905 protein-coding genes, 4 tRNA genes, 2 other RNA genes, 7 pseudogenes, 5 riboswitches and 8 other annotated features (1 of these 931 only partly in view) are annotated in these 922,746 nt (G+C 46.7%); of the genes and pseudogenes, 721 read left to right on the top strand and 197 right to left on the bottom strand.

Going from position 1 to position 922,746, the window contains the following annotated elements; translation table 11 throughout:
• Nucleotides 1-849, top strand: partial view of a 23S rRNA (uracil(1939)-C(5))-methyltransferase RlmD gene (rlmD, locus tag A0126_RS12330; RefSeq protein ID WP_029331518.1) — the 3' portion only. 510 nt of this gene lie to the left of the window's left edge; 849 of the gene's 1,359 nt are visible here — the last part of the coding sequence; the start codon falls outside the window, past its left edge; its stop codon occupies nt 847-849.
• 38 nt (nt 850-887) lie between these two features.
• Nucleotides 888-1,397, top strand: coding sequence for a DUF6933 domain-containing protein (locus tag A0126_RS12325; RefSeq protein WP_088837830.1), 510 nt, complete (start codon nt 888-890; stop codon nt 1,395-1,397).
• A gap of 525 nt (nt 1,398-1,922) precedes the next feature.
• Here A0126_RS12325 and A0126_RS12320 read toward each other — a convergent pair.
• On the bottom strand, nt 1,923-3,080 hold the full coding sequence (locus tag A0126_RS12320; protein ID WP_088837829.1) for a helix-turn-helix domain-containing protein: 1,158 nt from the start codon (nt 3,078-3,080) through the stop codon (nt 1,923-1,925).
• A gap of 120 nt (nt 3,081-3,200) precedes the next feature.
• Nucleotides 3,201-5,450 (bottom strand): methyl-accepting chemotaxis protein, encoded by a 2,250-nt coding sequence (locus tag A0126_RS12315; RefSeq protein ID WP_088837828.1) that lies wholly within the window; start codon nt 5,448-5,450, stop codon nt 3,201-3,203.
• Between the two features lie 174 nt (nt 5,451-5,624).
• Between A0126_RS12315 and A0126_RS12310 the strand changes: the two genes are divergently transcribed.
• Both A0126_RS12310 and A0126_RS12305 read left to right on the top strand, forming a co-directional pair.
• Nucleotides 5,625-6,047: a CBS domain-containing protein gene (locus A0126_RS12310; RefSeq protein WP_029331512.1), complete on the top strand. Its 423-nt coding sequence runs from the start codon at nt 5,625-5,627 to the stop codon at nt 6,045-6,047.
• Between the two features lie 128 nt (nt 6,048-6,175).
• Nucleotides 6,176-8,974, top strand: a complete 2,799-nt coding sequence (locus A0126_RS12305) for a putative bifunctional diguanylate cyclase/phosphodiesterase (RefSeq protein WP_088837827.1) — start codon at nt 6,176-6,178, stop codon at nt 8,972-8,974.
• 184 nt (nt 8,975-9,158) lie between these two features.
• Here A0126_RS12305 and A0126_RS12300 read toward each other — a convergent pair whose 3' ends face one another.
• On the bottom strand, nt 9,159-10,865 hold the full coding sequence (locus A0126_RS12300) for a M3 family oligoendopeptidase (RefSeq protein ID WP_088837826.1): 1,707 nt from the start codon (nt 10,863-10,865) through the stop codon (nt 9,159-9,161).
• A gap of 176 nt (nt 10,866-11,041) precedes the next feature.
• Between A0126_RS12300 and A0126_RS12295 the strand changes: the two genes are divergently transcribed.
• The 8 genes from A0126_RS12295 to A0126_RS12260 all read left to right on the top strand — a co-directional run bounded on the left by A0126_RS12295 (nt 11,042) and on the right by A0126_RS12260 (nt 19,765).
• Nucleotides 11,042-11,545: a PTS sugar transporter subunit IIA gene (locus A0126_RS12295; protein ID WP_088837825.1), complete on the top strand. Its 504-nt coding sequence runs from the start codon at nt 11,042-11,044 to the stop codon at nt 11,543-11,545.
• Nucleotides 11,546-12,034: 489 nt separating this feature from the next.
• Complete coding sequence (locus A0126_RS12290) at nt 12,035-12,796, top strand: ABC transporter ATP-binding protein (RefSeq protein ID WP_088837824.1); 762 nt, start codon at nt 12,035-12,037, stop codon at nt 12,794-12,796.
• Nucleotides 12,783-14,699: an ABC transporter permease gene (locus tag A0126_RS12285; RefSeq protein ID WP_088837823.1), complete on the top strand. Its 1,917-nt coding sequence runs from the start codon at nt 12,783-12,785 to the stop codon at nt 14,697-14,699. The genes A0126_RS12290 and A0126_RS12285 overlap by 14 nt, the downstream gene beginning before the upstream one ends.
• 81 nt (nt 14,700-14,780) lie before the next feature.
• Complete coding sequence (locus tag A0126_RS12280; RefSeq protein WP_088837822.1) at nt 14,781-15,467, top strand: response regulator transcription factor; 687 nt, start codon at nt 14,781-14,783, stop codon at nt 15,465-15,467.
• Nucleotides 15,464-16,456, top strand: coding sequence for a sensor histidine kinase (locus A0126_RS12275; protein ID WP_088837821.1), 993 nt, complete (start codon nt 15,464-15,466; stop codon nt 16,454-16,456). Before A0126_RS12280 ends, A0126_RS12275 begins: the two co-directional genes overlap by 4 nt.
• Nucleotides 16,449-17,213 (top strand): ABC transporter ATP-binding protein, encoded by a 765-nt coding sequence (locus A0126_RS12270; RefSeq protein ID WP_088837820.1) that lies wholly within the window; start codon nt 16,449-16,451, stop codon nt 17,211-17,213. Before A0126_RS12275 ends, A0126_RS12270 begins: the two co-directional genes overlap by 8 nt.
• A 19-nt stretch (nt 17,214-17,232) precedes the next feature.
• On the top strand, nt 17,233-19,110 hold the full coding sequence (locus A0126_RS12265) for an ABC transporter permease (RefSeq protein ID WP_239456756.1): 1,878 nt from the start codon (nt 17,233-17,235) through the stop codon (nt 19,108-19,110).
• Between the two features lie 25 nt (nt 19,111-19,135).
• Nucleotides 19,136-19,765, top strand: a complete 630-nt coding sequence (locus A0126_RS12260; RefSeq protein ID WP_088837819.1) for a helix-turn-helix domain-containing protein — start codon at nt 19,136-19,138, stop codon at nt 19,763-19,765.
• Between the two features lie 57 nt (nt 19,766-19,822).
• Here the strand turns inward: A0126_RS12260 and A0126_RS12255 are convergent, their stop codons facing one another.
• From A0126_RS12255 to A0126_RS12245, 3 genes are all read right to left on the bottom strand, one after another.
• Nucleotides 19,823-20,257: a hypothetical protein gene (locus A0126_RS12255; protein ID WP_088837818.1), complete on the bottom strand. Its 435-nt coding sequence runs from the start codon at nt 20,255-20,257 to the stop codon at nt 19,823-19,825.
• A gap of 64 nt (nt 20,258-20,321) precedes the next feature.
• Entirely contained in the window at nt 20,322-21,524 is a 1,203-nt protein-coding gene (locus A0126_RS12250) for an ABC transporter permease (protein ID WP_088837817.1), read from the bottom strand.
• Entirely contained in the window at nt 21,514-22,407 is an 894-nt protein-coding gene (locus A0126_RS12245) for an ABC transporter ATP-binding protein (RefSeq protein WP_088837816.1), read from the bottom strand. The genes A0126_RS12250 and A0126_RS12245 overlap by 11 nt, the downstream gene beginning before the upstream one ends.
• A 324-nt stretch (nt 22,408-22,731) precedes the next feature.
• On the opposite strand from A0126_RS12245, the gene A0126_RS12240 reads away from it, so the two are divergent.
• Nucleotides 22,732-23,340 (top strand): alpha/beta hydrolase, encoded by a 609-nt coding sequence (locus tag A0126_RS12240; protein WP_088837815.1) that lies wholly within the window; start codon nt 22,732-22,734, stop codon nt 23,338-23,340.
• A gap of 53 nt (nt 23,341-23,393) precedes the next feature.
• On the opposite strand, the gene A0126_RS12235 is transcribed toward A0126_RS12240, so the two are convergent.
• Nucleotides 23,394-23,861 (bottom strand): hypothetical protein, encoded by a 468-nt coding sequence (locus A0126_RS12235; protein ID WP_088837814.1) that lies wholly within the window; start codon nt 23,859-23,861, stop codon nt 23,394-23,396.
• A 424-nt stretch (nt 23,862-24,285) separates the two neighbouring features.
• Nucleotides 24,286-25,026 carry an SGNH/GDSL hydrolase family protein gene (locus A0126_RS12230; RefSeq protein ID WP_088837813.1) on the bottom strand — a complete coding sequence of 247 codons (741 nt, stop codon included), beginning with the start codon at nt 25,024-25,026 and terminating at the stop codon, nt 24,286-24,288.
• Between the two features lie 43 nt (nt 25,027-25,069).
• On the opposite strand from A0126_RS12230, the gene A0126_RS12225 reads away from it, so the two are divergent.
• Together A0126_RS12225 and A0126_RS12220 are read left to right on the top strand one after the other, a co-directional pair.
• Entirely contained in the window at nt 25,070-26,137 is a 1,068-nt protein-coding gene (locus A0126_RS12225; protein ID WP_088837812.1) for an acyltransferase family protein, read from the top strand.
• A 51-nt stretch (nt 26,138-26,188) separates the two neighbouring features.
• Complete coding sequence (locus A0126_RS12220; protein WP_235195173.1) at nt 26,189-26,521, top strand: Asp23/Gls24 family envelope stress response protein; 333 nt, start codon at nt 26,189-26,191, stop codon at nt 26,519-26,521.
• A gap of 47 nt (nt 26,522-26,568) precedes the next feature.
• On the opposite strand, the gene A0126_RS12215 is transcribed toward A0126_RS12220, so the two are convergent.
• Nucleotides 26,569-27,327: an SLAP domain-containing protein gene (locus tag A0126_RS12215; RefSeq protein ID WP_088837810.1), complete on the bottom strand. Its 759-nt coding sequence runs from the start codon at nt 27,325-27,327 to the stop codon at nt 26,569-26,571.
• A complete protein-coding gene (secA, locus tag A0126_RS12210) occupies nt 27,311-29,671 on the bottom strand; it encodes a preprotein translocase subunit SecA (RefSeq protein ID WP_088837809.1) in 2,361 nt (786 codons plus the stop codon). Before secA (A0126_RS12210) ends, A0126_RS12215 begins: the two co-directional genes overlap by 17 nt.
• A gap of 295 nt (nt 29,672-29,966) precedes the next feature.
• Here secA (A0126_RS12210) and pgmB point away from each other — a divergent pair, with 295 nt between their 5' ends.
• On the top strand, nt 29,967-30,629 hold the full coding sequence (pgmB, locus tag A0126_RS12205; RefSeq protein ID WP_088837808.1) for a beta-phosphoglucomutase: 663 nt from the start codon (nt 29,967-29,969) through the stop codon (nt 30,627-30,629).
• Nucleotides 30,630-31,325: 696 nt separating this feature from the next.
• Here pgmB and A0126_RS12200 read toward each other — a convergent pair.
• The gene (locus tag A0126_RS12200) at nt 31,326-32,819 is read right to left on the bottom strand and encodes an N-acetylmuramoyl-L-alanine amidase (protein ID WP_088837807.1); all 1,494 of its coding nucleotides are present in this window, start codon (nt 32,817-32,819) and stop codon (nt 31,326-31,328) included.
• A 291-nt stretch (nt 32,820-33,110) separates the two neighbouring features.
• On the opposite strand from A0126_RS12200, the gene A0126_RS12195 reads away from it, so the two are divergent.
• The 4 genes from A0126_RS12195 to chrA are packed head-to-tail and all read left to right on the top strand — an operon-like array spanning nt 33,111 to nt 37,015.
• A complete protein-coding gene (locus A0126_RS12195; protein WP_088837806.1) occupies nt 33,111-33,512 on the top strand; it encodes a Rok-like winged helix domain-containing protein in 402 nt (133 codons plus the stop codon).
• Nucleotides 33,513-33,569: 57 nt separating this feature from the next.
• Nucleotides 33,570-34,613, top strand: a complete 1,044-nt coding sequence (locus A0126_RS12190) for a glycosyltransferase family 4 protein (RefSeq protein ID WP_088837805.1) — start codon at nt 33,570-33,572, stop codon at nt 34,611-34,613.
• Nucleotides 34,614-34,672: 59 nt separating this feature from the next.
• Complete coding sequence (locus A0126_RS12185) at nt 34,673-35,794, top strand: DUF418 domain-containing protein (RefSeq protein WP_088837804.1); 1,122 nt, start codon at nt 34,673-34,675, stop codon at nt 35,792-35,794.
• A 54-nt stretch (nt 35,795-35,848) separates the two neighbouring features.
• Nucleotides 35,849-37,015: a chromate efflux transporter gene (gene chrA / locus A0126_RS12180; protein ID WP_088837803.1), complete on the top strand. Its 1,167-nt coding sequence runs from the start codon at nt 35,849-35,851 to the stop codon at nt 37,013-37,015.
• A 687-nt stretch (nt 37,016-37,702) separates the two neighbouring features.
• Here chrA and A0126_RS12175 read toward each other — a convergent pair.
• The 3 genes from A0126_RS12175 to A0126_RS12165 all read right to left on the bottom strand — a co-directional run bounded on the left by A0126_RS12175 (nt 37,703) and on the right by A0126_RS12165 (nt 39,880).
• Complete coding sequence (locus tag A0126_RS12175; RefSeq protein ID WP_088837802.1) at nt 37,703-38,143, bottom strand: GNAT family N-acetyltransferase; 441 nt, start codon at nt 38,141-38,143, stop codon at nt 37,703-37,705.
• Nucleotides 38,118-39,155 carry an LCP family glycopolymer transferase gene (locus A0126_RS12170; RefSeq protein ID WP_088837801.1) on the bottom strand — a complete coding sequence of 346 codons (1,038 nt, stop codon included), beginning with the start codon at nt 39,153-39,155 and terminating at the stop codon, nt 38,118-38,120. The genes A0126_RS12175 and A0126_RS12170 overlap by 26 nt, the downstream gene beginning before the upstream one ends.
• An 86-nt stretch (nt 39,156-39,241) precedes the next feature.
• Nucleotides 39,242-39,880: a YigZ family protein gene (locus A0126_RS12165; RefSeq protein ID WP_088837800.1), complete on the bottom strand. Its 639-nt coding sequence runs from the start codon at nt 39,878-39,880 to the stop codon at nt 39,242-39,244.
• 88 nt (nt 39,881-39,968) lie between these two features.
• On the opposite strand from A0126_RS12165, the gene A0126_RS12160 reads away from it, so the two are divergent.
• The 14 genes from A0126_RS12160 to A0126_RS12095 all read left to right on the top strand — a co-directional run bounded on the left by A0126_RS12160 (nt 39,969) and on the right by A0126_RS12095 (nt 50,738).
• Nucleotides 39,969-41,141, top strand: coding sequence for a sensor histidine kinase (locus A0126_RS12160; protein ID WP_088837799.1), 1,173 nt, complete (start codon nt 39,969-39,971; stop codon nt 41,139-41,141).
• The gene (locus tag A0126_RS12155; RefSeq protein ID WP_088837798.1) at nt 41,138-41,833 is read left to right on the top strand and encodes a response regulator; all 696 of its coding nucleotides are present in this window, start codon (nt 41,138-41,140) and stop codon (nt 41,831-41,833) included. The genes A0126_RS12160 and A0126_RS12155 overlap by 4 nt, the downstream gene beginning before the upstream one ends.
• 134 nt (nt 41,834-41,967) lie before the next feature.
• A complete protein-coding gene (locus A0126_RS12150; protein WP_088837797.1) occupies nt 41,968-42,813 on the top strand; it encodes a DegV family protein in 846 nt (281 codons plus the stop codon).
• A 140-nt stretch (nt 42,814-42,953) separates the two neighbouring features.
• Entirely contained in the window at nt 42,954-44,168 is a 1,215-nt protein-coding gene (locus A0126_RS12145; RefSeq protein WP_088837796.1) for a helicase-related protein, read from the top strand.
• 272 nt (nt 44,169-44,440) lie between these two features.
• Nucleotides 44,441-44,803: a ComF family protein gene (locus A0126_RS19540; protein WP_239456913.1), complete on the top strand. Its 363-nt coding sequence runs from the start codon at nt 44,441-44,443 to the stop codon at nt 44,801-44,803.
• Nucleotides 44,804-45,064: 261 nt separating this feature from the next.
• Nucleotides 45,065-45,226: a hypothetical protein gene (locus A0126_RS19180; RefSeq protein ID WP_157898496.1), complete on the top strand. Its 162-nt coding sequence runs from the start codon at nt 45,065-45,067 to the stop codon at nt 45,224-45,226.
• A 36-nt stretch (nt 45,227-45,262) separates the two neighbouring features.
• Nucleotides 45,263-45,511 (top strand): flagellar biosynthesis anti-sigma factor FlgM, encoded by a 249-nt coding sequence (gene flgM, locus A0126_RS12130; RefSeq protein ID WP_088837793.1) that lies wholly within the window; start codon nt 45,263-45,265, stop codon nt 45,509-45,511.
• Nucleotides 45,512-45,600: 89 nt separating this feature from the next.
• Nucleotides 45,601-46,008 carry a flagellar protein FlgN gene (locus A0126_RS12125; RefSeq protein ID WP_088837792.1) on the top strand — a complete coding sequence of 136 codons (408 nt, stop codon included), beginning with the start codon at nt 45,601-45,603 and terminating at the stop codon, nt 46,006-46,008.
• Nucleotides 46,009-46,020: 12 nt separating this feature from the next.
• Nucleotides 46,021-47,547, top strand: a complete 1,527-nt coding sequence (flgK, locus tag A0126_RS12120) for a flagellar hook-associated protein FlgK (RefSeq protein WP_088837791.1) — start codon at nt 46,021-46,023, stop codon at nt 47,545-47,547.
• Nucleotides 47,548-47,554: 7 nt separating this feature from the next.
• Nucleotides 47,555-48,514, top strand: coding sequence for a flagellar hook-associated protein FlgL (gene flgL / locus A0126_RS12115; protein ID WP_029331458.1), 960 nt, complete (start codon nt 47,555-47,557; stop codon nt 48,512-48,514).
• A 14-nt stretch (nt 48,515-48,528) separates the two neighbouring features.
• Entirely contained in the window at nt 48,529-49,107 is a 579-nt protein-coding gene (locus tag A0126_RS12110; RefSeq protein ID WP_088837790.1) for a DUF6470 family protein, read from the top strand.
• A gap of 4 nt (nt 49,108-49,111) precedes the next feature.
• A complete protein-coding gene (gene fliW / locus A0126_RS12105; RefSeq protein WP_239456754.1) occupies nt 49,112-49,552 on the top strand; it encodes a flagellar assembly protein FliW in 441 nt (146 codons plus the stop codon).
• Entirely contained in the window at nt 49,552-49,776 is a 225-nt protein-coding gene (gene csrA, locus A0126_RS12100) for a carbon storage regulator CsrA (RefSeq protein ID WP_029331452.1), read from the top strand. The genes fliW and csrA overlap by 1 nt, the downstream gene beginning before the upstream one ends.
• A 137-nt stretch (nt 49,777-49,913) precedes the next feature.
• On the top strand, nt 49,914-50,738 hold the full coding sequence (locus A0126_RS12095; protein ID WP_088837788.1) for a squalene/phytoene synthase family protein: 825 nt from the start codon (nt 49,914-49,916) through the stop codon (nt 50,736-50,738).
• Nucleotides 50,739-51,522: 784 nt separating this feature from the next.
• Here A0126_RS12095 and A0126_RS19175 read toward each other — a convergent pair.
• From A0126_RS19175 to A0126_RS12075, 5 genes are all read right to left on the bottom strand, one after another.
• Nucleotides 51,523-51,696, bottom strand: coding sequence for a hypothetical protein (locus A0126_RS19175; protein WP_157898495.1), 174 nt, complete (start codon nt 51,694-51,696; stop codon nt 51,523-51,525).
• Nucleotides 51,697-51,758: 62 nt separating this feature from the next.
• Nucleotides 51,759-52,655: an alpha/beta hydrolase gene (locus tag A0126_RS12090; RefSeq protein ID WP_088837787.1), complete on the bottom strand. Its 897-nt coding sequence runs from the start codon at nt 52,653-52,655 to the stop codon at nt 51,759-51,761.
• Between the two features lie 32 nt (nt 52,656-52,687).
• Nucleotides 52,688-53,569, bottom strand: a complete 882-nt coding sequence (locus tag A0126_RS12085; RefSeq protein ID WP_088837786.1) for a YitT family protein — start codon at nt 53,567-53,569, stop codon at nt 52,688-52,690.
• Nucleotides 53,570-53,655: 86 nt separating this feature from the next.
• The gene (locus tag A0126_RS12080) at nt 53,656-56,481 is read right to left on the bottom strand and encodes a sensor domain-containing protein (RefSeq protein WP_088837785.1); all 2,826 of its coding nucleotides are present in this window, start codon (nt 56,479-56,481) and stop codon (nt 53,656-53,658) included.
• Between the two features lie 183 nt (nt 56,482-56,664).
• Nucleotides 56,665-57,804, bottom strand: coding sequence for a hypothetical protein (locus A0126_RS12075; RefSeq protein WP_088837784.1), 1,140 nt, complete (start codon nt 57,802-57,804; stop codon nt 56,665-56,667).
• A 131-nt stretch (nt 57,805-57,935) separates the two neighbouring features.
• Between A0126_RS12075 and A0126_RS12070 the strand changes: the two genes are divergently transcribed.
• Both A0126_RS12070 and A0126_RS12065 read left to right on the top strand, forming a co-directional pair.
• On the top strand, nt 57,936-58,598 hold the full coding sequence (locus A0126_RS12070; protein ID WP_088837783.1) for a response regulator transcription factor: 663 nt from the start codon (nt 57,936-57,938) through the stop codon (nt 58,596-58,598).
• Nucleotides 58,595-59,857: a HAMP domain-containing sensor histidine kinase gene (locus A0126_RS12065; protein WP_088837782.1), complete on the top strand. Its 1,263-nt coding sequence runs from the start codon at nt 58,595-58,597 to the stop codon at nt 59,855-59,857. Before A0126_RS12070 ends, A0126_RS12065 begins: the two co-directional genes overlap by 4 nt.
• A 48-nt stretch (nt 59,858-59,905) precedes the next feature.
• On the opposite strand, the gene A0126_RS12060 is transcribed toward A0126_RS12065, so the two are convergent.
• Nucleotides 59,906-60,409 (bottom strand): hypothetical protein, encoded by a 504-nt coding sequence (locus tag A0126_RS12060; protein ID WP_088837781.1) that lies wholly within the window; start codon nt 60,407-60,409, stop codon nt 59,906-59,908.
• 138 nt (nt 60,410-60,547) lie between these two features.
• Here A0126_RS12060 and A0126_RS12055 point away from each other — a divergent pair, with 138 nt between their 5' ends.
• The 11 genes from A0126_RS12055 (at nt 60,548) to A0126_RS19420 (ending at nt 70,790) form a co-directional block, all read left to right on the top strand.
• Complete coding sequence (locus A0126_RS12055; protein ID WP_088837780.1) at nt 60,548-61,030, top strand: hypothetical protein; 483 nt, start codon at nt 60,548-60,550, stop codon at nt 61,028-61,030.
• A 63-nt stretch (nt 61,031-61,093) separates the two neighbouring features.
• Entirely contained in the window at nt 61,094-61,924 is an 831-nt protein-coding gene (locus A0126_RS12050; protein ID WP_029331434.1) for a GNAT family N-acetyltransferase, read from the top strand.
• A 624-nt stretch (nt 61,925-62,548) separates the two neighbouring features.
• Nucleotides 62,549-62,941: a hypothetical protein gene (locus A0126_RS12045; RefSeq protein WP_088837779.1), complete on the top strand. Its 393-nt coding sequence runs from the start codon at nt 62,549-62,551 to the stop codon at nt 62,939-62,941.
• Between the two features lie 62 nt (nt 62,942-63,003).
• Nucleotides 63,004-63,240: a binding site (T-box leader), on the top strand.
• 94 nt (nt 63,241-63,334) lie between these two features.
• Nucleotides 63,335-64,849 carry a peptide ABC transporter substrate-binding protein gene (locus A0126_RS12040; protein ID WP_088837778.1) on the top strand — a complete coding sequence of 505 codons (1,515 nt, stop codon included), beginning with the start codon at nt 63,335-63,337 and terminating at the stop codon, nt 64,847-64,849.
• A gap of 588 nt (nt 64,850-65,437) precedes the next feature.
• Nucleotides 65,438-66,721 (top strand): methyl-accepting chemotaxis protein, encoded by a 1,284-nt coding sequence (locus A0126_RS12035; RefSeq protein WP_088837777.1) that lies wholly within the window; start codon nt 65,438-65,440, stop codon nt 66,719-66,721.
• Nucleotides 66,722-66,946: 225 nt separating this feature from the next.
• Nucleotides 66,947-67,771 carry a flagellin N-terminal helical domain-containing protein gene (locus A0126_RS12030; RefSeq protein ID WP_088837776.1) on the top strand — a complete coding sequence of 275 codons (825 nt, stop codon included), beginning with the start codon at nt 66,947-66,949 and terminating at the stop codon, nt 67,769-67,771.
• 139 nt (nt 67,772-67,910) lie between these two features.
• Nucleotides 67,911-68,267 carry a flagellar protein FlaG gene (locus tag A0126_RS12025; protein ID WP_088837775.1) on the top strand — a complete coding sequence of 119 codons (357 nt, stop codon included), beginning with the start codon at nt 67,911-67,913 and terminating at the stop codon, nt 68,265-68,267.
• 19 nt (nt 68,268-68,286) lie between these two features.
• Complete coding sequence (gene fliD / locus A0126_RS12020) at nt 68,287-69,852, top strand: flagellar filament capping protein FliD (protein ID WP_088837774.1); 1,566 nt, start codon at nt 68,287-68,289, stop codon at nt 69,850-69,852.
• Nucleotides 69,853-69,867: 15 nt separating this feature from the next.
• Complete coding sequence (fliS, locus tag A0126_RS12015) at nt 69,868-70,236, top strand: flagellar export chaperone FliS (RefSeq protein ID WP_088837773.1); 369 nt, start codon at nt 69,868-69,870, stop codon at nt 70,234-70,236.
• Nucleotides 70,200-70,586 (top strand): hypothetical protein, encoded by a 387-nt coding sequence (locus A0126_RS12010; RefSeq protein ID WP_239456752.1) that lies wholly within the window; start codon nt 70,200-70,202, stop codon nt 70,584-70,586. The genes fliS (A0126_RS12015) and A0126_RS12010 overlap by 37 nt, the downstream gene beginning before the upstream one ends.
• A 27-nt stretch (nt 70,587-70,613) precedes the next feature.
• A complete protein-coding gene (locus tag A0126_RS19420) occupies nt 70,614-70,790 on the top strand; it encodes a hypothetical protein (protein WP_204251403.1) in 177 nt (58 codons plus the stop codon).
• A 44-nt stretch (nt 70,791-70,834) separates the two neighbouring features.
• Here the strand turns inward: A0126_RS19420 and A0126_RS12005 are convergent, their stop codons facing one another.
• The 7 genes from A0126_RS12005 to A0126_RS11975 all read right to left on the bottom strand — a co-directional run bounded on the left by A0126_RS12005 (nt 70,835) and on the right by A0126_RS11975 (nt 76,013).
• A complete protein-coding gene (locus A0126_RS12005; RefSeq protein WP_088837771.1) occupies nt 70,835-71,503 on the bottom strand; it encodes a DUF2225 domain-containing protein in 669 nt (222 codons plus the stop codon).
• A gap of 24 nt (nt 71,504-71,527) precedes the next feature.
• Complete coding sequence (locus A0126_RS12000; protein ID WP_029331409.1) at nt 71,528-71,968, bottom strand: YaaR family protein; 441 nt, start codon at nt 71,966-71,968, stop codon at nt 71,528-71,530.
• Nucleotides 71,969-71,986: 18 nt separating this feature from the next.
• Nucleotides 71,987-72,880: a flagellin N-terminal helical domain-containing protein gene (locus A0126_RS11995; RefSeq protein ID WP_088837770.1), complete on the bottom strand. Its 894-nt coding sequence runs from the start codon at nt 72,878-72,880 to the stop codon at nt 71,987-71,989.
• Nucleotides 72,880-73,272 carry a flagellar export chaperone FliS gene (gene fliS, locus A0126_RS11990; protein WP_088837769.1) on the bottom strand — a complete coding sequence of 131 codons (393 nt, stop codon included), beginning with the start codon at nt 73,270-73,272 and terminating at the stop codon, nt 72,880-72,882. The genes A0126_RS11995 and fliS (A0126_RS11990) overlap by 1 nt, the downstream gene beginning before the upstream one ends.
• Nucleotides 73,272-73,559, bottom strand: coding sequence for an EscU/YscU/HrcU family type III secretion system export apparatus switch protein (locus tag A0126_RS11985; RefSeq protein ID WP_088837768.1), 288 nt, complete (start codon nt 73,557-73,559; stop codon nt 73,272-73,274). Before A0126_RS11985 ends, fliS (A0126_RS11990) begins: the two co-directional genes overlap by 1 nt.
• Before the next feature lie 9 nt (nt 73,560-73,568).
• Nucleotides 73,569-75,413 (bottom strand): hypothetical protein, encoded by a 1,845-nt coding sequence (locus A0126_RS11980; RefSeq protein WP_088837767.1) that lies wholly within the window; start codon nt 75,411-75,413, stop codon nt 73,569-73,571.
• 93 nt (nt 75,414-75,506) lie between these two features.
• A complete protein-coding gene (locus A0126_RS11975; protein ID WP_088837766.1) occupies nt 75,507-76,013 on the bottom strand; it encodes a competence protein ComK in 507 nt (168 codons plus the stop codon).
• 250 nt (nt 76,014-76,263) lie between these two features.
• Here A0126_RS11975 and A0126_RS11970 point away from each other — a divergent pair, with 250 nt between their 5' ends.
• From A0126_RS11970 to A0126_RS11900, 15 genes are all read left to right on the top strand, one after another.
• Nucleotides 76,264-76,464, top strand: a complete 201-nt coding sequence (locus A0126_RS11970; RefSeq protein ID WP_088837765.1) for a cold shock domain-containing protein — start codon at nt 76,264-76,266, stop codon at nt 76,462-76,464.
• A gap of 281 nt (nt 76,465-76,745) precedes the next feature.
• Entirely contained in the window at nt 76,746-77,309 is a 564-nt protein-coding gene (gene hpf / locus A0126_RS11965; protein WP_026827559.1) for a ribosome hibernation-promoting factor, HPF/YfiA family, read from the top strand.
• 218 nt (nt 77,310-77,527) lie between these two features.
• Entirely contained in the window at nt 77,528-80,047 is a 2,520-nt protein-coding gene (secA, locus tag A0126_RS11960) for a preprotein translocase subunit SecA (RefSeq protein WP_088837764.1), read from the top strand.
• Nucleotides 80,048-80,114: 67 nt separating this feature from the next.
• On the top strand, nt 80,115-81,215 hold the full coding sequence (prfB, locus tag A0126_RS11955; protein ID WP_034800913.1) for a peptide chain release factor 2: 1,101 nt from the start codon (nt 80,115-80,117) through the stop codon (nt 81,213-81,215).
• A gap of 58 nt (nt 81,216-81,273) precedes the next feature.
• Nucleotides 81,274-81,777, top strand: coding sequence for a GNAT family N-acetyltransferase (locus A0126_RS11950; protein WP_088837763.1), 504 nt, complete (start codon nt 81,274-81,276; stop codon nt 81,775-81,777).
• A gap of 103 nt (nt 81,778-81,880) precedes the next feature.
• Complete coding sequence (locus A0126_RS11945; protein WP_088837762.1) at nt 81,881-82,750, top strand: YitT family protein; 870 nt, start codon at nt 81,881-81,883, stop codon at nt 82,748-82,750.
• 111 nt (nt 82,751-82,861) lie between these two features.
• Entirely contained in the window at nt 82,862-83,224 is a 363-nt protein-coding gene (cccB, locus tag A0126_RS11940; protein WP_088837761.1) for a cytochrome c551, read from the top strand.
• 199 nt (nt 83,225-83,423) lie between these two features.
• Entirely contained in the window at nt 83,424-84,110 is a 687-nt protein-coding gene (ftsE, locus tag A0126_RS11935; RefSeq protein WP_088837760.1) for a cell division ATP-binding protein FtsE, read from the top strand.
• Nucleotides 84,100-84,999 carry a permease-like cell division protein FtsX gene (gene ftsX / locus A0126_RS11930; RefSeq protein WP_029331384.1) on the top strand — a complete coding sequence of 300 codons (900 nt, stop codon included), beginning with the start codon at nt 84,100-84,102 and terminating at the stop codon, nt 84,997-84,999. Before ftsE ends, ftsX begins: the two co-directional genes overlap by 11 nt.
• Before the next feature lie 38 nt (nt 85,000-85,037).
• The gene (locus A0126_RS11925; RefSeq protein ID WP_088837759.1) at nt 85,038-86,372 is read left to right on the top strand and encodes a murein hydrolase activator EnvC family protein; all 1,335 of its coding nucleotides are present in this window, start codon (nt 85,038-85,040) and stop codon (nt 86,370-86,372) included.
• A 383-nt stretch (nt 86,373-86,755) separates the two neighbouring features.
• Complete coding sequence (locus A0126_RS11920; protein WP_088837758.1) at nt 86,756-88,174, top strand: S41 family peptidase; 1,419 nt, start codon at nt 86,756-86,758, stop codon at nt 88,172-88,174.
• A 19-nt stretch (nt 88,175-88,193) separates the two neighbouring features.
• Entirely contained in the window at nt 88,194-89,357 is a 1,164-nt protein-coding gene (locus A0126_RS11915) for a PDZ domain-containing protein (protein ID WP_088837757.1), read from the top strand.
• A 204-nt stretch (nt 89,358-89,561) separates the two neighbouring features.
• The gene (gene uvrB / locus A0126_RS11910) at nt 89,562-91,529 is read left to right on the top strand and encodes an excinuclease ABC subunit UvrB (RefSeq protein ID WP_088837756.1); all 1,968 of its coding nucleotides are present in this window, start codon (nt 89,562-89,564) and stop codon (nt 91,527-91,529) included.
• Nucleotide 91,530: 1 nt separating this feature from the next.
• A complete protein-coding gene (gene uvrA / locus A0126_RS11905) occupies nt 91,531-94,386 on the top strand; it encodes an excinuclease ABC subunit UvrA (protein ID WP_088837755.1) in 2,856 nt (951 codons plus the stop codon).
• A 108-nt stretch (nt 94,387-94,494) separates the two neighbouring features.
• Nucleotides 94,495-95,601 carry a DUF4097 family beta strand repeat-containing protein gene (locus A0126_RS11900; RefSeq protein WP_029331375.1) on the top strand — a complete coding sequence of 369 codons (1,107 nt, stop codon included), beginning with the start codon at nt 94,495-94,497 and terminating at the stop codon, nt 95,599-95,601.
• A gap of 164 nt (nt 95,602-95,765) precedes the next feature.
• On the opposite strand, the gene A0126_RS11895 is transcribed toward A0126_RS11900, so the two are convergent.
• Complete coding sequence (locus tag A0126_RS11895) at nt 95,766-96,158, bottom strand: Asp23/Gls24 family envelope stress response protein (protein WP_088837754.1); 393 nt, start codon at nt 96,156-96,158, stop codon at nt 95,766-95,768.
• A 126-nt stretch (nt 96,159-96,284) separates the two neighbouring features.
• Between A0126_RS11895 and hprK the strand changes: the two genes are divergently transcribed.
• The 11 genes from hprK (at nt 96,285) to A0126_RS11840 (ending at nt 105,445) form a co-directional block, all read left to right on the top strand.
• Complete coding sequence (hprK, locus tag A0126_RS11890; RefSeq protein WP_029331373.1) at nt 96,285-97,220, top strand: HPr(Ser) kinase/phosphatase; 936 nt, start codon at nt 96,285-96,287, stop codon at nt 97,218-97,220.
• Complete coding sequence (gene lgt / locus A0126_RS11885; protein ID WP_088837753.1) at nt 97,220-98,053, top strand: prolipoprotein diacylglyceryl transferase; 834 nt, start codon at nt 97,220-97,222, stop codon at nt 98,051-98,053. Before hprK ends, lgt begins: the two co-directional genes overlap by 1 nt.
• Before the next feature lie 4 nt (nt 98,054-98,057).
• Complete coding sequence (gene ppaX, locus A0126_RS11880) at nt 98,058-98,714, top strand: pyrophosphatase PpaX (RefSeq protein WP_088837752.1); 657 nt, start codon at nt 98,058-98,060, stop codon at nt 98,712-98,714.
• Nucleotides 98,698-99,180 carry an acyltransferase gene (locus A0126_RS11875; RefSeq protein ID WP_088837751.1) on the top strand — a complete coding sequence of 161 codons (483 nt, stop codon included), beginning with the start codon at nt 98,698-98,700 and terminating at the stop codon, nt 99,178-99,180. The genes ppaX and A0126_RS11875 overlap by 17 nt, the downstream gene beginning before the upstream one ends.
• 29 nt (nt 99,181-99,209) lie before the next feature.
• The gene (kapB, locus tag A0126_RS11870) at nt 99,210-99,590 is read left to right on the top strand and encodes a sporulation phosphorelay system protein KapB (RefSeq protein WP_088837750.1); all 381 of its coding nucleotides are present in this window, start codon (nt 99,210-99,212) and stop codon (nt 99,588-99,590) included.
• Nucleotides 99,591-99,688: 98 nt separating this feature from the next.
• Nucleotides 99,689-101,170, top strand: coding sequence for a tetratricopeptide repeat protein (locus A0126_RS11865; protein ID WP_088837749.1), 1,482 nt, complete (start codon nt 99,689-99,691; stop codon nt 101,168-101,170).
• 60 nt (nt 101,171-101,230) lie between these two features.
• Entirely contained in the window at nt 101,231-102,193 is a 963-nt protein-coding gene (gene trxB, locus A0126_RS11860; protein WP_088837748.1) for a thioredoxin-disulfide reductase, read from the top strand.
• A gap of 112 nt (nt 102,194-102,305) precedes the next feature.
• Nucleotides 102,306-103,175: an RNase adapter RapZ gene (gene rapZ / locus A0126_RS11855; protein ID WP_029331363.1), complete on the top strand. Its 870-nt coding sequence runs from the start codon at nt 102,306-102,308 to the stop codon at nt 103,173-103,175.
• Nucleotides 103,175-104,173: a gluconeogenesis factor YvcK family protein gene (gene yvcK / locus A0126_RS11850; protein WP_029331362.1), complete on the top strand. Its 999-nt coding sequence runs from the start codon at nt 103,175-103,177 to the stop codon at nt 104,171-104,173. The genes rapZ and yvcK overlap by 1 nt, the downstream gene beginning before the upstream one ends.
• Entirely contained in the window at nt 104,170-105,126 is a 957-nt protein-coding gene (whiA, locus tag A0126_RS11845; RefSeq protein ID WP_088837747.1) for a DNA-binding protein WhiA, read from the top strand. The genes yvcK and whiA overlap by 4 nt, the downstream gene beginning before the upstream one ends.
• An 82-nt stretch (nt 105,127-105,208) precedes the next feature.
• The gene (locus A0126_RS11840; protein WP_029331360.1) at nt 105,209-105,445 is read left to right on the top strand and encodes a hypothetical protein; all 237 of its coding nucleotides are present in this window, start codon (nt 105,209-105,211) and stop codon (nt 105,443-105,445) included.
• A gap of 141 nt (nt 105,446-105,586) precedes the next feature.
• Here the strand turns inward: A0126_RS11840 and clpP are convergent.
• Nucleotides 105,587-106,171 (bottom strand): annotated as a pseudogene (clpP, locus tag A0126_RS11835) (ATP-dependent Clp endopeptidase proteolytic subunit ClpP); the annotation flags it as partial.
• 180 nt (nt 106,172-106,351) lie between these two features.
• Nucleotides 106,352-106,427 (bottom strand) — tRNA-Arg (locus A0126_RS11830).
• Between the two features lie 187 nt (nt 106,428-106,614).
• Here A0126_RS11830 and A0126_RS11825 point away from each other — a divergent pair.
• The 8 genes from A0126_RS11825 (at nt 106,615) to eno (ending at nt 115,228) form a co-directional block, all read left to right on the top strand.
• Nucleotides 106,615-107,763, top strand: a complete 1,149-nt coding sequence (locus A0126_RS11825; RefSeq protein ID WP_088837746.1) for an RNA polymerase factor sigma-54 — start codon at nt 106,615-106,617, stop codon at nt 107,761-107,763.
• Nucleotides 107,760-108,023, top strand: a complete 264-nt coding sequence (locus tag A0126_RS11820; protein ID WP_088837745.1) for a glutaredoxin family protein — start codon at nt 107,760-107,762, stop codon at nt 108,021-108,023. Before A0126_RS11825 ends, A0126_RS11820 begins: the two co-directional genes overlap by 4 nt.
• Before the next feature lie 118 nt (nt 108,024-108,141).
• Nucleotides 108,142-109,164: a sugar-binding transcriptional regulator gene (locus A0126_RS11815; RefSeq protein WP_029331355.1), complete on the top strand. Its 1,023-nt coding sequence runs from the start codon at nt 108,142-108,144 to the stop codon at nt 109,162-109,164.
• Between the two features lie 53 nt (nt 109,165-109,217).
• Nucleotides 109,218-110,228 carry a type I glyceraldehyde-3-phosphate dehydrogenase gene (gap, locus tag A0126_RS11810; protein WP_088837744.1) on the top strand — a complete coding sequence of 337 codons (1,011 nt, stop codon included), beginning with the start codon at nt 109,218-109,220 and terminating at the stop codon, nt 110,226-110,228.
• Between the two features lie 122 nt (nt 110,229-110,350).
• A complete protein-coding gene (pgk, locus tag A0126_RS11805) occupies nt 110,351-111,535 on the top strand; it encodes a phosphoglycerate kinase (RefSeq protein WP_088837743.1) in 1,185 nt (394 codons plus the stop codon).
• A gap of 29 nt (nt 111,536-111,564) precedes the next feature.
• The gene (gene tpiA / locus A0126_RS11800; RefSeq protein WP_088837742.1) at nt 111,565-112,317 is read left to right on the top strand and encodes a triose-phosphate isomerase; all 753 of its coding nucleotides are present in this window, start codon (nt 111,565-111,567) and stop codon (nt 112,315-112,317) included.
• Nucleotides 112,318-113,865 (top strand): 2,3-bisphosphoglycerate-independent phosphoglycerate mutase, encoded by a 1,548-nt coding sequence (gene gpmI, locus A0126_RS11795; protein ID WP_088837741.1) that lies wholly within the window; start codon nt 112,318-112,320, stop codon nt 113,863-113,865.
• A gap of 70 nt (nt 113,866-113,935) precedes the next feature.
• A complete protein-coding gene (gene eno, locus A0126_RS11790; protein WP_023469213.1) occupies nt 113,936-115,228 on the top strand; it encodes a phosphopyruvate hydratase in 1,293 nt (430 codons plus the stop codon).
• Nucleotides 115,229-115,759: 531 nt separating this feature from the next.
• On the opposite strand, the gene A0126_RS11785 is transcribed toward eno, so the two are convergent.
• Nucleotides 115,760-116,080 carry a hypothetical protein gene (locus A0126_RS11785; protein ID WP_088837740.1) on the bottom strand — a complete coding sequence of 107 codons (321 nt, stop codon included), beginning with the start codon at nt 116,078-116,080 and terminating at the stop codon, nt 115,760-115,762.
• Between the two features lie 152 nt (nt 116,081-116,232).
• On the opposite strand from A0126_RS11785, the gene A0126_RS11780 reads away from it, so the two are divergent.
• The 14 genes from A0126_RS11780 to A0126_RS19530 all read left to right on the top strand — a co-directional run bounded on the left by A0126_RS11780 (nt 116,233) and on the right by A0126_RS19530 (nt 127,937).
• On the top strand, nt 116,233-116,565 hold the full coding sequence (locus A0126_RS11780) for a hypothetical protein (protein ID WP_029331344.1): 333 nt from the start codon (nt 116,233-116,235) through the stop codon (nt 116,563-116,565).
• Nucleotides 116,566-116,745: 180 nt separating this feature from the next.
• Nucleotides 116,746-117,726, top strand: a complete 981-nt coding sequence (locus A0126_RS11775; protein WP_088837739.1) for a LacI family DNA-binding transcriptional regulator — start codon at nt 116,746-116,748, stop codon at nt 117,724-117,726.
• A complete protein-coding gene (gene rbsK / locus A0126_RS11770; protein ID WP_088837738.1) occupies nt 117,723-118,601 on the top strand; it encodes a ribokinase in 879 nt (292 codons plus the stop codon). Before A0126_RS11775 ends, rbsK begins: the two co-directional genes overlap by 4 nt.
• Nucleotides 118,598-118,987, top strand: a complete 390-nt coding sequence (gene rbsD / locus A0126_RS11765; RefSeq protein ID WP_088837737.1) for a D-ribose pyranase — start codon at nt 118,598-118,600, stop codon at nt 118,985-118,987. Before rbsK ends, rbsD begins: the two co-directional genes overlap by 4 nt.
• Nucleotides 118,988-118,999: 12 nt before the next feature.
• On the top strand, nt 119,000-120,478 hold the full coding sequence (locus tag A0126_RS11760) for a sugar ABC transporter ATP-binding protein (protein ID WP_088837736.1): 1,479 nt from the start codon (nt 119,000-119,002) through the stop codon (nt 120,476-120,478).
• A 10-nt stretch (nt 120,479-120,488) separates the two neighbouring features.
• Complete coding sequence (gene rbsC / locus A0126_RS11755; protein ID WP_029331338.1) at nt 120,489-121,448, top strand: ribose ABC transporter permease; 960 nt, start codon at nt 120,489-120,491, stop codon at nt 121,446-121,448.
• Nucleotides 121,449-121,478: 30 nt separating this feature from the next.
• Complete coding sequence (gene rbsB / locus A0126_RS11750; protein WP_088837735.1) at nt 121,479-122,393, top strand: ribose ABC transporter substrate-binding protein RbsB; 915 nt, start codon at nt 121,479-121,481, stop codon at nt 122,391-122,393.
• Nucleotides 122,394-122,539: 146 nt separating this feature from the next.
• Nucleotides 122,540-122,773, top strand: coding sequence for a preprotein translocase subunit SecG (gene secG, locus A0126_RS11745; protein WP_029331335.1), 234 nt, complete (start codon nt 122,540-122,542; stop codon nt 122,771-122,773).
• A 101-nt stretch (nt 122,774-122,874) separates the two neighbouring features.
• Entirely contained in the window at nt 122,875-123,615 is a 741-nt protein-coding gene (locus A0126_RS11740; protein WP_088837734.1) for an alpha/beta hydrolase, read from the top strand.
• Nucleotides 123,616-123,629: 14 nt separating this feature from the next.
• The gene (gene rnr / locus A0126_RS11735) at nt 123,630-125,987 is read left to right on the top strand and encodes a ribonuclease R (protein WP_088837733.1); all 2,358 of its coding nucleotides are present in this window, start codon (nt 123,630-123,632) and stop codon (nt 125,985-125,987) included.
• Nucleotides 125,988-126,019: 32 nt separating this feature from the next.
• Complete coding sequence (smpB, locus tag A0126_RS11730) at nt 126,020-126,490, top strand: SsrA-binding protein SmpB (protein WP_088837732.1); 471 nt, start codon at nt 126,020-126,022, stop codon at nt 126,488-126,490.
• A gap of 58 nt (nt 126,491-126,548) precedes the next feature.
• Nucleotides 126,549-126,907: a transfer-messenger RNA gene (ssrA, locus tag A0126_RS11725) on the top strand.
• 136 nt (nt 126,908-127,043) lie between these two features.
• Nucleotides 127,044-127,382 (top strand): phage integrase N-terminal SAM-like domain-containing protein, encoded by a 339-nt coding sequence (locus tag A0126_RS19535; RefSeq protein WP_239456750.1) that lies wholly within the window; start codon nt 127,044-127,046, stop codon nt 127,380-127,382.
• Between the two features lie 138 nt (nt 127,383-127,520).
• Nucleotides 127,521-127,937, top strand: a complete 417-nt coding sequence (locus A0126_RS19530; RefSeq protein WP_239456748.1) for a tyrosine-type recombinase/integrase — start codon at nt 127,521-127,523, stop codon at nt 127,935-127,937.
• A gap of 538 nt (nt 127,938-128,475) precedes the next feature.
• Here the strand turns inward: A0126_RS19530 and A0126_RS19870 are convergent.
• Both A0126_RS19870 and A0126_RS19865 read right to left on the bottom strand, forming a co-directional pair.
• Nucleotides 128,476-128,760, bottom strand: a complete 285-nt coding sequence (locus tag A0126_RS19870) for a transposase (RefSeq protein WP_088837731.1) — start codon at nt 128,758-128,760, stop codon at nt 128,476-128,478.
• A gap of 121 nt (nt 128,761-128,881) precedes the next feature.
• Nucleotides 128,882-129,073, bottom strand: a complete 192-nt coding sequence (locus tag A0126_RS19865; RefSeq protein ID WP_157898494.1) for a transposase — start codon at nt 129,071-129,073, stop codon at nt 128,882-128,884.
• Nucleotides 129,074-129,420: 347 nt separating this feature from the next.
• On the opposite strand from A0126_RS19865, the gene A0126_RS11710 reads away from it, so the two are divergent.
• The 9 genes from A0126_RS11710 to A0126_RS11675 all read left to right on the top strand — a co-directional run bounded on the left by A0126_RS11710 (nt 129,421) and on the right by A0126_RS11675 (nt 136,734).
• Nucleotides 129,421-132,024, top strand: a complete 2,604-nt coding sequence (locus tag A0126_RS11710) for a DEAD/DEAH box helicase family protein (RefSeq protein ID WP_088837730.1) — start codon at nt 129,421-129,423, stop codon at nt 132,022-132,024.
• Nucleotides 132,025-132,181: 157 nt separating this feature from the next.
• Nucleotides 132,182-132,460, top strand: a complete 279-nt coding sequence (locus A0126_RS19525) for a helix-turn-helix domain-containing protein (protein WP_239456746.1) — start codon at nt 132,182-132,184, stop codon at nt 132,458-132,460.
• Between the two features lie 234 nt (nt 132,461-132,694).
• Complete coding sequence (locus tag A0126_RS19520) at nt 132,695-132,916, top strand: hypothetical protein (RefSeq protein WP_239456744.1); 222 nt, start codon at nt 132,695-132,697, stop codon at nt 132,914-132,916.
• Nucleotides 132,867-133,142, top strand: a complete 276-nt coding sequence (locus A0126_RS11700) for a DDE-type integrase/transposase/recombinase (protein ID WP_088837729.1) — start codon at nt 132,867-132,869, stop codon at nt 133,140-133,142. Before A0126_RS19520 ends, A0126_RS11700 begins: the two co-directional genes overlap by 50 nt.
• A 24-nt stretch (nt 133,143-133,166) precedes the next feature.
• Nucleotides 133,167-133,829, top strand: coding sequence for an ATP-binding protein (locus A0126_RS11695; protein ID WP_088837728.1), 663 nt, complete (start codon nt 133,167-133,169; stop codon nt 133,827-133,829).
• 414 nt (nt 133,830-134,243) lie between these two features.
• Complete coding sequence (locus A0126_RS11690; protein ID WP_088837727.1) at nt 134,244-135,002, top strand: phospholipase D-like domain-containing protein; 759 nt, start codon at nt 134,244-134,246, stop codon at nt 135,000-135,002.
• 147 nt (nt 135,003-135,149) lie between these two features.
• Nucleotides 135,150-135,464, top strand: a complete 315-nt coding sequence (locus A0126_RS11685) for a lecithin retinol acyltransferase family protein (RefSeq protein ID WP_088837726.1) — start codon at nt 135,150-135,152, stop codon at nt 135,462-135,464.
• Between the two features lie 394 nt (nt 135,465-135,858).
• Entirely contained in the window at nt 135,859-136,158 is a 300-nt protein-coding gene (locus A0126_RS11680; RefSeq protein ID WP_157898493.1) for a hypothetical protein, read from the top strand.
• Nucleotides 136,159-136,224: 66 nt separating this feature from the next.
• The gene (locus tag A0126_RS11675) at nt 136,225-136,734 is read left to right on the top strand and encodes a GNAT family N-acetyltransferase (protein ID WP_088837724.1); all 510 of its coding nucleotides are present in this window, start codon (nt 136,225-136,227) and stop codon (nt 136,732-136,734) included.
• A 56-nt stretch (nt 136,735-136,790) separates the two neighbouring features.
• On the opposite strand, the gene A0126_RS11670 is transcribed toward A0126_RS11675, so the two are convergent.
• Nucleotides 136,791-137,156, bottom strand: coding sequence for a winged helix-turn-helix transcriptional regulator (locus A0126_RS11670; RefSeq protein ID WP_014971144.1), 366 nt, complete (start codon nt 137,154-137,156; stop codon nt 136,791-136,793).
• 204 nt (nt 137,157-137,360) lie between these two features.
• On the opposite strand from A0126_RS11670, the gene hxlA reads away from it, so the two are divergent.
• The 3 genes from hxlA to A0126_RS11655 all read left to right on the top strand — a co-directional run bounded on the left by hxlA (nt 137,361) and on the right by A0126_RS11655 (nt 140,562).
• Nucleotides 137,361-137,996 carry a 3-hexulose-6-phosphate synthase gene (hxlA, locus tag A0126_RS11665; RefSeq protein ID WP_026827605.1) on the top strand — a complete coding sequence of 212 codons (636 nt, stop codon included), beginning with the start codon at nt 137,361-137,363 and terminating at the stop codon, nt 137,994-137,996.
• The gene (gene hxlB / locus A0126_RS11660; protein ID WP_088837723.1) at nt 137,997-138,545 is read left to right on the top strand and encodes a 6-phospho-3-hexuloisomerase; all 549 of its coding nucleotides are present in this window, start codon (nt 137,997-137,999) and stop codon (nt 138,543-138,545) included.
• Between the two features lie 166 nt (nt 138,546-138,711).
• A complete protein-coding gene (locus A0126_RS11655; RefSeq protein WP_162288272.1) occupies nt 138,712-140,562 on the top strand; it encodes a nuclease-related domain-containing DEAD/DEAH box helicase in 1,851 nt (616 codons plus the stop codon).
• Between the two features lie 81 nt (nt 140,563-140,643).
• On the opposite strand, the gene hisJ is transcribed toward A0126_RS11655, so the two are convergent.
• Nucleotides 140,644-141,438, bottom strand: coding sequence for a histidinol-phosphatase HisJ (gene hisJ, locus A0126_RS11650; protein WP_088837721.1), 795 nt, complete (start codon nt 141,436-141,438; stop codon nt 140,644-140,646).
• 131 nt (nt 141,439-141,569) lie between these two features.
• Between hisJ and A0126_RS11645 the strand changes: the two genes are divergently transcribed.
• From A0126_RS11645 to A0126_RS11585, 12 genes and pseudogenes are all read left to right on the top strand, one after another.
• Complete coding sequence (locus tag A0126_RS11645) at nt 141,570-142,391, top strand: ATP phosphoribosyltransferase regulatory subunit (protein WP_088837720.1); 822 nt, start codon at nt 141,570-141,572, stop codon at nt 142,389-142,391.
• Nucleotides 142,392-143,000, top strand: a complete 609-nt coding sequence (gene hisG / locus A0126_RS11640; RefSeq protein WP_029331313.1) for an ATP phosphoribosyltransferase — start codon at nt 142,392-142,394, stop codon at nt 142,998-143,000.
• Nucleotides 143,000-144,217: a histidinol dehydrogenase gene (hisD, locus tag A0126_RS11635; RefSeq protein ID WP_088837719.1), complete on the top strand. Its 1,218-nt coding sequence runs from the start codon at nt 143,000-143,002 to the stop codon at nt 144,215-144,217. Before hisG ends, hisD begins: the two co-directional genes overlap by 1 nt.
• Entirely contained in the window at nt 144,217-145,188 is a 972-nt protein-coding gene (locus A0126_RS11630; protein ID WP_088837718.1) for a pyridoxal phosphate-dependent aminotransferase, read from the top strand. Before hisD ends, A0126_RS11630 begins: the two co-directional genes overlap by 1 nt.
• Nucleotides 145,161-145,742, top strand: a complete 582-nt coding sequence (gene hisB / locus A0126_RS11625; RefSeq protein ID WP_088837717.1) for an imidazoleglycerol-phosphate dehydratase HisB — start codon at nt 145,161-145,163, stop codon at nt 145,740-145,742. The genes A0126_RS11630 and hisB overlap by 28 nt, the downstream gene beginning before the upstream one ends.
• A complete protein-coding gene (gene hisH / locus A0126_RS11620) occupies nt 145,739-146,326 on the top strand; it encodes an imidazole glycerol phosphate synthase subunit HisH (protein ID WP_088837716.1) in 588 nt (195 codons plus the stop codon). The genes hisB and hisH overlap by 4 nt, the downstream gene beginning before the upstream one ends.
• Entirely contained in the window at nt 146,299-147,003 is a 705-nt protein-coding gene (gene hisA / locus A0126_RS11615; protein ID WP_088837715.1) for a 1-(5-phosphoribosyl)-5-[(5-phosphoribosylamino)methylideneamino]imidazole-4-carboxamide isomerase, read from the top strand. Before hisH ends, hisA begins: the two co-directional genes overlap by 28 nt.
• Entirely contained in the window at nt 146,997-147,746 is a 750-nt protein-coding gene (gene hisF, locus A0126_RS11610; protein ID WP_029331307.1) for an imidazole glycerol phosphate synthase subunit HisF, read from the top strand. The genes hisA and hisF overlap by 7 nt, the downstream gene beginning before the upstream one ends.
• A pseudogene (gene hisIE, locus A0126_RS19415) lies at nt 147,743-148,358 on the top strand (bifunctional phosphoribosyl-AMP cyclohydrolase/phosphoribosyl-ATP diphosphatase HisIE). The gene hisF and the pseudogene hisIE overlap by 4 nt, the downstream one beginning before the upstream one ends.
• 201 nt (nt 148,359-148,559) lie before the next feature.
• Nucleotides 148,560-149,243, top strand: a complete 684-nt coding sequence (locus A0126_RS11595) for a PAQR family membrane homeostasis protein TrhA (RefSeq protein ID WP_201302359.1) — start codon at nt 148,560-148,562, stop codon at nt 149,241-149,243.
• Nucleotides 149,240-149,914: a TVP38/TMEM64 family protein gene (locus A0126_RS11590; RefSeq protein ID WP_088837713.1), complete on the top strand. Its 675-nt coding sequence runs from the start codon at nt 149,240-149,242 to the stop codon at nt 149,912-149,914. Before A0126_RS11595 ends, A0126_RS11590 begins: the two co-directional genes overlap by 4 nt.
• 84 nt (nt 149,915-149,998) lie before the next feature.
• The gene (locus tag A0126_RS11585; RefSeq protein ID WP_029331301.1) at nt 149,999-150,916 is read left to right on the top strand and encodes a proline dehydrogenase family protein; all 918 of its coding nucleotides are present in this window, start codon (nt 149,999-150,001) and stop codon (nt 150,914-150,916) included.
• 454 nt (nt 150,917-151,370) lie between these two features.
• Here A0126_RS11585 and A0126_RS11580 read toward each other — a convergent pair whose 3' ends face one another.
• On the bottom strand, nt 151,371-152,006 hold the full coding sequence (locus A0126_RS11580) for a class I SAM-dependent methyltransferase (RefSeq protein WP_088837712.1): 636 nt from the start codon (nt 152,004-152,006) through the stop codon (nt 151,371-151,373).
• Nucleotides 152,007-152,192: 186 nt separating this feature from the next.
• Between A0126_RS11580 and A0126_RS11575 the strand changes: the two genes are divergently transcribed.
• The 26 genes from A0126_RS11575 to A0126_RS11450 all read left to right on the top strand — a co-directional run bounded on the left by A0126_RS11575 (nt 152,193) and on the right by A0126_RS11450 (nt 177,937).
• The gene (locus A0126_RS11575) at nt 152,193-154,610 is read left to right on the top strand and encodes a 3-hydroxyacyl-CoA dehydrogenase/enoyl-CoA hydratase family protein (protein WP_088837711.1); all 2,418 of its coding nucleotides are present in this window, start codon (nt 152,193-152,195) and stop codon (nt 154,608-154,610) included.
• A 15-nt stretch (nt 154,611-154,625) separates the two neighbouring features.
• Complete coding sequence (locus A0126_RS11570) at nt 154,626-155,816, top strand: acetyl-CoA C-acetyltransferase (protein WP_088837710.1); 1,191 nt, start codon at nt 154,626-154,628, stop codon at nt 155,814-155,816.
• On the top strand, nt 155,813-157,597 hold the full coding sequence (locus A0126_RS11565) for an acyl-CoA dehydrogenase family protein (protein WP_088837709.1): 1,785 nt from the start codon (nt 155,813-155,815) through the stop codon (nt 157,595-157,597). The genes A0126_RS11570 and A0126_RS11565 overlap by 4 nt, the downstream gene beginning before the upstream one ends.
• 71 nt (nt 157,598-157,668) lie before the next feature.
• Nucleotides 157,669-158,124: a DinB family protein gene (locus A0126_RS11560; protein ID WP_088837708.1), complete on the top strand. Its 456-nt coding sequence runs from the start codon at nt 157,669-157,671 to the stop codon at nt 158,122-158,124.
• A gap of 35 nt (nt 158,125-158,159) precedes the next feature.
• A complete protein-coding gene (locus tag A0126_RS11555; RefSeq protein ID WP_088837707.1) occupies nt 158,160-158,513 on the top strand; it encodes an arsenate reductase family protein in 354 nt (117 codons plus the stop codon).
• A gap of 64 nt (nt 158,514-158,577) precedes the next feature.
• Nucleotides 158,578-158,961, top strand: coding sequence for a glycine cleavage system protein GcvH (gene gcvH / locus A0126_RS11550; protein WP_029331292.1), 384 nt, complete (start codon nt 158,578-158,580; stop codon nt 158,959-158,961).
• A 101-nt stretch (nt 158,962-159,062) separates the two neighbouring features.
• Nucleotides 159,063-159,341 carry a thioredoxin family protein gene (locus A0126_RS11545; RefSeq protein ID WP_029331290.1) on the top strand — a complete coding sequence of 93 codons (279 nt, stop codon included), beginning with the start codon at nt 159,063-159,065 and terminating at the stop codon, nt 159,339-159,341.
• Between the two features lie 549 nt (nt 159,342-159,890).
• On the top strand, nt 159,891-160,529 hold the full coding sequence (locus A0126_RS11540) for a class I SAM-dependent methyltransferase (RefSeq protein WP_088837706.1): 639 nt from the start codon (nt 159,891-159,893) through the stop codon (nt 160,527-160,529).
• A 3-nt stretch (nt 160,530-160,532) separates the two neighbouring features.
• Nucleotides 160,533-160,997 (top strand): S-ribosylhomocysteine lyase, encoded by a 465-nt coding sequence (locus A0126_RS11535; protein ID WP_088837705.1) that lies wholly within the window; start codon nt 160,533-160,535, stop codon nt 160,995-160,997.
• Nucleotides 160,994-161,917, top strand: a complete 924-nt coding sequence (locus A0126_RS11530) for a PLP-dependent cysteine synthase family protein (RefSeq protein WP_088837704.1) — start codon at nt 160,994-160,996, stop codon at nt 161,915-161,917. The genes A0126_RS11535 and A0126_RS11530 overlap by 4 nt, the downstream gene beginning before the upstream one ends.
• Entirely contained in the window at nt 161,910-163,076 is a 1,167-nt protein-coding gene (locus A0126_RS11525; RefSeq protein WP_088837703.1) for a bifunctional cystathionine gamma-lyase/homocysteine desulfhydrase, read from the top strand. The genes A0126_RS11530 and A0126_RS11525 overlap by 8 nt, the downstream gene beginning before the upstream one ends.
• A 59-nt stretch (nt 163,077-163,135) precedes the next feature.
• A riboswitch (SAM riboswitch) is annotated at nt 163,136-163,242 on the top strand.
• A 79-nt stretch (nt 163,243-163,321) separates the two neighbouring features.
• Nucleotides 163,322-164,344, top strand: a complete 1,023-nt coding sequence (locus A0126_RS11520) for a methionine ABC transporter ATP-binding protein (RefSeq protein ID WP_088837702.1) — start codon at nt 163,322-163,324, stop codon at nt 164,342-164,344.
• Nucleotides 164,341-165,006 carry a methionine ABC transporter permease gene (locus A0126_RS11515; protein ID WP_088837701.1) on the top strand — a complete coding sequence of 222 codons (666 nt, stop codon included), beginning with the start codon at nt 164,341-164,343 and terminating at the stop codon, nt 165,004-165,006. Before A0126_RS11520 ends, A0126_RS11515 begins: the two co-directional genes overlap by 4 nt.
• Nucleotides 165,007-165,039: 33 nt before the next feature.
• A complete protein-coding gene (locus A0126_RS11510; RefSeq protein ID WP_088837700.1) occupies nt 165,040-165,867 on the top strand; it encodes a MetQ/NlpA family ABC transporter substrate-binding protein in 828 nt (275 codons plus the stop codon).
• 72 nt (nt 165,868-165,939) lie between these two features.
• Nucleotides 165,940-167,166 carry an MDR family MFS transporter gene (locus A0126_RS11505; protein WP_088837699.1) on the top strand — a complete coding sequence of 409 codons (1,227 nt, stop codon included), beginning with the start codon at nt 165,940-165,942 and terminating at the stop codon, nt 167,164-167,166.
• Between the two features lie 156 nt (nt 167,167-167,322).
• Entirely contained in the window at nt 167,323-168,108 is a 786-nt protein-coding gene (gene sufC / locus A0126_RS11500) for a Fe-S cluster assembly ATPase SufC (protein ID WP_012371204.1), read from the top strand.
• A gap of 18 nt (nt 168,109-168,126) precedes the next feature.
• Nucleotides 168,127-169,404, top strand: a complete 1,278-nt coding sequence (gene sufD, locus A0126_RS11495) for a Fe-S cluster assembly protein SufD (protein ID WP_088837698.1) — start codon at nt 168,127-168,129, stop codon at nt 169,402-169,404.
• A 1-nt stretch (nt 169,405) separates the two neighbouring features.
• Entirely contained in the window at nt 169,406-170,629 is a 1,224-nt protein-coding gene (locus A0126_RS11490; RefSeq protein ID WP_029331277.1) for a cysteine desulfurase, read from the top strand.
• A complete protein-coding gene (gene sufU, locus A0126_RS11485; protein WP_029331275.1) occupies nt 170,619-171,053 on the top strand; it encodes a Fe-S cluster assembly sulfur transfer protein SufU in 435 nt (144 codons plus the stop codon). The genes A0126_RS11490 and sufU overlap by 11 nt, the downstream gene beginning before the upstream one ends.
• A 32-nt stretch (nt 171,054-171,085) precedes the next feature.
• The gene (sufB, locus tag A0126_RS11480; RefSeq protein WP_028105809.1) at nt 171,086-172,483 is read left to right on the top strand and encodes a Fe-S cluster assembly protein SufB; all 1,398 of its coding nucleotides are present in this window, start codon (nt 171,086-171,088) and stop codon (nt 172,481-172,483) included.
• A 629-nt stretch (nt 172,484-173,112) separates the two neighbouring features.
• Nucleotides 173,113-173,673 carry a dihydrofolate reductase family protein gene (locus A0126_RS11475; RefSeq protein WP_088837697.1) on the top strand — a complete coding sequence of 187 codons (561 nt, stop codon included), beginning with the start codon at nt 173,113-173,115 and terminating at the stop codon, nt 173,671-173,673.
• 120 nt (nt 173,674-173,793) lie between these two features.
• A complete protein-coding gene (locus tag A0126_RS11470) occupies nt 173,794-174,636 on the top strand; it encodes a DUF72 domain-containing protein (protein WP_088837696.1) in 843 nt (280 codons plus the stop codon).
• Between the two features lie 20 nt (nt 174,637-174,656).
• Complete coding sequence (locus A0126_RS11465; protein ID WP_088837695.1) at nt 174,657-175,961, top strand: bifunctional metallophosphatase/5'-nucleotidase; 1,305 nt, start codon at nt 174,657-174,659, stop codon at nt 175,959-175,961.
• Between the two features lie 64 nt (nt 175,962-176,025).
• Nucleotides 176,026-176,925, top strand: a complete 900-nt coding sequence (gene lipA, locus A0126_RS11460; RefSeq protein WP_088837694.1) for a lipoyl synthase — start codon at nt 176,026-176,028, stop codon at nt 176,923-176,925.
• 105 nt (nt 176,926-177,030) lie between these two features.
• Nucleotides 177,031-177,396, top strand: coding sequence for a YutD family protein (locus A0126_RS11455; protein ID WP_088837693.1), 366 nt, complete (start codon nt 177,031-177,033; stop codon nt 177,394-177,396).
• 88 nt (nt 177,397-177,484) lie between these two features.
• Complete coding sequence (locus A0126_RS11450) at nt 177,485-177,937, top strand: general stress protein (RefSeq protein WP_088837692.1); 453 nt, start codon at nt 177,485-177,487, stop codon at nt 177,935-177,937.
• Between the two features lie 47 nt (nt 177,938-177,984).
• Here A0126_RS11450 and A0126_RS11445 read toward each other — a convergent pair whose 3' ends face one another.
• Together A0126_RS11445 and glpX are read right to left on the bottom strand one after the other, a co-directional pair.
• Nucleotides 177,985-178,263, bottom strand: coding sequence for a DUF3055 domain-containing protein (locus tag A0126_RS11445; RefSeq protein ID WP_088837691.1), 279 nt, complete (start codon nt 178,261-178,263; stop codon nt 177,985-177,987).
• 38 nt (nt 178,264-178,301) lie between these two features.
• A complete protein-coding gene (glpX, locus tag A0126_RS11440; RefSeq protein ID WP_088837690.1) occupies nt 178,302-179,282 on the bottom strand; it encodes a class II fructose-bisphosphatase in 981 nt (326 codons plus the stop codon).
• A gap of 155 nt (nt 179,283-179,437) precedes the next feature.
• Here glpX and A0126_RS11435 point away from each other — a divergent pair, with 155 nt between their 5' ends.
• Together A0126_RS11435 and A0126_RS11430 are read left to right on the top strand one after the other, a co-directional pair.
• Nucleotides 179,438-179,881: a DUF86 domain-containing protein gene (locus A0126_RS11435; protein ID WP_088837689.1), complete on the top strand. Its 444-nt coding sequence runs from the start codon at nt 179,438-179,440 to the stop codon at nt 179,879-179,881.
• 6 nt (nt 179,882-179,887) lie between these two features.
• Complete coding sequence (locus tag A0126_RS11430) at nt 179,888-180,652, top strand: TIGR01457 family HAD-type hydrolase (protein WP_088837688.1); 765 nt, start codon at nt 179,888-179,890, stop codon at nt 180,650-180,652.
• A 47-nt stretch (nt 180,653-180,699) separates the two neighbouring features.
• Here A0126_RS11430 and A0126_RS11425 read toward each other — a convergent pair whose 3' ends face one another.
• Nucleotides 180,700-180,927, bottom strand: coding sequence for a NifU family protein (locus A0126_RS11425; protein ID WP_012371190.1), 228 nt, complete (start codon nt 180,925-180,927; stop codon nt 180,700-180,702).
• A gap of 109 nt (nt 180,928-181,036) precedes the next feature.
• Here A0126_RS11425 and A0126_RS11420 point away from each other — a divergent pair, with 109 nt between their 5' ends.
• Entirely contained in the window at nt 181,037-181,339 is a 303-nt protein-coding gene (locus tag A0126_RS11420; RefSeq protein WP_088837687.1) for a DUF1462 family protein, read from the top strand.
• A 356-nt stretch (nt 181,340-181,695) separates the two neighbouring features.
• On the opposite strand, the gene A0126_RS11410 is transcribed toward A0126_RS11420, so the two are convergent.
• Nucleotides 181,696-182,748, bottom strand: a complete 1,053-nt coding sequence (locus A0126_RS11410) for an NAD(P)/FAD-dependent oxidoreductase (RefSeq protein ID WP_088837685.1) — start codon at nt 182,746-182,748, stop codon at nt 181,696-181,698.
• 92 nt (nt 182,749-182,840) lie between these two features.
• Here A0126_RS11410 and A0126_RS11405 point away from each other — a divergent pair, with 92 nt between their 5' ends.
• Nucleotides 182,841-183,074: a YuzB family protein gene (locus A0126_RS11405; protein ID WP_088837684.1), complete on the top strand. Its 234-nt coding sequence runs from the start codon at nt 182,841-182,843 to the stop codon at nt 183,072-183,074.
• 60 nt (nt 183,075-183,134) lie between these two features.
• Here the strand turns inward: A0126_RS11405 and A0126_RS11400 are convergent, their stop codons facing one another.
• Complete coding sequence (locus tag A0126_RS11400; protein WP_088837683.1) at nt 183,135-183,701, bottom strand: ECF transporter S component; 567 nt, start codon at nt 183,699-183,701, stop codon at nt 183,135-183,137.
• A 157-nt stretch (nt 183,702-183,858) separates the two neighbouring features.
• Nucleotides 183,859-183,998, bottom strand: a riboswitch (FMN riboswitch).
• Between the two features lie 116 nt (nt 183,999-184,114).
• Between A0126_RS11400 and A0126_RS11395 the strand changes: the two genes are divergently transcribed.
• From A0126_RS11395 to A0126_RS11380, 4 genes are all read left to right on the top strand, one after another.
• Nucleotides 184,115-184,465 carry a HesB/IscA family protein gene (locus tag A0126_RS11395; protein ID WP_029331252.1) on the top strand — a complete coding sequence of 117 codons (351 nt, stop codon included), beginning with the start codon at nt 184,115-184,117 and terminating at the stop codon, nt 184,463-184,465.
• 124 nt (nt 184,466-184,589) lie between these two features.
• Nucleotides 184,590-185,456, top strand: coding sequence for an NAD-dependent epimerase/dehydratase family protein (locus A0126_RS11390; RefSeq protein WP_088837682.1), 867 nt, complete (start codon nt 184,590-184,592; stop codon nt 185,454-185,456).
• The gene (locus A0126_RS11385; RefSeq protein WP_088837681.1) at nt 185,453-185,962 is read left to right on the top strand and encodes a GNAT family N-acetyltransferase; all 510 of its coding nucleotides are present in this window, start codon (nt 185,453-185,455) and stop codon (nt 185,960-185,962) included. The genes A0126_RS11390 and A0126_RS11385 overlap by 4 nt, the downstream gene beginning before the upstream one ends.
• A gap of 58 nt (nt 185,963-186,020) precedes the next feature.
• Nucleotides 186,021-186,518, top strand: coding sequence for a GNAT family N-acetyltransferase (locus A0126_RS11380; RefSeq protein WP_088837680.1), 498 nt, complete (start codon nt 186,021-186,023; stop codon nt 186,516-186,518).
• An 81-nt stretch (nt 186,519-186,599) separates the two neighbouring features.
• On the opposite strand, the gene A0126_RS11375 is transcribed toward A0126_RS11380, so the two are convergent.
• Complete coding sequence (locus A0126_RS11375; protein ID WP_088837679.1) at nt 186,600-187,595, bottom strand: NAD(P)/FAD-dependent oxidoreductase; 996 nt, start codon at nt 187,593-187,595, stop codon at nt 186,600-186,602.
• Nucleotides 187,596-187,838: 243 nt separating this feature from the next.
• Here A0126_RS11375 and A0126_RS11370 point away from each other — a divergent pair, with 243 nt between their 5' ends.
• From A0126_RS11370 to A0126_RS11345, 6 genes are all read left to right on the top strand, one after another.
• Entirely contained in the window at nt 187,839-189,050 is a 1,212-nt protein-coding gene (locus A0126_RS11370) for an NAD(P)/FAD-dependent oxidoreductase (protein ID WP_088837678.1), read from the top strand.
• A gap of 84 nt (nt 189,051-189,134) precedes the next feature.
• Nucleotides 189,135-189,452, top strand: coding sequence for a YuiB family protein (locus A0126_RS11365; RefSeq protein WP_029331243.1), 318 nt, complete (start codon nt 189,135-189,137; stop codon nt 189,450-189,452).
• Nucleotides 189,453-189,552: 100 nt separating this feature from the next.
• Nucleotides 189,553-190,410 carry a glucose PTS transporter transcription antiterminator GlcT gene (gene glcT / locus A0126_RS11360; protein ID WP_029331241.1) on the top strand — a complete coding sequence of 286 codons (858 nt, stop codon included), beginning with the start codon at nt 189,553-189,555 and terminating at the stop codon, nt 190,408-190,410.
• Nucleotides 190,411-190,633: 223 nt separating this feature from the next.
• Entirely contained in the window at nt 190,634-192,157 is a 1,524-nt protein-coding gene (ptsG, locus tag A0126_RS11355; protein ID WP_088837677.1) for a glucose-specific PTS transporter subunit IIBC, read from the top strand.
• A gap of 139 nt (nt 192,158-192,296) precedes the next feature.
• A complete protein-coding gene (gene ptsG, locus A0126_RS11350; protein WP_029331239.1) occupies nt 192,297-194,390 on the top strand; it encodes a glucose-specific PTS transporter subunit IIBC in 2,094 nt (697 codons plus the stop codon).
• Nucleotides 194,391-194,554: 164 nt separating this feature from the next.
• Nucleotides 194,555-196,078, top strand: coding sequence for an MDR family MFS transporter (locus A0126_RS11345; RefSeq protein WP_088837676.1), 1,524 nt, complete (start codon nt 194,555-194,557; stop codon nt 196,076-196,078).
• Between the two features lie 690 nt (nt 196,079-196,768).
• On the opposite strand, the gene ptsP is transcribed toward A0126_RS11345, so the two are convergent.
• A complete protein-coding gene (ptsP, locus tag A0126_RS11340) occupies nt 196,769-198,493 on the bottom strand; it encodes a phosphoenolpyruvate--protein phosphotransferase (protein WP_088837675.1) in 1,725 nt (574 codons plus the stop codon).
• A gap of 355 nt (nt 198,494-198,848) precedes the next feature.
• Between ptsP and A0126_RS11335 the strand changes: the two genes are divergently transcribed.
• The 3 genes from A0126_RS11335 to A0126_RS11330 are packed head-to-tail and all read left to right on the top strand — an operon-like array spanning nt 198,849 to nt 201,101.
• A complete protein-coding gene (locus A0126_RS11335; protein ID WP_088837674.1) occupies nt 198,849-200,282 on the top strand; it encodes a leucyl aminopeptidase in 1,434 nt (477 codons plus the stop codon).
• A complete protein-coding gene (locus tag A0126_RS19165) occupies nt 200,279-200,449 on the top strand; it encodes a hypothetical protein (protein ID WP_157898492.1) in 171 nt (56 codons plus the stop codon). The genes A0126_RS11335 and A0126_RS19165 overlap by 4 nt, the downstream gene beginning before the upstream one ends.
• The gene (locus A0126_RS11330; RefSeq protein WP_088837673.1) at nt 200,430-201,101 is read left to right on the top strand and encodes a DUF429 domain-containing protein; all 672 of its coding nucleotides are present in this window, start codon (nt 200,430-200,432) and stop codon (nt 201,099-201,101) included. The genes A0126_RS19165 and A0126_RS11330 overlap by 20 nt, the downstream gene beginning before the upstream one ends.
• Here A0126_RS11330 and ytvI read toward each other — a convergent pair.
• The gene (ytvI, locus tag A0126_RS11325) at nt 201,081-202,205 is read right to left on the bottom strand and encodes a sporulation integral membrane protein YtvI (RefSeq protein WP_088837672.1); all 1,125 of its coding nucleotides are present in this window, start codon (nt 202,203-202,205) and stop codon (nt 201,081-201,083) included. The two genes, A0126_RS11330 and ytvI, sit on opposite strands and share 21 nt — an antisense overlap.
• Before the next feature lie 85 nt (nt 202,206-202,290).
• Between ytvI and A0126_RS11320 the strand changes: the two genes are divergently transcribed.
• Both A0126_RS11320 and A0126_RS11315 read left to right on the top strand, forming a co-directional pair.
• Complete coding sequence (locus A0126_RS11320; protein WP_088837671.1) at nt 202,291-202,479, top strand: hypothetical protein; 189 nt, start codon at nt 202,291-202,293, stop codon at nt 202,477-202,479.
• The gene (locus tag A0126_RS11315) at nt 202,442-203,332 is read left to right on the top strand and encodes a MazG nucleotide pyrophosphohydrolase domain-containing protein (RefSeq protein WP_239456742.1); all 891 of its coding nucleotides are present in this window, start codon (nt 202,442-202,444) and stop codon (nt 203,330-203,332) included. The genes A0126_RS11320 and A0126_RS11315 overlap by 38 nt, the downstream gene beginning before the upstream one ends.
• Before the next feature lie 79 nt (nt 203,333-203,411).
• Here A0126_RS11315 and A0126_RS11310 read toward each other — a convergent pair whose 3' ends face one another.
• Genes A0126_RS11310 through A0126_RS11290 form a run of 5 tightly spaced genes read right to left on the bottom strand, consistent with a single transcriptional unit; the run spans nt 203,412 to nt 206,443 of the window.
• Nucleotides 203,412-204,599: an aminotransferase gene (locus A0126_RS11310; RefSeq protein ID WP_088837670.1), complete on the bottom strand. Its 1,188-nt coding sequence runs from the start codon at nt 204,597-204,599 to the stop codon at nt 203,412-203,414.
• Complete coding sequence (locus tag A0126_RS11305; RefSeq protein ID WP_051667304.1) at nt 204,596-205,093, bottom strand: Lrp/AsnC family transcriptional regulator; 498 nt, start codon at nt 205,091-205,093, stop codon at nt 204,596-204,598. Before A0126_RS11305 ends, A0126_RS11310 begins: the two co-directional genes overlap by 4 nt.
• A 5-nt stretch (nt 205,094-205,098) precedes the next feature.
• Nucleotides 205,099-205,893: a glycosyltransferase family 2 protein gene (locus tag A0126_RS11300; RefSeq protein WP_029331229.1), complete on the bottom strand. Its 795-nt coding sequence runs from the start codon at nt 205,891-205,893 to the stop codon at nt 205,099-205,101.
• A 57-nt stretch (nt 205,894-205,950) separates the two neighbouring features.
• Nucleotides 205,951-206,190 (bottom strand): NifU N-terminal domain-containing protein, encoded by a 240-nt coding sequence (locus A0126_RS11295; RefSeq protein WP_088837669.1) that lies wholly within the window; start codon nt 206,188-206,190, stop codon nt 205,951-205,953.
• Between the two features lie 13 nt (nt 206,191-206,203).
• Nucleotides 206,204-206,443, bottom strand: coding sequence for a DUF1871 family protein (locus tag A0126_RS11290; protein ID WP_088837668.1), 240 nt, complete (start codon nt 206,441-206,443; stop codon nt 206,204-206,206).
• A 494-nt stretch (nt 206,444-206,937) separates the two neighbouring features.
• Between A0126_RS11290 and A0126_RS11285 the strand changes: the two genes are divergently transcribed.
• From A0126_RS11285 to A0126_RS11275, 3 genes are read left to right on the top strand one after another with little or no spacing between them, the layout of a single operon-like run.
• Nucleotides 206,938-209,163, top strand: coding sequence for a ribonucleoside-diphosphate reductase subunit alpha (locus A0126_RS11285; protein WP_239456912.1), 2,226 nt, complete (start codon nt 206,938-206,940; stop codon nt 209,161-209,163).
• Nucleotides 209,164-209,179: 16 nt separating this feature from the next.
• Nucleotides 209,180-209,668, top strand: coding sequence for a flavodoxin domain-containing protein (locus A0126_RS11280; protein ID WP_088837666.1), 489 nt, complete (start codon nt 209,180-209,182; stop codon nt 209,666-209,668).
• Nucleotides 209,637-210,680, top strand: coding sequence for a ribonucleotide-diphosphate reductase subunit beta (locus A0126_RS11275; protein WP_029331224.1), 1,044 nt, complete (start codon nt 209,637-209,639; stop codon nt 210,678-210,680). The genes A0126_RS11280 and A0126_RS11275 overlap by 32 nt, the downstream gene beginning before the upstream one ends.
• Before the next feature lie 587 nt (nt 210,681-211,267).
• Here A0126_RS11275 and A0126_RS19160 read toward each other — a convergent pair.
• Entirely contained in the window at nt 211,268-211,423 is a 156-nt protein-coding gene (locus A0126_RS19160) for a hypothetical protein (protein WP_157898491.1), read from the bottom strand.
• Nucleotides 211,424-211,881: 458 nt separating this feature from the next.
• Here A0126_RS19160 and yugI point away from each other — a divergent pair, with 458 nt between their 5' ends.
• From yugI to A0126_RS11245, 6 genes are all read left to right on the top strand, one after another.
• A complete protein-coding gene (gene yugI, locus A0126_RS11270; RefSeq protein ID WP_012371159.1) occupies nt 211,882-212,274 on the top strand; it encodes a S1 domain-containing post-transcriptional regulator GSP13 in 393 nt (130 codons plus the stop codon).
• 127 nt (nt 212,275-212,401) lie between these two features.
• Nucleotides 212,402-213,568, top strand: a complete 1,167-nt coding sequence (locus A0126_RS11265) for an iron-containing alcohol dehydrogenase (protein ID WP_088837665.1) — start codon at nt 212,402-212,404, stop codon at nt 213,566-213,568.
• Between the two features lie 113 nt (nt 213,569-213,681).
• Nucleotides 213,682-215,031 carry a glucose-6-phosphate isomerase gene (locus A0126_RS11260; protein ID WP_029331222.1) on the top strand — a complete coding sequence of 450 codons (1,350 nt, stop codon included), beginning with the start codon at nt 213,682-213,684 and terminating at the stop codon, nt 215,029-215,031.
• 133 nt (nt 215,032-215,164) lie between these two features.
• Nucleotides 215,165-215,638 carry an RNA deprotection pyrophosphohydrolase gene (ytkD, locus tag A0126_RS11255; RefSeq protein WP_029331221.1) on the top strand — a complete coding sequence of 158 codons (474 nt, stop codon included), beginning with the start codon at nt 215,165-215,167 and terminating at the stop codon, nt 215,636-215,638.
• Nucleotides 215,610-216,350 carry an alpha/beta hydrolase family protein gene (locus A0126_RS11250; RefSeq protein WP_239456741.1) on the top strand — a complete coding sequence of 247 codons (741 nt, stop codon included), beginning with the start codon at nt 215,610-215,612 and terminating at the stop codon, nt 216,348-216,350. The genes ytkD and A0126_RS11250 overlap by 29 nt, the downstream gene beginning before the upstream one ends.
• Before the next feature lie 164 nt (nt 216,351-216,514).
• Complete coding sequence (locus tag A0126_RS11245) at nt 216,515-217,771, top strand: EAL and HDOD domain-containing protein (protein WP_088837664.1); 1,257 nt, start codon at nt 216,515-216,517, stop codon at nt 217,769-217,771.
• A gap of 67 nt (nt 217,772-217,838) precedes the next feature.
• Here A0126_RS11245 and pckA read toward each other — a convergent pair whose 3' ends face one another.
• A complete protein-coding gene (pckA, locus tag A0126_RS11240; RefSeq protein ID WP_088837663.1) occupies nt 217,839-219,407 on the bottom strand; it encodes a phosphoenolpyruvate carboxykinase (ATP) in 1,569 nt (522 codons plus the stop codon).
• Between the two features lie 232 nt (nt 219,408-219,639).
• A riboswitch (SAM riboswitch) is annotated at nt 219,640-219,766 on the top strand.
• Between the two features lie 128 nt (nt 219,767-219,894).
• On the opposite strand from pckA, the gene metK reads away from it, so the two are divergent.
• The 3 genes from metK (at nt 219,895) to A0126_RS11225 (ending at nt 222,515) form a co-directional block, all read left to right on the top strand.
• Nucleotides 219,895-221,103 (top strand): methionine adenosyltransferase, encoded by a 1,209-nt coding sequence (gene metK, locus A0126_RS11235; protein ID WP_088837662.1) that lies wholly within the window; start codon nt 219,895-219,897, stop codon nt 221,101-221,103.
• 141 nt (nt 221,104-221,244) lie between these two features.
• Nucleotides 221,245-221,733 carry a GNAT family N-acetyltransferase gene (locus A0126_RS11230; RefSeq protein ID WP_088837661.1) on the top strand — a complete coding sequence of 163 codons (489 nt, stop codon included), beginning with the start codon at nt 221,245-221,247 and terminating at the stop codon, nt 221,731-221,733.
• A gap of 77 nt (nt 221,734-221,810) precedes the next feature.
• Complete coding sequence (locus tag A0126_RS11225; RefSeq protein ID WP_088837660.1) at nt 221,811-222,515, top strand: alpha/beta fold hydrolase; 705 nt, start codon at nt 221,811-221,813, stop codon at nt 222,513-222,515.
• 38 nt (nt 222,516-222,553) lie between these two features.
• Here A0126_RS11225 and A0126_RS11220 read toward each other — a convergent pair whose 3' ends face one another.
• Nucleotides 222,554-223,189, bottom strand: coding sequence for a tRNA 5-(aminomethyl)-2-thiouridylate-methyltransferase MnmM (locus A0126_RS11220; protein WP_157898525.1), 636 nt, complete (start codon nt 223,187-223,189; stop codon nt 222,554-222,556).
• A gap of 126 nt (nt 223,190-223,315) precedes the next feature.
• Here A0126_RS11220 and A0126_RS11215 point away from each other — a divergent pair, with 126 nt between their 5' ends.
• The 6 genes from A0126_RS11215 (at nt 223,316) to A0126_RS11190 (ending at nt 230,230) form a co-directional block, all read left to right on the top strand.
• Nucleotides 223,316-224,491 (top strand): MDR family MFS transporter, encoded by a 1,176-nt coding sequence (locus tag A0126_RS11215; protein WP_088837658.1) that lies wholly within the window; start codon nt 223,316-223,318, stop codon nt 224,489-224,491.
• Nucleotides 224,492-224,665: 174 nt separating this feature from the next.
• The gene (locus tag A0126_RS11210) at nt 224,666-224,935 is read left to right on the top strand and encodes a hypothetical protein (RefSeq protein WP_088837657.1); all 270 of its coding nucleotides are present in this window, start codon (nt 224,666-224,668) and stop codon (nt 224,933-224,935) included.
• Between the two features lie 33 nt (nt 224,936-224,968).
• Nucleotides 224,969-225,697: a peptidoglycan bridge formation glycyltransferase FemA/FemB family protein gene (locus A0126_RS11205; RefSeq protein WP_088837656.1), complete on the top strand. Its 729-nt coding sequence runs from the start codon at nt 224,969-224,971 to the stop codon at nt 225,695-225,697.
• A 61-nt stretch (nt 225,698-225,758) separates the two neighbouring features.
• The gene (locus A0126_RS11200) at nt 225,759-226,403 is read left to right on the top strand and encodes an HAD family hydrolase (RefSeq protein ID WP_088837655.1); all 645 of its coding nucleotides are present in this window, start codon (nt 225,759-225,761) and stop codon (nt 226,401-226,403) included.
• 39 nt (nt 226,404-226,442) lie between these two features.
• Nucleotides 226,443-226,665, top strand: a binding site (T-box leader).
• A gap of 46 nt (nt 226,666-226,711) precedes the next feature.
• Complete coding sequence (gene leuS, locus A0126_RS11195; RefSeq protein ID WP_088837654.1) at nt 226,712-229,117, top strand: leucine--tRNA ligase; 2,406 nt, start codon at nt 226,712-226,714, stop codon at nt 229,115-229,117.
• A gap of 132 nt (nt 229,118-229,249) precedes the next feature.
• Nucleotides 229,250-230,230 (top strand): hypothetical protein, encoded by a 981-nt coding sequence (locus A0126_RS11190; RefSeq protein WP_088837653.1) that lies wholly within the window; start codon nt 229,250-229,252, stop codon nt 230,228-230,230.
• Between the two features lie 61 nt (nt 230,231-230,291).
• Here A0126_RS11190 and A0126_RS11185 read toward each other — a convergent pair whose 3' ends face one another.
• Complete coding sequence (locus A0126_RS11185; protein WP_088837652.1) at nt 230,292-231,557, bottom strand: BaiN/RdsA family NAD(P)/FAD-dependent oxidoreductase; 1,266 nt, start codon at nt 231,555-231,557, stop codon at nt 230,292-230,294.
• 379 nt (nt 231,558-231,936) lie between these two features.
• Between A0126_RS11185 and A0126_RS11180 the strand changes: the two genes are divergently transcribed.
• Entirely contained in the window at nt 231,937-233,601 is a 1,665-nt protein-coding gene (locus A0126_RS11180; protein WP_088837651.1) for a putative polysaccharide biosynthesis protein, read from the top strand.
• Nucleotides 233,588-234,307 carry a pseudouridine synthase gene (locus A0126_RS11175; RefSeq protein ID WP_029331204.1) on the top strand — a complete coding sequence of 240 codons (720 nt, stop codon included), beginning with the start codon at nt 233,588-233,590 and terminating at the stop codon, nt 234,305-234,307. Before A0126_RS11180 ends, A0126_RS11175 begins: the two co-directional genes overlap by 14 nt.
• Nucleotides 234,308-234,381: 74 nt before the next feature.
• Here A0126_RS11175 and A0126_RS11170 read toward each other — a convergent pair whose 3' ends face one another.
• Complete coding sequence (locus A0126_RS11170) at nt 234,382-235,014, bottom strand: SDR family oxidoreductase (protein ID WP_088837650.1); 633 nt, start codon at nt 235,012-235,014, stop codon at nt 234,382-234,384.
• Nucleotides 235,015-235,124: 110 nt separating this feature from the next.
• Complete coding sequence (locus A0126_RS11165; RefSeq protein ID WP_029331202.1) at nt 235,125-235,343, bottom strand: DeoR family transcriptional regulator; 219 nt, start codon at nt 235,341-235,343, stop codon at nt 235,125-235,127.
• Nucleotides 235,344-235,650: 307 nt separating this feature from the next.
• Between A0126_RS11165 and pepV the strand changes: the two genes are divergently transcribed.
• From pepV to A0126_RS11135, 6 genes are all read left to right on the top strand, one after another.
• Nucleotides 235,651-237,048 carry a dipeptidase PepV gene (gene pepV, locus A0126_RS11160; RefSeq protein ID WP_088837649.1) on the top strand — a complete coding sequence of 466 codons (1,398 nt, stop codon included), beginning with the start codon at nt 235,651-235,653 and terminating at the stop codon, nt 237,046-237,048.
• 64 nt (nt 237,049-237,112) lie between these two features.
• Nucleotides 237,113-238,258, top strand: a complete 1,146-nt coding sequence (locus A0126_RS11155; RefSeq protein WP_088837648.1) for an MFS transporter — start codon at nt 237,113-237,115, stop codon at nt 238,256-238,258.
• Between the two features lie 5 nt (nt 238,259-238,263).
• Nucleotides 238,264-238,779 (top strand): RNA 2',3'-cyclic phosphodiesterase, encoded by a 516-nt coding sequence (thpR, locus tag A0126_RS11150; RefSeq protein ID WP_157898490.1) that lies wholly within the window; start codon nt 238,264-238,266, stop codon nt 238,777-238,779.
• 9 nt (nt 238,780-238,788) lie between these two features.
• Nucleotides 238,789-239,655 carry a hypothetical protein gene (locus A0126_RS11145; RefSeq protein ID WP_088837646.1) on the top strand — a complete coding sequence of 289 codons (867 nt, stop codon included), beginning with the start codon at nt 238,789-238,791 and terminating at the stop codon, nt 239,653-239,655.
• Between the two features lie 38 nt (nt 239,656-239,693).
• Nucleotides 239,694-241,862: a type I pullulanase gene (gene pulA / locus A0126_RS11140; RefSeq protein WP_239456740.1), complete on the top strand. Its 2,169-nt coding sequence runs from the start codon at nt 239,694-239,696 to the stop codon at nt 241,860-241,862.
• A gap of 51 nt (nt 241,863-241,913) precedes the next feature.
• The gene (locus A0126_RS11135; RefSeq protein WP_088837645.1) at nt 241,914-242,711 is read left to right on the top strand and encodes a phosphotransferase family protein; all 798 of its coding nucleotides are present in this window, start codon (nt 241,914-241,916) and stop codon (nt 242,709-242,711) included.
• Nucleotides 242,712-243,040: 329 nt separating this feature from the next.
• Here the strand turns inward: A0126_RS11135 and budA are convergent, their stop codons facing one another.
• Together budA and alsS are read right to left on the bottom strand one after the other, a co-directional pair.
• A complete protein-coding gene (budA, locus tag A0126_RS11130) occupies nt 243,041-243,754 on the bottom strand; it encodes an acetolactate decarboxylase (protein WP_029331195.1) in 714 nt (237 codons plus the stop codon).
• Between the two features lie 15 nt (nt 243,755-243,769).
• The gene (gene alsS, locus A0126_RS11125) at nt 243,770-245,464 is read right to left on the bottom strand and encodes an acetolactate synthase AlsS (RefSeq protein WP_088837644.1); all 1,695 of its coding nucleotides are present in this window, start codon (nt 245,462-245,464) and stop codon (nt 243,770-243,772) included.
• 441 nt (nt 245,465-245,905) lie between these two features.
• Here alsS and trmB point away from each other — a divergent pair, with 441 nt between their 5' ends.
• Together trmB and A0126_RS11115 are read left to right on the top strand one after the other, a co-directional pair.
• Nucleotides 245,906-246,547: a tRNA (guanosine(46)-N7)-methyltransferase TrmB gene (gene trmB / locus A0126_RS11120; RefSeq protein WP_088837643.1), complete on the top strand. Its 642-nt coding sequence runs from the start codon at nt 245,906-245,908 to the stop codon at nt 246,545-246,547.
• A gap of 116 nt (nt 246,548-246,663) precedes the next feature.
• Nucleotides 246,664-247,179, top strand: a complete 516-nt coding sequence (locus A0126_RS11115; protein ID WP_029331192.1) for a hypothetical protein — start codon at nt 246,664-246,666, stop codon at nt 247,177-247,179.
• 70 nt (nt 247,180-247,249) lie between these two features.
• Here A0126_RS11115 and A0126_RS11110 read toward each other — a convergent pair.
• Nucleotides 247,250-247,620 (bottom strand): annotated as a pseudogene (locus A0126_RS11110) (DUF1304 domain-containing protein).
• A 57-nt stretch (nt 247,621-247,677) separates the two neighbouring features.
• Nucleotides 247,678-247,980, bottom strand: a complete 303-nt coding sequence (locus A0126_RS11105; RefSeq protein WP_029331190.1) for a PepSY domain-containing protein — start codon at nt 247,978-247,980, stop codon at nt 247,678-247,680.
• A gap of 123 nt (nt 247,981-248,103) precedes the next feature.
• Here A0126_RS11105 and A0126_RS11100 point away from each other — a divergent pair, with 123 nt between their 5' ends.
• Together A0126_RS11100 and A0126_RS11095 are read left to right on the top strand one after the other, a co-directional pair.
• Nucleotides 248,104-249,174 (top strand): M42 family metallopeptidase, encoded by a 1,071-nt coding sequence (locus A0126_RS11100; RefSeq protein ID WP_088837642.1) that lies wholly within the window; start codon nt 248,104-248,106, stop codon nt 249,172-249,174.
• A gap of 147 nt (nt 249,175-249,321) precedes the next feature.
• On the top strand, nt 249,322-250,335 hold the full coding sequence (locus A0126_RS11095; RefSeq protein WP_088837641.1) for a PTS sugar transporter subunit IIC: 1,014 nt from the start codon (nt 249,322-249,324) through the stop codon (nt 250,333-250,335).
• 164 nt (nt 250,336-250,499) lie between these two features.
• On the opposite strand, the gene A0126_RS11090 is transcribed toward A0126_RS11095, so the two are convergent.
• A complete protein-coding gene (locus A0126_RS11090) occupies nt 250,500-250,790 on the bottom strand; it encodes a hypothetical protein (RefSeq protein WP_029331187.1) in 291 nt (96 codons plus the stop codon).
• Between the two features lie 126 nt (nt 250,791-250,916).
• Between A0126_RS11090 and A0126_RS11085 the strand changes: the two genes are divergently transcribed.
• The 7 genes from A0126_RS11085 to A0126_RS11055 all read left to right on the top strand — a co-directional run bounded on the left by A0126_RS11085 (nt 250,917) and on the right by A0126_RS11055 (nt 256,167).
• Nucleotides 250,917-251,225 carry a thioredoxin family protein gene (locus A0126_RS11085; protein WP_029331186.1) on the top strand — a complete coding sequence of 103 codons (309 nt, stop codon included), beginning with the start codon at nt 250,917-250,919 and terminating at the stop codon, nt 251,223-251,225.
• A gap of 55 nt (nt 251,226-251,280) precedes the next feature.
• Nucleotides 251,281-252,078: a DUF1444 domain-containing protein gene (locus A0126_RS11080; protein ID WP_088837640.1), complete on the top strand. Its 798-nt coding sequence runs from the start codon at nt 251,281-251,283 to the stop codon at nt 252,076-252,078.
• Between the two features lie 53 nt (nt 252,079-252,131).
• A complete protein-coding gene (gene ytpR, locus A0126_RS11075) occupies nt 252,132-252,740 on the top strand; it encodes a YtpR family tRNA-binding protein (RefSeq protein WP_088837639.1) in 609 nt (202 codons plus the stop codon).
• Between the two features lie 37 nt (nt 252,741-252,777).
• Nucleotides 252,778-253,557 carry a hypothetical protein gene (locus A0126_RS11070; RefSeq protein WP_088837638.1) on the top strand — a complete coding sequence of 260 codons (780 nt, stop codon included), beginning with the start codon at nt 252,778-252,780 and terminating at the stop codon, nt 253,555-253,557.
• A gap of 78 nt (nt 253,558-253,635) precedes the next feature.
• Nucleotides 253,636-254,931, top strand: a complete 1,296-nt coding sequence (gene murC, locus A0126_RS11065; protein WP_088837637.1) for a UDP-N-acetylmuramate--L-alanine ligase — start codon at nt 253,636-253,638, stop codon at nt 254,929-254,931.
• A 165-nt stretch (nt 254,932-255,096) separates the two neighbouring features.
• Nucleotides 255,097-255,612: a DUF5698 domain-containing protein gene (locus A0126_RS11060; protein WP_088837636.1), complete on the top strand. Its 516-nt coding sequence runs from the start codon at nt 255,097-255,099 to the stop codon at nt 255,610-255,612.
• Between the two features lie 114 nt (nt 255,613-255,726).
• Nucleotides 255,727-256,167 (top strand): Dps family protein, encoded by a 441-nt coding sequence (locus tag A0126_RS11055; protein ID WP_029331180.1) that lies wholly within the window; start codon nt 255,727-255,729, stop codon nt 256,165-256,167.
• A gap of 54 nt (nt 256,168-256,221) precedes the next feature.
• Here the strand turns inward: A0126_RS11055 and A0126_RS11050 are convergent, their stop codons facing one another.
• Nucleotides 256,222-257,334 carry an aminopeptidase gene (locus tag A0126_RS11050; protein WP_088837635.1) on the bottom strand — a complete coding sequence of 371 codons (1,113 nt, stop codon included), beginning with the start codon at nt 257,332-257,334 and terminating at the stop codon, nt 256,222-256,224.
• A 140-nt stretch (nt 257,335-257,474) separates the two neighbouring features.
• Here A0126_RS11050 and A0126_RS11045 point away from each other — a divergent pair, with 140 nt between their 5' ends.
• The 4 genes from A0126_RS11045 (at nt 257,475) to ccpA (ending at nt 261,043) form a co-directional block, all read left to right on the top strand.
• Entirely contained in the window at nt 257,475-258,047 is a 573-nt protein-coding gene (locus A0126_RS11045; protein WP_029331178.1) for a DUF948 domain-containing protein, read from the top strand.
• Nucleotides 258,044-258,607 (top strand): YtxH domain-containing protein, encoded by a 564-nt coding sequence (locus A0126_RS11040; protein WP_088837634.1) that lies wholly within the window; start codon nt 258,044-258,046, stop codon nt 258,605-258,607. Before A0126_RS11045 ends, A0126_RS11040 begins: the two co-directional genes overlap by 4 nt.
• A 183-nt stretch (nt 258,608-258,790) precedes the next feature.
• Nucleotides 258,791-259,876 carry a bifunctional 3-deoxy-7-phosphoheptulonate synthase/chorismate mutase gene (locus A0126_RS11035; RefSeq protein ID WP_088837633.1) on the top strand — a complete coding sequence of 362 codons (1,086 nt, stop codon included), beginning with the start codon at nt 258,791-258,793 and terminating at the stop codon, nt 259,874-259,876.
• A 156-nt stretch (nt 259,877-260,032) separates the two neighbouring features.
• A complete protein-coding gene (gene ccpA, locus A0126_RS11030) occupies nt 260,033-261,043 on the top strand; it encodes a catabolite control protein A (protein ID WP_088837632.1) in 1,011 nt (336 codons plus the stop codon).
• 73 nt (nt 261,044-261,116) lie between these two features.
• Here the strand turns inward: ccpA and A0126_RS11025 are convergent, their stop codons facing one another.
• The 4 genes from A0126_RS11025 to A0126_RS11010 all read right to left on the bottom strand — a co-directional run bounded on the left by A0126_RS11025 (nt 261,117) and on the right by A0126_RS11010 (nt 264,450).
• Nucleotides 261,117-261,872 (bottom strand): FixH family protein, encoded by a 756-nt coding sequence (locus A0126_RS11025; protein WP_088837631.1) that lies wholly within the window; start codon nt 261,870-261,872, stop codon nt 261,117-261,119.
• A 110-nt stretch (nt 261,873-261,982) separates the two neighbouring features.
• Complete coding sequence (locus tag A0126_RS11020) at nt 261,983-263,176, bottom strand: acetoin utilization protein AcuC (protein ID WP_088837630.1); 1,194 nt, start codon at nt 263,174-263,176, stop codon at nt 261,983-261,985.
• On the bottom strand, nt 263,173-263,805 hold the full coding sequence (locus A0126_RS11015) for an acetoin utilization AcuB family protein (RefSeq protein ID WP_088837629.1): 633 nt from the start codon (nt 263,803-263,805) through the stop codon (nt 263,173-263,175). Before A0126_RS11015 ends, A0126_RS11020 begins: the two co-directional genes overlap by 4 nt.
• Before the next feature lie 12 nt (nt 263,806-263,817).
• A complete protein-coding gene (locus A0126_RS11010) occupies nt 263,818-264,450 on the bottom strand; it encodes a GNAT family N-acetyltransferase (protein WP_088837628.1) in 633 nt (210 codons plus the stop codon).
• A gap of 145 nt (nt 264,451-264,595) precedes the next feature.
• Between A0126_RS11010 and acsA the strand changes: the two genes are divergently transcribed.
• Entirely contained in the window at nt 264,596-266,299 is a 1,704-nt protein-coding gene (gene acsA, locus A0126_RS11005) for an acetate--CoA ligase (protein WP_088837627.1), read from the top strand.
• 126 nt (nt 266,300-266,425) lie between these two features.
• Here the strand turns inward: acsA and A0126_RS11000 are convergent, their stop codons facing one another.
• Entirely contained in the window at nt 266,426-268,948 is a 2,523-nt protein-coding gene (locus A0126_RS11000; protein ID WP_088837626.1) for a transglycosylase domain-containing protein, read from the bottom strand.
• Between the two features lie 152 nt (nt 268,949-269,100).
• Nucleotides 269,101-269,302, top strand: a binding site (T-box leader).
• 50 nt (nt 269,303-269,352) lie between these two features.
• Here A0126_RS11000 and tyrS point away from each other — a divergent pair.
• Nucleotides 269,353-270,600 carry a tyrosine--tRNA ligase gene (tyrS, locus tag A0126_RS10995; protein ID WP_088837625.1) on the top strand — a complete coding sequence of 416 codons (1,248 nt, stop codon included), beginning with the start codon at nt 269,353-269,355 and terminating at the stop codon, nt 270,598-270,600.
• 51 nt (nt 270,601-270,651) lie between these two features.
• Here tyrS and A0126_RS10990 read toward each other — a convergent pair whose 3' ends face one another.
• The 3 genes from A0126_RS10990 to A0126_RS10980 all read right to left on the bottom strand — a co-directional run bounded on the left by A0126_RS10990 (nt 270,652) and on the right by A0126_RS10980 (nt 272,638).
• Entirely contained in the window at nt 270,652-271,179 is a 528-nt protein-coding gene (locus A0126_RS10990) for a biotin transporter BioY (RefSeq protein ID WP_088837624.1), read from the bottom strand.
• 148 nt (nt 271,180-271,327) lie between these two features.
• Nucleotides 271,328-271,927: a 30S ribosomal protein S4 gene (gene rpsD / locus A0126_RS10985; RefSeq protein ID WP_012371102.1), complete on the bottom strand. Its 600-nt coding sequence runs from the start codon at nt 271,925-271,927 to the stop codon at nt 271,328-271,330.
• 225 nt (nt 271,928-272,152) lie between these two features.
• Complete coding sequence (locus tag A0126_RS10980) at nt 272,153-272,638, bottom strand: GAF domain-containing protein (protein ID WP_088838511.1); 486 nt, start codon at nt 272,636-272,638, stop codon at nt 272,153-272,155.
• Nucleotides 272,639-272,862: 224 nt separating this feature from the next.
• Between A0126_RS10980 and ezrA the strand changes: the two genes are divergently transcribed.
• Both ezrA and A0126_RS10970 read left to right on the top strand, forming a co-directional pair.
• Nucleotides 272,863-274,569 carry a septation ring formation regulator EzrA gene (gene ezrA, locus A0126_RS10975; protein WP_088837623.1) on the top strand — a complete coding sequence of 569 codons (1,707 nt, stop codon included), beginning with the start codon at nt 272,863-272,865 and terminating at the stop codon, nt 274,567-274,569.
• Nucleotides 274,570-274,636: 67 nt separating this feature from the next.
• Entirely contained in the window at nt 274,637-276,202 is a 1,566-nt protein-coding gene (locus tag A0126_RS10970; RefSeq protein ID WP_088837622.1) for an amidohydrolase, read from the top strand.
• Nucleotides 276,203-276,449: 247 nt separating this feature from the next.
• On the opposite strand, the gene A0126_RS10965 is transcribed toward A0126_RS10970, so the two are convergent.
• A complete protein-coding gene (locus A0126_RS10965; protein ID WP_029331162.1) occupies nt 276,450-277,265 on the bottom strand; it encodes an NAD kinase in 816 nt (271 codons plus the stop codon).
• A 167-nt stretch (nt 277,266-277,432) separates the two neighbouring features.
• On the opposite strand from A0126_RS10965, the gene tpx reads away from it, so the two are divergent.
• The 3 genes from tpx to A0126_RS10950 all read left to right on the top strand — a co-directional run bounded on the left by tpx (nt 277,433) and on the right by A0126_RS10950 (nt 280,276).
• On the top strand, nt 277,433-277,930 hold the full coding sequence (gene tpx / locus A0126_RS10960) for a thiol peroxidase (protein WP_157898524.1): 498 nt from the start codon (nt 277,433-277,435) through the stop codon (nt 277,928-277,930).
• 103 nt (nt 277,931-278,033) lie between these two features.
• Nucleotides 278,034-278,942 carry a class I SAM-dependent methyltransferase gene (locus A0126_RS10955; protein ID WP_088837620.1) on the top strand — a complete coding sequence of 303 codons (909 nt, stop codon included), beginning with the start codon at nt 278,034-278,036 and terminating at the stop codon, nt 278,940-278,942.
• Between the two features lie 122 nt (nt 278,943-279,064).
• The gene (locus tag A0126_RS10950) at nt 279,065-280,276 is read left to right on the top strand and encodes an acetate kinase (protein WP_088837619.1); all 1,212 of its coding nucleotides are present in this window, start codon (nt 279,065-279,067) and stop codon (nt 280,274-280,276) included.
• A 209-nt stretch (nt 280,277-280,485) separates the two neighbouring features.
• On the opposite strand, the gene A0126_RS19860 is transcribed toward A0126_RS10950, so the two are convergent.
• Nucleotides 280,486-280,635 (bottom strand): IS3 family transposase, encoded by a 150-nt coding sequence (locus A0126_RS19860; RefSeq protein ID WP_369834724.1) that lies wholly within the window; start codon nt 280,633-280,635, stop codon nt 280,486-280,488.
• Between the two features lie 391 nt (nt 280,636-281,026).
• Here A0126_RS19860 and A0126_RS10945 point away from each other — a divergent pair, with 391 nt between their 5' ends.
• Nucleotides 281,027-281,632 (top strand): 3D domain-containing protein, encoded by a 606-nt coding sequence (locus tag A0126_RS10945; protein ID WP_029331158.1) that lies wholly within the window; start codon nt 281,027-281,029, stop codon nt 281,630-281,632.
• Between the two features lie 90 nt (nt 281,633-281,722).
• Here A0126_RS10945 and A0126_RS10940 read toward each other — a convergent pair whose 3' ends face one another.
• On the bottom strand, nt 281,723-282,160 hold the full coding sequence (locus A0126_RS10940) for a universal stress protein (protein ID WP_088837618.1): 438 nt from the start codon (nt 282,158-282,160) through the stop codon (nt 281,723-281,725).
• A 152-nt stretch (nt 282,161-282,312) separates the two neighbouring features.
• Between A0126_RS10940 and A0126_RS10935 the strand changes: the two genes are divergently transcribed.
• Nucleotides 282,313-283,038, top strand: a complete 726-nt coding sequence (locus tag A0126_RS10935) for an SDR family oxidoreductase (protein WP_088837617.1) — start codon at nt 282,313-282,315, stop codon at nt 283,036-283,038.
• Nucleotides 283,039-283,097: 59 nt separating this feature from the next.
• On the opposite strand, the gene A0126_RS10930 is transcribed toward A0126_RS10935, so the two are convergent.
• On the bottom strand, nt 283,098-284,201 hold the full coding sequence (locus A0126_RS10930) for a M24 family metallopeptidase (protein ID WP_088837616.1): 1,104 nt from the start codon (nt 284,199-284,201) through the stop codon (nt 283,098-283,100).
• Nucleotides 284,202-284,354: 153 nt separating this feature from the next.
• On the opposite strand from A0126_RS10930, the gene A0126_RS10925 reads away from it, so the two are divergent.
• A complete protein-coding gene (locus A0126_RS10925) occupies nt 284,355-285,665 on the top strand; it encodes a DRTGG domain-containing protein (RefSeq protein WP_088837615.1) in 1,311 nt (436 codons plus the stop codon).
• Between the two features lie 35 nt (nt 285,666-285,700).
• On the opposite strand, the gene A0126_RS10920 is transcribed toward A0126_RS10925, so the two are convergent.
• Complete coding sequence (locus A0126_RS10920; protein WP_088837614.1) at nt 285,701-286,009, bottom strand: YtpI family protein; 309 nt, start codon at nt 286,007-286,009, stop codon at nt 285,701-285,703.
• Between the two features lie 67 nt (nt 286,010-286,076).
• Between A0126_RS10920 and A0126_RS10915 the strand changes: the two genes are divergently transcribed.
• Nucleotides 286,077-287,015, top strand: a complete 939-nt coding sequence (locus A0126_RS10915) for a DHH family phosphoesterase (protein ID WP_088837613.1) — start codon at nt 286,077-286,079, stop codon at nt 287,013-287,015.
• A gap of 58 nt (nt 287,016-287,073) precedes the next feature.
• Here the strand turns inward: A0126_RS10915 and A0126_RS10910 are convergent, their stop codons facing one another.
• A complete protein-coding gene (locus tag A0126_RS10910; protein WP_088837612.1) occupies nt 287,074-287,268 on the bottom strand; it encodes a YtzJ family protein in 195 nt (64 codons plus the stop codon).
• Between the two features lie 163 nt (nt 287,269-287,431).
• On the opposite strand from A0126_RS10910, the gene dnaE reads away from it, so the two are divergent.
• From dnaE to A0126_RS10855, 11 genes are all read left to right on the top strand, one after another.
• Nucleotides 287,432-290,602 carry a DNA polymerase III subunit alpha gene (gene dnaE / locus A0126_RS10905; RefSeq protein ID WP_088837611.1) on the top strand — a complete coding sequence of 1,057 codons (3,171 nt, stop codon included), beginning with the start codon at nt 287,432-287,434 and terminating at the stop codon, nt 290,600-290,602.
• A 101-nt stretch (nt 290,603-290,703) separates the two neighbouring features.
• Nucleotides 290,704-291,222 carry a FadR/GntR family transcriptional regulator gene (locus tag A0126_RS10900; RefSeq protein ID WP_088837610.1) on the top strand — a complete coding sequence of 173 codons (519 nt, stop codon included), beginning with the start codon at nt 290,704-290,706 and terminating at the stop codon, nt 291,220-291,222.
• A 21-nt stretch (nt 291,223-291,243) separates the two neighbouring features.
• On the top strand, nt 291,244-292,104 hold the full coding sequence (accD, locus tag A0126_RS10895) for an acetyl-CoA carboxylase, carboxyltransferase subunit beta (protein WP_088837609.1): 861 nt from the start codon (nt 291,244-291,246) through the stop codon (nt 292,102-292,104).
• Nucleotides 292,091-293,026, top strand: coding sequence for an acetyl-CoA carboxylase carboxyl transferase subunit alpha (gene accA, locus A0126_RS10890; protein WP_029331147.1), 936 nt, complete (start codon nt 292,091-292,093; stop codon nt 293,024-293,026). The genes accD and accA overlap by 14 nt, the downstream gene beginning before the upstream one ends.
• Nucleotides 293,027-293,173: 147 nt before the next feature.
• The gene (gene pfkA, locus A0126_RS10885) at nt 293,174-294,142 is read left to right on the top strand and encodes a 6-phosphofructokinase (protein ID WP_088837608.1); all 969 of its coding nucleotides are present in this window, start codon (nt 293,174-293,176) and stop codon (nt 294,140-294,142) included.
• Between the two features lie 85 nt (nt 294,143-294,227).
• Nucleotides 294,228-295,976, top strand: coding sequence for a pyruvate kinase (pyk, locus tag A0126_RS10880; protein WP_088837607.1), 1,749 nt, complete (start codon nt 294,228-294,230; stop codon nt 295,974-295,976).
• Between the two features lie 57 nt (nt 295,977-296,033).
• Nucleotides 296,034-296,504 carry a DUF441 domain-containing protein gene (locus tag A0126_RS10875; protein ID WP_029331144.1) on the top strand — a complete coding sequence of 157 codons (471 nt, stop codon included), beginning with the start codon at nt 296,034-296,036 and terminating at the stop codon, nt 296,502-296,504.
• A gap of 214 nt (nt 296,505-296,718) precedes the next feature.
• Nucleotides 296,719-297,831 (top strand): citrate synthase, encoded by a 1,113-nt coding sequence (gene citZ / locus A0126_RS10870; protein ID WP_088837606.1) that lies wholly within the window; start codon nt 296,719-296,721, stop codon nt 297,829-297,831.
• Between the two features lie 66 nt (nt 297,832-297,897).
• The gene (gene icd / locus A0126_RS10865; RefSeq protein ID WP_029331142.1) at nt 297,898-299,172 is read left to right on the top strand and encodes an NADP-dependent isocitrate dehydrogenase; all 1,275 of its coding nucleotides are present in this window, start codon (nt 297,898-297,900) and stop codon (nt 299,170-299,172) included.
• Nucleotides 299,173-299,198: 26 nt separating this feature from the next.
• Complete coding sequence (gene mdh / locus A0126_RS10860) at nt 299,199-300,131, top strand: malate dehydrogenase (RefSeq protein ID WP_088837605.1); 933 nt, start codon at nt 299,199-299,201, stop codon at nt 300,129-300,131.
• A gap of 317 nt (nt 300,132-300,448) precedes the next feature.
• Nucleotides 300,449-301,588: a zinc-dependent alcohol dehydrogenase gene (locus A0126_RS10855; RefSeq protein ID WP_088837604.1), complete on the top strand. Its 1,140-nt coding sequence runs from the start codon at nt 300,449-300,451 to the stop codon at nt 301,586-301,588.
• Between the two features lie 243 nt (nt 301,589-301,831).
• Here A0126_RS10855 and A0126_RS10850 read toward each other — a convergent pair whose 3' ends face one another.
• On the bottom strand, nt 301,832-302,257 hold the full coding sequence (locus A0126_RS10850; RefSeq protein ID WP_088837603.1) for a divergent PAP2 family protein: 426 nt from the start codon (nt 302,255-302,257) through the stop codon (nt 301,832-301,834).
• Nucleotides 302,258-302,480: 223 nt separating this feature from the next.
• On the opposite strand from A0126_RS10850, the gene A0126_RS10845 reads away from it, so the two are divergent.
• The 13 genes from A0126_RS10845 to A0126_RS10785 all read left to right on the top strand — a co-directional run bounded on the left by A0126_RS10845 (nt 302,481) and on the right by A0126_RS10785 (nt 318,003).
• Nucleotides 302,481-303,188, top strand: a complete 708-nt coding sequence (locus A0126_RS10845) for a response regulator transcription factor (protein WP_029331139.1) — start codon at nt 302,481-302,483, stop codon at nt 303,186-303,188.
• Nucleotides 303,185-304,918 carry a two-component system histidine kinase PnpS gene (pnpS, locus tag A0126_RS10840; RefSeq protein WP_088837602.1) on the top strand — a complete coding sequence of 578 codons (1,734 nt, stop codon included), beginning with the start codon at nt 303,185-303,187 and terminating at the stop codon, nt 304,916-304,918. Before A0126_RS10845 ends, pnpS begins: the two co-directional genes overlap by 4 nt.
• 213 nt (nt 304,919-305,131) lie before the next feature.
• Entirely contained in the window at nt 305,132-307,726 is a 2,595-nt protein-coding gene (gene polA, locus A0126_RS10835; RefSeq protein ID WP_088837601.1) for a DNA polymerase I, read from the top strand.
• 21 nt (nt 307,727-307,747) lie between these two features.
• Nucleotides 307,748-308,578, top strand: coding sequence for a DNA-formamidopyrimidine glycosylase (gene mutM, locus A0126_RS10830; protein ID WP_088837600.1), 831 nt, complete (start codon nt 307,748-307,750; stop codon nt 308,576-308,578).
• Nucleotides 308,575-309,165, top strand: coding sequence for a dephospho-CoA kinase (gene coaE / locus A0126_RS10825; protein WP_088837599.1), 591 nt, complete (start codon nt 308,575-308,577; stop codon nt 309,163-309,165). Before mutM ends, coaE begins: the two co-directional genes overlap by 4 nt.
• A gap of 164 nt (nt 309,166-309,329) precedes the next feature.
• Nucleotides 309,330-310,370: a glyceraldehyde-3-phosphate dehydrogenase gene (locus tag A0126_RS10820; RefSeq protein WP_088837598.1), complete on the top strand. Its 1,041-nt coding sequence runs from the start codon at nt 309,330-309,332 to the stop codon at nt 310,368-310,370.
• Between the two features lie 262 nt (nt 310,371-310,632).
• Nucleotides 310,633-311,019: an adenosylmethionine decarboxylase gene (speD, locus tag A0126_RS10815; RefSeq protein ID WP_029331133.1), complete on the top strand. Its 387-nt coding sequence runs from the start codon at nt 310,633-310,635 to the stop codon at nt 311,017-311,019.
• Between the two features lie 104 nt (nt 311,020-311,123).
• Nucleotides 311,124-311,492, top strand: a complete 369-nt coding sequence (locus A0126_RS10810; protein ID WP_088837597.1) for a hypothetical protein — start codon at nt 311,124-311,126, stop codon at nt 311,490-311,492.
• A 13-nt stretch (nt 311,493-311,505) separates the two neighbouring features.
• Complete coding sequence (gene nrdR / locus A0126_RS10805) at nt 311,506-311,988, top strand: transcriptional regulator NrdR (RefSeq protein ID WP_088837596.1); 483 nt, start codon at nt 311,506-311,508, stop codon at nt 311,986-311,988.
• Nucleotides 311,989-312,055: 67 nt separating this feature from the next.
• Nucleotides 312,056-313,411 (top strand): replication initiation and membrane attachment family protein, encoded by a 1,356-nt coding sequence (locus tag A0126_RS10800; protein ID WP_088837595.1) that lies wholly within the window; start codon nt 312,056-312,058, stop codon nt 313,409-313,411.
• Between the two features lie 12 nt (nt 313,412-313,423).
• On the top strand, nt 313,424-314,341 hold the full coding sequence (gene dnaI / locus A0126_RS10795; protein ID WP_088837594.1) for a primosomal protein DnaI: 918 nt from the start codon (nt 313,424-313,426) through the stop codon (nt 314,339-314,341).
• Nucleotides 314,342-314,664: 323 nt separating this feature from the next.
• The gene (gene thrS, locus A0126_RS10790; protein WP_088837593.1) at nt 314,665-316,605 is read left to right on the top strand and encodes a threonine--tRNA ligase; all 1,941 of its coding nucleotides are present in this window, start codon (nt 314,665-314,667) and stop codon (nt 316,603-316,605) included.
• Between the two features lie 201 nt (nt 316,606-316,806).
• Nucleotides 316,807-318,003 carry a glycoside hydrolase family protein gene (locus tag A0126_RS10785; RefSeq protein ID WP_239456738.1) on the top strand — a complete coding sequence of 399 codons (1,197 nt, stop codon included), beginning with the start codon at nt 316,807-316,809 and terminating at the stop codon, nt 318,001-318,003.
• A gap of 156 nt (nt 318,004-318,159) precedes the next feature.
• Here A0126_RS10785 and A0126_RS10780 read toward each other — a convergent pair whose 3' ends face one another.
• Nucleotides 318,160-319,635: a catalase gene (locus A0126_RS10780; protein WP_088837592.1), complete on the bottom strand. Its 1,476-nt coding sequence runs from the start codon at nt 319,633-319,635 to the stop codon at nt 318,160-318,162.
• 253 nt (nt 319,636-319,888) lie between these two features.
• Nucleotides 319,889-320,034, top strand: a sequence feature (ribosomal protein L20 leader region).
• A gap of 33 nt (nt 320,035-320,067) precedes the next feature.
• Between A0126_RS10780 and infC the strand changes: the two genes are divergently transcribed.
• From infC to A0126_RS10730, 10 genes are all read left to right on the top strand, one after another.
• Nucleotides 320,068-320,598 (top strand): translation initiation factor IF-3, encoded by a 531-nt coding sequence (infC, locus tag A0126_RS10775; RefSeq protein WP_029331126.1) that lies wholly within the window; start codon nt 320,068-320,070, stop codon nt 320,596-320,598.
• Between the two features lie 27 nt (nt 320,599-320,625).
• A complete protein-coding gene (rpmI, locus tag A0126_RS10770; RefSeq protein WP_012371058.1) occupies nt 320,626-320,820 on the top strand; it encodes a 50S ribosomal protein L35 in 195 nt (64 codons plus the stop codon).
• 37 nt (nt 320,821-320,857) lie between these two features.
• The gene (gene rplT / locus A0126_RS10765; protein ID WP_088837591.1) at nt 320,858-321,217 is read left to right on the top strand and encodes a 50S ribosomal protein L20; all 360 of its coding nucleotides are present in this window, start codon (nt 320,858-320,860) and stop codon (nt 321,215-321,217) included.
• Nucleotides 321,218-321,336: 119 nt separating this feature from the next.
• Nucleotides 321,337-321,819 carry a dUTP diphosphatase gene (locus tag A0126_RS10760; RefSeq protein WP_088837590.1) on the top strand — a complete coding sequence of 161 codons (483 nt, stop codon included), beginning with the start codon at nt 321,337-321,339 and terminating at the stop codon, nt 321,817-321,819.
• Between the two features lie 12 nt (nt 321,820-321,831).
• On the top strand, nt 321,832-322,914 hold the full coding sequence (locus tag A0126_RS10755) for a M42 family metallopeptidase (RefSeq protein ID WP_088837589.1): 1,083 nt from the start codon (nt 321,832-321,834) through the stop codon (nt 322,912-322,914).
• A gap of 3 nt (nt 322,915-322,917) precedes the next feature.
• Nucleotides 322,918-323,673: a TrmH family RNA methyltransferase gene (locus A0126_RS10750; protein ID WP_029331122.1), complete on the top strand. Its 756-nt coding sequence runs from the start codon at nt 322,918-322,920 to the stop codon at nt 323,671-323,673.
• Nucleotides 323,674-323,981: 308 nt separating this feature from the next.
• Entirely contained in the window at nt 323,982-325,004 is a 1,023-nt protein-coding gene (gene pheS, locus A0126_RS10745; RefSeq protein WP_029331121.1) for a phenylalanine--tRNA ligase subunit alpha, read from the top strand.
• Nucleotides 325,005-325,016: 12 nt separating this feature from the next.
• Nucleotides 325,017-327,413 carry a phenylalanine--tRNA ligase subunit beta gene (pheT, locus tag A0126_RS10740; RefSeq protein ID WP_088837588.1) on the top strand — a complete coding sequence of 799 codons (2,397 nt, stop codon included), beginning with the start codon at nt 325,017-325,019 and terminating at the stop codon, nt 327,411-327,413.
• A 163-nt stretch (nt 327,414-327,576) separates the two neighbouring features.
• Nucleotides 327,577-328,989, top strand: a complete 1,413-nt coding sequence (locus tag A0126_RS10735) for an ABC transporter permease (RefSeq protein ID WP_088837587.1) — start codon at nt 327,577-327,579, stop codon at nt 328,987-328,989.
• Nucleotides 328,990-328,993: 4 nt separating this feature from the next.
• On the top strand, nt 328,994-329,698 hold the full coding sequence (locus A0126_RS10730) for an ABC transporter ATP-binding protein (RefSeq protein ID WP_088837586.1): 705 nt from the start codon (nt 328,994-328,996) through the stop codon (nt 329,696-329,698).
• Nucleotides 329,699-329,748: 50 nt separating this feature from the next.
• Here A0126_RS10730 and A0126_RS10725 read toward each other — a convergent pair whose 3' ends face one another.
• From A0126_RS10725 to A0126_RS10710, 4 genes are all read right to left on the bottom strand, one after another.
• On the bottom strand, nt 329,749-330,930 hold the full coding sequence (locus tag A0126_RS10725; protein ID WP_088837585.1) for an MFS transporter: 1,182 nt from the start codon (nt 330,928-330,930) through the stop codon (nt 329,749-329,751).
• Nucleotides 330,927-331,364 carry a MarR family winged helix-turn-helix transcriptional regulator gene (locus A0126_RS10720; RefSeq protein ID WP_088837584.1) on the bottom strand — a complete coding sequence of 146 codons (438 nt, stop codon included), beginning with the start codon at nt 331,362-331,364 and terminating at the stop codon, nt 330,927-330,929. Before A0126_RS10720 ends, A0126_RS10725 begins: the two co-directional genes overlap by 4 nt.
• 78 nt (nt 331,365-331,442) lie before the next feature.
• Nucleotides 331,443-332,828 (bottom strand): sensor histidine kinase, encoded by a 1,386-nt coding sequence (locus A0126_RS10715; protein WP_088837583.1) that lies wholly within the window; start codon nt 332,826-332,828, stop codon nt 331,443-331,445.
• A complete protein-coding gene (locus A0126_RS10710) occupies nt 332,812-333,474 on the bottom strand; it encodes a response regulator transcription factor (RefSeq protein ID WP_088837582.1) in 663 nt (220 codons plus the stop codon). Before A0126_RS10710 ends, A0126_RS10715 begins: the two co-directional genes overlap by 17 nt.
• Before the next feature lie 133 nt (nt 333,475-333,607).
• Between A0126_RS10710 and A0126_RS10705 the strand changes: the two genes are divergently transcribed.
• Complete coding sequence (locus tag A0126_RS10705; RefSeq protein ID WP_088837581.1) at nt 333,608-335,077, top strand: UDP-N-acetylmuramoyl-L-alanyl-D-glutamate--2,6-diaminopimelate ligase; 1,470 nt, start codon at nt 333,608-333,610, stop codon at nt 335,075-335,077.
• Between the two features lie 14 nt (nt 335,078-335,091).
• On the opposite strand, the gene rnhC is transcribed toward A0126_RS10705, so the two are convergent.
• Nucleotides 335,092-336,018 carry a ribonuclease HIII gene (rnhC, locus tag A0126_RS10700; protein WP_088837580.1) on the bottom strand — a complete coding sequence of 309 codons (927 nt, stop codon included), beginning with the start codon at nt 336,016-336,018 and terminating at the stop codon, nt 335,092-335,094.
• A 120-nt stretch (nt 336,019-336,138) separates the two neighbouring features.
• On the opposite strand from rnhC, the gene zapA reads away from it, so the two are divergent.
• The 11 genes from zapA (at nt 336,139) to trxA (ending at nt 347,427) form a co-directional block, all read left to right on the top strand.
• Nucleotides 336,139-336,375: a cell division protein ZapA gene (gene zapA / locus A0126_RS10695; protein ID WP_012371043.1), complete on the top strand. Its 237-nt coding sequence runs from the start codon at nt 336,139-336,141 to the stop codon at nt 336,373-336,375.
• 3 nt (nt 336,376-336,378) lie between these two features.
• Nucleotides 336,379-336,927: a CvpA family protein gene (locus A0126_RS10690; protein ID WP_088837579.1), complete on the top strand. Its 549-nt coding sequence runs from the start codon at nt 336,379-336,381 to the stop codon at nt 336,925-336,927.
• A 45-nt stretch (nt 336,928-336,972) separates the two neighbouring features.
• Entirely contained in the window at nt 336,973-338,688 is a 1,716-nt protein-coding gene (gene polX / locus A0126_RS10685; RefSeq protein ID WP_088837578.1) for a DNA polymerase/3'-5' exonuclease PolX, read from the top strand.
• On the top strand, nt 338,689-341,055 hold the full coding sequence (locus tag A0126_RS10680) for an endonuclease MutS2 (RefSeq protein ID WP_088837577.1): 2,367 nt from the start codon (nt 338,689-338,691) through the stop codon (nt 341,053-341,055). It abuts the gene before it with no gap.
• A 10-nt stretch (nt 341,056-341,065) separates the two neighbouring features.
• Complete coding sequence (locus A0126_RS10675; RefSeq protein WP_029331108.1) at nt 341,066-341,473, top strand: DUF350 domain-containing protein; 408 nt, start codon at nt 341,066-341,068, stop codon at nt 341,471-341,473.
• Nucleotides 341,474-341,661: 188 nt separating this feature from the next.
• Nucleotides 341,662-342,555, top strand: coding sequence for a YitT family protein (locus A0126_RS10670; RefSeq protein WP_034800851.1), 894 nt, complete (start codon nt 341,662-341,664; stop codon nt 342,553-342,555).
• Between the two features lie 219 nt (nt 342,556-342,774).
• A complete protein-coding gene (locus A0126_RS10665; protein WP_088837576.1) occupies nt 342,775-344,448 on the top strand; it encodes an AMP-binding protein in 1,674 nt (557 codons plus the stop codon).
• A gap of 72 nt (nt 344,449-344,520) precedes the next feature.
• On the top strand, nt 344,521-345,099 hold the full coding sequence (locus A0126_RS10660; RefSeq protein ID WP_051667299.1) for a fatty acid metabolism transcriptional regulator FadR: 579 nt from the start codon (nt 344,521-344,523) through the stop codon (nt 345,097-345,099).
• A 77-nt stretch (nt 345,100-345,176) separates the two neighbouring features.
• On the top strand, nt 345,177-345,950 hold the full coding sequence (locus A0126_RS10655; protein WP_088837575.1) for an electron transfer flavoprotein subunit beta/FixA family protein: 774 nt from the start codon (nt 345,177-345,179) through the stop codon (nt 345,948-345,950).
• A 15-nt stretch (nt 345,951-345,965) separates the two neighbouring features.
• Entirely contained in the window at nt 345,966-346,928 is a 963-nt protein-coding gene (locus tag A0126_RS10650; RefSeq protein ID WP_088837574.1) for an electron transfer flavoprotein subunit alpha/FixB family protein, read from the top strand.
• 190 nt (nt 346,929-347,118) lie between these two features.
• The gene (gene trxA, locus A0126_RS10645; RefSeq protein WP_029331102.1) at nt 347,119-347,427 is read left to right on the top strand and encodes a thioredoxin; all 309 of its coding nucleotides are present in this window, start codon (nt 347,119-347,121) and stop codon (nt 347,425-347,427) included.
• Nucleotides 347,428-347,881: 454 nt separating this feature from the next.
• Here trxA and A0126_RS10640 read toward each other — a convergent pair whose 3' ends face one another.
• Both A0126_RS10640 and A0126_RS10635 read right to left on the bottom strand, forming a co-directional pair.
• Nucleotides 347,882-348,259, bottom strand: coding sequence for a VOC family protein (locus tag A0126_RS10640; RefSeq protein ID WP_088837573.1), 378 nt, complete (start codon nt 348,257-348,259; stop codon nt 347,882-347,884).
• Between the two features lie 20 nt (nt 348,260-348,279).
• Complete coding sequence (locus A0126_RS10635; protein WP_088837572.1) at nt 348,280-349,602, bottom strand: dihydrolipoyl dehydrogenase family protein; 1,323 nt, start codon at nt 349,600-349,602, stop codon at nt 348,280-348,282.
• Between the two features lie 82 nt (nt 349,603-349,684).
• Between A0126_RS10635 and uvrC the strand changes: the two genes are divergently transcribed.
• Complete coding sequence (uvrC, locus tag A0126_RS10630; protein ID WP_088837571.1) at nt 349,685-351,469, top strand: excinuclease ABC subunit UvrC; 1,785 nt, start codon at nt 349,685-349,687, stop codon at nt 351,467-351,469.
• Between the two features lie 81 nt (nt 351,470-351,550).
• Here uvrC and A0126_RS10625 read toward each other — a convergent pair whose 3' ends face one another.
• Both A0126_RS10625 and A0126_RS10620 read right to left on the bottom strand, forming a co-directional pair.
• The gene (locus A0126_RS10625) at nt 351,551-352,165 is read right to left on the bottom strand and encodes a PH domain-containing protein (protein WP_088837570.1); all 615 of its coding nucleotides are present in this window, start codon (nt 352,163-352,165) and stop codon (nt 351,551-351,553) included.
• Between the two features lie 95 nt (nt 352,166-352,260).
• On the bottom strand, nt 352,261-352,680 hold the full coding sequence (locus A0126_RS10620; RefSeq protein WP_088837569.1) for a YslB family protein: 420 nt from the start codon (nt 352,678-352,680) through the stop codon (nt 352,261-352,263).
• A gap of 214 nt (nt 352,681-352,894) precedes the next feature.
• Here A0126_RS10620 and A0126_RS10615 point away from each other — a divergent pair, with 214 nt between their 5' ends.
• From A0126_RS10615 to A0126_RS10490, 26 genes are all read left to right on the top strand, one after another.
• The gene (locus A0126_RS10615) at nt 352,895-353,512 is read left to right on the top strand and encodes a succinate dehydrogenase cytochrome b558 subunit (RefSeq protein ID WP_088838509.1); all 618 of its coding nucleotides are present in this window, start codon (nt 352,895-352,897) and stop codon (nt 353,510-353,512) included.
• A 19-nt stretch (nt 353,513-353,531) separates the two neighbouring features.
• The gene (gene sdhA, locus A0126_RS10610) at nt 353,532-355,295 is read left to right on the top strand and encodes a succinate dehydrogenase flavoprotein subunit (protein ID WP_088837568.1); all 1,764 of its coding nucleotides are present in this window, start codon (nt 353,532-353,534) and stop codon (nt 355,293-355,295) included.
• Nucleotides 355,295-356,101: a succinate dehydrogenase iron-sulfur subunit gene (sdhB, locus tag A0126_RS10605; protein ID WP_088837567.1), complete on the top strand. Its 807-nt coding sequence runs from the start codon at nt 355,295-355,297 to the stop codon at nt 356,099-356,101. Before sdhA ends, sdhB begins: the two co-directional genes overlap by 1 nt.
• Nucleotides 356,102-356,156: 55 nt before the next feature.
• A complete protein-coding gene (locus A0126_RS10600) occupies nt 356,157-356,612 on the top strand; it encodes an acyl-CoA thioesterase (protein ID WP_088837566.1) in 456 nt (151 codons plus the stop codon).
• 65 nt (nt 356,613-356,677) lie between these two features.
• The gene (locus A0126_RS10595; RefSeq protein ID WP_012371023.1) at nt 356,678-356,941 is read left to right on the top strand and encodes a phosphocarrier protein HPr; all 264 of its coding nucleotides are present in this window, start codon (nt 356,678-356,680) and stop codon (nt 356,939-356,941) included.
• Between the two features lie 83 nt (nt 356,942-357,024).
• The gene (gene racE / locus A0126_RS10590) at nt 357,025-357,834 is read left to right on the top strand and encodes a glutamate racemase (protein ID WP_088837565.1); all 810 of its coding nucleotides are present in this window, start codon (nt 357,025-357,027) and stop codon (nt 357,832-357,834) included.
• On the top strand, nt 357,831-358,586 hold the full coding sequence (gene rph, locus A0126_RS10585; RefSeq protein ID WP_088837564.1) for a ribonuclease PH: 756 nt from the start codon (nt 357,831-357,833) through the stop codon (nt 358,584-358,586). Before racE ends, rph begins: the two co-directional genes overlap by 4 nt.
• A complete protein-coding gene (locus tag A0126_RS10580) occupies nt 358,583-359,179 on the top strand; it encodes an XTP/dITP diphosphatase (RefSeq protein ID WP_088837563.1) in 597 nt (198 codons plus the stop codon). The genes rph and A0126_RS10580 overlap by 4 nt, the downstream gene beginning before the upstream one ends.
• 6 nt (nt 359,180-359,185) lie before the next feature.
• Complete coding sequence (locus tag A0126_RS10575; RefSeq protein ID WP_088837562.1) at nt 359,186-359,692, top strand: metallophosphoesterase family protein; 507 nt, start codon at nt 359,186-359,188, stop codon at nt 359,690-359,692.
• Between the two features lie 67 nt (nt 359,693-359,759).
• Nucleotides 359,760-359,833 (top strand) — tRNA-Arg (locus A0126_RS10570).
• Nucleotides 359,834-359,937: 104 nt separating this feature from the next.
• The gene (locus A0126_RS10565; RefSeq protein WP_239456737.1) at nt 359,938-360,462 is read left to right on the top strand and encodes a hypothetical protein; all 525 of its coding nucleotides are present in this window, start codon (nt 359,938-359,940) and stop codon (nt 360,460-360,462) included.
• A gap of 26 nt (nt 360,463-360,488) precedes the next feature.
• Nucleotides 360,489-361,496, top strand: a complete 1,008-nt coding sequence (locus tag A0126_RS10560) for a hypothetical protein (RefSeq protein ID WP_088837560.1) — start codon at nt 360,489-360,491, stop codon at nt 361,494-361,496.
• A gap of 112 nt (nt 361,497-361,608) precedes the next feature.
• Nucleotides 361,609-362,901 (top strand): trigger factor, encoded by a 1,293-nt coding sequence (gene tig, locus A0126_RS10555; RefSeq protein WP_088837559.1) that lies wholly within the window; start codon nt 361,609-361,611, stop codon nt 362,899-362,901.
• Nucleotides 362,902-363,134: 233 nt separating this feature from the next.
• Nucleotides 363,135-364,400, top strand: coding sequence for an ATP-dependent protease ATP-binding subunit ClpX (gene clpX / locus A0126_RS10550; protein WP_088837558.1), 1,266 nt, complete (start codon nt 363,135-363,137; stop codon nt 364,398-364,400).
• 69 nt (nt 364,401-364,469) lie between these two features.
• Nucleotides 364,470-366,779, top strand: coding sequence for an endopeptidase La (lon, locus tag A0126_RS10545; protein WP_088837557.1), 2,310 nt, complete (start codon nt 364,470-364,472; stop codon nt 366,777-366,779).
• Nucleotide 366,780: 1 nt separating this feature from the next.
• Entirely contained in the window at nt 366,781-367,362 is a 582-nt protein-coding gene (gene yihA, locus A0126_RS10540) for a ribosome biogenesis GTP-binding protein YihA/YsxC (protein WP_088837556.1), read from the top strand.
• Between the two features lie 268 nt (nt 367,363-367,630).
• Nucleotides 367,631-368,782: an AI-2E family transporter gene (locus A0126_RS10535; RefSeq protein ID WP_088837555.1), complete on the top strand. Its 1,152-nt coding sequence runs from the start codon at nt 367,631-367,633 to the stop codon at nt 368,780-368,782.
• 200 nt (nt 368,783-368,982) lie between these two features.
• Nucleotides 368,983-370,323 (top strand): glutamyl-tRNA reductase, encoded by a 1,341-nt coding sequence (gene hemA, locus A0126_RS10530; protein WP_088837554.1) that lies wholly within the window; start codon nt 368,983-368,985, stop codon nt 370,321-370,323.
• An 82-nt stretch (nt 370,324-370,405) separates the two neighbouring features.
• The gene (gene hemC, locus A0126_RS10525) at nt 370,406-371,332 is read left to right on the top strand and encodes a hydroxymethylbilane synthase (protein ID WP_088837553.1); all 927 of its coding nucleotides are present in this window, start codon (nt 370,406-370,408) and stop codon (nt 371,330-371,332) included.
• A complete protein-coding gene (locus A0126_RS10520) occupies nt 371,322-372,008 on the top strand; it encodes a uroporphyrinogen-III synthase (RefSeq protein ID WP_088838508.1) in 687 nt (228 codons plus the stop codon). Before hemC ends, A0126_RS10520 begins: the two co-directional genes overlap by 11 nt.
• Complete coding sequence (hemB, locus tag A0126_RS10515) at nt 372,005-372,994, top strand: porphobilinogen synthase (RefSeq protein WP_029331074.1); 990 nt, start codon at nt 372,005-372,007, stop codon at nt 372,992-372,994. The genes A0126_RS10520 and hemB overlap by 4 nt, the downstream gene beginning before the upstream one ends.
• Nucleotides 372,991-374,301, top strand: a complete 1,311-nt coding sequence (gene hemL, locus A0126_RS10510; RefSeq protein WP_088837552.1) for a glutamate-1-semialdehyde 2,1-aminomutase — start codon at nt 372,991-372,993, stop codon at nt 374,299-374,301. Before hemB ends, hemL begins: the two co-directional genes overlap by 4 nt.
• A 334-nt stretch (nt 374,302-374,635) precedes the next feature.
• Nucleotides 374,636-377,272, top strand: a complete 2,637-nt coding sequence (locus A0126_RS10505) for a valine--tRNA ligase (RefSeq protein WP_088837551.1) — start codon at nt 374,636-374,638, stop codon at nt 377,270-377,272.
• Between the two features lie 56 nt (nt 377,273-377,328).
• Complete coding sequence (locus A0126_RS10500; protein WP_088837550.1) at nt 377,329-378,579, top strand: bifunctional folylpolyglutamate synthase/dihydrofolate synthase; 1,251 nt, start codon at nt 377,329-377,331, stop codon at nt 378,577-378,579.
• Between the two features lie 73 nt (nt 378,580-378,652).
• On the top strand, nt 378,653-382,249 hold the full coding sequence (locus tag A0126_RS10495) for a DUF5057 domain-containing protein (RefSeq protein WP_088837549.1): 3,597 nt from the start codon (nt 378,653-378,655) through the stop codon (nt 382,247-382,249).
• 17 nt (nt 382,250-382,266) lie between these two features.
• On the top strand, nt 382,267-382,956 hold the full coding sequence (locus A0126_RS10490; RefSeq protein ID WP_088837548.1) for an ankyrin repeat domain-containing protein: 690 nt from the start codon (nt 382,267-382,269) through the stop codon (nt 382,954-382,956).
• A 42-nt stretch (nt 382,957-382,998) separates the two neighbouring features.
• Here the strand turns inward: A0126_RS10490 and A0126_RS10485 are convergent, their stop codons facing one another.
• Genes A0126_RS10485 through A0126_RS10475 form a run of 3 tightly spaced genes read right to left on the bottom strand, consistent with a single transcriptional unit; the run spans nt 382,999 to nt 385,692 of the window.
• A complete protein-coding gene (locus A0126_RS10485) occupies nt 382,999-384,570 on the bottom strand; it encodes a hypothetical protein (RefSeq protein WP_088837547.1) in 1,572 nt (523 codons plus the stop codon).
• 17 nt (nt 384,571-384,587) lie between these two features.
• Nucleotides 384,588-385,205, bottom strand: coding sequence for a PilW family protein (locus A0126_RS10480; RefSeq protein WP_088837546.1), 618 nt, complete (start codon nt 385,203-385,205; stop codon nt 384,588-384,590).
• Nucleotides 385,168-385,692, bottom strand: a complete 525-nt coding sequence (locus A0126_RS10475; protein WP_088837545.1) for a type IV pilus modification PilV family protein — start codon at nt 385,690-385,692, stop codon at nt 385,168-385,170. The genes A0126_RS10480 and A0126_RS10475 overlap by 38 nt, the downstream gene beginning before the upstream one ends.
• Before the next feature lie 173 nt (nt 385,693-385,865).
• Here A0126_RS10475 and A0126_RS10470 point away from each other — a divergent pair, with 173 nt between their 5' ends.
• The 23 genes from A0126_RS10470 to A0126_RS10360 all read left to right on the top strand — a co-directional run bounded on the left by A0126_RS10470 (nt 385,866) and on the right by A0126_RS10360 (nt 406,601).
• Complete coding sequence (locus A0126_RS10470; RefSeq protein WP_239456736.1) at nt 385,866-387,200, top strand: VanW family protein; 1,335 nt, start codon at nt 385,866-385,868, stop codon at nt 387,198-387,200.
• Nucleotides 387,201-387,225: 25 nt separating this feature from the next.
• Nucleotides 387,226-387,543, top strand: coding sequence for a hypothetical protein (locus A0126_RS10465; RefSeq protein WP_088837544.1), 318 nt, complete (start codon nt 387,226-387,228; stop codon nt 387,541-387,543).
• A gap of 8 nt (nt 387,544-387,551) precedes the next feature.
• Nucleotides 387,552-389,216, top strand: coding sequence for a GspE/PulE family protein (locus tag A0126_RS10460; RefSeq protein ID WP_088837543.1), 1,665 nt, complete (start codon nt 387,552-387,554; stop codon nt 389,214-389,216).
• Nucleotides 389,213-390,256: a type IV pilus twitching motility protein PilT gene (locus tag A0126_RS10455; RefSeq protein ID WP_088837542.1), complete on the top strand. Its 1,044-nt coding sequence runs from the start codon at nt 389,213-389,215 to the stop codon at nt 390,254-390,256. Before A0126_RS10460 ends, A0126_RS10455 begins: the two co-directional genes overlap by 4 nt.
• Nucleotides 390,257-390,260: 4 nt before the next feature.
• On the top strand, nt 390,261-391,478 hold the full coding sequence (locus tag A0126_RS10450) for a type II secretion system F family protein (protein WP_088837541.1): 1,218 nt from the start codon (nt 390,261-390,263) through the stop codon (nt 391,476-391,478).
• Between the two features lie 136 nt (nt 391,479-391,614).
• Entirely contained in the window at nt 391,615-392,142 is a 528-nt protein-coding gene (locus A0126_RS10445; RefSeq protein WP_088837540.1) for a type II secretion system protein, read from the top strand.
• 61 nt (nt 392,143-392,203) lie between these two features.
• The gene (locus A0126_RS10440) at nt 392,204-392,959 is read left to right on the top strand and encodes a prepilin peptidase (protein ID WP_088837539.1); all 756 of its coding nucleotides are present in this window, start codon (nt 392,204-392,206) and stop codon (nt 392,957-392,959) included.
• Between the two features lie 18 nt (nt 392,960-392,977).
• Nucleotides 392,978-394,699, top strand: a complete 1,722-nt coding sequence (locus tag A0126_RS10435) for a type IV pilus biogenesis protein PilM (RefSeq protein WP_088837538.1) — start codon at nt 392,978-392,980, stop codon at nt 394,697-394,699.
• On the top strand, nt 394,696-395,418 hold the full coding sequence (locus A0126_RS10430) for a hypothetical protein (protein ID WP_088837537.1): 723 nt from the start codon (nt 394,696-394,698) through the stop codon (nt 395,416-395,418). Before A0126_RS10435 ends, A0126_RS10430 begins: the two co-directional genes overlap by 4 nt.
• 107 nt (nt 395,419-395,525) lie before the next feature.
• On the top strand, nt 395,526-396,104 hold the full coding sequence (locus A0126_RS10425; RefSeq protein WP_088837536.1) for a Maf family protein: 579 nt from the start codon (nt 395,526-395,528) through the stop codon (nt 396,102-396,104).
• Between the two features lie 47 nt (nt 396,105-396,151).
• On the top strand, nt 396,152-396,784 hold the full coding sequence (gene radC, locus A0126_RS10420) for a RadC family protein (protein WP_204251439.1): 633 nt from the start codon (nt 396,152-396,154) through the stop codon (nt 396,782-396,784).
• A 162-nt stretch (nt 396,785-396,946) separates the two neighbouring features.
• The gene (locus tag A0126_RS10415; protein WP_029331054.1) at nt 396,947-397,981 is read left to right on the top strand and encodes a rod shape-determining protein; all 1,035 of its coding nucleotides are present in this window, start codon (nt 396,947-396,949) and stop codon (nt 397,979-397,981) included.
• 14 nt (nt 397,982-397,995) lie between these two features.
• Nucleotides 397,996-398,880: a rod shape-determining protein MreC gene (mreC, locus tag A0126_RS10410; RefSeq protein WP_088837534.1), complete on the top strand. Its 885-nt coding sequence runs from the start codon at nt 397,996-397,998 to the stop codon at nt 398,878-398,880.
• Nucleotides 398,873-399,376, top strand: coding sequence for a rod shape-determining protein MreD (gene mreD / locus A0126_RS10405; RefSeq protein ID WP_088837533.1), 504 nt, complete (start codon nt 398,873-398,875; stop codon nt 399,374-399,376). Before mreC ends, mreD begins: the two co-directional genes overlap by 8 nt.
• A 3-nt stretch (nt 399,377-399,379) precedes the next feature.
• On the top strand, nt 399,380-400,054 hold the full coding sequence (locus tag A0126_RS10400) for a septum site-determining protein MinC (protein ID WP_088837532.1): 675 nt from the start codon (nt 399,380-399,382) through the stop codon (nt 400,052-400,054).
• Nucleotides 400,055-400,059: 5 nt separating this feature from the next.
• Nucleotides 400,060-400,908, top strand: coding sequence for a septum site-determining protein MinD (minD, locus tag A0126_RS10395; RefSeq protein WP_051667297.1), 849 nt, complete (start codon nt 400,060-400,062; stop codon nt 400,906-400,908).
• A gap of 63 nt (nt 400,909-400,971) precedes the next feature.
• Entirely contained in the window at nt 400,972-402,318 is a 1,347-nt protein-coding gene (locus A0126_RS10390) for a ribonuclease E/G (protein ID WP_088837531.1), read from the top strand.
• Nucleotides 402,319-402,384: 66 nt separating this feature from the next.
• Nucleotides 402,385-402,454: a sequence feature (ribosomal protein L21 leader region), on the top strand.
• A gap of 15 nt (nt 402,455-402,469) precedes the next feature.
• A complete protein-coding gene (gene rplU / locus A0126_RS10385; protein ID WP_012370978.1) occupies nt 402,470-402,778 on the top strand; it encodes a 50S ribosomal protein L21 in 309 nt (102 codons plus the stop codon).
• A gap of 3 nt (nt 402,779-402,781) precedes the next feature.
• Entirely contained in the window at nt 402,782-403,120 is a 339-nt protein-coding gene (locus A0126_RS10380) for a ribosomal-processing cysteine protease Prp (protein ID WP_029331048.1), read from the top strand.
• Between the two features lie 14 nt (nt 403,121-403,134).
• Entirely contained in the window at nt 403,135-403,413 is a 279-nt protein-coding gene (gene rpmA / locus A0126_RS10375) for a 50S ribosomal protein L27 (RefSeq protein WP_012370976.1), read from the top strand.
• A 68-nt stretch (nt 403,414-403,481) separates the two neighbouring features.
• Nucleotides 403,482-403,967, top strand: coding sequence for a Spo0B domain-containing protein (locus A0126_RS10370; RefSeq protein WP_029331047.1), 486 nt, complete (start codon nt 403,482-403,484; stop codon nt 403,965-403,967).
• A gap of 15 nt (nt 403,968-403,982) precedes the next feature.
• A complete protein-coding gene (gene obgE, locus A0126_RS10365) occupies nt 403,983-405,278 on the top strand; it encodes a GTPase ObgE (RefSeq protein ID WP_029331046.1) in 1,296 nt (431 codons plus the stop codon).
• Nucleotides 405,279-405,323: 45 nt separating this feature from the next.
• Nucleotides 405,324-406,601 (top strand): hemolysin family protein, encoded by a 1,278-nt coding sequence (locus A0126_RS10360; RefSeq protein ID WP_088837530.1) that lies wholly within the window; start codon nt 405,324-405,326, stop codon nt 406,599-406,601.
• Between the two features lie 511 nt (nt 406,602-407,112).
• On the opposite strand, the gene A0126_RS10355 is transcribed toward A0126_RS10360, so the two are convergent.
• Both A0126_RS10355 and A0126_RS10350 read right to left on the bottom strand, forming a co-directional pair.
• Nucleotides 407,113-407,655, bottom strand: coding sequence for a transcription repressor NadR (locus A0126_RS10355; protein ID WP_088837529.1), 543 nt, complete (start codon nt 407,653-407,655; stop codon nt 407,113-407,115).
• Nucleotides 407,656-407,682: 27 nt separating this feature from the next.
• The gene (locus A0126_RS10350) at nt 407,683-408,768 is read right to left on the bottom strand and encodes a cysteine desulfurase family protein (RefSeq protein WP_088837528.1); all 1,086 of its coding nucleotides are present in this window, start codon (nt 408,766-408,768) and stop codon (nt 407,683-407,685) included.
• Nucleotides 408,769-408,865: 97 nt separating this feature from the next.
• Here A0126_RS10350 and A0126_RS10345 point away from each other — a divergent pair, with 97 nt between their 5' ends.
• The 19 genes and pseudogenes from A0126_RS10345 (at nt 408,866) to A0126_RS10255 (ending at nt 431,212) form a co-directional block, all read left to right on the top strand.
• A complete protein-coding gene (locus A0126_RS10345; RefSeq protein WP_088837527.1) occupies nt 408,866-410,296 on the top strand; it encodes an L-aspartate oxidase in 1,431 nt (476 codons plus the stop codon).
• Complete coding sequence (nadC, locus tag A0126_RS10340) at nt 410,265-411,107, top strand: carboxylating nicotinate-nucleotide diphosphorylase (RefSeq protein WP_088837526.1); 843 nt, start codon at nt 410,265-410,267, stop codon at nt 411,105-411,107. Before A0126_RS10345 ends, nadC begins: the two co-directional genes overlap by 32 nt.
• Complete coding sequence (gene nadA / locus A0126_RS10335) at nt 411,097-412,194, top strand: quinolinate synthase NadA (RefSeq protein WP_088837525.1); 1,098 nt, start codon at nt 411,097-411,099, stop codon at nt 412,192-412,194. Before nadC ends, nadA begins: the two co-directional genes overlap by 11 nt.
• A 127-nt stretch (nt 412,195-412,321) precedes the next feature.
• Nucleotides 412,322-412,915 carry a Holliday junction branch migration protein RuvA gene (gene ruvA / locus A0126_RS10330; RefSeq protein WP_029331039.1) on the top strand — a complete coding sequence of 198 codons (594 nt, stop codon included), beginning with the start codon at nt 412,322-412,324 and terminating at the stop codon, nt 412,913-412,915.
• A gap of 7 nt (nt 412,916-412,922) precedes the next feature.
• Nucleotides 412,923-413,918 (top strand): Holliday junction branch migration DNA helicase RuvB, encoded by a 996-nt coding sequence (ruvB, locus tag A0126_RS10325; RefSeq protein WP_088837524.1) that lies wholly within the window; start codon nt 412,923-412,925, stop codon nt 413,916-413,918.
• A 3-nt stretch (nt 413,919-413,921) separates the two neighbouring features.
• Nucleotides 413,922-414,965, top strand: coding sequence for a tRNA preQ1(34) S-adenosylmethionine ribosyltransferase-isomerase QueA (gene queA / locus A0126_RS10320; RefSeq protein ID WP_088837523.1), 1,044 nt, complete (start codon nt 413,922-413,924; stop codon nt 414,963-414,965).
• Entirely contained in the window at nt 414,962-416,107 is a 1,146-nt protein-coding gene (tgt, locus tag A0126_RS10315; protein ID WP_088837522.1) for a tRNA guanosine(34) transglycosylase Tgt, read from the top strand. Before queA ends, tgt begins: the two co-directional genes overlap by 4 nt.
• A 70-nt stretch (nt 416,108-416,177) precedes the next feature.
• Nucleotides 416,178-416,468 carry a preprotein translocase subunit YajC gene (gene yajC / locus A0126_RS10310; RefSeq protein WP_029331035.1) on the top strand — a complete coding sequence of 97 codons (291 nt, stop codon included), beginning with the start codon at nt 416,178-416,180 and terminating at the stop codon, nt 416,466-416,468.
• A gap of 153 nt (nt 416,469-416,621) precedes the next feature.
• Nucleotides 416,622-418,833, top strand: a pseudogene (secD, locus tag A0126_RS19855) (protein translocase subunit SecD).
• A gap of 70 nt (nt 418,834-418,903) precedes the next feature.
• Nucleotides 418,904-421,213, top strand: a complete 2,310-nt coding sequence (recJ, locus tag A0126_RS10300) for a single-stranded-DNA-specific exonuclease RecJ (protein ID WP_088837521.1) — start codon at nt 418,904-418,906, stop codon at nt 421,211-421,213.
• Entirely contained in the window at nt 421,192-421,710 is a 519-nt protein-coding gene (locus tag A0126_RS10295; RefSeq protein WP_029331033.1) for an adenine phosphoribosyltransferase, read from the top strand. The genes recJ and A0126_RS10295 overlap by 22 nt, the downstream gene beginning before the upstream one ends.
• A gap of 140 nt (nt 421,711-421,850) precedes the next feature.
• Complete coding sequence (locus A0126_RS10290; RefSeq protein WP_088837520.1) at nt 421,851-424,049, top strand: RelA/SpoT family protein; 2,199 nt, start codon at nt 421,851-421,853, stop codon at nt 424,047-424,049.
• A gap of 12 nt (nt 424,050-424,061) precedes the next feature.
• Nucleotides 424,062-424,499, top strand: coding sequence for a D-aminoacyl-tRNA deacylase (gene dtd / locus A0126_RS10285; RefSeq protein ID WP_088837519.1), 438 nt, complete (start codon nt 424,062-424,064; stop codon nt 424,497-424,499).
• Between the two features lie 56 nt (nt 424,500-424,555).
• Nucleotides 424,556-424,778: a binding site (T-box leader), on the top strand.
• Between the two features lie 43 nt (nt 424,779-424,821).
• Nucleotides 424,822-426,102, top strand: a complete 1,281-nt coding sequence (gene hisS, locus A0126_RS10280) for a histidine--tRNA ligase (protein WP_088837518.1) — start codon at nt 424,822-424,824, stop codon at nt 426,100-426,102.
• Nucleotides 426,099-427,862 (top strand): aspartate--tRNA ligase, encoded by a 1,764-nt coding sequence (aspS, locus tag A0126_RS10275; RefSeq protein ID WP_088837517.1) that lies wholly within the window; start codon nt 426,099-426,101, stop codon nt 427,860-427,862. The genes hisS and aspS overlap by 4 nt, the downstream gene beginning before the upstream one ends.
• Nucleotides 427,863-427,984: 122 nt before the next feature.
• Nucleotides 427,985-428,569, top strand: coding sequence for a DNA-3-methyladenine glycosylase (locus A0126_RS10270; protein ID WP_088837516.1), 585 nt, complete (start codon nt 427,985-427,987; stop codon nt 428,567-428,569).
• Between the two features lie 309 nt (nt 428,570-428,878).
• Nucleotides 428,879-430,066, top strand: coding sequence for a DASH family cryptochrome (locus A0126_RS10265; RefSeq protein ID WP_088837515.1), 1,188 nt, complete (start codon nt 428,879-428,881; stop codon nt 430,064-430,066).
• 82 nt (nt 430,067-430,148) lie between these two features.
• A non-coding RNA gene (ssrS, locus tag A0126_RS10260) (6S RNA) lies at nt 430,149-430,338 on the top strand.
• 109 nt (nt 430,339-430,447) lie between these two features.
• Entirely contained in the window at nt 430,448-431,212 is a 765-nt protein-coding gene (locus A0126_RS10255; RefSeq protein ID WP_088837514.1) for a tRNA threonylcarbamoyladenosine dehydratase, read from the top strand.
• Between the two features lie 41 nt (nt 431,213-431,253).
• Here the strand turns inward: A0126_RS10255 and A0126_RS10250 are convergent, their stop codons facing one another.
• Nucleotides 431,254-432,567, bottom strand: a complete 1,314-nt coding sequence (locus tag A0126_RS10250; protein WP_088837513.1) for a replication-associated recombination protein A — start codon at nt 432,565-432,567, stop codon at nt 431,254-431,256.
• 67 nt (nt 432,568-432,634) lie between these two features.
• Here A0126_RS10250 and cymR point away from each other — a divergent pair, with 67 nt between their 5' ends.
• The 4 genes from cymR to A0126_RS10230 are packed head-to-tail and all read left to right on the top strand — an operon-like array spanning nt 432,635 to nt 435,993.
• On the top strand, nt 432,635-433,042 hold the full coding sequence (gene cymR / locus A0126_RS10245; RefSeq protein WP_088838504.1) for a cysteine metabolism transcriptional regulator CymR: 408 nt from the start codon (nt 432,635-432,637) through the stop codon (nt 433,040-433,042).
• A 13-nt stretch (nt 433,043-433,055) separates the two neighbouring features.
• The gene (locus A0126_RS10240; RefSeq protein WP_088837512.1) at nt 433,056-434,186 is read left to right on the top strand and encodes a cysteine desulfurase family protein; all 1,131 of its coding nucleotides are present in this window, start codon (nt 433,056-433,058) and stop codon (nt 434,184-434,186) included.
• A gap of 12 nt (nt 434,187-434,198) precedes the next feature.
• Entirely contained in the window at nt 434,199-435,323 is a 1,125-nt protein-coding gene (gene mnmA / locus A0126_RS10235) for a tRNA 2-thiouridine(34) synthase MnmA (RefSeq protein WP_029331022.1), read from the top strand.
• Entirely contained in the window at nt 435,277-435,993 is a 717-nt protein-coding gene (locus A0126_RS10230; protein ID WP_235195163.1) for a tetratricopeptide repeat protein, read from the top strand. The genes mnmA and A0126_RS10230 overlap by 47 nt, the downstream gene beginning before the upstream one ends.
• A gap of 216 nt (nt 435,994-436,209) precedes the next feature.
• Here the strand turns inward: A0126_RS10230 and A0126_RS10225 are convergent, their stop codons facing one another.
• The gene (locus A0126_RS10225) at nt 436,210-436,758 is read right to left on the bottom strand and encodes a VOC family protein (protein ID WP_088837511.1); all 549 of its coding nucleotides are present in this window, start codon (nt 436,756-436,758) and stop codon (nt 436,210-436,212) included.
• A 122-nt stretch (nt 436,759-436,880) separates the two neighbouring features.
• Between A0126_RS10225 and A0126_RS10220 the strand changes: the two genes are divergently transcribed.
• The 16 genes from A0126_RS10220 to A0126_RS10150 all read left to right on the top strand — a co-directional run bounded on the left by A0126_RS10220 (nt 436,881) and on the right by A0126_RS10150 (nt 453,436).
• Nucleotides 436,881-439,106 (top strand): SF1B family DNA helicase RecD2, encoded by a 2,226-nt coding sequence (locus A0126_RS10220; protein ID WP_088837510.1) that lies wholly within the window; start codon nt 436,881-436,883, stop codon nt 439,104-439,106.
• Between the two features lie 42 nt (nt 439,107-439,148).
• Nucleotides 439,149-439,370, top strand: a binding site (T-box leader).
• A 67-nt stretch (nt 439,371-439,437) separates the two neighbouring features.
• Complete coding sequence (gene alaS / locus A0126_RS10215; protein ID WP_088837509.1) at nt 439,438-442,080, top strand: alanine--tRNA ligase; 2,643 nt, start codon at nt 439,438-439,440, stop codon at nt 442,078-442,080.
• A gap of 34 nt (nt 442,081-442,114) precedes the next feature.
• Nucleotides 442,115-442,384: an IreB family regulatory phosphoprotein gene (locus tag A0126_RS10210; protein WP_029331017.1), complete on the top strand. Its 270-nt coding sequence runs from the start codon at nt 442,115-442,117 to the stop codon at nt 442,382-442,384.
• Complete coding sequence (gene ruvX, locus A0126_RS10205) at nt 442,381-442,803, top strand: Holliday junction resolvase RuvX (protein ID WP_029331016.1); 423 nt, start codon at nt 442,381-442,383, stop codon at nt 442,801-442,803. The genes A0126_RS10210 and ruvX overlap by 4 nt, the downstream gene beginning before the upstream one ends.
• Nucleotides 442,804-442,816: 13 nt before the next feature.
• Nucleotides 442,817-443,104 carry a DUF1292 domain-containing protein gene (locus A0126_RS10200; RefSeq protein WP_029331015.1) on the top strand — a complete coding sequence of 96 codons (288 nt, stop codon included), beginning with the start codon at nt 442,817-442,819 and terminating at the stop codon, nt 443,102-443,104.
• Nucleotides 443,091-443,384, top strand: coding sequence for a DUF1292 domain-containing protein (locus tag A0126_RS10195; protein WP_029331014.1), 294 nt, complete (start codon nt 443,091-443,093; stop codon nt 443,382-443,384). Before A0126_RS10200 ends, A0126_RS10195 begins: the two co-directional genes overlap by 14 nt.
• A 79-nt stretch (nt 443,385-443,463) precedes the next feature.
• Entirely contained in the window at nt 443,464-444,612 is a 1,149-nt protein-coding gene (mltG, locus tag A0126_RS10190) for an endolytic transglycosylase MltG (RefSeq protein ID WP_088837508.1), read from the top strand.
• Between the two features lie 71 nt (nt 444,613-444,683).
• Complete coding sequence (locus A0126_RS10185) at nt 444,684-445,325, top strand: O-methyltransferase (protein WP_029331012.1); 642 nt, start codon at nt 444,684-444,686, stop codon at nt 445,323-445,325.
• Between the two features lie 16 nt (nt 445,326-445,341).
• Entirely contained in the window at nt 445,342-445,989 is a 648-nt protein-coding gene (gene udk, locus A0126_RS10180) for a uridine kinase (protein WP_088837507.1), read from the top strand.
• A 56-nt stretch (nt 445,990-446,045) separates the two neighbouring features.
• A complete protein-coding gene (gene greA / locus A0126_RS10175; protein WP_088837506.1) occupies nt 446,046-446,519 on the top strand; it encodes a transcription elongation factor GreA in 474 nt (157 codons plus the stop codon).
• A 53-nt stretch (nt 446,520-446,572) separates the two neighbouring features.
• Nucleotides 446,573-447,280, top strand: coding sequence for a 5'-methylthioadenosine/S-adenosylhomocysteine nucleosidase (mtnN, locus tag A0126_RS10170; protein ID WP_088837505.1), 708 nt, complete (start codon nt 446,573-446,575; stop codon nt 447,278-447,280).
• Nucleotides 447,281-447,387: 107 nt separating this feature from the next.
• Nucleotides 447,388-448,332 (top strand): beta-ketoacyl-ACP synthase III, encoded by a 945-nt coding sequence (locus A0126_RS10165; protein WP_088837504.1) that lies wholly within the window; start codon nt 447,388-447,390, stop codon nt 448,330-448,332.
• 1 nt (nt 448,333) lies between these two features.
• Nucleotides 448,334-449,575, top strand: coding sequence for a beta-ketoacyl-ACP synthase II (fabF, locus tag A0126_RS10160; RefSeq protein ID WP_088837503.1), 1,242 nt, complete (start codon nt 448,334-448,336; stop codon nt 449,573-449,575).
• A 100-nt stretch (nt 449,576-449,675) separates the two neighbouring features.
• On the top strand, nt 449,676-449,774 hold the full coding sequence (locus tag A0126_RS19850; protein ID WP_369834720.1) for an IS3 family transposase: 99 nt from the start codon (nt 449,676-449,678) through the stop codon (nt 449,772-449,774).
• A 262-nt stretch (nt 449,775-450,036) separates the two neighbouring features.
• Nucleotides 450,037-451,584, top strand: coding sequence for a peptide ABC transporter substrate-binding protein (locus A0126_RS10155; protein WP_088837502.1), 1,548 nt, complete (start codon nt 450,037-450,039; stop codon nt 451,582-451,584).
• Between the two features lie 208 nt (nt 451,585-451,792).
• Nucleotides 451,793-453,436, top strand: coding sequence for a peptide ABC transporter substrate-binding protein (locus tag A0126_RS10150; RefSeq protein WP_088837501.1), 1,644 nt, complete (start codon nt 451,793-451,795; stop codon nt 453,434-453,436).
• 105 nt (nt 453,437-453,541) lie between these two features.
• Here A0126_RS10150 and trpS read toward each other — a convergent pair whose 3' ends face one another.
• Together trpS and A0126_RS10140 are read right to left on the bottom strand one after the other, a co-directional pair.
• A complete protein-coding gene (gene trpS / locus A0126_RS10145; RefSeq protein WP_239456910.1) occupies nt 453,542-454,546 on the bottom strand; it encodes a tryptophan--tRNA ligase in 1,005 nt (334 codons plus the stop codon).
• Nucleotides 454,547-454,596: 50 nt separating this feature from the next.
• Nucleotides 454,597-454,805, bottom strand: a binding site (T-box leader).
• Nucleotides 454,806-454,865: 60 nt separating this feature from the next.
• Complete coding sequence (locus A0126_RS10140; protein ID WP_088837499.1) at nt 454,866-455,246, bottom strand: DUF3899 domain-containing protein; 381 nt, start codon at nt 455,244-455,246, stop codon at nt 454,866-454,868.
• Nucleotides 455,247-455,517: 271 nt separating this feature from the next.
• Between A0126_RS10140 and A0126_RS10135 the strand changes: the two genes are divergently transcribed.
• The 5 genes from A0126_RS10135 to A0126_RS10115 all read left to right on the top strand — a co-directional run bounded on the left by A0126_RS10135 (nt 455,518) and on the right by A0126_RS10115 (nt 461,474).
• Complete coding sequence (locus tag A0126_RS10135; protein WP_088837498.1) at nt 455,518-457,125, top strand: peptide ABC transporter substrate-binding protein; 1,608 nt, start codon at nt 455,518-455,520, stop codon at nt 457,123-457,125.
• A gap of 337 nt (nt 457,126-457,462) precedes the next feature.
• Nucleotides 457,463-458,389 carry an oligopeptide ABC transporter permease gene (opp3b, locus tag A0126_RS10130; protein WP_088837497.1) on the top strand — a complete coding sequence of 309 codons (927 nt, stop codon included), beginning with the start codon at nt 457,463-457,465 and terminating at the stop codon, nt 458,387-458,389.
• Nucleotides 458,389-459,420, top strand: coding sequence for an oligopeptide ABC transporter permease (gene opp3C, locus A0126_RS10125; RefSeq protein WP_088837496.1), 1,032 nt, complete (start codon nt 458,389-458,391; stop codon nt 459,418-459,420). Before opp3b ends, opp3C begins: the two co-directional genes overlap by 1 nt.
• Nucleotides 459,421-459,447: 27 nt before the next feature.
• The gene (locus A0126_RS10120; protein WP_088837495.1) at nt 459,448-460,521 is read left to right on the top strand and encodes an ABC transporter ATP-binding protein; all 1,074 of its coding nucleotides are present in this window, start codon (nt 459,448-459,450) and stop codon (nt 460,519-460,521) included.
• Nucleotides 460,521-461,474: an ABC transporter ATP-binding protein gene (locus A0126_RS10115; RefSeq protein ID WP_029330998.1), complete on the top strand. Its 954-nt coding sequence runs from the start codon at nt 460,521-460,523 to the stop codon at nt 461,472-461,474. Before A0126_RS10120 ends, A0126_RS10115 begins: the two co-directional genes overlap by 1 nt.
• Nucleotides 461,475-461,513: 39 nt before the next feature.
• Here A0126_RS10115 and A0126_RS10110 read toward each other — a convergent pair whose 3' ends face one another.
• Nucleotides 461,514-462,047: an HD domain-containing protein gene (locus tag A0126_RS10110; RefSeq protein ID WP_029330997.1), complete on the bottom strand. Its 534-nt coding sequence runs from the start codon at nt 462,045-462,047 to the stop codon at nt 461,514-461,516.
• Nucleotides 462,048-462,272: 225 nt separating this feature from the next.
• On the opposite strand from A0126_RS10110, the gene A0126_RS19400 reads away from it, so the two are divergent.
• From A0126_RS19400 to mecA, 3 genes are all read left to right on the top strand, one after another.
• Nucleotides 462,273-462,410 (top strand): hypothetical protein, encoded by a 138-nt coding sequence (locus A0126_RS19400; protein WP_167331086.1) that lies wholly within the window; start codon nt 462,273-462,275, stop codon nt 462,408-462,410.
• A gap of 184 nt (nt 462,411-462,594) precedes the next feature.
• Complete coding sequence (gene spxA / locus A0126_RS10105; RefSeq protein ID WP_029330996.1) at nt 462,595-462,993, top strand: transcriptional regulator SpxA; 399 nt, start codon at nt 462,595-462,597, stop codon at nt 462,991-462,993.
• Between the two features lie 175 nt (nt 462,994-463,168).
• Nucleotides 463,169-463,795 (top strand): adaptor protein MecA, encoded by a 627-nt coding sequence (mecA, locus tag A0126_RS10100; RefSeq protein WP_088837494.1) that lies wholly within the window; start codon nt 463,169-463,171, stop codon nt 463,793-463,795.
• A gap of 65 nt (nt 463,796-463,860) precedes the next feature.
• Here mecA and A0126_RS10095 read toward each other — a convergent pair whose 3' ends face one another.
• Complete coding sequence (locus tag A0126_RS10095) at nt 463,861-464,583, bottom strand: SDR family NAD(P)-dependent oxidoreductase (RefSeq protein WP_088837493.1); 723 nt, start codon at nt 464,581-464,583, stop codon at nt 463,861-463,863.
• Between the two features lie 71 nt (nt 464,584-464,654).
• Between A0126_RS10095 and cls the strand changes: the two genes are divergently transcribed.
• From cls to pepF, 3 genes are read left to right on the top strand one after another with little or no spacing between them, the layout of a single operon-like run.
• Nucleotides 464,655-466,166, top strand: coding sequence for a cardiolipin synthase (gene cls / locus A0126_RS10090; protein WP_088837492.1), 1,512 nt, complete (start codon nt 464,655-464,657; stop codon nt 466,164-466,166).
• Nucleotides 466,167-466,178: 12 nt separating this feature from the next.
• Nucleotides 466,179-467,240, top strand: a complete 1,062-nt coding sequence (locus A0126_RS10085) for a competence protein CoiA family protein (protein ID WP_088837491.1) — start codon at nt 466,179-466,181, stop codon at nt 467,238-467,240.
• A gap of 5 nt (nt 467,241-467,245) precedes the next feature.
• Complete coding sequence (gene pepF / locus A0126_RS10080; RefSeq protein WP_088837490.1) at nt 467,246-469,048, top strand: oligoendopeptidase F; 1,803 nt, start codon at nt 467,246-467,248, stop codon at nt 469,046-469,048.
• A 171-nt stretch (nt 469,049-469,219) separates the two neighbouring features.
• Here pepF and A0126_RS10075 read toward each other — a convergent pair whose 3' ends face one another.
• On the bottom strand, nt 469,220-470,011 hold the full coding sequence (locus A0126_RS10075; protein ID WP_088837489.1) for a DsbA family protein: 792 nt from the start codon (nt 470,009-470,011) through the stop codon (nt 469,220-469,222).
• A 90-nt stretch (nt 470,012-470,101) separates the two neighbouring features.
• Complete coding sequence (locus A0126_RS10070) at nt 470,102-470,677, bottom strand: CYTH domain-containing protein (protein ID WP_029330989.1); 576 nt, start codon at nt 470,675-470,677, stop codon at nt 470,102-470,104.
• 105 nt (nt 470,678-470,782) lie between these two features.
• Between A0126_RS10070 and A0126_RS10065 the strand changes: the two genes are divergently transcribed.
• From A0126_RS10065 to A0126_RS10055, 3 genes are read left to right on the top strand one after another with little or no spacing between them, the layout of a single operon-like run.
• The gene (locus tag A0126_RS10065) at nt 470,783-471,433 is read left to right on the top strand and encodes a GTP diphosphokinase (protein ID WP_029330988.1); all 651 of its coding nucleotides are present in this window, start codon (nt 470,783-470,785) and stop codon (nt 471,431-471,433) included.
• A gap of 10 nt (nt 471,434-471,443) precedes the next feature.
• On the top strand, nt 471,444-472,247 hold the full coding sequence (locus A0126_RS10060) for an NAD kinase (RefSeq protein ID WP_088837488.1): 804 nt from the start codon (nt 471,444-471,446) through the stop codon (nt 472,245-472,247).
• Nucleotides 472,248-472,263: 16 nt separating this feature from the next.
• Complete coding sequence (locus A0126_RS10055) at nt 472,264-473,151, top strand: RluA family pseudouridine synthase (RefSeq protein WP_239456735.1); 888 nt, start codon at nt 472,264-472,266, stop codon at nt 473,149-473,151.
• A gap of 39 nt (nt 473,152-473,190) precedes the next feature.
• Here A0126_RS10055 and A0126_RS10050 read toward each other — a convergent pair whose 3' ends face one another.
• A complete protein-coding gene (locus A0126_RS10050; RefSeq protein ID WP_088837486.1) occupies nt 473,191-474,360 on the bottom strand; it encodes an FtsW/RodA/SpoVE family cell cycle protein in 1,170 nt (389 codons plus the stop codon).
• Between the two features lie 143 nt (nt 474,361-474,503).
• Between A0126_RS10050 and fabI the strand changes: the two genes are divergently transcribed.
• Both fabI and A0126_RS10040 read left to right on the top strand, forming a co-directional pair.
• Nucleotides 474,504-475,277, top strand: a complete 774-nt coding sequence (gene fabI, locus A0126_RS10045) for an enoyl-ACP reductase FabI (protein WP_088837485.1) — start codon at nt 474,504-474,506, stop codon at nt 475,275-475,277.
• A gap of 129 nt (nt 475,278-475,406) precedes the next feature.
• A complete protein-coding gene (locus A0126_RS10040; protein WP_029330983.1) occupies nt 475,407-475,610 on the top strand; it encodes a hypothetical protein in 204 nt (67 codons plus the stop codon).
• A 2-nt stretch (nt 475,611-475,612) separates the two neighbouring features.
• Here the strand turns inward: A0126_RS10040 and A0126_RS10035 are convergent, their stop codons facing one another.
• On the bottom strand, nt 475,613-476,125 hold the full coding sequence (locus A0126_RS10035; RefSeq protein WP_029330982.1) for a YjcG family protein: 513 nt from the start codon (nt 476,123-476,125) through the stop codon (nt 475,613-475,615).
• 146 nt (nt 476,126-476,271) lie between these two features.
• On the opposite strand from A0126_RS10035, the gene A0126_RS10030 reads away from it, so the two are divergent.
• The 3 genes from A0126_RS10030 to A0126_RS10020 are packed head-to-tail and all read left to right on the top strand — an operon-like array spanning nt 476,272 to nt 477,934.
• Complete coding sequence (locus A0126_RS10030) at nt 476,272-476,817, top strand: phosphatidylglycerophosphatase A family protein (RefSeq protein ID WP_088837484.1); 546 nt, start codon at nt 476,272-476,274, stop codon at nt 476,815-476,817.
• A complete protein-coding gene (locus tag A0126_RS10025) occupies nt 476,817-477,440 on the top strand; it encodes a phosphatase PAP2 family protein (RefSeq protein WP_088837483.1) in 624 nt (207 codons plus the stop codon). Before A0126_RS10030 ends, A0126_RS10025 begins: the two co-directional genes overlap by 1 nt.
• On the top strand, nt 477,440-477,934 hold the full coding sequence (locus A0126_RS10020; RefSeq protein ID WP_088837482.1) for a hypothetical protein: 495 nt from the start codon (nt 477,440-477,442) through the stop codon (nt 477,932-477,934). Before A0126_RS10025 ends, A0126_RS10020 begins: the two co-directional genes overlap by 1 nt.
• A gap of 62 nt (nt 477,935-477,996) precedes the next feature.
• Here A0126_RS10020 and A0126_RS10015 read toward each other — a convergent pair whose 3' ends face one another.
• The 4 genes from A0126_RS10015 to A0126_RS10000 form a co-directional block, all read right to left on the bottom strand.
• Nucleotides 477,997-478,866, bottom strand: a complete 870-nt coding sequence (locus A0126_RS10015; RefSeq protein ID WP_088837481.1) for a DegV family protein — start codon at nt 478,864-478,866, stop codon at nt 477,997-477,999.
• A gap of 64 nt (nt 478,867-478,930) precedes the next feature.
• A complete protein-coding gene (gene brnQ / locus A0126_RS10010; protein ID WP_088837480.1) occupies nt 478,931-480,256 on the bottom strand; it encodes a branched-chain amino acid transport system II carrier protein in 1,326 nt (441 codons plus the stop codon).
• Nucleotides 480,257-480,807: 551 nt separating this feature from the next.
• Nucleotides 480,808-481,101 carry a hypothetical protein gene (locus tag A0126_RS10005; RefSeq protein ID WP_029330976.1) on the bottom strand — a complete coding sequence of 98 codons (294 nt, stop codon included), beginning with the start codon at nt 481,099-481,101 and terminating at the stop codon, nt 480,808-480,810.
• Between the two features lie 262 nt (nt 481,102-481,363).
• On the bottom strand, nt 481,364-482,095 hold the full coding sequence (locus A0126_RS10000; RefSeq protein WP_088837479.1) for a hypothetical protein: 732 nt from the start codon (nt 482,093-482,095) through the stop codon (nt 481,364-481,366).
• A 136-nt stretch (nt 482,096-482,231) separates the two neighbouring features.
• On the opposite strand from A0126_RS10000, the gene A0126_RS09995 reads away from it, so the two are divergent.
• The 7 genes from A0126_RS09995 to A0126_RS09965 all read left to right on the top strand — a co-directional run bounded on the left by A0126_RS09995 (nt 482,232) and on the right by A0126_RS09965 (nt 488,856).
• Nucleotides 482,232-482,789, top strand: coding sequence for a GNAT family N-acetyltransferase (locus A0126_RS09995; RefSeq protein WP_029330974.1), 558 nt, complete (start codon nt 482,232-482,234; stop codon nt 482,787-482,789).
• Between the two features lie 8 nt (nt 482,790-482,797).
• Entirely contained in the window at nt 482,798-483,511 is a 714-nt protein-coding gene (locus tag A0126_RS09990) for an alpha/beta fold hydrolase (protein ID WP_088837478.1), read from the top strand.
• 89 nt (nt 483,512-483,600) lie between these two features.
• Nucleotides 483,601-484,692, top strand: a complete 1,092-nt coding sequence (locus tag A0126_RS09985; protein WP_088837477.1) for a virulence factor — start codon at nt 483,601-483,603, stop codon at nt 484,690-484,692.
• 357 nt (nt 484,693-485,049) lie between these two features.
• Nucleotides 485,050-485,262, top strand: a complete 213-nt coding sequence (locus tag A0126_RS09980; protein ID WP_029330971.1) for a hypothetical protein — start codon at nt 485,050-485,052, stop codon at nt 485,260-485,262.
• An 82-nt stretch (nt 485,263-485,344) separates the two neighbouring features.
• Complete coding sequence (locus A0126_RS09975) at nt 485,345-485,815, top strand: BsuPI-related putative proteinase inhibitor (protein WP_088837476.1); 471 nt, start codon at nt 485,345-485,347, stop codon at nt 485,813-485,815.
• Between the two features lie 460 nt (nt 485,816-486,275).
• Nucleotides 486,276-487,091 (top strand): ammonia-dependent NAD(+) synthetase, encoded by an 816-nt coding sequence (gene nadE, locus A0126_RS09970; RefSeq protein WP_088837475.1) that lies wholly within the window; start codon nt 486,276-486,278, stop codon nt 487,089-487,091.
• Nucleotides 487,092-487,581: 490 nt separating this feature from the next.
• Nucleotides 487,582-488,856, top strand: coding sequence for an FAD-dependent oxidoreductase (locus A0126_RS09965; RefSeq protein ID WP_157898489.1), 1,275 nt, complete (start codon nt 487,582-487,584; stop codon nt 488,854-488,856).
• A 144-nt stretch (nt 488,857-489,000) separates the two neighbouring features.
• On the opposite strand, the gene A0126_RS09960 is transcribed toward A0126_RS09965, so the two are convergent.
• Entirely contained in the window at nt 489,001-489,390 is a 390-nt protein-coding gene (locus A0126_RS09960) for a disulfide bond formation protein B (protein WP_088837473.1), read from the bottom strand.
• Nucleotides 489,391-489,455: 65 nt separating this feature from the next.
• On the opposite strand from A0126_RS09960, the gene A0126_RS09955 reads away from it, so the two are divergent.
• The 5 genes from A0126_RS09955 (at nt 489,456) to A0126_RS09935 (ending at nt 494,876) form a co-directional block, all read left to right on the top strand.
• Complete coding sequence (locus A0126_RS09955; RefSeq protein WP_029330966.1) at nt 489,456-490,346, top strand: transcriptional regulator CcpC; 891 nt, start codon at nt 489,456-489,458, stop codon at nt 490,344-490,346.
• On the top strand, nt 490,330-491,442 hold the full coding sequence (locus A0126_RS09950) for an N-acetyldiaminopimelate deacetylase (RefSeq protein WP_088837472.1): 1,113 nt from the start codon (nt 490,330-490,332) through the stop codon (nt 491,440-491,442). The genes A0126_RS09955 and A0126_RS09950 overlap by 17 nt, the downstream gene beginning before the upstream one ends.
• A 234-nt stretch (nt 491,443-491,676) precedes the next feature.
• Entirely contained in the window at nt 491,677-493,065 is a 1,389-nt protein-coding gene (locus A0126_RS09945) for a cytochrome ubiquinol oxidase subunit I (RefSeq protein ID WP_029330964.1), read from the top strand.
• Nucleotides 493,066-493,077: 12 nt separating this feature from the next.
• A complete protein-coding gene (locus A0126_RS09940; RefSeq protein WP_088837471.1) occupies nt 493,078-494,103 on the top strand; it encodes a cytochrome d ubiquinol oxidase subunit II in 1,026 nt (341 codons plus the stop codon).
• Nucleotides 494,104-494,207: 104 nt separating this feature from the next.
• On the top strand, nt 494,208-494,876 hold the full coding sequence (locus A0126_RS09935) for a potassium channel family protein (RefSeq protein ID WP_029330962.1): 669 nt from the start codon (nt 494,208-494,210) through the stop codon (nt 494,874-494,876).
• A gap of 30 nt (nt 494,877-494,906) precedes the next feature.
• On the opposite strand, the gene A0126_RS09930 is transcribed toward A0126_RS09935, so the two are convergent.
• Nucleotides 494,907-495,683, bottom strand: a complete 777-nt coding sequence (locus A0126_RS09930; RefSeq protein ID WP_088837470.1) for a Cof-type HAD-IIB family hydrolase — start codon at nt 495,681-495,683, stop codon at nt 494,907-494,909.
• Between the two features lie 171 nt (nt 495,684-495,854).
• Here A0126_RS09930 and A0126_RS09925 point away from each other — a divergent pair, with 171 nt between their 5' ends.
• Nucleotides 495,855-496,073 (top strand): DNA-dependent RNA polymerase subunit epsilon, encoded by a 219-nt coding sequence (locus A0126_RS09925; protein WP_088837469.1) that lies wholly within the window; start codon nt 495,855-495,857, stop codon nt 496,071-496,073.
• Entirely contained in the window at nt 496,070-497,737 is a 1,668-nt protein-coding gene (rnjA, locus tag A0126_RS09920) for a ribonuclease J1 (RefSeq protein WP_088837468.1), read from the top strand. The genes A0126_RS09925 and rnjA overlap by 4 nt, the downstream gene beginning before the upstream one ends.
• Before the next feature lie 59 nt (nt 497,738-497,796).
• Here the strand turns inward: rnjA and def (A0126_RS09915) are convergent, their stop codons facing one another.
• Entirely contained in the window at nt 497,797-498,336 is a 540-nt protein-coding gene (def, locus tag A0126_RS09915) for a peptide deformylase (protein ID WP_029330958.1), read from the bottom strand.
• A gap of 378 nt (nt 498,337-498,714) precedes the next feature.
• On the opposite strand from def (A0126_RS09915), the gene pdhA reads away from it, so the two are divergent.
• The 4 genes from pdhA to lpdA all read left to right on the top strand — a co-directional run bounded on the left by pdhA (nt 498,715) and on the right by lpdA (nt 503,587).
• Nucleotides 498,715-499,797: a pyruvate dehydrogenase (acetyl-transferring) E1 component subunit alpha gene (gene pdhA, locus A0126_RS09910; RefSeq protein WP_026827895.1), complete on the top strand. Its 1,083-nt coding sequence runs from the start codon at nt 498,715-498,717 to the stop codon at nt 499,795-499,797.
• A 3-nt stretch (nt 499,798-499,800) separates the two neighbouring features.
• On the top strand, nt 499,801-500,778 hold the full coding sequence (locus A0126_RS09905) for an alpha-ketoacid dehydrogenase subunit beta (protein ID WP_088837467.1): 978 nt from the start codon (nt 499,801-499,803) through the stop codon (nt 500,776-500,778).
• Nucleotides 500,779-500,875: 97 nt separating this feature from the next.
• Nucleotides 500,876-502,171 carry a dihydrolipoamide acetyltransferase family protein gene (locus A0126_RS09900; protein WP_029330956.1) on the top strand — a complete coding sequence of 432 codons (1,296 nt, stop codon included), beginning with the start codon at nt 500,876-500,878 and terminating at the stop codon, nt 502,169-502,171.
• A 3-nt stretch (nt 502,172-502,174) separates the two neighbouring features.
• Complete coding sequence (gene lpdA, locus A0126_RS09895) at nt 502,175-503,587, top strand: dihydrolipoyl dehydrogenase (RefSeq protein ID WP_088837466.1); 1,413 nt, start codon at nt 502,175-502,177, stop codon at nt 503,585-503,587.
• A 164-nt stretch (nt 503,588-503,751) separates the two neighbouring features.
• Here lpdA and A0126_RS09890 read toward each other — a convergent pair whose 3' ends face one another.
• Entirely contained in the window at nt 503,752-505,239 is a 1,488-nt protein-coding gene (locus A0126_RS09890; RefSeq protein ID WP_088837465.1) for an aminotransferase class I/II-fold pyridoxal phosphate-dependent enzyme, read from the bottom strand.
• A 132-nt stretch (nt 505,240-505,371) separates the two neighbouring features.
• Between A0126_RS09890 and A0126_RS09885 the strand changes: the two genes are divergently transcribed.
• The 3 genes from A0126_RS09885 to A0126_RS09875 all read left to right on the top strand — a co-directional run bounded on the left by A0126_RS09885 (nt 505,372) and on the right by A0126_RS09875 (nt 507,014).
• Nucleotides 505,372-505,644: a UPF0223 family protein gene (locus tag A0126_RS09885; protein WP_029330953.1), complete on the top strand. Its 273-nt coding sequence runs from the start codon at nt 505,372-505,374 to the stop codon at nt 505,642-505,644.
• 280 nt (nt 505,645-505,924) lie between these two features.
• On the top strand, nt 505,925-506,113 hold the full coding sequence (locus A0126_RS09880; RefSeq protein ID WP_029330952.1) for a hypothetical protein: 189 nt from the start codon (nt 505,925-505,927) through the stop codon (nt 506,111-506,113).
• A 121-nt stretch (nt 506,114-506,234) separates the two neighbouring features.
• A complete protein-coding gene (locus tag A0126_RS09875) occupies nt 506,235-507,014 on the top strand; it encodes an inositol monophosphatase family protein (protein WP_088837464.1) in 780 nt (259 codons plus the stop codon).
• Between the two features lie 17 nt (nt 507,015-507,031).
• On the opposite strand, the gene A0126_RS19155 is transcribed toward A0126_RS09875, so the two are convergent.
• Nucleotides 507,032-507,202, bottom strand: a complete 171-nt coding sequence (locus tag A0126_RS19155; protein ID WP_157898488.1) for a DUF5325 family protein — start codon at nt 507,200-507,202, stop codon at nt 507,032-507,034.
• A 185-nt stretch (nt 507,203-507,387) separates the two neighbouring features.
• Here A0126_RS19155 and typA point away from each other — a divergent pair, with 185 nt between their 5' ends.
• The 3 genes from typA to A0126_RS09860 all read left to right on the top strand — a co-directional run bounded on the left by typA (nt 507,388) and on the right by A0126_RS09860 (nt 510,796).
• Nucleotides 507,388-509,235, top strand: a complete 1,848-nt coding sequence (gene typA, locus A0126_RS09870) for a translational GTPase TypA (RefSeq protein WP_029330949.1) — start codon at nt 507,388-507,390, stop codon at nt 509,233-509,235.
• Between the two features lie 28 nt (nt 509,236-509,263).
• The gene (locus A0126_RS09865) at nt 509,264-509,617 is read left to right on the top strand and encodes a YlaH-like family protein (RefSeq protein ID WP_088837463.1); all 354 of its coding nucleotides are present in this window, start codon (nt 509,264-509,266) and stop codon (nt 509,615-509,617) included.
• Nucleotides 509,618-509,743: 126 nt separating this feature from the next.
• On the top strand, nt 509,744-510,796 hold the full coding sequence (locus A0126_RS09860; RefSeq protein ID WP_157898487.1) for a PQQ-dependent sugar dehydrogenase: 1,053 nt from the start codon (nt 509,744-509,746) through the stop codon (nt 510,794-510,796).
• A 75-nt stretch (nt 510,797-510,871) separates the two neighbouring features.
• Here A0126_RS09860 and A0126_RS09855 read toward each other — a convergent pair whose 3' ends face one another.
• Nucleotides 510,872-511,075, bottom strand: a complete 204-nt coding sequence (locus tag A0126_RS09855; RefSeq protein WP_088837461.1) for a YlaI family protein — start codon at nt 511,073-511,075, stop codon at nt 510,872-510,874.
• A gap of 120 nt (nt 511,076-511,195) precedes the next feature.
• On the opposite strand from A0126_RS09855, the gene A0126_RS09850 reads away from it, so the two are divergent.
• Together A0126_RS09850 and A0126_RS09845 are read left to right on the top strand one after the other, a co-directional pair.
• On the top strand, nt 511,196-511,648 hold the full coding sequence (locus A0126_RS09850) for a PNPOx family protein (RefSeq protein WP_088837460.1): 453 nt from the start codon (nt 511,196-511,198) through the stop codon (nt 511,646-511,648).
• A 39-nt stretch (nt 511,649-511,687) separates the two neighbouring features.
• Nucleotides 511,688-513,004: a PhoH family protein gene (locus A0126_RS09845; RefSeq protein ID WP_088837459.1), complete on the top strand. Its 1,317-nt coding sequence runs from the start codon at nt 511,688-511,690 to the stop codon at nt 513,002-513,004.
• A gap of 64 nt (nt 513,005-513,068) precedes the next feature.
• Here the strand turns inward: A0126_RS09845 and A0126_RS09840 are convergent, their stop codons facing one another.
• Nucleotides 513,069-513,530, bottom strand: coding sequence for a hypothetical protein (locus A0126_RS09840; protein WP_088837458.1), 462 nt, complete (start codon nt 513,528-513,530; stop codon nt 513,069-513,071).
• Nucleotides 513,531-513,652: 122 nt separating this feature from the next.
• Here A0126_RS09840 and A0126_RS09835 point away from each other — a divergent pair, with 122 nt between their 5' ends.
• The 4 genes from A0126_RS09835 to A0126_RS09820 all read left to right on the top strand — a co-directional run bounded on the left by A0126_RS09835 (nt 513,653) and on the right by A0126_RS09820 (nt 520,171).
• The gene (locus tag A0126_RS09835) at nt 513,653-513,931 is read left to right on the top strand and encodes an Fpa/YlaN family protein (RefSeq protein WP_029330942.1); all 279 of its coding nucleotides are present in this window, start codon (nt 513,653-513,655) and stop codon (nt 513,929-513,931) included.
• Nucleotides 513,932-514,000: 69 nt separating this feature from the next.
• Nucleotides 514,001-515,278 carry an FtsW/RodA/SpoVE family cell cycle protein gene (locus tag A0126_RS09830; RefSeq protein ID WP_088837457.1) on the top strand — a complete coding sequence of 426 codons (1,278 nt, stop codon included), beginning with the start codon at nt 514,001-514,003 and terminating at the stop codon, nt 515,276-515,278.
• Nucleotides 515,265-518,699: a pyruvate carboxylase gene (locus A0126_RS09825; RefSeq protein ID WP_088837456.1), complete on the top strand. Its 3,435-nt coding sequence runs from the start codon at nt 515,265-515,267 to the stop codon at nt 518,697-518,699. Before A0126_RS09830 ends, A0126_RS09825 begins: the two co-directional genes overlap by 14 nt.
• A 113-nt stretch (nt 518,700-518,812) precedes the next feature.
• Entirely contained in the window at nt 518,813-520,171 is a 1,359-nt protein-coding gene (locus tag A0126_RS09820; RefSeq protein ID WP_088837455.1) for a cryptochrome/photolyase family protein, read from the top strand.
• Between the two features lie 86 nt (nt 520,172-520,257).
• Here the strand turns inward: A0126_RS09820 and A0126_RS09815 are convergent, their stop codons facing one another.
• Entirely contained in the window at nt 520,258-521,139 is an 882-nt protein-coding gene (locus A0126_RS09815; protein WP_029330938.1) for a COX15/CtaA family protein, read from the bottom strand.
• 324 nt (nt 521,140-521,463) lie between these two features.
• On the opposite strand from A0126_RS09815, the gene cyoE reads away from it, so the two are divergent.
• From cyoE to A0126_RS09770, 9 genes are all read left to right on the top strand, one after another.
• Entirely contained in the window at nt 521,464-522,396 is a 933-nt protein-coding gene (gene cyoE / locus A0126_RS09810; protein WP_088837454.1) for a heme o synthase, read from the top strand.
• 61 nt (nt 522,397-522,457) lie between these two features.
• Nucleotides 522,458-523,489 carry a cytochrome c oxidase subunit II gene (gene coxB / locus A0126_RS09805; protein ID WP_088837453.1) on the top strand — a complete coding sequence of 344 codons (1,032 nt, stop codon included), beginning with the start codon at nt 522,458-522,460 and terminating at the stop codon, nt 523,487-523,489.
• Between the two features lie 33 nt (nt 523,490-523,522).
• Nucleotides 523,523-525,391, top strand: coding sequence for a cytochrome c oxidase subunit I (ctaD, locus tag A0126_RS09800; RefSeq protein ID WP_201302332.1), 1,869 nt, complete (start codon nt 523,523-523,525; stop codon nt 525,389-525,391).
• A gap of 1 nt (nt 525,392) precedes the next feature.
• The gene (locus A0126_RS09795; RefSeq protein ID WP_088837451.1) at nt 525,393-526,022 is read left to right on the top strand and encodes a cytochrome (ubi)quinol oxidase subunit III; all 630 of its coding nucleotides are present in this window, start codon (nt 525,393-525,395) and stop codon (nt 526,020-526,022) included.
• Between the two features lies 1 nt (nt 526,023).
• Entirely contained in the window at nt 526,024-526,353 is a 330-nt protein-coding gene (locus A0126_RS09790) for a cytochrome C oxidase subunit IV family protein (protein ID WP_088837450.1), read from the top strand.
• A 131-nt stretch (nt 526,354-526,484) separates the two neighbouring features.
• The gene (ctaG, locus tag A0126_RS09785; protein WP_088837449.1) at nt 526,485-527,390 is read left to right on the top strand and encodes a cytochrome c oxidase assembly factor CtaG; all 906 of its coding nucleotides are present in this window, start codon (nt 526,485-526,487) and stop codon (nt 527,388-527,390) included.
• Nucleotides 527,391-527,411: 21 nt separating this feature from the next.
• The gene (locus A0126_RS09780; RefSeq protein WP_029330931.1) at nt 527,412-527,873 is read left to right on the top strand and encodes a DUF420 domain-containing protein; all 462 of its coding nucleotides are present in this window, start codon (nt 527,412-527,414) and stop codon (nt 527,871-527,873) included.
• A 13-nt stretch (nt 527,874-527,886) separates the two neighbouring features.
• A complete protein-coding gene (locus A0126_RS09775; protein WP_088837448.1) occupies nt 527,887-528,492 on the top strand; it encodes an SCO family protein in 606 nt (201 codons plus the stop codon).
• Between the two features lie 5 nt (nt 528,493-528,497).
• On the top strand, nt 528,498-528,755 hold the full coding sequence (locus A0126_RS09770) for a hypothetical protein (protein WP_088837447.1): 258 nt from the start codon (nt 528,498-528,500) through the stop codon (nt 528,753-528,755).
• Nucleotides 528,756-529,020: 265 nt separating this feature from the next.
• Here the strand turns inward: A0126_RS09770 and A0126_RS09765 are convergent, their stop codons facing one another.
• Together A0126_RS09765 and A0126_RS09760 are read right to left on the bottom strand one after the other, a co-directional pair.
• On the bottom strand, nt 529,021-529,371 hold the full coding sequence (locus A0126_RS09765; protein ID WP_029330928.1) for a YugN family protein: 351 nt from the start codon (nt 529,369-529,371) through the stop codon (nt 529,021-529,023).
• A 110-nt stretch (nt 529,372-529,481) separates the two neighbouring features.
• A complete protein-coding gene (locus tag A0126_RS09760) occupies nt 529,482-530,249 on the bottom strand; it encodes an ATP-grasp domain-containing protein (protein ID WP_239456734.1) in 768 nt (255 codons plus the stop codon).
• 101 nt (nt 530,250-530,350) lie between these two features.
• Here A0126_RS09760 and A0126_RS09755 point away from each other — a divergent pair, with 101 nt between their 5' ends.
• Genes A0126_RS09755 through A0126_RS09735 form a run of 5 tightly spaced genes read left to right on the top strand, consistent with a single transcriptional unit; the run spans nt 530,351 to nt 533,185 of the window.
• A complete protein-coding gene (locus A0126_RS09755) occupies nt 530,351-530,791 on the top strand; it encodes a YlbF/YmcA family competence regulator (RefSeq protein WP_029330926.1) in 441 nt (146 codons plus the stop codon).
• A gap of 25 nt (nt 530,792-530,816) precedes the next feature.
• Nucleotides 530,817-531,074: a YlbG family protein gene (locus A0126_RS09750; protein WP_088837445.1), complete on the top strand. Its 258-nt coding sequence runs from the start codon at nt 530,817-530,819 to the stop codon at nt 531,072-531,074.
• Between the two features lie 55 nt (nt 531,075-531,129).
• Nucleotides 531,130-531,699: a 16S rRNA (guanine(966)-N(2))-methyltransferase RsmD gene (gene rsmD / locus A0126_RS09745; protein WP_088837444.1), complete on the top strand. Its 570-nt coding sequence runs from the start codon at nt 531,130-531,132 to the stop codon at nt 531,697-531,699.
• On the top strand, nt 531,696-532,190 hold the full coding sequence (gene coaD, locus A0126_RS09740) for a pantetheine-phosphate adenylyltransferase (protein ID WP_088837443.1): 495 nt from the start codon (nt 531,696-531,698) through the stop codon (nt 532,188-532,190). The genes rsmD and coaD overlap by 4 nt, the downstream gene beginning before the upstream one ends.
• Nucleotides 532,187-533,185 (top strand): SepM family pheromone-processing serine protease, encoded by a 999-nt coding sequence (locus tag A0126_RS09735; protein ID WP_088837442.1) that lies wholly within the window; start codon nt 532,187-532,189, stop codon nt 533,183-533,185. The genes coaD and A0126_RS09735 overlap by 4 nt, the downstream gene beginning before the upstream one ends.
• Here A0126_RS09735 and A0126_RS09730 read toward each other — a convergent pair.
• Nucleotides 533,158-534,309 (bottom strand): tRNA(Met) cytidine acetate ligase, encoded by a 1,152-nt coding sequence (locus tag A0126_RS09730; RefSeq protein ID WP_088837441.1) that lies wholly within the window; start codon nt 534,307-534,309, stop codon nt 533,158-533,160. The genes A0126_RS09735 and A0126_RS09730 overlap by 28 nt on opposite strands.
• Nucleotides 534,310-534,464: 155 nt before the next feature.
• On the opposite strand from A0126_RS09730, the gene A0126_RS09725 reads away from it, so the two are divergent.
• The 35 genes from A0126_RS09725 (at nt 534,465) to A0126_RS09555 (ending at nt 570,926) form a co-directional block, all read left to right on the top strand.
• Nucleotides 534,465-534,989, top strand: coding sequence for a YceD family protein (locus A0126_RS09725; RefSeq protein WP_088837440.1), 525 nt, complete (start codon nt 534,465-534,467; stop codon nt 534,987-534,989).
• A gap of 45 nt (nt 534,990-535,034) precedes the next feature.
• Nucleotides 535,035-535,208, top strand: coding sequence for a 50S ribosomal protein L32 (rpmF, locus tag A0126_RS09720; protein WP_012370841.1), 174 nt, complete (start codon nt 535,035-535,037; stop codon nt 535,206-535,208).
• Between the two features lie 90 nt (nt 535,209-535,298).
• A complete protein-coding gene (locus A0126_RS09715) occupies nt 535,299-536,120 on the top strand; it encodes a ketopantoate reductase family protein (protein WP_088837439.1) in 822 nt (273 codons plus the stop codon).
• The gene (locus A0126_RS09710) at nt 536,117-536,473 is read left to right on the top strand and encodes a DUF3397 family protein (protein WP_088837438.1); all 357 of its coding nucleotides are present in this window, start codon (nt 536,117-536,119) and stop codon (nt 536,471-536,473) included. Before A0126_RS09715 ends, A0126_RS09710 begins: the two co-directional genes overlap by 4 nt.
• A gap of 25 nt (nt 536,474-536,498) precedes the next feature.
• Complete coding sequence (gene bshC / locus A0126_RS09705; protein ID WP_088837437.1) at nt 536,499-538,058, top strand: bacillithiol biosynthesis cysteine-adding enzyme BshC; 1,560 nt, start codon at nt 536,499-536,501, stop codon at nt 538,056-538,058.
• Nucleotides 538,059-538,219: 161 nt separating this feature from the next.
• A complete protein-coding gene (gene rsmH / locus A0126_RS09700) occupies nt 538,220-539,158 on the top strand; it encodes a 16S rRNA (cytosine(1402)-N(4))-methyltransferase RsmH (protein ID WP_029330916.1) in 939 nt (312 codons plus the stop codon).
• Nucleotides 539,159-539,171: 13 nt separating this feature from the next.
• Nucleotides 539,172-539,558, top strand: a complete 387-nt coding sequence (ftsL, locus tag A0126_RS09695) for a cell division protein FtsL (RefSeq protein ID WP_088837436.1) — start codon at nt 539,172-539,174, stop codon at nt 539,556-539,558.
• Nucleotides 539,555-541,693 carry a penicillin-binding transpeptidase domain-containing protein gene (locus tag A0126_RS09690; protein ID WP_088837435.1) on the top strand — a complete coding sequence of 713 codons (2,139 nt, stop codon included), beginning with the start codon at nt 539,555-539,557 and terminating at the stop codon, nt 541,691-541,693. The genes ftsL and A0126_RS09690 overlap by 4 nt, the downstream gene beginning before the upstream one ends.
• Before the next feature lie 106 nt (nt 541,694-541,799).
• The gene (murF, locus tag A0126_RS09685) at nt 541,800-543,119 is read left to right on the top strand and encodes a UDP-N-acetylmuramoyl-tripeptide--D-alanyl-D-alanine ligase (protein WP_088837434.1); all 1,320 of its coding nucleotides are present in this window, start codon (nt 541,800-541,802) and stop codon (nt 543,117-543,119) included.
• Nucleotides 543,120-543,141: 22 nt separating this feature from the next.
• Nucleotides 543,142-544,104 (top strand): phospho-N-acetylmuramoyl-pentapeptide-transferase, encoded by a 963-nt coding sequence (gene mraY, locus A0126_RS09680; protein WP_088837433.1) that lies wholly within the window; start codon nt 543,142-543,144, stop codon nt 544,102-544,104.
• 37 nt (nt 544,105-544,141) lie between these two features.
• Nucleotides 544,142-545,488: a UDP-N-acetylmuramoyl-L-alanine--D-glutamate ligase gene (gene murD / locus A0126_RS09675; RefSeq protein WP_088837432.1), complete on the top strand. Its 1,347-nt coding sequence runs from the start codon at nt 544,142-544,144 to the stop codon at nt 545,486-545,488.
• Nucleotides 545,485-546,579 (top strand): undecaprenyldiphospho-muramoylpentapeptide beta-N-acetylglucosaminyltransferase, encoded by a 1,095-nt coding sequence (murG, locus tag A0126_RS09670; RefSeq protein WP_088837431.1) that lies wholly within the window; start codon nt 545,485-545,487, stop codon nt 546,577-546,579. Before murD ends, murG begins: the two co-directional genes overlap by 4 nt.
• A 59-nt stretch (nt 546,580-546,638) precedes the next feature.
• Nucleotides 546,639-547,412, top strand: a complete 774-nt coding sequence (locus A0126_RS09665; RefSeq protein WP_088837430.1) for a cell division protein FtsQ/DivIB — start codon at nt 546,639-546,641, stop codon at nt 547,410-547,412.
• A 228-nt stretch (nt 547,413-547,640) separates the two neighbouring features.
• Entirely contained in the window at nt 547,641-548,945 is a 1,305-nt protein-coding gene (ftsA, locus tag A0126_RS09660; protein ID WP_088837429.1) for a cell division protein FtsA, read from the top strand.
• Nucleotides 548,946-548,988: 43 nt separating this feature from the next.
• Nucleotides 548,989-550,149, top strand: a complete 1,161-nt coding sequence (gene ftsZ, locus A0126_RS09655) for a cell division protein FtsZ (protein WP_029330907.1) — start codon at nt 548,989-548,991, stop codon at nt 550,147-550,149.
• An 80-nt stretch (nt 550,150-550,229) separates the two neighbouring features.
• Nucleotides 550,230-551,003 carry a peptidoglycan editing factor PgeF gene (gene pgeF, locus A0126_RS09650; RefSeq protein WP_088837428.1) on the top strand — a complete coding sequence of 258 codons (774 nt, stop codon included), beginning with the start codon at nt 550,230-550,232 and terminating at the stop codon, nt 551,001-551,003.
• Nucleotides 550,993-551,664, top strand: coding sequence for a YggS family pyridoxal phosphate-dependent enzyme (locus tag A0126_RS09645; RefSeq protein ID WP_088837427.1), 672 nt, complete (start codon nt 550,993-550,995; stop codon nt 551,662-551,664). The genes pgeF and A0126_RS09645 overlap by 11 nt, the downstream gene beginning before the upstream one ends.
• A 30-nt stretch (nt 551,665-551,694) precedes the next feature.
• A complete protein-coding gene (locus A0126_RS09640; protein ID WP_029330904.1) occupies nt 551,695-552,189 on the top strand; it encodes a cell division protein SepF in 495 nt (164 codons plus the stop codon).
• 2 nt (nt 552,190-552,191) lie between these two features.
• Nucleotides 552,192-552,464, top strand: a complete 273-nt coding sequence (locus A0126_RS09635; RefSeq protein ID WP_088837426.1) for a YggT family protein — start codon at nt 552,192-552,194, stop codon at nt 552,462-552,464.
• Nucleotides 552,464-553,237 carry a YlmH family RNA-binding protein gene (locus A0126_RS09630; protein ID WP_029330902.1) on the top strand — a complete coding sequence of 258 codons (774 nt, stop codon included), beginning with the start codon at nt 552,464-552,466 and terminating at the stop codon, nt 553,235-553,237. The genes A0126_RS09635 and A0126_RS09630 overlap by 1 nt, the downstream gene beginning before the upstream one ends.
• A 23-nt stretch (nt 553,238-553,260) precedes the next feature.
• On the top strand, nt 553,261-553,782 hold the full coding sequence (locus tag A0126_RS09625; protein WP_088837425.1) for a DivIVA domain-containing protein: 522 nt from the start codon (nt 553,261-553,263) through the stop codon (nt 553,780-553,782).
• Between the two features lie 285 nt (nt 553,783-554,067).
• A complete protein-coding gene (gene ileS / locus A0126_RS09620) occupies nt 554,068-556,803 on the top strand; it encodes an isoleucine--tRNA ligase (RefSeq protein ID WP_088837424.1) in 2,736 nt (911 codons plus the stop codon).
• A 72-nt stretch (nt 556,804-556,875) separates the two neighbouring features.
• On the top strand, nt 556,876-557,349 hold the full coding sequence (gene lspA / locus A0126_RS09615) for a signal peptidase II (RefSeq protein ID WP_088837423.1): 474 nt from the start codon (nt 556,876-556,878) through the stop codon (nt 557,347-557,349).
• Nucleotides 557,349-558,272, top strand: a complete 924-nt coding sequence (locus tag A0126_RS09610; protein ID WP_088837422.1) for an RluA family pseudouridine synthase — start codon at nt 557,349-557,351, stop codon at nt 558,270-558,272. The genes lspA and A0126_RS09610 overlap by 1 nt, the downstream gene beginning before the upstream one ends.
• Before the next feature lie 237 nt (nt 558,273-558,509).
• Nucleotides 558,510-559,040: a bifunctional pyr operon transcriptional regulator/uracil phosphoribosyltransferase PyrR gene (gene pyrR, locus A0126_RS09605; RefSeq protein ID WP_029330897.1), complete on the top strand. Its 531-nt coding sequence runs from the start codon at nt 558,510-558,512 to the stop codon at nt 559,038-559,040.
• Nucleotides 559,041-559,092: 52 nt separating this feature from the next.
• Nucleotides 559,093-560,409 (top strand): uracil-xanthine permease family protein, encoded by a 1,317-nt coding sequence (locus A0126_RS09600; RefSeq protein WP_088837421.1) that lies wholly within the window; start codon nt 559,093-559,095, stop codon nt 560,407-560,409.
• A 122-nt stretch (nt 560,410-560,531) separates the two neighbouring features.
• Nucleotides 560,532-561,446 (top strand): aspartate carbamoyltransferase catalytic subunit, encoded by a 915-nt coding sequence (locus tag A0126_RS09595; RefSeq protein WP_088837420.1) that lies wholly within the window; start codon nt 560,532-560,534, stop codon nt 561,444-561,446.
• Nucleotide 561,447: 1 nt separating this feature from the next.
• Nucleotides 561,448-562,719 carry a dihydroorotase gene (locus A0126_RS09590; protein WP_088837419.1) on the top strand — a complete coding sequence of 424 codons (1,272 nt, stop codon included), beginning with the start codon at nt 561,448-561,450 and terminating at the stop codon, nt 562,717-562,719.
• Complete coding sequence (locus A0126_RS09585; protein ID WP_088837418.1) at nt 562,712-563,800, top strand: carbamoyl phosphate synthase small subunit; 1,089 nt, start codon at nt 562,712-562,714, stop codon at nt 563,798-563,800. The genes A0126_RS09590 and A0126_RS09585 overlap by 8 nt, the downstream gene beginning before the upstream one ends.
• A complete protein-coding gene (gene carB, locus A0126_RS09580) occupies nt 563,793-567,005 on the top strand; it encodes a carbamoyl-phosphate synthase large subunit (RefSeq protein WP_088837417.1) in 3,213 nt (1,070 codons plus the stop codon). Before A0126_RS09585 ends, carB begins: the two co-directional genes overlap by 8 nt.
• On the top strand, nt 567,002-567,733 hold the full coding sequence (locus tag A0126_RS09575; protein WP_088837416.1) for a dihydroorotate dehydrogenase electron transfer subunit: 732 nt from the start codon (nt 567,002-567,004) through the stop codon (nt 567,731-567,733). Before carB ends, A0126_RS09575 begins: the two co-directional genes overlap by 4 nt.
• Entirely contained in the window at nt 567,730-568,659 is a 930-nt protein-coding gene (locus A0126_RS09570) for a dihydroorotate dehydrogenase (RefSeq protein WP_088837415.1), read from the top strand. The genes A0126_RS09575 and A0126_RS09570 overlap by 4 nt, the downstream gene beginning before the upstream one ends.
• On the top strand, nt 568,634-569,332 hold the full coding sequence (gene pyrF, locus A0126_RS09565) for an orotidine-5'-phosphate decarboxylase (protein ID WP_088837414.1): 699 nt from the start codon (nt 568,634-568,636) through the stop codon (nt 569,330-569,332). The genes A0126_RS09570 and pyrF overlap by 26 nt, the downstream gene beginning before the upstream one ends.
• On the top strand, nt 569,329-569,961 hold the full coding sequence (gene pyrE / locus A0126_RS09560) for an orotate phosphoribosyltransferase (protein WP_088837413.1): 633 nt from the start codon (nt 569,329-569,331) through the stop codon (nt 569,959-569,961). The genes pyrF and pyrE overlap by 4 nt, the downstream gene beginning before the upstream one ends.
• Before the next feature lie 152 nt (nt 569,962-570,113).
• Nucleotides 570,114-570,926 (top strand): GNAT family N-acetyltransferase, encoded by an 813-nt coding sequence (locus A0126_RS09555; RefSeq protein WP_088837412.1) that lies wholly within the window; start codon nt 570,114-570,116, stop codon nt 570,924-570,926.
• A 205-nt stretch (nt 570,927-571,131) separates the two neighbouring features.
• Here A0126_RS09555 and A0126_RS09550 read toward each other — a convergent pair whose 3' ends face one another.
• Together A0126_RS09550 and A0126_RS09545 are read right to left on the bottom strand one after the other, a co-directional pair.
• A complete protein-coding gene (locus A0126_RS09550; protein ID WP_088837411.1) occupies nt 571,132-572,103 on the bottom strand; it encodes a zinc-binding dehydrogenase in 972 nt (323 codons plus the stop codon).
• A gap of 2 nt (nt 572,104-572,105) precedes the next feature.
• Nucleotides 572,106-572,597, bottom strand: coding sequence for a lactoylglutathione lyase family protein (locus tag A0126_RS09545; protein ID WP_088837410.1), 492 nt, complete (start codon nt 572,595-572,597; stop codon nt 572,106-572,108).
• Nucleotides 572,598-572,704: 107 nt separating this feature from the next.
• Here A0126_RS09545 and A0126_RS09540 point away from each other — a divergent pair, with 107 nt between their 5' ends.
• The 4 genes from A0126_RS09540 (at nt 572,705) to A0126_RS09525 (ending at nt 575,742) form a co-directional block, all read left to right on the top strand.
• Complete coding sequence (locus A0126_RS09540) at nt 572,705-573,007, top strand: winged helix-turn-helix transcriptional regulator (protein WP_088837409.1); 303 nt, start codon at nt 572,705-572,707, stop codon at nt 573,005-573,007.
• A gap of 35 nt (nt 573,008-573,042) precedes the next feature.
• Nucleotides 573,043-573,732, top strand: a complete 690-nt coding sequence (locus A0126_RS09535) for a metal-dependent hydrolase (RefSeq protein WP_088837408.1) — start codon at nt 573,043-573,045, stop codon at nt 573,730-573,732.
• A gap of 202 nt (nt 573,733-573,934) precedes the next feature.
• A complete protein-coding gene (locus A0126_RS09530) occupies nt 573,935-574,834 on the top strand; it encodes a DUF4097 family beta strand repeat-containing protein (RefSeq protein ID WP_088837407.1) in 900 nt (299 codons plus the stop codon).
• The gene (locus A0126_RS09525; protein WP_088837406.1) at nt 574,831-575,742 is read left to right on the top strand and encodes an FUSC family protein; all 912 of its coding nucleotides are present in this window, start codon (nt 574,831-574,833) and stop codon (nt 575,740-575,742) included. The genes A0126_RS09530 and A0126_RS09525 overlap by 4 nt, the downstream gene beginning before the upstream one ends.
• 112 nt (nt 575,743-575,854) lie before the next feature.
• Here A0126_RS09525 and A0126_RS09520 read toward each other — a convergent pair whose 3' ends face one another.
• Nucleotides 575,855-577,549, bottom strand: coding sequence for an Rqc2 family fibronectin-binding protein (locus A0126_RS09520; protein WP_088837405.1), 1,695 nt, complete (start codon nt 577,547-577,549; stop codon nt 575,855-575,857).
• 169 nt (nt 577,550-577,718) lie between these two features.
• On the opposite strand from A0126_RS09520, the gene gmk reads away from it, so the two are divergent.
• The 13 genes and pseudogenes from gmk (at nt 577,719) to A0126_RS09460 (ending at nt 590,498) form a co-directional block, all read left to right on the top strand.
• Nucleotides 577,719-578,336 (top strand): guanylate kinase, encoded by a 618-nt coding sequence (gmk, locus tag A0126_RS09515; protein ID WP_200872407.1) that lies wholly within the window; start codon nt 577,719-577,721, stop codon nt 578,334-578,336.
• A gap of 1 nt (nt 578,337) precedes the next feature.
• On the top strand, nt 578,338-578,541 hold the full coding sequence (gene rpoZ / locus A0126_RS09510; RefSeq protein WP_029330878.1) for a DNA-directed RNA polymerase subunit omega: 204 nt from the start codon (nt 578,338-578,340) through the stop codon (nt 578,539-578,541).
• Between the two features lie 56 nt (nt 578,542-578,597).
• Nucleotides 578,598-579,788, top strand: coding sequence for a bifunctional phosphopantothenoylcysteine decarboxylase/phosphopantothenate--cysteine ligase CoaBC (gene coaBC / locus A0126_RS09505; RefSeq protein WP_088837404.1), 1,191 nt, complete (start codon nt 578,598-578,600; stop codon nt 579,786-579,788).
• Nucleotides 579,785-582,109 (top strand): primosomal protein N', encoded by a 2,325-nt coding sequence (priA, locus tag A0126_RS09500; protein ID WP_088837403.1) that lies wholly within the window; start codon nt 579,785-579,787, stop codon nt 582,107-582,109. Before coaBC ends, priA begins: the two co-directional genes overlap by 4 nt.
• Before the next feature lie 9 nt (nt 582,110-582,118).
• Nucleotides 582,119-582,550 (top strand): annotated as a pseudogene (gene def / locus A0126_RS19515) (peptide deformylase); the annotation flags it as partial.
• A 33-nt stretch (nt 582,551-582,583) separates the two neighbouring features.
• Nucleotides 582,584-583,504 carry a methionyl-tRNA formyltransferase gene (gene fmt, locus A0126_RS09495; protein WP_239456909.1) on the top strand — a complete coding sequence of 307 codons (921 nt, stop codon included), beginning with the start codon at nt 582,584-582,586 and terminating at the stop codon, nt 583,502-583,504.
• Nucleotides 583,501-584,829, top strand: coding sequence for a 16S rRNA (cytosine(967)-C(5))-methyltransferase RsmB (gene rsmB, locus A0126_RS09490; protein WP_088837401.1), 1,329 nt, complete (start codon nt 583,501-583,503; stop codon nt 584,827-584,829). Before fmt ends, rsmB begins: the two co-directional genes overlap by 4 nt.
• 61 nt (nt 584,830-584,890) lie before the next feature.
• Entirely contained in the window at nt 584,891-585,625 is a 735-nt protein-coding gene (locus tag A0126_RS09485) for a Stp1/IreP family PP2C-type Ser/Thr phosphatase (RefSeq protein WP_088837400.1), read from the top strand.
• 2 nt (nt 585,626-585,627) lie between these two features.
• Nucleotides 585,628-587,544 carry a Stk1 family PASTA domain-containing Ser/Thr kinase gene (gene pknB, locus A0126_RS09480; RefSeq protein WP_088837399.1) on the top strand — a complete coding sequence of 639 codons (1,917 nt, stop codon included), beginning with the start codon at nt 585,628-585,630 and terminating at the stop codon, nt 587,542-587,544.
• A gap of 36 nt (nt 587,545-587,580) precedes the next feature.
• Nucleotides 587,581-588,486 carry a ribosome small subunit-dependent GTPase A gene (gene rsgA / locus A0126_RS09475; protein WP_088837398.1) on the top strand — a complete coding sequence of 302 codons (906 nt, stop codon included), beginning with the start codon at nt 587,581-587,583 and terminating at the stop codon, nt 588,484-588,486.
• Nucleotide 588,487: 1 nt separating this feature from the next.
• Entirely contained in the window at nt 588,488-589,144 is a 657-nt protein-coding gene (gene rpe / locus A0126_RS09470; RefSeq protein ID WP_029330870.1) for a ribulose-phosphate 3-epimerase, read from the top strand.
• 20 nt (nt 589,145-589,164) lie between these two features.
• A riboswitch (TPP riboswitch) is annotated at nt 589,165-589,271 on the top strand.
• Between the two features lie 64 nt (nt 589,272-589,335).
• Nucleotides 589,336-589,896 carry an energy-coupled thiamine transporter ThiT gene (gene thiT / locus A0126_RS09465; RefSeq protein ID WP_088837397.1) on the top strand — a complete coding sequence of 187 codons (561 nt, stop codon included), beginning with the start codon at nt 589,336-589,338 and terminating at the stop codon, nt 589,894-589,896.
• Between the two features lie 2 nt (nt 589,897-589,898).
• The gene (locus A0126_RS09460) at nt 589,899-590,498 is read left to right on the top strand and encodes a thiamine diphosphokinase (protein ID WP_088837396.1); all 600 of its coding nucleotides are present in this window, start codon (nt 589,899-589,901) and stop codon (nt 590,496-590,498) included.
• Nucleotides 590,499-590,715: 217 nt separating this feature from the next.
• Here A0126_RS09460 and A0126_RS09455 read toward each other — a convergent pair whose 3' ends face one another.
• A complete protein-coding gene (locus A0126_RS09455; protein WP_088837395.1) occupies nt 590,716-592,128 on the bottom strand; it encodes an amino acid permease in 1,413 nt (470 codons plus the stop codon).
• A gap of 139 nt (nt 592,129-592,267) precedes the next feature.
• A complete protein-coding gene (gene rpmB / locus A0126_RS09450; protein WP_023468758.1) occupies nt 592,268-592,456 on the bottom strand; it encodes a 50S ribosomal protein L28 in 189 nt (62 codons plus the stop codon).
• Between the two features lie 284 nt (nt 592,457-592,740).
• Here rpmB and A0126_RS09445 point away from each other — a divergent pair, with 284 nt between their 5' ends.
• From A0126_RS09445 to rnc, 11 genes are all read left to right on the top strand, one after another.
• Nucleotides 592,741-593,103 (top strand): Asp23/Gls24 family envelope stress response protein, encoded by a 363-nt coding sequence (locus tag A0126_RS09445; RefSeq protein ID WP_029330866.1) that lies wholly within the window; start codon nt 592,741-592,743, stop codon nt 593,101-593,103.
• A gap of 25 nt (nt 593,104-593,128) precedes the next feature.
• Complete coding sequence (locus tag A0126_RS09440) at nt 593,129-594,802, top strand: DAK2 domain-containing protein (RefSeq protein ID WP_369834716.1); 1,674 nt, start codon at nt 593,129-593,131, stop codon at nt 594,800-594,802.
• A 92-nt stretch (nt 594,803-594,894) separates the two neighbouring features.
• Nucleotides 594,895-595,557, top strand: a complete 663-nt coding sequence (gene sdaAB, locus A0126_RS09435) for an L-serine ammonia-lyase, iron-sulfur-dependent subunit beta (RefSeq protein ID WP_088837393.1) — start codon at nt 594,895-594,897, stop codon at nt 595,555-595,557.
• A 4-nt stretch (nt 595,558-595,561) separates the two neighbouring features.
• Nucleotides 595,562-596,458, top strand: a complete 897-nt coding sequence (gene sdaAA / locus A0126_RS09430) for an L-serine ammonia-lyase, iron-sulfur-dependent, subunit alpha (RefSeq protein WP_088837392.1) — start codon at nt 595,562-595,564, stop codon at nt 596,456-596,458.
• Nucleotides 596,442-598,472: an ATP-dependent DNA helicase RecG gene (recG, locus tag A0126_RS09425; protein ID WP_088837391.1), complete on the top strand. Its 2,031-nt coding sequence runs from the start codon at nt 596,442-596,444 to the stop codon at nt 598,470-598,472. Before sdaAA ends, recG begins: the two co-directional genes overlap by 17 nt.
• 85 nt (nt 598,473-598,557) lie before the next feature.
• Nucleotides 598,558-599,124: a transcription factor FapR gene (fapR, locus tag A0126_RS09420; RefSeq protein ID WP_029330861.1), complete on the top strand. Its 567-nt coding sequence runs from the start codon at nt 598,558-598,560 to the stop codon at nt 599,122-599,124.
• Nucleotides 599,124-600,110 (top strand): phosphate acyltransferase PlsX, encoded by a 987-nt coding sequence (gene plsX, locus A0126_RS09415; protein WP_029330860.1) that lies wholly within the window; start codon nt 599,124-599,126, stop codon nt 600,108-600,110. Before fapR ends, plsX begins: the two co-directional genes overlap by 1 nt.
• Before the next feature lie 19 nt (nt 600,111-600,129).
• The gene (fabD, locus tag A0126_RS09410; RefSeq protein WP_088837390.1) at nt 600,130-601,053 is read left to right on the top strand and encodes an ACP S-malonyltransferase; all 924 of its coding nucleotides are present in this window, start codon (nt 600,130-600,132) and stop codon (nt 601,051-601,053) included.
• On the top strand, nt 601,050-601,781 hold the full coding sequence (gene fabG / locus A0126_RS09405) for a 3-oxoacyl-[acyl-carrier-protein] reductase (RefSeq protein ID WP_088837389.1): 732 nt from the start codon (nt 601,050-601,052) through the stop codon (nt 601,779-601,781). Before fabD ends, fabG begins: the two co-directional genes overlap by 4 nt.
• Before the next feature lie 68 nt (nt 601,782-601,849).
• Entirely contained in the window at nt 601,850-602,089 is a 240-nt protein-coding gene (gene acpP, locus A0126_RS09400; protein ID WP_012370777.1) for an acyl carrier protein, read from the top strand.
• Nucleotides 602,090-602,146: 57 nt separating this feature from the next.
• Nucleotides 602,147-602,917, top strand: coding sequence for a ribonuclease III (gene rnc / locus A0126_RS09395; RefSeq protein ID WP_088837388.1), 771 nt, complete (start codon nt 602,147-602,149; stop codon nt 602,915-602,917).
• Nucleotides 602,918-602,976: 59 nt separating this feature from the next.
• Here rnc and A0126_RS09390 read toward each other — a convergent pair whose 3' ends face one another.
• On the bottom strand, nt 602,977-603,177 hold the full coding sequence (locus tag A0126_RS09390) for a DUF1128 family protein (RefSeq protein WP_029330856.1): 201 nt from the start codon (nt 603,175-603,177) through the stop codon (nt 602,977-602,979).
• A gap of 126 nt (nt 603,178-603,303) precedes the next feature.
• Between A0126_RS09390 and smc the strand changes: the two genes are divergently transcribed.
• From smc to A0126_RS08965, 85 genes are all read left to right on the top strand, one after another.
• Nucleotides 603,304-606,873 carry a chromosome segregation protein SMC gene (smc, locus tag A0126_RS09385; protein WP_088837387.1) on the top strand — a complete coding sequence of 1,190 codons (3,570 nt, stop codon included), beginning with the start codon at nt 603,304-603,306 and terminating at the stop codon, nt 606,871-606,873.
• The gene (gene ftsY / locus A0126_RS09380; RefSeq protein ID WP_088837386.1) at nt 606,870-607,874 is read left to right on the top strand and encodes a signal recognition particle-docking protein FtsY; all 1,005 of its coding nucleotides are present in this window, start codon (nt 606,870-606,872) and stop codon (nt 607,872-607,874) included. The genes smc and ftsY overlap by 4 nt, the downstream gene beginning before the upstream one ends.
• Nucleotides 607,875-607,975: 101 nt before the next feature.
• Entirely contained in the window at nt 607,976-608,296 is a 321-nt protein-coding gene (locus A0126_RS09375) for a putative DNA-binding protein (RefSeq protein ID WP_088837385.1), read from the top strand.
• Nucleotides 608,297-608,308: 12 nt separating this feature from the next.
• Complete coding sequence (gene ffh, locus A0126_RS09370; RefSeq protein ID WP_088837384.1) at nt 608,309-609,661, top strand: signal recognition particle protein; 1,353 nt, start codon at nt 608,309-608,311, stop codon at nt 609,659-609,661.
• A gap of 93 nt (nt 609,662-609,754) precedes the next feature.
• Nucleotides 609,755-610,030, top strand: a complete 276-nt coding sequence (gene rpsP / locus A0126_RS09365) for a 30S ribosomal protein S16 (RefSeq protein WP_012370770.1) — start codon at nt 609,755-609,757, stop codon at nt 610,028-610,030.
• Between the two features lie 86 nt (nt 610,031-610,116).
• Nucleotides 610,117-610,626 (top strand): ribosome maturation factor RimM, encoded by a 510-nt coding sequence (rimM, locus tag A0126_RS09360; protein WP_088837383.1) that lies wholly within the window; start codon nt 610,117-610,119, stop codon nt 610,624-610,626.
• Entirely contained in the window at nt 610,623-611,351 is a 729-nt protein-coding gene (trmD, locus tag A0126_RS09355; RefSeq protein ID WP_088837382.1) for a tRNA (guanosine(37)-N1)-methyltransferase TrmD, read from the top strand. The genes rimM and trmD overlap by 4 nt, the downstream gene beginning before the upstream one ends.
• A gap of 112 nt (nt 611,352-611,463) precedes the next feature.
• A complete protein-coding gene (gene rplS, locus A0126_RS09350; RefSeq protein ID WP_088837381.1) occupies nt 611,464-611,817 on the top strand; it encodes a 50S ribosomal protein L19 in 354 nt (117 codons plus the stop codon).
• A gap of 100 nt (nt 611,818-611,917) precedes the next feature.
• Nucleotides 611,918-612,457 carry a signal peptidase I gene (lepB, locus tag A0126_RS09345; protein ID WP_088837380.1) on the top strand — a complete coding sequence of 180 codons (540 nt, stop codon included), beginning with the start codon at nt 611,918-611,920 and terminating at the stop codon, nt 612,455-612,457.
• Nucleotides 612,458-612,701: 244 nt separating this feature from the next.
• Nucleotides 612,702-613,568, top strand: coding sequence for a ribosome biogenesis GTPase YlqF (gene ylqF / locus A0126_RS09340; RefSeq protein WP_088837379.1), 867 nt, complete (start codon nt 612,702-612,704; stop codon nt 613,566-613,568).
• A 61-nt stretch (nt 613,569-613,629) separates the two neighbouring features.
• Nucleotides 613,630-614,382, top strand: coding sequence for a ribonuclease HII (locus A0126_RS09335; protein ID WP_088837378.1), 753 nt, complete (start codon nt 613,630-613,632; stop codon nt 614,380-614,382).
• Nucleotides 614,383-614,395: 13 nt separating this feature from the next.
• Nucleotides 614,396-615,277: a flagellar hook-length control protein FliK gene (locus A0126_RS09330; protein ID WP_088837377.1), complete on the top strand. Its 882-nt coding sequence runs from the start codon at nt 614,396-614,398 to the stop codon at nt 615,275-615,277.
• Nucleotides 615,274-615,534, top strand: a complete 261-nt coding sequence (locus A0126_RS09325) for an EscU/YscU/HrcU family type III secretion system export apparatus switch protein (RefSeq protein WP_088837376.1) — start codon at nt 615,274-615,276, stop codon at nt 615,532-615,534. Before A0126_RS09330 ends, A0126_RS09325 begins: the two co-directional genes overlap by 4 nt.
• A gap of 88 nt (nt 615,535-615,622) precedes the next feature.
• Entirely contained in the window at nt 615,623-616,783 is a 1,161-nt protein-coding gene (sucC, locus tag A0126_RS09320; protein WP_029330843.1) for an ADP-forming succinate--CoA ligase subunit beta, read from the top strand.
• 13 nt (nt 616,784-616,796) lie between these two features.
• On the top strand, nt 616,797-617,714 hold the full coding sequence (gene sucD, locus A0126_RS09315) for a succinate--CoA ligase subunit alpha (RefSeq protein WP_088837375.1): 918 nt from the start codon (nt 616,797-616,799) through the stop codon (nt 617,712-617,714).
• Nucleotides 617,715-617,778: 64 nt separating this feature from the next.
• On the top strand, nt 617,779-618,606 hold the full coding sequence (dprA, locus tag A0126_RS09310) for a DNA-processing protein DprA (protein WP_088837374.1): 828 nt from the start codon (nt 617,779-617,781) through the stop codon (nt 618,604-618,606).
• 47 nt (nt 618,607-618,653) lie between these two features.
• Nucleotides 618,654-620,750 (top strand): type I DNA topoisomerase, encoded by a 2,097-nt coding sequence (topA, locus tag A0126_RS09305; RefSeq protein WP_088837373.1) that lies wholly within the window; start codon nt 618,654-618,656, stop codon nt 620,748-620,750.
• A gap of 3 nt (nt 620,751-620,753) precedes the next feature.
• Complete coding sequence (gene trmFO / locus A0126_RS09300) at nt 620,754-622,058, top strand: FADH(2)-oxidizing methylenetetrahydrofolate--tRNA-(uracil(54)-C(5))-methyltransferase TrmFO (protein ID WP_088837372.1); 1,305 nt, start codon at nt 620,754-620,756, stop codon at nt 622,056-622,058.
• A gap of 171 nt (nt 622,059-622,229) precedes the next feature.
• The gene (locus tag A0126_RS09295) at nt 622,230-623,108 is read left to right on the top strand and encodes a tyrosine-type recombinase/integrase (protein WP_088837371.1); all 879 of its coding nucleotides are present in this window, start codon (nt 622,230-622,232) and stop codon (nt 623,106-623,108) included.
• A gap of 13 nt (nt 623,109-623,121) precedes the next feature.
• On the top strand, nt 623,122-623,673 hold the full coding sequence (gene hslV, locus A0126_RS09290) for an ATP-dependent protease subunit HslV (protein WP_029330826.1): 552 nt from the start codon (nt 623,122-623,124) through the stop codon (nt 623,671-623,673).
• A complete protein-coding gene (gene hslU, locus A0126_RS09285) occupies nt 623,660-625,039 on the top strand; it encodes an ATP-dependent protease ATPase subunit HslU (protein WP_239456733.1) in 1,380 nt (459 codons plus the stop codon). The genes hslV and hslU overlap by 14 nt, the downstream gene beginning before the upstream one ends.
• Before the next feature lie 16 nt (nt 625,040-625,055).
• Nucleotides 625,056-625,835 carry a GTP-sensing pleiotropic transcriptional regulator CodY gene (gene codY, locus A0126_RS09280; protein ID WP_029330822.1) on the top strand — a complete coding sequence of 260 codons (780 nt, stop codon included), beginning with the start codon at nt 625,056-625,058 and terminating at the stop codon, nt 625,833-625,835.
• A gap of 244 nt (nt 625,836-626,079) precedes the next feature.
• Nucleotides 626,080-626,442, top strand: coding sequence for a flagellar basal body rod protein FlgB (gene flgB / locus A0126_RS09275; RefSeq protein WP_088837369.1), 363 nt, complete (start codon nt 626,080-626,082; stop codon nt 626,440-626,442).
• A 2-nt stretch (nt 626,443-626,444) separates the two neighbouring features.
• The gene (gene flgC / locus A0126_RS09270; RefSeq protein WP_088837368.1) at nt 626,445-626,843 is read left to right on the top strand and encodes a flagellar basal body rod protein FlgC; all 399 of its coding nucleotides are present in this window, start codon (nt 626,445-626,447) and stop codon (nt 626,841-626,843) included.
• Between the two features lie 15 nt (nt 626,844-626,858).
• Nucleotides 626,859-627,149, top strand: coding sequence for a flagellar hook-basal body complex protein FliE (fliE, locus tag A0126_RS09265; protein ID WP_088837367.1), 291 nt, complete (start codon nt 626,859-626,861; stop codon nt 627,147-627,149).
• 28 nt (nt 627,150-627,177) lie between these two features.
• Nucleotides 627,178-628,746 carry a flagellar basal-body MS-ring/collar protein FliF gene (gene fliF, locus A0126_RS09260; protein WP_088837366.1) on the top strand — a complete coding sequence of 523 codons (1,569 nt, stop codon included), beginning with the start codon at nt 627,178-627,180 and terminating at the stop codon, nt 628,744-628,746.
• Between the two features lie 4 nt (nt 628,747-628,750).
• A complete protein-coding gene (fliG, locus tag A0126_RS09255) occupies nt 628,751-629,758 on the top strand; it encodes a flagellar motor switch protein FliG (RefSeq protein ID WP_029330812.1) in 1,008 nt (335 codons plus the stop codon).
• A complete protein-coding gene (locus A0126_RS09250; RefSeq protein ID WP_204251400.1) occupies nt 629,742-630,467 on the top strand; it encodes a FliH/SctL family protein in 726 nt (241 codons plus the stop codon). Before fliG ends, A0126_RS09250 begins: the two co-directional genes overlap by 17 nt.
• Nucleotides 630,460-631,773, top strand: a complete 1,314-nt coding sequence (gene fliI, locus A0126_RS09245) for a flagellar protein export ATPase FliI (protein ID WP_088837364.1) — start codon at nt 630,460-630,462, stop codon at nt 631,771-631,773. Before A0126_RS09250 ends, fliI begins: the two co-directional genes overlap by 8 nt.
• A 12-nt stretch (nt 631,774-631,785) precedes the next feature.
• Nucleotides 631,786-632,220 (top strand): flagellar export protein FliJ, encoded by a 435-nt coding sequence (locus tag A0126_RS09240; RefSeq protein ID WP_088837363.1) that lies wholly within the window; start codon nt 631,786-631,788, stop codon nt 632,218-632,220.
• A 35-nt stretch (nt 632,221-632,255) separates the two neighbouring features.
• Complete coding sequence (locus A0126_RS09235; protein ID WP_239456732.1) at nt 632,256-632,774, top strand: MotE family protein; 519 nt, start codon at nt 632,256-632,258, stop codon at nt 632,772-632,774.
• A gap of 15 nt (nt 632,775-632,789) precedes the next feature.
• Entirely contained in the window at nt 632,790-633,896 is a 1,107-nt protein-coding gene (locus A0126_RS09230) for a flagellar hook-length control protein FliK (protein ID WP_088837361.1), read from the top strand.
• The gene (locus A0126_RS09225) at nt 633,889-634,356 is read left to right on the top strand and encodes a flagellar hook capping FlgD N-terminal domain-containing protein (protein ID WP_029330801.1); all 468 of its coding nucleotides are present in this window, start codon (nt 633,889-633,891) and stop codon (nt 634,354-634,356) included. Before A0126_RS09230 ends, A0126_RS09225 begins: the two co-directional genes overlap by 8 nt.
• Nucleotides 634,356-635,252: a flagellar basal body rod protein FlgG gene (gene flgG / locus A0126_RS09220; RefSeq protein WP_088837360.1), complete on the top strand. Its 897-nt coding sequence runs from the start codon at nt 634,356-634,358 to the stop codon at nt 635,250-635,252. Before A0126_RS09225 ends, flgG begins: the two co-directional genes overlap by 1 nt.
• A complete protein-coding gene (locus A0126_RS09215; RefSeq protein ID WP_088837359.1) occupies nt 635,249-635,485 on the top strand; it encodes a flagellar FlbD family protein in 237 nt (78 codons plus the stop codon). Before flgG ends, A0126_RS09215 begins: the two co-directional genes overlap by 4 nt.
• A complete protein-coding gene (locus A0126_RS09210; protein WP_029330792.1) occupies nt 635,460-635,909 on the top strand; it encodes a flagellar basal body-associated FliL family protein in 450 nt (149 codons plus the stop codon). Before A0126_RS09215 ends, A0126_RS09210 begins: the two co-directional genes overlap by 26 nt.
• A 9-nt stretch (nt 635,910-635,918) precedes the next feature.
• Nucleotides 635,919-636,902 (top strand): flagellar motor switch protein FliM, encoded by a 984-nt coding sequence (gene fliM / locus A0126_RS09205; RefSeq protein WP_088837358.1) that lies wholly within the window; start codon nt 635,919-635,921, stop codon nt 636,900-636,902.
• 1 nt (nt 636,903) lies between these two features.
• A complete protein-coding gene (gene fliY, locus A0126_RS09200) occupies nt 636,904-638,079 on the top strand; it encodes a flagellar motor switch phosphatase FliY (RefSeq protein WP_088837357.1) in 1,176 nt (391 codons plus the stop codon).
• 12 nt (nt 638,080-638,091) lie between these two features.
• Nucleotides 638,092-638,457: a response regulator gene (locus tag A0126_RS09195; RefSeq protein ID WP_029330789.1), complete on the top strand. Its 366-nt coding sequence runs from the start codon at nt 638,092-638,094 to the stop codon at nt 638,455-638,457.
• A gap of 65 nt (nt 638,458-638,522) precedes the next feature.
• Nucleotides 638,523-638,945, top strand: a complete 423-nt coding sequence (locus A0126_RS09190) for a flagellar biosynthetic protein FliO (RefSeq protein ID WP_239456731.1) — start codon at nt 638,523-638,525, stop codon at nt 638,943-638,945.
• The gene (gene fliP / locus A0126_RS09185) at nt 638,942-639,610 is read left to right on the top strand and encodes a flagellar type III secretion system pore protein FliP (protein ID WP_029330785.1); all 669 of its coding nucleotides are present in this window, start codon (nt 638,942-638,944) and stop codon (nt 639,608-639,610) included. Before A0126_RS09190 ends, fliP begins: the two co-directional genes overlap by 4 nt.
• Nucleotides 639,611-639,621: 11 nt before the next feature.
• Nucleotides 639,622-639,894: a flagellar biosynthesis protein FliQ gene (fliQ, locus tag A0126_RS09180; RefSeq protein ID WP_012370733.1), complete on the top strand. Its 273-nt coding sequence runs from the start codon at nt 639,622-639,624 to the stop codon at nt 639,892-639,894.
• Nucleotides 639,891-640,658, top strand: a complete 768-nt coding sequence (fliR, locus tag A0126_RS09175; protein WP_029330783.1) for a flagellar biosynthetic protein FliR — start codon at nt 639,891-639,893, stop codon at nt 640,656-640,658. Before fliQ ends, fliR begins: the two co-directional genes overlap by 4 nt.
• A gap of 1 nt (nt 640,659) precedes the next feature.
• Nucleotides 640,660-641,751 (top strand): flagellar biosynthesis protein FlhB, encoded by a 1,092-nt coding sequence (gene flhB, locus A0126_RS09170; protein ID WP_029330781.1) that lies wholly within the window; start codon nt 640,660-640,662, stop codon nt 641,749-641,751.
• A 14-nt stretch (nt 641,752-641,765) separates the two neighbouring features.
• Nucleotides 641,766-643,790, top strand: coding sequence for a flagellar biosynthesis protein FlhA (flhA, locus tag A0126_RS09165; protein WP_029330780.1), 2,025 nt, complete (start codon nt 641,766-641,768; stop codon nt 643,788-643,790).
• Nucleotides 643,791-643,793: 3 nt separating this feature from the next.
• On the top strand, nt 643,794-644,840 hold the full coding sequence (locus tag A0126_RS09160; protein WP_088837355.1) for a flagellar biosynthesis protein FlhF: 1,047 nt from the start codon (nt 643,794-643,796) through the stop codon (nt 644,838-644,840).
• Nucleotides 644,840-645,691 (top strand): MinD/ParA family protein, encoded by an 852-nt coding sequence (locus A0126_RS09155; protein ID WP_034800809.1) that lies wholly within the window; start codon nt 644,840-644,842, stop codon nt 645,689-645,691. Before A0126_RS09160 ends, A0126_RS09155 begins: the two co-directional genes overlap by 1 nt.
• 21 nt (nt 645,692-645,712) lie before the next feature.
• Entirely contained in the window at nt 645,713-647,710 is a 1,998-nt protein-coding gene (locus A0126_RS09150; RefSeq protein WP_088837354.1) for a chemotaxis protein CheA, read from the top strand.
• Between the two features lie 11 nt (nt 647,711-647,721).
• A complete protein-coding gene (locus A0126_RS09145) occupies nt 647,722-648,150 on the top strand; it encodes a chemotaxis protein CheW (RefSeq protein ID WP_029330774.1) in 429 nt (142 codons plus the stop codon).
• Nucleotides 648,143-648,751, top strand: a complete 609-nt coding sequence (locus A0126_RS09140) for a chemotaxis protein CheC (protein WP_029330772.1) — start codon at nt 648,143-648,145, stop codon at nt 648,749-648,751. Before A0126_RS09145 ends, A0126_RS09140 begins: the two co-directional genes overlap by 8 nt.
• Nucleotides 648,744-649,226, top strand: a complete 483-nt coding sequence (locus A0126_RS09135; RefSeq protein WP_029330771.1) for a chemotaxis protein CheD — start codon at nt 648,744-648,746, stop codon at nt 649,224-649,226. Before A0126_RS09140 ends, A0126_RS09135 begins: the two co-directional genes overlap by 8 nt.
• A gap of 13 nt (nt 649,227-649,239) precedes the next feature.
• Nucleotides 649,240-650,013, top strand: coding sequence for a FliA/WhiG family RNA polymerase sigma factor (locus tag A0126_RS09130; protein WP_029330769.1), 774 nt, complete (start codon nt 649,240-649,242; stop codon nt 650,011-650,013).
• An 11-nt stretch (nt 650,014-650,024) separates the two neighbouring features.
• Complete coding sequence (locus A0126_RS09125) at nt 650,025-650,456, top strand: hypothetical protein (RefSeq protein WP_088837353.1); 432 nt, start codon at nt 650,025-650,027, stop codon at nt 650,454-650,456.
• A 129-nt stretch (nt 650,457-650,585) separates the two neighbouring features.
• Nucleotides 650,586-651,320, top strand: a complete 735-nt coding sequence (gene rpsB / locus A0126_RS09120; protein WP_012370721.1) for a 30S ribosomal protein S2 — start codon at nt 650,586-650,588, stop codon at nt 651,318-651,320.
• 82 nt (nt 651,321-651,402) lie between these two features.
• Nucleotides 651,403-652,284, top strand: coding sequence for a translation elongation factor Ts (gene tsf, locus A0126_RS09115; protein WP_088837352.1), 882 nt, complete (start codon nt 651,403-651,405; stop codon nt 652,282-652,284).
• A 110-nt stretch (nt 652,285-652,394) separates the two neighbouring features.
• A complete protein-coding gene (gene pyrH, locus A0126_RS09110; protein ID WP_088837351.1) occupies nt 652,395-653,114 on the top strand; it encodes a UMP kinase in 720 nt (239 codons plus the stop codon).
• Between the two features lies 1 nt (nt 653,115).
• A complete protein-coding gene (frr, locus tag A0126_RS09105) occupies nt 653,116-653,673 on the top strand; it encodes a ribosome recycling factor (protein ID WP_029330759.1) in 558 nt (185 codons plus the stop codon).
• Nucleotides 653,674-653,757: 84 nt separating this feature from the next.
• Nucleotides 653,758-654,495: an undecaprenyl pyrophosphate synthase gene (locus A0126_RS09100; protein ID WP_029330752.1), complete on the top strand. Its 738-nt coding sequence runs from the start codon at nt 653,758-653,760 to the stop codon at nt 654,493-654,495.
• 19 nt (nt 654,496-654,514) lie between these two features.
• On the top strand, nt 654,515-655,315 hold the full coding sequence (locus tag A0126_RS09095) for a phosphatidate cytidylyltransferase (RefSeq protein WP_088837350.1): 801 nt from the start codon (nt 654,515-654,517) through the stop codon (nt 655,313-655,315).
• Nucleotides 655,316-655,327: 12 nt separating this feature from the next.
• Nucleotides 655,328-656,482 (top strand): 1-deoxy-D-xylulose-5-phosphate reductoisomerase, encoded by a 1,155-nt coding sequence (locus A0126_RS09090; RefSeq protein WP_088837349.1) that lies wholly within the window; start codon nt 655,328-655,330, stop codon nt 656,480-656,482.
• Nucleotides 656,483-656,495: 13 nt separating this feature from the next.
• Nucleotides 656,496-657,737, top strand: coding sequence for an RIP metalloprotease RseP (gene rseP, locus A0126_RS09085; protein WP_088837348.1), 1,242 nt, complete (start codon nt 656,496-656,498; stop codon nt 657,735-657,737).
• Between the two features lie 30 nt (nt 657,738-657,767).
• The gene (locus A0126_RS09080) at nt 657,768-659,468 is read left to right on the top strand and encodes a proline--tRNA ligase (RefSeq protein WP_088837347.1); all 1,701 of its coding nucleotides are present in this window, start codon (nt 657,768-657,770) and stop codon (nt 659,466-659,468) included.
• A 150-nt stretch (nt 659,469-659,618) separates the two neighbouring features.
• Entirely contained in the window at nt 659,619-663,890 is a 4,272-nt protein-coding gene (locus A0126_RS09075; protein WP_369834788.1) for a PolC-type DNA polymerase III, read from the top strand.
• A gap of 129 nt (nt 663,891-664,019) precedes the next feature.
• Nucleotides 664,020-664,487 (top strand): ribosome maturation factor RimP, encoded by a 468-nt coding sequence (gene rimP, locus A0126_RS09070; protein ID WP_088837345.1) that lies wholly within the window; start codon nt 664,020-664,022, stop codon nt 664,485-664,487.
• Nucleotides 664,488-664,503: 16 nt separating this feature from the next.
• A complete protein-coding gene (gene nusA / locus A0126_RS09065; protein WP_029330738.1) occupies nt 664,504-665,616 on the top strand; it encodes a transcription termination factor NusA in 1,113 nt (370 codons plus the stop codon).
• Between the two features lie 3 nt (nt 665,617-665,619).
• Nucleotides 665,620-665,889: an RNase P modulator RnpM gene (gene rnpM / locus A0126_RS09060; protein WP_029330736.1), complete on the top strand. Its 270-nt coding sequence runs from the start codon at nt 665,620-665,622 to the stop codon at nt 665,887-665,889.
• Nucleotides 665,882-666,184 carry a YlxQ family RNA-binding protein gene (locus tag A0126_RS09055; RefSeq protein ID WP_029330734.1) on the top strand — a complete coding sequence of 101 codons (303 nt, stop codon included), beginning with the start codon at nt 665,882-665,884 and terminating at the stop codon, nt 666,182-666,184. The genes rnpM and A0126_RS09055 overlap by 8 nt, the downstream gene beginning before the upstream one ends.
• A 15-nt stretch (nt 666,185-666,199) precedes the next feature.
• Nucleotides 666,200-668,374, top strand: coding sequence for a translation initiation factor IF-2 (infB, locus tag A0126_RS09050; protein ID WP_029330732.1), 2,175 nt, complete (start codon nt 666,200-666,202; stop codon nt 668,372-668,374).
• A gap of 35 nt (nt 668,375-668,409) precedes the next feature.
• Nucleotides 668,410-668,751 carry a 30S ribosome-binding factor RbfA gene (rbfA, locus tag A0126_RS09045; RefSeq protein ID WP_029330730.1) on the top strand — a complete coding sequence of 114 codons (342 nt, stop codon included), beginning with the start codon at nt 668,410-668,412 and terminating at the stop codon, nt 668,749-668,751.
• 56 nt (nt 668,752-668,807) lie between these two features.
• On the top strand, nt 668,808-669,716 hold the full coding sequence (gene truB, locus A0126_RS09040; protein WP_088837344.1) for a tRNA pseudouridine(55) synthase TruB: 909 nt from the start codon (nt 668,808-668,810) through the stop codon (nt 669,714-669,716).
• Between the two features lie 16 nt (nt 669,717-669,732).
• Entirely contained in the window at nt 669,733-670,662 is a 930-nt protein-coding gene (locus A0126_RS09035; RefSeq protein ID WP_088837343.1) for a bifunctional riboflavin kinase/FAD synthetase, read from the top strand.
• Between the two features lie 123 nt (nt 670,663-670,785).
• Entirely contained in the window at nt 670,786-671,055 is a 270-nt protein-coding gene (gene rpsO / locus A0126_RS09030) for a 30S ribosomal protein S15 (RefSeq protein ID WP_023468676.1), read from the top strand.
• Between the two features lie 137 nt (nt 671,056-671,192).
• A complete protein-coding gene (gene pnp, locus A0126_RS09025; protein WP_088837342.1) occupies nt 671,193-673,412 on the top strand; it encodes a polyribonucleotide nucleotidyltransferase in 2,220 nt (739 codons plus the stop codon).
• A 74-nt stretch (nt 673,413-673,486) separates the two neighbouring features.
• Nucleotides 673,487-674,719, top strand: coding sequence for a M16 family metallopeptidase (locus A0126_RS09020; RefSeq protein ID WP_088837341.1), 1,233 nt, complete (start codon nt 673,487-673,489; stop codon nt 674,717-674,719).
• A 61-nt stretch (nt 674,720-674,780) separates the two neighbouring features.
• A complete protein-coding gene (locus A0126_RS09015; RefSeq protein WP_088837340.1) occupies nt 674,781-676,244 on the top strand; it encodes a UDP-N-acetylmuramoyl-L-alanyl-D-glutamate--2,6-diaminopimelate ligase in 1,464 nt (487 codons plus the stop codon).
• Nucleotides 676,241-677,500, top strand: coding sequence for a lipid II:glycine glycyltransferase FemX (locus A0126_RS09010; RefSeq protein WP_029330720.1), 1,260 nt, complete (start codon nt 676,241-676,243; stop codon nt 677,498-677,500). The genes A0126_RS09015 and A0126_RS09010 overlap by 4 nt, the downstream gene beginning before the upstream one ends.
• Nucleotides 677,500-678,162 (top strand): M15 family metallopeptidase, encoded by a 663-nt coding sequence (locus A0126_RS09005; RefSeq protein WP_088837339.1) that lies wholly within the window; start codon nt 677,500-677,502, stop codon nt 678,160-678,162. Before A0126_RS09010 ends, A0126_RS09005 begins: the two co-directional genes overlap by 1 nt.
• A gap of 153 nt (nt 678,163-678,315) precedes the next feature.
• Nucleotides 678,316-679,980, top strand: coding sequence for a ribonuclease J (locus A0126_RS09000; RefSeq protein WP_029330716.1), 1,665 nt, complete (start codon nt 678,316-678,318; stop codon nt 679,978-679,980).
• A 69-nt stretch (nt 679,981-680,049) separates the two neighbouring features.
• Nucleotides 680,050-682,218 carry a DNA translocase FtsK gene (locus tag A0126_RS08995; protein ID WP_088837338.1) on the top strand — a complete coding sequence of 723 codons (2,169 nt, stop codon included), beginning with the start codon at nt 680,050-680,052 and terminating at the stop codon, nt 682,216-682,218.
• Between the two features lie 246 nt (nt 682,219-682,464).
• Nucleotides 682,465-683,481: a BMP family lipoprotein gene (locus A0126_RS08990; RefSeq protein ID WP_088837337.1), complete on the top strand. Its 1,017-nt coding sequence runs from the start codon at nt 682,465-682,467 to the stop codon at nt 683,479-683,481.
• A gap of 222 nt (nt 683,482-683,703) precedes the next feature.
• A complete protein-coding gene (locus A0126_RS08985) occupies nt 683,704-684,423 on the top strand; it encodes a GntR family transcriptional regulator (RefSeq protein ID WP_029330710.1) in 720 nt (239 codons plus the stop codon).
• A gap of 127 nt (nt 684,424-684,550) precedes the next feature.
• Nucleotides 684,551-685,618, top strand: coding sequence for a BMP family lipoprotein (locus tag A0126_RS08980; protein WP_029330708.1), 1,068 nt, complete (start codon nt 684,551-684,553; stop codon nt 685,616-685,618).
• Nucleotides 685,619-685,686: 68 nt separating this feature from the next.
• The gene (locus A0126_RS08975; protein ID WP_088837336.1) at nt 685,687-687,216 is read left to right on the top strand and encodes an ABC transporter ATP-binding protein; all 1,530 of its coding nucleotides are present in this window, start codon (nt 685,687-685,689) and stop codon (nt 687,214-687,216) included.
• On the top strand, nt 687,213-688,286 hold the full coding sequence (locus A0126_RS08970; protein WP_088837335.1) for an ABC transporter permease: 1,074 nt from the start codon (nt 687,213-687,215) through the stop codon (nt 688,284-688,286). Before A0126_RS08975 ends, A0126_RS08970 begins: the two co-directional genes overlap by 4 nt.
• The gene (locus A0126_RS08965) at nt 688,286-689,245 is read left to right on the top strand and encodes an ABC transporter permease (RefSeq protein ID WP_029330703.1); all 960 of its coding nucleotides are present in this window, start codon (nt 688,286-688,288) and stop codon (nt 689,243-689,245) included. The genes A0126_RS08970 and A0126_RS08965 overlap by 1 nt, the downstream gene beginning before the upstream one ends.
• A 127-nt stretch (nt 689,246-689,372) precedes the next feature.
• Here A0126_RS08965 and A0126_RS08960 read toward each other — a convergent pair whose 3' ends face one another.
• Entirely contained in the window at nt 689,373-689,621 is a 249-nt protein-coding gene (locus A0126_RS08960) for a ferredoxin (RefSeq protein WP_012370689.1), read from the bottom strand.
• Nucleotides 689,622-689,897: 276 nt separating this feature from the next.
• Between A0126_RS08960 and A0126_RS08955 the strand changes: the two genes are divergently transcribed.
• The 8 genes from A0126_RS08955 (at nt 689,898) to A0126_RS08920 (ending at nt 697,811) form a co-directional block, all read left to right on the top strand.
• Complete coding sequence (locus A0126_RS08955) at nt 689,898-690,914, top strand: YpbB family protein (RefSeq protein ID WP_088837334.1); 1,017 nt, start codon at nt 689,898-689,900, stop codon at nt 690,912-690,914.
• Nucleotides 690,914-692,344 carry a RecQ family ATP-dependent DNA helicase gene (locus A0126_RS08950; RefSeq protein ID WP_239456730.1) on the top strand — a complete coding sequence of 477 codons (1,431 nt, stop codon included), beginning with the start codon at nt 690,914-690,916 and terminating at the stop codon, nt 692,342-692,344. The genes A0126_RS08955 and A0126_RS08950 overlap by 1 nt, the downstream gene beginning before the upstream one ends.
• Nucleotides 692,345-692,381: 37 nt before the next feature.
• Nucleotides 692,382-692,576 (top strand): hypothetical protein, encoded by a 195-nt coding sequence (locus tag A0126_RS08945; RefSeq protein WP_029330697.1) that lies wholly within the window; start codon nt 692,382-692,384, stop codon nt 692,574-692,576.
• Nucleotides 692,577-692,647: 71 nt separating this feature from the next.
• Nucleotides 692,648-693,532, top strand: coding sequence for a MerR family transcriptional regulator (locus A0126_RS08940; protein ID WP_088837332.1), 885 nt, complete (start codon nt 692,648-692,650; stop codon nt 693,530-693,532).
• A 59-nt stretch (nt 693,533-693,591) separates the two neighbouring features.
• Nucleotides 693,592-694,182 carry an adaptor protein MecA gene (locus tag A0126_RS08935; protein ID WP_088837331.1) on the top strand — a complete coding sequence of 197 codons (591 nt, stop codon included), beginning with the start codon at nt 693,592-693,594 and terminating at the stop codon, nt 694,180-694,182.
• Nucleotides 694,183-694,357: 175 nt separating this feature from the next.
• Nucleotides 694,358-695,302 (top strand): D-alanine--D-alanine ligase, encoded by a 945-nt coding sequence (locus A0126_RS08930; protein WP_029330692.1) that lies wholly within the window; start codon nt 694,358-694,360, stop codon nt 695,300-695,302.
• Nucleotides 695,303-695,436: 134 nt separating this feature from the next.
• Nucleotides 695,437-696,702, top strand: coding sequence for a Glu/Leu/Phe/Val family dehydrogenase (locus A0126_RS08925; protein ID WP_029330690.1), 1,266 nt, complete (start codon nt 695,437-695,439; stop codon nt 696,700-696,702).
• A gap of 116 nt (nt 696,703-696,818) precedes the next feature.
• Complete coding sequence (locus A0126_RS08920; protein WP_088837330.1) at nt 696,819-697,811, top strand: YpdA family putative bacillithiol disulfide reductase; 993 nt, start codon at nt 696,819-696,821, stop codon at nt 697,809-697,811.
• A 68-nt stretch (nt 697,812-697,879) separates the two neighbouring features.
• On the opposite strand, the gene A0126_RS08915 is transcribed toward A0126_RS08920, so the two are convergent.
• Nucleotides 697,880-698,845 carry an asparaginase gene (locus A0126_RS08915; protein ID WP_088837329.1) on the bottom strand — a complete coding sequence of 322 codons (966 nt, stop codon included), beginning with the start codon at nt 698,843-698,845 and terminating at the stop codon, nt 697,880-697,882.
• Nucleotides 698,846-699,002: 157 nt separating this feature from the next.
• Here A0126_RS08915 and prsW point away from each other — a divergent pair, with 157 nt between their 5' ends.
• The 26 genes from prsW (at nt 699,003) to A0126_RS08785 (ending at nt 720,041) form a co-directional block, all read left to right on the top strand.
• Entirely contained in the window at nt 699,003-699,662 is a 660-nt protein-coding gene (prsW, locus tag A0126_RS08910) for a glutamic-type intramembrane protease PrsW (protein ID WP_088837328.1), read from the top strand.
• Nucleotides 699,663-699,687: 25 nt separating this feature from the next.
• A complete protein-coding gene (locus A0126_RS08905) occupies nt 699,688-700,344 on the top strand; it encodes a flagellar brake protein (protein WP_088837327.1) in 657 nt (218 codons plus the stop codon).
• A gap of 75 nt (nt 700,345-700,419) precedes the next feature.
• The gene (cmk, locus tag A0126_RS08900; protein ID WP_088838502.1) at nt 700,420-701,091 is read left to right on the top strand and encodes a (d)CMP kinase; all 672 of its coding nucleotides are present in this window, start codon (nt 700,420-700,422) and stop codon (nt 701,089-701,091) included.
• Complete coding sequence (locus A0126_RS08895) at nt 701,088-701,687, top strand: lysophospholipid acyltransferase family protein (protein ID WP_088837326.1); 600 nt, start codon at nt 701,088-701,090, stop codon at nt 701,685-701,687. The genes cmk and A0126_RS08895 overlap by 4 nt, the downstream gene beginning before the upstream one ends.
• Before the next feature lie 95 nt (nt 701,688-701,782).
• Entirely contained in the window at nt 701,783-702,916 is a 1,134-nt protein-coding gene (gene rpsA / locus A0126_RS08890) for a 30S ribosomal protein S1 (protein ID WP_029330677.1), read from the top strand.
• A gap of 127 nt (nt 702,917-703,043) precedes the next feature.
• Nucleotides 703,044-704,354, top strand: a complete 1,311-nt coding sequence (gene der, locus A0126_RS08885) for a ribosome biogenesis GTPase Der (protein WP_029330675.1) — start codon at nt 703,044-703,046, stop codon at nt 704,352-704,354.
• An 18-nt stretch (nt 704,355-704,372) separates the two neighbouring features.
• The gene (locus A0126_RS08880; RefSeq protein WP_201302334.1) at nt 704,373-705,398 is read left to right on the top strand and encodes an NAD(P)H-dependent glycerol-3-phosphate dehydrogenase; all 1,026 of its coding nucleotides are present in this window, start codon (nt 704,373-704,375) and stop codon (nt 705,396-705,398) included.
• An 18-nt stretch (nt 705,399-705,416) separates the two neighbouring features.
• On the top strand, nt 705,417-705,614 hold the full coding sequence (locus A0126_RS08875) for a DUF2768 domain-containing protein (RefSeq protein WP_029330666.1): 198 nt from the start codon (nt 705,417-705,419) through the stop codon (nt 705,612-705,614).
• Nucleotides 705,611-706,345, top strand: a complete 735-nt coding sequence (locus tag A0126_RS08870) for a hypothetical protein (RefSeq protein ID WP_029330664.1) — start codon at nt 705,611-705,613, stop codon at nt 706,343-706,345. The genes A0126_RS08875 and A0126_RS08870 overlap by 4 nt, the downstream gene beginning before the upstream one ends.
• 85 nt (nt 706,346-706,430) lie before the next feature.
• Complete coding sequence (locus A0126_RS08865; RefSeq protein WP_012370671.1) at nt 706,431-706,703, top strand: HU family DNA-binding protein; 273 nt, start codon at nt 706,431-706,433, stop codon at nt 706,701-706,703.
• Nucleotides 706,704-706,845: 142 nt separating this feature from the next.
• Nucleotides 706,846-707,424 carry a heptaprenyl diphosphate synthase component 1 gene (locus A0126_RS08860; protein WP_029330662.1) on the top strand — a complete coding sequence of 193 codons (579 nt, stop codon included), beginning with the start codon at nt 706,846-706,848 and terminating at the stop codon, nt 707,422-707,424.
• 22 nt (nt 707,425-707,446) lie between these two features.
• A complete protein-coding gene (locus tag A0126_RS08855) occupies nt 707,447-708,154 on the top strand; it encodes a demethylmenaquinone methyltransferase (RefSeq protein ID WP_029330660.1) in 708 nt (235 codons plus the stop codon).
• 1 nt (nt 708,155) lies between these two features.
• Complete coding sequence (locus tag A0126_RS08850) at nt 708,156-709,118, top strand: polyprenyl synthetase family protein (protein ID WP_088837324.1); 963 nt, start codon at nt 708,156-708,158, stop codon at nt 709,116-709,118.
• 94 nt (nt 709,119-709,212) lie between these two features.
• Entirely contained in the window at nt 709,213-709,629 is a 417-nt protein-coding gene (gene ndk, locus A0126_RS08845) for a nucleoside-diphosphate kinase (RefSeq protein WP_088837323.1), read from the top strand.
• 149 nt (nt 709,630-709,778) lie between these two features.
• Nucleotides 709,779-710,552 (top strand): CheR family methyltransferase, encoded by a 774-nt coding sequence (locus A0126_RS08840; protein WP_088837322.1) that lies wholly within the window; start codon nt 709,779-709,781, stop codon nt 710,550-710,552.
• Nucleotides 710,553-710,573: 21 nt separating this feature from the next.
• Complete coding sequence (aroC, locus tag A0126_RS08835) at nt 710,574-711,728, top strand: chorismate synthase (RefSeq protein ID WP_088837321.1); 1,155 nt, start codon at nt 710,574-710,576, stop codon at nt 711,726-711,728.
• The gene (gene aroB, locus A0126_RS08830; protein WP_088837320.1) at nt 711,725-712,783 is read left to right on the top strand and encodes a 3-dehydroquinate synthase; all 1,059 of its coding nucleotides are present in this window, start codon (nt 711,725-711,727) and stop codon (nt 712,781-712,783) included. Before aroC ends, aroB begins: the two co-directional genes overlap by 4 nt.
• Entirely contained in the window at nt 712,774-714,030 is a 1,257-nt protein-coding gene (aroA, locus tag A0126_RS08825; protein WP_088837319.1) for a 3-phosphoshikimate 1-carboxyvinyltransferase, read from the top strand. The genes aroB and aroA overlap by 10 nt, the downstream gene beginning before the upstream one ends.
• Before the next feature lie 35 nt (nt 714,031-714,065).
• Nucleotides 714,066-715,328, top strand: coding sequence for a tetratricopeptide repeat protein (locus A0126_RS08820; protein WP_029330640.1), 1,263 nt, complete (start codon nt 714,066-714,068; stop codon nt 715,326-715,328).
• A gap of 28 nt (nt 715,329-715,356) precedes the next feature.
• Nucleotides 715,357-715,887 carry a ReoY family proteolytic degradation factor gene (locus A0126_RS08815; protein ID WP_029330637.1) on the top strand — a complete coding sequence of 177 codons (531 nt, stop codon included), beginning with the start codon at nt 715,357-715,359 and terminating at the stop codon, nt 715,885-715,887.
• Nucleotides 715,888-716,103: 216 nt separating this feature from the next.
• A complete protein-coding gene (locus A0126_RS08810) occupies nt 716,104-716,544 on the top strand; it encodes a DUF2487 family protein (RefSeq protein WP_029330635.1) in 441 nt (146 codons plus the stop codon).
• A gap of 104 nt (nt 716,545-716,648) precedes the next feature.
• Nucleotides 716,649-717,155: a ubiquinol-cytochrome c reductase iron-sulfur subunit gene (locus A0126_RS08805; protein WP_029330633.1), complete on the top strand. Its 507-nt coding sequence runs from the start codon at nt 716,649-716,651 to the stop codon at nt 717,153-717,155.
• A 3-nt stretch (nt 717,156-717,158) separates the two neighbouring features.
• The gene (gene qcrB, locus A0126_RS08800; RefSeq protein ID WP_012370658.1) at nt 717,159-717,830 is read left to right on the top strand and encodes a menaquinol-cytochrome c reductase cytochrome b subunit; all 672 of its coding nucleotides are present in this window, start codon (nt 717,159-717,161) and stop codon (nt 717,828-717,830) included.
• Between the two features lie 41 nt (nt 717,831-717,871).
• The gene (locus A0126_RS08795; RefSeq protein WP_029330628.1) at nt 717,872-718,663 is read left to right on the top strand and encodes a menaquinol-cytochrome c reductase cytochrome b/c subunit; all 792 of its coding nucleotides are present in this window, start codon (nt 717,872-717,874) and stop codon (nt 718,661-718,663) included.
• 50 nt (nt 718,664-718,713) lie between these two features.
• Complete coding sequence (locus A0126_RS08790) at nt 718,714-719,319, top strand: DUF1405 domain-containing protein (protein WP_239456729.1); 606 nt, start codon at nt 718,714-718,716, stop codon at nt 719,317-719,319.
• 44 nt (nt 719,320-719,363) lie between these two features.
• Nucleotides 719,364-720,041: a zinc metallopeptidase gene (locus A0126_RS08785; protein ID WP_088837317.1), complete on the top strand. Its 678-nt coding sequence runs from the start codon at nt 719,364-719,366 to the stop codon at nt 720,039-720,041.
• A gap of 94 nt (nt 720,042-720,135) precedes the next feature.
• Here A0126_RS08785 and A0126_RS08780 read toward each other — a convergent pair whose 3' ends face one another.
• On the bottom strand, nt 720,136-721,023 hold the full coding sequence (locus tag A0126_RS08780; RefSeq protein ID WP_029330623.1) for a YitT family protein: 888 nt from the start codon (nt 721,021-721,023) through the stop codon (nt 720,136-720,138).
• 178 nt (nt 721,024-721,201) lie between these two features.
• On the opposite strand from A0126_RS08780, the gene bshA reads away from it, so the two are divergent.
• The 13 genes from bshA (at nt 721,202) to nth (ending at nt 734,143) form a co-directional block, all read left to right on the top strand.
• Complete coding sequence (bshA, locus tag A0126_RS08775; protein ID WP_088837316.1) at nt 721,202-722,344, top strand: N-acetyl-alpha-D-glucosaminyl L-malate synthase BshA; 1,143 nt, start codon at nt 721,202-721,204, stop codon at nt 722,342-722,344.
• Entirely contained in the window at nt 722,331-723,461 is a 1,131-nt protein-coding gene (locus tag A0126_RS08770) for a CCA tRNA nucleotidyltransferase (RefSeq protein ID WP_239456728.1), read from the top strand. The genes bshA and A0126_RS08770 overlap by 14 nt, the downstream gene beginning before the upstream one ends.
• The gene (locus A0126_RS08765; RefSeq protein WP_088837315.1) at nt 723,437-724,408 is read left to right on the top strand and encodes a biotin--[acetyl-CoA-carboxylase] ligase; all 972 of its coding nucleotides are present in this window, start codon (nt 723,437-723,439) and stop codon (nt 724,406-724,408) included. The genes A0126_RS08770 and A0126_RS08765 overlap by 25 nt, the downstream gene beginning before the upstream one ends.
• Nucleotides 724,409-724,647: 239 nt before the next feature.
• On the top strand, nt 724,648-725,487 hold the full coding sequence (gene panB, locus A0126_RS08755) for a 3-methyl-2-oxobutanoate hydroxymethyltransferase (RefSeq protein ID WP_029330615.1): 840 nt from the start codon (nt 724,648-724,650) through the stop codon (nt 725,485-725,487).
• The gene (gene panC / locus A0126_RS08750; RefSeq protein ID WP_088837313.1) at nt 725,484-726,314 is read left to right on the top strand and encodes a pantoate--beta-alanine ligase; all 831 of its coding nucleotides are present in this window, start codon (nt 725,484-725,486) and stop codon (nt 726,312-726,314) included. Before panB ends, panC begins: the two co-directional genes overlap by 4 nt.
• Nucleotides 726,315-726,317: 3 nt before the next feature.
• Nucleotides 726,318-726,701: an aspartate 1-decarboxylase gene (gene panD / locus A0126_RS08745; protein WP_029330611.1), complete on the top strand. Its 384-nt coding sequence runs from the start codon at nt 726,318-726,320 to the stop codon at nt 726,699-726,701.
• 101 nt (nt 726,702-726,802) lie between these two features.
• A complete protein-coding gene (gene dinG / locus A0126_RS08740) occupies nt 726,803-729,616 on the top strand; it encodes an ATP-dependent DNA helicase DinG (RefSeq protein WP_088837312.1) in 2,814 nt (937 codons plus the stop codon).
• A gap of 61 nt (nt 729,617-729,677) precedes the next feature.
• Entirely contained in the window at nt 729,678-729,848 is a 171-nt protein-coding gene (locus A0126_RS08735; protein ID WP_012370646.1) for a YpmA family protein, read from the top strand.
• Complete coding sequence (locus A0126_RS08730; protein WP_088837311.1) at nt 729,845-730,312, top strand: hypothetical protein; 468 nt, start codon at nt 729,845-729,847, stop codon at nt 730,310-730,312. The genes A0126_RS08735 and A0126_RS08730 overlap by 4 nt, the downstream gene beginning before the upstream one ends.
• A 14-nt stretch (nt 730,313-730,326) precedes the next feature.
• The gene (locus A0126_RS08725) at nt 730,327-731,508 is read left to right on the top strand and encodes a pyridoxal phosphate-dependent aminotransferase (protein ID WP_029330605.1); all 1,182 of its coding nucleotides are present in this window, start codon (nt 730,327-730,329) and stop codon (nt 731,506-731,508) included.
• Nucleotides 731,509-731,537: 29 nt separating this feature from the next.
• Complete coding sequence (asnS, locus tag A0126_RS08720; protein ID WP_152638933.1) at nt 731,538-732,827, top strand: asparagine--tRNA ligase; 1,290 nt, start codon at nt 731,538-731,540, stop codon at nt 732,825-732,827.
• A 71-nt stretch (nt 732,828-732,898) separates the two neighbouring features.
• On the top strand, nt 732,899-733,477 hold the full coding sequence (locus tag A0126_RS08715; protein ID WP_029330601.1) for a DnaD domain-containing protein: 579 nt from the start codon (nt 732,899-732,901) through the stop codon (nt 733,475-733,477).
• 3 nt (nt 733,478-733,480) lie between these two features.
• Nucleotides 733,481-734,143 carry an endonuclease III gene (nth, locus tag A0126_RS08710; RefSeq protein WP_088837310.1) on the top strand — a complete coding sequence of 221 codons (663 nt, stop codon included), beginning with the start codon at nt 733,481-733,483 and terminating at the stop codon, nt 734,141-734,143.
• 128 nt (nt 734,144-734,271) lie between these two features.
• Here the strand turns inward: nth and A0126_RS08705 are convergent, their stop codons facing one another.
• Together A0126_RS08705 and A0126_RS08700 are read right to left on the bottom strand one after the other, a co-directional pair.
• The gene (locus A0126_RS08705) at nt 734,272-735,180 is read right to left on the bottom strand and encodes a DUF3800 domain-containing protein (protein ID WP_239456727.1); all 909 of its coding nucleotides are present in this window, start codon (nt 735,178-735,180) and stop codon (nt 734,272-734,274) included.
• Between the two features lie 119 nt (nt 735,181-735,299).
• Entirely contained in the window at nt 735,300-735,593 is a 294-nt protein-coding gene (locus A0126_RS08700; RefSeq protein ID WP_088837309.1) for a DUF1798 family protein, read from the bottom strand.
• A gap of 74 nt (nt 735,594-735,667) precedes the next feature.
• Between A0126_RS08700 and recU the strand changes: the two genes are divergently transcribed.
• The 7 genes from recU to A0126_RS08665 all read left to right on the top strand — a co-directional run bounded on the left by recU (nt 735,668) and on the right by A0126_RS08665 (nt 744,084).
• Complete coding sequence (recU, locus tag A0126_RS08695) at nt 735,668-736,282, top strand: Holliday junction resolvase RecU (RefSeq protein WP_204251435.1); 615 nt, start codon at nt 735,668-735,670, stop codon at nt 736,280-736,282.
• A gap of 32 nt (nt 736,283-736,314) precedes the next feature.
• On the top strand, nt 736,315-738,954 hold the full coding sequence (locus tag A0126_RS08690; RefSeq protein WP_088837307.1) for a transglycosylase domain-containing protein: 2,640 nt from the start codon (nt 736,315-736,317) through the stop codon (nt 738,952-738,954).
• 106 nt (nt 738,955-739,060) lie between these two features.
• Nucleotides 739,061-741,325, top strand: a complete 2,265-nt coding sequence (locus A0126_RS08685; RefSeq protein WP_088837306.1) for a DEAD/DEAH box helicase — start codon at nt 739,061-739,063, stop codon at nt 741,323-741,325.
• Nucleotides 741,322-742,521 (top strand): ribonuclease H-like domain-containing protein, encoded by a 1,200-nt coding sequence (locus A0126_RS08680; protein ID WP_088837305.1) that lies wholly within the window; start codon nt 741,322-741,324, stop codon nt 742,519-742,521. The genes A0126_RS08685 and A0126_RS08680 overlap by 4 nt, the downstream gene beginning before the upstream one ends.
• On the top strand, nt 742,518-743,078 hold the full coding sequence (locus A0126_RS08675) for an SLOG family protein (protein WP_088837304.1): 561 nt from the start codon (nt 742,518-742,520) through the stop codon (nt 743,076-743,078). The genes A0126_RS08680 and A0126_RS08675 overlap by 4 nt, the downstream gene beginning before the upstream one ends.
• Nucleotides 743,079-743,083: 5 nt before the next feature.
• Nucleotides 743,084-743,392, top strand: coding sequence for a cell division regulator GpsB (gpsB, locus tag A0126_RS08670; RefSeq protein ID WP_088837303.1), 309 nt, complete (start codon nt 743,084-743,086; stop codon nt 743,390-743,392).
• 134 nt (nt 743,393-743,526) lie between these two features.
• A complete protein-coding gene (locus A0126_RS08665; protein ID WP_088837302.1) occupies nt 743,527-744,084 on the top strand; it encodes a nuclease-related domain-containing protein in 558 nt (185 codons plus the stop codon).
• Nucleotides 744,085-744,119: 35 nt separating this feature from the next.
• Here A0126_RS08665 and A0126_RS08660 read toward each other — a convergent pair whose 3' ends face one another.
• Both A0126_RS08660 and A0126_RS08655 read right to left on the bottom strand, forming a co-directional pair.
• The gene (locus tag A0126_RS08660) at nt 744,120-744,440 is read right to left on the bottom strand and encodes a hypothetical protein (RefSeq protein ID WP_088837301.1); all 321 of its coding nucleotides are present in this window, start codon (nt 744,438-744,440) and stop codon (nt 744,120-744,122) included.
• 32 nt (nt 744,441-744,472) lie between these two features.
• Nucleotides 744,473-746,047, bottom strand: coding sequence for an FAD-dependent monooxygenase (locus A0126_RS08655; RefSeq protein ID WP_088837300.1), 1,575 nt, complete (start codon nt 746,045-746,047; stop codon nt 744,473-744,475).
• Between the two features lie 90 nt (nt 746,048-746,137).
• On the opposite strand from A0126_RS08655, the gene yvfG reads away from it, so the two are divergent.
• The 11 genes from yvfG to A0126_RS08600 all read left to right on the top strand — a co-directional run bounded on the left by yvfG (nt 746,138) and on the right by A0126_RS08600 (nt 756,279).
• Complete coding sequence (gene yvfG / locus A0126_RS08650) at nt 746,138-746,359, top strand: protein YvfG (protein ID WP_029330575.1); 222 nt, start codon at nt 746,138-746,140, stop codon at nt 746,357-746,359.
• Nucleotides 746,356-746,967 (top strand): NUDIX hydrolase, encoded by a 612-nt coding sequence (locus A0126_RS08645; protein WP_088837299.1) that lies wholly within the window; start codon nt 746,356-746,358, stop codon nt 746,965-746,967. The genes yvfG and A0126_RS08645 overlap by 4 nt, the downstream gene beginning before the upstream one ends.
• Before the next feature lie 60 nt (nt 746,968-747,027).
• Nucleotides 747,028-747,237, top strand: coding sequence for a hypothetical protein (locus A0126_RS08640; RefSeq protein WP_029330566.1), 210 nt, complete (start codon nt 747,028-747,030; stop codon nt 747,235-747,237).
• A 562-nt stretch (nt 747,238-747,799) separates the two neighbouring features.
• Nucleotides 747,800-748,528 carry a 3D domain-containing protein gene (locus A0126_RS08635; RefSeq protein WP_088837298.1) on the top strand — a complete coding sequence of 243 codons (729 nt, stop codon included), beginning with the start codon at nt 747,800-747,802 and terminating at the stop codon, nt 748,526-748,528.
• Between the two features lie 143 nt (nt 748,529-748,671).
• Nucleotides 748,672-749,400 carry an ABC transporter ATP-binding protein gene (locus A0126_RS08630; RefSeq protein WP_088837297.1) on the top strand — a complete coding sequence of 243 codons (729 nt, stop codon included), beginning with the start codon at nt 748,672-748,674 and terminating at the stop codon, nt 749,398-749,400.
• The gene (locus A0126_RS08625; protein WP_029330560.1) at nt 749,400-750,917 is read left to right on the top strand and encodes an ABC transporter permease/substrate-binding protein; all 1,518 of its coding nucleotides are present in this window, start codon (nt 749,400-749,402) and stop codon (nt 750,915-750,917) included. The genes A0126_RS08630 and A0126_RS08625 overlap by 1 nt, the downstream gene beginning before the upstream one ends.
• Nucleotides 750,914-751,804 (top strand): diacylglycerol/lipid kinase family protein, encoded by an 891-nt coding sequence (locus A0126_RS08620; protein WP_088837296.1) that lies wholly within the window; start codon nt 750,914-750,916, stop codon nt 751,802-751,804. The genes A0126_RS08625 and A0126_RS08620 overlap by 4 nt, the downstream gene beginning before the upstream one ends.
• A 204-nt stretch (nt 751,805-752,008) precedes the next feature.
• The gene (locus tag A0126_RS08615; protein WP_088837295.1) at nt 752,009-753,355 is read left to right on the top strand and encodes a sodium-dependent transporter; all 1,347 of its coding nucleotides are present in this window, start codon (nt 752,009-752,011) and stop codon (nt 753,353-753,355) included.
• Between the two features lie 342 nt (nt 753,356-753,697).
• Nucleotides 753,698-754,444 carry a 5-bromo-4-chloroindolyl phosphate hydrolysis family protein gene (locus A0126_RS08610; protein ID WP_088837294.1) on the top strand — a complete coding sequence of 249 codons (747 nt, stop codon included), beginning with the start codon at nt 753,698-753,700 and terminating at the stop codon, nt 754,442-754,444.
• Nucleotides 754,431-755,657, top strand: coding sequence for a toxic anion resistance protein (locus A0126_RS08605; RefSeq protein WP_051667285.1), 1,227 nt, complete (start codon nt 754,431-754,433; stop codon nt 755,655-755,657). The genes A0126_RS08610 and A0126_RS08605 overlap by 14 nt, the downstream gene beginning before the upstream one ends.
• A gap of 46 nt (nt 755,658-755,703) precedes the next feature.
• On the top strand, nt 755,704-756,279 hold the full coding sequence (locus A0126_RS08600) for a deoxycytidylate deaminase (protein ID WP_088837293.1): 576 nt from the start codon (nt 755,704-755,706) through the stop codon (nt 756,277-756,279).
• 248 nt (nt 756,280-756,527) lie between these two features.
• Here the strand turns inward: A0126_RS08600 and A0126_RS08595 are convergent, their stop codons facing one another.
• The gene (locus A0126_RS08595) at nt 756,528-757,013 is read right to left on the bottom strand and encodes a hypothetical protein (RefSeq protein WP_088837292.1); all 486 of its coding nucleotides are present in this window, start codon (nt 757,011-757,013) and stop codon (nt 756,528-756,530) included.
• A 144-nt stretch (nt 757,014-757,157) separates the two neighbouring features.
• Here A0126_RS08595 and A0126_RS08590 point away from each other — a divergent pair, with 144 nt between their 5' ends.
• From A0126_RS08590 to A0126_RS08580, 3 genes are read left to right on the top strand one after another with little or no spacing between them, the layout of a single operon-like run.
• Nucleotides 757,158-758,348, top strand: coding sequence for an HD domain-containing protein (locus tag A0126_RS08590; protein WP_157898486.1), 1,191 nt, complete (start codon nt 757,158-757,160; stop codon nt 758,346-758,348).
• A gap of 12 nt (nt 758,349-758,360) precedes the next feature.
• Nucleotides 758,361-759,320: a CobW family GTP-binding protein gene (locus A0126_RS08585; RefSeq protein WP_088837290.1), complete on the top strand. Its 960-nt coding sequence runs from the start codon at nt 758,361-758,363 to the stop codon at nt 759,318-759,320.
• Nucleotides 759,313-759,708: a ribonuclease HI family protein gene (locus A0126_RS08580; RefSeq protein ID WP_029330538.1), complete on the top strand. Its 396-nt coding sequence runs from the start codon at nt 759,313-759,315 to the stop codon at nt 759,706-759,708. The genes A0126_RS08585 and A0126_RS08580 overlap by 8 nt, the downstream gene beginning before the upstream one ends.
• A 57-nt stretch (nt 759,709-759,765) precedes the next feature.
• Here the strand turns inward: A0126_RS08580 and A0126_RS08575 are convergent, their stop codons facing one another.
• On the bottom strand, nt 759,766-761,058 hold the full coding sequence (locus A0126_RS08575) for a hemolysin family protein (RefSeq protein ID WP_088837289.1): 1,293 nt from the start codon (nt 761,056-761,058) through the stop codon (nt 759,766-759,768).
• Between the two features lie 119 nt (nt 761,059-761,177).
• On the opposite strand from A0126_RS08575, the gene fumC reads away from it, so the two are divergent.
• The 3 genes from fumC to A0126_RS08560 all read left to right on the top strand — a co-directional run bounded on the left by fumC (nt 761,178) and on the right by A0126_RS08560 (nt 764,692).
• Nucleotides 761,178-762,572, top strand: coding sequence for a class II fumarate hydratase (gene fumC / locus A0126_RS08570; RefSeq protein ID WP_088837288.1), 1,395 nt, complete (start codon nt 761,178-761,180; stop codon nt 762,570-762,572).
• An 83-nt stretch (nt 762,573-762,655) separates the two neighbouring features.
• The gene (locus A0126_RS08565; RefSeq protein ID WP_088837287.1) at nt 762,656-764,176 is read left to right on the top strand and encodes a GGDEF domain-containing protein; all 1,521 of its coding nucleotides are present in this window, start codon (nt 762,656-762,658) and stop codon (nt 764,174-764,176) included.
• 297 nt (nt 764,177-764,473) lie between these two features.
• Entirely contained in the window at nt 764,474-764,692 is a 219-nt protein-coding gene (locus A0126_RS08560; protein ID WP_088837286.1) for a hypothetical protein, read from the top strand.
• Nucleotides 764,693-764,760: 68 nt separating this feature from the next.
• Here the strand turns inward: A0126_RS08560 and A0126_RS08555 are convergent, their stop codons facing one another.
• Nucleotides 764,761-765,624: an AraC family transcriptional regulator gene (locus A0126_RS08555; RefSeq protein ID WP_088837285.1), complete on the bottom strand. Its 864-nt coding sequence runs from the start codon at nt 765,622-765,624 to the stop codon at nt 764,761-764,763.
• A 270-nt stretch (nt 765,625-765,894) separates the two neighbouring features.
• Between A0126_RS08555 and A0126_RS08550 the strand changes: the two genes are divergently transcribed.
• Nucleotides 765,895-767,094 (top strand): MFS transporter, encoded by a 1,200-nt coding sequence (locus tag A0126_RS08550; protein ID WP_088837284.1) that lies wholly within the window; start codon nt 765,895-765,897, stop codon nt 767,092-767,094.
• 21 nt (nt 767,095-767,115) lie between these two features.
• Nucleotides 767,116-769,392, top strand: a complete 2,277-nt coding sequence (locus A0126_RS08545) for an alpha-galactosidase (RefSeq protein ID WP_088837283.1) — start codon at nt 767,116-767,118, stop codon at nt 769,390-769,392.
• A 169-nt stretch (nt 769,393-769,561) separates the two neighbouring features.
• On the opposite strand, the gene A0126_RS08540 is transcribed toward A0126_RS08545, so the two are convergent.
• Genes A0126_RS08540 through A0126_RS08530 form a run of 3 tightly spaced genes read right to left on the bottom strand, consistent with a single transcriptional unit; the run spans nt 769,562 to nt 771,491 of the window.
• Nucleotides 769,562-770,038, bottom strand: coding sequence for a dihydrofolate reductase (locus tag A0126_RS08540; protein ID WP_088837282.1), 477 nt, complete (start codon nt 770,036-770,038; stop codon nt 769,562-769,564).
• Nucleotides 770,035-770,829: a thymidylate synthase gene (locus A0126_RS08535; protein WP_088837281.1), complete on the bottom strand. Its 795-nt coding sequence runs from the start codon at nt 770,827-770,829 to the stop codon at nt 770,035-770,037. Before A0126_RS08535 ends, A0126_RS08540 begins: the two co-directional genes overlap by 4 nt.
• Nucleotides 770,830-770,876: 47 nt before the next feature.
• On the bottom strand, nt 770,877-771,491 hold the full coding sequence (locus A0126_RS08530) for a hypothetical protein (RefSeq protein WP_088837280.1): 615 nt from the start codon (nt 771,489-771,491) through the stop codon (nt 770,877-770,879).
• A 217-nt stretch (nt 771,492-771,708) separates the two neighbouring features.
• On the opposite strand from A0126_RS08530, the gene A0126_RS08525 reads away from it, so the two are divergent.
• Nucleotides 771,709-773,376, top strand: a complete 1,668-nt coding sequence (locus tag A0126_RS08525; protein ID WP_088837279.1) for a glycoside hydrolase family 13 protein — start codon at nt 771,709-771,711, stop codon at nt 773,374-773,376.
• 45 nt (nt 773,377-773,421) lie between these two features.
• On the opposite strand, the gene A0126_RS08520 is transcribed toward A0126_RS08525, so the two are convergent.
• The 3 genes from A0126_RS08520 to A0126_RS08510 all read right to left on the bottom strand — a co-directional run bounded on the left by A0126_RS08520 (nt 773,422) and on the right by A0126_RS08510 (nt 775,141).
• Nucleotides 773,422-773,778, bottom strand: a complete 357-nt coding sequence (locus A0126_RS08520) for a PilZ domain-containing protein (RefSeq protein ID WP_088837278.1) — start codon at nt 773,776-773,778, stop codon at nt 773,422-773,424.
• Nucleotides 773,779-773,867: 89 nt separating this feature from the next.
• A complete protein-coding gene (locus A0126_RS08515) occupies nt 773,868-774,566 on the bottom strand; it encodes a queuosine precursor transporter (RefSeq protein WP_088837277.1) in 699 nt (232 codons plus the stop codon).
• 92 nt (nt 774,567-774,658) lie between these two features.
• Complete coding sequence (locus A0126_RS08510) at nt 774,659-775,141, bottom strand: GNAT family N-acetyltransferase (protein ID WP_088837276.1); 483 nt, start codon at nt 775,139-775,141, stop codon at nt 774,659-774,661.
• 212 nt (nt 775,142-775,353) lie between these two features.
• On the opposite strand from A0126_RS08510, the gene A0126_RS08505 reads away from it, so the two are divergent.
• The 3 genes from A0126_RS08505 to A0126_RS08495 all read left to right on the top strand — a co-directional run bounded on the left by A0126_RS08505 (nt 775,354) and on the right by A0126_RS08495 (nt 777,870).
• Complete coding sequence (locus tag A0126_RS08505; protein ID WP_029330516.1) at nt 775,354-775,668, top strand: hypothetical protein; 315 nt, start codon at nt 775,354-775,356, stop codon at nt 775,666-775,668.
• Nucleotides 775,669-775,811: 143 nt separating this feature from the next.
• Nucleotides 775,812-776,984: an IS200/IS605 family element RNA-guided endonuclease TnpB gene (gene tnpB, locus A0126_RS08500; RefSeq protein WP_088837275.1), complete on the top strand. Its 1,173-nt coding sequence runs from the start codon at nt 775,812-775,814 to the stop codon at nt 776,982-776,984.
• A gap of 88 nt (nt 776,985-777,072) precedes the next feature.
• Nucleotides 777,073-777,870: a class I SAM-dependent methyltransferase gene (locus A0126_RS08495; protein WP_088837274.1), complete on the top strand. Its 798-nt coding sequence runs from the start codon at nt 777,073-777,075 to the stop codon at nt 777,868-777,870.
• A 69-nt stretch (nt 777,871-777,939) separates the two neighbouring features.
• On the opposite strand, the gene putP is transcribed toward A0126_RS08495, so the two are convergent.
• Nucleotides 777,940-779,412 carry a sodium/proline symporter PutP gene (gene putP, locus A0126_RS08490; RefSeq protein WP_088837273.1) on the bottom strand — a complete coding sequence of 491 codons (1,473 nt, stop codon included), beginning with the start codon at nt 779,410-779,412 and terminating at the stop codon, nt 777,940-777,942.
• A gap of 332 nt (nt 779,413-779,744) precedes the next feature.
• A complete protein-coding gene (locus tag A0126_RS08485) occupies nt 779,745-780,914 on the bottom strand; it encodes a MalY/PatB family protein (protein WP_088837272.1) in 1,170 nt (389 codons plus the stop codon).
• Between the two features lie 147 nt (nt 780,915-781,061).
• Between A0126_RS08485 and A0126_RS08480 the strand changes: the two genes are divergently transcribed.
• The 4 genes from A0126_RS08480 to A0126_RS08465 all read left to right on the top strand — a co-directional run bounded on the left by A0126_RS08480 (nt 781,062) and on the right by A0126_RS08465 (nt 783,359).
• A complete protein-coding gene (locus A0126_RS08480; protein WP_029330508.1) occupies nt 781,062-781,259 on the top strand; it encodes a hypothetical protein in 198 nt (65 codons plus the stop codon).
• 99 nt (nt 781,260-781,358) lie between these two features.
• Nucleotides 781,359-781,429, top strand: a tRNA-Thr gene (locus A0126_RS08475).
• Between the two features lie 94 nt (nt 781,430-781,523).
• Nucleotides 781,524-782,402, top strand: a complete 879-nt coding sequence (locus A0126_RS08470; protein ID WP_088837271.1) for a helix-turn-helix domain-containing protein — start codon at nt 781,524-781,526, stop codon at nt 782,400-782,402.
• A gap of 87 nt (nt 782,403-782,489) precedes the next feature.
• Nucleotides 782,490-783,359: a helix-turn-helix domain-containing protein gene (locus A0126_RS08465; protein ID WP_088837270.1), complete on the top strand. Its 870-nt coding sequence runs from the start codon at nt 782,490-782,492 to the stop codon at nt 783,357-783,359.
• Here the strand turns inward: A0126_RS08465 and A0126_RS08460 are convergent.
• Nucleotides 783,356-783,985, bottom strand: a complete 630-nt coding sequence (locus tag A0126_RS08460; RefSeq protein ID WP_088837269.1) for an FMN-dependent NADH-azoreductase — start codon at nt 783,983-783,985, stop codon at nt 783,356-783,358. The two genes, A0126_RS08465 and A0126_RS08460, sit on opposite strands and share 4 nt — an antisense overlap.
• Before the next feature lie 167 nt (nt 783,986-784,152).
• On the opposite strand from A0126_RS08460, the gene A0126_RS08455 reads away from it, so the two are divergent.
• Nucleotides 784,153-785,997 carry a putative bifunctional diguanylate cyclase/phosphodiesterase gene (locus A0126_RS08455; protein ID WP_088837268.1) on the top strand — a complete coding sequence of 615 codons (1,845 nt, stop codon included), beginning with the start codon at nt 784,153-784,155 and terminating at the stop codon, nt 785,995-785,997.
• 60 nt (nt 785,998-786,057) lie between these two features.
• Here the strand turns inward: A0126_RS08455 and A0126_RS08450 are convergent, their stop codons facing one another.
• Nucleotides 786,058-786,735 (bottom strand): amino acid ABC transporter permease, encoded by a 678-nt coding sequence (locus tag A0126_RS08450; protein ID WP_088837267.1) that lies wholly within the window; start codon nt 786,733-786,735, stop codon nt 786,058-786,060.
• Nucleotides 786,732-787,574, bottom strand: a complete 843-nt coding sequence (locus tag A0126_RS08445) for a transporter substrate-binding domain-containing protein (RefSeq protein WP_088837266.1) — start codon at nt 787,572-787,574, stop codon at nt 786,732-786,734. Before A0126_RS08445 ends, A0126_RS08450 begins: the two co-directional genes overlap by 4 nt.
• A gap of 291 nt (nt 787,575-787,865) precedes the next feature.
• Here A0126_RS08445 and gltB point away from each other — a divergent pair, with 291 nt between their 5' ends.
• From gltB to A0126_RS08405, 8 genes are all read left to right on the top strand, one after another.
• Complete coding sequence (gene gltB / locus A0126_RS08440; protein ID WP_088837265.1) at nt 787,866-792,341, top strand: glutamate synthase large subunit; 4,476 nt, start codon at nt 787,866-787,868, stop codon at nt 792,339-792,341.
• Entirely contained in the window at nt 792,341-793,807 is a 1,467-nt protein-coding gene (locus A0126_RS08435) for a glutamate synthase subunit beta (RefSeq protein ID WP_088837264.1), read from the top strand. Before gltB ends, A0126_RS08435 begins: the two co-directional genes overlap by 1 nt.
• Nucleotides 793,808-793,953: 146 nt before the next feature.
• Nucleotides 793,954-794,247, top strand: coding sequence for a PTS sugar transporter subunit IIB (locus A0126_RS08430; protein WP_088837263.1), 294 nt, complete (start codon nt 793,954-793,956; stop codon nt 794,245-794,247).
• Nucleotides 794,240-796,258 carry a BglG family transcription antiterminator gene (locus A0126_RS08425; protein WP_088837262.1) on the top strand — a complete coding sequence of 673 codons (2,019 nt, stop codon included), beginning with the start codon at nt 794,240-794,242 and terminating at the stop codon, nt 796,256-796,258. Before A0126_RS08430 ends, A0126_RS08425 begins: the two co-directional genes overlap by 8 nt.
• A gap of 211 nt (nt 796,259-796,469) precedes the next feature.
• Nucleotides 796,470-797,903, top strand: a complete 1,434-nt coding sequence (locus tag A0126_RS08420; RefSeq protein WP_088837261.1) for a PTS mannitol transporter subunit IIBC — start codon at nt 796,470-796,472, stop codon at nt 797,901-797,903.
• 20 nt (nt 797,904-797,923) lie between these two features.
• A complete protein-coding gene (locus A0126_RS08415) occupies nt 797,924-798,361 on the top strand; it encodes a PTS mannitol transporter subunit IIA (protein ID WP_088837260.1) in 438 nt (145 codons plus the stop codon).
• A gap of 2 nt (nt 798,362-798,363) precedes the next feature.
• A complete protein-coding gene (locus A0126_RS08410) occupies nt 798,364-799,509 on the top strand; it encodes a mannitol-1-phosphate 5-dehydrogenase (RefSeq protein WP_088837259.1) in 1,146 nt (381 codons plus the stop codon).
• 211 nt (nt 799,510-799,720) lie between these two features.
• Entirely contained in the window at nt 799,721-800,518 is a 798-nt protein-coding gene (locus tag A0126_RS08405) for a hypothetical protein (protein WP_088837258.1), read from the top strand.
• 229 nt (nt 800,519-800,747) lie between these two features.
• On the opposite strand, the pseudogene A0126_RS08400 reads toward A0126_RS08405, so the two are convergent.
• Nucleotides 800,748-802,108 (bottom strand): annotated as a pseudogene (locus tag A0126_RS08400) (transposase).
• 420 nt (nt 802,109-802,528) lie between these two features.
• Between A0126_RS08400 and A0126_RS08395 the strand changes: the two are divergent.
• From A0126_RS08395 to A0126_RS08325, 15 genes are all read left to right on the top strand, one after another.
• Nucleotides 802,529-803,053 carry a TraR/DksA C4-type zinc finger protein gene (locus tag A0126_RS08395; protein WP_088837257.1) on the top strand — a complete coding sequence of 175 codons (525 nt, stop codon included), beginning with the start codon at nt 802,529-802,531 and terminating at the stop codon, nt 803,051-803,053.
• Between the two features lie 203 nt (nt 803,054-803,256).
• Nucleotides 803,257-804,777, top strand: coding sequence for an aldehyde dehydrogenase (gene adh, locus A0126_RS08390; RefSeq protein ID WP_088837256.1), 1,521 nt, complete (start codon nt 803,257-803,259; stop codon nt 804,775-804,777).
• A gap of 21 nt (nt 804,778-804,798) precedes the next feature.
• The gene (locus A0126_RS08385) at nt 804,799-805,164 is read left to right on the top strand and encodes a DUF779 domain-containing protein (protein WP_088837255.1); all 366 of its coding nucleotides are present in this window, start codon (nt 804,799-804,801) and stop codon (nt 805,162-805,164) included.
• Nucleotides 805,165-805,328: 164 nt separating this feature from the next.
• Nucleotides 805,329-805,685, top strand: a complete 357-nt coding sequence (locus A0126_RS08380) for a thioredoxin family protein (RefSeq protein WP_088837254.1) — start codon at nt 805,329-805,331, stop codon at nt 805,683-805,685.
• Nucleotides 805,686-805,708: 23 nt separating this feature from the next.
• Nucleotides 805,709-806,725, top strand: a complete 1,017-nt coding sequence (locus tag A0126_RS08375; RefSeq protein ID WP_088837253.1) for a S66 family peptidase — start codon at nt 805,709-805,711, stop codon at nt 806,723-806,725.
• A gap of 11 nt (nt 806,726-806,736) precedes the next feature.
• Complete coding sequence (locus A0126_RS08370) at nt 806,737-807,078, top strand: hypothetical protein (protein WP_088837252.1); 342 nt, start codon at nt 806,737-806,739, stop codon at nt 807,076-807,078.
• Between the two features lie 20 nt (nt 807,079-807,098).
• Nucleotides 807,099-808,028 (top strand): alpha/beta hydrolase, encoded by a 930-nt coding sequence (locus tag A0126_RS08365; protein WP_088837251.1) that lies wholly within the window; start codon nt 807,099-807,101, stop codon nt 808,026-808,028.
• 78 nt (nt 808,029-808,106) lie between these two features.
• Nucleotides 808,107-808,190 (top strand) — tRNA-Leu (locus tag A0126_RS08360).
• A gap of 324 nt (nt 808,191-808,514) precedes the next feature.
• A complete protein-coding gene (locus tag A0126_RS08355) occupies nt 808,515-809,282 on the top strand; it encodes a transporter substrate-binding domain-containing protein (protein WP_088837250.1) in 768 nt (255 codons plus the stop codon).
• Nucleotides 809,283-809,321: 39 nt separating this feature from the next.
• Entirely contained in the window at nt 809,322-809,966 is a 645-nt protein-coding gene (locus tag A0126_RS08350) for an amino acid ABC transporter permease (RefSeq protein ID WP_088837249.1), read from the top strand.
• Nucleotides 809,963-810,691, top strand: a complete 729-nt coding sequence (locus tag A0126_RS08345) for an amino acid ABC transporter ATP-binding protein (protein WP_029330448.1) — start codon at nt 809,963-809,965, stop codon at nt 810,689-810,691. Before A0126_RS08350 ends, A0126_RS08345 begins: the two co-directional genes overlap by 4 nt.
• A 348-nt stretch (nt 810,692-811,039) precedes the next feature.
• Nucleotides 811,040-813,901 (top strand): 2-oxoglutarate dehydrogenase E1 component, encoded by a 2,862-nt coding sequence (locus A0126_RS08340; RefSeq protein ID WP_088837248.1) that lies wholly within the window; start codon nt 811,040-811,042, stop codon nt 813,899-813,901.
• Nucleotides 813,902-813,951: 50 nt separating this feature from the next.
• Nucleotides 813,952-815,211, top strand: coding sequence for a 2-oxoglutarate dehydrogenase complex dihydrolipoyllysine-residue succinyltransferase (odhB, locus tag A0126_RS08335; protein WP_088837247.1), 1,260 nt, complete (start codon nt 813,952-813,954; stop codon nt 815,209-815,211).
• Between the two features lie 190 nt (nt 815,212-815,401).
• Nucleotides 815,402-816,304: a glycerophosphodiester phosphodiesterase gene (locus A0126_RS08330; RefSeq protein ID WP_088837246.1), complete on the top strand. Its 903-nt coding sequence runs from the start codon at nt 815,402-815,404 to the stop codon at nt 816,302-816,304.
• A 256-nt stretch (nt 816,305-816,560) separates the two neighbouring features.
• Entirely contained in the window at nt 816,561-817,007 is a 447-nt protein-coding gene (locus A0126_RS08325) for an Rrf2 family transcriptional regulator (protein ID WP_088837245.1), read from the top strand.
• A gap of 85 nt (nt 817,008-817,092) precedes the next feature.
• Here A0126_RS08325 and mnhG read toward each other — a convergent pair whose 3' ends face one another.
• Genes mnhG through A0126_RS08290 form a run of 7 tightly spaced genes read right to left on the bottom strand, consistent with a single transcriptional unit; the run spans nt 817,093 to nt 822,882 of the window.
• Nucleotides 817,093-817,470: a monovalent cation/H(+) antiporter subunit G gene (gene mnhG / locus A0126_RS08320; protein ID WP_088837244.1), complete on the bottom strand. Its 378-nt coding sequence runs from the start codon at nt 817,468-817,470 to the stop codon at nt 817,093-817,095.
• On the bottom strand, nt 817,454-817,729 hold the full coding sequence (locus A0126_RS08315) for a Na(+)/H(+) antiporter subunit F1 (RefSeq protein WP_369834785.1): 276 nt from the start codon (nt 817,727-817,729) through the stop codon (nt 817,454-817,456). The genes mnhG and A0126_RS08315 overlap by 17 nt, the downstream gene beginning before the upstream one ends.
• Before the next feature lie 8 nt (nt 817,730-817,737).
• A complete protein-coding gene (locus tag A0126_RS08310) occupies nt 817,738-818,214 on the bottom strand; it encodes a Na+/H+ antiporter subunit E (protein WP_088837242.1) in 477 nt (158 codons plus the stop codon).
• 3 nt (nt 818,215-818,217) lie between these two features.
• A complete protein-coding gene (locus A0126_RS08305; RefSeq protein ID WP_088837241.1) occupies nt 818,218-819,702 on the bottom strand; it encodes a Na+/H+ antiporter subunit D in 1,485 nt (494 codons plus the stop codon).
• Nucleotides 819,695-820,036: a Na(+)/H(+) antiporter subunit C gene (locus A0126_RS08300; RefSeq protein WP_088837240.1), complete on the bottom strand. Its 342-nt coding sequence runs from the start codon at nt 820,034-820,036 to the stop codon at nt 819,695-819,697. The genes A0126_RS08305 and A0126_RS08300 overlap by 8 nt, the downstream gene beginning before the upstream one ends.
• Before the next feature lie 3 nt (nt 820,037-820,039).
• The gene (locus A0126_RS08295) at nt 820,040-820,480 is read right to left on the bottom strand and encodes a Na(+)/H(+) antiporter subunit B (RefSeq protein WP_200872396.1); all 441 of its coding nucleotides are present in this window, start codon (nt 820,478-820,480) and stop codon (nt 820,040-820,042) included.
• The gene (locus A0126_RS08290; RefSeq protein ID WP_088837239.1) at nt 820,477-822,882 is read right to left on the bottom strand and encodes a Na+/H+ antiporter subunit A; all 2,406 of its coding nucleotides are present in this window, start codon (nt 822,880-822,882) and stop codon (nt 820,477-820,479) included. The genes A0126_RS08295 and A0126_RS08290 overlap by 4 nt, the downstream gene beginning before the upstream one ends.
• A 340-nt stretch (nt 822,883-823,222) precedes the next feature.
• Here A0126_RS08290 and A0126_RS08285 point away from each other — a divergent pair, with 340 nt between their 5' ends.
• The gene (locus A0126_RS08285) at nt 823,223-823,495 is read left to right on the top strand and encodes a hypothetical protein (RefSeq protein ID WP_088837238.1); all 273 of its coding nucleotides are present in this window, start codon (nt 823,223-823,225) and stop codon (nt 823,493-823,495) included.
• Between the two features lie 54 nt (nt 823,496-823,549).
• Here A0126_RS08285 and A0126_RS08280 read toward each other — a convergent pair whose 3' ends face one another.
• Nucleotides 823,550-823,843: a hypothetical protein gene (locus A0126_RS08280; RefSeq protein WP_088837237.1), complete on the bottom strand. Its 294-nt coding sequence runs from the start codon at nt 823,841-823,843 to the stop codon at nt 823,550-823,552.
• 240 nt (nt 823,844-824,083) lie between these two features.
• Nucleotides 824,084-824,797: a YebC/PmpR family DNA-binding transcriptional regulator gene (locus tag A0126_RS08275; RefSeq protein WP_029330405.1), complete on the bottom strand. Its 714-nt coding sequence runs from the start codon at nt 824,795-824,797 to the stop codon at nt 824,084-824,086.
• Between the two features lie 205 nt (nt 824,798-825,002).
• Between A0126_RS08275 and A0126_RS08270 the strand changes: the two genes are divergently transcribed.
• The gene (locus A0126_RS08270; RefSeq protein WP_088837236.1) at nt 825,003-826,784 is read left to right on the top strand and encodes a glycoside hydrolase family 13 protein; all 1,782 of its coding nucleotides are present in this window, start codon (nt 825,003-825,005) and stop codon (nt 826,782-826,784) included.
• 43 nt (nt 826,785-826,827) lie between these two features.
• Here A0126_RS08270 and A0126_RS08265 read toward each other — a convergent pair whose 3' ends face one another.
• The 8 genes from A0126_RS08265 to A0126_RS08230 all read right to left on the bottom strand — a co-directional run bounded on the left by A0126_RS08265 (nt 826,828) and on the right by A0126_RS08230 (nt 832,614).
• The gene (locus tag A0126_RS08265; protein WP_088837235.1) at nt 826,828-828,036 is read right to left on the bottom strand and encodes a DUF1015 domain-containing protein; all 1,209 of its coding nucleotides are present in this window, start codon (nt 828,034-828,036) and stop codon (nt 826,828-826,830) included.
• 12 nt (nt 828,037-828,048) lie between these two features.
• Entirely contained in the window at nt 828,049-829,206 is a 1,158-nt protein-coding gene (locus A0126_RS08260) for a phosphoglycerate dehydrogenase (protein ID WP_088837234.1), read from the bottom strand.
• Complete coding sequence (serC, locus tag A0126_RS08255) at nt 829,207-830,271, bottom strand: 3-phosphoserine/phosphohydroxythreonine transaminase (protein WP_088837233.1); 1,065 nt, start codon at nt 830,269-830,271, stop codon at nt 829,207-829,209.
• Between the two features lie 358 nt (nt 830,272-830,629).
• Nucleotides 830,630-831,013, bottom strand: a complete 384-nt coding sequence (locus A0126_RS08250; protein WP_088837232.1) for a nuclear transport factor 2 family protein — start codon at nt 831,011-831,013, stop codon at nt 830,630-830,632.
• Between the two features lie 82 nt (nt 831,014-831,095).
• Nucleotides 831,096-831,296, bottom strand: coding sequence for a cold-shock protein (locus tag A0126_RS08245; RefSeq protein WP_012370557.1), 201 nt, complete (start codon nt 831,294-831,296; stop codon nt 831,096-831,098).
• A gap of 200 nt (nt 831,297-831,496) precedes the next feature.
• Nucleotides 831,497-831,697 (bottom strand): cold-shock protein, encoded by a 201-nt coding sequence (locus A0126_RS08240; RefSeq protein ID WP_029330387.1) that lies wholly within the window; start codon nt 831,695-831,697, stop codon nt 831,497-831,499.
• Nucleotides 831,698-831,897: 200 nt separating this feature from the next.
• Nucleotides 831,898-832,098: a cold-shock protein gene (locus A0126_RS08235; protein ID WP_029330387.1), complete on the bottom strand. Its 201-nt coding sequence runs from the start codon at nt 832,096-832,098 to the stop codon at nt 831,898-831,900.
• Nucleotides 832,099-832,359: 261 nt separating this feature from the next.
• Nucleotides 832,360-832,614, bottom strand: a complete 255-nt coding sequence (locus A0126_RS08230) for an RNA polymerase sigma factor (RefSeq protein WP_088837231.1) — start codon at nt 832,612-832,614, stop codon at nt 832,360-832,362.
• 156 nt (nt 832,615-832,770) lie between these two features.
• On the opposite strand from A0126_RS08230, the gene A0126_RS08225 reads away from it, so the two are divergent.
• The 4 genes from A0126_RS08225 (at nt 832,771) to egtD (ending at nt 837,579) form a co-directional block, all read left to right on the top strand.
• Nucleotides 832,771-833,310: a GNAT family N-acetyltransferase gene (locus A0126_RS08225; protein WP_088837230.1), complete on the top strand. Its 540-nt coding sequence runs from the start codon at nt 832,771-832,773 to the stop codon at nt 833,308-833,310.
• A gap of 920 nt (nt 833,311-834,230) precedes the next feature.
• Nucleotides 834,231-835,214, top strand: coding sequence for a GMP reductase (guaC, locus tag A0126_RS08220; RefSeq protein ID WP_088837229.1), 984 nt, complete (start codon nt 834,231-834,233; stop codon nt 835,212-835,214).
• Nucleotides 835,215-835,346: 132 nt separating this feature from the next.
• Nucleotides 835,347-836,615, top strand: a complete 1,269-nt coding sequence (gene egtB, locus A0126_RS08215) for an ergothioneine biosynthesis protein EgtB (protein ID WP_088837228.1) — start codon at nt 835,347-835,349, stop codon at nt 836,613-836,615.
• Nucleotide 836,616: 1 nt separating this feature from the next.
• Nucleotides 836,617-837,579 (top strand): L-histidine N(alpha)-methyltransferase, encoded by a 963-nt coding sequence (egtD, locus tag A0126_RS08210; RefSeq protein WP_088837227.1) that lies wholly within the window; start codon nt 836,617-836,619, stop codon nt 837,577-837,579.
• 182 nt (nt 837,580-837,761) lie between these two features.
• Here the strand turns inward: egtD and A0126_RS08205 are convergent, their stop codons facing one another.
• Together A0126_RS08205 and A0126_RS08200 are read right to left on the bottom strand one after the other, a co-directional pair.
• Nucleotides 837,762-838,100 (bottom strand): hypothetical protein, encoded by a 339-nt coding sequence (locus A0126_RS08205; RefSeq protein WP_088837226.1) that lies wholly within the window; start codon nt 838,098-838,100, stop codon nt 837,762-837,764.
• A 25-nt stretch (nt 838,101-838,125) separates the two neighbouring features.
• Nucleotides 838,126-839,235, bottom strand: a complete 1,110-nt coding sequence (locus A0126_RS08200; RefSeq protein WP_088837225.1) for an NAD(P)/FAD-dependent oxidoreductase — start codon at nt 839,233-839,235, stop codon at nt 838,126-838,128.
• A gap of 272 nt (nt 839,236-839,507) precedes the next feature.
• On the opposite strand from A0126_RS08200, the gene A0126_RS08195 reads away from it, so the two are divergent.
• Entirely contained in the window at nt 839,508-840,056 is a 549-nt protein-coding gene (locus A0126_RS08195; RefSeq protein WP_088837224.1) for a hypothetical protein, read from the top strand.
• A gap of 110 nt (nt 840,057-840,166) precedes the next feature.
• Entirely contained in the window at nt 840,167-841,123 is a 957-nt protein-coding gene (gene corA / locus A0126_RS08190; protein ID WP_088838498.1) for a magnesium/cobalt transporter CorA, read from the top strand.
• Nucleotides 841,124-841,272: 149 nt separating this feature from the next.
• On the opposite strand, the gene A0126_RS08185 is transcribed toward corA, so the two are convergent.
• Nucleotides 841,273-844,866 carry a dynamin family protein gene (locus A0126_RS08185; RefSeq protein ID WP_088837223.1) on the bottom strand — a complete coding sequence of 1,198 codons (3,594 nt, stop codon included), beginning with the start codon at nt 844,864-844,866 and terminating at the stop codon, nt 841,273-841,275.
• A 130-nt stretch (nt 844,867-844,996) separates the two neighbouring features.
• The gene (locus A0126_RS08180) at nt 844,997-846,448 is read right to left on the bottom strand and encodes an NAD(P)H-binding protein (protein WP_088837222.1); all 1,452 of its coding nucleotides are present in this window, start codon (nt 846,446-846,448) and stop codon (nt 844,997-844,999) included.
• A gap of 185 nt (nt 846,449-846,633) precedes the next feature.
• Between A0126_RS08180 and A0126_RS08175 the strand changes: the two genes are divergently transcribed.
• From A0126_RS08175 to A0126_RS08165, 3 genes are all read left to right on the top strand, one after another.
• Complete coding sequence (locus tag A0126_RS08175; RefSeq protein ID WP_088837221.1) at nt 846,634-847,014, top strand: hypothetical protein; 381 nt, start codon at nt 846,634-846,636, stop codon at nt 847,012-847,014.
• A 237-nt stretch (nt 847,015-847,251) separates the two neighbouring features.
• Nucleotides 847,252-848,619 (top strand): phenylacetate--CoA ligase family protein, encoded by a 1,368-nt coding sequence (locus tag A0126_RS08170; protein WP_088837220.1) that lies wholly within the window; start codon nt 847,252-847,254, stop codon nt 848,617-848,619.
• A gap of 180 nt (nt 848,620-848,799) precedes the next feature.
• A complete protein-coding gene (locus A0126_RS08165) occupies nt 848,800-850,152 on the top strand; it encodes a phenylacetate--CoA ligase family protein (protein WP_088837219.1) in 1,353 nt (450 codons plus the stop codon).
• Nucleotides 850,153-850,201: 49 nt separating this feature from the next.
• On the opposite strand, the gene A0126_RS08160 is transcribed toward A0126_RS08165, so the two are convergent.
• Nucleotides 850,202-850,654: a GNAT family N-acetyltransferase gene (locus A0126_RS08160; RefSeq protein WP_088838496.1), complete on the bottom strand. Its 453-nt coding sequence runs from the start codon at nt 850,652-850,654 to the stop codon at nt 850,202-850,204.
• A gap of 283 nt (nt 850,655-850,937) precedes the next feature.
• On the opposite strand from A0126_RS08160, the gene A0126_RS08155 reads away from it, so the two are divergent.
• Nucleotides 850,938-851,726, top strand: a complete 789-nt coding sequence (locus tag A0126_RS08155; RefSeq protein ID WP_088837218.1) for a DUF5694 domain-containing protein — start codon at nt 850,938-850,940, stop codon at nt 851,724-851,726.
• Entirely contained in the window at nt 851,689-852,312 is a 624-nt protein-coding gene (locus tag A0126_RS08150; protein WP_088837217.1) for a VOC family protein, read from the top strand. Before A0126_RS08155 ends, A0126_RS08150 begins: the two co-directional genes overlap by 38 nt.
• Here the strand turns inward: A0126_RS08150 and A0126_RS08145 are convergent.
• Nucleotides 852,283-853,143, bottom strand: a complete 861-nt coding sequence (locus tag A0126_RS08145; protein ID WP_239456725.1) for a zinc-dependent alcohol dehydrogenase — start codon at nt 853,141-853,143, stop codon at nt 852,283-852,285. The two genes, A0126_RS08150 and A0126_RS08145, sit on opposite strands and share 30 nt — an antisense overlap.
• Before the next feature lie 381 nt (nt 853,144-853,524).
• On the bottom strand, nt 853,525-854,697 hold the full coding sequence (tnpB, locus tag A0126_RS08140) for an IS200/IS605 family element RNA-guided endonuclease TnpB (RefSeq protein ID WP_088837215.1): 1,173 nt from the start codon (nt 854,695-854,697) through the stop codon (nt 853,525-853,527).
• Nucleotides 854,698-854,737: 40 nt separating this feature from the next.
• Here tnpB (A0126_RS08140) and A0126_RS08135 point away from each other — a divergent pair, with 40 nt between their 5' ends.
• From A0126_RS08135 to A0126_RS08110, 6 genes are all read left to right on the top strand, one after another.
• Nucleotides 854,738-855,385, top strand: coding sequence for a hypothetical protein (locus A0126_RS08135; RefSeq protein WP_239456724.1), 648 nt, complete (start codon nt 854,738-854,740; stop codon nt 855,383-855,385).
• A 372-nt stretch (nt 855,386-855,757) separates the two neighbouring features.
• A complete protein-coding gene (locus tag A0126_RS08130; RefSeq protein WP_088837214.1) occupies nt 855,758-856,153 on the top strand; it encodes an RDD family protein in 396 nt (131 codons plus the stop codon).
• A gap of 130 nt (nt 856,154-856,283) precedes the next feature.
• Nucleotides 856,284-856,745, top strand: coding sequence for a GNAT family N-acetyltransferase (locus tag A0126_RS08125; RefSeq protein WP_088837213.1), 462 nt, complete (start codon nt 856,284-856,286; stop codon nt 856,743-856,745).
• Between the two features lie 123 nt (nt 856,746-856,868).
• Nucleotides 856,869-857,573 (top strand): ABC transporter ATP-binding protein, encoded by a 705-nt coding sequence (locus A0126_RS08120; protein ID WP_088837212.1) that lies wholly within the window; start codon nt 856,869-856,871, stop codon nt 857,571-857,573.
• Nucleotides 857,570-858,334, top strand: coding sequence for an ABC transporter permease (gene fetB / locus A0126_RS08115; RefSeq protein WP_088837211.1), 765 nt, complete (start codon nt 857,570-857,572; stop codon nt 858,332-858,334). Before A0126_RS08120 ends, fetB begins: the two co-directional genes overlap by 4 nt.
• 135 nt (nt 858,335-858,469) lie before the next feature.
• Nucleotides 858,470-858,796 carry an SMI1/KNR4 family protein gene (locus A0126_RS08110; RefSeq protein ID WP_157898485.1) on the top strand — a complete coding sequence of 109 codons (327 nt, stop codon included), beginning with the start codon at nt 858,470-858,472 and terminating at the stop codon, nt 858,794-858,796.
• A 93-nt stretch (nt 858,797-858,889) separates the two neighbouring features.
• Here the strand turns inward: A0126_RS08110 and A0126_RS08105 are convergent, their stop codons facing one another.
• Nucleotides 858,890-859,642, bottom strand: a complete 753-nt coding sequence (locus A0126_RS08105; RefSeq protein WP_088837209.1) for an SDR family oxidoreductase — start codon at nt 859,640-859,642, stop codon at nt 858,890-858,892.
• A gap of 127 nt (nt 859,643-859,769) precedes the next feature.
• Between A0126_RS08105 and A0126_RS08100 the strand changes: the two genes are divergently transcribed.
• Nucleotides 859,770-860,480, top strand: a complete 711-nt coding sequence (locus A0126_RS08100; RefSeq protein ID WP_088837208.1) for a tubby C-terminal domain-like protein — start codon at nt 859,770-859,772, stop codon at nt 860,478-860,480.
• Between the two features lie 244 nt (nt 860,481-860,724).
• Here the strand turns inward: A0126_RS08100 and A0126_RS08095 are convergent, their stop codons facing one another.
• Together A0126_RS08095 and A0126_RS08090 are read right to left on the bottom strand one after the other, a co-directional pair.
• Nucleotides 860,725-861,471, bottom strand: a complete 747-nt coding sequence (locus A0126_RS08095) for a class I SAM-dependent methyltransferase (protein WP_088837207.1) — start codon at nt 861,469-861,471, stop codon at nt 860,725-860,727.
• 180 nt (nt 861,472-861,651) lie between these two features.
• Nucleotides 861,652-862,272: a lipopolysaccharide core heptose(II) kinase RfaY gene (locus tag A0126_RS08090; RefSeq protein WP_088837206.1), complete on the bottom strand. Its 621-nt coding sequence runs from the start codon at nt 862,270-862,272 to the stop codon at nt 861,652-861,654.
• Between the two features lie 154 nt (nt 862,273-862,426).
• On the opposite strand from A0126_RS08090, the gene A0126_RS08085 reads away from it, so the two are divergent.
• Genes A0126_RS08085 through A0126_RS08070 form a run of 4 tightly spaced genes read left to right on the top strand, consistent with a single transcriptional unit; the run spans nt 862,427 to nt 865,675 of the window.
• A complete protein-coding gene (locus A0126_RS08085; RefSeq protein WP_088837205.1) occupies nt 862,427-863,905 on the top strand; it encodes a carboxypeptidase M32 in 1,479 nt (492 codons plus the stop codon).
• Nucleotides 863,905-864,630, top strand: coding sequence for a glycerophosphodiester phosphodiesterase (locus A0126_RS08080; protein ID WP_239456723.1), 726 nt, complete (start codon nt 863,905-863,907; stop codon nt 864,628-864,630). Before A0126_RS08085 ends, A0126_RS08080 begins: the two co-directional genes overlap by 1 nt.
• A gap of 12 nt (nt 864,631-864,642) precedes the next feature.
• Nucleotides 864,643-865,119: a hypothetical protein gene (locus A0126_RS08075; protein ID WP_088837203.1), complete on the top strand. Its 477-nt coding sequence runs from the start codon at nt 864,643-864,645 to the stop codon at nt 865,117-865,119.
• Nucleotides 865,109-865,675, top strand: a complete 567-nt coding sequence (locus A0126_RS08070; protein WP_088837202.1) for a guanylate kinase — start codon at nt 865,109-865,111, stop codon at nt 865,673-865,675. Before A0126_RS08075 ends, A0126_RS08070 begins: the two co-directional genes overlap by 11 nt.
• Nucleotides 865,676-865,882: 207 nt before the next feature.
• Here A0126_RS08070 and A0126_RS08065 read toward each other — a convergent pair whose 3' ends face one another.
• The 4 genes from A0126_RS08065 to A0126_RS08045 form a co-directional block, all read right to left on the bottom strand.
• Nucleotides 865,883-866,167: a DUF402 domain-containing protein gene (locus A0126_RS08065; protein ID WP_088837201.1), complete on the bottom strand. Its 285-nt coding sequence runs from the start codon at nt 866,165-866,167 to the stop codon at nt 865,883-865,885.
• A 316-nt stretch (nt 866,168-866,483) separates the two neighbouring features.
• Nucleotides 866,484-866,975: a tetratricopeptide repeat protein gene (locus tag A0126_RS08055; protein WP_088837199.1), complete on the bottom strand. Its 492-nt coding sequence runs from the start codon at nt 866,973-866,975 to the stop codon at nt 866,484-866,486.
• A 68-nt stretch (nt 866,976-867,043) separates the two neighbouring features.
• The gene (locus tag A0126_RS08050; protein WP_088837198.1) at nt 867,044-867,487 is read right to left on the bottom strand and encodes a MarR family winged helix-turn-helix transcriptional regulator; all 444 of its coding nucleotides are present in this window, start codon (nt 867,485-867,487) and stop codon (nt 867,044-867,046) included.
• 67 nt (nt 867,488-867,554) lie between these two features.
• The gene (locus A0126_RS08045) at nt 867,555-868,643 is read right to left on the bottom strand and encodes a GTP pyrophosphokinase (RefSeq protein ID WP_235195154.1); all 1,089 of its coding nucleotides are present in this window, start codon (nt 868,641-868,643) and stop codon (nt 867,555-867,557) included.
• A 130-nt stretch (nt 868,644-868,773) separates the two neighbouring features.
• On the opposite strand from A0126_RS08045, the gene A0126_RS08040 reads away from it, so the two are divergent.
• Complete coding sequence (locus tag A0126_RS08040; protein ID WP_088837197.1) at nt 868,774-869,910, top strand: Six-bladed beta-propeller, TolB-like protein; 1,137 nt, start codon at nt 868,774-868,776, stop codon at nt 869,908-869,910.
• Nucleotides 869,911-870,106: 196 nt separating this feature from the next.
• On the opposite strand, the gene A0126_RS08035 is transcribed toward A0126_RS08040, so the two are convergent.
• Nucleotides 870,107-870,529: an organic hydroperoxide resistance protein gene (locus tag A0126_RS08035; RefSeq protein WP_029330285.1), complete on the bottom strand. Its 423-nt coding sequence runs from the start codon at nt 870,527-870,529 to the stop codon at nt 870,107-870,109.
• A gap of 103 nt (nt 870,530-870,632) precedes the next feature.
• On the opposite strand from A0126_RS08035, the gene A0126_RS08030 reads away from it, so the two are divergent.
• A complete protein-coding gene (locus tag A0126_RS08030; protein ID WP_369834782.1) occupies nt 870,633-871,070 on the top strand; it encodes a MarR family winged helix-turn-helix transcriptional regulator in 438 nt (145 codons plus the stop codon).
• Nucleotides 871,071-871,090: 20 nt separating this feature from the next.
• Here the strand turns inward: A0126_RS08030 and A0126_RS08025 are convergent, their stop codons facing one another.
• On the bottom strand, nt 871,091-871,546 hold the full coding sequence (locus tag A0126_RS08025; protein ID WP_029330281.1) for a hypothetical protein: 456 nt from the start codon (nt 871,544-871,546) through the stop codon (nt 871,091-871,093).
• 135 nt (nt 871,547-871,681) lie between these two features.
• Here A0126_RS08025 and A0126_RS08020 point away from each other — a divergent pair, with 135 nt between their 5' ends.
• The 4 genes from A0126_RS08020 to A0126_RS08005 all read left to right on the top strand — a co-directional run bounded on the left by A0126_RS08020 (nt 871,682) and on the right by A0126_RS08005 (nt 875,526).
• Entirely contained in the window at nt 871,682-872,185 is a 504-nt protein-coding gene (locus tag A0126_RS08020; protein ID WP_088837195.1) for a PH domain-containing protein, read from the top strand.
• Nucleotides 872,182-873,633, top strand: coding sequence for a PH domain-containing protein (locus A0126_RS08015; RefSeq protein ID WP_088837194.1), 1,452 nt, complete (start codon nt 872,182-872,184; stop codon nt 873,631-873,633). Before A0126_RS08020 ends, A0126_RS08015 begins: the two co-directional genes overlap by 4 nt.
• 33 nt (nt 873,634-873,666) lie before the next feature.
• The gene (locus A0126_RS08010; RefSeq protein ID WP_088837193.1) at nt 873,667-874,608 is read left to right on the top strand and encodes an alpha/beta hydrolase; all 942 of its coding nucleotides are present in this window, start codon (nt 873,667-873,669) and stop codon (nt 874,606-874,608) included.
• Between the two features lie 132 nt (nt 874,609-874,740).
• A complete protein-coding gene (locus tag A0126_RS08005; protein WP_088837192.1) occupies nt 874,741-875,526 on the top strand; it encodes a PP2C family serine/threonine-protein phosphatase in 786 nt (261 codons plus the stop codon).
• A 286-nt stretch (nt 875,527-875,812) separates the two neighbouring features.
• Here A0126_RS08005 and A0126_RS19150 read toward each other — a convergent pair whose 3' ends face one another.
• A complete protein-coding gene (locus A0126_RS19150) occupies nt 875,813-875,956 on the bottom strand; it encodes a hypothetical protein (protein WP_157898484.1) in 144 nt (47 codons plus the stop codon).
• 166 nt (nt 875,957-876,122) lie between these two features.
• Between A0126_RS19150 and A0126_RS08000 the strand changes: the two genes are divergently transcribed.
• From A0126_RS08000 to A0126_RS07990, 3 genes are all read left to right on the top strand, one after another.
• The gene (locus A0126_RS08000; RefSeq protein ID WP_088837191.1) at nt 876,123-876,716 is read left to right on the top strand and encodes a hypothetical protein; all 594 of its coding nucleotides are present in this window, start codon (nt 876,123-876,125) and stop codon (nt 876,714-876,716) included.
• Between the two features lie 27 nt (nt 876,717-876,743).
• On the top strand, nt 876,744-877,937 hold the full coding sequence (locus A0126_RS07995; RefSeq protein ID WP_088837190.1) for a hypothetical protein: 1,194 nt from the start codon (nt 876,744-876,746) through the stop codon (nt 877,935-877,937).
• Nucleotides 877,938-878,204: 267 nt separating this feature from the next.
• Entirely contained in the window at nt 878,205-879,176 is a 972-nt protein-coding gene (locus tag A0126_RS07990; RefSeq protein ID WP_088837189.1) for a phosphotransferase, read from the top strand.
• A gap of 127 nt (nt 879,177-879,303) precedes the next feature.
• On the opposite strand, the gene A0126_RS07985 is transcribed toward A0126_RS07990, so the two are convergent.
• Nucleotides 879,304-880,773: a potassium/proton antiporter gene (locus A0126_RS07985; RefSeq protein WP_239456722.1), complete on the bottom strand. Its 1,470-nt coding sequence runs from the start codon at nt 880,771-880,773 to the stop codon at nt 879,304-879,306.
• Nucleotides 880,774-880,949: 176 nt separating this feature from the next.
• Here A0126_RS07985 and A0126_RS07980 point away from each other — a divergent pair, with 176 nt between their 5' ends.
• From A0126_RS07980 to A0126_RS07940, 9 genes are all read left to right on the top strand, one after another.
• On the top strand, nt 880,950-881,822 hold the full coding sequence (locus A0126_RS07980; protein ID WP_088837187.1) for an SDR family NAD(P)-dependent oxidoreductase: 873 nt from the start codon (nt 880,950-880,952) through the stop codon (nt 881,820-881,822).
• Between the two features lie 233 nt (nt 881,823-882,055).
• Nucleotides 882,056-882,541, top strand: coding sequence for a GNAT family N-acetyltransferase (locus A0126_RS07975; RefSeq protein WP_029330260.1), 486 nt, complete (start codon nt 882,056-882,058; stop codon nt 882,539-882,541).
• Nucleotides 882,542-882,614: 73 nt separating this feature from the next.
• Nucleotides 882,615-883,664, top strand: a complete 1,050-nt coding sequence (locus tag A0126_RS07970) for an oxidoreductase (RefSeq protein ID WP_088837186.1) — start codon at nt 882,615-882,617, stop codon at nt 883,662-883,664.
• Nucleotides 883,665-884,126: 462 nt separating this feature from the next.
• The gene (locus tag A0126_RS07965; RefSeq protein WP_088837185.1) at nt 884,127-885,212 is read left to right on the top strand and encodes an SH3 domain-containing protein; all 1,086 of its coding nucleotides are present in this window, start codon (nt 884,127-884,129) and stop codon (nt 885,210-885,212) included.
• 159 nt (nt 885,213-885,371) lie between these two features.
• Nucleotides 885,372-887,051: a DUF2339 domain-containing protein gene (locus A0126_RS07960; protein ID WP_088837184.1), complete on the top strand. Its 1,680-nt coding sequence runs from the start codon at nt 885,372-885,374 to the stop codon at nt 887,049-887,051.
• A gap of 135 nt (nt 887,052-887,186) precedes the next feature.
• Nucleotides 887,187-888,020: an iron uptake system protein EfeO gene (efeO, locus tag A0126_RS07955; RefSeq protein ID WP_088837183.1), complete on the top strand. Its 834-nt coding sequence runs from the start codon at nt 887,187-887,189 to the stop codon at nt 888,018-888,020.
• 2 nt (nt 888,021-888,022) lie between these two features.
• Entirely contained in the window at nt 888,023-889,264 is a 1,242-nt protein-coding gene (gene efeB, locus A0126_RS07950) for an iron uptake transporter deferrochelatase/peroxidase subunit (RefSeq protein ID WP_088837182.1), read from the top strand.
• Entirely contained in the window at nt 889,248-890,927 is a 1,680-nt protein-coding gene (locus A0126_RS07945; protein ID WP_088837181.1) for an FTR1 family iron permease, read from the top strand. The genes efeB and A0126_RS07945 overlap by 17 nt, the downstream gene beginning before the upstream one ends.
• A 96-nt stretch (nt 890,928-891,023) precedes the next feature.
• Entirely contained in the window at nt 891,024-891,485 is a 462-nt protein-coding gene (locus A0126_RS07940; protein WP_088837180.1) for a YflT domain-containing protein, read from the top strand.
• Nucleotides 891,486-891,540: 55 nt separating this feature from the next.
• Here the strand turns inward: A0126_RS07940 and A0126_RS19145 are convergent, their stop codons facing one another.
• Together A0126_RS19145 and A0126_RS07935 are read right to left on the bottom strand one after the other, a co-directional pair.
• Nucleotides 891,541-891,708 (bottom strand): hypothetical protein, encoded by a 168-nt coding sequence (locus tag A0126_RS19145; protein ID WP_157898483.1) that lies wholly within the window; start codon nt 891,706-891,708, stop codon nt 891,541-891,543.
• Nucleotides 891,709-891,777: 69 nt separating this feature from the next.
• On the bottom strand, nt 891,778-892,314 hold the full coding sequence (locus tag A0126_RS07935; protein ID WP_088837179.1) for a flavodoxin family protein: 537 nt from the start codon (nt 892,312-892,314) through the stop codon (nt 891,778-891,780).
• A gap of 151 nt (nt 892,315-892,465) precedes the next feature.
• On the opposite strand from A0126_RS07935, the gene A0126_RS07930 reads away from it, so the two are divergent.
• Nucleotides 892,466-893,134 carry a hypothetical protein gene (locus tag A0126_RS07930; RefSeq protein ID WP_088837178.1) on the top strand — a complete coding sequence of 223 codons (669 nt, stop codon included), beginning with the start codon at nt 892,466-892,468 and terminating at the stop codon, nt 893,132-893,134.
• Here A0126_RS07930 and A0126_RS07925 read toward each other — a convergent pair.
• A complete protein-coding gene (locus A0126_RS07925) occupies nt 893,120-893,968 on the bottom strand; it encodes an alpha/beta fold hydrolase (protein ID WP_088837177.1) in 849 nt (282 codons plus the stop codon). The two genes, A0126_RS07930 and A0126_RS07925, sit on opposite strands and share 15 nt — an antisense overlap.
• A 113-nt stretch (nt 893,969-894,081) precedes the next feature.
• Between A0126_RS07925 and A0126_RS07920 the strand changes: the two genes are divergently transcribed.
• A complete protein-coding gene (locus A0126_RS07920) occupies nt 894,082-895,086 on the top strand; it encodes a helix-turn-helix transcriptional regulator (protein ID WP_088837176.1) in 1,005 nt (334 codons plus the stop codon).
• Nucleotides 895,087-895,219: 133 nt separating this feature from the next.
• Nucleotides 895,220-895,546, top strand: a complete 327-nt coding sequence (locus tag A0126_RS07915) for a hypothetical protein (protein ID WP_088837175.1) — start codon at nt 895,220-895,222, stop codon at nt 895,544-895,546.
• Nucleotides 895,547-895,764: 218 nt separating this feature from the next.
• Here the strand turns inward: A0126_RS07915 and A0126_RS07910 are convergent, their stop codons facing one another.
• From A0126_RS07910 to A0126_RS07855, 12 genes are all read right to left on the bottom strand, one after another.
• A complete protein-coding gene (locus A0126_RS07910) occupies nt 895,765-896,742 on the bottom strand; it encodes a hypothetical protein (protein ID WP_239456896.1) in 978 nt (325 codons plus the stop codon).
• Entirely contained in the window at nt 896,739-897,785 is a 1,047-nt protein-coding gene (locus A0126_RS07905; RefSeq protein WP_088837174.1) for a DUF58 domain-containing protein, read from the bottom strand. Before A0126_RS07905 ends, A0126_RS07910 begins: the two co-directional genes overlap by 4 nt.
• Nucleotides 897,786-897,787: 2 nt before the next feature.
• On the bottom strand, nt 897,788-898,696 hold the full coding sequence (locus tag A0126_RS07900; RefSeq protein ID WP_088837173.1) for an AAA family ATPase: 909 nt from the start codon (nt 898,694-898,696) through the stop codon (nt 897,788-897,790).
• A gap of 138 nt (nt 898,697-898,834) precedes the next feature.
• Nucleotides 898,835-899,050 (bottom strand): DUF3006 domain-containing protein, encoded by a 216-nt coding sequence (locus A0126_RS07895; protein WP_157898482.1) that lies wholly within the window; start codon nt 899,048-899,050, stop codon nt 898,835-898,837.
• 12 nt (nt 899,051-899,062) lie between these two features.
• A complete protein-coding gene (locus tag A0126_RS07890) occupies nt 899,063-899,929 on the bottom strand; it encodes a ComEC/Rec2 family competence protein (protein WP_088837171.1) in 867 nt (288 codons plus the stop codon).
• Entirely contained in the window at nt 899,926-900,477 is a 552-nt protein-coding gene (locus A0126_RS07885) for a histidine phosphatase family protein (protein ID WP_029330219.1), read from the bottom strand. The genes A0126_RS07890 and A0126_RS07885 overlap by 4 nt, the downstream gene beginning before the upstream one ends.
• Nucleotides 900,478-900,539: 62 nt before the next feature.
• Nucleotides 900,540-901,334 (bottom strand): DUF3307 domain-containing protein, encoded by a 795-nt coding sequence (locus A0126_RS07880; RefSeq protein WP_088837170.1) that lies wholly within the window; start codon nt 901,332-901,334, stop codon nt 900,540-900,542.
• Nucleotides 901,331-901,978, bottom strand: a complete 648-nt coding sequence (locus A0126_RS07875) for a hypothetical protein (protein ID WP_088837169.1) — start codon at nt 901,976-901,978, stop codon at nt 901,331-901,333. The genes A0126_RS07880 and A0126_RS07875 overlap by 4 nt, the downstream gene beginning before the upstream one ends.
• A gap of 262 nt (nt 901,979-902,240) precedes the next feature.
• Complete coding sequence (locus tag A0126_RS07870) at nt 902,241-902,711, bottom strand: NUDIX domain-containing protein (protein WP_235195152.1); 471 nt, start codon at nt 902,709-902,711, stop codon at nt 902,241-902,243.
• Nucleotides 902,712-903,007: 296 nt separating this feature from the next.
• Nucleotides 903,008-905,413, bottom strand: a complete 2,406-nt coding sequence (gene parC / locus A0126_RS07865; protein ID WP_088837168.1) for a DNA topoisomerase IV subunit A — start codon at nt 905,411-905,413, stop codon at nt 903,008-903,010.
• Nucleotides 905,406-907,376, bottom strand: coding sequence for a DNA topoisomerase IV subunit B (gene parE / locus A0126_RS07860; RefSeq protein WP_088837167.1), 1,971 nt, complete (start codon nt 907,374-907,376; stop codon nt 905,406-905,408). Before parE ends, parC begins: the two co-directional genes overlap by 8 nt.
• Nucleotides 907,377-907,535: 159 nt before the next feature.
• Nucleotides 907,536-907,937, bottom strand: a complete 402-nt coding sequence (locus A0126_RS07855) for a CoA-binding protein (RefSeq protein WP_088837166.1) — start codon at nt 907,935-907,937, stop codon at nt 907,536-907,538.
• Between the two features lie 431 nt (nt 907,938-908,368).
• Between A0126_RS07855 and A0126_RS07850 the strand changes: the two genes are divergently transcribed.
• From A0126_RS07850 to A0126_RS07820, 7 genes are all read left to right on the top strand, one after another.
• The gene (locus A0126_RS07850) at nt 908,369-909,409 is read left to right on the top strand and encodes a tyrosine-type recombinase/integrase (RefSeq protein ID WP_239456895.1); all 1,041 of its coding nucleotides are present in this window, start codon (nt 908,369-908,371) and stop codon (nt 909,407-909,409) included.
• Nucleotides 909,410-909,456: 47 nt separating this feature from the next.
• Entirely contained in the window at nt 909,457-912,057 is a 2,601-nt protein-coding gene (locus tag A0126_RS07845) for a DEAD/DEAH box helicase (RefSeq protein WP_088837164.1), read from the top strand.
• A gap of 339 nt (nt 912,058-912,396) precedes the next feature.
• Nucleotides 912,397-913,035 (top strand): 50S ribosomal protein L25/general stress protein Ctc, encoded by a 639-nt coding sequence (locus tag A0126_RS07840; protein ID WP_088837163.1) that lies wholly within the window; start codon nt 912,397-912,399, stop codon nt 913,033-913,035.
• An 89-nt stretch (nt 913,036-913,124) separates the two neighbouring features.
• Nucleotides 913,125-913,223: riboswitch (TPP riboswitch) on the top strand.
• Between the two features lie 99 nt (nt 913,224-913,322).
• Nucleotides 913,323-913,901: an ECF transporter S component gene (locus A0126_RS07835; protein ID WP_088837162.1), complete on the top strand. Its 579-nt coding sequence runs from the start codon at nt 913,323-913,325 to the stop codon at nt 913,899-913,901.
• On the top strand, nt 913,898-915,463 hold the full coding sequence (locus A0126_RS07830) for an ABC transporter ATP-binding protein (protein ID WP_239456894.1): 1,566 nt from the start codon (nt 913,898-913,900) through the stop codon (nt 915,461-915,463). The genes A0126_RS07835 and A0126_RS07830 overlap by 4 nt, the downstream gene beginning before the upstream one ends.
• Nucleotides 915,429-916,154 carry an energy-coupling factor transporter transmembrane component T family protein gene (locus tag A0126_RS07825; protein WP_088837161.1) on the top strand — a complete coding sequence of 242 codons (726 nt, stop codon included), beginning with the start codon at nt 915,429-915,431 and terminating at the stop codon, nt 916,152-916,154. Before A0126_RS07830 ends, A0126_RS07825 begins: the two co-directional genes overlap by 35 nt.
• A 77-nt stretch (nt 916,155-916,231) precedes the next feature.
• A complete protein-coding gene (locus A0126_RS07820; protein ID WP_088837160.1) occupies nt 916,232-917,275 on the top strand; it encodes an NAD(P)/FAD-dependent oxidoreductase in 1,044 nt (347 codons plus the stop codon).
• A gap of 531 nt (nt 917,276-917,806) precedes the next feature.
• On the opposite strand, the gene A0126_RS07815 is transcribed toward A0126_RS07820, so the two are convergent.
• A complete protein-coding gene (locus A0126_RS07815) occupies nt 917,807-918,610 on the bottom strand; it encodes an alpha/beta fold hydrolase (RefSeq protein ID WP_088837159.1) in 804 nt (267 codons plus the stop codon).
• A gap of 201 nt (nt 918,611-918,811) precedes the next feature.
• Between A0126_RS07815 and A0126_RS07810 the strand changes: the two genes are divergently transcribed.
• Together A0126_RS07810 and A0126_RS07805 are read left to right on the top strand one after the other, a co-directional pair.
• Complete coding sequence (locus A0126_RS07810; protein ID WP_088837158.1) at nt 918,812-920,032, top strand: hypothetical protein; 1,221 nt, start codon at nt 918,812-918,814, stop codon at nt 920,030-920,032.
• A gap of 3 nt (nt 920,033-920,035) precedes the next feature.
• On the top strand, nt 920,036-921,259 hold the full coding sequence (locus tag A0126_RS07805; RefSeq protein ID WP_088837157.1) for a hypothetical protein: 1,224 nt from the start codon (nt 920,036-920,038) through the stop codon (nt 921,257-921,259).
• Here the strand turns inward: A0126_RS07805 and A0126_RS07800 are convergent, their stop codons facing one another.
• Both A0126_RS07800 and A0126_RS19510 read right to left on the bottom strand, forming a co-directional pair.
• On the bottom strand, nt 921,260-921,490 hold the full coding sequence (locus tag A0126_RS07800; RefSeq protein WP_029330173.1) for a hypothetical protein: 231 nt from the start codon (nt 921,488-921,490) through the stop codon (nt 921,260-921,262).
• 194 nt (nt 921,491-921,684) lie between these two features.
• A pseudogene (locus A0126_RS19510) lies at nt 921,685-922,746 on the bottom strand (IS1182 family transposase); the annotation flags it as partial.

Here is a 922,746-nt window from a genome sequence, read left to right as displayed (position 1 = left end):
ATCCAAGCGGTCCGTAAAGTCCTCGCTGACTTAAAAGTCCCAGCTTACGATGAAAAGAAACAAACGGGTGTCATCCGTCACATCATGGCACGTCACGGGTACCATACGAATGAATTGATGATCGTCCTCGTGACGAAGGTCAAACAATTGCGTGGTATCGATAAAATCGTCGCCGGCATCTTAAAAGCCGTCCCGAACGTGACATCGATTCAACACAACATCAACCCAGAGGATACGAACGTCATCTTAGGGAAAAAGAACATCGTCCTGCACGGACCAGCTGTCATCCGCGATCAAATCGCCGGATTGACGTATGAAATCTCGCCACATTCATTCTTCCAAGTCAATCCGTTGCAAACGGAGAAACTATACGGTAAAGCACTGGAGTATGCACAATTGACAGGTGAAGAAATCGTCGTCGACGCGTATTGCGGTATCGGCTCGATTTCATTATCACTTGCACAACAAGCGAAACATGTCTACGGGATTGAAATGGTTCCTCAAGCAATCGACGACGCACGTCGCAACGCAGCTGCGAACGGTATCGACAACGTATCATTCGAGTATGGAACGGCTGAATCCGTCATGCCGGCACTCGTCAAAGCTGGAATCAAACCGGACGTCATCGTCGTTGACCCGCCGCGTAAAGGCTGTGACGAAGAATTCCTGCGTGCTGCGGCTGAAGTGGCACCAAAACGAATCGTCTATGTCTCATGTAACGCGTCAACTCAAGCACGTGACGCGAAGTTGCTTGCTGAACTCGGTTACAAGCTGATGGAAGTCACGCCAGTCGATATGTTCCCGCATACGACACACGTCGAGAGTGTAGCCCTTTTCGTAAAAATGTAAGATCAACTTTCTGATTAAAGGAAAGGTGGGGTTGGAGTATGCTGATCGAATGTACAAAAAAACTAGCTGATGCGATGAAAATCAACTTAACGCCGTATGAGGCAACTCACGCAGATTCTTTTTATGAATGGCATGCGAATGTGTTCACGTTTGATCGAAGAAAATGTGTTGTCTTGATGAATAACAAAACAAGATATAGTATCGTCTTCTACGGTATGAAAATGAAAGAATTCAAACAATTTGATGTCATTGCCTTGAAGGCAATCAAGGACACATTTTTAGCAGAAGGATTTTCTAATGCGGTCGTCGATCGTTATCTGGAACGGTGTGGTGACGTCCAGTACTCGAAGACACATGATCGAAGTATCATCGGACAATTGAATGATGCCATCATTAGTATTTCGTGGAAGCTTGAAGACTTTTTACCGACAGAACAAGTGCATATGATGGATTTAAGTATGTGGATCGGAGAAAATTTATTGTGTGGTCCAATCGGCTATGCAGCGCCGGTCGATCTTTTAAAAAAAGAGTTCGACTCGTCCTTTTAACTAAATCAGGCGATTCAAAAAACAGGACCCCTTCGTGTAAACGGAGGGGTCCTGTTCAGTGTGTAGACAAACGCTTATGAAGAGTGAACATACGATAACGAAAGTCAACCCGTTCGCGCTTCCCTGTCTCGCCTCGTCTTTAAAGCGGCAATCGGTCACGCCGCTACAGCAAAACTGCAGGGTCGCGACCGATTGCATTTCGCGGTCTAAAGCGATTCGAGACGGTTTGCGCTCTAAACCGTCTGCATGCCTGGATTTCCCTCATGGTATTCCCTGAAAAGCGTCACGTTTCGTTGACTCCTGCGGGGAAAAGTGCGTTTTTAACGCGACTTGCCAGAGGCAGGCAAGACCCTGCTCGTTGTCCGTTAGGATCAAGGAGCAACGGCTTGCGCCTCGCCCGAGGAAAGCAACGAAAACAGACGCTTAATCTCCCGATAGCACGTTGTCTACAGTTTGAACAGGACCCCTTCGTGTAAACGGAGGGGTCCTGTTTTCGGTTAAAAAAACTAAATCATCAGCTGTGTTTTACAGGTAGTGCCGTTGTCGATAATGGGTGGGTGTCTCACCAGTCGTTTGTTTAAACGCTTGACTGAAGTGACTTTGGCTCGAAAAATGAAGTTTGTTTGATATCGTCAGCAACGAATCATCAGATGAACGGAGCAAGCGTTTCGCCTCCCGGATTCGCTCCCGGATGACATACCGGGCAAGCGGTAGACCAGTTTCGTCCTTGAACAGGACGGATAGGTAATTGGAGGAGACGTGAATCGCATGACTGATTGAAGAGACGGACAACGGATCGTAAAGATGCTGTTGAATGTAACGGATGGCAGCTAAGACGTGTGGCGAGTGTCGTAACTCTTGGATTTGCTTGACGGCTTCTGCAAAACTGACAGTAATCCGGACGTGACGATTACGAAGTTCAGAGATACTGTTTGCTGCTTCAATCGAATCAATCATCCGGTCGCTGAGTGAGAAGGCTTCGTCCGGTTCAAGTCCACCGATAATGGCAGCACGTGCGCTGAGCAGGACCGTTCCAAGTAGGAGATTCTTTTCTGCCCGAAGTGGTTGATGGCGTGCGAGCGAGCCGAATTCACCATAGGCAGGTAAGGAATAAGTCGTCGCCAAGCGTTCGCTTTGACCGGAGGAAATCCAGTCGATGATTTGCTGTTCGCGTTGCCAAGCTTTGCGGTAGGCTGTCGTTCCTGTATGGGCAGGCACGTCTGCGACGAGCGGGATTTCTTCTTCGACGATTTCAGACTCTGTCCGGATTGCGCGGGACGGGAGCTGTCGTCCGTTCAATAGCCGATAGACGAGGTGAGCGCAATCGATTAATCGATTTTCAGTCGTCCGAGGTAACGATTTATAAAATTGGTGATAAGACTCATCCTGAATATGCGCGCGAAACAAGGCGGATTGTAACAGGACGGGACCAATTCGGTATTGCCCTTGATCTGCGACGGCAATGAATAAATACGCCGTTCCATCTTTTAGCGTGTAGAGGAGTGGGACCGCTTCAGCAGTCGGCCACTCGGTTTCAAGCGTCAATTGATCGGGATGGACAGGCGCGGTTGGTCGTACATGAAGTGAATCGTTTTTATGTGATTGGTACGATACAAAAAAACCGGTCGTCCCATAAATACTTTCAGCAATCTGGATTAAATCGTCTGTTTGTAGCGGCTTCATGGGTCTACTCCTCTCGGTAGAAATCATTAAGTCTAGTCTAAGGGGTGTACAAGAAATTGTATAGGGAGGAACGAAAAGAAGGAACCTGCGCGTGGCAGGTTCCTTTTTTAATAAGGATTATCAACGATTGTCTGATTCCTGCTGATTAGTCGAATCATCGAGCACTTCTTCAGCATCGAGTTCAAACAAGTCGCTATCGCTTGTCTGTTCCAATTCGGTCACGGCTACTTCGTCCGCAACTTCATCAGACGCATCGACATGAGGCAGTTCGTCAGCTTCGGTTCTTTCTTCAGGTGGCAGTGTATCGTCTAATTGGAAGTCGAACGTCAATTGATGAAGTTCACTTGCGATATGAGCCAAGTGCGTCGCTGCCGTCGTGACGGCTTCGATTGTCGCATTCGTTTCCTGGATACTTGCGGCACTCGTTTCGATACCGGCTGCGTTCTCTTCTGTCAACGCGAGAATCGTTCCCATCGCGTCAGACACTTCTTCTGTCGCAGTCGTCAGAGCGCTAATATCACCGGTTAGCGATTCAGTCCGTTGTGAGACATGATGGACGGAACCGGCGATCTGTTCGAAGTCGACGCCTGTCGTTTTGACGGACTCAAGGGAAATTTTCAAATCATCCATAACATGGTTCATCGCACTCATCGCAGTGTGCGTCTCTTTTTGAATATTGTCGAGGAGCTGTTTAATTTGTTTTGCAGAATGATCGCTTTCCTCTGCAAGCTTCCGGACTTCACTTGCGACGACGGCAAAACCTCGACCTTGTTCACCGACACGCGCCGCTTCGATGGCAGCATTCAAAGCCAGGAGATTCGTCTGGCTTGAAATTGCTTGAAGTGTCCCGAGAATCTTTCCGATTTCGCCTGAACGTTTACCGAGGAATTCGGACGTGTTCTGAATTTCCTGTTCGAGTGAATCGGAGTGTTGTAGTAAGTCGGTAATCGTTTGTTTCGTCAGTGAGCTACCACGTGTTGCGGCATCGGCGACGGATGCGACTTCAGACAACGTCGTAGCAGCCGCTTGTTGCATCGCGACGGAGCGTTCCTTGACACCGTAAACGGCATGCGAAGATCGTTCCGCCTGTTTCGTTTGCGTTTCACCGGCGGCTGCAATTTCTTCCATCGTTTGACCGATTTGTTGTGACGCATTTTGGACGTGGGTCGCATTTGCTGATAAGTCCTGTGACGCATCACGAACGGTTCCGGCTGATTGTGTCATGGCCGTAATCGTTTGACGCAACTTTTGACGCATCGCATCGAAATTCTCATTGAGGTCAGAAAGTTCATCGCGAATAAAGCGTTTTGGACGTTTTGTCGTCCGTAAATCACCGCTTGCGATCGCGAGGGCTTCCGTCCGAAGTGTCGAGAGGGGACGGTTGATTGAGCGTCCAATTAACCAGGCAATCAATGTCGCTAGCGCAATCGCGACGACAAAGTTGATGAGCGACTGTTCGAGCATGGCATCTTTAGGAGCATACAGAGACGCATAATCTAGTACGACTGCTAGCTTGAAACCTGTTTTAGAAGAGAGTTGCCAGATGACGACTGATTTTTTCCCCGCAACATCCATGATGGCGGAACCGGATTCTTGGTCAATCATCTGTTTCGGTGCACTGAAATAAGACTTTCCTTCTTCACGGAGTTGGTCGAGACTTTTAAAGAAGTAATTTTTATTCGGGTGCGTGACGACTTTTCCGTCTTTTGTATAGCTGAATACGAAACCTTCCTGTCCGATTTCGATTCGCTTCATGTCTTCTGAGAGGCGGTTGATGCTTTTATAGACGGACAGGACACCCTTGATGTTTGCTTGATCATCAAGTGTCGCTTTTGAGAAACTGATGATGGATAGTTTCGTCGCTTCGTCATAATACGGTTCGCTCATGGCGACCGTACTTGAATTTTCAAGCGCTTGTTTATACCAAAGGTCGCTTCGTGGATCATAGCCGGCAGGGACGTCTTGCTTCGGCCAGTTCAAGTAGCCGCCTGACGTATCAGCGTATTGGAGAAAAGAATTTTCGATTTTCGATGAACCGTATTTTTCGAGGACGCTGTAAATGTCTTTTGCTTTTTGAGACGGTTCGTCCGTCAGATCAGGAAGGTCTTTTGGATCAGTATAGTTCGGCAGTGAGCCACTCGCCCGCGTGAACGGGAGTCCGGCGAGTAAAGACGTATCTTTTTTTGTATCGTCGATGATCCGCGAGAAGGATTGCTCGAGTTGCTTTAATGCCGTTTGAGACGTTGAATCGACAAGATTTTCAACAGTTTGACTTGTCTGGTTGTATGAGAACCAGGTTGAGACACCTAACGTAAGCGCAGGTAATAGAATGAGACCGATGAAAAGACGGCGTGTGATGGGAAGGCGCATATGTAATTCTCCTATCTAAATAATCTATAAAATCTGTCTATTCTGATTATCGGACGGGTAATGTTAAATATGAAGGAATTATGGTGAGATTTTCATGATTTGAGAAATGAATCGAACGGAAGTTCATGATAAAATAGGGGAGATGTCACAGAGTGACTAGGGAGGAACTTAGAAATGAATATTGCTTTTTTCTTATTGCCAAAAGATGAAGTGAAATACTTAGATCCTGAGTCGACGGTCAGGCAAGCACTTGAAAAGATGAAACATCATCGGTTCACGTCAGTCCCGCTCGTTGATGATAAAGGAAAATATGCAGGAACACTCACGGAAGGTGATGTGCTTTGGGCACTTGAAAAAAACCTGGAACATGCGGATTATGATCATGTACTTCAAACACGTCTGACAGACATTAAACAACGTGTTCGTTATAAACCCGTTTCGATCACAGCACAAATGGAAGAAATGATTGAGGTCATCACTGATCAAAACTTCGTGCCCGTCATTGATGACGGCAAACACTTCATTGGAATCATTCGTCGACGCGACATCATCGACTATTTCGCTAAAAAGGTAGAGCGAGAGAATGTCCAATATTGAAGAATGGATCAAAAACGCTTTTGTCCCGAAAATAAACGGGCGAAAGCGTTTTTATTGACCTCTTTTCGCTTCACGAATTGCTTCTTTTAGACGATATATAGACATAATGACAATTTAGGGAGGACGATGTGTTGCGACTTTTACCACCAGTCTTCATCGTAGAAGCATTTCGGAAACGCTCCTACTATAAAACGTTCTCATGGATGATTTCGATTATCGGGTTGTTAGCCGTGTTGATTGCGACGCAGCAACTCTTAAAAAATGTAGAAGAAGGTTACAGTTATAAACGTGCGAGTGGCGTGATGGATGTATTTGAACAAGTCAATCAGGCGGAACGCGATCTTACATACTATTATTATTTATCATTGAGTTCACGGGTCGATGACTCGTTGACGGAACGACTCGAGTGGTCGAAAAAGGTCGATGATGAGCTCGTGGCGCTGAGCAAACGTTTAGAAACAATGCAAACGACAAGTTCTTCAAAGGCAGACGTGTTGACTGAAATCGACGAGGTTCGAAAAAACGGTTATGTCGCGAGCAATCGATTTTTTACGGCCGTAGCAAATTATAAAAGTGAAATCTTATTTAATCAGCTATCGCTCAGTCAAGATACCGGGAAATATTATTCCTTGTTTTCTAACCTGTTCTTAATGGAACGGGATTTCGGAAAAGCAGGACAGAGCCTGCTTAGTGCAGATCAAGACAAACAATTGGATGCATACGAGTTATCAAGAATACGGCAAATGCGTCAAGATTTGGCAGTGAGAAATGATACGGTGACGAAAACGCTTTCGGCAACGATTGATGCTGAAGACGGAGCGTCGAGACTTGATATTAATACGATGAAAAGTGAGATGGCGGCATATTTTGGTGTGATCGATACGACGTTGAGTGAACCCGCACTTCGCGAATACGAAACGTTAGAACGTATTTCAGATCGCTATCAAGGCAGCATGTACCGTTTGTTTAATCGAGCAATTTCAGACGTACAAACGGAAATGACGGACCGGGGAAATGATGTCATTCGAAATGCGTGGTTGATGTTCGTTGCGACGTGCTTCATCATTTTCGCTTTACTCTTACTGACGCTCTCGCTGTTACGTGCTTTCCGAAAAGACTTAGTCATGTTACAGGAAGAAGCAAACGTATTTGCTGAAGGACAGCAACAATCGTTTTATCAAGTGCCGGAACGCAATGATTTTCAACCTGTCGTCCATGCTTTTCGGACGATGACGGCAATTATCTCAGGACTACTGGATTACAATGACCAAAAAACGCTCGAAATCAAACAGAAAAAAGCAGAAATCGAATCCCTGTTTTCACAAAATACAGATCCAATCATTGCCTTAGCAGCAGACTTCAAGTTATTGCACGGGAATGACCAGTTCCAGAAGCTCGTCGAGACGACAGAGTTCGTGACGATTGAAGAACTGATTCACCCAGCTGATTTGAACCGGGTGCGTCGTGCCTTAAATCGGGCAATCGAAGGGCATAGTCAAACGATTCGTTGTAAGATGATTTTCGAAGCGGACATCCGGAATATGTTCGTCAACATCATTTATGTGCCGACGAAAAGTGAGAACGGAATTGCACTTTATTTGACGTGTCACGATGAAACGGATCAATACAGACGAGAAGAGCGGATTACGCAATTGGCGCTGTATGACGTCTTGACAACGCTATTGAATCGAAATGGTTTCGAACAAAAGATGACGGAAGCATTGGCAGGGTTACAGCCCGGCGAACTCGTCACAGTCAGCGTACGCCAGTTTAGACGCATCAATGATGCGTATGGGCATAGCGCGGGTGATTTGATTCTAAAAGAAGTAGCGAACCGCTTACGCCGTCACTTCATCGGGACAGGTTCACCGGCACGAATCGGTGGAGATGAATTTGCTGTCTTGATTTCGCAGCAAGGCATCGTCGATTACCACGAATTAAAACGAGTCATGGAACTTCCATATTATGTCGAAGGTGAAGAAATCCATGTCAGCATCAGTATGAGTATGGTCCGTTATCCGAACGATGCAGTTGCCGTGACCTCGCTCTTGTCATCTGTTGATATCGCGATGCAACATGCGAAACGGGATCAAGCAGGGGAGCCGGTTTGGTTCGAATCATGGATGAGTGAAGAGTACCGTGAATCGGTCGTTCTCGAAGCAGAGTTGCGCGAAGCAATCGTCAAAAATGAGCTTCAGTTATTTTATCAGCCACAAATTAACTTAAAGACAGGACAGGTCGAAGGCTGTGAAGCGTTACTCCGTTGGTTCCATCCTGAACGAGGCATGATTAGCCCGGCCGTCTTCATTCCGATTGCCGAGCGCTCAATGCTGATTGAAGAAGTCGGCATGTGGGTCGTTCAGGAAACGGTCAACCAAATTAGACGCTGGGAGCAGACGCCACTTGCGATGCTTGGTGTTTCAGCTAACTTATCAGTGAAAGAACTTGCTTCCGGTCGCATCGTCGACTATTTGGCGGATATCAGAAATGAACATCCGGGAATTGAACGGCGGATGGAGTTAGAAATCACGGAATCGTTTGGTGTCTTTTCCGATAAACGCGTCTTTGATGCCCTCGAGTCGCTACATGCAATGGGTTATCAATTGGCAATCGATGATTTTGGAACCGGCTATTCTTCTTTGTCTTATTTAAGTCGCCTTCCGATCCAACGTCTGAAAATCGACCGCTCCTTCATTAGCGGGGAAGATGCATGTTCGAATGCACCATTGATCGAGACAATCATCAAGCTTGCGCATACGTTGAAGTACGACGTAGTCGCAGAGGGAATTGAACAGTTGGAACAAAGCGAGAGTTTACGAAAGCTCGACTGTGAATATGGACAAGGGTTCTACTATTCCCGTCCGATTCCGGCAGATGAATTTGAAGTTTGGTTCATGCAGCATCAGGAAACATTGAAATCTTCATGAGACAACCGAAGCGGAGAGTGGGTACTTCGTTCGTTTCGGCTGGGATTAACGTAAACTACGCGTACACAAAAAAAGCCCCGTTTTCCTGTCCATTGAACTGACAGGAAAACGGGGCTTATGTTTTTTGCTTGAGGACAGCACACTTGCGAACGAGTGATTCCTGTTGCTGCCAGGTATGTTTTAGTTAGACACGATCGAGTGCTAAGTCGTCTGCTTGTTCGAGATAGGCTTTGATTGGTGCGACCGCTTCGTCGACTGTTCCGTCAGCGAAAGGTGACTTCAAGCCGGCGCGTTCGACAAGTGCAAGGAAACTTTCTGATCCGCCTGCTTTACAGAGCGCGAGGTACGATTTCCAAGCGGCTTCGCGGTCCTTCTCCATCCACGCATAGAACTGGAAGGCGCAGACTTGAGCGAGCGTGTAATCGATGTAATAGAACGGGCTGCCGAAGACATGGCCTTGCTGATGCCACCAAGCACCTGAATCGAGGTAGTCATTCTCCTCGTAGTTGCGATGCGGGAGGTATTTCTTTTCAATCGTCCGCCACGCTTGACGACGTTCAGCCGGTGTGAGCTCCGGTTTGCTGTAGATGACGTGTTGGAACTCGTCGACTGCGACTCCATATGGTAAGAAGGTAACACCGCCAGCCAAGTGACTGAATTTATACTTCGATGTTTCTTCACCGAAGAATTCTTCCATCCATGGGTACGCGAAGTATTCCATCGACATCGAATGGATTTCGCATGCCTCATATGTCGGGAACCCGTACTCCGGTGTCGTGAAGTGACGGCTCTCATAAACTTGGAAAGCATGACCGACTTCATGCGTCAAGACGTCGATATCTCCCGACGTCCCGTTGAAGTTCGAGAAGATGAACGGCAGTTTTTCGTCAGCGATGTAGGTACAATACCCACCGCCTGCTTTACCTGGCTTCGCCGTCAAATCAAGGGCACCACGCTCGATCATGTAATCAAAGAACTCATTTGTTTCAGGCGACATCTCGCGGTACATTTTTTTTCCGCCTTCGATGATGAAAGCTTCCTCGCCTTGCGGTGTCGCGTTTCCTGATTTGAAAGCGAATCCTTCATCGTAGTAGTAGAGTGAATCGACACCAATCCGGCGTTGTTGACGTTCTTTTAGTGACGTCGCAATCGGAACGATCGTCTCAAGGATTTGCTGGCGGTAATCCTCGACCATCGACTGGTTATAGTCGACGCGAAGCATCCGGGCATAACCGAGTTCGACAAATGATGGGAATCCGAGCGTCGTGGCGATTTCAGTCCGGACATGGACGAGTTTGTCGTAAATCGTATCAATCGCTTCGCCGTGTTCTGCTAAATAACCGTAACGTGCTTCTGAAGCCGCTTTACGAACCGCGCGGTCAGGTGACTGCAAGTAAGGACCGAACTGAGACAAGTTCAACGTTTTGCCATCAAATTCGATTTCTGCTGAAGACATCAACTTCGTGTATTCACTCGAGAGACGATTTTCTTCTTGAAGCTTCGGAATGATTGCTTCTGAAAAAGTTTTTAAGCTGGCTTCTGCTAAGAGGAAGAGTTGTTTGCCCCAAGTCGTTTCGAGCTGTTCACGGAGCGCATGCGCCGTCAACACATGATAGTAACTCGAGACGTAGCCCTGATAGACGGGGCCTGCTTCATCAAAAAAGCCTTGTTCCGTTTCGTAAAATGCGTCGCGCGTATCAATCGTATGACGAATCTCGACGATTTGGCTCGCTGTTTCGAATTGGTTTCTAAGGGTATTAATCTCAGTGATGGCTGCGTTTGCCTGTTCGACTTGTGTGGCTTCTTTTAAACGAGAAATTGCGTTTTGCATGGTGGTTTCTAAAACATTCAGATCAGGACGGACATATGTAAGTTCTGAAAATGGTAACATGTAAGCGCCTCCTTTTGATTTCTAACTATTATCACACAAAAATACTTGCAAAACTAGAGGGACAAACGTATGCTTTTTGTGAGAACGTGAGCGAGTCGTTCATAAACACGCTCCTATAAAAAAATCGAATCTTCTTCAATGAAGAAAAACGATCAAGAAAGTAGAGGGATAGTATCATGGGATTCTTTAAAAAATTGTTTGGTGGCAACGAAGCAGGAAACGCAAAAATCACTTCTGCACTTACAGGTAAAATCGTCAGCATCGAGAACGTACCCGATCAAGTCTTCTCACAAAAAATGATGGGAGACGGAGTCGCAATCGAACCGACTGAAGGTAAAGTGGTCGCACCGATTAACGCAACAGTCGAAACGATTTTCCCAACAAAACATGCAATCGGTCTTAAAGGTGAAGATGGTCTCGAACTATTAATTCACGTTGGTTTAGATACAGTTAATCTTAAAGGTGAAGGTTTCACAGCACATGTTCAATCTGGTGATAAAGTCAAAGCGGGCGATGTCCTCGTTGAGTTCGATTTAGATTACATCCGTGCGAACGCACCATCGACGGTTACACCAATCATCGTCACGAACCACGACCAATTCACACTTTCTGCTGTTCCTGCTGAAGGTACTTCAGTAGTGGCAGGCGAAACAGAATTGTTCAAGGCAACACATAAATAATCTGATTACGCGCGAAATTTTGCGCTTCTCCTGAAACTCCCTCATCTTACGAGATGAGGGAGTTTCAGACTGTAGACAACGTGCTATTGGGAGATCAAGCGTCTGTTTTCGTTGCTTTCCTCGGGCGAGGCGCAAGCCGTTGCTCCTTGGATCCTAGCGGCCAATGAGCAGGGTCTTGCCTGCCTCTGAAAGTGCGTTATAAACGCACTTTTCCCCGTAGGAGTCAACGAAACGTGACGCTTTTTAGGTAATACCGTGAGGGAAATCAAGGCATGCAGACGGTTTAGAACCCAATCCGTCTCGATATAGCATATTCACGCTTCATAAGAGTTTGTTTACACGACTCCCTCATCTTACGAGATGAGGGAGTTTTTTGTTCTCCACCCAAACCTTACTGTTTTGTAAGTGAGTTGAAAGTCAACTCCATCCCTTGAAGTACGATTGCTCGGTAGACTGAAGGTAACGAATCGACTTCAGGAGGAATAGAATATGAAAACAATCTTAAATGCAGAGAACATCACGAAGGTATACCAAACCAAAATGGCGCGGCATGAAGCACTAAAACCGACATCATTGACGGTACATGAAGCGGAGTTCGTCAGCATCATGGGTCCTTCAGGAGCTGGTAAATCAACACTGTTGAATCTTTTATCGACGATTGATCAACCGAGTGAAGGTATGATTTCGATTAATGGTGAAGATGTCACGAGCATGACTGAAAAACAATTGGCACGGTTTCGTCGGGAACAACTCGGTTTCATCTTCCAAGACTTTAACTTACTCGACACGATGACGGTCGAAGAAAACATTGCCCTTCCGCTTGCGCTGGCACGTGTCGAGAAAGCGATGATTGTGTTGCGTGTTGAACAAGTCGCGCGGCAACTTGGAGTCGAAGATTTGTTGAAGAAACGTCCGGTCGAACTTTCAGGTGGTCAAAAACAACGCGTCGCAGCAGCACGTGCAATCATCCACCACCCATCACTCCTCTTAGCCGATGAACCAACGGGAGCACTCGATTCAAAGTCAGCGACAGGTTTACTTGAAGCCCTCGAGACGCTGAATGAACAAGGGGCAACGATTTTGATGGTGACCCATGATCCTGTCACGGCGTCATACGCGGAACGCATTGTCTTTGTCAAAGATGGAGAGCTGTTCCGAGAAATCCATCGGTTTGGGACGCAAAAGGAATTTTTCGAACAAATCATGGAAGTCCAACGCGAACTCGGGGGTGCAGCACGTGAGTTTGTCTAAATTAGCTTTTCGTAATTTAAAGAACATCCGGCACAATATGATGTATCTAGGTGCCGTCACATTCGCAATTTTGATTTATTACACGTTTTTAGCGATTCGTTCGAACGAAGCGATGCTGAACGCAAATGAGATGTACGGTAAGCTCGGGACGGTCTTTACGGGATCGAGTATCATCTTGGCCGTGTTCTCGACGATTTTCATTTGGTATTCGAGTGACTTTTTCTTACGACGTCGTAAACAAGAACTTGGTTTATATGCGTTACTTGGACTCGAGCGAAAACAAATCGCTCAACTGATTTTTATTGAAACGATGGGCTATGGAATGGTCGGATTAATCATCGGGACCGCTCTAGGGACGGTTGCTTCAAAATACTTTGTTCAACTGCTTGCGCATGTCATGGCGATCGATATCGAAGCGACGTTTACGATCAGCCTCGCTGCAATGGGTCAGACGATTGCCGTGTTCTTGGTCATTTTTATATTGATTGCGCTGCGATCGGCACGAACAATTTATCGTTTCACCTTGATTGAACTATTCAAAGCAAACCAACAAGTCGAAGTGGTTCCAAAAGTCCATCCGATTCTCGCAGTCCTCTCGCTTCTATTGATTGGATTCGGTTATTACCTGACGGGGCAGCCGCTGCTCGATCACTTTACTGTAGTCGCGCCACTCTTGATGGTTTGTATCATCATCGGAACATTCGGGACGATGAGTTACTTTACGATTTTCTTGTTGCGTGTTCTCAGTAAACAGGCACGTCACTTCGAAGGAACGAATTTGATTTTACATGGTCAATTGCTGTCACGCGTCAAGTCGAATGCCGTCATGTTATCAACGATTACTGTCATCACGGCAGTCACACTGACGACGGTCGGAACAGCGACATCGATTTACTATTTCATCGATCGAACGGTCGAGCAACAAATGCCATATAGTTTATCGGTTGCGAGCAAACGACCGGAGGCAGAGCAATTGATTAAGGAATCGAATCAAACCATCGAACAGCGGACGATGGTCAATGTCAAAAATGTCGACCATCAGATGGAAGAGTTACCAAATCCGTTATATTTGACGAAGTACTACCGGACGTATGCGATGGAAGATTCAGAAGGACAATTCAGCTACATCAATTATTCGGACTACCGTAGACTAGCGAAGGCGAACGGAAAACGTGTTTTACCTGAGCCGAAACAAGGTGAGGCGATCGTTCTCGAAACCTTTAAAGGAAATGACTTGTTGCAGGAACGAGTTAAATCACCCGTTGGAATCAAAGTGAACGACATCCATTCGTCCTTTCGCATTATGGGTGAAACGGATTTACCAATCGCTCAACTCTATGAGAAACAACGATTGGCATTCGTCGTTTCGGACGATGCTTTTTCGATGATGCCGGAACGGGCATGGATGCTGACGAATTATCAATTTTCAGATGAACGGACGGATGACGGGTTGATGAAAAAACTTGAGGCACTTTACGGAAAGCAGGCGGAAACGGACATGGCGGCCTACTACCCGGTCTACGCGATAACGACGGCGACGACAGGGCTGCTCGCATTTGCTGCCGGGTTCCTCGGACTCGTCTTCCTGCTTGCGACAGGTTCAATCATCTACTTCAAGATGCTTGCGGAAGCAGAAGAATCAAAGCACCGCTTTGCGATTATTCAAAAGGTTGGGGTGGCGCAAGGCGAACAGGCGAGTATCATTCGTCGCCTCGTCGGATTTGTCTTCTCCTTACCGTATTTCCTTGGACTCATTCACAGCATCTTTGCGATGCAAGTCCTCCAAAAACTACTCAACTACAATATCGTCATGCCGACAGTCCTTGCGATTGGCTGTTATACGATCGTCTACCTTGTGTATTACATCATGACGGTCCGAGCGTACCGGCGGATTGTGATGTGACGACGGTGACTGGAAACGAATAATCGTTTCCAGTCCTTTTTTTGTTCGGTATGATAGATAACGAAGGAGATGAATCATTCGATGGAAACAATTTTATTAGTGGAAGATGATCAAAAAATCGCGGAGTTACTTCAAGAGTTGCTCGAACGTTATGATTTCCGTGTCATTCACGAAGATGGATTTGGTGATGTCGCGGCACGTTTTGAAGAGACGAAGCCGGATGTCATCTTGCTTGATGTGAATCTTCCGAAGTTCGACGGCTTTTATTGGTGCCGGCAGCTTCGCTTAAAAACCCGTGCCCCGATTTTGTTCATTTCGGCGCGAGTCGGAGAAATGGATCAAGTCATGGCACTTGAATATGGGGCGGATGACTACATCGTCAAACCGTTCCAAGGAGCCGTTGTCATCGCGAAAATCAAAAGTCAAATTCGGCGGGCGTACGGGACGTTATCAAGTGAGAATGATGAACGGACCGTCGCGAAGGCGGGCATCACGTTGTATTTAGATCGGTATATCGTCGAACATGGTGATCAATCGATTGAACTATCGAAAAAAGAGGGTTTGATTTTAGAAATGTTACTGACGGCTAGCCCGCGGATTGTCAGCCGGGGAGACCTGCTCGAACGAATTTGGGATGATGAAGCCTTCGTCGATGAAAATACATTGAACGTCAATATTACGCGTGTTCGTAAACGTTTGACAGAAATCGGCGTGTCAGGGCTTGAGACGGTCCGGGGAGTCGGGTATCGCCTGGTGCTTGAAAAATGAAACTGTTTTTTCGTTATACGATTCCAGGACTGATGTTTTTCATCGTTCAACTGGTCGGCTTATTTCTCGTCTTATGGTTATACGATCTTTATCAACCCGCAGCGTTTTTCTATATCATCTTACTTGATACAATCGCGCTCATCATTTATTTAAGCTATCGCTTTTTTAGTATGTTGCCACTGCTTAAACGATTACAAAATCCGATTACCTCTGTTGCAGAACCGATTCGCCCCGGCAGTGAGGAACCGATCGCTGCAGCAGTCGAACAATTTTTAGAACGGCAACAAACGATTTTTCGAAACAGTTTGTTTGCCGAACGGCGCAAAGAAAAAGAACGGCACCGGTACGTCGATCAGTGGATTCATCAAATGAAGACGCCGCTCTCGGTCATCGAACTGATTCTTGAACATCCGGGTGAAGATTACCGGACAGATCTGCGGCACGAAGTCGAACGACTACGGACAGGTCTTGATCAAATGTTGTATTCGTCACGCCTCGAAGCAATCGAGACGGATTTGAAGGCGGAGCAACTTAATCTCCGTATCCTCGTCATGGACATCATCAATCAAGAAAAACGACTGTTTGTCAAAAATAAAGTCTATCCGAAGCTTGAAATCGAACCGTCCTTATACGTGTATACAGATGCTAAATGGTTCCGCTTTTTGTTACTTCAACTGTTGACGAACGCCGTCAAATACACGACGGGACATGGTAAAGAAGTCCTGATTCGGGCGGTGGAACGCGACGGACAAGTCGTGCTGACATTGATTGATGATGGAGTCGGCATCCCGAAGCGTGACTTGCCGCGTGTCTTCAACGCCTTCTTCACGGGTGAAAATGGACGGCGTTACGGAGAGTCGACCGGAATGGGACTTTATTTCGTCTGGCAGGTCTGTACGAAACTCGGGCATGAAATTGAACTGGACAGTCTGGAAGGACAAGGGACGACGTGTCGATTGAAGCTTGTAGGAGGACGAACGGATGATTGAAGTCAAACAGCTTGGGAAAGTATATGCAGGAAAAGTAACGGAACAACCGCTGACGGATTTGAATTTCCGTGTCGAGGAAGGCGAGATGGTCGCGGTGATGGGACCGTCCGGAAGTGGTAAGTCGACACTGATCAACTTACTGGCGACGCTCGATCAACCGAGCTGGGGTTCGATTTTGATGGAGGGCATTGATACATCGACCTTCAAACGAAAAGAAACGACGCGCTTTCGGCGTGAGACACTCGGAATCATTTTTCAAGAGTTCAATCTACTCGATTCGTTGACGCTTGGTGAAAACATGCTCGTTCCGTTGATGCTGTCTGGAAAAAAGACGAAGCTCGCGCGAGAGGAGATGCTCCACCTCGCAAAACGGCTCCAAATCGATGAGCTACTCGACAAACAGGTGGATGAAGTATCCGGTGGACAGCGCCAACGCGCTGCGATTGGGCGTGCTTTAATCCATGCTCCGCGTTTGATGTTGGCTGACGAGCCGACCGGTGCGCTCGATTTCCAAGCGACAAAACATGTAATGGAATTACTTGCTGAGTTAAATGCAGCCGGGATGACGATGGTCATCGTCACCCATGACCCGACGGTCGCCTCCTATTGTAACCACGTCCTGTTTTTAAAGGATGGTAACATTCAAACCGAGTTGTTTCGGGACGAACCCCGTCGTGTCTTCTTTCAACGCGTCATCGAGTCGCTGTCGTTATTAGGAGGGGACGAACATCAATTATCTACAATACGCCCTACGTAACATTAAGCGTTATCAACGCTTGTATTACGGATACGCATTGACGATTATCATTGCGATGACGATTTCGACGAGCTACTGGAACCTGGTGACGAGTGCATCGTTCCAAAATATCGCAAAAGTCTTAAGTCAATTGAATCAAGTCATCGAATTAACGATGTTTTTCGTCTTCATCGCGGAACTGATTATTTTGTTTTTCAGTATCCTGTTCATCTATGCGACGACGTATACGATGCTTGAACACCGTAAAAATGATTTACGCGTCATGCGGACGCTCGGGAGCGGATTTTCGCACTTTTTAAAGTACTTCCTCATTGAGGTTCTCCTTGTCGGCGGATTAGCGATTTCGGCGGGGCTGTTGCTTGGAGTCGTCTTGACGAAACTGATGTTGCTGGCAATCGAAAAAGTGATGTTTTTACCACGACTCGATATTGAAATCTCTGCACTGTCGTTTTTAGTACTCATCGCCGGGGCACTCCTTGTTCTCTTAACGGCGACAGTACTCGCCATCTATCGATTCCGTCCGGATCGCCCCATTCGGAAACGTTCAACATGGAGACGCCGCTTTCGTATGTCGCTGCGCGTCCTGGCGATTCTTCTGCTGTTCTACGGGTATGTATTAGCATTCGTCCAACAAACCGGATTTGTTTTGTTGTTTCCATTCGTCATTTTTATCGGTTCCTTTTTCATTTGCCGTTATGTGTTACCGACGTTGATGAAACTGTATCGTCCCCGGACGTTGTCGTTACGTAAACTCATCCTTTCTGAAATTGCGACACAGCTCCGAACGAATAGCACCCTCGTTGCCCTTGGGACGATTTTGACGTCATGTGGACTAACGGCAGTCGGGCTCGTCTTCATCTTTCAAGTAGTCGGGTTAGACTTATCTTCACAAAATCATTTTGGACTCGTCTATTATGAAGAGTCGAAAGAGCAGTCCGAACGCTTGCAAAAGATTGAAGAGACGATGGAAGCGACATTCCCGGAAAAATATCAGCAGGAAGTTCGTCTGAAAAAGAAGGGGACACGTTACGTGTTGCCTTTATCCGACTACAATCAATTATTAAACGAGCTAGGACAGAAACGACGCGAGCTGAACGACCGTGAGGCGCTTCAAATTCCAGCCCGTCCCGTTCAGTTAAAAGAACAGACACCGACGATGGAAAAAGCGCGACAGGCGATGGAACAAGCTGGATACAGATTAGTAACCCCGGCTAAACACCGCCTCTTGTTCGGTTATAACTATCGCATCGAAACGCTGTTTGTCATCAGTGATCAGCGCTTCAACGAACTGGCACAGCCCCTCGCCCGGATTCGTGTCTTTGAAACGCCAGCCTATCGGGATTACGGGACAGGGGCTTGGGATGACTGGATGTCAATCGTCCGGGAAATTCAGTCGAAATCGAAGATGACTAACGAAGCGGCGGCGCCGTATCAATTAATCAATGAAACAGAAGATGAACTCGATGGGATTCGGATTGTCCGTCTCGTCTCATTCGTCGTCATTTTACTGACAGTCTGGCTCTTCGTCATCAACGCGAGTTTCCTCCACGTCTGGATGCAGATGACGGCCGAACAAGAACAAAAACGATTGAAGACGCTGTTTGCCCTCGGTTTCGATCGTCGGAGTGTCCGAACGTTTTTACTTGTGAAATATGGAGCGGTCTTAATGATTCCATACTTGATTTCCGTATTTCATGCCTGGTTGTTGTTCCAAGCCATCATTTCCGAGGCGGGTCTTAAAATGGGTCCCTTGTTCGGTGTTTCCTTGATATGGATTGGAATCGTCACGTTTTGTTATATCGGAAGCATCTTCCCGCTCTGGGTTCGGTACCCACGACACCTGCTTCAAAAATCATGCGAAAGTTCGATGTATCCGATACCGGATTCAAGGGTATGATAAGAGCATAGCGAGGAGGGAGAATATGCTGGATCATTCACCATATCGAGGGTACGGGGACCGGATTCGGATTTTGCGGGAACGCGCCGGAATCTCGATTGATCAGTTAGCAGATAACCTGGGTGTCGCACCTTATTTCATTCGACGAACAGAATTAAGTGAGGTCTACCCGACGAAAGCCTACATCGAGTCATTAGCAGAAGTTTTACAAATCGATTCGAGTTATTTGGCGCGGCATATTTGGACAGGGGAATCGTTGAAGTTCGTCATGCAGGACAGCACACCACTCGAGGAAATGCGTTTAGCGTACGAGCAGACACTGGGTCAGGATGAGTCCGTCATCGAAGAACAACTCGAAGAACGGATGCGGATGTTTGACTTGATGTATGATGATGACGTGAAGCGAATTGAACAGACGATGAGTACGACGGAACAGCGAATCTTTCACGAGCTGGTCGAGTCGGTCATGGAGGCCGGAGAGCTTCGTCGGGAAGAAGCGCGGGGGACGTTTGAGATGTTCGAGGATAAACTCCCCTCGATGATTCAACTCGACGAGTATTTAGATCGTTTGACTGAGGGAGAGACGACCGAGCGAACGACGTGTTACACCCAGTATAGTAATCAGATTGAACGAATGCGCTATCATCGAAAGTGATGCGAAGTCGTTTCATTAAAAATGCCGCCCCTTCCTGAAGAAGAGGCGGCATTTGTTTTATGATCGTCGTGGAACTTGGTGATGAGAGACTCGGCTTTTTTGACGTGTCCGCCCGATGATGAAGCCGATGATTGCGTTCGCGATGACGAGAACCCATCCGACGTATCCAAAGTTGAGCGTCAAGCTACCAAGCATAGCTTGCCATTTGAAGACCATCATGAAATCTCCACGGATCACAAACCGAGCGATACAAACGAGTAACACCGTCGTGCCGGCGATGAAGATTCCCATCCAACTTCCGAAGAGGCGGGATGATTGAATGCGGATAGCGACGAACGACCAGAAAAATAGACTGACGACAAACGTCATGCCACCATAGGCAAGGACGAGCTTCCACGTCTCGCTCGCTTGTGGAAATTTCGTAAACATGACAAGAGACGAGACGATGGCGGCAGCGGTGAATAAAATAGCTGCCCAAAAACGAGACCGCATAACGTAGTTCCTCCTAAAGTTTTTCTCACTTAACGATAGCGGAAACGTCTCATCTTGTAAACCACTACTGACGACCACTTAAAATACGTCGCAGTTGCTTGAGCGGGTTCGATCCATAGAACAGCACACCGCCTCGATAAAATTTCGTTCCGACGAACAGGGCAAGGGCGATGCTTACCCCCATTAAGCCGATGGATAAAAGGATTTGCCACATCGGGACGTCCGTCAGCATGACCCGTAAGAACATCAACATCGGGGTGAAGAACGGAATGAATGATAAGACGACGACCGCTTGATTTGTTGGAGCGTTTAAACTAAAAATGGAAATCATGAACGCGGCTACAATCAGCATGATAACGGGTATCGTTACTTGCTGTGCATCTTCGACCCGACTGACGAGTGAACCGAGTGCGGCGAGCAACGTTGCATAAAGGAAGTAGCCGAGTAAGAAGAATACAAATAAGTAGACAACTGTTTGAATGCTTAAAGAGTCGAGTGATAGTTGGTCAAACAAGCTGCTTTTTTGTCCACTGTAGTAACCAACGCCAACAAGCAAAGAAAGTTGAATGATGCTGACCGTTGCAATGGATAAAATTTTTGCAAGCATATGTTGAATCGGACTGGCAGCAGAGATTAACAGCTCCATGACACGTGATGATTTTTCATTGGCAATCTCGGTTACAATCATTCCGCCATAAATTACAATCGTAAAATACATTAAGAACAGCAAAACATACACGAGGGCAGAAGCGGCAAACAGTTCGTCCTCATTTTTTCCGCCAGTGGATGTTAACTCTTGTTTTGTTGTAATAGGAGCAGCCAATGCGGCGAGAATCGCAGGATCAACATTTGATTCAGAAATGATTTTTTGATCACGAACCAGTTTTAGTGCCGTTGACAGTTGAGTTTTCAGGGATTGTTCCGGACTCTCACTAATTAATGTGACAGCGTAAGGATCGCTCGTCATCAACGCAACCACTTCATATGTGCCGTCTTTAACGGCATCTCGTGCTTCCTGTAATGAATAATCTTTCTGATCGATTTCGGATTTTATCCCACTTTCTTTTAGAACAGGAACGATGTCCGCATCCAGTGAACTGACAACAGCGATTTTAGGTTCGTCTCCTGCAAACCAGTCAATGATTCGTTCGATATTCGAAAATCCAATCAAAAAAACAATCATTAAAGCGGTTGAGATAAGAAAACTTTTTGCCCGCAATTTTTGTAATAAACTAAAGCGATACAGGGTCATAAATTTACGGTTCATAACGTTTTCCGACCTCCTCGATGAAAATGTCCTGTAGGGAGAGTTGATCCCAGACGAAACGTTCGACGTGGAACCCTTCTGTAATCAAATGGCGAAGTAATCCGTCGGCGGCTTCTTTTGATTCGACTTGGAGCGTGTAGCCGGTGCCTTCCGTTTCGACCTGTAAAATACCAGGCAGTGCATCCCATAACAATGGTGGGGCATCGGTTGCTAACAAAACACGCGTTTTTCCGTAGCCTGCTTTGATGTCTGGTAAGTAACCGGCGACAACAGGTTTTCCGTGATCTAAAATCGCGACATGTTCGCATAATTCTTCGACATGATCCATCCGGTGACTTGAGAAGACAATCGTCGTCCCGTCCGTCGTCAGTTTCCGGACCGCTTTTTTAAGTTGTTCGACGTTGACAGGGTCAAGTCCGCTGAACGGTTCATCGAGAATCAACAGATCCGGCTTGTGCAGGACGGCAGAAATCAATTGGATTTTTTGCTGATTCCCTTTTGAAAGCTGTTCGACACGCATCTTTTCATATTGAGGAATTTGAAAGTAATCCAACCACGCCACTAGAGATGCTTTAGCCTCTTTACGCCGCATCCCACGAAGCTCGGCTAAAAAGATTAATTGCTCGTCCACCCGAATCTTTGGATAAAGACCGCGTTCTTCTGGTAAATAGCCGATTTGCGAGAGGGGGATGGCTTTTCCTTTCCAGGTGATTGATCCTGTCGTCGGCTGTAAGATACCGAGCAACATCCGGAACGTCGTCGTCTTTCCGGCACCATTCGCGCCAAGTAATCCGAAAATCTGTCCTTCCGGAACTTGAAACGATAGCTCATCGACGGCTGTAAAATCGCCGAACTGTTTTGTAATGTTCTGTAGTTCTAGCATGTGAACCTCCTTGGTAGACTAAGTAGTCACTTCTCTTTACATTGTACCCTTACGTTAAAACTGGTTAAAGGTTCCATTTTTAAAATTTATATAATTGAGCATTTTTGTTTACTTTTAGTAATTTAGTTACTATTATTATATTAAGGATAAAAGGGAGTAACTAGGTAATCGTCATGAAAGCGCAACGGACAATCCTGGTTTTGCCGTTGATGAAGCATTCGAAGCACTCGGTGAAGACTTAAAGTTGCCGGAGCAATTTGAGGCGCACCGGACGCAAATCGCGCAACATGCCGCACCAATCACAGTCAAGAAGGGGAGACTCGTATGATACATCTTTTTGAACAACCTAAAAAACAAGGCGCACCGATTTTCTTGCTTCTCCATGGCACGGGTGGATCGGAACAAGATTTAATCGGACTCGTCCAATTGCTTCATCCAGATGCCGGTTATCTCTCCGTTCGTGGAGCAGTCACGGAAAATGGGATGCCGCGTTTCTTTAAACGCTTGGCAGAAGGCGTCTTTGACGAAGCCGACTTAGCCTTACGGACAAAAGAATTGATGGCATTTATCAAAGAAAAAAGTGAGACGTATCAATTTTCCGTTCAGGAATTAATTCCCGTCGGTTACTCGAACGGCGCGAATATCGCAGCGAACATGATGTTTGAAGAAGCGCTGTTCGCACAAGCAATTTTGCTCCATCCGATGGTACCGCGTCGTGGCATCCCGTTGCCAAATAGTGAAGGCGTCAACGTCTTCATCGGAGCGGGGGCAAATGATCCGATTTGTGCCGCAAGTGAGACGGAAGAACTAAAAGCACTATTTGAAGGTGCCGGAGCGCATGTCGACGTGACATGGTCAAACCACGGACATCAGCTCGTCATGCCGACGATTGAAAGCGCGGCATCCTGGTTAAACAATCAATTGACACAATGAAAAAAGCATCGAGAACTCAAGGGGCAGAATCCTGAGTTCTCAATGCTTTTTTCTTAAGCTGGATGGTCACTTTTCGGACGAGAATAAACAATCAAGATTCCTCGCTCAACGAGTTGCATTGCGAGTGTCTCTTTTGCTTCTTCAGAAATTTTCGTCTGTGTGATATGTTTGTACAGGTGCCGTAGTTCGCGACGCATCGGTTTGCGGACGAGCCACATGCTGTCGATGATCGAACACCACGTCAGGACGGTTTCTTGACCGATATAGAATTGCTTTTGCCGATTGAGATAACGAATCCACCATTCATCGCGAAGCATTTTTAAAGTAACGCCGGTAACAAAGACGATCAGAAATGTCAGTGGAATTGTTTCATACAAAGGAAGACTTGTCAGGACATCGCGAAGTCCTGTGACTAAGCTGAGCATCATCCAACCAATGAGCCCGATGACGAGCCAATAACCAAAGTTGAGTGTACTTCGTCGTTGCATCATGAGTTTCGGTTTCAAGAGTGGAGTGGCCATCAGAATCACCTCCTTGTGAAATAATCGAATTTTCTGACAATTTATAGTTGTCTTTCTACTATAGTTACTTTTTCCCTAAACGTCCAGTCATTAGACATGGAAAATGTGTTTCTTTCTTGACGATTTTCGTGTACGCTAAAAAAAGAAAGTGAGCGGTTACATTAAAGGAGGAAAACAAATGGTGGATCAAGTCGTTTGGATCGCGGTTGGTATCGTCGCAATCGCTGTGTTCACAGCTTCAAGCGTTGCTGCGTACATGGGCGTTAAAAATCAAGAAGACTAAGAATTGGTCAGGCATCAGCCTCACCGAATCTTTACAAGCTCAAAGGACGATTCCGCTGTCGGAATCGTCCTTTTTAGATTTTCGAATACAATCAAAGCCAACCGAATGACAAGCGCATCATTCGGGTCGGCCGAGTAGAGCTTATTTATTTTCCGTCACATCTATCTTTTCTGCATACGGTTTTAAGGCATCGCTCCACCGCAAGTAACCGCCACCGACGAGGTGCAACCCATCATACGTCATCCGATTTTGGAGGTATCCTTGATCGTTCGTCAAGACCGGCCGTAAATCGACGAAGTCGGCATCGACCGATTCTGCGAGCTGCTTCAAATTACGGTTCAACGCTTCGACTTCACGGTTGACCCGGACGGAGTCGGAATATTTCGGTGCGACGGGGACCGTTGACTGGATGACGACGTCGATGTTATTTTTTCGGAGTGTCGTCACGATCGTCGTCATATTCTCTGTAATCTTAGAGACGGGTGTGAAGTGCCGGATGTCATTGATACCACCCATCACGAAAACTTGTTTTGGTTCTAACTCAAGAATTAGGTCAAGTCGTGTCAAAAATCCTTCCGTCGTATCACCGGGAATCCCGAAATTAACGATCGATGAATCATTCATCAAAATCCGCCAGTCACCAAAATGTGTCATCGAATCACCTAACATGACAGCATTCGGAGATTTTGGGTATTGATAAGTATGGAAGAGACTATTCAATCGGACATAGTTGGAGTTTTTTGTGTATTGGAATGTCGTAACCGGTTTCGAACTCATTGCAGGGAAGACGTCTTCGATTAAATCAAGTGGTTTACGTCCGAACAGTAGTGCAAGGAGAACGATGTTTATGACAACCGAGAGAATCAATAGTGCTTTTTTCATAAAACAATCGTTCCTTTCAGAGGAGTATAAGGGGTAGTGTAACATGAATCGAAATCCATGGTTCGACAATATTAAAGGATTTCTTGTCATTTTCGTTGTCATCGGTCATATGCTGACTGATATTCGGTTCGACTATGATGGCAAGGTACTCGAGACGGTCTATTTAATTATTTATTCGTTCCACATGCCATTGTTCATCATTTTGAGTGGCTACTTCTTTCGCGAAAACAAGTACTTACGGGTGATTCAATTATTTGCCGTCTATTGTGTCTGGCAAATTTTAATCGGGTCGTGGGCAACCTTTGGGGAAGGGTTACCCTTATTTTCCGGTCAAAATATCGGGACGCACTTGTTGCGTCCGTACTGGGCGCTTTGGTATTTGTTCGTCATGGTCGTCTGGTACATTGTCACACCATACGTCGTGCACTTGAGAGGATATATCTGGTTCGGTTTAGCGTTCGCCCTGTTATACGGCTTCGAACTTGAGAATACAGGATTCCTGGCATTACGGAAGTTAATCATGTTCTATCCGTATTTCTTATTAGGGAACTATCTCTCGGAACACGAGTTTATCCGGATTTTCGAGATGCCGAAAAATTTCAAACGCCGGATGAACGTCCGCTTACTGGGCGGACTCGCGTTCACTTCCGTCGTCGGTTTTTTATTGTTTCAAGCCTGGCGGGATACACCGCAAGAAGTCGTCGATCTTGCAAATGCCTTTAAACACCGTTTTCCTTACGTCGAACAATATGATAGCGATGCCTGGGTCGGGGTACTGAAGCATAGCGTCATCTATTTCTTATCGATCACGGCGTCACTCGGGTTCATGATGCTTGTGCCGATGCGCAGGCTTCCACTCGTGACCCGGGCAGGGGAGCTGAGTCTCTACGTTTATCTTTTACACGTCTTCTTCGTCATGGCTTGGCGACAATATGTAACGGGTGCATTTGTAACAGAACCTTGGGTCGCCCTGTTGATCATTTTTGGCGTTGCGATTTTAATCGTCGGAATCATCGTTCACCCGGCAGTTGTTCGGATGTTACGCCCATTGATTGAAATTGACATCCGTCCGATTGTCGAGAAGCGGGAAGACCTTTCAAAAAAAGGTTAAATGCTATACACTTTAAAGTAGATGGATTAATAGATGAAGGGCGTGGAAAGTATGTCATATAACTTAAACAACGCGGATGGTGTCGTAAACGTTTCTCAGCAGGTAATCGAGGTCATCGCCGGAGTTGCAGTCAAGGAAACAGAAGGTATCGCATTTACGCAAGATGATTCGAAACTGCAAGAAAAACAAATGGTCAAACTCGTTAAGGTCGAAGATGTCGGAGGCGAGATTACGGTCAGCCTGGCTGTTCATATCAAGTATGGTATGTCGATCATCAAGACAGCGGGTAAAGTGCAAGAACGGATTGTGCAAGACATGGAAAACATGTTGGCATTCCCACCGAAAGCAGTCGACGTCCGCGTCATCGGATTGTTAAAAGGATAAAAAAGGAACGAGGCGCTTCGTCAGTGGACGAGGCGCCTCGTTGTTGATTAGGGGAGGTAGCGGAGGGCGAACGTTTCAGTTGCCTTTGCCGAATAGTCAAACTGGAGGCGAATGGCATATTCGCTCGTTGAAAAAACAGATACAGCGGGGTGCTCGCTCTGCGCAAGCGTCGTTTCTCCGGTCACGAGTTCGAATGCCAACTGATCGAGTGTCAAAAGCTGATTACTTGGATTACGCACTAAGACAATCGCTTCAACGGAAGTCTCTTTTTTTAGAATCGATACCGGAAGGAGCGACCAACCGTCTGTCGGAGGAATCGGGTGAGAAAAAGCGATTTGGCGGATCCGTTGGCGTTCAGTCTCCGAGAAGGACGAATCAATCAGCACATCGGTCAACAATTCGTTCGAAAAGACAAGTTGGACCGGATCAGTAAGTGAATCCAGATCGACAAACACATCTTCTTCCGCAAACTCAAGCCAAAGCGGAATTGTTACCATTGGTAAAAGGACCGGTATCTCCTCGATACTAAGCGTTTTCCGGGCAATCAACTGGTCGCCGGACAGTGCAAGAACGACTAAATCATTCAGCTGGAAAGCTTGGTCAAGTGTATTTTGGAACAAGGCAATCAAGCGCAACGGCTTGTTTTCTAACCTTTGGAAGAGGTGGATTGCCATTTGACCAGGAGCGAGTCCAGGTAGTTGTGCCGCGACGTAGCGGAAGACATACTCATCTTCTTTGACGATTGGCATATCGTCCGTGAAATAGAGCGCAGGTTGAATAACCGGTGAATCAGTCGACGGTTGCATGAAGCATTCCTCCTTCAGTCGTAACACTTTCGAAGCGACAAAGACTAGAGACAATCTGTTTTTCAAAAGTAGAAATCGCATAAGTGAAGTAGTCCATTCCTTCCTGTTCAAAGATACGAACAGGTTGTTCCTGCGCATAACCGCGAAGATGAATCCCTTCCTTCAATGAATTCATCGCCGTTAAGTGACCCGTCCACTGTTCATCGAGTGCGAGCAGCATGAAGCGACGTGCTGTTTCTTCATGTGACGCAAGATGGTCTGCCATCGTGGTCTCGGTCTCTGCAATGAGTGGAGTCAATCGTTGTTTCATTTCTTCACGCGATTCGACGCGCTCGAGCAGGACCGGTTGTTGGACGAGCTGTTCAAGTTCCGATGTCAGTAATGCCAGTGGCCATTCTTCTGGAACGAGCGCGTCATGGAGATGCTCATCGACTAAGGCATGAATGACACGAGCAGCAAAGGACTGGACGAACCCTTCAAGTGACTCGGACTCAACAATTTGATTGCGAAGACGATAGATCGCGAGGCGTTGCTCACTGATGACATCTTCTAGCTGGACGAGTTCATCACGGACGCTCCGGCTGACGGATTCACATGTCTCCTGCGCATAGCACATCAACTGACGCGCCTCTTTTAACGTGACAGGACCTGCGACATCGGGAAGCTTTTTTTGAACACGGGTGAGGCGGTCTTTTGCGAAGCGGCGGGGAAGCTCGTCTTCGAGTGATAAATAGAAGCGCGTCAATCCTGGATCACCTTGGCGACCGGCCCGGCCGCGAAGTTGATTATCGATGCGGACCGACTCGTGGCGTTCTGTCCCGATGACCAACAATCCACCTTGCTGTTTGGCAGAGGCATCGAGGACGATATCCGTTCCACGACCGGCCATGTTCGTCGCAATCGTAATCCGGCCGGCTTGTCCGGCTGACTCGATGATTCGGATTTCTTGATCAACCGTCTTTGCATTCAAAATCTCATAAGGCAACTGTTCGCGCTCCAGGACGTGAGCGACTTTTAGGGATTGTTCGATTGAAGTCGTCCCGATCAATACGGGTTGTCCTGTTTGATGTGCGAGTCGTGTTGCCTGTGCGATGGCCTGATATTTTTCCTGACGCGTCAAAAAAAGGACGTCTGGTTCATCGATTCGGATTTTCGGGCGATTCGGTGGAATCGATACGACATCCATCCGGTAAGTTTTCAGGAACTCATCGCGTGAGGTCGACGCGGTTCCCGTCATACCCGAAACATGACGGTAGAGGCGGAAATAATGTTGAATCGTGATTTGGGCTGTCGTCCGGTTTTCTTCAGTCACGGTAACATTCTCTTTTGCCTCGAGTGCTTGGTGTAGGCCGTCAGATAAACTGCGCCCTTCCATTAAGCGACCTGTGAATAAGTCGACGAGGGCGATTTTATCATCTTTGACGATGTAGTCGATATCGCGTGTCAAGACGACATGCGCGCGAAGTGCCTGGATGACATAATGAAACAAGACAGCATGTTCTGCCGCAAAGAGTTGATCGACTCCGAACGTTCGCTCAATCGTCTCGATGCCTTGGTCGGTTAAGGCAACCGCTTTGATTTCATCGTCAAACGTATAATCTTCCTCTGGCTGGAACGCTTCGATGACACGACGGACGAGTTGTTGGAGCGCTTCGTGAACGGTGTCACGTTCCGCCATGATGAGAGGGGTTTTAGCTTCATCAATCAAGATGCTATCGACTTCATCGATCAGAGCAAAGCGGAGAGGGCGTTGCAACCGGTCTTCTTTGCGCATGACGAGATGGTCGCGAAGGTAATCAAAACCGAACTCCGTTCCGACTCCGTATGTAATATCGGCAGCGTAGGCGGCTCGCTTCTCGTCAAATGATAAGTCGGAATGATTGATGCCGACCGTCAGTCCTAAAAAGCGATGGATTTGTCCGATTTGTTCCGCGTCACGGCGGGCCAAATATTCATTGACGGTGATGACATGGACGCCTTGCCCGTACAGACTCTGTGTAAAACTGGCGAGCGAAGCGACGAGGGTTTTTCCTTCCCCGGTCGCCATCTCGGCGATATGTCCTTCAAGTAGCGATAGGCCACCAATCAGCTGGACATCGTAATGGCGGAATCCGAGCGTCCGCTTACTCGCTTCCCGAACAAGCGCAAATGCAGTCGCAGTAATCGCTTCGACCGACTCACCCGTCTGAAGACGTTCTTTTAAAGAAACGGTTAAGCGGCAGAGTTCGTCATCGGTCTTCTGTTGCATTTCCGCTTCTAGACTATTGATCGACAGGACGATTTTTTCATAACGTCGCATCCGACGGCTCTGTTCGTCGAGTAGTTGTTTGACACGTTGAAACATACTGAGTCACTCCTTCAATTCCGATTCTAAAACTAACCTGATTATACCAGTTAAAAAATGTAAAACGAATAGTAAAGAGATAAATAGAGAAAACATTTATGCTTATTTGAAAGCGTTATCAATGCAAACTAATTTTTCCTGATAACTTCAAAAGGTCTAAATGAAGAAATTTTTGATAACGCTTGCAAAGAGGTGTATGAAGAGGTAAAATATTTCTTGAGGCAAGTGCAATCGTTTGCGCAAATCATTCGATTTCTTGTCTTTCATGTACGATGGATGAAAGGATGGATGTCGGATGGCACCAACGATTGAAGCGGTTATTTTTGACTTAGACGGCGTGATTACCGATACAGCCGAGTATCATTACTTAGCGTGGAAGCAACTCGGAGAGGAGCTTGAAATTTCGTTCGACCGGGATTTCAACGAAACACTTAAAGGTGTAAGTCGGACCGATTCGTTAGAGCGGATCTTGGCGCTCGGTGGAAAGCAGCATGCTTTCACGGAAGCCGAGAAAAACGCGCTTGCGACGAAAAAGAACGAGCACTACGTCGAGTTGATTCAACATATCTCAGAACAAGATCTTCTTCCGGGAATTATTTCGTTCTTGGATGAAATTCGGGCTGCTGGGCTGAAAATCGGTATGGCGTCGGCTTCGAAAAATGCGCTGACGGTCGTTGAGGCACTAAAGGTCCGACACTATTTCGATGATATCGTCGATGCGGCAACAGTTGCTCAGTCTAAACCACACCCTGAAGTGTTTTTACGGGCAGCTGAAGCGCTTGACGTCGACCCGAGTCGCTGTATCGGTGTAGAAGATGCAGCAGCCGGTATTACGGCCATCCACGCGGCAGGCATGTATGCTGTCGGCGTTGGACCGGAAACGACGTTACATGAGGCAGACTATCGTGTCGATTCGACAGATTTGCTTTCCCTTGAGCAAATCTTAGCTAGTCGCTAACGACAACGTTCCATTCCCTGATGGTTCGTTGTTTCATCTGATTGATCTCTTTTCATGTGAGGAAAAGGACCGCTTCCCTGAGCGGTCCTTTTTGCGTATAGACAAATTAAGCGGTTTTTAATCTTAACGGATGGTGAAAAGTTGCTTTCCTGCTTCTTCTCAAAACAAATTTTTTTCGCAAAATTCATCGGTAGATGGCAATCCTTTTAGCGTGCAGACTGTAGACAAAGTGCTATCAGGAGAAAAAGCGTCTTTATTCGTTGCTTTCCTCGGGCGAGGCGCAAGCCGTTGCTCCTTGGTCCTTACGGACAACGAGCAGGGTCTTGCCTGCCTCTGAACGTGCGTTAAAAACGCACTTTTTCCCGTAGGAGTCAACGAAATATGACGCTTTTTAGCTAATACCGTGACCAAAAAGCCGGGCATGGAGACGTTTTAGAGCGCAATCCGTTTCGAATCGCTTAGAACCGCGAAAAGCAATCGGTCGCGATCCTGCAGCTTTGCTGTAGCGGCGCGGAAGATTGCCGCTTTGAAGACGAGGCGAGACAGGGAAGCGCGAACGGATTGCATCTCGATACCATATGTTTACGCTTTTTAATAGTTTGTCTACACGCTGAAAGGATTGCGCATCGGTAGATGGCAATCCTTTTTTGTGATTGTATGTCATATTTTTTAGTCGGCTCGAAGTGTTGTGGAAAATTAAAGTGTCGCGAGAATTCCATCTGCGATCGCTTGTGCGTAACGTGCCTGGTAGGCAGCGTTCGTTAACTTCGAACGATCCGTGCTGTTTGAAAGGAATCCGAGTTCTGTCAAAACGGCGGGAGCATTCGTGCCTCGGATGACCGCTAAGTTACCAAAATCCACACCGCGATTTCGCATACCGGCATAACTGACCAGCCGTTGTTGAATCGCATTTGCTAATTGAATGGATGTTGATCCGCTATAGTAATAGTTTTCGGCACCGGAAGCGCTCGTAGCGTTTGAGGCATTGATATGGATGCTGACGAAGCGAGTGGTTGCATGCGAGTTCGCCATGACGCTGCGGTCAGTCAATGTCGGATAATAGTCATTCGTATACCGCGTTAATTGTAAATCGACTTTTCCTTCGAGAAGGCTTGCGACCTGACGCGCGACGGTGAGGACGATATCGCGTTCTGTTAGTCCGACCCGTGTAGCACCGGGATCATAACCGCCATGACCAGGATCAAGGACGATCAATGGTCGATTCGAAGGAGCGGGTTGAAAGAGGGTTAAATACATCGACTCGACATAACCGGAGCGTCCGTCCGCTGTCTTGACCGCGACATAACCACGTGTTTTATGTGTACTGTTTGAGACGACGACCGGCGTACCGCGTCCGAGACGAGCGAGTTGGCTACTTGAAGAAGACGGACCGGAGCGTAATGTGACCGTACTACCTGAGCTGATGAGGACATACATTTTTGAACCGCTGTAATCGACGCTCGCCGTAGAAGAAGAGGCGGGAGAAGAAGTCCCTTTTTTCAAGTAAGTACCGATGACATAACCCGTCGATCCGTTATAGGTCACTTTATGCCACGCGCCACTTGTAGATAGCGACTGAACGACTTGAGTTTTCGGAATCGTCAAGATCAGTTTCCCGGATGCACTCGGTGCGGTACGAAGATTTAACCGTTCGGTTGTTGTATAAGCAGTCGTTTTCGATGTTGTCGAAGCCGCGACTTTTTTTAAGTAAGAGCCGGAGACGTAACCGGTTTTGTTACTGTACGTGACTTTGTACCAGTTTCCATCTTTATAGCTTGAGCTGATTTTTTTACCTGTTGGAATCGTCAACAGCCGTGTCGAAGAAGTCGTCGCTGCTTTGCGTAAAGAAAGTGCTGCGGTTGTTTGATAAGTTGTCTTCGCGAAAGCAGTCCCCGTGACGACTTTCTTTAAGTATGTTCCTAGCACGTAGCCCGTCTTTCCTTGATAAGACAGTTTGTACCAATTCCCTTTACGATAAGAGGAGCTGATCTGTGTGTTTTTCGGAATCGTCGTCAACTTTTTCGACGTGGTTGTATTGGATGTCCGAAGATTTAAAGAATCTGTTGTTTTATAAGTCGTTTTCGTAAAAGAAGTACCGCTAGCTGCCGATACTAAAGAAGACGGAAACGCAACCGTGAGTAGAAGCAAAAGTACTAGTGCAAACGACAATATTTTAGTTAATTTGTCCATTAATTTTCCAGTCTCCTTTTGTGTAAAATCAATAGTTAGAACACCTTTACGAATAAAATAAGTGCTTTTGAGATAGTTTAATTTATAATTTATATGTTCCGTTCTAGCTCCTTTCTGTTAATATGAGGTGTAACCATTGTATCGGGTGTTTGATGAAAATATTACAGGATAATTAAATATTTAAAAAAATTATATATTACACAGACAATTTATAGTCTGTAATATTTCAATAAACATACAATTGAAACATAATTGAAATATTTATGTTTAATTTTGGAAGGTAGGGTAAACATGGGAACGAGTGAACACATTTATCGTGAGTTGATGGAGATTGAAGAGGAATACCGCCGTCTTCAACGGCGTGCAGAATACTTGATTGCAGAGTTGAGTCGTGGTGCTGGAGAGTATTCAAAAGAAATCGCCGTAGCACAAGAACGCCCTCTAAAACAACGGCGTGTCAATCAGCGTTACCCGCTTGAAGTGTACGTCCACCAAATCAGTGATTTGATGCGTGAACGTGAATCGATGTCGGCACGTGACATTCAACTGGAACTTGAATTACGTTACCGTCATCAAATCAGTAACATCTATCAATTGATGGCGAAAGTCGAGCAAGCGAACCCGGCGATCAAAAAGGTTGGCCGTGGGATTTATACATATGATCCGTCTGCTGAAGTCCCGATCTTCATGTGAGCCGCTCGTCGGCTCTTTTTTTTTATGATATAATTCGCGCAGGAGCGTGATGTTATTATGTTATGGACTGCGTCCATCGTCTGTTTTATCGCGGCCTTACTGATCACACCCGTCGTAAAACGCTTTGCGATTGCAGTCGGTGCCGTTGACAGTCCGGACGCGCGAAAAGTACATGTGCGAATCATGCCACGTCTAGGTGGTTTGGCGATTTATATCGCGTTCATGATTGGCTATTTTATTTTGCAACCTTCGAGTCCCTATGCGACTCATATTCTAGTCGGAGGATTCGTCATCATTTTGACGGGGGCCTTCGACGACCGATTCCAATTGAATGCCCGTTTGAAACTGATGGGACAAATTGTTGCTGCCGTCATCGTCTTAAATGGAGGTATTCGAATCGAATTCATCAACTTGCCGTTTGACCAGCAACTGTTTCTCGGTTGGTGGAGTGTGCCGTTGACGTTTCTTTGGGTCATCGGGATTACGAATGCCGTCAACTTGATTGATGGACTGGATGGACTCGCGGCCGGTGTCTCGAGCATCGTGTTGTTGACGTTGATCAGCCTCGCTGTCATCCAAGGAAATGTTTACGTGACGATCGTCGCGATTTTACTCTTGATGAGCACGCTCGGCTTTTTGTTCCACAATTTTTATCCGGCGAAGATTTTCATGGGGGATACAGGGTCCTTGTTCCTTGGATACATGCTTGGTGTCTTATCGTTACTTGGTTTTAAAAACGTGACCTTGTTCTCGCTTGCCGTTCCGGTCATCTTGCTCGGGATTCCGATCTCCGATACGTTGTTTGCAATCGTCCGGCGTGTTCTTCAAGGGAAACCACCGTTCGCACCAGACAAAGCCCACCTTCATCATCGTCTGCTCGATCTTGGATTTACGATGCGCCAAGCTGTGCTCGTGATTTATGGGTTGTGTGCGATTTTCGGCATGACGGCGATTTTATTTTCACAAACGAATTCCATCGGGGCACTCGTTTCGTTAATCATGTTATTGATTGTGCTCGATATCTTAGTCGAATCGCTGGGACTACTTGGCGAACGCTATCGTCCGTTATTGAATTTACTCGAACGACTTACATCAAAATGACCAATCAGCCGCTCAAAATTTGATTTTTGGGCGGCTGATTGACGATTAAGGAGACTATTATGAATCCGATAGCGGAAAAAGAACGGATTATTTATTTGGATGTCCTCCGTGGTTTTGCACTGTGTGGGATTTTGCTCGTCAACATGCCGAGTTTTCTCGGGGAACGGTTCGTGTCCGATATGGGACAAGTCGACCGATTGCTCCGGCTTTTCTTTGATTTGTTCATTCAAACGAAGTTTTATACGTTGTTTAGCGCGTTGTTTGGTGCTGGCTTTATCCTCTTCATCGACCGGCTCCGTCAAAAAAAGCGTTCGCTGTGGATTTTTGTTCGCCGTTTGACGATTTTATTTGCGATTGGTCTCATTCATTTATTGTTTTGGGAAGGTGACATCCTCCAAACGTATGCGTTTTGCGGATTCCTTTTGTTGCTCTTCGTCAAAACACGACCGCTGACCAAACTCTTCATCGGTCTTGCCCTCCAACTGTATACGGTCTCTCTCTATCTTTCAATTTATCTCTTTGCTCAATCAGAAGGCGATCGTTCCATCATTGAACCGGACGGTCGATTGACCGATCTTGTTGCCGAACGTGATCTCGGAGGTTATTTCATTTATCATGCGACCGTCCAATTGCCGGATGCACTCGGAAATACGTTGATGCTTTGGCCGGAAATTTTATCTCTCTTTTTAATCGGCGCCTATTTGATGGAACGCTTTTCAGTGCGGCCACCGACAACACGATTACTCATCGTAGGGTTCCTCGTAAGCTTGATTTTGTCACTCCCTGCACTAACGCAAATTATTCGCGTTCACCAAGGGCAGGTTGCAGATGGACTAATCAATTACTTTTTCGTCTGGTTGTCCGGACGAACGCTCGCCATTACTTATGCGACAGCCATCGCCTTGGTTGTTCGGGCCGGCCTGCGAATGGAAGGGTTCCGCTTGCTCGGACGGATGGCGCTAACGAATTATTTGACGCACACACTCGTTTTTACAGTCCTTGTTTTCTTATCCGGGACATACGGCACGATTCCGCTGTGGCAAGGGACGTTAGGAGCTCTCATCTTATTAGCCTGCCAAACGTTTTTCTCGCGTTGGTATTTGCGACACCATCACCAAGGGCCAATCGAAGCATTGTGGAGAAAGGGGACATACGGAAAACAAAAGTCGACTGAACTGTAAGCTGTCACAAAAAATTTACAAACGTTTCGTATACTAGGTGTTGGAGGTGGAGAAATGAGTAGATGGATAGAAATCTTCATCGTCTCTTTGAAGCTCGGCTTGACATCGTTCGGAGGTCCTGTCGCGCATCTCGGATACTTTTATGAAGAATACGTCAAACGAAGGAAGTGGATTGACGAGAAAGGCTACGCCGATCTTGTGGCACTTTGCCAGTTTCTTCCCGGTCCGGCATCGAGTCAAGTCGGGATGGGAATCGGGTTGATTCGTGGTGGCGTCGTCGGTGCAATCATTTCCTTTATCGGGTTTACATTACCGTCGAGTCTGTTATTGATCATGTTCGCACTGCTTGCGACAACTTACGATTTGACCGATGCGGGATTCATTCACGGTCTGAAACTCGTCGCGGTGGCGATTGTTGCCGATGCTGTACTCGGAATGGGGATGAAGCTTGCTGTTGGACCGAAGCGGTTAGCGTTGATGTTGCTTGCGCTTGCAGGTGTCTTAATCTTCGATCATCCGCTTGCGCAAGTCGGTGTCTTACTACTGGCGGCATTGTTCGGATTACTCTTGTTTAAAGTTGAACCACAATCTGGTCAGCCGTTAGCCATTCACGTATCACGCGTGTGGAGCATCAGTGCGCTCATACTCTTTTTCGGTTTGTTAGTCGCGACACCGATTTTAGCGACGGTGGCGACGGGAAACGTGCAGCTTGCAAGCATCATGTACAATGCCGGTGCACTCGTGTTTGGGGGCGGTCACGTCGTCTTACCGTTTCTCAACCAGGCACTCGTACCAGGATTTATGGACGGAACGAACTTTCTGGCGGGGTATGCCGCGGCCCAAGCCGTTCCCGGTCCACTCTTTACATTTGCGACCTACCTCGGGACGGTCATTTCAGGTGTGTCGGGTGGTCTGCTCGCGACATTGGCGATTTTTTTACCCGGTTTTCTGCTCGTGATTGGCGTCGTCCCGTTTTGGGATCGCGTCCGAATGAATAAACAGGTCGGACGGATGTTGATCGGCGTCAATGCAGCGGTCGTTGGTTTGTTGTTAGCCGCCTTATATGACCCGATCTTTACATCGAGCGTCGAGACGGGTCTCGATTTCTTCGTCGCCTTCTGGCTCTTTTGTTTACTTCGTTTTTATAACCAGTCGCCGTTACGCATCGTTTTACTTGGAGCAGTGATTGGAATGGTGTTAAGCGGGATTGGTCTCGCTTAACACAGAGGAGTGTCTAACCGGCCGTTACTTCATCTAGGTATGATACAAACTAAAAACGCCCTGTCTTTCTAATAGACAGCGCGTACAGCGTGTAGACAAACTCTTATGAAGCGTCAACATGCGATAACGAGAGACAATCCGGTCGCGCTTCCCTGTCTCGCCTCGTCTTCAAAGCGGCAATCTTCCGCGCCGCTACAGCAAAGCTGCAGGGTCGCGACCGATTGCTTTTCGCTTTAAAAGCGATTCGAGACAGATTGCGCCCTAAACCGTCTGCATGACTGGATTTCCGTCATAGTGTTACCTAAAAAGCGTCACGTTTCGTTGACTCCTGCGGGGAGAAGTGCGTTTTTAACGCACTTTTAGAGGCAGGCAAGACCCTGCTTCTTGTCCGTTAGGATCAAGGAGCAACGGCTTGCGCCTCGCCCGAGGAAAGCAACGAAAAAAGACGCTTGATCTCCCGATGGCACTTTGTCTACAGCCTGAACGCGCTGTCTTTCTAATAGACAGCGCGTAATCGTTTTGGACAAGGAATGCGAACTTTTCCATATGTGACTTGGATAGGTTTCAAGACGGCATGAGCGAAAAGAATAGTCATAGAAATGGCCGATGATTCCATGAAAAGACAGAATCATCGGCCGTTTGATTGTTGTCGGAGACGTACGACACAAATATTGATTTTGATTTGACTTATGAGTCAGCTCCATTGTTTCCAGTCTTACGCTTGAGGTGGACGAGGGCGATGTCTTGCCGGACGGTCGTCGCGTCTTCGATGAAACCGAATTGATGATAAAGCGCAATCGCCGGCGCGTTCAATTTTGCCGTTGAGACGAACTGCAGATCCTCTGCTGCAAGCGCATGGTGCAGTAAACGAGAGGCGACACCTTGCCGGAAAAAATCGGGTGCGACGAGCAGACGTGTAATCGTCCGATCGGAATACGTCAGGCAACCGATGAGTCCGGATTCGGACGTCAAGACGTAACCGAGCGGAGCTTCTTGCGTCAATTCAGCCGATGTTTGGCGCAAAGGTGGAAAATCGGTCGTACCGATTAACTCCGCCTCTATTTGATAAGCACGTTTTTGTAATGCGAACAACGCCTCAAAGTCAGTTTGCTTCAGTCGACGTATCATCTTTTGTCCCTGAATCGTCAGCCGATGCCTCACTTGCCTGGTTCGTCGGCAGAGCGAGTTGTTCTTTTAACATGTTTTTTGCTTCTTGGAGCGACTCTTCATCCAGCTTGTAGTAATAGCCGCCGTTGATTCGGGCATCCGATCCTTCTAAGTCGATCCGGTTGACGGTCGCGAGTGACTTGACGAACGGCTGCAGCTGGAATGCTTCCGTTAACGACATGTTTGTTTGGAAGTTATCGCCGGTCGCTTGCATCAATTGATTCAACTTTGTGATTGAACCGAGCGAAGTCGATTCATCGATGATGGCTTGTAAAATTTGTTGTTGGCGTTTTGTACGGCCGATGTCACCTTCGGGATCTTCGTAGCGCATCCGGGCATAGGCGAGTGCTTCTTCACCGGTTAATGTCTGAACGCCGGGATCGAGCTTGACGCCGCTCTGTTGATCAGATGAATCGAGTGTGTCGATCGGCAACTTGACGTCGACGTCGACTCCGCCAATTGCATCGACAATCGCGACGACACCATTAAAGTTGATTGAGCCATAATAGTCGATTGGGATATCGAGCAAGTTCTCGACCGTCTCAATCGTTGAATCGATTCCTCCGAACGCATACGAGTGATTAATTTTATCTTCGTAGCCGACAGACGGGATCATGACGAGGGAATCCCGGGGGATACTCAACATGCTGACTTTCTTTTCCGCTTTGTTGAAGGTGGCGACAATCATCGTGTCTGATCGTGAAGCAGTGTCACCAGGACGTTCGTCCGTCCCGACGATCAGGACGGAGAAATGATCTTTCGTCAAATCGACGGCCGCTGGACGTTTTTCTGATTTTTCACCACGGGATAATTTTACTTCTGTTTTGTTGGCTGTTTGAAAGGTTTTATATGCGACGTAGGCGAACGTAGCGCCACCTGTGACTAAGACGATGAGAAATACGGTGACGAAAATCTTAAACCAAGAGCGTTTTGATTTTCGGTTATTAGAACGAGATCGTGTAGAATCCTCCACTGTTCATTGCCCCTAACTTTACTGAATAATTAAAAAACTTTTAAATTCTTTACAAACAGTATAGCAGGTCGAGACAGAATGTCACGTCAGGTCACATCGTGCTCGATGTAGCGAGAACCATTTTCGTGTATCTTCGCTTGCCCATTCGTCAAGTTCGTCATCCACTCGATGAATGGGGCGACATCGTCTGAATTGACGAGGACGTCGATTTGAACATGATCGAGGTAATGGATTTGGTCGATGAGGTGACGCGTCGCCCGGAGTTCATTTTCTAATTTTCCGAGCCATGTGTAATCGACCGTCACTTCAAGGAGGTCGTGGGAAACGCGTTCGATGACGCCGATTGTATTCAATCCTTCTGAGACACTTGTGCCGTAAGCACGGATTAAACCACCGCCACCGAGCTTGATTCCTCCGAAGTAGCGGGTGACGACGACAACCGTATTCCGGAGATTACGTTTTTTCAACACTTCGAGCATCGGAACGCCGGCCGTTCCACTCGGTTCACCATCATCATTCGCTTTTTGAATGTCATTTCGTTCACCGATGACGTACGCTGAACAATTGTGATTGGCGTCATGGTGTTGCTTTTTAATCGCCGTGATGAAGCCCTGTGCTTCTTGCTCAGAGGTGGCACGTGCTAAATATGTAATAAATCGTGACTTTTGTATAATGATTTCATGGAAACCATTTTCTTTTACTGTATAATAATTAAATAATGACATAATCAAAAATGTCCTCCTCGTTAACTAGTTCTTTCTAGCATAACGACGAATCGGGAGAGAGACAACCACGGGGACTGGAGGGAGTAGCATGACGAATGAGATGAGGGAGCGGCTGTCCTTGAATGATATCGTACAGAACATCATTGGTGTCGTAGAAGAAAGTCGGGAAGAAATCGTTCGAATTACAGAAGATTCAAGAGAACAATACGCAGAAATCCAACAGGAGTTACGGGATTTGAAGACGCGTGTTCATGACTATATTAAAGAAGCCGAACGACTGGAACGACTGATCAAGGATTCAAAAGCACGACTCGTCGTCGTCAGCAAGAACTTCGATCATTACTCCGAACAAGACGTCAGAAGCGCCTACGAAACGGCGAATGCCCTTCAACTCGAGTCGTTCATCAACCAACGGGATGAAATGAACTGCCGAAAGCGGCGGGATGAACTCGAGCGTCGCTTAGTCCACCTCGATGAGACGATTGAGCGAGCCGATATGCTGATCAGTCGCGTCTCGGTTGTCCTGAATTTTTTGACGGACGATATGCAGGTCATGAATGAAAAGTATGAAAAGGCGATGCAAAAACAAGAGATGGGTTTAAAAGTATTTCAGTCGGCTGAGAATGAGCGACGGCGCTTATCTCGAGACATGCACGATGGACCAGCACAAACGCTTGCTCACGTTTTGATTCGTGCAGATTTGATTGAAAAGATTCACCAGCATAACGGAGCAGAAGCAGCCTTTGAAGAAATACATCGCCTCCGGATCTTGATTCGTGACGGGCTCGCGGATATTCGCCGGATCATTTATGATTTACGTCCGATGACACTCGATGATCTTGGATTTGTTCCGACACTCGAGCGTTATCTTCGTCATATGCAGGAAATTTCGAACATTCCGATTCATTTTAATTATCTTGGCGGTGGGGAGCGGATTGAGTCGACGTATGAAGTCGCTGTCTTCCGAATTGTTCAAGAAGCCGTCCAAAATGCAGTTAAGCATTCCAAAGCGAGTGACATTCGTATTATCATAGAACAGTATCAACATTCTGTCCGTATTCATGTGAAGGACAATGGGATCGGGTTTGACTTTGATGAAATTTTTGCTTCGTGCGATGAGTCGTTTGGACTTGTTGGCATGCGTGAGCGAATTGAATTGATTGATGGTTCGTTTGAAATCGAAACGAAACCAGATAAAGGGACGGTCATCAAGGTAGGGATTCCGATCGAAGAATCCGAAGCGAGAGGGGAAACACAGTGAATAACGAGCAAGTAAAAGTAGTCATCATCGACGATCATCAGTTATTCCGGGAAGGCGTCAAACGGATTCTTGATTTTGAAGAAGAATTCATCGTTGTCGCAGAAGGGGCGAGCGGAGCGGAAGTGATTCCACTCGTCGAAGCCCATCAACCGGATATCGTCTTAATGGATATTAATATGCCGCAAGTCAATGGTGTTGAAGCGACAAAACGTCTCATGGAGGTCCATCCGGATGTCCGCGTCATCATTTTGTCGATTCATGACGATGAAACGTACGTCATGCACGCGTTAGGCGCAGGAGCGGTTGGTTATCTTCTGAAAGAAATGGCGACGGATGAACTCGTGAATGCGATTCGTTCCGTCTATCGCGAAGGGGGATACGTCCACCCGAAAGTCACACCAAACCTTTTGCAAGAGTACCGTCGTTTGATGAAGATGAAACAAACGATGTCTTCCCAACCGATTGAAAAACGTGTCGCGGAAGCGCCGTTACACGTCTTGACGCGTCGTGAGTGCGAAGTACTGCAGTTGCTTGCTGACGGTTTCTCGAACCGGGCGATTAGTGATACGCTCTATATCAGTGAGAAAACAGTCAAAAATCATGTTTCCTCAATTTTGCGGAAAATGAATGTACCCGACCGGACAGGTGCTGTCGTCGAAGCAATCCGACGCGGCTGGGTCGTCGTCGTATAATAAAAAGACGGTTGCCAAAGCGGCGCCGTCTTTGTTTTTGTATCGAAATGAACTATGATACACTTAATAACGATTGTGACGTGTCAGAAAATTACAAGTCACGACGGAACTCTTAAAAGCGAGGAAATTCACGGATGAGCCAGATTGTGATTTTAACGGATAGTACAGCCTATCTGCCAACTACCTATTGTGAAGAAAATAATGTTCATGTCGCACCGCTCAGCGTCATTTTTGATGGTGACGCATACCGGGAAGGGTTCGATATCTCAGTCCCTGAGTTTTATGCGAAGATTCAAACGGGAAGTCTGCCAACGACTTCGCAGCCGAACATCGGTGACATCACGGATGCCTTTGAACGACTACCGGCGGGAACGGATATCATCGGAATTACGTTATCAAGCGGGATTAGTGGAACGTATCAAGCTTTACATACCATTAATATGATGGTTGATCACGTTCAAGTTCACCCGGTCGACTCACGAATTTCATGTATGCCGCAAGCATTCTTAGTGAAGGAGGCAGTTCGGATGCGTGATGCCGGGGCGACGGCAACAGAAATCGTCGCACGTCTTGAAAATCTTAAAGTGATGATTCGTGCGTATTTCGTCGTTGATGATTTAGAGCATTTACAACGGGGCGGACGTCTCAGTATGACGCAAGCCGTCGTTGGTTCTTTCTTAAAGATTAAACCGGTTCTTCATTTCGTCGATGGGAAAATCGTTCCGTTCGAAAAGATTCGGACGTTCAAACGGGCGGTTAAACGGATTGAAGAGATGATGGAAGATACGATTCATAATGAGGGTGCAGGATATGTCATCGGTGTCATCCATGCCGAAGACGATGCCAAAGCACGCGCTGAAATCGAAGTGCTCGAGCAACGGTTCCCGAAAGCGCAAATTGAAATGAGCGTGTTCGGTCCGGTTATCGGGACACACCTTGGTCCTGGTGCGATCGGGATCACGTGGTACAAAGCGGATTAATGAAACAAGTGTTGCACCGAGAAAGAACATCACTTCAATGGGATGTTCTTTCTTTTTTGACTCGTCTTTACACTGCCGGCAGGAAGCGCACGCAAGACTGACGAAAGGAGGGGGAGTCTCATCAAGAAAGGGAGTGAGTCATGGATATTCGAGGACGCCTGATTCCGAGCGATCAAGTAAAGGTTTCGCTTGGTTCGAATGAACGTCGGTACCCTGCTGTGACATGGCGGTGTCAACGATGCGGGGGACTGCCGACACGCGGACCATGTACATGCGGGAAACGCTGTTACTATTGTCGACACTGCCTCATCTTCGGTAAATTAAGAACGTGTGATACGCTCGTCACGGATGCCCGTCCGCTTGACTCCGTCCTGCCGAGTCGGCACGAGGTGCTCGCATTAACACCCGACCAACAACGGATTGCGACGGCGATTGAACGAACGATTGAGCAACAAGGACGTTTGCTCGTCCACGCTGTCTGCGGTGCCGGAAAAACACCGATGCTGTTTCCCGGCATCGAGACGGCACTGCGTCTGAAGAAACGTGTCCTCATCATGACGCCACGGGCGGATGTCGTCCGAGAATTAACGTTACACGTCAAACGTGCTTTTTTGGACGCGCGAATCGTCTCGTTGTTCGGCGGCTCGGAGGAACGTCTTCAGCTTGGAGATATCACGATCAGTACGACCCATCAATTGATTCATTACCGTGCTTGCTTTGACGTCGTCTTCATCGATGAGGTCGATGCCTTTCCCTATAGTACGGACCGGACGCTACATCGCTACGTCAAACGGGTGATGTGCCGCTCGGCATCACTCATCCTTCTCAGTGCAACCCCTTCCTTTAGGAACAAACGCCTGCCGACCGTCCGCCTGATGCGGCGGTATCACGGCTTCCCGTTACCCGTTCCGCAACTCCACTTTTCCTATACACCAGCCCATTTGATTGAATGGCTTCACAGTCACGCAGACAAACCACGACTCGTCTTTGTGCCGACCGTTGCCGTACTCGCGTTATGGCAGGAGCGACTCGAACAAGCGGGATTAACGGCTGAAACGGTCCACGCGGCAGATCCTGGCCGGATCGTTAAGGTCGAACGCTTTCGGACGACGGCAACGATTTTATTGACGACAACGATTTTAGAACGTGGCGTCACCTTTTCGAACGTCCAAGTCGCGGTCGTCGATGCAGACGTGTCGTTTACGGCAGCGGCATTGATTCAAATCAGTGGACGTGTCGGGCGAGATGTCGATTTCCCGAGTGGGGACGTCATCTTTTTCGCAAATGATCGATCGAATGCGTTATACGAAGCAATCGCTGATATTCAGCGTGCGAACCGGGAGGGTTTCCGATGAATTGTCTGCTTTGCCAACAATTTTTTTTACCGAGCTGGTCATTGTCGAACGTATGGACTAGGCAAACGGTATGTCGAACCTGTAAAATAAAGTTTGTAAAAAGAGGGGAATGCACGGATTGTGGAAAACCGGGTCTCACCCTTTGCAGCGATTGTCAGCAGTGGCGGCGACTCGGTTATGATTTGAAGACGGACCCATTATTTTTATATGAGGCAACCGCAAAGGATTTTTTGAAGCGCTATAAGTTTTTAGGGGATACGGCGCTGTTGGACGTGTTTAAAGAAGAGCTGAAGAAGGTAAAAGTGAAACAGGATTTCATTGTGCCGATTCCGCTCAGTCGAGAGCGACTGAGCGAACGGCGTTTCAATCAGGCGGAAGGCATCGCCCGGATGATGCGTGGAAAGGTCACATTGTGTTTGGCACGTTCAGATGGTCCGGCGCAAAGTCGCAAGGCGAGGCGAGAGCGCCTGTCTCGGGCCAATCCGTATGAAGTGATCACTTCCGTCGAGGGGAAAACGATTTTACTCGTCGATGATGTGTATACGACGGGAACGACCTTGCATCAAGCGGCTTTGCGACTACGTGAAGCAGGTGCAAAAGAAATTTCTGCCGTAACTTTATTTCGAAGTGTTTAAGAATTCTTCATTTCTGCCGATATTCATAATGAGGTGAAGGAAATGGATGTGTTAAACTGCAAATCTTGCGGGAAATTATTTGTTCGTCAATCTTCTGACCTGTGCATCGATTGCATTAGGAAAGATCATACTGATTTTGAGAAGGTGCGTGAGTTCCTGCGAGAACGGCGGAAAATCCGAACCTCACCTATTGATGTTGAGCAAGCGGTCGGGGTCAAACGAGAAACAGTCCTCCGGTACATTAGGGATGGGCGTTTACTGATGTCAGAAATCACACAGATGGAAATCACGTGTGAGAGTTGCGGGAAACCTACCCGTGACGGTACGATCTGTGCCGATTGTCGTGAGAAATTACGACGCGACCTCGCCCAAGCGATGCTAGATTCTTCTGCCCCTTCGAAACCGAGAACGTATCGAACATGAATTAAGAATCTTGTAATCTAGAAAGCAGGTGTTCACATGCGAATTGATTCTACGAAATGGGTGAATATGCCTAAAGCGTACGAAAGAAATCAAGCAGTAGAAGGAACAGAAGCAAAACGTACGAATCGGCCGGATGAAGTGACAATCTCGAGTGAAGCGCGTGCGCGTTTCAATGAGACACCAACATCACGGACCGAAAAAATCGAATCCCTTCGTCAAGCCATTCAGGATGGAACCTATAAACCAGACGCGAAAAAAATCGCGGAGCGTTTTTTGAACTTGTAAGAGGGACAACTATGACAGTAGAGGCGACTCGGGGCACGGATGCGCGGGTCGCTTTTTATATGAAGAGCAAACTGTGAGGAGGCAATCGGATGGAAATCCTTGAACAACTCGTAAGTGAGCACGATGCTTTATTGGATCTTGCAAAAGAAAAAAAGACAATTTTGATTCAAAATGATATGAAGCGACTCTCACAAATCGTCAAAGAAGAACCGGTACATCTGAAACGGATTGAACAGCTCGAACAACAACGGCTTGAACGGATGGGACAGGTGACGATGACCGAGTGGTTACAAGATCACCCGGAGGATGTCGCTTCATTACGCCGCTTGTTACAGACGATCGGTCAACTCAAACGACTGAACGACCTGAACGCTGAATTACTCGAACAATCGCTTCATTATCTCGATTGGCACTTACAATTGCTGATCCCGGAAGCCGATGATTTTACATATGGTCAGTCCGCACTCGACCGCACACACTTTAACCGGAATGCTTAAGGAGGTAGACGAATGGCATCAACTTTTATGGGGCTTGAGACAGGACGTCGGGCACTGACGACGAACCAATGGGCGCTCCAATCCACAGGAAACAATATTGCGAACGCCGGAACGGCTGGTTTTTCACGTCAGCGCTTAATCATGGCGACGACAGAGCAACTCTCGATGTCGATCGGAACGGGCAAGATGGGGCAAATCGGCACAGGGGTCAAAGGGGAATTGCTTGAACGGGTGCGTGACGTGATGCTCGATAAACAGTATCGCGACGAAGCGACGAAGACATCGTACTATGGTACGAAAGAAGCGGCATTCGGCCGAATGGAAGACATCATCAATGAACCGTCGGATACCGGTCTATCAAAAGCTTTTGATGGATTTTGGGAGTCGCTCCAAACACTGTCGACGAATCCGCAAGATTCCGGGGCGCGCAGTGTCGTCCGTCAAAAAGCAGAAACCTTGACGCAAACGTTCAACTACATGGCGAAGGCGCTTAATCAAGTGCAAGGCGACCTGAAAAGCGAAATCGACGTCTCGACGAAAAAAGTCAACGATTTGTTCAAAAAAATTCACAATATCAATGCGGAAATCCATACGGTTGAGCCGCTCGGCGTCTTACCGAATGCGCTATACGATGAGCGGGACCGTTACTTTGATGAGCTCGCTGAATATGTCGACTTTGAAAAAGTCTCCGTCGACAGCGATGCGATCCAGCAAGGGCAGCTCGGAAATACCGTCAAAACGGCAGAAGGACGAATCGATGTCCGGATTAAACTACCAAACGGCGATAAGTTGCTTGCAGTCGACTCGGATTTACCGAAGGCCGGTACACTCACATTTACGACCGATGCGAACGGACTCTATACAGGGTTTAAAACAGATTCACAAACGATTTCATTTGACACAGCAGGCGGCTTCTCATCAGGGCGGTTAATCGGTCTAATCGAGATGTATGGTCATGTCGAGAATGGTCAAGCAACGGGCGAATACGTCAACATGCAAGGGCACCTCGATGAGATGGCAGCAACATTTGCCGAAGCCTTCAACACAGCTCACACAGGGAATCTTAAAAAAGACGGGACGAACGGGACAAACGAATTTTTCGTTTCATCCAACGGTCCGATCACGGCGAAGACGATTTCGCTTGGAAGCGAAATCAAGAAGAGTCTCGATAACATCGCGACGTCGACGGATGGAAACATCGGGGACAGCGCCGGTGCCTTGAAGCTCGCCAACATGAAGACGGCAAGCATTCGTTTCGACCAGTCGGGTACGACAACGACAATCGGTTCGTTTTATCAAAACGTCATCGGTGACATGGCGGTCGCGACCGACCAAGTCGCGCGACTCGGGAAAAGCTCAGCCGTCTTGATGGAAAGCGCAGAACAGCGCCGTATGTCAGTCTCGGCTGTCTCGATCGATGAAGAGATGACGATGATGATTCAGTACCAACATGCTTACAACGCGGCAGCGCGTAATATCACGACGGTTGATGAGATGCTCGATAAGATCATCAACGGTATGGGAATCGTAGGACGGTGATGACTAAATGAGAGTAACACAAACGATGCTGACGAAAACGAATATCGGACATTTGTCGTCAAGCTACCAAAAATTAAGCACGTTACAAGAGCAATTGATCAGCGGTAAAAAAATCCAACGTCCCTCGGAAGACCCGGTCGTCGCGATGCAAGGGATCCGTTACCGGACAGAAGTCCGTGAAGTCGAACAGTTCAAAAAGAACGTCAACGAAGCGACAGGTTGGATGGACTTGACGGATTCGGCACTGAACGAAGTGACGTCGGCGATGAGTCGCGTTCGTGAATTGACGACGCAAGCAGCAACGGATACGTATGACGCGACACAACGAAAAGCAATTCAAAGTGAGGTCGGGCAACTGATTGAACACATCGGGACACTCGCCAACACGAAATACAATGAAAAAGTCATCTTCAACGGAACGAAGACGGATCAACCGTTCGTTTCGATGGAAGGTCTAAAAGAGTATTTAGCGACGCCTGGTAAGTCTGTCGATACGGTCTTTACGGACGGGAACCCGGCCGGTAAAGACAGCGAAGTAATCCGCTATGAAGTGTCGTCAGGAATCGAAGTCCAGGTCAATGTCTCACCGACGAGCGTGTTTAGCGCAGAGACGTTTACGACACTTAAAAAATTATATGATGCGCTCGGTGGTGTCTCAGACACAGGAGCCGTCGATAGCTCAAACAATGGAGCCGAGTTGTCAGGGATGCTAAAGGATTTAGACACGATGCTGAATCAAACGGTCGAGACACGAGCGGACCTCGGAGCACGCGTCAATCGTCTTGAACTGAATGCGTCACGCCTTGAAGATCAAGAAATCATCGCGAAATCCGTCATGTCGGATAACGAAGACATCGAAGCGGAAAAAGTCATCATGGAACTCAAATCGTACGAGACGCTTCACCGGGCCGCACTCAGTGCCGGTGCGCGAATCATTCAACCGACACTACTCGATTTCCTACGTTAAGGAGGTGACGGGAGATGAACCTTCCGCATCTTGAAATGCGTCAAACGTCTGCTAAAATCGGTATCAATACGACACGGGCGACGCTTGAACAACACCAACAACAAGCGTCCTTGTCAATCGAGCAACCGAAAGGCGAGCTGTCGCTCGAAACGGTCGCGGCACGACTCGAAATTGATTCGTCACAGGCATGGATTGAAATCGGACGAATCCCGGCATTTGAATCCGTTCAGCGTTATGCTGATTACGGACGACAAATGGGACAACAAGCAGTCGGGCGGGCAGCAGCTGAAGGGGATCAGTTGATGCGGATCGAGCAACGGGGAGATGCCGTTGCTCGCATCGCGACATCCCGGCAAGCACCACCGGCAGAAGTGACGACGCTCGGCTTTACGCCACGCAGTCTCGACCGGGTCAAAATCAATTACACACCGGCAGAGGTGCGTGTCAACTATACGGCGCAAAAACCGCAAATCGATGTTGAGATACATCGACCGGAATTAAACGTCACGCCAGGCACGACAGAAATTTACCTACGGGAACAAAATCAACTGGATATGTGGCCAGTCGGCGGCATATTCGATGGGGAAGGATAATCACATGCATATCGAAACAGATTTTTTTGGAACGGTTCAAATCGAGGAAAGTGAAATCATCACGTTCGCTTCCGAAGTACCCGGTTTTCCAGAGGCACGTCGTTTTATCTTATTACCGTTCGGAGAAGGCATTCCGTTCTGGTCCTTCCAATCGATTGATCAAACGGAATGCGCATTCGTCGTGACGAATCCGTTTTGGATTGATCCGGAGTATGTCTTTGAATTACCAGAATCAGCGAAAGAACAACTCGGTATCCAAGATACGGCACAAGTCGCTGTCTATACGACGGTCACGTTACGTGAACGGTTCGAGGAGTCGACGACGAACTTACGCGCACCGTTCGTAATGGAGACGAAACGTCGGCAAGCGAAACAAGTCATCCTTGATGAAACGTATTCAAACCGGCATGTGATTGGTAGTCTAACGGAAGTAGGTGGTCGCTGATGCTCGTCTTAAAACGTAAAACGGGGGAAGCGATTCAAATCGGGGATGATATCGAGTTGACGGTTCTTGCAATCGAAGGGGACCAAATCAAACTCGGAATCGACGCACCGCGTCACATCGACATCCATCGGAAAGAAATTTATCTTGCAATCCAAGATGAAAATGCGGAAGCATCTCGAAGTACCGGATTGATGAGTCAGTTGTTAAAACAGCGTTCTGAATAATGAGGTGAACTTCTTTTGTGCGCACGCGACCAAAAGAAGTTTTTTTCATTTCTACGAAAAAAATGCTCATTCCTTTCGAATCGTGTATAGTAATGTAGAGAAAAGAAACCTTTTTAGACAAAGAGGGAGTGTAAGCAATGAATGAGACGAAGCAGCTGAAAAAAGATGCGAATCGTGTACTAAAAGCGACGAGCCGAACCTTTTATATACCAATCAGTCGCCTATCGCAAGAACTGCAAGAGGCAGTCGGGTCTGCCTACCTGTGCATGCGTGCGATTGATGAGATTGAGGACCATGAAGACTTGCCGACAGACGTCAAGACGATGCTCCTTCGGGAGACGGCCCTCCAGATGCGTGGAACGTTTTCGGGAGCTGCTTATCAAGCATTGATTGCGCCGTATGCAAATCAGTTGCCGGAAGTGACCCTTCGTCTTTCAGAATGGATTGCCTACTGCCCGAGTGGTATCCGAGCGAAAGTTCTTGAATCGACGGCAGAGATGGCAGAAGGGATGGCCGTCTGGGCAGAACGTGATTGGACGGTCGAAACGGAAGCGGATCTTGATGAGTACACGTATTATGTTGCGGGACTCGTCGGTGTCATGTTGTCAGATATTTGGTACTGGAAAGCGGGTATCGTCACGGATAAACAACAGGCGATTGGTTTTGGTCGGGGACTCCAAGCAGTTAACATCTTACGGAACCAACAAGAAGATGCAGAACGCGGTGTCGGATACTTCCCACCCGGTTGGACGACGGAGACGATGTTTACGTACGCGCAGGATAACTTGGCAGAAGCGGATTTGTATCTCGCGTCGATTCCGAAAGAGACGACGATCTACGAGTTTTGTAAGATTCCACTTGCCCTCGCACATGGAACGCTGGATGCGCTCGCTCGGGGAAAAGAGAAGCTCAGTCGACCAGAAGTCTTGAAAATCGTCGGAAGTGCGGTTTTAAAACGATAATGAACTGACTAAAAGAGAAACACTTACACATGACGCTTGGCAGGATGAGGCGTGTGGGTAAGTGTTTTTTGTCGTTAGCAGGAGTCCGGAACTTTAATGTTCTGCCGCGGTTTCTGAACAGTGTAGTAGCTGGGTTTAAACGTGTGGACAACGTGCAATCGGGAGAGAAGGCGTCTTCCTTGTTCGTTGTTCCTTAATCCCCACGGACAACGAGCAGGGTCTTGTCTGACTTTGAAAGTGCGTTAAAAACGTACTCAGACTGTAGACAACGTGTAATCGGGAGAGAAAGCGTCTCTTTTTTCGTTGCTTTCCTCGGGCGAGGCGCAAGCCGTTGCTCCTTGGATCCTAGCGGACAACGAGCAGGGTCTTGCCTGCCTCTGAAAGTGCGTTAAAAACGCACTTTTTCCCGTAGGAGTCAACGAAACGTGACGCTTTTTAGGTAATACCGTGACAGAAATCCAGGCATGCAGGCGGTTTAGAGCGCAATCCGTCTCGAATCGCTTAGAACCGCGAAAAGCAATCGGTCGCGACCCTGCAGCTTTGCTGTATCGGCGTGACCGATTGCCGCTTTGAAGACGAGGCGAGACAGGGAAGCGCGAACGGATCGCATCTCGTTATAGCATGTTCACACGTCATAAGCGTAGTCGCCGTGTTTTCTCTACTTCGAATCATTTTAGTGAAGTCGTCCCAAACAAAAAAGAGTCTAACCTACTGATACAAGATCAGCTTGGATTGACTCTTTTTTCTGGATTAAGAGATTGAAGGTACAGCGACTGTTCCTTAATTAAAGAGTTGCTACAACGTATACGATACAACCGATGGCTCCGGCGCCGACTAAAATCAATCCGGAGACGCGTGTCGATGGATTGGGAGTAGCGGAAAACTTTAAAAAGAATACACCCAGACTGACAATCACGAATGTAAGGACAAGCATCAAAAGAATTAAAAGTGTGTTCATATTTACCGTGCTCCAATCTGAATCGGCGTATGAATCCTCTTTTTTCGGCAAGGTTAGTACAACTATTTGATGTCTTCTAAATAAGATAGGACCTTGTCTTCATAGGCTTTGCGGTCATGGGCATAAGACTGGACATGTCCGCCGTTTTCCGTCACATAAAGCTCAGAATGTGGCGCCGCTTTTTGAAGGCGCATGCTTTCCGTGACCGGAATCGCATCATCGTCCTTGCCATGAATCATCAGGATGGGGAGATCAATCCGTCGAATCGCTTCAATCGGTTTGACACGTTCCGGGTTCAGCCCTGTCAGTGGAGGCGTCACTTGCAGGATGACGGGTGTGAACGGGAAGTTCGGCAACCCGCTCCAGACGGGGAGGTTCGTTTCTAAATAATTTTCTAAATCACTGAACGGACTATCCGCGATGACACCGGCGACATCTGCTTTTGGAGCCGTGACAAGGGCAGTCGAAGCGCCCATTGAGATACCATAAAGAACAACCGGCTCTGAAGCACGTGATTTGGCATAGCTGACAGCTGTCAGCAAGTCATCTTGTTCTTTTGCCCCGACCGTGACACGTTTTCCTTCCGAGATCCCGGACCCGCGGAAATCAAATGTTAAGACGTTATAACCGGCATCATGAAATTTTTTGAAGAGCGGGAAGATGGGGACATCCGTCTGTTCCCGGTTTTTCCCATAGCCGTGAGCAAAGACGATTGTCAGTTTCGCATCCTCACTCGGAATCCACCAGCCGGATAGCCGCGTGCGATCTTTTAGCGAGCGGAAGGAGACGTCTTCATAAGCCAGTTTTTCTGCTTTTTTAGGATTCGTCGTCAATGCTTCCCGTTCCGGTTTCGTTAAGGACGAACCGACATAAGCAGAAATTCCGACGAGAGCAATCAACAAAAGAACGATGACGAGGATCAATCCCCCGATGATTTTCTTGCGATGTTTCTTCAACAACGGCGCGACTCCCTTTCTCGAACAACTGTGAATTAATGAATATCTTTTTTCTTGAAGCGGCCACCGTGGACGTCATGAATGTTGCCGATGGCGATGAAGGCCTGTTCGTCGAAGTCGCGGACGATTTCTTTTAATTTCGTTTCTTCGAGCCGGCTGATGACACAAAAAATGACTTTCTTATCATCTCCGGAAAAGGATCCTTCTCCGTGTAAGTACGTCATGCTCCGACCGAGCCGGTCCATGATGGCAAGGCCGATTTCTTCGTAGTTCTCAGAAATGATCCATACACTCTTTGATTGATCGAGTCCGTCAATGACGACATCAATTGTCTTGAAGGCAATGAAATACGTAATCAGCGAGTACATCGCCCGGTCCCAACCGAAGACGAATCCGGCTGCTCCGAGGATGAAGACGTTAAAGAACATTACAATTTCACCGACGGAAAAGGGGGTCGAGCGACTGAAGGAAACAGCAAGAATCTCCGTTCCGTCGAGCGATCCACTGGCCCGGATGACGATACCGACGCCAATTCCGAGAATTAAACCACCGAAGACGGTCGCAAGGAGATCGACGTTCGTCATCGGTCCGATGCCTTCGAGTAATTTCGTCGCGACCGCCATGATGAAAATTGCATAAAGCGTAGACAGGGCAAAGGTCTTACCAATCTGTTTATAACCAAAAAAGATGAACGGGATATTTAAAAAGAAGAGCCATAATGCAAGTGTCGTATCCGTCAGTTTTGACCCAATGATGGAAATTCCGACAATCCCACCATCGATGATATTATTCGGAACAAGGAATCCTTTCAAACCGATTGCGAAGACGATGGCCCCAATCGTCAATAACAAAAGGCGGCGTATAAGTTGCCATTTCGTCGTTCGTCGGTGAGCTTTCGTTTGGATCGCACCACTCATCGAATTCCCCCTTTTTGAAAAGTGTTTCTGTGTTTACTATAACAAAAAAGCACTAAGGCATGCGAGAGCAACCTTAGTGCGAATAATTAGATAAACGGTCGAATTGATTGGAAAAACCGTAAAACGAGTTCTGCTTCCGAAGTGTTCGTATAGGCACCGATATATTGTCCATGTTCGAAACCGATGACGGTCAGTGTGCAGCTGACAAGTTGTAACCCTTCGGATAAACGGACTTCGAAGGTCGCTGTGTTTAAAGGCAGCGGGACTTCTGTTGTGAAATAGAGGTGGCGTGTATCCGTCTGATGCGCATGAATGTCCGAATAATCGAAATCCAGCGCCATTTCATGGTGCGTCAACATCTTAATTTTCCCTTCAATCGAAAAACTGGGAGTACCTTCACTTGTCAGGGCGCAGGCTTCAATCGGATACAAAATTTCCCGTAACAAATAACTTTGCATGATTTCTGTTGAAACAGGACGACTGAACAAATATCCTTGAATGTTCGGACAATTGAGGGCACGGAACGTTTCCAGCTGTCGTATCGTTTCAATACCTTCTGCAACGACGGAAAGACTGAAGACGGACGCCATATAAAGAATGCTTTTAACAATGGCCTGTGCTTTCGCATCATCCGCGATATGCGTCGCGAATTGGCGGTCGATTTTGACGACATCAATCGGATAACGCTGTAAGTAGACCATCGACGAGTAGCCTTTACCGAAATCATCTAAAGCAATCCGGACGCCGAGGTGACTTAAGTGTTCGAGCATACGGTTCGTGTTCGGGTCTTCCATAATAAGTGCTGCTTCCGTGATTTCGAGTTCAAATAAATGAGGGGATAAATTGTATTTTAGCAATGCCTGCTCAATCTGATGTTCAAAACCGGGAATCAAGAAACGTTTTGGTGAGACGTTCACTGAAATTGGAATAAGATTTGAACCGGCCCGTGCCCAAGAGTTCATTGCTTGGCATGCGGTCTCAATGACCCAGTCGCCAATTGCAAGATGAAGTGAGCTTTCCTCAGCAAGGGGGATGAAGTCATTTGGCGGAATCCGTCCCCATTCTGGATGTTGCCAACGGATTAAAGCTTCAAGTCCAATGATTTTTCCGGTCCAGCTATCGACTTTCGGTTGGTATTCAAGGAATAGCTCGTTGCGTTCAATGGCATAGTGTAAGTCTTGTTCGAGTCGGTAACGTCTGTAGTAATCGATGTCAAGATTCGAAGCGTAATGATGAAACGTACTGTGATCTTCCCGTCGTGAACGGCGTAAAGCAGTGTAGGAATGTTTTAGCAGTTCAATCGCATCCTGACTGTCTCCCGGGAAACGACTAACCCCAGCAGAAATACGGGCGAACAATTCATACGGTTCAATCAAAATCGGATTTGCCGAGAGTGCGAGCAGTTTTTCCGCACAGGAAGTAATGTCATCACTGTAACTGGAGGGTACGAGCATGGCATACTCATCTCCCCCAAGATGGCCAAGGAATACTTCTTCCGGTTTAGTGATCGACAGAATGCGACTCGTCGCTTGTAACCATTGATCACCGGATGCATGGCCGAACGCGTTATTGATTTCAGAAATCCGGTTGAAGGAAACCGAAAGAACGGAGAAAGATTGATCGTTCTTCATCCATTCCTCAATGGTGTCCGTTAATAATTGACGGTTCGGCAATTCGGTGATTGCATCAATCAATGCGAGTTGCTGCAGCCGTTCCTCATACTCTTTTTGAAGCGTGATGTCATGCATGATACTGTTTGAATAGGCAATGTTCCCATCCAGGTGGAAAACAGGTAACTGTTGATCTTCAATCCATTTCCGTCGTCCATCTGGAAAGCGGAGACGATATTGAATCGTTCCGGATTTTCCAGAAAGCAGTTGTTGGATAAAATGTTTCATCGCCAGATGATCCCGTTCGTCTATTCGCTCGAATAGCCATTTTTGACTTAAGCACAAATCCTCTGGCAATTCTTCAAAAATTTGAAGAAACCCCTGGGAGTGGAAGAGGACTCGGCCAGTAGAAGGGTCGATTTGCGAAATGGCTGCATCAAGCGCTTCGTAAATTTCACGTGTCTGTTCCCGTTCAAGCGTTAATTGGCGTCGCGCTTCGTTGACTTCCGATAAGTCATACAGGATAACGGAAATTAGTTCATTGTTTTCCGGGCGGCGAAATGCTTTTAAGCGTAATAATTGATATCCGTTTGAGGCATTTAAGACAGAAACCTCTTGTTCAAACATCTCCACTTCACAATCAATGAGTCGCTCCATATTAAACAGAAGCGGGTCAAAATCGCGCGGGTGAATGAGGTTATGTAACTGTTCGCGTGATAATGTCCCCAACTCGTCAGATGAAACGCCTAAGTAATTCATCAAAGAGGCGGAATGTTCGATGCTCCTCGTAGAAGGATCGTAATGGAAGACAACAAGTTCTGGAATGTGTTCCGTTAGTTCGAGCTGTGATCGAATTTGAACAACATCTTCTTCAAGTTGTTTTTCTCGAGTGATATCACGTGCGATCCCGTATACACCAATGACTCGATTATCTTGAAGAATGGGCATGTTCGTAATCTTTAAGGTCAGCCGATAATGATCGTTATGGAGGCCTTGGGCGGTGTAGTGAACGGTCTCTCCTGTAAGAGCACGTTCAAAAAATGCTGTGACTGCATCAATTTGTTCAGGGGGATTAAATACTCCAAAGTGTTCATACAGTGTTTCCGTGGAATACCCAAGCATTGCAGGCAATTTTTCATTGAAATATATGATTTCACCAAGATGGTTAAAAAAGAAAATCGCATCCGCGTTTTGATGGAAAAAGAATTCTGCGCTATCGGGATGTGAGAGTTCTAATCCACCAATGAATAGAGGGGATGTCGATGAACGACTTAGTCGTTGCATAGCGTCGAAAAAAGTCATAGCTATATCTCCTCACTAGAATGTAATTCAAGAATCTGTAATCCTATTTCTAGTATCGGTTCTAAGTAGCGACAATTGCAATTAAAGTTCGAAAAATAGACTGTTTTTTCAAAAAAAGAGAATCGGAATATCAAAAAACAAATAAAAGAACAGGTACAGAAGCACCTGTTCTTTTTGAATGGATTAAATGGCAAGATCGACAGATGTCTCGCTTGCATTCGGGTCCGTTGATTGATCCGTATTCTTTTCGTTCATTCCGTGGTGACGTCCACCTTGTCCACCATCGCGTGGTCCTTGCTTAAGGTCGTCATAACTTGAGACCTGATCCGCACGTTCTTGCATCCGTTCCTTCATCGACGTCGCTTGTTTTTCTGTGATGGAACCGTCTGCTAGTTTCGCATCAATTGCAGCCGTTTGAGCGGTGAGGACCGCTTGCTCGAAGTCGTCGAAGGCGATATCGTTCGCTTTCGCAAATTCAGGAAGTGCTTGATCGGCAGCTTCGAATTTCGCTTCATCGAGTTTGAGACTCGCTAAGACCGTTGCAGTCGTGTCACCGAAGACGTCGCGTTGTCCGCCGTCACGTTTGCCTTGTCCTTGTTTTTCCCGATCCGGCAACTCGTCATAACTCGTCATGTCTGAGAACTCTTCAGTCATCCGTTCTTTAATCGTCGTCGCCTGTTTTTCCGTCATCTTACCGTCTTTGACGAATTGGTCAAGTTGTTCTGATTGTGAGGCGATGACCGCTTTTTTGTAGTCGGCGAACTGGATTGATTGGGCTTTCGCGAACGCGGCGAGTGATTGGTTTGCAGCATCGAAGTCCTCCTGATTTAAGTTAAGTGCGGCAAGGACATCTGCGACGAGTTCTTTATTAAAGAAACCGCCCTTGTTACCGTGACGTTGCCCTTTAGGCTGCTGTTCTTTCAATTCGTCATAGCTCGAGACTTTGCTGAAGCGCTCCGTTTGACGTTCTAACATATCAGCGGATTGTGTTTTCGTAAGATCACCTGACGCGACAAGACTAGCAAGTTGTTCTTTTGTTGCTGCAAGTTCAGCGGCTTTGTAGTCGGCGAACGAGATACCTTTTTCTTCTGCGAGCTCAGCAATCGATGTCTTCGCTTCCCGTGCTGTTTGTGCCTCGTCTTCTGTGATGCCGAGTTTATCTAAGAGGATTGTAACGTCCATTTTTTTCATACCTTCGAAGTGATGACGCTCGGATTTCGTTTTCGATGCATCGCTATCATTTGTTGCAGCGAGAGCAGAAGCTCCTCCTACTGTTAATGCGCTGATTGTAAGTGCGGTGATCCATTGTTTTTTGAATTTCATGGTTGATCACTCCTTTCACCTTGTATGTTAGCGTGAATCGAAAACGAAGTTGTGAGGAAGTTGCAAAGAAATTGCCAAGAAAAGCAAATCGGCTGGAAAAGGCGGTACACTAAGCATGTGGAGGGATAACGATGAATATTTTATTGATTGAAGATGAAGTAAAGTTAGCACACGTGACAGAACGTTTTTTACGGCACCACGGATATGAAGTGACACTCGCGATGTCGATTGGACAAGCGAAGGACGCCTTAAGCAAAACGACTTTTGACGCGGTCCTCGTCGATGTTCGACTCCCGGATGGGGACGGCTGGTCGCTCGTCCCGTCGATTAAAGCGGTCGCTATGCCGCCCGTCGTCTTCATGATGACGTCGCGTGGTGAAGCGGATGACCGTGTATTCGGACTTGAGCTCGGAGCAGACGATTACCTCGTCAAACCCGTCGTCTTGAAAGAACTGACGATCCGGCTCGAGCGGGCGCTGAACCAGCGTCCGAAAGACACCGCCTTCCGGTTGGGTGACTTAACGTTGGATCCGAAAGCGCGTCTCGTCAAAAACGGCGAGCAGTCGCTTAGTCTAGCGAAGATGGAGTTTGAGCTGTTGACATACTTCGTCGAACATATCGGTGAAGCACTCAGTCGCGATCAAATCCTGGATGATGTCTGGGGATATACGTTCGGTGGCGATACCCGGACCGTCGATACGCACGTCAAACAATTGCGTGATAAGTTACCGACGATCAAACAACAGTTAAAGACGGTCCACCGGGTCGGATATCGACTGGAGGCGATGGAATGAGTAAATTGATGCGGAAGTTTTTACTGGCGGTCGTCGCACCGCTCCTCGTCATGGGTAGCTTGAGTTTTATCTTGACGGCGGTGCTCGTCAATCGGTTTGCGGAAGACGAACGCTACAGTCAACTCGCACGTGAAGCAAATATCATTCAAGAAGCGATCGACGGCAATCAACCGCTTCCCCGTGACATTCAAGGTTTCATCACGATCGACGGACAAACGCAACGCCTCGGTGGACGAGGACCGCAACCGGTCAACTTACCGGCGCTCGAGAAGTTGCAGCAACAAGACGTGATTGATGTTCAGAATCAACGTTTGTTGACCTATCAGCTGAAAGAGGGGGACACGGTCATCACGACGATTCGAAATGCACCGCTCGCGAGTAGTGCGTTGAACGGTGTCTACTTGGCGATTGGTGTCGCGCTCCTCGTGACCTTGTTGCTTGCGACAGGGCTTGCTTATTATATGGGACGACAGTTCACGCGACCGATCGTCAACTTACGGTCCGTCGCCCAGCAAATCGGAGCGGGGAAAAAAAGCGTCCCGCTACCCGAACGACCGAATGATGAAGTCGGTGAGTTGATTGCTGCCGTCGATGAAATGCAGGAACAACTCCTCCAAAAAGAAACGTTGCAAAAGTCATTCATCGCCGGTATCACCCATGATTTGCGGACGCCGCTCGCAATCATCCGCAACGAAACGGAGGCGCTCGCAGCAGGAGTGATTCCGCTAGACGAACTACCGGATGTCACGGACAGCATCATCGAGGAGACGGATCGCCTCGGCCTATTGATTGATGAGACGCTCGTCTACTCGAAGCTTGCCGGAGGGATGATGCCGCTCGAGCGGGTTGAGACGCGACTAGACGACCTGGTGTTCGATACGGTCGGACGGTTGGAGGCGACGTTTGAGAAGGAGGGGTTGGCACTTGTCGCTGAAGCTGTGCCCGTCACGCGTCGTGTTGACAGGCATATGTTCGAACGGGTCCTCGTCAACTTCCTGATGAATGCCCACGCTGCTGCTCCGCCTGATAGCCGGGTCATCATTCGGCTGACGGAGACTGAAATGACGGTCGAGGACGCGGGGCGTGGCGTCCCGGAGTCCGACCGGGCGACGATTTGGGATTTGTACGTCAAACAAGACGGCAGTTCCGGGCACGGGCTCGGGCTTGCGATTAGCCGTTTGATTCTCGACAGCCATGAACTGGTCTATGGCGTTCGAACGAGTCCGCAAGGCGGAGCGTGTTTCTTTATTCGTCTATAATGTAAAAAAAGCCCCGTTCCTCGTCGAGAGGAGCGGGGCTGTCAGTGCTTATTTTGATTCGTTTTCGTGGACGAGACTCGGTTTGACGAGTGTATAGAATTCATCACTCATGCCGACGCGGCTGCCCATTTGGCAAGCGAGTTCGAGTGTCTCTTGGTAAAATTTCGCGACGAGGTTGTGGTTTTTGATGTGCATGTCCTTCATCGCTTTTTCGACGCCGAGGACGACTTTCGCGATTTGGTCATCTGCATCATTACGGACAGGGACGACGTTTTCCGGGAGGTCGACTTCTTTATCGTGTCCGTTGAAGCGGAACGAAGCGCCGAATCCAAGATGCTCGAGGAAGAAGTGCGGTAACAATTTGCCGGCGAAGAATTGATGCCATTCCGATTCTTTCATCGCGTCCATATCCCGTTTGAAAGAAGTCGTTGCGAGTGCATAGCGGTCATGTGTATCTTTCATGAACTTCTCGAGGATTGGTACCTGCATCGCGAATGAGTTCTTGAGCAGATTATCGAGCTGTTCTTGTGTTAATTGTTCTTGTTCAGCCATCCTTTTAACCCCATTTCGTTTCGTTACTCTTATCGTAAGAAATTTAGACAATTCCGTCAAATCTTTTTCGAGAATAAGGTTTACCTATTGTACGAAAGGGAATTTTACTATTATCGCATACATAAAGGAGGAATCAGCATGAAACGAATCGCAATGACAGGACTATTAATCGGGGCATGTCTGATTCCGGTGACGGCCTTTGGTGCGACGAACGTCTCTTATCAAAAAGGGATGGTTCAAAACAAACAGCTTGGTTATTCGGTCAAGGCGACAGAGACGCTGAAGAAAGCAATCGCGCAAGACAAAGTCGAGCTGATCAAAAACAAGACGGTCAAGACGAAGTACGGTACCGTGACACGAAGCGGAACGTTTTCGCTCTATTATAAGGTGAAGGGAAAAGATCAGTTGCTCGTCAACTTGAACTATGAACCGAAGAAACTGTCGAAAAAACAGTTCGATCGTCAAGTCGGGTACGGCACGTATCTTGGGACGAAGGACAATAAAACGTACTATTATGTCCAACCGACGGAAGCCGTTAAAGGTGCAGTCGGGAACAAAACAATCGAACGCTTGATCACATATCACGTTCCGCGGATGATGAAAACATTTAAACTGCAGTAAGCATTAGCTTTTGCTAGTGCTTCTTTTAGTGGTTCGCTATAGTAAAGATTGAGGTGAAGAGAGATGGAATTTACAGTAACGAAAGTCTTACAAACGACAGATGTCTTGCAACTTGAGAAATGTGTCAACGATCATGATGGAATTGAATTGAAGGTGGCGGCAGATTATGTCGGCGAGAATGATTTTGCTGTCTACGACGGCTCAAAATTGATTGGCTACCTGCAAGCCTTCGCGTATCTACCGACAGAATGGGAAGTCAACGTCTTCGTTGATCCCGATTACCGGCAGCAAGGGATTTTTAAATCGCTCGTCGAAACGGCGGCTGGCGTAGCGCGCGAAACGGGCGCGGAAGCCTTTACGTTCGTGATTGATGATGCAAGTCAATCCGGTAAAGCAGTCTTGGGCAAGCTTGGGGCAGAGTACCGGATGACGGAATACAATATGGTGCTGAAAAAAGCGCAATTGTTCTTAAAAGCAGATCCTGATTTCGAATTACGCGAAGCGACGGCATCGGACCGTCCGTTCATCGTCGAGACGCTCGGACAGTCGTTCGGAAATACAGCGGACGAGGCGGAAGCGATTTATCAAGCGATTGAGACAGAGGATCGCGTCACGTATGTCGGTGTGGCGAACGGTCAGCCGGTCGGTGTCGTCCGTGCATATTTAGCATCCGAGACACAAGCGAGCATCCATGCGTTCGCCGTTCGTCCGGAAGCGCAGGGCAATGGCTACGGGAAGAAGATGTTGAAACTGATGGTCCAAGCGATGTTCCGGACAGGTCGAACGCAGCTTGAACTCGATGTCGAGACGGATAACGCACGGGCACTGGATCTCTATAAAGATGCCGGATTCGTCGTTGGCCGCGGTTATCAGTTCCACGTGCTTGAATTATAAGAAGGTTGAACGAAAGTCCACGGGAGTGGGCTTTTTTTGTGAAATCGTATAGCAAGCATAGACCTTAGGTCTTACTACTCTCTAAGAAAATAGAATATCGTTTCTGATCGTCCGCTGGCGCGCTTTCCTCGGGCCGAACGCAAGCCGCGATCGGCTTTTAGCCGACCGGGTCTCGCTTGTTCCTGACGGAAGGGACGAGCCCTTCCTTTTCCCGCAGGAGTCGCGCCCGGACGATAGGAGCATAAGCAGTTTGATGGAAAGTTCATGGGAGTGGGCTTGTTTATGTAATCGTTATAAAAGGCATAGGCGTTTGGGTCTTACTACTCTTTTAAAAAATAGGATGTCGTATCCTATCGTCCTCGGGCGCGCTTTCCTCGGGCGGAACCGCAAGCCGCGATCGACTTGCAGCCGACCGGGTCTTGCCTGTTCCTGACGGAAGGGACGAGCCCTTCCTTTTCCCGTAGGAGTCGCGCCCGGACGACGGAAACTGTTTTGTTAGGAATCCAGTGATAAGGAGAGAAGGAAACCGCTGAAAAAAATAAGTTCATAATCTAAAGGAAGTCTGAAACCTCTCCCGTGTTTTGTCGTATACTAGACATATGGAAAAATAGAGGAGGCGACGACATGAATGATCGACAGGAATCATTACGGACGTTGAAGTGGGTGTCAGGTGGTTTAGAGGCCATCCTCGGGATTCCGATTCTCGGTGGATTGATTGTTATCGGGTCAGGTTATAACGCGTTATGGTTGATGCTTGCGTTCCACATCGTGGTTGTGGTGTTGACGGCGCGGGCCGGCAATGTCTCAAAAGGTAACATCGTCGGAATCGTCGCGTCGACAGTCGGTGTCATTCCGGTCGTCGGGATGTTATTGCACATGGCAGCGGCCATCACGATTTTACTTGACGCGGCATTTGGTAACCGGATTATTACACGGACCCACGTCGAGCGGGTCGAACCGATTCGTCCCCGTCCGGTCCGGAAAGAACAGGAGAAACAGGAAGATCATCCGTTTTGAGCACTTTTGATTGACAGTGAAATCCGAGCCGTGTAAAGTAAAGACCAAGTTAAGCCATATCAAACAAATCAACGAAGCGGAGTAAGTACCGTCAACACTGCCGACAAAGCGAGTCAGGAAAGGTGAGAGCCTGACGCGGTAAGCTGATTAGGGAATGGACCGCTGAGAGCCTGTTGAACGATTGCAGTAGACAGGACGGTTGCCCCCGTTACAAGGCTAGCTGGTTGTTGGACCAGCGACAAGAGGAGATTTTTAATCTCAACTAGAGGTGGCACCGCGCGGATACAGGCGTCCTCTATGCAGCAGCTTTTGCTATGCATAGAGGGCGTCTTTTGTTTTACGTCAAGGAACGCCGAATCATCCAACGCACATTATCTTTAGGAGGAATTTTTTATGAAAAAGACATTGATCGCGGCGGCAAGCACGGCGTTCCTACTCGCAGGATGCTCGACGACAGACACAGAACAAGCGGCGCCGAACGAAAACGAAAAGAAAGTCCTGCACACGATGGAAAGTTATGATCTCCTGTCGGTCGACCCGGCGGATGCCATCACGTCGAACATCTTCAACCAGATTTATGAAGGACTGTACCGCTTCGATGAAAACAATGAACTCGTCCCGGCAGCTGCTGAGTCGCACAGCGTATCGGAAGACGGAAAAGTCTATACGTTCAAGCTTGACCCGACGGCGAAATGGTCTGACGGAAAACCCGTCACGGCAGAAAACTTCCGTTATGCCTATGAGCGCGTCATCGAGACGAACTCCCCGTTTGCGTACTTGCTTGAGCCCGTCAAAGAAACGAAAGTCATCGACGACGAAACGTTGCAAATCGAACTGAAACGGCCGACGCCGTACTTCCTCAGCATGACGACGTTCGGGACGTACATGCCGGTCCGTGAAGACATCGTCAAAGCACAAGGCGACAAGTTCGGGACGGATCCGGAGACGAATGTCTACAACGGACCGTTCACGTTCAAGAAGTATCAAGCGGAGCAAGGCTACACGCTCGCGAAAAATGCTGACTACGCCGACCAAAAACAAGTCAAGATTGACGAAGTCGACGTCAAAATCATCAAGGACCCGATGCTTGCGATCAACTTGTTTGAAACAGGCGAACTCGATGTCGCACCGCTCAACTCGGAAAACGTCATCAACTATAAAGATAAAAAAGAGTACAACACGTTCAGTGATTCACGGATGTTCTTCATCCGGATGAATCAAAAAACGGACGCCTTAAAAGATAAGCAGACCCGCCAAGCGATTGACGCTGCTTATAATAAAGAAGCGTTGACGGAAACGTTACTCGGAAACGGCTCGTTACCGGCCGACTATATCGTCCCGCAAGAGCTTGATCCGCAGTACGATAAAACACGTCAAATCACGTCATCATTCGACGAAGCGCAGGCGAAGAAAGTCCTCGAACCGCAAAATCTAGAATTGACGATGATCATCGAGGACGATGACGTCTCGAAAAAAATTGGGGAGTACATTCAAGGAACGTTAAAGCGTCAAAACCTCGACGTCAAACTCTTGCCATTGCCGAAGAAGGAACGTCTTGCCCGTGAAGGACGAGGGGACTATGATTTGTCACTTGCAAGCTGGGCACCGGATTATCAAGACGCGACGACATACTTGAACTTGTTCATGACGGGAAATCCGTTCAACATGATGGATTACTCGAACAAAAAGTATGACCGTCTCTTGCAACAGGCAGAAAAAGAACTCGATCAAGATAAACGGTTGGAACTGTTGAGTCAGGCTGAATCGCTGTTACTCGACGATCAAGCGATTTCGCCGGTCTACCAACGCAAAAACGCCTTCTTGCAAAACACGGAAGTCACGCACCTCGCCCGACACAACGTCGGGACAGACATCTCGTATAAGTACGTTGAAATTGATCGTAAGTAAAACATCAGCCGTTCGCCTTATCATGTTTAGATGACAAAGCGGACGGTTTTTTGTGTCAGGAAGAGTTTTTCTAAATGGGTATTGTCATGTTGCGCTTCCTTATCTCGACGCGTCTTCCAAGCGGCAATCTTCCGCATTTCTTCACTTCACTGCAGGGTTGCGACTGATTCCTGTTAGCGGTTTAAAGGGATTCAAGACGGAATGTGTTCTAACCCGTCTGTATGACTGGATTTCAGTCACGCTATTCCCTAAAAAGCGTCACGTTTCGTTGACTCCTACGGGGAAAAGTGCGTTTTTAACGCACTTTCAGAGGCAGGTAAGACCCTGCTCATTGTCCGTGAGGATCAAGGAGCAACGGCTTGCGCCTCGCCCGAGGAAAGCAACGAAAAAAAGACGCTTTTTATTACCTGATGTTCCTTTGTCTACACGTTGCTGTACTAATTTATCGTTGGCATAAATCAAATTGTTATTTTGTGACAAGTAAATCCTATAACCGACTTTGAAATCAGGTCAATTCTATTAAAGCGTCCTCATATCTTGCCGATAAGGAGAATGTTGAGAAAAGAATCAGGAAGGGAAGTTACGGATATGAGCAAGTTACGTAGCAATTTAAAGATTCGGTTATTTGTATGGGTTCTCGTGATTTCAATCATTACAGGCGGAATTTCTGCCCAGCTGACATTATTCCTCTCGCGCGGAGTCGACGTCGCAGAAAACCAGGCGATTTTATTTGGAGCGGGCATCGGATTAGTCTTGTCGATTCTCGGATCACTGTTGATTCAATTGATTCTCCGTCAGCCAATCAAAGCAATCGAAAAAGCAACACAAACGGCACGTGAAGTCGCGAACGGTAACTTTGATGTGGATTTCGAAGAAGCGAAGCGTGGTGACGAAGTCGATCAGTTGATGCATGAACTCGAAGTGATGGTGGTACATATCCGCAAGCAAGCGACACAGATGGGTAGCTCAAGCGACAAGCTGACGGCGTCAGCCCAGGAAATCGCGGCAGCCGTCCATGAAGGCAACGCGTCAGGAGAAAGCATCCGGACTGCAATGGCGGAACTCTCGACGAAGATGAACGAAAACGTCGATCAAGCCTACCTCTCGATGGATGCACTCGGTACCGTCAAACGAACGATGGATGAAGTCGCAAAAGAAATGAACGAAGCCTTGAAATCCGCGACGGTCATGCAGACAGAAGCCGAGAACGGCAAGACGCTCGCAACGGATTCGGTTGAAGCGATGCATATGATTTCTAGTAAGATGGAACAATCCGCGACACTGAACGGTCGTTTGACGGATATGACAGGTGAAATTTCACGAATCACGGACGTCATCAGTGACATTTCAGCACAGACGAACTTACTCAGTTTGAATGCCTCGATCGAAGCAGCACGTGCCGGAGAAGCCGGTCGCGGTTTCGCCGTTGTTGCGGCGGAAGTCAAGAAGCTTGCTGAACAAACAGCGACGTCAGCAAAAGAAATCACCGATTTGATTTCCGGTGTCAAACGTCTCGTCAACGATACGGCGAATGCGATGACGGACGTCCAAAAAGAAGTCGCGACCGGTGTCGGACTTGTCGAACAAGCAGGGTCGTCATTCGAAGAAATTCACCATTCAACAGAACATGTGTATTCACGTGTTAAATCGGTTGACCAGCTTGTCGTGAAGTCGGACAAAGAGATTGACCAAGTCGGTTTGACGACGGCGAACATCCTCGCGATGGTTGAAGAAGCATCGAAACATGCGGAGCAAGTCTTGCAGGCTTCTAGTCATCAGGCGGCTTCACTCAGTGAAGTCAACGGTGCGATGGAAGAGCTCGTCGCAGTCGCGGAACAACTGCAAGAAGAAACGGGCGCGACGCGTCTCTAATTTAGAAATCGCAGGCGGAAGTCCCGTCTGCGATTTTTCTTTTGAATTTTTTTATTTTTTTTTGAGAGAAACTGTTAAACATTTCGGCACGGCGACGATATATAGAGTGGAAGCAGTCATCGACTACAACCATCGCGCTACCCTTGGGCCGGCCAGGGGGCGCATCTCGGAGAAGAAGGATCTTCAAAGAGACAAAAAAATTATTCCTATGGAGGGAAACTTAAAATGATTATCAATCACAACCTTAACGCAATGAATGCTCATCGTAACATGAGTGCAAACACAGCAAACGCTGGAAAAGCAATGGAGAAACTTTCTTCAGGTCTTCGTATCAACCGTGCTGGTGACGATGCTGCAGGACTTGCAATTTCTGAAAAAATGCGTGGTCAAGTTCGTGGGTTAGAACAAGCTTCACGTAACGCACAAGATGGTATTTCGTTAATTCAAACTGCAGAAGGTGGTTTGAACGAAGTGCATTCTATTCTCCAACGTCAACGTGAACTTGCTGTTCAATCTTCAAACGATACGAACGTTGCTGCTGACAGAACTGCATTGAAAGATGAGTTCGATCAACTTTCTTCAGAAATCGGACGTATCAAAGATAATACTACCTTCAATACGAAACAACTTCTTGATGGATCAGATGCTAACGGGAAAATTCATGTTGGAGCAGATGCGACGCAAACAATTGATATCGATTTCACTACTGCTGGAGTTGATTTAAGTGCTGTTTCTACGGCAGTTTCAGCTCTCGATATCAGCACACAAGCTGGAGCAGATGGTGCGATTACTACTGTTCAAACACAAATTGAATCTGTATCGTCTGGTCGTTCGTACCTTGGTGCACTTCAAAATCGTTTAGAGCACACAATCAATAACTTGAACAACGCTTCTGAAAACTTAACTGCTTCAGAGTCACGTGTTCGTGATGTAGACATGGCGAAAGAAATGATGAATTTCACTAAAAACAACATCTTAAACCAAGCATCACAAGCAATGCTTGCTCAAGCAAACCAACAGCCACAAGCTGTTCTTCAATTACTCCGTTAATCAAAGGTTAAGCTATTACGACTAAAAAAGGTCATGGACTCGTTCCGTGACCTTTTTATGTATTTTATAAAATGTCTATTATAATTTTTTAGTACAATGCCGATATACTACATAGAGAATAAATAAGGAGTGTTGGTCTATGAATTCCATTAATACGGAGATTCGGCTTCACCTGCCTGCAAACGTCTTATCATACGAAGCGACACGGAACGTCTTTGTTGAAGCGAACCAAGAAGAACTAGAGCAAGATGGGGTTGTCGTCTTGCCTACATCTCAACATGTTACGAAGCTTGAAACAGCAATTGAAAAAGCGAACTCCCAACTCGAAATACAACGGACTGGTTTGAAGTTCGTAAAACATGAAAAACTAAATGAATTTTATATTCAAATCGTTGATATGAATGATAATGTCGTGCAAGAAATTCCAAGTAAAAAAGAATTGGATTTTTTCGCTGCATTTATGGAATTTAATCAATTAATCGATAAACGGGTTTAATTTAGAAAGGACTGATTGGATGGCAGTACTTCGATTAAGTGGTCTCGCAAGTGGGATTGATACGGAAACGATGATTAAACAATTAATGCAGGTGGAACGTGCGCCAGTCGATCGTTTAGCCCAAAAGAAACAAACATTGACGTGGCAACGTGATGCATATCGAGAAATTAACCGAGCATTGCTTGACCTGCGAACAGCAGCAAGTGATATGATTTTATCTAAAAACTATACAGCAAAAACTGTGACCAGCTCTGATTTATCAATAGTAAGTGTTTCTGCAAGTTCTATAGCAAGTACCGGAAGTGTAACGATTGACAGTATTGGTCAGCTAGCTTCAGCTTCTTCTGTGAGTATGACAACAACGGCAGGTCGACCAAGTAGCACCACACTTACAGATAGTGGTTTATTTGAAGCAGACGTTAACGGTAAAATTAATGTTCAAATCAATACGTTTTCTTCTGATGGAACGGCTATTAATGAAACGATTTCACTCGATGCTACACAGAAAATCTCTGATTTAACTGCAGCGATTAATGGTAAATCAAGTCTTGGCATGAATGCAGTCTATAATGAAATTACAGGGAAACTAGTTTTAACGAAAACGAATACAGGAAAACTTAATCCGAACGGATCAGACATTTCGATTGTAGATGTTAATGCTGGAATAGAGAAAGTAAATTCTCAAACCGCTACTTTAGGGCAAGAGGGTCAAAATGCCAAGTATACAATTGGTGGTCAAGAATTAGAACAACGAACAAACACGTTTACACAAAATGGATTAACAATCACTTTAAACAAGATATCGACAACACCAACAACATTGAATACAAAACTTGATGTGCAAACAAATTTTGATTCTATTAAAAAATTCGTTGATAAATACAACGATATGATTGATAAAATGAATAGTAAAGTGAATGAAGAAAAGTATAGAGATTATCAGCCGTTAACTGATGCTCAACGAACAGAATTAAGTGACGATGAAATTAAAAAATGGGAAGAAAAAGCAAGTAGTGGTATCTTACGTAATGATAGTTATTTACAAAGCGGGATGAACCAGTTTCGCAGTGCGATTTCTTCAAAAATTGACACCGGTTATACATATCAATCAGGAACGGATACGATTGCCTTGAACTATATGTCACAAATTGGAATTACAACTACAGGCGATTTCCGTGATGGTGGTAAATTGCAAATTAATGAAACGAAGTTGAAGAAAATGCTCGAAGAACAACCGGATGGAGTTTACAAGTTGTTTACGACGGATGCACCAGGACCGGTTACGAATCCAGATGGAAGTCTTACACAAAATTCTAATGGATTAGATGGATTTGTTCGTCAAATTCAAGTATTTGCAACTACTATGCGGAGTAAAGTATCACAGGTTGCAGGTCTAGATGGTGCAGTCGCGACGACGTATCGTCTCGGCCAATCACTTGCTGACGTCGATAAGAGTATCCTTTCATGGGAAGACAAATTAACAGCTAAAGAAAATGCCTATTACCGCCGCTTCGCGGCGATGGAACAGGCAATGAATCAAGCGAACAGTCAATCGGCAACACTCGCTTCATACTTAGGACAATAAGGAGGGTTTCTGACGATGAATCCATATGCGACGTACCAAACGAACTCGGTGACGACAGCATTGCCGCAAGACTTGACGTTGATGTTGTATGAAGGACTGATTAAGTTTGCAATGATGGCGAAACGTAATATCGAACAAGGAAATATTCAAGATAAAAACACGTATATTCAAAAAGCGCAGGCCATCATCATGGAGCTCCAACTGACGCTCAATAAATCGATTGCTCTATCAACGGATTTAAATAATTTATATGATTACATGCAGGGACGCTTGATTGATGCGAACATCAAAAATGATGTGACGGCGATTGACGAAGTGATTGGGTTCGCGGAAGAATTTCGTGAAACATGGAAAGAAGCGATGAAGCTCGCCCGTCAACGATGAGTCCACTCGATCCGCTGCGCCTGAAGACGAAACATTTGATGGAACTACTTGAGCAGACACCGGAGGAAGAAGTTTATGACGAATGGGTCGTCAAGATTCAAAACTTGCTGAATGAACGGGAAGCGTTCATTGCCGCTCATTCGAACTTGCTTGCCGGGGCCAATCAAGCGGTTATTCAAGAGCTTGTCGCCGAAAGTCGGAAACTGGACTTGAAATTATCTGAAGAAACCGCTAAATTAGGGGTACAAATCAATCAACTCCGACAGACGAAAGTCAGCCGGAAATCGTATATCGACCCGTACGAAGAAGTCGAAGGTAGTTTTTCACCATATTTTGATTCTCGTCAGTAACTTTCTTATTCCAGGGAGGGATCTTGCGTGACTAAACGTGAAGAGAAAAAACGTACCGTGCCGAAACCGTTTTACCGATCAGATGGTTCGTACGATCAATTCATCGAACCGGACGTCGAGTCCGAATCTTGGGAAGAGGCGGAACGCCCGATTTCGGACGGGCCTGACGTCTATGAAGAAGAAAAATATCGACGCGAGTCGTAACAAAAAAGGGCATCCTGTATGGATGTCCTTTTTTGTTATGATATTTAGATTTGGTGCCGTTCCCGATACAGTTCCCAGTGTTCCCGTGCCTCTTTTTTGATTCGGTCAGATATTTTTTGACTCTGAAAGATAAGGCTATACCATTGCTTCGCGTCATCTGTCCGCTCGAGACTCGCATAGAGATCGGCAATTCGTAATAATAAAACATCATGCGGAATCCCGGTCCGGACAGCATCGGTATAATTGAGATAAAGCGCTTCGTACTTCTCGACCGACCGCTCCATCCAGAGCACTTCCTGCTCTTTGTTTGCAAGCAAACGATTTAACCAGGCGATTCGGACGCCGAGCATCGCGAGGATACTCTCTTTTTGGAGTGTCACTTGAGCACTATAAAGACAAAGCTTATAAAGCTGGATTGCCTGCTCCGCTGTCCGCTCAGTCGTAGCGAACGCTAACACCGGTAAAGCGGGAAGAATGTCCGTCGTCAGTCGTTCCCGGACGTCCGGACGGAGCTTCTCGAACGCTTCATGGAAGATGAAACGGCAATGGGTGCATTGAACCGGTTCGTAATAATAGACGTTTGGTCCGTCATAGTGAATGAAACCGTCGAAGTCGGTCTGCACGACACGGATCTGTCGACTTAAGACGCGCTTCGTTTCTGTTTCCTTCAAGCAGTACGGGCATTTACATTTTTTTGAGTAGATAGCAGGCATTAGATAAAACTCCTCGGGATCGATTTAGACAAAGACGTTGACGAGCATCCCTTTGATTTCTCCGACTTGGTCGAGAATGTCGAGACGGCGTGACTCACCGGAGATGACGGTGTTTGTCAGCTCGAGCAGCTTCGCGTCGACCTGTTCGACGACTTTGTAGATTTTCGTCCGTCCGCGCCGGTTGAAGCCGCGTTTTTCCTCGAGTTGCTGCGATTGATCAAGGGCATCTTTTAGGAAGTCCTTGATTTTCTCTTTATAGCTCTCGAGGTTCTCGATTGTCTGGCTCTCGGCGAGCAATTGTCCGTGTTCTTCGACGAGTGTCAACTTTTGTTGGAGCCGTTCGTAGCCTTTATGCTCGCGTTTATCTTGCATCAACGCAGAAAACGTCGTCGACGCCTCGACCTCGCGTGGTCCGGTCTTCGGTGTCTGCAGGCGGCTCGTTTCTTGGATGCGCCGGATATCCATGGCTGTCGTCCTCCTTGATTAGTTGAGTAGTTGTAAGACGCCTTGCGGTAAGGCGTTCGCTTGGGCAATCATCGCCATCCCGGATTGATTCAAAATATTGTATTTTGCATATTCCATCATTTCACGCGCCATATCAGCATCACGAATCCGCGACTCCGATGCCGTCAAGTTTTCTTTACTGACGCTGAGGACGGATGTCATCGCTTCGAAGCGGTTTTGGATGGCACCGAGTTTCGACCGTTGCGCTGAAACCGTGTCGATTGCTTGCGTATAACGGCTGATGGCATCATTCGCGTCCTGTTCCGTCATCACGCTGAGGGCGTATTCGGGTGTGCCGTCGACGCTTGGGACATCGAGTTTGCGGACATCGGTGTTCAGCTGGGTAGTCGTGCTGATGCCGATGCTTTGCGCCCGCATATCGTCAATCGTTAAGGAAATCCCTTCGTTCGCGCCTATGTTTGTCTGGATGAAGATGGCATTGTCTTCCGTGCTGAAGTTACCCGTCAATAAGTCTTTCCCGTTGAACTGCGTCGTTTGCGCGATTCGTGAGACTTCATTTGTCAATTGGTTGATTTCTTCCTGGATAGCCGACCGGTCCTCTGTCGCCAGTGTTCCGTTGCCGGCCTGGACGGCGAGCTCGCGCATCCGTTGTAATAAGTTATGTGTTTCGCTCATGCCGCCTTCAAGTGTCTGAACCATCGAGATTCCGTCGAGGACGTTTTGTTCCGCTTTATCAAGCGCTTTGAGACGGTTCCGCATCTTCTCCGAGATGGCGAGCCCGGCCGCGTCATCGGCGCCGCGGTTGATTTTTTGTCCGCTCGACAGTTTATCCATCGTCGTCTTGACGTTCAGTTGGTTAGCACTTAAATTCCGGTACGCTTTCAGTGCCTGTACGTTATTGGTGATCCGCATTAATAATCCATCCCTTCATACCGTTCATGGTGTGCCGCCCGGACGAGCGGTCGTTCTTTTTTCAGACTTGCGGCTTGCCACGTGACGAGCAGTTCTTCTGCGAGTTGAAGCAGTTCCTCTAACACGAGTGGCGTCCGATAGGCCTGTAACGTCTGGTCTGCTAAGTACTGGTAAAGGGCGTCGAGTTGACCGGTGATGATGCCACCGTCGTCATTGAGCCCTGCTTGTAGTTTCGTTAAGAGTTGATACGCTTTTTGCAACCGTTCGTTGATTTCATCGAACCGGTTGTCGTCGCGGGCGAGCAACGACCGGTCGTATTGCAGGACGAGTCCCTGGAGCATCGTTTCCGTCAATTGTTGCGGTGTCATTTGAAACAGTTCCTGTTCTGTCATCAGTCCCGTCCTTTCGCATGATCGAGTTCTTCAATCAATAACAATAATTCGGCCATTACGTCGTAGAGTTGTGGCGGAATCGCCGTTCCAAGATCGAGGTCGAGTAAGTGACCAAGCAGCGATGTATCCTGTTCGATCGCGACACCACTGGCGCGCGCTTCCTGTAAAATCCGGTCGGCGGCTTGCCCGGTCGCCCGGGCGACGACGACGGGAGCGTTGCCTGAATGTTCATCATACCGTAGAACGGCAGCTGATTTTCGATGTTTTAAATCAATTTTTTGATACATGGCTCCTCCTTAAATCCGGTAATCGTAGCCAGCTGGTGTCTCTGCCGGTTTGACAGGTTCTGGCGTCGCCTGTTCTTTTGTAAATGGACTGAAGCGAATCCGGACATCTTGGAAGCCGGTCGTTGCTAACGCCTCGGTCGTCCGCTCGAGGAACGGGGTGGCCAGTCGCTCGAGAATCGGCACATCATTTTCAATCGTAATCTGCATCTTCCGGTTGACCGTTTCGACGCGGACGCCGATATCGCCGAGCCGCGGTGTCTCAAGCTGGACATAGAGTGTGTTGTTTTCCCAGTCAATCACTTCGTCCGGGCGTTTATTTTGCAGATGGACGTGTAAGCCGGCTGTCCCTTCGACGAGTTGGACGGGCAGGGCGAGCAACAATTGTTGGAGCTGTTGACTGGCATCCGGTTTATTGACTTGTTGTTGTGTCGTCAAGAACGTTTGCAGTTTCGCTGCTTCCGGGTTCGCGGCTGGTGTCGCGAGCTTCAACTCGGCCGTCTGCAGTTGGAGTGTTTTTTGGACCGTCTCCTGTAAGACGCGCGGGCTGTTTTGGCTTGGTTCATATGGCAGCGGGCGGCTCGGTGTTTGTGAGGTCTGTGTTTGTCCGCTGACAGGACGAACCGGTTGATTGAGCTCCGGTAAGTACGTCGTTCGGACGTTCGCCGGTGTGAAGCGGAACGCTTCGAATCCGAGCCTTACTTCCTGGAGAAGTGCTTTTGCTTCCGTCCCGCGACCAGTTGCGGCAAGGTCGGCACCGCGCTCCAGTTTTGAGAGCCACTGAATCAATTGTTTTTCGTCCCGCATCGACGTATGTAACATCGCATCCGTCTGTTGGAACGTTTGGCGAAGCCGGTTCGCCGTACTCTCGATGACTTGTGCCATCTGAGCCGGACGCCCTTCAACGAGCGGTTCAATCTGTTTGAGTTGCGAGACGATCGTTCGCTGATTACTCCGGAAGTCGTTCGTCATCTCAGCCAGTCGTGGCGTGACTTCGCGGACGACGGTCAACGCCGACCGGACGGGTTCCGTCGTCTGGCGCGCAGCGGTCAATGCTGTTAACTGCTCGAGCTTCGTCGGTTCCGGTGCTTCGAGCGTGACGGGGAAATGCGGGCGCAGTTGCTCCCGTGCCTGTGTCAACGCACCGCGTTCGATCGTTTCGACAATCGCTGCTTGCTCGTTCAGGGGCAGGTGGTTCACGATTTGCCGAAGTCTTGGCGCATTCGCTTGCTCGATGTCTGCTTGTGTCGGCAAGGTCGTTCGAGCAACGTCGAGCGCGATGGCAGTGCCGAGTGTCGGTTTATCGACGACGGCCTGACGTTCCGGTAACAGGTCGACGAGTGAATCCGTTTCAGTCAGCAAGCTGCTGATCAGCGCATCGACGTCCGTCGGCAAGGCACTGTCGGAAGGGCGTGAGACGAGAGCGACGACGAGATTTTTGTACGTGCCCTGGAGAGCGGCGACGAGCCGGGCGACGGTTTCCTTCGTTTGCGGCAATTGTCCTGTCGCAAGCAGTCGGGCGACAGCTTGTTTTAACTCTTGTGGCAATTCGTCGAGTAAGGTCGGATCGATGCCAGTTGCATCGTTCTTGACGGAGCCTGTCGGCGCTGTGTCCGGGGTATCCGTCAACTGTTCAATCAAATAGCCTTCTGCTGTCGCTCCCTTTACCTTAAACTGGAAGTCTCCTGTTGGGACGTCACCTGTGAACGTCATCTCGATTTGGTCGCGTCCGACTTGGACGAGCGCTGTATGTGGACCCGTTTTCTCAAGGACGGTCCCGCTATACGTCTTTTTGTCGGACAACGTCGTCGGTGGCGACGGAACGGCCGGACTATTTGGTTGCAACTGGATGTTCATCGAGGCACCTCCTGTTTCATAATTTCTTCATCTTATTATATATCGGCATAAACAAAAAAGGATTGAGCGAAATTATCGCCCAACCCGTTTTTTTTAATGTTTAATTGAATTAAAGCGTTCCTCTAGTGTCATCGCGTTCAATTGTTGGTAACGAGCCATCAGCTCGCCAGTTGCTTTCATTTGGTTACGGACGATGTAAGGAGAGGCGTTTACAGGAAGGATCATGCCATTACGAGTTTGGAGTTTCGTTTGTCCGTCTTCCTCGATGACGTCGGACATGTGGCTCCAGGCGTACCACTCGCAATCATCACGTTTTGGTGATTTGGTAGGGAAAAAGACAAGACCGAGCGTCGGTTCGATGACGACTGGAACTTTTCCTTTGACGGAAGCGACACGTTTTGCCGTGACGATCCGTTCCTCGATGGAACTGTTGTACTGCCTGCAAGATAGTTGCAGGAGTTGATACGGACGAAGCGGGGTCATGATCGTTGAGCCGTCTTCTAGGACGATGATGGATTGTTTCATCATGTCATAGCACGGCAGGATCGCGACGGTCCGTTTCGTGATTCGGTATTTTTCGTCATTATGGAATGGTCGCATTCGACTACATCCTCCTCAATTAGGACAATGGATAAAATAGGTAATTACTAACGATATAATACAATACTACACCTGTAATGACAATGTAATTTTTTGAAAAGAACAGCAATAGATCGCGCTATTTATTTAAAATCATCAATGAATTCGCATTAATCAGAATTTTCAATTGTCAATAATTCCTTCTTTTGATAGACTAAGCGGTAGAGAGCTTGCTCTCGAACTCTGGTTTGCGAAGGGAACGTGAATTCGAATGGAACAAGGTAAAGTAAAATGGTTTAATGCTGAAAAGGGTTACGGCTTCATCGAGACATCGGACGCAAAAGACATTTTCGTCCACTTCTCAGCAATTCAAGCAGACGGCTATAAGTCACTTGAAGAAGGCGAAGAAGTTGAGTTTGAAGTCGTTGACGGCGATCGTGGCCCACAAGCTGCGAACGTTACAAAACTTTAATCCGAATAGCAGCCGCCACCGTCTTTAGGCATTGTCTAAAGGCGGTTTTTTTGTTTCGATTTAGTTTCGTAAGGGTATATACGCTAATATCACCACACAAAACTATTATAGTACGCTAAAGATTGAGGGGGATGTTCAACAGAATGTCATCGTTTTCATTTCCTTGTATCATTTATCGTGGTATAATAAATACGAACCAAAAGAATTTTGAATCTTCAGAAGGAAATGACTGAAGTTTATCGAATTCATAGGTTCAACCGGTTACTTAAGGAGGAGTTTACATGATCTACAACATTCGCGGTGAAAACTTGGACGTCACAGATGCTCTCAAGGATTACGTCGAGAAAAAGCTTGAAAAGTTAACTCGTTATTTTACAACTCCTACGGAAGCGCAGACGGCTTATGTCAATCTCAAAGTCAACAATGAGAAACAGAAAGTCGAAGTGACGATTCCAATGCCAAATCTCTTGCTTCGTGCAGAGGATGTAAATGGCGACATGTACGCAGCAATCGACCTCGTCGTCGATAAGCTCGAACGTCAAATCCGGAAACATAAAACGAAAATCAACCGGAGAGGACGCGCCAAAGAAGGCGGCATTGGCGAATACTTCAAAACGCTTGAAGGACCGGAGGCAGAAGCACCTGTCTACGAAGAGGATGAAGCGGAACTCGAACTCGTTCGAACAAAACGTTTCACACTCAAGCCGATGGATACGGAAGAAGCGATTCTTCAAATGGACATGCTCGGTCACACGTTCTTCGTCTTCTCAGACGCTGAAACGGGTAACACGAACGTCGTTTACCGTCGAAAAGATGGTCGTTACGGCTTGATTGAACCAGAATAATGAATGTACAAGGGACTCGCTCTTAGGAGTGGGTCCCTTTTTGATATGTTAGAAAACTATATCTTAAGTCGATGCGTATGCTACATAGATCGAACAGGACGAGACGTCACGTCGTCCGCTTGTTGAAATTTGACGCTGTATTCGGTACACTGAATAAAGGAAAAATCTCGGAATTCTGTTCATATAAAGAATCGTTCGAAGTAAGGGGACTGTATGGCATGGCTAATTTTCTAAAAGAGTTATTCGCACCGACGAAACGTGTCCTGAAAAAAGCAGAAAAAGTGGCAGACGCCGTCGAAGCATTCGAGGAACAAATGGGTGCTTTATCAGATCAAGAATTAGAAGGTAAAGTGGTGGAGTTCCGGACGCGTCTTGCGGGCGGAGAAGATTTAGATGATATCTTGCCGGAAGCATTCGCCGTCTGTCGTGAAGTATCGACGCGTGTCTTAGGCATGCGCCATTATCGTGTCCAATTAATTGGGGGATATGTCCTTCACAACGGTGATATTGCTGAAATGAAGACAGGGGAAGGGAAAACGCTTGTCGCGACGCTTCCTGTCTATTTGAACGCACTCGCCGGCAATGGCGTCCACGTCATCACCGTCAACGAATACTTGGCGAAACGTGACCGTGACATCATGGAGCCGCTCTATGCGGCGCTCGGTCTATCGGTCGGTTTGAACCTGTCAAGCATGTCGCGTCAAGAAAAACAAGCAGCCTATAGCTGTGATATCACGTACGGAACGAACAATGAGTTCGGTTTCGACTACTTGCGTGACAACATGGTCCTGTATAAAGAAGACCGTGTTCAACGTCCGCTTTCTTATGCTGTCGTCGATGAAGTCGACTCGATCCTCGTTGATGAAGCACGGACACCGTTGATCATTTCAGGTTCTGCTGAGAAATCGACGGCCCTCTACTCACAAGCAGATACGTTCGCGAAGATGATGAAGGCAGATGAAGACTATACGGTCGACATCAAAACGAAAAGTGTGCTGTTGACGGAGCAAGGCATCGACCGCGCTGAAAAATACTTTGGCATCGACAACCTGTTTGGTCTCGAGCACGTCGCCCTCAACCATCACTTGAGTCTCGCGCTCCGTGCGAACTCCGTCATGCACCGCGACGTCGACTATATGATTCGGGAAGATGAGGTCATGATCATCGACCAATTCACGGGTCGTGTCATGGAAGGACGTCGTTACTCAGAAGGACTGCACCAAGCGATTGAAGCGAAGGAAGGCGTCGAGATTCAACGTGAATCGATGACGCTTGCAACGATCACGTATCAAAACTTCTTCCGGATGTATACGAAGCTTGCCGGTATGACCGGTACGGCGAAGACCGAGGAAGAAGAGTTCCGGAACATCTACAACATGCATGTCGTTCCCGTTCCGACGAATAAGCCCGTCATCCGTAACGATCAGCCTGATTTGATTTTCAAGACGATGAACGGGAAATTCGCTGCTGTTGCAGACGAAATCGAACGTGCCAACCGCGAAGGACAACCGGTCCTCGTCGGTACGGTCGCCGTCGAAACGTCTGAGCTCCTCAGCGGGATTCTCAAGAAACGCGGCATCCGCCACGAAGTCTTGAACGCGAAAAACCATGCACGGGAAGCAGAAATCATTGAGAACGCGGGACAAGCGAACTCGGTCACGATCGCGACGAACATGGCCGGACGCGGTACCGACATCAAGCTCGGTGCAGGTGTCATCGAAAAAGGCGGTCTCTACATTCTCGGGACAGAGCGTCACGAATCACGCCGGATCGATAACCAGTTACGTGGCCGGGCCGGTCGTCAAGGTGACCCGGGGGCATCCCAGTTCTATCTTTCACTCGAAGATGAATTGATGCGCCGTTTCGGATCCGATTCCCTGCAATCGATGATGGATCGTCTCGGAATGGACGACTCGCAACCGATTGAAAGCCGGATGGTCTCACGTGCCGTTGAGTCCGCTCAAAAACGGGTCGAAGGAAATAACTTCGACGCACGGAAACAAGTCCTCGGTTATGATAACGTCATGGCTGATCAACGGAAAGTCATGTACGCGGACCGGGCAGCGATTCTTGACGCCCAGTCTGTCTCAGACATCGTTCGTCCGATGATGGAACAAACGATTGAATCAGGTGTGCATCAGTACACGCCAATCGAGTTCGTACCGGAAGAGTGGAGCATCGGTGCACTCGCGGATTGGTCAAACCAGACACTTGCCGTCGAAGAAAAAGTGACGGAACAAGAGTTGTTCGGCAAAGAACGCGAAGAAATCATCGAACTGCTCAAAGAGCGGACGTTCGCACACTACGAACACAAACGGTCGGAAGTACCGGCTGAAGCGTTTGACGAGTTTGAAAAAGTCATCGTCTTACGTGCCGTCGACCAACACTGGATGAACCACATCGATCAGATGGATCAGTTGCGTGAAGGGATTCACCTTCGTGCTTACGGTCAAAACGATCCGCTGCGGGAATACCAGTCGGAAGGTTCAATGATGTTCGATACGATGAACGCGGCGATCGCGGAAGAAGTGACACAATTCGTCCTTCGTGCTGATCTTGACCCGAACTTGAAACGCGAAAAAGTCGTCAAGGATGAAGTCGCCGTCTCAGGCAAAGAGGACAAGGTCGTCAAAAAAGCGCCTGTCCGCAAAAATCCGAACGACCAAATCGGACGCAACGACCCATGTTGGTGCGGATCCGGTAAAAAATACAAGAACTGTCACGGCCGTCAGGCATAAGTGATGAATCGACTGAAAGAGGCGGGAGATTCCTGCCTCTTTTGACGGAAAGAGAAGGTGGAACACAATGGAATTAGCAGAAATACGCAACACCGCCGAGTGGATGGAGAAGAAACTCGGAGAATATAAGGCATCGCTTGATTTAGAAACGAAGATTTCCCGGATCGAAGAGCTCGAAAACGAGATGACGTTCCCGGACTTCTGGAACAATCAAGAAGAAGCGCAAAAAGTCATCGACGAGTCGAACGGTTTGAAGGCGATGGTAGATAAGTACCAACACCTCGCCGATGGACACGAAAACATCGTCCTGACGTATGAATTGATTAAAGAAGAGCCGGACGTCGAGTTACAAGAAGAACTCGAGTCGGAACTCGGTGACATCAAACAGAAGTTCGACGAGTTTGAATTACAAATCTTGTTGAACGGAGAATATGACGCAAACAACGCAATTCTTGAGCTGCACCCGGGTGCGGGTGGGACCGAGTCGCAAGACTGGGCTTCGATGTTACTCCGGATGTACCAACGTTTTTGCGACAAACAGGGCTGGAAAGTCGAGACGATGGACTACCAACCAGGTGACGAAGCCGGTGTTAAATCGGTCACGCTCCGTATTCAAGGGCACAATGCCTATGGATACTTGAAGGCGGAAAAAGGAATCCACCGTCTCGTCCGGATTTCACCGTTTGATTCGTCAGGCCGCCGTCATACATCGTTCGTTTCATGTGACGTCATGCCGGAGTTCAACGATGACATCGATATCGACATTCGGACGGAAGATCTTCGTGTCGATACGTACCGGGCGTCAGGTGCCGGTGGACAGCACATCAATACGACCGACTCAGCCGTCCGGATCACGCACGTGCCGACGGGCGTCGTCGTCTCGTGTCAACAGGAGCGTTCGCAGATCAAGAACCGTGAAGCGGCGATGAAGATGTTGAAAGCGAAACTCTACCAACGTGAAATCGAGGAGAAACAAAAGAAACTCGATGAAATCCGTGGCGAAAAATCGGATATCGCGTGGGGTAGCCAAATTCGTTCATACGTCTTCCATCCATACAGCATGGTCAAGGATCACCGGACGAACTATGAAGTCGGGAATACGCAAGGGGCAATGGATGGAGACATCATGGGCTTCATCGATGCCTACCTTCGTTTACTCAATATGTAAGAAGCACCTACCGTCGACGGTCAAGTCGACGGTTTTTTTTCAAAAAGGAGGACATGAGATGATCATTCGTCAGGAAAAATTTAAGGATGCAGCCGCGATTCGCCGCGTGCATGAAGCAGCGTTCGAACAGGCGGCTGAAGCGGATTTAGTCGACGCCTTACGGGAAGATGACGAGGCGGCACCACGTTTCAGCCGGGTCGCCGTCGCTGACCGGGGCGAAATCGTCGGGCACGTCTTGCTGAGCCGGATTTACATCGAGGACGTCCCGTCGCTCGCCCTGGCGCCGGTCGGGGTCATGCCGGTTTGGCAACGCAAAGGCATCGGGTCAGAGTTGATCCGCCAAGTCATCGAGGACGCCCGGGAAGCGGGGGAACACCACATCGTCGTGCTCGGTCACGACAGTTATTATCCCCAGTTCGGATTCGAACGGGCGATCGATTACGGGATTGAAGCACCATTCCCGGTCCCGGCTGAAGTATTTCTCGTCATGCCGCTCGTCCGAAATGGCTTAACGGGCGTCAAAGGGACGGTCCGTTATCCGAAACCCTTTAGTGCGGTATAAGAGAACCACTGCGAGTTGGTCGGACGGGCTAGTCGTCACTTCCCTTTTTGCGCTAAAATAAAAAACGGGTTCTAGATTTTAAGGTAAGGGGAAATGCAACGCCATGACATCAACGCGTCAGGAAGTCGTTCGCGACTATATTTATTTATTATTAGGTTCATTATTCGTCGCCAGTGCGTTCAGTCTGTTTCTCGCACCGAATCAACTCGCCTCAGGAGGGGTCAGTGGGCTATCGATTGTCTTGAATGATTTATTCGGGATTTCACCCGGACTGTTCCAGCTCGTTGCGAACGTCCTATTACTCGCGATCGGCTGGATGATTCTCGGGATGGGGTTCGGCGTCAAGTCACTCGTCGGATCGATTTTTTTGCCCGTCGTCATCTTGATTTATGAACGGTTCGAGGTCCCGGCAGCGACGATGAATCCGATGCTCGCTGCGATTTTTGGCGGGGCCGGCGTCGGAATCGGACTCGGTCTGATTTTTAAAGGTCGGGCGTCGACCGGCGGGATGGATTTAATCGCCCAGATTCTACACCGGTTTACGAAGTTACCGATTCATTTGTGCATCGCCTTGCTTGACGGGACAATCGTCATCAGTGCCGCGATTATCTTCTCGCTCGAAATTGGTCTGTATGCGCTCGTCGCCTTGTTCATCACGATTAAGATGATTGATATCGTCCAGCTCGGAATCACGAACGATAAGCTGGCCTACATCATTTCTGATCAACGGGAAGCCCTTGTTAAAGAGATCTTCCAGACACTTGATCGCGGCGCAACGGAAATCGAGGCAGCGGGTGCCTATACACGGAAGCGGAAGCCGATGCTGATGGTCGTCGTCCGTCAAGGTGAAATCACGACGTTGAAAGAAATCGTCAAACACATTGACCCGGAAGCGTTCCTTGTCGTCAGTGAGGCCCATGAAGTACTCGGGCTTGGCTTCACGGATGACAAACGGTATCACAATGTTCCGTAAACACATCGAAAACGTGAAGTTTTTGTGAAATCACGCTTAGAAAACATCAAGAACGGTTATACTCTAATAGGTAAGAACGTTGATTGGTATTTTTTAAGGGGGGGTATACGGATGAAGTTAAAAAATCTTTTACTCGCGGCAGGACTTGGCGCGACACTCGTACTCGGCGCTTGCGGCAGTGATGATTCCAGTTCTTCGGATACAACGAAAGAAGACACGTCGATGAATGATGATTCTTCAAAAACAGAATCAGCAGTTGATGCGGAAAAAATCTTCGCGAATAACTGTGCCTCATGTCACGGGAACAATTTAGAAGGAAATGTTGGACCAAACTTAACAAAAGTCGGTTCAAAGTATTCGTCTGAAGAGATTCAGGACATCATCAAGAACGGTAAAGGGCAAATGCCTGCCGGAATCCTGAAAGAAGACGAAGAAATCGTTGCTGTTGCTGATTGGTTAGCAGAAAAGAAATAAGCATAACTATGTGATAGTATGGGATAAGAGATGACAGACACGACACGTGTTCGTCATTTCTTATCCCTTTTTTTATGAAAAACAGCCGGAATTGACATTTGATTGTAATGTGGTTTTTTTTCATGCCTGTTATAATGGGAATCGGTAGGTTTTAAGACCTAGCTGATCACCCCAGTAATCAAATAAGGATGTGAAGTAAGTGATCAAGATGCAACAAGTTAGTAAAATATACCCGAACGGAGTCACTGCACTTCGTGAGGTCAATTTGACGATCAATCAAGGTGAGTTCGTCTATATCGTTGGTCCTTCTGGAGCCGGCAAATCAACATTCATGAAGATGATGTACCGCGAAGAGAAACCGACGAGCGGTTCATTTTTGTTTAAAGGAATCGAAGTCGGTAAATTAAAAAACCGTCAAATTCCAGAACTCCGTCGCCAAATCGGCGTCATCTTCCAAGACTTTAAACTCCTCCCGTCATTGACGGTTTATGAAAATGTCGCATTCGCACTCGAAGTTGTCGGAGACGACAAAGCGCAAATCCGTAAAAAAGTAAACGAAGTCCTCGATCTCGTCAAACTCAAACATAAAGCGCGGAACTATCCGGATGAGTTATCGGGTGGGGAACAACAACGGATTTCGATTGCCCGAGCCATCGTCAACCGTCCGTCACTCGTCATCGCTGATGAGCCGACAGGAAACCTTGACCCGGATACGGCATGGGAAATCATGGAGGTCTTCGAAGAGATTTATCGCCGTGGGACAACGGTCGTAATGGCGACACACAATCGAGACATCGTTAACAAAATGCGTCATCGTGTACTGGCGATTGACGGTGGAAAAATCGTCCGTGACGAAGAGAAAGGAATGTACGGCTATGAAGTTTAATGGATTCCGTCATTTACGGGAAGGGTCGAAAGGTCTTGTCCGAAACGGCTGGATGACATTCGCCTCTGTCAGTGCCGTAACCGTGACATTATTACTCGTCGGAATTTTTGCGATGGTCATGTTCAACGTCAACAAGATTTCAGACAACGTCGAAAAAGACGTCGAAATTCAAGTGTTCGTCGAACGCGAGGCCGATCAAGCAAAAATCGACGCCGTTGGTTCAAAATTAGAACAGATGCCGGGTGTCGCGTCTGTCCGGTACAGTTCAAAAGAAGATGAACTGAATCGTTTTAAAGAACAGTTAGGAGAAGGATCGCAGGCGTACCAGTCGGTCGAGAAGGATAACCCGCTTCACGATCGCTACATCGTCAAAGCAACTTCACCAAATGAGACAGAAACTATTGCAAATACAGTCAAAAAAATGGAAAATATAGATAGTGTCGAGTATGGCGAAGATTACGTCGAGAAGATGTTCAACTTCCTTGAAGGGGTACGCGTCGGTGGAATCATCTTAATTGTCGGTCTGACCTTCATGGCGATGTTCCTCATCTCGAATACGATCAAAGTAACGATTTTCTCGCGTCGTCGGGAAATCGAAATCATGCGTCTCGTTGGAGCGAAAAACGGCTTCATCCGTGCACCGTTCTTCGTCGAGGGACTCTTGATGGGTGTACTCGGAGCATTGATTCCAATCGCTGTCGTTTATTTTGGTTATGAAGTGACATACAATGCCCTTCAACCACAACTCGTATCTTTAAATGCATCAATCTTTAACTTGATTCCACCAGGTGAACTATCCGTTCAAGTCGCATTGATTTTACTTGCGCTCGGTGCCTTCATCGGAGTATGGGGATCAACGACGTCACTCGGACGTTTCTTAAAAGTATAAGTTACGCAAAAACAAAATATAGAGGAGAGATGCTTCTCATGAAGGTTCGATTCTGTTCAGCTGTGCTCAGCTTGGCCCTGGTTGGTTCAAGTGTATCCGTTCACGCCGTGTCTAAAGAAGAATTGTTGAAGGAACAACAGGAGATCGAGTCCCGTCTGCAAGAGACGGAACGATCACAGAATCAGACATCTGAGAAGTTAATCTTGACGAAAAAAGAACGCCGCCTCGCAGAGGAGCGTTTGGATGAAGTCAACAGCCGTTTGGATGATTTAGCGAGTGAAATTGCAGATCAACAAGCGGCTGTTTCTGCATCAAAAGAAGAGTTGCAAGCGATTGAAGAAGCGATTAAACAAACATTGTCCGAGTTACGGGCGCAGGAAGATTTACTTGGGAACCGGCTTCGTGCCGTTCAGCGGGATGGCGACATCAAATACATCGAAGTGTTGCTCGACTCAAAAGATTTTGGCGATTTAATCTCGCGTTTTAGTACTGTCAGTGAAATCATTAAACAAGATGATGGTGTTTTGAATGCCTATAAAGCAAATGTCACGGAATTGACGGAGCAACGCGCAAGTCAAGAACTCATCCTCGGTCAGCTAAAAAAAGACCAACGGAAACTGTTGATTCTGCAGACGCGGATTATCGCGGAATCTGAGTTGAAACGAAAACTGGTCGTCCAATTGAACGATCAGGTCAAACAATTGAAGCAGGAGCAGTTCACGAAGGCGGAAGAAGCCCAAATCTTAGCAGATCAGCAACAATTGATTAGCACGCAACTGACGGAACTCGAAGAAGCAGCACGTGCCGCTGAACAAGCAAAGATAAAGGCGGAAGCAGAACGTCTCGCCCGTATCGAGGCAGCGAAACGTGAGCAAGAGGAAGCGGACGACACGCAGGCAGCGGACCGGACGGCATCGCCAACGACGAAAACGCAACCGGTACCATCTGCGACGGATCATGCAAAGCCATTTCAATTACCTGTCTCCGGTTACGTGTCCAGCCCGTTCGGTCCACGGAACAATCCGTTGACCGGCAAGTCGGAGATTCATACGGGCATCGATCTCGTCAATGCTAAAGGAACACCGATTCAGGCGGCGGCGGGTGGTATCGTCCTGCGCGCCGGAAGTGCGACAGGATACGGGAATGTCGTGATGATCACCCATCTGATCGACGGGAAAGTCTGGACGACGGTTTACGGACATCTTGATTCCGTCGCCGTGGAGGCAGGGCAAACGGTCATGCCGGGGACGGTCATCGGAAAGTTAGGTTCGACAGGCTGGTCGACTGGTCCTCATCTTCACTTTGAGATTCACCAAGGGGAGTGGGCGGTCGGACAACCGAACGCGGTCGATCCAGCCCCGTACATCTTTTGATTGACCTATAGCTCTTTAGCGAAAAGATAGGGTAACCTATTTTTTTCAGACTGTAGACAACGTGCTATCGGGAGATCAAGCGTCTTTTTCGTTGCTTTCCTCGGGCGAGGCGCAAGCCGTTGCTCCTTGGATCCTAGCGGACAACGAGCAGGGTCTTGCCTGTCTCTGATAGTGCGTTAACAACGCACTTCTCCCGTAGGAGTCAACGAAACGTGACGCTTTTTAGGTAATATCGTGACGGAAAGCCCGAACGGATTGTCTCTCGATATCTCCTGTTCACTCTCTATAAGAATTTGTCTACACGTTGAAAAGATAGGGTAACCTATCTTTTTTTGCTATACTGAAAAAAATAGCAGGTTTACACCGGAAACGAGGAATCAAGCGTGAAAAAATCTACAACGGCAGTCATAGCAGTCAGTACATTCGGACTTGGCCTAGGGGCAGGCGCAGTCGGTATGTTAGCAACAGGTGGTACCGACACGGTGACGACCAGTTCATCGGGCGAATCGGGGGACTGGAAAAAGGTTGATCAAGTCCGCCAGATGATTTCACAGTATTACCTAGAAGATGTCACGGATCAAGAATTGCTTGAAGGAGCACTCAGTGGGATGACGGAAGTGCTTGACGATCCCTACTCGGTCTACATGGATGAATCGGAAACGGCGTCGTTCAACACGAATCTGTCTTCATCGTTTGAAGGAATTGGCGCGACACTGGAGCAAAAGGGTGAGGCAATTGTCATCGTCGCTCCGATTAAAGGGGCACCCGCTGAAAAAGCAGGAATCAAGCCGGGTGACGTCATTATAGAAATCGATGGCAAGTCGACGAAAGGTCAAAAGACGGATCAAGCTGTCAAAAAGATTCGTGGTGAAAAAGGGACGGAAGTCGTCTTGACGATTCAACGCGGGGGACAAGACCCGATGAAAATCACGATTGAACGCGATACGATTCCGATTGAGACCGTTTATTCGGAAACAGAACAAGTGAACGGGAAAACGATTGGTGTACTCCAAGTGACTCAGTTCTCTGACCCGACTGCAGAAGAGTTCGAAAAGCAACTCGCTGCTCTCGAAGCGAAGAATATCGATGGACTCGTCATTGACGTCCGGGGAAACCCGGGCGGACTGTTGACGGCAGTTTCGAAAATGATTGCGCCATTCATTCCGAAAGATACACCGATTTTCCAGGTCGAAGACAATAAAGGCGACCGGACGCAGGAATTCGGGAAGGCGGACGCGAAGAAACCTTATAACATCGTCGTGTTGGAAGATAGCGGTTCCGCGTCAGCGTCAGAAATTTTAGCCGCCGGTCTGAAAGAAGGCGCCGGTGCAGAAGTCGTCGGTACAAAGTCATTCGGTAAAGGGATCGTCCAAAGTGCGTATGACTTAAAAGATGGCAGTGACCTGAAGCTGACAACGAACAAATGGTTGACGCCAGATGGGAACTGGATTCACAAAAAAGGAGTTAAACCGACCGTTGAAGTCAAACAACCCGCGTATTTCAATGTCACGAAAATATTGACGGATGACAAAGCGCTCAATGTCGGGGACTATGGAAAAACTGTCGAAAATGCACATCTCGTGCTCGAAGCGATCGGTTACGATCCGAAAGGGCAGGATGGGTATTATGGCGACACGATGAAACAAGCAGTCGAACAACTTCAAAAAGATGCCAAGCTCGAAGTCACGGGTAAGATTGACCCGGTGACGGCTTCCGAGATGGAGACACGTCTCTTGAAAAAGTTAGAAGACTCGAAAAATGATGTACAACGCATCAAGGCACTTGAAGTTGCTGCTGAATAAATCACGGAAAGAGGTCTGAATGGGCGTGGAATTATTCGATGGAATCGGTTGGACAGTGATTAGTCTTATCGCTAGTCCAATCCTGTGGTTAGCCATTCTAGTCAGTGTTGTAATCGGTATTCGTCGCGTCAGGCGAGAACGGAACTTGTTCCGCTCGAAATCACGCGATCAACGGACCGACATTTTTGAGACATTACTGCCCGGTCTGCTCGTCGGGATTGTCTTATCTGCAATCAGTTTGAGTTTACAGGTGACCGTCAGCCCGGTCTTCATTGTCGCCTTTACGGCGCTCGCTGCCGTGACATTAGTGATTGGCGTCGTCCGGTTTAACTTGCCGCTTTGGCCGCTCAGCGTTTTGGCACTTATCGGGTGGTTCGTGACGGATGAACGGATGGACGGGATTAAAGAGGTCGACGCGACGACGTTGCTGTTGCTTGCGAGCTTGACGCTGCTGGCAGAATTGGCGCTCGTCGCGTGGCGCGGTCAAAAGCAGTTGTCCCCATCACTCGTCTTATCGAAGCGGGGGCGTTTCATCGGTGGGTTGTCCGCGAACAAACTGTGGTTGATTCCGTTGCTCGTCATTGTTCCAGGCAGTAGTCTCGAGGAATGGTTTCCGCGGTTCGCTTTTCCGGAGTACGTCCCGCTCGTGCTCTTTTTCCCGCTCGGCTTCAGTTTTCTGTTCACAGGAAAATTGCCGGCTGAGTTGATGCGTCCATTGATTCGGGGTCGCGTCATCACATTGTTACTCGCGGTCTTGTTGACACTGGGTGCGTACGTGACGAACCGGGAAGAATGGTTATTCGGTCTACCGCTCCTGCTCGTCTTGCACATCATCTTGCACCAACGGGTCAAACGTTTGAATCGTTCAGCGACGCCGATTTTCCTCAATGGAAAACGGGGTGTCGTCATCCTGGGGACGTTCCCTGGATTACCGGCATCAGAAATGGGGCTCGTACCCGGAGAAGCCATCTATAAGGTCAACGGTGATTTTGTTGATTCCGAGACGAGCTTCTATGAAGCGATTCAAAAGCATAAACCGTACTTACGTCTCGAAGTGATGAATCATAATGGAGATGTTCGGTTTGCACAACGGGCTTTTTATGAACAAGATCATCATGAACTCGGCATCATGTTCGTCAGTGAGCCGGGGAATCGCCGGACGAAAATTCGAACGCTTCAATAATGAACATCCTCTATCACGTAAGTGGTAGGGGATGTTGTTGTTTCTTGAGTGAACTTTATCTTTTTCAGAGATAATCCGTACTGGGACTTTTTCTTTTTTGGAAAAACGGGTAACTTCCTAGAAGGAGCACTTCATAATCGAATGTTTGTTCGTAAAGTGATACAATAAAGATAGATTTTTTACGGAATGAGGGGGAAGTTAGCGATGGATTTTGAGTTAGTGTCACCATTTGAACCAGGCGGCGATCAGCCGGCTGCCATTAAACAATTGGTCACCGGCGTCAAGAACGGCGAGCGGCATCAAACGTTGCTCGGAGCGACCGGAACCGGTAAGACGTTCACCGTCTCGAATGTCATCAAAGAGATTAAAAAGCCGACGTTAGTCCTGGCGCATAATAAAACACTGGCCGGGCAACTGTACTCGGAGTTCAAAGAATTTTTCCCGAACAACGCGGTCGAGTACTTCGTCAGCTTTTATGATTACTATCAACCGGAAGCGTATGTCCCGTCGACGGACACGTTCATCGAAAAAGACTCGTCCATCAACGATGAGATTGATAAACTCCGTCACTCGGCGACATCTTCCTTGTTTGAGCGAGATGACGTCTTGATCGTTGCGTCCGTCTCGTGTATCTACGGTCTCGGTAACCCGGAAGAATACAATAATCACGTGTTGTCGCTTCGTGTCGGCAACGAGATGGGGCGTAACGAGATGCTCCGTCGTTTGATTGACATTCAATATGAACGAAATGACATCGACTTCCAGCGCGGGCGGTTTCGTGTCCGTGGTGATGTCGTCGAGATTTTCCCGGCGTCACGAGACGAACAATGTGTCCGTGTCGAATTTTTTGGTGACGAAATCGAACGGATTCGCGACATGGATCCGTTGACAGGTGAAATCATCGCCGATCGTGAACATATCTCAATCTTCCCGGCGTCCCACTTCGTGACGGGGGACACACGTCTTCAAAAAGCAATCGCGAACATCGAAGTCGAACTTGAGACGCAACTCGCGAAGATGCGTGAAGACGGGATGTTACTTGAAGCGCAACGTCTTGAGCAACGGACGAACTACGATCTCGAGATGATGCGTGAAATGGGTTACTGCTCAGGAATTGAAAACTATTCCCGTCATTTAAACCTGATGCCGGAAGGATCGACGCCGTATACGCTCATCGATTACTTCCCGAAAGACTTCTTGCTCGTCGCCGATGAGTCGCACGTCACGTTACCGCAAATCCGCGGGATGTATAACGGTGACCAGGCGCGGAAACAAGTCCTCGTCGAGCATGGTTTCCGTTTGCCGTCAGCGAAAGATAACCGGCCGCTTCGTTTTGAAGAGTTTGAAGAGAAGGTCAGTCAAGCAATTTATATCTCAGCGACGCCGGGACCTTATGAGCTCGAGCACTCAAAAGAGATGGTTGAACAAATTATTCGTCCGACGGGACTCGTCGATCCGACGATCGAGATTCATCCGATCACGGGTCAAATCGATTACTTGATGGACAACATCCGGGACCGCGTTGCGAAAAATGAACGGGTTCTCGTGACGACATTGACGAAAAAAATGTCGGAAGACTTGACCGATTATTTAAAAGAACACGGTGTTAAGGTCAACTACATGCACTCGGAAATCAAGACGCTCGAACGGATTGAAATCATTCGCGATCTGCGGCTTGGTAAGTATGACGTACTCGTCGGGATCAATCTGCTTCGTGAAGGACTCGATATTCCGGAAGTGTCGCTCGTGACGATTCTCGATGCGGATAAAGAAGGTTTCTTACGGTCCGAGCGATCATTGATTCAGACGATCGGACGGGCGGCCCGGAACTCGGAAGGGCACGTTGTCCTGTTTGCAGACAAGATTACAGATTCGATGCAACGGGCAATGGATGAGACGGAACGTCGGCGCAACATTCAGCTCGCGTTCAATAAAGAACACGGCATTACGCCGAAAACGATTCAAAAAGATGTTCGCGGTGTCATCAGTACGACGATTGAAAGTGATGATACGGTCGAAAAACTGGAGAAATTCAATAAACTGAAAAAACCGGAGCGCGAAACGCTACTCGAACAGTTGGATCAAGAGATGCGACAAGCAGCGAAAGACATGCAATTCGAGCGCGCAGCAGAGCTTCGAGATCTTATATTAGAATTGAAAGCAGGTGCCTAAGTTGGGAGACAAGAAAAACAAGATTATCATCAAAGGCGCTCGCGTCAATAACCTTCAAAACATCGATGTTGAAATCCCGCGCGATCAGCTCGTCGTCTTGACGGGCTTATCGGGATCCGGGAAGTCATCACTAGCGTTCGATACGATTTATGCGGAAGGGCAACGACGTTATGTCGAAAGCCTCTCCGCTTATGCACGCCAGTTTTTAGGGCAGATGGATAAACCGGACGTCGATGCGATTGAGGGACTTAGTCCGGCAATTTCAATCGATCAAAAAACGACGAGTAAAAACCCCCGCTCGACTGTCGGGACGGTGACGGAGATTTATGATTACCTCCGTCTGCTGTATGCGCGAATCGGCAAACCGATCTGTCCGAACCACGGGATTGAGATCTCGAGTCAAACGATCAGTCAGATGGTCGACCAAGTGATGGAGTTACCTGAGCGGTCGCGGTTGCAGATTTTGGCACCAATCGTTTCCGGACGAAAAGGGGCGCATGTCAAAGTCTTTGAAGATTTGAAAAAAGAGGGCTTCGTTCGTGTCCGTGTCAATGGCGATACGATTGATTTAACGGATGACATCGCACTCGAAAAAAACAAGAAACACTCGATTGAAGTCGTCGTCGACCGTGTCGTCGTCCGACCGGACGTCGAATCACGGCTCGCCGACTCACTCGAAACAGCACTTCGCCTCGCGGAGGGACGTGTCATCGTCGATACGATGGATGGCAATGAGCTCCTTTTCAGTGAGCATCATGCGTGTCCCATTTGTGGTTTCTCAATCGGAGAACTCGAACCACGGATGTTCTCGTTCAATTCGCCATTCGGGGCCTGTGCCTCATGTGACGGACTCGGGACGAAACTTGAAGTCGATGTCGATCTTGTCGTACCGCATGCAGACAAGTCACTCAACGAAGGGGCAATCGTCGCGTGGGAACCAACGAGCTCACAATATTATCCGCAATTGCTCAAAGCAGTCTGTGAGCACTTTAAAATCGACATGGATACGCCGTTCGAACAGTTGTCAGACGAACAACGCGACATCATCTTAAACGGCAGCTTGAAAGAAGAAATTCACTTCCGTTATGAAAATGACTTTGGCATGGTCCGCAACACGGATCTGTTCTTTGAAGGTGTCTTGAATAACTTGCAACGTCGCTACAAGGAGACGTCGTCGGATTACATCCGCGAACAGATGGAAGGATATATGGCGAAAAAAGCATGTCCGACTTGTAAAGGGCATCGTCTGAAACGCGAATCGCTTGCTGTCAAAGTATCCGGTATCCACATCGGAGAAGTGACGAAGATGTCAGTCAAGCAAGCCGTCATCTGGTTCGAAGAGTTACCGGCGAAACTATCGGAAAAAGATCAAACGATTTCGCGGATGATCGTCCGCGAGATTCATGAACGGTCGTCGTTCTTAGAAAACGTCGGTCTCGATTATTTGACGATTTCCCGTGCTGCCGGCACATTGTCCGGTGGGGAAGCGCAACGGATTCGTCTCGCGACACAAATCGGTTCCCGTCTGACAGGTGTCCTCTATGTCCTTGACGAACCGTCAATCGGCTTACACCAACGTGATAACGACCGATTGATCAGTACGCTGAAAACGATGCGCGATCTCGGAAATACGTTGATCGTCGTCGAACATGATGAAGACACGATGATGGCAGCGGATTATCTGATTGATATCGGACCCGGTGCCGGTGATCACGGCGGCTTCGTCACAGCGGCCGGTCGACCGGAAGAATTAATGAACGACGCGAATTCACTGACCGGACAATATTTGTCGGGGAAGAAGTTCATTCCTGTGCCGACTGAACGGAAACAACCAGACGGACGGGCGTTACGAATTAAAAAAGCGTCAGAAAATAACTTAAAAAATGTCGACGTCGATATCCCGCTCGGCTTGTTTGTTGCCGTGACCGGAGTATCAGGTTCCGGGAAGTCGACATTGATTAATGAAATTCTCTATAAGACGATTGCACATGAGATGAACCGGGCAAAAGAAAAGCCGGGAGCGCATAAAGGCATCACAGGACTCGACCAAATCGATAAAGTCATCGACATCGACCAATCCCCGATCGGTCGGACGCCACGTTCGAACCCGGCGACATATACCGGTGTCTTTGACGACATTCGTGATGTTTTCGCTTCGACGAACGAAGCGAAGTTACGCGGCTATAAAAAAGGACGCTTCAGTTTCAACATCAAAGGTGGCCGGTGTGAAGCGTGTCGCGGAGACGGGATCATTAAAATCGAGATGCATTTCTTGCCGGACGTTTACGTTCCGTGTGAAGTCTGTCACGGGAAACGGTATAACCGCGAGACGCTCGAAGTAAAATATAAAGGTAAAACGATTTCGGACGTTCTTGCGATGACAGTCGAAGAGGGACTCGAGTTCTTCGAAAAAATTCCGAAAATCAGTCGGAAGCTGCAAACGATTGCTGACGTCGGATTGACGTACATGCGTCTCGGACAGCCGGCGACGGAACTGTCGGGCGGTGAAGCACAACGCGTGAAGCTTGCTTCGGAACTGCATAAGCGGTCGACTGGGAAAACGATTTACATTCTCGATGAACCGACGACGGGACTGCATGTCCATGATATCGCCCGCCTGTTGAAAGTCTTGCAACGCCTCGTCGACAACGGCGATACGGTCCTCGTCATCGAGCATAACCTCGACGTCATTAAGACGGCGGATTACTTGATTGATCTTGGTCCGGAAGGTGGCGATGGTGGAGGTATGATTGTTGCAACAGGAACACCGGAAGACATCGTGCAAGTCAAGGAATCGTATACAGGACATTACTTGGCACCTGTTTTGGAACGAGACGCAGCCCGAATCGAATCATGAAACTTTTTTGACGGAGGATTCGTAAAAGGGAAGTAAGGGAAGTAGAACGAAAGAGTGAATAAGTTTTCCTGCGTCATAGCGTGTTCAGAAAATAGGAGGGGAATGTTCATGAAACAAGATATGCGTCAGTTGATACTTGAACAGGTAAAAGAAGGAAAGTTGACGATCGATGAGGCACTCGATAAGCTCGAACGCCTTGAAGCACTCGATCAGCAACAATCGACGACAGCAAGTAATCATAAGTATGTCGATGAACCGGAACAGTACGACCGCGTCGATCATTACACGGTTGATTCACTGACGTCGAAAGTGATGTCTGCTTTTGATGGTCTCGTCAACCGGATTAAAGAGAGTGATCTCTCATTAAATCAGACGTCCGGTCCGAACGTCACGTACGTCAAACAATTCCCATTCAGTGGAGAGACGATTCATTTGGATTTATTTAATGCCAATGCTGTCGTCGAACCAAGTGATTTAGAGGAGTGTGAGTTGACGGTGACGGGGCGTCCGCTTCGCCAAGTCAATGAGGAGCAAGCGCTCGAACAACTTCAAGCGTCGCTTCAACATTCCGTCTCCGCTAACACGCTATCGATTCGCTTGAAAGATAAACGCGTCCGGGCGACGATCCACTTAAAAGTTCCGCGTCGTCACTACGAGGCGTTCGTGTTACAGACGTTGAATGGCGAGATTACGTTGTCGTCGCTTGACGCGACGAGCGTTCAACTGATGACAGCGAACGGACGGATCCATGTCCGCGATCTTTATAGTGAGGATTTGAAAGCTTCGACGGCGAACGGTTCGATTGAAGTCGAAGAGTCAGAAGTCAAAATGTTAAAAGCGAAGACGGCGAATGGTCAAATCATCGCGAACGGGGTTTTTGAACGTTCTGAGCTGAAAACCGCGAACGGCAATGTCCGTTGTGAATTAAAAACAGCCCATGACGCGAAGATTCAAGCGTCGTCACTCGCGGGAAGCATTGCTTTGATGTTACCGCATGGTGCTGAAGTATATGGTGAGCTGGAAACAAACTTTGGTGGGTTGAATTGTAACCTCGATGAGATGGAAGTGATTCGCGACCAAAAAGATGTCGTGAACCGTAAACTTCATTTCGTCTCCGGTCGTGATCGGACGCCGAAGATTGAAGTCGAAGCCGATACGAAAACGGGAACGATTTCCGTGACGCACGGTGTTCACTTAAGTCCGCAAGCGTTCTAATCAAAAATCCCGCCTGCTTCCTGAAACCGGAGCCGGTGGGATTTTTTTATCGCTTCCTGATGAAAATGTATGATCAAGCATCGCAATCAAAAAATGATGTGCGTTTGTCTACAATCAAAAAGAAGGGGATGCGCATCATGTAGATGGCATCCCCTTCTTTTCGATTAGTAGTTATAGTCTTCATCCATCATGGGTTCGTCCCAGTTCATATTGTCGAAGTTGTTCATGTCGTACCCGAATGAAATGAACGTGATGACACCGACGATAGCGAGGACGATTGCGGCAATAATTAAGCCGATTCCCATCCAGCTTTTACGACGGACACGATTCCAATAAAAGATGATGGCAAGAATGAATGAAATGAACGATCCGCTTAAGAAGACACCGATCAATGAGATGATGAAAAATAAGAGCGATGTCTGATTTTGATCACGCGAATAGGACTTCCACATATCGATTAACGAGATGATGATGTAGACGAGTCCGAGGATTGCAAGGATCCCGCATAAAATCATAATGATAATCATTCCGATACCACTACCTGACATATTCATCATTATCAAAACCTCCTTTCTTGTTTTCTCTAACGTTATTCCTTTCCCAAGATTATCAGCTTCTAATCGAATTCATTGATTTTAGCAAAAATATGGTACAATACTTCAAGTGAAAGGGGCTGATTGAGCGTGCAAGCAAAAGTGCGAACAGCTGAAATCGTAAAGCAATTCAATTTAAAAATTGTCACCGGAGAAGAAGGACTACATCGTCCGATTTTGACGGCTGATCTCTGTCGACCGGGCCTCGTCCTCGCTGGTTATTATGCGTATTATCCGGCAGAACGTCTGCAAGTCCTCGGGAAAACAGAATTGACGTTTTTCAACAACCTGACGTATGAGGAACAGCTCGAACGAGCAAACGTCCTCTGTACAGATGAAACACCAGGGATTTTAGTGACGCGCGGGTTTGAGGTACCGGAAGCGATCATCAAAGCAGCTGACGAAACGAACGTACCGCTCTTGACGACGAAGGGACATACGACATCGGTCGAATCTCAAATCACGAACTTCCTCGAAGCGGAACTCGCCCCGACGACAGCGATGCACGGCGTCCTCGTCGATATTTACGGGGTCGGCGTCTTCATCAAAGGGGCAAGTGGTGTCGGTAAATCCGAAACGGCACTCGAACTCGTCAAGCGGGGACACCGCCTTGTCGCGGACGACTCCGTTGAAATTCGTCAGACGGGTGACGGCATCTTAGTCGGCACAGCGCCGAAATTGATTCAGCATCTCCTTGAGATTCGCGGAATCGGCATCATCGACGTCATGACGTTGTTCGGTGCAGGTGCCGTACGGTCGCATAAAAAAATCAGCCTCGTCTGTAATCTGGAAATTTGGGATCAAACGAAAGTCTATGACCGCGTCGGTCTTGATCAAGAGACGTTACAAATCATCGATACGGAAATTCCGTTTTTGACGATTCCGGTTCGTCCCGGGCGTAACCTTGCCGTCATCATCGAAGTCGCGGCGATGAACTATCGTCTGAAAAATATGGGCATCAACACAGCAGAAGAATTCGCCGGACGTCTCGCGCAAGCGATCGAAGACGGGAATGGTGGTCTATGATGGGGACACTCGCAACGGTACAACCGACATTCGACCGCGTCGCGATTGAGCTCGGTCCGATTCCAATCTATTGGTATGGTGTCGTCATCGCCTTGGGCGCAATCGTCGGCTTGATGATCGCCATCTTCGAATCGAAGCGAATCGGTTTCAACGAAGAATACGCGGTCGATGTCGTCATCTGGTCGATTCCGATCAGCATCATCTGTGCCCGGATTTACTATGTGGCTTTCGAGTGGCAGTATTACGGTCAACATCTCGATCAAATCATCAACATCCGCCAAGGCGGAATCGCGATTCACGGTGCCATCATCGGGGCGATTTTGACAGTCATCCTGTATACGCGAAAGAAAAACATTTCGTTTTGGCAAATCGCGGATATCCTGGCGCCGTCACTCCTGTTCGGTCAAGCGGTCGGACGTTGGGGCAACTTCTTCAACCAAGAAGCGCACGGGGGAGAGACGACATGGTCGTTCCTGCAAGATACGTTGCACTTGCCGAACTGGATCGTCAATCAGATGTATATCGACGGCGTCTATTACGTGCCGACGTTCCTCTATGAGAGCATTTGGAACATCATCGGCGTCATCTTGTTGATTGTCTGGCGGATGAAGTTCAATCCGCGTCGCGGCTACGTCTTCCTCGGTTATCTCGTCTGGTACTCGATTGGACGTTACTATATTGAAGGACTCCGGACGGATAGTCTGTTGATGGGGGACGGACTGCGGACGGCACAAATCGTCTCGATTTGTTTAATCGTCTTCGGACTCGTCATGATGGTCATCCGGAAAAATGCTGTCCGCTACTTGGATGGAACGACACGGGAGGCGAAGTGAAACGATGATTAATACGATTCTATTTGATTTAGACGGTACGTTGATTGATACGAACCCGTTGATTCTAAAAAGTTTTGAACATACGCTCAGTTACTACTATCCGGAACGGACGTTTACGGAGGCAGAATTGCTTCCGTTCATCGGTCCAACACTGGAAAAATCATTTTCAGAGCTCAACGCCAAGCAGTGGAAAGAGATGGTCGCCTTTTACCGCAGCTATAACATCGCGATGCATGACGCACTCGTCCTTGAATATCCGGGTGTCCTCGACGGTTTACGCCGCTTGAAGGAACAGGGCTACAAGATGGCGATCGTGACGTCAAAAAGTCGTCGCGTCGCCTTAAAAGGGATTGAGCTGTTCGGACTGACGTCACTGTTTGAGACAATCATCGCAGCAGACGATGTGACGGAAGAAAAACCAGCCGTCGAACCATTTGAAAAAGCGATGGCACTCCTCGGTTCGACAACAGACGAGACAATCATGGTCGGGGATAACGACACGGATATCAACGGCGGGAAAAATGCCGGATTGAAAACCGTTGCGGTCGGCTGGGCGATTAAAGGACGTCCGTATCTCGAAGCATTAGAGCCAAGCGTCATCATCGACTCGATGGAACACTTGAGTGACTGGATCGAGGCGCAAAATGGCACGGCGGACTGATCGCTATCACGTCGGGGCGACGAATCCGTTATGGCACATGTACCGGACGGTTTCGTTCTTCAAGGTCATGTGGTGTTTCCTCATCATTACAATCGGACGCTTTTCGCCGTCGCTCCGCTTTAAGAATGGCTTGTACCGGACGTGTCTCCGGATGAAGATCGGCGACCGGACGGCGCTTGCCTTGATGGTGATGCCGGACACGATGTTCCCGGAACGAATCTCGATTGGCTCGAATACGATCATCGGCTTCAACACGACGATTCTCTGTCATGAGTATTTGACGACCGAGTACCGGGTCGGTAATGTGACGATCGGTAGTGACGTCTTAATCGGCGCGAACGTGACGATTTTACCAGGGGTGACGATCGGGGACGGTGCTGTCATCGGTGCCGGTTCCGTCGTTCACCGGGACATCTTACCGAACGAACGTGTCTCGAGTCAGCCGCTTCGCCGGCATGAAATGTGACGAAACTGTGAGAAGGAGGTCGATCCGCAATGAATTATATTCGCTTCACCTATAAAACAGGAAAGTATTTCGGAAGATTATTCGCAGAACGTCCACAAGGTCTCGTCGTTGAAGTCCTCGCGGTCGAGAAACATCCGACGCAAGGTGATCTGCATCAACCGAACCAAGTTGACGTACCGCTCTTCCATATCCGTACCGCCTTACATCAACACGAAAAAATCACGGTTTCTCCAAGCGTCGTCTATGCATATGACGGAGAGATTCCAGCGTATTCCGACAGCTTACGCCAAGCATTCGAAAAAGATGTTGAGCGTCTGCAAAACAAGAATCCGCAAGAAGATGCTTTTGTACGAAAATGCTTAGAGAACTACAAGGAACTCGAAACCATTTATGCGAAACGCTGGGCGTAAACCCCGGCGTTTTTTTCTGTTGCAACGCTATCCGAGATAGGTTATTCTTGTCTCTGCAACTACGAAACTAGATTTATATTATGGGGGCTTGAATCACTATGGAATTAACGGAATACAAAGCAGACCCCTTTGCGATTACAACGCGCCAAGCGGAACTTTTTTATTTTCGCGGACGGAAGGCGCATCGGGAAGGGAGACTCGAAGAGGCGGTCTATCATCTTGACGAAGCAACGACGCTTCAACCAGAAGATGTCCGTTACCTACTACGTTACGCACGTGTCCTGTTCGAAACGGGAGAAATCAATCATGCGAACGATGTATTGAAACGTGTCCGTGCACTCGATGAGTCAAATACCGAATCACTTTTTTATTTAGCGAACAACTATGCGCACGTTTCTTTATATGAAGAAGCAAAAGAATATGCGCTCGAATATTTAAAACATGCGCCGGCAGGCAAACACGCAGAGGCATCGGCCGCACTCGTGGAATTGATTGATCTTGAGCAAGAGCTTGAGGATGACGATGAAGATGAGTTGATTCGTCTCCATGCACAAGCCCAGCGCCAAATCGATAAAGGGATGTTGTTTGCAGCACAGGACACACTCGAGTCCTTGATCGCGACATACCCGACATTTTGGCCAGCCTACAATAACTTGGCAATCGTCGAATTTTATCTCGGTGAAAATGACCGGGCTTTCCATTCGCTTGAACGCGTCTTAGAAGGAAATCCGGGAAATCTCCACGCGCTTTGTAATACGCTCGTTCTCTTACATGAGATGGGGCAGGATGAAGAAGCGCACCGTCTGTCACGGAAGCTCGAACACGTTCGTTCCGTCAATCTTGAAACACGTTATAAAGTCGCATCGACTCTTGCGATCATCGGTCGTCATGACTTAGCGTACGAAGAATTGAAATTGCTCGAACGCCGTGGCTATCGAGGCGACCCACTATTCGGTCACTGGTTATCGATTTCTGCATTCAAAACGGGACATATCGAAGAAGCCGCAGCCTTCTTACAATCAAAAGAAGCCACGAGCTTACGGGAAGAACAAGAGGCATACGACATTCGTCATAACCTTCAGTTTCGTTCAGCCTTGATTCAAGCGTTGAAAACGGAAGATGATGTCTCACGCATTTTCACGGCTTTGTTACTCGGGAAACTAAATGACGAGGAAGCACGGTTAGCCCTTTCGATGATGCCGGAAGTGACGGATCACGAAGATGTCCTGCAGCTGACAGAACAAATTTTGCATGAGATGAATGGACGGAGCGATATCGTCGATGAACGGATTCATCGTGCCTTACAGACGATTCGTCTCGCAGAACATTACGTATCTGACGAAGAGCGGATGAGCCTTGAAGGCGATTTTTATGAACGGTTTGCCCGACTCGTCCTCAGTGGCGAAACGTTCGACTCGGTCGAACGTTCAGCCGCTGCACTAATCCATCTGTTTCACGAGTTACGGGAAGGGATGTTGATTGAAGAGTGTGCCGAACTGGTTGATGTCTCTTTTGATGAGGTGGCGATGACGATTCGTGCCTACAAACAACACCTGACACCTGCTCGGGCAAAATGTTAGACGTTTGCCATATTCTCACCTATACTCAAATTACAACGAAACTTAAGATGGGGTGGAAACATGACAGAAACTACTGAAAAAATTTATGATGTCATCATTATCGGTGCAGGTCCTGCCGGAATGACGGCAGCACTTTACGCATCACGCGCAAACCTTTCAACACTGATGATTGAACGTGGTATTCCAGGCGGTCAAATGGCCAACACGGAAGATATCGAAAACTATCCGGGATACGATAGCATCCTTGGACCGGACCTTTCACAAAAAATGTTCGATCACTCGAAAGCATTCGGCGCAGAATATGCGTACGGTGACGTCCGTAGCATCGAGGATGGACGTGCTTTTAAAACGGTCCATGCACACAACAAGGATTATCATGCGCGGGCGATCATCATCGCATCGGGCGCACAATATAAGAAAATCGGTGTACTGGGCGAAGAAGAGCTCGGCGGCCGTGGTGTCTCGTATTGTGCCGTTTGTGACGGAGCTTTCTTTAAAGAAAAAGAATTGTTCGTCATCGGTGGTGGGGATTCAGCGGTCGAGGAAGGTGTCTACTTGACACGTTTCGCGAAAAAAGTCACAATCGTCCACCGTCGTGAAGAATTACGTGCACAAAAAATTCTTCAAAAACGTGCGTTCGATAACCCGAAAATCGATTTCATCTGGAACCATACCGTCAAACAAATCAACGAACAAGACGGTAAAGTCGGTTCGATTGATTTAATCAATACGAAAACGGCAGATGTGACGACACATCCGATCGATGGTGTCTTCATCTACATCGGAATGAACCCGATCACAGGTTACGTCCAAGATCTTGGTATCTTGAACGATCAAGGATATGTTGTGACGAACGAAGGCATGGAGTCAAACATCAAAGGAATCTTCGCAGCTGGAGACGTCCGTGAGAAAACGCTCCGTCAAGTCGTTACGGCAACGAATGATGGTTCGATTGCTGCTCAAAATGCACAGCATTATATCGAAGCGTTACTCGAGGAATTACAGGAATCATCACAGGTGTAAGACAGGAACCAGCTTTGTTGGAGGGGACTTCAATGAGGCTGGCTCTTTTTTTATGCTATACTGAATTTGGAATAAAAAATACACGCGGAACTGTTGTCTGGAGGGCGAAAAGATGGAAGAGAATCAACCGCAATTGGTCATCATCACGGGAATGAGTGGGGCTGGAAAGAGTGTCGCCATGAATAGCTTTGAGGACTTAGGCTATTTCTGTGTCGACAATCTCCCACCGACGTTACTGCCGCAATTGATTGAAGTGATTGGGCAAGTCCGTCCGAAAATTGCCGTCGCCATCGATACACGTGCTCGTGATTTTATTGATAGTTTCTTTGTCGTTTACGAAGATTTGAAAAAAACGAACCTGCAGATTCGTATGTTGTACTTAGACGCACGCAATGACGTCCTCGTGCGCCGCTATAAAGAGTCGCGGCGTTCGCATCCACTGGCGCCGACTGCGTCACCACTGATCGGTATCGAGCGAGAGCGGACGCTGCTCGAAGGATTCCGTGACAAAGCACAGATGCTGATCGATACGAGTGACATCAAACCGCTTGCACTGAAAGAACGCTTGCTCAAAGAATTTACGGAAGGGGAACGGATTCCCTTTACCGTCAATGTGATGTCATTTGGTTTCAAGCACGGACTGCCGCTCGATGCCGATCTCGTCTTTGACCTTCGTTTTCTGCCGAATCCGTTTTACATCCCGGAGTTACGTCCGAAAACGGGACTCGATCTCGAAGTATCGTCATACGTCATGAAGTGGCCGGAAGCAAAATTGTTCTATAAAAAACTCGTCGACTTGCTCGAGTTCCTGATTCCCCAGTACGAACGGGAAGGAAAATCACAACTCGTCGTCGCCCTCGGCTGTACAGGTGGTAAACACCGCTCGATTACGTTTGCGGAAGCAATCAGTAAAGAATTTGAAAACCAGTATCACGTCGTCACGAATCACCGGGATTATGTTCACGCGAAGGAGGAAAAGTAATGAAATGGGAACGGAAAGTCGTCGCGATTGGCGGTGGAACGGGCTTGTCGACTCTTTTGCGTGGACTGAAGCATTATCCGCTCGACATCACGGCCATCGTCACGGTCGCGGATGACGGGGGGAGCTCGGGGCGCTTACGGACAGAGTTCAACATGTTGCCGCCGGGTGACATTCGAAACGTCATCGTCTCGCTATCGAAGTCCGAGACATTGATGGACCGGATCATGCAGTACCGTTTTGAAACGGGAGAAGGACTTCACGGTCACTCGCTCGGAAACTTGATGCTGACGGCTGCGACGCAGCTCTGTAACGGCTCGTTCGTCGAGGCGATTGGCGTCATGGGACAACTGTTGAATGCGGAAGGGAAAGTCTATCCGGCGACGGAGCGGACGATTACGTTATGTGCCGAGTTCGAAGACGGGACGATTGTCAAAGGCGAGTCGTTGATTCCGAAAGTCGGAAAGGTCATCGAGCGGATTTATTTGGAAGAAGAAGATGTCCGTCCGGTACCGGAAGCGATTCAAGCGATTCTTGAGGCCGATGTCATCGTCCTCGGACCAGGGAGTCTCTATACGAGTATCATCCCGAACGTCTTGATTGATGAAATCCGGGAAGCGATTAAACAATCGCTTGCACCTGTCGTCTATATTTGTAACGTCATGACGCAACCGGGTGAGACGACGGCCTTCACGGCAAATGATCACTTGACTGCGCTCGAACGTTTTCTTGGTCAAGGTGTCGTCGATACAATCATTGTCAATAACGAATCAATCGATGCAAGCTATTTGCGAAAATACCAAAAAGATCATGCCGATATCGTCACTTACGATGATGAACGGTTCGTCGAGGCGGGAATTGAAGTGCTCGCGGACGATATCGTCGACTATAACCATCATTTCATCCGTCATGACGCGGACGCGGTCGCGAGCCTCGTCATGCGGAAAGTATTATCGATTCGACGGGTGCGTCAACTCGAAGGGAAGGAGGAATTGACGTGAGTTTTGCTTCAGAAGTTAAAAAAGAATTAACACAGATTGCCATCACGGATCACGAGATGAAGGCGGAATTAGCGGCGCTCGCACGGATGAACGGTGCGATTTCGTTCGGACTCGGCCGCGGATTGACACTTGATATTTCGACTGAAAATGCGTCGATCGCGCGACGGATTTATTCATTATTAAAACGGGCATACGGGGTCCATCTGGATCTACTCGTCCGAAAGAAAATGCGCCTCAAAAAAAATAACGTCTACATCGTTCGCGTGAAGCAACAAGCCGATAAGATTCTGCAGGATTTAGGCATCCTCGGCGAAGGATTCACGATGATTCGTTCAATCAGCGATACGATTTTAAAAGATGAACGGCGGGCACGTGCCTATTTACGGGGGGCGTTCTTAGCCGGAGGGTCACTGAACAATCCGGCGACGTCGTCGTACCATTTAGAAATCTTCAGTCTCTATGAGGATCACAATGCGGCGCTTCGGAGTTTGACGAACCAATTCGATTTGAATGCAAAAGCAATCGAGCGTAAGAAAGGGCACATCCTCTACATCAAGGAGAGTGAAAAAATCTCTGATTTCCTCAAGGTAGTCGGGGCGACCCATTCGATGCTTCGTTTTGAAGATGTCCGGATTTTAAAAGATATGCGGAATTCGGTCAATCGTCTCGTCAACTGTGAGACAGCGAACCTCAACAAAACGGTCGGGGCAGCGCTCCGCCAAGTGGAGAATATCAAATTTCTCGAACGGACGGTCGGACTCGATGTCTTACCGGACAAGTTACGGGAAATCGCGATTTTACGCGTGACGCATCAAGACGTGACGCTGCAAGAGCTCGGCGAGATGGTCGAGAGCGGCTCCATCTCAAAATCAGGGATCAATCATCGATTGCGGAAAATTGATCAAATTGCGGATAAACTCCGGAATGGTGAGTCGTTGACAGGTGCGCTCTAAAGGGGAAACTTGCGAGATGAACCATAGTCTACTATAATATATAGTCGATGCAACTAAATGTTCGAATTAAGGAGTTTTTGAAATGGCTAACGAAAAAAAACGTATTTCGCTGACAGTCGATGCGAAATTTGATGAAGTCTTGACGAAAAAAGCAAAATCAATCGGTGTACCGAAAAGTACACTCGTGACATTCGCAACATCACTCTTCCTTAAGCAATTGCAAGCAGAAGAAGAGCTTTCACCACATGCGAACGGGATTTACACATTGATTCGTGAAAACCACGACATCGTGTCTGATATTACAGATCTCATCGACTAACACAAACGATCCTTTTCAGGTTCGGGACGAACTTTCATGATTTAATGAAGTTCATGCCCGGCGTGGAGAGGATTTTTTTTTGAAGACAACAAAAAAACGACCGCTGATGTAAAAACATCAACGGTCGGTCGGGTTAACAGATTAAGCGCGCTCCATGACGCGGTCGATGAGACCGTAGTCAGCTGCTGCTTGAGCAGACATGAAGTTATCACGCTCTGTATCGCGTTCGATGACTTCAAGTGGTTGTCCTGTGTTTTCTGCCATGATTTTGTTTAAGTGTTCACGCATTTTGATGATACGTTCTGCATGAATTTTAATGTCTGACGCTTGTCCTTGTGTGCCGCCGAGCGGTTGATGAATCATGATCTCAGCGTTTGGAAGGGCAAAACGTTTTCCTTTTGCGCCTGCTTGTAAGAGGAACGCACCCATTGAAGCGGCCATTCCGATACAAATTGTTGAAACTTGTGGTTTGATGAAGTTCATCGTATCGTAAATCGCCATACCCGCCGTGATTGAACCGCCCGGGCTGTTGATGTAGAGCGAAATTTCTTTATCTGGATCCTCTGCTGCTAAGAAGAGCAACTGGGCAACGACTGAGTTGGCGACGTTATCGTCAATCGCGCTCCCGAGAAGAATGATACGATCCTTGAGCAAACGTGAATAGATATCGTAAGCACGTTCCCCGCGGTTGGTTTGTTCGATGACTGTTGGAATTAACATAGTCTTTGCCTCCTTATGATGGTATGTAGCTCATATTCGACTTATTCCTATCATAATCCTTTGGTCAATATTGGTCAAAAGATACGATGCGACTTTTATGTATTTTTCCTGAATGGCATTGAATTAAACATATCAATATAGAAAAAAAGGCAATACCGCGAACGGCATTGCCTGTAGATTCAAAGATGGTACACCCGGAGAGATTTGAACTCCCGACACCTGGTACCGGAAACCAGTGCTCTATCCCCTGAGCTACGGGTGCATGTTTTTTACTGAACAATTAATAGTATACCGACATTTTTTCAGGAAAGCAATACTCGATTGATAAATTCAACATTTTTTTTCGGGCGAAAGATGCTTAAGGAGGACTTTCTAGACGGTCGGAAGATTTTTTCCTCTATACTATATAGAAGAGTTAAAGATGCAATGGAATGAAGGGAGATCCGACGATGGAACAGCGCCAGGAACAGACGCAACGGATGACGTTATCGACGTCCCAATTGTTTCAGTTGACGATTCTTGAAGAATCATTTGCTGAACTCGAAGAACATGTATACCGAATCATACGCCGGACAAGCGCTTATCGGAATAATCTCAGTAAAACAATCGACGTTGATTTTGGCCGCGTCGCAGACCGTGTCGCTTCATTTGAAGCGACGCTTCTTCAGCAAATACGTTTAGAATCGGTCAGACAGGAAATAGGATATATGGCGGAACAACTCATGACGTACTTAGATACGGATGGATTATTGCGGACGACGGATGCGCAACTGGCAACATTGTTAGAGGCGGACGTCAGTCTCGTAAAACAAGCACGACACGTTTTACAACGGTGTGAACCGACGGGAATTGCGGCACGTTCCGCGCACGAATGCCGGTTGTTGCACGCGCTCGAACTAGATGACGCGTTATTGATTGATGTCGCGACGGATTTGAATGAAGGGATTGCTGTCAAACAAGTACTTCAAGACATTGATGATGCAACAGACCGGATACGGATCAAAGCGGCGCTCGATCGGTTACCAAAAGCACCGGTCCTTCCGGAGACGACCGTTCTGACGATTCCGGAAGCAGACATCGAATTCCGTGACGGCGAGTTGACGATCAACTGGTCTGATCTCGAAATCGACCGGAGCTGGGCGGACCTCGATGAAGCAAAACCGTTCTTGAGTGCATATGAACGGAGACGGACGACGCTTCGGGCGATTCTGGACGTCATCATCGAGCGACAGCTCAATTGGTTTAAAGGAAAGCTCGAGCTCGCGCCGCTGACGAAAAAAGAAGTGGCGGAAGTGACGGGGCATCATCCGTCGACGGTTGGACGGGCGATTGCGAACAAAACGGTCAAGACGATTCAGGGCACGATGTTACTCGAAGATTTTTTCGTCTCACGGACGACGACCGGGACGTCGAGTTTCTTAGTTAAGGTCCGGATCGCTCAACTGCTCGAAGCGTCGCCTGTTCCGATGAGTGATCAACAATTGACGGACCGTCTCACAGCGGAGGAGATTACGGTCGCGAGACGAACGGTCGCAAAATATCGGGCAGCCCTTGGTTTGACCCAAGCGGACTTCGAGAGACGAGAGGCGAATTCATGATGCGAACAAAAGAAAACATGCACTTAACACTCTATTCACGTCCGGGTTGTACACTATGTGAGGAAGCCGCCATCTTGCTCGATTTTGTATTAGATGAATTTCCCGAATGGACATTCGAAGAAATCAACATTGACAACGATGCGGCGCTCAGTCTGAAGTACCTCTACGAAATACCGGTTCTCGCACATCAAAACGAAATCTTAAGTTATGGAAAATTTGAGACGGAGGCGGTAAGAAATCGTTTACTTGAAAAAAGATGACGGTCGAGACTTGAAACAAAACCAGGGTACTGTTATGATAGCAATGTACCAAGTGGGACAAGATATGACACGCGGGACGTAAAGTGTCCAGCAATTTGAGAGGAGCGGGAGTTACATGATTCGGCAGTTAGTACAGATCCAAAAGCGAATCGTGCCTGATCTGATTGAAGAAATGCAGACACGTTACGACATTCTTCATTATGTACGCCTGATGCAACCGATCGGACGACGAACACTTGCGACGAGCCTTGGCTTGACGGAACGCGTTCTACGCCGGGAGGTCGACTTCTTAAAAGAACAAGACTTACTGGAAGTTGCGACGCAAGGCATGTCCTTGACGGATGAAGGGCGGACGGTATTACGAAGCATGCACAGTGTGATGGCGGAACTCGCCGGGATCTCCGATATGGCGAAAGCCTTAAAAGAGAAGCTTGGTGTAAAAGACGTCGTCATCGTACCGGGTGATTCGGATCAAACCTTCTGGGTGCAACGCGATATGGGACGGGCAACAGTTGCCCGCTTAAAACGTGAACTTTCAAAAGACCACAATACGATCGCAGTTACAGGTGGGACGACGATGGCTTCGGTCGCGGCGATGATGTCGCCCGATAAGGAAAATCGTCCGATGACGTTTGTACCCGCACGAGGCGGTCTTGGCGAAACGCTTGAACTTCAAGCGAATACGGTCTGCTCACGCATGGCTTCACGTGCCCAAAGCGACTATCATCTGCTTCACATTCCAGACATGGTCAGCACCGAGACATTCGTCAAGATGGTCGAGGAGCCGAGCATTAAAAATGTCTTACAGATGATTAAAGATGCTTCAATCGTGGTACATGGAATTGGTGAGGCAAAAACGATGGCAAAACGTCGTCGTGCTTCGACAGCTCTTTTGGAACAGCTCGAAGACGAGCAAGCCGTCGCAGAAGCATTCGGATATTATTTTGATCGGGACGGAAACATCGTCCACCGTGTCAAAACGGTCGGACTACAACTCGACGACTTGAAAAAAGTCGAACACGTCGTGGTTGTCGCCGGTGGTCATTCGAAAGCAGAAGCGATCAATGCCTACGTCAAACAGTCTCCAAACATCATCCTCATTACGGATGAAGGAGCCGCAACAACGATTTTGAAAGGGTAGCCCCCTTTTGAATAATAGATAACTCGCTTTACACTAAAAGGAGGAAAATTATCATGGCAGTAGTAAAAGTTGGTATTAACGGATTTGGACGTATCGGGCGTTTGGCACTTCGTCAAATTCTTCAATTTGAAGGAATCGAAGTAGTCGCAATCAACGACCTCACAGACACTAAAATGCTTGCACACCTTTTAAAATATGATACGACTCAAGGTCGTTTCGACGGAGAAGTTGAAGTACACGACGGATACTTCCTCGTAAACGGTAAAGAAATCAAAACACTTGCTAACCGCAATCCAGAAGAACTTCCATGGGGCGAGCTCGGTGTTGACATCGTTCTCGAATGTACTGGTTTCTTCACAGACAAAGAAAAAGCTGAACTTCACTTGAAAGCTGGAGCTAAAAAAGTTGTTATCTCAGCACCTGCTACTGGCGACATGAAAACTGTCGTTTACAACACGAACCACGAAATTCTTGACGGAACTGAAACAGTTATCTCTGGTGCTTCATGTACTACGAACTGTCTCGCTCCAATGGCGAAAGTTCTTCAAGATCAGTACGGAATCGTTGAAGGTCTTATGACAACTATCCACGCTTACACTGGCGACCAAAATACACTCGACGCTCCACACCCTAAAGGTGACTTCCGTCGTGCACGTGCAGCAGCTGCTAACATCGTTCCTAACTCAACTGGTGCTGCTAAAGCAATCGGCCTCGTTCTTCCAGAACTTCAAGGTAAACTTGACGGATCTGCACAACGTGTACCAGTCGCTACAGGTTCACTCACTGAGCTCACAACAGTTCTTGAGAAAAAAGTTACAGTTGAAGAAGTTAACGCAGCTATGAAAGCAGCAGCGAACGAGTCTTACGGTTACACTGAAGACGAAATCGTTTCTTCTGACATCGTTGGTATCTCTTACGGATCACTCTTCGATGCAACACAAACTAAAGTTGTTACTGTCGGCGACAAGCAACTCGTTAAAACAGTTGCTTGGTATGACAACGAAATGTCTTACACTAGCCAACTCGTTCGTACACTCAAACACTTCGCAGAAATCGCTAAGTAATTCGAGCAATTAAATAGCAATTGAATAAGAGCGGAAACTACCAGTCTCCGCTCTTATTGCGAAAAAAAGTCTGGAGGGGCGTCACAGCCCCTCACTATACGTATGAGACGGAGGACGAATGTATGAATAAGAAATCAATTCGCGACATCGATGTACAAGGTCAACGCGTGTTTACACGTGTCGACTTCAACGTACCACTAGAAGACGGTAAAATTACGGACGACACACGGATTCGTGCGGCACTTCCAACAATCAAACATTTGATGGATGGCGGAGCGAAAGTCATTCTCGCAAGCCACATGGGACGTCCTAAAGGCGAAAAAAATCCTGAGTTCTCACTTGCACCAGTCGTAGCACGCCTCAGCGAATTGCTTGGTAAAGACATCAAGCTCGTTGAAGAAGCGTATGGCCCGGTCGCTGAAGAAGCGGTCAGCAAGCTTGAAGCAGGAGACGTTCTCGTTCTTGAAAACGTTCGTTTCTACCCTGGAGAAACAAAAAATGATGCTGAACTCGCTGAAGGATTTGCGAAACTCGCAGATATCTTCGTCAACGATGCATTCGGTGCAGCTCACCGTGCACATGCTTCTACAGAAGGAATCGCGCACCATGTCGATACTGCTGTAGCGGGATTGTTGATTGAAAAAGAACTTCAAGTTCTCGGGAAAGCGATCTCGAACCCGGATCGTCCGTTCACTGCAATCATCGGGGGATCGAAAGTAGCCGACAAAATCGGTGTCATCGATCACTTGCTTGATATCGTCGATACGTTGATCATTGGTGGGGGATTATCTTATACATTCCTCAAAGCTCAAGGTTATGAAGTCGGAACGTCACTTCTCGAAGTAGACAAAATCGACCAAGCGAAAGAATTCATGAAAAAAGCAGAAGACAAAGGCGTCAAGTTCTTAATGCCGGTCGACTGTGTCATCACGAAGGAATTCGGCGAAGAAACATATGTAGGACCACGCGATATCGACAGTATCCCAGCGGATCACATGTCACTTGATATCGGACCAAAAACAGTCGAACTGTATGCGGAAGCAATCAAGAACTCGAAACTCGTCGTCTGGAATGGACCGATGGGCGTATTCGAACTTGATAAATACGCAAACGGAACGAAAGGTGTCGCTCAAGCACTTGCTGATAGCGACGCATACTCAATCATCGGTGGTGGGGATTCTGCTGCAGCAGCTGAGAAATTCGGTCTTGCAGACAAGATGAGCCATATCTCGACTGGTGGCGGAGCGAGCCTCGAGTTCATGGAAGGTAAAGCCCTTCCTGGTGTCGAAGCGCTTAACGACAAGTAATCCAATAGTTCACAAGGGAGTGTTTCTCAATGCGTAAACCAATCATCGCAGGTAACTGGAAGATGAATCTAACTCTGAAGGATGCAGTCGCATTCGCAGAAGAAGTAAAAGGCAAAGTACCAGCTGCATCGACTGTTGATGCTGCTGTCTGTGCACCAGCTGTATTCCTTGCTCATTTAACGGAAGCAGCAGCTGGAACTGATCTTAAAATCGGTGCTCAAAACATGTACGATCAAGAAAGTGGTGCATTCACAGGCGAAATCAGCCCTGTCATGCTAAAAGAGCTTGACGTGACATACGTCATCCTCGGTCACTCTGAACGTCGTGAGTACTTTGGTGAAACAGATGCATTCATCAACAGCAAAGCGAAAAAAGCGTTCGAGCACGGTCTCGTTCCAATCGTTTGTGTAGGTGAAACACTTGAAGAGCGCGAAGGCGGCAAGTTCGAAGACGTCATCCGTGAACAAACGACAAACAGCCTTAAAGGCTTGACTGTCGACCAAGTGAAAAATCTCGTCGTCGCATATGAGCCTGTCTGGGCAATCGGAACAGGTAAATCAGCGACAGAACAAGATGCACAAGATTCTTGTAAATTCGTTCGCGACGTCGTCGCTGCTGAATTCGGTACAGAAGCTGCAGAAGCAGTTCGTATCCAGTACGGTGGCAGCGTCAAGCCGGAAAACGTCAAAGAATATATGGCTCAACCTGACATCGACGGAGCACTCGTTGGTGGAGCAAGTCTTGAGACAGGATCGTTCCTCAAACTGTTGGAGGCGATTTAAATGAAAAAACGTCCAGTCGCACTTATCATCCTTGATGGTTTCGGTATGCGTGATGAAGAATTCGGGAATGCTGTGACAGCAGCAAACAAACCGAACTTCGATCGCTTTTGGAACAAATATCCGCATACGTTGTTGAATGCGAAAGGGGAATACGTCGGTTTGCCTGAAGGTCAGATGGGGAACTCAGAAGTGGGTCACCTCAACATCGGGGCAGGTCGCGTCGTCTACCAATCGCTATCCCGAATCAACAACGCCGTCAAAGATCGCTCGTTCTTCTCGCGTCAAGCGATGAACGATGCGGCAGGTCACGTGAAGAAACATGATTCAGCACTCCATATCTTTGGTTTAGTATCTGACGGTGGAATCCACAGTCACATCAATCACTTGTATGCCGTTCTTGAATTCGCGAAACTTCACGAAATCGAAAAAGTCTACCTGCATGCCTTCACGGACGGCCGCGATTGTGACCCACAATCAGGTGCTGGTTTCCTCCGTGACGTACAAGCGAAAATGGACGAACTTCACGTTGGTCAATTCGCGAGTGTCTCTGGACGCTATTATGCAATGGACCGCGACAACCGTTGGGAGCGCGTCAAGAAAGTCTATGACGTCATCACATACGGTGAAGGCCCGACAACAAAAGACCCAATCGGCATGGTAGAAGAATCATATACGAAGGACGTTACGGACGAGTTCATCGAACCAACCGTCGTCGTGCAGGAAGACGGTACGCCAGTCGCACCGATCCACGACAACGATGCAATCATGTTCTTTAACTACCGCCCTGACCGTGCGATTCAACTGGCGAAGGTCTACAAAGAAAAAGCTGGCTTCACAGGATTCGAACTTCCCGACAATGCACCGAAGAACCTGCTGCTCGTCTCCATGACGAAGTACTCGGATGCGATTGATACGGATATCGTCTTCCCGCCAGAAGATATCAAAAACACGCTTGGAGAAACGCTCTCGAAGCAAGGCTTAAAACAATTACGGATCGCGGAAACTGAAAAGTATCCACACGTCACGTTCTTCTTCAACGGACAACGTGAAGAACCGTATGAAGGCGAAGATCGTATCTTAATCCCGTCGCCAAAAGTCGCAACATACGACTTACAACCAGAGATGAGCATTTATGAAGTAACGGATGCGCTTGTTGAAGCAATCGATTCCGAAAAACATGATGCCATCATCCTGAACTTCGCGAACCCGGACATGGTCGGTCACTCGGGCATGCTCGAACCGACAATCAAGGCAATCGAAGCAGTTGATGAATGTCTCGGTAAAGTCGTTGACTTGATCGTCAGCAAAGGTGGCGCAGCAATCGTGACTGCTGACCACGGAAATGCCGATAAAGTGCTCAATAAAGATGGCAGCAAGATGACGGCCCATACGACAGAACCGGTACCATGTATCGTGACAGTCGAAGACGTCGAGCTTCTCGAGCCACTTACAGGCGCATTAGCGGATTTAGCACCAACATTACTTGATCTACTTGGCGCAGATCAGCCGTCAGAAATGACGGGTAAATCCATCGTATTAAAGAAATAATCCCGTCGATGGAATAAACGTCTAACAAAGCAACGCACACTATTTTTTCAACTAAAAGGAGCGAATTTAAATGTCAATGATTACAGAGATTTATGCACGCGAGATTCTTGACTCACGCGGTAACCCAACAGTAGAAGTAGAAGTATATACAGAAGACGGCGGCTTTGGTCGCGCACTCGTCCCATCAGGCGCATCAACTGGTGAGCACGAAGCAGTAGAACTTCGTGACGGCGACAAAGCACGTTACCTCGGTAAAGGTGTTTTAAAAGCAGTTGACAACGTCAACGAAAAAATCGCACCTGAAATCATCGGTTACGATGTTTTCGATCAAGCTGGAATCGACAAAAAGATGATCGATCTCGACGGAACAAAAAACAAAGGTAACTTCGGCGCTAACGCAATCCTGGGTGTTTCGATGGCTGCTGCTCGTGCTGCTGCAGATGAGCTTGGACTTCCACTTTACACGTACCTCGGTGGATTCAACGCGAAAACACTTCCAACTCCAATGATGAACATCATCAACGGTGGATCACACGCTGACAACAACGTTGACTTCCAAGAGTTCATGATCATGCCTGTTGGAGCTCCAACATTCAAAGAAGCACTTCGTATGGGTGCTGAAATCTTCCACGCGTTGAAATCAGTTCTTAGCGGAATGGGTCTTAACACAGCAGTTGGTGACGAGGGTGGATTCGCTCCAAACTTGAAATCAAACGAAGAAGCAATCACAGTTATCCTTGAAGCAATCGAAAAAGCTGGCTACAAAGCAGGCGAAGATGTTTACCTTGCAATGGACGTCGCTTCTTCTGAGTTCTACGACAAAGCAGCTGGAACATACAACCTCGCTGGCGAAGGCAAAGTCCTTTCTACAGAAGAGCTTGTTGAATTCTACGCACAACTCGTCGACAAATACCCAATCATCTCAATCGAAGATGGCTGTGACGAAAACGACTGGGATGGCCACAAACTTCTCACAGATCGTATCGGACACAAAGTTCAACTCGTTGGGGATGACTTGTTCGTAACAAACACAGAAAAACTTGCTGAAGGTATCGAAAAAGGCATCGCTAACTCGATCCTCATCAAAGTTAACCAAATCGGTACGTTGACTGAAACATTCGACGCAATCGAAATGGCTAAAAAAGCTGGTTACACAGCAGTCGTTTCTCACCGTTCTGGTGAAACAGAAGATTCAACAATCGCTGACATCGCTGTTGCGACAAACGCTGGTCAAATCAAAACGGGTTCACTTTCACGTACAGACCGTATCGCGAAATACAACCAACTTCTCCGCATCGAAGACATGCTTTCAGATGTTGCTGTCTACGATGGTATCAAATCATTCTACAACCTCAAGAAGTAATTTACGGATTGAGTCGACAGTCTCTCGCTTAGCGAGGGGCTGTTTTTTTTGTTGATGATGAGAAGGAAGAATCAAGCTCAAGCATTACTCCGCTCGCTTTTCTAGGGCGGGACGCAAGCCGCGGATATCTTAATCAGATGTCCGGGTCTCACCTGTCCCTGACGGAAGCTAAGCTTCCTTTTCCCTTTAGAAGTCGAGCGGGGTATGCTTTTCGCTTTTGTAGGCATTGATTAACAGAGTTGTACTCTGGCTCACGTAGGACACAATTTGCTAAACTTCTAGCAGGTAGCAGAGGTCTAAGTGTCCTCTACCCTAAAAAGCCGGGCACGGGTCTATTTTGTTGGTATAGATCCTGTCAGATAAGATGGGAACTACGACAATTACTTGCTTCATGTGACTCCTACAGGAAAAAGCACATGAATGGCAAGTGAGTGAGACGTAAGTGCTTCCCTAACTTTTTTACGCAGAAAAAACGAGATCCGACTCAATGTCGAATCCCGTAATATTAAAATGAAATTTTATGCGTTGAAATCAATCCTCAATAAACGTAACGAGGTAATGATACGGTGAATACAGTGGTGCTTTCGTGACAAAAAATTCAGGTAAATCTGTGTCGATGTCAAGATTGCGCAAGGTCTCCGGATCCAGGCATTCTTGCACAAGCCGCTTGATATCACTCAGCAATTCATCATGAAGATTGGTTTCAACAGGAAATGATCGTTTTGCTCCATCTTTTAGCAACAAGACGACGGGTGGAAGTCCACGCAGTAAATCGACTTCGAGTGGTTCTTTGTTGTTTTTAAAAAAATCATTTAAACAGCTGACGACTTTCATTGAATATTCTTCTTTCACCGAAACCCCCAACTTTCTCTTATATCCTTGATTTAACCTCTATCCTCTAGTTTAGTTCCCTAAATTAAGCTAGGATATGCAGTCAAGTCGCAGTTGTTGCATTAATCGAATCAATAACCGGGTACAGAAGAAAGAACGGGGAGGGAAGAATCATGTTGTTTCGTTATTTATTTCTAGGAATGGAGACATCGATTGACGATATTCCGTTACGTATCATCTATTTCACGGAATTGATTCTATTCATCGGACTTTATCAAATCACGAGTCGTTTCTCACGACAAAGTTTAATCATCGGAACCATCCTGGGTGTCGGGGGATTGATTGCCTTACTACCGGGTGCGATTTATATCTTACGGTACAATCCGCAAGATGCCATCATCGATGTTACATTTTTGCTGATCTACTTATTCGAACCGCTCGCGATCCTCGCGTTCGTCATTGCGATCCTTCGAAGAGCTTTCAAAAAACGACACCAACACTCTTGAAAAGTACGGAAAACGTTCGTATGAAACGTTTTTTCGTACTTTTTTGCTATGTATGGAGTTTTAGAAAGTAAGCGGAATAAAATAAATAAAATATATTTTACGGAAAACGGTTGATGTGTAACCGGTTACACAATATGATACATATTGTAAGCGTTATCAAAAGAAAGAGGTGGCGAAATCATGTCGACCATCCGGGAAGTAGCGAAAGTGGCAAATGTATCAGTCGCAACGGTATCACGCGTCATGAATGAAAAAGGATATGTCAGCGAAAAAGCGCGTGTGGCGGTGCTTCAAGCGGTTAAACAGCTTGATTATCGACCGAATCGTGTCGCCCGTTCCTTGTTTCAAAAACGATCAGGATTGATTGGATTGATCGTACCGGACATCACAAACCCTTATTTTCCCCAACTGGCACGTGCCGTCGAGGATATGGCACATAAGCATGGATATCAAGTGATTTTGTGTAACACGGATGAACAGTTTCAGAAAGAACATGAATATATCCAGTCTCTCGAAGCGATGCATGTCGATGGATTGATCATTACGACGAACTACTCGAACAACCCGAACTATGAAACCATCGAAGTGCCGATCGTCGCACTCGACCGGGTGTTACAAGGAGCAATCCCGACCGTCACATCAAACGGGTACGACGGCGGGAAGAAGGCAGCCCAATTTTTGCTCGATCACGGAGCGGATGAACTCGTCGTCATCAGTGGGCCGTCAAAGTTACCGACGATCAAAAAACGCCGGGATGGTTTTGAAGAAGTCGCAGGAAAACATCTCGTCGCAAGCATCGAGTCCCCGTTTCATTTTCAAGGCGCACTCGACGCGGCGAACTATTTGTTCGACCACTATACCTGTAACGGAATTTTTGCAGCGAACGATGTCATCGCAGCGGCAACGATTCAAGTCGCGGCAGAACGCGGGATTGCGATTCCTGAGCAACTGCAAGTCATCGGGTATGACGGAATCGAGCTCGGGCAAATGATTTCACCGCCACTGACAACAATCGCCCAGCCGATTTATCAGATGGGGGAACTGGCGGCGAAGTTGCTGATTCAACGAATTGAAGGAAAAGAAATCGCGGCCGTCCATCATGAGTTGACGGTCGAAGTCATCGAACGGGAAACGACGAAGCGGAAGGATGAACAAATATGAAACAAATCAGTGTAGTAGGGAGTATCTCGATGGACCTGGTCGTCGAAAGCGATCGTCGTCCGTCAGCGGGTGAAACAGTCATCGGCTCAGCGTTTCATACCGTCCCGGGCGGTAAGGGGGCGAATCAAGCAGTCGCGGTCGCCCGGCTCGGCGGGAGTGTCGAGATGGTCGGGTGCATCGGTGACGATGCGAGCGGGACAGCGATTCGCCAAAACTTTGAAGCGGAACACGTCGGGACGACGCACCTGCAGACGATCACGAACGAACGGACGGGGACGGCGCATATCACGCTCGCGGAAGGCGACAACTCAATCGTCGTCGTCCAGTCTGCGAACCTCGCCGTCGTCTATGACGAGAGCCAGCTCGACAGCTTGCTCGGTCAGACGGACATGATTTTATTACAGCTCGAAATTCCACTGGAAACGGTCAAACAGGTGGCGCGTTACGGAAAAGAGCACGGTATTCCCGTCGTCTTGAATCCGGCGCCAGCCATCGTCCTGGACGACGAGTTGCTCGAAGACGTGACGTACCTGACACCGAATGAACATGAATGCGGCTTGATTTTCGGACAACAGCAATCTCTCGAACATTGGTTAAGGCAGTATCCGAATAAGTTGATTGTAACCGAAGGCAGCCGCGGTGCCCGCTTCTATGACGGCGACGCCATCGTGACGGTGCCGGCGATTAAGACGGACGTCGTCGATACGACCGGTGCCGGCGATACGTTCAACGGGGCACTCGCTGTCGCGTTGACGGAAGGAAAGTCACTGACGGAAGCGATTCGCTTTGCGAACAAGGCAGCCGGTATGTCCGTCCGGGCGCTCGGTGCTCAAGGCGGCATGCCATCGCGGGAACAGATGGAGGTCGAAGTATGAAACGACACGGCATTTTGAACAGTCAAATCAGTAAAGTCTTAGCAGATCTCGGTCATACCGATATGATCGTCATCGCTGATTGCGGCTTACCGATTCCGACCGGCGTTGAGCGGATTGATTTAGCGCTCGAACTCGGGACACCGGCGTTTGCCGACGTCTTGCGCGTCGTCGCGGACGACATGGCGGTTGAACAGGTGACACTGGCGTCGGAAATCAAGGAAGCGAACGAAGCGGCGCTCACTACGGTCAGTCAATTAAACGTGACGACGGAATACGTCTCGCACGAAGCGTTTAAAGAGCTAACGAAGCAGGCGAAAGTCATCATCCGGACAGGTGAAGCGACACCTTACGCCAATGTAATTTTACACGCCGGCGTCATTTTTTAAGGGGGAAGCACGATGCACATTAAGATGACAGGAATCACAAAAGCGTTTGGTCCCGTGCCCGTCTTAAAGGGTGTCGACTTCGAACTCGCGACAGGTGAAATTCATGCCTTGATGGGCGAGAACGGAGCCGGTAAGTCAACGCTGATGAAAATCTTGACCGGTGTCCATAAAGCGGACGAGGGAACGATTCAAGTCGATGGTGTCGAACAACACTATAAAAATCCGAAACTGGCGGAAGAAGCGGGGATTGCCTTCATTCACCAGGAGTTAAACATTCTGCCTGATTTGACGGTGACGGAAAATCTGTTCCTCGGTCGTGAGTTGAAATCGCGCTTCGGTGTGTTGAAACAGGCGGAAATGAAACGGCTCGCGGAACGGGAACTGGCGGAACTGAACGTCTTCATGGATGTCAATCAACTGGCGCGGACGTTATCGGTCGGGCAACAACAGATGATTGAGATCGCAAAAGCACTGATGACGCACGCAAAGGTCATCATCATGGATGAACCGACAGCTGCCTTGACGGAACGTGAGATTCGCGCCCTGTTCAGTGTCGCGACGGCGTTACGCGAGCAAGGCGTCTCAATCGTCTACATCTCGCACCGGATGGAAGAAATCTTCGAACTGTGTGACCGGATTACCGTCTTGCGGGACGGGGTCTCCGTCTCGACCCACCGGATCGCTGAGACATCATTTGAACAAATCGTTCGGGAAATGGTCGGACGCGAGATGGGTGAACGCTACCCGGAACGCAAGGTCACACACGGTGACACGGTCTTAGAAGTGACGGGAGCGACCGGGAAACGGTTTGAAGACGTCTCGTTTTCCGTCCGTGCCGGTGAAATCGTCGGCTTCTCCGGTTTGATGGGAGCGGGACGGACGGAAGTCATGCGTGGTCTGTTCGGTGTCGATCGCTTGAAGGCAGGAACAATCAAGCTGAATGGCAACGTCATCAACATTAAATCCCCATATGATGCAATCAAACATGGACTTGGTTTCTTGACGGAAGACCGAAAAGGCGAGGGTTTGTTCCTCGACTTCTCACTCCGGGAGAACATCTCCTTGCCGACGATTCGGTCGTTAGCGAAGTCGGGTGTCATCTCCGATCAGTCGGAGCGCCAGTTCGCGGAAGGCTATCTCAAGTCGTTGTCGGTCCGTCACAGTTCGATGGATCAACCGGCGAAGTCACTTTCCGGAGGGAATCAGCAAAAGGTCGTCCTCGCGAAGTGGCTCGGGACGAAACCGGATGTCTTGATCCTCGACGAACCGACACGTGGTGTCGACGTCGGGGCAAAAAAAGAAATGTACCTGATTATGAATGAGCTCGCCGCATCTGGTGTCGCGATCATCATGATCAGTTCCGACCTCCCGGAGATTCTCGGGATGAGTGACCGCGTCTACGTGATGCGGGAAGGGCAAGTGAGCGGAATGCTCGAACAACAAGAGGCGACGCAAGAAAGTATCATGACACTTGCGACAGGAGGACAATGAGATGGAATTGATGCAAGGGAAACTGACGGAAAAGAAACCGCGTCGGCTCGGAATCGGGCAGAAGCTCGGTCCGCTCGCCGGACTGTTCGCGATCGTGCTCGTCGTATCGATTATGGAACCGGACTTTTTAACACTCAATAACTTATTCAACATTTTACGCCAAGTGTCGATCAACGCCTTGATCGCCTTCGGCATGACGTTCGTCATCTTGACGGGCGGAATTGATTTATCGGTCGGTTCGATTCTCGCCTTATCGTCGGCGTTCGTCGCCGGACTGATGACGGACGGAACGTCAGCCATTATCGCTGTTCTCGCCGGACTGATCGTCGGCGCTATCATGGGTGCGTTAAACGGCATGGTCATCTCACTCGGGAAAGTCGCACCGTTCATCGCGACACTCGCGACGATGACGATCTTCCGTGGCTTGACGCTCGTCTATACGGACGGACGACCCATCACGGGACTCGGGCAAGGTGGATGGTTTGAATTATTCGGTCGGGGTTACTTTTGGATCTTCCCTGTACCGGTCGTGACGATGTTAATCGCCTTCGCGGTCCTTTACTTCATCTTGAAGAAAACGACGTTCGGGCGTTACACATATGCCATTGGTGGAAATGAAGAAGCGGCGAAATTGATGGGGATTCAAGTCAACAAAGTCAAAATCATGATTTACTCGCTATCCGGCTTGATGGCAGCACTCGCCGGCATCATCCTGACGTCACGCCTCAACTCGGCGCAACCGACGGCAGGAACATCGTATGAGCTCGACGCAATCGCAGCCGTCGTCCTCGGCGGGACAAGTCTATCCGGTGGTCGCGGTTGGATCGTCGGAACATTGATCGGGGCCTTGATTATCGGGACACTCAACAACGGCTTGAACTTACTCGGTGTGTCATCGTTCTTCCAACTTGTCGTCAAAGGACTCGTCATCCTGTTCGCCGTCCTCGCAGATCGGAAACAAACGACGTAATCATACACATTTTGAAGGAGGAAATTACAGATGAAAAAATTACTTGCACTCGTCATGATGGCCTTGATGGTATTCGCAGCCGCGTGTTCGACAGAGCAGCCAGGCAGTGACACAGAAAAAGAGACGAAGACAAAGGACTTTAAGATTGGTCTCTCAATCTCGACACTGAACAACCCGTTCTTCGTTTCACTTAAAGACGGTGCTGAAAAAGAAGCAAAAGCACAAGGCGCAACACTGCAAGTCGCCGATGCACAAGATGATGCGGCAAAACAAGCAAGCGACATCGAAGACATGATTCAAAAGAAAGTCGATCTCATCTTGATCAATCCAACGGACTCAGCAGCAGTCGGTGCGGCCGTCCAAACAGCAAACGATGCCGACATTCCAGTCATCACAGTCGACCGGAACGCTGAAGCCGGTGACGTCATCGCCCACATCGCGTCGGATAACGTCGCAGGTGGAAAACAAGCGGGTGAATACATGATCGAACTCGTCGGCGACAAAGCGAAAGTCGTTGAACTTGAAGGAATTCCAGGTGCATCAGCAACGCGTGACCGCGGCGAAGGGTTCCACGCGGCAGTCGACGGGAAACTGGACGTCGTTGCAAAACAATCAGCCAACTTCGACCGGGCAAAAGGTCTGTCGGTCATGGAAAACATTCTTCAAAACAACAAAGACATCAAAGCAGTCTTCGCCCACAATGACGAAATGGCACTCGGTGCGGTCGAAGCATTGAAAGCAGCCGGCATGGAAGATGTCAAAGTCATCGGATTTGACGCGACAGACGATGCTGTCAAAGCCGTTAAAGATGGCAAGATGGCAGGAACAGTTGCGCAAAAACCGACAGAAATCGGGAAGATGGGCATCGATACAGCGATCAAACACTTGAAAGGCGAGACAGTCGACAAGAACATTCCAGTCGAACTCGATCTCATCAAGCAATAAGTCTTCTATCATCAGTCGCACTGGAGCAATCCTTGAGCGACTGATGTTTTTTTGCAGGAACTGGAATCCGTTAAATCTATTCCTTGTTCCCGTACCTGTTTTTCTCTATAATGAAAGAAGCGTATATTATTGAAGGAGGATCATCGATGATCATTCATAACGTGGCTCTTGTCGGCCTCATCGTCGTTTCCGTTCTTCTCATCATCGTCGTTCTCTTGATGTCAGGCCGTACGGCTGGACTCGGAGCATTAACTGGTGGGGCAGAACAATTATTTGGTCGCCAAAAAGCTCGTGGCTTGGATGCGGTCCTGAATCGTGTGGCATCTGTTTTAGGAGCTTTATTCTTTATTTTGGCGTTACTCGTCGCTTTTTATAAGTGAGTATTGAAACGACAGCCGTACGTTTGCGCTGTCGTTTTTTCTTGTTTTCTCGATTTCTAAATTTTCATTTTGGGGTATAGAGTTAGAGGGGGAATCATTTTATGAAAATTACATTACCAAAACCATTCTTTTTTGAAGCCGGCAAACGGGCCGTCTTACTGTTACATGGCTTTACGGGTTCGAGTGCCGATGTCCGGATCCTCGGTCGTTACCTGCAAAAACAGGGCTATACATCACTCGCCCCACAATATAAAGGGCACGCCGCCCCACCCGAAGAGCTGACGAAGACCGGGCCAGCCGACTGGTGGCAGGACGTCCTCGACGGGTACGAAGAGCTCGTCGCGAAAGGGTACGAAGAAATCGCCGTCTGCGGATTATCGCTCGGTGGCGTCATGTCACTGAAACTGTCGATGAACCGTCCCGTTAAAGCGGTCATTCCGATGTGCGCACCCGCCTATATTAAAAGTGAAGACGTCATGTATGCAGGCGTTACCGAGTACGCTATCGAATTTAAGAAACGAGAAGGAAAGTCACCGGAACAAATCGAACAGGAAATGGCAGCGTTCGAACCGATGCCGACCTTAAAAGATTTACAAGCGTTGCTAAAAGACACACGCGATTCACTCGAAGATGTCTACGCACCGACACTCGTCGTCCAGGCCCGCAATGATCATATGATCAATACGGACTCGGCTAACATCATTCATGATGGTGTCAGTGCCTTCCAAAAAGAGCTGATCTGGTATGAGAACTCAGGTCATGTCATTACGCTCGACAAAGAAAAAGATAAGCTCCACGGGGACATTCATGACTTTTTAGAATCGTTGAACTGGAGCAATTAACTGGAGGTGTCACGTTGGAATTACGTGAACGAATACTCGAGGTCATCACGGCGGAAGAACGTCCGCTGTCGATCGATCAATTAACAAAAAAACTAGAACTATCGGATACAACAGAATTCAAAGAATTGATCCGGACGTTGAACGCACTCGAAGAAGAGGCACTCGTCGCCCGGACCCGCTCGAACAAATACGGCACGCTCGCGCAAATCGGGCAAGTCGCCGGGAAAATCTCCGTCCATCAACGCGGATTCGGATTCGTTTCACCGGAAGACGGTTCAGCAGGCGATATCTTCCTGCCGGCCCCGGAACTCGGTAACGTCTATAACGGCGACCGTGTCCTCGTCAAAGTCTTCGCCGAATCAAATGGCGGCGACCGCCGTGAAGGCAAGTTACTCAAGATTCTTTCACGCGGACCGGCTGATTTCGTCGGGACGTTCGTCAGTCCTAAAGGACGGATTGAATCGATTGCCTACATCGAACCGGATGACTCGAAGCTGACGTTCTTACCGGTCGTCGCGGACGAAGATACGCTCGGTGCCGTCGACGGCCATAAAGTCCTCGCCCGGATCACGAAGTACCCGGACGGTCGTTACGCCGGGACCGCAAAAGTCTTACAAATCATCGGTCATAAAAATGACCCGGGTGTCGATATCTTATCGATCGTTCATAAGCACGGCATCAACGTCGACTTCTCGGACGCAGCGATTGCGGAAGCGAACAACATTCCGGATCAAATCGATGAGAAGGACCTCGTCGGTCGCGTTGACTTACGGAACGAAGTCACAGTGACGATTGATGGTGCTGACGCGAAGGACTTGGATGATGCCGTCCACGTCAAGAAACTTGCGAACGGCAACTATGAGCTCGGTGTCCATATCGCCGACGTCTCACACTACGTCAAGGAAGATTCACCGCTTGACGAAGAAGCGCGTGAACGCGGGACGAGTGTCTATCTCGTCGACCGAGTCATTCCGATGATTCCGCACCGTCTGTCGAACGGGATTTGTTCACTCAACCCGCACGTTGATCGTTTAACACTCAGCTGTATCATGGAAATCGACAAGAACGGTGCTGTCGTCAACCAAGAGATTTTACAGAGTGTCATCAAGACGACGGAACGGATGACGTATACCGATGTCCGGAAAATCATCGAACGCGAAGACGAAGAAGTGATTGCGAAATATCACGATCTCGTCGATAACTTCGATCAGATGGCGGAACTGGCTGCGATTCTTCGCGAACGCCGCTCGCGCCGTGGTGCGATTAACTTCGACTTCCCGGAAGCAAAAGTCCTCGTCAACGAAGAAGGCAAGACAAGCGAAATCATCCTCCGCGAACGGTCCGTTGCCGAAAAACTGATTGAAGAGTTCATGCTTGCCGCGAACGAAACAGTCGCCGAGCACGTCCAGCACCAAAAACTGCCGTTCATGTACCGGATTCACGATGAGCCGAAATCTGAGCGTCTCGATACGTTCTTCAAGTTCATCGCCAACTTCGGCATCAATGTTGAACGCAAGGGCGAGTCGGTCACACCGAAGACGTTGCAGACAATCTTAAACGCTGTCGAAGGCGAACCGGAAGAAGCCGTCGTCAGTACGGTCATGTTACGGTCGCTCCAACAAGCGAAATATGACGTCGAGCCGATCGGTCACTTTGGTCTGTCGACCGATTTCTACACGCACTTCACGTCACCGATCCGCCGCTATCCCGACTTGATGGTCCACCGTCTCTTACGCGAGTACATCATCTTTAATGATAAATCGCAAAAGACACAGGACCGTTATGCGGAAATGCTGCCGGAAATCGCCGATCACGCCTCAAAACGTGAACGCCGTGCCGTTGACGCCGAACGCGAAACAAATGCCCTGAAGAAAGCCGAGTATATGGAACAACACATCGGTGAGACGTTTGAAGGCGTCGTCAGCGGCGTGACGAACTTCGGGATGTTCGTCGAGTTACCGAACACGATCGAAGGACTCGTCCACATCCAGGCGATGACGGATGACTTCTACCGCTATGACGAAGCGAACTACCAGTTGATCGGCGAACGGACGAAACAACAGTTCCGGATCGGCGACGTCGTCGAGATCAAAGTCACTGGTGTCAACATCGATGAGAAGACGATCGACTTCGCAGTCGTCGGGATGCCGGAACGCCAACCGAAAAAACGGTTTGAGTCGAAGACGATCCGCTCAAGCGGCGGCCGTCCGGGACAAAAACGCGACGACAAGAAAGACGACCGTCGCGGCAAGTCGAAGCGTCCAGGGAAACCGAAGGAACAGTCAAAAGGGAAAGGCTTCGCCGGGAAAGACAAGAAGGATAAACCGCCGTTCCATAAAGCGGTCTCGAATAAAAAACGGAAGCGCAAATAAGCGCTTCTGTTTAGAAATGTGGTGGAAGAGAGATGCCAAAAGGGACAAGTTCAAAAGTATTAGCCAACAACAAACGGGCGTCGTTTGATTATGCGATTGAAGATACGATCGAAGCCGGTCTCGTCTTGACGGGAACCGAAATCAAATCGGTCCGTAAAGGAAAAATCAGTATCGGCGACGCGTTCGTCCGCTTCGACGGCGGGGAAGCGATTCTCTGGAACTCGAACATCGCCCACTTCGAACAAGGGAACCGGTACAACCACGAACAGCTCCGTCCGCGGAAACTGTTGCTGCACAAAAAACAGATTGCGACCTTGATGGGATCGGTCTCGCGCGACGGTTACACGATCGTGCCGCTGAAGGTCTACATCAAGAACGGCTACGCAAAATGTCTGATCGGACTCGGCCGCGGGAAGAAGAAATTCGACAAACGTGACGATCTGAAGAAGAAGGATGCGAAGCGGGATATCGACCGTGCGTTACGCGACAAGCAAAAGTATTGAACCCGTAACACTTTTCTGCTATTATAATAGTATTCGGAAAGCCCCAATTTTATATCTTGGGGACGTTACGGATTCGACGGGGGTAGTTCGGTCTTCTGTGGCGTGTCGAGGGGTCGGCCTCGTTAAAACGCATCAGCCATAACTGGCAAAACTAACACACAACTCGCAGCAGCTTAATAGCAGCTACGGATCCTAGCAGCCGTCGCCTGGTCGGCTGATTTCTAGGGTCTCACTTTAAACAGGCTACGCTTGGACCCTTCCGTCTGGAGGGAAAGAGAAGAGATGGAATCAGACTGGTCGGACGGACGCCTGTCAATTGGCAGCCTGACGACGAGATCCCAATAAATTGACTACACACGTAGAAGCTTAAGTATACGATGCCTTCGGACGTGGGTTCGACTCCCACCGTCTCCATATTGAGATATCTGCTTAAGGAAGTGGTATCAAGGTTTTACAACAACAAGGGAGTTAAACTGGGGAGGAAACTCCCTAATTAACTCCTTAACGAATTTGCAACAATTGACCTTCTAATTTGTTGAAATTAGGAGGTTTTTTGTATGGTAGAAAACATGGTGTTTTCTCCATTCAATTAGAAGAAGTTAATATTTCTACAAAGAAAAAGAGTTTCGAAAAAAGTGGTACTCCGATTCCACAGGCATTAGAAATTGTTTATCAGCAAATGCGTATCGCAGGAAACCGCATCAGAACAATTGAAAGCTACGATTATATTATTAATCAGTTCCTAAAGTTTAATAAACTAGAATTTGTAGAGGGGATAACAGTTGAAAGTATGTATAGTTATCTAGATTTCATAAATGTTTCACATCAAACTAAGCTAATACGTCTGAAATCTATTAAGGCTGTATTATGTAAATTCCATAACAATGGTTAGATTAATCAAAAGTTCTGAAGTAACATTCACATCAAGATTGATAAGAAAGTTAAAAAAGGTGTTAAGACAAGCGGTATTGAAGCTTTACTATTACTCATTGACAAGAACACGTTTATTGGATTCCGTGACGCTGTAGCGATGCTATCAATGTACAAGACAGGTATTCGTATTCGTACAGTAGGTGAGTTGAAGGAAAGGCACATTATTAACTTCCAAAATCTATGTTTAAACTTAGATGGCTCAATTTTAAAGAATAATAAATTTTTAAAGTTGCTTATCGACCAAGAACTAGCTGATCTTTATAAAATATTGATTAAGCAAAACGACAAAATTCGTGTTTATTACGATGCTGATAACACAAATATCTTTATCGCACAAAATGGCTTACAAATCAACGATAACAAATCATCAAGTAATGCTATTACAAAACAGTTATGCAAATATGCCAAGCGTTTCGAGCTTGAAAATATTAACGCTCACACTATACGAAGAGGATACGCTAAGAGTTTATTAGAGAAGGGTGTAAGCATTACACAATGGGTCACACGGATTTAACTGTAACAACGAAATACTTAGATATAGATACAGAAGAGGTGGCTTCAAATCTAAGGGAATATCTTTAGCATGGTGCTAAAATGAAATTAATGTTTACAGTTTCATTAGATAAATATGATGTTTTGATACACATATTGCATCTACATAGTTTAGAGACTTAGAACGAAAAGTGTTCTTGAAATTTGCAGATTATATAGTTCGTTCAATAGTGTGGTTGTAGAGAACTAAAAAGGTAATAAAAAAATTATTGTGTTGGAAAATAGTAGATACACCATAAGAAAATTTATGCTTTATTACCTGTAGTTATAGGGTTACACTAGTCGATTCTTGTTAATATATGCACCGTGCTATATTAGTTTAATGTGCATAAAATCCCTTAATAGACATGTTTCTTGCGTGCGTAATACTTTGATTAAAAAAGCACTTTAATGAGGTGCTTTCAGATTGTAGACAAACCCTCATTTCGTTTTTGAAATGAGGGTTTGTTGTATGTAACTCCTATTAAAACGTAGTGAAGGTAGGGATTCCCGGGGGAATCTCAAGACCAATTCGCAAGCTTTTTGAGGTTCAGGGCAATGAAAGTAAGCATCGCTTGAAGCGTTGTTTTTTTCAGCCCTCGATAGCGGCTCCAACGCATGCCATGCTTCTCTTTGGTGTCCGCGAAGACACGCTCAATTGTTTCCTGACGCTTTCGATATAGCGCACGATTCACATCTGTATGTCTGAGATGCTCCACTTCATCCATCGCCTCTTGCCAGAGATGGCGATGGATGACTTTTCTGTGGTCGCGACTCTGCGTACACTGTGAGGGAAGAGGACACACACAAAAGGATTCGAGACATACTCACGGTATCAGTCTCGGGTCGTCGTTCGATAACGGATAACTTGATTGTTTTCACATAAATAACAGTCAGAATGTTCGTCATAGTAAAAGTCTTTTGTTTTTAACATTCCTTTCCCCCCCTTGGGCGTGTATAAGGGAAGACGGGTAAAATACCTTGTTTGAGAAGATGATGGGCAATCAGAACAGTTTTATAGGCAGAGTCGGCGACAACTACGAATGGTTGTTCGAAATGTTGCGTGACGGTTTGAAGAAGTGCAGGAAAGACGATACTATCGTGGACATTTCCGGGCATAATCTTCTGAGGACGAAGCCATGCCGATCACAGGAGGTATGGAGCGAATAGGCGAATTGCTTTTCAAGCTCCCCCCTTCACGTAATAGCCAATCTCCGAATCTGTCGTAATTTCCTTCGTCTCGTGTTCTTCAGCTTTCTTCATCTTGGAGGTGAAAGGCTTTTTTCCGTGCAAAATCCGATCCTCGTTGACTTCTTGGTCTAGTTCTTCTTTCTATAAAATTTCTTTATACAAAATATTCTTCACTTACTAATTAATGTTTGTTAATGATTGACAAAAAAACTAATATAAAGAACAATAATATAGAGGGTGAAATTACCTATATAATATACAAGTGAGGTTAAAGCATGGGGTTTAGAACCAGAAAAGTTGAAAATACAAATTTTGATACTCCTCAAGAAATGTATAAGGACAATAAAAAAAAGAAAATAAATGGAACGTTGGACTATCAATCTCAAATGATAGATTTGTATTTGAATGAGGCTTTTAATAAAAGAGATGTAGCTTTGGAACTTCCCACTGGTAGTGGTAAAACTTTGATTGGACTCTTAATCGGAGAATTTAGAAGAAGAAAAAATAAAGAAAAGGTTGTTTATTTGTGTCCTAATAATCAACTTGTTCACCAAGTAGTGGAAAAAGCAAATACAACTTTTGGAATTAAAGTTACTAGCTTTACGGGCAAAATAGTTGATTATTCTGCAGAAGCTAAATCAAATTATCTTACAGCTGAGACGATAGCAGTAACAAATTATAGTAGTCTTTTCAATAATAATTCTTTTTTTTCTGATGCAGATATTATTATTTTTGATGATGCACATAGTTCAGAGAATTACATAGCGAAGAACTGGTCTCTTGAAATTTCTCGTAAAGATGATGAACAATTATATTATTCGCTTATGGAAAATTTAAAAGATGTTTTAGAAGACACGCAATATAACCGCATGATGAATGAAGCACCAATGAGAGAAGATATTGAATGGTTCGATAAACTTCCTAATATAAAATACTCAGAAAAAATAAAAGATTTTTATCCTATAATAGATGAATATGTGACTGATAAAAAATTGAAGTATTCATGGACTAATGTAAAGAATCATCTTATAGCATGTAATATGTTTTTAAGTTGGGGAAGCATTTTAATCAGACCCTATATTGCTCCGACATTAACCCATCCAGCATTTTCAAACGCAAAACAAAGAATTTATATGTCAGCTACTTTGGGAGAAAGCGGGGAGTTAGAACGAATTACTGGTGTAAGTAATATTCATAGACTTCCAATGGTTGCTGATTGGGATAAAAAAAGTATTGGAAGAAGATTTTTTGTTTTTCCTAATGCTTCTTTTAATTCATCACAAAATAATGAAATACTTTTAAGAATTAATACCTTAGTGAAAAGAAGTCTAATATTAGTTCAGGATGACAAAAGTGTTCGAGACTTTACGGAGATCATAAAATCTAACACTCAGTCAGAAGTTTTTCTTAGTGGTGATATAGAGATTAGTAAAGAAAATTTTATAGAATCTGATGATGGAATTGCTATTTTAGCAAACAGATATGATGGAATTGATATGGATGGGGATTCTTGTAATATGTTAATAATCGGAAGTATGCCTAGTGCTACTCATATTCAAGAAAAATTCTTGACCAATAGAATGGCAGCATCAGTTTTATTTAATGAGCGGGTTAAAACTAGAATAGTACAAGCTATTGGAAGATGTACAAGATCAGATGTAGATTATGCAGCAGTCTGCATTTTCGGTAATGATTTAGAGAACGCTTTAATAGCACCGAAAAAAATTACTAATTATCAACCAGAATTGCGGGCTGAATTAGAATTTGGATATGATCAATCTAAAGCACATGAAAATATTGATAGTTTTATTGATTTACTTAGATTATTTTTTGAACAAGGGAAAGATTGGGAAGCTGCAGAAGAAGATATTATAAGTATGAGAGATGAATACGTTACAAGTGAAACAGAAAAAATAGATGACGAAAACTTTAAAAAATTAAGAGAATCAGCTAAGCATGAAGTAAAGTATCAATATGCATTATGGAAAGAAGACTATGAAGAGGCTTTAAAACATATTGACTATATAATTCCTATACTAACTGGTGATTCACTAAAAGGATATAAAGGTTTTTGGAATTATTCAGCAGGATTTGTTGCTTATCAAATCTATTTGTCTGGAAAAGATCAATTCTACGAAGTATCGAAGAACTACTATAGAGAAGCCTCAAAATCTACAAAAACAATTAATTGGTTTAATAAACTTTTAAATCAACGAGAAAAAGAAAGCAGGACTCAAATTGATGAAAGTTTGATTGATATAATTGAGAGAGTAGAAGTTCAAATCGAACAAGATGGTATAAGAAACAATAGAAAATTTGAAGCTAAAGCAAAAGAAGTAGTAGAGTTACTGAAAAGTGATGATGGAAATAAGTTTGAGCAAGGGCATCAACTTTTAGGGACGTTACTAGGATATAGTTCAGAAAATGCCAGAGGAGATGCAGATCCTGATCCGTGGTGGATTATTAATGATAGATTTTGCATAGTCGCAGAAGATAAAATCTATGAATCTGAATCTAAACCTATACCAGTTAAACATGTGAGACAAGCTGCAACTCATGAAAATTGGATTAGAGAAAAAGTTCCTATGTTGAAAAGAGATGCTAAAATTGAAACTATCTTTTTGACTACATCAAATATCATAGAGAAAGAAGCAGCTATACATGCTCAAAATATCTGGTATGTAAATAGAAATGAATTTGTTTCATGGGCGATTAGAGCAATTGAAGTGATTAGAAAAATTAGAAAAACTTTTTCGGGGAAAGGAGACTTAATTTGGAGAGCAGAAGCTTATGAAATGATGGAAGCGGCCCAAACTACTCCAGAAGGTTTAATGAATTTCATTCAAACCTATAAACTATCGGAGTTACAAAAACAATAAAGTAAAAAACAAGGAGAGTTGGACTAAGCCAACTCTTTTTGTTTTTAATAAGGACGAATTGTAATATTAAGTGCAACACCTAACCGAAAACACAAAAAAAACATAACGACCTCGTGTAGAATAAAGCTACCACACCACATTCAACGGAGGATTCGTTATGAGCTATGTTCATCTTACCACATCAGAAAGAGTCAAAATAGAGACGTATCTCGAGTTAGGCTTCTCCATCCGAAAGATTGCTGGACGCCTTGGGCGACAACCTTCTACGGTTTCACGAGAATTGAGACGGAACCTACACTACAGCGCTATCCATGCTGACCAACGTTATGTGGAACGAAAAAAGAAGTGCGGTGCACAGACGAAGTTTACACTAGAAAAAGGAGTCCTCATCCTCGAAAAGTTACGGAAGACGTGGTCCCCCGAACAGATTGCCTAAAGTGCATTCCAGGAAGAAGGACTATCGTTCAAGACAATTTATCGCTGAATCTATATGTGCCCCGTCGAGGCCGACTCTGGACTCCTTCGTCAAAAGGGAAAGCGTCAGAAACCACGTGAGACGCGTGGACGCTTCAACATCGGGCTGTCGATCAAGGAAACGTCCATCCGACGTCAATGGGCGCAAACGTTCGGGCAGGAGCTTGATACATCGTCTCAGGCAGAGGAAAGTCCTATGGCCTGTGTCGTGACGTTTGTCGAGCGGAAAAGTCGTTTCTATCTCGCTGTACCAATGGAAGACCGGTCTGCTGCGTCGATGGAGTCTGCGATTCGAGCATTGCATCTCTATTTTCCACCGGGAACATTCAAGACCGCGACGACAGACCGTGGAAAAGAGTTTAGCTATCATGAACGAATTCGCCTACTTCAATGGCGTACCGCAACAGATTCTTTATGACAACATGAAAACGGCCGTCATCAGTCACAATACAAACGGTATTAAATTCAATCAGAAGTTCGAGGATTTCTTGGCCTATTACGGGATTACGCCGAAGGCATGTAAGCCTAGACGAGCAAAGACGAAAGGGGAAATCGAACGCTCATTTAGCTATATGAAACAGAACTTTTTCAAACGAAGAATCGGAAAGACGTTGGAACAACTGAATCGCGACGTATTGGAGTAGCTACAAAACATCGCCAATAAAAAGATGAACGATACGACGAAAGAATCACCCGAGAAACGTTTCGAAGTTGAGCAAGGTTTCCTAGCACCAGGTCATTTGAAGGCGCATTATCCAGTCCATCGCTGGGAAACGCGTCAAGTAAGCAAAGACTGTTTCGTGTCTTACCAAGGACGACAGTATTCAGTTCCATTCCGGTTCGTCGGACAGCATGTACGGATCAGAATCACCCTTGACCATCATCTCGAGGTCTACGCTGATGGCGAACAAATCGCTGCGGAAGCTGTCACGAAAGGTTACCGGACTTCGTTCATTACCGCAAACGATTTTGTCGAGGAGTGTCAAAAAGAAGAGAAATCTGGCTTTCTGCCCCATATAATCAAAAGGTACTGTCGATTCGAGCTACTCATTCTAGATGAAATCGGGTATTTTTCGCTCGATACCATCAGTGCGAATGCGCTGTTTCAAATCATCTCGAAGAGATATGAAAGAGGCTCGATTATCCTCACCTCAAATAAGTCGTATATTGAATGGGGAAAAATATTTGGCGAAGAGGTTTTGGCAACCGCGATTTTAGATCACCTTTTTCATCATGCGACCACTTTTAACATTCGAGGGGATTCATATCGGATGAGGGAAAAGAAACGGGCCGGCATCCAGCCGACCCGTGTCGATAGTTTTCAAGAGTAATGTGTAAAAAAGGGATTTTTAATCCGTTATTAAGAGGGAATTTAAAACCGCTGTTGACAGACCTATTCACATCAGGTTTATGAAGAAGGATTTGACTATGAAGGTAAATATCCTAATGTGATATTTTTAAATTAAGCAAAATCGGGGTAGTTTTCACCAATTTGTCGAAAGGTTTAGCCAGGATAAAGATAAGCTGTTTCGCTCCTACAAGTAGCTTCAAAATCTAGACTTGCCTATTTTAACTTCATTAATGACTATAAGAAAAATGGTATTAGTAGATAAAGGAGGAGTTTTATCTAGAAGAATGATTCTTATAGGTTACAGAAGAAAAAGTAGATAGTTTAAATTAAGTATAATATCATTTTAAATTAAATATTTAGTAGAGAAGAATACATTAAAGGGATTGGAGTATATATGAATCCAAAAAATTTTATTTTTACAGCAATTAAGGTTTTGGGAAAAGATGGAAAATACAAATATTATCCAAATAAAGAGAAAATTTTGGTGGTATTAAGATCTTCTTATATTAGGTTAGACACAACTAATTCTTTTTATCGTGGATATGATAAACCAAGCGGTATTTGTTATGAGCATATAGAATTACGAGTGCCGATTCATATGATTGATAACGCAAGAGAGATGGAAGAAGATATCGAGGATGTATTGAGATATGTTTATGAAGATTCGGATACTCATACTGACGGAAAGTTTGAGATTCGACCTATGGCAATTGATTTAGAAGACGATTATGCAATTTTACATGATGTTCATTTTGAAGAAATTCGCCAAACTATTATTCAAGCAATTAGAAGTGCAAAATATACAATTTGGGTTGCAGTAGCGTGGTTTACAGATGAAGAAATTTATAAGGAACTGCTGATAAAGAAGGAGATTGGCTTAAATATCAGGATTATTACTTCTAATGAGCCAACTAATAGAACTTTAATTGCGCGATTGGAGAATAATTTTGATTTGAAAAAATATCCTCAAGTCCGTTTCAACAGAATGCACAGTAAATTTTGCGTAATTGACTTAGAATATGTTTTGCATGGCTCATATAATTGGAGTTTCAATGCTACAGGTAATGTTGAAACCTTAGCGACAGCGCTTGACAAGGATTTTGTAAACAAATTCGCTGAGAAATTTATTAAATTATATAGCTCAGTCGAATAGGCATAGTTTGTATTGCAATATTTTAGACATCAAATAGTTCATAGAGACTTCTTCAAAAAAGAAACTGCGATCATTTCTAATGTTGTTTAGTTCATAATTTTAAAAGGGGTTATTATATTAAAAGTTATTGTTTTAGAAGACTTTAATATGCTGGATATAGGAGTTCATCTAGTAACAGAAAGAATATTTGGTCTATATACACATCATGGTATATACATTGGAAATGGAGAAGTGATTCATTTCTCTGGTAGAATTATCGAGACTATATCACTGTTTAAATTTTTAAAGGGCAAACCGTTTGCTACTCGTGACTATAAAGATAAGAAGAATTTGAATCCGCCAAGTAAAATTATAGAAAAAGCTAATAGTGGGTTGAATGAGAAGGGGTATAGTCTTCTTTATAATAACTGTGAGCATTTTGCGGATTGGTGTCGTATAAATGAAATGTTACTTAGCAAATAAATCTATTTACTCAATTTATAGGTATATTCCCATATTCATTTGTTAGCATTGAACATGCAACAGTTGGAGGATTATATCATAGCATGGGAAAAGCAGAGAGATTCTCTAAAATAATATTGAAAACAATGAGTTAAAAAAGAGAAGTAAAAATATTTCAAAACACTGACAATGGTGAAAAAATAAAACCTTATCTACTTTTATAACAACTGTATATAAATCAGCAAAAAATATTTCTTCGGTAGTAAATGATGATATCGAGCAAAACGAATTTAAAATAAATTATTTGAAAAAGGGAAACATTCTTCAGCCTTCTGTTCTTAAAAGTTCAATGGATATAAATAAGAGTAAAAGTGAACGTGAAAATTATTATATTGGTAGTATGGCGAGACATACTTTGATTCAATTGAGTGGATATCTTGGTTTCCTTAATATGCTTTTATCAGAAAATAAGTATCCTTTAATCTCGATATTGGTAATTGATCATATTTCTAAAACGTTTGATCAAAATAACGCAAATGCATTAGGGAATATTATTGGTACAGCATACCATTCGGTAGGAAAAGATAATTTACAAATTTTCATATTTGATGATGAAAAATGTGAGAATTTAAATATTAAACCCAATAAGTTTATAAATCTAGTTACTTCTGAAAAAACTGGTTTTAATCCATTTTATTCAAATGCTCAAAGTTAATACGAATAAATAAGATTAAATTAAAAAGATGTTCGCGAATTATTTTTGAAACGGAGCTGACACTATATGATACGACGCGCCACCTTGATGGACGGAAAGGCCTTATCGGATTTGATGCGACGGATTGATCGGGAAACGAAATATATGTTGTATGAACCGGAAGAACGCAGCATGTCGACGGAACAGGCAGAAGCGTTTATTGAACGATTTGGTCAGGCGGCGAACTCGGATATCTTCGTCGTCGATGTCGATGAACAACTTGTTGGCTATGTGTTAGTCGTCGGTGGTAAACCAAGTCGAATCCGTCACCGGGCGAACCTCGTCATCGGCTTGCTCGATGCCTATACGGGTCAAGGTCTCGGTGCTGGATTACTTGAAGCCGTCGATGTGTTTGCCGTTGAAGCGGGACTCGTCCGGCTCGAACTGACAGTCCGGAAAGATAACCTGCGGGCAATCGAGTTGTATCATAAGTTTGGCTTTAACATCGAAGGAACGCGGATTGCGTCGTTATTTATTGACGGCGAGTACGTCGACGAACTGGCGATGTCGAAAATATTTACAGCAGAAGAAGTCTAAAAAAAGATGCTCGGGTGCCTCCTCTCAGATTGAGACGGGACAGACGAGCATCTTTTTTATTGGGATAATTTTTGTTGTTCGAACTCGACTTCAAGGACATTTTTGGCATAATCCTTACCCCAGTCGTACATCGCATCCAGAATCGGCATCAGGCTGTAGCCATGTGGTGTCAACGAGTATTCGACCTTCGGCGGAACGACCGGATACACTTCCCGGTGAATGATCTGGTGGTCTTCCAGCTCCCGTAACTGATTGACGAGCATCCGTTGCGTAATGCCGGGCATCAGACTTTTCAGCTCTCCGAAGCGTTTGGTGCCTTCTTTACCGAGGTGCCAAAGAATCAGCATCTTCCATTTCCCCCCGATGATCGATAGGGTCAATTCCTTTTCACAGTTAAACTGCCGGTCTTCAAAATGTGGCATCAATCCACCTCCTGTTTTAGTATAGTCTTCTTTTCAGCGACAGTATACTTTTCCGCACTATGTATGAAAAACCACACTATGTAAATTAAAAGTGCGTACTTCCCAAGTTCGTCTATGAGGATTATATTTAGTCTTGTTCCTTCACGAACGTCAGAAGGAAGTGCCAGGATCCATAAATAGAGAGAAGAATGGGAGAGATCAATCATGAAATTACAATTAGCAATCGATTTAGTAGATACAGCAGGTGCCATCGCTTTAGTCAAAGAAATTGGTGAAGAAAACTTAGATATCGTTGAGATCGGGACACCGGTCGTCATCAACGAAGGGCTTCGCGCCGTTAAAGAAATGAAAGCGGCATTCCCGAACTTAACGGTTCTCGCCGACTTAAAAATCATGGATGCTGCCGGTTATGAAGTCAGCCAAGCTGTCGCACACGGTGCCGACATCGTGACGATTCTTGGAGCTGCCGAAGATATGTCGATCCAAGGTGCCGTGGAAGAAGCGAAAAAATCAGGCAAGAAAATTTTGGTTGATATGATTGCTGTCAAAGATATCGCGACACGTGCAAAAGAACTTGATGAACTCGGTGTTGACTACATCTGTGTCCATACAGGTTACGATCTTCAAGCCGTCGGCCAAAACTCGTTCGAGGATCTCGCAACAATCAAATCCGTTGTCAAAAACGCAAAAACAGCCGTTGCGGGCGGCATCAAGATGGAGACATTACCGGAAGTCATCGCAGCACGCCCAGACCTCATCATCGTCGGTGGCGGGATTACCGGACAAGACGACAAACAAGGAACAGCGTCAACGATGCGTCGGATGCTGCAAGAGGCGTAAATGACACATATTCAAACGATTTTACAAGAGCTGACGTCGACGGTCGAAGCGATTGATGAAGCCGAGACGATGCAACTCGCCGAAGCCGTTCTAAAGGCAGACCGGATCTTTCTCGCTGGAGCCGGTCGCTCCGGCTTGATGGGAAAAGCGTTTGTCATGCGTCTGATGCATATGGGACTTGATGCGTACGTCGTCGGTGAGACAGTCACCGCGAACTTGCGTGAAGGAGACTTGTTGATCGTCGGATCAGGATCCGGTGAGACGAAAACACTTGTCCCGATCGTCGAGAAAGCGAAACAGATCGGTGGAACCGTCGCGGTCGTCACGATTGAGCCGACGTCGACACTAGCGAAGTTAGCGGACTTAACCGTGAAGCTGCCGGGAGTGCCGAAAGAGCGTACAGCTACTGCGGATGAAACGGTTCAGCCGATGGGATCATTGTTTGAACAAACGATGTTGCTGTTTTACGATGCGTTGATTCTCCACATCATGGCGGCGAAACAACTTGATTCAAAAACGATGTACGGCAAACATGCTAACCTAGAGTAAAATATAAGTGGCTTGGATATAGACGAAAAAGATGAGTTCTCTTCTTTATAGAAAGAGAGCTCATCTTTTTTTGTTATAAATAAACAATTAATTACATAAAAGTAAGTTAAATTATTATACATGGTATAATTAGGTTTCGAATTATTTCTGTAAAGAGGTGGTAAAAGTGCAAGATCAAATTAACGTGAAATTTATTGAAAACAGTAATCCGAGAGAACCTGAAACTGAAGGTGAAAGATACCTGAAACATAAAATTTTAAATGCTGCTATTTTTAATGGATGGACATTATACGAACAGCCCATCATAAATTCCATGCATCCAGACTTTATTTTGCTTCATCCCAATAAAGGAATAATCATTATAGAAGTTAAGGATTGGCATTTGAATCCGCCACAATATAAAGAAAATGGTCAGGTGTTGGACAATAATAAAAATTATATAAATAGGAATCCGATTGACCAAGTCGCTTCATACAAAGAGTTGATACTAAAATATGAGTTAAACTTTTATGTTGATGCTGATGAGAAGCTTAAGAAGCTTAATGGTAATGCGTTCTCTTTGATTAATTCAGTAGTTTATTTTCATGAAGCAGACAGAGAGAAGGCATTAAAATTTTGTGGGAAATCAAATTTAAAAAGAGCACTTGTTTGGAGTCGAGATGATTTAGATTATCTTTGTTCTCAAGTAATATCGAGAGATACAAGGTTTCCAACATGTTTATTTTACGAGCGTTCAAAATATGCAAAATATCCTGATGATACCATGCAAAAGTTAGTCGAGAATTTAGAGAGAGTTTTAAGACCCAGTGACTATGCTAGAGAGCGAAAAAATCCATTGATTCTTACGAGAGAACAGAAAGAATTAGTAGCGTTAAAGTCAGGAAGTATACGAAGATGGGGAGGCGTAGCAGGATCTGGAAAGACAGTGATTATCGCTTCGAAAGCTGTTGAAGCTCTCAAACAAAATAAACGGGTACTAATTTTAACGTTTAATATTACTTTGAGACACTATATAAGAGATTTAAGCAGTCAACAGTTTGGTGATGGGGACAGGACATTATTGAAAAGTCATTTAACAATTACTCATTTCCATGGATTTTTAAAAATACTTAAAGCAGAACTTAATATAAGTGTAAAATCCAATATGGAATCATCTGTTGAAGAATACACACGTAAACAGATGAATGAAATATTAGAGCGGATCAATTCTTCTCATCCAAACGATTTAAAGTACGACTATATATTGATTGATGAAGGTCAGGACTTTAATGGGCATTGGATTAGATTTTTGAAGCGATTTTTTACTTACGACGGTGAACTCTTAGTAATGTATGATCGAGCACAAAACATTTATGAAACTCAAGGCGAATGGATTATAACACCCTCTGAAATTCAAGGAATAGGTTTTAGAGGACAAGTCGGGCATCTTTCAGTAACTCACCGATTGCCGGAAAGTATCGTTTATCAAGTACAACGCTTAAATCCTTTTTTTGAGAATGAGAACGAGCTAACTGTTGCAAATACGCAAGGAGATTTGTTCACTAAAATAGAGTGGAAAAATATCAGCAATCCTGATCACCAAATCGATTCTATAGAAAGAAAAATAAACGATATCATTAACGAAGGTATTAGTACAATTGAAGACATTGTGATCATTACTATGCAAGAAACAACAGGAATCAATGTAGTTAACAGATTTGAAGGAAATAGTTATAAGGTGTCACATGTCTACGATTTAAATGGTAATGGCGACATTGAGGAACGAAGAAATGAGAAATGGAAATTTCAACCGGGAACTGGCCGATTAAAAGTATGCAGCTATCACAGCTACAAAGGCTGGGAAAGTTCGCATGTAATCTTACTTTTAGAAAAGATAAACGGTAATTCCGATCATCTGTCTGACGTCAAGAAAGCACTATTTATTGCTTTGACAAGAGTAAGCGCTTTTTCTGATTCAAGAAGTTTTACATGCATTAACAAAGAGCCGGAATATAATTCGATTGGTAATTTTTTCTGATCTGATGCAAATAACGAGGAACAAAAAAAATAATGAAAGAAATGCCGGCGTTCTCAAAAGACGCCGGCATTTTTTGATTCATTACCACTTCATATCAAAATCAGCCCCGACATCTTTCGCGAGGTGGGCATCCGATCCATAAACGAGCGGAATCGATAAAGACTGCGTGACTTGCAGGAGTTCCGGGTAAGGATAGGAAAGACCACATAACGGCTTACGAAGTCCTGCCGTGTTGACGTCGAGCGTGAAGTCCGCCTGACGGATTTTCCGTAACGTATCGTCAAGGTTCACCGGGTTTGACTCGAGCGGATAGGCTTGGATGAACTTCGTCGGCAACGTCAAGTGACCGAGGCGCTTCGGTTGGTGTTTCCCTAAGTCCGTCATGACGAGTGCCTGGATGCCTTCGTAGTAGCGCTCGTGGGCGGCTGTGACGCTGCCGAGTGTCGTGACGATTTCACCAAAACTCTCTTTACTGAAGTCGACTCCGTAATAACGGTCCTCGATCCAGAGGTAATGCAGCGACAGGATGCCGTCCGTCAGCTCAGGACCGTAGCGGGCGATGATGTCACGTGTCCCATCGACGTCGTTCTCCCAGTAATCAAACTCCATCCCGATCCGGATCTCGATATCGTTTTTATAATTCTCGCGTAACGTCTTCAGTTCCTCGATGTAGCGTTCTGCCGTCGCAAACGACATCCCGGAGTCGTTATCGGGTGCCGGGTCGGTGAGTCCTTCCGGCAACGGGGCGTGCTCGGTGAAGCTGATTCGTTCGAGACCTTGTAACAGGGCGCGTTCGATATACGCTTCGAGCGGATCCTTCGTTCCGTGCGGACAATACGGGCTGTGGACGTGACCGTCCCATTTCATTAAGTGCATGACAAAACCTCCGATATGTTTTTTTAAGTAGTAAAACAGGCAAAAGGATTGACAATCGGACCACAAAAAAGGTATCTTATCGTTAAATAATTTAGCGTGGTACAGTGATAATAAGATAAAGGAGTGGCGACATGCAATCATTTTCTACGATTCGACTCAAGGACGGGGCGACAGACTATGTCGGACCGTCAGCAGAACGTCTGCAACGGGTCATCCGTCAGCTTGAGGATGGACTCGAACAATCTAACTATACCCGATTAATCACACCTTTAATTGAAGAAATTGGTGGACGGGAACAAATTCGGATGGACTTTACGACAAGTGTCGCCCGCGCCCTCAGTGAGCGTGGCCGTGAACAATATAAGCGTGTCTTTTATAGCGGTTCGGTCTTTCAGCCGGAAGAGAAGTTCCAAGTCGGGTTTGAGGAACGGGGCGAGATTGCAGCGATTGAAGCAATTCAACTGGCCGTCCGCCTGATTGAAGAGTTGACAGGCAAAGCAGTCACGTTATCGATCGGCGACGCCGGACTGATTGAACATTTGATTGAGACACGGGTCGGTGATCACCACTTGCGCGACCAGGTGACGCAAATGCTACGCTTGCGGAACGTGATTGAACTGAAACAAATCGCCCGGGAACTCGATGATGAATTGCTGGCAAAACTCCCGCTGTTATTCGGACGTGAAGGCGCAGAAAAAATCTTACCGTTCGTCGATGAAACACGGTTGAACGCCGTCCTTGAGTTAGCGGATGCCGTCAATGCCGATCTCGACTTCGGACAGATGGGCTTACAGACCTATTATGACGGCGTGACGATTCACGGCTTCATCGATGGTGTGACAGAGCCGGTCTTAGTCGGCGGTCGTTACGACCGGTTATATGAACAGTTTGGTCAACAACAACAGGCGTTCGGCATCGGATTTTCGGTCGAACGGCTTGCGGAGGTGCTGTAAATGCGAATCGGAATCACGAAGGGACGCCTGTCGAAAGCGACCGAGCGTTACTTAAAAGAAGCGGGCGTCGAGACATGGGGCGCGATTGAACGTGAATTGATCGTCAAACGGGGCGAGCATGAATTCGTCTTCATGAAAGGATCGGACTTAATCCCGTACGTTGCCCAGGGCGTCCTTGACGTCGCGATTACGGGCAGTGACATCTTACTTGAGTCGGATCAGGAGTTATCGGAACTGACGGAGTTACCATTCGGCGTCTGCCGGATGTCGGTCTGTGCGAAAGAGCCGCTCCAGTTCGAAGGCGGACGCCGGGTCCGGATTGCAACGAAGTATCCGGTCATCGCAAAACGCTACTTCAGTGAACTCGGCGTCGACGTCGATATCGTCCCGCTGAACGGCTCGGTCGAACTGGCACCGCTCCTCGGACTCGCCGATGCAATCGTCGATATCGTCGAGACGGGCGAGACGCTACGGGCGAACGGACTGAACGAATATGAAAAAATCATCGACATCAGTGCCCGGTTCTTTACGAGTGAATGGACACTGAAACGCAAGCGGGTCGAAGTGATTCAATTACTGGAACAGCTGACAGAAGGAGTGACACGGTAATGGCAACGACAAAAAACTTCAGCGTCGACCGTGAGACGGAACAAGCCGTCCGGGCGATCCTTGAAGCCGTCGCAAACGATGGCGACGCAGCAGTCCGTCGTTATACGGCACAGTTCGACAACATCGAGCTGACGGATTTGCGATTAGACGAAGCACGGATTCAACAAGCATTCGAGCAAGCGGACACGAATTTAATCGACTCGCTCAAATTGATGGCGACACGCCTCGTCGAGTGGCACGAACAAGAGTTACCGTCCGACATCGAACTCGTCGAAGCAGACATCACACGGCGCCAACGGTTTCTTCCCGTCGATTCGGTCGGGATTTACGTCCCGGGTGGTGCGGCAAGTTATCCGTCGACCGTCCTGATGAACGCGATTCCGGCAAAAGTTGCCGGTGTCGAACGGATCGTCATGGTGACACCCGTGACAGGACTGACGGATGAAGTCTTAGTCGCGGCTCAAATCGCCGGTGTGACGGAAATCTATACGATCGGTGGCGCGCAAGCCGTCGCCGCATTGACGTTCGGTACGGAAACGATTGGTGCCGTCGACTTGATCGTCGGGCCGGGGAACCGGTTTGTCGCCGAAGCAAAACGCCAAGTCTACGGGATCGTCGGGATTGATTCCGTTGCCGGACCGTCGGAAGTTGTCGTCATCGCGGATGAGACGGCGCACCCGGACCGGATTGCCGCTGATTTACTCGCCCAGGCGGAACACGACCGGGACGCGGTCGCGATCGCCTTCGTCCCGACGGAAGCGATGAAAGCAGACGTTGATGCCAACATCGAAACACGCCTGCAGCAACTGCCGCGTCAGGAGATTGCACGCCGGGCGATGGAAAACGGCGGAGTCTTCGTCGCCTCGCTCGAGCAAGCGATCGAGGAAGCGAACCGCCTAGCAGCAGAACACTTGGAACTCGCCGTCGCCAATCCGCAGGACGTCGTCAAATCGATTCGTCATGCCGGGATGATTTTCCTCGGTCACGAAACGCCGGAGACGCTCGGTGATTACGTCGCCGGAACGAACCACGTCTTACCGACGTCAGGGACGGCACGCTTCGCGTCCGGCTTATCTGCCCGGACCTTCCTGCGTCACCAGACGATGCTCGAAGCGACACGAGAAGGTGTCCAGCGTCTTGCCAATGCCGCGAAGACCGTTGCCCGGGTCGAAGGACTCGAAGCACACGCACAAGCGATAGAAGTGAGGGAAAACTGATGCGACTCCACCAAAATGAACGCTTTACTGCCCATAGTACGATTGGAATCGAGACGATTAAACAACTCGTCGAGACGTTTCCGTTAAACGAATATCCGGTCGAAATCATCGACCAAGTCAAAACGTCTTACAGCACCTATGCCGGTGTCCGCCCGACACAACTCGTGGCCGGGAATGGCTCCGATGAACTGATCGGTTACCTTTGTGCCCGCTACGCTGGTCCAGAGTCACCGGTCATCGCCTCGCAACCGGACTTCGTCATGTATCAGTTTTATGCCGACCGGGCACGGGCCGACTTCAGTAAAGTCCCGCTCCTCGACGGGATGGCACTCGACGTCGACGGCTTGATTGCGGCACCGGGGAATATCATCTTCATCAGTCACCCGCACAATCCGTCGGGGATCTTACGAAAAGAAGCCGACGTGCGCCGGTTACTCGACAGCGGCAAATACGTTGTCATCGATGAAGCGTATATCGACTTCGCCCTCGAGCAGTCGATGGTCGGCTTACTCGAGAAGTATCCGAACGCCATCATCCTCCGGACCTTATCAAAAGCGTTCGGACTTGCGTCCCTGCGCCTTGGCTTCCTGATCGCCAGTGAAGCGATCGTTGCGGAAGTCGAACAAATCAAGTCGCCGTACAATGTATCCGGCCTTTCGGCAGCGGTCGGAATCGCCATCATGGCCGAACCGGAGCTTGATCTTGTCTTAGCGGAAACGTATGCGAGCCGGGACACGATTGCCCGTCTCGTCGAGCCGCTCGGAACAACCTATCCGAGTGCCGCGAATTTCGTTTATGTCGAATATGATGAAGCGGAACGTTTTACCGAACGGTGCGCTAAAGCCGGACTTCGGATCCGTCTGTTTGACGGAGCGTTCCGGATCAGTTGTGGTTCGGTTGAAGCAATGAACGTACTAGAAAGATGTGTAGAGGAGGAAATGCAATGCGTCGTGGGACAAGCGAACGAGTAAGTTCAGAATCAGAAATCAAGGTCGCGGTCGACCTCGCGGGAGGCCCGGTCGAAATCAAAACTGGGGTCGGCTTCTTTGATCACATGTTGACGTTATTCGCTTTTCAAGCGCGGATTGGACTCGTCATCGAAGCGAAGGGCGATCTTTGGATCGATGCCCACCATACGGTCGAAGATACAGCGATCGTCCTCGGGGCTGCCTTGACGGAAGCACTCGGCGACAAGGCCGGGATTGAACGCTACGGCGAATCGCGTGTACCGATGGATGAGACACTCGCGTCCGTCGTCCTCGACTTCAGTGGACGTCCCTATACGGTCTTCCGCGCTGAATTCAAAAATCCGAAGCTCGGTGATTTCGACACGGAGCTCGCGGAAGAGTTTTTCCAAGGCTTGTCGCGGAGCGCGCGGATGACGATTCATGCCGAGGTCCTCTACGGCTCGAACACGCACCACATGATTGAAGGCTTGTTCAAAGCACTCGGACGGGCAGTTCGCCAAGCGATCGCCGTGACGAGTGAAGGCGTGCCCTCGACGAAAGGACTGATTGATCAATGATCGCAATCGTAGATTATGGCGTCGGGAATATCGCGAACATCGAACGGGCATTAAAAGAACTCGGGGAAGCGGTCATCGTCACGAGTGACATCGAACTGCTCGGACAGGCAGAAGCACTCGTCCTGCCCGGCGTCGGTGCCTATGCCCCGGCGATGGCCCGGTTAAAAGAGACCGGCTTGATTGACTTCTTACAGGACCAAGCGACGAAAAAACCGTTCCTCGGGATTTGTCTCGGGATGCAGTTATTGTTTGAATCGAGTGACGAAAACGGTCGGACGCAGGGTCTGGGCATTTTACCGGGAACGATCGAGAAGTTACCGGAAACGGTCCGCTTACCCCATATGGGCTGGCACGAACTGACGAATCACGGCGAAGCTGTCTATTTCGTCCACTCGTACGGTGCCGTCTGCGAACCGGACTGGATCATCGATTCCGTCGAATACGGTCGACTCGTCCCGGCAATCGTCCAAAAGGACTTAGTGACGGGGATGCAATTCCACCCGGAGAAGAGTGGCGAAGTCGGACTGAAATTACTTAAAGAATGGAGAGAGACGACATGCAACTCTACCCAGCAATCGATTTAATGAGCGGACAAGCCGTCCGCCTCAAGCAAGGTGATTTTCAACAACAAACTTTTTTCGGGGATGCGCTGACCATCGCAAAACGGTTTAAGGACGACGGTGCGACAGCAATTCACCTGATTGACTTAGATGGCGCGAAAGCGGGCGAACCGTTGCACTTGAGCCTGATCGCCGATATCAAAAAAGAGACAGGACTGTTCGTTGAAGCAGGCGGCGGCGTCCGCAACATCGAGACGGTCGAAGCCTACGTCGGTGCCGGGATTGACCGAATCTTGATCGGGACGGTCGCCCTCGAGGACGAAGCGTTGCTCGAACAGATGATTGAGAAAGCCGGCGACAAATTAGCGGTTGCCCTGGATGCGAAAAACGGTATCGTCCAGACACGCGGCTGGCTCGAAGCAAGTGATTGGACGCTCGAACGGGCGATCGAATACTTGATTCAAAAAGGTATCAAGACGTTTTTATATACCGACATCTCGCGCGACGGGATGATGCAGGGACCGGACGTCGACGGACTCGACCGCTTGAAACGGGACGGCGTTGAACTGATTGCTTCCGGTGGCGTGACGACGGTCGAAGATGTCGCCCGCTTAAAAGAAATCGGGATGGACGGTGCCGTCATCGGCCGTGCCTTACTCGACGGGTCACTCTCGTTGAAAGAGGTGCTGACCGTATGTTGATGAAACGGATCATTCCCTGCCTCGACGTCAAGGAAGGCCGTGTCGTCAAAGGCGTCAAGTTCCAAAACTTACGTGACCTCGGTGATCCCGTCGCCGTCGCGAAGTACTACTATGAACAAGGGGCGGACGAACTCGTCCTGCTTGATATCTCGGCGACACAAGAAGGACGGGAGACGATGCTCGATATCGTCGAGCGGGTCGCTGAAGTCATCTACATGCCGTTTACGGTCGGCGGCGGGATCAAGACGCTTGAGGACGCGAAACGCCTGATCCGCGCCGGTGCCGATAAAGTCTCTCTCAATTCGTCCGCTCTGCAGAATCCGCAACTTGTCCATGACGTCAGTCAGTTGTTTGGTGTCCAAGCGACGGTCGTTGCGATCGACGCCAAACGGACGGGCGACTCGTGGGGGGTCTTCTCACACGGCGGGACACAAGCTGTCGGTCGGGACGTCATCGAGTGGGCGCAGGAAGTCGTTGCGCTCGGCGCCGGTGAGTTACTCGTCACGTCGATGGACGCGGACGGGACGAAGGACGGCTATGACCTGGAACTGATTCAACGGTTACGCGACGTCGTCAACGTGCCGATTATTGCGTCCGGCGGTGTCGGGACACTTGAACATTTAGCCGAGGGTCTCGAAGCAGGTGCCGACGCTGCACTTGCCGCTTCGATTTTCCACGAAGCGACGTATTCGATGCCGGAGACGAAGGATTACTTGAAGGCGAGAGGAGTCGACGTCCGATGATCGAACTGAATTTTTCAAAAGGACTCGTTGCGGCGGTGATTTTAGACGAAACAACGAACGATGTCCTGATGGTCGGGTTCATGGATCAGGCCGCTTACGACAAAACGCTTGCGACCGGACTCGTCACGTTTTTCTCGCGGACGAAAAACCGGCTCTGGACGAAGGGGGAGACGAGCGGACATACGCTTGAGCTCCGTCGCATGTGGATTGATTGTGACCAGGACAGTCTGTTGATCACGGTCAAAGCGAATGGTCCGACGTGCCACACCGGCAACCGGACATGTTTCTATACAGAAGTGGAGGTGCCCCATGCTACATGAATTAGAGCAGACAGTAAAAGAAAAAATCGCAGCGAATGAGGACTCTTCGTACACGAACTATCTCGTCCAGTCTGGACGCGAGAAAATCGCGAAGAAGTTCGGGGAAGAAGCATTCGAGGTCGTCCTCGCAGGCGACGACACACTCGCGGAAGAAACGGCAGACCTGTTGTACCATTTGACGGTCTTGCTTGCTGACCGCGGTGTCTCGTATAAAGAAGTCGAAGCGGTGCTGAATGAACGACACGGTACGAAATCGACGTTCAAAGATCGTCCCGATATCGAACGGTGGTAAATAGAAAATCCACATTCCTTTGCGGGAAGTGGATTTTTTTGATGGAAAATCGGGAATAGGATACAGTGCTCTTGACGTCATCATATTGTCAGAATGTTTTAATAGGCAGTCTTGCTGTTCGGGCGTATAATCAAGGGCATAGTCCGTCTTGTTTAGAAAGTAGGTGTTCGTTTGATCACAAAAAAAGAAATCACGAAAACGATTAAGGAACAGTCCAAAGAAACGCTCGAGGAGTTACTCGCCAAAGGGGATTCCTTGAAAGAAGAAATCGCCAGTGCGGTTACACACGGGCTCGGTGTCATCTTCAGTATCGTGGCACTCGTGTTGCTCGTGTTACAGGCGACGAAATCCGGTAGTGCATGGAACATCACGGCGGTCAGCATCTTTGGCGCGACGATGATTTTACTTTATCTGTTCTCGACATTGATGCATTCGCTGATGCATACGAAAGCGAACAAAGTCCTGCAAATTCTAGATCACGCAGGCATCTATCTCTTGATTGCAGGGAGTTACACACCGTTCGCGTTGATTACGTTACGCGGACCACTTGGTTGGACGTTGCTCGGCATCGTCTGGGGCGTCGGGACACTCGGGATGATTTGGAAACTCTATTCGACGGGGAAACACGTCTGGATTTCGAACGTTTCTTATTTGGTGCTCGGCTGGTGTTGTCTCTTCGCCATTAAACCGATTTATGAAGCACTTGGTTTACAAGGGTTCTTGTTACTACTCGGCGGTGGACTCGCGTACTCACTCGGCGTCATCTTTTACGTTTGGGCTCGTTTGCCGTACAATCATGCGATTTGGCATCTGTTTGTTCTCGCAGGAAGTGTCTTGATTTTCCTTTCGATTTTCTATTACGTGGCACCGGCACCGATGTCATGAAGAAACTTCGCTTGCGGGACTGGCTTCCCTTTTCACTTTATTTATTGTTCGGACTCGGATTGCTCCTTTATTTCCGCTTGTCGGGGATGATGGAGCAATTTGATTTAGAGGCGTTGTCGAACTGGATTCTCGCGCAAGGCTTTCCCGGCATGCTCCTGTATGTCCTCGCCTATACGATCCGTCCACTCGTCTTTTTCCCGGCGAGCTTACTGACGATGTTCGGCGGTTATACCTATGGTCCGTGGCTCGGCACGTTGCTTGACGTCATCGGCGCCGGGACAGGCAGTTTACTCAGTTTTTGGATTGCCCGTCTGCTCGGACGGCGCGCTGTCGAGAAAATCATTGGGACCGGTAAGCTGACGGTATTCGACGACCGGATTGCTTCGAACGGTTTCACGGTCGTCCTACTTGTCCGCTTGATTCCATTGTTTCCATTTGATGCAATCAGTTATGCGTCCGGTCTATCGAAAATTAAATTTAAGCAGTTTGCACTTGCAAGTTATCTCGGTATCATTCCTGGGGCGTTCGTTTACAACAACATCGGGGCGAGTCTGCGCGATCCATTTTCGTGGCAATTTTTCTTAGCTGTCTTTTTATACGTATTGTTTTTTGCAGTTGGTTTTTTTGCACAACGATCTTTACGAAAAAAACAAAAGAGAGAGCATATGTAAGCGCTTTATGTCATAATATGAGTGCAGTGATGTGAACCGATACGGTAAAACAGCCTAGCATTTATTTAGGGGGAATAATGAGTGATGGAACGAGTACTACGGGATGGTTTTATCTTCTTATCGCAGAATAAGACATTGAATGGATTAGCGAAACGATATGGTCTGAAGTTTGGGGCTGGTCGCTTCGTGGCGGGGGATTCACTCGAAGCATCGAAACGGGCGATTCAAGATTTGAATGCAAAAGGATTATGTGTGACGATGGATCACCTCGGTGAGTTCATCTCGACTGGAGCCGAAGCGGAGATGATGACGCAAGAATGTATCCGTGCCGTCGAAATGATTGCGGAAGAGAAATTAGACTCGCAACTTTCACTAAAGTTAACGTCACTTGGCCTTGATATTTCAGATCAATTAATTCGATCGAACATGGAACGGATATTGACACGGGCGAAAGAGCTCGGCGTATTCGTGACCATCGACATGGAAGATGAACCACGTTGTGAAAAAACGATTCAATTGTTTGAAGAGTTGCGTCAATCGTTTGATAACATTGGTACCGTCATTCAGTCTTACCTCTATCGTTCAGAAGACGACATCAAACGGGTCGGACGGTTTGAAACGAACCTCCGCATCGTCAAAGGGGCATACAAGGAGCCGGCGACGGTCGCCTTCCCGGAAAAAGAAGATGTCGACCACAACTACATCAAACTCGTAAAACTTCAATTGTCACTCGGAAATTATGCTGCGGTCGCGACGCATGACGACGCGATGATTGAACAAATCATTCGCTACGCGAAGGAAAATGGAATCGGAAATGATAAGTTCGAATTCCAGATGCTGTACGGCATCCGCGTCGAACGTCAGCTTGAGCTCGTGAAGCTCGGTTATAAAGTCCGTGTCTACGTCCCGTATGGCCGTGACTGGTACGGTTACTTCATGCGCCGTTTAGCAGAACGTCCGGCAAACGTCGCGTTCGTCCTTAAAGGAATGGTCAAAGGGTAATCGAAACAACAGGGATGGAGCTGTCATGGCTTCATCTTTTTGTTTTATTGTTTGAAATTTTTTTCTATCCCCGTGCTTTTCGTAGCTAATCTGGCTGGGAGACTCAAAAGAAATCACTCGTTATTCATGCACTTTCCTCAGGCGAGACACAAGCCAGACTTTGCTATTCGCAAGTCGGGTCTTGTTTGTCTCTGTCAGCGCAAAAAAATGCGCTTTTTCCTGTAGGAGTTGCATGAATCGAGTGATTTTTTCTACTTGATACGTGTCAGCAGATGAACGATTATGTTGAATGGGTTATCAGCAAACAGACGTGTCCACTCGACTTCTACGGGAAAAGGAAGCGTAGCTTCCGTCAGGGACAGGCAAGACCCGATCATCGCTAGATGGCAGCTAGCTTGCGTCCCGCCCGAGAAAAGCGGGTGGACATACGTCTGTTATAGAGACCCGATTTTCTTTAATTTCGTGTCCGAAACGCAAACAAACACGAAAACGCATGCGCTTGATCGAGTAACCGGTGACCGGTCAACACAGCCCCTTCTTTTTGAATGACTGCTTCGTCAAGCAATGTCCAGCCGAGTTCTTCTGCCAGTTGGACGAGTTCCCACGGCATCATCGTATTGCCCATCGGTGCATCTTCCCCGTACAGCCGACGATAGGCTAAAGCCCGTGGTGCTGCTGTCGGTCCGAGCAGACTGATGACGACAATTGGTGCAACCCGCTCGATTTCCTGAAGGACTGCGAGCGGACGCGTCGACCACTCGAGTGAGTTGACGGCGAGGACGGCGTCAAACGCATCATCTACAAACGGTAACGCTTCACCGGTGCCGATGACAAAGTCGAGGGTCGGTGATTTGTCACGGGCAATCCGAATCATTTCCTCCGATAAATCAAGTCCCGTCATGTCAAAAGAATCCGCCAGCAAGCGGCAGGCCGCTCCGTCGCCACAGCCTAAATCAAGCATCTTGCCAGCGGTGATGACCGACGTTAAGAAAGGAATGATCGTTTTACGACTCCCTTGTGTCCACATCATTTCCGAGCGTTCTGCCCAGTCCGTCGCCTTCTGATCCCACAGTTGTTCCGTCTGTTTCATGACATCTCCCCCTTGTTTCTTTTAGTCTAACAGGAAAATTTGACCAAAACGTGATTTTTTATTGCTACTGAATCATTATTCATTTATGATGGAGATGTAGAAGAAGCAGGGGAAAGATTGATGGGCTTCTTTTTTTGTCAGAATAATGAATGGTTGTTCATTCAATTACTAGTCAGGGGGTATATCATGGCGAGTCAGATCGGTCAGCCGACCACACTTAAATTGACGAAACATATTCAATTCGCCGTCATCATCGGTTCAGGGGTCATGGGTGCAGGAATCGCGGCACACCTCGCGAATGCGGGAATTCGGACATTGATGCTTGATATCGTACCAAAAGAACTTACGGCACAGGAAGAAAAACAAGGACTTACGTTATCGGACAGAGCCGTCCGAAACCGGATCGCACGGGAAAACCGTCAAAAGTTGCTGAAACAAAATCCGGCACCGCTCGCTTCAAAGTCGTTGATCGACTTAATCGAAGTCGGAAATCTTGAAGACGACCTCGAACGCTTGAAGGAAGCGGACTGGATCGTCGAAGTCATCGTTGAACGTTTGGATGTCAAACAACAACTGTTTGCGACGATTGAACCGTTCCTCCGTGAAGATGCGATCGTCAGCTCGAATACGTCAGGGATCTCGATCGAAGCGATGCGTGAAGGACGCTCGGCATCATTTAATGCACGGTTCCTTGGCACACACTTCTTTAACCCACCACGTTACCTCAAGCTACTCGAATTGATTCCGACGACGGACACGAATCCGGAAGTCGTCCGCTTCATGAAACAATTCGCGGAAGAGCGTCTTGGAAAAGGTGTCGTCATCGCGAAGGACACACCGAACTTCATCGGCAACCGGATCGGGACATATGGTCTGCTCGTGACGATGGAAGAGATGAAAAAAGGCGGCTATACGATCGGAGAAGTCGACTCCGTGACGGGACCGTTACTCGGTCGTCCGAGCTCAGCGACATTCCGGACGCTTGACGTCGTCGGAATCGATACGTTCGTCCATGTAGCGAACAACGTCTATGATCTGTTACCGGAAGGTCCTGAAAAAGATACGTTTGAAGTACCGGCGGAAATGAAGCGACTCGTCGCAGAAGGTTCGCTCGGTGCTAAATCAGGACAAGGTTTCTATAAGAAAGTCGGGAAACAAATCCTTGAACTCGATGTGAACTCATTTGAATACGTTGAAAAGAAAGCGCTTACTGAACCGTCGATCGGTCAGGCGAAAGCTCTTCCCGGTGCCAAAAATAAATTGAAAGCCGTTGTTTTTGCGAACGACCGTGTCGGTGCACTCCTCTGGCCGATCCATGCGAAGACACTGCTCTACTCGGCACAACTGACACATGAAATCGCGGATGATATCAAAGCAATCGATGAAGCGATGAAATGGGGCTTCGGTTGGAAGATGGGACCATTCGAGACATGGGACGCACTCGGTGTCGAAAAGACCGTCGCGAAAATGAAGCAGGATGGTTACGACGTCCCGGCATGGGTCGACGAGATGCTTGCGTCAGGCAGCACAAGTTTCTACAACGAAAATGGTCAGCATTATGATGCGACGAGTAAAACGTATGTCGGCAGCGAACAGAACCCGAAAGAAATCCGCTTACGTGACGTCCGCAAGTCGAACGGCGTTTTGCTTGAGAACAACGGTGCCCGTTTACTGGATGTCGGAGATGACGTGGCCGTGCTTGAGTTTACGTCGAAGAGTAATGCAATCGGCGTCGACATCATGCAGATGATTGAACAATCGATTGACCTCGTCGAAAAAAATCACCGTGGACTCGTCATCGCGAACGACGGTAAAAACTTCTGTGTCGGTGCGAACCTCGCGATGATGCTGATGGAAGCAGAAGATGAAAACTGGTTCGAGCTGGACTGGATCATCAATAAATTCCAGCAATCGATTCAAAAGATTCGTTACGCGTCACGCCCGGTCGTCGCAGCACCACAAGGGATGACGCTCGGTGGCGGAACGGAGATTTCACTTCCGGCAGCCCGCCTGCAAGCAGGACTCGAAACTTACATGGGGCTCGTCGAAGTCGGTGTCGGCCTGATTCCAGGTGGTGGCGGAAACGTCAACACGTACCGTCGTTTACTTGAAAATACGCCGGATGGTTTAGTGAATATCGAAAAAGCAGCGCAAAAGACATTTGAAAACGTCGCGATGGCAAAAGTCTCGAAATCAGCGTTCGAAGCACGCGAACTCGGCTTTGTCCGCTCTGTCGACCAGATTTCGATGAACCGGGATCACTTGACGTATGATGCGAAACAACTTGTCCTCGAGCTCGACCGGATAGGCTATACGCCACCTGCTAAATCCTTGATTCCAGTCGTCGGCCGGACAGGGAAAGCGACGCTTGAGCTGGCAACGCGGGAAATGTTCTATGGCGGTTATGTCTCGGAGCATGACCTGAAGATCGCGAACAAGTTAGCGCATGTCATCGCGGGCGGAAACGTTGCGTTCGGCACACACGTCGATGAGCAATATATGCTCGACCTTGAACGGGAAGCCTTCTTGAGCTTGATCGGAGAGATGAAAACACAACAACGGATGCAGCATATGCTTGTCAAAGGCAAGCCGCTTCGTAACTGACTGGGGGGGATTCGAATGAAAGAAGCAGTAATCGTCGCTGGTGCGCGGACACCAGTCGGTAAAGCAAAAAAAGGGTCATTTAAAGCGATGCGTTCTGATGAACTCGCAGGAATCGCGATTAAGGAAACGTTGAAGCGTTCGAAATATGAGGGAACAATCGATGATGTCATTCTCGGTTGTGCTCTCCCGGAAGCGGAGCAAGGGATGAACATCGCCCGCTACGCGTCCGTCCTTGGTGGCTTGTCACACGAAGTACCGGCCATCACGATCAACCGGTACTGCTCGTCCGGTCTGCAATCGATCGCGGATGCGTCGATGAAGATCATGACCGGTCAAGCGACGGCCGTCATCGCTGGTGGACTCGAGTCGATGAGTCAAATCCCGATGCCGGGACACGTCGTTCGTCCAAACCCGTCAATCGTCGAATCGGAACCTGAATATTATATGAGCATGGGGCATACGGCAGAGCAAGTCGCAGCGACGTATCACGTCTCACGTGAAGATCAAGATGCCTTTGCCTTACGCAGTCATCAAAAAGCGGCAGCCGCGATTGCAGCCGGTAAGTTCACGGATGAAATCGTGCCCGTCACGGTGACGGAATACGTCGTCAACGATGACATGAAGGTCGAAGAAAAATCCTGGGTCGTTCAGCATGACGAAGGCGTCCGGGCAGACTCTTCAAAAGAAGGCTTGGCAAAACTCCGTCCGGTCTTCCGGCTTGGTGGCAGTGTCACGGCCGGGAACTCGTCACAAACATCAGACGGGGCAGCAGCCGTACTCGTGATGGAGCGTGAGGAAGCAGAGCGTCAAGGGCTGCCGATTCTCGGGAAGTTCAAGTCGTTTGCCGTCGGCGGTGTTCGTCCGGAAGTCATGGGAATCGGACCCGTCGTCGCGATTCCGAAAGCCCTTGAACTCGCAGGAATCACACTCGAAGACGTCGGCTTGATTGAATTGAATGAAGCGTTCGCCTCACAATCCCTTGGTGTCATCCGTGAGCTCGGTCTCAACGAAGACATCGTCAACGTCAACGGGGGAGCGATCGCACTCGGTCATCCACTCGGCTGTACGGGAACAAAACTGACATTATCACTCTTACATGAAATGAAACGCCGCAACGCGAAATATGGTGTCGTCTCGATGTGTATTGGCGGCGGCATGGGTGCTGCCGGTGTATTCGAATTAGTTGAAGGAGGAACAGGACAATGAGCCAAACGACAAACGAATTGATTAAAGGTGGAAGTTTTGTACTGGATGAATTAAAAGCAGAGCGTCTCTTTACACCGGAGGATTTTTCAGAAGAACATAAAATGGTTGGTGACATGACGGCGAAATTCGTCGAAGATCGTGTCGTTCCAGTACTTGACCGGATCGAAAAACATGAGTTCGAACTTTCAGTCGGTCTCTTGCGTGAAGCAGGCGAGCTCGGTCTTCTCGGGGCAGACGTTCCGGAAGAATACGGCGGCTACCAAATGGATAAAATCTCGTCTTCGATCATCACAGAAAAATTCGCACGTGGTCGTTCATTCGCCCTCAGCTACGGCGCACACGTCGGGATCGGTTCACTCCCAATCGTCTTCTTCGGAAACGAAGAGCAAAAACAAAAGTACTTGCCGAAACTCTCGTCAGGTGAATGGATTGCGTCATACGCATTGACAGAACCGGGCTCGGGGTCAGATGCACTCGGGGCGAAGACGACAGCTGTCTTGAACGAAGCCGGGACACACTATATCTTGAACGGTGAAAAACAATGGATCACGAATGCCGGTTTCGCCAGTCTGTTCGTCGTCTATGCGAAAATCGATGGCGATAAATTCACGGCATTCCTCGTCGAGGGTGAGTACCCGGGCGTCTCGACAGGTCTGGAAGAGCAAAAAATGGGCATCAAAGGGTCATCGACACGGACATTGATTTTAGAAGATGCGGAAGTACCGGTCGAAAACGTCCTCGGTGAAATCGGGCGCGGGCACGTCATCGCCTTTAACATCTTGAACGTCGGGCGTTACAAACTCGCTGTCGGTGCCGTCGGTTCATCTAAACGCGCGATCGATCTCGCCGTTCAGTATGCGAACGAACGGAAACAATTCAAAACACCGATCAGCTCGTTCCCATTGATTCAAGAGAAACTGGCGACGATGTCAGCCCAAACGTATGCGATGGAAAGCTCAGTTTACCGGACAGGCGGTCTCTTCCAAGATAGTCTCGATCAGCTGTCGGAAGAAGAAAGTAAAGACGGCAAACGCGTCGCTGATTCGATTGCCGAGTACGCGATTGAATGTTCGATGAACAAAGTCTTTGCGTCCGAGACATTTGATTATGTCATCGATGAGGCGGTTCAAATCCACGGCGGATATGGTTTCATGGCGGAGTATGAAGTCGAAAACATGTACCGTGATTCACGGATCAACCGGATCTTCGAAGGAACAAACGAAATCAACCGTCTGCTTGTTCCTGGTACGCTCTTGAAGAAAGCGATGAAAGGCGAGTTACCACTCTTAGCGGAAGCGCAGCGCCTCCAACAGGAAGTCATGAGCTTCATGCCGACAGAAGTCGGAACAGAACCGCTCGACCGGGAACGTCACTTGCTCGCGATGATGAAAAAGATCTTCTTATTGACGGCTGGAACGGCTGTTCAAAAATATCAAGATAAGTTACAAGGCGAACAGGAAATTCTCGCGAACACGGCCGATATCATGAGTGCAATCTATGCGCTCGAGTCAGCCATCGTCCGGACAGAAAAAGCGATCGCTTCAAAAGGCGCCGAGAAGAGCGAACTCAAAATCCGTTATACGGAAGTCTTCGCACAACAGGCATTCGAAGGTGTTGAACGTGACGCGAAAGAAACACTCTACGCAGCAGCAAGTGGAGACGAGTTACGGATGTTACTGTCGGCACTGAAGAAATTCAGCCGTTACCAACCAATCAACTCAATCGGCACGAAACGTGCGATTGCGAAACGTTTGATTGAAGCTAACAAATATCTCGTCTAAGTCAGGTTTACGAGTTCGCCTTTGCAGGGAAAATCTCTGTTAAGGCGAATTTTTTTGAGGAGGGAATAGCGATGCGTGAAGATGTAAAAGAACTTCAGTTTGCAGTCGACTACTACAAATCGCTCGAGCGTTTATCGGATGAAGAGTGGCAGTCGCCGCTCGCGATCGATAAATGGACGGTACAGGAGTGTGTCGGCCATTTGTTCTTGTGGGACCGGTATTACCTCGATCATGCCGTCGCGAAGCTCCCTGACGATCGACTGACGTTAGTCGAGACGGACTTTGATGAGTTCAACCGGTTAGCGGTCGAGTATGCGCATCATGTCGACGCATTGACGTTACTGAAAAAAGCAATCGCGGTTCGAAGCGATCTCGTGACGCAACTCGGACGGTTGACGGACGCGCAGTATGAACAGACGTATGAAGGGCGCTTTTGTCCCCGTGAGTTCGTCGCGTCGTTCATCGCTCACGATCACCATCATCAAGATCAAATTGATGCGGCACTCGCGCGCTTGAAGGAACACTGATTTATCTGCTAGTCTTAAAGGTGAGGTGATGAAATATGGTAACGATGTATGGGTATCCAAAGTGCAGTACATGTGTCAAAGCGAAGAAGGCGCTTGAAAACAACGGTGTCGAAGTCGATTACAAACACATCGTCGATGAGACACCAAGTGCCGCGACGATTCGTGAACTCCATCAAAAAAGTGGCGAACCGCTGAAAAAATTCTTTAACACGAGTGGTCAATCCTATCGTGCCGCCGGGCTGAAAGATCGCTTACCCGACTTGTCGGAAGAAGAGCAGTATGCTTTGCTCGCAAGTGACGGGATGCTGTTGAAACGTCCAATCGTCACGGACGGGACAGATGTCACACTTGGATTTAAAGAAGAGATGTATCAAGGAAAATGGTATTAAGAAGCCGATTGAATTTGGTATACTAAAACCGTTAGTCCACTATAGAACACAGGGGGAATCGCAAATGAGTCAAGTCAAAGACAATCTACGGTATTCGGAAGAGCATGAATGGGTCGAAGTAACAGGCAACAAAGCACGAATCGGAATCACGGATTTCGCACAGCACGAACTCGGTGATATCGTGTTCGTTGAGCTTCCAGAAGTCGGAGATACGATCTCAATCAACGAGCCATTCGGTTCGGTTGAATCGGTCAAGACGGTTTCAGAGTTGTACGCACCGATTTCAGGGAAAGTCGTTGCAATCAATGAATCACTCTCCGATTCCCCAGAACTCGTTAACGAATCACCATTTGAAGGTGCATGGATGGTTGATATCGAGCTAGAAGATGAGTCACAAGTTGAAGCATTGATGGATGCTGCGGCATACAAATCAATGATTAACGAGTAATACTTAAAGTAAGACGGACAGGGGTGAAACGATTTCGTTTCATCGCTGTCCTTTTTTTTGTATACTGGCTTCAGAAGCACGGGATAACAGGAGGGGTCAAGATGAAGGAAGTAACAGAAGTACCAGCAAACGGGTTGTTGTATGTCTATGCACCGATGTGCGGCACATGTGCCATCGCCAGTCGGATGCTCGACATCGTCGAAGCGACGAAAGACGAGGAATGGATCCAAAAAGCGAATGGCAATTTCATTCCTGAATTTTTAGAGCAGGCGCAAGTCATGAGTGTGCCGGCATTACTCAAAGTAAAGGATCATCAAGTCGTAGAGCGGTTATATGCGTTCCAAAACGTCCAAAACGTCTTTGCGTTTTGTGCAGAATAACAAGAAAAATCATTGGATGATTTTTCTTTATGTTAAATTGTCGGAATATTTACAATAATTCATTGACAATGACAATTTATGAATGGTATATTCATATCAACTTCTAGAAATGCTTTTATAGGAAGTCTGGCAGAGGTATAGAACTTGATGTTTCTCGTATTTAGAACCATTCAATGACATCCTAAATCTTTTTTTCTGTTTCCCCTTAAGTCGTCCCCCAAAGACGAAGCGGTTCAAAAAAGAGGTGGTGGATTCGAATGGTCGATCTGACTACTGTGACATCTTGCTTTTATAGTTCGAAAGGGCGCCGTCCTCTGATGTGACGAACGAAGAAGTTCGCATCAGAGCTGGGTTTTCCTTCGTTGCATTTCTAACCACATTATTCGTGTTGTCGGTTCTCCGGCAACGCCTTTTTTTTGTTTCCGAAAGATTTTGAAGCTGTCGCCTTGCTAATCAGAATTGTCCCTGCTACAATGCGATTAAGGAAAAATACTTTAATTCATATCCGATTAGTCGGAATTAAAAGCGGGATGCGGAGGACGAAAAGGCATGACAGTACGTTTCATGGATGTATTTACAGAGTGGGCGTCATCTTACGACGACACAGTAACGGGGCAAGATCCGGAGTACAAAGAAGTCTTTCGCCGTTATGACGAAATATTAGAGACGGTCGCTGAAAAAGCGATGTCACCCGTTGCCGAATTTGGCGCAGGAACAGGCAACTTGACGCAACGTTTGCTTGCGCGTCATGAGCAGGTACTGGCGATTGAACCAAGTCCGGAAATGCGCGACATCTTAATCAATAAAATTCCGGCGCTGGCTGTTCAAGATGGTCATTTCTTATCGTTTGAAGCAGCAGATGCAAAAAGTTTTGTCTCGACTTATGCGTTTCATCATTTGACGGATGAAGAAAAAGGACAGGCCGTCGATTTGATGGCAGCGATTTTACCGGCAGACGGAAAGATCGTCTATGCCGATACGATGTTCGTTTCTGAGGCAGCACGTCTAGAAACGATTGCAGAAGCAAAAACTCAAGGGTTTGACAACCTTGCAGAAGATTTAGAACGCGAATTTTATCCACTGCTTCCAGTGATGGAACAGATTTTTACGTCACGCGGATTTAACGTGACATTCACACAATACAATCACTTCGTCTGGCTCATAGAAGCCGAGAAAATGGGGGAATAAATCATGACAATCAAAAAAATGAACGTAGAAAGCTTTAACTTGGACCATACGAAAGTCAAAGCACCATATATTCGTGTAGCAGGCTATAAAGAAGGTAAAGTCGACCAAGTCGTCAAATATGATATTCGTTTCACACAACCGAACGTCGAGCAAATGCCGATGCGTGCGATGCACACACTCGAACATTTACTTGCTGAAAACATCCGCAACTATTCGGACGACGTCATCGATGTTTCGCCAATGGGCTGCCAGACTGGTTTCTACATGGCGATGATGAACTTTGACTCAGTCGAAAAAATGAGTGAACTCGTCGAGAAGACATTGAACGACGTCTTAGCGGCTGAAGTGATTCCGGCACAAAACGAAACGCAATGTGGGTTTGCGAGCGCACACGACCTTAAAGGAGCGAAGCACTATGCCGAGAAAATGCTTGCCGGTCGCGACGAATGGGACATCGTCTTCGGATGATCGCGAAGTCAGTCCGCGACCTCGTCGGAAATACGCCACTGTACGAGATTACTTCGTTCGATTTGCCTGCTGGTACGCGGATTTTGGCGAAGCTCGAATGGATGAACCCTGGGGGCAGCGTCAAAGACCGCCTCGGTATCCAACTCGTTGATGCCGCAATCGAACAGGGTTACGTGACACCAGGCGGAACGATCATCGAACCGACTGCCGGCAACACCGGCATCGGTTTGGCGCTCGCCGCTAAAAAATATGACTTACAGGTCATTTGTGTCGTCCCGGAAAAGTTCAGTCAAGAGAAACAGACGTTGATGCGGGCACTCGGCGCGACTGTCGTCAACACGCCGACTGAACTCGATATGCAAGGCGCAATCGATAAGGCAAAAGAACTCGGACAAACGATTCCGAACAGTTATGTGCCACTCCAATTCGAAAACGAAGAAAACTCGGTCACTTATCAGCGGACACTTGGTCCGGAGCTTGTGGCGGAACTCGGTCACATCGACTGGTTCGTCGCCGGATGCGGATCAGGTGGAACGTTTGCCGGAACGACGGCTTTCTTAAAAGAACGCTTCGGGACAAAAGGGGCAATCGTCGAACCGGAAGGCTCCGTCCTCAACGGAGGGTCAGCCGGACCGCATAAAACAGAAGGAATCGGGACAGCTAAATGGCCGAGTCTCGTTTCTCGTGATTTAGTTGAGGAAATTCATACGATTTCTGATTCGGATGCTTTTACGAAGGTCCATGAACTGGCGGCACGTGAAGGGTTACTCGTCGGCAGTTCAGCAGGAGCGGCACTCGCCGCGGCGCTCGATATCGCCCAGCGCCATCCTGGAAGTACGATTGTCACCGTCTTCGCAGACAGTGCAGAACGGTATTTGAGCCAACAAATCTTTGAAAAGGTGGACGAGACACATGCGTAAAAAAACAGCGTTGATTCACGGAGGAACGGGTGTAGACAAGGCAACGGGTGCCGTTACACCGCCAATCTATCAAACGAGCACATATAAGCAAGAAAAAATCGGTCAATTAAAAGACGGGTATGAGTACTCGCGCACAGCAAACCCGACGCGGACGAGCATCGAACGATTGATTGCTGATCTTGAAGGAGGCGTCCGTGGATTCGCATTCGGATCAGGGATGGCGGCGATCCATGCTGTCTTCAATCTGCTTCAGTCTGGCGACCACATCGTCATGACGGACGACGTCTACGGAGGAACGTTCCGCTTGATGCAACGTGTCCTACCGAAGTTCAACATCGAAGTGACATTCGTCGATACGACGGATCTCAGCGCGACGGAAGCGGCGATTCAGGACAACACGAAGATGCTCTACGTCGAAACACCGACGAACCCGTTATTAAAAGTGACGGACATCGAAGCAATCGCAGCCATCACGCGTCGTCACGACTTGAAGCTCGTCGTCGACAACACGTTCGCGACACCATACTTGCAACAACCAATCGCGCTTGGGGCAGATATCGTGCTGCATAGTGCAACGAAATACATCGGCGGACACTCGGACGTCGTCGCAGGGCTTGTCGTCGTCAACGATGATACGCTCGGCGAAGAACTCCACTTCATCCAAAACTCGACGGGTGGAATTCTCGGACCGCAAGACAGCTTCTTGCTTGTCCGTGGATTACGGACGCTCGGTATCCGGATGGAAGCGATCGAAGAGACAGCACATGAACTTGTCAGCTTCTTGCAAGCGCAAGACGTCGTCTCGAACATCTTCTACCCGGGGCTCGCATCGCATCCCGGTCATGCGATTCAACAAAAACAAGCGACTGGTTTCGGTGGGATGATCAGCTTTGATGTCGGTTCAGCTGCAAATGCAGAGAAACTTGTGGAAGCATCACACTTCTTCACGCTTGCTGAAAGCTTAGGGGCGGTCGAAAGTTTGATTTCCGTTCCGGCACGGATGACACATGCATCGATTCCAGCAGAACGTCGGGCGGAACTCGGCATCACGGATGGTCTCGTCCGGATCTCGGTCGGACTTGAAGATGCAGAGGATTTGAAAGAAGATTTAACGCATGCTTTCAGTCTGCTCGAAAAAGTTTCTGAAAAAACTGTTTGACAAGCAAAATAACCCCTGCTAATATTCAAAATATATTAAAAACAACTAAATACCGATAACTCTTATCAAGAGTGGTGGAGGGACTGGCCCGATGAAACCCGGCAACCGCGGAATTTATTTCCGAAGTGGTGCTAATTCCAGCAGACGAACGTCTGCAAGATGAGAGCAAATGGTTTTGTGTACTGAAAGTGCGCGCGTTTGCTCTAAAACGTGCGCACTTTTTTTTATGTTTAGGAGGGACAGTAGTGATTCGTTTACAGGATGTAGGAAAGATTTATCGCTCGAAGCGCGGCGAAGTCGAAGCTGTCGCAAACGTCGATCTCACGATTGAGCGCGGCGAAATTTTCGGAATAATTGGTTATTCCGGTGCAGGGAAGTCAACGTTGATTCGCCTGCTGAACATGTTAGAAGCACCGACAAGCGGTTCGATTCAAATTGACGGTGTCGAGATGACGACGTTACGACCGAAAGAATTACGCGGCGTCCGGAAAAATGTCTCGATGGTCTTTCAGCACTTCAACTTGCTTTGGTCACGAACGGTCGAAGAAAACATTATGTTCCCGCTCGAACTCGGCGGATATCCGAAAGCACGCCGGAAAGAACGGGTCGCCGAGCTGATTCAACTCGTTGGACTCGACGGTCGCGAAGGCGCTTATCCGTCACAACTATCCGGTGGACAAAAACAACGCGTCGGGATTGCCCGCGCACTGGCATCAAACCCGGACGTCTTATTATGTGACGAGGCGACAAGCGCCCTTGATCCGAAAACGACGGACTCGATCTTAGAGTTACTCGTCGACATCAATAAAAAACTAAAACTGACGATCGTCTTGATCACACACGAGATGCACGTCATTCAAAAAATCTGTCACCGGGTCGCCGTCATGGAGGCCGGAAAAATCGTCGAACAGGGTCTTGTTTCAGAAGTCTTCCGGCATCCGAAACAAGCGATGACAAAAGAATTCGTCAAACAACTGACGTCGTCTACAGAAAACGAGTTGACGTTCGCGAAACTTCGTGAGCGCTATCCGACAGGGAAAATCGTCCAGCTGACATTCGTCGGTTCGACAGCAGAAAGTCCGATCCTGGCAGAAGTCATGAAAGATTCGACCTTATTATTTAATATCATCGGCGGGAACGTCGGACAGACGCAAGACGGTGCACTCGGAACGTTGTTCATCCAACTGATTGGTGCGGCACATGAAACACAAGCGGTCATCGCGAAACTTCAAGCGAGTGACGTGGAAGTGGAGGTGGATCACCGATGACGACATTCTTTAACGACCTCGATTGGGAAATGGTCTGGACGGCGACCGGCAGTACCGTTTATATGACAGCCGTCGCGGGTCTAGCGACTTTCATACTCGGTTTAATCATTGGTCTGTTGTTGTATGCGACGAATGAAGACTTATTGTTTAAGAACCGGGCACTGTATTCCGTGCTCAGCTTTTTAGTCAACATCTTCCGTTCGATTCCGTTTATTATATTGTTGATTTTATTGATTCCAGTGACGCTCATCATCGTCGGATCGTTCTTAGGACCAACAGCGGCACTTCCGGCACTGATTCTTGGGGCGGCACCGTTTTACGGGCGGATGGTCGAACTGGCACTGCGTGAAGTCGACAAAGGTGTCATCGAAGCAGCGGAATCGATGGGGGCAACGAAGTTCCAAATCATTTATAAAGTGTTGATTCCGGAAGCACTACCAGCAATCGTCTCCGGTATCACCGTCACGCTCGTCGCGCTCGTCGGTTACACGGCAATGGCCGGAGTAGTCGGAGGAGGAGGACTCGGGGACATGGCATATATCGAAGGTTTCCAGCGTTCTCAAAACGATGTCATCGCCATCGCGACATTGTTGATTCTCGTCATCGTCTTCATCATTCAAATTATTGGTGACCTGCTCGTAAAAGCAATCGATAAACGATAATACTATTTTTAGTTAACTTGGGAGGAATTATTCATGAAACTTTGGAAAAAATTCGTCGGTACAGCAGCAGTATCCGTCTTAGCAGTCAGTCTTGCAGCATGTGGGGAAGAGTCTTCAGGAGACGACGCGAAGACACTTGTCATCGGTGCTTCAAACGTTCCCCATGCTGAAATCCTAGAGCACGTTCAAAAAGAGTATGAAGCAAAAGGCTACAAACTCGAAATCAAAAAGTTCCAAGATTATGTGTTGCCGAACAAGGCACTCGCTGAAAAAGAAATCGATGCAAACTATTTCCAACACGTTCCGTACCTTGAGCAACAGGAAAAAGAGAACAAATCTTATAAATTTGAAAATGCAGGCGGCGTCCACGTTGAACCGCTCGGCGTTTACTCAAAGAAATATAAGTCGCTTGACGAGTTACCGAAAGGTGCAACGATTTTGACGAGCTCAAACGTCGCGGAGCGTGGACGTGTCTTGACGTTCCTCCAAAACGAAGGCTTAATTAAGTTGAAAGACGGTAAGACGACAGATGCTCAGCTTAGTGATATCGCGGAAAACCCGAAGAACATTGAGTTCAAAACGAATATCGAAGCGTCACTCTTGCCGCAAGCGTACAAAAACAATGAAGGCGATGCTGTCCTCATCAACACGAACTACGCGATTGATAACGGTTTGAACCCGTTAGAAGACACGATTGCCCTTGAAGATGAGTCTTCACCATACGTCAACATCATCGTCACGCGTGAAGGTGATGAAAAAGACGAGCGTGTGACGGCATTGCTCGATATCTTACACGAGAAAAAGACACAGGATTGGATTACGAAAGAATATAAAGGGGCCGTCGTTCCGGTCAGCAAATAATTCACTCGAATGATGCATTCTTCCTATATAATGGAAGGATGCATTATTTTTTTAGTTGAAGGGGGATTCTAAGTGCACCGTTTACGACAGTTACATCCGCTGACGATCGGCGTCCTGCTCGGAACATTTTTCTCACGGCTCGGGACGTTCATCACGATGCCATTCTTTGCGATTTATTTATCGACGGTGCTGAAGTTCAGCCCGGTCGATGTCGGCTGGGTCCTCAGTATTTCAGCCGTCTCGAGTCTTGTCATGAGTTTCATCGGCGGGACCTTGTCTGACCGTTACGGGCGTCGGACGATGATGCTGACCGGAACACTCGGCTTCGTCTTTGTCTTCATCGCCTTGGCCCAGGTCGAGACGTTTTGGGCGTTCTTTACCTTGAGTGCCTTGAACGGCGTGTTTCGTTCCATCTTCGAACCATCCGCTCGTGCCCTGATCAGTGACACGACGGATGAAAAAAATCGACTGTTCGTCTTCAATATCCGTTACGCCATGATCAATGTCGCGGCTGCGATCGGGCCGGGGATTGCGTTATTGCTCAGTGCCGGCAATACAGCGATTACCTTCTATATAACAGCCTTTGTTTATCTCGCGTACGGGATTGCGATTTTTATCCTGTTTCAGCGGTATCCGATCACAGAGAGTCACGGCGGGAAAAAAGTTTCGTTCGGTGCAACCGTTCAACTGTTGAAAACGGACGTTGCTTTCACGTTTGCCCTCGCCGGGATCATCTTCGGGATTCTCGGCTACAGTCAGTTCAACTCGACGTTGCCGCAATTTTTGACGACGACGACGTTACTGTCCGGTGGGACTAGTTTGTTTGCTTTATTGATCACGATTAATGCCGTGACTGTATTAGTCGTCCAGTACCCGATCATGAAGTTCGGGATGAAGACGTCGCCGCTCGTCTCGATTACGGTCGGGATTGCGACCGTCGCGTTCGGTTTATTCGTCATGGGGAATGCCGGAACGGTCTGGTTGATGATCGGTGCGATGTTCATCTTCACGTGCGGGGAAGTGATGATGTTCACGATGACCGATATCTTGACCGATAGTTTTGCGAAACCGGAATTACGGGGCAGTTATTTCGGAGCGATGGGCTTAACATCGATTGGTCAGTCAATCGGACCGGTCATCGGCGGACAATTACTTTTTTATTTTGGCGCCGATCGTCCGTTGCCGATTTTTGGTTGCTTAGCCCTCTTGACATTACTCGGAATACCACTGCTCTTACTGTCACAGCGGGTTCACAGACGATCGAAGGTGGAAGAAGAGAAAGAAGTCGTATCACTTTAAAGTCATTCTCACTAAAAGGCTTCATTTTGAGAAAAAACCATGAGCGATGACGCTTGAATAATGTGGTATGATTCATTAAGATTAGAATGATACTAAATTAGTAACTCTCGTGAACTGAATCGTCAGACACGAAATGAATAGATGGAGGGATTCTACATGAAGGCTTCACACTTGAAGATTGAAGATCTACACGTCGCAATCGACGGCAAAGAAATCTTGAAAGGCGTTAACTTAGAAATCAAAGGCGGCGAAATCCACGCGGTCATGGGACCAAACGGGACAGGTAAATCAACACTCGCGTCTGCATTGATGGGTCACCCAACGTATGAAGTAACATCTGGATCAGTCACACTCGACGGAGAAGATGTTCTTGAGATGGAAGTTAACGAACGTGCGCAAGCAGGAATGTTCCTCGCCATGCAATACCCAAGCGAAATCAGCGGTGTTACGAACTCTGACTTCCTTCGTTCAGCAATCAACTCACGTCGCGAAGAAGGCGATGAAATTTCACTCATGAAGTTCATCCGTCAACTTGACGCACAAATGGGACTTCTTGAAATGCCAGGCGAAATGGCACACCGTTATCTCAACGAAGGTTTCTCAGGCGGAGAGAAAAAACGGAACGAAATTCTTCAAATGACGATGCTGAAACCAGCAATCGCAATCCTCGACGAAATCGATTCAGGTCTTGATATCGATGCACTTAAAGTCGTTGCAAAAGGTGTTAACGAAATGCGTTCACCTGAGTTCGGTTGCCTCATCATCACGCACTATCAGCGTCTCTTGAACTACATCGAGCCTGATTTCATCCACATCATGATGGGTGGAAAAATCGTCATGTCTGGCGGAAAAGAACTTGCACACCGTCTTGAAGCAGAAGGATATGACTGGGTTAAAAAAGAACTCGGCATCGAAGAAGTCGAAATCGAAACAAAAGCGTAAGACGAGGGAGGAAGCATGATGACTGTAGAACTGAATCTTGCCGTAAATCGCGAGGCAGTGGCAGAACGTGCGACTCGCTTAGGGGAGCCCGCTTGGATGATTTCTAAGCGCCAAGATGCACTTGATCTTGCCCCAACGCTCGCATTGCCAAAAGTAGAAAAAATTAAAATCGGTGGCTGGAACTTCACAGAAGGCACAGCAGATCTTGAGACAGCAACAGGTCTCACGCCGGATATCGAAACATTAATCGGTGAAAACCGTGACCATATGTTGATCACGCGTAACGGACAACTTGTCCATGCGCAAAACAGTGAAGCAACGAACGGTGTCATCTTCACGACGCTTGAGGATGCGATGAAGCATCATCCGGAACTCGTTGAGAAGTATTTCATGACAGAAGGCGTTAACGTCAATGAAGACCGTCTCGCAGCACTCAACGCAGCACTCATGAACGGCGGAACATTCTTGTACGTACCTAAAGGCGTTAAGCTGACGGTACCGATGCAAGCGATTTATACGCTCGAACAAGCAGGCGGCGCACTTTACCACCACGCAATCATCGTTGCCGATCAAGACAGCGAATTGACGTATATCGAAAGCTTCGTCTCTTACGGTGAAGAAGCACATAACGTCAACGTCGTGACGGAAGTGTTCGTCGAAGCGAACGCAAAAGTTCTTTTCGGAGGCGTTGATACGCTTGCGAAAGGTGCTGTCACGTATATGAACCGCCGTGGTGTCGTCAAACAAGGCGCGAAGCTCGAATGGGCACTCGGTCACATGAATGACGGACATACGATCACAGAAACGAAAACGCATCTCGTCGGGAACGATTCGTTCTCAGATACGAAAGCCGTTACTGTCGGTCGTGGCGATCAAAAACAAAACTTCAACGTCCGGACAGATCATTTCGGTAAAGGATCGGAAGGATTCATCTTGATTCACGGTGTTCAAAAAGATTCGGCGACGTCGATCTTCAACGGAACGTCAATGATTCACCATGGTGCGTCGAAATCAAACGGAGTCCAAACGGAACGTGTGCTCATGTTGTCTGAAAAGGCACGTGGTGACGCGAACCCGATCCTCTTGATCGATGAAGATGATGTCATGGCAGGACACGCGGCATCTGTCGGCCGTGTCGACGAACTTCAACTTTACTACTTGATGAGCCGTGGGTTGTCACGTAAAGAAGCAGAACGCCTTGTCGTTCACGGTTTCTTACAACCTGTCGTCTCTGAGCTTGCGATTGACTCCGTCAAGGAACGTCTCGTTCAAGTGATTGAAGGGAAAGTAAACTAATATGGGAATCGATGCATCCATCCGCAATCAGTTTCCGATTCTTGACCAACAGGTTAATGACCGGAAACTCGTCTATTTAGATAGTGCGGCTTCGTCACAAAAGCCGCTCGTCGTCATCGAAGCGATCGACAACTACTACAAGACGGTTCATTCGAATGTGCACCGTGGCGTCCATACGCTCGGAACACGAGCGACGGATGCGTACGAAGGTGCGCGTGAGAACGTACGTCGTTTCATCAAGGCGCAACACCATGAAGAAATTATCTTTACCCGTGGGACGACGACGGCGATTAATATCGTCGCGTCCAGTTACGGAATGGAGCATGTGCAAGAAGGCGACGAGATCGTCGTCACCTATCTTGAGCACCATGCGAATCTCATTCCGTGGCAACAAGTCGCGAAAAAGAAAAAAGCGAAATTGAAATATGTTGATTTGACAGCTGATGGTCGCGTGACGATTGAAGCCGTCAAAGCACAAATTTCCGATCGGACGAAAGTCGTTGCGATGGCACATGTCTCGAACGTCCTCGGTACGATCAATCCAATCAAAGAAGTGGCGCAACTCGCGCATGCCGTCGGTGCCGTCATGGTCGTCGATGCAGCGCAAAGTGCACCGCATCAAAAAATTGACGTCGTCGATCTCGACTGTGATTTCCTGGCGTTCTCTGCCCATAAAATGTGTGGACCAACAGGAATCGGCGTCTTATATGGTAAAAAAGCATTACTGAATGCGATGGAACCGGTCGAATTCGGAGGCGAGATGATTGATTACGTCGGACTTGAAGAATCGACGTTCAAACCATCACCGTACCGTTTTGAAGCCGGTACACCCATCATTGCGGGGGCAGTCGGTCTGTCGGCAGCGATTGATTTTCTAGAAGAAATCGGTCTAGAGAACATCGAAGCCCATGAACGCGAACTCGCCCGGTATGCGATGGCACAGATGCGTGAAATCGATGGATTAACGATTTATGGTCCAGAAGAACGTGTCGGTCTCGTCACATTCAATCTCGGCGATGTCCATGCACATGATGTCGCGACGGTACTCGACATGCAAGGCGTCGCAGTCCGCGCCGGTCATCACTGTGCACAACCACTGATGCGTTGGCTCGGTGCCAGTTCAACGGCACGAGCAAGCTTCTACTTGTATAACACGCAAGAAGAAGTCGATGCCTTAGTGACAGGACTTCGTCAAACGAAGGAGTATTTCAGTCATGGATTTTAACAATCTCGATCACTTGTACCGTCAAGTGATCATGGATCATTATAAAACTCCTCGTAATCGCGGTGCGATCGAGGGAGGCGTGACGATCGATATGAACAACCCGACGTGTGGAGACACGATTCGCTTACAGCTCGCGATCGAAGACGATATCGTCCAAGATGCAAAGTTTGACGGCGAAGGGTGTTCCATCAGTATGGCGTCCGCGTCGATGATGACACAGATCGTCAAAGGAAAAACGGTCGAAGAAGCATTACAACTCGCAGAAATCTTTTCTGAGATGGTTCAAGGGAAAGACTATGATGATGAGAAGTTTGATCTTGGGGACGCAGAAGCACTTTCCGGTGTGACAAAATTCCCAGCACGTATCAAGTGTGCGACACTTGCTTGGAAAGCGCTCGAACGTGGCGTGGAAGAAGGCAAGTAACTTCGGTCAGTAAGTAAGAGGAGGAAATGAACATGGCTAAGAACATGCCTGAAATTGGCGATTATAAATATGGTTTCCACGATCGCGATATCTCGATCTTCCGTTCTGGACGCGGCTTGACGACAGAAGTCGTCGAAACGATCTCGAAAATGAAAGAAGAACCACAATGGATGCTCGACTTCCGTTTGAAATCGCTTAAGATTTTCAACGAACAAGCGATGCCGGCCTGGGGTGGCGATTTATCAGATCTTCGTTTTGACGATATCACGTATTACGTGAAGCCATCGGAACGTGCTGAAAAATCATGGGATGAAGTACCGGAAGAAATCAAACGTACGTTTGACAAACTCGGTATCCCGGAAGCAGAACAAAAGTACTTGGCAGGTGTTTCGGCACAGTACGAATCAGAAGTCGTTTACCACAACATGAAGAGTGAACTTGAAGATCAAGGGATCGTCTTCAAAGATACCGATACAGCACTCAAAGAGAACGAAGACTTGTTCCGTGAGTACTTCGGTAAATTGATTCCGCCGACAGACAACAAATTCGCTGCCCTTAACACAGCGGTTTGGTCGGGTGGTTCATTCATCTACGTACCAAAAGGCGTCAAGATGGATACGCCGCTTCAAGCCTACTTCCGGATCAACTCGGAAAACATGGGTCAATTTGAGCGGACGCTCATCATCGTTGACGAAGAAGCATCTGTGCACTACGTCGAAGGATGTACGGCACCGGTCTACACAACGAACTCGCTTCACTCGGCGGTCGTTGAGATCTTCATCAACAAAAATGCCTATTGCCGTTACACGACAATCCAAAACTGGGCAAACAACGTCTACAACCTCGTTACGAAACGTGCGATCTGTGAAGCCGGCGCGACGATGGAATGGGTCGATGGTAACATCGGTTCGAAATTGACGATGAAATACCCAGCCGTCATCTTAAAAGGTGAAGGATCACGCGGGATGACATTATCAATTGCCATCGCGGGTAAAGGGCAACACCAGGATGCGGGTGCGAAAATGATCCACCTTGCGCCAAACACGTCGTCAACGATCGTCTCGAAATCGATTTCGAAACACGGTGGGAAAGTTACGTATCGCGGAATCGTCCACTTCGGCCGTAAAGCGACCGGAGCGCGTTCGAACATCGAATGTGACACACTCATCATGGATAACCAATCGACATCGGATACGATTCCGTACAACGAAATCCTCAACGATAACATCTCGCTTGAACACGAAGCGAAAGTATCGAAGGTCTCGGAAGAACAATTGTTCTATCTGATGAGCCGCGGGATTTCACAAGAAGAAGCAACAGAAATGATCGTCATGGGCTTCATCGAGCCATTCACAAAAGAATTGCCGATGGAATATGCGGTCGAAATGAACCGTCTCATCAAGTTCGAGATGGAAGGTTCAATCGGATAATCTAACTCCGAAAAAGAATTTTACACTCCTCACGCGCTTTATCCGTTTTCCTTTAGGAATCGGGTGAGGCGCGTGATTTCGTTTAGATTAAAATCTGCTCTCGTACTTTTTTAGGCGAAGCCGGATTAGACAAGAATAAGCTTCTTCCTTTTCTGTTGCTTTCCTCGGGCGAGGGGCAAGCCGTTGCTCCTTGACCTATCGGGCAATGAGCAGGGTCTTGCTTGCCTCTGACAGCGCAAGTTGCCTTGCGCTTTTTCCCGTAGGAGTCAACGAAAAAGAGAAGCTTTGTTTAGGTTGTGCCGTAGAGTAAGGCGAGTCGAGACATGGAAGCGCGACACGGCAGTATGGTGATGTCGGCTCTTCGATCTTCATAAGATAGCATTTGTCTCCAGTATCTGACTTTAACGAAAGTCAGATTGGTTGCTAAAGCGATTATCGCCGAACGCTTTTTCCAGTAGGAGTCACGAGAATCAACGTGTTTTCAAGATGTGATTCGAGAAGGGAAAGCGTGTCGGATAACACGAACTATCCGTCTGGCATACGGTCTTATTTTACTGGGGTATTGTTGATTGTTCTTTCCGACAACGGGTAGAGAGTAAGAAACAGCTTCTAGAAAGGAAGGATGACCGATGCGACCGATTGTCTACTCATTTCAAGTATCGCTTGACGGCTATCTCGAAGATGAGCAAGGCTTACTCCCCTTTACACCTGACAAGGAACTCCATCGTTACTTCAATGACTACGAAAAACAGTTTGATACACATTTCTATGGACGGAAGTTATATGAAATGATGCATCCGTTTTGGTCGAACGTAAGCGATACGGAAGAAGTCGCAGAAATTCGTGACTATGCACTGATTTGGACAGGAATCGAGAAGATTGTCTTCTCCCGGACATTGACGCAGGTCGATGGGCATGCCCGGCTTGCAACGATGACGATTGAAGAAGAAGTCGAACGTTTACGGGGGATGCCCGGCAAACGGATATCCGTCGGTGGCGCAAATCTTGCTGCACAATTCATGCAACGTGACTTGATTGATGAATACCATGTTGTCGTCTATCCTGTCCTGCTCGGAGGCGGAAAACGGATGTTTGGACGACTCGACCAACCACTTGCTTTACGCCTCGTCGAACAACGGCACTTTGCTTCTTCCGGCTGTGTTGTCCTTCGATACGAACGAACACGCTGACGACAATCTTCGAGAAGAAGTTTTCGATTTAGCTGTGATATGATAAGAAAATAGACAGTGCAAAAAAGCCTGCGTCAAAAAAAGCGATAGGTCTTTTTTGTCGTAAGGAGGGATAAGCGGATGATTTATGTCGGCGTGACCGGTTGGGGGGATCATGATAGCCTCTATCCGACACCGCAAGACCGAAAAGAAAAACTGGCTGCCTACGCGGGACATTTTCCGGCAGTCGAAGTCGATTCGACGTTTTATGCGATTCAACCGGAACGAAACTATCAAAAATGGGTCACAGAAACACCAGACGCCTTTCGCTTCATCGTCAAAGTACACCGGGCGATGAGCGGGCACGATCGGGACAACAAAGATCCGCTCGGTCCGATTTTCGAACAATATATCGCGTCAATTGAGCCGATGCGGCAGAGCGGGAAGATTGCTGCGATTCTCGTTCAACTGCCACCTTGGTTCGACGTTAGTAAAGTTCACCTTGAATACTTGCAAACTGTTCGTAAATCGCTTGCGGGACTCCCGGTTGCGATCGAATTCAGAAATCCGTCCTGGTACTCCGACGAATATCGGGAACGGACACTTCGTTTTTTAGCAGAGCATCAGTTCATTCATACGATTTGTGATGAGCCGCAGACAGAAGACGGTTCCGTCCCGTTTGTTCCTGTCGTCACGCAAGAAACAGCGTTCGTCCGCTTGCATGGTCGGAACAAAAACGGCTGGCTGAAAAAGCCGGGACAAAGCAGTGACGACTGGCGGAAGGTCCGTTGTTTATACCGGTACTCGGAAGAAGAATTACAAGAATTAGCAGAACATGTCCGGACGCTTGCAGGACAAGCGAAAGACGTGTATGTTTTCTTTAATAACAATTCAGCAGGCGATGCCGCGCCGAATGCGAAACGTCTGATTGAGATCCTTAATCTCGATTATGAACTCGCTCCCCGGCAAATCTCGTTGTTTTAATTTTAGAGGAGGCTTTGAGCGTGAAGTTACACGTCATCCATTACAATGATCTTCATTCACACTTTGATATGTGGCCTCGCTATATGTCGTTCATCAAGGAACACCGGACGTACGACTCCCTTGTCTTTGATTTAGGGGATCATGCAGACCGTGTCGCACCGGCGACGGAAGCGACGCAAGGAAAAATCAATACCCATCTCTTAAATGAGTTAGCACCGACTGCCGTGACGATCGGAAACAATGAAGGAATCACGTTTCCCCATGACTGGCTTGCGGCACTCTATACAGAAGCGACGTTCCCTGTACTCGTCTCGAATATGACAGCACCGTTCGCGAAGTCTGGCATGATTCAGGAACTTCCGACCGGTAACGTCGGAGTCTTTGGTCTGACGGCCCCTTACTATGAACTGTATGAGTTGCTCGGGTGGACAATCGAAGACCCGTTCGAAGCAGCAGCGCGTGAAATCGAGTCGCTTCGCGGACAGGTCGACGTCCTGATTTGTTTGAGTCATCTTGGGTTTTATCAGGATGAGGAACTGGCAGAACGGTTTCCGGAGCTTGATTTAATCATCGGAGCCCATACGCATCATGTCTTAGACGATGGTGTCGTCAAGAATGGTGTCTTGATTGCTCAAGCCGGTAAGCACGGTCAATACGCAGGTGAGATTTATCTCAACACGGATACCGGTGAAAAAGAAGCCGTCTTGCACCCGCTCCACGACTATGCGGCGGATGAAGCGAGTTCCGGATTACTCGACCGTGAACAATATACTGCTGAAAAAGTGATGAAACAACCGATTGGCAGGACATCAGGTCTAGCGAATGACTGGTTTAGTCCGTCACCGTTCTCCCAACTGTTAGCAGAGACGATGCAGGACTGGTGTAAAGCAGATATTGCTTGTGTCCCGGCTGGTATATTGCTCGGTTCGCTATCTCCGGGTCCTGTCTCTTCCTTCGACCTGCACCGGTTATGTCCGCATCCCATCAATCCGTGTAACGTCACGATGACAGGACGGCAACTGATGACGTTCATGGAAGAAGTCGAAACGAATCAGTTTGAACAGTTAAAAGTCCGTGGACTCGGTTTTCGCGGGAAATTGATGGGGAAAATGCATTACGCAGGACGTGACTCCGTTTTAGCCACACTGGACGAGTCGGCGCACTACACGGTCGCGATGCCAGACATGTTTACGTTTGGACCTCTCTTCCCAGCAATCAAAGACATGCCGAAACAGTATTTCATGCCGGAGCTTTTACGAGATTTGCTATTTAACCGGCTATCGGAGAAGTCAGAATTCACTGAATTGCATGCCCCTAAACGATAATTGTTTGGTATACTGAAACAGAAAATAAATGACTTTTTTGGGGGATGAAGGGGGAAGTGTATTTATGGCTAGAGGAGAGATTCAACGGAAACCAGAATGGCTAAAAATCAAGTTGAATACGAACGAGACCTACACAGAGCTTAAGAGTATGATGCGAGAAAAAAAGCTACATACTGTCTGTGAGGAAGCGAAGTGTCCGAACATCCATGAATGTTGGGCCGTTCGCCGGACAGCGACGTTTATGATTCTTGGGAGTATCTGTACACGGGCTTGCCGTTTTTGTGCTGTGACGACAGGACGTCCGAATGAACTCGATTTAGAAGAGCCGACACGTGTCGCAGAATCGGTTCGTCTGATGAACTTGAAACATGCAGTCATCACGGCAGTAGCACGTGACGACCTGAATGACTTCGGGGCAGGAGTTTACGCCGAAACGGTCCGTGAAGTACGACGGATGAACCCGGAGACATCGATTGAAGTCTTGCCATCTGATATGGGTGGAAACTTTGATGCGCTCCAAACCTTGATTGAAGCGAAACCGGACATCATGAACCATAACATCGAGACGGTTCGACGCTTGACACCGACGGTCCGCGCAAAAGCAACGTATGACCGGACACTCGAATTCCTTCGCCGTTCAAAAGAGCTTGCTCCCGAAATCCCGACGAAATCAAGTTTGATGTTAGGACTTGGTGAAACGTGGGAAGAGATTTTACAGACGATGGATGATCTTCGTGCGAACGACGTCGATATCATGACAATCGGTCAGTATCTTCAACCGACGAAAAAACACCTGGATGTCATCAAATACTATACACCACAAGAATTTGCTGAACTAAAACAAATTGCGCTTGGCAAAGGCTTCTCACACTGTGAAGCCGGTCCACTCGTCCGCTCTTCTTATCATGCGGATGAACAAGTCAACGCAGCGAAAAAAAATAAAGCTGCTTTACCAATCGATTGAGTAAATGAAACCGTCTCAGTAGCCGACTGGGACGGTTTTTCGTCTGCGCGGAGATTCGTTTTCAGAAATGAATATGCTATGATAATAGGAGCAGGGGGTGGAAAAATGATACAAGTCAATCGCGAACGATATGAAATCGTCGAAGAAAAGCGTGAAGGTTTCAATGAGGAAGCTTTCATCGGACGATTCAGTGATGTCCTCGAAAAATATGATTACATCGTCGGAGATTGGGGGCACGGTCAACTTCGACTACGTGGCTTCTATAATGACGATCACATCAAGGCGACGTTTGATACGAAGATTTCGCATGTTGCGGATTATTTATATGAATACTGTAATTTCGGCTGTGCTTATTTCATCGTCAAACGGATGGAGCCGGTAGAAGGAGAAGAAGCACCACCTCGCTTCGACGGATCTTCGGCCAATACGTTGAAGCTTAAACGTAAATTTTCTCCGACTGAAGAAGCATAGTAATCAAAAAGACATATTTAAAAGCGTTTCTGATGGGCTGATTTCGGCTATTACTATAAGTATCACGTACCTATAGGGGGAACCATCCATGAGAATCGTCGGGATTTATAAAACTGTGCCAGAAATCGTTAGTGCTGTTCATGATTTGCGTGTCGCCGGAGTCATTTCAACGGACTTAAAAGTCGTTGCCCATGACCGCTATGACTTAGATCAAATCGAAGACATGGCAGATTTGCATAATCACCAGACGTCAACGAAGCTGTCGCAAGAAGAGCATATGAACCTATGGCATGAGATCAAAGGGATCTTCAAAAAGAAAGAAGCTGCTTCGACGACGCATACAGATGTGTTGCAAGCGAGTGGCTTAAGTAAAGAAGATGTCGACCGTGCAAACAAAGCAGTCGAAGACCATCAATTCGTCTTGCTCGTCGGGGACGAGGCAGATCAGCATTCAGAGCGTAAAGCTCATGATGATTCAGACAATACGAATGTGTTCAGTGGACCGAATACACTGAATGAACGCAATGATCGTCTCCTCTAAAATGCTTAAAAAGCAGCTCCATCCTTCACGGATGGAGCTGCTTTTTTTCATGTGAGACCAATGTATTCACTTAAATACCGTTCGAGTTCATCAGCTGCGTCTTCTTCGAGGTCGAAGGCATGAGCGATATAACCCGGTTCGTCAAAATCATCGGCACCGATGATTGCGAAGCGGTTCGAGAGTAAATTCAGCACTAAAATCTTTCCGAAAAAATGTTCCGAGTGCGTGATTGCTAAATCGAACCGGCTCGTTTCACCAATCCAGCAAATAAACCGTGTTTTCGTTTGTTCGACATCATCATATAAAAAATCGCGTTCTTCCATCATGACGTGTAAAGTCCCTCATTTCCTAGTCTCTTTTCAGATTAAAGGGTTTGGGGAACATTTTGCAAGTACGGTTTGCGCGACAGACTGTGTTCCGCGATGACTTTACGGATGGTCCGTGTTTTTGAGCGCATGACGAGCGACGTCGTCTCTACGATATCGTCCGTGATGAACTTGACCCCGTCGAGCATTTCACCGGTCGTGACACCTGTCGCCGCGAAGATACAATCGTCACTCTTGATTAAGTCGTCGAGCGTCAATAATTGTAACGGATCAGCAAGTCCCATCCGAATGACACGGGCCGTCTCTTCGTCGTCCATCGGGTGCAAGCGTGCCTGCATGTCGCCACCCATTGCTTTAACAGCAGCAGCGGTAATGACGCCTTCCGGTGCACCGCCCGTTCCGATGAAGATGTCGATGCCTGTTGCCGGTGAAAGGGGGGCGATTCCGGCAGAAACATCGCCGTCCTCGAATAACCGGACGCGGGCGCCCATCCGCATAGCGGCTTCACGGAAGTGGTCGTGACGGGGGCGGTCTTGCATGATGACCGTCACGTCTTCAATCCGTTTATTGTTCAGTTCAGCTGCCTTTTCAATGATGACTTCGAGTGGATCGTCGAGCGAGACATGTCCTTTTAAGTTCGGACCGACCGTTAATTTATCCATGTACATATCAGGAGCATGCAAGAGTGCGCCTTGGTCTGCGACAGCGATGACGACCATGGCGTTACCGAGTCCTTTTGCGACGATGTTCGTGCCTTCGAGCGGATCGACTGCGATGTCGACGATCGGACCATTTGTCGTGCCGAGTTGTTCGCCGATGAACAGCATCGGTGCTTCATCGAGTTCACCTTCTCCGATGACGACTGTTCCTGTCATATTGACCGTATTCAAGACTTCACGCATCGCTGTCGTTGCGGCATCATCTGCCTCGTTCTTTTTCCCACGACCAATCCATTTTGCAGATGCGAGGGCAGCAGCCTCTGTTGCGCGGACGATTTCTAATGCAAGTTCCCGTTCCATGTATAAATAACCTCCAAGTCACTTAATGTGACATACTATTTTGGGTAAAAATCTAAATTGAGGATAACACATTGAGGAATGTGATGCAAATGGCGTTTCTACTTTTCATGGACCGCCGATAGGTCTAAAATGGAAGATGTGAGGGGGAATGCTAGATGTATTTCGTGAATCGGGAAAAGATTGAACAAACGGTGATTTGTTTCGAGACAGCGCTTCGTCAAAGCAAAGAGTTAACGGGGGATGCGGTGACGACAGCTTTAGCGCTGGAACGGATCGGGTTTTTAGTCATCGAAAGTATCATTGATATCGGAAATAGTATGATTGATGGTTTCATCATGCGTGATCCGGGAAGTTATGAAGATATCGTATTGATTTTAGAAGACGAGCGGGTGATTGACGCAGAACTCGCGACGAGCTTAAAACGAATCGTCGCACTGCGGACACCGATCGTCCGTGAGTTTACGAAGTCGAGTACAGCAGAAGTCCGGACGGTCTTGAGCGAAGAAGAAATAGAGCTTCGTCGATTTCCGTCCGCGGTCCGTCAATACTTAGAGACAGAACTCGGACCCGTCTCGGCATTTTTACCAAACGAGGAGTGAGTCAGGATGAAAGCGAAAGGTTATTTATTCGATTTAGACGGCACGATGTATAACGGAACAGAACCTGTTCAAGAAGCCGTTGATTTTGTCAATCGCTTGCAAGCAGAAGGCGTGCCGTACCTGTTCGTGACGAACAATGCATCGATGACAGCAGAAGCCGTCGCTGAAAAACTACGCGGCATGGGCGTTCATTCCGATGCAGGACATGTCTTAACGAGTGCGATGGCGACAGGTCGCTACATCGCAGAACTCGACCCAGGTGCAAATGTCTATGCGATCGGTGAACACGGGTTGCTCGATGCCTTAGAACAACAAGGACTTCAAGTCGTTGCCGATGAGCATGCGGATTACGTCGTCATCGGACTCGATCGTCAAATCACGTATGAGAAGTTAGCGATCGGTGCACTGGCGATTCGGGCAGGAGCACGATTCATCTCGACGAACGGCGATATCGCAATTCCGACAGAACGCGGCTTCTTACCAGGAAACGGTGCCTTGACATCGGTTTTACGCGTGACGACAGAAAAAGAGCCGTTCTACATCGGGAAACCGGAACCGGTCATGGTCAACATCGCTGCTGAAATGATTGGTCTTGCGAAGGAAGATGTCATCATGGTTGGTGACAACTACCATACGGATATCTTATTCGGAATCAATGGTGGGATTCGGACGATGCATGTCAACTCGGGTGTTCATACGCCTGTCTTTATTCAAGGGCAGGATGTTCAGCCGACGTACATGGTCGATTCGCTTGCCGAGTGGATTTTATAACCATAAAAACCCCCCGACGACGGATGTCATCGGGGGTTTTTTTCGAATTAGAAGACTTGTTCTACTTCAACGACGCCAGCTACTTCTTCAAGCAGGGCACGTTCGATACCAGCCTTCAATGTGATTGTCGAACTTGGGCAACTGCCGCAAGCTCCCATCAAACGAAGTTTAACGATACCATCTTCAACATCTACGAGCTCAACGTCTCCTCCATCACGAAGAAGGAACGGACGCAATTTTTCGAGGACTTCATTCACTTGATCAAACATTTCCATGCGTAAACACATCCTTTCTTATAAATTCATTGTAACAGGGTTGAAAAATGTTCTCAATCTGGAAAACTTGTATACTGAGAAAGAGTAAACGGAAGAAGGGGGATATCTGATGGAAATCAAGGTATATGGGGCAGCTGTGACGTGTCCGAGCTGTGTCGGGGCACCGAGTTCGGAAGAGACGTTCAGCTGGTTACAGGCTGTACTTGGACGGAAATATGAAACGGAGTTAACATTTGTTTACGTCGATTTTGAACAGGCGACGACACGTGACAGTTGGGTGGATGCTTTAAAAGACGACGAATATTTTTACCCACTCGTCTTACTCGATGGCGAAATGATTGACGAAGGGTATGTTCAACTGAAAAAAGTCACGCGTGCGATTGATCTGAAATTGAATCAGGCTGCGCAGTAAACTTCATTGACGTTTAAAAATCCCCAAAGTACCTAAGCGGACTTTGGGGGTTTCAGCGTGTAGACAAAGTAGTATGGGGTGATCAAAGTTTGTTTCTTCTTCGTTGCTTTCCTCGGGCGAGGCGCAAGCCGTTGCTCCTTGATCCTGGCGGACAACGAGCAGGGTCTTGCCTGCCTCTCGGCAGCGCGAAAAAACGCGCTTTTTCCCGCAGGAGTCAACGAAATGAAAAGCTTTTTAGGCCGGTGTAAGAAAAGGTGAGGAGAAAGCAGAGGCATGTAAGCCTCTTTACTCTACATAAGTGGTGTATACAGCCTAAAATCCCCAAAGCGCCTAAATGGACTTTGGGGATTTTGCGTTTATTTAATCTTTTTATGTTTCCATAAAACACCTGATTTTAGAAGGCGTGGCACTTTTCCCGTCAGGGCCTGTTTACCCATGACGATTCCGAATCCGTCTGATTTCCCAAGTGACCCGAGCATGCCGCGTAATTTGATTTCCGGTAATTTCGGAAGTTTTTTTCCGGCCCATTTCGCTTCAAGGACATCAACGACTTGATCCGCTTGATGCTCTGCGAGCTGTCCGCTTGGTGCATACGGAAGGCTCGCGCAATCACCGATGACGAACAAGTTATCGTATTCCGGAACGTGATGATGCTCCGCTAGTTTAATCCGTCCGCCGCTATCTGCTTCAAATCCGAGGTCACGGACAACTTTGACGGGTTGCGTTCCGGCTGTCCAAATCGTTAAGTTCGTCGGATAGACGTCCTCACCGTTGCGGACATCATCTGCTGTGACGAGGGTGACGTTCGAATTGTTGATGACATCGACGTCATGCTCCTCGAACCATTCCTGAACGTAAGAGGATACTTTATCAGATAAGAACGATAGGACAGATGGACCACGATCGAATAAACGAATCTTCAAGTCCTTGCGACTTTCGTGGAGTTCACTTGCCAGTTCAACACCCGAGAGACCGGCACCGACAATCGAGACCGTCGCGCCGGGCGACAGTCCACAAATCGCTTGATGCGTTTTGCGTGACTCTTCGAGTGTCTGAATGCTATAAGTAAACTCTTGAGCGCCCGGTATGTTATGGTATTTATCTTCGCAACCTAATGCGATGATGAGATCGTCATAAAAAAGTTCTGTCCCGTCTTGCAAGAACACAGAATTCGTCTCTGGCGAGATGTTAACGACATGTCCATATTTATATGTGAGATGTTTCCCCTCCGGAAATTCAATCCGGACATCACGATCGGATAATGTACCTGCTGCAAGAGCGTAATACTCGGTCTTTAATGCGTGATACGGCAATCGATCGACAAGCGTCACGGCGACCTCTTCATCCTTGAAGCGTTCACAAATTCGCATTCCGCCATATCCGCCACCTAAAACGACTAGTTGCTTCATAACTTAAAATCCCCCTTAGTTCCCCTAAATCAGTCTGACCTTGTATAATACGACAAGAGGAAGGTAAATTCCTGCTTAAAGGAGGAAAAAAAGTGAATCCCATTATTGAATTTTGTATCAGTAACTTAGCGGCAGGGACACAAGTCGTCATGTCACAACTCGAACGCGACCCGAATGTCGATGTCGTCGAGTATGGTTGTCTTGGCTACTGCGGCATCTGCTCGCTTGATCATTTTTGTCTTGTTGACGGCCAGACCGTCATCGGAGAGACACCGGAAGAACTGTTAGAAAACATCTACGCTAAAATCGAAGAAAATGAACTCTAAAAAAATCCCCCACCTCAAATGAAGTGGGGGATTTTGTCGGTCGGCGGGCGCGCCTAGGACTTATGCAGCTTGTTGACGACGGTTGATCCAAGGTTTTAATTTTAAGAACAGCGGAATGAAGAGTGCTGAGATGAAGAGGGCCTTGATGATGTTGAACGGCAAGATACCAGCGATGATCGTTGTCCATTTGACAGCCGGATCAAGCATGTAGTCCATCCCGAAGAACCAAGCATATGCCGGGAGGATCAAAACATAGTTGAGAATCGCAAGTCCAAGTGCCATGGTAATTGTTCCTGCGACTAAGCCGGTTGCAAGACCTTGCGTTGATTTCTTTTTATGGTAGAACCAGCTGACAGGAAGAATGAAAGCAACACCCGCTGCAAAGTTTGCAAGTTCGCCGACCGGAACACCGCTTCCGCGGAAAATATAATAGAGAACGTTCTTCAATGCTTCGACGATTACACCCGCTACCGGTGAGAACATGATAGCAGCAATCAACGCCGGGACATCACTGAAGTCGATTTTTAAATAGTTCGGTAAAAAGGGTAGTGGGAAGTTGAGTAACATAAGAACAAATGAAATTGAACCTAACATTGAGAGTGTGACCATTTTTTGAGTGCGTTTCATACGAGTAAAATCTCCTTTTTTTCGTTCCTCTCGATGAAGTATTGGCATGACTGCGTCCAAAATAAACCCCCGTTGAATAAGATTCAACAGGGGAGAAGTCCGCAATAAAATAAGCCTATCCGAAATGTGCAAAATCGGAATAAGTCTATATACATGCCGCCATCTTCTCCCATCCAGACTATACTGTCGGCTCCTGAGTCACACAGAATCAGCAAATAGCGCCCTATTCGCTCGCGGGCTTCAGACAATGGTCTGTTTACCGCCGGTCGGGAATTTCACCCTGCCCTGAAGATGGAACGATTTAATTTTTTTGATACAATTCATTTATACAACGAATTCAAGATAGTTTCAAGCAACTAGGTTTCGAATCTACGTAAAGTTGCGTATACTATAGAAAAAGGGAAGGTGATTACATGATCCAATTAACAGAAGCAGCTGCTCTTCAAGTCAAAGAGATGATGCAACAAGCGCCGGACGATGAAAGAAATCTCCGCATGCTCGTTCAAGGTGGCGGATGCAGTGGTCTCTCCTACGGAATGGGTTTCGATAGCCAAAAGGAGACGGACCTGACATTTGAGCAACATGGTGTCAATGTCATCGTCAATGAAAAAGACTATCCGGTCGTCAAAGGATTAGAAATTGACTATAAACAATCGATGCTCGGTGGCGGATTCACAATCACGAATCCGAATGCAATCGCGACATGCGGCTGCGGGACATCATTTAGAACAGCGACGAACGCCGGGACACCCGGTGGTTGCTAACTCACAACGTGGACCTCAGAGTCCGCGTTTTTTTGTTTTTTCGTGAGATACAGGATTTTAAGAATCGGGTAGAGAAGACAGTAGGGCAACGGAATGAGTACGTCATCATTAAGGAGGACTATCGATGCGAAAAGTGTTGATTTTTGGTGGGACACGTTATTTTGGAAGACGGCTGGCATTACGACTCGCTGACGCCGGCGATGATGTGACGCTCGTCACACGGGGGGAACATACGCCACCTGTCGCGAAGGGCTTGACATTCTTTAAAGGGGACCGGACGTCAAGCAGTACGATGAAAGATTTAGGGAGTCAAAACTGGGATATCATCTACGACAATATTTGTTTTAATCCATATCAAGCAAAACTTGCCGTCGATGCATTCGAAGGAAAGGTCGGACGCTACATCTTAACGTCGACGATGTCCGTCTATGACGGGGGAGGAGCAAATCTTTCAGAGCGGGATTTCAATCCGTTTCCCGGGAAATATGACTTGGAACAGGAACATGATTACGGGGAAGGAAAGCGCCAAGCAGAAAGTTATTTCTTTCAACGGGCGACATTTCCTGTTATCGCCGTTCGCTTCCCGGTCGTCTTAGGACCGGATGATTACACGGAACGTCTCGTCTTCCATGTGAAACGTGCGCTCGCAGGGACTCCTGTGGTGGCTGAAAACCTCTATGCGAAAATGGGATATATCTCAAGCTATGAAGCGGCCTCGTTCCTTGAATGGTGTGGTCGTTCGACGATGACAGGACCGATCAATGCAGCGAGTGACGGGGTGTTATCGATTCAAGATTTGATGGATAAGATTGACCGTGTCGCAGGAACGGAATCAACGTTCGCGACGACGGGCGACGATGAATCACCACTGGCGCCAGAACGTGATTTCTACATGGATACGTCAGCAGCGAAAAAAGCCGGCTATTTATTCCAACACGTCGACGAGTGGCTCGATCGACTCATTGAAGAGGAGGTACGAAATCACAAATGATTACGTTAGTAAAACCGTCCGTCCATCTCGAAACGGAGTATTTAGACTTTTTGGCAGAATGGGAACAATCCGGGGAACCGATTGTCCCGAGTGTCGTCAGCAAAACTTTTTTACCCCTCGCTGACTTTTTAGAGGAGCAGGAACAAGAGGCATTGACGGCTCCAGAGAACTGGGTGACGCACTCGACCTATTGGTTTTACGACGGGAAACAAATCGTCGGTGCTGTGAACTTCCGTCATGACTTAAACGATGGTTTAAAACAAATCGGGGGTCATATCGGATACGGGATTCGGCCGAGCGCCCGGAAGCGCGGTTACGCGACGGAAGGTCTGCGTCAAGCACTTGAAGTCGCAAAAGAACGTGGACTAGAATCGGTCTTGATTACGTGCAGTGCAGACAACATCGCGTCAGGACGTGTCATCGAAGCGAACGGCGGAGAAGAACTGGAGTCATTTATGAAAGAAGACGGGTCACGTGTACGACGATTCAATGTCCCGCTGTCTTAACATCATTCTAATCATCCTACTTTCATTAGGATGATTTTTAATTCGAGGGAGGATAGTTATGCAGATACGCCAAGCGACAGTAGACGACGCTGAAGCAATCGCCACCGTCCACGTTTCAGCGTGGCAAGAGACATACCGCAGCATCATTCCTGACGACTACCTCGATCAGTTGTCGACAGAAAAGCGTGCCGCTGCATGGCGGGAATTGTTAGTCGATGGACTTGTTTTTGTTGCTGTCGACGCAAAAGGTTTGATTGGTTTTGCCCACGGCAAGCAAAATCAAACAGAATCGACAGAAGGGGAACTGTCAGCGATCTATTTGTTGCGTTCGTATCAAGGGCGCGGAATCGGTCGCGCCTTAGTCAACCGTGTCGTCCGTCAGTTGGAGGAACATGGTGTTACGTCACTCATCATTGCCGTGCTCGCGGATAATCCGGCCTGCCACTTTTATGAACGACTCGGAGGTATCCGTGTTTCCGGGTGTGTGATCGAACGGGGTGGGAAAGAGCTAGAGGAATATGTATACCGAGTTGCTTTACCGATTGCTGCTTCATAAAGAAGAACACAGATTTTTTAGGAACCGCAAAAAAAGAAGCGTTGCTTCGATTTACACCGAGGAAACGCTTCTTCATGTCCATTAATGATTTTTTACTTTTTCGAACAGGCTGGTCGAGTGTTGTGGATGACGGGCGGACGGATCGACGAGTAGTTTCGCTTGATTGACAGCAATCGGTGCTTCACCGAAGCCGGTCGCAATCAATTTGACACGACCGTCGTACGTCGCGATGTCACCACAGGCAAAGATGCCGGGGATCGCCGTCTCCATTTTCGAATTGACGCGAATCGAATTGCGTTCAAACTCGACTTCCCATTCTTTTAACGGGCCGAGCGACGAAACGAAACCGAAGTTGCAGACGACGTCATCTGCCCCGACGACGATGACTTCTTCCGTTTCCGCATGTTTGAACGTCAGAGTTTCGATACTCTCTTCACCGGTAACGGATTCGAGCGTATACGGTGTCATGACATTGACGGATGAGTTGTGGAGCAGTTCGACTGAATGTTCATGTGCACGGAATTTATCGCGACGGTGAACGAGCGTGACGGATTTCGCGATCGGCTCAAGCATCAATGACCAGTCGACAGCGGAATCGCCACCACCGAGTAAGACGACTTGACGATCTTTGAAGCGATCCATTTCATTGACGAAATAGTGCAAGTTACTCGTTTCGAACCGTTCGGCATCGGCAACACCAAGTGGACGGGCGGCGAACGAGCCGTTACCTGCCGTCAAGATGACGGTCTTCGTGAAGTGTTCTCCTTTGTTCGTCACGAGGCGGATGATTCCGTCTTCGAGGCGCTCGTAGGCGACGACCGTTTCGCCGAGGACATACGTCGGGTCGAACTCATTTGCTTGTTCAAGCAAACGATCGACTAAATCCTGAGCTTTGACTTTCGGGAAGCCGGCAATATCATATATATATTTCTCGGGATAAAGCGTCGCCAGTTGCCCACCGAGTTGGGGGAGACTTTCGATGACTTTCGTCTTCATCTGACGCATCCCTGAATAAAACGCGGTGAACAATCCGACTGGACCGCCCCCGATAATCGTGACATCATATGGTTGGTACATCTGATTCCCTCCTATAGTTGGATACTCCTATTATATAGGTAGGAGGGGCGGGTGTTGCAAGTACGGGAAATCTTACATTTTTTTCAGCATTTCTAGAATTTTCTTTTGCAATCCGTCAGAAAAAGTGTTTCAATAAGCTTATAGACATGTGAACATTATTTGAACAAAGTTTTTAAGCATTTATTTGTAATTGAATGTGAAGAAAATCACAACAAAACTACCATTCGTAAGGAGTATCAGAACATGAACACACCTAACATTGTTATTCTTGGAGCCGGCTACGGTGGATTGATCACAGCAGTCAACCTTCAAAAGAAACTTGGCGTCGATCAAGCCAACATCACATTGATCAACAAACACGACTATCATTACCAAACTACTTGGTTACATGAACCTGCGGCAGGTACGATGTCAGCAGAACAAGCGCGCATCTATATCAATGATGTCATCAATCCTTCACGCGTCAAACTCGTTAAAGGGATTGTTGAAAAAGTCGATACGGCAAGCAACACAGTGAAACTTCAAGACGGTGGAGCTGTTCCTTACGATTACGTCGTCGTTGCACTCGGTGGCGTTCCAGAGACTTTCGGAATCAAAGGATTGAAAGAGAACGCTCTAACGATCAGCTCATTGAACAGTGTCCGGAAAATCAAAGAACACATCGACTATTCATTCGCAGAATACAAAACGACTGGTTCAACGGATCGTTCACTTCTGACGATCGTCGTCGGTGGAGCTGGATTTACAGGAATCGAGTTCATGGGTGAGCTCGTCAACCGGATTCCAGAGCTTTGTAAACAATACGATATCCCACGCGAACTCGTGCGTGTCGTCAATATCGAGGCAGCTCCGACTGTCCTTCCTGGATTTGATGCAGATCTCGTCAACTACGCACACAAATGGCTTGAGCGCCAAGGGATCGAGTTCAAACTCGGTAACGGCATCAAGGAATGTGGTCCTGGAACGGTTACGTTTGGTCCACTCCAAGGTGATACAACAGAAACGATTGAAGCGAACACAATCATTTGGACAGGTGGCGTCAGTGGGAACCCGGTCGTTGCGGCATCAGGTTTCGAAGCAATGCGTAACCGTGTTGTCGTTGAGGAAGATCTTCGTGTCCCTGGACATGACAATGTCTTCATGATTGGTGACTGTTCAGCAGTCATGGACCCAAGTTCAAACCGTCCATACCCGCCAACAGCACAAATCGCGACACAACAAGCGCACAAAGTCGCTGAAAACATTTCAGCACTCATCGGTGGACGTGAAACATCGACGTTCACATATGAAAATAAAGGAACAGTCGCATCACTTGGTCATAAAGATGGAATCGGTATGGTCTTCGGTAAGAAGATTTATGGTCGTAACGCATCATTCATGAAAAAAGTCATCGACAACAAACATTTCCTTGAACTGAAGAAAATTGGTCTTGCGATCAAAAAAGGTAAATTCTAAGTTCACCTTTTAGGCAAATGTACACTCGTGCATTTGCCTTTTTTGTCGGTTATACTAGACGAAGAGATTTAAAGGGGGAACATTATGCATATTATCCAAGCCGTGATCGGGAGTGTACTTTATCTCGTCATGTTCTTTAGTATTGGTTTTATCTTAAACATGTTGTTACGTAGCACATGGATTATGCTCGTCTTATATCCGGTCATCATCATCATGATGATTGATAATCAGTCGACGCTTGAATATTTTACGAATGCGAAAAAAGCAATTCCAGCGTTAGGTGATCGAATCATGGGTTTGCAGACAGCGGACGTTACGATGTTTGCGGCAGGACTTGCCGGTATCATCATTGCCGGAATGTCGATTCGTTTCCTGCGTAAAAGTGGTTACCAAATGTTTTAAAGCCTACTTGAGTAAGTAGGCTTTTTTAGTGCGTGGAAACACGTTATAATAAAAACAGTGTCTTTAAAAAATGTGTAAGAGCAGATAGGGTTGAGAGCGAATGGATAAACAAATGTACCACGTTATCAAAGTCTTGAATAATAATGTCGTCATTTGTTCGACTGGTGCAAATCAGGAAGTCATTATCCTCGCAAAAGGGATTGGCTTCGGACGGAAGCCAGGCGATCAACTGACGGATCTTGAAAAATTAGAAAAAGTCTATACCTTGAAGGATAAAGAAGAGCAAGACCAATATAAAGCACTCGTCGGGCATTTAGATGAAAATTTCGTCGCCTTGATGAATGATATCGTCTCGATGATTGAAACGCGGTTCGGTAAGCGCGTTGATGAACATATCCATATCGGACTGACGGATCATTTGACGTTTACGTTCAAGCGGCTCGAACAAGGGATGGAGGTCACGAATCCCTTTTTAGCGGAAACGGAAGCTTTATATCCGGAAGAATATGCGCTTGCTGAGGAAATCGTTGAATTTATCAGTGCCGAGATGAATTTTTATCTTCCGCCGGCAGAAACAGGATTCATCGCACTCCATATTCATTCGGCGACGAACTTTAAAGATGTGCTCGAAGTCAATCGTCATCATCAACTCGTCGGATTAATTGCGAGTCATATCGAACAACGGCTAGAAATTAAAATCGATCGAAAATCGTTGGATTATAAGCGTTTAATTCGCCATCTCCGCTCGGCGATTGAAAGGGTTTCCAATGGGGAGTACCTAGAGGCGCCAGAAAAAGTAGAAAAGCTATTGCGTGAAGAATATCCCCTGTGCTATGATACTGCTTGGGAGCTGATGTCCATCATGGAACGTCAGTTGAAGAAAGCGGTACCGCGCGGTGAGGCGACGTATCTTACGATGCATCTGCAACGCTTAGTGCAGTACGATTTAGGTAAATGACCGCACGGACTACGTGTTACTGATACGATCAGGCATGAGTGGGAAGTCGGACAAAATGGTTTATTTCCGTTAGATTCATTTCGCGGGATAAGTGTATTTTGTTCTACAATCCGCTCGTGCCTGATTTTTTTCTGTAAAAATCGGTCGGATGTCTGACTTTTTTCAACCTGTCATTGGTATTATTCATTATTCCTAGATTTTAGATTAAGAGGAGGAAACACACATGTTCAAACAGATTTTCGCTGTTCTTCAACGTGTCGGTAAAGCATTAATGCTTCCTGTTGCGATTTTGCCAGCTGCCGGGATCTTACTTGGATTCGGTAACGCGATGCAAAATCCGAACTTGACGTCAAAACTCGAGTTCTTAAAAAATGATGCGATCATCAAGGTTGCAAAATTGATGGAAGCAGCCGGGGATATCATCTTCGGTAACTTAGCACTCTTATTCGCGGTCGGTGTCGCGATTGGTTTAGCAGGGGACGGCGCAGCCGGACTTGCAGCAATCGTCGGATTCTTGATCATGAACAAAACGATGAGTGTTTGGCTCGGCGTTACACCAGAAATGGTCGCAAACGGTCAAGGGTACGCAAACGTACTTGGTATTCCGACACTTCAAACAGGTGTCTTCGGTGGTATCATCATCGGTTTACTCGCAGCCTGGGCTTACGGTAAGTATCATAATCTTGAATTGCCGCAGTTCCTCGGATTCTTCGCAGGTAAACGTTTCGTTCCAATCGTTACAGCAGTCGTTTCATTGTTCGCAGGTCTTGTACTTGTCTTCGTATGGCCATTCGCTCAAGACGGGTTGAACTCATTCTCTCACTTCATGATGGAGAAAAACCCGACGCTTGCAGCTTTCGTCTTCGGTCTCATTGAGCGTTCATTGATTCCGTTTGGTCTTCACCATATCTTCTACGCACCGTTTTGGTTCGAATTCGGTTCGTACACGAACGCAGCAGGAGATGTTGTCCGCGGTGACCAAGCAATCTTCTTCGCACAGTTAAAAGATAACGTTGAATTAACAGCTGGTACGTTCATGACTGGTAAATTCCCGTTCATGATGTTCGGTCTTCCAGCAGCAGCACTTGCAATGTACCATGAAGCACGCCCAGAGCGTCGCGCAGTCGTTGGTGGTCTTCTTGGATCAGCAGCACTTACAGCTTTCTTAACAGGTATCACAGAGCCAATCGAATTCGCATTCTTATTCGTTGCTCCAATCTTGTTCGCAGTACACGCAGTTTTCGCAGGTCTTTCATTCATGACAATGCAACTCTTGAACGTTAAAATCGGGATGACATTCTCTGGTGGATTGATTGACTTCCTTCTCTTCGGTGTCCTTCCAGGACGTACGCAGTGGTGGCTCGTCATCGTCGTCGGTCTTGTTCTTGCAGTCGTTTACTACGTTGGATTCCGTTTTGCAATCCGCAAGTTCAACCTGAAAACACCAGGTCGTGAAGATGAAGTACAAGAAACTTCATTGGCTCAAGGTTCTGAGCTCGCAGCGGGCATCCTTGACGCACTCGGTTCTGAATCAAACATCAAACATCTTGACGCATGTATCACACGTCTTCGTGTTGAAGTTCTCGACAAGTCGAAAGTCGACAAAAACGAATTGAAAAAACTTGGAGCCGCTGGTGTCCTTGAAGTGGGTAACAACGTTCAAGCGATCTACGGACCAAAATCAGATAACATCAAATCTGAGATCCAAGCCGTCATCAATTCACGTAAACAAGAAAAATCAGTTTAAGTCTTTAAGTAAAGTGAGTCTTCCGAAATCGGGAGGCTCATTTTTTTGTGTTTCAAAGAATTGTTGTGATTAGTTTTGCGGGAGAAAGATTCAGGGTATGAACTAAATAGTCTGGTCAAAAAAAGGAGGGAAATCACTGATGTGGAAAAATGTATTCGGAGTGTTGCAACGGATTGGTAAAGCATTGATGTTACCAGTTGCCATCTTGCCGGCAGCGGGGCTTCTACTGGCCTTTGGTACGGCTTTTCAAAACCCGAACCTGACGCAGTATCTGCCTTTTCTCGAAAATGATTCGCTCGTCGTCATCTGGCGTGTCATGCAAGACGCAGGGGATATCATCTTTGCGAACTTAGGATTACTGTTTGCCGTCGGGGTTGCGATTGGTCTTGCGAATGGGGAAGGGGTCGCAGGGCTTGCTGCAATCGTCGGATTCTTGATCATGAACAAGGTTATCAGTTCATTCCTACAAATCACACCGGAAAAAGTTTCGGAAGCGCAACAATCAAGTGACTTATCGTACGCAACTGTATTAGGGATACCGACCTTACAAATGGGGGTATTCGGAGGGATCATTGCGGGGTTAATTGCCGCATATAGCTATAATAAATTCTTTAAAATCAAACTACCGGACTTTCTTGGATTCTTCGCCGGTAAACGGTTCGTACCGATTGCAACAGCGCTATTCAGTTTAGTCGCTGGTTTTGCACTGTCCTTCATCTGGCCGCCGATCGGGAGTGGGATTAACACGTTTTCGAAAACAATCATCGAGTCAAATGAAACGTTATCAGCCTTCATCTTTGGATTAGTCGAACGGTCACTCATTCCATTCGGCCTTCACCATATTTGGTATTCAAGTTTTTGGTTCCAATTTGGTGAGTATACGGATAAAGCCGGAACGATCGTCAACGGGGACCAGCGAATTTTCTTCGCTCAGTTAAAAGATGGTGTTCCGTTCACGGCCGGGACGTATATGACCGGAAAATATCCGTTCATGATGTTCGGACTTCCGGCAGCTTGTCTCGCGATGTATCATACGGTTGCGAAAGATCGTCGTAAAGCAGTTGAAGGACTCTACTTCTCTGCTGCTTTAACATCGTTCCTGACAGGGATCACAGAACCAGTCGAGTTTTCATTTGTGTTCGTGGCACCGTTATTGTTTGCAGTCCACGCTGTTTTTGCAGGATTGTCATTTATGATCATGGACATCTTGAACGTTAAAATCGGTATGACCTTCTCAGGTGGATTGATTGACTACACCTTATTCGGCATCTTACCGAACAGGACCGCCTGGTGGCTCGTTATACCGGTTGGTTTAGTCTTCGCCGTCATTTATTACTTCGGATTCCGTTTTGTTATCACGAAGTTTGATTTAAAAATTCCAGGACGTGAAGCAATTAAGGAAGGGGCGGCAACAGCTGGTGCGACGGCTGGTGAGCTCCCATATGAGATTCTGCAAGCGTTTGGTGGACCATCGAATATCAAACACCTCGATGCGTGTATCACACGTCTGCGGATTACCGTTAATGATAAATCGGGTGTCAACAAGGATCGTCTGAAAGAACTTGGCGCAGCCGGTGTATTAGAAGTTGGCGATAATGTCCAAGCCATCTTCGGTCCGAAATCAGATGGCATCAAGACGGAAATGGCAGAAATCATGAACGATCCAAATTATCAACCACCTGAAAAACCAGAAGCTGACCCGATTCCGCAAGTTCCGACTGGAGCTGAGTCACGTGGGGAAGAACGGGAAGACTTAGCAGGATCAGGTGGAGAGTATGTACCAAGTGACGGATACGTCTCGCCGCTGAGCGGAACGATTCGTTCGCTTGATGATGTACCAGATCAAGTCTTCTCTGGCCGGATGATGGGGGACGGGTATGCAATCGAACCAACTGAAGGTTATGTTGTTTCTCCAGTGTCCGGTGAAATCACGACCTTCTTCCCAACGAAACACGCGATTGGAATCCTGGCCGATAATGGTGATGAGATTTTAATTCACATCGGAATCGATACGGTTTCACTCGAAGGAAAAGGTTTTGAAGCACTCGCGAAAGCGGGAGATCGTGTTGAGCCAGGAACACCACTGCTGAACGTCGATCTCGAACAAATTCGCCCGCTTGTGCCGTCACTCTTAACGCCGATCATTGTCACGAACAGTGGTGACCGGAAAGTAACGGTTGATATTGGCCGGACGGTTGAAGCAGGAGAGAAAGTCACGTATGAGATTAAATGACGTCATTTAAAAAATAATGAGATCTCGAAATCGTATTCGACGAAATTGTCGGATACGATTTTTTTTGTAGTCCAAAACATTCAGTAATGAGAATTTGCACATATGATGATACAATGAGTAAGCTATTATGAAGATTAGCTATATTTTAAGAAAGAGGTGAGTCGATGGCTTCGACTACAACAGAAACAAAGACAAAGACGAATTATGTCGTTCTTGGATTATTGATTGGGATTTTAGTAGCGGCGATGGACAATACGATTGTTGCAACAGCAATGCCGACGATTGTCAGTGAGCTGAACGGTTTTGATCAATATGCCTGGGTCACGTCCGCTTACATGATCGCGACGGTCGCGGGGATGCCAATTTTCGGTAAGTTAAGTGACATGTATGGGCGGAAACGATTTTTCTTATTCGGTATGTTGCTCTTCATCGCAGGGAGTATCCTGTGTGGTGTCGCAGATTCGATTACAGAGTTATCGATTTATCGTGCCGTTCAAGGACTAGGTGGCGGTGCCTTGATGCCGATTGCTTTTACGATCATTTTTGATATTTTCCCACCAGAGAAACGAGGGAAAGTCAGTGGTTTGTTCGGAGCAGTCTTCGGGATTTCAAGTATTTTCGGACCATTGCTTGGAGCCGTTTTGACGGACGCAATTAACTGGCGCTGGGTGTTTTATATCAACATTCCACTTGGTTTAATTGCATTGGCGCTCGTTTCTTTATTCTATAAAGAATCACCGATTCACCGGACTCAAAAAATTGATTATGCGGGTGCCGCGACATTGGTCGCTGGATTAGTCACGTTCCTGCTCGGGCTTGAACTCGGTGGGAAAGAGTATGCGTGGAGTTCACCACAAATTCTTGGTTTGTTTGGTTTATCACTCGTGTTATTTATCCTCTTTGGTCTGATTGAACGCCGGGCGGCTGATCCGGTCATTACGTTCAGTCTGTTCAGTCGTCGCCTGTTCGCAGCGACGCAAGGAGTCGCATTCTTTTATGGATTCGTCTTCATCTCCGCAAGTGTCTTCATTCCGATTTTCGTCCAAGGTGTCTTTGGCGGCAGTGCGACGAACTCAGGTCTGATCTTGATGCCGATGTTGATTGCTTCAGTAGTTTCGGCGCAACTCGGAGGACGTCTCCCGAATAAATACGGGTTCCGAAATGTCATGATGCTCTCGGCCGTGTTCTTTGTTCTTGGTGTTTATTTATTAAGTACGATGTCACTTGAGACGACACGGACTGCCGTTACGATTTATATGATCATCTTAGGTTTTGGTGTCGGCTTCAGTTTCTCTTTATTGAATCTTGCAAGCATCAATGGCATCGAGATGAAACGTCGTGGTGCGGCGACATCGATGGGCTCGACGTTCCGGACAATCGGGATGACACTTGGTGTAACGATTCTCGGAATCGTTCAATCACGGACGTTTACGTCATCTGTTAGTGAGCAATTACCTGGCGGCAGCGCACCGGACGGTGGACAGTTCCCGACAGCAGCAGCATTTGCGAAGATGCCACCGGAAGTGGCGACAGCGATTAAAACAGCACTTGCAGATTCGATTTCCTCTGTTTATATGTGGGCGTTGATTCCAGCGATACTGGGTGTCATCTTCGTGTTCTTCATGGGTAATGAACGACCAATCTTAAAAGAAGAACAAGGCGATCGACCACAAACGAAACAAGCATAATTCAAGTCATTTTTGATAGGAAAGAGACTGACGTAAAAGGAATCACTCTTTCACACGCGTGTTTTTCTCCAACAGGAAACAGGATACGCTCTCCTGTGGGATTCGAATAAAACGAGTGCATACTTTTTCCTTTTCGATGTGCGGCTTAGATACACATCAGTCAGGACCGAGAAGAATAGATATCGAAAACGCCAATGAGTCCGTATGTGAAAGACGGAATCATCGGCGTTTTTTTGCGTACAGGGCGGAACGTTCATCCTCGACTCCTATGGGAAAAGGAAGCGCGATCAGCGCTTCCGTCAGGAATAGGGAAGACCCGGCATGACCGCATGAAACGCGGGTTGCTGCGGCTTACATTCCGCCCGTGGAAAGCGAGGATGTCGGAACCGTCCGTCACTAAGACTGATGTTAGAGTAACTTTGGAGTCAGCCCTTTTTTTGTATTCAAGAAATCGAGGCTTCTACAGGAAGCGCACAGATGAATATTAGCTTTTGAACTAGGGTGTAGGAAAAGCGACATTGGGCAACATGTGTTATGTAGACGAGTCGAGATGGGGAAGCGCGGTCAGGGCAGGCCATACCTATAAAAACTTTTTAATCTTCATAAGGGTTAGTCTACAGTCTGTATAAATAACGGTTCCTTTTGACGCGACAAAAAAACACGCCCCGAGATGGGACGTGTCCGAAAAAATTATTTTTTAATATCGAATGTCGTGCTGAGGAAGTTGACGACGTCTTCGGCTGTATCCATGTCGAGGACTTGCTCAACGATTGCTTCACACTCTGTTTTGTTCAGGCGCGTCATCAAGCTGCGTGCGCGAAGGACAGAAGAAGCAGACATTGAGAATTCGTCGAGTCCGAGTCCGAGGAGGATTGGGAGTGCGAGTTCTTCTCCCGCCATCTCACCACACATGCCGACCCATTTACCGGCTTTGTGTGCTTCTGTGATGACGTTGTTCAAGAGGTTCAAGATGGCAGGGTTGAACGGTTGGTAGAGATACGAAACTTTTTCGTTCATCCGGTCTGCCGCCATTGTGTATTGAATCAAGTCGTTTGTTCCGACAGAGAAGAAGTCGACTTCTTTCGCGAATTGTTTCGCCATGACTGCTGTCGCCGGAATTTCGACCATCATTCCGACTTCGATGTCGTCAGAAACCGTTACACCTTCACCTTGAAGGTTCGCTTTTTCTTCAAGAAGTAACGCTTTTGCTGCACGGAATTCTTCGAGTGTTGCAATCATCGGGAACATGACAGCAAGTTTGCCGTATGCACTTGCACGAAGCAACGCACGAAGTTGTGTCCGGAACAAGTCAGTTTGGTCCAGGCAAAGACGAATTGCACGGTAACCAAGGAACGGGTTCATTTCGTGTGGAAGGTCAAGGTATGAAAGTTCTTTATCCCCACCGATATCAAGTGTCCGGATGACAACTTTTTTATCGCCCATCGACTCGAGAACTGTTTTGTATGCTGTGAATTGCTCATCTTCCGTCGGGAACGTTTCCGCATCCATGTAGAGGAACTCAGTCCGGTAGAGACCGACTGCTTCCGCACCGTTTTCAAGTACACCTTTGACATCGTTTGGTGTTCCGATGTTTGCTGCAAGCTCGACGTGATGACCGTCTGCTGTAACTGTTTTTTCGTTTTTGAGTTTTTTCCATTCTTCTTTTTGAGCGATATATGCTGAGCGTTTTTCTTCGTACTCTGCGATTTGTTCGCTTGAAGGGTTGACGATGACATCGCCTTCCGCTCCGTCAAGAATCAAGAAATCACCGTGTTTGACTTCAGTCAGGACGACTTTTGTCCCGACGACTGCTGGAATTTCAAGAGAACGTGACATGATCGCCGAGTGCGAAGTCCGTCCACCGATGTTCGTCGCAAAACCTTTTGCGTACTTCCGGTTGAGTTGGGCAGTGTCTGATGGTGTTAAGTCTTCTGCAATGATGATGACTTCTTCGTTGATTTGTGCAGGTGTGACGAATGTAATACCGAGAAGATGTGCCATTGTCCGTTTTGTTACGTCACGGACGTCAGCTGCACGTTCGCGCATGTACTCGTTGTCCATCGATTCAAAGATTGTCACCATCATTTGTGAGACTTCGTAGAGTGCTTGCGCTGCGTTCGTTTTGTCCTCGTCGATTTTTGCGTTGACTTGGCTGACGATTTCAGGATCTTCGAGGATCAACAAGTGAGCTGAGAAGATTTCTGCTTTGTCTGCACCGAGTTCTTTTAATGTGTTCTCACGGATGATTTCGAGTTCACCTTTTGATTGAGCGATCGCTGCCTGGAACCGTTCCTTTTCAGCTGCTGAATCCTCGATTTTATTGTTTGGAATGTCAAAGACAGGTGTTTCCATCACGAATGCCTTTGCAATCGCGATCCCTGCAGAAGCGCCAATTCCCTTGATATGTTGTGCCATGTGCATTACCCTCTTTTCAGTAAGTTTTTTTCGCCGCAACGACGTCGTTTCTCTGCTATCTATAGATACCCATAAACGCATCTCTCTTAACGGGTCGACTGCGAACTCTCCCTTTGAATGAAAACGTAGACATTTCTGTCGTTACCAAAATGAACGTTTCTATGAAGTGCCTGTACTTTTCACCTGTTAATCCTATCACATTGTGAAACGGGCAACAATTGTTTGGAGCCGTGCATTTCGACAAATTACCGAACGTCAAAAATGAGAGCGTTTTCAAGCTGCGTGATGGCTATCAGTTGGAAAATGGCGCAAAACACTTCATACTTATTAGTAACACTAAAGGGGGATTTTTAAGATGCGATTAAAACAAGTAGATCAGCAAGCAGACATCGAAGTACTCGTCGTCGGTATCTCAGGAAATGCACAAATGGAAGAACGGATTCAGGCACTTTATCCGGAGCGGTTTGATGAGTGGGTCCGCGGTGGAGATATTTCGACGAAACAAGGCGAACTCCGGTTATTGCCGACGTTGACGGGGACGATTGCCCGTGTGTTATTTGTCGGTCTTGGTAAAGCGGACCGTCTATCTCAAGATGAGTTACGTCGACTGTTAGGAAAAGCCGCCCAATTTTTAAAAGTCCGGAAGCTATCGAACGTCACGGTTGATGCTGCGACATTCCCGGGGAAACCTGCCGAGTTGATCGCTGAGACGTTTGCACTTGCTACATATGACGTCAAACACTACAAAACAGGTCCAAGCGTTTCGTACGAACTCGATTTGACGATTTGGTCCGATGAAGGGGAACAAGAAGCAGTACGCGGGCATGCCCTCGCTGAAGCAACGAACTTAGCCCGTCGTCTCGTCACGATGCCTGGGAACATCCTGACGGCGCCGGCACTCGCTGACGAAGCTCGTTTCATTGCGGAACGTCATGGACATGCGTTAAAAGTCATTGAAAAAGAAGAAATGGAAGCACTCGGCATGGGGGCGATGCTTGCCGTCAATCAAGGCTCGACAATCCCGCCGAAAATGATCGTCCTCGAATATAAAGGGGCGGGTGATGCAGCACCAATCGCCGTCGTAGGAAAAGGTGTCACGTTCGATACAGGTGGTTACTCGATTAAACCGAAAGACGGTATCGTCGGCATGAAGGGGGACATGGGGGGTGCAGCAGCCGTCCTCGGCTTATTCGAAGCCCTCGGTCGACTCAAGCCGAACGTCAACATCCTTGGAGTGATTCCGGCAACGGACAATATGATTTCAGGTGATGCCTTCAAGCCGGATGATGTCATTACATCGATGGCAGGAAAAACGATTGAAGTCTTGAATACGGATGCGGAAGGGCGTCTCGTCTTAGCGGACGCTGTCACCTATGCAAAAGAATACAATCCGAAAATGATTATTGATCTCGCGACATTGACGGGTGGAGTGCTCGTTGCGCTCGGGACAGAAATCACGGGAGCCTTAACGAACGACCAAGCTTTGTACAGCCGTTTTGAAACCATCACAAAAGAGACGAACGAGATGATTTGGCAGATGCCGTACGTCGATCAATTCATTAAACAAGTGCGCCGTTCGGAAGTCGCTGATTTAAATAACTCACCGGGACGGATGGGACACATGATCTTTGGCGGAGCGTTCGTTGGTGAATTCGTCGGGAAAACGCCATGGCTCCATCTTGATATCGCCGGAACATCAGAGCAAAAATCAGCATCGGAGCTTGGTCCAAAAGGAGCGACAGGTGTCATGGTTCGAAGTCTTTACCGGTTCGCTGAACAAGAAGGATGAGATGGCTGAACGTCCTCTTACTCATCATGACGGTGCTCAGCATCGTCTGGTATGTAGAGTCGGGTTCACGCGTTTCGCTAGCATGGGCTACGTTTTTAGGAGTCTTCACGGTCTTGTCATTACTGAAGGTGCTACGGGAGAAAACGAATGCGCGTCACCGGGATTGACGCGGCAAAAGCCGGCTGGGTCGCTGTCTCGATTGAAGAGGGTCAGTTTTCCTATCAAATCGTCGAACACCTCAATCAACTCGAAAATAGCGACGTGCTCTACATCGACATGCCGATCGGGCTTGAAACAGACACAAGACGAACCGTCGATCAGCTGTTACGAAATGAGCTGAAGCCGGGGCGGACGAGCAGCGTCTTCAATGCACCATTAGTGTCGGCGCTTGATGCATGTGACTATGCCACCGCGAACGCGCAGTCAAAACAAGCGGCAGGACTTGGCTTATCAAAACAAGCCTGGTACTTGTTACCGAAGATTCAGGAAGCGCGTAGTTATTACCGGGACGGGATGTACGAGTCGCATCCGGAAGTTTGTTTTGCTCGCTTGACCGGTCACCCGGCCCGCCATAACAAAAAGACGGTCCAGGGGATAAAGGAGCGGACAGAATTGTTACGACAGTTCGCATGTCCTGCTTTTTGGGAACAATCCGTCAAAGGGGTTGCGACTGACGACTGGATTGATGCCTGTCTGCTTGCCGTCGCGGCGACTTGTCCGGTGGAATATCTCCCGAACCATCGACCGGTTGATGCGACGGGTCATCCCTTATATGCGGCAGCACCTAAAAAATCACCCTCACCGGAATGGTGTGGGTGATCCTTTAATAAAGTCCCATAAATAATGAAAGATTTGTGCATTATATAACGCTTTGATGATGACGGCGACGAGCGGTCCGAGAATCAGACCGAAGACCCCGAAAAATTTAATCCCGACGAACAAGGCAATCAGTGCCGTAATCGGCTGGATGCCGATATTGTCACCGACGATTTTCGGTTCCATGATATTACGTTGCAAAATGACGACTGCATACAGAATACCAAGTCCGATCGCAAGTCCCGTATCTCCTGTGATGATCGAGTAAGCAATCCACGGTAAAAAGACAGACCCTGTACCTAGATACGGCAAGATGTCAAAGAAAGCGGCAATAAAAGCAATCGCAAACGGATGATCGACACCGAGAACCAAAAGACCGATTAAGACGATGAAAAATGTAATCGTAATCAATGTCAATTGGGCTTTGATGTAGCCGAACAGGGCGGACCGAAGACTCGAAACGACCGTTTCTGCACGTGCGAACCAGGGGAACATCTCATACTGTTTCATCCTGAGTTCATATTTGTGCCAGTCTTTCGCGAGGAAAAACCAGGCGAGCAGAACGATGACGAGAATCAAGGCGATTGAAGGTAAGGTCGCTAACACACTTTGTAACATCGTGGCGATACTTTTAGATCCCTCGCCGATGAAGCTTGCAAGTGAGCTTCCGAGTGATTCGATACTGTTTTGAACCGTATTCTGTTGTGACGGACCGAGTGACCGGAGCGCTTCCGAAGCGTCGTTCCACATCGGGGCCAATTTGTCATTGTAAAGCTTTTGGAAATAGAGACTGAGTTCCTGGATTTGGTCCGGGAGTTGATTGGCGACGAAGACGAGTCCTCGAATCAGTTGCATGACAATCAAGACGAGTGAACCAATCAAAAGACCGCTCATTAAGATGATGGACAATAACGCACCCCAACCACGGTTGAGTCGAAGACGTTTTTGGAAAAAGTCGACAAGCGGACGACTGAGTAGGGCTAATAAAAATGCGAAGACGAACGGATACATCAACGAAGACAGGCGGATGATGATAAAACCTGTGAGAAACAAGGCGAGTATGACACCGATGAAACGAGCCAATTGCCAAAGACGTTCAGTCGACACGAGCAACACCTCTTATATATATGTAATACCATCATCATAGCATGTTAAGGAACGAGAACGTAGTTCAAACAGAGGAGGAATTTCGATGAAACGAAAAGAAGTGGGACTAATGGTTTCCTTGGCGATCGCAAGTGGTGTAGCCGTCCGTGAATGGCGTAAAAACCGAAAATTTACTGAGCAGTATCAACGACAAACGCAGCGGCAGTTGATTAAAGAAATGACGGAGGTCGAGACGGATGCAGGAGATGATTCTACTTCAACAAAAAGTCGATGAGACGATTCGAGCGTTAGGTGGTTATTTTCGTCCGCTCTCTGGCCTCGCGCGCTTGATTGAAGAAGTCGGGGAAGTGGGAGAAGCGTTAGAAAAAGAGGACACGACGTTACTGTGTGCCGAGCTCGTCGACGTGTTAATGATTTCAACATGTCTGTCAAACCAATACGTGACCGATTTAGCCTCGGAGCATCAGCAGTTGAAAACAGAACAGGACGAAGCGGACGCCTCGTTTTACCGACTCGTTCATGAAGCAGGTCAGGTCGCCCGGGTCATGAACGGCTACGAAGGAGACAAGCCACCGAAAAAGACAGATGCAACGCTTACGGTCGGTACGTCACTCGCCCGTCTGCAGCGCGAGTTGTTCCGGTTTGCCCGTCCATTAGGTCTTGATTTGTTAAAAGAAATCGATCGGACGAATGAAAAGAACCTCGTGCGTGACAGTAAGCGTTTCGCACTGACACGAGACCCCATTACGGAGGCGACGATTGATCATTACCGGAGTGCGACCGGCAGTGAGGAGCGACTCTGGGGTGCGCCGGTGTATGAAGCGGAACGTTCCTTAGAAGAGAACATCCAACAGGCACTACCGTCGTTGCGACGCTTTTTACGGTGTGCTCGTAATGAGGGAATCGAGGCATTTGTTCTGGAAGCACCGATTGAGCGAAGTGATCAATTGGTCGCTGTCAAAGAACAAGCAGAAGAAATCGGACGGATCATCAAGGAACAAACCCCTTTGTCCTTTAAAGAAGCCCCGTACCGAATCGATGTATATGCTTCACAGTTAGGGCCGGTGTCACCGTTTCACTCAGAGGACGAACACCGGATGTTTTTGTTGCTTTATATTGATGCGTAATTAGAAAATGACGCTAAAAAGCGAACCGCCTCGTAAGGTGGTTCGCTTTTTGTGTGTTGAAAGAAAACGGTCGGGAAAATCATGTCAGACGATCAGCAACTGCCGTTCGTTGTTCAAGTTGTTGCATGAAGCGAGAAATACGATGGATGGCTTCTTGCAGTTGTTCGATTGAACTGGCATAGCTTGCGCGAACATAACCTTCACCACTCGCCCCGAAGACGGAACCAGGAACGACGGCAACACGTTCTGCTAGTAACAGTTGTTCTGCAAAGGCTTCACTCGTCAAACCCGTATCTCCGATGTATGGAAAGGCATAGAAGGCGCCCCCGGGTGAATGAGTCGGGAGACCGGCTTCATTCAAAGCTTTGACGAAGTAGTTACGACGTTGGCGATAACTACGGACCATGTCAGGAACCGTCTTGTGGCGTGAACGGAGTGCTTCGATCCCAGCGAATTGGACGAGCGTCGGTGCACACATCATGCCGTACTGATGGACTTTCAGCATACACGCCGTGATTTCTTTTGGCGCACAGGTAAAACCGAGACGCCAACCTGTCATCGCAAAGGCTTTTGAGAAACCATTGATGACAATCGTGCGCTCCCGCATTCCAGGTAACGTCGCGAAGCACGTCGCCTCTTCCTCATACGACAACTCTGCATAGATTTCGTCACTGATGACATATAAATCATGTTTGTTTGCGAGGAGGGCGAGATCTGCGAGTTGATCGCACGTCATGACAGAACCGGTCGGGTTGGACGGAAAACAAAAAATGATGGCCTTCGTCCGTGCCGTGATCTTGGCTTCAATCGTCTCAGGAAGAATGGCGAAGCCGTCTTCCGGGCGACAGGCAGCAGCAACAGGAATTCCGCCTGCGAGCTCAATTAAAGGCGCGTACGAGACAAATGCCGGTTCGACGACGATGACCTCGTCACCAGGATTAATCAGCGTCCGAAAAGCTAAGTCAAGTCCTTCGGATGCACCGGTCGTGACGATGATTTCGTCTTCGACTTGATACTCGATTGCAAATTTTTCGTGCATATAGTTTCGGATTTCTTGCCGTAACTCGACTAAACCGGCATTGGCGCTATATGCCGTATACCCTTGCTCGAGTGCTGCGAAGCTTGCTTCCCGGACGTTCCACGGGGTGACGAAGTCGGGTTCGCCGACGCCGAGCGAGATGACATCTTCCATTGAACCGGCTAAGTCGAAGAAGCGACGGATGCCGGACGGTGCTAATTGTTCGACGCGTTCAGAAAGTGACTTCATGGAGACACCTTCAATCGTTTATCGCCGTCATCCTGACTGAAGAGGACACCATCGTGTTTGTATGTCTTCAAACGGAAATGGGTCGTCGTCGAAATGACGGAATCGAGTGTCGATAGTTTTTCCGAGACGAATTGCGAGACTTCCTGAAGCGACTTTCCGTCAAGGACGACTTGTAAGTCATAAGCACCTGACATCAAGTAGAGCGACGTGACTTCCGGGAAACGATGAATCCGTTCTGCGACTTCATCAAAGCCGCGGCCCCGTTTCGGTGTAACTTTGACATCGATGAATGCCGTGACGCCATGGTGGGAATTGATTTTTTGCCAATCGATGACTGCCGTATAACCTAACAAGACACCATCTTGTTTAAAACGGGCAATCGAGTCGATGACTTCGTCGACTGGCAGGTCGAGCATTTGAGCAGCGAGTGTCGAATCGACAGGACCACTTTGTGATAGTAACTCTAAGAGTTCTAATTGTTTTTCTGTATACACGGGATTCACTCGCTTTCTGTCAATTGTCCGTCAAACGTCCGGCGTGTCTCACGTAACCGGGCACGGCGTTCAGACTGAACAATATGAAAATTTTTCATTTCGGTCGTTGGCAACTCGTGTTTAGCGACGAGACGGTCGAAGTAGACTTTTCGTGCCGCATCTTGCTGAGCGGATTGATGATTACCGGACGGATTAAAGGCATAGAGGACCGTTGCGCGTGCTGGATGAAGCACGAGGTGGTCCTTCCCGACACGGAGAATCCAGTCCCAGTCCCAGTAGTTGAAGACGTCTTCATCAAACGCACCAAGTGTTTGGTGAAGTGATTTGCGATACATTGATCCGGATGGGATGAACGTCGAGTCTTGCTTCATCGCGTCACGGTCATATGGATAGGCGAATGGCTCCGTATCGATGACGGTCCGGCGTCCATTCTCCCAGCGATACGTAAAGAGTTCGGCATCTGCATACGTCAAGTCTGCCCCGGCTTCTAAATCGCCGAGCGATTCCTCGATATGAGAAGGCAACAATAAATCATCATCATCATGGAGCAAGATGAATTGACCGTTCGCGATTGTCACGCCGTGGTTGCGAGCCCGGACGTGATGATTTTCAGGTAAGTCGACATGGATAAGTGTTAAGCGGTCTTCAAAAGCACGTACGACGGGAATAATCGAGTCGCCGTTGTTGTTCAAAAGAATCACTTCGAAATCTTGATAGTATTGACGGGTCAATGCTTCAAGCGCCTCAGATAACTCACGTGGGCGATTGTACGTCGGGATGATGACAGATACCATTGGCATGAGAATCGGCTCCTTCAACAAAGACACCTGCAACATCCAGGTGTCTTCATGTATTCCTTACATCTGTTCTTCGATAACTGGAAGTAATTCATTCCATTCAGCGGCTGGTTCTTTCGTTACTGTGACAAAATCACCGTAAGCGAAGAGATTATCGATGCCATCGATCGTAATCAATGCTGCGAGTAATGCGTCCTCTGGTGTATCGTCTTTTTTGACACTCGTACTTTTTGAGCCGAAACGGTCTCCGTCGAGCGTGATTTTTACTGAGTTCGGGTTTGGTGTGTAGTCTACTTGCATAATAAGTCTCCTTTCAAAGTTCACACGAATCTTCGCACAAAAGTAAATTCGTTGCGAGTGTTGTTAGTTCCTGCTGATCAGGTTGTTCCCCAAACGATTCTTCAAATATTTCACCAATTGCTTGTGCAAGTGGGCTTACTTGATCATGAATCGTTAATAGCACTAGTATAGCAGACATTTCCGTTGGATAATTTCCTTCCCCTAAATCAAATGGATCGTATTTATACAAGAGTTGTTCTAAAGATTTTTTCATGCCATCCTCCTTTAATTCAATTAAATATTAATACAAAATAAAGAACATAAAAAAACAAAAATAAGAAAGGATCAAATGAACTTGAAAAAAGCTTGATGCTTTATCTCATAATAGTTTTTAAATGTCTCAAATGCCTTTAAATTGCGAGTCGATAAATTTGATTATTCATCCTATTAGTGTTCTATTAAAGTCAAGGATTGTATTAAATAAAATGTGCGGTTAATCTACATATTGTATTGTTAGAGTTATATGGGTCCCTAAATGGTCAATATATAGTTTGGGATTCGTCTCAATCGGTTATAGAGTTTATAACACTATAACCGATTGAGACGAATTCTATTTTTTATGATAGAAGTGGTAATTATGTTATACATAATGTTGTTTTATCAACTATTTCATTTTTGGATTCTAATAAAATTTATATAAATAATGCACAAAAGGAGTGGTTCATAGTGGCATCTCCACTGAATACAGCACGCATCTATAAGGGTGCAATGACAATAGAAGATGTATATCTCGTGATTCGACAAGTGACAGCGTCTTATCCAGAACTCGACATCGAACGTTATACAGAACGCGCGATTCGGGCGCTCGAAGGGAAAACGCTCCAGGCCGATCAAGTTTACGAACTTTTGACGATGCATGCGCTCGACATGTTAAAAGCAGAGGAACCGAACTGGACGTTCGTCGCGACGGCAACGTACTTAAATCGTCTTTATCTCGAGGCAAGTGAAAATCGTGGATATGTAGCAGATGAACGTTATGGATCGCTTTACACGTTGATTGAAAAGCTCACTGAAATTGGTATTTTCACACCACATTTACTTTCAGCCTACACGAAGGATGAAATCGAAGAACTCGCTGCGACAATCGATCCTTCACGCGACCAACTCTTCACATACATTGGTCTCCGGACGTTAGCGGATCGTTATCTTGCCCGGGATCACGTGAAAAAATTATATGAACTACCGCAAGAACGCTTCATGATTATCGCGATGACGTTGATGCAGACAGAACCGAAAGAACGCCGGGTCGAGCTCGTCAAAGAATCGTACTGGGCTTTGTCGAACCTCTACATGACGGTTGCGACGCCAACGCTTTCGAATGCCGGGAAATCATACGGACAGTTATCGTCTTGTTTCATCGATACGGTAGATGATTCACTCCGGGGGATTTACGACTCGAATACGGACGTTGCGACACTCTCAAAAGGCGGCGGCGGAATCGGCGTCTACATGGGTAAAATTCGTTCGCGCGGATCAGACATTAAAGGATTCAAAGGTGTTTCGAGTGGTGTCATTCCCTGGATGAAACAGTTGAACAACACGGCAGTCAGTGTCGATCAGCTCGGCATGCGTCAAGGTTCAATTGCGGTTTATCTCGACATTTGGCATAAAGATATCCTCGAGTTCCTCGATGCGAAACTCAACAACGGGGACGAGCGATTGCGGACACATGATCTCTTTACGGGCGTGAGTTTACCGGACCACTTCATGCGTACGGTTGAAGCGCGTGGCGATTGGTATTTATTCGATCCACATGAAATCCGGACGGTGATGGGCTTTAGTCTTGAAGATCATTTCGATGAGACGGAACAAGGGGGCAGCTTCACTGAAAAGTATGAAGCCTGTGTCGACGAACCGCGTCTCAGCCGGACGAAAGTTTCGGCGATCGATCTCGTCAAACGCTACATGCGTTCGCAACTCGAGACCGGAACACCGTACATGTTCTTCCGTGACGCGGTAAACCGTGCCAATCCGAACAAGCATGCCGGCATGATCTATTCGTCAAACCTCTGCTCGGAAATCATGCAAAACATGAGTCCGACGACGGTGACGGAAGAATACACGGAAGATGGAAAAATCATCATTACGAAAACACCGGGTGATTTCGTCGTCTGTAACTTATCTTCGATCGCCCTCGCGCGCGCCGTTCGTTCGGATGTCCTCGAACGGTTGATTCCGATTCAGATGCGGATGCTCGACAACGTGATCGATTTGAATACGATTGACGTCCCGCAAGCACAAATCACGAACCAAAAATACCGTGCCGTCGGTCTCGGGACGTTCGGTTGGCACCATCTGCTTGCACTCGAAGGGATTCGCTGGGAATCGGTCGAAGCCGTCCAGTATGCGGATCGTCTTTACGAAAAAATCGCTTACTTGACGATTGATGCATCGATGCAACTTGCGAAAGAAAAAGGGGCATACCGTTTATTCGAAGGATCAGAATGGCAAACAGGTGAATACATCAAACGTCGTCACTATAAATCAACTGCCGAGCTGAACTGGGATCGTCTCCAAGCAGATATCACAGAGCATGGTATGCGAAATGCCTACCTGATGGCAGTCGCACCGAACTCGTCGACAGCAATCATCGCCGGTAGTACGGCATCGATTGATCCAATCTATAAAAAAGTCTACGCAGAAGAAAAGAAAAACTACAAGATTCCTGTGACGGTTCCGGATTTGACGCCGGATACGAACTGGTTCTATAAATCAGCGTTTGAGATTGATCAACTGTGGAGCATTCGTCAAAATGCATCACGGCAACGTCATATCGACCAAGCGATCAGTTTTAATCTCTATGTCAAAAACAACGTCAAAGCGACTGAATTACTCGAGATGCACATGGAAGCATGGCAACTCGGGATGAAGACGATTTATTATACACGTTCGACAACCGTCGAAATCGATGAATGTGAGTCGTGTTCGTCATAAGAGAGGAGACGATATCATGAAGGCAGCAATCGTATATGCGTCAATGAGCGGTAACACAGAGGAGGTTGCGGAACTGATTGCGAAAGCCTGTTCCGACATGCACGTCGAACCAACGATGATGTTCGCTGATGATGTGACGACATATCAATTAGCACCTTATGATATCGTCTATTTTGGTTCTTACACATGGGGCGACGGTCAATTACCGGATGAAATGCGCGACTGCCTGAAGCTTGTCTTAAAGGAAAGTCCGCACAAAATTCCGCAAGCTGCCGTCTTCGGTACGGGCGATAAGATGTTCGTCAAGTACTGCCGCGCCGTTGATGAAATGGCCTACCATCTCGCGAAATTTGGTGTGCCGCTCGCCGGTGAACTGTTAAAAATCGAACAGTCACCACGGAATCGTCCGCGTACCGTCAAAGAATGGACGAAACGAACGATCCTGCAATTACAGCAAGAAGGAGTCGAACAACATGGAACAGTTACAAAAGATCAAACTGCTTGATGCCCGCCATCCGAATCGTGCGACAGCGATTATCGGTGGGGAGACGAGTTCAATCGTCAACTGGAACGATATCGCCTATCCGCAGTTTTATTCAATCTATAAACAGCTTTTGTCGAACTTTTGGATTCCGGATGAGATTTCGATGTCAAAAGACATGCAACAGTGGAACCAGTTGAGTGAGCGGGAACAGGATGCGTTTGAACGGATCATCGGTCTGCTATCAATCTTGGATTCGGTCCAAACGCGTTACATCCTAGAGTCGGCGATGTTCACGTCAGATGCATCGATTCATGCAATTCTTGCGATCATCGCGCAACAGGAAGTCGTCCATAACCAGTCGTACAGCTATGTCTTATCGAGTCTCGTTCCACTTTCGGAACAAAACCGGATTTTCGATATCGCAAAAGATGACGATATGGTCATGAAGCGGAATGCCTTTATTCTTGATTTATATGAAGATTTCCAAAACGACCGGACACCGGAAAACTTTGCGAAATCACTCGTCGCATCAATCGTTCTTGAAGGAATCAACTTCTATTCTGGTTTTGCCTTCTTCTATAACTTAGCGCGTCATCAAAAAATGGTCGGAACGTCGACGATGATCAGTTACATCCAGCGAGACGAACTGCAACACTCGTACTTCATCAGTCAATTGTTGCGTGCCGTCTTGACGGAACACCCGGAAATCGATGCCGATGGTTCATTCACGAAGTTCGTGTATGCCACATTCGAGCGTGCCGTCGATCTCGAAATCGAGTGGAGTGAGTATGTCCTGCGTGACTTAGATGGACTCGATGTCAGTGAAATGCGTGATTACGTCAAATATCTCGCGAACAAGCGCCTTCGTGTCATTGGTCTCTCCGATCTCTATGAAGGACATGACGAGGACGTCATGCCGTGGATTCGTGCGTATTCGGATGACTCGATGAATGCGACGAAATCCGATTTCTTCGAACAAAAATCACGTTCGTATGCAAAAGTGACGGATGCGAACGGATTTGACGATTTATAAGCCGAATAAAATGTAAGCAGAAAGAACTAACTGATGTAAATTTATCTACAAAATCAGTTAGTTCTTTTTCTAACGCCGAAAAAAACCGAAAATTTTGATTTTTAAGGGGGTGGTTCGAAAAGAACAAAAAAAGCAGCTGCTAAAGCGCAACTGCTTTAATACGGCAGGAAAGAATGAGCCTTCAACTGCGCGTTGCGTTCGAAAAAGCATTGGCGTGCCTTTTCGAACAAGAATAGTATTATTGTGTTGTATTAAACAATACTACATATGCGTTTTTAGGTAAATCTCTTTATTATTTAATTAAAGTTGAATAGTGAATCTTCCCTGCTTAATAGGGAAGGAGTGGAACTCTCATGTGTAAAATTATTCCGCATTATAGAAATTCCCATTGGGTCTGCGGTCATTACCGTGGAAACAATTGGATTGACGCACACTTTCGTTCAGGTTCATTCGTAAATGGCCATTGCCAATTACGTTTCGACTTTTAATTGAGTAATCAATCTGAATTAAATTATGGTTGCTTCACTGTGAAATTTCATATAATCTAGGACAGGTGAGGTCATGCTCGACTCCTGCGGAAAAACAAGTTAATCATGACCCTGGAAGATGCAACGCATCTGAAGCGGCATGATGACTTGTCCGCGGAAAGCGAGCAGACCGGACGTGTCCTTTTCAGACTGTAGACAACGTGTTATCGGGAGATCAAGCGTCTTCTTTCGTTGCTTTCCTCGGGCGAGGCGCAAGCCGTTGCTCCTTGATCCTAACGGACAATGAGCAGGGTCTTGCCTGCCTCTAAAAGTGCGTTGAAAACGCACTTTTCCCGTAGGAGTCAACGAAACGTGACGCTTTTTAAGGAATACCATGAGGAAGATCCAGCCATGCAGACGCTTTGAAGACGAGGCGAGACAGGGAAGCGCGAACGGATTGCCTCTTGTTATCGCATGTTTACGCTTCTTAATCGTTTGTCTACACGTTGCTGTCTTTTTTACATGTTTTTCTCTTTTCCTTTAATAAAAAAGCAAGAAAGCAAAAAAAAGGCCGGACTCGAAAAGTCCGGCAGAATCAGGGGGAATACTTGAAGTCTTGCTACTAAAATGTTCCCTCGGAAAATAAAAAATAAACAATTTAAAAAATATTTTTTACCATCCGTAAAAAGTATGTTATTATAAGTTGATGAATTTAGTTAGGGAGTGTATAAACTATGGCAAACTTTGAAAAAGACCAAGTCGTTACTGGTAAAGTAACTGGTATTCAAAACTTCGGTGCTTTCGTAGCACTTGACGAGCAAACACAAGGTCTCGTCCACATCTCAGAAATCTCACACGATTACGTAAAAGACATCAACGATTACGTAAAAGTTGGCGATGAAGTAACTGTTAAAGTTCTCGACATCGACGAAGCTAACAAAAAAATGAAGCTTTCGATTAAAGCAACTCAGGAAGCTCCAAAACGCGAAGCACGCGCTAAAGGCCCACGCAAAAACGCTGGACGCCGCGATGCAGGTCCTGCTTTCAAACAAGAAGAAGCTCCTGGCTTCAACGTGTTAAAAGGCAAATTGGAAGAATGGATTGAAAAATCAAACTTCCAAAAATAAGAATTTTTAAGAGAATCGACATCGGTCGGTTCTCTTTTTTTTTACGTTATAAGCATTAAAATAGATGCGAAAGGGGAATGTGTGGATAATGTAAGATGTTCATTACTTATCGAGGGGGCAACACACAATGGAAAACTTTCAATATCGCAATCCAACGAAATTAATTTTTGGTGACGGTCAAGTCAGCCAAATCAAAGAAGAACTTAAAACACTAAATGCTAAGAAAGTCATGCTCGTCTTTGGTGGCGGAAGTATTAAACGCAACGGCGTCTATGACGACGTTACACGCGAACTGAACGAAGCAGGAATCGAATACGTCGAATGTGATGGCGTTGAACCAAACCCACGCATTGAAACAGCAGAGCGCGGCATTAAGATCGCACGTGAAGCAGATGTTGATGCATTGCTCGCACTAGGTGGTGGTTCTGTCATCGACTGTACAAAACTGATCGCAGCAGGTATTCCGTATGAAGGTTCAGCATGGGATCTCGTCATCGGGAAAGCGACTCCGGAAACAGTCATTCCATTCGGTACCGTCTTGACACTTGCAGCAACCGGTTCAGAAATGAACTCTGGTTCTGTCATCACGAACTGGAAAACGCAAGAGAAATACGGTTGGGGTAGCCCGCTTACATTCCCGACGTTTTCAATCCTTGATCCAAAATACACGGTCAGTGTTCCAAAAGACCAAACAATTTACGGGATTGTCGACATGATGAGTCACTGTCTTGAGCAGTACTTCCACACAGCACACGCACCTGTCCAAGAACGGATGACAGAAGGCGTCATGAAAGCTGTCGTCGAAGCAGCACCAAAACTCGTCAACGATCTTGAAAACATTGAACTTCGCGGAACGATTCTCTTCGCAGGTACGATGGCACTTAACGGCGTACTTCAAATGGGAGCACGCGGTGACTGGGCTTCACATAATATCGAGCATGCCGTCTCAGCGGTTCATGACATCCCACACGCAGGTGGTCTTGCAATCCTCTTCCCGAACTGGATGCGCCACGTGTTAGACGAGTCAAACGCACATCGTTTCGTCACACTCGGTGAAAACGTCTTTAACGTCGACACAGAAGGTAAATCAGAAATCGAAGCAGCGCATGCGACGATCGATGCAATCAGTGCATTCTGGACATCACTCGGTGCACCAAACCGTCTCGCAGACTACGACATCAAAGAAGATACAGTCGATTCAATCGTCAAGTCAGCAATGACGCGCGGTGATTTCGGTAACTTCAAATCACTTGGTAATGAAGATGTTCGTGAAATCGTAACGGCAGCGTTATAAGTTTCTCTAACATTTGCTAATCTTTTCACAAAAGACTTGAACGACCTTCCTTCTTGCGTTTTAATGAGAAGGAAGGTCGCATTTGTTTGCGAATGAATAAGGAGGACGATGGAATGACAACGGTACGTTTTGATTATTCGAAAGCATTACAATTCGTAGGGCAACATGAAGTAGATTACATGGCAGACACGGTTAAGACATTACATGGAGCGATTCATAATGGCACAGGTGCCGGTAGCGACTTCCTCGGATGGGTCGACTTACCGACGAACTATGACAAAGCGGAGTTCGCTCGCATTCAAGAATCAGCTGAAAAAATCAAATCAGATTCAGACGTCTTGCTCGTCGTCGGAATCGGTGGATCTTACCTCGGAGCGCGTGCCGCAATCGAGATGTTAGGTCATTCCTTCCACAACCTGTTATCAAAAGACGAGCGGAAGGCGCCACAAATCATTTATGCGGGTCATAACATTTCATCGACGTATCTGCACGATTTATTTGAAGTGCTTGAAGGAAAAGACGTCTCGGTCAACATCATCTCTAAATCAGGGACGACGACGGAGCCGGCAATTTCATTCCGATTGTTGAAATCGTTCATGGAAGAGAAATACGGTCAGGCTGAAGCAAAAAACCGAATTTATGCAACGACGGACAAAGCACGTGGGGCGTTAAAAACACTTGCTGACTCAGAAGGATACCAGACGTTCGTCATTCCGGATGATGTCGGTGGACGTTTCTCTGTCTTGACACCGGTCGGTCTTTTGCCAATCGCTGCTGCTGGTATTTCAATCGAAGAATTGATGGCTGGCGCGCGTGACGCACAAGAGAAATTTGCGAACGAAAACCTGGCTGAAAATGAAGCATATCAATATGCTGTCGTCCGAAATGCATTATATGCAAAAGGAAAAACGATCGAGCTTCTCGTTAACTACGAACCAGCGTTACATTATGTATCAGAATGGTGGAAACAGTTGTACGGAGAATCAGAAGGAAAAGACTTCAAAGGGATCTTCCCGGCAGCGGTCGACTTCTCGACAGATTTACACTCGATGGGTCAATACGTGCAAGAGGGGCGTCGTGATTTGTTTGAGACGGTCATTAAAGTCGGTCAAGCGCGTCATGAATTGACGATTGAAAAAGATGCACAAGATCTTGACGGCTTGAACTTCCTCGAAGGGAAATCAATCCAATTCGTCAACGATAAAGCGGCAGAAGGGACGTTACTTGCTCATACAGATGGTCAAGTTCCGAACTTAACAGTCGAATTACCAGAGATGACGCCGTACCATCTCGGATTCTTGTTCTACTTCTTCGAAAAAGCTTGCGCGATGAGCGGTTATCTTCTTGGAGTTAACCCATTCGACCAACCGGGTGTTGAGGCATATAAGAAAAATATGTTCGCACTTCTCGGAAAACCTGGTTTTGAAGCAGAAAAAGCAGAGCTCGAAGCACGCTTGAAATAAGTTGGAAAGGCATCTCCTGGATGACAGGGGATGCCTTTTTTTGTCATTCTCCTCGATTCCTACGCACTTTCACTTTTAGAATGCTTTCGAAACAGGTAAAGTGAAGGTAGAAGAAGAAATGAGGTGCACGTACGTGATTAGATTTTTAGATTACTATCAAAATCAAGTTGAGTTGAGTTTCGATGATCATCCTTTCTCGACAAAACCTCTCCATGTCTGGGTCATTGCCGTGTACGAGGGGAAATGGCTATTGACGCATCATAAGCAGCGCGGGTACGAGTTTCCTGGGGGAAAAGTCGAACCGGGTGAAACAGCGGAAGAAGCGGCACGCCGGGAAGTGATGGAGGAGACAGGCGGTAGCATCGCAAGCCTCGCCTACATTGGTCAATATCGTGTCGAAGGACGAGGCGATACAATCATTAAGAATATCTATTTCGCCGAAATCGAATCACTCGTTCCGCATCTCGCTGTCGATGAGACAGACGGAGCCTTTTTGTTGGACGACCTCCCGCAGCGTCTTGACGCGAATCGAAAATACAGCTTTATGATGAAGGACCGTGTCCTTCCGGAGACACTTCGTGTACTCGCCGAACGCCGATTGGTTTGAATTGCCGAAGCAAGGTCCCTTCCGGACGTTTCGTATATACTATGAAACATCTGATCACGAACGGGTCGGTGCCTATGTCGTTTTACCGACACGTCCGAATGGGCAAGGGATGCTGTATTTACGTGGCGGGACACGTAATATCGGAATGGTTCGACCGACGCGACTGATGCAGTTTGCTCAAGCCGGATTTTTAGTCATGGCCCCTTTTTACCGAGGGAACTTAGGAGGCACAGGGAAGGAAGATTTTGGTCATCATGATATTCGTGATGCAACAGGGGCATATGATTGGTTAACCCGTCACGCGGAACGCGTCTCGGTGTTTGGCTTCTCTCGTGGTGGGCAGATGGCCTTGTTGTTGGCACATCATCGCCCGGTCGCGCGCACGGTCTCATGGGCAGGGGTGACGAATCTCGTCTGGACATATGAAGAACAGAGAACGATGCAAAAAATGTTACGCCGTTTCACGGGTGGATTGCCAGAGACGCAACAACAAGCGTATCAAATCCGTTCGCCGCTCTACGCCGCTCCACAAGGGCAAGTCTTGCTGATTCACGGACGGTACGATCAAAAGGTTCGCTTACGTCATGCAACGAATTATGCTGCGCGCTATCCGAGTCAGACGCGGCTTCGTATTTACGAGCAGGCCCATCAATTTCCGTTGCACGAAAAATTTGCTGTGACGAAGGAAATCATCGATTGGATGTTGCGCTGATGGAACATAGGATGTAGTCACCTCGAACAGCCGGGGTGACTTTTTTTAGGAAATCAGTAACATTGATATGTTTTAAAAAAGCATTTTTTAAACAAAAAACAATATTTGGTATACTAGAAAATATGAAGTGAACAATAGGGTGGAAGACAAAAGGGGAGAACGGGATGGAAATCTTGCTGGCACGACAACCAATCGTGAATCGATCCGGTGCCATCGATGCATTTGAATTATTATATCGTTCAGTGGAAGCGCCTGCTATTTTTGATGGTGAATTAGCGACGATGGACGTGTTGACGAATACGCTCGTCCATTTAGGTGTCGATCGAGTGGCAGAAGGAAAACGTTTATTCATCAATTTCACCGGTGATTTATTACAAGGTGAGCTGATTGATCACTTAGATCCGGAACGATTTGTCATCGAGGTGCTTGAGACCGTCGTCATCGATTCACATATGCTGTCGGTTTTGAAAAAATGGAAAGAGGCTGGATTTCAATTGGCCTTGGATGATTTCGTGACGGATTTATTACGAAATCATGGTCCAGAGTTGTTTGATTTAATTGATTTAATAAAAATTGATATCGAAGCAATCAACCCACGTGAACAAAGTGCGATTTTACATATCGTTAAACGAAACTATCCGCATATCCGTTTGTTGGCAGAGCGTGTCGAAACGCATGAAGATCATCTTCGTAGTTTGAGCATGGGGTACGACTGGTTCCAAGGCTATTTTTATGCAAAACCGATGTTGATGAAAGGGAAGGCTGTTCCGCCACAATTGCCTGTATTGTTAAAGATGTTGAAGTGGCTCGAATCAGATGAGTATTATGACCAAGTCGTCGATGAAATCGAAGGAAATCCATACATTAGTGTGCAAGTCCTCCAGCTCATCAATTCTCCCGGGATTGGTCTTCGAAATACCGTCGAATCCGTTCGTCAAGCGATTTCACTACTCGGGTTTTCACAACTTAAAAGTTGGATTTCGTTAATCGTTTTACGAGAGATGCGACTTGCGAGTCCGTACAAGTGGTCAGACGAGTTGTTGCGTTCTTCACTGCATTGTGCCAAGTTATGCGAGTTATTTGCACTTGAAACAAAGACGTTACGTCCGGAAAGTGCCTACATGATTGGCTTACTCTCGCATATCGATGCATTACTGTCAGTCGATATTGATGAAATCATTGATCAATTACCAATCGAGTCGACGTTGAAAATCGTGTTACAAGGAAAAGATCATCCGTTTCGTGATTGTTTATTGCTCGCGATTAGTGCCGACCGTGGTGAATTTGAACAGTTTGAAAAACTAACCCATCGTTTTGGTATTTCAAAACAGCGTGCCTATGCACTATTAAAAGAGAGTCAAGATTGGTTGACTAAAAAAGAACTTCATTTGCAACCGGATGAAGAAGATTCAATCGTCTGATGGACGTTAAAAGGCACCAGCTCACTGAACATACAGTGTCTGGTGCCTTTTAATTATCTTAATTTAATTAAACACGTGGCCCTGCTGATTTGATTTCAGTAGTTGCACTATCGAACCGTGTGAAATTTTGTTTGAATTTAGTCGCCAAAGCCCGTGCTTGTTGTTCATACGCATCAGCATCCGACCAAACTTTGACAGGGTTGAGTAAGTCGCTTGGGACACCAGGGACTTCGAGCGGCATGTGTAGCCCGAAAATCGGATGCTCTTCCGTCGGGATATCAGCGAGTGTGCCGTTGACAGCTGCATTGACCATCGTCCGTGTATATGCAAGCTTCATCCGACTTCCCGTCCCATATGCGCCACCCGTCCAGCCTGTATTGACGAGGTAAACCGTGACACCGTGCCGGTCGATGAGCTCACCGAGCATCGTTGCATATTTTTCAGGAATGAGCGGTAAGAAGGGTGAACCGAAGCATGTCGAGAATGTCGCTTCCGGTTCTGTTACGCCACGCTCTGTCCCGGCTAACTTCGATGTATACCCGGATAAGAAGTGATACATCGCTTGCTCCTTCGTCAACTTACTGATTGGCGGCAGGACGCCGTAAGCATCAGCTGTTAAAAAGACAATCGTTTTCGGATGTCCGGCGCGTGATGGTACTGCAATATTATCAATCGCTGTAATCGGATAAGCGGCCCGTGTGTTTTCCGTTTTTGACGTATCATCATAGTCAGGAATTCGTGCATCATCGAGGACGACGTTTTCGAGGACAGTGCCAAAACGAATCGCATCAAAGATTTGTGGTTCTTTTTCGTGCGATAGGTTGACCGTTTTTGCGTAACAGCCACCTTCGATATTGAAGACGCCGTCGTTGGACCACCCGTGCTCATCGTCACCAATCAATTGACGACTGTCGTCAGCAGACAGTGTGGTCTTACCAGTACCGGATAATCCGAAGAATAAAGCGACGTCACCCTCATGACCGACGTTAGCCGAGCAATGCATCGATAAGACGTCTCGTTGAGGTAAAAGGTAGTTCATGACAGAGAAAATCGATTTTTTGATTTCGCCCGCATATTCTGTTCCACCGATTAAGACAATCCGATGTTCGAATGACATGGCGATGAACGTTTCGGAATTCGTTCCATCGACTTTCGGATCTGCTTTGAAGTGAGGCGCATAAATAACCGTGAAAGGCTCAAAAGCAGCTTCTGTCGGATATTCACGCAAAAATAGTTGTTTTGCAAACAAATTATGCCAAGCATATTGTGTCACGATCCGAACCGGAAGGGTAAAATGAGTGTCTGCACCAGCAGCAGCTTCTGTGTAGTAGAGCTGATCTGCTTCATTCATGTAGCGAAGAACTTTTTGTAAAAGTTGTTCGAAGTTGTCTGCTTCCATCGGTTGATTGACATGGCCCCAATCGATATGTGACTCGCATGACTGATCGCGAACAATGAACTTGTCTTTAGGTGAACGACCTGTAAATTTCCCCGTTTCTACAGACAGAGCGCCATTTTCAGCAAGAACCCCTTCTTCGTTACGAATTGCATGTTCGACTAGCTCAGCAACAGATAGTTGTTTGAACACATGCTCCTTCTTGAGTAGCTCTTCGATATTCAGGACCGTCATCGGCATCCTGACCCCACCTTTCCCCTACGTTGGTTTAGCTCTGACATTTAGTATGACACATTTATTATATATGACATACTAAAGGGTGAGCAATCCTTTTTTAGCGCTGATTTCTATTTATTTGGAAACGCTTTCAGCATTAACAGTTTAACATCTCTTCGGGAAAGTTTCGACTAGAAATTAAAACGTAGCTTGACAGAGTGGTCACAACTTTATATCATGTAATTCGTAACGGATACTCTTATTCTGAGCAGGTGGAGGGAACAAGGCCCGAAGAAACCCGGCAACCGTCCTACATTAAGAATTCTATTAATGAAGGAAAAGGTGCTCTCCTGAAGCGAAGTAAACACTTCGAACGATAAGAGGGTAAAGGAAGAACGCACAACCTTTCCCTGACCATTTTTTGGACATGGAGAGGTTTTTTTCATTTTACCGTCCCACTCAACTAGGGGAAATGAGTACACCGTCAAATTCTTTTTTGGGAGGGTCAAACATGACAAACCTTAATCGCCGACTATTTACGTCGGAGTCAGTTACTGAAGGTCACCCGGATAAAATCTGTGACCAAATCTCGGATTCTATCTTAGATGCAATCCTCGCAGCCGATCCGAATGCTCGTGTCGCTGCTGAAACATCTGTCACGACAGGACTTGTCCTCGTCGCAGGTGAAATCACGACATCGACTTATGTCGATATCCCGAAAGTCGTTCGCGAAACAATTCGTGAGATTGGCTATACACGCGCTAAATATGGTTTCGATGCAGACACTTGTGCTGTATTGACTTCAATCGATGAGCAATCAGCAGATATCGCTCTCGGTGTTGACCAAGCGCTTGAAGCACGCGAAGGTAACATGTCAGATGAAGAAATCGATGCAATCGGTGCAGGGGACCAAGGTCTCATGTTCGGTTATGCAACGAAAGAAACGCCTGAATTGATGCCACTTCCGATCTCACTTTCACACAAACTTGCTCGTCGTCTCGCAGAAGTCCGTAAAACTGGACAACTTGACTACCTCCGTCCGGATGGTAAGACGCAAGTAACTGTAGAATACAATGAGAACAACGAACCGGTTCGTGTCGATACAATCGTCATCTCAACACAACATGCAGAAGAAGTGACGCTTGAGCAAATCCAAGCAGACCTGAAAGAGCATGTCATCGCACCTGTGATTCCATCAGAATACATCGATGCGGAAACAAAGTTCTTCATTAACCCGACAGGTCGCTTCGTCATCGGTGGACCACAAGGTGATGCAGGATTAACTGGACGTAAAATCATCGTTGATACGTATGGTGGCTATGCACGTCATGGCGGCGGCGCATTCTCTGGTAAAGATCCAACAAAAGTTGACCGTTCTGCAGCATATGCAGCACGTTACGTCGCGAAAAACCTCGTAGCTTCTGGTCTTGCAGATAAAGCAGAAGTTCAACTTGCGTATGCGATTGGTGTCGCGCACCCAGTATCGATTGCAGTTGATACGTTTGGAACAGGTAAACTTCCAGAAGCACAACTCGTCGAACTCGTTGCCGAAAATTTCGATCTTCGCCCAGCAGGGATCATCAAGATGCTTGATCTTCGCCGTCCGATTTATCGTCAGACAGCAGCTTATGGTCATTTCGGTCGTACAGATATCGAATTACCATGGGAGCAAACTGATAAAGCAGCAATTCTTGAAGAACAAGCGAAACGATTCGCTTAATTTTCAGTTCAGAAGCAGACTCGCACGAGTTTGTTTCTGAACTTTTTTTGTTTGTCTCGAATTTTGGAGGGAAACGAATGATTTTTCTAGAACAGGGTAAAAGAACATGTACCGGTAAACGGAAAAAAGGGGGAGTCCGATATGGAGATACGCGAAGCAATTCCTACTGATGCGGCACGCATTCATGATATTGCCATCACCTCTTGGATGGATACGTATGAAGAGATTTACTCGGAAAGCTCGAAAGCCCATTTCGTACAAGAGGCGTATCCGCAAGAAGAAGTCGTTCGAGCAATTCGGACGGCGGAGGAAGCGCGGGGAGAATATTTCAATGTCGCCATTATCGAGGAAGAAATCGTCGGTTTCATCCATGCAATCGATGTTGACGGCACGTGGGAAATCGTTCGCTTGTACGTACTACCGAAATATCAACAAAATGGGATTGGGCGAAAGTTGATTCGTGAACTTGAACACCAAGGTGCTTCTCCAATTGAAGTCTACGTTGAATCAAGAAATTATAAAGCGCGCCAGTTTCTAGTCTCTTTCGGTTTTAAAGAAGAAAGTGAAACGACTGAAGAAATTTTCGGTCAAGTGGAACCTGTGACACGCTTAAAGCGTATATATGAATGAAAATCCAACTTAAGATGGTTTTGACATCAAGATGTAAACGTTATAATACAGAGATACTTGTATGAAGAGGTGAGTTTGTGGAAGATCAAGCAACAGGAATTATCGTACTTGTCTATCCCCTTCAACTGCGAGCGACGCCGAGCGATGCGTTAATTCGAGTCCTTGAAAAGGATTATGAAGTGTTACGTGTAGACGCACCGCGCCGAATATCGCTTGAGGAACATCAACAACTGCTGAAGGATGCTTTACGAGAAGCCGGAAAACGAAAGTTACCGATTCATATCATCGCCTGCAGCATGGGCGCACTCGTCGTCAACCGGCTACTGCAGGAATATGAATTGCCGATTGCGAGTTTGTCGTATATTTCGCCGTTATTTGATTGGCATAATTCAAAACAACTCGGTGGCGTCAAACAAGTATTTGCAAGTGCATTCGATCGTTTTCGACCGGATGCGCCACTCGGGATGTTGCCGTTTGGTCAAAATAGTGAAGATACGGCACGTCTCGGTGAGTTGACATATGCACAGTACCGGGAGATTGAAGAAGAAATCGTCTTACATGATGAAGAGCGGAAGAAACTACCACGAGTCAACCTCGCTTGTTTTTATGCACCGGACGATCAATTCGCGGACGTAAAATATACGTTAGAGATTTGCCGGAAAATGGGTGGCGATCAAATCTATCTTCAACGGCTCCATGGATTTCCGCATTTCAGCTTTGAACGTCTCAATACGCGGTTCGCTGAAAAATTATTGCTTTTTTTGAAGATGGTTGAGGAATGACAAAAAAGACGCTGTCGTGCTGACAGCGTCTTTTACTATTAATCGAGTGTTTGCTTTTTTAATTTTTTTTCGATGGCGATGATGAAAGGTGGATTGTTTTGTTGATTGAGAAAACGATACTGTAAGACGGCGTAGTCTTGCTGCGAAAGACTTTCGACATAATCGAGAACAGCATCCCGTTCACGTCTTCCTTCTACATGTCCATGATAGATGACGAGGACGATTAAACCGCCGGGTACGAGGACAGGTAACAAAGCACCTAGCGCTTCTAACGTATCTTCACCGGTCGTCGTGACGGACTTGTCACTTCCTGGTAAATAACCAAGATTGAAAACGCCTGCTCGAATCGGACGGGCTTCATTAACGAGGCGTGCGCCAACATGAATATGACTTTCGTGGTAGAGATCGACCCACTCTTTGACGTGAGCGGTTTCTAGACGACGTTTCGTTTCTTCAATCGCTTGTTCTTGTACATCGAAGGCGATAACACGACCGTCTGGTCCGACTTGTTCCGCAAGAAACAAGGTATCGTGACCATTTCCGGCAGTCATATCGACGACACAATCTCCTTCGTGGATGACAGATTCTAAGAGTTCTTTGGCGTAAGGTAAGACGCGGGCTAGTGACATGGGTTCAGACTCCTGTTCAAGTAAGATTATTCTTTGTTCGTTCATCACGTATTCTTTTGTTCCTGATTATACCATTATTCCGATGATTCATTCAAAATGAAGTTTCTTGACAGAACACAGAACAATTTCGTAAAGTGGCAAGGGTGAGAACTATATTGGAGGACACCTATTATGCCGAAATTACCTCGTGCGGTCTGGATCCTCGTGTTGGCGATGGCGATCAATACGACAGGAGCCTCTTTTTTATGGCCGTTTAATACATTATATATTCATGAATACTTAGGCGAATCCATGACCAAGGCAGGAATGGCCTTGTTCGTCAACTCTGCGCTCGCAATCGTCGGAAATTACATGGGTGGAAAAGCGTTTGATCGTTTAGGTGGGAAGCGGACGCTCATCATCAGTGTCATCGGACTCGTGATTGCTTCGATTGGTCTGCTGTTGTTCCATCAGACATTCATTGGTTATGTGACGATGCTTGGATTGATCGGTTTCGTCGGGGGGATGGTGTTCCCGACGATTTACGCATTAACCGGTCTGATTTGGCCAAAAGGCGGACGACGTGCCTTTAATGCAATCTATGTAGCACAAAACGTTGGAGTTGCGCTCGGTACGGCAGTCAGTGGTCAAATTGCTGCGATTGATATTCAATTTATCTTCATCGCGAACTTATTGCTCTATGTAGTGTTTGCGATTGTTCTGTTCATAGGTTTGAACTGGATTCAGGCGCCGCAGGTTAAACGACAAAAAGAGTTTACGACGGAAGAAGTCCGTGAGCCGTTATCGAAGGAGTCGGTTCGGACGATGCTCTACGTTTCAGTCGGGTATGCGTTGCTTTGGTTCGTTTACGTACAATGGCAAGGAACGTTTGCCGTCCACACGAAATCACTTGGTGTGACGATTTCCGAGTACTCGATTTTATGGACAATCAATGGAGCATTAATCGTCTTCGCACAACCGCTCTTGACGCCGATTTTAAGATGGTTCGGAGATGATTTAAAACGTCAATTATTGACGGGAACGGGCATCTTCTTATTATCCTATCTCATCGTACCGTTTGCTGAAGGGTTTGAAATGTTTCTTGTTGCGATGGTCATTTTAACGGTTGGAGAGATGTTCATCTGGCCAGCTGTCCCTGCGATGGCGGCACGACTTGCACCGATCGGTAAAGAAGGGGAATTCCAAGGGTACGTCAACATTGCGGCTTCCGCTGGACGGATGATTAGTCCGACGGTCGGTGGATTGATTTACGATTTATCTGGGATGAATGCGGTCTTCTTGACGCTAATCGGATTGATTTTACTTGCAGGTATCGTATTTGTTCGAGCAATTCCTAAAATCAATTAAGATATCTTAGACCAACTGTTTCGAAAAAGAAATAGTTGGTCTTTTTTTGCTGGACGGAATAAAAAGAAATCAAACAGGGTAGTGACTTAAAGAGGTAAAATTTAATTAATTAACCAAATTAAAGAAATTTAATTTTATTTTTATGGTCTGTTTTTTAACAGGAGGTGTACCATAATGGCAAAGTGCGTTTTCATCGACGATCAGGCAACTTGGACAGCACTTATTCGCAATCAGCCGCTAGACATCTTTTACAGTTATGAATACGTTATGTTAAATGCACGAGAAGGGGAACATCCCGGGTTGATTTATTTTCAAGGAGAGGCCGGGAAACTGTTTTATCCTTTCTTAAAACGAGCTATTTTTGATACGGAGTATTGGGATTTGATTACTCCATACGGATATGGCGGTCCTGAAGTGGTGGGTGATTTGACTGAAAAGGAGTGAGCAGAGGCTCGAACTTCCTTTTATGACTGGGCATTGCAGAAAAAGATTGTCACAGAGTTGATCCGATACAATCCGTTGACTGAAAATCAGCGGTTTGCGCACCACTGGACGCAAAAAGAATTTATTCGACATACTACGAGTATCGACTTACGACCATCCGTAGAAGAAATTACACAGACATTTCATAAAAAGACGCGGAGTATGGTTCGGAAATCATTGGCTTCTGACTTAGTTGTCCGACGAGGGACACACGAAGATTTACAATCATTCATTCAGTTGTATTATCAGACGATGGACCGAAAGGATGCCTCGAGCCATTACTACTTTTCTCGAGACTACTTCGAACAGTTATTTGAGTCGACGAGCCTCTGTACGCCGCTCCTCTTGATTGCAGAACTTAACGAGGAAATCATCGGAGGTTACTTCGTTTTACTTGGCCGAGAATTTGCACATGGTCATTTGATTGGCTGTAAGCGGGATGAACATAAGGTCTATCCAAATCAACGGTTAGAATTTGAGGCTATTTTATGTGCGAAAGATGCCGGGTTGGTCGAACAGCATTTAGGTGGCGGGTATAAAGAGCGTGATAGCCTGTTCGAGAGTAAGTGTCGCTATACGGGCTATCGTTTATTTGAATATCATTTAGGAAAAAATGTTCTACTGCCTGCTCAATATGAACAACTGTGCCAGCTCTATGGAGACGGAGAGTTGGAACATTATTTTCCGGGATATCGTTCGCAACCAACACTGATTTCGAAATGATAAAAACGACAGTCCATCACTGTCGTTTTTTTTGTTAAAATCAAAAAAAGGAGTGAATGGGATGCAAACGAGGGGTTTAATCTTCGATATGGATGGCGTCATTTTAGATAGTGAAATTCGCTACTTTGGGGTACATAAAAAAATGTTTCATCAACTCGGGATTCCACTTGATTTAGTTCAATATGCGACCTTCATGGGTAAGACGGGCGACGAGATGTGGCAGGAATTAATTGAACAACATCGCTTACCGCATCAAACGGATGTGTTACTTGCACAGGAACATGACTTATTTCAACAACACGCCAAGCCGGAAGACTGTGGATTAAAGGAAGGGGTTCATGAGTTGATGAGTATCGCTCGAAGCGAAGGTTACGGGATTGCAATTGCATCATCGAGTTCGCTTGAAAAAATTGAACGCGTCATCGCATTTTATGGGTTGACAGTCGACGCCTACACGAGCGGTTTTGAAGTCCCGCGCTCTAAACCGGACCCAGCTATCTTCGAGCTGACAGCAAAACGGATGGGTCTCGCCCCAGAGTCATGTATCGTAATTGAGGACGCGGCGAACGGCATGATGGGGGCGAAAAAAGCTGGGATGGAAGTCATCGCGTTACTCGACGACCGGATGCCGGGGCAGATGTTACATCACGCGGATCATCAGGTTTCAACACATGCTGCGATTGGAGAAATTTTACGGAAACGTTGACGGTTGATTAAGATTCAGATTAAACTAACTAATAGATAGTCAGATGCAACGAACTGAAGTAGTAGTGGAGACATTCCGTTTAGAGAACTGGTGGGTGGTGCAAACCAGTCGGAACTGTCCATGAACTCGTCAGGGAGCATGATTCGTGAACAACGAGTAGCGAATCCGGTCCTTCACACCGTTATCTGTGAGTCAAGCGGTCTGTCATTGACAGACAACGTGGGTGGTACCGCGGAAGCCAAACCGGTCTTTCGTCCCTATTCTTAGGGGCGGAGGACCGGTTTTTTTAATCAGAGGAGGAAGAATAGATGTCGTATAATCATCGTGAGATTGAACCAAAATGGCAAGCGCGCTGGGAACAGGATAACGCGTTCGTAACGACGGAAGACCCAAGTAAGGAAGGCTTTTATGCCCTCGACATGTTTCCTTATCCATCGGGAGCAGGACTGCATGTCGGACACCCGGAAGGATACACGGCAACGGATATCCTCGCACGGATGAAACGGATGCAAGGGTATAACGTCCTTCACCCAATGGGATGGGATGCGTTCGGACTCCCGGCAGAACAGTATGCACTCGATACGGGGAATGACCCGCGTGAGTTCACGGCACAAAATATTGAAACGTTCAAACGTCAGTTGAAAGACCTCGGTTTTTCATATGATTGGGACCGTGAAATCAATACGACGGATCCGAAATACTACAAATGGACACAGTGGATCTTTACACAACTGTACGAAAAAGGACTTGCGTTCGTCGATGAAGTGGCAGTCAACTGGTGCCCGGCACTTGGAACGGTCCTTGCGAATGAAGAAGTCATCGATGGATTGTCTGAACGTGGAAATCATCCCGTCGTCCGTGTCCCGATGCGCCAGTGGGTCCTTAAGATTACGGAATACGCGGACCGTCTCCTCGACGATTTAGATGAACTCGATTGGCCGGAGTCGGTGAAAGAAATGCAGCGGAACTGGATTGGTAAATCGGAAGGTGCGGAAATCGACTTTACGATTGACGGCCACAAAAAACAAGTCACGGTCTTCACGACACGTCCGGATACAGTCTTCGGCGCAACGTACCTCGTCTTAGCACCGGAGCATCCATTCGTCGCGGACATCATGACAGCAGAACATCAGGCAGCAGTCGAATGTTATATCGCGTCTGTTCAGACGAAATCGGATCTTGAACGGACGGATCTTGCAAAAGAGAAGACAGGTGTCTTCACGGGTGCGTTCGCCGTCAACCCGATTTCTGGCGAACGTCTTCCGATCTGGATTGCCGACTATGTTCTTGCGACGTATGGAACAGGTGCCATCATGGCCGTTCCGGCACATGACGAACGCGATCATGAGTTTGCGAAACAGTTTGACCTTCCAATCATCGAAGTCGTAAAAGGCGGAAATGTCGACGAAGCAGCGTATACGGGAGAAGGGGAGCATGTCAATTCACAAATGCTCGACGGTCTCTCGAAGGCGGACGCAATCGAAACCATCATCGCGGAACTCGAAACGAACCAAGTCGGACGGAAGAAAATTACGTATCGTCTGCGTGACTGGCTCTTTAGCCGTCAACGCTATTGGGGCGAGCCGATTCCAGTCGTCCATATGGAAGATGGAACGATGAAGACGCTGGATAAAGAAGAGTTGCCGCTTGAACTTCCGATGATTCCTGAAATCAAACCGTCGGGAACAGGAGAGTCGCCGCTTGCTCTTGCAGAAGAGTGGCTCGACTATACGGATCCTGTGACAGGGATGAAAGGACGCCGCGAAACGAACACGATGCCACAATGGGGCGGTAGCTGCTGGTACTACCTTCGTTTCATCGATCCGCATAATGAAGAGGCACTCGCGGATCCGGAGAAATTAAAATACTGGCTTCCGGTCGATATTTATATCGGTGGGGCAGAACATGCGGTCCTTCACTTACTGTACGCACGTTTCTGGCACAAAGTGTTATACGACATCGGCGTTGTTCCGACAAAAGAGCCATTCCAAAAGCTGTATAACCAAGGGATGATTCTTGGCGAAAACAACGAAAAAATGTCTAAATCACGCGGGAACGTCATCAATCCGGATGAAATCGTCAAATCACACGGAGCAGATACGCTTCGTCTGTACGAAATGTTCATGGGACCACTCGATGCGTCCGTATCTTGGTCGGAAAATGGGCTCGACGGTGCACGTCGCTTCCTTGACCGCGTCTGGCGTTTGTTCGAACGGACTGCAGACATTCAAGATGTCGAGACGGTTGATGCCGACTTTGAACGTGTCTATCACCAGACCGTCAAGAAAGTGACGGAAGACTTCTCGAACATTCAATTCAACACAGGGATTTCGCAGTTGATGGTCTTCGTCAACGAAGCGAACAAACAGCAAGTGTTACCGCGTCACTTCCTTCGTGGATTCATTCAGTTGTTGACACCAGTCGCACCTCACCTCGGGGAAGAGTTATGGGAGCAACTAGGGTTTGAAAAGACATTAACGTATGCGGCATGGCCGACATATGATGAAACGAAACTCGTCAGTGATACGATAGAGTTCGTCATTCAAGTCAACGGAAAAGTCCGTTCAAAATTGACAATCAGTATCGACGCAACAAAAGAAGAAATCGAAGCACTCGCTTTTGCAGATGAAAAAACAAAAGAGTGGATTGGCGACAAGACGGTTCGTAAAGTCATCGTCGTACCGAAAAAGCTCATCAATATCGTAGCAAACTAATACGAATCCCCTTGCCCATGTAGTCATGGAGGAAGGGGATTGTTTTTGAATTCAGTCTCGCGTCCGCTTTTTTTTTAGTGCGCCTTCTGCTACACTGAATCAGAAACCGAGAGAGAAAGGCGATTTGTGTAAATGAAACGATCCTATATAGTCTATACAACGATTTTTGCCGTCGTCTCCGGTCTGATCCTTTGTATTCTACTCGTCTTCTCAAAACCAGAGACGTTAGTGCAAATTCAAGAGACCTTCACAAAAATCGAGACGCAATCAAAACACCAAGCGGCTGTCAAACAAGTGCCGCCAAGCCTTCCTTCTTCGATTCCGAATCCGGAAGAACCATTAATCAAGGATGTTCAACAGATGTTATATGATGATTCGATTGGTTCCTATCTTGTTGTGACGGAAGATTATCATTTCTTTGAAGTCAGTGGGACGGGCGAGCGAATCAATGCTTCCTTCCAATTGAAGAATGATGGCAAACTGTTACTCGCAGGGCTTGACGGAATGGCACTCGTTGATGGTGAAACGGTTGCATTACTGACATCAAATCAAATTCTTGTGACGATTACGCGAAAAGACGGTGCATGGTCGGAAGAAACGCGTGAAAAAATCAAAGGCACGACCATTCGAGATAATTTTCATGGGCTTGGGTACGATGCTGAAGAAAAAGAATTTTACACGATCAATAACATCCGGTCGTTAGGGCGCATCGAATTGACGTATTTTAAAATGAAGCAAGATGAAATTAAAATTGATCCTGATGCGACAGCAAAAGAGAAAAAGAAACTCAAGAAAAAGCAGAAACCTCCGTATTTGACGGTTGTTACGCGAGATCGAATCGATGCTACAGATGGTATGCGGGCAGATGCAAAAAAAGCATTTGAAGAAAATTTCCGTCCGATTGGACTCGCAGAACGACAAGGGCGCATTTATACGTTGGACTCCGATTCCTTGTATCTTTATTCGATTGATGCGAAGGATAAGACGATCACGGGAGAATCTGCAAGTCCGAAAGTATACGGGGCAGAAGGAATCTTTGTTCAAGACAATGAACTGTTTGCTTTGGTCGAAACAGATAAATTTTCGAGCCGTTCGTTTACCCCGATCGATTGATCAAAAAAATTAAAAAGGTGTTCGTTCGTGAAAAAAATCACGAACGAACACCTTTTTTAAATTACGTCGTTTGATTGAGTAGAGCAGCATTCGTTCCGGCACAGTGTCCTGTTACAAAAGCAGCTGTAATGTTGTAGCCGCCGGTATAACCATGAATGTCTAAAATTTCTCCGGCAAAGAATAGACCGTCTGCTTTTTTCGACATCATCGTTTTTGGATGGATTTCTTTGATTGAGACCCCTCCGCCCGTGACGAAGGCTTTATCAAAATCAAGTGTCCCGGTCGCATGAAGTGGGAAACGTTTTAATGTTGTCAGCAGTTGCGTGAAATCTTGTTTCTTCACTTGCGTACAAACTTCGTCACCAAAACCGATTTGTGTGAAGAGTAATTCAAGCAAACGTTCCGGTACGAATCCCTTTAAGGCGTTTCGGACGGTTTTTTTCGGATTGGCTGCAAGCGCAGCCTGAAAACGTTCCGTCAATGCTCCGATTGATTCTTCTGGGAATAAGTCGACGGATAAATGAACGATTCTTTCGCCGGAGCGTTTGCGTTCCTTGATTGTATATTGGCTGCAACGTAGTGCGATCGGACCGCTCAGCCCGAAATGCGTAAAGAGCAAATCACCCGTGTGTGTTTTAATGGCTTTATCTTTTTTTCCGTGAACCGTCAAAGCGACGTCGCGGAGCGAGAGCCCTTGAAGTGATTTCGCTTGAATAAAAGCATCGTTCAGTAAGATCGGGACTTCGGTCGGGAAAAGTTCGGTAATCGTATGACCAGCTTTTTCAGCCCATGGGTACCCGTCACCGGTCGAACCCGTATGGGGCACGGATTGTCCACCGACTGCAACGACACAACTGTTCGCTTCAAGGCGTGTGCCGTCTTGCATGAGAACGGCTGCAAATGAACCGTCTGTGTGAAACTCGAGCGACGCGACTTCTGCATTCGTTTGAATCTCGGCACCGTGCGCTCGGATTTGATCAATCAAGACACGGACGACGTCAGCTGCTTTATCCGAGACAGGGAACATCCGCCCGTTATCTTCTTCTTTTAACGCCACACCAAACCCTTCGAACAGGTCGATGATCGACTCGTTACTGAATTGTGAAAAGGCGCTGTATAAAAAACGTCCGTTTCCTGGGATCGACTGGACGAGTTCGTCGAGCGGTTTACGATTCGTGACGTTACAACGCCCACCACCGGAAATCGCAAGTTTTCTTCCCAATTTATTTCCTTTATCGAGCAGGAGTGTTTTCGCGCCTGCTTGTAAAGAGGCGAGCGTTGCCATCAAGCCGCTCGGTCCGCCTCCGATTACGATTACATCGTACATGCTGTCACCTCATTGAATAGTTTTCTGCTTGTTCCACTTTAGCAGAAGTTCGGTCTGTAAACAAACCGTCTCTTTCTTTTATGAGAGGGGAGCGGTATAATGATTTGCAATTGTGCATCATAGAACTTGTTAATTGAGACAATATATTATAGGTTGTCAAGCGTTGAACTACCTCCACCTACGCTTCGCTTAGAGGTAGAGGATTCCTGATCTTGGTTGTTTTCAAACTAAGAGTGTCGGACAATTGACGTGTCGGAAGACACGTCTTGCCCGAAGACGATTCATCTCCCACTCACACTAGGACTACGCGCTGAACGTTTAAAAGTGGGAGTATTCTCGTCTAATTTTAATAAAAAAAGAAAGCGTGAGGGAAGTTACCATGGCCACTGTTAACAAAAAGCAATCGACTTCATCCAGTAACTCGGGATTCGTTCGTGGAACGATGCTCTTGTCTGGAGCATCACTGATTTCACGAGCCCTTGGTCTGATTTACCTGTTTCCTTTTCAGTTTATGGTCGGTGCGACCGGCATCATGTTTTATACGTATGCGTATAACTACTATGCAATCATGATCGGGCTGGCGACAGCGGGTATTCCAGTCGCCGTCTCTAAATTCGTCGCTAAATATAATGCACTTGGCGAATACGATACGAGTGAACGTCTGTATCGTTCTGGATTAAAGATCATGTCTTTGACCGGTATCGTTTCGTTCATCGCCTTATTCTTACTTGCCCCCTATCTTGCACATCGGGCAATTCCTGGCGGTGACGTCAATTCGGATTCTTACATCGATGCCGTGACGATGACGATTCGCGGGGTCAGCTTCGCGTTATTACTCATCCCACCGATGAGCATGACGCGCGGATATTTTCAAGGTTACCAATCGATGGGACCCACAGCAATTTCGCAAATTCTTGAACAAATCGTTCGAATTGTGTTTTTACTGGCAGGTGTTAGCATTGCGATTTATATCTTCGATGCGGATGCAGCATGGGCCGCAACGATTGCGACCTTCAGTGCATTCATTGGAGCAATCGGAAGTGTGGCAATCCTCGTTTACTATTTCCGGAAGCGTGCTCCCGGATTACAAGAATTACGTGACAGTCAAACGGTTCAATCACCGGAACGGCCGTTAACAGATCTTTACAAAGAACTTTTGACATATGCGATTCCGATCGTCATGGTCGGGTTATCGACGCCGCTTTATCAAGTCATCGATCAAAATACGATGAACGCAGCCTTGCAAAGTATCGGGTATACACTTGAGGCAGCGGGTAACGCGACAGCGTATTTAATTGCCGACAGTCATAAAATCGTCCTGATTCCTGTTTCGGTCGCAACCGGATTGTCGTTGTCGGCAACGCCGTTGTTGACAGCATCATTCACGCAAGGCAACATGAAAAAAGTTAAAAAACAAATTTCACAAATTTATCAATTGGCATTTTTCGTCACGATTCCAGCCGTCGTCGGGATGATTTTATTGAGTCAAGAGACATTCCATGTCCTCTTCCCGAAAGACCAGGAGGCATGGGTGTATCTTTTAAGTTATGCTCCAAGTGCGCTGTTCCTAGCGCTTTACTCTGTAACGGCAGCCGTCTTACAAGGAATCAATCGCCAATACTTTACAATCATTGCGACACTTGCCGGACTAGTGACGAAGTATTTACTAAACGCACCGTTGATTCATTTGACAGGTGACGGAACGGGTGCCGGGTATGCAACGATTCTCGGGTACCTCGTCGCGACAGGGTTAATGTTCTTCCGCATCACCCAAACGGTCGATTTTCCGTTCAGTAGTGTCTTGCGCCGGACATCGTTAATCACGATCATCAGTGCCATCATGGGTATCGGTGTTGCACTCGTGAAATGGGGAATGGTTGCATTCTTGCCAGAAACGACACTTGCGTCGCTCGCGATTTTAATCGTCGGTGCGGGACTTGGCATCGTGATTTTTGCCGGATTAGCCATTTGGACGGGACTGGCAGAAGCAGTATTAGGAAGAAAATTTTCAATGAAACGAGGACGTGGCAATGCGGCTAGATAAATTGTTATCCAATATGGGGGCAGGCTCCCGTAAAGAAGTCAAACAACTCTTAAAATCCGGTGCGATTCAAGTAGATGGTGAGATTGTACTCGACCCGAAACAGCATGTCGATGTCGAGACACAAGATATTCTCATGTATGGTGAACCTGTCGTTTATCAAAAATATATCTACTTGATGATGAACAAACCGCCTGGTGTAATCAGTGCGACGGAAGACAAGCGGGACCAAACAGTGATTGAGTTATTGTTCGAGGACGTGACGTACTTCAAACCATTCCCGGTCGGGCGACTGGATAAAGACACGGAAGGTTTATTACTGTTGACGAACGACGGTTCATTTAATCATGCGTTGATGTCACCGAAAAAACATGTTGCGAAAACGTACTATGCAGAAGTCATCGGTACGTTGACGGAAGAAGACGTGATTGAAGTACAAGAAGGTGTCACGTTGGAGGATGGATATAAAACGAAACCGGGGAAACTCGTAATCTTAGAGGCAACGGATGAGACATCGACTCTGGAACTGACGATTACAGAAGGCAAGTTCCATCAAGTCAAACGGATGATGCTGGCGTTAGGAAAAGAAGTGACGTATTTAAAACGTCTATCGATTGGTGAATTGCCACTTGATTCGACACTCGAACCAGGTGAGTACCGTGAACTGACGCGTGGCGAGTTAGCGCTGTTCGACTGGACACCGGAATAAGTGTCGTGTCAAAAAACGCTCCTGCACTTGGCAGAAGCGTTTTTTTATTTGGATTCCATCAATTGAAGAGCAGATTAAACGTTCCGGAGTGCTTCCGCGATTGGGAAAGGACCGCTTAATACTTCGAATTGACGTGATTGTGTTTTGTGGTCGACTAATGTCACGAGCAGTGTGGCGACATCGGCACGTGGGACTTTACGATCTTCGTACGATTCAAAGTGTTCTTTGATTTCGACTGTACCACTTGCGTCCTCATCACTCAATGGACCAGGGCGGACGATTGTGTAATCAAGTCCACTCGCTCTTAAGTGTTCGTCGGCAGCGGCTTTTGATTCGAGATAAACTTTTAGTTCGCCACGCGGATTATCCGTACCGACAGAGCTGAGCATGATGAAGCGTTCAATTCCGTTTGCTTTTGATGCATCGATGACTTTGATGGCTCCATCTTTATCGACAGCGCGAGTCAATTCGTCCGATGCTCCACCGGCACCTGCTGCGAAAATCGTAACGTCAGCATCTTTAACGACATTCGACATGTCTTCTGTTAAATCACCGATTCGTACTTCAGATGCACCAAGAGCGATTAAATCGTTTATTTGATTTTCTTCTCGGACCACAGCAATCGCTTGATGTTGTCCTTGTTTTGCAATCAATTCAACCATTTTTCGACCTGTTGTTCCGTTTGCTCCAATAATAATGATATTCATTCAAATCATCTCCTTCTCTAGACTAGGTATACCCGTCTGTTAAAAATAAAAACAAAAAAAGACGCGAAGGATTCGCGTCGTAAAAGAAAAATAGTGTTGAAACTGCTTGATTAACCGGCTTGGCGTTGCTTTTTACTTGATGTCCAAGTACCACGTCTTGGGCTCACAATGAGATTGTTGTATTCGAGCACATTCAAATCCCGTTGAACGGTCCTTGATGTGATGCCAAACTCTTCAACCAACTCTGCTGTCGTAGTAGCTCCGTTCTCGTTGATAAAGAGATAGATCGACTTAATTCGGGTCAACATACGGTCTGTAGAATCTTTCATTGGTATAACCACTCCCCCAATGGATAGAATAGTGTTCTAAAACTTCGGGTGACAATAGACGGTGATATATCAAGTTGTTTCGTCTTTAGTATAACTCTTTCAGTATAGAATGCAAGTAATTTAACCGAACGTTATTGAAAAAAACATACAAATTGAACATTGATTAACGAATGTAATCGTTTTATTATTTTTTAATGTTCGTCTTAATAAGAGAAATGGAAGAATTAAGATTTTGGATGTTCGTAATCGCCGAACATTCGCTATACTGAAAAGGTGAACGTATTAACGGATAAGGGAGAGGTGTCATATGGTAAATTGGAAAGAAGAAGTTTTAACGCGACGCGAAGCACTTTTGACAGACTTAAAAGAGTTGTTACGCATACCGAGTATACTCGATGAAACAACAATTCAAGAAGGGGCGCCGTTTGGTCTAGAAGTCAAACGTGCACTTGATTGGATGTTAGCGACTGGGGAGCGCGATGGGTTCAAAACAAAAAATGTCGACGGTTATGCAGGGCACCTTGAATATGGTGAAGGTGAAGAACTGCTCGGGATTCTTTGCCATCTCGACGTTGTTCCTGCTGGAGGGGACAGCTGGACGTATGGACCGTTCAATCCGACGCTAGCGGACGGAAAACTATATGCACGTGGTGCGATTGATGATAAAGGACCGACGATTGCGGCATACTATGCGTTAAAAATCGTCAAAGAGTTAGGGTTACCGTTATCGAAACGGATTCGTTTAATTGCTGGTGGAGATGAAGAGAGCGAATGGCGTTGTGTCAATCACTACTTCAAGCATGAAGAGATGCCGACGATTGGATTTGCACCAGACGCTGATTTTCCAATCATCAATGCTGAAAAAGGATTATATGATGGCCTTTTGATCCAAGGGAAACCAGCACAAACTGCAGACACAGGTTATCATCTCGTAACGTTCGTAGGCGGAGAACGTCCGAACATGGTACCGGGTCATGCGACAGCGACGGTCCATGTAGCTGAACACGGATCGATTGAATCTTCATTCCATGCCTACCTGGAAGAGCAAGGATTGACAGGGACAGTGAAGCAAACGGCAGAAGGTCTTGTCTTTGACGTCTTCGGAGTAGCAGCGCATGCGATGGAGCCGGATAATGGTAAAAACGCGGCATTACACCTTGCTCGTTTCTTAAGTACGCTTCACCTCGACTACAATGGACGGCGTTACATCGAACTCGTCATGCATATGTTCCGTGATTCACGCGGTGTCGCATTGGGTGTCGCGGCATCAGATGAAACGGGGGATTTAACGATCAATGGTGGTGTCTTCCGCTATGAAGAGGGACAAGGAACGGCGTCACTCAATATTCGTTATCCGCACAGCGCTGATTTCACGGAGCGTCTACAGTTGATCAAGGAAGCGGCTTCGGCCTATGGTTTCGACCTTCAGACGCGGACGCACATGCCACCGCACCATGTTGATCCAGAACATGAATTGATTCAGACGCTCAGTGCTGTCTATGAACGTCACACGAATCAAAAAGCGGACTTGATTGCAATTGGTGGAGGCACGTACGCGCGTTCGTTAACAGCAGGTGTTGCATTCGGTCCAGTTTTCCCGGGTGGTCCGGAAGTCGCGCACCAAGTCGATGAATACGTTGATTTTGAAGAGTTATTGTTAGCGGTCGCGATTTATGCAGAAGCGATTTATGAACTAGCCAAATAATATGGACATGAATCCCCCGGCACACCGATGACGGGGGATTGATTCTTGAAAGGAAGTACACCGCGTGATCAATCGTCAAAAATATCACTTTCAGGCACTCTACTTTTTTATCTTCTTCGGGCAAGGTGCACTCATTCCGTACTTAACGCTTTATTTTTCGAATGATGCGTTTCAGTTATCTGGTTCAGAAATCGGGACGATTGTTGCGATCGGTCCGATTTTATCGATTTTGTTGCAACCACTATGGGGACTCGCGGCTGATCGTTTTGGTCGACCGAAACGTCTGTTGCTCGTTGCGCTCCTCGCAGCAGCAGGATTTACTGTCAGTTATTTACTGACATCGGTCTACATCCTGCTCTTATTGATTGCATGTTTATGGGCCTTATTCCAATGTGCACATATTCCGTTAGTCGATACACTCGCCATTGAATTTTCGAAGCGGAAATCAGTCGATTATGGCGCACTTCGTTTATTCGGTTCAGCTGGTTTTGCGCTTGCTGTCTTCGTACTTGGGCAGGTGACAGAAGGGGGGACGCTCGGAGCGATTTTTTATGCAAGTGGAGCAGCGCTGATTTTAGCGTTCTTAGTATTGATTGGTATCGAAGCAGCTCCAGTCCAGTTGACGGTCAGTGAACGGATGCCCGTTTCACGACTATTTTCAAATAAGCGCTTCCTGTTATTTTTAGCAGGTGGAAGTCTCGTCTTTGGTCCGATTTTTGCGAACAACTATTATTTCGGAAGTTATGTTACGATTCGAGGCGAATCGACGGCACTCGTCGGGACCTTATTTTTTGTAGCTGTCCTCTGCGAAATTCCGTTCATGCGAATTGCGACACGTGTCTTAATGCGATTTGGCGCGATTCCTGTCCTCGCGTTTGTCTCAATTTTATCTGCTGTTCGGACGGGATTGCTTGCTTTAGAACCACCGGTCTTCTCGTTATGGATCCTTGCGGCACTACAAGGGATGATTGTTGGATTACTGATTCCCGTTGCGCTGGACTATGTGCGTTCGCTTGTCCCATCATCAATGGTAGCTACGGCTGTCAGTACATATATGGCTACTACGACGGGACTTGCGACCGCGATTTTCAATTTGATGAGTGGCGTTGTCCTCGAACAATGGACAATTTATAGTGTCTTTTGGGTATATACAAGTAGTAGCTTGCTTGGGGCAGTGCTCTATCTGATAAGTGGAAGGATCAAGGAGTGATTAAATTGGACCGACATTATTTTATCGCGATTCCTGTACCGCTCCTCGAGTTGAAGCAGTTATCTGAAGCGGTTAATCTTGGTCATTACTATCAACAGGTCTACGGCCAGGAAGACTTTCATCTGACATTACATTTCTTAGGTGGATTGACGGAGCGCGAATTGAATGAATGGCAATGTCGTCTTAAAGAAATTGCAGCTACTGTTCAGCCGTTCACTTTGATAATCAATCATCTCGTTACGTTCGGTAATGAGGACCGTCCACGTGTTTTCGCTGCGGGGGTGGAAGAGACGACTTCTTTATTACGACTCGCGAATCAACTGGCTCCGGAACGACATAAACCGTTCGTTCCTCATATCACACTTGCGAAACGCTGGAATGCAGACTGTGAAGAACCATTGCCAGACATGACGCTACAAGCGAAAATTAATGTCACGGAACTTATTTTATATGAAATCCATCCAGCTGATCGTCCGAGATATCGAATCAATACCTTAGCTAGATGCGGGAAAGAACAGTGAGGTGATCTCATGGCGTTATTGATGAAGTTATATGATTTAGAGAGTAAGTATGAGAAGAACCCGCTCGAAGTCTCAAAACGCTACAAAGAGCAACGGCAGTTAGACTACGAGAATCTATTCCATAAGTGGGAAGCTGGAGACTTGTTTCCGGGCGAGACGATCGTCCGTCCTAAGAAATGGTGGCAATTTTTCAAATCTCCTGTCGTCGTCCAGTTACCAGGGAAACAGATCTCAAAGCCAGCGTTTGATAAATGGTATAAAAAACGAGTCGAGATTCAAAAGTTGCTCTATGTAGCGGGCGGGGCAACTGAAGATGAGATATGGAAATTGCCGCTTCGGCGACACCTCGACTTTTATCAGATGGTCCATCTGTTAAATGATCAATACGGTTTGTTTTATCGTGCTGTCATTCATTATCAACAAGGAGAAGTCGAGTTAAGTTCCTTTGCCGTCGGCCCATCCGCGATTTATTTACTCGATTGGTTGGATGGAGAAGAGAGCATCTATCATATTAAACGAGAGAAATTATGGCGTGAGCAGCCGTTTAAGGCACCGACGAAAAACATTCTGAATCCGTTGATCAGTTTGAAACGGACAGAAGATATTTTACGGCTTGTTTTAGGAAGTGAACTTGAACTACCAATCGAACGAGTCGTCATTGCGTCGAAAGGTTATTTTGATCAACTGCCGAAAGAGTCGAAAACTACTTATGTAAGTAAAGTCGATTTTGCACACTGGTTACACAAAATGAATACATCCGCCCCCTATACAAAAGCTTTTCAAATGCGAGTTTGTGAAAAGATACTAAAAGAAACGTCATCGATCACATTTCAAATGGCGGTCAATGATCAAGAGAATGAACGGATTCAGACGTGAGGAGGGAGCGGCAAAAATTTTGATGTTGTCGCGCACATATGACGAAAATGAAAAGTAGCGAACTAGCGCTGATGCACCCACAATTAATTTCAGCGGAATTTTTGACGTTTCAATCGATTTTGGTCGAATCGAAACAGTCATTCACTAAAGAAGACGTGCAGTTAGTTTCAAATCAGGCAATCATCGATTATGCTGTCATTTCGCAACAACAAGACGGAGGAGTCGCACGTCTCATTTTGGAAGTAGAGGGAGCGATTGAGTTAGGGAGTGTGTATGAATTAGTGAGTGCGACACAGGGACGGATTCGAATCTTTCCGGGGCGTGTTGTTCAAACATCGTTGTTCGATCGTAAATATAGTTACGAAGGACCGCTTGGCGTCATGATGGATGATGGGATGTTATCGCTTTTTGTCTGGTCACCGATTGCGGAACGTATCGAGTGTGTCATCTACGATACAACAGAAACAGTTCTGAAAACGAGCGAGATGAAACGGGGCGATCGTGGTGTTTACCAAATTACGTTAGCTCGCGAATATGAACACGCCCGATACCGTTATCGCGTGACGACGTACTTAGGGACGACCGAAGTCGTCGATCCATATGCAAAAGCAGTGACGGCGAACGGACGGTTCGGCGTCCTGTCAGATGTCGATCAAGAAATCAGGCAGCGATTTCCGAAGCGGAAAAAACGTCCGATTCTTGTGAAACCGACGGATGCAGTAATTTATGAAGCGCATATCCGGGACTTCACGATTGATGCGACATCAGGATCGACGCACCCGGGACAATACCTGGGTGTGTCCGAGCGGGGGACGCGTTCTCCGGCTGGGAAGAAGACGGGACTCGATTATTTGCTTGACTTGGGCGTAACACACGTTCAACTTCTACCGGTACATTTGTTCGGTTCGACGGATGAAATTACACGCTCACCATACAATTGGGGATACGACCCCGTAAACTGGTTCGCACTGGCGGGTAGCTATGCGAGTGATGCGACAAATCCGCGAACGCGGATTTTCGAGTACGTCGAGATGATTGATCAGCTGCATGCTGCCGGTATCCGGGTCACGTTTGATGTCGTCATGAATCATGTCTATATTCGTGAGCAGGCAGCACTCGAACATCTTGTTCCTGGTTACTACTTCCGTTATGAACTCGACGGGACGCTAGCGAATGGAACGGGCGTCGGAAATGATACAGCATCAGAACGTTTTATGATGAAACGATTGATTGTTGACTGCGTGACCTATTTCGCGGAGGTACTCCAAATTGATGCCTTCCGATTTGATTTGATGGGAATTCACGACGTGGAGACGATGAACAGCCTTCGGACGGCGCTTGATGCGATTGATCCGACAATCCTCATCTACGGGGAAGGATGGGATCTTGCGACACCGTTAGCCGCACGGCGAAAAGCGATTAGCTCCTCTGCTGCACGGATGCCTGGGATTGGTCATTTTAATGATGTCTTTCGGGATGCACTGAAGGGATCAACGTTTAATGAACATGACCGTGGATTTGTGTCGGGCGATCTTTGGAAAGAAGGAGAGGTTCGAAACGGAATAGCCGGAAGTGTGACGCTTGAGAATCAAACGTACGGTCGTTTCCCAGAGCCGACCTACTCGATTAACTACGTCGAAGCACATGACAATCATACGCTGTTTGATAAATTGAGCCTTGCTAGACCGGATCTCGATGAAAACCAACTTCTACGAATGAGTCGTCTTGCACAAACGATTGTGATTTTAGCAGAGGGAATTCCATTTCTTCATGCCGGGCAAGAATTTGGTCGGACGAAACAAGGTGTCGAAAACAGTTATAATGCACCCGATGCCATTAATCGATTGGATTGGACATTGCGGGATCGTCATTTTGAGATGGTCGACTATATTAAAAATATCTTACAGATTAGACGGATGCACGGTGGTTTCCGCTTGCACTGGGCGAATCAGATTCAAGAATCGCTTCATTTTTTACCGATGCGACCGGGTGTCATCGCTTACGAAGTGGATGCGATTCACTCTTATGATGCCTGGCAGCGAACACTCGTCGTGCATAATGTGACGGATGAAACAATCGAGATTGCGCTCGATCACCCGATGTGGAATCTTCATGTTCAAGGTGATGAAGCATCCGTCACCCCAATCGAAAAAGGCGTCGCCAAGATTAAAGTGCTTCCGTTGTCAACGACGATTGCGACATGTTAAGATATTCATTGTGCCTTATGGCAAATCTATTAAAAAGTTGAGCGGATTATGATGGAATTAGATATTTTAGATGCGCTTGGCGAAGGCTGGACGCTTACGCCAGCAGGTGGCATTACAGGTGAAGCGTACGTCGCTTCGACTGGACAGTCAAAATTATTTTTGAAGCGGAACTCTTCTCCGTTCTTAGCCATTTTATCGGCGGATGGAATCGTTCCGAAGTTGCTTTGGACTAAACGAATTTACAGTGGGGATGTCATCAGTGCGCAACAATTCATTGAAGGAAACGAGCTCGAACCGGAAATGATGGAGCGTCCAGAGGTGGCCCGATTACTAGGGAAAATACATGATTCAAAAGAGTTGTTGTTCATGTTACAACAACTTGATCAACGACCGATTGAACCAGACGAGCTATTGCGTCAATGCCGGCTCTATTTTCAACCGGCAGAGCTACGTGAAGCAAACTTGATTGAACAGGCGATTGGTTATTTAGAGACGCATTTAGCGCTTGTCCGAACGGATGAGCAAGTCGTTTGTCATTCAGATTTAAATCACAACAATTGGTTGACGGGGGCGGATGGTCATCTCTATTTAAATGATTGGGATGATGCGATCATCGCCGATCGTGCCTATGATTTAGGGATGATGCTCTATAGTTATGTTGACGAGGAATACTGGCCGGAATGGTTTGCGAGTTACGGTCATCCGTTGACCCTTGAATTAAAACAGCGCATGCATTGGTACGTGGTGGCGCAAGCGATTTTGTCGATTTACTGGCATGAAGATGCACAACATCCAGATGCGCCAGAAAGTTATATTTTTCTCGCGCAGTTGCTCGAAAATGAAATGTAATCGGCAGGGGCGGTTGGACCAGTGAAAAAAGGTGGGCATCACTTGCGGGTGATCGACCATCTTTTTCTGTGATACCGTTAAAACATTCGTTTCCCGCAGGAGTCACAGAAAATGAAAATAACTAAAAAACCGCCAAAGTGCAATAAGCGCTTTGGCGGTTTTAGTTGAAGCGAAAAAATTAACCACAGATTGTAGACAAACTCTTATAAAGAGTGAACATGCTATATCGAGATGCAAACAATTCGCGTTGCCCTGTCTCGCCTCGCCCGAGGAAAGCAACGAAACGTGACACTTTATCTCCTGATAGAACTTTGTCTACAGCCTGAACATTAACCTTCTGCTATTTTTATTTCTTGTTCGATGTCATGACTTTCAAGATCTGCTTCTCGGTAAGCAGCTGTCGTCGGTAGACGTAAATCAAGGCGTGGTTTTTCTTCGAATGAGACGGTGACGTTCTTGACCGTGTAATCGAAGACGTGCCCGCCACCTTCGCGGGCTTGATCGATGAAGTGTAGATGATATCCGGCGACGGCAATCCCGTGACCGAAGCGTGGTGTATAGTAGCCGGCAAGTGTCCCTTCCGTCTGTTCGAACGTCCGTGCACTTTGTGTCGCAACGGCTTCCGTGATCGGGACGAATGGTTGTTCTTGGCGTGCGACCGTCCGTGTCTTGACTTCCGTGAACTCTCCATCGATTCGCACGGCATAAAAGCTGTTGATTGTCGCGAGTTGCGTGCTTAGCCAATGCTCGAAGTCTTGTTTCGTCATTTCTTGATCGATTTGAATCGACTGTGTCGGAGTAAATCGAGTCAACGTACAAAACGGTGTCGTCGTTTCGGGGTCGAGCGGGCGGGCGCTCCCGTCAGAACGCAATTGATAAAAGGTATTATCAAAACCAATCATTTCTCCGTCGAGATGGTCGAAGGTTCCGATGCCGAAGTCGCGCCCGTCAAGAACGGACGCATAACTGACCTCGCTTTCGAAGACGCCGTCGAGTAACGCCATCATCGTCGAGATTTGAAGTAACGTATCATCGTTCGTCATCTGCTCATCTCCTTATCAGTTTAATTGATCCAAGTGTACTTCTTTTCCGAGCGCAGCATTATCGCTGTAATCGATCGGAACATCAATGATGACAGGTCCTTCTGTTTTCCAAGCTTCTTCCATGACAGCGACGAGTTCAGACGGATGATTGACGCGTAAGCCTTTTGCACCAAAACTTTCCGCATACTTCACAAGATCGACATCGCCGAATGATGTGCCTGATTTCCGTTTATATTTCATTTCTTGTTGGAACGCGACCATATCAAAGCCGCTGTCACGCCAAACGAAATGGACGATCGGAGCATTCAAGCGGACGGCTGTCTCAAGTTCCATTGCAGAGAAAAGGAACCCGCCGTCACCTGAAATCGAGACGGCTTTTTTACCAGGACGGACGAGTGTCGCTGCGATGGCCCAAGGTAATGCAACACCAAGTGTCTGCATCCCGTTACTGAACAAGAGGTGACGTGGTTCGTATGAACGGAAGTGACGCGCCATCCAGATATAATGTGAACCGACATCAACCGTTACGGTAACGTCATCTGCAATCTGTTCGCGTAATGTCTTCATGAAATAAAGTGGATGCGTCAATAGCGAGTCTTCGACGACCGGCGGGACGTCCCGCTCGACGAGCCGTTGTTGAAGACCGTTCAAGAATGTATCCGTGCTTGTTGACAAGGCGAGTGGCTTCAGACGATCGGATAACGCATCAATCGTTTTCGCGACGTCACCGACAAGCTCGCGATCAGGACGATAGAAGTGATCAATTTCAGCCCGCATTTGGTCGATATGAATTAATGTCCGTTTATTCGTTGGTTTGTTCCAAAACTTCGGATCGTAGCCGATCGGGTCATAACCAATGGATAAGACGAGATCCGCTTCAGCGAGCAACGCGTCACCTGGTTGGTTGCGGAATAGACCGACACGACCATAAAAATTAGATTCTAAGTCACGTGACAAAGTCCCCGCAGCTTGGAACGTTTGGACGACGGGAATCGAAACACGGTTCAATAAAGTGCGAATCGCTTCGACGACGTCCGGTTGACTGGAACGCATACCGAGCAGGAGAACAGGGAGTTTCGCTTGTTCGATCAGTGTGGCCGTCTCTTCGACCCATTCTTCTGGAGCAATCCCGAGTTTTGGTGTCGGTACGGCTTTAAAGGACGTGACGTTTGATTCGTTCAAACCGACATCTTGCGGAATACTGACGAAAGCAGCACCGGACGTCGTTTCGGCAGTCCGGAAAGCATTCGAGAGGACTTCTGGGATATTATCCGCATCTTGAACTTCCGCGCTGAAGTTCGTGATTGGCGTAAAGAGTGCTTGGTTGTCCATCGATTGATGCGTCCGTTTGAGTCGATCGGCACGTGAGACGGCACCGGCAATCGCGACGACCGGATCGCCTTCCGAGTTAGCTGTCACGAGACCTGTTGCGAGATTTGATGCGCCCGGACCAGACGTAACGAGGACGACCCCTGGTTTATCCGTCAAACGTCCGATTGCTTGGGCCATGAAAGCGGCATTTTGTTCGTGACGTGCGACGATTAATTCAGGACCACGATCTTGTAAGACGTTGAAAACAGAATCGATTTTTGCTCCGGGAATTCCGAAGATGTATTCGACCCCTTGCTCGATTAACGTATCAACGACCAAATCAGCTCCTGTTTTTTTCTGTACTAAATTTTCATTTTCTCTGTTTTCGTTTTTGTTCATTACAATTCTCCTTCTTTATCAACGTATTTTGTCGATTGATAGCTGTAATATAAAAACTGTTTCATCGAAATTATACATCTGTTTTAGTCAGAAACCAACCATAATCCTTTAGAAAGTAAAAAAGGCATCTTGTGACAGAACACAAGATGCCTACTGAATCGCGATTATTTAGCGTCAACTTTACCGAATGTCGCCCAAACGAAAAGAGCAGTCACGCCCATGACGAGAACGATCGGTGATGCCCACATGATTAAGAAATTTTCCAATGTCAAAACCTCCTTTAGGGATAGTACGTATAGTAAGTGTAGTAGATTGCTCAGTAATTCTCAAGTGACGATCTGCTGAACATTCGACTCTGCTAAACGAATAACATCTTATATAATTACCCGAATCATGATAAACTTATCTGCGGATAATTTAAGAATTGAAAGGATGAACAATATGCGTTTACGCCACAAGCCTTGGGCGCTGGATTATATGAAAGAACAGGCATCGATCTATATCGCGGACCCGGCGACCTTAAAAGGAAACTGGTCAGAAGAATTTAAAAATGAACATCCACTATACATTGAGGTAGGTTCCGGAAAAGGGGCATTCATCACGGGTATGGCAAAGCAACACCCGGATATCAACTTCATCGCGATTGAATTATTTGAAAGTGTTGCGGTTGCAATCGTTCAAAAATTGGTCGAAGAGCCACTACCTAACGTCCGTGTCTTGACGGTCGATGCAAAAGACTTACGTGACTTCTTTGAAAAGGGAGAAGTCACTCGTGTCTACTTAAACTTCTCTGATCCTTGGCCGAAGTCGCGTCATGCGAAACGACGTCTCACATATAAGACGTTCCTCGCGACGTACGAAGACATTTTGCCGGAGCAAGGTCAGATTCACTTTAAGACGGATAACCGTAAACTATTTGAATCGAGCCTGATGACGATGTCAGCTTACGGTATGACATTCGACTGGATGTCGCTTGATTTACACGTTAATGAGCCGGAAGATAACGTCAGAACGGAGTACGAAGAACGTTTTTCAGCACTTGGTCAACCGATTTATCGGATGGAAGCAACGTACGGAAAATGATTTAGACAAAAAGTTTTCTTATTTTCCTGGTATTTCTTTCACACTTTTTTCTTATTAATTGGTACAATGTTGTTGACTGAAGAACTTGTACTTACAGGTAAAGGGGGAATTTGGGGATGTGGCAAAAAAGCTTAGCCTTCGTAACAGCACTCTTTCTCGCGCTGAGTATCGGTCAATCGGTATTCGCTGCGATTGATACGTCAGCAATGGAAAAGGCTCTCGACGAGGAATTAAAGAGTTCGCATTACGATTATAAAAAAGGTTCTGTAGAAATCGAGGACCCGAAAACATTCACTGGTGAAAAAGGTGAAGAAATCATCGGCGGAATCGCTGTCATCGAGACAGTCCGTGATGGCATCTTTATCACAATCAAACGTGAAATCCACTTCTATAACACGGAGAGTAAAGAGATGTTGACGAACGCAGATGCTGCGAAAGTAGATGGCGTCAAAGAATACATCGACAAAAACTCGAACAACTTACAGCAGAAAGTAGTCTACTGGTTACCGATGTTATTGATGATCTTGTTGATTGCCGTACCAGCAATTGTACTTTATGTCGTCGTACCACGTCTTTATTCGACAAGTGAATACATGAACCCGATCTACGAACGTAACGATAACCCACGTTAATCGTTGTCGGACAAAACGAAACACCCGCCTAAGAGGAAGTAAGATTCCGAAGAGGTGGGTTTTTTTTGAACTAAAAAAATAATACGACGAGAAATGCCAAAATGGCAGGCAGTCCTTGTTTGTAGAGAATCGAGACATTTGCTGTCGCTGATTTGCTGTCGCTGCACCGTACAGGGCGGCGATGATGACACAACTTAAGAAAAACAGTTGAATGACAGATGAATCAAGGACAAGACCGAGAATCAATCCGGCAGCAAGAAAACCATTGTATAATCCTTGATTGGCAAACAATGTTTTGATGCGTGGATCTGCTGCGATTTCCTTCGTCAGTCCAAACGTACGAAGCGCTGGTTTTGAAGATAAGAAAAACATTTCAAGAGCTAAAATATAGAAATGTTCAAGGGCAACAAGTAAAACAAGAATCGTTCCGAGTAGGTTCATGAAAGTTCGCTCCTTAAAAAAAGACCATACTTCGACTGACGAAGTATGGTCCCGATATTATGCGTATTCGAGTAAAGCGCCTGTTTCTGCATCAACTGTGAATTGATACGTTTTTTCATCGTCACCTTCAAGGACCGAGATGCCACCTTTGTAGCTTTGGTAGTCACGTGACTCATATGCGTACGCCTCTGGTGTTGCAGAGATCCATGCACCTTGGACACGTCCTTTTGCTGAAAATGTGCGTTTCGTGATTTCGAGAGCTTCCTCGGCAGATAGTTGTTTGTTGTCGACAGCCTTCTTAACTGCGAAAGTTGCAACGACAGCTGCTGCCAAACCGATAATCCAATAGCGTTTTTTCATTAAAATTTCCCCTCCTTACAGGTTTCTATACCTACTGTACCAAATAATTCGTCAAGATAGAAACAAAAGCTTAAGTGATTGAAGCATTTTTTTGTATAATAGAAAAATAGGAGGCGATACATAGTGAATGAAAAGACAAAAGATCTATTTAAAACATTGACGGAATTGAACGGGGCTCCGGGGTTTGAGCATGAAGTCAGACAGTTCGTCCGAGAGCGGATTACACCGGTGACGGATGAAATCGTTACAGATGGTATCGGATCGATTTTCGGTAAACGGACGGGTCAGGCCGATGGTCCGAAAGTGATGGTCGCAGGTCACATGGACGAAGTTGCCTTCATGGTCACACAAATCACGAAGAACGGGATGCTTCGGATTCAGCCGCTAGGTGGTTGGTGGAGTCAAGTTCTACTTGCACAACGCTTTTCGATTTGCGGCGATCATGGAATCATTCCGGGAATCATCGCATCGACACCGCCACATCTCTTAACAGAGGAAGTGCGGAATAAACCAATGGCGATCAAAGACATGTTTATCGATATCGGGGCGGATTCAAAAGAAGAAGCGGAATCGTTTGGCGTTCGACCAGGAATTCCGGCTGTTCCATTCTTCCCGTTCACACCGATGGCGAATCCGAAAAAAATCATGGCGAAAGCCTGGGACAATCGGTACGGGGTCGGTATGGCGATTGAGTTGCTTGAAGAGACGAAGGCAGCCGATCATCCGAATGTCTTATTCTCTGGTGCAACTGTCCAAGAAGAAGTAGGATTACGCGGAGCACAGACGGCGACGAACATGATTGATCCGGATGTCGCATTTGTTGTCGACGCTTCACCAGCGAACGATGCTTCAGGCGATAAAACGGAGTTTGGTCAACTTGGTCAAGGTCCTTTGTTACGCATCAAGGATAGCGTCATGATTCTATCGAAGGAAATGACGGATTATGTACTTGATACGGCAGAATCGAATCAGATTCCGTATCAGTATTATGTTGGAGCGGGCGGGACGGATGGCGGTGTCATTCATCGTTCGAACAATGGGATTCCGACGACGGTCGTCGGCTTACCGGCTCGCTATATCCATACGCATGCTTCAATCATGCATACGGATGACTACGATGCGGCGAAAGAGTTGTTGAAAAAACTCGTCACGCAATTGGATGCGACAACGCTCGCGACACTACAAGTGAAGTAAGCAATCCGGAAGGTGGATTTGTCTCTATGGACAAATTCACCTTCTTTTTCGCGAAACACATGTCTTGTCAGATGAAATAACATTTGTGTTTTCTTTTATGGGAAATTTGTTATAATAACGTTGATTTGACGAAAAGGACGTGGCGACTTGTTAAAAGATAAAGGAATATCATTAAGCCCTCGGATTTATTTCATTACAGTGCTCAGTTATATGGCGCTCGGTTTATTTAGCTCGTTGATTATGGGATTGATTCTGAAAACGATTGGCGACGGTTTGATGACACGTGGAGTCGATGCATCGATTCTCGTCACGATTGGGGATCAAGCGATTGCGTTGACAGGACCAGCGATTGGTGTTGCTGTCGCGTTCGCTTTAGAGGCACCGCCGTTGATTTTATTTTCAGCAGTCGTTGTCGGAGCGTTCGGTTATGAAGCAGGCGGACCTGCCGGGAGCTATATCGCGGCGTTGATTGCGACGGAGTCCGGAAAACTGTTTTCAAAAACGACGCGTCTCGATATTATCGTGACACCTTTACTTACGTTAGTGATCGGCTTTTTAAGTGGGAAGTATATCGGTTCTTGGATTGGAACGTTGATGACGGATCTCGGGGAAGTCATTCGCTGGGGAACGGAACGCGAACCGCTGCTGATGGGGATTTTTGTTGCGACGGTCATGGGACTCGCATTGACAGCGCCCATTTCAAGTGCTGCTTTAGGCATCATGTTAGGACTGGATGGATTAGCCGCAGGGGCAGCGACGATCGGTTGTGCAGCCCAAATGATTGGATTTGGTGTCATCAGTTATCGTGATAACGGGATTGGTGGATTGATTGCACAAGGGGTCGGGACATCGATGCTTCAAGTCGGAAATATCATCCGTAATCCGTGGACGATTATTCCCCCAACGCTTGCCGGTGCGTTGTTGGCACCATTCGCGACAGTCTTGTTCAGTCTCGAGAGTAATCCGGCGGGTTCTGGAATGGGGACGAGCGGATTAGTTGGTCCATTGATGGTACTGAAGACAATGGGCTTCACGACAGAATATTATCTTGCTGTCGGCATCCTATGTTTCGTCGCTCCGGCAATCATCAGTTATCTAATTTACCGGGTATTGTACCGGTATGGACGTATTAAGGATGGCGATTTAAAAATCGACTATTGAATCTAAAAAAAGGGCTGACTCATAAGTCAAAAAAAATAATCCTTGTGGCGGACGTTTCCGTCCTTCATCGATCAAATGGCCGATGATCCCACTTTTCACGGGATCTTCGGCCACTTCTAATTAATTAAAAGTCGTTCACACTTTTAAGTCAGTCCCTTTTGTCATTATAAAGAAAAACCGAACGAACTCGAGTAGAAACTCGTCAGAAATACGTAGAGATAAATTAAATAGAGGGGGGTCAAGTAACGCATCCGGACGACTGGTAACTTTCGGGCGACACGTTTCCCGAGTGCTTCAAGGACAAGGATAATCGCAAACCCGATAACTAAGAATGCTAAAATCTCAGGTAATCCTCGTTCAGAATCGATAAAAGAGTAACCGTAGCGAAGGCAACTCGTCATTCCGACGAAGCCGACGAAACGTTCGAATGGATGTTTAATAGGTTGGTCCGTCATAGTGATTTCCTTTCAAGGCGTTTTCTAGTTGAAGTATAGCAAACAGAGCGTGAAAACGCACAGAAACATTCGAATATGCTATGATGTACCCAATGAAATTAAGAAGTAATCAAAGGAGGAACTACCATGAAAAAACTTGATTCTCAACAACTATTTGAAACAGCGAAGCAAGGAAATGCTGTTTTTCTCTTTTCAGCAAACTGGTGCCCGGACTGCCGCTTTCTCGATCCGTTCATGCCAGAAATCGAAAGTAAATTCAGTGAGTTTGAATTTTATTACGTCGACCGTGATGAACATATGGAAATTGCCCAGGAAATGGACATCTTCGGCATTCCGAGTTTCGTTGCCTATCGTGGAAACGAAGAAACAGGACGTTACGTCGGAAAAGAACGTAAAACACCTGAACAAGTGACCGAATTTTTAGAAACAGTCTGACACGAAAGCGAGCGCTGTCTCGCTTTTTTTCATTAAGAAAGGATGGAAATGACCCATGGAACTGCAACAAATTCGCCGTATGGTGACGGAAGCATTTGAAGAAGAACGTTATACGACGTACTTTGATCGTGAAAAATCGGTCCTTCGGATTGAACGAAAACAAGACCGGACGGGCGTTGACCTTGGATTAAACCCGCTCGTCGCAAAGGCAAAGCGGCGAGGTGTCATTGCTGTTGAAGAGACGATTGAGTACATCAAAGCGGTTCTAGAACAAACGGAGCCTGTCTCATTAGTCGGAAATGAACAAAAAGTATTACCAGTCATTCGAGCGAAGTCGTTCGCTGACGAAACGAAAGATGGCAAGCGAATCATCAGTACGCCACATACGGGTGAAACAAAAATCATGTACGCTCTTGACTTAGGAGCGACCTATCGCCTAATTGATGAAGATTTAGTTGAACAGGCGGGGTGGACGACTGAACACTTGTCTGAAGCAGCACGCTTCAACTTGAAGTCGCTCGAAGCACCATTCAAGGTCGATGAAGTCGCAGGAAATGTCTTTTATTTCTTGAGTACAGGAGATGGCTATGAGGCTAGCCGCGTCCTCAACAAACAATTGTTAGCAGATTATGCAGACAAAGTGACAGGCGAATTTTCGATTGGGATTCCTCATCAGGACGTCTTAATTTTTGCGGATATCCGAAATGACGCGGGCTATGATGTCTTGCAACAGCTAATGTTTGACTTCTTCACAAATGGACGTGTACCGGTTACGGCACTCCCATTCCTATATGAAGACGGAAATCTTGAACCGGTCTTCGTCCTTGCGAAAAACAAGCATCCGAAACCTTGAATAATCTGATACAATAAGCATTGTGAGAAAGTCTGAAGGGAGTCATGGATTGAATGAATGTGTTTTATAATAAAGAAGGTGTCGGAGACGTCTTGATGGTCATCTTATCAGATGCACCACGAGCGGAAGTTACGGCTGAACGTGCAGGTGCTGTCGCGACGATTTTCCATCATGAGCGCGTGATTGGATACAATATTTTTGAAGCGTCACAGCAATTTGAATTGAATGCAGTCGGACCAGTTGAACTGACACCCGAACTCGTCAAAAAAATTCAAAGCGTTTTAGCGGACAACGGCGTAACGTTTGTAATCGATGACATCGATTACTCACCAAAATTCGTTGTTGGATACGTTAGCTCTTGTGAAAAACATCCGGATGCGGATAAACTATCGATTTGCCAAGTCGAGGTGGACGGAGACACACTTCAAATTGTTTGTGGCGCGCCGAACGTCGCAGAAGGACAAAAAGTTGTCGTTGCTAAACCAGGAGCGGTCATGCCATCCGGTTTAATCATTCGACCTTCTGCACTTCGAGGTATACCGTCAAGCGGGATGCTGTGTTCTGCCCGTGAACTCGCATTACCAGACGCACCACAAGAAAAAGGAATTCTTGTATTAGAGGATTCAGCACATACTGGAGAGGCATTCTTAATCGGCCGTTGATTCGGCCGATTTTTTAACAAGATGGAGGGGTGAAGGAATGAGCAATCGTTACGAACAGTCATTGAAGGAACAAGCGGCACGGATTCGACGGGAATTAGCGGGCGAAAAAGAGACGACTCCAGTCGAACGACCGAAAAAAGAAGAGCGAGAAGATCGCTTCGTGTTGACGGATGTTCCATCGCCTATTTACGGATTCCAACGGCCTAAAAAGCAACGGTCGATCCAAGAAGATGTAACTTCGATTGAATCGGAAATGGACGTTTCAAGTGAATCAGAAGAGGGAAAAACCGATGAGGCGCTTGAGAACATGACAGATGAAACAATTGAAGCGTCAGGGATCGAGACGATGGAACAGACGGACTTAACCGAAGTAGACGCAGGTCTTGTTCCAGTGACGGATTCTGAACTACTCAACCCTGACCCATCAATCGAGTCATCAACTGAAGCATTTGCTGTAGAATCTTTTGATTCAGCTCTAACGGAACAAGAGCCAGTTGAAGAAGAACCGGTTACTGAACTAAAACAACAAGATGAATCATTAGAAGTGACATCTTTAAGTGAAGACACGGAACAACCTCCCGTCGAAAACGGAGATGAGATTTCTTCGGAAAACACCGTCGAACATGTCCTTGAGACGGAAACCGTGCAAGAACAACATGTCTTCACGGAAAAGCGCGCTGAAGAAAAAACACAAGTACAGTCAAGTGCAGTCAAGAAACCTGTTGGACCGCCTGTCAACGTTGTGATGACAACTAAAGACTTAATGGCGATGTATCGTGCACGACGTGAACAAAATAATTTACATGGTAAAAAATAAGTCGGTTTGCTATAATGGTACAGGTTTTGTACCCAAGCCCGATGGTACGAACCGGAACGTGAATTGGAGGGCTTTTATATGACAAAGTATCATTTTGTTGGGATTAAAGGGACTGGAATGAGTGCACTTGCCCAAGTATTACATGAGATGAACCATCAAGTACAAGGTTCTGATATCGAAAAACACATCTTTACTGAGGACGCTTTACGGGCGAAAGGTATTCCGTTTTTCCCGTTCAACGCCGACAACATCAAAGAAGATCAAATCATCATTCAAGGAAATGCGTTTGGTGATGAACATCCAGAAATCGCGCGGGCAAATGAACTTGGTTTAACAATTCATCATTACTACGATTTTTTAGGTCACCTAGCAGACGAATATCGTTCAGTCGCAATCACAGGGTCACACGGTAAAACATCGACGACAGGTCTGTTGTCACATGTCTTAAGCGGAATCACGCCAACCGCATTTCTGATTGGTGACGGTACAGGTGCAGGTGTCGAAGAGGCAAAAGCATTTGTGTTTGAAGCATGTGAATACAAACGTCACTTTTTATACTACAAGCCAGATTATGCAATCATGACGAATATTGACTTTGATCACTCGGATTATTTTACAGGCATTGATGACGTCGTTTCGGCGTTCCAAGAAATGGCGATGCAAGTCAAGCAAGCGATCGTTGCTTGTGGGGACGACGAGCATCTTCAAAACATTCAAGCGAATGTGCCTGTCCTCTACTATGGTTTTGGACAGAACAATGATTTCCGCGCTGAAAATGTCGCATCAACACCAGACGGCACATCATTCGATGTCTATTTACGGGATGATTTTTATGGCACGTTCCTGATTCCGGGATTCGGTCAACATCATGTCTTGAATGCTTTATCGGTCATCGCAATCTGTCAGTATGAAGGGTTGAACAAAGAGGATGTCGCGGAACGTCTCGCTTCATTCGGAGGAGTCAAACGTCGCTTTAGTGAATCAGATTTCGGATCACAGATTTTAGTCGATGATTATGCACACCATCCGAAAGAAATTAGTGCGACGATTGAATCGGCCCGTAAGAAATATCCGGACCGGGAAGTCATCGCGATTTTCCAACCGCATACGTACACACGCCTAAAGTCATTCATGGATGATTTTGCGACATCGCTTCGGGAAGCGGACGCTACGTATCTCTGTGAGATTTTCGGATCGGCGCGAGAGCAAGAAGGGCAAGTTCGGATTGAGGATCTCCAAGAGAAGATTCCGAATTCTGACATCTTGACGCGAGATAATGTTTCGATTTTAAGTAAACATGACAATGCTGTTCTATTGTTCATGGGTGCGGGGGATATCCAAACGTACCAACAGCAGTATGAAGGAACAAAATAAAATGTTTCATCAGTAAAAGGCATGGGTGCATTCAGGCATCCATGCCTTTTTTGTCGGTTTCGTGAAGTTAAGAAAAGATGACGTACGCCGAACCATTTTTTTATTGCATCTTGAATTGAATTTTGGAATAGTGGGGGTATGTTAATTTAGGAAGGAATCAATCACATGGGACAAATTTTCTTGATTTTATTATTGCAGCTCATTTACGTGCCTGTCCTGACACTCCGGACAATCATGCTCGTCAAAGGGCGGACTGTCATCGCCGGTGTCTTCGGGACGGTCGAAACGTTAATCTATATCTTTGCTTTAGGCGTCGTGTTCCGTGACTTGACGACGCTCGGAATGGTCGTCTACGCACTCGGATTCGGGCTCGGTATTTTAATTGGTGGCTTCGTCGAAAGAAAACTTGCGATTGGCTACAATATGATTCAAGTCCATACACAAGAGTTCCCGGCTGAACTGATTCAAGTCATCCGCGATAACGGATTTGGTGTCACCCATTACCAAGGACAAGGACGAGACGGTGTCCGGTACCGGCTCGATGTACTTGCTGCACGGACGCGGATGAAAGTATTGCGTGGTTTAGTCGAAGAATATGAGCCAAAAGCATTCCTCGTTGCTTTCGATTCGGTCGACTTCAAAGGGGGATACATGCTGAAGGGGTTAAAACGTCAAAAGTAATAAAAACTTTTGAAGAACATCACGGGATTCTCCACAAAAAGATGTTTACTCTATGTTATTTAAGGATAAAGATGATATAGAACAAATTACAATTCGTGAGAGGGGTAATCGAAGATGATTAGTAATCACGCAAAAACAGCACTAAACCAACAAGTTGCAAACTATGGTGTTTTATTCGTAAAACTCCATAATTATCATTGGTACATTAAAGGACCAGAATTTTTGACGTTACACGTTAAACTAGAGGAATTGTACACGTGGGTATCTGAGCAATATGATGTTGTCGCAGAACGACTGTTGATGAACAATGGAAATCCTTCAGCGACAATGAAAGAATATTTGGAGCAGACGACGCTTGAAGAAGCAAAATCTGGCTTATCTGCCGATCAGATGGTTGAATCCGTCATCAGCGACTTCCAACAAGTACGTAAAGAAATGCTTGAAGCGATTGAACATTTAGAGGCGCAAGACGTGACGGTCGAAGATGATTTACTGGCTCAAGCAAAAGAAATCGAAAAACAAATTTGGATGTTGCGTGCGACACTAAAAAAATAAGTGAACAAAAACGGATGACTGCATCCTTAGAGGATTCGGCCATCCGTTTTCTACTTATTTTAGATTTTCCGGGTTCAAGACGTCGAGTTCAGGAAGGACGAATCGTCCATCTTTACGAATCAAGACATCGTCAAACCAAATTTCACCGCCGCCATAATCCGGGCGTTGAATGTTGACCAAGTCCCAATGGACCGAAGAATCGTTTCCGTTATAGGCTTCAGCGTAAGCTTGACCCGGCGTAAAGTGGAAACTGCCATCAATTTTTTCGTCAAATAAAATATCTTTCATCGGATGTTGGATGAATGGATTGACACCAATCGCAAACTCACCGACGAAACGGGCGCCGGCATCTGTATCAAACACTTGATTGATGCGCTCCGTATCGTTCGCCGTTGCTTCAACAATTTTTCCGTTTTCGAACGTCAATTTTACGTTTTCGAACGTAAATCCTTGATAAGGTGACGGTGTATTATAGGAAATGACGCCGTTGACGGAATCTTTGACAGGGGCCGTAAAGACTTCACCGTCCGGAATGTTGGCATTACCGGCACATTTGATTGCGGCGATGTCTTTAATCGAGAACGTTAAATCTGTCCCGTCCCCGACGAGGCGGACACGATCGGTCTTGTTCATCAGCTCGACGAGTGGTTCCATCGCCTTGCCCATTTTCTCGTAATCCAGCGTACAGACATCAAAGTAGAAGTCTTCAAACGCTTCTGTCGATTGGTTGGCAAGTTGAGCCATCGAAGCTGTCGGGAAACGGAGGACGACCCATTTCGTTCCTTTAACACGATCTTGGGTATGCATTTTCCCTAATGTTTGTCCGTATAACTTCATTTTGTCCGATGGCACGTCAGATAATTCATTGATGTTATCCCCGGCACGTAAGCCGATATAAGCGTCCATCGCTTGCATCTGCTTTTGCTCGATGTCAGCCATCAATTGAAGTTGCTCTTCTGATGCATTTCGGTATAATTTTCGTAGAATACGATTATCTTTCAACAGGACGAATGGAAGTCCGCCTGCTTCATAGGCAGCATCAACGAGTGCTTCGACTAATTCGCGCTCAATTCCGAAATTTTCAATTAAAACTTTTTCACCAGGAGCGAGTGCAACAGAATAATTAATTAAGTTCGTTGCAAGTTGTGTAAGACGTGGATCGCGCATGAATAGTTCCCCCTCTAATTTGCGTATGTAGGTTTCATCTATCATTGTAACGGAAATAAACCAATTGGAGTAGCAGGAACGACTCGAGATACGTCGAACTACCAACAAGACACTAGCAAAAGAAATTGGAGGCATGAATCATGGAAATCACATTAGGCGGTATCGCCGGACTAGTCGCTGCGATCGCATTCGTAGTGCTCGTTATCTTCCTTGCGCGCGTACTTGGTGCAGCAAGCAAGACACTAAATAATGTCGCAGACACGACAGCAGGGCTTGAACGCCAGCTGGACGGAATTATGATGGAGACGACGGCGTTGCTACATAAAACGAATCGTCTTGTCGATACAATCGAAGAAAAAACAGAGCTCCTTGCGCCGGTTGCGAATTCGATTGAAGAGTTAGGCACATCGCTAAACAAAGTGACGGATTCTGTTCGAACTGTTTCTGATACAGTAGCAGGGGCAGCAGATACGAACAAAGAACAGATTGCTCAAGCGGTTCGTTGGGGTTCAGTCGCTGTTGAACTCTTTAAAAAGAATAAACCGGAATCAGGTCAACCTGTTTCATCTTCTAGTACGGCTACGACAACGGTGGAGAAAAAACAACGCCGCCGTTTCCGTAAACAGGCAGATACACCGGTGACACCGGAAGTCGTGTCAGTGCCGGATGTTGAAAGTATTCCAGATGAATTGAAGGGAGATCGTAAATCATGACAAAACAACACCCATACCAAGCCCAGGACCAAAATACTTCAAAAGGTGGCGGCTTCTTAGCAGGTATCATCGTTGGAGGATTGATTGGTGCAGCCGCTGCGTTACTTTCAAGTCCGAAGTCAGGAAGCGAGATGCGTGGCATGCTCGATGAGCGTACAGCTCCTGCACGTCAACGCTTGAATGAACAGACGCAAGTGGTCCGTGAAAAAGCGGAGCCGCTCGTCGGCGAATGGATTCAACTGGCAAAAGATAAAGCAGCACCGGTCATCGAAAAAGCGAAAAAAAATTCAACTGTTCAAGAAGCGGCACAATACGCTGGTTTTGAAAAAGATCAGGCAAGCATTGACGCAGCACTCGCAGAAGCAGAACAACTCGTACGAGACATCGAACGTGAAATCGGTGAGGAAGTGAACGGTGCAGCTGTTGCGGAACAACTCGATACAGAGACTGTCGCTGATCTTTCAGAACTGCGTGAAGGTTTAGAAGAAGATCAAGAAGATGAGGCTGAGGAAAACGATCCGCAAGCAGACATGGCAAACGAGAAAAAGCCGAAGAAGTAATTTACTGAACGTATTAGCTGCTTTTAGTAGCTAATACGTTTTATTTTTTTGTATAATTTGATTTGATAAGAGCACATCAAAAAAAGAATGGGTTCGAGTAGTTCTATCATGTACAATCGGCATGAAGTCGGCTATAATTAGTTGCTATTACGAGCTATATGCTGATTAGGGAGTGGTAGACAGATGGATCAACAAGCAGAACTAAAGCGTTTACGCGATGAACTTGATTTAGTAAACGCTGATTTATTAGAATTAATCAACAAGCGGGGCGAAATCGCCGTCGAAATCGGTAAAGTAAAACGTGCGCAAGGGCTTGACCGTTACGACCCGGTACGTGAACGTCAGATGCTTGAGTCGATAGCCGAAAATAACCATGGTCCTTTTGAAAATGGTCGCCTTCAGCATATGTTCAAAGAGATTTTTAAAGCGTCACTTGAACTACAAGGGGAAGACCGGACACGTAAATTGCTCGTGTCACGTAAACAAAAACCAACGAATACGATTATCCGTGTTGGAGATGATGTCATCGGTGACGGATCCCAACAACTGATTGCTGGACCTTGTGCCGTTGAAAGTGAGGAACAAGTTTTTGAAGTAGCCGCACAGCTTGCAAAGCATGGTGTTCGCTTCATGCGTGGCGGGGCATACAAACCACGGACATCGCCTTACGATTTCCAAGGGCTCGGTTTAGAAGGATTGAAGATGTTAAAAAAAGCAGCAGATGCGCATAACTTACATGTCATTACCGAAATTATGACGCCGAGTGCCGTTGAATCTGCTTTACCATATGTTGATATCATTCAAGTCGGTGCACGTAACATGCAAAACTTCGATTTGTTAAAGGAAGTCGGGCGTACGAACAAACCCGTTCTTTTAAAACGTGGTCTTTCAGCAACACTCGAAGAGTTCATGTACGCAGCTGAATACATCATGGCGAGCGGGAACGATCAAGTCATCCTATGCGAGCGCGGTATTCGTACTTACGAACGCGCGACACGGAATACACTTGATATTTCTGCCGTTCCTATCCTGAAGCAAGAAACGCATCTTCCTGTCATGGTCGATGTCACACACTCGACAGGACGAAAAGATATTCTTTTACCGACGGCGAAAGCTGCATATGCTGTTGGGGCGGATGCCGTCATGGTCGAAGTGCATCCATTCCCTGCATTGGCACTGTCTGATGCGAACCAACAACTTGATTTTAAAGAATTCGATGCGTTCGTCGAAAACTTAACGTCAACTTTTCCGGCACTAAACGTTCAATGATTTTGTAAAAAGGGTAACCTATAGCGAATGAAAACGTTTTACAATGAAGGAAGAATGGGAAAAGAAAGATATCTTTTCCTGTCTTCCTTTCGTGTTGTCTAAAAATGAAAATGAGAATGAAAACGAAATGATTGTTTAAATAAGGAGGAATTTGCTTTGAACAGTAATATTACAATTTATGATGTAGCACGCGAAGCCGCTGTTTCGATGGCGACTGTCTCCCGGGTAGTTAACGGAAATCCGAACGTCAAGCCATCCACGCGCAAGAAAGTCCAGGATGCAATCGATCAACTCGGGTATCGCCCAAATGCCGTCGCACGTGGACTCGCAAGTAAAAAAACGACAACGGTCGGAGTCATCGTACCCGATATCTCAAATATTTTCTTTGCCGATTTAGCGCGTGGGATTGAAGATGTCGCGACGATGTACAAATACAACATCATTTTATGTAATTCCGATCAAAATCGTGAAAAAGAAATCCATCTCTTGAATACGTTGCTCGGAAAACAAGTCGATGGCATCATTTTCATGGGTGGACGCCTTCATGAAGATTTAGTCCGCGAATTCAAAACATCCCCTGTGCCGATCGTATTAGCAGCGACGCTCAATCAAGACTATGATCTTCCTGCTGTCAACATCGATTACGAGAGTGCGGCATATGACGCCGTCAAATCATTGATCGATCATGGACATAAACGGATCGGGTTCATCACGGGTCCACTCGAGCAACAGATTAACGGTGAGAAGAAATTTGCCGGGTACCGTAATGCCCTGGAAGAAGCCAATCTTCCGTTTGACGAACAAAATGTCGTTTTAGGAAACTACACGTATGATTCAGGAATGAAGGCAATGAACCAACTGCTTGAACTCGGTGAGGAGTGCCCACGTGCAATCTTCGCTGGGACGGATGAAATGGCTCTCGGTGTCATTCATGCCTTACAGGACGCAGGTCACCGTGTTCCTGAAGACTTCGAAGTCATCGGACACGATAATACACGTCTCGCGACGATGATTCGTCCGAAGCTGACGACTGTCGTGCAACCGATGTATGATATCGGAGCAGTTTCGATGCGTCTGTTGACTAAAATCTTGAATCAAGAAGAAATTGAAACAAATGATGTAACGTTACCGCACCGGATTGAGCACCGGGACTCTACACGTTCATGATGTTCAAACAAAAATCGTCCTCTTTCCTAGTCGAGTCTAGGAAAAAGACGATTTTTGTTTTGTTCTAAATTATTTAAGGTGTCACGGTAATAAGTTGATCTTGATGGTGATGCAACTGATCATTTTCAACATGAAGCCGGACCGTCGTTTGACCAGCTTGTGCTAATTTGACTTGACCGACGTACATATCGTCTTTCAACGTTAGTGGAATGTACGTATGTTTTTCGACACCTTCTTCGATGACTTCGACTTGGACATCTGCTTTTAAGACTTCACCCTTTTCAAAAATATGAAACGAAACGGGGAGCGTCGCACCTGCCGTGACTTTCGTTGCCCCCATATAGTGAACGGCAAGATTTTCGCTCGAAGCATGATCATGATCGGCATCGTCGTGTGAAGCTTCTTCATGCGAATGATCCATTACAGTAAAAGAAATTTTATCCATGTGGTGTAGACCCTTTTTATCATTGATATGATAGAGTCCTTCGTATTCACCTTCAGCGAGTATTGCTTCTGCTTGGTAAGAACCCGTTTTTTTCAAAGAAGCTTTAATTTTTTTATGAGCAGTATCTTTTTCATCTGCTTTCCAAATCTCGAACGTCACATCTTCTACATTGACTGCTTTTTTATCTTCGACAGCAGTTGCTTTAAATATGACCTTTTCATCAGCCATCGTTTTTGCTGGAACCTCTACTGTGACGTCGACTGCCGGTTTCCCACTACCTTGCATCGCGTCGTGGTCCATCGCCTTTTCTTCGCTATTGTTGCATCCTGCAAGAAATAGACCAGTTGCAAGTACGGCAACACTCATCCCCATCATTTTCTTCATGTTCAGTCCCCCAATTATTCATTTACTATGTAAAGTATTGAAACCTTATTTAGTATACCAATAACTTGTGAAATCTGAACGAAGTATATGTGAAAAGTACAGGACAATTTTTAATCACTCGAGTAGGGTGAAGCTTCTGATAAACGGTCTTTTTTCGCGTCATCGATAAATGGCCATAGGAGTCGTTTAACGGTTTCCCAGTTTTTTTCCTCGATTTCAGGTCGACGGGGAATCGAAGGATACACTGGCAATTGATCTGCCCACGTAGTCGGAACCGTCGTGCTCTGTTTTGTCCATCGCTCAATCCAGTCTTTCGGGAGGTCCCCACTAAATGGTGCACGATTTGTCAAAGCTGCGAAGACTTGACTCCAGGCGCGGGGAACGACACGGTACCAATCGTATCCTCCTCCGCCTAAAGCGACAATCCGGCCTTTCGTATAACGGTTTGCTGCTTCGACAGCGATTTGCGGAATTTGTTCATAACTTTTCATCGTGAGCGACAAGTGAGTCAATGGATCAAGCGCGTGGGCATCGGCACCATTTTGCGTAATGATCAAGTCAGGTTGGAACAACTCACAGGCTTCGAACAAGGCAGTCCGATAGGCGAGTAAAAACGAAGCGTCTTCCGTAAAAGCATCAAATGGAATGTTCCAACTGAAGCCATAACCCTCTTCAGATCCGCGCTCTGTCACCATACCTGTCCCCGGGAAGAGATAACGTCCTGTTTCATGCAGTGACAGCGTCATGGCATCGGAACGATTATAAAAAGCCCACTGGACACCATCGCCATGGTGCGCATCGGTATCGACATAAAGAATACGACACGCATATTTTTCAATCATCGCCGCCATGGCGACTGCTGTATCGTTGTAGATACAAAATCCTGAAGCACGACCACGAAAACCATGGTGCAGACCACCCGCGATATGAAATGTCCGTTTATATCGTCCGGACAAGACGAGTTCGCAAGCCTCAATTGTTCCACCGACGAGTAGTGCGGCACCTTCATGCATGTCAGGGAAGACGGGTGTATCTTCTGTTGCGAGCCCATACATCTGTGCCTTCATTGGCGTCAGTTCACCTTGACCCGCCAGCTTGACGGCTTGAATATAATCGGCATCATGTACGAGTCGTAACTCCTCATCCGTTGCGCGACGTGGTGCGATACAGTCGACGTCCTTGAGTGCCCCCATCGTCTCTAAGAGAGAGACGGTCAAGTCCAGTCGAATTGGGTTGAAAGGATGTGTATCGGAAAAACGATAATTCGTTTCTTCCTCACTGTAAATATAAGCAAACTCTTTCATCGGCTGACGTCGGGACCGAGTACATCGAATCCTTCCTTCCGTAACTTTTCGATGATTCGAATCGGATTCATCGTCTGGACACGAAAAGCGACGATGCGGACATACGGATCAGGCGTAGGATACACGAGGACATTTAAGATATTGATATTCGTTTTAGCGAGTAGATTCGCAATCTTTGCTAATGTACCCGCTGTATTTTCAACACGCACTTCGATTTGTGAGCTCGGCTCGAGCGCTCCTGTTAATTGAACGAATGTCCGAAGCAAATCGGTTTCTGTCATTAAGCCGACGAGACGCCGTCCCCGAACAATCGGTAAGCAAGATAAGCGATGTTCATAAAATAAAATCGCGGCGTCTTCAATGAAATCAAGCGGGTGTGCCGTGATAGGAGTTTGTTGCATGATACTGGAAACGGAATTTTGTTGATCAACGTGAAGGGTATCTGGATGAAAGACACTGCTTGCACTTTGGAGCTCTTTTAGACCGATGAGACCGACAAGTTCATGACGGGCGTTTGTCACGGGAATATGGCGAATCTCATGACGTTGCATCAATTCTGCGGCATGCGCAATAGAATTTGTTGGTTGAATCGTAATACAATTCGTCTTCATGATTTGTTCGATTAACATGCTATTCCTCCTTTAATCGTACATGAAGCGACGGCGGAGCCGTAAAGCATCGAAATGAGCGACGACTTCTGGTGCGACATGTTTCCCGATACGTGCCATTAAACAATTAGCCGGATGCGATGCAATCTCTGGATCATCGGTCGGGAAAAAGACGAGGCCCCCGTGGTTCATCATCTTTTCCATGATTTTTCGATAGTCCCAAACAGATAGTCCACTGCCTTTTAAATCCCAATGCCAGTAATACTCGGTCGTCAAGATTAAGTAGTTTTCCATGGCCGGATCGAGCATCGATACTTCGAGAAGCTTTTTACCAATCTGTTGACCGCGAAAACGAGCAGACACTTCAATCGCACCTAGCTCTAAAATATATGGATTATTTCCTTCGCTCCATGTCTCATAAGGATCAGGGTAAAGGAATGTGACATAGCCGATGATTTCTTGATTTTTCCTGGCGATAATGATCCGTCCTTCATCTAAATCTGCGATTTCAAGGAGCGCTTGATGCTGCTCTTTCGGTTGCCTGAAGGCAGTTAAACCATCATCGAGGAGGTAAGTGGCGAGTTGTTTACTCGCGACAGGTCCTTCGATTTCAACTGGACCGAGCGATGTTTCATGAGTACGATGATTGAATTGTTTTTCAAACATGTAAGCGTCACCACCTTTCTCTTTATTATAGCCGAAGCGAGTTGCGGAAAGAGAGGGATTTTTTAACAAATTAACGGCAATCGATTGAACTACACCATAACTAGCTTATAATGGAGAGGAGTATAGAGAAGGGGAGGAACGAGAGATGAAAGTTTTGAAAGCGCTTCCGGGTAAGCATTGGTTATCCGACTATAATGAATCGGCGTCATACGATTGGCAAGAAGCGGAACAATATTTTTCATGGGCAACGACGGGGAAAGTCAATATGGCCCATGAAGCAATTGACCGTCATGCTGAAGGTGAACGAGCGAATAAAAAAGCTCTGATTTACTTTGATGGAACGACGGAGCAAACTTTTACGTATGCTGACATGAAACGTTTGACGAACAAAGCGGCAAACGTTTTGACGGATGCTGGAATCAAAGCAGGAGACCGAATTTTTATCTTCATGCCACGTTCGCCAGAACTTTATTTTGCGTTGCTCGGTGCCTTGAAAGTCGGAGCAATCGTCGGTCCGTTGTTTGAAGCCTTCATGGAACAAGCTGTACGCGACCGCTTGCTTGATTCTGAAGCAAAGATGTTGATTACGACGAAAGCATTATTACCACGTGTTCCGCTTGAAGAGTTATCGACACTCGAATCCGTCTTTTTAGTCGATGAAGACATCGAGACGACAGATCGGCTACTGGACTTCCGGGCAGCGTTCGAGTCCGCGTCAGATGTGTACGAACCGGTTTGGCTCGACCGGGAAGACGGTCTCATCTTACATTATACGTCTGGGTCGACGGGAAAACCAAAAGGGGTCTTACACGCTCAAAATGCGATGATTCAACACATGATGACCGGACGTTGGGTTCTTGACCTTCAGGAAGATGATATCTATTGGTGTACAGCAGATCCGGGCTGGGTGACGGGGACGAGTTATGGGATTTTTGCCCCGTTCTTAAATGGTGCGACGAATGTCATCGTCGGTGGTCGGTTCAATCCGGAGTTTTGGTACAGTGTCATTGAAAAATACAAGGTAACGGTTTGGTATAGTGCACCGACCGCATTCCGGATGCTGATGGGTGCCGGCGCAGACGTCGCACAAACACATGACTTGTCGAGCTTACGGCACGTGTTATCCGTCGGAGAACCGCTCAACCCAGAAGTCGTTCGTTGGGGAAAAGAAGCATTCGACCAACGCATCCATGATACGTGGTGGATGACGGAAACAGGGGCAATGATGATTTGCAACTATAAATCGATGGACATCAAACCAGGGTCGATGGGGAAACCGATTCCTGGGACAAAAGCTGCAATCATCGATGATCAAGGGAATGAGTTACCTCCGTTTAGAATGGGCAATTTAGCTTTGAAAACACCGTGGCCATCCATGATGCGGCAAATCTGGAATAATCCACAAAAGTATGAATCATACTTCTTCAAAGGATGGTACGTTTCAGGAGATTCTGCATATATGGATGATGAAGGGTACTTCTGGTTCCAAGGACGCGTCGATGATGTCATCATGACGGCAGGAGAACGGGTGGGACCGTTCGAAGTTGAGAGTCGTCTTGTCGAGCACCCGGCAGTTGCAGAAGCCGGTGTCATCGGGAAACCGGATCCAGTACGTGGTGAAATCATCAAAGCCTTCATTTCGTTACGAGACGGCTATGAACCGACTGAAGAATTGAAACAAGAAATTCAGGCGTTCGTCAAAGAAGGGCTTGCAGCACATGCGGCGCCACGTGAGATTGACTTCCGAGACAAGCTTCCGAAAACCCGGAGCGGTAAAATCATGCGCCGCGTCTTGAAGGCGTGGGAACTAAATCTTGAAGCGGGTGACCTCTCGACGATGGAAGAATGATGTCAGAGTAAGTGACGTATAGGATTGACTGTTCTTGAACTACCAACGATGCTTCGTTGGTAGTTTTTTAATATGAACAAAAAAACGAAGTTCACTGTTACGTGAACTTCGTTTTTTTGAATGGCTTCATTCAGTTTTTTTGTCGTCTTCTTTTGCTTTCTTTTCAGCATCAGCCTTCGCCTCTGCTTCTTTCTTCTTAGCCTCAGCATCGGCTTTCGCCTTGTCGTCAGCCGCTTTTTTCTTAGCCTCTGCATCAGCTTTCGCTTTGGCATCGGCCGCTTTTTTCGCGTCCGCATCGGCTGCTTTATCTTCAGCAGCTTTCTTTTCAGCGTCAGCTTTTGCTTGCGCTTCAGCGTCGTCTTTCTTCTTCGCGTCTGCTTCTTTTTCTTTTGCCTCGGCCTCTTTTTTCTTTTCTTCAGCGGCTTTTTTCTTCGCTTCCGCTTCTTTTTTCTTTTTATCTTCTTCTTTGAATGAACCTGAGTTCTTGAAGTCATTTGCGTCTACTGAAGCCGGTTGATTGAAGCGTGCACCTGACTTGAAGTAACTGTTGTTCGCAGCATACGTTGCATTTGCCATCTGTGCCCACAGGTTCTGGGTACGTTGGTAATATGTCGTTGCACCCATCAATGAGTTGTTTTGATCATGCCCCGTCCAAACCGCCAGTGTAACCCCTGGTGTTGAAGCAACGAGGTAAGAGTCCTTAATTTCGTTCGTCGTTCCGGTCTTACCGGCCCAATCGCCAGGTACTTTTAATAACGAGTTCGCATAACGAGCTGTTCCGTTATCAAAGACACCACGCATCATATCAAGCGTTAAATAAGCCGTACGCTCTTCGTAGATTTTTTCTTTTTTCGATTTAGCTTTATAGATGCTTTTCCCGTCTTTCGTAATCTTCGAGATGATATACGGTTCGACGTATTCACCGTAGTTCGCGAGCATCGCATAAGCACCAGCAAGCTCAACCGGTGTGATTTCCATCGTTCCAAGAGCAGCAGATGGTGCGTACCGGATGCTGTCAGGAACTTTAATACCCATGTCGACTAGTTTTTGAATCGAGTTCGACATATTCATTTTTTCGTAAATCTTCACGGCTGGAACGTTGAGTGAAAGTTCCAATGCCTCACGGACCGTCACATTACCTCGGTAACGCCCGCCTTCATTGTTGATTGGGTTGTCACCTGGTTGACGTGGAACCGTTTGATAATAATACTTTTCATCATTAACGGTCGAAGCCGGTGTAATCAAGCCGTTTTCGATACCGTTCGAATAAACAAGAATTGGTTTGGCTGTCGAACCGATTTGACGTTTTGCCTGGAACGCGCGGTTGAAATCATCCGCCGTTCCATCCGTGTAACGTCCACCGACGAAGCCTAAGATACGACCTGTCTCATTTTGAATCATGACAGCAGCCGTTTCTTCTGGATCTTTTTTCGAGACCGTTTTTTTCGTTTTTGGATCAACGACTTGCGTGTATTGTGGAGAAGCAGGGAAGTTGGCAGCATTTTTAGCTGGTGCCTGCATCGCCTCGTGAATTTTCTTATCAAGTGTCAAGTGAATCTTGTATCCGCCTTGACGCATGGCAACTAAAGCCTGTTCCTGATAGTTCGCTTTGACTTCTGCGAGTTCGGATGGTTTTACTTCATCTTCTTTGACGCCATCCTTTTTCATGAAATAGCTCGTCATGATTTTCAAGGCTTCTTTTTCAGCAAGATCGTAAACGTACGGGTACGTATCACGCGAACGTGTTGACGTTTTGGCGAAGTCTTTTGTGATATCGTATTTGACGGCTTTTTCATATTGCTTTTTCGTAATGTTTTTTGCGACATACATCCGTTTTAGAACAGTTTTCATCCGGTTCGTACTTGCTGTCAAATCTTCTTTGACGACACCACCTTGAAGGTAGGGTGTGTAATAATACGGGTTTTTCGGAATGCCTGCTAAGAAGGCTGCTTGTGGTAATGTCAGTTTTTTCGCGGATTTATTGAAGACACCACGAGAGGCGGCTTCGATTCCGGCAATATTTCGTCCGAGAGAGTTTCGACCGAATGAGACAACGTTTAAATAGGCTTGTAGAATTTCATCCTTCGTCATCGCATTTTCGAGACGAAGTGCTAAGATGATTTCTTTTGCTTTCCGTTCGAATGAAACTTCATTCGTTAAAATTTGGTTTTTAATCAATTGTTGTGTCAACGTACTGCCACCCGTCCGAGAAGACGAGTTCGTTAGCTCCTGTAAGACTGCCCGGAGTGTTGCTTTCGGTACGACGCCATCATGTTCATAAAAATCGACATCTTCCGTCGAAAGAACAGCGTCTAGCAGGTAAGGTGAAATTTCTTTGATGTTGACCGGTTGACGTTCTTCATCTGTTGAAATGTTCGTCAACTTTTCGCCACTGCCCCAGTAAATTTCACTCGTAATGGCATAACTATTAACTTGTTGCTTCATTTCCGTTAATTCTGGTGCTTTTGTATCTTTGACGAGCGAAGCGAAATAGCCGCCTGCTGCACCGACAGAAAAACTCCCAATCAGTAGGACAGCAATGATGAGGAATAAAATGATATTCCAAGATACGTCATATGTGATATTCGACCAGTGCCGAACGGCTTTCGTTCGGGGATGATTCCAAAACTTGGACCAGTTCTCGCGCATAAATGATCTCCTTTACATCTTAAACTTGGGTGTAAATTAACATTAAATCACAGATAGACGTATTATACCACAACTGAAACGTGACAATGTCTCTTGACAGTCGATTCTACTTCGACGTATCATGAAAACATCTTATGAAAAATATACGAAAAAAATCAGCTGTGATTGGAATTAGTAATGGAACGCTCCCTGTATCAGAGACCTAGTGGTGCTGCGAACTAGGACATAGCGTGTTCATGAATTACGTCTCCAGGAGCTTCTTGAGAAATCAGGCGGACCGTCCCGTTATCGACGATCTAAGTGGCATGTGTTGCATGCAATTAGGGTGGTACCACGGAATATTCCGTCCCTTCGTTCAGTCGGAGGGGCGGTTTTTTTATACAATTTTTTTAGGAGGAAAACAGATGACGTTACTTGAGGATTTAGAGTTTCGCGGCCTAATCAGCCAAATGACAGATGAAGAAGGTATTAAAGAACTCCTGGCAAGTCCGACAACACTGTACACGGGATTCGACCCGACAGCAGATTCATTGCATATCGGACACCTGTTACCAATTCTCGTTCTACGCCGTTTCCAAGAAGCGGGGCACCACGTGGTCGGTCTCGTCGGTGGCGCAACCGGGATGATTGGAGATCCAAGTGGGCGGTCGACAGAACGATCACTGAACACGTCGGATATCGTCGAAGAATTTGCGAACCGCATCAAAGGGCAATTATCACGCTTTTTACCGCTGGATGGCGAAAACCCTGTGACGATTGCGAACAACCTGGATTGGACAAAAGATTTAACGATCATAGATTTCTTACGCGATATCGGAAAACACTTCCCAATCAGCTACATGCTAGCGAAAGACTCTGTTGATTCACGCCTTCAGAACGGGATTTCTTTCACAGAGTTTTCGTACATGCTATTACAATCATTTGATTTCTTAAAGCTATATGAAAACGAAGGGTGCCGACTCCAGGTCGGCGGAAGTGATCAGTGGGGAAACATTACAGCAGGGATGGAACTGATCCGACGCGTTGGTCATGAAGAGAAAGCATTCGGCATCACTGTACCACTCGTCACGAAATCAGACGGGCAAAAATTCGGGAAAACAGCAGGCGGGGCAGTATGGCTCGATGCCGAAAAAACGACACCGTACGAGTTTTACCAGTTTTGGTTCAACGTCGATGACCTTGATGTCGTCAAATTCCTGAAATACTTTACGTTCTTGACACACGAAGAACTGGAAGGATTGCAAGCGGAAGTGGAAACGGCACCTGAAAAACGGATTGCCCAGCGCCGCCTGGCAGAAGAGATGACGAAACTCGTTCATGGCAGCGAAGCGCTTGAACAAGCGGAGCGAATCACGAAAGCACTCTTCAGTGGTGACATCAAATCATTAAAGGCAGATGATATCGCAGATGCCTTTAAAGGGATGCCGCGCTTTACGCTTGGTGAAGCAACGAATCTCGTCGACGTACTCGTCGAAGCGAAAATCAGTCCTTCGAAGCGTCAAGCGCGAGAAGACGTGACGAATGGCGCAATCTACATCAATGGAGACCGTGAACAAGAGTTGACGAAAGAGATCACGAAGCAAGATGCGATTGGTGACTTCACGATCATCCGTCGTGGGAAAAAGAAATACTTCGTACTTGAACATGCGTAAGTGATATAACAAAAAAGAACGCTGACGAATGCTCGTCAGCGTTCTTTTTGCTTAGGCTGTTCTAAAAATACGGAGTGGTAATAAACGAACGGCGATCGTCGTGGCAAGTAACGCTTTTAGCGTATCACCGATGATGAACGGGACATTAATGACGAGGGCATCCATGAATGATAAATGTAGGACGAGCATTAAACCGAATGTTCCGAGTAAGTAAACGAGACCGAGTCCGAAAACGACCATTCCAAAAAACAATGGGATGAAGCGAGTCGTTCGTTCGGCGACATAGCCGATGAAGAAGCCGGCAATCGGGAAGGCGACTAAATACCCTACGGTCGGTCCGACGAACGGCGCAAGACCACCTTTGCCTCCGAGAAGTGGTAATCCGGCAGCAGCGAGCAGCAAAAAAATCAAGACGGCAAGCCCGCCGCGCTTCGCACCGAGAATGGCACTGACCGTCATGATGGCGAGCATCTGGAGTGTGATCGGTACAGGTCCGACGAGTTGAAGTTGTGGTAGTAAACTAATGGCTGAGATGATTGCAGCACCGAGTGCAGTAAATGTAAGATCTTTTGTTTTCATGATGGATGAGGGCCTCTTTTCTTTTTTTGTGTTAACCAATATAAATAAAAGGTTAACACAAAAAGAAAATGATGCAACTACTATTTTTAAAAAATGTTAAAAGGACACAAAAAAAGCACCCACCGAAGTGAGTGCTAAAAACAACTGATTAACGTGAGTAGTACTCAACGACGAGTTGTTCTTGGATTTGATCGTTCAATTCAGAACGCTCTGGAAGACGGACGAACGTTCCTTCGAGCTTCTCAGCATCGAAAGTAACGAAGTCTTTAGTTGCTGGTGCAACTTCGAGTGCTTCTTTGATAACGACAAAGTTCTTCGATTTTTCGCGAACTGAGATCGTTTGACCTGGTTTCACGCGGAACGACGGGATGTCGACGCGAGCGCCATCAACTTGGATGTGACCGTGGTTGACGAGCTGACGAGCAGCACGACGTGTACGAGCCATACCCATACGGTAAACGACGTTGTCAAGACGTGCTTCAAGTAAGAACATGAAGTTCTCACCGTGGATACCAGGCATTTTGCCAGCATCGTTGAAGATACGGTTGAATTGGCGTTCGTTTACTCCGTACATGTGACGAAGCGTTTGCTTCGCTTGAAGTTGAAGACCGTACTCAGACATTTTGCGACGGCTGTTACCGTGTTGTCCTGGAGCGTACGGACGTTTTGCGATTTCTTTTCCTGTTTCAGTAAGAGAGATACCGAGACGACGTGAAAGTTTCCAAGCTGGACCTGTATAGCGAGCCATAATAAGACTCCTCCTTAGTGTTCGTTATTATTTGCATAAAAATAATAACGCCATCAAACCCACGTTACGCCCATTTCATGGTGTGGCACCCTCGCTTGATAGCAAAGTTACACGATGCCCCTCCGGCAAAGCCGAGTCATGAAATGTGATACGCAAGCGATTTGACCGCTATCGTTATCATTTCTGCACTTTTACAAGTATACGTCTGCTTATTCCTGCTGTCAATCAAATATGACGAAGAAGAATTTCGCTAAAGGCTTCAAGGCCGGCTTGATCGGTTTCGTCAAAACGATTCAGTTCAGGACTGTCGATATCGAGGACACCAATCGTTTTTCCATCTTTAATTAATGGAATGACGATTTCTGAATTCGTTGCCGCATCACACGCGATATGGCCTGGGAAAGCATGGACATCCATGACGAGTTGTGTCGTTTGATCTTCTGCCGCTGTACCGCAGACACCACGACCGAATGGAATCCGGACACAAGCAGGTAAGCCTTGGAATGGTCCGAGAACGAGTTGATTTTGTTCTGCGTCCGTTAAATAGAAGCCGACCCAGTTCGTTCGATCGAGAAATTGACCAAGTAACGCACTCGCATTTGAAAGATTGGCAATTTGATTCGTTTCTCCGGTCAGTAAAGCATCAAGTTGCTTATTCAGCATGTCATATTGTTTTGTTCGGTCACCATCATACGTCGTTGTCTCAAACATCATTAAGATTCCTCCTGAAAAATCATATTTAATCTATCTTACCCGAGTTTTAAAGATGCTGACAAACAATTGATTTCTCGGCGAGACGCTGTAATCTGTGGAAGAAATCAGGAAAAGCCTTAGTAAATCTATGCAAATCGGTTGCGCTATACTATTATAAGGATAAGATTAAAAGCGAAATTGTTGAAAAATGGAATCGCTTGATAGGGTGGAGGTCGTGACAAATGTGGGCATGGGTGATTGGTGTCATCGTCATCGTATTACTCGTCATGTTATTTAGCATGATTAGTCGAAAAAAATATTATACAAAAATTGACGAGCTAGATATGCGCAAACAGGGGATTATTAGCGCATCAATTCCGAAGGAGCTACAAGAATTAAAGCAGCTTCCGATGGCGGGCGAGACGGAGACGAAATTCACTTCCTGGCATCAGGCTTGGGAGGAACTGTTGACAGTCCACGTCGCGCAAATCGATGAAACATTGTATCGAGCGGAAGAAGGGCTCGATAAATATCATTTCCTTGCCGTCAAGAATGATTTAGAAGTAACGGAACAATTAATCGGTGAGCTTGAAGGGTTAATCGATGAGATGCTGCGTGAGATGGAGACGTTTAAAAATAATCAATCTGCATTGACTTCATTGAAAGCGCAAGGTGAGACAGATTCAGGTCAAGTCCGTAAATCGTTGCTCCTACAAGCGACGTCGTTTGGTCCGGCATTAGCGAAACTTGAAGAACGTAGTGAAGAAATCGATCAGTTGCGTACAGAAATGTCTGCTTTTGAGGAAGCAGGTGAAGTGACGAAAGCGTATGAAACAAGCCTTCAGCTTGAAGAACGAGTCGCACAGACGCGTCAATTAGTCGAAGTGATTCCGAATCATTGGAAAGTCCTGGCACATGAGTTACGTCAACGAATCGACCAATTGAGCGCCGGATATAATGAAATGACGCTGGATGGCTATCCGCTTGAGCCGCTTGGCATGCAGTCGGATATTAAACGATTTGAGGAAACACGCCTCAACCTAGTTAAAAAACTTGAATTTCTAGAAATGGACGATTTAGAAGAACGCGTCCAGCAACTTTCGGCTGATGTCGACCAGATGTACGATACGTTCCGTCGTGAAGTCGACGCGCGTCATCATGTGAAAAAAGAAAATCAAGTCTTGAAACAAAAAGCACTGCGGATGCGTGAAAAAGTCCACCAATTGGCGCAAGAATTTAGTTCGCTCCGTGAACAGTATGAGATTTCAGCTGACTTAGGAGAGCATTACGAGTCGATTCAGCGCGATGAAGAGATGTTGTTTGGGGCAGCGAAGGATTTGGACGAATCCATCGCTAGCCGAATCATTCCGTTCAGCATGTTAGAAGATCAGATGCGTGATGCCATTCGGCTGGAAGAACAATTAACGATTCAATACGAACGGTTCAGTATCGAACTCCAAGCACTACGCAAAGAAGAGCTGGAAGTACGCGAACGCATCAATGAATGGCGTCATGCATTCTCTAGTGCCCGGTTACGATTAAAACGGCTCGGGTTACCGAAGATGCCGCAAGATGTCGAAGAAGCGCTTCAAACAGCGAGTCGTTCGTTACAGACGCTCGAGGCACGTTTTGAGGAGATTCCGTTTAATGTCGGTTACATCGTTTCGCAAAGCGAAGATGTCAAGTTGACGTTTAAACAATTGCAAGAACGGATAGATACATTAGTGTTCGAAGTCACTTATGCAGAACGACTTGTCCAGTACGCGAATCGTTTCCGTCGCAATGATAATGAGATACATATGTCGTTGACGATTGCTGAGACGAAGTTCCTCGCTGGCGATTACGAACGTGCGATTTTACTAGGGGAACGTGTCCTCGAACAATTTGATCCACAATCAATTGAACGAATCAAACAAGCATGTGCCAAGCAAGAAACGATTCATATGTAATCATCACTGACAACTCAGGGTGGCCGCCGCGGTCACCCTGTTTTCGTAAAAAAAAGGAGCGATTAAGATGGGAATACTTTATGTAAACGGAATCATTCGAACGATGGCGCATGAACATGATGTTCATCCGGCGATGTTTATCGAAGTAGGTCGGATTGTAGCCATGGGGGATGAGGGGAAGTTACGGCGACGTTTCGGTAAACGCGTCGAGTCGATTGAGAATCTGAATGGCAAAGCCGTCTATCCTGCCTTTACCGATGCGCACATCCACCTCATTGGATATGGCGAAGCGATAGGTCGTGTCGATGCTTCGCGTTACATGACGCTAGAAGAACTCGGACAGGCCTTTTTAAAAGCGGAAGCGATCAATGGAATTCATGTGGCAGAAGGCTACGACGAGACCAAGCTAGATCAAGCGCCAACAAAAGCTTGGTTGAATCAACTGTTCCCGACAGAACCAGCTTTACTAAAGCGGACGGATCGGCATACGGTACTCGTCAATGACGTATTGTTTGAACAATTGGGATATAAAGCATCAACGGTCATCGAGGGTGGGAAAATCGGTTTGCTCGATTCAGGGGAAGCAGATGGTTTTCTTTATGATGCAGCAATGGAACCGCTCTATGCGTTGCAAGCAGGATCGACGGAACGAAACAAATCATCGTTGCGCGCGGCAATCAAAGACTTATATCGTCATGGGATCGTGGCGGCACATACAGAGGATTTATCTTATCACGGTGCATTAAACGAAGTCTTATCAGCTTATAAAGAAGTGACGGAAGAAACGGGTTTTCATGCCCATCTTCTCGTGCATCATCTCGTCCTTGATGAATTCATTCAAGCAAACCCTGTTCTCCCTGACACGCTCTCAATTGGAGCGATGAAATTATTTGTCGATGGTGCCCTCGGTGGAAGAACGGCATTATTGCATCGTGGCTATTCGGACGACCCGACGACGCGTGGCATTGAAGTTCACTCGCAGGACCAACTTGAACAACTCGTGAAGCGAGCACGAAGCTACGGTTTCACTGTCGCGGCGCACGTCATCGGAGATCTTGCAATCGAACGTTTCGTGGATGTGCTTGAAAAGTATCCGGCTCCGAAAGGGACGCGCGATCGTATTATTCACGCAACGGTCGTACGACCTGAATTATTGGCACGGATTCGGAAGTTGCCTGTCTTAATTGATGTGCAACCGGTCTTCTTGTTAGATGATGCTGATTTTGCTGAAGCACGTCTCGGTTTGAAGCGTCTCGACTCGGCCTATCGCTTGAAGTCGCTAGCGGGCACAGGAGCCTTAATGTGTGGCGGCTCTGACGCGCCGATTTCAAGTCCCGATGTTCGCCGAGCGCTCTATGCAGCGACCGTGGGGAAAGCAGGGCGGATTAATAAATCGAACGAAGTTCTTTCAATGTACGAAGCATTGTTATTATTCACAAAAAATCCACATGTCGCAACAGAGACACATGGACGAAAAGGAATGTTATTGCCTGGATATGATGCAGACTTCGTCATCTTCGAAGAAGATTTTTATCGTATTGCAGATGAACAGATTCTTACGAATCGACTAGTCGAAACGGTACAACAAGGAAAAACGGTCTATCGCCAGGAAGCATCTTTGACAACGACTTAAGAGGTTGCGTTCGTTCCGTAAATCCTCAAAAGGGGATGACTCATAGTCAGATGAACACCACCCCTTGTGACGGACGCGCTTCCTTTCCCCTCGGAGTCGAGGATGAACGTTTCCGTCCTCTATCAATCAAATGACCGATGATCCGATTTTCGCGGTTTAAAGCGATTCAAGACGTTCTTTTCTGTACGTTCCTTAGGTGATAAAAAAACTTCCTTGTCCTTGGTGGACAGGGAAGTTTTTGTTTGTTTTATAAGAATGACCGTTGGATTTTGTGCCAAAATGTATTGTTCGTTAATTTGACGGTTTTTAATTCTTTATCGGACAATTGGATGTCGACGGAGTCCGTTCGTTTTAAGCTTAACGCTTCATTGTCCATCCCGATGATCGGATAGTCGTTTCCGTCTTCGATGATGCGAAGCGATAATTTACGACCACGGTTCAAGAGGAAAGCCGATCCGAGCGTCCGGTAGCGGTTATTGTTGACGGATGCGATTTCGCTGACTTGGAGGCAGTGAATCAATGGATCGACGATTGCACCAGACAAGGACTTGTTATAAGCGGTCGATCCGGTCGGCGTCGAAATGACCATACCATCGCCACGGAACGTTTCAAATAAGAATCCATCAATGTAGACTTCAATTGCGAGTGATTTAATGATGCTCGATTTAACGGAACATTCATTGAGGCAAAGCATACCTGGCCCGCCATTGATCGATGCTTCAAGCAATGGATAACGTCGGACTTCAATTTCGCCATTCGAGACGCGATCGCCTGTTTCTTTGAAAATGGCTTCGACGGAGGACAGGTCATTAATGTCGAAGTCACAGTAAAAGGAATTTGGACCTTCTGCGAAACCGACATAGATGGCATCGTCACGGAAGCCTGTAAAGCGAGCTGCTTGAAGAAACGCGCCGTCACCACCGATTGAAACGATGATATTTGCTTGTTTATGATCCTGGACGACATTCAATCCGTATCGCTTGCCGACTTCAACTAATTTACGTACCTGCGTCTCGTGTCTTTGTTTATTTCGGTAATACAGGTAGACATTGTTTCGAGCCATGGTCAATTCCCCCTTGAAAGCGTTTCATGTACTCTTTCATTATAACTGTTTTTTCAGAAATCGGGAACCGATAGCTAGGAAGTTCGTCAGAAAGCTTGCGTTATAAGGCGAACATTCCTATAGTAAGATTGGAAATGCATTTGAAAGACAACATGGGGAAATGGGGAATACACATGGCAACGTTTAAAGGAAATGATATTACATTACTTGGTACACAAGTTGAAGTCGGACAACAAGCACCAGACTTCGAGGTACTCGCTAACGATCTTTCGCCGGTTTCGCGCGATACATACAAAGGAATTCGTATGATTAGCGTCGTTCCATCGATCGATACGGGCGTCTGTGACGCTCAAACACGTAAATTCAATGAAGAAGCAGCACAAATCGATGGCGTGACAGTGTTGACAATCTCAAACGACCTTCCGTTCGCACAACGTCGCTGGTGTGCCGCAAGCGGGCTTGATAATGTCGTAACATTATCGGATCACCGTGATTTATCGTTTGGGCATAGCTATGGCGTCGCGATTGAAGAACTTCGTTTGCTAGCTCGTTCGGTATTCGTTATTGATTCAGCAAATCAAGTCGTCTATGTCGAATATATGCCAGAATCGACAGACGAAGTGAATTTTGATGCGGCGATCGCCGCAGCAAAAGCTGCGAAGTAAGAATAGTTTACAAACGACGTAAAACAGATACAATGGATGTAATGAGAAGAACGGCTCCCAGGAAATATGGGGGGCCGTTTCGTTTTGAAAGGATGAACTGACGATGGAAGCATTAGAAAAATTATATAAGGAACTAACGCAACAAACGAGAAAATTAGAACGCGACCTTGATATGCCCTATTTAGAGGCGCTGACGGAGGTCATTGATCGCTTAAATGACCGCCATACTGAAAAAGTCGATCCGGAAGTCATTCGGAAAGCTGTTTCGCTTGCTGTTCTCGAAGGAATGAAACAGGCACAACCGAATCATTTGCCGACACCGGACAGCGTTGCATTGTTTGCAGGTTATTTAATCGGGAAACTAATCAAGAAGGACGACGCTCGGTTACTTGATCTTGGTAGTGGAACAGGTGGGATGCTTCATGCCGTCATGAGTCAACTTCCGACGGGGACGGCAGCAGAAGCAGTCGAAGTCGATGAAACGTTAGTCCGGTTATCGGCTTCAATCACGGAATTACTCAATTATCCCGTCACTTACACGCATCAAGATGCACTCCGTCCTCTACTGTTAGATCCGGTCGATCTCGCGATGGCAGACTTGCCGATTGGTTACTATCCGGACGAAGAAGTATCAAAAGAGTATGTGTTAAAACGAGAAGAAGGAATGAGTTACAGCCACTTTCTTTTGATTGAACAGGCGATGAATTATGTTAAACCAGGCGGATTCGGTGTCTTTGTCATCCCGAATGGATTATTTGAGCACGATACGGAAGGGAAATTGAAGCAGTATTTTGAGACGAAGGCACATGTCGTCGGCATCTTGCAACTGCCATTAACCATGTTCAAGCAAGAACAGGCAGCAAAAAGTTATTTAATCGTCCGAAATCACCTAGCGGGAATGACGATGCCAAAACAAGCATTACTTGCTGAACTCCCGTCATTCACCGATGCACGTGCATTTGGTGGAATGGTGAAACAGATTGATGAATGGATTAATACAGAATTAAAATGAAAAGTGAAAAGTAATTGAATTCTATTGTTAATTTGACTATTCTAATGTAAGACAGAAAAAATAGAACACCCACACAGATGTGAATGTCTACTGATTTTGAATGGAAAAGGGGAAAATAGATCATGGCAAAAATTATGGCGGTAAATGCTGGCAGTTCGTCGCTTAAGTTCCAACTACTTGAGATGCCGAGTGAAACGTTAGTAGCAATCGGTTTAGTAGAGCGTGTCGGGAAAGACGATGCAATCTTTACAATTAAATATGGTGAAGGGCAAAAGTATACAGACGTCCTTCCGCTTGCAACACATAAAGAAGCAGTAGAACTCTCACTTGAAAAGTTGATGGAGTTTGGCATCATTTCTTCTTACGATGAAATCAAAGGTGTTGGACACCGTGTCCTTCATGGTAAAGAAAAGTATGCAGATTCTGTCGTGATTACGGAAGATGTCATTAAAGATATCGATTCCTATACAGAGCTCGGTCCACTCCACATCCCACCAAACTTGATTGGGATTCGTGCGTTCCAAGCAATCTTGCCGGAAGTCGAGCAAGTGGCTGTCTTCGATACGGCCTTCCACCAAACGATGCCAGAAGAAAACTTCCTTTACAGCCTTCCGTACGAATACTATACGGAATACGGCATTCGGAAATATGGCTTCCACGGTACGAGCCACAAATATGTTACGGAACGTGCATCTGAGTTGCTCGGACGTCCGCTTAAAGACCTTCGTTTGATTTCTTGTCACCTCGGTAGTGGGGCATCGATTGCAGCAGTTGCTGGCGGTGAGTCACTCGATACGACGATGGGCTTCACGCCACTTGAAGGAATTACGATGGGAACACGTTCTGGTTCGCTTGACCCGGCCTTGATTCCGTTCCTGATGGAGAAAACAGGGAAGTCGGCAGAAGACGTCTTGAACGTCATGAACAAAGAATCAGGAATCTACGGATTATCTGGTCTTTCAAGTGACTTACGTGATGTTGAATCAGCAGCAACAGAAGGAAACCACCGTTCTGAAATGGCACTTCGTATTTTCGCGAACCGGATTCATGGATACATCGGACAATATGCTGCAGAGATGAACGGCGTCGATGCCATCATCTTCACGGCAGGTGTCGGTGAAAACTCTGATTCGATTCGTGAGCGTGTTCTCCGTGGACTCGAGTTCATGGGCGTCTACTGGGATCCATCGCTTAACAACGGAGCGCGTGGAGAAGAACTCTTCATCAACTACCCGCACTCACCAGTCAAAGTCATCATCATTCCGACGAATGAAGAATTGATGATCGCACGTGATACAGTTCGTGTCGGTGGATTGATTGAACAAAATGCATAAGTACTAACATGCAGAAGGCCGGACGTCATGTCCGGTCTTCTGACTGTAGACAACGTGCTATCGGGAGATCAAGCGTCTTTTTTCGTTGCTTTCCTCGGGCGAGGCGCAAGCCGTTGCTCCTTGGATCCTAGCGGACAACGAGCAGGGTCTTGCCTGCCTGAACGTGAACTGCTCCCCGTCAAGTAGACAGGTCAAATAATATAAATTTTTTAAACGGCTTGAGCCCTGAATTCCAGCGGACTTAAGCCGTTTAATCGTTTTTGATACCGCAGCTCATTATAAAATCGAATGACGTGCGTTAAACACGCACTTTTCCCCGTAGGAGTCAACGAAACATGACGCTTTTTAGGGAATACCATGATGGAAATCCAGTCATGCAGACACTTTAGAGCGCAATCCACCTCGATATCGTATGTTCACGTTTCATAAGAGTTTATCTACACGAAGGCCGGACATCATGTCCGGTCTTTTTTTGTATTGATAAAGCTAAAACAATGATTTTTTTAACGAGAACTTTTGTTCTCGTTTTTTAGTTATGTTACAGTCTTTGTCATATAACGTTCTGAAATCTGTCTTCATTTCAAAAATAAGTCGTAAATAAGGTTTGAAAACATAAATATGAGCCTTTTGTAACATAATAGTAATAGTAACGACATTTTTTTGTGGTCTATATGTAACGGCACTGCCCCTTTTTGTCATGTATATTAATCTCAGTTAACAAATCGGGAACAATTATGGAGGAGAGATTACATGATGAAACGAATACTCGCTAGTGTTTTAGCAATGTTGTTAGCACTCAGTTCGTTTGCAGGTCTTCAAGCAGAAGCTGCTACTAAAAAGAATGTTAAATCGTCGGTCAATAGCCTAGTTGTTCGTCAAAAAGCAACCACGTCATCGAAAAAATTAGGTCTTCTTTATAAAAATCAAACTTTACCGTACAAAGCAAAAACAGGTAACTGGTACAAAGTAAGCTACAAAGGAAAAACAGCATACTTAAGCGCACGTTATTCAAAGGTCGTCAAGAGCTCGTCTTCTAAAAAACAATCGTCAAGCGGTTGGAAAACACTAACAAACGTCAGTGCGACAGCTTACACGCCGTACGATCCAGGCAGCGGCAACTTGACAGCGATTGGTTGGAACATCAAGAGTTCGAAGAAAAAAGTCGTAGCGGTCGACCCGCGTGTCATCCCGCTTCGTTCGACGGTCAAAGTGTATTATAAAGGGAAATTAAAAGGTACGTACACGGCAGCGGATACAGGTGGAGCCATCAAGGGGAAAAAACTTGATATCTTGTACTACTCGCGCTCAGAAGCATTCAGCTGGGGACGTCGTAACGTCACCGTTAAATTTAAATAAGCACATCTATCCATCGGGCATCGGCTCGATGGATTTTTTTACGAAAAAAAGCACCCTCGTGAGAAGGTGCGGAGAAAATAATGAATTCAATTAAAGACGGACGATCAAAACATCACATTTGGCGTAACGTGTGATGCTTTCAGAGACACTACCGATGAAGAAACGTTCGACGGCATTCAGACCGGTCGCACCACAAATGATTAAATCGACATCATGATTTGGAGCGAGTTTCTTCGCGATCGTGACTTTCGGTGAACCGTACTCGATTGCGACTTCCACATCTTTGACTCCACGTTCTTGCGCCGTTTTGACATATTCGTCTAATAATTCTTTTGCATAAGACTCGGCACGCTCTGTGATTGTGCGGTCATATGCTTCGACAGTCGCGAACGTCCGTGTATCGATGACATGGGCGATGACTAACTTGGCGTCATTTCGAAGTGAGACGTCGATTGCGGTCTCAAATGCACGTTCTGCTTCTTTTGATCCGTCAACTGCTACTAGTACGTTATGATATACGATTGCCATGATGAATCCATCCCTTCGTATTCGGCTGATACTACGTCCTTATTATACCATTCCCACAAATGGAAAGTGTTGAACATTGTTAGAGTTCTAAAAATTGTTCTTCAAACGTGAACATCGTAAGATAGAACAAGGTGAAAGGGGGCGATGCCAAGATGAGGCACGCGTTGATTACAGCAGGAACGAAAGGGCTTGGAGAAATGGTGACACGCCGTCTGTTAGACGAAGGATGGTATGTGACAGCATTGCACCGATCGAAGCCGGAGTTTGAACATGAACGTCTTTATCCAATTCAAGCAGATGTGACGAAACAAACCGAATTGCTTAAAGCAGTAGATGAAGCGATGGAAAAGCATGGGCGGATTGATGCATTGATACTTAATGCGGGACCGTATATTTTTGAACGGAAATCACTCGTCGATTATTCAGACGAAGAGTGGGACGAAGTCGTCGCAGGGAATTTGACGGCGAGCTTTTGGTTACTACGGAAAGTGATTCCAATCATGCGGGAGCAACGCTATGGACGTGTCATCACATATGGTTTTCCGGAAAGTGCGACAGCACCAGGATGGATTTATCGAGCTGCTTTCGCTGCTGCGAAGAGTGGGATGGTCAGCTTAACGAAAAGTGTTGCGTTAGAAGAGGCGGAGTACGGGATTACGGCGAATATGGTCAATCCCGGAAACATCGTCGGAGACAACAAGACGAAGTGGATTGATGAAGCAGTCGCAGACGATCAAACGCCTGTCGGCCGGACCGGTGTCGGGGGCGATATCGCCCGCGCCATTTCATTTTTACTTGCAGAAGATGCGAGTCTGATTACGGGTGCAATTCTCGATGTGACAGGTGGCGTCAACGTCGTTCATCAGTCGCGAAAATAAAAAAAGGTTAGCTCATCCGAAGAATTCAGTCGGTTGAGCTAACCTTTTTTAGTAGATGTTTAGTTGGCTTCGATTGATTGTAAGTGTTTCGGATAGCGCGTCAATGCTTCTGGACCGTCTGCTGTTAAATGAATGTCGTCTTCGATTCGAACGCCACCAACGTCAGGGACGTAGATGCCAGGCTCAAGTGTATAGACGATACCAGGCTCAGCTGTCAGAAGATTATTCGATGCAAGTGACGGGAATTCATGGACGTCGATTCCGAGACCGTGACCAACGCGGTGCGTGAAGTATTCGCCATAACCAGCCTGGTCGATGACGTTCCGTGCCGCTTCGTCGAGTGTACCGAGTGTGATGCCGACACGACTCGCATCTGTCGCTGCTTCAAGCGCGGTTAAAACAGTTTGATACATTTTTTCCTGTTCCGCGCTCGGAGTTCCATAAACGAACGTCCGTGTAATATCAGAGCAGTATCCTTTCCAAACGACACCGAGGTCAAACAAAACGAAATCGCCCTCTTTAATGACGCGGTCGCCAGGGACACCGTGCGGATCAGCGCTGTTTGCACCGAATAAGACGAGTGTATCAAAAGACATTTCGCGGACGCCTTTTTTCTTCATCTCGAATTCGATTTGTGCGATGACTTCGATTTCAGTAACGCCGGGGCGAATTGCATTTTTCCCGATTTCGATTGCTTCGTCTGCGAGTTGAGCGGCTTCGCGCAAAATCGTGATTTCTTCTGAATCTTTTTGGAGGCGTAATGCTTGGAGCTTATCTCCGATATCGAGAATTGCCGCATTTTCCAAACGAGACTCAAGCTCTTTGAAACGGCTGAACGTCATGTGTTCCCCTTCAATCCCGAGTCGGTTGTTTGAGACGGCGAACGAGCCGAGCAATTGCGCGATTTTGTCGAATGGATTTTCATGATCGGCATAAGTGACGACTTCACCATCCCATGGACTTGCTGCTACGATACTTGCTTCGAGTGCTGGGCAGAAGAGTGCTCGTTTTCCATTCGCGTCAACGATGACGGCCATGACACGCTCGTGTGGTTCAGCGTAGACACCAGAAAAATAGAATACACCGGCTTTTGAAGTAATCAAGGCGACATCGATGCCTGATTCTTTTAATACTTGGCTGATTTGATTCGTACGTTCTAACATCTTATTCCCACCTCTCTAATAGTCACTTTTCAGTATAACATCCTTGCTTTTGGAAAACATTTCTCGCAAATCGGACTAGTACACTTTTCATTCTTTCGAGTAGTACAGTATAATGACAGAAGAGTAGAATATAGGAAAAAGAAGGGATACAGCATGCCTACGAAACACGAACAGATCATCCGACACATTGAAGATCTCGATGTTGGCGCAAAAATATCCGTCCGGCAGATTGCGAAAGATTTAACGGTATCGGAAGGTACGGCATACCGTGCGATTAAAGAAGCCGAAAATCTAGGCTTTGTTTCGACGATTGAACGGGTCGGGACGATCCGCATTAAGAAAAAACAGAAAGAAAATATTGAAAAACTGACGTTTGCAGAAGTTGTCAACATCGTTGATGGACAAGTTCTCGGCGGACGGAACGGTCTACACAAGACGTTAACAAAATTCGTTATCGGTGCGATGAAGTTAGAGGCGATGATGCGATACATCGACGTCGATAGTCTCGTTATCATCGGTAACCGAGAAAAGGCGCATGAACTGGTTCTCGAGGCGGGAGCGGCAGTCTTAATCACAGGCGGTTTCGATACGACGGAAGATGCGAAGCGCTTGGCAGATGAAATCGAACTTCCGATCATTTCGACGTCGTACGATACGTTTACGGTTGCGACGATGATTAACCGGGCGATTTACGATCGCCTGATCAAAAAGGAGATTTTGCTCGTTTCCGATATTTTGATTCCGTTGCATGATACCTTTTATTTACAGACGAACGACCCGATTTCCAGATGGCATGAATTGAACGAACAGACGAAACACAATCGGTATCCTGTCATCGATGAACAGATGAAGGTCGTCGGCGTTGTCACGGCGAAAGACATCATTGACCGACCGCATGATTGGCCGGTTGAAAAAGTCATGACCCGTCATCCGATCACGGTCGGTATTCGGACGAGCGTGACGAACTCGGCGCACCAGATGGTTTGGGAAGGGATCGAAATGTTGCCGGTCATCGACCAGTACGGCAGGTTGCTAGGCATCATCAGTCGGCAAGATGTCTTGAAGGCGCTCCAACTCGCAAATCGTCAGCCGCAAGTCGGCGAAACGTTTGATGATTTGATTACAGGGCAAATCAAGACGGCCGAAGATGACCGAGGACAGTATTTGTCGCTTGAAGTCTCACCGCAGATGACGAATTTCATGGGGACGGCGTCGAGTGGCGTCTTGACGACGCTGCTCGTCGAGGGTGCGACACGGATGTTGCGGCATATGAAGAAGGGTGACCTCGTCATCGAAAATGTCAGCATCTACTTCATCAAGCCGGTCCAGATTGAAAGTACGATTACGATTCGGGCAAATGTATTTGATGTTGGCCGGAAGTTCGGTAAAGTCGACGTCGAGATGTACCAAGGAACCCAAATTGTTGCGAAGGCACTTGTGACCTCACAATTGATCGACCGATAAATGACCAAATAAAAAAGACGGAGAATCCGTCTTTTTTACGATTGTTCCATTTCGCGAACAACATAAGGGTAAATTTTTCGATAACGAATGAAACCAGCGATGAATGAGGCGAGACCAACTGCGATTAAAATCGAGCAGACGATTTTACCCGTCAACGTCGTCAATCCGTCGCCAGACAGAAATTGATTGGCTGCGAACAAGATGACGAATAGGCTGAGCCAAATGCTTGCTTGGGTGTTAAATAAAAATTTCCGATTCGTACTCTTCGTATGGAATGCACGACGCTTAGCGAGTAAATAGCCTCCTAGCGACAAGACGATTAACAAGATTAGAACGAATTGCATGGGGATGACCTTCCTTTCTTTTTCGTATCTGTTTGTATCATATCAATATTTAGAGGAGCTGTGCACTGTGAAAGAACAAATCAGACAATTGATTGAAGACGCATCGACGATTATTATTCATCGGCATGAACGACCGGATCCGGATGCGCTTGGAAGCCAGTTCGGGTTACGTGAAGTTTTGCAGCAACAATTTCCGGAGAAAAAAATCTACGCCGTCGGTGAGATGGCAGACTCCCTATCGTTCATGGGGAAGCTCGACGCAGTGGAACCGAAAATGTATGAAGAAGCACTCGTCGTCATTTTAGATACGGCGAATGAAGCACGAATCGACGGTCATGTTGCGATGACAGGGCGTCACGTCATTAAGATTGATCATCACCCGGACGAAGATGCTTATGCAAAAGTCCAACTCGTCGATCCGACCGTCAGTTCGACATCGGAATTACTTGTCCATCTGTTGAATGACTGGGGATATCCTATCCCAGCGGCAGCGGCGATTCAATTTTATGCAGGAATCGTCGGGGATACAGGACGCTTCCAATTTAGAGGGACGACGAGCAAAACGTTTGCCGTCGCAGCACAACTGCTTGATCTCGAAATCGATACAGATTGGCTCTATCGCAACATGTATCAAACGGAACTCGTTGCACTTCATTTGCAAGGATATGTCCTGCAACATATCCAGTTGACGGATGCAGGCGTCGGTTATGTCGTCTTGACGCAAGAGACGTTAAAACGTTTCGATGCGACGGTCGAACAAGCTTCGTTGCTCGTCAATAGTTTTGCCGGCCTTAAAGGAATGAAGAGTTGGGCGTTATTCCTCGAGACGGAAAAAGAGGTCCGCGTGCGTATTCGTTCAAAAGGACCCGTCATCAACGAAGTAGCGAAGGAGTTCCGGGGCGGTGGACATCCGATGGCGTCCGGCGCGACAATCGATCACTTGTCAGAAGTGGATCAAGTCGTCGCCCGTCTCGACGCAGTCGCACGAGACTTCCGCTTCGAATGAAAAGAGGCTGCTCGCTATCATCCAAATTCGGATACATAGCGGACAGCCTTTTGTGGTCTCAGTGCGTCGTTGTCTCTTCTTGCGGAATAAACCAAATTCCGCGTTCTGTATGGTCTTCGATGACATTGAGTTCTAACTCTTTAACAGACTTCCGAATGCGTTCGGCGATTTCTTCTGTTTCAGTAAAGGCAGTGACACCGAGTTTGAGTTGCTCGACTTTTTCACGGGCAATCTGGCTACGATTTAAAATCATCAGAAACACTCCTTCCTTCCGCGTCATGATATTTCTATACTTATTGTATCGAATATTGAGTAAGAAGGCGATAGTCAGGAGTCGCTAGATATGAATGTTCTGAAAACTTTTACCATGCAAAAACTTATAATGGATGAAAGAAGTAGAAAAGGAGGGAGGAAATATGATGCAATTGAACGTACGAACGGCCTACAGCCCATTGCAGAGTATGATTCGTCTATCACCGTATCTCGACGAGTTGAAGCGAAGGGGAGCCTCAACTGCGGCGATTTGCGAGACGACACTAACGGGGGTTCCGGCGTTCGTTTCTGAATGTCAAAAACGGGATTTGCTTCCGGTCGTCGGTTATGAACAAGACATGAAGGAAATCGATGAATTCAATATTTTATGGTACGCCAAAACAGGTCGGGGATTACAGATGTTATACCGATTAGCCAGTGGACAGGAAACAGAGGAGTGCAGCGAATTAATCGCAATCCTTGAGCCGAAACGTCAAGCGACAGAAGATGAAACGCGACTTCGGCGTCAAGTCGTGAATTGGATGGGGTATGCCAAAAATGCGACGGTCTATTTAGGTGTGAAAATGGCGCGCTCGACTGTCGAACGGGACAGCAGGGAGCGTTACCGGGTAGTTGCCCAAGAGTTAGGACTGGAAACCATCCCGATCGATCCTGTCCGCTACTTGCGTCGTGACGACGCAGATGCCTACCAGGCACTCCGGGCGATTGACGAAGGGACACCGTTTCAAGAACAAAAAGTGAATCGACAAGCACATCTCAAGTCGGATGAAGAATTACGCGAACATTTTACCGAGCACGAACAACGTCTCTTGAAACAGTGGGCGCAGACGCAAGAAACACTTACATTACCGAAACAGTCGAGACCGTTGCCACGTGTCGCGGATGACTCAATGGGGAAACTACGTCAGCTTGCACGCGACGGATTACTGGCACACGGTCTAGTTGATGAGACTGCGGAGGCGAGACTCCGTTACGAACTCGACGTCATCGAAACAACTGGATTTGCTGACTACTTTTTAATCGTCGAGGATTTAGTACGGCATGCGAAAGCGGTCGGCATTCGTGTCGGTCCCGGGCGTGGGTCGGCTGCCGGGTCGCTCGTCAGTTATACATTAGGCATTACGACGGTTGATCCGTTGAAATATGGGTTGCTGTTCGAACGTTTCTTAAACCCAGAACGCATCACGATGCCGGATATCGATATCGATATTGAGGACGAACGCCGCGAGGAGCTACTGGATTATCTCGTTGACCGATATGGTCGAAGTCACGTCGGTCAAATCGGGACGTTGTCGACCCTTGGTGCAAAAGCATCACTTCGAGATGTCGCTCGTGTCCTCGAGTTTTCAAAAGATGAGACGGATGCTGCGGCGAAGCAAATCGCTAAAGAAACGACCTTACAAGGAATCGAACAAAAGCAAACCATCTACCGCTGGTTCTCCGGAAGTGAGAAGCGGCGCCAATTGTTACACCTCGCCCAAGCAATCGAAGGATTGCCAAGACAGCGGTCGATTCATGCAGCCGGTGTCGTGATCGGCTCGGAAGACTTGATTGAGACGACGCCGCTCGATACAGGATCGAGCGAGCGGTTCGTCACCCAATATCTGATGAAAGCACTCGAACAACAAGGTCTCTTGAAAATCGATTTACTAGGACTCAGGAATTTGACGCGTCTGAGACAAATGGAACAATTGATTCGCAGAGAGCATCCGGATTTTTCGATGGAAACGCTCCCTGAGGAAGACCCCGCGACGCTCCGTTTATTCGCGCGTGGAGATACGGACTATATCTTCCAGTTTGAATCGAACGGGATGAAGCAGACGTTACGTGAAGTTAAACCGACCCGTTTTGAAGATTTAGTCGCGACGATGTCACTCTTTCGGCCGGGGCCGATGAAATTCATCGATCTATATGCGAAACGCAAGGCGGGACAACCTTATCAAACGGTTCATCCGATTTTAGCGGAAGTACTAGAGACGACATACGGTGTCATCGTCTATCAAGAGCAAATCATGGAAATCACACGTCGGGTCGCCGGATTTACACTGGCGCAAGCAGATTTATTACGGCGGGCGATATCGAAAAAAAATAGTGCGTCGGTCGAATCAGAGAAAGTGCGTTTTTTAGAAGGTGCCGTTCAGAATGGTCTTGCGCAAACGACTGCTGAGACACTGTATGATCAAATCGAACGTTTCGCGGGCTATGGTTTTAACCGGAGTCACGCAGTCGCCTATACGAAGATTAGTTATGCGTTAGGTTATATGAAAGCTCACTATCCACAAGTTTTTTCCCTTGTGTCGATCGATCAACCGGAACGACTCGTCCGGGCGATGCGGGATAAGCGTTTGCCTGCTTTACCACCTGATATTTGGATTTCAGACTACCGTTCGACTTTGGAAGGAAAAGGCATCCGACTCGGGATTCAAGTGTTACGTGGAATATCGGAACGCGATTTTAAAGCCTTGAAAGAAGCAGCGAAATCATCGCAGACGATCACGACGTTACTGACGACCGTCGGCTGGGGAAAAAAAGAACGCGCTAAAATCGAGTTGTTACTCTATGGTGGGGCGTTCGACCGCGCGACACATGGTGACCGGGGATTAGCGGAACAAGAAGTCCTTGATTACTTTACGATGGCTTCGAATACACTCTTGCCGGACGAATTAGCAAGCCTCGGTAAGCGGGCAACGACAAAAGCCGTCACACGTACTGCGACGGACTGGGCGCGGCTCGAACGTGAAGCACTTGGATTCTGGTTAACCTACTCACCTTTGATGACAGCGATGACACCCCAAGTCGAGACGACGCATTTTCATGATGTTTCAAGCGAGATGGAAGAATCCGTCTATCTTATGTGTTACATCGAGCAGCTGCGGGAATTTAAGACGAAACGTGCACAATCAATGGGCGTCATGCAAGCCGTTGATGGGTATTCGAACGAAGAGGTCGTCATTTTCCCGAAACAGTACGACATGTATAAACGATCGTTGTATGTCGGAAACGTGTTGTTGATCGAAGTGAAGGTGCAAGACCGGGCAGGTGAGCGGCAGTTCGTGTTAGAGCGGTTGCGTCCGCTTGGTCAAGATGTCTTGTTCATCAAGTTACCTTCTAAAAATGAGCTGGCTCCTCTTGAACGTGTACTTGAAATTGCACCGGGTGACATCCCGGTCGTCGTCCGCTATGCTGACACGAACGAAACAAAGACGTTGCCGGATTTATATGCGATTCGTCATGAAGAAGAGCTGTTCGCGCAATTACGGATTCAATTTGGTGAAGCGAACATCATCTTAAAAAATGTCTCCCGATCAAACTAGTAGTAGGTAATAAGATTTGTTATAATAAGGGGTAATTGGTCTGACCAATGCCACCTAATTTTATGTAATGACGGGTACGTCAGAAAGGTGGTGCCGTAAAAATGAAGAAAAAGCGAAACGCTTTTGAAATGAACATTGCGGCAATTAAATTGATGATTGAGCAGGATGGATTAGTTCCGGGAGATCGGATCCCATCTGAACGTGAGTTGGCTGAGCGACTAGCAATCAGCCGACCGTCCGTCAGGGAAGCATTGCGAACGCTTGCTTATCTCGGAATCATTGAGACGAGACATGGTGGAGGAAGCTTTCTTTTAAATCGTGACGACCATACCTATATTCAAATCATTGCCCAATTTTTAGTGACCGGCGACTCGAAATTTGAAGATTTAGCAGGAACACTTCGCTTACTTGAACAATCTGCTATTGCCCAGTTGGACGATTATACGTTTCTGGAAGAACATCTCGATTCAGATACTGCGTTTCGAGAAACGTTGATCAATACGGTGAAAAATGATTTGTTCGAGCGGATTTGGAGACAAGTGAATGCATTTTATCAAAGTTTTGGTCAAGGGGAACTCTATACGCGAGCGGAACGGGAAGCACTCCTGAAACGCTCTTAGGAACTACAAGGGGGAACTAACGTGCAAGCATTTTTTCGAAAACCTAAAAAGTTCGTGACGTTGACGACGAAAGAGCAACGGGTCGACGTCCCAGTCGGACTGATGACGAAATGTCCAAAATGTAAATTAATCCAATATACGAAACAACTTGAAGCCAACTTGCGTGTCTGTACATGTGGATATCACCATCCTTTGACGGCGCAGGAACGTTTTTCGCAACTATTTGATGACGGTAGCATCACATATTTTGATCTTCCGAACGTAAAAGCAGACCCGCTTCAATTTCAAGATTATCCAGAAAAATTGAAGGGCGATCAAGTGCGGACAGGTCTTGAAGAAGCCATCGTCTGTGGTGTCGGTACGGTGGATGGTTATCCACTCGTTGCGTGTGTGATGGATGCTCGCTTTCGGATGGGTTCGATGGGGGCGGCAGTTGGAGCAGCGATTGCAGAAGCAGTCCGGTATGCAACGAAACATCGATTGCCTGTAACGATTTTCTCTGCTTCAGGTGGGGCACGGATGCAAGAAGGCATGGTCAGTTTAATGCAAATGGCGAAGTCGAGTTTATTCCTGAAGCAACATTCGGATGCCGGACTCCTCTACATCTCATGCATGACTCATCCGACGACAGGTGGTGTCTCAGCTAGTTTTGCGATGCTTGGAGACTACAACATTGCAGAGCCGGGTGCGTTGATTGGATTTGCAGGACGACGGATCATCGAACAAACGATTCGAGAAAAATTGCCGGAAGATTTTCAGACGTCGGAATTTCTACTACAAGCGGGTCAACTCGATGATGTCGTATCACGACACGATTTGAAGACCTACTATAAACGAATTCTGATGATGCACGCGGAGGGAACAAATCATGCAACCATTTGATCAACCAGTCATCGCGTTACGCGAGAAAATATTAGAACTTCACGACATGGCGGAAACGCAAGGTCTCGATTTTAAAGAAGAGCTGAATTTGCTCGAAGAACGATTACGTCGATTAGAACTCGATATTTATGGGAATATGAAAGCGTGGAACCGTGTGCAGTTGGCACGTCATCCTGAACGACCGACGACGCTTGATTATGTCGAGCGGATTTGTGACGACTTCATCGAACTTCATGGCGACCGGCATGGATATGATGATGCTGCAATCGTTGGTGGAATCGCGATGCTGAACGGTCGACCTGTAACAATCATCGGCCATCAGCGTGGTAAGGATACGAAGGAAAACATCCGCCGAAACTTTGGAATGCCTCATCCGGAAGGATATCGAAAAGCACTCCGACTCATGCAACAAGCCGTGAAGTTCAACCGTCCAATCATTACGTTCATCGATACGAAAGGGGCTTACCCGGGTCGTGCAGCGGAAGAGCGCGGCCAAAGCGAGGCGATCGCGAAAAATCTCTTTGAAATGGCTGGCATGGAAGTGCCGATCATCTCGATCGTCATTGGCGAAGGCGGTTCTGGTGGAGCGCTTGGTATCGGTGTATGTGATGAACTGTTGATGCTCGAAAACTCAACATACTCTGTCATATCACCCGAAGGTGCAGCTGCTTTGCTTTGGAAAGATGCAAGTCTTGCAGAACAAGCGGCGGAATCAATGCGAATTACTGCACCCGATTTATTGCGTCTAGGGATTGCGGATGCAATCATTCCTGAAGTCATTGGTGGAGCACACTTAGATGTTTCATTACAGGCGGACAAATTAAAAGTTGTACTAGAACAGAAGCTTGCGTATCTTACACAGTTAACATCAGAACAGCTGATTGAGAAGCGCACAGAAAAATATCACCGGATTGGCACATAAGGGGCATGTAATCGCTATCATGGTTGGGATTCCTTATTTCGTGATAGGCTGAACAAACTGTCGGTTCAAGTTTATGCAATCTGCCCTGTTGTAAAACAAGAAAACAACGTGCTATTTTAGATTCAGATTAATAGAGAGGTGATTAACGTGAGTTTAAAACGGATTGCTGTCTTAACAAGTGGTGGAGATGCACCCGGGATGAATGCTGCGGTGCGTGCTGTTACACGTAAAGCAATTTTTCATGGCCTAGAAGTATTTGGTGTCTACAATGGATATCAAGGTTTAATCAATGGAGATCTCGTCCAATTGAACCTTGGGTCAGTTGGGGACATTATTCAGCGTGGAGGAACGTTCCTTCGTTCAGCTCGCTGTCCTGAGTTCCGCACAGAAGAAGGACGTGCGAAAGCAGTCGTCAACTTGAAGAAATTCGAAATTGACGCACTTGTCGTCGTAGGTGGCGACGGGTCGTACCGTGGTGCTCAAAAACTGACGGGACTTGGTTTCCCGACAATCGGTCTTCCGGGAACGATTGATAATGATATTCCAGGAACGGATTATACGATTGGATTTGATACAGCGCTCAATACAGCGCTCGAAGCAATCGATAAAATCCGGGATACGGCATCTTCGCATGAACGGACATATGTCATCGAAGTCATGGGTCGTGATGCTGGAGATATCGCACTCTATGCTGGATTAGCAGGTGGAGCGGAGTCGATTCTTGTTCCAGAGCGTCCAGAAGATTTAAAAGAAGTCCTCGATCGTATTCAAAGTGGTGTCAATCGTGGTAAAAAACACTCGATCGTCATCGTCGCTGAAGGTGCAGGTCGGGCGCAAGATGTTGGGGATCAAATCGCGAAAGAAACAGGGCTTGATACACGCGTTACCGTGTTAGGTCATGTTCAACGTGGAGGAGCGCCAACAGCTGCTGACCGCGTACTTGCGAGCCGGATGGGCGCTTACGCAATCGACATTTTACTTGAAGGTAAACAGGGACGTGTTGTTGGCGTTCGGGGTGGTAAAATGATGGATCTTGATATTGACGAAGCATTAGATGAAAACAAACATGTACTCGATCTTGATATCTTAGAATTGTCGAAACAACTCTCAATCTAATATATCTTTAATACTTGAGGTCATTTTGGTTAGGTTTATTGGCACTGTTGACAAACGGCCAAACATTGTAGGAGGTTTATGGAATATGCGCAGAACTAAAATTGTATGTACGATTGGACCGGCGTCAGAAAAACGTCTTCCAGAAATGATTGAAGCAGGAATGAACGTCGCTCGTTTGAACTTCTCACACGGTGACTATGAAGAACACGGCGCACGAATCACGGATATCCGCCGCGCAGCTGAAGAAGCAAACAAATTAGTAACAATCCTTTTAGATACAAAAGGTCCTGAAATCCGGACGCATACGTTTGAAGAAGGAAAAGCGCTTCTCGTCCGTGGCAAACAAGTCATCGTCGTCAGCGGTGATGCAAATGAAATCGTCGGTACAGCAGATAAATTCTCTGTGACATATGACGGTTTGTATGATGATGTCGAAGTCGGTTCGATGATCATGTTAGACGATGGATTAATCGGACTTCGTGTTGCGGAGAAACTTGCGAACCGTGAACTTCTTTGTGACATCGAAAACGAAGGTATCATCAAAACGAAAAAAGGTGTTAACTTACCGAACGTAAAAGTTAACCTACCTGCTTTGACAGATAAAGATATCGCAGACATCGAGTTCGGAATCAAGAGTGACATCGATTTAATCGCTGCTTCATTCGTCCGTCGTGCGTCTGACGTTGTGGCGATTCGTCAATTGCTTGAAAAACACAACGCGAGCCACATCAAAATCTTCCCGAAAATCGAAAACCAAGAAGGTTTCGACAACATCGAAGAAATCATCGCGATTTCAGACGGTTTGATGGTTGCACGTGGTGATCTTGGAATCGAGATTCCGACTGAAGAAGTAACACCAGCTCAAAAAGACCTCATCAAAATTTGTAATCACTATGGTAAACCAGTCATCACAGCAACACAGATGCTTGATTCGATGCAACGTTTCCCACGTCCGACACGTGCCGAAGCATCAGACGTCGCGAATGCGATTCTTGATGGAACGGATGCAATCATGCTTTCAGGCGAAACAGCAGCAGGGGATTACCCGATCGAGTCTGTTCAAATGATGCATACGATTGCGAAGCGGACAGAAAAAATGCTCGACTACAAAAAATTATTGAAAGATCGTCAAACGCGTAGTGAGCACACGGTGACGGATGCAATCGCTCAAGCGGTGACGCATACATCAATCAACTTGGACGCAAAAGCAATCTTGACGCCGACACAATCAGGCTACACGGCATCACGGATTTCAAAATACCGTCCAGAGGCGAACATCGTTGCGGTCACACCAAGCGCGCGTGTTGCGCGTCAGTTGAATATCGTCTGGGGTGTGTACCCAATCGTCGTTGATCATCTCTCGGACAACACGGATGATATGTTGACACTTGCTGCCGATACAGCAAAAGATGCTGGATTCGTCACAGATGGTGACCTCGTCGTCATCTCTGCTGGGATCCCTGCTCTGACTGCCGGTACAACGAATATGTTGAAAATTCATATCGTTGGTAAAGAAATCGCGAACGGTCGCGGAATCGGCGAACGTGGTGTCGTTGGCGAAGTCGTCATCGCGCACACAGCTGAAGAAGCAAACGCGAAAGCAAAAAAAGGTATGATTCTTGTTACGAACTCAACAGATCGTGACATGATGCCTGCAATCGAGTTAGCAGCTGCAATGATCACAGTCGATGGCGGATTGACAAGCCATGCTGGTATCGTAGGTCCTTCACTCGGCAAACCAGTCATCGTCGGTGTTGAAAATGCTTTGACAATCTTTACAGATGGTCAAATGATTTCAATCGATCCATTGACAGGGAAATTGTACAACGCATAATCAATGAAACGGATATGGCGAAAGCCATGTCCGTTTTTTCGAAACATGGGGGTCGTCATGGAAGCCTATCTCTTTTTAATTGGTCTCGTTTTAATCGGAGTCATTGCGCAAAATAAGTCACTCATCATCGCAGCTGCCTTCTTGTTGATCGTCAAAGCGATTGGATTAGATAGTCGCCTCTTCCCATCGTTGCAGGCGAAGGGGATCACCTGGGGCGTGACATTGATCACGGCTGCAATTCTCGTGCCGATTGCGGCAGGGGACATCGGGTTTAAGGAATTGTTAAACAGCATCCGGGGTCATATCGGAATCATTTCATTTTTAGCGGGAATATTCGTCGCAATCGTTGCTGCCCACGGGGTCGGTTTGATGAAGGAAGATCCACTCGTCACAACGGCACTGCTTGCCGGAACAATTCTTGCGGTCGGTTTATTCAGAGGTGTTCCCGTAGGTCCATTGATAGGAGCAGGAATCGCTGCACTCGTCATTGGAATGTGGGATGTTATATCAAAAGCATTTAGTGGCTAAGTGACTTAAATGAACGCAAACGAATTAATTTTTTGATAATAGTATGCAAGTTCGTTCACTTTTTGGTTAATTTTGTTTATACTAAGGACAGAAACAAGATGGTCTATTCAAGAACAAGCGATTCAGCAAGGGGATTTCTTGAGTAGACGTCTTTTTTTCAATACGGAAATGAAAGCGTTTTAAATTTCTGGGGGAAAAAAAGGGGGATTTTTACATGACTCAAACAAAAGGGTTAGAAGGAATCGTCGCGACAGCATCGAAGATTAGTTCGATTATCGATGGTCAGTTGACGTATGGTGGTTATACAATTGATGATTTGGCGGAGCACGCCTCATTTGAAGAAGTCGTCTTCTTACTTTGGAACGATCGTTTGCCAAAAGAGGATGAGTTAAAGCAACTTTCAGAAGCTTTGATTACTGAAGCAGAAGTTGCACCGGCTGTACTTGAGACGTTAAAAGTAGCTCCGAAAACAGCGAACGCGATGGCAGCCATCCGAACTGCTTTATCACAGCTCGCATTGTATGATGAGTCTGCTGAAGATATGTCGACAGAGGCGAACTACGCTAAAGCCATCAAACTCCAAGCACAAATCGCGACGCTCGTAACGGCGTACGCGCGTATCAAGAAGGGGCACGATCCGATTGCACCAAAATCCGGTCTTTCGTACGCTGCGAACTTCCTGTATATGTTGACAGGTGAAGAGCCGACGGAAGTTGCTGAAAAAGCATTCAATCAGGCGCTTGTTCTCCATGCAGACCACGAGTTGAACGCCTCGACGTTCACAGCACGTGTTTGTGTCGCGACACTTTCTGATGTCTATTCAGGTGTGACGGCGGCAATGGGTGCACTCAAAGGACCACTTCACGGTGGAGCGAACGAAGCGGTCATGAAAATGTTGACTGAAATTGATTCGGTTGAAAAGGTTGACGAGTATGTTCATAATAAACTTAAGAACAAGGAAAAAATCATGGGCTTCGGTCATCGTGTTTATAAAGATGGTGATCCACGCGCGAAGCACCTTCAAGAGATGAGCCGTCAATTGACGGCTCAAATCGGGGAGCCGAAATGGTATGAGATGTCAGTTAAGGTTGACGAAATCGTCCAGTCGGAAAAAGGATTGAAACCAAATGTTGATTTCTATTCTGCTTCTACGTACCATGCACTTGGTCTTGATACAGAATTGTTTACACCAATCTTTGCTGTTAGTCGGATGTCAGGTTGGTTAGCGCACATTTTAGAGCAATATAGTGACAATCGCCTCATTCGCCCACGCGCAGATTATATTGGTGAAACGCACCGGACATACGTGTCTATGAACGAACGTTAAGCGACGGAGAGGAGCAATCCTCTCCTGCTTTTTGACGTTAACTATTATTCAAGGGGGATTTTACACATGGCTACAATTCAAGGCGAAAACATCACGGTAACAAACGGGACATTGCACGTACCTAACGCTCCAATCATTCCTTTCATCATCGGTGATGGCACTGGACCTGATATCTGGAATGCCGCAGTTCGCGTATTTGACGCTGCAGTCGAAAAAGCATACAACGGCGAAAAGAAAATTGAATGGAAAGAAGTCTATGCAGGCGAAAAAGCATTCAATAAAACAGGTAGCTGGCTTCCTGAAGAAACGCTTGACCTAATCCGCGAGCACATCATCGCAATCAAAGGACCACTCACGACACCAGTCGGTGGTGGAATTCGTTCACTGAACGTTGCCCTTCGTCAAGAACTCGACTTGTACACATGTCTCCGTCCGGTACGTTATTTCACTGGTGTTCCGTCACCTGTTAAACGTCCTGAAGATACTGATATGGTCATCTTCCGTGAAAACACAGAAGACATCTACGCAGGAATCGAATATGCAGAAGGTAGCGAAGGTGCACAAAAATTACTTAACTTCCTCCAAACAGAAATGGGTGTCAACAAAATTCGCTTCCCAGAAACATCAGGTCTCGGAATTAAACCGATTTCAAAAGAAGGGACAGAACGCCTCGTCCGTGCTGCAATCGAATATGCACTTGAAAACAAACGTGCTTCATTGACGCTCGTTCATAAAGGAAACATCATGAAGTTCACGGAAGGTGCTTTCAAAAACTGGGGATACGAGCTTGCTGAGCGTGAATACGCAGAGCACGTCTTCACATGGAACCAGTATGACCGCATCAAAGAAGAAGAAGGTGCTGATGCAGCAAACAAAGCGCAATCAGAAGCTGAAGCTGCTGGCAAATTGATCGTCAAAGATTCAATTGCAGATATCTTCCTCCAACAGATTCTCACGCGTCCAAAAGAGTTTGATGTCGTTGCGACAATGAACTTAAACGGAGACTACATTTCAGATGCACTTGCAGCACAAGTCGGTGGAATCGGAATTGCTCCTGGAGCAAACATCAACTACATCACAGGACATGCAATCTTCGAAGCAACGCACGGTACTGCACCGAAGTATGCTGGTCTTGATAAAGTAAACCCATCGTCAGTCATCCTTTCTGGAGAAATGATGTTCCGTCACCTTGGCTGGAACGAAGCGGCTGATTTAATCATCAAGTCAATGGAAACATCAATCGAAGAAAAAGTGGTCACATATGACTTCGCACGTCTCATGGATGGCGCGACAGAAGTAAAATGTTCTGAATTCGCGGATGAACTCATCAAAAACATGTAATCTCGGATTAGAGGGGGTATGGGAAGATGAACAAGCGGAAGAAAATTTCAGTCATCGGTAGTGGATTTACGGGAGCGACGACAGCACTTTATCTTGCTCAAAAAGAGCTTGGAGATATCGTACTCGTCGATATGCCGCAACTGGAAGATCCGACAAAAGGCAAAGCACTTGATTTACAGGAAACGGCTCCGATTCAAGGATTTGATTCATGGATTCAAGGAACGTCTGACTACAAGGACATCAGTGACTCGGATATCGTCGTCATTACGGCAGGTATCGCCCGGAAGCCGGGAATGAGTCGGGAAGATTTAGTCAGCACGAATGCAACTGTCATGAAATCGGTGACAAAAGAAATCGTTCGCCATGCACCGGAATCGATCATTATCGTGTTGACGAATCCGGTTGATGCGATGACGTATACGGTCTTTCAGGAGTCAGGATTTCCGAAAGAACGGGTCATCGGTCAATCGGGTGTACTCGATACGGCACGGTTCCGGACGTTCATCGCCATGGAATTGAACGTCTCCGTTAAGGATGTCTCAGGATTTGTCCTCGGCGGACACGGTGATGACATGGTGCCTTTACTTCGCTATTCACAGGCCGGTGGTATTCCGGTCGAGAAACTCATTTCTGCCGATCGCCTCGCGGCAATCGTTGAACGGACACGCAAAGGGGGCGGAGAAATCGTCCAGTTACTTGGAAACGGCTCTGCCTACTATGCGCCAGCAGCTGCCATCGTTGAGATGGTAGAGGCAATCCTGAAAGATCAGCGACGGATTTTACCAGCCATCGCGTATCTTGAAGGAGAGTATGGCTATCACGATCTATACTTTGGGGTTCCGACGATCATCGGTGGGAATGGTCTCGAACAGATTATCGAGCTTGAATTGACAGAAGACGAACAACAATCGCTTGACCGTTCGGCGGAGACCGTTCGATCTGTCCTGACGATTTTATGAATGTGAAATTACAACACCACGCCTTTCTAGACAGTCTTGACTGTTTCGGGAAGGCGTGGTGTTTGCGTTAAAAGGAATGTAGCCGCTTAGTAGGAACGTAAAATTTTGAACGGAGGATGTCATATCGTTCCTCAATCAGAATAATTTCAGACTTTATAAATCGTTCGCATATATTGAGTATATGTACAATCAGGCATTAAAAATTTTAAGGAACATATCAAACGAATACAAGGAATGTGTATTAATATTTTTTTAGTAGGGTATAAATGGAAGGTACGTTCATTGCATATTATTTCTCAGTAAAGGGAGGAAACAACATGCGGGCTGTAACCTATCAAGGGGCAAAGAATATTGAAGTAAAAAATGTAGCAGATCCATCGATTGAAAAGAATGATGACATTATTGTTAAAATTACATCGACAGCAATATGCGGTTCAGATTTACACATTTACCAAGGAACGATGCCGGCAAAAAAAGACTATGTCATCGGTCATGAGCCAATGGGAATTGTTGAAGAAGTAGGTCCTGAAGTAACAAAGGTAAAACGAGGAGACAGAGTCGTCTTACCATTTAACGTTTCTTGTGGTCATTGTTTCTTTTGCGAGCATGATATGGAAAGTCAATGTGATAATTCGAATGGGAATCCTCACGTTGATACAGGTGGATACTTTGGATTTACGGAAACGTTTGGTGACCATCCCGGTGGTCAGGCGGAATATTTAAAAGTGCCTTACGGAAACTTCATGCCACTCGTTATTCCTGAATCATGTGAGTTAGAAGATGAGGCTCTACTCTTTTTATCCGATGTTATTCCAACTGCATATTGGAGTGTTGTGAATAGTGGAGTGAAAAAAGGTGATACCGTCGTAATTCTCGGATCCGGTCCGGTCGGATTAATGACTCAAAAATTTGCGTGGTTGCAGGGTGCGAAGCGAGTGATCGCTGTTGATCAACAAGTGTATCGCTTAAATCATGCGAAGATGACAAACCATGTCGAGACTGTAAATCTACAAGATCATCAAGAAACTGGACAGTATATAAAAGAGTTGACGCAAGGTGGAGCAGATGTTGTCATTGATTGTGTTGGACTGGATGGAAAAATGTCTTCGCTTGAAAAGGTTGAACAAAAAATTGGATTGCAGGGCGGAACGTTGAGTGCCATCAATATTGCAAAAGATGCAGTTCGTAAGTTCGGAACCGTTCAATTAACAGGTGTGTATGCAGAAAAATACAATCAGTTCCCGCTTGGCGATTTTTTCACGCGAAATATTACGTTGAAGATGGGACAGGCACCGGTTGTCCATTTGATGCCGGGGTTATTTCAAAAAATTATTAATCGGGAGTTCGACCCGACTGATATTATTACACACAAGGTTGGTATAGAAGACGCCGCACAAGCTTATAAAACCTTTAATAATCACGAAGACGGTTGCATTAAGGTGATACTAAAACCATAAGTACCCATTTTGATGGGCATTTCCAACAATCATTTTTTTGTGAGAGATATCCTCGCTTTTAGTCAGCTATTTAGGTTATAGAAAATTTGTTACGAAGATGGAGAATTTTCTATGGAAGATTGTCTTTCCGTTTTATCTAAAAACTGAGCACTCCTTCAGAAAGAAGGAGTGCTCAGTTTTTGTTTTAATGTTGAGTTTGGTATTCAATTTTTGAAGAATTCTCCAACATTCCTGTACTTTGAATTAAAAGAAAAGGACGGGCCATAGGAAACCGACTGCTAAACCAAGCAACATGCCGACGAATACTTGGAATTCCGTGTGTCCGACTAATTCGTTTAATAGTGGCGTGTCATGACGGATTCCCTTGAAGTAGTCATTCAGTAGTTTTGCCTGTAACCCAACAGCCTGCCTGACGCCTGTCGCGTCATACATGATGATGACTGCAAAGATGGTCGCGAGAGCGAACAGCGACGAACCGAAGCCTTCTTGGAAGCCGATGACGACGGCGAGGGCGACGACGGTCGAACTATGTGAACTTGGCATGCCGCCTGACGCGAACATGATTTCAAGATCAAAAGTTTTATTCTTGATGACACCTGTGACGAGTTTTGCGGCTTGTGCGATAAACCATGCGGTAAATGCAGCGAGTAAAGGGCTATTCCATTCCATGTCTATTCCTCCAGATTCATTGACGATACAGTATTGTTTCCCGAATTGATGGGCTTTTACACGGAAATCTGACTTTCGACGCAGCTTGACCTTAAAGATTGTGTAAAGAAAGGTAAGAAAGATTTGTGATTCAGTAGGAAAAGTCGTTAAGATGAAGACAGAAGAAGTGGATTCCAATGAATTCCGCATTCGAAGATGAGATTTGCCGAGGAGGCCGACTGTTTTGAAAGATAAAATAATTGTTGTTGATGACGAACTCTCGATCGCTACACTTTTGAAATTCAATCTAGAACAAGCTGGCTTTATTGTAGAGACTGCCCACGATGGCATGTCCGGTTTAAAATTAGCGGAAAAGCAAGATGCCGCATTGATTGTACTCGATTTAATGCTACCGGAACTGGATGGACTTGAAGTCTGTAAACGACTTCGCCAACAAAAAATCAACACGCCAATCTTGATGTTGACGGCAAAAGATGACGAATTTGATAAAGTGCTGGGACTTGAGCTCGGAGCAGACGATTATTTGACGAAACCGTTTAGTCCGCGCGAAGTCGTAGCCCGTGTCAAGGCGATTCTTCGCCGAATGAATCAGCAAGTCGCGACGGAAGAAACGACGGATGGAACGATCTTAATCGGGGACGTCAAAATCGTTCCGGATAACTATGAAGCGTTCAAAGCAGAGGAACGCCTAGAGCTCACACCAAAAGAGTTCGAGTTGCTCGTTTACCTCGCTAAAAATAAAGGTCGGGTTTTGACACGTGATCAACTCCTATCTGCGATTTGGAACTATGATTTTGTCGGAGATACGCGAATTGTCGATGTGCATATCAGTCACGTACGTGAAAAGATTGAACCGAATACGAAAAAACCGATCTATATTAAAACAATCCGTGGGCTCGGATATAAGATGGAGGAGCCGAAAGTGGAATGAGCAAATACCGAAAACGATTCATACTAAAAATGTTGTCCTTCATCAGTCTTGTGCTGATTGCGCTTGGTTTTTTGTTAGGACAATCGTTTAAAGAGTTTTATGTGAATAACGAAAAAGAAAAGTTGATGGATGAAACATCACTCGTTGAAACGATTTTACAAGGTCGATCGTTAGAAGAGATGGCTGCGTATGTCGACCAATTGTACGCAGAATCGCATTTCGATATGATTTTATTTAACTCACGGGGAGAAATCATTGCCGGGACACCCGTTGATGTTACGAAATTAAATGTGCGGGCAATCAATTTCTCAGCGATTCCGGTGGATGGTACGTTCGAATCGAAGACCGATGATACGAGTCTCCAGTTTACGAAACCTGTCCAGACAGCTAGTGGAAATGAAGTGTACCTCAGCTTGATTCGTTATACGAAAGACTTAGATGTCATCTACTCACGCATTTGGACGGTGATCGTTCTTTCGCTCATCGTCTCCTTGTTTATGATTTTCTTTACCGTCTACAGCTCGACGAAACGGTTCTTACGTCCTGTAGCGGAAGCGACGGAAGTTTTGCGTGAACTATCGCACGGAAACTATAAATCCCGTGTCTATGAGTTAAATTCACCAGATGAATCAAGGGACTTAGGGAAGTCGATCAATTTACTCGCACGCAACTTAGAAAATGCTTCGTCCGGTGAAGCGATGCAACGCGCGCGACTTGAGTCGTTGATTGAATACATGGGTGCCGGTCTGATGTTGATTGATGAAAAAGGCTACGTTCTCCTCGTCAATCGGACGTATCGGGAAATGTTCAACATTCATGGTAAATCAAATGGTCAACTGTATTATCGTGTGTTGCCAAATGAGAAAATGAGTCAAGTCATTGAAGATGTTTACTTGACGGAAAAACCGAACCGGAAACAATCGAGTGTCCGCTTTGGAATCAATAGTCGGACGTTCATGGTCAGTGCGGCACCAATCTTCGGTAAGAATGGCCGTGTCCAAGGTACGACCGTCGTTTTCAATGACATCACGGAAATCAAGAAGCTGGAGCAGATGCGGAAAGACTTCGTCGCAAATGTTAGCCACGAGTTAAAGACACCATTAACATCGATTAAAGGATTTGCGGAAACCTTGCTTGATGGTGCGCAAGACGTACCGGAAATCCGCGAACAATTTTTGAATATCATTCACGATGAGTCTGAGCGGATGCAGACATTAGTAGAGGACTTGTTGGAGTTATCGCGTCTTGAACAAGATAACTATCAACTTGAGACGACGATTGTCGATGTGACGAGTCTGATTAACGAGACAGAGGCGTTGCTGCATCATAAGGCGCAAGAAAAAGAGATGACGATCCATATCGAGACGGAAGAGGAAGTCTTCATCCGGGCAGACTTGAATCGGTTGAAACAAGTCGTCGTCAACCTAGTTGCCAATGCTTTGAATTATACGCCGAATGGTGGGAATGTCTGGGTCAGCTTAGAAGACGGGGAAGAGATGGTCACGCTCCAAATCAAGGATGACGGGATCGGAATACATCCGAAAGAAACGCAACGGATTTTCGAACGTTTCTATCGGATTGACAAAGCGAGAAGTCGTAATTCAGGTGGGACAGGGTTAGGTCTTGCCATCGTTAAACACATCATCGATTTGCATCATGGAACGATTGATGTCGAGTCGGAGGAGCAACAAGGAACGACCTTTACGATACGTTTACCGAAAAAAGGCTGAACTTCACCGTGAGTTCATATTCTCTTTACAGAGCGATTGTATGCTAAAGATACCTTCTTCATCATCTGTGGAACGACTGGTTCAGCTCCCATGTCGTACACCACAAGGCGATTGGCTTCACAGCCAATCGTCTTTTTTTATGGCGTTTTTAGCGAACAAATGTGTGTAGAGTGATACAATAAGAACAGAAATTCTTCCAAAGGAGCGGAGACGATGGAAAACAAACTTTTATTGATTGACGGAAACTCACTAACGTATCGTGCCTTTTTTGCCTTGCCGCCGATGACGGACGCACAAGGACGTAACACGAACGCCGCTTACGGCTTTACGATGATGTTACTTAAATTACTTGAAGAGGAGCAACCGACGCATATGTTAGTCGCGTTTGATGCTTCGAGCGAAACGTTCCGCCACGATGTGTACCAAGAATACAAGGGAAGTCGGGAAAAGACGCCGTCTGAACTACGGGAGCAGTTCCCGATTGTACGTGATATCTGTGAAGCGCTCGGTATTCAAATGATGGAGCTTCATCGTTATGAAGCAGATGATTTGATTGGAACCCTAGCGCGGACGATGCCGGCAGACCGGACACGGATCGTCACGGGTGATAAAGATTTACTTCAACTCGTCACCGATCAAGTCGAGGTATTGATCACGAAGCGCGGTATCACGGACGTTCAGTGTATGACGGAAGACTTATTTGCCGAGACGTACGGTGGACTGAAGCCGATTCAAATGATTGATTTAAAAGGGCTGATGGGCGATAAATCGGATAACATTCCCGGGATTCCTGGCATCGGCGAAAAAACAGCGATTAAATTAATTTCTGCGTATGGTTCAGTTGAAGGACTGTATGAGCATGTCGAAGACTTAAAAGGAAAACAAAAAGAGAAGGTCATCGCGAACGAAGACCTTGCCCGGTTGTCGAAAGAACTTGCGACAATCAAACTCGATGTCCCGCTCGACGTCACGTTGCCTGATTTACAAATCAGTGATGTCGACACACAAGTACCGTATTCGTTATTCCAATCGCTCGGGTTTAAATCGTTAACGAATCGTTTTGCTCCTGTCATCAAGGAAGAGGACAAGGAACAATTGAACGTCGAGACGATTACGACACTTCCTTCAGACGTGCAGGATGCTGTCCTCGTCGTCGAGCAGTTGCGCGAAGACTATATGGAAGAAGACATCATCGGTTTTAGTATCGCGACACCGAATCAAATTTATGTCGCTTCTCGTGAATTGGTCGAGGATCCTGCTTTTCGCGAATGGATTGAGTCCGACCATCAAAAAATCTGTCTCGATGCGAAACAAGCTGCTTTTGCGTTACGGAAACATGGTTTAAAACTGCAAGCCTTCGATGACTTGTTACTCGCTGGATACTTATTGAACTTGAGCGGTGGGACGACACTTGCGTCGATTGCCGGTCATTATGCGATGATGGCGCCGAGTGAAGAAGCAGTCCTTGGAAAAGGTGCAAAGCGTAGCGTGCCGACAGACGAACTGTTGCATCCTTATTTGGCAGAAAAAGCACGGATGATTGAGCGGTTGTTCCCGAAAGTACAAGAAGAGCTCAAAGCGAACCAACAATTCGAATTGTATGAAACGCTCGAACGTCCTTTGTCAGGTGTGCTTGCTGAAATGGAGTGGACCGGCATCCGTGTTGATGTCGCGACGTTACAAGAGATGCAACATGATCTTGCAGGACGCTTAACGGATCTTGAGGAATTGATTTATGGTCAAGCGGGTGAAGCGTTCAATATCAACTCACCAAAACAACTTGGCGTCATCCTGTTCGAAAAACTCGAACTTCCTGCCTTTAAGAAAACGAAGACGGGTTATTCGACGGCAGCAGATGTCTTAGAGAAGTTAAGACCACTCCATCCGGTCATCGATCACATCATGCTATATCGTGAACTGCAAAAACTCCAATCGACGTACGTCGAAGGTTTACAAAAAGTCATCAAAGAAGATGGGAAAATCCATACCCGGTTCGCTCAGACGATCGCCCAAACAGGACGACTCAGTTCCGTTAACCCGAACCTGCAAAATATTCCTGTCCGGATTGAAGAGGGACGTAAGATTCGTAAAGCGTTTGTTCCGAGTCAAGCCGGATGGTCACTGTACGCTGCCGACTACTCACAAATTGAGTTGCGTGTCATGGCGCATATGTCGGAAGATAAAACGCTGGTCGATGCATTCCTGCACGACGCTGACATTCATACGCAAACAGCGAGTAGTGTTTTTTCGGTCGATCCGGGTGATGTGACAGGAAACATGCGTCGCCAAGCGAAGGCTGTCAACTTCGGAATCATTTACGGTATCAGTGATTACGGACTCTCACAAAATTTGAACATCAGTCGGAAAGAAGCACAAGACTTCATCGATCGTTATTTTGAGTTGTTCCCGCAAATCAAGTTATTCATGGATGCTGCAATCGAGAAAGCACGCGCGAATGGATTCGTCGAGACATTGATGAACCGGCGTCGTAACATCCCGGACATCAATTCGAAGAACTTTAACTTACGTGGTTTTGCAGAACGGACGGCAATCAATACACCGATTCAAGGATCGGCGGCAGATATCATCAAAAAAGCGATGCTCGATGTCCATGCTGCGCTTGAAGCGTCACCACTCAAGGCGCGTTTATTGCTTCAAGTACATGATGAATTGATATTTGAAGCACCAGACGAAGAACTGGACGCTTTAAAAGCACTCGTCAAACAAGCGATGGAGCAGACGGTCGAATTGTCAGTGCCGTTACGCGTTGACGGGGATGCGGGGCATTCATGGTACGAAACGAAATAATCTGTTAGAGGAGGAGCTAGTTTGCCTGAATTACCTGAAGTCGAGACCGTCAGACGCAATCTGGAGCGGACGGTCTCTGGAAAAACGATTTCTTCTGTGAAGGTCTTCCATCCGAAGATGATCCGGGGAATGGAAGTTGCACCGTTTGTCGACGCTTTGAAGCAAGAGCGGATCGAACGGGTCGAACGGCGTGGGAAATTTCTTTTATTTGCATTTGAACAGTTTTATCTCGTCAGTCATTTACGAATGGAAGGGAAGTATTTTCCGTATCCCCAAGCGATTGAAAAAGATAAGCATACTCATGTCATCTTTCGATTCACAGACGGCTCAGAGTTGCATTATAACGACGTCCGAAAGTTCGGGACGATGGAGCTGCGGGAAAAAGCGACCGTGATGCAGGTCCCACCACTTGCCCAACTCGAGCGGGAACCGTTTGATCCGACGTTCACGGCGGAAGTCTTAGCCGAAAATCTAATTCGTAAAAAACGCAGCCCGATCAAGACAGCATTGCTCGATCAATCGATCTTTTTAGGACTTGGGAATATCTATGTCGATGAGACGTTGTTCGCGGCACGGATTCATCCGTTAACGAAAGCAGGGGCCTTGACGCTTGACGATATTTCGCGGATTCACGTCGCAGGTGTTGATGTCTTACAAAAAGCCGTCGAAAGTGGCGGCAGTACGATTCGGAGTTATGTCTCGCCATCCGGAAAAGGGGAGTTTCAACTGCAACTTGCTGTGTATGGTCAAACAGGTGTCCCGTGTCCGCGTTGCGGGACAGCGATTGAAAAAATCAAGGTTGGTGGACGTGGGACACACTTCTGCCCGAACTGTCAGCAGGTCGCGTTATGAGAATCGGTTTGACGGGAGGAATCGCGACGGGAAAGAGTACCGTCGCGACGTATCTACAAACGAATGGGATTCCGGTCATCGATGCTGATTTGATCGCGCGGGAAGTCATGGAACCGGATGGACTGGCTTATCAAGATGTGAAAGCTGCCTTTCCGGAAGCATTTGAAGATGGGATATTAATCAGAGCCAAGCTTGGTGAAATTATTTTTCACGATAGTGAAAAACGGAATTTACTGAATGAGTTGATGCATCCGAAGATTCGACAACAGATGCTCGCCCGGGCAGACGAATTGGAACAGCAAGAAGAATCTTTAGTTGTTTTTGATATCCCGCTTTTATTAGAAGGAGATTGGAAACAGCTTGTCGATCAAGTCGTGGTCGTCTATTGTAACGCTTATCTACAATTGGATCGCTTGATGGAACGCAATCAAATGTCACGGGAGGAAGCGCAATCACGTGTGCAATCTCAACTCGATATTGAACAGAAACGTCTCCTCGCCGACTATGTGTTGGTCAACGAAGGAACGGTCGAAGCGTTATACCGACAAATCGATCAGTGGTTAAAAACGTTACCTGTCACGCGTTGAGGTTTGGAGCGAAACAAAATTAAAGAAGCAGAAGTATCGTTTTGGGAGAAGTTGATGACTTCTCTCAACTTTTTTTTGTTTACATAATGAAATCGCTTACATTTCATGATATAGTTCTATCTGTAAACGGAGCATTATCCGTCACATTGAAGGGGGATCCGCACATGGGAGTCAAGGTGGCAGTTAACGGGTTTGGGCGTATTGGTCGAATGGTGTTCCGTCGATTAATCGCTGAGGGGAAAAGTCAGGTCGTCGCAATTAATGCAAGTTATCCACCGGAAACACTCGCGCACTTAATTAAGTACGATACGGTCCATGGAAAGTTTGAATACCCGGTCGAGATTGTCGAGGGTGGTTTGATGATTAATGAACAACTCGTGAGAATCGTCAGCGAACGTAATCCTGAGTTATTACCGTGGGGGGAACTTGAGATTGATGTCGTCGTCGAAGCAACAGGAAAGTTCAATTCGAAAGACGGCGCAAGTAAACATGTGTTGGCGGGAGCAAAAAAAGTCGTCATCACGGCACCGGCGAAAGGGGACATTCGGACAATCGTAATGGGGGTCAACGATGCGATGTACGATCATGAGAACGATCATGTCGTCTCGAATGCATCCTGTACGACGAATTGTCTTGCGCCTGTCGTTCAAGTCATCGATCGGGCATTCGGAATCGAGACGGGACTCGTCACGACGATTCATGCTTTTACGAATGATCAAAATAATATTGATAATCCACATAAGGATTTACGTCGGGCACGGGCTTGTGGATCATCGATTATTCCGACATCCACTGGTGCGGCACGTGCCATTTCGCTCGTTTTACCGCATCTCGAAGGGAAGTTGAACGGGCTTGCGCTCCGCATTCCGACACCGAACGTGTCGCTCGTTGACCTCGTCGTCGAAGTGAGTCGTGATACGACGGTCGCAGAAGTAAATGAAGCGTTCGTGAAAGCAGCTGATGGTGCGTTAGACGGGATTCTAGGGTTGACGATGGAACCGCTCGTTTCGATTGATTTTAACGGGGAAGTCCGTTCGACGGTCGTCGATGGCCTATCGACGATGGTCATGGGTGGACGCCAAGTGAAGGTGCTTGCTTGGTACGACAATGAATGGGGATATTCATGTCGTGTCGTCGATCTCGTTCAGATGATTGGAGCACATATTGAGGCGACAACGGTTGAAAAGGAATTAGAATTAAAATAATTTATATTTTTTAAACCGCTCTATACCAACAGATAGAGCGGTTTTTTAATAAATAGGCGCTGAAATTTAAAATTTATCCTTGTGTATCTTTTTGATACTCGCTATAATTCAAATCGTGAACTTCAATCGGTCTGGCAATCGCAGCTTAAAGGGTTAGGACCTCTCTGGACTAACTTTCCCCCGTGGGTGCGAAAGACTCAGGCGCAAAGTAAGTGATCATGACTATACTTTGAAGACCATTGAATGTAGGGGGGATCCACTAATGGATACTATGGGAAGACACATTATTGCAGAACTTTGGGATTGTAATCCTGAAAAATTAAACGACATGGAGTTTGTCGAACGACTCTTCGTTGACGCAGCACTTCAAGCAGGTGCAGAGGTACGCGAAGTCGCATTCCATAAGTTTGCTCCACACGGAGTAAGCGGCGTCGTCATCATTTCTGAATCGCATTTGACGATTCATAGCTTCCCAGAACACGGATATGCATCAGTTGATGTCTTTACGTGTGGGGATCGCATCGATCCAGCAATCGCAGCGAATTATATCGCTGACGCATTAGATGCAAAAATCCGTGAAAATGTCGAAATTCCGCGTGGCATGGGACCAGTTAAAGTTCCGGCAGCTACGATTCAGCACGTTAACTGACAAAAACACGAACTACCAGCCCTCGTCTTTATGGCGAGGGCTTTTTAATATGTCTGACGTCTGTTATTCTTAATAGTAGAAGAAAACAGAAAAGGTGATGGCGGATGGGATTTAAAGAACGTTTGCAAAAACAACTTGAAACGTCTGATACGCATAAAAACGAAAAATTACGAACGCACTATTATGCTGCGACTCCCGAGATGTTGTTTACAGGTCTTGAGACTGTCGTGGCGAAGCAACACGGAACCGTTAAACGAATTGATGTTGAACGAGGAGAATTATCTTTTCAAGGAACTGGGTTAGATGGACTAGCGACAGTCATCATGGTCGGTTCTGGTAGAACAGCTGTTGATCTATTTTTGCATCGCGAAGGATTACTTGGTCCGGACCTCGAGCAATGGATTGAAACAATCTATCAAGAATTAGATGCGACATACCGATTGAAAATGATTGGAACAAAAGAATTTACGTGAACGGAGGTGCGGCATGCGTTGTCCAGCCTGTAATTATAACGGGACGAAGGTTCTCGATTCGAGACCTGTGCAAGATTTTGGCTCGATTCGGCGCCGTCGTGAATGTGAATCATGTGGTTATCGTTTTACAACATTCGAGATGATTGAACAAACACCACTCATCATCGTGAAAAAGGATGGGACCCGTGACGAATTCAATCGTGATAAAATTTTACGTGGACTCGTCCGTGCATGTGAAAAACGTCCGATTTCAATTGAGCAACTCGAAACGGTCGTCAGTCGTGTCGAAAAAGCCTTACGGGCAACGGCACAACATGAAATTCCGAGTGAACAGGTCGGCCGGCTCGTCTTGAATGAACTCGCTTCTGTTGATGAAGTGGCTTACGTCCGTTTTGCGAGTGTCTATAAACAATTCAAAGACATCAATGTCTTTTTCCAAGAGTTATCTGAACTAATGGAACGCCATCAAGAAAATGAACGTGAAAATTTAACGTAATCGAGGAGAGGTCGTCTGTAGGTCAGAACGCACCTCTCTTTTTCTCACGAAAGAAGGGACGAAACAGATGTTGGAACGTGATGTATCGGGAACGGACTTATGTTTAATCATGAGTAATGGTGTCGTCGATCGTGAAGCTTATCAATCCCTCTATTATTTATATCAGCCGATCATCGGTGTAAAAGCTCTTGGTCTGTACCAAACGTTTTGGAGTGAGATGATTCCTGGTAAAACGAAATCACAATATATCTCACATGCAGAACTAGGAACATTGTTAGGATTTTCTGTTGATGAATTTAAAGAGGAGCTTTTTAAGCTCGAAGGAATTGGATTGATTCGAACATTTGAGGCGAAACAAGCTGCCTATCGTTATGTTTATCAAATTCGCGTCCCGTTAGCACCGAATACGTTCTTGAATGATGGTGTCTTATCAAGCTTACTGTTTTATCGTGTCGGAGAAATCCGCTTTCGAGCACTTCAAAATCGTTTTCGGACGGAGCAGCTACCGAAAAATGTCGTTGACCGGACGGTTCGTTTTGATCAAGTGTTTGATGTCAAAGCAGGACTTGCTTCTGCCCATCAACCAAAATCGTATGCGAAACAAGAACGTGCCGCCTATGAATTTGATTATTCATTCGACTTAGAAGAAATGAAGCGTCAGACCGATCGTTTTCTCCCGAGAAGCTTTTATACGAAATCGATTGACCAATTGTTGCTGAAGCTAGCTTACGTCACACAGTCGAATGAAACCTTGATGGCGGAACTGTTGAATGCCCGCTTCCGGCATGAAGCGTACCTACCAATGACGGACAGTGAGAAGCAAGAGCGCTGTAAACAGATGATGTTATCGGCGAAACAAAAGCTCAGTCGTGATAAAAAAGCGAAGGTCGCTGTCCTCGAAGAAGTCGAAGTCGGTGATTTAAGTGAAAGTGAGACGATGGAAGGGACTCATCCGAAGCACTATGTCGCGAAGTTACGTAAGGTGAAGTCACTTTCTGAACGGGATGAAGAATTGATTCAGCAATTGATCATCGATTATGAAATGTCGTCGGGAATCGTCAATGCTGCCTATTATTACGCACTTGTCATGAAAAAGGACAATCGCTTCAGTAAAAACTTTTTGCTGTCGATTGTCGACGATTGGAAACAGAAAGGTTACGCGACAGCAGCAGAAGCATTAGCGAAAACAAAAGACCAAGACGAATTAATCGCAAAGAAACAGGATCAAAAGCAAGAACGGTCACGCCAAACCGTTGGCGGCAGAAGAGGGCGTCCGAGTTCGACTGGACCGAATCCGAAATGGCTACAAGAAGAAAAAGAGAAACAACAAAAATATGAAGCGACTAAAAAAGCGAGTTTTGAATCCGAAGTACCGGATGATGCAGAGATGGAACGGATTCTGCGTGAACTAAAGGGGAAGTAAAGGAGTAGTGAGATGGAACATATCCAATCATCGATTGAAAAAATCTTGAATCGTCCAGGTGTCGCAGCATCCGTGCGCGCCATTCATGAGCGAGTCCTATCGCATCCAGGTGTCATCGTCTTTTTAAGGACACATTCTGAAATTGATCAACGGACGATTGAGCGAGGGATGTTAAAGCTCAATGAATATGCCGAGCAGATGGACGGTCATCAAGTGATTGAAAAAAAAGCCGTTATCGAAGGCTATCAGCCCGTGCTGCATTTAGAAAAAGGACAAATCATGGTCGCTTATGAAAAAACGCAAGCACTCAAAGATCGTGAAAATGAACGGGCGCTCGAGAAAAAATTCAAAAGTTTGTTTTTACCGGATGAAGTACGGGACGCGAACTTCAGTGACTTTGATTTGACGACGACGGATCGAAAACTTGCCTTGCGGGCAGCGTCACAATTTTTGAATACGATTCGTTCGAAAGAGCAGGTCAAAGGACTGTATCTGCACGGGAGTTTCGGTGTCGGGAAAACGTACCTGCTCGCAGCAATCGGGAATGCGCTCAAAAAAGAGCGTGTTGCGACAATTCTTGTCCATGCGCCGGGATTTGTCTCGGAAGCGAAACGCCGAATCCGGTCCGATAGTTTTGATACGTTCCTCGAGAGTTTTCAGACGGTTCCCGTTTTATTGATTGACGACATCGGGGCAGAGTCGATCAGCCCGTGGGTTCGGGACGAACTGTTCGGGATCATCTTGCAGTACCGGATGATGCATCGCTTGCCGACATTGTTCAGTTCGAATTTATCCTATGATGAACTCGAGCTTCATTTCGGGATTACGAATGATCAAGGAGATAAATTGAAAGCGATGCGATTGATGGAACGTATCCGGACGACGACGAATCCAGTCGAATTTTTAGGTGAAAATCGCCGGCGTTATTAATTTTCCTTGTCAAAGAACTTCATCTTTCGCTATACTTAGTGCACAATCAGTATAGTGAATTGCAAAGATTGAGGATACGAAGGACGAACTGGACCAAACAAGCGAGAGAAGGATGGTGAAAGCTTCTCATGGACTCTATTCGTTTTCTTTACTCCCTCATAGCACAGACGGGGCTAATCCGTTTGCGTCTCACGCCCGTTATCGCGTGTTCGAGCCGGTACATGGAAACATGTTCGGGAACGAGGGTGGTACCACGAGATGAAGACTCGTCCCTTTTTAGAGGGATGGGTCTTTTTTTTATTTAATTTAAGGGGGAAACAGTCATGTCAACTATTGCTCTTACATTTCCAGACGGCGCGGTCAAAGAATTCGCAGCCGGTACAACTGCTGAAGAAGTCGCGGCTTCCATCAGTCCAGGACTCCGTAAAAAGGCATTTGCCGCAAAACTAGACGGTGAAGTCATCGACTACCGACGTCCGATTGAAAAAGACGGTGTCATCGAACTCGTCATGCCAGACTCAGAAGAAGGACTCGATTTGATTCGTCACTCGTCTGCGCACTTGATGGCGCAAGCGATCAAACGTCTTTTCCCGGATGAAACGATTCACCTTGGAATCGGACCGACAATTGAAAACGGCTTTTATTATGACATCGATATGGAACGTCGTTTGACAGAAGAAGATCTTCCGGTCATCGAAAAGATGATGAATAAAATTGCGGGAGAAAACTTGTCCATTGAACGAGAAGTCGTTTCGCGTGATGAAGCTTTAAACATCTATAAGGAACTGAATGACCCGCTTAAAATCGAATTGATTGAATCGATTCCAGCCGATCAAGATTTGACACTCTATCGCCAAGGCGAGTTCTTCGACTTATGCCGTGGTCCACACGTCCCGGCGACTGCGAAGCTGCAAGTCTTCAAATTGATGAGCATCGCAGGTGCTTACTGGCGTGGTGATTCAAAAAATAAAATGCTGCAACGGATTTACGGGACAGCCTGGGCAACAAAAGACCAACTGAAACAACACTTACACTTCTTGGCAGAAGCAAAAGAACGTGATCACCGGAAACTCGGAAAAGAACTTGATTTGTTCTTCACATCGCAAGACGTCGGTCAAGGGTTACCAATGTGGTTACCAAAAGGGGCGGCCATCCGTCGTACTGTCGAACGGTACATCGTCGATAAAGAGCTCGAACTGGGTTATGAACATGTCTACACACCTGTGCTCGGTTCAGTTGAGTTGTATAAGACGTCAGGTCACTGGGATCACTATCAAGATGACATGTTCCCGAAAATGGAGATGGATAATGAAGAACTCGTTCTTCGGCCGATGAACTGTCCGCACCACATGATGATTTATAAAAATGAGCCACGCTCATACCGTGACTTACCACTCCGTGTCGCAGAACTTGGTGGCATGCACCGCTATGAAATGTCAGGTGCACTGACGGGGCTACAACGCGTGCGTTACATGGTCCTAAACGACGGGCATACATTCGTCCGTCCGGATCAAATGAAAGATGAGTTTAAAGCCATCGTTCACTTGATTCAAGAAGTCTACGCGGACTTCGGGATTACCGATTATAAATTCCGTCTGTCTTACCGTGACCCGGCAGATAAGGAAAAGTATTTCGACAACGATGCGATTTGGGAAATGGCGCAACGTGAGTTGAAAGAAACGATGGATGAACTTGAACTGGAATATTTCGAAGCAGAAGGTGAAGCCGCGTTTTACGGTCCGAAGCTCGATGTTCAAGTCCGGACAGCACTCGGTAAGGATGAGACACTGTCGACAGTTCAGCTCGACTTCTTGTTACCGGAGCGGTTCGAATTGACGTATAAAGGAAATGACGGACAAGATCATCGTCCGGTCGTCTTGCACCGTGGTGTCGTTTCGACAATGGAACGTTTCGTTGCGTACTTGATCGAAGAATACAAAGGGGCATTCCCGACATGGCTCGCACCGGTCCAAGTCAAATTGATTCCGGTCTCACGGGCACAAGAAGATTATGCACGTGAAATTAAAGCGATGCTCTTGAAAAAAGGGATCCGGATTGAAACGGACTTCCGCGATGAGAAGCTCGGTTACCGCATCCGTGAAGCACAGATGAACAAAATCCCGGTCATGCTCGTACTCGGGGATAAAGAAGTGGAGTCACGGGAAGTCAACATCCGTCGTTATGGCTCGAAAGATTCAAGCAATGCCTCGCTTGAGCAATTCGTTGCTGATTTAGAAGCAGAGATCGCCAACCGTTCGAAGTAATCAATAATAATCTGAATCGGTTAGCACGACACAAGTCAGCTTTCCTGTCCGTCACGGGCACGGGAAGGCTGGCTTTTTCTTGCATCCGGGAGGAATCGCAGCTTAACCCGATGGATTTTGGAGAAATTTTCGAGTCCACCCGTTTTGTATCTACAGAGTTTTTGAGAAACGACCGATACATGGATGAGAGGGGTGGAACGGTTGAAGAAATTAATTTTAGTGTGTCTTTGTGCGATGTCGTTTACCTTCATTGCGCCGGACATCGAACGAGTCGAAAGTATGAAAACATACCGGATTACACCTCGGACAGAGCCGATTGATTCTGTTTTACGAAAGTATTCGACATATAATGAAAAAACAAAAAACTATTATACGTTGCGGTCTTATTTAGAAAAAATTGAGGCGGAAGGTGGCGGGACACTGATCTTAGCGAAAGGAACGTATCTGTCGCCGATTCGTGTGGGGGTTCCATCGAATACAACGATTCGCCTAGAAGATGGTGTCATCATTAAAAAGACATTCGATACCGGGACGACGAAAATCGCAGCAACAACAAGTGTCTTCGACCTCGTTCCACCATCCGTTTTGCGTCTGAAGACAACGGTCGGAAAATACAACGGTTCGAACCATGTGACGATTGAAGGTCAGGGCAATGCACAAATCGACTTAAGTCATCTCGCTAGAGGCGCAGCCTTTGCGATCGCCCATAACGCGAATCTTTACATCGGTGGACTGACGATTCGTAACCAAAACGGTTCACACGCGATTGAGTTAGATGCAACGAATCATGCTGTGATAGAAAATATGGCATTCATCAATGCGACGATGATTAAAAATACGGGACCCAATGAATCAATTAATTTAGATACACCTGATCCGGTAACACAAGGATTTCGATGGAAGTGGTCTGCGCAGGATCGGACACCGAATCAAAATATTGTGATTCGAAACAATACGTTCAAAAACATAAATGTCGCAATCGGTACCCACCAGTACTCGCAAGACCGTCCACATCAGAATATTCGAATTGAATACAATACGATTGATGGTACGAAAGATCACGCGATTTCGATGATGAATTGGGAGAAGGCGATCGTTCAAATGAATACAATCCGAAACGTTCATCGAGCAGATGGAAAGGCGATCGCGATTCTCGGACGCGGTGTCGTTGGTGGAATCATCAAAGGTAATAAAATTGAAAATACAGATCGTGCGATCCAGATGCAACCACATCAAAGTAATGGATTTAAACCCGTCTATAATCGATTTACGGATGCTGAAAAGCTGAATCTTCGTAAAAATAAAATCAAAGAAGTCAAAGTAGGGCAAGTCGTACTTTATTCAAAGTTGAATGATTTTTCAGTAGAGACATCAGAACGGTTCAATTTTGTCCCATGAAGCATATAAATTCCATATTGAAGCGAAACGTGACAAGTGATTGCTGCAAAAAGAAGAACTAGTCATCCTATGTAAAAGTCTTCTGTCAGTAGTGTTTCTATAATTAAAAACAGCCCACTCCCGATTCAAGAGTAGGCTGTTCGTTTATACGGCTTATTATTTTTGCATTTGTTGCAAGAACGGTTTGATGTCGACGTTCAATGCTTTCGATAACTTTTCACCGAGTGACGCATCGGCACGGTAGAAGTTACAGATTGCGAGTAAGACTGTGTTTTCGTGACGTACTTGTTGAAGGTCATTCACAAGGTTATTGAGAAGAGCCATCTGTTCTTCTTCCGTCATACGACGGTAGACTTCACCAGCTTGGCCGAAGTTATTCGTTTTCTCGATTTCGAGACGGCCATGAATGTCATCATGGAGTGGTTGTGTGTCTTCCGTATACTCAGGTGTTTGTTTCGGTTCATCTTGGTAACGGTTTGGTTCGTAGTTGACTGAACTTGTTTGCTGCTTAAACGGCATTGCACCATCACGCTGGTAGTTGTTGACTTGAGCGAACGGGCAGTTGATTGGAAGCTGTTGATAGTTCGGTCCAATCCGGTGACGCTGTGTATCGGAGTAAGAGAATAAACGGCCTTGAAGTAGTTTATCTTCAGATGGTAACATACCCGGTACAAGGACACCTGGGTTGAAACCGACTGATTCCGTTTCAGCAAAGTAGTTGTCGACGTTTTTGTTTAATGTCATCGTTCCGACGTGTTGGAATGGAATGACATCTTCGAACCAGTCTTTTGTAGCGTCAAGTGGGTCGAAGTCGAAGTTTTCGACATCAGCAGGGTCGAGTACTTGGACGAAAAGGTCCCATTCTGGGAAATCGCCATTTTCGATAGCTTGGAATGTATCGTTAGACGCATGATTAAAATCTTTTCCTTGTACTTCGGTTGCTTCGTCGGCAGATAAATTATGAACGCCTTCTTTTGGTACCCAACGTAACTTGATGTAGACCGTGTTACCGTGTGCGTTTACCCATTTGAATGAGTGAACAGAAGAACCACGCATTTTACGGTAGCTCGCTGGAATTCCTTCATCTGTGAAGAGGTGCATCAACATATTCGTTGATTCAGGGCGAAGTGTCATGAAATCCCAGTAACGATCAGGATCTTGGATGTTTGTCCGTGGATCCGGTTTTAATGAATGAACCATGTCCGGGAACTTCATTGCATCTCGAATGAAGAAGACCGGTAAGTTGTTACCGACGAAATCCCAGTTTCCTTCTTCTGTATAGAATTTAACAGAGAAGCCGCGTGGATCACGGAGTGTTTCAGGTGAGTGTGTACCATGAATGACGGTAGAGAAGCGGGCGAAGACAGGGACTTCCGTTCCTTCTTCTTGTAAGAAAGCCGCTTTTGTATATTTTTTCATCGAATTTTTTACTTTAAAAACACCGTGTGCGCCGAAGCCGCGTGCGTGTACAACGCGTTCCGGTACGCGCTCACGGTCAAAGTGAGCAATTTTTTCGATTAATTGATAGTCTTCTAATAAAGTAGGTCCGCGACGTCCAGCTGTACGTGAGTTTTGGTTGTCCCCAATCGGCACACCCTGATTCGTCGTTAATTTCTTTTCGTTTTCATTCATTATTTTAACTCCCCCTTATGTAAGATTAAAACAATTATAAAACAATAATCATTCTAAATAAAGAAATAAGCACTATTCAAATAAATAATTTTTAGCACAAGATAAATTTACCCATTCATTTCTAATCAGAAACTTCTTGCTAAACGAACTTAGGATTGCTATTATAATCAAGTGTATGAGCAATGTTCTATCAGAACTGATAAAGCGGCTTGACATCACGGGAAAGTAAGTGCTATGATAGCAAAGTGAAATGACAACAAAGCAGAAGCATCCCGCTTCTCACCATGTACAGGTTGCTGTGCTGGTCCATCATGATGATATGTGATAGTAGAGTGTTCTCTGACTATTGTATTCTTTATGAGTGTGGGCGGGAAAAACTGCCGACGCTTTTTTTATAGCGTTTTATATCATTCATTTTTCGTGCTCTGCACGATGGAGGTGCTAACCATTAGCAAAGATCTGTTAATCAATGAAGGCATCCGCGCTCGAGAAGTTCGTCTTATCGGAGCGGATGGTGCACAACTTGGAGTCCAATCACGCACTGAGGCATTGCGTCTCGCTGAGGAAGCTGACCTTGACCTCGTCATGGTCGCACCACAAGCAACGCCGCCTGTATGTAAAATCATGGACTACGGTAAATACCGTTTCGAGTTGCAAAAGAAGGACAAAGAAACTCGGAAGAATCAGAAAGTGATTCAGATGAAAGAAGTCCGTCTCAGCCCAACAATCGAGGAGAATGACTTCCAAACGAAATTCCGTAATGCGAAGAAATTCTTGGAGAATGGTAACAAAGTGAAAGCGAGTATTCGCTTCCGCGGACGTGCCATCACTCACTCGGAAATCGGTAGACGTGTCCTTGAACGTCTCGCTACGGATTTAAGCGAGTTCGGTGTAGTTGAACAGAGACCGAAGATGGAAGGACGCAGCATGTTCTTAGTGCTTGCTCCAAAGAAAGAAGACTAATCGAATCGAAGTAGGAGGGAATCTCTCATGCCTAAAATGAAATCGCACCGCGGTGCTTCTAAGCGTTTCAAACGTACTGCTTCTGGCAAATTGAAACGTGGTCGTGCTTACACAAGCCACTTATTCGGTAACAAATCAACTAAAGCGAAACGTAAATTACGTAAAGCTAGCATGGTATCATCGGGTGACTTCAAACGCATCCGTCACATGATCGCGAAGTAATTTATTCAATCGTACACAGATTTAGGAGGGAATTTATATGCCACGCGTAAAAGGCGGATATACGACTCGTCAACGTCGTAAAAAACAACTCAAATTAGCTAAGGGCTATTACGGCTCGAAACATACACTCTTCAAGGTAGCGAAACAGCAAGTCATGAAATCTCTCATGTATGCTTACCGTGACCGTCGTCAAAAGAAACGTGACTTCCGTCGCCTCTGGATCACTCGGATCAATGCGGCTGCACGTATCAACGGTCTTTCTTATAGCCGCATGATGCATGGTCTCAAACTTGCGGGTATCGACATCAACCGTAAGATGCTTGCTGACCTCGCAGTTACAGATTCAGCTGCATTTGCTTCACTTGCTGACTCAGCAAAAGCAAAATTGAACGCTTAAGTTCTACAATTCGTCGGGGAATTTAATTCTCCGGCGTTTTTTTTTGAGGAATGCTAAAATAGGTGATAGGCAGAAGTTTATGTCTACGTTTTATTTTTTTGGATAGAAGGAGAATTAAGATGGACTGGTTGACACTTTTTGAGATGCAGGAACAGTTAGATAAACGAATCCAGTCAGAACATAATTTGACCGGGAATCAGTTTGATGAGCGGTTGCTTGCCCTATTAGTAGAGTTAGGCGAACTGGCGAATGAAACACGTTGCTTTAAATTCTGGTCGACAAAGGGACCATCAGCACAAGTTACGATTCTTGAGGAATATGTCGATGGCGTCCATTTCCTCCTATCGCTCGGTCTAGCTCTTGATTATAAGAAAGATCGATTCGTTGAAGGGGATTATTACTTGACTGCGACAGACGCGTTTTTAGATGTTTACAATAAAACAAATGTGTTCGCGATTTCAAGAACAGAACAAAGTTACGATGTTTTAATTGGTGCATACCTAGCATTAGGTGCTACACTTGGTTTTACACAAGAAATGATTTTCAGGGCTTATGTTTCAAAAAACGAGGCGAATCATGTTCGCCAAGACAACGGTTACTGAGGAGGAAATCAGATGAATGAACAATTACATATGTTGAAGCGTCTAACGGATGCAACAGGAGTACCCGGGAACGAGAAAGAAGTACGCCAGCTCATGCGGGAGTATCTAGAACCTCACGCTGAAGCATTCCATCAAGATGGGTTAGGTAGCTTATTCGCGGAACACAAAGGGGCAGAAGATGATGCGCCTCGTATTTTAATTGCCGGTCACATGGATGAAGTTGGATTCATGGTAACGAAGATCGATGAAAAAGGGTTTCTTCGCTTCCAACCACTCGGTGGTTGGTGGGGACAAGTGCTTCTGGCACAGCGTATGAACATTGTGACATCATCTGGAGAAGTCATTCCAGGCGTAATCGGTGCGAAACCACCTCATGTTTTACCACCGGAAGCGCGCAATAAACCAGTCGATATTAAAGAAATGTTTATTGATATCGGTGCTACTTCAAAAGAAGAAGTCGAAGGTTGGGGAATCCGACCAGGAGATACGGTCGTTCCACATTGCGAATTTACTGTGATGAAAAATGAGAATTTCTTGATGGCAAAAGCTTGGGACAATCGGATTGGCTGCGCGATTGCGATTGAAGCCATCAAACGTTTAAAAGAAGAAGGACATCCGAACACGATTTTTGCAGGAGCAACGGTGCAAGAAGAAGTTGGGCTTCGTGGCGCGCAAACGGCTGCGAACTTGATTCATCCATCGATTGCATTTGCTGTTGACACAGGAATCCCTGGTGATACACCAGGAATGACGGATCGCGAAGCATTGTCAAAACTTGGAGAAGGTGTACAAGTCATCATGTTTGATGCGACGATGATCGCACACCGTGGATTAATCGATTTCGTCACAGGTGTCGCAAAAGAAGAAAACATTAAATATCAATTGGACCTAACACCGGGTGGTGGGACGGATGCTGCGAAATTCCATTTATCGAACACAGGAGTTCCTTCGCTCGCATTGACAGTACCAATCCGTTACTTGCATACGAACGTTTCCATTATGCATAAAGCAGATTTTGAAGCAGCAGTCGATTTAATCGTTGCCGTTACGAAACGTTTAGATACGCAAGCAGTCCAAGCGATTTACGAGGGGTAAACCATGAAACATATTTCTTCTACGAAGAATGAGATCGTCAAACAATGGAAAAAGCTTTTAACAAAAAAAGGACGTCTTCAGACAAAACGTTTCCTCATTGAAGGGGAACACTTAGTTGAAGAGGCTGTTCGTGCTGGAATCATCAAAGAATTGATTGTCCGTGAAGATGTTCAAGTTCCGGGTTCTTGGAAGAAAAATGCGGCTGACTTAATCACAATTGACGAATCAGTTGCCAAAGTCTTGTCAGAAACAGAAACGACACAAGGGATTTTCGCAGTTTGTGAGATGAAAGAGCAAACAGAGCGCTTAGAGCGTGGCCGTTACCTGTTACTCGATCGTCTGCAAGACCCGGGTAATGTCGGAACGATGATTCGGACAGCCGATGCGGCTGGATTCGATGGTGTCATCATTGGTCACGGGACAGTTGATGTCTATAACAGCAAAGTCCTCCGCGCAACACAAGGTTCGATTTTCCACTTGCCGGTCATCATGATGTCGCTTGATGAAGCGATTCAAGACTTGCATGAATTAGGGGTGTTCGTTCTCGGAACGGCGCTACGCAATGCCAATCCGTATACAGAAGTCGAAAATCTTGGTGCAATCGGACTCATCATCGGGAATGAAGCACAAGGTGTTGCACCAGAATTGCTCGACCAATGTGATGGACGTGCTTACATTCCAATTCGCGGAAAAGCCGAATCACTCAATGCAGCCGTTGCAGCAGGAATTTTACTGTATCATTTTGCTCCGGTCGATTGAATCACTGAAGCGTTCATGCTAAAGTGAGTTACAGTAGAACATTTAATTAGACGTTGATGGAACAGAGTAGGTTAGAGAACGATTCGATTAGGGAGAAGAAGCCTTAGACTGCAAGCTTCTTTACGAATCCGCTAGCTGAATTCACTCCGGAGTCGCACGAGAGATCGTGACGGGAAGCGCCCGTTATCGCGCTACTTGAGGACTTGATGGATTCAAGTCGAACAAGGGTGGTACCACGATTGAATTAAATCGTCCCTTCGGCATTTGCTGAAGGGGCGTTTTTTATTTGAAAAAAAGGAGTGACGAGCATGCGGGAACAATTAGAGGCACTTCGCGACGAAGCGTTACAACTCGTGAATCAAGCCAGTACACAAAAAGAATTAAATGATGTCCGTGTCAAATATCTCGGAAAAAAAGGTCCGATCACAGAAGTATTACGTGGAATGGGAAAATTATCAGCAGAAGAACGTCCGGTCGTCGGTGAAATCGCAAATGCGGTTCGTGGTGTCATCCAAACAGAACTCGAGCAACGTTTAGTAGACGTCAAGCAACAAGAAATGGACGCAAAACTAGCGCTTGAAGCGATTGACGTGACACTTCCGGGTCGACCGAAAAAAGTCGGACAAGCGCATTTGCTTCAACAAGTCACGGACGAGATCGAGGACATCTTTGTTGGACTCGGTTATACGATTGCAGAAGGACCTGAAGTCGAACAAGATTTGTTCAACTTCGAAATGTTGAATCTGCCGAAAGATCATCCGGCACGTGATATGCAAGATTCATTTTATATCACGGATGAAATTCTGATGCGGACCCATACGTCACCTGTCCAAGCGCGGACGATGCTCGCTTCGAAAGGTGAACCGATTCGGATTCTTTGCCCAGGGAAAGTTTATCGTCGCGATGAAGACGATGCGACGCACTCACACCAATTCATGCAAGTGGAAGGACTCGTCGTTGGAGAGTCGATTTCAATGGCAGACTTAAAAGGCACGCTCGAAGCATTCGTGAAGCAAATGTTTGGGGAGGCACGTGAAATCCGGTTACGCCCTAGCTTCTTCCCGTTCACAGAACCATCCGTCGAAGTCGACGTCTCGTGTTTTAAATGTGGTGGAAAAGGGTGCAATATCTGTAAACAAACAGGCTGGATTGAAATTTTAGGTGCCGGTATGGTTCATCCGCACGTCCTTGAGATGGCAGAATATGATAGTACGAAAATGTCTGGATTTGCCTTCGGGATGGGGATTGAGCGAATCGCCATGTTGAAATATGGGGTCGATGATATTCGCCACTTCTATACGAATGACGTTCGCTTCAGCGAACAGTTTTAAGGGGGAAAACAGATGTTAGTCTCAAAACAATGGTTACAGCAGTTCGTTGACGTCAGTCAGAAAACCGGTGAGGAACTGGCGGACTTAATTACGAAGAGTGGGATCGAAGTCGAGGGTGTCGAAGTCCGTGACGCCGATTTGAACAATATCGTCGTCGGTCATGTATTAACAAAAGAAAAGCATCCGGAAGCGGATAAGCTAAACGTCACGACGGTTGATATCGGACAAGAAGAACCGGTCCAAATCGTGTGTGGTGCACCAAACATTGAAGCAGGACAAGATGTCATCGTTGCCCGTGTCGGAGCACGCCTTCCGGGCATTAAAATTAAGCGAGCTAAACTGCGTGGAGTCGTTTCTGAAGGCATGATTTGTTCACTTGAAGAACTTGGCTTTGAGAAAAAGTATATTCGTGAAGATGAGCAAGCTGGAATTCATACATTCCGTGAGCCGGTCACACCAGGGCAAGACGTCTTAGAACTACTTGGTCTGCATGACGAAGTATTAGAACTCGGTTTGACACCGAACCGTTCTGATTGCTTGAGCATGTACGGAGTTGCACATGAAGTAGCAGGTATCTTAAATACGACGGCTGTTTTCCCGGCAATCGACGTGACGGAAGATGAAGAAAAAACGAAACTTGCTGTCACACTTGAGTCGGAGGAATGTCCGTTTTATGCGGCGCGTGAAATCCAACATGTCGTCATCGGTGAGTCGCCACTTTGGCTCAAAAACCGCTTGATTGCGAACGGGATTCGTCCAATCAACAATGTCGTCGACGTGACGAACTTCGTCTTACTTGAAACAGGACAACCGCTTCATTCATTCGATGCTGAAAAACTGGGGCAGCAAATCGTCGTTCGTCAAGCGAAAGCAGGAGAGTCCTTCCAAACACTTGACGAAGTCGAACGGACACTCGATCCTTCGATGCTCGTCATCACAGATGGCGAAAAGCCCGTCGCGCTTGCAGGTGTCATGGGTGGTGCAAATACAGAAGTCGACGCAACAACGACGTCAATCATCCTCGAATCGGCTTATTTCGCACCGACATCTGTCCGGAAGACGAGTCGTGTCCTTGGACTACGTTCGGACTCCAGTTCACGTTTTGAAAAAGGGGTCGACCCACGTCGTGTCTTGTTAGCACTTGACCGGGCAGCCGCATTGATTGCTGAACTTGCTGGTGGAACAGTCCTTGCTGGAACGGTCCAAGCAGGTACACTTCAACTCGATGATCACTTAATCGAAGCGAGTGTCTCGTATATCAATCATCGTCTCGGAATGAAAATCGAAGGTACGGTCATGAAAGAGTTATTAGAACGCCTTGGACTCGAAGTTGAGTTATCAGGAGATGCACTAACGGTCAGTGTACCGACACGTCGCCAAGACTTGATGATTCCGGCTGATATCGCGGAAGAAGTCGCACGACTCTATGGGTATGATGCATTGACATCGAGCTTACCGCAAGAAGCGAGCCGCGGTTTCTTGCCGAAACGGAATCAACATCGCCGTCAAATCCGTCGTCTCTTACAAGGTGCCGGTTTATCGCAAGCCATCACGTACTCACTGACGAGTGAACAACGTGCGATGCAATTCAATGAACAAACAGATCTCCACCCCGTTAAGTTGGCGATGCCGATCAGCGAAGCACGTTCGACACTTCGGACATCATTGATTCCAGGGTTACTCGAAGTCGCGCAACACAATGTCGCACGTCAACATGCCGACCTCGCTTACTACGAACTGGGGAGCGTTTACCTCCAGCGTGATGCGTCACTTGAGACGTTGCCGATCGAACAAGAACTGGTCGCCGGAGTCGCTGTCGGACTAGCGGAACAACACCGTGCGCATGGCACAATGGTCAAAACGGATTTCTTCGTTGTCAAAGGAATCGTCGAAACGTTAGCAGAGGCATTCAATGTCAAGTTGACATACGAAGCGGCGGTCATCGATTCGATGCATCCAGGTCGGACGGCACGTGTACTGATGGACGGTGAAGCGATTGGGTTCGTCGGACAAGTGCATCCAGCACTCTCGAAAGAGCAGTATGGCTTAAAAGAAGTCTACGTCTTTGAACTCGATGCCATGAAACTTCACTCGAAAGAGCCGGTCGTCTATCAAGAGATGTCCCGTTTCCCATCGATGACGCGCGACATCGCGATTGTCCTCAATCAATCGGTCACAGCAAGCGAAGTGGAGCAAGTGATCATGCAAGCAGCAGGTCCGCTTTTACAACATGTCACATTATTTGATGTCTACACGGGCGATAACGTCGGTGAAAACAAAAAATCATTCGCCTTCTCGCTCCGTTATCAAAATAAGGAACGGACTTTGGTCGATGAAGAAGTCACAGCAGCACACGAACATGTCGTAACGGCTTTAACAAAAGCGTTCGACGCAGAACTTCGTACGTAACCGGTCAATCGAATCACATGAGTTAAAACGAGGATGACGTCACTGTCATTCTCGTTTTTTTGCGTTTCGGCCATTTCTTCGTTCAAGATACAGTCGAACTACAGCTAGACTACAGATACGTTGCATAAGATGAGCTTAGAAGATTAAAGGAGGAACACGAAAAATGAATTTTTTGAAGCGGGCAGGAAAAAGTATTGTAGCGCGAAAGGGAAAGACGATGATCATGTTGATTATTTTGACGGTAATCGGATCACTCGTACTGTCAGGATTCGCGATTCAGAATGCTGCTAAATCGGCGGGAGAAGAGGCGAGAAAAGAGTTAGGGGCGACAGTGACACTACAAGTCGATCGACAAAAGCAAATGCAGGAACGACAAGCGTCAGGTGAACGTGGACGACCAGAAGAAGTAGCGATTGATACGACGGATGTTGAAGCAATCGAACAACTAGATGAAGTCAAGTCCGTCAACTACCTGGCACAAACGACGGCGACATCGAGTGATCTCACACCGATTGAGAGTGAATCAACGAACTCAGGTGGTGGGCGAGGGGGAGAGATGCCTGAAGGGATGACGATGCCAGATTTCTCTTTAAATGGTGTGACGAACATGGAACTACTTGATACATACACGAACGGTACATTGAAAATCGTGGATGGAGAAGCATTGACTACCGATGCTAAAGAAAAAAGTGTTGTCATCGATGAAAACTTAGCGACTGAAAATGATCTCAAAGTCGGGGATACGTTTAAGCTGACATCGACAACGACCGAAAATTCCGTAACAGTGACGATCATTGGGTTATCGGCATCGACGGAAGCGACATCCGATGCGAATTTCCGAGCGGCAGGCTTCATGGACCCGATGAACCAGATGTACATTGCAAATGATACACTCGCGAGCTTCTCGACTGAAGAAGGAACGGTCAGTGTATCGAGTGTCGTCTACGCGCTAGAAGATCCATCTGAAATCAATACGTTCAAAAAAGAAGCGATGGCGGTCTCACCACTCGACTGGGATACGTTCACACTGGATGCGAATGATGCTGCTTATCAAAAAATGGTTGGACCGATTGAACAAGTCGCGTCCTTCTCAAAATCTGTCGTCTATCTTGTTAGTATCGCAGGTGGTTTGATTTTAGCGCTGTTGATTTTATTATCCGTCCGGGAACGTCGAAAAGAAATGGGTATTTTACTGGCGATGGGTGAAAAACGCTCGAAATTAATGGGGCAATTACTAATTGAAACGTTTGCGATTGCGGCAATTGCTTTCCTTGTCACGTATGCGACAGGTGGCATGACATCACAATTCATGACAGATCAGCTTTTGAACCGCGAGGTGACGGAAGCGGCTAGTTCGGTCGCAACGCAGACTGGTTTTGGCGGTCCGGGTGGACGCGGCGGACAACAAGTGTTAGATAGCATTCCACAAATTACAGAGATGACAACGAAGATTGATTGGACGACGTTACTTCAAGTCATCGAAATTGGAAGTCTAATCGTCTTTTTATCTGTCTTGTTACCTTCACTTGCCTTACTACGGATGAATCCAAAAGAAATTCTATTACGGGAGGATTAATACTATGACAACTTTAGAAATGACGAACGTCACCTATGCCTATACATCAGGAAGCAAGCAACAACGGATCTTGAACGATGTCTCGATGCAGTTCGAGGCCGGACGGTTTTATGCAATTCTCGGTGAGTCAGGTTCCGGGAAAACGACGGCTCTCAGTCTGTTGAGTGGACTTGATTCACCGACAGAAGGACAGATTACGTATCAAGGTCGCGATATTCGAAAAATCGGATTGACGACGTATCGTTCACGACATGCTGCGACCGTTTTTCAATCGTTTAATTTATTGACGTATATGAACGCATTGGATAACGTGATTGTCGCACTCGAATTGAGTGGACAACGCATAAAAGGAAAAAAGAAACATGCCCAAAATCTCCTTGAACAGGTCGGAATCGACGAAGCCCATGCGACAAAAAATGTACTGCAGTTGAGTGGTGGTCAACAGCAACGTGTCGCCATCGCACGTGCCCTTGCGACGGAAGCCCCAATCATTCTTGCAGATGAGCCGACGGGAGCGCTCGATGAAAAAACTGCGACGGACATCATTCGGCTATTTCAAGAACTTGCTCACCGTTCTAACCGTTGCATCATCGCGGTGACGCACTCTGCGGAAGTCGCCCGTGCTGCCGATCATATCATTGAATTGAAGAAACAGCGTTTTATAGAGAAGAAACGTGTTACAGAAGGCGAGGTCGTTCCTGCACGTTGATCCGAAAAAGCTCTCGCGTCTGTAGACGGGAGAGTTTTTCCTTGAGCGCTTTAAGAAGCAATATTTTGTTTAGTTGAAAGCAACGTTGATCGACGGAAATAACCGTATAAGAGTCCACTACTGACGACGATGAGGCTACACATCAAAAACATGTTCGAGTAACCCACTTTCGCGGCGATGCCTGACAAAAGAAAAGCACCGATTCCGAACCCGCTATCGTAAGCGAGAAAGAATGTCGAAATCGCCTTGCCTTTTTGTGCGGGAGCCGCATAGGTCAACATGACAGTTTGTAACCCTGGGAAAATCGAAGCGGAACCAATTCCGATGATGAGGGCGGCGGACAATAATCCGGGAAGTGTCGGGAACAGTCCGAGTACTAAAAAACCGACGGCGTATAAAACATACGATGGCACCAATACAGAGGCTGGTCCGCGTCGATCAAACCGCTTACCGGCAAAAGGACGAATGGCAACCATGCCGAGTGCAGCAAGACCATAAAAGTAAGAGGCATAAGTGACATGGTCCATCGCATCTGCATACAGCGAAATGAACGCGGATGTACTTGAAATCGCAATACCAGCAAGAACAGTTGCAAGAAGCAAGACAGGACTTGATAAGAATAACGACTGCCGTAAACGAAATGGTGCGGAACTCGTAACGTGACTACTCGTTAATGGTAAACGCCAGATGAAACTAAACGAACAAATCGCAAGCAGGGCAATCGTTACGAAGTACCAGACGAGCGCATCGTGTGCAATCAACGTCAATCCGATGACCGGACCGAGAACGGAAGCAAGATTCATCGAGAGGACGAAATAGCCCATCCCTTCCCCTTGACGAGGTGTTGGAATCAGCGTGGTTACGCTTAGGCTTAGTGAAGAAGAAATCATTCCGAAACTAAACCCGTGTAAGACACGAATGATCAATAATAGGCTGAATGATTCGAGCGGTAAGACGATGAGATATAAGCAACTGACAATCATGAAAAATGTAGCGGACAACAGTAACATTCGTTTGAGCTCATAACGATCGAGCCAATGTCCGATTAAAGGACGTGAACAAACCGTTGCTAAAATGAATGCCGTTACGACCCAACCGAGCGAACTTTGAGAAACATTGAACTGTTGTGCGGCCAGTAAAGGTAAGGAAGCATTCAGTAAATAAAAGGTGATGAACAACAGTAGATTGACGACGAGTGTCGTTACATAGTGACGGTGGAATAAACGATTCAAGAAGATTCCTCCTGTTCGACAGGACGGTGGGTCGCCAGCAGGCGGGTCATCAAAATCTCTAAAGAATGTTGTTCTTCTTTTGATAGTTCACCTAGGAACAAGCGATGTGCTGCCTGGACTGCTTCATCGATAGCATCGAAAGCAGCTCTTGCCTGTGGTGTCAATTCAACAAGGCGTTGTCGTCCGACGGATTTCCGAGAGATGAAGCCTAGTTCTTCTAAGCGAACGACCGTTTTCGTGACAGCTGGTTTTTCGATGATTAAGTATTTCGAGAGGGTGATTTGCGACACCGGTTCAAGTAAGGAGACTGCTTTTAACAATGCCCATTGACCAGTGTGCAAAGAATGTTGGGCAAGGACGGCGTCGATATCTCGTTTGACGAGCCGTGCTACTTTTGAAAGTTGACCAAGAATATCTTCTTGTTGGGATGACATTAAAAAACCTCCTTTAAGTTAACTAGTTAACTTAAAGGAGTATAACGAATGAAGTTAGTGTTTGGCAAGAAGGAAATCTTAAACGATTGATTTGAACCGTGCTGCAAATTGAACCTGATTGGGACTTCCTTGAAGAGTAGCATCGATGTCTAGTCGTTCCATGATTTGATGAACGAGATAAAGTCCGAGCCCGCTGCCACCATGCATACGATTTCGGGATTGCTCAGAGCGTTCGAGAGGATTAAACCAGGCAGCGGTCTCACTCGAATCTTGGGTCGTCGGGAAATTTGTAATGCGCAACGTCAACTCGTCTCCTTGTTCGAACTCGATTTGAATCGTTCCATTTATAGCGGTATAGGAAATCGCATTCATCAAGAGATTATGGAGTGCCCGTTCAAGTAACTGGGCATCGGTTTGAACAGTCAACTCGTTTTCTATGAGGACGATGTCGAGGTTGCGATCGACAATTAACTGATCGAACTGTTGCAATTGATGCTTGATTAATGTGAGCGGGTTAATTGGTGTGAGTTGAAGATTCATTTGCTCAACACGGGCGACTTCTAACAATTCGGCAATGAGTCGCTCCATATCTTCGATGACGTGCCCCGCCCGAGCTAGATAATGATCCCGGTCACGATAGGCACCGAGGTTTAACAGCATTCCTTCAATTTGACCTTTCACAATGGTGACGGGTGTTTTGAGTTCATGTGAGATGGCTAGGAATAATTGACGACGTTCCGCATCGCGCTTACGGTCTTTTTCGGACTCGAACCGCAATTGTTCGTTGGATGTTTGAAGCGACTCCATCGTGACTTCAAGTTTAGTCGCCAATTGGTTAATGCTTCGTGACAAATCACCCAGTTCATCGGCAGAAGTATGATGGGTTCGGACGGAAAAATTCAAGTTCGCCAGTTCTTTTGTTGCTTGATTAATTGTTAAGAGTGGGCGTGAGATGATGCGCGAATACAGATAGGCGGCAAGACCTGCTAGCAGAAGCAAGGGTAAGACGATATAGGGCGCTAATTTTAAAATAACGCTTTTGACTTCATCGATTGGCTGAATCATCTGATCGACATCTAAAATGACAGTTTGGTCTACTAATTGAAGCGGAATTGAATCTTGAATTATTCCAGCAGGAGAAGTATTGGCAGTTCGTCGAACCGGTCCACGTCCAAAACCAGGTGCGTATAACAATTGATCTTCTTCCGTCCATAAGGAAAAACGAATCCCTTTTGCCGTTAACTGATCGAGCAGCGGAAGGAGATTTTCGCTCGAGAGATGCGTGCTCTCTTCTTGAAGAGAAGCCATCGTCGCGTGAAATTGCTCTTCCCGATAACTTTGATAATAAGAAGGTAATGTCGCATATAAAAAACCAATCGTCGAAAGAACTGCCACAATCAACAAACTCATCGTCAGGAAAAAAAGTTTTCCCGTGATGCGTGGACGTTTAATTAGTCGCTTCAAGTTTATAGCCGACCCCTTTCACGGTTTGAATGTAAGGTAAATCAATTTTTTTACGTAAATTTTTAATATGTGTATCTAAAAAACGTGTATCTCCTAATGCATCGAATCCCCAAAGTTGTTGAATCAACTGTTCGCGCTCTAAGACTCGTCCAGGATTTTCAAGTAATAAATGAAGGATTTGAAATTCCTTGAGGGTCAACGTCGTTTGAATTCCTGAAATTAAAACGTTATAGCTTGACGGAAATAGGGTAATCTCTCGAAAAGAGAGTTGTTCTTCAGAGTTCGTTTGGATTCGTCTGATGATCGCTTCAATTCTTCGTAGTAAAATCCGAAGTGAGAAGGGTTTGGCGATGTAATCATCGATTCCAAGGTCAAATCCCTTCACTTGATTTTCCTCATCCTGCAAGGCCGTCAAAAAAATAATTGGTGTTTGTGATTGCTTTCGAATGTTGCGTGCGACTTCAAAACCATCAAAATAGGGCATCATGATATCTAAAATGATTAAATCGAATGAATCGGACTGATATAACTTTAATGCCTCCATCCCATTTGTGGCACAGGAAACGTTATATCCACTTGATTCAAGTAATTCCGTAAGCAGTTCACGAATGTCGAATTCATCTTCTGCTATTAATATATGTGTCATAGTTTTCACCTCAACTTTAGTTGTAGCATACTTACCTGAAGTTTAACTGAAGATTACTGGAAGACTGTTTAGAAAATGCTAGAATGGATCAAAATCAAATTCGGATTTTGAACATAGAAGGGAAGCGAACACCATGAATCATCAACACAAATTACTGTCAGACTTGCTTTCGCCTTTCCAGTTAACGACTGAAGAAAACCCAGTGATTACAAGCATTGAAACGGACTCACGCAAAGTGAAGCCGGGGAGCCTGTTCATTTGCATTCGTGGTTATACGGTAGATGGGCATCAATATGTACAAGAAGCAAAAGATAACGGAGCGGTTGCGATTCTTGCTGAAAAACAAGTCGGGGTAGTAGGGATTCCAACGATTCTCTTACCGGATACGAAACAAGCAGCAGGAAAGATTGCTGATTTTTTTTATGACCATCCGAGTCAAAAGATGAGAGTCTACGGTATTACTGGAACAAATGGGAAAACGACGACGACGCAACTTTCCTACGACTTGTTTCGAGCTGCCGGAAGACGAACGGGAATGATCAGTACGGTAGGTGCTCTGATTGATGGGCAACGTTTTGAGACACCAAATACGACACCGGAAGCTGTCATCTTACATCGTTTATTACACGAAATGGTCAACAATGGCGTAACGGACTGCATGCTCGAAGTATCGTCACATGCGTTAGTTGAGGGACGTGTAGAAGGTGTATCCTTCCACGCAGCGGCGTTCACGAACCTTTCACATGACCACCTGGATTATCATCAATCGATGGAAGAGTATGCGGAAGCGAAAGGCATGTTGTTTCAACAAGTAGCGAGGAATGACGGGAAGGGACTCGTCTTAAATGAGGAAGATGCGGCGAGTCACGTCATGGAGCGGGCCGGGGCAAATGTTCCTGTCACGTGGTATTCGACAAAGATAGAATCGGAAGCATCAATTGTAGTCGAGTGGCGAGAGGAATCTGTAAATGTTCGAATTGACGGAACGACTACTGAAGTCCCAATCGCGCTACTCGGAAACTTTAATGCGGCCAATTTAGCAGCCGCGATCGGATTGATGAAAACAGGCGAGGTCAACATGTATGAATTAATTCGACATATCCCGTCGCTTCGTTTACCCAAAGGGCGACTCGAGCGGCTATCGTTTGAAGGAACGGAAATTTATATCGATTATGCGCACACTCCAGACGGGTTAAGAAAATGTTTAGAAGCGCTATCCGTTTCGAATGAGGCATTATACGTCGTATTAAGTGCAGCGGGTGAACGTGACCGGACGAAACGTCAGGAAATGGGACGAATTGCAGCACAATATTGTGCAGGAATTATCGTCACGGTTCACGATACGAGACGAGAAGATCCAAGACAAATTATTGATGAACTGAGCGTGGATATTTCGTCTGATAAAATCATTTCTTGTCACGTAGATCGAAAAAATGCCTTGCTCGCGGCAGCTGAAATTGCGCTCGAAGGAAAACGCGTTGTAATTGTCGGAAAAGGACACGAAGAAATCGAGCGAATCGGGACTGAAGGTGTCCCGTTCAATGAAACGAAAATTCTTCTCGCGGAGTTAGGGCGTTTGAAAGGAAAAGAGTCAGCCATTTAAAAACCGACCACTCCTTAGGATGATGGTCGGTTTCGTTTTTCAGCTAATTGTGTCGCTTTTTTTGTATTAGCAAAATGAAATTTTGTCCAGTTCTTTAATTGATCTGGACCGTGTTTCAATAAAAGTGATGCAGCGACTTGATCGACCTTTGCACCTGCACCTTTCGGAATTTCTGTACCCGCTTGTTGACTGAGTACATCCATCTCTTTCAAAAAGATCGCGCGGGCGAGGATGGATGCTGCTGCGACAGCGACATGAAGTCCTTCTGCTTTCGTCGAAAAATAAACGTTCTCTTTGACTTGGTTTACTTCACCAGACAAGTGTTTATAATAGGTCGCTTTTTCTGCGAACTGATCGATTAGAATCGCTTTTGGAGTGGCTTCGAGCTTTTCGAGCAGACCACCTAGCGCTGAATTGTGTAGAAGTGCCGTCATCTTTCCTTGTGTCATCGTACGCTGCATCCGATTGTAGTCTGGATTATGAAGGATTCGGAATTCGTACGGAATGACGGCATGAAGGTCGCGGGCAATCTTTCGGATTTCGATGTCCGAGACATTTTTGGAATCACGCACACCAAGTTCTTGGACGAGCTCGATTTGTTGTGCATCTACATAGGCGGCAACGACGACGAGCGGACCAAAGAAGTCTCCTTTCCCGACTTCATCACTACCGATGACTGACCAAGTCGAGAAGTCTCTCGGAAGCAGTCCACTCGCAGTAGAAGGGGCTTTCTTTAAGAGCGGGGCTCCGTAACGGGCAGAAATCGCCTCAGCTTCTGTGCCTTGGAACATTACTTTTCCTGAATTATAGATGGTGACGACACAGGTTTTCGTGCGTGCAGCAAAGCGGGCATATGGTGGCGATGTGATACGAGAAGCTTGAAAATCAGAAATAACGACTTCTTGTTTATCCTTTGGTAATTTTAAAACGACGGTTCCCATAAATAGATCATCCTTTCAGACAACAAGCATACCATCCTCTAGACCGATGGTGGACTTCTTTTCCTATTTCAAAAATGATGGTACTATATGAAAGAAGCAAAGTATGAGGAGGACAGAATAATGGCTGATTCAGAAGGGCTGAACCGGACGACGATTCATATCGCAGGTAATGATTATACGATTGTCGGGACGGAGTCGCCAGAACACGTACGTGAAGTGGGTCTCCTCGTCGATACAAAAATTCGGGAAATTCGAGACCAAGCACCACAACTCGACGTTCGTCAAATTGCCGTTTTAGCGGCTCTCAATATTGGTAGTGATTACGTAAAAATCAAAAAGAATTTGGGTGAACTTTAAACTATGATTACCTTTGTTATTTTATTATTTCTCGCATTAGGAACGATGACAGGTGTCCGTCGAGGCGTTGTCTTGCAAGCAGGACATTTACTGAGTCTGTTGATCTCGTTCATCGTGGCACTCTCGTTTTATGATGAGTTAGCTGCAAAATTTAAATTATGGGTTCCATATCCATCAACACTCGACGATGCTGGAATTGATTTAACGATGTTTTCAATTCCGAGCTCAATTGGGTTAGATGAAGTATTTTATAAAGCATTTTGGTTCATCGTTCTGTTTTTCGGGACAAAAATCATTTTATCAATGATTTTATCGATGTTTGATTCCTTGACGAACATTCCAGTGTTAAAACAAGTGAAAGGTTTACTCGGCGGTATATTTGGATTCATCGAGATGTATATTTTCGTGTTCTTGATTCTATTTTTGGCAGCTTTTGCGCCAGTCCAATCGATTCAAGATGCCATTGCGAATTCGAGCTTGGCGACATTCATGATTCAACATACACCGTTATTAGCGGAATGGCTCATGACGAAAGTCGGTTTGATAAAATAACGCGCTCCCGTTAACTGGGGGCTTTTTTTGAGGGGAGAATTGACGATGCGAACGACTCAAGATGCGATTCGACATTTAGAACGGATTTCCGTTTATCTCGAAGTAAAAGGTGAAAACCCATTTAAAATCAATGCCTTTCGTAAGGCGGCAAGTATATTAGAAGCGGCAGAACACGATTTCATGGACATTGAAGATTTCACAGCGATGAAAGGGATTGGCAAAGGAACAGCGGCGGTCCTTGAAGAATTCCGGACGACAGGCACGAGTACGGCACTCTCGGAACTGGAACAAGAAGTGCCAGAAGGTCTGATTGCGCTACTGAAGATTCCAGGTCTCGGAGGTAAGAAACTCGCAAAATTACATGATGTCGGTGTCATCGATGCAGATTCCTTTGCCGAAAAACTGGAGGATGGTACAGTCGAAGCGATGCCGGGATTCGGGAAAAAGACAGTCGAAAAATACGTGAAGGCACTCGAAACCTTTGAAACACGACCGGAACGATTACCGTACGGTGTCATGCGAAAAATCGTAAGTGAACTCGAACAGACACTAACGGCATTTGAAGGAATCATCCGATTCGCAGTTGGCGGAAGTTTCCGTCGCGCGGAAGAGACGTGCAAGGATCTTGATTTTATTTTGTCGACAGATCAAGCAGAAGTCGTCAAAGGACAATTACTCGAGCTTGAGCAAATCGATGAAATCATCGCGGCAGGTGAGACGAAAGTATCGGTCGTCTTAAAACGCGATACGAACTATATCGCAGTCGACTTCCGCTTAGTCGACGACGCAGCATTCGCCTCGACGTTACATCACTTCACAGGGTCGAAAGATCATAATGTTCGGATGCGGCAACTCGCAAAAGAACGTGGTGAGAGTATTTCGGAATACGGTGTCGAGACGAAAGACGGTTTGTTCCAACCACAAACAGAGGATGAATTATTCGCGCGGTATGACTTGCCGTTCATCCCACCAGAGTTACGTAGCGGGCGCCACGAGTTTGAACAAGATTTGACGCGACTGATTACGGAAAAAGATATCCAAGCGGATGTCCATATGCATACGACGTGGTCGGACGGAACCTTATCAGTCGAAGAACTCGTCGATGCTTGTGCTGCGCGCGGTTACTCGTGGATGGCCATCACGGATCACAGCCAATACATGAAGTTCGTCAACGGATTGACGATAGATCGCTTACGCAAACAACGTGTTGAGATTGAAGCCGCGCGTAAGAAACATCCCGACATGACAATCTTATGTGGTGTCGAGATGGATATCTTGCCGGATGGATCACTTGATTATGAGGATGAGTTCTTGCAGGAAATGGACTACGTCATCGCCTCGATTCATTCGAAGTTTGATCAGACGGAAACTGAAATCATGCAACGGTTAGAAAATGCTTGTCGTAATCCTTATGTCTCACTCATTGCCCATCCGACAGGACGAATCATCGGTCGGCGCGAAGGTTATGCCGTCAATGTTGATCGCCTGATTGAACTGGCGGCAGAGACAGGGACAGCGCTTGAACTGAATGCGAACCCGGCACGTTTTGATTTAACGGCGGCTTCGCTCGCGAAAGCAAAGGCAGCGGGTGTTAAAATCATGATTAATACGGACACACACCGTCCAGAAATGTTAGAAGACATGAAACTTGGAGTCCTCCATGCACGTAAAGCATACTTGGAACCAACAGATGTCATCAATACGTGGACGGCGCAGGAGGCGCGTGCCTTCTTTGATCGAAAACGTTTAGGAGTGGATTAAATGAATGCTAACGCATTACGCGTCTTAGAATATGATAAATTGAAAGACTTACTCATCAAACAAACGGCTAGCTCGCTCGGAGCACAGTTCGTCAAAAATATGCAACCGTCAGAAGATTATGAACAAGTCAAAGCACTCTTAGCCGTGACGACGGAAGCGACGACGGTCTATCGTCTACGCGACCGTTATCCGTTCGGCGGTTTAACGGACGTGCGTAGTGAAGTCAAACGGTCTGAAATCGGTTCAATCCTCTCGACGAGTGAATTGTTGGCTGTAGCAGACGTCGTTTACTCCGGACGCCAAGTGAAAGCTTTTCAAGAACGGCTGCACGAGGACAATCCCGACTTACGATTGCCGGCACTCGACAGCCGAATCGAGCAAATTACGAAGCTCGTTGAAATCGAACAAGGGATTCGTCATGCGATTGATGACCAAGGCGTCGTCCAAGACTCTGCGAGTGACAAACTACGGTCGTTAAGAAGTCAGCTGCGCTCACTCGAAGGACAAGTCCGTTCGAAAATCGACGGTGTCTTACGCAGTAAATCGAAGATGTTGTCGGATGCCATCGTCACGATGCGAAACGACCGTTATTGTGTCCCGGTCAAACAAGAATACCGTCAAGCATTTGGCGGGATTGTCCACGATCAATCAGCGTCTGGAGCAACACTGTTCATCGAACCACAAGCCGTCGTTGCCGCAAATAACGAAATCCAAGAAGCGCGTCTCAAAGAACGTGCCGAAATCGAACGCATTTTAGCCCAGTTATCGGCACTTGTCGGTGCAGTCGGAGATTCGTTACGGATTAATCTCGATGTGTTGGCAGAACTCGATTTCATCATGGCGAAAGCGTTGTATGGTCATCAAATCCGTGCCGTCGAGCCACGCTTGAATGAAGAGCGGCGAATCGTCTTAAAAGAAGCGCGCCATCCGTTCATCGCGGATGAAGATGTCGTCCCAATCACCGTTTCCTTAGGTGGCGAATTTACATCACTCGTCATCACTGGACCAAACACCGGTGGGAAAACCGTCACGTTGAAGACGATTGGTCTTCTGCAACTGATGGTCCAGTCCGGATTATACGTGCCGGCAGCCGACGAAACGGAACTGAGTGTCTTTGATGCGATTTATGCAGATATCGGTGACGAACAATCGATTGAACAAAATCTCTCGACGTTTAGTTCACACATGACGAACATCGTCTCGATGATGGAGAAGATTGACTTCATGAGCCTCGTCCTATTTGATGAGCTCGGAGCAGGAACTGATCCGACGGAAGGGGCGGCACTCGCGATTGCGATTCTCGATGAAGTCAAGCGTCGCGGAGCACGTGTCGCCGCGACGACTCACTATTCGGAACTGAAAGCTTATGGTTATAATCGTGAAGGTGTCGTCAATGCCTCGATGGAATTTGATGTCGAATCACTCAGCCCGACCTATCGTTTACTGATTGGTGTCCCGGGTCGCTCGAATGCCTTTGAAATTTCGAAACGACTTGGTTTATCGGACATGGTGATTGAGGCAGCACGCGGTCAAGTCGGAAGCGATGCTCAGTCTGTCGAAACGATGATTGGTCGACTCGAGGAAGCGAAACAACGTGCCGAATCGCTCGAGCAAGAACTACAACAAGAAAAAGAACGACTGACATTAGAGCGCGAACAGTTCGAACAGGAACAAGCTGAAATTTTTGAGGAGAAAAATGAAATTTTAGCGAAAGCAGAAGAAAAAGCGACACGAGCCGTCGAACGCGCTCAAAAAGAGGCGGAGGCTGTTATCAAACGCCTGAAAGAACTCCGTGATGCAGGTGCCGTCAAGGAACATGAATTGATTGAAGCCCGCAAGCAGCTCGAACAAGCAAAACCGACCTTACAAGATCAGCGGATTGCGAAAGTAAAAGCGAAACATGATAAAACGCCGACGTTTGCTAAAGGTGAAGAAGTCAAAGTGACGACCTTCAATCAAAAAGGCTACATCATCAATCAAAACTCAAACGGCGACTACACGGTTCAAGTCGGTATCATGAAAGTCAACGTCAAGCCCGGTGATCTCGCTAAAATCGGAGCAGCCAAACCAACCCAGAAGACAACGAAACGGTCAGGAAGTTCAAGTATCACAAAACAATCGTCTCCGTTAGCCGAACTCGATTTACGCGGTGTACGGGTAGAAGAAGGTCTATCGAAACTGGAACGTTTCATGGATCAGGCGTTATTGTCGAACTATGATCATATCCGTGTCATTCATGGACTCGGGACGGGTGCGATGCGTCAAGGCGTGCAGGAATACTTGCGTGGCAATCGTCACGTGAAGACGTCTCGACTCGGTGGTCAAGGTGAAGGTGGACATGGCGTGACAATCATCGAATTGAAATGAGGAAACGCGAATGAACATCTTTGAAAACGTCTACGTCTATACGACGGCGCTCTATTCAGTTGCGGGTCTCTTAATTATCATGGGTCTTGCACTGTTTGAGTTGACAACACGGTATCGGAACTGGGAACATATCAAGAGTGGAAACATCGCTGTTGCTCTAGCGACAGGCGGAAAAATCATCGGACTCGCAAACATCGTTCATTTCGCTGTCCAAAGTGAAGAACGTGTCGGGGCAATTTTTTTAGAGAGTGCCTTTGGATTTTTATTGTTAATCTCGACCTATTGGATTTTTGAGTTCTTGACACCTAATCTCCCAGTAGACCGAGAAATCGAAAAAGGAAACATCGCAGTCGGTATCATTGCGTGTGCTCTCTCGATTGGGATGTCATTCGTCATCGGTTCTGCGTTAGTGGGGTGAACTTGTGTTAGAACGGTTAGCAAAAATTATGTTTGGTGTCTCGATTGCTTTTTTAGTCGTCGGATTGTTATGGATCTTTATGAATTAAAAGAACTGGCTTTGCTAAGTGATCATTCCGTACTGAACTTCATTCAGTGCGGAATTTTTATGGAGTGAGGACTACTTTTCATATGAAGGAGGAACATTGAATGAATGTCAGAAAAACAACAACAAATGAAACGAGACGACGTGCATTCGAAGCCATGCAAGCCATCTCGTGGAAGGATATTTTTTGGATTATCGTTGGTTCCGCCATTTTATCATTTGGCGTCAATTACTTTACGATACCGAATGATTTATCTGAAGGTGGATTAATTGGGATTACGGTGATCTTCTATTACCTGTATGGCTGGGATCCGGGACTTGTTTCGCTCCTTGCGAACGCTATTCTCTTCATCATCGGCTATCGTTTCTTAAGTCGGAAAACGATGATTTACTCGGTCATCTCGGTTGCGGTGACATCCTTCGTCCTCTCGACGACGGCATCATTCACGACTTCGTCAGATAATCGTCTGATCGGGACAGTTTACGCAGGGATTTTGATCGGGGTCGGAATCGGTCTTGTTATCCGCGCAGGGGGGACGACAGGTGGTGGTGTCATCATCGCCCGTCTGATGAATAAATATTTGAACCTCGGGATTGCAGTCTCGATGTTTATCATCGATGTCATCGTTGTCGGAGCGTCCGGGTTCTTATTCGGTGAAGAAACGATGCTGTATACATTGATTGCAATCATCATCGGCTCTTATTTGATTGATCTCGTCAGCGAAGGCTTGAATGTTCGAGAAGCGGTCACAATCATTAGTCACCGTCAAGAAGAGATTGCGACTGTGCTGACGGAAACACTCGGAAGAAGTGCGACTGTCATCCATAGTCATGGTCATTTTACGAAACAAAAAAATGACATGCTCTATATGATTGTCGATAAACGCCAACTCGCGCCACTAAAACAAATCGTCGAAGCAGCAGACCCACGAGCTTTCGTCGTCATTCATAAAGTACGTGAAGTCATCGGAGAAGGATTTACGTATCCTTCACGATAAGATGAAGCGAGGTCAGGCTAAAATTAAATGTTATGTTTCAAGCCTATTGTTCATATGTTGTGAACGGTAGGCTTTTTTTGATGAAGTCCTTAATCATAAGAAAACCTGTCTTCATGAAAAGAGGAATTTTTTAACTTTTTTTAGCCAATAGTAGCCGTAAAGGGGAAATAACACGTATAATAAAAATGAATAGTAATTCAGTCACAGGGAGGGATTTGAATGGATTCAGTATGGTTAAAGGATTATCCAGAGCAAGTACCCGCATCAATCGACTATCGTGAGATTCCGTTGTACCAAGCTTTAGATGAAGCGGCAGATGATTTTCCGGAGCGACGGGCACTGAGTTTTCTTGGGAAACGAATGACTTTCAAGGAAGTACGACAAGAAGCAAGAAGTCTAGCACACGTTTTACAAGAAGCTGGGCTCGAAAAAGGGGACCGTGTCGGTTTAATGTTGCCGAACTGCCCGCAGTATATGCTGAGTTATTATGCGGTATTATACGCCGGTGGGACGGTCGTCCAAGTAAACCCGCTCTATACGGACCGTGAGCTCGAGCAAATTCTAGTCGATTCTTCTGCGAAAATGCTCATCACCCTCGATCTTCTCTACCCGAAGGCGACACGAGTCAAGTCATCGACGCCCTTGACGACGGTCGTGACGACGAGCATCGCAGACTATCTGTCATTTCCAAAAAACAAACTATATCCAATCAAATCACGCAAGGACAACAACATCATCGTCGATACGACGGGATCCATTCCTTTTTTGGCACACCGAGAGCACCCTCCGATTGAACCGGTCGAGATTGATCCAAAAGAAGATATTGCTGTTTTACAATATACCGGTGGCACGACAGGAGCACCGAAAGGCGTCATGTTGACGCATTTCAATTTAAGCGCGAACGTCGAACAAATTGGGCACTGGTTCTATAAATATTCACGCGGTGATGGGCGTAAATTATTAGCGGTCGTTCCTTATTTCCACGTGTATGGCATGACCTGCAACTTAAACTTTGGGATTTTTAATGCGTATGAGCAAATCATCTTACCAAAGTTTGATATTGAACAAGTGCTGAAAACGATTGATAAAGAAAAACCGAACTTGTTCCCGGGTGCACCGACGATGTACGTCGGTTTATTAAATCATCCGAAACTGAAAAAATATGATCTTTCGTCCATCGAGGCTTGTATTTCCGGTTCGGCACCACTTCCGGTCGAAGTCCAGGAGAAATTTGAAAGTGTGACGGGTGGACGGATCGTCGAAGGATATGGTTTGTCAGAGACGAGCCCTGTCACACATACGAACTGCATTTGGGATAAACGCGTTCCAGGATCAGTTGGCATTCCGGTTCCAGACACGATCGCAAAAATCGTTCAAGCCGATGGTGAGACGCTAGCAGCACCAGGTGAGATTGGTGAGATTCTTGTCCGAGGCCCGCAAGTCATGAAGGGATATTGGAAACGTCCGGAAGATACGCAGGCAGTCTTGCGTGATGGGTGGTTGCACACGGGGGACTTAGGATATGTGGGGGAAGACCATTATTTCCGGATTGTCGACCGGAAAAAAGATTTAATCATCGCTTCAGGATTTAATATCTATCCACGTGAAGTCGAAGAAATTTTATATGAACATCCTGCAGTCAAAGAGGCTGTCGTGATTGGTGTACCTGATGCGTATAGAGGTGAGACGGTGAAGGCCTTTATCGTCCTCAAAGATGAAATGAGCGTGACGGAGGAAGAACTTGATCAGTTCTGTCGAAAAAACTTAGCATCGTTCAAAGTACCAAAACGCTACGAATTTAGACAAGAGTTGCCGAAAACATTTGTCGGGAAGATTCTCCGCCGTGTCCTAGTCGAAGAAGAACGGGCAAAACAGCTGGAAGAAAGCAGTTGACAGTAAAGAAAGACATGGTAGAATAAATATGAATGAACCATCATTCATTTTATTTGTTAGGAGATATCTTTTATGAAAAGAACAATGTCTAAGAGTGATCGCATCATTGATGCAGCAGTCAAAGTGATTGCAAAGAACGGTTATCATGGCGCGAAAGTAACAGCCATCGCGAAAGAAGCAGGTGTCGCAGACGGGACGATTTATCTTTACTTTAAAAACAAAGAACACCTGTTGATCTCTTTGTTCGAAGCGAAGATGGGGAGTTTCATCGAGTATTCAGAAGCTCAAATCGCGAATCATCAATCAGCGACGAAACAACTCGCTGCATTGATTGAGGCACATTTGGAGCAACTATCCGTCGATTATGATTTGGCCGTCGTCACACAAATCGAGTTACGGCAGTCAAATCAAGAGATGCGGCAAAAGATTGCGACCGTCCTCAAACCATATCTTCATTTAATTGACCGTGTCATTCACAATGGGATCGCATCAGGCGAGTTCTCAGCCGAACTGGATTATCGGTTGGCGAGACAAATGGTCTTCGGGACGATTGATGAAGTCGTCACGAGTTGGATGGCGAGTGGCTTTAAATATGATTTATTGGAAACGCAACATGGTATTCATCGAATGCTGATCAAAGGGCTGAGTTAAGCCCTTTTCAAGACAAGCTTTTTGTAAGCGGATACAACGGATGATGGTGAATAGAAGTTGACAAGGGGGAGCTAGTGATGGAAATCTATGTGTTGTTAAAACGGACGTTTGATACGGAAGAAGCAATCCAGCTCGAAAACGGTAAGATTGAGGAAGACGGAGCAGAGTTCATCATCAATCCATATGATGAGTATGCGGTCGAAGAAGCGATTCGGGTGCGGGATGCACAAGGGGGAGTCGTAACCGTTTTAACAGTAGGACCGGAAGATGCGGATAAAGAATTACGAACAGCACTTGCGATGGGGGCTGACAAAGCGGTTCGTATTTCGATTGAGGACGATGTAGAAGAAGCGGATCATTTCTCGGTTTCTGAAGTCCTCGCTGGTTATCTGAAGGAACAAGACGTTGACTTAATCATCGCCGGGAACGTAGCGGTTGATGGGGGAAGCGGACAAGTCGCACCACGTGTCGCACAGTTGCTTGACATACCATACGTCACGACGATCACGAAGTTAGAAATCGACGCAACGGATGCTGTCGTCACACGTGACTCGGAAGGGGACACGGAAGTCATCAAAACGTCGTTACCGTTACTCGTCACGGCACAACAAGGGTTAAACGAACCGCGTTACCCTAGTCTTCCTGGCATCATGAAAGCGAAAAAGAAACCACTCGAAGAATTAGATCTCTCAGATCTTGAACTGGACGAAGATGAACTAGCACCACGTCTCGAGACAGTCGAACGCTTTTTACCACCGAACAAAGCCGCTGGTAAAGTGCTCGAAGGGGAGATCTCGACACAAGTCGAAGAACTCGCTACGCTATTACGAAACGAAGCAAAAGTAGTCTAAGGGGGAATGAACGATATGTCAAAAGCACTTGTACTTGCAGAATCACGTGATGGTAATTTACGAAATGTTTCGTTTGAAGCGATTGCGGCCGCGAAACTTGTAGCAGATGAAGTCGTCGTCGCCTTGATTGGGGAAAACGTAGCAAAAGATGCGGCACAACTCGCGACGCGTGGGGCGAACCAGGTTCTCGTCGTAGAGGACGCACGTCTTCTTCACTATACACCGGACGGTTATGGACAAGTCTTCATGCAACTGATTGACCGTATGTCACCGGACGTACTTGTCTTCGGTCACACGTCGCTCGGAAAAGATTTGTCACCCAAAATCGCAGCGAAGCTCGAAGCCGGTTTAATCAGTGACGTCACATCAATCGAGGGAAGCGGAGCGGATGCGTTGTTCATCCGACCGATTTACTCAGGGAAAGCCTTTGAAAAGGTAAAAGTCACAGAAGGTAAAACACTGTTTACGGTCCGACCAAATAACATCGAACCGTTAGCGGAAGGCAGTTCGGACGGATCGATTGAAGCAGTAACGGTCGAACTAAAAGATTTACGGACCATCGTTTCTGAAGTCATTCGTAAAGCAACGGGCGGGGTCGACTTATCAGAGGCGAAAATCATCGTTGCGGGTGGACGTGGTGTCAAGAGTGCCGATGGGTTTGCACCGTTACAGGAATTAGCGGATTTACTTGGCGGGGCAGTCGGTGCTTCTCGTGGCGCCTGTGACGCTGATTACTGTGACTATGCGTTACAGATTGGCCAGACGGGGAAAGTCGTTACACCGGATCTCTACATCGCCTGTGGCATTTCCGGAGCGATTCAACATTTGGCAGGCATGTCGAATGCGAAAGTCATCGTCGCCATCAACAAAGATCCGGAAGCGAATATCTTCTCGGTCGCAGATTATGGCATCGTCGGAGATTTGTTTGATGTTGTGCCATTATTGACAGCAGAATTCAAGAAAATGCTCGTTCATTAATTTAAAAAGTGGGGCGGAGGAATCATCCTCTGCTCCTCTTTTTCTGCACGGTGGGCGGCGTAAAAATCGTCGTGAGCAGTTTCTTTTATCGAACGACATCGCTGTGCTATACTCAAATCAGTAAACAGGTTGATTTCACTTTTGCTGTAGCAAACATGAAATGAATCTAAAATTTAGGGGGTAATATTTTATGGCAATCGTACACGCAACTAGCCAATCATTTAAAGAAGATACACAAAAAGGACTCGTCCTCGTTGACTTTTGGGCAACTTGGTGCGGACCTTGTCGTATGCTCGCTCCAGTTCTCGAAGAACTCGATGCGGACATGCAAGACGTAACAATCGTTAAAGTTGATGTCGACGCTAACCCAGAAATCGCTGGCGCGTTCCAAGTACAAAGTATCCCGACACTCGTTCTCTTCAAAGACGGTGAGCCGGTTAATAAAACAATGGGCTTCATGCCTAAAGATGCATTAAAAGAATTCGTTGAATCAAACTAATTCGTTGAATGTTTCATAAAGAAGAGAGTGCCTCCTGAAATACGGAGGCACTCTTTTTTCAGACTGTAAACAACGTGATATTGGAAGATCCAGCGTCTTTTTTCGTTGCTTTCCTCGGGCGAGGCGCAAGCCGTTGCTCCTTGGTCCTCACGGACAACGAGCAGGGTCTTGCCTGCCTCTGAACGTGCGTTGAAAACGCACGTTTTCCCGTAGGAGTCAACGAAACGTGACGCTTTTTAGGTCATACCGTGAAGGAAACTCATGCTTACAGACGCTTTAGATTGCAAGCTGTCGCGACCCTGCAGCTTTGCTGTAGCTTCTTCATAAGAGTTTGTCCATACGCCGCAAAGAGAGTGCCTCCTGAACTACGGAGGCACTCTTTTGGTCGTTCGTTTAAACGAGTGGGACGATCCCCGCCGAAAGATGTCGCTGACGATTGTCTAACGGCGCATTGTCAAGACATCGGTGAACAAAGCTCGACGAGGTGACCGTCCGGATCAAGCACATAAGCGACGGTTTGTCCCCACGGTTTAACCGTTGGAACGAGGATTGAAGGGAATCCTGCTACGATGATTCGTTCGTATACGTCCTTAACATCATCAGTAACGAATCCGATTTCGAGTGACTGCGGTCCGGTCTTGTCCGGGATGTCGTACGCAATCAGCGTTCGTACATCTTCTTTCGTATTAAAGGCGAGTGTTGTCGTGCCTGTGTCAAATTCGACATAACTTCCATGCTGCGCTTTGATTGGTAGACCTAATAATTCATGATAAAACATCAATGTCTGTTTGGGGTCATCAATGTAAAGGATCGTATAGCCGTAACGAATCATCGGAACCTCCTGACAAAAATTTAATCAACGAGTAACGAAGAAATATCGGAAGCGGGTGTCGGATAAGCGAAACTCGTTTGTTGCAAAGCGGAACTTGGGATTCGGTGTTGCATTGCGAATGAAAAATAGTTCGCAAGTTCAGCGGCGTGAACCCCGATGAAATGAGCGCCGAGAATTTGATCATCGTCACCAATCAGTACTTTAGCACGCGCGAAGGGATCTTTGATGCGGACATTCGTCTGCCAGGAAGAGGTATCGATCAAGTGACCGCGATAAGATATGTTGGCTTTTTTCAAAGCCGCTTCCGTTTGCCCGACTTGCGTGACGTTCGGTGCAGTAAAGACGACGCTCGGCACCGGTAATAACTCCAGTTTTCGAGAAGGTCCTTCAATCATGTTATGTGCCGCAAGACTCCCTTCGGTTCCTGCAAACGGGGTTAAGGCAGGATTGCCACTGAGCGCGACATCACCTGCAGCAAAGATGTTTGAAGTAGACGACTGGAGGTATTCATTGACATGGATGCCTTTTTCTTCGTATTCGACACCTGCTTTTTCTAGGTCGAGCTGGTCGACGCTCGCGACACGACCGGTAGCATTTAAGACGACATCGGTTTCGACCGTCGTATCATTTGATAGTTGAAGCGTCGTGCCATGATAGGAGACAGCTTCTGCACTATGCACGATTTTAATCCCGAGTGCTTGAGTCGCTTCGAGCAACACTTCGACAAGTTCCTGTTCAAACTGTTTTAAAGGACGGGACCGTAACACGATCGTGACTTCTGCCCCGGCGATGCGGGCGAGGTGAGCGAACTCAAATGAAATATATCCGCCGCCGATGCAGACAAGGCGCCGCGGGACATCTCGTAATTCTAAAAATTCATTGCTCGTCAAGAAGCGTTCGCTTCCTGGAATCGACAATTCGCGTGGTCGTAAGCCAGTGGCAATCAAAAAGTGTTTCGCTTCGAGTTCAGTGTCATCGACTACGATCCGTTCCTTCGAGAGAAATCGGGGTTCACCGTGGAAATAGTCGATTCCGATCTCGTCATAACGCGCACGTGTTTGTTCCGGGATGGCACGTGTATATTCATTTTTTCGTTCCATCAATTGACGCCAATCGATGGAGATGAGTCCTTTAAGACCATAACCGAGCAATCTCTCGACAGCATCTTTCGTTTCACTGCCAGTCAAAAGAATTTTTTTTGCATCACACCCACGTTGAGCGCATGTTCCACCTGGAGTGAAATTTTCGATTATCGCGACGCGAAATCCTTTCTCGACGAATTTATAAGCTGCTTGATTCCCAGCAGAGCCTGTTCCAATTATAATGCAATCATATGTACGCATATTTTATCCTCCATGTGTCATAATCGTTGTAAGATCTTTACCCTATAAGGCAAAACTAAAAACGGTGGAAGGAGACATTTTTGTGAGCCATCAAGAACATATCAAGGCGAAACTATCCCTCTTACCTGACGAACCAGGTTGTTATTTGCATAAAAATGAATTTGGAGAAGTCATTTATGTCGGAAAAGCTAAAAATCTAAAGAATCGGGTCCGGTCCTATTTTACAGGAGCGCATGATTTGAAAACAGAACGACTTGTCGCGGATATCCGTGATTTTGAATATATCATCACAGGGAGCGAACTCGAAGCGTTACTCCTCGAGATGACGCTGATTAAAAAACATGATCCGAAATACAACATCATGTTAAAAGATGATAAGTCCTATCCGTACCTAAAAATTACGAATGAAACTTATCCGCGGCTGATTACGACCCGGAAGTTAAAAAAAGATGGAGGACATTATTTCGGACCTTATCCGAATGCGTATGCCGCTAACGAGACGAAGCGTCTGCTTGATCGCCTTTATCCGCTACGTAAGTGTCAGCCGATGCCGAAGAAGCTTTGTCTCTATTACCACATCGGACAATGTCTTGGACCGTGCGAAATTCAGGGTTTAGAGACGGAACAGAAAGAACTCGTCTCAGAAATCCGTCGTTTTTTATCGGGAGAAACAAAAGAGCTCGTCGCATCTTTACAGACGAAGATGGGCGAAGCGGCAGAAGCGATGGAATTTGAACGGGCAGGCGAACTACGTGATCAAATTCGCGCCATCGACTCCATCATGAACAAACAGAACATGATTACGGCAGATTTGACGTCCCGTGACGTTTTTGGAATTTACGTCGACAAAGGGTGGATGTGTGTCCAGGTCTTCTTCTTACGGGGAGGGAAAATGATTGAACGAGACGTGTCTCTGTTCCCGATTTACGGGACACCTGCGGAAGAATTAGAAAGTTTCATCGTTCAGTTCTACGAAAAGAATATCAAACCGAGCGAGATGTATGTTCCGCCACTCGTTAATCAACTGTTATTGAAAGAGGCAGTCGGAATTCGCGTTCATGTACCGGTCCGTGGATCGAAGCGGAAGTTACTCGATCTAGCGACGAAGAATGCCGAAAACGCAATTGGAGAACGGTTTGAATTGATTGCGCGTGATGAAAAGAAAACGGTCCAGGCAGTCCAGGAACTGGCTGACGCGATTGATGTTCATCCGTTATCGCGAATTGAAATCATCGATAATGCCAATATCCAAGGGGCGGACGCCGTTTCGGCGCTCGTTGTGTTCGAAGACGGAAAACCTCTTAAAAAAGAGTATCGTAAATTTAAGATTAAGACGGTCAAGGGACCGGATGATTATGAATCGATGCGCGAAATCGTCCGTCGTCGATATCGTCGCTTATTGCTAGAAGGGGCACGTCTTCCCGATTTAGTGTTGATTGATGGGGGTCTCGGACAATTGAATGCAGCGCTGGAAGTCATTCAAGACGAGCTCGGTTTGGATTTACCCGTCGGTTCGCTCAAAAAAGATGATAAACACCGGACGAGCCAACTATTATTCGGTGAAGGTGGGCAACTGATTGAACTCCATCCGCGCTCGAGTGCCTTTTATCTTCTCCAGCGCATGCAAGATGAAGTTCACCGTTTTGCAATCACCTTCCACCGATCATTACGTTCGAAAGGGATGACCCGCTCGGTACTCGATGACATACCGGGTGTCGGCCCAAAACGCCGTCAGCAGTTGATTCGCCATTTCGGTTCGATGCGCAGCTTAAAGAAAGCGAATATCGAACAGTTGACGGAAGCCGGTCTACCTGTAAAATTGGCTGAATCGGTCGCGGAATATTTGAGTCAAGAAAATGAAGAATGAAAGTAGGGGACTTCCGATTGACGGAGGTCCCCTACTGGTGTGCATTAGAATCTGAAGATGCGTTGCTCTACGTTAACGAAATTAGTTGTTGATATATTTTTCGTAAAACGCTCCGAAGTCTTTTTGGTTCCAACGGTGGTAATGTCCTTCTAACCAATCAAACGATTCTTGTGATAATGCTTTAAAGGCTTGTGGAACATCCATTTCAGCTTGTCGGATGCCACCGAGAATCGTCACGGAATGATTGAGCGAGTTATTGGCGAACTCGAGCATCTTTTGTCCTTCATATTGCTTTTCAGCAATCGCAAGAAGTGCTTTATAAAGGTCTTTGACATGTTCGAGTTGTTTTTTATCGACGTCGATCGAGTAATGCTTTCCGCCGATTTCGAATTTGATCTCGACATCCAAGTCGACCGTTCCTGCTGTTTCGAACATGACATGACGAATCGGATAATGGGCGTACGGATAGCGATAGAGGACACGCTTTGAACTGACTGCGCTTTCCCCGTCGAGGTGAATCAATGCTAAATTCGTAAAGCAGTACTCATCACTTTTGGATTTGATTAAAAAATAAATTTTTTCGCCGTCCTCATGGAGCACGTAATCGTCGGCGGCGGCTTTATCAAAATCGTCCGGATGAATGACTTGACCGATATCGCTGAATCCTGTTAAGTCTGCTGCTAATTTCTTGAACATCGTAATTCCTCCTCGAATATATGATCGACTACTTTATACGATTACGTGACGAAAAAAGTTTCATGCTAACACGAATCGTCTTAGAGAAACACGTATCAGTTCGAACGATCAAGAGGATCTTTCGGATCGAATTGGATGGTAATATGTACGCACTCTTTCCCCATCTCAGCATATCCTTCAGCGACAAATCCGTTCAACTTGGCAACCTGTTCGGCTAAAAAGCCCGCCTCAAGTTGAAAATAGCCGGTCGGTCGCTCGGCTTTAGTTGATTCCGGTGGTAAAAGTTCAAAAGAAAAAGTCGTCCCCTTTTTTTTCGTAAGGGAGAGGGTACCCCAACCGGCCTCTACGAAGAAAGGAATTAATTCGTCCTCGTTCAACACGGGGAATTGCCGGGCAAGTCGCTTACCTGCCCAGTAGATGACTTGACGATAATCGTTACCGAGTAGATCGCTTAACACGTAATCGCGGATCAGTTCGATGCCGAATGTTGACGCGGTGTTTGGTGTTGATTCCATGATGATTCACTCCTATCTCTGAAACTATTATAGCGAGCTAATTCTCGATGGTCATTGTTTTCCTAAAAAAATTTGCAGTTAAATGCAACGGCTCGGGTTGTCTTATAAAAAGGACAGGAGTAGAATAAGTGATGAAAAGACGAATTTCCTTATGAAAGCGCTTTTCTACCAAAATGCGCCAACGTTTGATTGGCAAACAAAAGGGGGGATTTGGATGGCGAACAATCGTGATTTCGTGAGTCGTAAAATACACTCACTGCTCGGCGTCATTCCAATCGGGTTATTTTTGCTTTCTCATCTTACGACGAACTATTTCATCGTTCGAGGGGAGGAAGACTTCAATAAGGCTGCGGAATTCGTGGGGAACGTTCCGTATCGACTGTTTCTAGAAGTGTTTGTCATCTTCATACCCATCATTTTACATGGTGTCTACGGTGTTTACATCGCATTCACAGGTTCCGCGAACACAGGACGTTATACATACTTCCGGAACTGGATGTATGTCTTACAACGCTTCACAGGTGTCTTCCTCGTCGTGTTCATTACATGGCATGTCTGGGAAACGCGGATTGCGGCAGCAATGGGGACGGAAGTTAATGCAAGCATGATGCAAAACATCGTCGATAACGGATTCATGCTCACGTTTTATATCGTCGGGATTCTAGCGACGACATTCCACCTTGCGAACGGACTTTGGACGTTCTGCATCACATGGGGAATCACACAGTCACCAGCGTCTCAACGCGCGATGTCTTATGTGGCAGCCCTCGTATTCATCGGTTTATCGTTTGTAGGCGTACGCTCGATTTTAACGTTTGCAGGCGTGTTGTAAGGAAAGGGGAACTGACAACATGGCGAACAAAAATCTTGTCATCATCGGTGGAGGGCTTGCCGGGTTGATGGCTACGATAAAAGCAGCAGAACAAGGTGTACCAGTAAAGTTATTCTCACTCGTACCCGTTAAACGATCACACTCCGTTTGTGCCCAAGGCGGCATCAACGGTGCGGTCAATACAAAAGGGGAGGGTGACTCTCCCTACCAGCATTTAGATGATACGGTGTATGGGGGCGACTTCCTCGCGAACCAACCGCCTGTTCAAAAAATGACAGAAGCGGCTCCGAAAATCATTCATATGTTCGACCGGATGGGCGTCATGTTTAACCGGACACCGGAAGGTTTACTCGACTTCCGTCGTTTCGGAGGAACACTCCATCACCGGACGGCTTATGCGGGAGCGACGACAGGACAACAATTACTGTACGCACTTGACGAGCAAGTACGTAAGTTTGAAGCGCAAGGTTTGGTAGAAAAGTATGAAGGATGGGAATTCCTTCGCGCAATCATTGATGAAGAAGGGATTTGTCGTGGTGCGGTGTGTCAAAATCTACGGTCGATGGAGATCGAAGCATTTGCAGCGGATTCGGTCATCTTAGCGACGGGTGGACCCGGCGTCATCTTCGGTAAATCAACGAACTCGGTCATCAATACAGGTCAGGCAGCTGCAGCGGTCTATCGCCAAGGTGCGATTTATGCGAACGGTGAGTTCATCCAAATCCACCCGACAGCGATTCCTGGGGACGACAAGCTCCGTCTGATGAGCGAATCGGCACGTGGTGAAGGCGGACGTGTCTGGACGTATAAAGACGGGAAACCGTGGTACTTCCTTGAAGAAAAATATCCGGCATACGGAAACCTCGTCCCGCGTGATATCGCGACACGTGAAATCTTTGATGTCTGTGTCAATCAAAAGCTCGGTGTCAACGGGGAGAACATGGTGTATCTCGATCTCTCACACAAAGACGCAAAAGAGCTTGATGTCAAACTCGGCGGTATCTTAGAAATTTATGAGAAGTTCGTTGGTGACGATCCACGGAAAGTACCGATGAAAATCTTCCCGGCCGTCCATTACTCGATGGGTGGATTATGGGTCGATTACGATCAAATGACGAACATCCCAGGATTGTTCGCGTCTGGTGAGTGTGATTACTCGATGCACGGTGGAAACCGTCTCGGTGCGAACTCACTTCTCTCTGCCGTTTATGGCGGAATGGTTGCGGGTCCAGCAGCGATTGCCTATATGAACGAACTTGAAACTTCTGTCCATGATATGCCGGAAGAGGTCGTTGAAGCGCATAAAATCGCTGAAATCGATCGATTCAATGATATCTTGGCGATGGAAGGGACAGAAAATGCGTATCAAATCCACCGTGAGCTCGGTGAAGTCATGACGGATAACGTAACCGTTGTCCGGTATAACGATAAGCTCGAACAGACGTTGACGAAGATTAAAGAATTACGGGAACGTTTCACGCGGATCTCGGCGACGGATACGGCACGCTGGAGTAACCAGGGCGCATCCTTCATCCGTCAGCTCGATCACATGCTTGATTTAGCGGAAGCGATCACACTCGGTGCCCTTCAACGTGACGAGAGTCGTGGTGCCCACTACAAGCCAGACTTCCCAGAGCGTGATGATGAGCGGTTCTTAAAAACGACGATGGCACGTTATACAAACGGTCATCCTGAAATCTATTACGAAGAAGTCGATACATCACTGATTCCACCACGCAAACGCGACTACAGCAAGAAGTCGAAGAAAGAGGTGAAAGCATAATGGCGACACCACTCGAACAAGAAACAAAACAAAAACCGGTTCAGTTCATCGTGCAACGTCAGGATGGACCGGACGGAAAAGCCTATGATGAAGCTTTCGAAGTCCCGTATCGTCCGAACATGAACGTCATTTCAGCATTGATGGAGATTCGCCGGAATCCTGTCAATGCGGCAGGTGAAAAAACGACGCCGATCAACTGGGACATGGGTTGTCTTGAAGAAGTATGTGGTGCGTGTTCGATGGTCATCAACGGGACACCACGTCAATCCTGTACAGCACTCGTCGATAAGCTCGAACAACCGATTCGTTTGCAACCGATGCAGACGTTCCCGATTGTGCGCGACTTACAAGTTGACCGTCAACGGATGTTTGACGCACTCAAAAAAGTAAAAGCATGGGTTCCAATCGATGGGACGTATGACCTTGGTCCAGGACCACGGATGCCAGAGAACAAACGGCAATGGGCGTATGAACTTTCAAAATGTATGACGTGTGGCGTTTGTCTTGAAGCATGTCCGAACGTCAATGACCGTTCAAACTTCATCGGACCGGCGTCGATCTCACAAGTTCGTCTCTTTAACTCACACCCGACAGGTGCCTATCATAAAGAAGAGCGCCTGGAAGCATTGATGGAAGATGGCGGTATCATGCAATGCGGTAATGCACAAAACTGTGTTGAGGTCTGCCCGAAAGGGATTCCGCTTACGACATCGATTGCGGCAATGAACCGTCAGACGACATTACACTCGTTCAAAAAATTCTTCGGTAGCGACGAAGGTCGTACAGGAGAAGCGGTTAGCAATTAATTCATAAAAAAGAAGGGGCGCTGCTCCTTCTTTTTATATTCAGGAGGGAATTTACGTGCGTGTACCTAGTTATATCGAAGATTTAGATGGGTGGTTAAGTCAAATGAAACACGGGACGAGACTCGATGTTGCGGTTCGCTTCGCTGAGACGGATGCCTACGGTCATATGAACAATCGAGTCCCGTTCGTCTATTTTGAGGATGTCCGGACGTTGATGCTTGAAGAGACAGGCTACTCGTTAGCAGATGACGGAATCGTCGTCGTCGCGGATGCGCAGTGTAACTACATCCGCCAAGTTTATCCACGGACGCGGCTTGCAGTCTACGCCTATCCTGTTCAAGTCGGAAAAGCCTCGTGTGACGTCCATTACGCGGCATTCGATGACGAAGAGCAACTGATGTTTACGGGACGAACGTCGATGGTACAAATCGATCGTGCTGGGAATGCTTTTCCATGGGATAAAGCCTATAAAAATTCCTTGCAGAATCGATTCGAATCCGTTATCATTTGATAATGAGTTCACATATTCGAAAACGACTCACTAGTACGTTATTAGTGGAGGGAGATTTCTTAATCATGGAAAAAACATTCAAAGTCATCGCAGATTCAGGCATTCATGCTCGTCCTGCAACACAACTTGTCAACACAGCTTCAAAATTCCAATCAGATATCAACTTGGAGTACAACGGAAAGACTGTTAACCTTAAGTCGATCATGGGTGTACTTTCACTCGGTATCGCTAAAGATTCAGACATCAAAATCGTTGCAAACGGTGACGATGCTTCTGAAGCAATCACGACTCTTTCAGACATGCTGACAAGCGAAGGTCTTGCTCAGTAATCCTTTTATCTACATTCTCGGACGCCGGTCTTGCACCGTCGTCCTTTTTTGTTACCATAGAGGATAGGAAGGTGAGATATGACGTGAACAAACCAATTGGAGTATTAGATTCTGGGGTCGGCGGCTTGACGGTCGCGCGTGAGCTGATGCGGCAGCTTCCTCATGAACAAATCATATATGTCGGGGATACATTACGCTGTCCCTATGGACCACGACCGGAAGAAGAAATCCGGCAATTTACATGGGAGATGATTGATTATCTTGTCGCGCAGGATGTCAAACTGATTGTCATCGCCTGTAATACAGCGACGGCAGTCGTCCTGAAAGAAGCACGGGAAAAATTGACGATTCCAGTCATTGGCGTCATCGACCCAGGAGCACGGGCGGCAGTCAAGGTAACGCGATCGAAACGAATCGGTGTCATCGGGACGAAGATGACGGTCGAGAGCAATTCTTATGAAAAGGCATTACGACATGTCGAAGGGCAAGTTGTTGTCGAATCACTTGCATGTCCGCCGTTCGTCCCGCTCGTCGAGTCCTCACAGACGACAGGTGCTTACGTCGAACGTGTCGTCGCGAATACATTACGTCCATTGCTTTCGTACGACATGGACACGTTAATTTTAGGGTGTACCCATTATCCGCTGCTCGCAGATGTCATTGGACGAGTCATCGGACCAGACGTCCAATTGATTTCTTCAGGAGACGAGACGGCGCTCGAAGTCGCGGCTCTCCTCGACTACAATGGAATTGCAGCAGGAAATGATTTTATACCGGAACATGTGTATCATGCGACAGGTGACACGCGTTCCTTTGAACGGATCGCGACCGATTGGTTGAGTCGACCGATCCAAGCAAAACGATTAGTACTCGGAACGGAGGAAACGACATGAGAATCGATCAACGAGAATCTACGGTGATGCGAGCGATTGCGTTTGAGACGAATGTGAATAAACATGCGGAAGGTTCCATCATGATCGCAGTCGGAGACACGCGGGTCTTGTGTACGGCAACGGTCGAAGAGAAAGTCCCACCCTTTTTACGGGGGAAACGTCATGGCTGGATCAATGCGGAATATGCAATGTTACCACGTGCGACGGCGCAACGGACAGCGCGCGAGTCGGTCCGTGGTAAACAGACAGGTCGGACGATGGAAATTCAGCGTTTGATCAGTCGGGCGTTACGTGCTGTCGTCGACTTAGAAAAACTAGGCGAGCGGACGGTCTGGATTGATTGTGATGTCATTCAAGCGGATGGCGGAACGAGAACGGCTGCGATCACAGGCGGTTTTCTTGCCCTCGTCCTCGCAGTAGACGGTCTGATTCAAAGCGGGAAACTGACGGATACACCAATCAAAGAAGGAATCGCAGCCGTCTCGATTGGAAAGGTCGGTCAAGAGCTGCTCCTCGATCTCTGTTATGAAGAGGATGCTGCAGCCGATGTTGATTTGAACTTAGTCATGACCTCTTCCGGGAAAATCGTCGAGATGCAGGCGACAGGTGAAGAGGCGACATTTTCGAAACGGGAAATGCTCGATATGCTCGAACTTGGGGAAAAGGGTATTGAAGAACTCCTGCGTGCCGGTCAAGACGCATTAGGTGCTTCGTGGTGGTATGTTGGAGAAGAAGTGGGGGAACACCGATGAAAATCATCGTCGCGACCCGCAATGCCGGGAAAGTGAAAGAACTCGAAGTGATGCTCGGGAAACTAGGTTATGACGTATCTTCTCTACTGGATTACGAAGCTGCACCTGAGACGGATGAAACGGGTGTAACTTTTGAAGAAAATGCTGAACTGAAAGCGAAAGAAGCAGCTGCTTACTTCGGTCACGCGGTTCTTGCCGACGACTCGGGACTCGAAGTCGACGCGCTCAACGGGGCGCCTGGTGTCTACTCAGCGCGTTTTGCAGGTCTAGAAAAATCAGATGCAGCGAATAATGCATTGTTGCTCGAAAAATTGGGCAATCGATCAATCGAAGAGCGGACAGCGCGCTTCGTCTGTGCATTGTCACTTGCAAAACCTTCTGGGGAGACGTTGACTGTACGCGGTACGATGGAAGGTCTCATCGGATTCGAAGCGAAAGGTGAGCATGGTTTCGGTTATGATCCTTTGTTCATCGTCCCATCTCGAAATCAAACGGCCGCCGAGTTAACAAAAGATGAGAAAGCGGCGATTAGTCATCGCGGGAATGCGTTGAAAAAACTTGAATTAGCACTGACTACTTTTTTAGGAGAGTGATCAACGATGAAAGCGTTAATCGTTAGTGATAGCCATGGTCTCGAATCGGAACTTCTGACAATCGTCGAACGGCATCCGGAAGCAGAGGTTGCGTATCATTGTGGAGACTCACAGTTGACACGGATGGACGAATCATTATATCCCTATCGTGTCGTTAAAGGGAATTGTGATTATGGTAACGACTTTGCCGATGAGGTACTTGAGCCTTTTGGCGCAGTCAATCTATTATGTGTCCATGGTCATCGTCAAGACGTGAAATACAGCCTCGATCAATTAGTCCATCATGCGGATCAAAAAGCAGCACAGGTCGTGTTGTACGGTCATTCGCACGTGGCGAAAGCGGAACAAAAGGATGGTAAACTCTTCATCAATCCGGGTTCGATTCGTATGCCGCGACACCGTCCTGAAAAAACGTATGCGATTTTGACGCTTGAAGAAGATGCGTATTCCGTTGATTTTTACGATCTGACAGGTGAACAGATTAATGCTTTACATTTAGAGGGCACGCTTTAAGAAAAGATTTTTTGTAATGTGATTGACACGAAAGAATTGTTTTAGTATAGTTTATTCGTGTTGACACGTCCCAATAGCTCAGCTGGATAGAGCAACGCCCTTCTAAGGCGTCGGTCGGGGGTTCGAATCCCTCTTGGGACGCTATAATTAAAATAGAGACTGCCCTTACGAGGGCGGTCTCTTTTTTTTATTATGATTTTCGATTATAATCAAGGTATCATGAACTTAAAAAGGGGATGTGGACAATGAGGAAACGAATCGGTGGAATCCTCCTTCTGACAGTTGCTCTAGCTGGTTGTAGCGAAATAACGAATACGGTCGACGACGCAAAACAACAAGTCGTCGAAGTGAAAAATAATGTTGATTATGCAGCGGAACTACAAACGATTGCGAAAGATACATCACGTGTCACGTCAGAGCTCTCGGCTAAGCTCGATCAAGCAGCGGAGAATGCACGCGAATCGGCAAATCCAGAACAAACACTGGATCAACAAATGGAAAAGCTGAAAAATGATGAGACGGTTCAAAAGTTAGAGAAAGAGCTTGATCAAATCGACGAGCGTCTGTCTAGTCTCGACAGTCCGCCGGCCGAACTAAAGAGTTTGAGTGATAAGTTAAAGCAGTATGTCGATCAATCAGAGTCGATGACACGTCTTCTTGAGACGGACGTCTCGCTCGATACGTTGAATCAGCTTGGAGTCGAACAAGGGCAACGACTGCAAGACGCAATATCTAGTTGGACGGAACGACTCGATCCCTTCACAAAATAAGAATGATTGGTAGAGGAGGAGAGCGCATGAGTGAATCCCGTTGGATGGAACGACCGCTGGAACAGGAACGGATGCGACTCGCACGGATAACGAGGGTCGAGCGAGATGAACGGATGAAGCGACTCGATGACGTGGCGATGAGTGATGACGACATTTTGTATAGGGTATATACGATGCAAGATGCTTTTTCTGAGAGTAAAGAAGAACGAGAACGCTTCATCAAAATAGCGGAATCGTTTTTGACAGTCGAAGGAGTTGAGCAAGTGCTTGCGCTCTTCCTCTTTGAGCATGGACAGGCATACCCGCTTCGTGTCGCGCTTCGGACAGCCTCACCATACTTACCATACGGTCTAGCAGTTAAGTTGGAAGAAGCGGCATCAATGCTTGGACGGCAAACGGAACCAGACAAGGAAGCACGTTCGGACGAATCGTTTTTAACTCGGAAATCGGTCGGAAAGTCGGAAGCGGAATGGATAAACGTTTTTCAAACAGGAACGTACGAACAACAATTCGAGCAGTTACGTGGACTGACGCTTGAAAAGGCGCTTGAATTGAGACGGTATCTTTGCACCTCTTATGCAATCGGTGAGGACGTAAGACAGCAAAGTTTGATCGTCCTTCATACGTTATTATCGCAATTAATGACGGATGACTCATGTTTTCCTTTAACGCTTCGAATCGAACGTTTGCAGCTTGACGTGACATTCGATTCCGCCGAGCAGCTACGTAGACGGTTGGAACAACAGCAGGCGCAACTGCTCGAAGTGCAAGAAGTTTTATTTAGCTTAAGACGGCTCGATCCTTTTCGAGCGCTACTAATGTTGTCCTGGCATCAAATGCTCCACCTCAATCAGGAAGTCGATTTATTCGATATGGATCCGGTCGAAATGATTGAAACGCTTGATGCACTCGCTGGAATGACGTTCGAACGTGATGTGCCCGAAAAAGAACTCGGGGCACTTGCGCGTGACTTATACGATAGTGCTCATCAGATGTTAGAAGAGGGAAAAGCGTACGAGAAGACGGCGATATAGGAAATGCGAGGAATCCATTCGTTCAACAGTGGTAATGCTCGGAATGGATGTGCTATAATGTGACTTGTTGTACACACATGTACGCTAATTGACAATTTTGGAGGGACTCAGCATGACTGCAAAATGGGAAAAACAATCAGGTAGCCTCGGCGTTCTCACGTATGAAGCGCCTGCTGAAGCATTTGATAAAGCGGTAGACCAAGCGTTCAAGAAAGTCGTTAAGACTTTGAACACACCTGGTTTCCGTAAAGGAAAAATGCCACGCACAATGTTTAACAAAATGTACGGTGAAGAAGCACTTTATCAAGATGCTCTTGATATCTTGTATCAAGATACAATCGAAGGTGCTGTCGTCGAATCAGGTATCGAGCCAATCGCGCTTGAAAACATCGACGTTGAAACACTCGAAAAAGGAAAACCGGTTGAGTTTAAAATCACGTTCGTCATCGAACCTGAAGCAACTCTCGGTGAGTACAAAGGTCTTGAGTACACAGCTGTCGAAACTGACGTCACTGACGAAGATGTCGATGCTGAACTCAAAACAATGCAAGAGCGTGGAGCAGAGCTCGTCGTAAAAGAAGACGGCGTCATCGAAAATGGCGACACAGTCGTATTCGACTTCGCAGGTTTTGATGGGGACAACCAATTCGACGGCGGAACTGCTGAAAACTATTCACTCGTCATCGGTTCAGGAAACTTCATTCCAGGATTCGAAGAGCAAATGGTCGGTCTGAAAACTGGTGAGCAAAAAGATATCGACGTTACTTTCCCAGAAGAGTACCATGAAGCATCACTCGCTGGTAAACCAGTCGTATTCAAAGTAACAATCCACGAAGTTAAAGCACAAGAACTCCCTGAATTGACAGATGAGTTCGCTAAAGAAATGGACGAAGAAGTTTCTTCTCTTGATGAGTTGAAAACAAAAATTCGTACACGTCTTGAAAACACACGTAAACAAGAAGCTGATGCTTCAATGCGTGATGAGTTGGTTGAAGCAGCGACTAAAAACGCGACAGTTGATCTTCCTGCAGTTATGGTCGACAACGAAGTTGAGCGTATGGTCCAAGAATTCACACAACGCATTCAATCACAAGGTATCGAACTCGACATGTACTTCCAGTTAACTGGAACGACAGAAGAAGCGATGCGTACTGAAATGAAAGAACAAGCAGAAGAACGTGTTAAAGCACGTCTCGTTCTGAAACAAATTGTTGCAGATGAAAACATCGAAGTGAACGAAGAAGAAGCGCAAGCTGAACTTCAATCGATGTCTGAACTCTACAACATCCCTGCTGATCAACTTGAAACGATGCTCGCGCCACAAGGTGGTCTCGACACGCTTAAAGGTGATCTCCAGTTCCGTAAAGCAATCGACGTTCTCGTTGATAATGCTAAAACGAAATAAGTTTTTTAACTGAACTAAACGATTTCAAGACCTATTTCTGGTCTTGAAGTCGTTTTTTTTGTACGATAGGTCAAACAAGGACAAACATTATCAAAATCTTCAAATCAAACTGTAAAACGCTCGTCCAAGATTTGAAAGACTTTCCTTGTTCGTGCTACAATCATTAATAGTAAAACGTGAGATTGGATGCGAAACGTATCTATACAACTTCCACGTTAAAGGGGTGGACCTTTATGTTTAAATTTAACGAAGAGAAAGGTCAGCTAAAATGTTCTTTCTGCGGAAAGACACAAGAGCAAGTGCGCAAACTTGTTGCTGGACCTGGCGTTTACATTTGCGATGAATGTATCGAACTCTGCAATGAAATCGTTGAAGAGGAACTTGGTACAGAAGAAGAAGTCGAACTAAAGAACGTACCAAAACCGCATGAAATTCGTGAGACATTAAATGATTATGTCATCGGTCAAGAGAAAGCCAAAAAGTCTTTGTCTGTCGCAATGTACAATCATTACAAACGAATCAACGCCGGTGGTCGGGCAGATGATGTCGAGCTTTCTAAATCTAACATCGTCATGATTGGACCAACAGGTAGTGGTAAGACACTTCTTGCACAAACAATGGCACGTATCTTAAATGTTCCTTTCGCGATTGCGGATGCGACAAGTTTAACGGAAGCTGGATATGTTGGGGAAGATGTTGAAAACATCCTCTTGAAACTCATTCAAGCTGCTGATTACGATGTCGAGAAAGCAGAAAAAGGAATCATCTATATTGATGAGATTGATAAAATTGCCCGTAAATCTGAAAATCCTTCCATCACACGTGATGTATCAGGGGAAGGGGTGCAACAAGCACTTCTTAAAATCCTAGAAGGAACAGTTGCGAGCGTACCGCCACAAGGTGGACGTAAACATCCACATCAAGAATTCATTCAAATCGATACGACGAATATTCTTTTCATCGTCGGTGGAGCATTTGATGGAATCGATCAATCGATTAAACGTCGTCTTGGTAAAAAAGTCATCGGATTCGGAAATGATTCTGAAAACCGTAACTTTACGCAAAAAGAAATTCTTGCTGCCGCATTACCAGAGGATCTCCAAAAATTCGGACTAATCCCCGAGTTCATCGGTCGTCTGCCAGTCATGGCGACACTCGAACCACTCGATGAGGATGCACTCGTCCAAATCTTGACGAAACCTAAAAATGCGTTAGTCAAACAATATAAAAAAATGCTTCAACTTGATGATGTCGAACTCGACTTCACAGATGAAGGACTAATTGAAATCGCGAAACTCGCAATCAAACGGAAAACCGGTGCACGTGGTTTACGTTCGATCATTGAGGAAACGATGCTTGAAATCATGTTCGAAATACCATCACGTGAAGATATCGCAAAAGTCATCATTACAGCTGAAACGTTGACTGGTAAGCGTGGTCCGACGCTTGAGTTGAAAGATGGTACAATTGAACAAGGTAAAGAAAAAGAAACGGCGTAACACCGTGACAAATCGGCTCGGAGGCTACTTGTACGCCTTTCCGAGCCTTTTTTGTTTAGGAGGAATTTGATGAAGACAAAACAATATCCACTTTTACCACTTCGTGGCGTCGTCGCCTATCCATTAATCGGCTTGACGATTGATGTTGGTCGACCAGTTTCACTAAAAGCATTACTCGCTTCAAAGGAACATGAAATTGATTTGGTCGTCGTGACGCAACGCGACCCAGAAGCAGAACCATCGGTTGACGGACTGCATACAATCGGAACACTTGTCCAAATCGCGAAGATGAGTGAGCTTGGCAATGATACGGTCCGCGTTCGCGTCATCGGTAAGGAACGTGTTCGGATTGAACAAGTCAGTGAAACGGATGAAGGGTATCAAGCAGCCATCGAACCGATCGAGAAAATCGATATCAAAGGTGCAAAACAAGAGGCGCTCGTCCGCTTGATTAAAGAACAATTCGGTCAACTCGTCTCCCGTATCAAAGGCATCGGGACAGACGAACGACGTCGTTTTGAAACGTATGAACGCCTGGATTCTTTGACGGATTACATCACGTCGAAATTGCCGATTGAACTTGCAAAAAAACAAGAATTCCTAGAAGAAAATGATCCGGTCGAGCGGGGCTTGATGTTGCTCGATGTCATGAAGCATGAGTATGAAGTCGTTGAGCTAGAGCGAGAAATGCGGGAACGGACGAAAAAAACGATTGAACAATCCCAACGTGACTATTACCTTCGGGAACAGTTGAAAACGATTCAACAAGAACTCGGAGGGGAAGCAGTTTCTGCTGAAAGTGATGCTGTGAAGTATAAAGAACAGCTAGCGATGCTAGATTTATCAGACACAGCCGTTGCAAACGTTGAAAAAGAAATCAATCGGTTAGCCGTCGTACCGGCGACGAGTCCGGAACATGGTGTCATTCGAAATTACTTGGAATGGTTCTTCTCGCTTCCATGGAATGAGGCGACGGATGATTTCTTGAACGTCGAAGCGGCGTCGGAACAACTCGATGAAGATCACTACGGTCTCGAAAAAGTAAAAGAACGGATTCTCGAGTATTTAGCTGTCCGTCAATTGACGGATTCGTTACGTGGACCGATTCTATGTCTCGCAGGTCCTCCGGGGGTCGGGAAGACTTCACTTGCACGTTCCATCGCTACCGCTCTTGAACGGAAGTTCGTCCGTGTATCGCTTGGTGGTGTACGAGATGAAGCAGAGATCCGCGGCCATCGCCGGACGTATATCGGAGCGATGCCGGGACGAATCATTCGTGGACTGAAACAAGCAGGTACGAACAATCCGGTCTTCCTACTCGACGAAATCGATAAGATGTCGAATGATTTCCGTGGGGATCCATCGTCTGCGATGCTTGAAGTGCTCGATCCTGAGCAAAACAATAGCTTTTCTGATCACTATATCGAAGAGCCGTTCGATTTATCGAACGTGTTATTCATCGCAACGGCGAATGATGTCTCGAACATTCCAGGACCTTTACTTGACCGGATGGAATTGATTCAAATCGGTGGTTATACGGAGCAAGAGAAAGCACAAATTGCGGTCCGTCACTTGCTATCGAAACAAATCAAAGAACACGGCTTGAAAAAGAGTCAATTAACAGTCAAACCGGACGCGCTCGAGGAAGTCGTCCGACGGTATACACGAGAAGCCGGTGTCCGGAACTTGGAACGTGTGTTAGGGTCGCTTTGTCGTAAGGCGGCGAAACAAATCGCGATGGGTGAAAAGAAACGTGTCACGGTGACGAAACGGAACTTACCAGACTTCTTAGGGAAACCGATCTACCGGTATGGTCAAGGAGAATTAGAAGATACGATTGGCGCGGTGACCGGTTTAGCGTATACTGCATTTGGGGGCGACACACTGACGATTGAAGTCAGTCTTGCGCCAGGTAAAGGAAAATTGCAATTAACGGGTAAACTTGGTGATGTCATGCAAGAGTCGGCTCAGACAGCATACAGCTTCGTACGAGCGAATGCTGAAACAGTTGGAATTGACCCGAATTTCTATGAAACACAGGATATTCATATCCACGTACCGGAAGGCGCCGTACCGAAAGATGGCCCGTCAGCTGGGATTACGATTGCGACAGCCTTGATTTCTGCTCTGACGAAACGTCCAGTCCGGCGCGACGTCGGAATGACAGGCGAAATCACGTTACGTGGTCGTGTCTTACCAATCGGTGGTCTAAAAGAGAAATCGCTCGCGGCACATCGTGCAGGATTGACGACGATTTTAATGCCACAAGACAATACGCGCGATATCGATGAGATTCCAGAAACCGTTCGAGATGGGATTCGATTCATTCCGGTCGCTACGATGGACCAAGTACTCGAACATGCATTAAAAGGAGAGTAACATGAAAATTTATAAAGCAGATTTTATTACAAGTGGTGTCAATCCGGAGCATTATCCGGAACCACTTCTTCCGGAAGTTGCACTTGCGGGACGGTCGAACGTCGGAAAGTCGTCGTTCATCAATAAGCTCGTACAGCGGAAGGCGCTCGCGCGTACTTCATCAAAACCAGGGAAAACACAAACGTTGAACTTCTTCAATATCAATGATGAGCTCATGTTTGTCGATGTACCCGGATACGGCTACGCGAAAGTTTCGAAAACGGAACGGGAAGCCTGGGGAAAAATGATGGAGAAGTATTTCACGACACGTGAAATACTAAAAGGTGTCGTCTTACTCGTTGACATTCGTCATGAACCATCGGCAGATGATGTCATCATGTACGACTTCTTAAAGTACTATGATTTATCCGTCATCGTCGTCGCGACAAAACTTGATAAAATCAAGCGTGGTCAGCGGGATAAACAAATCGCAGCCATCAAGCGGAAACTGCAATTTGATGGTCAAGATACATTCATTCCGTTTTCTTCAGAAACGGGCGAAGGTGTCGATGCGGCATGGGAAGCGATTTATGCTCATTTGTAAGAGGTACAACTGATTGAAGGTAAAAGGCAATGTTCATCTTGTGAACATTGCCTTTTAATTTATTATTTCGAAAATAATATAGATAAAAAATAGCGATGTATCTATACTTAATATTGTAAAAAGATAAAGATTATTTCCAGTTCTCTTTTGGGCATAGCTTTCATCCAGCGTAAATCTTGACGAAAAAGATGAAATAATAACAAATTAATGGAATAGCAGCTTTAAAAAATATGCTATACCGGAATTGAAAACTGTAGGAGGCTTATTCGTGGACTTACTTCGAAACAAATGGTTTAAAGCATTACTTTGGATACTAACGATTTTCTTAGTCATCTGGGTCGGGACGAAAATCTCGTTTTTATTCCAACCGATTAAAGTGATGCTTGCGTTAATTTTCCCACCACTTATCATTGCAGGAATTTTTTATTACTTTACACTTGGAATCGTTGACGCCTTACAAAAACGTGTCAAAAAACGTGGACTTGCCGTTCTGATTGTTTTACTCGCTTTTGTCGGGATTTTGACGCTCATCATTACGTTGATTGGTCCAATCCTCGTCAAACAGGTGACGGAGTTTGTCACGAGCATCCCGAATCTTGTCATAGAACTACGTGATCAAACGTTGAATCTACGCGATCAATTGATGGACAATCGTTTTATTTCGAATTGGGTTCAACACAATACGGAATTGTTTGACGAGTGGACGAATGAAGCGACGTCATATATCGGAACGCTCTTCAAGTCCGTTTCGGCATCTGTCGGAACCATTTTCGGTGTCATCTCTTCGACGGTTCTAATCGTCGTGCTCGTTCCGTTCATTCTCGTCTACATGCTGCTTGACGGGTACAAGTTTCCTGACTCGGTCGTTAAACTTTTACCGAAAGGCTATGAGGCAGAAACACGTAACATCTTACATGACATGCACGTGACGGTTAAGCACTACGTCAATGGTCAAGTCATCGTCTCACTCTGCGTCGGGTTGATGTCGTTAATCGGTTTCTTCATCTCAGATATTCAATACGCTTTGTTACTCGCATTATTTTGTACGGTGACGAACATCATTCCGTATCTTGGACCATATATCGGGGCTGTTCCTGCTGTCATCGTCGGATTCATCGATGATCCAATCAAGGCGCTTTATGCAATCATCACGATCGTTATCGCACAACAAATTGAATCGAATTTGATTTCTCCGTATGTTCAAGGGAAAACGTTAAAAGTTCATCCGTTGACGATCATCATCGTCTTGCTCGTCGCCGGTAAAATCGCCGGTATCATCGGCGTCATTTTGGCTGTTCCGACATATGCTGTCTCCAAAGTCGTCATCCAGAACATTGCTCGTATTTATCGTTTACGTCAGCAACAGTTCGACTTGCAGACCGAGAGCTCGACAATTATTACCGATTCTTCCAAATCCTAACGATAAGCCCTCTGCTGAAACATTCGAGCAGAGGGTTTGTGATTTATCCGAGAGAGGGATAGGATGAAAGAATACTTTTCACAACTTTGACTCATTTTAGTTTATAAATTGATTGGAATCTTTTTTATAATGGTTATAATGTAGAGTAGAGAACAAAAGATAGAGGAGAATGAAATCTTTAGACGTAAGGGGTAGAGCGCATGCATATCGTAGTTGTCGGTTTAAATAATAAGACGGCGCCTGTATCAATACGCGAACAAGTCTCATTTGGGGAACATGAGATGAAGGGAGCGGTCGTGGCGTTACGAGATGAAAAGAGTATTTTCGAGAGCGTCATCGTGTCGACTTGTAACCGGACCGAATTATATGTCGTGACGGATCAACCACACACAGGACGCTACTATACAAAACGTTTTCTTGCGAACTGGTTCGGTTTGACGATGGAAGAACTTGAACCGTATTTATTCATCCATGAAGGATTTGATGCGATGAAGCACTTGTTCCGAGTGACGAGTGGTCTCGATTCGATGATCGTCGGGGAAACGCAAATTTTAGGTCAAGTGAAGACAAGTTTTTTTACAGCGCAAAAATTAGAAACGACGGGAACGGTCTTCAACAAACTATTTAAGGAAGCGGTAACGCTTGCGAAACGTGCCCATGCTGAAACAGGAATCGGGGAGAGTGCCGTTTCTGTCAGTGCTGCTGCCGTGACACTTGCAGAACAATTGCTCGGTTCTCTTGAAGATAAATCAATTGTCGTCATCGGTGCCGGTGAGACAGGTGAATTGACGACGTTGAACTTGTATGAGGCCGGTGCGCGAGATATCACGGTCTTTAACCGAACGCTTGCGAAAGCAGAAGAAGTTGCGAATCGTTTCGAAGGGTCTGCACATTCGATTAACGAAATGCAATGTGGTCTTCTTCGCGCTGATATCGTCATTTCTTCTACCGGTGCCAAACGGGCGATCATCAAGCGGGAAGATATCGCCGCTGCTCAACTGTTCCGCAGTGACCGTCCCTTCCTGTTGATCGACATCGCGGTACCACGTGATATCGAGCCGACAGCGGGTGACTTACCTGGTGTTCATTTATATGACGTCGATGATTTAACATCAATCGTCCAACAGAACATGGCGGAACGGATGAAAGAAGCGGCTAAAATCGAGTTACGGATTGAAGCTGCCATCGCTGAGTTTGAAGGATGGATGACGACGCTTGGTGTCGTTCCAATCATTACGGAACTGCGCGATCAATCGCTTAAAATTCAGCAAGAGACGATGCAAAGCCTCGAACGGAAACTGCCGGACATGTCGGCCCGTGAAAAAGCCGTCATCGGAAAACACATGAAATCAATTATCAATCAATTATTACGTGAACCGCTCTCATACATTAAAGATGCCGCGGCAAAACCAGATGCAGAACAACGCATTGCACAGTTCATGGACACCTTTGCACTCGATGAAGAACTGTTTGATTCGTCGGTCGAAGACGTCGTGTTACAAGACGAAACTTCTGAACCACGCAAAGCTGTGAATCGGTGAACAAAGCTGTAATTGTGTTACAATAGAAAAGCATGGGGCGGACTTGTGCCGCCCCTTTATTATTGTACAGGGGGATTTTAGCATGCGAAAAATCATAGTAGGTTCACGCAGTTCGAAACTAGCGATGACACAGACGAAATGGGTCATCGAGCAATTGAAACAAGCGGGTGCTCCATATGAATTCGAAATCAAAAACATCATCACTAAAGGGGACCGCATCCTTGATGTGACATTGTCTAAAGTCGGCGGGAAAGGATTATTCGTCAAGGAAATCGAACAACAGATGCTGGATGAAGAAATCGACTTCGCTGTCCATAGCATGAAAGATCTTCCGTCAGAACTTCCGGCAGGTCTTATCATCGGATCAACACCTGCACGTGTCGATGCACGGGATGCGCTCATCACAACAACAGGCGGCGGACTTGCGACCCTGCCTGAAGGTGCTACGGTCGGGACGAGCAGTTTACGCCGCGGCTCACAATTGCTTAAACTTCGTCCGGATTTGAAGATTGAATCGATTCGCGGAAACATTGATACACGTCTCGAAAAGTTGAAGACAGGACCATTCGACGGGATTTTACTTGCGGCAGCTGGTCTGCAACGGATGGGGTGGTCAGATGAAATCGTCTCGGAATACATTTCGACGGACGAGATGATTCCTGCTGTCGGTCAAGGTATCTTGGCAATCGAATGCCGTGAACAAGATCAAGAAATCCGTGATCTTTTAAATTTAATTCATGATCAAATGACTGAAAAAGTGGCCTTTGCCGAGCGGTCATTCTTATCCGCGATCGAAGGAAGCTGTCACGTCCCGGTTGGTGGTTTTGCGACGATCAACGAAGATTTATCGACGACACTCGTCGGTTTCATCGGTTCAGTCGATGGGACACAAATCTTGCTCGAACGCGAAACTTCGCTTGACCCGATGCAACTCGGTCAACTCGTCGCGGATCGGTTACTCGATGCCGGCGGTCGCGAAATTCTTGCATCGTTGCCGGATGACTTATAAACGGCTTGTCCTGACCGGGAGTCGGCCACCGAACTCGCAGCAAGTGCAGCGTTTAGCGGAACGGCAGATTGAAGTCATTCACGAACCAAGTATCGAGACGGTACCGGTTGCATTCGAATTGCCACCGGCACTTGATTGGTTGGTCGTGACGAGCCCGACAGGCGTCGAACGAATCGAGGCCGATTTACCACGATTACAAAAAACGAAAATTGCAGTTGTTGGGACAAAAACAGCGCAAGCCCTCGAACGAGCGGGGCGAACCGCGGACTTCATCCCATCTGCCTTTACGGGTGATGTTCTCGTCGCCGAGTTACAGCACCAACTATTGCCGAACCAACGGATTTGTTTTGCCCGTGGGAATCGGTCGCGCCAAGAACCACTCGAACACTTAAAACAATTCGTCTCAGCTGACGTCCTCGAAGTCGTGACATATGAAACGAACATCCGACGGATTCCACGAGAACGTTTGTCAGACGCAACTTTTATCGGATTACAAAGTCCATCGGCCGTCGAAGCACTCGCTTCGTTAGCACTTCAAACGTCTGCGACGTATGTCGCGATTGGACCGGTCACGGAACAAGCAGCGCGAGTAGCAGGACTGTATCCTCTGCGCATCGCGAAGACGTTTACGCTCGACGGATTGATTGACTGTATTTTAGAGGAGGAACTGTTATGAACACATTAGAATTCGCACGTCACCGCCGTTTGCGAAATACGGCTTCACTTCGCTCACTCGTACGAGAAAATCATTTGCATAAATCAGATTTGATTTATCCACTGTTTATCGCAGAAGGAGAAGACATTAAGCGGGAAGTTAGTTCGATGCCTGGTGTGTTCAACCTATCGCTTGATCATCTCGAAGCAGAAATCAACGAAATCGTAAAACTCGGTATCGAGTCGGTGATTTTATTTGGTGTCCCACATGATCATTTAAAAGATGAACAAGGCACAGGGGCATTCCATGATCACGGGATCGTTCAAGAAGCAACGCGTCTCGTCAAGAAACTCGCACCGCAATTGACGGTCATCGCGGATACATGTCTCTGTGAATATACATCGACAGGACATTGCGGCATCGTCGCGGACGGTACAGTCGATAATGACGCCTCACTCCCACTGCACGTCCAAACGGCCGTCTCACAAGCGCGTGCCGGTGCAGACATCATTGCCCCATCCTCGATGATGGACGGTTTTGTCGCTGCGATCCGTCAAGGGCTCGATGAGAATGGGTTCAGCCATATTCCAGTCATGAGTTATGGCGTTAAGTACGCTTCTGCCTATTATGGGCCATTCCGTGACGCAGCCAATTCAGCACCGGGTGAAGGTGATCGTAAAGGATATCAAATGGATCCGGCGAACCGCCGTGAAGCATTCCGGGAAGCAACGTCTGACGTAGAACAAGGGGCAGACTTCATGATTGTCAAACCAGCGCTTGCCTTCATGGACATCATTCGGGACGTGCGCGAGCGGATTGATTTACCAATCGTCGCCTACAACGTCTCAGGGGAATATGCCATGGTCAAAGCAGCGGCACTCAACGGTTGGATTGATGAAGAACGAATCGTCATGGAGACGATGCTTGGCTTTAAACGTGCTGGAGCAGATTTAATCATCACGTATTTCGCGAAAGACATCTGTCGTTACTTGGAGGGATCGAAATGAGCTTAACCAATCAGAACTCAAAATCAAAAGCTGCCTTTGAGCGGGCATTACCACTCATGCCTGGTGGCGTGAACAGTCCAGTCCGTGCCTATAAATCAGTTGGTATGACACCAATCTTTGCCGAACGGGCAAGTGGTTCAAAATTATACGATATCGATGGGAAAGAATACATCGATTACGTTTTATCATGGGGACCGATGATTTTAGGTCACGCCGATCCGATCGTCACGGCGGCGATTCAAGAACAGGCAACACGCGGTTGGAGTTACGGGACACCAACTGAAATCGAGTCAGCGATGGCAGAACTCGTCATCAGTCGTGTCCCGTCCGTCGAGGTCGTCCGGATGGTCAACTCGGGGACGGAAGCAACGATGGCGGCATTACGTCTCGCGCGTGGGTTTACAGGCAAAACGAAAATCCTGAAATTTGAAGGATGTTACCACGGACACGGCGATTCGTTGTTGATTAAAGCCGGTTCAGGCGTCGCGACGCTCGGTCTTCCCGATTCACCGGGAGTTCCAGCACAAATCGCCAGCATGACGTTGACGGTTCCGTATAACGACATGGACGCTGTCCGGACTGCCTTTGAAAAACATGGTGACGATATCGCAGGTGTCATCGTTGAACCGGCAGCAGGGAACATGGGCTTCGTCCCGCCGGCAGCCGGATTCCTCGAAGGGCTTCGTGAAATCACGGAAGCACACGGTACGTTATTAATTTTCGACGAAGTCATGACGGGTTTCCGTGTCGGTTTCAACTGTGCCCAAGGATACTTCGGTGTCACGCCAGACATCACATGTCTCGGTAAAGTCATCGGTGGTGGTATGCCCGTCGGTGCCTACGGTGGACGCCGTGACATCATGGAGCAAATCGCGCCGCAAGGTCCAATCTATCAGGCAGGTACCCTGTCGGGGAATCCGCTTGCGATGGCAGCGGGGCTTGCGACCTTAACGCAATTAAAACCGGAGCACTATGAAGAATTTGACCAAAAAGCAAATCGTCTAGCAGAAGGCTATTTACAGGCTGCTGCGAAATATAACATTCCGTTGACGACGAACCGGGCTGGAGCAATGTTCGGTGTCTTCTTCACTAATCAACCCGTGACGAATTTCGAACAAGCGAAAACATCGAACCTCGAGATGTTCCGTTCGTACTATCAAAAGATGGCGGCGCGCGGAATCTTCCTCCCACCGTCACAATTCGAGGGACTCTTCTTATCGACCGTCCACTCGGATGATGATATCGAACGGACGATTGAAGCCGTCGAACTGACGTTCAAAGAACTCCAGGTCGAATTTAACCGTTAAGGAGTTCTTGACGGGTGATGGACGTCTCGGATAAAATAAGGAAAGAATAATTTGGAAACAGCGTTGACGGGAAGAGTAGTCAGACAACAGACTGTAAGAGAGAACACATCCACCGGCTGAGAGATGTGACAGTGTGTCCTGACGAAGGTCACCCCACGAGCTGGTATCGTAAGCGCGAGCGAGCGATATCCGGATTCCGCACGTTACGCGGGCTAGAGGGCACTCCCGTTTTCGGGGTGAACTAAGGTGGTACCGCGGAAGAGCAACGGCTTCTTTCGTCCTTAGATGAGGACGAGAGTAGCCGTTTTTATTATGGATAAAAGGAGCGATTTAGATGCAGGAATTATCAATGCCGACGAAATATGATCCGCAGGCGACGGAAGAAAAATGGTACGATTTTTGGTTGGAAGGGGAATATTTCAAAGCCGATCAAGATCCGGAGAAAGCACCGTACACGATCGTCATCCCCCCACCGAACGTGACAGGGAAACTACACCTCGGTCATGCTTGGGATACGACACTGCAAGACATGCTGACACGAATGAAACGGATGCAAGGGTTCGACGTCCTGTATTTGCCGGGAATGGACCACGCGGGAATCGCGACGCAAGCGAAAGTCGAACAAAAATTGCGGGCAGAAGGACAATCGCGCTTAGAAATGGGACGTGAGAAGTTCCTCGAACAATCATGGGCATGGAAAGAAGAATATGCGTCGACGATTCGTGCGCAATGGGCGAAACTCGGACTTGGTCTGGATTACTCACGCGAGCGCTTTACGCTCGATGAAGGGTTATCTGAAGCGGTCCAGGAAGTATTCGTTAAGCTGTATGAAAAAGGCTTGATTTACCGTGGCGAATACATCGTCAACTGGGACCCGGCGACGAAAACAGCGATTTCCGATATCGAAGTCATTTATAAAGATATCGAAGGTGCGTTCTACCACCTCAGCTATCCGTTGACGGACGGAACAGGTCACGTTGAACTCGCGACGACGCGCCCGGAGACGATGCTTGGGGATACGGCAATCGCCGTCAATCCGAAAGATGAGCGTTACGCTCACCTCGTCGGTAAAACGATCACGCTCCCGATCGTCGAACGAGAAATTCCGATCGTCGCTGACGAATATGTCGATATGGAATTTGGAACAGGGGTCGTTAAAATCACGCCAGCGCATGACCCGAATGACTTTGAAGTCGGGAACCGCCATGACTTACCACGTGTCCTCGTCATGAACGAAGACGGAACGATGAACGAAAACGCCGGTAAATACGAGGGTATGGATCGCTTCGACTGCCGCAAACAAATTGTCGAAGATTTGAAAGCCTCGGGCGTCTTGATTAAAGTCGAACCGCACCTGCACTCGGTTGGTCACTCGGAACGGTCGGATGCAGTCGTTGAACCGTACTTGTCGCTGCAATGGTTCGTCAAGATGGAGCCACTCGCTGAAAAAGCACTTGCTGAACAACAGGGCGAGGATAAAATCAACTTCGTCCCACAACGGTTCGAAAACACCTACGTCCGCTGGATGGAGAATATCCGTGACTGGTGTGTCAGCCGTCAACTCTGGTGGGGACACCGTATTCCAGCCTGGTATCATAAAGAAACAGGTGAAGTGTTCGTTGGGAAAGAAGCACCTGCCGACATCGAAAACTGGGAGCAGGACAACGATGTCCTCGATACGTGGTTCTCGTCAGCGCTCTGGCCGTTCTCGACGATGGGTTGGCCGAATACGGATGCTGCGGACTACCAAAAATACTTCCCGACGTCGACACTCGTTACGGGGTACGACATCATCGCCTTCTGGGTATCGCGGATGATTTTCCAATCGTATGAATTCACAGGCGAACGTCCATTCAACGATGTGTTGATTCACGGTCTGATTCGTGACTCGGACGGACGGAAGATGTCGAAATCACTCGGGAACGGAATCGATCCAATGGACGTCATCGAAAAATATGGTGCCGATTCACTCCGTTGGTTCTTAACGACAGGTTCGACGCCAGGAAACGACCTACGTTTCTATTGGGAAAAAATCGAAGCGACATGGAACTTCTCGAATAAATTGTGGAACGCAAGCCGTTTCGCACTGATGAACATGGATGGTCTGACGTATGAAGAAATCAATCTGACGGGCGAAAAATCATTAGCCGATCAGTGGATTTTGACACGTCTGAACACGACGATTGCTGATGTGACACGATTATCCGATAAGTATGAGTTCGGTGAAGCCGGTCGAGTCCTCTACCACTTCATCTGGGAAGATTTCTGTAACTGGTACATCGAGATGGCGAAGTTACCGCTGAACGGTGAAGATGAGGCCGCTAAATTGACGACGCGTTCGATTCTTGCGTACACGCTCGACCAAATCATGCGTCTGATGCACCCGTTCATGCCGTTCATCACGGAAGAGATTTGGCAACACTTGCCGCATCAAGGAGAAACGATCACGCGTGCGGCTTGGCCGACACGTAATGAGACACTCGACTTCCCGCAAGCAGTGCCGGCATTCGAAGCTGTCCAAAATGTTATCCGGTCGGTCCGCAACATTCGTGCCGAAGTAAACGCACCGATGTCAAAACAAATCCAGTTGATGATTTCGACGAGTGACGACCAAGTACAGCATGACTTAGAGACGAACGTCTCGTACTTGAAGAAGTTTACGAATGCTTCCGAATTACTTGTCGAACGCAGCATGGCGGCACCGGAAAAAGCACTCAGTGCCATCGTGACCGGCGCAGAATTGTTCATTCCGTTGGCTGACTTAATCAACATCGAAGAAGAAATCGCCCGCTTGAACAAAGAACTCGTCAAGTATACGAAGGAAGTCGAACGGGTCGAGAAAAAACTCAACAACCCAGGTTTCGTCGGAAAAGCACCGGCACATGTCATCGAAGAAGAACAGGCAAAAGCACAGGATTATAACGAAAAACGTGCGGCAGTCGAAGCGCGGATCAACGAACTATCTCAATAATTTCAACAGTGGCTCAAGTTTCCTTGAGCCACTTTTTTTAAAGGAGCGGGGACAGAGTGGAGACGAGAGAAGACGTATTAGAGTGGTTGTCACGGTTACTGGCATTCGGTATCAAACCGGGACTAAGTCGGATGGAAGCGTTACTAGAAGAACTAAAGATTGATCCGGATGCTGTTCCGACGATCCATGTCGCGGGGACGAACGGGAAAGGGTCGACCGTCGCCTTCTTACGGGAGATGGGAATGGCGGAAGGGTTACACATCGGGACGTTTACATCCCCATACATCATTCAGTTCGAGGAACGGATCATGCTGAACGGAGTGCCGATTGCTGAAGCGGATCTCGTTAAGGCAGCAAATGCAGTGAAGCAAGCAATGACCGAGCTTGAGCCGACGATTGGTACAGTGACGGAATTTGAAGCGTTGACGGCACTTGCTTTCTATCATTTCAATCAAGTTCGGCCAGACTTCGTCATTTACGAGGTCGGACTCGGAGGGCTTTATGACTCGACGAACGTACTGAAGCAACCGATTGCTGCCATCATCACCTCGATTGGTCACGATCATCAAGCGATTCTCGGAGATACGCTCCAAGAGATTGCCCTTCAAAAGTTCGGCATCATCAAACGGGGAACATCGGTCATTGCCGGGAAACTGCAAGAGGAATTGACGGTCCCGTTGATGGCCTATTGCGGCGACCGGGCAGCGACGTTGAAGTGGAGTCAGGAAGCCATCGTCTCGTACCGGCTGAACGCGACAGGGACATGGGCGACATATGAAGGGATTCCCGAAACACGACTTGGACTCGAAGGGCACCATCAAGTCGAAAATGCAGCGAATGCCGTCATCTGTGCAAAGAAACTCGGTTGGTCGAAGACGGCAATTCGTCGTGGTCTCCGAAACGCCAAACATCCGGGACGGTTTGAGACGATTTCGCGCGAGCCGCGCATCATCTTAGACGGGGCTCATAATCCGGAAGGTGTTAAAGCGCTCGTCGACCGTCTAAAACAGGAAACAATGCCAATCGTCATCCTTTGCTCCATCCTGCGGGATAAAGATCGCCTTGCGATGATTAAACAATTTCAGGAAGTGACACCAACGATTATGGAGACGACGTTTGATTTTCCGCGAGCCCGGTCGCTAGAAGAACTGACTGCGGATGGGGCAAATGTCATAGAACTCGATTCGTTTCTCGCTGAATACGAAGGAACCAATCAAACACTCATCGTAACAGGATCTCTTTACTTCATCAGTGTCGTTCGTGAAAAAATACTGCGACAACGTTTTACAAAAAAGGGAAAACGCTAAAAGTCCTTGTATACTAAGGTTGGGGTAATATAGTCCTATATTTTATGATCTTACGACGAGGAGACGATGGAAGATGAAACGGTGGTTACGTCTGTTTTTAGTCAGTGTACTGATCTTTACGAGTTTTAGTTATATACAGGAACCACATACGAAGGCTGCTGCGGCAGATAAGTTGAAAATTCTTGAAATCCGGGATGCATGGTCGACGACGAACCGGATTGATCCAAATACGACAATCACCTCATTGCTCAACGGGCTCGATTCGACCCGCTATGAGATTGAAATGATGACGGTCAAAGAATTGAACGCTTCTCGTTTTCCGTTAGATGGTGCGTTTGATGCTGTTGTCTTTGATCCATCCGTCTTCACAGGAACCGACCGTTATTCAATGACAATCTCGGATACGAAGAAAGCACATAATACGAGTAAGATTGAGAACGACATCACGAAGTTAAAAGGAAATGAAATCGTCAGTGCCTTCGTCAATAAAGGGCTGCCGGTTTTTCTACATCAAGATGTCTTGACACATACGTCAAGCAATTTTAATGCCATCTTTAAAGATCTTAAATCAAATGCATTGATGCGATATACGGATATTCAGACAGTCGTGACGAAGTTAAAGACTCAAAAGGTCATCCGTCCGCGGCTAGAAGGTGTTTCCGTCAAACAAAACGGTGTGTCATTAACAGGAATCGATAAAGGGAAGTCAGCTGTTCCGAACGTTCCAATCGACTTCATGTACACGACGACGCTCGAGAACACGAATCAGTTAGCGCAACTGTATATCGACTTTGATAGCAATGACCAATTTGAAGAGTCGGAAAAGGTTGATGAGAAGCCGGCTACCAAAACGGGGGCATTGAGCTATAATTTCGATGCCCCGAGTTACACGGGACCGCGGAACTGGATGATCCGTGTGTCGAGTAGCGACGGACTGACCGACTACAAAACAGGTAGTTTCTTAATGAAGGACCAAGTCGCAGAAGCAAAAATCTTACAGGTGACGCGCAGTGGATCGACGGGTTCAATCAATGGCTTCATGAACACCGGTACGTTATTGAAAGAAACCGGGTACTATGATTTTAACGTCGAAGTCATTACGGCAGATACATTTAACAGTACGTACGCATCACGAAACTTAAATACGACGTACGACATGTTAATCTTTGGATTTCAAGATTCGTACGGAGCGGCGTCGCTGAATGATGCGGCCTCGAATGCAATCCTTGATTTCACGAACACCGGGCAAGGACTGATGTTGTCCCACGATACGATTTTCCGTCCAAGTCAGTCAGCGAATCCGGAACTGTTCTGGGAAAAGAAATTTGCCGGACTTGCCGGACAAAAGAACTTCACGAACATGGGGTACGGAGCACAGCGGACGTCAGGGAAGGCGGTCAAACAAAATGACGGTGTCATGACGTCGTATCCGTTTACGTTAGCGGATGAAGTCTCAATCGCAACAACCCATGACCAATACTTTGGTCTTGATTTAGAACAACCCGATTTAATTCCGTGGTACAACATTCGGGAAAATAGTACGGCTGATTCGAATCAGTCAGCCGGACGCACAATCGGCGATGCCCGTAACCATTACTACATGTATACAAAAGGCAATGTGACGTATTCTGGTGCAGGACATACCTCGACGTTCAACCAACAACAGGAAAAAGAACTGTTCTCGAACACGATGTACCGCGCCTTTATCGGGGCGAATCATAAACCGCTCATTAAAAATATCCTGCCAGCCAATCAAGCGAGTTATTTAGACAATGAACCAATCACGGTATCTTATAAGGTTAATGACTATGACTTACGCGATCGGGAATTGAAGACACGAATCTACATCGACAATGAAAAAGTGTATGAAAATAATAAACTAAAAAACAATTCGTTTGTCAGCCAAAGCTTCGATGCTAAGTTGACAGGGAAAACAACCGCGACAATCCGGATCGAAGCAGAGGATCAACGGGGGGCGAAAACGATTGAGACACGTACCGTCCAAATCGTTCAGCCATCCGCTTCATCTCCGTTCACGTTATCACGGTCAATCGATCCGGCAACGATTCCGCAAGGGGAAACAGCAACGATTACGTATACGGTCAAAACAAGCCCGATGCTTCAAAAAGATGCAATCGGTAACAACGGCTACATCATGGGACAATTTTCAGTAACGATGGAAGATATTTTGTTTACAGAAAACTTCCCGAGTAATGTCGAAGTCGTCTCAGCAACAGGTCTTAACGGTGCGAAAATCGTCAATCAAACATTGACGGGGAATGTACCGGACATCGAATATGATGAAGCGATTGAAGGGCTCCACAAAGGATTATGGATTGCAAAGCCGTCGGAACTGACTTTTACCGTAAAAGTACGAGCGAAGGATGCGGCAGGTGTTCATGTCTTCGATGAAAAAGAGAATACAATTGTTTCAACGAAGACCATCTACCGTGATAAAAAAAATGGCGTCGATAAATCGACTTCACTTGCGAACGATGTTCAGTCGTTCCCGAGACTAGGATATGCCTTATCGACCCGCTTTGCGACGGAAGCTAAAATTCCAGCTGTCCGGATGGATATCAACACGCCGTCTTATAAGGTATTGCCAGAAATCAATCCGGCAGGTAGCCAGTACGGCACATTGAGATGGTCGATTGAAGATACGAGCATTGCGAAGATTAACGATCAAGGCATCATCGAACCGAAGAAAATCGGAACGACGGAAATTAAATTGATTGTCCCCGTCGCGAATGGACGTGAGTTAGTCGCGACTTCGAAGTTGACGATTAACGATGTCTTTGGTGGATTGATCGTCCGTGGTGTACCAAGCGAGTTATACGTCGGACAGACGAAAGCGATGACGGGCGAAGCAGCCATGTTGTCCGGGACGGATGCACCGATTAAATGGCTTGTCACGAACAACGATTTAGTCGAGGCTACCGGTCTGACAACAGATGAGTTATCGCTAACAGGAAAAAAACCAGGCACAATGACCGTTCAAGCCGTTGTTCCGGCATCGAGCGGCAGCACGACCTATTTAGCACAGTCGCAAATCTATACGATTGAAGTTAAATTACCGGAACTAGCCGTAACACCGAATAACCTAGAGTTATGGGTCAACACGACGCAAGATGTCACAGCGACCTTTACACCGAGTATTCGATTACCGTTCACCGTTTCGACGTCTAGTCCGGCGATCGAACTCATTCAAACGGCGGCTGGTTACACAGTCAAGGGAATAACGGGGACACCGGCTGGTCCAGTCGACGGCTTATTGAAACTTCGAGATTTTACAGCGACACAAGCCATCACGAAAATCATGGTACGTGAAAATCCAACTGATTTGACGGCGAACGATTTAACACTTTCCATGCAGGATGTTCAAAAGCAGCCTGTCTTGAACTGGTTACCCGTGACGGCGACAGAGCGTTTTTATCGGTTGGAAGTGCTTCAGGGAAAAGAGTATGTGAAGATTGATTCATCGGCACAAGCCTTAAAACCGATTCGCCCAGGTGTCGCACGTGTCAAAGTGACGGCATTAAAAGCAGATCAATCGGTCCTTGAAGTCATCAAAACCGGTGCGACGGAGAAACAACCGTTGACGGCGACCTTTAAAGTGACGATTTCTTCTGAAGGTTCGAGCACTTCACCAGATACGGATGTCTATTAAGTGACGGGGGAAATGACGTGAAGAAAAAGCAAATCATTAGCGTCGTTCTCCTGTTTCTAATCGGAATTGGAGCAGCGACCTACTTGTTGATCGAACAGCGAAACCAGCAAGCGTTTGAAAAGAGTATCGATACGTCAGATGTTAACGCATTTGCGTCAGCAGTCGAACACGTTTCTTTATCGACAAAAGACCGGAATCAGTACATTCAGCAGTTCCAAGAAGCACTCGACTATGACAAAGCACTCGTTTTGTTGGACGACACGAGTGTTAAAAATCAAGTTAACTGGTTTTATGTCGCCCGGTTCGGACCAGCTTCTGTAGTCAAGCAATGGCTTGCTACGGGGGCTTCCGTCGAGCAAACGAATGAGCAACAACAGACAGTCTTGCATGTTGCGACGAGCGTGAACCAACCTGCGGATGCTTATGCTTTACTGATTAAAGAAGCTACACGAAAAAATATCAATGCGCTCGATAAAGCCGGAAATTCGCCTCTCTACTATGCGACGGTCGATCAAAATGAGACTGTGATTAAGCAGTTACTGGCAGCAGGAGCAAATCCGAACGTCGGAAAGCATCAGCCGATTTATGAAGCAGTCAAACAAGACCGACAGGATATTTATCAGTTGTTGGTAAAACAAGGTGCAGAAGTCAAGAAGACCAAAGTCAAAAAGTTGGCACGAGCGTATGGTGCGACAACATTTCAATGAAAAAACCCCTCGACATCCATCAATGTCGAGGGGTTTTTAGCGTCAAGGAGTTGTTCGTTTCGGAGTCTCGACATACATTTTGACAGCCCGACTGAGTGGAAGCATCGACGTCGGATTTTTCAGGACACTCGCATCATATTTCAGGCGGAGACGAGATTGTACCGCGTCAGCAGATTTTTTCGTGTTCATCAAAGTGGTCAACGCGGTGACGTCTGCCGGGTAGCGCGCTTCCGGTAAGTCCAGCGTCCCGCGATACGCATTAACCTCAAGCTGTCCTTTTGTGAAGATACCGCCTTGTAAGTTCATCGTCGACCCGACTGAATAAATGCGATTCAAGGTAGGCGAATCACTGTAAAGAAAGGCATTCATGTCCGGTGCGGTTGTTTTAGGTGCGGAAAACTTATTGACACGATTGATCGTTAACGTTCCTTTGCTGAGTAAAATCAGAGTGTTTTGATTCGTTGAACTCGTGATGCCTTGAATGTTGGCATCATCTAACCGGCTTGAACCGGTCGAGAAGATGGTTGTCGCAAAACTGACGTTACCCCGAATCAATAAATCACCGAGGACGACGATTGGACGTTTAATCTCAAGCGGTTGCGTAATCGGATTGAGTGAAGAAATCGTCAAGTTGCCGTCGATGATTAACGGTTCGAGCGATTCTTTAACGATATCATCGGTAATCGTCACTGTATTTTGCTCAGTCGGAGCTGGGATGATGATTTGTTTCTTCGTACTCAATTCATTCAAGAATGGTCCTGTCAGCACCGATTTTTCAATTGATTGACTCTTTAAGTAGGTCGGAACGGAGGCGAGTGGTGTGTTACTTGGAATCGTTAAGAAATCATTCAGGGCAAATTCAAAATCGAACGGAACGAGCGTATCTTTCGTTGAAACAAGATCCGTTTTGGTGGTCGGATCAAAGACGGTCGCATCACATGGTAAAAAGTCTGTACATGTTAGAAGCGGTTGAGTTTGCGGCTGGAAAACACGAACTTGTCCATCAATGTATGGATGGGCCAGCTTATCTGTATAGTGGCCTATCTGACCGTTATAGATGAAGTTTGGCGTCGCAGAAACTTTGAGTGCTTCCCGCGAGAAGACGTTCCCTTCGATTCGTGGTGCTCCATTTAAGATGACTTGATTGTCGGACCCGAGCGTATAGTATAGAAAACTAGGAATCGCTGATAAATAGACCCGTTGAGTATAGGTCTTTTTGACCGTCGGTTGATCACCTTTCGTCTCTTCGACGTGAGCGGTCAAATCGAACGCTTTAACACGGACGTTCGAGGCGGCTTCATTTAACTGAACTTCAACAAGAGGAGCCGACGTCTTCAAGGGGAGTATGATTTTATTCGGGATATCTGCAAATAGCTCTTTTGAGGAACTGGTTGGATTCTCTTGACTGGTTTTTGCGACGAGTTGTTGGAGTGCTGCGATCGCTTGATCAAGCTCGTTTTGCGTCGCTGTATCGACTTCGATATTCGTTCCGCGAATTTCCGTCAATCGTGTCGATTGTAGGCTGACACCAATCGTCGCGATTGCTAAGACCGATAGGACGGTCAATGTCACGAGTACGAACAATAGCGTATAACCTTCTTCAGATTTTTTCATGGGTCGTCCTTTCTGAACTAAAATCCAATCGTACTATTCAAGGTCTGTGTTTCTTCATTATCCGTCGACTGAATTCGGAGCGTCATCGTCAAAATGCCATGGACGACGTATCTGCCCGGGTAGTCACCGGTCGTGATGTCGACGTACTCGGGACTTGAAATCGTAAAGGTCTTTTTGATTTCTGTTTGATCATTGATGTTTTCGAGTGCACCTTCGTAGATGAGTATGTTTTCGTCAAGTCGTTGTGTTGCGAATGTATAGGTGATTGGAGTTGATGTGACTTCATTTTGTTGTTCGACATTGGCGTTGAACGGAATGAAGCCGTCCGTTCGCTCGAGTAGACCGGAATCTAGGTTAAGGCTAGGCAATGTCTTTTTATAGAAAGACAGCTCATTCGCTGTTGTGATGCGAATGGCATCGAAGCCGGTGATTTCATTTAAAATGAGTCCGACCGAACTATCGGCTTCGCTTCTGAGCTCACTGATGATTCCCGTCGCCTGAAAACTCTTTGTACCGGAGATGAAGACGGTCAGGATGACTCCGCTAAAAATAGCAGCGATGACGATGGCAACGAGCAGTTCGACGAGGGAAAATCCGTCATTTTGTTGCGGGAAAACTTTGGTTGAGCGTCGCATTCGTAATCGATCCTTTCAATGATGTAATCGGTTCAGCTTGACCGTCGAGATAGACATAGACGTATAAATCGAGGAGGTTCGGATTTTCGATTCCTTCGATTTTATGCGGGGTAACACTGATTTTTACATCGAATGGCATATTATTTATTTCCGCATCATTGAAGATTGAGTCACAAATAGCCGATACACCACATGACGGCGTGTTCGGCGTCGGTATTGTATAGCTACCATTCTGATATGGGGTGCCTTTCGTCTGTTCAAGAAGTGTATCGAATACGAAGGGGCCGTTCTCCGCTTCGACGGCTTCCCGTTCGATATAAGAAGCGGCATTTTTCGCCAGGTAATTCGCAAACGTCAATTCCGTGCTATCACGAGAAGCGGATAAGGATTGGGAAAAAATGCTGATGAGTGAAACTGAAATGATTGAAAGAATCGTGATACTGACTAATACTTCGATTAATGAAAAGCCTTGTTGCTTGTTTTGCATGGATTCACCTCGTATCTGACTCAATATGAATTATCTATTCAAAAATGAAAAACGGTATGTATTCACACATGATGAAAGTTATTGTCAGGATAGGACTTATGTTTCATCATAATATTCATTATAATGGAAATACTAGACACCTGAAATGGTTATTTCATAAGGAAAGGAAACAGATGATGATAAATCCTAAACGTTTTGCAGTACATACGCTTCTTTTAGTCCTCTTGATTGCCTTAATCTATGTTCCTTCGTTTGCGCTGATTTCGTTTACGGGACAAGCAAGCGTCAGTGAGAAGTTTTCTGAAAGTGCCCGGATTGCCTCTGTTCCGGTTAGTGGTATGACACGGGAAGAAGCAAAACCGAAAGTTCAAAAAGCCATCACGACCTGGTCGAACAAAACGCCATTGACGATTGGGACGGGAGAAGAACTTGTTCCTGTTCCGACGACGCTCGTGACGTTTAAAGTGGATGAGGCCGTCGAAGCAGCTGCTTTAAAAAAGGGAGGCGACTTGGACATCACGCTTGACGAACCGGGCGTTGAAGCATTCCTCTCGACGCAACCGGTCGTATACACGCCGGAACAAACGACGGCATTTAAAGCATGGCTGACGAACATGGGACAACAACTCGAAGAGGGCAACTATGATCCGGCTGTCTCGACAACATCTCCATCAACGGAAGAAGTCGTTTCCTCGGTGTCCTTTACAACACGTTCAGTCGCCGAAGAACAGATGGTTGAGGCGATGACGCAAGTCGATTTAAAAGCCGGACAGTTGATGAATACGAAGACATACGGAATGGACGGTGTGGCGGCTTCATATATCGGCAGTAAACTATATGAACTCTTCGCAAAAACACCGTTTGAAATCGTCGAGCGGATGCCGCATGATCAATTGCCTGAGGGAATCACACTCGGCTACGATGTCCGAATTGATGAAAAAACAGATTTTGCCGTACGGAACACACAAGCAGTGAACTACCAGCTTGTCGCAACGAAAAATGGTAGTGACGTGACGCTTGAACTACGGGGAATGCCGTTCAAAGAAACGGTCACAGCAGTGCTTGAAGGTGAAAAATCAATTCCGTACCGGACGATCACCCGCTATTCAGCGACACTATCTGCTGGAACGACAAGTGATACACAGTCCGGGTCGGAAGGGACATCGATTGAACTGTACCGCATCATCAAGTCGAACAAAGGCGAAGAGAAAATGCTGGTCGCACTTGATTTTTATGCCGCGACACCGGCAATCATCACGAAGAGCAGTCAAGCGGAGCAAGCGCCGGTCGTCACACCACCTGCTGAAGATCCACAGGACGGGACGACGGATCAAACCGATGCTGAGTCCGATACGACGGATCAAACGGACCCAGAGTCAGATGTGACAAGTCCAGACGCACCGGCAACTCCCGATACACCGACGTCACCGGATACACCAGATGCTCCGACAGAAGGCGATCCAGCTTCTCCCGCCGAAAGTGATCCAGCGGAACCAGCAGTCGGCTAAAAATCAATAGAAAATGAGGGATCCTATGAACTGGACAGATTTAGCAATTGAGCTCGGAATCATTATTGGTCTGGCGACGATTATTTGTGGCTTGATGTTTGCGGTTCAAATCCCATTCATCGTGACGTCACGTGCGAAAGTTATTCTCTCGGTGATGGCACTTGTACTAGTGTTAGCACTTTACATGCTCGTCAAATTCGATTGGATGGCGAATCCGTTTGTCATTGCGGGATATATCGTCACACTCCTAATCGTTACAGCGATCACGAGTACGATTGACGAAAAACAACAACAGCGACCGACAGTACTTGATGAAGAAGAAACATGGCACGCGGAAGGGTGACGAACTAAATGGCAATGAAACGGAAACGTCTCGGCGAGATGCTGCTTGAAGAAAGTCTCGTCACGGAAACTCAGATTGAAGAAGCCTTGACGGTCAAACGGGCGACTGAAAAATTAGGGGATGCGCTCTTACGATTAGGGCATTTGACGGAGCAACAACTACTCGAAGCGCTCCATCATCAATTGAAGATACCAATCATTCAACTGTATAACTATCCGGTCGACGTGGCAGTCACGAAGCTGATTTCAAAAGATCTTGCTCAGCGCCATACGCTCGTCCCGGTCTACCGGGAAGGCAACCGTTTATTCATTGCGATGGCGGATCCGCTCGATTTGATTGCGATTGATGACCTGCGGCTTCAGACGGGGTTGATGATTGAAGTCGGCATCGCGACACGCGATGAAATCCGACGGACGATTTTAAAGTATTACGATATCGATTCATCACTCCGGGAGTTACTCGAATCCGATGAAATGATGGAGTCTGATGCGACGCGGGATGTCGTGACACGAGAAGATGCGCCAATCATTCGTCTCGTTAATCAAATTCTCGAGAATGGGATTTCGCAACGGGCATCCGACGTCCACATGGATCCGCAGGAAGCCTCCTTATCGATTCGGATTCGGATTGACGGGGAGTTGCGGACGGAGAACAACTACCCGAAACAAATTCAGAACATCTTGACGACCCGGATCAAGGTCATGAGTGAGCTTGACATTACGGAATCACGCTTGCCGCAAGACGGACGGATCAAGTACATCTATAATGGTCTCGCCTACGATTTCCGTGTCTCGACGCTTCCGACGGTCTATGGTGAGAAAGTCGTCATCCGGATTCTCGACAGCTCGAACTCGAATATCTCGATTTCGAAAATCGGATTTAGTGAACGCAATGAATCCCAGTTCCGGGAGATGCTGAAACGACCGAACGGCATCATCTTGATTACTGGACCGACAGGGTCTGGTAAGTCCTCGACATTGTATGCGGCTCTAAACGAATTGAATGATGAGAGCCGTAACATCATTACGGTCGAAGATCCGGTCGAGTACCAAGTCGACGGCATCAATCAAGTTCAAGTGAACAGTAAGATCGGTTTGACGTTCGCGAGTGGGTTACGCTCGATTCTGCGACAAGATCCGAACGTCGTCATGGTCGGAGAGATCCGCGATATTGAAACGGCGGAAATTTCGATTCGTGCCTCATTGACGGGACACCTTGTCCTGTCGACGTTGCACACGAACTCGGCCATCAGTTCGATCACCCGTCTGATTGACATGGGAGTTGAACCATTCCTTGTCGCGGCGTCGGTTACCGGATTGATTGCGCAGCGTCTCGTCCGTCGCGTCTGTCGTGATTGCGGGGAAGTCCAACCCCTTTCAAAACGCGAACAAGAGTTGTTTGCGCAAGAAGGGATCGAAGCGACGACCGTCATGCGTGGACGCGGCTGTTCGTCTTGTAACATGACGGGGTACCGGGGGCGACTCGCGATCCAGGAAGTCGTCATGATCGATGAAGTATTGCGACGGATGATTATGAACCAATCGACGGAAAGCGAAATCACGATGTACGTCAAGTCGCAAGGTCAACGGTTCCTGTTAGCGGATGGACTGACAAAAGTCGCCCAAGGAATTACGACGACGGAAGAAATCTTACGGACGGTGATATCAGAATGAGTACGATGGAACGCGCACAAATCGAAGACATTCTCAGATCGTCAAAAGAAAAAGGGGCTTCTGACGTCCATTTGACGGCAGGATCTCCCCCCGTCTTTCGCGTCAATGGAACATTGATTGCTTACGGGACGGATAAACTCAAACCGGTCATCATCGACGGGTTCGTTCAGTCGCTGATTACCGAGGAAATGTACCTTCAGCTCAAACAAGATCGTGACATCGACTTTTCCTTTGGTGTGACGGGTGTCGCCCGTTACCGCGTCAATTGTTTTTATCAACGTGGTGCACTCTCAATGGCTTTTCGAACGATTCCGACTGAAGTGCCGACACTCGAACAATTGGCGTTACCTCCTGTCCTCAAACGGTTTTTAACGAAACCGCATGGCTTGATTCTCGTCACGGGACCGACCGGGTCAGGGAAGTCGACGACGCTCGCTGCGATGATCAACGAAATCAATCAGACGATGTATAAACGCATCATTACGCTCGAGGATCCGATTGAATACTTACATAGTCATCATAAAAGTTTGATTGACCAACGTGAAATCGGCATTGATGCCCCGCGATTCGCGAGTGGCTTACGTTCTGCACTCCGTCAGGATCCGGATGTGATTTTGCTTGGTGAGATGCGCGACTTAGAGACGATTTCGACGGCAGTCACAGCTGCAGAGACGGGACATCTCGTCTTCGCGACCGTCCATACGTCGACCGCTGCCTCGACAGTCAGTCGGATCATCGATGTTTTTCCATCGGAGCAACAGGATCAAATTCGCGCCCAACTTGCAAATGTCCTGGCGGGTGTCGTCTCGCAACGCTTGATGCCCCGGTCCGATGGTACAGGCAGGGTCGCGGCGCTTGAAATCATGGTCGAGACACCAGCCGTCTCAAACTTGATTCGCACAGGTAAGGAATATCAGATTCAATCCGTTTTGCAGACCGGAAAACAGTATGGGATGCAGACGATGCAAATGGCCTTACAAGACTTAGTTAGTCGGGGACTGATCCCAGCATCAGCCGCGACACCTTACATATCGGGGTGAGCAGATGGCAGTATTCATGTATGAAGGTCGGACGATGGCCGGTAAACGGAAAAAAGGTAAGATTACAGCATTAACGAAACGGGAGGCGGCAGAACGTCTCCGGACAGAACAAATCGCCGTCACGTCACTTGAGAAACAAGAATCAAAAGGCTTAAATACCGAGATCACATTCTTAACGGCAAAACCGAAAATCGAACATTTAGTCATGTACGCACGTCAATTTGCGACGCTCGTCCGGTCCGGTGTCTCAATCGTTAAAGCGACCGAAATTTTACGGAAACAGACAGAATCGAAGCCGCTCGAGCGGGCACTCGTCGAAGTCGAAGATGATTTACGGAGCGGGATTCAATTTTCGCAAGCGATTGAGAAACATCCGCGCGTCTTTGATACATTCTTCGTCAGTATGGCGATGGCGGGTGAGGCGAGCGGGAATTTAGAAGAAGCCCTCGATAACATCGTCACCCAGCTTCAAAAACAGTACGAGATTAAACGGAAAGTCATTTCGGCATTGATTTATCCGGCCGTCGTTTCAATCGTCGCGATTGGTGTCGTCGTCTTCCTGATGTTGAACGTCGTCCCGACGTTCGCGTCGATTTTCGATCAACTCGGAAGCGAACTTCCATTAATTACGAAACTTGTTGTTGCCGTATCGGACTTTTTTGTCGCTTACTGGTGGGTCTTGTTGCTTGTCGCCTTCGGATTGCTCGGTCTGCTGTATTTTAATTTAAAAAATGAGCGGCAACGGGTCATCTTCGACAGCTTACTGTTAATGTTGCCGGTCTTCGGACCATTGATTCAAAAGTCACAGATTGCTTTGATGACGCGGGGACTCGCTGTATTACTGAATGCATCGGTCCCGATTCTTGCTTCGCTCGACATTACGGAGCGAATCGTCACGAACCGAATCATCCGTAAAGGAATCGCCGGTGCGAATGAAGCGATGTCGCGCGGGATTCCGATGCACGAACCATTAGAAAAAAACAAATATTTCCCACCTCTCGTGACACAGATGATTGCCATCGGGGAGGAGTCCGGGCGCCTGGACTCCATGCTGACAGAGGTCGCAGACTTTTATGAGACGGAAGTTGAAACAACGACGGATCGCTTGAAGTCAATCATCGAGCCGCTGTTGATTGTCGTCCTCGCCGCAATCGTTGGTGTCATCGTCATCGCCGTCGTCGTCCCGATGTTCAAAATCTATTCGGATATCCAGGGCGAATAACAACTGCGAAATCATTTACCTGTTGTCTAAAAAAGACATAATTAACTAAAATTATGGTGCTACTATAATAGTATTCATATGGATAGTATTACCTATACATCGAACTCAGAAAAAAGCACTAGGGAGGAATACTAAAATGTTAGAACGGTTAAAAGAAATTTGGTTAGATGCAAAACAAATGCGCGATGAGCGGGGCTTGACGTTGATCGAGTTACTCGTCGTTGTCGTTATCCTCGGAATTATTGCCGCAATCGCGGTAGTAGCGATTGGCGGATTGATTGAAAACTCACGTAAGGATGCAGTCGTATCCGATGCGAAACAATTAGTAGCGGCAGCGAAGTTGTATACATCTTCAAATCCAGTTCAACCTGGAGAAACTGTGAAAGTTGGTGTTAATGAAAATAAAAAAGCAATCGTAGCAAATGACGTCACAAAAGGTACGACAGCTACGCCGAGAGTAGATTCTTTGAAAAAATATATCGATGATATGAAGGATGCCTTAAATTCTGATAAGGCGTATGAAGATTCATTCGTCACTGTCACTGAGGACAAAGGTACTTATACTTATAAAGTTACTTTAAAAAGTGAGTCTGAAGATTATACTTACTTCACAGGAGCAGCTCCATCAGCACTCAAACGAACTGGTATAGAAGAAAAGAAATAATTTAAATTCCACCCCCACCTCGGGGGTTTTTTTCTGAAGTTTTTTAAGAAAGGAGCCTAACATGACAATCGTTTTTACAGTCTATTTTTTCATTATTGGCATGTTGATCACGTCGTTTACAAATGTCGTCGGACTGCGGATTCCGGTGGGGGAATCGATTGTGCGACCGCGCTCGCATTGCCCGAATTGTGGTCACGTCCTCGGTGCGCTCGAACTGACACCGGTCATCGGCTATCTCGCTTTACGCGGAAAATGCCGTGTCTGCCAACTGCCGATCTCCGCGAAGTATCCGGCGCTGGAACTGCTTGGTGGCGTACTTTACGCCTATGCGTTCTATCAATTCGGATGGTCGATGCAATTCGTGTTGACACTTGTCCTGACGAGCCTGTTATTCATCCTCGTCATGTCGGATCTTGCTTACATGCTCGTCCCGAATAAAATATTACTCTTCTTTTTACCGATTAGTCTGATAGTTCGCTACCTTTCTCCATACGAGAACTGGTATAATCCAATTATTGGCGGAATCGTCGGTTTTAGTTTATTGTTTGCAATTTTTCTCGCATCACGTCAAGGGATGGGCGCAGGGGACGTCAAACTGTTTGGTTTACTCGGTATTTTTCTCGGACCACTCGACGTCGTGATTGCCTTATTCGTCTCGGCACTTGTCGGTTCCGTCATTGGGCTGACATTGCTCGGATTGAAGCGCGTCGAACGCAAGCAACCGATTCCCTTCGTCCCGTCGATTGCGATCGGGACATTACTCACTTATTATTTCGCGGACGATTGGGTGACGTTATACCTCGATCTGTTCCTATGAGAAAGGACGAACCTACATATGGCGCAAGCTAGGCGTAGAGGTACATATATTTATTTCAACTTCACGGATGTCGCCGTCTTCGGCGCCGTCGTCAAGAACGGTGTCATCAAACGACGCGCTGTTGCGTCCCTGCCTGCCGGGACACTCCAAGGTGGATGGTTGCAACCGGAAGCGTCACTTGATTTGATTTTTGACAGCCTGTTGACGAAATTAAAGGTTCCGCGAGGTTCGCAAGCTGTTCTTGCCCTCGATGGTTCACTCGTCCTTGCCCGAAAACTTGAAATCCCGGAGTCGGTCGAGACGAATCAAATCCGCGGGTACTTGTTCATGGAGCTTGGTCACAGTATCGTCCTGCCGTTTGAAGAACCGTACTTCGATTACACTCTGCTCGAAGAAGACGGCAAACGGGAAATCATGCTGTATGCGGCACCGAACGAAGCGATTCAACAATACATGCAATTGTTTAAGCAAAAGCACCTGCGGCTTGTCGCAGCTGAACCGCAACCGCTCGCTACGTTTTTCGGAATCGAGTCGCTCTATGAAGTCGAAGACAGTAGCAGCGTCTTGATTTGGAACGTCAATGCGACGAATCATCAACTGATCATCATCGAAGACAAAGTGCCGCGCTTAATCCGTTCCGTCGATACGTTCAGTTCGAACGTCTGGGAAGTTGAAGTGATGGAGGATCGTCTCCATTACCGGTATCGCTTAGATGACGCACAAGTCGAGATGACGCTTGACGAAATGCTGCTCGAATTTTCACGTGTGCTCGATTTCTATCGGTTTTCGCTCGCACGCGACCAACGGGAAATCAGCCGTGTCATTCTAGCGGGAGACTTCCCGTTCCAGGAGGAGCTCGTCAAACGGTTCGAAGCGAATTTTGATCTCCGACTCGAACAGCTTTCGGAGCAGCTCGAAGTCGCGCCACAACCGATTCCGCGTGCGTATTTACCGCTGATCGGACTCGCGATTCCACAAAAAACTCGAATCAATCTGTTACCAGAGAACGACGTCATGCCGAAGTTTCCGCTCGTCGCGTCGCTCGTCCTGTTGTTATTTGGCGGAATGATTGGCGGCTACTTGTTCTGGCAAACGGACCAGTTCGCGGACCGAATCGAGACGGCAAACAATCAAGTGCAAATCGTTCGTGCCCTTCAAGCGGAATCGGCACAATCAGCAAAACAAGAAATTGCCCAATTGAAGCAGACCGTCGACGGATTAGAGGAGACGCCGCGCCCGGCAGTCCCGACGCTTGAACGGATTACCCGCTACTTACCGGAACGCGGCTACATCTTACAGTTCGCCTATGGTGCCGATCATCTCGTGACGATGAATGCACAATTCGAAACACTGGAAGAGTTGAATGGTTTTTATCGTCAACTCTTGACGGATGACGTCTTTACAGGAGTTTCATTGACAGGTATCACAACGAAGACGATGAACGAAGAGGCAGATGTCGTCACGTCGACGACGATCGACCCGGCAACAGGGGAAGAAATTCCGACGACGACGATTACACCATCGGCTGATGAAAAAACGGAAGAACCGCGTTACATCGGTCAATTCACGTTGTCAGTCTTACCGGCGGAGGTCGTCAAAGGTGAAACGAATGAAGCGAATCCGGATGTACCAAAAGAAGATGGCGAGACGGAGTCGGCAACGCCAGACGGTGAAGTGACACCGGAAGACGGAACAGGCGAAGTCGTCTCGACCGAGATTGAGGAGGTGGAGGATAATTGAAGCGCTATAGTAGTTACCTTCTCCTCGGATTGACGCTCCTGCTCGTAATTGGAGGAGTCGCCTATTTCGGTTATACGACCTATACGACGTACGAAGAATTGAATGAAACGGAAGCGACGCTTGACCGGGAACAGATGGCCCTCGAAATCGCAAAAGCGAATGAGCAAAAAGTCGATGTCGCCGAATCAAGCTTCTTACAGAAAAAAGTGCCTGTCCTCCCGGCGAATGATGACGTCATCGACGCCATCAATGCCTCGAGTCAAATCGCAGGAGTCAAAGTCCAGTCGATTACGTTCAGCCAAACGGATGTTGCACCTGCTCCGGTTGTCGAGTCGACACCGGTCGTCGACGGAGCGATGGCGACAGAGTCTGACAGCGATGCGGATGGAGCAGAAGCACCCGTCGCGACAACGGCCGCGACACCGCTTCCGGCATCGTTATCCGTCGAAGCACCATCCTATCTCGAACTGATGGCATTCCTTAAACAAATCGAACGGACGGATCGGATTACGATCTTGCGTCAGATTCAATTGACGGGGCCGGATGAACCGGGTGCCGGAAGTGAGACGATTCTTCTTGACGATGAGATGATGGCGTTTACGATTGAAATCGAGACGTATTACCGACCTGATCTAACACAACTCGTTCCAGATAAGAAGACACCACTCAAGGAGACGACCCCGAAATCAGATCCCTTTGTTGATGTCACAGGAAATTAGTTTGGAAACAAGTGCTTCCCTTCACGGGAGAGGCACTTGTTTTTCGTTATACTACCCGTTGAGTGAATTAAGCTAGTTCGAAATCTATCAGAAAGAGCGTGATACTAATGGTAACGCAACCACCCTTGATTCTTGCTTCGGCGTCTCCGCGCCGGACACAGCTTTTGGACCAAATCGGGATACAGCATGAGGTTCGTCCTGCTGACGTCGTCGAAGAAGCGCCCTATCCGATGGCGCCTGCCGAATACGTCGCCTACTTATCCGACAAAAAAGCACGTGCTGTAGCTAAGGCGGATGAAATCATTCTGGCGGCAGATACCGTCGTGTCGATTGACGGTTTGATTTTGGAAAAACCGCTCAATCGCTTAGCCGCAAAGCAGATGTTGCTTCAATTATCTGGTCGGACCCACCATGTCTTGACGGGCGTGACGATTGTGATGAATGATCATGTCGAAACATTTACCGTGACGACAGAAGTCCGTTTTGCCAAATTGTCGCAGGACTGGATTATGCGCTACACGGAGACGGATGAGCCGTATGATAAAGCCGGTGGATACGGCATCCAGGCGGTCGGAGGATTATTCGTCGAAGCGATTTCAGGCGATTATTATAATGTCGTCGGATTACCGATTCATCCGATTGCGAAACGACTCGAAGCATTCGGAATCAAGCCGGAATTTGCGTAACGCCTATTAAAGAGAGGTCGGATGCAGTGATTGAATTGCCGAAGGATATGATTCAACTAAAAGGGCTGACCCGTGCGACGACAGTCGAATTGCTAGCATGTCTCGTCCGAAGTGGAACGAGAAATCAATCGCCGCTTGAAATCGCGGAAGAATTACTTGATCGTCATCCCTCGTTGATTGAGCTTGAGGCAGCGGGAGTCGGAGGACTGGAGAAGTCACCCGGCGTCGGCAAGGCGAAGGCGCTCCAAATCATGGCGGGACTCGAGCTCGGCCGCCGGCTCGTCACAGAACCGAAGTGGGTCCGACCGGTCGTTCGTTCACCGGAGGATGCAGCGGAGCTGTTGTTAGAAGAGATGCGCCTGTATCAACAGGAACATTTCATCTGTCTGTATTTGAACACGAAAAACGAAGTCATTTCCAAAAAGACGCTCTTTATCGGCGGTCTCAATACGTCGATTGTTCACCCGCGCGACATATTTCGGGAAGCCATCCGCTGTTCGGCGGCCAGCTTCATCGCTGTCCATAATCATCCGTCTGGCGATCCGACGCCAAGCCGGGAAGATATCGAGGTGTCGGAACGGATGGTCGAGGCGGGCAGATTGATTGGAATCAGTTGTATCGATCACCTCGTCATCGGTCACGGACAATTTATTAGTATGAAACAACGCGGATTTATGTAAGAATAACGTCTGAGGGGGAAGTGGACTTCCTGACCTCAGGCGTTTTTATGTTTTGAAAAATAGGTGAACTGTAAACAAGCTGTAACGTTTTAGCGCTTTTCTAAGAGTGCTTTTCCGTTATAATTAGTGGAGTTGTATTTTCAGAGAGGGGTTTTTTGAATAATGTTTGGATCATTTAGCCGTGAAATCGGCATTGACTTAGGTACGGCAAACACGCTCGTTTATGTAAAGGGGCAAGGAATCGTTGTACGCGAACCTTCTGTTGTCGCTTTCCGTACCGATACAGGTAAGATTGAAGCAGTCGGGAACGCAGCGAAAAACATGATTGGACGGACACCGGGCAACGTGACGGCACGACGGCCGATGAAAGATGGCGTAATCGCTGATTATGAAACAACTGCGACGATGATCAAGTACTTCATGGATCAAGCGTCGAAGAAAAAAGGATTGTTCTCTTCGAAGACGAACGTCATGATTTGTGTGCCAAGCGGCATCACATCAGTCGAAAAACGTGCCGTTGAAGATGCAGCAAAACTTGCCGGGGCGCGTGAAGCCTATACGATTGAAGAACCATTCGCAGCGGCAATCGGAGCTGGACTCCCGGTATCTGAACCAACAGGATCGATGGTCGTCGATATCGGTGGCGGAACGACGGAAGTCGCAGTCATCTCGCTTGGCGGCATCGTAACAAGTCAATCAATTCGTGTCGGTGGAGATGAAATGGATGAGTCAATCATTCGTTACATCAAATCGAAATATAACTTGATGATTGGTGAACGGACAGCCGAGACACTCAAGATGACGATCGGTTATGCACGAATCGACGAAGAGTCAGAAAACGAAACGATGGAAATTCGTGGTCGCGACCTCGTCACAGGTCTTCCGAAACAAATCGAAGTAACGAGTGCAGAAATTTGCGACGCGTTATCCGATACGGTCGATGCGATTTTAGCAGGTGTCAAGCACACGCTTGAACAGACACCGCCGGAACTTTCGGCTGATGTCATGGACCGCGGAATCGTCTTGACAGGCGGCGGTGCGCTCCTTAAAAACCTTGATTCTGTCATCGAAGACGAAACACGCATCTTGACGCTTGTTGCTGAAAACGCACTCGATTGTGTCGCAATCGGTACAGGAAAATCACTTGAGATGATGAATGTCCTTCGTTCGAAATCAGGCATCTCACAAAAAAGATAAGGACGGGATGAGCGATGAAGCGATTTTTAAATAATCGAAAACTGCTCATCACACTCCTTAGTTTTCTCCTTTTGGTGATATTGATCGGTATTTCGTTGCAAGGGCGTAACCAATCCCACTGGTATCAAAGTTTTGTCCGTGATACCGTCGGGGTCGGTCAACGTCTTTTCGCGACACCGATTGGCTGGATTGATGATACGGTCACTTCGATTACAGAAGTGCGTGACGTGTATAAGGAAAATGAGTATTTAAAATCACGTTTAAATGACTATGCGGAAAATTCCGTCAAAGTTCGTGATTTAGAACGTGAGAATAAAGAGTTAAAAGATATGCTCGACCTGGGTGGCTCGATTCGCGACTATACGTTACTTCCAGCTGAAATGATTGGTCGCACACCGTCCGAGTGGCAACGTTTCGTGACCGTGAACATCGGCGAACAAAAAGGGGTCAAGTCCAATATGGCCGTCGTGACGGCAGATGGATTGATTGGACGCGTCATTCAGACGAGTGCCTACACTTCGCTCGTTCAGTTGTTATCTGACACGAGTCGTACGAACAATGTCTCAGCTGTTGCGGACGATACAAAAGGAAAAGGGGTCTTCGGAACGATTGAAGGGTTCGATGAGGAAACAAACTTGTTGAAATTCACGAAAATTCCGAATGACGCGAAGTTAAAAAAAGGGCAGATTGTCGCGACATCCGGTCTCGGAGGAAAGTATCCAAGCGGTGTTGTCATCGGCAAAATCGAGGAAGTGAAGTCGGATAAATACGGTGCTTCGAAAATCGCATACGTCAAACCGGCAGCAGACTTCGAACAGTTTGGTCACGTCTTCGTGATTGAACGAGAGGCGGAGGAACCTTTCGCTGAGACCGATAAGGGAGGGGACACTAGTGAATAACGTCAAGTTGTTTTTCGCCGTGTTCCTTCTTTTTATCTTGGAAGGAACGATTTTTGCAGGTCCGCTCGGTGACGGGTCACCGTATGCGGTCCACCTGACTTTGATTGCCTTGATGTTTCTCGGACGCTACGGCAAAATCGAACAGGCACTTGGTTTCGGCTTAGTATTCGGTCTGTTATATGACTTCGTCTATTCCGATATCATCGGTATTTACTTATTTGCGTTATCTGCCATTCCGCTTTTTAGTAGCTTCGTGCTAAAATATGTAAAGGAGAACGTATTGACGATTATCGTCACCTTTACGTTCAGTGCCTTATTATTCGAATTTGATATTTATTTCTTTACGGCTTCGGTCTTAGGTGTCGATGTTCCGTTTAAAGAACTGGCGACACAAATCATTCCGAAGAGTCTCATTGCACAGCTGATCGGGATTATCATTCTGTATTATCCGATGACCCGACTCGTGCAATCCACACTTGACGAGAAAAGAGGATGAGTCATGATTGAACGTAAGCGTTATGTAACGATGAAAGGTCATCGTGGTGGCCTTGCCGTTTATGTAAACGAACGGTGCAGTGTGGATGAATTTCTTGACGACTTAGAATTGACGCTTGCCGATAAATCCGTCGAGAACGGACGCGCCGTACCGATTACGTTCTTCTTTGGGCGACGTTACGTCGACGAAGGTGTCGTGACAGCGGTCGAATCGATTGTCGGACGACATGATTCCTTTTCATTTAACGGGTATGACAGTGAGTGCCTGACGAAAGATGAAGCAAAAGCATTATACGGGGAACGGACCTTCCACTATTTTGGTGGAACTGCTAGGAGCGGTCATGTCCTTGATATTGAAGGGTCCATCGTCGTCATCGGTGACATCAACCCTGGTGCTGTCGTACATGCGACTGGCAGTATCTATTGTCTCGGAGCATTAAGAGGAACGGTTCACGCCGGTAAAGGTGGTAATGATGAAGCAGTCGTCGCTGCAAGTATGCTACAACCGAAGTGGATTTCGATTTCCGACCTTGTCCATGATGAACCGGATGATGCACCGGTACCGGCCTTAGAAATGGGTTGTGCGTTTATAGGGGAAGCGGGAATTGAATTTTCTCGACTCCAAACCGTTCCGCTTGCGCGGATGGATCAGTTTGCGATCGATAGTGAAAGAGGGTGACAGACATGGAACAAGTGAAAGAACAGGTACATAGAGATGCCAAAACGAACGTCGGGCGGGCGATTGTCGTCACGTCTGGTAAAGGTGGCGTCGGGAAAACGACGACGACTGCGAACATCGGAACTGCGCTCGCATTGATGGGCCATTCTGTTTGTCTCGTCGATACGGATATTGGATTACGTAATCTCGATATCGTACTTGGTCTCGATAATCGGAGTATCTATAACATCGTCGACGTCGTGACGGGGCAATGTAAGTTGCACCAAGCACTCGTGCGTGATAAACGTTTTGAAGAGATGTATCTGTTGCCTGCTGCCCAGTCTAAGGACAAATCGTCCGTCACGCCGGAACAGGTGAAAGCGATCATTGACACGTTGAAACTTGAATATGAGTTTGTTTTAATCGATTGCCCTGCTGGAATCGAGCAAGGATTCATGAACGCGATTGCCGGGGCGGATGAAGCCGTCATCGTCACGACACCGGAAAAAGCCGCGGTTCAGGATGCAGACCGAATCATCGGCATGCTCGAACGGTCGGAGCGTGAAATCGTCCCGCGTCTCGTCATCAACCGTGTCCGTTCACATATGATGGCATCAGGGGACATGCTCGACATCGATGAAATCATGCGTATCTTGTCGATCGACCTGCTCGGCTTGATCGTCGACGACGAAGAAGTCATCGCGGCCTCGCACCGTGGCGTCCCGGTGACGATGAACCCGGATAATCGGGCCGGACTCGGTTACCGGAACATCACGCGGCGGATTCTAGGAGAGTCAGTTCCATTACTCGACTTAAACGAACAACCGCAAAAAGGGTTCTTCGTGAAATTGAAAAAAATGCTTGGTATGAAATAAGTTAGGGAAAATAGACGAGAAGAGCTATGTTGCTTCTGGTCTATTTTTTTTGGAGGAATTCGTATGAAATGGATTAGTGAACAAACCCCGTCGCTTGAGCGTGTTGCGTTAGTTGAAGGCGGACGGGTCGTCGAGTACCATGAACGGATGCGAGATGACATTCGTGTCGGTACGCTGCTCTACGCGAAAGTCGATCGGCTGCATCCGACGCTTGAGGCTGCTTTTTTGATTGCGACCGATGGAACACCGCTTTACTTACCGATCAACGAAACATTAGAAACGTTACGCCGTTACCCAGATGTCCCGACAATCGGTCAGGCTGTCCAAGTCGGTCAGACCGTTCTCGTTCAGGTCGTCAAGGAAGGCACGGCACCGAAACAGCATAAAGTGACGCAAAACATCACCTATGGCGGACGCTATCTCGTCTATTTCCCGTATGGTCGGCGTGTCCGCTTCAGCCGGAAACTCGATCTCGTCACGCAGCAACAATTAGCGGAGCTGATTCAGACAAGTGAAATGGAAGGCATCTTATACCGGACGGAAGCATCGCAAGCAGAAGCCGGTGTACTTGAGAAAGAACTGTTCCAGTTACGTGCCCGTCATGAACAAATGCTAAAGCAGGATAACTTAGAACAGGATGAATCATTGATTGTCCAGGAAGCGAAACGGCTCCCGTTCGTCGAAGAAGCCTGTGTATCGAATCGAATGGAAAAAGAACGATTGGAGCAACTCGGATTACGCGTCGATCGTCCTGTATCAAAAGGACGGCTCCCGGAGATGGAGCATGTCGACCGCGTCATCGAGAAAGCGCTCGAAAAAGTCGTTTGGCTCGATGGCGGCGCCTATTTATTGATTGAAGAAGTCGAGACGATGACAGTGATTGACGTCAATAGTGGAAAGATGATTTCCGTCAAAGAGCAAAAGCGGACGTTTGACCAAATCAATGAAGCGGCAGCCGGTGAAATCATGCGCCAATTACGCCTGCGCAACATCAGTGGCATGATTGCCGTCGATTTCCTGCGGGGCTCAAGTAAAGGGCAGACGCGTGTGACGCAATTGCTAAAGGAACGCGCCGCCCAAGAAACGAAGCAAATCGAAGTCTACGGCTTTACGAAGATGGGCCTTTGCGAATTGACGCGGCAACGGCATGGAAAATCGTTACTCGAGCGTTCCATCGTACAAGGGAAGCCGTCGCGGATTGCGATTCACCGGCAACTCGAACCGAAGTTGATTGAAATTGCGACCTATGCGGAAGCAGCAGTCGTCCGCGTGCCGACTGGCGGATTAAGTCCGTTGTTGCTACAAGATGCACCGGTCGAGCTGTTGATTGTCGAAGGCGAAACCGGTATCTTATTTACGGGAACGAAGCAGGAATGTGAAGAATTTATCGGTCGTCAGCAAAAACAATAAGAACGTTATTGACAATAGTCAACTTCATTTGGTATTCTGAATAACGTTAGTTCGTTTGGAAGCACCAAATGACTACAACCGCACAGACCGGGTTTTAAAGCATCCGCTGCCCGTGATGGCGAGTCTGAGTTCCTAAGAGGAGGTGCACGTAATGTACGCAATTATTAAAACTGGTGGTAAACAAGTTAAAGTCGAAGCTGGCCAAGAGATCTACGTTGAGAAATTAAACGCAGACGTCGACAGCACAGTAGAATTCGGCGAAGTCTTGATCCTTGGTGGTGACGATGTTAAAGTCGGCGCTCCACTCGTAGAAGGTGCGAAGGTCGTAGCAACGGTCATCAAACACGCTCGCGCGAAAAAGATCACAGTCTTCAAAATGAAAGCTAAAAAGAACTACCGTCGTAAGCAAGGTCACCGTCAACCTTACACGAAGGTCCGCATCGAGAAAATCGAAGCGTAAGCCATGATACGTGTTAAGATTCGACGAGATGAAGCGGATTTGATCCGCTCCATCGAAGTGACAGGACATGCCGAGTTTGCTGAGCCTGGTCTAGATTTAGTCTGTGCCGGCACTTCAAGCGTGATTTTCGGAGCATACAATGCAATCGAGTCACTACTCGGGCAGGTCCTGCTCCTTGAAATGGCAGAACAACAAGAAGGTGGCTACTTTTATGTAGAGCCGTACGCTGACTTAGCACCGGATGTCAGTGAACGCACCCAATTGTTACTGGAAGCGACATTGGTCCAACTCGGAACCATCGCTGAAAGTTACGGTGAGTATATCCAACTTGAACAAATATAGGAGGTGGATTCCACATGTTGAAACTTAATCTTCAGTTCTTCGCATCGAAAAAAGGGGTAGGTTCGACAAAGAACGGTCGTGACTCGCAATCGAAACGCCTTGGGGCGAAACGTGCAGACGGTCAAACTGTTTCTGCTGGTTCAATCCTCTACCGCCAACGCGGTACGAAGATTCACCCAGGTATGAACGTCGGACGTGGTGGCGATGATACACTTTTCGCAACTGCAACTGGTGTCGTTCGTTTCGAACGTCTTGGACGCGACAAAAAACAAGTCAGCGTTTACCCAGCATAAGTGATCGATGAAGCAGACTCTAGCCACTTTCGGGGGTTAGGGTCTGTTTTTTTAGGAGGGAACGACCGATGAAGGATGAGCAGGTACTTGATCTTTTAAAGACACTTCGTCACGAATGGTTGAATCGATTACAACTCGTTCGTTCGTATAGCGCGATGGGTGACGAGGCGGCGGTTGAATCGATTTGTTCAGTCTATCGCGAGCAAGCGTCACGAGAAGGACGCCTGACGTTGATTGAACTACCGAAAACAGCGCTCACACTTCAACGAGCGGATTGGACAGGCTTGACTGTCGAATATGATGTGATCGAGAAACCGAAGCAGATTGATGACGTACGGCTAGCGAAAATCATCGAGGCTGCGATTGATATGATTGAAGTGGGAGATGGAGAAGTATCCGTGACCTTCCATGAGGGCGTGACCATCGAGGTCTATCGGGATCTACTAGATATGTCGCGCCTTAAGAATCTAGTGACGCCGATGGAAATCGAGTCACAGACAGCCAATGAGTGTGTGATCGAAATTGAAAGTCTTCCTGTAGGGGAAGAGAAGTAATAGGAGGGATCTGACATGTTCGTCGATCAGGTAAATATTTATGTAAAAGCAGGAGATGGTGGACGCGGGCAAGTTGCGTTCCGTCGTGAAAAATATGTTCCAGACGGTGGTCCAGCCGGAGGAGATGGTGGGCACGGTGCTCACGTCGTTCTTGAAGTGGATGAAGGACTTCGTACGTTAATGGACTTCCGTTACAAACGCCATTTTAAAGCCGTTCAAGGTGAAAATGGAATGTCGAAGGGGATGCACGGACGTAAGTCGGAGCACCTCGTCGTTAAAGTACCACCAGGCACGGTCGTCTACGATGATGATACGGATGCAGTCATTGCCGATCTCGTTCATCACGGGCAACAAGCTGTCGTCGCTAAAGGTGGACGTGGTGGACGCGGAAACTCGCGTTTCGCGACACCTGCGAACCCAGCTCCGGAACATGCGGAAAACGGGGAGCCGGGCGAAGAGAAGTACTTGAAACTTGAACTCAAGATGCTCGCTGATGTTGGACTTGTCGGATTCCCGAGTGTCGGGAAATCAACGATGTTATCAATCGTCTCAGCAGCACGTCCGAAAATTGGAGCATATCACTTCACGACAATCACACCGAACATCGGTGTCGTTGAAACGGAAGACAGCCGTAGCTTCATCATGGCCGACTTACCGGGACTCATCGAAGGAGCAAGTGAAGGTGTCGGACTCGGTCACCAATTCCTCCGTCACGTCGAGCGGACGAAAGTCATCGTCCACGTCATCGATATGAGTGGAATGGAAGGGCGCGACCCGGTTGAGGATTACAACATCATCAACAAAGAACTGGCAGACTATAACTTACGTCTGACGGATCGTCCGCAAGTCGTCGTCGCAAACAAGATGGATATGCCGGATGCAGAAGCGAACCTCGAAGCGTTCAAAGAAGCTTTCCCGGACCTCGAAGTCTTTGCAATTTCTGCAGCGACGCGTCAAGGATTGCGTGACCTCTTGTTCCGGATCGCCGATCTCGTCGATGCGACACCAGAATTTGGTCTTGAAGAGCTTGAAGAAAAAGCAGCGACACCACGTGTTGTCTATGGTTACGAAGCACCAGAAGCTGGCTTTACGATTTCGAAAGATGAAGATGATTGCTTCGTCATCCAAGGACCACGGATCGAGAAACTCTTCACGATGACGAACTTCATGCGGGAAGAGTCGATTAAACGATTCGCTCGGACATTACGTCAAATGGGCGTCGATGATGAGCTCCGTAAGTTAGGTGCGATTGATGGGGACGTCGTTCGGATCCGTGACTTCGAATTCGAATTCATCGAGTCTTCGTTCTAAAGATCACGTAAATCATTCATTTAGGAAATGGAGTGTGAAATCATCGTGGACCCACTTCCCGCGATTCCGTTTATCTGGCTGCTCGTGTTATTGGTCATCTCAGCGTTCTTCTCTTCTTCTGAAACTGCTTTATCTAGCGCAAACCGCTTACGGATTTTGCATCAATCAGAAGAAGGCGACCGTCGTGCCTCACAAGCACTGCGCTTGTTCCAACGCTATGAAGAAACGCTGACCGCAATTTTGATTGGCAATACGATTTCGAACCTCGGTGTTGCGATGATTGGGGGATGGCTTGCGATGACGATGTCACCGGAGCCGTTACCACGCGTCGGCATCATTTTCGGAACGTTCTTACTGATTTTGTTATTCGGTGAATTGATTCCGAAATCTTACGCACGGGAACATGCTGAAAAGTACGTCCTCTGGATTAGTCGTCCACTGCGCATGTGCCTGAGTCTCTTCAAACCGGGAGTCTTCTTATTCTTAAAGTTGCGCCACGTTGCACTCGTCCTGATTGGTGCTGATCCGAAAGGACCGCTCGTAACGGAACAAGAACTTCGTGCACTCGTCGACATTAGCGAAGAAGAAGGCGTCATGGATGAAGCAGGGGCTGAGCTTGTCCACCGTGCCGTCGATTTTAAGAACATTACTGTCGAAGAAGCGTTGACACCACGAACAGATATTCAAGCGATTGATATCGATGACAGCTTCGAAGAAATTTTACGTGAGGTACAAAAAGGCGGTTTTTCCCGTCTGCCGGTTTATAAGGACTCGATTGACCATATCATCGGTGTTCTATCCGAACGTGATTTCTTACGCGAGTTCGTCAAAAATGGAACCGTCGACATCCGTGAGTGGATTCGACCGGTATCCTTCGTCGTTCCGCAAACCCATTTGATGGATTTGTTACCTGAACTGAAAGTGAAACAGTCACATATGGCTGTCGTACTTGACGAGTTTGGTGGAACGGCCGGATTAATCACGCTTGAAGATATTTTAGAAGAATTAGTCGGTGAAATTTGGGATGAGCATGATGAATCACTTGAATATACGAAACAGATTGGTGTAAACCGTTTCGAATGTCTCGCAGAGTATGATATTGAAGATTTTTGTGACCAATTCGAGTTGACGATGCCGGAAACAGAAGCCCAGTCGCTGGGCGGCTGGATTATGGAACGTGTCGGTCAAATTCCTGAAGTTGGCACAACGATGACATATGAGCGTGTCACGTTCACGGTACTTCATGTTGAAAACCGCCGTGTCCGAAAAATATTAGCAACATTCGCGTCTGAAGTTGCTGAAACGGTCGAAGAACGATCTTGATCGATTTGGAAGAGGTCTGAATACAACACGTTGATTAAAAGCCGATGATAATAAAGAAGGGATTGCCATCTATCATGGATGTGCAATCCCTTCTTTCAGCGTGTAGACAAAGTGATATCTGAAAATAAAAGTGTCTTTTTTCGTTGCTTTCCTCGGGCGAGGCGCAAGCCGTTGCTCCTTGGTCCTCACGGCCAACGAGCAGGGTCTTGCCTGCCTCTGCAGTGCGTTCCGCGACCCTGCAGCTTTGCTGTAGCGGCGCGGAAGATTGCCGAGGCGAGACAGGGAAGCGCGAACTGTTGCTTCTCGATATCACATTTTTACGTTTCATAAGAGTTTGTCTACAGTCTAAAAGTCGAAGAGGCATATGCAATCATCGCTTAAAAATCAAACGTAATGAAAAACAGTTTCGCCCTGTGCGTAAGAAACGCCGATGTTCCCGCTTTTATGCGGAGTCATCGGCGTTTTCTGTACATACTTTTTCGTTCATGACGGTCAGATGCATGCATTTTGGTTAGACGTCCAACTCAGAAACTAGGATGCCGAGATGATCTAACTTTTCAATTGCTGCTTCAAGCGCCTCATCACTGTCAGCTTCTAACGTATGGATGTGGACACCATCCGTCAGACTCGATAATGGGGTCGCCTGTGTTTCTTCAAGGCGTTCTATTAAAACGCGGACATCACGCCGACTTTTCAGCATCAACTCGCCCGTGATGAAACCGTAGACCGGATGTTCGACGATGACGTCAAGAACGGTGACGCCTTCGTCGACGATGGCGTCACATTCTTCTTTAAGTTGATCGTATCCATGACGGCAGACGATTTTTCGCCGTTTTCGTGAAGAATCATTTTCTAGTTCGTTGAGTAAATACCCGCGAGCCGTAGCTACGACTGGATGACCTTTGGCTTTTAATAACGATAAATCCTGAACGATGACTTGTCGGCTTACACCCGCCTGTTTCGCAAGTGCCGTACCGGTGATCGGATGATCACTATCCTCGATAATCTGTAGGAGTAAGTTTCGCCGTTCTTCTCCAGATTGTCTTCTTCCCATTGCCACTCCTGCCCTTCTTCAAAAAAATCATATATCAAGTGTACATAAGAAATCGATACACCGCTCGACTTCCTCTTTTGTCGTATGAAGTCCAAAACTAAGACGAATCAGGCCGTGTGCTGCCGTTTCATCATACTGGATGGCACGAAGCGTAGAATTCGGTCCATTTTCGCCTGCCCGGCAAGCGCTTCCGGCTGAAACAGCGATTCCAGCCCGGTTCAGGGCAAGTAAAACGAATTGTCCATCCATCCGTTTCGTATGAATGGCACAAATCGATGCCAGTTGATGTGGAGATTCGACGATGTGATAACTCGCATGAGGAAGTCTTTTTTGTAGCATACCACGAAATTTCTGACTTGCGGCTTGGAAGCGAGGATTTTCAGATTGATAGTGCTCACAAGCAGTCAGGAAAGCGACGATTCCCGGGATGTCGACCGTTCCGGGGCGAATTCCAAGCTCGTGGTGGGCAGCGTAGTAAGGGCTAAAGAGCGGACGGCGTAAATAGACGGCACCAAGTCCTTTTGGTCCGTAGACTTTATGACTGCTGCATGTATAGGCATCAAACGAGTCGATTGAGAGGGGGTGTTTGAGAAATCCTTGCACACCGTCACAGTGAAATAAGATGCCTCTCGCCTGACAAAATTGAGCGATTTCTTCAACTGGAAAAATGAAGCCTGTGTCCGAGTTGACGTGTTGAATCGAGACAACACCGACTTCATCCGTGCAGGCGGTCTTGAAGTACGTCCAGTCAAATGAACCATTTGGAAGCAGTGGTAAGAGAATCGTATTTGAGGCGAGCCGCTCCAGTGGCAGGAGAACGGAATCGTGTTCGCAAGCAAGTGTCAAGACAGTTGTCTTTTGACTTTGACGAAGGAGGTGCTGTATCGCAATGTAATTCGCTTCCGAGCCACTACCGGTAAAAACGATATTTCCATCAGTTTGACCGAGTAGAGCTAAGAGCTGTGTACGTGCACGTTCGAGAATTTGTGCTGCTCGATTTCCTATGTCATGAAGTGAAGAACTGTTGCCGTAAGCTTGTTCAGCCGCCAATCGATACTGTTCAATTGCACCAGGGTACATCGGAGTCGTTGCCGCGTAATCTAAATAAATCATAAATGAACCGGATCCTTTCGTCTTGTCACTCGACTAAAAATATGCCAAACTTATTGTCAAGACAATAGTAAACTAAAAAAACAGAGGTGTAAAACAAATGTCTTTACATAAACATTTCGTGACCGATGTCTTGATTGTCGGGACAGGGCTTGCAGCAATCACGGTCGCACTCCACTTACCGGACAATCTGCGCGCATTACTCGTCACGAAAGGAACTAGAAGTGAGACGAACTCGATGCGGGCACAAGGGGGGATTGCTTCTTCGGCGCTCGAGGATGATCACGAGGCACATCGCGCAGATACAGTCCGCGCTGCAAAAGGATGGGTGAACCCTGAAGCCGTGGAGTTCGTAACACGCGAAGGAAGGACAGTGATTTCTGAACTCGAAGCACTGGGTGTCATCTTCGACCGTCAAGAGAATGGTGAGTACGCGGTTGGGCGTGAGGGAGCGCACGGTCTTCCGCGGATATTCCATAGCGGGGGTGACCAGACTGGGTGCCGGATGATGGAAACACTATCTGAAAAAATCACGCATCCAGTCCTTGAGCAGACCGTCATCACACAATTGTTAACGTCTGGCGGACGTGTCGTCGGAGCAGCAGGATATCGCGGCGAAGAGCGGATTGAAATTTCAGCACGTGCCGTCGTCCTGGCGACAGGAGGAATCGGCGGCCTTTTGTCGACTTCGACGAATGATACTACGATCACCGGAGACGGATTAGCACTTGCTGCTGCCGTCGGGGCAAACTTGTCTGATTTAGGGTACGTCCAACACCATCCAACGATTTTAGTCCACCATGGAAAATCCGTTGGCTTAATCACAGAGGCGTTGAGAGGTGCGGGAGCATACTTAATGACGCGCGATGGTCACCGTGTGATGGACAATCATCCGGAAGGGGACTTAGCGGCACGGGACGAAGTGGCGGCTATGATCACGGCAGTCCGAAAACAGGAATCGGTTTACCTCAACACGACACCGGTCGTGCAATTAGCGGAACGCTTCCCGACATTCGCTCGAAAATGTGAAGAATTGAACATAAATCCGGAGCTTGTCGAGGTGACGACCGGCGTCCACTTTTTGATGGGTGGGATTAAAACGGATCTTGCAGGGCGAACATCAGTCGCTGGTTTGTACGCAGTCGGAGAGACGGCATCAATCGGATTACACGGCACGAATCGTCTTGCTTCGAACTCGTTGCTTGAATGTTTTGTGATGGGAAAAGCCGTGGCACGGCAGTTACAGCTCGCACCTCGGAGGCCACTCCCTGCATTCCGACCGGTCTTTGGATGTGAGGATGATGTTTTACAGGAGAAGTTGAGTGAAGTCTTAACGGTGGAACTTAAAGAAGACCGTCTTCAAGCCACCCTTGAGCAATTAATGAGCGAGTCGCTTCAGCAAACGGGGCGGCAGGCGGAACAAAATCGATTACACATCATGACGGGACGTCTCCTCCTCGAAGGAGCATTACGTCGATTAAAAGAGGAGCGACAAACGAATGAACAGATGGCACCTGCAGCAACAACTTGAAGGATTTTTAATCGAGGATATCGGACATCAAGACATCACGAGTGAACTTTGTCTGACTGGACACGAGCAAGGGACGGGACGATTCCTTGCGAAAGAGGATGGCATCTTTTGCGGCGTCGCCGTGTTGCGTGAGCTTGCACGATTGCTAGAGGTGACATTCATTCAACAGGTTGAAGATGGGCAAGCAATCAAGCGGGGACAAGTGCTTGCGGAATGGACGGGCGACTTGCGTTCAATTCTGAGCGGAGAACGGGTAGCGCTTAATTTGATTCAACGGACGTCAGGTATTACGACATTGACACGCAGTGCTGTTGACCGGGCAGATGGACGAATTCGCATCGCGGATACACGCAAGACGACACCAGGTCTACGGATGCTTGAAAAACATGCTGTTCGCGTCGGTGGTGGCTTCAATCACCGGGGGCGCCTAGATGACGCCGTGATGATTAAAGATAATCACATCACGGCAGCAGGGTCGATCACGGAGGCAGTCAAACGGGCAAAACGTGCCGTCGGGCATACGACGCCGATCGAAGTCGAAGTCGAGACAGAATCGGAAGTCGACGAAGCGGTCAAAGCCGGTGTCGACATCATCATGCTCGACAACCGAACACCTGCAGAAATCAAACAGCTCCGGCAACTGATCCCATCGCATATCACGGTGGAAATTTCCGGCGGTATTACAGTTGATACGTTGCCAGACTACGCGGATAGCGGAGCAAATGTCATCTCAGTCGGGGCGTTGACACATTCAGCGCCGGCACTCGATATCAGTATGAAAATTCAAGGAGGAAAAAAAGATGAGCTTTGATTTATTGGCGAATCAAGGGATTCCCGGACAGTACTTAGAAAAAACAGAGGCAGAATTAATAGCAATCATTGAAGGGGTCAAACACCGGATGGGCAGTCGGTTGTTTTTGCCGGCGCACCATTATCAAAAGGATGAAGTCGTCCAGTTTGCTGACGCGACAGGGGACTCGCTTCAACTGGCGCAAATCGCGAAACAGATGACGGAGGCCGAGTATACCGTTTTTTGTGGTGTCCATTTCATGGCAGAAACCGCTGATATGTTAACACAGCCTGAACATACGGTCGTCTTGCCCGACATGCGTGCCGGCTGTTCGATGGCGGACATGGCGAACGGCTATCAAACGGAACGCGCCTATGCCTATCTCGTCAATCGGCTCGGTGACTCGATTTTACCTTTGACCTACGTCAACTCGACAGCAGAAATCAAAGCGTTCGTCGGACGCCATGGGGGAGCGACGGTGACTTCATCGAATGCTGTCAAGATGGTCGAATGGGCGCTTGCGGAACGAAATATCCTGTTTTTCCTGCCGGATCAACATTTAGGACGAAACACGGCGCATGCGCTCGGGATTCCGCTCGAACAGATGGCGGTCTGGGATCCGATTAACGATGAGTTGGTGTTTGACGGGGAGGATTCGGACATCCGCGTCATTTTGTGGAAAGGACATTGTTCGGTCCACGAAAAGTTCACGGTCGGTCAAATTGAACAGTTCCGGCTGACGGATCCGGCACGCCGGATTCTCGTCCATCCAGAATGCTCGTTTGAGGTCGTCGAAGCAGCAGATTTAAACGGTTCGACAGCCTATATCATCAATCAGGTGAAGCAGGCGGCAGCCGGCACGAAATGGGCGATCGGAACAGAGATGAATCTCGTCAACCGGTTGGCGAAGGATTTTCCGGAGCAAGATATTGTATCCCTCAATCCATTCATGTGTCCCTGCTTGACGATGAACCGGATTGATTTACCACATCTTGCCTGGTCACTCGAACAAGTCGAGCGTGGCACGCCTGTCAACATCATCAGCGTCGATGCCGAGACGACAGAATATGCCGTCTTGGCACTGGAGCGGATGCTCGACCGATCATAAATCAGACAGCGCCTTGCCGATTAAACTCATCGGTGAGGCGTTTTTTGTCGGAAGAACATTTTGAAGCAAATCGGACTTATATGCTACAATAGCACGAGAGTTTGTAATTGGATGGGAGCGTTCTAAATTGATAGAATTCGTACGCGGCGAGGTCGCTTATGTCTGTGCGGAATTCGTGACGATCGAAGTCGGGGGGATTGGCTACAAAATCGTAGCACCGAACCCGTTTTTTTATCGGACCGGAGACGAACAGGTTATCGTATATACGTATCATTATGTGAGAGAAGATCAAGAAGTATTGTTCGGATTCCGTTCACGACGCGAACGTGCATTGTTCACGAAATTGCTTGGTGTGACAGGAATTGGTCCAAAAGGGGCACTCGCAATCGTCGCGTCAGGAAATGTTGACGCGCTTGTCGAAGCGATTGAACAGGAAAAAGAAAGTTACCTCATCAAGTTCCCGGGCGTTGGTAAAAAGACGGCGAAACAGATGACACTTGATTTAAAAGGGAAATTAGCCGAGCTCGCTCCGGATTATGTACCGAGCGAAGGGCTGTTCGCTCAAAGTAATGCCGAGTTGAACGAAGCATGTGAAGCCTTGACGGCTCTCGGGTACAGTGACCGTGAAGTCGAAAAAGTCAAAAAGGCGCTTCAAGCCGAAGTGCTCTCGACGGATCAATATGTCAAGCGGGCCCTTCAGTTGTTATTGAATGTGAGGTGAGGACAAAATGGAAGAGCGGATTTTATCAGAATCAGCCCATGCAGAAGATCAAGAAGAGTGGAGTCTACGTCCGCAAACACTTGATCAGTACATCGGTCAAGAGAAGGCAAAAGGAAACTTAAGTGTCTTCATCGAAGCGGCGAAGATTCGTCAAGAGACGCTCGATCACGTTCTGCTTTATGGCCCTCCTGGTCTCGGAAAGACGACACTTGCGACGATCATCGCCAATGAGATGGGCGTCGGTGTCAAGACGACAGCAGGACCGGCAATCGAGCGACCGGGTGACTTAGCAGCAATCCTCTCGTCACTCGAACCGGGAGATGTCTTATTCATCGATGAAATTCATCGGCTCAGTCGTTCAATCGAAGAAATTCTGTATCCGGCGATGGAAGATTATTGCCTTGATATCGTGATCGGACAAGGCGAACTGGCCCGCAGTGTCCGGATTGACTTGCCACCGTTTACGCTCGTCGGTGCGACTACGCGGGCCGGGATGTTGTCTGCCCCGCTCCGTGACCGCTTCGGTGTGACACTGAAACTTGAGTATTACACGATGCCGGAGCTCTCAGCGATTGTTACCCGGACGTCACGTCTATTCGGATTTGAAGCAGACCGGATGGCGGCGGAAGCCATCGCGCTCCGCTCGCGTGGAACGCCACGGGTCGCCAATCGCTTATTACGCCGGGTGCGTGATTTTGCCCAGGTCGCCCATCAAACAGAAATCGATGCGACACTCGCGACGAGTGCACTCGACCGGCTCCATGTCGATGCGCTCGGACTGGATGATGTCGATCACCGGTTACTCCGTTCACTCGCTGAACGGTTTGCTGGCGGACCCGTCGGACTCGAAACGATTGCCGCAACGATCGGGGAGGACGCACAGACGATTGAAGACGTCTACGAACCGTACCTGTTACAACAAGGATTTTTACAACGAACCCCACGCGGTCGTGTCTTGACACCGTTCGCGCGGCAACATTTAGGATTGAAAGAAGGAAATTGACCCATGGATGTAAACTTATTTGATTTTCATTTGCCGGAAGAACAGATTGCCCAAGTTCCCTTACTCGACCGGACGAGCTCGAAGCTGATGGTGATTGATCGTGAGACGGGAGCGTTACGTCACGAACGGTTCCATGATATCGTCTCGCATTTCAATGCGGGCGACACGCTCGTCATCAATGATACAAAAGTCTTACCAGCCCGTTTGTTTGGTGTCAAAGAAGAAACCGGTGGAAAAATCGAGCTGTTGTTATTGAAGCAGACGAGTGATGATGTCTGGGAGACGCTCGCAAAACCAGCGAAACGTGTGAAGCCGGGAACGGTGATTACGTTTGGTGACGGCTTACTTAAAGCTGAATGCGTCGAAGCGCTCGACGATGGCGGACGAATTTTGAAGTTCTCGTATGACGGTATCTTTTATGAAGTCCTCGACGAGCTCGGGACGATGCCGCTTCCACCTTATATTCACGAGCAACTCGACGATCAAGATCGTTACCAGACGGTGTATGCGCGCGAACGCGGGAGTGCTGCGGCACCGACTGCTGGACTCCACTTCACACCGGAATTGCTGAAAGCATTGACGGATAAAGGCGTTACACTAGCACCGCTCACGTTACATGTCGGTCTCGGTACGTTCCGTCCGGTTTCGGTCGATGACGTCGACAGTCATAAGATGCATAGTGAATATTATGAACTGCCGGAAAGTTCAGCAGCAATTTTACGTGAGACACGAGCGCGCGGCGGACGGATCATCGCGGTCGGAACGACGTCGACGCGGACACTTGAGACAGTTATCCGTGATCATGGTGACTTCGTCGAAGCGACGGGCTGGACGGACATCTTTATTTACCCGGGGCAGGAAGTGAAGGCGATCGATGGTTTGATTACGAATTTCCATTTGCCGAAGTCGACGTTAATCATGCTTGTCTCCGCACTGTCGACCCGCGAACACATTTTACACGCATACGAAGAAGCCGTCGCAAACGGATACCGATTCTTTAGTTTCGGTGACGCGATGTTCTTAACAAGAGAGGAATTAAACCGATGACAAAACACGCAGTAACATACGAACACATTAAGACATGTAAACAATCAGGTGCGCGGTTAGGAATCGTCCACACGCCGCACGGTAGCTTCGAAACACCTGTCTTCATGCCAGTCGGAACGCAAGCGACGGTCAAGACGATGGCACCGGAACAAATCAAGGACATGAACGCAAACATCATTCTCTCGAACACCTATCATCTCTGGGTTCGTCCGGGGCACGACGTCATCAAAGAAGCAGGCGGTCTACACAAGTTCATGAACTGGGATGGCGCGATTTTAACGGATTCTGGTGGTTTCCAGGTCTTCTCACTCGCTGACCTCCGGAACATCACGGAAGAAGGCGTCCACTTCCGGAATCACTTGAACGGGGACAAGCTGTTCCTCTCACCGGAAAAAGCGATGGAGATTCAAAACGCACTCGGTTCAGACATCATGATGGCGTTTGACGAATGTCCGCCGTTCCCGGCGTCACACGAATACATGAAAGCATCGGTCGAACGGACAAGTCGCTGGGCAGAACGTTGCTTGACGGCGCATGAACGGCCGCAAGATCAAGCCTTGTTCGGGATCATCCAAGGGGGCGAGTACGAAGACTTACGTCGTCAAAGCGCACGTGACCTTGCATCACTCGACTTCCCAGGCTATGCCGTCGGTGGTTTGTCTGTCGGAGAACCGAAAGATGTCATGTACCGGGCGCTCGAATTCACGACGCCACTCATGCCGGAAGATAAACCACGTTACTTGATGGGTGTCGGATCACCGGATGCCTTGATTGAAGGGGCGATTCGCGGTATCGATATGTTCGACTGTGTCTTACCGACGCGGATTGCGCGTAACGGAACGTTGATGACATCAAGCGGCCGGCTTGTCGTCCGTAATGCGAAATATGCACGCGATTTCCGTCCGCTCGACGAAAAGTGTGATTGCTATGCATGTAAAAATTACTCACGTGCCTACATCCACCACTTGATTCGTGCCCAGGAAACGTTCGGTTTACATCTCTGTTCGACACATAACCTTCACTTCCTCGTCAAATTGATGGAGGGCGTTCGCCAAGCGATTCGAGAGGACCGTTTACTTGATTTCAAGGATGAGTTCTTCGAAGAATACGGTTATAATTTACCAAACGCAAAGAATTTCTGAGTTATCATCTGACAAATCAATCGTTTCAAGGTATAATGAACGTGATTTGAATGAAAAGGAGCTGAGTCAGATGCAACAACTAATCACATTCCTCCCGATGATTTTGATCTTCGTGGTGTTCTATTTCTTGTTGATTCGTCCACAGAACAAACGCCAGAAGCAAGTCCGTGAAATGCAAACGCAATTATCACGCGGCGACACGGTCGTTACAATCGGTGGACTCCACGGAGTCGTACAAAAGGTTGATGAAACGACAGTTACATTAAAATCAGGGAATTCCCAATTGACGTTCAATCGTAGTGCAGTCGCGGAAGTTACAAAAAAATCAACGACTGTCATGGACGACGAAACCGTCGAATAAGGCAAGAAAAAGACGCTTTCCGAATTTCGGAGCGTCTTTTCTGTCTTTATATGAGAAAAACGATTGCTATGATTACCAATTCTTATGTAAGCTAGGATAGGATACGAAAGTTGTCTGAAAATATACTGGGGTTTAGAGAAAGGACAATGTAGCATGGTTAAGAAAGGAAAACTAGCCACGTTCTTCATTATCGTCGCCGCATTACTCATCTTGATCGGCACGACGTCGACATGGCTCTTGAAAGACACGAAACTCGGTCTTGATTTAAAGGGCGGGTTCGAAGTGTTGTATGAAGTTCAACCCTTAAAAGAGGGGGATGTCATCGATGATACAGCGATGAGCGCGACGTTGACGGCAATCGAAAACCGTGTCAACGTTCTCGGTGTATCGGAGCCGGACATCCGAATCGAAGGGAAAGACCGGATTCGTGTACAACTCGCGGGTGTCAAAAACCAAAGCGAAGCACGTCAGATTCTATCTTCGACAGCCGAGTTATCATTCCGTGATATCGACGATAAGCTGTTGCTTGACGGATCGGATTTAAAGGCGAAGGGTGCGAAAGTCGGATATGATCCGAATACGAACGAACCACTCGTCGAATTAACATTGAAATCAAAAGAGAAGTTCTATGAAGTGACACAACAGATTTCGCAAAAACAAGCGCCGGATAATCGTCTCGTTATTTGGCTTGATTATGCGAAAGGTGACACGTACGAAAAAGAGATTCAAAAAGAAAATTCGAAAATTGTATCTGATGCGTCAGTCAATCAGCCAATCAACTCGGATAAAGCAATCATCTCGGGTGGCGATATCGACGCCGAGTACGGAAAACAATTGTCATCCATTTTAAATGCTGGGGCATTACCGGTTAAGCTTGATGAAATCTACTCGACATCAGTGTCGGCGGCATTCGGGAAAGATGCGCTTGATCAAACATTATTTGCATCAATGATCGGTGTTGCGGCAGTCTTCTTATTCATGTTGCTGTTCTACCGTGTATCTGGTTTCGTCTCAATCATCACGTTGTTGTTCTATATTTACCTCGTCATGATCTTCTTCAACGGAATCAATGCCGTCTTGACCTTACCGGGTATCGCGGCACTCGTCCTTGGAGTCGGGATGGCGGTCGATGCGAACATCATCACTGCAGAGCGGATTAAAGATGAGCTACGTAGTGGGAAATCTGTTTTGTCGGCATTCAAAGCCGGGAATCGCCGTTCATTCGGAACGATTTTAGATGCGAACTTAACGACGCTGATTTCAGCAGGTGTCCTCTATTACTTCGGAACGAGTACCGTCAAAGGGTTTGCGATCATGTTGATGGTTTCGATTGCCGTCACGTTCATCACGAACGTCTTCATCTCTCGTTACTTGATGCAACTTCTTGTCAGTAGCCGTTGGTTTGATAAGAAAAAATCATGGTTTGGCGTAAAGGAGAGTGAAATTCGTGAACTTTAATCCTACGAAATTCGATTATGTAAAACATCGCAAAGTCTACTTCACGATCACAATCGCTTTAGTTCTCCTGTCGGTTCTGTTGCTTTCATTCCGAGGCTTGAATCTCGGGATTGACTTCACGGAAGGGACACGGGTCGAAATTTCTTCGGAAAATCAAATCGAGGAAAGTGAAGTCCGGTCCGTCATTGAAGAAGCGGGAATCGACGCAAAAGAAATCGACGGGATTCAGTTCGCGCAAGGCGGTACGCTCGCGAACGTCACGTTCGTCGGTGAGTTCAGTCAAGAACAAGTCGCGGAAATGAACAAAACGATTGAAGCGAAATATGATAAAGCACCAAGTATTTCAACGGTCTCCCCACAAGTGGGTCGTGAGATCGCCCGAAATGCGATGTACGCTGTCTTGCTCGCTTCAATCGGAATTGTCATCTATGTCTCGTTCCGTTTCCAACCGACGTATGGAATCGCGACAGTGCTTGCTTTGCTCCATGATGCCTTGATGATCATCGCGTTCTTCTCACTCTTCCAAATCGAAGTCAACCTGTACTTCATCGCCGCCGTCCTGACGATTATCGGGTACTCGGTCAATGATACGATCGTGACGTTCGACAGGGTGCGTGAAAATTTAGGGCGTGCTGAAAAAGGCGGCAGAACCGTTTCGTTTGATGAATTATGCGACGTCGTCAACGAATCGATTCAGCAAACGATCATCCGTTCAATCAATACGGTCGTGACCGTCATCATGACGGCTGCCGCCCTCTATATTTTCGGAAGTGAAGCGATTCGTGGTTTCAGTCTTGCCTTGCTTGTCGGTTTGTTCATGGGGATGTATTCATCGATCTTCATCGCTGCGCAACTTTGGCTCGTCATGAAAAAACGCACATTAAAACAACCAAAACAAGCTTCATGAAGACAATCCGCGTTGGGTATCCCTGACGCGGGTTTTGTCTTATAATGGGGAAGTTGATTGGAGGGATTGGATGTATCATTCAAAAAAAACATGGCTCGACAAAGCAGTCGATCCGCTAAAAATAGACGAGCTGGTCGCGCAAGCGTCCGTCTCACCGAACGTAGCCCGTCTGCTAGTCCAGCGTGGTCTCGAGACGCCGGCTCAGGCAACGGCCTTTTTAGAAGCAGGACAAATGCCGTTCCACGATCCATTCCTGTTTCAGGATATGGAAAAAGTCGTCGCACGGATTAAAGAAGCTGCCGATCAAGGTGAAATGATTTTAATTTATGGGGATTATGATGTCGATGGTGTCAGTTCGGCTGCGATTTTGTGGCATGCGTTAACTGAAATCGGGGCAATGGCAGAATGTTATATCCCGAACCGGTTCACGGAAGGCTACGGACCGAATGAAGCGGCCTTCCGCTGGGCGGTCGAAGAAGGATTCGGATTAATCATCACGGTCGACTGCGGGATTTCAGGTATCAAGGAAGCAGCCGTCTTAAAAGAGTTAGGTGTCGACCTCATCATCACCGATCACCATGAGGCGAAAGAAGTTCTCCCGGACGCCTATGCGATGATTCACCCGGGTGTCGATCGCAACTATCCGTTCTCAAAACTCGCTGGGGCAGGTGTTGCCTTTAAAGTCGCACACGCACTGCTCGAACGTGTCCCGACGGAGTTGCTTGACCTCGCCGTGCTCGGAACGATTGCCGACTTAGTACCGCTCGTCGATGAGAACCGGTTGCTTGCGACAAAAGGAATTGAAGCGTTGAATGGAAGTGAGCGTCCCGGCATCTTGGCACTACGCCAAGTCTGTAGTTTGACGGAAGACGAACTGACGGAAGAATCGGTCGGGTTCGCATTCGGTCCCCGGATCAATGCGGCCGGTCGACTCGATTCCGCGATGCCGGCACTTGAGATGTTACTTGCTGAGACACTCGAGGAAGCCGTCGTACTTGCGAACCAGCTCGACCAACAAAATAAACAACGGCAAGACATCGTCAAACAAATCGCGGAAGAAGCGACAGCACTTGTCGAAGAAAAATATCTAGAAGACCGTGTGCTTGTTGTTGACGCGGACAACTGGAACCCGGGTGTCGTCGGCATCGTCGCCTCACGACTCGTCGAGAAATATCACCGTCCGGTCATCATGCTTTGTCATGATGCGGAGAAGGGGACGGCGAAAGGGTCTGGTCGCTCGATTGCAGCCTTCGATTTATTTGCCGAGTTGACGCTATGTGAAGACATCTTACCGCATTTCGGTGGACACCCGGCAGCTGCCGGCATGACACTCTCGTCGGATGACGTCGTCACGTTACGTGAACGCTTGAATGCACAGGCTGCCAAACTACCGGATGAAGCCTTCATCGCGACGATTGAGATCGACTTGCGGCTATGCGTCTCTGACGTTTCAATCGGATTGATTGAGGAAATTGGTCGCTTAGCTCCGTTCGGTATGGGGAATCCGGCACCACGGATCGTCATCGAAGACGCTAAAATTCGGGACATGAAACGGATCGGCCGTGATTTGACCCATTTGAAGGCGCTCTTATCGGATGGAACGTCAGAGTTAGACGGGATTGGTTTCGGTTTCGGTGACGCGGTAGACGAAATTTCACTACTCGCTGAAGTCTCCTTGATGGGGAGTCTGAACATCAATGAGTGGAATGGTTTTCGGAAGCCGCAATTGATGATTCAAGATTTGGCTGTCGCCGATTATCAATTATTTGATTACCGCGGTGGGAAAAAACCATTAACGGACATTTTTGAGTTGCCCCAAGAACAGACGACGCTCGTTGCATTTTCGGACGAGACAAAACAAAAATATGCCGAGCGTCCGCTGAATGGAGCGATTCATGAAAATGTTGTGTTCCTCGACTTACCGGAGACGGAAGAAGCATTCTTACCGTACTTGAAACAGGCGGAGCGGATTTATTGTGCGTTTAAGGATGAAGGGTACTACTTCGAGGCGATTCCGTCGCGTGAAGACTTCAAGCATTACTTTAATTACTTCGCAAAATGTCCACGCGAAGAGTTGCGAATCGGACTCGTTCGTTTGTCGAAAACAAGAAAATGGTCGAAACGTTCGATTAACTTTATGCATTCAGTGTTTTCGGAACTCGATTTTCTTGTTACAATGGAGGACGGGCTACCGGGTGTGAACCCTGACGCTGAAAAACGAGATTTGACGGAGGCCGCGACGTACAAGCGTCATGAAGAACGTCAACGTCTCGAGCAACAATACATTTATTCGTCACTCGCTCAGTTGAAAGAGCGTTTTGATACTTTAGTGGAAGCGGCGAAGCAGGAGGAAATGACATGGAGTTCAAACAGCATATAAAAGAGGTCGAGAACTGGCCGAAAGAAGGAATCAGCTTTAAAGACATCACATCATTGATGGAAAACGGTCCGGCTTACAAACAATCGGTCGATGCACTCGTCGATTACGCACGCAAGCAAGGGGCAGACGTTATCGCAGGACCGGAAGCACGTGGATTCGTCGTCGGTTGCCCTGCGGCATACGCGATGGAAATCGGTTTTGTTCCCGTTCGTAAAGAAGGCAAGCTCCCTCGTGAGACAGTCCGTGTCGAGTATGGTCTTGAGTACGGCAAAGATGTCTTGACGATGCACCATGATGCAATCAAACCAGGGCAACGTGTTGTCATCCTGGATGATTTGCTTGCGACAGGCGGGACGATTGAAGCAACGATCAAAATGATTGAACAACTTGGTGGTACGGTTGCCGGAATCGGGTTCTTGATTGAATTGGATGGACTTGGTGGACGTGAAAAATTAGCAGGTTACGATATTTTGTCATTGATTCGCTACGAAGACTAATGACAGGAATACTCTCCCGACGAACTTGTCGGGGGGGTATTTCTTTTTATTTTGACATCTTATAAAGATTTCACGATAATAGGAGATATATATTAGGGATTTAGGCGGAAGCAATCCCGGGGACTGGGTGAGGAAAAGGGATGACAAATAAACAAATCGTAAACGTAGAAGACCTTCTCGCTCGATGTGCGGAATACATGACTGTGGCAGAAGTGAACGATATTGAACGTGCCTACCAATTCGCAAAAGACGAGCATGATGGACAATTTCGTCGATCGGGTGAACCTTATATCATTCACCCGGTACAAGTTGCCGGGATTCTTGTCGACATCGGACTCGATGCCACGACGATTGTCGCAGCGCTTCTTCATGACGTCGTAGAAGATACAGACATTACGCTTGAAGAGTTGACGGAACGCTTTGGACCGGACGTCGCGATGCTCGTTGATGGTGTGACGAAACTCGGGAAAATTAAATATAAATCCAAACGTGAAGAGTTAGCAGAGAATCACCGGAAGATGTTCATTGCGATGGCAGAAGACATTCGTGTCATCTTGATTAAGCTTGCTGACCGTCTGCATAACATGCGGACCTTGCAACACATGGTCAAAGAAAAGCAAGTTCAAAAAGCGGAAGAAACACTCGAAATTTTCGCGCCGCTTGCACACCGTCTCGGGATTTCGACGATTAAATGGGAGCTTGAAGACATCAGCCTCCGATACATCAATCCACAGCAATATTACCGGATCGTCTCGATGATGAAACAAAAACGAACGGAACGTGAAGCGCTCGTTAATTCCGTCATCGGAGAGGTCAATGAAGTGTTGGATGAAGTACAGATTGCTGCTGAGGTCGACGGTCGTCCAAAACACATTTACTCGATCTATAATAAAATGCAAAACTCGAAAAAAGAGTTCAGTGAAATTTATGATTTAATGGCAGTCCGAATCATCGTGGATTCAATCAAAGATTGTTACGCGGTCCTTGGTATCATTCATACGCAATACAAACCGATGCCGGGTCGATTCAAAGATTACATCGCGATGCCGAAACCGAACATGTACCAGTCGCTGCATACGACCGTCATCGGACCGAAAGGGGAGCCGCTCGAAGTTCAAATTCGGACACGGGACATGCACTTCATCGCCGAGTACGGAATCGCCGCACACTGGGCGTACAAGGAAGGAAAAGAGCAAGAGGCGAAATCGGGCTTCGAAGACAAGATTGCTCATTTCCGTGAGATCCTGGAGTTACAAAAAGATACAGCGGACGCGGAAGAGTTCATGGAATCCGTCAAAGTCGATTTCTTTAGCGATATGTTGTACGTCTTTACACCAAAGGGCGACGTCATCGAGCTACCGAAGGGCTCTGTCCCGATCGATTATGCTTACCGTATTCATACGGAGATCGGACACCGGACGATTGGTGCGAAGGTCAACGGACGGATGGTTCCAATCGATTATAAATTGAAAACGGGCGATATCATTGAAATCGTTACGTCGAAGCATAGTTACGGTCCAAGTAAGGACTGGTTAAAAATCTGTGTCTCGAGTCAAGCGAAAAATAAAATCCGTCAATGGTTCAAACGGCAACAGCGCGAAGAAAATGTCCTTAAAGGGCGCGAATTGATTGAAGCAGAAGTTAAAAAACTTGGTTTTGAACCGAAGGAAGTCATCACGGATAAAACACTCGAAGACGTCACGCGGAAGTTCAACTTCGGTCAAGAAGAAGACATGTACGCCGCAGTCGGTTACCATGGCTTGACGGCTGCCCAAGTCGCTCACAAATTGACGGAAAAGTTACGCAAAGATAAAGAATCTAAAAATCTTGAGTTGAATGACGCCATCAGTGAGATGAAAACATTTGACCGTCCGAAAAAACAAAATCCAGAAGGTGTGCGTGTCAAAGGCATCGACAATATGCTCGTCCGGATGAGTCGCTGTTGTAGCCCGGTTCCCGGGGACGACATCGTCGGTTATATTACGCGTGGACGCGGGGTGTCGATTCACCGTTCGGATTGCCTGAATGTTTTGAATGAACAAAATCCGGAACGCTTGCTCGAAGTCGAGTGGGAGCATGAAGGAAAAACGGTCAAGAGTTATAACGTCGAAATCGAAATCTCGGGGTACGACCGTGCGGGTCTACTCAATGAAGTATTGCAGTCTGTTTCAGCAACAAACACGAACATCGTTGCCGTCAGCGGTAAAGGCGATGACAGCAAACAAGCGAAGATTTCGATGACGATCGCGATCAATAACGTCAATCACTTACAAAAGGTCGTTGACCGGATTAAACAAATCTCAGACGTGTATGCAGTCCATCGCGTCATGATGACGTAAGGAGCGGATAGGATGAGAGTCGTTTTACAACGCGTCAAAGAAGCGAGCGTGACGGTCGACGAATCAATCATCGGTCAAATCGATCGGGGATTTTTATTGCTCGTCGGTGTCACGCATGAGGACACGCTCGATCAAGTCAATTGGTTAGCAGATAAAATTGCCGGGCTACGCGTGTTCGAGGATGAGGAAGAACGGATGAATCGTTCACTCGATGATGTCGACGGGAAGATTTTATCCGTCTCCCAGTTCACGTTATACGGAGACGTCAAAAAAGGGCGGCGTCCGGCATTTACCGAAGCCGCGAAGCCGGATCTTGCAAATGAACTTTATGAAGCTTTCAATACACGGCTTCGCTCGAACGGTGTAACGGTCGAAACGGGACAGTTCGGTGCGATGATGGATATTGCCCTCATCAATGACGGACCGGTCACGTTAATTTTAGAAAAGTGACCAAAGTCTTGACAGGACTTCGGGAACGATGCAATATAAATGGTAATAGAACGATTATAGAACCGATGACGAAGAGGAGTAGTCCAAGACCTCGTCTGCTTAGAGAGTCGCCCCTTGGCTGAAAGGGTGATCAGATGAATTGGGTGAAAGACCCTTCCGAGGTATTTTCCTGAACACTGCAGTAGGGAAAATCGTAAGCAGGCGTTAACTGCACCGAGTGGCTGAATTTTTTCAGCAACCAGGGTGGTACCACGGGATCTTCAAGTTCTCGTCCCTTTGCGGACGAGGACTTTTTTGTATTCACTTATAAGGAGGAATTAAGATGAAATTACCACGCGGTACGTTCGATATCCTTCCAGGGACGGTTGAGCGCTGGCAGTATATCGAAAATCAATTACGTGAGATCAGTAAACGATACAACTATAAAGAAATTCGGACACCGATCTTTGAAGAAACAGAACTCTTCAAACGGGGTGTCGGAGAAACGACCGACATCGTTCAAAAAGAAATGTTCATGCTCGAAAAACGCGGAAAAGATCAATTTACGCTTCGTCCGGAAGGGACGGCAGCGGTCGTACGTTCATTCGTGACGAACAAACTGTACGGAGCACCGAACCAGCCGACGAAATTGTTCTACATCGGACCGATGTTCCGTTATGAACGTCCGCAAGCAGGACGTTTCCGTCAGCTCCACCAGTACGGCGTCGAAGCACTCGGCAGTGAAGAACCGGCAATCGATGCAGAAGTCATCAGTCTCGCAATGAGCATCTATCGGTCATTCGGTCTGAAACAATTAAAACTCGTCATCAACTCGCTTGGTGATAGCGAAAGTCGTGCCGCACACCGCGAAGCACTCGTCAATCACTTCAAGCCGGTCGCACACGAGCTGTGTCAAGATTGTCAAAACCGTTTAGAAGCGAACCCGTTGCGTGTCCTTGACTGTAAAGTCGACCGGAACCACCCGAGTATGGCGACGGCACCATCGATTCTCGATTTCTTGAACACGTCATCGAAAGATTACTTCGATCAAGTCTTGTCACACCTCGATGCGTTAGGGATTGAATATGTCATCGATCCAACACTCGTCCGTGGTCTTGACTATTACAATCACACGTCGTTTGAAATCATGTCCGAGGCAGAAGGTTTCGGTGCGATTACGACGCTTTGCGGCGGTGGACGGTATAACGGTCTCGTCGAACAAATCGGTGGACCTGCGACACCGGGGATTGGGTTCGGAATCGGAATCGAGCGTCTCTTGATGGCACTTGAGAATGAACAAGTCCTGCCGGAAATCGACGAGGCAATCGATGTCTTCATCGTCGCCCAAGGCAACGAAGAAGTCGAAAAAACGGCGACACGTCTTCTCCAATTGATGCGTCTCGAAGGACTCACGGCAGATCGTGATTATCTTGGTCGTAAATTTAAGGGGCAATTCAAGGCAGCAGACCGGATGAAGGCGCGGTATACGGTCATCCTCGGTGATGAAGAAGTTGAACGTGGTGCCGCAGCGTTAAAAAATATGGAGACAGGCGAACAGACAGATGTTCCCTTGTCGGCGGTCGCAGATACGATCGTCGCAAAATTAAAGGAGGCAACACAATGATCGGACGCACACATATGAATGGACACGTGACGGAAGATGTCATCGGACAATCCGTCCAGCTAAAAGGATGGGTTCAAAAACGACGTGACCTCGGGGGCTTGATTTTCCTCGATCTTCGCGACCGGACAGGAATCGTCCAAGTCGTCTTCCAACCGGAAAACGAACAGGCACACCGCTTAGCAGAATCGATTCGTTCCGAGTACGTGCTTGATATTAAAGGGAAAGTCGTCCAACGTGAAAATCCGAACCCGAACATGCCGACGGGGCTCGTTGAAGTCGTTGCGGACGAAGTCGTCATTTTGAACGCTTCAAAAATGACGCCATTTCCAATCAGTGAAGAAGCAGAGCAAACGTCAGAAGATCTTCGTTTGAAGTATCGCTACCTTGATTTACGTCGTCCGTCGCTCCAAGAGACATTCCGCCTCCGTTCGAAAGCGTCGAACATCATGCGGAACTTCCTCGACGAACAGGACTTCCTCGAAGTCGAAACACCGATTTTGACGAAGTCGACACCGGAAGGCGCGCGTGACTATCTCGTACCAAGCCGTGTCCACCCAGGTGAATTCTATGCTTTGCCACAATCACCACAGTTGTTTAAACAGTTACTGATGGTATCTGGTTTTGAGCGCTACTTCCAAATCGCACGTTGTTTCCGTGACGAAGACTTACGGGCAGACCGTCAGCCGGAGTTCACACAAGTCGATATCGAAACGAGCTTCATGGACGTGGAAGACTTGTATGCGATGATGGAGTCGATGATGACACGTGTCATGAAAGAGACACTCGGAAAAGACATCGTGACACCATTCCCACGGATGCCATACGCAGAAGCGATGAGCCGGTTCGGTTCGGACAAGCCGGATACACGCTTCGGTCTCGAACTGATCGATGTTGCGGAAGCCGTCAAAGGGGCGGGCTTTAAAGTCTTCGACATGGCACTTGAAGCCGGTGGCGAAGTCAAAGCATTGAACGTCAAAGGGGCGGCAGACAACTTCTCGCGGAAAGACATCGATAAATTACAAGAGTTCACGGCCATTTACGGCGCGAAAGGTCTCGCCTGGGTCAAAGTGACTCCGGACGGCTTAAACGGACCAATTGCCAAATTCTTTGATGAAGTAGCGGCTGCCCGTCTTATCGCTGCGACGGAAGCAGAAACAGGCGACTTACTCGTCTTCGTCGCAGCAAAAGCGTCAATCGTTGCCGACAGCCTCGGCGCACTGCGTCAAAAACTGGCGAAAGAACTTGGTTTGATTGACGAAACGGTCTTTAACTTCCTGTGGGTGACGGACTTCCCGCTCGTGACATTCGAAGAAGAAGACGGTCGTTTCTATGCGAACCACCATCCATTCACGATGCCACGCCGCGAAGATCTTGATAAACTCGAAACGGACCCGGGCAGCGTCCTTGCCGTCGCCTATGACCTTGTCTTGAACGGATATGAGTTAGGTGGCGGATCGCAACGGATTTATGAGCGCGATATCCAAGAGCGGATGTTCAAATTACTTGGTTTCACGGAAGAAGAGGCGAACGAACAGTTCGGTTTCTTGATGGAAGCATTTGAATACGGCACACCACCGCATGCTGGAATTGCACTCGGACTTGACCGCTTGATCATGTTACTCGCGGGACGGACAAACTTACGCGATACGATCGCTTTCCCGAAAACGGCGTCGGCGAGCGACTTATTGACTGCAGCACCGAGCCCGGTCTCGGACGCACAATTAAATGAGTTGTCAATCCGGACGGCTGTCAAACAATAATCATCACAACAGACTTTCTTCCTCTTTTGGAAGGGAGTCTGTTTCTTTTAGTTGAATTGGTTTTGACTAATTCAAGATTCTGATTTCCGTAAGAGTGATTGGAAGAATAGGAGGGGACAGCAATGGAACGGAGTTTTTTTGAACGATCGCCGCTTGAGGTCGGCAAAGACTTGATTGGAAGTGTGCTGACGGTTGATGACGTCACGATGCGAATCGTCGAGGTCGAAGCGTATCTCGGACCGTACGATCAAGCTGCACATTCTTACAGTGGCCGCCCGACGAAACGGACGGCACCGATGTTCGGTGAAGCGGGGCATCTCTATGTCTACTTCACCTATGGCATGCATCATTGCTTAAATTTCGTCTGTGGAGACGTCGGACAAGGGTATGCCGTTTTACTGCGTGGGGCGGAAATCATCTCAGGTCATGAGATCATCGCCTACCGTCGATTTAATAGATCGTATCACGAACTGACAAAAGCCCAACTCAAAAACTTAGTCAACGGACCGGCGAAGCTTTGTCAGGCCTTCGGGTTAACGACTGCTGAGTCGGGAGAAGATTTGTATCAAGAACGTTTCCGGCTCGTTGCGGGTCAAGCCGGACAAATCATCGAGACGACACGAGTCGGGATTCCGAATGCCGGTGAAGCGACACACTATCCGTGGCGGTTTTATGAAGAGGGAAGTCTTGGTGTCAGTAAAAAATGACAACAAAAAAGACGCGAGGGACGATGAAGTCCGTCGCGTCTTGACGTTTTATTTAGGGGTATTCGTCGTTTTTTTAGATTGTTGTTGTTTATAAAACTTATAGACGATTGGTCCAACTGTCGTCGCGAGCGTGATTAACGTTCTTAATTTTCCTTTTTTAGCCATCTGCCTGTCACTCCTTACACCGTTTTGTATTAATTATATTCCACGAAAACAAAAAGCTGAAACCTTTTCGGCATATTGCAGAGTAGGCGAATCACGAAATCCTTGAGATGATGAAACTAGACGAGTGTGAGAGGAGACGAGATGATGAGTGGAATCGTATGGTACCGTGCTGATTTACGTGTCGATGATCACGAAGCCTTAACACAGGCACGGCAGGCACATTCAACGGTCAAAGCTGTCTTTGTTCAACAACCGTTAAATACGAGACGATTTGAACGGGGACATGCTCAACTGAAATTTGAGCGTGAAACATTACAGACGCTTCAGGAAGAGTTAGGACGACTCGGAATCGAGTTAACGATTTTAACCGGGGACGTCAGCGAACAGTTGGGACGGTTTATGAAGCCGGGAGACGTCGTTTATTTTCATCGAATGACAGGGTATTACGAGTTAATTGATGAGCAGGCAGTGCTTGCACAATTCACGGCACGCATCTATGAAACACAGACGTTGTATCGCCGTGAACAAATCGGTAGCGATAAATTGGCGCATGTCTTTTCGGCCTTTCGAAAGAAAGTCGAGCGGTCGGGTCATTTTGAACAACCAATCGCGCTTGAATACCCTACGGCTGCTATTACGTTACCCGCTTATGACTCAGATGCTGCGTTTCCCTTTGAAGGAGGCGAGATGACGGGGAAAGCAAGATTAAAAGCGTATCTGGAAGGACCCGTTTTTACGTATAAGGAAACACGGAATGGTTTCGGTCGGGATGATTCCTCCAAATTATCGGCCTGGTTAGCGAACGGTTCCTTATCCCCACGCCGGGTCATGGCAGAACTTCAAAACGCGGAAAGACGGCATGGTGCTAATGAATCGACATACTGGTTGTATTTCGAGTTACTTTGGCGCGACTTTTTTCATTTCACGATGCGTGAGACAAAGAACCGATTATTTCTTGCACACGGATTAGGAGAAGGGAGTAAAGTCTGGCCGACGGACGAGTCAATCATTTCGATGTGGATCGAAGGACGAACCGGGCAACCGTTCGTAGATGCCTTTATGCATGAATTTCGAGAAACAGGATGGATGTCGAATCGTGGGCGGCAAATTACTGCGAGTTATTTGATTCATGAGCTTGGACAGGACTGGCGCGTCGGGGCGTCATACTTTGAAAGCCAACTGATCGATTATGACGTCGCTTCAAATTACGGTAACTGGGCTTATATCGCAGGTGTCGGAAACGCGACTCGAATTCCACGCTTCAATCCTACTTTTCAGCAGCAAATGTATGATCCGACAGGCGCCTTCACGAAGCGTTGGACATCACGCTGAGCCGTTAAAAAAATATCATTTTTTTAGAAGCAGATTGAGTTGCAATTCGGTTAGGGGAATGCTATATTAAATGCAACAGATGGGGTTCCTGAGATGTACGAGAGCCGCCTTTTATCTTTGAGCCACTCTTTTTTGATAGGGAGTTTGACGTTCCAACTAGTAGTACATGCCTCGTAACACAGCAGGAGGACGTACGAATAGGAATCGGATAAGACACCCACCTGCACAGCAGGTTCAAAAATAAGGTATCGACACGGCACTTCGGGTCCCATCGTCTTTTTATTAAAATTAAAAAACGTTTTAAAAAAGACACGTCGCATGACGTTTTTTTTTATGATATAATTCCGAGTAAAACAGTATGAGAATTGTGAGGTTAGAGAAATGTTGCATCAATTTTCACGTAATGAATTAGCAATCGGTAAGACGGGACTTGAAGCATTGGCATCAAAGTCTGTCGCTATCTTAGGAATTGGCGGCGTCGGATCGTTTTCAGCAGAAGCACTGGCACGGAGTGGTGTCGGACGATTGATTCTCGTCGATAAAGATGACATCGATATCACGAACGTCAACCGGCAAATCCATGCCTTGCTCCCGACCGTCGGACAGCCGAAAGTCGATGCGATGGCAGATCGTTTGATGTTGATTAATCCCGACATTGAGATCGTCCGTCTGAAGATGTTTTACAATGAAGAAACGTACGAATCCTTTTTTGAACAACAACCGGACTATGTCATCGATGCATCAGATACTGTCTCGTTCAAGATTCATTTAATTAAAGAGTGTAAACGACGAAACATTCCAATCATCTCGAGTATGGGGATGGCAAATAAAATGGATCCGACACGGATTAAGATCGTTGACATCAAAGACACGACATATGATCCGTTAGCGAAAGTCATTCGGACACGTTTACGCAAGGAAGGGATCCATAAAGGGGTTCCTGTCGTCTTCTCGGATGAACCACCTGTCAAAATCATCGAAGAAGTGCGTCAAGTCGTCGGAAATGACGAAGCGGTTATTCGAAAAGCGAAGATGCCCCCAAGTTCGAACGCATTCGTTCCATCAGTCGGTGGTTTGATTGCAGCAAGTCACGTCATCAATGAGATCGTTCGCGAAGCAGGCGTTACGATTGAACGCGTCCGTTAAAAAAAGCGACCACTTCGGTCGCTTTTTCGCATCTTGAATGGTTACGGCTGTTTTTTCCAAAACTCGAGTCGGGCTTGGAGTTGTTTCTCAAAACCACGTGGACTCGGCTCGTAAAAGACCGGTTTCGTCCGCGCTAAGTTTTCCGGCCAATAGCTTTGTTTCACGTAAGCATGAGGAAACTGGTGCGGGTATTGATAAGCGACACCACTTCCGAGTGCTTCTGCACCGGGATGATGGGCGTCACGAAGATGCGGTGGGACCGGTCCACCGTCCGAACGTCGTACGAGAGCGAGCGCCTTGTCGATTGCTGTGATGACGGTATTTGATTTAGGTGCCGTCGCCAAATACAATACGGTTTCAGCGAGCGGAATCCGTGCTTCCGGAAAACCAACGTATTCACACGCGCGAGCACAAGCGTCGACAATCAACAGGGCTTGTGGATCCGATAGCCCGATGTCTTCTGCGGCATGGACGTACAATCGTCTGACGATGAAGCGAGGACTTTCGCCCGCTTCAATCATGACGGCGAGCCAATATAATGCTGCGTCGGGATCGGATCCACGGATTGATTTAATGAAAGCCGAGATGACATCATAATGGCGGTCGCCGTCTTTATCGTATTTCAATGCTTTTTGCTGAATCGATTCTTCCGCGACGGCGAGGTCAATCGTGATTTCACCGTCGACTTCCGGAGTCGTCAAGACGGCGAGCTCGAGTGCATTTAGCAAGGCGCGATAGTCGCCGTCGGATAGTTTAACGTAATGATCAATCGCTTCTTCTGTAATCGAAATCGGATATTTTCCGAGACCGCGGTCTTTATCAGCTAACGTTCGGTTAAGCACGACACGTAAATCGTCTGCCGTCGGTGGTTCGAACCGAAAGACGGTCGCCCGAGAGAGTAAAGCGGCGTTGACCTCGAAGCTTGGATTTTCCGTCGTCGCCCCGATTAAAGTGATCGTACCTGCTTCAAGAGCGGGGAGCAACGCGTCTTGCTGCATTTTATTAAAACGATGGATTTCATCTAAAAAGAGAATTGTTTTTTGATCATCAAACTGTAAACGAGACTCCGCCGCCTTTAAGACGTCGCGTAATTGATCGAGTTTTGCGGTGACGGCATTCAACTGTTCAAAAGCCGACTTCGTGTAACTCGAGATGACGCGTGCGAGTGTCGTTTTCCCTGTTCCCGGTGGACCATAAAAAATGACCGTCCCGAGCCGATCGGCAAGGATAGCGCGACGTAAGAGGGTCGTCTCTCCAATTAAATGCCGTTGGCCAACGATTTCGTCCAGTGACTGAGGACGCATCCGGTTGGCGAGCGGTCCAGCAGGATATTTTGATTCAAATAAATTAGCCATAGGTAGCGTTCCTTCTTTCCACGTGGATTCAGCTCCTACTATACTAGAAAGGATGTTATTTCGCATGATGAAAATCTCGACGAAAGGCCGGTATGGTCTGACAATCATGATCGCACTCGCTAAAGGAGGCGAACAAAAGCCGTTATCCTTAAAGAAAATTGCGCAAATGTATAATCTGTCGGAGCATTATTTGGAACAATTGATTGCCCCGCTCCGAAATGGCGGGCTGGTCAAAAGTGTCCGTGGCGCTTACGGCGGTTATAAGTTAGGGCGTAAAGCGGAAGAAATCACGGCCGGCGATATCATTCGTTTGCTTGAAGGACCACTCGTCGTTGTCGAAGGGGACAATTCTGATGAAGTGACGAAACGAAAGTTATGGGATAAAATCCAAAGTGCAGTCGATCAAGTACTGGATTCGACGACATTAAAGGATTTAGCGGAAGACGATGATACTGGATATATGTTCTATATATGAAAGGTGAGACGAAATGATGTATTTTGATCATGCGGCGACAACGCCGATGCACCCTGATGTACTCCAAACAATGACTCCATATATGCTCGAGCAATTCGGGAATCCGTCGAGCGTCCACGCGTTCGGTCGTTCCGGCCGGGCGGCGATTGACGCGGCACGTCGGACAATCGCGAGTGAACTGAATGCCAAACCGAATGAAATCATCTTCACGGCGGGGGGAACGGAGTCGGATAACTATGCGATTTTGGGTGCCGCGATGAAACATCAAGACAAGGGACAGCATGTCATCACGACACGCTTCGAACACCATGCCGTCCTGCGTGCGTTCGAAGAACTCGAAAAACGTGGGTTTGACGTGACGTATTTAGAAGTGCCGGAGTCGGGCATCGTCACGGTCGATGCACTCGCGGCAGCGCTTCGCCCGGATACGATTCTTGTTTCGGTCATGTTCGGAAACAATGAAGTCGGGACACTGCAACCAATCAAGGAAATGGGCCAGTTATTAAACAAACAAAACATTCTCTTTCATACAGATGCGGTCCAAGTCTTTGGCAAGCTGAGTCTCGACGTCGAAGCATGTCATATTGACCTATTATCGGCATCAAGTCATAAAATCAATGGACCAAAAGGTGTCGGGATGCTCTACGTCCGAACAGGCGTCCAGTTAGAAGTGCAGTCGTATGGTGGCGAACAAGAACGGAAGCGTCGCGCGGGAACAGAAAACGTCGCTGGAATCGTCGGTTTCGCAAAAGCCGTTCAATTGATCGTAGCAGAACGTGACATACTGAAAGCCCAGTCGGAAGACTTGCGTCGCCTGTTACTCAATCGTCTCGAGGCTAGTTCGATTTCCTATGAACAAAATGGGCATCCAGGACTGCCGCATATCGTCAATCTCTATTTCCCGCGTGTCGAGATTGAACCGTTTTTAATCATGCTCGATATGCGCGGAATTGCCGTCTCGAGCGGGAGTGCCTGTACGGCAGGTTCCATTGAACCATCTCACGTGTTGTCCGCGATGTACGGTGAAAATGACCGGACGCGGCAATCGGTCCGAATTAGTTTCGGCCGTGGAAATGATGCCGGGCAAGTCGAACTACTCGCACAAGGATTGATAGATGTCGTAAAATCGTTTCAGAACAAATAAGAGGTGAAAGCAATGAATACAAGAGCAAAAGCGCCAAGTGAGACGACAGTCGTCGTCGGAATGTCTGGCGGCGTCGACTCGTCCGTCACAGCACACTTGCTGAAAGAACAAGGGTACAACGTCATCGGAATCTTCATGAAAAACTGGGATGATACGGATGAAGACGGTTTTTGTACAGCGACGGAAGACTATGAAGATGTGATCGCGGTCGCCAATCAAATCGGCATTCCGTACTATGCAGTCAACTTCGAAAAAGAATACTGGGACAAAGTCTTCACGTATTTCTTGAATGAATATAAACTGGGTCGGACACCGAATCCGGATGTCATGTGTAACAAGGAAATCAAGTTCAAAGCGTTTCTTGATCACGCCATGCGTCTCGGGGCGGATTTTGTCGCGACAGGTCATTACGCGCGTGCGGTCTATGAAGACGGGGAACACAAGTTACTCCGTGGGGTCGATACGAATAAAGACCAAACGTACTTCTTGAACCAACTGTCACAAGACCAAATTGCGAAAGCGATGTTCCCGATCGGTCACATGGAAAAGTCAGAAGTCCGGAAAATCGCGGAAGAAGCGAACTTGGCGACGGCGAAGAAAAAAGATTCGACCGGTATCTGTTTTATCGGGGAACGGAACTTTAAACAATTCCTCAGCCAATATCTCCCGGCACAACCAGGCGAAATGCGGACACTCGACGGAAAAGTCATGGGACGTCACGATGGTTTGATGTATTACACGATGGGACAGCGTCATGGGTTAGGGATTGGCGGAGACGGAGAGCCTTGGTTCGTTGTTGGAAAAAATCTTGCGGATAACGTCTTGTTCGTTGATCAAGGCTTCCATAATGAACTGCTCTACTCGGAAGGATTATATGCGTCGGACATCAGCTGGACGGCACCACTTAAAGTCGGCGATACATTCCGGTGTACGGCGAAGTTCCGCTACCGTCAAGAAGACTCAGGCGTGACTGTCCGCTTGCTTGAAAATGGACGTCTTGATGTTGCCTTTGACGAACGCCAACGGGCAATTACACCAGGACAAGCCGTCGTATTTTATGATGGTGATGTCTGCTTAGGTGGCGCAACGATTGACGAAGCGTACAAAGCGGGCGAACGTCTTACGTATCTTGCATAAGGGAGAGAACACGATGAATTATAACGAAGTAGGATTCAGACATTTAGAAGCGGGAAATTACGAACTGGCTGCGCAAGCCTTCAACGATGCGATTGAAGAAAACCCGAATGATCCGACGGCATATGTCAACTTGGGAACGTTGCTTCAATCGATGGATGATGCAGACCGGGCATTACGCTTTTATGAAAAGGCGCTGACAATTGACCCGACGTTCGCCAGTGCCCACTATGCAAAAGGGGCATTGTTCTTTGCGGCAGAGCAACTGGTCGAGGCAGAAGATGCCTTGCGGCTCGCCTTACTCCATGGACTTGATGACGCCGATCTACACTTCATGCTTGGTCTGACGTATCAAAAGCTCGGCGATCCTGTCCGGGGAATTCCTCGCTTGAAACAAGCGACGGAATTGAACGGGGTGGACGTCGAAATTGCTTTCCAATACGGCCTTGCGCTCGCACAAAACGAACAGATCGAAGAAGCGGCAGAAATTTTCGAGCAAGTCCTGTTGTTAGAAGAAACGCACACGGACGCACGCTATAACTATGCGATTGCCCTTGCATTTCTTGGTCAGCAAGAAGCGTGTTATACGGAGCTCGAGACGGTTCTTGAATATCAACCGAATCATACGCTTGCGCAAGATGCGAAAGCGAAAATGGATTCTTTGTTGAAATAAGGTCAATGAATGGGTCTGACTCATAAGTCAGACCAGCATCAAGCCGTGTGACGGATGTTTCCGTCCTTCAACAATCAAATGGCCGATGATCCCACTTTTCAAGGGACCATCGGCCATTTTTGTGCAATTTCTTATCGTTCAAGAGGGTTTAATACTTGCCTGTGTCATGCGACCGCTTTAAAGCGCATTCCGTCTCTGATCGTTTTGAAGATTGCGTTAGTTTCCGACTTCACGTACGACGCGTTGCGGCGGACCAGAAAAGTCTTCGTACGCCTCGTCCATATTTTTTGTATAGAGCTCAATCACATTTTGTTCAGTATCTTTAAAATAAGCGGAGTATTCTTTATCATTCGAAGTTTCTTGTTCATCCCATTCTCGAATCTTAACGGCAATATCTGCTTCCCGTAAGACGTTCAGAGCGTCCTCGAATCGGTTTTTTTCAATGTAAAAGGCGCAGTGGACGTGAGTCCCTCCTTCATCATAAAGCGAATCCCACTTCGTGACCGGTAGATTTTTCACAGTTCGTTCCTCGAGTGTGAAATCTCGTTTGAGCCAGAGTCCAAGTCGCGTGTTTCCGCCAATATAGAGCCATGTCGCCCAAACGCCGTCTTGCGTCGCTTGTTCTTTACTTGGTTCCGCGTCATCTGGAGCCCATTGCTCGACAATCGGTATTCCGAGCGTCCCATGCCAAAAGTTGACAGCGCGTTCCATATCCTCTACTTCAAGTACTAATTCACATAAACCAGCAATTGGTAATCGTCCCACATGCTTCTCCTCCAATTCAATTTTTAGTTCAAGTTCACTTTCCCTGATTTTAAATCGATTAAACGAGTGCTATGATGATGAGAGCGTAGTAAATCGTAGTCTTTTAGAAAGTAGGTGGAGTGATGGAGCACCCTCATCAAGTCGTCGGTCGTGTTAAACGTGTGCTCTTCTCCTCCGAAGAAGAAGCGCATTCCATCGTATTGGTGGCTGTTAAGGAAAAAAACTTTGAATTGAAAGAAACTGAACTCGTCGTGACGGGAACGGGAGTCGGGATTGAACTTGGCGGTACGTATCAGGCGTTTGGCCGTTTAGTGGACCATCCACGGTTTGGTAAACAATTAAAGGCAGAATTAATTCGCCGTTCTGTCCCGATGACGAAGCATGCCGCTGTCCGCTTTTTGACGAATGGATCGTTTACCGGCATTGGTCCGAAAACAGCGAAAAATATCGTCGAGGCACTTGGCGAGGATGCGATTGATGTCATCTTAAAAGATAGCCGTGCCCTCGATCGTGTGCCTGGACTTAAACAAAAACAAGCTGACGTCATCTTCAGTCGACTGGCAACGCTCTATGGCGTTGATCAATTGATGTTGTTTTTGGCACCGTTCGACGTCACGCCGAAACTTGCAGCTAAAATTTATGCGGCGTACGAAGGGGATGCGATGGCGCGGATTCGTGAAAACCCGTATTCCTTGATGTACGAAGTGAGCGGGATCGGTTTTAAGACGGCCGATCAAATTGCCTCCCATCTCGGCTTGATTGGTCTTCACCCGGAACGCGTTGCAGCGTCCGTCATGCACATACTTGAGCAAGAGGCAGGGGAAGGACATGCTTTTGCGACAATTGATTCATTGTTGCAGCGGGCACCCCGCCTGCTAGGCGAAGACCCAGGAGAACGACTCGAACAGGCAATCGAGTTGTTGTTGACAGAAGATAAAGTAAAACTCGAAGAAGGCTGTCTGTATCTGCCGACGATTTATTATGCGGAAGTCAGGGCGGCAAAAGAGCTGGCACGCGTCATGGCGAATGGAGCAGAGCAAGAAGTCGATGTCGCGACGATCTTAACGGCAATCGGTCAGCTCGAAGAACGTTTCGGAATGGAATATGCGACGCAACAACGAGAAGCGATTGAACTGGCCGTCAAAGCACCATTGATGGTCTTGACCGGTGGACCGGGAACCGGTAAAACGACGGTCATCAAAGGAATCTTACATGCCTTACAAGAAATCCATGATTGGCCGCTCGAAAAAAGTCAAGTCAAATCAGGTGATGTGTATCCGTACGTTCTCGTCGCACCGACCGGGCGTGCTGCAAAACGATTGTCGGAAGCGACCGATGTTCCGGCGATGACAATTCATCGGCTGTTGAAATACGACGGCTCAAATTTTCAATTGAATGAAGATCAACCAATCACCGGAAAAGTGTTGATCATCGATGAATCATCGATGATTGATATCTACCTCTTGTCGAGTCTCCTTCGCGCCGTGCCGAACGGGATGAAAATCTTGTTCGTTGGTGACCGGGATCAACTGCCGTCGGTCGGTCCGGGACAAGTTTTGGCTGATTTAATGGATACGGACGGGATTCCGGTCGTACGACTCAATGTCGTACACCGTCAAGCGGAGGATTCGTCGATTTTACGATTGGCTCATGATTTGAAAAATCGGGTCACATCAGCTGATTTATTGGCACCGTTATCGGACCGCCGTTTTTATTCACTTGCTCCGCAGGAATCATTACGCGGGATTGCCGCCTTCGCTGAAAAAGCGTTAGCAAAAGGCTACTCGAAGTTCGACGTCCAAGTCCTCGCCCCGACATATCGCGGACAAGTCGGGATTGATGAACTCAATCTCGCGCTGCAAAATGTCTACAATCCGGAAGCACCGAAAAAACGGGAAGTGAAGCAAGGGAATCGGCTGTACCGGAGTGGAGATAAGATTCTTCAGCTCGTCAACAATGCGGAAGAAAATGTCTACAATGGTGATATCGGCGAAATCGTCAACATCTTTTTTGCGAAAGAAAACGTCGATAAAGTCGATAAAATTATCGCGCGGTTCGACCAGACGGAAGTCGAATACAATCGCAGTGACTGGGACCAATTCACACATGCCTATGCGATCACGATCCATAAAGCCCAAGGGTCGGAGTTTCCGATCGTTCTGATGCCGGTCTTCTTTACGGGCGCCTTTAAGCATTCGAGAAACTTAATTTATACGGCCGTGACCCGTGCGAAAACAAGTTTGTTGTTGTTCGGAGATCCACGCGCCTTTCACAAGGCATCACAAGAAGAAGAACCTCGTCGACGGACGCGGTTGATTGAACGTCTGGGTGGTGCGACAAAGACTTGACGGAATACGTTGGATAGGTAATAATCACGTTAGATGAATGGACGCAAAACGTTGATAGAAGATAAGTAGAGTGATGCAATCATGACGAAGAGAGAGATGGATTTGCTGCAACCATCTCCATGATGAATCATTTGAAGCTCCTTCTTGAGTCGAGTGAAAACACTTGCGGTTAATCCCCGTTATTGGATTTTTCGAGGTAACATCCGTAACAGAGGATGTTGCGAACGAGGGTGGTACCACGAGAGCGATGCTTTCGTCCCTTTCCTAGGGGATGATGCATCGTTTTTTTTGCGTTCAGGATGAACTTATTAATTAATTGGGGGTATTTTCGATGAAACCATTAAAACCGTTGACTGGCGCACAAATCCGTCAGATGTATCTCGACTTTTTCCAATCGAAAGGTCACGCTGTGGAACCGAGTGCTTCTCTCGTACCAGTGGAAGATCCAACATTGCTTTGGATTAACTCAGGTGTCGCGACATTAAAAAAATATTTTGATGGACGTGTCATCCCAGACAATCCACGAATCGTCAATGCACAAAAATCGATCCGGACGAACGATATCGAAAACGTCGGTAAAACGGCACGTCACCATACGTTTTTTGAAATGCTCGGTAACTTTTCAGTCGGTGATTACTTCCGTGAAGATGCGATCAAATGGGGCTGGGAACTCTTAACGAGTGACGAGTGGTACGGTCTAGATCCAGAGTACTTGTCTGTTACGATCCATCCGGAAGACGATGCGGCACGCCAAATCTGGCTTGAGCTCGGTGTTCCGGCTGAACGGATCATTCCGCTCGAAGATAACTTCTGGGAAATCGGTGAAGGTCCATCTGGTCCGAACACGGAAATTTTCTTTGATCGTGGTCCAGACTTCGGTGACGACCCGAACGATTCAGAACTCTACCCGGGTGGCGAAAATGAACGTTATCTTGAAATCTGGAACATCGTTTTCAGTCAGTATAACCATGATGGAAACGGGAACTACACAGAACTTCCACGCAAAAACATTGATACAGGAATGGGTCTCGAACGGATGGCTAGTGTCTTACAAAACGTGCCGACGAACTTCGATACGGACTTGTTCATGCCGATCATCCATAAGACGGAAGAAATGAGTGGTAAAAAATACCGTGATGACGCGAAGCTGGATGTAGCATTCAAAGTCATCGCTGATCATATCCGAACAGTTTCGTTTGCGATTGGCGACGGCGCATTGCCATCGAACGAAGGACGCGGGTATGTCCTCCGTCGTTTACTTCGCCGGGCAGTCCGCTATGCGAAGATGCTTGGAATCGAACGTCCGTTCATGTACGAGCTCGTGGATACGGTCGGTGGCGTCATGGTTGACTTTTACCCACAAGTTCCAGAGAAGGCGGACTTCATCAAACGTGTCATCAAGAATGAAGAAGAACGTTTCCATGAAACATTACAAGATGGTCTCGCGATTTTAAATACGGTCGCTCAGACGGCTAAAAATAATGGAGAGCATACGATTAGTGGGGAAGATGCATTCCGTCTTTACGACACGTACGGTTTCCCCCTCGAATTGACAGTCGAATATGCAGAAGATCATCAAATGGCAGTTGACGAAGAAGGCTTTAAACGGGCGATGGATGAGCAACGTAAGCGGGCCCGTGCGGCACGTGAAGATGGCGGATCGATGCAACAGCAATCTGAAGTTCTTGCGACATTGACGGTACCAAGCCGGTTCGTCGGTTATACGGATGTGAAGACGGATGCAACGATCGTCGCATTGCTTCATGATGGAGAACATGTCACGGAAGTCGCGGCAGGCGAACAGGCACAAGTCATTTTAGACATCACGCCGTTTTATGCTGAGAGCGGTGGTGAAGTCGCGGATACAGGAACGATTGAAGGAAAAGATTTCGTCTTAGACGTCAAAGACGTACAAAAAGCACCGAACGGTCAAAACTTGCATACGGTCATCGTTCGGACGGGGATTGCACTCGCGGACGCTTCAGTCATCGCAGAAGTCGAAGGCGCAGCACGTAAAGCCATTACGAAAAACCATACAGCAACACACTTGTTGCATAAAGCACTAAAAGATACACTCGGCACGCACGTCAATCAAGCAGGATCACTCGTGTCAGCAGATCGTCTCCGCTTTGACTTCTCTCACTTTGGTGCAGTCACGGCAGATGAACTGAAAACGATTGAACAGGATGTCAATCAGGCAATCTGGGCATCGCTGGCTGTCGATATCGAAGAAATGAACATCGCCGATGCAAAAGCAAAAGGGGCAATGGCACTGTTCGGTGAAAAATATGGTGAAACGGTCCGCGTCGTATCGGCAGGAACGTATTCAATCGAATTATGTGGCGGGATCCACGTCAAGAACACGGCGGAAATCGGTCTTTTCAAAATTGTTTCTGAATCAGGTATCGGTGCTGGTACACGTCGGATTGAAGCGGTCACAGGAGCTGGTGCATATCGTGTCATGAATGCGCATCTTGAGACGCTCGAACAAGCAGCACGTGTCCTGAAGACGAAAACGACGGAAGTTCCGAGTCGAATTGAAGCGTTACAAGTTCAATTACGTGAGACAGAACGCGCAAACGAATCACTCCAAGCAAAACTTTCGAATATCGAAGCAGCATCACTTAAAGATGACGTTGAACTGATCAATGGTGTCCAAGTCCTTTCGAAACGTGTCGATGTGTCTGATATGGAGGCATTACGTGGGATGATGGATGAATTGAAAGGTTCACTCGAGTCAGCAATCATCGTCCTCGGCAGTGCGCAAGGCGACAAAGTGAACCTCGTCGCAAGCGTCTCGAAAGACTTAATCGACCAAGGTTATCATGCTGGGAAATTGATTAAAGAAGTTGCGACACGTTGTGGCGGCGGTGGCGGTGGTCGCCCCGATATGGCCCAAGCAGGCGGGAAAGATGCTTCGAAATTAAATGAAGCGTTGGCGTATGCTTCACATTATGCGCAATCACTGGCATAATAGAAAAGTAGTGTAAATGAAAGAGGTGATTAACGTGAGTCAGATGGATCAAACGATGAAATTTAATTTTCCGGAAGACGATAGTAAAGCAGCGACACGGGAAGTGTTGTTGACGGTCTATCACGCTTTGGAAGAGAAAGGATATCATCCAATTAATCAGATCGTCGGATACCTTCTATCTGGGGATCCTGCTTACATTCCTCGTCATAATGATGCACGTAATCTAATCCGTAAGATTGAACGAGATGAATTGCTTGAAGAACTCGTCAAATCCTATCTGTCGGAGAGTGGAGACAAAAAATGAAGCGTGCGATCGGACTCGATGTCGGTTCGAAGACGATTGGAGTCGCGGTGAGTGATTTGATGGGCTGGACGGCGCAAGGCGTCGAGACCGTCAAATGGACAGAACCCGATTATCCTGTCGCCTTCAAGCGACTAGAGGCAATCATTAAAGAGTACGGTGTCGAAATCATCGTCATCGGACATCCGAAAAACATGAACGGTTCGATTGGTCCGCGAGCAGAAGCAAGTGAAGCGTTCGCGCGTGAAATCGAATCAGCGACAGGACTTTCAACAGTTCTCGTCGATGAGCGTCTCACGACGATGCAGGCAGAGCGTATGTTGATCGACGCAGATGTCAGTCGAAAAAAACGAAAACAAGTCATCGATAAGATGGCGGCAGTCATGATCTTACAATCGTATTTGGATCGGGCGAACCGGTAAAGGAGGAAATGAGATGTCTGAAGAAAAGCGCCAGTATCTCTTTCCGGATGAAGACGGTGGCGAACATCTTTTCGAAGAATGGTACCGTTATGTCAGCGAGCGAACAGGGAAAACGTATCTGTTCCTCGAAATGATAGGGAATCCAGAAGATGGCGCAGATGATTTAATCATCTGTGAGATTGATGAGTATGGAGAAGGCGACGATGATTTTGAATTGAGCCTGATCGATGAAAATGATGAGCAGACTTGGGATGAACTCGAGACTGCATTAAAGGAGCGGATGAATGATGCAACAGAATGAACCAACACGTTACGTAATTCCAGATGGTGAAGGTAATGATTTCGAATTTATGGAGCGGTTACGTTATGAGAGCCCACGCTCAAACAAAACGTATATCTTCCTCGAGCCAGTCGGTGCTGACTACGACAACGCGGAAGAAGTCGACATCTTCGTTTACGAACTAGACGAGTATGGCGACGGAGACAATGACTTCAATCTTGTTCCGATCGAAGAAGATGACACGGAAACGTGGGATGAAATCGAAGAAGTCTTCAATACATTAGAAGACGAGCTTGAATAACCGACTCGTGTATAAGGTGATGTCGAAGGAGCAATGCTCTTTCGAGGTCACCTTGTTTTAAGAGAAAAAGGAGGAACCGATGGAGAACGAATGGAAGCACAATGCTGAAATCGAAAACAAGCGCCGCCGGACATCACGCCGGATTACGCTCATCATCCTTTCAGTGTTATTCACGATTTTCTTAGTAGCAGGTGCGGCAATCTATATCTTTTTAAAAAATTCACTCGAACCCGTCAACGCGGACGCAACAAAATCCGTGAAAGTCGAAATTCCGTTAGGTGCTGGAACAAGTACGATTTCAAATATCCTAAAGGACAAAGAATTGATTGCAAATGAAACGATTTTCCGCTATTACGTTCGCTATAAGAATGAATCGTCATTCCAAGCGGGAACGTACACGCTGACGCAAGCGATGACACCGGACGAAATCATCAATAAGTTGAAAACCGGTAAAGTCATGAAAGCAGCAGATGTCAAGATGACGATTCCTGAAGGGATTACGATGGATCGGCAAATCGCCGTGATTGCAAAAGCAACGGGCTTTAAGCAAGAGGCTGTTCGTAAAGCACTGACGGATCAAACGTACATCAACAGTTTGATTGAAAAGTATCCGATGTTAACGGATGAAGTGAAACAAAAAGGAGTACTCTACTCCCTTGAAGGTTACTTGTTCCCGGCGACGTATGAATTTGATAAAGGGAAAAACATCAATCAAATTGCTGAGACGATGCTTGACGAGATGGAAAAAATTTATGATGCAAATGCAGATGCGATTAAAGAATCAGGAATGACATTCCATGAAGTCCTCAGTCTTGGATCGATGGTTGAACGTGAAGCGGCAACAGCGAAAGACCGCCGTGAAATCGCTGGCGTTTTCAAAAATCGTCTTGATGATGGTATGAAACTTCAGTCGGATCCAACAGTCTGGTATGGTACGGGGGAAAACACGGCATTAACGACATTGAAAGATCTTGAGAATAACTCGAAATACAATACGTATAAATATGAGGGGATTCCAATCGGTCCGATTTCAACAGTCAGTAAAGATTCCGTACTCGCCGTACTCAATCCGAATAAAACAAAGTATGTTTATTTCTTTGCTCGGCCACCGAGTGAAAAAAATCCAAAAGGACAGATTCTTTACGAAGAGACGTATGAAGAACATCAACGTAATGTCGTAAAGTATAAACCGGAATGGGTTGAATACGAAGCAAGTAAAGAGCAATGAGCATCGGGTTGGTTTGGGACGAGTATTTTCGTTCCAGGTCAACCTGTTTATGCGGAGAAGGAGTAGTTCGAATGAATGAGTTTACAGCGTATGTTGAAGCAATGATTAAGCCACGTGATTCGCTACTCGAAGAGATGGAAGCATATGCTAAGGAACATCACATCCCAATCATTGAATTGACGGGGTCAGAAGTGTTATTATCCTTGCTGACGCTACAACAACCAAAGCGGATACTCGAACTCGGGACGGCAATTGGATATAGCGCGATTCGAATGGCACGTGCATTGCCGAACGCACGCATCACGACAGTCGAACGAAATGCAAAACGGTATGAAGAGGCAAAAGCATTCATCGCCCGGTCAGATGTCGCGGACCGAATTGACATCGTTTTTGCAGATGCAGTAGAATTAGCCGAAACCCTTGACCAAGAGTTCGATGCAATCTTCATCGATGCGGCGAAAGGGCAGTATAAAAAATTCTTCAACGGTTATGGGCGGCTTGTGCCAATAGGCGGGATTTTATACACGGATAATCTGTTTTTACATGGTGATGTTTTAGAAACAGATCCAAAAACGTTTGATCGAAGAAGACGACGACTCGTCCGTCTCGTCAAGGAATTCACAGTCTGGATGATGGAACAAGAACAATACGATACGACGATTTTTCCACTCGGAGACGGTGTTTCCGTAAGTCGAAAAATCAAGTCGGAATGATGGAGGAACAAAATCAATGCAAAAACCGGTTGTAATTGGCGTTGCTGGAGGTACGGGATCAGGAAAGACGACAGTCGCACGCTCACTCGTCGCAGCTTTCCCGATCGAATCGATCGTCATGATCGAGCAAGATGCTTACTATAAAGATCAAAGTACACTCTCGATGGAAGAAAGATATCAAACAAATTATGACCATCCGTTTGCATTCGATAATGATTTGCTGATTAACCACATCAAATCGTTACGTGAAAACATTGCGGTCGAAAAACCTGTTTATGATTACGTTGCGCATACGCGAGCGGAGGAGACGATCAAACTCGATCCACGTGATGTTATCATCGTCGAAGGAATCTTAGCGCTTGAAGATGAGCGTTTACGGGAATTGATGGATATTAAAGTGTTTGTCGATACAGATGCGGACGTACGGATTTTACGACGGATGCAACGTGATATCAACGAACGTGGTCGATCAATCGACTCGGTCGTCGAGCAGTATACGAATGTCGTCCGTCCGATGCATCTTCAGTTTTGTGAGCCGACAAAACGCTATGCAGATATCATCGTTCCGGAAGGTGGAGAGAATCATGTCGCGATTGATCTCCTCGTAACGAAGATTCGTGCCATACTCGATTATCGAACAGCACTTGATGAAAGAGGATATTGATTCCAAAAAAGATGTGAATATACTATACTAGTGGAATAAAAAGGAGCGTGACAAAAATGGCAGAAAAACAGTATTATATGACGCTTGACGGTAAAGCGAAAATTGAGAACGAGTTAAACGAACTGAAGTCAGTCCGCCGTAAAGAAGTAGTTGAAAATATTAAGATTGCACGATCTTTCGGAGACTTGTCTGAGAACGCAGAATATGATTCAGCGAAAGAAGAACAAGCGATGGTCGAAGGACGAATTGCACAACTTGAGGAAATGCTACGTAACGTAGCAATTATTTCTGAAGAAGAAAAGGATATTTCGGTCGTTAGTATCGGAACGACGGTCACATTCTTGATTCTTGAAGATGATGAAGAAGAAACGTACACGATTGTCGGAAGTGCAGAAGCGGATCCGTTCACAGGTAAAATCTCGAACGAATCACCAATCGCTAAAAGCTTACTCGGACATAGTGTAGGTGAGAAAGTATCGGTACAGGCTCCAGGTGGAGATTTCGCTGTAAAAATTACATCGATTAAATAAATAAAACGATGAAGCCGGAGCAATCCGGCTTTCTGTATGATGGAGGAATGAGTATGCCAATCGCTATCATTGGAGCAATGGAAGAAGAGGTCAACTTACTTCGGAATGAACTTTCTGAACGAAAAGACACGATGATTGCTAACTATCATTTTTATGAAGGTTTGTTGAACAGTGTGCCAGTCGTCATCTTGAAATCAGGCATCGGGAAAGTGAATGCTGCGATTGGAACGACATTGTTACTGGATCATTTTAAACCCAGTGCCGTCATCAATACGGGTTCTGCTGGTGGATTTAAGGCAGGGCTGACTGTCGGTGACGTCGTCGTCTCGACAGAAGTCCGTCATCATGATGTCGACGTGACAGCATTCGGATATGAATATGGACAAGTACCGGGTATGCCAGCTGCTTACGTGGCAGACGAAAAACTTGTCGCGACAGCTGAAGCCGTCATCGAACGGATGGAGTCGATTAATGTCGTTCACGGTCTAATCGTGACAGGAGATTCCTTCATTCAGGATACAGAGCGCTCGACACTCATTAAAAAGAACTTCCCGGACGTCGCAGCAGTTGAAATGGAAGCAGCACCGATCGCACAAGTCTGTCATCAATTCGATGTTCCTTTCGTCGTAACACGTTCGATCTCGGATAGTGCAGATGAGGAAGCTTCACTCTCATTTGATGAATTTTTAGAAATTGCGTCGATTAACTCTGCGAAGATGGTCATGGAAGTTGTACGAACGCTAGCAGATTCAGAAGCGTAAGGTGGACGGAGGAGGGCCTTGATTGAAGGGACCCTTCTTTTTTCTTTGACAAAAAAGGATTAACGCTTTATATTAGTACCAGATACTAATACTAAAGGAGCGACCACATGAATATCGGGATTGTAGGACTAGGGACGTCATTACCAGAACGTCGAATTACAAATGATGATTTAGCGAAAACGCTTGATACGAGCGATGAATGGATTCGGACACGAACGGGAATCGGTGCAAGACGGATTGCAACAGACGAAGTCGATGTAACGGATTTAGCGACAGAGGCCGCTAAACAAGCATTGATCGATGCGGACCTAACAGCAGACGATATCGGATTGATTGTCGTCGGAACAGCGACGGGACGTGCCTTTCCTTCAACAGCCTGTATCGTTCAGGAACGGTTAGGGGCGCTAGGCGCGACGGCATTTGATGTTAGTGCTGCCTGCAGCGGCTTCATTTTCGCTCTTCAAACAGCATCAAGCATGATGGAGACGACGAACTCTAAATATGCGCTTGTCATTGGGGCAGAAAAAATGTCGAGCATCGTCGACTGGTCAGACCGGTCGACAGCAATTTTATTTGGAGATGGTGCGGGTGCAGTCGTCCTCGGACCAACAGAACAGCAAGGGTTGAATGCGTTTGAACTCGGAACGGATGGGCGAGGAGCGCATCTGTTGTTTAAAGAGTTGGATGGGCCAATTGAAATGAACGGACGAGAAGTGTTTAAATTTGCCGTTCGAAAATTACCAGAGATTGTCGATAAAGTCATTCAAAAAGCGAACGGATCGTTGGAATCACTTGACTTATTGATTCCGCACCAAGCAAACTTACGGATTATCGACGCGGCACGCGAACGATTAGGCATCGATGAAAAGAAAGTCATCGTCACGATTGATGAACATGCAAATACATCAGCGGCTTCGATTCCGTTGGCTTTAGAAGAAGCGCGGCGTCAAGGGCGACTACAGCCGGGAACGACACTCGTTCTCGCAGGCTTTGGTGCCGGATTGACTTGGGGAGCTTCTTACATTACTTGGACTAAAGGGGAGAACATATAAGATGACGAGAAAACGAGTAGTAGTTACTGGTATGGGTGCACTAACACCGATTGGAAATGATGTGGATACATTTTGGAATGCATTAAAAGCAGGTGAAAACGGGATTCGTCCGATGGAGCGACTTGATATCGATGAGTATCCAACAAAAGTGACGGGTGAGTTACAAGGGTTTGATATTACAGAATTCATCGAAGCAAAAGAAGCACGCAAGATGGATCGATTTGTTCACTATTCACTGGTCGCAAGCATGGAAGCTGTCAAAGATGCAGGACTTGATGTCAAGTCGAATGCTGAACGTACAGGCGTATGGATTGGTTCAGGGATTGGTGGCGTGGAGACGATTGAAAAACAAGCGAAAATCTACTTTGAGCGCGGACATCGTCGTGTCAGCCCGTTCTTCATTCCAATGATGATTCCGAATATGGCTAGTGGTCAAGTTTCGATTTATACAGGAGCGAAAGGTCCAAATAACTGTTCTGTCACTGCCTGTGCTTCAGGTACGAATGCAATCGGTGAAGCGTTACGCGTAATCGAACGTGGTGATGCGGATGTCATGATTGCCGGTGGGGCGGAAGCACCAATCACGAACTTAGCGTTCGCCGGTTTTTGTGCGAACAAAGCGATGTCGACAAATCATGACCCGAATACAGCGAGCCGTCCATTCGATGAGGGACGCGATGGATTTGTCATGGGAGAAGGGGCAGGCATTCTCGTCCTTGAAGAATACGATCACGCGATTGCTCGTGGAGCAAAAATCTACGCAGAGGTCAGTGGATACGGTCTGACTGCAGATGCGTATCATATTACTGCTCCAGATCCGGATGGTGATGGAGGCGCACGTGCGATGGCGATGGCGATTCAAGATGCGAACATCGAGCCAACTGCTGTTCAATATATCAATGCGCATGGTACGAGTACGCCAATGAATGATGTTCTGGAAACGAAAGCCATTCATACGGTCTTCGGAGAACATGCAGCGAAACTCGCTGTGAACTCGACGAAATCAATGATCGGTCATTTACTCGGTGGTGCAGGTGGCGTCGAGGCGATTGCAACAATCAAGTCGTTGCAAGAACAAACGGTTCACCCGACGATTCATCTCGAACAACCAAGCGAAGGCTGTAATTTAGATTACGTTCGTGAAGGTAGCAGAGCATGGGACGTCGAGTATGCAGTAAGCAATTCGCTCGGTTTTGGTGGGCACAATGCATCACTCGTCTTTAAGCGGTACCAGCAAGCATAATTCTTGAAGGATTGCGCTCTAAACCGCCTGCATGCCCGGTTTTCCGTCACGGTATTACCTAAAAAGTGTCATATTTCGTTGACTCCTACGGGAAAAGTGCGTGTTTAACGCATTGTCCATTCGATTTTATAATGAGCTGCGGTATCAAAAACGATTAAACGGCTTAAGTCCGCTGGAATTCAGGGCTCAAGCCGTTTAAAAAATTTATATTATTTGACCTGTCTACTTGACGGGGAGCAGTTCAGTCAGAGGCAGGCAAGACCTTGCTCGTTGGCCGCTAGGATCCAAGGAGCAACAGCTTGCGCAACGCCCGAGGAAAGCAACGAAAAAAATGCTTTATCTCTTGATAACACTTTGTCTACAGCCTGGAGCGACCTACTGTCAATAAGACAGTAAGGTCGCTTTTTTGGTTGAATTCTGTTTGAATAATAGAGTCACTTTAAAAATAAAAGGGGAAAAATATGTCTAAGCAATTTAAACTGTTTGTTTTAATGTTTTTAGTAATCGGAGTAATCATTAGTGGATTCGTTGTGTTTCAACAAAACACAACAGAGGAAGCCTCTACAAAAAAGCAACAACAGCATATGACAATCATTGAGTCATCGATGCCACGAGTACCGGATATTGCACAGGCAACAGATAATCGTTCACAAACGTTGCTTGCACAATTATATGAAGGACTATTTGTGTTTACTGGCGGTCCATCTGTCCGAAAAGGTCTCGCCCGAACGATGACTGTTTCGGATAACGGCTTGACGTACACGATTGAACTAAAAGAAACAAAGTTCGTTGACGGTACGCCAGTCGAAGCGCAAGATTTTGTTGATAGTTTTCAACGTGTTGCTTCAAATGAGACAAATTCACCATATGGTTTTTTATTTGAAGTTTTTAAAAATGGACGACAAGTCAATGATGGCGAACTCCCACCGAATAAACTTGGTGTTAGAGCAGAAGGAAAATCAACGCTAATCATTGAATTAAATCAGCCGGTTTCGGATTTATCACAATTACTGGCCATGTCTGTCTTTTATCCACAACCTGAAGTAAGCGAATGGTCGGATTTGAATGAAAATGGTCCATTTAAAATGCGTGAGATGAAAAAGGCATCCTACATGCTTGAAAAAAATGATCATTATCATCAAGCGACTGTGGTTCAGCTCGATACCGTCAAAAGTATCACCGCTAAAAGTATGTCAGATCAGGTGACAGCATATCGAAATGATCAGGCAGACATGTTGCCATTAATTGAAGGATTTGATACAAATCTTTTGATGGGGGACGAGCCTACTTATCAAAAAAGTCGGAGCGGAGTCTTTTATCTGGCCTTTAATATGAACGACCCATTATTTAAAAGTCGAAATGCCCGTCAAGCCATCTCTTCTACACTGATGAATCAACAAACACTGAACTTGCCGCTCGGATTATCAGGGAAACCGACGAATCGTTTTGTAGTAACGGCGAGTGACTGGATTTCTCCACCTCAAGAGCAAACAACGACAAAGTGGAAACAGGCAACTAAGAAAAAAGTGAAGGTTGAATTGTTGAATTTTGATGATCAAAAAGCATTGGAGCTAGGGAAAACAATTGAAAAAATTCTTGAAAAGCAGCTGCCTGGAATCGATATTGTTACTAAAAATGTAGATATCGAAGATAAAATACGCCTTGAACAATCTGGTGATTTTTCCATGACGCTGACAGGCTGGATGCCTGACTACCCAGGTCCTCTCGCATATTTAAATCAATTCGTATCCGATAATCCTTTGAATAAAGTAAATTACAATTCAAAAGAATATGACAAATTGATTAAAGAAACAAGAAATGTAAAGACAATAAAAGAAAAAACTGTAGGTTATCGAACTGCTGAAAAAAAATTGATTGAAAAAGATGCGGTCATTATTCCACTTTATCAGACAACGGAAAATATGTTGGTAAAAGAAGGGATAAACGGCTTGACGGTGCCAATTTATGGACCTGAATATTTGCTTCGAACAGTAAAGAAATCGAATTAATCAATTAAGGAAGGACATGGGATGCACCCATGTCCTTCTTATTTTTTTGAAAAAATATTTAGAAAAATCGGATAAAAGCTTTGCAAAATTATCAGAACATTGTAAACTATTTGTAACGGAGAGTTTTGTTCGGCCAAAAAGTACTACTTTTTTTCGGACAAAAACTTTAGATTACTAGCTTTGGAAATTTTAGGGGGGTCATCGTATCATGAAAAAGAAAAGTTTTGCACTCGCTACCTCGGTAGCGCTCGTATCAAGCGCATTCCTTGCTGCTTGTTCGACGACTGATTCAAATGATTCATCGGGCGATAACGGTTCGGACAAAAAATCAAGTGAGCAGACGCTTAACCTGATCGAAAGCGCGGATATCCCGACGCTTAACCCAACAACTTCTACGGACGCTGTTTCTTTCAACGTCTTGAACAACACGATGGAAGGTCTTTACCGTTTGGATGACAAGCAACAGCCAACACCAGGTATTGCAGAAAGCCATACGGTTTCTGACGACAAATTGACGTACACGTTCAAGCTACGTGATGCTAACTGGTCTGATGGTACACCAATCACTGCAAAAGACTTCGAGTACGCTTGGAAAGAAGTGCTTAACCCAGAAAACGCATCGCAATATGCGTACGTATTCTACAACATCGAAGGTGCTGAAGAATACAACACGAAAAAAGGCGAGCGTGACGCGGTAGGCGTTAAAGCAGTTGATGATAAAACGTTCGAAGTAAAATTAAAATCACCTGCAGATTACTTCCTCGGATTGACTGGATTCGGTCCATTCATGCCGAAATCGGAAGAACTTTCGAAAGAAATCGGTAAGGGCTTCGGTACGACAGCTGACAAATCACTTTACAATGGACCATTCAAGTTAACAGAATGGACACGTGAACAAGGCTGGAAAATGGTTAAAAACGATAACTACTGGGATAAAGATAGCGTCAAATTAGACACGATCAATGTTAAGGTCGTAAAAGAAATTTCGACTGCTGTTAACCTTTACGAAAAAGGGACGATCGACCGTACAGGTCTTTCATCTGAATTCGTAGCTCAGTATCAAGATAATAAAGAATTTGAAACTAAAGGTGAATCAACAATCTTCTACCTTTACTTGAATACGAAAGTTGAAGCACTCGAAAATGAAAAAATTCGCCGTGCGATCGACATGGGATATAACAAAAAAGGAATCACGGATGTCATCCTTGCAAACGGATCACTTCCAGCAAACTATCTTGTACCAAAAGACTTCGCGAAAGATGCTGACGGAAAAGACTTCCGTGAAAAGTATCCAACATTCAACGAGTTCAATGCGGATGAAGCGAAAAAACTTTGGGAAGAGGGCTTAAAAGAAATCGGCAAAGATTCAGTCGAACTTGAGCTTCTTAACTATGATAGTGATGATGCGAAGAAAATCGGTGAGTTCTTGAAAGGCGAGCTTGAAAAGAACCTTCCAGGTATGAAAGTCACAATCAAGCAACAACCGTTCAAAAACAAACTTGATCTTGAAAACAAAGGCGACTTCGAATTCTCATTCGCAGGCTGGGGTCCTGACTATCAAGATCCAATGACGTTCCTCGATCTCTTCTTGACTGATGGACCATATAACCGTGGTGACTGGTCAGATCCAGAGTACGACAAACTCATCAAAGATGCACAAACACAAACGGATGCAGCAAAACGTTGGTCTGAGCTTCAAGAAGCAGAGAAAATCCTTCTTGATTCTGCGGGAATCTCACCTGTTTATCAACGTGGACGTGCGTTCCTCGTTAAACCATACGTAAAAGGTGTTGTCGAGCATAACTTCGGCGCAGACTTCTCTTACAAATGGGCTTCGATCGAAGGTAAATAAAATGTCAAGAGAGCGTCTCTAGTGTAGAGATGCTCTCTTTTTTTGACAAAAGGTCCCATACTCTTTACACAAAGAGCACGGGACCTTTTTTAATGAAAGAATTGATTATTTTTTGACTTTAGCACGTTTGCGTTGGAGCCCCATGGCTTTTTCTACTTTAGCAAGTTTACGAGAAGCGACGAGGTCAGCTTTTTCACGGCCTTGATCTAAAATGACATCGAGTTCTTCTGAATCGATTAACTCATAATAGCGCTTTTGAATCGGCTCGAGCTCGGCAATGATTGCTTCAGCAACATCTGCTTTGAACACACCATAATTTGAACCTTCGTATTTCGCTTCGAGCTCGGCGATGGAGATATTAGCGAGTAGTGAATAGATTTCGAGTAAGTTTGAGACACCCGGTTTGTTTTCCCGATCGAACTTAACAATTCCTTCCGAATCCGTCACGGCCGACTTAATTTTTTTACGGATACTAGCTGGTTCATCGAGCATCGTGATGTAGCCTTTTGGATTCGTATCTGTTTTAGACATTTTTTTCTCTGGTGTCGTCAAACTCATGATACGAGCACCTGTTTCTGCGATGACTGGCTCAGGCATTTTAAAGGTCTCATAGTACCGGCTATTGAATCGTTGTGCTAAGTCGCGTGTCAACTCGATGTGTTGTTTTTGATCTTCACCGACAGGGACGAGTTCCGCATCATATAAAAGGATGTCAGAGGCCATTAACGTCGGATAGACGAAGAGACCTGCGCCAATCCGCTCTTTTCCTTGTGATTTATCTTTATATTGCGTCATGCGTTCAAGTTCACCCATACCTGCTAGGCACGTTAACATCCATCCGAGCTGCGCGTGTGCTTTGACTTCTGATTGGACGAAAATCGTCGCTTTTTCTGGGTCGAGACCACTTGCAATATACAGTGCAGCGAGGGCACGTGTATTGTTCATCAACTCGACACGGTCAATCTCGACTGTGATCGAATGGAGATCGACGATACAATAATAGGCATCATGCTCATCTTGTAAGTTGACAAAATGCTTCATCGCCCCAATGTAGTTTCCTAGCGTGACTGTACCGGTTGGTTTAATACCTGAAAAAATCGTTTTCATAATCGTTTCCCTCCGAAAATAGAATAAAAAAAGATGACTCGTCCCTTGAATAATCAAGGGACGAGTCATCGCGTTGCCACCCAAGTTGCTATGATAATAGCCGCTCTAAACTGCTGTAACGGGCAATCCCGTCTGACTCTACTTCACTGTTCAAGTCAGCCACTCCGAAGTCCATTCCATCTGCATCCACTATCCATTCACACCAACCATGGACTCTCTTAAAGTGACGACTCGATGTACTACTCTTCTTCACCGTGTTATTATACATGTAACTTAACAAGATTTTACCATAGACCATTGTCTAGCGTCACGAAAAATTCGTTTAAACGAATGATAAAAGCAATGAGAAAACAATGCACAATAAGCCGCTAGACAAGTATGGCCCTGTCCGGTTTAAAGAACGTTTCCGCTTTTCTTCATACACTTCGTGCTCTTCATCCTCGTCCTCGTGATACTCACCATCGATTTCTCGTAATCTTGCCTCACGTTGTTTTTTGAACCCGGCAGTCAGTCCTCTAAAAAATCCATTTGCAGACATGTTAGAAAATAATCCGATTGCCATTAAGATGAATCCTGAGATAAATAACCCACCCGAAAAGTGATAAAAAAAAGAATGGGTTGAATCCGTGAAACTCGCCCAAATGGTGTAAATAATCGATAAAATTAAAGCGATTAAAATCGGACGAAACAAGTGAAAACGCATAGTAGTCCCCCTTAATATGGATTATGAATTCATTATACGCAATGCTCCCGAAAGTTACGAATTTATTACGGTTATATATCTTAAAACAGCAAATAGTGTGACTATTCACTTGACGTTATTGTTATTCTCACATAAAATCAACTTATCACTTCGTTTGAATTTTCGAAACCAGGTCAATGCATTTTGGGGAATGCATGTGGATTCGATCCAACGTTATTGATGTCATAACTGTTTATGGCAACTTGAAAATTGAAAAGGAGATGACTCACCGATGAAGAAAAAAACTGTCGGTCTCGCGTTATCAGTCATGCTAGCAGGGAGTGTAGTCCTTGCAGGATGTTCGACGAGCGGAGATAAAGATTCAGGTTCTTCAGACAAGAAAAACTTGCGCTTAACGAGTACGTCCGATATTACGACGGTCGACCCGGCTAAAGCAACGGATTCAGTCGCATTTGATATGATTGGGAACACGATGGAAGGACTCTACCGGTTAGACAAAGAAGGTAAGGCGATTCCTGCACTAGCCGAAAAAACAGATATCTCGAGTGATAACCTCACGTACACGTTTACACTTCGTGAATCGAAATGGTCTGATGGTTCTCCAGTCAAAGCACAAGATTTTGAATTTGCTTGGAAACGTGCAGTTGATCCAGAAACAGGTTCAGGATATGCCTATATCTTTGATACCGTCAAAAATGGTGCAGCTGTCTCACAAGGGAAAAAACCAGTTGATGAATTAGGAGTCAAAGCACTTGATGATAAAACGCTTGAAGTAACACTTGAGCGTCCATCGCCGTACTTCTTGTCACTGACGTCATTTGGAACATATACACCGATTAGTGAAGATTTTTATAAAAAGAACGAAAAAGACTTTTCACTTCAACCGGATAAATTGTTATACAACGGACCATTCGTTTGGACCTCTTGGAAAACAGATTCAAAACGTGTCTTGACTAAGAATGAAAACTATTGGGATAAAGATGCCGTCAGTCTTGACGAAGTAACGATTCGTGTCGTTAAAGATTCGTCAACGGTTACTAACCTGTATGAATCGAATGACATCGATTATGCTGGCTTAACATCTGAACAAGTTGCTGTTTATGAATCGAAACCTGAATTCAATACGGCATTACGTTCTACGATCGCTTATTTGAAGTTCAATAACGAAGATGCGACGATGAAAGATGTCAATGCCCGCAAAGCGATCGCTCGCGCAATTGATCCTAAAGGCATCACGGAAACGTTACTTGCGAATGGTTCGATTCCAACAACAAGCTTCATTCCAAAAGACTTCATTAAAGATGAAGCTGGAAAAGACTATACGAGTGACATTAACTGGTTCGATCGTGATGGGAACGAAGCAGCTGATCTTTGGAAAAAAGCAAATGGCGATAAGAAAACAACGATTGAACTATTATCGTTCGACAGCGAAGACTCTAAAAAGACAAGTGAGTACATGAAAGGTCAAATTGAAAGAAACTTGCCGAACGTGACAGTTTCAATCAAACAACAGCCATTCAAGAACAAACTCGATTTAGAGTCTAAAGGTGACTACCAAATGTCGTATTCACTTTGGGGTCCTGATTACCAAGATCCAATGTCGAATTTGTCGATCTTTGAATCAACAAATAGTCAAAACGATGTTAATTACGACTCATCAGCATATGATAAGTTGTTGAATGCTGCCAATAAAGAAGCAGATGTTACGAAACGTCTCGACTTGTTCAAGCAAGCGGAAGCCCAATTGATCGAGAAAGATCAAGCAATTGCGCCATTGTATCAAGCAGGTGCAGCTTACTTGAGCCGTCCGACAGTTGAAAACTTCAAACGCCAATTGTTTGGTGCGGATTTCCAATACAAATATGTTGATATGAAGTAAAAAAACTGGAGCGTCCCGAATTAGGTTCAGGGAACGCTCCTGTTTTATACTACTTTTTCTGAATGTGTAATCATTTCTAAACGAAATGTGAACTATTTGTAAAAAAGATGTTCTAATTACTTTGTTAGCAAAGTATAATGGAATCAAACGAAAAATTCTGAAATATTGGTTAACTGTGAAAAAACAGTGATCATGGGGGGGCATCATATCAGGTTGGGACAAAAAAGAATTTAAAATTTTACAACAAAATTCTTGAATGTTCCGACAATTTTACGTCATACTGGTTTTATTGATGTTTTCGAAAAAAACAGAAAAATCTTTATAGGGGGTGCCATCTATGGGCCGTTATTTAGCTCAACGCCTTACTTACGGCGTACTGACGTTTTTACTCATCGCTTCATTCACGTTCTTCTTGATGGATCTGTTACCAGGTTCACCGTTCCAAAACCAGGAAAAGCTTTCTCCTGAGCAATTGAATATCCTTCGGGATAAGTACAACTTGAATGATCCACTTCCACAACGCTACGCAGCGTACATGGTTAACTTGTTCCAAGGTGACTTAGGAGTATCATTTAAATATGATAGCCGTCCTGTTACAGATTTAATCATGGAACGGATCGGACCGTCAGCTCAATTAGGAGCACAAGCACTTATACTCGGTGTCTTTGCAGGTCTTTTACTTGGTGTCGTTGCGGCACTACGTCATAACACAGCGATTGATTACGGTGCGATGTTTGCATCAGTACTCGGTATTTCAATACCGTCGTTCGTATTTGCTTCGCTTCTTCAATACTACGTAGGAGTGAAATGGGGCATTTTGCCGGTCGCCTTCTGGGAAAGCCCAGCACATACGATTTTGCCTACAATTTCCTTGTCCTTAGGAGTTACTGCCTCCATCGCTCGTTTTGTTCGAACGGAGATGCTCGAGGTAACAGGACAGGATTATGTCACGCTTGCTAAGGCAAAAGGACTAGATGGACAATCGATCACGTGGAAACACATGGTGCGTAATGCCTTGATTCCAGCAATTACGATTCTTGGACCGATGACTGCTGCCTTAATCACAGGAACACTCGTCATTGAAAGAATCTTTGCTGTACCGGGTCTTGGTGAGTTGTTCGTATCATCAATCACGCTAAATGACTATACAGTCATCATGGGAACAACACTGTTCTTCTCAGCGGTCTTCATCCTTATGATTTTGATCGTCGACTTACTGTACGGTGTCGTTGATCCACGGATTCGTTTGGGGGGTAATGAATAATGGCAGAGCAAAATTCAAATGCAAAAACGGAACAATTCGATTCGTCACTGTTTCAAACGGTTGAGTTCAACGAACAAGCCGGAGAGCGTATCGCCGGAAAAAGTTTAAATTTCTGGCAAGATGCCTGGACGCGTCTTATTCGAAATAAAGCAGCGATTCTTTCGCTCATCATCATTCTTATCATTGCGTTACTTTCAATCTTCGGACCGATGATTTCAGGGCGCGATGCTTACACGCAAACAATCACGCAAGCGAAACTACCACCAAAAGTAACAGGGCTTGAGTGGGCCGGATTTGATGGTATGGCAACATTAGGTGATAAAGAAATTGATTTTTACGAGCAAAAACAAGTAACAGAAAACTACTGGTTCGGAACGGATCATCTCGGACGTGACTCTTGGTCACGTGTCTGGGAAGGTACACGCGTTTCACTCTTTATTGGTGTCATGGCTGCAATCATCGATGTCATCATCGGTGTCACATATGGTGGACTTTCTGCTTACTATGGCGGTCGTGTTGATAACATCATGCAACGTATTACGGAAATCCTGACCGGGATTCCGAACTTAATCTTAATCATTCTGTTCATCTTGATTCTTGAACCGGGGATCACGACGATTATCTTGGCGATGACCATCACCGGATGGATTGGGATGAGTCGACTCGTTCGAGGACAAATCTTGAAACTTAAGAATCAGGAATTTGTACTCGCAGCACGTACGCTTGGGGCTTCTAGCTCACGTTTAATCTTTAAGCATTTGATTCCAAATACTCTTGGAATTATTATCATCTCACTTATGTTCACGATTCCTAGTGCGATTTTCTTCGAAGCGTTCCTTAGCTTCATTGGACTTGGTCTCGCTCCACCGAAACCGTCCCTTGGTACATTGATCAACGAAGGGTACAAAGAATTGAAGACGTTCCCTTACTTGCTTGTCGTGCCATCGACGGTCATCGTACTCCTAATGATCAGCTTTAACATGTTGGCCGATGGATTACGGGATGCGTTTGACCCACGTCTACGCCGCTAACGGAAATTAGAGAGGAGTTCATCCACAATGGAAACTATTTTATCTGTACGCGACCTAACCGTCGCTTTCCATACGTATGCCGGGACGGTACAAGCCGTCCGTGGCGTATCGTTTGATTTAAAAAAAGGTGAAACACTTGCAATCGTTGGTGAATCTGGTTCAGGAAAGTCGGTTACATCAAAAGCAATCATGCGACTGATTCCGAATCCTCCTGGTGAGATCACGAATGGTGAAATTATTTTCGAAGACCGTGACTTAGTCAAGTTGTCGGACAAGGAAATGCAAAAAGTTCGTGGTCGTGACATCGCAATGATCTTCCAGGATCCGATGACATCACTCAACCCGACGATGACAATTTACAAACAGATTGCAGAAGGTTTGAAACGTCACCAAGGCTTGACAGGGGATGTCGCAAAAAAACGGACGCTCGAATTATTGACGCTCGTAGGGATTCCGAATCCGGAAGCACGTTTAAAACAATATCCACACCAATTATCAGGTGGGATGCGTCAACGGATCGTTATCGCGATTGCGTTAGCATGTAACCCGAAAGTTTTGATTGCCGATGAGCCGACGACAGCACTCGACGTTACGATTCAAGCTCAGATTTTAGAGCTCTTAAAAGACATTCAACAAAAAACAGGTACAGCAATCATCTTCATCACGCATGATCTCGGTGTCGTGGCGAACATGGCCGACCGCGTAGCTGTTATGTATGCTGGGAAATTGATTGAAAAAGGTACGGTTGATGAGATTTTCTATGAACCACGCCACCCGTACACATGGGGACTTCTCGGATCGATGCCACGCCCTTCAGATGACCGTTCGCAGGACTTACCGGCGATTCCGGGTACGCCACCGAACTTGCTTCATCCGCCTACAGGTGATGCATTCGCACCACGTAATCAATATGCGATGAAAATTGATTTCGAGAAAGAACCTCCGTTCTTCCGTATCACTGATACACACGAAGCAGCAACGTGGTTGTTACATCCACAAGCTCCTTACGTAGAACCACCAGCAGCCATCCGTGACCTCGCACTGAAATATCGTCCAGATAGTACATTTGCGAAGTCGCTTTTGAAAGGCGGTCTTAAGTAATGGAAAACCGTAATAAATTACTTGAAGTAAAAAATCTAAAGCAACATTTCAATATTGGACGAGGACGTGTCGTCAAAGCAGTAGACGGACTTTCATTTGATATTTATGAAGGAGAAGTACTTGGTCTTGTTGGAGAGTCAGGTTGCGGCAAATCGACGACGGGTCGTTCGATTATCGGACTTTACGATGCGACAGACGGGGAAGTCTTGTTCAAAGGTGAGAATGTCCATGCGAAGAAATCACGTAAAGAAAAATTGAAGTTCAACCGTGCGATGCAAATGATTTTCCAAGATCCTTACGCATCTCTAAATCCACGGATGACAGTCGGAGATATCATCGCAGAAGGAATTGATATCCACGGACTTGCGAAATCAAAAGAAGAGCGAGATAACCGTGTCTACGACTTGTTAGAAACAGTAGGTTTGACGAAAGAACACGCGAGTCGTTACCCCCACGAATTCTCTGGTGGTCAGCGTCAACGGATTGGGATCGCACGTGCACTAGCAGTAGAACCGGACTTCATCATTGCCGATGAGCCGATCTCGGCACTTGACGTTTCCATCCAAGCACAGGTCGTCAACTTGATGAAACAATTACAACGTGATCGCAGTTTGACGTATTTATTCATCGCCCACGATCTTTCGATGGTTAAATATATTTCGGACCGGATTGGTGTTATGTATCAAGGTCACCTTGTTGAGTTATGTGATGCGGATCGTTTGTACGAGAACCCAGTTCATGCGTATACGAAGTCGCTCTTATCTGCAATCCCGCTACCGGATCCAGAGCACGAACGGACACGTAAACGGATTGTCTATGATCGCCCGACAGGCGGAGCCGTTGGTAAATCGAGTGAAGATTCGAGTATCCCTGCACTTCGTGAAATCGAGCCGGGACATTACGTCTCGATGACGGATGCTGAGCTTGAAGCGTATCAAGCACAACTCGTCTAATAAAAAAAGCATTCCTGAATCGTTCAGGAATGCCTTTTTTTAGTTTTCGGAAGCGATTCGTGGAAGGTTACTAAAGCGATGGACAACTGAATCTAATGCATCAAGACGTTTGACGGCTTCATCAAAGGGGATTTTCTCATAATGATGCAAACCACCCGGTTGCTCTTCTAACGTATCGGCATCGTGGACGAGTTGTTGGAGTGGGGTCCGGTTAATTGTACCTGGTGGGAGATATGAATCCGTGTGTAAGAGGACGGCAAGCGAGATTTCTTTTGCGCGTGCCGGCTCTTCCCCTAAACGAATTAATAACTTATGGGCACGTTCTGCTCCTTTAATCGCATGAATATCATTTTGACGGTAAAGATCATAATTCCATGTTCCATCCGTATACCATTCATAATGGCCGATGTCATGAAGCAGTGCTGCTTTTGTCGCCGAATCAGCATCAAGACCACGCTGTGTCGCAAGCGTCAATGCCCGTTCCGCAACGGAAATCGCATGATTGAGCCCAGAACGCTCTAAATATTTTTGGGCAATCGGGTGTTCGATAATTGTAACTAAAGTAACTGGCATAACTGAAATGCTCCTTTCAACGAGTAAGTATTTCTATATACTCTACGTGAATTTGCAAGTAATTGCAACTCTCTGCTTAAATGAACGCAACAATCTCACACATTTAATTAACCGAAGTAGGAATAGAATTTAGGCAAACGTGGTATACTAATTAATGTAGAAGATGATAATTCAGCTTTCGTTGGTTGCTTGTTCTTTTTTCGGACCGAGTGAGGTGTCGGAGTTATGAAAGAACGTGATAAGAAGAAAAAGTTGAAAAAACGACTTTTGCGGGATATTTTCGAAAAGAAATTAAAAGAAATGAAACTCCCGAAAGCAAAAGAAACGATTTCTCAACCTTTTGATCACACGCCAGCTTGCTGAAGCCATCTCGTGGCTCCAGCGAGTTTTTTTACGAAAAAGTTCTTTCATCTTAAAAAATAGCTAGGTTTTATTTGAAATTCAATGTAAACTGTCAAGTAATAGAATCATCATTAATAATTAGGAAAAGGATACGTTCCTTTTTATAGTTCAGACATGATGTAAATCAGGGGGAGGATGTTTTTCAATGGTAACACTCTATACTTCACCAAGCTGTACTTCTTGTCGTAAAGCGCGCGCGTGGCTTGAAGAACATGAAATCCCATTTGTGGAACGAAATATTTTTTCGGAACCATTGTCGCTTGATGAAATCAAACAAATTCTTCGTATGACGGAAGATGGAACAGATGAGATTATCTCGACACGTTCAAAAGTCTTTTCTAAATTAGACGTTTCAGTCGAGAACTTGTCGCTGCAACATCTTTATGATTTAATTCAAGAATATCCTGGATTGTTACGTCGTCCGATTTTGATTGACGAAAAACGACTCCAAGTTGGATATAATGAGGATGAAATTCGCCGTTTCTTACCACGTAAAGTTCGCACTTTCCAATTGATGGAAGCGCAACGCTTGGTAAACGAATAAATTTTAACCAGCGCGCTGCTTCCGTGAGCAGTGTGCTTTTTGTTACCGTCAAAAAAGGTTAAAATAAAGATAACAAAGGAATATACCCTATATGGTTAAAAAGGGGTTCTTTTTGAATCCATGTTATGTGCTCGTTCGTATACTAGATAAGAGCGAGATGAAAGGAGTGGACATATTGAAAATCGAACGCGTCAATGACAACACGGTCAAGTTCTTCATTACGTATACGGATATCGAACGCCGCGGCTTTGCCCGAGACGAGATTTGGTATAACCGTGAGCGTGGAGAACAGTTATTCTGGCAGATGATGGATGAAGCGAATGAAAAAGAGTCCATCTCCTTCGAAGGTCCACTATGGATACAAGTTCAAGCATTTGAAAAAGGTCTTGAAGTGACGGTTACAATCGCTAAAACAACAGTTGATGGCGAACAAGTGGATGAAGAAGAGTTGGATTCATTACTCCGTTCAGCAATGTCTGAGGCAGAAGATAAAGAAACAGAACTCAGCCAAGACGTATTATTTGAAACGACGGATTTTGAGCATGTTATTGCTCTTAGCCAATATGCAGAAGCACCGGTCTTCAAAGATTTGAAAACAGCGCTCTATCAAAAAGATGGTGCCTACTTGCTCCACGTCCATTTTAAAGACGAAGTGGAAGTGGAAGAACAAGAAAACGTGATGAGTTTGATTGCCGAGTACTTGCAATTTAGCGAACAAACGATTCATCCGGTCGCAGAGTATGGTAAAACCATCATTGCCGACGATGTTTTTGCTGTCGTCCGTAAGCACTTTACGAACTAAATACAAATGTCACGTTAAAAGGACTGCTCCTATACAAAAAGGGAGCAGTCCTTTTTTTGTTAGCATCACGTCAATGTATATCCACCATCGACGATTAATGATTGGCCATTGATATAACTAGCTTTATCCGACAATAAAAAACAAACGACTTCTGCAATTTCAGCCGGCTGTGCTGCGTTCCCGCGAAGGTGATGTTTCATTGCCAAGTCAAACTTGTCTTTCCCACCGTATAAGGAATGGCTTAATGCTGTATCGACGGGGCCGGGGCAGATCGCATTAAAACGATACTTTCCATGAAACCGGGCCGCGTAAGTTTTCGTAAGGGTGATAAGAGCACTTTTTGAAGACGCATAAGGTAAGAGCATCGCCGGGAATTTGACATGTCCGACGATTGCGCTATTGTTAACGATTGAAGCCCCTTTGGACAATCGTTTGACAGCGAGTTGAATGATTTGTTCAGGTGCATGATAATTGACTTGGAATACTTCTTGTTGGGCATCTGTTACGCGTTCAGGTGCGACAGGTTTTCCAAAAGTTCCGGCATTGTTAAAAATGCCATCGATGGTTGGAAAGTCAGTCGCGGTGTCATCGAAGAACTGCTGAATCTCTGGTGGTTTAGCAAGATCGACCTGGAAAAAATGAATGTTGCCTTGTCCATGTTGTTCGAGTACCGTTCCTTTTTCGGTATTTCTCCCTAAGGCAAGAACGGTATGTCCTTCTTTTGCAAGTTGGAGGGTGGTCGCTTCCCCGATTCCACCAGTCGCGCCCGTTACGATGTAAGTTTTCATTCGAATACTTCCCTTCTGATAATAGAGTCGAAAAACTTGATACATAGTAAAAAGAAAGAGGAGGGGATTTCATGTTACGACGTGTTCAACTGCTGATGACGTTACTGTTGACCTGTAGCTTACTGGCGTTTTTGTCTTACTACTGGAGTGTCTACATGGTCGGTTGGTTATCAATCGTCATCATCTTAATCGTTTTAAGTGTCTTCATCATCATCTTACTTGAAAATCGAAATCCCGAACGGACTTTAGTCTGGGCGCTTGTCATGATGGCGCTGCCCGTCGTAGGCGTGTTCGTCTATTTCACGTTCGGTCAGAACTATCGCCGTAAAAAAATGTTTCGCTTAAAAGCGATGCTTGATGAAGAGTCATACATTAAATATCGTACCCAATTTGATCATGGTATACACAATCGAGTGTTCAAACATGGATATTATGCAAAGGTTGTCAAACTTATCGATTCCATCAGCCGGCTTCCAATATCGTATAATACACATACGAAGATATTGACTAACGGAGAGGAGAAATTTCCGCTCTTGCTCGCTGAAATCCGTCAAGCGGAGCACCATATTCACTTAGAGTACTATATTGTCCGCGATGATGCGTTAGCCCTCGAGTTACAAGCCGCTTTGATTGAACGTGCTGAGGCTGGGGTCGAGGTTCGTTTCTTATATGACGCAGTCGGTTGTTTCTCTACTGACAAAAGTTACTTTAAAAAGATGATTCAGGCTGGCATTGAAGTGCATGCCTTTTTCCCTGTCGTCCTTCCCTTCATCTCCAGCAAATCCAATTATCGAAACCACCGTAAAATCGTTGTTATTGATGGAACGGTCGCATTTACAGGCGGAATCAATGTCGGAAATGAATACATCGGGAAAGATAAAGCATTCGGATTTTGGCGAGATACGCATCTTGTCGTTCGTGGAGAGGCTGTGTCAGAGCTCCAATTGATATTTTTACAGGATTGGTACTACATGACAGGAGAGCGTCTGTTCACACCTTTCTACATGGAGCCGCTCGAAGTGGTCACGGATGCAACAGGGGGCGTTCAAATCATCGCCAGTGGACCGGACGAACCGCAAGAGACCATGAAGTCGCTTTACTTCGCATTGATTACGGAAGCACGAAGTTCGGTCTACATTGCTTCACCGTACTTGATTCCGGACGAGGACTTGATGACAGCATTAAAAACAGCAGCGATGTCCGGAATCGATGTTCGAATTCTCTTGCCGAGTTTTCCGGATCATAAAGTTGTTTTTTATGCGAGTCGCTCGTATTTCGACGATTTACTCCAAGCAGGCGTTAAAATCTACGAATACAATAAAGGATTCATGCATTCCAAAGTCATTGTCGTCGATGATGCGATTGCAACCATCGGAACGGCGAATATGGATTTAAGAAGTTTTCATCTAAACTTTGAAGTCAATGCCTTCTTGTATGGTACAAATTCCGTTCACGAACTGACCCGGGATTTTTATGATGATTTTTCGCATTCGACTCAAGTTGATCGCCATTACTTCAGTCAGCGCAGTTTTTCGCAACGCTTGATTGAGTCAGTTTCACGTCTATTCTCACCTTTACTCTAAAGGGGTGCTGTCATGTTTGAAGCCGTTGATGAAACAGGTCGCCGAATCAATATCCATCTCGTACAAGTCGAACAATTAAAGCAAATGACGTTGTATTGTCCTTATTGCCTGAACCGATTACGGGTCAGGCAGGGACGAAAGCGAACGCATTTTGTTCATGTCTCAGCATGTACGGGAGAGTCGAGTGCACATCAAGGTTGGAAAACGACTTTAGCGGAATACTTTCGTAGCTTAGGTTATGACGTCGCTTTAGAACAAGTTCAAGGGCAACGTCGATTTGACTTGTGGATCCCTGCACTCCGGATAGCGGTAGAAATCCAACGATCGAAGATGACCGCGTTGGAGTGGAATCGACGACGAACGATTGATCAACAAAAAGCATATGCTGTGCGCTGGATTGGCTTTCATCCAACAGGCGGATGCATCATTAAGTTAGACGGGTGGATGAAACAAGCATTATTGACGGATGGTTATCTCGATTTAATCGAACAGGGAAAAATTAACCGCTATGGTTTTGCTGTCCCTTTTACGAAACACTTAGTGATTTGTCAACGACTAGAAACTTCTTTCACACAATTTATTAGACCTACCCCCCAAGCATTTCCCCGGAAATTTTCTGCGAAAAAATGGATTCAACTTGTGCGGAAATACCGACTACGTCCTTTCTTCTCGACGATGCCAAATCATCTACTCAAAAATCCACTCTATCAAGCAGGTCTGCATGTTTTATACCTTCCAGCCCACTGTTTTTTACCCATCGAAACACTTCTCGCCTTTCCACTCCATCCTTTTGAACTTCAAATGACACTTTATTTATCCTTACAAGGAAACTACTCGAAAATCCGACTTGAACATGCGTTAGTCTCCTGTCTCGACGCATGCCGGATTTCTCATGAGCCGAATCTGCTTCGACGTGTGGTAGAGGATTGGATGAATTTACTAGCTGTCGCACGCATATGTCAGCAATCTAGTATTGCTACAACTGTAAACCGTTTTAAAGAAGACGCTGTTTTAGCAGGAGCAATTCAGTTGTTTGTCGAAAAAGAAACAGGTATAAATGAAGTAAGGGAGTGATTGAAATGGCAGAACTATTGACACGAAAAGATGTCACGGTAGAAGAAACGTGGAACTTAGAATCAATTTATGAAACGAATGAAGCATGGGAAGAGGATTTTGAATCTGTCAAAGCGATGTTACCTTTGATGATTGATTACAAAGGGCGACTTGGAAAAGATGATACAACGCTTTTTGAAGGTTTACAGTTACGTGATGAAATTTCACGACGTCTGCATAAGCTTTATACATACGCGCATATGCGTTATGACGAAAATACGGCTGATAGCTTCTATCAAGCGATGAATGACCGTGCGCGGACGCTCGCTTCGCAGATTGGAGCTGCACTAGCTTTCATGACACCAGAACTGTTGACGATTCCAGTTGAAACGATTACGGGATTTTTAGATCGCAATCCGGATCTTGCGATGTATCGTCATGCGTTTGATGAACTTAATCGAGAACGCGACCATGTATTAACTGAAGCTGAAGAAGCAATTCTTGCTAAAGCAGGGGAAGTATTAGGGCAATCTGGAACGACGTTCGGTATGTTGAATAATGCTGACTTGAAATTCCCTAAAATCAAAGGGGAAGACGGGCAAGAGGCGGAATTGACACATGGTCGATTCATTACATTCATGGAGTCGAAAGACCGTTCAGTCCGCGAGGCAGCGTTCAAGGCGATGTACGAAACATACGGCAACTATACAAACACGCTCGCGTCGACACTTGCAGGATCAGTCAAAAAAGATAATTTTTATGCGGAAGTGCGACAGTTCAAGTCGGCGCGTGAGTCTGCATTACATGGAAATGCCATTCCGGAGCAAGTGTATGATGGATTAGTAGAAGCGGTCCATGAACATCTCCCATTGTTACATCGTTACGTTGAACTTCGTAAACGTGTACTCGGATTAGAAGAGCTTCATATGTATGACATGTATACACCGCTCGTTAGCGAAGTCGAAATGAAAGTCTCTTACGATGAAGCGAAACAATTGATGGTCGATGGATTGGCACCACTTGGAGATGAGTACAAGCATATCTTAGAAGAAGGTTTGACAGATCGATGGGTCGATGTTCGCGAGACACGTGGTAAGCGCAGTGGTGCCTATTCTTCTGGCGCATATGATACACAACCGTTTATCTTGATGAATTGGCAAGATAACGTCAACAACCTCTTTACATTGGCACATGAATTCGGACATTCTGTTCATAGTTACTATACACGTCAATCACAACCATATGCTTATGGTGATTATTCGATTTTTGTAGCGGAAGTAGCTTCGACGACAAATGAGGCTTTGTTAAATGATTTCTTACTGAAACGTGTTACAGACAAAAAAGAGAAACTTTATCTGTTAAACAATCAATTAGAAACATTCCGTGGTACGTTGTTCCGCCAGACGATGTTCGCAGAATTTGAACATGAAATTCACGAGGCGGCTCGACTCGGTCAATCGTTGACACCAGAATTCCTGACGAAAACGTATTATGCGTTGAACCAAAAATATTTTGGCGACGGAATCGTATTGGATGAAGAAATCGGTCTTGAGTGGGCACGGATTCCTCACTTCTACTACAATTATTATGTCTACCAGTATGCGACAGGTATTTCAGCCGCTGCCGCATTGACGACGCAAATTTTAGAAGAAGGACAACCTGCTGTTGATCGTTACATTAATAATTTCCTTAAAGCAGGATCAAGTGATTATCCGATTGAAGTCTTAAAGGCAGCAGGTGTCGATATGACGACAAAAGCACCAGTGGAAGCAGCATTACGTCAATTTGAACGTGTGTTGGATGAATTCGAAGCATTACTCGGAGAGTGACAACTCTGTGAATTTTTGCACAAAGTTATAGAAAAAAATCCGGGGCTCTTATATACTAAGAATGTGAAGAGGGTCACATTCCCCTGATGATTCTCTTTTCCCCCATCCAATGGTCATGTGAATGACAAAAAAGGTGTTTCCGCAATTGCGGAAACACCTTTTTCTTTTAACTTAAGCATGTGCTGAGTCTTTAAGGTGACGCCATACTTTACCGTCACAATAAGAAAGTGAGACACATTTTTGTTGAAGTGCAAGTTTTTTCAACTCATGTTCAATTTGCGCTTCAGATACATCGTAAATAAAAGCGATTTCTGAAGTTGTTGCTGTTTCATACCGTTTCAAGAAATGTTCGAGCGGTGGCTTTGGTTGCTTCTCAACAGGTTGATCCAATAACTCATTTAAAATGGAGACATAAATGAGGTATTCATAAGCACCTTCAGCTTTAATGGCTTCTTCATCTCCAATGAAAGCGAGGGTAGGGAGGACGCGTACGTCCCATTCTGTCACGAGCTGCGTTTCTTTTTCGAGCATGAGCTGAATCGTATTTGATTCAACATCGCGATGAAATTCCTCCAAGTCGAGACCGAATTCAGTTAAGGCTTCGGCTAAGCGGATTAAAGAAGAACGTGTATAGGCACTTTCGCCTTCTACATTATGCAACATCCGGAGACGTCTCATGAAGCGCATTCCGAATGTCTTACCTTGTAGTTCGATTGCTTTTAAAATCAACAATGGCGACATATCACACGCAGAGCGTGATGGAGCACAAGGAATTGTCGCAATCGTTCTGAGTCGGAAGAGATGACCATACTCTAACTCTAATTTCTTGAGAACGGGTATCAACCGTAAACCATCTGTTTGCGTCACATCTAGAAAATGATAAATTTCTAGGGGTTTCGTCGGTTGTTGAATTGATGGTTCGTCCAATGAACAATAAGAACCGTTACATTGATCGTGTTCCATCCGTTCACCCCCTTCTGTTGTTATCGTTACCCTATTTTAGCAACGAAAAAAATGAAAGAGCAAAGGTTTTGCTTGTACATTTGTACACGATTAGCGTGAAACCGCTTTACGCTCCATGAAACGGACAATTTTATTTTTCGTTTCACGACGTGGAATTTGATGTTTCTCGAGCAGTTGCGTGAAAGCAAGTTGACCTTGTTCGAAGGCTTGCACTTCGAATTCTAATTCGTAGTCGGTTACGCCTAAATAGTGACTTTGATCCAGTACGAGCAATCCGTCTTTCAATTTTGTTTCAAAACGAGTTGTTTCTAAACGTCCTAAGTGTTCAAGCGATGCTGTTAAGTTGAAGCGACTCAATTGTTCATTCATCGCATCAGATTGAATCAGACCATATTTGAATAATTCCTCTGCCTCTGCTTCCGATAGAGAAACATGTGTTTCAAGTAAACCATCATCTTTCGGTTCTTTTAAGGTTAATACGAGACCCTCTTTTTTCTGACGGATGCGTAGAGCGGCGCCATGCTGACGCAATTCAAACGTAGGTGTATCAAAATAATCATTTGCTTGCCAAATCGTTTCGTCTTGTTTGCCGTAAACTTGCATCAGTTGCTTGTATTCATCTGCTGTTAACAAGTTTTTAAATTCAATTTCCATTTCTTGTCTCATTCCGGTTCACGCCTTTCTAGTTGAATGCTTGAAAATATGATAACATGAATGAAGTAGTGGAACGAATTGAACCAACAATTTAGATTAAAAGTGGTGACGAAAACGATGACAAAAGAAAATTGGGATTTATTTCTCGCGCCGTATCAAATCGCGGTTGATGAACTGAAGGTAAAGCTAAAGGCCATTCGAAAACAATTTCAACAACGTGGGGAACATTCACCGATTGAATTTGTCACGGGACGGGTAAAACCTGTGAAGAGTATTATCCAAAAAGCGGAGCGGAAATCGATTGCGATCAGTTCGTTAGAACAAGAGATGCAAGACATCGCCGGCTTACGCATTATGTGTCAATTTGTCGACGACATCATCCACGTACTAGAACTGTTACGATCACGTGGAGACTTTAAGGTGGTCGAAGAGCGAAATTATATCACACAAAAAAAAGAGAGCGGATATCGTTCCTATCATATTATTATTGCCTATCCTGTCCAAACGATTGAAGGTGAGATTCCGACGCTCGTTGAGATTCAGATTCGGACACTTGCGATGAACTTTTGGGCGACGATTGAGCACTCACTCAATTATAAATACCAAGGAAACATTCCGGAGGAAACACGCGAACGACTGCGACGTGCCGCGGAAGCCGCCTTTTTATTGGATGCGGAAATGAGTCAACTGAAAGTAGAGATTCAAGACGCACAGCTCGTCCTACATGAACGAGACGGAAAACAAACTAATAATCCAGTAAGCGAGTAGGAGGATGACCATGCGCTTTGCGATTACAGCACGAGATGATGAACGCTCGCGAATGCTACGCGATCAATTGGAACAAGAGTTGATTGCTCGGGGGAGTGTTCTTGATGCAGCGACTCCGGAAATCATCATTTCAATTGGTGGAGATGGAACGATGCTCCAGGCATTTCATTCTTATTTGAGTCAAGTCGAAGACATCACACTCGTTGGGATTCATACGGGACATCTTGGTTTTTATGCAGATTGGCGCCCGGAAGAAATGGACGAGTTGATTCGTCATATCGCAGATGAAAATTTGGCGACGGTCGAATACCCATTGCTTGAGCTGTCGATTGATTATGCGGACGGTTCACATAATAAGTTGTTGGCGCTAAACGAATGTACGATTAAAAGTTTTAATCAGACACTTGTATGTGACTTGTCGATACGTGGAGACTACTTTGAGACGTTTCGTGGTGATGGGTTATGTATCTCGACCCCATCCGGTTCGACAGCCTACAACAAGGCGTTAGGTGGTGCAATTGTCCACCCGGCCCTCGAAGCGATTCAAATTACTGAAATGGCTTCCATCAACAATCGTGTATATCGAACAATCGGTTCCCCGATGTTGTTGCCGAAGCACCATGATGTCGAAATACGACCGGTCAATCCGATTGATTTTCAATTGACTTACGATCATTATGCTTCTATTGTTCATCAAAACGTAAAATCGATTCGCTGTCGTGTCTCCGATAAGAAAGTAAAATTTGCCCGTTTTCGTTCCTTCCCGTTTTGGGAGCGGGTCAGAGAATCATTTTTAGCAGAAGAAAGAAGTTAAGTAAAAGAGGTAAGTGATGATGGTATTTGAATTGAAAGAAACAGTGACACATGAACAGGTCGGCTGGAGTGTCGGACATTTTTGTACGACGCGCCTCCGAATTTCCCGAAAAATGCTCGTGTCGATAAAGCATCATGGTGACATTTTGCGAAACGGACAACATGTTAACGTTAACGAGAGTGTCGATCTCGACGACGAAATCCATGTCTCTTTCCCTGAGGAGCACCCAGCAGAAGACATGATTGCGACACAAGGAGAGCTTGATATCTTGTTTGAAGACGAGTGGTTGTTGATTGTCAATAAACCACCGGGGATGGCTTCGATTCCCTCGCGTCTTCACCCGGAACGTTCTTTGGCGAATTTCGTGTTGGGTTACTATAAACAACGACAGATTCCGTATGCGATTCACATCGTCAATCGATTGGACCGGGATACAAGTGGGCTTGTGATTTTTGCCAAACATGCGCTAGCTCATCATCAATTGAGTAAAATGCAACAAAATGGACTGCTCGACCGGCGTTATGTTGCATTGATCGAAGGAGAACTCGGTCCACAAACAATCGATTTACCGATTGGTCAGACGGATCACTCTTTTATGGAACGGATGGTCCGTGAAGATGGTCAACGAGCGGTTACGCATATCTTGAAGAGTACGGCAGTCGAAGCCTTCATGCGAACGATTTCGCAGTTAGAAATCAAGCTGGAAACAGGACGGACACATCAGATTCGTGTTCATCTCGCAGCACTCGGTCATCCGTTAGTCGGAGATACGATGTATCGCGGGACACCGCTCATTCCGCGCCAGGCGCTTCATAGTGCAAGTGCACAGTTTCCTCACCCGGGGACGGGAGAAATGGTCATGTTCGAAGCGCCGTTACCGAGTGACTTGTTCATAGAACAATAAAAAAGAGTTGATTCCTGCAACAGGGAATCAACTCTTTTTTTAATCTTCATCAAACATCGAGACACGTGATTGGGAAGCGATCGCCATAATAAGGCCAAGACCTACTAAGTTGACGATCATCGTCGAACCTCCATAGCTGATGAAAGGCAGTGGGAGACCGGTGATCGGTAAAACACCCATCGTCATCCCGATGTTTTGAAAGATTTGGAACGTAAACATTGCGACGTAACCTGTCACGATATAGGTTCCAAACGGATCGGCTGTTTCAAGTGCGATTTGAATCAGGCGGTAGATGAACAAAAACAGGATGACTAAGACGACGGCAGCCCCAATAAATCCGTAATGGGCAGAAATCGCAGTGAAAATGAAATCAGTATGCAATTCCGGGACGGAAACCTGGAGTTTTCCATAGCCGACACCAAACATTTGCCCGGAGCCGATCGCATTAATCGATTGGACCAATTGATAAGATAAATCGTCGGCATACTCAAATGGTTGTAACCACGCCATGATTCGGTTCATCGCGTGTCCTGGGAAGAAGGTCGCAAGTAAATCATTCTGGAAATAAAAGAGATAAAAGAAACCGACGATTGAAATTGTAAATAAAATCACCATGCTCAGGAGCCACTTCCAGTTGAGGCCGGATAAGAGCATCGCACAGGCAAGAATAACACATAAAATTAAGCCGATTCCTAAATCGGGTTGGATGATGATTAAAGCGAGTGGAAGTAATGTTACAACAACCATTTTGAGCAGAAGTAAAAAATCACGTTCGTGTTGGACGTACCGTGCATTATGTTCAGAGATGACGGCAGCTAACGTGACAATCAAAAAGAACTTCATGAACTCTGCCGGTTGGACCGTTCCGATGACCGGAAGCTGATACCAGCCATACGCCCCTTTAATGTTCGCGACGAGTGGCGTTCCGCGTAAGACGACGAGACCGATCAAAGAAAGGATTCCGGCACCATACAAGTACCAATGGAATCGTTTTAACTGTTCATAATCAATGAAGATGACGACAGATAGTGCGATAAATCCGATGATATACCACTGAATCTGTTTCGCCATGAAATTGATTTCACTAATCGCGCCTTGCAAAAAAGGTTGCGCCGTATAGATTGCGATGATACTGATGATCATCAGGCAACCGAGTAAAAAAAGTAACGTGTTATCATATCGTTGTGTAAATGATTTAAAACGGTTCATTTCATCCCTACTTTCTATCTCTTTCTATATTAACGTAATTTATCAAAATCGCAATATCAAGAGGGGTGGTTGACAGAAGCGTTACGTTTTTGTAACCTAGATATAGGTGTTATTACCAGGTACTAATTTTAGGGGGAGTTCAAATGAATATTTATCCTTCACTTGAGGGAAAGACGTATGTCGTAATGGGTGTCATCAATCAACGCTCGATCGCATGGGGAATTGCCCGAGCGCTTGACGCGGCAGGTGCAAGCCTCGCGTTTACGTATGTAGGCGAACGATTTAAAGCACCACTCGAAAAGTTAGGGAAAGAATTATCGCGACCAGCTACTTACTATACATGTGACGTAACGAGTGATAAAGAAATCGAGCAAGTGTTCCAAAGCATCCATGCGGATCACGGACAGATTTCGGGGATTGCCCATTCGATCGCCTTTGCCGATAAAGAAGCATTACGCGGCGAGTTTTCAGGCGTAACGCGTGAACAGTTCGCGCAAGCGCTCGATATTTCTGCATTCAGCTTAACGGCAGTCGTCAAAGCAGCGAAAGACTTTTTCACAGAAGATGCTTCAGTCATCACGTTGACATATCTCGGTGGTGAGAAGATGGTCCCGAACTATAACGTCATGGGTGTCGCGAAAGCTGCGCTCGACGCTAGCGTTCGTTACCTTGCGGCTGAATACGGAAAACAAGGTGTTCGTGTCAATGCAATCTCAGCTGGTCCAGTGCGTACGGTCTCGGCAAAAGGTGTCGGCGACTTCAACTCGATTCTCGACAGCATTGAAGAGCGTGCACCACTGCACCGAAACGTTTCGACGGAACAAATCGGTCAAAGTGGCTTGTTCCTGTTGTCACAAATGTCGAGTGGCGTGACAGGTGAAATTCTCCACGTCGACAGTGGTTTCCACATTCTTTAAGTGCTCAACCTATTTGCTGTAGTTCTAAACCGGGGGCAACCCTGGTTTTTTTGTTTTCTAAAAAGCTATTTTGGGAATAAGAAAAGTAGATGAGGAAAATAACGGCTACAGAAATAGGAGGGAAGAGATATGTATCAAATTGATTTTACAGTCGTTCAATACGTCAATCGGCAGGTTCGTGTTGAACCGGAACGAAAAACAGAACCGATTGCCCGAATCAATCCGATTGAGCGGATTCAGTCACATGATTATGAATTAGAAGAACAAGCGAATGCGTATGGAGTTTTACCGGAATTAAAACTTCCCGGCCGTAAGTTCGACCGGGAAGTTTAATGTTAGTGTTGTTTGAAGCGGAATGTTTCATAAACGCTCCAGGCACCATTTTCTAATTCATAGAGAAGTGCCATTTTCGTGACGTCTTCTTGAAAGCGAATATCTTCCATCTTTAGCCGTTCTAGAACGTCGAACAGTTCGACATCAGAAAGATCTTGGCCAATCGTAATATGTGGCAAAAAGTCGTACTTGGGTGTATGTTCGAGTCCATTTGAATGTAACGCACGATGCAACTGCTCCATTTCGTCCGTCGGCATGACTTTTAAGAACAAGACATTGTTTGTCGGATGGAAAGAGCGTGCCCCTTGAAGATGTAGTGCGAGTGGTTTCGTTTGTTCAGCCACTTTGTTTAATTCAGAAACAATCGATTCTAACTCACTTTCATCAACACTCACGCGTTCACGCATCGTAATATGTGGCGTGATTAAAGCATACTTTGAATCATATCGTTTTCGATACGAATTCGCGAAATCTTGTATGCGCTTCGATGGAAACAGAACTACCCCGATGTTCATCGAAAAATCCCCTACTTTCCCCTAAAATGATAACGCTTTACAAAATAATCATGACGGATTATGGGCGCTATGTCAAAGATGTTTGAGAAGAGTTAGGGAATCTGTGTATACTTGTGAAGAACTTTGTCAGAGAGGTGGATTTAGTCATGAAAGAAAAAGCACATTCAAAAGAGGTCAAACAAGCAGCGATTGAAAAGCTTCACGAACGTGGAGTAACGATTCATGCCATTTCTGAAATCGTGTATCAGATGCAGGCACCTTATACGGAGGAGTTGACACTCGAGACATGTCTCAGCTCAGTCGAACGTGTACTCGAAAAACGGGAACTCCAACATGCGATTTTAGTTGGGGCAGAACTTGATATTCTTGCGGAAAAGGGTCTGTTGTCTGAACCATTATTATCCATCATTCGAAGCGATGAAGGATTGTTTGGCGTCGATGAAACGATTGCGATTGGTGCGGTCAATACGTATGGTTCAATCGCGGTCACGACGTTCGGTTACTTAGATAAAGCCAAAATCGGTATTATCAAGGAGCTCGATACGAAAGTCGATGATGGACGTGTCAATACGTTCATGGATGACATCGTCGCGGCGATTGCAGCGAACGCATCCGGACGCCTTGCACACCGTTTACGTGATAAAGAAGACTATTCAGCGGAAGAACTTGAACAACGAAAGGGAACGTACTAATGAAAACCAATCATCGGGCGTTAATCGTCTCAGGAATCGTACTCGTATTGTTTTTAACGATTGCGTTATCGATTCGCCTGACAGGTTATTTTTTGTTTGATGCCCAATTATCGAATGAAATGGCAGAACGTGTCCCAGGTAGCTATGTCTCGTGGTTCACGCGGATTGGATCAGGTGTCGGAGCTGTGACGATTACGAGCATTCTTGCAATCGTCAGTTACCTGATTTGGCGTGATAAAGTCGGTAGCATTTGGTATTTCATTGCTTGTCTCTCCGTCGGGGCGTTAAATCAAGTCGTTAAATTGATTTTCGTCAGAGAACGTCCATCATTAAATGACTTGGTAGGGGGCGTAGGATATAGCTTTCCAAGTGGACATTCATCGATGGCATTTGCCGTTTATGGAGGATTCATCGTACTTGCTTGGCGCTTTTTAAGTCGGACGGGGCGGATTGTCGTCAGCACGATTTGTACGTTGATGTTTCTCGCAATGGGATCTTCACGGATTATTTTGAACGTTCATTATTTTTCTGATGTCCTCGGAGGATTTTTATTCGCGGCCTTCGTCCTCAGCTTATCATATGCATTCGTATCACCGAGACGAAAAAAGGAGATTTACAATTAATGTTGTTACTTGATATTGACAATAGCATTTTGTTCGATGAAGCAACGATGCGGACGATGAACAAACCGACATTGCTCGTCGAGCGAATGGATGGAAACAAACAGTTCATGACGATGCGGGCGCATCTGCGCCTGAAGCGTCTAGTTGAAATCAATCAAGTGATTCCAGTGACGAGCCGAACGGTAGATCAGTTTAAACATCTTGAATTATTTCAAATCGACGCAAAACCAAAGTGGGCAATTCTTGAGAGCGGGAAAACCCTGCTAAAAGAAGGGAAATCAGATAAGCGATATGAAAATTGGCTGCGACAACATCAGCAACCTGCCACGATGTCGTCGATTTTAATCTATCTCGAAGAAGTAGAAGTGACGAACTGGCAAGCTTATCCGGCGATGACCTTATCGGAACGTCTGACTCGTCCCCATGAAGGAATCTCTTCCGTAGAGGATGAATCAGCGTTATTAGAAGAACTATTTCATCGTTATCAAACGTGAATCATTAAAGTAAAAGAAAAAGCATCCGACGTAGTGACGTCGGATGCTTTTTCTTTTTACTATTACGGGTATTCAATTTGGTCGAACCAATAGACACCGATAGTAGCGGCACCTGCATGTGACAAAATAGATGGGCCGAATTGAGTGATTTCGATGGAAACGTCAGATAGTTTAGATTGAATGAGACCACGAAGTTGTTCAGCTTCTTCTAACGCCAATGTATGTCCGACGTAGAGTCTTTGCTGGTGTAGACCAGAAGCCTGGACTTTTGCCACGACCTCCGTAGCCATTTCCTGAAAAGCTTTCTTCAAGGAGCGAACCTTCTTAAAGGGAACGAGTTTCCCAAGTTCATTGAACGTAACAATCGGCTTGATATTCAGCATGTTCGCAAGTAAAAATTGACTACTTGAAACGCGACCCCCACGCCGCATCGTTTCCATATTCCCGATGATCAAATAAAAGTGAGAACCGTGTTTGAACTTTTCGAGAACAGTCATCACGTTTTCAGGACGCATTCCAGAAGTTGCGAGCTCGATCGCAATCTTAATCATTTCTTGCTGATTGGTCGCCCCTGTATAAGAATCAATGGCATACAAGGGGAAGCCAACAGCCTCTGCAGCTGCGACTGAGCTTGCATATGTTCCGCTTAAGCCACTCGTGATATGAATGGCATACCCGTAATCATATCCTTCGCTCTTTAGACGCTCATACAACTCGACTAACTCTCCAAAGGAAGGCTGAGAAGTCGTAGGGACGGCAGAAGAATGTTGTTTCATTTTTTCATCTAGTTGTTCAATTGAAATGTCGACATACTCACGGTACGATTCACCGTTAATGATGAGTTGGGTCGGCACCACATGGACTCCGATCTGTTCTGCTTCTCCCTCTCGGAAAAAAGCCATACTATCGGTGATCCAAGCAATCTTATCCATTAAAACGACGCCTCCAGTAGAATTCCATTTTTCTCATTATACCACAGGCATGAAAGCGGAATCATCAGCCTGCTTGTTTTTGGCTGATGGAATTATGAGAAACGTGTCCAATCCATGAACTGATGATGAATGTCACGATTGCAGGTAATAACCATGCCATGTTTTGGTCGACTAACGGGAAAGCTTTATACATACTGCTGGCGAATGCAGGTAAAACTTTTAACGACATGAGTGAGCTGAGTAAAGAGAGAAGCGCCGTTACGAACAATGTCGCACCATAGACGATGGCTGGCTTCTTGATAGCTGAACGAATGAACGTCAAGACGATTAAGACGATGACAATCGGATAAAGGAACATCAATACAGGTACAGCAATCGACAGTAGTGTCTGCAATCCGAAAATCGAGATTGCGAACCCTAATACGGCTGTCGTGATACTTGCGACCGGGAAAGACAATCGTTTAAACAATGAAATCAAATATTCTGAAAATGCTGTCACAAGACCGACGGAAGTTGTTAAACAAGCAAGCAAAATCGCTGTTCCTAAAATGACTAAACCAACCGTACCGAACGTACTATCAGCATATTGTTGCAACAAATCAGGACCGCTGACTGAACCGACAGCACCGAAGCTGTTTCGTCCAATGAAACCAAGTCCTGTATAGACGACAGTCAATGAGACTGCGGCAATTAAACCGGCTTTTGTCACGTTTTTTAATTGTGATGTACGATCTTTAATTCCACGTGTGTGAAGCGTGTGTAAGACGATAACCCCGAAGACGAGTGCACCGAGTGCGTCGAGGGTCAAATAGCCTTGAAGAAATCCTTGAACAAACGAGTTCGTAAAACTGTTGTATGCAGGAGCTGGTGCCTCGACGGCAGAAAGTGGATTGACGATACTACTTATACTGAGAATCATAAGTGCCGTCAGTAATAACGGTGTGATGAAGCGACCGATGATATCAAGTAACTTACCCGGTCTTAAAACGAGAAACACGGTTGCCAAGAAAAAGAGTAATGATGAAATGATTAACGTCGTTTGGCTGGGTTCTCCTAAAAAAGGAACGATACCAAGTTCATACGTGACGACGGATGTTCTCGGGATGCCGAAGAATGGACCAATCGCGACGTAAAGTGCGAATGTCAAGAAAGCACCAACAGCTTTCGGCAATGGATTTGCCAGCGTACTAATTCCGCCGCCAACCCAAGCGACTGCGATTAAGCCCGCTAACGGGAGACCGACGCCTGTTACGATGAAGCCTAGCATGGCAGGTAAGAATTGTGTTCCGGCAAGAGCACCGAGTTCGGGTGGGAAAATTAAGTTACCGGCACCAAAAAACAAAGCGAAAATCATAAATCCTAAAGCGAATAAATCTTTACGGTTCAACATATATTATGCCTCCTGATTCCTCATAATCTTACTCACTATACCATTAGAAATTAGCTGTTATAAATAAATTTTAAAACATTCGTTATTCAAGAATCGAGGAGTCGAAGCAAACGCGTTTTAACCTCTACACTTGTAAAAGAAGATCAACCGCAATGTGGAATTAAAAAACCTATCCGTTAGATTGGATAGGCGCCATCTGTTTCACTGGACGCCTCATTCGATCCATCGAAAGGAGGGCCCAAAAACTATTTCATCGTCACATGAAATGTTTTCAGTCCCACGCGTACAGAATAATCAGTCGGTGATTCAAAGTTAAAACTAAAGTGCTCATAATATGGTGCTCCTCTCGTTGAATTTGTCTCAGATTATCACGGGATACATGATTAATCAATATTTTCTGACAATTGTTCCAAAAGAAAAAATATTGAGAACGTTATCATGCATATTATTACTAAAAAAGATGCGAAAAGAACCATATTATAACAAAAAATCCGGTCCTTCATTGAAGAAGTGACCGGATGGTTAATATAGATATAACGAGCGACATAAGTTTAACTAGAAGCCATGAAGCGCCCCTTTTTTTGTCGTCTCATTTTGTGGAGGAGCCAGGCGTGAACGACTTCACAAGATTGACGGGGCAACGTTAGCTCGACGAGCGGTTCCTGTTGCTGCCCTCGGATGGTGAATACTCCGGTCTCTTCATCAATCGGTGAGATTGCCATTGAGCTCGCATCATTCAGTGATAATTTAAGTTCGCCAATTGACGCATCCTTCAGTTTCAGGATATGTCCGTTCGTCGCGAATTTAGCGAATGATCCGATTCCGTTCACTTTTAACTGGTCCATAACTAGTTCCTCCTTTGTTAGCTAACACGAACAATCATCATACGTGTAACGAAAAAAAACAACTGCAACTTCTAACTTATCCAAAAGGTTAATCTCATTATAACGAAGTCTCTAAAAGAAGCTAGCATTATTTTATGTGAAAATTCAATTAATTCAAGAGAGATATTGTATGATATTAGATTTCTTGAAATAATACATGAAAGTAGAAAAAAATAAGATACAAAAAAAGCATCCTATCATTTGATGATAGAGATGCTGAAGATCATCGTACCTCAAAATCCCAGGCTTTTTTGCGGTGGACGAATTCACCACGTGCGATGATGGACTCTTTTTCAGACTCAAAGTCTTCCTTTAGCACGGCCATGTCTTCGTAACGACCCGCAATATAAAGAGGAATGCTGAGTTGTCTCGTAAAAACAGAGCGTTTTATATTCGCGAAATCAATTAACACACCTTCGCTGAGCAATTGACGAATATGGATCAGGATTTCAGCCGTCAAAGGACGGGGAGATAACCCACGAAGCTCGTGACGAATCTTTCGCTGGATTAAGACTGAGAGAATTTGCTCGATTCGGGACCAATCTTTTAAATATACTGTTGCCTGAAATCCGTCGTGTTCACTGAAATAGGCGAACTCGTTCTCGACCGATGACGCGAACGGGCTCGGCATACCACGCTTCATATGCATGAGGAATAACAGCTCCGCAACTTCAGGATCAGTTAATGTATCTAAGGAATGTGAAGAGCGGATGTCGATCGCGTTCAATGGATGACGAACGACATCATTCGACGCGGAAAATTGCTCGATTTCATGTGCTTCAACGTAATTGAGCGAAGTACGAAACGATTGTTTGACGGCTTTAAAGTCTGCACCTGAGACAAGTAATGGACGTTTTAAATCTAGCGCAATCATGAAATCAGAAAATGTCACACCAGACATCGTTAAACGATGGTTTTCTGCATCTTCATAAAAATAAAGCATTGTACTTGACATAGCCATCTGCTTCCTTTCTTGACTCATCAATACTTACTATTTCAATAGTAGCAAAACTTCAATCGAGCGAAAAGAATAATTCCTTTTGAAAACGGGCATAATAAAGAATAGAAGCATAAAAAGAGGTGATCAAACGATGTGGGGGTTACGAAAACCATTTCCAGAGTTGACGACGGAACGATTTGTTCTAAGGGAACTTGAAAATAAAGATGCACGTGATTTATTTAAGATTCTTTCAGATGAGGACGTCATGTACTATTACGGATCGGATCCGTTAGCGACTGTGTATGAAGCAAAAAACGTCATTAGTTATTTCAAAGAACAGTTTACACAAGGGAAGGCGATTCGGTGGGCAATCGCTGATTTGCAAACGAACCAATTAATCGGGACAATCGGCTTCCATAATTGGTTAGCGCAGTACCACCGTGCTGAAATCGGTTTTGAGGTCAGTCAAGACTACTGGAAGCAAGGTGTCGCTTCTGAGGCGGCGCGTGCTGTTTTAACACATGGATTCGAAGACTTCGCCCTCCATCGCATCAGTGCCCTTGTTGCACCTGAAAATCTTGCTTCGAATGCACTCGTCCAAAAATTAGGTTTTCAATCGGAAGGATTGCTTGAGGATTATGCCTACAGTCATGGACGTTTTATGGATTTGACAATTTACCGGATGCTTGCATCGGAATGGAAGGGATGAGTTAGTCAATGTCGAAACAAACACTCGTATTGCTACACGGATTTGCTGGAGGAACAGATTATTTTAATCGGGTGGAAGCAAAGCTTCGCTTATCGTTTGATGTCTTGCCGCTGCGACTACCCGGTCATGAAGGAGAGGACGTAGGACCTGACACAGTGGAAGGATTTGCAGAGTGGGTCATGAAGGACTTGGAACGCCGGGAAATCGAAAATCCGATTATCATTGGTCACTCTTTCGGCGGATATATTACGGCTGCGATCGTCGAAGCTTATGCAGATAAAATTGCTGGTTTCGGTCTCGTCTATTCAACGGCGAAACCAGACGCTACTGAAGCGAAACAAAAACGGAATCAAAACATTAGTCGTGTCGAGGAAATTGGAGTTCGGGCATTCGTTGACGGCATGATTCCCGGCTTATTTGCTGAAGGGGCAGATCCGATGCTAATTTCTGAAGCAAAAGAGATTGGTTACATGATGACAGTCGAAGGTGCAATACGCGCTCTAAGTGCGATGCGCGACCGGAGAGATGTCACGAGCGCATTGAATCAAACTTCAGTTCCTGGTGTGATTGTTCATGGTGAAAAAGATGCCCTTATCTCTAAAGAGAGTGCATTTAGCCCGAATAACTCACGGATCAGCTTTGAATCGACGGACAGTGGTCACATGGGGATGCTTGAAACACCGGATGCGTTCTGTGAGATTATCGAGCGTGTATTTGCTTAAACAACATCAAAGCTCTACGGTTCGAATCGTAGAGCTTTTGCGTTGCAATTTCTTTAAAGTTTCTGAATGATGGAGGGGGAGGGATCGATATGAAAATTGTAGCAATTGAACCAACACCAAGTCCAAACAACATGAAAGTCATCGTTGATGAAACATTTTCTGAAAAGGGACAGACCTTTGAACATGCTTTTGGTGCGCCGGAGCACGTAACGAAACTTTTAGACATTCCTGGAATTAAATCAGTCTATCAAGTGAGTGACTTTCTTGCCGTCGAACGTTTTCCAAAATACGATTGGCGAACACTCGTCATCGAAATTCGCCGAGCTTTTGGTGAGAATTTAAGTGATGTCGAAAATCATGAAACAGATGCCGCATTCGAACCTGTGCATCTCTTTGTTCAATTCATCCTCGGTGTCCCGATGCAAATCAAAGGCGTCAAAGGATTAGAAGAAAAACGACAAGGGTTACCGGAAAGGTTTCGGGATGCTGCACTATTCGTCCAACCTTTTGTCCAAAATGTCATTAGTGATCGACGCTGGGTTGAACAAGCCCCACGGTATGGGGAACTGGACGATAGTCTAGAGGAAGTGGCGCAAGAGCTCGAAATCGCCTATCCTCAAGAGCGGGTTGAACGATTGAAAGTACTCGCTTCGGGTGAAGACGTTACGTTTGATGGACAAGCCCTTAGCTCGAGCGACTGGAAAGAGCGGTTTGCAGCACTGGATGAATTACCGATTGATTTAAGCTGGATCTCGGCTTATGCGAAGATGCTTCAGGATGAAAAAATGCAAATCAGACGACAAGCAATCGTCAAGCTCGGCATGTTTGAGGAGAATCGTCAAGAATTGCTCGAATATATCACGAATGCTTTACATGACCCTTCAGGAATCGTTCGTCGGACCGCAGGGGATACAGTATCTGATTGGGCACTTCCGGAAGCGGAGCCGATGATGATTGAAGCGTTGACCGATAAAAACAAACTTGTTCGTTGGCGTGCCGCGCGCTTTCTATTCGATGTTGGAACGGAACGGGCAGTATCTCGCTTAAAAGAAGCAGCACAAGATAAAGAATATGAAGTCGCACTCCAAGCCGAGCTCGCCTTAGCACGAATCGAGAGTGGGGAAGAAGCACTAGGGACAGTCTGGCAACAAATGAACCGTTTGATTGATGAAAGTTCATAAGAACTTGAAAAAACCATGTTTGGCACAATCATTCGACAAAATCGCGCATGTTTTGTCTAGTCATATTTTACCTATAAGACTTATGTCCTGGCAAAAAAAAGAAGAAAAGACTGTAATGATTTTGAAATGTCTTTGAAATATGATGATAATCTGCATGTTTCAAAAGAAATGATTTGTTTTTTATATCATCCATTTTATGGGTTAGGAAACTGGCATAAAGTTTTGACATGAATTGTCGAATGACAATTCACCTGCTCTTTTGGACGTTTGGTAAAGTGAAATCAACATAACGGATTCGAGATTAACCGAGTGAGTTGGTTTAACTGAAATCTAACATAACAAAGGAGATGCGGGGACATGATACTTTTTGCAGAAACAGACTTAGCAGTGGGGTATAAAGAACGAACGGCTTCTGGTGTGTACGTTACAATCGAGACAGGTGATAGCCGGACAATCACACTCGTCGCACCGGTCACAGCGACAGATGCGATCTGTGATGAATTATTCGTAACGGGGATGGAACAATTATTCTCAGGTTCAACCGATGTAACAGAAATGCCTGTTGCTTAATCAGCAACTATGAAAAGGAGATGAGGGAAACCTTGTCTCCTTTTTTGTATGATAAAATGGATGAAAAGAGGGAGGAGACGTCATGAAATGGTCTCGAACACGGTTGCTGTTACTTGGATTAGCGCTCATGTTAGTCGGATGTAGTCAAGAAACTAAAAAAGCGGACCTTGCAACAAAAGTGTCGAATCAACCGATTGAAATTGCCGTGTCAGGACAGGCTGTTGGATTGAATACAATAGAGGCAATCGTACGGTTGCACAATCCAAATGACCAAAACGTGAAAATTGCGTATCCTTCATCACAACGCTTTGAATTAATGGTGCGTGATGGACGAAATCACGTGATTTACACGTTTTCGAAAGAACATCTTTTTACACAAGCGATTGAAGAAGAACAGTTTAAACCGTATGAGGAAAAGGAATATGAAGTGACGATTGAATTATCAGATACTAGCGATGTAAAAGAAATCGACGGAATGACTGTTCAACAATTCGAGGGAGCGCGTGACTCGACATCGAAGGTGACATCCGTTATTTCTAAAGGGAAGCTATGATGCTAAACTGAAACTATTGAACTACCTCCACCTATGCTTCGCTAAAAGGTGGAGGATTCCTGAGTTATTTGATCTAATGTTCGAAACTTTATCAGGCTAACCCCGTCGTCCCGACGGTTGAACGTTAAACTTGCCCGTTTCTTTTGAGCGGATGCCTACTCTGCTTGGTTTTCGCTACTTCGGTCATCCGCAAGGTGGACGTTGAAGATTTTACGTGACAGACAAACTTCCTGTCACAACCCTATATCTTCAGTTTCCAAAGAACGTGACATTTTAATTATTCCTGATTTTAATTGTTTTCAAACGAAGAGCGTCGGACAATTGACGTGTTGGAAGACACGTCCTGACCGACGACGATTCATCCCCCACTTGGACTAGGGCTTCGCCCTGAACGTTTAGAAGGGGGAGTATTCTCGTCTAATTTTGGTAAAAAATAGAGAATGAGGAGTGTGATGTGACAATGCAACAAGACATCATTCAAGCGACAGGAGTCAAGCCGGTCATCGAGGCGCATGAAGAGGTGGCGAACCGGATTCGTTTCTTAAAAGAATACTTACTTCATACGGGTGCTAAAGGATTTATCCTTGGTATTTCAGGTGGTCAAGACTCGTCTCTTGCCGGACGGCTCTGTCAACTCGCTGTAGAAGAACTGAGAGCAGAAACAGGACGAGATTTTCATTTTTATGCGGTCCGCCTTCCTTATGGACAGCAGCAGGATGAATCGGACGCACAACTTGCCTTATCATTCATTCGACCAGATCACTCGTTACGCGTTGATATCAAGCCGGCAGTAGAAGCGGCAATGGCTTCATTTGAAGTCGCGACAGGAGAAGTCCTATCTGATTTCAGTAAAGGTAATACGAAGGCACGTGAACGGATGAAAGTACAATATGATCTTGGAGCGCACTTTGGTTGTCTCGTCGTCGGAACGGATCATGCAGCTGAATTCGTCACAGGTTTCTACACGAAGCATGGTGACGGGGCTTGTGATTTAACACCGTTGACTGGCTTAAACAAACGACAAGGAAAACAATTGTTACGTTATTTAGATGCACCTGTCGGATTGATTGATAAAGTACCGACAGCTGATCTAGAGGATGACCGACCTGGTTTACCTGACGAACTCGCATTAGGGATGACGTATGATGAGATTGACGACTATCTAGAAGGAAAAAGCATTTCAACTGCAAGTCAAACGAAACTAGAGACACAGTATAAACGTGTAGGTCATAAACATCATATGCCGGTTTCTCCATTAGATGACTGGTGGAAATGATATGACGATGCTTGCTCTCCGAGGCAAAGTATCTTTTTAAAACGACATCCTTTAGGGGTTTCGTTTCAGACTGTAGACAAAGTGCTATCAGGAGAAAAAGCGTCTTTATTCGTTGCTTTCCTCGGGCGAGGCGCAAGCCGTTGCTCCTTGGTCCTTACGGACAACGAGCAGGGTCTTGTCTGCCTCTGAAAGTGCGTTAAAAACGCACTTTTTCCCGTAGGAGTCAACGAAACATGACGCTTTTTAGCTAATACCGTGACCAAAAAGCCAGGCGTGGAGACGGTTTAGAGCGCAATCCGTCTCGAATCGCTTTGAAGACGAGGCGAGACAGGGAAGCGCGAACGGATTGCATCTCGATACCGTATGTTTACGCTTTTTAATAGTTTGTCTACACGCTGAAACGACATCCTTTAGGGGTGTCGTTTTTTTTGTTTGGAATCGGGAAAAGAATCAAGAAAAGGGAATTGATGCTTAAAAGGAGGTGCGTCGAGTGGAAAAGATTGCAGTCGTCGGTGGTGGGTTAGCTGGTTTATCAGTGGCAGCACTTCTCGCGGATCAAGGAAAGGAAATTCATCTGTACGATGCCGGTTTACTGGGGGGGAGGGCAACTTCGCAAGTGCTTAAAGGATTTACGTTCAATTATGGAGCGCATGCTGTTTATGGGCGTGACCAATCAGCACTCCGTTCATTAATTAAACAATTGAAGCTTAATGTGACATGGCTCGATTTTTCTTCTTCTAAGGCGAAATATGAGTTTGCTGGACATTTGACTGCGGCTCCTGCGAATGCACTCGGCCTGTTGAAGACAGAACTAGTGGAAGGAACCGATAAGGTGCGTTTCACATGGGCGGTCGTTAAAACACTACTGTCACTCGAACGTGGAGAGTCGGAAGTTTCAATTGGGGACTGGTTGGTCCAAGAAAAGGTCGAAGACGATGTCTCAAGGTTAATGCTCGATTTAGCTTCGAGTAATTTTTTCACTTCCGAACCCGAAAATATTCCGTCATCTGTCTATTTTGCGTATTACCGGAAACTATTTCGTACGCGCAAACCGGTTTCATATATTGCTGGAGGTTGGCAAACCTTAATTGATGAACTCGAACGCGTTTTGACGGACTACGGGGGAGAAATCCATCGGAAAACCAAGATTACAGCGATTGAACAAAGTAGGGGAGGTTATCGATTACGCGATCGCCAAAAAAATGAATGGTCGGCTAAGCGTGTAATTCTCGCGATACCTCCTCGCGAGATGCGTAAAGTTGCATTACCATTATCGATCCAGCACTTTATTGAACCATACGCGCAGTTTGAACCAGCCGAAGCCCTAGTCTATGATGTCGGAATCAGTCCTTACATTGATACTCCTTTTTCTTATGTATTCGATCGAGACCATCAAGTCTTCGTCACGGATTTGTCACACTATGATGCAAGCATTTCTCCGAAAGAGGGACAAGTCTTACAAGTCGTCGCATATCTTGATCATAAACAGGTCAGTCAAGCGACATATATTGAAGAAAAAGTACAGCACGCCCATGACTTATTAGATCACCACTATCCAGGGTGGCGAGATCGCCTTGTGACAGAGCGGACGATGAAACGCGCAATCGTTCAAGAAATCAAATGGAAGATGGGACAAAGGCCGTTGCCTTGCTTTTTGGAAGCGGATACGTCGATTGCTTTCGTAGGTGATTGGTGTGAAGGAGAAGGTCAGTTATCGGAATTATCTTTTTCAAGTGCCTACGCGGTGTCGAGGGAGTGGCAGTGAAACGGTCAAGCATAGTATCGGCATCGGAAGGAAATGAAAAACCCGAGCATTCCTGTTATCGAAATGGAATCGCTCGGGTTTCCTGTGCGTTAATTTTTGTAGTGAGTTCTACGTGACGCATTTGTTTGAACAGATATCTGCAACTTATGCACTTTGTTTATTCGGGTAAAAGGCAAGGATCAATAAGAGGGTGAAGGCGATTAAACTCATCATTGGGATTGTCAAAAAACCGAAGTAGTTGACCCATTGAATCAGGCAACCATTCGTACAGAGTGCCTCGCCATCCGGGAGGCGTTCGAGAACAACGTGATAGGCAGCAACTACCCAACCGATTCCAACATATAGTCGAACGAAAAGAGCATCGACGGGGCGATTCCGAAAGAGTGTAATGATTAAATAAAATGCCGTCGTATACATGAACAAGCGTTGCCACCAACAAAGTGGACAAGGGATGAAACCGCGAACTTCACTGAAGTACAGACTTCCTAAGGTCGCAATCGCTGAGACGATTAACATAAAATGATAGCGTGACATATGTACCTTCCTTCCTAACGTGTTAAACTAATGCCATCTTATATCATGAGGAGTCGAATCTTACATTGCAAGTGTCGGAAATGGAAATGTTGATAACTTTATCGGAAGAGCTGAATATGCGAAGAGCAGCCGAACGTCTTTTCGTCTCGCAGCCGGCACTCAGTCAACGATTGGTTGCGATTGAGCGCAGGTGGGCGACGAAGTTGTTCATTCGTTCTTCCCGTGGATTAAGCATTACGCCCCAAGGAGAAAAAGTCATTGGGCTCGCAAAAGAAATGAATCGAAAAGAATTAGAACTGAAAAGTGAACTGACTGCCGAAGAAGGGGCAGTCTACGGGACCCTTCGGATTGCTGTCGCCTCCATCATGGGTCAATATTGGTTGCCACGCGTGTTGAAACGTTTCGTGGAACGTTACCCGCATGTACGCGTCCAACTCGTAACAGGGTGGTCGAGTGAAATGATGCGGCATATGCTCGAAGAACATTTTCATATCGGCATCATTCGAGGTAATCCGGACTGGAAGGGCGTCAAGGAACGGTTGTTCTCAGACCCGCTCTATCTTGTTGATAGTGAGTTGACGACGCTTGAACAGTTGCGTAAGACGGACCGACCATTCATTCAGTTCAAAAGTGATTCGACGTACTATCAAGAAATACTCGAGTGGTGGCAGGATCGTTTTTCAAGTCCGCCTGCGCGGACGCTCGTCGTCGACCAAATCGAAACTTGTAAACAAATGGCGTTACACGGCATTGGATTCGCGATTTTACCAGAGTCAACGATTCAAGAATCGAGCGAAGTGATGCAGATTCCGTTGAAGACGTCTTCGGGTAAAGTACTGAAACGCGATACATGGATTTTATCGACGGAATCCATGCTTGAGTTAAAACAAGTCCAAGCCTTTTGGGACATCGTAAAAGAAGAAGGGGGAAGTCAGTCAGATGGAATACGCGATTGAAATGCGAAGAGAACTTCATAAAATACCTGAATTAGGATTCAAGGAGTTCAAGACGCAAGCCTTTATTTTAAATCAGATTCGCTCTTATCCTGAAGACCGCGTCAGCTACGATACGTTTGAAACAGGTGTTTTCGTTCGTGTTAAAGGGTTGACCGGAAATCGAACAATCGGTTACCGCGCAGATATCGATGGTTTGCCGATCGAAGAAGCGACGGGTCTTCCTTTTGGTTCGGAGCATCCGGGAATGATGCACGCCTGTGGGCATGACGTCCATGCGTCAATTGCGTTAGGTCTGCTTCGTCGTCTTGTCGAGTTACCGATCATGGATGACGTCGTCTTCTTATTCCAACCGGCAGAAGAAGGTCCGGGTGGAGCGGAACCGATGATTAAAAGTCCATTATTCGAAAAATATCGTCCGAGTGAAATGTATGGTCTCCATGTGGCACCTGAATATCCGGTCGGGACAATTGCGAGTCGTCCTGGCGTATTATTTGCCAGTGCGCGGGAAGTTCACATCACGATTTATGGTCAAAGTGGTCATGCTGCATTTCCACACTTGACGGTCGATACGGTCGTTGCTCAGGCTGCACTCATCATGCAGTTGCAAACAATCGTCAGTCGATCAATCAATCCGATGAATTGTAGTGTCATCACGATTGGCAAGGTCGATGCGGGGATTCGTGAAAATGTTATTGCCGGTCGAGCTGTGCTAGATGGAACGATGCGTGCGTTGAACGGTACTGATATGGAAAAATTAGAAGAACGGGTACGTGACATCGTTCGTGGAATTGAAGCGTCATTTGGCGTGAAAATTGATTTGCAATTTGGAAACCGCTATTACGAAGTCGTGAATGATCAAAACGTCGTCGATAAATTTTCTTCATTCGTTAAGATGAATGCAAATTATGTTGAATGCGACGCTGCGATGACGGGTGAAGACTTTGGATTCATGTTAAAAGAAGTCCCAGGCATGATGTTTTGGCTTGGAATCGATAATCCAACGTCCGGTTTACATCAGCCGACGTTGAATCCGGATGAAGAGGCGATCCCATTTGTGATTAATTTACTGGATCATTACTTCCGTGAATATGTGTAAACTGAATGAATCGTAAAAAGACTGTAGAAATGCCCTTTACTTCGCCTCAAATCGAAGTAAAGGGTTTTCATTTAGCGAGATCATCTAGTTTTCGAACGTTTTGTGAAGAAAATCACGAATAGATGTGAACAATTTGTTACATCAAACATTTAGAACAGACACAAATGATTATGTTCTCTATGATACGGATATAAACATATATAGAAGTACGTTTAGGAAGAGGGGGGCACACACATGTTCAATGATCCAGTTATGCTCAGTCGATTATTGACAGGGCTCACATTAGCGTTTCACATCATTTTTGCAACGATTGGTGTAGGAGTTCCGTTGATGGTACTCGCAGCCGAGTACATTGGAATTAAACGAAAAGATCCAGATTATATTCTTTTAGCACGACGTTGGACGCGCGGTTATATCGTAACGGTAGCGGTCGGAGTCGTTACGGGGACGGCAATCGGATTACAATTATCGCTCTTATGGCCTTCATTAATGCAAGTAGCCGGACAGACGATTGCTTTGCCGCTCTTCATGGAAACGTTCGCCTTCTTCTTTGAAGCGATCTTCCTTGGGATTTACTTGTACACATGGGATCGCTTTAAAAATCCATGGTTACACTGGTTAATCGGGATTCCGGTCGTCATTGGGGCAACGGCGTCAGCCTTCTTCATCACGACAGTTAACTCGTTCATGAATTCTCCGGAAGGTTTTAAAATTGTCAACGGAACGTTAACACAAATCGAACCGTTAAAAGCGATGTTCAATACGGCAACGCCAACAAAAGCGACACACGTTATTGTATCTGCTTACTTGACGGTTGCGTTCATCTTAGCAGCAATTGCTGCGTTCCATCTATTGCGCAAGAAAACACTGTCCGCAGCCGAGACGGCGTATCACAAAAAGGCACTTCGTCTGACAGTCATGGCTGGATTGATTTTCGCCTTCTCGACAGCGCTCGTCGGTGATTTTTCAGGAAAGTATCTTGCGAAATATCAACCTGAAAAATTAGCAGCAGCGGAGTGGCATTTTGAAACGACAAATGAAGCAGAATTGATTTTCGGTGGGATTTTGGATGAACAAGAAGATGGTAGTTATGACATCAAAGGTGCGGTTAAGATTCCATACGCCTTGTCAATTCTTGCAGGTGGAGCACCAGATACAGAAGTCATCGGTCTAAATGAATTTGCGAAAGAAGACCAAGCGCCGTTATTCGTCCACTATTTCTTCGATATCATGGTATCGATCGGGATGTATTTAGCAGCGATTTCCGCCTTGTTCATACTCGCATTCCGACTGAAGAAGTTGAACCCGTATAATAAATGGTTACTGCGCGGTATTTTCATTGGTGGACCACTTGCCATCGTTTCGATTGAAGCAGGTTGGATGTACGCGGAAATCGGACGTCAACCATGGACGCTATATGGTATTATGAGAACGGCTGACGCAGCGACGACATCTACTGCAGTCGGACCGATGCTGATTCTATTCAGCATGTTGTACCTCTTACTTGGTACGATTTGTACAGTCGTATTGCTCCGTATGTTTAAGAATAATCCTGTCGGTAAAGAACTCGCAGACGATCACCATACTCGCGGTGAAGCGATGTTTGCGGACGATAAAGAATAAGGAGGGAACGAGTTGGACATTCAAACACTAGGAATAACCGTACTTTGGACGTTCCTCTATGGATATCTCATCGTTGCCTCAATTGACTTCGGTGCTGGATTTTACGCATTTTACTCGAAATATACAAAACGAGATCATTTGACGAATCGATTGATTTTACGTTATCTTTCGCCCGTTTGGGAAGTGACGAACGTTTTCTTCGTTTTCTTCTTTGTTGGTCTCGTCGGGTTTTTCCCGGACACAGCTTATTACTATGGAACGGCACTTCTCGTGCCTGCATCAATCGTACTCGTTCTGATTGCGATTCGCGGTAGCTTTTATGCCTTTGCGAACTACGGTTCGAACGATAGTATGTTCTATACGTTTCTCTATGGTGCGACGGGGCTCTTGATTCCGGCTGCGATGTCGACGACGTTGACGATTAGTCAAGGTGGCTTTATTCGTAAAACGAATGAAACGGTTGAGTTTTTAGGGACGAAATTGTTTACGAACTTTTATTCCTGGTCAGTCGTAGCACTTGCGATTGTCTCTGTCCTTTATATTAGTGCGATGTTCCTGTTGTTCTACGCAGATAAGGCGCGAGACGTAGGGGCGAGTGACTTGATTCGGAAATGGGCGCTCTTTTGGAGCATTCCAACGATCATCGTCTGTGGACTTGTTTTCTTTGGTTTAAAGAATCAAGCTGCATGGCATTATGAAAACATTTTGAATGGTAACTGGTGGTGGTTCGCAGCAAGTTTTGTGTTTTTCTGTGTTGCAGTCGCACTCGTCTACCTGAAGCGGAATTATGGAATTGCCTTTATCGCTGTCATGGCTCAATACGGAGTTGCATGGTTCGGATACGGCTATACTCATTTACCGTATATCTTATATCCGTACATCGATATCAATAAAGCGGTCGTTAACGAAACAATGGCGACGTCGCTTGTCGTAGTCTTTATCTTCGGACTATTATTATTGATTCCGGCACTCTATCTGATTTTACGATTGTTCCTGTTTGATAACGATTATGTCAGAGGCGAAAAAGTAAAAAAATAGCGAGATCTTAAACGCCTTCACGCACTGTGAAGGCGTTTATAGTATTTTAAGAAGGAATCGGGTACACTACTACTGACGAAGCGAAATCTGAAGGAGAGTTGAACATGAATGGAGAGTTTGCAGTAATTGGTTTGGGGCGTTTTGGTGGTTCGATCGTCCGTGAATTATCGAAGAATGGCTATGACGTTCTAGCGATTGATTCGGATGAAGAACGTGTCAATGAATACATGGGGATTGCGACACACTCCGTCATCGCGGATACGACGGATGAGAACGTATTGAAAAGTCTTGGAATTCGAAACTTTGATCACGTCATCGTTGCGATTGGGGAAAACATTCAAGCTTCGATTTTGACAACGTTGATTTTAAAGGAACTCGGTGTTAAATCAATCACTGTCAAAGCGACGAACGATTACCATGAAAAAGTATTGCGGAAAATCGGTGCTGACTTCATTGTCCACCCGGAACGTGACATGGGGGTTAGGATTGCGAACGGCCTGATGAGTTCGAATATTTTGGATTATCTTGACCTGTCTCAAGAATTCTCAATCGTTGAAATCAAGGTCAGCGATCGCATGGCAAACAAAACGTTGATTGATCTTGATTTACGAAGTAAGTACGGCGCGAACGTCGTCGCCATCAAACGGGGAGAAAATGTCATGATTTCGTTACAAGCTGATGAAGTCATTGAAAAGGGCGACTACCTTGTCGTCATTGGAGAAAACGAAGACTTGGATCGTCTCGAACGAGCCATCCATAAAGTAAAAAGCTGAGGGATCTCCTCAGCTTTTTTTGTATCCCTTTTAAATTAATTGGAATTTTTTTAAACCGTGCGCGATGCCGTCTTCAAGAATGTGTTTCGTGACGAAGTCGGCGGCGGCTTTTGTTTCGTCTAATCCATTGCCCATCGCGATGCCTGTTCCGACGTAGCGGAGCATCTCGAGATCGTTCAGCGCGTCACCGAAAGCAAACGTATCTTCACGTTTGATATCCGTTAAACGGAGGAATTGTTTAATTCCATCGGCTTTCGACGATCCGGCATTGATGACGTCCATCGCTTGTGGGTGCCAGCGAATGAAATCGAATGCTTGATAGTTTTGCGTATAAATCGATTCTTCTTCTGCCTGACAATAGACGAGGGTTTGGAAGATATCGTGCGTCTCGTAAGCTTCTTCATTATAAGCAGGGAGGGGAATATCGAGCGCGCCGAGTGACGTCGCGACGGTATCGTCTGTTTGACGCGTCGTGAAGCCTTGTTTCTCGCCGAGATAAACAAGTGTGTGCCCATTCTCTTTTGCACGTGATGTTAAATGTTTCAAATCATCGACGGGTTGCGGACGTTTATAGATGACTTTATTTTGATGAACGACGATTTGACCGTTGTAGCCAATGACCGTATCGATGCCGAGTTGCTCACGGACGCCTGACAGCATTGCAGGACCACGCCCGGTCGCGATGGCGACGTAAACGCCGTTTTCCTGTAGTTGTTTGATTGCCTGTTTTGTCGATTCCGGTATGAAATGACCATCGTGAAGCAAGGTTCCATCGATATCGAAAAAGACGACTTTTTGATTTGCCATGGTTTCACCTTCTCTATTTAATTGGCTGAATAGCCGTTTACAAATGAAAGTATAGCATAGCGCCTAGGTTCAAGCAGATATCAGTTGTTGAATAAGGATGAAAAAATGAACCGTTTTCGTGTATACTAATCTAAGGACAAAAAACAATGGACTGATAAGGAGTTGCTAAGTATGATTTTTAAAGTATTTTATCAACCGCTTCGTTCGGAAGCACCAGTAAGAGAACGGACAGAGGTTATGTATGTTGAAGGAGAGAGCATTCGTGACGTGCGAACATCGATTGATCATCTCATCAAAGACATTAATGTTGAATTCATCCGCGAAGTAAGTGGAGAATTCCTAGAGTACGAAAAACAAAGTGTTGACTACAAGGTAGCGACGTTCGCATGAAGTTCGTCAAAAACCACCAAGCAGCCGTATTCGCACTCGGCGGTTTAGGAGAAATCGGGAAGAACACATATGTGGTTCAATTCCAAGATGAAATCATCGTCATTGATGCAGGGGTCATGTTCCCAGAAGATGAATTGCTCGGAATCGATTATGTTATTCCAGATTACACGTATTTAATCAAAAATAAAGATAAAGTCAAAGGTGTGTTCATTACACACGGACACGAAGATCATATCGGCGGACTTCCTTTCTTATTAAAACAAGTGAACTTACCGATTTATGCGGGGAAAATTGCCCTTGGTTTAATCAAGGTCAAATTAGAAGAGCATGGTTTATTACGGACGGCGGAACTTCATGAAATTGATGAGGACTCGATCATCAAGTTCCGGAAGACAAGTATTTCATTCTTCCGGACGACACACTCGATTCCAAATTCGTTCGGTGTCGTCGTAAAAACGCCACAAGGCAATATCGTCCATACGGGGGACTTTAAGTTCGACTTCACACCAGTTGGGGAGCCTGCTGACTTAGCGAAGATGGCAGAACTCGGGAAAGAAGGCGTACTTTGTCTCTTATCTGACTCGACGAATGCTGAAGTTGAAGGATTTACAATGAGTGAACGGGTTGTCGGTGAAACGATTTCGGATGTTTTCCGGAAAGCGGATGGACGAATCATCTTTGCGACGTTCGCCTCGAACATTTATCGTCTCCAACAAGTCGTCAATGCCTCGGTCGAAGCAGGACGGAAAATCGTCGTCTTCGGTCGAAGCATGGACAAGGTCATGATGATTGGACAAGAACTTGATTTCATCAAGGCACCTAAAGGAACAATCATCGAACCGAACGAAATGAAACGGTATAAATCGAATGAAATTACGATTCTTTGTACAGGTTCGCAAGGAGAGCCGATGGCAGCGTTAAGCCGAATCGCCAATGGGACACACCGTCAGATTTCAATCATTCCTGATGATTTGGTCATCTTCTCATCTTCACCGATTCCAGGAAACGTTGTTTCGGTCGGGAAAACGATCAACCAGCTGTATAAAGCAGGAGCAGACGTGATGTATGGTAAGCTCAATGATATCCATACGTCAGGTCACGGTAGTCAGCAAGAGCAACTCTTGATGCTGCGCCTACTCAAGCCGAAGTACTTCATGCCGATTCACGGTGAATACCGTATGTTGAAAAAACACATGTCGCTTGCGATGGATGCGGGTGTTCCGGAAGAGAACTGTTTCGTCATGGATAACGGTGAAGTCTTAGCACTCGATGCCAATGCAGCAGCGATCACTGGTAAAATCCAGGCGAATGCGGTATACGTCGATGGAAAAGGGATTGGAGATATTGGAAACATCGTGTTACGCGATCGTCGTATTCTTTCGGAAGAAGGACTCGTCGTCGTCGTCGTCACACTCGACTCGAAAACAAACCGTCTTGTTTCTGGACCGGACATCATTTCCCGTGGATTCGTCTACATGCGTGAATCAGGCAACTTAATTAAAGATGCCGAGCGCTTGTTGAAACGTTCGTTAGAACAATCATTAACGAACCGAAACACGAAGTGGACAGATATCAAACAAGTCATCAACGATACATTAACACCTTATTTGACTGAAAAAACACAACGTCATCCGATGGTCATGCCGATCATTATGGAAGTTTAACGAAAAAAGCCATTTCCTGAATCAGGAAATGGCTTTTTTGTTTCAAGGCGTGGAAGAGCTCATGTGGCAGGTCCATATTCCTTGAATGGTTCTTTTTTATCGATTCGATCGTAAAACATGATGCCGTCTAAATGGTCATATTCATGCTGGCAAACGATGGCTTTCATACCTTTTAATCTTAATTTTACAGGAATTCCGTTATGATCGATGCCAGTAAGGGTAATACGCATATAGCGTGGCACGTGACCTTCGACTTCACGGTCGACGGATAGGCAGCCTTCACCACCAGTTAAAAACGTCTGTTCGACAGAGTGGCTGATGATTTTCGGATTATAGATTCCGAACTCTAAAAGATCGTCGCCGTCTGGAAGTCGAATCGCGAACATCCGCTTATTGACACCGATTTGAGGAGCAGCAAGACCTATCCCGCTACGCAAATCGTACTTTTCAGCTATTTCATCATCTTGACTGTTAGCAAGAAACTCGCGCATCAAGCGCATCGTTTCTTTATCTTCCTCACTGAGTGGGAAAGTAACTTCCACCGATCGTTCGTGAAGCGTCGGAACTTCTTCGCGTACGATTTCATTCATGGTGATCATGAACAACACCCCTTTCATCTATAAAAATTATAGCACAAGCGAAAGGGGAAATTCATAACTAACACAGTTACAAATAGTTGAATAGTACAGAAGGAGAAACAGAAGGTTTTTGTGAAAGGCGTCACAAATGACGGTCGTAAAAAAAAATAAAACATTTCCTTTGATTTTATAGGCGTTACAGTTTTATACTTGTAACGTAATGAACAAGACATCAAATCGTGTCGAGTCATGTTAATACAGTTTACTCAACTGAATAGGTACACAGATATATGTTCAAGAAAGGTCACACGGGACTTCGATTTTTGAACACTATTGGTATGTGGGCAAATCAGTCAGAGGAATATTTCGCTGAGCACAGTGAAAGGATGAGGTGAAAAGATGAACTTAAACATGTTTAAAAACGTGGAAGAAAACTTTGAAACGTTCCGCATTCTTGACGAGAAAGGTGAAGTCGTCAACAAAGACGCTATGCCGGATCTCTCAGATGAAGAATTAACGGAATTAATGCGTCGTCTCGTATACACACGTATCTGGGACCAACGTGCAATCTCACTCAACCGTCAAGGACGTCTTGGTTTCTATGCTCCAGTAGCAGGACAAGAAGCGTCAATGATCGGAACACAATTCGCACTCGATAAGGATGACTGGATTCTTCCTGGATACCGTGATATTCCACAGATGGTCTTCCATGGCTTCCCACTCTACAAAGCATTCTTGTTCTCACGTGGACACATCACAGGCGGTAAGATTCCTGAAGGTGTGAACGTCTTAATGCCACAAATCATCATCGGCGCACAAATCGTTCAAGCTGCCGGTGTTGCACTCGGTCTTAAGAAAAGTGGTAAAGAGCAAGTAGCAATCACATATACAGGTGATGGCGGTTCTTCACAAGGTGATTTCTACGAAGGAATGAACTTTGCTGGAGCATTCAAAGCCCCTGCAATCTTCGTTGTCCAAAACAACCGTTTCGCAATTTCGACGCCGGTTGAAAAACAATCAATGGCAAAAACAATTGCACAAAAAGCGGTCGCTGCCGGCATCAACGGTATTCAAGTTGACGGTATGGACGTTCTCGCAGTTTACGCTGCAACGAAACAAGCACGTGTCGAAGCACTCAACGGTGTACCGACATTGATCGAAACACTCACGTACCGTTACGGACCACACACACTCGCTGGTGATGATCCGACACGTTACCGTACAAAAGATATGGATGATGAGTATCAAGCTCAAGATCCACTCGTTCGTTTCCGTGCGTTCATGGAAACAAAAGGTCTTTGGAACGAAGACAAAGAAAACGAAGTCATCGAGCAAGCAAAAGCTGATGTGAAAGAAGCACTTGCACAAGCTGACAAAGAACCAAAACAAAAAGTTACTGACTTCATCAACGTGATGGCTGAAAAGTTACCACAAAACCTGCAAGAGCAGCTTGATGAGTATACAGCAAAGGAGTCGAAATAACCCATGGCACAAATGACGATGATCCAAGCGATCACTGACGCAATGCGCGTCGAGATGAAACGCGACGAGCAAGTTCTCTTGTTCGGTGAAGACGTCGGTAAAAACGGTGGGGTATTCCGTGCGACAGAAGGTCTTCAAGATGAATTAGGCGAAGACCGCGTCTTCGATACACCACTCGCCGAGTCAGGTATTGGTGGTCTTGCAGTCGGGTTCAGCTTGACTGGTTTCCGCCCAATCATGGAAATCCAATTCTTCGGTTTCGTTTTCGAAGTGTTCGATTCAGTAGCAGCTCAGCTCGCGCGTCTACGTTACCGTTCAGGTGGTACGTACAGTGCACCAGTTACAATCCGTTCACCATTCGGTGGTGGCGTTAAGACACCAGAACTTCACGCGGATAACTTAGAAGGATTGATGGCTCAGTCACCAGGACTTAAAGTCGTCATCCCGTCAACTCCGTACGATGCAAAAGGTCTTTTGATCGCGTCAATCCGCGATAACGACCCAGTCGTTTTCCTTGAGCACATGAAACTCTACCGTTCATTCCGTGGCGAGGTTCCTGAAGGGGACTACACGGTCGAACTCGGTAAAGCAGACATCAAACGTGAAGGTACAGACGTTACAATCGTCACGTACGGCGCGATGGTCCACGCTTCACTTAAAGCAGCTGAGGAACTTGAAAAAGAAAACATCAGCGTCGAAATCATCGACTTGATGACAATCAGCCCAATCGATATCGATACAATCGTTGCGTCAGTTAAGAAAACGAACCGTGTCGTTGTCGTTCAAGAAGCTCAAAAACAAGCAGGTGTGGCTGCAATGGTCGCAACTGAAATTCAAGAGCGTGCAATTCTTGATCTTGAAGCACCGATTCTTCGTGTAACGGCTCCAGATACAATCTTCCCATTCGCACAAGGTGAAGACGTCTGGATTCCAGACCACAAAGATATCGTTGAAAAAGTAAAAACAGTTTACAATTTCTAAGCGTGATTCGGAAAAAGGAGAGGGGAAATTCTCTCCTTGCTTCCGTTTTAAAGATAACAATTGACTAGAAGAGTGAAATAAAAGGAGGCATATTCAAATGGGTTTATTTGAATTCAAATTGCCGGATATCGGTGAGGGTATTCACGAAGGCGAAATCGTAAAGTGGTTCGTAAAAGCGGGCGACACAGTAAAAGAGGACGACGTTCTTCTTGAAGTTCAAAACGATAAAGCGGTCGTTGAAATCCCGTCACCAGTTGATGGTACAGTCAAAGAAGTAAAAGTAGACGAAGGTGTCGTTGCTGTTGTTGGTGACGTATTAATCTCATTCGACGTCGAAGGTGAAGGTTCAGCTCCTTCTGAAGAAGCAGCTCCTGAACAACCTAAAGCAGAAGAAAACGCAAAAGATGTCCAAGACACGGATCAAAAAGTCGAAGACAAGCCGACTGAAGTTCAAATCCACAAATCAGAACGTGTCATCGCGATGCCTTCTGTCCGTAAATATGCACGTGAAAAAGGCGTCGACATCCGTGAAGTTCAAGGTTCTGGAGACAACGGTCGCGTCGTTAAAGAAGACATCGATGCATTTGCAAACGGTGGTCAATCTTCTACTGCACCAGCTTCAGAAGAAAAAGCATCTGCACAAGCATCTGCTCCTAAAGCTGAAGTGAAACCGTATGTTGCTGCTCAACCTGAGCTTGAAACACGCGAAAAAATCAAAGGTATTCGTAAAGCGATTTCGAAAGCAATGGTCAACTCGAAACATACGGCACCACACGTAACACTTATGGACGAAGTCGATGTAACGAACCTCGTGGCACTCCGCAAAAACTTCAAAGAAGTTGCTGCAGCACAAGGTACGAAATTGACTTACCTTCCGTTCGTCGTTAAAGCATTGACTGCGGCTGCTAAAAAGTACCCGACTATCAACGCTTCAATCGATGATGCTAACGAAGAAATCGTCTACAAAAACTACTTCAACATCGGTATCGCAGCGGATACAGATAACGGACTTGTCGTACCTGTCGTCAAAGACGCAGATCGCAAATCAATCTTCTCACTCGCTGATGATATCAATGATTTAGCTGGTAAAGCACGTGATGGTAAACTTTCTGGTGAAGAGATGAAAGGCGGATCGATCACAATCACAAACATCGGTTCTGCTGGCGGACAATGGTTCACACCTGTCATCAACCACCCGGAAGTTGCAATCCTCGGTATCGGCCGTATTGCTGAAAAAGCAGTCGTTAAAAACGGTGAAATCGTTGCAGCACCAGTACTTGCACTTTCATTCAGCTTTGACCACCGTCTCATTGATGGTGCAACAGCACAAAACGCGCTTAACCTAGTTAAACGCTTGTTGAACGACCCACAACTTCTCATTATGGAGGGATAAGCAATGGTAGTAGGTGAATTCGCACAAGAAACAGATTTACTCGTAATCGGGGCCGGCCCTGGTGGTTATGTCGCTGCAATCCGTGGCGCACAACTCGGACTTAAAGTAACAGTCGTCGAACGTGAAAACGTCGGTGGTGTTTGCTTGAACGTTGGATGTATCCCGTCAAAAGCGTTAATTACAGCTGGACACAACTTCCAACATGCAAAAGGTTCGGACTCAATGGGGATCACATCTGAGAACGTTGCAGTCGATTTCTCGAAAGTTCAATCTTGGAAACAATCAGTCGTTAACAAATTAACGGGTGGTGTTGGCGGCCTTCTTAAAGGTAACAACATCGAAACAGTCGTAGGGGAAGCATACTTCCAATCTGAAGATACAGTTCGTATCATCAACGAAGATTCTTCAACACCTTACAAATTCAAAAAATGTATCATTGCAACAGGTTCGACTCCAATCGAACTTCCAGCGTTCAAATGGTCTAAACGTGTCCTTTCTTCTACAGGCGCATTGAACCTTCCTGAACTTCCGAAAAAACTCATCGTCATCGGTGGCGGATACATCGGAATGGAGCTTGGTACAGCGTATGCTAACTTCGATACTGAAGTTGTCATCTTAGAAGGAACAAAAGACATCCTTTCTGGTTTTGAGCCGGCAATGACACAAGTCGTTAAGAAAAAACTCAAACAAAAAGGCAACATCACAATCCACAACGAAGCACTTGCACAAAGTGTGGAAGAGACAGAAGACGGCGTTAAAGTAACGTTCGAAGTGAAAGGTGAAACACAAACAGTTGAAGCGGACTACGTCCTCGTCACTGTCGGTCGTCGCCCGAACACTTCTGATCTCGGTCTTGAGATGGCTGAAGTTAAACTTAGCGAGCGCGGACTTGTCGAAATCGACGATCAGTGCCGTACGTCTAACGAAAACATCTACGCAATCGGGGACATCGTTCCTGGACCACCACTTGCGCACAAAGCATCTTTCGAAGCGAAAATCGCTGCTGAAGCTGCTGCTGGACACCCGGCATACCTCGACTATAGCGCGATTCCTGCGGTTGTCTTCACAGACCCAGAACTCGCAACAGTCGGTTATACAGAAGCACAAGCGAAAGAAGAAGGTCTTGATTACCTCGCTTCTAAATTCCCTTATGCTGCAAACGGTCGTGCCCTTGCACTCAACGAGCCAGACGGCTTCTTGAAAATGATCACACGCAAATCAGACGGTCTCTTGATCGGTGCTCAAATCGCTGGTACAGGCGCATCTGACATGATCGCAGAGATGGGACTCGCAATCGAGTCTGGAATGACTGCTGAAGATATCGCACTCACAATCCACGCACACCCTTCACTTGGTGAAATCGCGATGGAAACTGCTGAAGTTGCAATCGGTAGCCCAATCCACATCATGAAATAAGCTTTAAGCCCTTAAGCGGGGAGCCGACCGCTTAAGGGCTTTTTTTCATTATCATATGCAAGAGGCTAAGGTATGGTCTTGGTAAAATAAAAAGTACGGGCGAAGGATTTGATATCCTGCGCCCGTACTTTTTTGAGAAGCTGTAACGTCTGCTTTCGTTTGAATCATCGAATGGCATTCGATTGTTGAATGACTTTAATTGTTTCGAGTGAATGATCCTCAAGCCCTTGGACAGGAAGACCCGCTTCGATATTTTCTTTAATATACGCTAAGTTATCCGTCGTAATCATCTCACCTGGAATGAAGATCGGGATGCCCGGCGGATAGACCATCATGAATTCCGCAGAAATCCGTCCTACGGCTTGCGCGAGCGGAATCGTTTCCGTTTCTTCGTAGAAGGCATCGCGTGGACTTAATGCGAGCGCAGGTATGTCCGGCAACATGATAGAATGTGAAGTTGTTTTCGCACCTGTATCACGGTACCGCTCAACGAGTTCAGTCATTCCAGTCAGTAAGGCGTCAATCGTTTCCTCAGAGTCGCCTGAAGTGATGATTAAGAGGATGTTATTCAAATCTGATAGTTCGACTTCAATCCGGTGTTCTTCGCGTAAGAACTCTTCGACGAGGTGACCAGAAATACCGAGTCCTTTGACCGAAATCAATACTTTAGTCGGGTCGAACGCGAATGTCGCACTCGAATGTAAGTCCGATTCACCGAAGACGGCGAGGTAAGGCAACTTAGCGAGACCCATTCGCATCCGTGTCGATAGTTCAAGTGCGCGTCGGTTCATTGCCTCACCATTGATCGCGAGGTGGCGCCGTGCGCAATCGAGTGAAGCGAGTAACAGATACGATGTTGAAGTCGTCGTCAACATCGAGAGGACAGTCTGGACTTTATCGGGCGAGACCAGACCTCGGCGGACGTTCAAGACAGAACTTCCTGTGAGTGATCCACCCAGTTTGTGCACACTCGTAGCGGCTAAGTCAGCCCCTGCTTGCATTGCTGATAGCGGCATATCATCGTGGAAGCCGATATGGACGCCGTGTGCTTCGTCGACGAGGACAGGGATCCCTTTCCCATGAGCAAGCTTGACGATGCTCTCAAGGTCGCCTGCGACACCGAAGTACGTCGGGTTAATGACAAGTATCGCCTTCGTATCAGGATGAAGACTGAGGGCACGTTCGACGGCACTTGGTGTGATACCGTGAGCAATTCCAAACATTTCATCAAATTCAGGGTGAATGAAAATCGGGTGCGCTCCAGAAAGAACGATAGCCGACATGATCGATTTATGGACATTTCGCGGAACGAGGATTTTATCGTCCGGACCGACGACGCTCATGATCATTGCCATGATTGCCGTTGACGTTCCTTGGACAGAGAAAAACGTTTCATCTGCATGGAATGCTTGTGCCGCCAATTGATGGGCATCTTTGATAATCGTTTTCGGATGATGTAAATCATCGAGTGGAGCGATGTTGATTAAATCGATATCGAGTGCATTTTGACCGATGAACGATCGAAATGCAGGATCCATTCCTTGCCCATTTTTATGACCAGGAATATGAAATTGAATTGGTTGACGTTTCGCATGCGCGAGTAGCGCATCGAATAAAGGTGTATCGAGCTGTGTTAAGCTTTTTGTTTGCACCAGATTTCCCCCCTTAAAACCGAATAAAAAAACAATCAAACAAGCTAACTATAACAAGTTTTCATAACGTTGCAACTGTTTTATCTTCGATTTCATTGTAAAATAAGAATCGTGAAGAAAGGATGTGTCAGGATGGCTCTTAATTATCCCATCAACCCAGACTGGTCGACGAAGGAAATCGTCACCGTCATTGATTTTTTTAACATCGTTGAAGAAGCTTACGAAAAAGGTGTGTCACGTGAAGAATTTATGCGGACATATAAAGCCTTCAAGAAAATCGTGAATGCGAAGTCGGAAGAAAAACAACTCGATCAATTCTATTTCGAAGAAACAGGTTGCTCCAGTTACCGTGCGGTCCAACAAGCAATCAAACAAGACGAACCGATTTTACGAATGAAAAAATGAAGAATGATTAAGAGAGAAAGGCGAGGATCCCATTCGGAATTCCTTGTCTTTTTTTAGTGTGCATCCTACATATATCCTGAAAGGGAAACCGATTAGTTGTTTAGAATAAAGAAAAATGGGTTATATATTACATACAAGACGATATCGTTAAACTGTAATTTTTAAAAATAGATGCTTTACATCTAAGTTGAATCGTACTATTATAGATTCAATCCACTAATTAGTCGCAATTGTCTGATAATTAAAACGTTCATTTATCTCGCGAAGGAGTGTGGTTACTGTGAAACAAGTAATAGAAGCATACAAGAGAAAAGATGCAGAAAAACGCATTCCGGTATTGCGTCTCGAAATTGATTATGAGCTCGCAACATTGCACGATGCAATCGTAGAAAGTGATGCAGAAGCGGTTGGTGCCAGTAAAGAGCGTCTCGAAAAATACCGCCAAGAAATGGTGTTATTAGAGGCATGATTCAGTAAACGATAAACTAAAAATCAAATAAATTAAATCAATCAACCAGCGAAAATTTTCGCTGGTTTTCTTTTTTTGTTACTATGGAAAAGACAGGAATCATATAAAAGGAGTGAGGCGCATGCAAGGCATAGAGTTACATGCTATCGATTTAATGAAACGAGCGGGTAAATATATCCGTCAGATGATAGACCATGCGTATCATATCGAAGAAAAAACGAATAAAAGTGACTTAGTGACGGAGATTGACAAAAATGTCGAAGATTTATTAATTGAAGGTATCCTGAATCAGTATCCAGATCATCATATATATGGAGAAGAAGGGCGTGCGGCGCGACCTGAAACATTGGGTGGCACGATTTGGTTCGTCGATCCGATTGACGGCACGATGAATTTCATTCGCCAAAAACGCTTATTTGCGATTTCGATTGCCATCATGGTAGAGGGCGAACTTCAGTATGGATTTGTGTATGACGTCATGGCGGATGAGATGTTTCATTGCATTAAAGGACAGGGCGCATTCGAAAATGGAATTCGATTAGCGCCAATTGAAGAGAAGCCGGTTAGTGATGCGATCATCTGTATGAATGCAACGTGGGTGACTGCCAATCGAAGAATTGATGCAGCATTGCTAGCGCCACTCGTAAAAGACGCTGTTGGGGTTCGGGCAGTCGGTGCCGCCTCGCTTGAACTCGCTTGGGTCGCCGCGGGGCGTGTTGACGGCTACATTACGATGCGAAACATGCCATGGGATTACGCAGCTGGACAACTGTTGATTGAGGAGCTTGGAGGGCGCGTCGGGACGATTGAAGGCGACGCGATGACTTTCCAAGAACAAACGAGTGTTCTTGCAGGGAGTCGAACGTTCGTCGCAGACGTATTAACATATGTAAATAAATAAAACGCCCGTAAGGACGTTTAAGACTGTCTCCGAAGGCGGGCTTTCAAAACAAAACCGACGCCCATCGAAACAAATACTAGAAGTAGCGAGATGAAGACCATCAGCATGTTTTGTTCAGCGATGAAAATCCCGATCGCTGCCATCGAACCTACTGCTAATACTGCCAACAATAAAAAGACGAACCGCATATCATTTCCCCCTCGTTTTACGTGAGTACGTATTTAGTTTAGCGTGAAACGGGGTCAATGAAAAGGCTTTCGCTATAAGCTTGAATCATAGTCATTGCCAACTGCCACTCAACCTGTGCTATACTCTTAAAGTTGACCGAAAGTAATGTTGGATTATTTAAATGAATAGAAAGAGGTACACACTTATGACAACTTTAGTAAGAACTGATTTACGCAACGTCGCGATCATCGCCCACGTTGACCATGGTAAAACGACACTCGTCGATGAGCTTTTAAAACAATCTGGGACATTCCGTGCGAATGAACTAGTTGAAGAACGCGCAATGGACTCAAATGATATCGAGCGTGAACGCGGAATCACAATCCTCGCGAAAAACACAGCAATCGATTATAAAAATACCCGCATCAACATCGTTGATACACCAGGTCACGCCGATTTCGGTGGAGAAGTTGAACGTATCATGCGTATGGTAGATGGCGTTATCCTCGTCGTCGATGCACGTGAAGGCTGTATGCCACAAACACGTTTCGTATTGAAAAAAGCACTCGAGCAAGGATTACAACCAATCGTCGTCGTCAACAAAATCGACAAGCCGATGGTTCGTCCACTCGAAGTCGTCGATGAAGTCGTCGATCTTTTAATCGATCTTGGCGCAGACGAAGATCAACTCGAATTCCCAGTCGTTTATGCATCGGCAGTCAACGGCTCAAGTTCATTTGAACCTGAACTTGATAAACAAGAAGATACAATTACGAACGTTCTTGATTTGATTCTTGAGCACACACCAGCACCTGTCGATAACAGCATGGATCCACTTCAGTTCCAAGTTACGATGCTTGATTATGACAACTACCTTGGTCGTATCGGAGTTGGTCGTGTCTTCCGTGGAGAAATCAAAGTCGGCGATAGCGTTTCGCTTTCTAAACTTGATGGATCAATCAAAAACTTCCGTGTAACGAAATTATTCGGATACTTCGGCCTTAAACGCGTTGAAATCGAAGCAGCGAAAGCTGGAGACTTGATCGCAATCGCAGGTATGGAAGATATCAACGTCGGTGAAACAGTGTGTCCAACGTCACACGTCGATCCACTTCCATTGCTTCGGATTGATGAGCCAACACTTCAAATGACGTTCATCGTCAACAACTCGCCATTCGCTGGTCGTGAAGGGGATCTCGTTACTTCACGTAAAATCGAAGAGCGTCTTGAAAAAGAACTTGAAACAGATGTTTCGCTTCGTATCGAAAACACAGATTCTCCTGACCGCTGGATTGTTTCAGGTCGTGGTGAGCTTCACCTTGGTATCTTGATCGAAAACATGCGTCGTGAAGGTTACGAAATTCAAGTTTCGAAACCACAGGTAATCATCAAAGTTGAAGATGGCGTTAAAGTCGAGCCGTTTGAGCGCGTCGTCATCGATACTCCTGAAGAGTATACTGGTGGAGTCATGGAATCGATCGGTCTCCGTAAAGGTGAATTGACGAACATGCAAACAATGGATAACGGTCAAACGAAAATGGAATTCATCGTTCCTTCACGCGGTTTGATTGGTTACCGTAACGAATTCTTATCTGCAACACGCGGATACGGCATCATGAACCACACATTCGAAGAGTACCGTCCGTTCATCAACGCAGACATCGGTGGTCGTCGTAGTGGTGTTATGGTTTCGATTGAAACAGGAAAAGCGACTGCTTACGCAATCTCTGCTCTTGAAGACCGTGGAACGATCTTCATCGAGCCAGGCCTTGAAGTATATGAAGGAATGATTATCGGGGAATGTAACCGTGACGTCGATCTCGCTGTTAACGTTGTTAAAGCGAAACAATTGACGAACATGCGTGCATCTGCGAAAGATACGACAAACGTTCTTAAACGTCCACGTGTCTTCTCACTTGAAGAATCATTAACATTCTTGAATGAAGATGAGTACTGTGAAATTACACCGGAATCAGTTCGTCTTCGTAAACAAGTGTTGAACAAGAACGAACGTGAAAAACAAGACAAACGTCGTCGTCTTGGAAAAGACTGAGTTCTTAACAATGTAAGGGGGACTGGCAATGTCTGCACAACCTGCCGTTGCTTCTGATTTCTCGAAATTCGATATTCCTGCCGTCGCCAGGTTTCTTGGCGTCGGGAGTGATCCGAATAACTTAAGTGCGGGTTTCAATGCATTGATGATTACGGTCGTCATTTTGACGCTCGTCGTGTTTAAGCTAGGTTTTGCAAAGGAATTAGCTTGGTGGAAATCGCTGATCGTCTATCTTTTATTAGCTGTCTTTTCAGCGGCTTTAACACTCGTCTTTTGGACGTGGCCGATTCCTGAAGTATTGCTTGCGATGGTCGCCATCCTCGGGATTTATCGTTTCCGGATGTGGCGTGTCAAACGCGATCGAGAACAGACTGCATCTTAAATTCATTTGATTCGTTTAAAAGTCCGTCTTCCTTGTGAAGGCGGACTTTTTGTTTTATCGTTCAATCGGTAAATAAAGGAATAGAAACGAGAAAGTCAGGGGAAAAACCTTTAAGGAGTGATGAAAATGAATAAATGGAGCTGGCTCGCCCCGCTGAGTCTTACGATGTTATTAGTCGGTTGCGCGACTGATTCAAAGACGGAGGAGTCGAGTCAAACAGATGCTAAACAAGAGACTGAAGAGGGAGCCGACATCATTTTCGAGTCCCTGCAGGCACCTTGGAATGTCGAGATGTCAGGGGATACATTTTATATTACAGAACGAGATGGAAAAATCGTCGAAGGAACGCAAGGGGATTATTCGCGAACAGCCCCACGTCTGACGGAAGAAGTCGTGGCGGAAGGGGAAGGTGGACTACTTGGAATGGCCCTTGATCCCGACTTTGAAGAGAATCAGCTCGCTTATGTATACCATACGTATGAACAAGCAGGTGAGCTACGGAATCGTGTCATTTCAATCGAACGGAAGGATGGGGACTGGACGGAGAAAAGCATTTTACTGGATGGCATTCCTGGGTCCTCGATTCATAATGGCGGTCGAATCGAGATTGGGCCGGATGGTTACCTGTACGTCACAGCAGGAGATGCTGCAGTTCCCGAGAACGCGCAGAAGCTGTCCTCTTTGGCCGGAAAAATTTTACGGATGGACTTAACGGGAGAGCCGGTTGAAGGGAATCTGGAGGGATACGTCTATAGTTATGGTCATCGTAATCCACAAGGTCTTGTTTTTGTCGGAAATCAGCTTTTTGCGACCGAACATGGTCAAAGCGGACATGATGAAATCAATAAGATTGAACAGAAAAATTATGGATGGCCGTTGATTGAGGGGACGGAAAAACAACAAGGATTAGTCACACCGTGGTATGAAGTGGGAAATCGCTCCGTTGCACCAAGCGGGGTGACGGAACTTGATGGGAAGTTGTATTTCGGTACGTTGGTCGGGCAGAGCCTTCGCTCGATTGAAGAGAGCACGAAGCAAGTCGAACAAGTCGTAACGGATCGTGGACGCATTCGTGACGTCACGACAGATGGAACTGCACTATATTTCCTTACGAACAATACGGACGGCCGTGGAAATCCTGGGAAGAATGATGATGTTTTTGTCCGCTTCGACCCGTAAAGATATGAAAAGCTCCTTCGACATCATCCGGATGTCAGAGGAGCTCAAAGTTACTTCAGCATAGAAAGTAAGCCGTCACCATCTTTTTTTAGCAGACGCCCACGTCGGATATAAGTTAAAGTTCCCGGTTGCTTCGCGCGCAATCGTCCGTTGCTCGATACGCTCATTGCATTCATCGCACAAATAGATGCGAACCGGTTTGTTACGTAAGCGTTTTGCTGCGAAGGACCAGTCGTCGATCGTTTCGCGTTTATCGCAGATAGTACATTTTACACGCATTTCGAGGTCCTCCTCTTTTTTTACTAGTATACCATATTAAAAGATTATTCAGATGTAAAAAAGGGAATTGAACAACATGACTCGAAACTAAGTCAGTAAGATAAATAGGGGGGTGACACCATGGCAAATAAAATGGAACATCGTCTGAATCTAAAGCAACTCGAAGCGTTATCCGATTTACCACTCGTTTTTTTAATCACGCACGATCAATCGAAAAGTTGGCCCATCACTCATGCAATCAGTTGGGTTTATGCAAAAGATGAACAAACGGTCCGATTTGCGATTGAAGCCGATTCGCATATCGTCAAGACGTTGGCAGAGCATCCTGTTTTCACATTAATTTTCTTTGCCGATCAATCTGCCTATAGCTTGACGTGTACGGAGGTTAAGCGCTGGGATCCGGCAGCCGAAGTGCCATTAAAGCTTGCATTTTACGAAGGAATGGTAGAAGAAGTACGCGATATTTTATTTTACGGAGCCGCTGTATCCAATCGTCCTCGTATCGAGAAAACGTATGACGAAACGGCAGCGTTACGTCTAGATCAACAAATGCATGCGATTCTAAAAGCGTAACATTCATCAAAACTCGACTCTAAAGGGGCGAACGATGGAATGAAAAAAATATACGTGCTCGATACTAATGTCATGCTCCACGATCCATTATCTTTATTTCAATTCCAAGAACATGATGTCGTCATACCGGCAATCGTCTTAGAAGAGCTGGACGGGAAAAAACGAAATATGGATGAAGTCGGGCGGAATGCTCGAGAGACCGCGCGGATTTTGGACCAATTAAGGGAAGCGGGGCATCTTCATGCAGGGGTCCCGCTCGGAAATGGCGGCATCCTTCGTGTCGACATCGGCGACACGATCAGTGACGTCTCACCGTTCACACATGAATCGAATGACAATAAGATTCTCGAGTTGGCGTGGTCGATTCATCGAGAGCAGCAGGAACTACAGAGTGGACGTGACGTCATTCTCGTCTCAAAAGATATTCTCGTTCGTGTAAAGGCAGATGCGTACGGACTTGTCGCAGAAGATTACTTGACGGATCATATTGCGGATTTGACAGGGTTATATACGGGTTTCATTGAAGCAGTCGTCGACCAGGAATACATCGATGCCTTTTACGAAGACAAACGACTCTCAGTGGATATCTTGAATGAAAAAGTTTATCCGAATCAATTCGTCATTTTAAAAAGCAATGTATCGAAAGCTTCAGCTTTCGCTGTCGTCGATCAGGAATTGCCTATCATCCGGGCACTTTCGCTTGATATCAATCAAGTATGGGGTGTCGTCCCCCGTAACGTTCAACAGCGCATGGCGTTCGAATTGTTACTTCGGGATGATGTTCCGCTCGTTACACTCGTCGGCAAGGCAGGAACGGGGAAAACATTGCTCGCACTTGCGGCCGGGTTGTTGCAAGTCGAAGATGAACATCGTTATAAAAAACTAGTCGTCGCGCGTCCTGTCGTTCCGATGGGAAATGACATCGGCTATTTACCGGGTGAGATGGAAGAGAAGCTTCGACCATGGATGCAACCGATTTATGATAATTTGGAGCATTTGTTCAATACGGGTTCGGGTGATGAACTTGGAAATATCCTAGCGGGCATGAAATCGATTCAGCTTGAGGCATTAACTTATATCCGCGGGCGGAGTATGCCGGGACAGTTCATCATCATCGATGAAGCACAAAACTTAACGAAACATGAAGTGAAAACGATTTTGACTCGTGTCGGGGAAAACTCGAAAATTGTTCTCGTCGGGGATCCGCAACAAATTGACCATCCGTATCTCGATGAATATTCAAATGGTCTATCCTATGCAGTTGAACGGTTAAAAGGTGAACAAATGACAGGGCACGTCAAACTCGTCAAAGGGGAACGGTCGAACCTCGCGCGTCTTGCGGCCGACTTGCTTTAAAAAATAAAACTGCCCTCTTTTCCTTCAGTCGTTAACGTTAGAAGGAAAAGAGGGCAGTTTGCTATTAGATGACAGTGATCCGATTGACCGAACGGACGACTTGATCTTGATAAAGTAAATGAACGGGACCATCGGTTAAGACTTTCCCGTCTTTTGAAAATTGTAAGTAGAGTTGAGGCAGTACCTCGAGTGGGAGTTCGACGGTATCGATTCCTTCAAAACGTAATTGTGAGGCATCGTTTAGTACTTCGGCATTTGTGATGAATGGAAGGAGTGGCATCGCGAACGTCCCGCGGAGTGCGTCATCTTTTTCTTCGCGCGTCATCGGTTTATTGTGATCGGTCCGACTCCCTTCCGTAATCCCCTTGTCCCAAGCAGCCCCCATTTTCGCATAGTATGATTCAGCGGCATTATGCTCTGTCTCTTGTCCGATTTGTTCGACCGCAATCTTACGATCGTCAAAGATCCAGACGGTTGGATCAATCGTTAATGTGTACCGTACCTTACCTGTGATTGGAAAAATCATCTCTATTCCCCCTAAATGTGTGAATGCTACAAATCCATTATACCGAAACGTTGAATTGTTAGCGAAAGTAAGGTAAAGTTTATCTATAACAGGAACGCGTCATTTGATGAGGAGGGATTGGATTGTCAACTGAAATCGGGACAGTTCATCGCCAGCGCGCTCTTGAGCTACTAGAAGCGGATGCCCATAAAATCCGCCGGTTGATCGAGGTCCAGCTTGCGAATTTAACGATGCCACAATGTCCTCTTTATGAGGAAGTATTGGATACACAAATGTTCGGATTGTCACGCCAAATTGATTTTGCCGTTCGTCTTGAACTGATTGATGCGAGTGAAGGGAAACAATTACTCGAATCACTTGAACAGCAACTATCTGACTTACATGATGCGGAGACGTGCTGATTTTCTACTCAAACGTGAAATGCGGCGTTTGGGTATTTTTTTTTAGAACTAGAAAAGGGACGTGTACATATGCAATCGAAGTTTAAAGAAAGACGAGCATTTTTTGACTTTCGCTTGTTCTTTACGATGTTGATTCTGATGGCAATCAGTACGGTGATGGTTTATAGCGCTAGTGTTTGGAACGGTGGCGATTATGCGAACACTTCGTTTTTCGAGAAACAACTGATGTTTGACGGCTTGGCAATCGTGGCATTTTTATTTGTTGCGCATCTCAATCATGAAGTGCTTCGAGGTCCGATTTTTCGTTTAGTCTTGTATCTCATCACATGGGTGATGTTGATGGCGACGTTGTTTTCTGAACCGTTGAACGGGGCACGAGCGTGGTTGAACTTTGGTGTTTTTTTGATTCAACCGATCGAGCTCTGTAAATTCGTCTTAGTCGTCGGGTTAGCGAATTACTTTGATCAAAAACAAAAAGGGACGTTGAATGGCGTAATCGGAATCGTTCATCACTTCATCCACCGTCAAATCTCTCCCTCTTCCGCGGGCAAGCGGATGTTACTTAGTTTGTCTGATTGGATTTTAATTCCGATGCTCGTCTTGCTGGCACCTTATGCAATCATCATCCGGATGCAACCCGATGATGGGGGATTGTTCATCTTGTTGTTGATTACGGCAATGATTTGGTTTGCTGTCGGATTACCGAGTGGTTACATCACATTAGGGTTCATCGCAATACCGTTAGTTGGTTTCTATGCGTATAATAATTTTTCAGAGAATCAGCTGAAACGAATTCATGTCATCTTTAACCCGTTCCTCGATGCGGAGGGAAAAGGCTATCAATTGATCAATTCGGTCATTTCAATTGCCCATGGAGGCGTGTTCGGCGTCGGGTTAGGGAACAGTTTTCAGAAATATGGGTATCTACCTGAACCAGAGACCGATTACATCATGTCAATCATTTCGGAAGAACTTGGATTTGTCGGCGTACTTGTCGTCCTTGGATTACTGTTTTTCTTAATGTTTCAAGGTGCGAGAATCGCCCAAAAATGTGTTTCGCTGTATTCAAGCATGATGGCGATTGGTATTTCTTCCATCATCTTCATCCAGACAACGATCAATATCGGTGCCATGTCAGGCTTGTTCCCGGGAACCGGGGTCACGTTACCATTCATCAGTTACGGGGGGTCTTCGTTACTCGTCATGAGTACGATGCTCGGTGTGCTGGCGAATATTTCCATGCAAAATAAACATCGAATAGCGTATCATAAAGAAGTGCAAGATGCACGGACGATGAGCGCAACGAGTTCATTAACAAAAGGGGGAGCATCAGTTGACAAAAATTAAAAAGATTCTTGTAGCAAACCGTGGTGAAATCGCAATCCGAGTATTTCGGGCAGCAACCGAATTAGGCATTCGGACAGTTGCGATTTATTCGAGAGAAGACATGGGATCGCTTCACCGTTATAAAGCAGACGAAGCATATAGGATTGGTGAGGGGAAGAAACCAATCGAAGCGTACCTAGACATTGAAGGTATCATCGCAACTGCTAAAAAAGCAGAGTGTGACGCGATTCACCCAGGGTATGGTTTTCTGTCTGAAAACATTGAACTCGCAAAACGTTGCCGTGAAGAAGGCATCATCTTCATCGGTCCACAAGAAGAACATCTTTATAAATTCGGTGACAAGGTACGAGCGCGTACGACAGCAATCGAAGCCGGCTTACCAGTCATTCCGGGAACGGACGGTCCGATTTCAACGATGGAAGAAGCCTATGCTTTTGCTGAAAAAACAGGTTATCCATTGATGGTTAAAGCTTCTCTTGGTGGAGGGGGACGCGGTATGCGCGTTGTCCGGACAGAGGAAGAGCTGCCGGAAATGATTGAGCGTGCGAAATCAGAAGCATTAAAGGCTTTCGGATCAGACGAAATATACATTGAGAAATTAATTGAACGACCGAAACATATCGAAGTCCAAATCATTGGCGATGCCCATGGTAATATCATTCACTTGTTCGAACGTGATTGCTCTGTTCAGCGTCGACATCAAAAGGTTGTCGAAGTGGCACCATGTGTCACGCTTTCCGATGCAGGACGGAAGAAAATTTGTGACGCGGCAGTAACGCTAATGAAACACGTCGGGTACGAGAATGCAGGAACAGTCGAGTTCCTAGTGACGCAAGATGAATCGTTCTACTTTATCGAAGTTAACCCGCGTGTCCAGGTCGAGCACACAATCACGGAGATGATTACAGGCGTCGACATCGTACAAACGCAAATCCGGGTGGCAGAAGGTGAGTCGCTTCATAGTGAGCTCGTTGGAATTCCGGTGCAAGAAGAGATTCAGATGCTTGGTTTCGCGATTCAAAGCCGGATTACATCGGAAGATCCAGAAAACGGCTTTTTACCCGATACGGGAAAAATTAAAGCTTACCGCTCACCCGGCGGTTTCGGAGTCCGTCTTGACGGAGGGAATGCTTACGTCGGTGCAGAAATCTCACCATACTATGATTCACTGCTCGTTAAAATCTCAACGCACGGCCTGACGTACGATCAAGCTGTCGCGAAGATGAGCCGAAACTTAAGTGAGTTCCGGATCCGTGGAATCAAAACAAACATTCCGTTCCTAAGCAACGTCTTGAAACACCATGCATTCATCAGTGGTGACTACAACACGTCCTTCATCGATGATACGCAAGAATTATTCATCTTCCCGAAACGGCAAGACCGTGGAACAAAGTTATTAACGTATATCGGCGAAGTTTCTGTCAATGGATTCCCTGGTATCGGAAAAATCGACAAACCGTTAGCACGTGACGTTCGGATTCCGAAAGATTTACCAACGACGTATCAAGCGGGCACGAAAGCGTTACTTGATGCAGAAGGGCCGGTTGGTGTTGCGAATTGGTTGAAAGCACAAGAACAGGTCTTGTTGACAGACACGACGTTCCGGGATGCACACCAGTCGTTACTTGCGACGCGGATGCGGACGAAAGATTTAGTAGCGATTGCAGAAGCAGAAGCAAAACTCTTGCCGGAATTGTTCTCGGTCGAGGCGTGGGGTGGCGCGACGTTCGATGTAGCATATCGTTTCTTGTCAGAAGATCCTTGGACTCGTTTAATGAAATTACGTGAACAAATGCCAAACGTCTTGATTCAAATGCTATTACGTGGTGCGAATGCAGTCGGTTATAAAAACTATCCGGACAACGTCATTCATGCTTTCGTCAAGGAAGCGGCCCAAGCAGGCGTTGATGTCTTCCGAATCTTTGATAGCTTGAACAATCCGGAATCAATCCAATTAGCAATTGACGCGGTCTTACCGACAGGGAAGATTGCAGAAGCAGCCGTCTGTTATACAGGCGATCTGTTCGATGCGAATCGTCCGAAGTACCACTTACCGTATTACGTCAAGTTAGCGAAACGATTGGAAGCAAGTGGCGCGCACATCATCGCAATCAAAGATATGGCGGGTCTGTTAAAGCCGGAAGCAGCGTATGCGTTAGTCTCTGCTTTAAAAGATGCAGTCGATTTACCGATCCACCTCCATACACATGATGCGAGTGGGAACGGAATCTACACGTATGCCCGTGCAGTCGATGCCGGTGTTGACGTCGTCGATGTCGCTGCTTCGAGTATGGCCGGCTTAACGAGTCAACCAGCAGGAGGAAGTTTAATCCATGCGCTGAGTGGACACCCGCGTCAGCCACTTGTTTCAGCACAGAAATTCGAACAAATTTCAGATTATTGGCAAGATGTTCGTCACTTGTATAAAGCGTTCGAACTCGATATGTTAGCACCGAATCCAACCGTTTACGACCATGAAATGCCGGGCGGTCAATATTCGAATCTTCAACAACAGGCAAAAGCAGTAGGACTCGGAGATCGTTGGTCGGAAGTCAAGAGTATGTACGCCCGCGTCAACATGTTGTTTGGTGACATCGTCAAAGTAACACCGTCGTCTAAAGTAGTAGGAGATATGGCCTTGTTCATGGTCCAACATCACTTGACAGAAGAAGACGTCTTACATCGTGCGAGTGGGCTCGATTTCCCGGATTCAGTCGTCGAACTGATGAAAGGTGAGCTTGGCACACCTCCGGATGGGTTCCCGAAACAAGTGCAAGATGCGATCCTCAAAGGTGTCGCACCATTAACAGAACGTCCAGGGAAAATGATGGAGCCGCTTAACTTTGATGCCATCAAACACGAATTGTTTGAAAAGCTCGAACGACCGATTACTGAATTTGATGCGCTTGCGTACGCGCTTTATCCGAAAGTATTCATGGATTATAGTTCATATGTCGCACGTTATGGAGACGTCTCGGTCCTTGATACGAGTACATTCTTCCACGGCATGCGACTCGGTGAAACGATCGAAGTCGAAATCGAACGTGGTAAAACGTTGTACCTCAAGTTGATTCAAGTCGGACAGCCGAATGATCACGGTGTGCGAATCGTTTACTACGAAATGAATGGTGTTCCGCGTGAAGTTGAAGTCAAGGACATTAGCGTCAAGGAAAGTTCGTCCAGTCGTCCGAAGGCGGACCGGTCGAACCCGAAACAGATTGGTGCATCGATGCCGGGAAGTGTCCTGAAAGTTCTTGTCGAACCAGGAGCACGTGTCCGTAAAGGGGAGCAATTGCTCGTCACGGAGGCGATGAAAATGGAAACGACGATTCAAGCACCGGAAGACGGAGAAATTAAAGCCGTCCATGTCAACGAAGGCGAAGCAATCGCAAGCCAAGATTTATTAATTGAATTCATCTGATTCGTAGCGTGGTGATTCGATAACTTTAAAATAGAATCGATGAAAAACAGGCAGACGCATGGCGGCTAGCCTGTTTTTCTTTTTAAGCAGTATTATCGGAGGAGGAGCTAGGAATGAATATCATCTGTTGGATTAGAAGTGACTTTCGACTTCAGGATAATCAAATGTTGGCGAAAGCGGTAGAATACCTCGAGCAGGACGATCAAGCGACCGTGGAATTTGTTTTTTGGCTTAACCCGGACTATATCGGTTCTTACGAAGCGAGACAACAGTATTTCTTTCAAGCGCTGGAGCACTTTTCGGATAACTGTAAAACAAAGGGCTTGCCGATTCGTTTTATTGAAGGGGACGAAGCGAAGTTCTTAGAGGAAACAGCTATGGCAGACCATTTAATTTTTAACGCCGAATACGTCGAACCGTTTAAAACGCGCGATGATGCGATTATTAAAAAACGTCAGCGTCAACAGACGGATCGTGTACTTGATCGTCATTTGTTGCATCCGCATGCAGTCAAGAAAAATGATGGTGGCTATTATAAAGTGTTCACACCATATAAAAATGCGTTCTTAAAAAAAGATCTTCCAGAACCAGTCCAAGTGAATCTCGATCGTCTGCAAGCCCAGTATAAAAAACACCAAAATGACAACTCGTTCATTGAGGAGTACTTTAAACAGGCTCAATCCGAGGTTGATTTTCAGGTGGGTGAAGAAAATGCGCAGGACCGTTTACATCAGTTCATCTCGAGCGGACTCGAACAGTACGAAGAAAATCGGGATATCCCGTCAATCGACGGAACGAGTCGGATGTCACGTTACCTGCGGACGGGAGAAATCAGCATTCGGACCATTTATACGCAGGTTGAGCAAGCAGCTGCTTCAAAAGGAAAACAAACCTATTTGACGGAATTAATTTGGCGTGAATTTTACTATACAATTTTGATGCACCATCCAGAGTCAAAACGTCTACCGGTAAACGAGCAGTATAATGACATTCAATGGGAAGACGACGAGACGGGGTTTGACGCGTGGAAAAAAGGTGAGACAGGTTATCCCATCGTTGATGCGGCGATGCGTCAGCTGAACACAACGGGCTGGATGCATAACCGGCTCCGGATGATTGTAGCCTCCTTTTTAACAAAAGATTTGTTAGTCGATTGGCAAAAGGGTGAACAATATTTTCAGAAGAAGTTAGTCGACTATGAAGCGGCTTCAAACATCGGGGGATGGCAGTGGGCAGCATCTGTCGGAACGGACGCCGTACCATACTTCCGTGTCTTCAATCCGACGACCCAATCGAAAAAATTTGATGCGTCTGGTGACTTCATTCGTCGATATGTACCAGAGATTAAGGACTTGCCGAATAAATTCATTCATGAACCAACAGACCAGCAACGTGAAGACTATGATTACCCAAAACCAATCGTTGAGCATGATATGGCACGTAAACGGGCGATTGCTCGCTTTAAAAAGTAATAAACTACGAACGCGGTACCGACATAAAAAAGATGGAGCATCACAGTGAAATGATGCTCCATCTTTTTTTGACTTGTCTAATATGCTTAACGATCTTGCCTTGTCCGGAACGCGTGATACGTCATGTAAGACAGTACACCAAAGTAACATGTAATCAAGAACGCGTGTAAAAGTGGAACGTAAGTCGCGTGTCCGCCTAAAACGATCCAGGCACCTGTCGCAACTTGGCAACTGATGAAGAACGTAGCAAACGCCATCCCTTTTTGTGTCGTCCGATGCTTTAAGCGAATCGCGACGAAGTGCACATATAACGTATAGAAGAATAATAAGCCAGCCATAATGCGATGAATCATTTGGACCCATGACTCGTATGTCATCGTTGGTTGCGAACAGACGGGCCAACCGACACAGGCATACGTTGCGCCGACGTGACGGACATATGCGCCCGTATAGACGACGATCAGCGTGTAAATCAGCAGGCCGTACAGGAGTTTACGTAAGAATGCTGGGACCGTTTCCCTGAATTCTCGTCCTGGACGTTCCATGATTAATAGCGTCAAAATGAGCAAAGAAGCGAAGGAGATAAGCGAAATCCCGAAATGGAGCGCCATGACGAGGTCAGACTGTTGCCAAACAACAGCGCCTGCTCCAACGATGGATTGAATCAACATGAAGATAAAAGCAAGAAAGGCAAAAATCTTCGTATCGAGACGCTCTTTGAAAGCGACGAGTGTCCATAAACATAATGCGATGATTAATAGTCCGACGACACCGGTTACGGCGCGGTGGCTGTATTCAATCATCGTTTCTACACTAGGGTTAGTCGGAATGAGCTCTCCGTGACAGAGTGGCCAGTCTGTTCCACAGCCGTTCCCTGAATCAGTCTTTGTGACTGTGCCCCCCATCAACAATACGATCATCATCGTGAATGTGACGAATGCCGAAAAAATCGAAAGCTTTCGATTCAAGACACGGACACCACCTTTCTAAAATATACAATATACAGTCATGCGCATAGCAATAGTATCGCATAAAAAATATCGAAACGCTTGCAATCTTTTAGAAGAACGCTATTCTAATATTAGGTAAATATGGTGAACTGTGAGGTTAATCACATAGATTTCACATTTTGTTCATTATGTCGAAAGTATTTTCATGCGTCACGACCCTGAATATGTGGTATCTTTTATAGAGAAAAGGACGTTTCGTGGCGTGTCTGTGTTATTTCTGTGAAGAAAATACGTGTCTCATGCGTGCAGAGAGGATACAGGCGGTTAGAAGGAGGAAACAACATGGCGAAAGTAAATGGGGAGACGCTTGACATCATGATCGAGCAAACGGATCAACCGACGTTCAAGGACTATGTCACCCTAGCAAAGATGGGAATCGTTCGCGCGAATCTCATCACCGTCTTCGCAGGATATGTCGTGGCAGCATCGTATTTAACCGATGATGTCCTGTTATACCTGTGGCAGACGAAGTTGACATTATTGTGGACACTTCTTGGAAGTGGACTAGTCATTGCCGGAAGTTGTTACCTCAACAACTACATTGACCGAGACATCGATTACAAGATGGAACGGACGATGGGGAGACCGAGTGTGACCGGCAAGATGGATGGACAGCGCATATTGGCATTAGGACTTGGAATACTTGCGACGGGAACGGTGCTTCTCTTGATCGTTAACCATGTCGCGGCAGTGTTCGGATTGATTGGATCATTCGTCTACGTCGTCATCTATACGATGTGGCTCAAACGAACGCATACGATCAATACGGTCGTAGGAGGTATTTCAGGAGCAGTGCCACCGATCATTGGATTTGCGGCAGTCACTCCAGCACTTCATATCGATGCCTGGATTTTATTCCTCATCATGTTCGTCTGGCAGCCGCCTCACTTCCTTGCACTCGCAATGAGACGGACAGAAGAATACCGTGCTGCAGGTATTCCAATGTTACCGGTCGTTAATGGTTTTGCCATCACGAAACGACAAATTGTGTGGTGGATTGCAGTCTTAGTCCCATCATCACTACTCTTAGCACACTATGGTATCGTCTACACGATTGTCATGGCGGCGTTAAGCGGTTACTGGCTTTACATGGGACTGAAAGGTCTCAAAATCAAAGAAAAACAAGCTGAAATTAAATGGGCATCGAAAATGTTCTTCTTCTCGCTCTTTTACTTCACAGCTTGGATCGTGACGGTCGTACTCGTTTCTCTCTAAAACGATTTGACATATTCACGTACACCATTACAAGAAAAAAATTGGGGAAAAGAAAGTGGGGATGGTTGTGAAAAAATCAGGAAAAATGCTCTTCCGGCTTCTTCCGATCGGTTTGATGGCATTATTGTTATCAGGTTGTGGAATTCCGGAATTGTCCGCGCTTCAGCCTCGCGGGGAAGGCGCAGAAATGCAACTTGAGATCATCAAGCTCAGCTTATGGGTAATGTTGTTCGTCCTTGCGATTGTAGCGGTCATCTATGTTTACGTACTTATGAAATTCCGTCGTAAATCGGGAGATAACACAGTTCCGAAACAAGTCGAAGGAAATCATACGCTTGAAATCATTTGGACAGTTATTCCAATCCTTCTCTTGGTTGTTCTCGCTGTACCGACAATCAAAACGACGGTTGAATTAGCCGATGCGAAAGAAGCGAAGAAAAACGAACAAATCAACGTTACGGCAAACTTGTACTGGTGGGAGTTCGAATATCCAGACAAAGGTGTTTCGACAGGACAAGAACTTGTCATCCCGGTCGGAAAACGTGTTGCTGTCAACTTGACTTCTAAAGACGTCATTCACTCATTCTGGGTGCCGGCACTTTCTGGTAAAACAGATACAAACCCAGGGCTCGATAACGAGATGTGGTTACAAGCACAAGAAGCGGGCACATACTACGGTAAGTGTGCGGAGCTTTGCGGACCTTCTCATGCATTGATGGACTTTAAAGTCATCGCACTCGAGCAAGATGATTATGATGCATGGTTAAAAGACATGAAAACTGCAAAAGAAGCAGAAACAAAACAACTCGATGCTAAAAATGAAAAAAATTGGACGACGGGCGAACAAGTTTACGCTCAAAACTGCCTCAGCTGTCACGGTGGCGGGAAAGTCGCGCCAAGCTTAACGAACTTTGGTGACCGTCAACGTATCGCAGGATACCTCGATCACGACAAAGAAAACCTCGAGAACTGGATTCGCGATCCGCAAAAAGAAAAACAAGGGACAAAAATGCCTGGTTTCTCTGAAGATCAGATTAGCGATGAAGAATTGAGTGAACTTGCAGACTACCTATTGGACAAAAAGCTCCAATAAAATTAAGGGGGAATCATAGTGGGGACACATACTATGGGTATGCCGAAGAAAAAAAGCGGCATCATGGACTGGCTAACGACAGTCGACCATAAAAAAATTGGGATTCTCTACATCATGTCCGGATTGTTCTTCCTTCTGGTCGGTGGCGTAGAAGCCTTAATGATTCGTTTTCAATTGATTAAACCGATGAACGATTTCGTCAGCGGTGAGTTATTTAACCAGTTGATCACGATGCACGGTACGACGATGATCTTCCTGGCAGCGATGCCGATGTTGATCGGTTATATGAACGCTGCTGTGCCGCTTCAAATCGGAGCACGTGACGTTGCGTTCCCGTTTTTGAACGCACTTGGTTTTTGGTTGTTCTTCTTCGGTGGCGTGCTCTTGAACTTATCATGGTTCTTCGGCGCAGCACCGAACGCAGGATGGACAGCTTACGCACCACTATCGACAGTCCCGGAATCACTTGGTGTTGATTTTTATGCACTCGGGTTACAGATTTCTGGTTTCGGTACACTTATGGGGGGGATTAACTTCCTCGTTACGATATTGAACATGCGCGCACCAGGTATGAAACTGATGCGGATGCCTTTGTTCACATGGACGGCGTTCGTTGCATCAGCTTTGATCGTCTTCGCATTCCCTCCGCTTACGGTCGGTTTGTTCCTCTTGACGTTTGAACGTCTTTTCGGAGCTCACTTCTTCGACCCGGCAGCCGGCGGTAACATCGTCATTTGGGAACACCTCTTCTGGATCTTCGGGCACCCGGAAGTATATATCTTGATTTTACCGGCATTCGGTATTTTCTCTGAAATCATTCCTACATTCGCACGTAAACGTCTCTTCGGTTACACGACGATGGTCTTTGCGACAATGTTGATCGGTTTCCTCGGATTCATGGTTTGGGTTCACCACATGTTTACAGTGGGTCTCGGACCAGTCGCAAACGCCATCTTCGCTGTTGCGACGATGGCGATCGCTGTACCGACCGGTGTGAAGATCTTCAACTGGCTGTTCACACTTTGGGGCGGTAAATTGACGTTCCCGGTTGCGATGCTTTATTCGGTCGCATTCATCCCATCATTCCTTGTGGGTGGTATGACAGGGGTCATGCTTTCAGTTGCTCCTGCCGATTATCAGTATCACGACAGCTACTTCGTTGTTGCCCACTTCCACTACGTTATCGTTGGTGGGGTCGTCTTCGGTCTCTTTGCGGGTCTTTACTATTGGTTCCCATTGATGTTCGGAAAACAGCTCAACGAATTCTGGGGCAAGATTCAATTCTGGTTGTTCTTCATCGGCTTCCACTTGACGTTTTTCCCGCAACACATCCTTGGTCTTACAGGTATGCCACGTCGTGTCTTCACGTACTTACCAAACCAAGGCTGGGAAACAATGAACTTACTATCATCGATTGGTGCAGGCTTCATGGGTGTATCAACAATCGTTCTTGTTGTTTCAATTGCAGCGGCATTGATGTCGAAAGAATATGTGAAACGCGATGTTTGGGGTGACGGTCGTACCCTTGAGTGGACGCTTCCTGTTCCGACTCCAGAGTACAACTTTGCACAAACACCACTCGTCAAAGGACTCGACACGTACTGGCTCGAAAAAATGGCTGGAAATAAAACAGTTTCCGTATCGGAAGAAGTCGGCGATATCCACATGCCGAATAACACGATTTTGCCATTCGTCATGTCAGTCGGCTTGTTCCTTGCAGGTCTTGGATTCATTCTTCGTCTTGACTACGGAACTGTCGGTCTTGTCATCGCCTTGATTGGTCTTGCAACGACACTCTTCGCGATGTTCCTACGTTCTTGGATTGACGATGAAGGATACTACATCCCGAAATCGGTCATCGAAGAAGATCTACGCCTTGAAGCTGAAAAGGAGGCGAAGTAAGATGGGTCATCATTCAGTACCAAATAACCCAGTGACTGGTATTCCAGATCATGTTGAAAAAGCAACACTTGAGGGTAAGAATAAATATGTAGCTTTCTGGTTCTTCCTTGGAGGAGAGACGACATTGTTCGCCTCTCTCTTCGGAACATACATCGGATTGCACAACTCAGGCGCAAAAGAAGGATTACGGAGTTACGACATCTTTGAGATGGAACTCGTCTTCATCATGACGATGCTTCTTCTGACGAGTTCATTGACAAGTGTTCTTGGGATGATGGCGATGAAACGGAATGACGTTGCGAAAATGAAGATGTGGCTCATTATTACGCTCGCTCTCGGTCTAGCATTCCTCGCTGGTGAGATTTATGAGTTTAATCACTATTACCACATCGGTCATACGTTTACGTCAAGCGCATTCGGTTCGGCGTTCTACACACTCGTCGGGTTCCATGGAGCGCACGTCTTGTTCGGTCTTCTCTGGATTTCGACATTGCTCATCCGTAACTGGAAACGCGGCATCACAGTCGTCAATGCACCGAAGTACTATGTTTCAAGTCTTTACTGGCACTTCATTGATGTCGTCTGGGTCTTTATCTTCTCAGTCGTCTACCTCATGGGGATGGTGAAATAAGATGGAAAAACACGAACCACAAGTTACACGTAACCAGTTAGAATTAGAAATGAAAGCTGATCGTAGCCGCGAAATGCAGCTACAATTGATCAGTTTTGGACTGATGATTTTCTTGACGTTGATCGCTTTCGGCGCAGTGATGGCAGAGCTTATGCCACACTGGGCTGCAGGTGGATTCCTCGTCATCATGGCAATCGTCCAAGTCTACCTTCAGTTATATATGTTCATGCATATGAATAACAAAGGGAACACATGGATTAAAGTCATGATGGGACTCGGTATCTTCGTTGCCTTAACAATCGTCGCGACACTTCGCCTTTTAATCTGGTAAAAAATTGTGACCATTCTGCTAACGTTTAGCAGGATGGTCTTTTATTTTGGAATCGTTTTATGAGAAACCTTTACAATGAAATAGGGGAACGGTAATCTTAGTTTGTAGGAAACAGGAACGGGGTGAGAAATATGTTAGGCAATTTAAGGGGTGCTTTATCGCAATTCGATTGGACTGTCTTGTGGAGCCCGTATTACGCGTTACTCTTGATCGGTCTTTACGTATTGTATGCATTCATTACTGAAAAAATCAGACGACCAGACGAGGCAGAAACGACGTTAGCTCAAAAGTTCATGATGCTAGCGGCTTTATTCGTCTACTATATTGGCTTTGGTAGTCCGCTTGATGTGTTAGCGCATATTACGTTCTCTGCGCACATGCTCCAGATGGTTTTCGTCTATATGGTGGCGCCGCCACTGTTGATGCTAGCAATTCCGGGTTGGGCATTTAAACGATTGTTCGGCGTCCCGTATTTAGGGAAGGCATTACGCTTCTTCACATTGCCATTGATTGCGCTCGTCGTGTTCAATTCCTTGTTTACGTTTTACCATATGCCGTTCATCTTTGATTACGTCTTGACGAACTATACGGTCCACCGTTTGTTCCACGGGACATTAATCTTCCTCAGCATGACGATGTGGTATCCAATCATCGCACCTGTCAATGAGGAGGATAGTCTATCCGATTTGAAAAAGATGGTCTATATCGTTGCGAACGGCGTGCTGTTGACACCAGCTTGTGCGTTCATGATCTTCAGTCAGAGCTTCCAATACGATGCGTATCAAGACCCAGCGACATTCGCGAAAGTCTTGGCTTACTGTCTGCCGAATAATGATGTGAGCGGCTTGAACATGGAACGCCTATTTGGGACAACAAAAGATTTACTCGAAGATCAACGGTTCGGAGGCGTCTTGATGAAACTTGGACAAGAACTCGTCTACGGGATCTTCTTCGGTTTGACCTTCTTCACGTGGGTGAGACGATCAAAAAGTACTGCTGTCGATGAAGGCATGTCCTTCACGCCAAAAGCGGATTAAGTAAATGGAGGAAGTCTGAAAATGAGTTATTTGCCGTTGATTTGTGTTTCTTTGATTGTTCTCAGTGCAATATTTGTAGCAATCGGTTGGTTTTTGATCGCGCAGACACGCCGGAATATGGGGGCGCATAAAGTCGTGATGAACATTGCGGCAGCGCTCGCGTTACTGTTCTTCATCATGTACGCGCTTCGGACGATCTTACTCGGGAATACTGCTTTCGGGGGACCGGATACGGTTAAACCGTACTACACAGGATTTTTAATCTTTCATATTTTACTCGCCACATCGGGTGGTATCTTAGGCTTAATCGCTTTGTTCTACGCCTATAAACAAAACTTTGCCCGTCACCGTAAAATTGGTCCAAAAGCATCGGTCATTTGGTTTTTGACGGCAATCACGGGAGTCCTTGTCTATTGCCTGTTATACGTTGTGTATGAGCCGGGCGAAACAACAAATGTATTTCGTGCGATTTGGAATCATTAAGGGGGGGTTCGCTTTGAAAAAAAATAGTTATTTGACGGTAGCCGCCGTCGTTTTGATTTTAGTCGCCGCTGCAGGGGGGTATTATTATTTCTTTATGAAAGAAAAGCTACCTGTGATTGCTGAACCGACACCATTTGAATTAACGAATGCCGTCAACGGGAAAACATTTGATTCAGAAGATGGTAAAGTAAAAGTATTGACGTTTTTCTACTCGAATTGTCCAGACATTTGTCCTTTGACGTTAAATGACTACCGGAAACTCGAGAAAAAATTACGGGCGGAAAATCTATATGGATCCGATGTCGAACTTGTCGCCGTGACGGTCGACCCTAAAGTTGATACGCCGAAGGTCTTGAAGAAGTATGCGTCTAATTTCGAGGCGAATCCTGAAGGCTGGAAGGTTTTAACGGGGGATGAGGTCGTCATTGATCGTCTGACACGCCAGTTGAACTTCTATTATTCAAAAGCAGAAAGTGGTCTTGTCACACACGGGACACAAATGTTCATTCTCGATCGCGACAATAAGGTGCGTGCGATATCTTCAATGGCGAAGACACCTGACGAGCCGGTCGATCTCGAGGAAGTCATGACATCCGTCAAACAACTTGCGAAGGAGTGATCATTTTGGTTGAAGAATATCAGAATAAAGGTGAAGTGACGGTATCAGTACAAGCAATTGAAGAGTTATTGTTGTGTGCCGTCATCGAATTTGGTGTCGTTTGTACACGGATTAAACGTTTGCCGACGGAAGGGATTTCGTTTAGCTTGAAGGTTACCGCAACGGTGCAACAGTTACCTGCCCTCTATATGGGTTTGCGAGAACAAGTCCGCTTACAACTCGGAGACGGGGTAGTCGACTACCTCCAACTGGTCACAAAATGAGACATATAAAGGCCCCTTCCACGTCTGGCGGAAGGGGCCTTTACTTTTAGGCCTGGACAAGGAGTAGGGGGACCAGCACACAACACACGATTTTTTTGGTAACAGACTTTTTAGCGACTGTTCCGTGAAGAATGCCTTGAAGTCTCTCGTGACACGTCGACTTGAAAAAGCAATCAGACACAGACTCGGCAGCGCAAAGAATCGCCTGAAGAAAATTTTTAGATGAAAAAAACCGCTCCTTTTAACAGGAACGGTCGGATAGAACTTATTTTTCGAGTGTTTCGAGTAACCCTGTCAAGCGACGCTCACAATCTTTAACGATTTCAGGTGGGAACTCTTCATCATACTCAACACCATGTGGATAGTAGTGTTTTCCGAGAAGTGGTGTCATCATGCGAACGATCGCGTGGCGATCTTCAATTTCACCTTGAATTGCATAAACTGGAATCCGGAGATAGAAGACCTCTCCTGTTGATTGTTTTTCGTACTTCATGTCATACATCGCACGTTCGTAATCCCATTGTCCTTCACGGACGAAACGGTGGTGGTCCATGATTGTCTCAAGTAAACCAAACTTAATTTCTTTGCCTTCGATGCCGTATTTCTCAAACTTCATGTTTGAATCCCCCTATACCCCAGTTTGCTAGTAGATACTAGTCTTTCCAAACTATCATACCATAATGAATGATTCGATAAAGTAAAAGTTGTGAAGTCAATTTGAAGAATTCATGAATTCTTATATTTTCGTTCGACATATTCTAAAATCGTATCCGGTGCATGAATTCCTAGATGGTTCAGGCCTTCTCCACCAAAGAAGACGTTGAACTCGAGTATATAAATTTTTCCGTCGCGGAAAATCAAATCAAAACCGGCATGATCGATATCGAGTCGTTTCGCGAGTGCGAGAACAAAATCGAGTGCTTCTTGTGGGATGTTCTCGAAATCAAGGACCCCACCCTGGGCGACATTGTTTAAAAATTGCGCACCGCCGACACGCCAGTAGGCAGCGAGAACTTGATCACCGATGACGACGACACGAAGGTCTTTTTCGTTCGGGATATATTCTTGGACGTAAAACGTCTCATGGTGATCGGTATACTTCTTCCAGTCGATTTCATCCTTAATCAGGTGAACCCCTTGGCCCATCGAACTGCGGACAGTCTTCGCGACGAATGGGAACGAAAATTCATCTAAAACACGCTTCACGGTGAATTCATTTTTTCCGTAAATACCGGTCCGAGGAATATTGTCCGGAATCACGGTTTTAAAAATACGCGTCATCTCGATTTTATCGTGCCCGAGATGGAATGTCGCGGCGGACGGGAAAATCGGTTTTTTCATTCCGTAGATGATGGAGTGGATCTGCCAATATTCGGGGAACAAGACGACGTCCGCTTTGGCGATTTTATCGAGCGAATCAAAATGGTAGTCTGACTTCGCGTGATCGGTTTTAATCCCGATCGTCCGAAACATATTAAATGATAAAAATTGCATACAATTCATTCCTTCCTTCTGAACAAAGTATACACAATTCAGCGTGCTAGGAGCGAGATAAATGTTATGATATGATGGTGAAGTCAAGGAGGAGATTCGTTGTGATTTATTCTGATAAAACGATAGACCTCATCAACGCTGCGGAAGAACTGACATCCGCTCTTTTGCATAGCGAAACAGGTCAAGCATATATAAGTGCCAAACAAGCACGCGCAAATTCAGCACAAGCACAAGACGTCATTCGGGATTTTAATCGAATCAAGGAAGAATACGAGCTTGTTCAACGTTTTGGTCGATATCATCCAGATTACCAAACGATCACGAAAAAAGTACATGAAGTAAAGCGGGCGCTCGATCTGCAAGAAGAGGTCGCGACGTTTAAAAAAGCAGAAAAACAATTAGAGACGTTACTCGGACAAATTAGTCTGAAACTTGCCGGGGAAGTGTCACCTCAAATTAAGGTTCCGACGGGTAATCCATTCTTCGATCAAGGATGTGCAGGTGGATGTTCGACCGGAGGTAGTTGTAGCTGTAGCGGCTAATGCCGAACAAGGGAGGAACGGTGTTGTGATTAAGGATCGAATTGGACTGATCGTCTATGTCAACGCGATGAAAGCATCGCGTCAATTGCGCCGATTTGGAAACGTCTATTTTACATCGAAGCGAGAAAAATATGTTTTTTTATATGTTGATTTGGAACAGTATGAACGTTCGGTCGAAACGATTGCTGCATTGCCTTTCGTCGATTCCGTTCTTCGTTCGGAGCGACCATTCATTACCGAAACATACGCAAATAAAAAAGGTAAACTGCAAGAAGAAGTATAAACGTTGGAGCGATGAGGACATCCTCGTCGCTCTTTTTTGAAGGGAAGGAAAAGTCATGCGAGTCATTTCTGGAGAACGAAAAGGTACTAAAATTAAAGCGGTACCGGGGGATAATACACGACCGACGACCGATAAGGTCAAAGAATCATTATTTAATGTCATCGGACCTTATTTTAACGGGGGACGTGCACTTGATCTCTTCGCGGGGAGCGGTGGCCTTGGAATCGAGGCATTGTCACGTGGATGTGAAGAAGCGGTATTCGTCGATCAGCACTTTAAAGCGGTTCAGACAATTAAAGAAAACTTGATGACGACTCGATTGGCTGAGAGAAGTCGTGTCCTAAAAAAAGATGTCTCCGTTGCTTTGACGGAACTCGCATCAGAAACGCCATTTAAACTAATCTTTCTCGATCCACCCTATGCCAAGGAACGACTCGTCGAACACGTCACGTACATAGAGCAACACGACATGTTGACGGACAATGGCGTCATCGTCTGTGAGCATGGGTCAGAGATTGAATTACCTGATCGGATTGGTCGCCTTGAAGTTGTGAAAAGGATGCGGTACTCAACGGTCATCTCAATCACATTATATGAAATTATCGAACTGGAGGAAGAAGTATGAAACGTATCGCCATCTGTCCGGGGAGCTTTGACCCGATCACGAACGGTCATCTTGATATTATCGAGCGTGCTGCACCCATCTTCGACGAAATCATCGTCGCGGTATTAAATAACTCGTCGAAGCAACCTTTATTTTCGGTTAAAGAACGTATGGAATTGATTTCTGAGGTGACGGAGCACTTACCGCATATCAAAGTGGATTCTTTTAACGGTCTGCTTGTCGACTATGCAGCAGAAGTAGGGGCGACGGCAATCGTACGCGGGCTACGTGCTGTATCCGACTTTGAATATGAGATGCAGGTGGCCTCAATCAATAAGAAGATGAATGACCAGATTGAAACCTTGTTCATGATGACGAGTAACCAATATTCGTTCCTCAGTTCCTCAATCGTCAAAGAAGCTGCAAAGTATGGTGCTTCCGTCGCCGGTCTTGTGCCACCGCCCGTCGAAGAAGCGTTACGTCAAAAGTATGCGAAAGGAGAATTGAAATGAAAGCATGGAAACCTGCGCTCGCTGCCATCGTCGCGGCGATGATCGTCTTCTTTGTTCCATTGCCCTATTTCATCTCGTATCCTGGAGACGCAACATCGACAGAACAAATCATTGACGTATCGGGTGCGGAAAAAGAGCCGGGCGATCTAATGATGTTGACCGTTGCGCAACGGCGGGCGACACCGTATTTTCTAGTCGAGAGTTTATTTTTACCTTTTTCTGAAACGTCGGATGTAAGTGACTATTTATATGACGGTGAATCTGACGCACAATACGAGAACAGACAACAACTTTACATGGAAGAAGCGCAACATAATGCAATGATTGAAGGATATGAACTGGCTGATAAAGAAGTCGAGGTCGACTTTGAAGGCGTTTATGTCTCTGGCATTATTTCTGGCGGTCCTGCTGACGGGAAGTTACGTGCCGGGGACCAGATTGTTGCCGTTGATGGAGCACCGTTAAAATCAATGAGCAGCTTTATGCAGACAATTAGTTCGAAAAAAGCAGGGACAGATGTGAAAGTGACATTCGAACGGGACAAAAAAACGAAAACAACGACGATCAAGGTCGGGAAACTAGCGAAGAACTCAGAGCAGGTCGGGCTCGGTATCTATGAACCGCTTCCGATGTCAGACGTGCAGACGGATCCGAAAGTCGAGTTTAACTTAGAAAATGTTGGTGGACCATCGGCCGGGATGATGTTCACGCTTGAGATTTATGATCAATTGACAGATGGTGATTTAGCGAAGGGATATACGATTGCTGGTACTGGAACGATTGAAGAGGGTGGAAAAGTAGGACCGATTGGTGGAGCTTGGCAAAAAGTCGTCGCAGCAGACGAAGCGGAAGCGGAAATCATGTTCGTCCCAGCCGGTTCGAATTATGAAGAAGCAAAACCATCCATCAAAAAACTCGGGACGAAAATGAAACTCGTCCCGATCAAAACAGTTGAGGATGCACTCGATTATTTAGAAGAGTTACCAGAAAAATGAGCAAACCGACGATGTTCCTCTAGTTGGTCATACCGAGCCAAGGGAACGGCATACGCTGCCGTAACTTGGCTCTCTTTTATGAGCCAAGGGTGCGCCTCGAATGTGCTGATGACTCGAATGTGTTGCTTGATTTGCCGTAGCGCTTGTCGTCCTTTGTCATTAAAGGCAAGTGGTCGCACGTAATCGATTTGGTCAAATGCAACCGAATCGATTTCTTCCGTCATCGTCGAGGTCAGTAAATAAATGAGTGTGCGCTGTAAACTTGTCCGCGTATAGCGGCGTGTTTTGATGAAAGTCATGAAGTCGTCGAAAGTCGAGCTGTAGCGGGCGCCTTCGACGAGACGAGGTGCCAGTGACGTATCAATGCCGTTAAATTGCATGAGAACGCCTAGAGGCGTCGATAGAAGCCGGTTCCGGATAAAGGGATAGTAGAGATCAAATGAAGCAAAAGTCGCCCCTTGGAGTACGCTAGCGCTTTCTTTTGGAAGTCCTGTCAATTGGTGCGTTTCATCGTAGTGGGCACGGATTGCTGTCGCGCTCATGATATCGCCGACTGACAGGTCGTGGTAGCCACTTCCGATACGCTTTGTCGTATGTAAGGAGATGTTTGATGCAGCACGGGCATAATAATAACCGAGTGTGTTATTCGGCGTCGTCAAGTCGAGCGTCGTCGTCAATGCGCGGAATGCCTGGCTCGCTGCCATCGCGGAAGATAATCCGTTTGATAAGCCTTCTTTGACGAGTCGCTGGTACGCAGGAGTCTCTTCATTTTTTTCAGATGCTGCTAAAAGGAAAGGGGTGATGTCTCCACATTCACTCCCGAATGACAAAGACGTAGCGCCGATCATTTCGGCGATCGTGACGCCTCCTTGCGCAAAACGGTCGGCGCGTTGGACGGAAAAATAAAACGGAAGTTCTAAGACAAGGTCGATTTCGCCGCTTGCGACGGCCGCTCGTGCACGTGTCCACTTGTCACTAAAAGCAGGTTCCCCGCGCTGCATGAACGTTCCGCTCATGATGGCGACGATCAAATCGGCATCGGTTTCCTCGCGTGCGATTTTGGCTTGATAGAGGTGTCCGTTATGAAACGGATTGTACTCTGAAATAATTGCTGTCATCTTCATGAAACTTTCTCCTTTGCAAACGGAATTAAGTGCGGTAATATGGATGAAGACGTCCGAAAGTGTTCGTTCTCTAGCGATTTCAGTGTAAAGAAAAAACATTGACAAAACAAGATGTCCTCTCTATAATTCATATTGTTGCAATCGAGGTGATTCGGATGAAATGGTCCCTGATGCAATTGAATAAATTGCGCAATCTGGGTCAACTTCAGGTTAACGAGACGATCGAGCTTCCTGAGCTCATCGCCCTCCATCCGGATATCCGGGCGGTGCAACCTGTGCACATTCGTGCAAATGCATCGTTTACATCGAATCAATTAATATTCAATCTCCGGATTACTGGCGAAATGACGCTTCCGGATGCCCGGACGCTAAATGACGTCGCGTACCCGTTCGAGATTGAATCCATCGAGTCGTTCCTGCTCGAAGTTGATGCTGCTCCGGTTGATTCGGACGATATCAATTTACCGAACGGGAATACGGTCGATCTTCGACCACTCGTGCAAGAATTGATTTTACTTCATGTGCCAGTGCAAGTGCATGGGGATGATGAAGAAAATCAGTTGGTTCAAGGGGAAGGTTGGACGGTTCTTTCAGAAGAATCTCCAGAAGAAGCTGAACCAAAAATTGATCCGCGACTTGCGGGTCTCGCTCAGTTCTTTAAAAAAGATCAGGATTCCTAATTTTTTGATAAAGACGAGTGTATTTTTTCAAGGAGGTGGACAACGATGGCAGTACCATTCCGCAGAACGTCGAAAACACGCAAACGTCTTCGCCGTACTCATTTCAAACTCCGTGTACCAGGTATGGTCGAGTGCCCAAACTGTGGTGAAATGAAACTTTCACACCGTGTTTGTAAAGCATGTGGCTCGTACAAAGGTAAAGAAATCGTCAGCAAGTAAGCTGAATGATCGGTATAAAGACGACCTGTAAAATCGAGAAAATCGGTTTTACAGGTCGTTTTTTTTGATATATAAAGGAGTGATTCGACGATGAGCAGAATAGGAATCATCGGAGCCGGTGCTGTTGGGTTATTACTTGCTTCCTACTTAGCAGAGCACCATCAAATTACGTTATATACGAGACAGTTAGATGACGGGACAAAGCGAATCCTACGAGACAATCAATGGAGTCCGACCGTAAAGGTTCGACCGATTGCGCATTTCGAGTCACAAGACTTGGTGTTCGTTACGACAAAGTCGTATGATATAAAAAGTGTGATTCCTTATCTAGAACACGAGAAAAATCCAGTCGTTTTTTTACAAAATGGAATGGGACATCTTGATGCAGCACGTGCTCTGCCGCAAGCAATTTTCGGGGTCGTTGAGCATGGCGCGATGAAAACAGGTCCTTACGAAATCCGTCATACGGGAAAAGGGCGCATTCGATATGGGAATCATGTCCTGTCGATGCTGAAGCGAGATGCGTTGCAGTTTGAGCACGTAACGAATATTGAAGCAGTCATGGTGACGAAATTATTCATGAATGCTGTCATCAATCCATTGACAGCTTATTATGGGGTTGAAAATGGGCGATTACTCGATGAACCGTATGCATCGAAAGCACGTGCCGTCTTTGCCGAAGTGCGTAGTGTCTTCCCGAACCACCCGATTACGTATGATGAAATCGAACAGATTTTAAAGCGTACGCGTCTCAATCGCTCGTCGATGTTACGGGATGTGGAGCAAGGACGAATGACGGAAATCGATCCAATCGTTGGGTATGTGCTAAAGCAGGCGACGCAACCGACACCGTTGTTAGCTTATTACTTTCAGGAAATTAAGCATCGAGAACAAGAGGGGGATTCGTTGTGACGGTTTTTATCATCTTTCCACTGTTCAGTTTAATTGTCCTTTACTTATTATTCCTGTTGTTGTTTCGGACGCATGCCAAGGCCGTCCGGGTCGCGCTTGATCTCGGGACGTTCATCGTATTGTATGCGATTCATGTTTCGTTAATCGCATTGACGGGGCATAACTACGTGGGTTGGTTGTTGATTGCGGTATTGTCAGTGTTTGCATTAAATGCGTTATGGCAACGGATTCGACAAGTCGACATCGATTATGTCCAAATGATTCGACATAGTTGGCGAATCATCGTCTTGATTGCCCTTCCTGTACATCTCATACTGTTTGGAATTGGAATTCGTCAACTAATGATTGGTTGATCAAGTTAGAAAGAAGGGATTTTGTTTGAAGGTACAATCATTTCACGCCTTATATGAAGACAACTCGTTGATGCATAGAGCGACGGGTGAAGACTTTTCTAAATATGTAGACCACATCGGAGAAGATGGGATGCGCGAGCGGAGCCAACATCTTCGAGAACGTCAGTATCCTCATCTCAGTCCACTCGTCGATGAGTTGATTCGTCAAAATCCGCAGATGACTGGAACGATTCGACAGCGTCTCGAACGTTTACGGACGGGTGAGGCACAAGTCGTCATTACTGGGCAGCAAACCGGTATCTTCGGGGGGCCTTTATATGCAATTTACAAACTGTTAACCTGTCTAAAGGTCGCGAAGCAAGCGGAAAATCAATTGGGGTTACCGGTTGTTCCGATTTTTTGGCTCGCGACCGAAGATCATGATTTTGATGAAATCAATCATATCTATGCACCGACGGCAGAATATCAACCGCGAAAATTGACGGTTTCACCGCAAGATACGATTCAGCGTTCCGTTAGTCGGATGACGCTCGATCAAAAAGCGGTCAAACAAGTCTTACGCCAAGCCTTGAGCGTCGACCAAGAAACACAAAATACAAAGGAACTTGTTTTGCTGGTGGAGCGGTTGATTGATCAAGAAACGACATATGGCGGTTTTTTCTCAGCGCTACTCGGAGAATTAGTGAATCATGATGTCATCTTTTTTGATGCCGATGCAAAAGCAGTACGCGAACTCGAAATTCCATTCTTTGAGCAGTTGATTCAAGACAACAAAGAAATTCGTCAAGCGTTGTCGATCGGGATTCAGCAAACGACGGACTTACCGGATACCTTCTTGAATGAAGAAGCAGCGCATCTGTTCGTCGAGGACATCGGACGGGATTTATTGTACCCGGGAGAAGACTTTGTAACGAAGCAGGGGAAGACTTACACGGAACTTGAGTTACTGGCGTTGCTGTATGCAAGTCCTGAGCGTTTTTCGAATAGTGTCGTCACACGACCGTTGATGCAGGATTATCTGTTCCCGACCCTCGCCTATATCGGAGGACCTGGTGAGATTGCCTACTGGACACGTCTTCGACCATTGTTCCATCACTTTGATTGGACGATGCCGCTGCTCATTCCACGAATGGGCGCCGTCATGTTACGGGCGCGGGACGAAAAGCTGCTTCGCCGGTATGACTTGTCGCTAGAACAAGTATTATCGCATGGTGTAGCGATTGAACCGTTCGATGCGACGAAGATAAATAGTCAGCTGCATTCGTCGCATATTTTAGGTACTGCACTCATTCAAGAAATTGAACAGGTCGAGCGGGCAACTTCTAAAAATTTATCAGCGACGAAAAAGCTGAATAAACAAATTCAACTCGCAATCGATACGCTCGTTACGCAAGAGCGGCGGAATTACGATCGCCTCATGCGAACAAAACGCTCACTCCAGTATCAACTTCTTCCGAATGGAGCGCCTCAAGAGCGCATGCACTCCATCTTGCCATGGCTCAATCGCTACGGTTTAGATTTAATTCAAAACCTGCGTGTACAATATGAGCAGACAGATGCTGAACAATTGGAAATTTTGCTTTAAACCTGCTGAAATGAGCAGGTTTTTTTGTTTTTTTAGCGAAAGATACCTAAAAGTGAAATAAATCAAGAAAACTGTCTCATTTTCGTAACGTTTTAAATAAGGAATGTGATACATTGAAAAAGAGTAACGTCCATCTTGGACACTGAAAGGTGAGGCAGGGCATGTTTGAACATGAAACGGTATTAAAATGGGAGTCCATTAAAGGGCTAGATATTAAACCTGATGGAGTATATGTAGATTGTACATTAGGTGGAGCAGGACACAGTGAAGAAATCGTGAAGCAATTGACGACAGGTCATCTCTATGCATTTGATCAAGATGACGTCGCGCTTGCCCATGCGGAAGAACGTCTCGCAGCGTATGCCGGTCGCTTTACGCTGATTAAGAGTAACTTCGTTCACTTGCAAGAAAAGCTAAATGAGTTAGGTGTAACTAAAGTAGATGGTATTTTGTTTGATCTCGGTGTATCCTCGCCCCAGCTGGATGAAGGGGAACGTGGTTTTAGTTATAACTTTGATGCGCGTCTCGATATGCGAATGGATCAAACGTCATCGTTATCGGCATATGAAGTCGTCAACGACTGGCCATATAATGATCTCGTTCGGATTTTCTTTACATACGGAGAAGAAAAATTTTCGAAGCAGATTGCACGGAAAATTGAAAAGGCACGTGAAGAAGGTCCAATCACGACGACGTTCGAACTGGTCGAACTCATCAAGGACGCGATTCCAGCGCCTGCCCGTCGAAAGGGTGGGCATCCGGCAAAGCGGACGTTCCAAGCGATTCGGATTGCTGTCAATGATGAATTGAATGTCTTCGATCGAGCGGTGTATCAGGCGATTGATTTGCTGGCTGTTGGTGGTCGTCTTTGTGTCATCACGTTCCATTCACTTGAAGACCGCATGTGTAAACTAGCATTTAAAGAAAAATCATCGTTACCTGAGCTTCCACAAGGATTGCCGATGATTCCAAAAGAGTTTGAACCAGAACTTCGCCTCGTCACACGTAAGCCGATTACAGCAGGAAATGATGAGCTTGATGATAACCGTCGTTCACGTTCTGCTAAGTTACGGATTGTTGAAAAAATGAAGGAAAGTTGAGAGGAGCATTCAGATGGCAGAACCACTTCGTAAACCAGTCCAATCGCTAGAACCTGTTCGTCAGCGCCCAGTTCAAGAACCGACGAAAACGGAAGACATTAATCGTCGCGTCGCCGTCCGTCCGAAGTATCGCCTGTATCCCTTTGAAAAATTCTTATACAGTGCAATGATTGGTGGTCTCGTCTTATTCGGTAGCGCGACGATTGGGGCACACAATGATGCTTATAACGTCAGTCGAGATCTTGCGAAGGAAAATCAAGTGACGCAAGAGATGAAGAAGGAAAATGAACGTCTTCAACTTGAAGTTACGAATTTAAGCTCTCCAGAACGGATCTACAAGATTGCGAAAGAACAAGGTCTTGATATGCGAAAAGGGAACATCAAGGTGATTCCTAAATGAATCCACTTAAAAAGTCCCGTGTGAGAGTAGCCATCATCATGATGATATTTGCTGCTCTCTTTTTTGTGTTTATTGGCCGGTTTCTTTATTTGTCGACAACTAAAAAGTTTCACGGAGAAGATATGATTGCCTACGCGGAAAAGAAACGCTGGGAAGCCGAGTCGACGCTCTCGGCAGAGCGAGGGGAAATTTTTGACCGTCTTGGTTCACCGATTGCGATCAATGTACCCTCTTACCACCTTGTCGCAGTCTACCGGTTAGGCGGCGTTCAAGATCCGGATGCGACAGTCGTTGACTATAAGAAGACGGCGACAGGGCTCGCGCCGATTCTTGGTATGACGGTCAAAGAGCTTGAGACGTATTTGATTGAAAATAAAGACCGCTCGCAAATCGAGTTCGGAAAAAAAGGGAGTGATTTGACGCTTGATCAAAAAGAAAAAATTGATAAGCTCGACCTTCCCGGAATCCGACTGATTGAAGAGCCAAAACGATATTATCCAAACGGTGTTTTTCTATCCGATACGCTCGGATTCGTTCAAAAGATGACGGAGGATAACGGACGCGTCGTCTTAAAAGGACAGATGGGGATCGAAAAACAATATGATGATGCGTTACGGGAGTCAATTGGGTCCCGTGTCTTTGAAAAAGATCGAAGTGGCGGTGAATTGATTCAAGGTGGATCGCGTATTTCAAATGAGCCGAAAGATGGCTCGAACTTATACTTGACGATTGATCACCGAATTCAACAAGCGCTCGAAAAACAAATGCAGAAAATGTATGACGAATACAAACCTAAAAATGCGACAGGTGTCGTCATGGATGCAAAAACGGGTGAAATACTCGCGATGACGGATCGACCATCATTCAATCCGAACTTGCGGGATATGACAGATTTCACGAACTTTGCCGTTTCCTCACGGTTCGAACCGGGTTCGACGATGAAGATCTTTACGCTGGCGGCTGCGATTGATGCCGGTGTCTTTCGGCCGAATGAACCGTATAAGTCAGGTAACTACAACTATAAAGGCACAGTCATCAAGGATTACAATGATGTTGGTTGGGGGACGATTCCAATGATTGAAGGAGTCTATCACTCGTCGAATGTCATGTTCTCGATTTTGACAGCTGAAAAGCTAGGCATCGAGCGGTATAAAGAATACTTTAAGAAGTTTCATTTTGATCAAAAGACGGGTATAGACATCTCGGGAGAAGTAAACAGTCAGTCCGATTTATCAAAACCGTTAAATACGGTCATCACGTCGTGGGGACAATCGACCGCCGTGACCCCAATGCAATTGTTGCAGGGAGCGACGGCAATCGCTGGAAATGGTGAAATGGTCAAACCACACATCATCCAAAAGGCAGATCACGTCGATCAGGCTCCTTACAAAGCAAAAACGGAAGTGGTCGGCAAACCGATTTCGGCTGAAGCGGCGAAGGCGACGCGGGAAGCACTCGATGGCGTCGTCAACAGTAAGCTTGGAACGGGACAAATGTATAAGTTGGATGATTACCGCGTCATCGGTAAAACAGGGACAGCGCAAATTTCAGAGAACGGGAAGTATATCCAAGGAAAGTTCATCCATTCCTTCATCGGAATGGCCCCGAAGGATGATCCTGAACTCATCATGTACATTGCAGTCGATCGTCCATCGAAAAATGAATCATCGGTCTCGGGTCCAAGTATCATGAGTCCAGTTTTCAAAAGCGTCATGAATACAGCACTCCAGTATCGGAGCATCCAACCCGAAACACAAAAAGAGTCAGTCGATGTCAAAGCAAAAATAACACCGAGCTATATTACAAAAACCGCTGCCGAAGCGAAGGCTTTAGCGAAGGAACAAGGTGCCGTTCCGATTATTTTAGGTGACGGGGCACAAGTCGTCTCGCAAATCCCGTCGCGTGGTCAGGAATTCGTCAGTGGTGAACGTGTCCTTCTTAAAACGGATGATACGTTCAAGATGCCTGATTTGACCGGCTGGTCGCAACGAGATGTCAAAAAGCTCGTCAGTTTGTATGATTTAAAGTTAGATGTGATTGGTAAAGGTTTTGTAACCAAACAATCAGCCCGAACTGGTACACTAGTGAAAGAAAATGGAAAGTTGACGGTTGAACTCGCTGAACCAAACGATTAAGGTAAAAGCGGTCCCTAATTTTCTGCAGGAGAACGAGGACGAACAGGAGTCATTCGTTGACTTTTGAATTCGTCCTCTTTTTCTGTAAATGAGTGGAGGAAATGAAATGGTGACGATAACAGAAATCGCAAGTTGGCTCGGATTAGATGTGACAGACAAAAGATCGCTTCGCCACTTTGCGACGGATTCGAGAAGTGAACTGACAGAAGGATTGTACGTTCCGATACAAGGCGCGCGCGTCGACGGACATTCGTTCATCGATGGAGCAATCGACCAAGGAGCCATCGCGACGTTATGGAAAAAAGGAATCCCGCTTCCGGACGCAGACATCGTCGTACTCGAAGTCGAAGACCCGTTAGCCGCGTTGCAACATATTGCAACACGTTACTTGAAACTCGTCTCACCAAAGGTAGTGGCGATTACGGGGTCCAATGGTAAGACATCGACAAAAGATATGGTCGAAAGTGTATTGAAAACGACGTATCGGACGCATAAAACATCAGGTAATTTTAATTCAGACATCGGCATGCCGTTGACGATTTTGATGATGCCTCGTGACACGGAGGTAGCGGTGCTCGAGATGGGAATGAGCGGCTTCGGTGACATCGAGTTCTTATCACAATTAGCAGAACCGGATATCGCACTTGTAACGAATATCGGTGAGTCTCATGCGGAACATGTCGGGGGGCGTGCAGGAATTGCAAAAGCCAAATTAGAAATCACAGCAGGTCTAAAGCCGGATGGTCATCTATTCCTTGACGGAGACGAAGCGTTACTTGCTGGTGTTACAGGTGAGCGGATTGGTTACCACCACGCAAACACATTTGTCATCGAGCAAGCAGAGGCGACCTTCCTCGGAACGACGTTTCAATTTGCCGGAGCAACATTCCGTATTCCGGTTCTTGGAAAACATCAAGTGCGCAACGCGGCTTATGCGATTGCGACAGCACGTGCACTCGGGGTTGCGGACGAGGTGATTCAGGCAGGGCTGGATGAAGTGAAATTGACACCGATGCGGATGGAACGTCTCGTCTATCACAAGACAGCCATTATCAATGATGCTTATAATGCAAGCCCGACATCGATGAATGCGGCAATCGAGACGGTTGCAGAGCTTGACGGTTATCCGACCCGCGTTGTTGTCTTAGGAGACATGTACGAGCTTGGGGACCAAGAGCGTGAATTGCACGCATCGGTCGGTAAGCGGATTACACTTCCAGTCTCACATGCTATTCTTGTAGGAGAGAAGGGACGGTATATCGCGGAAGGCATTACTGATCCGTCGGTAGTGGTCGAATTCGCAGAGACGGTCGATCAGGCGGCTACGTTGCTTCGTCCGTTGTTGGGTGAACAAACGATTGTGTTGCTTAAAGCTTCTCGTGGAGTAGCGCTTGAGCAGATTTTAACGGATTTAAACAAAATTTAATTCTTAAAAGTAGGTGTTTGCAATGATTACATTATTCATCAGTTTAATTGTCGCTTTACTCGTGGTTCTTCTTGTCATGCCAAGAGCGATTCCTTTTTTACACCAGTTGAAATTTGGACAAGAAATTCGAGAAGAAGGACCGCAGTGGCACCAGGTCAAGTCCGGAACGCCAACGATGGGTGGAATCGTCATTTTACTCGCAATGATTGGAAGTTTGATTGCGGCGATGATTACGGGAGACTTAGAAGCGAATCACTTGTCACTCTTGTTCTTGACGCTTGCTTATGGTGCGATCGGATTCATCGATGATTACATCAAAGTCGTCAAAAAACGTAACCTTGGATTGAACTCGAAACAAAAATTAATTGGACAAATCGTTGTTGGATTATTATTTGTATGGTTGAGTGGTGGGTTTACGAGCGAAGCGACTTACTTAGCGATCCCGTTTACGTCAATGACGTTTGATTTCGGCTTGCTTTATCCACTTGTCGCGTTGTTCTGGTTAGTCGGATTCTCGAATGCCGTCAATTTGACGGACGGATTAGATGGTCTCGTATCCTTTACAGCAATCCCGACATTCCTGTTCTTTAGTTTGTATGCGTGGTTCGTTGCAGATGAAGTAGGGGTCGCGTTATTCGCGATGTCAGCAGTCGGTGCATTGATTGGATTCTTATTGTTCAATGCCCACCCTGCGAAAATCTTCATGGGGGATACAGGTTCGCTCGCACTCGGAGCAGCACTCGCCGGGTTATCCATCCTCTTAAAACTTGAATTGCTACTTGTCTTAATTGGAATCGTGTTCGTTGTTGAGACATTATCTGTGATTTTACAGGTGATTTCATTTAAAACGACGGGAAAACGTATCTTTAAGATGAGCCCAATTCATCATCATTTCGAGATGGTCGGTTGGAGTGAATGGCGGATTGTCGGTACGTTTGCTTCGATTAGTTGTATCGTAGCGTTCATTGCCTACTTGCTTGTTTAATTGAAATTTCCGGATGAAGAAAGTGAGCGATTTTAAGATGAAGAAGTCTGATTGGGTCAACAAAAAGGTCTTAGTGCTCGGAACGGCTAAAAGTGGTATCGCAGCGGCTAAGTATTTGGTCGAAGCAGGGGCAGATGTGACGGTGAACGACGGTGGAACACCCTCGGGAACAGATCAAGATACTTTGCTGAAACTCGGTGTCAAAACGACTTTCGGCGAGCATCCGCTCACGTTACTTGAAGGAGTAGAGCTCATCGTCAAAAATCCAGGGATTCCGTATCAGATTCCGCTCTTGCAAGAAGCACTGGTGCGACAGATTCCAATCTGGACGGAAGTCGAGCTCGGCTATCATGCGACGAATGCGCAATGGGTAGCGATTACAGGGTCAAACGGGAAGACGACGACGACGACGCTTGTCCACGAATTATTGAAACAGCAGACGCGTCCGGTACACTTGGCGGGAAACATCGGCTTCCCGGCGATTGAGATTGCGAAAGAAGCGGAAGATGATGCAATCATCGTGATTGAACTTTCGAGTTTCCAACTGATGGGAATGCACGCCTTTAAACCAATGAGTGCGGCTTTCTTAAACTTATCAGCGGCTCATCTTGACTATCATGGTGATCTTGAATCCTACGCGGAAGCGAAAGCACGAATTTTCCGTAACATGGATGCGAATGACCGCCTTGTCGTCAATGCAGACGATGATGTCGTCATGCGCTTAAGTGATCAGGCAAAAGCAGAGCGGTTGCGTTTTTCACGTAAGAGTCCAGCTTATGCTCGTGTCGAGCAGGACATGATTATGGTTGGTGAAACGCCGATCTTACCGGCCGCTGAACTGGCTTTAGGTGGGGGACACAATCTAGAGAACGTCTTAGCAGGATTGACGTTAGTAGAACCATTCAATATTCCGTTACAAGCGGTGCAGGACGTCTTACGGACATTCGGTGGCGTCGCGCATCGTACAGAGTACATTGGCGAATTCAAGGGACGTAAAGTCTACAATGATTCGAAAGCGACGAACAACGTAGCGACGGAAGCAGCACTATCCGGTTTTAAAGCTCCAATCATTTGGTTATGTGGCGGACTAGAACGCGGTGCTGATTTAACACCACTCGTAGAGTCGATGACACAAGTCAAGCATGTCGTCGGTTTGGGCGAGACGGGACCACGTTTTGCGGAACTGGCACGTCAAGAAAAGATTGATGCAACGGTCGTCAGCGATATGGCGCAAGCAGTACAGGCAGCATTTGATGTCTCACAAGCCGGGGATATCATCTTATTATCGCCTGCGTCAGCGAGCTGGGATCAATATAAGACGTATGAAGAACGTGGCGAACATTTTGTTCGCGCCGTCGAATCGATTGGAGGAGATGCTAAATGAGAATCGTCGTATCAGGTGGTGGAACCGGAGGGCATATTTATCCGGCGCTCGCGATGATCCGCGAAATCGAGCGACGGATGCCGTGTGAAGTGCTATACATCGGAACGGAAAATGGGCTAGAAGCAGATATCGTCCGACGCGCAGGAATTCCCTTTGAATCGATTGAGATTTCAGGTATTCGCCGTTCGTTATCATTTGAAAACGTTAAGACGGGAATCCGTTTCTTAAAGAGCGTGACCCGTGTCCGGAAAATGTTGCGAAAGTTCAACCCCGACATCGTGGTCGGGACAGGTGGTTTCGTTTGTGGACCGGTCCTTTATACAGCAGCGAAGATGGGGTATAAAACACTCGTCCATGAGCAAAACAGTTTACCTGGTATTACGAATAAGTTCCTTGCTCGGTACGTCGATCGTGTCGCGTTATCGTTTAAAGGATCAGGTCACCATTTCGGTAAAAACGAAGCGAAAACCGTTTTAATCGGTAATCCCCGGGCTTCCGAAGTAGCTGATTTGCAAGTCGACCCGGTCATTGAACGGCAACGTTATGGTTTTGAAGAAGGGCGCCCGTTAGTCGTCGTTTACGGTGGAAGTCGTGGAGCGCCAGCAATCAACCAAGCAATCATCGAGATGATGCCGAAGTTCATTCAGATGGATTGGTCGATGTTGTTCGTGACAGGTCAAGTTCATTTTGAAGAGATTACTCGCCAAATCGGAACGGTCCCGGAGCGTATTCAGTTACGTCCGTTTGTCTATGATTTACCGAATATCTTAAAGGCGAGTCAACTCGTCATTTCACGTTCGGGTGCGAGCACGTTAGCAGAATTGACGACGCTCGGATTACCGAGCATTCTCATTCCGAGTCCATACGTCACAGAAAACCATCAAGAAGTAAATGCCTCGTCCCTCGTCGAAACAGGAGCAAGCTTGCTCGTCCGAGAAGCTGAACTGACAGGAGAAACGTTATTCGATGCTTGTAAAACGGCGATTGCGAATCAAGAAGCGATGTCGCAGGCCGCATTCGCTTTAGGGATGCCGAATGCATCGAGTGATTTAGTAGACGAGTTGAATCGCTTGATTCAACAAAAAAACTAAACAGTTGCAGGAATAGACCGATAAGGAACTGAAATTAATCAAGTAGAGGAGGAATGAACGTGAAGGAGCGACAACCGGTAAAAGATACGGATGCCACTGTCAGTAGTCTAGAAGATAAGATTCCTTATATCCGTGAACAACGCCGGAAGAAAGCAAACCGACGTTTAATCTATGTCCTCATCCTGATCGGTCTATTGATTGCTGTCGTATTTTATCTTCAGTCCAGTTATTCGCGGGTAGCGACACTTGAGATTGACGGTGTCGTCAATGTCAAAGAAGAAGACATCATTCAGGCGTCACGGATGAAGGTGAAGGAGACACATGCTTTCAATGTGTCAGAAGAAGCTGTGCTAGAGCGAATCGAAGATGTACCAGGTATACGGGAAGCAACGATGACACAGAGTTTTCTCCATAACTATCAAGTTAATGTCGTGGAGGAAAAAGAAATTGCTTACGCGAAAGATCAACCCGGAGACCGAATCGTCTTAGCAGATGGAACAATCATCCCTGGAAAGTCGAAGGAAGAATTGTTCGATGCACCGATTTTAACAGGCTTTACAGATCAGTCCCTTGAACGGTTGACGAAGGAACTCGTCAAAATCGAACCAAAAGTTCGGAGTCGGATTTCGGAAATCGTTGCAAACGATAAAACCGATAAAGGGGGATTGAAGTTATTCATGACGGATGGCAATACCGTCTTATTGAGTACTTCAGCTTTTTCTAACTCGTTGAATGAATATGTCAAAGTGATTTCAGCCTTACCAAAAGGAAAAACAGGGACGATCACGATTGACGGGGGAATCTATTTCAAACCATATAAAGTAAAAAAATAGAAAATTCCTAGTCATGAGTCAGCAGATTGACAAACGTTTGTTTTCATTAGTAAATAAGTAGGCGTATCGTCATCAAATCGTAATCTATTAGATGGGTAAGTTAGACAATAACTTCTTTTCGTAGGGTTTTATATAGTGTAGACTTAAACGAGAAGAAGTTTATCTTGTTTCCTGAATATATATAGGGACAATCAGTATGAGTATTATGAAAGTGGAGGTGTCACTCCCATGGAAACGAAAGGTACGATTGCCGCACTAGACATTGGAACATCGGAAGTGAAACTCATCGTCGGTGAACTACTCGGTGGGACACTGAACGTGTTAGCGGAGGGTTCTGCACCATCTGCCGGTGTCAAACGTGGCGTCATCGTCGATATCGACCAAACAGTCAATGCCATTAAACAAGCGGTCGCTGAAGTGGAACGGACACTCGGTGAACCGATTGGTGAAGTATATGTAGCAATTTCTGGAGAACACATTCAAGTCAAGGATTGTCAAGGGATGACTTCAATTAAAGGCGAAGACAATGAAATTACGGATGAAGACGTCAAAGACGTCTTACACTCCGCAATGGTCATGCGCATTCCGAACGAATTAAGTGTTGTCGATGTACTACCGAAAACGTTTACGGTCGACCAACAAACAGAAATCACGGATCCACGTGGTATGATCGGTTATCGTCTAGAAGTGACAGGGAAGTTGATCATTGGAGCGAAGACGATCCTACATAGCATTAAACGTTCAATCGAACGGGCTGGTCTAGAGCTTGCAGGATACGTACTTGAAAGCTTAGCTGTTTCAAGAATCGCGGCATCAATCGATGAACTGGAGCTTGGCGTCGGCATCATCGATATTGGACATGAGACGACAACATTGTCGATTTATGAAAAAAACGATCTCGTTTACTCGACGACGTTACCTTATGGTGGCGATCATCTGACACGTGACTTAACGTATAAGATGAATTGTAAGTACCAAGATGCAAAACTTGCGAAGGAAGAATACGGAGTGGCGCTTGAATCGTTAGGGGATCCTGAAGAAAAGGTATCCTATGTAACGATTAATGGGGAGCATCGTTTTGAGCCGCAACCTGAGATCGGTTTCGTTTTAGAGGCACGCCTCGAAGAAATCTTCGAGATGATTCAAAAACGGATGACGCAGGCTGGCCATCCACAAATGAATAGTGGCATCATTCTCTGCGGTGGAAGTTCTTCGCTTCCTGGAATCGATCAGCTAGGGAAACGGATTTTCAATCAGAACGTCAACGTCTACCAACCGGCCAGCTTAGGCATTCGTAATCCGAAGTACGCTGTGGCAGCCGGCATGTTACGCTATGTACTCTCAAGAAGTACGGTTTCGAAATCAGGATTTGATCGTGCGGACGAGAAGGAAGTCGTGGCGCAAAATCGTGAACAAGAACAATTGCTTACGAACCCGACACCGTCTCCAGTACGTGAAGAACGAACGCAACAGGAACAACCTCCAAAAGAGCGTAAATCATTCAGTAGTTTCTTTGAAAAGTTTTTTGGTTAATGACTAAAATACAATGAGTATAAAAAATTAGGGGGCCCCTTTTATGTTGCATTTTGATGAAATGATGGACCAAGTAGCTAAAATTAAGGTCATCGGCGTAGGTGGCGGTGGTTCAAACGCCGTCAACCGAATGATTGAACATGGTGTACAAGGCGTAGAATTCATCGCCGTCAATACAGATGCACAAGCACTCAACATGTCGCAGGCAGATGTGAAGCTCCAACTCGGTGCAAAGCTGACACGCGGTTTAGGTGCAGGTGCGAATCCAGAAATCGGTAAAAAAGCGGCAGAAGAAAGCCGTGAACAATTGACAGAGATTTTGTCAGGTGCTGATATGGTCTTCGTCACTGCAGGTATGGGTGGCGGGACAGGAACTGGTGCTGCGCCAGTCATCGCTGAAATTTCAAAAGAAATCGGCGCATTGACTGTCGGTGTCGTAACGAAACCGTTCATGTTTGAAGGACGCAAACGGATGCAACACGCTGTATCGGGTGTGCAAAACTTTAAAGAAAAAGTCGATACGTTAATCGTCATTCCGAATGATAAATTACTTGAAATCGTTGATCGTAACACGCCGATGCTCGAAGCATTCAAAGAAGCGGATAATGTGCTTCGTCAAGGGGTTCAAGGAATCACAGACTTAATCGCTGTCCCTGGTTTAATCAACTTAGACTTTGCAGACGTTAAGACAATCATGACTGAAAAAGGATCTGCCTTGATGGGCGTTGGTGTTGCGACAGGCGAACACCGTGCAACGGAAGCTGCGAAGAAAGCCATTTCAAGTCCATTGCTTGAAACATCGATTGAAGGTGCAAAAGGTGTCTTAATGAACATCACAGGTAGTGCGAACCTCAGTCTATATGAAGTAACGGAAGCTGCTCAAATCGTTCAAAGTGCAGCAGATGAAGAAGTAAACTTGATTTTCGGTTCTGTTATCAACGATAACTTAGAAGATGAAATCATCGTTACCGTCATCGCAACAGAATTCGAAAACGAGCCACTCGATTTCGAGATTCCATCTGCTCAAGAAATGATGAAAAACTTACTCAAGAAAAAGCAGGCGACTCCAACTCCTGCTGCGACTGAGGAGCCGAAACCACAAGTCGAAGAGACACCTGTCAGCTCGAATCCAGAACCAGCAAAAGGGTCAGATGTTGAAGAAACGATGGACATTCCATCATTCCTTCGTCGGAACAATCGTTAATCGATTTTTTCCAAGACACGACTGCTAGACAAAGAGGTGTCGCGTAAGCGGCACCTCTTTTTTGAAAGGGATGTGAAATGATGTTTGGTCAATGGATAAAGTGGGATACACCGACCGGTACAGTGCGTGCGGCATTCACTACAAAATTTTCAGCGCCGCATGGTATTGGCAATCTTGGATTGCATGTCAATGACGATCGCGATGGTGTCATTCAAAACCGGCAAGTCATCGCCCGTCAACTTGATTTATCGCTCGAAAATTCAGTTTGGGCAGAACAGGTTCACGGGAACCATGTCGAACAAGTGACGACGCTAGATTCTGGACGAGGCGCACTGGATTATGGAACAACGATCGAGGGTACAGATGGATTGGTGACGACGGATGCAAATGTATTACTCGCCATGTTATTCGCGGATTGTGTACCGCTCGTGTTTTGTGATCCGACGACAGGAATTATTGCGAATACGCATGCCGGATGGCGTGGAACAGTCGCGAATATCGTTGAAGCGACTGTCGCCCGAATGGAAGCGGCGGGGGCAGACCGTTCCTCGATTCAAATGGTCATCGGACCCTCGATTCGTGAATGTTGTTATGAGGTCGACCAACCCGTCCTTGAAGCGATTGACGGGCTTGGTCTTGAAGATACGCCCTACACAATAAAAGAAAACGGAAAAGCGATGCTTTCGCTTCAGCAGACGAATGCTGCATTAGCAGAGCGAAGTGGATTAGGTGACATCATTGATGCAGGAATTTGTACGCACTGCCAAGCAGATGACTATTTCTCTTACCGTCATGGGGACCACCAAGGTCGTTTCGCGAGCTTGATCGTAAAGGAGTCATTACATGTCGATTAATGAAAATGTTCAACTTGTCCAACAAAAGATGCAACAAGCGAGTGAAAAGAGTTTTCAAAAAAAGCAGGTACAACTGATTGGCGTGACGAAATCAGTTTCAAGTCAAGTTGCCTCTGAGCTGTTAGAAGCAGGTATAACGGCGCTAGGTGAAAATCGTCCGGAGGGTTTGTCAGAAAAACAAGCAGCACTTGGGCGTGAAGCCTGTGAGTGGCACTTCATCGGGACACTGCAGTCGCGAAAAGTACGTCAAATCATCGATCAAATCGATGTGCTTCACTCACTCGATCGTTTGCATTTAGCGGAAGAAATCAATAAACGTGCAAAACGTCCTATCGATTGTTTTGTTCAAGTCAATGTCTCGGGTGAAGCTTCGAAACAAGGTATTTCCGCAGAAGACATCCATTCCTTTCTACATGAAATCGGTCAATATCCAAAAGTTCGTGTAATTGGACTCATGACGATGGCACCATTGACAGAAAATCAAGAGGAAGTGCGGTCCGTTTTCCGCGCTTTACGCGTCTTACGAGACGAAGTAGCAGCACGAAACCTGTCTTACGCTCCCTGTACGGAATTATCGATGGGGATGTCGTCTGATTATGAGATTGCGATTGAAGAAGGGGCGACACACGTCAGAATCGGAACGGTCCTCGTCCAATCATAAAACGTAGAAGAAGTTGAAAGGAGAATCGAAATGGGATTCAAATCGAAAATGCAACATCTGTTTCTTGGGAACACAGACGATTTAGACGAACTTGAATATGAAAATGATGCTACAATAAATAAAGGTAGAGGTACTGCAGAGCAAGAGTATGAAGAGTACTACGAGGAATCTACCCCGAGTGTTACTCAAAAGGAGGACCCTGTGCGTCAATCGAATATCGTTCCGATTCATACGAAAAAAGCAAAATCACAAGTCATTTTAAGTGAGCCGCGTGTCTTCAATGAAGCACAAGAAATTGGGGAGCATCTCCGTCAAAATCGTGCGGTCATCGTTAATATGCAACGCATGTCAAAAGATCAATCACGGCAAATGATTAATTTTCTTTCAGGCGTCGTCTTTGCACTCGATGGTACGATTACGACAATCAGTCAAAACACGCTCCTCTGTGTGCCGAACAACGTCGAGCTCGCGGGTAGTATTTCAAATCTACTTGGAGAAGATGATATCAATCATAAGGGGTGGTAAACATGGATTCACAAGTTATGTACGCGATTGGGCGTACATTGAGCACGTTACTTCAATATTATAGCTATGTCATGATTGCTTATATTTTACTTTCATGGTTCCCGAACGCACGAGAGTCAAGATTCGGACAAGTATTAGCGATGTTAGTCGAACCGTTCCTCGCGCCTTTCCGACGGATCATCCCGCCCATCGGAGGTATGCTTGACATCTCACCAATCGTTGCCTTTTTAGTGTTGAACTTAGCACAGTCAGGCATCCGAGCAATCTTCTTCTAATGAGCGTCTATGATCACTATCGCGGACATGAGCGGGAGTTCGTCGATCTTGTCTTAAACTGGATCGATCATGTCGAAGCGACCTATACGTTTAAACTGACAGATTTTCTTGACCCACGCGAACAGCAAATCACACGCGAACTCGTCGGAACGAAATGTGCCCTCTTTTTTGAGGGCGGTTTCGAAGGGGCAGAGCGACAGCGGGCACTAATTGCGCCCGATTACTACGAACTTGATGCGAGCGACTTTGATATTGCCATCTATCGTATTCATTATCCTACAAAATTCGTTGAACTATCGCATCGACAAGTAACAGGTACGCTCTTAAACGTCGGTCTGAAACGCGGCAAGTTCGGTGACGTCGTCATTCAAGATCAAGTCGTTCAGTTCGCAGTCGCAGAAGACGTTGCTTCTTATATCGAAGTCAACGTCGAGCGGGCAGGGAAAACGAAAATTCGTTTATCTCGCGTCGAACTAGAAGACCAATTGAAGATCAAAGAACAGGAATGGCAAGAAGAACTTGGATTCGTCAGTTCGCTCCGCTTTGATACTGTCGTCAGCGAAGTGCTTGGTTTTTCGAGACAAAAAGCACAGAGTTTGATTAAACAAGGGGAAAGTAAAGTGAATTATAAAATCGTCGAAGATCCAAGCTTCATGCTTGAAGAAGGCGATTTGCTTTCGCTCCGTGGAACAGGCCGCGTCAAATTGACGGCTATTTTAGGGTCGACGAAACGCGACCGGATTAAATTACAGTACGGATTATTAAAAGGTTAAAAAATGCTGAGGAGGATTTCATCATGCCATTGACGCCACTTGATATTCATAATAAGGAATTTACACGTAAGTTTCGCGGCTATGACGAGGATGAGGTCAACGAATTTCTTGATCAAGTCATCAAGGATTTTGAAATGTTGTTGCGGGAAAACCGTCAACAGCAAGAAGTGATTCAAAACATGCAATCGCGTGTCGATTACTTCAGTTCGATGGAAGAGACGTTAAACAAGTCAATCATCGTTGCCCAAGAAGCAGGAGAAGAAGTCAAGGCCAATGCGACGAAAGAAGCAAGCTTGATTTTAAAACAAGCCGAGCGTGAAGCGGAACAACTGCAAGATTCCGCACAGCGTCGAGCGCAACGGACAGACTTTGAAGTCGAACAGATGCGTAAGAAAATCGAATTGTACCGTAATCGTTTTAAAGTCTTGATCGATGCGCAGATGGAGTTATTGGCAAGCCATGATTGGGACGCGTTTGATAGTTCGACCCGTGGTGCGCTTGACGAGATTCCGGCAGTTGCGTATAATGACGACGATGTCATATAACTTAAATCAATGACAAGGACACGTCTTAATCAGACTGCTGCAAGCGAATCGGGGACTGGTGTGAGCCCGAACAGTAAGTGAGAATGGATATCCCCTTCGAGTGTGAGACTGAACCATTAAGTAAGTCGCACCGATTCGCCCCCGTTATCGGGCTCTTAAGTGGTAGTTCGTACGGTTGAACTACTAGTAGGGTGGTACCGCGAGTTCAAGCCAAGCTCGTCCCTATACCAGGGATGTGTTTGGCTTTTTTTGTATGTTAAATTAAAAGAAGTGAGGGAATGCCAGATGGAGTACAAAGATACATTACTGATGATGAAAACTGAATTTCTAATGCGAGGTAACTTGCCGAAACGTGAGCCGGACATGCAGGCACGTTGGAACGAGATGAACTTATATCAAGCAGTTCAAGAAAAAAATGCTGGGAAACCAACCTTCATCCTTCATGATGGACCACCATACGCAAACGGTGATATCCACATGGGGCACGGATTAAACAAAGTCTTAAAAGATATCGTCGTCCGTTACAAATCGATGAATGGTTTCCGTTCACCGTACGTACCGGGTTGGGATACACACGGTTTACCGATTGAAACAGCGCTCCAAAAATCAGGTGTCGATCGGAAGACGATGTCGGTCGCTGAGTTCCGTGAGTTGTGTGCGAAATATGCGCTCGAACAAGTCGATCATCAGCGTGAACAGTTTAAGCGTTTAGGTGTTCTCGGTGACTATGATAATCCATACATCACGCTCCAACCGGAATTTGAAGCGGCGCAAATTCGCCTCTTCGGTGACATGGCGAACAAAGGCTATATCTATAAAGGAAAAAAACCAGTCTACTGGTCACCTTCTTCTGAGTCGGCACTGGCAGAAGCCGAAATCGAATACCATGATAAACGTTCTGCTGCCATCTATGTTGCGTTCCCTGTCTTAGAAGGAAATAACATCTTAGAGCCAACCGATCACTTCGTCATCTGGACGACGACGCCGTGGACGATTCCTGCAAACCTCGGAATCTCTGTCAGTGCGGAACTCACGTATGCCCGGATCGAGTACGAAGGAAAAGGTTATATCGTCGCAGAGGCGCTTGTTCCTGAAGTCATCGAGGCACTCGGATGGGAAGACGCGACAGTCGGTCGTGTCTTCAATGGAGCAGATTTCGAATACATGAAAGCCAAACACCCGCTCTATGACCGTGAATCACTCGTCATGCTCGGTGATCATGTTACGGCGGAAGCAACCGGCGTCGTGCATACGGCACCTGGACACGGGGAAGATGACTATCGCATCGGACAAGCATACGGACTCGATGTCCTCTGCCCGGTCGATGATAAAGGGGTCATGACGGCGGAAGCACCAGGATTCGAAGGCATGTTCTATGAAGATGCGAATAAAGAAGTCGGTCTTGCGTTAGAAAAAGCGGGCGCATTGTTGAAACTATCGTTCATCAAACACTCGTATCCGCACGACTGGCGGACGAAAAAACCGGTCATCTTCCGGGCAACACCACAATGGTTCGCGTCGATTAAAGACTTCCGTGCGGAAATCCTTGACGAAATCAAAGATGTGCAGTGGGTACCGGCATGGGGAGAAACACGTCTTCACAACATGTTTAAAGATCGTGGCGACTGGGTCATCTCGCGTCAACGTGCATGGGGCGTGCCCCTTCCAATCTTCTATGCAGAAGACGGAACAGAAATCGTTACACCGGAAACAATCGACCATATCGCGAACTTGTTCGCAGAGCACGGTTCGAACGTCTGGTATGAACGCGAAGCAATCGACTTATTGCCGGAAGGCTTTACGCACCCGGCAAGTCCGAATGGTCAGTTCAAAAAAGAAACAGACATCATGGATGTCTGGTTCGATTCCGGCTCGTCACATGCCGGTGTGCTGGCGACGCGTCCAGAACTAGAGCGTCCGGCTGATCTTTACCTCGAAGGTTCAGACCAATACCGTGGCTGGTTCAACTCGTCGCTTTCGACAGCTGTTGCGACAACGGGAAAAGCACCGTATAAAGCAGTCGTCAGTCATGGTTTCGTATTAGACGGTCAAGGACGGAAGATGTCGAAGTCAATCGGGAATACGATTGCCCCAATCCAAATCATGCAACAATTCGGTGCTGAGATTCTTCGTCTGTGGGTTGCGTCAGTCGATTATCAGTCAGATGTCCGGGCATCGATGGACAACTTTAAACAAGTTTCAGAATCATACCGTAAAATCCGGAACACGGTCCGTTTCCTGCTCGGGAACTTGGATCAATTCGATCACACGGCACATCGTGTTGCGTTTGAAGATTTACCGGAAGCAGACCGTTTCATGCGGACGAAGCTCGATCAATTAGTCGGTAAAGTCAAAAAAGCCTATGATGCGTATGATTTCATGGCAGTTTACCAACTGTTGCATAACTTCTGTGTCCTTGACCTGTCTTCGTTCTACCTCGACTACACGAAAGACATCTTGTATATCGAACAAGCAGATGCACCGGCGCGTCGTGCCGTTCAAACGGTCATGTATGATACCGTCGTGACATTGTTACAATTGATGGCACCTGTCTTACCGCATACGGCAGACGAAGCATGGGAATTCGTTCCTGGTGTCGAGACGGCAAGTATCTTCTTGACGGATTTACCGGAAGCAGTCGACGTATCGGAAGAAGGACTTGCACTGATCGCGAAATGGAACGCGTTCCTCGTCTTCCGCGATGATGTCTTGAAGGCGCTTGAAGAAGCACGGGCAGAGAAGCTCGTCGGGAAAACGCTCGAAGCCAAACTCGAGCTCGCACCGAACGAAGCGACGAAGAACTTGCTTGCGACAATCGACCATCTTGAACAACTGCTTCAAGTCTCACACATCGATTTTGTCGACTCGGCAGAACGTAACTATGAGACGACAGCAATCACTGTTTTGAAAGCGGACGGCGAGAAATGTGAACGTTGCTGGACATATTCGACTGAACTTGGTCAAGATCCGGCTCATCCGACACTTTGTCCTCGTTGTACTGCGGTCGTCAATTCTTTATAATGAATAAGGGGAGGGGCGGCTACTGCGACTTCGTAGCTACCCCTCATTATTTTTGATGTGGGGGAAAACAGGATGTGGCTTTACTTAGTGATTGCTGCTTTACTCGTAGGAGTGGATCAATTGACGAAATGGATCGTCGTTCAGCAGATGACGATTGGTCAAGCGATTGAAGTCATTCCAAATTTCTTTTATCTCAATTCATACCGCAACCGTGGAGCGGCATGGGGAATGCTTGAAGGAAAATTCGGCTTCTTCTTCATCGTGACGGTTCTCGTCGTTGTTGGTCTGATTTATTTTCTGTACAAAGAAGGAACAAAAAACAAAGTATTTGCTTGGAGTGTCGCTTTACTACTGAGTGGAGCGATCGGAAATTTTATTGACCGGATGGCGCGTGGGGAAGTCGTTGATTTCTTACACTTTTATCCGTTCGGCTATAATTTTCCGATCTTTAATGTCGCAGACGTCTGCTTGACATTTGGAGTGATTTTGATGCTGATTAGCGTCATGTTCGAAGAGCGTTTGACGAAGAAGGGAACGATTGATTAATGAATGAACAACAAGTATGGACGGTCGAAGCAAAAGGCGCGACAGGGCGAATCGATAAATGGTTGGCTGAACAACAAGAGTGGTCGCGTTCGCAAGTGCAAGACTGGTTAAAGGCGGGGCACGTCGAAGTAGACGGACGCATCGTGAAACCGAACTATAAGATGACGGGAACGGAAAGCATCACCGTGCATATCCCGGAAGCCGTCGAACTCGAAATCTTACCGGAAGACATTCCGCTAGATGTCGTTTACGAAGACAGCGATGTCATCGTCATCAATAAACCAAAAGGCATGGTCGTCCACCCGGCAGCAGGACATGTGTCAGGAACACTCGTTAATGCGTTGCTTCATCACTGTCAAGACCTCTCAGGCATCAATGGGGTCAAACGACCAGGAATCGTTCACCGGATCGATAAAGATACATCGGGTCTCTTGATGGTCGCTAAAAATGATTTAGCCCATGAATCGCTTGCGCAACAATTAAAAGATAAGACGACGGAACGTCTTTATATCGCGCTTGTCCATGGCGAGATTCCCCATGAACTCGGAACGATTGAAGCACCGGTCGGCCGTGATAAAAATGACCGTCAACGGATGACGGTCACGGACAAAAACTCAAAAGCAGCGGTCACGCATTTCCGTGTCCTCGATCGGTATGAAGGCTTTACGGTCGTTGAGTGTAAACTCGAAACAGGACGGACTCACCAAATTCGTGTCCACATGCGCTATATCGGATTCCCGCTCGCAGGTGACCCGAAATATGGACCGCGGAAGACGATGAAGATGAATGGTCAAGCACTCCACGCAGCGGTTCTCGGATTTGAACATCCACGGACCGGCGAATGGTTGACGTTCGAAGCACCACTCCCGGAAGAGATGACGTTTGAGATCAGTCAGTTGAAAAAACTTGAATTAGAGTCTTGACGTTTTTCTGATAAAACGGTAGAGTAACACCTAGAGAGCGATGCGAGACATCAGCCTCACCAAATCGGTCGTCCGCGTGACGATCCTACAAAATTAGAACACCTTTAATCGAGTCCGGAGAGGCTACGAAAGGGAGACACCGTAACGCGTGTAAACACATGGCTTTGCTATGTACACATCTGTCTTCAACAACCTCCTGCCGATTAAGCAGGAGGTTTTTTTATGAAAGGAGAAGCCATGAAACCAGCCATCATTTTAGATGAAGCGGCAATCAGTCGTGCCTTAACACGAATCGCCCATGAAATCATCGAGCGCAACAAAGGGATTGAAGAATTGATGATCGTCGGTATCAAGACGCGGGGCGAAACACTTGCGAGACGCCTTGCCCGGCGGATTGAAGAGATTGAAGGAAAAGCCGTGTTACTCGGTGTCGTCGACATCTCGATGTACCGCGATGATCTCTCGAAGAAAAGCCTCGAGCCGGAAATCAAAGGGTCCGAGATGCCGGAAGACGTCACAGGAAAAATCGTTGTGCTCGTCGATGATGTCCTGTACACGGGACGGACGGTCCGCGCGGCAATGGACGCACTCGTCGATCATGGTCGACCAAGCATGATTCAGTTAGCTGTCCTTGTTGACCGAGGTCACCGGGAACTCCCGATTCGACCAGATTTCATCGGCAAGAACGTTCCGACGTCACGCGAAGAACAAGTCGTCGTCGCCTTATCAGAAGTCGACGATGCTGATCAAGTATTCATTAAACGTTAAATCAAAAATACCTTTAACGTGGTCCAGAGAGACCAGAAAGGGAGATGCTCTCATGTCAAAACATAAAGCAATTCTTGAAGTCCGTGAATTACCGAAACATCCTCTTCAATGGCTGATGCTCAGCCTCCAACATGTCTTCGCGATGTTTGGTGCGACCGTGCTCGTTCCGTTACTTACGGGATTAAACACATCTGTCGCACTCGTCGCGAGCGGAGTCGGCACGTTGATTTTCCTCGCCGTCACCCGTTTCAAAGTCCCCACATACCTTGGTTCTAGTTTTGCCTACATCGTCCCAATCATCGCCGTCAGCGAACGCTGGGGTGTCGAAGATGCACTTGTCGGCGGGATGGTCGCTGGACTTGTCTACGGACTTGTCTCCTTAATCATCATGTACACAGGTGTCTCCTGGTTGATGAAACTGCTTCCGCCGGTCGTCATCGGTCCAGTCATCATGGTCATCGGTCTATCGCTTGCCCCAACGGCTGTCAGCATGGCAATGAACGGAGCGGATGGCACATATAACGGCTTGTTCTTCTTCGTCGCCTTGACGACGCTCGCTGTTACGCTCCTCGCGATGACGTACTTTAAAGGCATGTGGAGTACGGTGCCGATTTTGTTCGGTATTCTCGCCGGATACCTCGTCGCAGCAATTAGCGGGATCGTTGATTTCGCACCACTGCGCGAAGCAACATTCTTCCATCTACCTGACTTTACGATTCCGTTCCTCGACTATTCACCGACCTTGAACTGGGCAGCACTCGCCTTGATCGTCCCGGTCACACTCGTCACGTTGACGGAACATATCGGTGAACAAAAGGTCACTTCCCGCATCATTGGGCGCGAGACGCTCCTTGATCCGGGAATGCACCGGACAGTGCTTGGAGACGGGATTGCCAAAACAGTCGCTTCGATGCTCGGTGGACCACCTGTCACGACATACGGCGAAAACAACGGTGTCATGGCGATTACGCGTGTCTACAGCGTGTTTGTCCTCGGTGGCGCAGCATTACTTGCAATCAGCTTCGGATTCCTTGGATACGTCGAAGGCTTCATTAAAACGATTCCGACACCCGTCATGGGCGGCATCAGCATCCTCTTGTTCGGGGTCATCGCCTCGAACGGTCTCCGGACGATCGTCGAAAGTAAGGTCGATTTAGCAGATAAACGAAACTTGACGATCACGGCCGTCATCTTGGTCATCGGCATCGGCGGTGCAGCTTTGAAAGTGGGGAACTTCTCGTTAGAAGGAATGGCGCTCGCCACCATCCTCGGAGTTGTCTTGAACTTGATTTTACCGAAGGCGGCACAGGAAGAAGTCGACATCGAAGAAACACCTTTACAACCGAAACGAGCAGCTAACGACTTTTAAGACGTTCCCGAGAGGACGATAAAGTGGAGGCCCTTGTAGATCGCAGATGTTCATCTGCTTTCTTCAGCGCACCTTCACATCAGAAGGTGCGCTTTTTTGCGGCCGAAAAAGGAGTGAACGAGATGAAAACCCAACCAGTGAGTCCCGATTTCGTCAGTCTCGACCAGCTCTCGATTCTAGAAATCGAGCAGTTGATTGAGCGGGCGCTTGAATTGAAACATGGACAACCGTCAAATACCTTTGCGAATAAAACGATCGCCAACCTGTTCTTTGAAAATTCGACACGGACACGCTGTTCATTCGAGATGGCGGAACATCGCTTAGGAATGCATGTCCTGCCGTTTGAGACGACGATATCGTCCGTCCAAAAAGGAGAAACGTTACTTGATACATGTAAAACACTTGAAGCACTCGGGGTCGAAGCACTTGTCATTCGCCATCACGAGACAGGTTATTACCACGCGCTGATTGAGCAGTTGACGATTCCGGTCATCAATGCGGGCGATGGGAGTGGTCAACATCCGTCCCAGTCTTTACTCGATTTAATGACGATGTTTGCCGAATTCGGTCATATTCACGGCAAAACGGTTGTCATCTGTGGTGACCTGCGACACAGCCGGGTCGCCCGGTCGAACGCGGACGTGTTGCAACGGCTCGGGGCGACCGTCATCGGTTCCGGTCCATCGGAATGGTTTGACGAGACGATGGGGATTGCCTATGTCCCGATTGACGAGGCAATCGAGCAAAGTGACATCATCATGTTACTCCGGGTTCAGCAGGAACGGCACAGTCAGGCGATGGAGCTCGAAGAAACATATCACGAACAATATGGTTTGACACTCGACCGGATGCGGCGGGTCCGACCGGAAGCAATCATCTTACACCCGGCACCCGTCAATCGCGGAATCGAGATTGCGGACGAACTGGTCGAACATACCCAGTCACGAATCTTCGAGCAGATGAAAAATGGTGTGTTCGCCCGAATGGCGATTTTAGAACGTGCGTTTCATCCTAACTCAACTGAAGGAGAGATTTAATATGACACTACGTATCGATCACGCAACATGGTATCAAAACGGACAATTGCAACAATCAAGCATTCGCATCGAGGATGGCTTGATTACGGATCTCGATGCTGCGCCGCGGGCGGACGAGCAAGTCATCGATGCAAGTAACCGCTTGTTAGCACCAGGCTTCGTCGATATTCATGTCCATCTCCGCGAACCGGGTGGCGAACATAAAGAAACGATTGCAACAGGTACGGCCGCAGCCGCAGCCGGCGGATTCACGACAATCTGTCCGATGCCGAATACGCGTCCTGTTCCGGATGACCGCGAGACGTTAGACGCCTTGTTCAAGAAAATCGAAGAAACGGCGTCTGTCCGGGTTTTGCCTTATGCGGCGATTTCAAAAAATCAGCTAGGACAGGAACTCGTCGCGTTTGAAGAATTAACGGATGCCTTTGCGTTTACAGATGACGGCGTCGGCGTTCAAAGTGCCGCCGTCATGCGGGAAGCGATGCGACGCGCCGCGAAACTCGGGAAGGCGGTCGTCGCCCATTGTGAGGACGATACGTTGAAAGCCGGCTGTGTCCATGAAGGTGCGTATAGTGAACGGGAAGGACTGCAGGGGATTCCGTCACTAGCGGAAAGTATCCACATCGCGCGCGACGTCTTAATCGCAGAAGCGACCGGCTGCCATTATCATGTCTGTCATGTCTCGACAAAAGAATCAGTCCGGGTCATTCGTGACGCCAAACGGGCAGGAATCCGTGTCACGGCAGAAGTGACACCGCACCATCTCGTCCTGACGGAAGATGACATCGAGGGGCAGGATCCGAACTTTAAAATGAATCCGCCCCTTCGGAGTAAGGCAGACCGGGCGGCACTGCTCGAAGGGTTACGCGATGGCACGATTGATTGTATCGCAACGGATCATGCGCCGCACGCAGCCGATGAAAAAGCGCTCGGCATCGAGCGGGCACCATTTGGAATTACGGGCTTCGAGACAGCCTTTCCACTACTTTATACGAAACTTGTTCAAACGAACCAGATGACGCTAAGCGACTTAGTCGATGCCTTGGCACGCAAGCCGGCCGCCTTGTTCGACTTACCGTATGGTCGCTTGGAAGTCGGGGCACCGGCAGATCTCGTGTTGCTTGATTTAGAGACCGTCCGACCGGTTGAACCAGAACGCTTTTATTCAAAAGGAAAAAATACACCGTTCGCGGGGCAGTTACTGACAGGATACCCGGTCATGACACTCGTCGGTGGAAAAATCGTATTCAAGGGGGAAACGGCACATGTCTAAACGGACACTCATTTTAGAAGATGGTATGACGTTCGAAGGGACAGCATTTGGCGCAACACGCGTCACGATGGGGGAGGTCGTCTTCCAGACAGGGATGACGGGATACCAGGAAATGTTATCTGATCCATCCTATTGTGACCAGATGATCGTCTTGACGAATCCCTTGATCGGGAACTATGGCATCAACCGGGAAGATTACGAAACGACGCGACCACTTGCGAAAGCACTCATCGTCCGTGAAGTCTGCCATACTCCGTCGAACTTCCGCTCCCAATCGTCGTTAGCAGAGGCCTTAAAAGAATTCGATATTCCGGGCTTAACCGGCGTCGATACACGTCAACTGACGCGCCACTTACGATCAAAAGGCGTCATGCGGGGATTGCTCGTCGATGGTGAATTTAATCTCGCCGACCAATTAGAGCGTTTGCACAACATGCCACTCGCAACGGATCAGGTGCAACGTGCTTCGACGGAACGGGCGTACATCATCCCGGGTGCCGGTCCGCGGATTGTCCTCGTCGACTTTGGTGCAAAGCTCGGCATCGTCCGTGAACTCGTCCGCCGCGGTTGCGAAGTTGTCGTCGTACCGTACAATGTTACGGCGAAGGAAGTCTTGCGTTATAAACCGGACGGCATGATGTTATCGAACGGTCCCGGGAATCCGAAAGACGTTCCAACAGCGATTCCATTGATTCAAGAGCTGACAGGGAAAATCGTCATCTTCGGCATTTGTCTCGGTCATCAATTGATTGCGCTTGCGCACGGCGGCGATACGTTCAAGTTACCGTTCGGTCATCGCGGTGCCAATCACCCGGTTCAAGATCTTCAAACCGGTCACGTCAGCATCACCTCACAAAATCATGGCTACGCCGTCGACGAACAGTCACTGAAGGGATTTGAGTTAATCGTCACACACGTCGCGATCAATGATGGGACGGTCGAAGGTGTCAGACACCGGACGGAACCTGTCTTCTCTGTTCAATATCATCCGGAAGCATCACCCGGTCCAATGGACGCCAATGATTTATTCGATCAGTTTTTAACAGAAATCACGAACCAACAGGAGGTCACTCATGCCTAAACGTCAAGATATCCAGAAGATTCTCGTTATCGGATCAGGTCCAATCGTCATCGGACAAGCAGCAGAGTTTGATTATGCCGGAACCCAAGCGTGCCAAGCACTCAAGGAAGAAGGCTACGAAGTCATCCTCGTGAACTCGAACCCCGCAACGATCATGACAGACCCGACTGTCGCGGACCGGGTTTACATCGAACCGCTCCAAGCGGAGTTCGTGTCCCGGATCATCCGCAAGGAACGTCCGGATGCCTTGCTTGCGACACTCGGTGGGCAGACTGGATTGAATCTAGCGGTCGAACTCGACCGACTCGGCGTTTTGGCTGAATATGGTGTCGAACTGCTCGGAACGAAACTGTCCGCGATTGAAGAGGCAGAAGATCGTGATTTGTTCAGAAAATTGATGTTCAGACTGGGACACGGTGTCCCGGAGAGTGAAATCGTTCATACAGTAGAAGAAGCGGAACAATTTTGCGCGAAAATCGGTCTGCCGATCATCATTCGACCGGCTTACACACTCGGTGGTACAGGCGGCGGGATTGCTGAGACGATGGACGAGTTCGTCCGAATCGTCGAGGGCGGTATCAAAGCGAGTCCGGCGAACCAAGTATTGCTCGAGAAATCAATTGCCGGGATGAAAGAAGTTGAGTTCGAAGTCATGCGTGACGCGACGAACCAAGCGATCATCGTCTGTGCGATGGAAAACTTTGACCCGGTCGGCGTCCATACGGGCGACTCGATTGTCTTTGCACCAACCCAGACACTGTCCGACCGCGATTATCAAATGATGCGAAATGTTTCACTCGACATCATCCGTGCCCTTGGCATCGAAGGCGGATGTAACATCCAGTTTGCACTTGATCCGCATAGTTTCGACTACTATGTCATCGAAGTGAACCCGCGCGTTTCGCGCTCGTCGGCCTTGGCGTCGAAGGCGACAGGCTACCCGATTGCAAAACTTGCGGCAAAAATTGCTGTCGGTTATGCCTTATCGGAACTGAAGAACCCGATCACGGAAACGAGTTTTGCCTCGTTTGAACCGGCACTCGACTACGTCGTCGCGAAGATTCCGCGCTGGCCGTTTGATAAGTTCGAATCGGCAGACCGGACGCTCGGGACGCAAATGAAGGCGACAGGTGAAGTCATGGCGATGGGACGGACGATGGAAGAAGCCTTGCTGAAGGCAGTCCGCTCGCTCGAAATCGGGATGTCGGATCTCCGGATGGACCGTTTTCTCGACATGGATGAAGTGACACTCAACCAGTACATCGTCAAAGCAACGGATGAACGGCTATTCGCCCTTTACGCGGGAATGGAGCGGGGTTATTCGGTCGAACAAATTCACGAATGGACCAGCATCGACCGGCTGTTTTTAGAGAAGTTACACCATATCTTCCGGATTGAACAGGAGTTGGCACGCGAAGAGCTGACACGCGAGCGTTTATTACACGCAAAACGTTACGGCTTCAGCGATGCGATGATTGGCCGGATCACGAAGAAAAGTGAGACCGTGATTCGTCATACGCGAAATCAAGAACAGATTCATCCCGTCTACAAGATGGTCGATACGTGTGCAGCAGAGTTCGCTTCCGATACACCGTATTACTACGGAACGTATGAAGTCGAAAATGAAGCGGCACCGACGACACGCCCGTCGATTCTCGTACTGGGTTCCGGGCCGATCCGAATTGGACAAGGTGTCGAATTCGACTATGCGACGGTCCACTCGATTCAAGCGATTCGCGAAGCGGGTTATGAAGCGATCATCGTCAACAACAACCCGGAAACGGTCTCGACGGACTTCTCGATTTCGGACCGGCTCTACTTTGAACCACTGACGACGGAAGATGTTCTCGAAGTCATCCGAAATGAACAACCGATCGGCGTCATCGTCCAGTTCGGCGGGCAAACTGCCATCAACTTAGCTGAGTCGCTCGCTGACGAAGGGGTCAAGATTCTCGGAACGGCGTTAGAAGATCTTGATATGGCAGAAGACCGGAAACAATTCGAAGCCGCTTTGACAAAACTTGAGATTCCACAACCGCCCGGAAAAACAGCGGTCACGGTCGAAGAAGCGACGGCAGCGGCAGCGGGTCTCGGCTATCCTGTCCTCGTCCGTCCGTCTTATGTCCTCGGTGGACGTGCAATGGAAATCGTCTACGGGCAACAAGAGCTCGAACATTATATGAAACATGCCGTCATCGCCTCGCCGGAACGACCGGTCCTCGTCGACCGTTACTTGACGGGAATGGAGCTTGAAGTGGATGCGATTTGCGACGGTGAAGATGTCGTCATCCCGGGTATCATGGAGCACATCGAACGTGCGGGAGTACACTCCGGGGACTCGATCGGGGTGTATCCCCCGCAACGTGTCGCGCAAGCAATCAAAGATCAAATCGTTGATTACACGACGCGTATCGCAAAAGCATTCCGCATCAAAGGATTGCTCAACATCCAGTTCGTCTTCGCTGACGGGGAACTCTATGTGCTTGAAGTCAACCCGCGGGCGAGTCGGACTGTACCGTTCATCTCAAAAGTAACGGGATTACCGGTCGCACGTCTCGCGACGAACGTCATCTTAGGTGAGACACTCGCGTCTTACGGACTGATAAGCGGTCTCCTGCCGGAAGAGAAGCTCGTGTCCGTCAAAGTACCGGTCTTCTCATTCGCGAAACTGAAGGAAGTGGATCCGTCACTCGGACCGGAAATGAAGTCGACCGGTGAAGTCATCGGAACGGACCGGACGCTCGAGAAAGCACTGTATAAAGGGTTACTCGCTTCCGGAATGGCGATTCCTGAACATGGTCGTATCTTGATGACGGTCGCTGATCAAGATAAACAAGAAATGCTGGGTCTCGCCAAGCGGTTTGCAACACTCGGATTCACATTGCTCGCAACAGCCGGAACAGCAAGCTTCTTGACAGGACATGAGTTAGCCGTCCAGGTTGTCGGAAAAATTGGTTCCGATCAAGGGTCAATGCTCGATTTAATCGAAAAAGCAGAAGTCGAGTATGTCATCAACACGATGAGTCGCGACTCCCAAGTGACGAAAGATGGTTTCATCATTCGCCGGGCAGCCGCAGAAAACAATGTCGTCTGTCTGACATCGCTCGATACGGCAGAAGCGTTACTCCGAGTCATTGAGAGTCTCTCATTCGAAGCGAGTTCGATTCAAGCATTCACGCACATGAAAAAGGCGGTGACGCGATGATTGAACTACTAACGGTCGTCTCAACGAAAAAGGTCGCAGTTAATGCGACAGAATTGATTTGTCGGATGCCGGAGGTAAAAAAGATTGAGCCGGGTCGCTTCATGCACCTGCGTGTCGGCCCGTTATTACGGCGTCCGATTTCAATCGCAAACGTCGAAGGCGATCTAATCACTTTTTTATTCAAAGAGATTGGTCAAGGAACAAAAGAACTCGCTTCCTTACGGCCTGGGGATTTCGTCGATGCCCTCGGACCACTCGGGAACGGTTTTCCGGTGAACTTGATTGAGCGAACGAGTTGCGTTGTCCTCGTTGGTGGGGGAATCGGTGTTCCGCCGCTGTATTATACGATGCGTAAACTCGTCGAACGTGGGGTGACGTGTGAAGCGATTCTAGGGTTTGATACGGCAGACAGTGTGTTTTACGAAGAGGCGTTTAAAAAGCTCGGGCCGACGACGATTACGACGGTCGACGGGACGGCGGGTGTTCAAGGATTTGTGACGGCGGCACTGACACCAGAGCGGTTCGATACGTTACTCGCGTGTGGGCCGGAACCGATGTTACGCTCCTTGCAAACGGTCCCGATTCAAGATCGTTTCCTGTCGATCGAAAACCGGATGGGTTGCGGGATTGGTGCTTGTTTCGCCTGTGTCTGTAAGACACCGGACGGAAACTACGTGAAGACATGTTCCGATGGTCCAGTCTTTCGGGCGGAAGCGGTGATTTTATGAATCGATTAGCGGTCACGTTACCGGGATTGAATTTGAAGAATCCAATTATGCCAGCATCCGGTTGCTTCGGCTTCGGGGAAGAGTTTGCCAAGTTCTACGATTTATCTGTCCTTGGCGGAATCATGATTAAGGCGGCGACAGGCGAGGAACGGTACGGAAACCCAACCCCACGCGTCGCGGAGAGCGGAATGGGGATGTTGAACGCAATCGGGTTGCAAAATCCAGGCGTCGAGGGCATCATCGAAACGAAGTTACCGTTCTTAAGTCAGTTCGATACGGAAATCATCGCGAATGTCGCCGGATCGACACCGGAAGAATACGAAACGGTCACCCGGTTAATCAGTCAAAATCCGGTCGTCAAAGCAATCGAGTTGAATATTTCTTGTCCGAACGTCAAATCCGGCGGACTGCAGTTCGGAACAGACCCACGGATGGCAGCAGAATTGACGCGACGTGTCAAAGCAGTGTCGGATAAACCCGTCTACGTCAAACTGTCACCGAACGTCACGTCAATCGTCGAGATGGCACAGGCCGTCGAACAGGCAGGAGCGGACGGGTTGACGATGATCAACACGCTAGTCGGGATGCGAATTGATGTCCGGACCGGTCAACCGATTCTTGCAAATCGGATTGGCGGTCTATCTGGCCCCGCCATCAAACCCGTTGCAATCCGGATGATTCATGATGTCGCACAAGTCGTCGAGATTCCGATCATCGGGATGGGCGGCGTCATGGAGGTCGATGATGTGCTGGAAATGATTTATGCCGGTGCATCGGCTGTAGCGGTCGGGACGGCGAACTTCGTCAATCCGTTCATTTGCCAAGAGTTGATTGCGGCACTCCCGAAACGGATGGACGAACTCGGGATCGAACATATTTTAGACATTAGGGGGAACGCTTATGGATCAGCTTTACATCGCGCTTGATTTTCCGTCAGGATTACACGTCACTCGATTTTTAGAAAAATTCGGCCCAGTCCGACCTGCCGTCAAAGTCGGCATGGAGCTCTATTACGCCGAAGGGCCGGCGTTCGTCCGACAATTGGTCGAACGGGGGCATGCCGTCTTTTTAGACTTGAAGGTCCATGATATCCCGGAAACGGCGCGACGAACCCTTCGCGTCATCGGTCAGCTCGGCGTTGAGTTGACGAACGTTCATGCTGCGGGAGGACTCGAAATGATGCGTGCGGCACGGGAAGGATTAGACGAAACAGCTGCGGGCACCCGGTTGATTGCCGTGACACAATTGACGTCGACGGATCAGGCGATGATCGAACAATTACTGATTCATGAGGAGTTGGATACCGTCGTCGTCGCGTATGCACAACTAGCCGAACAAGCTGGTTTAGACGGAGTTGTCTGTTCAGCACTCGATGTTGAAAAAATCAAGCCGAGTTGCCGCGACAGATTTCAACTCGTCACACCGGGGATTCGTCCGGCAGGGACAGCGGTGCATGATCAAAAACGAATCGCAACGGTTGAATTTGCCCGCGATGCGGGAGCGACGGATCTTGTCATCGGACGCGCCATCACGCAGGCGGATGACCCGGCAGCGATGTACGAAGACTTACTGGCACAATGGAAGGGGATCCGACAATGAATCAATTAGCGACTGCATTACTCGAAATCGAAGCCGTCACACTTTCACCAAGTCAACCGTACACATGGGCGAGCGGACTCCGTTCCCCGATCTACTGTGATAATCGTCTGACATTGTCGAGTCCGGATGTCCGTTCGATGATTGCCGATTTATTGGCGCAGCAGGTCAAATCGTTACAAGTCGACGTCATCGCAGGGACGGCGACAGCGGGTATTCCACACGCCGCGCTCGTCGCGGACCGACTCAACTTACCGATGGTCTATGTCCGCGGTAGTGCCAAACAACATGGAAAAGGGAATCAAATCGAAGGGCGCATTAAACCGGGCCAACGCGTCGTTGTCATCGAAGATTTGTTATCGACAGGTAAATCATCGATTGAAGCGGCTGAAGCTTTGCAACAGGCAGGGGCGGAAGTCGTGCAGATTCAAGCCATCTTCTCCTATGGCATGAGTCGTTTGCAAGCTAATTTAACGGCAGCGAATCTGAAGGCGACATCGCTACTGAATTTTTCGGAGTTACTCGAAACGGCAGTTGCGACAAGTGCGATCTCGAGAGACGAACAGACACAACTGCTCGCGTGGTCAATTGATCCAGTTGCTTGGAGTGACCGTTTCACAGCGACGATTTGATTGAGTGAATCAAATACCAGAGTGTAAATAGAGGCTCCTTATCCGGACGGGTAAGGAGCCTTGACGATTTTAGATGAATGTTTTTTGACTTGTCGTATGGGGTGGAAACTTTTTTTGTTACACTAGTTGTAGAACAAAGGAGGTCGCTTCAGATGGTAACGCATTATCGGGATTATGAGAGTTTTAAACGCGTGGCTGTTCCTTTCCTTGAACAGCGCAGTGAGGTCCACCAATTGCCGCTCGGTATCTTGGCACGGGGGGATACGCCACTTTTGATGGCGATCGCTGAAGAAGACGACCGAAAAATCATCATCCTACAAACGATTGAAGAACAGGCGATTTTGGCAGGTGAAGCATTTTCGGATCCAAGCATGCGAAAACTTGCCCGGATTTTTGACTGTAAGGGATATGTCGGAGAACATGCGCTCGTCAAGCCGCTTCTTGCTCCGCATACGAAATACCGTGTGAAGATGGATCAAGGAATGTATGCCTTACATCACGTGACGGGACCACCGCAACTTGAATACGCTTTTCGTATCGTTGACGAACAGGCTGTCGACCAAGCCGTCTCGTTCGGATGGGACTTCATTTGCGAGACCGGTGCATTAGCCGTGACGGAGCGGAATCGTCTTCAAAATGAACAGACGATTCGTCGTCATAGTTCAAAGCAGACGTTATTTGGTCTGTTCGACGGGGACCGTCTCATATCCATGACGTCAGCTAGTCGACCGACGACGTCAGGCGTGACCGTCTCTTACGTCTATACGCCGCCGGAACTTAGAGGGCGAGGTCTTGCTTCTGATCTCGTGGCCCGTGTCTGTACCTATTTGCTGGAGCAAGCGTACCCGATGATCACACTCTATACGGACTGGTCGAACCCGACGTCCAATAAAATCTATCAAGCAATCGGCTTTCAACTCGTCGGTCGCTCGTTACAAATCACAAAAACCGATAAATACCGGTAGTCAAGAGTCGGTCTGTTTGTCTTTGACAACGGAACATAAGCTTTTTTCCTGTTTGGTGCGGGCGAAGCGAATGATTTTTTCAACACGGGATGAAAACTGTTGTTGCGGTGTTACAGCTATGCATCAAATCATGATAAATATAAAAACGCCGATGCTGCCGTCTGAAAATGGAAGCATCGGCGTTTCAATTTTGGATGTTGCCTACTTAAAACGTCGCGATGATTTTACCGCGGACGTGTCGTTCTGCCAACCGCTTTAGCCCTTCGACCAGTTGATCGGCTGGGATGATATCTGTGACGAGTGGATCGAGTTCATTCTGTTGCACGAGCAGAAGCAACGCCGATGCCATTTGACCAAGGTTACGGATGGCGCGGTCATTTTGACTCGCGTAAGCGGCAGCAAGCGCGACTTCATGGATTGACGGTGACAACGTAAACGGTTTGACGATCGACAAATCCGGACCGCCGGCGATATAAGCGAGTTGACCGGAAAAGGCGAGCCGTCCTAAATCGTCCGTCGCTTCTCTTCGGCCGACCGTATTCAAGATTAAATCGACACCACGTCCATCCGTCCAGTCGCGAATCACATCGGTGATGTTCTCCAGTTTATAATCAATCGCTAAGTCCGCCCCTAGTTGTCTGACCCAGTCATGATTTTCAGTCGACGCGGTTGTCGCGACACGTAAGCCAAGACGTTTCGCGAGCTGGATGCCGAACCCGCCAACACCACCGGCACCGGCGTGGATGAGAATCGTCTCTTTATCCGTCGTGTTCATCTTTTGATGGATCGCTTCATAAGCCGTCATCCCGGCGCAGAGAATCGCTGCGGCATCGGTAAAGCTGACGTCTTCCGGAATGAGGGCAAGTGCCCGTGCATCGACTGCAGCGTATTCCGCGAACGCTCCATTTTTTTGAAGGTTCGTATGAATCGCCACACGATCTCCAATCGAAAGACCAACTGTTTCTGAACCGACTTGCTCAACGACACCGGCTAAATCGACACCGGGAATATGCGGGAACGTCCAAGCGGGATTGTTCGTCGCTTTGTAATCGACAGGATTCAGGGCGACGGCTTTAACACGAATCAACGCTTCATGTGCTTTAAGTTGCGGCATCTCGACGTCACGGTACTGCCAATTTTCAATAGATGTTCCCTCTTGATTGAGCCACGCCTTCATGATTAATAGGCGCCTTCGGAGTACGTCAATTCATATGAGTGTGAATAGAGTTCGACGAGGTTACCGAACGGATCTTCACAATATACCATGCGGTACGGTTTTTCACCCGGGTAGTATTCACGAATCGGCATCCGTTGTTTGCCGCCGTGAGCCACAATTTTTTCGACCATGCCTTCAATATCCGGGTCTTGAATCGCGTAATGGAAAATACCTGTTTTCCAGAATTCGAAGTTATTTTCCGGTTGTTCATTGTTCGGGAATTCAAAGAGTTCGATTCCGATCCGGTCGCCTGTCGCCATATGCGCGATGCGGAATTTTCCCCATCCTGCTCCAAATACGTCCGTACACATGACGCCGATTGGGGAATCGTCTTCAATGACATCAGATGGTTCCATGATGACGTACCATCCCATAACCTCCGAATAAAATGTAATAGCAGCTTCTAAATCTGGGACCGAAAGTCCGATGTGTGAAAAATTACGTGGGTAAGTCATGTTTGTTGTCTCCTTTGCTTTTTGATTTACGCTAACGGTAACTTACGATACACTCGATTGCATAGTATGCACTTTGAAGTAACTACTTGAAGGAGAGACGAAAAGTAATGACGACAGAACAATTTCCAGTTAATCGAGCGCTCGAAATCATTGGTGGAAAATGGCGCCCACAGTTATATTGCACATTAGAGAACGGTCCTAAACGTTTTCTAGAATTGCATCGGTCGATTCCGGGCATCTCAAGGAAGGTGTTGACAGATCAATTAAAGGAACTTGAACGACTTGGCATGGTCGAACGGATTGAATTTGATGAAGCGGTCCTGCATGTCGAATACCGACTGACAGATGCTGCGTTTACGCTTCAACCGGCGATGAAAGGTTTATGTGCTTGGGGAGAGGGGAAAAAATAACTCGTTCCGATTATTTGTTAGGGGAGGTCTTTTAAATGAAAGTGACATATCACGGACAGTCAACGGTAACGATTGAAACGAATGGGCAACACATCGTGATTGACCCGTTTTTTAGTGGGAATGACAAAGCGATGACAAAACCGGAAGACGTCAAAGTAGATTTTATTCTATTGACCCACGCCCATGCCGATCATATGGCGGATGCGGAAACGATTGCGAAGTCGACGGGCGCGACGATTGTCGCAACACATGAACTAGCGACGTATTTAAGTTTTAAAGGGTTGAATGTTCATCCGATGAATATCGGCGGTCAATTTGAATTTCCATTCGGAAAAGTAAAAATGACGCAAGCCTTCCATTCTTCAAGCATCATTGATGAAGAGAAGCAGACCATCATGTACATGGGAATGCCGGCTGGCTTCTTACTGACGATTGAAGATAAGGTACTGTACCATGCAGGAGATACGGCGTTGTTCGGCGATTTAGCATTGTATGGGGCACATCATGACATTGCTCTTGCATTTTTACCAATCGGCGACAATTTCACGATGGGACCGGAAGATGCCTTAATCGCTGCCGATATGTTGCAGGCGAACGCGGTTGTACCGATTCATTACGATACATTCGACTTAATCAAACAAGATGCCAAATCTTTTTGTGATGAGCTTGAAGCGCAAGGGCAGACAGGTCATCCTTTAGCGATTGATGAATCGCTTGAACTGTAAAGCAGATTTTGAAAAATTAGCGCTAACTTAAAAGGAAGAAGGAGAATCATTTCAGCTGATTCTTCTTCTTCCTTTTTTTTACCGCCGTTCATTCTTCCGCCCGATGCCAAGACATTTACGATTTTCGTATGATGGAGAGAGGATGTTGACAGGACAATCATAAATTCGGAATAATGGAAGTGAACTGGATGGAGGTAAACGGATGGACGATACAACGAGTAGATCAGAACGAAAACGAAAACAGTCGACGTTTACACGTTTAAAAGCAAAACGACGAAAACAAAATGATTCTTTTGAAAGAATTGGTCAGCGCAAGCCTGTTCGCCGTCCGTGGATACTATATGCTTCGGTCGGATCAGCCCTTATTCTTCTATACGCGGTGACACTCTTACTTACGACAGATTCTTTATCTCGTGGTGAGACATTCAAGACGACGAACCGCTATAAAACATTACAAATCGAAGCACCGAACGCGAGCATCAACTTCGTTAGAAGCACGGATGGGAATGTTCAATTGAAACTGGTCGATAGTGCTTCAAGTAAAAAACGCTTAAAAGTCGGGACGTCAGGAAATACGATTACCGTGACAGGACGTGACGGCTGGCTGGCCCGATTCGGAAATCGCCCGAGCTTGAAAACGGGGGATTATGAGATTGAAGTTGGTTTACCCAGCTATATGAATCGGATTGATGTCGATGCGGCCTCGTTAACAGGGATGGGCGTTTTTGCCAAGGTGATTCAGCTTGACGCGGAGACGATTCGTCTGAACAAAATTAACGCAGATGACGTGACATTGATTGGGAGCGGATCTGTTGACATCGAGGATTTGAATGCTGTTCATGCTGATGTCACAGGAAAGAGTGTCAAACTCGACGAATATGGTGTGAAACTTGATTTAAGCGTCAAGACGATTGATGGAGCGATTCGATTAAATCCTGCAAAAACCGCTGGGACAATTACGGTTGAAACGGATGGAGATGTGAAAGCTGCAAAACGTTACACGAAATTAAAAGACGACAGTGCAGTTATTTATGAGCTGTCGAAACAAGAAAAGCCGGAAGTGACGGTTGAAAGTGAAGTCGGGCAGGTGACGCTCGAGTGAACATCCAATTTCGAATCGGTCTCCGTACCATTAAGACAGGGATCGCCGTCGCGATTGCGCTCAGCTTCTCTTGGTACGTCTTTGACATCTATTCTGGAATGGGAGCCGTCGCAGCAATCGTTGCGATGCAACCGACGATTCACCGCTCCTTTAAAATGTTCTTTAATCGAGTGTTCGGAACGATTTTAGGCCTTGTCTGTGGTCTCGTAGTCGTTGCGACGTTAGGGGCAAACCCCTTGACGATTGGGTTAGCCGTTATCGTGTCGCTCGTCTTCAACTCGATGATTGGTCGGACGGACATGTCGACGTTTGCTGCCTTTGCCATCGTTTTGATGTTTGAAAGTCCGACTGCCGATTATGTCCATTATGCCTTGACGCGGTCTCTGTTGACGGTCGTTGGTGTTTTATCGGCGGTCGCCGTCAACTATATCGTCTTCCCACCGCACTATGAAAACCGTTTGATGTTGCTCGTCAAAAAAACGACGCAACAATTAATGGAGGACTGGCGGAGTCTCGTTAAGGACGACGTAAAACTGCTGGCAGTCCGTAAGCAAGTGCTGAAACATGAAGAGATGATGTTAATGCTTCAAGAAGATCAAAAATATCCGCTCGTGACGAGTGGACAAAGTGAACCGTTTATTGAACTGAAGCAGCTCGTCGATTTAGAAGATAAATTACTGTTACTGCTTGAGAGTATCGCCAGTCACCGAGATATCCCGATGACGGATGAACAAGAAAAAATGCTCGGTCAAGAGATCGACTTTTTGTTGAGTCATCATTATGATGTGATTTTTTCGCATGAACGGAAACAATCAATGTTCTCGTTTGATGAAGAAGTGAATGAAGCGAAGGATATCATCAATGGGCATCTCCTTGATTACCGTGAACAGCTCGAAAAAATCAAGTAGATGTTCTCTCCGAGCGGGCGTCTCATAATATTTTCGTAAAAGAAGACGAACACGACAAAAAAGATGGAACGTCACTTCAAAGTGATGTTCCATCTTTTTTGGCGTGTAAATATCATTTTAGGCGAAGCGCTTGTACGAGACTCGCATCCGGAGTGACGTACAACGTCGTTTGATCCGTATAGATGACGAAACCGGGTTTGGCACCACTTGGCTTCTTGACATGACGGAGTTCCGTAAAATCGACAGGGACTTGACTCGATTCACGTGCTTTTGAATAATAAGCAGCAACCATCGCGGCTTCTTTTAATGTCGTTTCATCCGGTTCATCACTCCGAATGATGACGTGCGAGCCGGGTATGTCTTTCGTATGCAACCAGGTTTCGGAGCGTCGTCCGAATTTGAACGTCGCATAGTCATTTTGTTTGTTATTCTTACCGACGAAGAAGTCGATGCCCGTTGAAGATTGATAAGCTTCAAGTTTTGGGACGAGCGGTTTCTTTTTCTTTTTACTGCGCTCGCGTAAGTAGCCTTCTTCGACGAGTTCTTCGCGCATTTCCCGGATATCATCGGGTGATGCAACCTCGAGTTGGGCGAGTAACGACTCGAAGTAATCGATTTCGAGTTGGTTCTTCGTCAATTGTTTTGCGACTTCAACTTTGGCTGTCTTTAGTTTGTTGTAGCGTTTATAGTAACGCTGTGCATTTTCGTTCGGTGAGAAACGGGGATCGAGTGCAATTGTGATTTCTTTCCCGTCCTCATCATAATAATCGACGACGGTCGCTTCTTTCATCCCGCGTTGTAATTGATACAAGTAGGTCGTCAAGAGCTCACCTTTATGCTTCAGTTCATCCATCTTCTCAGTCGCCGCAAGGTCACGTTCGAGTTTCGTCCGTTTTAAGAGGTTCTTCTCGTATTCACTCTTAATGAAGCGTTCTAAATCCGCGGCCTGTTGTTTGACACGGTCGCGGTTCGATTTTTGATGGAAAAAGGCATCGAGGACGTCACCACTCGTCGTGAACGTTTTTTCATCGACAATCTCGCCATGCTGTAAGGCAACGGGCGAAAACCGTTCTTTCCCACTCGCGAGCCGTTGGAAATAGTACGGTCCTTCCAGTTCGTTCAAGACGGACCGGAGTGCTTCCGCGAGCGAAGTTCGATTGGCAAGCCCTGCACGCAAGACGACTTCTTCAGCGATTTGTGGGGATAGTCCACTGAACAGCCCGAGTAATTGACGGTCAATCTTACCGGCGTTCCAATCGATACGATGTAAGGCTGTTTCAATATCCCCGGTCAATGGATCGACTTTATCCTGTTGCGGCGGGAGTTGATATTGTAGTCCCGGCATGATCGTCCGGAACGTATTTTGACTGAGTGGAAGATGCTTAATCGCATCAAGGATTTTGTCCTGACCATCCGTCAATAGAATGTTCGAGTGACGTCCCATCAATTCGATGTACAATTTTTTAGCTTCTTCGTCACCGAGTTCATTGCGGGAACGAATACGCATCAAAATGACACGGTCCCGTCCTAATTGTTCAATTGATTCGATGAAGCCACCTTCTAGATGCTTCCGGAGCATCATGCAAAACATCGGGGGTTCGCTAGGATTGCTCGTCGATTCGCTCGTCATATGCAAACGTGCATACATTGCGTTCGCAGATGCGAGTAGGGTGACGTTCTTACGATCGGCCCGGATGCTAAAAATTAAATCGAGTGCGTACGGTTGATGAATCTTGTTGATCCGCCCACCGACGAGCATCTGTAGTTCGTTGACGACACGTGTCGTCATCAATCCATCAAAAGCCATGATATTACCTTCTTTCCTGATTTCGTTTCCACTTTCTAAAGGTAACAGAAACGGCTTCGTTATGGTATGATAAAGCAGTCGAGCTAGAAAAAGATTACTTGCGAACTTCCTGTCTATACTGCTAATATGAAACAATGTGAAGTTTGTTAGATGGAGGGGTTCTGAAGTGATTTTCAAAGAGCGTGGCTTATTACTCGTATTATCTGGTCCAAGTGGTGTTGGTAAAGGGACGGTTTGTCGTGCCTTACGTGAAGACGAGGACAATAATTTGCATTATTCGGTGTCATGTACGACACGGAAACCGCGTGAAGGAGAAATTGATGGTGTTCATTATTTCTTCAAAACACGTGATGAGTTCGAGCATATGATTGAAAACAATCAATTACTTGAGCATGCAGAATTTGTTGGGAATTATTACGGTACACCAGTTGACTGGGTGAACAAAATCTTAGATGAAGGTAAAGATGTCATCTTAGAAATCGAAGTACAAGGTGCGATGCAAGTGAAGGAGCACTTCCCGGAAGCGGTCTTCTTGTTCTTGGCGCCTCCGAGTCTTCAAGAATTACGCAATCGTCTCATCGGGCGAGGGACTGAATCAGAAGAAGTCATCAAACAACGTCTCCTCGTTGCAAAAGAAGAGATTGAAATGATGGATGCTTATGATTATGTCGTGACGAATGATGAAATTCACAAAGCGTGTGATCGGATTCAAGCAATCGTCACTGCGGAACATTGTAGTCGGGAACGCGTTGCGTCCCTTTATAAAAAAGCCATGGAGGTTAAATAACATGTTATATCCATCAGTAGATAAGCTACAAAAGAAAGTCCCTTCTAAATACACAATTGTGACGGTCGCTGCTAAACGAGCGCGTCAAATTCAAGACGGAAAACGTGTGAAAGTCGCGAATCCGAAATCACATAAGCCAGTCGGAAAAGCCCTTGAAGAGCTCTACTTCGGAGAGGTATTGGTCACGAACCAACCGCAAGACTAATTTTGAAGCAGCCACTCCTCATTGTGGCTGTTTTTTTCAATAAGGAGGAGTTCAATATGCTAACGAATCGTAATATCTTACTCTGCGTCGGAGGTGGAATTGCCTCCTATAAAGCGGCAGCACTCGCCTCGAAACTTGTCCAGGCGGGGGCGAACGTCCAAGTCGCAATGACGAAAAATGCGCAACAATTCGTCGGGAAGACGACGTTTGAGGCATTGACACGGAAGCCGGTCTATGATGATGTCTTCATCGAACATGATGCTTCGAAAATCGCGCATATCGATTTAGCGGACGAGGCGGATTTGATTCTCGTCGCTCCAGCGACAGCGAATTTGATTGCCAAACTCGCGACAGGCATCGCCGACGATTTCATCACGACGACGATTCTCGCTGCGAAGTGTCCTGTCGTCGTCGCACCGGCGATGAACGTCAATATGCTCGAACATCCGGCGACAGTCCGAAATCTCGATCAATTGATGGCAGACGGCGTCCAGGTGATTGCACCAGGAGTCGGTAATCTTGCTTGTGGATGGGTCGGGAAAGGACGTCTTCCGGAGCCTGAGGATTTAGTCGAGACCATCAAAGGGCTCTTCGAGACGAAACCACTTGCCGGGCGTCATGTATTAGTCAGTGCCGGTCCGACAATCGAACGGATTGATCCGGTCCGTTATCTAACAAATGATTCGTCCGGAAAAATGGGTGTTGCGCTAGCAGAAGCAGCACGTGATTTTGGCGCTACGGTGACACTCGTCCATGGACCGATTAAAGGCGAATTGCCGAGCGGGATGACGACAGTGGCGATTGAATCAGGAGACGAGATGCTCCATGAGATGCTTACGCGTTATGCGGCACAAGATTTAGTCATCATGGCGGCAGCAGTGGCCGATTATCGTCCAACGGTTCAATATACGAAAAAACAGAAAAAAATCGATGGGCCGTTACGGATTGAACTCGAAGAGACGACGGACATTTTACGGACGTTGGGTGAGCAGAAGACGCATCAAGTGCTTGTCGGGTTCGCGGCTGAGACGGAACAAGTCGAAGTTCACGCTCTGAAAAAACTAGAGCGAAAGCATGCTGATTTTATTGTCGCAAATGATGTCTCCCGTCCGGACATCGGATTTTCAAGTGACGAAAACCAAGTGACGGTTTTCGGGAAAAATGGTCCCGCTAGACACTACGGTCAACAACTGAAAACGGATTTAGCGAAAGTTTTACTGGAACAATTCGCTGAGGTCTTACGATGATTGCTGAAGTCATCGTCGATGTAGCAGCAGCGACCGTCGACCGACCGTTCGATTATGAAGTACCGGAATTGTGGCAGAATCTTGTCGTTCCCGGCATGCGAGTCGAAGTACCCTTTGGGCCACGGGCGTTACTTGGCATCGTCGTCGCGACAAAGGAAGAAAGCGATTTGACACGGATTAAACCGATTGTCCGTGTTCTTGATGAAGTTCCGACCTATACGGAGGAACTGTTAGAACTTTCCTCGTATCTGTCGGAGACGACACTTTGTTATCAAGCGACGGCGTTACTCGCGATGTTACCCGCGGCGTTAAAGGTCAGTTATGATAAACTGATTTTGACGGAAACTGCTCGATTTTCGAACTGGAACCGCAAAAAAATCAGTCAGTTCCCGAGTGAAGTCCAACAGGAAATCTTACTCGCCGCACGCCAAGGCGAGATTGAGCTCCAACCGGTCGTCAAAGAAAAAAAGACGACGAAAACGGACAAACGGATTCGCCTGCTCGATCCGTCGATTCCGTTGTCGAGTCAAGCAACGAAACAAGTATTGTTGCGGGACTATTTAATCGAACAGAAAGAGACGATGTGGAGTCACGTCATGCATGAGCTCGATTTGACATTAAGCATCGTCCATACGCTAGAACGTAAAGGTGTCCTCAGTGTCGAAACGGTGGACATCCATCGCAATCCCTACGAACATTTGACGCAGGATATCTTTACGCCTGCGATGCTGACAGACGATCAACAGGCGGCGGTCGACGCGATTACGGCGCCGGACGAAACGGCGACCTTTTTACTGCATGGTGTGACCGGCAGTGGAAAAACGGAAGTTTACCTCGAGTCGATTCACGCGATGCTTGAACGGGGACGACAGGCGATTTTGCTTGTGCCCGAAATTAGTCTGACACCGATGATGGTCAAACGATTCAAGCGTCGGTTCGGGGAACGGGTCGCCGTCTTGCATAGCGGGTTGTCGCTCGGTGAGAAGTACGATGAATGGCGCAAGATTGCGCAAGGGGAAGTCGATGTCGTCGTCGGGGCACGCTCTGCCGTGTTTGCACCACTGACGAATGTCGGCATCATCATCTTAGATGAAGAACATGAAACAACGTATAAGCAAGAAGAAAATCCAAGGTACCATACGCGAGATGTCGCCACGTGGCGGGCTGCGTTCCATCATTGTCCGGTCGTCCTCGGAAGTGCGACACCGATTCTTGAGACATACGCCCGGTCGCAAAAAGGGGTCTATCAGTATTTACCGCTCAAGGAACGATTCGGTGGCGAGTTGCCTCCGGTCGATATCATCGACATGCGTAAAGAACTCGAGCGCGGGAACCGGACACCGTTTAGCTTGCCGCTGATCGAAGGAATCAAACAACGGATTGAGCGGGGCGAACAAACAGTCCTGCTACTCAATCGACGTGGTTATACGACGTTTGTCCTGTGTCGTGATTGTGGAGAGACGTTGCAGTGTCCGCACTGTGCTGTCAACTTGACGTATCATCAACAAGCCGATCGTCTCAAATGCCATTACTGTGGTTTCGAGGCAGCGATGCCAAAAGAATGTCCATCCTGTTCGTCGAAAAAAATTCGACAGTTCGGGACGGGGACGCAAAAGATTGAAGAAGAACTGGCACATTTGATTCCGGAAGCGAAAATCATTCGAATGGATCAAGATACGACGTCGCGTAAAGGCGCACACGAAAAGTTACTCAATGCGTTTGAACGACGCGAGGGAAACATTTTACTCGGGACGCAGATGATTGCGAAAGGGCTAGATTTTCCGAATGTCACACTCGTCGGTGTCATCGCAGCAGATGCGACACTTGGAATTCCTGATTTTCGGGCGAGTGAACGGACGTTCCAGTTGATTACGCAAGTCTCCGGACGCGCCGGTCGCGGTGAACTGGCTGGGCAATCCATCATCCAAACGTACAATCCCGAGCATTACGTCATCCAATCCGCAAAGCAACATGATTATGAAACGTTTTATAAACGTGAGATGCAATTACGTAAACTAGGTGGGCATCCCCCATTTTGGTTTTTAGGACTCATAACGATTTCAGCGGCGCATCCGCTTGAAGCGCAGGCGGAAGCGGAAGCAATTGCGGCACAACTACGACATCTTGAGTCAGACGACCTCGTCGTCAATGGTCCACTCGATGCACCGCTCGCCCGACTGAAAAACATGTATCGGCAGCAAGTCATTATAAAACACAAAGGTCAAGAAGAGGTGCGGGAGGCACTCCGCGCGATGCTCGCATTACGCATCAAACAAAAGATCCAAGTAACAGTGGATTTAAATCCATTCGTATTTATGTGAGGTGGCAGTATGTATAAAGTAGTAGAAGTTCCAAATGACGTATTGCGTCAGACGTGTCAACGCGTCACGAAGTTTGATAAAAAGTTAGGCAAGATGATCGATCGAATGTTCGACACGATGTACGAGTATGACGGCGTCGGACTCGCAGCACCACAAGTTAATCAGCCGATCCGTGTCGCCGTTGTCCATACCGATGACGAGACAGGTCCGATTGAGTTGATCAACCCGGAAATCCTCGAATCAAGTGGATCGCAAATCGATGACGAAGGGTGTTTGAGTATGCCTGGTGTCTTCGGTCCTGTCGAACGATTCGACCACATCGTCGTCAAAACACAAGACCGCCTTGGACGCAGCGTTAAAATCAAAGCAAGTGGTTTTTTCGCGCGTGCAATCCAGCATGAGATGGATCATCTCGACGGCGTGCTGTTCACGGATAAACTCGTTGAACAGGATGCGGCACCACGTGTCGTTTTCATGGGGACGCCTGAATTTGCAGCGAGTACGCTCCGTGAAGTGATTGATGCTGGGTACAATGTCGTCGGTGTCGTCTCGCAGCCGGATAAACCGGTCGGACGAAAACGCGAAATTAAACCGACACCGGTCAAAGAAGTCGCACTTGCCCACGCGATTCCTGTCTTGCAACCGATGAAGATTCGCGAGGATTACCAAGACTTGCTCGACCTGAACCCGGACATCATCATCACGGCAGCTTACGGACAAATCGTTCCGTCTGCCGTACTTGAGGCTCCGAAATATGGCGCAATCAATGTCCACGCGTCCTTGTTACCGAAGTACCGCGGTGGGGCGCCGATTCACCAAGCCATCATCGATGGTGAGACGGAGACCGGCGTGACAATCATGTATATGGTCGATCGCTTGGACGCGGGAGACATGTTATCAAAAATCATCGTCCCGATTGAAGAACGGGATACGGTCGGCACGATGTTCGAAAAATTGAGTGACGCTGGAGCACGTTTATTGATTGAAACGCTCCCGCAGTTATTTGCTGGCAGACTAACACCAGAAGCGCAACGAGAAGAAGACGTGACATTTTCTCCGAATATCAGTCGGGAACGGGAACGGCTTGATTTCTCTCGTCCGGGGGAAGAACTTTATAACCAAATCAGAGGAATGAACCCATTCCCGAGTGCCTATACGCTACTTGGCAAAGATCGACTTAAAGTCTACTTCGCTGAGAAGTGTGAAGGGACCGGAACACCAGGAGAAATCATTGCGCTCGACAGCGATGGTCCGGTCATTGCGACGGGCTCGGATATCGCCTTGAAACTCGTCGATCTCCAACCTGCCGGAAAGAAACGGATGGATGGTGCGACCTTCATGCGTGGGATTGGTCAGACGCTCGAAATCGGACAGAAAGTAGGCGAAGACGCATGAATGTACGCGATGCTGCAGTCACGACGTTATTGAAAATTGGACAAGGTGGTGCATTTTCGACGATCTCCGTCCACCAAATGCTTGAAAAACGGGCGATTTCAAAAGCCGATGTCGGATTATATACAGAACTCGTTTATGGGACACTCAGCCGTGAGTTGACACTCGACTATATTCTCGATCCGTTGCTCGCGTCACAAAAAAAACTCGATCCCTTCATGCGACCTTTGCTCCGGATGAGTGTCTATCAGTTATTTTATCTAGACCGGATTCCGGATCACGCCGTCATCAACGAAGCGGTCGAAATCGCGAAAACGCGTGGAAAACCGCATATCGCAAAAGTTGTCAACGGTGTCTTACGTAACGTTTTACGTCAAGGGAAACCAGACTTCTCGACGATTCCTTCAACGAGCAAACGAATCAGCATTGAGACGAGTCACCCGGAGTGGCTTGTCGAGCGCTGGATTGAATTGTTCGGGGAAGACGAGACGTTGAAGATTTGTCAAATCAACAACGAAGCGGCACCCGTCACGGTCCGCGTCAATCGGAATAAAGCGACCGTCGAAGAAGCCGTCGAATTACTCGAAGCCCAAGGTGTCTTTGCTAAACCAGCCGCCGTCGCCCCGGACGGACTTGAAATCATCAGTGGCAGTGTCCAACAAACGGATTTGCTCGACCGTGGGTATCTCTCGCTTCAAGATGAGAGTTCGATGCTCGTTGCGCGGGCCGTCGGAGCAGAACCGTCTGACCATGTACTCGACAGTTGTGCAGCACCGGGTGGGAAAGCGATGCATATTGCGGAAGGATTGACGACAGGTTCGTTGACGGCACTTGATTTACACACACATAAAATTAAATTACTAAAAAAACAGGCAGAACGGCTTGAACTCGATACGGTAGAAGCAGAAGCCCTCGACGCACGAAAAGTCGGCGACCGGTTCGATGCAGAATCGTTTGACCGGATTCTCGTTGATGCACCGTGCTCTGGACTCGGTGTCATCCGCCGGAAACCCGACATTAAATGGACAAAGCAACCAGAAAATTTAACACAGTTACCTGTCATTCAGCGACAAATCATCGAGGCAGTTCTTCCGCTCGTCAAGCGCGGAGGGACATTCGTCTATTCGACGTGTACGATTGATCCAGTCGAAAATGAACAACAAACGGAATTTATCTTAAGCCAAGGGTTTGTTTTTGATGAGTCGTTCAAAGGGCGAATGCCAGAAAACGTGCAGGCGTTGATTTCAGAACGGGCAGAGCTCAAGTTGCTTCCGACGACGCTTGGGACCGACGGATTTTACATCGCAGCCTTTAAAAAGCAAGGATGACACGCACGCTGAATTTTCTTAAATGCATCAACAGTAGGTGAGATAGAAGAGGAGGACGGTCATGGAGTTAGCTTATCTGACGACGACTGGAAAAGTTCGATTGCAAAACGAGGATACGGTGTTACTCGTTGGTGATGAAAAACAAGGGCTTGCCGTCGTCGCTGACGGAATGGGTGGTCACGCGGCAGGTGAGAAGGCAAGCGCGATTGTGCATCAAGTATTTGCTGATGCCTATGCGGACATGCCAAGCCGACCAGCTGAATTATCTTCTTGGATTGAACAGCAAGTGCAGGAAGCCAATTCTAAAATCTTACAGTACTCCAAGACAGAAAACTTGGCCGTCGTCGGAACGACGATGGCGTGCGTCTGTTGGTCGGACGAACTCCTCGTTATCGGTCATGTCGGGGATAGTCGAGTCTATGCGATTGAAGAAGGTCAACTGAAGCAACTGACAGATGATCATTCTTATGTCAATATGCTTAAGCAATTAGGTGAACTGTCGGAAGAAGAAGTCGAAAATCATCCACGTCGAAACGTCATCACGCGCTCGATTGGCTCGAACGAACTCGTCGACGTCGACGTCCAAGTCCGGGATGCACCAGATTATGAAATTGTCCTCGTCTGTAGTGACGGATTAACGGATGAAGTCCCTTATGAAGTAATACAACAGCTGCTACAAGAAGATGCGCCACTCGAGCAAATCGTTGAACGATTAGTTTTTGAGGCGAATGAGCGGGGTGGAGCAGACAACATCACCGTTGCTGCCATCCGTTTCAAAGAAAGAAAGAGGGGCTGAATATGCGATACGGAGATCGATTAAATGACCGCTACCGCATAGAACGGCTAGTTGGAAATGGCGGGATGGCGAATGTCTATCAAGCTTATGATGAAATCTTAAAACGGAATGTCGCAATCAAAATTTTACGGACTGAATTTTCGCATGATGAACAATTCATCCGGCGCTTTGAGCGCGAAGCTCATGCTGCGACAAGTTTGAACCATCCGAATATCGTTGCCGTCTATGATGTCGGTGAAGAGGATTCGATTTACTATATCGTGATGGAGTTCATCGATGGGATGACGTTGAAAACCTACTGTGAAGGACGACCGCTCGCAATCAATAAAGCGGTTGAAATCATCAGTCAGATTTGTGACGCGATTGATCATGCCCATGCCCATCGCATCATCCACAGAGATATAAAACCACAAAATATGCTCGTCCGAGAGGATGGTACGGTCAAGGTGACGGACTTCGGTATTGCCGTCGCGATGTCGAACGCGACATTGACACATACGATGTCCGTTCTTGGTTCAGTGCATTACTTCTCACCTGAGCAGGCAAAAGGAAAATTTGCCGATGAAAAATCGGATATTTATTCGCTCGGTGCTGTCCTTTATGAACTCGTGACAGGACACGTCCCGTTCGAAGGAGATTCACCCGTTGCCGTGGCATTAAAACACTTGCAAGATACAGCGCGGCGGCCATCCGTCTTGAATCCTTCCGTGCCGCAAGCGCTAGAAAACTGTATCATGCAGGCACTAGCGAAGGCCCCGCACGATCGGCAACAATCCGTTGCTGAATTTCGGGAAGATATGGTGACGGCATTATCTGTTGAACGAGCAGATGAAGGGGTTCGCGGGGAAGATCCGATGGAGCAAACGATGGTGTTAAGTCCAGTCTCGGCTCCGTCCGGAACTCCGGTCAAGGAAGAAGAAGCTACGGTCGCGACAGTTGTACCGAAGCAAAAGAAAAAAAAGCGATGGTGGATTGTGCTCGTATTCCTCCTCCTACTCGGAGGTGCCGCGACAACGTTCGCGATGTGGCCGGATCCGACAGTCGTTGTGCCGGATGTCGCAAAAGAAGATGCGGACGAGGCCGAAAAACAACTTGAGAAACTCGGTTTTATCGTCGAATCGACTAAGCGATCGAGTGATACGATTGATGAAGGACTTGTCATCAGTCAAGCACCGCGGGCAAAAGTGACCGTCAAAAAAGGTTCGACGGTCAATCTTGTTGTCTCGACGGGCAGTGATCCGGTCGAAGTGCCGGATGTAACGGACGAAACAGAGAAAAAAGCGACCTCGATCTTGAAGGATGCTGGGTTCTCAAAAGTAGATGTCGAAAAAGAAGAGTCGGAAGACATCAAACAAGGCAATGTCATCCGGCAATCGATTTCAGCCGGAACAGAAGTGATTGCAAAGGAACAGACGATTACAATCACGGTATCCGAAGGTTCGTCAGCGTTTGAATTGAAGGATTTGACGAACATGTCGAGTGCTGAAGCAAAAGCGTACTTGGACGCGACAGGTCTCGACGGTACATTCGAACAAGAATTTTCGAGTGAAGTCGAACTGGACCAAGTCATTCGTCAATTTCCGCAAGCGGGTGTCAAAGTCGAGCCGAACGATTCCGTGACGGTCTTTATTTCAAAAGGGGAGGAAGAACAAACCGTGACGGCGACCTTCCCGGAAAAAGTAGCCTACGATGCTGTAGGTGAAGGGGATGAAGATCCGCCGCGGCAAGTCATTCGAATCGAGACGGATGATGCTAAAGGGAAACGTACGGTGATTGAAGAGTCGATTGACAGTGATGAAACATTTGATGTTCCGGTGACGATTGATCCGGGCGAAGAAGGAAAAATCACAATTTATAAAGATGATGTAGTGTATCGCTCGAAAACGATTACCTATAAACAAGCGAAAGCAGAACAATGAGTGTGCTACGAACCGCAAATTGAAGGAGGGCATGGGATGGCAGAAAATCGTATCGAAGAAAATCGGGACGGGACGATCATTCGTCTACAAGGTGGGTTTTATGATGTCATGACGACGCAGGGCGAGGTGCGATCGCGCGCTCGGGGAAACTTCCGAAAACGTGGTATCAGTCCTGTTGTAGGAGATGAGGTCGTATTGCATATCGAAAGCGAAACTGGATACATTTTAGAAGTGAAGGAACGGCAAAATTTCCTGGTTCGTCCACCGGTCGCAAACATCGATCAAGCGTTGCTTGTCGTCTCAGCAGCAGAACCGGACTTTTCAGCCCATTTGCTCGATCGATTTTTAGTCTTAATCGAAGCAAAAGAGATTCAACCTATCATTATCTTGACGAAGATGGATTTGTTGCAAGGAACAGCGGAAGCAGAAGTCCGGACGGCGATTGCCGGTTACCGACAAATCGGTTATCAGGTGATTGAGACGTCGAGTGAGACGCTAGAAGGGGTAGAGGAAGTCCGCCCGCTACTCAAGGAAAAAACAAGTGTGCTCGCGGGACAGTCGGGAGTCGGAAAAAGTTCATTGTTGAATGCGCTCGATGCGACGCTCGATCTCGAGACGAGCCACATCTCGAAATCGCTCGGACGCGGACGACATACGACGCGTCATGTGACGTTAATTCCGCTTGCAGAGGGCTTGATTGCTGATACGCCAGGGTTTTCGAACCTCGATTTTCCACACGAGATGGAAATCGAAGAATTACGTTGGTGTTTTCCAGAATTCGTCGCACGGCAAGATACGTGCAAATACCGTGGTTGCCTGCATTTAAACGAACCAGGCTGTGCTGTCAAAAAATCAGTTGAGGGAGAAGAAATCATGTCCTCACGCTATACGAATTATGGTATGTTTGTAGAGGAAATCAAGAATCGAGCGCGGAGGTATTGAAATGATTAAAATCGCACCATCTATTTTATCAGCAGATTTCGCCAACCTAGAACGAGACGTTAAAGCTGTCGAGGCGGCAGGAGCAGATTACATCCATTTCGACGTCATGGACGGCCAGTTCGTCCCGAACATTTCATTTGGTCTACCCGTCCTCAGTAGTCTTCGTCAAAAGACGGACATGGTCCTTGACGTTCATTTAATGATCGATCGACCAGAAAACTTCGTCGAAGCGTTTGTAGCGGCAGGAGCGGATATTGTCACCTTCCATGTTGAAGCGACGAATCATGTCCATCGTGTCTTGCAACAAATTAAAGGGGCTGGAGCAAAGGCCGGCGTCGTGCTGAATCCACACACGTCACTGTCGACGATTGAACATGTCCTAGAAGAAGTCGACATGGTCTTGTTGATGACGGTCAATCCAGGATTTGGCGGACAAGCTTTCTTGCCGAGCGTCATGACGAAGCTGAAGCAATTAGCGATGATCAAAGCAGAGCGCGGTTTGACGTTCGAAATTGAAATCGATGGTGGTGTCAACGCGGAAACGGCAAAACTGTGTATCGACAATGGGGCAAACGTCCTTGTCGCAGGTTCTGCAATCTACAATGCACCAGACTATGCAGAAGCCATCACTAGTATTCGAAACGCGGCTCACGTATAATAGAGCCAAGACAATTAAATTTTGACCGCAAGGGGTGTCGCGTCAAGCGGCTGAGAGAAGTGAGTAGACTTTAACCCTTCGAACCTGTTCCGTTCAGACGGACGTAGGGATGTGGCGCACGCAGGCAGTACGGCGTCCGTCGTACTGCCTTTTTGTTGTCATCATTATTTTATTTTTAGGAGGAACACAGTATGAAACGATTACGAATGTTAATGGAGATTGCGATTTTCGCGAGTCTCGGTGTTGTATTTGATTTATTGATTCCGTTCAAAATGCCACAAGGCGGATCCATCAGCTTAGCGATGTTACCGATTTTCGTCATGGCCTTTCGTCACGGCGTCGTTGGTGGTGTCATCACGGGTGCGCTCGTCGGAACGATTCAATTGATGTTCGCTCCGCAAGTCTTGACGGTCGTCCAACCGCTGCTTGACTATACGCTTGCATATGGTGTCGTCGGTTTGAGTGGAGTGTTTGCAGGCCAAGTCAAAAAAGCAGCAACAGAAGGTCAAAAAAAGCGTCTCATGACGATTGTTTTGTTTGCGACCTTGTTAGGTGCCGGTCTACGTTACATCTGTCATGTCATCAGTGGAATCGTCTTTTTTGCAGAGTATGCCAAAGGACCGGTCGTTCCTTACTCGTTCATTTATAACGCGACGTATATGGCTCCGTCGTACGTTTTATGTGGGGTCGTTGCAGGTATTTTGCTTACGACAGCACCACGTCTTTTACGTTACTCCGCTCGCGGTATTTAAAGATGAGAGTTTTAATCGTTGCGGCAGGACCGGTAGAAGACGTCCCGACGCTCGCACCATTCGTGAAAGACAAGACGATGATTATCGGTGTTGACGGCGGGATTGCGACATTAGTGGAGCAAGGACTTGATTTTGATGTGGCAATCGGTGACTTTGATTCGCTCGGATACGTTCCGGATGGTGGATTGCTTCATCCGGCAGAAAAAGATGAAACGGACTTAGAACTAGCGTTACGTTACGCTACCGAACAGGCTGCAGGTGCTGAACTACTCATCTTTGGTGCGACGGGTGGTCGGCTCGACATGACGCTACAGAACGTCTATTTGTTAAAACAATTTCCGATGGCACGACTCGTGACGAAACGTGAGGATGTCCGGTACTGGAAAACCGGTCAGTACGAACTCGCGTCTGAAGGGTATCATTACCTGTCATTCATTCCCCTTGTCCCGTCGAACTTGACGTTACGCGGCGTCAAATACCCCTTGACGGAGCATCCTGTTCCGGTCGGTGGTTCGCTGACGGTCAGCAATGAGTGGGTTGGTGTTGCGCAAGTGACGGTCGTCGAAGGGGAAGTCCTCGTCCTGCGCACGCATGAAAAATAAAAACGCGATAGACGCGATTCCATCATATCTCGCTGATGCGACCGGGACATGCGTTCTTCAAGTACACGTCATGACGTCATGAACAAAAAGATAGGTATGGCAAACGCCGATGACTCCGTATGTAAAACGGAAGCATCGGCGTTTTGATTTATTAGTCAGTCGACTGTTTAAGTTCAACGGATTCCGGCACCCGGTGTATCCAGGGCCAGATAACAAGTCATCGTTGTTCGTTTTGAAGTGTCGAACTGGCTGCTTGTTGTTCGCTTTTTGCAGCGATATGTTTTCCTTTGACGAAAAGATGGTAACTTGCCCATGTCAGTAGGAAGAAAGGGACGCCGAGATATAAGGCGACGCGTTGATCGGCTTGAAAACCCAAACTGATTAAGACGAGCAGATTGAGTGAGAATGAGAGGATGGGTAAGACTGGGAAGAACGGTGTTTTGAACTTCAGTTCGTCAAGCGTGTGTCCTGCCTTGATGAATTGGCGTCGGAAAGCGATTTGCGAAGCGGAAATCGAGATCCAACCGACTTGTGCTCCGAGACCGGCGATGGATAATAGCCAGATGAAGACGGTATCTTCTGCGAAGAATGCCGTCAATAAGGATAACATCGCGAACAGCATCGTGAACGTTAAGGCGCGCATCGGCACACCCCGCTGATTGACGATGGCGAGTTTCTTTGAAATCATGCCTTCTTGCGACATCGACCAGAGCATGCGTGTCGCAGCATACAGTCCAGAGTTTCCGACGGATAAGAGTGCCGTCAAAACGACGATGTTCATCAAATCTGCAGCATATGGGATACCGATTGCGTCAAATACCATGATGAAGGGACTGCTGATGCCGCTCGCCAATTCATACGGAATTAAAGCCCCGATAATTGTAATCGAGAGGACGAAGAAAATAAACGTCCGCCAAACCGTATTACGAATCGCTTTCGGAATCGATTTTTCTGGATCACTCGATTCCCCGGCAGCGACACCAATCAATTCTGTTCCTTGGAAAGCGAAGTTGACGGCAATCATCGTCGTCAAGACGCCGAGAGCCCCGTTCGGAAACCAGCCGTTCGCCGTGAAGTTCGCGAACAACGTAGCTGGTCGTTCAGCCGCCATATCAATCCATCCGAACCATGCGGCTCCCCCGAGTCCGATGAAGAACAGGATGGCGAGTACTTTAAGACTTGAAAACCAAAATTCTGCTTCTCCGAATGCTTTCGCAGAGATCGCGTTCAATCCGAATAAGATGACGGTAAATAAGGCGCACCAGATGACGACGGGAACCTGTGGAAACCAGCGATCCATCAGACTACCGGCAGCTGTGATTTCAAGAGCGACGGTCACGGCCCAGCCGAGCCAATAAATCCAACCGACGGCAAAACCGATGCCTGGACCGATAAAACGTGTCGTATACGTTTGGAATGAACCGGACACAGGCATGTGGACAGCCATCTCTCCTAGACAGAGCATCGTTAAGTACATGATTGTTCCGCCGACGATGTAACTGAGGACCGCCCCGAGTGGTCCTGCTTGCGAAATCGTCAACCCTGAACCGAGAAATAACCCCGTCCCGATAATACCACCAAGCGAAATCATGAATAGATGTCGGCTTGTCATGGCTCTTTTTAACTGCATGATGAATTCCCCCTTGAGCAATAAAGTAACTGCCAACTTATTGTAAGCGTTTTCAAATGCTGCGACAATTACTTTAGGAGAAAAATAAAAAAGACGACAAAAAAACCGGAAGGGAAGATTCCCGTCCGGTTTTTGCGCCTTATACGCGTTCGACTTTACCTGATTTAAGAGCTCGAGCTGAAACCCAAACCTTTTTAGGTTTACCGTCAACGAGGATACGTACTTTTTGTACGTTGACTCCCCAAGTGCGTTTCGTTTTGTTCAATGCGTGTGAACGGTTGTTTCCCGACTTCGGCGATTTTCCAGTAACGTAGCATTTACGTGCCATGCGTTCCGCCTCCTTTTATGTTGTTTTGCGTTCGTCCTAATAGACACTTTGCTATCTTAGCATGGTGTCAGGACGGTTGCAACATAAAAAAAGTAGCTGACAAGAAAAAAACTTGACAGAGAACCTCAAAATTTAAAATAATGGATGAGGATGATGGTAAAAGTTCATTTGACCGCTACTATTTTTCACTTATTCATTGTATAGTCAGTACGGCGACTTTTCAATAGTAGGTCCTTATAGTAGAATTACGAGAAGAACACAATTAGTTAAAGGGGGCTACTCAGGTGGCGATCGAGATGAAAACGACCTATGGAAAGATTGATGTAGATAATGATGTCGTCGCGCAACTGGCGGGCGGAGCAGCAATGGAATGTTTTGGTGTCGTTGGTATGGCATCACAATCACAAATCAAAGATGGGCTAGCTGAATTATTGAAACGTGAGAATTTTGCACGTGGCGTCATCGTTCGACAATCTTCAGAACAAGTTCACATCGATATGCATATCATTGTGAGTTACGGTACGAAAATTTCTGAAGTCGCGAACAATGTTCAAAGCCGTGTTAAATATACGTTGAACCAAGCGTTAGGGTTAGAAGTGACATCTGTAAATATTTTTGTCCAAGGAGTCCGTTTGACGAATGTCTAAGACGGAAATAGAGGAGGAAACTTTAGTGAGTGTAGATCGTTTAACAGGAGCCCAATTAGTCAAGATGATTCAAAATGGCGCGGCAAATCTCTATCAAAATGCAGATTTCGTCGATTCACTGAACGTGTTCCCTGTGCCGGATGGCGATACAGGAACGAACATGAACTTGACGATGACATCTGGATCGAAAGAAGCAACAAACGCAACATCTGATTCTGTCGCAGACGTCGCATCAATATTCGCACGAGGTCTTTTAATGGGGGCACGTGGGAACTCTGGTGTTATCTTAAGTCAATTATTCCGTGGTTTCTCGAAATCGATTGAAGGAAAACAAACAATCGATACGAAGGAATTCGCAGATGCCTTGCAAAAAGGTGTTGATACAGCATACAAGGCCGTCATGAAGCCAGTCGAAGGGACGATTTTAACAGTTGCTCGTGAAACAGCAGTCGCTGCGATCGCACAATCGGAAACAACGACGGACTTACTTGAATTGATGCGCGGGATTGTCGAAGCATCAAAAGTTTCACTCGAAGGAACACCCGATCTTTTACCGGTCTTAAAAGAAGTCGGTGTCGTCGATTCTGGTGGACAGGGACTTGTTTGTATTTATGAAGGCTTCCTTGCGACACTCGAAGGAAAAGAACTTGAAAAACCGCATGCTCCTGTCATGGAAGCACTCGTCGAAGCAGAGCATCATAAATCGGCTCAAAGCTTCATGTCGACAGAGGAAATCCATTACGGTTACTGTACAGAAATCATGGTTCGTTTCCAAGATGATAAGTTAGCGAATGCACCGTTCAGTGAAGAAGCATTCCGTAACGAATTATCTGAGTTCGGAGATTCACTGCTCGTCGTCGCAGATGAAGAGTTGCTCAAAGTTCATGTCCATGTCGAGACACCAGGTGATGTCATCAACAAAGGACAAAAATTTGGTGAGCTCGTCGCGGTTAAAATCGAAAACATGCGCCAACAACACTCAACGATTCTAGAAGAAGAAGGCGTCAATCACGTAACAGCTCCAGTTGCAACGAAAGCGAAAGCGAAATCTGCACTCGTCACGGTCGCAATGGGCGAAGGGATCAGTGAGCTCTTTAAATCACTCGGTGTCAGCATCGTCATCGAAGGTGGACAGACGATGAATCCATCGACGGAAGATATCGTCAAAGCGATTGAAGACGCGCATGCGGAGCACGTCTATGTGTATCCGAACAACTCGAACATCATCATGGCGGCTGAACAAGCAGCATCTGTTGCATCATGCGGCGTGACGGTCGTGAAATCAAAAACGGTCCCACAAGGACTGGCTGCGACAATCGTCTACAACCCGGAAGCGACAGTCGATGAGAACGAGCGTCACATGATGGATGCGATTGGTGCTGTCAAGTCAGGACAAATCACATATGCTGTCCGTGATACGAGTATCGATGGTGTCGAGATTAAAAAAGATGATCACATGGCGATTGCGGAAAAACAAATCGTCGCAACGGATCACTCGAGTCTCGGTGCAGCGAAGAAACTCATCGATACGCTCGTCACGGAAGATGACGAAATCGTAACGATTTTATTTGGAGAAGGCGTAGCCCAAGATGAAGTCGACGAGTTAGTCGCTTACATCGAATCTGTCAATCCGGACGCTGAAGTCGAAGTTCACGACGGAAAGCAACCGCTCTATTCATATATTCTTAGTGTTGAATAAAGAATAAAGGTGAAGTTACCTTTTCACGAATCCCACCATCTGCGATAATAGAGGTGGGATTTTGTTTTGTTTAAAAGAGAGGGGGAAATGAAATGAAGTATCGTAGTGTATTTGATATCATCGGTCCTGTCATGGTAGGACCATCGAGTTCCCATACGGCAGGAGCAGCACGAATCGGTTTGATGGCGGGTAAGTTGTTCGGGGAAACGCCAACAGACATTTATATCACGTTTTATGGATCATTTGCCGATACGTACCGGGGGCACGGAACCGACGTAGCGATCATTGGTGGGGTGCTTGGTTATGATACGTTTGATGATCGGATTCCTGAGTCGATTAAAATCGCCGAAGGGAAAGGGATTCGGATTCATTTTGAAACGAGTGAAGCACTGACGGACCATCCGAACACGGCGCGAGTCCATTTGACTGACGGAGAAAATCAATTTGAACTCGTCGGCATTTCAATTGGCGGAGGAACGATTGAAATTACAGAATTGAATGGTGTACCGTTGCGCCTCTCAGGTGGCGGGCCGGCACTTGTCGTCCTGCACCACGACCGTTTCGGGGCGATTGCGGCAGTCACAAGTATTCTCGCAGACTATGAAATTAACATTGGTCACATGGAAGTGTCGCGCCACGAAAAAGGACGTCAAGCCTTGATGGCGATTGAAATCGATGATCGGATGCCTAAAGAAGTGCTTGAAGAAATTAACCGGTTACCACAAGTCGAACGATCCGTCATGATGGGAGAGTGAAGAAATGTTTAAATCAGTAAAAGAACTCGTAGCACTCGCTACGGAAAAGAATGTACCGATTTCAGAAATCATGATTGAACAAGAAATGACGGTCCGCCACTTAGAGCGTGATGAAGTATACGCAATGATGGAACGGAATTTACAAGTCATGGAAGAAGCTGTCGAACGGTCATTGACAGGCGACGGTGTCGAATCGGTCACCGGTTTGACAGGCGGGGATGCAGTCTTACTGCAACGATATCGGGCGTCAGGGAACGGGTTATCGGGAGATCTTTTGTTAGATGCCGTCAGCAAAGCCATCGGAACGAATGAAGTCAACGCGGCAATGGGGAAAATCTGTGCGACACCAACAGCAGGGAGCGCGGGCGTCGTCCCAGGGACGTTGTTCGCCGTCAAAGAACGGCTTCAGCCTTCACGCGAGGAGATGCTCCGATACCTTTTCACATCGGGTGCGTTCGGGTTCGTTGTTGCCAATAATGCCTCCATCTCAGGTGCGGCAGGCGGATGCCAAGCGGAAGTAGGTTCGGCGACAGCAATGGCTGCAGCTGCCATCGTCGAAATGGCAGGAGGCACACCGGATCAATCGGCGCATGCGTTTGCAATTGCTTTAAAAAATATGCTTGGTCTCGTCTGTGACCCAGTCGCTGGACTTGTCGAAGTCCCGTGCGTCAAACGAAATGCGATGGGAGGAGCGAATGCGCTCGTCGCAGCAGATATGGCACTGGCTGGAATCACGTCACGTATTCCGTGTGACGAAGTCATCTCGGCAATGTATGAAATCGGTCAAATGATGCCTTCTGCCTTACGTGAAACGGCGAAAGGCGGTCTTGCGAATACACCGACTGGACGCTGGCTCGAGTCGAAGATTTTTGGAGATTTATCGAATGAATCCATCAAGTGAGGTCACGGCACTTAAGGGAGTCGGGCGTGATTTGGCAACTAAGCTTGCAGAAATGGATATCGTAACGATCTCGGACGTGCTGGAGCACGTCCCATTTCGTTACGATGATTTCGTTACGGGGAGTTTGACGGAAGCCATCCATGAAGATAAGGTCAAGTTCACAGGTCAAGTTCAATCAGAACCGCTCGTTCGTTATTACGGAAAAGGTAAGAATCGGCTAACGTTCCGGTTACTTGTCGAAGAACGGTACAGCGTCACGGTGACGATGTTTAACCGTGCCTTCTACAAAGCCCAGTTGAAGTTAGGGGAAGAAGTGACGGTCAGCGGCAAGTGGGATTTGCACCGGATGACGATTTCAGCGACGGAACTTCAATTCGGGGCGATCGAAGGTGAACTGACACCCGTCTATTCCTTAAAAGGTGACATGCGGATGAAGACGTTCCGCCGTGTCGTCGAACTCGCTTTCGCAGCAGTAGAATCAGTCGGGGAGCGGGTGCCCGATTCGATTCGGACGGCGTATCGTCTTCTCGACCGGATGACGATGCTGAAGGCGCTACACTTCCCGACGCATCGAAAAGAATTGACGGCGGCGAGAAGAAGTTATGTGTATGAAGAGTGCCTCTATTTTCAGTTAAAGCTTCAGACATTACGACTTGGAAAGCGGCAGGGACAAGGCATTGCTTTACCGTTACATCAAGCAGCCGTCGACGAGTTCATTGCAGGACTGCCATTTCCGTTGACAGGCGCTCAAAAAAGAGTGACAGAAGAAATTTTGAGTGATATGCATCGAGCAGAGCGAATGAATCGGTTGCTGCAAGGAGATGTCGGAAGTGGGAAGACCGTCATCGCGGCGATTGCCCTGTTCGCGACGATTCGTGCGAACAAGCAAGGTGCCTTGATGGTTCCGACTGAAATACTAGCGGAGCAGCATGCTTCGTCACTTGCCCCGTTACTCGAACCATTCGGGATTAAAGTCGGTCTCTTAACGAGTTCTGTCAAAGGAAAGGCTCGTGTGTTATTGCTAGAAGCCTTACGGCAAGGAGAAATCGACATCCTCGTCGGCACCCATGCCTTGATTCAGGATACAGTCGTCTTCAAGGACTTACATTTAGTGATTACGGACGAACAACATCGGTTTGGTGTCGAACAACGGAAGCGCCTCCGAGCAAAAGCAGCGCAAGCAGATGTCCTCTATATGACGGCGACACCGATTCCGCGAACACTTGCGATTTCTGTGTTTGGCGATATGGATGTTTCGATCATCGACGAGATGCCAGCAGGGCGTAAAGAAATTGAAACGTACTGGGCAAAACCAGAACAGATTGAACGTGTCTTTGGTTTTGTTGAGAAGGAATTACTTCTCGGGCGACAAGCCTATGTCATCACGCCATTGATCGAGGAATCTGAATCGCTTGATGTTCAAAATGCAATGGAATTGCATGCCGTTCTCGTCGAACGTTTCCGCGATCATCAAGTTGGTTTGATGCACGGACGTCTCGGCTCGTCTGAAAAAGACGAGGTCATGCAAGCTTTCAAGGACAATCAGGTCCAAGTCCTCGTCTCAACGACTGTCGTCGAAGTTGGGGTGAACGTCCCGAATGCCTCAATCATCGTCATTTACGATGCAGAACGATTCGGTCTCGCGCAACTGCATCAATTGCGTGGACGTGTCGGACGAGGGGATGCGCAGTCATATTGTATCTTGATTGCTGATCCGTCGTCTGACACCGGGAAAGAGCGAATTAAGACGATGACAGAGACGAACGACGGCTTCAAATTAGCGGAAAAAGACTTAGAACTACGCGGATCGGGTAATTTCTTTGGGACAGAACAAAGTGGATTGCCACGTTTCGTCCTGACAGATCCTGCTCTCGATATTCAAATCATGGAAACAGCCCGGAACGACGCCGTCCGTTTGTTACGTTCGGATGCCTTTTGGCAAACATCGGACTACGACGTGTTACGCCATTATATCGAAGAGCAAGGACTGCTTGACGGAGAAAGAATTGAATAATACTTGAAAGTGAACAACGGGGGATATATACTACTATTAGTACCAGGTGATAATAGTGATTATCCTTCTTGTAGGAGGAACGTACATGCGGGTACCTAAAAAAGAACGGCAAGTAGAACTACAGCATACGATTGAACAAAACCCATTCATCACGGATGAAGCACTTGCGCTTCATTTTAACGTCAGCATTCAGACGATTCGGCTCGATCGAATGGAATTGAAAATCCCTGAATTACGGGAACGGATTAAACACGTCGCGACAGAACGACTCGATGACGTGCGTACTTTGACCGAAAGCGAAGTCATTGGTGATATGATTGACCTGAAACTTGATACATCTGCGATTTCGATTTTAGAAATTTTGCCGGAACACGCTTTTAGCCGGAACGCGATTGCACGCGGGCATATTCTGTTCGCTCAAGCCAATTCGCTCGCCATCGCGTTAATTGATGACGAGTTAGCATTGACGACACGAGCAAACGTGCAATTTACACGATCTGTCCATGTTGGAGAACGCGTCGTCGCGAAAGCGTTCGTCAGTTCCCATCGACAAGATGGACGATCAGACATCAACGTCGAAAGTTATGTCGGTGATGAGTGTGTCTTTATCGGTGAGTTTACGGTGTATCGTAGTAGTAAGGAGGAATCATGATGATTTTAGCAGTAGATGCAATGGGTGGTGACAACGCCCCCCGTGCGATTGTCGAAGGTGTGATCCAGTATTTAGGGGAGCGCCCGAAGGCGGACATTGAAATTCGATTGGTTGGAGATGAATTGAAGTTACGTTCTTACGACATCAAGGATTCCCGTGTGACGATCGTTCACGCGGCGACTGTCATTACTGGAGAAGACGAACCGGTCCGTGCGATTCGACGGAAAAAAGATAGCTCACTCGTTGTGGCTGCAAACCTGGTGAAAACAAAAGAGGCGGATGCCTTGATTTCAGCAGGCAACACGGGAGCACTGATGACTGCCGGATTGTTTGTGATTGGTCGAATCGAAGGGGTTGACCGTCCTGCGCTGGCCCCGACTTTCCCGACAAGAAATGGAAAAGGTGTCGTCATCTTAGATGTCGGTGCTAATCCGGATGCAAAAGCAGAACATTTGCTTGATTATGCCATCATGGGATCAGTCTATGCAGAACAAGTACGTGGTATCAAACAACCGAAAGTTGGTCTGCTCAATATCGGCTCAGAAGCTGGTAAAGGCAATGCACTGACGAAGGAAACATATCCCTTACTTGAGACTGCCCCTATTCATTTTATTGGGAATGTCGAGGCGAGAGAAGCGATGAGTGGTGATGTGGACGTAATCGTCACAGAAGGATTTGCAGGGAATACATTGTTGAAAAGTACGGAAGGTGCTGCAAGCATGATTATGGGTGTCATGAAGGAACAGTTCATGAGTTCATTCAGTTCGAAAATCGCGGCGTTAATTTTAAAGCCGAAACTTAAAAAAATGAAGCAATTGCTCGCGTACGAAGAATATGGTGGGGCCGGGTTGTTCGGAATTGCGGCACCTGTCATCAAAGCACACGGCTCGAGCAATGCTTATGCCTTCAGTCGTGCGCTGGCACAGGCTGAAATGATGGTCGAGCAACACGTCGTTGCGAAAATCATTGAAGCGAAGACAAAATAGAGCTAAAGGAGTGAGCGAGATGGGGAAAACGGTATGGATGTTTCCGGGGCAAGGGTCACAAATGCCCGGTATGGGACAGACACTTGTCAGTGAGGAAGAAACTAAACAAACGTTAGTCGATCTCGGAACACGAATCGGCCTAGATTTAACAACGCTGTTAACGACGGGTACAAAAGAAGAACTAAAGGCGACGGAGCTTGCTCAACCCGCAATCGTCGCACATAGTACACTTCTCGCCACTCGTTATGCGGCACTCGGTAACAAACCGGACTATGTCCTTGGGCATAGCGTCGGGGAGTACAGCGCGCTTGTCGCAGCATCGGTCCTTACGCCGAGTGAAGCCGTTTATCTTGTCCATGAACGTGGTAAGTTGATGAACCAGGTTTCAGGTGGAACGATGGCTGCCGTCATCGGATTAAACGATGTCGAAGCGGCACACCATGCCGTCGAATCGATTGCGGCGACAGGTGAAATCGTGCAAATCGCGAACTACAACTGTCCCGGCCAATTTGTCATCTCAGGGCACGTCGCAGCCGTCGAATCGGCGACAGCGAAATTAAAAGAGCTCGGTGCAAAGCGTGTCTTACCACTCGATGTCTCCGGTGCGTTCCACTCCTCTTTAATGACACCGTTCGCACCACGTTTCGAAGATTTCCTTGCTTCTTCACCATTTGAAGCGGCGCAAGCGAAGTTTATCTCAAACGTGGACGGATCGTTTCACGATCAACCGGACGACTTGAAACGTCTGCTCGTTCAACAATTGTATTCACCTGTTCGCTTTGAGGCATGTGTCGAGCAATTGATTGAAGAGGGTGTCGATACCTTCATCGAATTCGGACCGTCTTCACCACTTAGTGGGCTTGTCAAACGTATCAAAAAAGACGTTAAAATCATTAGTATCACGACACTTGAACAACTAGAAGCGGAGGGAATTCGTGGATGAGTAAGGTAGCACTCGTAACAGGCGCCTCACGAGGAATCGGTGCGGCGATCGCAACACGTCTCGCGGCAGATGGTTTTAAAGTCGTCGTCAACTATGCCGGTAGCACTGAAAAAGCAGAGGCCATCGTCGCGGATATCATCGCGACTGGTGGTGAGGCAATCGCCATCCAAGCCGACGTTGCGAACGCTGATCAAGTCAAGGCGTTGGTTAAACAGACTGTCGATGCATTCGGTCAACTGGATTGTGTCGTCAACAACGCCGGTATCACACGCGACGGTTTGTTGATGCGTATGAAAGAAGCCGATTTTGATGCTGTCGTTGATACGAACCTAAAAGGGGCGTTCCTCGTCACACAAGCGGCGTCACGCCCGTTGATGAAGACGGGTGGTCGCATCATCAATATCGCTTCGGTCGTCGGCATCACGGGTAATCCGGGGCAAGCGAACTATGTGGCCGCGAAAGCCGGTTTGATTGGGTTGACGAAATCGGTCGCCCGTGAACTCGCAAGTAAAGGGGTCACAGCGAATGCGATTTGCCCAGGATTCATCGAAACAGATATGACCGATGAATTGACGGACGATCAACGGAATCTGTCACTTGGACAAATTCCATTGAAACGGTTTGGGCAAACGCAAGACATCGCAGCACTCGTCAGCTTCATCGCTTCGGATGAAGCCCGTTACATCACAGGGCAAACGCTCGCAGTTGATGGCGGCATGACAATGTAACTGAACACCGGTAGTACTTTGCCAAATCGGCAATCATCTTATATACTCAACTCATGGAGGGATTTCAAATGACAAAAGAACAAATTTTAGTAGACGTACAAGAGGCAATCGCAGAAAAATTAGGTAAAGAGCAAAGTGAAATCACACTCGATAAATCGTTCAAAGACGATCTCGGTGCCGATTCACTTGAAGTAATGGAACTCGTTATGGATCTCGAAGATAAATTCGAAATCACAATCGAAGACGATCAAGCAGAAAACTTGAAGACTGTCGGCGATGTCGTCAGCTACATCGAAACACAAGTCTAATCATTGACGCTGACCCACCGCTCTTTTGCGGTGGGATTTAGCTGTTTAGGAGGAATTATGACGAATCAAAAAGGACGTCGTGTCCGAAAAGGACCTTACGTAAAACGTCGAAAAGATGCGCGGACGTTTGCTCAAATCGAGCAAAAATTCGAAGAGTTACAAACGCGCCTTTCGATTCATTTTTCAAATGTCGAATTGTTGAAGCAGGCGTTTACCCATTCTTCGTTCGTCAATGAACAACGTGAATCGGATGGGGATAACGAACGACTTGAATTTTTAGGGGATGCGGTCTTAGAATTGACGGTCTCAAGATATTTATTTGAACACTACCCGGAACGTTCCGAGGGGGAATTAACAAAACTGCGCGCAGCTATCGTGTGTGAACCATCGCTCGTCCAGTTTGCCAATCATTATGAATTCTCTGACATGATTTTGCTAGGTAAAGGGGAAGAACTGACAGGCGGACGAAATCGGCCAGCATTACTTGCTGACGTATTTGAAGCGTTTATCGGTGCACTTTATCTTGACCAAGGCATTGAAGCAGCAGAGCGATTCCTCGCCGAAGCGGTTTTTCCGAAAGTGGCATCTGGTTTCTTCGAAGAGCAGACAGACTTCAAGAGCCAATTACAAGAAGCGATTCAACGGGTCGGACTCGGACAAATTGAATACGAAATCATCGAAGAGCGTGGTCCCGCACATAGCCGGGAATTCATCTCGCGTGTTCAAGTCCCGGATAAGCTTGAAGGAATCGGGACCGGTCGTTCGAAAAAAGAAGCAGAACAGCAAGCAGCGAAACAAGCCTTGCTTGAGCTGAAAAAACAATTTTAAGTAAAAAAACCATATAAAAAAAGGCGCCCGATTGGGAACGCCTTTTTTTATATGGTTTCTTACACCGTCTTCAGTGATTTTAGTTCATCGACGATTGCATCGACCTCAGCGAGTGATAACGATTCACGCATCATGACGAACTCATAAATTTCTTTTAAGTCGTCATTTTTCGTGCCGTCGAACTGCTCAGCTTTGATGACGCCTTTATTAATAATATTTAATTTATCCAAGATTGCTTCAATCATTTGTTCAATTGTCATATCGTTGAATTCTCCTCTTCACGTCTTTACCGTTAACATTACCATAAAACCTACCATTTTGTAGACCTTTCGGCTATGGTAAACTAAAAGAAAATTAAAAGAAATTTAAACATACGGGTGGTAAAGATGTACTTAAAACGAATTGAAATCAACGGCTTCAAATCTTTTGCGAGCCGGACAGAACTTGACTTCCTACCGGGAGTGACGGCAGTCGTCGGACCGAACGGTAGTGGGAAGTCGAATATATCGGATGCAGTGCGCTGGGTGCTCGGTGAGCAATCGGCTAAATCATTACGCGGCGCGAAGATGGAAGATGTCATCTTCGCCGGCAGTATGTCAGAACATCGAAAGCAGTTCGCAGAAGTAACGCTTGTCCTCGATAATGAGTCGGGAACGGTTGCGTTACCTTACCAAGAGTTGAGCGTGACGCGACGCGTCAGTCGAAATGGAGACAGTGATTATTTTCTTAATAAAAAACCATGTCGCTTGAAGGACGTCCTTGATCTCTTCATGGATACGGGACTGTCCCGTGATGCCTTCGCAATCATTGGTCAAGGACGTGTCGAACAAGTCATCTCCGGGAAACCGGAAGAGCGGCGGTCCGTCATCGAAGAGGCGGCGGGTGTCTTAAAATACCGGCACCGGAAAAAACAAGCGGAGCGGAAGTTGAGTGACACGGAAACGAATCTCTCACGTGTCGATGATATTTTATTTGAACTCGGTGGACGAATCGAACCGTTACGAGAACAAGCAGCGCTTGCAAAAGAGTATCTGATTGCCCGCGACCGGTTCGACTTTTTAGAACGTGGCATCATTTCAGAAGAAATTCAAAACTATATGGAACAAATTGCCCGATTGACGACGGAAATCGAAACGTTTGAGCGTGAGTTGTCAAATGAACAGGCACGTCTTGAGAAAACGCAAACTTCGAGAGAAGAACAAGAAACGATGCTTGAAAACATTCGCCGGGCAGAGACAGAGATGCAGGAACGGTTACGAACCGTCTCGACGACGCTCGTTGAAATTCAAGGTTCGCTGAACTTGGCAAAAGAACGTGAGAAACATGGGACGCAAATGAAAGAGCGTTTAGAACAAGAAGTGGCGACACTTGAAGCGCGTGTTTCCCTAATTGAGGATGAGGCGAAAAAAGCAGTTCGCTTACGAGACGAAACGAAGCAAACGTACGAGGAAACTGTCAAACGTCGTGAACAAGCAGATGCCGCATTAACGTATTCGGACCGTGATTTTGAAAAAGAAGCAGAGCAACTACGGTCTGAAGCGTTTGAAGTAGCGAGTCGGCTGGCGGCGACGAATAACGCCTATAACCGAGCAAAACAAGATTTACAGAGTGCGGAAGAGTTACGCCGGACGTTCGCGGAAGGGACAGGGTCGAAACAATCGGCGCAAACAGCTTATGCGGCCGAGGTCGACCGACTAGAAGCGAGCTCTTTCAACGTGCGGCAACAGCTCGATGCTTTAGTAGCGGAAGAGACGCAAGTTGAAACGAAACAACACGAACAGCGAACGATGATGACGCAAGTCGAACGATCCATCGTCGATCTCCATCGCCGGCGTGATAAAACAGAGGACCGGATTGAATTTTTGGAGTCCGTCAAGGCAGATTACAGTGGTTATTTCGGTGCCGTCAAAACGATTTTGAAACAGCGTGATCACATTTCAGGAATATATGGAGCGGTTGCCGAATTGATTTCCGTACCGGCCCGATATGAAGCGGCGATCGAAACGGCACTTGGTGGAGCCATGCAAAACGTCGTCGTCGATACAGACGCGACAGGACGGAAATTGATTCAGGAATTACGCCGTCTAAATGCGGGACGGGCGACGTTCATGCCGCTCAGTTCGATTCAACGGCGCGATTTGAATCAATCGGTTCGCAATCAACTATCTGCGATGCAAGGATACATCGGCGTTGCGAGTGAACTCGTGACGACGACCGATGAGCTGACGAAATTAAAACAGAACTTGCTCGGGACGACGCTTGTCGTCGAATCGCTTGAACAAGCGAACGCGATTGCCCGTGCAACGGGACATCGGTATCGGCTCGTGACGCTCGACGGAGATGTCGTCAACGTCGGTGGTTCGATGACAGGGGGGAGCCGGAAAAAAGGGACGCCACTCTTTAGTCAATCACGGGAGTTAGACGAACTCCGCGAAGGGCTGACGCAAGGACAGGCGGTCATTCGTGAACAAGAGCGCCGCCTCGCGGAGATGAAAGTAGTAGATGAACAATTGAACGTTACGCTTGAGACGCTTGCGCAAGAAATGAAAACGACGCGAACGACACTTGAATCACTTCGGGATGAATTGACGGAGGCGAAACATGGTCTCGCAATCACAGCTTCGGAACTGTCCGTCCAAGATGGCCAGTTGCAACGGTTGGCGGAGCAAGAACGGGAAGCGAAGGCGACGATTGAACAAGCTGAGCACGATATCGCGAACTTGACGAAGCGGCAACAAGAACTCAGACGTGATCTCGATCAGCTAAAAGAGGCACAGGCACGGGGTGCTGTGACAATCGAAGACTTGAAACAACAACAAGCAGATGCCTTGCTCGAAGAACGGACAATGATCTTGAAGTTAGATCAAGTCAATCGTGAAGTCGAACGAATCGAAGAATCGTTGAATCATGCGAAACTCGAACGGAGTCATAAGCGGCGTGATTTAAAACATGTGCTCGAAGGGTTTGGTGAAGGTCAAATCGAAGCATTGCATGCAGAGCAGGCGCAGATGCTTAAAGAACAAACAACGGTTGAACAAGAATTGAAAGCAATCACGGACCAAATCCAACGTGACGGCGAAAGTTTACGACTTCTACGGATCCGTGAAGCGAAGCTGAAAGAGGAGCAACAGTCGGCGAAACAACAAGTCGATCAAGCGCGCCTCAACCACGGCAGAATCAGTACACGTCTTGAAACACGTCAAGAAATGCTCGACGAGATGGGGCTGATTCTCGAATTGATTGTACCGCTGACGATTCCATTCGAAGAGGCGAAAGAGGAAGTACACCTGCTCAAGCGTCAATTAGAAGAAATCGGAGTTGTTAATATCGGTGCGATTGAAGAGTTCGCTGAAGTCGATCAACGGTTTACGTTCCTCTCGACGCAACGTGATGACTTAGTGACGGCGAAAACGGATTTATATGCCGTCATCGATGAGATGGATCGTGAAGTCGTCCGACTTTTTAAAGAGACGTTCACGGCTGTACGGGAACACTTCCGTGAGACATTCCGCGAATTGTTCGGTGGAGGAGAAGCGGACTTGATTCTTGTCGATCCGAGCGACCTCTTGACGAGCGGGATCGACATCGTCGCGAAACCACCGGGTAAAAAACTACAGAACTTGTCACTCTTATCTGGTGGGGAACGCGCGTTGACGGCGATTGCCTTGTTGTTCGCGATTTTGAAGACGCGTCCCGTCCCGTTTTGTGTACTTGATGAGGTCGAAGCAGCTCTTGACGAAGCGAACGTTGCCCGGTTCGGTGAGTTCGTTCATCAGTTGGCGCGTGATACACAATTCATCATCATCACACACCGGAAAGGTACGATGGAGTCAGCGGATGTTTTGTACGGCGTGACGATGCAACAAAACGGTATTTCGGAAGTGTTATCCGTTAAACTAGAAGAGGCACGGCGAACATTGACTGAAGAAGTAGAATCAAAGGAGCTAAAACAATGAGTTTTTTTAAGAAACTAAAAGACCGGTTGACGACGTCGACACAAGAAGTCACGTCTAAGTTTACGGAAGGGTTGTCGAAGACGCGTGACGGGCTTGCGAGTGCCGTCAATGATCTCGTCTACCGTTTCCGGGAAGTCGATGAAGAATTTTTTGAAGAGTTAGAAGAAGTGCTGATTCAAGCTGACGTCGGTGTGACGACGACGATGGATTTGGTCGAAAAATTAAAGATTGAAGTCAAACGAAAAAATGTTAAAGATACAAAAGAAGTCCGTGATGTACTCGTCGAAGTCGTCGCCAACATGTTGATTGAAGAAGAAGAAACGGAACTTGATTTAGACCACGACCTCAGTGTCATCTTATTCGTGGGTGTCAACGGTGTCGGGAAAACGACGACGATCGGGAAACTTGCGAATCGCCTGAAAAATGAAGGGAAAACGGTCATGCTCGCAGCAGGGGATACATTCCGAGCAGGCGCCATCGATCAGTTGCAAGTCTGGGGCGAGCGCTCCGGCGTACCGGTCATCCGTCAGGGAGAAGGATCAGATCCTGCTGCCGTCGTCTTCGATGCTGTCCAAGCGGCAAAAGCGCGGAAAGTCGATGTCTTGATTTGTGATACGGCAGGACGTCTGCAAAACAAAGTCAATTTGATGAATGAACTCGAGAAAGTCAAACGGGTCATCGAACGTGAAATTCCAGGCGCACCACACGAAGTCCTGCTTGCGCTCGACGCGACGACCGGACAGAATGCGATGGTGCAAGCCAAAGCGTTCAAACAAGCGACGAATGTCAGCGGCATCGTCTTGACGAAGCTTGACGGGACAGCAAAAGGTGGCATCGTTCTCGCGATTAAGAATGAACTGAATCTCCCCGTGAAGTTCGTCGGATTAGGTGAAAAGATTGACGATCTCCAACCGTTTAATGCCGAGCAATTCGTCCACGGTCTCTTCGGTGACGTATTCGAAGAAAAGCAAACGACGGACGAGGCACCGGAAGAGGAATAAGCTAGGTTTGCTTGTAAAGAAAAAAACTTGACAACACACTGTGAGGGCTGTACTATACTATCTGTAAAGGAATTTCACTTAACAACCGTGGAGGTGCTCGGATGACACTTGATAAAACGAACCGGATGAATTATCTGATTGACTTTTATCAGGAGCTTTTGACGCCGAAACAACGAAATTATATGTCACTCTATTATTTAGATGATTTTTCGTTAGGTGAAATCGCCGATGAGTTTGAAGTCAGCCGACAAGCAGTCTACGACAACATAAAACGTACGGAAGCGATGCTTGAGCAATATGAAGAACGACTTTCCTTGTTTCAAAAATATGAGCAGCGAAAGATCCTTCTTGATGAACTGAAGCAGCTCGACCTTCCAAGCGAGGCACTGGTGACGATTGAATCACTGGAGCAATTAGAGTAGGAGGCATCATCAATGGCATTCGAAGGATTATCGGAACGGCTTCAAGCCAGTCTCGCCAAAATGCGAGGTAAAGGTAAGATTTCTGAAGCGGACGTAAAGGAAATGATGCGTGAGGTCCGCCTCGCGTTGTTAGAAGCCGACGTCAACTTCAAAGTAGTGAAACAGTTCGTAAATGATGTGAAGGAGCGCGCCGTCGGTCAAGACGTGATGACGTCTCTAACACCCGGTCAACAAGTCGTCAAAATCGTCCATGACGAATTGACGAAATTGATGGGGGAAGAAGTATCTCCGTTGACGCTCGCTAACCGTCCGCCGACAGTCATTATGATGACTGGTCTTCAAGGGGCAGGTAAGACGACGACAACCGGAAAACTCGCCAATCATTTACGAAAAAAACACAATCGCAGTCCACTGCTCGTCGCAGCGGATATTTACCGTCCGGCTGCGATTAAACAACTTGAGACGCTAGGAAAACAACTTGAATTACCGGTCTTCTCGATGGGAGATCAGGTAAGTCCACAAGAAATCGTAACCGGCGCGCTCGACTATGCAAAAGAGCATCACCACGATATCGTGTTGATCGATACGGCGGGACGCTTACATGTCGATGAGGACCTCATGCAGGAACTTGTCGATGTGAAGGAAATCGCCAAGCCTAACGAAATCTTCCTTGTCGTCGACTCGATGACGGGTCAGGATGCGGTCAATGTCGCACAAAGCTTTAATGAAAAGCTCGGCGTGACAGGGGTCGTCCTGACGAAACTCGACGGAGATACTCGAGGCGGAGCAGCACTCTCCATCAAGGCAGTCACCGGAGCACCGATTAAGTTCGTCGGTCTTGGAGAGAAGCTAGACGCAATCGAGCCATTCTACCCAGAGCGGATGGCGTCACGGATTCTCGGTATGGGAGATATGTTAACGCTGATTGAAAAAGCAGAGTTCCAAATGGACGCAACACGCGCCAAGGAGCTCGAAGGCAAAATGCGCGATGCATCGTTCACGTTTGACGATTTCATCGAGCAGTTGCAGCAAGTGAAACAGATGGGTCCTTTGGATGAGTTGTTAGGAATGATTCCGGGTGCCGGTAAAGGAAAGATGAAGGGCTTGAAAAATGCTCAAATCGATGAGAAGCAACTTGTTTATGTCGAAGCGATTATTCAATCGATGACAAAACGGGAGCGGACTGAACCGGAAATCCTCAATGCGAGTCGTCGGAAACGGATTGCGCGCGGCAGTGGTCGTAGCATTCAAGAAGTGAACCGGTTGATCAAGCAATTTGAAGACATGCGGAAGATGATGAAACAATTCTCCGGCAAAATGGGCAAAGGGAAAAAGAAAGGCGGCTTTGGCCTCCCATTCTTCTAAAAGTCTTTTCTCTTTTGCTGTAACGTTGTATACTAGTGAAGTTGTCAATTTGACTAAACCAAAAAACTATTTAATATCTGGAGGGACTTACGAATGGCAGTTAAAATTCGTCTTAAGCGCATGGGCGCAAACAAATCACCTTTCTACCGTGTGGTAGTAGCAGACTCACGTGCACCACGTGATGGTCGTTTCATCGAGCAAATCGGATACTACAACCCGGTTGCTAAACCAGAAGCAGAAGTAAAACTTAACGAAGAGCTCGCTCTTAAATGGCTCGCTGAAGGTGCTAAACCATCAGACACAGTTCGTAACCTCTTCTCAAAAGCTGGTATCATGGAGAAATTCCACAACGCGAAACTCGCGAAGTAAGACATTTGGAGGTGAGCGAAAGCTTACCTCCTTTTTGTTGCAGAAAAATAGAAGAATGACGATTTTAAAGGAAGGAAGTGAAGAAGATGCAATGGTTAGAAGTCGCGAAAATCGCGAATACACACGGTCTAAAGGGAGAATTGAAGTTACTTGCGAGTACAGATTTTCCGGAAGAACGCTTTAAAGTCGGAAATGACGTATTTCTCGAGATGGAGGGGACGTATGTACCGCTGACGGTGAGCGGTTACCGGAAACATAAACAATTCGTCATGGTGACCTTCAAAGGAATGCATCACATCAACGACGTCGAAAAGTATAAAGGGATGAAACTTTTCGTGCAGCCGGAAGTCTTACAAGAGCTCGGAGAAAATGAATACTACTACCACGAAATCATCGGTTGCGACGTCTATGACGGAGATGAGAAAATCGGGGTCGTCTCGGAAATCTTAGAGACCGGAGCAAACGATGTCTGGACGATTAAACGTCCGGGAAAAAAAGACGTCTTGATTCCGTACATCGAACAAGTCGTCGCGTCGATCGATGTGCAAGAAAAGCGGATTCAAATCACACCATTACCTGGATTGATTGAAGGATGAACATCAAAGTCTTGACGCTTTTTCCGGACATGTTCACAGCACTCGATCATTCAATCGTCGGACGGGCACAAGAAGATGCGCGGATACATCTCGAGTACATTAACTTCCGAGACTATTCGACGAATCGACATGGGCGTGTCGATGATTCTCCTTACGGGGGTGGTGCTGGGATGTTGTTGACGCCGCAACCTGTTTTTGACGCTGTTGCGGCCTTGCCGAAAGCGAATCGTCGCATCGTTGCGATGACACCGACAGGGCAGCGTTTTGATCAAGCAGTAGCAGAAGAATGGGCGCAGGAATCGGAACTTGTTTTCTTATGTGGACATTATGAAGGGTTTGATCAACGGATTCATGACGAACTGGTGACGGACGAGGTGTCGCTTGGAGACTTCGTTTTGACGGGAGGGGAATTAGCTGCGATGACGATGATTGATGCCGTCGTCCGTTTGTTACCTGATGTCCTCGGCAAGTCGGCCAGTCATGAAGACGATTCATTTTCGACCGGATTGCTCGAATACCCCCATTATACCCGTCCTGCCGACTATAACGGATCAAGGGTACCGGACGTCTTATTATCCGGGAATCATGCAAAAATCGAGCAGTGGCGAAGACAGCAAGCCTTGAAGCGGACGCTCGAGCGACGCCCTGATTTACTCGAGACAGCCGACTTGTCCGCAAGTGATTTAAAGTACCTCCAGTCAATTTCAGGATTGTCAAAAGAATGAAATTGTGATAAGTTAAAACATGTGGCAAAAGCCACCTATTAACGATGTTCCGCTGTTGGATGCAATAAGCAAATGAAGATAAGAACATTGGTGAAAAAAGGAGAAATCATTCATGAACACACAACAATTGTTCCGTGAAATTACACAAGAACAAATCAAGTCAGACGTCCCTTCGTTCCGTCCTGGGGATACAGTCCGTGTACACGTTAAAGTCGTCGAGGGTACGCGTGAGCGGATCCAGCTTTTCGAAGGCGTAGTCATCAAACGTCACGGTGGCGGCATCAGTGAAACTTTCACAGTCCGTAAGATTTCTTACGGAGTTGGCGTAGAGCGTGCTTTCCCGCTCCACTCACCACGTGTTGCACAAGTCGAAGTCGTTCGTTACGGTAAAGTCCGTCGTGCGAAACTTTACTACCTCCGTAACCTTCGTGGTAAAGCGGCGCGTATTAAAGAAGTTCGTCGTTAATCATGTGAAAAAGTGGCTTGTCCTCGGACAAGCTTCTTTTTTTTATCGTTTATGCGTATACTAAGTCTAGGTTAAAGATTTAATCAAAGGAGTGGAACGCGTGAAGGAGTTATTTAGTTGGGTAAAGGCGCTTGTCGTAGCGCTCGTGATTGCGTTCATCATCCGAACGTTTCTATTCGTCCCGGTCATCGTGGACGGCGAGTCGATGATGCCGACACTGCACAATTCAGACCGGATGGTCGTCAATAAGGTTCCCTATTACTTTAATGAACCAGAGCGTGGCGATATCGTCGTCTTCCATGCGACGGAAACACGTGACTATATTAAACGTGTCATCGCTGTCCCAGGCGATACGCTGTACTACAAGGATGATATGCTGTATATCAACGATAAAAAAGTGGAAGAACCATATTTAAAAGAATTTAAAGCGCAAATGAATGGTGTTCCTTTGACGGAAGACTTTACATTAGAAGAACGGACCGGCGAAACGAAAGTACCCGCCGGTAAAGTATTCGTCATGGGGGACAACCGTCAAAACTCGAAAGATAGCCGTGACATCGGGTTCGTCGATGAAGATCAAATCGTCGGAACGACAAATTTCGTCTTTTATCCGTTCGGTGATTTACGATCAGTTGATTAAAAAATCATGGGCGCGTAGTAAGGTGAGTCTAGCAGAAACAGCTCCATCAACCGTGCGTTTGATGGAACAAGGTCAGGAATTGAGTAGTGTCCGCACGACACTACTTCTTTTCTTGGCTTTTTTTGCGTATACTAAGGGATGGATCGTTTCTTGAGAACGAAGTGACGGTAACTGAAGCAGGTCTTACCGCGTCACACAACATGAAGTTAGCAGTCCAGTAATATGATGAGTTGAGGTGGAATATATGACGATACAATGGTTCCCTGGTCACATGGCGAAAGCACGTCGTGAAGTCCAGGAAAAATTAAAATTAATCGACGTCGTCATCGAATTGGTCGATGCACGTCTCCCGATGTCGAGTCGCAATCCGATGGTCGAGCAAATTACGGCAGGAAAACCGCGGTTAATCGTCTTGAACAAAGCCGATATGGCTGATGCGCGTTTGACGGAGCGCTGGATGAAGGCCCTTCGTAAGGACGGAGTCGATGTCATCGCTGTCGATGCGAAACACAATAAGGGTCTTGGACAAATTCATGAAGGTGCATTACGCCTGATGAAAGAAAAACATGATCGCATGCGTGAAAAGGGACGAAATCCGAGTGCGATTCGAGCGTTGATCATCGGCATCCCGAACGTCGGGAAATCAACATTAATCAATCGCCTTGCCGGACGAAACATTGCCATCACGGGTGACCGCCCGGGTGTGACGAAACGTCAGCAATGGATCAAAATGAAGACGGGTGAGATGGAGTTGCTCGATACACCAGGTATTCTCTGGCCGAAGTTCGACGATCAGTTGGTTGGCTATCGTCTAGCAGCAACAGGTGCAATCAAAGATGATATCTTAAACATCGATGACATCGCGCTGTTTGCCATCCGTGAGCTCAAATCGCGTTATCCGGAGCAATTGATGGAACGCTATCGCTTAGACGATGTGTCCGGTGAAGCCGTTGATGTACTAGAAGCAATCGGGAACAAACGAGGGTTCAATTCAGGTGGATACGTCGATTTCGAACGGACGAGCGAGATGTTGTTACATGAGCTACGGACGGAAAAAGTCGGACGTGTGACACTTGAAACAGTCGAAGAATGGGCAACAACAGCAGAATAAGACGAGCTTGGAACCTTCTCTAGAAGGTCCAAGCTTTTTTCGAAATAGGAGTGAATGTCAGATGAAGATTCAAGACTTAAGAGAACGTCTCAAAGGGATTTCACGCGAACAATTCGCAGCCATCGAACAGGATCTGATGCATGATGAACGAAAAGGGATCAGGCTGTTATTGAAACAAACAAGCCGTCGCCTCGATCTCGAAGAACAATTGCGCCTCAGTTTTATTGAACGCTCGCAGTTCGAAGAAGCTTACCGGGCACAGGGGTGGGAGAAGATTGCTGGTGTCGATGAGGTCGGGCGAGGTCCGCTTGCTGGACCTGTCGTCGCGGCAGCAGTCATCTTACCAAAAGATTTTTATCACCCCGCGTTGACGGACTCAAAACAAATGTCAAAAAAACAACGGCAACTGGCGTATCAGCATATTCGTAAAGTCGCAGAGGTCGCCATCGGCATCATCGAACCAGCAGAAATTGACCGGATCAATATTTACCAAGCCTCGAAACAGGCGATGTTACAAGCGGTGAATGGCGTGTCTGCCGAGGCATTGCTCGTCGATGCGATGGAGCTTGATCTCAATCTACCTCAAACGTCACTGATTAAAGGGGATGCGCGTAGCATCTCAATCGCAGCGGCGAGCGTCATTGCGAAGGAAACGCGTGATGCGATGATGGAGGACTATGCGAAACAGTATCCGGGATACGGGTTTGAGCAACATGCAGGGTACGGGACAGCACAGCATTTGCAGGCACTCGATACATACGGTGTGACACCGATTCATCGCAAAACGTTCAAACCGGTTCTTGATCGACTCTAGGAGGTGAATGCGTGTGCAAATCGAACATCGGGCCTTACTTCCCTTTAAGATTATTGATCAAGCCAACATGCCGTTACGCGAAGGGGCAAATGTCGTCGGGAAAGTATTGAAATTATTGCCGGACGGGTTAATGGAGTTGCAAGTCGGACAACGGGTCCTAACGGCTGGAACAACGGCTGATTTAAAAGAAGGAATGTCGTACCGATTCGTCGTGACGAGCACGGAAGGGCAACCGGTGCTGAAGATTTTATCGGAAGCTCCACAAACTGCGGCGAAACAAATCCTGCCTTCGATGCTTGAAAGTCTCTTGCGACCAGCGTCAGAGGGAGTACCGCAGACGACACGTGCGCTGTTACAACAACTTGGCCAACGCGCGATGGGAGGATCGGGTCAAGTACTCAAACAGACAATTGTTGAGCTCATTCAGTTAGCGCGTACTGCAGAGGCAGATGGGCAAGGGTCCCTTGACCGAAAGACGAGTGATCAAATCTTGACGCAACAACTCGTTCAAGCGACGAATGAACCGGGACGCGGCATCTTTATGTTGCAACTACCACAGTTTGGTCCCTTTGAAGATGTCGATGTGACGATGGAAGCACCGTTCGACAAAAAAGAATTCAATCCGGACCATGCCCGAATCGCTTTTTATCTCAAACTGCCTCAGTTGGGCGAAATTGCGATTGACTTATTAATCACTGATCGAAAGATGGCTGTTTCCGTCTTTCATCCGGATCAACGGATTAGCGCATTCATGGACGCTTATCAACCGATGATGGAACAACGCTTAAAGGAGCAGGGATATGAGTTGATTCGTTTTGAATTGGTCGAACAAACGAAAGAGCGGGTGCCTATCGATTTGACACGTCGGAGTGGAAGGGTGGATTATCAAGCATGAAAAAAGCGATTGCTTTATCTTATGAAGAACAAATGGCAGCTCCAAAAGTCGTCGCCAAAGGTTCCGAAATCGTCGCCGAGCGGATTTTAGAAGAAGCGATCCGACACAACATTCCGATTAGGCAAGATCAGACATTGGTAACATTACTTGATGCAATCGAGGTGTCTGAGCAAGTTCCGCCGGAGTTATACGGGGTCATCGCCGAGCTGTTTGCCTTTTTGTATCAGCTCGATCATGAGGGAATCACGAAAAAATAAATGCTTTCGGTCGATAACGATAGACAGCGCTTCCAATTTTAACTACAATGAAAGAGCCGAAACTAAAGGGGTTAAGGGGGATTTTTTCATGAATGTACATGAATATCAGGCAAAAGAGTTACTTCGTTCATACGGTGTACCTGTACCGAACGGAATCGCAGCATTTACGGTCGAAGAGGCTGTCGATGCAGCAGAACAATTGTCAGGCCCAATTAAAGTTGTCAAAGCACAGATTCACGCAGGGGGACGCGGTAAAGCTGGTGGTGTCAAACTAGCAAAATCGCAAGAAGAAGTAAAAGAATTCGCGACGGAGTTACTCGGCAAAACGCTCGTCACGCATCAAACAGGACCAGAAGGTAAAGTCGTTCAACGTCTTCTCGTCGAAGAAGGTTGTGCGATTGATAAGGAATACTATCTCGGGATTGTCCTTGATCGTGTGACAGGTCGTGTCGTCATCATGGGTTCAAGTGAAGGCGGAATGGATATTGAAGAAGTGGCAGAAGCGACTCCTGAAAAAATCATCAAGGAAATCGTTGATCCAGCAGTCGGACTTCAAGCTTTCCAAGCACGTAAATTAGCGTTCGCAATGGGTGTACCCGTTAAACTCGTTAACAAATTCGTTGGTATGGTGACGAAACTCTACACGTTCTTCGTTGAAAAGGATTGCTCAATCGCTGAAATCAATCCACTCGTCACAACAAAAGACGGTGATGTCGTTGCACTTGACGCGAAGTTGAACTTCGATTCGAATGCGTTGTATCGTCATGCGGACATCGTCGCACTCCGTGATGAAACGGAAGAAGATCCACGTGAAGTCGAAGCTTCAAAAAGCGATTTGAACTACATCGCGCTTGATGGGAATATCGGCTGTCTCGTTAATGGCGCAGGTCTTGCGATGGCAACGATGGACATCATCAAACACTTCAGTGGCGATCCGGCCAACTTCCTCGATGTAGGTGGCGGCGCGACGAAAGAGAAAGTAACAGAAGCGTTCAAATTGATTCTCTCAGATGATAACGTCAAAGGAATTTTTGTCAACATCTTCGGCGGCATCATGAAGTGCGATGTCATCGCGGAAGGGATCGTTGCAGCAACAAAAGAAGTCGGCTTAGAGTTACCACTCGTCGTTCGTCTTGAAGGAACAAATGTTGACGCAGGGAAACAGATTCTCAAAGATTCAGGTCTAGCGATTACAGCAGCTACATCAATGGCAGACGGCGCAGAAAAAATCGCTGCGCTCGTGAAGTAAGGGGGAGCTAAGGATGAGTATTTGGGTAAACGAATCAACAAAAGTGATCATTCAAGGAATTACAGGTAATCAAGGGATGTTCCACGGTGAACAAATGATTGATTACGGAACGAACCTCGTCGGTGGTGTTACACCAGGTAAAGGCGGAACAGAAGTGCTCGGTGGCGTGCCTGTCTTTGATACGGTTGCGCAAGCAGTCGCTAAAACAGGGGCAAATGCATCGATTATCTATGTACCACCAGCATTCGCTGCGGATGCAATCATGGAAGCAGCGGATTCAGACATCGCTCTCATCATCTGTATCACAGAAGGAATTCCAGTTCTTGATATGGTAAAAGTAAAACGTTATCTTGACGGAAAACCAGTTCGTTTGATTGGTCCGAACTGTCCTGGCGTTATCACACCGGGTGTCGCGAAACTTGGCATCATGCCTGGTTACATCCACACACCAGGTCATGTCGGAATCGTTTCACGTTCTGGGACATTGACGTATGAAGCGGTGCACCAATTGACGACGGCTGGAATCGGTCAATCGACTGCTGTCGGTATCGGTGGTGATCCTGTCAATGGGACAGACTTCATCGACACGCTCAAAGCGTTCAATGAAGATCCTGAAACAAAAGCGGTCATCATGCTTGGTGAAATCGGTGGTACGGCAGAAGAAGAAGCGGCTGAGTGGGTCAAAGCCAACATGACGAAGCCGGTCATCGGATTCATCGGTGGACAAACTGCTCCTGAGGGAAAACGTATGGGTCATGCGGGTGCCATCATCTCAGGTGGTAAAGGTACGGCATCGGAAAAAATCAAGACACTTCGTGCAAATGGTATCGAAGTCGCAGACTCTCCGGCAGTCATTGGTGAAACGTTAATTCGTGTCATCAAAGATGCTGGTATCTACGATCAATGTGTCACGGGTTCAACGGTCAAATAAAAACGTCGAGAGCTGTCCTGAAGATTCAGGACGGCTTTCTTCTATATAAAAGGAGTGTATGTTAATGGAGCGAGAATGGTATGTCCGATTTGCAGCCTGTCGTGTTCCTTATCCAATCGTCGCCTTAGTAGAACAATACGGTATTTTATCGGTCGCTGATCTTCCGACAAATGCCGAGAGTAAAAAGCGATATCAAGCAGCTCTTTCGCTCGAACACCTCCCGTCTCAGTTACTTGTCCCGACCGATCCCGAGTTCCCGCAACAGTTACTACACATACCACGACCGATTTACGGTCTGTATTACGTAGGTGACCCGTCGCTTCTGCGTCACCCTTTAATCAGCATCATCGGTAGCCGAACCCCATCCCCGTCCCATAAAGAACGTCTATCGTTCTTACGCCCGTTTTTTAATTCCCCTTTCGTCACTGTCTCTGGTGGAGCTTACGGGATTGATTCCCTCGTCCATCGCCTTTCCTTGAAGTATGACCAACCAACCATCGCCGTCATGGCAACAGGACTCGATTCTCTTTATCCGAAACAACACGAGGCCCTCTTTAATCGCATCGCACAAGCTGGTTTGTTGCTCTCCGAGTACCCTCCCGAGACCCCCATTCAAAAATTCCAATTTTTAGAACGTAATCGCATCATTGCTGGATTATCATCAGCCCTCGTCATCGTCGAAGCAGCGTTGAAAAGCGGAACGATGAACACGGCAGGACACGCTCTCGACCAAGGGAAAGACGTCTATTGCTTGCCGGGTTGTCCGACTGAAAAAATGTTTTGTGGAACGAATCAATTGATTGCGGAAGGGGCGATTCCGCTCCTGAATCCGGAAGAAGTTTCAAAAAGTATCTTGATGGACGTTGACAAATGGGAATCGAGACTACTATGATAAGTGAGATTAAAATACGAGTACGCCTCTAATAGGGAGCGATTGCAATGGCAAAATATTTAGTAATCGTCGAATCACCTGCAAAGGCAAAAACCATCAAACGTTATCTCGGTTCGAACTATACCGTGAAAGCATCGATGGGGCATGTCATCGATTTGCCAAAAAGCCAAATGGGTGTCGACGTCGAACATGACTATGAACCAAAATATATTACGATTCGTGGTAAAGGTCCGGTCTTGAAAGAATTGAAAACTGCTGCTAAAAAAGCACAAAAAATCTATCTCGCGGCCGACCCTGACCGTGAAGGGGAAGCGATCGCTTGGCATTTAGCGAAAGCCCTCGGTGTCGATGAATCGACAGAGTGTCGGGTCGTCTTCAATGAAATCACAAAAGACGCCATCAAGGATTCGTTCAAGAAACCCCGCAAGATCAACTATGATCTTGTCGACGCGCAACAAGCGCGGCGTATTTTGGACCGTCTTGTTGGGTACAGCATGAGTCCGTTACTTTGGAAGAAAATTAAAAAAGGATTGTCTGCGGGGCGTGTTCAATCGGTTGCCGTGAAGATGATTATTGATCGGGAACAAGAAATCAATGCCTTTTTACCAGAAGAGTACTGGACGATTAAACTTGAGCTTGATGCGAACGGTGAAAAACTCGAAGCAAACTTTTATGGCGTCGACGGTAAAAAACGTGAACTCCATTCTGAAGAAGATGTCAACGAGGTGTTGGCAAAACTTTCAGAATCCTTTACGGTCGACTCGGTAACGAAGAAAGAGCGCAAACGTAATCCAGCGTTACCGTTTACAACAAGTTCGCTCCAGCAAGAAGCGGCACGTAAGCTTAATTTCCGGGCGAAGAAAACGATGATGATTGCCCAACAACTCTACGAGGGAATCGAGTTAGGGAAAGAAGGGACAATCGGTTTGATTACGTATATGCGTACCGATTCGACACGAACGTCTGAAACAGCGAACCTCGAAGCGCATGGTTTCATCGAAAATGCGTACGGAAAAGAATACATCGCCAGTGAAAAACGTAAAGAGAAAAAAGCGGCCAATTCACAGGATGCGCACGAAGCAGTTCGTCCGACGTCAACGATGCGTGACCCACAACTCGTTAAATCGTATTTGTCGCGAGACCAGTTCCGACTGTATAAACTCATTTGGGAACGATTCGTCGCCAGTCAAATGGCACCGGCGATTTTAGACACGGTCAAAGTTGATTTGAATTCGAACGATGTCATGTTCCGGGCGAACGGTTCGACCGTCAAGTTCCCTGGTTTCATGAAAGTCTACATCGAGGATACAGATGATGAAGCAGTGACGGACGTCAAAGAAGGACTCTTACCACCACTCGAAGACGGTGAAGTCTTGCAACAGGAATCGATTGACCCGAAACAACACTTCACGCAGCCACCGCCACGCTATACAGAGGCACGTTTAGTACGAGCGATGGAAGAACTCGGGATTGGTCGTCCGTCGACATACGCTCCAACACTCGACACGATTCAAAAACGAGGGTACGTGACGCTCGAAGAAAAGAAATTCTTACCGACTGAACTCGGAGAGCTCGTCATTGATATGATTAGTGATTATTTCCAAGAATTCATCACGGTTCAATTCACGGCAGACATGGAAGCGTTGCTTGATGCGATTGAAAAAGGCGACATGCAGTGGACGGAAGTCGTCGATCCGATTTATAAATCATTCGCGAAACGTTTGACGCGGGCGGAAGCAGAAATCGAGAAAATTGAAATCAAAGATGAACCAGCCGGAGAAGATTGCGAAGTATGCGGTCATGCGATGGTCATCAAGATGGGACGGTACGGCAAGTTCATGGCGTGCTCAAACTTCCCGGAATGCCGAAACACGAAGCCGATCCAAGTCGAGATCGGCGTCAAGTGTCCGACATGTGGTACAGGGGACATCGTCGAACGTCGCAGCAAAAAAGGCCGGTTGTTCTATGGGTGTTCAAATTATCCAGAGTGCGAATTCGTCTCATGGGATAAGCCGGTCGAAGAGCCGTGTCCCGTCTGTAGCAGTATGATGGTACAAAAGAAAATCAAGAACGGTGTAAAAGTAGAATGTACATCTTGTGGACATCATGAAACGCGCATCGATCAAGAGCAAGAGGAGGAATGACCGTTGAAACGAGTAACGGTAATTGGCGCCGGGCTCGCAGGCTCTGAAGCAGCATGGCAGCTTGCGAAGCGAGGCGTCCAAGTAGATTTATATGAAATGCGACCGGTGAAGCAGACCCCTGCCCACCATACCGATCAATTTGCAGAGCTCGTCTGTTCGAATTCCTTACGTGCGAATCAATTGACGAATGCAGTTGGTGTATTAAAAGAAGAGATGCGTCAATTAGACTCTCTCATCATGAAAGCGGCTGATTTAGCGAGTGTCCCTGCAGGGGGCGCACTCGCTGTCGATCGGCATGACTTCGCAGGCTATGTGACAGAAACACTGAAGAATCATCCGAACGTCACGGTCCATCATGAAGAGCTTGAAGCGATTCCGGATGGTCCGACGATCGTTGCAACTGGACCACTTACGAGTGCTGCGTTATCTGAATCACTCAAACAGTTCACGGGAGAAGATTATCTGTATTTCTTCGATGCGGCAGCACCGATTCTCGATGGGGATACGATTGATCGAGACAAGGTCTACCTCAAGTCACGCTACGATAAAGGAGAAGCCGCGTACTTGAACTGTCCGATGACAAAAGAAGAGTTTACGCATTTTCATAATGAGCTGATTGCGGCAGAAGTCGTTCCGCTGAAAGAATTTGAAAAAGAAATTTACTTCGAGGGCTGTATGCCATTTGAAGTACTCGCTTCACGCGGACCAAAAACATTGTTGTTCGGACCAATGAAACCGGTCGGTCTTGAAGACCCGAAAACAGGCGAACGTCCTTACGCAGTCGTTCAGCTTCGTCAAGATAACTCGGCTGGAACACTCTTCAACCTCGTCGGTTTCCAAACGCACTTGAAGTGGGGCGAGCAAAAGCGGATCATCCGTTTGATTCCTGGTTTAGAAAATGCCGAAATCGTCCGATATGGTGTCATGCACCGGAATACGTTCGTCAATTCACCGAACTTATTGCAAGCGACGTATCAAACACGGACACGACATGATTTATTCTTTGCTGGTCAAATGACAGGGGTCGAAGGATATGTCGAGTCAGCAGCATCCGGTTTGACGGCAGGGATCAATGCGGCACGGTTAGTGAATGAAGTAGAACCAATCGCGTTCCCGAAAGAGACGATGATGGGGGCGATGGCGCACTACATCACGACGACCGAAGGAAAGAACTTCCAACCGATGAACGCGAACTTTGGACTTGTGCCAGGGCTCGTCGGTCATCCAGTCCGAATGAAGAAACCTGAGAAATATGCGCTCCTCGCAGAACGAGCGTTAGAAGCCATCAAAGACTTTACCGATATGTAAAGAGGATGGGGGAAAAGCCGCAGAAACAGCGGACTTTTCCCCCATTTCTTAATTTTTCATAAAAGCGTGATAATTTCGTCATTTTTTCGGTTTTTGGTCTATTGTCAGACTACTTGCGGTGTGCTATGCTAAGGTCGATTCGAGAACACATGGTCAGGAGGAGGCTCGGAAATGGGATTAGACTCAGAGTTTGAGCGGCTGCGGAAAGACTTTTTGCGGTACGTGCATATCGAACGTCAACTATCTCCGAATACGGGTCGCTCATATGATCAAACCCTTCGACAATACGCCGCTTTTTGCCTCGATCATCAACTACGATCGATTGAATTGGCAACTGCACGGCGTTATTTGTATGCACTCTACGAGCAACAAGCTTCAAAAACGACAATTGCCCAAAAAGTATCATGCTTGAAGCAATTTGGTCGCTTTTTGACGCGCGACACGGATGCAGTCAACCCGTTTGAAGGATTGAAAGCGCCCAAACGTGCCCAATCGTTACAGACCTTTTTAGTTCCATCTGAATACGAACGATTTTTAGAAGCCTTTCGAACGGAAGATACACTAGGCAACCGAAATGTCGCAATGATTGAACTGCTCTATGCGACCGGGATGCGTGTCAGTGAGTTGGCAGGACTAAATCTTCAAGATTTAGATCAAGACTTAGAGTATGTCCATGTATATGGAAAAGGTCGTAAGGAACGCATCACGCCGATTGGTTCTTTCGCTAGACGGACGTTGCAGGTTTACTTGCAAGAGCGTCGAGGAAAAGATGAAAAGGAACAGGCTGTGTTCGTTTCGAAATCGGGACGACGACTGACGACAGACGGTATTCGTAAAATCTTAAAAAAAGGCGATCATTTGCTTTCGAAACATGTGACGCCGCACGCACTTCGACATAGCTTCGCGACAGACCTGTTAGAGAGAGGGGCGGACCTTCGGGCGGTTCAGGAACTCTTAGGTCATGCCTCTCTATCGACGACGGGACAATATACTCATGTAACGACGGAGCGGTTGCGTCATGTTTATCAGCAAGCGCATCCGCGTGCCTAAGGGAGGAAACGGAATGTTTCATGCAACGACGATTTTTGCGATTCAACATAATGGTCAATCCGCGATGAGTGGAGATGGTCAGGTGACATTTGGTAATCAAGTCATCATGAAGAAAAGTGCAAAGAAAGTAAGACGCCTTTATGGGGGAAAAGTGATTGCAGGATTTGCTGGAAGTGTAGCAGATGCCTTTACGCTGTTTGAGAAGTTTGAAGCGAAGCTAGAGATGTATAATGGTAATCTCCAACGTGCCGCAGTCGAGCTAGCAAAAGAATGGCGCGGCGACAAAATGTTACGTCAACTCGAAGCATTGCTACTCGTCATGGACGGGACACATTTACTGCTCGTTTCCGGAAATGGTGAAGTCATCGAACCGGATGATGGAATTCTTGCAATCGGTTCAGGCGGTAATTACGCGCTTGCTGCTGGTCGAGCATTGGCACGTCACGCTGGACAGATGTCAGCAGAAGAAATCGCACGAGCCGCTCTTGAAACAGCCGGAGAGCTCTGCGTGTTCACGAATGATCAAATTGTTTTAGAGACGATTGGAGGAAGTGCAGATGCATGAATTGACACCAAAACAAATCGTAGCCAAATTAGATGAGCACGTCGTTGGACAATCGGATGCGAAACGCGCAGTCGCAATCGCACTTCGTAATCGGTACCGTCGCCAATTACTCGACCCGGCATTACGCGACGAAGTAACACCTAAAAATATTTTGATGATTGGACCGACTGGAGTCGGAAAGACGGAAATCGCAAGACGTCTAGCGAAACTCGTTCGCGCACCATTCGTTAAGATCGAAGCGACAAAATTCACAGAAGTCGGATACGTCGGTCGTGACGTTGAATCAATGGTTCGTGATTTAGTCGAAGCTTCACTCCGACTTGTCAAAGATGAGAAGAAAGAAGCCTTAAAAGATCGAGCAGAAGCCGTTGCGAACGAACGGATCGTGGATGCGTTAGTCGGGAAAAAATCGACGTCGGGTCTTGGTGGTGGAAGTAATCCATTCGAAATGTTGTTTGGTGGTAATCAAGCACAACCTGAACAAGAAACAGCGAATGATACGGCGGACCGCTCAGTCATTCGTCAACAATTAATCAGTGGTCAACTAGAAGACCGCATGATTGATGTCGACGTCGAAGAGCGCCAAATGGATTTATTTTCGGGACAACAAGGGATGGAAGGCTTATCAAACTTACAAGATATGCTAGGTCAAGTCATGCCGAAGAAAACGAAAAGAAGACAACTGACCGTCAAAGAAGCACGACCGATTTTGGCTGCTGAAGAAGCGGAACGTTTACTTGACTTAAACGAAGTCCATGACGAAGCCGTTCGACGTGCGGAGCAGATGGGGATCATCTTCGTCGATGAAATCGATAAAATTGCAACGAAAGGTCAAGATAGCGCCGGCGTTTCACGCGAAGGTGTCCAGCGAGATATCTTACCAATCGTCGAAGGCTCGACCGTCGTGACGAAATACGGCTCGGTCAAAACGGACCATATGTTGTTTATCGCCGCAGGAGCGTTCCATATGGCGAAGCCGTCTGATCTCATTCCAGAGTTACAAGGACGTTTCCCGATTCGAGTCGAGTTGGATAGTTTAACGGAAGAAGACTTCGTCAAGATTTTGACAGAACCGAATCAAGCGTTACTGAAACAATACAAAGCGTTGCTTGGAGCAGAACAGGTCCACGTCACCTTTACCGAGGATGCGATTCGTCAAATCGCGCGGATTGCTGCTCAGGTCAATGATGAAACTGATAATATCGGTGCACGACGTTTATATACAATCATGGAACGGGTGTTAGAGGAACTATCCTTTGAAGCGGCAGATATGCCAGAGTCGGATGTTACGATCACACCACAATATGTAATGGACCGAGTTGGAAAAGTAGCAGATGATCGTGACTTAAGTCAGTTCATCTTATAAGTGGAGGAAGAAAATCATGAATTTATTGGCAAAAACACGAAAGCTTAATACGATGTTACAACAGGAAGCTAGTACACATGTAGACTTTAAAATTATGGCGGAACGGTTAAGTGAAGTCATGGAGTCGAATACATTCATCGTTAGCCGCCGTGGGAAATTACTCGGTATTGCCATCAAGCAACAAATTGAGAATGCACGAATCCGTGGATTCCTCGAAGAACGTCAATTCCCAGAAGACTACACAAAACGTTTATTTAACGTCATGGAAACGACAGCGAATATTACGATTGATAGTGAACATACGGCATTCCCGATTGATAATCGTGATACGTTCGAATCATCTAAAACAACAATCGTTCCAATCATCGGAGGCGGCGAACGCTTAGGGACACTCGTCCTCGGACGAATGGTCGATGATTTCGACGAAGAAGATCTCGTCCTAGCTGAATATGGAGCGACGGTAGTCGGTATGGAGATTCTTCGAGAGAAGGCACATGAAGCTGAGGATAAAGCGCGTAAAAAAGCTGTCGTCCAAATGGCAATCAACTCGTTATCATATTCAGAGCTTGAAGCAATCGAGCATATTTTTGAAGAACTCGACGGCAATGAAGGATTACTCGTCGCATCAAAAATTGCAGACCGTGTCGGGATTACACGTTCCGTCATCGTCAATGCACTGCGCAAGCTTGAAAGTGCGGGTGTCATCGAATCGCGTTCACTCGGTATGAAAGGGACGTATATCAAAATCTTAAACGATAATTTCCTCTATGAATTAGAACGGATTAAATCAAACTAAACAACGAAAACTGGAATCGATCAAGAAGACCTAGTAAATACTAGGTCTTCTTTTCTTATATAGGTATTATTTATCATTTTTATAAGAAAAGGTAATAAAAAACAGGAATTTAACATCTCATTACCCTGATTTTCAAAAAAGTTCTTTCCAAACATTGACCTATTTGTTTCAATTATTTCAGAAGTGTTACTAATGATTACAAAAAAACTAAATACTCGATATAAAATCAAGTGGAGGTTAAGGGATGAATTGGTTAGGCTCAGATTATTCACTCATGACACAAGCCGTCGATCGGACGGTTGCAGCTCAAAAAGTAATCTCAACGAATATTGCGAATGTGGATACACCCGGATACAAAGCAAAACGCCTCGTTTTTGGTGATGTATTGAATTCAGAGATGAAAATGAGTTTACAACGACATGCGACGATTAATACTTCAGGAACGGTCGTCGAACAAAGCACATCGATGCGAAATGATGGAAATGGCGTCGATATTGACCTTGAGATGTCTGAATTATCACGCAATCAAATTGAATATGAAGCGCTAGTCGAACAATTGAATCGTAAATTCTCTGGCATTCAATCTGTTATTCGAGGAGGGCGATAAAGATGACGATGTTCTCAGGATTTCATACATCCGCTACAGGATTAACAGCGCAGCGGCTCCGACTCGATACGGTATCAGCAAACATCGCCAATGCTCAAACGACACGAGGCGAACTCGTGAATGGAGAATGGCAACCGTATGCACGAAAATTAGCCGTATTAAAAGAAACAGGTAACGGCGTCACAGTCAGTGAAATCCGGAAGGATCAAGAGCCGTTTAAATTAGAGTACAATCCAAACAACCCAGATGCAGACGAACTTGGCTATGTAAAAATGCCGAACGTGGATTTATTGAAGGAAATGGTCGATATGATGGGCGCGACCCGCTCGTATGAAGCAAACGTCACGGCGCTGAATGCGACAAAGGCGATGTTAGTAAAAGCGATGGAAATCGGTAAATAACGAGGAGATGACATCATGGCAATTCAACCTATTCAAGGGATGCAACAAATGGTCTTACCATCACAATCAGTCGCTAAGGCGTCCCCAGGAGATTTTAGCGATGTGCTAAGCCAAGCTATTAACGGCTTGAACGACGCGCAACAAGCATCCTCACAAGCACGTGTGGACCTTGCGACAGGGAAGACAACAGATCTACATAACATCATGATTAAAACAGAAGAAGCATCGCTTTCTATGCAACTCGCCATTGAAGTCCGGAATAAGGGGATTGAGGCATACCAAGAAATGATGCGTATGCAACTGTGACTGCTAAGGAAAGCGTGGGAGATGTTTGATGAACGAACGGCTAAAGGCGCGTTTTAGCGCAATCAACACGACATGGAACGAATGGTCACTCACAAAAAAGGCGACCATCATCGGTATTACCTTAATCATTTTATCGGCTCTTATTGCTGCCATCATTTGGTTGTCGACACCGACAATGACGCCCTTGTATTCAAAACTATCACCGCAAGAGGCTGGACAAGTCACTGAAAAATTAAATGAAGATGGCGTTCGTTCGGAAGTTGTGACAGCTTCAGACGGAGTGACGATTCTTGTGCCGGAGGCGAATGCGGAAAATTTGAAAGTAGAGTTGGCTACTGCTGGCATACCGAAGTCCGGTCAAATCGATTATTCATTCTTCAGTGAAAATGCCGGATTTGGTACGACTGACAAGGAAATGAATATTTTAGAGCGCGATACGATGCAGACTGAACTTGAGAACTTGATTACTCAAGTAAACGGGATTGATGCAGCGAAGGTAATGATTACACTTCCTGAAAAAAGCGTCTTTTTATCAGACGCCGAAGAGACGTCAACCGTATCGGTTGTGTTAACGTCAAGCGCTGGGAGTGATTTGAATCAACAGACTGTACAAGGTCTTTACCACTTAATCGCAAAAAGTATTCCTAATTTGAAAGAAGAAAATATTACAATCATGGATCAGTACTTTACGTACTACGAACCGGGCCAGGGAACACAGACGGCTGGGGGCGCAGATCCGATGCAATTAAAGAAAACAACGGAAAATGATTTACGAAAACAAATCCAGCAAATGTTATCCGTCGTTCTCGGACCACAAAAAGCGCTCGTGTCAGTCACGGCAGACGTCGATGTCACACAGCGCCAAGAAGAACAAAAACTAGTCGAACCCGTTGACCCTGATAAAATCGAGGGGATTGTAACTTCGGCAGAAAAGGTTGCCGAAGCCTACACGGGTGCAGCGAATGAAGGAACAGCCGGTACTGGTGAAAATGAGACCATCAACTTCCCGGCCGGTACAGGAACGACAGGTGATACGAGTGAGAAAACGCACGATATCATCAATTATGAAGTAAACCGGATTACGAAACAGATTACGGGAGCACCTTATGAAATACGTGATTTAGGTATTCAAGTCATCGTTGAACCACCAAAAGGTCAAGCTCAAATCGATCCGCAACTTCAAACGGACCTTCAAACGATGCTCTACTCGATTATTCGGACGTCCATCACGAAAACGGATGCAAAAGCGACGTTGACGGATGCCGAATTGACGAACAAGGTCGTCGTCATGTCCCGACCGTTCGCTGAAACACCAACACAAAAAGCGACGACTACAGTCACGCCGATGTGGGTTTGGTTCGCGCTTGGTGCAGCAGCACTGATCGTCATCGGCGCCATCTTCATGATGATGCGACGACGTCGTACGACGGAAGTCGAAGAGTTAGAAGAATGGACACCAATCGAAACAGAGATTCCAGAACTATCGACAGAAGATACGAGTGGCGGAGCAGTCAAACGGAAACAGCTTGAAAAATTAGCATCCTCAAATCCAGATGAATTTGCGAAGTTATTACGCACATGGTTAGCGGAGGATTGATGAGATGAAGAAACTAGATATGAATAGTCGTGAGAAAGCAGCGATCTTGATGATTTCGTTAGGTCCAGAAGTGGCGGCGAACGTCTACAAACATTTGACTGAAGAAGAAATGGAATGGTTGACACTCCAAATTTCGAGCATGAAACGAATTGATCCTGAAGAAAAACTAGAAGTACTCGAAGAATTTCATGAGTTGGCAACGGCGCAAAACTACATTACGCAAGGTGGTATCGGCTTTGCGAAAAATGTGCTTGAAAAAGCATTAGGTGAAGAAAAAGCGATGGAATTGATTCATCGATTAACTTCGACCTTGCAAGTCCGGCCGTTCGAGTTTGCCCGTAAAGCAGATCCGAAGCAATTACTGAACTTCATTCAAAACGAACATCCACAGACGATTGCACTCGTCTTGGCACATCTCGACCCGGGAAAGTCCGGTCAGATTCTTTCGGAGCTTCCAGCTGAGGCGCAATCGGATGTAGCACGACGAATTGCAACGATGGACCGAATGAACCCGGAAATCATCAGCGAAGTCGAACAGATTCTTGAGCGGAACTTATCTCAAGCCGGTATGCAAGATTATGCGCAGTCTGGTGGTATCGAGGCAGTCGTTCAAGTATTGAACGGTGTCGATCGGACGACGGAACGGACAATCCTCGATACGCTCGAAATTCAGGATCCGGAACTCGCCGAAGAAATCAAAAAACGAATGTTTGTCTTCGAAGATATTGTCACACTCGATGCACGAGCAATCCAACGAATCATCCGCGAAGTTTCAAACGAAGATTTGTTGCTTGCGCTTAAAGTCTCGTCGGACGATGTCAAAGAAATGGTGTACCGAAACATGTCTCAGCGAATGGTCGAATCGTTCAAAGAAGATATGGAATTCATGGGACCCGTCAGATTGCGCGATGTCGAAGAAGCTCAAAGCCGAATCGTCGGAATCATTCGTCGCCTAGAGGATATGGGTGAAATCGTCGTCGCACGTGGTGGAGGAGATGATATCGTTGTCTAACGTCATTAAACGACAAATTGTCATCGAAGGTCATCAGCGCACAATTCTTCATCAAGAAGAGCGAGCGATTGAACTGGATGCCGAGCCGAGTATTTCTTATGAGGCGTTGATGGCAAAAGGTCAAAATGAGCTCGACGAGCAACTTCAGCTGATGCGTCAACAAGAAGAAGCGCGTCGACAGGCTTTTGAACAGGAACGTGAAATGGCTTTACAGGAAGCGAAGGAACAAGGCTATCAAGCGGGTTATGAGCGAGGGCAGCAAGACGGACTAGACGCTTATGCACGAAAACTCGAGGAAACGAATCAATTTGCAATGCGTCTTGAGCAGATGCAGACGGACCGCTTGTTAGCGATGGAAGATGAATTATGTGCATTGTCACTGCAAGTGACCCATCATTTTTTAGAAAAATTACATGATACAGATGAGGAAGCACTCTATCAATCGATTCACCAATTGATTATTCAGTTCCGTGACCGTGAAAAGATCATTGTTTACACGTCTGCAGAAGATTTTGAACGGGTTGTATTACTGGATGAACGTCTACATACGATTTTAGGTGGTGCTGCGACAATCAGCTTACGAATTGATCCGGAACTCGCGCCTCGCGATTTCCGTATCGATTCAGAAAATGGAGCGATTACGGGCGGGCTTACTTCTAGTTATGAGGCATTGATTAACCAGGTGACTGAGGTGCTACAAGATGTATAACGTGAAGCAGTTGCAAGCGGCCGTTCGAGATATTCGGACGGATGACTTAGTCCGGCATTCCGGTAAAGTCGTGCAAGTAATCGGTTTAATGATTGAATCACGAGGACCGACGGCAGTCGCAATCGGGGAACGGTGTTTGATTCAACTGCACCGAGGTCAAGAAATCGAAGCAGAGGTTGTCGGCTTCCGAGAAGGGCACGTCTTATTGATGCCTTACGGTGAAACGACAGCAATTGCACCAGGATCAATCGTCATCGCAACAGGAAAACCACTTCACGTACCCGTCGGTGAGGAACTGATCGGGAAAGTATTAGATGGATTAGGTCGAGCACTTGATGGTGAGGAGTTGACTCACCTCCGGACAACATCAATCGTGCGAAAACCACCGAGTCCACTTGAACGACCACGTATCAATGAAGTGTTGTCGACAGGTATCCGCGCCATTGATGGTCTGTTGACAGTCGGTCAAGGGCAACGCGTCGGTTTGTTTGCCGGGTCTGGTGTCGGGAAATCAACACTGCTCGGAATGATTGCAAAACGTTCGACTGCTGACATCAATGTGATCGCCTTGATTGGAGAGCGAGGGCGGGAAGTGAAAGAGTTCATCGAAGCGGAGTTGGGCGAAGAAGGGATGAAGCGTTCCATCATCGTCGTCGCGACGAGTGACCAACCACCGCTTGTCCGTTTAAAAGGAGCCTATACGGCGACAGCAATCGCAGAATACTTTCGGGATCAAGGTAAGAATGTCGTCTTGATGATGGACTCCGTTACGCGGTTCGCGATGGCGCAACGTGAAATCGGTCTAGCGACAGGAGAACCGCCTGCTTCAAAAGGATACACGCCGAGTGTATTCGCTCTACTACCTCAGTTACTCGAACGAAGCGGAAAGACGACAGCCGGGTCGATTACAGCTTTTTATACCGTACTCGTCGATGGAGACGACATGAACGAACCGATTGCGGATGCAGTCCGCGGGATTTTAGATGGTCACTTTGTCCTTGATCGAAGTTTGGCGAACAAAGGGCAGTATCCGGCGATTCATGTTTTACGTTCGATTAGCCGGGTTATGAATCAAATCACATCGACGGAACATAAAGACAGTGCGATCGTCTTTCGGCAATTGCTCTCGACATACTTAGATGCAGAAGACTTGATCAATATCGGTGCATATAAAAGTGGGACAAACCCTGAAATCGATCGTGCCGTCGAAAAATATCCGGAATTAATCGGCTTTTTGAAGCAACGTGTTGAAGAAGGAAGTCAATTTGAAGAAGCCATGAACCGTTTAATCACGACGATTCGCTAAGGAGGAAAAGGCATGAAAACAATATATGAGCGAATCATTCCTTTAGCCGAGGCGGAGAAAGATCGTGTATCGAAACAAACGGCTGAAAAAAAGAAACGCTACGAAATTGAAGTCGAAAAGTTGTATCACCTGCTCGTTCGTTACGAAACATTTTTGAAGGCACAAAATGAGACGGGTACCGTCGAATTACTCGCTTCTCAATACCGTGAACGTGCGCGTGACGTCGTCAAACAGCAAATCGAACGTCAACAATTATATGTCACTCAAGCAAAAAATCAGTATGAACGCGCACAAGTCGATTTAAAAGAAGCGATGATTGAGGAAAAGAAGTTCACGCGTCTTCAGGCGAATCAACTAGAAGAAGCACGGCAAATCAATGCACTACTCGAACAAAATCAATTAGATGAACTGGCACTGTTACAGTTTGGAAGAGGGCGGACATCATAAGTAATTCAAAATCATCGAAACAATGGATTTTACCGTTGTTGATCATTCCCTTGATCTTAATCTTAGGTACAGCCTATCTCGTGCTCAATTATGCTAACGGTCGTCCGATGCTTGCACTCCCGTTTTCGACAGAGGAAACGTCGAAACAAACGACGGGAACGCCTGGTAAGGAAACGTCTGATTTAGAAAATCGATTAAAAATAGCGAATCAAGAAATTAAAAAATTGCGAAATGAAGCGACGGAACAAGCGGATACCCTCAAAGTGAAAGAACAAGAGATTACGCGATTAATCGCGGAGCGCGATCAATTAAAACAAACGCCTTTCCCGGATAAAACAACCGAGGAAGACAAGAAGACAACAAAAACGGCAAGTGTGACCGATGTTTATGCAGAGATGTCGCCGAAAGAAGCAGCGACAATCTTAAATGAACTCAGTCCGACAGAGGTCGTTCCTATCATCGAGACTATCGATGCGGAACAACAAGCAGCCATCATCGCAAAGATGGATGCGAAAAAGGCTGCGGCATTGACGCAACTACTCGCGACGAAATAGAGGTGAGCGAACACGATGAATTTGACAGATGTGCAACAAAATCAAACAGTCAAAGGTACGTCGAAATCAGTCGGCCAAAGTGCTCCTTCGGCTGAAGGCATGGGGAGCTTTGCTTCTTTGCTACAACTGTTCACGACGCCAGAACCGAGTCTTCTTCCTGAGAACACCGTCCCTAGCACGACGATGCCACAATTAAATGAAGGTCAGCTGGTGAAGATGCTCACAGCACAACCCGAACAAGCCTTGCTTTTACTGGATCATCCGCAATTAGAAGCACTAGAGCAGGATCCAAAAGGAATGACGGAGCTCGTACAACTCGTAAAAACGATCCAAGAAGGAGATGCGGAACAAGCGACGGCGATGTTGCAACAATTACCGGCGTCCGTCGGTCAATTGATTACGGCGACAATCGTGTCGATTCTTGGTGTTACAAAACCGGTAGCAGGTCAACTGCAACCAGTAGAAGATATGCCCGTCGGAAAAGGTGTTAAGACAGCGGAAGGTGAATTGAAGACGGGGAGGGTCGTGCAGACGGTTCTTCCGGTGACACGACAAGTCGCCATGGCTCAAACCTTACCGGCTTCGATGAAGTTAGGCGAAGGCTTGACGCGTAGTGAGCCGTTGAAAGGAACAGTTGATTCGGAAGGGACGGCGTTACCGCTCGCCTTTTCATCGACACTGTTCGTGAAAAGCGATCGTACCGTTACGATGCCTCCCCTCGTTCCGCAAAGTAATGTCGATGAACAATTGGCAAAACGAATCGAAGCAGCACTCCAACAAGCCCCGTTCTTAAAAGGAGCAGACGGTTCGACACGAATGTCGATTCGTTTATACCCAGAACAGCTAGGTGAAGTCGTCGTTCAACTCGAGCGAAAAGAAGGTGTGTTGACAGTGAAGTTGTTTGCGGGCACCGAGCAGGCGAAACAACTGATTGAGCAACAGCTAGGTAAATTACAAGGTTCGCTGCAAAATCAAGCGCCGCTCGTTAAAATCGAGACGGGATTACTGGCCTCGACCGTAAAAGAGTTTGATACATCGACACCACAAGAGCGGCAAGAGACAGCGCAAGAGGAACAACCGAAACCTCAAGATGAGGAGTTAGAGGAGGAAGAAGATGACTGATTCCATTAATGCGGCATCGTCCTACCAGTTGCCGGATAAAACGACAGCTGTCCCGAATAATTCGATGGACAAAGACATGTTCATGAAAATCTTGATTGCCCAGTTATCGAATCAAGATCCGACTGCACCGATGGAAGATAAAGAGTTCATCTCACAAATGGCACAATTTTCTTCCCTTGAACAAATGCAAGCGATTGGAAAAGGGATGGACACGATGGTCTTGAATCAACATGCGAATTCCTTGCTGACATACAGTAATTTAATCGGGAAATCAGTTAGTTACGAAACAGATGGAACGGTTGAGGATGCGACGGGAACGGCGACGGGCGCGACGGTCAAGGAGACAGCGAATGTCATAAGCGTCAAGCGAGACGGAATTGACGTCATCGCGGAACTCTCGAACGGGAAGCAAGTCAGTGTCTATGAATTAACGGAGATTAAAACAAAGGAGGAAAAATAATGTTACGTTCAATGTATTCAGGAATCAGTGGGTTAAAGAACTTCCAGACAAAGCTTGACGTCGTCGGGAATAACATCGCAAACGTCAATACGTTCGGTTACAAAAAAGGGCGGGTTACCTTTAAAGATCTCGTTAACCAATCAGTCGGTTCAGCTTCAGGAGCAGGTGGCGGTGTCGGTGGTACAAACCCGAAACAAGTCGGACTCGGGGCATCAATGTCGACGGTCGATAACGTCTACAACCAAGGCGCACTTCAAAACACGGGACGGACACTCGATGTCGGGATTTCAGGCGAAGGGTTCTATCAAGTGCTTACAGCAGATGGCGTTCGTTACTCGCGTTCAGGAAACTTTTACACGGACTTGCAAGGGAATATCGTCACGGGAGACGGGAACTACCTCGTCGGACTATCTGATCCGCCACCAGCGAATCCAGGACAGCCACCAGCGAACCAAGCAAACTTACCGGCAAACCAGTACGATGCACAAGGACAAATTACGACAAAAGTGAATGATGGCTACATGAAACTCCAAATTCCGACTGGCGCGCAGAACTTAGCAATCGGAAAAGATGGATTGGTCACATTCGTTGATGCGACAGGTGCGTTGCAACGCGTCGGTTACGTCTCGATGGCAAACTTTGCGAACCCGGGTGGACTTGAAAAATCAGGGGTGAACCTCTTTTCAGCCTCACAGAACTCAGGGATTCCAGCAACAGGGACGCCAAGCACGAACGGACTTGGGCAACTGACGTCTGGGACGCTCGAAATGTCGAACGTCGACTTATCGGAAGAGTTTACGGAAATGATTATCGCGCAACGTGGATTCCAGGCAAATACACGGATTATTACGACATCCGACCAAATCTTAGAAGAACTCGTTAACTTGAAACGATGATTACACTGACGACGTTACGTCAAGCACCGCTCGTATTGAATGCTATATTAATCGAATCGATTCGATCGACACCAGATACGACGATTCAACTCGTTGGAGGGCAGACATACATCGTCAAAGAATCGTTAGAAGAGGTAAAAGCGGCAACAATCGATTTTTACCGACAAGTCGGACTAGCGGGCTTGAACAGCATTAGGAGGCTCGAAGATGGCAGAAGAAAAGAAGAAGAGTAAGTTAAAAATACCGTTGATCATGGTTATCGTGGCCCTCATGATGATCGGCGCAGGGTATATGCTCACGAAGTATTGGTTAGTCGGAGATGAGACGGAAGCAAAAGTTGAACAACCGACAGGTGCCGAGCTCGAAGAACGAAGTTTTCAAACAGATGACTTGACGACGAACATCGCAGACGAACGGTTTTTGAATGTTCAGTTTACGATTGTCACGGATGATGTGAAAACGAAGGAAGAGTTAGAACTACGTAAGTTTCAAATCAACAACATCATTCTTGGTGATTTAGCATCGATGAAAAAGCAAGACTTGGATTCAAAACAAGATATGGCAAAGCTTGAAGAAAAATTACGTGGTCAATTCAAAAAACTTCTTCAAGAAGGCGATGTTCAACGCGTCTATACGACGAAAAAAATCATCCAGTGAGGTGGCAGCATGAGCGAAGTATTATCACAACATGAAATTGACGCCTTGCTATCAGCCATTTCGAGCGGAGATATGGAAGTCGAGGAGATACGAAGTCAAGAAGAGGAACGGCGTGTCAAAGTGTATGATTTCAAACGGGCACTTCGTTTCTCAAAAGATCAAATGCGGAACTTGACTCGAATTCATGAGCAATTCGCACGTGTACTGACAACACACTTTTCAGCGCAGCTGAGAACGTACGTCCAGTTCACGGTCAATACGGTCGAACAGTTGCCATACGATGAATTCATCCATTCCATTCCGAACATGACCTTAATCAATCTAGTTAACCTGAAACCGCTCGATGGTAAAGTTATCTTTGAAGTCAACCCGAACATCGCCTATGCAATGCTCGATCGTCTCCTCGGTGGTCCTGGCGAAGGGATGAATAAGATTGAAAATTTGACTGAAATCGAGACACGCATTTTGACACAATTGTTTAAGCGGGCATTCGTACAATATGGCGAAGCTTGGGAGTCAATCACAGAACTAGAAGCAGAGTATGACGATTTAGAAATCAATCCGCAATTCCTTCAACTCGTTTCGCCGAATGAGACGGTAATCCTCGTCTCGATTTATGTGACGGTTGGAGAAGTCAGTGGGACGCTCAATGTCTGTCTTCCGTTCGTCACACTCGAACCGATCATTCCGAAGCTATCGAGTCATTTTTGGATGCAACAAGAAAAACGTAAAGCGGTCGATAACCAAGAATCTGAACAGATGCAAACTCAGTTGATGGGGTCAATCGTCGATTTAAAAGCTGTGCTCGGCCAAACGGAATTGTCGTTTGGAGAATTGTTACACCTCGAGGTAGGCGACTGCCTGTCCCTGAAGACACGTACATCCGACCCGGTTGAATTGTTTGTTGATGATCGGAAAATGTTCAAAGCGCGACCTGGTCTGAATGGGAAGCATCTCGCTTTACAAGTCATACAACGAATTGAGGAGGAATAACATGAGCGATATGCTTTCGCAAGATGAAATCGATGCGTTATTACGCGGGACCCCGTCGGATGATGAGCCGACTGATACAAGTTCGGATGATGGATTAGAAGAATTAGACGAGATGGAAATTGATGCCTTAGGTGAAGTAGGGAATATTTCACTCGGGAATTCAGCAACAGCGTTATCTGCATTACTCAACCAAAAGGTCGAGATCACGACGCCACATGTGCGGATGATCACGATGGACGAATTACGCAGTCGCTATCCGATTCCGCACGTTGCTTTGCGCGTCGGGTACACAGAAGGCTTCAAAGGTGAAAACGTCTTAATCTTGACGCAACGTGACGCATCTGTCATCGCGAACTTGATGATGGGCGGCGACGGGATGGTCGAGGAAAACCATGAAATGGAGCCAATCGCCCTTTCTGCCGTTCAAGAAGCGATGAACCAAATGATGGGAGCAGCGGCGACGTCGATGTCAACGGTCTTCTCGATGCGAATTGATATTTCGCCACCAGCCGTTGAAATTTTCGACTTTTCGCAAGAGAAAAGTATTGTCGACAGCTTTTCTTTATGGGAAAGCATGGTCATCATCGAATTCGATTTAAAAATCGGGACGTTGATCGATTCGAAAATCGTTCAGCTTGCACCACTCGAATTTTCAAAGCAGTTGATTCAGAAATTATTCAGCGCAAGTACGACGACGACTGAAGAAGCAAAAGGTGCGACGCATGAACCGGTTCAACCGTCGCCACAAGTAGCACCGCAACAAACGCAACAAACGCAACAAACGCAACAAACGCAACAAACGCAACAAATGCCACAGCAGGAACAACGTTATGAAACGCCTGTTGCACCGAAGAAGGAACCGGTAGGTGTCAGCCCGGTCCAGTTTGGTCAATTTGAAGAAGTGCAACAAGAAGGCGTACCGGGTAACATCGGGATGTTGTATGATGTACCACTGAATGTAACCGTCGAACTTGGCAGAACACGTCGCTCTGTACGCGACATATTGGAATTGACACAAGGTTCAATCATCGAACTCGATAAGTTGGCTGGAGAGCCGGTTGATGTTTTTGTCAACAATACATTGATTGCGACAGGTGAAGTCGTAGTCATTGAAGAAAACTTTGGAGTACGAATTACAGAAATCGTAAATACAAAAGAACGTCTTCGGATGTTCTAAGGAGGAAATAAGATGAGTGCAAAAGTATTGATCGTAGATGATGCAGCTTTCATGCGAATGATGATTAAGGAAATTTTATCGAAGAATGGATATGACGTCGTCGGTGAAGCAGAAAATGGTCGCGAAGCCGTAGCGAAATACAAAGAATTAACACCGGATCTCGTAACGCTCGATATCACGATGCCAGAAATGGACGGCATTTCAGCACTAAAAGAAATCAAAGCCTTTAACCCAGCAGCAAAAGTCATCATGTGTTCGGCAATGGGACAACAGTCGATGGTTATCGATGCGATTCAAGCCGGTGCAAAAGACTTCATCGTTAAACCGTTCCAAGCAGACCGTGTGCTTGAAGCCGTTTCGAAAACTGTTTCGTCATGAAAAGACTGACCTTTTTGACCTGTCTCCTGTTGTTTCTGCTCTCAGCACAAGTTGGGGCAGAAACAGTGGAAGAGAATTTGAATCCATCTAAGAAGAGTGAACCAACAACTCAACAGGTCGATGGGTCGTCGACGATTGTGACGGTCATTAAAGTCATCGTCACGCTCGTGGTCTTAATCGGGGGATTTCTCCTGGCTGTCCGATTGATCAATGATCGGACGCGAGGTGTCCGCCAATCCAATCAACTTTCCCATCTCGGAGGTGTGCCGCTCGGAAAAGATCGATCGGTGCAACTCGTACGCGTCCACGATAAAGTTTACGTCGTCGGTGTCGGGCAAAACATTGAGCTACTCGACACGCTCGAAGCGGATACGGAATGGTCGACTGAAGAGATGCATGATATGAAACAGTCGACGAGCGAATCGCCTTTCTTGGAGTCGTTCAAGCAACAACTTGATCAATTCCAGAAGAAACGAGGTCGTTCATGACAACGATTGAAAGTCTGATTTCTTTAGACACACCATCAGGAACAGCGACATCAGTTAAGTTACTTGTCTTGTTGACATTATTATCCTTAGCACCCTCGTTATTGATTTTGATGACATGTTTTACGCGCGTTGTCGTCGTCTTATCCTTTGTACGTTCGGCGCTCGGGACGCAACAGACACCACCGAACCAGTTGCTAGTCGGTCTTGCCTTATTCATTACATTATTCGTCATGTCACCGGTGCTGACGGAACTCAACACGACGGCACTTCAACCATACATGGGTGAAAAAATTAGTCAGGACGAAGCGTTTGATCGAGCAGGTGGAACGATGAAACGTTTTATGTCAAAACATACACGTACCAATGACTTAGAATTATTTTTGAAGTATGGAAATTACGATAAGCCGGAAAAAGTCGAAGACATCCCGCTTGTCGCGTTAGTTCCTGCTTATGCCATCAGTGAGTTGAAAACGGCTTTTCAGATTGGGTTCATGATTTTCATTCCATTTCTCGTCATCGACATGGTCGTCTCAAGTGTGTTGATGTCGATGGGGATGATGATGTTACCGCCTGTCATGATTGCTTTACCGTTTAAATTATTACTATTCATCCTCGTCGATGGTTGGCATTTAATTGTCGAGTCATTGCTTGTCAGCATGAAGTAGGGAGGAACGATATGACGCAGGAAATGATTATTCAACTAGCGAGTTCGGCCGTCTGGACCTTGTTAAAGGTATCGGCACCGCTCTTGCTCGTCTCACTCGTTGTTGGTCTGCTCGTCAGTATTTTACAAGCGACGACACAAATTCAAGAGCAGACCCTCTCGTTCGTCCCGAAAATCGTTGCTGTATTTTTAGCACTCGTCTTTTTCGGACCATGGATCATGGAAGAATTAAAAACGTTTACGATTGAAATCTTTAAACAGATTGCTGAGGTTTCAAGGAAATGACGTTATTGTCTTTTGTCAGCGTATTTTTACTCGTATTTGGTCGCATCGTCGGATTTTTGGTCGCGGCACCGTTGTTTTCATCAAAACAACTGCCGGCCCAACATAAATTAGCATTAGCTGCCGGTCTTGCCTATTTTGCGAGCTATGCCGTCAAAACGACCGTTGAAGTCGATGATTTCAATTTTTTCTTTCGGATGGGTACGGAAGTCATTGTTGGATTATCGCTTGGCTTGTTAGCTAGCTTCCTTTTATTTGCCCCACAAATCGCCGGTTCCATCATCGATTTACAGATGGGACTCGCAATGGCATCAGCTTATGATCCGATGTTCGGTGGTCAATCACCAATCATTGGCCGGTTTTATTACATGTTGACACTACTCGTGTTACTTGCCTCTGACATGCATTTGATTTTACTCGATGGCATTTACACCAGTTTTCAAATCTTTCCACCCGGCAGTTCGATTGCAGTTTCAGGCGAGGCGGGTATGAGTCTTGTCGTTCGAGTCGTCGGTCTGGCGATGTTAACGGCACTTCAAATGGCGATGCCGCTCATCGTGTCCTTGTTCCTGGTCGATCTTGCACTTGGATTTTTAGCAAAGACAGCACCGCAATTCAATATTTTTGCGATTGGTTTTTCAGTCAAATTACTAATGGGCTATGCGATTTTATTTTTACTTGCCGGTTCGACGATTACCGGGATTTCAAAGTTCATTCCGCTACTGCAAGACGTTTTAGCGGATGCCATTCGATTACTGGGAGGTTGAGATGAATACATATCGTTTAAAACTCGACCTCCAGTACTTCGCTGGTGAAAAAACAGAGAAAGCCTCACCGCGTAAGCGGGATGATTCAAGAAAAAAAGGGCAAGTCGCAAAATCCGCTGATTTAACGAGTAGTTTAATGTTATTCGCGATGTTCCTCGTCTTGTTTTTCTTTGGACCGTTTCTCGGCAAACGTTTCGTCTTGGTTTTAGAAAATGGATTGAGTGCAAGGACCGTCCTTGTTGCAGTAGAGGAAGGGCGTGTCGAGCAGATATTAATTGAGATGTTAGGGCAAATGGCGATTCTCGTCGCCCCGTTTTTTTTAACGGCTGTCACCATCGGGATTTTAGGAAACTTCGTCCAGATTGGTGCTTTACTCAGTGCAGAATCGATTCAACCAAAGTTAGATCGAATCAATCCACTCCAAGGGGTCAAGCGCATCGTCAGTATGAAAGCACTGATCGAATTTTTAAAGTCTGTTTTTAAGTTACTTGTCATCGGAATGACGAGCGGGACGATCTTATGGAACAACAAGGTCGAAATCTCACGCTTGACGTCTGAGCCGATTGGAGATGCGTTAGCCATCATTGGTCATTTGACCTTTTTACTGGGTCTCTCGGTCAGCATCGCGTTGATTGCACTTGCCGTTTTAGACTTTGCCTATCAAAAGTTTGATTTTGAAAAATCGATTCGGATGAGTAAACAGGACTTAAAAGACGAACATAAGAACACGGAGGGTGACCCTCAAATCAAAGGTAAAATCAAACAGCAACAACGGGAGATGGCGATGCGGCGGATGATGCAAGAAATACCGAATGCAGACGTCGTCATTACGAACCCGACCCACTATGCAGTTGCCATTCAATACGATGATGGAAAACACGCGGCACCAATCGTCGTCGCAAAAGGTGTGGATGCTGTCGCATTCCGTATTCGGGAGAAGGCGACAGCAGCTGACATCCCAATCATCGAAAATCGTCCGCTCGCGCGGGCCTTGTTCGCAAAATCAGAGATAGGTATGGCAGTGGATGAATCATTTTATCAGGCACTCGCTGAAACACTCGCCTTTGTCTACCAAATGAAACAAGCAAAATGAAAGGATGAAGCATCATGACTATTTCAACAAGAGATCTTTCCGTACTGCTAGGCGTCATCATGATCGTCTTCATGCTGGTCATTCCACTGCCAGGCTTTTTACTCGACTTTTTAATCATCATCAACATCTTGATTGCTTTGATGGTCTTACTCGTTTCGATGAATGCCAAAGAAGCATTGGAATTTTCAGTTTTCCCAACTTTATTGTTAATCGTCACCCTGTTTCGTCTCGCATTAAATGTCTCGACGACCCGCTCGATTCTCTCGAACGGGAATGGGGGCGAAGTGATTGAAGCATTTGGGAGCTTCGTCGTCGGCGGGAACGCACTCGTCGGGTTCGTCGTCTTCTTGATTCTCGTCTTGATCCAGTTTCTCGTCATTACAAAGGGGTCGGAACGGGTTTCGGAAGTATCGGCCCGATTTACACTGGATGCGATGCCAGGGAAACAGATGGCGATTGATGCCGATTTGAACTCCGGCATGATTGATGAACTCCAGGCACGGACACGCCGGCAAAAAATTCAATCCGAAGCCGACTTTTACGGGGCGATGGATGGGGCGTCAAAGTTTGTAAAAGGAGACGCAATCGCCGGCATCATCATCGTCATCATTAACTTGATTTTCGGGATGGTCATCGGAGTCGTCCAACAAGGGTTACCGATGACAGAATCAATCAACTTATATACGCTCTTGACAGTCGGAGATGGATTAGTCAGTCAGATTCCAGCGCTGTTGATTTCTGTCGCAACCGGGATTATCGTCACACGCTCGACGTCGGACGGCAATCTAGGTGAAGACATCATCGGTCAGTTAACGCGGACGCCATTGCTCGTCATGATTGGTGCAGGCGCGATTTTCCTACTTGGTCTGTTCACGGCGATTCCAGACTATGTGACAATTCCTGTCGCAGCAGCAGCCGGCTTCTTTGCTTGGCAACTGAGACGGACGCCAAAAGCGACCACGGAAGAAGTCGCCGTCGAAGAAGAATCGACGGAAAACCTACGCTCAAGTGAATCGGTCATTTCGCTTTTAAATGTCGATACGATTGAGTTTGAATTCGGTTATGGATTGATTCCACTTGCTGACGAAGCACAAGGTGGCGATTTACTCGACCGTGTCGTCATGATTCGTCGCCAGTTAGCATTGGAACTTGGTTTCGTCCTCCCGACCGTTCGGATTCGCGACCACTTACAACTCCCGCCGAATCATTATCGGATTAAGATTCGCGGCAGTGAGATGGCGACGGGAGAACTCTTGCTCGATCATTATTTAGCAATGAGTCCCGGAGTCGATGATCCTGAAATCCAAGGCATCGAAACGGTCGAACCGGCATTTGGAATGCCGGCGCTTTGGATTGATGAAAAGACGAGAAGTCGGGCAGAAATGTCTGGTTATACAGTCGTCGATCCACCATCGGTCGTCGCAACGCATTTAACGGAGCTGCTTAAAAAACATGCTGCAGACTTGCTGGGACGAGAAGAGACGAAGCAACTCGTTGATCACTTGAAAGAAACACATCCAATTTTAGTCGATGAAGTCACGCCGCAACTCTTAACGATTGGAGAACTGCAAAAAGTCTTCGTTCAATTACTAAAAGAAAAAATATCGATTCGCAATTTGCCATTGATTTTTGAAACACTAGCTGATTATGCGGCCGTGACGAAAGATAGCGAATTGCTTGCTGAATACGTCCGCCAAGCCTTATCACGGCAAATTACGGAACAGGTGCTGCAAGGGGATGTCTTACACGTCGTGACGGTATCGAGTGAAATGGAAATCGATATTCAGTCCGCGATTCAAAAAACAGAGTTCGGAAATTATCTTGCGCTTGACCCGGAAAAAGCGACACGGTTCATCGAGTCGTTTAATGAACTGTCGTCAGAGTTCGAACGTTATGGAGTACAACCGATCATCTTGGCCTCACCAAGCATTCGGATGTTTGTTCGTCAGTTGACGGAGCGCTATTTCCCAGATGTACCTGTCCTGTCATACAACGAATTAATTCCGACGATTGAAGTCAAGAGCATTGGGGTGATTTAACACATGATGGTTAAAAAAATTATTGCAAATTCAGTCAGTGAAGCAATGGAACTTGTCAAACGTGATTTAGGCGAAGAGGCGATTATTTTAAACACACGACATATCAAAGTGGGTGGACTCTTCGGATTGTTTGCACAAAAAAAGGTCGAACTCGTTGCTTCTGTTGACGAACATCCAATCATTCATGAAAAAGATGTCCAGCAACCGGCTCCTAAACGGACCCCGCAGCTTAAGAAAACGATTGAAATGCCAGTCCCGAAAATCATTTCGTTTTCCTCTCGACGTTTACCGGAAGAGTTAGGGGCATATGAAGCGATTTTGTCCGAACCGGCTTTACAGGCACGGGTGGAGCAATTGCACGACGTTTTGTTATCGACGTATTACAAAACAGACGATCTTGAACAAGTTCAACAAGCGTTCGCCCAAACGATTGAACATGAGTTACAAGTAACGACCGTGACATCACGTTACGTGATGTTGACAGGACCGACAGGGGTCGGCAAGACGACGACAATCGCTAAACTTGCTGCTTACTACCGATTGACGGAAGGTAAGACGGTTGGATTGATTACAACGGATACGTACCGGATTTCGGCAATCGAACAGTTGCAAACCTATGCTGAAATCATCGATGTTCCGCTACATATCGCCTACGATTTAGCAGAGTTTGAACGAGCGAAAGAACAATTAGCAGATTGTGACATCGTTTTGATTGATACAGCTGGACGGAACTTCTTGGACGCAGGTTATATCACACAGCTTGAATCACGTCATGATTTTTCAAATACGGATGTTTTTCTTGTTTTAAGCTTAACGGCAAAATACCGGGACTTAGAGCAGATTAGACGACGTTTTGAACAAGTTCCACTCAACGGGTTTATCTTTACGAAAGCAGATGAAACGACGGAGTTTTGGTCCATCTACGGTCTAGCCGTCGAAGCGAAGCTGCCGGTGCTCTGCATCACGACGGGTCAAGAAGTACCAGAAGATATCACGTGGGTCGATCAATCCGACATGTCTCGAATGATTGTAGAAAGAGGGGGCAGGTGATGCGAGATGATCAAGCGCGTGTCTTACGTTCAAAAGTGTCAGTCAAAGAAACAAAAACGATTGCGATCGTCAGTGGTAAAGGGGGCGTTGGAAAAACGAACGTCGCCGTAAACCTGGGTGTCGCCTTATCGCTTCAAGAAAAACGTGTCCTCATCATCGATCTTGATATCGGGATGGCGAACGTCGGGGTGCTGTTAGGAAAATCATCGAAGACGTCGCTCATGGATTGTGTCAAGCGTCGTGAATCCTTGGCAGATGCAGTGGTTGAAGTTTCACCAACCTTACATTTCATCCATGGTGGAAGTGGTTTTACTGAATTAACGAATTTAACGGATCCGGATGTTGCGTTCATGATGAAAGAATTTCGTTTTTTCTATGAATACGACTTTGTCATCCTCGACCTGGGTGCTGGAGCAACACACCAGACATTCGATTTCATTAGTAGTGCCGATGAAGCCTGGCTCGTTGTTACACCAGAGCCAACATCGATCATGGATGGTTATGCGTTCGTTAAATTGTCGCACCATCATGCAACGGAGTTACCGATCGGTGTCATCGTCAATCGTGCGATGAACGGTGAAGAGGCACTCGAAACATTTGATCGTCTCGAACTGGTCAGTAAACAATTTTTGAACAAACCTTTACGATTCGCTGGGTTTTTACCAGATGACCCAACAGTCGTCAGAGCCGTCAAAGCACAAAAACCGTTCTATCTTTTTGATCGGACGAGTGATGTTAGCTGGCGACTCGATCATATTACCACCGCATTAACAGGTCTTCGCGTGCAGGAACGGAAATTTTTAGATCGATTGGTAAGTCGCTTGAAAAATCGAAACAATCGTGTGCGCTAATCATGAAGGAGGGTATCACCAATGGATTTAAATGAATATTTAGGATTGTTTCTAGACGAATCGATTGAACATTTGCAAGCTATCAATTCAAGTCTGCTCATTTTTGAACAGCGTCTCGATGATGAAGCCGTCATCGATCAGATTTTCCGCTCTGCCCATACATTAAAAGGAATGTCCGGTACGATGGGGTACGATGCCATCGCGGATTTAACACACGAAATGGAGAGTGCGCTTGACTTAGTGCGCTCAAAGACGCAACCTGCTACACAAGAGCTGATTGATGTTTTGTTCATCGCGGCGGAACAACTCGAAACGATGGTTGAGGACATCAGTCAAGGTGGAACCGGAAAGCTCGACGTGAAAGAAACGGTCGTACGATTAAAACGATTCATTCAAGCAGAAGAAACTGCTGTAGAGACGACTGAAGAAGCGACGGCTGTGGCGACGAAACGTAATTTTGAATGTGATGTCTATTCAGAGTCTGTCGTTAAACAATCGATTGCGTCCGGTTACCATGCATACGTCATCACGGTCGAACTATCGGCAGATGTCATTTTAAAAGCGGCGCGTGTCTACATGGTGTTCGACCGTCTTCAAAGTCTAGGCGATGTCATCCTTTCGAATCCGACTTCAGATGAATTAGAGCAAGAACAATTTGAAACAAGCTTCGATGTCTTGTTCGTCACGATGAAATCAGAGGAAGAAGTGACTGAAGGCATCCAGTCAGTGTCGGAAGTGGCACATGTCTCGATTCAGCCTTTTGAAACAACGATAGAAGCCGAAGTTGCGACATCCACGTTAGTTGAACCTAAATCAACAGTCGAGTCAGAAACGAAAGTCGTCAGCGAAACAACAGACGTAACAGCACCAGTCGCCTCGAAAACGATTCGTGTCAACTTGGAACGAATTGACCGTTTGATGAACTTATTCGAAGAATTCATCATTGATCGTGGTCGTTTAGAACGAATTGCTGCCGAAGTCGGTTCATCTGAATTGACGGAAACCGTCGAACGCATTAAACGCGGCACGAATGAATTACAATCGCTGGTCTTGACGTTACGCATGATGCCGATTGAACAGGTCTTCAATCGTTTCCCACGGATGGTCCGATCGGTTTCAAAAGATGTCGGTAAAAATATTAAATTGCATATCACGGGTGCAGAGACGGAGCTTGATCGAACAGTGATTGACGAGATTGGTGATCCCCTCGTTCACTTAATCCGTAATGCCGTCGATCATGGCATTGAAAGCAAGACGGATCGAATTTTAGCCGGGAAACCAGTCGAAGGCAATCTGTCGTTACGTGCTTATCATTCTGGAAACCGGGTCTTCATTGAGATTGAAGATGACGGGGCAGGAATCAACCATGAGCGGGTCACACGGATTGCGATTGAGAAAGAGTTGCTAACGGAAGAAGAAGCTGCTGTCTTAACACCGGAAGAAGCGTCGATGCTACTATTTGCACCAGGCTTCTCAACGGCAGAAACAGTAACCGACTTGTCGGGACGTGGCGTAGGTCTTGACGTCGTCAAATCGAAGATTGAGTCGCTCGGTGGCGAAGTTTTCGTCGAGACGAAACGTGGCGAAGGGACAATCTTTAGAATCAGTCTTCCATTGACGCTCTCAATCATTTCCGCGATGCTTGTTGAGCTCGGTCAAGAAACGTATGCGATTCCGCTGACGGCAATCATCGAAACGACATCGCTTCGACAAGATGCCATCTTACAAGCGCATCGTGAAAAGGTGTTTGATTTCCGTGGACAACTCGTTCCATTGATTTCGTTGAATGAAGTGTATGGTCTTCCACAAGTAGAAGCAGAAGCCTACTCAGTTGTCGTCGTTCGAAGTGGTGAAAAATTAGCCGGATTGATGGTCACTGAATTAATTGGTCAACAGGAAATCGTCATGAAGCCGCTCGGAAGTTATTTGGAAGGAATTCGCGCGATTTCTGGCGCAACGATTCTTGGGGACGGTCAAGTCGCGTTAATCATCGATAGCAATGCACTGCTACGAAAGTGAGGGAATAGATAATGGAACAAAAATGGGTCGTTTTTCAACTGGAACAAAATGCTTACGGGATTGATGTTCAATCGGTCCGCTCCATCGAACGCGTGATTCCGATTACACGAATCCCGAACGCTGCACCTTACGTAAAAGGCGTCATCAATTTGCGCGGGGTCGTGACACCGGTGATTGACTTACGGACACGTCTTGGTTTTGAGGAAATCGAAGGAACGGAAGAAACACGAATCATCATCGCGACGCTCGAACATGGAGATGCCGGGTTCATCGTCGATCGGGCGAATGAAGTCGTCGAAGCAATCGATGTCCGGATTGAACCGTTGACTGATCAAAAACAAGAAGAAACCAATTATTTGACAGCAATCGCTAAAGGGGAAGATCAATTGTTCTCCTTACTTGAGCCGAACCGTTTATTCGAGGACATCGTTCATGCTTAATCGGATGGAACAGGACATTTTCAAGGAAGTCGGAAACATCGGGGCAGCGCATGCAGCTACGGCATTATCGACACTTCTTGGACAGCCTGTTGAAATTGAAGTACCGTCAGCAGAACTCGAACACTTTTCGACGATTATTGATCGTGTAGGCGGAGCGGAAGCTTACACTGCCGGAGCCTTACTTCGCTTTACAGGAGATATCAAGGCGTCTCTACTCTTTTTGATGCCGCTCCAAGATGCGGAAAAACTGATTTCTCAGTTGATGCAACAGCCGTTTCAGTTTTTTTCGGAACATCATGCAATCGGTGTTTCCGCTTGGGAAGAAATCGGCAATATCTTAATCGGCGCTTACGCTCGCGCGATTTCTGACTGGCTGGATTTATCCGTTCATGTGACGGTTCCTGCCTCCGCTTTTGATATGGTTGGAGCAATTTTGGAAGTTGCCTTACTTGAGTCGACAAAATTTGGTAACATGGCAGTATACATCGATACGCGTCTTTCAAGTTTAGGCAACGACTTAAACGGTCATTTATTATTATTGCCAGAAGCAGATGCTTTTGCAGCGGTCTTTCAACGATTGGGTGTGGAAGTTGATGGATGAAGTCATTCGGATTGGAATAGCGGAATATGCCGTTAGTCGAAAACCGGTCGTCCTTCGTACTGCAGGATTAGGTTCCTGTGTCGGCGTCATCATTTATGATCAAGAACGTGGTCTATCGAGCATGGCACACGTCATGCTTCCAGACTCGGCAATCAGTCGCGATATCACCGTTGAAGTCGGGAAATTCGCAGATACTGCAGTAACTGAGCTTGTAAAGCGCTTACGACAAGGTGGCGCGATTCGGTTACGGGCAAAGATTGCCGGGGGAGCGCAAATGTTTCAATTCAAATATGAACATGAATCGATGCGTATCGGTGAACGGAACATCGCTGCTGTTAAAGCAGCATTGCAACAAGCGAAAATCCCACTCGTCGCGGAAGATGTTGGTGGAACGAACGGTCGGACGATCGAGTTCCATTCAAGCTCTGGTCGTCTCGTCATTCGGACGGTCAACGTCGGAACGCTGGAAATTTAGAGGAGGAATGGTCATGCGTGAGGAACTACAACAACTTTGGGATAAATGGCTATCGACGCGCGATATAGCGGTAGCTGACCTATTACTTCTGAATTATGAACCTCTAGTTCAATACCACGTTCAACGTCTTAGTGCGACACTTCCGAAAAGTGTCGATCGTGATGAGTTAAAAAGTCTTGGTATGATGGGTCTTTACGACGCACTGCAAAAGTTCGATCAAAATCATAACAATAAATTCGATACATACGCAGCCTTTCGAATTCGTGGAGCCATTTTAGATGGATTAAGAAAAATTGACTGGCTGCCACGCTCTTTGCGTGAAAAATCAAAACGTGTCGAGGCGGCCGTCGAAATTCTCGAGCAGAGCTTACAACGGACGCCGACGCTTGATGAAGTATCGTCTATCGTCGAAATGAGTCCGGACGAAGTCAAGACGGCGCTTGCAGAAAGTTACTTTGCGAATGTCCTCTCGATCGACGAGGCGGTGACGCTCCAAGATGAGGGAAAAGCAATGGCCGTATCGTATCTCGACCCGGAAGCAGCGACGCCGGAAGATACGTTACTGATGCGTGAATTGATTTCGAAGCTTGCAGAAGAAGTCGAGCAACTATCGGAAAAAGAGCAATATGTTGTGTCCCTTTTCTACTTTGAAGAACTGACGTTAACGGAAATCGGAGAAGTGCTAGGACTGTCGACTTCACGTATCTCACAAATCCACTCGAAGGCGTTACGTAAATTAAAGCAAGCGCTAGGAAGTGCCTATTTGTCTGATCGTGTCGCGATGTGAAAGGAACTACTATGACAATTTTTTATATTTTACTGGCCGCGGTCGTTAGTTATGGTCTGTTGCTTCTATTTAAACAACAAGCATTGTTAAAAGATCGTGTGACCGATCTTGAACGTCAAAAACAAGAGACGGAAGAAATCTTGCTTCGCTTCATGGAACAAGTGAACGGATTGGCAGAACGCGAGGAGCAACCGACTGCTGAGGCTGCGCCTGCCCAGTCCTCATATGAAACGGTCGTCAGTCCTGATGTAACAGAACTCCCACAGTTCGAACAGGCGCAGGAAGAATCGGCTGAATCCGTTCAGCCAGTACTGACAGATGTGAAAGATCAACTTGCGGCAGGGGCCGATCTGGATCAACTCGCGCGTTCTTTAAATCGAGGAACGGGTGAAGTGGCATTGATTGCGAAACTTTCTTCAAAAACGAAGGTTGCCCGACGGTAAAGTTTATGCTATATTAGTCTACGGTGTTAATTACGCACGCATGTATCGCCGGCTGCGGTGCCTTTAATAGGTTAGCTGGGACAACGATCATCGCGGAGGACATCCAAAACCCAAAAGGAGGAATTCATCATGGCAGTAATCTCGATGAAACAATTGTTAGAAGCTGGTGTACACTTCGGTCACCAAACACGCCGTTGGAACCCAAAAATGGCAAAATACATCTTCACAGAACGTAACGGAATCTACATCATTGACCTACAAAAAACGGTTAAAAAAGTAGACGAAGCTTACAACTTCATCCGTGAAGTAGCGTCTGAAGGCGGAAACGTTCTTTTCGTTGGTACGAAAAAACAAGCTCAAGACACTGTGAAAGAAGAAGCGATCCGTGCTGGTCAATACTTCATCAACGAACGTTGGTTAGGTGGAACACTCACGAACTTCTCTACAATCAAAAAACGGATTAACCGTTTGAAACAACTCGAAAAAATGGAAGAGAACGGTACGTTCGAAGTTCTTCCTAAAAAAGAAGTCATCATTCTTAAAAAAGAAATGACTCGTCTTGAGAAATTCCTCGGCGGTATCAAAGATATGCCAGGCGTTCCAGATGCACTCTTCATCGTTGACCCACGCAAAGAGCGTATCGCGATTGCAGAAGCACACAAACTCAACATCCCAATCGTTGCGATCGTTGATACTAACTGTGATCCAGACGAAATCGACTACGTCATCCCAGCGAACGACGATGCGATCCGTGCAGTCAAATTGCTCACTGGTAAAATGGCTGACGCAATCCTCGAAGTTAAACAAGGCGAAGATAACGTAGCACCTGAAACTACTGAAGAAGTAGTAGCAGACGCTGAGTAATTCGTGATGCCAGGTGATAAAGGGAATTGACCTTTTATCACCTTTTTTTTGAAAATAAGGACGTTATAAGGAGGAATATCGAATGGCTATTACAGCAGCAATGGTAAAAGAACTTCGTGAAAAAACAGGTGCAGGTATGCTCGACTGCAAAAAAGCGCTCGTTGAAACGGATGGGGATATGAACGCGGCAGTTGATTTCTTGCGTGAAAAAGGGATCGCAAAAGCAGCAGCTAAAGGCGATCGTATCGCAGCAGAAGGTTTGACAGCAGTCGCAGTTGACGGAAACAAAGCAGCACTCGTCGAAATCAACTCAGAAACAGACTTCGTTGCAAAAAACGAACGTTTCCAATCACTCGTTCAAAACATCGCGGATGCAGTTCTCCGTAACGGTTCTGAAACGGCTGAAGCAGCTCTCGTTTCTGAATACGAAGCGGGTAAAACAATCGAAACGTATATTTCTGAAGAAGCTTCTACAATCGGAGAGAAAATTTCACTCCGCCGTGTAGCACTCTTCACGAAAGAAGACAACGCAGCGTTCGGTTCTTACCTCCACATGGGTGGACGTATCGGTTCTGTCGTCGTCATCGAAGGAACAACAGACGAAGCAGTTGCAAAAGATGTTTCGATGCACATCGCAGCGGCACGCCCACTTTACGTCGATCGTTCTTCTGTAACAGAAGAAGAAAAAGCACGTGAAGAAAAAGTCTTGACAGAGCAAGCAATCAACGAAGGCAAACCTGCTAACATCGTTGAAAAAATGATTGCTGGACGTATGAACAAGTACTTCGAGGAAATTTGCCTCGTCGACCAAACATTCGTTAAAGACCCAGACTTCAAAGTTGGTAAATACGTAGAATCTAAAGGCGGAAAAGTCGTTTCATTCGTACGCTTCGAAGTTGGAGAAGGTATGGAAAAACGTGAAGAAAACTTCGCTGAAGAAGTTATGAACCAACTTAAAAAATAAGAATCAGGATTTCCTGATGACAAGAGAAGGAACACGTATGCTTCAATCCACTTTCGTGTGGAAGTGGTTCGTGTTCCTTTTTTACGGAATTTAGCAAGGAGGACGTAGTCATGCAACCGAAATATAACCGGATTGTGTTAAAATTGAGCGGAGAAGCGCTCGCAGGTGATCAAGGGTTCGGAATCAACCCCGCAATCGTCAATTCAATTTCTCAACAGATTCGCGAATTGGTAGAATTGAATGTACAAGTTGCCGTTGTTGTAGGTGCAGGTAACATTTGGCGTGGTAAAACAGGGGCAGAACTTGGAATGGACCGGGCAAATGCCGATTATATGGGGATGCTTGCGACGGTCATGAACTCGCTCGCATTACAAGATAGCTTAGAGTCAGTAGGCGTTGAAACGCGCGTTCAGACTTCAATCGAAATGCGACAAGTTGCTGAACCGTACATTCGTCGTCGTGCGATGCGTCACTTAGAAAAAGGTCGGGTCGTCATTTTTGCGGCCGGAACGGGAAATCCGTACTTCTCGACAGATACGACAGCAGCGCTTCGTGCCGCTGAAATTGAAGCTGAAGTCATCTTGATGGCGAAAAACAATGTCGATGGTGTGTATTCGGCCGATCCGAACGTAGATCCGGATGCGAAAAAATTCGAGACATTGTCTTACCTCGATGTATTAAAAGACGGCTTGCAAGTCATGGATTCGACTGCAACGTCACTCTGCATGGATAATGATATTCCGCTCATCGTTTTCTCATTGATGGAAGAAGGAAATATTAAACGCGTCGTCGTTGGCGACGAAATTGGAACACTCGTAAGGGGGAAATAATATGTCACAGCAAATCATGAAACAAGCCGAAGATCGGATGGAAAAAGCGCATCTTTCACTTAAAAAAGAACTTGCGACACTCCGTGCGGGTCGTGCGAACGTTGCAATCCTTGACCCTGTTCATGTCGATTACTACGGTTCACCGACACCACTTAATCAAGTCGCGAACGTGAATACACCGGAAGCGCGCCTCATCTTAATCACACCTTGGGATAAATCGATGGTTACAGAAATCGAAAAAGCAATCCAGCGTGCAGATTTAGGATTAGCCCCATCTTCAGATGGTACGGTCATTCGCTTAGCGATTCCGCCACTTACGGAAGATCGCCGAAAAGAACTTGTTAAGCTCGTCAAGAAGTATACGGAAGAAGGAAAAGTTGCATTACGTAACATTCGCCGTGATACGAATGAGCAACTGAAGAAAGAAGAAAAAGATGGAGCGTTAACAGAGGATGACTTACGTGGTTATACGGAAGATGTCCAAACATTGACGGATAAATTCGTCAAAGCGCTTGATCAAACAGCGACGGATAAAGAAAAAGAAATTATGGAAGTATGACGCGAATCGTCGTCATGTTGGGGACTCTTTGTCACACGAAGAGTCCCCTTCTTCTTATAAATGAATGAGGGGAGGAAGAAGTACATGTTTCAATGGTTAAACCAGACAAAAGAAGTGATCGAACAACACGTACCTGATCACATCGCGATCATCATGGATGGAAATGGACGTTGGGCAAAAAAACGAGGACTTCCCCGCATCATGGGGCATCGTGAGGGGATGAAATCAGTTCGCGAAGTCGTCCGTGTCGCTAATGAGTTAGGGGTAAAGAGTCTGACCTTATACGCTTTCTCGACCGAAAACTGGACGCGTCCTGAAGAAGAAGTCAGTTTCTTGATGAAGTTACCGGCTCAATTTTTAGAGTCGGATTTAAAAGACTTGAATGAACGCAATGTCAAAGTAGAAGTCGCTGGTGAAATATCGCGTTTACCCGTCTATACACGGGAGGCAGTTCAACAAGCGAAACAGGATACAGTTGACAATACTGGACTACGGTTAATTTTTGCATTAAATTATGGCGGGCGAGATGAAATCGTTCAAGTCATGCAAAAGATTGCTGAAAAAGTACAAGCCGGACAACTGCTTCCGACTGAGATTACAAATGAGGTCATCGAACACGAATTGATGACGGGTTCCATGACAGATGTCGATCTCGTCATACGAACGAGCGGAGAACAGCGGTTATCGAATTTCTTGTTATGGCAAGCAGCCTATGCGGAGTTTTACTTCACCGATGTCTTGTGGCCGGAATTTCGACGGGAACAATTTTTGACAGCAATCGAGGATTACAATCAACGGACACGCCGATTCGGCGGCGTCTGACTAAACGAGGACATAGCTTATGAAAACGCGTATTATTACAGGGATTTGGGCAGGTGCCATCTTTTTAGGGTTACTTTACTTGGGTGGTCTTCCATTTCTTGCCTTCATGGCAATCTTAACAGTGATCGGTTATACAGAACTCGTCAAGATGAGACAACTGAGCTTTTCGTCGATTCCCGTTCTCTTGTTCGGGATTGGGACATTGCTTCCCTTCATTCGTGTCTATGAATTAACGAGTGAACAAACAGTGGTAAGCGGATTATCTCCACTTGCTTGGGGAATGCTGATTATTTTAGTCGGTCTATTTTGGACTGTATTTTCAAAAAATGTGTTCACGTTTGACGACGTGGCTTTTTTGCTACTAACGAGTGTTTATGTCGGTGTTGGTTTTGCATCGTTCGCGTTTATCCGTTTACTGGATAATGGCCTGACGTTATCGCTGTTAATCATTCTTTTGATTTGGTTCACAGATTCAGGTGCCTATTTTGTCGGGAAACGTTTCGGCAAAACAAAACTATGGCCGGCAATCAGTCCAAATAAGACGATTGAAGGGGCGGCAGGCGGAATTTTACTCGCGGTACTTCTTGGTGTGATTTTTGAAGCGATTACACCGACAATCGGGTATGCAGAAGTCGTTTTATTAGCACTGATCGTGGCTGTCGTCGGTCAACTGGGTGATCTCGTACAATCAGCATACAAACGACATTATGGCGTGAAAGATGCCGGAAGTTTACTTCCGGGGCACGGTGGGATTCTTGATCGTTTTGATAGCATGTTAATCGTCTTTACGGTATTGATCACACTCGGCATCTTCAGTTGAGGAGGAAGTTACATGAAGAAAGTCAGTATTATTGGGGGAACAGGTTCGATCGGGACACAGACGCTGGACGTCATTGCCGCCAATCCTGAACAGTTTCAACTCGTCAGTTTTGCGTTCGGGAAAAATATTGACGTTGCAGTTCCATGGTTGAATCGTTTACGTCCGATGCTTGTCTCCGTCATGGACGAAGTGACGCGCGGACAGTTGCAAAAGCTACTCGACTATCGTCCGACAATTTTGACGGGCGATCAAGGCTTGATTGACGTCGCAACAATGGAAGAAGCAGATATTGTCATCACGGCAGTCGTCGGTGCAGTCGGTCTCCGTCCGACGCTCGCAGCGATTGAAGCAGGAAAAACGATTGGTCTCGCGAATAAAGAAACCTTGGTTACTGCTGGACATCTTGTCATGAAAAAAGCACGTGAAAAAGGTGTTGCTATCTTACCTGTCGATAGTGAGCATGCAGCGATTTTCCAATGTTTGAATGGAGAACGACATGAAGATGTCCGTCAAATTATTTTAACGGCATCTGGCGGTAGTTTCCGTGACATGACGCGCGATCAATTGGCGGATGTTACGGTCGAGCAAGCGCTGAATCATCCGAACTGGTCGATGGGGGCGAAAATTACGATTGATTCTGCAACGATGATGAATAAAGGGTTCGAAGTCATTGAAGCCCACTGGTTGTTTGATGTTGCGTATGAAGAAATCGATGTCGTCATTCACCGAGAGTCAATCATTCACTCGATGGTCGAGTTCAATGATGGTGCCGTCATGGCACAGCTCGGTATGCCGGATATGCGTGAACCGATTCAATATGCCCTTACATATCCGTCCCGCCTTGAAATCAAAGGGGGAGAACGGTTAAACTTAAAAGAAATCGGACGCTTGAACTTTGCTGAAGCTTCATTTGAACGCTATCCCTTATTACGCCTCGCTTTTGAAGCGGGTAGTGCGGGGGGTTCGATGCCTTCAGTACTTAATGCCGCGAACGAACAAGCCGTTGACCGCTTTTTAAAAGGGGAAATCAGCTTTTTAGAAATCGAAGTGAGTGTTGAAGCTGCGTTACGGGCGCATGAACTGATCAACGATCCGTCTTTGGATCAAATTTTAGAGGCGGATCGTTGGGCACGTGCGTTTGTCGCGTCACTTTCACTCGCTAACTAAGGATGGGATAGCAATGACGACCTTTATTTCGATCGTATTGATGTTCGGTGTACTTGTTGCCGTACATGAATGGGGTCATCTCGTAATGGCGAAGCGCGCTGGAATCCTTTGCCGGGAGTTCGCGATCGGCTTTGGACCGAAAATCTTCTCGTTTTTCAAAAATGAGACATTGTATACGGTTCGCCTCTTGCCAATTGGCGGATATGTTAAGATGGCTGGCGAAGAACCAGAGTTCGTTGAAGTCAAACCTGGTCAGGCTGTTGGCTTAGGCATGAACGAGGGCCTTGTCGACGCGATCTATTTAGACGCAAGCCATCCGAAGGCAGACCAAGTCGTGACGGTCGAACGGATTGATTTATTGCACAAGTTAGAGCTCGTTGGGTTACAAGACGAAGTCTCGACACGATACGATATTTCAAAAACCGCCTTCCTCGTCGAAGGGCAGACACGAACACAAATTGCGCCGTACGACCGGACATTTGGTTCGAAATCCGTTTTTAAACGGGTACTTGCGATTGCTGCCGGACCAGCGATGAACTTTGTTCTCGCCTTCATCATCTTATTTGGATTAGCGTTGTACAACGGTTCTCCAACGGGTGAAAGTGTCATCGGGACCGTCCAAAAAGATTCGCCGGCGGACCAAGCAGGGCTCGTCGAAGGCGACCGGATCGTTTCCGTCAACGGAGACGAGACGACAAAATGGGAAGACCTTCGTGCTGGCTTCCAAGATGAAGCTGGAAAAGAAACGACCGTCGTCTATGAGCGGGATGGTCAAGAAACAACAACACAAATTACGCCGAAAATTCAACAACAAGGCGATCAAAAAGTCGGAATCATCGGTGTGACGAACGAGACGGAAAAGTCGTTCGGGACGGCACTCGAAACGGGTGTAACGGAAACATGGCGGATGTCGACGTTAATTGTCGGCGCAGTCGGTGACTTAGTGACAGGGGTCGTTGGTGTCGATCAACTATCAGGTCCTGTCGGAATCGTCAAGATGACGGACCAGGTAGCGGACAGCGGATTTTCGATGCTCTTGACGTGGACAGCTCTATTGTCCGTCAACTTAGCGGTCTTTAACCTATTACCACTACCCGCGCTTGACGGTGGTCGATTACTCTTCCTCTTCCTCGAAGCGTTACGCGGCAAACCGGTCGACCCGCAAAAAGAAGGGCTCGTGCACTTCGTTGGATTTGCACTGCTCATGCTCTTGATGCTCGTCGTCACATGGAATGACATCCAGAAGTTCTTTTAATCTTTCAATCAAAGGGGTTCACGACTCATTATGAAACAATCGAAAATGTTTATGCCAACATTGCGTGAAGTACCATCAGACGCAGATGCTATTAGCCATCAACTATTATTACGTGCGGGTTTTGTCCGTCAAAATGCAGCAGGAATTTACTCATACTTGCCACTTGCGAAACGTGTCTTAGCGAAGATTGAGACGATCATTCGTGAAGAGATGGATGCGGCTGGGGCACAAGAGCTATTGATGCCAGCTATTCAACCGGCAGAGCTATGGGAAGAAACCGGGCGCTGGGACATTTACGGACCTGAATTGATGCGCTTGACAGACCGTCATGATCGACGGTTCGCGCTCGGTGCGACACATGAAGAATTAATTACGTCAATCGTTCGGGATGAGTTGAACTCGTACAAAAAATTACCGGTCAATCTGTTTCAGATTCAAATGAAGTATCGTGACGAACGTCGCCCACGGTTCGGTCTCTTGCGCGGACGTGAGTTCATCATGAAAGATGCGTATTCGTTCCATGCGACACAAGAAAGCCTGGATGACGAATACCAAAACATGTTTGAAACATACAATAAAATCTTTACGCGTGTCGGATTAGAGTTCCGACCTGTCGTTGCCGATTCGGGTGCGATTGGTGGAAGTGGCACACATGAATTCCATGCACTTGCAGCAATCGGTGAAGATACGATTGTTTATTCCGATCAGTCGGATTACGCAGCAAACCTGGAGATGGCAGAAGCTGTTGACGCGTACGACGTACAAGGCAAAGCACCGGAAGCACTGGAAACCGTTAATACAGGAGAAGCGAAAACGATTGAAGCGGTAGGCGAGTTCCTGCAGGTACCGGCAACCGAATCAATCAAGACGGTCGTCTTCAAGACGGAACAAGGTCTCGTCATGGCCCTCGTCCGGGGTGATCACGAAGTCAATGACATTAAATTGAAAAACTACCTTGGTGCGCTTGATATCACGATGGCTTCTGATGAGGAAATCGAACAAGCACTGCATTCGAAACCGGGCACGCTCGGTCCGATTGGAGCAGACATGCAGGTCGTGGCGGATTATGCTGTCCGCGCTTTGACGAACGCAGTTTGTGGAGCGAATAAAGCGGAAACGCATTACATCCATGTAAATCCAAGTCGTGATTTCGAAGCGGAATATACAGATTTACGCTTCGTCGAAGAAGGCGATGCTTCACCAGACGGCGAGGGGCACGTCAAGTTCGCCCGCGGTATCGAAGTCGGACAAGTCTTCAAACTCGGGACACGCTACTCGCAAGGAATGGGTGCGACGTTCCTTGATGAAGGTGGAAAAGCGCAACCCCTTATCATGGGTTGTTACGGCATCGGTGTTTCACGGACACTTTCTGCCGTCGTCGAACAGCATTATGATGAGCGTGGTATCATTTGGCCGAAAGCGATTGCTCCGTATGATGTGCATTTGATTGCCGTCAATGGGAAAAACGCTGAGCAAATGGAAGTGGCAGAAAACGTCTACCGTCAACTGACGGCTGCTGGATTCTCTGTTCTGTTTGACGATCGGAAAGAACGGGCTGGCGTGAAATTCGCAGATGCTGATTTAGTTGGCTTACCTGTTCGAATCAACGTCGGGAAAAAAGCGGCAGACGGAATCGTTGAGCTGAAAGCACGCCGCGGCGGCGAAGCAGAAGAAATTGAACAAGGAAATCTCGTTCAGGCTGTTCGTTCGCTGTATGAAGGTTTAGAATAAGTAATGGGAACGGTCACTTAAAACGTTTAAGTGACTGTTTTCTTGTCTCACACCCATTCGCCCCTTGGGCAATCTGCAAGAGGAGGAGGAGTTGCTGTCACGGTGTGATGCGATAGGACAGCACAATTGCGAGTGGATACACAACAACGCATGTCGCTTTTAATGAGTGATTTAGATTTACCGACAAGAATTACTGAAGAATATTTTACGGGGGCTACCCTTGAGAAGCTCCGTGTCAATAAAAGCAATTCAACGTGGACGTTCCAAATTCGAATTCCGAAGATTTTGCCGCAAAACGTCTATCAGATGTTTTTCAGTCGTTTGACGAGTCGTTATCAACAATTTGCGGAAGTCAAATTAAACCTCGTTTCGGACGATCGTCCGGAAAGCAAACTTTTCATCGACTATTGGCCATACGTCGTTCAGGATTTAGCTGATGCGTCTGCAGCGATGCGGACCCAGCTCAGTCGTGTTTTGCCAGAGTTTAGGGAAAATAAACTCTTCATCCCTGTTCGGAGTGAACCGGAAGCTGGTTTTTTAAAGAATGATCTGTGTGGAGAGATGCAATTATTATACGGTGCCTATGGATTTCCGAAGTTTGTTTGTGAACCGATTGTCCAGATGGATCAATCGACGCAAGAGGCGTTACGCAATCAAGTCAAACAAGAGGACATCGAGGAAGCGAAACGGATGCTCGAGCTTCAATTCAAACGTGAGCAGTCGCGCGATGATGATGAGGGACCGGTCGACATTCGGATCGGAAAACCGATTCAAGATGAAATCGTGCCGATTAAGACGATTCAAGATGAAGAACGTCGGATTGCGATTCGGGGACTTGTCTTCTCAGCAGAGAGCCGGGAATTACGAAGTGGAAAAACGATCTTTACGTTTAAATTGACCGACTATACCGATTCGCTTGTCGTCAAGATGTTTGCACGAGATGAAACGGACGTCAAAGTCCTATCAGCAATCAAAAAGGGCATGTGGATTCAAGTGGCTGGACGAGTCGAGTTCGACACCTTCCTCCGCGATCTCTGTATGATGATTGCACAATTGTCTGAAGTGAAGGTTGAACTTCCGGGTGACCCTTGGACAGGTGAGAAGCGTGTCGAATTGCACGCGCACTCGCAAATGAGTCAGATGGATGCTGTCATGAACGTGACGAAGTACGTCGAACGTGCTGCTGCTTGGGGACACCCGGCCGTCGCCATCACAGATCACGCGGGAGCGCAAAGCTTCCCGGATGCCTATTATGCCGGAAAGAAAAATGACATTAAGGTATTGTATGGAATCGAAGCGAACGTCGTCAATGATGGTGTCCAAGTTGCCTATAACCCGGTCGATCGCAGTCTTGAGGACGCGACGTTCGTCGTCTTTGACGTCGAGACAACCGGATTATCAGCGATGTATAACAAAATCATCGAATTAGCTGCCGTAAAAATTTATGACGGAGACGTGATTGATAAATTCGAAGCATTCGCTGATCCGAAACACTTATTATCTGCGACGACGATCGATTTGACGGGCATCACCGATGACATGGTCCGTGGGAAACCGGATCCGGAACAAGTCGTCAAGGAATTCATGGACTGGGCGGGGGATTCGATTCTTGTCGCCCATAATGCGGCCTTTGACATCGGATTTTTGAATGCGACGCTTCGTTCTGGTGAACATGACGAATCGACATTGCCCGTTATCGATACGCTTGAACTGGCACGTGTCTTGATGCCGACACTGAAGAATCACCGTTTGAATACGCTCGCGAAACGATTTGATATCGAACTGACACAACATCACCGTGCGATTTATGATGCGGAAGCAACCGGCTACTTGATGTTGAAGTTATTGCAAATGGCAGATGAGATGTTCAACATGACAACGCACTTGTCGCTCAACCGGGAGATGGGAAAAGACATTTCTCGGACGCGTCCATATCATGCGACCGTCTATGCTAAAAATCGGACGGGGCTAAAAAATCTCTACCAGCTCATCTCGCTTGCGCATACGAAACACGTCCATCGTGTCGTTCGGACGCCACGTTCGCAGCTCGTTGCGCACCGGGAAGGTTTAATCATCGGCTCTGCGTGTGACAATGGAGAAGTGTTTGATGCGGCGCTCAATAAGTCGGATGAAGATTTAGCGAAGGTCATGCAGTTTTATGATTTCATCGAAATTCAGCCGCCGGCGATGTACGGTCATTTAATCGAGCGAGAAATCGTTCAAAATGAACTCGAACTTCGTGAGTTGATCAAAAAAGTCATCCGGGTCGCAGAAGAAAACGACATCCTGCCGGTCGCGACAGGGAACGTACATTATCTCGATCGCCATGACGCGACGTACCGTGAAGTTTTGATTCGGACGCAAGGTGGGGCAAATATGCTCAACATGCGGAAACAGCTTCCCCCGGCTCATTTCCGGACAACGCAGGAAATGATGGAAGACTTCCGGTTCCTTGCACCGGATCTTGCAGAACGCCTTGTCGTCACGAATAGTCAGAAAGTCGCTGAGATGTTCGAAAACATCGATATCATCCCGAAAGATCTCTTTACTCCTAAAATTGACGGTGCTGATGATGAGGTTCGCAATCTGTCCTACGACATGGCACATAAAATTTATGGGGAGACGTTACCGGAAATCGTCGAAGCCCGACTCGAAAAAGAATTGAAATCAATCATCGGCCATGGTTTTGCCGTCATCTATTTGATTTCGCATAAACTCGTAAAAAAATCGCTTGATGATGGGTACCTTGTCGGATCGCGTGGTTCTGTCGGATCGAGTCTCGTCGCGACGATGACGGAAATCACGGAAGTTAATCCACTACCGCCGCATTACGTCTGTCCGAACTGTCAAGAATCCGAGTTCTTCGATGATGGGTCGGTCGGATCCGGATTCGATTTACCGGATAAGGAATGTAAGACGTGCCAAATTCCATTGACGAAAGACGGACACGACATCCCGTTCGAAACGTTCCTTGGGTTCAAGGGGGATAAAGTACCGGATATTGATTTGAACTTTAGTGGGGAGTACCAGCCGAAAGCCCATGCCTATACGAAAGTCTTGTTCGGGGATGATTATGTCTACCGGGCAGGGACGATCGGGACGATCGCCGAAAAAACAGCCTATGGGTATGTGAAGGGGTATCAATCAGAAAATGATTTAAATTACCGTAACGCGGAAGTCGACCGGCTCGTCAGCGGGGTGACAGGTGTCAAGCGAACGACAGGACAGCACCCCGGCGGTATCATCGTTGTCCCGGACTACATGGACATCTATGATATCAGTCCGATCCAGTTCCCGGCGGACGATATGGGATCGGAATGGAAAACGACACACTTTGACTTCCACTCGATTCACGATAATCTGCTGAAACTTGATATTCTCGGACACGATGACCCGACGATGATTCGGATGCTGCAAGATTTATCCGGGCGTGATCCGAAAACGATTCCCGTCGATGACGCCGAGGTCATGAAAATTTTCAGTTCGACGGAATCGATTGGTGTCACACCGGAACAGATTGATTCGAAAACCGGAACGCTCGGGATTCCAGAGTTCGGGACGAAGTTCGTTCGACAGATGCTTGAAGAAACGAAACCGACGACGTTCTCGGAACTCGTCCAGATTTCCGGTCTGTCGCACGGAACGGACGTTTGGCTCGGGAATGCCAGTGAGTTGATTTATAACGGAACCTGTGAACTGAAAGACGTCATCGGCTGCCGGGATGACATCATGGTCTACTTGATTTATGCCGGTCTTGAGCCGTCGCTTGCCTTTAAAATCATGGAATCCGTCCGTAAAGGAAAAGGGCTCTCGATTGAGATGGAAGAAGCGATGATTGAAAACAGTGTACCCCTTTGGTACATCGACTCGTGTAAAAAAATCAAGTACATGTTCCCGAAAGCCCACGCTGCAGCTTACGTTTTGATGGCGGTCCGGATTGCCTATTACAAAGTCCACCATCCGATGTACTACTACGCATCGTATTTCACGGTCCGGGCGGGTGATTTTGACATCGGTGCGATGAACAAAGGGACAGCCGCCGTCCGAAAAGTTTTACAAGATATCAAAGATAAAGGATTCGAGGCGACGGCGAAGGATAAAGGACTCTATACGGTTCTTGAAATTGCGCTTGAGATGATTGAACGCGGCTTTACGTTCCAAAAAGTCGATTTGTATAAGTCGAGCGCCAGTGAATTCCTAATTGAAGGTGATTCGCTGTTACCACCGTTCGACGCCGTGACAGGGCTCGGAACAAATGCGGCAAAACAAATCGTCGAGGCCCGAAAAGGTGGCGAGTTCCTGTCGAAAGAAGATTTACAGAAACGTGCCAAATTATCGAAAACGATTATCGAAACGCTCGACAATCTTGGTTGTCTCGAAGGTCTTCCGGACGAGAACCAGCTTTCGTTATTTGACCTGTAAAGCCAGGCGGAGACTTGCTTAGAGCGGTTCATTATGCTATATTGAGTGAGGAAATGTTTTTTATACTACGACTTGGAAGGAGTAGGGGGACCTGCTCCTTTCTTGTTTGTTTTTTGAAGGAGGATGAAGATGACGAACGTAACTGAGAAGGTCGAGGCGCTCGCAAAACCAATCGTGGAACGAGAGGGGATGGAGCTTGTCGACGTCGAATTCGTCAAAGAGGGGGCGGATTGGTTCCTACGTGTCTCCATCGATAAGGAAGGTGGCGTTGACCTTGAAGATTGTGTCAACATCAACGAACAGTTATCGGAAGCATTGAATAATGATGATCCGATTGACGAACCCTATTATCTAGATGTTGCCAGTCCAGGTGCAGAACGACCACTCAAAAAAGCGGAAGATTTCGAAAAGGCGATTGGTAAACATATCTACGTCAAAACGAATGATCCGGTTAAAGATGCTACCGAATTTGAAGGAACGTTACTTGCGTATAACGACGAAATGCTTGAAATCGAAGTCCGCGTAAAAACACGAAAATTGAAAATTGAAATACCGGTGACCAAGATCGCGATGGCGCGACTTGCGGTACTGTTCTAAGGAAAGGAAGAGAACGATGGGACCACAGTTACTCGAAGCAATCGAGCAAATTGCAAAAGAAAAAGAAATCGATAAGAACATCATCATCGATGCGTTAGAACAAGCATTGATTTCAGCTTACCGCCGGAACTTCGGTAAAGAGTCGGAGGCAGTCAAGGTTGAGTTCGACCAAAAAACAGGAGAGATTCGTGTCTTTGCACTGAAGGAAGTCGTCGAACGATTGACACAACCGGAAGAGCAACTTTCGCTAGAAGAAGCGCATGAAATCGATCCGACCTATGAACTAGGAGACTTCCATAAAGTTGAAGTCACACCGGGAGATTTCGGACGTGTCGCGGCACAGACGGCAAAACAAATCGTCACACAAAAAATGCGTGAAGCAGAGCGCGAGCGCATCTACAATCACTTTGCGGATCGTGAAGATGAAATCATGACGGGGATGGTCGAACGCCAAGACGCACGTAACCTCTATGTTAATCTCGAGGGAATCGAAGCGGTTCTATCAACACATGAACAAATGCCGAATGAACGGTTCGGTATTCGGGAATACATCAAAGTATATGTGACGAAAGTCGACCCAATGGTGAAAGGGTCTGGCGCATCGATTCTTGTATCACGGACACACCCTGGCTTACTCAAACGCTTGTTTGAGATTGAAGTGCCGGAAATCGCTGATGGCGAAGTCGAAGTGAAATCTGTTGCGCGTGAAGCCGGAGATCGCTCAAAAATCGCGGTCGCGTCAGATGATATCGACCCGGTTGGTGCGTGTGTCGGTCAAAAAGGGGCACGTGTTCAAAACATCGTCAACGAATTGAACGGTGAAAAAATTGACATCGTTCGCTATTCCGATGATCCGAAAGAATATGTGGCCAATGCCTTGAGTCCTGCTCAAGTCGTCGGCGTGTATGTCAACGAACCGGCGAAGGCGACAATCGTCGTCGTGCCTGATTTCCAATTGTCACTCGCAATCGGGAAACGCGGACAAAATGCACGTCTTGCGGCGAAACTGACGGGATGGAAAATTGATATCAAGAGTGAGTCAGAAGCAGAATCGATGGGTCTTCGTGATGTGTTCCTTAAAGATGAAGCAGTTGACGTGGAAGCGGTCCAAGTCGAAGGCGAGGAATAATTCGTGCAAAAGAAGGTACCTTTACGTAAATGCGTCATCACACAAGAAATGAAAACCAAAAAAGAGCTAATTCGCGTCGTTCGAACACCTGACAGTGAGGTTGTCATCGATCTTAATGGTAAGATGAATGGGCGAGGTGCCTATTTAACGAAAGATGTAGCTGTCATTACTAAGGCGAAAAAGAAGCGAACGCTCGATCATCATTTAAAAGTCAAGACGACAGATGAATTGTATGATCAATTGCTTGAGATCGCGGGAGGTATACATGAGTAAATGGGAATCGCTACTTGGTCTCGCGAACCGAGCGCGGAAAGTGACGACTGGAGAAGAACTCGTGCTGAAAGAAGTACGGGGAGGACAAGCGAAGCTTGTCCTCTTAGCAGCAGATGCGGGGGCTGCCACGCGTAAAAAGGTTACGGATAAATGTACAAGTTATCATGTCCCATATCTTGAAGTCGGGGATCGTTCGATTCTTGGCCATGCACTAGGAAAAGATGCGCGTGTTGTCGTGTCAGTCAATGAAGCCGGATTTGCGAAAAAGCTAACTGAACTCCTCTCGAACGACTAATTGGAGGTGGATCCTTTGGGTAAACGTGTATACGAATTCGCTAAGGAACAAAACGTAACAAGTAAGCAGGTCATCGCACAGCTTGAAAAGCTTGAGAAACCCGTCAAGAATCATATGGCAGTATTAGATGAACAGACAGTACAGCAACTCGACAAAGTATTTAATCCCGAGAAACATCGGGCTCAAAAAACGGAGGCTCCAAAACAAGTGAAATCAGACAATAAACCGAACAGACCAGGAACTACTACTAATAAACCAGCAGGCAATCAATCACGTAATACAAAAGGCGGACGTCCAGAATTCGGAAACCGCAACAACCGCGGTGGAAAACGTCGTCCGAACCAGAAAAAAGCAGAACCACGCAAGTTAGAAGTCGCTGACCCGAACTCGAAATCAAGTCAACGGAAAGCAGCACGCCGTGCACAAGAAGAAGCGATGGCGAACGTCGTTCAATACGCGGATAACTTGACGGTCGGTGAACTTGCTGAAAAAATGGCGAAAAAACCAAACGAACTCATCATGAAATTGATGGGCATGGGCGTCATGGCGACAATCAACCAAGATCTCGACGATGAGACGGTTGAATTGCTAGCATCAGACTTCGGTTTCGAAGTTGAAAAATCAGTCCAAGTCGACGAAACGGATTTCGATGCGTATGAACTCGACCTTGATAACTACGAACTCTCGGAACGTCCTCCTGTCGTTACGATCATGGGTCACGTTGACCATGGTAAAACAACACTTCTTGACTCAATCCGTAATACGAAAGTAACAGCGGGCGAAGCAGGTGGGATTACGCAGCACATCGGAGCATATCAAGTTGAAATCGATAACAAAAAAATCACATTCCTCGATACACCAGGTCACGCAGCGTTTACAACGATGCGGGCACGTGGTGCAGATGTGACGGATATCGCAATCATCGTCGTTGCAGCAGATGATGGTGTCATGCCACAGACGGAAGAAGCGATTAGTCACGCTAAAGCAGCAGGCGTACCAATCATCGTTGCCGTCAACAAGATGGATAAAGAAGGAGCGAATCCGGACCGCGTCAAGCAAGAATTGACAGAGTTCGAACTCGTTGCGGAAGATTGGGGCGGCGATACGATTTTCGTACCGGTTTCTGCTCTTAAAGGCGAAGGAATCGATGAGTTACTCGAAATGATTCTTCTCGTCTCAGAAGTTCAAGAATACAAATCAACACCAGAAATGCACGGGCGTGGTACGGTCATCGAGGCGAAACTCGATAAAGGTCGTGGACCGGTTGCGACGTTACTCGTCCAGCACGGGACACTTCGCGTTGGAGATCCAGTCGTCGTCGGTCATACGTTCGGTCGTATCCGGGCAATGGTCAACGATATCGGTCGCCGTGTGAAAGAAGTCGGTCCATCAACACCAATCGAAATTACAGGCTTAAACGATGTACCAAAAGCCGGTGATCAATTCTTCGCGTTTGAAGATGAGAAAAAAGCGCGTCAAATCGGTGAAGCACGTTACCAACGTGAAATCGAAGCACAACGTCGCGATTCGGCGAAAGTCAGCCTCGAAGATCTCTTTGATCGTATCAAAGAAGGCGAAGTCAAGGACTTAAACATCATCATCAAAGGTGACGTTCAAGGTTCAGTCGAAGCCCTCGCTGGTTCACTCAAGAAAATTGATGTCGAAGGCGTTAAAATCAACATCGTTCACTCAGGTGTTGGTGCCATCACAGAAGGTGATGTCATCCTCGCTTCAGCAGCGAACGCGATCATCATCGGTTTCAACGTCCGTCCAGACGGCAACGCGAAATCAATGGCAGATCAAGAAAAAGTTGAGATTCGTCTTCACAAAATCATCTACAATGCGATTGAAGAAATCGAACAAGCGATGAAAGGGTTACTTGATCCTGAATTCGTTGAGAAAATCATTGGACAAGCTGAAGTCCGTGACGTCATCAAAGTTTCGAAAGTCGGAACGATTGCTGGTGGTTACGTGACTGAAGGTAAGCTGACACGTGCAGCAGGTGTTCGTGTCGTCCGTGACAGCATCGTTATTTATGAAGGGAAACTTGATACACTACGTCGCTTTAAAGACGACGTCAAAGAAGTCGCAACCGGCTACGAATGTGGAATCAAGATTGAGAAATATGACGACATCAAAGTCGATGACGTTATCGAAGCCTTCATCATGGAAGAAGTAAAACGGAAGTAACAGAACGGAGAATATCCGAACTGGAGGGAATTCACATGAGTGTACGTTCAAATCGTGTTGCAGAACAAGTTCGTAAAGAGATTACGCAAATGCTCATCAAAGACGTCAATGATCCCCGTGTCAAAGCGATTACCGTAACAGGTGTCGAAGTGACGGGTGATTTACAGCAAGCAACGATTTTTTATTCAGTGCTTGGTGACGAGAAAGTACGCGAAGAGGCACGGATCGGTCTTGAAAAATCAAAAGGATTCATGCGTAAAGAAATTGGGTCACGCATCCGGTTACGCAAAACTCCTGAATTGATGTTCGAGATTGATACATCGGTCGAGTATGGATCGCGGATTGATGAGTTGCTCCGGAACTTGAACAAGGATTGACACATGAACAGGGCAACCACAGGCGTGGTTGCCCTTTTTTTAGGAGATGATGAGAGATGGAACCGATTGGTGTACTACCGTTAGACAAACCAGCGGGTATGACGAGTCACGATTGTGTATTTAAATTGCGCCGTTTGTTTCAAACAAAGAAAGTCGGACATACCGGCACGCTTGATCCTGAAGTCACAGGCGTCTTACCGATTTGTTTAGGACGGGCGACAAAACTTGCACGGTTCATCACGGATGAAGGAAAACGGTATGTAGCGGAAGTGACGCTTGGTTTTTCGACGACGACAGAAGATGCCCATGGGGAAACGGTCGAGACGACTGGCGTGATGCAAGGGGCAGTGATGGAAGCGCAAATCGATTTAGTTCTCGGGCAATTGACTGGGCAAATCGAACAGACCCCGCCGTACTACTCTGCTGTTAAAGTCAATGGAAGAAAGCTATACGAATATGCACGAAAAGGAATCGAAGTCGAACGACCAACGCGCATCGTTGAGATTCACGAATTAAAACGAACGTCTCCTTTGACGTTCGATCACAACACGTGCCGCTTTCACATGGAGATTGCCTGCGGAAAAGGAACATATATCCGGACGCTCGCTGTTCAAATCGGAGAGTTGCTCGGTTATGCAGCGCACATGAGTCACTTGCGACGAACGGCGTCGGGTGCGATTGAAGAGGGTGATACGGTCACACTTGCGATGCTCGAAGGCTGTGAGACGGTCGAGGAGCGGATGGCGTACGTTTTACCAATTGAACAAGTCATTCAAAAGTGGCCACGGATGACTGTTGACGCTGAAACGGCAGCTCGGGTTTTAAACGGAGCAAAGCTTGCAAGCATTCCGGATGAATTCGAACTGTTTACTGTCTATAATGAAGAGGACGTACCGTTAGCGATTTATCGCCGAGACCCTGAAATCAATATGGGGCGTGTCGAGGTCATGTTACAAATCGATTAAGATCGGAGAGATAGGGATGGAAATCATTCATTTAACATATCCGGAAAAACCGGTAGCGGAGTCGGGAGTCATTGCACTTGGATTCTTTGATGGGGTTCACCTAGGGCATCAACATGTCTTGCAAACGGCAATCGAGAAAAGCGAGGAGCTCAATCTCCCTGTCACTGTGATGACGTTTGACCCGCACCCGAAGCAGGTCCTCGGAAAAAGTGACGATCAAATCCGTTACATCACCCCGCTTGATCGAAAGCTCGAGAAGATGGCGGACCTCGGAATCGACCGGGCTTACGTGATTGAGTTCACGATTGCGTTTTCCGAGTTGTCCCCGCAAGAGTTCGTCGATACGTACTTGATTGCGGCGGGTGCGAAACATATCGTCGCCGGATTTGACTATTCTTACGGACGATTCGGAGCTGGAAAGATGGCAACACTCGATTTCCATAGTCGCGGTCAATTCACACACACGACTGTCGCTGAACAGCAAGCAGATGATGAAAAAGTCAGTTCGACGCGGATTCGAAAGCTGTTAGCGGCTGGTGAAGTCGAAGCGGCAGCCAGTTTACTCGGGGAACCGTATCAAATTAAAGGGACAGTCATTCATGGAGATGCACGAGGAAGACAAATCGGCTTTCCGACTGCTAATATCCGTCCGGAGTTTGCGTATGTCATTCCGAAACTCGGGGTATACGCGACACATGTCCATTTAGAAGATGGACGGACATTCCCCGCGATGACGAACATCGGACGGAGACCGACCTTTTATGAAACAGGAGAAGTCAGTGTGGAAACCCACTTACTTCAGTTTGACGAAGATTTATACGGTCAAGAATTAAAACTCGAGTGGATCGCCTATTTACGTGACGAACGGGCATTCGACGGGATCGAGAGCTTAAAAGCACAACTCGCTCAAGATAAAATCGAAGCGGCACGTCGTTTAAACGTTTGACAGAAGAATAGCGGTTCGTTATGATAAGTCAGTACGATCACGTACAGCCGATTGACTTGGCATCAGGTCTCACCATCCGATGCTCGGCAATACGGTCATTCAAAAGATGGAGGTGGAGTGACAATGGCACTCACTAAAGAACGTAAAAACGAAATTATCGAAGCTTATGCTACGAAACAAGGCGATACTGGTTCGCCGGAAGTACAAGTTGCTGTTTTAACTGAACAGATCACAACTTTGAACGATCACTTACGTACACACAAAAAGGATCACCACTCACGTCGTGGTCTCTTGAAAATGGTCGGTCGTCGCCGTAACTTGCTCACATACCTTCGTAACAAGGATGTTGCTCGTTACCGTTCATTGATCGAGCGTCTTGGTCTTCGTCGCTAATCCGACTAAAAGGACAAGTGGAAGCAGGAGCATTGTCTCCTGTTTCTTTTTTTTGCCGATTCGTGGACATTTGGCGCAAGAACCTACATAATTAGATTTGAATGAAAAAACGGATAGTAGTGAGAGGAGATTTGTGCATGTCACAAACAAAACAGACGTTTTCGACCGAACTCGGTGGACGTACTTTAACAATTGAAATCGGTCAACTGGCCAAACAAGCGAACGGGGCAGCGATGATTCGCTATGGCGAGACAGCCGTCCTCGCAACAGTCGTTGCGTCGAAGCAACCGAAAGACTTGGATTTCTTCCCATTAACAGTGAACTATGAAGAAAAATTATACGCAGCAGGTAAAATTCCAGGAGGTTTTTTAAAACGTGAAGGCCGTCCTGGAGAAAACGCGATTTTAACTTCACGATTAATTGACCGTCCGATTCGTCCACTCTTCCCAGAAGGATTCCGTCATGACATTCAAGTCGCGACGACAGTTCTTTCTTCAGATGCGGACAACTCGTCAGAAGTCGCAGCGATGATTGGTGCTTCGATTGCCCTTTCCATCTCGGATATTCCGTTTGACGGTCCAATCGCTGGTGTGACGATTGGTCGCGTTGATGGAGAGTTCATCATCAACCCAACGGCAAGTCAGTCGGAAGCAAGCGATATCGATTTACAAGTCGCAGGGACAAAACATGCCGTCAACATGGTCGAAGCCGGTGCGAAGGAAGTACCGGAAGAAGCGATGCTCGAAGCGATTCTTCTCGGACATGACGTCATCAAAGAATTGATTGCGTTCCAAGAGGAAATCGTTGCTGCCGTCGGGAAAGAGAAATTTGCCTACACGGTGTCATCATTTGATGAAGCACTTGTTGCGCGTCTGAAGACGGAAGCATTAGCAGAAGTCACGACAGCGGTTCAAGTCGAAGAAAAACAAGCGCGTGACGTTGCGATCAACGAAGTCATCTCAAAATATATTGATCTTTACGCAGCCGACGAGTCGGTCACGGAAGCACAACTTGCTGAAGTTTCTGGTGTATTGAATAAGTTCGTCAAAGCGGAAGTTCGTCGTCTCATCACAGAAGATAAAGTACGTCCGGATGGTCGTGGACTTGCTGAAATTCGTCCGCTCGACTCAGAAATCGGTCTCTTGCCACGTGCTCATGGTTCTGGACTCTTTACACGTGGTCAAACACAAGTCTTGTCTGTCGCGACGCTTGGTGTCGCTGGAGACGCACAAATCATCGATGGACTTGGTTTGAAAGAAGAAAAACGGTTCATGCACCATTACAACTTCCCGCCGTTCTCAGTCGGGGAAGCGCGTCCAATGCGTGCACCAGGTCGTCGTGAAATTGGTCACGGAGCACTTGGAGAGCGTGCCTTACAGCCTGTCTTGCCATCAGAAACAGATTTCCCGTATACGATTCGTCTCGTCTCGGAAGTGCTTGAATCAAATGGATCTTCATCACAAGCCTCAATCTGTGGATCAATCCTCGCGATGATGGATGCCGGTGTCCCGCTTAAAGCACCAGTTGCAGGAATCGCGATGGGATTAATTAAAGAAGGCGAAAATTATTCAATCTTAACAGACATTCAAGGTATGGAAGATCACCTCGGCGACATGGACTTTAAAGTCGCAGGAACAAAAGATGGTGTAACTGCTTTACAAATGGATATGAAGATTGGCGGCATCACGCGTCAAATTCTTGAAGAGGCGCTCGAACAAGCACGCCTTGGCCGTTTACACATTCTTGAACACATGAATTCGATCATTGCAGAACCACGTGTCGAGTTATCGAAATATGCACCGAAAATCGTAACCCTCAAAATCAATCCGGATAAAATCCGTGATGTGATTGGACCCGGCGGTAAAGTCATCAATGCAATCATCGATGAAACAGGCGTCAAGATTGATATCGACCAAGATGGTACGGTCTTTATCGCATCGACAGATCAAGATGGCATTAATCGTGCACGTCAACTCGTCGAGGACATCGTTCGTGAAGTCGTCATCGGTGAAGAGTTTGACGGGACAGTCCGCCGGATTGAGAAATTCGGAGCGTTCGTTGAGTTGTTCAAAGGAAAAGACGCACTCGTCCACATCTCTGAGCTTGCACTTGATCGTGTCGGTCAAACGGAAGATGTCGTCAAACTCGGCGACAAGCTGAAAGTCCGTGTCACAGAAGTTGATGATAAAGGTCGTGTCAACGCCTCACATAAAATCCTTCTCGTCGAAGGAATGAGCGCGGAAGACCGTGCAGCATACGATGAAAAGAAAAAAACAGAGCGTGACAACCGCCCGCCACGTCGGGATACAGGATCTCGCCCACCACGTGACGGACAACGTCCACCACGTCGTAACTAATGAAAACAAGGTGGCTCAACGGTGCGGATGTCGCAACGAGGGCCACCTTGTTTCCGATTCAGGAGGAAACTATTATGGTCGAACGGATACAGCTACAAAACGGAGTACGAATCATCATCGAACGGATGCCGAGCGCGCGGAGCGTAGCAACAGGAATTTTCATCAAGGCCGGCTCACGAACAGAAACGCTTGAGGAACATGGGATCAGTCATTTAATCGAACATATGGTCTTTAAAGGGACAGAACAGTTCTCGGCGAAAGAGATTGCGGTTTACTTCGACCGACTTGGTGGAAATATTAATGCATTCACAAGTAAGGATCAAACGTGTTATTACGTTAAGACATTAGATGAACATGCAGCGACGGCATTTGATGTCCTAGCGGATATGTTCCTCGACTCGACGTTCGACGAAGAAGAACTCGAAAAAGAGAAACGGGTCGTCATCGAAGAAATCAAGATGTACGAAGATACACCAGATGATCTCGTCCATGAACTGCTCGCGATCGCAGCCTATGGCGAGGACGTCATGGCGCGACCAATCCTTGGGACGGAAGAGAGTGTTCTTAAAATCAATCGGCAGATGATTACGGAATACATGAAACAGGCGTATGCACCGGACCAAATCGTCATCTCGATTGCGGGTCACGTATCGGATGCTTTAGTGGAACAAGTGAAGGAGCGGTTCAGTGTCATGACACCGAGTGAAATCTCGCGTCCGATTCAGCTTCCCGAACTAAAAAATGATGTAATCCGTAAGGAAAAGGATACAGAACAGGTCCATCTTTGTTATAATTTCCGTGCAATCGATTCTACGGACGATCGTTTACCGGGACTTGCATTATTGAATAATGCCTTCGGAGCGACGATGTCTAGCCGCTTGTTCCAATCCATTCGTGAAGAACGCGGACTGGCGTACTCTGTCTTTTCGTACTACACGACATTTGACGACCATGGGACGTTCACGATTTACGTCGGTACTTCACACGAAACACTGAAGGAAGTCGAAGATGTCTTAGAAGCAGAAATCAAACTGTTGCTCGCGAATGGTTTGACGGATAAAGAAGTTGAAGATGGCATCGAGCAACTGAAAGGTTCACTCATTCTCGGGAATGAAGGAACATCAAGTCACATGAACCGAAATGCACGAAATGAACTTCATCTGGAAAAACACCCGACGTTAGAAGAAGTCATCGAAGAGGTGGAGCGCATCACTAAAGAAGATATTCAAGGATTGATCACACATATCTTCGAAGAACCACCAGCAAAAGCGTATATCTTACCGGAAATGGAAGAAGAAACCGTGTGAGAGAAGCTCTCAACTAAAAAAACCATACAGAAAACATGTTGTCGAGAAAGAAGGAATACCCTTGAATTTAGCTGAATTAATCGAAGCCATCCAAATTCAAAAAATTGAACGGATGGTAGATGCGGAAGTCGTCTCTTTGACGACAGATTCACGTGACGTGAAGCCTGGGACATTATTTGTCGCGATTAAAGGATATACAGTAGATGGACACGATTACGCTCGACAGGCTGAATCGAGCGGAGCAATTGCAATCATCGCTGAACACGCGCTCGATGTGACGATTCCTGTCATTCTTGTCAGAAGTACGACGCGGGCAATCGCTGAACTTGCAGGGAAATTCTATGATTATCCTTCCGAAAAAATGCGGATGATTGGCATTACAGGAACAAACGGAAAAACGACGACGACGACGATTGTTCGTGACGTCTTGGCGCGCCTAGGGCGTAAGACAGGAATCATCGGGACCGTCGAAGTGAAGATTGGTGACCGTGTCGTTCCAAGTCGGAATACGACGCCACAAAGCTCGGAACTGCAAGCATTTTTCCATCAGATGTACCAAGAGGGCGTTGAAGACGTCATTATGGAGGTATCGTCGCATGGATTAGAGCTAGGACGTGTCACGGGCGCGGATTTTGATGTGGCAGGATTTACGAACTTAACGCATGACCATCTCGATTTCCATAAGACGTTCGAAAACTACGCCCGCGCAAAAGGGTTATTGTTTGCACAACTCGGACAGCGCCTATCGGATGAAAAGGTAGCCGTCTTGAATGCAGACGATGCGACAAGTGAATTGTTTGAGATGATGACGGGTGCGCGCGTGTTAACATATGGCATTGATCAGCCCGCGGATTTGCAGGCACACAACATTACACAGACACTTCAAGAGACGACATTTACGATGGATTATCAAGAAGAGTCGATTGAATTGACGGTCCAATTCATTGGTCGTTTTAACGTCTATAACTTGTTGCTCGCAACAGGTATCTTATTATCACTCGGCTATCGTTTACCTGAGATTTCGAACGCGATCACTCAGATTCAGCCAGCCCAAGGGCGGATGCAACGTTTACCGATCGACGGGTATAATGTCTATGTCGATTACGCCCATACACCAGATGGAATCGAGCAATGTCTGAAGGCTCTCGTCGATGTCCCGAAAGAGAAGATTATTTTCTTGATTGGAACAGGTGGAAATCGGGATGTGACGAAACGTCCGATGATGGGACAATTGGCATCGACCTATGCCGGGACGGTCATCGTCACGACGGATGATCCGCGCTTTGAGTCTTATGAGTCGATCACATCAGGGATTGCGTCAGGGATGCTTCATGACCAATTCGTCGAAATTGGCGATCGAGTCGAAGCCGTTCGATATGCAGCGAGTCTTGCACGTCCCGATAATATCGTCATTCTCGCAGGAAAAGGGCATGAAAAATATCAAATCATTGGTGACGAAAAAACACCACTCGACGAAGAACAAATCGTCAAAGAGATGATACGCCAATTGGAGGAAAAGCAGTGAATTATCAACCACTTGAATTAACGACAGAACGATTTGAAGCGTTTGTTAAAACACATCCAAAAGGGGACTTATTACAGTTGCCGGCATGGGGAGACGTCAAACAGGCGACAGGATGGACCCATCAGCGGATTGCTGTTGGAACGCCGGACGGTCAACCAATCGGTGTCGCTTTACTCTTATTTAAGCAAGTGCCGAAACTACCGTTTACGTTATGTTACGCACCGCGCGGATTTGTCGTCGATTATGCAAATAAAGAAGCCGTCACAGCACTGCGTGATCTCGCGATTAAGGTGGCAAAACAACATAAAGCCATCGCCATCAAATTGGATCCGAACATTGATCGTGATGAGGACCCGACACTGCTGACAGAAATGATGGCCCTCGGATTTAAGCACAATGGTTTTGGTGGCGGCTTCGATCATGCGCAACCGCGTTTTACGATGGAGACGAGCCTTGAAGGAACGGAGAAAGAAATCTTTGATCGGTTTCATTCAAAGTTTCGCTACAACGTCCGACTGGCTGAACGAAAAGGAATTGTTTGCTATGAAGCGAGTCGTGAAGAACTGAAAACGTTCGCGAAGTTGATGGTCGAAACGGGCGAACGGGACGGGTTCTCGATCCGTGGTCTTGACTACTTCGAAAATCTCTATGATCATTTGCGTCCGAACGGGGATGCGGCACTCTTTTTAACAAAACTTGATGCGGCGAAGGCACTTGAAAGCACGGAAGCATTATTGTTACAAGCTGATCGCGAATTGGCAAAAATCCACCGACAGCTTGAAAAGGAGACGACGGAGAAAAAAATCAAGAGTCTGAACAATCGTCTCGAACAGACGACAGCACAAATCGACAAGGCTGAGAAATCAAAAACTGAGTTGATGGCAATTGCCGCGAAGCATCCGGACGGCGTCATTCTCTCAGGTGGATTATTGACGCTTGCCGGTCGTCGTTCTTACTATTTATATGGTGCGTCGTCAAATGAGTATCGTGAGTTCATGCCGAATCACTTGATGCAGTGGACGATGATGCAGTATGCCAAAGCGCACGGCGCCGTATCGTATGATTTTGGTGGCGTCAGTGGATCGACGGACCCGGATGATCACTATGCAGGGTTATACGCGTTTAAGTCGGGCTGGGGCAGTACGATGATTGAAAAAATCGGAGAATTTGATTACGTTCTCAACAAACCTCTTTATCTTGTGCTTGAAACAGGTCTACCGATTCTGAAGCGTTTACGGAAGAAGTTCCGCCGCTAATGAAGAGAGGGACAATCTTTGCCTGGATCTTGTTTTTATTCGCGATGTTCGCGGTCGGGTTGTTTCTTGCCGCTTCAACAAATCGTTTACCGTCTGTTCTACTAGACCAACCAGATTTAGGAATTGACAGCTGTCCCCGGGATGTAGCAGGGGAGAACCGTTTGATTAATGCTAGTCGCGACAACCTCAAACAGCTCCACCCGGCAGTCGAAGCAGGGGCAGAGGATTTGATTCGAATTAGCCACTCTTGCTACGATATCGATATTCGAATCACGCAAGGTTATCGCACTGAAAAACAACAGGATGCCCTCTATGCACAAGGTCGTTCAACGCCTGGTGACATCGTAACAAATGCGCGTGGCGGGGAATCAATGCATAACTACGGTCTAGCGATTGACTTCGTACAAATGATTGATGGCGGGATTTCATATGACATTGACTACGATGGCAATCAAACAGGCAAGAGTGATTGGCGAGAGGTCGCCGATGTTGGTAAAGCCCTTGGATTTGAGTGGGGTGGCGACTGGAAGCGTTTTGTTGATTATCCGCATTTCGAGATGAATTTCAATTATTCTTTAAGTGAATTGAAGTCCGGTGCACGACCGAGTAAGCAAGAAAAGGCCAATCGAACTGAGGAAATCGAGCACTTGCTTGAATCCTGATGAAGCGTCATACCGGACATGTTCTGATTCGGTATGACGTTTTTTTTTAATTTTCCTAGTCCCGTTGTTGGCAGGAAGGCAAAGTTCGGCTAGAATAGTGATAGTGATAAGTGGACGGCTCACGAAAAGTGAATACAAATAGGAGGTCATGTTGTGTCAAAGAAAAAGACGGAAAAAGTAAGCGTCTTTGCTCTTGGTGGGGCTGGTGAAATCGGTAAGAACATGTACGTCGTCGAACTCGACGAGGACATCTTCGTAATCGATGCTGGCTTGATGTTCCCAGGAGATGAGATGCTTGGAATTGACAAAGTCATTCCAGACATAAGTTATCTGAAGGAAAACAAAGAACGGATTCAAGGGATTTTCATCACGCACGGTCACGAAGACCATATCGGCGCACTCAGTTACGTCTTACGTGACTTGAAAGTGCCTGTATACGGGACACGCCTGACACTCGGATTGATTGAAATCAAATTAAAAGAAGCCGGTTTATTGAAGAAGGCAGATCTTCGTCCAATTGATGCCAAGACGAAATTAACCGTTGCGGGACATTTCATTACGTTCTTCCGCGTCAACCACTCGATACCGGATGCGGTCGGGGTTTGTATCCAAACATCACAAGGAGCCATCGTTCATACGGGGGATTTCAAGTTTGACTACACACCAGTCGACGGGAAACAAGCAGATTTCGGTAAGATTGCAGCAATCGGGCAACGGGGCGTTTTATGTCTTCTATCTGATTCAACGAATGCAGAGCGGCCAGGGATGTCCGGTTCAGAGTCGACGGTCGGGTCCGAATTGAACGACGTCATCTATGAAGCACCAGGTCGTGTTATCGTTGCATCGTTCGCATCGAACGTTCACCGCTTGCAACAAGTATTCGCAGCGGCCGAAGCGAATAACCGGAAAGTTGCAGTCGTCGGACGAAGTATGGTCAACATCGTCGAAGTCGCGCAACGTTTGAACTATTTACGGTTCAAGCAAAAAACATTGATTGAGTTATCAGAAATCAATCGCCTCGATGATAACCAAGTCGTCATCTTGACGACCGGTTCACAAGGCGAGCCGATGGCGGCATTAACACGGATGGCACGCAATGCACATAAACAAGTCAACATCCGTCTTAACGATACAGTCGTCGTCGCAGCGTCACCAATTCCAGGGAACGAGAAATCGGTTTCGAAAACAATCGATCTGTTGTTCCGTGCCGGGGCGAACGTCATTTATAACCAACGTAAAGTTCACGTGTCTGGTCACGGTCACGCAGAAGACTTGAAGTTGATGCTCAACTTAATCAAACCGAAGTTCTTTATTCCGATTCACGGAGAATTCCGGATGCAAAAAGCGCATAGTCGTCTCGCACAGACGGTAGGTGTCAATGCAAACAACATCTTCATTATTGAAAATGGTGATGTGGTCGAATTTGAAAAACGTAAAGCACGCATGTCACGTAAAGTGAATGCCGGAAATGTGTTGATTGACGGGATTGGTGTAGGAGATGTCGGGAACATCGTCTTACGTGACCGTCGTCTCTTGTCTCAAGATGGTGTCGTTCTCTGCGTCATCACGATTAGTCGGAAGAACAAAACGATCGTGTCAGGCCCAGAAATCATCTCACGTGGATTCGTCTACATGCGTGAGTCAGAAGATATGATCAATGAGGCTAACCGAATCGTCGCGAAACAACTCCAAGGAAAATTAACGGGAGAACTCGATTGGACTGAAATGAAGTCGTTGATCCGAGATAAGCTGAGTTCTTATCTATATGAACAGACAAAACGTCGTCCAATGATTTTGCCGATCATCATGGAGATTTAACAAGAAGAGCGACTCAGATCGACCAATTCCTGGTCAGCTGAGTCGTTTTTTTATCAGGAGGTAGTATAGATGGCGACGACAAAAAAGAAACCTGTTCGCAAACAAACGACGGCACGGAAACGACCGCCGGCTAAAAAACAACGCCCTCCGATTCAATATCGTACATATGTAGGTGTTTTCGCTGTTTTGTTATTACTAGCCTATCTTCTTGCGTTAGGAGAATTTGGACGAGTCGGTGAGAAGTTCGCCGAGTTCGCTTTTGATACGGTCGGTCAATTCGGCTCGTTGCTTTATGGCTTGTCAGGGAGTTTGCTCCTCTTGTTCCTATCGCAACTCGAGCGACAAAAAAAATGGGCGATCAGTTTACTCGCAGTCGGTCTTTTAATTTGGATTGATTTAATATTAGGAGAGCCGAGGGGTACATTAAATGCTTGGCTCTATCAAGGATCGGCCTATTACATTTCGAGTTTTGGTGCTTTCTTGATTGGGTTGTTTTTAATTGGCACAAGCGTGCACCTGCTTCATCCGTTATTCTTCAGTGAACTGGCGCATGGAATGCTCGAGCGGGTGGAAGCGTTTCGAAATCGTGAGCGATCTTTACCTGAACGCAAGGAGCGTCCTGTCAAAGAGGCTAAAAAACAAAAAGAACGTAAACCACTCGAACGGCAAGCAAAACCAACAACAGCTAAACAGGAGACTACTGTGCCGTCACTTCCGGAAAACGAACCAGAAGATGCAGTGGAGAGTATTCAAGACGTCCCGATCATCGGGTTCGCGGACCATGTCGAACCGCAGGCGGCTGAACTACAAGGTCCGTTGACGATGACTGAAACACCGGACGGATACCAATTGCCTTCTCTTGAATTATTGATGGAACCGACATCAAAAGATTTATCAGGTGAGAACAAACGCCTCAAGGACAATGCAACGAAATTGATTGCGACTTTAAAGTCGTTTGGGATTGGGGCAAAGGTCTTAAAAATTCATTTAGGTCCAAGTGTCACGAAGTATGAAATTGAACCGCATCAAGGAATCAAGCTAAGTCGGATTACGGGACTCGCAGATGACCTGGCGCTCGCGCTCGCTGCGAAGGACATTCGAATCGAAGCACCGATTCCGGGAAAGGCAGCGGTCGGGATCGAGGTGCCGAATCGTGAAGTGGCGATGGTCTCACTTCGGGAAGTCCTCGGAGCAGAAAGCGTTCAAGCCGATCCTGATCGATTACTTGTCGCTCTTGGACGGAGTATCTCGGGAGAGACCGTGACGGCGAAATTAAACAAAATGCCACACGTGTTAGTCGCAGGATCGACGGGATCCGGAAAGTCAGTCTGTATCAATGGGATGATCGTCTCGATATTGATGCGGGCACGACCGGATGAAGTCCGCTTGATGATGATCGATCCGAAAATGGTTGAGTTGAATGTCTACAATGGCATTCCGCATCTTCTCGCACCCGTCGTCACCGACCCGAAAAAAGCGGCGCAAGCCTTAAAACAAGTCGTTTCAGAGATGGAACGGCGGTATGAAATCTTCAGTCAGAACGGCGCCCGCAACATCGAAGGCTACAATGCATTGATTGATAAGATGAATGCGGAAGAGAAAGTCCATCAACGCCTACCTTACATCGTCGTCATTGTCGATGAGTTAGCAGATTTGATGATGGTCGCTTCAAACGAAGTCGAAGATGCCATCATGCGTCTTGCTCAGATGGCACGGGCAGCCGGCATTCATATGGTCATCGCAACACAACGGCCAAGTGTCGATATCATCACGGGTGTCATCAAAGCGAACATACCGTCTCGGATTGCTTTCAGCGTATCGAGTGGAACGGATTCTCGCACCATCCTCGATACGAGCGGGGCTGATAAGCTACTCGGACGAGGAGACATGCTACTACTTGGAAATGGGATGAATAAACCTGTTCGTGTCCAAGGGGCGTTCTTATCGGACGAAGAGGTTGAAAAAGTCGTCAACCATGTCATCAGTCAACAAAAAGCACAGTACGTGGAAGCGATGATTCCAAAAGATGTTCCTGAGGGTGAATCTGACGTCGACGATCCGTTATATGATGAGGTTGTTCAGTTCATCTTGACGCAAGGTACAGCCTCGACGTCAATGATACAGCGGAAGTATCGGATTGGTTATAATCGCGCTGCACGACTGATCGATGCATTAGAAGAGAATGGCCTCGTCGGTCCGTCAGAAGGATCGAAACCACGCCGAGTCATCGGACGTTAAGTAATAACAGAGAACCAGCGTTCACATAATGAGCGTTGGTTTTCTTTACGTGTAAGAAAATATTAAAAAAAGTCTAAATGAGAACGATTTCAGGAAAATAGTTGTCAGACGTCTGTTGATTTTATACGCATGTTTTGTCATACTCAGTCATATGAGTTGACCTACCTCTCACAGAGGTAAGTGAGCGACTTTTACACAAATAGATAATGAAAGCGCTCACATAAATGGAAGAGGAGATGAATGACAATGAAGAAAAAACAAGTACTTGTGTCAGCAATGACGGTAGCAACAGTGGGACTCGCAGCATGTGGAGGATCAGATGATAGTGCAAAGGGAAACAAGGACGAGTTTTCTGTCGCAATGGTTGCCGATAAAGGCGGAATCGATGATAAATCGTTTAACCAGTCGGCGTGGGAAGGTCTGCAAGCGTATGGAAAAGAAAACGACCTTCAGAAAAATGAGGGTTACTCGTACCTTCAATCAAAATCGCAACAAGATTACCAACCGAACTTATCGCGTCTTGCACGAGCGGGAGAAGATTTGATTTTTGGGATTGGGAATACGTTTAATGAAGATATCAAAACGGTTGCCGATCAGTTTAAAGATACACAGTTTGCAATTATCGATAACGTCGTCGAAGGAGACAACGTGACATCGATTACGTTTAAAGAAAACGAAGGTGCCTACCTTGCGGGAATCGTTGCCGCGATGGAAACGAAAACAGATCACATCGGCTTTGTCGGTGGAATGAAGATGGATGTAATCGAACGCTTCCGGGCAGGCTTTGAGGCTGGGGCAAAATCCGTTAATCCGAACATCAAAGTTGACGTACAGTACGCAGAAGATTTCGCTGCACCTGAAAAAGGACAAGCAATCGCAGCAGGCATGTATGGTAAAGGGGCAGATATCATTTTCCCGGCAGCCGGTGGAACAGGAAACGGCGTCTTCACAGAAGCAAAAAACCGGAAGAAAAATGGAGAAGAAGTTGCTGTCATCGGTGTCGATCGTGACCAACAAGAAGAAGGCATGCCAGAAGATGTCACGTTGACATCTGTCATCAAACGAGTGGACTTAGCGGTCAAAGATACAGCGAATGAAGCGAAAGCTGGAAAACTCACAGGTGGAGAGACGATTCGTTACGGTTTGAAAGAGCAAGGCGTTGACATCATTGAGTCAGAAAAAATTTCGAAAAAGACACTCGACATGCTCGAACAAGCGAAAGACAAAGTCATTTCAGGTAAAACAGAAGTACCTGAACAATAAGCGTCAAAGGAAGAGCGGGCATTCTTAGGTAGAACGCCCTATTTTCTTCCAACAATAGATACGATATGAAAAGGGTTACAAAAGCGCCAGAAGTCAGACTTCTAACCTGTTACAAAATGATTGCAGGATTGTGTTCGACGTCATATACTTATCTTGGCTGGAGTTCTCATACGTCAGAAGTCTGAGCACTGGTTACAACTAGATAGAGGATGGAGATGCGTCATGTCGATTAAATTAGATCATCGTTTGCTTTACTTACGAGTGATTGAAAAGATTAAGTCTGACATCGATGACGGCGTTTACAAGGAAGGCGAGAAACTACCTTCAGAGTTTGAACTTTCAAAGCAACTTGGCGTTAGTCGAGCGACTCTTCGGGAGGCTTTACGAATTCTTGAAGATGAGAACATCGTCATCCGTAAACACGGTGTCGGTACGTTTATCAATGCAAGACCACCATTCACGTCGGGGATTGAAGAATTGTACAGTGTGACGGAGATGATTGCGCGCGCTGGGATGATTCCAACGTCTGAAGTCTTATCTTCAGAAATGGTTCAACCGACAGAACGTGACCGAGAACGTTTCCAACTTGGTCCGGATGAACTGGTTTATCGAATCGAACGAATCCGACTTGCAGGAGATGTTCCTGTTGTCTATTGCGTCGATAAGATTCCAAGCCATTATATTAAAAATGAAGAACAGTTTACGTCTTCGACTTCACTGTTCGACGCACTAGAAAAAGAACTAGGTCGTCGGGTCACACATGCGGTGACGCATATCGAACCTCGAATCGATCCGAAAATCGCTGAACAATTACATACGGACCAACCCTTGCTCGCGTTGCGACAAACGCATTATGATGAGCTCGACCGATCCGTTCTTTATTCAGCGAACTATTTCCGTGCGGATAAGTTTGATTTCCATGTCATCCGTAAACGTGTATAATCGATTGTTTTAGGAGTTTTACTGAAAGCGCTTCCGCCAACCTACGTAACGCTCCTCATCACCAGCCTCAGGTGCTTGACGTAGTCAGGAACTTTGTATGACCATATTCGAAAGGGGATTATTTCAGATGAAAAAGAAGTCACTTCTCGCATTAGCAGCAACAGGTTTAGCAATGAGTTCGGTACTCGCAGCATGTGGTAGCAACGATGATTCTAAAGATTCAGGAAGCGGCGAAAAAGACGGCTTCAAAGTAGGTATGGTCACAGATACAGGCGGTGTTGATGATAAATCATTCAACCAATCTGCATGGGAAGGCATTCAGAAGTTCGGTAAAGATAACGATTTGGAAGAAGGAACTGGTTACAAATACCTTCAATCAGCAAAACAATCGGATTATCAACCGAACTTACAACAATTAGCACGTGCGAACTACGACTTGATTCTCGGAATCGGGTTCTTGATGGCAGAAGACATCGGTAAAGTAGCGGATCAGTTTGACGACAAGAACTTTGCACTCGTCGATATGGTCGTTGATAAGCCGAACGTCGCGTCAATCGTCTTCAAGGAAAACGAAGGTTCGTTCCTCGTCGGTGTCGTCGCGGGTCTTACTACGAAAACAGATAAAGTCGGATTCGTCGGTGGCGTAAACTCAGACTTAATCAAAAAGTTTGAAAGTGGATTTAAAGCAGGCGTCATGGCTGTCAACCCAGATGCAAAAGTTGAAGTTCAATATGCAGAAGATTTCAATGCTGCTGAAAAAGGACAAGCAATCGCTTCAGGGATGTACGGCAAGAAAGTTGACGTGATTTATCACGCAGCTGGTGGTACAGGACAAGGTGTCTTCACAGAAGCGAAAAACCGTAAGAAAAACGGTGAAGATGTTTGGGTCATCGGTGTTGACCGTGACCAAGTCGAAGAAGGTATGCCAGAAAACGTTACATTGACGTCAATGGTTAAGCGTGTTGATACAGCAGTTGAACAAGTTGCGAAAGATACGAAAGATGGCAACTTCCCAGCAGGTAAAGTCGTAGAATTCGGTCTTAAAGACGGCGGCGTTGATATCGCACCTTCACAAGACAACATTGAAAAAGACGTCTTGACGAAAGTCGAAGACTACAAAAAGCAAATCATCGATGGAAAGATCACAGTTCCAGCAACTGACGATGAGTATAAAGAGTACGAAGCATCACTTTAATAAAATGGAAGCGGGGGTCGCTAGCATTGCGGCCTCCCCTTTTAAACTAAACATGGGAGTGGATTTTCTTGGAATACGTCATTGAGATGCTAAACATACGAAAAGAGTTTGGCAGTTTCGTCGCAAATGATAATATCACGCTCCAGCTTCGGAAAGGTGAGATTCACGCTTTACTTGGTGAAAACGGTGCCGGAAAATCGACGCTGATGAACGTCTTATTTGGTTTGTATCAGCCTGAGGCTGGAGAAATTCGTGTACGCGGTGAAAAAGTTAATATTACAAGTCCGAACGTCGCGAATGATCTTGGAATCGGCATGGTGCATCAACACTTCATGCTCGTTCAAAATTTCACCGTCACGGAAAACATCATTTTAGGTGCAGAACCGAAATCTGGTCTCAAAATCGACCGCGCAACTGCCCGGGAGAAAGTACGCCAAATTTCGGAGCAGTATGGTCTTGCGGTAGATCCAGATGCAAAAATTGAAGATATTTCAGTCGGGATGCAACAACGTGTCGAGATTTTAAAGACACTGTATCGTGGAGCTGACATTCTCATCTTCGATGAACCATCGGCTGTATTGACGCCTCAGGAAATCAAAGAATTGATTCAAATCATGAATCGGTTGATTGCTGAAGGTAAGTCGATCATCTTGATCACACATAAATTGAAGGAAATCATGGAAGTGGCAGATCGCTGTACGACGATTCGTCGTGGTAAGTACATTGGTACAGTTGATATCGATGAAACGATGACACAGTCGAGACTCGCTGAAATGATGGTTGGCCGTGAAGTAAACTTTGATGCGGAGTATTCCAAGGCAAATCCACAAGAACTCGTTCTCGATGTAAAAAACCTCGTCGTTAAAGACGGTCGTGGGATTAAAGCAGTCGACGGACTGAACTTAGATGTTCGAGCCGGCGAAATCGTCGGGATTGCAGGGATTGATGGGAATGGTCAAACTGAATTGATTGAAGCAATCACAGGATTAAGAAGAGCCGAAAGCGGAGAAGTATTCTTAAACAACAAATCAATCAAAAACCTGAAGCCGCGGAAAGTGACGGAAGCGGGCATCGGTCATATTCCTCAAGACCGTCATAAACATGGACTCGTTCTTGATTATTCAATCGGTCATAACATGGTCTTACAAACGTACTATCAAAAACCGTATTCAAAAGCAGGCATCATGAACTACAAGCAGGTCATGGAAAAAGCTCAAACGTTAATTGAGAAGTTCGACGTCCGAACTCCAAGTCCTGAAACATTTGCTCGCGCCTTATCGGGCGGGAACCAGCAAAAAGCCATCATCGCGCGTGAAGTCGATCGTTCACCTGACTTATTAATTGCTGCGCAACCAACACGTGGACTCGATGTCGGTGCAATTGAATTCATTCATGAGCAGTTAGTACTTGAACGGGAAAAAGGACGCGCTGTCCTCTTGATTTCGTTTGAACTCGAAGAAATTTTACAAGTCTCAGACCGCATTGCCGTTCTGTATGAAGGACGGACAGTAGCCTTTCTCGATCCTAAGGAAACGAATGAAATTGAACTCGGCTTCCTGATGGCTGGCGGTAAGAAAGAGGAGGTAGGTCGTTCATGAAACTCGAACGTTTTTATGGGATTTTGATTCCAATCTTGTCAATTATCCTCGGTATGGTAGTTGGTGCCATCGTCATGTTGATTGGTGGTTATGACCCAATCGCTGGATTTGATCAACTGTTTTACGGAATCTTTGGTGAACCGTATAGTATCGGAGAAACGTTGCGTGCAGCAGCACCATTGATTTTTGCGGGTCTCGCCGTCGCCTTTGCCTTTCGAACGGGATTATTTAACATCGGGGTTGAAGGTCAAGTTTTAGTCGGTTGGATGGTCGCGGTCTGGATCGGGATTTCTTTCGATCTCCCGACAGCAATCCACTTGCCACTCGCGTTAATCGGAGCGGGTTTAGCGGGTGCACTTTGGGCTGCGGTTCCAGGTATTTTAAAAGCGCGTTTCCATGTCCATGAAGTCATCACGTCAATCATGATGAACTACATCGCGTTGTATGTGACGAATGATATTTTACGTCACGTCATCGGAATCAAAAACGAGCGGACAGATTCAGTCAAAGAAACGGCTTCGTTGGCTTCACCATTCTTGCAAGAGTTAACGGATTTTTCGCGTTTGCACAATGGGATTTTCATTGCCATCGTCGCCGCACTCGTCTTCTGGTTCATTCTTTGGAAGACGACGCTCGGTTACGAGTTACGTGCAGTTGGATTTAATAAAAGTGCTGCAGAGTATGCCGGTATGGGTGTCAACAAGAACATCATTCTCTCATTCGTCATCTCTGGTGTATTCGCTGGATTTGCTGGTGCGATGGAAGGGTTAGGGACATTCCAAAACATGACGCTAAACGCATCCTTTACGGGTGTTGGATTTGACGGAATCGCCGTCGCCTTACTTGGTGCGAACAACCCGATCGGAGTTGTTCTGGCCGCATTATTATTTGCCGGACTCAACATTGGCGGATTGTCGATGCAACAAATCGGGATTCCACCAGAACTGATTAAAATCATCATCGCCTTCATCATCATCTTCGTCGCTTCCGGTTACGCGATCCGTCTCGTCATCGAAAAGCTGACGGTTAAAAGAGCAGAAGGCAAAAAAGTGAAAGGAGCCGATAAATAATGGGCTTTCTAGATGTACTTTATATTATCGTACCGATTGCGCTTGCCTATTCGGCTCCATTGATCATTGCAGCGCTCGGTGGTATTTTCAGTGAACGTTCTGGTGTCGTCAACATCGCGCTTGAAGGCTTGATGGTCATGGGTGCATTCACGGGTGTTGTTTCAGCCCTGACATTATCGAAGATGGGATTCGGCGCTGCTAGTCCATGGATTGCGATGTTAATCGCTATCGTCATCGGAGCAATCTTCGCTTTATTCCTTGCAGTGCCTGCGATTTTGTTCCGTGCCGACCAAACGGTACTTGGTGTCGCGATCAATATCTTAGCAGTTGGTCTTGCGATTTTCTTAGTGCGTGCCTTCTATGGAAAAGGACAAACAGACTCGATTCCGAACCGGATTTCGAAAGAGAATGTGCCGTTCCTATCTGATATTCCTGTTTTAAAAATGTTTTTTGCAAACGTCTACTATACTTCGTACATTGCGATTATCTTAGCAGTTGTGGCATGGTTCGTCGTCTTTAAGACACCATTCGGTCTTCGTCTCCGTTCTGTCGGAGAACATCCGATGGCAGCAGATACGATGGGGATTAACGTCACGAAGATGCGCTTTATCGGAGTCATGATTTCAGGCGGATTCGGTGGTCTTGCGGGTGCAGTTTATGCAACTTCGATTTCATTGAACTTCAGCGTGACGACAATTCTCGGGCAAGGTTTCCTTGCGATCGCCGCGATGATTTTCGGAAAATGGAATCCGCTCGGTGCAATGGCAGCTGCCTTGTTCTTCGGTTTCGCTCAAGCGATCTCGATCATCGGACAACAGTTACCATTACTCGATCAAATTCCTCAAGTCTATCTTTTGATTGCGCCTTACGTCTTAACGATCCTTGCACTTGCTGGTGTCGTCGGTCGCGCCGATGCACCAAAAGCTGTTGGTGTACCGTACATCAAAGGGAAACGATAACGATCATTCAGGTATTCTTGTTAAAAAAAGCTGTACGGCTCGACCGATTGGGTCGAGACGTACAGCTTTTTTGATGTATGGTCATAAAAAAAACAGCATGGCGTGAAGCTACCATACTGTCAAATACTTATTCGTATTTTAATGCGTCGCCTTCGAATGATTCGTCTGCCACTTTAATTGAATCAGTTGGGCAACCTTCGAATGCGTCAATCATGTCATCGAACAATGCTTCCGGGATTTCTGCTGTCCCTTTGTTATCGTCTAGAATGACGTATGCTAAGCCCTCGTCATCATAGTCATAGATATCAGGTGCTGCGGCACCACAAGCGCCACAAGCGATACACGTGTCTTTATCGACAATCGTAAATTTAGCCATTTTGTATTTCTCCTCTCTATTCGAAAACATGATTGATCTAGTATTGTTCTCATCTATATGTCATTGTATCGGACTCATGCGTTCTTTTCAATGAGGAAGCGGTAGAAGTATTCAAACAAAGTAACAGGATGCGATGGAAATAGTAGGGTAAGGCGCAGTAGGTGCGTTAATCTAAGAAAGAGGTTTGGAAAGGCCAAGCTAATTATGCTATACATATAAACGAATGAAGACGATACTTTAAATATAATCAAACCGATCGAAGGTGAGGGGGAGTGGATGAAATTGACTGTCGTCAATCAAGTTTTGTTAGAAACCATTAGTCGTCTCCGGGGTGAACGGACAGATCGTAGCCTCTTTCATATCCTTCAAGGAAAACGTTCGGCAACATCACTCCAGGATGCACATTTCTATGAATTAGAAACTGTCTTTGGGGTGCTGCCCTTTCGACGAGAAACATTCGATCGGCTACTGCTTGAGCTGGAACAGCAGGGATTCATTGAACGAGCGGAAACGTTGCGCATCACGGAGCTTGGTGAATCCTCGATCAAAGTACCGTTTTTAATCGATGACATGGGCGGTGAATTGCGTGGATTTCCAATCATTTTATGGAAACGCTTAAGCCTTTTGATTCAAACCGTCGTTTGTCTCGAACAAAAACGATTTTTCGTACCGGTTCAGCAAGACGTCGCGATAAAGGACTGGGTCCGGGGATACGTCAAAGGGATGCCGCAGCGTACGCAGTGGATTAATCAGGTGTACCATGAATTACGAGAGGCGTTGCGTCAGCTGTCGGTAAAAGAAGCGACGCTCATCAGCTACCGCTTGTCGGGGTTGAAAACAGGTTTGTCTTACCCGCAACTTGAAGAGAAACTTGACAGTGACGTCTTGTCGCTCCGCTTGGAATTTATGATGGCTTGGCGAAAATGTCTGCGTCACTTGGATGAAGCAGGACTGATTTTACGTCTTGGTGAAGATATTGATCAATCGAAGATGACACAATCAGCACAGAAAACGTGGGATATGTTACGTAACGGATTTGCTTTGAATGAAATCTCCGAGCGGCGCCGCCTGAAGAAGAGCACGATGGAAGATCACCTCGTCGAAATTGCGATGTACAGTGACGTATTCCCGCGGAGCCAATTCTTATCGGATGCACAATTTAAAGAAGTGATTGAAGTAGCAAATCGAAACGAGACATTTTCGTTGAAACGAATTAAAGGTGAATTGAAGCTTGAGACCGATTATTTTCAAATTCGTATCGCGTTAGCGCGAAAAAGATGGGAGGAGAGATGATGGAGACTGTCTTAAAACGTTATTTTAAGCATGACCGCTTTCGAGCCGGTCAAAAAGACATCATTGCGTCCGTTTTAGCAGGTCGCGATACGGTCGCCATCTTGCCGACCGGGGGAGGGAAGTCGATCTGTTATCAACTTCCGTCCTATTTGTTGCCAGAAGGGTTGACCGTCATCCTTTCGCCGCTCTTATCGTTGATTGAAGATCAAGTCATGCAAATCAAAAGTCGCGGTGAACGTTCCGTCGCTAAATTGACGTCGCACGAAACAAAAGACCAAAAAGAGCAGATTTTACGTCACCTGAGTCAACTTCGGTATTTGTATTTGTCACCGGAACAATTGGCGATGCCGAACGTCAAACAACGGCTTCAGCAAACAAACATTAATTTATTCGTCGTGGATGAAGCGCATTGTATTTCACAATGGGGTCATGAGTTTCGCCCCGAGTACGCGAAGCTTGGAATCGTAAAGAAACAACTCGGAAACCCGACTTGTTTAGCTTTGACGGCAACAGCAACGAAACAAGTGGAACAGGATATGTTAAGAGGCTTAGAGCTGTCGGACCCGACGATTATCCGGCATTCCGTCAATCGACCGGAAATTCAATTTATCGTCGAAGACGTTGAGCCTGATCAAAAAGATCATGTGCTGGTAAACTGGTTGACGAAGGTAGAACGTCCGTGTGTCATCTATACGACGACAAGAAACGAAGCAGAGCGTGTCGCACGTCTAATCACGAAGGCGACATACTACCATGCAGGACTCGAAGCAGAGGATCGTCAATTGATCCAACAACAATTCTTACATGATGAGATTGAGAGTCTCGTCTGTACAAGTGCCTTCGGCATGGGGGTCAATAAAGGGAATGTCCGGACCGTCATCCATTACTCGATGCCGGCGACGATTGAAGCCTATATGCAGGAAGTCGGTCGGGCAGGGCGAGACGGAGCGCCGTCGACAGCGCTACTGCTCTATGCAAAGGGGGATCACCGTCTACAGCAGTTTTTAGTCGAAAAGCAGTATGCCCCCGTGCTTTGGATTGACCAATTGTTAGCGGGCATGGCACGTCAGGAACCGCTTGAAACGATGGAACGGCGTTTAGGGTTAGATGTCGAAGATCCGGCGTATCGGTTATTAAAATCGCAACTCAGTGATCGCTGGTCGCGTGAGGACATCATCGCTTGGCAAGAAGAGCGAAAAAAGATACGTTTACGTGAACTTATGCAAATGATAAATTATATTCAAAGTATAACGTGTCGACGAACGTTCATCTTGAATCATTTTGATGAGCAACCGATCGTCCAGGACCGGTGCTGTGATATTTGTGGTAATACGACAACACAATCACCGCAAAAAAGGCATACGATTGAAATTTTGGATTGGGAACAACGATTAGAAGGGGTCTTTTTTTCATCAGCCGATTCAGTGTAAACTAGTACTATCCTTATTTTTAGAAAAGGTGATGAAATTGAGTAAATACGATCAACGAAAGAACCGACAAGAAGAACCAAAATCAAGCTTACCACCACGTTCTTCACGAATTGAACATGTGCGGAATGAACGGTTAAAGCAACCCTTTGTCAAAAATCCGTTAGCCATTACGCTGACGATTCTTATGATTACAATCATTATCGCCTTCGTTTCCCTCGGTTTCATGATGTAAGGGCACATTGTGAACAGAGATTATTTTCCTTTACGGGTATACTGAAAAGGAGAAGGAAGGAGGCACGGTGCATGGATCGTGGGAAATATAATATCAAAGCAGTCGCTGCATTAGTAGGGCTCAACCCAACGACCATTCGTGCTTGGGAAAGGCGATATCAAGTGCTTGATCCGGACCGGAGTGAATCTGGGCATCGCATCTATAGTGATAGCGATGTCGCGAAGCTCCGCTGGATTGTAGACAAACAAAAAGAAGGACTATCTGTTTCGAAAGCGATTCAACTGTACGAAATGCCTGTCAGTCGCACGGAGCTTCCACTTGATTATGGTGTTGAACTACGTGAACAGCTGTTTGAGGCATTAACGACATTTGAGGAACGACATGCCCATGACATCATGAATAAGGCATTCTCAATGTTTAGTTTCGATAAGGTGATTCAAGATATCGTTGGACCGTTGCTGCACGAAATCGGCTCAAAGTGGGAAAATGGTGAAATTACGATTGCGCATGAACATTTTGCGACAGCCTTTTTACGGGCCCGCCTTTCAACATTGTCGTTGCAAATGCCGATCAATCCTTTTTTACCGCGCATTTTATGTGTATGTGCGCCAGAAGAAGAACATGAATTGGGATTGTTATTTTTTACGCTATACTTACGCCAATCCGGCTTCGATGTGATTTTTCTTGGGGCAGGAATTCCCGTGTCAGATCTTGTGACGGTGACGAAACAATTAGTACCACGTGCTGTCGTCCTTTCGTGTACGATTTCTGACCACCTCAGTCTTTTAGATGAAGCGCTTGCCGAACTACGACAGGCTGTACCGAACGTCGAGATTGGTCTAGGTGGTTATGCCGTCGAACAGCTCCCTGAAAAATACGCGGATCACCTCCTCGGGACGGACGATTCCTCCTGGAAAAGTTGGTTAAGTCGACTCACTCCGACAACTGGTGTATAGTGTGATTCATATTGAACGGAGAAGTTGTTTTTCTCCGGCATTGACTGGAGGAGTCTTAGATGAGATTTGAGACATTTAAACAAGGGCATTTACGTGTGTTTATTACGAAGCAGGAACTATCCGTTCACGACGTTCGACCAGAAACACTGGCAGTTGGAAAAGGACAGGACCTATTACGTAACCTGTTAGAAGAAGCAGAATCAAATTTTGGATTTCATGCGGTCGGGACACTTGAATTTTTTGTGACATTCTTTCCGAATGACGGGATGTTGGTCGATGTACGACGAGAAGGTGAATTACCAGAAGAAACGTTTGATGAATTTGATCAAGTAGAAATTCGGATGACCGTCGATATCGTACACCATGTCCTGTATCAACTCGAAGAATTCGAGGACGTCATTCAAGCGAGCCACGGATTGCTTCGCCACGTTCTGATGACGGAAACGGGTGGTAGGCTGTACTACTTCGAAGGGCGGTATTACTTGTATTTCGAGGAACGGATGGCAGAGGCGCTTGAACGGACGATTACGACCGTACTGTCTGAATATGGCGTACCAAGTGCGAAAAGTCCGCTCGCGATGGCGGAATACGGAAAAACACTTCAGCGTTCAGATGCAATCAAAATGATTGCCGGAACATTTTCTGTGTAAATGATGATTTTTAACGAATCGGCACATACGACGATTCTTTTTAAGACCACTGACCGGTTTCTGACGGAAAGTGGTCTTTTTCATGAGGAATCATCAGTTAACACCATTTTGTATTTTTTCGTTGAAAGAGTGATGGTATGATAAACAGTGAACGTAAGATGAAGGAGTGAAGAGTATGAGAGTGGCAGTATTATATGGTGGGATTTCTGGAGAACGTGAGGTTTCGTTAAGTAGCGGGAAGTCCGTGATTCAAGCATTGGAGGGAAAAGGGCACGAAGTCGTTGCCATCGATTTCCATCCGGAACGTGCTGAAGAAATTTTCAATCTGGATGTTGAAGTCGCCGTCATTGCTCTTCATGGAAAATATGGAGAAGATGGTCGTGTTCAAGCATTACTAGAGTTAGCGGATATTCCGTATACTGGATCAGGTGTGTTGGCTTCCGCTTTAGCGATGGATAAAGCACGGTCGAAGTTGCACTTTGAGAAGGCTGGCATTCGGATTGCGCGTGATGTCTTGATTGAACGCGGTGACGACATCGCAGATAAGGTCCGGCAGTGGGGCGGTGAATTCCCTTGTGTCGTCAAACCGGCTCAAGAAGGATCGTCAAATGGATTGACGATTGCGATGGACGACGCGATGTTACGAAGCGGAATCGAACTCGCTTTTCAGGCAGACGATGCGGTTTTGATTGAACAATTCATTAAAGGGCGAGAAGTAACCGTACCGGTGCTCGGCCAAAAAGGTGCTGAAAAAGCGTTGCCCGTCATCGAAATCATTCCTAAAAATGAATTTTATGATTATGAATCAAAATATGCAGTCGGTGGATCAGAGCATATCTGTCCTGCTGATTTTGATGAGGTGACGACACAAAAATTACAAGAGTGGGCAGTCCTCGCCCATCAAGTCCTCGGATGTTCGGGCTATTCCCGTTCTGATTTCCTGGTGCCTGAAATCGGTCATCCCGTTATTTTAGAAACCAATACGCTACCTGGTATGACAGCGACAAGTCTATTCCCGGACGGGGCACGGGCAATCGGGATTGATTATCCAGAGCTAGTCGAATCGTTTATCAATCTAGCGATTACACGTCATCAAGCGACTTCGAACAACATAAAGTAAACAAAAAAGAGTAGATGATAGAAAGCGCTTACAAATATAGTAGGAATCCCTTTCATTACACGTCGGAACAAGGTATACTTTATCCGAACAAGGAAACGGCATAGGGGATGCCACTTATGGGGAGGAACGTTGGAATGATCACTGACCAACAACATGCGAATCATCGGAAAAACGTACTTGAAGCAACACAGGAAATCGTAAAAGAGGCACTTGAGAAGTTGGGTTACCCGGACGAAATGTATGAATTGTTAAAAGAACCGTTGCGGATGTTGACGGTTCGGATTCCAGTTCGGATGGACGATGGGTCAACAAAAATCTTTACCGGCTACCGGGCGCAACACAATGATGCTGTCGGTCCGACGAAAGGTGGAATCCGTTTCCACCCGAACGTAACGGAAGTCGAAGTCAAAGCGTTATCAGTCTGGATGAGCTTGAAGGCAGGAATCGTCGATTTACCATACGGTGGTGGTAAAGGTGGAATCATTTGCGATCCACGAGAGATGAGTTTCCGGGAAATCGAGCGTCTGAGTCGTGGCTATGTCCGTGCAATCAGTCAAATCGTTGGTCCGACAAAAGATATTCCAGCACCTGATGTCTTCACGAACTCACAAATCATGGCCTGGATGATGGATGAGTACAGCCGGATTGATGAATTCAATTCACCGGGCTTCATTACAGGAAAGCCGTTAGTACTCGGTGGTTCCCACGGGCGTGAGACTGCGACAGCTAAAGGGGTCGCCATCATGATTCGGGAAGCTGCTGCGAAGAAAGGGATTACATTAGAAGGAGCCCGCGTCGTCGTTCAAGGGTTTGGTAATGCAGGGAGCTTCTTATCGAAGTTCATGCATGATTTAGGGGCGAAAGTCATTGCGATCAGTGATGCATATGGCGCTCTCCATGATCCGAACGGACTGGATATCCCATATTTACTTGATCGTCGCGATTCGTTCGGGACGGTGACGACGCTTTTCAAAAATACAATTTCAAATAAAGAACTGCTCGAATTAGAGTGTGATATTCTTGTTCCGGCAGCGATTGAAAATCAAATCACGGAAGATAATGCGCATGACATTAAAGCGCGAATCGTCGTCGAAGCAGCCAACGGTCCGACGACGAATGAAGCGACGAAAATTCTCGCAGATCGTGAAATCTTGATTGTTCCCGATGTCTTGGCTTCAAGTGGTGGCGTAACGGTGTCCTACTTTGAATGGGTTCAAAACAACCAAGGGTATTACTGGACGGAAGAAGAAGTGCATGAAAAGCTTGAAAAAGTACTCGTGAACTCGTTTAATCAAGTGTATCAAACATCGCATACACGAAATGTTGATATGCGCCTCGCTGCCTACATGGTAGGCGTTCGTAAAATGGCGGAAGCCTCACGCTTCCGTGGATGGGTTTAATTTGAAAAAGTTCACTTCTTACAGGAGTGAACTTTTTTCATGTAACTTAAATTCTTTCTTCGTTTGCTCATGTTTGCTAAGATAAAAAAAAAGCACGTGGAAGAGGAGAAAAGATTATGCTGGATTGTCTCATCATTGGTGCAGGACCGTGTGGGTTATCGGCAGCGATCGAGATGCAAGATCGTGGATTAGCTGTCGAAGTCATCGAAAAAGGAAACATCGTCGAAGCGATTTATCAATATCCGACGCATCAAACATTTTTTTCGAGTAGCGAAAAATTAGAAATCGGTGGTGTTCCGTTTATCAACAAGGAACTTAAGCCGAAACGCCAAGATGCACTCGTCTATTACCGTGAAGTCGTTAAACGGAAAGAAATCACGATTCGTCCGTTTGAGACGGTGGAACGAATCAGTAAACGTGCGGATGGTGAAGGGTTCGAAGTCGTATCGTCGCGAATGGAGGAGACGGTGACGCGTCAGGCACGGGCACTCGTCTTAGCGACAGGCTATTACGGATTGCCAAATAAAATGGACGTACCAGGTGAGGAATTACCGCACGTTTCTCATTATTTTAAAGAAGGTCATCCTTTCTTCGGACAAGACGTTGTCGTCATTGGTGGAAAAAATTCGAGTGTCGATGCCGCAATTGAACTTGAGAAGGCAGGTGCACATGTCACGCTGTTATACCGTGGTGAAGCGTACAGTCCGTCAATCAAGCCATGGGTCCTCCCGAACTTCGAAGCGCTCGTACGGGCCGAGAAGGTCAAGATGGTGTTTAACGCAACGATCGATTCCATCACACCGACGCACGTCCATTATAAAGAACAAGGAGAAGCGACCTCAATTAAAGCAGATTTTGTTTTTGCGATGACAGGTTACACACCGGACGTTGGTTTGTTCGCGGATGCCGGTATCATGATTGATGGAGAAACGGGAATTCCGGATTTCAATGAGGAAACGATGGAGTCAAACGTTCCCGGCATTTATATTGCGGGTGTCGTCGCTGCAGGATATGACGCCAACAAAATATTTATCGAAAACGGTCGTTTTCATGGAGAATTGATTGCAACGAGTCTTGCAGATCGACTTGTTCGTGAAACGACGCGATAAGCGCTCTTTTCGATCGCTAAAAAAATAACCGTTTCCCTCCCCGGGAAGCGGTTATTTTTAGTGACAGATCATTCGACTTGAAATGAAGTCTCAAGTTCAGGGTGTGTAGCCTCGATTTCGAGCTCAATCATCAATTTCAAGCGAGCTTTTTGTGAGTTCAGACCATTCGAGAAAATCAGACCAAGTTCTTTTAATTGTTGTCCTCCGCCTGCATATCCGTAGACATCTTGGACGATGCCGTTAAAGCAACGACTGACGATGACGATTGGCATTTGTTCAGTCAGCTGACGAATCGCATCCATCAGACTTGGTGGCACATTTCCTTGCCCGAGTACTTCGAGGACTAGACCATCATAACCAAGTTCACCGACAGCAACTAAAAGGTCGGGGTCCATCCCGGCGTAAACTTTTAGGACGGAGACACGCTTTGTTAGTTTCGTCACCATGTGCGTTGGCTTTAAGACAGGTGTATTGAATAAATAGACATGATCTTTCGTGACCATCCCTAAGTTACCGAAATGAACAGATTTAAAAGTATCGACAGAAGAAGTATGCGTTTTCGTGACGTTAAAAGCAGAGTGGATTTCTCCGTTAAAGACAACGAGAACCCCTTTTCCTCTAGCTGCATCACTGACGGCTACACGCAATGCCGTAATCAAATTAAACTCACCGTCTGAACCGACTTCATTTGATGAACGCATCGCACCTGTCAAGACGATTGGAATTGGAGCACCAATCGTCAACTGTAAGAAATAAGCCGTTTCTTCTAACGTATCCGTTCCGTGCGTGATGACGACGCCATCATACCCTGCCTGCAGTTCTTCTTTGATGAAGTGTGCGAGACGGAGCATGATGTCCGGTGTGATGTGTGGTGAAGGAAGGTTCGCGAAGTGGCGTGTCGTGATGTCCGCGATGTCGGTCGCACGTGGCAATGAAGCATCAAGTGGGTTGATGTCATTCGGCAGAACGTGACCGGAATGATTTTGTGCCATCGCGATCGTGCCTCCGGTATGGACTAATAGTAATTTTTTCATAAAGAGCCTCCTGTCTATTCGTTCGATAGTCAGACACTAAAAGCTGACTATTCATTTTCATCCATAATTGTACCTTTTTTTTTCGGATATACAATGGACTCGGTTTTCTTTTCCAGGAGAAACCTTTATCCTTAAGGAATAGGAAGGGGGCAAAAACGTGTTATCGATCGTTTTCTCAGGAATTGCCCCGGGAATTGCACTACTTACTTATTTTTATCTCCGCCATGAACATGAAGCTGAACCCGTCGGTTATATTTTACGGAGTTTCATTTTTGGCATTTTACTTGTGTTTCCATTGATGTTCATCGACTACGTCGTTCAGACTGAATTTGGGGGAGATGAATCGATTCGTCTGTTTCGAACGGCAATTACGGAAGAATTTGCGAAATGGTTTATCGTTTTTTATACCGTATATATCCATCAACGTTTCAATGATTATTATGATGGTATCATTTACGCAGTCGCCTGTTCGCTCGGCTTTGCGACGCTTGAGAATATTTTATATTTAATGGTCAATGGGACGGTTGAACACATGATATTCAGAGCGTTGCTTCCTGTATCGGGTCATGCACTCTTTGCTGTTCTAATGGGCTTCTTTATGGGGCGTGCAAAATTTTCAATTTACCCGAATCGTTGGCTAAGTCTGTCCTTAATCGTTCCGATGATTGCGCACAGTATGTTTAATTTGTTAATATTGGAAAATGGTGGTATTTCCTTGCTGCCCATTATTTTTATGGTGATTTTATGGGGAGTCGGCCTTTACCAAGTTAAGAGTGCGAATCGCTTGAATCATCGATACAAAAAAAATAGTAATTGAATAGAATGGATTGGGAGAGAGTGACATGATGCAAACAGGTGATTTGATAATGGTACGCAACAGTGAAGATCGACAAGGTCGGACGAAGGTCACGGCTGTGACGAACCGTTTAATCTGGATGGAAGCGCCGAGTGAGGCGGACACGCTAAAAACATTTATTTTATCGGAAGATGAATCGATTCACGTTTACTTTTTTAAAGAAAAGGGACGGTTGTATGGCTTTGAATCGGAAATCGTCGAACGACAAAATGATCCGCTTCGTGGACAACGATATGCAATCAGACGCCCGACCGACCAACAGATTGAGCGTGTTCAACGTCGTCAGTTCGTACGTGTGCCGTTACTTTTGGACGTCGCACTTCATCCACATAAAACTAAATTCGAACCGTTCACGACGGTCTCGCTTGATTTATCAGCAGGTGGAATATTGATCTTAGCGAATCATTTACCGATTGAACTAAAAGACGAGGTTGAATTGACGTTTTTACTACCGGCCGAACATGGAGGAACCCATACACTTGATGTTTTAGGTGAGTTAGTTCGCGTCGATCGACGCGAAGAACGTTACGAACTCGCCTTTCAATTTACACAAATTCATGATCGAAGTCGTGAGCTCGTCTTACGGCACTGTTATCAGGCGCAAATGAAAAATTCGCGGAGTGGCACGAATTCATTCACCTAAGTCTATTTTTTTGCTATGATAACGGTCGATACTATGAACCGCTTAAAAATGGTTCAAACGGAAGGAACGAAAAACATGACTAAAATTCAAATCGCACTTGACGGACCAGCTGGTGCCGGAAAAAGTACAATTGCTAAACAATTAGCAGCACATCTTGACTACGTCTACATCGACACAGGGGCGATGTATCGGGCCGTAACGCTCGCAGCACTTGAGCAAGGAATCGATCTCGAGGATGGGCAACGGTTAGGTGAGTTAATGACATCACTTGATATTCGTTTAACACCAGGTGAAAACGGGCAACGTGTCTTTATTGGCGAGCGCGAAGTAACAGAGTCGATTCGGTCGAGCGAAGTGACGAACAATGTCTCATTCGTCGCAAAACATGCTCAAGTACGTTCGGCACTCGTCGAGATGCAGCGCCGCTTAGCAGAATCGGGCGGTATTGTTATGGATGGGCGGGACATCGGTACAGTCGTCTTACCAGATGCTAAACTGAAAGTCTTCATGACAGCAACAGTCGAAGAACGTGCGAGTCGCCGGCATCGTGAAAACGTGTCTCGGGGGATGGACAGTGACTTAGAAGCACTTCAAGCAGAAATCGCGTTGCGTGATAAACGTGATAGTGAACGGGAAGTGTCTCCGCTCAGACAAGCGGACGATGCTATTTATCTCGATACAACCGTCATGTCGATCGATCAAGTCGTCCTTCGTCTGACAGAGCTTGCGGAAGGGGTATTAAAATGAGTCGAACGGACTCCGTTTATCGACTAGCGCGATTCGTCGTGCTCGTCATCGCCAAAACTGTATTTCGTCTTCGCGTGACAGGGAGAGAAAATCTTCCGAAGGATGGATCCGTTCTTTTATGTGCGAATCATAGCTCGAACTGGGATCCCGTCTTTCTAGTTAGCGCGATTCCGACGAGTCGCTCGGTTCGTTATATGGCAAAAGAGGAACTGTTTAAAGTTCCTGGATTAAAACAATTGATGACGGCAGCGGGGACGTATCCCGTCGGACGCGGACAGGGCGATCGTCAAGCTTTAAAACGAACGATTGAATTATTGAAAACGGACGAAACCGTCGGAATTTTTCCAGAAGGAACACGGTCTGCTCCAGGTGAGTTCACGGCAGCGCAACCAGGTGTCGGTTTTTTTGCACTCCGATCTCCGGCGCAAATCGTTCCTGTCGCGATCATCGGCAACTATCGCCCGTTTAAGCCGATGCGGGTCGTAATCGGAAAACCAGTCGATATTGAAGATTTACGCGATCAACGCGGTGCCGCGAAAGCGATTTCAGAACGAATTCTCGAAGAAATCAAATCGGTCTACTACAATCATGTGTAAAACCTTGACAAATAGTCAGAATTGTAAGAAGTTAAAAGAAGGATAAACGTATTTTATTACGTTTCTTGTACTCATCGTGAGGAGGTTGTGTTGGAATGGTCGAAGAAATGAAAGATATGCCTGATTTTGAAATTCATCGGGACCAGGTAGTTACTGGGATGGTCGTGAAGATTGAAGACAAGCAAGCACTCATTGATATCGGATATAAGACAGAAGCAATCCTGCCGATTAGCGAAGTCTCAAGTCTCCATTTGGATGACATACGAGGTGTGCTAAAAGTCGGTGATGAATTACAAGTAAAGGTGAAGAAGATTACAGACGAAGAAGTCGTCGTCTCAAAACGTGAGATTGATGCCTTAAAAGCATGGGAAGAAGTCGAAGCGAAATATGAATCGGCTGAAATTTTTGAAGTTGTCGTTAAAGACATCGTCAAAGGGGGTCTCGTCGTCGACATCGGCGTACGTGGATTCATTCCAGCTTCACTTGTCGAACGTCACTATGTAGAAGATTTTTCTGACTACATCGGCCGGTCGATCGAAGTCAAGGTCGTTGAGCTCGACCAAGAAAAAAATCGTGTCATTCTTTCACATAAAGCGGTCGTCGAAGGCGAGCTTAATGCGAAGAAAAAAGAGACGCTTGAAAACTTGGAAGTGGGTCAAGTCCTTGAAGGAACTGTCCAACGCTTAACGGATTTTGGTGCATTTGTCGATATCGGTGGTGTTGACGGACTCGTCCACATTTCTGAAATGGCGCATCATCGTGTCGAACGACCGTCTGATATCGTAACGGAAGGGCAACAAGTCGAAGTGAAAGTACTTGGTGTCGACCGCGATACAGAAAAGGTCAAGCTATCAATTAAAGAGACGCAACCAGGTCCATGGCAACAGATGGAAGGGAAAATCGAAGCGGGTGACATCGTCAAAGGACGTGTCCGTCGTCTCGTTCAATTCGGAGCATTCGTCGAACTTGCACCGCAAGTCGAAGGTCTCCTCCATATCTCTCAAATCGCTAATCGCCATATTAGTTCGCCGTCGGAAGTGCTTGAAGAGGGACAAGAAATCGAAGCGAAAGTTCTTGAGGTTCACTTAGATGAACACAAGATTTCCCTTTCGACGCGTGTCTTAGAACAAGAAGAGACGGATGAAGATGACTATTCTCAATATACGGATCAAAATGAAGGGTTTTCGGTAGCGGACCTCGCTGATAAAGACTCGGACGCAAAAGAATAAATTTTGACAAAAAGTGGACACGATTCGTGTCTGCTTTTTTTATGTTTCGGTTAGATGTGGTATAAGCGCGCTTGATTTGATACAATAGAACGGCTATGAAGCGAGAGAAGAGAAAGAAGGTGTTGGGATGGCAATTCCAGTAGTGGCGATCGTAGGTCGCCCAAATATCGGAAAGTCGACGATTTTTAACCGGGTGATTGGAGATCGGGTTTCGATCGTAGAAGACAAGCCAGGTGTTACCCGCGACCGTATATACGGAACTGGAGAATGGCTCAATCGTCATTTTCATTTGATTGATACAGGTGGAATCGAAGTCGGGGATGAGCCCTTACTTCAAATGATGCGTCATCAGGCGGAGCTTGCAATCGATGAAGCGGACGTCATTATTTTCATGGTCAATGGACGCGAAGGGATTACGGCTGCCGATGAAGAAGTCGCCGGCATGTTGTTCCGTTCAAATAAACCAGTTGTTATCGCGGTCAATAAAGTCGATAACTTTGAAATGCGTGATTTAATGTATGAATTTTACTCATTAGGATTCGGCGATTTATATCCGATTTCCGGAACGCATGGTCTAGGACTCGGAGACATGCTTGATCGTGTCCTCGAACTAGCTCCAAACAAAGAAGACATCGAATACGACGAAAATACAATTAAGTTTGCCTTAGTTGGTCGTCCAAACGTCGGGAAGTCGAGTATGACGAACTCGATTCTCGGTGAAGAACGTGTCATCGTCTCAAGTGTCGCTGGTACAACCCGTGATGCAATCGATACACCGTTTACACGTGACGATCAAGAATACGTCATCATCGACACAGCAGGTATGCGTAAACGTGGGAAAGTCTACGAATCGACAGAACGCTTTAGTGTCATGCGTGCCCAAAAAGCCATTGAGCGAGCTGACGTCGTTTGTGTCGTCCTCGACGGTGAAGAAGGTATCATCGAACAAGATAAAAAAGTCGCCGGATATGCCCACGAAGCCGGACGTGCGATTGTCATCGTCGTCAATAAATGGGACGCGGTCGAAAAAGATGATAAAACGATGAAGAAAATGGAAGAAGAAATTCGTGAAGAATTCCGCTTCCTCGACTATGCGCCAATCGTTTTCGTCTCTGCGAAGACGAAACGTCGTCTTCAAACATTGCTCCCTGTCATCAATCAAGCGGCGAAAAGTCATGCCCAACGCATTCAGACAAGCGTCTTGAACGATGTTATCGTCGACGCAGTCGCGATGAATCCAGCGCCGACGGATAAGGGTGTTCGTCTACGGATTAACTATGCGACACAAGTGGCATCGCGTCCGCCTACATTCGTCTTGTTCGTCAACGATCCAGAGCTCTTGCATTTCTCATACAAACGGTATCTCGATAACCGAATCCGGGAAGCATTTGATTTTACTGGAACACCGATTCGGATTTTGGCACGTCAAAAACAATAAGGCAGGGTGAAAATCATGATGAAAAAAATTGCAGTCATTGGAGCTGGAAGCTGGGGAACTGCGCTTTCACTCGTTTTAGCAGATAATGGTCATGACGTCATTCTTTATGGCCGTGATCAAAAAAATGTTGATGCCATTAATGAAAATCATGAGAATACACAATTTCTGCCTGGTGTGGCATTGCCTTCTTCTTTACGGGCAACGACGAATTTAGATGATGCTGTAGCAGGTGCTTCGCATATTTTGATTGTGACGCCTTCGTCAGCGATTCGTGGCGTCGCACGCCAGTTAAATGAACGATTAACAGAACCCGTCGTCCTCATTCATGCGTCGAAAGGGATTGAACCGAAGACGCACTTACGATTGTCTCAGTTGATTGAAGAAGAAATCGATCCCGCAAAACGTTCGGCGGTCTGTGTTTTGACAGGACCGTCACACGCCGAAGAGGTTGCATTACGTAAACCGACGACGGTGACGATTGCTTCTGAAGATTTAGAAGAGGCCGGTCGTGTCCAAGAACTCTTCATGAATGAAAACTTCCGGGTGTACTTGAACGCGGATATCATCGGAGCGGAACTTGGTGGCGCCTTGAAGAACATCATTGCCTTAGCTGCAGGAATGACGGACGGTTTAGGGTATGGAGATAATGCGAAAGCAGCATTGATTACGCGTGGAATGGTAGAAATCGCGCGTCTCGGTACATTGCTTGGTGCTAAACCGATGACGTTCACCGGTTTGACGGGGATGGGTGACTTGATCGTGACCTGTACATCAGTCCATAGTCGGAACTGGCGAGCCGGGAATGCCATCGGGCGTGGTGAAAAACTCGAAACCGTATTAGAAAACATGGGGATGGTCGTTGAGGGAGTTCGTGCGACTCAAGCTGCTTACGATTTGGCAGAAACGAAACAGTGCGAGCTTCCAATCACGACGGCACTCTACCATGTCCTTTTCGATGGTCACACACCGGAAGAAGAAGTACGGAAGTTGATGCAACGCCCGCAAAAAAATGAAATTGAACATCTGTTTACGACGAAAGATTAACGGAGTGGGGTGGAAACCTTGAGTCCTGGATTATTAAAAATGTGGATTTCGTTTGGCGGGATCGGGTTATTTGCGATTAGCGTCTTATTCGTCACGATCAGTCGAACGAAATTGACAGGGGTTTGGCAGTTTTTGCTCTCGACCCTTGCCTTCCTATGTTTTATTGTAGCTTCCATTATTATGGTGTTCATCGTCATGGCAGGTCCGAGCGCATGAAGAAGCTAGTCGTTCTTTTCATGTTGGTGCCTGTCATGTTGTTATCGGGATGTCTCTTCCCGGATAGTCAAAAACCTTCGAACCGGATACCTTATCCGCAACAAATCGCAACGGTTCAAGATGCTGTCGACGCGTATCAAAAAGATACCGGTGTCTTACCAATCAAAACAAGAGACGCAGATACGCCTTTGATGGAGCGGTATCAAATTGAACTCGGACGCTTAATTCCTCGTTATATGAGTGATCCTCCACCGAATAGTTTCGAAGGTGGTGGAACGTTCATTTACTTGTTAGTCGATGTGGAAGAGAAACCGACTGTAAAGCTGATGGATTTACTCGTTGCGGAAGAACTCCAAAAGCTACAGGTGCGCATCGATACGTACCGAAAGAAAAATGAAAAATATCCATTTAAAGGTTCGATTGGTAAAAATCAATTCACACTCGACTATAAAAAGTTGTTCATTAAGGAAGAACCGAAGATTCCGAGTCCTTATTCCGATACGGAACTGGACATCTATGTCGACGGTCAAGGGCAGTTGTATGTCAACTATCTTCCTGAATTGAAGAAAGCCGTTGAAACTGCGAAGAAAAAACCAAAAGTCGGTCAAGATATTCGTCATTTACTGTATGATGATCAACCTTTTGTCCCGGCATACTCTCAAAGCTATACAATTAACGAAAAAGGCGAACCTACGTTTTCTGAGGAATCGATCGAAGAATCAGAAAATTGAGAGGGATTATAACGAAAATGTTGTAATAGCAACGTTTATAAGGTATGATTAGCCTCGAAGAAGCGATTGGGAGGGGGTGAAAGTAATGAACAAAACTGAACTCATTCAAGCGGTTGTCGAAAAATCAGGTCTTACAAAAAAAGACGTGACTAAAGTTGTTGAATCAACATTCGAATCAATCACTGAGACACTCCAATCTGGAGAAAAAGTCCAATTGATTGGTTTTGGTAACTTCGAAGTCCGTGAACGTGCCGCTCGTAAAGGTCGCAACCCACGTACGAAAGAAGATATCGAAATCCCAGCAAGCAAAGTGCCTGCCTTCAAACCGGGTAAAGCATTGAAAGATGCAGTCAAGTAATTTGGCTACATAGTCGTTCGAGGAATTCCTCGAACGGCTTTTTTTGTGGGTATTCAAAGGCGTGAAAAAGCGATGATTATGGTATATTAAAAAAGAAGAACATCCATCAACGAGATGGCACTGGAGATCGGGGGGTAAAAGCATGGACCAACGAGAGCTATTCATGACAGAAATCATTACTGCGCTCAACAACAAACAGACGACTCAACTAGCTCGACATGTGGATTTCCCTTCCATCGATCGTGAACAGATCAGTTGGTTGATTGATGTCGCTCAAAACGAGACATTGGATTGGCAGGCGCTCGTAAAGGGCGTACATTTTGCGAAGGTTGCACTTGTCTTACATGAACGAGTAGGTGAAACGAAACGAGGATCAAAAGAAAGACAATTGCTCGTATTGGCGGGAGATCTTTTTTCGACTTACTTTTTTGAAGAGTTAGCGTCGCTTCCCCAAACGGCACTCGTGACGTTAGGACGGACCGTACAGCGTGTAAATGAAGCAAAATGTTCGATCCATGAGCGAAATTATACGTCGACAGAAGATTACGTCTTACTCTGGCTGACGGCGGAATTTGGACTCGTTCAAGGTTTGGCGGCAATCAGCGGTCAAGATTGGTTAACACGAGAAGGGCAACGCATCATTCGGAAACAGGCCGAGTTGCTCGATCATGAAGCGCAACAACTACTATTATCACATTTAGAACAAATGGCAGTAGCGTAATATTCTTGAAAGGGTGAACTGCGTGCAGACACAAGAAAAAGAAAAGAAAGTTTATGAAGTGTTTCAATCAATTTCGACAAATTATGATCAGATGAATTCCATCATCAGTTTCCGCTTGCACAAATTATGGCGAAAAGAAACAATGCGCCGGATGGATGTATTTCCGGGGGCAAAATGTCTTGATTTATGTTGCGGAACGGCTGACTGGACAATTCAACTGGCGAAAGCGGCTGGTCCGACCGGTGTCATCAAAGGACTTGATTTCTCTGAAAACATGCTTAAAGTCGGAGTCGATAAAGTCGAGGCGTTAGGGATGAAAAACGTCGAATTGATTCATGGCAATGCGATGGATTTACCTTTTGGTGATCATTCCTTTGACTACGTGACAATTGGGTTTGGACTACGGAATGTTCCGGACTATCTCCAAGTCATCAAAGAGATGCATCGTGTCTTAAAACCAGGTGGAACAGTCGTATGTCTTGAGACGAGTCAACCGACGGCACCAATTTTCCGTGAGGCCTACTCGTTATACTTTGGTAAAATCATGCCACAAGTCGGTCGTTTGTTTGCAAAATCGTTTGATCAATATAACTGGCTTCAAGAATCGACGGAAGTGTTCCTCGATCGTGTTGAATTAAAGCAATTATTTGAGCAGGCTGGCTTCATGCAGGTCGAAGTAAAGGCGTTTGCAGGTGGGGCGGCTGCAATGCACCTCGGGAAGAAGTGGTGAGATGTCACTGCATTCAATTTATCGAGATGTAACGAAAGAAGTGAATTTAGTCGACCGATTCTTAACAAATCATATTGCGTCCGAAGAACCGACGATTGATGCTGCGGGACAACAACTCTTGAAAGCGGGGGGGAAACGGATTCGTCCGGCTTTTGTTTTGCTCGCTTCGAAGTTTGGTCAAGCAGACCGGGATGAACTGGTCCGTGTCGCGGCAAGTCTTGAACTGGTCCACATGGCATCACTCGTGCATGATGATGTCATCGATGATGCCGAACTGAGACGTGGAAAGCCGACCGTCATGCAACGTTTTGATGAAGAAGTTGCATTATACTCGGGTAACTATTTGTTTGGTGAGGCAGTCAAATTGATTGGAGAAATCGGGAAACCGGAACTCGTCCAAGTCATGGTCCATGCGATGCGCGAAATTTGTGAGGGTGAAATCGAACAAATTTATGATCAATACGATTGGAATCAATCGATTAAACGATATATTAAACGAATCGAGCGGAAAACGGCGATCTTGATTGAGGCAAGTTGTCATCTAGGAGCCATCGTCGCGAACTGCTCGGAAGCGGATACGAAAGCATTGCGGCAATTTGGGCGTGACATCGGTCTTGCTTTTCAAATTGCGGATGACTTACTGGATTTCACAGCGAACCGGGTCGAGCTTGGTAAACCGGTCGCAGAAGATTTACGACATGGGCATAAGACGTTGCCAGTTTTCTACGCCTCAGAAAATCCAGCTTTTTTCAAAGAACTCGTCAAAATTCAGGAGATGCCCTCCCACGAAGAAGTCGCGCCACTTCTTGACCGTCTGCAAGCGTCTGACGCACTTGAACGGACACAACAGACCGTCGATCTTTACATTAAGCGAGCGATTCGTCGTTTAGAGCATTTACCGAAGTCTTCTGCAAAGCGTTCACTTGAAGAAGTCGCACGTTACGTTGGAAAGCGAAAAGGATAAAAAACTGTCAAAAATTTCTTGCCGCTCGATCCGTTTACGAGTAAACTTACTATGTAAGCGCTTTTCTAAAAGCATTTCATAGGGGGACTCAAAAATGGAACAAACATTTTTAATGGTAAAACCTGATGGTGTCGAACGCGGATTGATTGGGGAAATCATCGGCCGGATCGAACGAAAAGGATTTGTTGTACGTGAAATGAAAATGATGCAAGCGTCTGAAGAATTGGCGAAAGCACATTATGCAGAGCACGCAGAGAAGCCATTCTTTGGAGAGTTGGTCACTTTCTTAACGTCTGGTCCTGTCGTCGCACTTCGTGTCGAAGGAACGGATGTAGTATCTGTTTCACGTTTGATGATTGGAAAAACAAAACCGACAGAAGCGTTACCTGGGACGATTCGGGGAGATTTCGCGAACACGATGAGCGAGAACGTCATCCATGGTTCAGACAGCGTCGAGAGTGCGGAGCGTGAACTTGGACTTTGGTTTCAAGGGCAACCGGTAAACGCATAATGAAACGAACGGCAAACAGACGATTGAGCAATTGCTCAATCGTCTGTTTTTGTATTTTGGAAAGGAAATGGCTTTATGCTACTATAGAGAATAAGATAGGGTCATAAAACGTGTATGACCGATGATAGAGAGGACCAGTGAGGTGTACTATGGACGATTACGAGCTTTTCATCCAACGTTTCTTAAAAAAGTCAGGAATTGATTTAGGACAATATAAAGAAGCACAAATGAAACGACGTTTGACGGCTTTGCGCGATAAAAAAGGACATGATACCTTCGCCTCGTATATGCAGGCAATGGAAAAAAGCGAGACCTTATATGAAGAGTTCTTGGACCGGATGACGATCAATGTTAGTGAATTCTTCAGAAATCCGATTCGCTGGCAACAGCTCGAACAAGATATTCTTCCGGTGCTGCAAGCACGTGCGCATGGTCGGATTCGGACATGGAGCGCGGCTTGTTCAACGGGGGAAGAGCCCTATTCGCTCGCGATGATTCTTAATGAGATGATGGACCCTGCCCAATTCACGATTCAAGCGACCGATTTAGATGAGATCGTTCTTGAAAAGGCGAAGCAAGGTCGATACGGCATTTCAGCCTTAAACGAAGTCGTCGAATCAAGGAAAAAACGATATTTCATCGAACAGGATCAACAATATGAGGTCGCTCCAGAAATCAAACGGCTCGTCCGTTTCAGTAAACATAATTTGTTAGGAGATCGCTATGACAGTGGATTTGATTTAATCATCTGTCGTAACGTACTTATTTACTTTACAGAAGAAGCAAAAGCGCACGTCTATCGCTCTTTTGTGAATGCGTTAAAACCGGGCGGCATTTTATTCGTCGGCGGAACGGAACAAATCTTTCAACCGGAACGATTTGGTCTAAAAATGAAGCAAAGCTTCTTTTATGAAAAAATTTAACGACGTGAAGGGATGAAGCGTATGCGCTACATGACAGCTGGAGAATCACACGGAAAAGGACTTTCCGTCATCATCGATGGTGTTCCTTCCGGACTAACAATCGATTTCGAAAAAATTCAATCTGAAATGACACGACGTCAAGGTGGTTATGGACGTGGACGGCGGATGCAAATCGAACAGGATGCGATTGATGTTCGGGGGGGAATTCGTCACGGTTACACGACGGGGGCGCCAATCAGTCTGTTTATTGAAAACAAAGACCATACGCACTGGAAACAAGTCATGCAGGCGGAACCGCTCGAGGAAGCGCTTGAACGTCCGCGGACATTGACACGCCCACGCCCAGGACATGCGGATCTTGTAGGTGGCTTGAAGTACGGTCATCGTGATCTCCGTGATGTCCTCGAACGTTCCTCTGCTCGAGAAACGGCGGCCCGAGTTGCAGTTGGGGCAATCGCGAAACAATTGTTGGCACAGCTCGATGTCGATTTGTTTTCCCATGTACGATCAATCGGTGGCGTTGATGCTGAAGCCGTTGATCCGACGACGCGGCGTGAGTTGATTGAAGCTTCTCCAGTCCGTTGTGCAGATGAAGCAGCGACTGAACAGATGATGCGTGCGATCGATCAAGCTAAAAAAGACGGCGACACACTTGGTGGTGAAGTCGAAGTCGTCGTCACGGGACTTGTTCCGGGGATTGGATCATTTACGCAAAATGACATGAAGTTAGACAGTCGGATCGCCCAAGCTGTCATCAGTGTCAATGCGATGAAAGCGGTTGGATTTGGTGATGGTTTTGATTTGGCGCGTCGTCCCGGTAGTACGGTCCAAGATGAAATCATTCATAGTGAAGCAGGTTACTCCCGCAGAACCAATCACCTAGGCGGAATTGAAGGTGGGATGTCGACAGGAATGCCGATTCGGGTTCAAGTTGCGATGAAGCCGATTCCGACATTGTATCAACCCCTGCAATCGGTCGATATTGAGACGAAAGAGCCGTTCACGGCCCAAATTGAACGCAGTGATGCTTGTGCTGTGCCCGCAGCAGCTGTCGTTCTCGAAGCTGTCGTCGCATTCGAAGTCGCAGCCGCGATTCTCGAAATGTTCGGGAGTTCAACGATGGATCGATTAAAACAAACGATAGCTGATTACAAGGAGGAGGTGCGTCTGTTTTGACGCATCTTTGCATCAAAGCGAGTCGCCCGTATCCGGTTCACATCGAGCCGGGTGCGTTGCGACACCTGGCGGAAGTCGAAGAAGCACAGGTAGCAGATCGCTTTTGGATTATCACCGATCAAACGGTCAGTTCCCTTCATTTAGAGACATTGATCAAACACGTCACGACTCTTTTTCCGAAAACAAACTGGATGACGAGTACTGTCGTACCAGGTGAGAGCAGTAAATCGCTCGAAACGTATGCAGACTTGCTTCAAGAAGGCATTGAACGAGGGGTGACCCGTCGTACGGTCATCCTGGCATTTGGTGGTGGAATGATTGGAGATCTCGCCGGTTTCGTTGCAGCAACGATTCTACGGGGCATTCCGTTCATCCAAATTCCGACGACGTTACTCGCGCATGACTCGAGCGTCGGCGGGAAAGTCGGGCTAAATCTATCGCTCGGTAAAAACCTCGTCGGGGCGTTCTATCAACCGAGTGCCGTTCTCTACGATGTATCTTTTCTGAAAACATTACCGGACCGCGAGTGGAGAAGCGGTTTTTTTGAATTGTTGAAACATGGTCTATTGGCAGCGGAACCGTTTGCTGATCAACTGATGGATTTAAAACTGTCCGATATGAAAGAGTTGCCACTCGAATCCTGGATTGCGAAAGGGATTTCCGTCAAACAACGAATCGTCGAACAAGATGAACAAGAACAAGGCATCCGTGCCTTTTTAAATTATGGGCATACATTTGGTCATGCCGTCGAGTATGCGAGTGAGCGTCTCGCGCATGGTGAGGCAGTCGGAATCGGTTTAGTCTTTGCCAAAATGTTAGAGGGACAAGTCGAAGAAGGAAATCAACTGGCTCAATTGTTGACGCGTTTAGGTGTCGAACTACCAAAAAGGCAATCGTTCGAGGTCTATTTCGACTATATGAAACGGGATAAAAAAAATAATCAGTCGATTCGATTCGTCTTAGCAGAAAACGGGAAATTTAACTTAGAGGAAATTCCGGTGGGACGATTGCTGTCCGCCTATGACATGACTGTGAGGTGCTTGAAATGGGATTAAAGGGAAAGGTAAGAGTACCCGGCGATAAATCAATGACACACCGTGCTTTTTTATTTGGTGGGATTGCAAACGGGACGACGACGATTTCGAATGCACTCGAAGGAGCGGATTGTCTCGCTTCACTGAAGGCGGTTGAGGCACTTGGTGCGAAAATCGAGCGTTCTGAAAAAACGATTCAGATTACAGGGACGACTGCATTAAACGAAGCAAAAATCGATTGTGGGAATTCCGGAACGACGATTCGACTACTAAGCGGTATTTTAGCTGGTAGCGAGGCGGCGTATGAATTGACAGGCGATGATTCGTTAAAAAAACGGCCGATGGATCGGGTGACGATTCCACTCAGTCAGCTTGGTGCGAAAATCGAAGGGAACTACGCTCCGTTACGGATTCAGGGGCAACCGCTCGTCGGAACGACGTATACCTTACCGGTCGCAAGTGCTCAGGTGAAAAGTGCGGTCTTACTAGCGGGGTTATTTGCGACAGGTGAGACAACGGTGATTGAGCCGATTTTATCACGCGATCATACGGAACGGATGTTGCCGCAATTCGGCGTCGATGTGACGATCGATGACTTTGAAGACGGACGGCATATTCGTGTCGAAGGTCCTGTTCAACTTACGGCGACGACGGTCGATATACCGGGCGATCCGTCCTCGGCTGCATTTTGGTGGACGGCGGCGGCGATTGGCGAGGACAGTGTCATCACGACGGAACGCGTACTCATGAACCCGACCCGGATCGGATTTTTACAAGTATTACGACAAATGGGTGCGAGCGTCAAAATTTCGAACCGGCAGGAAGTGGCAGGGGAGGAAGTCGCGGATGTGACGGTAGAATCGACTACCCTGCAGGCGATGACGATTGAAGGAGAACAAATCCCTTCATTGATCGACGAGATTCCGCTCCTCGCTTTACTCGCGACGCAAGCGGAAGGAAAGACGATTATCCGGGATGCAGCGGAGTTACGCGTCAAAGAAACGGACCGGATCGAGACGGTCGTCGCGTCACTACGACGACTCGGAGCGTCGATTGAAGCGACGGCAGACGGGATGACAATTGAAGGCCCGACGTCATTAAAAGGGGCGGAGGTCGACAGTGCCGGTGATCACCGTTTGGCGATGATGTTGACGATTGCTAAGACATTGAACGAAGAAATTCAAGTGAACGGGAATGAAGTAGTTGAAGTCAGCTACCCAACGTTCTATGATGATTTAAAGAAATTGCAAGATAACGGGAACGGATAAGTTCCGAATTGAATTTAGAAAGTGAGGCGTTTGCCTTGAACGAACAGGTATTAAAAGAAATCGTCGAAGGGCTAGAACACGGCCATACGTCGGAAGCGTTAGCTTCACTCGAACAACTTGAAAAGACAGGGACCGATGAGGATCGCTTAGCTGTCGCAGATCTTTACATCGAACTCGGACTCTCGGACCGGGCAGTCGATATCTTATCGCCTCTTTACGTCGATTATGCGGGGAATGCTGGCGTCGCTTTATTGCTTGCCGAATGTTATATCGATCTTGATAGAGAAGAAGAAGCAATCACCGTCCTTGAACAAGTCGATAAGACGGATAGCGAAAATGGACCTCGGACATTAGTGTTGTTAGCGGACCTTTATCAATCACAAGGACTCGACGAAGTAGCGCTCGCGAAATTAAAAGAGGCACGGTCACTTGCGCCGGATGAACCGTTGCTCGCTTACGGACTGGCTGAACTCTATATGACACTTGGAGCATTTGATCAAGCGGTCCCATTGTTCGCTGAAATTGCAGCTGTTCCGGCATTAAGAGAAGAATTGCCACTGGATGCCCTGTACGCCGAGTCGCTCGCAATGATCGGTGAATTCGAAGAAGCGATTCCCTTATATGAACGTGCAGTCGCGGAACGGTCTGACTTGCATACGCTGTTTGGACTTGCGATGACCGCCCACCGCGTCGGACTACACCAAAAAGCGGTCGAAACGTTCCAACAACTGATTGCCCAAGATCCAGATTATACGTCGGCTTACGTGCCTTACGCCGAGAGTCAAGCAGAACTCGGCTTGACGAAGGAAGCGTTGAATGTCATTAAGCAAGGGATGGAGCGAGACGATTATAATGATGAGCTCCGGACGATGGAAGCTTTATTCCTCTTGAAGTTAGGAGACCGCCAAGGGAGTGTCAACGCCTTACGTGAAGCCCTTGCCCTTAACCCGGAATCCTTGCTCGCTGCGGAACGTTTACTTGCGCTCCTCGCTGAAGATGAGGACCATGAGGCGACGATTGAAACGATTTCAGCAATCGAAGAACACGTCACGGCACCAATCTTGACGTGGTACCGTGCTCGATCACTCTATGCGCTGGAAGATTATACGAATGCAATGAAGCAGTATGCTCAAGTTGAATCTGCATTCGCGGATGATGCCCTCTTCTTGAAAGAATATGGTTTCGCATTGGTTGAAGAAGGACGACGTGAAGAGGGACAAGCATTGTTGCGTCGGGCAGCGATGTTCGCTCCAGAAGATGCTGATCTCGTCGATTATGTCGAACGGATGGATAGTTGATTCGATTGGAGAAGGGAGTAGGATTGAGATGACAGAGAGAAAACAGCGTTTCTTGCGCCGCATCTTGACCTATTACACGTTGAAGCGTCGGGAATCCAAATGGATCCTTGATTATTGGCTTCGTAATGATGCGAAACTGGATCAAGTTCATTTTGTTCAAAATGCGATGTTCGCGCCAAAAGCAATCATCATGACGACATACGGGTTTGACGCTGAACCGTTTCTCTTTAAAAAAGGTGAGGTTAAAACGACTGACCCGGAAAAGGCATATCACGACATCCGATTGACGGACGAACCGATTTATATCGAGTTAAATTTTCAAGGGATGATGATGGATGATGAATACTTGTCCCTACTTGAAGAGAACCCGTTTCGTCCGGAGGTCACTGTTGAACCACGATTAGCGGACGAAGCGATGAATTTCATCGCGGCGACGGTCAATCGGCAAGAGGAAGAGCGATTGATTCGTTTGATTGATGAAGCACTTGATGCACGCGATCGGAGTCGTTTTCAATCACTCTCGGAAGAATTGCGGACGATTCGGAGCCAACTCCAATAACTAAAATACACTTTTCAATCTTCATACGCGTTCGTCTGCAGTCATCCTCTTCGGATAAAGAAGAGGATGATTTTATTTGAGTTTGAAAAAAACCTAAATATGAAGAAAAATAGAATGGAATTTCATAAAACGTTCACATTAAGCGAGCAGTAATAAAAGCGGATATGATACATTAAATGTGACGAAATGTAAGTGAACAGGAAAGGGGGAAATGATTTGCGTTTCAAACCATCCGATGTTCAAAGGACGAGAAACGAACAAGCGTATATCGATACGTTGGTCGTCCCATTGATACCGATCGGATTTGATGAATCGATGCATGCTTTTGCGGAATGTGCTGACATGACATTGACGGTTGCGTCAGAAGTCGAACGGCAACTGTCCGGTCGGGCGATGCTCCTTCCAGCAATGACGTATGTCGGTATACCGTCACTCGATCAATTGAACGGTTGGCGGGAAGCGGCATCTGCCGAGCAATTCCGTTTTGTCACGTTCATTACGGCAGATTTACGCTGGAAAGACACAGCGGTCGACGACATCGTCTATGTTCCACGATTATCGCTCGAGACGATGAGTCGCGACCAGCAAGGTCAGATGGTCGGGAATTTTGTAGGACAAGTTCTCGAACAGTTAGGAAACCGTTGGACCGCGCTATGAAGCGGTTGACGCGATGATTTTATTAAGATACTATTACCATGTGAGAAATTTGTGTGAAGTACAGTGGTCTTGGGGCACGGCGTACATCACAAGGGGGGATCGATATGGCTCAAAACGGGTCTAACGTAACACGTCGTCAATTCTTGACGTATACACTGACTGGAGTCGGTGGCTTTATGGCAGCGACGATGGTCATGCCGATGGTCAACTTCGCAGTTGATCCGGTCCTGAAGAAATCAGGATCAGGCGATAAAGTAAAAGTAATGAAGTTGTCGGACATCACAACAGAACCAAAACGGGTCGACTTCAAGAAGCAAACACAGGATGCTTGGTATGATTTCGAAGAAACATTATCAGCATGGGTCTTCAAAAATGATAAGGGCGAAATTCTCGCACTATCACCGATCTGTAAGCATTTAGGATGCCAAGTCAGTTTCGGAGCAGATCCGACGCACCCAGAGCAATTCTATTGCCCATGTCATTTCGGACGGTACACGAAAGATGGCGTCAACGTACCAGGAACGCCTCCGACGAAGCCGCTTGATGAATATGAAATGCAAGAGAAAGATGGTTTCCTCTACTTAGGTAAACCAGTCGAAAGAGGTGCGTAAGCGATGATGCAAAAAATCTATGATTGGATTGATGAGCGGGTTGATATCACTCCGCTTTGGCGAGATATCGCCGATCATGAAGTTCCAGAACACGTAAACCCTGCCCATAACTTTTCAGCATTCGTTTATTGTTTTGGCGGGTTGACGTTCTTTACAATCGTCATCCAGATTCTTTCAGGGATGTTCTTGACGATGTATTACGTACCAGATATCATCAATGCCCATGCGTCAGTGTACTATCTTCAAAACGAAGTCGCACACGGTCAAATCGTTCGTGGTATGCACCACTGGGGCGCATCAGTCGTCATCGTAATGTTGTTCTTACATACATTACGCGTCTTCTTCACAGGATCATACAAAAAGCCACGTGAATTGAACTGGGTCGTCGGTGTCCTCTTGTTCTTCGTTGTCTTAGCACTTGGTCTAACCGGATACTTGTTGCCTTGGGACATGAAAGCATTGTTCGCGACGAAAGTTACGATTCAAATCGCGGAAAGCATACCGGTCATCGGTGGCATCGCGAAGACGCTCCTCGCGGGTGGAGAAATCGTCGGTGCAAGTACGATTGCTCGATTCTTTGCGATTCACGTCTTCTTCCTTCCTGCGGCATTGTTCGTCTTGCTCGGGGCCCACTTCATGATGATCCGTAAACAAGGGATCTCTGGACCACTTTAAACCGACAATCAACTTAGGCAACCTAAAAGGGGGAGAACACGATGCATCGTGGTAAAGGAATGAAATTCGTCACCGATTCACGGGTGTCGATCAATAACCGGATGCCGAATAAGTCGAAAGACTATTCTGAGTATCCAGGTCGGACGGAAGCGTTCTGGCCAAACTTCTTACTTCGCGAATGGATGGTAGGAGCGGTCTTCTTGATCGGCTTCATGACGCTGACAATCGTTGAAGCAGCACCACTACAAAACATAGCTGACCCGACGAATACGTCGTACATTCCACTTCCGGACTGGTACTTCCTATTCCTCTATCAGCTCTTGAAATATCAATTTGCTGCCGGTCCGTACATTTTGATGGGAACTGTCATTCTTCCAGGTCTTGCTTTTACGGCGTTACTCGTAGCACCGTGGCTCGACCAAGGGATTGAACGTCGCCCGGCAAAACGTCCAGTCGCAGTCAGCATGATGTTACTCGGAATCGTCTCAATCATTTTCTTGACTTGGGAATCTGTTCAAACAACACACTGGGATACAATCCATAAACAAGGTGAGTTGACGATGAACGAAGGTCCTGAAATCGATACAGCGGCGAAAGGGTATGAAATTTACTCGAACCAGTCATGTGTCAACTGTCATGGTAAGAACCTCGAAGGTGGAGCAGCCGCTCCTGCCCTCGTCGGGACACAAAAGACAGAAGATGAAATTTATGAAATCGCAGATAAAGGTGTCGGTGCGATGCCTGCTGGACAGTACAAAGGTTCAGATGCAGATCGTAAAGAACTCGCTAAATTCATCGCTTCTTACGGTGAAGGCGGAGAGAACAATAAATAAGAGAAGAGCCGGGGGAATGATTCCTCCGGCTTTTGTCTATCATGAGGTGAATGAATGTGCCGTTTTTGCAGATTTTAAAACATAAAGCCCTCCTTTGGCCGCTCGGATTAATCAATCTAGCGGGAACGTTATACGGCTATTATTGGTATCAACCGCAACTCGAGACGGCGAAATGGTACTATTATCCGTTCATCCCGGACAGTCCGACGGCGTCGCTATTTTTTACGATTATCGTGTTTTTATGGATCTTCAATCGTCGTTCCCGACTGTTTGAAGCGCTCGCGTTCGTCACGTTGATTAAATATGGTGTTTGGGCCGTCGTCATGAATGCCTTGATGCTTCAAGAACTCGGGACAGGTAACAGTTATTTGACGGCAATGGCACTGATGTTGATGGTCTCGCACGGCGCGATGGCATTCCAGGCACTGCTTTATGTTCCATTCATGACGTTTCGCGTCAAGGAACTTGTCCTTGTCTCGATTTGGGTCATCCATAACGATGTCGTCGACTACGTGCTCGGTCAGTGGCCACGCTATCCGGCGCTCGCGGAGTACATCCAGTGGATTGGCTATGGTTCGTTCTGGTTGACGGGATTATGTATTTTGATGGGATATTTCTTTGTCGCACGCGATTCGATTGACAATAAGGTCGCTTGAACGTAAAATAAGGATATAATCTTTTAGGAAAGGACAGATGTTACATGGCTAACTATCTGATTTACCTCGCCATCATCATCATTGTTCCCATCTGGGCACAAATGCGAGTCCGAAAAACGTATAAAAAATACCAAGAAGTTCCGATTCATAGTGGGGTGACAGGCGCTCAAGTCGCTGACTTCATCATGAAACAGAATGGGATTACGGATGTCCGTCTCGAAGCAATCGGCGGAACGATGTCCGATCATTACGATCCGACGAATAAAGTCGTTCGTCTTTCGGAAGATGTGTATCATGGTTCAACGGTTTCTGCCGTTTCGATTGCAGCGCACGAAATCGGGCACGTCATCCAAGATGCGACGGACTATAACATGATGCGTGTCCGTCACCGGATTGCACCGGTTGCGTCAATTACGTCGAATCTGTCATTCCCGTTATTACTCGTTGGTTTCTTCGCTGGGATGACTGGTCTTGCGATGCTTGGTGTCATCTTGATGCTCGGTGCCGTCGTCTTCCAGCTCGTGACGTTGCCGGTTGAGTTCGATGCGTCGAAACGGGCGATGGCTCAGTTAACGGAACACGGGATCATCGATGCGGAAGAAGAGCGTGGCTCACGCCGTGTCTTGAACGCCGCCGCCTGGACTTACGTCGCTGCGACACTCGTCGCTGTCGCCGAATTCCTCCGCCTCGCTTTGATGGTCTTTGCACCGTCTGACGAGTAATTCAAGAGTAACGCGTACAAATTAATAAAAAATAAACACCCGGCTGGTTCGATCTTCTTCTTCAGAATCGAATCAACCGGGTGTTTTTTTGTTTTTACGTTTCCTTGATCGGAACACGATTTTCATCGAACGTAAATCCTTCGCCGGTTACTTCATACACATCATGGAGTGTGATGAAAGCATGTTGGTCAACTGTTTTGACGAGCGTCTTCAACCGGGTGATTTCATTGCGGGCGACGACGACATACAAGACTTCAAGGTCGCGACCGGAGAATCCACCTTTCGCGAGTAACCGCGTCGTTCCGCGGTTCATCGTCGCGTGAATCCCGTCGGCGATCTCCGTCCGGTGATCACTGATGATCATCGCGGCTTTACCAGCATACGTTCCTTCCTGCATCCAGTCGATGACACGGGCCCCGACGTAGACGGCAAGCAACGTATACATCGCCTGTTTGTAGTCGAGATATGTCAATGAAGCGACGATGACGAAAAAATCAAAAATCATGAACGTCCGACCGATCGACCATCCGAAATACCGCTTCGTCAGTCGGGCGATGATATCGACCCCGCCCGTCGTCCCGCCGTTGTTGAAGATGATGCCGAGGCCGACACCGATGAAGACACCGGCGAACAACGAAGCGAGCACCATATCGTCTTTCAACATGATTTCAAGCGGTGAATATTTGGCGATTAGGCCGTACCAAAGAGAAAAGCTGAACGTGCCGATCAAGGTATAGATGAACGTCGTCCGCCCGAGCATTTTATAGCTGACGAAAAATAACGGGACGTTTAAGACGAGGTTCGTAATCGACGGGGATAAACCGAACAAGCCCTTTAAAATAAGGGTGATTCCCGTGAATCCACCCTCAGCTAACTCATTTTGAACATTAAAATGATAAATGCCGAACGCAAAGATAAATGATCCGATTAAAATCCAAAAAATATTTCGGAAGCGAATCGGAAATTGAAATGGGGGTGCCATAACAGGTTGCTCCTCTCTAACAAGACTCTTTCTCTAGGGTAACGGTAGACGTTGAAAAAGACTAGCTTTTCTACGGAAATCTCCTTGGAAAGTGGTCGATGTAGTTTTTAAGAGGCGTTTTGTTTACAATTGAATCGAGAAGACAAGGTTAACCTAATTAAAGAGAGAGTGATCTTATATGAAAAAATCGATTGGAATCCTTTGTTACCCGTCCGTAGGCGGAAGTGGTGTCGTCGCGACGGAACTCGGGATGAAACTTGCAGACCGTGGGCATGATGTCCACTTCATTACATCAAGCATGCCGTTTCGCTTGACGGAATATCGTCCGAATATCACGGTTCACCTCGTAGAAGTCAACCAATATTCTGTATTTAAATATCCGCCTTATGATATTACATTGGCTTCGAAAGTCGCAGAAGTCATCGATGTGTTCGATCTCGACATCATCCATGCCCACTACGCCGTCCCGCATGCCGTCTGTGCAGAGCTCGGACGCAATATGGCGAAGAAGAAAGGCGTCGCTGTCGTGACGACTTTACATGGAACGGACATCACGGTCATCGGTCAAGACTTAGAGATGCAGCCAGCCATCCGTTACGGAATCGAAAGTTCGGATGCTGTGACGGCCGTCTCGGAAAGTCTTGCTCTTGAGACGAACATGACGTTGCATGCCGAGTACGATATTGACGTCATTGCGAACTCGATTGATGAGAGTGTGTATTATCCGATGCGCGACGAACGTCTAAAACGACATTATGGGATTGAGCCGGGAGAAGTCGTCGTCATACATATTTCGAACTTCCGCCCCGTCAAACGCATCGATGATACGCTCGTCGCATTTGCAATTGCTGCAAATAATCGTGACATGCGGCTATTACTCGTCGGAGATGGTCCGGAGATGGGGCAGACGCGCCGCCGGGCAAAAGAACTCGGGGTCTATGAAAAAATCATCTTTGCCGGAAAACAAGAACATGTCGCCCAGTTGCTCGCAATCAGTGACATCCATTTATTGTTGTCGGAAAAAGAAGCGTTCGGACTCGTCGTCCTTGAAGCGATGGCGGTCGGAGTCCCAAGTGTCGTCTCGAATGCCGGTGGCTTACCAGAAGTGATCCAAGACGGACAAACCGGATTCATCGTTCCGACGTATGACGTCAAGGCAGCGGCGGAACGAATCGGCCAGTTAGCCGATACACCCGAGTTACGCGAACAGATGGCGGATGCCGGAATTCGCGATACACGGCAACGGTTCGATTCAAATGAAATCGTCCGGAAGTATGAACAGGTCTATGAACGGGTGTGTGCACGATATGAAAATGTCTGAGCTGGCGAATACGATCATTGAAACAATCGAACGTGCAGGTGGCGAAGCGTATGTCGTCGGTGGAGCTGTTCGCGACACGTTACTCGGACGCGTGCCTGGCGATTATGATTTAGCGACGTCACTCTTACCGGACGAGGTCATCCCGTTGTTTCCGGTCGTCATCCCGACCGGACTCGAGCACGGGACGGTGACGATCGTCTTAGAACACGTACCGTTCGAAGTGACGACGTTTCGTTCCGAGTCAACCTATAGCGACCGCCGTAGACCAGACCACGTGACACTTGGCGTCTCACTGGAAGAAGATTTGACACGACGTGATTTTACGATCAACGCGATGGCGTTAAAACCAACCGGGCTCGTCGATCTCTTTGGTGGACAATCCGACCTTGCGAGCAAAATCATTCGAACGGTCGGCCGGCCAGAAGAGCGCTTCGAAGAAGATGCCTTACGGATGATTCGTGCCTTTCGCTTCATGAGTCAGCTCGAGTTCTCGTTAGACGGTTTGACGGAGCGGGCCATCGCGAAGCAAGCGGAGATGATTCAACACGTCGCAATCGAACGTGTCGCGATTGAGTTCGAAAAACTGCTCCTTGGACCGGGGCGTGTTGCAGCGTTACAAGCGATGTTACGCACAGGACTCGCGACCTATCTTCCACACGTCACTTCAGAAGTGATGGGACGATTAGCACAATCATCATTACAGGGTGTCTCGACAGAAAATGTGTGGACGCTGCTGCTCGACGCCGGGTTTCCGCAAGAACGGTTACGTGTCTTTAAACGTTCGAAAAAACAGGAGCAGCGGGCAAAACGACTCGTAGCGCTTGTTCGACTGGAGCAACTAACGGACTGGCAACGGTATACATTGACGGACGAGGAACTGCTCGTCTTAAATCAAATGACAGGTCGGAGTCACGCAGACCGGACAACTTTAGCGATCCGCTCGTTAAAAGATTTACGAGTCGGCGGACGCGACATGATTGCTGCCGGGCTGAAAAAACAAGAAATCAAAGAAGCACTCCATTATTTGGAACAGCATGTCGTAAACGGACACCTTGAAAATCAACGGTCGATTCTGTTAGAGGAAGTGAGCAAATGGAAAAATCAACACGAGACGTAATCTTGCAACGATTGATGCAGACGGATTGGATTTCAGGTCAAGATTTAGCTGACCAGTTAAATATTTCACGTACCGCTATTTGGAAACAAATTGCGTCTTTAAAAGAAGCAGGGTACGCGATTGAATCGAATAAAAAAACCGGGTACCACCTCATCGATCGTGGTGATCATTTAACAGCACTTGCAATCGAACAGTACTTACAGACGAAATTTTTCGGACGTGATATTTTTCATGTCGAGGAGACGGAGACGACGCAACGGATTGCGCATGATTTAGCACAACAGCAGGTCAAAGAAGGGAAACTCGTCGTCTGTGACTACCAGACGAGTGGGCGCGGACAGCTCGGTCGTGTTTGGCACGAGACGAAAGGAAACGGAATTGCGATGAGTTTGATAGTAAGACCAGACGTCCCGCTCGATCAAGCAGGACAATTAACACTCGTGTCTGGCATTGCCCTAGCGACATCTTTACGTGAGTTCGACGTGCCAGTGACAATCAAATGGCCGAATGATTTATTGATTGATGGTCGAAAGGTCGCAGGGATTTTGACGGAAATGCAGACGGAAGCAAACCGGATCAGCTCGGTCATTATTGGAATTGGAATCAATGTTCACCATGACGTCTTTAGTACGGCAATCGCTGATCGGGCGACGTCCCTTAAACTCGCGACCAATCGAACGTTTCGGCGGGCAGAAATCGTTGCATCCTTCTTAAATCAGTTTGAGCAGATGTACGAACGGTGGTTGGTCGATGGATTCGGCTCTTTTGTCGAAGCGTGGGAACATCTTGCGGATAAGCTCAATCAACCCGTTACACTACGCTCGCGTCAACAAACCTTGTCTGGTTATTTGCGCGGAATTCGCGCCGATGGAACGCTGATGGTCGAAACGGACCAAGGAATGGAAGCATTCCATTCGGCGGAACTCGTCTACTGGACAGAAAACTAAAATCCCGACGTTTGCAGTTGCCAATTTGAATCATGTATAATAAAGCGAAGGATGATAGCCGTTAGGAGTCATACCGGTAGAAAACTTTTTTTATCGCTAGTACGACCTGCCTTGATCCTATTTCGGACAGGGACAGAAGGACGATGTTGCACTTATTCACGCCTTCTTTCCTATGGGTATTTTTAGGAAGGAAGGCGTTTCCTTTTGTCCTCTCTACACTAACGAAGGAGAGAACACACATGCACACAATGACACCTTTACTAAAAAAACAAGCAACGGGAGAAAAACTCGTTATGTTGACGGCGTATGATTATCCGTCAGCGAAATTAGCAGAAGCAGGAGCCGTCGATCTCTTACTCGTCGGTGATTCACTTGGAAACGTAATTTTAGGATATGATTCGACGATTGCCGTGACGGTTGAGGACATGATTCATCATGCACGGGCGGTCCGCCGTGGGGCACCGAAGACATTCATGGTCGTTGACATGCCATTCGCAAGTTACCACGGTTCGTTCGACCGGACGCTTGATGCTGCGGCACGTATTTTTCAAGAAAGTCAGGCCGATGCCTTAAAACTTGAAGGTGCTGGGGACATCTTGACGACGATTCGTCGCTTGACGGACGCAGGGATGCCTTGTGTCGCACATCTTGGATTGACACCCCAATCAGTTGGCGTACTCGAAGGTTTTAAAGTACAAGGAAAATCGCTTGCAGCAGCGGAACAGTTGATTGCAGACAGTTTAGCAGCGGAACAAGCCGGTGCGAAGATGCTCGTCCTGGAATGTGTCCCGCACCAACTTGCGAAACGAGTCAGCGAATTACTTCAGATTCCTGTCATCGGGATTGGTGCCGGCGTTGATGTCGATGGACAAGTCCTCGTCTACCATGACATCCTGACATATGGTGTCGGACGTCTACCGAAGTTTGTTAAAGCGTATACGGACTGGAATACGTCAGGGACAGCAGCGATTGCTAGCTACGTCGAAGAAGTAAAACAAGGTGTATTCCCATCTATTGAACATACGTTCACGATGGATGAAGAATTGATCGATTCGCTTTATGGAGGCGGTAAAGAATGAAAGTCATTCAAGACATCGACGAACTACGGCAAGAATTAGCAGCCTATGACTCGATTGGTTTTGTACCGACAATGGGGTTTTTGCATGAAGGTCATGGTTCGTTACTCGAACAAGCACGACGTGAAAATGAGATTGTCGTGTTGAGTATTTTTGTCAATCCGACGCAGTTCGGACCAAACGAAGATTTAGAACGGTATCCACGTGACGAACAACGCGATCAACAACTGGCGCGTGCGGCAGGCGTCGATTATGTATTTTATCCGACGAATGAAACGATGTATCCGCTCGATATGGCGCGCGTGACGGTCAGAACGGGCGACGACGTCCTTTGTGGTGCATCACGTCCAGGACATTTCGATGGCGTCTTGACGGTCGTCAGTAAATTGTTGAACATCGTCCACCCGACCCGTGCCTATTTCGGACTGAAAGATGCTCAGCAGTTAGCCTTGATTGAAGGATATGTTGCAGATTATTTCGTCCCGGTCGAGATTAAACGGTGTCCGATTATCCGGGAAGCGGACGGTCTCGCAAAGTCCTCACGAAATGTCTATCTGTCTGAGCAAGAACGCAGTCAAGCACCGCGTTTGCAACAAGCTCTCCAGCAAGCAAACGCGTTACTTGAAGCAGGCACAGCCGTCGAGGAAGTCATCGAACGGACGAAAGATGCCTTGCGTCTTGAGGGAACGGCGCTTGATTATGTCGAAGCGGTCGACTATCCGACGCTCGGACCGGTTACATCAGAAACGAAAACGATTTTATTAGCCGTCGCGGTTCAGTTTGAATCAGCGCGCTTGATTGATAATTTACTTTATACGAGAGGAGCATGATTTATGTTACGGACATTCATGCACGCTAAACTACACAAAGCTCGAGTGACGGAGGCGAACCTCCATTACGTCGGTTCCATCACGATTGATGAAGATTTGCTTGATGCGGTCGGAATCTTTGAAAATGAAAAAGTTCAAGTGACGAACAATCAAAACGGTGCCCGGATCGAAACATATGCGATCAAGGGTGAACGTGGCTCCGGTGTCATTTGTTTGAATGGTGCGGCAGCTCGCCATTTCCAAGTTGGAGACGAAGTCATCATCATGGCATATGCACAATTGACGAATGAAGAAATCCTCGTCCACGAGCCGAAGGTGGCTGTTCTCGATGAAACGAATAACATCAAACAGATGCTTTCTCAAGAAATCGCGCATACGATCTTATGAAATTCAGAGACCCGGAACACATTCGGGTCTCTATTTTTGTTAAGATGAAACATGAGAAGTTCGATACGTAACAGATGGATGGTTAAAGGTGGAGATAAGTCGTGGAGAAGAAGTATGTGGTGATCGACCTAGAGACGACAGGTCATTCGATTAAAGCTGGAGATGAGATGATTGAAATCGGCGTAGCGGTCGTCGAACAAGGGCACGTGACGGAACGTCTGTCGGCTTTCGTTCGACCGAAAAATCCGATTCCGCCGTTCATCTCGCAATTGACAGGAATATCCGATTTAGATGTAAGGGACGCAGACACATTTGATGTCATTGCACCGCGCGTCCTCTCGATGTTAGATGGTGGAGTGTTTGTCGCGCACAATGTCCAATTCGATTTAACATTTTTAAATGAAGCGCTTGAAGAAGAAGGTTACTTACCGTACACGGGTCCCGTCATCGATACGGTCGAACTGGCACGGATTCTATTACCAACGGCAGAGAGTCACTCCTTATCGCACCTGACGGAAAGTTTACAGTTGACGCATCAAGAAGCTCACCGGGCGGGCAGCGATGCAGAAGCGACGGCAGAATTATTACTCGAACTGTTAAGTCGACTTCGCGAGCTACCGCTTGATACATTAAAACAGTTGCGTCGCTTAGCCCCAAAATTATTCAGTGCGATGGAAGAAGAGATTGATTTTGCGATTCAAGCAGTCGGCATCGAGACAGACGATCGGTTCGATTCGTTCCGAAAGATTGCGCTGAAAAAACGTCTTGATCCGGAACTGATGCCGCACCGGTCGGAACTCCAGCCATTCGGACCGTTCGTTGATCACTTGAATCAAGAGATCTTTCCGAAGCTGTTCAGGGGTTATGAGCAACGAACCGGTCAACTTGAGATGATGCGTCATGTCTATCAATCACTTGATCAAGAAGTACCATTGCTCGTCGAAGCTGGGACGGGTACCGGAAAATCTCTTGGCTATCTTGTTCCGGCGACACATTATGCGATTGAACACGAGACGCCGATTATCGTCAGTACACATACGATTCAACTGCAAGAGCAACTGTTCGCCCGTGATTTACCGCTGTTGCGTCAACTGTTCGATGCCCCAGTCGACATTACATTGCTCAAAGGGCGGAACAATTATATTGATTTACGTAAATTCGAGTTTTTCCTGAATGAAACAGAAGAACCGTATAATTTTACGTTAGCGAAAGCAACATTGCTCGTTTGGTTGACTGAAACGACGACGGGAGACTTGGAAGAAGTCAGTCTTCCCGGTGGAGCAGCACAAGGGAACATCGCCATCAAACAGTTGATCCAGTCGGATAGCCAGTCGCAACTCGGGCGATTCGATCCATGGTTTAGCCGTGACTTTTTCCAACATGCCGTCCGTAGAGCGAAGGACGCGACGATCATCGTCACCAACCACGCCTTATTGTTTAGTGATATTCAGTATGAGGCGGGTGTCTTACCGAAAGGCTGTCCGTTGATTTTAGATGAGGCCCATCAAATCGAGGAAGTCGCGAGCCACCATTTCGGACTCGTCTTCGACGGGCATTCATTCGACCGGATTTTTAGACAACTCGGATTCTCCGCGGATAAAAAACTATTGACGCGTCTCGTCAGCCTCTCCGATCAGTTTGATTTGACGGAGATGGTCGAAGCGCATAGTGAAGTGATTGATGAGACGATGACGGAGCTAATCGAAGAGGCAGATAACCTGTTGATGATCATCCAAGCCTATGGACTTGATCTCTCTTCCCGGAAAGAGCGACGGGAAGGACGTGTCACAGTCCGCTTCAAACGACTCGATCATTCGATGCGGGCCGTTCAGGAAAGTGCGAAACGGGTCGAATTGGTCTTACGTCGATTACGACAAGCGATTCGGGCGATTCATAAATTATTCCACGATCAACGCGAACACATGAGTTACCGGGAACGGTCCGTCGTCGCGGATCTCAAATCCGTGATCGGTCAAATCGAGGATGTCGAGAATGCGATTTTTGAGACGATGCTCGCGCCTCATGATGAAACAGTATCCTGGATTGAGACGACTGCAAAAAATCGGAAGTTGACACGGATTTATACGCAACCAATCGATATTTCAGAACGCTTATATCGGGATGTCTTCTCGAAACGGACGAGCATTTTGACATCCGCGACGTTGACGGTCTCGAACAAGTTTCAATTCATTGAAAAGCGGCTTGGTTTAAGCGAACTCGAGACACGGCGGTTCATTGTCCCGTCACCATTCGGGTACGCGGAAAAAGTCCGGCTGATGGTTCCGACGGACTTGCCGTTACTGCAGGACGTCCCACCTGCGAAATATGCCGAAACGATTGCGGAAGCAATCATCGAAATCGCTGAAGTGACGGAAGGGCGGATGCTCGTTTTGTTCACATCCAATGACATGTTGCGACAAACGCATGATGCGACGAAGCAGGCACTTCCGGCACGATTTACGTTGCTGTCGCAAGGGATCACACAAGGATCCCGGCAGCGCTTGATGAAACAGTTTAAGCAACTCGATGCCTGCATTCTTTTTGGGACTGCGAGTTTTTGGGAAGGGATCGATGTTCCGGGTGACGACTTAAGTTGTCTTGTCATCGTTCGTCTACCCTTCGCACCGCCTGACCAACCCATTGTTCAGGCACGATCGGAACAAATCGAACAACAAGGTAAATCTTCGTTTTTTGAATACAGCTTACCGCAAGCGATCATTCGTTTTAAACAAGGGTTCGGTCGTTTGATTCGAACGACGAATGACCGTGGTGTCGTGTTCGTGTTTGACCGTCGAATTGAGACGACACGTTACGGAAAACGTTTTGTTTCAAGTTTGCCAAATGTGCCTGTTTTATCAAAACCACTTCAAGAATTGACGGCAGAACTCGAATTGTTCTTGAATGATACGGATTGAGTCTATTAAAATAACCATTATCGCATTATAATAGGTTAAGAAAAATGAGGGAGGATATAAGATGGATTCGAAAATCGAGACACTCGCAACGGTCAAGGTCAATCGCCATGACGATACGTACAAAATCGTAGACTTATTGAATCGCACGTTAAAAACGGAGGACTTAATGTTTGGTTTAGCTCTAGATGAGAAAGACAAGGAGCAGATGGTCTTCACCATCTACCGCACATGAAGTGGAAAATCGCCATCGGTTTGATTTCGGTCGTTCTTTTGATTACGCTAATCGGTACAGGAATCTACCAGTTAACGGTTGGTGAAGCAAAGGGGCGAGAACAAGAAGTCGTCAAGCGGGCAGAAAAACGTTTAACACAAGAAATAGCCCCGGACGCCGTGACATTCGAAAATGTCTTTAACGGAAAAGACCAGTACACCGTCTTCTCGATTAAAAAAGAGGGAGAGGCGTTACGCGCTTTTGTCCCGTCAAAAGGTAAGATTGAGACACGTCCGGTTAAAGACGGCATTAAGGTGGATGAAGTCATTCGTCAAAGTGGAGATCAAGAAAAAATCGTTTCCACGAAATATGGTTTCGAAGATCGCGCCTTAATTGAGATCGTCGCGGAAACCGAGACGGGCTATGAATATTCGTACTATACGTATCAAGAGGGATCTTTCATCAAACGACTACGGATTAACTAAAAGGAGTGTGCGACATGTTATCAAAACGCGTACAACAATTGACGCCTTCTACAACGCTTGCCATCACGGCGAAAGCGAAGGAACTGCGGGCATCCGGTCAAGATATCATCGGTCTTGGGGCTGGTGAACCGGATTTCAACACGCCGGAGTTCATCATTCAAGCGGCATTTGCGGCAGCAGAAGCAGGCGATACAAAGTATACGCCTTCAGGCGGAACGGTTGCGTTGAAAGACGCGATTATCGAGAAGACACGTCGCGATTTATGGGTATCGTATGATCGCTCGGAAGTCATGGTTGCGTCTGGTGCGAAACATGCTTTATCGACACTCTTCCAAGCCATTCTCGACCCGGAAGATGAAGTCATCGTTCCTGCTCCGTACTGGGTCAGCTACCCTGAGCAAATCAAGTTGAGTGACGGCGTACCGGTCGTTTTAGAGACGACGGAAGCGTCACGTTTCAAGGTGACACGTGAGTTGCTCGAGCAACACATCACACCGAAAACGAAAGCAATCGTCTTGAACTCACCTTCGAACCCGACAGGTATGGTCTACACGAAAGAAGAGTTAGAGATGGTAGCAGAGATGGCGATTCAACATGACATTCTCGTCATCAGCGATGAAATTTATGAGAAATTACTGTATAACGGTGTGACGCACTTATCGATTGCGACACTTCCAGGAATGCGGGAACGGACAATCATCATCAATGGTGTCTCGAAATCGCATGCGATGACGGGCTGGCGGATTGGTTATGCGATCGGACCGAAAGCAATCATCGGCGCAATGACAAACCTTGCGAGCCATTCGACGTCGAACCCGACGTCAATCGCGCAAGCTGCTTCTGTCGCGGCCTACGAAGAAGGGGATGCCCCGGTCGAAGCGATGCGTGTCGTGTTCGAAGAACGACTCGAACAAATTTACGAACGCTTGATTCAAATACCTGGTTTGACGTGCTTGAAGCCGGAAGGTGCCTTCTACTTGTTCCCACATGCTTTAGAGGCAGCGAAGATGTGTGGTTATGCAAACGTCGATGACTGGTGTACAGCCGTCTTGTCAGAAGCAAAAGTAGCCTTGATTCCAGGTTCAGGATTTGGTGCGCCGGAATATGTACGTCTATCGTACGCAACAGACCCGAAGCGTGTCCTAGAAGCGCTCGATCGGATTGAAGGATTTATCGCGGCTCGTACAGCCGTTTAACTTAGAGAGGATGTTGACTTTTGAAAGCAATGATTCGAGATGTAGCAAAACATGTGGGAGAGGAAATCACGATTGGCTGTTGGTTAGCGAACAAACGTTCAAGCGGTAAAATCGCCTTCCTTCAGTTACGTGACGGTTCCGGCTTTATGCAAGGTGTCGTCGTCAAAGAAACGGTCGGAGAAGACTTATTCAAAACAGCGAAAGGTCTAACGCAAGAATCATCACTTTGGGTGACGGGAGTCATCAAATCAGATGGTGAGCGAACAGCACTTGGACATGAGATGGAGATCACTTCAATTGAAATCATCCATGAAGCAATCGACTACCCGATTACACCGAAAGCACACGGAACAGATTTCTTGATGGACAACCGTCACCTTTGGTTGCGGTCAAAACGCCAGCATGCCGTCATGGTCGTTCGAAATGAATTGATCCGTGCGACATATGAGTTTTTTAACCAAGAAGGGTTCATCAAAGTCGACCCACCAATCTTGACGGGCAGTGCACCGGAAGGAACAACCGAATTGTTCCAAACGAAATACTTCGATGAAGATGCGTACTTGTCACAATCGGGTCAACTCTATATGGAAGCGGCAGCGATGGCGCTCGGGAAAGTCTTTTCATTCGGTCCGACATTCCGTGCTGAAAAATCAAAAACACGTCGCCACTTGATTGAGTTTTGGATGATGGAGCCGGAGATGGCGTTCTACGACCACGAGATGAACCTCGAAGTCCAAGAAAACTATGTCTCGCATCTCGTTCAGTCCGCCTTGAAGAACTGTAAAGCGGAACTCGAGTTGCTCGGGCGTGACTTGACGGTTCTTGAAACGATTCAAGCACCATTCCCACGCGTCCGGTATACGGAAGCAATCGATATGTTGAAAGAGCAAGGATTCGATGACATCGAATTCGGAGATGATTTTGGTGCACCACATGAAACAGCAATCGCAAATAGTTTTGCCCGCCCGGTCTTCATCACGCACTGGCCGAAAGCCATCAAACCGTTCTACATGAAAGAAGATCCGGAAAACCCGGGATTCGTTCTGTGTGACGACTTGATTGCACCGGAAGGATACGGCGAAATCGTCGGTGGTTCGCAACGTGAAGAAGATTACGACAAACTGCTTGCTGATATGAAAGAACATAACTTGGATGAGACAGGCGCCTATAAATGGTATCTTGAAACACGCAAGTATGGTTCAGTACCGCACAGTGGCTTTGGTTTAGGACTTGAACGGACTGTCGCTTGGATCACGGGCGTCGAGCACGTTCGGGAGACGATTCCATTCCCACGTCTACTCAACCGGTTGTATCCGTAATTTAGACTGAAATCGACCCATCGTTTAGACGGGTCGATTTCTTGCTTAGACTAAAGAATCGAGGAAGTGTCATGAATCATAATTTAATCCAACTTTTCGAAGAAGGGACCGTCGTGCTTCCGAAACGATTGTTCACGGAAGCGAAGCGGCTTGGAATCAGCTTCGTCGAGTTTACGTTAATCGGTCAACTGTTCGCTTGCCGTGCGGAAGGGATGGAGATGCCTTCACCGGAAGAATTGAGCAATCGTCTCGGGCTGTCCGAGACGGAAACGATTGAGACGACGCTCGGTTTGTTACAGAAGGGGTTGCTGGCGATGGAAAACGTCGCCGGATCGGAACGCTATTCGTTAGTTCCACTCTATGAAAAATTAATGGCACCACCGGAACAAGAGGCGCCGAATTTCGATACGATCAATCCATCGGTCTTCCAACAATTTGAGCGGGAACTCGGAATGATGTCGCCGTTTCAAATGGAACAAATCATTCAGTGGCTGACGATTGAAAACATCGCGGAAGAGCTAGTCCTTGCTGCGCTTCGCGAAGCCGTCTACCATAACGTCCGGAAGATGACCTATATCAATCAAATTTTGCGGACGTGGGAACGCGAGGGTATTAAAACACTCGAAGATCTTGCGACGAGAGGAGGGTGAATCATGTTACGAGTAGCTGAAATCGACCGGATTGAATTGACCCTCGAAGAGATGTTTCCGGACGCTTTTTGTGAACTGATTCATAAAAATCCGTTTGAACTCGTCGTCGCCGTCGCCTTGAGTGCGCAAGCGACGGACGTGCTCGTCAATCAAGTCACGCCGGGATTGTTTGCCGCGTATCCGACGCCAAGCGACCTAGCCACTGCACCGGTCGCTGCCATCGAAGAGAAAATCAAACGACTCGGTCTCTATCGCAATAAAGCGAAAAATATCAAAGCACTCGCGGAACGCCTCATCACGTTGCACGAAGGGGAAGTACCAACGGACCGCGCCGGACTCGAAGCGTTACCCGGCGTCGGGCGAAAAACAGCGAACGTCGTGTTATCGGTTGCATTCGATGTCCCGGCATTCGCAGTCGATACGCATGTCGAACGGGTCTCGAAACGACTCGGTATCTGTCGCTGGAAAGATAATGTCACACAAGTCGAAGCGACGTTGATGAAACGATTCAAGCGGGAACGCTGGTCAAAGCTTCATCATCAATTCATTTTTTTCGGACGGTATCACTGCAAGGCGCAACGTCCGCACTGCCTTGAATGCCCATTACTCGACATGTGTCGGGAAGGAAAAAAACGGACGAAAGGGACAATCATCCCTGTCGATTAACGAAGAATTATTTAAATGATGCTTGAAAGCAAAAAAAGGATAGCGCGTTTCCGGAAGAAACCCCGGAAGCGTGCTATCCTTTATTCGTGTGAAATAAAATGTCTCTTGTCCATCATACGCGCGTATGTTTAACCATTCCAAGGCGTATCGGACCATTCCCGACGCTTTTTCGTGATCGGAACTTTTTTGAATCCCCAGTTTCGGAAATCTTGATCGGGACTATCGCGACGAATGTAAATTTTTTCTTTGATTGCTTTAAAGATTCGGTTTTCGTCCCCGTAATGGACAAACCGTGGTTTCACCTCAATCACGCCACGACGTACGCGTGAAAGGGGAAGACAGACGAGGTCAGCAATCTCAAGACCGGATTGGTAGAGGTCGCTATCCTTTTCAGCAAAGATGAAGCCTTTAATTTTTTGACGACTTTTTTCGACGTCAAGGTGGACCGTCCCCGAGTTAAAGATATCGAAGAACGCTTTTTGAATTAATAAGTTTTGATAATCATCACGACTTTCGAGGACGACACGAGCACTCGTCGCTTCCGTCTCCTCTAAAAAAGCGTAAAAAGATTTCATCAAGTGGGCAAAGGCGACGACGTAAGGATCTTTTGGTGTCGAATAAAAATCTTGCAGCTTCTGTTTATCGACTTCGACACTGACAATCGTACAGTCGATATCGACTAGGAAGTCAGGTAATGCGACCCAAAAATGACGTAACATATCAATCGTGATCCCGTCTTCTTTGCCGTAAGGATGCTCCGCCTTTAAAATTTCTTTTAAATGGAGTGGAATGTGTGGATCTTCAAACACACTCGACTTAAATTCCATCAAGCGTTTCCGTAAAGGGCTCGGTTCACCCGTTTCGTCCGAATCGATGGCATATTTGTATTCCATCAAGACACCTGTCAAATTAAATTGCGTATTCCCTTTAGGTGTCCCCGTCTCATCGACGAACATGACGTATTTTTTCGCAGTGTTGTTCGACGCTCTAGGAATCATTTTTGATTCATGGCGCGAATTCGATTTAGGTGTTGCCAATCAGATTCCTCCTCGCGCGGTTCTACAGGACCAGTTGTAACTGTCTCCCACACTATACTGTGTACGACAAGTATACCAAGATTTCCTGCTAAAAAAAGTAAAACCTTAAGTGAGAGAAATCACTGCATCAGTTGATCGATATAGCGAACAGACTTAATCGTTTCATTGAAACGTTTTAAACTTGTTTTTGGTTGGAACGCCTGGACTGATAGTTGTTTCAGTTGATCGACGGCACTCTCGACCATCGCCGGGCGTAAATAAGGGCTGTTCTGCGCATTATGTTGCCAATCGGCGATGAGCACATCTGCTTGTTCGACGAACGGAATGACATCCTCGTTGAAGTCATATTCTGTTCCGGCGCGACCTGCTTGATAAATTTTTTCGATTTCTTGAAGTAACGGTTCAATTGTCATTTGTTTTTAACTACTCCTCTCGGCCGATACGATACAATCACATATCATGGTACAATAAACGCGATAGGAGGGGAATCGTTTTGAATTATCCGAACGGTAAAAAATTTCAAAAGCCTCTCGAACCTCATGGAACGACGATAAAAAAAGCACGCTCACAAGCATCGACGTTTTCTAATCGGGGGATGAAGCTTGAAAAATTGATTAATGAAAGCAATACGTTTTACTTGACGCATAATCGGGCAATTATTCACAAGAAGCCAACCCCCCTTCAAATCGTTCAAGTCGATTACCCGAAACGTTCTGCGGCTGTCGTGAAAGAAGCCTATTTCAAACAACCGTCGACGACCGATTATAATGGTGTCTATCGGGGGAAATATATTGATTTTGAAGCGAAGGAAACGAATCATAAAACCTCTTTTCCACTCAAGAACTTCCACCCCCACCAAATCGAACACATGCGACAATGCGTAGCACATGGAGGAATTTGTTTTGTCATCATTCGGTTCAGTATGTATAATGTGCAATATGTGCTTTCAGTCGAGCACGTGTTCCCTTGGTGGGAGCAATTAGAAACGGGTCGTAAATCAATTCCGCTCGACCAAATCGAACAACATGGTATAAAAATCAAGACAGGTGCGTTCCCTGCGATCGATTATCTCGAAGCAGTAGACGAATTATATTTCACTTGAGAAACTTACGGATTGAAGGAGAAGGATAGCATATGGAAAGAAGTCGTGTCGCACGTCGTGAAGAAACGAAGACGTCAACTAAACAATCGAATCGGACGAAACGTCCGAAAAAAAAGAAGTCCGGTGGTTCAGGTGGATCTGGAAAAGGTCCACTTTTTAAAAAGCTATTAATGATTGCAACCGGCTTATTCATCATCATGATGCTTGTCGGAGGTGGGTTTGCTGCGTACGCGATTGCCACTGCTCCGGAACTCGATGAGACGAAACTACGGGATGCGCTCCCGCTGAAAATTTATGCGAGCAACAAAGAGGAAATCAAACAGGGTGGAACGAGTCGCGAGTACGTCTCGATTAAAGAAGTTCCTGAAGTCGTCAAAGACGCCTTCATCGCGATTGAAGATCGACGTTTTTACCAACACAAAGGGATTGACTTCCGTCGTCTCGGTGGAGCGATCATCGCGAACATCACCGATGGATTCGGCTCGGAAGGGGCATCAACAATCACGCAACAGGTCATCAAACAATCGTTTTTAAGTTCTGAAAAAACAATCACACGGAAAGTACAAGAACAGTGGTTAGCGATTCGTCTAGAACAAGACTACACGAAAGATCAAATTTTAGAAATGTACTTGAATAAAAACTACTATGGTCAGAATTCGTTCGGAATTCAGACGGCTTCAAAAGCCTATTTCAATAAGACAGTCGATAAATTAGATTATGCAGAAGCAGCGATGCTTGCCGGATTGCCACAGCGTCCGACAGCATATGACCCGATTAAAGGGGATCCGAAGTTAACGAAGGGGCGTCAAACACAAGTATTAGATGCGATGTTGACGACAGGCGTCATCACGCAAAAACAACGTGACCAAGGAGTCGATCAACCGATTTCTAAATTGATTGATCCCGCTCCAAAATCGACGACAGATGCTTCGTACGATAGCGTCATCTTTGATATGGTCTCAAAAGAATTAGAAGATGTCTTTGGTCTTGAAGGAAAAGACATCTATGGCCAAGGACTCAAAATTTATACATCGATTGATAAACCGATGCATGATTATATGAATGAAGCCATTAAAGAAGACAAAGTCGTACAATTACCAGATTATGCCGAAGCTGCGGCCTCTGCCGTCAACACAAAAACGGGTGAAGTCTTAGCCGTCGTCGATGGAAAAAATCCAGGGGAAGACACGGCACGCCGTAACTACGCGAATGAACCGCACCAACCGGGTTCTTCTGCGAAACCCTTCTTCGCGTATGGTCCAGCGATTGAAAATGAAAAATGGTCGACAGCAAAACAAATCACGGACCAAGAAACGAAGATTAACGGCAAGACGATTCAAAACTATTACGACGGTTACAAAGGAACAAACACGATTCGAAACTGGTTGAAGATTTCAGCCAATACGCCGGCAATCCAAACGTTCCAAGAGATTGGTGGCGATGCGGTCGAATCGTTTGCTGCTAAATCTGGTTTGGCATTAGAAAAAGATGAATCAATTTCTCCAGCGTACGCAATCGGTGGGATGAAACACGGATTCAACACGACTGAGATGGCGGGCGCTTATGCGACACTCGGAAACGGTGGCGATTATGTGGAGCCACACATCATCAAGTCAATTGAGTACAGTGATGGATCAAAAATCAAATCACCAATCAAATCGAAAAAAGCGATGGAAGACTATACAGCCTATATGTTGACGGACATGCTTCGTGACGTCCTGAAGCCGGGCGGTACGTTCCCGACGGCTGGACTTTCATTTGATGCAGCAGGAAAAACCGGAACGACGAATGCCTATAAGGATGTTTGGTTCGTTGGTTATACTTCTGATGTCTCCATTAGTGTTTGGACAGGAACGACGACATCTGGAAATAATAACGGGATCGGCCTCGAAGGGCAAACCGAGAGTAGAATGGCACAAAACCTATGGAAAGATTTTGTGACCAAAACACGTGACCGGACACCAGCGCCGTTCGAACAACCAAGCTCGGTCCTCAGTATCGGTGACGAACTGTATGTGAAAGGAACGAAGGAGCCGGTCGTCGAAAAAAAGGCCGTACCAGCTCCGACTGGATTGCAAGCTTCTTACGATGAAGAAGCGCAGTCAGGTGAGCTGACTTGGAATTACAACGATTCAGCGTTGCGGACGAACGGATACGATAGCGTAACATTTGAAGTATCGATGAAAGATCCGGATGGCAATACATCGGTTCTTGGGACGAGTTCGACGAATCGAATTGGTATCAACAGTCTAAAACCAGGACGAACAGAGTTCACACTCGTCGCGAAAGCATCAGGAGAAGAGTCAGGTCCTGTTGCGACGTCAGTCACAGTCGCTGAACCAGAGACTGAGGAACCAGTGACGGATGAACCGACGACGGATGAACCGGCAACAGATGAACCGGCAACAGATGAACCGGCAACGGATGAACCGACGACAGACGAACCGACGACCGATGAACCGGCAACGGACGAACCGACGACCGATGAACCGGCAACGGACGAACCGGCAACGGACGAACCAGCGACGGATGAACCGGCAACGGACGAACCGGCAACGGATGAGTCAGTCTCTACACAATCAACGGATGAAAAAGCAAAAGAAAATGATAAGAAAAAACAATCCGATAAAGAAAAGACGGACAAAAAAGAGGATTCCCAAAGCACGGAATAAGAAACAGAGGAATGAATTGAAGGTCAAGACTGAAGTGGCGAACCTGTCGCTACAGTCTTACCTCTTTTTTTTTGTATAATGAGTGAAGAAGGAAGGAAGTGAGTCGATGGAACCGAGACAATCACTCGTTACTTATTTAGAGGAATTAAAAGCTGATCGCGCCTTTATGGAGCGCGTCACATATATGAAGACGATGGAAGCTACAGCAGGACGGTACTCACCTTTTCCGGAACAGATGCCAAAACGATTACAACAAGCTATCAAAGCACGTGGCATCGATGCCTTATACCGGCATCAAGCATTAGCATTTGATCAAGTCATGGCAGGGAAATCGACGGTCATCGTCACGCCGACGGCTTCCGGGAAAACATATTGCTTTAATTTACCGATTCTCTCGCATCTACTGGAGCATCCGAACGACCGGGCACTGTATCTCTATCCGACGAAAGCTCTCGCACAAGATCAAAACAGTGAACTGCTCGAGTTGATTGATGAGCTCGAAGCACCGATTCGTTGTTTTACGTATGACGGAGATACGTCACCGACGATTCGGACGAAAGTCCGCAAAGCGGGGAACATCGTCATTACAAATCCAGATATGCTTCACTCGGGCATTTTGCCGCATCATACGAAGTGGATTGAACTGTTCGAAAACCTGAAGTATATCGTCATCGATGAGTTGCATACGTACCGTGGCGTCTTCGGGAGTCACGTCGCGAATGTCATCCGACGGTTACGCCGGATTTGTCACTATTACGGGAGTGACCCTGTCTTCATCATGACGAGCGCGACGATTGCCAACCCACAAGAACTGGCGGAACGGCTGATTGAGAAGCAGGTCAGTCTGATCGATGACAACGGTGCTCCGACCGGGCGAAAACATTTCATCGTCTATCAACCACCAATCGTCAATGCCCAACTCGGAATTCGACGTTCGGCGACACTCGAAACCAAACAACTGGCATCCCGATTCATCAAAAAGAAGTTTCAGACGATCGTCTTTGCCCGTTCACGTGTCCGCGTCGAGGTGTTGCTGACGTATCTACGCAGTTTGGTTCGCCATGAACTCGGTCCGAAATCGATTGAAGGATACCGTGGTGGTTATTTACCGACGGAGCGACGTGATATCGAACGGCGTCTAAGAAAAGGTGAAATCACCGGCATCGTCTCGACGAATGCGTTAGAACTGGGCGTCGATATCGGTCAATTACAAGTCTGTATCATGAATGGTTATCCGGGAACGATTGCTTCGCTTTGGCAACAGGCCGGGCGTGCCGGAAGACGGCAAGATGATGCTTTAATCATCCTCGTCGCCTCGTCCGGGATGCTCGATCAATACGTGGCAGAACGACCGGAGTTATTTTTAAATCAATCACCAGAGGCGGCACGACTCGATCCCGATAATTTAATCATCGCCGTCGACCATATAAAATGTGCCGCATTCGAACTTCCGTTTCGGCAAAGTGAAAGATTCGGCACACTCGAGACGGAGGATATTCTCGAGTATTTAGTTGAAGAACGTGTCCTGCATCAGCGGGGAGAGCGTTTCTATTGGATGAATGATGCGTTTCCGGCACATGAGATCTCGTTACGCTCAAGTGATCAAGAAAACGTCGTCATCGTCGATCAGACGGAAGTCCCGAATCGGGTCATCGGTGAGATGGATACATTTAGTGCAATGACGTTACTTCACGATGAAGCGATTTACTTGCATGGGGCGGATCAATATCAAGTCGAGACACTCGATTTTGAGGAGAAAAAAGCGTTCGTCCGTGCCGTTGATGTCGATTATTATACCGATGCTAATTTTTCAGTCGATTTGTCTGTCCTTGAAGAAGATGAAAGCTATTCGAATGATCTGTTTAGTGTGGCCCGTGGTGATGTCAGTGTTCGTGGGATGGCGACGATGTTCAAAAAAATTAAGTTCGGTACCCACGAAAACATCGGGTCTGGTCCGATTCATTTACCTGAACGGGAAATCCATACGACAGGCGTCTGGTTTACGTTGCCTGCTACATCTGCTTCCAGTACGGAGCTCGAACAAGTACTGGAAGGGGTCGCGAACAGCCTACGGCGTGTGGCACCTCTTTATTTAATGTGTGACGCGAGTGATGTTTTCGTCGTGCCGCAAGTCAAGGCGACACACACGCAGAAACCGACCATCTATTTGTATGACCGGTATCCTGGAGGGGTCGGCTTAGCTTCTTCAATCTATAAACAACGGAGCATCATGTTACGGGCAGCACGCGACTCGATTGAGACATGTCCCTGCCTTGACGGTTGCCCGGCCTGTATCGGCATGGTCGGTCTCGCAGACGAAAAGGAGCGGACGATTCAGATGTTGACTGAGATGGAAAGGGAGTTAACATGAAAAATAAATTAAGACGAATGTTAAAACCGACGAATCAGGAGAGTGGACAACGGCAAACGATAGAAAAGACTTCGACGCACGCCGTCGATCCGAAGATTGCGAACGAACAAGCCGCCTGGGTGGAGAAGGGGGCGGAAATTTTAACGTTCGAAGATGAGTGGATCGTTCGAATCGATCAGCGCTATCCACTGACAGAAAGCCATGGACACCGGACGTTTGGTGCCGGGTACGAATCACTCCAACTACCGCATCCACCACTCGCGCTCGATGTCCCGCTCGAACAGATCATCTTTTTCGATACGGAAACGACCGGTTTACGTGGAACGGGGACAACGATTTTTTTGATGGGGTTCGCCCGTTTTGAACAAGGCGAGCTATTGATGCGGCAATACTTCCTGCCGCATCCGCACTATGAAGCAGCTTTTTATCATCACTTTTTGACTGATATCGGAGAAGACGTCCGATTCGTCACCTATAACGGAAAAAGCTTTGATTGGCCGCAAATCAAGACGCGACATGTCTTCGTCCGTGAACGTGTACCGCGTCTGCCGAAAGTCGGTCACCTGGATTTACTCCATGTCTGTCGGCGGATTTTTAAAGGGTTATCCGATTCGTACCGTCTGACAGCGATGGAAGAGCAAATCGGATTTGAACGAGCGGGTGATTTGCCAGGATTTTTAGCCCCGATGCATTACTTTCAATACGTCGAACATCAAAATCCGTCCATCATGGATGGCGTCCTTGAACATCACCTGCATGACTGTCTGACACTTGTCAGTCTGTACGATGAATGCAATCATCTCGTGACCCATCGAAAAGAGGTATCACCTCGAATTGGGGAAAACATTGCCGTCTGGTTAGCCGATTTAGGCATCAATGAGCAATCGGTCGAGCATTTTCATCAGGCAAACGATCTATCGGCAGAAGGTTGGTTACGGCAAGGACTTCTGCACAAAAAAATGAAACGGCATCAGGAAGCAGTCAACTGCTTTGAAAAGAGTGAGACATTCCGCGGATACATCGAGTTGGCGAAATGGGCGGAGCACATTGCAAAAGAGCCACAGCTTGCTTATGATTATACTGAGCAAGCAAAACAACTGTTAGAAGGACAGGTGTTACTAACAACACGGCGGGAACGTTTGACCGCTGAACTTACACATCGGAGCAATCGGTTACAAAGGAAGTGTCAAGAATGAAAGTCGTTGCCATCACGGGTTATAAGCCAACTGAACTAGGAATTTTTGATCAAAAACATCCTGGTATTCCGGTTATCAAAGCGGCGTACCGCGAACGCTTGATTCGACTCATTGAAGACATGGGGACGACATGGTTCGTAACAAGCGCGACTCCAGGCTGTGAACTGTGGGCCTGTGAAGTCATCTTAGAACTAAAAGCAGACTATCCGGACATTCGTCTCGGGATTTTATTGCCCTTTTTAGAGCAAGAGGCTAAATGGAAGGAACCTGTACAAGCTCAGTATTTAGCGGTACTGAACCAGGCGGACTTCGTCGATGCAATCAGCCAAAAGCCTTATGAGAATCCGAGTCAGCTTCGTAACAAAACGGAATTCATGATTGAAAAAAGCCAAGGTCTGTTATCCGTTTTTGATGAAGAACACGGTGGCTCAGCGAAGTATCTCGTCGAGCGTGCTAGAATAGAGATGGAACGGACCGATTATCAACTGTTCTTAATCACACAAGATGATTTATCGATGATGGAACAGGAACTGAACTATAATGATCAGTGGGAGTGAAGACGATGTATAAACCCTTATTGACAGCAGATGATATTTACAAAAAAGAATTTAAGACGGGCCTACGCGGTTACGTGATTGAAGAAGTGGATGGATACTTGGATCAAGTCATCAAAGATTACGAAGGATTCGAGCGCGAAATCGAGCGTTTGAAGAAAGAACTAGAAGCAGCAAAAGCGACGGCGCCGAAACCCGAAGAGCGAATCGTTGAGGCGGAAGCCCCAGTGTCTAATCCATCGAATTATGACATGCTACGCCGGATTTCAAATCTTGAAAAAGCTGTTTTTGGACGTCCTCACCAAGAAAATCAATAAACGTCAAGACATCTACTTAAAAAGAAGTGGATGTCTTTTTTTGTTACGAAATTCCCCTGATTTTGAAAGCGCACACCGCTTGTGCAAAAGGATGGTAAACTAACTAATAATACATAGACGTAAGGGGAGACAATATGTTACAGGTGATGGCAAAAAAAATGACACCTCTAGAAGAGCGGCGTTTCTTTTCCTTTAAACGTTCAGTTCCAAGTAAGGTGAACGACTTAGAACTCGTCTGTGATCAAGTGCGACATATTTGTCGGTACGATTGGATGTTATTTGAAAACGTCGAGCTCGACCGCCGCATGAAGATTGAATTTGCCTTAATCGGGCCAAAAGGATTGTTTTTAGTCCTTGTCAATCAAGAGGCTGCTGTATTGCTAAGTGATCAAACCTATCACGTCGAAGACGAGCAACGTGTTCAACGGGTTGAACAACGGCACCCAGTAATAGAGGCACAACGCCTCACGAAACATGTCAGATCACTTTTAAAGGCGGAAGGCGTGTCGATTCCTGTTCACACGATGATAGTATTCAAACAAGCGCCAAAGTTGCGTATGACGCGGGTTAAGTTTCCGATTGGCCAGTCCTTTGCCGCCATCAAGCCATGGATCGCAAGACGACAAGGAACTCCTGTCACGGAGAAAGATCGTAAACAGGTTGCTTTTATACTGGCAAACCATCAAAAATAAGCAACCTCTCAACTTACGGAGAGGCTGCTTATTTTTTAACGTCTTTTTTTAGGTTGAGTGAGAAAACGTTCGACACGGTCGATATCTTCTTTAAGTGCATAAATTGCAACACGATCGGCTAAATCTTTACTGAACCTTCGGAAAAAGATAGAGGTTTTAACACCTCGTTCGAGCCGAACTTCAAAACCGGCATCCGCTAGTAGCTCGTAATCTCGATGAAGCTGTTCGCCTTTTTCTCCAAATTCTTCACCGACGAGGACCCAACGCAAAGACTCTTTTGTGCGACGGGCGACGATGATGATGAACAGAACAACTAGAACGATGATCAAAAAGTATCGTATATTCATAAACTCCATGGATCTTATCACCTCATACCTATCATACGTGCTTACCGGGCATAAAGTAAACGTTCAAGGTAGCGAGAGAAAGGTTTAATCTTCAAGCCTTGCTGACGATAAGCGATGTAGCCGTCTGGACGAATCAAATACAGACCACATTGCTTAATCCCGAACTTCCGTGCGAGTTCTCCCCCCTGGTCGACGACCCCGTCTTCTTTTAGCTCTTGATGAATCGAGACGGTCTCAAACAGGTCCGGATAGGAGTAGGCGAGTTCTTTATAAGGGGTCAGTTCTGATTCATCGGACTGACGCGGTAAAAAGAGCAGCAATAAGAAATTTCGATCAGCGCGACGTAGCAGTAACTCATTTTTTTTCGTCCGCGGATTTACAACTTCGCTGTACGGCATCGGTTCACCCGGTTTCGGTGCAAGTAAGCCAAATCTCCCTTGCGTGACAAACGTATCGGATGGATGATAGTTACTATTCAATTGAGCAATCCGGTTCGTCACGTAATGATGAAGCGGTGTGATTTTTAAACTGTTCCGAATGACTTTTTCTTGCAGAGGTAGTAAAAATGGCACATTGATTTGCAACAATTCAGTCGCAAGGTTCGTCGAACGTAAAATTCCACGTGCCGCTTCCCGCCGTTCCGTACTATAAGAGTCGAGCAACGGGAAACTTGCTTTAAACTCATGTACACACCAAAGCTTCCAGGCTAGATTCATCGCGTCTGCGATTCCCGTATTCATCCCTTGTCCGCCGACAGGCGAGTTAATATGCGCTGCATCACCGATTAAGTAAATCCGGTGGTGACCAAACTTTTCGATGATTCGATTGTGGACACGGAACATGGAATACCAATGGACTTTTTTAAGTTTAAAGGGTACTTTCGCCCGATTTTTAAGAAAGTCTTCAATCGCCGCATGATCCGTCGGCACGACACCGTCCGTTAAATTGCCCGTAATTCGAAATAAGTTTGATTGTAATGGGAACGACTCGATTACTCCATGATCGGAAAAGAAAATATGGACTTCTTCTGACGAAAGCGGCCAGTCGACTTCAATATCAGCAAGCGCCCAAGATTCCTTGAACGACTTGCCACTGAAGGGAAGTCCTAGTTCACGCCGGACGAAGCTGTTCGCACCGTCTGCGCCGACTACGAACGAGGCATCGACTGTCTCGACGACATTGTTTTTTCGAATCGATGCCGTGACGAATGTTGGAAATTGAGCGAAGCCGGTCAACTCGGTATCCCGTTCGACACGATGTCCGTAATCAAGTAGGCGTTGTTCAAGAATCCGTTCCGTTTCACTTTGAGGTAAGAGTGTTACAAATGGGAAAGGTGTATTCAAATCCGTAAAATCAAGTTTTGCTTGCCAAGCTCCATTCACATAGAGATTTCCTTGATTAATCTTAATCGCTTCTGCCATCAGTTCCTCGGCAACACCGAGACGGGCAAACAATTCAAGTGAGCGTGCTTGAATACCGATTGCCTTTGAGACGACAGATGGTCCGCTCGCTCGCTCGATGATCCGGAATGTTAAGCCATACCGTGAGAGCGCGAGTGCAAGTGTCAATCCGGTCGGTCCGGCCCCGATAATCAATACATCTATGTTTTTCTTCACGAATAAGCCCCCCTTATTTTACTTCTTAGCCAAAAGTAGCTACCATTAAACTATACACCTAGCGGCTAACCGCAAGAGAGGATGAGTCGGTTGAACGAACAGTTATTTACAGCAGACCGTTTAGTAGCGAATTTCAAAGAGTATATTCGACAAAATGAGGCATATATGACAAAGACACAAGCATTGAATGCGTATTATAAAGTCGTTTCGGGCTCGATTCTTGCAGACCGAATCGCGAAGAACGCCGATTTGATTGTTCGGATGCGTCACTTAGAGGAAGCGTATCAGAGAGTTTCGCAGGAAGGACGATGAATAATCCCGTATTCGATCAAATCAAAGATGTATTCAAATCGACAAGGGACAGCCTTCCGCGGCAAGCAGCAGCAGTTCTTGTCCCGTTAGTCGAACGCGATGGGGAAATCTGCCTCCTCTTTCAAGTGCGGGCAAAAACGTTACGTTCGCAACCCGGAGAGATTTCTTTTCCGGGTGGACGAATCGATGCCGGAGAACAACCGAAAGAAGCGGCAATCCGGGAAACGCGAGAAGAACTCAATGTGACAGTGGAAGAAATTGAAGTCATCGGGACGTTAGAACCGCTCGTGACACCGAACCGCTCCATCATCTATCCATACGTCGGAATCATACAAGCGAATCAAATCGATCCCTCTCCGGATGAAGTCGATCATATTTTTTATGTCCCGTTAAACGCACTGTTGAACGCGCGTCCGATTGAAGGAGAGATGGAATGGCGAATTCGCCCGGGGAAAGCGGTTCCGACAAGTCGGATGGCGAATCGGGAAGCTTATCTTGATCGGACGTACAAAGTCGTCGAACATTTTTATGAGCATGAGGACTACTTGATTTGGGGATTGACGGCAAAGATTCTTCGCCAAGTGTTGAGTATGATTTCACGATACTAGCTTTTTTGTGAGTTCTTTTATATGATTAGTACTATCTGAACGTGTCAGGAGATGATTGAGATGGAAGAAACAGAAGAGTTATTTGATTATATCGTGGGCGATATGGTCAAAACGAAAGAAGGATGGGTCGCGGAAGTTACGGCTGTATTAACAAATACGGTTGTCGGTGATCTCTCGCATACAAAAAACTTTGAATCACTTGGATTCGAATTTGAAAAACAAGTTCTCCTCAAATCAGAGATTGAATTGTTAGAACGTAAAACAAAATAACACGGGACCCGACAACATATTGTCGGGTTTTTTGTTTGATTGAACCACCTCCACTTCGCTTAGAGGTGGAGGCTTCCTGAGCTATTCAATCTATCGGTCGAAAATTGATCAGGCTAACCCCGTCGTCCCGACGGTGGACCGTTTATCTTGCCCGAAGACGATTCATCTCCTATTTACACGAGGAGTTCACCCTGAACGTTTAGAAGTGGGAGATGAATCGTCTGATTTTGAATAAATATTCAAAGCGTGGATGAAAAGTTATAAACAAATCAGTCATTTGATCGCTGAATCGATTGGATGACCTCAATTTTAAGAATAAATTAACAGAATTTCATGAACAATCGTAATCATTACAAAGACGTTACAAGAATAAAAAGATGACAGAACGGTAACAATCATAGAAATGGCTTGATATCAACGATAAGAGCATATTTTGAAAGCGTGTAACCATTTCGTTACTTTTTGACAGATATATTTCAAATGACCTTTTAGGGTTTTCATCCGCAAATTCATCATGGTAAGGTGTTCGAGCCGTTAAAGGCCGGAAAGGTTGTTTTGAAAGATGAAACTAAAACAGATCGTACTTACAATCATTTTTACTTTTACAGGACTTATTCTTTTACCACATATGCATACGGAAGCCGCACAAATTGGAATCGGGACGGAAAAGAAAATCGTCCAAAATCCGCTCCAGATGAAACGAGAGGCTATTCGATTGGAAAAAGAGAAGCAAGCAGCAAAACGAGCTGAAGAACAGGCGAAACAACGTGCTGCAGAACAGGCAGCGCAACAAGAACGTGAACGCCAGGCGAAAGCCGAGCAGGAAGCAAAGCAAAAAAAGGAAACATTAGAAAAGGCAGAAGCACAGAAAAAACAACAAGCACAAGACGAAGCGAAACGTAAACAACAGGAAAATCAAAAAGAAGCGGCATCGACTGTCGAACCAAAAAAAGTAGCTGCCAAAAATGAAACTGGTGGGCGCCAAGAGACATTTGAAACGACGGCTTATACGAATGATGCAGCGCTGAATGGTTCATATGATGGAAAAGTTTTAACGGCTTCAGGCTATGATGTTACACATACGATTCATTTTGAAGGCCGACGGATTGTTGCGGTTGATCCAAACGTCATCCCCCTCGGTACGAAAGTGCATGTTGAAGGATTTGGAGATGCGATTGCTCTCGATACGGGAGGCGTCATCCATGGGAAAATCATGGATTTAATGATGGAAACGGAACAAGAAGCAATCAACTGGGGCCGACGTTCGGTCCAAGTTACGATTTACGAATAAGACTAAAAGAGTCATCTCGACCGAACGTTTCGGTCGAGATGGCTCTTTTTTAATGAAACTGCTAAAAAATCAGGTTTTGGAAACACTGATTAAGGGAAATTTTACAAAGATAATAAAACAAATAGGAAACGGAGGGATCATCTGTGATTGAATTTAAAGAAGTCGGAAAAACTTATGCCGACGGAACAAAAGCGGTCCAAAATTTGAATTTTACAGTGGAAGAAGGCGAAATCTTTTGTTTGATTGGTCCATCTGGTTGTGGAAAGACGACGACGATGAAGATGGTCAACCGATTGATTGATCATACAGCAGGTCAGATATGGATTAATGGAGAGCCGATCATGTCGATTGATGAACATGAACTTCGCCGGAAAATCGGCTATGTTCTGCAACAAATTGCACTTTTTCCCCATATGACGATTGAAGAAAATGTCGCTGTCGTTCCGCAGTTGTTAAAGTGGGACAAGAAAAAAGTTGCGAAGCGCGTCGACACATTATTCGAGTTGACGGGTCTTAATGAAAATTTAAAAAAGAAATATCCAAGTGAACTATCGGGTGGACAACAACAACGCGTCGGCGTCATGCGTGCGCTCGCTGCAGAGCAAGATGTCATTCTGATGGATGAACCATTTTCAGCCCTTGATCCGATTTCTCGAGACCAACTTCAAAATGACTTGATTCGATTGAACGGTGAACTCGGTAAAACGATTTTGTTCGTCACCCATGACATGAATGAAGCGTTGAAGCTCGGCAGTCGCATCTGCTTGATGAACGAGGGCGAAATCGTATTTATCGGAACAAAAGAGGAAGTCTTAGCGAGTGACGATCCCTTCATCAAAGAGTTCATGGGACAAGTCAGGGGGACGATATGATGAACGGTTTAGTCGAAACGTTTCAAAATCGAAAAGAAGAATTACTGCAGGCATTAATCGAACATATTCAACTTTCGGTCATTTCGTTATTAATCGCATGTTTGATTGCCATTCCTTTAGGCGTTTACTTATCACGAAATAAAAAAATTAGTGAATGGTCGATTGGTGTGACATCCGTCATCCAAACGATTCCTTCGCTCGCACTACTCGGACTGATGATTCCGCTTGTTGGAATCGGCACACTCCCGTCTGTCATTGCACTTGTTCTATATGCTCTTTTACCAATCGTCCGTAACACGTTTACGGGATTAGCAGAAGTCGACCCTTCAATTAAAGAAGCGGCCCGTGCCTGCGGAATGACACCGACGCAAAGTTTGTTGAAGGTTGAGTTACCGCTCGCTTTACCGGTCATGATGGCTGGTGTTCGGACAGCGATGGTTCTTATCATCGGGACGGCGACGATTGCTGCTTTGATTGGGGCAGGGGGACTCGGATCGATCATCTTGCTCGGAATCGACCGAAATGATAACAATCTCTTATTATTAGGAGCTATCCCGGCAGCCTTACTCGCGTTATTGTTCGATTTTTTATTACGTCAGACGGAAGTCGCCACAAAAAAACGGCAAACGAGCCGGATGGTCGTCGCCCTGGCCTTGATTGCGACACTGATTATCACGCCGTTCGCACTCGGACGGACGGAACAACCTGACTTGGTCGTCGCCGGGAAATTAGGGGTCGAACCAGAAATCTTAATGAACATGTATAAAATCGTCATCGAGGATGAAACGGACTTAAACGTCCAAGTCAAACCGAACTTCGGAAAGACGACGTTCGTCTATAAAGCCTTGCAATCGGGTGATATCGATCTGTACCCGGAATTCACAGGGACGGTCCTTGCTAGCTTAACGAATGAAAAACCGGTCTCAAATGATGCACAAGCGGTTTACGAGCAAGCACGAGATGGATTGGTCAAACAGGACCTCGCGCTTTTACCGCCGATGGACTACAATAACACCTACGCCATCGCAGTTCCGAAAAAAATCGCGGAACGGTATGACTTAAAAACGATTTCCGACATCAAGCGGGTTGCGAGTCAATTAACGGCAGGCTTCACGTTAGAGTTTAAAGATCGTCAAGATGGTTACAAAGGGATTCAAGAAAAATATGGTGTCAATTTTAAAGAAGTCGTGACGATGGAACCGAAATTACGATACAAGGCAATCGAATCAGGAGACATCGAAGTCATCGATGCCTATTCGACCGATCCGGAAATCGCGAAATATGACATGGTCGTCTTGAAAGACGATCAACAACTGTTCCCTCCGTATGAAGGGGCACCTCTGTTGCGCCAAGAGACGCTTGATGAGTACCCGGAAGTCGGGCAAGCATTAAAGAAATTAGATGGAAAAATCACGGATGAAGAAATGTCTAAAATGAATGAAGAAGTCGCCTATGGTGGTAAAACTGCCAACGAAGTGGCAAATAATTATTTGAAGAAAGAAGGAATCATTCAATGAAACTATTGATGATTAGTAACCCTTCCGCCGGGACGAACCGGAGTGGTCTTCTAGAAGATGTTATTAGTCCACTTGCGGAACAATTCAATGAAATCGTCATTAAGCAAACGAGTCGGGCAGGAGATGCACAGGAGTTTGCAGAAGAAGCGGGAGACTTCGATGCCCTTGTCGTCCTCGGTGGTGATGGAACCGTATTTGAAGTCATTAATGGATTAGCCAAACTGGAGACGCGTCCGATTCTTGGCATCGTGCCAGGGGGAACGTGTAACGATTTTGCACGGACACTCGGTTTACCGATGGTACCGTGTCTTGCTGCAGAGATGATTGCGACCCAACAAATCGTCGAAGTCGATCTTGGACAAGTCAACGATACGTACTTCCTTAACTTTTTGGGTCTCGGATTAATTGCTGAAGCATCAATTGGCATTGATACAGAAGAAAAAGTCCGACTTGGGAAAATGGGGTATTATCTGTCAACCATCCGCTCAAGCTTGGATGCAAAACCGTTTGCCTACGAACTTGAATTAAATGAAGGGCAAAAAATGACAGGAGAAGCCGTTTTGATTTTAGCAGCGAATGGCGAGTCGCTTGGGGGGATTGAAACGAATCTTTCGAACGGTGCATACAATGATGGGAAACTGGATTTAGTGATTGTCGATGAAGTCAACTTAGCGACAATCCGTGACGTGATCCTTCAAAAAATCGGACTGGCAAACGACCCATCTTTCACGCACATCTTAACGAGTGGTTTTACCTTAAAAACGGATTCTCCAAAAGTCATCGATACGGATGGTGAGAAGGCGCTGAACTCGCCTGTCGAGGTGAAGGTCTTACCGGAATTCTTAAAAATGTACGCTGGACAAAATCGTAAACTGAATCGAGCTTAACAAGATAATATCAGGAGAGACAAAAAAGATTCGAAGAAGAATCCATGTCTCTCCTTTTTTAGTGCATATGATTTTTGTTTTAATACAAACATGCGAATATGCGGTTATGCTTTGACGCTTTAAAGAAAATGTTTGATAAAGGATGACTTCTTGATTTAACTTTTGTACAATAAGGAAGTATTTTTGAAAAGGAGGTGGAGTACCATGAAAAGCAATGCATGGGCTTCAAAAGTTGGGTTTATCTTAGCAGCAGCAGGATCAGCGATTGGACTCGGTGCGATATGGAAGTTTCCATATACGACAGGAACGAATGGTGGAGGCGCTTTTTTACTACTATTTTTAGTGTTCACCTTGCTCCTCGGTCTCCCGGTATTGATTGCAGAATTTTTAATCGGTCGAACGAGTGGAAAAACGGCGTTGCGCGCTTTCGAAGAGTTGGGTCATAAGAAATTCACCTTTATTGGCGTGTTAGGTGTCATCACCTGTTTCTTACTCTTATCCTTTTACAGCGTCATCGGGGGATGGGTATTAATTTATACGGTTCTTGGTTTTTCCGGAAATTTGACTTCCATGAGTGGGGATCAGTTAGGAGAACTCTTCGGAACGATATCCGCCTCTCCACTCTATGCGATTTTAGGCCAAGTCGTATTCCTCATCATTACGGGATTAATCGTCTTGCGAGGTGTTCAGTCGGGAATTGAAAAAATGAGTAAAATCTTGATGCCATTATTATTCCTTTGTTTCATTATATTAGTGAGTCGGTCATTGACCCTTGAAGGTGCAAGTGAAGGGGTTCGTTTCTTCATCGAACCGGATTTCTCAGCACTGAACCGGACATCGGTCCTGAGTGCGCTCGGACAAGCCTTCTTTTCATTATCGCTCGGCGTCTCCGCAATGTTGACGTATGCCTCGTATATGAAAGAGCGTGGTCAAATCAATCGGTCAGCAGGATGGATCGTCTCTTTAAACATCGTCGTATCACTACTAGCCGGATTCGCGATCTTCCCAGCGGTCTTCGCTTCAGGTCTTGATCCTGCTGAAGGTCCTTCACTCTTATTCATCGTGTTACCAACAGTATTCAGCCAAGTCCAATTTGGAACAGTCTTCTTAACGTTGTTTTTCTTACTCTTTGCTTTCGCGTCGATCACTTCTTCAATCGCGATGCTAGAAGTTGTGGTTTCATCGATTACTGATCGAAAAGAAGATGCGACCGTCCAAAATAAGAAACGTAATACGATTATTACGACAATCCTTGTCGCAATAGTAGGTGTTCCATCAGCACTCTCCTTTGGAGTCGCGAGCGACATCATGTGGTTCGATAAGACAATTTTTGATTGGATGGATTTCCTCGTATCGAATATTTTGATGCCAATCGGTGCACTCTTGATTTCAATATTTGCTGGATTTAAACTTGATCGGGCGATTGTCGAACGTGAGCTAGCGACAGGTCCCCTGTTAAAACGAATGATTCCATTTTGGCGCTTTAGTGTATGCTACTTGAGTCCGCTCGCCATTTTAATCATTCTGATTTGGCCACTCGTATTCTCTTAAATGTTTGATTGAATCAGAATATGATTACGAGCACTAGCTTTCGTTTTGATTAACGGAAGCTAGTTTTTTTGATGAAAGTGATTTTTGAATAATCGAAAAATCTTATGCGTATATGTTACTCAAGAAAAGTAAAAAGTAAAAAGTAGATGCAATCCATTCAGCATCGTACATCTAGAGACGGATGCGGCCGGTGAAAGATTATGGTGAAATAAAGAGTAGAGAGGACTAACATTTATCGAAAACGGGAAACTTTTTGTTAAGACATCCGTAATGGTAAGATATAAGAAACAGTAGATTCATTCATGACACAAATAGATGGAGTCAATAGAAAGAGGGGATGACATGAAATCTTCTACATGGTGGATTTTCGGATCGATTGGTTTGATGTTCGTATTTCTTCAGATAGCAGATACGTTAAACTTTTCCGGAATCTTCGTAGCACTCGGTTTATGGTTCATTTGGAGCGGTTACCGGGCGAAACCCGGGAAGCGGTACCGGACAGAACGAAAATCAACAGAGATAAAACGACAAAATGTCAAAAAGAAATTGTTACTCGATGATGATGATCAATTTGTCGGAAGCGTCATCTTAAAGCCTGAACAAGCGACGCGCAGATTTGATGAAACGGATGATTTGGAGTTGCAAGTCTTGCAACGGACCGTCGAAGAAGGTTTCGTAAAGTTACAGGCATTCGATGGCATTATCCCATCGATCCGAGACAGCGAAGTACGTTCAGATATGCGAATCGTCTCGCGCGAAGCACATGTGTTATTTGAAGAATTATTTAATGCACCACGTGAAGTAAAAAAAGTACGCGACTTCTTCACGTTTTATCTCGATTCCTTATTATCGATTTCAGAAAAATTCGCAGATTTAGAACGACGTGGGGCTCAAGTGCAATTTGATACACGCGAACAACTGCAAGCGAACTTGAAGATGATTGCTCAAAAATTAAAACAACACCAATCCTTGTTGTTAGAAGGAGATACGGTCGACTTAGAGCGTGAACTTTTAACGATTGAAAAAGTTTTGGCACAAGAATCGGAACAAAGAAAACAGGAGGAGAGTTATAAACATGACCCATTCTGATAACAATTCATGGCAAGAGTGGCCGGACGAATCCAAAACAGAGGAACAGGCACAACCAACGATTTCTGATCCATCAGTTGACCTGAATCTTGCGGAAACACCAAAACACCGGACGCCAGTTCGTCCGGTTGAAGAAATGATTCCAAGTGACGTTCCAGCTGAACAGCGTCAAAAAATCGAACGTTTACTTCAAGTGATTGATTTGAATAAATCCGATGCCGTCATGCAATTCGGAGCACCGGTTCAACGGGAACTCTCGCAATTTTCAGATCAAGTGTTAAGCGAAGTCAAAATGAAAGATGGTGGCGACGCCGGAAAACTGTTGTCGGATTTAATGCAACGTGTCCGTCAAATGGACCCGGATTCGTTACAAGAAAAGAAAAGCTTTTGGTCAAACGTTCCCGTCATCGGACGGGCGAAGAAAAAAGCGGAGACCTACTTCTTACAATATGAAAAGATGAGTGCTTATTTAGAAGAGGTCGTTCATAATTTAGATCGTTCGAAGTTTGGCTTAATGAAAGACATTACGTTACTTGATCAAATGTATCAAAAAAATCGACGTTACTTCGAGGAACTAAATCTTTACATCGCAGCGGGTGAGACGAAGATTGCACACGTCAGAGAAAATGAGATCGAACCGCTTCGGACAGAAGTCGAGGTTTCACGTGACCAGACGAAACTACAAGAATTAAATGATTTGATTCAATTGACGGACCGGTTCGAGAAAAAAATTCACGACTTAAAGTTATCACGTACGATCAGTCTTCAAATGGCACCGCAAATCCGTGTCATTCAGCAGAATAACCAGATTCTTGCTGAAAAAATTGAATCTGCAGTCGTCAATACGATTCCACTTTGGAAAAACCAAGTCGTCCTCTCACTCAGTCTGTCTAGGCAAAAGAGTGCTTTGCAGATGCAAAAGGATGTTACAAATACGACGAATCAATTGCTCGAACAAAATTCACGTCTCTTAAAAGATTCATCGATTGAAATCGCAGAAGAGAATGAAAAAGGAATCGTATCGGTCGAATCGTTAAAAGTTGCGCATCAAAATTTAATCGAGACGCTTGATGAGACACTGCGGATTCAACAAGATGGGAAGCAGAAACGTCGCGATGCAGAGCATGAGTTAGAGCGGATGGAAAATGAATTAAAACAAAAAGTCATTGAAGTTGCTTCGAAAAGTCGCGAATTACCAAATCAACGATACTAAGGGACACGTTTACGTGTTCCTTCGTATTGTTTAAGGAGTGAACGTTATGGATCCGAAACAAGAGAAATGGGATACGACCTGGTTACTGTTTGCCCAGATGATGGCAGAACGTCATTCGAAATGTGCGTCGAAGTCTGTCGCATGCGTCATCGTCAAGGATGAAAAGCCAATTTCGATTGGAATCAATGGAACACCGAGTCAGCATGTGAACTGCAACGAAATTTTTTTAAAGCAACACGGGGTTTTCTATAAATCAATCAATGAAAATGTGTTGGAATCTGATACTACTATACATAATGGCGAAGTTTTTTATCGTTGTAATAACCAACAAGAACATCATGAATGGTCAAAGCAACATGAAATTCATGCGGAGATTAATGCGTTAGGAAAACTTGCTGCGGATTCGACGAGTGCGCGTCATGCGACGGCTTATGTCACGCATAGTCCGTGTCACGCATGTAGTTTAGCTTTAATCGCTTCAAAAATTGATCGCGTCGTCTATACGACGGGTTATGAATACGGCGATGGATTAAACTTGATGCGCCAAAGCGGGATTGAAGTCGTACATTTGCCATTAACAGAACAATATTTTCTTGAGAAAATTTTAGATAAAGGCTTGTAAACGCTTCCATTGCATTGTATGATGAAATCAAGCATTGCCATGGTAATTATTCACTCTTCCATTCGGGTTGATTTCTAACGAGATCAACCCACTTTTTTTGAAAATCAATTGACAGAACCTCCACTATCTGTGATGATGATTATAGAATATGACGAAGCGGAATGCCGCATTTTCATAATACACCTTTCAAGGAGCTGGAATGCCAGGTCGTTGAAAAAAAGTCCTGACTCACTCGAGTCAGGACTTTTTTAATGAGAGTAGGTGACGCGGGTTGACTCTTGTAGTCGACGTGCCCGAATCGAACACTTTTGTGCTGCTGCACCACACAGAACACGTTGTAGCCGTTGGCAAATGATATCGACTTGTGTCTGATGGAGAAAAAGTTTTTGGATGAGACGCGCGAAGATGGCATCGTATGAAGACAATTGTCTTTTGATTGCATTTGGTGTCATACTGTTCAGTTCTGCGGTGCTAAATCCCGCATCACTACTGAAAGCGGACAAGACGAGTAACTTGACGAGGTCAGATTGAACGTCGAGTCCGGCATGCTGTACTTGAATACAACATAAGTGGAGCTCCTGTTCGATTAAAGCCTGTAAAGGTGATTCATCTTTAGCCGTTATGCCATAGGCGACGACGGCCTGCCTCAGTTGAGCACGTGTTGCTGGATCGACTGTATCTCGCGCTGTGCGCATCACGACATCATAACTTGAAGAGAGTGAGCGAAGCATCATGAAAGTCCTCCTTAATTGGAAGTATTGTACATATGCATTCATCATAGCTGATTAAGTAAACGCTTACAATCATTCTTTTGTTTTGTACAGGTGGTGAGCGACTTTGATATGATGGACAATAGAGATGAGAGGAGTGATTCGGAAATGATTCGCTTATTTAAAGCAATTCCAGAGCAACAGATGCCACCTTACCTTGGGGATGAATTTGTGGTTGACGTATCAAATGCGTCAGGCGGCTTTTTGATTGAACGTCACGTTCCGGGAGAACAAATCGAAGAGACACTTTTAGTCGCTTCTGCGGAAATCAGAACGAGTCAGACAGGGCGTGAATGGTTACAGTTTACATTCAATTCATCGAGTGGTTCTTGTAAAGGAAAACAATGGTTGAATCAAGGAACGGCGGAAGAGGCGATGCGTCCTTATCTAGAGACGCGGATCGTCCACGTTACTGCCAAGGTCGAGGAATATCCCGTCGACTCAGGCAATAAGTCGTTGACTGTTCAACGCGTCAAGGCCGTCCATGATGTCGCTGGAACGACATTGTTACCTCAGATGCCGATGGAAGAGTCTGCGAGCGATTACCGGGATCAATTGATTGGCCTAGTCGAGCAAATGCAACAACCTTACCGCCAGATTGCCCTGCGTTGTCTAAACTTGTATTGGGATGATTTTTCGACGAGACCAGCGGCATTGTTCCATCACCATGCCTATATTGGTGGGTTGATGAAGCACACTGCTTGTATGATGACGATCGCGGCAGGAATCTGTCAATCGGAGCGACCTTATTTGACGTTACTCAAGTGTATTCAAGAAGCAGAAGCTGATCATAAAAACGATTTATTTCAAGCTCCTGAGCGAGCGACACGTCAATTTGCCTGGGACGACAGCTTCGATTCTCTTTATCAGGCGGCACGGTCGATTACGCTTCTCGATCAAGAACCGAATCAGGATGAACTCTTGTTAGGTGTCTTGTTGCATGACATCGGAAAGATTTGGGAGTATAATCATCTCGGCGCAACACCAAGTCGCTTCACGGACTTACTGCAAGTCGATGCGGCAGAGGAAACGTTATCCGGTATTGCGATTGATCCGCTTGGAAGTCTAGTCGGACATATGCCATACGGCTGTTTTGTGTTCGAACGCGCGTTGCGTGACGAGGCACTCCGGATTCCGTTAGACATGCATCATCGGATGATGCATCTCATCTTATCGCATCATGGAAAAAAAGAATGGGGTTCAAGTGTCACACCACAAACAACGGAAGCCTGGTATTTGCATGCGATTGATTTACTGGACGCACGAAAAGAGAAATGGCGAACGGCACAACTGCTGTAAGGAGTGAAAGTTATGCAAGAACGAATTAAAACGACATTGATTACGGGTTTTTTAGGAGCGGGAAAAACGACACTGTTGAATCATATTGTCTCCCATCCAACCGAAAAGGTGGCGCTGCTCGTCAATGAGGTAGGATCAGTCCATATCGATGAAGCTTTGATTGAACGAAGTGACGAAGAGATGATTGAATTGACGAATGGATGCATCTGCTGTTCGATTCGTGGCGATTTACGAGAGGCGTTATTAAGGATTGCTAAAAAACGACGCGCAGGTGAGATGGTATTCAATCGTTTATTGATTGAAACGACAGGAATTGCTGATCCGGGCCCAATCCTCCAAACATTCTACTTTGAACCGGCAATTGAACAACAATATCAACTCTCGAGCGTCATCACGGTCGTCGACGCGTACCATCTCGAACGAGAATTGACGTTTGAAGAGAATGTCAGACAAATTGGCTTTGCCGATGTTTTGTTACTGAATAAAGTGGATTTGGTACCGGATGCTGCACGAACCGACATCATCGCCCGGCTCGAAGTCTTGAATCCGACGGCACATATCATTCCGACAGTCGAGTCACGTGTCGAGGTAGCAAATTTATTTGAAACGTTCCATTTTCCAAAAGCGGAAGAAGAACGTTTATTACAACAAGATGATCGCTTCGAACGAGCGGCAGATTCGTTCACGGCATTGACGATTACGGAAGTGCAGCCGTTGAATCGGAATCGTTTCGGTGCCGTTTTGCGTGAAGTACTCGAAGCCTATGCGGAAAATTTATACCGCTATAAAGGAATCATTCATTTCGCGGATACGGATCAAAAGACGATTCTTCAAGGCACCGGAATGATTTACGGAACAGCAGTACGTGGAATGTTCGAGCAAGAGAAACAAACGACGCTAGTTTTCATTGGAAAAAATTTAGATGAACAAGCAATCCGAAAAGGTGTAAAGGCGGCGATTGAACATGGTTGAAATGTATTTTGATGGGGCTGTTCGGCCATCGAATGATGACGCGACGGTAGGAATCTTCTGTAAGAATTCCGCAGGAGAAGTCATCGAACGAACGTTTCGGATTACCGCGGTCAACAATCATGAAGCGGAATTCCAGGCGTTTGCACGAGCGGTCGAATTAGCGGAAGAGTTATTGAACGCAGGAGAAAGTGTCTTTTCGTTCCGGACGGACTCGGAAGCAGTTTCGTTAGCGGTCGAACGCGAGTTTGCCAAGAACAAGCGCATTCAAGTTTATTTTGATCCGGCATTCGAACGGTATTCACAATTACCACTGGCATTCGTCAAGTGGATTCCGCGGTCTGAAAATAAAGCGGACCGCGTGGCACGTGAAGCATTAAATGAGTTTTAATTTAAAAACGACCTGTTTGTCCGAGTAGCTCGGTGCAATCAGGTCGTTTTTCTGATATTACAAATCAGGAGCGGCTTTTTCGATTAAGACTTGATCGATGCGCCGTCCATCCAAATCAACGACTTCAAAACGATAATCGGCGATCATGACGTGACTGCCACGCTGTGGAAATTCGCCGAGTGTATATAAAATCAGTCCAGCTACCGTATGATACGCATTCTGGACTTCACCCGGGAGTGGTGTCGTCAAACCGAGCGTTCGTTTCAAATCATCGATATGCAACAATCCGTCTGCTAAATAGGAGCCATCACTTCGCATGATCAGCTCTGGTTCTTCCTCGATCGTTGAAATTTCTCCGACGAAGGCTTCCAATATATCAAATAATGTTATCATTCCTAAAAAACCACCGTATTCATCGAGGACAAAGGCGATCGAGACGGTTTCTTTCCGCATCCGCTCGAGTAAGTCTGTTGCTTTAAGCTGTCGAGGGACAATAAGCGGTGTCTGGATGTAGCGTTCAATCGTCAAGGCGGGAGTATCGGATGCTAAGACTTCTTTCGCATCGATATAGCCCACAAAATGATCCAAATCATCGTGTCCGACGGGCAAATTCCGGTGCTTCGCCCGACGTAAATCATTTAAGATTTGTTCAGGTGAATCGTTTAAATCAATCCACTCCGTGACGGTCCGGGGTTCCATTAATTCATAGGCGTATTGATCGTGGAACGCAAAGACACGAGAGACTTGTTCGGCTTCCGAATCTGCAAAGATTCCTTCCTGAGCACCACGAATCAACAACTGTTTCACTTCATCTTCTGTCTCATCTTCGCTTTCGAGACGATCGAGGCCAATCAATCGGAAAATGCCACTCGTCGACTTACTCAAAATGTAGATGAACGGACGAAGGAGTGTTGAAAAAAAACGCATCGGTTGGGCGAGCCACATCGTGACACGTTCCGGACTGACGAGAGCAATCCGTTTCGGGACTAATTCACCGATGACAAGTGAAATATACGTGATGATTGTGACGACGAAAATATATCCGAGCGTACTGGCATAGGCTTCAAGCCAAGAAAATTGACCGAGCCAGCGGATGACAGGTTGCGATAAAGCGGCACCGCCGAACGCGCCGTTGACGATTCCAATCAAAGTGATGCCGACTTGGACCGTCGATAGTAAATCCGTCGGACGATTTAAAAAATCAAGTGCGATTTGGGCTGATTTTTTCCCTTCATCCGCATACTGTTGCAGTTTCTGGCGTTTTGAAGACAACAGTGCAAGTTCGGTCATTGCAAAAATCCCGTTTGCGACGATTAAAAGTAAGACAATCGTCAGATTGATAAACCACATACTGCATTCACTCCTTTTCGATTAACAAACTATTCCCCAAACAACGCTCTATCATTCCCATTCAACGTTTTTTCCGTTAAACTGATAAGGTGTAAGATGAAAAAAAGGGGGAAACAACAATGGAATATCGTTTAGAGCGAGACACGATGGGGGAAATTCGTGTTTTGGATTCAAAGGAATGGGGCGCACAAACACAACGGAGTTTAGAGAACTTTAAAATCGGTACAGAAAAGATGCCAATCGAAATTATTCGTGCCTTTGCCGTCTTAAAAAAAGGCGCAGCGTTAGCCAATCGAGACCTCGGTGTACTCGACCGGGAAAAGGCAGACGTGATTGCAGAAGTTTGTGACGAGATCATCGCGGGGCAATTCGATGAGGAGTTTCCACTGGTCGTGTGGCAGACGGGGTCCGGCACACAATCGAACATGAACGTCAACGAAGTGATTGCACGCGTTGGGACACGTAAGTTACAAGAACGTGGCAGTGACTTGACGATTCATCCGAATGATGACGTCAATAAATCACAAAGTTCAAATGATACATATCCGACGGCGATGCACATCGCAGCCAAAACGGTCGTCATTGATGACTTGTTCCCGGCGATTGAAGCCATTCATGCGACGCTTGACGAAAAAGCGAAGGCATTTTCTGACATCGTCAAGATTGGACGGACGCATTTACAAGACGCGACACCGATTACACTCGGTCAGGAAATCAGCGGCTGGGTCCGAATGCTCGATTTATCGAAAAAAATGATTACGTTGACGCTTGATCCATTGACGGAACTCGCGATTGGAGGAACGGCTGTCGGGACAGGGATCAATGCGCACCCAGAGTTCGGGGACCGGGCTGCTGAAAAAATGAGTCAAGAGACAGGAAAAGCATTCGTCAGCGCTGAGAACAAATTTCATGCCTTGACGAGCCATGACCAGCTTGTCTTCGCGCATGGTGCCATTAAAGCGCTTGCGATGGACGCGATGAAAATCGCCAATGATGTCCGCTGGCTCGCGTCAGGTCCACGAGCAGGAATTGGTGAAATCACGATTCCTGAAAATGAGCCGGGTAGTTCAATCATGCCAGGGAAAGTCAATCCGACACAGAGTGAAGCATTGACGATGGTCGCGGCACAAGTGCTTGGAAATGATGCGACGATTGGATTTGCTGCGAGCCAGGGAAACTTTGAGCTGAATGTCTTCAAACCGGTCATTATGTATAATTTCATTCAGTCCGTTCGTCTGTTGACGGACGCGCTCCATTCATTCAACGACCACTGCGCAGTTGGTATCGAGCCGGAGCGAGCAGTCATCGATGAAAATGTAGAGCGCTCGCTCATGCTCGTCACAGCCTTAAATCCACACATCGGGTATGAAAATGCAGCGAAGATTGCAAAAGCTGCACATAAGAATGGAACGACGTTAAAAGAAGCGGCATTGGCGACAGGATTATTGACAGAAGAACAATATGACTCCTGGATTGTTCCAGCCGATATGATTAGTCCGAATTTAAAGGCTTAATTTGAAAGTGAGGGTGCCTCCCTCGCTTTCTCTTCACTCGAAGCAACACTGCTTCGGTTGTAGAGAAAGAGGGGGAGGATGTTTTGAGAAATAAACAAATGCAGTTGGAGAAACAAATCAATCAGACGATTCTGATGGTAGAACGTTTATTGCGGATGGAATCCGTCCCGACAGCGGAATTACTAGTGTTCGCCAGTTGGCTTGAGCGGCTCGGTCAACAAGAAAGCATGGAGTTCTTTGCGCGACAAGCGACGCGGCTTGAACAAGAACTTCCTTCAGAAGAAAAGACGATTGGTCATGAGGTGGTAAAACTTCAATTACGACCTGTCATCGACTATTTATCTGCATATGGTCGTAAAAAAATGGTCCGAAAAGAATTAATCGTCTCAATCACGAAACGGTTTCTTGATAATGTCCAGTGGAAAAAGGCGTTAGAAAACGAACGTTACATGACCCGTTTTTTTGGATCAGTCGAAGATATGCTTGAGGTCGGTTACGATTTACCGACGGATGCATTGTTGATTGACTATGAACTTGTCCGGGCTTCAAAAAAGGTACAGCTAGATAAGTTAATCAAAAAATTAGAGGCGACGTTCACCCCTTTGATTATTATCGGAGAGGAAAATCAACAGACGCGTCAATATTGTTACCAGCTCGGAGCAGATGATTACTGGGATGAAACGGTGACGCTCATCGAACGACAAATCCGGTTGAAACGGCTACTACATAAGCTGCGAATTGTCTCATCTACGATTCTTGTTGATGAACTGACCGGGGCGTTCAATCGTAAATACTTACAGAATGCTTTTCAACGGCGTGTGTCACGCCTTGCGCGTGACGGTCAATTATTTGCACTGGCAATCTTTGATCTCGATCATTTCAAGCGGATTAACGATTTACACGGACATCCGACAGGGGATCTCGTGCTATCTGAGCTTGCATCTTTAACGAAACAAGCAATTCGCCAAGAGGATGAAATGATTCGATTTGGTGGAGAGGAATTCATGTTGCTCTTTAGTACAGAGCATGTGGAAGCTGCGTGTGTAACGATGGGGAAAGTTCGGGAACGAATCGAACGGCATACATTTCCTAACGGTCTAAAGGTCACCGTTTCAATCGGTGTAACGCTTGTCTCTCAACCATCGTTCGACCTTGAAGAGATGACGTCCGAAGCAGATGAAGCACTTTATCAAGCTAAGCGAAAAGGACGGAACCGTGTCGTGGCGTACTCGGTCGCAACGGAAAAAGAAAAGATTGAAGGCTTGATAAAAATTGACGGAATGCCTTTGCAGAACTTGAGTCAGCTTGACGTACCGGAGCATCCAAAATATCATTTCCGTGTGTTACCATACGAGGATCCGGCAGAGGCTGTAATGCAACTTAACTTTGTTCCGTTATCGATGATTGCGGAAGCGGATTTCCGTCTGCTCGATCAATGGAAACACGAACGCGAACATACGATTGAAACGATTGTTACTGTCATGGAGGAAAGTACGCTGCTTGGAGAAGCATTACAACGGGGGGTCGTCGATTACTGTCTACTTCCCCTCGAATCGAATCAAATCGAAGAACAGATTCGGCAATGGGTGCTTCGGTTATCATAATTCTTTCGATGTGATGGTTTGCGCACTATAAGTTGATGATTACGATATTTCCCGGAAGTCTTGCATATCCTCGAATGCTTCATAGCACTTGATTGGAGAAGATATCTATTTCAGTACGGACTAAGTAAATTATAATAAATCAATGTTATCCTATTCGTTATTTTCCGATTCAATTAAGCATAGATATGATATGTTAAATTTAGCTGGTCAGGGTGAAATTTTAAGGCCGACTCAAGTCATCGACTTATCATAGCACCATCACTGTTGCGACAGGCAGACGGTTTAGGGAGGTTCATAATGACACAATTTAAAGCAGTTGCTGAAGATATGTATCAAACGCTTCTTACGAAGGAACATCAATTGATAGAATTGATTAAAGCTCAGAATAAACCGGACGATGAATTGGAACGGACTTTATTTGCGATTCGCGTTGCAAAGGATATTCTTGAAAATCGAGTTGTTTTTGGAAAAACAGTAACCATTACATATCCGCAAGGACAGTTAATCTTACGGTAAATGTATTAAAAAATAAGGAAATTCCTTTTAGAGTACGTCTAAAAGGAATTTCCTTATTTGCAGTGTGGCTAAAAAGATAATTGTGCTTTCTTTTTACGAAATTCACTTGGTGAATAACTACTTTCTTTTCGGAATACTTTATTGAAGTAATTTGAATTTGGATAACCTATTTCTTTAGCGATTTGATCAATTGTTTTAGACGTCTCTGTTAAGAGGGCAGCAGCTCGTTCGACACGAAGCCGAGTAATGTAATGGTTTGGCGTCATACCGACAGTCTTTTTGAACAAGCGCGAGAAATGGTAACGTGATAACCGAGCGACCGTCGCTAAGTCCTCAATACCCAACGAATCTGCATAATGTTCATGGGCGTAAACTAAAGAACGAGCGATAGAGGGCGGTGTGTCGGTTAGCATGTCGGTTGGATTAGCAAGAAATGTTTCGAGTGCCATCAAAAAAGTATAACCAAGAGCCGAAGCTTGAAATCCATCTGAAATCGTATCACTTGCTGCTGCATCATAAATAGTGGTTAATCGTTTAATCGGTTCAGATTCCGGATGAAAGCGGACGACAGGACCGAATCGTTTTCGTAGCTTAGTGAAGCAAAGGTTAGCAATTTCACCTTGTAATGTAATATAGATGAACGTCCAATCAGGCTCTCCCTCAATGACACCATATTCAAAATCACTTGGAACAGAAACAATGAAGCCATGTCCGGGGTCAAGTCTATAATTTTTTCCATCTATACGTAATTGACCTGTGCCGGAAAGTGTATATTGAAAAATCAGACTTCCTTTATCGCGACGCTCTAATCCATTCCACTGATAGAGAGAGGATGTTTGATGATCTTTTCCAACCGACCAGATTTGAACAATATCATTTACGAATTCCGGAAAACGAAAAGCATAAGAACCATATTCAATCTCATTTGTCATATCATTTCTCCTGATAGCATAAATTAGCTAATTAAAAAGCATAAAATGATTAAATAAAACTAAAAATATTTAAAAATAATCATTTCAAATATTTATTTCGTAAATATAGCATAAAATAACATAGAAAACGCTCTAAATTTAAAAAAAGAGCACAATAAGACGTAAAATGAAGAAGAAATAGCTTCTTGTGATAACGCTTACAAAAAAATAAACTAATTATAACGAATTCAGTACTTCATACATCATTTAAAGGAAACGGGGTCTATTGTAATGGAATGGAAACAACACTTTGACACACCTAAAAAGGTAGCTGCGCTGATCATTATGTTCTTTGTTATGTTTACGCTTGGAGCAATTAATTATTCAAAAGGAGTAATACTCCCGCGTGCCCAAGAGGATTTAGGGTTTGGTTATAACGACATTGGAATAATGATGGGAATTTACTATACGGGATTTTTCTTATCAAGTTTATTTGGAGGATACATATCAGATAAACGCGGTATCCGGTTCATGATGGCAGGTGGAACGATCATTATGATAATCGGTTTGACTGGTACAGGATTTTCAAACAATTTTGCAATATTTGCTTTGTTTTATGCGATCGTCGGGATAGGGCTTGGAACGATGACGATTGGTTCAAATGCAATTGTTCCACCCATTTTTCCACAAAAACAAGGCTTAATGTTTAACGTCATGATGGGAGTATACGGAATTGGTGCATTCATTGCTCCGCTCCTTTTGAACTATCTATTTGGCGTTGCTGTATCTTGGCGTACAATCTATATCGTACTCGGGGTTACTTTAATCCTCTTTGCATTCTATACACTGAAGGCGCCAATGCCTAAGCAAACTGTTGAAAAGGAAGCCCTTGATTTAAAACAATTTTTTGGGATGTTAAAAAATCGTCAGTTCGTTTTATTGATGTTGTTACTAACACTATACGTTGGGGCGGAAGCGGGATTTGCCAGTTGGCTTCCAGCCTATCTTGAAGGAATTCAACTGGAAGAAGCCCGTTCAAAAGGTGCGTTGTATCTTTCAATTTTCTTCGCTGTTTTTACAATAGGACGTTTACTGGGGGGAATCATCGTCGATCGATACGGTGAAAAACGAGTGATTTTCGTTTTTGCATCTCTTGCTATTTTGACATTTAGCTTCGCTAAATTCGGTCCAGATTCGATTGCCATATTATATGGTGTGTCAGGTGCATTTTTTTCAGTCATTTTCCCGACGGCAATTGCGCTCGCTACATCGCTATTTAAAAATGCGGGGTCAGCACTTGGGTTTTTATATACGGCAGCAGGTCTAGGTGCGATGTTTTCAACTTGGCTCGTTGGATATATGATGGAATTTGTCGGTGTTCGTGCTGGTTTTAACTTACCGCTGTTCTTCTTGATAGGGGTTGTACTCTGTACATTCTTCATCAAGGATCAAGTCAAAGAAGTGAAACGTAATCAGGAAGAAGCTTCTTAAAAGAGAAAGGAGGAATTTTCTATGGCGATTTATTACAATAGTTCACCTACACCACAATTTCATATTCAAGGTAAGGATTTTAGCTATATTCTTCACGTTTTACCGAATGGTCAGCTTGGTCATTTATATTATGGAAGAAAAATCAGGCATCAAAAGAATTTTTCACATCTTATGCGCCAAGTACCACGAGCAACCCTTTCATGTGTCACAGAGGGTGACCTTGCTTTTTCGTTAGAAACGACACAACAGGAATTTCCGAGTTACGGTACGACGGATTATCGCGAACCTGCATTCCAAGTCGTACATGAAACAGGGCATCGAATAAGTGAGTTAATATACGTATCACATGATCTTTTTAAAGGGAAATCGAAACTTGATGGTCTTCCTGCTACTTATGTAGAAGATGAAACAGAGGCAACAACCTTAAAAATAACGTTACGTGATGAACAATCCGGTCTTGAGACTATTTTGTCATACAGTGTTTTTGAACAGACAAATGCATTATCCCGTCAAGTTAAGTATTGTAATACGGGACAGGGACGACTTGAATTAACACGTGCACTCAGCATGTCAGTTGATTTAGACGATGCCAATTATGAACTGCTACAGCTATCAGGTGCGTGGGCGCGTGAACGACATTTAGAGCAACATCATTTACGTCCTGGGATACAGAGTATCTCAAGTACGCGAGGAACAAGTAGCAGTCAACACAATCCATTTTTGGCCTTGAAACGTCCCGGTACGACAGAGCATTCTGGTGAAGTATTCGGATTCAGCCTAATCTATAGTGGAAATTTCTTAGGGCAAATCGAAGTTGATCATTTTAATACGACCCGTGTCCAGCTTGGGATTCATCCATTTGATTTTAAATGGATACTTGATGCCACGGAACAATTCGAAACGCCGGAAGTCATTTTAGTATACTCGAATCAAGGTATCAACGAGATGAGTGAAACTTACCATCGTTTATACCGGACACGATTAGCGAGAGGTGTTTGGCGTGATCGTGAACGACCAACCTTGATTAATAATTGGGAAGCAACTTATTTTGACTTTGATGAAGATAAAATTGTTACGATTGCACAAACTGCACAGAAACTAGGTGTTGAATTGTTTGTTCTCGATGACGGATGGTTCGGTCAAAGAGAAGATGACACAACATCTCTTGGTGATTGGTATATCAATGAAAAGAAACTTCCAAATGGAATGCCACACCTTGTCAACCGGATCAGACAGACTGGACTGTCATTTGGTTTATGGTTTGAACCGGAAATGGTGTCAAAAAAAAGCCGACTATTCCAGGAACATCCGGACTGGATTATCGAAGTACCTGGCTATCATCATTCACATGGGCGTCATCAATATGTACTTGATTTTTCCCGCGAAGAGGTTGTAGATCATCTCTTTGAACAAATGACTACTATATTAGGAAGTGCCGACATATCTTACGTCAAATGGGATATGAACCGGTATATGACTGAAATTGGTTCTGCTACGTTACCGTATGAACGACAGCAGGAAGTCGCACACCGATATATTTTAGGGGTTTATGCACTTTACGAACGATTAATCGAAGCGTTTCCAGCTATTTTATTTGAATCGTGTGCAAGCGGGGGGGCCAGATTTGATCCTGGTATGTTGTATTATGCACCACAAGCTTGGGCCAGTGATGATACGGATGCAGTCGAACGATTAAAAATTCAATATGGAACGTCAATTGTTTATCCGCTCAGTTCTATAGGAGCACATGTATCGGCTGTACCGAATCATCAAGTCCACCGTCATACGAGTCTTGCCACTCGTGCAAACGTAGCGTTCTTTGGTACATTCGGATATGAATTGGACATCACTAGACAGTCCTTCGAAGAGCAGGAAGAAATCAAGCAACAAATTCATTTTTTTAAGAAGCATCGTAAGTTATTGCACACGGGCATCTTTAAAAGATTAGTCAGTCCTTTTGACGGAGATGGCAACGAGACAGCATGGTCCGTCATCTCTGGAAATAAAGAAGAGGCCCTTATTGCTCACTATCAGGTATTAGCGCGTCCTAATCCACGTTTGAAACGGTTAAAGTTGAGCGGGCTTGATCCAGAGAAAAATTACAGGGTGAATGGAAACGTATATTCTGGTGATGAGCTTATGTACATCGGTCTGAGCTTACCAGAACCTTACACGGGAGCTGACTTGCAGCAAAAAAGCCAGCAAGGAGACTTTAGTTCAATTCTGTATCACTTGGTTGCTGTGCGAATCGAACAAAACTATCTGGAAAAGACGAGTTTTACAAAAGTGGTAAATTAATAAATAAAGTAAAGGAAGACTCTCAGTCGACATCGAAGGATTAATCAAAAATCTCTTGAACGAGGGACCTTTGATTTCGTGCTTCCCTTCCAATTTCATATGTGGAAGCGTTCTTAAACGATACAAAAAGATGACCCTGCTATGTAGTAAAAGGGGTCATCTTTTAATGTTATTGTTCAAAGCATTTTATCGAGAATGCAAATGTATTTTCTTTGTTAGCCGGATAAAATGCTTCTTCTAATAAAGTGAAGTGCGAAGGGATGGAGGGATAAAAAACATCCCCGTCGATCTCGGCTTCAATTTCGGTCACGTAGAGACGTTTTGCAACTGGCAAGGTTTGGCGGAACAGTTCGCCGCCCCCGATCAAAAAGACTTCTTCTTCTGAATTAATTATGGCAGAGAGTGAATCGAGATTGTACCAAATCGTGACACCGTCTGCTTGAAACTGTTCATCCCGCGTAACGACGATATTTTGTCGCCCGGGTAACGGACGTCCGATTGATTCAAAAGTCTTTCGCCCCATGATGATCGGTTTGCCAAGTGTCACGCGTTTAAAATGAGCGAGGTCAGCTGGAAGATGCCAAGGCATCTCATTATCACGACCGATGACACGATTTTTCGTATAGGCGACGATATGTGAAATCATACGGCGACGACTCCTTTAATGTGTGGATCAGGATCATACCCTTCGATGATGATATCTTCGAAACGGAAGTCCTCTATACGAGTCACTTCGCGGGCGAAACGGAGCCGTGGGAGTGGTTTGGGCGTCCGACTCAATTGAAGATTAACTTGATCCATGTGATTGGAGTAGATATGTGCATCTCCTAACGTATGGACAAAATCCCCGACTTCGAGTTTACAGACATGTGCGACCATATGTGTCAATAAGGCGTATGAGGCGATATTAAACGGTACTCCTAAAAAGACGTCTGCCGAACGCTGGTAGAGCTGACAAGAAAGTTTGCCGTCGGCGACGTAGAATTGAAACAAGAGGTGGCACGGCGGTAATGCCATCTCGTCTACTTGTCCCGGATTCCAGGCACTGACGATGAGGCGGCGAGAATCTGGATTTGTTTTGATTTGCTCGATGACATTTGCGAGTTGATCAACTGTCGTTCCGTCTGGCTTAGGAAAGGAACGCCATTGTGCTCCGTAAACCGGACCTAGATTCCCGTCTTCGTCTGCCCACTCATTCCAAATTCGAACTCCGTTTTCTTGTAGGTAAGCAATGTTCGTGTTCCCAGAAATGAACCAAATCAATTCATGGATGATTGATTTCATATGTAATTTCTTCGTCGTGACCATCGGAAATCCGTCCTTAAGCGGGAACCGCATTTGATGACCGAAGATGCTCGTCGTCCCGGTTCCCGTCCGATCTTCTTTTTTTGTCCCGTTCGTCAGAATTTCATGGCATAGGTCGTGATATTGTTTCATTTGCAAAACTCCCCCTCTAACTCTCTGTTCCCTTATTGTATCTGAAATCAGGAAGATGAGCTAGAGACATGACGGCGAAAGAGATAGCTGAATAGTCCGAATAGCGGGAGGAAATCGCGCCACATCAACTTTTTTTCATCGCGTGAGCGAATGCGGTATAACATAAAAATTTGTAAAATATAAAACATCACGAGGTCGACGGCCATCGTTCGGACGAACTGATTCGTCATGAAGTAAAGCAAGAAAATCGACCAATCGGAACGGGCTAACGCAATCCAGATGATGCACGCTGAAAGGACAGCTAACAGAGGAACGGCAATCAATATCCAAGTGCGCCGACGAAACGGAAGAAATGTCTGTCGCGGAATGGCGAGTGCGAGGTAAGGCATCAAAACGAACGATCCGAGGACGAAGGCGCCGATACTTGCTAACATCGGTGAAGGTTTTAAAAATCGTTTTTCGTCTAAGAACATCATAAAGAATGCAAGCGGATAAATGCCTAGCAGTGTAAACAGGCTCAGGGCTGACGTGTCAAATTGACTTTGATCAAACCGAAGAAAAGAAAATAAAAAACCGTCCGGAAAAACACGATTGTTTCCGAAGGATAAAATAAAGACGATGGCAACAATCCAAATTAAAAATAAAAAATAGCGACGATACACGATGAAACGCCTCCCTTCTCAAATTATTTTCCTCAATCAGTATACTTTAAACATCAAAAGTCTGTGGAAACGGATGTAAAGGTACTGTTTAAAATATTGGAATTCACTTGTTTTAAGTCAAAATGACATGGTACGATGGCGATGAAGTCGTTGGAAGCGCTTAACCGAAATGTGCAAGCGTTTGCCTAAAGCAATCATGGAGGAGTGATGACAAAGTATGGAACAAAAATGGTGGCATGATAGTGTTGTCTATCAAATTTATCCGCGTAGCTTTAATGATTCGAATGGGGATGGAATCGGGGACCTCGTCGGAATCATTGAAAAACTGGATTACTTAAAATTACTCGGGATTGACGTCATCTGGTTGAGCCCGGTCTATGATTCGCCGAATGATGACAATGGATATGATATTCGGGATTATGAAGCGATCATGAATGAGTTCGGGACGATGAATGATTTTGATCAATTGCTTGATCAAGCGCACGCACGGGGAATTAAAATCGTCATGGATTTAGTCGTCAATCATTCTTCAGATGAGCACGCTTGGTTCGCAGAATCACGAAAAAGTAAAGACAATCCGTATCGGGACTATTATATTTGGCGGGCAGCGAATGACGATGGTACATTGCCGAACAATTGGGGCTCAATCTTCTCCGGCCCAGCGTGGGAGTTAGATGAAGCGACGAATGAATATTACTTACACCTCTTCTCGAAGAAACAACCGGATCTGAACTGGGAAAATGAACAATTGCGTCATGAAATTTATGCGATGATTACGCGCTGGTTAGACCGTGGAATCGATGGGTTCCGAATGGATGTCATCAACTTGATTTCGAAAACTCCAGGCCTGCCGGATGCGGATGTTGCACCGGGGGCATTATATGGCGACGGGGGACAACACTACATCAATGGTCCGCGGATTCATGAATACTTAAAAGAGATGAACGATGCGTCGTTCGGGAACTATGATGTCCTGACCGTCGGGGAAATGCCAGGGGCGACGACGGAAGATGCGATTTTATATACGGATCCAGCGCGTGACGAGGTCAACATGGTCTTTACGTTTGAACACATGGATTTAGATTCAGGTCCAGGTGGAAAGTGGGACGTCTTACCGTTCGACTTACAAAAATTAAAGGACAATTTCACGAAATGGCAAGTCGCGTTACACGACAAAGGCTGGAACTCACTCTATTGGAACAATCATGATCAACCGCGTGTCGTCAGTCGCTTCGGAAATGATACGACGTACCGGGTCGAGTCGGCGAAGATGCTCGCGACGTTGTTACACTTGTTAAAAGGAACACCGTACATCTATCAAGGAGAAGAAATCGGGATGACCAATGTCGCCTTCGAGACCATTGAAGAGTATGAAGACATCGAGATTCGGAACATGTGGAAGGAACGGATGGTCCAAGGAGCAAATCCTGAAGCATTACTGCAGGCTGTCCATCGAAAAGGACGCGATAATGCACGGACACCAATCCAGTGGAATGCAGAGCAGCATGGCGGCTTTACGACAGGAACGCCGTGGTTGAAAGTCAATCCAAATTATCGTGAAATTAATGTCGAACGGGCGTTAGAAGATCCGAATTCGATTTTTTATTACTATAAGAAGCTGATTCAGTTGCGTCATGAACACGATTTGGTCGTCTACGGGAAGTATGCGTTGCTCGAAACGGCTAATGATATCTATGCGTATTCGCGGACTTATGAAGGAGAAACGTGGTACGTGTACTGTTCGTTTGCAGAAGAGGAGACAACAGTCGAGGTCGAACACGATACCACGGATATCATAATTGGAAACTATGCCACTGCCCCGACGAATACAGATCAAGAAGTCGTTTTGCGTCCATATGAAGCGGTTGTCTATCGAACGGAATAAAAAAACAGCCCTTTTCTCATTGAGAAAGGGGCTGTTTCATCACACTTAACGTTCATTTTTAGCGATATGTTTGACGGCTTGAACAATCGATTCACGGTCTTGTTTAGTCGTGTGTAGATGTAGTCCGTATAACCGCTCCGTTCCAATCCACTTTTCGTGTAACAGTTGCCCTTCAATTTTTAAAGGTTCCGTGTTGGCAAGCAACGAAAACTCGACGATGATTGTTGTCGTTTTCTGTAAAGGTAACTTGAGTGGGGTCGTGATGGCGATACCACTTGGAGAAATATTATGGATGTGCATCAATCCAGCTGGTGTGCGGCGTCCGTCTTTAACGAGGTAAAACTCACCTGTGATCGGTTCTTTAAAGGTATAGCGAAAAGGTTCATTCCGTTTGATTTTCAATCATCCCACCTCCCACTTCCCATTATCCGTTAATTCAATGAAATCTTCCATCCTCGATTTGATGAATGAAGTCATTGGATTTTTTGATGTCAGGCTGCGAGATCCGTCGAATCAGCAGGCGGGTTCATCCGTTTCGCGATATACATAAATGGTGTCGCGAGCCATGCGATGACGAACTTCGCAACATACGTCGTCAAAAAGATTTGCCACCAAATATCAAACGGGAGACTGTGAAAAGCAATCGCGCAAAACGTTAACGTATCGAGCAATTGGCTGATGACTGTTGAACCAGTTGTTCGGAGCCATAAATTTTTTTCACCCGTCTTTTGACGAATCTTCGAATACATGAAGACATCAAATAGTTGTGAGACCAAATAAGCAGAAAGACTACCGAGTGCAATCCAAGGTAATAAACCGAATAATAAGTTCATCGATGAAGACATGTCCTTCGCGAAAGCATCATTTAGAGGTGAGTAAAGGAGACTGTATTGCATGAGGATGGTCGTAGCAATCAAAGAGAAGAATCCTAAGAAAACACCTTGACGCGCAACTTTTTTTCCGTATTTTTCATTCAAGATGTCCGTGGCAAGATAACAACTTCCATACACGACATTTCCTAATGTGAAAATGTACGAGTAGATATCGACTTGTTGTGTTACTTGGATATTGGCGATGATTGTCGCGATCGCAATCCAGACCATCAATCCCGTTCTACCAAAAAAACGATAACTAAGTAATAACAATCCCATCGTTAAGATAATCGAGGGGAACCATAACCATTCATTCATAAATAATGTGCTCCTTTCTAGGTCATACAGAGCAAAATTTTACGCGTAATTTTAAAATATGTCAAAAAAAAGACGCTCGAGAGCGTCGGTGGTCAATCGGGACGTTGAAGCGAATAACGTTTTCGACGGCCTTTGACGAAGTACCCGTCTGATTCCTGAAAGTCATTGGAAAGGAAAATTTTCCGTGCAATCTGTTCATGAGGTGATGTCGGTAAGACGCGAGCACGTACTTCGTATACTTCAAGGACGTTCGATGTATGCAAAGCGGACTGAACAGCCTTTGTTCCATAACCTTTCCCGCTGTATGAATCAAAAATCATCAAATCGAGCTGGAAGTAATGACCCATTTTTAATAACAAGACACGACCGACGACTTGGTCTTCGACGATAATGTCAAAATAGAAATCCTCTGGGTAACTGTGTTCGAGTGAATCAAAGGCACGAGTGGTCCCGAGTTCCTGATCGTAGCCTCGAATCTCTTGTTTCGTCAGTCCGTAGGCCGGCTCGCCATATTTTACGAAATGTTCGAATTCCACTTGGTCTACATGTCGTAGTGTTCGACGTTTTAAATCCATGACGTTATCCTCCTCTGATAGCAATTACCTGTGCATGTTCATTATAGCGAGTAAAAGAACGAAAAAGCAAAAGATAGCCGATGGGAAGGGAGGAGGGACATCTTTAAAAAAGTATTCGGAAGCACCTGTAAACGGAATGTCGTTGTATCATTTGACGTCGAATATGGTAAAGTAATGATGTAGACATATATGTATTGGAAGGAGATGGAAAAATGTTCACTGAACGAGATGGTATTAAATTACGCCTCGAGCAAATCGAACGATTGTATGCTGATTTGAATCGTGAGGCAAAACAATTGACAGAACGCTTACGTCAGTTGGATGAGCAAGGTGATGATGTACGACATGATGTTGCGTTAAATAAAGAAGATCGGGATCATTTGAAATCAAGTATCGATGAGACGTTGCAGGCATTATTGCAACGGACGACAGTCGACGCAAAAGTCGAGCAAGAAAAACAGGAAGATTTGATTTCTAAAAAAGCACTCATCGAAGATATCGAAGGGTTATTGAAGAAAAAAAAATAAGCTGGCCTGGGCTAGCTTATTTTTTTTCTAAATTAGGCGAGAATACGCCCACTTCTAAACGATCAGGGTGAAGATCGAGTGAAGGTGGGAGATGAATCGCCACCCTCTCTTTCAGGTATATCCGTTGTAGGGAGGTGAACGTCATGTTGACTCACAAGGCCTACACATTCAGAATCTACCCGACAAAAGAACAGGAAATCCTGATTGCGAAGACGATCGGTTGTTCGCGCTTCGTCTTCAACCACTTTTTAGCGAAGTGGGATGAGACGTATAAAGCGACAGGTAAAGGACTGTCTTACGGGTCTTGTTCGAAAGAACTTCCGTTGTTGAAGCAGGCGTTCGACTGGCTGAAGGAAGTCGATAGCACGTCTGTCCAGACGAGCGTCAAACATCTTGCTGATGCCTTTGACCGCTTCTTCAAGAAGCAGAACGAACGGCCTCGCTTCAAGTCAAAGTGCAACCCTGTTCAATCGTATAAGACGAACATTCAAGGCAAGTCTCAACTTCCAGAAGTCTCGATCGTCGGCGCCAAGATCAAAATTCCAAAGCTGAAGTGGGTGCGCTTCGCTAATTCGAGGCAGGTCGTCGGACGCATCTTGAACGCCACGATCCGACGTAACGCTTCAGGAAAATACTTCGTCTCCCTGCTCGTCGAGCAGGAGAGCAACGAAATGCCGAAGACGGGCTCATCCGTCGGCGTCGATGTCGGATTGAAGCACTTCGCCATCCTGTCAGACGGCACGGTATACAAGAACGACCGTTACTTCCGTTCGCTTGAGAAGAAGCTGGCGCGTGAACAACGTAAACTCTCTCGTCGTCAACGGTTGACCTTGGACAAGAAAGGAACACTTTCCGAGGCGAAGAACTATCAGAAGCAGAAGCGGAAGGTCGCCCGCATCCACGAGAAGATCGCGAACAAGCGAACCGATTTCCTGCACAAGGTATCGACCGAGATCGTCAAAAACCACGACGTCATCGGCATCGAGACCTTGCAGGTGAAGAACATGCAGAAGAATCGCAAGTTGAGCAAGTCCATCTCCGAAGTCAGTTGGTCGGAGTTCTTCCGCATGCTCGGATACAAGGCAGAATGGTACGGGAAGACTGTCGTCAAGGTCGGCAAGACCTTTGCTTCTAGTCAACTGTGTTCCAGTTGCGGACATCAACACAAAGACGTGAAACATCTTGGCTTACGTGAATGGACATGCCCGAGTTGCGGCATCCACCACGACCGCGATGTGAACGCAGGATTGAACCTCAAACAAGAAGCTGAACGCCTTTTAGCTTCTTCAATCGTCGGGACGACGGGGTTAGCCTGATCAGGTTTCGACCGTTAGGTCGGGTAACTCAGGAATCCTACACCTCTAAGCGAAGCGTAGGTGGAGGTAGTTCAAGGGAGTGAATCAAGTGAAGAAAGAACAGGTGTTGTTGACAACATGTTTAAGACCGACCGCTGCCGTCGAAACACGCTTACATCAGTTGATGCAAGAGGGAGCGCTAGACTTTCAGGTTGTCGAACGTAAAAAACACAGCATTCAGTCGTTACAACAAACCCACCGCTTACCCCTTTTAGTCGTTGACAAGCAACGGTTGGAATATTATCCGTTAGATGAAGAAGCCTCGTTTTTCTTTCATCCGTCTAGTGCGGTCTTTCGGATAAAACAATTTGATGCATCGGGTCATGATCCATTAATTGCAATCGCCAAGCTTAAGCCGGGAATGACCGTTCTTGATTGCACACTAGGATTAGGAGCGGATGCAATCGTCATGAGCCATGCTGTCGGCTCAAGTGGTCAAGTCGTAGCGTTAGAGAGTAAAGCAGAAACGGCACTCATCGTTCGTGAAGGACTGATTGCTTGGCAAGAAGGCTATGAGCCGATCAATGATGCCATGCGCCGGATCGAGGTGCTGAACGAACAACACATCCGTTATTTAAAGACCTTGCCCTCGGATTCATTTGATGTCATCTATTTTGATCCAATGTTTGAAAAGACAGTGACGGAGTCGACGCATTTGAACGGCCTGCGCACCCTTGCTGACTATGAAGTATTATCGATTGAGGCAATCGAGGAAGCAAAACGAGTCGCAAAGAGACGAATCGTCTTAAAAGCCCATTTTGAGAGTGAGTTGTTTAATCAATTTGCTTTTGAGCGTATTAAACGGAAATCATCGAAACTTCATTACGGTGTGATTGAATTGACGTAATCTAGTACGACGAAAAAATCTCCACCCTCATCAGTCGACGACTGAACAGGATGGAGATTTTTTTAGTGTTTATTGTGTGACTTCTTTTAATTCTTCTTCCATATCATCAAACTTGTCTTGTACAGAGTCAACAGGTTGTTTCGTAAGAAGGCTGACGACGACTGTAAAGAGAAGACTTGTAAAGAATCCTGGAACCATCTCATAAAGCGTATCGCTAAAGTTGAGTTGGACCCATAGAATAACTGTGACGGCACCAGAGATAATTCCGGCAAGTGCCCCTTGTTTCGTCATCCGTTTCCAGTAAAGTGAAAGCAAGATGATTGGTCCGAATGCAGAACCGAAACCAGCCCATGCGTAACCGACAAGTGAAAGAATCGTCGCTGAAGGGTTCCAGGCAAGGAATGTTCCGATCACTGCGATGGCTAAAACTGCACCACGACCGATTAAAACAAGTTGTTTGTCTGACGCTTCTTTATGCAAGAACGTCTTATAGAAGTCTTCCGTCAGCGCACTTGATGTAACGAGCAGCTGAGAAGAAATTGTCGACATGATTGCTGCCAAGATGGCTGCCATCAAGAAGCCAGTGATATACGGGTGGAACAAGACATCAGCGAAACGAATAAAGACCGTTTCTGGGTCACCGAGTGCATTACCTTGTCCTTCAAAGTAGGCAATCCCGACAAGACCTGTCAGCATCGCACCTAAAATTGAGAAGAACATCCAACCAATCCCGATACGACGGGCTTTTTTCAAGTCCTTAACAGAACGAATTGCCATAAAGCGGACGATGATGTGGGGTTGACCGAAGTAACCAAGTCCCCAAGCGAGGAATCCGATGATTCCGAGGACAGTCGTTCCTTTGAACGGATCAAATAGTGTAGGATCTAAGTTGTCCGCATAGTTGAATGCGCCGTCGACACCACCAACATCCGTCAATGCGACGATTGGTACGAGGATGAGAGCGACGAACATGATACAACCCTGGACGAAGTCGGTCCAACTGACTGCGAGAAAACCGCCAAAGAGTGTATAGGCGACAACGACCGCGATCGTCAAGAGCATACCATAATGATAATCAAAGCCAAATGAACTTTCGAACAATTTACCACCCGATACAATACCGGCTGAAGTATAGAACGTAAAGAAGACGATGATGACGATCGCAGAGACCGTCCGTAAGATACGTGATGTATCTTTAAAACGATTCTCCAAGAAGTCTGGAATCGTAATTGAATCGTTTGCCATTTCCGTATAGAGACGAAAGCGTGGAGCGAGGACGATATAGTTGATGTAACAACCAATCAGTAATCCTAATGCAAGCCAAAGTGCTGAAACGCCGGTAGCATACATGGCACCAGGAAGTCCCATCAACATCCAACCACTCATGTCAGAAGCACCAGCAGATAGTGCTGTTACGCCCGGTCCTAAGTTACGACCGCCTAACATGTAGTCTTCCGTGTTTGTCGTTCGTTTATACGCGATGTAACCGATGGCAAGCATCATAAATAGATACAGGCCAATTGAAATCCATTCTTGCGACATAAAAATAAATCCTCCCATGCATGTAGTTGTCGTCGTCTGTTCGGGATAAAAAAGTTAAAAAGTGAACATCGATGACTTATTTGTTCCCAACCTTACAGGTGCCAAAACTACATTGCAAGTCCTTGCAAACAGGCGGAAAATGGCTTCAAGCCTAGTCTATCAAGGGGTTGGGACACTTTTCGTCCCTGCTAAAGTTCTAATTTTCTGATTTTCGTCACTTTATTGTAATGATTAAATCAGATGAACGTATTTCAGTATTTGTGAAATTAGTGTAAAATGTGAAAAATTAAAAAACAGACTAGCATGTGCTAATCTGTTTAGAGAAAAATCATTTACATCAAGCTGAGGTATGCGTCATGCAGCCGGTCGAGTGCTTCGTCTAGTTGGCGCCGCGGGCATCCGAAGTTTAAACGTTCGAATGTCACGCCGTTCGTTCCGAATGCTTTTCCATGGGTTAAGGCGAGGGATGCTCGTTCAACGAGCCAAGTCGCACGATCGTCTTCGGTCAATCCGAGGCGCTCAAAATCAATCCAAAGTAAAAAGGTTGCATCAGGTTTGACGACAGATAGTAACGGCATCTCCGTTTCGATTCGTCTGAGAGCATGGTCACGATTTTGCTCTAAATATAAGAGAAGTTGGTCAAGCCATTGTTCGCTCGCTTTATCCTCATAGGCAGCGATGATTGCCGTTGAGGCAAGCGCGTTCGGATGAACAAAGTTTGCTTGCTGGACACGTTCGATTTCCAAACGAATGGTTTCGTTCGGAACAACTAGATAAGAAGCATAAAGTCCTGGAATGTTGAATGTTTTTGAAGGTGCACTGACGAGAATTGCCTTCTCATATGAAAATGCTGAAATCGGATGGTGTTTGTTACCGGAAAAAATCAAATCAGCATGGATTTCATCGGACAGAAGATAAACGTCATATTTCTTGGCCAAATCAACAATCGTTTCAAGTTCACTCCGATTAAACACCCGACCAGTTGGATTATGGGGACTGCATAAAATCATCATTTTCGCAGTTTTCATCTGTGCTTCAAGACTCAAGAAATCAATTTCATAACGTCCTGCAATCAAGCGGAGCGGATTTTCAATGAGCGTTCGATTGTTCGATTGAATGATTTGGTGAAACGGGGGATAAACAGGAGTTTGAATGATGACCTCATCATGCTCATCGGTCAGTGCCAAGAGACTGTGTGCTAGAGCAGGGACGACGCCACTCGAATAAAGGAGCGATGATTGTTCAATCTGTTGATCATAACGTTTCAAAAACCAGTTTTGAATGGCTTGTTTGGCTCGATCTTCGAATAGGGAATAGCCGAAATGACCGTGTGCAATCCGTTTTGTTAATGCCCCGACGATTGAATCCGCTGGTCGGATATCCATATCGGCGACCCACATCGGAATTAATTCTTCTGCTCCATATAAATCTTTTAAGCCGTCCCATTTGACCGAACCCGTCATTTTTTTATCAATGATTTCATCAAACATGTAATCTTTCATATGCCTCGACTCCTTCGTAAAATATGATTCATGTCTTCACCTTATCGAACGGATTGAAATTCAGCAAGTTGAAAAATTGTAGGTTTTAGAGTGTACGCTTTTGGGAAAAACCATAATCGTACACAAAAAATAGACGGGGTGAATAAGATGTTGCATTCAAAAGTATTGGTAGGACGTACGCCTGAGGAGTTAGAAGAACGAATGAATCATTTCTTCGAAGAAAACGGAGTCGGTTCAAATTCAATCATTACACTTAAGTTTTCTACATTCGTTGCATCAAAAGCAGACGAACATTACTCAGTTCTTATCGTGTTCGATAATTCGCTAACAAAAACCGTATTATAAGTAAATAACTCTTCTAAATTGGCAGACTTGGCAACGTCTGTCAGTTTTTTTATTGAAGAAATGTTTCATCTAAGCTATACTGATATCAGAAATATGTACGCTTCCGTAGGTTAATGGCAGACCTCAGCAATGGTAATGCTGCAGTGCGAGTTCGATTCTCGCCGGAAGCATCGAATAAATAAGTCTTCCGTAACAAGTAAAATTAACTTGGACGGGGGACTTTTTTTACTCTATTTGCTCGTTTTATATTAAAGGAGAAAAAGAATGACTTCTGTACAACGAACAATTGGTACGCGCTTAAAGAAATTACGTCAAAAGAAAAAAATTACTCAACAAGAATTGAGCCGAAATATTTGTAGTCAAGCTGAAATTAGCAAAATAGAAAATGGGAAAAATTCACCGACGATTGAACTACTTCAAGATGTAGCGAAAAAGCTACGTGTTCCGGTCTCTTTCTTTTTTATGGAGGAAGAAGAGATAGAAGAATTTCACCGAATTGATCATCAAATAACACAATTGATGCGTGCTCAAAAACATGCAGAGATTCTTAAAATCATCCCACAGAAACTAAAAAATACGACTGCAGAAGGCACGAGAATTTTATTGAGATATTATCAATTGATTAATGAAGTGGAAATGAAAAAAATTGATTATCGTACGTGTATTTCTCAGTTATTGAAGTTGGTAAATGATAAATTAATCCTTGAAGAGTACTTTTTAATTTATGTCAGGATTCAGATGGCTGTTGCCGTCCTGTATACTAATAATAAAGAATACATGCATGCGCACAATATTTACAAAGAGACTTTGAAATTAGATTATGTGACCGATGATTATAAAAAATTAATGCTAAAAGTAAAATACAATTATATTAGAAATTTGATTAAACTGAAAAAATTTTCACTTGTGATTGCAGAGTCCACCGAGGGCATTAATGAAAGCAACAAAATGCAAGACATGAGTTATCTGGGGCACTTTTTTTATCAGCAAGGATATGCGCTTGAACAAGTGTGTGCGTCGTCAGAAAAAATTAAAGAAGCATATACGCAGGCTTACGTAGTATTTATTGCTACTGAAAATAAGGCGTATAAAGAAATACTAGATGAATACCTATTCGAGTTAATGTATTTTACGATCGATTAGCGTTCTGCTTATATTGATCGTATTCTAATTGAATTGGTCCTAAAAAAAGTTATCAGCTTACTTTCAGTATGAAGGAAGGAAAGAAGAATGAATTCATTACCACTTTCCATTGGAAACGAAATCAAACGAATTCGAAAAGAAAAAAAATTGACACAAAAACAATTGTGTGATGGGATTTGCAGTCAAGCAGAAATCAGTAAAATTGAGAATGGACGAAATTCTCCAACAATTGATTTATTACAACAAATTGCGAAGCGGCTCCGTGTACCCATATCATTATTGTTTCAGGATCGATTAGAAAGTGAACAATATCGTAAATATGATATGCATTTTTCTCAATTACTTCGAGAAAAAAAGTTCGGGCAATTAGAAGAGGAAATATCTAAAAAAATTGTGAATCAAACGAAAGAACTGACGTTATTAAAGTCTTATTTTGAGATTTTATTAAAATTTAAAATAGCTCATATTGATTATCGAACGGCCTCTTCATTGTTATCTCATCTGACAGAGAAAGAAGACATTTGGTATGAGTCTCCTCAAGTGTTCATTCGAATCAAAATGGCAATTTCTAATTTGTATGCTGAAAATGACCAATTTCATTTATCAGAAAAAGTATATTTAGAATTAGAATCTTTATCATATGATACGTTGGAATTAAAGAAACAGTTATTAAAAATTTATTATAACCATTCGCAACTGCTGACATTTCAAAAAAAATATGATGAAGGAATGGCGTTAACGGAGAAAGCATTAGTAGAAAGTCTCGCTTTGAATGATTCTTCCTTTATCGCTCATTTTTATTATCAACGTGGATACTATAACGAAGTATTAGGAAACATTGAATCGACGAAGCGAGACTATACAGTTGCCTACACGTTATTTCGTACTTTTCATTTAAAGACTTATGAAAAAATTGTACTTAACGGAAAAAAGGACTTTTTATTATTCACATTCTAAAAATCCATCCCAGCCTTCTCACATGCAAAGAGGGCTTTTTGAATCCGTTCTTCGGCTTGATTCGGATATTGTTGGTGCCCTTCGAGAATGATGGATTTGACATCCGTGATTCCGAAAAATTGCAGAATGTCCTGCATATATCGTACGGCATGGTCGGATTCGATTTTATCAGGCGTTGAATAGTCACCTCCACGAGAATGTAAGAGTAGTACACGTTTACCAGTTACAAGTCCGACGGATCCTTCCGCAGTGTAATGAAACGTTTGCCCGGATTGCGCGAGATAATCCATATAGTTATGCAAGGGGGCAGGAACACTTAAATTCCACATCGGAAAAGAAAAAACGATTTTTTCTGATTCTAAGAAACGATTTAAATATTCTTGTAATCGTTCCGCCTGTTCGGCTTCCTCTTGATCGAGCGTTTCCCCTCGAAATAGTTTCGCGGCAGATTTAGCGAGACGTAAATCAAAAAAAGGAAGGCGTTCTTCAAATAAGTTTAGGATGGTAATCTCATCTTCTGGATGTTCCTTGCGATAGGAAGCAAGGAATGCGTTATTCATCTGTGAACTAAGACTTTTCGATTGATGTGTACTATCATTGGCTTCGATAAACAGCAGATGGCTCATCGTTAAGCTCCTTTCTTAGCATATAATTAACACTTCTTTTAATGAATACCCGTTTCTCTTTTCATTTAGACGTTTCCAACTAAATCATTATTTTAGGAAAAATTAGGTTTTATAAGTATGATCTAAAGGAAAAAGACAATTGGATAGAACAGAAAAGAGGGATTCCTATGAAAAATCAGCAGCGACCTTCTTCCGCCAGTCTTCAGTATAATCGAGAAGCAAAAGCGAACTATCAATTGTTTGGCTCCATCATTTTAGTTCTGACGAGCTTGGGTGCGATTTTGTATGTGCTTACTAGTTTACTCAGTACATCCGGCTTGAACAGGTATGACCTTTTACGTGCTGGACTTATTTTTCTCGTAGGCATTTGTCAATTTCTGCTTGGGAAAAGTAATATGCCGGATCGTCTTAAACCCCACGTGATGTCGAGTGTTTTTTTACTAATTCCTTTCATCTATTATCCCTTCCTCGAAAGTGGTGCTCAGACCGTTTGGGCAGCTGCGATTCTTTTTTTACTGAGTTCTCTTGTCGTCATTAATCGAACGATGCTCGTCTATGCGACGGGGACGACGATCATTTCTCTCTTATACATTTGGTTTAATGCACCGAATGTCACGTCCGTTACTAATACAGCAGATTATATCGCACGAATCGGCTTAGTCATCATTGCTGCGCTGATCAGTTTATTGATTCATCGTCAGTACGTGACACGATTAGAACGTAATATCGAGTATCTTTCACGCTTACAAGAGCAAGCCTTTCTTGATCCGGTAACAAAACTCGCTAATCGGTCTTATTTCGTTCTTGAAGTCGAAAAAATTTCAAGCGAAGGAGATGCAATTTGTTTAATTGATTTAGATGACTTCAAAACGGTCAATGATGCCTTCGGTTACCGGACGGGAGATCGCACGTTGCATATGGTTGGGAGTAGACTCATGAATCGTTTTCCCGATTGTTTAATTGCCAAAGCAAGCGGAAGTGCTTTTTTACTTCATGCGAAAGGTCATGCTGGTATTGAACTGCTATGCGAGGAGGTTTTAACATGTGTCGCTGAACGCGTACAAATTGATTTCAAACAAATCAATGTCACAGCGAGCATCGGTGTTTCTTTTATTTATGACGAATCCATTGATCATGTCATCAATGATGCAGAAATTGCATTGTTCACAGCTAAATCGAACCGAAAAAACACGTATGCAATTACGGATGCAGAGACTCAAAATCAGCGTAAGCGAGCGCTTCAGCTGACACGCGATTTGTACGATGCAGAACTCGATCGAGATTTTTTTGTACTGTTTCAACCGCAAGTAGAAGCAGACAGTCACAAAATTACTGGAGCGGAAGCGCTTGTGCGTTGGAATCATCCCAAGTATGGAATGATTTCCCCTTTAGAGTTCATTCCGATTGCGGAGCGGACGCGTTTTATTGAAACGCTAGGAGGATGGGTGATGCGCCGCGCTTGCGCGCAAGGAAAGACGTGGTTGGATCAAGGACATGGAGCGATTACGATTGCAGTCAATGTCTCCCCATGGCAATTAAGGCAACCCGATTTTACCGAAAGAGTACTGACGATTCTTGAAGAGACACATTTTCCGGCATACTTGCTTGAAATCGAAATGACAGAACATATTTTTATCGAAGGAACGAATCAGATTATCGAGACCTTAAACGAACTTCACCTTCATGGGATTCGAATTGCACTTGATGATTTCGGGACAGGTTTTTCTTCAATGCAAACACTCGTAGAATTACCGTTCGACCAGTTAAAGATTCCTAAAGAAATCGTTCAAGAAGCAATCCGTTCAGATGAGAAGCGTGCAATCGTCGAGATGATTATTCAGTTAGGAAGACGGTTAAACATGACGATTGTTGCTGAAGGGGTCGAGTTAGTCGAAGAAGCAAGGTTATTAAATCAGTTAGGGTGCCATACGTTGCAAGGTTATTTGTTCCATAAACCTCTTCAAGCTATACAAATTGAACTCTTTTTAGCTAAGAACTATAGACAAGGCTAAAGCACCGCCCGCTTGACGAGTCGACTTTCCTCGTCAAGCGGGCGGTGCTTTTTATGTCGGTTAAAGATAACGAGCAAAATGACGCTCTAGAACTTCTTGTACAGCTGCAATCAATGCGCAAATTCCCCAATAGATGAAGGCGATTACGAAATAAACCGTCATGTAATCGAATTCGCGTCCACCGACGATTTTTGCACGTTGAAAGATTTCTGGGACGGTAATCATTGCAGCTAAAGAAGACGCTTTGACTAAATCGAGTAAAACGTTCGATAAAGGTGGGATTGCCAAACGAATCGCTTGCGGGAGAATGATTCCGACTAGGACGCGATAAGGAGAGAGGCCGAGAGACTGGGCAGCCTCTCTTTGTCCTTTGTCGACAGACACAATGGCGGAGCGAATGATTTCTGCCATGTACGCAGCACTGTTGAGACTGAAGCCCGTTATCGCTGCTGTTAGCGCATCGAGTTCGATATTGATCACAGGTAAGCCGAAGTACAGCATGAAAAGAATCACGAGGATCGGTACACCGCGCATGAATGAAATATAGAGCGTCGCAGTCAGGCGTAAAAAACGAGACGCTGATAAACGAGCAAGTGCAAGCAACAAGCCGAATATCAGACCTAATCCCATGCTTGCGAATGCAATCCATAATGTATGTCCAAGTCCTCCTAAGATATAGGGAAACGCATCAACCGCTAACTCAGGATTAAACACGGAGCGCCAGTCGACATTGCTCAATTCACATCCACAATCGTCGTTTTGACGTCAGGCATTTTTGAAACATCTTTGTTGGCGTAATATTGCTTTGATAATTTTGCGAGCGTACCGTCTTTTTTCATCGCCTCGATTTGAGCGTTAATGTTTGATTGGAGCTCTTTATTATCAAGATCCATGATGAGACCGACTTGACTCGGATTATAGGCGATGTCCGGGTGGATCGTGATGTCGAAGTCTTTGAAGAAATCGACAGCAAGGCTTTGAAGATAATAGTCGTTCAAGATGACATCCGTTCGACCATTCGAGACGTCGCGGAGATATTGATCGTTCGTTGCATTATCATATGTGACTTCTTTTGCACCATATTTTTTAGCGATTTGCATGTAAGTCGTCGTTGCCTCGCCAGCTGCTTTTTTACCTTTTAAATCCTCAAGAGATTGTATGTCAGATAAATCACTTTTACGAACGATGGCCGTTCCGTACGTATACTTGTAAGGTTTTGAAAATGCGAATTTTGCTTTCCGTTCTTCTGTGATTGTAATATCGTTTGCGGCAAGATCGACTTGTCCAGTATTGACGCTCGTCAACATACCATCGAATGACATCTCTTTGAAGTTTACTTTTAGATCGAGTCGTTTTGCGACTTCTTTAACGACTTCGACGTCAAAGCCAGTCAACTTGTTGCTCTCTTCATCATGAAACGACGTTGGATAAAGTGTTCCGGCAGTAGCTACTGTCAACGTCCCCTCCTTAACGATTTTGTCATATGCTGTCGTCTTCTCTTCTTCCTGACCACAAGCGCTAAGGAAAAGGGTAGTTCCTGCAATCAAGAGCCCTGTCCACTTTACTGAATTTTTCATAACGTACTTCCTCTCTAATCAAAATAATAGATTTCTCTTTATTAAAAATACCACGCTTGAAACACTCGTTGCAAAAAATAAAATTTAAACGAGAATAATTCTTCTGAAAAAATAATTAGAATGATTATTCATCTTTATGTAAGCGTTAACATTGTCTAGCCTCAGGGAATCATAAGTGATTTGGATATAATAGTTTCATTTATACATGGTGGCGAATAATCATAAAAGAGTGTAAAGTATATTTTAACTGAATATACAGAAAATTTAGAACGTGTTAAGGAGAGTGAAATTATGTCATTTCATCAATTGCCTGAACGGCAAGGTTTATATGATCCGAAGCAAGAACATGATGCGTGTGGAATCGGAGTCTATGCGCACCGAACCGGGAGACCGAGCCATGAAATCGTCGAAAATGCACTCGCGATGCTCTGTCAGATGGAGCATCGAGGCGGACAGGGGAGCGATGCGAAAACAGGGGATGGTGCCGGTGTCTTAACTCAAATTCCCGACCGTCTCTTTCGGGAGACATTTCGGAATGTAACCTTACCGAAAAAAGGAGATTATGGTGTCATGATGATGTTCCTGCCTCGGGAGGAACGGTCGAGACAGCGACTCGAACGCGCTTTAGAATCAATTATTTTATCAGAAGGACAACGGGTGATCGAGTGGAGAACGGTACCAGTCTCGAATACAGTGATTGGTGAAAAAGCACGTCAAACAGAACCGGTCATTCGCCAATGCTTCATTGAAGCGAAGGACATTGAAGGGTTGGCCTTCGAACGAACGTTATTCATGATTCGTCGTTCTTTTGAACGAGAAGCAAATCGTCTTGGAATCGAACAGTACGTGCTCAGTAGTTCGAGTGAGACTATCGTCTATAAAGGACTTGTCACTACAGATCAGCTCGGTCAGTATTTTGATGATTTACGTGATGAACGGTACCAATCAGGGTTTGCGATTGTTCACTCACGTTTTAGCACGAACACCTTCCCGAGTTGGAAACGAGCTCACCCGAACCGCTATTTGATTCATAATGGAGAAATCAATACGTTACAAGGCAATATTCAAGCGATGCGTGGACGCGAAAAAAGTCTTGCGAAAACGACGTATGGTCGCCGTGCAGATGATGTGCTCCCAATCCTCGATGAATCAGGAAGTGACTCGTCGATGCTCGATAATGCGTTTGAATTTTTATACTTGTCTGGTTTGACGTTAGCGGAAACAGCTTTAATGCTGGTTCCAGAGCCATTCGAGCATGCGGAAGTACGGCCGGCGAAACGTGCTTATTACGAGTATCACAGCAGTATGATGGAGCCATGGGACGGTCCGTCTGCCATCGTATTTACGAATGGGAAACAAATTGGCGCGACACTTGACCGAAATGGACTCAGACCTGCCCGTTATATCATGATGCGCGATGGTCACTTTATGTTGTCCTCAGAATCAGGTGTCCTCCCGATTCCAGAAAAAGAGATTTTGTATAAGAAACGTTTGATTCCTGGTGAGCTCCTCTTGCTTGACTTTGCTTCCGGTCAGCTGATTTCTGACGAAGAAGTGAAACGGGATCTTGCGATGCGTCATCCTTATGCCGAATGGTTATCAGAAGAACAGATTCAATTACCGACGTTAATGCACTCAGAAACGATTGAGGAATTAGGTACGACGCAACGTCTGTTTGGATACACGCGAGAAGATATCGAGCAATACTTGATTCCTCTCGTCGAGGAAAAAAAAGATCCGCTTGGTGCGATGGGAACGGACATCCCACTCGCTGTATTAAGTGAGCGACCACAATCGTTGTTCCGTTACTTCAAACAATTGTTTGCCCAAGTCACCAATCCACCAATCGATGCGTTACGTGAACAAATCGTCACGTCAACGATGACCTGGCTCGGGCGTCAAGGTGAACTATTGACCCCGAACCGGAAAAACTGTCGTCGGGTCCGCTTGAACTCACCGGTGCTAGTTCCGGCTGAAGCGCATGCGCTCAGTCAAACAAAGTTGAAACAAAAAACGTTATCAACATTGTTTACGAATCAAATGGAAGAAACACTTGAAACGCTCCTCGAAGAAGCGGTTCATGCCGTCGAATCGGGTTGTGAGTTGTTGATTCTTTCTGACCGGAACATTCGACCTGGAGCCATACCGATGCCAATCCTGCTCGTGACGAGTGCCGTGCATCACCATTTAATCCGTAAAGGGCTTCGGACAAACGTCAGTTTAATCATCGAAGGGGGAGAAGTCCGGGAAGTGCATCACTTCGCGGCGCTGCTCGGTTACGGAGCTGACGCAATCTACCCGTACCTTGTATATGCGACACTCGATGAAGCGATTGGTGAAAAACACGCGGACAATGCTGTTCGTTATCGTAACGCCGTGACGGAGGGGGTCGTCAAAGTCATGTCGAAGATGGGGATTTCGACCGTCTTCAGTTATCGGGGGGCGCAGATTTTCGAAGTCGTCGGGATTTCGACGGACGTCATCGATCGCTACTTTACGGGAACAGTCTCTCAACTCAGTGGTCTGTCGCTCGCTTTGATTGAAAAGGAAGCGAAACGTCAACATGAGGAAGGGACGAAACGGACGTTCTTGGAATCAGGTAGTGTCTTCCGGTACCGTAATGACGGAGAACATCATGCGTTCAATCCGGCGACGATCCATTTGTTACAACATGCTTGCCGAACTGGGGACTATCAGTTATTTAAACGGTACTCAAATCAAATTGCAGAAGAACCCGCAACCTTCCTGCGCCATTTGTTGACGTTCAAGGAAACGACACCGATTCCGCTCGAGGAAGTCGAACCCGCGAGTGAAATCGTCAAATTCTTTAAGACCGGTGCGATGTCGTACGGTTCACTATCGAAGGAAGCTCATGAAACACTAGCGATTGCGATGAACCGTCTAGGTGGTAAGAGTAACAGTGGTGAAGGTGGCGAAGAAGAGGAACGGTATCAACTCGACGAAAATGGTGACTCACGGATGAGTCGGATTAAACAGATTGCATCAGGTCGGTTCGGCGTGACGAGTCATTATTTGATCCATGCGGATGAACTCCAGATTAAAGTCGCACAAGGCGCGAAGCCAGGCGAAGGGGGACAACTCCCAGGCGAAAAAGTGTATCCGTGGATTGCGCGGGTCCGTGCTTCGACACCGGGTGTCGGTCTGATTTCACCACCACCACATCATGACATTTATTCAATCGAAGACTTGGCTCAATTGATTCACGATCTAAAGCGGGCAAATGACGAGGCGCGGATCAGTGTTAAGCTTGTCGCAAAAGGAGGCGTCGGAACGATTGCTGCCGGTGTCGCCAAAGGACTTGCCGATGTCATCGTCATCAGTGGGCATGATGGAGGAACGGGGGCTTCCCCGAAGACGAGTATCCAACATACGGGCTTACCGTGGGAACTGGGACTCGCTGAGACGCATCAAACGCTAGCCTTGAATGGTCTGCGGGAACGGGTCAGCTTAGAAACGGACGGTAAGTTACTAACTGGACGCGATGTCGTCATCGCAGCGATGCTCGGGGCGAATGAATATGGATTTGCGACAGCACCATTGATTGCCGTCGGTTGCATCATGATGCGTGCCTGTCATCTAGATACGTGCCCGGTCGGTGTCGCGACACAGGATCCGAAGTTGCGTGAAAAATTCACCGGATCTGCCGATCACGTCGTCCATTTCATGACGTTCGTTGCGGAAGAAGTTCGTGAATATTTAGCTCAACTCGGCGTCCGTAGTCTAGCGGAACTCGTCGGACGGACGGATCTTTTAATGACATCGGATCGTTTGACGAATCACTGGAAAGCAGCCAGTCTCGACTTTTCTCGACTACTTGTTCAACCAACATATGATTCGACGTCGACACAAGCGCAAGATCATGCTGTCGCGAAGTCGTTTGACCACCGTGAAATCGCTCCGTTGCTTGATCATGATGCATTTACGGAAAAACAAACATTTGCGCTTGCGATTACGAATACAGACCGGGCAATCGGTACGAATACCGGATCACGTCTGACACGGATGTTCGGAGAAATGGGCTTACCTTCCGATCGCCTAACATTGAACCTGACAGGATCAGCCGGACAAAGCTTAGGTGCATACGTGCCTCGCGGAATGACGTTGAACGTCGTCGGGGATGCTAATGATTACGTTGGAAAGGGATTATCTGGAGGAATTCTTTCGGTTCGTCCTGATATGAAGACGAGTTTTGTTTCTTCAGAGCAAGTCATCATCGGTAACGTCGCGCTTTATGGTGCGACGAGTGGGGAACTGTACGTCAATGGACAGGCAGGCGAACGGTTCGCCGTTCGAAACAGTGGTGCGACGGCAGTCGTCGAAGGAATCGGGAATCATGGCTTGGAATATATGACGGGCGGGAGTGTCGTCATTCTCGGTGACGTCGGAAAGAACTTCGCTGCCGGTATGTCAGGTGGTGTCGCCTACGTCTTACCGAAAGACATCGCGTTGTTCCGCTCGCGCGTCAATCTCGAGCTCGTCACGATGGGCGCAGTAACAGACACGGAAGAAGCGGCACGCTTAAAAACATTTATCGAACGTCATGTCGTACGGACGAACAGTGAACAAGGACATGCGATTCTTTCAAACTGGGATCATGTTTTGAGTTCGTTTATTCGTGTCATTCCGACGACCTATCAAGTCGTCACGACATTGATGGCCGATTATGCGAAAAAAGGACATAATACGGAAGAAGCGATGTTGTTAGCGTTTGAGACACACCTCGGACGCGGAACGGGAGGTCAATAATGAAAAGACGCGATAAATTCATGAGTGTTCCTCGCCAGTCCGGACGAGAGCGCGCCAGTACAGAACGGATTCAAGACTTTAATGAATATAAAGAAGCATTTTCTGAAAGTGAGGCGTCGGAACAAGCCAGCCGATGTATGGATTGCGGAACCCCGTTTTGTCATGTCGGCGAGACCTATGGACATGTCAAAATTGGTTGTCCGGTCTACAATTTGATTCCCGAGTGGAATCTCCTCGTCGAAGAAGGAGACTTTAAAGGAGCGCTCGAGCGCCTGCATCAAACGAACAACTTCCCGGAGTTCACGGGACGTGTTTGTCCCGCACCGTGCGAAGGTTCATGTACGTTATCGATTAATGAACCGGCCGTCGCGATTAAACAGATTGAGCGTACAATCATCGATATCGGCTTTGAAAAAGGATGGGTCGTTCCGCGGGTGCCATTGAACCGGACGTCCCATCATGTGGCAGTCGTCGGTTCTGGTCCGGCAGGGCTTGCCGCGGCCGATCAATTGAATCAAGCAGGGCACCAAGTCACCGTTTTTGAACGGGAAGATCGTATCGGAGGTCTGTTGACGTACGGGATTCCGGCGATGAAGTTATCAAAAGATATCGTCGAGCGTCGTGTCGATCTGCTCAAAGCAGAAGGCATTCTCTTTAAGACCGGCGTAACGATCGGTCTTGATGTGACGCTGGACGAGCTTGAACAAGCGTTTGATGCCGTCATTCTTTGTGTCGGTGCAACGGAACCAAGAACGTTACCAAATCTTCCGACGAGCGGTGTCGGTTACGCGATGGACTATTTAACAAGCGTGACGCGCCATCTGTTGTCGAATCAATCCCTGCTTGAGCAACACGATACGCGAGGTAAAGATGTTCTCGTCATCGGTGGCGGAGATACGGGAGCGGACTGTGTCGCGACGGCACTCAGACAGGGTTGCCGTTCTGTCGTCCAGTTCGGGAAGCATGAAATGCCAGGTCAGGTCCGGGCGAACGACAACATGTGGCCGGATACACCGAACCTCTTTACACTTGACTACGGTTATGCAGAAGCATTCGATCAATTCGGACGTGATCCTCGCGAATATTTGATCGCGATCACACGTTACACGACAAGTGATTCCGGTCGCTTGACAGGGGTTTGGACGATTCATAATGAAAAAGTAAAGCAAGCAGATGGGTCAATTGAATTCCGAGCAATTGAAGGAACAGAAAAATACTATACGGTCGACTTGATGCTGATTGCAATCGGCTTCAGCGGAGTCGAGCAGACGGTCTTGAATCAACTCATCGTTGAATCAGAGCGAGGGAAAATCAAGACGAAGGGATATGCAACAAATCGGAAGGGTGTCTTCGCTGCAGGGGACGCACGGCGCGGACAGTCCTTGATTGTCTGGGCGATCCGCGAAGGGCGGGAAGTGGCAGAAGCAGTCGAACGACATCTGTCACTGATGACTCAAACGGGCTAATTCATTTAACGTCATGTATGGGAACAGTTAAGTTTCCACACATGACGTTTTTGTTGTTCCTTAAAAAAAGTCTGAAAAATGTCTGTAGAAATTAACATTTTTAATGACACATCCGCTAGGATTAAAGAAAAGAGGTGGGTGATGACGTGAAACGTCTTAAAATCGGATTCGTCTGTGATTCTGGGTTAGTAGGGAGCGTCCTAGGAGCGAACGTGCTACGAAAGCGCCTGCGACAGGAGCAGTTGCAAGTCGATGTTCAGAGTTATCGTCTGAAGGAGGTCCCTACTGAAATACATCTGATTGTCGGACCTGAGAAGATTGTCCGCCAAGTGATGGGGGTGACGGATTATCGCGTATGCATCGTCAATCATCTGTTGTCTGAAGCGGCTTACGATGAAGTGATCACTGTATTAAGAAAAGAGTTGATTAAGGTTGATTGAGTTTTCTACACGAGAACGTGAAGTCTTATTTTATTTGTTGACAAAAACAGAGCCTGTTCAAGTCCAAGAAATTGCAGAAACGCTTGGAACGTCCGAACGGACCATTCAGCGTGAACGAGAACCGATTGCTCAAACAATTGCTTCTTTTCAGTTAGAACTGGATTATATTCGAGGAAGAGGATTAGTGCTCGTTGGGGATGAAAGTGACAAACGGAAGCTCCGAGAGGCATTGTTATTATCACATAAAGCATTACCTTCGACGGATGACCGGCAAGTTGAGCTCACTTATCGTCTCTTACAAGAACCGGGCATGATTAAATTACAGGCACTTGCGCATGCGATGTACATCGCACCGAGTACGATCAGTCAAGATTTAGAGCGGATTGATGAATGGTTTCAACAATATGATTTAGAGTTGCGGCGGAAGAAGGGGATCGGAGCTGAAGTCATCGGCGAAGAAATCAATAAGCGTCGTTTATTGCTTTCGCTTATTTTCACGCAATGGGATGTATTGTCCTTTTACCGGTTGCTCCAAGGGGATCTTAATCAATTACCCGATCTTTTGCATCCGGCGCGTAATCAGTGGGTCGAAGCAATCAATCAATCCTATGCAGTAATCGCTCCCGTAATAAAGCAACAGGAACTGAGCGACCGGTCAATTATGCGAGCCACACTTAGTTTGGCGCTCCAAGCGATTCGGATGGAAATATTTCCAATGCGCTATGAATTGAAAACGTACCCGGTCGAAGTGCTTCAACGGGTAGACATCATCGGACGACGTCTACCCTATGCGTTGACAGTTGCGGAGCGTCAATGGATTTCAGAAGAACTACGCAATTTTCAACAAGATCAACTAGACAGTTCTGAAGAATTGGTCATTCGATTGCGCGTCAAGCGATTGATTGAGGAAGTCTCTCTTTTGTATGGAGAGCAGTTTACAGAAGACAGTGCCCTTGAGCGGGGACTCGTTTCCCATATCATGTCCTATACGCGACAAAACGTCATCAATCCGTCTTATGTCATCAAGCAGATTGAAAGGGAGTATCCACGGCTGTTCGATTCGGTTAAACAGGTGGCGCAAACCGTCTTTTCGGATCAAGCGTTTGCTGATCATGATTTAGCATTTTGGGTGATGCATTTTGGAGCGGTATTAAGTAGACCTGTCGTAAAAGTTCCGTATCGCGTTCTGGTCGTTTGTTCAGCAGGACTTGGCTCTTCCAAATTATTAATGAACCGGTTGCGACAAGAGTTTTTAGAACTTGATCAAATCGAAAATTCTTCCTTGTTCGGGATTGATCGTTTGAATTTAACTGATTACGACTTTGTATTATCGACGGTTCCGTTGCCGGATATCAGTCAACCACATTTACTCGTCAACCCCTTACTTCCGCAAGATGAAGTCGATCGCGTCAGAAAACTGCTTGTCTCGCTTCCGAAATCATTTAAACAACCCGCCCGAAAAGAGGTAAAGGGGTGGTTAGATTTAAAACGATTAGAACAACTTGTGAAAACGGCACGTGAATTGACAGAATTTTTTTCGATTGAGTCGATTGCTTCACAGTCAGAAGGCCTAGAAGAGCTGCTTCTTGAAGTAAGTAATGTGATGGTTATGAAAGATATCGCGCATTCAGCGGTCCAGCTGTCGACACAATTGTTGCGGCGGCATGAAATGTCAGGTCTTGGAATTCCAGGAACACGGCTCGCATTATTCCATGGACGTGACAGTTCAATCAAACAGGGTGCCTTTTTAATTTTCGAGCTGAATCAAGCTATCGATTTGCTCGGAATGGATCAAGTCATCCATCCAGTTGAGCGGATTTTAGTACTTGTCGCGCCCGAACAAGCACCGGATGAACTTCTTCAATTGCTGAGTTCAATCAGTGGTGCAATCATTGAAAGTGAAGAACGGACGACTCAGTTTGAATATGGCGATGAACAACAATTGGACACCGTCCTCAATGAAACATTCCGCAAAGTCATTGAACGGGAGTTGAATGTTACGGAAGTTTGATGTGATGAATGAATCGAATAGACAATGAAAAATGGAATTCGTCTCGTGACGAATTCCATTTTTCATTGTCCGCTGTACTATCTTTTTCACTTGTCCAACTACCTTGCCAAAACGCGAACTAGGAAAGATTGAGTAAGCGTTTGCAAGCAGTATACAATAAACATGTAGCAAAGAACGACTAACTGAATTTAATGAAATGGAGGCTATAGAGATGGCAACTGCAACTAAAGGAATCCGTGGATTACGGGTACAAGTACAACGATTTGGGAGTTTTTTAAGTGGGATGGTCATGCCGAATATCGGTGCATTCATCGCTTGGGGAATCATTACAGCACTATTCATTCCAACCGGTTGGGCTCCAAACGCAAGTTTAGCGGAGTTGGTAGGTCCGACAATCACGTATCTCTTACCGCTCTTAATTGGTTTTACTGGTGGTAAATTAATGCATGACGTTCGAGGGGGTGTCGTCGGGGCGCTCGCAACGATGGGTGTCATCGTCGGGACGGAAATTCCGATGTTCCTTGGAGCAATGATCATGGGGCCTCTCGGTGGATTCGTCATCAAGAAATTTGATCATTTCATCGAAGGAAAAGTGAAACCAGGTTTAGAAATGCTCGTTAACAACTTCTCTGTCGGCATCATCGGTGGTTTGTTGATGATTGGAGGATTTGAAATCTTCGGTCCGATCATGACTGGGTTGGATGATGTCATGGCGGCGGCAGTTGGTGCAATCGTCAGCGCACAATTATTACCACTTGCGAGTCTCTTCATCGAACCCGCAAAAATCTTATTTTTAAATAACGCCATTAACCACGGAATTTTAAGTCCACTTGGTCTCGATCAAGTCAGTGAAGCAGGAAAATCCGTTTTGTTCTTACTTGAAGCGAATCCGGGTCCAGGGCTTGGATTATTACTCGCATACTCAGTCTTTGGTTCAGGTGCAGCGAAAAAAACAGCGCCAGGTGCTGCATTCATCCAGTTCATCGGTGGGATTCATGAAATTTACTTCCCGTACGTACTAATGAAGCCAGTTCTTCTTCTCGGTATGATCGCGGGTGGAATGAGTGGGATTTTGACATTTGTTATATTTGATGTCGGTCTTGTCGCTCCGGCTTCACCAGGTAGTATCATCGCTGTTCTTGCGATGGCAGCACGTGGATCATATGTCGGCTTGATTGCGGGTGTTCTCATCTCTGCAACGGTAACGTTCGTAATTTCTGCTGTCTTACTCAAAACGAGCAAAGCGAAGGAAACGTCACTTGAAGAAGCAACGGCGAATGTCGGTGCAATGAAAGGTAAGAGTTCAATCACGTCATCACTTGTCGCAGCAGATTCTAAAAAATCACTCGCTGAAGTCGAACACATTATCTTTGCGTGTGATGCTGGAATGGGTTCGAGTGCGATGGGAGCTTCCGTTCTCCGGAATAAGATCAACAAGGCTGGCTTGCCGATTAAGGTGACGAACACGTCAATCAGTAACCTGCCAGCAGACGCAGAGTTCGTCATTACGCACCAAGATTTGACGGAACGTGCAGTCGAACAAGTTCCAGATGCAGAACATCGCTCGGTCGAAAACTTCTTGAATGCTGCATATTACGATCAGCTCGTTCAAGAAATTGAAAAGGCACGCAATAAAATTTCTTAAAAATTAGAGGGGGATTTACAATGGCAACAGCAATGAAACTAACAGAAGATATGATTTTACTCGATCAGCAATTCGATTCAGAAGAAGCGGCAATTCGTGCGGCGGGGAAACTCCTCGTCGATCACGGTTTTGTCCGCCCGGCCTATGTGGACTCGATGTTAGCTCGAAACGAAATGTCGAGTGTATATATTGGAAATCATGTTGCGATTCCACACGGTACGGAAGAAGCAAAAAGTGAAGTCGAAAAATCAGGATTATCGATTCTTCAAGTCCCGGGCGGTGTAACGTTCGGTACTGAACCAGCAAAATTAATCATTGGGATTGCTGGTGTTGGTGATGAGCATTTGGAGATTTTATCAAATATCGCAGTGATTTGCTCAGATGAAGACAATGTCGAGCAGTTGATTCAAGCGAAAACGAAGCAAGAAATCATCGAACTGTTATCGATGGAGGTGTAAAAATGAAAGCCGTTCATTTTGGAGCAGGTAATATTGGACGTGGCTTCATCGGATTACAACTTGTGAAGTCAAACTACGAAGTTTGTTTTGTTGACGTCAACACGACCGTAGTAGACGAATTAAAGTCTCGAGGCACATATGAAGTCGGCTATGCAGCTGAAGGAATGGCAAATGAGACCGTAACTGGTGTTACGGCACTCAATAGTATGACGGAAGCAAACGATGTCATCGCAGCAATTGCAGACGCAGAAATTGTTACGACGGCTGTCGGACCAGCACTGCTTTCGAAAATTGCACCCCTGATTGCTAAAGGGTTGGAAAAACGAACAAAAAATCAACCCATTTATGTCGTCGCTTGTGAAAACATGATTGGTGGATCGACACACTTACAAACAGAAGTGGCACGTCATACGACGTTAACTGAAGCTGCAAGTTATTTTCCAAATGCAGCGGTCGATCGTATCGTACCGCTTCAGCGTCATGAAGATCCGTTGTACGTTGAAGTCGAACCATTTTTTGAATGGGTGATTGAAACGAAACGATTGCCGGCAGATTATCCAGTTTTAGAAGGCGTAACATATGTCGAGGAAATTACACCATTCATCGAACGAAAGCTGTTCACTGTCAATACAGGTCATGCACTCACATCGTATCTAGGTGCATTATTCGAAAATGAAACGATTGCCCAAAGCCTGCAAGATCATCGTGTCCGACGCGGGGTCCAGACGGCTCTTTACGAAACAGGATGGTTGTTACTAGAAAAATACGGGTTTGACGCGAAAGAGCATAGTGCTTATATCCAAAAGAATATTCAACGGTTCGAAAATCCGCGGATTCATGACGAAATCGTTCGTGTTGCCCGTTCGCCAATCCGTAAACTCAGTCCGAATGATCGCCTTGTCAAACCAGCGCGTGAATTGATGGAGCGTGGCATCGAAGCGAATGGACTAGCACTCGGAATCGCAGCGGCGTTAACGTATTCTGACCCGAATGATTCGGAATCTGTTGAATTGAAAACATTTATCGAAACAAAGGGGATCGAAGAGACTTTAGTGACGTATCTTGGCCTTCAGCCGAATGAGCGTCTCGGTCAATTAATCATCAGCCAATATAATCAAATCAATGATTCAATCAATTCGCTTGCTTAAGTAGTTAGGGAAGGGTAAAGAAATCGGGCGTGCGTCCTCAGTGATGCACGCCCGATTTCTTTTTAACGATGTCTATTCTTAACATAAATGAACAAGAATTTGTATACGAGATTTGGAATATTCGAAAACGAATATTATTTCCGTCAAATAGATTGTACGCTATAGAAACGGAACCTGTCTGTTTCGATTTTTTCTATAAGAAGGTGGAAACATGCTGAATTATAAAGTGAACGTCTATATGATCAATGGTTCTCGACCAAAGAATGGGAAATCGGGTAGTTTCAAAAATTTGATTTATACGAGTCAGTTTCTTTCCTACACACCTGTCGACTTAGTGCATCAATTGATTTTAAATCGATTGATGATTGAACAAGATAAAAATACAGGATTGATGTATACACTTGAAGTCAATACCGTGATTGATCAATATGTCGTCGATGTCCGTGTTTATGCAGAAAAGACGGTTGATCCGCAAATCGAGCGTGATTTGATTGAAATCATTGAACGTGAAGAAGTCAGACACATCCCATCCCTTGAAATCGGAAAACCAGACTTTGCGGAATTCGCGCATCTCGTTCTTCATGTTAAAGAGTCAAGTTTACGGTTTACCCAAGACCGTGTACAAAGCATCTTCGACGAGTCTGGCGTTCGTGGAAGAATCATTCTTCAAAAGGAACGGATCGATAGCCATGAACCTTCGCATTCAATCCAATTGTTGATCGGTGGTTCGGAAAAAAGTTTATATAGTTTATCGCAGTACCAACTCGATCCGTTGTTCCGGAAATATGGTCTCGTGATTCAATCATTGAATTTATTGCCATTTGACTTATTTTCGATTCGGGAAAAAGTAGCGATGTTATCTTCAGCAGACGAATCACGACTATGGATTGATGATATCACGACTTCTAAGAATGGCAGAAGCCATCAAATTTGTTTTCATGATGGGCAGGAATGCATGACCGTCATCTGTGATTATCGTGGGTCGATTCGTTCGTACAAATGTTCTTGAACTACCTCCACCTACGCTACGCTAAGAGGTGGAAGGTTCCTGAGTGATCCGACCTATCGGTCGAAACTTTATCAGGCTAACCCCGTCGTTCCGACGGTTGAGAGTTAATCTTGTCAGTTTCTTTTGCACGGATGCCTACTTTGCTTGGTTTTCGCTACTTCGGTCATTCGCAAGGTGAACGTTGAAGATTTTACGTGACAGACGAACTCCCTGTCACAACCCTATATCTTCAGTTTTTAAAGAACATAACATTGATTTTATTCCTGATTTTGAGTGTTTTTGAACCAAGAATGTCGTGCAATTGACGTGTCTCAAGACACGTCGCATACATAAGACAAACCTTCATTTCCAAGTGGAAATGAAGGTTTGTCTTATGTATGCGTAAAAAATATGACACTCCATTAGGATTCCGACTGGAATCCCATGACCAATTGGCCAATTTTTTGAGGTTCAGGGCAGCAAAAGTGAGCATGGCCTGCATCGTCACTTTTTTTAACCCGCGGTAGCGAATCCAACGCATGCCATGCTTTTCTTTCGCGTCGGCAAAGACACGTTCGATTGTCTCTTTTCGTCGGGCATACAGCTGCCTATTAACCGGTGTGTGGCGAAGGTGCTCGACTTCGTCGATTGCATCTTGCCAGACATGCCGATGAATCACTTTCTGCATCGTCTGACTTTTCGTATACCGTTCTAGAAATGGACAAGTTTCGCAGATTTTTGGATCTGATACGTACTCCCGTCTTCATTCCCGTGTAGTTGTTCGATAGACAAGCTGCTGATCATTTTCACAGAGATAGCAATCGTAATACGCATCATAATAAAAATGATACTATCGTGAATATTACCTGGTGTGACAATTGTCCCGAGGACAAAACCATTCCGATCACATGCTGTATGAAAGGAATAGGCGAATTGCTTTTCACGCTTCCCCTTCACGTAATATCCTGACTCAGGATCCGTGGTACTCTCCTTCGTCAAACGTCGATCATTCTCGTCCTTCTTCTTGGGGGTAAAACGCTTTTTTTTTCCGTGCGCCTCACAATCATCATTGATTTCTTGTTCCAGTTCATCTTGATAAAAACGTGCTGCACGACGAACATGTTTCTTTTTATATTTCCGCTTATTCGCATTTGCTTTGACGTGTGTCGAATCGATAAACAGGACCACTGGGTCCACGAATCCAGCATCGACGCCTTGGGTCAGAATTTTGTAGAAGATATCTTCAAAAATCGTCGTGTCTTGGAAGCGTCGGACATAGTTTTTTCCGAAGGTTGAAAAATGAGGAACCTTTTCATCCAATCCAAGTCCTAGGAACCAACGATAGGCGACGTTCGTTTCGATTTCTTGGATCGTCTTCCGCATAGAAGGAATACCGAATAAATATTGAAGAAGAGCCATCTTGATTAAGAGAACAGAATCCACGCTAGGTCCTCCGTTATTTTCACAGTACAACTTTTCAACCAATGGATAGATGAATTGAGAGTCCATCACCTGATCGACCTTGCGAACCAAGTGGTCCGCAGGAACCAATTGTTCGAGTGTGACCGTGATGTTTTCAGAACGATGGGGTTGATTTCGTTTTCCCATCATGGGAAACCCTCCTTCGTGGTATATTTCTTTTACGTTATAATATGAAAGAAAGCTAAAAAAGCCTCGATTTCCAATCTAATCGCTTCCTAGTGGAAAGCAAACAGGAGCGACCCTGCAGTGAAGCGAAGCGGCGCGATGTTTGCCACAGGAAGACGATTAGGGAGGAAAGAGAGAGCAAAAAAAGATGGGAGATCACATTCAAGTGACCTTCCATCTAGTTTGTCTACACGCTGTGACGTGTCTCAAGACACGTCTTGCTCGAAGGCGATTCATCTCCTACCTGCGCTGGGCTTCGCCCTGAGACGCTTAGAGGTGGGAGTATTCTCGCCTGATTTTGATAAACGGCAACTAAACGTTTAAGATACCTCTGATTCGGCTAAAACATAATTAGAGCAGAATAGAGAATTGGAGATGATGAACATGTTGTCAGCGAAACAAATCGAGGAATTCAAAGAACGTCTACTTAAGGAAAAAGATAAAACGGAATCGAACATCGAGAACCGTGAAACAGATTACGACGAAGGCGCACTTTCAAGTTATGATAATCATCCTGGAGATTCAGGTGACGAATTATTTTTACGGGAACGGGATCAAGCGATCACGGATTTAGAAACAGACATGTTATCTGACGTCGATCTTGCCCTAGAAGCAATCGAAGAAGGCACGTACGGAATCTGTAAGGTATGTGGAAAAGAAATCGAGCTAGAGCGTCTCGATATCATTCCTGAAACACTCTTATGCATTGATGATGCGAAAGAAGAAGCTGAAAAAAATAGCTTGAATGAGCAACAACGACCGGTCGAAGAGGATGTACTCGATCCATCTGTTACAGCGACGGGAAAAGATATTGATGGAGATACGGATGGCTTTAGTAAAGTCAGTGACTTCGGAAACTCAGACTCGCCGTCAGATAATGAAGATGGCATCGACACGACGCGTTCATAAGAGGTTGATTAAGAGATGCAAGACAGGGGGCGATAATCGTTTCCTGTCTTGCATTTTTCAATCAAAAAAGTTAACGGAAAATTTTGACTTTTCATACTTATTTGTTAGTATGTACATGAGGGGTTTTTTTACGGGGGACCAAAATGAAAGCGCATACAAAAACTTCTCGGGTTGACCATTTTATTTGAGGGAGGAAAACAGTCATGATTTACGAGATTCCAAACACACAAGGGTCAAAAGTACAGTACAGAGATCGTTATGAAAATTTCATCAACGGGAAATGGACGGCACCCGTCAATGGAGAATATTTTGATGACATCACACCGGTCACCGGGAAGGTATTATGCCAAGTCGCGCGTTCGACAAAAGAAGATATCGAATTAGCACTCGATGCCGCACACGCAGCCAAAGAGGCGTGGGGAAAAACATCGGTCGCGGAACGGTCGAACATCTTAAATAAAATCGCCAATCGGATGGAAGAAAATTTAGAACTTTTAGCCTACGCCGAGACGCTAGAAAACGGGAAAGCCGTCCGCGAGACGTTAAACGCAGATTTACCACTGGCGATTGATCATTTCCGTTATTTCGCCGGTGTCATCCGGGCGCAAGAAGGATCTGTCGGGGAACTTGATAACGATACCGTCGCCTATCATTTTCATGAGCCGCTCGGCGTCGTCGGTCAAATCATTCCGTGGAACTTCCCGATTCTGATGGCCGTCTGGAAACTAGCACCGGCATTAGCTGCCGGAAACTGTGTCGTCTTAAAACCGGCAGAACAGACACCGGCAAGTATTTTACTCTTGACTGAAATGATTGAAGACTTGCTCCCGGCAGGCGTCTTAAATATCGTCAACGGGTTTGGTTTAGAGGCAGGGAAACCACTTGCGTCGAGCAAACGGATTGCGAAAATCGCCTTCACGGGTGAAACGACGACAGGTCGCTTAATCATGCAGTATGCGTCACAAAACATTATTCCCGTTACACTTGAATTAGGTGGAAAATCTCCGAACATCTTCTTTGAAGATATTATGGACGCCGATGACGCCTTTTTCGATAAAGCAATCGAAGGGTTACTAATGTTTGTCTTGAATCAAGGGGAAGTCTGTACCTGTCCATCGCGGGCGTTGATTCAGGAGTCGATTTATGAACCGTTCATGGAGCGGGTACTTGAACGCGTCAAAGCAATCAAACTCGGCAATCCACTTGACGGCGACGTCATGATGGGTGCACAGGCATCGAATGAACAAATGGAAAAAATTCTATCTTATCTAGAAATCGGTAAATCAGAAGGCGCAGAATGCCTGATTGGTGGAGAACGCAATCAGATGGACGGCAATCTTGCGGACGGTTTCTACATCCAGCCGACGATCTTTAAAGGGCACAACAAGATGCGGATTTTCCAAGAAGAAATTTTTGGACCGGTTCTGTCCGTCACGACGTTCAAAACGGATGACGAAGCGCTTGAGATTGCGAACGATACGTTATATGGTCTCGGTGCCGGTGTATGGACGCGCGACATGAACCGTGCCTATCGCTTCGGACGGGCGATTGAAGCAGGACGTGTCTGGACGAATTGTTACCATCAGTACCCTGCCCATGCGGCATTCGGCGGTTACAAGATGTCCGGGATTGGTCGAGAAAATCATAAAATGATGCTCAATCATTACCAGCGGACGAAAAACCTTCTCGTTAGCTATAGCCCGAACAAACTCGGTTTCTTCTAAGCGAAGAAAGGAAGTGTCCGTATGGTCGAACGTGTCCTTGCTACAGCGGCGACGCTCGAGTTGAGTGACAAGTTACGAGCAAAGCATGGACCCCTCATCTTTCATCAATCCGGGGGGTGTTGTGATGGCAGTTCACCGATGTGCTTTGCGGAAGGGGATTTATTTCTCGCAGATCACGATTTATTGATTGGGACGATTGGCGGCTGTCCATTTTATATTCATGAAGATCAGTATACGTATTGGAAACACACGCAACTCCTCATCGATGTTGTCGATGGGCGCGGTGGCATGTTTTCGCTTGAAGGGGTCGAAGGGAAACGTTTTCTGACCCGATCCCGTGCCTTTACGGATGAAGAGTACGCTACACTTCAGACTGACACTAGATGACCCCCTTTAAAACATCTGAAACTGCTTCGCGTGAGAGATGTCACCGAGGCAGTTTTAGGTGTTTTTTCATTTGCTGTGTGAGGGGAACGTTAGCACGAAATTTGGTTTCTCTATGCGAAGAGCGGTATAATAAAAGCAACATTTTTTAAAAGGAGGTCTTGTTGATGGTTGAGTTTACACGATTGACGTCCATTGATGCCGTGCAGTCCTGGTATTCGGTTCAGGGTGCTAGTTTTTTATACGTCTCAAGCCCGAATTGTTCCGTCTGTGAATCCTTGTTCCCACAAATCGAACCCATCATGTTGGAACACCCAGAAATTCGATCGGCGCGTGTCGATGTATCGGACGTTCCCGAAATTGCAGGAGCGTTATCCATTTTCACCGCCCCTGTCTTACTTTTGTTTTTAGACGGAAAAGAGATGCACCGCGAGGCACGAATCGTCCCAATCGAACGATTCCGTCGACGTGTGGAGCAGATTGGTGAATTTGTAAAATCAGAAATCATCGATTTAGAAAATTAATCGTTAACTGAAGGAGGAAGAAGATGAGGTATCCATTTTTCGGCTGGACAGGGCAAACAATTGGTATAACAGCATTATCTTCCGGCTTACCTGATGCGCTCCATCCTTTACTCGAAGAATCCAAGTTACGTTTAGAGGACCGGCAGATGGAGACGATGATTGGTGATACGGTTTGGACACAAAAGAAAGCACAGAGTACAACAGCAGCGGTTCGGGCATCTGAATTGATGCAGATGTTCCAAAACCCAGATATCGATGCGATCCTGCCGCCGTTTGGTGGCGAACGCGCCTTGGATGTATTACCGCATCTAGACTTTTATGAACTGCCGGTGAAATGGTTACTCGGATATTCAGATACGAGTACGGTCTTGTTCGCAATTACCGTAAAAACGGGGATTGCGACAGCACATGGTCCGAACGTGCTTGAGTTGAGAAGTGAAGAATGGGACGAGACGACAGCTGCTTGGCGTCGCGTGCTTGCAACACCGCGTGATGGTTCCGTGACCCAGTGGATGTCGACAAGGTTTCAAACAGCCTGGAATCACGACGTCCGCCCTGAGCGCTTTATGTTCCATTTCGATCAACCGACGGAATGGAAAACTCTGAATCCATCCATCACTCAGGTGACGGGTCGACTTCTCGGAGGATGCCTCGAAACCGTCCGTCATTTAATCGGTACGCCTTATGGCGATGTCCGTGCATTTCAAGAACAACAACTCGAGGGTGAACCGATTCTTTGGTACTTCGAAGCCTGTGAAGCCAGCGCGACTGATCTTCACCGTTCCTTGATGCAGATGCATCTTGCCGGCTGGTTTGATAACGCAACTGGTATTTTGTTTGGTCGAACAAGCGCAGGGCAGGCAATCGAAGACTATGCATTACTGGATGTCTACCAAATGATTGCAACAGAGACAGGACTGCCGATTTTTTATGATTTCGACATCGGTCATCAGCCGCCCCAATTGACACTCGTCAATGGTGCGACGGCAACAGTGACGCTTCAAGGAAAAGATTCACGGCTTGATATGACATTCAACTAAGGAGATTTCATATGGCGACACGACATTTTCAATCGCTTGGTGCATATAAGCGAATCTACATCAATCCGGAAACACGCCGGATGACGTTACCAGAACCTTTTTATGATGCACTCGGACTGACGGATGAAGTAATGATTGCGCAAGTCGGACAAGTCCTCGTCATGCGCAATCCAGACGAGATGGTCGAGATGGAGACCGAATTATTATCGCAAATCGTTGAAGAAGGATTTGCGGGGCAAGAGCTCATTCGCGAATTCGCTTACCGGAAGGCCCAGCATGAACAACGGTTGCGCCAGCACATATTACAAGATGATCATCCAGAGTCGTCAGCTCAACTAGAAATCGAACTATAACAACGAGGAGTGGGGACCGGATGCGAACAGGTACAAAAATTGGTTTAGGCGTGATTGGTTCAGGGATGCTTGCAGCAAGCTATTACTTTTACGAAATGGCAATCGCAACGAATCCGAAACCTTTCTTGACGAACAACCGTGATTTAAGTGACGAGATGGTCCGATTGATGCAACCGGGTCAGACATGGATTAAGGAACAACCGTTAGAACTCGTCGCGACGCAAGCACATGATGGATTGACGCTTCGCGCACATTACTTACCGCCACTCGTTCCGTCCGATCGAGTCGTCATTCTCGTACATGGTTACGGTGGTGTCGGAACAGACTTAGCAGGATTCGCCTATCTGTATCATCAAGCGGGTTTTCATGTGTTGATGCCGGACAATCGTGGTCACGGAAAAAGTGACGGAAATTACATCGGTTTCGGGTGGCATGACCGGCAAGACTGTCTGCGCTGGATCGACTATTTAGTCGGATGTGTTGGTACGGATTCTTCCATCTTTTTACATGGTGTATCGATGGGGGGCGCGACGGTTTTGATGACGAGTGGAGAGACATTACCTGCTCAAGTCAAAGGCATCATCTCCGACTGTGCTTATACATCAGTCAACGCAGTCCTCGCCTATCAGATGAAACGGATGTATCGTTTGCCGCACTTTCCGTTCCTTGCGATGACGAGTTTATTGACGAAATTAAAGGCTGGTTACTTCTTCAGTGAAGCTTCCGCATTAAAACAAGTCAAAAAGGCGGCGGTACCGATCTTATTCATTCATGGGGATGCAGATACGTTCGTTCCGACATCGATGGTCTATGAACTGTATGATGCTTGCCAAACGAAGAAGGAACTCGTCGTCATTCCGAATGCGGCACATGCAATGGCTTATTTTGAAGCACCCGATCGATACGATGAAGTCGTCGAGGCGTTTGTTCGGCGCGTATTGTCAGCATGACAAATGAAAGTGTATGAAGCGGAAGGAATGGATTGACAAAAATCAGTCCATTTCGTATTCTACAATCATATAAGTCATGTCGTCGTGGCGGAATCGGTAGACGCGCTAGACTCAGAATCTAGTGGTGGCAACACTGTGGAGGTTCAAGTCCTCTCGGCGGCATTTCCATAAGTTGAAGACCTGTTAGTAGGTCACAGACTGTAGACAAACTAGATGGAAGGTCACTTGCATGTGATTTTCTATCTTTTTTTGTTCTCTCTTTCCTTCCTAAGCGTCTTCCTGTGGCAAACATCGCGCCGCTACAGCGAAGCTGCAGGGTCGCTCCTGTTTGCTTTCCACTAGAAAGCGATTAGATCGAAAATCGCGACTTTTTTAGTTTTCTTTCAGATAATTCAGTTTTTTTACCAAAACATGTTTCAAAGGGACCATTATTAAGGAAAATATCCTAATAGAGGGCCGTGCCTTCAAAAGAAGGGGGTAAAAAGTATGAATAAACGTTTTTCTATCTTATTTTTATTGATGGGATGTCTGTTCGTATTAAGTGCGTGTAGCATCGGTTCAAATGATGATTCATCGTCAGAGGACAAAACGTACAAAGTCGGGATCGACGTCACCTATCCACCATTCGAGTACAAGGACGGGGATACGTACAAAGGAATCGATATCGATTTGATTCAAGCGATTGCAGACGACCAAAACTTCAAGATTGAATTTGAAGCGATGGACTTTAGCGGAATCATTCCTGCTCTGCAGGCGGATCAACTCGACATCGCGATTGCCGGGATGAGTATCACACCGGAACGTGAAAAAGTCGTTACCTTCTCTGACCCGTACTTTGAAGCCGGACTGATTCTTGTCGTCAAAGACAACAATGATGACATCAAGTCGGTTGATGATTTAAAAGGGGAACGCGTGGCAGTTAAAAAAGGGACGACGGGGGCAAAGTATGCAACGGATAACGCGGATAAGCTAGGCATTAAAGTTACACAATTCAATGATAGTCCAGCGATGTTCCAGGAAGTCAAAAATGGGAATGCAGCAGCCTTGATTGAAGACTATCCAGTCATCTCGTATGCCAACAAACAACAAAACCTTGGTCTGAAACTCGTGGGAGATCGTTTAAATGGTGATAATTACGGGATTGCCGTCCTTAAAGGGGAAAACGAAGACTTGATGAAAAAAATCAATACAGGTTTAGCGAATTTAAAAGACAGTGGCGAGTACGACGAAATCGTTGATCGTTATTTAAAATAATCACCCGATTGAGTGAATGATGAGGGAGTTGAGCTGCTGATGGAAGTAGCAAAAGCTGCATTTCCGTTTTTCTTAGATGGGTTACAAGTTACCTTATATATCTTTATCATCGCCGTCATCGCAGGATTCTTGATTGGTCTCATCGTTGCCTTGATGCGCTTGTCTCCATTAAAACTTTTAAATGGGATCGCAATCGTTTATATCGATGTGATCCGTGGGACACCGTTCATCGTTCAACTGTTCTTCATTTATTTTGGTTTGAACTCACTCGAATGGTTATCGATGGACCGGATGTACGCGGGGATTTTGACGGTCGCGATCAATGCAGGGGCCTATTTTGCAGAAATCATCCGGGCCGGTATCCAGTCGATTGACAAAGGTCAAACCGAAGCCGCACGATCGCTCGGGATGACGGGCCGTCAAACGATGGTCCAAATCATTTTACCGCAAGCTTTTCGGAGAATGTTGCCGACCATTACGAACCAATCGATCATTAGTTTAAAGGATACTTCGTTGCTCTCGATTATCGGCATCGCCGATTTGACGCAACAAGGACAAGTCCAGCAAGCGACGACGTTTGAACCGTTCATCGTCTGGTCCGTCGTCGGCTTAATGTATTTCGTCATCATCTATCTGCTGTCGATGTTAGCGAAATTCTTGGAACGGAGGTTTACGCTACGATGAGTATCATTCAAGTAGATAACTTAAAAAAGTCATTCGGAAAAAATGAAGTCCTAAAGGATATCTCCGTTGAAGTAGAAGAGAAAGAAGTAGTTTGCGTCATTGGTCCATCTGGTTCTGGGAAAAGTACGTTTCTTCGTTGTCTGAATCGTCTGGAAGACATTACAGGTGGGACAGTCATCATCGATAAGCACAATATTACGGACCCGAAAGTCGACATCAATAAAGTCCGAGAAGAAGTTGGGATGGTCTTTCAGCACTTTAATCTCTTTCCGCATAAGACGGTTTTAGATAATGTTATGCTCGCACCGATTAAAGTCCGTAAAACGGAAAAGGGACAAGCAAAGGAACGTGCGCTTGCATTACTTGATAAGGTAGGGCTCCGCGAAAAAGCGGACAACTATCCTGGAGAACTTTCAGGCGGACAAAAACAACGGGTCGCGATTGCCCGTGCACTCGCGATGAATCCGAAAATCATGTTGTTCGACGAACCGACATCGGCACTTGATCCGGAGATGGTCGGGGATGTCCTTGAAGTCATGAAACAATTGGCGATCGAAGGGATGACAATGATTGTCGTGACACATGAAATGGGCTTCGCCCGTGAGGTCGGAGATCGTGTACTCTTTATGGACGGCGGCTATATCGTCGAAGAAAATGTTCCGAGTGAACTGTTTGATTCTCCGCAACATGAACGGACCCAATCGTTTTTAAGTAAAGTGTTGTAAACGAGGACGCCGGTGCCTGAAAGATAGGCATGGGCGTTTCTTTTCGTGTGCAGAAATGACACTACCGTGAAAGAAATGTTTGTATCATAAATCACTGATGCTGACATCATAAGAAAAACTTATACATTTAGCACAGAGAAATTGGGAATTCGAAACGCACTGGGGCTTAAGAAGTAGTAAGATAATAACTAAGGCAAACACTTTGGTATAAACGCCTTCAGTCGTGGTCATCCATCTTAATTCATAGAGGAAGTGCCACTGTCGATTTTTTATGCCACTATATTTGAAAGCGCTAACAGGTAGAGAGTTGGGAACGGGCTGTGTTGAGCAGCTCAAAGGGTGAAATGAATGAAACGGGGGGAACCGTACATGGCAAGCCGGGAACAGGAGAAACAAGCATTTTATGGACCGAACCTTGGGTACATCATCGAGATGTACGAACGATTTTTAGAAGATGCTTCTTCGATTGACGAAGAGACGCGTGCTTATTTTGAAACACACGGTGCTCCGGTCACAGAAACTGTCACACCAGTGCACGTAGAAACAGGGGATTTCGAAAAATATTTAGCCGCGCATCGTCTCGCAGAACGTATTCGGGCGAAGGGTCACCTTGCGGCAGATATTTATCCGTTGAAAGATCATCCGCGTGAGAACGAATTGCTTGAATTAGAGCAGTTCGGATTAACGGAGGCAGATTTACGGACGATGCCGGTCTCACTCGTTTGTCCAGATCCACCTGCAGGTCTTTCGGACGCATTCGAAGCGATTGAGCACTTAAAAGCGCAATACACGGGAGCGGCGGCAGTCGAACTCCAACACGTTGATGATTTAGACGAAAAGAAATGGTTACGTCAAAAAGTCGAACAAGGTGCATTGACGGCGAAACTGACGAATGACCAAAAGAAACAACTTTTCAAACGACTAGCTGAAACGGAGTTGTTCGAGAAGTTTCTTCATAAAACATATGTCGGACAAAAACGTTTTTCAATCGAAGGACTCGACGCGATGGTTCCATTGCTTGATACGATTATCGGTCACTTGATTGCGAACGGTTCAGAAACGATCAATATCGGGATGGCTCACCGTGGACGCTTGAACGTGCTCGCTCACGTGCTCGGGAAACCGTACGAAATGATTTTCGCAGAGTTCCAGCACGCGCCAAATCATGACCTTGTCCCGTCAGAAGGGTCAATCGGAATTACGTATGGTTGGACAGGCGATGTTAAGTATCACCTCGGGCTCAATCGCAAAATGGAACAACAATCGACGAACGTCCGCGTGACACTTGCGAACAACCCGTCACACCTCGAGTTCGTCGATCCTGTCGTCGAAGGGTTCACGCGGGCGGCGCAAGACGATCGCTCCGGCAAGGGGATGCCGACGCAAAGTCAAAATAAAGCAGCCGCGATTTTAATTCATGGTGATGCTGCCTTCCCTGGTCAAGGAATTGTCGCAGAGACCTTGAACATGACGAACTTGAAGGGGTACAACACGGGCGGTACGATTCATATCATCGCCAACAATACGATTGGCTTCACGACAGAGCCAACCGATTCACGGTCGACACGTTATTCGAGTGACTTAGCGAAAGGTTATGAGATTCCGATCTTCCACGTCAATGCGGATCAGCCGGAAAGCTGTTTAGCAGTCGCGCTCTTAGCAAGCGAATACCGTGCGAAGTTCAACAAGGATGTCTTGATTGATTTGATCGGATATCGCCGGTTTGGTCACAATGAGATGGATGAGCCGATGAATACGAACCCGGTCCTGTATGAGTTGATCCATAACCATGACACAGCGCGTGTCCTTTATGCAAAAGATCTTGTCGAACGCGGGGAAGTATCGCAAGAGGAAGTCAAAACGATCGAAGCTGAGATTAGTGATGTGATGAAAGCGGCGCGCGAAAAAGTACCAAACGTCGAAAAAGAATACGGGGGCATCATGCCGGATGTCGTATTCAAAGGGGTTCCGTCGATTGAGACGGGGGTCGAGAAGGACAAATTGATTCATTACAATGACCAGCTACTCGCATGGCCGAGTGGGTTCACGGTCTTCCATAAGCTTGAAAAAGTTTTAAAACGGCGAACGGATGCTTTAACGACGCACAAGGGAATTGACTGGGGACATGCAGAAACGCTTGCCTTTGCTTCAATCCTGTCAGATGGCACACCAATCCGTCTCAGCGGTCAAGATTCGGAGCGGGGAACGTTTGCACAACGTAACATTAACTTGAATGACGTGAAAACAGGGAAATCGTTCTCACCGATGCATGAGTTAGAATCAGCGCAAGCATCATTCGCCGTCTATAACAGTCCGTTATCGGAAGCTGGCGTACTCGGGTTTGAATATGGATATAACGTCTTTGCGCCAGAGACACTTGTCTTGTGGGAAGCACAATACGGTGACTTTGCAAACTCAGGGCAAGTTATCTTTGATCAATTCATCGCCGCAAGTCGCGCGAAGTGGGGTCAAACATCAGGTCTTGTCATGCTCTTGCCACACGGGTACGAAGGGCAAGGTCCAGAACACTCAAGTGGTCGCTTGGAACGTTTCCTGACATTGTCCGGTGAAAAGAACTGGACCGTCGCAAACGTCACGAGCGCAGCGCAGTACTTCCACTTGTTGCGTCGCCAAGCCGCCATTCTCGGCAAAGACGAAGTCCGTCCGCTCGTCGTGATGACGCCGAAAAGTTTACTTCGTCATCCGCTTGCGACATCTGACTTGTCGGAATTGACGTCGGGTTCGTTCAAGCGAATCGTCGAACAAGAGGGGTTAGGTCAATCACCGGAACGCGTCGAACGTCTTGTGTTCGCAACGGGTAAAGTTGCGATTGATTTAGCGGATGCACTCGCGAAGTCGGACGAGTCATATGACTGGCTGCATATCGTCCGCGTCGAGGAAATCTATCCGTTCCCGGCGAAACAGTTGAAAGAGTTAGTCGCGCGTTATCCGAATGTGACAGAAGTCGTATGGGTCCAAGAAGAACCGAAAAACATGGGCGCGTGGTCTTATATCGAACCACGTCTTGAGTCCGTCGCACCAAACGGGATCACCCAAGTCCGTTACATCGGTCGCAGACGCCGGTCGAGTACAGCTGAAGGAGATCCGACCGGTCACAAAGTCGAACAAGCGCGTATCATTCATGATGCGTTGACTCGGACAGCAGCACGGACGGAGAACGAACAACAAACATCGAATACGAACGCGTAACGAAAGCGATTTAGCAGAGATTGAACCATAGTCATAGGGGGACAAAAACGATGGAAATCAAAGTACCAGAACTTGCCGAATCAATTACAGAGGGGACGGTCGCTTCATGGTTGAAACAACCGGGCGATCACGTAGAAAAAGGGGAAGCAATCGTTGAGCTGGAAACGGACAAAGTAAACATCGAAGTACCGTCAGACGAAGCGGGAACATTATCAGAAGTGATGGCAGCAGAAGGGGATACAGTGCGTGTCGGGGAAACAATCGCCGTCATCACGGTTGGTGGAGAAGCGGAAGCACCGAAACAAGCAGAAGCGCCAAAAGCAGAACCGAAACAAGAAGAAGCCAAGCAACCTGAAAAAGAACAACCGGTCGCAGTCGCAGCAACTGAAAAAACGTCAGCGGCTGATCGTCCGATCGCTTCTCCGGCGGCTCGGAAATTGGCACGGGAAAAAGGAATTGATCTCGCACAAGTGGCGACGCAAGACCCACTCGGTCGGATTCGTGTTCAAGATGTCGCGACGTTCGAAGTTTCACCACGTGAGCAAGCATCTGTGAAGGAAAAACAAGCAACACCAGCACCGAAAGCACCAGCACAAGCAGCTCCAGGTAAACCGGAAGAACGGATTAAAATGTCACGTCGTCGTAAGACGATTGCCAACCGTCTCGTCGAAGTGCAACAGACGGCAGCGATGTTGACGACATTCAACGAAATCGATATGTCGGCCGTGATGGCATTACGGAAACGACGCCAAGAAAAATTCGTTAAAGACAACGATGTCAAACTTGGTTTCATGTCCTTCTTTACGAAAGCAGCCGTCGCAGCACTGAAAAAAATGCCGTACTTGAATGCTGAAATCCAAGGCGACGAAATCGTCCTTAAGAAATTCTATGATATCGGCATTGCCGTGTCTGCTCCAGACGGACTCGTCGTGCCGGTCGTTCGTGACGCGGATAAAAAGAATTTTGGTGAGATTGAAAAAGATATCATCAGTCTGGCTGTTAAGGCACGCGATAACAAATTAGGGCTGTCTGACTTAACGGGTGGGACGTTTACGATCACGAATGGTGGGACATTCGGTTCATTGATGTCGACACCAATTTTGAATGGTCCTCAAGTTGCGATTCTCGGAATGCATGCGATTAACTTGCGCCCTGTCGCAATCGATGCAGAACGGATGGCCAACCGCCCGATGATGTATGTCGCACTTTCATACGATCACCGGATCGTGGACGGAAAAGAAGCCGTGACGTTCTTGAAACACATCAAAGATTTACTTGAAGATCCAGAATCATTGATTTTTGAAGCGTAATCAACGTTACATGTGCGGCGTTCTCCTTTAAATAGGGAGGACGCCTTTTTGTTTGCTTGGGAAAAGGATGACATCAGTAGTTGCGTATTTGTCATCGTTTCTAAAAGCTTCTTCATCCGAACTACATGTTTCCTTCACAGTCATAGCGTAAGATTCAGTCTGTAAGTTACTTTTAAGGGGGAAATCCAACATGATGAAACAGATTGGCGTTACCGTACTTACAGGAGCAATCGTTGCAACAAATTTCGGGAGCATCGATGCTTCGGCACATCAACAGAAACATGGGTTACTCGATCAGAATCGAGTCGTCAACATCGCCCACCGCGGTGCTTCTGGATACGCACCTGAACATACGATGACGGCGTACCAACTGAGTCATAAAAAGTTGAAAGCCGACTACATCGAAATCGATTTACAGATGACGAAGGATGGTAAGCTGATTGCGATGCACGATGAGACGGTCGACCGGACGACAAACGGAACAGGTGCCGTCAAAGATAAGACGTTAGCAGAAATCAAGCGACTTGATGCAGGAAGCTGGTTCAATACAGCGAACCCTGAATATGCGAAGGACGAATATAAGGGACTTCAAGTTCCGACTCTCGATGAGATTTTTGATACGTATGGCAAACATGCGAACTATTATATTGAAACAAAATCTCCTGAAGTCTACCCGGGAATGGAAGAAAAATTATTGAAAACGTTACAACGTCATGGTCTATCAAGTGATCACGTCAAACCGGGGCAAGTTATGATTCAATCATTCAGTCAAGAAAGTTTGTTGAAAGTCAAGCAGCTGGATGCACGTCTTCCGCTCGTTCAATTGATGGACGCGGCGACGGTCAAAGCGATGACGCCTGAGGCACTCGACGAGCTACAGACGTACGCAGTCGGACTCGGACCGTCCTTTAAAGGATTGACGCGGGAAAATACAGCGATGATCCGCGAGCGTGGGTTATTGCTCCACCCCTATACAGTCAACGAAAAAGTCGACATGGAGCGGATGCTTGACTTCGGTGTAACCGAAGTCTTCACAAACTATGCCGATCGATTTAATGAAGTGTTGCACGCCCTGAATAAAAGAAATAAATGAATACCAGAAAAATCAGTTGTCTCCCGTTATGGAAGGAGATAGCTGATTTTTTTATTGTTCATAAAAAACGATCCAAGAGCGATGTGCTTACGTATGCTTGTATGAAAAACTGTTAATTCGCCGAAACGCGTGAGGATGAAAAAAATTTAAATCGGACATTTGATTTTCAGATTCTATCTAAAAAATGGTACGCTAGGCATAGAGAATTCGGATGAATTAAAACTTTTTAAGACGCTTGAGCGAAAGGACGGGTTGGATGCGCATCACACAATATACGGATTATGGATTACGGGTCCTGATTTATCTCGGTGTTCATCGAGATAAAGTTACGCCGATGCCGATGATCGCGAGCCATTATGGAATTTCAGCGAATCATTTGATGAAAGTCACGCAACAGTTGACGAAACTCGGGTACGTTGAATCGACGCGTGGACGGACAGGTGGATTACGATTGATAAAGGATCCGGCAAATATCAATATCGGACAAGTCGTACGTGAGATGGAACCGATGGAAATCGTTGAATGTTTTTCTAAAGAAGGCCGATGCATCATTGAGCCGAATTGTCATTTAAAAGGGATTCTTGGACGCGCTTTACGTGCGTTTCTTAAAGAACTCGAACAACACTCACTAGCAGAACTCGTTGAAAATAAAGAGGAGTTAACCTTTTTATTTGCATCAGAAACGACATCCGTTCAATCGTAAATACGTGACGACGTTCACGAAAAAGGACATCATCTCCCGTAAAAAATCGGAGGATGATGTCCTTTTTGCGTTAAATTAACAAGAATTAGTTATCTCGGTTGATGCGTTTTTTCGGCATGACATGTTCTTTGTTTTTCGAGAGGTCATCTTGAACAGATCCTTTCCATAAGGGAACATCACTGTAGTAGGCAGCACGGGCGATTAAATGACTTCCGATTGGTGCTGTCGTCAGAACGAACAGGATACCTAAAAATGTTCGTGATGAAAAGAGTCCTTCTTCTGTCACGAAGAAAATGATGACGCTGATCAAAATACTCATGACGCCGAGTGTGGCGCTCTTAGAGGCTGCGTGTGCGCGTGTATAGATATCGGGTAGACGAATCAGCCCGAGAGCCGCGACGATGCTGAAAAAGGCTCCAATTAAAGCAAAGGCGACTACGAAGATTTCATTTATTGCGATCACGTTCGATGATCTCTCCTTTCTCAATGAATTTCGAGAAGGCGACAGTCCCGATGAAAGCTAAAATACCGATTAACAAGATGACTTCTAAATAGTCACTTGTCCGTAAGAGAACGGATACTAAACCGACGATGGAGATTAAACTGATGCCGATTGAATCAAGTGCGATGACGCGATCAGCAATCGAGGGTCCTTTGATGACGCGGTAAAACAAACCGAGCATGGAAATGAAAACGCCTCCGAGTGCGATATAGATCAGCATTTCAAACATTATCGACTCACCTCCAGAATCGCTTTTTCAAAACTATTCCGGATGGCAGCGACAGCTTCATCCGCTTCTGGCATATGAAGCGCGTGGATATACAGTGTTTTATTATCATCTGAGATATCGACGACGAGTGTTCCGGGTGTCAACGTAATCAACATAGAAAGTAACGTAATCTCCCAGTTTTTCTTTAACGTCGTCTCGTACGCAAAGATACCGGGCTGAATATCGAGTCGCGGTTTTAAGATGACGGCCAGAACTTCGATATTCGCAACGACCAATTCGTAAAGAAACCGAATCGAGAGGCGAACTAGAGCGATGACCGGACCGAGATAAAACCGGCTACTGAAACCACGACGCATCGCGAACATCGCAATCAACCCGAGTAGATAACCGACGATGAATGACGAAGTCGTGAAGGAGTTCGATAGAAACATCCATAAGATGGCTAAAAAAGCATTGAGCATTAATTGAAATGGCATCGATTAGCCCTCCTTCAGTACAGCTTGAATATAAAGTGATGGATCGACGAGCGGATCAACGGCTTGGGTGATGAATGGACGAACGGCTTCTGCCCCGACCCCATACGCGACGGTAATCATTACTAAAAGAATTGATGGAGCGAGCAATTGTTTGACGAGATGACGTCGTGAACCCGTATACGTCTTCGGTGTACCCCAAAATCCGCGAATGAAGATTTGCATGACGGAATAGAGGACAAGCAAACTTGACGCAAGGACGATGAACGGTCCGACGAGGTCACCGGCTTCAATCCCGCCACGGACGATCAGTAGTTTACCGATGAACCCGCTGAACGGCGGGATACCAGCCAAGGACAAGGCAGCGATGAAATACGTCCAGCCAAGCAACGGATAAGCCTTAATCATTCCACCCATGCTTTTAAGACGGCTCGAGCCCGCAATTCCGACCATGATACCGACGAGCAAGAAGAGAGCTGCTTTGATTAACATATCATGTAACAGGTAGAAGACGGCTCCTTCGAGCGACTGACGAGTCATGACGGAAACGCCGTAAAGAATGACGCCGACGGCAACGATGATGTTGTAGATTAAGATTTGTTTCGCATCTTTTGTCGCGAGGGCGCCGATGACACCGATGATGATTGTCGCCAGTGCCAATCCCCCAAGAAGCGAGTGGATGATCCCGATTTCGTTCGAAAAGAACAAACTATACGTCCGCAAGATGCCATAGACACCGACTTTCGTCAAGAGAGCACCGAACAAGGCGAGGACGGGTGTCGGTGGCACTTGATACGAGCCAGGTAACCAAAAATAAAGCGGGAAAATCGCTCCTTTTAAGCCGAAGACGACTAAAAATAAAATCGCGATGACACTCAAGATTCCGGGCTGATTGATTTCAGAAATCTTTTGCGAGATATCTGCCATATTGAGCGTGCCGATGATGCCGTATAAAAAAGCGACCGTCATGACGAACAAAGCAGATGAAATGACATTGACCAACAGATACTTCAACGACTCGCGTAACTGCGCCGGTTTACCACCGAGCACAATCAAGACATACGATGAAATCAAGAAGACTTCAAAGAAGACGAACATGTTAAAAATATCACCGGTCGTAAAGGCGCCATTGACACCGACGAGCAAAAACTGAACGGCGATGTAGTAATAAAAACGTTGATGTTGCTCCGACAGATACGTCATCGAATACCAAATGACGAAGAAAACGAGCACGCTCGTCGTCAAAACGAGTAATGCGGATAACATATCTGAAACGAGTGTGATGCCGAACGGTGCCGGCCAACTGCCGAGTGTGACCGTCAAAATCCCGTTTGCCTTGACTTGAGAGACGAGGTAAAGCGAGACACCAATCGTCAACAGCGTCGACAAGAAGGACACGATACGTTGCATCCACAGACGTTTCGTGAAAAACATCAACAAGACACCAGTCAGCAGTGGAATTAAAATCGGTAATAGCGGTAAATTAATCATTCGTATCGGTTCCTTTCATTTCCTCGATATTATCGGTCCCAAGCTCTTGATACGCTCGGTAGGCAAGAACGAGGAAAAATGCTGTTACCCCGAAACTAATGACGATTGCGGTCAAGACAAGCGCTTGCGGGAGTGGGTCGGTATATTTCGTCACTCCGTCTTCAAGGACGGGCGCAGCACCAGTCTTCAGTCCACCCATCGTCATGACGATTAAGTGGGCAGCGTGACTGAGCAAGCCGGTTCCGATGATGATGCGTAAAATACTTTTTGAAAGAATGAGATAGACGGCACACATCGTCAAGATGCCTGCAGCTATCGCCATGATAATCTCCATCTGTTAATCACTCTCCCCAATCGTTTGAATGATCGTCATCGTGACGCCGACGACGACGAAGTAGACACCTAGGTCAAATAACATGGCCGTATGCAAAGACGTTTTTCCGAACAATGGTAAATCAAAGTACCCATGGGCGTGGGTGAAGAACGGTACATTAAACAGTAAGGCACCGGACGCCGTCAAAACAGCGATCAACATCCCGACGGCTGTCACCATCTTGTAGTCGAACGGCAGGATTTGCCGAAGCGTCTTGATGTCGAAGGCAAGCAAAATCAACACGAGAGCAGACGCAGTGACTAGTCCACCGATGAATCCGCCACCTGGCGTATAATGTCCAGCGAAGAACAAGTAGACGGCAAACAAGAAAATAATGAAGGTGATGAACGTCGTCGCCGACTCTAGAATGACGTCATTCGTATTCTTTTTCATTGGTTTTTTCATTTGTCGATGCCTCCTGTCTTTCTGAAGTGAATCATCGCGTAGATGCCAAGACCAGCAATGGCAAGCACGCTGATTTCGAACAGTGTATCAAAACCACGGAAATCAACGAGGATGACGTTGACCATGTTTCCGCCAGCCGCCAATTCATACACGTTATCAATATAGTACTTAGCAATTGAGGCAAACGAGCGTTGGCTGAGTGATGACAAGGCAACGAGTGTCACGCTGAGACCGACCAATACTGAAATCGCAGCATTTCCAAGTTTAAATTTAATTCGTTCTTCTTTACGACTGATTTCCGGCATGTGATAGAACACTAGCAGGAACAGTGCGACAGAAACTGTCTCGATGACGAGTTGCGTCAAAGCGAGATCCGGTGCCCGGAACAAGACGAAGAACAAAGCGACCGAATAACCGGCGACTCCGAGCAAAATGATTGATGTCAAACGCGACCGAGCGAACGTGATCGAAAGCGCACTGCTGACGAGGACGAGCACTAAGATGATTTCGTAAGCGGAAATCGAGCTTAAGGGATCGACGTCGAAGGCGAAGGCATCGAAGAAAAACAGGCTCGATAACACAAGGAGGACAATGAATCCGAAAATATAAACGAGATAAGACCGCATGTATCCGGTCATGACCGCATCGTGAATCGCCGTCGAAACTTTTTCACCGCGGCGTAACAAGCCATCATATTGATGGTTCAGCGAGAAACTTTTCGGCATCCGGTTATAGAGTGACTGCCATTTCGGGAAGGTCTTGAACAAGATGAACCCGACCGTAATGATGATGACGGTGAAGAGAAGTTCAAGATTCAATCCGTGCCAAAGCTTAATGTGGACATCAATTTCACCACCAGCAGCTAGGACCTGCGGTAAGATCGCTTCGGCCGCCGGACGGATGATCGTTTCCGACAACATATTCGGGAAAAGACCGATCAAGATGACGAGTGAAGCCAAAATGATAGGTGAGATCAACATCCCGATTGGTGCTTCGTGTGGTTTTTTTGGTAACTGATCGTGCTGTTTTGGTCCAAGGAACGTCCGGTAGACGATCAGTAAACTATAAACAAACGTAAAGATACTTCCGACGACGGCGAAAAGTGGGAATAAGAAGCCGAACGTTTCCAAGTGGAATAAGCCGGATTCAGATACTTCGTTGACTCCAGTCAAGAACATCTCTTTACTTAGGAAACCGTTGAATGGTGGGACACCTGCCATCGACAATGTTCCAATCATCGCAATTGTAAACGTGACCGGCATCAATTGTGATAGACCACCGAGCTTACGTAAATCGCGTGTTCCGGTTTCGTGGTCAACGATTCCTGCCATCATGAACAAGCTTCCTTTAAAGGTTGCGTGATTAATCAAGTGGAAGACGGCCGCGACGGTCGCGATCGTATATAAACTGTCAGGCAATGCCTCGACCTGCAAGGCGGCGGCTCCTAAACCGAGGAGCGACATGATGAGACCGAGTTGAGAAATCGTCGAGTACGCTAATATTGCTTTTAAATCGACTTGTTTGACAGCGTTGAGAGATCCCCAGAATAGCGTGAACATTCCGACGCCAGAGACAAGATAGAACCAAAGTGGCGTCTCGGCAAAGATCGGACTCATCCGAGCGACGAGATAAAGACCGGCTTTGACCATCGTTGCCGAGTGGAGGTAAGCACTGACCGGTGTCGGCGCTTCCATCGCATCCGGTAACCAAATATGAAACGGGAATTGAGCCGATTTCGTAAAGGCTGCCAATAAAAAGAGGACGAGTGCAACAAGAAACATCGGATCATTACTGTACGTACCGAGTGTACTGAATGACTCGCGGATACTAAAGGAGCCGGATAGTAACGAAAGAATCGAGATTCCACCGAGCATTGAAAGTCCACCAAAGACGGTGATCAACATTGATTTTTGAGCACCATAGCGGGAACGTTCCCGTTCATACCAATACCCGATCAACAGGAATGAAGAAATCGAAGTCATCTCCCAAAACATGTACATGACGATCATGTTGTCGGAGAGGACGATTCCGAGCATCGCCGTCATGAAAAGAAGCAAGTAGACATAAAAATTATGCAGCGCCTCTTTTTTTGCATCAAGATAATAGACGGAATAGAGAACGACGAGCGTCCCGATTCCTGTGATCAACAGGGCGAACAATAGTCCGAGACCATCGATGTAAGCGACGAAGTTGATTCCGAGTGACGGGATCCACTGCATCGATTGCGTGACAGTCTCCCCAGCCATCGTCTGACTGATGTATTGACTAAAGTAAAGAACGAGCGAAAGAGGGACGAGCAAGACGAACCATCCCGTATGCACGGAGCGAAACTGTTTGTACAAGAATGGGATGAAGATACTAGCAAGTAATGGCAACAAGATGGCCAAATGAAGCAATGACACAAGATTCCCTCCTTTGAAATGAACCGAGTAAATGAAAGAAGGACTTCGTACGCAAGCGTTTGTTCTGCTTGGGACTTGTCCTCTCAGCCATATTCATTCGATTTTATGATTGAGCACCTGTTAAAAGTATAGCGTACATTTGCCGTCTCTGCATGACTAGAACCCTCATGAAGCAAAGGAGACCAGTGTTTTTAGATTGAAATATTAAATATGTAGAAACACGGGTGAAAAGGATTGAAAAAAATTTTTAGCCTTGGTTAGAAAGTGATTAATCTGCAATCATTGAGGGAACATTATTCAAGTAAGATCATCTACTATGGAAAGCAGGGGGAACAAAATCATGAATACTACATTAAAGCGCAGTCTGTTTGTAGGTAGCTTAGCCGCAGTGTCTGTTTTCGGAATCAAGCAATATAAACGTTCATGCGCGAAACAAAATCAAAGCATCAGTGATTCAGCTGAGCTCGATCGTCGTCCGAGTGTCGATCAAGGTCAAGATGAATCGGAAGTTGGCTTAACACAACTCGATTCTATCCAAAAAGCAGAGTGGCAAGCGAATGGTTTCCCGCAAACACATGCGGAACGTGAGCGTCTAGAAAACGAAGAAGTGTAAAAAAACAGCGCGTCCTGTAATGGGAGGCGCTGTTGACATGTATTAGAAAACCACTTAAGCACTCGTACTTTCGAGGGCTTGAATTCGTTCGCTATGGGCAGTATAGGATGAAAGATGTTCGAACTGATGTAACGTCAGTGTCGTCATCCGGCGTTGACCGGTGCTTGATTCGAGGAGTAAATACGCCTCGTTTTGATCTTCACCACCACCGTCGAAACGGATGTGAGCAGTAATTAGGCGACCATCGTTCGTCTGCATATAAATATCGTAACCACCAAAGTCGACCCGATTAAAGCGAGTAGCCTCGTTGACGATGTGTTTAAAAGTTTCAATGACTGCATATGACATGATTATTCCTCCTTCTTCTCTTACAAAACAAACGGGCTATTCCAAAGATTAACCGTTCCGATTAATAATTTTCCCATTAAATTGAAGAACTAAACATAAAAAAAGAATCTTTTTTTTGCTTGTCATGAAACGCGTTTCATAATGTATTTTGTAAATAAGGTAGCGCGTAATTGGAAGGATAGTTAAACCAAGCGTCAGCTAAAAAAGGAAAAAGCAGCCAAAAGGCTGCTTTTTTATCGTTTAAAGTTCAACGTTATGATAGACCTGTTGCACATCTTCTAAATCTTCGAGTGCATCGACCATTTTTTCGAATTGCTGAACATCTTCTTCAGATAAAGCGACTTCGTTTTGAGCGAGCATAACGAGCTCGGCAACTGAAAATTCCGTCACACCGGCATTTTTTAATGTTTCCTGGACCGTGTGGAATTGATCGGGTTCCGCGTAGATGATAACGGCTTCCTCTTCTTCTAGGATGTCACGGACGTCGATATCCGCTTCCATCATCAATTCAAGAACATCATCCGCCGATTTTCCTTCAAAAGCAAAAATGGCAGTCGCGTCAAACATATAGGCAACGGAACCACTGACACCCATGTTGCCTCCATTTTTCCCAAAGGCAGCCCGCACGTCTGAGGCCGTCCGGTTGACGTTGTTCGTTAATGTCTCGACGATGACCATCGAGCCGCTTGGTCCGAATCCTTCATAACGGAGAACATCGAAGTTCTCTTCCGCGCCGCCTTTTGCTTTTTCAATCGCCCGATCGACGATTGCCCGTGGCACGTTATACGTCTTCGCACGCTCGAGAACAACTTTAAGTGCTTGGTTTGATTCAGGATCCGGTTCACCTTGTTTCGCAGCGACATAAATTTCACGACCGAATTTCGCATAAATCCGGCTGGTGTTTTTGTCTTTCGATGCCTTTTTTTCTTTAATGTTATTCCATTTACGACCCATCAGAATCCACTCTCTCTTTCACATGACTTCGATTTTAGTTGGAAACCAGACGGCTTCCTCTGCGTTATCAGTATACATCAAAAACAGGGAAATACTGAATCAAAATGGTGAGGGAATAGCTGACTTTTTGCGGAAAACGTTTATAAGAGGTACGAAGTCGGGAACAGGAATTAAATCTATAGCTATTCTGAAGGGGTGACGGATCATTAATAAGCAGGCAGTTTTTCACCGGGCGATGTCGCCATATGTCTACAAGTACGATCAAGAAACAGTCCATATCAGGTTGACGACAGCAAAAGGGGATGTCGACCGTATCCGACTGATTCATGGCGATCCATACGAATGGGATGCAGAACGAGAAGAAGATCGGGACTGGAACTTTGATCCGGATAAAGAAAAGTTTTGGAAAACGCAACAAACACCGATGATTCGGACAGGTGCTGACGCGACGCACGACTATTGGTTCGTCGCCATAAAACCGAGTCGAAGACGCGTCCGTTATGGATTCGAGTTGTCGACTGCTGAGGAAACGGCAATCTACACGGAACGGGGATGGTGCGACGAGATTCCGCTTGACCATCCCGGTTATTATTTTGCCGTTCCGTACATCAATGCAGTCGACGTATTCGATGCACCGGCATGGGTCAAAGAGACGGTCTGGTATCAAATTTTCCCTGATCGGTTTGCGAATGGAGACGTTACGAACGACCGACAAGGAACGGTCCCGTGGGCGTCGGAAGCACCGGCTTACGAGAATCACTTTGGTGGCGATTTTCAAGGTGTGATTGACAACATCGGTTATTTGAAAAACTTGGGGATCAACGGGATTTATTTCTGTCCGGTTTTCGCTGCACCCTCCAATCATAAGTACGACACGCTTGACTACTTGAAACTCGATCCTGCATTCGGGACGGAAGAGAAGTTTCGTGAGATGGTCGAATTGTTACATGCGAACGGGATTCGCGTATTACTCGACGCCGTCTTTAATCATGTCAGTGTCGACCACCCGACGTTCCAAGATGTCATCAAGCGGGGGGCTGATTCAGAATATGCCGATTGGTTCATGATTGATTCGTTTCCGATCGAGATGGACCCGCCGAACTATGAAGTATTTGCTTTTGAAGCCAACATGCCGAAGTTGAACACGGCGAATGCAGATGTCAAAGCCTATCTGTTGAAAGTCGGACGATACTGGGTCGAAGAGTTTGGAATTGACGGCTGGCGGCTCGATGTCGCGAGTGAAGTCGATCATGCCTTTTGGCGTGACTTCAGAAAAGAAGTACGTATGGCAAATCCGGAAGCCTATATCGTTGGAGAATGCTGGACGGATTCGCAAGAGTGGTTGTTTGGAGATCAATTTGATGCCGTCATGAACTACGGACTGACGGAAGCGTTCTTGACCTTCTTTGCGACGCGAGAAACGACAGCCTCTGAATTTAGTGATGCCGTCGTCCGGAACTTGAACGGAAACGCGATGAACGTCAACGAGGTGATGTTTAACTTAGTTGGCTCTCACGACACACCACGTGCATTGACACGAGCGGGTGGCGATAAGGAACGGATGCGACTGCTGTTATTATCGCTCTTAACCTTCACGGGAAGTCCTGTCATCTATTATGGTGATGAAATCGGTATGACCGGTGGGCAGGATCCGGCAAACCGGAAATGTATGGAGTGGGATCAAGAAAAACAAGACACAGAACTGCTTAGCTACGTAACGGAATTGATTGCGTTACGAAAAGCCCATCCGGCGCTCGCGAATGAAGCATCGTATGTCTTTGAGCAAATCGATGACGAAAAAAATCAGTTCGTTATCCGGCGCTCCTCACCACATGGGGACTATCTCATCCTCATCAACAATGGGGAGAAAGAAGCGCGGTTCGAATTTTCAGGACGTGCAGTCAACTTACTGGACGGAACAGAGTGGGCTGGTGAAATCAACGTAGGGCCAATCCATGGGACGATCTTACAAATAAAGAATGGATAAGAAAAAGGATTGGCGCAATTTTTGCGCCAATCCTTTTATATTGTCAGCTGAAAAAGCGATGAATCAGTAAACCGCTACGCAGTTTTGGTTCGAACCACGTCGATTTTGGCGGCATGACTTGATTTGCATCCGCGACTTGCATCAAATCCGTCAAGTCGGTCGGATGTAAGTGAAAGGCAACTGCCATCGTCCCGTGATCAACGAGTTGTTCTAGTCCAGCATACCCACGGATGCCACCGACGAATTGAATCCGTGCATCGGTCCGAGGATCTTCAATCCCTAAAAAGGGTGTCAAAAGTTCATGCTGAAGGATAGAGACGTCAAGATTGTCTTTGACAGTCGTCTGTTGCGTCGTGTAATCGAGCGTATACCATTGTTGCTTAAGATACATCTCAAACCGGTGTTTTTGCGTCGTCTCAGCACGACCAACCGTCACGGTGAAGCGTTGACTGATCCGTTCGAGTAATTCGTCGACCGATTGTCCGTAAAGATCTTCGACAGCGCGATGATACCCCATGATCTTTAATTGATCACTTGAGAAGGAGACAGCAAGGAACAGTTGTGCCTCTTCGTTGTCCGGATGTAATTTTGCAACTTTTGATGCCGCTTCTGCCCGGTGATGTCCGTCCGCGATGTACAGTGCGTCATGACGAGCAAACTGACTCCCAATCGTCAGCATGTCAGAGCGATTTGTAATTTTAAAGATTGTATGTTCAATCCCGTCCTCGGTGGTGAACTGATAGAGCGGGACATTCGTACTCTGTTCTGCAACGATTCGATTGAGTTCATCATCCGGTTGATGGGCGAGTAGGATGGGGCCGGTATGTGCCTCTAACGCATCGATTTGACGGACGCGATCTCGCTCCTTATCAGGACGCGTAAATTCGTGTTTACGGATGAAGCCGTCGTCGTAATCAGTTACGGACACGCAACCGACAAAACCTGTTTGGACATGTTCGCCATCACGGAGACGATAGAGGTAATAGCATTCGTCTTCGTCAAGCTTTAGGATTTGACTATCGCGTGCATCCTTGAAGTGGAGGGCAGCTTGTTGATAAACACGCATGTCGTGCTCATCGATTAGATCAGGTAGCGTCACTTCAGCTTTGTCGATCCGAAGGAAGGATAAAGGGCGACGGCGTACCTCGACCCGTCCTTCAGCCCGGTTGAAGACATCATAAGGTAGCGAAGAGAACGTTTCTGCATATTTACTTTGTGGTCGTAGTGCCTGGAAAGGTTCGAATGTTGGCATGAGATCACTCCTTTAAAGTAGTCGCGTTTTTAAGATGCCGGGAATCGCATCGAGCTGTGTCAAGGAAATCGTTTCGTCAAGATGGTTATCGATGTCGATGATCGTATAGGCAATCGGCCCTTTGCTACCGTTAATCATGTTCGCGATGTTAATACGCTCCGTCGCGAGGACAGAAGCAATCTGACCGACCATGTTCGGAATATTTTGATGGGCAATCGTCAAGCGACGTTTACCTGAATCGGCGAGTTCGACTGACGGGAAGTTGACGGAATGACGGATGTTGCCGGTCTCAAGAAACGTTTTTAGCTGATCGACGGCCATGATGGCGCAATTTTCCTCCGCTTCAGCCGTCGATGCCCCGATATGCGGCAACGGGATGACGCGCGGTAATGATAAAATGAAGGCATTCGGGAAATCGGTCACATAGTTCGCGAGGCGACCAGATTTCAGGACGGTTGCGAGTGCAGCTTCATCAATCAACTCACCACGCGAAAAATTAAGTAGCGTCGCACCTTGCTTGACTTTCGACAACAAGCGTTCATCGAGCAGGTGATGTGTTGCATCGACGAGTGGAAGGTGAAGCGTGACATAGTCACTCGTCGCAAGAAGTTCTTCAAGATTCGTCACCCGATGAATTTGATTTGAGACCCGCCATGCGGATTCAATCGACATATGCGGATCGTAACCGGAAACGGTCATCCCTAACTCATGCAGCGTATTAGCAAGATTTGCCCCGATTGCCCCGAGGCCAACGATGCCGATTCGTTTACCTAACAGCTCTGTCCCGACAAATTGCCGCTTGTTGGCTTCGATCCGTTCCGGGATGTCTGGTCCGCGTAAATTATTCGTCCAAAGGATACTCGGTATCAATTTTCGGGCTGTTAAAAAAAGACTGGCGATGACGAGTTCCTTAACGGCATTCGCATTCGCACCGGGCGTCGAAAAGACGGGGATCCCACGATTTGCGAGTTGGTCGAGCGGGATCGTATTGACACCGACGCCAGCACGGGCGACCGCCTTCAAGGAGTCGGCGAACTGCATCCCGTGTAAGTCCTTGCTGCGAACGAGGAAAGCATCTGGTGCCTCAACTTGGCGATGGACGTGGTAATCGTCCGTAAAGCGACTCAGTCCTTTTTCAGACAAATCATTCCACAACTGGATTTGGTACATTTAACGTTCCCCCTGTTCAAATTTACGTAAGACGGATAGTAAAGCTTCGACACCAGTGGTCGGCATCGCGTTATAAAGGCTAGCCCGCATACCGCCGACAGAACGATGTCCTTGTAGGTTCACTAAGCCGTGTCGTTCGGCGTATGCGATAAAGGCATCGTCTAAGGCTTGTTGTCCTGTCGAAAACGGGATGTTCATCAAACTTCGATCTGCGTGAGCGACTTGATTCGAAAACAGGTCGGAGTGGTCGAGCGCATCATAAAGCGAGGCGGCTTGAGCACGGTTGCGTGCCTTGATTGTCTGTAATCCGCCCTCTTGTTTTATCCATTCGAGAACGAGTTTCGTTAAATAAATACTATACGTAGGTGGTGTATTGTAGAGTGAATGGTGTTTCGCATGAACGTTATAACGTAAGTATGAACCGAGAGCAGAAGGTGTCTGCTCGACTAAACTTTTTTTGATGATGACAAGTGTCATACCGGCAGCACCGAGGTTTTTTTGGGCGCCTGCATAGATGACGTCGAACGCGCTGACATCAATCGGTTCTGATAAAATTGATGAAGAAAAATCAGCGACGAGCGGGACGTTGACACGTGGAGCTTCCTGAAAAGTCGTCCCTTCAAGCGTGTTGTTCCATGTCACGTGTAGATAATCGGCATCCGAAGTAAAAGGACCGGCCGGAATCGACCGATAGTGATCGTCTCGGGAAGAGGCGATGATGCGTGTCGATGCATAAGGAGCAGCATCGGCAATCGCCTTTTGCGACCAGCCGCCCGTATCGATGAAGTCGACACGATGAGTCGTCGCAAGGTTCAGTGGCAACATAGAGAATTGGAGCGTTGCGCCACCCTGTAAGAACAAGACATCATAGTCTGACGGCACTTCAAGCAGTTCGCGGACGAGCGACGTTGCATCGTCTAAGATTGCTTCGAATAGGGCGGAGCGATGACTGAGCTCGAGGACAGACTGATGGGACCCTCGATAATTCAATAATTCCGATTGTGCTTTACGTAAGACAGGTTCAGGTAAAACGGCTGGACCTGCGGAAAAGTTAAAAACAGTCATCCAATTCCTTCTTTCTCGTTAATTTTCAGAAAATACATGCAACTTCAGTGTAACGGAATGAAAACGGATTTTCAAATTGCTTTCAGATAGATTTCAAGTACCGAATTCGAATAAATAAAGAGGCTGACTCAAAAGTTGCTCCAAAACCAATTGCAGTGACGGACGGTTCCGGTTTTACGCGGCTTTTACAGAATAAAACGGAAGAGCTCGCACCGTCAGATACAAATAGGCCCGTTTCCCTGTCCATAGTGAGCAGGGAAACGGGCTTTTGTCTCACCCGAGAAAAAGTGAGAGAGCCATTCCTTGTTAAGGCCGTTGATCGTCATCGCAGTAAATGAGAGGAGTGGATCCATGTCATTTAATTTTGATCAAGCGACGTCGCTTGCGAAAAATGCCACTTCCAGCCTGTGTCCGTCAGTTGATAAAGAGAAACGATACGAAAACGTCCTACATAAGACGTCGTCCCATATTGAAACTGGTCTTCTGTCAATGTTTGTACCAAGGCAGTCGTCTCAAAAAGCTCGACAGTCATCGATTCATCTATAGAAGAAACCCATTTTATCAAATCAACGTCAACATAGTGGTCTAAATAAGTTTCTGCGTCGAATTGTCGTCCAAGTCCATCGATGAACGAGAAACTAGGAGTTAAAAGTTCGTTCATCGCTTCTCGGTTTCCAGCCATCAAATGGTCGTGTCTTGCTTGTAAGACATGTTGCAGTTGTTCTTGTGTTGAGAGTTGCATGGAAATTCTCCTTTCTATACGTATGAAGTTTATCATGAATGAAATTAAAAAAAGACCTTGCATCAGCAAGGTCTTAAAAAAATTAAAGTTTAGTAACGTTAGTTGCTTGCGGTCCGCGTTGGCCTTCTTCAACTTCGAAAGAAACCTCTTGACCTTCGTCAAGTGATTTGAAACCATCAGTTTGGATAGCTGAGAAGTGAACGAAAACGTCGTCGCCGCTTTCACGTTCGATGAAGCCAAAACCTTTTTCTGCGTTAAACCATTTTACTTTACCTTGTTCCATGTGTGTTGCCTCCTGCGTGTGACTGAGTCACACTGATTATTACTACCGTGATCAATTTCATCGAGTTAAAAGTGTAACCTTTTTATCTCCACCGAACAACAATAATTACTTAATAATATACCATGGATCGATTGAAAAAGAAAGGGGAGATAAAAAAGAATTAAAAAAGAGGATTTGCATCAGCAAATCCTCTAAGGAAATTAAAGTTTAGTAACGTTAGTTGCTTGCGGTCCGCGTTGACCTTCTTCAACTTCGAAAGAAACCTCTTGACCTTCGTCAAGTGATTTGAAGCCATCAGTTTGGATAGCTGAGAAGTGAACGAAAACGTCGTCGCCGCTTTCACGTTCGATGAAGCCAAAACCTTTTTCTGCGTTAAACCATTTTACTGTACCTTGTTCCATGTGTGTTGCCTCCTGCGTGCGACTAAGTCACACTGATTATTACTACCGTGATCAATTTCATCGAGTTAAAGCGTAAACTTTGTATCTCCACCGAACAACAATAATTACTTAATAATATACCATGCTCATCGGAAGAAAGAAAGGGTAATTTCAAAAAAAATAAAAAAAGAGGATTTGCATCAGCAAATCCTCTAAGGAAATTAAAGTTTAGTAACGTTAGTTGCTTGCGGTCCGCGTTGGCCTTCTTCAACTTCGAAAGAAACCTCTTGACCTTCGTCAAGTGATTTGAAGCCATCAGTTTGGATAGCTGAGAAGTGAACGAAAACGTCGTCGCCGCTTTCACGTTCGATAAAGCCAAAACCTTTTTCTGCGTTAAACCATTTTACTGTACCTTGTTCCATGTGTGTTGCCTCCTGCGTGCGACTGAGTCACACTGATTATTACTACCGTGATCAATTTCATCGAGTTAAAGCGTAAACTTTGTATCTCCACCGAACAACAATAATTACTTAATAATATAGCATGCCTTCGAAAAAAAAGGAAGGAATAAACAGAAATATCGTTAACTTTTGTTAAAAAACTTGAAATGACTTCAGATGTACTTAAATTTTAAAGGGTTCGGCGTCAACCTAACGAATAAAAGTGGCAAGGTCTGTTTGTAATCAATGGACAGGCTGATGAGGGTGTCGGACGTGCTTAATTGCTGCCATGACATAACCGTGAATGGAAGCATGCCGGCGTGGCTCCGTCCAAACGGCTTTAAAAATATGTGTCAACGTCCGTTGAATCCGTGTTTCATCCGTTGTCACGCGTCTAAGTAGAAGGTAAAGAGAAGTTTCATACCGATCGTAAAGTAACTCGAGGGCATGACTATTTTTTAATTCGATTTGTTCGAATAGTTCTTGGTCTGTCTTCATGCTCTCCTCCTTAATGTCATGTCGTTAAATGATTGTCATTGAATTGTCATCTGTTCTGCTTAGGTTGTTTTCCCCAAGACATAATAATCAAACGTTTAAACTGTTTAACTTCAAGATATTTATAGGGCGTGTTACTTAAAAAGGAGCTGTTTAAGGATGAGTCGTGTTTTTATTAGACCTTATATAGAAGAAGATGCATTAGAATTGCTGGAACTGAACGTACGAAACCGGGGGCACTTTGAATTTTGGATGCCACTTAAGCCGAAAGAAGATCAATATTCACTTGGAGCCCACCAAGAACGGATTCGTCAAACATTACAAAAGATGCAAGATGATCGTTACTATGCGTTTGGTGTTTTCCTGAAGGAGAACAATGCATTAATCGGCGAAGTATCTGCTTCGTTCATTGAACGGTTTCCGGCTGAAACATGTATGATCGGCTATCAACTTGATCGAAATTACAATGGTCAAGGATTGATGGCTGAAGCGGTCATTCAAGCAGTTGCACTGCTCTTTGACAAGTATGCATTTCATCGGTTACGAGCGGAAGTGATGCCTGAGAACATTGGATCGAGCCGTGTTCTCGAAAAAGTAGGCTTTCGAAGAGAGGGACTTGCTAGGAAAAGTCTATATATTAATGGAAACTGGGAAGACTTCACGATGTTCGCACTATTAAAAGAAGAATTTTTAGTGTGAGGAGAAAATGATTGTTGTCGATGTCGACGTAGTATAGTGCATGGTGCAAAAAACTAAAACGCCATTACTTTTTAGTCTTTTGTCGTCGCGATCATCCGCGGGTACAATCGAATAAGGTGAACCTCTGTGTATGCAGTCATTCGCACGTTATATGAAGAAACTGGATTATTCATTCGACTAACACGCCTGATTGGCTGTTTTAATGGTGAATCGCTTGAATGGACGTACTTTCATTTTGAAGAACGACTATCATTCGCTAGACTGTAGACAACGTGCTATCGGGAGATACAGCGTCTTTTTTCGTTGCTTTCCTCGGACGAGGCGCGCCATTGCTCCTTGGATCCTAGCGGACGACGAGCAGGGTCTTGCCTGCCTCTGAAAGTGCGTTAAAAACGTACTTTGCCCCGTAGGAGTCAACGAAACATGACGATTTTCAGGCAATACCGTGACAGAAATCCAGTCATGCAGACAGTTTAGAGCGCAATCCGTCTCGAATCGCTTTAGACCGCGAAAAGCAATCGGTCGCGACCCTTCAGCTTTGCTGTAGCGGCGCGATCAGTTGCCGCTTTGAAGACGAGGCGAGACAGGGAAGCGCGAACGGATTGCCTCTCGTTATAGCCTGTTCACGCTTCATAAGAGTTTGTCTACACGCTCATTCGCGTTGCATGATCTAACATCGATTTTCATCCGAAATTCAAAATTAAGATATTTTGACTGGTGAAAAGACTGATTAGAGCGATTAAGACATAAAATCGAATGAAAAAACGAACGATAACTCATTTATAAGATAAAAACATTTGTTTTTAGATGACAAATTACTCTAAATCCTTTGACATGACATTCTGCATTCGATATAGTGTTCAAGTACGAACGATTATAAACGATAGTTTAAAAAATATTCGTTATTTGGAGTGTTGAAAATGGATGTAGTATTTGATTATGAAGATATTCAATTGATTCCCGCAAAGTCAATCGTTGGCAGTCGATCTGAGTGTGATACGACGGTCGAGTTTGGTGGAAGACGATTCAAACTGCCGGTCGTCCCGGCGAACATGCAAACCATCATCGATGAATCGATTGCGACGTACTTAGCCGAAAATGGTTATTTCTATATTATGCATCGCTTTGAACCAGAAAAACGGCGGACGTTCGTTGAGACGATGCAAGCAAAAAACTTAATCGCGTCGATTAGTGTCGGCGTCAAGATCGAAGAATACGTGTTCATCGAAGAACTCGCACAGGCAGGGCTCGTGCCGGAGTATATTACGATTGACATCGCGCATGGTCATTCAGACGCAGTCATTCAAATGATTCAGCACATTAAACGATTTTTACCGAACAGTTTCGTCATCGCCGGAAATGTCGGAACGCCGGAAGCTGTCCGTGAACTTGAGAATGCAGGTGCGGATGCGACGAAAGTCGGAATCGGACCCGGGAAAGTCTGCATCACGAAGATTAAAACAGGATTCGGAACAGGCGGTTGGCAACTGGCAGCACTTCGTTGGTGCGCTAAAGCTGCGAGCAAGCCGATCATCGCGGATGGAGGAATTCGGACACACGGTGATATTGCGAAATCCGTCCGTTTTGGTGCGACGATGGTCATGATCGGTTCATTGTTTGCCGGGCACGAAGAATCGCCTGGTGAGACGCATGAAGTCGATGGTGTCCGCGTCAAAGAATACTTTGGTTCGGCATCAGAGTTCCAAAAAGGTGAAAAAAAGAACGTCGAGGGGAAAAAGATGTTTGTTGAGCATAAAGGGAGCTTAGCCGATACATTGACGGAGATGGAGCAAGATTTGCAATCGTCGATCTCGTACGCCGGAGGAAATAAACTGCAAGCGATTCGGACGGTCGACTATGTCGTCGTCAAGAACTCAATCTTTAATGGGGATAAAGTATTTTAAGGCAATTAAAAGTAGAAAAAGCAGACGGTCTTGACGACGTCTGCTTTTTTTTTGCATACTTCCCATAAAAACAGGGTAATAGTTAAATGGTTATTTTTTCAGAAAATTACATTAAAAGGGGTGGCATAGCATATGAACACAGAAACGACAACGTACTTAATCGAAAAGTTTACGCGAGTCCGTGATAAGACAATTGAATTGATTGATCCACTTGAACCAGAAGATTTCGTAATCCAAGCAAGTGCTGATGTAAGTCCGGCTAAATGGCATATCGCGCATACGACATGGTTTTTCGAACGGATGATTTTACAGGAATACGATGCAGCGTATCAAGTGTTTAATCCACAGTTCAATTATCTGTTCAATTCGTATTACAACTCAATCGGTCCGTATCAACCGCGCCATCAAAGAGGTGTCTTGTCGCGGCCGACTGTAAGTGAAATCATCGCCTACCGCTCGTACGTCGATGCGGCAATCGATACGTTCTTGAGACAAGATCGCGACGCGGCGAGTCAAAAGAAAATTGAAGGTTTGATTGAGATGGGATTACAACATGAACAGCAGCACCAGGAACTTATTTTGATGGATATGAAATTTAACTTGTTCGTCAATCCCTTGTTACCGGCCTATCAAAATAAAGCGGTCGTGCCGACTGCTGAAACCAATGTCAGTCCTGCTTACAAAACATTCGATGGAGGATTGATTGAAATCGGCCATGATGGGACCGGCTTTGCGTTTGACAACGAAAGTCCTGTCCATAAAGTATGGTTGAATCCATTTGAACTGGCAACTGCGCCCGTGACGAACGGGGAATACTTAGCTTTCATCGAAGCTGGAGGTTATGAGACGTCTGAATATTGGCTTTCTGACGGGTACCAAGCCATCAAGCAACTCGGCTGGAAAGCACCGCTCTACTGGATGAAGGATGAGTCGGGGGACTGGTCTGTCTTCACATTAAGTGGTGTCGAACCACTCGCACTCGACGAACCGGTTTGTCACGTCAGCTTTTATGAGGCGGATGCTTATAGTCGCTGGAAAGGAAAACGTCTCCCGACGGAAGCGGAGTGGGAGCATGCGGCAAAAACGGTCGCAAGACAAGGGAACATGATGGGACGAGGAACGTATCATCCGGCATCGGTTGTACGGGCCGAGCACGAATTGACAGGAATGTTTGGTGACGTTTGGGAATGGACGGCCAGTGCCTATTCATCATACCCGGGCAGTCGACCGCTTGAAGGAGCACTAGGTGAATACAATGCAAAGTTCATGTCTAACCAGATGGTGTTACGGGGTGGCGCGTGTGTGACGCCGGACGATCACATCCGTGAGACGTACCGTAATTTCTTCCCGCCGGATAAACGGTGGCAATTCAGTGGGTTCCGTTTGGCAGGTGACCTGTAAGATGAGTCAGCAAGTGAAAAGCTTTGATTTATATACGACGCAGCAAAATATGTTAGAAGAAGTCATAGCTGGTTTATCGAAACCGGCTAAAACGCTTCACGCCAAGTATTTTTACGATCAAACGGGGTCGGAACTGTTCGAGCAGATTACGCAACAACCGGAATATTATCCGACGCGCACTGAACTCGAGATTTTGACGACGCACCAAACGACGATTGCAGATAAGATTGGTCCTGTCCATACATTGATTGAGTATGGGAGTGGCAGTAGTCGGAAAATCAAAAGTCTGCTCAGTTCGCTGCACGGGTTGGAAGAATATGTCCCAATCGATATCTCGAAGGACTATTTACTACAGTCGGCGGCGGAGTTGTCTAAAGATTATCCAAATCTCTCGATTAAAGCGGTTTGTGGCGACTATTCGACACCGATCACACTACCGGTCGACCGCGCACTGAAAAAAGTTATCTTCTTCCCGGGATCGACGATTGGTAACTTTGATCCGGCGGAGGCGATGGAGTTCTTGCGCCATTCATCTCATTTACTCGAAGTGGGAGACGGCTTTTTAATCGGTGTCGATACGAAAAAAAATCCGGACATTCTTCATCGGGCGTATAACGATATGGCCGGCGTCACGGAAGCGTTCAACTTAAACATCCTGACCCACATCAATCGTGTCTTAGATGGAACATTTGATCAAACAAGGTTTGAGCATGTAGCATTTTATAATGAGGCGCAAGGTCGAATCGAGATGCACATCCGCAGTCGGATTGACCAGATCGTACAAATCAACGGTCAGCCGTTTACGTTCCAGGAAGGTGAAACGATTCATACAGAAAATTCTTACAAATATAGCATCGAAGAATTTCAGCAGTTGGCAGGTAAAAGTGGCTTTCGGGCCGTCACTTACTGGACGGACGCCAATCATCACTTCAGCGTCCATTACCTTGAGAAGACGAACGGCTAACGCGATCATGACGATGGAAGAAAGGCTGGCACACCGCTAACTGACGATAAAATAGAAGGGATTGCCATCTTAAAGTTGATGGGCAATCCCTTCTATTTGCGTGTAGATAAAGTTGCATTGGATTTTCCGCTTGAAACTGTTTAACCGAAAAGACGCGGCATGCAGAACTATCAGGCGAAGTCTCAGCTGACGCGACTTCCGTCCGGAATTGGATGTTCCGGACATACGAGGACGGGCATCAGTTGATCGAGCGGACCGAGTTCAAGGATACGACCTGTGAAACCGGCGCGTACGCCCTCGACGTTCAGGATCGCGATGGCTTGTTTCCCTAAAATTTCTTCATAGTCGAACCGGGTTTCGACCCAGTCGAGTAAAAAAGAGTGATCGTGTCCATCGAAGTCGACCGTCACGTTGAGAAGGTGTGTTTCATTCTCGTCACGGATGAGAGAACGAATCGTCCCGACACGAATATCTAACGCGGTAAAGGTTTCGACGGGTACAAATGGTTTAATCGGATCCATGGGTCATCTCCTATCGTCAAACAAATTAGTTGTGATAAGTCGGAACGTAATCACTTAACGGAATCTCGAGCGGTTGATTTAACGCCAGTTCTGCGAGCTCGCGTCCGAGATAAGGGCCGATCGTCAATCCGGATGCACCGAGGCCGTTCGCGATGAAAACGTTCGGGTGAGCATCGAGTGAGGCGATGACCGGTAACGAATTACTCGTGTAGGGACGTAGACCAACCCGCATTTCATAGATGTTCGTTTCTTCGAGTCGTGGTGCGACAGGGAGGGCACGCGTTAAGAGCGCATGCATCCCTTTGACGGTCGGTTGTAAGTTGTAATCAAGTTGTTTTTCATGGGTCGAACCTAAAGCAAGGCGACCATCTTCCGTCGACACGAGATAGAGTCCACGTTGCCCCATGATGACGGGCCAATGTTTCGTTTTCATTTCCTCTAAATCAAGATGAAGGATTTGTCCTTTTTCCGTCCGGATATCGAGTTCGAGCTTGAGCGGACGTAACAATTCATTGATCCAGACCCCAGCCGTCAAAATCACGTGCTTCGCGTAATGCGGTTGTCCATCGATTGAAATACCTTTCACTTGTCCTGTTTCGATGAGTAATTCAGCATCCGCATCAATAACGGTCGCCCCGTAATGGATTGCCGCCCGCTCGAGTGCGCCACGCAAGGCACGACCATCGACGCGAGCCCCGCCGGAGACGAACAACGCGTCTTCGACAGTATCGATCAATGGAAATAGAGATTTGACCTGAGAAGCGTCGAGTCGTTCGATGCGTCCGATGCCTGGGGCTTCCGGGAAACGATTTTCAGCAATCGTATTCATCTTCTCGATTTTTGATGATTCATGTAGCGCGATCGTGCCCACTTTTCGGTACCCGGTCGCGGTTTCGCCAAGCGCTTCCAGTTCTTCGATTAACGTATCGTAATAGTGAGCGCCATTATTTGCTAAGCGGTACCAGGCTTTATTGCGACGTTGTGTCATCCAGGGGCAGATGATGCCGGCTGCTGCATCGGTTGCGCGTCCGCTCTCTTTTCGGTCAATCAAAAGCACGGTCGCCCCTTGTTTTGATAGGTGATAGGCTGTCGATGCACCGAGAATACCGGCGCCGACGATGATGTGTGTGTACATGTCAATTCAACTCTTTTCTAATGACGGTCTTTCTTTAGTCTAAAGAAAAAAGGGCAAAGCGACAAATCTAAATTCAAATGTGTCATTGAAGTGTGGGGAATGATGGGAAATCGAATCTTTTTTTCGGAATATTTCGTATACTTTACATACGGACGCGTATAATTGCAAAATAGACGATTAGAAACCGTCCAATCAGGAAAGATACCCTTATAGGCATCACGTCCCGACATCAATGGCTTAGCACTCAGTCACTTTTGAAGGAGGGGAAGGCAATGAACATTAGTCAAACCATCGTACGCAAACGCTACACGGACCACACTTTGTTTTATTCCGCCATCCTGATCTGGAAGTTGCTCTTCTTCTTACCCTTATTGATGTTCATGAATAGTGGCTCCGACAATGTATTCCAACTTTATTTCGTACCGTACTTGACCGTGATCATTTTGTTCCGGGTCATGACATATTACGCGACGTATAAAGCTTCCTTCATGGAGATGACGGAGATGGGGCTGTCTGTTTTCCTCATCATCGCCGATCTTTATATCATCGCGCTCTTCCAAATTCCGCTTCCATTCGGAATGATCATCATGTTATTTTCGATTCTCCATTTTAGCGCCGCATTTAGCCGTTTTCGTTGGTTTCGGCGCCGTATGTGGTTGAACCGCCATCTTGAAATACTCAATTACTTGACGGATCATGGTGAAACGCCGATCAAGATTGCTGTCGTCTCGGAAGATGAGATGCTCGTGACAACGAAAAGTGGGAAAGAATTCACATATCGCCAAGTCTATTGGAGTGGCTTTTATTTTGAACGCGGGTGAACGATTAAGGACTGTGTTGCTAATTGGCGCAAGTCCTTTTTTTGATGATGGCTATTTAAGGTCGGTTTTGCCATACTAAAGTGAGAAAATAGCAAGGAAGGTGTTCATTGGTGATTCGTGCCCTTATTGTCACACAGGACAATCATGTTTTCGTCGATACGAATCTCGATCGCTTAACGCGGTCGGACATTAAGTGGTATTTCGTTGATTTCGACCAACCGACAGAACAGGAGAAACAGTTACTCGTCTCCTCGTTTACGTTTCATCCGCTCGCGATAGAAGATTGTTTTCAATACTTACAGCGACCGAAACTCGAATATTATGACGGGTACAGTTTTTTTGTATTGCATGCGGTTGAAGAACCTTCGTTAAAAGGGAAAGAAATCAATCTATTTGCGAGTGAACAATACGTCATTTCGTATCATGAGCAGGCGTCACGGGAAGTGGACTTCGTGTTTCGGGCATTTCAAAAATTGACAGGGCATGAAGAACATCTAACGGTCGAAGTTGTCCATAAAATCATGGATAAAATCGTCGACGGGTATTTCCCGATCGTTCATAACCTGGAAGACCGCATTTTTTCACTCGAAGGTCGATATGAACAAGCAGGCAATGACAAACAAATCATGGAAGATATCTTTGACATCCGCTCAGACTTGCTTGAACTCGCACGGACGGTCTTACCGATGCGGGATTTACTGTATCGGGTCATCGAATCGAAACGACTGGCGATTCATCCGAACAAACAAGCATTTTTCCGTGACATCTACGACCATTTGCTGAAGTTAAACGACATGATTGAATACAATCGGGCGATGACGTCGGAATTCCGGGAAAACTTCATATCTTTGAACTCCTACCGCATGAATAACATCATGAAAACGTTGACGATCTTTACGACGATTTTCATGCCGTTGACGTTCATCGCCGGCATCTACGGGATGAACTTTCAATATATGCCCGAGCTGACGGTCCGCTATGGTTACTTCATTACGCTTGGCGTGATGGTGCTCGTCGCAATCGGGATGACGGTTTATTTTATCCGAAATCACTGGTTTGAAGAGTAGGCGTGAGAAATCGTTGTTCCTTTCCCGCCGGTCACACAAAAAACGCCGATGTTTCCGTTTTACACACGGGGACAGCGGCGTTTTCCATTGTATAGTCTTCTCATTCATGACGGATACCTGAACAAATCTTAAAGCGTCAGCCCACTGTTTTAGTGAACCGATTGCTCAAATACGTCATGCAGTTTCGCTTGGGCAGCCTTGAATGAGTCCAGTGGATGCGCATCCGTCAAAGTCGAACGTTCCGTCTCAATTTGGCTCAATAATGTCTCTGTCCATTCGGCATAGAGTGTCGCGAAGACCTCGTCGAGATGTTGCTCCGTTAGATGACGAAGGCGCGACTCTTCGCCTTCGAGATAACTAACGGCATCCGGTTTCGTCAACGCGACCAGCGCGTCTTTTAAGTGCTCCTTCTCGTTCCGTTCGAAGAAAGCCTTTGCGTTCCGGAAGTAGCTTTTGACGGAACGGTATTTCGTGTCATCTTGGAACGGACCGCTGAACGTCATCGGAGGTAGCGTTGGCGGATCGAGTGGTGATAGTTGGAACGACGGGTTCAGTTTCGCAGCATACATCGCCTCTTTGTCAAGACGCTTTGCGATGGCACGTTGGACCCAGCTATCGATCCGGAAATGGGTGACACGTAATTCTTGTTCAAAATCATACCGCAAAAATCCGAGTAATTCGATGAGTGCTTGTTGCAAAGCGACTGCTTTCGTCGCGTTCGCAAACCGGACCGGATGATAGGCTTCCTTGAAAAAGTCTGGGAAGCGGTAATAGATGCGTTGATTGACGTGATGTAACAATTCATGAATCTCAGCAAATAGCTCATGGTGAACGAGTTCGACCCGACCGTTCGAGAAGTGTGCCGTGATCTCTTGTTCGAGCGCATCGAGTTCCGTCAATCGGGCATCTTTTCTGGCAATGTTCCGTTCTGTCTGATCAATCAATTGATTAAGGCGGTAAATTGTCTTGTCCGTCTCTTCCGTCAAGGATTGAAGCGCGAGCCCTTTCAAATCATGGTTCAAGAAGTGATGGAAGGCTTGTTCGAACGAATCGATGCCGGATTGTTCATCAATCCCTTGTTGTTTCTCGGCAAGGGCGTTGAGGCTCGAGACGCCGAACAGGCGTGGTGCACGGATGCCGAACCGTTTTAGTTCCGTGCCGACATAGTGTAGGACATCTTGCTGTTCCGCTGTCGAAGTTGCGAGATCAATCGCATTGACGACGAAAAACATTTTGTCGAGCTCGAATGCATCCTTAACCCGGCCAAGTTGAATCAAAAATTCACGATCGGCTCGGGCGAAGGCGTGATTGTAGTAGGTGACGAACAGAATCGCATCCGCATTTTTAATGTATTCAAATGCGACGTCCGTATGCCGGGCATTGATGGAATCGGCACCCGGTGTATCGACGAGCGTGATTCCGAGACGTGTCAACGGGCTGTCGAAATACAGGTCGATTACATCGACGAAACAACTGAGGTGTTCCTGTGCGACATACTCCTCGAATGCCGATTGATCGACTGTCTGTTCTGTACCGATGAAAGGTTCGACCGTCGGATATCCTTTTAGGAACGCGCGTAAGAAAGAGGCAACGTTCAAGTCGCTTGTCGTCCGTTCGCGCAACCATGTGACGACGGCAGTGACTGACGGCATCGTTGCGTCAAACGTTTGCAGGGCTTCGTTCAAGTCGTTGAGAAGGTCAGTCTCCGATTTAAACCGGATCGTTGCGGTCCCGTGGACATGCGTCGCCGTGACCGGTTTAATCCGATTGATGGATGCCGTCGTCGGGTTCGGTGAGACCGGTAGGACACGATGACCGAGCAAAGCATTACAAAACGAAGATTTGCCGGCGCTGAAAGCACCGAATAAGGCAATCGTAAAGTCGCTTGTCGTCACGCGCGCAAGCTTTTGTTGCAAATACTTCGTAGCGTCCTCGAACCCGCGAACACCGGAGAGAATGGTCTGGATTTGCTGCATCTCTTCTAATGTATAACGGGATGGGACAGCTTGAAGCGTTTCTTCATGCGTAGTCTCCATCTCTTGTGTCACGACTGGATTGATCCCTGTAAACGTCTCAATGTCGAGCGTCGCCTGCGTAAGCTGCGTACGCCACTGTTCTAGTTGCTCACGTGCCGCTGTCATATCGTCAGTGGTCGGTTCGTTCGCTCGTTCGAGGTAGCTTATTAACACCTGTTCCGCATTCTTGAACGTTGTCATCACGTCACATTTTTGTTCGAGCGTTTCAAATTCAGCTTGAAGCGTCGCTTTCGCAGGGATGTTTTCATGCGTCAACTCCTGGCGGACCGCTTCTCGCCAATGGTTCGTTTCCTTGACGTACCAAGCACTGACCGATGCAACGACCCGATTCGTGAATTGCAAGACCGATTCCCCGGTAATCGTGATGCCGTCTTGAAGTGCTTCCTCAATGACGGCTAACGGTGGATCAAGTGGGAGTTGATCGATTCGTAACGAGTGCTCGTCAGACAGCAAATCAATTTCCGCTAGCGATTGTTTCATAAGTTTTCGAAGGTGAAGCGCAATTTCAGAAGCAGTGACAGACTGGAGAGCGCGCAGGACATCGTCAGCGATGACTTGTTGCGCCGCCTGTGTTTTTTTAGCGCTCCGGAACAATCCGACCTTGAATGCAGGTTGCCGAGATTCGAGGAACGTTTTCATCTTTTCGCGCAATTCAAACGGCATCAGCGTCGCATTGCGAAGTAAACTTTCCCGGTGTGCCGAAAAACGGCTGCTCCATTGTTCAGGAGCAAACAGGGTCAATTGATGTTTGACTTGTGCATGCCGGTCAAACACACGCTCCGCTTCTGCGCGTTCGGTCGCCGAGACCGTATCCCGCATCGCGTCAGATGCTTCTTCAATCATGTCTTCTAAATAGTTGATGTGTTCCTGGTGTAAGACCTCGAGCGTCGTTTGAGCGGATTCGATCAATTTCGGCTGGGCGTCACGAATACTTTGGTCGACCAATCGCTTGACGGCAGAAAAGTCGTTCCCCGCGAATTCCGGCTCACGCAGGCTCGTGAAGAAAATGCCTTTCGGCTGAACACCATGCTCAGTAAACGATTTTTCGACGGATCGTTTAAAGGCATCGAATGACAGCTCGGATGTTTGGTGTTTGTCGATTTGATTGACGATTAAATAGAGTTCAGGAACAGAAGCGAGCAAGTCTTTTGTGACGCTGAAGTTCAGTTCAGATTGGACATGGTTATAGTCCATGACATAAAAGATTAAGTCGGCGACATGTAACGCCGATTCAGTCGAAATCCGGTGGGCGTCATCAACGGAGTCGACGCCTGGCGTATCCATCAGGACGAGACCAGGTGGTAAAGTGGATGTCGCATGGGTGATGTCGATTTGTTGGACGGTGCCGTCACGGCCGAAATGGCGTAAGTGTTGCAAATCATCTTCCGAGGCTAGACGGACTGCTTTTCGATCATGGAAGGAAACAATCGCTTCGTTGGTCTCGCCTTGACGAAGCGTGACGATATTTGCACTCGTCGGAATGGGACTCGTCGGGAGAATGGATTCGCCCGTCAAGGCATTGATCATACTGGATTTACCGGCAGAAAAATGACCGGCGAAGGCAATCGTATAGTCGCGTCGTAATAACTTCTTTGAAAATGTATCTAATTTATCGAGTCGGAGCTGATCGCGTGAAGGTTGAATCAGTGTCGCGAGAAGCGCCGTCGCTTCCAGGTGGTTCGTCAATCGTTCTTCAAATGAGCGCATGCAAATTGTAACCCCTTTCTTACAGTCAATTGTAAGTGTATCATGTTTATTTTGCTTTCGTCATCTTACGGTTGCACACGAAAAAAGAGGCGCTCACGAATCGTGAGAAGCCTCTAAAAACAGTGCTGATTCAGTTCGGTTCCGGAACGATCATGTCTGATTCGTCGGGCTGTTCTTCTGTCGTCTGCATCAAGCGTAGCAGGTGCAGTTTAAAGAGATACATGACGATGAGATGGACATTCGCCTGGGTCGTTTTATAGAGCAACCATGGTAATGCGGGAACATATTCATGAATCGCGATGATACACTCTTGCGAACCCGGGATTTGCCGGAACTCGATGCGTCCATTGCTATCTTCTTTAACTTGAGCAAACAAGCCGCCCGTAATTCGGTACGTTGCCTGTTGATCGTCTTCGAATGGTTCTTTCGTCAGTTCAAGCAACGGGGCGTCAAGCAACGGAACATGAATCCGAACGACTGTTTCTTCCGCTGTCTTCGATGTAAGAAAAGGTTTCGCGAACGTCGATAACCAATCGACATAATTGTCGGCAGCCCAGTTCGCGTTCCGGTCGTCTGGAAGACGGACACGTTGGACGGACCGGACATCAAGCGTTTGTGATTTCTGGTGCGATGAAGAGCTTCCTGATTTTTTTGATTTCGACTCTTCTTCTTCTTCTTCCATCGCCATCCGTACGGATTGCTCGAATGAAATTTTTCCGTCACTGATGCCCTCGACCATCTTGTCGGGATCCGCCACCATCTCATGGACCATACTTTCGACGAGCGGATAAACGGTTTCTTTCGGTTCTCCAGAGATGAGTGTCACCCAAAGCCGCGACAATTTGACGGTCATCAACGGTAAGTCGAAGGTCGGTTGTTTTTTGTCCATTACTTCCGCCGTCTTCAAAATCATTTCCTTGTACGTCATCGCTTCCGGACCGCCGATATCGATGGCACGATCCTTGAGGTCCTCGCGGTCGACGCTAGATCCGAGCGCATGAATGACGTCCGGTAGCGCGACGGGATGTGTTTTGTTACGCGTCCAGCGCGGGAGAAGCATGACGGGAAGTCGTTTGACGAGTTTTGACAGAATCGGGAACGAAGACCCTTTCGGACCGACGATGAGCGCAGCGCGGATCGTCGTGACCGGTGTACCGTATGCACCGAGGACGCGCTCGACCTCAAGGCGACTTTTAAGATGACGTGATAAATTTTCCGTCTCGTCCGGAATGATGCCACTTAAGTAAACAATCTGCTGGATGCCGTTTGCTTTTGCAGCGCGTGCGTAATTGTCGGCTAAAATCAAGTCCATGTCTTCAAATGAGCCTTGCGTCAACTTTGCTGACGGCATCATCGAGTGGACGAGGTAGATTGCGATGTCTGCTCCTTTTAATCCGGCTGTCGTATCCGCTAACGAAAAAAGGTCACACGAACGCCATTCGACATTCGCTTCATCTTCCTTATCGTCACCATTGCGTGACAAGGCAATGACGTCGTACTTTTTCTTCAACTCATTTAGTAGGTTATGTCCGATATAGCCTGTCGCACCGGCAAGTGCCAGGCGTTTACGTGGTTGCGTCATGTCAATTCCTCCTCATTAACTGCTTACTACAAAGATTTACCCAAACGACCTGCGATTTAATCAAACGAATGTTATAGTTAAAAACAAATGCTTCATCTTTTTAAAACAGGGAAAACAAATAAAGAAGATTTGCGCACTGTTTTGGAGGGATGGACAGTATCATTTTTTAGGGGAGGGAGACGGATATGAATGCTGTCTGTTTTTTGGACGAACGTCATCATACACGTTACCAAATGATATTGAAGCGATTGAATGCACGAAACCGTAAAAAGTATTCTTTTCAATCAATCTTATTTTTAGCGACGGGTAATCTAGCACTTATGCAATTGTTCAGTGACTATTTTTTTCCGGAGACGGGTGAATTTTTTTACCAAGAATTATTAGCGGAACCTGTCGAAGATTTAACCGTCGATGTCGAACGTCAATTACTCGTTCAGTTGTATAACGGCAGGACGACGTTGACGATCATGGAGATCATCGATCAGTTAGAAGAAACGGAGTTAGAGCTCGTCCTCGGAGCCATCCAAATCCGGTCATTCGGAAATCAAAACATGCAAGTACACTAAAGAAGGTAGCCGTTGTCAGATGGACTTCGGTTATCTTTTTTTGTCATTTCAAGGACCGTTAACTTACATTTGTGAACTGAAGTTATTAATGTAAAACAGCATCTAAATAAAAGCTAAGCTTATGCCTTAAGATTTGGTTGTCTAGCGGCAGGACTGGAAATAAGATGTAAGTAACAGGGAAGGTGTGGTGACTGCTGACAGGTCGCGCGTCGAATGATGAGGAAGGGGAGTGAACATATGCAACTCAAAGAATCGATTTATTTCCATTCACCGATTTTCATTCAGAATATCCTAACGACGCTTTACGGACGGGTCTTGTACCAGGAACGTTACGGGTCCGCCTACCGTAATCGGTTCGAAGAATTGAAGCGGAAAGAACGGCAATCGATTGATCCCGAGCAGGAGCAATTATCCCGCCTGAATCAGTTTTTACTGTTTTGTCAGGCCTATAGCCCGTACTACAAAGAGTTGTTCGATAGGAACCGGATTGAGCTTCCGCTTGCGCAGTTGTCAGAGTTAAAACAAATTCCCTTGCTCGATAAGGAGACGCTACGGACAAGGAATGCCGACGTCCATGCGCGGATTCATGCGCCGATTCTTGGAAAGACGGGCGGGACGACCGGGAAATCGATCCAAGTGCATTATACGAGAGAGGACATGCAAATCCGCATGGCGCACCTCGACTATTTCAAATGGACGCATGGAATCGAACAGGGAATGCGCCGGGCGAGTTTTACGGGACAGACATTAGCGGCAGAACAACAAAAGTCACCCGTCTATTGGCGGATGAATAAGGCGATCAATCAAATGCTTTTTTCAATTAAGAATATTAACCCGTTGACAATTCCCGCTTACATCGAACAATTGAACCGATTTAATCCAGTGTCGATTGATGGTTTACCGTCGGGAATGATTGAAGTTGCACGATACGCCAAAAAACATGCTGTCGACTGTACATTCCGTCCGAAGGCGATTTTTCCGACGGCTGAAATGTTGACACGGGACGAACGTGCTTTAATCGAGGAAGTATTTCATGCACCGATCTTTGATCAGTACGCCTCCTCGGAAGGGGCACCGATTGTCGCCGAATGCCGCTACGGTAAAAAACATCTCCATTATGAGATGGGTATCATCGAAGTCGAAGCAGACGGTCAAATTCTCGTGACGAGTTTTGATACACATGGTACGCCCCTTGTCCGTTACCGGATTGGTGACCGGATGACGCTTAGTCACGAGACGTGTCCATGTGGGCATGGTGGTCCGATCATCGCATCGATTGACGGACGCGGACGAAGTTATATCCAGTTGAAAAATGGGCATCGAATCTTTGAAGGGGAACTCGCTGGAATCGTGCGGCGGTTCCCGAATTGTATCGAACGAGTCCAGTACATCCAAGAAGAAGCGGATGAAGTTGTGATGTTGTACGTACCGGACGAACGTTGGTTTAAACAAGAGCATGAAAAGGAGTTATACTTCGTGTTAGAGCGTTTGTTCGGTGGACAAATGGATGTCCTTTTAAAAGCGGTTCCGGAAATTCCGAAAGAAATCAGTGGGAAGACGTTGTTGATTAAACAATTGATTCCAGAGAACGAACGAGCCAATTGATTGGACTAGCCGAAATCAGAGCTAGTCTTTTTTTTTGTATAAAACTTCAAGAGGAAACTGTTGAATGGGAGTTTTTATCATGTTCCTGTCAGAAATGCCGGGTAAAAACAACCTATCAAGAAATCGTGCAGAAGGGCTCGACGCATCGTGGTGAATCGTTATCAGAAAGGACGTGTAAGGATGGGAATCAAGGAACAGGTTTATATGCACGCACCAATCTTCTTACAAAACGTATTGACGACACTTCATGGGTATCACTTGCAACGGGAGCGGTACGGTGCGTTTTATCAAGAGCGCTTTCAGGAACTGATTGCAAAAGAGCACCAAACAATTGATGTGGCGGTAGATCAGCTAAGACGGCTGAATGCTTTTTTGGCGTTTTGTGTGATGCACAGTGACTATTACCAAGAGCTTTTTAAGCGGCACGGCGTCACCTTACCCTTGACGGATCTCAATCAATTAAAACAAATTCCTGTGTTACGAAAAGATACGTTACGGCACCAAATCGAACGAATTCGCACCGATGTCGCAGCCCCGATTCTTGGAAAAACGGGTGGGACGACGGGACAATCGATTCAAGTCCATTATACGAAAGCAGACATGCAGCGGCGGATGGCACATTTAGATTATTTTAAATATACGCACGGCGTCAAAAAAGGGATGCGGCGGATTAGTTTCACGGCGCAAGTGTTGGTCGCTGAACACCAACAAACACCGGTCTATTGGCGGATGAACCGGGCGTTGAATCAATTACTGTTTACGGTCAAAAAGATTAATCCGGCGACGATGACGGCGTATTTGGCAGCAATCAATACGTTTCAACCGGACTCGATCGATGGTCTGCCATCGGCGATGATTGAACTGGCGCGGCACGCGAAACGCAGCGGCATGGAGATGACGTGTCGTCCGCTGGCGATTTTCCCGACGGCTGAGATGATGACGGAAGCGGAGCGTCAATTACTGGAGGACGTGTTCCATGCGCCCGTCTTCGATCAGTATGCCTCGTCGGAAGGGGCACCAATCATCTCCGAGTGTCGGCTCGGTCGAAAACATTTGCATCATGAGATGGGCATCGTAGAACTCGACACCGATGGCGAGGTCCTCGTCACGAGTTTTGATACACACGGGACCCCGCTCGTCCGTTACCGGGTCGGCGACCGGATGACGATCAGCGGCAAGACGTGTTCCTGTGGTCACAAAGGACCGGTCATCGATTCGATTGACGGCCGCGGGAAAAGTTATCTTGTCCGACCGGACGGACAAAAAGTGTTCGAGGGACAGCTCGCGAGTGTCGTCAAAGTGTTGCCGAACAGTGTCGAACGGATTCAGTATGTCCAAAAAAATAACCGGGAAATCATCTTGTTATACATTGCGGATGCCGCACGTTTTTCAACAAACGATGAAAAACAACTCGGTCATTATTTGAAGCGGCTACTCGGAAGTGACATGCTGATTTCGCTGCAGGCGGTCAGTGAGATTCCGCGTGAACGTAGCGGGAAGACGTTACTGATTAAGCAGATGCTGACTGGGTGAATGCATTTGAGCTACCTCCACCTCTAAGCGAAGTATAGGTGGAGGTGTTTCAAATGTCTTGAGACAACCGAATCATGTCTGTGCACCGGATACCGTTTTCTACAATCTCCTCTTCGTAGTGCCTCAAGAAGAAATTCAAGTCGACTCCGACGATCCGAAATCCACATTTTTGATAAAGTGCCAACTGACCGATGCTTGAGTTTCCTGTGCCGATTTCGATGGTTGCATAGTCCATCGCTTGCGCAGTTAGGATGGCATGTCTTAAAAGACGTTTTCCTATGCCGTTACCTTGATGTCTCGCCTCTACTGCAAGATTTACAATTTCAATCGTTTGCGGTCTTGTCGGCAGAAGCACATACACGCCAATCCGTTGATTCCTAGATTCAGCTATGAAACATCGACCTCTCTTCAAGTATTCAGCAACTATTTTCTGAGAAGGGTCTGCTGATAACAAAAGTTCCATCGGAGGGTTCTCATGAACGGACAGTTGACGGATGTTCATTTTCATAGACGGATACTCCTCGCGGATTAATTTTGACGTGCTTCCTTTTTTAATTCCTTTAAATTCACTGAGCTGACATGAATCGGTTCAGTTTTTCTACCGGATTTAATCTTTCGGCAAGTGTATGGATTATGCATCGCAGTTCGTCTTCTCCTTCTACTTGGACGGAAGTCAGGTCGAGTCGCCTCTGACAATCAGCGAGAGGTCTATTTTAACGAAACGGACTAGGATTAGCCTCCTGTTTACAGTAAAATGGAAATAGTAGAAAAGGGAGGTATATTCGATGATACAACGCGCGACCGTATTACTCGTCGGGACCGTTCATTTGGACCGTCCTGACAACGGGGACTTGTTTCGTCCGCGCATCTTTGATGTGTTTTCAGACGAACGGCAGCGGGAAATTCAACAGGTCGCCGAGGTCCTGCAAACATTTCGTCCGACAGAAGTCGCGCTAGAGACTTTGCCTGAGCAGGCGGGTGCACTGAATGCCGACTATGCCGCTTACCTCAAGCAAAGCTTTACGCTGACGGCGAATGAACGCCATCAACTCGGGTTTCGAGTAGCGCGCTTGGCAGGTCTGGCTGGTCTGCAGGCGGTGGACTGGAATCAGACGGTGGAAGGTGTCCCGAATCTTGCGGAACTCGAACAGCTCGACCCGGTCGCGTTTGACCGCTTGATGCGTGCCGAACAACAAAAATCCGAGTCACTCGAAGCGACATTGCTCGAGCAGACCTACCTCTCGTTCCTTGAACAACTAAATGACAAGCAGGCGGTCGAAGCAAGTCACCGGACATACCGGCAACTCGCCCGGCTAGATCCGGCGACGCACGTCGGGGCGAGATGGGTCATTCAGTACTGGTACTACCGCAATCTGTTAATCGCGAACCGGATTCTTGATTTGGCGGAGCCGGGGGAACGGATTCTCGTCCTCTACGGTGCCGCCCATTTGCCGCTATTAAAACAATTTTTAGACGACAGTGGGGGCGTCGATGTGATGACGTTCCCTGAACTGATCGCGAAGGGGAGTAACGCCGATGTTGTTTCATTATCATCTTTGGACGCCGAACGTTGAGGCGACGGAGCAGTTTTATGAAAAATTAGGCTTTGCGGTCACACAGCGGATCGGAAAGACCGACGGCGCGTTTTCGGCGTTTGATCCGCCGTTGACATGGGATGACTTCCGGGACGACGGGATCCGCTTTCGAATCATCGAGATGAAACGCGGCGCCATCAACGTCACGTTCGGTCACGGGAAAGCCGTCCGCTTCGACCATCTCGGTTTTCTCGTGACACCCGAACAACGGACGCTGCTTCTCGAACGTGCACAACAGATGGACTGGACAGTCCAAGCGAACGAACGGCGGACATTCATCCAGACCCCGTACGCCTGTCGGATTGAACTGCAGACGCATCACGATGCGATTTTATCGGACGGTCCTCATCTGAAACGGCTTGAGCTCTCAACGAAGCAAGTCGGCTTCGAACAGGAGTTGAAGCGGTTATTCGGCCATGCAATCGATGAAGTGACGACGGTGCCTGGTGATCATACCGTCTTACAGCAAGTCATTTTTACGGGGGAAGACAGGGAAGCCGTCGATCCGAACGGCGTGTCTGTCAGACAAACACGGTCACCGGTCGTAGCTGACAAACACTTTTAACGGTTTTGCACCTGCCTGTAAAGCCTCGAAACATGGAATCAAGTCCGACCAATCGACCGACTGTTCAAACAGCTTGAACAAGGCAGGCGTCTTTCGGGCGGCCGGCAAAAACCAGTCCGCATGGGCGCGGTAATCGAGCCCGTCACTCGATCCGACGATCCGTAACTCTTTTGCATAGAAGCTCGGGCAGAGCGACAAGACGTCGTAATTGCCGTCAGAGAGAATGCAGAGCTGACCATGGGGGACGAGTGCCTCCTGAAGACACGCAAACGCGGTTTGCCGTCCCGAACATTCGAGGGCAGCGGCATAGGTATTCAGCTCGAGGTCGTTTCCGGACGTAACCGTGCGGGTTGCCCCGAGCTGTTTTGCGAGTGCATGTCGCCTTTCGTCCGGGTCGACGGCGTCAATGCGCGAGAGACCGAAGTAGTGGCGTAGATAAAAGACGGTTAATAATCCGATCGTCCCGAGCCCGGTCACGACGACGGCATCCGACGGACGGGGATTAAGTTTATGGACGCCTTTTGCGGCGTCACACGATAAAATCGTCAACAAGGCGAGTTGCGGCGGCAGGTCGCGTGGGACGGGAATGACTTTTGCTGCGCGGACGGTGGCGATGTCGTGATGACCGTAAAAAGCGACGACGCGGTCACCGACACGGATATTTGAGACATCCTCTCCGATTGCCAGCACTTCTCCGTAACTCTCGTATCCCGTTTCTTTCGGATAGGTCAGGGCGAGGTCTGACCGGTCGGTCGCCATGATTTGCGGCAATTCCGCGCCGATGCTGATCGCACCGTGTAATGTCTGGATGAGTAGTTCATCTGCTTGCAAGGGCGCTAAGGGGCGCTCAATCCATTCGAGCGTCCGGGGGCCGTCAATTGCAGTCTGTGTGGCATGCGATCAGTTCCTCCGTTTTCTTAAAGTGAATATCCTGATAATGGAATTATAACATGAAGATAAATCAGGATATGACAAGTTTGTAAGGTTGAATGGAACATCAATTGCCCGATTTTTAAAGTGTTTTCTGCTATGCTGAAAAGGTAGAGCGGAGCTCACGAGTATCTAAAAAGGAAGTGGCGAACATCGAGCAGATTGAGATGTCGATCCATCGTGGATTAGTGGAATTAAAAATGTTAGTTGAACTACCTCCACCTACGCTTCGCTTAGAGGTGGAGGATTCCTGAGTCATCCGACCTAACGGTCGAAACCTGGTCAGGCTAACCCCGTCGTCCCGACGGTTGAAGAAGCTAAGAGGCGTTCAGCTTCTCGTTTGAGGTTCAGTCCTGCATTCACATCGCGGTCGTGATGGATGCCGCAACTCGGGCATGTCCATTCACGCAAGCCAAGATGTTTCACGTCTTTGTGTTGATGCCCGCAACTGGAGCACAGTTGACTAGAGGCGAAGGTCTTGCCGACTTTCACGATGGTCTTCCCGTACCATTCCGCCTTGTATCCGAGCATGCGGAAGAACTCCGACCAACTGACCTCAGAGATGGACTTGCTCAACTTGCGATTCTTCTGCATGTTCTTCACCTGCAAGGTCTCGATGCCGATGACGTCGTGGTTTTTGACGATTTCTGTCGATACCTTGTGCAGGAAATCGGTTCGCTTGTTCGCAATCTTCTCGTGGATGCGGGCGACCTTCCGCTTCTGCTTCTGATAGTTCTTCGCCTCGGAAAGTGTTACTTTCTTGTCCAAGGCCAACCGTTGACGACGAGAGAGCTTACGTTGTTCACGTGCGAGCTTTTTCTCAAGCGAGCGGAAGTAACGGTCATTCTTGTACACCGTGCCGTCCGACAGGATGGCGAAGTGCTTCAATCCGACATCTACGCCGACGGATGAGCCCGTCTTCGGCATTTCGTTGCTCTCCTGCTCGACGAGCAGGGAGACGAAGTATTTTCCTGAAGCGTTCCGCCGGATGGTCGCGTTCAAGATGCGTCCGACGACCTGCCTCGAGTTGGCGAAACGAACCCACTTCAGCTTTGGAATTTTGATCGTGTTGCCGACGATCGAGACTTCTGGAAGCTGAGACTTGCCTTGAATGTTCGTCTTGTACGATTGAACGGGGTTCCGTTTCGACTTGAAGCGGGGTCGTTCGTTCTGCTTCTTAAAGAAGCGGTCAAAGGCATCAGCAAGATGTTTGACGCTCGTCTGCACAGACGTGCTATCGACTTCCTTCAGCCAGTCGAACGCCTGCTTCAACGACGGGAGTTCTTTCGAACAAGACCCGTAGGATAGTCCTTTCCCTGTCGCTTTATACGTCTCATCCCACTTCGCCAAGAAGTGGTTGAAAACGAAGCGCGAACAACCGATCGTCTTCACAATGAGGATTTCCTGCTCTTTTGTCGGATAGATTCTGAATTTGTAGGCCTTGTGAGTCAACATGATGTTCACCTCCTTACAAAGGACATACCCGAAAGAGAGGTTGGCGATTCATCTCCCACTTTCACTAGGGCTTCACCCTGATCGTTTAGAAGTGGGCGTATTCTCGCCTGATTTTGATAAACGGATTAAAAAAGGTCAGCTTGGTCACTTTATCGGATTGCATACGGGAGACAAACCGCCTGTCGGTTTTTCGAACGTCGAACAGTTCGCGACGGAAGCGGCGGCAAATCTCCAGTCGATTCGCGCATTGATTGAGCGTCGAAATCAAATCAAAGCAGCGATTACCGCATCGAATGCCGTGACGCGTGTCCGAATCGCCGGGACCGAGATGACGGTCGCGGAAGCGATTGATCGTCGCGATACGGGTCTTGACTACGATCGCCAATTGTTACAAACGCTCAAAACACAACTGCATGAAGTGGAGCAGACGATTGAACAGGAACGTATCGAGATCGAGCGGCGTGCAGAAAATCATATCGAAGCGACATACGGTGCGCGTGAAAAAGGGGACGCGGAAGAAATTGAAAAAACGCGTCGTCTGTTCATCCAACGATTAGAACCGAAATTGATTGACCCCTCCGGTCTTCGGCAAGTCATTCAACAGTTAGACGAGTCAATCGACGCATTTGATGCCGAAGTCGATTTCAGTCTATCTGAAAGTAATACACTCACGAAAATATTAATCTAAACCTACCGTCCTGTTTGTCTGATGATTTCATAACCGAACACGCGTCGTCCGTGCGATAACGGACATCTTCTAATCGGTTGACCGATTAGCATCCAAGATGGTCCTTGCGACCGTCCGGTCAAAGCTGAATGTTCAACGATCAAAGGACAACGCTGACGCTTCAACACTCAGACAGATTACTGTTCAAACATCAACGGTCACCGTTCGATTAAATCCATGAGAAAACGGGAAAAGAGAGGGGATGTTCGTTGCCTCTGAAGTCACCGCATGGCTGGGCAGACAGGACATTTCATCGTTTTGCATGACGCCCCTTCTTTCTTCAGAAAAAGAAGGGGCATTTTTTTAAATTCAAATCGAGAAAGGATGATTTAAATGGAATCCCTCACAAAACGAAGAATCGGAGCGGCTGTCGTTAACTTGATGGTGAACGCTGTCATTGTAAATGTCCTTGAAGAAACAGTTCTCAAACGGGTCAAACGTCCCGTCATCCGTGGCATCGTCACCCAGTCCGTCGTCGATGTCGTCATGGAAACGGTTCAATTACGCTTGACGGATGGCCGAACGGTCGGCAGTCGTGTTATGGGACTTCGTGTCGTCAGTCAAGACGACCAACCGTTGAAAACGACACAAATCCTTAAACGGATTGCTTACCGTGAAGTATTCACAGCAGGGAAATTCTTTAAGGACCGTCAGCGTTATCTGGAGGATGCCTCCGTTTTACCGGAAGATGAGTTTGCGAAAACACGTGTCATTCGTGAAGGACGGTAAAATCGCTTGTTTCATTGATCCATGTACGCTATAACCCGTATCGCGCTTAGTCTGTTGAAGCGATGCGGGATTTGTTCGTGTCTTGAGCAGACTGTAGAGATCACAAGAACGCAGAGGAGGTGAATGGCCAATGAATCCTTTCATGACGATCGAAGACATTAATGACGCGAATCTGGCCGCGGTTCTCGGATTAAAAGTCGCAGCCGCGCAGCGCGTATATATCGAAACGAACGCGCAGTCGCTTCAGGAAGCGATGAACGATCACGACCACGGTTGGCGTTGTTATGCCTTATGCGAAAACAGGCAGCCGGTCGGGTTCATGATGATTGGTGCTGAAAACCGGACGGACAAGTACATCTGGCTTGACCGGTTCATGATCGGTCAGCAGTATCAAGGACAAGGGCTAGGAACGCAGTTTTTAAAACGAGCAATCGGTTTCATCGAAGACCATTTCGAAGTCGATGAAATCGTGTTGAGCTTACACACAGAAAATACGCATGCCAAGTATTTTTACGGGCAAGCGGGCTTTACTGATATCAAACGGATCGATGAAACGAACGGCGAAGAAATCTGGGTCTATCGTCTGACGTGATGTCCGCGATTCGTTCATCTGTATGGTGTAAGCCTTGTGCATCTGTCGAACCTTCTCGCTGTCCGCGCGGCAACCGTCCCTGCTACACTAGAAAAAACGACCAAAAAGGTGAGGTGGAGTGGTGTGGCAGTCATTGAATTTAAGGATGTCCAGTACAAATCGATACTCAAAGGGATCTCCGGGACGTTTCGGGAAGGAAAAATCACGACGCTCGTCGGACCGAGCGGCGCCGGGAAAACGACGTGTCTGAAACAAATCAACGGATTACTTTCACCGGACGCCGGGACGCTTTATTTTAAGGGAACCGATTTAAAAGACATCGATATGATGGAGCTTCGAAAAAAGATTGGCATGGCCTTTCAAAGTGCCCCGATGATTGCGGGGACTGTGTACGACAATTTGAATCTTCCGAAAGCGATCTTCAATCAGACATTGGAACAGGAAGAGGCAAAACGACTGTTGGAGCGGGTCGACTTGAAAGAGGTCCCGTTGACACAAAACGTCAAGGAACTGTCGGGTGGCGAAAAAAGCCGCATCGCGATCGCGCGGACACTCGTCAACCGACCGGATATCCTGCTGCTCGACGAGATCACGGCCAGTCTCGATTACCGGATGGTCAAGGAAATCGAGGCGCTCGTCCAAAAGATTCAACGGGAATTCAACGTGACGGTGATCTGGATTACGCATGATCTCGAACAGGCGCGCCGTGTCAGTGATGACATGTGGTTCTTAAAAGACGGGCAATTGATTGAACAGGGAACGATTGAATTGATTGAGGGCTCGGATAATCCCGCCATCGAAGCGTTCGTCAAGGGGGTCGACCAATGAGTTACGTGCAACTCGCTTCCGCCTTAGTCTTTATCTTGATTCCGTTAGTGCTGACATATACGTTAAAGCTTGGACTTGGCAACGATATTTTGATAGCGACGGTCCGGTCGATCGTCCAGTTGTTGATTGTCGGTTATCTCTTGACGTTCGTTTTCGAAAGTGACAGTAAAATTTACATCGGGTTGATGATTCTGTTGATGATTGTCGCGGCAACGCTCAACATCATCAAAAAAGGTGACGGGATTCCCGGGATTACGGGCATTATTTTACTGACGTTAGTCAGTGTCGAAGTCTTGACGATGGGCATCATGCTTGGTCTTCGAATCATTCCGTTCGAAGCGCAGGAAGTCATTCCGATCAGTGGGATGGTGATTGGCAACTGTATGATTTTGTCGCTTTTGTTCCTGAATAAGTTCAAGGACGAAGTCGAACGGGGCGATGAAGTCATTGAGCTGATTTTAGCGCTCGGAGGTTCACCGAAAACAGCGATTGACCGAAGTTTGAAAAGCGCCATCAAGACGAGTATGATTCCGACGATCGAGGCCCAGAAAACGATGGGACTCGTCCAGCTTCCCGGCATGATGAGCGGTTTGATCATCGGTGGGGCCGATCCGATGGAAGCTGTCATGTACCAGTTATTAATCCTGTTCCTGATTTTGACGAATGCTGCCGTGTCTTCCGTCATGGTCGGCTACCTGTCCTACCGGAAACTGTTTAATCAAAAAGCCCAATTCCTTGGGTTGACCTATCGGAACGACTGAGCTACCCTAGAAAAATACGTCATGACGCTAACAGATTTCGGAAGTATCCGAAGTCTGTTTTTGTTTACTAACATAAAGAAGCATCAAACTGAAGATGAAACAGCGACGTGCTACTAAAAGGGATGTGAAGAAGAAGTGATGACGATTGAACAAGTAATGGCGATGTTACCGGTTGAGGAAGAAGAAATACGATTGACAGATGTCGATGGATTGCCACGTTATGCATGTGTTCATCCGGTTGATCTGTTTGAGGAATCACAAGCGATTTTTCGGAGTATCATTGAAGTCGAACACCATCAAGCGGATCGATTAAAATCATGGTACATCATCGGATACGAAGACATGGATGGGGACCTGTTATGTGTGGATCTCGTAACGAGTGAAGTGATGGTCGTCGGTCATGAAACACTGGAACGCGAAGAAGTCGTCGCTCCGTCCTTGACTCAATTTTTGCAAGGATGACGTCTAATTCGTATGCAACATAAGAAAACGAAAAAGGTCACCGGACATCATCGTCCAGTGACCTTTTCGTTCGCCGACTAACGGATTATGCCATTATTGACGGATAAAGCCACCTTCCGAATGCAGGATTTGCCCGGTGATCCAGGCACCTTCGTCACTGACGAGAAACGAAATCAGGCGGGCGACGTCGTTTGGTGCCCCGATGCGGCCAAAGGGAAATTTCGGTAGCAGGGCGGAGCGGATCTCATCCGTCATCCAAGTCGAGTCGGTCGGACCGGGGTTGACGGCGTTGACCGTCACGCCGAACGGGGCAACTTCCTGGGCGAACGTCTGCGTAAAAGCAGAAATCGCACCTTTCGTCGCGACATAAGCAAGTTCACCCGGCATCGGTCCGCGTTCCTGGCCGGATGTCATGTTGATGATCCGTCCTGAGGATAACGGTGACGCTTGCAGGTGGCGGGCGAACTCGACCGATAACAGTAACGTCGAGCGGATATTGACCGCATAATGAGTGTCGAGCGCTGCGGCGTCGAGCGACAAATAGTCGGTCTGCGTCGAGTGAGCGGCGTTGTTGATTAAAATCGACGGTTGGCCGAGCGTCCCAACGACGGTTTGATGGACAGTTGCCGCCGCCGCCGGATTGGCTAAGTCAATCCGGAATCCTCTTGCCCGGACACCGAATGTTGCTAACTCCGCTTCAAATGATGGGATCCAGTCGGCTTCCGCTTGCCAGGCGGTGAAAAAAATCTCGATGCCTCGTGCGGCAAGCGTCCGACAGATCGCTGCCCCGATATCCCGTTCGTGACTGGCACCGGTCACGAGTGCGATTTGTCGTTGTTCAGTCATGCTGCATCTCCTCCTTGAATTCCATCCATTAACATATTTTAACTCATTTAGATAATCCTTACTATCGTAATCGTGCTAGTGTACACTAAAACCAGGATTAACGAGCGGGTATTAAAAGGAGGCAAGAATGACGATGGGTGAAATGTTGTTATTGTATGGATTATTGACGATTGGAATGGTCATCCGCTTCCTCTTAACCGGCATGTTCAGTTGGCTGGAATTTGGTCTGATTTCGCTGCTTCTGCTCGCAGCACTTGGTGGCGCGCTTCTCGATTACTGGCAAATCAGACGCGACATGCGGTACGTGGGACGCGCGAACACGTTAACGACACGGTGCGTCGAACGGACGACACGACGACCGAAATACGTGCTGGAAGGTGCACAGCAGATTGGATCCTATCGACGGAGCTATCCAAAAGGATGGCAGTTTTTATTCGTTCAGCTCTCGGCAAAGCTGCGGGGGTGGTTCTTGAATCTGAACTTCAGTTTTTCCGACCGTACTGTTTCTTACGTCGAACAACGGAGTTCTCTTCTAGCGCGGAATCAAAAGTGGCTCGTCTACGAAAACGGTGAAGTCGTAGGCACGGTCCGGACCGACGCGTCACTGAAACGGATGAGTACGTTTAAAGAAGTCATGCTCCTGTCCTATCAAGACGTCGAGTACGAAGTCACGTCCTCGACGTTATCCTCGAAGATTAAAGTCTGGCGAGGGACTGAGGTGATTGCGACGAGTAAAGCGAACTTGCGGTCCGACGTAACGTTTAAAGTCAAGGAGCAGCAAAATCAGTCCCTGATCTTGTCGGTGCTCGTATTGTTCCATTATCATTTTCAATCGTAAGTCGAAAGAAATGAGTGTTCATGAAGCGCGTAATCATTCATTGGTGTATGATTTAGGAACACTTCAGTGAAAGACGGGAGGCATCGAGATGGATAAAACAGATGGCTGGATCATCGTCAGCGTATTGGTCGGATTGTATTTCGGGTTATTCGCTAAACCGAAACGCGTGAGCGGAAAAAAAGCAAAGTGACAAAAAACCATGGAGGTCGTCCTCCATGGTTTTTTGTCAGGTGCACATCAGGGCTCACGTTGCTACGTTCTTTTTATATAGCAGAGGTCCATTATCGTGCTTTTTTTGAAACACTGCCGTCCACAGTCCAGTACGACCGAAAGTCGTCGCGGACGCCGGCATCATCGGCATCGGTCTGATTTCAATCACGTCGAAGTCAGCAAAAATCAACCGTAACTTCTCTTCCGTGAATCCTAATCCACCGTTTAAGCTGCGTGTCCGGTACACTTCCCAGTCGGAGATGTCGGATCCGCCGAGCTCACCGCCTTCGATAAAACAAGTCAGGGCGAAATGTCCGCCATGCTTTAAGGAATCGGTGACGAGCGTAAGATAATCGCGTCGGCGGTGCGGAGCGATATGGTGGAAGCAACCGGAATCGTAAACGATGTCATACGCCTCTTTAGCAAGGGGGAAATCAAAGATGTTCCGTTCGATGAAGTCGACGTCGAGCTGCTCCTCCTGCGCCCGTTCGCGCGCCCAGGCAAGCGACTGACGTGATAAATCGACAGCGGTCACGGTACATCCCTGTCTTGCAAAATACAGCGCGTTACGCCCCGGGCCGCAACCGAGCTTCAAAACGTGACCCGGTGCGATGATACCGCGTTCAAAATAACGGACGAGATTTTCGTCCGGCTTGTTGACGAAAAAAGGAATCCGTTTGTCACGGTCGGCGTAAAAATCATTCCAAAATGCGGTCGGTTCACGCAGTAAATCGTCAAGCATGTCAAGTAAATCATCGTGCGTTTGAATCATTTCTTTCATCTGTCGACCTACTTTCAAACAGGGTATGAATTGCTTTTCATCTATCCTGATTATACCAAAAAATGTATGACGAAAACGGATGAATTCTCCTGTTTCAGTAGTCGAGTTATGAAGTGAATCAGGAAAAACGTTACCGTATCTCATCGTTCATAAGATACGTTACCGCTTCATCTATCTGCGTCACCCGGTATTACGGTGTGACTCGAACATCCGGCGTTTATAAATATCGGCGACTGTGTTCAGAAAAGCCTCCGGCAGCTTTTTCGGAAAATACGATTTGCAATAAAAGTAATCATACCCGCGCTTTAAGTCGTCCCACTGTGAGCACGGTTCTGTCTGACGGAACCGTGCGACGTCGATGATCCGTGTCCCGTCTTTCGTCAGCATGATGTTGCGCAAGTGGATGTCGGACGGGTTTAAGCCGACGGAGCGTGCGTCCGCTAAAGCTTGATCGACAGAGCGGATGACGTCCCGGGGAATCAACGTCCCGTTGACGAGACAGTCGAACAACGTCTGTCCCTCGATGTATTCGATGACGAGGTAATCCGCCCCGTAGGCGTATTGTTTGGCGTACGTCGAAAACGACGACAATTGCTCATAAATCGCTCCTTCAAGGACGGCAAGATGACGATGGCTAGGGAAAAATTTTTTGATGACGCGGTCCGTTCCTTGAATCCGAAAGACGAAGGCACTTCGTCCCGTACCAATCCAGTCTAACTCAGGTGGTTGACCGGTAATCAGTTGCGTTTGTCCGTTTGACTCGATGGTGATGGCTGTCGCCAGTTCTTGATCTGTTTTCACGTGTGGTCCATCCTTTCTCCGTTACATTGATTATATAATTTATACGTTCAAATGACCACAAAGGTTTCAGGAGATGTTCCTGTATGAATGTTTTGAACATTTTGTGATATGCTAAAAAACGTAGACCATTACATATTTTAAGGGGGATTTTAGAATGAATACGTTACAACAGTGGCGCGACCATTTCGACGCACTTGGTGCCTATGAGGAAGCAGTCGCTTTACTCTACTGGGACATGCGGACATACATGCCGGAACAATCAGCGCCGAACCGCTCGAAATCACTCGGTTTCTTATCGACAGAAAGTTTCCGTCGCCGGACAGGGGAACAGTACCAGTCCTTGTTAGGCGCGATGGGGCAAGAATCGTTGACGGGACTCGATGCGATCTCGTACGAGAAAGCGAAACAGGCATTTGATCGGGACTCAAAAATTCCGGAAGCGGAATATCAAGCCTTTGTGACATTGATTTCGGAAGCGGAAAGTGTTTGGGAAAAAGCGAAGGATGCGAATGACTGGGCGATGTTCGAACCATTCTTAGAAAAAATCGTCGCGACAGAACGTAAATTCGTCGAGTACTGGGGATACGAAAATCACCCATACGACGCATTGCTCCATGACTATGAGCCAGGAATGACGGTCGCTCAGCTCGATCCATTGTTCGCGGAGCTCCGTCAAGCAATCATCACGTTGCTCACCGATCTTGATGGGAAAACATTCCCGAAACTCGATTGGTCAGCAGACCGGGAGACACAAATTAAGCTCAATCACGAGTGGTTGAACGATATCGGTTATGATTTTACAGCCGGTCGCTTGGACGAGACGGTCCACCCGTTCCAAACGACAATCAATCGCAAAGATGCCCGTGTCACGACGAAATATGATGAAGCGGATTACCGGAACTCTGTTTTCGGGACGATGCACGAAGCCGGTCACGCGACGTACGAACAGGGCATCGATCCGGAACTCGACTCCCTTGGTCTCGGTGAAGGGGCATCGATGGGGATTCATGAATCACAATCATTGTTTTTTGAGAACTTCATCGGACGCAACCGTGGTTTCCTCGAAGCACGTTATACAGGGTTGCAAGCTGCGATTCCTTCATTGACGGACGTTCCATTCGAAACATTTTATGCTGCCGTTAACGAAGTCAAACCATCGTTGATCCGGATTGAGGCGGATGAACTGACATACGCGATGCATATCATTATCCGCTACGAACTTGAAAAACGTCTCATCACGGGTGAACTCGAAGTCAAGGCACTGCCAAAGGAATGGAACCGCCTTTATAAAGAATACCTTGGAGTCGATGTCCCATCGAACGCACAAGGTGTCTTACAAGACGTTCACTGGTCAGGTGGTTCGTTCGGTTACTTCCCGAGCTATGCGCTCGGACTCGTCTACAGTGCCCAGTTGAACGAAGCGATGCGTCGGGATGTTAAAGACATCGACGAACTGATTGCAAGCGGTTCGTTTACACCGATCAAAAATTGGTTAAAGGAAAATATCCACCAACACGGAAAAGCGAAGACGCCGGCCGAATTGATTGAAGCAGCGACCGGGCAATCGATTACGGTCCAACCGTTGATTGATTACTTGACGAAGAAATATACACGCGTCGTCGAAACGCTGTGATGCAATGGTTTGCCCACCGCGGCGCAAGTGACGCGTTTCCGGAAAATACGCTCGAGGCGTTCAAAGCAGCCTTACCGGACGTCGATGGCATCGAATTCGATGTCCATTTCTCAAAAGACGGCGTCGGAATCGTCATCCATGACGAGACCGTCGACCGGACGACGGACGGAACAGGGCGCGTCGTTGATCTTACGCTTGCAGAACTCAAACAATTGAATGCGGGAGCGCGCTTTAAAGGTACGGGACCGCAGCGTGCGATGATTCCGACACTTGACGAAGTCTTAGAGCTCGTGGCGCCAACGCAAATCGTCCTCAACATCGAACTGAAGACGGATACAATCCGTTATGAAGGTCTCGAGGCCTACGTCGTCGAACGGTGCCGTGCCCATCAGCTTGCACCAGATCGATTAATCTTCAGTTCCTTCAATCATTACTCGATTGATACGATTCGTCAGCTTGATCCGTCGCTCGAGACAGCACTGCTCTATCCGTATCCCTTGTTTCACCCGGAGCAACAAGCGAAGCAGCTCGGGGCGAAGGGCATTCATCCGGATTATCGTCGCGTGACGGCAGAAGACGTCGCACTGGCTCACGCAGCAGGAATCTCCGTCCGCGTCTATACTCCGAAATCGGCAGAGGATGTCGAACAGATGGAGGCAATCGGCATTGATGCCGTCATCGTCAATGATCCAAAAGGATTCAAAGCGCGCCTGTCGATTGACTAAGGAGGAAGCGTCATGCGGAAGGGGTATGTGTTGACTATCATAGCTTCACTGATTGCGCTTGGCATCGGTCTCGAGATTGGTTTTCAAAAAATACCACAACCGCAACCGAAACAAGTTGCACAGTCAGCGACACGACCGGATGACTTCCAAGCAGGACTTCAAGACGCAAAAACCGAATTAGAGACCGTACAACGTTTTTCTTTAAAAAGTACGATTGAACATGACCTGAAAAGCGAGACATGGATTTATGCGACACCGACACCGGAACGTATTGCCGTCGACTGGTACTACGTCGCAAGCTATCCGGAACAACGTGTCCAGATGACCCGAAATGATGTCGCGCGCATCATTGAATACGATCGGTATCTCGTCGTCATCCGTTCGATTTACGGGGTCGTCGACGATAGCGAACTCGAACAATTCGCGCTGCGTGTTTCGGGGTATTTCATGACTAGGCAACAACAAAAGGAGGATGACGATGTCAGGTAAAATCATTCTATTGATTGGTGGATCGGGCAGCGGGAAGTCGTCCTTAATCAAACGATTACGACACGAGTATGAACATGTCCGGTTCATTCCCTCCGTGACGACACGACCGAAACGCCCGACCGAACAAGATGGGGAAAGTTATCATTTCGTCGACGTAAAAACGTTCCAGCAATTGATTCAAGAGACGGGGTTCATCGAGTACGCCCATGTCCACCGGGCGTGGTACGGAACACCCCGACAAGCGTATGAGGACGTCCTGACGACGAACGGCATCGTCATCAAAGACATCGATCCGAAAGGTGCGGCAGCATTCAAGGAATTGTTCGAAGACCGTGTCATCACGATTTTCGTGTCCGTTCCACCTGATCTGATGAAAGAACGTCTGTTGATGCGCGGGGATACACCGGAGTTCGAAGCACGGCTCATCGATTACTCGGAAGCTTGGAAAGACCGGGACCACTATGATTATATGATTGAAAACATTGATTTTGAACAGGCCTACGCGGAGTTACTTGGGATCATCTCGGAGTATATCCCAGGACAGCCATCATCGTAAAAAAAGCAGGGAAGACACATTCTTCCCTGCTTTTGTTTTGAGGTAAAGATAAAAGTGTCAACACCAAAATTAATAGACGAGCGATGGATTGGATTAACCATCTACATCGATCGTCTTTTTTGTGTCATTATTTTACAGTTGGTGGAAATTAGTGATTCCCGTGAAAAGCGAAGGGGAGCACGTAAGATGAATCGAGAAGCGCTTGAATCAGTTGACGCGATGCGCTAGCCGGAACAGATGCTGTTGAAGAAACCCGTCGAACGGAAACCGTCCCTCGGTCACGTGTTTAATCAAGTCCGTCAAGGCAGCTTCCGCTTGTTCAATCAGTCGGGCAGGATAGGCGAACGTCCGTTGATTGACGAGGAACTCGTCTCGGTCGACGACCTGCCAGGTACCTGCTTGATTGCGGACATAATCGAGGTCGAGGTCGAAAGGAAAGGGTATCCCCGTCGAGCCGTGGGGGCAGGCAGACGTTGCAGTGATAGGAGGCACCGTGTGCATCGAAGTCGATATTGACCGTAAACGGCGCATTCAGGGGATAAAACTCAAGCGACTGTGTCGCGTAGGTAAAGGTCTGTCCCCGTGTGTGATGGACCAGTCTTCTGCCTGCTTGTCCATGGACGAGCACGTAGTCGTCTGTTTTTATCAGCATGTTGCCAGTCCACTCGTAATGGGGGCGGTCGGGATACTTATAGGCAATGATCGTCAGGACTGACGGTTGTGCCTCTGCTGGTCGTTTCATGAACAAGCTCCTTTCGCGCTAATAGAGGAAGAGAAGGAATCATTGAACGGTTAAGCGGGCAGTCGGTTACGTCTTTGAGACGTCATGTAAATGGTCGCGGTAATAACGGAGGGCTTGTCTGTAAGTATGGACGTCGGAGTCCGGCGTCATCGTCGTAATGACGTCAAGTAACTGTTGCATCGCTTCCTCATGCTGCTTGAGATTAAACAGCGTCAAGGCTAAAAACGTCTTCAGTCCCGTGCTGTCGGGGAAACGTACTAAGCCTTCCGTAAAGGTGTCATGCGCAGCAGCGTATTGTCCGAGCGCCCGGTATGTACTGCCGAGCCCGATGAAGGCGTCCGTCAAAAACCTTGTGTCGAGGCCGTTTGCGATCGCAAACTCATAATGCGGAACGGCAGCCTGCTCCTCGCCGAGGTTATCGAAGCACCAGGCCATCTGGAAATGGTAGTAAGGGTTCGTACGATCGGTCTCTAACAGCTCGCGCATCATCTGTTTTGCTTGCTCGTACTGTTTCGACTGACGGAGCGTCGTCACCTGCTCTAAAGTAGCATGCGTCATCTCATCATCCTCCAATTCGGTTGCTAGTACAAAAACCCCTCCAGCTCGGTCAGCTAGAGGGGGAAATGTTAATCCTGTTGCTCGAGTTTCGTCAAGAGTGTCCGGAACGTATCAAGTTCTGCATCTGAAAACGCGGAGAAAACGTCCGACAGGTACTCCATCTTCATTGCTTCAAGTTTCCCGTACAGTTCAATTCCGTCCGGTGTTGCCCGGAGCTCGACGACACGGCGGTCGAGTTCACTGCGTTCGCGTGAAATCAAGCCTTTTTTTGTCAATTCGTCAGCAAGTGCGGTAATCATACTTGCAGAGAACTGGAATTCATTCGACAGGGCGGATGCGATTTGTGGACTTTGCCCGCAAAGCGACTTCAAAATGAAGAATTCATTCCGTGTCAAATAGGTCGTGAACATGCTGCGAACATCTTTTTTGATGGCGCGGTAGTTCATGCGGAGTCCTTTTTCTGTATCGACGATCAATTGATCGCGTTGTGCTACTTCGATTGTCGTTGCCATGTTTAGCTTCACTCTTTCCATACGATAGTTTCGTTACCCGCCATTTAGTATAGTGAAAAATTTTAGTTTAATCAATATTTTTCTCTTGAATCATCTCATCATGCGACGGCTGAACTTTTGTAATGATTTCCGTGACGTTCCGAAGTTCCGGATAGAAACGACGGAAAAAGTAATCGATCCGGTGCGTGTCGTTCCCGGCGATCGTCACGGCCATACAGATGTAGGCGATACCGATGCCTTGGCGCGGCAAAAAAGGATTCGGCATGACTTGAGCGCATTTTAAGGCGAGTGTGCTATGACTCGAGACGGCATCGATTAGTTCACCGTAATTGCGGATGTCGACGTAATGGAACATCCGGATCAACTCATTAATCAGTTGCTGGTCGGAATCGAGCATCATTTGTGACGTGACGAGTCGCTTGTCGAGCTCGCTGATGACAGGGGAGTGGTCAATGAAATAGTTTAAGTTATCGGACGTGATCCGGACTTTATACGGGTCCGATAAGATCTGTTGGACGGTCTCATCCTCGAATTGTTTGAGTTGCTTTTTGATGTTGACGAATTCTTGATCGGCGATCTCAAGCAGTCCGGCGACGCGGCTGAAACTGCGCCGGACTTCTGCCGGGACGCTGTTCGGATTTTTATACCCTAAGTCATGTTCAATCTCTGCCCAGGCGTGTTGCAAAATCGAACGGATTTGAATTTCTGCCGTATGTGACTTGAAGCGACCGTATTCACTTAAGGCCAGGCGTTGTTCACTCAGGGCGGCGACAAAGTGGACAGACAAGTAGCCGAACTCCGTCGTATCGAGCAACGTCGATTTATCGACGGATTGATCGCGGTCGATCGAAAATTCATTTTCAATGATACGGGCAGCTTCCCGGACGTCGTCGTGGAAATAGGTGACGATCCGGATTCCCGTCAAATCGTGGACGTCCTTGAGCGATCGGTATTTGTTCGGTTGCCGTAAGACTTTTTGGTAGAGGCTTTCCGAATCCTTCGTCCGTGAGACGATCGAATGGTATTTGATTCCGGCCGCGTCGAGCAGCTCGGATAATAAAATTTTTAGTTTATCTGCGAACGCGTCATAATCTTCCTTATCATTGACGTATTCGAGCATCATCGTATTCAAGTCTTGTGCGTGCAAGCGAATCACCTTCCTCATCGTGGTATTATCTAGCTGTATTGTATCATTCGTATTCCGTAGACGCACGAAATGACCTTGTTTCAAGCGGGACCAATCGTGGGAAAAGAACAGTAGAACATGCTTAGGAGGGGTGCACAAGATGGAAATACTAGACGCGCGTGCGTTACCAGCGGATCACTCGGACATACTTCATGTCACGCCATCTTCGATTTACTTCAGACGAAAAGTCAATGCCGAACAGTACCATATCAGCCGGTTCGACCTCGAGGATCAAGAACAAGTTGATTTGTCGCAAGACGTTTTGACGGATCACGGACCGACCCGTCCGTTCGTCAAACACCAGAAAGTCTATTGCTTGAACGAACACGACCGGGCGAACGGGGGAGCGACGGAGTTATTGACGATTGATCTCTTATCCGGGAAGACGGAACAGGTCGCGACGTTCAACGTCCCGGGTGATTTGTCACTGTACTGGGTCCTCAATGAACGCTACATGGTACTGCTCCACGTCGACCGTGTGACGTCTGCCTTTTTATATGACACGAAGACGAAGCAGCAACACTTGATCCATGACAAGCGGCTGTACGGGATGACGGAAAATTACCGGGAACTGTACTTTTTCCTCGTCACACTCCAAGACGTCGATTATATCGTCTGCAACACGCGCCTCGACGAATTTTCCTTTTATGATGCCCTCGAAAGCGGCTTGATTTCTCCGGAAGATCCAATTGATCACTCGGAAGGGTTATTAATCGCTTCACTTGAGACGATCGTTTCGGAAATCGAACTAGGGACAGAAGTCCTGTCCTTCAAGACACTCTTACGCCTTGACGGGGAAGGGGATACGGTGCAGTACCTCGGGGAACAAGCCGGATTTTTGATTTTCAGTGCCTATACGGACCGTTTTAACGAAGAAGTGTTTTATCAAATCCGTGACGAAACGGACGTGACGGAGCTTGAACGGATCCGCTGGAGTGATTATGAAGCATTTGATTTTACGTATGATGACGTCGAATCGACGATCTTTATCGTCAACGACCGGTCGGAGCAACACCATGAAGTGATTAATTTACGAACGGGAGCCCGTTTTTTAGACCGGGATCCGTTCGAACGCGTCTTGCGTGATCGCTTTTATGTACATGAAACGATCGGAGAAGATGCCGAGCCGATGGTGACGATTTTTGACGCCGATCGGTATGTTCGGCACCGGTTCGATGATGCCTATTACATGATCGTCTCCGGCGAGTTGGTCATTTTATCCGTCAACCAACTGTAAAGCGAACAAACGAAGAAAACACACTGTTAATAGAAGTGTGTTTTCTAAAATAACGGACTATTTATTTCATTTACCGTAATTAATTATTAAATTTTTAACGCAAAAGACACATAATACCTCAAAATACATCGCATTGACAATAAAAAAATACCCCTTTCTAGTAGATATCACTAGAAAAGGGCAGACAATGTTATGCTTATGCTGCGTCAGTCGTACGTGTGAAAACATCGACTTGGATGTTTCCAGCTGTCGCGCGTGAGTACGGGCAAACTGTGTGTGCGATTTTTGCAAGTTCGGCAGCTTGTTCTTCCGATACACCACGGACGAGAACATCAAGTTCAACAGATAAAGCGAATCCGTCTGCTGCTTCGTTCAACGTAACGTGCGCCGTTACTTCGCTTCCATCATGTTTGATGCCTTGTTTACGTGCAACAAGATTTAATGCAGAATCAAAGCAAGCAGAGTATCCAGCAGCAAACAATTGCTCCGGATTTGTCGCTGATTTTTTAGATCCTGGGACTGGCATGGCGAGAGCGACGTCTAAAACGCCATCTTCTGAAACGACGCGTCCGTCGCGTCCTCCGACTGCTGTAGCTGATGATGTGAACATTGGTTTCATAATCAATAACTCCCTTTCGTTGATTCCTTATTATTAAGTAGCTTACAATTAGATTGTATACAATTTAAAAAAGAAAGCAAGTACTTTGCTTCCGAGGAGGACTATCATGTCAAACCCATTATCGTTAGATGAACAACTTTGTTTTCCCTTTTATTCGATTTCGCGGGAAATCACGAAACGTTATCGTCCGTTGCTCGAACCACTTGGACTGACGTATCCGCAATATTTAGTCATGCTCGTTTTATGGGAAGAAGATCAACAATCCTTGAAAGCCGTCGGTGAACGGTTGCATTTGGATTCGGGGACGCTAACCCCGTTATTGAAAAAGCTCGAAGCATCAGAGTTAATTCGACGCGTCCGCAATAAGAAAGATGAACGACATATCCAAATCACGTTGACAGACAAAGGGCATATGTTGCGCGAGCAAGCGGAACAAGTTCCGCTCGCCTTAAAAGAGACACTCGGCGTGTCGGAAGAGGATTTAGAACGTGTCAAACAAACGTTAAATCAATTGGTTATAAACATGAACGGAACTGAATGATTCAGTTCCGTTCATGTTCGTTATTTACGGCGGAAACCTTCTTCTTCAAGATAGTTTGCCGCTTCTTTGTATGAATTGAAGGCACCATCGAGCAAGTCGCCTGCATAGACGAGCCATGTATCGAGGTCTTCATTCAAAAGTGTGAGTTCGAACTGGTTATCGTTGACCCACGTTTCTTCGAGCGTTTCGACCGTCTCGACCGTCGATAACGATTTGATTGCATCTTCAAGCAAAAGAATCAAGGCAGGAGCAGAAAACTCACGGATGTTGACGAGTCCTTTGTTATCGACTTCGTAGCCCGGTAATCCGGCGGCATAGACGAATCCGTTCCCGTTCGGATGAAGGTGATAGACGACGATTTTTTTCTCAAACTGACTTTCAGGAAAGTGGAAATTGACACGGTTCAGTGAAACATCTTTTCGGACGAGTTGTGGAAACGACTCAATGATGTTTAATTTTTCTTCAAATGTTAGCATGGTACCTCCTAGAATTACATTTCTACTCTTCTATATATGCGATGATTTCGGGTCAAATGTCAATGTTCGATTTAAGCCGAGTGAAACTTATTGACGATGGACTCCGTAGTTTTAAGAGAAAGGAAGTGGGAACAGATGCAATCTTCAACCTTAGAAAGTGGCTGGCAACGGTTATCACTCGACTCCGTCAAAGTCGAACGGCAATATGTGGCGATACGGTTTAGTTTGTATGCGCTTTTGATTGCCGTCATGACAACCGTCCAAATTGTGTGGCTCGACTTATCTCCGTGGTGGATGTGGATCGTGACAGGACTCGTGGCCGCGTTATTCATCTTAAAGTTTTATTACATACCGCGTCTGCGTTACGACTATTTCCGTTATCAGGTCGATGAAGAATTTTTAGGCGTCAAGTCAGGCGTCATCTTCCGTAAAATTGAAATCATACCACTCGTCAAAGTTCAGTTCATTGATACATCGACCGGTCCCTTGTTACGTCGCGCCGGCTTGATGAACATCAAAGTCAATACGGCATCCGGATTTGCGGAAATCCAGCGTCTCGAAGAACGACGCACACTCGAATTAAGACGCCATATCGAACGCTTCGCGAAACTCGAGGAGCAAGAGGAGGAATCCCTATGACACGTCGCGTCCACCCGTTATTCATCTTGATGTCGACGCTGACGCATCTCCGGTCGACGGTCATCCCGCTCGCTTTTTTATTGTTCAATGATTTAAAGAACGATGGATTCGGTTGGTATACAATCATCGGCTTTAGTGTTTTTTGTCTCGTTCTTCTCATTTCTGGAATCACTTCTTGGTATTTTTATACGTTTACGATTGATGACCAAGCGATTCGTGTCAACAAAGGCGTCTTCCGTAAAAGTGAACGGACGACACAACGGCGGCGGATTGAATCCGTCGGCATCAACCAAAACCTGCTCGAGCGTCTGCTCGGTTTAGCGACGCTGTCCGTCGAAACGTCTTCTGAAGGCGGTGAACCGGAAGTCGAATTAAAAGGTGTCCGGCTCGCGTTCGCTACTTCCTTGAAGTCGACGATTAAAGAAGAGGACGAACAGATAGAACAAATAGAAACGACGGACTCGTTTCGTGTCAGCTTGTCCGACCTGTTTTTTGCCGGCGCCTTGTCCGGTCGTCTCGGACTGGCGCTAGTCGGTTTCTTTGCAGGGTATCAACTGATTGATCAATATATCGAAAAGTATGTCGATCGTGTCTTTAATGAATTGGCGCATTTATCACTCGTCCTCCTGATTGGAATCGGATTGCTTGTCTTACTCCTCGCCTATATCGGATCGATTGTCGTCTACGTCGTTCGTTACGGTTCGTTCGAAGCGACACTTAAAGATGAACGGCTGACCATCCGTTACGGATTACTGAACCGGACGGAAGTCATCTTTCACCAGGATAAGGTCCAAGCCTTATTCATCGAGGAAAACTGGATTAAACGACGGTTCAAGCGTGCCCACCTGTCACTCAACGTCATATCGGCGAACGGGAAGGAAGAGCAGATGTTGTTCCACCCCTTCATCCGGGAATCGGAAATCGACGCCTTCCTCGACCGGTTTCTGCCGCGCTTCAAACGTGTCAAACCGATGCATCATGCGACCGACCGCGGCTTCTTCTATGTCATCCGTTGGCGGCTCGTCCGGTATATCATCTTGTTTTCAGCAGTCAATGCCGGACTCGTCTATTTTTTGACGAGCCCGCTTAAATGGATCGGCATGCTGTTGTACCTGGTTTTACCGCTCTATTACGTTGTTGCCCGGACCGGGTACCGCAATACGTGTTACGGGTTCGAACAGGAGTTGTTCGTCTTACGTCGCCAACTCGTTAACCGGGAAACGATTTATGCACCGCGTTTGAAAATCGAGGCTTTGTCGGGGCACGTCTCCCGTTTTCTCGAACAAAAGGACTTGCTGAAGTTTGAAATCAATCTGCGTGGTAAAGGACATTTGAACGCGGGTTATTTTACACATAAGCAATTTGAGGACGTCCGGACCTGGTACCAACGCTCTTTTCTGAAAACAGACCGTGCAGAAGCAGGGGACATACGGTATGATAACGAATAACGCGTTATATAGGAAAAGAGAGGAGTTCATGTTGTGCGAAAAGGACTAGCAATCGTACTCGCGATACTACTCGTATTCATCGGATTAATCAGTTTTGATGGATACCGCATTCAAAAAACATTAGTCGGCGAGTCGGAAGCGTCACCGATTCTTGCGGGTAAACCGGCTGATGAATCAAGTGACGCCGTGACCAAGGCAACTGAATGGTCTGCTGCCCAACCGTTCGAACAGAAGACGTTCGAGACGGATGGACGCGTTCATCACGCAGACTATCTACCTGCAACAGAGTCAACAAACAAATCGGTCATTCTCGTCCCGGACGAGGAACAAGCGACGCCGGACGGAGTTGCACCACTCGTGCAGCTGTATCATGAACAATTCGGCTACAATGTCTTAGTCGCCGAACGACGGGGGCAGCCTGAAAACGGTGGGAAAAAGAATTACGGCTGGCTCGATCGGCTTGATTTGATTGAATGGACGAAACGACTTCTCGAAGAAACAGGGGACGAGAGTCACATCGCCTATCACGGGCTTGGTGTCGGCGGGTCGACCGCATTACTCGCAGCTGGAGAAGAAATGTTACCGACACAAGTCAAAGTCGTCATCTCTGAAGGTGCCTACGCCCGATTTGATGACTGGCTCAATCATTTAGCGGATCGACAGATCAGTTATCCCGCAGGACCGTCACTCGCGATGGCGAGCACGTTCAATAAATTCGAACAGGACTTCTTTTACGGTGACGTGTCAGTGACACGACAAACGAGCAAAATCATGATTCCGACACTGTTCATCCATGGGACGGACGATCAACTCATGCCATCGCGGATGGTTTATGAACTGTATCAAGCAAAACCTGGATTGAAGCAGTTATATCCGGTCCGAGGAGCGGGTCATGGTCAAACGTATCTCGAAGATCAAGTCAACTATCAAAAACGCTTAAAATTATTCATCCAGCCATTCATGACAACGAATTAAGCCGCATCCCTCACGTCACTACAGCCGTAGTCGAAGTGGGGGACTTTTTTTGGATTAATGAAAGGGAAAATGTTCCAAATGACAGCAGGTGTGGTATTCTCGATAGAACAGACAGAATAGGGGGAGTCAGGCATGTTTAGCTGGGTCGGAAGTGAAGAAGCGTATGTCGATCAAATCGACATACGGCAGGTGGGTCCGGTCGTTCTCGGACGGTTCGGTGGCTGCTCGACGGCGGGTCAAACAAAAAACGAAGATGGTTGTCTCGTCATGACGGGGACGGACTGGGAGTTGACCGTCTTACTCGATGCCCATAATTCGGCAGAAAGTGCCGAACTCGTGGCGGAGCAATTTTTGATGTATCAAGAGCGGTTGCATCAGCAACTCGAACAAGCAGCCGAGTCAGTCCTTCCGACGTTCGAACAGATCATCCTCGAACTATTGACGGAAGACACATTTCGCGCACGATGCGAGACGTGTCGGGGGGAGACGGCTTGTTTAGTCGTCGTCCGGAAAGGAAACTATGTTTTTTGGCTGTCGGTTGGAGATTGCATCGCGCATCTGTTTCATCCGGAGCTTGCCGGGTTAGGTCAACACAGTCTCAATCAACGGCAATTCTTTGAATGGATTGGACAAGTCAATACGTTTGCGTTACCTGTCCCGTGTTATACCCGCGGCATCCGTGAACTGCGTCAGGGACACAACCGGCTCTTTTTGACGACGGACGGACTCGTCGAATGTCCCGGTGAACCGTTCAGCGATGCGACGGACATCGGTCGCGCGTTTCGTGGTACGGAGGCGCAGGAGGCCGTTTTGACCTTGTTGACGACAATCAAGCACCATGCTGTCCGGGACAGTACGACGATCTTGACGTGGTCGATTGATGTTACAGGTGACGTGACACAACCGAGTAATGCTTAGGCATGAACAATTACGTTCGAAAGGAATGAATACAAATGGGTTTTTACATCATGTTGCTGTCATTCATACTAGGAATCTACTTGACGATTCTCAGCGTTTCGCGCAGGAAACGGAAGCGTTCCTACCTATTGTTACTCGTCCCGGGGATCCTCCTGGTCATCTTTGCCGTGTATCTCGCAAGACCACATTAAAAAAAGGGAGATGGATTTCCGGGGCGAACACCGGAGAACCGTCTTCCTTGTTTTTAGTTAATCGAGAGACGTCCTTACGGTTAAGGCAGTCCCGTTTAGGGTGTTTGCTCATCAAGCGGTTCGATTTGTTCCGTTTCGACAGGTGAATCCAGTTCATCTGCTTCGTTCGTCAAAGGAAACGCGATCCCGGCACTGGTCAATAGCGTGATGAGTGCGGCATTCGTTAGTGTTTGGCGCATCGTTGCTCACTCCTTCTTTTGTTATCCTACGAAATTGAAAAAAGAAAAGTTACACTTTTTGATTATTCTGAACATTTAAGTGGGATTCGTCAAGTAATCGTCATCTTCACCTAAGTATTTTTCCCGATAAACCGTTATACTTAAACATGGAAAAGAGGGATGTCGCTTGAAATTAACGAAAGCTAACACACGCATTTTTGAATCATTGTTACCCCGTTTGAACGTTAACGCGGAAGAACCGGAGCGAACGGACATCGAACGTCAACTGCAGGCTGATTTGTATGAAGCGCAGCGGCAACAACGACCGTTCGAAGAAGTCCATGGGCAAACACCGGAAGCGCGACTCGACATGATGATTGCAGCGATTCCGGAACAGCGTCGTGCTGAGACACAAAAACGCTGGACACGGAACTATGTCTCAAGCATCTTGATGTATATTTTCATCGAGGGAATCGATGGCGTCTTTCAGTTCGCACTCGCCGACTATTTGTTGTTCTCAATCATCGCCTTGTTCTTGATTGACGCGATGTCGATCTTAATCACGTCACCGAAAATACGTGACGTCAAAGGACGTGTCTGGAGACAGTTCATCATCAGTTTCGTTTTATTTGCAACGTATAAAGCGGTCTTGATTACGTTCGTCCCGAATCCCGATGTCATCTTCCAAGTCAGCGGGACACCTTCTTACATCATCGGAGTCGGTGGTCTGATTGCGTTATACCTCTACTGGTCGAAGAACCCGCTACGAAAACGCGCCTAAACGAATCGAGAGAGGAGTGGACGGATCATGGAATTTACGCACTGGAAAAGACGCTTACAGGATCACTTCGAACGAATGGGCTTTAACTTACGGATTGAACGCCTTGCCATGCAAGACATCATTAAGCTCGAGGCGACCCACGGAGCCTTTTTGTTCTTCCCCGTGACGATCAACTTATATGAACGGATGGGCTGGAAAATGATTGCGATTGAATCGCACCATCCGGATACGGTCGAGGATGCGTTCGCCGAAGCACAAATCGAATCGTTGTTCCAACTGACGATGGTGACATTCGAAGAAGAAGAGCGTGAGTTTTTACTCGGCTTCTATAGCAATACCGGTCGTTATTTGACGGACCGTCAATCTCCGACGGGGCAGTTGCTCGCGGCAATCGAACGGGAGTGGTATGACGGAGAAACGATCCGGATTGAAACGTTCGAGGAATTTCCTGGACTGTTCGTGGCACCACCGTTCGCACACCAAGCGTACGCATTCGCCGCAGCGGAAGGCAGGTGGCACATGTTCGTCGGGCGGACGGGACGCCCGGCGAACGATTACCGGTTCGATGGAGCAGTCCTGATGCCGCACCGGATTGCCGATAATGAACTGTTCACGATGACGCCGCTTGCGGTTGCGATTGATGATACGGCAGGATTGCGCGACCAATTGCATGAGGAACGGTCAGAAATCAAACGATTCCACAGACAAGCGATGGAGACGATTCGTGACTACGATCCGTCGTTCGGCTTCGCTTGGCGCGGGACGGTCACATTCTTTCATGGCATTCCCGTCGACCCTTTTGCACAGCGGTTATGGCTGGAAGACGGACAAAAACGGTTCCGGATCATGCAAAAAGCATCCCAACGGATTTTAGCACTCGGCGACACGTGTACCGAAGCGATTCATGCGCTTGACGAGGCCGTCAGCGCCGGTGAACCGGACGGGACACCCGTCAGTGCTGTCGGACAACTCATCCTCGGGATTTGGCAACAGTTTGAGTCCGATGAACGGACCTACTTGACAGAGGTCGTCTGTACCGGGATTTCACGGACACAGGCGGAGAACCGGATCCGGCATGGCTTAGCGCGCCAAGAGGCAGTCAATTGGATTGAACGTGCACAAAACGGACGTGACCACTTCCAGTTCGCAGGACTATCCATTACATTACCGCACCGCCCACCCGGAACGATCGAGATTAGACGAGAAGAGGAACAACGATGAACGTCAGCTACACTCGCGAATCTGTCTGATACGACTTCACGCATCAGACAGTTGACTGACCACTTCGATGTCCGGTACATTCGTCAGCAGTAACAAACGCTGGTAGAAAACAAGTAAATTCTATTGAATGAGGATCGAACCCCCGATGTCTTCGCCCTGCGAAAAAACGTCGGGGGTTTTTTCGCATAAGTTAACGGTTCAATCGATTCTGGCGCCTCTCAAGGCGAAAAAGTTCGTAAAAAATAACGGAGATAACAGGAGAAACATATGGAATCATACCGATTTGATCAGATTTGTGTATTGTTTGATTTAGGCGAACGGACAGAAGACCCACGCCCCCTTTCCGGCGGTTTCATCCATGACATGTATGGACTGAGGACGACAAAAGGACATTATGCTGTAAAATGCTTGAATCCGCAGATTATGAGACGACCTGACGCGTTTGCGAACTTCAAAAACGCGGAAGATTTTGCATTGCTTGCAGGTCGGCACCTTTCCGCTCTTCCGGCAAAACGGATACGGGGGGAAGCGGTGCAACAGATAGCTGACGAGTACTTTCTTATTTTTGACTGGGTCGACGGCAACCTGCTTTCCTTGAAGGAGATCCAGCCATCCCATTGTAATACCATCGGGACCTATCTCGCAGGCTTACACCAACTTGATGCTGGCATGGTCCCCGCAGTGGTTGGAACGATTAGCCACGACTGGACAACTCATCTCAAAAGAGGCCAAGCAATCGACGCCGAGTGGAGTGTTGCCCTAAGCGAAATCACCGAGGCGTTAAAAGTGTGGAACGAGCGAGCAGTGCGAGCAGAAGCGTTCCTATCCAACGCTTGCGTCATGAGTCACCGCGACTTGGATCCTAAAAATGTCTTATGGACGAAAAACGACCTGGTCGTCATTGACTGGGAATCGGCGGGTCCGATTCATCCTGTCCTTGATGTCCTTGAGACGGCGCTTTACTGGTCAGAGGATGAGACGGGGCATCTGAACAAGCAGAAGTTTCAAGCATTTTTTAGTGGTTACACAACGAAAAATAACCTAGGGGATGCGAAATGGTCGGCTGTAATCGCCTGTAGCTATTCGAGCAAACTTGATTGGCTCGCTTATAATATCAGCCGGACATTCAGTGCGGATAAAACGGAGCGACGAATCGGTACAGAACAGGTGAAACAGACGATCCTCGACTTAAAACGCCACACGGACCGGATGGAGACGCTGAAAGGCTGGCTGACTTAAACGTCGCAACAACATCCATCTGGGATAGGACTCTTACGTCTGAACAAAGTACCGGACATCCCGTCCAACATCCATCACAGGACCGATGATCCCGCTTTTTTCACGGAATCATCGGTCCTTTTTAACTTTAAAGACCAAGCGAGGCAATCAGCTTTCGAATCCGTTCTTCCGATTGTTTCGGCGTCAGAATCAGGAGTTGATCGCCACCAATCAATCGTGTCTGACCGCGGGGGGTAATGATGGCATCGTCACGAATGACGGCGACGACGAGCAGATCCTGCGGCATCTCAATCTCTTGCAATGTTTTCCCGTCAATCCGACAGAACGACGGGACACTGACCTCGACGATTTCAGCATTCGGATTTGCGACCGTCATGAATTGAATCAACGGCTCAATCCCGATCGTTGGTTTCACTTCGAGCTTCATGACACGGACAATCCACGGTAAGGCCGTTCCCTGCAGTAAAGCCGATGTCATGACAGTGAAGAAGACGATGTTGAACAAGAGATAGGAGTTCGCAAGTCCGCTCGAAAGCGGATAGGTCGCAAGGATGATTGGTACGGCGCCGCGTAGTCCGGCAGCCGTGATGACACTTTGCTCCCGGTAATTGTAGTGAAAGGGAAGAAGTGAGATGAAAACAGCGAGTGGTCGTGCGACGAGAATCAGCGTCACGACGATGATGCCTGAAATGAGCAGCATCTGCGGATCGAGCAGTTGGCGCGGGAAGACGAGCAGTCCGAGCATGATGAACATCCCGACTTCTGCCAGATGCGACAAGCTGCCGCTGAAACGAATCAAGATGTCGCGGTAAATCATGTCGTGGTTACTGATCCAAATGCCTGTCACGTAGACGGCGAGGAAGCCACTCGCATGGATACTCGTCGCGATCCCGTAAGACAGTAAGGCGCCGCTGATCAAGAGTGTCGGATACAGGGCCGATGCTTGAAGCTGAATCCGGTTCATCAATTGTGTCAAGAACCAGCCGATACAGAGACCGACGAGTAAACCGATTCCCATTTCGTAGAATAAAGACAGGACGCCACTGATAATCGAGAAACTTTCCGGATCGAGCGCAAGTTCTGTAAAGAGAATCGTCAAAAAGACAGCCATCGGATCATTTGTTCCGGACTCCGCTTCCAGTGTATGTTTGACCTTCTCATCGACAGGACGTCCGCTCAGTAAGGAAAAGACAGCCGCTGCATCGGTCGAGCCGACGAGGGCGCCGACGAGTAACGCCATCGGCCAGCTGAAATCAAGAATGAAGTGGGCGACGAGTGCAATCAAGCCAGTCGTGATGACGACGCCGACCGTCGCAAGCGAAAGGGCAGCAGGGAGGACTTGCCTGAAATCGCCCCATTTCGTGTTGAGACCGCCATCGAACAAAATGATGACGAGGGCGATTGTTCCGAATAGACGCGCTTGTTCAAAGTCAGAAAAAGCAATCCATCCTGCGACATCCGTTCCTGCAAGAATGCCGACGAACACGAATAAAATCAAGGTCGGGACGTTGAGACGAAAGGAGAACTTGGTCGTGATGATTGCGAGTAGTAACAAAATACCGGCAAGTAGTAAGACGGTTCCTTCATGCACATGCATACCTCCTCGAATCGGGGCAGGGTTCTCTTCTGTTACGTTTAGTATACGCTATTCACCTCTTTTGCAGGCGGAGAAGTCTTTTTTTGAAATGATGTGTATAAATCGACGGAAAAAGGAAAACACTCAATATATATGCATGTAAACGAAGAAAGCGTAATTAGAGGAGGAAAATGGAAATGAACATATGTATCGTGACAGGCGCAAACTCGGGGATGGGAATGGTGACAATCCAAGCGTTGCTTGAACGGGGGGACCGCGTCATTGCGACCGTCCGCTCAGAGAAGAAAGCAACACTGCTCGTCCAAATGTTACGTGAACATGGGGTGTCGCATACGAATCTTGAAATCGAAATCGTTCAACTTGACCAACTGGAATCCGTCCGCCGGTTTGCAGACCACTTGTTTGAGCAGATTGGTCGCATCGATCGCCTGATTTTAAATGCCGGGGTCATGGTCCCGCCGTATCATTTGACGAAAGACGGCTTCGAATCCCAGTTCCAAGTCAACTACCTGAGTCACTTCTATTTGATTGAACGCTTGCTGCCGCTCCTTCAACACGGAAACGATCCACGGGTCATCTCGATTTCATCGCTCGCCGGGGAAGGTGGACTCGTCCGAACAGATATCGAACTGGAATCGATTGCCCATGTTAAAAAAGAACAATACAACCCGATGCGGTCGTACCGCGAATCGAAATTGCTACAGATGGTCCACATGCGTGAACTCGCGGACAAGTATGGGGACGATGTGACATTCGTCAGCGTCCATCCCGGCATCGTCAATACCGACTTGTTCTATCGTGGCAAGTACGGCAAAGCGATGAAGGTGCTTTTAAAGCCGATCGCTCAAATCGGTTACTGGACCGGGAAACTGTATACGCCGGAGTACGGGGCGAAAACCGCACTGTACCTCGCGACGACGAATGACCGGCTCGACAATGGCGGCTATTACGCCGATTCCGCACCACGTCTCAGTAACCCGGTCGTCGAGGATACGCGCTACCGTGAAGATGCGCGCCGTCTATCGAAAAAATGGGTCGGACTCGACTGAAGACAAAAAAAGGCCTACCGGCTCGTGGGAAGCCGGTAGATCCACGTTGTGAAGACTGGGGGTCTGATCACACTTTTAGAATACGATATTTAAAAATAAAATTGTAGAATATGAAAAAAATCACAAAATGATGCGTTTTTATGATTTTTTTTTAGCGATGCGAGCAAAACGGTTTTCTTCTGGTGCAGTTTTCGTTAGGATAAAGAAGAATTTTTGCTTACAGGAGGTACAACATGATACGACTAGCTACATCACAAGACGTTCGAAACATCGCAACACTACTCGAGCACAAGGCGCTCGCACTCCAAGCGACGGGCAGCACACAGTGGTCTGCTTACCTTGAACAAGACATCGAAACACTCGTCCAAGAGGATCTTGATGCCGGAAGACTGTTTGTTTTTGAAGAAAACGACCAGTTGCTCGGTTCCGTTGCCCTGCTTCCTTCGATGGAATGGGATCGCTCGTTATGGGCAGATACAGAAGGTCTTTATATCCACCGGATTGTCGTCAGTGATTTGGCGAAAGGACGCCGCGTCGGAAAACAACTTCTTGATTATGTAATCGAGTTGACGGATTACGAAGGGGAAACACTTCGCCTCGACTGCGTGGCGTCAAATGCATTTTTAAACGACTATTATACGTCGGTCGGTTTTACGTACCAAGGAACATATGACGGATTTTCGACATATGAGTACGAACGAATCGAAGCGACGGCATAATCGGTCATTTGTTCAAGACAAGTCGTAGCCGCTTTGTTAAGGTAAAAGAAAAGTAATTGCGAGGAGTGATAGAATGCGACTTCAGATTGGCTTCATCGGCTTCGGTAAGAGCACGACCCGTTATCATCTGCCTTATGTCATGATTGATCCCCATTTCGAGGTGACGTGGATTTATAATCGGACGGCAAAACCGGAGTTAGAGGAAAAATATATGGACAAGCTTCCCGCAGTCCAGTTCACGACGGACCTCGACAAGATGTTGTCGGACGAGAAGCTTCAAGTCGTCGTCATCAACACACCGCCTGCGACGCATTTTGCCTATGCCTTGAAGGCGTTGCAACAGCAGAAGCACGTCCTCGTCGAAAAACCTTTTACCGTCACAGAACAAGAAGCGGTGCAACTGTTTGAGGAAGCACGTAAGCAAGGCGTCAAGCTACTCGCCTATCAAAATCGGCGTTTCGATAGCGACTTTCAAGCCGTCGCCCAAGTCATTGCGTCCGGAAAGCTCGGTCGCATCGTCGAAGTCGTCTCGCATTTCGACTTGTATCGCCCGGATGCGAAGCCGGCGAATACGGCGAATGAGAACGGTGCGCTCTATAGTCTCGGCGTCCATACGATTGATCAAATCATTGCCTTGTTCGGAAGACCGAACCAAGTCGCTTATGACATCCGAACCGTCCGGGGTACTGCGATTCCGGACGATACGTTTGCGCTTGATTTTTATTATGACGATTTCAAGGCGAGTGTCCGAACGAGTCATGTCGCACTGGCACCCGCTCCGCGCTGGATGATTCATGGGACGAACGGGACGTTCATCAAACAGCATGTCGATCGGCAAGAGCTTGACTTAAAAGCAGACTACTTCCCAGGGGAAGAAGGATTCGGGGAAGATTCGGAAGATGATTTCGGTCGGTTACTCTATCATGATAACCACAATCATCTTCAAAATGTCCGGATTCCGAGTCCGATTGGTGACTACGGTAAATTATATCGGGCATTTTACCGGAGTATCGTTGAAGATGCCCCTCTTCCAGTGACGGAAGAAGAGACGACGTTCGTCGCCCATGTGCTCGAGCAGGCGTTCACTCAACCGTCACCGTTTATCGTCAATATTAAAAATTGAATTTCATTTAAAAAGCTACAGGGTCGCGACCGATTACTTTTCGTGCTTTAAAAGCGATTCAAGACGGATTGCGCTTTAAAACGTCTCCATGCCCGGCTTTTTGGTCACGGTATTAGCTAAAAAGCGTCATGTTTCGTTGACTCCTACGGGAAAAAGTGCGTTTTTAACGCACGTTCAGAGGCAGGCAAGACCCTGCGCGTTGGCCGCTAGGATCCAAGGAGCAACGGCTTGCGCCTCGCCCGAGGAACGCAACGAACAAAGACGCTTGATCTCCCGATAGAACTTTGTCTACAGTCTGAATCTTCTTGTTGTGCATATACAACAGGAGGATTTTTTTTGTTACAAAGAATGAAGATATTTCTATTTTTTCAGAATTTTCTTTTGAAATCATGATTATTATTTCAATAACTTGGGAAAAATGGTGTATATCATCGTATTGTCATTCTGTTAAGGGGGTCTATCATGAAGAAGTTTTTTTCAAGTGTCATCGTCGCTGGTGTTCTGTTTGGCGTATTCAGTCCGTCGCTCGTCGCACATGCCGCCACGAAGCTGACCATCACGACCGCAGTCTTACGTGTCCGTGAAAAGCCGACGACCTCAAGCAAGATTCTCGGGAATGTCGTCAAAGGAAACGTCTATACGTTAAAAGGAACATCGGGAAGTTGGTACAAAATCACCTATAAATCACGGACGGGGTACATACACAAAGATTATGTGAAGACATCGACGACGTCCTCGAAATACACATCGACCGGCACGAAGTATACGACGGTCGGGACGTTAAACGTCAGAACGGGCCCGAGCACAAAATACAAATCCGTCACCCAGCTCGGTAAAGGGGTCAAAGTCGCAACGTATGGCACGTCAGGGAGCTTTACACGTATTTTGTATAGCGGGAGCTACCGCTATGTCTCGACACAGTACTTAACGAAAACGAAGCCAACGAGCAGTACGACTAAAAAATTAAATGTCCCGTACTACAATCAATACACGTTAGGCTACCCGTCAGGTTGCGAGTTCGTCTCGTTGAAGATGGCGCTCGCCTACAAGAAAAAGTCTGTTTCGGCTGCGTCGCTCTATAAACAACTACCGAAAAGCATCAGCAATGCGACCTACAAAAATGGGAAATACTACTGGGCCGATCCAGAAAAAATGTTTACGGGTGATCCGGCCGGGACGCTCTCTTACTACAAAAACTGGGGCGTCTATCCAAAAGGCATTCTCCCGCTCGCTAAAAAATACCGGAGTGGCGCCGTCGATATCTCCAAACAAGGTGTCAGTAAGATTGAACGTGAAATCCGGAGCGGGAATCCCGTCATCGTCTGGGCGACCGTTGATTTCAAAAATCCATATGGCTACTTCTCTTGGATCAAGCCGGACGGCAAAACGTTCACCGGGTACCGGAACTATCACGTCATGCTCGTGACGGGTGTTTCAAGCAGTTCGTTCTACGTGTCTGATCCGTACCGTGGGAAATACGCCGTCAGTCGCGCACAGTTCACATCTGTTTATAACACGACGGGACAATATGCGTTATCCGTTCGTTAACCGGTCTCCTGACAAACGACTTTCACCTTTTCCAAAAGGGCGGAAGTCGTTTTTTTTCGTTGAATCGTCACCTGACGTTTCCTTATTTTTGAAAAAATAAGAAAAAGGCAGAAGAAACAGGTACACTAGTACCATCTAAAATAAAGAAAGGGTGGAATGATGGAAGAACAACGAATCACCCAACTGGAACAGGAACTCGAGGCGTTGAAGTTACGTGTCGCGCAACTCGAACAGCTGCATCCTGTTCCGCATCCAACGTCGACTCCGGAGCAAAGTACGGTCGCGACACCGAAAAAAAGACCCGCCTTCGTCAAAAAAGACGACACGTTTTCACCAAAAATCAAACAAATCCGGACGCGCGATGAGTGGGAACACATGATTGCGACCATCTGGTTACCGCGCATCGCCGCAATTTTTGCCGCGATTGGGGCAATTTTCTTATTTTCTTACGCCTCGATCTCCGGCTGGGTCAATCCAGCGGTCCGAGTCGGCAGCGGAGTGCTCATCGGATTGCTCTTAATCGGAGTAGGCGAGTATCAGTATGAGAAAAAGCGACGAGAACTCGGCGTCGGGCTCGTCGCGACGGGGACCATCGTTTCTTTAGCCGCCTTGTTCGCTGGCATGGCGTTGTATCAATTCTATTCGCCGGGTCTTGCCTTCTCGCTCGAACTCGTCATTTTATTCATTACGTTCGGATTAATGTTATGGATGGCGTCACGTGTCCTCCTGATTCTCGTCTCAATCACCGGATTTTTACTCCCGTTTCTGCAACTGGCGGACGAAGCGAACGTTTCGTTGTTTTTACTGTATGAAGTGATATTGTTCGCCGCCTTGTTCTATGCCGCGGTTCGCTTAAAAACGATTCTCGGTTTCGTCGTCAGCTGGGGATTCCTGACGATCGCTCTTGTTACAGCGATGAGCATGGTCGGCTTTTCACCACCGTCCACGTCTGACGAAATCTCACTGCTTGCTGCGTCGCTCGTCAGCTACATCGGGACCGCCTTCACTGGGCAACGTCTCCGGATGAAGTGGAATTATCCGAGTTACGGGGCCGGTCTTATTGTGATTGCGAGTCTAGCCGTCATCGATTGGCAGTGGGGGACACTGATTGCCCTCGCGCTGGCAGGGCTTGCCTATAGCATCGCTAACTACTCAAAAGATGCCTGGCACAATGCAGTCGGTCACGCGACGGTGTTCTATGCGATCACGCAAATTCCCTATGACATACTTCGACTGAGCGAGCAGTTCGAAACCCTGTTGTTCGCCTGCATCCTGATCGGCCTTTGGTTCGTCAAACGCCAGCACATGCCGTACCAACGGATGATCGCTCTCGCTTTGTATGTCTACTTCATCTTCGACCAGATTACGCAGTCGGGTATGTACGCGGCAATGAACGACTCGTTTCGTCTTTCGGTCGTCGCCTTAGTACTTGCGACGAGTGGTTTAATTTATTTACTCGTGCAACAACACCGCGCGATGGTCGAGGACGGGACGTTCCAGATCAGTCTAGTTGTCGCAGCCGTCGGCGTCCTGACGACGTATACGTTACTCGTCATGGAACTGCCGTTTTATGACGGACTCGACGAAACGAATCGCAGTACGACATTATCGGTTGCCTACATTTTACTTGCCTTGCTTCTCGTCACGATTGGTCGGATCCGTAATTTGTCCGTCTGGCGATTATCCGGTCTGCTGCTACTTAGCGTCAGTGCGATTAAGCTGTTAGTGTTTGATTTATCGTTCTTGACGCTCGTCCAAAAAGCGTTTGTCTTTATCGGGTTTGCAATCGTAGCGTTCATCATTTCACGGACGTATTTTAAAAAGCGAAAAAACAACTAAATGAGCAAAAACCCGTCCTGATGACGCTCGTCAGGACGGGTTTTTCATGTTAGCTCTAAATTTATATTGATAACGATTATCATTATCGTCTATACTAACAACTGAACTTACTTAACGATTTGGGGGAAATGAATCATGTCACATAAGAAAATCCTTACGGCGAGCGTCTTGTCACTCGCGACCTTGTTAGCTGCTTGCGGGGAACAAGAAACAACGACAAAAGCGACACCGAAAACAGCGGACGGCCAATTCGATCAGGTCGTCGCCGATTACCGCGATTATGCGATCAATGAACTCGATGCCTTCACGAATAAAACAGAAGCCTTCACGACGGCCGTCAAGGAAGGGGACCTTGAAAAAGCGAAAGCGCTCTATGCACCGGCGCGGATGCACTATGAACGGGCGGAACCGATCGCGGAAGTTTTCGGTGACCTCGATCCGAAAATCGATGCCCGTGCAGGTGACGTCAAGGAATCCGAGTGGGGCGGTTATCACCGGATCGAACAAGGCTTGTTCGAAAAGGGAACAACAAAAGGGTATGAGCAATACGCGGAGCAATTGATGCAGGACGTCCACCTCTTGCGTGCAAAAGTCGAAACAGTCGACGTGACACCGGAGCTTCTCGTGACGGGGGCAACGGATTTATTGAATGAAGTCTCGACTTCGAAAGTGACAGGCGAAGAAGACCGCTATTCACATACCGATCTTTATGATTTTGCAGCGAACGTCCAAGGGGCGGAAAAAATTTATCAGTTATTGAACCCGAGCCTGATGAAACAAGACGACGCATTGTCAAAAGAGATCGCAGCGCGCTTTGAAGACGTCAATGCCTTGTTAGAAGCGAAGAAAACGGAAAAGGGGTACGTCCTCTATACGGACTTATCAAAAACCGACGTTAAACAGTTGAGTCAAGCCATTAACGAACTGGCAGAACCGCTGTCGAAGATGGGCATCGTACTGGAGGGATAATCATGACACGACCAACATTAGAGGCTGGCATGACGCGGCGTGATGTCTTAAAAGTCGCCGGCCTGACCGGTCTCGGTGCAGCTTTTTATGCAAGTGGTGTCGAACGCTTCTTACCGCGCGCCTTGACGGCTAAGGCGTCCGATCAAGTCCCGTTTTACGGCACCTATCAAGCGGGCATCATGACGCCGGCCCAAAATCATGTCCAACTCGTCGCTTTTGACGTCAAGACGGATCGCCGCGACGAGCTGATTGATTTATTGAAGCGCTGGACGCGGGCTTGCGCGCGCTTATCAGCAGGACTATCGCTCGGCGAAACAGATAGCGCCTACATCCCACCGGACGACACCGGTGAAGCAGAGGGGTTATCTGCAAGTCACTTGACGTTCACGTTCGGTTGCGGAATTAGTTTATTTGAAGGGGATCGTTTCGGCATCGGCCATAAACGCCCGGCACTCTTACGAGATTTACCGACATTTGATTTGGACCAGCTCGATGAGAAATGGTCCGGCGGTGACTTGATTGTCCAAATTTGTGCGGACGACCAGCAAGTCGTCTTCCACGCGTTACGCAACTTGACCCGAATCGGACGGGGTGTCGTCAAGATTCGTTGGACGCAAGCCGGTTTCCAGCGGTCGAAAGTGGCAGATGCGACAGGCGGGACACCGCGGAACTTGTTCGGATTCAAAGATGGGACAGGCAATCCTGACGTGACGAAAGCAGCGACGCGGGAGAATACGCTGTTTTATCAATGGCGTGATGGTTCACCTTGGCTGACGAACGGGACGTTTCTCGTCGTTCGCCGGATTCAGATGCACCTTGAAGTCTGGGACCGGACGATTTTGAAGGAGCAGGAGCGGACATTCGGGCGTGAACGGGCGTCCGGGGCACCACTCGGTTCAAAAGATGAGTTCGCGTCCGTTACACCGACGAAACGGATCGCACGGGGGGAAGCAGAACTACCGGCAGACTCGCATACAGCGGTCGCGCATGGTGAAGGAAAGGTGCAACTGCTCCGACGCTCCTACTCCTACCAGGATGGCGTTGATGAGACGACAGGCGCATTAGACGCCGGTCTGTTGTTCCTCTCGTATCAGCGATCGCCGGAGCAGTTCATCACGATCCAAGAACGGCTCGCAACTTCTGACCGGATGAATGAATACATTACTCATCGTGGAAGCGCGCTGTTCGCGTGTTTCGGCGGCATTCAAAAAGGAGGTTACATCGGTGATGCGCTCTTTGCTTAAAGCTGCCTTACTCGTGTTCCTTATATGTAGCACGCTCATCCCCCATGCGGGTGCAGAGGCGAAAACCGATGCCCTTTACGTGTCGATTGGTCAAGCCATCTCAGCCGTGAAGGCGGAAGATCGCGATGCACTTTCAAAACGAATCGCGACGTTAGCTAAACAATCAAAGGAACTGGCTGACTCAGATGAAAAAGCCGTCATCTTAAAGCGTTTATCGACGCTGAAACAACATCAGGATGCGTCGTTCGCGACGATCAGTGCGGACTTGACGGCACTGTCGACGGCCGTCCGGACGCTCGAAGACACAATGCGTCCCGCGCAGGATGCGACGGCCCGGACCCGTCTGCTTGATTTGCATGAAGTGACCAAGCAAATGCGGCAAGCGGATGCGGGTGAGCGAAAGAAACTCGAACAGACCTTGTTAAAGGAATGGACGGCCCGTGAGAGCGTCGTCCGGGAAGAAAGCATCGGTCACTACGGAAAAGTCGAGATGGCGTTATCTGCGATTCGCATCGCACAAGCGCGCCAGACATTCGACCAGACGGAATGGAACGAGGCCCTCGACCAGTTTGATACAAGCATCGACTCATTCGTCGAAGGGGACATCGTCAAGACGGCATCAGTCGAATTGACCGATTTGATCCGTTTACTCGATCAGGCGTCGGATGCGCTCGTTGCAAAAGACCTCGACGGGGCGCGGTCGACTTTGACGACGTTCATCGCCCAGTGGCCGAGCGGAGAAGGGGCGGTCCGGACACGAGACAGTGCTTTATATACGCAAGTCGAGACGGACGTCCCCTTATTGCTCGCCCGCTTAAACGGGGAGACGCGGAACGCGACAATCACTTCGTTACAGGAATTAAGCGCATCGCTCGGACAACTGACCGACCAGACGAGCTATACGTTCGTCGACGCGATGCTCGTCATGGTCCGGGAAGGACTTGAAGCGTTGCTGATTATCAGTGCGCTCGTCGCCTTAACACGTAAAGCGAATTTACGGGGGGAACGGCACATCTGGTTCGGAGCCGTCCTCGGGCTTTTAGCGAGTGGTCTGCTTGCGCTAATCATTCAATTTTTCTTCTCGACCGCGCTCGCAAGTGTCGGACGAGAGCAAATTGAAGGATGGACCGGCTTGTTCGCCGTTCTCGTGATGTTACTGGTCGGAAATTGGTTACATTCGAAAACGGCCATTACTTCCCGTCAGACGCAACTCGTGTCCGACCTATCGCGGACTTCACTCTTCATCGTCAGTTTCTTGACGATTTTCCGGGAAGGTGCGGAGACATTACTCTTTTACGTCGGGATGGCACCGGCGATGACGCCACTCGCCTTAGGTGGAGGCATTTTGGCAGCCGTTCTCTTCATCGGACTCGTGTCAATTGCAGTCATCTATTTCGGTGTCCGTTTGCCGATTCGCCGTCTATTCTTAGGCGCGACCATCTTAATCTATATGATGGCCTTTAAGATACTCGGTGTAAGTCTACATGCGCTCCAACTGACAGGTGTATTGCCTGTCCATCCACTTGCGCTGCCGCCCATCGCCTGGATCGGATTTTATCCGACGATTGAAACCGTGGTGCCGCAAGTGCTGGTAGGTCTCATCATCATCCTGACGGTACTTCGTAAACAACGACGCGGCACGTCACTAAAGAAAGTTTCATAAGCAGTTTTTGAAATCCATGTTTTATTCATTATGTTTCGGGAATAACTTTATATTGAGACAGCCAACTGAGGCTTAGTATGAAGGAGATGAACGAACATGATTGAAACACGTATTGTCCGTGACATGACTGGCGTCGATGCAGAAATAACGAGTTTAAAGTCAGGCGGGTATTCAAATAAACAAATTTATATTTTTGCAAAAGACGAGGAACTGGCAGAACGGATTGCGAACGATACACAGACGCTTGCTTACCGCGTCACGAAAAAATCTTTTTTTGAAACATTGATGGCGACCGTCCGTAGTAATCGAAAAGATCGTATCGCCCAACTATCTGAACTTGGCATGACGAAAGATGTTGCAGAAAGTTTGGAAGATGAAGTCCGCCATGGCCATATCGTCATTGTCGGATCAAAGTCAGACTTAATCAACCCGGCCTATGCCGCATCTTACGTCGCAGATGAATCGAAAGATTATGGAGCGGGTGTACCGAAGCTTGAAGAAGAGGAAACGACGACAACCTTGCCTGCCGACCAAAATGTGAAGCTCAAAAACGACTAAACAGTCAAAAGACGCATTTGCGATTGCAAATGCGTCTTTTTTTGTCCTATACGACTTAACGAGAAGGCTCGATCGGATTTAAGGGAGTGGAGTGAGAATCAAGTCGTGGTCGCACGACCCGTATTTCTTCATCCGTTTGAAATAGCTGTTCTAGTAAAACGATATGATTGCGTGTCTTAAGTTGTTTCCACTTGCGTTCATTGCGTTTTTTCGACTGTAACATCTAGCACCACCTCCGATTAGTCTGACTACAGAATGGAACTAATCAAAAGATTCCCTTACATAACTTTCCTTAAACGTACGCTTTTGACATTTTTTCTCGGAACGCATCAATCTCTGCAAGGGCGACCGTATCGCGTTCGACGTCCCCCGGTGCATTCCCTTCCGCGAGGATCGCCGTTTCAAAATGGGCTCCTAAAAAGGTCGCGATATGCTCGAACTGTGTCACAAGGGCGCGTCCTTTTTCTTTCGGATCATCGCCGCCGACAGCAATCAGGTGGAATCGCTTGCCTTGCATCCGCTCACGGAAACGTAAGTCTTCATCACGCAACGATTCACTGAAGCGGTCGATGAAGAGCTTCATCTTCGTGGACATCGAATACCAGTAGATCGGCGTAATGAACACGATGTCGTCATGCTCGAGCATTTCTTCCACGATCCGCCGGTAATCATCGCCAATCGGTAAGAACCCACCATGATGCCGCCGGTCTTCCACAGGTTGAATCATCGTGTTGGCTAAATCGACCGACACATGAGGAATGCCCTCGAATGCGCGGACACCGAGCCATTCACTGTTCCCTTTTCTAGAACTGCCGTAAATCGTATACATCTTCGTTTCATCTCCTTTATTAATCGCTATTTGTCCATTGTAAGACAAAGGAAACGTTGAAATAAACTGATTTGCTTCTAAGAATGGTTTTGAAAACCGGGATTGCGGAAAAAGACTATCAGCACACCAGGAAAAGAGGAGGATACGTCTGATGGAAAGAAGTATTTTGATTGCTTTAGAAAAACACCTTTATGTGATGCACCATGATTTAGACGGTCTCGCTCGTCTTATCACGAAAAAGTTCGTTCATCTCAGTCAAGTCGCAGCGTCCGTCGAACATTTTCGTCGGATGAGCTTTGATATCTATAAATCACGGGAATCGTTGGCTCAAATTTCGCCGCAAGTCCTCTATGAGACGGCACTTGATTATGAGGACTGGCTTGAAGAGGAGTTTGATCAAATCCCACCGAGCTGGATGCTCAGCCGTGATGAGGAACTAGCACTTGATCAACTTTGGTGGTTTGAATTTTTCCGGATTCAAGCTGAACTCGAGGAATGGCTCAGCCTGTACTTAATTCGTCGAATCCGTGAAGACATTCGGTATGTACCCCCTGTCATTGAAAAGAACGCCTATGCATTATCGGACGACGCCCGTCATGTCTTTTGGCGTTTGTTGCAACGGTCCGTTGCCAAACCTTCGTCGAAAATCAAAGCGAATCAACTGTCCTGTCGAATGGGCATCGCAGAAATCGCCCGCTGTGCCCGCTTGAACGAAGAACGGACGGAGCAGGCGATCGACGAATTGACGGCCCGGGGAATCATCTCGATTGTCGAGGAAAATGAAAAAATGAAGCTACATGTTCGTTTACAGGTGATTTAATGTGATGAAGCGTTCAATCATTCGTTCATCTCGTCGTGCTGAAGGACCAATCCAAATCAAATGACCCGGACTTTTCGATTCGATGAACTGGGCATGGGGGATCAGACGCTGCGTATAGCGGGCATGCTCGAACGGGACAGCGCGATCGGCTTGTGAATGGACGATTAGGACTGGGCAGCTGACCGTTTCGAGTGTCTGTCGCTCAAGCTGCTGAGTGATGTCGAACAAGACGCCGCGCCCGGGACCGTTCTGTAGTCCGACGGCATACAATAAGCGTTCATCCTCATGCGTCAAGAGTGACCGAATGTCACTACGTTGCAATAGGCTCGTCATTTCGACCATCCGGACGGACGCCTCTTCAGGAAATTTTTTTAACTTATCTTTAACATATGTCCATAATACCCACTGAATGAAGTGGAGTGGACGTTGCAAGAGCGGTTGAATCAATACGTTCTGGTATGGAAGTGAAATTTGATGAGACATCGCACACGCTAAAACGAGTGAGCAAGCAGCATCGTTTTGGCTCGCTAGGGCGATTGCTGTCGGACCGCCTGCTGAGATGCCGTAGATGGTATAGCGCGTAAAACCACGTGCTTGCATCCAACCTTTATAAAACGCAGCTAGCTCGACAGGAGACTCCGCTAACCGCAGCGGGGTTTTTCCGTATCCGGGACGTGACGGGACAATCACGCGGTACCCGGCTTGAATTAATTTTTCGACATGATAGATTTCCCGGTAATCGGACTGTGTACCGTGGATTAACAGAATGATGGGACCTGTTCCGCTATCCCGGTAATCAAATTGTTGTTCCTTCCATTCACCAATCAAATGCATCCAAATTCTCCTAACGATATAAATTTTACCAATTTATTGTTAATATTATTATTTATTTACGGTATACTCGAAGTATAATCAAATACCGTAACGATAGGAAATGAGGATGTACCGTGCCTACTGAAAAATTATCAAACCGTGATCGCTTACTGGCTGTTCGGGATATTTTTGAAAAATACTCGGACGAAGAGGAGACCTTGACGTTAGAAGACTTGAGTATCGCTTTATCAAAACGAGGATTGATTGAAAAATTATCAAGAAAATCGCTGAAGGACGATATTGAGGCCCTCGCGAAAGCAGGGTTTGATGTCGTCAAAGAAGAGACGAAAAATGGACTGGCGACGCCATATCATCTCGTCAGCCGGCGGTTTGAGCATCACCAGTTGCGTTTACTCGTCGACGCGATTGCAAGTGCGAAATTCATTTCGGAAAGTGAGACGAAGGCGCTTGTTCGAACGATTCAATCATTGACGAGCGAGCGGTTGGCGAAGACGTTGAACCCCGTCATCCATACGGTAAAAAAACCAAAAGGAATGATTCCGTTCTCGATCGATACGATTCAAAAGGCGATTACGGAACAAGAAATCATCAGCTTTCAGTACCAAGGGAAGTTTAATGAACGGACGCGGAAGTTCGAGCTCCGCCGAGATGGTGATTTTTATCTCGTCACACCAGCGCACCTAATTGTCGATAACGGGAACTATTACTTAATCGGTCGTGATGAACGTGTCCAGCAGATTCGGACATATCGTGTCGACCGGATCGTCCAGTGCAGTGTATTCGAACCGGCAGAGACTCCGGTCGAGGTGGATCCTTCCTACTTGAGTAACATGTTCAACATGTACGGAGGGGAAGATGAGCAACTGACGTTAAAATTTCACGAAAGCGTCATGCCGACGGTCGTCGATCGATTCGGGACGGATATCCGCTGTCGACGAATCGACGAGGAATGGTTCGAGGTTAAAGTCAGTGCCCTCTTCTCGGAAGGCTTCATGATATGGTTGATTCAATTTGCTAACTTAGCTGAAATCATCGAACCGAGCATCCGTCGTGAAACCTTTAAAGAGAAGGTCCTTCAGTTGGCGCGAATCTATCAGGAAAGTTCTGTTGTAAACTAATGCTGCGAAAAGTGTCCTTGCAAGTGAAAGGACACTTTTTGTCGTTTTTTGTCGTATATTCATATTTGAATATTTTCGCGTATCTTTTCCGTCTACTATTAAGGGTATCTGATACTTATGTAGGAGGAACGTCATGCAACAGATGGAAAATCGCCGTACACGGGGCTGGATGGATGGACTATTGTATCTATTCTTCGTCTGTCTATCCTATACTTCCTGGTACTTATTGTTTATTTTCGCTTTTAACTTACTTTTTGCGGAAGAACTATTAGAAACGATGGATATCGTTATTTTTGGTTTTAGTCCACTCTTTGCACTAGCCATTACAGTCTTTTCGATTCGTCTCTTTAAACGTCGTGGTCAACTCAAACATATCCCGGTAATTCTTGTCGTCTATTCGCTTGCAACGAGTATTTTACTGTATTATTCAATCGCTTATTCGGTCTTACCACGGCTGTAACGAGACTTGCATCATCCCGTTATTTGGAATATGCTACGCTTATAGCTCATGCCAATAAGGGGGGATACCATGAACACACAGTATATCCTCGACTGGATGCCGTTAGTGCTTCCTGTCGGTGCAATCGTCTTTATCGTCGTCATCGCACGTAAAGCATCGAAAATTGATTCAACTAAATGAAAAATCTCCATTCTCTGTTACAGAGATGGAGATTTTTTTTATTGTTCAATACGTTCCCGAACCTGACGACGGAAAACTTGTAAATCATAGGCGGGTTCACTTTGACTAAACTCGATTCCGTCGATCAAGCGGGCATTGCGTTCGACTTCCGGGAAGGTGATTCGCTCAAGCCATTCGTATGTCGTCTCATCGCGTTTGCGTGGAAAGGCTTGCTCCAATTGCGAGGCGAGTTGGAGCAACGGATGCTGACTGTGCTTTTTCGCGGCCTTCGTCCGCTTTTTGGCGGTTGGTCGGACGATCTCGTCCTGCTCCACCGTGACGACGCGTCGTTTGCGGAGGAAATAGAACATCAGTCCGACGACGAGGAGAGCCAGTCCGAGGGCGGCATAATTAAACACCTGGATCGTCGCGGCGTTCATTGCCCCTTGTTTGATGGGTTCGACCGCTTCCATGTTGCCGAGGGTTGCACCAGTCTGCGTTTTTTCATCGACCTTTTCCGAAAGCGGAATCGTCCACGTAAAGAGTGAACCGAATGCCTCGAAGGCGGGGCGCATTAAATTTGCGACGGATCCGAACAATGCTTCCTTCATCAGGCGAAGAAGGAAAACGAGCAAAAAGCTAAGTCCGAAGGCGAGCGTGACGCTCGTCAAAATCCGGCGCCACTCGACGAAATGTCGCTTTAAGAATGGCGTCAGGACGAGTAGACCAAGCAAGACATAGGCGAGGAGCGGTGGTGTCAGTCCGGGGTACAAGAAACAAATCCCGACGAAGACAGCACCCGTCAAAGCAAAGCGGTACTCGAGTTCGATCGTCTCGAGGAAGGCACCGATCGCAGTCGCTAACAATAAGAAGATGCTGATCAATGGTGATACATAAAACAGGGCGAGCGCAGCAATCACTTGCAGAAGAATCCGGACTTTCCGAACGGGTAGGACGGCAAGCAGCGCAAAGGCAAGCAACGGGAGTGCCATCGTCTGTAAGAGACTGATGATGAGTAACCACCAGAGCAACATCATGCGCTCACCTCCTTTTGCCGATGACCGAGGTGGATCGCGGCAGTCGTCGACGGGACGGCCCGTTGGAGACGTTTCATGAAGTAGCGGCGCTCAAGCGGTAAGTCGTACTCTGACAGGCGCGCCAAACACTCCATCGTCCGTAAAAACTGTTCCTTTCCTTTTCCGGACGGAACATGATACCACTGACCATCCCGATTGACCATCGAAATCCAAAGACTGTAAGAGGCACCTTGTTTTTCAAGTTCCCGGATGATTGTCGCACCACGGGACAGCAGTTTTTCAAAGTCACTCCGTAAGGACAATCCGTCACCGGACAGACCGTCGATGATGACGGCATAATCATGATTCCGGACACGGTCGTATTGATAGGAATAGAGTTCGCTCGTCTTCGCATATGCTGACCAGTAAATTGTCTTGGCGTCTCCCGCATAAGGGACGACGGAATGAAAGCTCGATCGGTCCGTGAACGGGCTCGACCGATCAACCGTCTCACCGGGGATTTGCCGTTCGTTCCATTCGACGGAAGCAGGGGCGAAGTCCGGGAAGACATGCCCGAGTTGTTGAATCGGTAATGTCAAGTAGACCGTCATCGTATGGAACGGATCTGAAATCATCACATCGAACGACTGAATCCGAATCGTTCCGCGATGTGCGGCGATGACGTCAATTTCGAACGGAACGATTTGATTTTTACCGACGAACAGATGATGCCGCCAAAATTGACTGCCTGCACCATCGATTCGGACCTGATCCCCGAGCAAGCCGGATACAGTGACTTTACCGAGCGGAAACCTTGCCCGGTTTTCTAAAGCAAACGGGATGGCGAGTTCATCGTCACGAAAGGCACGTGTCGTTTCGACCAGTCGGACGTCGATCTGATTAGCTAAGTATTCGAGACACTTCGGCATATACCAGCCGTAGAGGACATAGGCGACGAATAGACTGGCGAGGACGAGTGAACCATATAGGGCGCAAAAGACACCACTTACCCCGACTAGAAATAAGAAGATGGGATGGAATGCTTTAGGTGTAATCAATTGCATGGTTACACCTCAGTCGGTACAGTCAAAGATTCAAGGGTTTGTTTGACGAGTCGTTCATTCGTCATCTTTAACGTCGCTTCAAGGGTCAAGACGAGACGGTGGGCGAGCAAGGGGGTGGCCAAGCTCTTGATATCTTCCGGCGTCACGTAATTCCGCTCATGCATCCAGGCGCGTGCTTTTGCCGCTTTCAGCAAGGCGAGCGTCGCCCGCGGACTTGGACCGATTTCGATGTCACGGTGCGCTCGTAGGGCGTCACATACATCAAGGAGGTAGTCCTCGACCGTATCTTCGATGGTTACGGCTGCGACTTCCTGTTTCCAGGCGTTCAATTGCTCGAGTGGGAGATGAAGATCCATCGCCTCGAGATGCGCGCCCCGCAAAAGTGCTTTTTCAGCAGTCCGGTCGAGCGGCGTGAACGAAAGTTTGAACAGAAAACGATCGAGCTGAGCTTGAGGCAACGGGAACGTTCCTTGTCCATCGAACGGGTTTTGTGTCGCGATGACAAAAAAGTGTTGCGGTAACGTATAGGACGTGTCACCGATTGTGACTTGTGCTTCCGCCATCGCTTCAAGGAGCGCTGACTGGGTGCGCGGGGTCGTCCGGTTGATTTCATCGACGAGGACGATGTTGGCGAACAGAGGACCGAATCGTTGTTCGAATGAGCCGGTCAACGGATTGAACAACTCCATTCCGAGTAAATCGGTCGGTAGCGTGTCGGCTGTACACTGGACACGGGAAAACTTCGCATCGAGCGACTGCGCCAATGCCTTAGCGAGTGTCGTCTTGCCGGTACCCGGTCGATCTTCCAGTAAGACATGTCCTTCGACGAGCATGCCGATCAACAGATGATCGATGACATGGTCCTGCCCGAGGACGGATTGTTTTAAGGATGTACGTAGTTGTTGAAACATAAAATAATTCCCCCTTGTTTTCTTCTTCTCACTAAAGTGTACGAAAATTCAGATAAAACCGCCAGTAATTCTCGATATTCCTTCTAAATAATTCCATTAATCCGTAAAAAAGCAGACACGCTGTGTCTGCTTCCTGCGTCAATCCTCAAACAGTTCATCCATCAACTGGTCGATTTCCTGGCGACGCGCCACCGTCTCGGTACGTAAAATCCGGATCGAGCGCCCTTGCCATTCCAGCCGATCGCCGACTTCTGCTGCGACCGGCAGTCGTTCTCGCGGGAGTTGAATCGTTTCCCGTGCTTCCGTCTCACACAAGGCGAATGCCTCCTCAAAAGCTGTGACCGTCATCTTCATCGTCATGCCTCCTTAGTTCGGACGGAAGTCTTTGCGACTTGTGACGGTAATCGCCGTCCCATCCGATGTGTATTCAATCGTCCCCATCCGGTCCGTCCGGTCGATTGTGATGCTCTCTGCTGCTAAGGCATTCATGACTATCGGCCGGGGATGGTTGTAGGCATTTCCTTCTCCCGCTGAAATTAAGGCACGTTCAGGGTGGACCGCTTGCAGAAATGGAATCGACGACGATGTATCGGCACCGTGATGACCAATCTTTAAGACATCTGCCTTGACGTCAATTCCGGCTGTTAGTAATTGTTGCTCCGTCCGAGTCGGCGCGTCCCCCATGAAGAGGAACGTATTCTCCTCGTGCGTCATCTTCAGGACGGCACTCCAACTGTTTAAATCACGGGTCCCGTCCGTCAAAGGAGCGATGATCTCAAAATCGGCTGATTCACTCGGAATGACGACGCCGGCTTTCGCCGTTTTGATTGTCACCCCTTCATTTTTAACAGCAAGCAAAAAGTCACGATAGGTATCGGTCGTGTGATTGACACGCGGGGCGTAGACTTGGTCGACATCAAATGCTTCAAGGACGGTGTCGAGTCCGCCGATGTGATCGGCGTCAGGGTGGGTCGCGATGACGGCTGTTATGCGTCTCACCCCAAGCGCTTTTAAGTAGCGGACAACGTCATCTCCTTTCCCATTGTTGCCACCATCAATCAAAATCGCGTCCGTCTTCGTCCTGATGAAGGTGCTGTCACCTTGTCCGACATCAAATCCGTATACCGAGACCGTCGTTTCGGCACGGTCGGTGCGTAGCGCTTCGTCTTCCCGCGTCATATAGAAAATGATGATGAGACCGAGGGCGAGCAGAATCGTCGAAGCCCATTTCATCGTCTAACCTCACTCTTTTCAAATTGATAGAGCATCCCGTTGCGCGGGTGACGGAAGCGGGGGCCGGTGTAACCACGTTTTTTCAGTGCCGTGCGCATCAATAACATCATTCCGCCGTGACCGACGAGGAGAACGCGTTCATTATTCTCGAACGCCAATTGATTCAACAACACTTCAATGCGTTGGTTGGCATCTTTAATCTGCGCCTGAATCCGTTTGCTGAACGGAGCGACGAGCCGACCGATGATCGCCCAGGCGAGGAAGGGGAGGCGAATCCGGGAATTGATTGTCGGGAACGGCACTTCCCGTAAAAGGTCGGTCACGATGATCTCATCCTCATAGACACTCTCCGCTGTCTGGATCGCCCGCGGCATACTGCTCGCATAACAGATCGTCCAGTCCGTCTGTCCGAGTTCGACCGGTTTGACATCGATCGCCGAGCTATCGTACCGTTCAATCCAAGCTTCGATATCGGAAGCGCTAATCCAACCTTTCGTCGGATATCCTTCTGTGACCCGGTGGTGTCTGACTAATCCAATCGTTTTCATTTTTGTTCGACGGTCTTTCTGGTAAAGCCAGGAAGCCGTCTCACCTCACTTTCTTTCTCGTTCTATAATACGAAGCGAATGGCGATTCCGCAGAGGAGTGCGCTCAAAATACTAAGTAAACTGCCGATGATATAATATTCCGCAAAACGGCGGTCTTCAAACTGCTTGAACCGCGCCAATGCTTTGAGAGCGATGATGAAGCCGATTGCACCAACCGCATTGACGGCGACGAGAATAACGATGATTGCCCGCTCGACGAGACCGATATAGCGACCAACGCCATTAATCTCTGTCGTGTAACTGCGGGCCGAATCCTCAACCTCGTGGGTGACGGAACGGCTGATCCCGTTCAATTGTTCCTTACGAGTCACTTTCCGCTCGAAATGGGATTCAATCAATCGGGGAGCGAACGGTAGCAGCAAGGGGGCGATGCCCCGTCCGACCAGTTCCGTCGCAACCAGGCTCCACATGATGATCCAAAGCACTTGGAAGGAGAGGGTGATGGCACTTGGCCAACTGATCGGGAACATCACCGCAATCAGACCAATGATGATGCCGATATGTAACAGTTGATCAATCCAAAAAGCCGGTGCCGGTTTGATGATCCGCTTAAGTTGCGAGCGGTCAATGACGGCGTGTGATCCGATAATCGCACTGAAGAGATACAGGGCACTTACGAGCTCGATTTGTCCGGTCAGGTAAAAATAACTTAAGACAGCCGCTGTACAGAGGCTATGTATCCCGAGGTGGACGAGCAGGGGGCGAAGCTTCCGGTGCTTGTGCTCCGCGATCCGTTTACCTTGCAGCGAGAAATCGGCAATGAGATGGGCAATCAGAAGGCTCAACAGTAAATTCATCCAATCGCCTCCCAGACTTGGAGTTGCTCGAGCGCTTGTATAAAAGCCGTTTCGAGTTGCTTCCGTTGTTTACGTTGCGAGCGGGCAACAAGTTTCGCGACGTTAATTCGGGCATCTTTTTCTTGAAAACCCATTTTTAGTCCGATTTCTTCATACGTTGCGTCCGGGAATCGGTCCATCAGTGTATGGAGCTCGACTTGACGATCTGTTTTACCAAAATAAGCGGGATACAGCATATCGACATAGCCTGTTAGTAAAGCAGCCGGGAAATAAGGGGGGCCGGCGAAAACGATTTGATTGTCTGATTTTTTGGCCGCCTCTTGCGCTTCGAAGGCAAAAATGATGGCGCTACCGTTCGCTTCGTCGGCTTCTGTCGTCGAAAGCGTTTCATATTGACCAAATCCGACTCCGACATAACCGTCGAGCGGACTATTAACGAGTTCGAGTAAAACAGGATAACAGATTGGGTAGCTTTGGAAAACACCGAGTAAGCTGTCTCCAGACTTGATTTGAAATGGGACGAGTGCGTCTTTAAACTGATCATTTAATTGCTCCGCTAACGTCCGGAGTGTCTGCAATAATTCTTCTTTGTGCGGAAAAGTGCGTGAGTTTTTGACGTCAAATGAAATGGCGACGGCTTGCATCAAATTCCTCCTTTGTTACTGATAATCCGGTTACAACCGTAATGTTACCGACATAAAGGTAACAAGTGATTTGTTACTGTATTTAGAGTAACAGGGCTGGATGTAAAAAACAAAGGGGCAAACTGACTATTTTTTATGGGGGACATGCAAAAAAATTATTTTTCTTTGCTAGTTAACATAACATATATTATCAATAGTTAAATAATCTTGTCTCATAAGTAAGGTAAACTCAATATAGTGAGACAAAACAAAAAACACGACATTAGCCGTGTTTGCGACAATCATATGGTTGATTACGTTCCAACCGATGAATGAGCCGATCAAGAAAAATATGATGCCGGCGTTCGAGCTGTGTGATGCGATCAAGCGGCAACCAGGCGAAATGGAAAAAATCACCGCAATCTTGACCGTCACCCGCAACACAATGCGTCCATCTGTTTTCTTGGCATTCGATATGGGCATGATAGAAATACGTGTAATGGACCCGCATCCGCTCTGGGTAACGCATCTCTTCTTCGCCAACGTATTGAACGGTCGCAAGTGATAGACCACTTTCTTCCAACGTCTCGCGGACGGCTGCTTCCTTGGCGATTTCTGCGTCTTCAATCGTCCCGGCAGGAATCTGCCAGTCACTATCTGGAGCTGATTGTGGATGAAAAACAAGTAGTTCCCATCCCTCTGGTTGTTCCCGTGTGATATAGATTGCTACTTTTTCGCGTCGTCTGAATTTCATCTTCATCACCTCTCCAGTTAGGCAGATGGCACAAAAGCAGCTAAGGACGGATCCGTAGCTGCTTGAGAAATACATATAAGCTACGCTTCGAACCGCTTCGCGTCTGATGTGACATGCTTGACCTGACCATTTTCTTTTATTGTAGCGGTTATTGGTCACTCTTTCAATTTGTAAACTAAAGATTCACCGATAATTTGTGGAAATAATCTAAAAAAATGATTAAAAAGACGACATTTCCTACAAAAAGACAGAAAAAAAGACGTCCCCCACGCTTCATCGTGAGGGACGTCTGACCGTCAAACGGTATACCAGTCAACGAGTGGACCGAATTTTTCTTCATCATACGCAAACGAACCATTCGATAACCGATCGAGATAAGACAAGGAACCGATTTGAATCGATTTTGCCTGCTCTTTTCCGATTAAAAGGAGTTCTTTTTGATTCGTGACATCAAGTAACGCCGCTACCTGATGCGGTTTTGATTTTAAATCACGCAACAATTGCTGACCACGTAAGGCACGATTCGTGATTTGGAACTGATCCGAAAGGCGCATCTTCTTCAAGGCACCCCGCTGTGTCAGTAAGACGATATTCGGTGCTTGCATAAAGGCAATCGCCCCTGCGACGACATCATCATCCTTCAGGTTGATGGCTTTGACACCTGCTGCCCGAACGCCGACGACCGGCACATCGTCTTCCGTGAACCACAGACCAAAGCCGTTTTGCGTTGCGAGGAACAATTGTTTCTCGCCAGTCGAGACCGCAGCATAGAGGACCTCGTCATCTGCTTTTAAGCGGACGCCTTGCAATGGTTTCGACTTCCGCTGGGCATTGTAATCGCTCAGTTTCGATCGTTTGACCATTCCTTGGCGAGTGACGAACAGACAATGTGACGTTTCGTCGAACGTCCGGACGAGATCGATCGAGAGGACACGGTCACCCGGTTCGAGTGGTACGAGATTGGCGACGTGTTGTCCGCCATCCTTCCATTTCGTATCTGGGAGCTGATGGACCGGAATCAATAAGTAATTACCGCGTATCGTCCAGACGATGACGTGATCGGTCGTCATCGCTTGCCCTTGATAGAGCAGACGATCTTGTTCCTTCATCTCCGGGAGGTCGTTCGAGGCACCGAATGAACGGAGCGACGAGCGTTTGATGTAGCCGTTTTTCGACATGAAGACCATCGTTTCTTCGACGGCGATCATGACTTCCGTCTTCAGCTTCAGTTCTTCGACTTCGGCTTCGACGGTTGAACGGCGTTCATCCGCGACTTGATCCTTTAAGATGCTCAATTCTTTAATGATGAGGCGGTTCCGCGTCTTCTCATCGTTCAAGATTTTCTCGAGACGCGTGACTTCCTTCTCGAGTTTTTCAGCCTCTTCCTGCAATTCGACGATGTCCGTATTTGTCAGGCGATACAGTTGGAGCATGACGACAGCTTCTGCTTGGCGGTCCGAGAAGGCGAAGCGTTCAATCAGATTCTCTTTTGCTTCCGCTTTGTTCGTCGCAGCCCGAATCAGACGGAGTGTCTCATCGAGGACGGAAATCGCAGTCATTAAGGCAGAGACGACTTCCTGGCGGCGTTTCGCTTGATCGAGATCAAACGTTGTCCGGCGGATGACGACTTCCTTGACGTGGCTTAAATAAGCATCCAGTAAGGCGAGCACACCCATTTGACGCGGTGTCCGCTCATGGATGGCGACCATATTGTAGTTATAGGCGACTTGGAGGTCGGTTTGTTTGAGGTAAAAATGTAAAATCCCCTCTGCATCTGCCTCTTTTTTCAGTTCGATGACGACACGCAGTCCGTCGCGGTCCGTTTCATCGCGGACTTCAGCCACTCCTTCGACTTTACGGTCGAGGCGTAATTCTTCCATCCGTTTGACGAGATTTGCTTTGTTGACTTCGTACGGCAGTTCCGTGATGACGATTTGCTGACGTCCCCCGCGGAGTGTCTCGATTGTCGCCCGCGACCGGATGATGACTTTCCCGCGTCCTGTTTCGAACGCTTTTTTGATCCCGTCGAGCCCTTGCACGACGCCACCAGTCGGGAAATCAGGTCCTTGCATGTGTGTCAGCAGGTCGTTGACGTCATTGACCGTGCCTGAGATGCGACCGATTGCCGCGTCGAGGACTTCGCCCGCGTGGTGCGGAGGAATCTCTGTCGCGTATCCGGCAGAAATCCCGGTCGAGCCGTTCATCAACAAGTTCGGTAACAACGACGGTAAAACGAGTGGTTCTTCCGTCGTATCATCGAAGTTGAGTGTATAGTCGACCGTCTGTTTATTGATGCCGTCTAGAATCAAGCTTGAGACTTTCGAGAGACGCGCTTCCGTATACCGCATCGCGGCCGCGCTATCGCCGTCGATCGATCCATTATTCCCTTGCATGTCGACGAGCGGGTACCGTAACTTCCACTCCTGACTCAAGCGGACCATCGCCTCATAGACAGACGAGTCGCCGTGCGGGTGGTAATTGCCGATGACGACCCCGACCGTCTTGGCAGACTTCCGGTACGCACGGTCATACAGATTCCCTTCCGTATGCATTGCATAGAGAATACGCCGCTGGACGGGTTTGAGCCCGTCGCGCGCATCCGGTAAAGCCCGGTCTTGAATGATGTATTTCGAATAACGTCCGAACCGGTCACCGACGACCTGTTCGAGCGATAAATTTAAGATGTTTTGTAAATTAGACATGCTTTGTCACACTCGCTTTCGTCACGTGTTCGTTTTCAATGATTGAGATGTCTTCCGCGAGTCCGAACGCGACGTTATCTTCAATCCATGACCGGCGGTGGCCGACGTTATCGCCCATCAAGACGGAAACACGTTTTTCAGCAACGGCGGCGTCGTCGATCGTGACGCGAATCAATGTCCGGGTCTCAGGATCCATCGTCGTTTCCCAAAGTTGAGGAGCATTCATCTCACCAAGTCCTTTGTAGCGTTGGATCATATAGCCTTTACCATACTTTTTTGTTGTTTTCGCCAGTGTGTCTTCATCCCAGACATACTCAAACTTCTCCGTTTTTCCCTTACCTTTCGAGACACGATACAGCGGCGGTAAAGCGACGAAGACTTTCCCGGCGTCAATCAACGGACGCATGTACCGGAAGAAGAACGTCAGCAGGAGGACTTGAATGTGGGCGCCATCGGTATCGGCATCGGTCATGATGATGACCTTGTCGAAATTACAGTCGGACAGGTCGAAATCTGCCCCGACCCCGGCTCCGATCGCATGGATGATCATGTTGATTTCTTCATTCTTCATGATGTCGGCGAGTTTCGCTTTTTCCGTATTGAGGACTTTCCCGCGTAACGGTAAAATCGCTTGGAACGTCCGGTTCCGTCCTTGTTTCGCAGAACCGCCGGCAGAATCTCCCTCGACGAGGAACAATTCATTTTTGTCGGCGTTTTTTGAAGCGGCCGGTGTCAATTTCCCGTTTAAGATGCTGGAACGTTTCTTTTTCTTGCCGTTGCGCGCTTCTTCCCGGGCTTTGCGGGCTGCTTCGCGAGCTTGTGCCGCACGAATGGCTTTTTTAATGAGCAAAGTCGCCGTTTGCGGGTTTTCTTCGAGGTACGTCGACAGACGGCGGCTGATGACGGCGTCACAACTCGTCCGTGCTTCAGGAGAACCGAGTTTTGACTTCGTTTGTCCTTCGAACTGGAGGAATTCTTCCGGAATCCGAATCGAGACGATCATCGTCAAGCCTTCCCGGATATCATTGCCGTCGAGATTTTTATCTTTTTCTTTTAATAAACTATTTTTACGGGCATATTCGTTCATAACGCGGGTCATTGCCGTTTTCGAACCGACTTCATGGGTTCCGCCGTCACGCGTCCGGACGTTATTGACGAACGACAGGACGTTTTCCGAGTAGGCGTCCGTGAATTGGAACGCGATATCGACTTCGATTTCGTTTTCGACGCCTTCAAACGCGACCGTCGGATGCAGGACATCTTTATCGTCGTTCAAATAACCGACGAACTCGCTGACCCCTTCTTCGTATTGGAAGACATCTGCTTTGTCGGACCGTTCATCCGTCAAGGTGATTTTCAAGCCTTTTAAGAGGAAAGCGGATTCACGAAGACGTTCAGCGAGCGTTTCGTAGTTGTATGTCAAGGTACTGAAAATTTTCGCATCCGGCTTAAAATAGACAGCCGTTCCTTTTTGACGCGTCGCTCCCGTCTCAAGTAACGTCGTTTTAGGCATTCCGCCATTTTCAAACGTTTGCTCGAACTGTTTTCCGTCACGATAAATCGTCACCTTCAAGTCTGTGGATAAGGCATTGACGACGGAGGCACCGACACCATGCAATCCACCAGACGTCTTATAACCGCCTTGACCGAATTTTCCGCCGGCGTGGAGAACGGTGAAGATGACTTCTGCCGTCGGTTTCCCCGACGCGTGCATTCCCGTCGGCATCCCGCGCCCGTGGTCACGGACCGTGATGGCGTTATCTTTATGGATCGTGACATCGATCTGTTCCCCGAACCCGGCAAGGGCTTCATCGATTGCGTTATCGACGATCTCATACACCAAGTGGTGGAGTCCACGATGATCGGTCGATCCGATATACATACCTGGGCGCTTCCGGACAGCTTCGAGTCCTTCGAGCACCTGGATGGCATCGTCATTATAATTGTTTAAATCTGTCGCCATAGTTTTCACCTCATATAGAAAAACGCCGATTTTCCAAACATTCGTTCGTTTTTCTAGTAGTCTGTATCTAATTGTAGGCATCTTCTTGCTATCTGACAAGGGGGAACGTAAAAAAGACACTCACTCGCGTTTGAGTAAGTGTCTTGATTTGACTCGAAATCATAAGTATTGGTGTTCGATTTTGATGCATCGATTTTCGATATACGGGATTCCTGCCCCGAGCGCTAAACTTTCCGCTTCGACGCTCGACAGACCGAGCTGGTTCCAAATCATCCCGACGTCGCCATGGGCAACCGCTTCTTTTGCAGCGTCCGCTAAAAACTCGGAGCGACGGAACACGTCGACGATATCGATATGACCCGGGATGCTATCGACCGTCGGATAAACTTTTAATCCGTTCCATTCGTCAAGCGTCGGATTGACGGGAACGACCTCGTACCCGTGCTGCACAAGATAATCGGCGATCCAGTTCGCAGTTTTCCCGGAATCACTTGAAATCCCGACGACGGCAATCCGTTTCGCTTCTTTTAGTAATTGGCGTGCTTGTTGATCAGAAATCATTCATTTCTCCCCCTATACGTAATTGAGTCAATCTTCTTGTCTATACCCGAATCACTTTCGGTTAAGCCGTGTTTCTAAAAGTTTGCAACAATTCCGAGAAAAAACGAAAAACGATCTGTACGAAAATGAGACGACCAACCACCTGTCGAAGTCATGTTCGATGCAACTGAGAGCGAAATTGGTTTTCAAGAATATTTTTCTGAATTCATTCTATCAAGGTGACATAATACAATTATTGTTCTGTTTGACATAAGAAAATACACCTTTCGTTGATTTGCATCGAGTTGACCAGTCACCCGTTAGTCGGAAAGTCGATGCAACTGAGGGCTCCCTGTCTGACAATTTAACATTGCGTGAAATAACTATTTCACGCAAACTAGTGTACCGTCTACCAACGTTTGGTATAGTAAGGTCAGAGGGGGAATAGACTGATGAGTTTATTTAAAAATCTAGGAAAAACCGTTAAAACCGTCCAAATTCCGGCCCATACCGTTGATCTACCAGGCTATCACCGAATGCCGGAATTTATTCGCGATTACATCGACCACTTAGCTTCAAAAAACTTCTCAAAAGCAACAATGCGTCGGTATGTGTATGACTTTGATTCGTTTTTTAGTTTTGTCGCTGCCGCGTCAGGGCAGGATGTCCGGGCGATTGATATCACGCAAGAGGCATTTCTTGAGATTGACGGTGCGGGAATTGCGGCTTACGCCGAATACTTAGCCTTGACGAAGGGCAATGCGCCGAGCGTCATCAACCGGAAGTTGTCGGCGTTACAATCGTTATTTCGCCATTTGATCGACATCGGCGTCCTGTCGGAAAACCCGGTCGCAAAAATCAACCGTCCGAAACAAGCGAAACGCGATCCGGTCTACTTAACGAAACGTGAATGGGATGAATTGATTCAATTGTTGCCGTCGAACATTGAAATGAATCCGCGGGAGGCGGCGCATTATGAGCGTGACCGCGTCCGTGATGTGACGTTATTCCAGTTGCTCGGCTATAGCGGGATGCGTCTCAGCGAGATGACACAATTGACGTGGAACGATCTCGATTTTCATGAAGGAACGATTCGCGTGATTGGTAAAGGCAACAAGGAGCGGGTCATCCCACTTGCGCAACCGGCACGCGTCGCCCTCAGAAAGTACGCCGCCCATTATCAGTTGTCGATGCGTGGGAAAGATGCTGTATTCGAAAAACAAGGGAAACCGCTCAGCCCGCGGGCGGTCCAACATATATTAAAGCGGCATACCGATCGGTTACGACCGGTCTTACCGTTTTTGGAACGGAAACAAATCACACCACACAAGTTACGGCATACGTTTGCGACGCGTCTCGCGACAGGTGGCGTCGATGTCTTGACGATTCAGCAACTCCTTGGGCACGAGTCCGTCGCGACGACTCAAGTCTATGCCCATATCGGCGATCAGGAGAAAAAACGGGCGATTGAATTATTTGATGGTGAACGATAATAGTATTATGTCACCTTATAGTAACTTTATAGTAAAGGAGACCACAGATGAATTTTGGATTAAGTGAACGAAAAATCAAACAAATGTCAGATACCTATGCCTTTCGCCGCGGAAAACGGTATGTGACGGCAAAAAAAGTGACCTTACACAACTACACACCGGGTGACCTCTTCGTCGAGGCGGAAGTTGCCGGTGAAACACGTTTTCACGTCCACGTTCATCTCCGGGAAACGGGTGTTGACGCCGGATGCAACTGTCCCTCGCTCGCCATGGATGCCTCGTTTTGTGGGCATATCGTCGCAGTGCTGTTAGCCTTACAACAAATTCAAGCCTACGGGACGCCCGGACCGAATCGTCCGGCCATCACACCGTTTTCAGCGCAACCGACAATTGAAGATGCCGCAGCTGCAACCTATCTTGCGACATTGACACGCGAAAATAAAGCGCAGCTCCGGTTTGACGTCCGCGACGGCGGGATTGCACTCGAAAGCCTGACGACACAGCGCAGTTATCTCTTGTCCCTGCCCTACTTCGACCGTTTACTGAACGACCGCGACTGGTTACGGGAACGGGCGGACATCTGGATGAGCGCCGCTGTCCGGGGCCGACTCGTCAGCGGATCCCCTCGCGTCAAACTGGCTCTCGACCGGATCAATACCCGCCTGGAAGTCGTCGTCACGTTTGATTACGACGGCAAAACCGTCAACCCGTTGACTCCGACACGCTGGATCGGGCGTGACTTGTCGACGGAGCGGGCGGTGACGCGTTATTTGGAAGCGACAGGACTCTGCGCGGATCAAGCCCGTTATGTAGTAGAAGGAGAAAGTAATCACTACGTTGTCTTAAAAGGTTTACTTGACCCGATGGTTGCCCTCGGTCAACTCGAGTTATACGCGACGGCGAGCATCAAAACGGCATTGCTCCCCGGTCCATTCCATCCGAAAATTGAAGTCAACGTGACGAAGCGACTCGATTGGTTGACGTTCAAGTTTTCGATGGACGGGATTTCAGAACAAGAACTGTCGGCGGTCCTCGCGTCACTCGTGACGCAAAAGACGTACCACCGTTTACGTTCGGGACAATTGCTGTCGCTTGAAGACCGTGCCTTCACGCAAATCAAACGGCTGTTACAGGAAGTCGAAGCGACGGAACAGACGTTACTTGAAGCGGAATTGACCGTTCCTGCCGTGCCGAACTTGGCCCTGTTGACCCCGGCTGCCTTCTTGACGGTCCACAGTCAACTGAAGGAACGATTGCTCGAGATGAAAGCCGGAAAAACAGAGCGACTGGCGTTACCGGAACCGCTCGCGACACAACTTTTGCCGTATCAGCAAGACGGCGTCCGCTTCTTCAAGAGTCTTGCGGCACACGACTGTCATGGCATCTTAGCGGACGAGATGGGACTCGGCAAAACGATCCAAGCCATCGGTTATATCGAAACGCTCCCGAGTGCACGTGTCTTGATCGTCGCCCCGGCGTCACTCCTCTACAATTGGGCAGCAGAGCTGCACCGCTTTGCTCCGACACGCACCGTCCGTGTGCTCAGCGGGAGTCGTGCGTCGCGCTTACGACAGCTCGAAGACTTGCCGGACGACGTCATTCTCATCATCTCCTACCCGTCGCTCCGGCTCGACATCAAAAATCATCAAACGATCCATTACGATTGTATCTTTTTTGATGAAGCACAACATCTGAAGAATCCACGGTCGCAGACGACGGTCAGCTTAAAACAACTGTGGGCGACGCGGCGGTTTGCCTTGACGGGGACGCCGCTCGAAAACAAGACGCTTGATCTCTGGTCAATCTTTGACGTCGTCTTCCCGGCACTCTTGCCGGACCGGCAACGGTTTCTCGACTGGTCAGCACGGGACGTCCAACAATTCGTCGAACCGTTTTTGCTGCGCCGGACGAAAAAAGATGTTTTGCAACAGTTGCCGGCGAAACAAGTCGTCCATCAGTACACGGAACTGACGGCGGCACAGAAAAAACTCTATGCCGCCCACTTGGCAAAGTTACAGCTCGAGACGTTACAGCATCTCGATCAGTCAAAACCGGAAGAACGGATGAAGTTACTCGCCGGATTGACCCGGCTCCGGCAAATCTGTTGCGACCCCCGGTTGTTCGTCGAAAACTACCGCGGCCGGTCGGCGAAACGGGACCGGTTGCTCGCCTTGATTCAAGAAAAACGGGCAGCAGACAAACGGATCTTAATTTTTTCACAGTTTACAAAAATGCTCGATTTGATTCGGAACGACCTGCATGAGTTGCACCTCCCTCATTTCGAACTGCGCGGGGATACACCGATTGCGGAGCGTCTCGAACGCTGCGACCGTTTTAATGCAGGCGAAGTCGATCTGTTTTTGATTTCACTGAAGGCGGGCGGCACCGGACTGAACCTGGCGACGGCGGATACTGTCATCTTATATGACAGTTGGTGGAATCCGGCTGTCGAACAGCAAGCGGCTGACCGGGCACACCGGATGGGACAAACACAGACGGTCGAAGTCATTAAATTAATCACGAAAGGCACGATCGAAGAAAAAATCATCGAGCTGCAGGAACGGAAAGCGACACTCGTGACGGACATACTTGAACAACCGGCGTCACTTGCGTTATCGGTCGATGAGATGGTTCAATTGCTTGAATAAGAGGAAAGGCACCGATTTCTTAATAGGATGTAAACCGTTGCTGCTCTAGGGAGAACAGGTTTCTGGCTATCGTTTTTTCGCCGGTTGATGTTTAGCTTTTAATGTTACGGGGGTATAACTATCATAGCACCGCATCAGCGAGTTGCTTTTACAACCACATGTTTCTCAATATCAGCGTAATGACCTGGGAGAGAAATGCTAACCACTCACTTCGATCTTCATTTTTATGAAATCAATTTGAAATAGCATTCGATGCACCGTCTTGATCCGGAACGATTCGTTCCACTCCTTTCTTCATTACCTTTTGAGGGCTATACCAAATTCAAGGGGGAAATGAACATGTCAGTAACATTAAAAGTAGAAGAACGCGAAGTACGCCCACGCTCACTTAGAAAGCAATTACGTCATGAAGGAAAAGCTCTTGGTGTCGTGTATGGTTACAAAGTGGAAAGTACACCGATTGCCTTTGACGAAAAAGCATTGATCAAAGTCGTTCGCGAACATGGTGAGAATGCACTTGTTGCACTTCAAATCGGTGGTAAAAAAGTCAACACACTGATCAACAAACTCGATATGGATATCTTCACACCAACAATCAAGCACGTTGAATTCATCGCTGTTAAAATGGATGAAGAAACAGAAGTCGAAACAGATATCGTCCTCGTCGGCGAAGCGGCTGGTGCAAAACTTGGTGGATATCTTTCACAAACACTCTTTAAAGTAACAGTTGCAGCTACACCAGATAAATTACCGGAACGCGTCGAAGTCGATGTGACAAATCTTAACCTCGGTGATTCTCTATCGGTTTCGGATTTGCCGGAAGAAAAAGAATACCGTATCGTTACGGAAGGTGACATTCAAGTCGTTGCCGTCGTCGAATCGACACTTGAAGCGGATCTCGAAGAAGCAGATGCTGAAGAACCAGCTGAAGCGACAGAAGAAGTTTCTACTGAAGAACAAACGGAAGAAAAAGAATAATTTTTCTTACCCTCCCCTCGCGGAGGGTTTTTATCTGTATTGACAACTGTCGGTAGAGTCGGTACAGTAAATAGCGTACACACTATATGCACATCCACTAGGGGAGCCCATTGGCTGAGACGATTCACTTCGGACCCTTTGAACCTGATCTAGTTCATACTAGCGTAGGAAAGTGGAGCGGTAATTCGTTCAATTTTTCTGCATGTTTGCAGATTCAGCGACCGCTCTCTTTCATAGAGGGCGGTCTTTTTGTTTGTCTGGTGGTTGTGCCAAAGGGAGATAGGAACATGAACAGTTGGAAAATGAAAGAAATCATTGTCATGATGATGTTGTCGGTTGCTTGCGGGGTACTCTACTTAGGGTGGTCGACATTGTGGTTACCGATTTCCGCGATCTTCGGACCGGTCGGATCGAACTGGATGTTCGGGATTTGGGTCATCGCGAGTCCGCTTGTCGCCTACATCATTCAAAAGCCCGGGGCAGCACTGATTGCAGAAGTCGTCGCCGCGGCTGTCGAATTATTCACGGGGAGTCACTTCGGATTATCGGCCTTATTGATTGGTTTCGCTCAAGGAATCGGTGCCGAAATCGCTTTTGCCCTCTTCGGATACCGGAAGTTCAACACAATGACGTTAGTTCTATCCGGAATGTTCGCCGCAATCGGTAGTATGGTCTATAGTCTTGTCGTCAATGGTTTCGCCTACTATACGACGACGACACTTCTGTTGACGTTTTCCCTTCAACTCGTCAGCGGTGCATTGCTCGGTGGATTACTTGCGAAAGTCATCGTCGATGCGCTCGTCAAGACAGGGACGTTGAACGGTTATGCGATCGGGCGTAAGCGGCGGAAGCCGGATGCAGCATGATTCATTGTAACGACTTGTCTGTCCGCTATCCGGGGCAACATGACAACGTCCTGCACAAGGTGACGGTGACGCTACACGAAGGGGAAACGACGTTGCTCGTCGGACCGAGCGGCAGTGGGAAAACGACGTTTTTACATGTTCTCGCCGGTTTATTACCTGACGCGATCGAAGCCGATGTCAGCGGCCACTGCAAAACGAATGGGACGGTCGGAATCCTTTTTCAAAATCCGGACGACCAGTTCTGCATGCAGACCGTCGGAGCGGAAGTTGCCTTTAGTCTTGAAAATCGCTCAGTCGACCGCAGTCAGATGGATGACCGGGTTGACGCCGTACTGGCACGTGTCGGCCTTGATGTGCCGCTGACGACACCGATTATGCAACTGTCAGGAGGGATGAAACAACGACTCGCCCTCGCCTGCGTCCTAGCCCTTGAGCCGGATATTCTATTGCTTGACGAACCGACGGCGCAACTCGATCCGGCAGGACATCGGGTTTTGATGCAGCTGATTGAGGAACTCCATCACGACCGGACGTTGACGCTCGTTCTGATTGAACATCAGCTTGACCGCTGTGTGACGTTCAGTGACCGGGTGCTCGTCTTCGATCACGGTGGAACGATTTTACGTGATGGTCCGCCGCTTGATGTCTTCGGTCAGCATCGCGCTGAACTCGAACGACGCGGCATTGCAACACCGCTCCTCTACCCGTATGAACTGGAAACCGTGCCCCCCGCTTCTTCCCAGGCGGGGCGGTTACGAAAAGTGACTAACAACCGTCCTCCGGTTCGGCACGACACGACGTTCGCGCTGACGCGCACCGCGTTAGGACGCCGTAAGCAAGTGATTGTCGATAACCTGTCGCTTGCAACACACGCCGGAGAATGGATCATGGTCGTCGGATCGAACGGTGCCGGGAAAAGCACGTTGCTCGAAACACTGGCGAAATTGATTCCGGCGCAAGGCGGTACGGTCCGCTTGTTCGAAAAAGAACTGCGGACATGGAAAAGTCGGAGCTATTACCGACACGTCGGATTCGTCTTTCAACAGCCAGAGCTCCAATTTCTCAAGCAGACGGTCGAAGACGAGCTCGTAATCAGCATGGATGCACCGACGCCGGAGCGGATTGAAACGGCGTTGCAATCCTACCGGTTAACCCATGTCGCCCGTCAGTCGCCCCTCGCCCTGAGCATGGGTCAAAAGCGACGGCTCAGCGTCGCAACGATGTTGTTAGAACCAAAAGACGTCCTGTTACTCGATGAACCGACGTTCGGTCAAGATGCCGAGACGACAAGTCAACTCATCGAGATGTTCGAGCAGGCGCGATTAAACGGGACGACGCTGATCATGGTGACGCATGACATGGAGCTGGTCCACCAGTATGCCGACCGGGTCCTCGTCCTTGGTGACGGGCGACTTCAGTTCGACGGCACACCGGACACTTTGTTTAAAGACGAGACGTTACTCGAGCATAACCAACTCTCTCGTCCGTTATCGTATTTGTATCAGCAACTCGAGGAGGTGAAACGTCGTGCAGGAAAACGACTCCCCGCTCGCACGTATTAATCCGGCACTCAAGCTCGGTGCCCTCCTGTACGTGATGGTGCTCTTGATTGCGGCACCGACGTTACGCGAAACGATAGCCTTACTTTTACTCGCTGCGGTCGGATTGGGCTGCTCCGGTTGGTCACTGTTGACGCTCGCCAAACGGGTCTCCCCCTACCTCGTCTTGTTCTTGCTGACATTTTGGATGATGGCAGCCTTCGGAAAAGGCAGTACGGAAGTTTGGTCATTCGGTTGGTTTCGCGTCACGGAAGAAAGTATCGGTCATGCCTGGTTGATTGCACTGCGGATGCTCGCCTTCGTCTTCCTCAGTTTGACGTTCATCGCGACGACCGACCAAACCCGGTTCGTCATGAGCCTGATTCATCAGTGCCGCCTTCCGGACCGTCTCGCATACGGCTTTTTAGCAGGGATTCGTTTTATTCCGATCTTTCAGCAGGAAATAAGAACAATCCGTCAAGCACGGCGTGTCCGGCAACAGCACTCGATTTGGCCATGGCAGACGTTTTTCGCCATCAGTTTACCGCTTTTTACGAACAGTATCATCCGTTCGGAACAAATCGCGATTGCGATGGAAGCGCGTCGGTTTCAGGCCGAGCGGACGTATTATGTCCGTCCTGTCGTGACGCGTCACGATCAAGTGTTTTTTTGTCTCGTTTGTCTCGTGGCGAGCTTGCTTCGGATTGTCCTATGACATTCATTAGATTAACGCAGACGGATTCAGGGAATCATAGTTTCGGAAGCAGTTAATTTAAAGAAGTAGGTGAAGGTTTGAAACGAATCGTATTAGTCGGGGCAGGTCATGCCCATTTAGAATGTATCAAGGAAGGAACGCATCCGGATGTTGAATGGATCGTCATCAACCCGTCCCGTTACCAGTATTATTCAGGAATGTTCTCCGGTCTTGCGGACGGCACGTATCGACTCGAGGAGACCCGGGTCGATGTCAAAGCACTCTGTTCTCTTCACGGAAAGACATTGATGGAGGACCGTGTCACGCGAATCGATCCGCAAACGAAACAAGTTTTCTGTCAATCGGGTCAAATCATTCCCTATGATGTTGTATCGTGTAACATCGGTTCGAATGACTGGAATGTCTCAGATGCGACGTCACGCGTCACGATCAAGCCGAATTATCAAATCGATCAGGCGCTCCGTCAGTTTAAAGAGGCATCGTCGCCCGTCATCGTCGGGAGCGGTGCTGCTGCAATCGAGATGGCCGCCTCATTCCAATCGGACGGTTGTTCGGTCACACTCGTCCATGATGAACCGCTCCTCGCAGGACACCCGGCAGAAGCAAGCATCCTTGACCGGTTGGATACGCTGGGCGTGACACGCATCGTCGACCGGTTCCTCTCTCTTGATGAGCAAACCGTCCGGCTCCAGTCGGGTCAATCATTCAAAGCGGATGCCGTCCTGTTTTTAGGTGGCGCGTCAGCACTGGATCTGTTCAAGGCATCCGGCCTCTATTGTGACGACCGCGGATTTTTGCTCGTCCACGAGACGTTCCAGTCGCTAGAGGACCCTTCTCTGTTTGCCGTCGGCGACTGTGCGACGCTCGCCGCATATCCGAACACACCGAAGAACGGTGTAACCGCCGTCCGGCAAGCACCGGTCTTGCATGAGAACCTTCTTCGTTTCATCAATCAGGAACGTTTGCGGACGTTCCGGCCGCAAGCGCGTTACTTGACGATTCTTTCGATGGGACATCAGCAAGGGACCTTGCTTTACGGACGACACTATCAGACGAATCATTTGAGCTGGCGTTTGAAACAATGGATCGATCGCCGGTTCATCAAAAGTTATACAACATAAGAACTCGAATTTCGAATGAACTGGGTGTTCGGTTCAAGGCGGAACGTGCACTAAGGTGTCTGCATGTGGAACCTCCTAAAACAGAGAGGTATTCATTCCTCAATCTAGACACAAAAACAGCCATCACATACTTGCGATGGCTGTTTCAGACTGTAGACAACGTGCTATCAGGAAATCAAGCGTCTTTTTTCGTTACTTTCCTCGGGCGAGGCGCAAGCCGTTGCTCCTTGATCCTAACGGACAACGAGCAGGGTCTTGCCTGCCTCTGAAAGTGCGTTAAAAACGCACTTTTTCCCGTAGGAGTCAACGAAACGTGACGCTTTTTAGGGAATACCGTGAGATAAATCCAAATATGCAGACGGTTTAGAGCGTAATCTGTCTTGAATCGCTTAGAACTGCGAACGATTGCCGCTTTGAATACGAGGTGAGACAGGAAAGCGCATCTCGATATAGCATTTTCAGGCTTCATAACCGTTTAGCTACAGCTTTAACAGCCATCGCATACTTACGATGGCTGTTTCGTGTCTTTGATTATTTTAAGAAAGCAAGTAACGTGTCGTTGAATTTTTCGCGTTCATCGAGTACCGTCCCGTGCCCACTCTCTTCAAATGGTTCGATGCGTGAGTTCGGGATTCCTTTTTGCATCTCTTCCGCAAATTCAAACGGACAGACTTTATCTTTTTTGCCATGAATGATTAACGTCTCGACGTCAATCTGCGGCAATTCATTCCGTAAGTCTTCGTCGCGCAAGGCGATTGCCGATAAAATCGTGCCGTGAGAAGAGGCTGCGACACTTAAGTTGTGGAACCATTGTGTCAGCGGTTCTGAATGGTCTTGTTCAAAGAAGATTTTTCCGAATCCTTCAAGCATCGCCGGACGGTCTTTTCTCGTATCGGCAATCAAGTCATCGACTTCGTCTTTTGTCATCCCGTACGGGTACCCTTCCCGTTGCGTGAAGACCGGAGCTGCAGCACCCGCAAGAATCAATTTCGAGATTTTGCTCGATCCGTGGTTGAGCAGATAGCGTAACGCAATCCCGCCCCCCATTGAAAAGCCGAGTAACGCTGCGTCTTTCAGTTCGAGCTGCGTGATGACTTGATCGATGTCAGATGCCATCGTTGCATAATCATATCCGCTGGCTGGAGCATCCGATTTGCCATAGCCGCGGTAATCAACTCCGATGTAACGGTAGCCGGCGTCGAGCAAGGCATTCTTTTGATATTCGAACATGTTGTTATTCGCTGGCCATCCGTGTAACATGACGACCGGTTGTCCTGAACCGACATCTTCGACATAAATTTTAGTTCCGTCAACTGCTTGAATGAATGTACCCATTTGAATAACCCCCGTGTAGTAGTGAAATTCATGATGATTGAGTATTACCCGTTCTGATAGATTATTAACATCTTAAGGTTAAAGTGAAATGAAAAATAGATAAAATATGGAAAAATATATGGTAAAATAAGTAGAAAACGACGGGGAGGGATTGTCATTAAATCATGGTCACTGGCATTAGGACTGGCCTGCAGTCTCGTCTTGACCGGGTGCGGTCAAGAACGTTTATTGAAGCTTGAGTCCGTACCGGCGTACTGGTCAGTCGAACGTTTTACCGATCATCAATTCGTAGACGATGTATCGACGAAAGAGAAAAAACAATTGTTAAAAACGTGCAAGAATAAAAAGACGACGGCACTGCCCTCATCCTACCGGATCCTTAATACATATGAGATGTACTTTTCCTTAAAAACGCTTGAAATGTATGGAGCTCAAACCGAGGTCTTTTATCTCGCTGAAAAAGAAAACCTGTACCTCGCCTGCCGGTCGCGGGATACGCATCAATTAAAAATTCATCCGGTCGAAGCGAAAGACCATCCGTGGGTGAAGGTAGAACAAGGAACGGACAAAACGCCCTTGCAGACGCCGACATTTTTCCCGGTGACGGAAAAACAACGGACACGCCATGCGGATCAAAATCGTGAAGCGAAAACAGAGGGTGATTTCAGCCGTCGTCTCGCACCCTTCCATAACTTACATATGCCGATTGCAGGACAAATACTCGTCATCCTGACAGAGAACAACAAAGAGCACGTGCTCGTCGATGTCCCGACTTCGTTCATCAACCAGACGACAGACTTTTATTTGACGACGCGTCCGAGCGGGAACGGAGCAAATGCGACATATCATTCGATTACTTTCGAAAGTCCCGGTTGGTACCTGCAGGACCGGATCGTAATGACGACATATGATCAGGAAAAAGTCGACATGACGTATCATCCCTTACCGGAGACACTTACGGCGAACCAAACGATTCCGTATGTCACGTTACGCGCAAAAAATGACCTGGATGATATGGAAGAAAAAACGTTGTCCTTACGGTATCAGCCGGTCTATCAGAAGGTGAAGTTATTTGAAATGGATGATGAAGAACGCAATGACGGAATCAAAGGTTTCCTCCACCCGACGATCGAGTCCCTGCAAGAAGGCAACATCCGCAAAATTGGGATCATGCCGGATGAATTATCACTTGCCCTCGCGAACGAACTGAAACAGGTCACCCTCGAGCAACCGCAAGGAAATAAACCGTCGCTTCAGTATTTTACACTCGTCGACAAGGGGAAAACACAAACGTTCACCGTGTATTTAAAAAAGCGTGCCCAGAAAACAGATGTCTACCTGCAAGACACAACCTCGAAAAAAGGTACAAAATTGTCAGGTGAGCTGGCTGCACAGCTCGCGGAACAGATTGAGGGGGAATGAGATATGCGCATACGGTTCGTGTTGGCCCTCTGCCTCGTATTCTTAAGTGGCTGTGCTGAAGATCCGGAACCGGTTCAGTTCAGCTATGTACCGGACCTTTACGATACGTTAAACGTCAGCGACTTTAAAAGTGCCGATCCGAAACTGGGGAGCCTGATTCAAGAAGTCTGTCATCAGAAAAAGGTCAAGCCACCAAAACAGTATACGGTGGGTGACCATTATTACGTCTCGCTCGTCAACATCGGACTGTTCATCGAAGGCATGCGGGCGACGTACATCGAGTCGGACGGTCAACCATACCTTTATTGTGAAGATATGCGGCATCTGCCGACGTTCCATTCGCTAACGAAAAAACAAAATTCGTTTTCAACTTCAGCCTTGACGAAACCGGTGAAAAAGATCGAAATCAAGACCATTGATCCGAAAAATCGTCAACTGTACAGCCATCTGGTCGATCACGTTCGCAAGTCGCAAATGCAGTTGACACTTCCGACGACGGGATACCTCGTCATCCGGGCGACGAATGATCAGACGAAAGAAACAACCGTCACGAATGTGATGGAATTGACGCCGTTTGCTCACGGGATACCGCACTTCGTATTTATTGATAAGACGTACATGGACGACCGACATCAGATTCGTCCGCACCTGCTGACGGATGGGATCAATCTTCTTTTTGAAGCGCCGATTATCGAGGCGGAAAAACCAGTCAAGGTACGCTTTACACCGGCAGAACCGAACAGTCGGGGTGAGTATGGATTGCTACAGGTAACAACGACATCAGGAGAACGGTCGCGCTATACGTTGACCGTCAGACAGGAGTCCGAGCTACCGCCAGGCATCAAGCTGCTACCGGATGACGACGACAGTTCGGAGTCCCCCCGCCATGCCGTTTTTCATGACCGTCCGTTTCCAAAGGTCGACTACACACAAAAAACGCCATATGACGAATTGAGCGAGCAGGAATTCCTGATGACATCCGTCGAGGAAATGAAGACGTTGACAGGATTGATCAAGCAAAGTCAGGTCGCGGAGAAAAAGGGAAAACTCGCAGAGCGGTCCTATTTGACGCTCTTCAACGGAGATCAAGCACAACAGTATCGGATTTATCTCGATCGACGTGTCAAAAAGACGGATATCTACCTTGAAGACCGGACGCGGAAAATCAGCTTTAAATTGACGCCGGAAGCACGGGACTTACTGCTCGATTCCTATCAGATCAACTGATTAGAATAAAAAATGCTGGGTGACATAAATGAGACAACATACGAGGATGAAGACAATGCCTTCTTGCAACCATTCTGCACGGGACAGCGGTTCCCGCAAAAACGAGGCACAACCGATCAGGATGGCAAAGAAATAAAGATAGACGAATCCACCTGACAGTAAAAAACCGAGAATCAATACCATGCCGAATACTACGGTCATACCGGATACAATCAGTTTCCGTCGCGTCATGCTGTCTCACCTCTGTTGTCCGTTTTAACTCTTTTACCCATTTCTGCGAAAGAACATGTAAAATGCCTGACATCCGAAGAACGGGTGTCAGGCATTTCAGACTGTAGACAAACCCTCATATCCACTTGGAAATGAGGGTTTGTCTTATGTATGCGTAAAAAATATGACACTCCATTAGGATTCCGACTGGAATCCCATGACCAATTGGCCAATTTTTTGAGGTTCAGGGCAGCAAAAGTGAGCATGGTCTGCATCGTTACTTTTTTTAACCCGCGGTAGCGAGTCCAACGCATGCCATGCTTTTCTTTCGCGTCCGCAAAGACACGTTCGATTGTCTCTTTTCGTCGGGCATACAGCTGCCTATTAACCGGTGTGTGGCGAAGGCGCTCGACTTCGTCGATTGCATCTTGCCAGACATGCCGATGAATCACTTTCTGCATCGTCTGACTTTTCGTACACCGTTCTAGAAATGGACAAGTTTCACAGATTTTTGGATCTGATACGTACTCCCGTCTCCCTTCCCGTGTAGTTGTTCGATAGACAAGCTGCTGATTATTTTCACAGAGATAGCAGTCGTAATACGCATCATTATAAAAGGCATTCGTTTTGAACATACCTTTCACCCCTTTGGGGCGAGTGTAGGGGAAGACTGGCAAAATACGCTGTCTGAGAAGTAAATGTACGATGGGGGCGGTTTTATAGGCGGAGTCTGCGACGACTGCAAACGGGACGGTAAAACGGTGGATGATGAGCTCGAGCAAGGGATTTAAAATGATACTATCGTGAATATTACCTGGTGTGACAATTGTCCCGAGGACAAAACCATTCCGATCACATGCTGTATGAAAGGAATAGGCGAATTGCTTTTCACGCTCCCCCTTCACGTAATATCCTGACTCAGAATCCGTGGTACTCTCCTTCGTCAAACGTCGATCATTCTCGTCCTTCTTCTTGGGGGTAAAACGCTTTTATCCGTGCGCCTCACGATCATCATTGATTTCTTGTTCCAGTTCATCTTGATAAAAACGTGCTGCACGACGAACATGTTTCTTTTTATATTTCCGCTTATTCGCATTTGCTTTGACGTGTGTCGAATCGATAATCAGGACCACTGGGTCCACGAATCCAGCATCGACGCCTTGGGTCAGAATTTTGTAGAAGATATCTTCAAAAATCGTCGTGTCTTGGAAGCGTCGGACATAGTTTTTTCCGAAGGTTGAAAAATGAGGAACCTTTTCATCCAATCCAAGTCCTAG

This window comes from Exiguobacterium sp. N4-1P (genome assembly GCF_002214325.1).
This window is presented reverse-complemented; position numbering and strand designations above follow the sequence as displayed.

What these genes read in the sequence shown, in the direction of transcription:
- A0126_RS12325 (WP_088837830.1), top strand. Translation starts at nt 888, where the DNA reads ATGCTGATCGAATGTACAAAAAAACTAGCTGATGCGATGAAAATCAAC.
- A0126_RS12320 (WP_088837829.1), bottom strand. Translation starts at nt 3,080, where the DNA reads ATGAAGCCGCTACAAACAGACGATTTAATCCAGATTGCTGAAAGTATT.
- A0126_RS12315 (WP_088837828.1), bottom strand. Translation starts at nt 5,450, where the DNA reads ATGCGCCTTCCCATCACACGCCGTCTTTTCATCGGTCTCATTCTATTA.
- A0126_RS12310 (WP_029331512.1), top strand. Translation starts at nt 5,625, where the DNA reads ATGAATATTGCTTTTTTCTTATTGCCAAAAGATGAAGTGAAATACTTA.
- A0126_RS12300 (WP_088837826.1), bottom strand. Translation starts at nt 10,865, where the DNA reads ATGTTACCATTTTCAGAACTTACATATGTCCGTCCTGATCTGAATGTT.
- A0126_RS12295 (WP_088837825.1), top strand. Translation starts at nt 11,042, where the DNA reads ATGGGATTCTTTAAAAAATTGTTTGGTGGCAACGAAGCAGGAAACGCA.
- A0126_RS12290 (WP_088837824.1), top strand. Translation starts at nt 12,035, where the DNA reads ATGAAAACAATCTTAAATGCAGAGAACATCACGAAGGTATACCAAACC.
- A0126_RS12280 (WP_088837822.1), top strand. Translation starts at nt 14,781, where the DNA reads ATGGAAACAATTTTATTAGTGGAAGATGATCAAAAAATCGCGGAGTTA.
- A0126_RS12275 (WP_088837821.1), top strand. Translation starts at nt 15,464, where the DNA reads ATGAAACTGTTTTTTCGTTATACGATTCCAGGACTGATGTTTTTCATC.
- A0126_RS12270 (WP_088837820.1), top strand. Translation starts at nt 16,449, where the DNA reads ATGATTGAAGTCAAACAGCTTGGGAAAGTATATGCAGGAAAAGTAACG.
- A0126_RS12260 (WP_088837819.1), top strand. Translation starts at nt 19,136, where the DNA reads ATGCTGGATCATTCACCATATCGAGGGTACGGGGACCGGATTCGGATT.
- A0126_RS12255 (WP_088837818.1), bottom strand. Translation starts at nt 20,257, where the DNA reads ATGCGGTCTCGTTTTTGGGCAGCTATTTTATTCACCGCTGCCGCCATC.
- A0126_RS12250 (WP_088837817.1), bottom strand. Translation starts at nt 21,524, where the DNA reads ATGAACCGTAAATTTATGACCCTGTATCGCTTTAGTTTATTACAAAAA.
- A0126_RS12245 (WP_088837816.1), bottom strand. Translation starts at nt 22,407, where the DNA reads ATGCTAGAACTACAGAACATTACAAAACAGTTCGGCGATTTTACAGCC.
- A0126_RS12240 (WP_088837815.1), top strand. Translation starts at nt 22,732, where the DNA reads ATGATACATCTTTTTGAACAACCTAAAAAACAAGGCGCACCGATTTTC.
- A0126_RS12235 (WP_088837814.1), bottom strand. Translation starts at nt 23,861, where the DNA reads ATGGCCACTCCACTCTTGAAACCGAAACTCATGATGCAACGACGAAGT.
- A0126_RS12230 (WP_088837813.1), bottom strand. Translation starts at nt 25,026, where the DNA reads ATGAAAAAAGCACTATTGATTCTCTCGGTTGTCATAAACATCGTTCTC.
- A0126_RS12225 (WP_088837812.1), top strand. Translation starts at nt 25,070, where the DNA reads ATGAATCGAAATCCATGGTTCGACAATATTAAAGGATTTCTTGTCATT.
- A0126_RS12220 (WP_235195173.1), top strand. Translation starts at nt 26,189, where the DNA reads ATGTCATATAACTTAAACAACGCGGATGGTGTCGTAAACGTTTCTCAG.
- A0126_RS12215 (WP_088837810.1), bottom strand. Translation starts at nt 27,327, where the DNA reads ATGCAACCGTCGACTGATTCACCGGTTATTCAACCTGCGCTCTATTTC.
- secA (WP_088837809.1), bottom strand. Translation starts at nt 29,671, where the DNA reads ATGTTTCAACGTGTCAAACAACTACTCGACGAACAGAGCCGTCGGATG.
- pgmB (WP_088837808.1), top strand. Translation starts at nt 29,967, where the DNA reads ATGGCACCAACGATTGAAGCGGTTATTTTTGACTTAGACGGCGTGATT.
- A0126_RS12200 (WP_088837807.1), bottom strand. Translation starts at nt 32,819, where the DNA reads ATGGACAAATTAACTAAAATATTGTCGTTTGCACTAGTACTTTTGCTT.
- A0126_RS12195 (WP_088837806.1), top strand. Translation starts at nt 33,111, where the DNA reads ATGGGAACGAGTGAACACATTTATCGTGAGTTGATGGAGATTGAAGAG.
- A0126_RS12190 (WP_088837805.1), top strand. Translation starts at nt 33,570, where the DNA reads ATGTTATGGACTGCGTCCATCGTCTGTTTTATCGCGGCCTTACTGATC.
- A0126_RS12185 (WP_088837804.1), top strand. Translation starts at nt 34,673, where the DNA reads ATGAATCCGATAGCGGAAAAAGAACGGATTATTTATTTGGATGTCCTC.
- chrA (WP_088837803.1), top strand. Translation starts at nt 35,849, where the DNA reads ATGAGTAGATGGATAGAAATCTTCATCGTCTCTTTGAAGCTCGGCTTG.
- A0126_RS12175 (WP_088837802.1), bottom strand. Translation starts at nt 38,143, where the DNA reads ATGATACGTCGACTGAAGCAAACTGACTTTGAGGCGTTGTTCGCATTA.
- A0126_RS12165 (WP_088837800.1), bottom strand. Translation starts at nt 39,880, where the DNA reads ATGTCATTATTTAATTATTATACAGTAAAAGAAAATGGTTTCCATGAA.
- A0126_RS12160 (WP_088837799.1), top strand. Translation starts at nt 39,969, where the DNA reads ATGACGAATGAGATGAGGGAGCGGCTGTCCTTGAATGATATCGTACAG.
- A0126_RS12150 (WP_088837797.1), top strand. Translation starts at nt 41,968, where the DNA reads ATGAGCCAGATTGTGATTTTAACGGATAGTACAGCCTATCTGCCAACT.
- A0126_RS12145 (WP_088837796.1), top strand. Translation starts at nt 42,954, where the DNA reads ATGGATATTCGAGGACGCCTGATTCCGAGCGATCAAGTAAAGGTTTCG.
- A0126_RS19180 (WP_157898496.1), top strand. Translation starts at nt 45,065, where the DNA reads ATGTCAGAAATCACACAGATGGAAATCACGTGTGAGAGTTGCGGGAAA.
- flgM (WP_088837793.1), top strand. Translation starts at nt 45,263, where the DNA reads ATGCGAATTGATTCTACGAAATGGGTGAATATGCCTAAAGCGTACGAA.
- A0126_RS12125 (WP_088837792.1), top strand. Translation starts at nt 45,601, where the DNA reads ATGGAAATCCTTGAACAACTCGTAAGTGAGCACGATGCTTTATTGGAT.
- flgK (WP_088837791.1), top strand. Translation starts at nt 46,021, where the DNA reads ATGGCATCAACTTTTATGGGGCTTGAGACAGGACGTCGGGCACTGACG.
- flgL (WP_029331458.1), top strand. Translation starts at nt 47,555, where the DNA reads ATGAGAGTAACACAAACGATGCTGACGAAAACGAATATCGGACATTTG.
- A0126_RS12110 (WP_088837790.1), top strand. Translation starts at nt 48,529, where the DNA reads ATGAACCTTCCGCATCTTGAAATGCGTCAAACGTCTGCTAAAATCGGT.
- fliW (WP_239456754.1), top strand. Translation starts at nt 49,112, where the DNA reads ATGCATATCGAAACAGATTTTTTTGGAACGGTTCAAATCGAGGAAAGT.
- csrA (WP_029331452.1), top strand. Translation starts at nt 49,552, where the DNA reads ATGCTCGTCTTAAAACGTAAAACGGGGGAAGCGATTCAAATCGGGGAT.
- A0126_RS12095 (WP_088837788.1), top strand. Translation starts at nt 49,914, where the DNA reads ATGAATGAGACGAAGCAGCTGAAAAAAGATGCGAATCGTGTACTAAAA.
- A0126_RS19175 (WP_157898495.1), bottom strand. Translation starts at nt 51,696, where the DNA reads ATGAACACACTTTTAATTCTTTTGATGCTTGTCCTTACATTCGTGATT.
- A0126_RS12085 (WP_088837786.1), bottom strand. Translation starts at nt 53,569, where the DNA reads ATGAGTGGTGCGATCCAAACGAAAGCTCACCGACGAACGACGAAATGG.
- A0126_RS12080 (WP_088837785.1), bottom strand. Translation starts at nt 56,481, where the DNA reads ATGACTTTTTTCGACGCTATGCAACGACTAAGTCGTTCATCGACATCC.
- A0126_RS12075 (WP_088837784.1), bottom strand. Translation starts at nt 57,804, where the DNA reads ATGAAATTCAAAAAACAATGGATCACCGCACTTACAATCAGCGCATTA.
- A0126_RS12070 (WP_088837783.1), top strand. Translation starts at nt 57,936, where the DNA reads ATGAATATTTTATTGATTGAAGATGAAGTAAAGTTAGCACACGTGACA.
- A0126_RS12065 (WP_088837782.1), top strand. Translation starts at nt 58,595, where the DNA reads ATGAGTAAATTGATGCGGAAGTTTTTACTGGCGGTCGTCGCACCGCTC.
- A0126_RS12060 (WP_088837781.1), bottom strand. Translation starts at nt 60,409, where the DNA reads ATGGCTGAACAAGAACAATTAACACAAGAACAGCTCGATAATCTGCTC.
- A0126_RS12055 (WP_088837780.1), top strand. Translation starts at nt 60,548, where the DNA reads ATGAAACGAATCGCAATGACAGGACTATTAATCGGGGCATGTCTGATT.
- A0126_RS12050 (WP_029331434.1), top strand. Translation starts at nt 61,094, where the DNA reads ATGGAATTTACAGTAACGAAAGTCTTACAAACGACAGATGTCTTGCAA.
- A0126_RS12045 (WP_088837779.1), top strand. Translation starts at nt 62,549, where the DNA reads ATGAATGATCGACAGGAATCATTACGGACGTTGAAGTGGGTGTCAGGT.
- A0126_RS12040 (WP_088837778.1), top strand. Translation starts at nt 63,335, where the DNA reads ATGAAAAAGACATTGATCGCGGCGGCAAGCACGGCGTTCCTACTCGCA.
- A0126_RS12035 (WP_088837777.1), top strand. Translation starts at nt 65,438, where the DNA reads ATGAGCAAGTTACGTAGCAATTTAAAGATTCGGTTATTTGTATGGGTT.
- A0126_RS12030 (WP_088837776.1), top strand. Translation starts at nt 66,947, where the DNA reads ATGATTATCAATCACAACCTTAACGCAATGAATGCTCATCGTAACATG.
- A0126_RS12025 (WP_088837775.1), top strand. Translation starts at nt 67,911, where the DNA reads ATGAATTCCATTAATACGGAGATTCGGCTTCACCTGCCTGCAAACGTC.
- fliD (WP_088837774.1), top strand. Translation starts at nt 68,287, where the DNA reads ATGGCAGTACTTCGATTAAGTGGTCTCGCAAGTGGGATTGATACGGAA.
- fliS (WP_088837773.1), top strand. Translation starts at nt 69,868, where the DNA reads ATGAATCCATATGCGACGTACCAAACGAACTCGGTGACGACAGCATTG.
- A0126_RS12010 (WP_239456752.1), top strand. Translation starts at nt 70,200, where the DNA reads ATGGAAAGAAGCGATGAAGCTCGCCCGTCAACGATGAGTCCACTCGAT.
- A0126_RS12005 (WP_088837771.1), bottom strand. Translation starts at nt 71,503, where the DNA reads ATGCCTGCTATCTACTCAAAAAAATGTAAATGCCCGTACTGCTTGAAG.
- A0126_RS12000 (WP_029331409.1), bottom strand. Translation starts at nt 71,968, where the DNA reads ATGGATATCCGGCGCATCCAAGAAACGAGCCGCCTGCAGACACCGAAG.
- A0126_RS11995 (WP_088837770.1), bottom strand. Translation starts at nt 72,880, where the DNA reads ATGCGGATCACCAATAACGTACAGGCACTGAAAGCGTACCGGAATTTA.
- fliS (WP_088837769.1), bottom strand. Translation starts at nt 73,272, where the DNA reads ATGACAGAACAGGAACTGTTTCAAATGACACCGCAACAATTGACGGAA.
- A0126_RS11985 (WP_088837768.1), bottom strand. Translation starts at nt 73,559, where the DNA reads ATGTATCAAAAAATTGATTTAAAACATCGAAAATCAGCTGCCGTTCTA.
- A0126_RS11980 (WP_088837767.1), bottom strand. Translation starts at nt 75,413, where the DNA reads ATGAACATCCAGTTGCAACCAAATAGTCCGGCCGTTCCGTCGCCACCG.
- A0126_RS11975 (WP_088837766.1), bottom strand. Translation starts at nt 76,013, where the DNA reads ATGCGACCATTCCATAATGACGAAAAATACCGAATCACGAAACGGACC.
- A0126_RS11970 (WP_088837765.1), top strand. Translation starts at nt 76,264, where the DNA reads ATGGAACAAGGTAAAGTAAAATGGTTTAATGCTGAAAAGGGTTACGGC.
- hpf (WP_026827559.1), top strand. Translation starts at nt 76,746, where the DNA reads ATGATCTACAACATTCGCGGTGAAAACTTGGACGTCACAGATGCTCTC.
- secA (WP_088837764.1), top strand. Translation starts at nt 77,528, where the DNA reads ATGGCTAATTTTCTAAAAGAGTTATTCGCACCGACGAAACGTGTCCTG.
- prfB (WP_034800913.1), top strand. Translation starts at nt 80,115, where the DNA reads ATGGAATTAGCAGAAATACGCAACACCGCCGAGTGGATGGAGAAGAAA.
- A0126_RS11950 (WP_088837763.1), top strand. Translation starts at nt 81,274, where the DNA reads ATGATCATTCGTCAGGAAAAATTTAAGGATGCAGCCGCGATTCGCCGC.
- A0126_RS11945 (WP_088837762.1), top strand. Translation starts at nt 81,881, where the DNA reads ATGACATCAACGCGTCAGGAAGTCGTTCGCGACTATATTTATTTATTA.
- cccB (WP_088837761.1), top strand. Translation starts at nt 82,862, where the DNA reads ATGAAGTTAAAAAATCTTTTACTCGCGGCAGGACTTGGCGCGACACTC.
- ftsX (WP_029331384.1), top strand. Translation starts at nt 84,100, where the DNA reads ATGAAGTTTAATGGATTCCGTCATTTACGGGAAGGGTCGAAAGGTCTT.
- A0126_RS11925 (WP_088837759.1), top strand. Translation starts at nt 85,038, where the DNA reads ATGAAGGTTCGATTCTGTTCAGCTGTGCTCAGCTTGGCCCTGGTTGGT.
- A0126_RS11915 (WP_088837757.1), top strand. Translation starts at nt 88,194, where the DNA reads ATGGGCGTGGAATTATTCGATGGAATCGGTTGGACAGTGATTAGTCTT.
- uvrB (WP_088837756.1), top strand. Translation starts at nt 89,562, where the DNA reads ATGGATTTTGAGTTAGTGTCACCATTTGAACCAGGCGGCGATCAGCCG.
- A0126_RS11900 (WP_029331375.1), top strand. Translation starts at nt 94,495, where the DNA reads ATGAAACAAGATATGCGTCAGTTGATACTTGAACAGGTAAAAGAAGGA.
- A0126_RS11895 (WP_088837754.1), bottom strand. Translation starts at nt 96,158, where the DNA reads ATGATGAATATGTCAGGTAGTGGTATCGGAATGATTATCATTATGATT.
- lgt (WP_088837753.1), top strand. Translation starts at nt 97,220, where the DNA reads ATGGGGACACTCGCAACGGTACAACCGACATTCGACCGCGTCGCGATT.
- ppaX (WP_088837752.1), top strand. Translation starts at nt 98,058, where the DNA reads ATGATTAATACGATTCTATTTGATTTAGACGGTACGTTGATTGATACG.
- A0126_RS11875 (WP_088837751.1), top strand. Translation starts at nt 98,698, where the DNA reads ATGGCACGGCGGACTGATCGCTATCACGTCGGGGCGACGAATCCGTTA.
- kapB (WP_088837750.1), top strand. Translation starts at nt 99,210, where the DNA reads ATGAATTATATTCGCTTCACCTATAAAACAGGAAAGTATTTCGGAAGA.
- A0126_RS11865 (WP_088837749.1), top strand. Translation starts at nt 99,689, where the DNA reads ATGGAATTAACGGAATACAAAGCAGACCCCTTTGCGATTACAACGCGC.
- trxB (WP_088837748.1), top strand. Translation starts at nt 101,231, where the DNA reads ATGACAGAAACTACTGAAAAAATTTATGATGTCATCATTATCGGTGCA.
- rapZ (WP_029331363.1), top strand. Translation starts at nt 102,306, where the DNA reads ATGGAAGAGAATCAACCGCAATTGGTCATCATCACGGGAATGAGTGGG.
- yvcK (WP_029331362.1), top strand. Translation starts at nt 103,175, where the DNA reads ATGAAATGGGAACGGAAAGTCGTCGCGATTGGCGGTGGAACGGGCTTG.
- A0126_RS11840 (WP_029331360.1), top strand. Translation starts at nt 105,209, where the DNA reads ATGGCTAACGAAAAAAAACGTATTTCGCTGACAGTCGATGCGAAATTT.
- A0126_RS11825 (WP_088837746.1), top strand. Translation starts at nt 106,615, where the DNA reads ATGGAACAGCGCCAGGAACAGACGCAACGGATGACGTTATCGACGTCC.
- A0126_RS11820 (WP_088837745.1), top strand. Translation starts at nt 107,760, where the DNA reads ATGATGCGAACAAAAGAAAACATGCACTTAACACTCTATTCACGTCCG.
- gap (WP_088837744.1), top strand. Translation starts at nt 109,218, where the DNA reads ATGGCAGTAGTAAAAGTTGGTATTAACGGATTTGGACGTATCGGGCGT.
- pgk (WP_088837743.1), top strand. Translation starts at nt 110,351, where the DNA reads ATGAATAAGAAATCAATTCGCGACATCGATGTACAAGGTCAACGCGTG.
- tpiA (WP_088837742.1), top strand. Translation starts at nt 111,565, where the DNA reads ATGCGTAAACCAATCATCGCAGGTAACTGGAAGATGAATCTAACTCTG.
- gpmI (WP_088837741.1), top strand. Translation starts at nt 112,318, where the DNA reads ATGAAAAAACGTCCAGTCGCACTTATCATCCTTGATGGTTTCGGTATG.
- eno (WP_023469213.1), top strand. Translation starts at nt 113,936, where the DNA reads ATGTCAATGATTACAGAGATTTATGCACGCGAGATTCTTGACTCACGC.
- A0126_RS11780 (WP_029331344.1), top strand. Translation starts at nt 116,233, where the DNA reads ATGTTGTTTCGTTATTTATTTCTAGGAATGGAGACATCGATTGACGAT.
- A0126_RS11775 (WP_088837739.1), top strand. Translation starts at nt 116,746, where the DNA reads ATGTCGACCATCCGGGAAGTAGCGAAAGTGGCAAATGTATCAGTCGCA.
- rbsK (WP_088837738.1), top strand. Translation starts at nt 117,723, where the DNA reads ATGAAACAAATCAGTGTAGTAGGGAGTATCTCGATGGACCTGGTCGTC.
- rbsD (WP_088837737.1), top strand. Translation starts at nt 118,598, where the DNA reads ATGAAACGACACGGCATTTTGAACAGTCAAATCAGTAAAGTCTTAGCA.
- A0126_RS11760 (WP_088837736.1), top strand. Translation starts at nt 119,000, where the DNA reads ATGCACATTAAGATGACAGGAATCACAAAAGCGTTTGGTCCCGTGCCC.
- rbsC (WP_029331338.1), top strand. Translation starts at nt 120,489, where the DNA reads ATGCAAGGGAAACTGACGGAAAAGAAACCGCGTCGGCTCGGAATCGGG.
- rbsB (WP_088837735.1), top strand. Translation starts at nt 121,479, where the DNA reads ATGAAAAAATTACTTGCACTCGTCATGATGGCCTTGATGGTATTCGCA.
- secG (WP_029331335.1), top strand. Translation starts at nt 122,540, where the DNA reads ATGATCATTCATAACGTGGCTCTTGTCGGCCTCATCGTCGTTTCCGTT.
- A0126_RS11740 (WP_088837734.1), top strand. Translation starts at nt 122,875, where the DNA reads ATGAAAATTACATTACCAAAACCATTCTTTTTTGAAGCCGGCAAACGG.
- smpB (WP_088837732.1), top strand. Translation starts at nt 126,020, where the DNA reads ATGCCAAAAGGGACAAGTTCAAAAGTATTAGCCAACAACAAACGGGCG.
- A0126_RS19530 (WP_239456748.1), top strand. Translation starts at nt 127,521, where the DNA reads ATGCTATCAATGTACAAGACAGGTATTCGTATTCGTACAGTAGGTGAG.
- A0126_RS19865 (WP_157898494.1), bottom strand. Translation starts at nt 129,073, where the DNA reads ATGCCCGGAAATGTCCACGATAGTATCGTCTTTCCTGCACTTCTTCAA.
- A0126_RS11710 (WP_088837730.1), top strand. Translation starts at nt 129,421, where the DNA reads ATGGGGTTTAGAACCAGAAAAGTTGAAAATACAAATTTTGATACTCCT.
- A0126_RS19525 (WP_239456746.1), top strand. Translation starts at nt 132,182, where the DNA reads ATGAGCTATGTTCATCTTACCACATCAGAAAGAGTCAAAATAGAGACG.
- A0126_RS19520 (WP_239456744.1), top strand. Translation starts at nt 132,695, where the DNA reads ATGGCCTGTGTCGTGACGTTTGTCGAGCGGAAAAGTCGTTTCTATCTC.
- A0126_RS11700 (WP_088837729.1), top strand. Translation starts at nt 132,867, where the DNA reads ATGAACGAATTCGCCTACTTCAATGGCGTACCGCAACAGATTCTTTAT.
- A0126_RS11695 (WP_088837728.1), top strand. Translation starts at nt 133,167, where the DNA reads ATGAACGATACGACGAAAGAATCACCCGAGAAACGTTTCGAAGTTGAG.
- A0126_RS11690 (WP_088837727.1), top strand. Translation starts at nt 134,244, where the DNA reads ATGAATCCAAAAAATTTTATTTTTACAGCAATTAAGGTTTTGGGAAAA.
- A0126_RS11685 (WP_088837726.1), top strand. Translation starts at nt 135,150, where the DNA reads ATGCTGGATATAGGAGTTCATCTAGTAACAGAAAGAATATTTGGTCTA.
- A0126_RS11675 (WP_088837724.1), top strand. Translation starts at nt 136,225, where the DNA reads ATGATACGACGCGCCACCTTGATGGACGGAAAGGCCTTATCGGATTTG.
- A0126_RS11670 (WP_014971144.1), bottom strand. Translation starts at nt 137,156, where the DNA reads ATGCCACATTTTGAAGACCGGCAGTTTAACTGTGAAAAGGAATTGACC.
- hxlA (WP_026827605.1), top strand. Translation starts at nt 137,361, where the DNA reads ATGAAATTACAATTAGCAATCGATTTAGTAGATACAGCAGGTGCCATC.
- hxlB (WP_088837723.1), top strand. Translation starts at nt 137,997, where the DNA reads ATGACACATATTCAAACGATTTTACAAGAGCTGACGTCGACGGTCGAA.
- hisJ (WP_088837721.1), bottom strand. Translation starts at nt 141,438, where the DNA reads ATGCACTTAATGAAATGGGACGGTCACGTCCACAGCCCGTATTGTCCG.
- A0126_RS11645 (WP_088837720.1), top strand. Translation starts at nt 141,570, where the DNA reads ATGCAATCATTTTCTACGATTCGACTCAAGGACGGGGCGACAGACTAT.
- hisG (WP_029331313.1), top strand. Translation starts at nt 142,392, where the DNA reads ATGCGAATCGGAATCACGAAGGGACGCCTGTCGAAAGCGACCGAGCGT.
- hisD (WP_088837719.1), top strand. Translation starts at nt 143,000, where the DNA reads ATGGCAACGACAAAAAACTTCAGCGTCGACCGTGAGACGGAACAAGCC.
- A0126_RS11630 (WP_088837718.1), top strand. Translation starts at nt 144,217, where the DNA reads ATGCGACTCCACCAAAATGAACGCTTTACTGCCCATAGTACGATTGGA.
- hisB (WP_088837717.1), top strand. Translation starts at nt 145,161, where the DNA reads ATGCGTCGTGGGACAAGCGAACGAGTAAGTTCAGAATCAGAAATCAAG.
- hisH (WP_088837716.1), top strand. Translation starts at nt 145,739, where the DNA reads ATGATCGCAATCGTAGATTATGGCGTCGGGAATATCGCGAACATCGAA.
- hisA (WP_088837715.1), top strand. Translation starts at nt 146,299, where the DNA reads ATGCAACTCTACCCAGCAATCGATTTAATGAGCGGACAAGCCGTCCGC.
- hisF (WP_029331307.1), top strand. Translation starts at nt 146,997, where the DNA reads ATGTTGATGAAACGGATCATTCCCTGCCTCGACGTCAAGGAAGGCCGT.
- A0126_RS11590 (WP_088837713.1), top strand. Translation starts at nt 149,240, where the DNA reads ATGAAGAAACTTCGCTTGCGGGACTGGCTTCCCTTTTCACTTTATTTA.
- A0126_RS11585 (WP_029331301.1), top strand. Translation starts at nt 149,999, where the DNA reads ATGGAACGAGTACTACGGGATGGTTTTATCTTCTTATCGCAGAATAAG.
- A0126_RS11580 (WP_088837712.1), bottom strand. Translation starts at nt 152,006, where the DNA reads ATGAAACAGACGGAACAACTGTGGGATCAGAAGGCGACGGACTGGGCA.
- A0126_RS11575 (WP_088837711.1), top strand. Translation starts at nt 152,193, where the DNA reads ATGGCGAGTCAGATCGGTCAGCCGACCACACTTAAATTGACGAAACAT.
- A0126_RS11570 (WP_088837710.1), top strand. Translation starts at nt 154,626, where the DNA reads ATGAAAGAAGCAGTAATCGTCGCTGGTGCGCGGACACCAGTCGGTAAA.
- A0126_RS11565 (WP_088837709.1), top strand. Translation starts at nt 155,813, where the DNA reads ATGAGCCAAACGACAAACGAATTGATTAAAGGTGGAAGTTTTGTACTG.
- A0126_RS11560 (WP_088837708.1), top strand. Translation starts at nt 157,669, where the DNA reads ATGCGTGAAGATGTAAAAGAACTTCAGTTTGCAGTCGACTACTACAAA.
- A0126_RS11555 (WP_088837707.1), top strand. Translation starts at nt 158,160, where the DNA reads ATGGTAACGATGTATGGGTATCCAAAGTGCAGTACATGTGTCAAAGCG.
- gcvH (WP_029331292.1), top strand. Translation starts at nt 158,578, where the DNA reads ATGAGTCAAGTCAAAGACAATCTACGGTATTCGGAAGAGCATGAATGG.
- A0126_RS11545 (WP_029331290.1), top strand. Translation starts at nt 159,063, where the DNA reads ATGAAGGAAGTAACAGAAGTACCAGCAAACGGGTTGTTGTATGTCTAT.
- A0126_RS11540 (WP_088837706.1), top strand. Translation starts at nt 159,891, where the DNA reads ATGACAGTACGTTTCATGGATGTATTTACAGAGTGGGCGTCATCTTAC.
- A0126_RS11535 (WP_088837705.1), top strand. Translation starts at nt 160,533, where the DNA reads ATGACAATCAAAAAAATGAACGTAGAAAGCTTTAACTTGGACCATACG.
- A0126_RS11530 (WP_088837704.1), top strand. Translation starts at nt 160,994, where the DNA reads ATGATCGCGAAGTCAGTCCGCGACCTCGTCGGAAATACGCCACTGTAC.
- A0126_RS11525 (WP_088837703.1), top strand. Translation starts at nt 161,910, where the DNA reads ATGCGTAAAAAAACAGCGTTGATTCACGGAGGAACGGGTGTAGACAAG.
- A0126_RS11515 (WP_088837701.1), top strand. Translation starts at nt 164,341, where the DNA reads ATGACGACATTCTTTAACGACCTCGATTGGGAAATGGTCTGGACGGCG.
- A0126_RS11510 (WP_088837700.1), top strand. Translation starts at nt 165,040, where the DNA reads ATGAAACTTTGGAAAAAATTCGTCGGTACAGCAGCAGTATCCGTCTTA.
- sufC (WP_012371204.1), top strand. Translation starts at nt 167,323, where the DNA reads ATGAAGGCTTCACACTTGAAGATTGAAGATCTACACGTCGCAATCGAC.
- sufD (WP_088837698.1), top strand. Translation starts at nt 168,127, where the DNA reads ATGACTGTAGAACTGAATCTTGCCGTAAATCGCGAGGCAGTGGCAGAA.
- A0126_RS11490 (WP_029331277.1), top strand. Translation starts at nt 169,406, where the DNA reads ATGGGAATCGATGCATCCATCCGCAATCAGTTTCCGATTCTTGACCAA.
- sufU (WP_029331275.1), top strand. Translation starts at nt 170,619, where the DNA reads ATGGATTTTAACAATCTCGATCACTTGTACCGTCAAGTGATCATGGAT.
- sufB (WP_028105809.1), top strand. Translation starts at nt 171,086, where the DNA reads ATGGCTAAGAACATGCCTGAAATTGGCGATTATAAATATGGTTTCCAC.
- A0126_RS11475 (WP_088837697.1), top strand. Translation starts at nt 173,113, where the DNA reads ATGCGACCGATTGTCTACTCATTTCAAGTATCGCTTGACGGCTATCTC.
- A0126_RS11470 (WP_088837696.1), top strand. Translation starts at nt 173,794, where the DNA reads ATGATTTATGTCGGCGTGACCGGTTGGGGGGATCATGATAGCCTCTAT.
- lipA (WP_088837694.1), top strand. Translation starts at nt 176,026, where the DNA reads ATGGCTAGAGGAGAGATTCAACGGAAACCAGAATGGCTAAAAATCAAG.
- A0126_RS11455 (WP_088837693.1), top strand. Translation starts at nt 177,031, where the DNA reads ATGATACAAGTCAATCGCGAACGATATGAAATCGTCGAAGAAAAGCGT.
- A0126_RS11450 (WP_088837692.1), top strand. Translation starts at nt 177,485, where the DNA reads ATGAGAATCGTCGGGATTTATAAAACTGTGCCAGAAATCGTTAGTGCT.
- A0126_RS11445 (WP_088837691.1), bottom strand. Translation starts at nt 178,263, where the DNA reads ATGATGGAAGAACGCGATTTTTTATATGATGATGTCGAACAAACGAAA.
- glpX (WP_088837690.1), bottom strand. Translation starts at nt 179,282, where the DNA reads ATGGAACGGGAACTTGCATTAGAAATCGTCCGCGCAACAGAGGCTGCT.
- A0126_RS11435 (WP_088837689.1), top strand. Translation starts at nt 179,438, where the DNA reads ATGTATTTCGTGAATCGGGAAAAGATTGAACAAACGGTGATTTGTTTC.
- A0126_RS11430 (WP_088837688.1), top strand. Translation starts at nt 179,888, where the DNA reads ATGAAAGCGAAAGGTTATTTATTCGATTTAGACGGCACGATGTATAAC.
- A0126_RS11425 (WP_012371190.1), bottom strand. Translation starts at nt 180,927, where the DNA reads ATGGAAATGTTTGATCAAGTGAATGAAGTCCTCGAAAAATTGCGTCCG.
- A0126_RS11420 (WP_088837687.1), top strand. Translation starts at nt 181,037, where the DNA reads ATGGAAATCAAGGTATATGGGGCAGCTGTGACGTGTCCGAGCTGTGTC.
- A0126_RS11410 (WP_088837685.1), bottom strand. Translation starts at nt 182,748, where the DNA reads ATGAAGCAACTAGTCGTTTTAGGTGGCGGATATGGCGGAATGCGAATT.
- A0126_RS11400 (WP_088837683.1), bottom strand. Translation starts at nt 183,701, where the DNA reads ATGAAACGCACTCAAAAAATGGTCACACTCTCAATGTTAGGTTCAATT.
- A0126_RS11395 (WP_029331252.1), top strand. Translation starts at nt 184,115, where the DNA reads ATGATCCAATTAACAGAAGCAGCTGCTCTTCAAGTCAAAGAGATGATG.
- A0126_RS11390 (WP_088837682.1), top strand. Translation starts at nt 184,590, where the DNA reads ATGCGAAAAGTGTTGATTTTTGGTGGGACACGTTATTTTGGAAGACGG.
- A0126_RS11385 (WP_088837681.1), top strand. Translation starts at nt 185,453, where the DNA reads ATGATTACGTTAGTAAAACCGTCCGTCCATCTCGAAACGGAGTATTTA.
- A0126_RS11380 (WP_088837680.1), top strand. Translation starts at nt 186,021, where the DNA reads ATGCAGATACGCCAAGCGACAGTAGACGACGCTGAAGCAATCGCCACC.
- A0126_RS11375 (WP_088837679.1), bottom strand. Translation starts at nt 187,595, where the DNA reads ATGTACCAACCATATGATGTCACGATTATCGGGGGCGGTCCAGTCGGA.
- A0126_RS11370 (WP_088837678.1), top strand. Translation starts at nt 187,839, where the DNA reads ATGAACACACCTAACATTGTTATTCTTGGAGCCGGCTACGGTGGATTG.
- A0126_RS11365 (WP_029331243.1), top strand. Translation starts at nt 189,135, where the DNA reads ATGCATATTATCCAAGCCGTGATCGGGAGTGTACTTTATCTCGTCATG.
- glcT (WP_029331241.1), top strand. Translation starts at nt 189,553, where the DNA reads ATGGATAAACAAATGTACCACGTTATCAAAGTCTTGAATAATAATGTC.
- ptsG (WP_088837677.1), top strand. Translation starts at nt 190,634, where the DNA reads ATGTTCAAACAGATTTTCGCTGTTCTTCAACGTGTCGGTAAAGCATTA.
- ptsG (WP_029331239.1), top strand. Translation starts at nt 192,297, where the DNA reads ATGTGGAAAAATGTATTCGGAGTGTTGCAACGGATTGGTAAAGCATTG.
- A0126_RS11345 (WP_088837676.1), top strand. Translation starts at nt 194,555, where the DNA reads ATGGCTTCGACTACAACAGAAACAAAGACAAAGACGAATTATGTCGTT.
- ptsP (WP_088837675.1), bottom strand. Translation starts at nt 198,493, where the DNA reads ATGGCACAACATATCAAGGGAATTGGCGCTTCTGCAGGGATCGCGATT.
- A0126_RS11335 (WP_088837674.1), top strand. Translation starts at nt 198,849, where the DNA reads ATGCGATTAAAACAAGTAGATCAGCAAGCAGACATCGAAGTACTCGTC.
- A0126_RS19165 (WP_157898492.1), top strand. Translation starts at nt 200,279, where the DNA reads ATGAGATGGCTGAACGTCCTCTTACTCATCATGACGGTGCTCAGCATC.
- A0126_RS11330 (WP_088837673.1), top strand. Translation starts at nt 200,430, where the DNA reads ATGCGCGTCACCGGGATTGACGCGGCAAAAGCCGGCTGGGTCGCTGTC.
- A0126_RS11320 (WP_088837671.1), top strand. Translation starts at nt 202,291, where the DNA reads ATGAAACGAAAAGAAGTGGGACTAATGGTTTCCTTGGCGATCGCAAGT.
- A0126_RS11315 (WP_239456742.1), top strand. Translation starts at nt 202,442, where the DNA reads ATGCAGGAGATGATTCTACTTCAACAAAAAGTCGATGAGACGATTCGA.
- A0126_RS11310 (WP_088837670.1), bottom strand. Translation starts at nt 204,599, where the DNA reads ATGAAGTCACTTTCTGAACGCGTCGAACAATTAGCACCGTCCGGCATC.
- A0126_RS11300 (WP_029331229.1), bottom strand. Translation starts at nt 205,893, where the DNA reads ATGCCAATGGTATCTGTCATCATCCCGACGTACAATCGCCCACGTGAG.
- A0126_RS11295 (WP_088837669.1), bottom strand. Translation starts at nt 206,190, where the DNA reads ATGCAAGTAGACTACACACCAAACCCGAACTCAGTAAAAATCACGCTC.
- A0126_RS11290 (WP_088837668.1), bottom strand. Translation starts at nt 206,443, where the DNA reads ATGAAAAAATCTTTAGAACAACTCTTGTATAAATACGATCCATTTGAT.
- A0126_RS11285 (WP_239456912.1), top strand. Translation starts at nt 206,938, where the DNA reads ATGACAATAGAAGATGTATATCTCGTGATTCGACAAGTGACAGCGTCT.
- A0126_RS11280 (WP_088837666.1), top strand. Translation starts at nt 209,180, where the DNA reads ATGAAGGCAGCAATCGTATATGCGTCAATGAGCGGTAACACAGAGGAG.
- A0126_RS11275 (WP_029331224.1), top strand. Translation starts at nt 209,637, where the DNA reads ATGGAACAGTTACAAAAGATCAAACTGCTTGATGCCCGCCATCCGAAT.
- yugI (WP_012371159.1), top strand. Translation starts at nt 211,882, where the DNA reads ATGGCAAACTTTGAAAAAGACCAAGTCGTTACTGGTAAAGTAACTGGT.
- A0126_RS11265 (WP_088837665.1), top strand. Translation starts at nt 212,402, where the DNA reads ATGGAAAACTTTCAATATCGCAATCCAACGAAATTAATTTTTGGTGAC.
- A0126_RS11260 (WP_029331222.1), top strand. Translation starts at nt 213,682, where the DNA reads ATGACAACGGTACGTTTTGATTATTCGAAAGCATTACAATTCGTAGGG.
- A0126_RS11245 (WP_088837664.1), top strand. Translation starts at nt 216,515, where the DNA reads ATGGAAATCTTGCTGGCACGACAACCAATCGTGAATCGATCCGGTGCC.
- pckA (WP_088837663.1), bottom strand. Translation starts at nt 219,407, where the DNA reads ATGCCGATGACGGTCCTGAATATCGAAGAGCTACTCAAGAAGGAGCAT.
- metK (WP_088837662.1), top strand. Translation starts at nt 219,895, where the DNA reads ATGACAAACCTTAATCGCCGACTATTTACGTCGGAGTCAGTTACTGAA.
- A0126_RS11230 (WP_088837661.1), top strand. Translation starts at nt 221,245, where the DNA reads ATGGAGATACGCGAAGCAATTCCTACTGATGCGGCACGCATTCATGAT.
- A0126_RS11220 (WP_157898525.1), bottom strand. Translation starts at nt 223,189, where the DNA reads ATGAACGAACAAAGAATAATCTTACTTGAACAGGAGTCTGAACCCATG.
- A0126_RS11215 (WP_088837658.1), top strand. Translation starts at nt 223,316, where the DNA reads ATGCCGAAATTACCTCGTGCGGTCTGGATCCTCGTGTTGGCGATGGCG.
- A0126_RS11210 (WP_088837657.1), top strand. Translation starts at nt 224,666, where the DNA reads ATGGCAAAGTGCGTTTTCATCGACGATCAGGCAACTTGGACAGCACTT.
- A0126_RS11200 (WP_088837655.1), top strand. Translation starts at nt 225,759, where the DNA reads ATGCAAACGAGGGGTTTAATCTTCGATATGGATGGCGTCATTTTAGAT.
- leuS (WP_088837654.1), top strand. Translation starts at nt 226,712, where the DNA reads ATGTCGTATAATCATCGTGAGATTGAACCAAAATGGCAAGCGCGCTGG.
- A0126_RS11190 (WP_088837653.1), top strand. Translation starts at nt 229,250, where the DNA reads ATGAAACGATCCTATATAGTCTATACAACGATTTTTGCCGTCGTCTCC.
- A0126_RS11185 (WP_088837652.1), bottom strand. Translation starts at nt 231,557, where the DNA reads ATGTACGATGTAATCGTAATCGGAGGCGGACCGAGCGGCTTGATGGCA.
- A0126_RS11180 (WP_088837651.1), top strand. Translation starts at nt 231,937, where the DNA reads ATGGCCACTGTTAACAAAAAGCAATCGACTTCATCCAGTAACTCGGGA.
- A0126_RS11175 (WP_029331204.1), top strand. Translation starts at nt 233,588, where the DNA reads ATGCGGCTAGATAAATTGTTATCCAATATGGGGGCAGGCTCCCGTAAA.
- A0126_RS11170 (WP_088837650.1), bottom strand. Translation starts at nt 235,014, where the DNA reads ATGAATATCATTATTATTGGAGCAAACGGAACAACAGGTCGAAAAATG.
- A0126_RS11165 (WP_029331202.1), bottom strand. Translation starts at nt 235,343, where the DNA reads ATGAAAGATTCTACAGACCGTATGTTGACCCGAATTAAGTCGATCTAT.
- pepV (WP_088837649.1), top strand. Translation starts at nt 235,651, where the DNA reads ATGGTAAATTGGAAAGAAGAAGTTTTAACGCGACGCGAAGCACTTTTG.
- A0126_RS11145 (WP_088837646.1), top strand. Translation starts at nt 238,789, where the DNA reads ATGGCGTTATTGATGAAGTTATATGATTTAGAGAGTAAGTATGAGAAG.
- pulA (WP_239456740.1), top strand. Translation starts at nt 239,694, where the DNA reads ATGACGAAAATGAAAAGTAGCGAACTAGCGCTGATGCACCCACAATTA.
- A0126_RS11135 (WP_088837645.1), top strand. Translation starts at nt 241,914, where the DNA reads ATGGAATTAGATATTTTAGATGCGCTTGGCGAAGGCTGGACGCTTACG.
- budA (WP_029331195.1), bottom strand. Translation starts at nt 243,754, where the DNA reads ATGACGAACGATGATACGTTACTTCAAATCTCGACGATGATGGCGTTA.
- alsS (WP_088837644.1), bottom strand. Translation starts at nt 245,464, where the DNA reads ATGAACAAAAACGAAAACAGAGAAAATGAAAATTTAGTACAGAAAAAA.
- trmB (WP_088837643.1), top strand. Translation starts at nt 245,906, where the DNA reads ATGCGTTTACGCCACAAGCCTTGGGCGCTGGATTATATGAAAGAACAG.
- A0126_RS11115 (WP_029331192.1), top strand. Translation starts at nt 246,664, where the DNA reads ATGTGGCAAAAAAGCTTAGCCTTCGTAACAGCACTCTTTCTCGCGCTG.
- A0126_RS11105 (WP_029331190.1), bottom strand. Translation starts at nt 247,980, where the DNA reads ATGAAAAAACGCTATTGGATTATCGGTTTGGCAGCAGCTGTCGTTGCA.
- A0126_RS11090 (WP_029331187.1), bottom strand. Translation starts at nt 250,790, where the DNA reads ATGACGGACCAACCTATTAAACATCCATTCGAACGTTTCGTCGGCTTC.
- A0126_RS11085 (WP_029331186.1), top strand. Translation starts at nt 250,917, where the DNA reads ATGAAAAAACTTGATTCTCAACAACTATTTGAAACAGCGAAGCAAGGA.
- A0126_RS11080 (WP_088837640.1), top strand. Translation starts at nt 251,281, where the DNA reads ATGGAACTGCAACAAATTCGCCGTATGGTGACGGAAGCATTTGAAGAA.
- ytpR (WP_088837639.1), top strand. Translation starts at nt 252,132, where the DNA reads ATGAATGTGTTTTATAATAAAGAAGGTGTCGGAGACGTCTTGATGGTC.
- A0126_RS11070 (WP_088837638.1), top strand. Translation starts at nt 252,778, where the DNA reads ATGAGCAATCGTTACGAACAGTCATTGAAGGAACAAGCGGCACGGATT.
- murC (WP_088837637.1), top strand. Translation starts at nt 253,636, where the DNA reads ATGACAAAGTATCATTTTGTTGGGATTAAAGGGACTGGAATGAGTGCA.
- A0126_RS11060 (WP_088837636.1), top strand. Translation starts at nt 255,097, where the DNA reads ATGGGACAAATTTTCTTGATTTTATTATTGCAGCTCATTTACGTGCCT.
- A0126_RS11055 (WP_029331180.1), top strand. Translation starts at nt 255,727, where the DNA reads ATGATTAGTAATCACGCAAAAACAGCACTAAACCAACAAGTTGCAAAC.
- A0126_RS11050 (WP_088837635.1), bottom strand. Translation starts at nt 257,334, where the DNA reads ATGCGCGATCCACGTCTTACACAACTTGCAACGAACTTAATTAATTAT.
- A0126_RS11045 (WP_029331178.1), top strand. Translation starts at nt 257,475, where the DNA reads ATGGAAATCACATTAGGCGGTATCGCCGGACTAGTCGCTGCGATCGCA.
- A0126_RS11040 (WP_088837634.1), top strand. Translation starts at nt 258,044, where the DNA reads ATGACAAAACAACACCCATACCAAGCCCAGGACCAAAATACTTCAAAA.
- A0126_RS11035 (WP_088837633.1), top strand. Translation starts at nt 258,791, where the DNA reads ATGGATCAACAAGCAGAACTAAAGCGTTTACGCGATGAACTTGATTTA.
- A0126_RS11025 (WP_088837631.1), bottom strand. Translation starts at nt 261,872, where the DNA reads ATGAAGAAAATGATGGGGATGAGTGTTGCCGTACTTGCAACTGGTCTA.
- A0126_RS11020 (WP_088837630.1), bottom strand. Translation starts at nt 263,176, where the DNA reads ATGAAAGAGTTTGCTTATATTTACAGTGAGGAAGAAACGAATTATCGT.
- A0126_RS11015 (WP_088837629.1), bottom strand. Translation starts at nt 263,805, where the DNA reads ATGTTAATCGAACAAATCATGAAGACGAATTGTATTACGATTCAACCA.
- A0126_RS11010 (WP_088837628.1), bottom strand. Translation starts at nt 264,450, where the DNA reads ATGTTTGAAAAACAATTCAATCATCGTACTCATGAAACATCGCTCGGT.
- acsA (WP_088837627.1), top strand. Translation starts at nt 264,596, where the DNA reads ATGAAAGTTTTGAAAGCGCTTCCGGGTAAGCATTGGTTATCCGACTAT.
- A0126_RS11000 (WP_088837626.1), bottom strand. Translation starts at nt 268,948, where the DNA reads ATGCGCGAGAACTGGTCCAAGTTTTGGAATCATCCCCGAACGAAAGCC.
- tyrS (WP_088837625.1), top strand. Translation starts at nt 269,353, where the DNA reads ATGACGTTACTTGAGGATTTAGAGTTTCGCGGCCTAATCAGCCAAATG.
- A0126_RS10990 (WP_088837624.1), bottom strand. Translation starts at nt 271,179, where the DNA reads ATGAAAACAAAAGATCTTACATTTACTGCACTCGGTGCTGCAATCATC.
- rpsD (WP_012371102.1), bottom strand. Translation starts at nt 271,927, where the DNA reads ATGGCTCGCTATACAGGTCCAGCTTGGAAACTTTCACGTCGTCTCGGT.
- A0126_RS10980 (WP_088838511.1), bottom strand. Translation starts at nt 272,638, where the DNA reads ATGTTTGAGACAACGACGTATGATGGTGACCGAACAAAACAATATGAC.
- ezrA (WP_088837623.1), top strand. Translation starts at nt 272,863, where the DNA reads ATGTGGGCATGGGTGATTGGTGTCATCGTCATCGTATTACTCGTCATG.
- A0126_RS10970 (WP_088837622.1), top strand. Translation starts at nt 274,637, where the DNA reads ATGGGAATACTTTATGTAAACGGAATCATTCGAACGATGGCGCATGAA.
- A0126_RS10965 (WP_029331162.1), bottom strand. Translation starts at nt 277,265, where the DNA reads ATGGCTCGAAACAATGTCTACCTGTATTACCGAAATAAACAAAGACAC.
- A0126_RS10955 (WP_088837620.1), top strand. Translation starts at nt 278,034, where the DNA reads ATGGAAGCATTAGAAAAATTATATAAGGAACTAACGCAACAAACGAGA.
- A0126_RS10950 (WP_088837619.1), top strand. Translation starts at nt 279,065, where the DNA reads ATGGCAAAAATTATGGCGGTAAATGCTGGCAGTTCGTCGCTTAAGTTC.
- A0126_RS19860 (WP_369834724.1), bottom strand. Translation starts at nt 280,635, where the DNA reads ATGGTATTCCCTAAAAAGCGTCATGTTTCGTTGACTCCTACGGGGAAA.
- A0126_RS10945 (WP_029331158.1), top strand. Translation starts at nt 281,027, where the DNA reads ATGATGAAACGAATACTCGCTAGTGTTTTAGCAATGTTGTTAGCACTC.
- A0126_RS10940 (WP_088837618.1), bottom strand. Translation starts at nt 282,160, where the DNA reads ATGGCAATCGTATATCATAACGTACTAGTAGCAGTTGACGGATCAAAA.
- A0126_RS10935 (WP_088837617.1), top strand. Translation starts at nt 282,313, where the DNA reads ATGAGGCACGCGTTGATTACAGCAGGAACGAAAGGGCTTGGAGAAATG.
- A0126_RS10930 (WP_088837616.1), bottom strand. Translation starts at nt 284,201, where the DNA reads ATGTTAGAACGTACGAATCAAATCAGCCAAGTATTAAAAGAATCAGGC.
- A0126_RS10925 (WP_088837615.1), top strand. Translation starts at nt 284,355, where the DNA reads ATGCCTACGAAACACGAACAGATCATCCGACACATTGAAGATCTCGAT.
- A0126_RS10920 (WP_088837614.1), bottom strand. Translation starts at nt 286,009, where the DNA reads ATGCAATTCGTTCTAATCTTGTTAATCGTCTTGTCGCTAGGAGGCTAT.
- A0126_RS10910 (WP_088837612.1), bottom strand. Translation starts at nt 287,268, where the DNA reads ATGATTTTAAATCGTAGCCAGATTGCCCGTGAAAAAGTCGAGCAACTC.
- dnaE (WP_088837611.1), top strand. Translation starts at nt 287,432, where the DNA reads ATGATGCAATTGAACGTACGAACGGCCTACAGCCCATTGCAGAGTATG.
- A0126_RS10900 (WP_088837610.1), top strand. Translation starts at nt 290,704, where the DNA reads ATGAAGAAAAAGCGAAACGCTTTTGAAATGAACATTGCGGCAATTAAA.
- accA (WP_029331147.1), top strand. Translation starts at nt 292,091, where the DNA reads ATGCAACCATTTGATCAACCAGTCATCGCGTTACGCGAGAAAATATTA.
- pyk (WP_088837607.1), top strand. Translation starts at nt 294,228, where the DNA reads ATGCGCAGAACTAAAATTGTATGTACGATTGGACCGGCGTCAGAAAAA.
- A0126_RS10875 (WP_029331144.1), top strand. Translation starts at nt 296,034, where the DNA reads ATGGAAGCCTATCTCTTTTTAATTGGTCTCGTTTTAATCGGAGTCATT.
- citZ (WP_088837606.1), top strand. Translation starts at nt 296,719, where the DNA reads ATGACTCAAACAAAAGGGTTAGAAGGAATCGTCGCGACAGCATCGAAG.
- icd (WP_029331142.1), top strand. Translation starts at nt 297,898, where the DNA reads ATGGCTACAATTCAAGGCGAAAACATCACGGTAACAAACGGGACATTG.
- mdh (WP_088837605.1), top strand. Translation starts at nt 299,199, where the DNA reads ATGAACAAGCGGAAGAAAATTTCAGTCATCGGTAGTGGATTTACGGGA.
- A0126_RS10855 (WP_088837604.1), top strand. Translation starts at nt 300,449, where the DNA reads ATGCGGGCTGTAACCTATCAAGGGGCAAAGAATATTGAAGTAAAAAAT.
- A0126_RS10850 (WP_088837603.1), bottom strand. Translation starts at nt 302,257, where the DNA reads ATGGAATGGAATAGCCCTTTACTCGCTGCATTTACCGCATGGTTTATC.
- pnpS (WP_088837602.1), top strand. Translation starts at nt 303,185, where the DNA reads ATGAGCAAATACCGAAAACGATTCATACTAAAAATGTTGTCCTTCATC.
- polA (WP_088837601.1), top strand. Translation starts at nt 305,132, where the DNA reads ATGGAAAACAAACTTTTATTGATTGACGGAAACTCACTAACGTATCGT.
- coaE (WP_088837599.1), top strand. Translation starts at nt 308,575, where the DNA reads ATGAGAATCGGTTTGACGGGAGGAATCGCGACGGGAAAGAGTACCGTC.
- A0126_RS10820 (WP_088837598.1), top strand. Translation starts at nt 309,330, where the DNA reads ATGGGAGTCAAGGTGGCAGTTAACGGGTTTGGGCGTATTGGTCGAATG.
- speD (WP_029331133.1), top strand. Translation starts at nt 310,633, where the DNA reads ATGGATACTATGGGAAGACACATTATTGCAGAACTTTGGGATTGTAAT.
- A0126_RS10810 (WP_088837597.1), top strand. Translation starts at nt 311,124, where the DNA reads ATGGGATTTAAAGAACGTTTGCAAAAACAACTTGAAACGTCTGATACG.
- nrdR (WP_088837596.1), top strand. Translation starts at nt 311,506, where the DNA reads ATGCGTTGTCCAGCCTGTAATTATAACGGGACGAAGGTTCTCGATTCG.
- A0126_RS10800 (WP_088837595.1), top strand. Translation starts at nt 312,056, where the DNA reads ATGTTGGAACGTGATGTATCGGGAACGGACTTATGTTTAATCATGAGT.
- dnaI (WP_088837594.1), top strand. Translation starts at nt 313,424, where the DNA reads ATGGAACATATCCAATCATCGATTGAAAAAATCTTGAATCGTCCAGGT.
- thrS (WP_088837593.1), top strand. Translation starts at nt 314,665, where the DNA reads ATGTCAACTATTGCTCTTACATTTCCAGACGGCGCGGTCAAAGAATTC.
- A0126_RS10780 (WP_088837592.1), bottom strand. Translation starts at nt 319,635, where the DNA reads ATGAATGAAAACGAAAAGAAATTAACGACGAATCAGGGTGTGCCGATT.
- infC (WP_029331126.1), top strand. Translation starts at nt 320,068, where the DNA reads ATGGAGGTGCTAACCATTAGCAAAGATCTGTTAATCAATGAAGGCATC.
- rpmI (WP_012371058.1), top strand. Translation starts at nt 320,626, where the DNA reads ATGCCTAAAATGAAATCGCACCGCGGTGCTTCTAAGCGTTTCAAACGT.
- rplT (WP_088837591.1), top strand. Translation starts at nt 320,858, where the DNA reads ATGCCACGCGTAAAAGGCGGATATACGACTCGTCAACGTCGTAAAAAA.
- A0126_RS10760 (WP_088837590.1), top strand. Translation starts at nt 321,337, where the DNA reads ATGGACTGGTTGACACTTTTTGAGATGCAGGAACAGTTAGATAAACGA.
- A0126_RS10755 (WP_088837589.1), top strand. Translation starts at nt 321,832, where the DNA reads ATGAATGAACAATTACATATGTTGAAGCGTCTAACGGATGCAACAGGA.
- A0126_RS10750 (WP_029331122.1), top strand. Translation starts at nt 322,918, where the DNA reads ATGAAACATATTTCTTCTACGAAGAATGAGATCGTCAAACAATGGAAA.
- pheS (WP_029331121.1), top strand. Translation starts at nt 323,982, where the DNA reads ATGCGGGAACAATTAGAGGCACTTCGCGACGAAGCGTTACAACTCGTG.
- pheT (WP_088837588.1), top strand. Translation starts at nt 325,017, where the DNA reads ATGTTAGTCTCAAAACAATGGTTACAGCAGTTCGTTGACGTCAGTCAG.
- A0126_RS10735 (WP_088837587.1), top strand. Translation starts at nt 327,577, where the DNA reads ATGAATTTTTTGAAGCGGGCAGGAAAAAGTATTGTAGCGCGAAAGGGA.
- A0126_RS10730 (WP_088837586.1), top strand. Translation starts at nt 328,994, where the DNA reads ATGACAACTTTAGAAATGACGAACGTCACCTATGCCTATACATCAGGA.
- A0126_RS10720 (WP_088837584.1), bottom strand. Translation starts at nt 331,364, where the DNA reads ATGTCATCCCAACAAGAAGATATTCTTGGTCAACTTTCAAAAGTAGCA.
- A0126_RS10710 (WP_088837582.1), bottom strand. Translation starts at nt 333,474, where the DNA reads ATGACACATATATTAATAGCAGAAGATGAATTCGACATTCGTGAACTG.
- A0126_RS10705 (WP_088837581.1), top strand. Translation starts at nt 333,608, where the DNA reads ATGAATCATCAACACAAATTACTGTCAGACTTGCTTTCGCCTTTCCAG.
- rnhC (WP_088837580.1), bottom strand. Translation starts at nt 336,018, where the DNA reads ATGGGAACCGTCGTTTTAAAATTACCAAAGGATAAACAAGAAGTCGTT.
- zapA (WP_012371043.1), top strand. Translation starts at nt 336,139, where the DNA reads ATGGCTGATTCAGAAGGGCTGAACCGGACGACGATTCATATCGCAGGT.
- A0126_RS10690 (WP_088837579.1), top strand. Translation starts at nt 336,379, where the DNA reads ATGATTACCTTTGTTATTTTATTATTTCTCGCATTAGGAACGATGACA.
- polX (WP_088837578.1), top strand. Translation starts at nt 336,973, where the DNA reads ATGCGAACGACTCAAGATGCGATTCGACATTTAGAACGGATTTCCGTT.
- A0126_RS10680 (WP_088837577.1), top strand. Translation starts at nt 338,689, where the DNA reads ATGAATGCTAACGCATTACGCGTCTTAGAATATGATAAATTGAAAGAC.
- A0126_RS10675 (WP_029331108.1), top strand. Translation starts at nt 341,066, where the DNA reads ATGAACATCTTTGAAAACGTCTACGTCTATACGACGGCGCTCTATTCA.
- A0126_RS10670 (WP_034800851.1), top strand. Translation starts at nt 341,662, where the DNA reads ATGAATGTCAGAAAAACAACAACAAATGAAACGAGACGACGTGCATTC.
- A0126_RS10665 (WP_088837576.1), top strand. Translation starts at nt 342,775, where the DNA reads ATGGATTCAGTATGGTTAAAGGATTATCCAGAGCAAGTACCCGCATCA.
- A0126_RS10660 (WP_051667299.1), top strand. Translation starts at nt 344,521, where the DNA reads ATGAAAAGAACAATGTCTAAGAGTGATCGCATCATTGATGCAGCAGTC.
- A0126_RS10655 (WP_088837575.1), top strand. Translation starts at nt 345,177, where the DNA reads ATGGAAATCTATGTGTTGTTAAAACGGACGTTTGATACGGAAGAAGCA.
- A0126_RS10650 (WP_088837574.1), top strand. Translation starts at nt 345,966, where the DNA reads ATGTCAAAAGCACTTGTACTTGCAGAATCACGTGATGGTAATTTACGA.
- trxA (WP_029331102.1), top strand. Translation starts at nt 347,119, where the DNA reads ATGGCAATCGTACACGCAACTAGCCAATCATTTAAAGAAGATACACAA.
- A0126_RS10640 (WP_088837573.1), bottom strand. Translation starts at nt 348,259, where the DNA reads ATGATTCGTTACGGCTATACGATCCTTTACATTGATGACCCCAAACAG.
- A0126_RS10635 (WP_088837572.1), bottom strand. Translation starts at nt 349,602, where the DNA reads ATGCGTACATATGATTGCATTATAATTGGAACAGGCTCTGCTGGGAAT.
- A0126_RS10625 (WP_088837570.1), bottom strand. Translation starts at nt 352,165, where the DNA reads ATGTTCAAGAAATTAGCAGCAGACTTAACAGGATTCAGCGATATCGGT.
- A0126_RS10620 (WP_088837569.1), bottom strand. Translation starts at nt 352,680, where the DNA reads ATGGAATCAACACCAAACACCGCGTCAACATTCGGCATCGAACTGATC.
- A0126_RS10615 (WP_088838509.1), top strand. Translation starts at nt 352,895, where the DNA reads ATGGCGAACAATCGTGATTTCGTGAGTCGTAAAATACACTCACTGCTC.
- sdhA (WP_088837568.1), top strand. Translation starts at nt 353,532, where the DNA reads ATGGCGAACAAAAATCTTGTCATCATCGGTGGAGGGCTTGCCGGGTTG.
- sdhB (WP_088837567.1), top strand. Translation starts at nt 355,295, where the DNA reads ATGGCGACACCACTCGAACAAGAAACAAAACAAAAACCGGTTCAGTTC.
- A0126_RS10595 (WP_012371023.1), top strand. Translation starts at nt 356,678, where the DNA reads ATGGAAAAAACATTCAAAGTCATCGCAGATTCAGGCATTCATGCTCGT.
- rph (WP_088837564.1), top strand. Translation starts at nt 357,831, where the DNA reads ATGAGAATCGATCAACGAGAATCTACGGTGATGCGAGCGATTGCGTTT.
- A0126_RS10580 (WP_088837563.1), top strand. Translation starts at nt 358,583, where the DNA reads ATGAAAATCATCGTCGCGACCCGCAATGCCGGGAAAGTGAAAGAACTC.
- A0126_RS10575 (WP_088837562.1), top strand. Translation starts at nt 359,186, where the DNA reads ATGAAAGCGTTAATCGTTAGTGATAGCCATGGTCTCGAATCGGAACTT.
- A0126_RS10565 (WP_239456737.1), top strand. Translation starts at nt 359,938, where the DNA reads ATGAGGAAACGAATCGGTGGAATCCTCCTTCTGACAGTTGCTCTAGCT.
- A0126_RS10560 (WP_088837560.1), top strand. Translation starts at nt 360,489, where the DNA reads ATGAGTGAATCCCGTTGGATGGAACGACCGCTGGAACAGGAACGGATG.
- tig (WP_088837559.1), top strand. Translation starts at nt 361,609, where the DNA reads ATGACTGCAAAATGGGAAAAACAATCAGGTAGCCTCGGCGTTCTCACG.
- clpX (WP_088837558.1), top strand. Translation starts at nt 363,135, where the DNA reads ATGTTTAAATTTAACGAAGAGAAAGGTCAGCTAAAATGTTCTTTCTGC.
- lon (WP_088837557.1), top strand. Translation starts at nt 364,470, where the DNA reads ATGAAGACAAAACAATATCCACTTTTACCACTTCGTGGCGTCGTCGCC.
- yihA (WP_088837556.1), top strand. Translation starts at nt 366,781, where the DNA reads ATGAAAATTTATAAAGCAGATTTTATTACAAGTGGTGTCAATCCGGAG.
- hemA (WP_088837554.1), top strand. Translation starts at nt 368,983, where the DNA reads ATGCATATCGTAGTTGTCGGTTTAAATAATAAGACGGCGCCTGTATCA.
- hemC (WP_088837553.1), top strand. Translation starts at nt 370,406, where the DNA reads ATGCGAAAAATCATAGTAGGTTCACGCAGTTCGAAACTAGCGATGACA.
- A0126_RS10520 (WP_088838508.1), top strand. Translation starts at nt 371,322, where the DNA reads ATGACTTATAAACGGCTTGTCCTGACCGGGAGTCGGCCACCGAACTCG.
- hemB (WP_029331074.1), top strand. Translation starts at nt 372,005, where the DNA reads ATGAACACATTAGAATTCGCACGTCACCGCCGTTTGCGAAATACGGCT.
- hemL (WP_088837552.1), top strand. Translation starts at nt 372,991, where the DNA reads ATGAGCTTAACCAATCAGAACTCAAAATCAAAAGCTGCCTTTGAGCGG.
- A0126_RS10505 (WP_088837551.1), top strand. Translation starts at nt 374,636, where the DNA reads ATGCAGGAATTATCAATGCCGACGAAATATGATCCGCAGGCGACGGAA.
- A0126_RS10495 (WP_088837549.1), top strand. Translation starts at nt 378,653, where the DNA reads ATGAAACGGTGGTTACGTCTGTTTTTAGTCAGTGTACTGATCTTTACG.
- A0126_RS10485 (WP_088837547.1), bottom strand. Translation starts at nt 384,570, where the DNA reads ATGAAAAAATCTGAAGAAGGTTATACGCTATTGTTCGTACTCGTGACA.
- A0126_RS10480 (WP_088837546.1), bottom strand. Translation starts at nt 385,205, where the DNA reads ATGCGACGCTCAACCAAAGTTTTCCCGCAACAAAATGACGGATTTTCC.
- A0126_RS10475 (WP_088837545.1), bottom strand. Translation starts at nt 385,692, where the DNA reads ATGCAAAACAAGCAACAAGGCTTTTCATTAATCGAAGTATTAGTCAGT.
- A0126_RS10470 (WP_239456736.1), top strand. Translation starts at nt 385,866, where the DNA reads ATGATGATAAATCCTAAACGTTTTGCAGTACATACGCTTCTTTTAGTC.
- A0126_RS10465 (WP_088837544.1), top strand. Translation starts at nt 387,226, where the DNA reads ATGAACTGGACAGATTTAGCAATTGAGCTCGGAATCATTATTGGTCTG.
- A0126_RS10460 (WP_088837543.1), top strand. Translation starts at nt 387,552, where the DNA reads ATGGCAATGAAACGGAAACGTCTCGGCGAGATGCTGCTTGAAGAAAGT.
- A0126_RS10455 (WP_088837542.1), top strand. Translation starts at nt 389,213, where the DNA reads ATGAGTACGATGGAACGCGCACAAATCGAAGACATTCTCAGATCGTCA.
- A0126_RS10450 (WP_088837541.1), top strand. Translation starts at nt 390,261, where the DNA reads ATGGCAGTATTCATGTATGAAGGTCGGACGATGGCCGGTAAACGGAAA.
- A0126_RS10445 (WP_088837540.1), top strand. Translation starts at nt 391,615, where the DNA reads ATGTTAGAACGGTTAAAAGAAATTTGGTTAGATGCAAAACAAATGCGC.
- A0126_RS10440 (WP_088837539.1), top strand. Translation starts at nt 392,204, where the DNA reads ATGACAATCGTTTTTACAGTCTATTTTTTCATTATTGGCATGTTGATC.
- A0126_RS10435 (WP_088837538.1), top strand. Translation starts at nt 392,978, where the DNA reads ATGGCGCAAGCTAGGCGTAGAGGTACATATATTTATTTCAACTTCACG.
- A0126_RS10425 (WP_088837536.1), top strand. Translation starts at nt 395,526, where the DNA reads ATGGTAACGCAACCACCCTTGATTCTTGCTTCGGCGTCTCCGCGCCGG.
- radC (WP_204251439.1), top strand. Translation starts at nt 396,152, where the DNA reads ATGATTCAACTAAAAGGGCTGACCCGTGCGACGACAGTCGAATTGCTA.
- A0126_RS10415 (WP_029331054.1), top strand. Translation starts at nt 396,947, where the DNA reads ATGTTTGGATCATTTAGCCGTGAAATCGGCATTGACTTAGGTACGGCA.
- mreC (WP_088837534.1), top strand. Translation starts at nt 397,996, where the DNA reads ATGAAGCGATTTTTAAATAATCGAAAACTGCTCATCACACTCCTTAGT.
- A0126_RS10400 (WP_088837532.1), top strand. Translation starts at nt 399,380, where the DNA reads ATGATTGAACGTAAGCGTTATGTAACGATGAAAGGTCATCGTGGTGGC.
- minD (WP_051667297.1), top strand. Translation starts at nt 400,060, where the DNA reads ATGGAACAAGTGAAAGAACAGGTACATAGAGATGCCAAAACGAACGTC.
- A0126_RS10390 (WP_088837531.1), top strand. Translation starts at nt 400,972, where the DNA reads ATGAAATGGATTAGTGAACAAACCCCGTCGCTTGAGCGTGTTGCGTTA.
- rplU (WP_012370978.1), top strand. Translation starts at nt 402,470, where the DNA reads ATGTACGCAATTATTAAAACTGGTGGTAAACAAGTTAAAGTCGAAGCT.
- A0126_RS10380 (WP_029331048.1), top strand. Translation starts at nt 402,782, where the DNA reads ATGATACGTGTTAAGATTCGACGAGATGAAGCGGATTTGATCCGCTCC.
- rpmA (WP_012370976.1), top strand. Translation starts at nt 403,135, where the DNA reads ATGTTGAAACTTAATCTTCAGTTCTTCGCATCGAAAAAAGGGGTAGGT.
- A0126_RS10370 (WP_029331047.1), top strand. Translation starts at nt 403,482, where the DNA reads ATGAAGGATGAGCAGGTACTTGATCTTTTAAAGACACTTCGTCACGAA.
- obgE (WP_029331046.1), top strand. Translation starts at nt 403,983, where the DNA reads ATGTTCGTCGATCAGGTAAATATTTATGTAAAAGCAGGAGATGGTGGA.
- A0126_RS10355 (WP_088837529.1), bottom strand. Translation starts at nt 407,655, where the DNA reads ATGGGAAGAAGACAATCTGGAGAAGAACGGCGAAACTTACTCCTACAG.
- A0126_RS10350 (WP_088837528.1), bottom strand. Translation starts at nt 408,768, where the DNA reads ATGATTTATTTAGATTACGCGGCAACGACTCCGATGTACCCTGGTGCA.
- A0126_RS10345 (WP_088837527.1), top strand. Translation starts at nt 408,866, where the DNA reads ATGTCTTTACATAAACATTTCGTGACCGATGTCTTGATTGTCGGGACA.
- nadC (WP_088837526.1), top strand. Translation starts at nt 410,265, where the DNA reads ATGAACAGATGGCACCTGCAGCAACAACTTGAAGGATTTTTAATCGAG.
- nadA (WP_088837525.1), top strand. Translation starts at nt 411,097, where the DNA reads ATGAGCTTTGATTTATTGGCGAATCAAGGGATTCCCGGACAGTACTTA.
- ruvB (WP_088837524.1), top strand. Translation starts at nt 412,923, where the DNA reads ATGGAAGAGCGGATTTTATCAGAATCAGCCCATGCAGAAGATCAAGAA.
- queA (WP_088837523.1), top strand. Translation starts at nt 413,922, where the DNA reads ATGGATGTAAACTTATTTGATTTTCATTTGCCGGAAGAACAGATTGCC.
- tgt (WP_088837522.1), top strand. Translation starts at nt 414,962, where the DNA reads ATGACAAAACACGCAGTAACATACGAACACATTAAGACATGTAAACAA.
- yajC (WP_029331035.1), top strand. Translation starts at nt 416,178, where the DNA reads ATGCAACAACTAATCACATTCCTCCCGATGATTTTGATCTTCGTGGTG.
- recJ (WP_088837521.1), top strand. Translation starts at nt 418,904, where the DNA reads ATGTATCATTCAAAAAAAACATGGCTCGACAAAGCAGTCGATCCGCTA.
- A0126_RS10295 (WP_029331033.1), top strand. Translation starts at nt 421,192, where the DNA reads ATGGAGTTCAAACAGCATATAAAAGAGGTCGAGAACTGGCCGAAAGAA.
- A0126_RS10290 (WP_088837520.1), top strand. Translation starts at nt 421,851, where the DNA reads ATGACAAATAAACAAATCGTAAACGTAGAAGACCTTCTCGCTCGATGT.
- dtd (WP_088837519.1), top strand. Translation starts at nt 424,062, where the DNA reads ATGAGAGTCGTTTTACAACGCGTCAAAGAAGCGAGCGTGACGGTCGAC.
- hisS (WP_088837518.1), top strand. Translation starts at nt 424,822, where the DNA reads ATGAAATTACCACGCGGTACGTTCGATATCCTTCCAGGGACGGTTGAG.
- aspS (WP_088837517.1), top strand. Translation starts at nt 426,099, where the DNA reads ATGATCGGACGCACACATATGAATGGACACGTGACGGAAGATGTCATC.
- A0126_RS10270 (WP_088837516.1), top strand. Translation starts at nt 427,985, where the DNA reads ATGGAACGGAGTTTTTTTGAACGATCGCCGCTTGAGGTCGGCAAAGAC.
- A0126_RS10265 (WP_088837515.1), top strand. Translation starts at nt 428,879, where the DNA reads ATGAGTGGAATCGTATGGTACCGTGCTGATTTACGTGTCGATGATCAC.
- A0126_RS10255 (WP_088837514.1), top strand. Translation starts at nt 430,448, where the DNA reads ATGTTGCATCAATTTTCACGTAATGAATTAGCAATCGGTAAGACGGGA.
- A0126_RS10250 (WP_088837513.1), bottom strand. Translation starts at nt 432,567, where the DNA reads ATGGCTAATTTATTTGAATCAAAATATCCTGCTGGACCGCTCGCCAAC.
- cymR (WP_088838504.1), top strand. Translation starts at nt 432,635, where the DNA reads ATGAAAATCTCGACGAAAGGCCGGTATGGTCTGACAATCATGATCGCA.
- A0126_RS10240 (WP_088837512.1), top strand. Translation starts at nt 433,056, where the DNA reads ATGATGTATTTTGATCATGCGGCGACAACGCCGATGCACCCTGATGTA.
- mnmA (WP_029331022.1), top strand. Translation starts at nt 434,199, where the DNA reads ATGAATACAAGAGCAAAAGCGCCAAGTGAGACGACAGTCGTCGTCGGA.
- A0126_RS10220 (WP_088837510.1), top strand. Translation starts at nt 436,881, where the DNA reads ATGGAGCACCCTCATCAAGTCGTCGGTCGTGTTAAACGTGTGCTCTTC.
- alaS (WP_088837509.1), top strand. Translation starts at nt 439,438, where the DNA reads ATGAAACCATTAAAACCGTTGACTGGCGCACAAATCCGTCAGATGTAT.
- ruvX (WP_029331016.1), top strand. Translation starts at nt 442,381, where the DNA reads ATGAAGCGTGCGATCGGACTCGATGTCGGTTCGAAGACGATTGGAGTC.
- A0126_RS10200 (WP_029331015.1), top strand. Translation starts at nt 442,817, where the DNA reads ATGTCTGAAGAAAAGCGCCAGTATCTCTTTCCGGATGAAGACGGTGGC.
- A0126_RS10195 (WP_029331014.1), top strand. Translation starts at nt 443,091, where the DNA reads ATGCAACAGAATGAACCAACACGTTACGTAATTCCAGATGGTGAAGGT.
- mltG (WP_088837508.1), top strand. Translation starts at nt 443,464, where the DNA reads ATGGAGAACGAATGGAAGCACAATGCTGAAATCGAAAACAAGCGCCGC.
- A0126_RS10185 (WP_029331012.1), top strand. Translation starts at nt 444,684, where the DNA reads ATGAATGAGTTTACAGCGTATGTTGAAGCAATGATTAAGCCACGTGAT.
- udk (WP_088837507.1), top strand. Translation starts at nt 445,342, where the DNA reads ATGCAAAAACCGGTTGTAATTGGCGTTGCTGGAGGTACGGGATCAGGA.
- greA (WP_088837506.1), top strand. Translation starts at nt 446,046, where the DNA reads ATGGCAGAAAAACAGTATTATATGACGCTTGACGGTAAAGCGAAAATT.
- mtnN (WP_088837505.1), top strand. Translation starts at nt 446,573, where the DNA reads ATGCCAATCGCTATCATTGGAGCAATGGAAGAAGAGGTCAACTTACTT.
- A0126_RS10165 (WP_088837504.1), top strand. Translation starts at nt 447,388, where the DNA reads ATGAATATCGGGATTGTAGGACTAGGGACGTCATTACCAGAACGTCGA.
- fabF (WP_088837503.1), top strand. Translation starts at nt 448,334, where the DNA reads ATGACGAGAAAACGAGTAGTAGTTACTGGTATGGGTGCACTAACACCG.
- A0126_RS10155 (WP_088837502.1), top strand. Translation starts at nt 450,037, where the DNA reads ATGTCTAAGCAATTTAAACTGTTTGTTTTAATGTTTTTAGTAATCGGA.
- A0126_RS10150 (WP_088837501.1), top strand. Translation starts at nt 451,793, where the DNA reads ATGAAAAAGAAAAGTTTTGCACTCGCTACCTCGGTAGCGCTCGTATCA.
- A0126_RS10140 (WP_088837499.1), bottom strand. Translation starts at nt 455,246, where the DNA reads ATGCGTTTTCACTTGTTTCGTCCGATTTTAATCGCTTTAATTTTATCG.
- A0126_RS10135 (WP_088837498.1), top strand. Translation starts at nt 455,518, where the DNA reads ATGAAGAAAAAAACTGTCGGTCTCGCGTTATCAGTCATGCTAGCAGGG.
- opp3b (WP_088837497.1), top strand. Translation starts at nt 457,463, where the DNA reads ATGGGCCGTTATTTAGCTCAACGCCTTACTTACGGCGTACTGACGTTT.
- opp3C (WP_088837496.1), top strand. Translation starts at nt 458,389, where the DNA reads ATGGCAGAGCAAAATTCAAATGCAAAAACGGAACAATTCGATTCGTCA.
- A0126_RS10120 (WP_088837495.1), top strand. Translation starts at nt 459,448, where the DNA reads ATGGAAACTATTTTATCTGTACGCGACCTAACCGTCGCTTTCCATACG.
- A0126_RS10115 (WP_029330998.1), top strand. Translation starts at nt 460,521, where the DNA reads ATGGAAAACCGTAATAAATTACTTGAAGTAAAAAATCTAAAGCAACAT.
- A0126_RS10110 (WP_029330997.1), bottom strand. Translation starts at nt 462,047, where the DNA reads ATGCCAGTTACTTTAGTTACAATTATCGAACACCCGATTGCCCAAAAA.
- A0126_RS19400 (WP_167331086.1), top strand. Translation starts at nt 462,273, where the DNA reads ATGAAAGAACGTGATAAGAAGAAAAAGTTGAAAAAACGACTTTTGCGG.
- spxA (WP_029330996.1), top strand. Translation starts at nt 462,595, where the DNA reads ATGGTAACACTCTATACTTCACCAAGCTGTACTTCTTGTCGTAAAGCG.
- A0126_RS10095 (WP_088837493.1), bottom strand. Translation starts at nt 464,583, where the DNA reads ATGAAAACTTACATCGTAACGGGCGCGACTGGTGGAATCGGGGAAGCG.
- cls (WP_088837492.1), top strand. Translation starts at nt 464,655, where the DNA reads ATGTTACGACGTGTTCAACTGCTGATGACGTTACTGTTGACCTGTAGC.
- A0126_RS10085 (WP_088837491.1), top strand. Translation starts at nt 466,179, where the DNA reads ATGTTTGAAGCCGTTGATGAAACAGGTCGCCGAATCAATATCCATCTC.
- pepF (WP_088837490.1), top strand. Translation starts at nt 467,246, where the DNA reads ATGGCAGAACTATTGACACGAAAAGATGTCACGGTAGAAGAAACGTGG.
- A0126_RS10075 (WP_088837489.1), bottom strand. Translation starts at nt 470,011, where the DNA reads ATGGAACACGATCAATGTAACGGTTCTTATTGTTCATTGGACGAACCA.
- A0126_RS10070 (WP_029330989.1), bottom strand. Translation starts at nt 470,677, where the DNA reads ATGAGACAAGAAATGGAAATTGAATTTAAAAACTTGTTAACAGCAGAT.
- A0126_RS10065 (WP_029330988.1), top strand. Translation starts at nt 470,783, where the DNA reads ATGACAAAAGAAAATTGGGATTTATTTCTCGCGCCGTATCAAATCGCG.
- A0126_RS10060 (WP_088837488.1), top strand. Translation starts at nt 471,444, where the DNA reads ATGCGCTTTGCGATTACAGCACGAGATGATGAACGCTCGCGAATGCTA.
- A0126_RS10055 (WP_239456735.1), top strand. Translation starts at nt 472,264, where the DNA reads ATGATGGTATTTGAATTGAAAGAAACAGTGACACATGAACAGGTCGGC.
- A0126_RS10050 (WP_088837486.1), bottom strand. Translation starts at nt 474,360, where the DNA reads ATGAACCGTTTTAAATCATTTACACAACGATATGATAACACGTTACTT.
- fabI (WP_088837485.1), top strand. Translation starts at nt 474,504, where the DNA reads ATGAATATTTATCCTTCACTTGAGGGAAAGACGTATGTCGTAATGGGT.
- A0126_RS10040 (WP_029330983.1), top strand. Translation starts at nt 475,407, where the DNA reads ATGTATCAAATTGATTTTACAGTCGTTCAATACGTCAATCGGCAGGTT.
- A0126_RS10035 (WP_029330982.1), bottom strand. Translation starts at nt 476,125, where the DNA reads ATGAACATCGGGGTAGTTCTGTTTCCATCGAAGCGCATACAAGATTTC.
- A0126_RS10030 (WP_088837484.1), top strand. Translation starts at nt 476,272, where the DNA reads ATGAAAGAAAAAGCACATTCAAAAGAGGTCAAACAAGCAGCGATTGAA.
- A0126_RS10025 (WP_088837483.1), top strand. Translation starts at nt 476,817, where the DNA reads ATGAAAACCAATCATCGGGCGTTAATCGTCTCAGGAATCGTACTCGTA.
- A0126_RS10020 (WP_088837482.1), top strand. Translation starts at nt 477,440, where the DNA reads ATGTTGTTACTTGATATTGACAATAGCATTTTGTTCGATGAAGCAACG.
- A0126_RS10015 (WP_088837481.1), bottom strand. Translation starts at nt 478,866, where the DNA reads ATGGATAAGATTGCTTGGATCACCGATAGTATGGCTTTTTTCCGAGAG.
- brnQ (WP_088837480.1), bottom strand. Translation starts at nt 480,256, where the DNA reads ATGTTGAACCGTAAAGATTTATTCGCTTTAGGATTTATGATTTTCGCT.
- A0126_RS10005 (WP_029330976.1), bottom strand. Translation starts at nt 481,101, where the DNA reads ATGGACCAGTTAAAAGTGAACGGAATCGGATCATTCGCTAAATTCGCG.
- A0126_RS10000 (WP_088837479.1), bottom strand. Translation starts at nt 482,095, where the DNA reads ATGTCAAGTACAATGCTTTATTTTTATGAAGATGCAGAAAACCATCGT.
- A0126_RS09995 (WP_029330974.1), top strand. Translation starts at nt 482,232, where the DNA reads ATGTGGGGGTTACGAAAACCATTTCCAGAGTTGACGACGGAACGATTT.
- A0126_RS09990 (WP_088837478.1), top strand. Translation starts at nt 482,798, where the DNA reads ATGTCGAAACAAACACTCGTATTGCTACACGGATTTGCTGGAGGAACA.
- A0126_RS09985 (WP_088837477.1), top strand. Translation starts at nt 483,601, where the DNA reads ATGAAAATTGTAGCAATTGAACCAACACCAAGTCCAAACAACATGAAA.
- A0126_RS09980 (WP_029330971.1), top strand. Translation starts at nt 485,050, where the DNA reads ATGATACTTTTTGCAGAAACAGACTTAGCAGTGGGGTATAAAGAACGA.
- A0126_RS09975 (WP_088837476.1), top strand. Translation starts at nt 485,345, where the DNA reads ATGAAATGGTCTCGAACACGGTTGCTGTTACTTGGATTAGCGCTCATG.
- nadE (WP_088837475.1), top strand. Translation starts at nt 486,276, where the DNA reads ATGCAACAAGACATCATTCAAGCGACAGGAGTCAAGCCGGTCATCGAG.
- A0126_RS09960 (WP_088837473.1), bottom strand. Translation starts at nt 489,390, where the DNA reads ATGTCACGCTATCATTTTATGTTAATCGTCTCAGCGATTGCGACCTTA.
- A0126_RS09950 (WP_088837472.1), top strand. Translation starts at nt 490,330, where the DNA reads ATGGAATACGCGATTGAAATGCGAAGAGAACTTCATAAAATACCTGAA.
- A0126_RS09945 (WP_029330964.1), top strand. Translation starts at nt 491,677, where the DNA reads ATGTTCAATGATCCAGTTATGCTCAGTCGATTATTGACAGGGCTCACA.
- A0126_RS09935 (WP_029330962.1), top strand. Translation starts at nt 494,208, where the DNA reads ATGAATGGAGAGTTTGCAGTAATTGGTTTGGGGCGTTTTGGTGGTTCG.
- A0126_RS09930 (WP_088837470.1), bottom strand. Translation starts at nt 495,683, where the DNA reads ATGGCAAATCAAAAAGTCGTCTTTTTCGATATCGATGGAACCTTGCTT.
- A0126_RS09925 (WP_088837469.1), top strand. Translation starts at nt 495,855, where the DNA reads ATGATTTTTAAAGTATTTTATCAACCGCTTCGTTCGGAAGCACCAGTA.
- rnjA (WP_088837468.1), top strand. Translation starts at nt 496,070, where the DNA reads ATGAAGTTCGTCAAAAACCACCAAGCAGCCGTATTCGCACTCGGCGGT.
- def (WP_029330958.1), bottom strand. Translation starts at nt 498,336, where the DNA reads ATGATCACCATGAATGAAATCGTACGCGAAGAAGTTCCGACGCTTCAC.
- pdhA (WP_026827895.1), top strand. Translation starts at nt 498,715, where the DNA reads ATGAACTTAAACATGTTTAAAAACGTGGAAGAAAACTTTGAAACGTTC.
- A0126_RS09905 (WP_088837467.1), top strand. Translation starts at nt 499,801, where the DNA reads ATGGCACAAATGACGATGATCCAAGCGATCACTGACGCAATGCGCGTC.
- A0126_RS09900 (WP_029330956.1), top strand. Translation starts at nt 500,876, where the DNA reads ATGGGTTTATTTGAATTCAAATTGCCGGATATCGGTGAGGGTATTCAC.
- lpdA (WP_088837466.1), top strand. Translation starts at nt 502,175, where the DNA reads ATGGTAGTAGGTGAATTCGCACAAGAAACAGATTTACTCGTAATCGGG.
- A0126_RS09885 (WP_029330953.1), top strand. Translation starts at nt 505,372, where the DNA reads ATGGCTCTTAATTATCCCATCAACCCAGACTGGTCGACGAAGGAAATC.
- A0126_RS09875 (WP_088837464.1), top strand. Translation starts at nt 506,235, where the DNA reads ATGCAAGGCATAGAGTTACATGCTATCGATTTAATGAAACGAGCGGGT.
- A0126_RS19155 (WP_157898488.1), bottom strand. Translation starts at nt 507,202, where the DNA reads ATGCGGTTCGTCTTTTTATTGTTGGCAGTATTAGCAGTAGGTTCGATG.
- typA (WP_029330949.1), top strand. Translation starts at nt 507,388, where the DNA reads ATGACAACTTTAGTAAGAACTGATTTACGCAACGTCGCGATCATCGCC.
- A0126_RS09865 (WP_088837463.1), top strand. Translation starts at nt 509,264, where the DNA reads ATGTCTGCACAACCTGCCGTTGCTTCTGATTTCTCGAAATTCGATATT.
- A0126_RS09860 (WP_157898487.1), top strand. Translation starts at nt 509,744, where the DNA reads ATGAATAAATGGAGCTGGCTCGCCCCGCTGAGTCTTACGATGTTATTA.
- A0126_RS09855 (WP_088837461.1), bottom strand. Translation starts at nt 511,075, where the DNA reads ATGCGTGTAAAATGTACTATCTGCGATAAACGCGAAACGATCGACGAC.
- A0126_RS09850 (WP_088837460.1), top strand. Translation starts at nt 511,196, where the DNA reads ATGGCAAATAAAATGGAACATCGTCTGAATCTAAAGCAACTCGAAGCG.
- A0126_RS09845 (WP_088837459.1), top strand. Translation starts at nt 511,688, where the DNA reads ATGAAAAAAATATACGTGCTCGATACTAATGTCATGCTCCACGATCCA.
- A0126_RS09840 (WP_088837458.1), bottom strand. Translation starts at nt 513,530, where the DNA reads ATGATTTTTCCAATCACAGGTAAGGTACGGTACACATTAACGATTGAT.
- A0126_RS09830 (WP_088837457.1), top strand. Translation starts at nt 514,001, where the DNA reads ATGCAATCGAAGTTTAAAGAAAGACGAGCATTTTTTGACTTTCGCTTG.
- A0126_RS09820 (WP_088837455.1), top strand. Translation starts at nt 518,813, where the DNA reads ATGAATATCATCTGTTGGATTAGAAGTGACTTTCGACTTCAGGATAAT.
- cyoE (WP_088837454.1), top strand. Translation starts at nt 521,464, where the DNA reads ATGGCGAAAGTAAATGGGGAGACGCTTGACATCATGATCGAGCAAACG.
- coxB (WP_088837453.1), top strand. Translation starts at nt 522,458, where the DNA reads ATGGTTGTGAAAAAATCAGGAAAAATGCTCTTCCGGCTTCTTCCGATC.
- ctaD (WP_201302332.1), top strand. Translation starts at nt 523,523, where the DNA reads ATGGGTATGCCGAAGAAAAAAAGCGGCATCATGGACTGGCTAACGACA.
- A0126_RS09795 (WP_088837451.1), top strand. Translation starts at nt 525,393, where the DNA reads ATGGGTCATCATTCAGTACCAAATAACCCAGTGACTGGTATTCCAGAT.
- A0126_RS09790 (WP_088837450.1), top strand. Translation starts at nt 526,024, where the DNA reads ATGGAAAAACACGAACCACAAGTTACACGTAACCAGTTAGAATTAGAA.
- ctaG (WP_088837449.1), top strand. Translation starts at nt 526,485, where the DNA reads ATGTTAGGCAATTTAAGGGGTGCTTTATCGCAATTCGATTGGACTGTC.
- A0126_RS09780 (WP_029330931.1), top strand. Translation starts at nt 527,412, where the DNA reads ATGAGTTATTTGCCGTTGATTTGTGTTTCTTTGATTGTTCTCAGTGCA.
- A0126_RS09765 (WP_029330928.1), bottom strand. Translation starts at nt 529,371, where the DNA reads ATGAAGTTTGAGAAATACGGCATCGAAGGCAAAGAAATTAAGTTTGGT.
- A0126_RS09760 (WP_239456734.1), bottom strand. Translation starts at nt 530,249, where the DNA reads ATGCAATTTTTATCATTTAATATGTTTCGGACGATCGGGATTAAAACC.
- rsmD (WP_088837444.1), top strand. Translation starts at nt 531,130, where the DNA reads ATGCGAGTCATTTCTGGAGAACGAAAAGGTACTAAAATTAAAGCGGTA.
- coaD (WP_088837443.1), top strand. Translation starts at nt 531,696, where the DNA reads ATGAAACGTATCGCCATCTGTCCGGGGAGCTTTGACCCGATCACGAAC.
- A0126_RS09735 (WP_088837442.1), top strand. Translation starts at nt 532,187, where the DNA reads ATGAAAGCATGGAAACCTGCGCTCGCTGCCATCGTCGCGGCGATGATC.
- A0126_RS09730 (WP_088837441.1), bottom strand. Translation starts at nt 534,309, where the DNA reads ATGAAGATGACAGCAATTATTTCAGAGTACAATCCGTTTCATAACGGA.
- A0126_RS09725 (WP_088837440.1), top strand. Translation starts at nt 534,465, where the DNA reads ATGAAATGGTCCCTGATGCAATTGAATAAATTGCGCAATCTGGGTCAA.
- rpmF (WP_012370841.1), top strand. Translation starts at nt 535,035, where the DNA reads ATGGCAGTACCATTCCGCAGAACGTCGAAAACACGCAAACGTCTTCGC.
- A0126_RS09715 (WP_088837439.1), top strand. Translation starts at nt 535,299, where the DNA reads ATGAGCAGAATAGGAATCATCGGAGCCGGTGCTGTTGGGTTATTACTT.
- rsmH (WP_029330916.1), top strand. Translation starts at nt 538,220, where the DNA reads ATGTTTGAACATGAAACGGTATTAAAATGGGAGTCCATTAAAGGGCTA.
- ftsL (WP_088837436.1), top strand. Translation starts at nt 539,172, where the DNA reads ATGGCAGAACCACTTCGTAAACCAGTCCAATCGCTAGAACCTGTTCGT.
- A0126_RS09690 (WP_088837435.1), top strand. Translation starts at nt 539,555, where the DNA reads ATGAATCCACTTAAAAAGTCCCGTGTGAGAGTAGCCATCATCATGATG.
- murF (WP_088837434.1), top strand. Translation starts at nt 541,800, where the DNA reads ATGGTGACGATAACAGAAATCGCAAGTTGGCTCGGATTAGATGTGACA.
- mraY (WP_088837433.1), top strand. Translation starts at nt 543,142, where the DNA reads ATGATTACATTATTCATCAGTTTAATTGTCGCTTTACTCGTGGTTCTT.
- murD (WP_088837432.1), top strand. Translation starts at nt 544,142, where the DNA reads ATGAAGAAGTCTGATTGGGTCAACAAAAAGGTCTTAGTGCTCGGAACG.
- murG (WP_088837431.1), top strand. Translation starts at nt 545,485, where the DNA reads ATGAGAATCGTCGTATCAGGTGGTGGAACCGGAGGGCATATTTATCCG.
- ftsA (WP_088837429.1), top strand. Translation starts at nt 547,641, where the DNA reads ATGGAAACGAAAGGTACGATTGCCGCACTAGACATTGGAACATCGGAA.
- ftsZ (WP_029330907.1), top strand. Translation starts at nt 548,989, where the DNA reads ATGTTGCATTTTGATGAAATGATGGACCAAGTAGCTAAAATTAAGGTC.
- pgeF (WP_088837428.1), top strand. Translation starts at nt 550,230, where the DNA reads ATGTTTGGTCAATGGATAAAGTGGGATACACCGACCGGTACAGTGCGT.
- A0126_RS09645 (WP_088837427.1), top strand. Translation starts at nt 550,993, where the DNA reads ATGTCGATTAATGAAAATGTTCAACTTGTCCAACAAAAGATGCAACAA.
- A0126_RS09640 (WP_029330904.1), top strand. Translation starts at nt 551,695, where the DNA reads ATGGGATTCAAATCGAAAATGCAACATCTGTTTCTTGGGAACACAGAC.
- A0126_RS09635 (WP_088837426.1), top strand. Translation starts at nt 552,192, where the DNA reads ATGGATTCACAAGTTATGTACGCGATTGGGCGTACATTGAGCACGTTA.
- A0126_RS09630 (WP_029330902.1), top strand. Translation starts at nt 552,464, where the DNA reads ATGAGCGTCTATGATCACTATCGCGGACATGAGCGGGAGTTCGTCGAT.
- A0126_RS09625 (WP_088837425.1), top strand. Translation starts at nt 553,261, where the DNA reads ATGCCATTGACGCCACTTGATATTCATAATAAGGAATTTACACGTAAG.
- ileS (WP_088837424.1), top strand. Translation starts at nt 554,068, where the DNA reads ATGGAGTACAAAGATACATTACTGATGATGAAAACTGAATTTCTAATG.
- lspA (WP_088837423.1), top strand. Translation starts at nt 556,876, where the DNA reads ATGTGGCTTTACTTAGTGATTGCTGCTTTACTCGTAGGAGTGGATCAA.
- A0126_RS09610 (WP_088837422.1), top strand. Translation starts at nt 557,349, where the DNA reads ATGAATGAACAACAAGTATGGACGGTCGAAGCAAAAGGCGCGACAGGG.
- pyrR (WP_029330897.1), top strand. Translation starts at nt 558,510, where the DNA reads ATGAAACCAGCCATCATTTTAGATGAAGCGGCAATCAGTCGTGCCTTA.
- A0126_RS09600 (WP_088837421.1), top strand. Translation starts at nt 559,093, where the DNA reads ATGTCAAAACATAAAGCAATTCTTGAAGTCCGTGAATTACCGAAACAT.
- A0126_RS09595 (WP_088837420.1), top strand. Translation starts at nt 560,532, where the DNA reads ATGAAAACCCAACCAGTGAGTCCCGATTTCGTCAGTCTCGACCAGCTC.
- A0126_RS09590 (WP_088837419.1), top strand. Translation starts at nt 561,448, where the DNA reads ATGACACTACGTATCGATCACGCAACATGGTATCAAAACGGACAATTG.
- A0126_RS09585 (WP_088837418.1), top strand. Translation starts at nt 562,712, where the DNA reads ATGTCTAAACGGACACTCATTTTAGAAGATGGTATGACGTTCGAAGGG.
- carB (WP_088837417.1), top strand. Translation starts at nt 563,793, where the DNA reads ATGCCTAAACGTCAAGATATCCAGAAGATTCTCGTTATCGGATCAGGT.
- A0126_RS09575 (WP_088837416.1), top strand. Translation starts at nt 567,002, where the DNA reads ATGATTGAACTACTAACGGTCGTCTCAACGAAAAAGGTCGCAGTTAAT.
- A0126_RS09570 (WP_088837415.1), top strand. Translation starts at nt 567,730, where the DNA reads ATGAATCGATTAGCGGTCACGTTACCGGGATTGAATTTGAAGAATCCA.
- pyrF (WP_088837414.1), top strand. Translation starts at nt 568,634, where the DNA reads ATGGATCAGCTTTACATCGCGCTTGATTTTCCGTCAGGATTACACGTC.
- pyrE (WP_088837413.1), top strand. Translation starts at nt 569,329, where the DNA reads ATGAATCAATTAGCGACTGCATTACTCGAAATCGAAGCCGTCACACTT.
- A0126_RS09555 (WP_088837412.1), top strand. Translation starts at nt 570,114, where the DNA reads ATGGTAACGCATTATCGGGATTATGAGAGTTTTAAACGCGTGGCTGTT.
- A0126_RS09550 (WP_088837411.1), bottom strand. Translation starts at nt 572,103, where the DNA reads ATGAAGGCGTGGCTCAATCAAGAGGGAACATCTATTGAAAATTGGCAG.
- A0126_RS09545 (WP_088837410.1), bottom strand. Translation starts at nt 572,597, where the DNA reads ATGACTTACCCACGTAATTTTTCACACATCGGACTTTCGGTCCCAGAT.
- A0126_RS09540 (WP_088837409.1), top strand. Translation starts at nt 572,705, where the DNA reads ATGACGACAGAACAATTTCCAGTTAATCGAGCGCTCGAAATCATTGGT.
- A0126_RS09535 (WP_088837408.1), top strand. Translation starts at nt 573,043, where the DNA reads ATGAAAGTGACATATCACGGACAGTCAACGGTAACGATTGAAACGAAT.
- A0126_RS09530 (WP_088837407.1), top strand. Translation starts at nt 573,935, where the DNA reads ATGGACGATACAACGAGTAGATCAGAACGAAAACGAAAACAGTCGACG.
- A0126_RS09520 (WP_088837405.1), bottom strand. Translation starts at nt 577,549, where the DNA reads ATGGCTTTTGATGGATTGATGACGACACGTGTCGTCAACGAACTACAG.
- rpoZ (WP_029330878.1), top strand. Translation starts at nt 578,338, where the DNA reads ATGTTATATCCATCAGTAGATAAGCTACAAAAGAAAGTCCCTTCTAAA.
- coaBC (WP_088837404.1), top strand. Translation starts at nt 578,598, where the DNA reads ATGCTAACGAATCGTAATATCTTACTCTGCGTCGGAGGTGGAATTGCC.
- priA (WP_088837403.1), top strand. Translation starts at nt 579,785, where the DNA reads ATGATTGCTGAAGTCATCGTCGATGTAGCAGCAGCGACCGTCGACCGA.
- fmt (WP_239456909.1), top strand. Translation starts at nt 582,584, where the DNA reads ATGGGGACGCCTGAATTTGCAGCGAGTACGCTCCGTGAAGTGATTGAT.
- rsmB (WP_088837401.1), top strand. Translation starts at nt 583,501, where the DNA reads ATGAATGTACGCGATGCTGCAGTCACGACGTTATTGAAAATTGGACAA.
- A0126_RS09485 (WP_088837400.1), top strand. Translation starts at nt 584,891, where the DNA reads ATGGAGTTAGCTTATCTGACGACGACTGGAAAAGTTCGATTGCAAAAC.
- pknB (WP_088837399.1), top strand. Translation starts at nt 585,628, where the DNA reads ATGCGATACGGAGATCGATTAAATGACCGCTACCGCATAGAACGGCTA.
- rsgA (WP_088837398.1), top strand. Translation starts at nt 587,581, where the DNA reads ATGGCAGAAAATCGTATCGAAGAAAATCGGGACGGGACGATCATTCGT.
- rpe (WP_029330870.1), top strand. Translation starts at nt 588,488, where the DNA reads ATGATTAAAATCGCACCATCTATTTTATCAGCAGATTTCGCCAACCTA.
- thiT (WP_088837397.1), top strand. Translation starts at nt 589,336, where the DNA reads ATGAAACGATTACGAATGTTAATGGAGATTGCGATTTTCGCGAGTCTC.
- A0126_RS09460 (WP_088837396.1), top strand. Translation starts at nt 589,899, where the DNA reads ATGAGAGTTTTAATCGTTGCGGCAGGACCGGTAGAAGACGTCCCGACG.
- A0126_RS09455 (WP_088837395.1), bottom strand. Translation starts at nt 592,128, where the DNA reads ATGCAGTTAAAAAGAGCCATGACAAGCCGACATCTATTCATGATTTCG.
- rpmB (WP_023468758.1), bottom strand. Translation starts at nt 592,456, where the DNA reads ATGGCACGTAAATGCTACGTTACTGGAAAATCGCCGAAGTCGGGAAAC.
- sdaAB (WP_088837393.1), top strand. Translation starts at nt 594,895, where the DNA reads ATGAAGTATCGTAGTGTATTTGATATCATCGGTCCTGTCATGGTAGGA.
- sdaAA (WP_088837392.1), top strand. Translation starts at nt 595,562, where the DNA reads ATGTTTAAATCAGTAAAAGAACTCGTAGCACTCGCTACGGAAAAGAAT.
- recG (WP_088837391.1), top strand. Translation starts at nt 596,442, where the DNA reads ATGAATCCATCAAGTGAGGTCACGGCACTTAAGGGAGTCGGGCGTGAT.
- fapR (WP_029330861.1), top strand. Translation starts at nt 598,558, where the DNA reads ATGCGGGTACCTAAAAAAGAACGGCAAGTAGAACTACAGCATACGATT.
- plsX (WP_029330860.1), top strand. Translation starts at nt 599,124, where the DNA reads ATGATTTTAGCAGTAGATGCAATGGGTGGTGACAACGCCCCCCGTGCG.
- fabD (WP_088837390.1), top strand. Translation starts at nt 600,130, where the DNA reads ATGGGGAAAACGGTATGGATGTTTCCGGGGCAAGGGTCACAAATGCCC.
- fabG (WP_088837389.1), top strand. Translation starts at nt 601,050, where the DNA reads ATGAGTAAGGTAGCACTCGTAACAGGCGCCTCACGAGGAATCGGTGCG.
- acpP (WP_012370777.1), top strand. Translation starts at nt 601,850, where the DNA reads ATGACAAAAGAACAAATTTTAGTAGACGTACAAGAGGCAATCGCAGAA.
- rnc (WP_088837388.1), top strand. Translation starts at nt 602,147, where the DNA reads ATGACGAATCAAAAAGGACGTCGTGTCCGAAAAGGACCTTACGTAAAA.
- A0126_RS09390 (WP_029330856.1), bottom strand. Translation starts at nt 603,177, where the DNA reads ATGACAATTGAACAAATGATTGAAGCAATCTTGGATAAATTAAATATT.
- smc (WP_088837387.1), top strand. Translation starts at nt 603,304, where the DNA reads ATGTACTTAAAACGAATTGAAATCAACGGCTTCAAATCTTTTGCGAGC.
- ftsY (WP_088837386.1), top strand. Translation starts at nt 606,870, where the DNA reads ATGAGTTTTTTTAAGAAACTAAAAGACCGGTTGACGACGTCGACACAA.
- A0126_RS09375 (WP_088837385.1), top strand. Translation starts at nt 607,976, where the DNA reads ATGACACTTGATAAAACGAACCGGATGAATTATCTGATTGACTTTTAT.
- ffh (WP_088837384.1), top strand. Translation starts at nt 608,309, where the DNA reads ATGGCATTCGAAGGATTATCGGAACGGCTTCAAGCCAGTCTCGCCAAA.
- rpsP (WP_012370770.1), top strand. Translation starts at nt 609,755, where the DNA reads ATGGCAGTTAAAATTCGTCTTAAGCGCATGGGCGCAAACAAATCACCT.
- rimM (WP_088837383.1), top strand. Translation starts at nt 610,117, where the DNA reads ATGCAATGGTTAGAAGTCGCGAAAATCGCGAATACACACGGTCTAAAG.
- trmD (WP_088837382.1), top strand. Translation starts at nt 610,623, where the DNA reads ATGAACATCAAAGTCTTGACGCTTTTTCCGGACATGTTCACAGCACTC.
- rplS (WP_088837381.1), top strand. Translation starts at nt 611,464, where the DNA reads ATGAACACACAACAATTGTTCCGTGAAATTACACAAGAACAAATCAAG.
- ylqF (WP_088837379.1), top strand. Translation starts at nt 612,702, where the DNA reads ATGACGATACAATGGTTCCCTGGTCACATGGCGAAAGCACGTCGTGAA.
- A0126_RS09335 (WP_088837378.1), top strand. Translation starts at nt 613,630, where the DNA reads ATGAAGATTCAAGACTTAAGAGAACGTCTCAAAGGGATTTCACGCGAA.
- A0126_RS09325 (WP_088837376.1), top strand. Translation starts at nt 615,274, where the DNA reads ATGAAAAAAGCGATTGCTTTATCTTATGAAGAACAAATGGCAGCTCCA.
- sucC (WP_029330843.1), top strand. Translation starts at nt 615,623, where the DNA reads ATGAATGTACATGAATATCAGGCAAAAGAGTTACTTCGTTCATACGGT.
- sucD (WP_088837375.1), top strand. Translation starts at nt 616,797, where the DNA reads ATGAGTATTTGGGTAAACGAATCAACAAAAGTGATCATTCAAGGAATT.
- dprA (WP_088837374.1), top strand. Translation starts at nt 617,779, where the DNA reads ATGGAGCGAGAATGGTATGTCCGATTTGCAGCCTGTCGTGTTCCTTAT.
- topA (WP_088837373.1), top strand. Translation starts at nt 618,654, where the DNA reads ATGGCAAAATATTTAGTAATCGTCGAATCACCTGCAAAGGCAAAAACC.
- A0126_RS09295 (WP_088837371.1), top strand. Translation starts at nt 622,230, where the DNA reads ATGGGATTAGACTCAGAGTTTGAGCGGCTGCGGAAAGACTTTTTGCGG.
- hslV (WP_029330826.1), top strand. Translation starts at nt 623,122, where the DNA reads ATGTTTCATGCAACGACGATTTTTGCGATTCAACATAATGGTCAATCC.
- codY (WP_029330822.1), top strand. Translation starts at nt 625,056, where the DNA reads ATGAATTTATTGGCAAAAACACGAAAGCTTAATACGATGTTACAACAG.
- flgB (WP_088837369.1), top strand. Translation starts at nt 626,080, where the DNA reads ATGAATTGGTTAGGCTCAGATTATTCACTCATGACACAAGCCGTCGAT.
- flgC (WP_088837368.1), top strand. Translation starts at nt 626,445, where the DNA reads ATGACGATGTTCTCAGGATTTCATACATCCGCTACAGGATTAACAGCG.
- fliE (WP_088837367.1), top strand. Translation starts at nt 626,859, where the DNA reads ATGGCAATTCAACCTATTCAAGGGATGCAACAAATGGTCTTACCATCA.
- fliF (WP_088837366.1), top strand. Translation starts at nt 627,178, where the DNA reads ATGAACGAACGGCTAAAGGCGCGTTTTAGCGCAATCAACACGACATGG.
- fliG (WP_029330812.1), top strand. Translation starts at nt 628,751, where the DNA reads ATGAAGAAACTAGATATGAATAGTCGTGAGAAAGCAGCGATCTTGATG.
- A0126_RS09250 (WP_204251400.1), top strand. Translation starts at nt 629,742, where the DNA reads ATGATATCGTTGTCTAACGTCATTAAACGACAAATTGTCATCGAAGGT.
- fliI (WP_088837364.1), top strand. Translation starts at nt 630,460, where the DNA reads ATGTATAACGTGAAGCAGTTGCAAGCGGCCGTTCGAGATATTCGGACG.
- A0126_RS09240 (WP_088837363.1), top strand. Translation starts at nt 631,786, where the DNA reads ATGAAAACAATATATGAGCGAATCATTCCTTTAGCCGAGGCGGAGAAA.
- A0126_RS09230 (WP_088837361.1), top strand. Translation starts at nt 632,790, where the DNA reads ATGAATTTGACAGATGTGCAACAAAATCAAACAGTCAAAGGTACGTCG.
- A0126_RS09225 (WP_029330801.1), top strand. Translation starts at nt 633,889, where the DNA reads ATGACTGATTCCATTAATGCGGCATCGTCCTACCAGTTGCCGGATAAA.
- flgG (WP_088837360.1), top strand. Translation starts at nt 634,356, where the DNA reads ATGTTACGTTCAATGTATTCAGGAATCAGTGGGTTAAAGAACTTCCAG.
- A0126_RS09215 (WP_088837359.1), top strand. Translation starts at nt 635,249, where the DNA reads ATGATTACACTGACGACGTTACGTCAAGCACCGCTCGTATTGAATGCT.
- A0126_RS09210 (WP_029330792.1), top strand. Translation starts at nt 635,460, where the DNA reads ATGGCAGAAGAAAAGAAGAAGAGTAAGTTAAAAATACCGTTGATCATG.
- fliM (WP_088837358.1), top strand. Translation starts at nt 635,919, where the DNA reads ATGAGCGAAGTATTATCACAACATGAAATTGACGCCTTGCTATCAGCC.
- fliY (WP_088837357.1), top strand. Translation starts at nt 636,904, where the DNA reads ATGAGCGATATGCTTTCGCAAGATGAAATCGATGCGTTATTACGCGGG.
- A0126_RS09195 (WP_029330789.1), top strand. Translation starts at nt 638,092, where the DNA reads ATGAGTGCAAAAGTATTGATCGTAGATGATGCAGCTTTCATGCGAATG.
- fliP (WP_029330785.1), top strand. Translation starts at nt 638,942, where the DNA reads ATGACAACGATTGAAAGTCTGATTTCTTTAGACACACCATCAGGAACA.
- fliQ (WP_012370733.1), top strand. Translation starts at nt 639,622, where the DNA reads ATGACGCAGGAAATGATTATTCAACTAGCGAGTTCGGCCGTCTGGACC.
- fliR (WP_029330783.1), top strand. Translation starts at nt 639,891, where the DNA reads ATGACGTTATTGTCTTTTGTCAGCGTATTTTTACTCGTATTTGGTCGC.
- flhB (WP_029330781.1), top strand. Translation starts at nt 640,660, where the DNA reads ATGAATACATATCGTTTAAAACTCGACCTCCAGTACTTCGCTGGTGAA.
- flhA (WP_029330780.1), top strand. Translation starts at nt 641,766, where the DNA reads ATGACTATTTCAACAAGAGATCTTTCCGTACTGCTAGGCGTCATCATG.
- A0126_RS09160 (WP_088837355.1), top strand. Translation starts at nt 643,794, where the DNA reads ATGATGGTTAAAAAAATTATTGCAAATTCAGTCAGTGAAGCAATGGAA.
- A0126_RS09155 (WP_034800809.1), top strand. Translation starts at nt 644,840, where the DNA reads ATGCGAGATGATCAAGCGCGTGTCTTACGTTCAAAAGTGTCAGTCAAA.
- A0126_RS09150 (WP_088837354.1), top strand. Translation starts at nt 645,713, where the DNA reads ATGGATTTAAATGAATATTTAGGATTGTTTCTAGACGAATCGATTGAA.
- A0126_RS09145 (WP_029330774.1), top strand. Translation starts at nt 647,722, where the DNA reads ATGGAACAAAAATGGGTCGTTTTTCAACTGGAACAAAATGCTTACGGG.
- A0126_RS09140 (WP_029330772.1), top strand. Translation starts at nt 648,143, where the DNA reads ATGCTTAATCGGATGGAACAGGACATTTTCAAGGAAGTCGGAAACATC.
- A0126_RS09135 (WP_029330771.1), top strand. Translation starts at nt 648,744, where the DNA reads ATGGATGAAGTCATTCGGATTGGAATAGCGGAATATGCCGTTAGTCGA.
- A0126_RS09130 (WP_029330769.1), top strand. Translation starts at nt 649,240, where the DNA reads ATGCGTGAGGAACTACAACAACTTTGGGATAAATGGCTATCGACGCGC.
- A0126_RS09125 (WP_088837353.1), top strand. Translation starts at nt 650,025, where the DNA reads ATGACAATTTTTTATATTTTACTGGCCGCGGTCGTTAGTTATGGTCTG.
- rpsB (WP_012370721.1), top strand. Translation starts at nt 650,586, where the DNA reads ATGGCAGTAATCTCGATGAAACAATTGTTAGAAGCTGGTGTACACTTC.
- tsf (WP_088837352.1), top strand. Translation starts at nt 651,403, where the DNA reads ATGGCTATTACAGCAGCAATGGTAAAAGAACTTCGTGAAAAAACAGGT.
- pyrH (WP_088837351.1), top strand. Translation starts at nt 652,395, where the DNA reads ATGCAACCGAAATATAACCGGATTGTGTTAAAATTGAGCGGAGAAGCG.
- frr (WP_029330759.1), top strand. Translation starts at nt 653,116, where the DNA reads ATGTCACAGCAAATCATGAAACAAGCCGAAGATCGGATGGAAAAAGCG.
- A0126_RS09100 (WP_029330752.1), top strand. Translation starts at nt 653,758, where the DNA reads ATGTTTCAATGGTTAAACCAGACAAAAGAAGTGATCGAACAACACGTA.
- A0126_RS09095 (WP_088837350.1), top strand. Translation starts at nt 654,515, where the DNA reads ATGAAAACGCGTATTATTACAGGGATTTGGGCAGGTGCCATCTTTTTA.
- A0126_RS09090 (WP_088837349.1), top strand. Translation starts at nt 655,328, where the DNA reads ATGAAGAAAGTCAGTATTATTGGGGGAACAGGTTCGATCGGGACACAG.
- rseP (WP_088837348.1), top strand. Translation starts at nt 656,496, where the DNA reads ATGACGACCTTTATTTCGATCGTATTGATGTTCGGTGTACTTGTTGCC.
- A0126_RS09080 (WP_088837347.1), top strand. Translation starts at nt 657,768, where the DNA reads ATGAAACAATCGAAAATGTTTATGCCAACATTGCGTGAAGTACCATCA.
- A0126_RS09075 (WP_369834788.1), top strand. Translation starts at nt 659,619, where the DNA reads ATGTCGCTTTTAATGAGTGATTTAGATTTACCGACAAGAATTACTGAA.
- rimP (WP_088837345.1), top strand. Translation starts at nt 664,020, where the DNA reads ATGACGAACGTAACTGAGAAGGTCGAGGCGCTCGCAAAACCAATCGTG.
- nusA (WP_029330738.1), top strand. Translation starts at nt 664,504, where the DNA reads ATGGGACCACAGTTACTCGAAGCAATCGAGCAAATTGCAAAAGAAAAA.
- A0126_RS09055 (WP_029330734.1), top strand. Translation starts at nt 665,882, where the DNA reads ATGAGTAAATGGGAATCGCTACTTGGTCTCGCGAACCGAGCGCGGAAA.
- rbfA (WP_029330730.1), top strand. Translation starts at nt 668,410, where the DNA reads ATGAGTGTACGTTCAAATCGTGTTGCAGAACAAGTTCGTAAAGAGATT.
- truB (WP_088837344.1), top strand. Translation starts at nt 668,808, where the DNA reads ATGGAACCGATTGGTGTACTACCGTTAGACAAACCAGCGGGTATGACG.
- A0126_RS09035 (WP_088837343.1), top strand. Translation starts at nt 669,733, where the DNA reads ATGGAAATCATTCATTTAACATATCCGGAAAAACCGGTAGCGGAGTCG.
- rpsO (WP_023468676.1), top strand. Translation starts at nt 670,786, where the DNA reads ATGGCACTCACTAAAGAACGTAAAAACGAAATTATCGAAGCTTATGCT.
- pnp (WP_088837342.1), top strand. Translation starts at nt 671,193, where the DNA reads ATGTCACAAACAAAACAGACGTTTTCGACCGAACTCGGTGGACGTACT.
- A0126_RS09020 (WP_088837341.1), top strand. Translation starts at nt 673,487, where the DNA reads ATGGTCGAACGGATACAGCTACAAAACGGAGTACGAATCATCATCGAA.
- A0126_RS09005 (WP_088837339.1), top strand. Translation starts at nt 677,500, where the DNA reads ATGAAGAGAGGGACAATCTTTGCCTGGATCTTGTTTTTATTCGCGATG.
- A0126_RS08995 (WP_088837338.1), top strand. Translation starts at nt 680,050, where the DNA reads ATGGCGACGACAAAAAAGAAACCTGTTCGCAAACAAACGACGGCACGG.
- A0126_RS08990 (WP_088837337.1), top strand. Translation starts at nt 682,465, where the DNA reads ATGAAGAAAAAACAAGTACTTGTGTCAGCAATGACGGTAGCAACAGTG.
- A0126_RS08985 (WP_029330710.1), top strand. Translation starts at nt 683,704, where the DNA reads ATGTCGATTAAATTAGATCATCGTTTGCTTTACTTACGAGTGATTGAA.
- A0126_RS08980 (WP_029330708.1), top strand. Translation starts at nt 684,551, where the DNA reads ATGAAAAAGAAGTCACTTCTCGCATTAGCAGCAACAGGTTTAGCAATG.
- A0126_RS08970 (WP_088837335.1), top strand. Translation starts at nt 687,213, where the DNA reads ATGAAACTCGAACGTTTTTATGGGATTTTGATTCCAATCTTGTCAATT.
- A0126_RS08965 (WP_029330703.1), top strand. Translation starts at nt 688,286, where the DNA reads ATGGGCTTTCTAGATGTACTTTATATTATCGTACCGATTGCGCTTGCC.
- A0126_RS08960 (WP_012370689.1), bottom strand. Translation starts at nt 689,621, where the DNA reads ATGGCTAAATTTACGATTGTCGATAAAGACACGTGTATCGCTTGTGGC.
- A0126_RS08955 (WP_088837334.1), top strand. Translation starts at nt 689,898, where the DNA reads ATGAAATTGACTGTCGTCAATCAAGTTTTGTTAGAAACCATTAGTCGT.
- A0126_RS08950 (WP_239456730.1), top strand. Translation starts at nt 690,914, where the DNA reads ATGGAGACTGTCTTAAAACGTTATTTTAAGCATGACCGCTTTCGAGCC.
- A0126_RS08940 (WP_088837332.1), top strand. Translation starts at nt 692,648, where the DNA reads ATGGATCGTGGGAAATATAATATCAAAGCAGTCGCTGCATTAGTAGGG.
- A0126_RS08935 (WP_088837331.1), top strand. Translation starts at nt 693,592, where the DNA reads ATGAGATTTGAGACATTTAAACAAGGGCATTTACGTGTGTTTATTACG.
- A0126_RS08930 (WP_029330692.1), top strand. Translation starts at nt 694,358, where the DNA reads ATGAGAGTGGCAGTATTATATGGTGGGATTTCTGGAGAACGTGAGGTT.
- A0126_RS08925 (WP_029330690.1), top strand. Translation starts at nt 695,437, where the DNA reads ATGATCACTGACCAACAACATGCGAATCATCGGAAAAACGTACTTGAA.
- A0126_RS08920 (WP_088837330.1), top strand. Translation starts at nt 696,819, where the DNA reads ATGCTGGATTGTCTCATCATTGGTGCAGGACCGTGTGGGTTATCGGCA.
- A0126_RS08915 (WP_088837329.1), bottom strand. Translation starts at nt 698,845, where the DNA reads ATGAAAAAATTACTATTAGTCCATACCGGAGGCACGATCGCGATGGCA.
- A0126_RS08905 (WP_088837327.1), top strand. Translation starts at nt 699,688, where the DNA reads ATGATGCAAACAGGTGATTTGATAATGGTACGCAACAGTGAAGATCGA.
- cmk (WP_088838502.1), top strand. Translation starts at nt 700,420, where the DNA reads ATGACTAAAATTCAAATCGCACTTGACGGACCAGCTGGTGCCGGAAAA.
- A0126_RS08895 (WP_088837326.1), top strand. Translation starts at nt 701,088, where the DNA reads ATGAGTCGAACGGACTCCGTTTATCGACTAGCGCGATTCGTCGTGCTC.
- rpsA (WP_029330677.1), top strand. Translation starts at nt 701,783, where the DNA reads ATGGTCGAAGAAATGAAAGATATGCCTGATTTTGAAATTCATCGGGAC.
- der (WP_029330675.1), top strand. Translation starts at nt 703,044, where the DNA reads ATGGCAATTCCAGTAGTGGCGATCGTAGGTCGCCCAAATATCGGAAAG.
- A0126_RS08880 (WP_201302334.1), top strand. Translation starts at nt 704,373, where the DNA reads ATGAAAAAAATTGCAGTCATTGGAGCTGGAAGCTGGGGAACTGCGCTT.
- A0126_RS08870 (WP_029330664.1), top strand. Translation starts at nt 705,611, where the DNA reads ATGAAGAAGCTAGTCGTTCTTTTCATGTTGGTGCCTGTCATGTTGTTA.
- A0126_RS08865 (WP_012370671.1), top strand. Translation starts at nt 706,431, where the DNA reads ATGAACAAAACTGAACTCATTCAAGCGGTTGTCGAAAAATCAGGTCTT.
- A0126_RS08860 (WP_029330662.1), top strand. Translation starts at nt 706,846, where the DNA reads ATGGACCAACGAGAGCTATTCATGACAGAAATCATTACTGCGCTCAAC.
- A0126_RS08850 (WP_088837324.1), top strand. Translation starts at nt 708,156, where the DNA reads ATGTCACTGCATTCAATTTATCGAGATGTAACGAAAGAAGTGAATTTA.
- ndk (WP_088837323.1), top strand. Translation starts at nt 709,213, where the DNA reads ATGGAACAAACATTTTTAATGGTAAAACCTGATGGTGTCGAACGCGGA.
- A0126_RS08840 (WP_088837322.1), top strand. Translation starts at nt 709,779, where the DNA reads ATGGACGATTACGAGCTTTTCATCCAACGTTTCTTAAAAAAGTCAGGA.
- aroC (WP_088837321.1), top strand. Translation starts at nt 710,574, where the DNA reads ATGCGCTACATGACAGCTGGAGAATCACACGGAAAAGGACTTTCCGTC.
- aroA (WP_088837319.1), top strand. Translation starts at nt 712,774, where the DNA reads ATGGGATTAAAGGGAAAGGTAAGAGTACCCGGCGATAAATCAATGACA.
- A0126_RS08815 (WP_029330637.1), top strand. Translation starts at nt 715,357, where the DNA reads ATGACAGAGAGAAAACAGCGTTTCTTGCGCCGCATCTTGACCTATTAC.
- A0126_RS08805 (WP_029330633.1), top strand. Translation starts at nt 716,649, where the DNA reads ATGGCTCAAAACGGGTCTAACGTAACACGTCGTCAATTCTTGACGTAT.
- qcrB (WP_012370658.1), top strand. Translation starts at nt 717,159, where the DNA reads ATGATGCAAAAAATCTATGATTGGATTGATGAGCGGGTTGATATCACT.
- A0126_RS08795 (WP_029330628.1), top strand. Translation starts at nt 717,872, where the DNA reads ATGCATCGTGGTAAAGGAATGAAATTCGTCACCGATTCACGGGTGTCG.
- A0126_RS08790 (WP_239456729.1), top strand. Translation starts at nt 718,714, where the DNA reads ATGAATGTGCCGTTTTTGCAGATTTTAAAACATAAAGCCCTCCTTTGG.
- A0126_RS08785 (WP_088837317.1), top strand. Translation starts at nt 719,364, where the DNA reads ATGGCTAACTATCTGATTTACCTCGCCATCATCATCATTGTTCCCATC.
- A0126_RS08780 (WP_029330623.1), bottom strand. Translation starts at nt 721,023, where the DNA reads ATGGCACCCCCATTTCAATTTCCGATTCGCTTCCGAAATATTTTTTGG.
- bshA (WP_088837316.1), top strand. Translation starts at nt 721,202, where the DNA reads ATGAAAAAATCGATTGGAATCCTTTGTTACCCGTCCGTAGGCGGAAGT.
- A0126_RS08770 (WP_239456728.1), top strand. Translation starts at nt 722,331, where the DNA reads ATGAAAATGTCTGAGCTGGCGAATACGATCATTGAAACAATCGAACGT.
- A0126_RS08765 (WP_088837315.1), top strand. Translation starts at nt 723,437, where the DNA reads ATGGAAAAATCAACACGAGACGTAATCTTGCAACGATTGATGCAGACG.
- panB (WP_029330615.1), top strand. Translation starts at nt 724,648, where the DNA reads ATGCACACAATGACACCTTTACTAAAAAAACAAGCAACGGGAGAAAAA.
- panC (WP_088837313.1), top strand. Translation starts at nt 725,484, where the DNA reads ATGAAAGTCATTCAAGACATCGACGAACTACGGCAAGAATTAGCAGCC.
- panD (WP_029330611.1), top strand. Translation starts at nt 726,318, where the DNA reads ATGTTACGGACATTCATGCACGCTAAACTACACAAAGCTCGAGTGACG.
- A0126_RS08735 (WP_012370646.1), top strand. Translation starts at nt 729,678, where the DNA reads ATGGATTCGAAAATCGAGACACTCGCAACGGTCAAGGTCAATCGCCAT.
- A0126_RS08730 (WP_088837311.1), top strand. Translation starts at nt 729,845, where the DNA reads ATGAAGTGGAAAATCGCCATCGGTTTGATTTCGGTCGTTCTTTTGATT.
- A0126_RS08725 (WP_029330605.1), top strand. Translation starts at nt 730,327, where the DNA reads ATGTTATCAAAACGCGTACAACAATTGACGCCTTCTACAACGCTTGCC.
- asnS (WP_152638933.1), top strand. Translation starts at nt 731,538, where the DNA reads ATGATTCGAGATGTAGCAAAACATGTGGGAGAGGAAATCACGATTGGC.
- A0126_RS08715 (WP_029330601.1), top strand. Translation starts at nt 732,899, where the DNA reads ATGAATCATAATTTAATCCAACTTTTCGAAGAAGGGACCGTCGTGCTT.
- nth (WP_088837310.1), top strand. Translation starts at nt 733,481, where the DNA reads ATGTTACGAGTAGCTGAAATCGACCGGATTGAATTGACCCTCGAAGAG.
- A0126_RS08700 (WP_088837309.1), bottom strand. Translation starts at nt 735,593, where the DNA reads ATGACAATTGAACCGTTACTTCAAGAAATCGAAAAAATTTATCAAGCA.
- A0126_RS08690 (WP_088837307.1), top strand. Translation starts at nt 736,315, where the DNA reads ATGGAAAGAAGTCGTGTCGCACGTCGTGAAGAAACGAAGACGTCAACT.
- A0126_RS08685 (WP_088837306.1), top strand. Translation starts at nt 739,061, where the DNA reads ATGGAACCGAGACAATCACTCGTTACTTATTTAGAGGAATTAAAAGCT.
- A0126_RS08680 (WP_088837305.1), top strand. Translation starts at nt 741,322, where the DNA reads ATGAAAAATAAATTAAGACGAATGTTAAAACCGACGAATCAGGAGAGT.
- A0126_RS08675 (WP_088837304.1), top strand. Translation starts at nt 742,518, where the DNA reads ATGAAAGTCGTTGCCATCACGGGTTATAAGCCAACTGAACTAGGAATT.
- gpsB (WP_088837303.1), top strand. Translation starts at nt 743,084, where the DNA reads ATGTATAAACCCTTATTGACAGCAGATGATATTTACAAAAAAGAATTT.
- A0126_RS08665 (WP_088837302.1), top strand. Translation starts at nt 743,527, where the DNA reads ATGTTACAGGTGATGGCAAAAAAAATGACACCTCTAGAAGAGCGGCGT.
- A0126_RS08660 (WP_088837301.1), bottom strand. Translation starts at nt 744,440, where the DNA reads ATGGAGTTTATGAATATACGATACTTTTTGATCATCGTTCTAGTTGTT.
- A0126_RS08645 (WP_088837299.1), top strand. Translation starts at nt 746,356, where the DNA reads ATGAATAATCCCGTATTCGATCAAATCAAAGATGTATTCAAATCGACA.
- A0126_RS08640 (WP_029330566.1), top strand. Translation starts at nt 747,028, where the DNA reads ATGGAAGAAACAGAAGAGTTATTTGATTATATCGTGGGCGATATGGTC.
- A0126_RS08635 (WP_088837298.1), top strand. Translation starts at nt 747,800, where the DNA reads ATGAAACTAAAACAGATCGTACTTACAATCATTTTTACTTTTACAGGA.
- A0126_RS08625 (WP_029330560.1), top strand. Translation starts at nt 749,400, where the DNA reads ATGAACGGTTTAGTCGAAACGTTTCAAAATCGAAAAGAAGAATTACTG.
- A0126_RS08620 (WP_088837296.1), top strand. Translation starts at nt 750,914, where the DNA reads ATGAAACTATTGATGATTAGTAACCCTTCCGCCGGGACGAACCGGAGT.
- A0126_RS08615 (WP_088837295.1), top strand. Translation starts at nt 752,009, where the DNA reads ATGAAAAGCAATGCATGGGCTTCAAAAGTTGGGTTTATCTTAGCAGCA.
- A0126_RS08610 (WP_088837294.1), top strand. Translation starts at nt 753,698, where the DNA reads ATGAAATCTTCTACATGGTGGATTTTCGGATCGATTGGTTTGATGTTC.
- A0126_RS08605 (WP_051667285.1), top strand. Translation starts at nt 754,431, where the DNA reads ATGACCCATTCTGATAACAATTCATGGCAAGAGTGGCCGGACGAATCC.
- A0126_RS08600 (WP_088837293.1), top strand. Translation starts at nt 755,704, where the DNA reads ATGGATCCGAAACAAGAGAAATGGGATACGACCTGGTTACTGTTTGCC.
- A0126_RS08595 (WP_088837292.1), bottom strand. Translation starts at nt 757,013, where the DNA reads ATGATGCTTCGCTCACTCTCTTCAAGTTATGATGTCGTGATGCGCACA.
- A0126_RS08590 (WP_157898486.1), top strand. Translation starts at nt 757,158, where the DNA reads ATGATTCGCTTATTTAAAGCAATTCCAGAGCAACAGATGCCACCTTAC.
- A0126_RS08585 (WP_088837290.1), top strand. Translation starts at nt 758,361, where the DNA reads ATGCAAGAACGAATTAAAACGACATTGATTACGGGTTTTTTAGGAGCG.
- A0126_RS08580 (WP_029330538.1), top strand. Translation starts at nt 759,313, where the DNA reads ATGGTTGAAATGTATTTTGATGGGGCTGTTCGGCCATCGAATGATGAC.
- A0126_RS08575 (WP_088837289.1), bottom strand. Translation starts at nt 761,058, where the DNA reads ATGTGGTTTATCAATCTGACGATTGTCTTACTTTTAATCGTCGCAAAC.
- fumC (WP_088837288.1), top strand. Translation starts at nt 761,178, where the DNA reads ATGGAATATCGTTTAGAGCGAGACACGATGGGGGAAATTCGTGTTTTG.
- A0126_RS08560 (WP_088837286.1), top strand. Translation starts at nt 764,474, where the DNA reads ATGACACAATTTAAAGCAGTTGCTGAAGATATGTATCAAACGCTTCTT.
- A0126_RS08555 (WP_088837285.1), bottom strand. Translation starts at nt 765,624, where the DNA reads ATGACAAATGAGATTGAATATGGTTCTTATGCTTTTCGTTTTCCGGAA.
- A0126_RS08550 (WP_088837284.1), top strand. Translation starts at nt 765,895, where the DNA reads ATGGAATGGAAACAACACTTTGACACACCTAAAAAGGTAGCTGCGCTG.
- A0126_RS08545 (WP_088837283.1), top strand. Translation starts at nt 767,116, where the DNA reads ATGGCGATTTATTACAATAGTTCACCTACACCACAATTTCATATTCAA.
- A0126_RS08540 (WP_088837282.1), bottom strand. Translation starts at nt 770,038, where the DNA reads ATGATTTCACATATCGTCGCCTATACGAAAAATCGTGTCATCGGTCGT.
- A0126_RS08535 (WP_088837281.1), bottom strand. Translation starts at nt 770,829, where the DNA reads ATGAAACAATATCACGACCTATGCCATGAAATTCTGACGAACGGGACA.
- A0126_RS08525 (WP_088837279.1), top strand. Translation starts at nt 771,709, where the DNA reads ATGGAACAAAAATGGTGGCATGATAGTGTTGTCTATCAAATTTATCCG.
- A0126_RS08515 (WP_088837277.1), bottom strand. Translation starts at nt 774,566, where the DNA reads ATGAATGAATGGTTATGGTTCCCCTCGATTATCTTAACGATGGGATTG.
- A0126_RS08510 (WP_088837276.1), bottom strand. Translation starts at nt 775,141, where the DNA reads ATGGATTTAAAACGTCGAACACTACGACATGTAGACCAAGTGGAATTC.
- A0126_RS08505 (WP_029330516.1), top strand. Translation starts at nt 775,354, where the DNA reads ATGTTCACTGAACGAGATGGTATTAAATTACGCCTCGAGCAAATCGAA.
- tnpB (WP_088837275.1), top strand. Translation starts at nt 775,812, where the DNA reads ATGTTGACTCACAAGGCCTACACATTCAGAATCTACCCGACAAAAGAA.
- putP (WP_088837273.1), bottom strand. Translation starts at nt 779,412, where the DNA reads ATGTCGCAAGAATGGATTTCAATTGGCCTGTATCTATTTATGATGCTT.
- A0126_RS08485 (WP_088837272.1), bottom strand. Translation starts at nt 780,914, where the DNA reads ATGAAAGATTACATGTTTGATGAAATCATTGATAAAAAAATGACGGGT.
- A0126_RS08480 (WP_029330508.1), top strand. Translation starts at nt 781,062, where the DNA reads ATGTTGCATTCAAAAGTATTGGTAGGACGTACGCCTGAGGAGTTAGAA.
- A0126_RS08470 (WP_088837271.1), top strand. Translation starts at nt 781,524, where the DNA reads ATGACTTCTGTACAACGAACAATTGGTACGCGCTTAAAGAAATTACGT.
- A0126_RS08465 (WP_088837270.1), top strand. Translation starts at nt 782,490, where the DNA reads ATGAATTCATTACCACTTTCCATTGGAAACGAAATCAAACGAATTCGA.
- A0126_RS08460 (WP_088837269.1), bottom strand. Translation starts at nt 783,985, where the DNA reads ATGAGCCATCTGCTGTTTATCGAAGCCAATGATAGTACACATCAATCG.
- A0126_RS08455 (WP_088837268.1), top strand. Translation starts at nt 784,153, where the DNA reads ATGAAAAATCAGCAGCGACCTTCTTCCGCCAGTCTTCAGTATAATCGA.
- A0126_RS08445 (WP_088837266.1), bottom strand. Translation starts at nt 787,574, where the DNA reads ATGAAAAATTCAGTAAAGTGGACAGGGCTCTTGATTGCAGGAACTACC.
- gltB (WP_088837265.1), top strand. Translation starts at nt 787,866, where the DNA reads ATGTCATTTCATCAATTGCCTGAACGGCAAGGTTTATATGATCCGAAG.
- A0126_RS08435 (WP_088837264.1), top strand. Translation starts at nt 792,341, where the DNA reads ATGAAAAGACGCGATAAATTCATGAGTGTTCCTCGCCAGTCCGGACGA.
- A0126_RS08420 (WP_088837261.1), top strand. Translation starts at nt 796,470, where the DNA reads ATGGCAACTGCAACTAAAGGAATCCGTGGATTACGGGTACAAGTACAA.
- A0126_RS08415 (WP_088837260.1), top strand. Translation starts at nt 797,924, where the DNA reads ATGGCAACAGCAATGAAACTAACAGAAGATATGATTTTACTCGATCAG.
- A0126_RS08410 (WP_088837259.1), top strand. Translation starts at nt 798,364, where the DNA reads ATGAAAGCCGTTCATTTTGGAGCAGGTAATATTGGACGTGGCTTCATC.
- A0126_RS08405 (WP_088837258.1), top strand. Translation starts at nt 799,721, where the DNA reads ATGCTGAATTATAAAGTGAACGTCTATATGATCAATGGTTCTCGACCA.
- A0126_RS08395 (WP_088837257.1), top strand. Translation starts at nt 802,529, where the DNA reads ATGTTGTCAGCGAAACAAATCGAGGAATTCAAAGAACGTCTACTTAAG.
- adh (WP_088837256.1), top strand. Translation starts at nt 803,257, where the DNA reads ATGATTTACGAGATTCCAAACACACAAGGGTCAAAAGTACAGTACAGA.
- A0126_RS08385 (WP_088837255.1), top strand. Translation starts at nt 804,799, where the DNA reads ATGGTCGAACGTGTCCTTGCTACAGCGGCGACGCTCGAGTTGAGTGAC.
- A0126_RS08380 (WP_088837254.1), top strand. Translation starts at nt 805,329, where the DNA reads ATGGTTGAGTTTACACGATTGACGTCCATTGATGCCGTGCAGTCCTGG.
- A0126_RS08375 (WP_088837253.1), top strand. Translation starts at nt 805,709, where the DNA reads ATGAGGTATCCATTTTTCGGCTGGACAGGGCAAACAATTGGTATAACA.
- A0126_RS08370 (WP_088837252.1), top strand. Translation starts at nt 806,737, where the DNA reads ATGGCGACACGACATTTTCAATCGCTTGGTGCATATAAGCGAATCTAC.
- A0126_RS08365 (WP_088837251.1), top strand. Translation starts at nt 807,099, where the DNA reads ATGCGAACAGGTACAAAAATTGGTTTAGGCGTGATTGGTTCAGGGATG.
- A0126_RS08355 (WP_088837250.1), top strand. Translation starts at nt 808,515, where the DNA reads ATGAATAAACGTTTTTCTATCTTATTTTTATTGATGGGATGTCTGTTC.
- A0126_RS08350 (WP_088837249.1), top strand. Translation starts at nt 809,322, where the DNA reads ATGGAAGTAGCAAAAGCTGCATTTCCGTTTTTCTTAGATGGGTTACAA.
- A0126_RS08345 (WP_029330448.1), top strand. Translation starts at nt 809,963, where the DNA reads ATGAGTATCATTCAAGTAGATAACTTAAAAAAGTCATTCGGAAAAAAT.
- A0126_RS08340 (WP_088837248.1), top strand. Translation starts at nt 811,040, where the DNA reads ATGAAACGGGGGGAACCGTACATGGCAAGCCGGGAACAGGAGAAACAA.
- odhB (WP_088837247.1), top strand. Translation starts at nt 813,952, where the DNA reads ATGGAAATCAAAGTACCAGAACTTGCCGAATCAATTACAGAGGGGACG.
- A0126_RS08330 (WP_088837246.1), top strand. Translation starts at nt 815,402, where the DNA reads ATGATGAAACAGATTGGCGTTACCGTACTTACAGGAGCAATCGTTGCA.
- A0126_RS08325 (WP_088837245.1), top strand. Translation starts at nt 816,561, where the DNA reads ATGCGCATCACACAATATACGGATTATGGATTACGGGTCCTGATTTAT.
- A0126_RS08315 (WP_369834785.1), bottom strand. Translation starts at nt 817,729, where the DNA reads ATGCTGATCTATATCGCACTCGGAGGCGTTTTCATTTCCATGCTCGGT.
- A0126_RS08310 (WP_088837242.1), bottom strand. Translation starts at nt 818,214, where the DNA reads ATGCCATTTCAATTAATGCTCAATGCTTTTTTAGCCATCTTATGGATG.
- A0126_RS08305 (WP_088837241.1), bottom strand. Translation starts at nt 819,702, where the DNA reads ATGATTAATTTACCGCTATTACCGATTTTAATTCCACTGCTGACTGGT.
- A0126_RS08300 (WP_088837240.1), bottom strand. Translation starts at nt 820,036, where the DNA reads ATGGAGATTATCATGGCGATAGCTGCAGGCATCTTGACGATGTGTGCC.
- A0126_RS08295 (WP_200872396.1), bottom strand. Translation starts at nt 820,480, where the DNA reads ATGAAAAAACCAATGAAAAAGAATACGAATGACGTCATTCTAGAGTCG.
- A0126_RS08285 (WP_088837238.1), top strand. Translation starts at nt 823,223, where the DNA reads ATGAATACTACATTAAAGCGCAGTCTGTTTGTAGGTAGCTTAGCCGCA.
- A0126_RS08280 (WP_088837237.1), bottom strand. Translation starts at nt 823,843, where the DNA reads ATGTCATATGCAGTCATTGAAACTTTTAAACACATCGTCAACGAGGCT.
- A0126_RS08275 (WP_029330405.1), bottom strand. Translation starts at nt 824,797, where the DNA reads ATGGGTCGTAAATGGAATAACATTAAAGAAAAAAAGGCATCGAAAGAC.
- A0126_RS08265 (WP_088837235.1), bottom strand. Translation starts at nt 828,036, where the DNA reads ATGCCAACATTCGAACCTTTCCAGGCACTACGACCACAAAGTAAATAT.
- A0126_RS08260 (WP_088837234.1), bottom strand. Translation starts at nt 829,206, where the DNA reads ATGTACCAAATCCAGTTGTGGAATGATTTGTCTGAAAAAGGACTGAGT.
- serC (WP_088837233.1), bottom strand. Translation starts at nt 830,271, where the DNA reads ATGACTGTTTTTAACTTTTCCGCAGGTCCAGCCGTTTTACCTGAACCT.
- A0126_RS08250 (WP_088837232.1), bottom strand. Translation starts at nt 831,013, where the DNA reads ATGCAACTCTCAACACAAGAACAACTGCAACATGTCTTACAAGCAAGA.
- A0126_RS08245 (WP_012370557.1), bottom strand. Translation starts at nt 831,296, where the DNA reads ATGGAACAAGGTAAAGTAAAATGGTTTAACGCAGAAAAAGGTTTTGGC.
- A0126_RS08240 (WP_029330387.1), bottom strand. Translation starts at nt 831,697, where the DNA reads ATGGAACAAGGTACAGTAAAATGGTTTAACGCAGAAAAAGGTTTTGGC.
- A0126_RS08235 (WP_029330387.1), bottom strand. Translation starts at nt 832,098, where the DNA reads ATGGAACAAGGTACAGTAAAATGGTTTAACGCAGAAAAAGGTTTTGGC.
- A0126_RS08230 (WP_088837231.1), bottom strand. Translation starts at nt 832,614, where the DNA reads ATGAAGACAGACCAAGAACTATTCGAACAAATCGAATTAAAAAATAGT.
- A0126_RS08225 (WP_088837230.1), top strand. Translation starts at nt 832,771, where the DNA reads ATGAGTCGTGTTTTTATTAGACCTTATATAGAAGAAGATGCATTAGAA.
- guaC (WP_088837229.1), top strand. Translation starts at nt 834,231, where the DNA reads ATGGATGTAGTATTTGATTATGAAGATATTCAATTGATTCCCGCAAAG.
- egtB (WP_088837228.1), top strand. Translation starts at nt 835,347, where the DNA reads ATGAACACAGAAACGACAACGTACTTAATCGAAAAGTTTACGCGAGTC.
- egtD (WP_088837227.1), top strand. Translation starts at nt 836,617, where the DNA reads ATGAGTCAGCAAGTGAAAAGCTTTGATTTATATACGACGCAGCAAAAT.
- A0126_RS08205 (WP_088837226.1), bottom strand. Translation starts at nt 838,100, where the DNA reads ATGGATCCGATTAAACCATTTGTACCCGTCGAAACCTTTACCGCGTTA.
- A0126_RS08200 (WP_088837225.1), bottom strand. Translation starts at nt 839,235, where the DNA reads ATGTACACACACATCATCGTCGGCGCCGGTATTCTCGGTGCATCGACA.
- A0126_RS08195 (WP_088837224.1), top strand. Translation starts at nt 839,508, where the DNA reads ATGAACATTAGTCAAACCATCGTACGCAAACGCTACACGGACCACACT.
- A0126_RS08185 (WP_088837223.1), bottom strand. Translation starts at nt 844,866, where the DNA reads ATGCGCTCATTTGAAGAACGATTGACGAACCACCTGGAAGCGACGGCG.
- A0126_RS08180 (WP_088837222.1), bottom strand. Translation starts at nt 846,448, where the DNA reads ATGACGCAACCACGTAAACGCCTGGCACTTGCCGGTGCGACAGGCTAT.
- A0126_RS08175 (WP_088837221.1), top strand. Translation starts at nt 846,634, where the DNA reads ATGAATGCTGTCTGTTTTTTGGACGAACGTCATCATACACGTTACCAA.
- A0126_RS08170 (WP_088837220.1), top strand. Translation starts at nt 847,252, where the DNA reads ATGCAACTCAAAGAATCGATTTATTTCCATTCACCGATTTTCATTCAG.
- A0126_RS08165 (WP_088837219.1), top strand. Translation starts at nt 848,800, where the DNA reads ATGGGAATCAAGGAACAGGTTTATATGCACGCACCAATCTTCTTACAA.
- A0126_RS08160 (WP_088838496.1), bottom strand. Translation starts at nt 850,654, where the DNA reads ATGAACATCCGTCAACTGTCCGTTCATGAGAACCCTCCGATGGAACTT.
- A0126_RS08155 (WP_088837218.1), top strand. Translation starts at nt 850,938, where the DNA reads ATGATACAACGCGCGACCGTATTACTCGTCGGGACCGTTCATTTGGAC.
- A0126_RS08150 (WP_088837217.1), top strand. Translation starts at nt 851,689, where the DNA reads ATGTTGTTTCATTATCATCTTTGGACGCCGAACGTTGAGGCGACGGAG.
- tnpB (WP_088837215.1), bottom strand. Translation starts at nt 854,697, where the DNA reads ATGTTGACTCACAAGGCCTACAAATTCAGAATCTATCCGACAAAAGAG.
- A0126_RS08130 (WP_088837214.1), top strand. Translation starts at nt 855,758, where the DNA reads ATGGAATCCCTCACAAAACGAAGAATCGGAGCGGCTGTCGTTAACTTG.
- A0126_RS08125 (WP_088837213.1), top strand. Translation starts at nt 856,284, where the DNA reads ATGAATCCTTTCATGACGATCGAAGACATTAATGACGCGAATCTGGCC.
- fetB (WP_088837211.1), top strand. Translation starts at nt 857,570, where the DNA reads ATGAGTTACGTGCAACTCGCTTCCGCCTTAGTCTTTATCTTGATTCCG.
- A0126_RS08105 (WP_088837209.1), bottom strand. Translation starts at nt 859,642, where the DNA reads ATGACTGAACAACGACAAATCGCACTCGTGACCGGTGCCAGTCACGAA.
- A0126_RS08100 (WP_088837208.1), top strand. Translation starts at nt 859,770, where the DNA reads ATGACGATGGGTGAAATGTTGTTATTGTATGGATTATTGACGATTGGA.
- A0126_RS08095 (WP_088837207.1), bottom strand. Translation starts at nt 861,471, where the DNA reads ATGAAAGAAATGATTCAAACGCACGATGATTTACTTGACATGCTTGAC.
- A0126_RS08085 (WP_088837205.1), top strand. Translation starts at nt 862,427, where the DNA reads ATGAATACGTTACAACAGTGGCGCGACCATTTCGACGCACTTGGTGCC.
- A0126_RS08080 (WP_239456723.1), top strand. Translation starts at nt 863,905, where the DNA reads ATGCAATGGTTTGCCCACCGCGGCGCAAGTGACGCGTTTCCGGAAAAT.
- A0126_RS08075 (WP_088837203.1), top strand. Translation starts at nt 864,643, where the DNA reads ATGCGGAAGGGGTATGTGTTGACTATCATAGCTTCACTGATTGCGCTT.
- A0126_RS08070 (WP_088837202.1), top strand. Translation starts at nt 865,109, where the DNA reads ATGTCAGGTAAAATCATTCTATTGATTGGTGGATCGGGCAGCGGGAAG.
- A0126_RS08055 (WP_088837199.1), bottom strand. Translation starts at nt 866,975, where the DNA reads ATGACGCATGCTACTTTAGAGCAGGTGACGACGCTCCGTCAGTCGAAA.
- A0126_RS08050 (WP_088837198.1), bottom strand. Translation starts at nt 867,487, where the DNA reads ATGGCAACGACAATCGAAGTAGCACAACGCGATCAATTGATCGTCGAT.
- A0126_RS08040 (WP_088837197.1), top strand. Translation starts at nt 868,774, where the DNA reads ATGGAAATACTAGACGCGCGTGCGTTACCAGCGGATCACTCGGACATA.
- A0126_RS08035 (WP_029330285.1), bottom strand. Translation starts at nt 870,529, where the DNA reads ATGAAACCAATGTTCACATCATCAGCTACAGCAGTCGGAGGACGCGAC.
- A0126_RS08025 (WP_029330281.1), bottom strand. Translation starts at nt 871,546, where the DNA reads ATGCTAACATTTGAAGAAAAATTAAACATCATTGAGTCGTTTCCACAA.
- A0126_RS08020 (WP_088837195.1), top strand. Translation starts at nt 871,682, where the DNA reads ATGCAATCTTCAACCTTAGAAAGTGGCTGGCAACGGTTATCACTCGAC.
- A0126_RS08015 (WP_088837194.1), top strand. Translation starts at nt 872,182, where the DNA reads ATGACACGTCGCGTCCACCCGTTATTCATCTTGATGTCGACGCTGACG.
- A0126_RS08005 (WP_088837192.1), top strand. Translation starts at nt 874,741, where the DNA reads ATGTTTAGCTGGGTCGGAAGTGAAGAAGCGTATGTCGATCAAATCGAC.
- A0126_RS19150 (WP_157898484.1), bottom strand. Translation starts at nt 875,956, where the DNA reads ATGCGCCAAACACTAACGAATGCCGCACTCATCACGCTATTGACCAGT.
- A0126_RS07995 (WP_088837190.1), top strand. Translation starts at nt 876,744, where the DNA reads ATGGAATTTACGCACTGGAAAAGACGCTTACAGGATCACTTCGAACGA.
- A0126_RS07990 (WP_088837189.1), top strand. Translation starts at nt 878,205, where the DNA reads ATGGAATCATACCGATTTGATCAGATTTGTGTATTGTTTGATTTAGGC.
- A0126_RS07985 (WP_239456722.1), bottom strand. Translation starts at nt 880,773, where the DNA reads ATGCATGTGCATGAAGGAACCGTCTTACTACTTGCCGGTATTTTGTTA.
- A0126_RS07980 (WP_088837187.1), top strand. Translation starts at nt 880,950, where the DNA reads ATGAACATATGTATCGTGACAGGCGCAAACTCGGGGATGGGAATGGTG.
- A0126_RS07975 (WP_029330260.1), top strand. Translation starts at nt 882,056, where the DNA reads ATGATACGACTAGCTACATCACAAGACGTTCGAAACATCGCAACACTA.
- A0126_RS07970 (WP_088837186.1), top strand. Translation starts at nt 882,615, where the DNA reads ATGCGACTTCAGATTGGCTTCATCGGCTTCGGTAAGAGCACGACCCGT.
- A0126_RS07965 (WP_088837185.1), top strand. Translation starts at nt 884,127, where the DNA reads ATGAAGAAGTTTTTTTCAAGTGTCATCGTCGCTGGTGTTCTGTTTGGC.
- A0126_RS07960 (WP_088837184.1), top strand. Translation starts at nt 885,372, where the DNA reads ATGGAAGAACAACGAATCACCCAACTGGAACAGGAACTCGAGGCGTTG.
- efeO (WP_088837183.1), top strand. Translation starts at nt 887,187, where the DNA reads ATGTCACATAAGAAAATCCTTACGGCGAGCGTCTTGTCACTCGCGACC.
- efeB (WP_088837182.1), top strand. Translation starts at nt 888,023, where the DNA reads ATGACACGACCAACATTAGAGGCTGGCATGACGCGGCGTGATGTCTTA.
- A0126_RS07945 (WP_088837181.1), top strand. Translation starts at nt 889,248, where the DNA reads ATGCGCTCTTTGCTTAAAGCTGCCTTACTCGTGTTCCTTATATGTAGC.
- A0126_RS07940 (WP_088837180.1), top strand. Translation starts at nt 891,024, where the DNA reads ATGATTGAAACACGTATTGTCCGTGACATGACTGGCGTCGATGCAGAA.
- A0126_RS19145 (WP_157898483.1), bottom strand. Translation starts at nt 891,708, where the DNA reads ATGTTACAGTCGAAAAAACGCAATGAACGCAAGTGGAAACAACTTAAG.
- A0126_RS07935 (WP_088837179.1), bottom strand. Translation starts at nt 892,314, where the DNA reads ATGTATACGATTTACGGCAGTTCTAGAAAAGGGAACAGTGAATGGCTC.
- A0126_RS07930 (WP_088837178.1), top strand. Translation starts at nt 892,466, where the DNA reads ATGGAAAGAAGTATTTTGATTGCTTTAGAAAAACACCTTTATGTGATG.
- A0126_RS07925 (WP_088837177.1), bottom strand. Translation starts at nt 893,968, where the DNA reads ATGCATTTGATTGGTGAATGGAAGGAACAACAATTTGATTACCGGGAT.
- A0126_RS07915 (WP_088837175.1), top strand. Translation starts at nt 895,220, where the DNA reads ATGCAACAGATGGAAAATCGCCGTACACGGGGCTGGATGGATGGACTA.
- A0126_RS07910 (WP_239456896.1), bottom strand. Translation starts at nt 896,742, where the DNA reads ATGATGTTGCTCTGGTGGTTACTCATCATCAGTCTCTTACAGACGATG.
- A0126_RS07905 (WP_088837174.1), bottom strand. Translation starts at nt 897,785, where the DNA reads ATGCAATTGATTACACCTAAAGCATTCCATCCCATCTTCTTATTTCTA.
- A0126_RS07900 (WP_088837173.1), bottom strand. Translation starts at nt 898,696, where the DNA reads ATGTTTCAACAACTACGTACATCCTTAAAACAATCCGTCCTCGGGCAG.
- A0126_RS07895 (WP_157898482.1), bottom strand. Translation starts at nt 899,050, where the DNA reads ATGAAGATGACGGTCACAGCTTTTGAGGAGGCATTCGCCTTGTGTGAG.
- A0126_RS07890 (WP_088837171.1), bottom strand. Translation starts at nt 899,929, where the DNA reads ATGAAATGGGCTTCGACGATTCTGCTCGCCCTCGGTCTCATCATCATT.
- A0126_RS07885 (WP_029330219.1), bottom strand. Translation starts at nt 900,477, where the DNA reads ATGAAAACGATTGGATTAGTCAGACACCACCGGGTCACAGAAGGATAT.
- A0126_RS07880 (WP_088837170.1), bottom strand. Translation starts at nt 901,334, where the DNA reads ATGAATTTACTGTTGAGCCTTCTGATTGCCCATCTCATTGCCGATTTC.
- A0126_RS07875 (WP_088837169.1), bottom strand. Translation starts at nt 901,978, where the DNA reads ATGCAAGCCGTCGCCATTTCATTTGACGTCAAAAACTCACGCACTTTT.
- A0126_RS07870 (WP_235195152.1), bottom strand. Translation starts at nt 902,711, where the DNA reads ATGAAATTCAGACGACGCGAAAAAGTAGCAATCTATATCACACGGGAA.
- parC (WP_088837168.1), bottom strand. Translation starts at nt 905,413, where the DNA reads ATGTCTAATTTACAAAACATCTTAAATTTATCGCTCGAACAGGTCGTC.
- parE (WP_088837167.1), bottom strand. Translation starts at nt 907,376, where the DNA reads ATGGCGACAGATTTAAACAATTATAATGACGATGCCATCCAGGTGCTC.
- A0126_RS07855 (WP_088837166.1), bottom strand. Translation starts at nt 907,937, where the DNA reads ATGATTTCTGATCAACAAGCACGCCAATTACTAAAAGAAGCGAAACGG.
- A0126_RS07850 (WP_239456895.1), top strand. Translation starts at nt 908,369, where the DNA reads ATGAGTTTATTTAAAAATCTAGGAAAAACCGTTAAAACCGTCCAAATT.
- A0126_RS07845 (WP_088837164.1), top strand. Translation starts at nt 909,457, where the DNA reads ATGAATTTTGGATTAAGTGAACGAAAAATCAAACAAATGTCAGATACC.
- A0126_RS07840 (WP_088837163.1), top strand. Translation starts at nt 912,397, where the DNA reads ATGTCAGTAACATTAAAAGTAGAAGAACGCGAAGTACGCCCACGCTCA.
- A0126_RS07835 (WP_088837162.1), top strand. Translation starts at nt 913,323, where the DNA reads ATGAACAGTTGGAAAATGAAAGAAATCATTGTCATGATGATGTTGTCG.
- A0126_RS07830 (WP_239456894.1), top strand. Translation starts at nt 913,898, where the DNA reads ATGATTCATTGTAACGACTTGTCTGTCCGCTATCCGGGGCAACATGAC.
- A0126_RS07815 (WP_088837159.1), bottom strand. Translation starts at nt 918,610, where the DNA reads ATGGGTACATTCATTCAAGCAGTTGACGGAACTAAAATTTATGTCGAA.
- A0126_RS07805 (WP_088837157.1), top strand. Translation starts at nt 920,036, where the DNA reads ATGCGCATACGGTTCGTGTTGGCCCTCTGCCTCGTATTCTTAAGTGGC.
- A0126_RS07800 (WP_029330173.1), bottom strand. Translation starts at nt 921,490, where the DNA reads ATGACGCGACGGAAACTGATTGTATCCGGTATGACCGTAGTATTCGGC.